796 protein-coding genes, 9 tRNA genes, 3 rRNA genes, 1 other RNA gene, 8 pseudogenes, 1 CRISPR repeat array and 1 other annotated feature (2 of these 819 cut by a window edge) are annotated in these 922746 nt (G+C 61.7%); of the genes and pseudogenes, 363 read left to right on the forward strand and 454 right to left on the reverse strand.

The window, feature by feature from the left end; all coding sequences use genetic code 11:
* The 4 genes from AC127K_RS04345 to mgsA all read left to right on the forward strand — a co-directional run.
* Positions 1-236, forward strand: the 3' end of a protein-coding gene (locus AC127K_RS04345; protein WP_483721717.1) for an MreC domain-containing protein. 526 nt of this gene lie to the left of the window's left edge; only the last 236 of its 762 coding nucleotides appear in the window; the start codon falls outside the window, past its left edge; its stop codon occupies positions 234-236.
* A 57-nt stretch (positions 237-293) separates the two neighbouring features.
* A complete protein-coding gene (locus AC127K_RS04350) occupies positions 294-2105 on the forward strand; it encodes a peptidoglycan D,D-transpeptidase FtsI family protein (RefSeq protein WP_483721718.1) in 1812 nt (603 codons plus the stop codon).
* Between the two features lie 243 nt (positions 2106-2348).
* Complete coding sequence (locus AC127K_RS04355) at positions 2349-3095, forward strand: nucleotide-binding protein (RefSeq protein WP_294541474.1); 747 nt, start codon at positions 2349-2351, stop codon at positions 3093-3095.
* Between the two features lie 79 nt (positions 3096-3174).
* A complete protein-coding gene (mgsA, locus tag AC127K_RS04360) occupies positions 3175-3573 on the forward strand; it encodes a methylglyoxal synthase (protein ID WP_294541477.1) in 399 nt (132 codons plus the stop codon).
* A gap of 88 nt (positions 3574-3661) precedes the next feature.
* Here the strand turns inward: mgsA and AC127K_RS04365 are convergent, their stop codons facing one another.
* From AC127K_RS04365 to AC127K_RS04400, 8 genes are all read right to left on the reverse strand, one after another.
* A complete protein-coding gene (locus tag AC127K_RS04365; RefSeq protein WP_483721719.1) occupies positions 3662-4345 on the reverse strand; it encodes a 5'-methylthioadenosine/adenosylhomocysteine nucleosidase in 684 nt (227 codons plus the stop codon).
* Positions 4346-4362: 17 nt separating this feature from the next.
* Positions 4363-5493, reverse strand: a complete 1131-nt coding sequence (gene ychF, locus AC127K_RS04370) for a redox-regulated ATPase YchF (protein ID WP_483721720.1) — start codon at positions 5491-5493, stop codon at positions 4363-4365.
* A 113-nt stretch (positions 5494-5606) separates the two neighbouring features.
* Positions 5607-6788 (reverse strand): tyrosine-type recombinase/integrase, encoded by a 1182-nt coding sequence (locus AC127K_RS04375; RefSeq protein WP_483721721.1) that lies wholly within the window; start codon positions 6786-6788, stop codon positions 5607-5609.
* Positions 6789-6898: 110 nt separating this feature from the next.
* On the reverse strand, positions 6899-7105 hold the full coding sequence (locus tag AC127K_RS04380) for an excisionase (protein ID WP_195560892.1): 207 nt from the start codon (positions 7103-7105) through the stop codon (positions 6899-6901).
* Between the two features lie 31 nt (positions 7106-7136).
* Positions 7137-8000 carry an ATP-binding protein gene (locus AC127K_RS04385; RefSeq protein ID WP_483721722.1) on the reverse strand — a complete coding sequence of 288 codons (864 nt, stop codon included), beginning with the start codon at positions 7998-8000 and terminating at the stop codon, positions 7137-7139.
* Positions 7991-8665 (reverse strand): replication initiator protein A, encoded by a 675-nt coding sequence (locus AC127K_RS04390; RefSeq protein WP_483721723.1) that lies wholly within the window; start codon positions 8663-8665, stop codon positions 7991-7993. Before AC127K_RS04390 ends, AC127K_RS04385 begins: the two co-directional genes overlap by 10 nt.
* A gap of 69 nt (positions 8666-8734) precedes the next feature.
* The gene (locus AC127K_RS04395) at positions 8735-8902 is read right to left on the reverse strand and encodes a hypothetical protein (RefSeq protein WP_483722208.1); all 168 of its coding nucleotides are present in this window, start codon (positions 8900-8902) and stop codon (positions 8735-8737) included.
* A 24-nt stretch (positions 8903-8926) separates the two neighbouring features.
* Positions 8927-9256 carry a plasmid mobilization protein gene (locus tag AC127K_RS04400; protein WP_148318942.1) on the reverse strand — a complete coding sequence of 110 codons (330 nt, stop codon included), beginning with the start codon at positions 9254-9256 and terminating at the stop codon, positions 8927-8929.
* A 757-nt stretch (positions 9257-10013) separates the two neighbouring features.
* Between AC127K_RS04400 and AC127K_RS04405 the strand changes: the two genes are divergently transcribed.
* The 8 genes from AC127K_RS04405 to AC127K_RS04440 all read left to right on the forward strand — a co-directional run bounded on the left by AC127K_RS04405 (position 10014) and on the right by AC127K_RS04440 (position 19049).
* Complete coding sequence (locus AC127K_RS04405) at positions 10014-10598, forward strand: type IV toxin-antitoxin system AbiEi family antitoxin domain-containing protein (protein ID WP_483721724.1); 585 nt, start codon at positions 10014-10016, stop codon at positions 10596-10598.
* A complete protein-coding gene (locus tag AC127K_RS04410) occupies positions 10595-11419 on the forward strand; it encodes a nucleotidyl transferase AbiEii/AbiGii toxin family protein (protein ID WP_483721725.1) in 825 nt (274 codons plus the stop codon). Before AC127K_RS04405 ends, AC127K_RS04410 begins: the two co-directional genes overlap by 4 nt.
* Positions 11420-11539: 120 nt before the next feature.
* Positions 11540-13303, forward strand: coding sequence for a site-specific DNA-methyltransferase (locus AC127K_RS04415; RefSeq protein ID WP_483721726.1), 1764 nt, complete (start codon positions 11540-11542; stop codon positions 13301-13303).
* Between the two features lie 13 nt (positions 13304-13316).
* Entirely contained in the window at positions 13317-15920 is a 2604-nt protein-coding gene (locus AC127K_RS04420) for a DEAD/DEAH box helicase (protein ID WP_483721728.1), read from the forward strand.
* 36 nt (positions 15921-15956) lie between these two features.
* Positions 15957-16742, forward strand: coding sequence for a hypothetical protein (locus AC127K_RS04425; RefSeq protein ID WP_483721729.1), 786 nt, complete (start codon positions 15957-15959; stop codon positions 16740-16742).
* A 6-nt stretch (positions 16743-16748) separates the two neighbouring features.
* Complete coding sequence (locus tag AC127K_RS04430; RefSeq protein ID WP_483721730.1) at positions 16749-17189, forward strand: hypothetical protein; 441 nt, start codon at positions 16749-16751, stop codon at positions 17187-17189.
* 212 nt (positions 17190-17401) lie between these two features.
* A complete protein-coding gene (locus tag AC127K_RS04435) occupies positions 17402-18604 on the forward strand; it encodes a recombinase family protein (protein ID WP_483721731.1) in 1203 nt (400 codons plus the stop codon).
* 13 nt (positions 18605-18617) lie between these two features.
* Entirely contained in the window at positions 18618-19049 is a 432-nt protein-coding gene (locus AC127K_RS04440; protein ID WP_483721732.1) for a hypothetical protein, read from the forward strand.
* 427 nt (positions 19050-19476) lie between these two features.
* Here AC127K_RS04440 and AC127K_RS04445 read toward each other — a convergent pair whose 3' ends face one another.
* The gene (locus AC127K_RS04445) at positions 19477-19857 is read right to left on the reverse strand and encodes a PH domain-containing protein (RefSeq protein ID WP_294542403.1); all 381 of its coding nucleotides are present in this window, start codon (positions 19855-19857) and stop codon (positions 19477-19479) included.
* 193 nt (positions 19858-20050) lie between these two features.
* Here AC127K_RS04445 and AC127K_RS04450 point away from each other — a divergent pair, with 193 nt between their 5' ends.
* From AC127K_RS04450 to AC127K_RS04460, 3 genes are read left to right on the forward strand one after another with little or no spacing between them, the layout of a single operon-like run.
* A complete protein-coding gene (locus AC127K_RS04450; RefSeq protein ID WP_294542404.1) occupies positions 20051-20740 on the forward strand; it encodes a response regulator transcription factor in 690 nt (229 codons plus the stop codon).
* Position 20741: 1 nt separating this feature from the next.
* Positions 20742-22181 carry a HAMP domain-containing sensor histidine kinase gene (locus AC127K_RS04455; protein WP_483721734.1) on the forward strand — a complete coding sequence of 480 codons (1440 nt, stop codon included), beginning with the start codon at positions 20742-20744 and terminating at the stop codon, positions 22179-22181.
* Between the two features lie 17 nt (positions 22182-22198).
* A complete protein-coding gene (locus AC127K_RS04460; protein WP_483721735.1) occupies positions 22199-22750 on the forward strand; it encodes an N-acetyltransferase family protein in 552 nt (183 codons plus the stop codon).
* A gap of 59 nt (positions 22751-22809) precedes the next feature.
* Here the strand turns inward: AC127K_RS04460 and AC127K_RS04465 are convergent, their stop codons facing one another.
* From AC127K_RS04465 to acpP (AC127K_RS04475), 3 genes are all read right to left on the reverse strand, one after another.
* A complete protein-coding gene (locus AC127K_RS04465; RefSeq protein ID WP_294542407.1) occupies positions 22810-23877 on the reverse strand; it encodes a hypothetical protein in 1068 nt (355 codons plus the stop codon).
* Positions 23878-23974: 97 nt separating this feature from the next.
* Positions 23975-25414, reverse strand: coding sequence for a proline--tRNA ligase (gene proS / locus AC127K_RS04470; protein ID WP_483721736.1), 1440 nt, complete (start codon positions 25412-25414; stop codon positions 23975-23977).
* Between the two features lie 36 nt (positions 25415-25450).
* Positions 25451-25687: an acyl carrier protein gene (gene acpP, locus AC127K_RS04475; RefSeq protein WP_294542409.1), complete on the reverse strand. Its 237-nt coding sequence runs from the start codon at positions 25685-25687 to the stop codon at positions 25451-25453.
* Between the two features lie 179 nt (positions 25688-25866).
* On the opposite strand from acpP (AC127K_RS04475), the gene dapF reads away from it, so the two are divergent.
* The gene (gene dapF / locus AC127K_RS04480) at positions 25867-26721 is read left to right on the forward strand and encodes a diaminopimelate epimerase (protein ID WP_294542411.1); all 855 of its coding nucleotides are present in this window, start codon (positions 25867-25869) and stop codon (positions 26719-26721) included.
* Positions 26722-26826: 105 nt separating this feature from the next.
* On the opposite strand, the gene AC127K_RS04485 is transcribed toward dapF, so the two are convergent.
* The 7 genes from AC127K_RS04485 to AC127K_RS04515 form a co-directional block, all read right to left on the reverse strand.
* Positions 26827-27954, reverse strand: coding sequence for a 3D domain-containing protein (locus AC127K_RS04485; protein WP_483721737.1), 1128 nt, complete (start codon positions 27952-27954; stop codon positions 26827-26829).
* 719 nt (positions 27955-28673) lie between these two features.
* Positions 28674-30122: a CotH kinase family protein gene (locus tag AC127K_RS04490; RefSeq protein ID WP_483721738.1), complete on the reverse strand. Its 1449-nt coding sequence runs from the start codon at positions 30120-30122 to the stop codon at positions 28674-28676.
* Positions 30123-30126: 4 nt separating this feature from the next.
* Positions 30127-30798, reverse strand: coding sequence for a DUF4956 domain-containing protein (locus AC127K_RS04495; RefSeq protein ID WP_204648585.1), 672 nt, complete (start codon positions 30796-30798; stop codon positions 30127-30129).
* Positions 30799-30822: 24 nt separating this feature from the next.
* Positions 30823-31521: a polyphosphate polymerase domain-containing protein gene (locus tag AC127K_RS04500; protein ID WP_483721739.1), complete on the reverse strand. Its 699-nt coding sequence runs from the start codon at positions 31519-31521 to the stop codon at positions 30823-30825.
* A complete protein-coding gene (locus AC127K_RS04505; protein WP_483721740.1) occupies positions 31511-32710 on the reverse strand; it encodes a PepSY domain-containing protein in 1200 nt (399 codons plus the stop codon). The genes AC127K_RS04500 and AC127K_RS04505 overlap by 11 nt, the downstream gene beginning before the upstream one ends.
* A 115-nt stretch (positions 32711-32825) precedes the next feature.
* Complete coding sequence (locus tag AC127K_RS04510) at positions 32826-33860, reverse strand: anti-sigma-I factor RsgI family protein (protein WP_483721741.1); 1035 nt, start codon at positions 33858-33860, stop codon at positions 32826-32828.
* A complete protein-coding gene (locus AC127K_RS04515) occupies positions 33857-34582 on the reverse strand; it encodes a sigma-70 family RNA polymerase sigma factor (protein ID WP_483721742.1) in 726 nt (241 codons plus the stop codon). Before AC127K_RS04515 ends, AC127K_RS04510 begins: the two co-directional genes overlap by 4 nt.
* A 456-nt stretch (positions 34583-35038) precedes the next feature.
* Between AC127K_RS04515 and AC127K_RS04520 the strand changes: the two genes are divergently transcribed.
* Genes AC127K_RS04520 through AC127K_RS04555 form a run of 8 tightly spaced genes read left to right on the forward strand, consistent with a single transcriptional unit; the run spans position 35039 to position 40530 of the window.
* Positions 35039-35623 carry a hypothetical protein gene (locus AC127K_RS04520; protein WP_483721743.1) on the forward strand — a complete coding sequence of 195 codons (585 nt, stop codon included), beginning with the start codon at positions 35039-35041 and terminating at the stop codon, positions 35621-35623.
* Positions 35624-35669: 46 nt separating this feature from the next.
* Positions 35670-36440 (forward strand): hypothetical protein, encoded by a 771-nt coding sequence (locus AC127K_RS04525; RefSeq protein ID WP_483721744.1) that lies wholly within the window; start codon positions 35670-35672, stop codon positions 36438-36440.
* Between the two features lie 54 nt (positions 36441-36494).
* Positions 36495-36992 (forward strand): flavodoxin family protein, encoded by a 498-nt coding sequence (locus AC127K_RS04530; protein WP_483721745.1) that lies wholly within the window; start codon positions 36495-36497, stop codon positions 36990-36992.
* Positions 36989-37741, forward strand: coding sequence for a hypothetical protein (locus AC127K_RS04535; protein ID WP_483721746.1), 753 nt, complete (start codon positions 36989-36991; stop codon positions 37739-37741). The genes AC127K_RS04530 and AC127K_RS04535 overlap by 4 nt, the downstream gene beginning before the upstream one ends.
* A gap of 9 nt (positions 37742-37750) precedes the next feature.
* Positions 37751-38293 carry a flavodoxin domain-containing protein gene (locus tag AC127K_RS04540; RefSeq protein ID WP_204659639.1) on the forward strand — a complete coding sequence of 181 codons (543 nt, stop codon included), beginning with the start codon at positions 37751-37753 and terminating at the stop codon, positions 38291-38293.
* Positions 38290-39105, forward strand: a complete 816-nt coding sequence (locus AC127K_RS04545; RefSeq protein WP_483721747.1) for a hypothetical protein — start codon at positions 38290-38292, stop codon at positions 39103-39105. The genes AC127K_RS04540 and AC127K_RS04545 overlap by 4 nt, the downstream gene beginning before the upstream one ends.
* Positions 39098-40273 carry a hypothetical protein gene (locus AC127K_RS04550; protein WP_483721748.1) on the forward strand — a complete coding sequence of 392 codons (1176 nt, stop codon included), beginning with the start codon at positions 39098-39100 and terminating at the stop codon, positions 40271-40273. Before AC127K_RS04545 ends, AC127K_RS04550 begins: the two co-directional genes overlap by 8 nt.
* Positions 40274-40329: 56 nt before the next feature.
* The gene (locus tag AC127K_RS04555; protein WP_087182776.1) at positions 40330-40530 is read left to right on the forward strand and encodes a hypothetical protein; all 201 of its coding nucleotides are present in this window, start codon (positions 40330-40332) and stop codon (positions 40528-40530) included.
* Between the two features lie 142 nt (positions 40531-40672).
* On the opposite strand, the gene AC127K_RS04560 is transcribed toward AC127K_RS04555, so the two are convergent.
* Together AC127K_RS04560 and AC127K_RS04565 are read right to left on the reverse strand one after the other, a co-directional pair.
* On the reverse strand, positions 40673-40954 hold the full coding sequence (locus AC127K_RS04560; RefSeq protein WP_058966236.1) for a toxic anion resistance protein: 282 nt from the start codon (positions 40952-40954) through the stop codon (positions 40673-40675).
* Between the two features lie 386 nt (positions 40955-41340).
* Positions 41341-42711: a PhoH family protein gene (locus AC127K_RS04565; RefSeq protein ID WP_346669193.1), complete on the reverse strand. Its 1371-nt coding sequence runs from the start codon at positions 42709-42711 to the stop codon at positions 41341-41343.
* A 312-nt stretch (positions 42712-43023) separates the two neighbouring features.
* Between AC127K_RS04565 and AC127K_RS04570 the strand changes: the two genes are divergently transcribed.
* Entirely contained in the window at positions 43024-43467 is a 444-nt protein-coding gene (locus AC127K_RS04570; RefSeq protein ID WP_483721749.1) for a hypothetical protein, read from the forward strand.
* 65 nt (positions 43468-43532) lie between these two features.
* A complete protein-coding gene (locus AC127K_RS04575) occupies positions 43533-44594 on the forward strand; it encodes a tyrosine-type recombinase/integrase (protein WP_483721750.1) in 1062 nt (353 codons plus the stop codon).
* A 385-nt stretch (positions 44595-44979) separates the two neighbouring features.
* On the opposite strand, the gene AC127K_RS04580 is transcribed toward AC127K_RS04575, so the two are convergent.
* The 9 genes from AC127K_RS04580 to AC127K_RS04620 form a co-directional block, all read right to left on the reverse strand.
* Positions 44980-46191 (reverse strand): tyrosine-type recombinase/integrase, encoded by a 1212-nt coding sequence (locus AC127K_RS04580; protein ID WP_002576318.1) that lies wholly within the window; start codon positions 46189-46191, stop codon positions 44980-44982.
* A gap of 145 nt (positions 46192-46336) precedes the next feature.
* Positions 46337-47548 (reverse strand): tyrosine-type recombinase/integrase, encoded by a 1212-nt coding sequence (locus AC127K_RS04585; RefSeq protein WP_002576319.1) that lies wholly within the window; start codon positions 47546-47548, stop codon positions 46337-46339.
* An 84-nt stretch (positions 47549-47632) separates the two neighbouring features.
* Positions 47633-47863, reverse strand: a complete 231-nt coding sequence (locus AC127K_RS04590; protein ID WP_002576320.1) for a hypothetical protein — start codon at positions 47861-47863, stop codon at positions 47633-47635.
* Between the two features lie 476 nt (positions 47864-48339).
* Positions 48340-48810: an RNA polymerase subunit sigma-73 gene (locus tag AC127K_RS04595; RefSeq protein ID WP_002576321.1), complete on the reverse strand. Its 471-nt coding sequence runs from the start codon at positions 48808-48810 to the stop codon at positions 48340-48342.
* Between the two features lie 167 nt (positions 48811-48977).
* Entirely contained in the window at positions 48978-49805 is an 828-nt protein-coding gene (bcrD, locus tag AC127K_RS04600; RefSeq protein ID WP_002576322.1) for a bacitracin resistance undecaprenyl-diphosphatase BcrD, read from the reverse strand.
* On the reverse strand, positions 49805-50554 hold the full coding sequence (locus AC127K_RS04605) for an ABC transporter permease (protein ID WP_002576323.1): 750 nt from the start codon (positions 50552-50554) through the stop codon (positions 49805-49807). The genes bcrD and AC127K_RS04605 overlap by 1 nt, the downstream gene beginning before the upstream one ends.
* Positions 50547-51464: a bacitracin ABC transporter ATP-binding protein BcrA gene (gene bcrA, locus AC127K_RS04610; RefSeq protein WP_002576324.1), complete on the reverse strand. Its 918-nt coding sequence runs from the start codon at positions 51462-51464 to the stop codon at positions 50547-50549. Before bcrA ends, AC127K_RS04605 begins: the two co-directional genes overlap by 8 nt.
* Positions 51465-51644: 180 nt before the next feature.
* The gene (gene bcrR, locus AC127K_RS04615; protein ID WP_342682413.1) at positions 51645-52259 is read right to left on the reverse strand and encodes a bacitracin resistance transcriptional activator BcrR; all 615 of its coding nucleotides are present in this window, start codon (positions 52257-52259) and stop codon (positions 51645-51647) included.
* A complete protein-coding gene (locus tag AC127K_RS04620) occupies positions 52249-52446 on the reverse strand; it encodes a helix-turn-helix domain-containing protein (RefSeq protein ID WP_009246557.1) in 198 nt (65 codons plus the stop codon). Before AC127K_RS04620 ends, bcrR begins: the two co-directional genes overlap by 11 nt.
* Before the next feature lie 159 nt (positions 52447-52605).
* On the opposite strand from AC127K_RS04620, the gene AC127K_RS04625 reads away from it, so the two are divergent.
* The gene (locus AC127K_RS04625; protein ID WP_425330774.1) at positions 52606-52965 is read left to right on the forward strand and encodes a helix-turn-helix domain-containing protein; all 360 of its coding nucleotides are present in this window, start codon (positions 52606-52608) and stop codon (positions 52963-52965) included.
* A gap of 80 nt (positions 52966-53045) precedes the next feature.
* Here AC127K_RS04625 and AC127K_RS04630 read toward each other — a convergent pair whose 3' ends face one another.
* The 6 genes from AC127K_RS04630 to AC127K_RS04655 form a co-directional block, all read right to left on the reverse strand.
* Entirely contained in the window at positions 53046-53342 is a 297-nt protein-coding gene (locus tag AC127K_RS04630) for a hypothetical protein (protein ID WP_002576327.1), read from the reverse strand.
* A gap of 284 nt (positions 53343-53626) precedes the next feature.
* On the reverse strand, positions 53627-55042 hold the full coding sequence (locus tag AC127K_RS04635) for a relaxase/mobilization nuclease domain-containing protein (RefSeq protein ID WP_002578499.1): 1416 nt from the start codon (positions 55040-55042) through the stop codon (positions 53627-53629).
* 55 nt (positions 55043-55097) lie between these two features.
* Positions 55098-55430: a hypothetical protein gene (locus AC127K_RS04640; protein WP_002578498.1), complete on the reverse strand. Its 333-nt coding sequence runs from the start codon at positions 55428-55430 to the stop codon at positions 55098-55100.
* Positions 55427-56281, reverse strand: a complete 855-nt coding sequence (locus AC127K_RS04645; protein WP_002578497.1) for a nucleotidyl transferase AbiEii/AbiGii toxin family protein — start codon at positions 56279-56281, stop codon at positions 55427-55429. The genes AC127K_RS04640 and AC127K_RS04645 overlap by 4 nt, the downstream gene beginning before the upstream one ends.
* A complete protein-coding gene (locus AC127K_RS04650) occupies positions 56278-56871 on the reverse strand; it encodes a type IV toxin-antitoxin system AbiEi family antitoxin domain-containing protein (RefSeq protein WP_002578496.1) in 594 nt (197 codons plus the stop codon). The genes AC127K_RS04645 and AC127K_RS04650 overlap by 4 nt, the downstream gene beginning before the upstream one ends.
* Positions 56872-57007: 136 nt before the next feature.
* Entirely contained in the window at positions 57008-57445 is a 438-nt protein-coding gene (locus AC127K_RS04655; RefSeq protein WP_002578495.1) for a hypothetical protein, read from the reverse strand.
* A gap of 119 nt (positions 57446-57564) precedes the next feature.
* On the opposite strand from AC127K_RS04655, the gene AC127K_RS04660 reads away from it, so the two are divergent.
* Entirely contained in the window at positions 57565-57804 is a 240-nt protein-coding gene (locus tag AC127K_RS04660; RefSeq protein WP_002578494.1) for a helix-turn-helix domain-containing protein, read from the forward strand.
* Positions 57805-57837: 33 nt separating this feature from the next.
* Here the strand turns inward: AC127K_RS04660 and AC127K_RS04665 are convergent, their stop codons facing one another.
* The 6 genes from AC127K_RS04665 to AC127K_RS04690 all read right to left on the reverse strand — a co-directional run bounded on the left by AC127K_RS04665 (position 57838) and on the right by AC127K_RS04690 (position 68151).
* On the reverse strand, positions 57838-58149 hold the full coding sequence (locus tag AC127K_RS04665) for a CD1845 family protein (RefSeq protein WP_002578493.1): 312 nt from the start codon (positions 58147-58149) through the stop codon (positions 57838-57840).
* Positions 58146-58451 carry a hypothetical protein gene (locus AC127K_RS04670; RefSeq protein ID WP_002578492.1) on the reverse strand — a complete coding sequence of 102 codons (306 nt, stop codon included), beginning with the start codon at positions 58449-58451 and terminating at the stop codon, positions 58146-58148. The genes AC127K_RS04665 and AC127K_RS04670 overlap by 4 nt, the downstream gene beginning before the upstream one ends.
* 152 nt (positions 58452-58603) lie before the next feature.
* The gene (locus AC127K_RS04675; RefSeq protein WP_002578491.1) at positions 58604-58948 is read right to left on the reverse strand and encodes a plasmid mobilization protein; all 345 of its coding nucleotides are present in this window, start codon (positions 58946-58948) and stop codon (positions 58604-58606) included.
* A complete protein-coding gene (locus tag AC127K_RS04680; protein WP_002578490.1) occupies positions 58945-59751 on the reverse strand; it encodes a DUF3848 domain-containing protein in 807 nt (268 codons plus the stop codon). The genes AC127K_RS04675 and AC127K_RS04680 overlap by 4 nt, the downstream gene beginning before the upstream one ends.
* A 1-nt stretch (position 59752) precedes the next feature.
* On the reverse strand, positions 59753-67741 hold the full coding sequence (locus AC127K_RS04685) for a MutS N-terminal domain-containing protein (RefSeq protein WP_227162404.1): 7989 nt from the start codon (positions 67739-67741) through the stop codon (positions 59753-59755).
* 53 nt (positions 67742-67794) lie between these two features.
* Positions 67795-68151, reverse strand: a complete 357-nt coding sequence (locus AC127K_RS04690; RefSeq protein WP_072853158.1) for a TnpV protein — start codon at positions 68149-68151, stop codon at positions 67795-67797.
* Here AC127K_RS04690 and AC127K_RS04695 point away from each other — a divergent pair.
* Positions 68150-68953, forward strand: a complete 804-nt coding sequence (locus tag AC127K_RS04695; RefSeq protein ID WP_072853160.1) for a hypothetical protein — start codon at positions 68150-68152, stop codon at positions 68951-68953. The two genes, AC127K_RS04690 and AC127K_RS04695, sit on opposite strands and share 2 nt — an antisense overlap.
* A gap of 49 nt (positions 68954-69002) precedes the next feature.
* On the opposite strand, the gene AC127K_RS04700 is transcribed toward AC127K_RS04695, so the two are convergent.
* From AC127K_RS04700 to AC127K_RS04785, 18 genes and pseudogenes are all read right to left on the reverse strand, one after another.
* Positions 69003-69218, reverse strand: a complete 216-nt coding sequence (locus AC127K_RS04700; protein ID WP_002588921.1) for a transposon-transfer assisting family protein — start codon at positions 69216-69218, stop codon at positions 69003-69005.
* 1 nt (position 69219) lies between these two features.
* Positions 69220-70446: pseudogene (locus AC127K_RS04705) on the reverse strand (YodL domain-containing protein); the annotation flags it as partial.
* 284 nt (positions 70447-70730) lie between these two features.
* A pseudogene (locus AC127K_RS04710) lies at positions 70731-72441 on the reverse strand (ArdC family protein); the annotation flags it as partial.
* Positions 72442-72443: 2 nt separating this feature from the next.
* Positions 72444-72725 (reverse strand): hypothetical protein, encoded by a 282-nt coding sequence (locus AC127K_RS04715; RefSeq protein WP_002588923.1) that lies wholly within the window; start codon positions 72723-72725, stop codon positions 72444-72446.
* Between the two features lie 54 nt (positions 72726-72779).
* Entirely contained in the window at positions 72780-73733 is a 954-nt protein-coding gene (gene mobQ, locus AC127K_RS04720) for a MobQ family relaxase (RefSeq protein ID WP_483722172.1), read from the reverse strand.
* A 41-nt stretch (positions 73734-73774) separates the two neighbouring features.
* Positions 73775-74071 (reverse strand): DUF3847 domain-containing protein, encoded by a 297-nt coding sequence (locus AC127K_RS04725; protein WP_483721751.1) that lies wholly within the window; start codon positions 74069-74071, stop codon positions 73775-73777.
* A 189-nt stretch (positions 74072-74260) separates the two neighbouring features.
* Positions 74261-74452: a helix-turn-helix transcriptional regulator gene (locus AC127K_RS04730; protein ID WP_483721752.1), complete on the reverse strand. Its 192-nt coding sequence runs from the start codon at positions 74450-74452 to the stop codon at positions 74261-74263.
* 14 nt (positions 74453-74466) lie between these two features.
* Positions 74467-74793: a hypothetical protein gene (locus AC127K_RS04735; RefSeq protein ID WP_483721753.1), complete on the reverse strand. Its 327-nt coding sequence runs from the start codon at positions 74791-74793 to the stop codon at positions 74467-74469.
* Positions 74794-74919: 126 nt separating this feature from the next.
* Positions 74920-75216: a hypothetical protein gene (locus AC127K_RS04740; protein ID WP_483721754.1), complete on the reverse strand. Its 297-nt coding sequence runs from the start codon at positions 75214-75216 to the stop codon at positions 74920-74922.
* A gap of 171 nt (positions 75217-75387) precedes the next feature.
* Complete coding sequence (locus AC127K_RS04745) at positions 75388-75714, reverse strand: TnpV protein (protein WP_444159609.1); 327 nt, start codon at positions 75712-75714, stop codon at positions 75388-75390.
* On the reverse strand, positions 75711-78254 hold the full coding sequence (locus AC127K_RS04750) for a recombinase family protein (RefSeq protein ID WP_483721755.1): 2544 nt from the start codon (positions 78252-78254) through the stop codon (positions 75711-75713). Before AC127K_RS04750 ends, AC127K_RS04745 begins: the two co-directional genes overlap by 4 nt.
* A 101-nt stretch (positions 78255-78355) precedes the next feature.
* Positions 78356-78667: a DUF5720 family protein gene (locus AC127K_RS04755; protein WP_002576353.1), complete on the reverse strand. Its 312-nt coding sequence runs from the start codon at positions 78665-78667 to the stop codon at positions 78356-78358.
* Complete coding sequence (locus AC127K_RS04760) at positions 78660-79022, reverse strand: DUF7768 domain-containing protein (RefSeq protein WP_002576354.1); 363 nt, start codon at positions 79020-79022, stop codon at positions 78660-78662. Before AC127K_RS04760 ends, AC127K_RS04755 begins: the two co-directional genes overlap by 8 nt.
* A 48-nt stretch (positions 79023-79070) precedes the next feature.
* Positions 79071-79964 carry a DUF6017 domain-containing protein gene (locus tag AC127K_RS04765; protein WP_002576355.1) on the reverse strand — a complete coding sequence of 298 codons (894 nt, stop codon included), beginning with the start codon at positions 79962-79964 and terminating at the stop codon, positions 79071-79073.
* A 69-nt stretch (positions 79965-80033) separates the two neighbouring features.
* A complete protein-coding gene (locus AC127K_RS04770; RefSeq protein ID WP_002576356.1) occupies positions 80034-80225 on the reverse strand; it encodes a hypothetical protein in 192 nt (63 codons plus the stop codon).
* Positions 80226-80252: 27 nt separating this feature from the next.
* Entirely contained in the window at positions 80253-80528 is a 276-nt protein-coding gene (locus tag AC127K_RS04775; protein WP_002576357.1) for a DUF5720 family protein, read from the reverse strand.
* A gap of 12 nt (positions 80529-80540) precedes the next feature.
* Positions 80541-81467, reverse strand: coding sequence for a ParB/RepB/Spo0J family partition protein (locus tag AC127K_RS04780; protein WP_002576358.1), 927 nt, complete (start codon positions 81465-81467; stop codon positions 80541-80543).
* Positions 81424-82245 carry a ParA family protein gene (locus tag AC127K_RS04785; protein WP_002576359.1) on the reverse strand — a complete coding sequence of 274 codons (822 nt, stop codon included), beginning with the start codon at positions 82243-82245 and terminating at the stop codon, positions 81424-81426. The genes AC127K_RS04780 and AC127K_RS04785 overlap by 44 nt, the downstream gene beginning before the upstream one ends.
* A 284-nt stretch (positions 82246-82529) precedes the next feature.
* Here AC127K_RS04785 and AC127K_RS04790 point away from each other — a divergent pair, with 284 nt between their 5' ends.
* Positions 82530-83753 carry an IS110 family RNA-guided transposase gene (locus AC127K_RS04790; protein WP_087185407.1) on the forward strand — a complete coding sequence of 408 codons (1224 nt, stop codon included), beginning with the start codon at positions 82530-82532 and terminating at the stop codon, positions 83751-83753.
* 563 nt (positions 83754-84316) lie between these two features.
* Here AC127K_RS04790 and rpsI read toward each other — a convergent pair.
* Together rpsI and rplM are read right to left on the reverse strand one after the other, a co-directional pair.
* Positions 84317-84715: a 30S ribosomal protein S9 gene (rpsI, locus tag AC127K_RS04795; protein WP_483721756.1), complete on the reverse strand. Its 399-nt coding sequence runs from the start codon at positions 84713-84715 to the stop codon at positions 84317-84319.
* A gap of 17 nt (positions 84716-84732) precedes the next feature.
* On the reverse strand, positions 84733-85164 hold the full coding sequence (gene rplM, locus AC127K_RS04800; protein WP_294539699.1) for a 50S ribosomal protein L13: 432 nt from the start codon (positions 85162-85164) through the stop codon (positions 84733-84735).
* Positions 85165-85495: 331 nt separating this feature from the next.
* On the opposite strand from rplM, the gene alr (AC127K_RS04805) reads away from it, so the two are divergent.
* Together alr (AC127K_RS04805) and lepA are read left to right on the forward strand one after the other, a co-directional pair.
* A complete protein-coding gene (gene alr / locus AC127K_RS04805) occupies positions 85496-86683 on the forward strand; it encodes an alanine racemase (protein WP_483721757.1) in 1188 nt (395 codons plus the stop codon).
* The gene (lepA, locus tag AC127K_RS04810) at positions 86683-88491 is read left to right on the forward strand and encodes a translation elongation factor 4 (RefSeq protein WP_483721758.1); all 1809 of its coding nucleotides are present in this window, start codon (positions 86683-86685) and stop codon (positions 88489-88491) included. The genes alr (AC127K_RS04805) and lepA overlap by 1 nt, the downstream gene beginning before the upstream one ends.
* 64 nt (positions 88492-88555) lie before the next feature.
* Here the strand turns inward: lepA and alr (AC127K_RS04815) are convergent, their stop codons facing one another.
* The 16 genes from alr (AC127K_RS04815) to AC127K_RS04890 form a co-directional block, all read right to left on the reverse strand.
* A complete protein-coding gene (alr, locus tag AC127K_RS04815; RefSeq protein ID WP_483721759.1) occupies positions 88556-90646 on the reverse strand; it encodes an alanine racemase in 2091 nt (696 codons plus the stop codon).
* Entirely contained in the window at positions 90643-91392 is a 750-nt protein-coding gene (locus AC127K_RS04820) for a M15 family metallopeptidase (RefSeq protein WP_483721760.1), read from the reverse strand. The genes alr (AC127K_RS04815) and AC127K_RS04820 overlap by 4 nt, the downstream gene beginning before the upstream one ends.
* A complete protein-coding gene (locus AC127K_RS04825; protein ID WP_483721761.1) occupies positions 91389-92444 on the reverse strand; it encodes a D-alanine--D-alanine ligase family protein in 1056 nt (351 codons plus the stop codon). Before AC127K_RS04825 ends, AC127K_RS04820 begins: the two co-directional genes overlap by 4 nt.
* A 135-nt stretch (positions 92445-92579) precedes the next feature.
* Positions 92580-93758 (reverse strand): sensor histidine kinase, encoded by a 1179-nt coding sequence (locus AC127K_RS04830; RefSeq protein ID WP_483721762.1) that lies wholly within the window; start codon positions 93756-93758, stop codon positions 92580-92582.
* A complete protein-coding gene (gene vanR, locus AC127K_RS04835; protein ID WP_294539679.1) occupies positions 93751-94446 on the reverse strand; it encodes a VanR-ABDEGLN family response regulator transcription factor in 696 nt (231 codons plus the stop codon). Before vanR ends, AC127K_RS04830 begins: the two co-directional genes overlap by 8 nt.
* Before the next feature lie 152 nt (positions 94447-94598).
* Positions 94599-97628: a phospholipid carrier-dependent glycosyltransferase gene (locus AC127K_RS04840; RefSeq protein WP_483721764.1), complete on the reverse strand. Its 3030-nt coding sequence runs from the start codon at positions 97626-97628 to the stop codon at positions 94599-94601.
* A gap of 102 nt (positions 97629-97730) precedes the next feature.
* Positions 97731-99125, reverse strand: a complete 1395-nt coding sequence (cysS, locus tag AC127K_RS04845; RefSeq protein WP_294539674.1) for a cysteine--tRNA ligase — start codon at positions 99123-99125, stop codon at positions 97731-97733.
* A 90-nt stretch (positions 99126-99215) separates the two neighbouring features.
* Entirely contained in the window at positions 99216-99791 is a 576-nt protein-coding gene (gene pgsA / locus AC127K_RS04850; protein WP_483721765.1) for a CDP-diacylglycerol--glycerol-3-phosphate 3-phosphatidyltransferase, read from the reverse strand.
* 3 nt (positions 99792-99794) lie between these two features.
* Positions 99795-101138: a 30S ribosomal protein S12 methylthiotransferase RimO gene (gene rimO / locus AC127K_RS04855; RefSeq protein WP_483721767.1), complete on the reverse strand. Its 1344-nt coding sequence runs from the start codon at positions 101136-101138 to the stop codon at positions 99795-99797.
* A gap of 34 nt (positions 101139-101172) precedes the next feature.
* The gene (locus AC127K_RS04860; protein WP_483721768.1) at positions 101173-101787 is read right to left on the reverse strand and encodes a regulatory protein RecX; all 615 of its coding nucleotides are present in this window, start codon (positions 101785-101787) and stop codon (positions 101173-101175) included.
* Positions 101787-102956: a recombinase RecA gene (gene recA, locus AC127K_RS04865; protein ID WP_294539662.1), complete on the reverse strand. Its 1170-nt coding sequence runs from the start codon at positions 102954-102956 to the stop codon at positions 101787-101789. The genes AC127K_RS04860 and recA overlap by 1 nt, the downstream gene beginning before the upstream one ends.
* Before the next feature lie 61 nt (positions 102957-103017).
* A complete protein-coding gene (gene prmC / locus AC127K_RS04870; RefSeq protein ID WP_483721769.1) occupies positions 103018-103953 on the reverse strand; it encodes a peptide chain release factor N(5)-glutamine methyltransferase in 936 nt (311 codons plus the stop codon).
* Positions 103946-104902, reverse strand: a complete 957-nt coding sequence (locus tag AC127K_RS04875; RefSeq protein WP_483721770.1) for a DUF1385 domain-containing protein — start codon at positions 104900-104902, stop codon at positions 103946-103948. The genes prmC and AC127K_RS04875 overlap by 8 nt, the downstream gene beginning before the upstream one ends.
* A 26-nt stretch (positions 104903-104928) precedes the next feature.
* On the reverse strand, positions 104929-106371 hold the full coding sequence (locus tag AC127K_RS04880) for a HAMP domain-containing sensor histidine kinase (RefSeq protein ID WP_483721771.1): 1443 nt from the start codon (positions 106369-106371) through the stop codon (positions 104929-104931).
* A 42-nt stretch (positions 106372-106413) separates the two neighbouring features.
* Positions 106414-107115 carry a response regulator transcription factor gene (locus tag AC127K_RS04885; RefSeq protein ID WP_294539653.1) on the reverse strand — a complete coding sequence of 234 codons (702 nt, stop codon included), beginning with the start codon at positions 107113-107115 and terminating at the stop codon, positions 106414-106416.
* 39 nt (positions 107116-107154) lie between these two features.
* Complete coding sequence (locus AC127K_RS04890) at positions 107155-108474, reverse strand: hypothetical protein (RefSeq protein WP_483721772.1); 1320 nt, start codon at positions 108472-108474, stop codon at positions 107155-107157.
* Between the two features lie 206 nt (positions 108475-108680).
* Here AC127K_RS04890 and AC127K_RS04895 point away from each other — a divergent pair, with 206 nt between their 5' ends.
* The 4 genes from AC127K_RS04895 to AC127K_RS04910 are packed head-to-tail and all read left to right on the forward strand — an operon-like array spanning position 108681 to position 111420.
* Positions 108681-108890 carry a helix-turn-helix transcriptional regulator gene (locus AC127K_RS04895; protein ID WP_294539647.1) on the forward strand — a complete coding sequence of 70 codons (210 nt, stop codon included), beginning with the start codon at positions 108681-108683 and terminating at the stop codon, positions 108888-108890.
* Positions 108887-109375 carry a hypothetical protein gene (locus AC127K_RS04900; protein ID WP_483721773.1) on the forward strand — a complete coding sequence of 163 codons (489 nt, stop codon included), beginning with the start codon at positions 108887-108889 and terminating at the stop codon, positions 109373-109375. Before AC127K_RS04895 ends, AC127K_RS04900 begins: the two co-directional genes overlap by 4 nt.
* Positions 109376-109405: 30 nt before the next feature.
* Positions 109406-110281: a CPBP family glutamic-type intramembrane protease gene (locus AC127K_RS04905; protein ID WP_483721774.1), complete on the forward strand. Its 876-nt coding sequence runs from the start codon at positions 109406-109408 to the stop codon at positions 110279-110281.
* Positions 110282-110310: 29 nt separating this feature from the next.
* On the forward strand, positions 110311-111420 hold the full coding sequence (locus AC127K_RS04910) for an acyltransferase family protein (RefSeq protein ID WP_483721775.1): 1110 nt from the start codon (positions 110311-110313) through the stop codon (positions 111418-111420).
* Between the two features lie 51 nt (positions 111421-111471).
* Here AC127K_RS04910 and deoC read toward each other — a convergent pair whose 3' ends face one another.
* The 22 genes from deoC to AC127K_RS05020 form a co-directional block, all read right to left on the reverse strand.
* The gene (gene deoC / locus AC127K_RS04915; protein WP_294539638.1) at positions 111472-112131 is read right to left on the reverse strand and encodes a deoxyribose-phosphate aldolase; all 660 of its coding nucleotides are present in this window, start codon (positions 112129-112131) and stop codon (positions 111472-111474) included.
* Positions 112128-112286 (reverse strand): hypothetical protein, encoded by a 159-nt coding sequence (locus AC127K_RS04920; RefSeq protein ID WP_483721776.1) that lies wholly within the window; start codon positions 112284-112286, stop codon positions 112128-112130. The genes deoC and AC127K_RS04920 overlap by 4 nt, the downstream gene beginning before the upstream one ends.
* A gap of 26 nt (positions 112287-112312) precedes the next feature.
* Positions 112313-112762: a GtrA family protein gene (locus AC127K_RS04925; protein ID WP_483721777.1), complete on the reverse strand. Its 450-nt coding sequence runs from the start codon at positions 112760-112762 to the stop codon at positions 112313-112315.
* A gap of 69 nt (positions 112763-112831) precedes the next feature.
* Positions 112832-114763, reverse strand: coding sequence for a bifunctional 4-hydroxy-3-methylbut-2-enyl diphosphate reductase/30S ribosomal protein S1 (locus tag AC127K_RS04930; RefSeq protein ID WP_294539630.1), 1932 nt, complete (start codon positions 114761-114763; stop codon positions 112832-112834).
* 17 nt (positions 114764-114780) lie between these two features.
* The gene (locus tag AC127K_RS04935) at positions 114781-115455 is read right to left on the reverse strand and encodes a lysophospholipid acyltransferase family protein (RefSeq protein WP_294539627.1); all 675 of its coding nucleotides are present in this window, start codon (positions 115453-115455) and stop codon (positions 114781-114783) included.
* Between the two features lie 48 nt (positions 115456-115503).
* Positions 115504-116166 (reverse strand): (d)CMP kinase, encoded by a 663-nt coding sequence (gene cmk, locus AC127K_RS04940; protein WP_483721778.1) that lies wholly within the window; start codon positions 116164-116166, stop codon positions 115504-115506.
* Positions 116167-116182: 16 nt separating this feature from the next.
* Complete coding sequence (locus AC127K_RS04945; protein ID WP_483721779.1) at positions 116183-117418, reverse strand: BaiN/RdsA family NAD(P)/FAD-dependent oxidoreductase; 1236 nt, start codon at positions 117416-117418, stop codon at positions 116183-116185.
* Positions 117405-119111, reverse strand: a complete 1707-nt coding sequence (locus AC127K_RS04950) for a hypothetical protein (RefSeq protein ID WP_483721780.1) — start codon at positions 119109-119111, stop codon at positions 117405-117407. The genes AC127K_RS04945 and AC127K_RS04950 overlap by 14 nt, the downstream gene beginning before the upstream one ends.
* A gap of 36 nt (positions 119112-119147) precedes the next feature.
* Complete coding sequence (locus AC127K_RS04955; RefSeq protein WP_483721781.1) at positions 119148-120083, reverse strand: glycosyltransferase; 936 nt, start codon at positions 120081-120083, stop codon at positions 119148-119150.
* The gene (locus AC127K_RS04960; RefSeq protein WP_483721782.1) at positions 120080-121198 is read right to left on the reverse strand and encodes an FAD-dependent oxidoreductase; all 1119 of its coding nucleotides are present in this window, start codon (positions 121196-121198) and stop codon (positions 120080-120082) included. The genes AC127K_RS04955 and AC127K_RS04960 overlap by 4 nt, the downstream gene beginning before the upstream one ends.
* A 47-nt stretch (positions 121199-121245) precedes the next feature.
* On the reverse strand, positions 121246-122034 hold the full coding sequence (locus AC127K_RS04965; protein ID WP_294539612.1) for a glycosyltransferase family 2 protein: 789 nt from the start codon (positions 122032-122034) through the stop codon (positions 121246-121248).
* A complete protein-coding gene (locus AC127K_RS04970; RefSeq protein WP_483721783.1) occupies positions 122031-122822 on the reverse strand; it encodes a sugar phosphate isomerase/epimerase family protein in 792 nt (263 codons plus the stop codon). Before AC127K_RS04970 ends, AC127K_RS04965 begins: the two co-directional genes overlap by 4 nt.
* A gap of 12 nt (positions 122823-122834) precedes the next feature.
* On the reverse strand, positions 122835-123755 hold the full coding sequence (locus AC127K_RS04975; protein ID WP_483721784.1) for a sugar nucleotide-binding protein: 921 nt from the start codon (positions 123753-123755) through the stop codon (positions 122835-122837).
* A 205-nt stretch (positions 123756-123960) separates the two neighbouring features.
* Positions 123961-124587, reverse strand: a complete 627-nt coding sequence (locus AC127K_RS04980) for a P-loop nucleotide/nucleoside kinase family protein (RefSeq protein ID WP_483721785.1) — start codon at positions 124585-124587, stop codon at positions 123961-123963.
* A gap of 161 nt (positions 124588-124748) precedes the next feature.
* On the reverse strand, positions 124749-125405 hold the full coding sequence (gene hisH / locus AC127K_RS04985; protein ID WP_483721786.1) for an imidazole glycerol phosphate synthase subunit HisH: 657 nt from the start codon (positions 125403-125405) through the stop codon (positions 124749-124751).
* A complete protein-coding gene (hisF, locus tag AC127K_RS04990) occupies positions 125402-126175 on the reverse strand; it encodes an imidazole glycerol phosphate synthase subunit HisF (RefSeq protein WP_483721787.1) in 774 nt (257 codons plus the stop codon). The genes hisH and hisF overlap by 4 nt, the downstream gene beginning before the upstream one ends.
* A gap of 15 nt (positions 126176-126190) precedes the next feature.
* Positions 126191-127564, reverse strand: coding sequence for an N-acetyl sugar amidotransferase (locus tag AC127K_RS04995; protein WP_483721788.1), 1374 nt, complete (start codon positions 127562-127564; stop codon positions 126191-126193).
* Positions 127565-127696: 132 nt separating this feature from the next.
* Complete coding sequence (locus tag AC127K_RS05000) at positions 127697-127999, reverse strand: Dabb family protein (RefSeq protein WP_483721789.1); 303 nt, start codon at positions 127997-127999, stop codon at positions 127697-127699.
* Between the two features lie 23 nt (positions 128000-128022).
* Positions 128023-129144, reverse strand: coding sequence for an N-acetyl sugar amidotransferase (locus tag AC127K_RS05005; RefSeq protein ID WP_483721790.1), 1122 nt, complete (start codon positions 129142-129144; stop codon positions 128023-128025).
* A gap of 150 nt (positions 129145-129294) precedes the next feature.
* A complete protein-coding gene (gpmI, locus tag AC127K_RS05010; RefSeq protein WP_483721791.1) occupies positions 129295-130821 on the reverse strand; it encodes a 2,3-bisphosphoglycerate-independent phosphoglycerate mutase in 1527 nt (508 codons plus the stop codon).
* 47 nt (positions 130822-130868) lie between these two features.
* Positions 130869-131639: a triose-phosphate isomerase gene (gene tpiA, locus AC127K_RS05015; RefSeq protein WP_483721792.1), complete on the reverse strand. Its 771-nt coding sequence runs from the start codon at positions 131637-131639 to the stop codon at positions 130869-130871.
* Positions 131640-131708: 69 nt separating this feature from the next.
* On the reverse strand, positions 131709-132917 hold the full coding sequence (locus tag AC127K_RS05020) for a phosphoglycerate kinase (protein ID WP_204647773.1): 1209 nt from the start codon (positions 132915-132917) through the stop codon (positions 131709-131711).
* A 297-nt stretch (positions 132918-133214) separates the two neighbouring features.
* Here AC127K_RS05020 and AC127K_RS05025 point away from each other — a divergent pair, with 297 nt between their 5' ends.
* The 3 genes from AC127K_RS05025 to AC127K_RS05035 all read left to right on the forward strand — a co-directional run bounded on the left by AC127K_RS05025 (position 133215) and on the right by AC127K_RS05035 (position 137565).
* Positions 133215-134768 carry an alpha-amylase family glycosyl hydrolase gene (locus tag AC127K_RS05025; protein ID WP_483721793.1) on the forward strand — a complete coding sequence of 518 codons (1554 nt, stop codon included), beginning with the start codon at positions 133215-133217 and terminating at the stop codon, positions 134766-134768.
* A gap of 126 nt (positions 134769-134894) precedes the next feature.
* A complete protein-coding gene (locus AC127K_RS05030; RefSeq protein ID WP_483721794.1) occupies positions 134895-135818 on the forward strand; it encodes an AAA family ATPase in 924 nt (307 codons plus the stop codon).
* Between the two features lie 4 nt (positions 135819-135822).
* Positions 135823-137565, forward strand: a complete 1743-nt coding sequence (locus AC127K_RS05035; RefSeq protein WP_483721795.1) for a vWA domain-containing protein — start codon at positions 135823-135825, stop codon at positions 137563-137565.
* Between the two features lie 92 nt (positions 137566-137657).
* Here AC127K_RS05035 and lysS read toward each other — a convergent pair whose 3' ends face one another.
* The 4 genes from lysS to AC127K_RS05055 all read right to left on the reverse strand — a co-directional run bounded on the left by lysS (position 137658) and on the right by AC127K_RS05055 (position 141447).
* A complete protein-coding gene (lysS, locus tag AC127K_RS05040) occupies positions 137658-139148 on the reverse strand; it encodes a lysine--tRNA ligase (RefSeq protein WP_483721796.1) in 1491 nt (496 codons plus the stop codon).
* A gap of 72 nt (positions 139149-139220) precedes the next feature.
* Positions 139221-139709: a transcription elongation factor GreA gene (gene greA / locus AC127K_RS05045; protein ID WP_294540607.1), complete on the reverse strand. Its 489-nt coding sequence runs from the start codon at positions 139707-139709 to the stop codon at positions 139221-139223.
* Between the two features lie 114 nt (positions 139710-139823).
* Positions 139824-140837: a tryptophan--tRNA ligase gene (gene trpS, locus AC127K_RS05050; RefSeq protein ID WP_483721797.1), complete on the reverse strand. Its 1014-nt coding sequence runs from the start codon at positions 140835-140837 to the stop codon at positions 139824-139826.
* A gap of 319 nt (positions 140838-141156) precedes the next feature.
* Complete coding sequence (locus tag AC127K_RS05055; protein ID WP_483721798.1) at positions 141157-141447, reverse strand: hypothetical protein; 291 nt, start codon at positions 141445-141447, stop codon at positions 141157-141159.
* Positions 141448-141580: 133 nt separating this feature from the next.
* Here AC127K_RS05055 and AC127K_RS05060 point away from each other — a divergent pair, with 133 nt between their 5' ends.
* Complete coding sequence (locus AC127K_RS05060; RefSeq protein WP_294540600.1) at positions 141581-141760, forward strand: ribbon-helix-helix domain-containing protein; 180 nt, start codon at positions 141581-141583, stop codon at positions 141758-141760.
* 87 nt (positions 141761-141847) lie between these two features.
* Positions 141848-143293: a glutamate--tRNA ligase gene (gene gltX, locus AC127K_RS05065; RefSeq protein ID WP_294540598.1), complete on the forward strand. Its 1446-nt coding sequence runs from the start codon at positions 141848-141850 to the stop codon at positions 143291-143293.
* A gap of 84 nt (positions 143294-143377) precedes the next feature.
* Here gltX and galE read toward each other — a convergent pair whose 3' ends face one another.
* From galE to ruvC, 14 genes are all read right to left on the reverse strand, one after another.
* A complete protein-coding gene (galE, locus tag AC127K_RS05070) occupies positions 143378-144406 on the reverse strand; it encodes a UDP-glucose 4-epimerase GalE (protein WP_294540596.1) in 1029 nt (342 codons plus the stop codon).
* A gap of 123 nt (positions 144407-144529) precedes the next feature.
* Positions 144530-145423, reverse strand: coding sequence for a helix-turn-helix transcriptional regulator (locus AC127K_RS05075; protein WP_294540594.1), 894 nt, complete (start codon positions 145421-145423; stop codon positions 144530-144532).
* A 15-nt stretch (positions 145424-145438) separates the two neighbouring features.
* Positions 145439-146461, reverse strand: a complete 1023-nt coding sequence (locus tag AC127K_RS05080; protein WP_483721799.1) for a hypothetical protein — start codon at positions 146459-146461, stop codon at positions 145439-145441.
* Between the two features lie 23 nt (positions 146462-146484).
* Positions 146485-148773, reverse strand: coding sequence for an ATP-dependent Clp protease ATP-binding subunit (locus AC127K_RS05085; protein WP_483721800.1), 2289 nt, complete (start codon positions 148771-148773; stop codon positions 146485-146487).
* Between the two features lie 157 nt (positions 148774-148930).
* Entirely contained in the window at positions 148931-149605 is a 675-nt protein-coding gene (locus AC127K_RS05090; protein ID WP_483721801.1) for a CvpA family protein, read from the reverse strand.
* A gap of 48 nt (positions 149606-149653) precedes the next feature.
* The gene (locus AC127K_RS05095; protein ID WP_483721802.1) at positions 149654-151108 is read right to left on the reverse strand and encodes a DUF5711 family protein; all 1455 of its coding nucleotides are present in this window, start codon (positions 151106-151108) and stop codon (positions 149654-149656) included.
* Positions 151109-151132: 24 nt separating this feature from the next.
* Complete coding sequence (gene truA, locus AC127K_RS05100; protein ID WP_483721803.1) at positions 151133-151915, reverse strand: tRNA pseudouridine(38-40) synthase TruA; 783 nt, start codon at positions 151913-151915, stop codon at positions 151133-151135.
* Between the two features lie 10 nt (positions 151916-151925).
* On the reverse strand, positions 151926-152732 hold the full coding sequence (locus AC127K_RS05105; protein ID WP_483721804.1) for an energy-coupling factor transporter transmembrane component T family protein: 807 nt from the start codon (positions 152730-152732) through the stop codon (positions 151926-151928).
* Entirely contained in the window at positions 152722-153636 is a 915-nt protein-coding gene (locus AC127K_RS05110; RefSeq protein WP_483721805.1) for an energy-coupling factor transporter ATPase, read from the reverse strand. Before AC127K_RS05110 ends, AC127K_RS05105 begins: the two co-directional genes overlap by 11 nt.
* 85 nt (positions 153637-153721) lie before the next feature.
* Positions 153722-154555 (reverse strand): energy-coupling factor transporter ATPase, encoded by an 834-nt coding sequence (locus AC127K_RS05115; RefSeq protein WP_483721806.1) that lies wholly within the window; start codon positions 154553-154555, stop codon positions 153722-153724.
* 16 nt (positions 154556-154571) lie between these two features.
* Positions 154572-155438 carry a class I SAM-dependent methyltransferase gene (locus AC127K_RS05120; protein WP_483721807.1) on the reverse strand — a complete coding sequence of 289 codons (867 nt, stop codon included), beginning with the start codon at positions 155436-155438 and terminating at the stop codon, positions 154572-154574.
* 39 nt (positions 155439-155477) lie between these two features.
* Positions 155478-156545 (reverse strand): Holliday junction branch migration DNA helicase RuvB, encoded by a 1068-nt coding sequence (gene ruvB, locus AC127K_RS05125; RefSeq protein ID WP_294540576.1) that lies wholly within the window; start codon positions 156543-156545, stop codon positions 155478-155480.
* A gap of 20 nt (positions 156546-156565) precedes the next feature.
* Positions 156566-157168, reverse strand: a complete 603-nt coding sequence (gene ruvA, locus AC127K_RS05130; protein WP_294540574.1) for a Holliday junction branch migration protein RuvA — start codon at positions 157166-157168, stop codon at positions 156566-156568.
* A gap of 43 nt (positions 157169-157211) precedes the next feature.
* Positions 157212-157709, reverse strand: a complete 498-nt coding sequence (gene ruvC / locus AC127K_RS05135; RefSeq protein WP_483721808.1) for a crossover junction endodeoxyribonuclease RuvC — start codon at positions 157707-157709, stop codon at positions 157212-157214.
* A gap of 213 nt (positions 157710-157922) precedes the next feature.
* On the opposite strand from ruvC, the gene AC127K_RS05140 reads away from it, so the two are divergent.
* Positions 157923-157998: transfer RNA gene (locus AC127K_RS05140), tRNA-Val, on the forward strand.
* 95 nt (positions 157999-158093) lie between these two features.
* Here AC127K_RS05140 and AC127K_RS05145 read toward each other — a convergent pair.
* A complete protein-coding gene (locus tag AC127K_RS05145) occupies positions 158094-158969 on the reverse strand; it encodes a LysR family transcriptional regulator (protein ID WP_294542428.1) in 876 nt (291 codons plus the stop codon).
* A 160-nt stretch (positions 158970-159129) separates the two neighbouring features.
* Between AC127K_RS05145 and AC127K_RS05150 the strand changes: the two genes are divergently transcribed.
* A complete protein-coding gene (locus AC127K_RS05150) occupies positions 159130-160158 on the forward strand; it encodes a YeiH family protein (protein ID WP_483721809.1) in 1029 nt (342 codons plus the stop codon).
* Between the two features lie 60 nt (positions 160159-160218).
* Here AC127K_RS05150 and AC127K_RS05155 read toward each other — a convergent pair whose 3' ends face one another.
* From AC127K_RS05155 to AC127K_RS05170, 4 genes are all read right to left on the reverse strand, one after another.
* A complete protein-coding gene (locus AC127K_RS05155; protein WP_294542424.1) occupies positions 160219-161214 on the reverse strand; it encodes a 2-hydroxyacid dehydrogenase in 996 nt (331 codons plus the stop codon).
* 99 nt (positions 161215-161313) lie between these two features.
* Positions 161314-162459, reverse strand: a complete 1146-nt coding sequence (locus AC127K_RS05160; RefSeq protein WP_483721811.1) for a metallophosphoesterase — start codon at positions 162457-162459, stop codon at positions 161314-161316.
* A 120-nt stretch (positions 162460-162579) separates the two neighbouring features.
* Positions 162580-163977: an NADPH-dependent glutamate synthase gene (gltA, locus tag AC127K_RS05165; RefSeq protein WP_483721812.1), complete on the reverse strand. Its 1398-nt coding sequence runs from the start codon at positions 163975-163977 to the stop codon at positions 162580-162582.
* Between the two features lies 1 nt (position 163978).
* Positions 163979-164821 carry a sulfide/dihydroorotate dehydrogenase-like FAD/NAD-binding protein gene (locus AC127K_RS05170; protein WP_294542420.1) on the reverse strand — a complete coding sequence of 281 codons (843 nt, stop codon included), beginning with the start codon at positions 164819-164821 and terminating at the stop codon, positions 163979-163981.
* A 382-nt stretch (positions 164822-165203) separates the two neighbouring features.
* Between AC127K_RS05170 and AC127K_RS05175 the strand changes: the two genes are divergently transcribed.
* Positions 165204-166073 carry a transketolase gene (locus tag AC127K_RS05175; RefSeq protein ID WP_483721813.1) on the forward strand — a complete coding sequence of 290 codons (870 nt, stop codon included), beginning with the start codon at positions 165204-165206 and terminating at the stop codon, positions 166071-166073.
* Positions 166061-167014 (forward strand): transketolase family protein, encoded by a 954-nt coding sequence (locus AC127K_RS05180; protein ID WP_483721814.1) that lies wholly within the window; start codon positions 166061-166063, stop codon positions 167012-167014. The genes AC127K_RS05175 and AC127K_RS05180 overlap by 13 nt, the downstream gene beginning before the upstream one ends.
* Positions 167015-167085: 71 nt before the next feature.
* Here the strand turns inward: AC127K_RS05180 and AC127K_RS05185 are convergent, their stop codons facing one another.
* The 11 genes from AC127K_RS05185 to AC127K_RS05235 all read right to left on the reverse strand — a co-directional run bounded on the left by AC127K_RS05185 (position 167086) and on the right by AC127K_RS05235 (position 178605).
* On the reverse strand, positions 167086-167928 hold the full coding sequence (locus AC127K_RS05185; protein ID WP_294539415.1) for a family 6 glucosyltransferase: 843 nt from the start codon (positions 167926-167928) through the stop codon (positions 167086-167088).
* On the reverse strand, positions 167925-169475 hold the full coding sequence (locus tag AC127K_RS05190) for an oligosaccharide flippase family protein (RefSeq protein ID WP_294539418.1): 1551 nt from the start codon (positions 169473-169475) through the stop codon (positions 167925-167927). Before AC127K_RS05190 ends, AC127K_RS05185 begins: the two co-directional genes overlap by 4 nt.
* 12 nt (positions 169476-169487) lie before the next feature.
* Positions 169488-170516, reverse strand: a complete 1029-nt coding sequence (locus tag AC127K_RS05195; RefSeq protein WP_483721815.1) for a glycosyltransferase family 2 protein — start codon at positions 170514-170516, stop codon at positions 169488-169490.
* 13 nt (positions 170517-170529) lie between these two features.
* Positions 170530-171468: an alpha-1,2-fucosyltransferase gene (locus tag AC127K_RS05200; RefSeq protein ID WP_483721816.1), complete on the reverse strand. Its 939-nt coding sequence runs from the start codon at positions 171466-171468 to the stop codon at positions 170530-170532.
* Positions 171465-172577 carry a glycosyltransferase gene (locus AC127K_RS05205; protein WP_294539426.1) on the reverse strand — a complete coding sequence of 371 codons (1113 nt, stop codon included), beginning with the start codon at positions 172575-172577 and terminating at the stop codon, positions 171465-171467. Before AC127K_RS05205 ends, AC127K_RS05200 begins: the two co-directional genes overlap by 4 nt.
* Positions 172578-172599: 22 nt before the next feature.
* A complete protein-coding gene (locus AC127K_RS05210; RefSeq protein ID WP_483721817.1) occupies positions 172600-173508 on the reverse strand; it encodes a hypothetical protein in 909 nt (302 codons plus the stop codon).
* Positions 173498-174628 (reverse strand): glycosyltransferase family 4 protein, encoded by a 1131-nt coding sequence (locus AC127K_RS05215; protein WP_483721818.1) that lies wholly within the window; start codon positions 174626-174628, stop codon positions 173498-173500. Before AC127K_RS05215 ends, AC127K_RS05210 begins: the two co-directional genes overlap by 11 nt.
* Positions 174622-175593 carry a glucosamine inositolphosphorylceramide transferase family protein gene (locus AC127K_RS05220; protein ID WP_483721819.1) on the reverse strand — a complete coding sequence of 324 codons (972 nt, stop codon included), beginning with the start codon at positions 175591-175593 and terminating at the stop codon, positions 174622-174624. Before AC127K_RS05220 ends, AC127K_RS05215 begins: the two co-directional genes overlap by 7 nt.
* Before the next feature lie 15 nt (positions 175594-175608).
* Complete coding sequence (locus AC127K_RS05225; RefSeq protein ID WP_483721820.1) at positions 175609-176811, reverse strand: glycosyltransferase; 1203 nt, start codon at positions 176809-176811, stop codon at positions 175609-175611.
* Positions 176812-177005: 194 nt separating this feature from the next.
* A complete protein-coding gene (locus AC127K_RS05230; protein WP_483721821.1) occupies positions 177006-178193 on the reverse strand; it encodes a sodium ion-translocating decarboxylase subunit beta in 1188 nt (395 codons plus the stop codon).
* A 16-nt stretch (positions 178194-178209) separates the two neighbouring features.
* Complete coding sequence (locus AC127K_RS05235; RefSeq protein ID WP_483721823.1) at positions 178210-178605, reverse strand: OadG family transporter subunit; 396 nt, start codon at positions 178603-178605, stop codon at positions 178210-178212.
* 271 nt (positions 178606-178876) lie between these two features.
* Here AC127K_RS05235 and AC127K_RS05240 point away from each other — a divergent pair, with 271 nt between their 5' ends.
* A complete protein-coding gene (locus AC127K_RS05240; protein ID WP_294539450.1) occupies positions 178877-179197 on the forward strand; it encodes a rhodanese-like domain-containing protein in 321 nt (106 codons plus the stop codon).
* A gap of 86 nt (positions 179198-179283) precedes the next feature.
* Here the strand turns inward: AC127K_RS05240 and ftsH are convergent, their stop codons facing one another.
* The 8 genes from ftsH to AC127K_RS05280 form a co-directional block, all read right to left on the reverse strand.
* On the reverse strand, positions 179284-181164 hold the full coding sequence (ftsH, locus tag AC127K_RS05245; protein WP_483721824.1) for an ATP-dependent zinc metalloprotease FtsH: 1881 nt from the start codon (positions 181162-181164) through the stop codon (positions 179284-179286).
* Between the two features lie 179 nt (positions 181165-181343).
* Positions 181344-181505, reverse strand: a complete 162-nt coding sequence (locus AC127K_RS05250; protein ID WP_483721826.1) for a hypothetical protein — start codon at positions 181503-181505, stop codon at positions 181344-181346.
* Between the two features lie 27 nt (positions 181506-181532).
* Positions 181533-182957 carry a hypothetical protein gene (locus AC127K_RS05255; RefSeq protein ID WP_483721827.1) on the reverse strand — a complete coding sequence of 475 codons (1425 nt, stop codon included), beginning with the start codon at positions 182955-182957 and terminating at the stop codon, positions 181533-181535.
* Positions 182954-183754 (reverse strand): hypothetical protein, encoded by an 801-nt coding sequence (locus tag AC127K_RS05260; RefSeq protein ID WP_294539464.1) that lies wholly within the window; start codon positions 183752-183754, stop codon positions 182954-182956. The genes AC127K_RS05255 and AC127K_RS05260 overlap by 4 nt, the downstream gene beginning before the upstream one ends.
* A complete protein-coding gene (locus AC127K_RS05265; RefSeq protein ID WP_483721828.1) occupies positions 183751-185178 on the reverse strand; it encodes a sensor histidine kinase in 1428 nt (475 codons plus the stop codon). Before AC127K_RS05265 ends, AC127K_RS05260 begins: the two co-directional genes overlap by 4 nt.
* 36 nt (positions 185179-185214) lie before the next feature.
* Positions 185215-185868: a response regulator transcription factor gene (locus AC127K_RS05270; protein ID WP_483721829.1), complete on the reverse strand. Its 654-nt coding sequence runs from the start codon at positions 185866-185868 to the stop codon at positions 185215-185217.
* A 126-nt stretch (positions 185869-185994) separates the two neighbouring features.
* The gene (locus AC127K_RS05275; RefSeq protein ID WP_294539475.1) at positions 185995-186837 is read right to left on the reverse strand and encodes an HAD hydrolase-like protein; all 843 of its coding nucleotides are present in this window, start codon (positions 186835-186837) and stop codon (positions 185995-185997) included.
* Between the two features lie 163 nt (positions 186838-187000).
* Positions 187001-187753 (reverse strand): NAD-dependent protein deacylase, encoded by a 753-nt coding sequence (locus AC127K_RS05280; RefSeq protein WP_483721830.1) that lies wholly within the window; start codon positions 187751-187753, stop codon positions 187001-187003.
* 78 nt (positions 187754-187831) lie between these two features.
* Between AC127K_RS05280 and AC127K_RS05285 the strand changes: the two genes are divergently transcribed.
* A complete protein-coding gene (locus tag AC127K_RS05285) occupies positions 187832-188710 on the forward strand; it encodes an NAD(P)H-hydrate dehydratase (protein ID WP_483721831.1) in 879 nt (292 codons plus the stop codon).
* A gap of 52 nt (positions 188711-188762) precedes the next feature.
* On the opposite strand, the gene AC127K_RS05290 is transcribed toward AC127K_RS05285, so the two are convergent.
* The 14 genes from AC127K_RS05290 to AC127K_RS05355 form a co-directional block, all read right to left on the reverse strand.
* Complete coding sequence (locus AC127K_RS05290; protein ID WP_294539485.1) at positions 188763-189236, reverse strand: threonine/serine exporter family protein; 474 nt, start codon at positions 189234-189236, stop codon at positions 188763-188765.
* Positions 189236-190003 (reverse strand): threonine/serine exporter family protein, encoded by a 768-nt coding sequence (locus tag AC127K_RS05295; protein ID WP_483721832.1) that lies wholly within the window; start codon positions 190001-190003, stop codon positions 189236-189238. The genes AC127K_RS05290 and AC127K_RS05295 overlap by 1 nt, the downstream gene beginning before the upstream one ends.
* On the reverse strand, positions 190000-192522 hold the full coding sequence (locus AC127K_RS05300; protein WP_483721833.1) for a YfhO family protein: 2523 nt from the start codon (positions 192520-192522) through the stop codon (positions 190000-190002). Before AC127K_RS05300 ends, AC127K_RS05295 begins: the two co-directional genes overlap by 4 nt.
* A gap of 27 nt (positions 192523-192549) precedes the next feature.
* A complete protein-coding gene (locus AC127K_RS05305; RefSeq protein ID WP_483721834.1) occupies positions 192550-193311 on the reverse strand; it encodes an acylneuraminate cytidylyltransferase family protein in 762 nt (253 codons plus the stop codon).
* A 1-nt stretch (position 193312) separates the two neighbouring features.
* Positions 193313-194266 carry a Gfo/Idh/MocA family protein gene (locus AC127K_RS05310; protein WP_483721835.1) on the reverse strand — a complete coding sequence of 318 codons (954 nt, stop codon included), beginning with the start codon at positions 194264-194266 and terminating at the stop codon, positions 193313-193315.
* 34 nt (positions 194267-194300) lie between these two features.
* Positions 194301-194639 (reverse strand): DUF2500 domain-containing protein, encoded by a 339-nt coding sequence (locus AC127K_RS05315; protein ID WP_483721836.1) that lies wholly within the window; start codon positions 194637-194639, stop codon positions 194301-194303.
* 34 nt (positions 194640-194673) lie between these two features.
* On the reverse strand, positions 194674-195657 hold the full coding sequence (locus tag AC127K_RS05320) for a Gfo/Idh/MocA family protein (protein ID WP_294539499.1): 984 nt from the start codon (positions 195655-195657) through the stop codon (positions 194674-194676).
* Between the two features lie 17 nt (positions 195658-195674).
* A complete protein-coding gene (gene neuC, locus AC127K_RS05325) occupies positions 195675-196871 on the reverse strand; it encodes a UDP-N-acetylglucosamine 2-epimerase (protein WP_483721837.1) in 1197 nt (398 codons plus the stop codon).
* Positions 196861-197856, reverse strand: a complete 996-nt coding sequence (gene neuB / locus AC127K_RS05330) for an N-acetylneuraminate synthase (protein ID WP_483721838.1) — start codon at positions 197854-197856, stop codon at positions 196861-196863. Before neuB ends, neuC begins: the two co-directional genes overlap by 11 nt.
* Positions 197857-197868: 12 nt before the next feature.
* Positions 197869-198918, reverse strand: coding sequence for a nucleotidyltransferase family protein (locus AC127K_RS05335; RefSeq protein WP_294539505.1), 1050 nt, complete (start codon positions 198916-198918; stop codon positions 197869-197871).
* Positions 198919-198947: 29 nt separating this feature from the next.
* On the reverse strand, positions 198948-200120 hold the full coding sequence (locus AC127K_RS05340; RefSeq protein WP_483721839.1) for a LegC family aminotransferase: 1173 nt from the start codon (positions 200118-200120) through the stop codon (positions 198948-198950).
* Between the two features lie 139 nt (positions 200121-200259).
* Positions 200260-200970, reverse strand: coding sequence for a thioredoxin domain-containing protein (locus tag AC127K_RS05345; RefSeq protein ID WP_294539509.1), 711 nt, complete (start codon positions 200968-200970; stop codon positions 200260-200262).
* Positions 200971-201048: 78 nt separating this feature from the next.
* Positions 201049-201255, reverse strand: a non-coding RNA gene (gene ssrS, locus AC127K_RS05350) — 6S RNA.
* Positions 201256-201263: 8 nt separating this feature from the next.
* On the reverse strand, positions 201264-201593 hold the full coding sequence (locus AC127K_RS05355; protein WP_294539511.1) for a DUF1292 domain-containing protein: 330 nt from the start codon (positions 201591-201593) through the stop codon (positions 201264-201266).
* Between the two features lie 165 nt (positions 201594-201758).
* Between AC127K_RS05355 and AC127K_RS05360 the strand changes: the two genes are divergently transcribed.
* A complete protein-coding gene (locus AC127K_RS05360; RefSeq protein ID WP_294539513.1) occupies positions 201759-202541 on the forward strand; it encodes a peptidylprolyl isomerase in 783 nt (260 codons plus the stop codon).
* 92 nt (positions 202542-202633) lie between these two features.
* Here AC127K_RS05360 and AC127K_RS05365 read toward each other — a convergent pair whose 3' ends face one another.
* From AC127K_RS05365 to AC127K_RS05375, 3 genes are all read right to left on the reverse strand, one after another.
* Positions 202634-204106, reverse strand: a complete 1473-nt coding sequence (locus AC127K_RS05365; protein WP_483721840.1) for a hypothetical protein — start codon at positions 204104-204106, stop codon at positions 202634-202636.
* Positions 204107-204309: 203 nt separating this feature from the next.
* Positions 204310-205290: a hypothetical protein gene (locus AC127K_RS05370; RefSeq protein ID WP_483721841.1), complete on the reverse strand. Its 981-nt coding sequence runs from the start codon at positions 205288-205290 to the stop codon at positions 204310-204312.
* Between the two features lie 54 nt (positions 205291-205344).
* Positions 205345-205716, reverse strand: a complete 372-nt coding sequence (locus AC127K_RS05375) for a hypothetical protein (RefSeq protein WP_483721842.1) — start codon at positions 205714-205716, stop codon at positions 205345-205347.
* Between the two features lie 506 nt (positions 205717-206222).
* Between AC127K_RS05375 and AC127K_RS05380 the strand changes: the two genes are divergently transcribed.
* Positions 206223-206299, forward strand: a tRNA-Asn gene (locus AC127K_RS05380).
* A gap of 267 nt (positions 206300-206566) precedes the next feature.
* On the opposite strand, the gene AC127K_RS05385 is transcribed toward AC127K_RS05380, so the two are convergent.
* Positions 206567-207856 carry an MATE family efflux transporter gene (locus AC127K_RS05385; RefSeq protein ID WP_483721843.1) on the reverse strand — a complete coding sequence of 430 codons (1290 nt, stop codon included), beginning with the start codon at positions 207854-207856 and terminating at the stop codon, positions 206567-206569.
* A 611-nt stretch (positions 207857-208467) separates the two neighbouring features.
* Positions 208468-208605, reverse strand: coding sequence for a hypothetical protein (locus AC127K_RS05390; protein WP_483721845.1), 138 nt, complete (start codon positions 208603-208605; stop codon positions 208468-208470).
* Positions 208606-209121: 516 nt separating this feature from the next.
* On the opposite strand from AC127K_RS05390, the gene AC127K_RS05395 reads away from it, so the two are divergent.
* The 4 genes from AC127K_RS05395 (at position 209122) to AC127K_RS05410 (ending at position 217654) form a co-directional block, all read left to right on the forward strand.
* The gene (locus AC127K_RS05395) at positions 209122-213474 is read left to right on the forward strand and encodes a discoidin domain-containing protein (protein ID WP_483721846.1); all 4353 of its coding nucleotides are present in this window, start codon (positions 209122-209124) and stop codon (positions 213472-213474) included.
* 185 nt (positions 213475-213659) lie between these two features.
* Positions 213660-214082, forward strand: a complete 423-nt coding sequence (locus tag AC127K_RS05400; protein WP_483721848.1) for a MarR family winged helix-turn-helix transcriptional regulator — start codon at positions 213660-213662, stop codon at positions 214080-214082.
* Positions 214083-214098: 16 nt separating this feature from the next.
* Positions 214099-215844, forward strand: coding sequence for an ABC transporter ATP-binding protein (locus AC127K_RS05405; protein WP_294542374.1), 1746 nt, complete (start codon positions 214099-214101; stop codon positions 215842-215844).
* A complete protein-coding gene (locus AC127K_RS05410; protein WP_483721849.1) occupies positions 215828-217654 on the forward strand; it encodes an ABC transporter ATP-binding protein in 1827 nt (608 codons plus the stop codon). The genes AC127K_RS05405 and AC127K_RS05410 overlap by 17 nt, the downstream gene beginning before the upstream one ends.
* 3 nt (positions 217655-217657) lie before the next feature.
* Here the strand turns inward: AC127K_RS05410 and AC127K_RS05415 are convergent, their stop codons facing one another.
* Positions 217658-218674, reverse strand: a complete 1017-nt coding sequence (locus AC127K_RS05415) for a SpoIID/LytB domain-containing protein (RefSeq protein WP_294542372.1) — start codon at positions 218672-218674, stop codon at positions 217658-217660.
* 153 nt (positions 218675-218827) lie between these two features.
* Here AC127K_RS05415 and AC127K_RS05420 point away from each other — a divergent pair, with 153 nt between their 5' ends.
* Positions 218828-219667, forward strand: coding sequence for a hypothetical protein (locus tag AC127K_RS05420; protein WP_483721850.1), 840 nt, complete (start codon positions 218828-218830; stop codon positions 219665-219667).
* 53 nt (positions 219668-219720) lie between these two features.
* Here AC127K_RS05420 and AC127K_RS05425 read toward each other — a convergent pair whose 3' ends face one another.
* Together AC127K_RS05425 and AC127K_RS05430 are read right to left on the reverse strand one after the other, a co-directional pair.
* Entirely contained in the window at positions 219721-220806 is a 1086-nt protein-coding gene (locus tag AC127K_RS05425) for a DUF6709 family protein (RefSeq protein ID WP_483721851.1), read from the reverse strand.
* A gap of 60 nt (positions 220807-220866) precedes the next feature.
* Positions 220867-221682 (reverse strand): helix-turn-helix domain-containing protein, encoded by an 816-nt coding sequence (locus tag AC127K_RS05430; protein ID WP_483721852.1) that lies wholly within the window; start codon positions 221680-221682, stop codon positions 220867-220869.
* Positions 221683-221804: 122 nt separating this feature from the next.
* Between AC127K_RS05430 and AC127K_RS05435 the strand changes: the two genes are divergently transcribed.
* Positions 221805-222917 carry an ABC transporter ATP-binding protein gene (locus AC127K_RS05435; RefSeq protein WP_483721853.1) on the forward strand — a complete coding sequence of 371 codons (1113 nt, stop codon included), beginning with the start codon at positions 221805-221807 and terminating at the stop codon, positions 222915-222917.
* A gap of 94 nt (positions 222918-223011) precedes the next feature.
* Entirely contained in the window at positions 223012-224952 is a 1941-nt protein-coding gene (locus AC127K_RS05440; RefSeq protein ID WP_483721854.1) for a PTS fructose transporter subunit IIABC, read from the forward strand.
* Between the two features lie 53 nt (positions 224953-225005).
* Here the strand turns inward: AC127K_RS05440 and AC127K_RS05445 are convergent, their stop codons facing one another.
* From AC127K_RS05445 to rfbF, 11 genes are all read right to left on the reverse strand, one after another.
* On the reverse strand, positions 225006-226769 hold the full coding sequence (locus AC127K_RS05445) for a hypothetical protein (RefSeq protein WP_483721855.1): 1764 nt from the start codon (positions 226767-226769) through the stop codon (positions 225006-225008).
* Positions 226769-227743, reverse strand: a complete 975-nt coding sequence (locus AC127K_RS05450; RefSeq protein ID WP_483721856.1) for a glycosyltransferase family 2 protein — start codon at positions 227741-227743, stop codon at positions 226769-226771. Before AC127K_RS05450 ends, AC127K_RS05445 begins: the two co-directional genes overlap by 1 nt.
* Positions 227736-228668, reverse strand: a complete 933-nt coding sequence (locus AC127K_RS05455; protein ID WP_483721857.1) for an NAD-dependent epimerase/dehydratase family protein — start codon at positions 228666-228668, stop codon at positions 227736-227738. Before AC127K_RS05455 ends, AC127K_RS05450 begins: the two co-directional genes overlap by 8 nt.
* A gap of 13 nt (positions 228669-228681) precedes the next feature.
* Positions 228682-230523: a thiamine pyrophosphate-binding protein gene (locus AC127K_RS05460; RefSeq protein ID WP_483721858.1), complete on the reverse strand. Its 1842-nt coding sequence runs from the start codon at positions 230521-230523 to the stop codon at positions 228682-228684.
* Between the two features lie 66 nt (positions 230524-230589).
* Positions 230590-231657, reverse strand: a complete 1068-nt coding sequence (locus AC127K_RS05465) for a glycosyltransferase family 4 protein (RefSeq protein ID WP_483721859.1) — start codon at positions 231655-231657, stop codon at positions 230590-230592.
* Positions 231658-231693: 36 nt separating this feature from the next.
* Positions 231694-232929, reverse strand: coding sequence for an oligosaccharide flippase family protein (locus AC127K_RS05470; protein ID WP_483721861.1), 1236 nt, complete (start codon positions 232927-232929; stop codon positions 231694-231696).
* Positions 232930-232962: 33 nt separating this feature from the next.
* On the reverse strand, positions 232963-234309 hold the full coding sequence (rfbH, locus tag AC127K_RS05475; RefSeq protein ID WP_483721862.1) for a lipopolysaccharide biosynthesis protein RfbH: 1347 nt from the start codon (positions 234307-234309) through the stop codon (positions 232963-232965).
* Positions 234310-234359: 50 nt separating this feature from the next.
* Complete coding sequence (locus AC127K_RS05480) at positions 234360-236726, reverse strand: hypothetical protein (RefSeq protein ID WP_483721863.1); 2367 nt, start codon at positions 236724-236726, stop codon at positions 234360-234362.
* 30 nt (positions 236727-236756) lie between these two features.
* Positions 236757-238556, reverse strand: coding sequence for a hypothetical protein (locus AC127K_RS05485; protein WP_483721864.1), 1800 nt, complete (start codon positions 238554-238556; stop codon positions 236757-236759).
* A gap of 23 nt (positions 238557-238579) precedes the next feature.
* On the reverse strand, positions 238580-239641 hold the full coding sequence (gene rfbG, locus AC127K_RS05490) for a CDP-glucose 4,6-dehydratase (RefSeq protein ID WP_483722173.1): 1062 nt from the start codon (positions 239639-239641) through the stop codon (positions 238580-238582).
* Positions 239641-240417, reverse strand: a complete 777-nt coding sequence (gene rfbF, locus AC127K_RS05495) for a glucose-1-phosphate cytidylyltransferase (protein WP_483721865.1) — start codon at positions 240415-240417, stop codon at positions 239641-239643. Before rfbF ends, rfbG begins: the two co-directional genes overlap by 1 nt.
* 214 nt (positions 240418-240631) lie before the next feature.
* On the opposite strand from rfbF, the gene AC127K_RS05500 reads away from it, so the two are divergent.
* From AC127K_RS05500 to AC127K_RS05510, 3 genes are read left to right on the forward strand one after another with little or no spacing between them, the layout of a single operon-like run.
* The gene (locus tag AC127K_RS05500; protein WP_483721867.1) at positions 240632-241522 is read left to right on the forward strand and encodes a glycosyltransferase family 2 protein; all 891 of its coding nucleotides are present in this window, start codon (positions 240632-240634) and stop codon (positions 241520-241522) included.
* A 27-nt stretch (positions 241523-241549) separates the two neighbouring features.
* Positions 241550-242518, forward strand: coding sequence for a glycosyltransferase family 2 protein (locus AC127K_RS05505; protein ID WP_483721869.1), 969 nt, complete (start codon positions 241550-241552; stop codon positions 242516-242518).
* A gap of 34 nt (positions 242519-242552) precedes the next feature.
* Positions 242553-244886, forward strand: coding sequence for a glycosyltransferase (locus tag AC127K_RS05510; protein ID WP_483721870.1), 2334 nt, complete (start codon positions 242553-242555; stop codon positions 244884-244886).
* A gap of 89 nt (positions 244887-244975) precedes the next feature.
* On the opposite strand, the gene AC127K_RS05515 is transcribed toward AC127K_RS05510, so the two are convergent.
* The 29 genes from AC127K_RS05515 to AC127K_RS05655 form a co-directional block, all read right to left on the reverse strand.
* On the reverse strand, positions 244976-245209 hold the full coding sequence (locus AC127K_RS05515; RefSeq protein ID WP_294542949.1) for an acyl carrier protein: 234 nt from the start codon (positions 245207-245209) through the stop codon (positions 244976-244978).
* Positions 245210-245388: 179 nt separating this feature from the next.
* Complete coding sequence (locus tag AC127K_RS05520) at positions 245389-245577, reverse strand: hypothetical protein (RefSeq protein WP_294542948.1); 189 nt, start codon at positions 245575-245577, stop codon at positions 245389-245391.
* A 15-nt stretch (positions 245578-245592) separates the two neighbouring features.
* On the reverse strand, positions 245593-245910 hold the full coding sequence (locus AC127K_RS05525; protein WP_483721871.1) for a hypothetical protein: 318 nt from the start codon (positions 245908-245910) through the stop codon (positions 245593-245595).
* The gene (locus AC127K_RS05530; protein WP_483721872.1) at positions 245910-246575 is read right to left on the reverse strand and encodes a M23 family metallopeptidase; all 666 of its coding nucleotides are present in this window, start codon (positions 246573-246575) and stop codon (positions 245910-245912) included. The genes AC127K_RS05525 and AC127K_RS05530 overlap by 1 nt, the downstream gene beginning before the upstream one ends.
* A gap of 18 nt (positions 246576-246593) precedes the next feature.
* Positions 246594-247403, reverse strand: a complete 810-nt coding sequence (locus AC127K_RS05535) for a phage baseplate protein (protein WP_483721873.1) — start codon at positions 247401-247403, stop codon at positions 246594-246596.
* A gap of 21 nt (positions 247404-247424) precedes the next feature.
* Positions 247425-247625 carry a hypothetical protein gene (locus AC127K_RS05540; protein WP_294541087.1) on the reverse strand — a complete coding sequence of 67 codons (201 nt, stop codon included), beginning with the start codon at positions 247623-247625 and terminating at the stop codon, positions 247425-247427.
* Positions 247622-250459 (reverse strand): hypothetical protein, encoded by a 2838-nt coding sequence (locus AC127K_RS05545; protein ID WP_483721875.1) that lies wholly within the window; start codon positions 250457-250459, stop codon positions 247622-247624. The genes AC127K_RS05540 and AC127K_RS05545 overlap by 4 nt, the downstream gene beginning before the upstream one ends.
* A 10-nt stretch (positions 250460-250469) precedes the next feature.
* Complete coding sequence (locus AC127K_RS05550) at positions 250470-250844, reverse strand: hypothetical protein (RefSeq protein ID WP_294541083.1); 375 nt, start codon at positions 250842-250844, stop codon at positions 250470-250472.
* 2 nt (positions 250845-250846) lie between these two features.
* Positions 250847-252670, reverse strand: a complete 1824-nt coding sequence (locus AC127K_RS05555) for a phage tail protein (RefSeq protein ID WP_483721876.1) — start codon at positions 252668-252670, stop codon at positions 250847-250849.
* Positions 252671-252685: 15 nt separating this feature from the next.
* Positions 252686-253258 (reverse strand): Gp15 family bacteriophage protein, encoded by a 573-nt coding sequence (locus AC127K_RS05560; protein WP_294541080.1) that lies wholly within the window; start codon positions 253256-253258, stop codon positions 252686-252688.
* The gene (locus AC127K_RS05565; RefSeq protein ID WP_294541078.1) at positions 253255-253704 is read right to left on the reverse strand and encodes a hypothetical protein; all 450 of its coding nucleotides are present in this window, start codon (positions 253702-253704) and stop codon (positions 253255-253257) included. The genes AC127K_RS05560 and AC127K_RS05565 overlap by 4 nt, the downstream gene beginning before the upstream one ends.
* 48 nt (positions 253705-253752) lie before the next feature.
* Positions 253753-254238 carry a hypothetical protein gene (locus AC127K_RS05570; RefSeq protein ID WP_294541076.1) on the reverse strand — a complete coding sequence of 162 codons (486 nt, stop codon included), beginning with the start codon at positions 254236-254238 and terminating at the stop codon, positions 253753-253755.
* A gap of 14 nt (positions 254239-254252) precedes the next feature.
* Positions 254253-254684 (reverse strand): hypothetical protein, encoded by a 432-nt coding sequence (locus tag AC127K_RS05575; protein ID WP_483721877.1) that lies wholly within the window; start codon positions 254682-254684, stop codon positions 254253-254255.
* 12 nt (positions 254685-254696) lie between these two features.
* Positions 254697-255113, reverse strand: a complete 417-nt coding sequence (locus AC127K_RS05580) for a hypothetical protein (protein WP_294541072.1) — start codon at positions 255111-255113, stop codon at positions 254697-254699.
* Complete coding sequence (locus AC127K_RS05585; RefSeq protein WP_294541070.1) at positions 255106-255471, reverse strand: head-tail connector protein; 366 nt, start codon at positions 255469-255471, stop codon at positions 255106-255108. Before AC127K_RS05585 ends, AC127K_RS05580 begins: the two co-directional genes overlap by 8 nt.
* A 14-nt stretch (positions 255472-255485) precedes the next feature.
* Complete coding sequence (locus tag AC127K_RS05590; protein WP_483721878.1) at positions 255486-256343, reverse strand: N4-gp56 family major capsid protein; 858 nt, start codon at positions 256341-256343, stop codon at positions 255486-255488.
* A 28-nt stretch (positions 256344-256371) separates the two neighbouring features.
* Positions 256372-256542, reverse strand: coding sequence for a hypothetical protein (locus AC127K_RS05595; RefSeq protein WP_294541066.1), 171 nt, complete (start codon positions 256540-256542; stop codon positions 256372-256374).
* A complete protein-coding gene (locus tag AC127K_RS05600) occupies positions 256523-257869 on the reverse strand; it encodes a hypothetical protein (protein WP_483721879.1) in 1347 nt (448 codons plus the stop codon). Before AC127K_RS05600 ends, AC127K_RS05595 begins: the two co-directional genes overlap by 20 nt.
* Positions 257870-257887: 18 nt before the next feature.
* A complete protein-coding gene (locus AC127K_RS05605) occupies positions 257888-259177 on the reverse strand; it encodes a PBSX family phage terminase large subunit (RefSeq protein ID WP_483721880.1) in 1290 nt (429 codons plus the stop codon).
* Complete coding sequence (locus AC127K_RS05610) at positions 259161-259352, reverse strand: hypothetical protein (RefSeq protein ID WP_294541060.1); 192 nt, start codon at positions 259350-259352, stop codon at positions 259161-259163. The genes AC127K_RS05605 and AC127K_RS05610 overlap by 17 nt, the downstream gene beginning before the upstream one ends.
* 106 nt (positions 259353-259458) lie before the next feature.
* On the reverse strand, positions 259459-259911 hold the full coding sequence (locus AC127K_RS05615) for a sigma factor-like helix-turn-helix DNA-binding protein (RefSeq protein ID WP_483721881.1): 453 nt from the start codon (positions 259909-259911) through the stop codon (positions 259459-259461).
* 178 nt (positions 259912-260089) lie between these two features.
* Positions 260090-261640, reverse strand: a complete 1551-nt coding sequence (gene cls, locus AC127K_RS05620; RefSeq protein ID WP_483721882.1) for a cardiolipin synthase — start codon at positions 261638-261640, stop codon at positions 260090-260092.
* 135 nt (positions 261641-261775) lie between these two features.
* On the reverse strand, positions 261776-262537 hold the full coding sequence (locus tag AC127K_RS05625) for an ABC transporter ATP-binding protein (protein WP_294541054.1): 762 nt from the start codon (positions 262535-262537) through the stop codon (positions 261776-261778).
* 10 nt (positions 262538-262547) lie between these two features.
* Positions 262548-263360 carry an ABC transporter permease gene (locus AC127K_RS05630; protein ID WP_483721883.1) on the reverse strand — a complete coding sequence of 271 codons (813 nt, stop codon included), beginning with the start codon at positions 263358-263360 and terminating at the stop codon, positions 262548-262550.
* A gap of 270 nt (positions 263361-263630) precedes the next feature.
* Entirely contained in the window at positions 263631-264065 is a 435-nt protein-coding gene (locus AC127K_RS05635) for a M48 family metalloprotease (protein WP_294541050.1), read from the reverse strand.
* A 28-nt stretch (positions 264066-264093) separates the two neighbouring features.
* On the reverse strand, positions 264094-264462 hold the full coding sequence (locus AC127K_RS05640) for a helix-turn-helix domain-containing protein (protein ID WP_294541048.1): 369 nt from the start codon (positions 264460-264462) through the stop codon (positions 264094-264096).
* An 846-nt stretch (positions 264463-265308) separates the two neighbouring features.
* Positions 265309-266526, reverse strand: a complete 1218-nt coding sequence (locus tag AC127K_RS05645; protein ID WP_483721884.1) for an iron-containing alcohol dehydrogenase — start codon at positions 266524-266526, stop codon at positions 265309-265311.
* Positions 266527-266898: 372 nt separating this feature from the next.
* A complete protein-coding gene (locus AC127K_RS05650) occupies positions 266899-267897 on the reverse strand; it encodes a GGGtGRT protein (RefSeq protein WP_483721885.1) in 999 nt (332 codons plus the stop codon).
* Positions 267898-267917: 20 nt separating this feature from the next.
* A complete protein-coding gene (locus AC127K_RS05655; RefSeq protein ID WP_294542702.1) occupies positions 267918-268619 on the reverse strand; it encodes an iron-sulfur cluster assembly scaffold protein in 702 nt (233 codons plus the stop codon).
* 328 nt (positions 268620-268947) lie between these two features.
* Here AC127K_RS05655 and AC127K_RS05660 point away from each other — a divergent pair, with 328 nt between their 5' ends.
* Positions 268948-269325, forward strand: a complete 378-nt coding sequence (locus tag AC127K_RS05660; protein WP_294542700.1) for a desulfoferrodoxin family protein — start codon at positions 268948-268950, stop codon at positions 269323-269325.
* A gap of 95 nt (positions 269326-269420) precedes the next feature.
* Here the strand turns inward: AC127K_RS05660 and AC127K_RS05665 are convergent, their stop codons facing one another.
* On the reverse strand, positions 269421-270749 hold the full coding sequence (locus AC127K_RS05665) for a hypothetical protein (RefSeq protein ID WP_483721886.1): 1329 nt from the start codon (positions 270747-270749) through the stop codon (positions 269421-269423).
* Positions 270750-270898: 149 nt separating this feature from the next.
* Here AC127K_RS05665 and AC127K_RS05670 point away from each other — a divergent pair, with 149 nt between their 5' ends.
* Together AC127K_RS05670 and AC127K_RS05675 are read left to right on the forward strand one after the other, a co-directional pair.
* Positions 270899-271408 (forward strand): phosphatase PAP2 family protein, encoded by a 510-nt coding sequence (locus tag AC127K_RS05670; protein ID WP_483721887.1) that lies wholly within the window; start codon positions 270899-270901, stop codon positions 271406-271408.
* 13 nt (positions 271409-271421) lie between these two features.
* Positions 271422-271988, forward strand: coding sequence for a hypothetical protein (locus tag AC127K_RS05675; RefSeq protein WP_294542697.1), 567 nt, complete (start codon positions 271422-271424; stop codon positions 271986-271988).
* A 47-nt stretch (positions 271989-272035) separates the two neighbouring features.
* Here the strand turns inward: AC127K_RS05675 and AC127K_RS05680 are convergent, their stop codons facing one another.
* Entirely contained in the window at positions 272036-272656 is a 621-nt protein-coding gene (locus AC127K_RS05680; RefSeq protein WP_483721888.1) for a flavodoxin family protein, read from the reverse strand.
* 132 nt (positions 272657-272788) lie between these two features.
* Between AC127K_RS05680 and rlmD the strand changes: the two genes are divergently transcribed.
* A complete protein-coding gene (rlmD, locus tag AC127K_RS05685; protein ID WP_483721889.1) occupies positions 272789-273946 on the forward strand; it encodes a 23S rRNA (uracil(1939)-C(5))-methyltransferase RlmD in 1158 nt (385 codons plus the stop codon).
* Positions 273947-273969: 23 nt separating this feature from the next.
* Entirely contained in the window at positions 273970-274497 is a 528-nt protein-coding gene (locus tag AC127K_RS05690) for an N-acetyltransferase family protein (RefSeq protein WP_483721890.1), read from the forward strand.
* A 98-nt stretch (positions 274498-274595) separates the two neighbouring features.
* On the opposite strand, the gene AC127K_RS05695 is transcribed toward AC127K_RS05690, so the two are convergent.
* Both AC127K_RS05695 and AC127K_RS05700 read right to left on the reverse strand, forming a co-directional pair.
* Entirely contained in the window at positions 274596-275423 is an 828-nt protein-coding gene (locus AC127K_RS05695; protein ID WP_483721891.1) for a hypothetical protein, read from the reverse strand.
* A 262-nt stretch (positions 275424-275685) separates the two neighbouring features.
* Positions 275686-276159 carry a TspO/MBR family protein gene (locus tag AC127K_RS05700; protein WP_483721892.1) on the reverse strand — a complete coding sequence of 158 codons (474 nt, stop codon included), beginning with the start codon at positions 276157-276159 and terminating at the stop codon, positions 275686-275688.
* Between the two features lie 117 nt (positions 276160-276276).
* Between AC127K_RS05700 and AC127K_RS05705 the strand changes: the two genes are divergently transcribed.
* Complete coding sequence (locus tag AC127K_RS05705) at positions 276277-277161, forward strand: CorA family divalent cation transporter (protein WP_483721893.1); 885 nt, start codon at positions 276277-276279, stop codon at positions 277159-277161.
* A gap of 85 nt (positions 277162-277246) precedes the next feature.
* Here the strand turns inward: AC127K_RS05705 and AC127K_RS05710 are convergent, their stop codons facing one another.
* Positions 277247-278962, reverse strand: a complete 1716-nt coding sequence (locus tag AC127K_RS05710) for an ammonium transporter (protein WP_483721894.1) — start codon at positions 278960-278962, stop codon at positions 277247-277249.
* Positions 278963-279189: 227 nt separating this feature from the next.
* Positions 279190-280176, reverse strand: coding sequence for a Gfo/Idh/MocA family protein (locus AC127K_RS05715; protein WP_483721895.1), 987 nt, complete (start codon positions 280174-280176; stop codon positions 279190-279192).
* A gap of 211 nt (positions 280177-280387) precedes the next feature.
* Between AC127K_RS05715 and AC127K_RS05720 the strand changes: the two genes are divergently transcribed.
* The 4 genes from AC127K_RS05720 to AC127K_RS05735 are packed head-to-tail and all read left to right on the forward strand — an operon-like array spanning position 280388 to position 284487.
* Complete coding sequence (locus AC127K_RS05720; RefSeq protein ID WP_294539584.1) at positions 280388-280996, forward strand: cytidylate kinase-like family protein; 609 nt, start codon at positions 280388-280390, stop codon at positions 280994-280996.
* Entirely contained in the window at positions 280993-282369 is a 1377-nt protein-coding gene (locus AC127K_RS05725; protein ID WP_483721896.1) for an MATE family efflux transporter, read from the forward strand. Before AC127K_RS05720 ends, AC127K_RS05725 begins: the two co-directional genes overlap by 4 nt.
* A 23-nt stretch (positions 282370-282392) precedes the next feature.
* The gene (locus tag AC127K_RS05730; protein WP_483721897.1) at positions 282393-283010 is read left to right on the forward strand and encodes an HdeD family acid-resistance protein; all 618 of its coding nucleotides are present in this window, start codon (positions 282393-282395) and stop codon (positions 283008-283010) included.
* A 46-nt stretch (positions 283011-283056) separates the two neighbouring features.
* Entirely contained in the window at positions 283057-284487 is a 1431-nt protein-coding gene (locus AC127K_RS05735) for an NAD(P)/FAD-dependent oxidoreductase (RefSeq protein ID WP_483721898.1), read from the forward strand.
* Positions 284488-284592: 105 nt separating this feature from the next.
* Here AC127K_RS05735 and AC127K_RS05740 read toward each other — a convergent pair whose 3' ends face one another.
* Complete coding sequence (locus tag AC127K_RS05740; RefSeq protein WP_483721900.1) at positions 284593-286077, reverse strand: S1C family serine protease; 1485 nt, start codon at positions 286075-286077, stop codon at positions 284593-284595.
* Between the two features lie 223 nt (positions 286078-286300).
* Here AC127K_RS05740 and mnmM point away from each other — a divergent pair, with 223 nt between their 5' ends.
* From mnmM to AC127K_RS05765, 5 genes are all read left to right on the forward strand, one after another.
* Positions 286301-287179 (forward strand): tRNA 5-(aminomethyl)-2-thiouridylate-methyltransferase MnmM, encoded by an 879-nt coding sequence (gene mnmM / locus AC127K_RS05745; protein ID WP_294539570.1) that lies wholly within the window; start codon positions 286301-286303, stop codon positions 287177-287179.
* Between the two features lie 195 nt (positions 287180-287374).
* The gene (locus AC127K_RS05750; RefSeq protein WP_294539567.1) at positions 287375-288988 is read left to right on the forward strand and encodes a peptide chain release factor 3; all 1614 of its coding nucleotides are present in this window, start codon (positions 287375-287377) and stop codon (positions 288986-288988) included.
* A 220-nt stretch (positions 288989-289208) separates the two neighbouring features.
* A complete protein-coding gene (locus tag AC127K_RS05755; RefSeq protein ID WP_294539565.1) occupies positions 289209-290597 on the forward strand; it encodes a radical SAM protein in 1389 nt (462 codons plus the stop codon).
* Entirely contained in the window at positions 290594-291688 is a 1095-nt protein-coding gene (locus AC127K_RS05760; RefSeq protein ID WP_483721901.1) for a hypothetical protein, read from the forward strand. Before AC127K_RS05755 ends, AC127K_RS05760 begins: the two co-directional genes overlap by 4 nt.
* Positions 291678-293726 carry an AAA family ATPase gene (locus tag AC127K_RS05765; RefSeq protein WP_483721902.1) on the forward strand — a complete coding sequence of 683 codons (2049 nt, stop codon included), beginning with the start codon at positions 291678-291680 and terminating at the stop codon, positions 293724-293726. The genes AC127K_RS05760 and AC127K_RS05765 overlap by 11 nt, the downstream gene beginning before the upstream one ends.
* A gap of 75 nt (positions 293727-293801) precedes the next feature.
* Here AC127K_RS05765 and AC127K_RS05770 read toward each other — a convergent pair whose 3' ends face one another.
* A complete protein-coding gene (locus AC127K_RS05770) occupies positions 293802-294350 on the reverse strand; it encodes a hypothetical protein (protein WP_483721903.1) in 549 nt (182 codons plus the stop codon).
* A gap of 380 nt (positions 294351-294730) precedes the next feature.
* Here AC127K_RS05770 and AC127K_RS05775 point away from each other — a divergent pair, with 380 nt between their 5' ends.
* The 4 genes from AC127K_RS05775 to AC127K_RS05790 are packed head-to-tail and all read left to right on the forward strand — an operon-like array spanning position 294731 to position 300384.
* The gene (locus tag AC127K_RS05775; protein WP_294539557.1) at positions 294731-295585 is read left to right on the forward strand and encodes a DegV family protein; all 855 of its coding nucleotides are present in this window, start codon (positions 294731-294733) and stop codon (positions 295583-295585) included.
* Positions 295582-296175 (forward strand): hypothetical protein, encoded by a 594-nt coding sequence (locus tag AC127K_RS05780; RefSeq protein WP_483721904.1) that lies wholly within the window; start codon positions 295582-295584, stop codon positions 296173-296175. Before AC127K_RS05775 ends, AC127K_RS05780 begins: the two co-directional genes overlap by 4 nt.
* A gap of 25 nt (positions 296176-296200) precedes the next feature.
* Entirely contained in the window at positions 296201-297829 is a 1629-nt protein-coding gene (locus AC127K_RS05785; protein ID WP_483721905.1) for a GH3 family domain-containing protein, read from the forward strand.
* On the forward strand, positions 297826-300384 hold the full coding sequence (locus tag AC127K_RS05790) for a histidine kinase N-terminal 7TM domain-containing diguanylate cyclase/phosphohydrolase (RefSeq protein ID WP_483721906.1): 2559 nt from the start codon (positions 297826-297828) through the stop codon (positions 300382-300384). Before AC127K_RS05785 ends, AC127K_RS05790 begins: the two co-directional genes overlap by 4 nt.
* A gap of 63 nt (positions 300385-300447) precedes the next feature.
* Here the strand turns inward: AC127K_RS05790 and AC127K_RS05795 are convergent, their stop codons facing one another.
* The 3 genes from AC127K_RS05795 to AC127K_RS05805 form a co-directional block, all read right to left on the reverse strand.
* Positions 300448-301410, reverse strand: coding sequence for an ROK family protein (locus AC127K_RS05795; protein ID WP_294539549.1), 963 nt, complete (start codon positions 301408-301410; stop codon positions 300448-300450).
* A gap of 159 nt (positions 301411-301569) precedes the next feature.
* On the reverse strand, positions 301570-302148 hold the full coding sequence (locus tag AC127K_RS05800; protein WP_294539547.1) for an ECF transporter S component: 579 nt from the start codon (positions 302146-302148) through the stop codon (positions 301570-301572).
* A gap of 96 nt (positions 302149-302244) precedes the next feature.
* Positions 302245-302664, reverse strand: coding sequence for a cupin domain-containing protein (locus AC127K_RS05805; RefSeq protein WP_483721907.1), 420 nt, complete (start codon positions 302662-302664; stop codon positions 302245-302247).
* Positions 302665-302785: 121 nt separating this feature from the next.
* Between AC127K_RS05805 and AC127K_RS05810 the strand changes: the two genes are divergently transcribed.
* The gene (locus tag AC127K_RS05810; protein WP_483721908.1) at positions 302786-303676 is read left to right on the forward strand and encodes a LysR family transcriptional regulator; all 891 of its coding nucleotides are present in this window, start codon (positions 302786-302788) and stop codon (positions 303674-303676) included.
* Positions 303677-303734: 58 nt separating this feature from the next.
* Here AC127K_RS05810 and AC127K_RS05815 read toward each other — a convergent pair whose 3' ends face one another.
* Together AC127K_RS05815 and AC127K_RS05820 are read right to left on the reverse strand one after the other, a co-directional pair.
* On the reverse strand, positions 303735-304481 hold the full coding sequence (locus tag AC127K_RS05815) for a nitroreductase family protein (RefSeq protein ID WP_483721909.1): 747 nt from the start codon (positions 304479-304481) through the stop codon (positions 303735-303737).
* Positions 304482-304483: 2 nt separating this feature from the next.
* Positions 304484-305605, reverse strand: coding sequence for a DUF362 domain-containing protein (locus tag AC127K_RS05820; protein WP_483721910.1), 1122 nt, complete (start codon positions 305603-305605; stop codon positions 304484-304486).
* 299 nt (positions 305606-305904) lie between these two features.
* Here AC127K_RS05820 and AC127K_RS05825 point away from each other — a divergent pair, with 299 nt between their 5' ends.
* Positions 305905-307038 (forward strand): hypothetical protein, encoded by a 1134-nt coding sequence (locus AC127K_RS05825; RefSeq protein WP_483721911.1) that lies wholly within the window; start codon positions 305905-305907, stop codon positions 307036-307038.
* Positions 307039-307130: 92 nt separating this feature from the next.
* Here AC127K_RS05825 and AC127K_RS05830 read toward each other — a convergent pair whose 3' ends face one another.
* Positions 307131-308009 (reverse strand): undecaprenyl-diphosphate phosphatase, encoded by an 879-nt coding sequence (locus AC127K_RS05830; RefSeq protein ID WP_483721912.1) that lies wholly within the window; start codon positions 308007-308009, stop codon positions 307131-307133.
* Positions 308010-308148: 139 nt separating this feature from the next.
* Here AC127K_RS05830 and AC127K_RS05835 point away from each other — a divergent pair, with 139 nt between their 5' ends.
* From AC127K_RS05835 to AC127K_RS05845, 3 genes are all read left to right on the forward strand, one after another.
* A complete protein-coding gene (locus AC127K_RS05835) occupies positions 308149-308814 on the forward strand; it encodes an HAD family hydrolase (RefSeq protein WP_483721913.1) in 666 nt (221 codons plus the stop codon).
* A 24-nt stretch (positions 308815-308838) separates the two neighbouring features.
* On the forward strand, positions 308839-310029 hold the full coding sequence (locus tag AC127K_RS05840; RefSeq protein ID WP_483721914.1) for a pyridoxal phosphate-dependent aminotransferase: 1191 nt from the start codon (positions 308839-308841) through the stop codon (positions 310027-310029).
* A gap of 100 nt (positions 310030-310129) precedes the next feature.
* Positions 310130-311248 (forward strand): L,D-transpeptidase, encoded by a 1119-nt coding sequence (locus tag AC127K_RS05845; RefSeq protein WP_483721915.1) that lies wholly within the window; start codon positions 310130-310132, stop codon positions 311246-311248.
* A 422-nt stretch (positions 311249-311670) separates the two neighbouring features.
* Here the strand turns inward: AC127K_RS05845 and aroD are convergent, their stop codons facing one another.
* The 3 genes from aroD to AC127K_RS05860 are packed head-to-tail and all read right to left on the reverse strand — an operon-like array spanning position 311671 to position 314524.
* On the reverse strand, positions 311671-312456 hold the full coding sequence (gene aroD, locus AC127K_RS05850; RefSeq protein ID WP_483721916.1) for a type I 3-dehydroquinate dehydratase: 786 nt from the start codon (positions 312454-312456) through the stop codon (positions 311671-311673).
* Positions 312457-312469: 13 nt separating this feature from the next.
* Positions 312470-313909, reverse strand: coding sequence for a lipopolysaccharide biosynthesis protein (locus tag AC127K_RS05855; protein WP_483721917.1), 1440 nt, complete (start codon positions 313907-313909; stop codon positions 312470-312472).
* 33 nt (positions 313910-313942) lie between these two features.
* Positions 313943-314524 (reverse strand): M48 family metallopeptidase, encoded by a 582-nt coding sequence (locus tag AC127K_RS05860; protein ID WP_483721918.1) that lies wholly within the window; start codon positions 314522-314524, stop codon positions 313943-313945.
* A 166-nt stretch (positions 314525-314690) separates the two neighbouring features.
* On the opposite strand from AC127K_RS05860, the gene AC127K_RS05865 reads away from it, so the two are divergent.
* The 4 genes from AC127K_RS05865 (at position 314691) to AC127K_RS05880 (ending at position 319239) form a co-directional block, all read left to right on the forward strand.
* On the forward strand, positions 314691-315401 hold the full coding sequence (locus AC127K_RS05865; protein WP_483721919.1) for a tRNA1(Val) (adenine(37)-N6)-methyltransferase: 711 nt from the start codon (positions 314691-314693) through the stop codon (positions 315399-315401).
* Positions 315402-315524: 123 nt separating this feature from the next.
* Positions 315525-316301: an ABC transporter ATP-binding protein gene (locus AC127K_RS05870; protein ID WP_483721920.1), complete on the forward strand. Its 777-nt coding sequence runs from the start codon at positions 315525-315527 to the stop codon at positions 316299-316301.
* A 24-nt stretch (positions 316302-316325) separates the two neighbouring features.
* Positions 316326-317786 (forward strand): COG1361 family protein, encoded by a 1461-nt coding sequence (locus AC127K_RS05875; protein WP_483721921.1) that lies wholly within the window; start codon positions 316326-316328, stop codon positions 317784-317786.
* On the forward strand, positions 317773-319239 hold the full coding sequence (locus AC127K_RS05880; RefSeq protein ID WP_483721923.1) for an ABC transporter permease: 1467 nt from the start codon (positions 317773-317775) through the stop codon (positions 319237-319239). Before AC127K_RS05875 ends, AC127K_RS05880 begins: the two co-directional genes overlap by 14 nt.
* A gap of 89 nt (positions 319240-319328) precedes the next feature.
* Here AC127K_RS05880 and hflC read toward each other — a convergent pair whose 3' ends face one another.
* From hflC to AC127K_RS05910, 6 genes are all read right to left on the reverse strand, one after another.
* Positions 319329-320222 (reverse strand): protease modulator HflC, encoded by an 894-nt coding sequence (gene hflC / locus AC127K_RS05885; RefSeq protein ID WP_483721924.1) that lies wholly within the window; start codon positions 320220-320222, stop codon positions 319329-319331.
* A 19-nt stretch (positions 320223-320241) separates the two neighbouring features.
* A complete protein-coding gene (gene hflK / locus AC127K_RS05890; RefSeq protein ID WP_483721925.1) occupies positions 320242-321231 on the reverse strand; it encodes an FtsH protease activity modulator HflK in 990 nt (329 codons plus the stop codon).
* A gap of 355 nt (positions 321232-321586) precedes the next feature.
* Entirely contained in the window at positions 321587-322171 is a 585-nt protein-coding gene (locus AC127K_RS05895; protein ID WP_483721926.1) for a nitroreductase family protein, read from the reverse strand.
* 72 nt (positions 322172-322243) lie between these two features.
* Positions 322244-322936 (reverse strand): peptidoglycan-binding domain-containing protein, encoded by a 693-nt coding sequence (locus AC127K_RS05900; RefSeq protein ID WP_483721927.1) that lies wholly within the window; start codon positions 322934-322936, stop codon positions 322244-322246.
* A gap of 25 nt (positions 322937-322961) precedes the next feature.
* Positions 322962-324884 (reverse strand): peptidoglycan-binding domain-containing protein, encoded by a 1923-nt coding sequence (locus tag AC127K_RS05905; RefSeq protein ID WP_483721928.1) that lies wholly within the window; start codon positions 324882-324884, stop codon positions 322962-322964.
* Between the two features lie 747 nt (positions 324885-325631).
* Entirely contained in the window at positions 325632-332765 is a 7134-nt protein-coding gene (locus AC127K_RS05910; RefSeq protein WP_483721929.1) for an FILTED domain-containing surface protein, read from the reverse strand.
* A gap of 300 nt (positions 332766-333065) precedes the next feature.
* On the opposite strand from AC127K_RS05910, the gene AC127K_RS05915 reads away from it, so the two are divergent.
* On the forward strand, positions 333066-333191 hold the full coding sequence (locus AC127K_RS05915; protein WP_294542132.1) for a hypothetical protein: 126 nt from the start codon (positions 333066-333068) through the stop codon (positions 333189-333191).
* Complete coding sequence (locus AC127K_RS05920; RefSeq protein WP_483721930.1) at positions 333188-334732, forward strand: recombinase family protein; 1545 nt, start codon at positions 333188-333190, stop codon at positions 334730-334732. Before AC127K_RS05915 ends, AC127K_RS05920 begins: the two co-directional genes overlap by 4 nt.
* On the opposite strand, the gene AC127K_RS05925 is transcribed toward AC127K_RS05920, so the two are convergent.
* Positions 334729-335337, reverse strand: a complete 609-nt coding sequence (locus AC127K_RS05925; protein WP_483721931.1) for a hypothetical protein — start codon at positions 335335-335337, stop codon at positions 334729-334731. The two genes, AC127K_RS05920 and AC127K_RS05925, sit on opposite strands and share 4 nt — an antisense overlap.
* 141 nt (positions 335338-335478) lie before the next feature.
* Between AC127K_RS05925 and AC127K_RS05930 the strand changes: the two genes are divergently transcribed.
* The 3 genes from AC127K_RS05930 to AC127K_RS05940 are packed head-to-tail and all read left to right on the forward strand — an operon-like array spanning position 335479 to position 340656.
* Complete coding sequence (locus tag AC127K_RS05930; protein ID WP_294542124.1) at positions 335479-336363, forward strand: aldose 1-epimerase family protein; 885 nt, start codon at positions 335479-335481, stop codon at positions 336361-336363.
* Positions 336363-338390: a DUF6311 domain-containing protein gene (locus AC127K_RS05935; RefSeq protein WP_483721932.1), complete on the forward strand. Its 2028-nt coding sequence runs from the start codon at positions 336363-336365 to the stop codon at positions 338388-338390. Before AC127K_RS05930 ends, AC127K_RS05935 begins: the two co-directional genes overlap by 1 nt.
* 13 nt (positions 338391-338403) lie before the next feature.
* Complete coding sequence (locus AC127K_RS05940; protein WP_483721933.1) at positions 338404-340656, forward strand: hypothetical protein; 2253 nt, start codon at positions 338404-338406, stop codon at positions 340654-340656.
* 53 nt (positions 340657-340709) lie between these two features.
* Here the strand turns inward: AC127K_RS05940 and AC127K_RS05945 are convergent, their stop codons facing one another.
* From AC127K_RS05945 to AC127K_RS05995, 11 genes are all read right to left on the reverse strand, one after another.
* On the reverse strand, positions 340710-342236 hold the full coding sequence (locus tag AC127K_RS05945) for a DUF4153 domain-containing protein (RefSeq protein ID WP_483721934.1): 1527 nt from the start codon (positions 342234-342236) through the stop codon (positions 340710-340712).
* A gap of 20 nt (positions 342237-342256) precedes the next feature.
* Positions 342257-342481 carry a helix-turn-helix domain-containing protein gene (locus AC127K_RS05950; RefSeq protein ID WP_294542116.1) on the reverse strand — a complete coding sequence of 75 codons (225 nt, stop codon included), beginning with the start codon at positions 342479-342481 and terminating at the stop codon, positions 342257-342259.
* A gap of 13 nt (positions 342482-342494) precedes the next feature.
* On the reverse strand, positions 342495-342974 hold the full coding sequence (locus AC127K_RS05955) for a DUF2975 domain-containing protein (RefSeq protein ID WP_483721935.1): 480 nt from the start codon (positions 342972-342974) through the stop codon (positions 342495-342497).
* 167 nt (positions 342975-343141) lie between these two features.
* A complete protein-coding gene (locus AC127K_RS05960) occupies positions 343142-343744 on the reverse strand; it encodes a uridine kinase family protein (protein ID WP_483721936.1) in 603 nt (200 codons plus the stop codon).
* Positions 343741-344091: an Hpt domain-containing protein gene (locus AC127K_RS05965; RefSeq protein WP_483721937.1), complete on the reverse strand. Its 351-nt coding sequence runs from the start codon at positions 344089-344091 to the stop codon at positions 343741-343743. The genes AC127K_RS05960 and AC127K_RS05965 overlap by 4 nt, the downstream gene beginning before the upstream one ends.
* A gap of 2 nt (positions 344092-344093) precedes the next feature.
* Positions 344094-345188 (reverse strand): HD domain-containing phosphohydrolase, encoded by a 1095-nt coding sequence (locus AC127K_RS05970; protein WP_483721938.1) that lies wholly within the window; start codon positions 345186-345188, stop codon positions 344094-344096.
* A 160-nt stretch (positions 345189-345348) separates the two neighbouring features.
* A complete protein-coding gene (phoU, locus tag AC127K_RS05975) occupies positions 345349-346023 on the reverse strand; it encodes a phosphate signaling complex protein PhoU (protein WP_483721939.1) in 675 nt (224 codons plus the stop codon).
* A gap of 18 nt (positions 346024-346041) precedes the next feature.
* Positions 346042-346794 carry a phosphate ABC transporter ATP-binding protein PstB gene (pstB, locus tag AC127K_RS05980; RefSeq protein WP_483721940.1) on the reverse strand — a complete coding sequence of 251 codons (753 nt, stop codon included), beginning with the start codon at positions 346792-346794 and terminating at the stop codon, positions 346042-346044.
* Between the two features lie 6 nt (positions 346795-346800).
* Positions 346801-347625 (reverse strand): phosphate ABC transporter permease PstA, encoded by an 825-nt coding sequence (gene pstA / locus AC127K_RS05985; protein ID WP_483722174.1) that lies wholly within the window; start codon positions 347623-347625, stop codon positions 346801-346803.
* 88 nt (positions 347626-347713) lie between these two features.
* On the reverse strand, positions 347714-348616 hold the full coding sequence (gene pstC, locus AC127K_RS05990) for a phosphate ABC transporter permease subunit PstC (RefSeq protein ID WP_483721941.1): 903 nt from the start codon (positions 348614-348616) through the stop codon (positions 347714-347716).
* 125 nt (positions 348617-348741) lie between these two features.
* Positions 348742-349698, reverse strand: a complete 957-nt coding sequence (locus AC127K_RS05995) for a substrate-binding domain-containing protein (RefSeq protein WP_483721942.1) — start codon at positions 349696-349698, stop codon at positions 348742-348744.
* Positions 349699-350125: 427 nt separating this feature from the next.
* On the opposite strand from AC127K_RS05995, the gene AC127K_RS06000 reads away from it, so the two are divergent.
* The 3 genes from AC127K_RS06000 to AC127K_RS06010 are packed head-to-tail and all read left to right on the forward strand — an operon-like array spanning position 350126 to position 354040.
* Positions 350126-351898 (forward strand): Na/Pi cotransporter family protein, encoded by a 1773-nt coding sequence (locus AC127K_RS06000; RefSeq protein WP_483721943.1) that lies wholly within the window; start codon positions 350126-350128, stop codon positions 351896-351898.
* A 59-nt stretch (positions 351899-351957) separates the two neighbouring features.
* Positions 351958-352659, forward strand: coding sequence for a response regulator transcription factor (locus tag AC127K_RS06005; protein WP_483721944.1), 702 nt, complete (start codon positions 351958-351960; stop codon positions 352657-352659).
* The gene (locus AC127K_RS06010) at positions 352649-354040 is read left to right on the forward strand and encodes a sensor histidine kinase (RefSeq protein WP_483721945.1); all 1392 of its coding nucleotides are present in this window, start codon (positions 352649-352651) and stop codon (positions 354038-354040) included. Before AC127K_RS06005 ends, AC127K_RS06010 begins: the two co-directional genes overlap by 11 nt.
* A 71-nt stretch (positions 354041-354111) precedes the next feature.
* Here the strand turns inward: AC127K_RS06010 and AC127K_RS06015 are convergent, their stop codons facing one another.
* The 5 genes from AC127K_RS06015 to AC127K_RS06035 form a co-directional block, all read right to left on the reverse strand.
* Positions 354112-354492 (reverse strand): RidA family protein, encoded by a 381-nt coding sequence (locus tag AC127K_RS06015; protein WP_294542064.1) that lies wholly within the window; start codon positions 354490-354492, stop codon positions 354112-354114.
* A 63-nt stretch (positions 354493-354555) separates the two neighbouring features.
* A complete protein-coding gene (locus AC127K_RS06020; protein ID WP_483721946.1) occupies positions 354556-355344 on the reverse strand; it encodes a ZIP family metal transporter in 789 nt (262 codons plus the stop codon).
* A gap of 226 nt (positions 355345-355570) precedes the next feature.
* Positions 355571-357865, reverse strand: a complete 2295-nt coding sequence (locus tag AC127K_RS06025) for a xanthine dehydrogenase family protein molybdopterin-binding subunit (RefSeq protein WP_483721948.1) — start codon at positions 357863-357865, stop codon at positions 355571-355573.
* Entirely contained in the window at positions 357858-358328 is a 471-nt protein-coding gene (locus tag AC127K_RS06030) for a (2Fe-2S)-binding protein (RefSeq protein ID WP_294542595.1), read from the reverse strand. The genes AC127K_RS06025 and AC127K_RS06030 overlap by 8 nt, the downstream gene beginning before the upstream one ends.
* Positions 358329-358332: 4 nt before the next feature.
* Entirely contained in the window at positions 358333-359127 is a 795-nt protein-coding gene (locus tag AC127K_RS06035) for an FAD binding domain-containing protein (RefSeq protein ID WP_483721949.1), read from the reverse strand.
* Positions 359128-359322: 195 nt separating this feature from the next.
* Between AC127K_RS06035 and AC127K_RS06040 the strand changes: the two genes are divergently transcribed.
* From AC127K_RS06040 to AC127K_RS06060, 5 genes are all read left to right on the forward strand, one after another.
* Positions 359323-360390 carry an ABC transporter substrate-binding protein gene (locus AC127K_RS06040; RefSeq protein WP_483721950.1) on the forward strand — a complete coding sequence of 356 codons (1068 nt, stop codon included), beginning with the start codon at positions 359323-359325 and terminating at the stop codon, positions 360388-360390.
* Positions 360353-361345, forward strand: coding sequence for a FecCD family ABC transporter permease (locus AC127K_RS06045; protein WP_483721951.1), 993 nt, complete (start codon positions 360353-360355; stop codon positions 361343-361345). Before AC127K_RS06040 ends, AC127K_RS06045 begins: the two co-directional genes overlap by 38 nt.
* On the forward strand, positions 361342-362148 hold the full coding sequence (locus AC127K_RS06050; RefSeq protein ID WP_483721952.1) for an ABC transporter ATP-binding protein: 807 nt from the start codon (positions 361342-361344) through the stop codon (positions 362146-362148). Before AC127K_RS06045 ends, AC127K_RS06050 begins: the two co-directional genes overlap by 4 nt.
* Complete coding sequence (locus AC127K_RS06055; protein WP_483721953.1) at positions 362136-362492, forward strand: winged helix-turn-helix domain-containing protein; 357 nt, start codon at positions 362136-362138, stop codon at positions 362490-362492. The genes AC127K_RS06050 and AC127K_RS06055 overlap by 13 nt, the downstream gene beginning before the upstream one ends.
* A gap of 137 nt (positions 362493-362629) precedes the next feature.
* Positions 362630-363730 carry an NTP transferase domain-containing protein gene (locus AC127K_RS06060; RefSeq protein ID WP_483721954.1) on the forward strand — a complete coding sequence of 367 codons (1101 nt, stop codon included), beginning with the start codon at positions 362630-362632 and terminating at the stop codon, positions 363728-363730.
* 48 nt (positions 363731-363778) lie between these two features.
* On the opposite strand, the gene AC127K_RS06065 is transcribed toward AC127K_RS06060, so the two are convergent.
* Together AC127K_RS06065 and aroF are read right to left on the reverse strand one after the other, a co-directional pair.
* Positions 363779-364186: a GtrA family protein gene (locus AC127K_RS06065; RefSeq protein ID WP_483722175.1), complete on the reverse strand. Its 408-nt coding sequence runs from the start codon at positions 364184-364186 to the stop codon at positions 363779-363781.
* 114 nt (positions 364187-364300) lie between these two features.
* A complete protein-coding gene (aroF, locus tag AC127K_RS06070) occupies positions 364301-365320 on the reverse strand; it encodes a 3-deoxy-7-phosphoheptulonate synthase (RefSeq protein WP_483721955.1) in 1020 nt (339 codons plus the stop codon).
* Between the two features lie 212 nt (positions 365321-365532).
* Between aroF and ybaK the strand changes: the two genes are divergently transcribed.
* From ybaK to AC127K_RS06090, 4 genes are all read left to right on the forward strand, one after another.
* A complete protein-coding gene (ybaK, locus tag AC127K_RS06075) occupies positions 365533-366027 on the forward strand; it encodes a Cys-tRNA(Pro) deacylase (protein ID WP_294542920.1) in 495 nt (164 codons plus the stop codon).
* A complete protein-coding gene (locus tag AC127K_RS06080) occupies positions 366027-366749 on the forward strand; it encodes a pseudouridine synthase (RefSeq protein ID WP_294542921.1) in 723 nt (240 codons plus the stop codon). The genes ybaK and AC127K_RS06080 overlap by 1 nt, the downstream gene beginning before the upstream one ends.
* A 224-nt stretch (positions 366750-366973) precedes the next feature.
* Positions 366974-369904 (forward strand): acyl-CoA dehydratase activase, encoded by a 2931-nt coding sequence (locus AC127K_RS06085; RefSeq protein WP_483721956.1) that lies wholly within the window; start codon positions 366974-366976, stop codon positions 369902-369904.
* A 4-nt stretch (positions 369905-369908) separates the two neighbouring features.
* On the forward strand, positions 369909-371243 hold the full coding sequence (locus AC127K_RS06090) for a 2-hydroxyglutaryl-CoA dehydratase (protein ID WP_483721957.1): 1335 nt from the start codon (positions 369909-369911) through the stop codon (positions 371241-371243).
* Positions 371244-372005: 762 nt separating this feature from the next.
* Here the strand turns inward: AC127K_RS06090 and AC127K_RS06095 are convergent.
* Positions 372006-372173, reverse strand: coding sequence for a hypothetical protein (locus AC127K_RS06095; protein ID WP_483721958.1), 168 nt, complete (start codon positions 372171-372173; stop codon positions 372006-372008).
* Between the two features lie 38 nt (positions 372174-372211).
* Positions 372212-372454, reverse strand: a complete 243-nt coding sequence (locus tag AC127K_RS06100) for a hypothetical protein (RefSeq protein WP_483721959.1) — start codon at positions 372452-372454, stop codon at positions 372212-372214.
* A gap of 801 nt (positions 372455-373255) precedes the next feature.
* On the opposite strand from AC127K_RS06100, the gene AC127K_RS06105 reads away from it, so the two are divergent.
* Positions 373256-374950, forward strand: coding sequence for a carbon starvation CstA family protein (locus tag AC127K_RS06105; RefSeq protein WP_294541561.1), 1695 nt, complete (start codon positions 373256-373258; stop codon positions 374948-374950).
* Between the two features lie 129 nt (positions 374951-375079).
* Complete coding sequence (locus AC127K_RS06110; RefSeq protein ID WP_483721960.1) at positions 375080-375625, forward strand: YcxB family protein; 546 nt, start codon at positions 375080-375082, stop codon at positions 375623-375625.
* An 80-nt stretch (positions 375626-375705) separates the two neighbouring features.
* Here the strand turns inward: AC127K_RS06110 and argF are convergent, their stop codons facing one another.
* The 12 genes from argF to AC127K_RS06170 all read right to left on the reverse strand — a co-directional run bounded on the left by argF (position 375706) and on the right by AC127K_RS06170 (position 388207).
* Positions 375706-376701 carry an ornithine carbamoyltransferase gene (gene argF / locus AC127K_RS06115; protein WP_483721961.1) on the reverse strand — a complete coding sequence of 332 codons (996 nt, stop codon included), beginning with the start codon at positions 376699-376701 and terminating at the stop codon, positions 375706-375708.
* 136 nt (positions 376702-376837) lie between these two features.
* Entirely contained in the window at positions 376838-377128 is a 291-nt protein-coding gene (locus AC127K_RS06120) for a hypothetical protein (protein ID WP_294541584.1), read from the reverse strand.
* A 101-nt stretch (positions 377129-377229) separates the two neighbouring features.
* Complete coding sequence (locus tag AC127K_RS06125) at positions 377230-377592, reverse strand: DUF2304 domain-containing protein (protein ID WP_294541586.1); 363 nt, start codon at positions 377590-377592, stop codon at positions 377230-377232.
* Position 377593: 1 nt separating this feature from the next.
* Positions 377594-378313, reverse strand: coding sequence for a glycosyltransferase family 2 protein (locus AC127K_RS06130; protein WP_294541588.1), 720 nt, complete (start codon positions 378311-378313; stop codon positions 377594-377596).
* A 23-nt stretch (positions 378314-378336) separates the two neighbouring features.
* Entirely contained in the window at positions 378337-379482 is a 1146-nt protein-coding gene (locus AC127K_RS06135) for a glycosyltransferase family 4 protein (protein ID WP_483721962.1), read from the reverse strand.
* Positions 379483-379498: 16 nt separating this feature from the next.
* The gene (locus AC127K_RS06140) at positions 379499-382144 is read right to left on the reverse strand and encodes a DUF2142 domain-containing protein (RefSeq protein ID WP_483721964.1); all 2646 of its coding nucleotides are present in this window, start codon (positions 382142-382144) and stop codon (positions 379499-379501) included.
* On the reverse strand, positions 382141-382665 hold the full coding sequence (locus AC127K_RS06145) for a KdsC family phosphatase (RefSeq protein ID WP_294541596.1): 525 nt from the start codon (positions 382663-382665) through the stop codon (positions 382141-382143). Before AC127K_RS06145 ends, AC127K_RS06140 begins: the two co-directional genes overlap by 4 nt.
* A gap of 14 nt (positions 382666-382679) precedes the next feature.
* Positions 382680-384254, reverse strand: coding sequence for an aldolase catalytic domain-containing protein (locus tag AC127K_RS06150; RefSeq protein WP_483721965.1), 1575 nt, complete (start codon positions 384252-384254; stop codon positions 382680-382682).
* 22 nt (positions 384255-384276) lie between these two features.
* A complete protein-coding gene (locus AC127K_RS06155) occupies positions 384277-385005 on the reverse strand; it encodes a 3-deoxy-manno-octulosonate cytidylyltransferase (RefSeq protein WP_483721966.1) in 729 nt (242 codons plus the stop codon).
* Between the two features lie 20 nt (positions 385006-385025).
* Positions 385026-386018, reverse strand: coding sequence for a glycosyltransferase family 52 (locus tag AC127K_RS06160; RefSeq protein WP_483721967.1), 993 nt, complete (start codon positions 386016-386018; stop codon positions 385026-385028).
* 2 nt (positions 386019-386020) lie between these two features.
* A complete protein-coding gene (locus tag AC127K_RS06165; protein WP_483721968.1) occupies positions 386021-387313 on the reverse strand; it encodes an ABC transporter ATP-binding protein in 1293 nt (430 codons plus the stop codon).
* A gap of 12 nt (positions 387314-387325) precedes the next feature.
* A complete protein-coding gene (locus AC127K_RS06170; RefSeq protein ID WP_483721969.1) occupies positions 387326-388207 on the reverse strand; it encodes an ABC transporter permease in 882 nt (293 codons plus the stop codon).
* A 208-nt stretch (positions 388208-388415) separates the two neighbouring features.
* Here AC127K_RS06170 and AC127K_RS06175 point away from each other — a divergent pair, with 208 nt between their 5' ends.
* Positions 388416-388886, forward strand: coding sequence for a pyridoxamine 5'-phosphate oxidase family protein (locus tag AC127K_RS06175; protein ID WP_483721971.1), 471 nt, complete (start codon positions 388416-388418; stop codon positions 388884-388886).
* 303 nt (positions 388887-389189) lie between these two features.
* On the opposite strand, the gene AC127K_RS06180 is transcribed toward AC127K_RS06175, so the two are convergent.
* Positions 389190-390452 (reverse strand): glycoside hydrolase family 10-like protein, encoded by a 1263-nt coding sequence (locus AC127K_RS06180; RefSeq protein ID WP_483721972.1) that lies wholly within the window; start codon positions 390450-390452, stop codon positions 389190-389192.
* 118 nt (positions 390453-390570) lie between these two features.
* Between AC127K_RS06180 and AC127K_RS06185 the strand changes: the two genes are divergently transcribed.
* Positions 390571-390647: transfer RNA gene (locus AC127K_RS06185), tRNA-Ile, on the forward strand.
* A gap of 186 nt (positions 390648-390833) precedes the next feature.
* Here the strand turns inward: AC127K_RS06185 and AC127K_RS06190 are convergent.
* On the reverse strand, positions 390834-391571 hold the full coding sequence (locus AC127K_RS06190; protein ID WP_483721973.1) for a sortase domain-containing protein: 738 nt from the start codon (positions 391569-391571) through the stop codon (positions 390834-390836).
* 243 nt (positions 391572-391814) lie between these two features.
* On the opposite strand from AC127K_RS06190, the gene AC127K_RS06195 reads away from it, so the two are divergent.
* Positions 391815-392519 carry an NAD(P)H-hydrate epimerase gene (locus AC127K_RS06195; protein WP_483721974.1) on the forward strand — a complete coding sequence of 235 codons (705 nt, stop codon included), beginning with the start codon at positions 391815-391817 and terminating at the stop codon, positions 392517-392519.
* A 48-nt stretch (positions 392520-392567) separates the two neighbouring features.
* On the opposite strand, the gene AC127K_RS06200 is transcribed toward AC127K_RS06195, so the two are convergent.
* From AC127K_RS06200 to ilvB, 6 genes are all read right to left on the reverse strand, one after another.
* A complete protein-coding gene (locus tag AC127K_RS06200) occupies positions 392568-393104 on the reverse strand; it encodes a histidine phosphatase family protein (RefSeq protein WP_483721975.1) in 537 nt (178 codons plus the stop codon).
* A 34-nt stretch (positions 393105-393138) separates the two neighbouring features.
* Positions 393139-394317, reverse strand: coding sequence for an MFS transporter (locus AC127K_RS06205; RefSeq protein ID WP_483721976.1), 1179 nt, complete (start codon positions 394315-394317; stop codon positions 393139-393141).
* Between the two features lie 665 nt (positions 394318-394982).
* Positions 394983-396641 carry a dihydroxy-acid dehydratase gene (ilvD, locus tag AC127K_RS06210; protein ID WP_483721977.1) on the reverse strand — a complete coding sequence of 553 codons (1659 nt, stop codon included), beginning with the start codon at positions 396639-396641 and terminating at the stop codon, positions 394983-394985.
* Between the two features lie 58 nt (positions 396642-396699).
* Positions 396700-397719, reverse strand: coding sequence for a ketol-acid reductoisomerase (gene ilvC / locus AC127K_RS06215; protein WP_294542960.1), 1020 nt, complete (start codon positions 397717-397719; stop codon positions 396700-396702).
* Positions 397720-397783: 64 nt separating this feature from the next.
* A complete protein-coding gene (gene ilvN / locus AC127K_RS06220; RefSeq protein ID WP_483721978.1) occupies positions 397784-398377 on the reverse strand; it encodes an acetolactate synthase small subunit in 594 nt (197 codons plus the stop codon).
* Between the two features lie 13 nt (positions 398378-398390).
* Positions 398391-400055 (reverse strand): biosynthetic-type acetolactate synthase large subunit, encoded by a 1665-nt coding sequence (ilvB, locus tag AC127K_RS06225; protein ID WP_483721979.1) that lies wholly within the window; start codon positions 400053-400055, stop codon positions 398391-398393.
* Between the two features lie 515 nt (positions 400056-400570).
* On the opposite strand from ilvB, the gene AC127K_RS06230 reads away from it, so the two are divergent.
* Positions 400571-401791: a DUF815 domain-containing protein gene (locus tag AC127K_RS06230; protein WP_483721980.1), complete on the forward strand. Its 1221-nt coding sequence runs from the start codon at positions 400571-400573 to the stop codon at positions 401789-401791.
* Between the two features lie 371 nt (positions 401792-402162).
* On the opposite strand, the gene ilvA is transcribed toward AC127K_RS06230, so the two are convergent.
* The gene (gene ilvA / locus AC127K_RS06235; protein ID WP_483721981.1) at positions 402163-403368 is read right to left on the reverse strand and encodes a threonine ammonia-lyase; all 1206 of its coding nucleotides are present in this window, start codon (positions 403366-403368) and stop codon (positions 402163-402165) included.
* A gap of 459 nt (positions 403369-403827) precedes the next feature.
* On the opposite strand from ilvA, the gene kduI reads away from it, so the two are divergent.
* Both kduI and AC127K_RS06245 read left to right on the forward strand, forming a co-directional pair.
* On the forward strand, positions 403828-404673 hold the full coding sequence (gene kduI, locus AC127K_RS06240) for a 5-dehydro-4-deoxy-D-glucuronate isomerase (protein WP_483721982.1): 846 nt from the start codon (positions 403828-403830) through the stop codon (positions 404671-404673).
* Positions 404674-404747: 74 nt separating this feature from the next.
* On the forward strand, positions 404748-405557 hold the full coding sequence (locus tag AC127K_RS06245; protein ID WP_294541291.1) for a gluconate 5-dehydrogenase: 810 nt from the start codon (positions 404748-404750) through the stop codon (positions 405555-405557).
* A 63-nt stretch (positions 405558-405620) separates the two neighbouring features.
* Here the strand turns inward: AC127K_RS06245 and AC127K_RS06250 are convergent, their stop codons facing one another.
* Entirely contained in the window at positions 405621-405848 is a 228-nt protein-coding gene (locus tag AC127K_RS06250) for a hypothetical protein (RefSeq protein ID WP_483721983.1), read from the reverse strand.
* Between the two features lie 145 nt (positions 405849-405993).
* Complete coding sequence (locus AC127K_RS06255; protein WP_483721984.1) at positions 405994-407181, reverse strand: pyridoxal phosphate-dependent aminotransferase; 1188 nt, start codon at positions 407179-407181, stop codon at positions 405994-405996.
* A gap of 153 nt (positions 407182-407334) precedes the next feature.
* On the opposite strand from AC127K_RS06255, the gene AC127K_RS06260 reads away from it, so the two are divergent.
* From AC127K_RS06260 to scfB, 8 genes are all read left to right on the forward strand, one after another.
* Complete coding sequence (locus tag AC127K_RS06260; RefSeq protein WP_483721985.1) at positions 407335-408252, forward strand: ribonuclease Z; 918 nt, start codon at positions 407335-407337, stop codon at positions 408250-408252.
* Positions 408249-408599: a NusG domain II-containing protein gene (locus AC127K_RS06265; RefSeq protein ID WP_483721986.1), complete on the forward strand. Its 351-nt coding sequence runs from the start codon at positions 408249-408251 to the stop codon at positions 408597-408599. Before AC127K_RS06260 ends, AC127K_RS06265 begins: the two co-directional genes overlap by 4 nt.
* A 22-nt stretch (positions 408600-408621) precedes the next feature.
* Positions 408622-409122 (forward strand): GNAT family N-acetyltransferase, encoded by a 501-nt coding sequence (locus AC127K_RS06270; RefSeq protein WP_294541279.1) that lies wholly within the window; start codon positions 408622-408624, stop codon positions 409120-409122.
* Positions 409119-410285 (forward strand): exonuclease SbcCD subunit D, encoded by a 1167-nt coding sequence (locus tag AC127K_RS06275; protein WP_483721987.1) that lies wholly within the window; start codon positions 409119-409121, stop codon positions 410283-410285. The genes AC127K_RS06270 and AC127K_RS06275 overlap by 4 nt, the downstream gene beginning before the upstream one ends.
* Entirely contained in the window at positions 410282-413089 is a 2808-nt protein-coding gene (locus AC127K_RS06280; RefSeq protein ID WP_483721988.1) for an AAA family ATPase, read from the forward strand. The genes AC127K_RS06275 and AC127K_RS06280 overlap by 4 nt, the downstream gene beginning before the upstream one ends.
* An 18-nt stretch (positions 413090-413107) precedes the next feature.
* Positions 413108-414556 carry an aminotransferase class I/II-fold pyridoxal phosphate-dependent enzyme gene (locus AC127K_RS06285; protein ID WP_483721989.1) on the forward strand — a complete coding sequence of 483 codons (1449 nt, stop codon included), beginning with the start codon at positions 413108-413110 and terminating at the stop codon, positions 414554-414556.
* Between the two features lie 59 nt (positions 414557-414615).
* On the forward strand, positions 414616-414756 hold the full coding sequence (scfA, locus tag AC127K_RS06290; RefSeq protein ID WP_114000791.1) for a six-cysteine ranthipeptide SCIFF: 141 nt from the start codon (positions 414616-414618) through the stop codon (positions 414754-414756).
* A gap of 113 nt (positions 414757-414869) precedes the next feature.
* Entirely contained in the window at positions 414870-416321 is a 1452-nt protein-coding gene (gene scfB / locus AC127K_RS06295) for a thioether cross-link-forming SCIFF peptide maturase (protein WP_294541269.1), read from the forward strand.
* A 620-nt stretch (positions 416322-416941) separates the two neighbouring features.
* On the opposite strand, the gene AC127K_RS06300 is transcribed toward scfB, so the two are convergent.
* The 3 genes from AC127K_RS06300 to AC127K_RS06310 all read right to left on the reverse strand — a co-directional run bounded on the left by AC127K_RS06300 (position 416942) and on the right by AC127K_RS06310 (position 419749).
* Positions 416942-417430, reverse strand: a complete 489-nt coding sequence (locus AC127K_RS06300) for an HD domain-containing protein (protein WP_483721991.1) — start codon at positions 417428-417430, stop codon at positions 416942-416944.
* Between the two features lie 132 nt (positions 417431-417562).
* Positions 417563-418543, reverse strand: a complete 981-nt coding sequence (locus tag AC127K_RS06305) for a TIGR03943 family putative permease subunit (protein ID WP_483721993.1) — start codon at positions 418541-418543, stop codon at positions 417563-417565.
* A gap of 18 nt (positions 418544-418561) precedes the next feature.
* Positions 418562-419749, reverse strand: coding sequence for a CobW family GTP-binding protein (locus tag AC127K_RS06310; RefSeq protein ID WP_483721994.1), 1188 nt, complete (start codon positions 419747-419749; stop codon positions 418562-418564).
* A gap of 258 nt (positions 419750-420007) precedes the next feature.
* Here AC127K_RS06310 and AC127K_RS06315 point away from each other — a divergent pair, with 258 nt between their 5' ends.
* The 5 genes from AC127K_RS06315 to AC127K_RS06335 all read left to right on the forward strand — a co-directional run bounded on the left by AC127K_RS06315 (position 420008) and on the right by AC127K_RS06335 (position 426516).
* The gene (locus tag AC127K_RS06315; RefSeq protein ID WP_483721996.1) at positions 420008-420679 is read left to right on the forward strand and encodes a response regulator transcription factor; all 672 of its coding nucleotides are present in this window, start codon (positions 420008-420010) and stop codon (positions 420677-420679) included.
* A complete protein-coding gene (locus AC127K_RS06320; RefSeq protein ID WP_483721997.1) occupies positions 420676-421671 on the forward strand; it encodes a sensor histidine kinase in 996 nt (331 codons plus the stop codon). Before AC127K_RS06315 ends, AC127K_RS06320 begins: the two co-directional genes overlap by 4 nt.
* 141 nt (positions 421672-421812) lie before the next feature.
* On the forward strand, positions 421813-422592 hold the full coding sequence (locus tag AC127K_RS06325) for an ABC transporter ATP-binding protein (RefSeq protein ID WP_294542568.1): 780 nt from the start codon (positions 421813-421815) through the stop codon (positions 422590-422592).
* The gene (locus tag AC127K_RS06330) at positions 422585-424582 is read left to right on the forward strand and encodes an FtsX-like permease family protein (RefSeq protein WP_483721998.1); all 1998 of its coding nucleotides are present in this window, start codon (positions 422585-422587) and stop codon (positions 424580-424582) included. Before AC127K_RS06325 ends, AC127K_RS06330 begins: the two co-directional genes overlap by 8 nt.
* A gap of 149 nt (positions 424583-424731) precedes the next feature.
* Positions 424732-426516, forward strand: a complete 1785-nt coding sequence (locus AC127K_RS06335) for an aminopeptidase P family N-terminal domain-containing protein (RefSeq protein WP_483722176.1) — start codon at positions 424732-424734, stop codon at positions 426514-426516.
* A 71-nt stretch (positions 426517-426587) separates the two neighbouring features.
* Here AC127K_RS06335 and AC127K_RS06340 read toward each other — a convergent pair whose 3' ends face one another.
* From AC127K_RS06340 to AC127K_RS06375, 8 genes are all read right to left on the reverse strand, one after another.
* Positions 426588-426833, reverse strand: a complete 246-nt coding sequence (locus AC127K_RS06340) for a hypothetical protein (protein WP_483722000.1) — start codon at positions 426831-426833, stop codon at positions 426588-426590.
* The gene (locus AC127K_RS06345; protein ID WP_483722001.1) at positions 426830-427192 is read right to left on the reverse strand and encodes a hypothetical protein; all 363 of its coding nucleotides are present in this window, start codon (positions 427190-427192) and stop codon (positions 426830-426832) included. The genes AC127K_RS06340 and AC127K_RS06345 overlap by 4 nt, the downstream gene beginning before the upstream one ends.
* A 155-nt stretch (positions 427193-427347) precedes the next feature.
* Positions 427348-428721 carry an MATE family efflux transporter gene (locus tag AC127K_RS06350; protein WP_483722002.1) on the reverse strand — a complete coding sequence of 458 codons (1374 nt, stop codon included), beginning with the start codon at positions 428719-428721 and terminating at the stop codon, positions 427348-427350.
* A 137-nt stretch (positions 428722-428858) separates the two neighbouring features.
* Complete coding sequence (locus tag AC127K_RS06355) at positions 428859-429941, reverse strand: class I mannose-6-phosphate isomerase (protein ID WP_483722177.1); 1083 nt, start codon at positions 429939-429941, stop codon at positions 428859-428861.
* A gap of 60 nt (positions 429942-430001) precedes the next feature.
* On the reverse strand, positions 430002-430742 hold the full coding sequence (locus AC127K_RS06360) for a GntR family transcriptional regulator (RefSeq protein ID WP_294539210.1): 741 nt from the start codon (positions 430740-430742) through the stop codon (positions 430002-430004).
* Positions 430717-431226: a hypothetical protein gene (locus tag AC127K_RS06365; RefSeq protein WP_483722003.1), complete on the reverse strand. Its 510-nt coding sequence runs from the start codon at positions 431224-431226 to the stop codon at positions 430717-430719. The genes AC127K_RS06360 and AC127K_RS06365 overlap by 26 nt, the downstream gene beginning before the upstream one ends.
* Before the next feature lie 203 nt (positions 431227-431429).
* Positions 431430-433559 carry a hydantoinase/oxoprolinase family protein gene (locus tag AC127K_RS06370; protein WP_483722004.1) on the reverse strand — a complete coding sequence of 710 codons (2130 nt, stop codon included), beginning with the start codon at positions 433557-433559 and terminating at the stop codon, positions 431430-431432.
* A 104-nt stretch (positions 433560-433663) separates the two neighbouring features.
* Positions 433664-434941: a citrate transporter gene (locus tag AC127K_RS06375; RefSeq protein ID WP_483722005.1), complete on the reverse strand. Its 1278-nt coding sequence runs from the start codon at positions 434939-434941 to the stop codon at positions 433664-433666.
* 453 nt (positions 434942-435394) lie between these two features.
* On the opposite strand from AC127K_RS06375, the gene AC127K_RS06380 reads away from it, so the two are divergent.
* The 5 genes from AC127K_RS06380 (at position 435395) to AC127K_RS06400 (ending at position 440842) form a co-directional block, all read left to right on the forward strand.
* Positions 435395-436516: an ABC transporter ATP-binding protein gene (locus AC127K_RS06380; RefSeq protein WP_483722006.1), complete on the forward strand. Its 1122-nt coding sequence runs from the start codon at positions 435395-435397 to the stop codon at positions 436514-436516.
* A 14-nt stretch (positions 436517-436530) separates the two neighbouring features.
* Positions 436531-437436: a carbohydrate ABC transporter permease gene (locus tag AC127K_RS06385; RefSeq protein ID WP_483722007.1), complete on the forward strand. Its 906-nt coding sequence runs from the start codon at positions 436531-436533 to the stop codon at positions 437434-437436.
* The gene (locus tag AC127K_RS06390) at positions 437433-438305 is read left to right on the forward strand and encodes a carbohydrate ABC transporter permease (protein WP_483722008.1); all 873 of its coding nucleotides are present in this window, start codon (positions 437433-437435) and stop codon (positions 438303-438305) included. Before AC127K_RS06385 ends, AC127K_RS06390 begins: the two co-directional genes overlap by 4 nt.
* A complete protein-coding gene (locus AC127K_RS06395; protein WP_483722009.1) occupies positions 438302-439921 on the forward strand; it encodes an ABC transporter substrate-binding protein in 1620 nt (539 codons plus the stop codon). Before AC127K_RS06390 ends, AC127K_RS06395 begins: the two co-directional genes overlap by 4 nt.
* A gap of 99 nt (positions 439922-440020) precedes the next feature.
* Positions 440021-440842: a hypothetical protein gene (locus AC127K_RS06400; RefSeq protein WP_483722010.1), complete on the forward strand. Its 822-nt coding sequence runs from the start codon at positions 440021-440023 to the stop codon at positions 440840-440842.
* A 92-nt stretch (positions 440843-440934) separates the two neighbouring features.
* On the opposite strand, the gene AC127K_RS06405 is transcribed toward AC127K_RS06400, so the two are convergent.
* Positions 440935-441867: an AraC family transcriptional regulator gene (locus AC127K_RS06405; protein WP_294539237.1), complete on the reverse strand. Its 933-nt coding sequence runs from the start codon at positions 441865-441867 to the stop codon at positions 440935-440937.
* Between the two features lie 215 nt (positions 441868-442082).
* Here AC127K_RS06405 and AC127K_RS06410 point away from each other — a divergent pair, with 215 nt between their 5' ends.
* From AC127K_RS06410 to AC127K_RS06485, 16 genes are all read left to right on the forward strand, one after another.
* Positions 442083-445163, forward strand: a complete 3081-nt coding sequence (locus AC127K_RS06410) for a glycoside hydrolase family 2 TIM barrel-domain containing protein (RefSeq protein ID WP_483722011.1) — start codon at positions 442083-442085, stop codon at positions 445161-445163.
* 18 nt (positions 445164-445181) lie between these two features.
* Complete coding sequence (locus AC127K_RS06415; protein ID WP_294539243.1) at positions 445182-446384, forward strand: MFS transporter; 1203 nt, start codon at positions 445182-445184, stop codon at positions 446382-446384.
* A gap of 179 nt (positions 446385-446563) precedes the next feature.
* Positions 446564-447667: a beta-galactosidase BglB gene (gene bglB, locus AC127K_RS06420; RefSeq protein ID WP_294539246.1), complete on the forward strand. Its 1104-nt coding sequence runs from the start codon at positions 446564-446566 to the stop codon at positions 447665-447667.
* 14 nt (positions 447668-447681) lie between these two features.
* The gene (locus AC127K_RS06425) at positions 447682-449022 is read left to right on the forward strand and encodes an ABC transporter substrate-binding protein (RefSeq protein ID WP_483722012.1); all 1341 of its coding nucleotides are present in this window, start codon (positions 447682-447684) and stop codon (positions 449020-449022) included.
* Between the two features lie 115 nt (positions 449023-449137).
* Positions 449138-450022 carry a carbohydrate ABC transporter permease gene (locus AC127K_RS06430; RefSeq protein WP_294539252.1) on the forward strand — a complete coding sequence of 295 codons (885 nt, stop codon included), beginning with the start codon at positions 449138-449140 and terminating at the stop codon, positions 450020-450022.
* A complete protein-coding gene (locus AC127K_RS06435; protein ID WP_483722013.1) occupies positions 450022-450858 on the forward strand; it encodes a carbohydrate ABC transporter permease in 837 nt (278 codons plus the stop codon). Before AC127K_RS06430 ends, AC127K_RS06435 begins: the two co-directional genes overlap by 1 nt.
* A gap of 19 nt (positions 450859-450877) precedes the next feature.
* Positions 450878-452527: a hypothetical protein gene (locus AC127K_RS06440; protein WP_294539258.1), complete on the forward strand. Its 1650-nt coding sequence runs from the start codon at positions 450878-450880 to the stop codon at positions 452525-452527.
* 67 nt (positions 452528-452594) lie between these two features.
* A complete protein-coding gene (locus AC127K_RS06445) occupies positions 452595-455780 on the forward strand; it encodes an alpha-mannosidase (RefSeq protein ID WP_483722014.1) in 3186 nt (1061 codons plus the stop codon).
* A complete protein-coding gene (locus tag AC127K_RS06450) occupies positions 455773-456717 on the forward strand; it encodes an ROK family protein (protein ID WP_483722015.1) in 945 nt (314 codons plus the stop codon). The genes AC127K_RS06445 and AC127K_RS06450 overlap by 8 nt, the downstream gene beginning before the upstream one ends.
* Positions 456714-457565 (forward strand): sugar phosphate isomerase/epimerase family protein, encoded by an 852-nt coding sequence (locus AC127K_RS06455; RefSeq protein ID WP_483722016.1) that lies wholly within the window; start codon positions 456714-456716, stop codon positions 457563-457565. Before AC127K_RS06450 ends, AC127K_RS06455 begins: the two co-directional genes overlap by 4 nt.
* A gap of 130 nt (positions 457566-457695) precedes the next feature.
* Positions 457696-458013 (forward strand): hypothetical protein, encoded by a 318-nt coding sequence (locus AC127K_RS06460; RefSeq protein ID WP_483722017.1) that lies wholly within the window; start codon positions 457696-457698, stop codon positions 458011-458013.
* Positions 458014-458225: 212 nt separating this feature from the next.
* Complete coding sequence (locus tag AC127K_RS06465; protein WP_483722018.1) at positions 458226-460232, forward strand: hypothetical protein; 2007 nt, start codon at positions 458226-458228, stop codon at positions 460230-460232.
* The gene (locus tag AC127K_RS06470) at positions 460229-460837 is read left to right on the forward strand and encodes a hypothetical protein (protein ID WP_483722019.1); all 609 of its coding nucleotides are present in this window, start codon (positions 460229-460231) and stop codon (positions 460835-460837) included. The genes AC127K_RS06465 and AC127K_RS06470 overlap by 4 nt, the downstream gene beginning before the upstream one ends.
* A 28-nt stretch (positions 460838-460865) precedes the next feature.
* Positions 460866-462830, forward strand: coding sequence for a hypothetical protein (locus tag AC127K_RS06475; protein ID WP_483722020.1), 1965 nt, complete (start codon positions 460866-460868; stop codon positions 462828-462830).
* Positions 462827-463429 (forward strand): hypothetical protein, encoded by a 603-nt coding sequence (locus AC127K_RS06480; protein ID WP_483722021.1) that lies wholly within the window; start codon positions 462827-462829, stop codon positions 463427-463429. The genes AC127K_RS06475 and AC127K_RS06480 overlap by 4 nt, the downstream gene beginning before the upstream one ends.
* Positions 463430-463578: 149 nt before the next feature.
* Positions 463579-465924 carry a YfhO family protein gene (locus AC127K_RS06485; RefSeq protein WP_483722178.1) on the forward strand — a complete coding sequence of 782 codons (2346 nt, stop codon included), beginning with the start codon at positions 463579-463581 and terminating at the stop codon, positions 465922-465924.
* A 119-nt stretch (positions 465925-466043) separates the two neighbouring features.
* Here the strand turns inward: AC127K_RS06485 and AC127K_RS06490 are convergent, their stop codons facing one another.
* A complete protein-coding gene (locus AC127K_RS06490) occupies positions 466044-466955 on the reverse strand; it encodes a hypothetical protein (RefSeq protein ID WP_483722022.1) in 912 nt (303 codons plus the stop codon).
* Positions 466956-467089: 134 nt separating this feature from the next.
* Between AC127K_RS06490 and AC127K_RS06495 the strand changes: the two genes are divergently transcribed.
* Positions 467090-467782 carry a metallophosphoesterase gene (locus AC127K_RS06495; protein ID WP_483722023.1) on the forward strand — a complete coding sequence of 231 codons (693 nt, stop codon included), beginning with the start codon at positions 467090-467092 and terminating at the stop codon, positions 467780-467782.
* Between the two features lie 76 nt (positions 467783-467858).
* Here AC127K_RS06495 and AC127K_RS06500 read toward each other — a convergent pair whose 3' ends face one another.
* The 3 genes and pseudogenes from AC127K_RS06500 to AC127K_RS06510 form a co-directional block, all read right to left on the reverse strand.
* A complete protein-coding gene (locus tag AC127K_RS06500) occupies positions 467859-469082 on the reverse strand; it encodes a nucleotide sugar dehydrogenase (RefSeq protein ID WP_294539294.1) in 1224 nt (407 codons plus the stop codon).
* A 265-nt stretch (positions 469083-469347) separates the two neighbouring features.
* Positions 469348-470109 (reverse strand): annotated as a pseudogene (locus tag AC127K_RS06505) (PLP-dependent transferase); the annotation flags it as partial.
* 88 nt (positions 470110-470197) lie between these two features.
* Positions 470198-471658, reverse strand: coding sequence for a C69 family dipeptidase (locus AC127K_RS06510; RefSeq protein ID WP_483722025.1), 1461 nt, complete (start codon positions 471656-471658; stop codon positions 470198-470200).
* A gap of 316 nt (positions 471659-471974) precedes the next feature.
* Here AC127K_RS06510 and AC127K_RS06515 point away from each other — a divergent pair, with 316 nt between their 5' ends.
* A complete protein-coding gene (locus AC127K_RS06515) occupies positions 471975-472721 on the forward strand; it encodes an HNH endonuclease (RefSeq protein WP_483722026.1) in 747 nt (248 codons plus the stop codon).
* A 33-nt stretch (positions 472722-472754) separates the two neighbouring features.
* On the opposite strand, the gene AC127K_RS06520 is transcribed toward AC127K_RS06515, so the two are convergent.
* The 3 genes from AC127K_RS06520 to AC127K_RS06530 form a co-directional block, all read right to left on the reverse strand.
* The gene (locus AC127K_RS06520) at positions 472755-474032 is read right to left on the reverse strand and encodes a DNA cytosine methyltransferase (protein WP_294539303.1); all 1278 of its coding nucleotides are present in this window, start codon (positions 474030-474032) and stop codon (positions 472755-472757) included.
* Positions 474033-474161: 129 nt separating this feature from the next.
* Complete coding sequence (locus AC127K_RS06525) at positions 474162-474422, reverse strand: helix-turn-helix domain-containing protein (RefSeq protein ID WP_483722027.1); 261 nt, start codon at positions 474420-474422, stop codon at positions 474162-474164.
* A gap of 212 nt (positions 474423-474634) precedes the next feature.
* Entirely contained in the window at positions 474635-475159 is a 525-nt protein-coding gene (locus AC127K_RS06530; RefSeq protein WP_483722028.1) for an N-acetyltransferase, read from the reverse strand.
* A 561-nt stretch (positions 475160-475720) separates the two neighbouring features.
* Here AC127K_RS06530 and AC127K_RS06535 point away from each other — a divergent pair.
* Both AC127K_RS06535 and AC127K_RS06540 read left to right on the forward strand, forming a co-directional pair.
* Positions 475721-476281 carry a hypothetical protein gene (locus AC127K_RS06535; protein WP_483722029.1) on the forward strand — a complete coding sequence of 187 codons (561 nt, stop codon included), beginning with the start codon at positions 475721-475723 and terminating at the stop codon, positions 476279-476281.
* Positions 476282-476748: 467 nt separating this feature from the next.
* Positions 476749-478200, forward strand: a complete 1452-nt coding sequence (locus AC127K_RS06540) for an ATP-binding protein (RefSeq protein WP_483722030.1) — start codon at positions 476749-476751, stop codon at positions 478198-478200.
* Between the two features lie 259 nt (positions 478201-478459).
* Here AC127K_RS06540 and AC127K_RS06545 read toward each other — a convergent pair.
* The 4 genes and pseudogenes from AC127K_RS06545 to AC127K_RS06560 all read right to left on the reverse strand — a co-directional run.
* A pseudogene (locus AC127K_RS06545) lies at positions 478460-479137 on the reverse strand (S16 family serine protease); the annotation flags it as partial.
* A 52-nt stretch (positions 479138-479189) separates the two neighbouring features.
* Entirely contained in the window at positions 479190-480236 is a 1047-nt protein-coding gene (locus tag AC127K_RS06550; RefSeq protein ID WP_483722031.1) for an FtsW/RodA/SpoVE family cell cycle protein, read from the reverse strand.
* Positions 480237-480596: 360 nt separating this feature from the next.
* The gene (locus AC127K_RS06555; RefSeq protein ID WP_483722032.1) at positions 480597-481166 is read right to left on the reverse strand and encodes an FHA domain-containing protein; all 570 of its coding nucleotides are present in this window, start codon (positions 481164-481166) and stop codon (positions 480597-480599) included.
* A 122-nt stretch (positions 481167-481288) separates the two neighbouring features.
* The gene (locus AC127K_RS06560) at positions 481289-482122 is read right to left on the reverse strand and encodes a PP2C family protein-serine/threonine phosphatase (RefSeq protein ID WP_483722033.1); all 834 of its coding nucleotides are present in this window, start codon (positions 482120-482122) and stop codon (positions 481289-481291) included.
* 279 nt (positions 482123-482401) lie between these two features.
* Between AC127K_RS06560 and AC127K_RS06565 the strand changes: the two genes are divergently transcribed.
* From AC127K_RS06565 to AC127K_RS06580, 4 genes are all read left to right on the forward strand, one after another.
* Positions 482402-483802 carry a helix-turn-helix domain-containing protein gene (locus AC127K_RS06565; protein WP_483722034.1) on the forward strand — a complete coding sequence of 467 codons (1401 nt, stop codon included), beginning with the start codon at positions 482402-482404 and terminating at the stop codon, positions 483800-483802.
* Positions 483803-483822: 20 nt separating this feature from the next.
* Entirely contained in the window at positions 483823-485961 is a 2139-nt protein-coding gene (locus tag AC127K_RS06570; protein WP_483722035.1) for a serine/threonine-protein kinase, read from the forward strand.
* 131 nt (positions 485962-486092) lie between these two features.
* Positions 486093-487415: a penicillin-binding transpeptidase domain-containing protein gene (locus AC127K_RS06575; RefSeq protein ID WP_483722036.1), complete on the forward strand. Its 1323-nt coding sequence runs from the start codon at positions 486093-486095 to the stop codon at positions 487413-487415.
* Positions 487416-487444: 29 nt separating this feature from the next.
* On the forward strand, positions 487445-490420 hold the full coding sequence (locus AC127K_RS06580) for a S16 family serine protease (protein ID WP_483722037.1): 2976 nt from the start codon (positions 487445-487447) through the stop codon (positions 490418-490420).
* A gap of 58 nt (positions 490421-490478) precedes the next feature.
* Here AC127K_RS06580 and AC127K_RS06585 read toward each other — a convergent pair whose 3' ends face one another.
* Complete coding sequence (locus tag AC127K_RS06585) at positions 490479-490964, reverse strand: hypothetical protein (RefSeq protein ID WP_483722039.1); 486 nt, start codon at positions 490962-490964, stop codon at positions 490479-490481.
* A 406-nt stretch (positions 490965-491370) separates the two neighbouring features.
* Here AC127K_RS06585 and AC127K_RS06590 point away from each other — a divergent pair, with 406 nt between their 5' ends.
* Positions 491371-491994 carry a hypothetical protein gene (locus tag AC127K_RS06590; RefSeq protein ID WP_483722040.1) on the forward strand — a complete coding sequence of 208 codons (624 nt, stop codon included), beginning with the start codon at positions 491371-491373 and terminating at the stop codon, positions 491992-491994.
* Between the two features lie 147 nt (positions 491995-492141).
* Here AC127K_RS06590 and AC127K_RS06595 read toward each other — a convergent pair whose 3' ends face one another.
* A complete protein-coding gene (locus tag AC127K_RS06595; protein ID WP_483722041.1) occupies positions 492142-492654 on the reverse strand; it encodes a helix-turn-helix domain-containing protein in 513 nt (170 codons plus the stop codon).
* 259 nt (positions 492655-492913) lie between these two features.
* On the opposite strand from AC127K_RS06595, the gene AC127K_RS06600 reads away from it, so the two are divergent.
* The 5 genes from AC127K_RS06600 (at position 492914) to AC127K_RS06620 (ending at position 497412) form a co-directional block, all read left to right on the forward strand.
* The gene (locus tag AC127K_RS06600) at positions 492914-493186 is read left to right on the forward strand and encodes a helix-turn-helix domain-containing protein (protein ID WP_483722042.1); all 273 of its coding nucleotides are present in this window, start codon (positions 492914-492916) and stop codon (positions 493184-493186) included.
* A gap of 269 nt (positions 493187-493455) precedes the next feature.
* Positions 493456-494286, forward strand: a complete 831-nt coding sequence (locus tag AC127K_RS06605; protein ID WP_483722043.1) for an AAA family ATPase — start codon at positions 493456-493458, stop codon at positions 494284-494286.
* A 105-nt stretch (positions 494287-494391) separates the two neighbouring features.
* A complete protein-coding gene (locus AC127K_RS06610; protein WP_346670268.1) occupies positions 494392-494661 on the forward strand; it encodes a plasmid mobilization protein in 270 nt (89 codons plus the stop codon).
* Positions 494662-494688: 27 nt separating this feature from the next.
* On the forward strand, positions 494689-496044 hold the full coding sequence (locus AC127K_RS06615) for a relaxase/mobilization nuclease domain-containing protein (protein WP_483722044.1): 1356 nt from the start codon (positions 494689-494691) through the stop codon (positions 496042-496044).
* Positions 496045-496224: 180 nt separating this feature from the next.
* On the forward strand, positions 496225-497412 hold the full coding sequence (locus AC127K_RS06620) for a tyrosine-type recombinase/integrase (RefSeq protein WP_483722045.1): 1188 nt from the start codon (positions 496225-496227) through the stop codon (positions 497410-497412).
* Between the two features lie 52 nt (positions 497413-497464).
* Here AC127K_RS06620 and AC127K_RS06625 read toward each other — a convergent pair.
* The 9 genes from AC127K_RS06625 to AC127K_RS06665 form a co-directional block, all read right to left on the reverse strand.
* Positions 497465-497556, reverse strand: a tRNA-Ser gene (locus tag AC127K_RS06625).
* Positions 497557-497853: 297 nt separating this feature from the next.
* Positions 497854-498372 carry a hypothetical protein gene (locus tag AC127K_RS06630; RefSeq protein ID WP_483722046.1) on the reverse strand — a complete coding sequence of 173 codons (519 nt, stop codon included), beginning with the start codon at positions 498370-498372 and terminating at the stop codon, positions 497854-497856.
* Between the two features lie 153 nt (positions 498373-498525).
* Positions 498526-499704 carry an aspartate aminotransferase family protein gene (locus AC127K_RS06635; protein ID WP_483722047.1) on the reverse strand — a complete coding sequence of 393 codons (1179 nt, stop codon included), beginning with the start codon at positions 499702-499704 and terminating at the stop codon, positions 498526-498528.
* 21 nt (positions 499705-499725) lie between these two features.
* A complete protein-coding gene (gene argB / locus AC127K_RS06640) occupies positions 499726-500583 on the reverse strand; it encodes an acetylglutamate kinase (protein WP_483722048.1) in 858 nt (285 codons plus the stop codon).
* A gap of 22 nt (positions 500584-500605) precedes the next feature.
* The gene (gene argJ / locus AC127K_RS06645; protein ID WP_483722049.1) at positions 500606-501832 is read right to left on the reverse strand and encodes a bifunctional glutamate N-acetyltransferase/amino-acid acetyltransferase ArgJ; all 1227 of its coding nucleotides are present in this window, start codon (positions 501830-501832) and stop codon (positions 500606-500608) included.
* Between the two features lie 39 nt (positions 501833-501871).
* On the reverse strand, positions 501872-502813 hold the full coding sequence (argC, locus tag AC127K_RS06650; protein ID WP_483722050.1) for an N-acetyl-gamma-glutamyl-phosphate reductase: 942 nt from the start codon (positions 502811-502813) through the stop codon (positions 501872-501874).
* Between the two features lie 21 nt (positions 502814-502834).
* Complete coding sequence (gene argH / locus AC127K_RS06655; protein ID WP_294542207.1) at positions 502835-504214, reverse strand: argininosuccinate lyase; 1380 nt, start codon at positions 504212-504214, stop codon at positions 502835-502837.
* A gap of 112 nt (positions 504215-504326) precedes the next feature.
* Positions 504327-505565 (reverse strand): argininosuccinate synthase, encoded by a 1239-nt coding sequence (locus AC127K_RS06660; RefSeq protein WP_294542210.1) that lies wholly within the window; start codon positions 505563-505565, stop codon positions 504327-504329.
* Between the two features lie 211 nt (positions 505566-505776).
* Positions 505777-507279 (reverse strand): carboxypeptidase M32, encoded by a 1503-nt coding sequence (locus tag AC127K_RS06665; RefSeq protein ID WP_483722051.1) that lies wholly within the window; start codon positions 507277-507279, stop codon positions 505777-505779.
* Positions 507280-507411: 132 nt separating this feature from the next.
* Between AC127K_RS06665 and AC127K_RS06670 the strand changes: the two genes are divergently transcribed.
* The 3 genes from AC127K_RS06670 (at position 507412) to AC127K_RS06680 (ending at position 511319) form a co-directional block, all read left to right on the forward strand.
* On the forward strand, positions 507412-508287 hold the full coding sequence (locus AC127K_RS06670; RefSeq protein ID WP_483722052.1) for a glycosyltransferase family 2 protein: 876 nt from the start codon (positions 507412-507414) through the stop codon (positions 508285-508287).
* 413 nt (positions 508288-508700) lie between these two features.
* Positions 508701-509939: an HlyC/CorC family transporter gene (locus AC127K_RS06675; protein WP_483722053.1), complete on the forward strand. Its 1239-nt coding sequence runs from the start codon at positions 508701-508703 to the stop codon at positions 509937-509939.
* Between the two features lie 207 nt (positions 509940-510146).
* A complete protein-coding gene (locus AC127K_RS06680; RefSeq protein ID WP_483722054.1) occupies positions 510147-511319 on the forward strand; it encodes an SLC13 family permease in 1173 nt (390 codons plus the stop codon).
* Here AC127K_RS06680 and AC127K_RS06685 read toward each other — a convergent pair.
* Positions 511261-512475, reverse strand: a complete 1215-nt coding sequence (locus AC127K_RS06685) for an ABC transporter substrate-binding protein (protein WP_483722055.1) — start codon at positions 512473-512475, stop codon at positions 511261-511263. The two genes, AC127K_RS06680 and AC127K_RS06685, sit on opposite strands and share 59 nt — an antisense overlap.
* Positions 512476-513082: 607 nt before the next feature.
* On the opposite strand from AC127K_RS06685, the gene AC127K_RS06690 reads away from it, so the two are divergent.
* Positions 513083-513931, forward strand: coding sequence for a MurR/RpiR family transcriptional regulator (locus AC127K_RS06690; protein ID WP_483722056.1), 849 nt, complete (start codon positions 513083-513085; stop codon positions 513929-513931).
* A 53-nt stretch (positions 513932-513984) separates the two neighbouring features.
* Here the strand turns inward: AC127K_RS06690 and AC127K_RS06695 are convergent, their stop codons facing one another.
* The 7 genes from AC127K_RS06695 to AC127K_RS06725 all read right to left on the reverse strand — a co-directional run bounded on the left by AC127K_RS06695 (position 513985) and on the right by AC127K_RS06725 (position 525715).
* Complete coding sequence (locus AC127K_RS06695) at positions 513985-514827, reverse strand: DUF368 domain-containing protein (RefSeq protein ID WP_483722057.1); 843 nt, start codon at positions 514825-514827, stop codon at positions 513985-513987.
* A 177-nt stretch (positions 514828-515004) separates the two neighbouring features.
* A complete protein-coding gene (locus AC127K_RS06700; RefSeq protein ID WP_483722058.1) occupies positions 515005-516384 on the reverse strand; it encodes an MATE family efflux transporter in 1380 nt (459 codons plus the stop codon).
* A gap of 210 nt (positions 516385-516594) precedes the next feature.
* A complete protein-coding gene (locus tag AC127K_RS06705) occupies positions 516595-518181 on the reverse strand; it encodes an MFS transporter (RefSeq protein ID WP_483722059.1) in 1587 nt (528 codons plus the stop codon).
* Positions 518182-518340: 159 nt separating this feature from the next.
* Positions 518341-521304 (reverse strand): glycoside hydrolase family 3 C-terminal domain-containing protein, encoded by a 2964-nt coding sequence (locus AC127K_RS06710; RefSeq protein ID WP_483722060.1) that lies wholly within the window; start codon positions 521302-521304, stop codon positions 518341-518343.
* A 218-nt stretch (positions 521305-521522) separates the two neighbouring features.
* The gene (locus AC127K_RS06715) at positions 521523-523457 is read right to left on the reverse strand and encodes a glycoside hydrolase family 2 protein (RefSeq protein ID WP_483722061.1); all 1935 of its coding nucleotides are present in this window, start codon (positions 523455-523457) and stop codon (positions 521523-521525) included.
* A 252-nt stretch (positions 523458-523709) separates the two neighbouring features.
* Positions 523710-525008, reverse strand: coding sequence for an ATP-binding protein (locus AC127K_RS06720; protein ID WP_483722062.1), 1299 nt, complete (start codon positions 525006-525008; stop codon positions 523710-523712).
* Complete coding sequence (locus tag AC127K_RS06725; RefSeq protein WP_294542691.1) at positions 525008-525715, reverse strand: LytR/AlgR family response regulator transcription factor; 708 nt, start codon at positions 525713-525715, stop codon at positions 525008-525010. The genes AC127K_RS06720 and AC127K_RS06725 overlap by 1 nt, the downstream gene beginning before the upstream one ends.
* 389 nt (positions 525716-526104) lie before the next feature.
* Between AC127K_RS06725 and AC127K_RS06730 the strand changes: the two genes are divergently transcribed.
* On the forward strand, positions 526105-527316 hold the full coding sequence (locus AC127K_RS06730; protein WP_294542693.1) for an AfsR/SARP family transcriptional regulator: 1212 nt from the start codon (positions 526105-526107) through the stop codon (positions 527314-527316).
* Positions 527317-527925: 609 nt separating this feature from the next.
* Here the strand turns inward: AC127K_RS06730 and AC127K_RS06735 are convergent.
* The 11 genes from AC127K_RS06735 to AC127K_RS06785 form a co-directional block, all read right to left on the reverse strand.
* Complete coding sequence (locus AC127K_RS06735) at positions 527926-529116, reverse strand: hypothetical protein (protein ID WP_483722063.1); 1191 nt, start codon at positions 529114-529116, stop codon at positions 527926-527928.
* Between the two features lie 23 nt (positions 529117-529139).
* The gene (locus AC127K_RS06740; RefSeq protein ID WP_087182751.1) at positions 529140-529562 is read right to left on the reverse strand and encodes a hypothetical protein; all 423 of its coding nucleotides are present in this window, start codon (positions 529560-529562) and stop codon (positions 529140-529142) included.
* A 453-nt stretch (positions 529563-530015) separates the two neighbouring features.
* The gene (locus tag AC127K_RS06745) at positions 530016-530786 is read right to left on the reverse strand and encodes an inositol monophosphatase family protein (protein ID WP_483722064.1); all 771 of its coding nucleotides are present in this window, start codon (positions 530784-530786) and stop codon (positions 530016-530018) included.
* A gap of 63 nt (positions 530787-530849) precedes the next feature.
* Positions 530850-532370 carry a bifunctional metallophosphatase/5'-nucleotidase gene (locus AC127K_RS06750; protein WP_483722066.1) on the reverse strand — a complete coding sequence of 507 codons (1521 nt, stop codon included), beginning with the start codon at positions 532368-532370 and terminating at the stop codon, positions 530850-530852.
* A 2-nt stretch (positions 532371-532372) separates the two neighbouring features.
* Positions 532373-533182, reverse strand: coding sequence for a phosphonate ABC transporter, permease protein PhnE (phnE, locus tag AC127K_RS06755; protein ID WP_087182754.1), 810 nt, complete (start codon positions 533180-533182; stop codon positions 532373-532375).
* A gap of 11 nt (positions 533183-533193) precedes the next feature.
* The gene (gene phnE / locus AC127K_RS06760) at positions 533194-534015 is read right to left on the reverse strand and encodes a phosphonate ABC transporter, permease protein PhnE (protein ID WP_087384179.1); all 822 of its coding nucleotides are present in this window, start codon (positions 534013-534015) and stop codon (positions 533194-533196) included.
* The gene (gene phnC, locus AC127K_RS06765) at positions 534012-534764 is read right to left on the reverse strand and encodes a phosphonate ABC transporter ATP-binding protein (RefSeq protein WP_087384182.1); all 753 of its coding nucleotides are present in this window, start codon (positions 534762-534764) and stop codon (positions 534012-534014) included. The genes phnE (AC127K_RS06760) and phnC overlap by 4 nt, the downstream gene beginning before the upstream one ends.
* Before the next feature lie 76 nt (positions 534765-534840).
* Positions 534841-535944, reverse strand: coding sequence for a phosphate/phosphite/phosphonate ABC transporter substrate-binding protein (locus AC127K_RS06770; protein ID WP_204647143.1), 1104 nt, complete (start codon positions 535942-535944; stop codon positions 534841-534843).
* Positions 535945-536041: 97 nt separating this feature from the next.
* Entirely contained in the window at positions 536042-537019 is a 978-nt protein-coding gene (locus tag AC127K_RS06775) for a LacI family DNA-binding transcriptional regulator (protein ID WP_483722067.1), read from the reverse strand.
* Positions 537020-537194: 175 nt separating this feature from the next.
* Positions 537195-538880: a MobQ family relaxase gene (gene mobQ, locus AC127K_RS06780; RefSeq protein ID WP_483722068.1), complete on the reverse strand. Its 1686-nt coding sequence runs from the start codon at positions 538878-538880 to the stop codon at positions 537195-537197.
* Between the two features lie 382 nt (positions 538881-539262).
* A complete protein-coding gene (locus AC127K_RS06785; protein ID WP_087185407.1) occupies positions 539263-540486 on the reverse strand; it encodes an IS110 family RNA-guided transposase in 1224 nt (407 codons plus the stop codon).
* Positions 540487-540769: 283 nt separating this feature from the next.
* Between AC127K_RS06785 and AC127K_RS06790 the strand changes: the two genes are divergently transcribed.
* The 6 genes from AC127K_RS06790 to AC127K_RS06815 all read left to right on the forward strand — a co-directional run bounded on the left by AC127K_RS06790 (position 540770) and on the right by AC127K_RS06815 (position 545287).
* Positions 540770-541633, forward strand: coding sequence for a sigma-70 family RNA polymerase sigma factor (locus AC127K_RS06790; RefSeq protein WP_483722069.1), 864 nt, complete (start codon positions 540770-540772; stop codon positions 541631-541633).
* Positions 541634-541648: 15 nt separating this feature from the next.
* Complete coding sequence (locus AC127K_RS06795; protein WP_483722070.1) at positions 541649-542563, forward strand: DNA gyrase inhibitor YacG; 915 nt, start codon at positions 541649-541651, stop codon at positions 542561-542563.
* Between the two features lie 6 nt (positions 542564-542569).
* Positions 542570-543022 carry a GNAT family N-acetyltransferase gene (locus AC127K_RS06800; protein ID WP_483722071.1) on the forward strand — a complete coding sequence of 151 codons (453 nt, stop codon included), beginning with the start codon at positions 542570-542572 and terminating at the stop codon, positions 543020-543022.
* A gap of 134 nt (positions 543023-543156) precedes the next feature.
* Positions 543157-543705: a GNAT family N-acetyltransferase gene (locus AC127K_RS06805; RefSeq protein ID WP_087249496.1), complete on the forward strand. Its 549-nt coding sequence runs from the start codon at positions 543157-543159 to the stop codon at positions 543703-543705.
* Positions 543705-544181 carry a GNAT family N-acetyltransferase gene (locus AC127K_RS06810; protein WP_087171134.1) on the forward strand — a complete coding sequence of 159 codons (477 nt, stop codon included), beginning with the start codon at positions 543705-543707 and terminating at the stop codon, positions 544179-544181. The genes AC127K_RS06805 and AC127K_RS06810 overlap by 1 nt, the downstream gene beginning before the upstream one ends.
* Before the next feature lie 77 nt (positions 544182-544258).
* Entirely contained in the window at positions 544259-545287 is a 1029-nt protein-coding gene (locus AC127K_RS06815) for a virulence RhuM family protein (protein ID WP_087235311.1), read from the forward strand.
* A 66-nt stretch (positions 545288-545353) separates the two neighbouring features.
* On the opposite strand, the gene AC127K_RS06820 is transcribed toward AC127K_RS06815, so the two are convergent.
* From AC127K_RS06820 to AC127K_RS06835, 4 genes are all read right to left on the reverse strand, one after another.
* Positions 545354-545629, reverse strand: a complete 276-nt coding sequence (locus AC127K_RS06820; RefSeq protein ID WP_483722073.1) for a DUF6809 family protein — start codon at positions 545627-545629, stop codon at positions 545354-545356.
* Between the two features lie 13 nt (positions 545630-545642).
* Positions 545643-545993: a TnpV protein gene (locus AC127K_RS06825; protein WP_483722074.1), complete on the reverse strand. Its 351-nt coding sequence runs from the start codon at positions 545991-545993 to the stop codon at positions 545643-545645.
* Between the two features lie 596 nt (positions 545994-546589).
* Complete coding sequence (locus AC127K_RS06830) at positions 546590-549235, reverse strand: cation-translocating P-type ATPase (protein WP_483722075.1); 2646 nt, start codon at positions 549233-549235, stop codon at positions 546590-546592.
* 236 nt (positions 549236-549471) lie between these two features.
* The gene (locus AC127K_RS06835; RefSeq protein WP_483722076.1) at positions 549472-550035 is read right to left on the reverse strand and encodes a manganese efflux pump MntP; all 564 of its coding nucleotides are present in this window, start codon (positions 550033-550035) and stop codon (positions 549472-549474) included.
* A gap of 623 nt (positions 550036-550658) precedes the next feature.
* Here AC127K_RS06835 and AC127K_RS06840 point away from each other — a divergent pair.
* From AC127K_RS06840 to AC127K_RS06870, 7 genes are read left to right on the forward strand one after another with little or no spacing between them, the layout of a single operon-like run.
* On the forward strand, positions 550659-551306 hold the full coding sequence (locus AC127K_RS06840) for a rhomboid family intramembrane serine protease (protein ID WP_483722078.1): 648 nt from the start codon (positions 550659-550661) through the stop codon (positions 551304-551306).
* 58 nt (positions 551307-551364) lie between these two features.
* On the forward strand, positions 551365-551688 hold the full coding sequence (locus AC127K_RS06845) for a cyclic-di-AMP receptor (RefSeq protein ID WP_483722079.1): 324 nt from the start codon (positions 551365-551367) through the stop codon (positions 551686-551688).
* Positions 551685-552623 carry a hypothetical protein gene (locus tag AC127K_RS06850; protein ID WP_294542445.1) on the forward strand — a complete coding sequence of 313 codons (939 nt, stop codon included), beginning with the start codon at positions 551685-551687 and terminating at the stop codon, positions 552621-552623. Before AC127K_RS06845 ends, AC127K_RS06850 begins: the two co-directional genes overlap by 4 nt.
* A gap of 22 nt (positions 552624-552645) precedes the next feature.
* Positions 552646-553485, forward strand: a complete 840-nt coding sequence (locus AC127K_RS06855) for a PSP1 domain-containing protein (RefSeq protein WP_483722080.1) — start codon at positions 552646-552648, stop codon at positions 553483-553485.
* A 3-nt stretch (positions 553486-553488) separates the two neighbouring features.
* Positions 553489-554325: a 16S rRNA (cytidine(1402)-2'-O)-methyltransferase gene (gene rsmI, locus AC127K_RS06860; RefSeq protein ID WP_483722081.1), complete on the forward strand. Its 837-nt coding sequence runs from the start codon at positions 553489-553491 to the stop codon at positions 554323-554325.
* Between the two features lie 39 nt (positions 554326-554364).
* Positions 554365-554865, forward strand: coding sequence for a metallophosphoesterase family protein (locus tag AC127K_RS06865; protein ID WP_294542442.1), 501 nt, complete (start codon positions 554365-554367; stop codon positions 554863-554865).
* Positions 554862-555620, forward strand: coding sequence for a biotin--[acetyl-CoA-carboxylase] ligase (locus AC127K_RS06870; RefSeq protein WP_483722082.1), 759 nt, complete (start codon positions 554862-554864; stop codon positions 555618-555620). Before AC127K_RS06865 ends, AC127K_RS06870 begins: the two co-directional genes overlap by 4 nt.
* 743 nt (positions 555621-556363) lie before the next feature.
* Here AC127K_RS06870 and AC127K_RS06875 read toward each other — a convergent pair.
* The 5 genes from AC127K_RS06875 to AC127K_RS06895 all read right to left on the reverse strand — a co-directional run bounded on the left by AC127K_RS06875 (position 556364) and on the right by AC127K_RS06895 (position 561724).
* The gene (locus AC127K_RS06875) at positions 556364-556504 is read right to left on the reverse strand and encodes a hypothetical protein (RefSeq protein ID WP_483722083.1); all 141 of its coding nucleotides are present in this window, start codon (positions 556502-556504) and stop codon (positions 556364-556366) included.
* Between the two features lie 77 nt (positions 556505-556581).
* Positions 556582-556863 carry an acylphosphatase gene (locus tag AC127K_RS06880; protein ID WP_294542790.1) on the reverse strand — a complete coding sequence of 94 codons (282 nt, stop codon included), beginning with the start codon at positions 556861-556863 and terminating at the stop codon, positions 556582-556584.
* The gene (locus tag AC127K_RS06885; protein ID WP_483722084.1) at positions 556860-559442 is read right to left on the reverse strand and encodes a heavy metal translocating P-type ATPase; all 2583 of its coding nucleotides are present in this window, start codon (positions 559440-559442) and stop codon (positions 556860-556862) included. The genes AC127K_RS06880 and AC127K_RS06885 overlap by 4 nt, the downstream gene beginning before the upstream one ends.
* Before the next feature lie 36 nt (positions 559443-559478).
* Complete coding sequence (gluQRS, locus tag AC127K_RS06890; RefSeq protein ID WP_483722085.1) at positions 559479-560417, reverse strand: tRNA glutamyl-Q(34) synthetase GluQRS; 939 nt, start codon at positions 560415-560417, stop codon at positions 559479-559481.
* Positions 560414-561724: a M18 family aminopeptidase gene (locus tag AC127K_RS06895; protein ID WP_483722086.1), complete on the reverse strand. Its 1311-nt coding sequence runs from the start codon at positions 561722-561724 to the stop codon at positions 560414-560416. The genes gluQRS and AC127K_RS06895 overlap by 4 nt, the downstream gene beginning before the upstream one ends.
* Positions 561725-561910: 186 nt before the next feature.
* On the opposite strand from AC127K_RS06895, the gene AC127K_RS06900 reads away from it, so the two are divergent.
* The 5 genes from AC127K_RS06900 to AC127K_RS06920 all read left to right on the forward strand — a co-directional run bounded on the left by AC127K_RS06900 (position 561911) and on the right by AC127K_RS06920 (position 568588).
* On the forward strand, positions 561911-562282 hold the full coding sequence (locus AC127K_RS06900; RefSeq protein ID WP_483722087.1) for a winged helix-turn-helix transcriptional regulator: 372 nt from the start codon (positions 561911-561913) through the stop codon (positions 562280-562282).
* Positions 562283-563060: 778 nt separating this feature from the next.
* The gene (locus tag AC127K_RS06905; protein ID WP_483722088.1) at positions 563061-564434 is read left to right on the forward strand and encodes an MATE family efflux transporter; all 1374 of its coding nucleotides are present in this window, start codon (positions 563061-563063) and stop codon (positions 564432-564434) included.
* 46 nt (positions 564435-564480) lie between these two features.
* Positions 564481-564657 (forward strand): hypothetical protein, encoded by a 177-nt coding sequence (locus AC127K_RS06910; RefSeq protein WP_483722089.1) that lies wholly within the window; start codon positions 564481-564483, stop codon positions 564655-564657.
* 116 nt (positions 564658-564773) lie between these two features.
* Positions 564774-565676, forward strand: coding sequence for a TatD family hydrolase (locus AC127K_RS06915; protein ID WP_483722090.1), 903 nt, complete (start codon positions 564774-564776; stop codon positions 565674-565676).
* 101 nt (positions 565677-565777) lie between these two features.
* Positions 565778-568588 (forward strand): DNA methyltransferase, encoded by a 2811-nt coding sequence (locus AC127K_RS06920; RefSeq protein WP_483722091.1) that lies wholly within the window; start codon positions 565778-565780, stop codon positions 568586-568588.
* A gap of 270 nt (positions 568589-568858) precedes the next feature.
* On the opposite strand, the gene AC127K_RS06925 is transcribed toward AC127K_RS06920, so the two are convergent.
* From AC127K_RS06925 to rpmH, 15 genes are all read right to left on the reverse strand, one after another.
* Positions 568859-568933: transfer RNA gene (locus AC127K_RS06925), tRNA-Glu, on the reverse strand.
* Between the two features lie 89 nt (positions 568934-569022).
* Positions 569023-569099 (reverse strand) — tRNA-Met (locus AC127K_RS06930).
* A gap of 266 nt (positions 569100-569365) precedes the next feature.
* Positions 569366-570676, reverse strand: a complete 1311-nt coding sequence (serS, locus tag AC127K_RS06935; protein ID WP_294542886.1) for a serine--tRNA ligase — start codon at positions 570674-570676, stop codon at positions 569366-569368.
* Between the two features lie 39 nt (positions 570677-570715).
* Complete coding sequence (locus tag AC127K_RS06940; protein WP_483722092.1) at positions 570716-571597, reverse strand: ParB/RepB/Spo0J family partition protein; 882 nt, start codon at positions 571595-571597, stop codon at positions 570716-570718.
* A gap of 11 nt (positions 571598-571608) precedes the next feature.
* Positions 571609-572373: a ParA family protein gene (locus tag AC127K_RS06945; RefSeq protein ID WP_294542884.1), complete on the reverse strand. Its 765-nt coding sequence runs from the start codon at positions 572371-572373 to the stop codon at positions 571609-571611.
* Positions 572374-573231: 858 nt separating this feature from the next.
* On the reverse strand, positions 573232-574515 hold the full coding sequence (locus AC127K_RS06950) for a ParB/RepB/Spo0J family partition protein (protein WP_483722093.1): 1284 nt from the start codon (positions 574513-574515) through the stop codon (positions 573232-573234).
* A gap of 131 nt (positions 574516-574646) precedes the next feature.
* Positions 574647-575351: a 16S rRNA (guanine(527)-N(7))-methyltransferase RsmG gene (gene rsmG, locus AC127K_RS06955; protein WP_483722094.1), complete on the reverse strand. Its 705-nt coding sequence runs from the start codon at positions 575349-575351 to the stop codon at positions 574647-574649.
* Entirely contained in the window at positions 575348-577246 is a 1899-nt protein-coding gene (mnmG, locus tag AC127K_RS06960) for a tRNA uridine-5-carboxymethylaminomethyl(34) synthesis enzyme MnmG (RefSeq protein WP_294542744.1), read from the reverse strand. Before mnmG ends, rsmG begins: the two co-directional genes overlap by 4 nt.
* Before the next feature lie 21 nt (positions 577247-577267).
* Positions 577268-577732 (reverse strand): hypothetical protein, encoded by a 465-nt coding sequence (locus tag AC127K_RS06965; protein WP_294542745.1) that lies wholly within the window; start codon positions 577730-577732, stop codon positions 577268-577270.
* Positions 577733-577747: 15 nt separating this feature from the next.
* The gene (mnmE, locus tag AC127K_RS06970) at positions 577748-579148 is read right to left on the reverse strand and encodes a tRNA uridine-5-carboxymethylaminomethyl(34) synthesis GTPase MnmE (protein WP_483722095.1); all 1401 of its coding nucleotides are present in this window, start codon (positions 579146-579148) and stop codon (positions 577748-577750) included.
* A gap of 983 nt (positions 579149-580131) precedes the next feature.
* A complete protein-coding gene (gene jag / locus AC127K_RS06975) occupies positions 580132-581223 on the reverse strand; it encodes an RNA-binding cell elongation regulator Jag/EloR (RefSeq protein WP_483722096.1) in 1092 nt (363 codons plus the stop codon).
* Positions 581224-581280: 57 nt separating this feature from the next.
* A complete protein-coding gene (locus tag AC127K_RS06980; RefSeq protein WP_483722097.1) occupies positions 581281-582336 on the reverse strand; it encodes a YidC/Oxa1 family membrane protein insertase in 1056 nt (351 codons plus the stop codon).
* A 281-nt stretch (positions 582337-582617) separates the two neighbouring features.
* Positions 582618-582875, reverse strand: a complete 258-nt coding sequence (gene yidD, locus AC127K_RS06985) for a membrane protein insertion efficiency factor YidD (RefSeq protein ID WP_483722098.1) — start codon at positions 582873-582875, stop codon at positions 582618-582620.
* Positions 582872-583279, reverse strand: coding sequence for a ribonuclease P protein component (rnpA, locus tag AC127K_RS06990; RefSeq protein ID WP_483722099.1), 408 nt, complete (start codon positions 583277-583279; stop codon positions 582872-582874). The genes yidD and rnpA overlap by 4 nt, the downstream gene beginning before the upstream one ends.
* 93 nt (positions 583280-583372) lie before the next feature.
* Positions 583373-583507: a 50S ribosomal protein L34 gene (gene rpmH, locus AC127K_RS06995; protein WP_204648700.1), complete on the reverse strand. Its 135-nt coding sequence runs from the start codon at positions 583505-583507 to the stop codon at positions 583373-583375.
* A gap of 93 nt (positions 583508-583600) precedes the next feature.
* Here rpmH and AC127K_RS07000 point away from each other — a divergent pair, with 93 nt between their 5' ends.
* The 12 genes from AC127K_RS07000 (at position 583601) to tsaA (ending at position 599952) form a co-directional block, all read left to right on the forward strand.
* Complete coding sequence (locus AC127K_RS07000; protein WP_483722101.1) at positions 583601-583993, forward strand: hypothetical protein; 393 nt, start codon at positions 583601-583603, stop codon at positions 583991-583993.
* A 539-nt stretch (positions 583994-584532) separates the two neighbouring features.
* Positions 584533-585852: a chromosomal replication initiator protein DnaA gene (gene dnaA / locus AC127K_RS07005; RefSeq protein ID WP_204648698.1), complete on the forward strand. Its 1320-nt coding sequence runs from the start codon at positions 584533-584535 to the stop codon at positions 585850-585852.
* Positions 585853-586271: 419 nt separating this feature from the next.
* Positions 586272-587381, forward strand: coding sequence for a DNA polymerase III subunit beta (gene dnaN, locus AC127K_RS07010; protein WP_483722102.1), 1110 nt, complete (start codon positions 586272-586274; stop codon positions 587379-587381).
* Positions 587382-587383: 2 nt separating this feature from the next.
* Entirely contained in the window at positions 587384-587599 is a 216-nt protein-coding gene (locus AC127K_RS07015) for an RNA-binding S4 domain-containing protein (protein WP_483722104.1), read from the forward strand.
* Complete coding sequence (recF, locus tag AC127K_RS07020) at positions 587599-588690, forward strand: DNA replication/repair protein RecF (RefSeq protein WP_483722105.1); 1092 nt, start codon at positions 587599-587601, stop codon at positions 588688-588690. Before AC127K_RS07015 ends, recF begins: the two co-directional genes overlap by 1 nt.
* Before the next feature lies 1 nt (position 588691).
* Positions 588692-588958: an extracellular matrix regulator RemB gene (gene remB, locus AC127K_RS07025; RefSeq protein ID WP_483722106.1), complete on the forward strand. Its 267-nt coding sequence runs from the start codon at positions 588692-588694 to the stop codon at positions 588956-588958.
* Between the two features lie 592 nt (positions 588959-589550).
* Positions 589551-591521, forward strand: a complete 1971-nt coding sequence (gene gyrB, locus AC127K_RS07030) for a DNA topoisomerase (ATP-hydrolyzing) subunit B (protein WP_483722107.1) — start codon at positions 589551-589553, stop codon at positions 591519-591521.
* Positions 591522-591997: 476 nt separating this feature from the next.
* Positions 591998-594577: a DNA gyrase subunit A gene (gene gyrA, locus AC127K_RS07035; RefSeq protein WP_483722108.1), complete on the forward strand. Its 2580-nt coding sequence runs from the start codon at positions 591998-592000 to the stop codon at positions 594575-594577.
* Positions 594578-594610: 33 nt separating this feature from the next.
* Positions 594611-596938 (forward strand): hypothetical protein, encoded by a 2328-nt coding sequence (locus tag AC127K_RS07040; protein ID WP_483722110.1) that lies wholly within the window; start codon positions 594611-594613, stop codon positions 596936-596938.
* A gap of 773 nt (positions 596939-597711) precedes the next feature.
* Positions 597712-598257 carry an NUDIX domain-containing protein gene (locus AC127K_RS07045; RefSeq protein WP_483722112.1) on the forward strand — a complete coding sequence of 182 codons (546 nt, stop codon included), beginning with the start codon at positions 597712-597714 and terminating at the stop codon, positions 598255-598257.
* On the forward strand, positions 598257-599231 hold the full coding sequence (locus AC127K_RS07050; protein ID WP_483722114.1) for a glycosyltransferase family 10 domain-containing protein: 975 nt from the start codon (positions 598257-598259) through the stop codon (positions 599229-599231). Before AC127K_RS07045 ends, AC127K_RS07050 begins: the two co-directional genes overlap by 1 nt.
* Before the next feature lie 16 nt (positions 599232-599247).
* Positions 599248-599952 (forward strand): tRNA (N6-threonylcarbamoyladenosine(37)-N6)-methyltransferase TrmO, encoded by a 705-nt coding sequence (gene tsaA / locus AC127K_RS07055; protein WP_483722115.1) that lies wholly within the window; start codon positions 599248-599250, stop codon positions 599950-599952.
* A 611-nt stretch (positions 599953-600563) separates the two neighbouring features.
* On the opposite strand, the gene pflA is transcribed toward tsaA, so the two are convergent.
* Positions 600564-601316, reverse strand: coding sequence for a pyruvate formate-lyase-activating protein (gene pflA / locus AC127K_RS07060; protein ID WP_483722116.1), 753 nt, complete (start codon positions 601314-601316; stop codon positions 600564-600566).
* Positions 601317-601472: 156 nt separating this feature from the next.
* Between pflA and AC127K_RS07065 the strand changes: the two genes are divergently transcribed.
* Entirely contained in the window at positions 601473-601952 is a 480-nt protein-coding gene (locus AC127K_RS07065) for a hypothetical protein (protein ID WP_483722117.1), read from the forward strand.
* Between the two features lie 300 nt (positions 601953-602252).
* Here AC127K_RS07065 and pflB read toward each other — a convergent pair whose 3' ends face one another.
* Positions 602253-604505 (reverse strand): formate C-acetyltransferase, encoded by a 2253-nt coding sequence (pflB, locus tag AC127K_RS07070; RefSeq protein WP_483722119.1) that lies wholly within the window; start codon positions 604503-604505, stop codon positions 602253-602255.
* Positions 604506-605149: 644 nt separating this feature from the next.
* Between pflB and nifJ the strand changes: the two genes are divergently transcribed.
* The 8 genes from nifJ to AC127K_RS07110 all read left to right on the forward strand — a co-directional run bounded on the left by nifJ (position 605150) and on the right by AC127K_RS07110 (position 620930).
* Positions 605150-608689 carry a pyruvate:ferredoxin (flavodoxin) oxidoreductase gene (gene nifJ, locus AC127K_RS07075; protein WP_483722120.1) on the forward strand — a complete coding sequence of 1180 codons (3540 nt, stop codon included), beginning with the start codon at positions 605150-605152 and terminating at the stop codon, positions 608687-608689.
* A 957-nt stretch (positions 608690-609646) separates the two neighbouring features.
* Positions 609647-611536: an LTA synthase family protein gene (locus tag AC127K_RS07080; RefSeq protein WP_483722121.1), complete on the forward strand. Its 1890-nt coding sequence runs from the start codon at positions 609647-609649 to the stop codon at positions 611534-611536.
* Positions 611537-612187: 651 nt separating this feature from the next.
* A complete protein-coding gene (locus tag AC127K_RS07085) occupies positions 612188-613021 on the forward strand; it encodes an MYG1 family protein (RefSeq protein WP_294542705.1) in 834 nt (277 codons plus the stop codon).
* Positions 613018-613929, forward strand: coding sequence for a GNAT family N-acetyltransferase (locus AC127K_RS07090; protein ID WP_483722122.1), 912 nt, complete (start codon positions 613018-613020; stop codon positions 613927-613929). Before AC127K_RS07085 ends, AC127K_RS07090 begins: the two co-directional genes overlap by 4 nt.
* Positions 613930-614079: 150 nt before the next feature.
* Complete coding sequence (locus AC127K_RS07095) at positions 614080-616698, forward strand: GH25 family lysozyme (RefSeq protein ID WP_483722124.1); 2619 nt, start codon at positions 614080-614082, stop codon at positions 616696-616698.
* Between the two features lie 47 nt (positions 616699-616745).
* Positions 616746-618377 carry an MBL fold metallo-hydrolase RNA specificity domain-containing protein gene (locus AC127K_RS07100; protein WP_483722125.1) on the forward strand — a complete coding sequence of 544 codons (1632 nt, stop codon included), beginning with the start codon at positions 616746-616748 and terminating at the stop codon, positions 618375-618377.
* 218 nt (positions 618378-618595) lie between these two features.
* Positions 618596-619942: a hypothetical protein gene (locus tag AC127K_RS07105; RefSeq protein ID WP_483722126.1), complete on the forward strand. Its 1347-nt coding sequence runs from the start codon at positions 618596-618598 to the stop codon at positions 619940-619942.
* Positions 619926-620930, forward strand: coding sequence for a hypothetical protein (locus AC127K_RS07110; protein ID WP_483722127.1), 1005 nt, complete (start codon positions 619926-619928; stop codon positions 620928-620930). Before AC127K_RS07105 ends, AC127K_RS07110 begins: the two co-directional genes overlap by 17 nt.
* Positions 620931-621012: 82 nt before the next feature.
* Here the strand turns inward: AC127K_RS07110 and AC127K_RS07115 are convergent, their stop codons facing one another.
* From AC127K_RS07115 to AC127K_RS07125, 3 genes are all read right to left on the reverse strand, one after another.
* A complete protein-coding gene (locus AC127K_RS07115) occupies positions 621013-622158 on the reverse strand; it encodes an MFS transporter (RefSeq protein ID WP_483722128.1) in 1146 nt (381 codons plus the stop codon).
* Between the two features lie 98 nt (positions 622159-622256).
* Positions 622257-623486 (reverse strand): 6-phosphofructokinase, encoded by a 1230-nt coding sequence (locus AC127K_RS07120; RefSeq protein WP_294542630.1) that lies wholly within the window; start codon positions 623484-623486, stop codon positions 622257-622259.
* 110 nt (positions 623487-623596) lie between these two features.
* A complete protein-coding gene (locus AC127K_RS07125; RefSeq protein ID WP_483722129.1) occupies positions 623597-624436 on the reverse strand; it encodes a Cof-type HAD-IIB family hydrolase in 840 nt (279 codons plus the stop codon).
* Positions 624437-624602: 166 nt separating this feature from the next.
* Between AC127K_RS07125 and AC127K_RS07130 the strand changes: the two genes are divergently transcribed.
* Both AC127K_RS07130 and rpsU read left to right on the forward strand, forming a co-directional pair.
* Positions 624603-625352 carry a heparan-alpha-glucosaminide N-acetyltransferase domain-containing protein gene (locus AC127K_RS07130; protein ID WP_483722130.1) on the forward strand — a complete coding sequence of 250 codons (750 nt, stop codon included), beginning with the start codon at positions 624603-624605 and terminating at the stop codon, positions 625350-625352.
* Positions 625353-625488: 136 nt separating this feature from the next.
* Positions 625489-625665: a 30S ribosomal protein S21 gene (rpsU, locus tag AC127K_RS07135; RefSeq protein WP_087170910.1), complete on the forward strand. Its 177-nt coding sequence runs from the start codon at positions 625489-625491 to the stop codon at positions 625663-625665.
* Positions 625666-626096: 431 nt separating this feature from the next.
* Here rpsU and AC127K_RS07140 read toward each other — a convergent pair whose 3' ends face one another.
* Positions 626097-626354 carry a hypothetical protein gene (locus AC127K_RS07140; protein ID WP_483722131.1) on the reverse strand — a complete coding sequence of 86 codons (258 nt, stop codon included), beginning with the start codon at positions 626352-626354 and terminating at the stop codon, positions 626097-626099.
* A 49-nt stretch (positions 626355-626403) separates the two neighbouring features.
* Here AC127K_RS07140 and AC127K_RS07145 point away from each other — a divergent pair, with 49 nt between their 5' ends.
* The 5 genes from AC127K_RS07145 (at position 626404) to AC127K_RS07165 (ending at position 630435) form a co-directional block, all read left to right on the forward strand.
* Positions 626404-626913: a YqeG family HAD IIIA-type phosphatase gene (locus AC127K_RS07145; RefSeq protein ID WP_483722132.1), complete on the forward strand. Its 510-nt coding sequence runs from the start codon at positions 626404-626406 to the stop codon at positions 626911-626913.
* A complete protein-coding gene (locus AC127K_RS07150; protein ID WP_483722133.1) occupies positions 626906-627769 on the forward strand; it encodes a TIM barrel protein in 864 nt (287 codons plus the stop codon). The genes AC127K_RS07145 and AC127K_RS07150 overlap by 8 nt, the downstream gene beginning before the upstream one ends.
* Before the next feature lie 240 nt (positions 627770-628009).
* Positions 628010-628570 carry an elongation factor P gene (efp, locus tag AC127K_RS07155; protein ID WP_483722134.1) on the forward strand — a complete coding sequence of 187 codons (561 nt, stop codon included), beginning with the start codon at positions 628010-628012 and terminating at the stop codon, positions 628568-628570.
* Between the two features lie 101 nt (positions 628571-628671).
* The gene (locus AC127K_RS07160; protein ID WP_483722135.1) at positions 628672-629103 is read left to right on the forward strand and encodes a CD1247 N-terminal domain-containing protein; all 432 of its coding nucleotides are present in this window, start codon (positions 628672-628674) and stop codon (positions 629101-629103) included.
* Positions 629104-629181: 78 nt separating this feature from the next.
* Complete coding sequence (locus tag AC127K_RS07165; RefSeq protein WP_483722136.1) at positions 629182-630435, forward strand: hypothetical protein; 1254 nt, start codon at positions 629182-629184, stop codon at positions 630433-630435.
* A 166-nt stretch (positions 630436-630601) separates the two neighbouring features.
* On the opposite strand, the gene AC127K_RS07170 is transcribed toward AC127K_RS07165, so the two are convergent.
* Together AC127K_RS07170 and AC127K_RS07175 are read right to left on the reverse strand one after the other, a co-directional pair.
* Positions 630602-630769, reverse strand: coding sequence for a DUF362 domain-containing protein (locus tag AC127K_RS07170; protein ID WP_204648064.1), 168 nt, complete (start codon positions 630767-630769; stop codon positions 630602-630604).
* Between the two features lie 340 nt (positions 630770-631109).
* Positions 631110-631982, reverse strand: coding sequence for a helix-turn-helix domain-containing protein (locus AC127K_RS07175; protein ID WP_483722137.1), 873 nt, complete (start codon positions 631980-631982; stop codon positions 631110-631112).
* 740 nt (positions 631983-632722) lie between these two features.
* Here AC127K_RS07175 and AC127K_RS07180 point away from each other — a divergent pair.
* From AC127K_RS07180 to AC127K_RS07215, 8 genes are all read left to right on the forward strand, one after another.
* Complete coding sequence (locus AC127K_RS07180) at positions 632723-634336, forward strand: mannitol dehydrogenase family protein (protein ID WP_483722138.1); 1614 nt, start codon at positions 632723-632725, stop codon at positions 634334-634336.
* Between the two features lie 52 nt (positions 634337-634388).
* Positions 634389-635486 (forward strand): mannonate dehydratase, encoded by a 1098-nt coding sequence (gene uxuA, locus AC127K_RS07185; protein ID WP_483722139.1) that lies wholly within the window; start codon positions 634389-634391, stop codon positions 635484-635486.
* A gap of 851 nt (positions 635487-636337) precedes the next feature.
* The gene (locus tag AC127K_RS07190) at positions 636338-636946 is read left to right on the forward strand and encodes a hypothetical protein (protein WP_483722140.1); all 609 of its coding nucleotides are present in this window, start codon (positions 636338-636340) and stop codon (positions 636944-636946) included.
* A 703-nt stretch (positions 636947-637649) separates the two neighbouring features.
* Positions 637650-638600: a DMT family transporter gene (locus tag AC127K_RS07195; protein ID WP_483722141.1), complete on the forward strand. Its 951-nt coding sequence runs from the start codon at positions 637650-637652 to the stop codon at positions 638598-638600.
* An 88-nt stretch (positions 638601-638688) separates the two neighbouring features.
* Complete coding sequence (locus tag AC127K_RS07200) at positions 638689-639183, forward strand: DUF5662 family protein (protein WP_294542903.1); 495 nt, start codon at positions 638689-638691, stop codon at positions 639181-639183.
* A gap of 23 nt (positions 639184-639206) precedes the next feature.
* On the forward strand, positions 639207-639692 hold the full coding sequence (locus AC127K_RS07205; RefSeq protein ID WP_294542900.1) for a YbaK/EbsC family protein: 486 nt from the start codon (positions 639207-639209) through the stop codon (positions 639690-639692).
* A gap of 148 nt (positions 639693-639840) precedes the next feature.
* Positions 639841-641418 carry a xylulokinase gene (locus tag AC127K_RS07210; protein WP_483722142.1) on the forward strand — a complete coding sequence of 526 codons (1578 nt, stop codon included), beginning with the start codon at positions 639841-639843 and terminating at the stop codon, positions 641416-641418.
* 128 nt (positions 641419-641546) lie between these two features.
* Complete coding sequence (locus AC127K_RS07215) at positions 641547-642416, forward strand: DegV family protein (protein ID WP_294542902.1); 870 nt, start codon at positions 641547-641549, stop codon at positions 642414-642416.
* 582 nt (positions 642417-642998) lie between these two features.
* Here the strand turns inward: AC127K_RS07215 and AC127K_RS07220 are convergent.
* A complete protein-coding gene (locus AC127K_RS07220; protein WP_483722143.1) occupies positions 642999-644255 on the reverse strand; it encodes a DNA polymerase Y family protein in 1257 nt (418 codons plus the stop codon).
* Between the two features lie 161 nt (positions 644256-644416).
* Between AC127K_RS07220 and AC127K_RS07225 the strand changes: the two genes are divergently transcribed.
* Complete coding sequence (locus AC127K_RS07225) at positions 644417-645064, forward strand: ECF transporter S component (RefSeq protein ID WP_483722144.1); 648 nt, start codon at positions 644417-644419, stop codon at positions 645062-645064.
* 84 nt (positions 645065-645148) lie between these two features.
* On the opposite strand, the gene AC127K_RS07230 is transcribed toward AC127K_RS07225, so the two are convergent.
* On the reverse strand, positions 645149-645997 hold the full coding sequence (locus tag AC127K_RS07230; RefSeq protein WP_483720451.1) for an IS3 family transposase: 849 nt from the start codon (positions 645995-645997) through the stop codon (positions 645149-645151).
* Positions 645988-646338: a transposase gene (locus AC127K_RS07235; RefSeq protein ID WP_483720450.1), complete on the reverse strand. Its 351-nt coding sequence runs from the start codon at positions 646336-646338 to the stop codon at positions 645988-645990. The genes AC127K_RS07230 and AC127K_RS07235 overlap by 10 nt, the downstream gene beginning before the upstream one ends.
* 660 nt (positions 646339-646998) lie before the next feature.
* Between AC127K_RS07235 and AC127K_RS07240 the strand changes: the two genes are divergently transcribed.
* Both AC127K_RS07240 and AC127K_RS07245 read left to right on the forward strand, forming a co-directional pair.
* A complete protein-coding gene (locus AC127K_RS07240) occupies positions 646999-647889 on the forward strand; it encodes a helix-turn-helix domain-containing protein (protein WP_483722146.1) in 891 nt (296 codons plus the stop codon).
* Positions 647890-647982: 93 nt separating this feature from the next.
* On the forward strand, positions 647983-649182 hold the full coding sequence (locus AC127K_RS07245) for an MFS transporter (RefSeq protein WP_483722147.1): 1200 nt from the start codon (positions 647983-647985) through the stop codon (positions 649180-649182).
* 81 nt (positions 649183-649263) lie between these two features.
* On the opposite strand, the gene AC127K_RS07250 is transcribed toward AC127K_RS07245, so the two are convergent.
* Both AC127K_RS07250 and AC127K_RS07255 read right to left on the reverse strand, forming a co-directional pair.
* The gene (locus AC127K_RS07250; protein WP_483722148.1) at positions 649264-651024 is read right to left on the reverse strand and encodes an aryl-sulfate sulfotransferase; all 1761 of its coding nucleotides are present in this window, start codon (positions 651022-651024) and stop codon (positions 649264-649266) included.
* Between the two features lie 42 nt (positions 651025-651066).
* Complete coding sequence (locus tag AC127K_RS07255) at positions 651067-651834, reverse strand: sulfite exporter TauE/SafE family protein (protein ID WP_483722179.1); 768 nt, start codon at positions 651832-651834, stop codon at positions 651067-651069.
* Positions 651835-652193: 359 nt separating this feature from the next.
* Here AC127K_RS07255 and acpP (AC127K_RS07260) point away from each other — a divergent pair, with 359 nt between their 5' ends.
* The 10 genes from acpP (AC127K_RS07260) to AC127K_RS07305 all read left to right on the forward strand — a co-directional run bounded on the left by acpP (AC127K_RS07260) (position 652194) and on the right by AC127K_RS07305 (position 660585).
* The gene (gene acpP / locus AC127K_RS07260; protein WP_294542056.1) at positions 652194-652421 is read left to right on the forward strand and encodes an acyl carrier protein; all 228 of its coding nucleotides are present in this window, start codon (positions 652194-652196) and stop codon (positions 652419-652421) included.
* A 47-nt stretch (positions 652422-652468) separates the two neighbouring features.
* Positions 652469-653353 carry an acetyl-CoA carboxylase, carboxyltransferase subunit beta gene (accD, locus tag AC127K_RS07265; protein WP_483722149.1) on the forward strand — a complete coding sequence of 295 codons (885 nt, stop codon included), beginning with the start codon at positions 652469-652471 and terminating at the stop codon, positions 653351-653353.
* On the forward strand, positions 653350-654312 hold the full coding sequence (locus AC127K_RS07270) for an acetyl-CoA carboxylase carboxyltransferase subunit alpha (protein ID WP_294542052.1): 963 nt from the start codon (positions 653350-653352) through the stop codon (positions 654310-654312). The genes accD and AC127K_RS07270 overlap by 4 nt, the downstream gene beginning before the upstream one ends.
* 19 nt (positions 654313-654331) lie before the next feature.
* Positions 654332-655282, forward strand: a complete 951-nt coding sequence (locus tag AC127K_RS07275; protein ID WP_483722151.1) for a beta-ketoacyl-ACP synthase 3 — start codon at positions 654332-654334, stop codon at positions 655280-655282.
* Positions 655279-656217, forward strand: coding sequence for a nitronate monooxygenase (locus tag AC127K_RS07280; protein ID WP_483722153.1), 939 nt, complete (start codon positions 655279-655281; stop codon positions 656215-656217). Before AC127K_RS07275 ends, AC127K_RS07280 begins: the two co-directional genes overlap by 4 nt.
* A 17-nt stretch (positions 656218-656234) precedes the next feature.
* Complete coding sequence (fabD, locus tag AC127K_RS07285; RefSeq protein WP_483722154.1) at positions 656235-657179, forward strand: ACP S-malonyltransferase; 945 nt, start codon at positions 656235-656237, stop codon at positions 657177-657179.
* On the forward strand, positions 657176-657928 hold the full coding sequence (gene fabG, locus AC127K_RS07290) for a 3-oxoacyl-[acyl-carrier-protein] reductase (RefSeq protein ID WP_483720041.1): 753 nt from the start codon (positions 657176-657178) through the stop codon (positions 657926-657928). Before fabD ends, fabG begins: the two co-directional genes overlap by 4 nt.
* 335 nt (positions 657929-658263) lie before the next feature.
* Positions 658264-659505, forward strand: coding sequence for a beta-ketoacyl-ACP synthase II (fabF, locus tag AC127K_RS07295; RefSeq protein WP_483720042.1), 1242 nt, complete (start codon positions 658264-658266; stop codon positions 659503-659505).
* 4 nt (positions 659506-659509) lie between these two features.
* The gene (gene fabZ, locus AC127K_RS07300) at positions 659510-659980 is read left to right on the forward strand and encodes a 3-hydroxyacyl-ACP dehydratase FabZ (RefSeq protein WP_294542039.1); all 471 of its coding nucleotides are present in this window, start codon (positions 659510-659512) and stop codon (positions 659978-659980) included.
* A 137-nt stretch (positions 659981-660117) separates the two neighbouring features.
* Entirely contained in the window at positions 660118-660585 is a 468-nt protein-coding gene (locus tag AC127K_RS07305; protein ID WP_294542037.1) for a MarR family winged helix-turn-helix transcriptional regulator, read from the forward strand.
* Between the two features lie 724 nt (positions 660586-661309).
* On the opposite strand, the gene uxaC is transcribed toward AC127K_RS07305, so the two are convergent.
* Positions 661310-662752: a glucuronate isomerase gene (uxaC, locus tag AC127K_RS07310; protein WP_483720043.1), complete on the reverse strand. Its 1443-nt coding sequence runs from the start codon at positions 662750-662752 to the stop codon at positions 661310-661312.
* A gap of 373 nt (positions 662753-663125) precedes the next feature.
* Here uxaC and AC127K_RS07315 point away from each other — a divergent pair, with 373 nt between their 5' ends.
* The 3 genes from AC127K_RS07315 (at position 663126) to AC127K_RS07325 (ending at position 667646) form a co-directional block, all read left to right on the forward strand.
* Positions 663126-664619: a tagaturonate reductase gene (locus AC127K_RS07315; protein WP_483720044.1), complete on the forward strand. Its 1494-nt coding sequence runs from the start codon at positions 663126-663128 to the stop codon at positions 664617-664619.
* Between the two features lie 630 nt (positions 664620-665249).
* Complete coding sequence (locus AC127K_RS07320; protein WP_483720045.1) at positions 665250-666737, forward strand: UxaA family hydrolase; 1488 nt, start codon at positions 665250-665252, stop codon at positions 666735-666737.
* A 36-nt stretch (positions 666738-666773) separates the two neighbouring features.
* Entirely contained in the window at positions 666774-667646 is an 873-nt protein-coding gene (locus AC127K_RS07325) for an aldose epimerase family protein (protein ID WP_483720046.1), read from the forward strand.
* 55 nt (positions 667647-667701) lie between these two features.
* On the opposite strand, the gene AC127K_RS07330 is transcribed toward AC127K_RS07325, so the two are convergent.
* Positions 667702-668577 (reverse strand): helix-turn-helix domain-containing protein, encoded by an 876-nt coding sequence (locus AC127K_RS07330; protein WP_483720047.1) that lies wholly within the window; start codon positions 668575-668577, stop codon positions 667702-667704.
* 204 nt (positions 668578-668781) lie between these two features.
* On the opposite strand from AC127K_RS07330, the gene gmd reads away from it, so the two are divergent.
* The 3 genes from gmd to AC127K_RS07345 all read left to right on the forward strand — a co-directional run bounded on the left by gmd (position 668782) and on the right by AC127K_RS07345 (position 672767).
* Positions 668782-669870, forward strand: a complete 1089-nt coding sequence (gmd, locus tag AC127K_RS07335) for a GDP-mannose 4,6-dehydratase (protein WP_294542822.1) — start codon at positions 668782-668784, stop codon at positions 669868-669870.
* A 595-nt stretch (positions 669871-670465) separates the two neighbouring features.
* Positions 670466-671410 (forward strand): GDP-L-fucose synthase family protein, encoded by a 945-nt coding sequence (locus tag AC127K_RS07340; RefSeq protein ID WP_294540895.1) that lies wholly within the window; start codon positions 670466-670468, stop codon positions 671408-671410.
* A gap of 37 nt (positions 671411-671447) precedes the next feature.
* Positions 671448-672767, forward strand: coding sequence for a sugar phosphate nucleotidyltransferase (locus AC127K_RS07345; RefSeq protein ID WP_294540897.1), 1320 nt, complete (start codon positions 671448-671450; stop codon positions 672765-672767).
* Between the two features lie 183 nt (positions 672768-672950).
* On the opposite strand, the gene AC127K_RS07350 is transcribed toward AC127K_RS07345, so the two are convergent.
* The 6 genes from AC127K_RS07350 to AC127K_RS07375 form a co-directional block, all read right to left on the reverse strand.
* Positions 672951-674813 carry an alpha-amylase family protein gene (locus tag AC127K_RS07350; RefSeq protein ID WP_483720048.1) on the reverse strand — a complete coding sequence of 621 codons (1863 nt, stop codon included), beginning with the start codon at positions 674811-674813 and terminating at the stop codon, positions 672951-672953.
* A 17-nt stretch (positions 674814-674830) separates the two neighbouring features.
* A complete protein-coding gene (locus tag AC127K_RS07355) occupies positions 674831-675775 on the reverse strand; it encodes a carbohydrate kinase family protein (protein ID WP_294540901.1) in 945 nt (314 codons plus the stop codon).
* A 25-nt stretch (positions 675776-675800) separates the two neighbouring features.
* Positions 675801-678047, reverse strand: coding sequence for an alpha-galactosidase (locus AC127K_RS07360; protein WP_483720049.1), 2247 nt, complete (start codon positions 678045-678047; stop codon positions 675801-675803).
* A 167-nt stretch (positions 678048-678214) separates the two neighbouring features.
* A complete protein-coding gene (locus tag AC127K_RS07365) occupies positions 678215-679051 on the reverse strand; it encodes a carbohydrate ABC transporter permease (RefSeq protein WP_483720050.1) in 837 nt (278 codons plus the stop codon).
* A gap of 3 nt (positions 679052-679054) precedes the next feature.
* Complete coding sequence (locus tag AC127K_RS07370) at positions 679055-679939, reverse strand: carbohydrate ABC transporter permease (RefSeq protein ID WP_483720051.1); 885 nt, start codon at positions 679937-679939, stop codon at positions 679055-679057.
* A gap of 12 nt (positions 679940-679951) precedes the next feature.
* Entirely contained in the window at positions 679952-681235 is a 1284-nt protein-coding gene (locus AC127K_RS07375; protein WP_483720052.1) for an ABC transporter substrate-binding protein, read from the reverse strand.
* A 310-nt stretch (positions 681236-681545) separates the two neighbouring features.
* Between AC127K_RS07375 and AC127K_RS07380 the strand changes: the two genes are divergently transcribed.
* Positions 681546-682421: an AraC family transcriptional regulator gene (locus tag AC127K_RS07380; protein ID WP_483720053.1), complete on the forward strand. Its 876-nt coding sequence runs from the start codon at positions 681546-681548 to the stop codon at positions 682419-682421.
* Between the two features lie 70 nt (positions 682422-682491).
* Here the strand turns inward: AC127K_RS07380 and AC127K_RS07385 are convergent, their stop codons facing one another.
* Together AC127K_RS07385 and AC127K_RS07390 are read right to left on the reverse strand one after the other, a co-directional pair.
* Positions 682492-682791, reverse strand: a complete 300-nt coding sequence (locus tag AC127K_RS07385) for a putative quinol monooxygenase (protein ID WP_483720054.1) — start codon at positions 682789-682791, stop codon at positions 682492-682494.
* Between the two features lie 67 nt (positions 682792-682858).
* Entirely contained in the window at positions 682859-683740 is an 882-nt protein-coding gene (locus AC127K_RS07390; RefSeq protein ID WP_483720055.1) for an ROK family protein, read from the reverse strand.
* Between the two features lie 168 nt (positions 683741-683908).
* Here AC127K_RS07390 and AC127K_RS07395 point away from each other — a divergent pair, with 168 nt between their 5' ends.
* On the forward strand, positions 683909-685654 hold the full coding sequence (locus AC127K_RS07395; protein ID WP_483720056.1) for a class I mannose-6-phosphate isomerase: 1746 nt from the start codon (positions 683909-683911) through the stop codon (positions 685652-685654).
* Positions 685655-685719: 65 nt separating this feature from the next.
* Positions 685720-686442 carry a GntR family transcriptional regulator gene (locus tag AC127K_RS07400; protein ID WP_483720057.1) on the forward strand — a complete coding sequence of 241 codons (723 nt, stop codon included), beginning with the start codon at positions 685720-685722 and terminating at the stop codon, positions 686440-686442.
* 74 nt (positions 686443-686516) lie between these two features.
* Here AC127K_RS07400 and AC127K_RS07405 read toward each other — a convergent pair whose 3' ends face one another.
* Entirely contained in the window at positions 686517-687545 is a 1029-nt protein-coding gene (locus tag AC127K_RS07405; RefSeq protein WP_483720058.1) for a LacI family DNA-binding transcriptional regulator, read from the reverse strand.
* Positions 687546-687875: 330 nt separating this feature from the next.
* Between AC127K_RS07405 and AC127K_RS07410 the strand changes: the two genes are divergently transcribed.
* The 22 genes from AC127K_RS07410 (at position 687876) to AC127K_RS07515 (ending at position 717183) form a co-directional block, all read left to right on the forward strand.
* Positions 687876-688847 carry an ABC transporter permease gene (locus AC127K_RS07410; RefSeq protein WP_483720059.1) on the forward strand — a complete coding sequence of 324 codons (972 nt, stop codon included), beginning with the start codon at positions 687876-687878 and terminating at the stop codon, positions 688845-688847.
* 19 nt (positions 688848-688866) lie between these two features.
* Entirely contained in the window at positions 688867-689832 is a 966-nt protein-coding gene (locus AC127K_RS07415; RefSeq protein WP_483720060.1) for a carbohydrate ABC transporter permease, read from the forward strand.
* 65 nt (positions 689833-689897) lie between these two features.
* Complete coding sequence (locus AC127K_RS07420; RefSeq protein WP_483720062.1) at positions 689898-691403, forward strand: ABC transporter substrate-binding protein; 1506 nt, start codon at positions 689898-689900, stop codon at positions 691401-691403.
* Between the two features lie 219 nt (positions 691404-691622).
* A complete protein-coding gene (locus AC127K_RS07425; RefSeq protein WP_483720063.1) occupies positions 691623-694019 on the forward strand; it encodes a hypothetical protein in 2397 nt (798 codons plus the stop codon).
* Between the two features lie 30 nt (positions 694020-694049).
* Positions 694050-695039: a glycoside hydrolase family 130 protein gene (locus tag AC127K_RS07430; RefSeq protein WP_483720064.1), complete on the forward strand. Its 990-nt coding sequence runs from the start codon at positions 694050-694052 to the stop codon at positions 695037-695039.
* 39 nt (positions 695040-695078) lie between these two features.
* Complete coding sequence (locus AC127K_RS07435) at positions 695079-698180, forward strand: alpha-mannosidase (protein ID WP_483720065.1); 3102 nt, start codon at positions 695079-695081, stop codon at positions 698178-698180.
* A gap of 51 nt (positions 698181-698231) precedes the next feature.
* Positions 698232-700061 carry a beta-N-acetylhexosaminidase gene (locus AC127K_RS07440; RefSeq protein WP_483720066.1) on the forward strand — a complete coding sequence of 610 codons (1830 nt, stop codon included), beginning with the start codon at positions 698232-698234 and terminating at the stop codon, positions 700059-700061.
* 19 nt (positions 700062-700080) lie between these two features.
* Positions 700081-701361, forward strand: a complete 1281-nt coding sequence (locus tag AC127K_RS07445; RefSeq protein WP_483720067.1) for an MFS transporter — start codon at positions 700081-700083, stop codon at positions 701359-701361.
* A gap of 24 nt (positions 701362-701385) precedes the next feature.
* Entirely contained in the window at positions 701386-703992 is a 2607-nt protein-coding gene (locus AC127K_RS07450; protein WP_483720068.1) for a glycoside hydrolase family 3 C-terminal domain-containing protein, read from the forward strand.
* A 204-nt stretch (positions 703993-704196) separates the two neighbouring features.
* A complete protein-coding gene (locus AC127K_RS07455) occupies positions 704197-704910 on the forward strand; it encodes a LytR/AlgR family response regulator transcription factor (protein WP_483720069.1) in 714 nt (237 codons plus the stop codon).
* Complete coding sequence (locus AC127K_RS07460; RefSeq protein WP_483720070.1) at positions 704907-706211, forward strand: sensor histidine kinase; 1305 nt, start codon at positions 704907-704909, stop codon at positions 706209-706211. Before AC127K_RS07455 ends, AC127K_RS07460 begins: the two co-directional genes overlap by 4 nt.
* Before the next feature lie 158 nt (positions 706212-706369).
* Positions 706370-706600, forward strand: coding sequence for a hypothetical protein (locus AC127K_RS07465; protein ID WP_483720071.1), 231 nt, complete (start codon positions 706370-706372; stop codon positions 706598-706600).
* Positions 706601-706957: 357 nt separating this feature from the next.
* A 16S ribosomal RNA gene (locus AC127K_RS07470) occupies positions 706958-708472 on the forward strand.
* A gap of 132 nt (positions 708473-708604) precedes the next feature.
* Positions 708605-708680, forward strand: a tRNA-Ala gene (locus tag AC127K_RS07475).
* A 3-nt stretch (positions 708681-708683) separates the two neighbouring features.
* A tRNA-Ile gene (locus tag AC127K_RS07480) sits at positions 708684-708760 on the forward strand.
* 196 nt (positions 708761-708956) lie between these two features.
* A 23S ribosomal RNA gene (locus AC127K_RS07485) occupies positions 708957-711789 on the forward strand.
* A 100-nt stretch (positions 711790-711889) separates the two neighbouring features.
* Positions 711890-712006 (forward strand): 5S ribosomal RNA (gene rrf / locus AC127K_RS07490).
* The 16S, 23S and 5S rRNA genes sit together here with 3 tRNA genes alongside, the layout of an rRNA operon.
* 61 nt (positions 712007-712067) lie before the next feature.
* Positions 712068-712143, forward strand: a tRNA-Lys gene (locus AC127K_RS07495).
* Positions 712144-712299: 156 nt separating this feature from the next.
* Positions 712300-712626: a helix-turn-helix domain-containing protein gene (locus AC127K_RS07500; RefSeq protein WP_483720072.1), complete on the forward strand. Its 327-nt coding sequence runs from the start codon at positions 712300-712302 to the stop codon at positions 712624-712626.
* Between the two features lie 132 nt (positions 712627-712758).
* A complete protein-coding gene (locus tag AC127K_RS07505; protein ID WP_483720073.1) occupies positions 712759-713283 on the forward strand; it encodes a zinc-binding dehydrogenase in 525 nt (174 codons plus the stop codon).
* 198 nt (positions 713284-713481) lie between these two features.
* Complete coding sequence (locus tag AC127K_RS07510) at positions 713482-716142, forward strand: NYN domain-containing protein (protein ID WP_483720074.1); 2661 nt, start codon at positions 713482-713484, stop codon at positions 716140-716142.
* Positions 716143-716160: 18 nt separating this feature from the next.
* Positions 716161-717183: an acyltransferase family protein gene (locus AC127K_RS07515; protein WP_483720075.1), complete on the forward strand. Its 1023-nt coding sequence runs from the start codon at positions 716161-716163 to the stop codon at positions 717181-717183.
* A gap of 49 nt (positions 717184-717232) precedes the next feature.
* Here AC127K_RS07515 and AC127K_RS07520 read toward each other — a convergent pair whose 3' ends face one another.
* Positions 717233-717850, reverse strand: coding sequence for a DUF4230 domain-containing protein (locus tag AC127K_RS07520; RefSeq protein WP_483720076.1), 618 nt, complete (start codon positions 717848-717850; stop codon positions 717233-717235).
* A gap of 256 nt (positions 717851-718106) precedes the next feature.
* On the opposite strand from AC127K_RS07520, the gene AC127K_RS07525 reads away from it, so the two are divergent.
* Genes AC127K_RS07525 through AC127K_RS07535 form a run of 3 tightly spaced genes read left to right on the forward strand, consistent with a single transcriptional unit; the run spans position 718107 to position 720431 of the window.
* Complete coding sequence (locus AC127K_RS07525; protein WP_483720077.1) at positions 718107-718970, forward strand: transporter substrate-binding domain-containing protein; 864 nt, start codon at positions 718107-718109, stop codon at positions 718968-718970.
* Entirely contained in the window at positions 718970-719632 is a 663-nt protein-coding gene (locus AC127K_RS07530) for an amino acid ABC transporter permease (RefSeq protein WP_483720078.1), read from the forward strand. The genes AC127K_RS07525 and AC127K_RS07530 overlap by 1 nt, the downstream gene beginning before the upstream one ends.
* Before the next feature lie 16 nt (positions 719633-719648).
* The gene (locus tag AC127K_RS07535) at positions 719649-720431 is read left to right on the forward strand and encodes an amino acid ABC transporter ATP-binding protein (RefSeq protein ID WP_294542507.1); all 783 of its coding nucleotides are present in this window, start codon (positions 719649-719651) and stop codon (positions 720429-720431) included.
* Between the two features lie 243 nt (positions 720432-720674).
* On the opposite strand, the gene AC127K_RS07540 is transcribed toward AC127K_RS07535, so the two are convergent.
* Positions 720675-721532, reverse strand: a complete 858-nt coding sequence (locus AC127K_RS07540; protein ID WP_483720079.1) for a hypothetical protein — start codon at positions 721530-721532, stop codon at positions 720675-720677.
* A gap of 40 nt (positions 721533-721572) precedes the next feature.
* Complete coding sequence (locus AC127K_RS07545) at positions 721573-722502, reverse strand: extracellular solute-binding protein (RefSeq protein WP_483722180.1); 930 nt, start codon at positions 722500-722502, stop codon at positions 721573-721575.
* Between the two features lie 258 nt (positions 722503-722760).
* On the opposite strand from AC127K_RS07545, the gene AC127K_RS07550 reads away from it, so the two are divergent.
* The 4 genes from AC127K_RS07550 to AC127K_RS07565 are packed head-to-tail and all read left to right on the forward strand — an operon-like array spanning position 722761 to position 726150.
* Positions 722761-723210 carry a response regulator gene (locus tag AC127K_RS07550; RefSeq protein WP_483720080.1) on the forward strand — a complete coding sequence of 150 codons (450 nt, stop codon included), beginning with the start codon at positions 722761-722763 and terminating at the stop codon, positions 723208-723210.
* The gene (locus AC127K_RS07555; protein WP_483720081.1) at positions 723192-724196 is read left to right on the forward strand and encodes a sensor histidine kinase; all 1005 of its coding nucleotides are present in this window, start codon (positions 723192-723194) and stop codon (positions 724194-724196) included. Before AC127K_RS07550 ends, AC127K_RS07555 begins: the two co-directional genes overlap by 19 nt.
* 48 nt (positions 724197-724244) lie before the next feature.
* On the forward strand, positions 724245-725774 hold the full coding sequence (arfA, locus tag AC127K_RS07560) for an arabinosylfuranosidase ArfA (RefSeq protein WP_483720082.1): 1530 nt from the start codon (positions 724245-724247) through the stop codon (positions 725772-725774).
* A 31-nt stretch (positions 725775-725805) separates the two neighbouring features.
* Positions 725806-726150, forward strand: coding sequence for a cupin domain-containing protein (locus tag AC127K_RS07565; protein WP_483720083.1), 345 nt, complete (start codon positions 725806-725808; stop codon positions 726148-726150).
* 430 nt (positions 726151-726580) lie between these two features.
* Here AC127K_RS07565 and AC127K_RS07570 read toward each other — a convergent pair whose 3' ends face one another.
* On the reverse strand, positions 726581-727204 hold the full coding sequence (locus tag AC127K_RS07570) for a hypothetical protein (protein WP_483720084.1): 624 nt from the start codon (positions 727202-727204) through the stop codon (positions 726581-726583).
* Between the two features lie 788 nt (positions 727205-727992).
* Here AC127K_RS07570 and AC127K_RS07575 point away from each other — a divergent pair.
* The 3 genes from AC127K_RS07575 to AC127K_RS07585 are packed head-to-tail and all read left to right on the forward strand — an operon-like array spanning position 727993 to position 729859.
* Positions 727993-728493 (forward strand): RNA polymerase sigma factor, encoded by a 501-nt coding sequence (locus AC127K_RS07575; RefSeq protein ID WP_483720085.1) that lies wholly within the window; start codon positions 727993-727995, stop codon positions 728491-728493.
* Positions 728486-729070: a zf-HC2 domain-containing protein gene (locus AC127K_RS07580; protein ID WP_483720086.1), complete on the forward strand. Its 585-nt coding sequence runs from the start codon at positions 728486-728488 to the stop codon at positions 729068-729070. Before AC127K_RS07575 ends, AC127K_RS07580 begins: the two co-directional genes overlap by 8 nt.
* A 3-nt stretch (positions 729071-729073) precedes the next feature.
* Positions 729074-729859 (forward strand): hypothetical protein, encoded by a 786-nt coding sequence (locus tag AC127K_RS07585; protein WP_483720087.1) that lies wholly within the window; start codon positions 729074-729076, stop codon positions 729857-729859.
* Positions 729860-729915: 56 nt separating this feature from the next.
* On the opposite strand, the gene cysK is transcribed toward AC127K_RS07585, so the two are convergent.
* Positions 729916-730851, reverse strand: a complete 936-nt coding sequence (cysK, locus tag AC127K_RS07590; RefSeq protein WP_294540533.1) for a cysteine synthase A — start codon at positions 730849-730851, stop codon at positions 729916-729918.
* A gap of 150 nt (positions 730852-731001) precedes the next feature.
* On the opposite strand from cysK, the gene AC127K_RS07595 reads away from it, so the two are divergent.
* Entirely contained in the window at positions 731002-732978 is a 1977-nt protein-coding gene (locus AC127K_RS07595; protein WP_483720088.1) for a hypothetical protein, read from the forward strand.
* A gap of 87 nt (positions 732979-733065) precedes the next feature.
* On the opposite strand, the gene AC127K_RS07600 is transcribed toward AC127K_RS07595, so the two are convergent.
* The 12 genes from AC127K_RS07600 to AC127K_RS07655 all read right to left on the reverse strand — a co-directional run bounded on the left by AC127K_RS07600 (position 733066) and on the right by AC127K_RS07655 (position 745134).
* Positions 733066-734124: a glycosyltransferase family 2 protein gene (locus tag AC127K_RS07600; RefSeq protein ID WP_483720089.1), complete on the reverse strand. Its 1059-nt coding sequence runs from the start codon at positions 734122-734124 to the stop codon at positions 733066-733068.
* Positions 734100-735407, reverse strand: a complete 1308-nt coding sequence (locus AC127K_RS07605) for a glycosyltransferase family 4 protein (protein WP_483720090.1) — start codon at positions 735405-735407, stop codon at positions 734100-734102. Before AC127K_RS07605 ends, AC127K_RS07600 begins: the two co-directional genes overlap by 25 nt.
* A 5-nt stretch (positions 735408-735412) precedes the next feature.
* On the reverse strand, positions 735413-736399 hold the full coding sequence (locus AC127K_RS07610; RefSeq protein WP_294540541.1) for a glycosyltransferase family 2 protein: 987 nt from the start codon (positions 736397-736399) through the stop codon (positions 735413-735415).
* 30 nt (positions 736400-736429) lie between these two features.
* Positions 736430-737449, reverse strand: a complete 1020-nt coding sequence (locus AC127K_RS07615) for a glycosyltransferase family 2 protein (RefSeq protein WP_483720091.1) — start codon at positions 737447-737449, stop codon at positions 736430-736432.
* Positions 737450-737528: 79 nt separating this feature from the next.
* Entirely contained in the window at positions 737529-738554 is a 1026-nt protein-coding gene (locus tag AC127K_RS07620) for a glycosyltransferase family 2 protein (RefSeq protein ID WP_483720092.1), read from the reverse strand.
* Positions 738551-739828 (reverse strand): glycosyltransferase family 4 protein, encoded by a 1278-nt coding sequence (locus tag AC127K_RS07625; protein ID WP_483720093.1) that lies wholly within the window; start codon positions 739826-739828, stop codon positions 738551-738553. The genes AC127K_RS07620 and AC127K_RS07625 overlap by 4 nt, the downstream gene beginning before the upstream one ends.
* Complete coding sequence (locus tag AC127K_RS07630) at positions 739825-741048, reverse strand: glycosyltransferase (RefSeq protein WP_483720094.1); 1224 nt, start codon at positions 741046-741048, stop codon at positions 739825-739827. The genes AC127K_RS07625 and AC127K_RS07630 overlap by 4 nt, the downstream gene beginning before the upstream one ends.
* A 12-nt stretch (positions 741049-741060) precedes the next feature.
* Positions 741061-742056, reverse strand: a complete 996-nt coding sequence (locus AC127K_RS07635) for a glycosyltransferase family 2 protein (protein ID WP_483720095.1) — start codon at positions 742054-742056, stop codon at positions 741061-741063.
* Positions 742053-743162, reverse strand: a complete 1110-nt coding sequence (locus tag AC127K_RS07640) for a glycosyltransferase (protein WP_483720096.1) — start codon at positions 743160-743162, stop codon at positions 742053-742055. The genes AC127K_RS07635 and AC127K_RS07640 overlap by 4 nt, the downstream gene beginning before the upstream one ends.
* Positions 743163-743178: 16 nt before the next feature.
* On the reverse strand, positions 743179-744051 hold the full coding sequence (locus AC127K_RS07645) for a PPK2 family polyphosphate kinase (RefSeq protein ID WP_483720097.1): 873 nt from the start codon (positions 744049-744051) through the stop codon (positions 743179-743181).
* A gap of 74 nt (positions 744052-744125) precedes the next feature.
* On the reverse strand, positions 744126-744452 hold the full coding sequence (locus AC127K_RS07650) for a branched-chain amino acid transporter permease (RefSeq protein ID WP_294540557.1): 327 nt from the start codon (positions 744450-744452) through the stop codon (positions 744126-744128).
* Entirely contained in the window at positions 744445-745134 is a 690-nt protein-coding gene (locus AC127K_RS07655) for an AzlC family ABC transporter permease (RefSeq protein ID WP_294540559.1), read from the reverse strand. Before AC127K_RS07655 ends, AC127K_RS07650 begins: the two co-directional genes overlap by 8 nt.
* Positions 745135-745311: 177 nt before the next feature.
* On the opposite strand from AC127K_RS07655, the gene AC127K_RS07660 reads away from it, so the two are divergent.
* Positions 745312-746115 (forward strand): hypothetical protein, encoded by an 804-nt coding sequence (locus AC127K_RS07660; protein ID WP_483720098.1) that lies wholly within the window; start codon positions 745312-745314, stop codon positions 746113-746115.
* Between the two features lie 55 nt (positions 746116-746170).
* On the opposite strand, the gene AC127K_RS07665 is transcribed toward AC127K_RS07660, so the two are convergent.
* Complete coding sequence (locus tag AC127K_RS07665; protein ID WP_294540563.1) at positions 746171-746344, reverse strand: FeoB-associated Cys-rich membrane protein; 174 nt, start codon at positions 746342-746344, stop codon at positions 746171-746173.
* A 201-nt stretch (positions 746345-746545) separates the two neighbouring features.
* On the opposite strand from AC127K_RS07665, the gene AC127K_RS07670 reads away from it, so the two are divergent.
* From AC127K_RS07670 to AC127K_RS07690, 5 genes are all read left to right on the forward strand, one after another.
* Positions 746546-746920, forward strand: coding sequence for a Fur family transcriptional regulator (locus tag AC127K_RS07670; RefSeq protein ID WP_294540564.1), 375 nt, complete (start codon positions 746546-746548; stop codon positions 746918-746920).
* Between the two features lie 202 nt (positions 746921-747122).
* Positions 747123-748184 carry a sensor histidine kinase gene (locus AC127K_RS07675; protein WP_294540566.1) on the forward strand — a complete coding sequence of 354 codons (1062 nt, stop codon included), beginning with the start codon at positions 747123-747125 and terminating at the stop codon, positions 748182-748184.
* Positions 748185-748187: 3 nt separating this feature from the next.
* On the forward strand, positions 748188-748886 hold the full coding sequence (locus AC127K_RS07680) for a response regulator transcription factor (RefSeq protein ID WP_294540568.1): 699 nt from the start codon (positions 748188-748190) through the stop codon (positions 748884-748886).
* Positions 748887-748916: 30 nt separating this feature from the next.
* Positions 748917-750215 (forward strand): TrkH family potassium uptake protein, encoded by a 1299-nt coding sequence (locus AC127K_RS07685; RefSeq protein ID WP_204648682.1) that lies wholly within the window; start codon positions 748917-748919, stop codon positions 750213-750215.
* 18 nt (positions 750216-750233) lie between these two features.
* Positions 750234-750911 (forward strand): potassium channel family protein, encoded by a 678-nt coding sequence (locus tag AC127K_RS07690; protein WP_483720099.1) that lies wholly within the window; start codon positions 750234-750236, stop codon positions 750909-750911.
* Positions 750912-751132: 221 nt separating this feature from the next.
* Here AC127K_RS07690 and AC127K_RS07695 read toward each other — a convergent pair whose 3' ends face one another.
* The 5 genes from AC127K_RS07695 to AC127K_RS07715 all read right to left on the reverse strand — a co-directional run bounded on the left by AC127K_RS07695 (position 751133) and on the right by AC127K_RS07715 (position 757070).
* Entirely contained in the window at positions 751133-752722 is a 1590-nt protein-coding gene (locus tag AC127K_RS07695) for an amidohydrolase (RefSeq protein WP_483720100.1), read from the reverse strand.
* A 9-nt stretch (positions 752723-752731) separates the two neighbouring features.
* Complete coding sequence (locus AC127K_RS07700) at positions 752732-753919, reverse strand: DEAD/DEAH box helicase (RefSeq protein WP_294542257.1); 1188 nt, start codon at positions 753917-753919, stop codon at positions 752732-752734.
* A gap of 45 nt (positions 753920-753964) precedes the next feature.
* Positions 753965-754912, reverse strand: a complete 948-nt coding sequence (locus tag AC127K_RS07705) for a hypothetical protein (protein ID WP_483720101.1) — start codon at positions 754910-754912, stop codon at positions 753965-753967.
* A gap of 15 nt (positions 754913-754927) precedes the next feature.
* Entirely contained in the window at positions 754928-756346 is a 1419-nt protein-coding gene (locus AC127K_RS07710; RefSeq protein ID WP_483720102.1) for an MBOAT family O-acyltransferase, read from the reverse strand.
* A 139-nt stretch (positions 756347-756485) separates the two neighbouring features.
* Positions 756486-757070, reverse strand: a complete 585-nt coding sequence (locus AC127K_RS07715) for an RICIN domain-containing protein (RefSeq protein WP_294542243.1) — start codon at positions 757068-757070, stop codon at positions 756486-756488.
* Between the two features lie 254 nt (positions 757071-757324).
* Between AC127K_RS07715 and AC127K_RS07720 the strand changes: the two genes are divergently transcribed.
* Entirely contained in the window at positions 757325-757732 is a 408-nt protein-coding gene (locus AC127K_RS07720; protein WP_294542233.1) for a methylglyoxal synthase, read from the forward strand.
* 114 nt (positions 757733-757846) lie between these two features.
* On the forward strand, positions 757847-758494 hold the full coding sequence (locus AC127K_RS07725) for a YitT family protein (RefSeq protein ID WP_294542231.1): 648 nt from the start codon (positions 757847-757849) through the stop codon (positions 758492-758494).
* 6 nt (positions 758495-758500) lie between these two features.
* Here AC127K_RS07725 and AC127K_RS07730 read toward each other — a convergent pair whose 3' ends face one another.
* The 6 genes from AC127K_RS07730 to AC127K_RS07755 all read right to left on the reverse strand — a co-directional run bounded on the left by AC127K_RS07730 (position 758501) and on the right by AC127K_RS07755 (position 765495).
* Entirely contained in the window at positions 758501-759178 is a 678-nt protein-coding gene (locus AC127K_RS07730; protein ID WP_294542228.1) for a YoaK family protein, read from the reverse strand.
* A 158-nt stretch (positions 759179-759336) separates the two neighbouring features.
* Complete coding sequence (locus tag AC127K_RS07735) at positions 759337-761316, reverse strand: fructose-1,6-bisphosphatase (protein ID WP_483720103.1); 1980 nt, start codon at positions 761314-761316, stop codon at positions 759337-759339.
* A 615-nt stretch (positions 761317-761931) separates the two neighbouring features.
* Positions 761932-762588 (reverse strand): HD domain-containing protein, encoded by a 657-nt coding sequence (locus tag AC127K_RS07740; RefSeq protein WP_294538807.1) that lies wholly within the window; start codon positions 762586-762588, stop codon positions 761932-761934.
* 77 nt (positions 762589-762665) lie between these two features.
* A complete protein-coding gene (locus AC127K_RS07745; RefSeq protein WP_483720104.1) occupies positions 762666-763667 on the reverse strand; it encodes a glycosyltransferase family 4 protein in 1002 nt (333 codons plus the stop codon).
* Between the two features lie 20 nt (positions 763668-763687).
* Positions 763688-764335, reverse strand: a complete 648-nt coding sequence (locus AC127K_RS07750) for a TVP38/TMEM64 family protein (RefSeq protein ID WP_483720105.1) — start codon at positions 764333-764335, stop codon at positions 763688-763690.
* Positions 764323-765495, reverse strand: a complete 1173-nt coding sequence (locus AC127K_RS07755; protein WP_294538799.1) for a glycosyltransferase family 4 protein — start codon at positions 765493-765495, stop codon at positions 764323-764325. Before AC127K_RS07755 ends, AC127K_RS07750 begins: the two co-directional genes overlap by 13 nt.
* Positions 765496-765678: 183 nt before the next feature.
* Between AC127K_RS07755 and AC127K_RS07760 the strand changes: the two genes are divergently transcribed.
* From AC127K_RS07760 to AC127K_RS07780, 5 genes are all read left to right on the forward strand, one after another.
* Positions 765679-766782 carry a putative NPN-dependent ornithine cyclodeaminase gene (locus tag AC127K_RS07760; protein ID WP_483720106.1) on the forward strand — a complete coding sequence of 368 codons (1104 nt, stop codon included), beginning with the start codon at positions 765679-765681 and terminating at the stop codon, positions 766780-766782.
* Positions 766783-766964: 182 nt separating this feature from the next.
* A complete protein-coding gene (locus AC127K_RS07765) occupies positions 766965-768656 on the forward strand; it encodes a phospho-sugar mutase (RefSeq protein WP_483720107.1) in 1692 nt (563 codons plus the stop codon).
* Positions 768657-768664: 8 nt separating this feature from the next.
* The gene (locus AC127K_RS07770) at positions 768665-769585 is read left to right on the forward strand and encodes a type I phosphomannose isomerase catalytic subunit (RefSeq protein ID WP_483720108.1); all 921 of its coding nucleotides are present in this window, start codon (positions 768665-768667) and stop codon (positions 769583-769585) included.
* A 97-nt stretch (positions 769586-769682) separates the two neighbouring features.
* Positions 769683-770516, forward strand: coding sequence for a TrmH family RNA methyltransferase (locus AC127K_RS07775; protein ID WP_483720109.1), 834 nt, complete (start codon positions 769683-769685; stop codon positions 770514-770516).
* 174 nt (positions 770517-770690) lie between these two features.
* On the forward strand, positions 770691-771374 hold the full coding sequence (locus tag AC127K_RS07780; protein WP_483720110.1) for a carboxymuconolactone decarboxylase family protein: 684 nt from the start codon (positions 770691-770693) through the stop codon (positions 771372-771374).
* 67 nt (positions 771375-771441) lie between these two features.
* On the opposite strand, the pseudogene AC127K_RS07785 reads toward AC127K_RS07780, so the two are convergent.
* Together AC127K_RS07785 and AC127K_RS07790 are read right to left on the reverse strand one after the other, a co-directional pair.
* Positions 771442-772269 (reverse strand): annotated as a pseudogene (locus AC127K_RS07785) (ABC transporter ATP-binding protein); the annotation flags it as partial.
* Positions 772270-772722: 453 nt separating this feature from the next.
* On the reverse strand, positions 772723-773208 hold the full coding sequence (locus AC127K_RS07790; protein ID WP_483720111.1) for a MarR family winged helix-turn-helix transcriptional regulator: 486 nt from the start codon (positions 773206-773208) through the stop codon (positions 772723-772725).
* Between the two features lie 210 nt (positions 773209-773418).
* Here AC127K_RS07790 and AC127K_RS07795 point away from each other — a divergent pair, with 210 nt between their 5' ends.
* The 4 genes from AC127K_RS07795 to AC127K_RS07810 all read left to right on the forward strand — a co-directional run bounded on the left by AC127K_RS07795 (position 773419) and on the right by AC127K_RS07810 (position 776057).
* Entirely contained in the window at positions 773419-774456 is a 1038-nt protein-coding gene (locus AC127K_RS07795; RefSeq protein WP_483720112.1) for an alcohol dehydrogenase, read from the forward strand.
* Between the two features lie 63 nt (positions 774457-774519).
* Complete coding sequence (locus tag AC127K_RS07800) at positions 774520-774942, forward strand: MarR family winged helix-turn-helix transcriptional regulator (RefSeq protein ID WP_483720113.1); 423 nt, start codon at positions 774520-774522, stop codon at positions 774940-774942.
* A 135-nt stretch (positions 774943-775077) separates the two neighbouring features.
* Entirely contained in the window at positions 775078-775431 is a 354-nt protein-coding gene (locus AC127K_RS07805; protein ID WP_483720114.1) for an MATE family efflux transporter, read from the forward strand.
* Positions 775432-775577: 146 nt separating this feature from the next.
* Positions 775578-776057, forward strand: a complete 480-nt coding sequence (locus AC127K_RS07810; RefSeq protein ID WP_483720115.1) for an MATE family efflux transporter — start codon at positions 775578-775580, stop codon at positions 776055-776057.
* 47 nt (positions 776058-776104) lie between these two features.
* On the opposite strand, the gene AC127K_RS07815 is transcribed toward AC127K_RS07810, so the two are convergent.
* A complete protein-coding gene (locus AC127K_RS07815) occupies positions 776105-777511 on the reverse strand; it encodes an MATE family efflux transporter (RefSeq protein ID WP_483720116.1) in 1407 nt (468 codons plus the stop codon).
* A 128-nt stretch (positions 777512-777639) separates the two neighbouring features.
* Positions 777640-778608, reverse strand: a complete 969-nt coding sequence (locus AC127K_RS07820; RefSeq protein ID WP_483720117.1) for a M50 family metallopeptidase — start codon at positions 778606-778608, stop codon at positions 777640-777642.
* Positions 778609-778946: 338 nt separating this feature from the next.
* On the opposite strand from AC127K_RS07820, the gene AC127K_RS07825 reads away from it, so the two are divergent.
* Positions 778947-780797 carry a glycoside hydrolase family 2 protein gene (locus AC127K_RS07825; protein ID WP_483720118.1) on the forward strand — a complete coding sequence of 617 codons (1851 nt, stop codon included), beginning with the start codon at positions 778947-778949 and terminating at the stop codon, positions 780795-780797.
* A gap of 64 nt (positions 780798-780861) precedes the next feature.
* Here AC127K_RS07825 and AC127K_RS07830 read toward each other — a convergent pair whose 3' ends face one another.
* The 8 genes from AC127K_RS07830 to AC127K_RS07865 form a co-directional block, all read right to left on the reverse strand.
* Complete coding sequence (locus AC127K_RS07830; protein ID WP_294538744.1) at positions 780862-781230, reverse strand: hypothetical protein; 369 nt, start codon at positions 781228-781230, stop codon at positions 780862-780864.
* Between the two features lie 16 nt (positions 781231-781246).
* Positions 781247-781492 carry a hypothetical protein gene (locus AC127K_RS07835; RefSeq protein WP_483720119.1) on the reverse strand — a complete coding sequence of 82 codons (246 nt, stop codon included), beginning with the start codon at positions 781490-781492 and terminating at the stop codon, positions 781247-781249.
* Between the two features lie 172 nt (positions 781493-781664).
* Positions 781665-782183 (reverse strand): hypothetical protein, encoded by a 519-nt coding sequence (locus AC127K_RS07840; RefSeq protein WP_483720121.1) that lies wholly within the window; start codon positions 782181-782183, stop codon positions 781665-781667.
* Positions 782180-783262 carry a HAMP domain-containing sensor histidine kinase gene (locus AC127K_RS07845; protein ID WP_483720122.1) on the reverse strand — a complete coding sequence of 361 codons (1083 nt, stop codon included), beginning with the start codon at positions 783260-783262 and terminating at the stop codon, positions 782180-782182. The genes AC127K_RS07840 and AC127K_RS07845 overlap by 4 nt, the downstream gene beginning before the upstream one ends.
* Positions 783259-783930 (reverse strand): response regulator transcription factor, encoded by a 672-nt coding sequence (locus AC127K_RS07850; RefSeq protein WP_483720123.1) that lies wholly within the window; start codon positions 783928-783930, stop codon positions 783259-783261. The genes AC127K_RS07845 and AC127K_RS07850 overlap by 4 nt, the downstream gene beginning before the upstream one ends.
* A 182-nt stretch (positions 783931-784112) precedes the next feature.
* Positions 784113-784733, reverse strand: coding sequence for an NADPH-dependent FMN reductase family protein (locus AC127K_RS07855; RefSeq protein WP_483720124.1), 621 nt, complete (start codon positions 784731-784733; stop codon positions 784113-784115).
* Positions 784718-785230, reverse strand: coding sequence for a flavodoxin family protein (locus AC127K_RS07860; RefSeq protein ID WP_483720125.1), 513 nt, complete (start codon positions 785228-785230; stop codon positions 784718-784720). Before AC127K_RS07860 ends, AC127K_RS07855 begins: the two co-directional genes overlap by 16 nt.
* A gap of 96 nt (positions 785231-785326) precedes the next feature.
* Positions 785327-786436, reverse strand: coding sequence for an endonuclease/exonuclease/phosphatase family protein (locus AC127K_RS07865; RefSeq protein ID WP_483720126.1), 1110 nt, complete (start codon positions 786434-786436; stop codon positions 785327-785329).
* A gap of 239 nt (positions 786437-786675) precedes the next feature.
* Between AC127K_RS07865 and AC127K_RS07870 the strand changes: the two genes are divergently transcribed.
* The 10 genes from AC127K_RS07870 to AC127K_RS07915 all read left to right on the forward strand — a co-directional run bounded on the left by AC127K_RS07870 (position 786676) and on the right by AC127K_RS07915 (position 797838).
* Positions 786676-789390, forward strand: coding sequence for an MGH1-like glycoside hydrolase domain-containing protein (locus tag AC127K_RS07870; RefSeq protein ID WP_483720127.1), 2715 nt, complete (start codon positions 786676-786678; stop codon positions 789388-789390).
* Positions 789391-789497: 107 nt separating this feature from the next.
* Positions 789498-789914: a hypothetical protein gene (locus tag AC127K_RS07875; protein ID WP_294538717.1), complete on the forward strand. Its 417-nt coding sequence runs from the start codon at positions 789498-789500 to the stop codon at positions 789912-789914.
* A gap of 61 nt (positions 789915-789975) precedes the next feature.
* Positions 789976-790755: an AraC family transcriptional regulator gene (locus AC127K_RS07880; protein WP_483720128.1), complete on the forward strand. Its 780-nt coding sequence runs from the start codon at positions 789976-789978 to the stop codon at positions 790753-790755.
* Between the two features lie 267 nt (positions 790756-791022).
* The gene (locus tag AC127K_RS07885; protein ID WP_294538712.1) at positions 791023-791457 is read left to right on the forward strand and encodes a PTS sugar transporter subunit IIA; all 435 of its coding nucleotides are present in this window, start codon (positions 791023-791025) and stop codon (positions 791455-791457) included.
* Between the two features lie 20 nt (positions 791458-791477).
* Complete coding sequence (locus AC127K_RS07890) at positions 791478-792668, forward strand: glycoside hydrolase family 88 protein (protein WP_294538710.1); 1191 nt, start codon at positions 791478-791480, stop codon at positions 792666-792668.
* A gap of 45 nt (positions 792669-792713) precedes the next feature.
* Positions 792714-793199 carry a PTS sugar transporter subunit IIB gene (locus AC127K_RS07895; protein ID WP_294538708.1) on the forward strand — a complete coding sequence of 162 codons (486 nt, stop codon included), beginning with the start codon at positions 792714-792716 and terminating at the stop codon, positions 793197-793199.
* A 24-nt stretch (positions 793200-793223) separates the two neighbouring features.
* Positions 793224-794006: a PTS mannose/fructose/sorbose/N-acetylgalactosamine transporter subunit IIC gene (locus tag AC127K_RS07900; protein ID WP_483720129.1), complete on the forward strand. Its 783-nt coding sequence runs from the start codon at positions 793224-793226 to the stop codon at positions 794004-794006.
* A complete protein-coding gene (locus AC127K_RS07905) occupies positions 793996-794808 on the forward strand; it encodes a PTS system mannose/fructose/sorbose family transporter subunit IID (RefSeq protein ID WP_294538703.1) in 813 nt (270 codons plus the stop codon). Before AC127K_RS07900 ends, AC127K_RS07905 begins: the two co-directional genes overlap by 11 nt.
* Positions 794809-794922: 114 nt before the next feature.
* Positions 794923-797022, forward strand: coding sequence for an alginate lyase family protein (locus AC127K_RS07910; protein ID WP_483720130.1), 2100 nt, complete (start codon positions 794923-794925; stop codon positions 797020-797022).
* Positions 797023-797049: 27 nt separating this feature from the next.
* Positions 797050-797838 carry a carbohydrate-binding protein gene (locus tag AC127K_RS07915; protein WP_294538699.1) on the forward strand — a complete coding sequence of 263 codons (789 nt, stop codon included), beginning with the start codon at positions 797050-797052 and terminating at the stop codon, positions 797836-797838.
* Positions 797839-798003: 165 nt separating this feature from the next.
* Here AC127K_RS07915 and AC127K_RS07920 read toward each other — a convergent pair whose 3' ends face one another.
* The gene (locus AC127K_RS07920; protein WP_483720132.1) at positions 798004-799383 is read right to left on the reverse strand and encodes a TrpB-like pyridoxal phosphate-dependent enzyme; all 1380 of its coding nucleotides are present in this window, start codon (positions 799381-799383) and stop codon (positions 798004-798006) included.
* A 76-nt stretch (positions 799384-799459) separates the two neighbouring features.
* Positions 799460-799711, reverse strand: a binding site (T-box leader).
* A 362-nt stretch (positions 799712-800073) separates the two neighbouring features.
* Here AC127K_RS07920 and AC127K_RS07925 point away from each other — a divergent pair.
* The gene (locus AC127K_RS07925) at positions 800074-801135 is read left to right on the forward strand and encodes a hypothetical protein (protein ID WP_483720133.1); all 1062 of its coding nucleotides are present in this window, start codon (positions 800074-800076) and stop codon (positions 801133-801135) included.
* A 67-nt stretch (positions 801136-801202) separates the two neighbouring features.
* Here the strand turns inward: AC127K_RS07925 and AC127K_RS07930 are convergent, their stop codons facing one another.
* Genes AC127K_RS07930 through AC127K_RS07940 form a run of 3 tightly spaced genes read right to left on the reverse strand, consistent with a single transcriptional unit; the run spans position 801203 to position 804047 of the window.
* A complete protein-coding gene (locus AC127K_RS07930; RefSeq protein WP_483720134.1) occupies positions 801203-801784 on the reverse strand; it encodes a ClpP family protease in 582 nt (193 codons plus the stop codon).
* A gap of 36 nt (positions 801785-801820) precedes the next feature.
* Complete coding sequence (locus AC127K_RS07935) at positions 801821-803314, reverse strand: type IV secretory system conjugative DNA transfer family protein (RefSeq protein WP_483720135.1); 1494 nt, start codon at positions 803312-803314, stop codon at positions 801821-801823.
* Positions 803301-804047, reverse strand: coding sequence for a hypothetical protein (locus AC127K_RS07940; protein WP_483720136.1), 747 nt, complete (start codon positions 804045-804047; stop codon positions 803301-803303). Before AC127K_RS07940 ends, AC127K_RS07935 begins: the two co-directional genes overlap by 14 nt.
* A 177-nt stretch (positions 804048-804224) precedes the next feature.
* On the opposite strand from AC127K_RS07940, the gene AC127K_RS07945 reads away from it, so the two are divergent.
* From AC127K_RS07945 to AC127K_RS07975, 7 genes are all read left to right on the forward strand, one after another.
* Positions 804225-807794, forward strand: a complete 3570-nt coding sequence (locus AC127K_RS07945; protein WP_483720137.1) for a CHAT domain-containing protein — start codon at positions 804225-804227, stop codon at positions 807792-807794.
* 161 nt (positions 807795-807955) lie between these two features.
* On the forward strand, positions 807956-809290 hold the full coding sequence (locus AC127K_RS07950; RefSeq protein WP_483720138.1) for a hypothetical protein: 1335 nt from the start codon (positions 807956-807958) through the stop codon (positions 809288-809290).
* The gene (locus AC127K_RS07955) at positions 809287-809862 is read left to right on the forward strand and encodes a hypothetical protein (RefSeq protein WP_294538684.1); all 576 of its coding nucleotides are present in this window, start codon (positions 809287-809289) and stop codon (positions 809860-809862) included. Before AC127K_RS07950 ends, AC127K_RS07955 begins: the two co-directional genes overlap by 4 nt.
* A gap of 58 nt (positions 809863-809920) precedes the next feature.
* Positions 809921-815614 (forward strand): ATP-binding protein, encoded by a 5694-nt coding sequence (locus tag AC127K_RS07960; RefSeq protein WP_483720139.1) that lies wholly within the window; start codon positions 809921-809923, stop codon positions 815612-815614.
* A complete protein-coding gene (locus AC127K_RS07965; protein ID WP_483720140.1) occupies positions 815611-816657 on the forward strand; it encodes a hypothetical protein in 1047 nt (348 codons plus the stop codon). The genes AC127K_RS07960 and AC127K_RS07965 overlap by 4 nt, the downstream gene beginning before the upstream one ends.
* Before the next feature lie 21 nt (positions 816658-816678).
* Positions 816679-817371, forward strand: a complete 693-nt coding sequence (locus AC127K_RS07970; protein ID WP_483720141.1) for an MBL fold metallo-hydrolase — start codon at positions 816679-816681, stop codon at positions 817369-817371.
* Positions 817372-817452: 81 nt separating this feature from the next.
* The gene (locus AC127K_RS07975) at positions 817453-818022 is read left to right on the forward strand and encodes a DMT family transporter (protein WP_483720142.1); all 570 of its coding nucleotides are present in this window, start codon (positions 817453-817455) and stop codon (positions 818020-818022) included.
* Here the strand turns inward: AC127K_RS07975 and AC127K_RS07980 are convergent.
* Positions 818019-819320, reverse strand: coding sequence for a sensor histidine kinase (locus tag AC127K_RS07980; protein ID WP_483720143.1), 1302 nt, complete (start codon positions 819318-819320; stop codon positions 818019-818021). The two genes, AC127K_RS07975 and AC127K_RS07980, sit on opposite strands and share 4 nt — an antisense overlap.
* On the reverse strand, positions 819314-819982 hold the full coding sequence (locus AC127K_RS07985; RefSeq protein ID WP_483720144.1) for a response regulator transcription factor: 669 nt from the start codon (positions 819980-819982) through the stop codon (positions 819314-819316). Before AC127K_RS07985 ends, AC127K_RS07980 begins: the two co-directional genes overlap by 7 nt.
* A 135-nt stretch (positions 819983-820117) precedes the next feature.
* On the opposite strand from AC127K_RS07985, the gene AC127K_RS07990 reads away from it, so the two are divergent.
* Positions 820118-821164: a hypothetical protein gene (locus AC127K_RS07990; protein WP_483720145.1), complete on the forward strand. Its 1047-nt coding sequence runs from the start codon at positions 820118-820120 to the stop codon at positions 821162-821164.
* A gap of 63 nt (positions 821165-821227) precedes the next feature.
* Here AC127K_RS07990 and AC127K_RS07995 read toward each other — a convergent pair whose 3' ends face one another.
* From AC127K_RS07995 to AC127K_RS08050, 12 genes are all read right to left on the reverse strand, one after another.
* Positions 821228-822220 (reverse strand): alpha/beta hydrolase, encoded by a 993-nt coding sequence (locus AC127K_RS07995; RefSeq protein WP_483720146.1) that lies wholly within the window; start codon positions 822218-822220, stop codon positions 821228-821230.
* Between the two features lie 199 nt (positions 822221-822419).
* Positions 822420-824999 (reverse strand): response regulator, encoded by a 2580-nt coding sequence (locus tag AC127K_RS08000; protein WP_483720147.1) that lies wholly within the window; start codon positions 824997-824999, stop codon positions 822420-822422.
* A gap of 168 nt (positions 825000-825167) precedes the next feature.
* Positions 825168-826520, reverse strand: a complete 1353-nt coding sequence (locus AC127K_RS08005) for an ABC transporter permease (RefSeq protein WP_483720148.1) — start codon at positions 826518-826520, stop codon at positions 825168-825170.
* 3 nt (positions 826521-826523) lie between these two features.
* Complete coding sequence (locus tag AC127K_RS08010) at positions 826524-828359, reverse strand: COG1361 S-layer family protein (RefSeq protein WP_483720150.1); 1836 nt, start codon at positions 828357-828359, stop codon at positions 826524-826526.
* A gap of 19 nt (positions 828360-828378) precedes the next feature.
* Positions 828379-829095, reverse strand: a complete 717-nt coding sequence (locus tag AC127K_RS08015; protein ID WP_294540990.1) for an ABC transporter ATP-binding protein — start codon at positions 829093-829095, stop codon at positions 828379-828381.
* 152 nt (positions 829096-829247) lie between these two features.
* On the reverse strand, positions 829248-830804 hold the full coding sequence (locus tag AC127K_RS08020) for a sensor histidine kinase (protein WP_483720151.1): 1557 nt from the start codon (positions 830802-830804) through the stop codon (positions 829248-829250).
* A complete protein-coding gene (locus AC127K_RS08025; RefSeq protein WP_294540986.1) occupies positions 830794-831468 on the reverse strand; it encodes a response regulator transcription factor in 675 nt (224 codons plus the stop codon). Before AC127K_RS08025 ends, AC127K_RS08020 begins: the two co-directional genes overlap by 11 nt.
* Before the next feature lie 66 nt (positions 831469-831534).
* Positions 831535-832389, reverse strand: coding sequence for a lysostaphin resistance A-like protein (locus AC127K_RS08030; RefSeq protein WP_483720152.1), 855 nt, complete (start codon positions 832387-832389; stop codon positions 831535-831537).
* 172 nt (positions 832390-832561) lie between these two features.
* Complete coding sequence (gene yiaK, locus AC127K_RS08035; protein ID WP_294540982.1) at positions 832562-833566, reverse strand: 3-dehydro-L-gulonate 2-dehydrogenase; 1005 nt, start codon at positions 833564-833566, stop codon at positions 832562-832564.
* Positions 833567-833808: 242 nt separating this feature from the next.
* Positions 833809-834795 (reverse strand): LacI family DNA-binding transcriptional regulator, encoded by a 987-nt coding sequence (locus AC127K_RS08040; RefSeq protein ID WP_483720153.1) that lies wholly within the window; start codon positions 834793-834795, stop codon positions 833809-833811.
* Positions 834796-835013: 218 nt separating this feature from the next.
* Complete coding sequence (locus tag AC127K_RS08045) at positions 835014-835430, reverse strand: hypothetical protein (protein WP_294540978.1); 417 nt, start codon at positions 835428-835430, stop codon at positions 835014-835016.
* Between the two features lie 200 nt (positions 835431-835630).
* Positions 835631-835846 (reverse strand): hypothetical protein, encoded by a 216-nt coding sequence (locus AC127K_RS08050; protein ID WP_483720154.1) that lies wholly within the window; start codon positions 835844-835846, stop codon positions 835631-835633.
* Positions 835847-836081: 235 nt separating this feature from the next.
* On the opposite strand from AC127K_RS08050, the gene AC127K_RS08055 reads away from it, so the two are divergent.
* Positions 836082-840215 carry a hypothetical protein gene (locus AC127K_RS08055; protein ID WP_483720155.1) on the forward strand — a complete coding sequence of 1378 codons (4134 nt, stop codon included), beginning with the start codon at positions 836082-836084 and terminating at the stop codon, positions 840213-840215.
* Between the two features lie 3 nt (positions 840216-840218).
* The gene (locus AC127K_RS08060) at positions 840219-841262 is read left to right on the forward strand and encodes a hypothetical protein (RefSeq protein WP_483720156.1); all 1044 of its coding nucleotides are present in this window, start codon (positions 840219-840221) and stop codon (positions 841260-841262) included.
* A gap of 178 nt (positions 841263-841440) precedes the next feature.
* Here AC127K_RS08060 and AC127K_RS08065 read toward each other — a convergent pair whose 3' ends face one another.
* Genes AC127K_RS08065 through AC127K_RS08085 form a run of 5 tightly spaced genes read right to left on the reverse strand, consistent with a single transcriptional unit; the run spans position 841441 to position 846663 of the window.
* Positions 841441-842118: a hypothetical protein gene (locus tag AC127K_RS08065; RefSeq protein WP_483720157.1), complete on the reverse strand. Its 678-nt coding sequence runs from the start codon at positions 842116-842118 to the stop codon at positions 841441-841443.
* A 27-nt stretch (positions 842119-842145) separates the two neighbouring features.
* Complete coding sequence (locus AC127K_RS08070; RefSeq protein ID WP_483720158.1) at positions 842146-843426, reverse strand: hypothetical protein; 1281 nt, start codon at positions 843424-843426, stop codon at positions 842146-842148.
* 49 nt (positions 843427-843475) lie between these two features.
* Positions 843476-844828: a type IV secretory system conjugative DNA transfer family protein gene (locus AC127K_RS08075; RefSeq protein WP_483720159.1), complete on the reverse strand. Its 1353-nt coding sequence runs from the start codon at positions 844826-844828 to the stop codon at positions 843476-843478.
* Between the two features lie 35 nt (positions 844829-844863).
* Entirely contained in the window at positions 844864-846348 is a 1485-nt protein-coding gene (locus tag AC127K_RS08080) for a hypothetical protein (RefSeq protein ID WP_483720160.1), read from the reverse strand.
* 12 nt (positions 846349-846360) lie between these two features.
* Positions 846361-846663, reverse strand: coding sequence for a hypothetical protein (locus AC127K_RS08085; protein ID WP_294542764.1), 303 nt, complete (start codon positions 846661-846663; stop codon positions 846361-846363).
* A gap of 473 nt (positions 846664-847136) precedes the next feature.
* Here AC127K_RS08085 and AC127K_RS08090 point away from each other — a divergent pair, with 473 nt between their 5' ends.
* The 12 genes from AC127K_RS08090 (at position 847137) to AC127K_RS08145 (ending at position 863883) form a co-directional block, all read left to right on the forward strand.
* Positions 847137-847517 (forward strand): helix-turn-helix transcriptional regulator, encoded by a 381-nt coding sequence (locus AC127K_RS08090; protein ID WP_483722181.1) that lies wholly within the window; start codon positions 847137-847139, stop codon positions 847515-847517.
* Positions 847518-847659: 142 nt separating this feature from the next.
* Positions 847660-849225 (forward strand): Hsp70 family protein, encoded by a 1566-nt coding sequence (locus AC127K_RS08095; RefSeq protein WP_483720161.1) that lies wholly within the window; start codon positions 847660-847662, stop codon positions 849223-849225.
* 37 nt (positions 849226-849262) lie between these two features.
* Positions 849263-850876 carry an Hsp70 family protein gene (locus AC127K_RS08100; protein ID WP_483720162.1) on the forward strand — a complete coding sequence of 538 codons (1614 nt, stop codon included), beginning with the start codon at positions 849263-849265 and terminating at the stop codon, positions 850874-850876.
* A complete protein-coding gene (locus AC127K_RS08105) occupies positions 850873-852360 on the forward strand; it encodes a hypothetical protein (protein ID WP_483720163.1) in 1488 nt (495 codons plus the stop codon). Before AC127K_RS08100 ends, AC127K_RS08105 begins: the two co-directional genes overlap by 4 nt.
* A gap of 15 nt (positions 852361-852375) precedes the next feature.
* Positions 852376-853353 carry a hypothetical protein gene (locus AC127K_RS08110; protein WP_483720164.1) on the forward strand — a complete coding sequence of 326 codons (978 nt, stop codon included), beginning with the start codon at positions 852376-852378 and terminating at the stop codon, positions 853351-853353.
* Positions 853350-854591, forward strand: coding sequence for a hypothetical protein (locus AC127K_RS08115; RefSeq protein WP_483720165.1), 1242 nt, complete (start codon positions 853350-853352; stop codon positions 854589-854591). Before AC127K_RS08110 ends, AC127K_RS08115 begins: the two co-directional genes overlap by 4 nt.
* Before the next feature lie 67 nt (positions 854592-854658).
* Positions 854659-855237 carry a 4Fe-4S single cluster domain-containing protein gene (locus AC127K_RS08120; RefSeq protein WP_483720167.1) on the forward strand — a complete coding sequence of 193 codons (579 nt, stop codon included), beginning with the start codon at positions 854659-854661 and terminating at the stop codon, positions 855235-855237.
* Positions 855238-855292: 55 nt separating this feature from the next.
* Positions 855293-856897, forward strand: a complete 1605-nt coding sequence (locus AC127K_RS08125) for a hypothetical protein (protein ID WP_483720169.1) — start codon at positions 855293-855295, stop codon at positions 856895-856897.
* 62 nt (positions 856898-856959) lie between these two features.
* On the forward strand, positions 856960-862032 hold the full coding sequence (locus tag AC127K_RS08130; RefSeq protein WP_483720170.1) for an AAA family ATPase: 5073 nt from the start codon (positions 856960-856962) through the stop codon (positions 862030-862032).
* A complete protein-coding gene (locus AC127K_RS08135; RefSeq protein ID WP_483720171.1) occupies positions 862016-863134 on the forward strand; it encodes an RCC1 domain-containing protein in 1119 nt (372 codons plus the stop codon). The genes AC127K_RS08130 and AC127K_RS08135 overlap by 17 nt, the downstream gene beginning before the upstream one ends.
* Positions 863135-863325: 191 nt before the next feature.
* A complete protein-coding gene (locus tag AC127K_RS08140; protein ID WP_483720172.1) occupies positions 863326-863556 on the forward strand; it encodes a hypothetical protein in 231 nt (76 codons plus the stop codon).
* Positions 863557-863613: 57 nt separating this feature from the next.
* On the forward strand, positions 863614-863883 hold the full coding sequence (locus AC127K_RS08145; protein WP_483720173.1) for a GNAT family N-acetyltransferase: 270 nt from the start codon (positions 863614-863616) through the stop codon (positions 863881-863883).
* Positions 863884-864056: 173 nt separating this feature from the next.
* Here AC127K_RS08145 and AC127K_RS08150 read toward each other — a convergent pair whose 3' ends face one another.
* Both AC127K_RS08150 and AC127K_RS08155 read right to left on the reverse strand, forming a co-directional pair.
* Positions 864057-864827 (reverse strand): DUF134 domain-containing protein, encoded by a 771-nt coding sequence (locus AC127K_RS08150; RefSeq protein ID WP_483720174.1) that lies wholly within the window; start codon positions 864825-864827, stop codon positions 864057-864059.
* Between the two features lie 201 nt (positions 864828-865028).
* Positions 865029-865304 (reverse strand): hypothetical protein, encoded by a 276-nt coding sequence (locus AC127K_RS08155; RefSeq protein WP_483720175.1) that lies wholly within the window; start codon positions 865302-865304, stop codon positions 865029-865031.
* Between the two features lie 285 nt (positions 865305-865589).
* On the opposite strand from AC127K_RS08155, the gene AC127K_RS08160 reads away from it, so the two are divergent.
* The 7 genes from AC127K_RS08160 to cas2 all read left to right on the forward strand — a co-directional run bounded on the left by AC127K_RS08160 (position 865590) and on the right by cas2 (position 873281).
* Positions 865590-867749 (forward strand): CRISPR-associated endonuclease Cas3'', encoded by a 2160-nt coding sequence (locus AC127K_RS08160; protein ID WP_483720177.1) that lies wholly within the window; start codon positions 865590-865592, stop codon positions 867747-867749.
* Positions 867750-868023: 274 nt separating this feature from the next.
* Entirely contained in the window at positions 868024-868668 is a 645-nt protein-coding gene (cas5c, locus tag AC127K_RS08165; protein ID WP_483720178.1) for a type I-C CRISPR-associated protein Cas5c, read from the forward strand.
* Positions 868665-870389, forward strand: a complete 1725-nt coding sequence (gene cas8c, locus AC127K_RS08170) for a type I-C CRISPR-associated protein Cas8c/Csd1 (protein WP_483720180.1) — start codon at positions 868665-868667, stop codon at positions 870387-870389. Before cas5c ends, cas8c begins: the two co-directional genes overlap by 4 nt.
* Before the next feature lie 2 nt (positions 870390-870391).
* The gene (gene cas7c / locus AC127K_RS08175) at positions 870392-871276 is read left to right on the forward strand and encodes a type I-C CRISPR-associated protein Cas7/Csd2 (protein ID WP_483720181.1); all 885 of its coding nucleotides are present in this window, start codon (positions 870392-870394) and stop codon (positions 871274-871276) included.
* Complete coding sequence (cas4, locus tag AC127K_RS08180; RefSeq protein WP_483720182.1) at positions 871276-871956, forward strand: CRISPR-associated protein Cas4; 681 nt, start codon at positions 871276-871278, stop codon at positions 871954-871956. Before cas7c ends, cas4 begins: the two co-directional genes overlap by 1 nt.
* On the forward strand, positions 871941-872972 hold the full coding sequence (gene cas1c, locus AC127K_RS08185; RefSeq protein WP_483720183.1) for a type I-C CRISPR-associated endonuclease Cas1c: 1032 nt from the start codon (positions 871941-871943) through the stop codon (positions 872970-872972). The genes cas4 and cas1c overlap by 16 nt, the downstream gene beginning before the upstream one ends.
* 18 nt (positions 872973-872990) lie before the next feature.
* Positions 872991-873281, forward strand: a complete 291-nt coding sequence (gene cas2 / locus AC127K_RS08190) for a CRISPR-associated endonuclease Cas2 (protein WP_483720184.1) — start codon at positions 872991-872993, stop codon at positions 873279-873281.
* 179 nt (positions 873282-873460) lie between these two features.
* Positions 873461-874989: direct repeats of the CRISPR family, unit length 33 nt; unit sequence GTCGCCCTCCGCAAGGAGGGCGTGGATAGAAAT.
* 146 nt (positions 874990-875135) lie between these two features.
* Here the strand turns inward: cas2 and AC127K_RS08195 are convergent.
* Entirely contained in the window at positions 875136-875573 is a 438-nt protein-coding gene (locus AC127K_RS08195) for a YaiI/YqxD family protein (protein ID WP_483720185.1), read from the reverse strand.
* Between the two features lie 338 nt (positions 875574-875911).
* On the opposite strand from AC127K_RS08195, the gene AC127K_RS08200 reads away from it, so the two are divergent.
* Positions 875912-876238, forward strand: a complete 327-nt coding sequence (locus AC127K_RS08200; protein WP_483722182.1) for a tyrosine-type recombinase/integrase — start codon at positions 875912-875914, stop codon at positions 876236-876238.
* A gap of 100 nt (positions 876239-876338) precedes the next feature.
* Here the strand turns inward: AC127K_RS08200 and AC127K_RS08205 are convergent, their stop codons facing one another.
* Both AC127K_RS08205 and AC127K_RS08210 read right to left on the reverse strand, forming a co-directional pair.
* Positions 876339-877421, reverse strand: coding sequence for an endonuclease NucS domain-containing protein (locus AC127K_RS08205; protein ID WP_483720186.1), 1083 nt, complete (start codon positions 877419-877421; stop codon positions 876339-876341).
* Positions 877422-878012: 591 nt separating this feature from the next.
* Positions 878013-878738 (reverse strand): rhamnogalacturonan acetylesterase, encoded by a 726-nt coding sequence (locus tag AC127K_RS08210; RefSeq protein ID WP_483720187.1) that lies wholly within the window; start codon positions 878736-878738, stop codon positions 878013-878015.
* Between the two features lie 271 nt (positions 878739-879009).
* Between AC127K_RS08210 and AC127K_RS08215 the strand changes: the two genes are divergently transcribed.
* The 10 genes from AC127K_RS08215 (at position 879010) to AC127K_RS08260 (ending at position 894053) form a co-directional block, all read left to right on the forward strand.
* Positions 879010-881286, forward strand: coding sequence for a helix-turn-helix transcriptional regulator (locus AC127K_RS08215; protein WP_483720188.1), 2277 nt, complete (start codon positions 879010-879012; stop codon positions 881284-881286).
* 200 nt (positions 881287-881486) lie between these two features.
* A complete protein-coding gene (locus AC127K_RS08220; protein WP_483720189.1) occupies positions 881487-882425 on the forward strand; it encodes an ABC transporter permease in 939 nt (312 codons plus the stop codon).
* Positions 882426-883298 (forward strand): carbohydrate ABC transporter permease, encoded by an 873-nt coding sequence (locus AC127K_RS08225; RefSeq protein WP_483720190.1) that lies wholly within the window; start codon positions 882426-882428, stop codon positions 883296-883298.
* An 81-nt stretch (positions 883299-883379) separates the two neighbouring features.
* Positions 883380-884882 carry an extracellular solute-binding protein gene (locus AC127K_RS08230; protein WP_483720191.1) on the forward strand — a complete coding sequence of 501 codons (1503 nt, stop codon included), beginning with the start codon at positions 883380-883382 and terminating at the stop codon, positions 884880-884882.
* 110 nt (positions 884883-884992) lie between these two features.
* Positions 884993-886255 carry a glycoside hydrolase family 28 protein gene (locus AC127K_RS08235; protein WP_294542345.1) on the forward strand — a complete coding sequence of 421 codons (1263 nt, stop codon included), beginning with the start codon at positions 884993-884995 and terminating at the stop codon, positions 886253-886255.
* A 12-nt stretch (positions 886256-886267) separates the two neighbouring features.
* Positions 886268-887803 (forward strand): glycoside hydrolase family 43 protein, encoded by a 1536-nt coding sequence (locus AC127K_RS08240; RefSeq protein ID WP_294542346.1) that lies wholly within the window; start codon positions 886268-886270, stop codon positions 887801-887803.
* 12 nt (positions 887804-887815) lie between these two features.
* Positions 887816-889675, forward strand: a complete 1860-nt coding sequence (locus tag AC127K_RS08245) for a family 43 glycosylhydrolase (RefSeq protein WP_483720192.1) — start codon at positions 887816-887818, stop codon at positions 889673-889675.
* Positions 889672-891432 (forward strand): ABC transporter ATP-binding protein, encoded by a 1761-nt coding sequence (locus AC127K_RS08250; RefSeq protein WP_483720193.1) that lies wholly within the window; start codon positions 889672-889674, stop codon positions 891430-891432. Before AC127K_RS08245 ends, AC127K_RS08250 begins: the two co-directional genes overlap by 4 nt.
* A gap of 28 nt (positions 891433-891460) precedes the next feature.
* Positions 891461-893737 carry a glycoside hydrolase family 95 protein gene (locus AC127K_RS08255; protein ID WP_483720194.1) on the forward strand — a complete coding sequence of 759 codons (2277 nt, stop codon included), beginning with the start codon at positions 891461-891463 and terminating at the stop codon, positions 893735-893737.
* A gap of 160 nt (positions 893738-893897) precedes the next feature.
* Positions 893898-894053 carry a hypothetical protein gene (locus AC127K_RS08260; protein ID WP_483720196.1) on the forward strand — a complete coding sequence of 52 codons (156 nt, stop codon included), beginning with the start codon at positions 893898-893900 and terminating at the stop codon, positions 894051-894053.
* A 349-nt stretch (positions 894054-894402) separates the two neighbouring features.
* On the opposite strand, the pseudogene AC127K_RS08265 reads toward AC127K_RS08260, so the two are convergent.
* From AC127K_RS08265 to AC127K_RS08280, 4 genes and pseudogenes are all read right to left on the reverse strand, one after another.
* Positions 894403-894588 (reverse strand): annotated as a pseudogene (locus AC127K_RS08265) (hypothetical protein); the annotation flags it as partial.
* On the reverse strand, positions 894576-895154 hold the full coding sequence (locus tag AC127K_RS08270) for a cytidylate kinase-like family protein (protein ID WP_483720197.1): 579 nt from the start codon (positions 895152-895154) through the stop codon (positions 894576-894578). The pseudogene AC127K_RS08265 and the gene AC127K_RS08270, both read right to left, overlap by 13 nt.
* A pseudogene (locus AC127K_RS08275) lies at positions 895151-895525 on the reverse strand (MATE family efflux transporter); the annotation flags it as partial. The pseudogene AC127K_RS08275 and the gene AC127K_RS08270, both read right to left, overlap by 4 nt.
* 131 nt (positions 895526-895656) lie before the next feature.
* Positions 895657-896832 carry a Fic family protein gene (locus AC127K_RS08280; protein WP_483720198.1) on the reverse strand — a complete coding sequence of 392 codons (1176 nt, stop codon included), beginning with the start codon at positions 896830-896832 and terminating at the stop codon, positions 895657-895659.
* Positions 896833-897124: 292 nt separating this feature from the next.
* Between AC127K_RS08280 and AC127K_RS08285 the strand changes: the two genes are divergently transcribed.
* On the forward strand, positions 897125-897475 hold the full coding sequence (locus tag AC127K_RS08285) for a TnpV protein (protein ID WP_087415738.1): 351 nt from the start codon (positions 897125-897127) through the stop codon (positions 897473-897475).
* A 13-nt stretch (positions 897476-897488) separates the two neighbouring features.
* Entirely contained in the window at positions 897489-897764 is a 276-nt protein-coding gene (locus AC127K_RS08290; protein WP_483720199.1) for a DUF6809 family protein, read from the forward strand.
* Positions 897765-897830: 66 nt separating this feature from the next.
* Here AC127K_RS08290 and AC127K_RS08295 read toward each other — a convergent pair whose 3' ends face one another.
* From AC127K_RS08295 to AC127K_RS08320, 6 genes are all read right to left on the reverse strand, one after another.
* Positions 897831-898859: a virulence RhuM family protein gene (locus tag AC127K_RS08295; protein ID WP_087348945.1), complete on the reverse strand. Its 1029-nt coding sequence runs from the start codon at positions 898857-898859 to the stop codon at positions 897831-897833.
* Between the two features lie 77 nt (positions 898860-898936).
* A complete protein-coding gene (locus tag AC127K_RS08300) occupies positions 898937-899413 on the reverse strand; it encodes a GNAT family N-acetyltransferase (RefSeq protein WP_087171134.1) in 477 nt (158 codons plus the stop codon).
* The gene (locus AC127K_RS08305; protein ID WP_087249496.1) at positions 899413-899961 is read right to left on the reverse strand and encodes a GNAT family N-acetyltransferase; all 549 of its coding nucleotides are present in this window, start codon (positions 899959-899961) and stop codon (positions 899413-899415) included. The genes AC127K_RS08300 and AC127K_RS08305 overlap by 1 nt, the downstream gene beginning before the upstream one ends.
* Positions 899962-900095: 134 nt before the next feature.
* A complete protein-coding gene (locus tag AC127K_RS08310) occupies positions 900096-900548 on the reverse strand; it encodes a GNAT family N-acetyltransferase (protein ID WP_087249498.1) in 453 nt (150 codons plus the stop codon).
* 6 nt (positions 900549-900554) lie between these two features.
* A complete protein-coding gene (locus tag AC127K_RS08315) occupies positions 900555-901469 on the reverse strand; it encodes a DNA gyrase inhibitor YacG (protein WP_483720201.1) in 915 nt (304 codons plus the stop codon).
* A 31-nt stretch (positions 901470-901500) separates the two neighbouring features.
* The gene (locus AC127K_RS08320; RefSeq protein WP_483720202.1) at positions 901501-902349 is read right to left on the reverse strand and encodes a sigma-70 family RNA polymerase sigma factor; all 849 of its coding nucleotides are present in this window, start codon (positions 902347-902349) and stop codon (positions 901501-901503) included.
* A gap of 283 nt (positions 902350-902632) precedes the next feature.
* Here AC127K_RS08320 and AC127K_RS08325 point away from each other — a divergent pair, with 283 nt between their 5' ends.
* The 16 genes and pseudogenes from AC127K_RS08325 (at position 902633) to AC127K_RS08400 (ending at position 918568) form a co-directional block, all read left to right on the forward strand.
* Complete coding sequence (locus AC127K_RS08325) at positions 902633-903856, forward strand: IS110 family RNA-guided transposase (protein WP_087185407.1); 1224 nt, start codon at positions 902633-902635, stop codon at positions 903854-903856.
* Between the two features lie 383 nt (positions 903857-904239).
* Positions 904240-904443: a transposon-encoded TnpW family protein gene (locus AC127K_RS08330; protein WP_002595096.1), complete on the forward strand. Its 204-nt coding sequence runs from the start codon at positions 904240-904242 to the stop codon at positions 904441-904443.
* Position 904444: 1 nt separating this feature from the next.
* A complete protein-coding gene (locus AC127K_RS08335; protein WP_483720203.1) occupies positions 904445-906364 on the forward strand; it encodes a DUF4368 domain-containing protein in 1920 nt (639 codons plus the stop codon).
* Between the two features lie 67 nt (positions 906365-906431).
* Positions 906432-907052: a CHC2 zinc finger domain-containing protein gene (locus tag AC127K_RS08340; protein ID WP_483720204.1), complete on the forward strand. Its 621-nt coding sequence runs from the start codon at positions 906432-906434 to the stop codon at positions 907050-907052.
* The gene (locus tag AC127K_RS08345; protein WP_483720205.1) at positions 907030-908409 is read left to right on the forward strand and encodes a DNA primase family protein; all 1380 of its coding nucleotides are present in this window, start codon (positions 907030-907032) and stop codon (positions 908407-908409) included. Before AC127K_RS08340 ends, AC127K_RS08345 begins: the two co-directional genes overlap by 23 nt.
* Before the next feature lie 393 nt (positions 908410-908802).
* Positions 908803-909009: pseudogene (locus tag AC127K_RS08350) on the forward strand (LLM class flavin-dependent oxidoreductase); the annotation flags it as partial.
* A gap of 112 nt (positions 909010-909121) precedes the next feature.
* Positions 909122-909328, forward strand: coding sequence for a DUF3847 domain-containing protein (locus AC127K_RS08355; RefSeq protein WP_087235256.1), 207 nt, complete (start codon positions 909122-909124; stop codon positions 909326-909328).
* A gap of 357 nt (positions 909329-909685) precedes the next feature.
* Positions 909686-911392, forward strand: a complete 1707-nt coding sequence (mobQ, locus tag AC127K_RS08360; protein ID WP_483720207.1) for a MobQ family relaxase — start codon at positions 909686-909688, stop codon at positions 911390-911392.
* A gap of 170 nt (positions 911393-911562) precedes the next feature.
* The gene (locus AC127K_RS08365; RefSeq protein WP_483720208.1) at positions 911563-912801 is read left to right on the forward strand and encodes a GNAT family N-acetyltransferase; all 1239 of its coding nucleotides are present in this window, start codon (positions 911563-911565) and stop codon (positions 912799-912801) included.
* A gap of 3 nt (positions 912802-912804) precedes the next feature.
* Entirely contained in the window at positions 912805-913680 is an 876-nt protein-coding gene (locus AC127K_RS08370) for a GrpB family protein (RefSeq protein WP_483720209.1), read from the forward strand.
* A 68-nt stretch (positions 913681-913748) separates the two neighbouring features.
* Positions 913749-914819 (forward strand): transglutaminase domain-containing protein, encoded by a 1071-nt coding sequence (locus AC127K_RS08375; RefSeq protein ID WP_483720210.1) that lies wholly within the window; start codon positions 913749-913751, stop codon positions 914817-914819.
* Positions 914820-914845: 26 nt separating this feature from the next.
* Complete coding sequence (locus AC127K_RS08380) at positions 914846-916528, forward strand: aminoglycoside phosphotransferase family protein (protein WP_483720212.1); 1683 nt, start codon at positions 914846-914848, stop codon at positions 916526-916528.
* The gene (locus tag AC127K_RS08385) at positions 916525-916968 is read left to right on the forward strand and encodes a GNAT family N-acetyltransferase (protein WP_483720213.1); all 444 of its coding nucleotides are present in this window, start codon (positions 916525-916527) and stop codon (positions 916966-916968) included. The genes AC127K_RS08380 and AC127K_RS08385 overlap by 4 nt, the downstream gene beginning before the upstream one ends.
* 442 nt (positions 916969-917410) lie before the next feature.
* Complete coding sequence (locus tag AC127K_RS08390; RefSeq protein WP_483720214.1) at positions 917411-917599, forward strand: hypothetical protein; 189 nt, start codon at positions 917411-917413, stop codon at positions 917597-917599.
* Positions 917596-918075, forward strand: a complete 480-nt coding sequence (locus tag AC127K_RS08395) for an NUDIX hydrolase (RefSeq protein ID WP_483720215.1) — start codon at positions 917596-917598, stop codon at positions 918073-918075. Before AC127K_RS08390 ends, AC127K_RS08395 begins: the two co-directional genes overlap by 4 nt.
* A gap of 199 nt (positions 918076-918274) precedes the next feature.
* On the forward strand, positions 918275-918568 hold the full coding sequence (locus tag AC127K_RS08400; protein WP_483720216.1) for a hypothetical protein: 294 nt from the start codon (positions 918275-918277) through the stop codon (positions 918566-918568).
* A 270-nt stretch (positions 918569-918838) separates the two neighbouring features.
* Here the strand turns inward: AC127K_RS08400 and AC127K_RS08405 are convergent, their stop codons facing one another.
* Complete coding sequence (locus AC127K_RS08405; protein WP_483722183.1) at positions 918839-918982, reverse strand: DUF188 domain-containing protein; 144 nt, start codon at positions 918980-918982, stop codon at positions 918839-918841.
* Between the two features lie 96 nt (positions 918983-919078).
* Between AC127K_RS08405 and AC127K_RS08410 the strand changes: the two genes are divergently transcribed.
* A complete protein-coding gene (locus AC127K_RS08410; protein ID WP_483720217.1) occupies positions 919079-920266 on the forward strand; it encodes an IS256 family transposase in 1188 nt (395 codons plus the stop codon).
* Here AC127K_RS08410 and AC127K_RS08415 read toward each other — a convergent pair.
* Together AC127K_RS08415 and AC127K_RS08420 are read right to left on the reverse strand one after the other, a co-directional pair.
* Positions 920223-920627: a YaiI/YqxD family protein gene (locus AC127K_RS08415; protein ID WP_483720218.1), complete on the reverse strand. Its 405-nt coding sequence runs from the start codon at positions 920625-920627 to the stop codon at positions 920223-920225. The two genes, AC127K_RS08410 and AC127K_RS08415, sit on opposite strands and share 44 nt — an antisense overlap.
* A 21-nt stretch (positions 920628-920648) precedes the next feature.
* Positions 920649-920888 (reverse strand): hypothetical protein, encoded by a 240-nt coding sequence (locus tag AC127K_RS08420; protein ID WP_483720219.1) that lies wholly within the window; start codon positions 920886-920888, stop codon positions 920649-920651.
* 1213 nt (positions 920889-922101) lie between these two features.
* Here AC127K_RS08420 and AC127K_RS08425 point away from each other — a divergent pair.
* Positions 922102-922746, forward strand: partial view of an AAA family ATPase gene (locus AC127K_RS08425; protein WP_483720220.1) — the 5' portion only. 600 nt of this gene lie beyond the right edge of the window; 645 of the gene's 1245 nt are visible here — the first part of the coding sequence; it begins with the start codon at positions 922102-922104; the stop codon falls past the right edge of the window.

Consider the following 922746-nt stretch of genomic DNA (forward strand, 5'->3'; position numbering starts at 1 on the left):
ACTGCTGCGGCGTGCTGCTGCGCAAGGGCGGAGCCCTGCTGGTGAGCGGGCTGCCCCGGCACAGCGGCCTGGAAGCCGGCACGGCGGTGACCACCGCCGACGGACTGTGGGTGGGCACCCTGGCCGAAGCCCCCGCCGCCGACAGCACCGGTCTGACCGAGCAGGCCCCCCTACAGGACACCGGCAGCATGGCGGGGGCCGTATTCTTTCTGCCGGAGGGCGCACAAGACGGCTGATATTGCATTTTTTGCGCTTGCTGTGTATAATAGCTGGCGGAAGGCTGGGTGAGAACAATGAGCAAACGGCGCAGAACCACGCCGAGCAAAAAGAGGCTGACCGTCCTGCTGGTGTTGTGCGGGGCGGTGTTCGTGCTGTTTGCGGTGCGGCTGGCCTGGATGCAGTTCGTCATGGCCGACCACTACGCCCAGAAGGTGGCGGAAGCCAGCCAGACCAGCTACAGCGTGGCCTTGCCGGCAGCCCGGGGAGACATTGTGGACCGGAACGGAAAGATCCTGGCCCGGGATGATACGGTGTATGACCTGAACCTGTGCCTGCCCGCTCCGGAAGGCACGACCCTACAGCAGACATGGCAGATCCTGCAGGACTATCAACTGACCGACGCAAGCGGCGAGGATGTGGAAACACAGCTCGCCGCCTTTTTTTCTGCCGCCAGTGCCGGGGAGCTGACCCTGGCCGAGGGGCTGACCGGTGCCCAGGCCGCCGCCCTGTACGCCACCGGTCTGCCCCAGAGCGGGGCGGTGCGTCTGGTGGCCCGGGGTACCCGGAGCTGGCCGGACGGCACCCTGCTCCCCCATGCACTGGGGGACACCGGCCCCATCACCGCCGAACAATGGGAGGCGGAGGACTACGCCCTGCGCACCGCCGGGGTGGCCATGAACGCGGAGATCGGCCAGAGCGGGCTGGAAAAGGTATACGATGAACTGCTGCGGGGGCAGGACGGGCGCATCCGGGTATCGGCCGGGTTTGACGGCACCCGCAGCGAGACGGTGGCCCAATCCCCCGTACCCGGGGACACCCTGGTCCTGACCCTGGACAGCGGGCTGCAAAAGACGGTGCAGGCGGCCCTGCAGGACCGCATCCGGACCCTGCAGACCACCGCCGGGGCAGGGGCCGGCCGGGAGTGCAATGCCGGGGCCGCCGTGGTGGTGGATGTGCAGACCGGCGGGGTGCTGGCGGCGGCCAGCTGGCCGGGATACGACCTGAATACCTGGCGCCGCGACTATGCCGCTCTGGCGGCGGATGAGGGCGCTCCCCTGCTGGACCGGGTGTGCGCCGGACTGTATGCGCCGGGGTCGGCCTTCAAGCCGGCGGTGGCGGCCAGCGCCCTGGCGGCAGGGCTCATCACGGTGGAGGACACGGTGAACTGCACCGGCCGGTATCTGTATTACAGCGGCTACCAGCCGGGATGCCTGCAGCTGGGCCACAGCGGGCCGGTGAATCTGCTGACCGCCCTGCGGCACAGCTGCAACATCTACTTTTATGATGTGGGCCGCCGGCTGGGGGTGGATGCCTTTTCGGCCACCGCCCAGCAGCTGGGGCTGGGGGCCGACACCGGCATTGAGCTGCCCGCGGCGGCGGGGCGGCTGACCTGGACCACCGACGAAAACTACCAGGACGGTCTGGCCCTGCAGGCAGCCATCGGCCAGGGCAATACCGCCGTGACGCCCCTGCAGCTGGCAGCCTACGCGGCCGCCCTGGCCAATGACGGGCAGCGCCCCGCCCTGCATTTTGCCGACCGGGCGGTGGACACCGCCGGACGGACCGTGTGGCAGTATGAACCCCGCACCATTGCGCAGGCGCCGGGGGGCGAAGAGGTGTTTGCCCCCATCCGGGAAGGGATGATCCAGATGGCCCAGACCCTCTCCGCCCTGCGGGAGGCACCGGTGCCCCTGGCCTGCAAGACCGGAAGCCCCCAGCGCCCCGAGCGGGCCCCCGGCGGCGGATACTACACCAACTCGGTGCTCATCGGATATTTTCCCGCCCAGGCCCCCCAATATGCGGTGGCGGTGGTGCTGGAATACGGGGGCGGCGGCGCCAATGCGGCCCCCGTCATGCGGGCAGTGGCTGATGCTTTATTTGGATAAACTGCAACAAACAGAAAGCCCTTTTGTGTGCAAAAGTTAACGTCACGCCGTGGGCCAGCGGCGTATTTTGCCGTGATTGTGTGCAAAAATTCTGTCCAATTTTTATCAAAAAAACAGTTGTCGGGGGTCTTGTCTTGTGCTAGAATAATAAAGGATAACCCCATGTATAGTTAAATAGTGTACTATGCTCGGGGTAATGTCTGCTGCATCATTTCCACAAAAACCGACCGGAGGCCCGCTGACGTGAACGCACAAACCATCATGATCTGTTCCGGCAAGGGCGGTACCGGCAAAAGCACCACCTCGGTCCTGCTGGGCGCCGAACTGGCCCGACAGGGACGGCGGGTCCTGCTCATTGAGCTGGATTCCGGGCTGCGCAGCGTGGACCTGATCGCAGGGGTATACGGCAAGACCGTGTATGATATCGAGGATGTACTGTGCGGCCGCTGTCAGGGCGACAAGGCCATTGTGCCCAGTCCCATCTATCCGGGGCTTTCGGTCATCAGTGCACCCTATGAGGGCGGCGAAGTCCGTCCGGCGCCGCTGGCCGCTTTGATCCTGGCCATGCGCGGATATTTTGATTTTATCCTGTTTGATACCGCCGCCGGTATGGGCGCCCCTTTCCAGGCCGCTGCCCAGCTGGCGGAACAGGCATTGATCGTGCTTACGCCGGACCCGGTGGCGCTGCGCGACGGGCGGATTGTGGCCGACGCGCTCATTGAGGGCGGACATCCCCAGGACAATGTGCGTCTGGTCATGAACCGGGTGACCCGCCAGAGTTTCGGGCGGGGAGCGCCGGTGTTTGATCTGGACGAATGCATCGACACCGTGGGGGTGCGGCTGCTGGCCGTGATCCCTGAAAGCCGGGAACTGCAGCTGGCCGGGGCACAGGGCGAGGCCCTGCCCCAGGGCTGTGCCGCCCAGAAAGCCGGTGCCGCCATGGCGGGCCGGGTGCTGGGGCAGCGGATTCCATTGACATTTACCGGTTGAACCCATTGCGGGGTTTTTCTTTGGTCGAGAATTATATGTTGTTCATCATGCCGCTGGCATGAGGGAAGCGGGGTTTGTTATGACGATTGCATTGGTTGCACACGATGCCAAAAAGGAACTGATGGTTCAGTTCTGCATCGCGTATCGCAGCATTCTGGCGTCGCACCGGCTGATCGCCACCGGGACCACCGGGCGGCTGGTGTCCGAAGCCACCGGGCTGGATGTACAGCGCTTCATGCCGGGGGAACACGGCGGTGACCAGCAGATCGCGGCGCGCATCGCCTGCGACGAGGTGGACATGCTCCTCTTCTTCCGCGACCCCATCACCGCCAAGCCCGGTGAACCCAACGAGATGAACCTGTTGCGCCTGTGCGACGTACATAACATCCCGGTGGCCACCAACATCGCCACCGCCGAAGTGCTCATCCACGGTCTGGAACACGGCGACCTGGATTGGCGCACCATCCTGAATCCGTGATCCCCTGTATAGGAAAAATAAGAGAGTGAAAAAGCCCTCCCCGGCAACTGCATACCGGGAAGGGCTTTGTTGTTTGTCCGGGAGCCTGTTACAGGCTTTCGATCATCGTCTCCACAATGGCGGTGGCGGTGCGCACATACTCGGCAATGCTGAAATCCCGCACCACCAGCACTTCGTACCCGTCCTCGTCGGCGTTGTCGCTCATGGCACGCAGGATCACGCAGGGGACCCCGTTGCGCGCCGCGATCTGGGCCACGGCCGCCCCTTCCATCTCCACACAGTCGGGGTGGCATTTTTCTTCAATGAGACGCTTGGTCTCGGCGTCACCCACAAAGGTGTCGCCGGTGGCGATCTTGCCCGCAATGGCTTTCACGCCGCAGCGCTCACAGGCCTGCATGGCGGCGCTGACCAGGGTCTCGTCCCCGGGAAACTCCTGCAGGAAGGGGGCGCTCTGGCAGATCATATCATTCTGGGCGTCGTGGTAGACCACCGTGCGGCCCACGCACACATCCCCGATGCCGATCTTGCTGGTCATGTTGCCCGCAATGCCGGAGAAGATGATCTTTTCGGCGCCATAGCGGCCGGCCAGCACCTGGGTGGTGGCGGCAGCGTTGGCCTTGCCCATGCCGGCGCAGCAGACCACCACCTGCTTGCCCGCCAGGCTGCCGCGGTAATACTCCACCCCGGCGTAGGTCTCCTTCTGCACATCGGACAGCTTCTCACACAGCTGTGCCACTTCCTCGGGCATGGCGCCCATAATGCCGATGACCATGGTCTTTTCCCCTTTCCTCAGACGTTGAACAGGAACTCGATGATGTCCCCGTCCTGCACCACATACTCCTTGCCTTCGGTGCGCTGCTTGCCCTTGGCTTTGACGGCGGCGTAGTCGAAGTTGTCGGCGGCCAGCTCGTCGTAGCTGATGACCTGGGCGCGGATGAAGCCCCGCTCAAAGTCGGAGTGGATCTTGCCCGCAGCCTGGGGTGCCTTGGTGCCCGCCTTGATGGTCCAGGCGCGGCATTCCTTCTTGCCGTCGGTGAGGAAGCTGATGAGGCCCAGCAGCTTGTAGCTGGCCTTGATCAGGTTGTCCAGACCGGTGGCTTCAATGCCCATCTCCTGCAGGAAGGCCAGCTTCTCCTCGGGGGTGGAGTCGGCAATGTCCTCCTCGGTCTTGGCGCAGATGGGCATGGCCTGGGCACCCTCGGCCTCGGCCCGGGCCACCACCAGGGGGTAGTAGGGGTTGGCATCCAGCCCGCCCAGCAGGTCATCCTCGCCCACGTTGCAGGCGTAGATCACCGGCTTGGCGGACAGCAGGCCCAGCTCCTTGCGGGCGGCCAGCTGGGCGATGTCCTCCTCATCAAACGCAAAGGTACGGGCGGGCTGGCCGGCTTCCAGATGGGCGGCCAGGTCGGCCAGCCAGGCGGCTTCTGCGGCGGCGGCCTTGTTGCCGGTCTTGGCAGCCTTCTGCTGGCGGCCCAGACGGTTGTTGACCATTTCCAGGTCGGAGAGGATCAGTTCCAGGTCGATGGCGTCGATATCCCGGATGGGGTCCACGCTCTCCGGCTTGTTCACATCCTCCACCACATGGACGATGTTGTCATCGTCAAAGCAGCGAACCACATGCACCAGGGCGTCGCATTCCCGGATATGGCCCAGGAACTTGTTGCCCAGGCCCGCGCCGGAGGCTGCACCCTTGACCAGACCGGCGATGTCCACAAACTCCACGGTGGCAGGGGTCTTTTTGTCGGTCTTCCAGATCTCGGCCAGCTTGTCCAGACGGGGGTCCGGCACCGCCACGATGCCGGAGTTCGGCTCGATGGTGCAGAAGGGATAGTTGGCCGCCTGGGCGTTGCGGGTGGAAGTGATGGCGTTGAACAGAGTGGACTTGCCCACGTTGGGCAGGCCGACGATACCTAATTTCATATATCTCTACATCTCCTTAAAAAATGCTGTATTTACAAGGGTTTTCGCGCTTTGGCGTTTTGGTGGCTACGCCATTTTTACGCCATTTGCGCATCGACTTGTATTAAGTTATATCAACATACGCTGCTGAGTTGAAATTGCTTGACTGCCTGATCCAGCGTTTCATCGGTTACATGGACATACCGATCCATTGTGGTTTTAATGCTGGCGTGTCCCAGCAGCTTTTGCAGCACTTTCGGCTGCATTCCGCTTTCAATCGCACGGGTTGCGTAGGTATGGCGCAGCGCGTGCATACAAAAGCGGTTGATCCCCGCTTCATCGCAAAGCTTATAGAGGTGGGTATCATAGGAACTGTTTTTCGCCGGTTCCCCTGTGCGCCAGTTGATAAAGACCAGATCACGCATCACAAGCCGGGAAGTAACGCCGGTGCGCCTGTCCATATATTCCAGCGTTTGCGACAGCAGCGGGGATTCTTTTCTGCTGCTCCGGCTATCCCACACCTTTTTCAGAATGTCATACGCTTTATCCGTCAAAGGAATAGTGCGATAGCTCTGCTGAGTTTTGGGAGGACCAGCACGCCAAACTTTCTGTGCATGGCGAAACTCCAAGGTCTTGTTTACCGTAAGCGTCCGGCGCTCAAAGTCGATGGCGTCCCATGTTAAGCCAATCATTTCCCCGGTGCGCAATCCCGTTTCGAGGATGAGCGCATACTGGTTGTAATTGTGGGAGCGCCGTGCGGTTTCGAGAAATAGGCGCTGTTCCTCCCGCGTCAGATAGTGAATATCATCCACAGCGCGAACGGGCTTTGAAAACCGAACGCCATCCATGGGGTGCTTTGCAATCAGGTCGTTCATCTTCGCCGCCTTAAACATTGTCCCCATTGTGATGTATGCCTGGCGAATGGTGGAGCCTGCGTAATCCGCACCCATCTGGATGAACACCTTTTTGCAGTGCATCGGTTTTACATTGGCAATCAACATCTTCCCGATTACCGGCTGAATATTGCGGACATATCGTTCCCGGTAATTTCTGAGCGTGTTGGGTGCCAGATCCCCGACAATATTTTCAATCCAGAAATTGAACCACTCATCAACCGTCGTATCGGTAGCCACAAATACATCATCGTGCTTATCGGCGTACTTTGCGTCCTCAATCCAGTTTCGCGCCTCGGGCAGCGTCTGAAAATACTTCTCATGCCGCTTCCCGGCTCTATCAACAAATCGTGCGCTATACAATCCGTCCTTTCTTTGGTAGATACCCTTACCGCAGTCTTTTCCCTTGAGATTCTTTCCCATGGACGAGCTCCTTTCCCGCAGAGAAGAAAAGAGCATACTACTACACTATATAGTATAGCGCATGGTGCTCTTTTCCTCAAGGCTTCTCCGCGAATTTTTCAAATGCTATGTCAGATCACGAGCGCCTGACTGATGTACTGTTCAAACTCTTTGCGCTTCACCAATTTCTTGCTACCCACAAAAAGCACAAACGGGCAGTTTGGCGAACGCAGCATACTGTCAATTTTATTGATTCCGATATTGCTGTACTCGGCGGCTTCCTTTGCCGTGAGCGTCATTTTCAGGTGGATCGGTACCTTGCCGATGGAATTATCCATCTGATTGCCCCTTTCGTAGAATAGAAGTTCATCAATTTTCCTGGTTCAAAATTTTCGCCGCCCGTTTCACATTTTCCGCAGCATTGCCTTTTCGGAAATTCTCACCGTTAAACTGGATGGGAACGCAGGCCTCCAAAACCCTGTCATAGATGCGGCGCTCATCCAGATCGGCAGCTTTCTGCATCACAGAGAGTGGGATGTTGGTGGTGACGATCATCGGTTTGCCAGTCAACAAACGCTTATTGACCACATCAAACACGCGCTCCTTGCCGAAGCTGGTGTTACGCTCCGCGCCCAAGTCATCCAAAATCAGCAGCTCCGGGCGCATCAGCGTTTTCAGGTAGGCATCCCGATCCGCGCCGAAGTTGCCCTGCATCCGGTTCACCACATCGGACAGCCCGACAAACAGGACGGAAACCATTTTCTCAATCAGGGCGTTTGCAATGCAACCCGCTGCATAGGATTTTCCAGTGCCCACATTCCCGAATAGAAGCAGCCCGGTTCCCTCGCTGCGAAAAGCATCCCAGTTTTCGGAATATCTTCTCGCTTTCACGAGCTGTGGAGTCATCACTTTGGCGTTTTCAAACCGCCATCCGGCGGCGGGAATGTCCCGGAACGCCTCGGAGCGGAGCACGGCAATCCGATTTAGCCGTTCCAGCTCCCGCTGCTCTGCTTCACGCCGTGCCCGTTCCTCAGCCGCGCATTTACAGGCAATCGGATGCTTGTCCAGCCCGTTTTTACGGTACTGTTCAGGAAAATAGGCTTCCTTGGGCGTGTGGCACTTGCCGCAGTATTTCAGCCCGTCATCCGGGTTGATGTAATCCTCCGGCGCGGTGTTCAGGGTATCGGCTGCCTCAACGATTGCAGCCATGATTGGATTCACATTCACAAACATTCTCCTTCCTCATAGGGCTCTGTGTAGTCGTAATTCTTACCGGGTTTCGATTTGCTGTCCTCGTCCAGCCACTTGCGGATTGTAGCGTAATGGTTGGCGTAGTGCTTTCCGCTGGAAGCCATATAGGCCGACAACCGGTTGATGTAGTCTTCGTATTGGCCGGGATATATCGATTGCAGATCGGCCAGTTCACTGTCCAAAAGAAAAACATTCTGATACTGCCCAAAACAGCGGCGGGCGTTCTCTCTCCTGTTATTCTGACTGGAATCTGTTTTATTCTTCTCTTTCTTACTTGTGGGCAAATTTTGCCCCATACGAGGGGAAGGTTTCTGCCCATCCACCGGGCAGATATTGCCCTCTGGACGGGAAGAAAGCTGCACCTCATCGGGCAGTTGCAGGAAAATACGGTTTGCCCGGTTCCAGCCCTGCCGGACGCGGGTGATGAGGCCCGTATTTTCCAGCTCGGCCAGCGCGGCCTTGACCGTCCGTTCGCTCCGGTTCAGGTCATTCGCCATCTGCCGGATGGTATAGATCACATAGACATTCCCATCCTCCGACACCCAGCCGGATTTCTGGGAGAGTTGTGTGCGCCCCAGCAGCAGGGCATAGAGCAGTTTGGCATTGATCGAGTATTCGCCCCAAAGGATAAACCGGGGCAACGGCACGAAAGGCGGCAGCTGGGTATCGGTTTTGTAGTAGATGGTGCATCACTTCCTTTCTCCGGCACAGGGCAATTAAGGCGGGCGGCGGGATCGTTTGGAGTGGTAATGTGGGCAGACGATCACCGCAGCACGGAAACTTTGTTTGCAGTTGTAGACGCACTTGCGGCACAAGGCGTTATAGGCGATGCGTCCACGGTCATTCAGGAAGAACGCCCATTCTTCTTTTCGTTTTTTACTCATACGCGGCATAGCGGCCTCCTGTGGTTATAATTCCTTTCGCTGGGTCTCTTTGAGCAGCGACCAAATTTCGGCTTGCCGTTCTTTCAGTTCCGCAACATCCTCAGCATAGAAATGCCCGGTGCTGTTGATGCGGCGGCAAATCTGGTTGATATTGCTGGCAGCCCGGCTGACGGCTGCGGCCAGTTTCTTCTGCTGGGTGTAATCCACCTTGATGATGTAACCGTCAATCGCCATCTTGCGGAGATATGCACCCATGTTCCTGGTGCCGAGCTGCGCCATCTTGTTTTGGATGAGCCGCCGCTCCTGCTCGGTGACGCAGAACTCGATGCGGATCGGTCTTGTGCGTTCGGCCATTGGATATTCGCCTCCTCAAACTACAACGGACAATTTTTTGCAGATTGGGGGGGACACCCGAAAAAATATCCCTTCCCATATTTCAACGGACAGTTTCGAGCAAAAACTTGGTACCTGTTCAGGGAAAAATTTCTCTCCCACTTTACAACGGACAAATTTTCTGCCTTTGTCCACTCGTGTGCGAAATCTTGTTGTTCACTTTACAACGGACATTTTTTCAGCCGATTAGCGGGTATGACAGGCAAAAAATTTTGATCCGCAAATCCCCCTCACTTTACAACGGACAGTTTTTTGCTGTTTGTCCGGGACTTTTCAAAAAATCCGAAAGATCACTCCTACTTTACAACGGACAATATTTTATGGATTGGGGGGTATCTCCAAAAAAATCTTTTCACTTTACAACGGACATTTTCTCCGAGAAAAACAGGGGTCTGCCTGAAAAAAGTGAAAATAAAATGCTCCCGGCTTTGGAAAAAGCGGAAGCATCATGTTCTGCGGATATGAGATTTGAGAGAACAGCAAGCACAGCCGCTGTCCGTACACAGCGGCGAAATGAGCGTTCCGGCCTGTCGGCCAGTCTGCCCATTTGTTCTTGTTGGGAGCACCCAAACCCCTACTAATTCGCAAGAAAAATTGACTTGCATCATAATATCAACTCTGATTTTATCTCTATGTTGTCAATGCAGATGTTGACTATCATCGTGATTTTGGATATACTATTATCAGATTGTTGCTGCGAGGTGAGCGGATGGACTATATGACGGAACTGGCCGCGATTGCAAATAAAAATGGCGGCATTATCGAAACGAAAATAGCGGCGCAGCGTGGCATTTCCAAAGCGATGCTCTACAAGCTGTGCAAGGCGGAAAAGATTCACCGCATTGTCAAGGGGCAATATGTTCTCCCGGAAGATATGCAGGACGAGTTGCTGTCCATTAGCCGCCGGTCAGGAAAGATTATTTTTTCCCACGAGACGGCGCTGTTCCTTCATGGGATTTCCGACCGGACACCCTTTGAGCACACCGTAACCGCGCCCTCCGGCTGCATCCCGTCTGCGGCCATCAAAGCGGAGTGCAAGGTGTACTACATCAAACCGGAGCTGTTCGAGCTGGGCAAAACAATGCTGCAAACCCCCGCCGGAAACCCCGTTCCCTGCTACGATTTGGAGCGCACCATCTGTGATGTGATCCGCAGCCGCAACAAGATCGGGACAGAGACATTTTTATCGGCGCTGAAACAATACGCTATCAGCCCAAAGAAGGATTTGAACCGGCTGGATGAGTACGCCCGTCAGATGCGGGTGTCGGGCGTCCTGCGCCAATATTTGGAGGTGCTACTGTGAGCAATGCCATGAGCCTGAAAGCGAAAATCCGCAACATCGCCAAGCAGAAAAATATCCCGGCGCAGGTCATTTTGCAGAACTATATGTTCGAGCGCCTGCTTGTCCGCCTTGCGGCCTCTGCATACAAAGACAAGTTTGTGCTGAAAGGCGGGATGCTGGTGGCGGCCATCGTGGGGCTGGACAACCGGGCGACGATGGATTTGGACACAACTCTAAAAAACCTGCCCCTGACCCCGGAGGCTATCCGCAGCGCACTGGAACAGGTGTCCGCCGTGCCCTTTGATGACGGCGTGGCCTTTGAGGTGGGGAAAATCTCTCCCATCCGGGAGGATGACATCTACGGCGGCTACCGTGTGATGCTGAACGCCCATTTTGACACGCTGATTACCCCGCTGAGTATTGATGTGTCCACTGGGGACGCCATTACGCCCCACGCGGTGCAGTACCAGTTTTCTGAAATTTTCGATGATGAAAAATCCTACGAGCTGTGGGCATACAACATCGAAACCGTTATGGCGGAGAAGGTGGAAACCATTCTGCGGCGTGGCGTGTTCAATACCCGCCCCAGAGATTTTTACGATGCGTACATACTGGCGACCACGCAGAAATTTGATAAGGCCGTGTTCGCCGAAGCGTTAAACGCCACCGCAGCCCATCGCGGCACCGCCCGGCAGATTGCGGATGTGCCCGCCATTCTGCGCAACATTGAGAGTAGCCGGGAACTCAAAGCCATGTGGGAAAAGTACCGCAAGCAATTTGCCTACGCCGCCCACATTGAGTACAGCCAGATCATGGATGTACTGAAAACGCTGGTTACCTGACAGCGGCCCGGACTCGAAATTAAGGCTCCCGCACCTCAGCGCGGGTTCGATTGGACAAAGTACGGCCCTCCCGATACGGGAAAGGTCTTTTGCGACAACAGCAATAGGGAGGAACGACCCATGCCCACATTGGAATGGATTGGAAAAGAGAAGGTCATCAACCACCATCAAGAGGTGCCCTTCCGGGTGCTTGACCGGCGATACAGCTTCGATGAGAGCGGTCAGCACGCAGGGGATAACGGCAGCGAGAACATGATTATCCACGGGGACAATCTGGAAGCCCTCAAAGCACTGCTGCCCCGGTTTGAGGGGCAGGTAAAGTGCATTTACATCGATCCGCCCTACAACACCGGCAACGAGAATTGGGTGTACAACGACAATGTGAACGATCCCAAGATTAAGAAGTGGCTGGGCGAAGTGGTGGGCAAAGAGGGCGAGGACCTAACCCGCCACGATAAGTGGCTGTGCATGATGTACCCCCGGCTGAAACTGCTGCAAAAGCTGCTGGCCGAGGACGGATGTTTAATTATAAGCATTGGTCATCATGAATTGAATAATCTTGTCACTTTGTTGCGAGAGATTTTCGGATCAAAACAGATTGTTACCATCACAGTTCAGACTTCTGGAGGAAAACCATCGGGTGGTTTTAACTATGTCCATGAGTACTTGATTTTCGTTGTTCCTATGGATTTTCATGCGAATGCGCTTGATTTTTGTGGAGGCAATAATCGAACCCCATTTGAAGGGCTTACATTGAGTACTTTCGATAAAACACAGCGTCCGAATCAAACATATCCAATTTTTATAAATGACCAAGGCGTGCTTGTAGGTGTTGGAAAATCGTTACAAGACCAAATTAACGATGGAACATATACCGGAGAAAAGGCTGATTTTCCCTATGACTATTCTGTTGCCCCGCAGGGGACTGTCGCTGTATGGCCTGTAACCGCAAAGGGGAAACAATGTGTTTGGCGGCAAATACCGGAACGCTTGCAAAGCGACTGGAAAAAGGGATATATAAAAATTTCAAAAAACAAGAGTGGAAACAACCAGAACGAATTTAGCGTTCAGTACTTGCCGAGCGGTGTTATCAAAAAGATAACAAGTGGTGAACTGGAGGTTTTAGGTCACGAAGAAGGTGTTCCTACACTGCTTTTTGGAGATAATCAGACGGTAGGCGGGCAGGTACCTACTATATGGGCAGAAAAGTCCTTTTTTACTGTTAATGGCACACAGACACTCAAAGAAATTTTCCCGGAATCTCCCAAAAAATTTGATTATCCAAAGTCGGTTTCATTGATTGAAAGCGTCATTCAAGCTATAACGAAAGATACTGACATTGTGCTCGACTCCTTCGCTGGTTCCGGCACCACTGCCCACGCCGTCCTCAACATGAACAAGGCCGACGGCGGACACCGCAAATTCATCCTGGTGGAAATGATGGACTACGCCGAAAGCATCACCGCCGAGCGCGTGCGCCGGGTCATCCGTGGCTACGGCGAGGGCAAGAACGCGGTGGATGGCACCGGCGGCAGTTTCAGCTACTACGAGCTGGGCGAGCCGCTGCTCATCGGCGAAAACCTGAACGAAGCCGTAGAGCCAGAAAAAATCCGGGAGTACATCTGGTTCATGGAGACCAAGACGCCCTACACGCCCGCCGCCGGGGACACCCCCTATTACCTCGGCCAGCACAACGACACCGGCTATTACTTCTACTACGAGCCGCAGCGGATCACGGTGTTGGACTATGATTTCTTGGCTACCGTCACCGAAAAAGCAGGCGGCACCGTGATTTACGCCGACCGCTGCTCCATCGATGACAGCAAACTGTCGCAGATGGGGATTGTTTTCAAGAAAATTCCCCGCGACATCAGCCGCTTGTAAGGAGGCGACATACATGGAACTGAAAACCTATCAGCGGCAGGTCATCGCCGATTTGAACCGCTATTTGGAATTGCTGGGCGAAACCAAGGATTATATCGCCTCCTTCCGCCTCTTTTGGCAGGAGAAGGGCGCGCCCACGCTGGGCATCTATCAGGATGTGCTGCCCGGCGTTCCCAATCTCTGCTTCAAGGTGCCCACCGGCGGCGGGAAAACCTTTCTTGCCTGCAACGCCGTCCGGCCTGTGTTTGACGCGCTGCCGTTCACCAAGACAAAAGCGGTGGTGTGGCTGGTGCCGTCCGATGCAATTTTGACGCAGACGGTCAAAGCCCTGAAAGACCCGCGCCACCCCTACCGCCAGAAAATTGATGTGGATTTCGGTGGGCGGGTGGAAGTCTATACCAAGCAGGAGCTTTTGAACGGCCAAAACTTCAACCCCACCGCTGTCACCGAACAGCTCTCCATTATGGTGCTGTCCTATGATTCCTTCCGCGGTCGTGGCAAGGAGGGCTTGAAAGCCTATCAGGAGAACAGCAACCTTGCCGCCTTTGCCAAGGTGCTGGGTACGCCGGAAAATCCCATCGAGAAAGCGGACGAGACGGCGCTGTTTCAGGTCATCAATCAGCTCAACCCTTTGGTGATTGTGGACGAGAGCCATCACGCCCGCTCAGAACTGAGTATTGAGATGCTCGCCAATTTTAACCCCTGCTTTGTGCTGGATTTGACCGCTACCCCCAAGAAGCGCAGCAACATCATCTCCTATGTGGACGCGGTGCAGCTCAAGGCGGAGCACATGGTCAAGCTGCCGGTGATCGTTTACAACCGGGGCAGTCAGGCCGAAGTGCTGATGGACACGGTCGACCTGCGGGACAGGCTGGAAGAAATCGCTGCGGCAGAATATCAGAACGGTGGAAAATACATCCGCCCCATCGCCCTGCTCCAGGCCCAGCCGAAGGGCAAGGAGGATGCGACCACTTTTGAAAAACTGCGGGCGGAGTTGATAAATGCCGGGATCCCCGCCGGATATATCGCCATCCGCACCGCCGATGTGAATGAGCTGAAAAATGTGGACTTGTTGTCCCCGGACTGTCCGGTGCGGTACATCATCACGGTAAACGCGCTGAAAGAGGGCTGGGACTGTCCCTTTGCCTATATTCTGGCTTCCCTTGCCAACAAAACCAGTCAGGTGGATGTGGAGCAGATTTTAGGGCGTATTTTGCGCCTGCCCTATACTGTGGAGCACAGGGCAAAGGCCCTGAATATGTCCTATGTGCTGACTTCCTCCAACGATTTCAACGATACAGTGCAGCAGATCATCCGAGGACTGAACAGCGCCGGATTCAGCGACAGGGATTGCCGCCTTGCCGAACCGGTAGAACCGGCCAAACCCGCGCCCGTACCGGAGCAGCTTCCGATCATCGAACCAGAAGCCCCGCAGGAGGATTTTGCTGGGCTGGACGGGAAATCCATCGGGGCAGAGCTGCAACGGCGCAGAGAGAGCGAAAATTCGCCGGAATCCGCCCCGAAAGCGGACAGTATGCTTGCTGAGGCCCAGCAGGCTGGAGACGCATACAATCAGGCGGTACAAGGCGCGGACAACGACCCGTTTGCCGCCGCTCTGCCATGGGAGGTGCGGGACAAAGTGAACACATTCCATATCATCCATCAATATCAGGAGAGTGTAGACGGGCTGCTGATCCCACAGTTCTTTCAAGTGATTCCGCAATCCCTGTTTACCGATGGGGACAAGGTGCTGTTGAGCAAGGAACAGCTTGCAGACGGTTTCACCCTGAAAGGCAAGGCATACGACATTGATTTTGCCGCAGCGGACGATGAGATCGTCAAGGTCGATGTGGAGACTGGCCGCAGTGTGCCGAGGGCTTACCAGATGGAAGCTGCCGACCAGCGGTATTTCAAGGAGTATTTCAGCAGTTTACCCCCGGAAAGCCGCGTGCGCCAGTGCAAGGACATGATGATTCACCAGTTGGACAAGCTGAACATGGTGGATGGCAGCGATTTGCGCGCCTATGTCAATCTCATTGTGGACGGGATGGATCGGGAACAGCTTGCCGCGATGGAAAAAGCCCCGCTGGGCTTTGCCGCAAAAATCCGAGCTAAAATCGAGACTCTGCTGGATCAGCACTATAAGGAGACTTTCTTTACATGGCTTGACCGGGGCAAAATCGTGTGCGAATCGTCTTACCGTCTGCCATCGGCAATCCATCCTACAAACAGTACGGCGATTTACGGAAGGTCACTCTATGAAGCCGAGGAGGACATGAACGCGCTGGAACAGGATTTGGTGAAGCGGCTGACGGCCATTCCCAATGTGCTGTGGTGGCACCGGAATATTGCCCGGCATGGCTTTGCCATCAACGGCTACTTTAACCACTATCCGGACATTATGATTATGACCAAGAGCGGTAAGATCATCCTCGCCGAAACCAAGGGCGAACACCTGAAAAACGATGACAGTCAGGAGAAAATCGAGCTAGGTGCGGCTTGGCGGAATGCTGCTGGGAACCAGTACCGCTATTACATGGTGTTCCGGAACGAGGAAAATCTGCCACACGGAGCGGTGAGCATGGGGCAATTTGTGGAGACGGTCAAGGCATTGTAAATTTCTCTGATATTATTGCTTGGGAGAGTGATAGTTTTGAAATTTTGCAACTTCCTTTTGCGTGTTGATGGAATACGCGAAGCATCTATAGACGATTTTAAGTCGGTTATAGAAAAAGGACTTCGTACATACAGACCAGAACACCAGAAATACCTGTATTCCATTGAGATGGAGATCATTGATGATCGCTTTTTCTGGATGTCCTGTGATTATGACGATGCTGTTAAATTTCGGGATTATGTAATCAACAGAGAAACGGGTGAAAAAGAGCCCAACCCCCGCTCCAAAGCGCAGATTGAGCCTAAGCAACAATTTTTTGCTTGTTATGATTGTTCCGAGCATTTTCTGTATTTGAATGATCTAAATCGCCGCTCGTTCCTTTCGCAGTATTTGAGTGATACCCTTCAAAAAGAATTCCAGATAAACAATGTGTACAGTTCTGTAGACGATTTTTGCAATCGGATAAAAACAATTCGTGGCTTCAAATACACGCAAGTTGATAACCTGTTTGGAAGAAGTAGCGATTTATTTGCGCGGGTTGGAAATATATGGGGGCAAGATTTGCCAAGCAAAATTCAACTCAAAATGGCGTATAATGATATTCCAGTACATGGCGGCGGGAGACAACTTGTAGATATTTTTAGCCGCCATAGATGCGAGTTTGAAGATGTTATCATAATCGGCTGCGATGATGCGGGCGTAGAGCAAACTTTTGACTTTTCTTCTTTGCTAAAACATATCACGGTTCAGCCAACTAAAGACGAAAATGAGCATTTTGATCCATGTGAAGTCAGAGAACTTCTATTGCAGAAATTGAGGTGATGGCTTATGTATAAACGCCATAAGCGCCAACTTTCAATTTGTGTAATGGCAACAACGGCTATGGCGTTTATGTTTGATTGGGATTTTACTCCAATAGCAGAAATTGCCGTTACAGTAGCTTCAATTGCAATGGGGGTATATATTGCAGCAGTCTCTGCTTTGTTGGGAAGCCAATATTCAAAAGATTTGAAAAGTACGACCGACAGAGAACTACCAAGCAAGACATTGTTGGGCGTTTTAGCTGACTATTTCAGATGTGCAGGGTTTTCATGTATTCTGCTAATTCTAACAAGCTGTCTATTCCTGATTCCATCTAACATTATATTTCCTCCTATTTTCTTAAAAGTTGGCAGTTCTTTATCATACGGGCTCTTTTCGTCAAACATCTTTCTTCTTTGGCTCATCCTCGTTTTTCTGGTGAATTCGCTTGGGAAGTCAGTGAAATAACCCTTATACTGAATATTGCGATATTTTGAGGCAGCAGGAGCGTTTCTGCTGCCTTTTTCTTATGGTGACTACCCTACCGAGATTCGTCCCGGTGGGCTTGTCATAAATAAACGTACAGGGAGGCGATACAGGTGAAAAGACAAATTCGCGCAAAGGAGGTGGCATACCCATGCAGCACTGGAAAAAGGCTGTAAACTTGATGGAGGCAGGATATGGCGAAGCCGCTTGATCCGAAGAAGATAGAATCGGCCCGTCAGTATAGCAGCCGTGCCGAGCGCAGGGAGCAGCGGCGGAAGCTCATGCAGGACGAGATTGCGGAAAATCAGCGCAGCAACGGCGTTATTGTGATTCCGCCCAAGAAGTTGCAGGAAGTGCAGCAAGAGCGCCCCAAGCTGCGTGTTGCGGCGTACTGCCGCGTCAGCACACAGGAAGAAGAACAGGTTGGCAGTTTTGATATGCAGGTCCGGCATTTTACCCAGCGGATTGAAGGCAATCCTGATTGGGAACTGGTGGAAATCTATCAGGACGAGGGCATCAGTGCTACAACCGTCAAAAAGCGCCTTGGCTTTCAAAAAATGATTGCCGATGCAGTAGACGGGAAAATTGATCTGATCCTTACCAAGAGCATCAGCCGTTTTGGCCGGAATATTGTGGATATACTGGATAACCTGAATGTTCTTTCTGCTCTGAACCCTCCTGTTTCGGTGGAATTTGAGACGGAGCACATCACCTACACGGGCGATGGAAAAAACAATCTGCTGATCGTACTTCTGTCCGCACTTGCCGAAATGGAATCCCAGCAAAAAAGCGAGGCCATCAAAGCGGGGATTCGTTGGCGAATGGCCGAGGGAATTTACAAATTCTCTGTACAGAATACGCTGGGCTTCTACCGCGACCACTTTGGCCGGTTGGTCATTGAACCGACTGAGGCGAGGATTGTTGAGTATATCTACGAGAGCTATTTGGAAGGGGGAACGCTGTCAGAGATTGCGGCTGCACTGACCGAACAGAGGATTAAATCCCCTATGGGCAACGACAGCTGGTCTGCCGGTACCGTCCGCAGCATCCTCCGAAACGAAAAATACTGTGGTGATGCCTTGATGCAGAAAACCTATACCAAGGATTTCCGCACCCACAAGTCTGTGAAAAATACAGACCTGAATATGTACTTCAAGGAAAATCACCATACAGCAATTATCAAAAAAGAGGACTGGCTGAAAGTGCAAAAGCTGCTGTCTGAGCGGCACACTTCACCCCATAAGGCGAAACTGCGTTTCCTGAGCAATCGATTTGTCGCTCACCGCGTCAAAGATGGCCTGTTCAAAGGGTATTTGATTCTTGATTCCCGGTGGTCTCCTGCTGAACGGCAGGAATTTATGAAAATTGTCGATGACACACAGGATAACACGAAATGAAAGGATTTTTACAATGAATTTTGATTTTTCTTCTCTGAATTTTGAAACGATTGACTCCAACATCAACGCTTACCCGGATATGTACCTCAACCAGAGCGGTGTCACCTTCAGCAAGAAGGTGCTGGAGGATCTGGGTTATCCCGCCTATGTGCTGTGCCTGCTGGATGCCAAGGCAAAGGTGTTTGCAATCCGTATGTGCAAGAGCAACGAGCCGAAGGGCTTTAAGTTCTCCAAGCCGAGGGGCGAACAGAAGGGCGTTGTGACGATTTCCAGCAAGAATTTGCTGGAACCGCTCCGCGCCGCCACGGGCGAGGACTGGGTTCCGGGCAAGCGGTACCGCGTTCGCGGTTTCTGGATTGCGGACGCGAAAACCATGTGTTTCGATTTGAATGAAGGCGTTCAGGAGGATTTCCGCCCGAATCCCGCCAATAGCGATGACAAGTAAACACGGAACCGTTTGACCGTATAAAAAAGATGAGCACGGCCCGTTTGTATAGGCCGTGCTCATCTTGTGCTTTCTCAAAGTAGTAGTGCTCTTTTCCATCTGCAAATTAGCCGATTTCTCTACGCCATTTTTACGCCATTTCCGCGTGGGACTGCATAGAGAAATATGAAGTTATAATTTGGTTGGTTTTGCGTAAAACCGCGCTATATCAGGCTTCAGCGGCGTTTGTGGAGTAGTATGGAGATATGGAATCCGGCGTGTGAACGCCGATACCGAGTTTCATATTACGATTCGCTCCTTTGGCGTACTGCTGCATTTTATACCAGTGTTTATTATACACATCCCGGGGCCAACAGGCAAGGGGCGGCAGGCAGCAAAAAGCGGCAGGGTCTGTTCCCTGCCGCTTCTGTGTGCTGATAAAGGGGCTTCACATCATGTCGTCGTCCCCGTCGCCCTCGTCGGTCATGAATTCCCGGCTGCTCACCCGCTTGGCCTGACGCTCCTCCTCGATCATGTTGGAGAGGGTCTCCTTCACATCGGCAGAGTGCGGGATCCAGCGGATGTCGAATTCCGGGGTGGATTTGTCCGCCGAGCAGCAGTGGATGGTGCCCAGCCCGAACAGGCGCTCCCACAAAGAGCGGTTCAGGGTCACATCCATGATGCGGTACAGGCGGATCTCCTCCTCCTTTGTGTTGAGGATGCCGCTGCGGATGAGCAGCTTTTCCTTGGTGAGGTGATAGGTGGTGAAGGTGAAGGGCAGACCGAAGATGATGCGCTTGCGGTCTTCCCATACATACGAACCGGCCATGGGCAGCACTCCTTTCCTGCAGAGGGTGGGATTTTTCTTCAGTATACCATATGCGGGGCCGCCGGGGAAGAGCGGGAAAAATCTTTGCCTGTTTCTTTGCCCAAAAAAGGGAAAATGTACGGTTTCTTCTTTATTTTTCAACATTTGCCCCGTATAATAAGAGAAATACCATCTATTGGAGGGAAATTCCGGAATGGCGAACGAAAAAATTCTCGTCGTGGACGACGACAAAAATATCTGTGAACTGCTGCGGCTGTATCTGGTCAAGGAAGGCTTTGCGGTGACGCTGGCCTACGACGGCAAGACCGCTCTGCAGGAATTTGACAAGCTGCACCCGGACATGGTGCTACTGGACGTGATGATGCCGGATATGGACGGCTGGGAAGTCTGCCGCCGCATCCGCCAGAACCACAAGACCCCCATCATCATGCTCACCGCCAAGGGCGAGACCTACGACAAGGTGCTGGGCCTGGAACTGGGCGCCGACGACTACATCGTCAAGCCCTTTGAGACCAAGGAGGTCACCGCCCGCATCAAGGCGGTGCTGCGCCGGTGCGCCGTGTCCAACGAGGAGGACAAGGGCGTGTACAGCTTTGACAACCTGCACCTGGACATGAACCGCTACGAGCTGAAGGTCAAGGGCAAGGTGGTGGACGCCCCGCCCAAGGAACTGGAACTGCTGGCCTGTCTGGCCGGACACCCCAACCGGGTGTACACCCGTGACCAGCTGCTGGACGAAGTCTGGGGCTTTGAGTATTACGGCGATTCCCGCACCATCGACGTACATGTGAAGCGTCTGCGGGAAAAGCTGGAGGGCGCTTCCGACCAGTGGTGCCTGAAGACCGTCTGGGGCGTGGGGTACAAGTTCGAGGTGAAAGAGTAAAGTGCATCGCAAAACCATCAGCCGCGAGCTGTTCACCAGCATTGCCCTGGTCCTGCTGCTGAGTCTGGCTCTGATGTGCGGCATCCAGAGTGCTTTGTCCATCGCCTACTTTTCCAACGAGCGGATGAGCGCTTTGACCAGCGTGCTGGACGGCGCCACCGCCCTGAGCCAGCGGTTTGCCGACCAGGGCAGCGACGTGACCCGGCCCATCACCGACGAGGCACTAAAGGAGAACATTGAGAGCGGATTTGAGCTCTTCCATACCTCCGCCGACGCGGTCATCTTCATCACCGACCCCACCGGCAAGGTCATCCTGCACACCGAGGCCGCCGACCTGACCGGAGCCAGCGTGCCCGCCGAGGTGCTGGACCTGCTGAACAGCGGGGTGGACTATTACAGCGAGGATACCCTGGACGGGGTGTTCAGCACCAAATACTACACCGCCGGACGGCTGATCGAAGGCCCCACCACCAACGCCTATCTGTTTGTGGCCACCTCCATGGACGCCCTGCACCAGTATGTGAGCGATCTTCTGAGCATTTTCCTCATGTCGGCGGTGGGCATCCTGATCTTTGCCAGCGCCATCTCCATCCTGTTTGCCCGCAAGATCAGCGCCCCCATCGAGCAGATCGGGGAGGCCGCCCGACAGCTGGGCAGCGGGGACTTCACCGCCCGGGCCCCGGTGGACGGGTGTGAGGAGCTGGCCGACTTTGCCACCACCTTCAACAACATGGCGGCCCGCCTGCAGACCATTGACAACGCCCGGGGCCAGTTCATGGGCAACATCGCCCACGAGCTGCGCACCCCCATGACCAGCATCAAGGGCTTCATCGACGGCATGCTGGACGGCACCATCCCCCAGGAAGAGTACAAGCATTATCTGGGCATCGTCTCCCAGGAGACCGGACGGCTGGCCCGTCTGGTGCAGAACATGCTGGACATCACCAAGCTGGAATCCGGGGAATACAAATTCCAGGCCCGCAACTGCAACATCTGGGACACCATCACCGACGTGGTGCTGTCCGACGAGAAGCGCATCGAGGACGGGCAGATCGACATCCAGGGGCTGGAACCGGCCAGGGAACCGGTCTACGCCGACCCGGATCTGATCCATCAGGTGGTGTACAATCTGGTGGACAACGCCATCAAGTTCACCCCGCCCCAGGGCATCATCCGGTTCTCGGTAAAACGGGACGGCGGCATGGTGGTGGTGGCGGTGGAGAACACCGGCGAAGGTATCTCTCCCGAAGCTTTGCCTTTTGTGTTTGAGCGTTTCTACAAGGAGGACCGCTCCCGGGGCCTGAACACCCGGGGCAGCGGCCTGGGCCTACACATCTGCAAGGTGCTCATCAACCTGTCCGGCGGCCAGATCAAGGCCGAGAGCGAGCAGGGCAAATGGTGCCGGTTCACCTTCACCCTGCCCGTAGGCCACACCGAATAAAAAGGAGGTACAGCCTCATGGTTTTTGCTGAACAGACAGTCCCTCTGCGGGACGGCAGTTCCCTGACCCTGCGCAGCGCCGGCCCCCAGGACGCCGAAGCGGTGCTGGCCTATCTGGAAGGTACCACCGCCGAAACGCCCTACCTTTTGCGGGAACCGGGGGAAAGCAGCTTTTCTCTCGGCCAGGAACAGCAGTTTCTGCAGGGGCGGCTGGATTCCCCCCGGGATCTGATGCTGCTGGGCTTTTATAAGGGCGAGCTGGCGGGCAGCTGCGCTCTGGCATCGGTGGGGCCTTTCCGGCGGCGGGTGGCCCACCGGTGCGAAGTTTCCATTGCCCTGTATCAGAAGTTCTGCGGCAAGGGCATCGGCACCGCCATGATGACCGCCCTGCTGGCGCAGGCAAAAGCTGCCGGATATGAGCAGGCGGAACTGACGGTCATGGCCGAAAACCGGCCCGCCGTGGCTCTGTATGAGCGGCTGGGCTTTGTGCGCTGCGGCACCCTGCCCCACAACATGAAATACGCCGACGGCCGTTATGCCGATGCCTACTGGATGCAGAAATCCCTGTAACAATAACAAACCGCCCCGGGAGCCGCAAGGTTCCCGGGGCGGTTTTTGTCTGGAACGGTTCAGGCGCCGGCCAGCGGAGCCAGCAGCACCGCTGCCACATAGATGAGATAGATGGCAAAGCAGAGGGCTCCCTGCCAGCGGTAGAGCCGCTTTTTCAGCAGGGCGGGCAGCAGCAGGATCAGGCCCAGAGCCAGACAGGCCGGCATGTCGTACCGGCGGAACTGGGCGCCCACCGGCAGGTGCTGGCGATAGGTCAGGCTGCACACGGGCAGCACAAAGGTCAGGCTGAGGATGGCGCTGTTCAGCATCTGCATGGGCAGGGCGGCCGGGGGATGCACCCGGCAGCGCACCGCAAATTTTTTCCACACCGAACCGAAGGGATGGTGCAAAACTTCGGCCAGCAGGGGCAGGCTGAACCCGAAGGAGATGAGGGTGGCCGCCCACAGCGCCTGGATGGTACCGGTGAGATTGGCAAACACCGTAGCGCTGTACAGCAGCGCCCAGGCCCCCACCGTGAGCAGCGCGGCCCCAAAGAGCATGCCGGCCAGATTCTTCATGCTGTTGGTCAGGCTCATGGCCGGAAAGGCCATGGTCTGCATGGCGGGCACAGCGGCGCTGCGGGGCAGGCGGCGGGGCCCCACCCCGATGGGCTGCAGGTCCTCGTCATAGGCCAGACGGTACTGGTAGAGGATGCTTTCCAGCACAAACAGGACGAACAGGGCCATGAGCAGCCCCGCCCCCGTGTGGGTGAGCACGCCGTCCCCGGCAAAGAGTTCCAGCACCAGACAGGCGGCCAGCAGGATGCCGCATTTGCGGCAGAACTCCCCCCGGTCCACCGTGACCGACCGGCGCAGCAGGCACAGGGCCAGCACCAGCCCCAGGTCGGTAACGGCCCCCGCCAGGGCCACCCCCACCGCCATGGAGGTGATGGACAGCCCCGACGCCAGAAAGGCCAGCACCAGCTGGGGCAAAGCCACGCTGAGAGACGCCACCGTGCCGGACACCACCCACATGGGCAGCCCGCACAAGGCGCAGCACCAGGTGGCGCAGCGGCCCGCCAGCCGGCTGCCCACGGCGGTGAGCACCAGCCCCACGGCGTATACCCCCAGTGTCACAAGCAGAAACATGCGGCAACGACCTTTCCGGAAAAATCAGCGGACGGAAGGCAAAAAAGTCCCCGTAACCAAAAAGCAGCGCCCCTGCGGGCGCTGCCAGAAAGCGAACTTAATACGCAATGCCCCAGACGACCATGGTCTTGGCAGGCTTGCCGCAGACCGGGCAGACATCGGACAGATGCTCCTGGGCGAAGGGCATGCAGCGGCTGGACAACCCCGCCTGCTCCTTCATGGCTTCCTCGCAGGCCAGATCGCCGCACCACATGGTCTTGACAAAGCCGGTCTTTTCGGCCACCTTGGCCTTGACCTCTTCCATGGTGGTGGCGCTGACGGTACGGGCTTCCCGGTTCTTCAGGGCACGGTCGTACAGGTCCTTGGCCAGTGCCTGGAGAGCGGCCGGAATGGCGGTCTCCAAGTCCTCGAACTTGACGAACTGCTTCTCGCGGGTGTCCCGGCGGACCAGCACGCACTGGCCCTGCTCGATGTCACGGGGACCCACTTCCAGGCGCAGGGGCACGCCCTTCATCTCCCACTGGGCAAACTTCCAGCCGGGAGCCTTGTCGGAATCATCCAGCTTCACGCGGGCGTACTTGCCGATGGACGCGGCCAGTTCCCGGGCCTTCTCGGTGACACCAGCCTTGTGGGCGGCCACCGGAACGATGACCACCTGCACCGGGGCGATGGCCGGGGGCAGGATCAGGCCGTCGTCATCGCCGTGGGTCATGATGATGGCGCCGATGAGGCGGCTGGAAGCGCCCCAGGACGTCTGGAAGGGATACTGCAGGGTGTTGTCCCGGCCGGTGAAGGTCACGTCATAGGCGCGGGAGAACTTGTCGCCAAAGTAATGGCTGGTGCCGCTCTGCAGCGCCTTGCCGTCCTTCATCATGGCTTCGATGGTGTAGGTGGCTTCGGCGCCGGCAAACTTTTCCTTGTCGGTCTTGCGGCCCTTGATTACCGGGATGCACAGGTCGTTCTCGCAGAAATCGGCGTAGCAGTTCAGCTGCTGCTCGGTCTCGGCCTCGGCCTCCGCGGCGGTCTCATGGATGGTGTGGCCTTCCTGCCACCAGAATTCGCGGGTGCGCAGGAAAGGACGGGTGGACTTTTCCCAGCGGACCACGCTGCACCACTGGTTGTACAGCATGGGCAGGTCACGGTAGCTCTGCAGCACATGGGCAAAGTGGTCGCTGAACATGGTCTCACTGGTGGGACGCACGGCCAGCCGCTCTTCCAGGGGTTCGCTGCCGCCGGCAGTGACCCAGGCCACTTCGGGGGCAAAGCCGTTGACCAGCTCGCCCTCCTTCTTCAGCAGGCTTTCGGGGATCAGCATAGGCATGGCAACGTTCTCGTGGCCGGTGGCCTTGAAGCGGCTGTCCAGGTTTTTCTGGATGTTCTCCCAGATGGCGTAGCCATAGGGGCGCAGCACCACAAACCCTTTCACGCTGGAATATTCGACCAGTTCGGCCTTCGTGCAGATGTCGGTATACCACTGCGCAAAATCCACTTCCTGCGCGGTGATGGCTTCGACCATCTTTTTCTTATCGTTTGCCATTGCTTTTCCTCACACTTTCTACAATTTTCCGGGAGATTACAGACGTTCCTCCACATAGCTGACCACATCGCCCACGGTGTGGAAGTTCTCGATCTCCTCGTCGGGGATCTCCACGCCGAACTCGTCGGACAGGGTGGTGATCATGTCGATGACATCCAGGCTGTCGGCCCCAAAATCTTCCACGATATCGCTCTCGGGGGTGATCTTCTCAGGCTCCACATCCAGCTGGTCAGCCAGATACTCACGGATGCGTTCAAAAACTTCGGATTCCATTATAAACTCTCCTTCATCTATGGTTGCCCACGCTGCGGGCAGAATGCAAGTCTTCATGTAATTTTATATCGTATCCCATGCGGGTTGTCAAGCGCCGCGGCAGTTTTTTTGGCCCGGTGGTTGTACGGCAGCTCCAAACGCGATATGATAGAGAGAGAGATTACACAGGAGGGCCTTTTATGCAACTGGATTTTACCAAAATGCACGGCTGCGGCAATGACTACATCTATCTGGACTGCCGGGAGACCGGCCTGCCGGAACAGATCGCGGACTGGAGCCGCAAACTGTCCCGCCGGCATTTCTCCATCGGAGCGGACGGCATCATCTGCATCTGCCCGCCGGTACTGGCCGGAGGCGACGCCACCATGCGGATGTTCAACGCCGACGGCAGCGAGGGACGCATGTGCGGCAACGGGGTGCGCTGTGTGGCGCAGTACCTGTATGAGCACGGCATGGCCAAGGATGTGATCGAGATCGATACCCTGATGGCCGGCCGCAAGACCCTGCGCCGTCTGGGGGATGGCATGTGGCAGGCGGACATGGGCCGGTTTGACGCCAGCCCGGACGCCCTGCCCGCCGTGGGCCTGGGGGCCGGACCGCTGGTCCATGCCGATCTGGTGGCCGCCGGAAAGAGCTGGGACGTGGCCTGTGTGAGCATGGGCAATCCCCACTGCATCGTGGAGTGGCCGGATTTGGACACCCTGCCCACCGGCGCGGCACTGGCGGAGATCGGGCCGTCCTTTGAGAAGCACCCCGCCTTCCCCGAAGGCACCAACACCGAATTCGTGTATGTGCGGGACCCCCACCACCTGGTCATGCGGGTGTGGGAGCGGGGCAGCGGCGAGACCCTGGCCTGCGGTACCGGCGCCTGTGCCACCGTGGCCGCCATGGTCCTGCGGGGGGTATGTCCCCGGGGCGAGGCGGTGCAGGTGGAGCTGCTGGGCGGCACTTTGTCCATCACCATCGATGCCGACGACGCGGTGCAGATGGCAGGCCCCGCCGAGACCGCTTTTGTGGGCCGGGTGGAGGTCTGAGGCACTCCCCTTTCCGGATGCAGACAAAAACAGAAGGTGCGGCTTCGTGCCCGGTTCACACCGGACGGGGCCGCACCTTAATTTATATAGGGACAGAAAAGCGCTTCAGTGGTGCTCCGCCAGATCCGCTTCCCGGATGGCGTCGTTTTCCTCCTTGTAGGCAGCCGCGGTCTCGTCGTCAATGACGTACACCGTCACCGGGATGACCGCACTGGTCACCGCCTCGTCGTAGGATTCATAGTACAGGTCCACAAAGGCGTGGCCGGCCATCATGGCGGTGCCGGTATCCGCCGCATAGGCATAGCCGTACACGAACCGGCCGTCATCCGAAGTAATGTACAGAAGGGTCCCGTAGGGGATCACCGAGGGGTCCACGGCCACGGTGCCGTAGGTCAGCCGCTGGCCGGAAGCCCCCTTGGAAGTCAGGGAGGCCGAGTATCCGGTGGAGCGTTTGCCGGTATACACCGCAGAAACGCCCTCCGTGGGCACACCGTCCACCACCTCGGGGCCGTGGAAGATGGACACCGGCACCCCTTCGCCGTAGCACTTGATGACGGTGGGCTGCATTTCGGTCAGCGTCTGGCGGCCGATCTCCACCGTTTCGGTGCACTCGCCGTTCACCCAGATCTCCCGCCAGGTCACCTGGTCCAGGCCGTCCTGGCCCTCTTCCAGCACCGTTTCCTTGTCCTGATTGCGGTAGAACAGGCTGGTCTGGCGGTATTCGGTCTCGGCGGGGACGGCCTCCTCGGTGGTGTACTCCACGTACTCCACCCGCTGCAGGGTCACGCTGTCCCCCCGCTCCAGTTCCTCATCCAGGGCGGGTTCCACAATGTCGTGCTCCCCCACCGCAATGCCGGCTTCGGAGAGCAGTTCCCCCACCGTCTCATCGGTTGCCACCAGGTCGGTGGTGGCGCCGTCGGCGGTGACGGGCACCGTAAAGGCCCGCAGCACATGGATGCGGTCCCGGCCGTTGCTCTCCACAATCTCCAGCTCGTCCTCACTGCCGGGAGCAGTCAGTCCGGCCTGGTCCACCAGGGTGTTCACATCGGTGGCACAGGTGACGATGACGCCGCTCTGGCCATGGGTATCGCTGATTTCCACAATGCGCAGGCTGTCGCTGACAACGGCCAGGGATACGCCCAAAGAGACCGCTCCGCACAGCAGCACCGCCAGGTGCGGGCCGGTGATCTCCATGCGGCGGCGGATATGTTCACGGGTTTTGACTGATAACATGGCAGCTCCTGTCTTTCAGGCTTCGGCATCCATTTCAGGAATGATGCCGGATGTTTACGACTTTTCCGGCGCATAAGAAAAGGCCGGCCGCGGGGGCCGGCACCCATTGCAGAGTCAGATGCCGCGGAAAAGTGCCGCTACAGTGTCCGCCGGATACGGCGTACCCGGCAGCTGTTCCGGATTATTATACTTCACTTTGGGGCGCTTGTCCATACAAATACCAGTTTTTTCACCTATTATCGGGCTTTTGCACAGACTTCGACAGCCTTTTCGGGCAATTTTTGGTTTGCTTCCGCAGCAAAAGCGACAAAAAAGCCGCCGGCCCAGGCGGGTCGGCGGCTTTGAAAAGGCAGAAGATACAATCAGCGCTTGCTGAACTGTTTCCGGTGCGGAAAATGTGTTCTGGTTGCTTCGGTTTAAGCGTTTTCCGGAGGCAATAATAACACAGAGCCGTGCATTTTACAATCATTCAGGCAAAAGTTTTCATAACTTCAGCCAAAATCTACAAGGCGCCTTGCTTCTTTTCTGCTTCTTATCCACGGCAGCTCAGGGCTGTGGAGGGAGTGTGAAGAGGCAAGGTTTTTCTGTTATGTACGAATGCCATTTCTTTCTGAGACGAGATTTGTCAAGGATATATTTTGTTTATCAGAATGCTATGAATCGCGTGAAAAATAAAACGAGTCTCTTTCATTGTAAAAAGCACTTAGAACGCTCCGGTTCTAAGTGCTTTTTCCTGTTATGTTCCTCAAAGCCGCATCTTGCCTCTCTTTTGCCGACTCTAAATCTTCAAAATCTCCCAAATCGGTCAATTTAACTACTGAAGCGTCAACCTTGGCATCCGGGTTTTCCTGCTGGCCCCGGATGGTGGCGGGGATTTCACCGTCCAGTTGCCCGCGTATACTCTCAGCCCGCAGCAGACAGACCTCTTCCAACGTATCCACCGCCAGCTGGTGGTCTTCATAGGAACAAAAGGCGGTGGGATCTTTTTGAACATAAGGAGCAATCTGCTTTGCCGTTTGTCGGAGGGTGACTGCAAACCGACCGCTTTCAAAGTATTCCGAAAGGAGCTTGTCGAAATAGGCGTGATAGCGGGCAAAGTACTCGTCGTGCTTCATCAGGTTGTGGTAAAGCGGCCGGTTCAGCATAACCTCACCTTCCGCCGGGGTGTTTATGGGATAGTTAATAAGAATGTTGGGATCTTTGACAGGATCAGTCATCCCCAGGGCATAGGTGCCGAAGGCCAGGTTATAATCCCAGGGCAGGATGCTGAGGATTCCGTTTTCCTCATACAAAAAGTAATTATGCACGGTATGGCCCAGATAGCTGTCCCAGTTCATCACAAAAACCTGCACGGTGAAATACCGCAGCACCTCGTCCACATTGACGGCGGTTTCCAGTTTTTCACCGGTGGACAGGGTTTTCAGCGCTTCGATCATCCGCTTCTGATCGGCTTCCGATACCTTGAATTTGGCGTTTTCAAAGATGCCGGGATAGCTGTCCGGGTTATCGTCGATATATCGCAACGCCACATCGGCGTTTTCCGCATTCAGGGAACGGTAATCCGGCTTGTACAGTTTCCCGTGATCATTCCCGAAATTCCGGCGGGCAAAGGCTTCCTCCGGCTCCTCTACCGCCAGGAACAAGCCCCAGTCCTCTCCGTTGACCGTCACCCAGACATAGCTGCAAAGGGGCGCAGGCACCCCCATGAACGCCATCATATCGTAGACCATGTAGGTTTTCAGGTAGCTGTTGTCCTGAAAGGAAGCGTCCAGGGAAAATTTGTCCAGCCCATAATAATTCCCGCCGTCCAGGAACTGGTCGAATTCCAGCTTGAGGCTGTAGCGGGAAAGCCCGTATTCCTCCGTCAGCCGCAGGGAATTGTTGCCCTTTGCCCGCAGCCCGATATTATGAAACGCTTCTCCGTCGATTTCGACGGTGCAGGCCACATATTCTTCTTGTTCGGCGTCCTCAATAAAAACGCCCCAGTCCGCAATTTGGATATCAATGACGTGCACCCGGCTGTCGTCAAATAACCGTGTCACATATCCCGGGTTGGCGCTGGCTTTGGGAAGCCCCAGCTGTTCGCCGAACATCAGCAGCAGAGTGAGGAGGATTGCCAAAACCGCCGCGCCGATGCAAATCCAGTCGATATACTTATACTTTACCATTGCGTTATCCCATGTAGTCGCCGTTGTAGGAAACCAGCACCACCCGGGACACGCCCGGCATGGCCTCCAGCTCGTTGACAAAGGCGCTGCTGTCCTCTTTCAAACGAACCTCATAGTTGAGTTCCACACAGCCGTTGTCCACGCTCTTGCTCTTGAGATTCAGCCGCCTGACCTGGGACTTCACAAAAATCCGTGCCTGTTCCTCAATCCCGCTGTTTTCACAGTGCACCACCAGGATATAGGGGGAATCCACCGTCTTCTTTTTGGAGAAAGCAACCAGCACCACCCCGATGAAGATGCTGCCGAATACCGCCAGCGGAATCAGGCCGGCGGCCAGCACGATGCCTACCGCAATGGCCCAGAACAGGAAAGCGATATCCATGGGTTCCTTGATGGCGGTGCGGAACCGGACGATGGACAGAGCGCCCACCATGCCCAGAGACAGCACGATGTTGCTCACCACCGTCATAATCAGCAGGGTGGTAATAAGCGACAGAGCAATCAGCGTCACGCCGAAGCTGGCCGAATACATCACGCCGCTGTAGCTCTTTTTATAGATGAAAAAGATAAACAATCCCAGCAGAAAGGCCAATACCATGGCAATCACCATGTCCAGTATGGAGATGCTGGCGATATTCTCCAGAAAGCTGGATTTGAAAATATCCTGAAAGGTCATAAGGCCCTTCCTCCTCAGATGGTTTTAATCGAACCGCCGGCTCAGGGCGTATTTGGAGCAGGCCGCAGCCTGCCTTCCGGGTACCTGCACCGCCATGCGGACAAGCTCCGGCAAAAACGCATCGTATTTGACTTCCAGTACCGTGCCAGGCTCCATTGTGCGCATGTAGAAAATCGCCGGATTCAGGAAGTCCACATTTCCAAGCCCGGTGCGGATATCCCGATCTAACGTGATACGCACATTGCCGGGCGCATAGAGAAAAGCCTCCCGGTCGTAACGGACGATGGCCTTCGGCCACAGACCTTTCCCTTTGATTTTGCTGTAAAGCTCGATGAAGAGCGGTTCATCCGAATCCAGCAGGAATTCGGAGCTGCCCGAAAGCAACTCCTTTACCTGTTCCTGCGTCATCTGGGCGCTGCGCTTGCCGCACAGGCCGTTTATTTTGTACTTCTTTTCCAGCCGGATGAAAGAGGTGTCCATCCCGTAATACCGCAGCCGGAATTTTTCCCTCCGGTTGACCCCGTTGATTTTCTCCCGCAGGGCGCTGTCATAGGGTGTCTCAAAGTACAGGCTGGTGACCCGGTATGTACCCCCCGGTCCGGCGTTTTTATCGTGGGCAAACAGCTTTTTGAGCCTTTGGGAAAGCACCAGATCTTCCCGCAGGTTGATCCGGTGCTTCAGCTCATGCCGCAAGGGGAGCTCGTTTTCCGGCTTAGTCGTCATAACCGGAATCCCCATCGTCCCAATCATCGTCGGCTTCCCGGTCGTAATCGCTGCCGCCGTCGTCGTAATTGGTATCGCCGTAATTGGTATTGCCGTGATCATCATAGTTGGTATCGTTGTAATCAGTGACACCGTCATTATTCGGGCCATAGTCCGTATCATTGTAATCGGTGACGCCGTCATTATTCGGGCCGTAGTCGGTATCGTTGTAGTCGGTCACGCCGTCGTTGTTCGGACCGTAGTCGGTATCATTGTAGTCGGTCACGCCGTCGTTGTTCGGACCGTAGTCGGTATCATTGTAGTCGGTGACGCCGTCGTTGTTGGGACCGTAGTCCGTGTCGTTGTAGTCGGTGACGCCATCGTTGTTGGGACCGTAGTCGGTGTCATTGTAATCGGTCACGCCGTCATTATTCGGGCCGTAGTCGGTATCGTTGTAATTGGTGGAACCGCTGCCGGTGGCCGGGGTTCCGCCCTGCGTGCCGGCAGTCTTATGTTCCGCCTTGACAACCTTGCCGGTGACCGCGTGGATGTCATACTCGTACTCGTTCCCGTTCGCCATGAACTCCAGCTCAAAAATCGGGGTTCCGTCATCGTGGTCGAATTCCTTATCGTCAAATACCGCGTCCGCTGCATTGACATTCGCCTGGGCAAGCGCAATTTCCTGCGCCTTTTCCAGCGTGATGTAGGGGGACGGCTTGCCGTCTTTGGCATAGGCGGGATCATAGTCATCGTCGTCAATGGTCACGATGCCGGAGGAAATCTCCAATCCCTTGACCGCTTCCTGCGTGCTGGCGCTCATATCCGCCAGAAAATCGTCGCTGGGAAGTACCGAGCCCGGCTCCAGCTGCAGGACGATGTTCTTTTTGTTGCCGTCAATGTCATCCACAAAGTACCCCGCCTCATTGATCTCAACAATCAGATCCCGCAGGACGGCCTCGCAGTCTTTTCCGATATAATCCGGATAGGCCTCCACAATGCCCTTGCCATCATCGTTCCGGCCGGTCAGGGCGGTGACTTTGCCGTCCCTGTTGTATTCGATTTGGATTTCCGGATTGACGCTCAAGGTCAGAACACCGGTTTCCTTCAGTGCCGTTCCCTCCTGCGCCGGTGCCCCGCATCCGGTCAGAAGGACTGCCGAGGCGACAGCCAGGGAAGAGACCGCTGCAAAAAGTTTTCTTCTCAGTTTCATATTACTTGCTCCTTTCGGTTTCCGTTTGTTTTTGGCTTTTGTTCTGCCTTACACTCATAGATTACGGAAACGGGTTTTCAAAACCGGGGTAAACTGGAAAATTTTTTTGAAAAATTCAGTCGTCATCGTCCGGATCGTTGTCATCGTCTGAATCATCATCCGAATCATCGTCGTCATAGCCGCTGTCGTCATCGTTGTTATCCGGATCATAATCGGTGTCTCCGTCCGTATAATCCGTGACCCCATCGCTGCCGGGACCATAGTCCGTATCCACAGGCGGCATACTGGTGGAAGAAGGCGGTATATAACCCGTGTCGCCGTCATTTCCAGGTCCGTAGTCGGTATCCGTATACGCCGGCGAACTGCTGGCCGGCGGCGTATAGTCGGTGACGCCGTCGTTATCCGGGCCGTAATCGGTATCATCATAATCGGTGGCGTTGGAAGACGTCGGAGGGGTAACCGCCGGCCGGGACGGCTCGGACGAAGATGGCAGTGTGGATTCCGGCTGAGAAGAACTCGGCTGAGAGGGGGTCGAAGATGAGCTGTTTTCCGGGCTTTCCTGTCCCTGTCCGTCTTGATGGTTCGTAATTTCTATTGTAATGGTAATCCGTCCGTCCAAATACTCTGTTACTTTGGTGCGCAGCTCTGTCCCATATTCCTGGAACAGGACTTCGTCCGGGGAATCAATAGAGAAGGAAACCCGGCCGCCTTCCGATAGGAAGCCCATTTCAATGGCGCGGTCGATCAGCTCATCGGCAACCGTTACCTTGTCTTTTCCTTTTCCGTCATAGCCCTCCAGCAACGTTTTCCCGTCTTCATTCGTCCCCGTCAGCCCTACAACCGTACCTTGCCGGTTCAGCTCCATCTGTACTTCCGGGTTGATGGTCAGATATATGGATGAATAGGGCTGTAGATAATTCTGGTAATAGCCGATGCCAAAGAACAGCAGGAAGCAGGCGGCGATTGCCGCAACGCCGCTGCTGATCCACCGGACGGTATGCCGCTGCCTTTCCGGCGTCTCCTTCATCAGCACCGGATCATACACCGTCTGCCCGGTTTCGTATCGCAGATTGGCCGCTTTCAAAAAGCGCCCCTCTTCATCCAGAAGAACCACATAGCCGGGGTGGCATTCCATAACCAGATAGCTCATCGCACTGCCACTCCTTTCATCACCTGTTTCAAATGCCCGCGTATGATTTCATACCCGTTGGTATAAATCAGAAGCAGGGCCACCATATATTTGCGGTGCCGTTCCAGCGTTTTGCGCTCCACGCCGCTGCCGGCTGTCAGCTGCCCGATGGGCAGGCGTTTTGTCTTTAAAAGGTCATCCAACAGCTCTGGGTTCTCCCTGGCATACTGCAGGGCTTTCCGGCAGGCGTCCAGCGTCCGTTGCTGCTTAGGGCAGTTGTCCGCCACATCGCTGAGGCTGACGCCGAATTCCTTCATCTGCCGCGTCAGTTCCTCAATCTCTGCGCGAGTCGCGTCCCGCAACGCTGTTTCTTCGTGGGGCTCCCTGTCGTCCGCCAGAGTCTCTCCCAGAGTTGTGTCCTCTTCTCCTATCGGTGCATCCAGCGATAGGACGCGGCTGTGACGCTGTTCCCTGCGGCTGTAATCAACCAGGCGGCTTCGGATCAGCATGGCCGCATATTTCAGGAAGGAACCCCTGGTGCGGGAATACCCGCCGATTGCCTCGTGAAAGGCCATCATGGCGATGCTCAGCTCATCGTCCTGCCCCTCCATGGGAGGACGCTTTAAGAACTTTGCCGTTTCCGCTTTGATAAAGGGCAGGTATGCGCGGATCAGGTCATCCGCCGCCCGGACATCTTCTTTGGCCGCATAGACCTGTTCTACGATTTTATGTGCATCGTTCATGCAGCAGAATCCCTCCTGTATATAGAATACGTCCCCATTTTGAAAAAACCGGGGTCGAAACCAAAAACTTATATGTATAAAATCCCATTATGTAATGATACCTCTATCGGTATTAAGGTGCGACCATAAACGGGTTAAATTTGTGTAAAATCGATGTAAATCGAACGACGGAAGAAGGCGGCGCTTCTTCATTCCCGCACGTTTTCGCTTTCATATTCCATAATTTTACGCAGGCTTAACCTACTCATGATAGATGCCAAACACGAATCAAGATATAATTATACTGAATTGTTGTACCTAATTGAGGAGGTGTTTTTTACGGGGGCTTTCTTTGACTGGCTGCTGTCAAATTTGAACTGGATCATTCCAGTGATCTTCATCCTGGCGTTTGCACTCCCGATTCTGTCCGTGATCCGCAGGCTGACGAAAGGGCATGTCAGCAAAAGTTCCTGCACCGTGCAGACAGTAGGGTTTATCCGCTCCACTCGGCAGACCGGCATGTATGTCAACGAAAACCCGCAGCTGCTTTTTGAACTGGACGCCCTGGCGGAGGACGGAACGGTGTTCCAGACCAGCGTGCGGAAAATCATTCCCATGACGGCGATGGCCGGTATGGTTCCCGGCAGGGCGATCCCCATCCGCTATAACCCGGACAACAGGACGCAGGCAGTGTGGGACAATCATCCGGACGAGTCGCTGGCGCAGGAACGCGCCGCCCGCTATCAGTGCCGGAAGCACCCGGGCGATCTTTCCTATGAACAGCGGATGGAACTGTTAAAAAACGGCGTGATGAAAAAAGCATTGCTGAAAAGCTTCCGGCTGACAGGGAAAGAAGAAGCCGGGGACTATGAAGCAGAAGCGGCCATCCAGCTTGCCGGCGAGGAGCGGGACGGCCACACATTTAAGCGAACTCTGTATGTGTCCGACACCGCTTTGGAATACATGATCCCCGGCCGGTATGTAGACGTGCGCGTCATCCCGGGCAGGGAAAATCTCTTTGCTTTTGTACTGGATTCCTCCGTGGTGTCCGGTATCAGTTAAGAGGGATACGGCGTCCTCTTGATACAGAGAAAGGGGCTGGTGTTTCGTGGAAAACGTATGGAGTCTTTTTTTCAACTGGATGGCTGAAAATCCGATTCGGGCCACCGTGATCATATCTGCGGTGGTCATTGCGCTGTGTATCCTGCTGGGATTTGTGCTCCCGGCCAGATCCGAAAGGCGGAAAAGGGAGAAGGAGCAGCGCTGGAGGGATGCCCGCACAGTGAAGACCTTGGGTTTTATCCGTTCTGCAAAGCATACGGGACGATGCGTCAATGACAATCCCGAGATCCGTTTCGTGGTGGACGCGCTGGCCGAGGACGGGACATTTTTTGAGACCACCGTGACGGAGGTCATCCCGCGGGCACAGCTTTCCATGTGCGCCGTCGGAGATCCGCTCTCCATCCGGTATGACCCGGCAGACCGCTCCCATGCCATCGGTGATGATAATCCGGATGCCGATGTACTGAATGAGCGCATCGCCCGCTACCAGTGCCGCAGGCATCCGGGCGAACTGACCTATGAGCAGCGCATGGAGTTTAACAGAAACAGCGTGGTCAAAAAAGCGCTGCTGGAGAGTTTGCGGCTGACCGGGAAAGAGGAGGCCGGGGACTGGGAAGCGGAAGTGACGGTTCGGGTCACGGACAATGCGGCGGGAGACACGGTCATGAACCGCACCCTTTATCTAAACGACAAGATGCTTAGGCATATGGTTCCGGGCAAATACATCGACATCAGCGTTGTGCCGGGCAAAGAGGACGTTTTCGGTATCGTAACGGATATAGCCACGAAGGTCGTTCCTGAGAAAAGCGGGGCTTGAATGGTGAGTGCTCTTTCCTGTCCGGGATAACGCCGCAAAAGAAAGGATTGCGTTTTGAAAACGATCATTCATGATCTTAATAAAGCAGACTTCTCTGCTTTTGAACTTCCAGATGAAAATGTCGTGGTTTTCACTGCGGACGGCCAGTATGCTCCGTGCAGTGGCTGCTTTGCATGCTGGCTGAAAAATACCGGATTCTGTGTGATGGACGACTCCTTGAAACATGCGGGCGCATTGATCGGGCAAAGCGACCCGCTGATCATTATCAGCCGTTTGTGCTACGGCGGCTACAGCCCCGGCGTCAAGGCTGTTTTTGACCGCGCTATTGGAGTATCCCTCCCCTTCTTTACCTGGCGGGGCGGCCAAACCCATCATATAGGGCGCTACCCGCAGCGAAAACTGCTGCGGGTTCTCTTTTACGGAGATTCTACGGAATCGGAACGGCAGACTGCCACAGAGCTTGCCGAGCGTAACCGGCTCAACCTTGGATACAAAACAGCGGAAACGCTGTTTTTCCAAAATCCTGCACAGATCAGGGGAGCAATATCATGAAGCTGCTGATCTTCAATGCAAGCCCCAAAAAGAGAGGCGGCGCTTCTCAATTTTTCTCCGGTATCCTCCGGCTGTTTCTTCCCAGCCTTGTCAAAAAAACGGTTCCTCTGCGGAGCCGGAAAGACTTTGACCATGCGCTTTCCCAGTTGGGCAGCGCGGACGCCGTATGTATCTCTTTCCCGCTTTATGTGGATGGATTGCCCTCTCATTTAGCAGAGTTCCTATCGCTGGCAGAAGAATATTGTAAAGCCCGTTCTCTTCGGTTCCGCCTGTACGCCATTGCCAACAACGGCTTTATAGAGGGACAGCAAAACCGTACTGCACTGCGGATACTGGAATCCTGGTGCCTACATTCCGGCGCCGTCTGGAGCGGCGGGATCGGGATTGGCGGAGGCGTCATGCTGCGGGTGCTGGGAATCGTCTATCCTGTTTTGATCGCGCTATCTATCGTACAGATCGCCGTTTCGTTTCTTACGGCAGGAAGCGTACCGCCGGACATGCTTTATACCCTCGCCATTCAGGCGGGAAGCTGGCTGTTTTTCAATTTCGGTGTATTGTTTTGCCTGGCCCGGTTGTCTGCGGCCGTATACAAGCGCAAAACCGTAAAGAGCCGCTACACCCGTGTGCTGCTTCCATCCTTCCTGTTTGTTCCGATTGCCGATCTGTTTATGATTCTATCCTCTCTGTCTTGCGGCCGGTTCCTGTTCGCACTTTTAAAACAGGACGATTGTTCTCGTAATAAGGGGTAAGGTGATTGCATGAAGTCTGTCATTTTATACGGAAGCAGGTACGGAAGCGCCCGCCGGTATGCGCAGGAGCTGTCAAAGCAAACCGATATCCCTGCTGTCAGCTATCAAGAAGCACCGCCGCTTTCCAAACTGGAAACGATCGTGTATATCGGCGCGCTGTATGCCGGTGGTGTTTTGGGATTGACAAAGACGCTGCGAAGGCAGTCATTCGGAGAGCATCAAAGGCTGGTGATCGTTACGGTCGGACTGGCCGACCCGGATATACTGCAAAACAGGGAGAATATCCGAAACGCCCTGCAAAAGCAGATTCCCGCCCAGCTATATGGCAGAGCAGCGGTTTTCCATCTGCGGGGCGCCATCGATTATCAGGCGCTATCTCTGGGACATCGAACCATGATGGCGCTGCTGCACCGATCTCTGCAAAAGAAATCGGCGGAAGAATGGAACGAAGAAGACAGGGCTTTAATGGAAACCTACGGCAAGCGGGCGGATTTTGCCGATTTCGCTTCCCTGCGGCCGATTGTCAATGAGATACAGGGGGATACGGAATGACAGAACCGATAATAAACATTTTAAGGCTTATTTTCATTGGTACGGCTACCACAATTGTTCGTATTATTGGACAGCTCGCTATCCCGACAGGCGAGCAAACTGTTCTATCTCCCAGCATATTCGCACAAAACGGAACCATGCCGGTTGCTTTTACGATTTACGGGATTTTTGCCTACTCCCTAATCGCCGCGCTGTTCCTGCTCATACGGAAAAGAACGGGCGGGAACCGTATCTGGCAGGGGCTGCGATACGGCTTTGCCTGCTGCGCAGTGTGGATCGTCTACCTTTGGGAGCCTCTGCCCCATGTGGCTCCCTTGGATCGCATCACCTATCCTGTGGCGGACGGTCTGGCTCTCATCGTCATGGGGCTGCTGCTGGGCTGGCTGTTCGGACAAACAAGGCTGCCTGTAAAAAAGCGCAGTCGGAAGCTGCCCGCCCTTCCCGGACTTATCATAACCCTTTGCTTTATAGCCGGGCGGCTGCTTCTGTACTGCGTTATCGGTATTTATTCGTCCTTCCCAGAAAAAACTGTCGAGACCCTGTTATGGTGCCTGCTGGCAGGTTTTGTGATTGCCTGCGCTATGGCGTGGCTGAACCGTTATGTGGACGGTAACAGCCGGATCAAAAGATCGTTGATCCTGGGCGGCCTGCTGTTTGGGGTGGATCTGCTTTTGTTCAATTTCTTTATGCCGCTGGTTTTTGCCGCCGACATCCCCGATCTCATCCTTCGAACGCTGACAGATACTTTTGCCGTGACAGTGGGTTGTCTGGCGCTTCCGAATTCGCAGAAAGGGGCGTGTATTGATGGCTGAAAAGCGAACTGTCCGCTTTGTAAAATGGCTGATTAAGGTTGTGATATCTTATGCGGTGTTTATCGGGATCGGCTGGCTTCTCGGGCGGATCCCCGCTGAAAGAATTGGCCTTTCCGAGGATATGTTTTTCGATCTGCGGATGTTTTTCATGCTGTTTGGCCCCATTTATCTCTCTCTGATCGTAAAAATTGTTTTGACAATTCTGGCCGCAATAAAGCATAAAGAAAATGACACCGCCGAACAAAACAGGGGAGTTCTGCTTGCCGTCACTGCCATATTGATGCTTGCAAATCTGTCCAATGCCCAGACCGCAGCGGATCTGAGCAGCGGACTCATCGAAAGCAAAGGGCTGAAAAGCCTGAACAGGAGCAAACGGTACAATCTGAAAGGCAAGCGGTTTTTAAATATTTTCCTTCCCATCGCCTTTTATATGCTGATCCTGGAGATATTGACGCTGCTGGTCTGCATCGTCACCTTCGCACCGTTATCCAACGCGGCAAGCAACGCTTTTATTTTTACCATCGCCCTGACCGCTTTGCTCCTGCTGTTGATCCCACTCATTCTCACTTTTATCTCCGGGTTTAAGGGAGACAAGGCGGAACATGAAATAAAGCGGGACAAGGAACGGCAGGCCGCAGTTGTGTCCGGCAACCTGGTCCTAGAAACCGATCCCATTCGCCGCAAACAGTATCTGCGGCTGCCGAAGCTGCTTGTGCTGGTGGTTTGCCCGGGCTCGTTCCTGCTTTCTTTTCTCGTGCTGTATTTCACCAAGAACCATCAGGACCAGTTGGCGGTCTTGATGCTGCGTCAGCCGTTTATGGCTCTGGCGGCTGCCTCGATCTTCGCTGTGATCCCGCTTCTGCTGTACTGGGCGAACTGCTCAGGGACGTCTTTGGTTCAGCGCGTGTATCTCTCGGAAAACCGGCTGTGCTATACCGGTTATAGCGGCAGCATGGACGAGCGGGTGGAATTTGCCTTTGTGCTGCTCCGGCTGAAAGAGTATTCTGTGGGAAGACGATCCATCTGTATCCGGGGAATATTTACCCGGAAGACAAAGGACGCCTACGGTACGCATCAGAAAAATGCCTTTTCCAAGACGCTCTGGATTCCCCGCACCTTTCCAGTGGAGCAGGAACGGATCCTGCTGGATTTTTTAAGAAAAGCGTAGCCGTAAAATGATTTGCGCTCACACACTCCAAAAAAGATAACAAAGGAGGCTTCAGAATGTATAAGACGATTGTTGTAAAATACTCTCCTAAAGCAAAGGAAATGGCGGCAAGAATCGAAGATGTAGCCAATCAAATGGAACAGGAAGGATTTGAACTGGTTTCTTGTTCTATTACACCTTCTTCCAAGGGGATTCTGGTTTTTAGACAGATAAAGGCTCCCCAACCGACCGAAGTTTGTGAGCACGAAAAAGGATAAAATAAAAATTTCACCCAATTTACGCTGCTTACCTGTGAATAAGCTTATCCTGCTACACACACAGCAAAAACATAAAATCCCTTTTCAGGTTGTGCTGAGCAGTCAGTTTTGCAACCTGAAAGGGATTTTGCCATTTTGTCTATTACTGCTGCGCAGCTTCAAGTAGCGCCTTTTTAAGCTGCCGCTCGATCCTCAGGAGGTCCGCTTCCGCACTCTGGCGGGCAGCGCGGCCCTCCTGCCGGTGCAGTCCCAGAGCGATCTTGATCTGGCTTTCCCACAGTGGAACGGTGCTGAGAGCCGCCATTTGGATTTTATCTGCCGGCATTTTATCGTTGCTCTGGATCAACCGGATCTGCGGCGCAGTCTGGATGGCGACGTTTTTGCTCAGCTTTAGGTCGTGAATTTTCTTTTCAAAGCGGTTCACGGCGTCTACAAAATCTCATACCACCTGGGCGCTCATAAGATCGTCCTCGTCCGACGCCTCGGCATGAAGCTTCGGCAGGTTGGAAGCTTTATCCAGTATATCATCGCCTCCGGATGAAGGACAGCAGGACTGCAAGAATCCCAACAAGAAGGATGCCGGCCGAGAGACCCATGAGGATACCGGAGGTGAAATCCTGGGACGGAGATCCGCCCGCCGCCCTGGAAACAATCCCCAAAACAATACCGAGCAGGATCAGCAGTACGCCGATACATCGTTTCCGGCTGCTCCTGAGCTTTTGCCTTATCCGTGCGATGGTCTCCTGAAAAGAATGATTTCCCTTCATATCGCTAACAACCTTTCCTGTGCATATATAAAATCCAATCCATTTACATCCTTTTTACCGCATCCATAGCCAGTGCGGAACGCTCACACTCTTCGGCGGACATGGTGACCTGCCAGCACAGCGGACTGCCCTTCATTTTTTCCGCTGCGTAGCTCAAGCCGTTGGTGCGTTCGTCCAAAAGGGGATGGTCAATCTGCTGCGGGTCGCCCAACAGGATGATTTTCGTACCCATCCCGGCACGGGTGATGATCCCCTTGGCCTGCTTGGGCGTCAGGTTCTGCGCCTCGTCAATGACCAGATAGGTTTTGGAAATCGACCGGCCACGGATGAAGTTAAGGGCCTGGGCATCCACAATGCCCCGGTCGAACAACTCCTCTACTTTTCCGGAAAGGCTGCGCTCGTCGGCAAACCGTTCCTTTTCATTTTGATCCACCAGGAGCTCCAGATTGTCGACGACCGGTCGGAGCAACGGGGCGATTTTTTCCGATTCATCTCCAGGAAGGAAGCCGATGTCATCGTCAAACTGGGCGTTGGGGCGGCTGATCAAAATGCGCCGGTAAGCCGGTTCCTCCTGTTCCAGCATGGCGTGCAGGCCGACCGCCAAGGTGTAGAAGGTTTTGGCTGTGCCGGCCATCCCCTTTACGATCACCAGCGGCGCTCCCTCCGCATCGGCCATCAAGGCCTCCTGTAAGAATTTTTGGCCGATATTTCTTGGGGAAACACCGTAGGGCTTTTTCTTATGAAAAGAGAGCGGAACGATTTTCTTCCCGTCAAAACGGCCGAGCTGGGTTTTCCTGGCGGATTGGTCCGCTTTGAGGATGACGAACTGATTGGGCATGAGCGTCACAGGAAGCTTTTCACCGGCTTCGTCCACCTGATATACATCCTCCGGCGTAATATGCTTTTTTTTAAAGTCCTCGAATTTCTTTTCCGCTACAAATACCTCGCACCGGCCGGTATACTGCTCCTCGCTGACAGGCGCCTGCTCGGTGGTGAAATCCTCCGCCTGAATCCCCAGCATCTGTGCCTTGACGCGCACCACAATGTCCTTTGTCACCAGGATAACCGGCGTTTTCCTGTTTTGCAGGCCAAGGCAGACTTTTAAAATCCGGTTGTCGTTTTTATGATCCGGGAAGCCTTCCGGCAGCTTCACGTCCACGCAGTTGACCTCTAGGCGCAGCGTGCCGCCGCCGGGCAGGGGGACGCCTTCCAGCAGGTTTCCCGCCGTGCGCAGCGATTCCAGATACCGGATGACCTGCCGCGCATTGGCGCCCCTTTCCCCCTCTGCATTTTTCAATCCATCCAGTTCCTCCAGGACGGCAAGAGGTAAAACAAGATGGTTGTCCTCAAAGGATTGGAGGGCATAGGGCGCCTGGATCAGAACATTGGTATCCAGAATATACGTTTTTTGCATGGCGTTTTCTCCTTTTCATTACAGAAATTTGATTCTCTTCATAACGAAAACAGCCGGTTTTTCAGAAAAAGCGGCGCAAAGCAACGCACTTCCTCCGGAAAACCGGCTGATGCTATACAGGCAATATGCCAGGAAATCATATAGGGCAAAAAGCATAGGCAATCCACTCCATATTTCTATTATACATTTGATGCATTTGGTTTTCCATATAACCGGAGTTAATTATCTGTAAAACACAAGTAAAATAAATATATGAGTACCTCCGGCTTTCTTGTAGAGCGCATGTGAACTTTTTAAATGATAGTTCCGTCTTTGAATTTCAAATTTCTGATAAAGCAAAAGCGGAAATTTAAATGGGTAAGCCTGTCCTTTTTCAGCCAAACCGGCACATATTCGCTCACCGCCTTGGTTTATGAACTCAATAAAAAGAAAGAGCTTCATTTTGATGTGGACATCAAACACGAGCAAAACGATGATGGGAATTTCACCGCTTCCCTGATTTTTCGTGCTGACAATCCCGATGCCAGTCTGAATGGAACGCTTTGCTACCTTCTGGAGAACTTCTCCTCCGCGCGCACCTGGTCCGAAGAGTACTGGCACAATCCCAAACAAATGAAAAGCTGGATGCAGGAGAATACGGCCCAATATGCCGGAACGCCCTTGACAGACAAACCCCTTTACTCTGCCGATCTCAGCAAATATAGCCTTGCCGAGCTGAAGGCCATGACCAAGGAGCAGCTGGAGAATCTGAAGTGACGTTGATAAGAGGTTTTCCTCTTTATCATAAAATCTGCCTGAGCGAAAGGGAGTTTGATAAAAACATGAAATTACCCAATGGCTACGGCAGCGTAGTCAAAATGTCCGGAAAACGCAGAAAACCCTATATGGTACGCAAAACCATCGGCTGGCATTTGGATAAAGGAAAAGGCAGACAGATTCAGGATTTCATCATCATCGGCTATGCTGAAACCAGAGCCGAAGGTCTGAAAATGCTGGCTGAATACAATCAGAACCCTTATGATGTGGATACCGCCAAGGTCACCTTCGCCGAAGTGTACGAGCGCTGGTCCAAATCCAAATATCCCACCATCTCACATTCCAATGTAAAGGGGTATGAGGCTTCGTACAAAGTCTGCGGATTTTTGTACGATAAAGCCTTCCGTGAGATCAAACTGTGTGACTTGCAGCTTGTCATTGAAACCTGCGGCAAGAACTATCCTACGCTGAAAAAGCTAAAGGGTCTGTTCAACCAGATGTATGCCTATGCCATGAAGAACGACATCTGCAACAAGGACTATTCCCAATTTGTCGATCTGGCAGGTTACCGGGACAAGAATCCCAACCGGCGTGACCGCAATATCTTCACAAAAGAAAAGCTGGCAACCCTATGGGCACACAAAGCCAATCCCTATTGCCAGATTCTGCTCATGCTCAATTACAATGCCTGCCGCATTTCGGAGTTTCTGGATCTGAAGAAGGAGAACGTCCATCTGGAAAAACAGTATTTTGATGTGGTGGAAAGCAAAACCGAAAACGGTATCCGGAAGGTGCCCATTGCAGACAAGATGCTGCCCTTTTACAAAGGATGGATGGAGCGCTCGCCCTGCGAGTATCTGCTTTGCACCACCGACGGCAAGCATCTGGACTACTTCAATTACTGCGACACCTACTGGGACCCTTTGATGGAAGAATACGGGATGAAGCACAAGCCCCACGACACCCGGCACACCTGTATTTCCATGATGGCTGATGCCGGTGTGAACCCCACCATTCAGAAGAAGATTGCCGGTCATTCCGGTGCCATGAGCTTGACCGAGCGTGTGTACACTCATCTGGATATCCAGACCCTTATCGACGGTATCAACATGATTTGCAAGCCATAAGGTTTTTCTTTTTTGCAAATAAAAAAGCAGGAGACGTTCTCCTTGCGGAAAACGTCTCCTGCAATAGGCAATTTGCTTTTGTAAGGTCTGCTGCATACTTGCTTCTTACCTGCTGCTTTTTCAGCAAGAACCAAGGCGATTTGCTGCATTCCACCACGTCAGGCGCATCCGATTTTCTGCACACAATCGTGCAAAAAAGTCGTGAAGCGTACTGAAAAGTTCGCAAGTAGTGCGGACAATCAGCGCTTGCTGAACTGCGGAGCGCGACGAGCGGCTTTGAGGCCGTATTTCAATCGTCTGAGCGATGATTTTCCTTGATATTCCGGGCTTTTTTGAGCCTCGGCCCCTCGGTTGTCCTATTCCTTAACCAAAAAACAGGCCACTTTTACGAGGGGACAGCTTGATGAAATGCAGAATTTACTACATCGAATAGCTGTTCTGGTTTATTATACTTTACTCTTGCATAGATGTCCATAGTTGTCTTGCTGTTCTCATGTCCGGCAAGGTACTGGACCGTCTTGGGGTCAACACCTGCATACAGAAGATTGGTGATGTAGGTATGCCGCAGCAGGTGCGGTGTCACATCGAAGTCCAGGCTATACACAATGTTGGGATTGTTTTTCTGATGTCCTCCCAGACTCGGCTGAACAGTGTACTTGATGCTCTGTCCGTTCACATACTTATAATAGGTACGCTCCTTGGTAGACCGAACAACGATGTACTGCCAGACACGTTTGAACTGCGAATATGACAAGGGCTGTCCCTCACTATCGGCAATCACATATTCCGATTTGGAGGCAGCCTTGGCTTCCCGCAGACAATTCACAAGGCATTTGGGAATGGGAATATCCCTTCTTGCTGCTTTCGTCTTAAGCGTTGTAGAGATAACCGGTCTGTTATGCTCTGATCGCCATGCGCGCCGCACAGAGATATATGGAGTGGGTGCATCGAGGAACACACAATCCCATTGCAAGGCGAGAGCTTCTTCTCGGCGCAGACCGGCATATAAGCCGATCATGGTAAACAGATACGGCGGAAGTCCTTTGACGGTTTCCAGCAGCACTTCCACCTGCTGGTCTGTCAGCGAATCTTTCTTTTGGGTCGGTTTCCCTCCTTTTGCCGAAATCCCCTCACACGGATTGTATTCCAGCAACTGGCTCCGCTCTGCCGAGTAAAAAATGCACTTGAGGAGCATATTCACCGTATTGTGCAGGCTCTCGGACTTATTGGACAATGGGATCAGCGCCAGACGAATATCATCCGCTGTTACTTCCTCCATATACATATCTCCCAAAGGCTTGATAATGTAGTTCTTCATATTGGAGGCGTAGCCCTTCAGTGTAGCCGGCGACACTTTTGCGGATTGCATCAACAGCCACTTCTCACAATACTCGGCCACAGTAGGATGCTCCCGGTGGAAGATGATCTCCGCTACCTGGCGTCTCGCCTCCTGCTCTTTATCGTACAGTTCCTCGCAGGTAGTCCCATACAAGCTCACCTGCTTGCCGTCTGCGTCCAGAATCCGGGTTCTGTAATACAGGACACCCTTTCGTGTGACGGTTCCATATTGAGGTATGTTTTTTTTCTTCTTTGCCATAATTAATTTCCTTTCTCGCGTGGTGATGTATCTACACCTCCTTTTTATCAGAGATTTCAAATTGAATCAAAGATACGGCCAAGGAAAAACTAAGAGCGAGACATCCTTGTCTCGCTCTTACTTCATTTTCTGAATTGTTCGGAACTTACACAGCGTCCCATAAGTCAAAGGCACAGCCCATTGCTTTGACAAGATCATCCGGCCTGTTGTATTTGACCTTTGCGTAAATGTCCATCGTGATTTTGCTGCTTTCATGGCCCGCCAAATATTGTACCGTTTTGGGGTCCACCGAAGAATGAATCAGATTGGTGATGTAGGTGTGCCGCAGCTGATGCGGTGTCACTTCAAAATCCAGGCTATATACCACATGGCCGTTATTCCTGGCTTTTTCTCCAAGTTTCGGGTAAAGCATATATTTTACATACTTTCCGTCCACAAGTTTTCTGGCCATTCTCGGCTTTGCAGTCCGCGTCACAATATACTGCCACAGCCGCTTAAACTGTGTATAGGATAGCGGATCACCGTCCCGATTGGCAATCACATAATCCGAAGTGGATTTTTTCTTTGCATCTTTCAGACATTCAACCAGACAGACCGGGAGAGGAATGTTTCTTTGTGCCGCTTTGGTCTTTAGCTCGGTAAGAATGACCGGCCTGTTATGTTCTGTGTGCCATGCCCGCCGTACCGTTAAGTACGGAGCCTCTGCATCCAGATACACAGAATCCCATTGCAGCGCCAGGATTTCTTCCCGGCGCAGACCGGCATATAAACCGATCATCACAAATACATAGGGCGGCAAATCCCGGATCGTGTCCAAAAGCCGCTCAACCTGTTCATCCGTCAATGCCTGTCTTTCTTCCTGGGGAACTCCTCCCTTTGCATCCAGGTATATGGTCGGGTCCTCGTCAATCACATGGCTCTCCTTGGCCGCCCGGAAAATGGACTTGCAGAGAATCACCACAGACTTATAAACCGAAGCCGACTTCTTGGAAACAGGTACGAGGGCAAGTTGGATGTCATCCAGGGATACATCAGCCATTCTCTTGTCTCCCAGCCCTCCAATAATGTGCCGCCGCACCTTAGAGGTATAATCTGTCAAGGTGGTGGCCCGAACATGGACGGACTGCATCAGCAGCCACTTCTCACAGTACTCAGCAACCGTAGGCGATCTTCGACGAAACGTAGTACTGTCAATCTGCTCTAACGCCTCCAGTTCCTTGTCATAAAGCTTTTCGGGCGTCTTTGCATAAAGCGCCACTCTGTTTCCATCCGAATCTTCGACTCTGGTTCTATAATATTCAATGCCGTTAAGCACGACCGTACCATATTGAGGAATTGCCCTTTTTCTTTTTGCCAATTCCGTCACCTCCTAAGAATAATGTCCAGCGCTGTACCTTTGTTTTATCAGACATATTAGGTTCCAGCAAGGATACGGAACAGCTCAAGCTCGGACACTTCGCAGCTTGCGGTATGTAGCGCTTTTTTCCACTGGCTTTGCACGATGGGTGCATTTTGCGATATACTCCTGAAGGCCAGCATCTGTAAAGTACACGCAACCATTTTGCACATACTGAACATAGGAAATTAGCCCACTGTTTCGAGCTGCATCCAAAGTGGCAATGCTAATCCCCAGTAATTTGGCAGCCTCTTTCCGCGAAATCAATTTTTCCATAGGTGGTCCCCCTTTCTGTCAAAGATGTGGTTGTTGCTTTCAAAATCACATGAATGCGCTGGCAACCGAAGCTGCCAGCGCATGGTATCTGACTTTGAAAAATTTACTCGCCACATTTGCCACGCACCCCTGGCGATGGGGACATTCCGGTCTCCGCTGGCGCGGCTGTCATAACTCCACAGCGTCGTTTTACTCGTGCGCCGCAGAGTTCCCCCCAAGTCTTTAGGAGGCCGTGAGGAAGTATCTTTAACCCCTATGCAGTCATCGCGCCCTGAAATGCCACTTTCGGGTATCAGGCTGACGTGGATCGCTCGGAACAGTCCTATTCATCACCTCCTGGGGCTGTCCATCTTCGCGGCGTGCCTGATTCGCTCGTACATAGGTTATGTACCGGAAATGCCGTCTATGAAATTGTCAAGCTCCACATTGGGAGAATGTTCTTCCCTCAATGGGTAGGCACTGATACGCTTCATTTGTTAAGTGTTATTCAAAAATTTTTTTATTTTTTTAAATCTTTGTGCAACAGCACTTCTGGAACAATGCCAAAGACGTGCTACATCAATTTGACGATAACCATCCACAAAAAGTAATGTCAATAGCTCCAAATCTTTCTTCGACAGCTTCTTCAATCTCAACAGTAGTTGTTCGTTTTCCACCGAAGCCAACCATCCATATCGCGTTTGATCAATCTTATCAACATCCCATTGATAAGATAACGATGCAAACTTTCGGAACAGCTGTGATTGACCACATACTTCATCATATTGTTCACAAGGTATTGGTTGCGTATGGTTTTGAAAAACCCTTTGACTGCAAAACCATGCCCAGTCATATTCTTTCATGGCAGCAATCTGTTCTTCGCTCATCCCTGCATCACAATACTCAACTTCTAAACGCTTCCATCTACTATCAAACTTCTTTTTCTCATATCCATAATTAAATCCCATTATTAACCTCCTGTAGATTCAATTTGCAAAATTCACCATGCAAACTAAAATCAGGAGGAGATCGACAACGAGAATCTCTGGGTTGTTTTCCATCCCCAGAAACAAAAATGCCAGCTGATCTTAAGGACCAACTGGCATTTTTATTCGCGCACAAAGAAAACGCATTATTAAGATTTTATAAGTACAACAAGTATACCAAGCACAATTCGATACCAACCAAACACCTTAAAATCATGTTTTTTGATAAAGTTCATTAGGAATTTAATTACTAAGACAGATACCGCAAATGCCACAGCCATACCGAGAACAAGAGCGAGCAGTTCTGCACTTGTAAATTCAAACCCGAATTTTAACAGCTTAAAAGCACTTGCTCCAAGCATAGTAGGTACTGCGAGGAAAAAAGTAAACTCTGCTGCTGCCACTCGTGAAACTCCTATGAGTAAAGCACCTATAATCGTTGCTCCCGACCGTGATGTGCCGGGTATAAGTGATAACACTTGAAATGCCCCTATCAAGATTGCTGTTTTATAGCTGATGTCAGAAAGTGCCATAGTAGTAGGAGTACGCTTTTTATTCCAATTTTCTATGAGAATGAATAACAAACCATAAAAGATTAACATGATTGAAATCACAATGGGGGTTTGGAGGTAAGCATCCAAATAATCATCAAATAGAATCCCCATAATAGCTGACGGTACACAAGCTACCGCAACCTTGAACCACAACGAGAAAGTATCCTTTTTAACAATTGACTGTGCTTTGTTCTTAAATTGAAAGGGAAACATCTTGTTCCAAAACATTACAACCACTGCGAGTATAGCTCCAAGTTGAATAACAACAAAAAACATTTCTTTAAATGCTTCGCTCATATTAAGTGTGATAAATTCGTCCACAAGAATCATATGTCCTGTGCTGCTGATAGGTAGCCACTCAGTAATACCCTCAACAATTCCAAGAAAAATAACTTTTAAAATTTCTATAAAATCAAGTACCATTATTTCAAATCCTCCTTTTTAAAATGATGAAAGGTCATAAGAAAACCAACTGCTGATACAAGAATAATAATAGATACAGACAGCAGTGTAGGATAGCCGGTACTCTGAAGTTTACCCTGCACCAAGAAATAGGTGGCTGTCCACGGATACAACGCTCCCCATTCTTGATTTGAAAGTGCGGCACTTCCCATGACAATCACGGCAGAGCCAATCATCGGGGCGACAAATCCTTTTGTTTTCATAGCAACAAACACAAAAGGAGAAACTGTTAAAAACATCAGGATACTGCCAAACAAAAACTTGGGGAGCCATACTATTGCCACTAGTAAGCTATATCCCTCCAATGTAAAGACAGCGTCATATAGCCCACAAACGATAAATATACCTGCCCATGTTACAAGGGTTAGCATAACAATCCAAAGAAGCAGGGTGCAAAATTTTCCAATTAATAGTTTTGTCCTTGAAATGGGTATGGGCAATATGGTTTTGAGGGTGCTTTCTGTGTACTCTCTGCTAAACAAGTAAGCTGCAATTGCCACATATATCATAATGTTTACCAGCAGCATGATATACAGTACACTGTCGCTGTATATGTCAGACAAGGTAAAGATAATCTCCGGCTTATCAAAATGTGTTTGCAAGGCTTCTATTAACATCAAAAGTGGGGTAGATAATACCCCTGCCACACTAATTAGCACCATTTTTGAACGCTTTAGTTTTAATAATTCACAAGAAATAAGATTAAGCAATACCGCCACCTCCAATCAGTTTAGAAAAGTAGTCCTCTAAGTTTTCCTCACTATCATTTATCCTTGTCACGAGCAGTCCATTTCGTGCAAATTCTCGATTGATTTCTCCAACACTTTGGCTAAAGTCATAAATTCTCACCGTACCGTCCTGCACTGTAAAATCCGTCATGTGGTAGTGGTTTTCTAAAATCTTTCCGGCTATCTCACTGTCAGATAAATCAAATTGAATGTATTTTCGATTCCTTTTGTGAAGCTCGGATATATTCACTTCCTCTACTAAATGCCCCTCGTGCATAACGCCGATAATATCTGCTATCTGTTCAATCTCGCTTAAAACATGGCTTGAGATAAAAATGGTAATGCCATGATTGTGACTAAGTTCAGATAAAAATGAGCGTATTTCAACTATTCCAATGGGGTCAAGTCCGTTAATCGGTTCGTCAAGTATTAAAAGCTCCGGCTCGTGCATAATGGCGGCGGCAATACCAAGCCGTTGCTTCATTCCGAGGGAATAATCGGAAAAGACTTTTCTTTTCTCCTTATGCAGCCCCACAACTTCAAGAGCTTTTTCTACTCCACTTTTAGATACTCCCCCTCGCAGTTTAGCGAGAATTTGCAAATTCTCATACCCTGTTAAATTACTGTAAAATCCCGGTGTTTCGATAATAGAGCCTACTTTGCTATAAAGGGTATGGATATTTTCCTTATAGTTTGTGCCAAACAAGCGTACCGTTCCCTCCGTTGGGAAAGCAAGCTGCAACATCATTTTCATTGCTGTGGTTTTGCCTGCTCCGTTTCTGCCGAGCAAACCATAAATTTTGCCCTTTGGCACATGAAGATTTACCTTATCGACAACGGTGGCTGTTCCGTATCGCTTCGTAAGATTTTCTGTTTCAATGATATAATCCATATTTGATTCTCCTTTCCGTGGGTTGCTGTTCTTGTTTTCGCTGACCACAATCTTATTATCCACGAGTATTGCATAGAAGCCAAGAAATCTACCGTCACAATGCCGACACAATAGATGTCAGCACGAAAAAAGCTCCGACACTTATCGTGTCAGAGCCTATTTTAAAGGGTTTATGGCATTTTACTTTGTTTGGGTTTGCTTTATCCAGACAAATATTTTAGCAACAAATAGCAGAAACATAAGGGCGGTTACATAGGGTTGTCTTGCCACAGCGAAGAAGCAGATAAAAAGCGTACTCAGCACGAGAGAGCATTTTGTGATTATGTTGCTCCATGATTCCTTTTCAAAACAAACACACATCAGTTTCGCTATCCCAAGTGCAATCAAAACAATAAAAACAATCCAATAGATTGCAAGATATATTGGGGTAGTGTCTGTAAATGAAAGTAGATTGACAGAATAAATATATCCGTCAACAAGGTTACCATACAACGGCAAAAGTATAAAAGTAACCGCCATCATATCTAATATTCCATAAATGAAACTGTAAATTTTTTTCAAGTTGGAACGATTTTCAGTTTCGGCAAGTGTAATCAGTTCTTCGCCCGATAGCAGTTCATCTATGGTCACAGAAAAGAATTTAGAAATACACTTGAGCGACTCAATGTTAGGGTAACCCTTGCCGCTTTCCCATTTTGAAATGGCTGTTCTTGATACATATAATTGCTCCGCAAGTTGTTCCTGCGTTAAGTTCTTTCCAGTCCTAAGCTGTTGTAGCTTTTCATTAAATTCCATGATTCTCCTCCTGTTTGTTCCTTGTTTTCATACGTCCATCAACGGGTTTTTCTGCATCTTTTGGTATCATCCATGCACGACCAAATTTTTCAGTTCCGTCAATGCGATTTTCCTCACATAATTTTTGTATCCGTCTTTCCGATATGCCCCATTTTTCAGAAGCGGCTTTCACAGAAATGTAATTCATAATATCAACTTCCTTTCGCAAAGAGTATATAATTATTATATACGGAATGACGAATAATAGCAAGTTTCTCTCCACTAATACGAAATTATACACTACTAAACATAAAATCATACTTCGTTCAAATATCATCACCCGAAATGTACAATGATATAGGATGATATTAAAATGTACCAAGATGAAAGAAAACTTGATTTTAAGCCGTTAGGTATAGCGATAAAAAAAGCTCGGGAAGCAAAAGGGTGGACACAGGAATATCTTGCCCAACTGGTAGACCTTACGCCACGCTCTATTATGTATATAGAGAACAGGGGGCAGCACCCAAGGCTTAACAAATTTTATCTCATTACTACCTTGCTTGACATCTCTGTAGACCAGTTCTTTTTTCCATGCAATGAAGATGGCGACAACAATCGCCGCAAACAAGTTGATGTACTGTTGAATGATATGGAAGAAAAGGAGCTTATCGTGATGGAAGCTACGGCTCAAGGCTTGAAAAAGGCAAGAGAAACTGCGGAATAATTAACGCTGTTTTCGTAAGCCAAGCCAACTGAAAAAAGTGCGACACCTACACAGGCTATCGCACTTTTTAGGTTATTTTTTTATTCTCCACACAAATCATAAAGCTGTTCACATCGGTTTTGAATATCTAAGATTTCTGTTTCGGTTAAACTCCTGCGGTTATGAGTAAGTTGTTGCTCTAAAAAATCACGATAGCCATCAAGTAAGGCATCCCGTAAAAGCTCGGGGGCTTTGCAATGTTCCACACCAAACCATTGCTCATCTTTTTCATCCCAAATCATAACGGTGTATCCTCGCTTAGTGTTCACCACCTCCAAAACACTATCTTTATTTAGGTAATCGTTGAATACTTCTAAAACCTTTTCAAAGGTCATCATTTTATCAGCCCTTTCATATTTTAGGTGCTTATATGTAAGTAGTTTATATACTTATTACGACTATGATAATAAAAGTAAATCATCGTGTAAAGGATACGGATATTGTTTGCGAACAAAAGTGGCAAGCAATGCCGGTGTTAATACACTCGGCCCACAGAGGGAAAAATCCTGACGTGATTTCCCCCTCTGCTTTGCTTGTTGAGGGCAGCGCCCCCAAGCCCCTTTGAACGCAGAATTTCATTCTGCGGCTACGCGTCCGATGGACGCTTATGACCATGACCGGCTTACCGCTGGCCGTGGTCTTTTTCTTGTTCTTTTTTCTGTTCCTCATCCATTTTCAGCAGCCGATCCACATTGGCCTTTGCCGTCAAAAGTTCCCGCATTTCCTCACGGGAACGCCGGTACTCGGCGTAGGTTTTCTTCTTTTCCTCCAGCAGTTTGGCATACTCAGATTGCAGGTCTTTGACCTTGGGCAGCTTCTTCACTCCCATCTCATCAAAGGCATTTTTTGCCGCCTGATGGAGCAGAATTTCTTGCTCATGTTCCTCCCGAAATTTTCGGGAATAACCGGCCTTGCGATAGGCAACATAGGTCTCGCGGGTCTTGGCATAATTAACGATATGGGTACGCAGGACGGCGATCTCTGCCATGCGTTTCTCCGTCGCCTTAATCTGCGCTGACAGCTCATTGTGATGGGCGGTAGCCGCCACCGCTTTTTCTTCCAGCTCTGTATAGTCCAGTAGGTGATGTTCGGTAAGAAAATTCACGGTCTGCGCCATCTGTTTTAAGTTAAAAACCTTGGCCCAGCGTGCATATCCAGCACCTTTCCCGGCCTGCAATTTTGCCTGAATATCCACCAGCAAATTGACCTTGGGTGGCTCCGGCTGCACGGTGGATTTCTTGCGGGGCGTGTGCTGCTTTTCTCCAGCCAGCACCGCACGGATTTCTGTTTCGCTGTACCCGGCTCCCAGCTTGTCATCCATACGGGCTACATTCTTCCAGCCGGGAGCTTTAAGGCGGATTGCTTTCCCGCGCCGAGATACCTCGCAGCCCATCTCGGAAAGCAGTTGCAGAAGTGTGTCAAAGTCTGCTGGCTTTTGCTCCAGCGCCCGGTCAATCATCACCCGTAGCTGTTCCCGATGGGAGGGCTTGGCTTGTTCGCCCAGCCACTTGTTGTAGCTTTTTCCGTGGGGCTTGGGGTTCTCCACAATGGATAGTCCGTTCTCGATACAAATGGTGTCACTTAAACGTCGAACAGCTCTGGTGCTTCCCCAAAAGTTACGGAACTTCCGGTCACAATCCATATTGACCGCCGACCAGATGATGTGATTATGAATATGCGATTTGTCGATGTGGGTGCAGACCACAAAGGAATGATTGCCTTTGGTGAACCGCCTGGCAAATTCTATGCCCAGCCGGTTGGCTTCCTCCGGTGTGATCTCTCCGGGCCTGAACGACTGGCGCACATGGTAGGCGATCACATCATCTGTACCGCGCACTCGTCCGGTGGCGGCAATATACTGCCGCTTTGCCAACAGAAACTCTGCATCAGCAGTGCGGCTGTCACATCCATAGCTGGTAATCAATTTTCCGTTGTCGGTCTTTTGGGGATTTGCCACATAGTCAATAATATCGCTGATGGCACGGCTCTCAGTCCGACCCTTGCCGATATGCAGCGGCATGATGCGTGTGGTTGCCATAAGGGAGACCTCCTTTCCAAAAAAGAAACGGCCTGCATGGTGCAGACCGCTTTTGTTATTCTATTAAATCGTCCTCATCGAGAAAATCAAAATTGTCCTCGATGTCCTCTAACCGCTTCGGAGGAAACCTCATCTCGTATTGTTCTTTTGCCAGCGCACGAACTTCCCGGCGCTTATCTTTCATTCGGTTCTTCAGCCAGGAAATCTGCTCCTTTGATAATCTCCATGGGAGATTCAGCAAGCGGTTTATTGTCATTTGCTCCGCTTGCTTCTCCGGCGGCAAAGAAGCACAGGATTTACAGACGTGCGCCGCATGACCTTTGCCGGAAAATTTTTCATTAGCCTTATATTCTCCGCAGACTTTACAATAATGGCCGTGCTTCTTCATAGGCTCGATTCCTTTTCACTGAGAGCGTATAAACTGCGCACCGCCCCCATGATGATGTTCCACTCCAGATCTGCCGCATAGGAAAATTTTTTGCGGTACGATTCCCAAAGTTTCTGCATAACCGAGCTGTTCTCCACTTCCTCAAAAACTTCGGCAGCTTCTGCAAGATGTCGTTCTGTCCCGCGTTTGTGAGCAGTGGCCCGCAGCGCATCATGGAGAATCTGAGGGTCCAATGTATTCCCATGCAGCTGTTCCAGAATATAAATGTCATAGAAATCTCTCATGCGGGTGTTGGTGGTAGTTCTGGTAATGATCGTTTCCAGCTTTTCGGCCAGAACCGTTTCCAGATTGTACGCCCAAATATCAATGGAGCGATCTTCCAGCATCAGCTTGAAAGAGTAGCGGATCTCCCTGGGGGTAATGGCATCCCCTGTGGAAATGTCAATCTTCAAAGGCGTCACCACACCGTCAAAGGTTGTAGTCATATTTACGCGAATCCCCGGATATTCCGCCTCATCCATAATCTCCGAAATACTTTTCAGCTGGAATTTGACGCCATCATCAAGCGGGACACTCACAATAGCGGAAATCAAATTCTCTATGTCCTCCACATTGACATTGGCTCCTTTTACAGTAGCGTCCAAATCCATCGTGGAACGGGCATCCAGACCAACCATAGCCGCTACCAGCATACCGCCTTTCAGAATAAATTTGTCACGATATTCAGAAAGGGAGATACGCTCCAGAAAACGCTCCATCATGTAGTTCCGCATCAAGAGCTGGGCGTCCGCAGATTTTTTTCTGGAAAGATTGCGGATCAGATCCTTCAACTGCCTTGCTGTTTTTATCATAAAAGCACCTCCAAATACTGCCGCAGAATTTTTTCTACCCGGAACATACCGGCATACCGCATCAATGTCCGCAGGTCTTTGTCTTTTCTTCTGGCATACATCTTTAATGCCCCTTGAAAAGTCTGCATCTCCATGTTGTTCCTGCTGCGGAGCAGGTCGCAGATGGTGCGCTCCAGGTCATAGACAGGAACTGTATGCCCAAATGGTGTCTGAGCCGTTGTCAGGCCCACCCCATGCAGTTCCGCCTTAATGGTGAATACCTGTACGCCCTCTGCTTTCAGCTTGGAGGGATTATATCCGGTCTTGACTGTGACCGTATATTCCAGCGGCTCGCGGTCTGTCAGATCGTGAAAAAATAAAGCTGTCTCATGGGAAAACACTGCCTGTTCGACCCGCAGATGAAGTAAGTACATGGCATCGACCCAGGCATCCTTGGAAAGATAAATTCCATGCGCGACCCGCTCCAATTCCCGTGAGTGCACATAATCATAAAAAACAGGCTTAGAAATACCAGCAGATACTACTTGAGCTGTTCGCAGCATCCCATCCTGTGTTTCCAGCAGCTGATCCAGCTGTTCAAATTGTCCCACCGTACCACTTCCTTTCACACTAATATTATAAGCAATATTAGTTCAAAAGTAAAGTGATGAAAATTCGGCATAATTTTACCGACAGCTTAACGTTCAACAGTTTTGGAAATATGAAGTGGCAGCAAAATAGACAACCTCAGCTGCCCATTTCATCACGATATGAAATAATCTGCTTCTTTTTCTGTTTGGCACACCGTAACGTTGTGGCTGCTCCGCCCCAATCATGGAGAACATAGGCCACCACTACATCGGCGGACTCTACCATCCAGCGATTTCTATGAGAAATCGAAAAACGGCGCGGTACGTTTTCCAGCGGTGGATACACGGTACTGTCATAGCCAGAAACATCCCGGCCAGTGTTCAAATATGCCAATACAAGAACCAGCTCGATTTGCGGATACTTTTTCTTTTGTTCCCGTAAAATAGACGCTGCTAAACTGTCGAACTCTCCATATCCTCCAAGATAAAAAGTTGTTGCTCCTTGCTCAATTAGGTCTTGTGTTACATTGCGAAGCCAATTCGCAATATTGTCTGCCTTTGTGATTTGCGAATGGCCACAAAAAGTTACGTTCATACGATGGCACCCCTATTACCATCATACTGCAAATAGCTCTATTAGTACAGGTACAGGGACTAATTTAGCAAAACTGCCCATATACTAAATATAGTACAGTCACAGGGGCGGTGTATAGAATGAAGCTAAACGAGGCGGTAAGCAAACGTCTGTTAGAATTACTAGATGAAAGAAAAATGACACAATATCAACTGTATATGAAAAGCGGTGTTCCCAAGTCTACGATTGGAAATGTCATCAACTGCTCGTATGATTCGGTTAAGCTACGGATCATTCATGAGATGTGCCAAGGAATGGGGATTGGGATAGATACCTTTTTTGCATCGCCGCTTTTTCAAGAAGATAACCTAGAACCATAAAACCTCCGACGAAATTCGTCGGAGGTTTTCATATTATCCATAAACCAAATCTTGAATGATAAACTTCAAGTCCTGTACCTTGCCCAGTAGCCAGATTGCAGCCATTGGCAAACCATAGGGACTAATGAGAAATGCTATCACCAGCAGGATAATGCCGTTTTGCAAGGAGTAAGTAATCAGAACTGCCACACCCAGCAGGGCAACCACCATGCTGATAAGCCCCAGCACCAAACCGGAGACATAGACAATCCCCACACAAATCCAGACGAACAGGGTCAGCGACAGAATCACCGGAGCCATTAAAATCTTCAACGGCAGTTTCAGAATGAACCAGATCGCCCTCATTTTTCTTCCTCCTTCCATCGTTCCCGAAAGCTCTGACAGAGAATTTCTGCCTGTCTTTCATCTTCTTCCGTCACTTCTCGGCATCCTTTGGTTAGCCGCAGTTCCTCATAGCTGCGATAATCAGATAACAGCACCTCGAATAGTTCGTCCGGTGTCCGGCTGAGAAGTCCATCCACACAGTAGCGGGAATCTCCATTCCATGTGACGCGGAGATAACCTTCTCGACAAGGGAGGACTTCTTCCTCTAGATCACAGTCCAAATACTCACGAAAAATCTCCAACACCTTCTCAAAGGTTTTCATCTATTCTCAACTCCTTTGCGGCAATCTGTTTTCTACCCATATTATCCTTCCAACATTTCAAAAAGACAAGGATATGGGCAAAAGAAAAAACGGAGGAAGGCGCGGCGAAAAGAACGCCGTTCCTCCCTCCGCAGTTGGGGCATATATCCCTGTTACGAAAGCCTGGAAAGCTGGGTTAGGATTTCTTTCACGCCCTCCCATAACTGCTCCTGCCGTTGGGCTATATCCTCCAGGTCAGCATCATAAATCCGCCCCGTTTCATGTACCCGTCGGGTGAGCTGGTTCAGGTTATTGCTGCTTCGGCGCAACAGGGATACCAGTTCCTTCAGCTCCGGCAAGTCCAGCTGTACCACATAGCCGTCCACAGCCATCTTCCGCAGATAGGCGCTCAGGTTTTTTGTTCCGAACTGTGCCATTTTCTGCTGGATCGCTTCCATCTCCGCATCGGAAACCCAAAACAGGACCGGCACATCCCGTTTACGCTTTTTGGCGCTCATCGTTCCGGCTCCTGTTTCTTCGATAAAGCAGGCTTGTGGGTGGTAGGCTCCTGTTTGAGCTTTTGCAAGACAGAGCCTTTCTCCGGTTCCTGAAGCGTTTTTCGTGCCTGCCGTGTAAACAGATCGGTCAGACCAAGATTGACCTCATCCACAACCAGATAAGCACAGTGGCGCGAAGTGCCGCTGTCCTCCGGCATGGGAATGGTCTTTGCCCAGGCTTTGTTGTCACGGGAAACGCGACCGTCGCTGTCCTTATGCTGGATGGTGTTGGCAAGGATGAACTGTACTCGTTCCGACCCGAACTTTTCCAGCACCGCCTTAACCGCAGACTCCGTATCCAGTCGGTTATCCGCATAGTGGGCGCTGATGGCGTGTTCAATGGCCTCTTTACAGTCAAAGTTTGCCTGATAAGAGCGGTTATATTGTGCCATCTCCCCATGCTGGGACGCATAGGCGGCAGAATGGAGATAGAGAGGGATGGACCGCTGTTCTTCCAAAACCTTACACACATCATCCGCTCGGTTTTCAATGCTGTCCCGGATCACATCCATGTAGCCGGTCTCCAGCTTCTCAAAGTGACGGTACACATCGGCCAGCGGTGTAGGCGAATCCAAAAGCGCCTGGGCCTGGGCATCGGTCAGCTCCAAGTCCTCCATCGCCATCACAATGTCCTCCCGGACGGTGTACTCATAGGTATGGTGCAGGATTTCCTCCGGGGGCTGGCTTTTCAGCCAGTCCCGGTATTTGTCCTGTTCAGCGGCCATCTTCTCATAAAGGGCCGTATTCAGATCGTTGGTATTCATGTTATCGCACCTCCTCATGTTGTTTCGGTTTCTTTTCAGGGCTACGGGGTGGCACCGGGCGCTTCAAGCTGTCCAGCACCGAAGGCCGTGCGCTCTTGGCAACCACAGTTTCCGGCTGGGCATGGCCCTTGCCGTCAATGTTCAGCAGCGTGTCCAGTTCCACCAGACGGGCGGACTTGACTCGCAGATCATCCTCAAAGGGAAACGGCTTTCCGATTTCCTCTTTGGCTGCGGCCTGCTGTTGGTAAAGGTTGTCCAGCTGGTTTTTCACGGCTTCCAAACGCTGAGGCATTTGAGCCAGTGCATTGTCGATACGGGTGAGGTTTCCGCGCGGGTCTGTGCCGAGGCTTGCCCGGTGGGTCATCTGGCCTTTCAACAGGAGCGTATATTCCTGTTTCCAAGCGGAAAACTCCACGGACATAGTAAAGCCCCGATAGCTGCCGATCTGCACCGGTTCGGAGCCTTTGACCTCCTTACAGGCGTCCAGCAAGGCTGCACCGGCGTTTTCTTTGTCAGTCAGCACATCGCCCCGGATCTCCATTCCAGCAAAGCCATCCTCCGGGTGAGGATGGGCGGCCAGGGTCTCCAGATCCGCTTCAAAGCCTTTAATAAACCCCTTGTTAGTTTCGATTTCCTGGGGGAAGTATTTGAGCAACTGATCCTCCAGGCGGTACTGCTTGCTCTGATGGTCAGCTTTCATCAGCTTCAGACGCGCAACCTCCACATCCAAATCCATGCGCTCCTTGATACGGGGGTCTCCGGCGCACAGGGCCTTGATCTCGGCAAAGGACAGCGCCGTTTCGTCCACATCATCGCAGGAGCGGACCGGGCTTTTGCTGGTCATGATTTGCGAAATGAATTTCTGTTTGTTCTCCACCGTCTGCCACAGGTAGGCATCGAAAGTTCCCTCGGTAACATAGCGGTACACATGGACCAGCGGATTCTGGTTGCCCTGGCGCTCGATACGGCCCTTGCGCTGGGCAAGGTCTCCCGGACGCCACGGACAATCCAGGTCATGGAGCGCCACAAGCCGGTCCTGCACATTGGTGCCAGCGCCCATTTTGGAGGTGCTGCCCAGCAGGACGCGCACCTGCCCAGTGCGAACCTTGGAAAACAGTTCTTTCTTCTGCACCTCGGTCTTGGCTTCGTGGATAAAAGCAATCTGCTCGGCGGGCATTCCCTGGGCGATGAGCTTCTGGCGGATGTCCTCATAGATGGTAAAGGCAGGCTCAGGCTCATCCAACGGCACAGCCTGTTCCAGCGCATGAAGTGTGGGATTATCCAGCTGTTTGGCTGCCTTTTTGGAGGGGGCTGCCTGGGGCGTGGAAATGTCGCAGAATACCAGCTGGGTCAGCTTGTCAGCCTCGCCGTCCCGCCAGATCTGCATGATATTACCCACACACTGATTGACCTTGGTGCCGGGTTCATCCGGCAGCAGCTGGTTGATGATACGCTGGTCCAGACCCAGCTTGCGGCCATCGCCGGTAATCTTGAGCATATTGTCCTCTGAGGGGTCAACGCTGCCGCTGTGTACCCTGGAGGCGCGCTCGGAGAGAACCTGCACCATCTCTTTTTGGTGTTCAGTAGGCTGGGCCACGATGTTGTGGTATTCCACCTCCGGGGTGGGCAAGTTCAGCTGATCGGCGGTTTTGATGTCGGCAACTTCACGGAACAAGTTCATCAGCTCCGGGAGGTTGAAAAACTTGCTGAATCTCGTTCTTGCCCGGTAGCCGGTGCCTTCCGGTGCCAGCTCCAGCGCCGTGACGGTTTCTCCGAAGCGGCTGGCCCAGCAGTCGAAGTGGGTCATGTTCAGCTCTTGCAGGCGGTCATACTGGAGATACCGCTGCATGGTGTAAAGTTCGGTCATGCTGTTCGATACGGGGGTGCCAGTGGCGAAAATCACACCACGGTTTCCGGTCAGTTCATCCATATAGCGACACTTTGCAAACATATCGCTGGACTTTTGGGCATCGCTTGTGGAGAGACCTGCCACATTCCGCATCTTGGTGTATAAAAACAGGTTTTTATAGTTATGCGCCTCATCGACGAACAGGCGGTCCACACCCAACTGCTCGAATGTTACCACATCGTCCTTGCGGCTCTCGGCCTGCAATTTCTCCAGCCGGGCTTCCAGGGACTTCTTGGTGCGTTCCAACTGCTTGACCGTGAAACGCTCACCGCCGCTGTACTTCACCTCGGCAATGCCCTCGGTGATCTCGTCGATCTGCTCCTGAAGGAGCCGTTCCTGACGCTCTCGGCTGATGGGGATTTTCTCAAACTGGCTGTGTCCCATGATGATGGCGTCATAATCGCCGGTGGCAATGCGGGCGCAGAACTTCTTGCGGTTGTGGGTCTCAAAGTCCTTTTTGGTGGTGACAAGAATGTTGGCGGAAGGATAGAGCCGCAGAAACTCCGACGCCCATTGTTCGGTCAGATGGTTCGGTACCACAAAGAGGGATTTCTGACACAAGCCCAGGCGCTTACTCTCCATGGCGGCAGCCACCATTTCAAAGGTTTTACCAGCGCCTACCTCGTGCGCCAACAGCGTATTGCCGCCATATAGCACATGAGCGATAGCGTTTTTCTGGTGTTCCCGCAAGGTGATGGCCGGGTTCATACCACCGAAAGTAATGTGTCCGCCGTCGTATTCACGGGGACGGGTGGAGTTCATTTCCTCATTGTACTGGCGGACCAGAGCTTGGCGGCGGTCCGGGTCTTTCCAAATCCAGTCTTTGAAAGCGTCCCGGATCGCTTGCTGCTTTTGGGCGGCCAGGGTGGTCTCTTTGGCATTCAACACCCGGCGCTCTTTGCCGTCTGCATCCTCTATGGTGTCGTAGATACGGACATCCCGCAGGTTCAGGCTGTCCTCCAGAATCTTGTAGGCATTGGCACGGCTGGTTCCGTAGGTGGTATAGGCTGCCACATTGTTCTGGCTTACAGAGCTTTTGCCGGTGATCTGCCACTCAGCGGTGAAAGAAGAATAGTTGACCTCGATATTGCGCTGGAGATAAAACGGCGTGTCGAAGGTCTCATACATAAACTGCTGGATGTACTCTTTGTCGATCCAGGTAGCGCCCAGGCGCACCTCAATCTCCGACGCATCCAGGTCTTTGGGCTGGGCAGCGGTAAGGGCCTCCACATTGACTGCAAAGGAAGGGTCCTGCTGTGCGGCCCGCTGTGCCTGACGCAGCTTGCGCCGCACATTGCCGGACAGGTATTCGTCGGCTGTTACATAATGGGGAGTGCCGTCTTTCTCCAACTGCCCAGGTACACGGAAGATCACGCCTTGCAGCTCGGCGGCCAGTTCGTCGCCGGTCTTGCCGGTCAACTCCGCCATATACGCCATATCGACAAAGGCTTTTTCGGAAATTGATACGGCCAGAGCTTCACTTGCGGTATCCACAGTGTCCACCGCCTTGTGGGGCTTGATGGTGCGCTTGGTGAACATATCCGCCTTGCGCTCCAGCTTGCCGTCCTCGTCAATGACTTCCAGCGCGCAGAGCAGATAGTAGCTGGAATCATCAGCAAAGGCCAGCCGGTTCGCCCGGTCATTGATAAGACCATATTTTGCAGAGAAGCTGTCATAGAGCCGGTTCAGTTCGGCCTGTTTGTCCTGGATGGCGCTGTCCGGTGTGGCGGCGTCCATTTGCAGATCAATGAGCTGCTGGACACATTCTCGCAGACCCACCAGTCCTTTCACACGGGCTTCGGCGGTGGCATTCAGGTCAGGCCGTACCATACAGCTGTTTTCACGGTAATACACATCGCCGTCCACAACGGTGTAGGAGTAATTTTTCACATTGGGGTCAGCAGGGATAGAAGTGTCGATGGCTTCGCCCTCGCCCAGCTCCGGCAGCTCGGCCTCCTGGTAGGTGCCGCGAATGTACTTCACGGCATCATGCAGCTGATCGGCAAGCTCCAGCCCCTCGATGGGGTTCACGGTGTAGTCCATGCCGTGGGCGGTGCTTTCCGGTTCCTGTCGGCCCAGCACCATTTCCGGGTGGTCCAGGAAATAGCGGTTGATGGCAAAGCCGTCCTCGGTCTGCCCGGTCTGCGTCCACTCCGGCACGATGTCCAACGGACGGTCACGCTTTTGCAGGAAGATGATGTCCGAAACGACCTCGGCACCTGCGTTCTTTTTGAAAGCGTCATTGGGCAGACGGATGGCCCCCAGCAGTTCGGCGCGCTGAGCAAGATACCGGCGCACGGTGGAATCCTTGGCGTCCATCGTGTAGCGGCTGGTGACAAAGGCCACCACGCCACCGGGACGAACCTGATCCAGAGCCTTGGCGAAAAAGTAGTTGTGAATGCTGAAATTCAGCTTGTCATAGGCTTTATCCCGAACCTGATACTGGCCAAACGGAACATTACCCACCGCCAGATCGTAGAAATCCCGCCTGTCGGTGGTCTCAAACCCTGCCACGGTGATGTCGGCCTTGGGGTAGAGCTGCTGGGCAATACGCCCGCTGATGGAATCCAGCTCCACGCCGTAAAGACGGCTGTTTCGCATTTCCTCCGGCAGCATACCGAAGAAATTGCCTACACCACAGGACGGCTCCAGGATGTTGCCGGTCTCAAATCCCATGCGGCCCACAGCCTCGTAAATCGCTTTGATGACCGTAGGGCTGGTGTAGTGCGCGTTGAGGGTGGAACCTCTGGCAGCAGCGTATTCCTCCGGGGTCAGCAGTTCCTTCAGCTGGGCATATTCCTTGCTCCAGCTTTCCTTGTCGGGGTCAAAGGCATCGGCAAGGCCGCCCCAGCCCACATACCGAGAAAGGATTTTCTGCTGTTCCGGCGTTGCCTGCTCGGTGGTTTCCTCCAGGTATTTCAGCAGCTTGATTGCCTCGACATTGGCCTGGAACTTAGCCTTGGGGCCGCCTTCGCCCAGGTGATCGTCAGTGATACGGAAATTCTCGGCGGTGCGACGCAGATTGGCCTTGTATTCCTCATAAGAGGCTTCCTCGGCAGCTTTGACATTGGGGAAGGTCTGCCACTCGCCGTTTACCTGAATGGAAACGGGGTGTTCGTCCAGTACCTCATCCAGAGTCTTTTCCGGCTCGACAGCAGGCGTGGGCGGCTCCGGCTCATTGGTTCGCAGGGTCTGAACAACCACATCATAGGGCAGATTGTTCTTATCGCCCGGATAGACAGCCACAGTCTCGGCTTGGAAGGCCGGGGTTTCGGCAGCCGGTTCGGGGCGTTCCTGCTCAAAACCGTCCAACTGACGGGCATACATCCCGCGCAGCAAAGGCGCAACCTCGCTCCACTGGAAGAACAGCATGGCCAGACGCTTTTCATCTGCATCCAGCACTTCCAGCTCGATACCTTCCGGCATCGTGCGGTAATCGGCGGTCTCGCCGGTCTCCAGCTCCATCGTTTCCACGATGTTGGGATAGGCCCGGCTCAGCCACAAGGCTACCTCCTGGTTACTCTTGCCGTTGCGAAGAAGCTCGGAAAGCTCCGCCTTGTCCGCCTCACCAATCAGGCCATGGGCCAGCACATCCCGAAGGTCCTGGTCCACCGTATCCAGATTTGCAGGCAGGAATTCGGTATAGAAGTCGTTGCGGTTATCCTCCCGCAAAAGCTGCTCAAACCGTTCCCGGCTCTCAGCCCGGTAGATGGGATAGCTCATGCCGGTGGGCAGCAGCTGCACCGTGTCATCCCGCAGCTCTGTGATCTGATGGGGCCGGTCATCCAGATAGACAATATCACCCACATTGTAAGGAGGAACCGCTGGATCGTAGGAGGTTCGCTCCCGGAGTGTGCCACGAGCCGCAGCGTATTCCTCATCTGAAACCAGAACACGCAAATTATGGGGAGAAGGCTGTTCCGGCTCATCTGCCGGGACGCTCTCTCTGGATATGGCCTCCACATCCGCCATAACACGCTGGATGAATGGGTCATTATCCAGTTTTTCCTCATCCACCAGTTCACCATTCACAATGCCGCGCTCGGCCAAAGCCTCCCGAATGGCGATGGGGTCGATGTTGTCGAACCGGTCCTGTTCCGCTTCGGTGTAGAACCGGTCCTCCTTGATAAGCTGAGCGATCCGGCGCTGTACCTTGGGCCAGGGCAGCACCGTTCCTTCGGGGCTTTCCGGGCGAACCGAAAACGGGGTTTTGCCATCGCCGCCGTCAAACTCATGGGCCAGCCATGCAGCGGTATCTTTTTCCCGCCCATGTTTCTCCATGTAACGGACAACGGCGTGTTTACTTTCGATTTTGCCGTTCCAGTCCTGGATAGCCTTGTCGATGTCATTGTCCGTGAGAGGGTGCAGCAGCTCATGGAGCTTGGGATAGGTCTCGTCGATGATTTCTCGATGAAGGCGCTGGCGGAACTCCGGTGTGTCGGAATAGAGGCGGAGCAGCTCCATGTTGCCAGATCCCAGGACAGCACGGCGAATAGCGGCATTGCCCTCGATCACGGCGTTCTCATGGTCACTGTGACCGCAGGCATTGCGATATGGCACATCTTCCATAACAGCGGCAAGTACAATGGGCTTGTATTGCTCATGCAGTTCTCGAATCGTAGGGGCTGCGGCTGCTTCGGTCTCCTGAAATACTCTGGTCCCGTCTGCGCCAAACTCCGCTTCCTGGGCATTGATGTGCTGTTCCGCCTCATGGTCGATAGAGGGCATGGAATACTCCTGCCGCTCCCTGCCGCCCTTCGGGACAGCGGAAATGGTCACATCATGCTTATCCCGCAGCTGTTCCACAACCTGCTCCAGCCGGTTTGCCGGAAAGCCGCACATTTCCACACGGCCACCGCCGGGGATAGCGCGGGTCGTGAGATTGAGGTCCAGTTCCGCAGCAGCAGTTTTGGCGTCCTCACCGTACAGCTCAAAAAAATCCCCCATTTGGTAGAGGATTATATCATCCGGGTGGCGCTCCTTGACGCCGTTGTATTCCCACACAGCCGGGTCCGGCTGCTGGGCTTGCAGGGCATCTTCTTCCGCCAGGGCCTTTTCTGCCTGGATTTTGTCATACTCCGCCTGTTCCTGTTCTGTGAGATAGCGTCCCTTCTGGATCAGGTCGGTAATCCGTTTGGCGACTTTCTCCCAGGTGAAATGCACATCCGGGCAGCCGTCTTTTTTGTAGTGCAGACCTTTTCCGTCGTGGCTTTCATCGCTTTTCATTGCACCGGACAGGGCATGGGAGTGACCGCCAATACCATACTTATGTTTGAGAAAATCCACCTTTTCCTTATCCGTATGGGGTTCCTGGAAAAAGGTGAAAACTCGGCCCTTACCGCCCTCAAATCCGCTGCCTCTGGTCATGGCGGCGTCGATCTCGTCCTCAGAGATAAACTGCTTGACCGAAGGTACTTCCGTCAACTGAGAGGTAAAGGTGGTGCGAGGCAAGGACAGATCTTGCAGGTTCTCCCAAATTTCTTTGGGTTTATGGTAGTGGAAGCGCAGCAAATCCCGATCCTGCTGGTAGGCCGTCCAGAAGGCAGCATATTCTTCCGCAAGGTTCTGGCGAAACTCCGGGCTTTTCAGCTGTTCGGTGAGCCATGCAGATTCCTCCGGGAAACCGCGCCCCGGATTGTTGGAAAGGATGGGCAGATACCCGGCTTCTCTGGCTTCCTCGCTGAAATCGTGGTACAGATTCCAGAACTTTTCCGCGAGGAGGGAGCGTTCATAGCCCGCAGCCTCAGCCAGCTCCACATTGGTGGCAAACTGGCCGTCCTGCAAAAGCTGGCCGATACGCTCAGCGGCACTCTCCCAGGAAATGACCTGGGCGGACTTATCGTAACGGGCAGTTTTACCGTGGGAAAGATGGATTCCATCCTCGGCATACCATGCAGTGATGCTGCCAATCCCGTTGCCGCCATGGTACAGGGTTTTCAGGGTGTCTGCGATCTCGGTGGTGGACTTCTGCTCCTCAAAGGCCGCGACAATGCGCTCTCTCTGGCGATAGGTGTTGCCGCCCAGCCGCAGCACATGGTCGATGTCAGCCTGGGCAAAAGAAAAAGCAGAGGATGTTTTCACATTCTCTGCTTCATCTATGATTCTGATTTGTTCTGCTTCGGAGAGGAAGAAACTCAGCTGTGAATAAGCTCCGCCATCAGAATCTCCTCGGCCTGTGCTTTGCAGGTGTTCATCAGGCCCACCCAGCGCATCGGGTCGCTGGCTTTCAGCTGCTCCGTCGCGCCCGCGTCTTTCGCCAGCTGGGGCATCATCTGCTCCAGACGGCTCTGCGCTGTCTCGTCGATCTCGATGAGGTGCGGGTACAGCTTCTCGGTCAGCAGCAGCTGATTGTAAATCAGGGGCCGGTGTTCCTTCAGGTACGCTTTCCGCATCCTGCCGTACTTGCCCAGGGGCTTCTCCGGCTGTTCGGTCAGCTTCAGGTCGGGAATCTGATAATCTCCGTTCATCGTGTAAGTCAGGCTGTTCTCCATGTGTAACGCTCCTTTCCGCGAGTTGCTCGCGCTCATAGATCTGGATGGTGACGCCGATCTGCCGCAAAACCTGCTGGTTAATCTGGCTGACCGCCGCGCCCAACGCCCCAACCGTGGCCGGGGTATTGAAATCGAAAATCGGCATGAAGTCCTCATGCTGGAAATATTGTTCCGTATCCAGCCCACAGCGAGACATCAGGGCATAGGCGATACTGACGGTGGCGGCGGACTTAAATTGGACTTCGATGTTGTAATCATCGTACTCCGCCAGGAACGAACCGTCAACGATATAGCGGAAATCTCTCTGATGATCGTCCCAATACTCACTCGCCAGCTTTCCGGCTACATCCGTGAGCTGCTGGGCGAGATTGTCACCGGCAACGCCGTAGTTTTGCTCCAGCATGGCCGACACAGGCCCAATGTGCTGTTCTTCCAGCTGCCACAACCAGGGTGTACGGGAATGTTCACGGGTGCCGGTATCGGAAATATCGAACACATAGCGCAGGCGAAGCTTGTCGCCGGAATCGTCCACCAGGGCAATACCCTTGGAGCCACGGCGCACATACCGTCCCATTTTTTCATTCCACAGGTCATACTCGGCGCAGGCGGTGGCATCCGGGCGCTGGGCGTAAATCATCATTTGCTCGTGGAATGGGTATTTATAAAGGCGGGCGGCGGTGGTGAGAAAAGCCGTCCACTCCTTCCAGCTGCCTACAAGCTGGGTCGATACCTGTTCGGCCATCTGCCGGTAAAATTCAGCTTTGGATGGCATGGTTTTCTGTCCTCCCTTCATGTTGAATAGAAATGGGACGGCATATCAGGCCGTCCCATCAGGTCTTTATGTGTGTTTTTTACTCGTCGAAATCTGGGTACAGCTCCAGTTCGGCAAACTCGGTGTCGTTCATAGCTTGGAGTTTACCCAGGGCGCTGTCCGTCAGTTCCCGCAGCTCGGCTTCCTCCGGCGAAAGCTCACCGCGCATCTCCGTCAGAGCGTCGATCAGCCCGGTGCGGCTGCCGGTGTTGTAGATGCAAAGAAGGTTCGTTTCCTCAAAGGTGAAGTTGTTCATATCAAAGCTCCCTTTCCGCGCTCTTTTTTTGCGCTGTCTTTTTGTGTTCCGTCTTGGGCTGGCTTTTCAGCTGCTCCATTACGGACTTTTTCTTTTCCCGTTCCTCTCGATGGACGGCTGCTGCCAAGTCCATAAGAGAAATGGGCTGACCACTGCGGGCCTGTTGTTCCAGCTGGGCCACTGTCGGCTCCTTTGGGCCGTTATTGATGATACCGTCGATCATGCCGTAATCATCTTCCACCGTCATTTCCGCATTTCTCAGCGAATTTTCCGGCAAGAAACCTTGCACCTGGGTGAAACCAACACTGTCGCAGTAATGACAGGATACCTGACCATTCTGCTTGATGGCAACGATGTCACTGACGCTCATAGACGGGCTGTGAAAATCCACCGGCTTTTGCAGATTGAACTGCTCATACAGCCTTTCCAGCTGCTCCATAGTGCTGCCGGAACCGTCCAGAGGGGCGGTATAGATAAGGTCATAGTTACTCCGCTCTACGGACAGATTGTGCGATTGCAGCCAATCCAGATTCATAAAACGCACATTCTGCGGGTCATCCTTGCTCACCTGATAAATAGCAAAACAATTTCCCTCATGGGAAAGAAACGCCTGTTCCCGTTCCAACTGCCGATCCTGTCGTTCCAAAACTTTTTCGTGAAAGTCCGGGCTTTGCTCCCATTCCTCGCGGGACACAGCAAAGATACCGTCATGGGCGTCCAGGTCGGCAGTGTCAAAGGCCATTTCCGGGTTTTCACCCTCCTGGACGATATAAACGGTCAGGTCTCGCTCCATCAGCTCATAGGCTCGCTCTTTGGAGAGGGGCAGAAGGTCACCGTCCAGGTAGCCGCATTTCTCCAGATCATCCTGAGTCAGTGCCGGGTCCGGCATGGGATACTCGTCCAACGCCTGCTCCTGGGCATCCGGCAGCTGGGTGGCGGCAGCTTCTGTGGTCTGCTGGCTGACCTGTTCCTGCATCTGGTGGTAAGCCGCCTCCTGCAAAGTCTCGATCATGGACAGCGGCGCATACTTGATGGACTTGCCGCCCATCCCCAGGTCCTCGCAGATATGGCTAACCGCTGTGGAACGGCCCATATCCGGCCCGTCCAACTGGCCGCCGTCCATCTGCTTCATGGTTGCCACATCGTAGAGCGTGTAGTCCCAGCCGGTGTCGCAGGGCTGAACATGAAGGTAGCTGGTATCATCCAGCACCAACAGGGCCTCCCGGTACTCGGCGCTGGGCTGGACACTTTCGGTATTTTCCGGCTCGGTCAGCTGTTCCGGTTCAGTCATCGGCACCAGCTGATCCAAGCGTCCCATAAGCTCGGCAGCTTTTTGGGTGGTTTCATCCGGTTCATCCTCGTTCACGATATTCTGGAGCCATTCGCGTACACCGCTGGCATCTCCGCTTCGGAGTGTGGCAGTCAGTTCGTGCAGTGCGTCCTCACGGCTATCTGCATTGTTCCGATACTCATAAGGGTCATAATCGAAAGTGAACTGGTCGATGTCTGCTGCCAGCTGCTCGATAGAGTCCTGCTGCGGTTCCGTGGCGGCAGTCAGGTCAATGCCGCGCTCCTTGCAGATTTCCTTGTAGTTGCGCTCGATGTCGTTAATCAGCTCGCAGGAAGTCTTGTTGATGGTCTCCAGACTGGCCCGCAGCTCCTTCAGCTCCTTGTCCTTCGACCAGGAAGCGATGTAGCCAAAACTGTTCTCGCCGGTCTGGATGCCGAAATACTGGCAAACCGCATAAGAAATGCTCTCGGCCTCCACTTCCTCGGTGTTGCGGTTCTTGGCGGCCTGTTTCACCGCCGTCAGATCTTCCTCCACTTCCAACCGCCACTCAAACCGATTCTCGTCCACATAGCGCCAGCCTTCCTCGGCGGCGGCCTGTTCCGCCTCTGCTTCGGTGGCGAAGTCCAGACGGAAGTCATGCTTGGTGCCGCCCTCGCTCACCATCACGATCTTCCAGGTCGGCTCCGCTTCGTACTTTTTGGGGTCGTGGAGCTTACTGTGCGCGGTCTCATGGACAGCGGCGGAAACAGTCTGCACCTCGCTCATGCCTTCCCGGATGGCGATCCGCTGCTGGTCAGAGGAGAAATAGCCGTCCATGTTCTCGGCCATCGGCTCAAACTCGATGGGAACCGGAGCCGAGCGGCGCAGAGCTTCCATGAAAGCCTCATAGTGCGGCACCGTCCCGGACAGGCTGGAGGCCAGCTCTGGCAGGGGCTTTCCGTCCGTCTGGCTCACATCGAACACCTTCACCGGACGGAACATGGGGATTTCAATTTCTTTTTCCTCCATGACCGCCTTGCCATCCGCGTCCAGGATGGGTGCATGAGTATCCGGGTCGCGCTTCATTTCCTCGATCTTCTTTTTGTAGGGCGTGGGGGCAATGATGGTGATACCATGCTCACCCTTTTTCACATGGCGCTCAAACTGATTTTTCCACTTGTTGAACCCGGCCACCAGGGTGGCGTCCGGGCGCTGCATATAGATGAGCATGGTGTTGTTGACGGAGTAGCGGTGGAACTTGGACATGACGGACAGATAGCGCATATACTTCTCGCTCTCAAACAGTTCCTTGATACCCTGTTCAATGCCCGCTGTGATCTCTTGTAACCGTTCTCGATTGGTGGTCTTATCAGCCATGAATTTCACTCTCCTTTCCAATTTGGCTATTTCTGATTGATGTTCGGCAATCCACAGCTTTTGCTCCTCCGGGCTGTTCTCCAGAAAAAAATCCAGCAGATAGCCCACATAGTCCTTTTTCTGGATTGCCTCCATGAATCGGGGATGTGGATTTTCCTCCGGTGTTTTGGGTGTGTAGTCCGTTTCCCACTTGCGGAGCAAATGAAAGTAGTCGGCCAGGACACGAAAGGCATGGTCTCGGTCCTCCTTGAATTTCTGCGCCTCGGATTTCTGGCGGACATGGCGTCGCCGGGGAGGGGCCTGACTGTCATAAGCCAGGCCAAAATCCTGGGCCAGCTTCTCGGCGGCCTCTTTGGGGGACAGATTGTAGAGCCTCGCTGTGAAGTCAATCACATCGCCGGTGGCTCCGCAGCCAAAGCAATAAAAATATTCCTCGTTCAGCTTCATGCTGGGATTTTTGTCATCGTGGAAGGGACAACAGGCCATGCCGCTCCGGTTGACCTCGATTCCGTACATCTGCGCTGCTTCTCGGACGGTGATGGACTGCTTGACAGCCTCAAAGACACTTTCAGCCATGCTTACTCATTGCCTTTCTTGGGGGTGGGCGGCCTGTATCCGGCAGCCTTGGCCAGTTCACTGGCTGCCTTACGGCGCTCGGCGCTGTAAGGTTCCCGGACGGACACACAGCGTTTGGGAACGAGAAAGGTCTGGCGGTCCTTTTTCACAATCTGGTCCGGGTATTTCTCTGCCAGTCGCCGCAGCTTCTCCAGCAGCCGGGGGTCATGGGTATAGACCTCGGCGGTGGCTTCGGCCTGGTTGTAGAGGATGATGGTTTCCTGTTCATAGCGTGAGAGCTTCATCGTTTGCCACCTTTCTGCTGGTCAAACTCCAGCTTGAAGTTGGCGTACTGCCCATCATCCGCCAACACCACAGTGGCATCGTATGCCTTTCTTCTCCATTTGACAAGCCGCCACGCCCATGTGGACGGTAGGCAGCTCGTCAATGCCGCGCTCGGCGTTGCTGCGGTGGTCGATACGCGACCGGCTTCCGGCGCGTTCAAGGTAGGCGTTTGAAATATCTGCCCATGCCTTACGCCACAAAAGCGCGTTGCCCTTGTCGTTCCAGCCTGTGAGGTCAACTTTGTGTGTCTTGTATCTGCCGCTTGGTAAGCGTATGCGCTCGCCGTTCTCGTCAAGGTCATATTCCTTTTTGGACTTCGCCGCCCACGCGCCGCGCTCGTCAAGGGGGCGCATGGTAAGCATGATATGACAATGGGGGTTGCCGCTGCCGGTATCGTGAATGGCAAAATCAACGCACATTCCTCTGGAAACAAATTGAGAGGAACAGTATTCCCGGACAAGCCGGATCTGTTCCTCTCTGGATAATTCTATGGGGAGTGCTGCGTCAATCTCTCTGGCAAGCTGGGCGTTCCCGGCTTTCTCGTAAAGCTCCACACTGTTCCACAAGGTTGAACGGTCAGAGAAAGAGGGCGGGGCATGGGGCGGCAATAGGATTTCCGTATGGACAACGCCGCGCTTGCGGGTGTAGTCATGGGTCATTCCGTCCCATTCGTTTGTGATTTTCTCGCCGCTTCGGTAGGCGGCTGCGGCAACGGCTGACTTGCCTTTTCCTCGGCTGACTATGCCGATGTTACAATGGTAAATGGCTATGGGTATCACCTCCCGGATAGGATAACAAAACCCGCAAAAATGGTACAGACGCCAAAGGCGGGTGTACTGTTTTTGTGGGTGTGCAGGGATAGCCGCAAAGCGGCGCAAGGGGTGCAGCCCCTTGTTGCGGCAAAGCCGCCATATCGGAGCGCGGGGAAAGTTCCCTGTGCGGAGATAAGCCCTCGGCAGAGCGCACACGCCCGCAAGGGTGTATAAGTGCGCCCTTTGCTCCAAAGGGATTATTCCGCGTTCCCGGCTCCGGCTCGTTTTTTCAAAAACTCCTGTGCTGGCTCGCTCGTCAAGGCAAGCCGTAAAAAGGCTTTCGCGTCCTCGTCCGGCATGGCAATCAGCTCCGGCACAAGGCTCTCCATGAAGCCGCCGCGCTTGCAAAGCCTGTGGTTTCTCGCCTTGCGTTCCTCAACGGATAGTTTCTGCTTGATGATTTTCTCCCGGTTCTCAAACTGCCGGATTTTCTTCTTGCCTTCCTCAATCTCGGCGGTCAATTCCTCGCGGGTTTTCTCTTTCGGTTTCGTCATGGCTGGTCGCTCCTTTCTGCTCATGGGCAAAAGAAAAGAGCAGCCGTTTTCAGATTTCAGATTGAAAATAGCTGCTCTCGGTTGATGTATTCAGTTGTCTGTGCTGGCGGTGTGCTTCCTTATAAGATAAGTGTGAAATTCCCATTTACTTATCCCGCTGCTAAAACTTCCGGGATATTGACTTATGACTTAGTTCAAAAAGAAAATGTCCTCAACATTCTTCTCTAAGGCTTTTGCTAATTTCATGGCCAGTTCCAATGTCGGATCATATTTGTTGTTTTCTACAGCAATAATCGTTTGCCTGCTTACACCGACTTGATTTGCTAAATCTTCTTGCCGTAGCCCCGCTGCTTTTCTTAGTTTTTTAATGTCATTCTCCATTTTTCACCACCTTCTTATCTGAACATGAACATAGCGCCAACGGAAAGGAGTACAGCAACAACTACAACGATTGCGATAATCGTCAAAAAAGCCTTATTCGGTTCCTTGTATTCTTCATCGTCTTGAACCATGCGGTGCTTCAATATTTGCTCATAGATACTTTCAAACACCACAACAGCAAGTAAGATATACATGGAGATAGAGTTCGGCGCGTGTTTCTCCATGAAAGCAACACAACACTCATAAATCGTCCAAAAGGATAAAAGCAACAGGGCAACTTTGAAGCTAAGGGATTGAGATTGCAGGCGGATTTTTTTATCCATTTCATCAAGTTTTTTCATAAGATCACCTCCATTGAATGTTAAGGACTCTTTACATTTCTTATTATACTCATTTATCCCAAAAAGTCAAGAGCGTTTTACATTTTTTGAAGATAAATTTTTCATGGGGCTATGAACAAATCTACATCATTTCAGCCTGTCAGTGGCGTTGTTCTCTCTGGCATACTGCCGCGCTGCTTCCCGGCGTTCCTCACTGTATGGGGCGGTCAGACGGAAAGAGAAGCGGCCTTTCTCAATATCAAACTCCATGCAGCCCGTTTCCGGGTCTGTGTCGGTCTGCTGGCAGATCGCCGGATAACGGCGGCTGTATGCAAGCAGACGCTTTTTCAAGGCGGTGTTGTGGGTGCGGATATGGATAAGGGGGTCTTTCTCGTCAAACCAAATATCGGTGGTCTTTTCCTGCTTGGTAAGCCCTGTTCTCATGCAAGCTCCTTTCTGCGCCCCTGTTACGCAATAAGGGCATTTTCGGGTGTTTTCTCCGGCTCTTGACTTGGGGAAAACGGCGTTTTTGACGATAAAAACCGCCCGGACGGGGGAATGGTTCGTCGGGGCGGCTGTTATCGCAAGATTTCTGTTTTTTCCGGCTCTTGACCGTCAGACATAGATTAGCTCATGCCTGATGATTTCCTCGGCTCTCGCCTTGCAGTTGTTCATCAAACCTACCCATTTCATCGGGTCGGCGGCTTTGAGGGCTTCGGTGGCTCCCGCTTCTCTGGCAAGGCGGGGCATGAGGTAGTCCAGCATATCCCGCGCCGCCCGGTCTGTTTCCGCAAGGTGGGGGTATAGCTTCTCGCTGGCTACAAGGGCGGTATAAAGGCGGTGGCGGTATTGTTCCAGATAGGCTTTCCGCAGCCGCCCATAGTGGCCGATATGGGGCTTCGGGGTAATAGGGCGGTTCCCGTTGTCAATCAATCTTCTCATGCGATTTGTTCTCCTTTCTCGTCCTGCTTCTTTTTGTGGTAGTTCTCCCGCCTTGCAGCAAGGAAGTTTTCATACCGGGCTTGAGCTTCGGGATTTCCGGCTGCGGCTTCCTCGTACATCTTCTGGCGGGATTTCTTGGTAGCTTCACTATGGTATGCCCGCCGCCTTGCAAGCTCGGCGGCTGCGACGGGGTCGGTTTCCGCTTGGATTTTCAGTTCTTGGTAGGCGTTTTTCTTGCGGTTCCGGCTTGCTTCAAGGCGTTCCGTTTCCTCTGGCGTGAGTGGCTGGCCTGCGTCCTGTGCGGCGGCAAGCTCTTTCAGCGTCCGGGGCTTGGGCGGCTGTGCCGCTTTCTGACGCTCATACCATGCCTTGTGCTGGCGGTTTTTCCTCTCTCGGTAGGCGGCAAGACGCTCTGCTTCCTCCGGCGTGAGGTCGGCTCCGGCCTTTTGCAGCGCGGCAAGCTCCTTTAAGGATTTCGGCTTCGGGGGCTTGGGCGGTTCGGCGGCTTTCCGCTTCTCCCGCCATTCCTTTTGCCATGCCCGGTTATGGGCTAACCGCGCTTCATCTGCCGCCTGTTCCTCTGGGGTCAGCAAACCCGCTTTCTTCCTCGCAGTAAACTCCCGTTTCTCTGCCTTGCGCTTTTCTTCCCGCGCTTTGGCAAGCTCCTGTGAATGGGCTTCCTTTGCAGCCTGTTCCTCCTGCTGGCGGCGTTGTTCCTCGGCTTCCATTGGGGTAACGATATGGGCGGGGACTTCAAACGCGCCGATGAAGTTGAGGTAAATATCTATCCTCTGGCGGCGGCTGTTCCCGCGTCCCTCGCCCTCATGGACAACGACTTTTTCGATAAACTCGTTGAGCATGGGCGTTGTCAATTCGGAAAAATCAGTGTAGCGGCTCACAAGCTCGATAAACTTATCTGTTTTCAGCCTGTCGGCGTTCCAGCTCTCGATTGCTTCCTCCCATTGTGCGATAGCGGCTTCCAGCTTGGTCTGTTCCTCGTCGTATTCGGCAAGCAGACGGGTAAAGTGCTTATCGGGTATCTTGCCTGTGGCGTTGCCCTCGTATAGCTTCTTTACAAGGCTGTCCAGCTCCTTACACCGCCGCTGTGCCTTGCTCACTTTCTGCCGGTACTCCTTGACGGCGTTCTCTTGGTGCTGGTCGGACGCTTCCCGCACACGCTCGATAAACTCCGCTTCATTGTGCCGCACATACCAGCTCACGCGCTGGATTGCAGCAAGAATGGCGGCTTCCATTTTCGCGGTGGGGATATAGTGCATGGTACAGTCGCGGGTAAGCTGGCGGTAGCTGGAACACACAAAAGCGTCGTCCAGATACTTGCCTTGCACAAGGCTGCTGCGGTGGGTCAGCTTCGCGCCGCAGTCGGCGCAGTAGAGAAGCCCGGTCAAGCGGTTTGGGGTGGTCTGCCGCTTGGGGGCGCGGCGTTTTGTCCCCATAAGCCGCTGGACGGTATTCCATGTTTCCTCGTCCACAATGGCGGGTATCTCCCCGTCAAAAATATACTGTTCCTCCGGCGCGGTCTTGCGGGTGCTTTTGGTCTTGTAGTTCTCGCAGACGGTTTTCCCTAAAACCTTGCGCCCCGTGTACTCCGGGCGTTTGAGGATATAGCTGATAGTTGTTGTTGACCATGCGTAGGGGTCTGTGTACTTCGCCGCCCGGACGGGTGCGCCTATCCGCTTCCAATGCTCGGACGGGATAGGGATTTTCTCGGCGCGGAGTGCCCTTGCTATGCTGGCGATACTCTCCCCGGCAACAACGCTGTGGAAGATACGGCGCACAACGGCGGCGGCTTCCTCGTCGATTACCCATTCGCCCTTGTTCTCCTTGGACGCAAGGTAGCCATAGCTGACGCTGCCGGAGCAGCGCAAGCCCTTTTCCATTCTCGACTTGAAAACGGTCTTGATTTTCCGGCTGGTGTCGGCAACATACCACTCGTTTATCACATCTCGAAAAATTGACATTATATCAAAGCCGTTGGCGGTATCAAGGTTGTCATTTGCCGCAATAAAGCGTACATGGTACTCGTCAAAGGTGCGCTTCAAAAGCCCCACTTCGACAACATCACGGCCAATCCTGCTTTGGTCTTTGATAATGACCGTAGCCACATTTCCCGCCCGGATTTCTTCCAGCATAGCGTCCAGCCCCGGACGCTTGAAAGTCGTTCCCCGCACTCCGTCATCGGTGAAGTGCCGGATATTCGTAAAGCCGTTCTTTTGGGCGTAGTCCTCCAAAATGCGCTTTTGGTTTTCTATCGACACGCTTTCCCCGGCTCGTTCATCGTCATGGGAAAGACGCTCGTACAGGGCTGTGATTTTTCCCTTGTCCGGCTGTTTCTTCATGGGGTGTAACCTCCTTTCTTGAGGGTGCGCGCTCCCTTTATCCTTATTGTAAATTACCATTTGCAGCTTCTTTTCCTTGCGGTGGGCAAGGTACTTGGTGATGGCGGCCTTAAACAGCCGCCCGGTAAACTTTGTTCCGCTGACTACCAGCGTCAAAGTCCTGTTTTCCACTTCCTCCTGCATAGGTCATCGCCTCCTTTCCACGGATTTTGCAGGGGTGGCGCTTGATACTAAGGCGGGACCACCAGCCGCCGCAGCAGGTATTTCATCATGGCAGGCTCCTTTCAACGCAGCTGATCGGAGCGGTCATAGTACAGATGTCCCTGGCGCACCTTGGCATGGCTGAGAATCTTGATGTGGCCCTTTTCCTGGTTCTCCAGGCTTTTCTGGTATCCGGCCTCCGTCAGAAACAGGCGGGTCCGTTCGCCTTTCCAGCCCACCGGCGAATCGTGGGTCAGCACATCGAAGATAATCATGTGCCGGGTGTCCTCGGCAAACCGCTCCAAATCCATGTACTCATGGCCGTGGTAGTTCTGCGCCCCGGCCTTGAGCCGCATTTCCTCCATCAGCTGGCCCACGGTCTTACGCTCAGGCATGGCGCGCACCTCCTTTCCCGCGTCCCTGGCCTTTCACAGTCAGGATACCGTCCAGGGTGGTAGCGGTGATCCGCAGGCGCTCAGCGGTGGCGATGTCATTCTTCACGGTCTCGTCGATGCCGTGGCCGCAGACCACCAGCACATGGGACCGGCGCAGATAGTCTCGCGCCATATCCAGCCCGTCCTTGTGTTCCTGGGGAATCTCGTCCTTGAGGAAGGTGGACAAGAACAGAACCGGGCAGATGGGCGAATACCCGGCGTCGTACACCTGGCGGCAGTAGGTGGCAGCGTTCTCGGCGTTCTCATACTGGTTGTTGCTCCAGGGAGCCGTAATGTAGGCAAGAGGTCGTTTCATGGCAAAATCCTTTCTCCCGGTATTGCCGGGCAACAGAAAAGCGGCTGTTTACCAGCCGCCTGTGTTCATATCGTGATTGACTTGTACGGTGTAGTGATTGCTGATCGTGGTGGGCGCGTTGAACAGCACTGCAAGCAAATACTGTTTCATATTGCGGACCTCCGTGGTGTTTTTCTGCATACCGTCCATGACAAATCGGATATGCTCGCTATCCAGCTTCAAGAACCGGGAGCGCACGACTTCATGGGGAAAGTCGCTGCCAGCGATCCGAGTGGTTTTACGTTTGGCACAAACGGTCTCCACCATCAGCTCCACAATCTCGTCCAGGTCCTCACGGTAGGTCGAAAACTCTCTGCACAGATAGTCATACTCGATGTTCTCCAGAATCAATTCCCGATAATTTTCTATCTCTGAGACAGACATCGCATCCCTTCCTTTCCGTTCCGGCAGCTGTGCTGCCGCTGTTTCCCGGAAGGGAATGGAATCGGTACTTGCTCCATGAGTATTTTGTTTTTGAGTATTTGGTTTCTCTATATTTAATTCTGCGGGCTTTTCCGTATCCGGTTTATCCAGATACGGGTTTTCCGTATCTGGTGAAGCCGTATCTGGTACAGCCGTATCCGGCCTTGGCGTTTCTGGCTGCCTGGGCTGGGGTTTCTCATAAATCACATACTCGGTGTCGCTGATCCGGCCTTGTTGGTCCCGCAGCTGGTTCCGCACGATGTAACCGGCGGTTTCCAACTCCCGCAGCGCACTGCCGATGGCATCAACGCCCTCCTTGCAGATTTTCGCAAGTCCACGGGTAGTATAGTTCCAGTCATCAGGCAGGGATAACATCATGGAAAGAAGCCCCTTTGCCTTGAGGGATAGTTCGTGGTTCCGCAGGTGATGATTGCTCATCACGGTATAATCTTTGGTCCGTTCAATGCGAAAAACGGCCATTGACTTCACTCCTTTCTAATTTTAGGGCATGAAAAAAGCCACAATCCTTCGTGAAAAAGACTGTGGCTTTCAGCTGTTTTTGTTGTTCTGCCAGGGCCGGTAAGGACGCTTGTACTTCGGCGGATGACTGAACATCGGCTCATGCTCCGAAAACGGGAGGGTCTGCAAAACCCGGTCAATGTCGGTGGATTCCATATCATACTGGGACTGGCAACTTTCCCGGATGGCATCTTTGATGCTCTGGACAGTACACATATTCATTCCTTTCCTTTCGTAGTGATAATGAGTTTACGGGTGGCGGCGGCGCTTGTCCGGTTTGAAGTCGAGCACATGGCCCTCGATCACACGGGCATACCGCTTGATTTTGATTTCCCGACGCTTCTGGCTTACGAGGGCGGCCTGATACCCGTCCTCCGTAAGAAACAGCCGCATATCATCGCCGGGGCAGCCGTAGGAACAAGGGCGCTGAACGGAAAACTCGATCATCCAGCGGGTGCTGTCCTGAAAACGCTCTACGGCCAAGATATTGTGTCCTTTCAGCTCACGGGCTGAAATATCCCTCATAGGCGGCTCCTTTCATCGTTCCTGGTCTCTCTGGCGCTTCTTCTGCCACGCCTCCAGCAGTTTGATAATGGTTTCCTGCATCCGCTGGGGCGTATAGCTTTTGGGGAAATACTTCCGCAGGGTGTCGGAGGTGAAAGTCACTTTGTCGAGATCACTTTTCTTTTCCTCACCCATGATGACGCGCATCATATCGAGGGTCAGATGTCCCTCCTGGCTGTATTTCTTGAGTCGCTGAGCCTGGGAGAGAGAGGGGGTAGCCTGTTCGCTGTCCATCGCGTCCAGCAAATCCCGCTGTTCTTCTTTTTTGAGAAAGGACAGCTCATAAGCCGGATTGAGGGCGATTTTCTTTTCATCGACCATATCCAGCAGTTCGGGAATCAGCTCCGTCAGGCGGATATAGCGCTGCACCTGGTTCCTACTCGAACCAGCCTGCTGCGCCAACAATTCATCTGCACGCAACTTCGTCCCAAGTTGGGACGAAGTTAAGTCCCCCCGTGCGCCTTGGTGTTTCATAGCCTCCAGCTTCATCTTGTAAGCAAAGGCCCTTTCGCTGGGGAGCAGGCTTTCACGTTGTAAGTTGCTGTCCACCATGATGATAGTGGCAGCATCATCGTCCAGGTCTCGGACAATGACAGGCATGGTTTCTTTCTCGGCCAGCTCACTGGCCCGGTGCCGCCTGTGACCGGCAACCAGCTCATAGCCGCCCTCCGGGTCCGGGCGGGCGATCGCCGGAACCAGAACACCATACTGCCGAACGCTGTCGGCGGTCTCCATCATGGCCTCGTCATCCTTGACTTTGAAGGGATGCCCCTTAAATGGGTGCAGCTCAGACAGCGGAATTTCCTGTATCTTCTCCAGCTTGGCATCCTGGCGGCTTTCCTCGGTGGAAAACAAATCATCGTATGGAGCCAGCTCTACTTTTTTCGCGCTGCTTTTCAAGTTTTATCACCTCCTTGGTCAGATTCTTATAGCCCTCGGCCACCTTGCCATTAGGGTCATGGGCAAAAATGCTTTTGCCCTCGGCGCTGATCTCCTTTGCCCGGACAGAATGGGGAATCTCGGTGCCGAACACCTTGATTTTGCTGCCATAGGTCTCCCGCAGCAGGGCGGCAATCTCCTTGGCGAAGTTGGTGCGGTTGTCCACCATCGTCAGCAATATGCCGTCGATCTGGAGCTTGGGGTTGATCTGCCGCTTCACCTTGTTTACGGTCTGGAGCAGCTGTTCCAGGCCCTTGGCGGGCAGGTACTCCGCCTGAACGGGGATTATGACCCTGTTGGCGGCGGCCAGGGCGTTGACCGTGAGCATACCCAGGGATGGCTGGCAGTCAATCAGGATATGGGAATACTGTCCCTTGAGCGTGTCCAGATACTGCCGCAGGATGGTCTCTCGGCTCATGGCGTTCACCAGGGAGACCTCCATGCCGGAGAGCTGGATGTCTGCGGGCATCAGGTCAACGCCCTCCGGGTGGTGCAGGATACCCTCGCCGGGGCGCAGCGGCTCGTCCATCAGGATACGGCCCATCGCGTCGGACAGGGTAAAGGGCAGCTTGTCCGGCTGGGGGTGGCCCAGGCTGATGGTCAGGCTGCCTTGCGGGTCCCCGTCGATCAGCAGCACTTTCTTTCCGGCCTGCGCCAGCCCAATCCCCAGGTTCGCGCAGGTGGTTGTCTTGCCAACGCCGCCTTTCTGGTTGGCGATGGCGATGATTTGCGTGTTCAATGACTTCACCTCCTACAATAAAGTTACGGTTCAAGGCGCGGCAGCCAGCCGCGTCTTTTTCCATCTCAAAGCCGAAGCTGTTAGAATGGGAGAGCAAATTGCCTGACATAGCTCACCTTGGGCCGACACGCCCGTAAATGAGTCCGTCAGCCGCCTCTCTCATTCGCAGCATTCGATTTGCGCAGGTTGTACCACCGATTTGCGGTGCGTTCGCGTCACCCAGGAGATTGAACAGGCGATGAGTAAACGGCGGAAAGCCATATCCAATCAGAAGGAGGAGCAAAATGAACGCAGTAGGGATCGACATTTCCAAAGGGAAAAGCACGGTGGCTGCCCTGCGGCCAATGGGTGAAGTGGCATTTCTGCCACAGGAATTTCTCCATACCGAAGTTGGTTTGGAGCAGATGGCTGGCGCCATCGTCGCATTGGGCGAAGATACCCGCGTCATCATGGAATCCACAGGCCGTTACCACGAACCGGTAGCGGCAGCACTACATGAGTACGGGATCTACGTCTGCGTCCTGAATCCGCTGCTCATCAAGCAGAGCGGCGGCGGCTCCATCCGCAAGGTCAAGACCGACAAGGCTGACGCTCTGAAGATTGCAAAGTATGGCCTTGACAACTGGGTGGATCTGCGGGAATATACTCCCATGGATACGATTAGACAACAACTGAAGCTGTGCAGCCGCCAATACAATCTCTACATGAAAACAGTGGTGTCGCTGCAAAACAATCTCATTTCGCTGACCGACAAGACCTTTCCCGGTGTAAACGAGCTTTTCTCCAGCCCAGAGCGTGCTGACGGCCACCAGAAATGGGTGGATTTTGTCATGACCTTCTGGCATTGCGATTGCATCTGCCGTGCCAGCGAAAAGGCGTTTACAGAACGTTACCAGAAGTGGTGCAAACGCAAGGGATACCATTTCAGTGCAGAGAAGGCGCTGGACATTTACGCCGGAAGCTGTGGCCATTTTACGACACTGCCGAAAAACGAGAACACAAAGCTGCTCATTGTCACGGCTGCTCAACAACTTCTGGCGGGAAAGACCACGCTGGCCACTCTGCGGGCGGAAATGACGCGGCTTGCATCCCAACTTCCAGAATACGAAACCGTGTGCGCCATGTACGGCGTTGGGAAAATAACTGCCGCGCAGCTTATGGCCGAAATTGGAGATGTGCGCCGTTTCCCGCGCCGCAGCTCCATCGTGGGCTTTGCAGGTGTTGATCCCGGCGTGGATGAATCCGGCAAGCACAGCGCAAAGAGCGTTCCCACCACAAAGCGAGGCTCACCACATTTGCGTAAAACACTCTACCAAATCATCTGCACATACCTGAAAAAGTCTCCAGCGGATGAGCCGGTGTACCAGTTCCTTGATAAGAAACGCGCAGAGGGCAAGCCCTACTTTGTCTACATGACTGCCGCTCAGAACAAGTTCCTGCGCATCTACTACGCCCGCGTGAAAGAATGCCTGGAGGCTTTTGATACAGAACCTGCTAAGCAATCGTAATCTTTAACAACCGAATTTCTTTCCGGCTGGCGAGATGCTTTCTCTCCGGTCTGGTTTGTTGTACCTTTTTTAGCCTCGCAAAATTTGCGGGACTTTTTTTATTTCATCTATTGACTTTTGTTTGCAGGACTCATTTCTGAATTGTTCTATGGCTTCTGGAAATAGAAAAAGCCGCCACTTCAAAAATTGAAAGTGACGGCCTTTTCTTATCCCGGAATGAAATTCCCCGGAAACGCAAAAAGCGCCCAGTAGAAAATACTGAGCGCTTGGCGATTAGATTTATTCTCTTTTGTTCAAATTAGGTCAAATTCAGACAAACCGTTTTCACGAAAAAGGTCTCTTGGAGATGTATAAATAAACATCCCCTTGGCATCCCAAAATCGCGTCTCGGTTGTCCTATTTTTTAACCCATAAGCCCTCTTTTTGGGGTGGTTGTCCACCATTTAACCCATAGAAAACGGGTTAAAAGAGGCTTCGTTCTGTCAAATTGCGTCAAACCATTTGAAAAGGAAAAACCCCGGAAACCGCGTAGTTCCGGGGTTTTTGACCACTTTTGATAAAGTTTAGCGCTTGCTGAACTGCGGAGCGCGACGGGCAGCCTTGAGGCCGTATTTCTTACGTTCCTTCATACGAGGATCGCGGGTCAGGAAGCCAGCCTTCTTCAGGGTGGTGCGCAGCTCGGGGTTGAACTGCAGCAGGGCGCGGGACAGGCCATGGCGGATGGCGCCGGCCTGGCCGGAGCAACCGCCGCCGACCACGTTGACGACCACGTCAAACTGGCCTTCGGTGCCGGTCAGGACCATGGGGCTGCGAGCCAGCAGCTTCAGGGTGTCCAGGCCGAAGTAGGTGTCCAGCTCACGGCCGTTGATGATGAACTTGCCGGTGCCGTTGTACACGCGGACGCGGGCAACGGAATGCTTACGACGGCCGGTGCCGTAGAAATATTCTTTAGTCTCGTACATTTTCGCTGCCTCCTTGCTTAGAATTCGACCGCTTCAGGCTTCTGGGCGGTGTGGTTGTGTTCTGCGGTCTTGTAGCAGTGCAGGCGGGTCATGGCCTTGGCGCCCAGGGTGTTGGAGGGCACCATGCCCTTGACAGCGTAGGTCATGGCCTTGTCGCTGGCTTCGGCCATCAGGGTCTTGTACTGGGTCTCCTTCAGACCGCCGATCCAGCCGGAATGGGTGCGATGGAACTTCTTCTCCAGCTTCTTGCCGGTCAGGACAGCCTCGTCGCAGTTGATGATGATGACATGGTCACCGCAGTCAACGTTGGGGGTGAAGGTGGGCTTGTTCTTGCCGCGCAGAATGACGGCAGCCTGGGCGGCGACGCGGCCCAGGGGCTTGCCGGCGGCGTCGATCACATACCACTTGCGGTCAGCCATCTCAGCGGGCTTAGCGAGCGTAGTACTCATAATACTGAATCCTCCATACTGTATATTCACGCGCCCTTCGGCTTTCTTGGTCCGCAGGGGTATCGGGAACGTCCTTTGGGACGTTTTTTAGCGCAAGAGTGATTATAACAGACCCGGCCGGACAAGTCAACGGTTTCGGGCATGTTTTTTTCATTTATTCCTGTGTAGCTCTCGTTTTCTCTTGTTTACTCTTGCTTTCTCCCATTTTCTTTTACGGCATTTTTGATTTTGTTCCGCTGGGCCGGCGTACTTCTCAAACAGGATGGTGTGTGGTATAATAGTAAGGTATATGGCCAGAAACAGGCATCCCGAAGATACGAGGTGGTTGGGTTTGAACACATCCCGTTTTGAAAAGCACTGCTGGGCCGAGATTGATCTCGATGCCCTGCGGGCCAATTATGAGTATATCCGCCGCCAGGTGGGCGGGCCGGTGTGCGCGGTGGTCAAGGCCGACGCCTACGGCCATGGCGCGGTGGCGGTGGCCCGGGCCCTGGAGCCCGCCGGGGCGGCGGGCTTTGCGGTGAGCTGTCTGGGCGAAGCCAAGCATCTGCGCCGTCACGGCATCACCCGCCCGGTGATGATCCTGGGATACACCTCCCCTGCCTTTGCCGCCGACCTGGCAAGGGAGCAGATCACCCAGGCACTGTTTTCCACCGAATACGCCGCTGCCCTTTCCCAGGCGGCGGTGGCGGCCGGTGTCACGGTGGACTGCCACCTGAAGGTGGACACCGGCATGGGGCGCATCGGCTTTGCGGTGCGGTCCGGCTTTGACGAAGCCCTGAAGGAGATGGAGCACTGCTACACCCTGCCCGGGCTGCGCATCACCGGGGTGTTCCAGCATTTTGCGGTGGCGGACAGCACCGAGCCCGACGACGAGACCTACACCGACGAGCAGCACGCTCTGTTCGCCCGCACGGTGCAGGCCCTGCAGGCCGACGGGCTGGACACCGGCACCACCCACTGCGCCAACAGCGCCGCCCAGCTGCGCCACCCCGAATGGCGGGCCCGGATGACCCGGGCGGGCATCATCCTGTACGGGCTGAACCCCAGCCCCCAGGTACAGTTTGACGCCCTGCGCCCGGTGATGACCCTGAAAACCGTCATCACCCAGGTCAAGACCCTGCAGGACGGGCAGTCGGTGTGCTACGGCCGTACCTACACCGCCCAGACACCCCGCCGGATAGCCACCGTCAGCGTGGGCTATGCCGACGGTTATCCCCGTCTGTTGTCCGGCAGCGCCGGGGGCGGGGTAATGACGGTCCACGGCAAGCCGGCCCCGGTGCTGGGGCGGGTGTGCATGGACCAGACGGTCATTGACGTGACCGACATTCCCGAAGCCGCCATGGGGGACGAGGTGACCGTCTTCGGTCCCGGCGGCGCCGACACCGCCGATACCATTGCGCAAAAGGCCGGCACCATCAACTATGAGGTGGTGTGCGGCATTTCCCGCCGGGTGCCCCGCCTGTACATGCAGGACGGCAAACCGGTGAGCATCTGGAACAACTTGGAGGAAGGTTAATGGCACAGGATACCATCCGCAATTTCTGCATCATCGCACACATCGACCACGGCAAGAGCACCTTGTCCGACCGGATTCTGGAACTGACCGACAGTGTGGACAAACGCACCATGGAGGACCAGATCCTGGACGACATGGAGCTGGAACGGGAGCGGGGCATCACCATCAAGGCCCGGGCCGTGACCATGCACTACAAGGCCGATGACGGCAAGACCTATATGTTCAACCTCATCGACACCCCGGGCCACGTGGACTTTTCCTACGAGGTCAGCCGCAGTCTGGCCGCCTGTGAGGGCGCGGTGCTGGTGGTGGACGCCAGCCAGGGCGTGGAGGCCCAGACCCTGGCCAACTGCTATATGGCCATCGACCACAACCTGGAAGTGGTGCCCATCCTGAACAAGATCGACCTGCCCAGCGCCGACCCCGACACCGCCGCCAAGGAGGTGGAGGACATCATCGGCCTGCCCTGCGAGGACGCCCCCCGGGTGTCCGCCAAGCTGGGCATCGGCATCAAGGACGTGCTGGAACGGGTGGTGCAGGACGTCCCCGCCCCCACGGGGGACGAGAATGCCCCCCTGAAGGCCCTGATCTTTGACAGCGTCTACGACAGCTACAAGGGCGTCATTGTCTACATCCGGGTGTTCGAGGGCACCGTGCGTCCGGGCGACACCATCAAGCTGATGCACACCGGCGCCCAGTTCCAGCTGGTGGAGGTGGGCCACATGGGCGCCACCGCCCTGGCCCCCTGCGACTGTCTGAAAGCCGGCGAGGTCGGCTACCTGACCGCCAGCATCAAGACGGTGCGGGATACCCGGGTGGGCGATACCGTCACCCTGGCCGCCAACCCCACTGCCGAGCCCATGCCCGGTTTCCGCAAGGTGACCCCCATGGTGTTCTGCGGCATCTACCCCGCCGACGGCGCCGACTATCCCGACCTGAAGGACGCGCTGGAAAAGCTGCAGCTCAACGACGCCAGCCTGAGCTTTGAGCCCGAGACCAGCGCGGCGCTGGGCTTCGGCTTCCGGTGCGGGTTCCTGGGGCTGCTGCACATGGAGATCATCACCGAGCGGCTGGAGCGGGAATTTGACCTGGATCTGATCACCACCACCCCCGGTGTTCAGTACCGCCTGACCCTGACCGACGGCACGGTGGAGATCATCGACAATCCTTCCGCCTACCCCGACCCCACCCGCATCGAAAAGGCGGAGGAACCCTTCGTCAACGCCCACATCTACACCCCCAACGACTATGTGGGCCCGCTGATGGACCTGTGCCAGCAGAAGCGGGGCGTGCTGGTGGACATGAAATATATGGACGAGACCCGTGTGGACCTGCACTACCAGCTGCCTTTGGGCGAGATCGTCTACGATTTTTTTGACGCCATCAAGAGCCGCAGCCGGGGCTATGCCAGCTACGACTACGAGTGGGAGGACTGGCACCAGTCCAATCTGGTGAAGCTGGACTTCCTGCTCAACGGCGAGCCGGTGGACGCTTTGTCCATGATCGTCTTCAGCGACAACGCCTACGCCAAGGGCCGCCGCATCTGCGAGAAGCTGAAGGAGAACATCCCCCGCGCCCTGTTTGAAATTCCCATCCAGGCAGCGGTGGGCGGCAAGATCATCGCCCGGGAGACGGTCAAGGCCATGCGCAAGGACGTGCTGGCCAAGTGCTACGGCGGCGACATCACCCGCAAGAAAAAACTGCTGGAAAAGCAGAAAGCCGGCAAGAAGAAGATGCGCCAGCTGGGCAGCGTAACCCTGCCCAGTGAGGCCTTCACCGCCGTGCTCAAGCTGGATTCCGATACCTGATATTCTGGCATCACCCACAACAAGCGCCGGGTGCCTCCCTGTCTGGGGAAGCACCCGGCGCTTTTTATATGTCCCGCACCAGCAGGCCCAGCCGGGAGCCCAGGCGGGAGAGCAGCTCATTGGTGATGGTGCCGCAGGCGACCGCCACCTCCTCCGCCCGCAGGGTCCCGGCGCCGTCGGTGCCGATGAGGGTGGCACACTCCCCCGCTTTGGGCGGGGTGGGCAGGTCGGTGGCGTCCACCAGCATCTGGTCCATGCACACCCGCCCCACCACCGGGCAGCGGGCACCGTGGAGCAGCACCACGCCCCCCTGGGCGCCATAGTTCCGGGGCAGGCCGTCGGCGTACCCGATGGCCAGCACCGCCAGACAGGTATCCCGCCGTGCGGTGAAGGCCAGACCGTACCCGGCCCCCTCCCCCGCCGGGACCCGATGCACCGCCGCCACCCGGGCCCGCAGGCTGAGCACCGGCCGCAGGGGCAGCGGATGGTCCACCGGGTTGCTGTCACTGTACACCCCGTAGAGAAGCAGCCCCGGTCGGGCAGCGCCGAAGGTGTGGCCTGCGGTGCAGGCGGGGTTTAGGATGCCGTAGCTGGCCTGCAGGTGGGTCAGCCCCGGGTCCAGCCCCATCCCCCGGAGCAGGGCCAGGGTACGCACAAAGGTTCCGGTCTGTTGTCGGGCAAAGGCCCGGTCCCCTTGGGAGGTACCGTCGGAGGTGCACAGATGGCTGTACACCCCTTCCACCCGAAGATGGGGCAGGGCAAACAGCTCCGCCAGCGTGCCGATCTCCTCCGCCGGAATGCCCAGCCGGTGCATGCCTGTATCCACCGCCAGATGCACCCGGACCGGCACCCCCTGGGCCGAGAGAGCCCGACCGTGGTCCGCGTCCGCCACCGTGGCACACAGGCGCCAGCGGCGCAGCACCGGGGCCTGGGCCGGGTCGGTCCAGCCCAGGATCAGGATATCCCCCCGGATGTCTGCCTTGCGCAGCCGGATGCCTTCCGACAGGCAGGCCACCGCAAAGAGGCGGATGCCTTCCCGCTGCAAAGTCCGGGCCACCGGCACCGCCCCGTGGCCGTAGGCGTCCGCCTTGACCACCGCCATGAGAGCGCAGGAGGCAGGCAGGGCATCCCGCAGCAGGGCGGTATTCTGGCGCAGGGCGGCCAGGTCGATCTCCCGCCACGCCCGGACGTCCGGGGGCAGGGTGTGGCGGCCGGTGAGGGATTGCAGCGCAAAGGCCAGGGCCACGCTGAGCGGCACCACCACCGCGAAGTGGACGAGAGAATTTTCCACCAGCAATCCCCGCAGGCCCAGGAACCGGGCCGCCCCCCGCACCGCCACGATGCACCAGGGATGCAGGATATACACCAGGGCAGCCGTGCGGCGCACCGCCCGGTCCTGCCCGCCGTTGACCGCCAGCAGCAGCCCGAAGAGCCCCCACATGGTCAGGGGCAGGAAAAGATACATGCTGTCGTGCCGGGGGATGCCGGCCGTGTGCAGGGCCAGACTTTCCAATGTCATGGCGCCCAGACCCGCCAGGAACAGCCAGGTGCTGGGGCAGGCCGCGGGCACCGGCCGCGGGGCAAAGGCCGCCCCCAGCAGCAGAAAGAGGGGCAGCAGGAACAGCCCGTTGCGGGTGTAGTCCCAGAAAAGGAATACCGCCTCATACAGGGCCCCCAATCCCGGCAGCTGTCCGGCCAGCCCGTAATAACTGTCCCCGCCCAGGCCGATGAGATACAGCAGACCGGCCACGGCCCACCCGGTCCGGCCGGTTCCGGCCAGCAGACGGGCAATGGGCAGGGCCAGCAGCAGGGCGGGCAGATACCACAGGTGGTAGAAGGTTCCGTTGAACACCAGCTCCCGCCACCCCACAGGGTTGCCCGCATACAGGTTCAGGGGCAGGTACAGCAGCACCGATGCGGCATACAGCCCCAGGGTGTGCCGCCACAGACGCCCGGTGCCCTGCCAGTGGCCCCGGGCCAGAAAATACCCGCTGACCATGGCGAAGTAAGGCACCGCCACCCGGGCCAGCACCCGGGTCAGCCACAGGTCCGCCACCGGGGAAAAGCTGCCCAGCGGGCCGGTGTGGATGGCCACCACCAGCACGGCGGCCAGCAGCCGGAACCGGTCCAGGGACGGGAGGGGTTGTCTGTTCATGGCTGTCCCTCCCACACCGTCAGGATGAACCCGCCCTCGTTGGTGCCGGACAGCTGCCAGCAGGGCCCCGGAGCGGGGCGGGTGGTGCCGGTGCCGCAGAAGGGCAGATACCGCACCTGTACCCGGCGGCCGTTTTCCAGCCGGACCACCCGGGGTGCCTCCCGCAGGAAGGCAGGGTATTCCTCCAGGCAGATGCCCGCATCGGTGAGGATGGCGGCGTGGGGCACCCCCACATACCGGAAATGCCAGGGCTCGGCGGCAATACCGGTTTTGTCCTGTTTTTCTTCGGTGTATCGTTCCACAAAACCGTACCGGGCGGCCACCCGGCGGAAGGCCCCGCACACCCCGTCGTAAGGGAATTCCGGGCGGATGAAGTCGATCTTGTCGGCGCTGAGGGCCAGGTCCACCGCCAGACCGGTCTGGTGCTCGCTGCACCCCGGGCGGGCCACATACCGGGCAGTAAAGTCCGGGCCATGGTCGGTGAGAGAGCCGTCCCAGATGGCCTGCTGTTCCTCCTGGCTGCGCCAGCCGGACACCGGCAGGATCTGCCCTTCCCCGTGCACTGCCCGGATGGCGGCGGCCAGCATCCGGGCGGCGGTGCGGTCCAGGTGCTGGTCCGGCCAGCCGCCGGTGAGGGGAACCAGGTCGGGGATCAGTTCCTCCCGCAGGGGATGGTCCCGGTTGACCAGGATCAGGCTGCCCTTGCGGCAAGCGGCGGCTGTCAGGTGCAGGTCGGCGGGGGTCATGCTTCCACCCCCAGTTCCACCAGCCTGTCCAGCAAGGCCGGGAACGAATACCCCGCCTGCCGCATCATGGCCGGGAACCGGCTGTGGGAGGTGAGCCCCGGGATGGTGTTCACCTCATTGAAGATGATGCGGCCGTCCGGGGTGAGAAAGAGGTCCACCCGGGCAAAGCCCCGGCAGCCCAGGGCCCGGTACACCGCTTTGGCAGCGTTCTGGATGCGGGCGGCGGTGGAGTCCGGGATGCGGGCGGGACAGTGGATGGCCGCATGGCGCAGGGTGTATTTCTCGGTATAATCAAAGAGCACGTCGGCGGGGGCCAGTTCGATCTCGTCCACCGCCCCCACGGTCAGCGGCCCGCCCGGGTTGCCCATGACCCCGCAGCCCACCTCAAAGCCGGGGATAGTCTCTTCCAGCAGGACTTCGTCATCGTGGCGGAAGGCCTCCGCCACCGCCGGGGCCAGGGCGTCGGGGCCTTCCACCCGGCTGATGCCGAAGGAGGAGCCCGCCCGCACCGGCTTGACGAACACCGGCCAGCCGATGGCTTCGGCGGCGGACAGGATCTCCTGCGGGTCGGTTCCCCGGGGGAACACCGCACTCTTGGGCACCGCCACCCCGGCCAGGGCGGCCAGCTTGTGGGCCCGGTCCTTGTCCATGCACAGGGCACCCGCCAGACAGCCGCAGCCGATCAGGGGCACCCCGGCCAGTTCCAGCAACCCCTGCAGGGTGCCGTCCTCCCCGTTTTTGCCGTGAAGTACCGGGAAGGCCGCATCAAAGGCAATGCGGCGGCCGTCGGCCAGCCACAGTCCCCCGGCGCCCCGGGCGGCGTTCAGGGTGCAGGGGACGCAGTGGAGTTGGTCCTTGTGCCAGGTATCGGCGGGAATGGCCGGGAGGGGGCCGGTATAGTACAGCCACTCCCCTTCCCGGGTGATGCCCACCGGCACCGGGGCCCAGCGGGCAGGGTCGAGATTTTCCAGCACGGCGGTCGCCGACTGCAGAGAAACGGCATACTCGGTGGAGCAGCCGCCGAAAAACACCAGGATTTTGCGTGCATGCATGGGGATTCCTCCTTGCAGGACGCAGAAATTTTGCCAGCACAAAGCGCCCTGCCTTGCTCCTTTATGGTAGCAAAACAGGGCGCGGGTTGTTTGCAGGCCGCCTTGCGGGGTGTTTGTGATTTGTATGCGAAATTCTTACGAATTTCTTGCGGCAGGCAGGGTGACGGTGAAGGTGATGGTGTTGTCGGCGCTGTCGGCCCGGATGGTGCCGCCGTGGGTCTGGACGATCTGGCGGGCGATGGCCAGCCCCAGCCCCGCCCCGCCGGAGGAGGTGCCCCGGGAGGAATCCAGCCGGAAGAACTGCTCAAACAGACGGTCCAGCTTTTCCGGCGGGATGGTGCGTCCGGCATTGGTGAACTGCAGGGTGACGGTGTCCGCCCCCTGCTCCGCCCGGACCTGCACACAGGTGCCGGGGAAGCTGTAATGTTCGGCGTTGCGCAGAAGATTGTCGAACACCCGGGCCAGTTTGTCCGGGTCCCCTTCGCACCGCAGCTCGGCGGGCAGGTCCAGGGTGCAGTGCAGCTCTTTTTCCCGGAACACCGGTTCAAACTCGCTGGCCACCTGTTCCAGCAGCCGTTTCAGGTCCACCGGCTGGGTGTCCAGTTCCAGGCGGGAAAGATTGAACCGGGTGATCTCAAAGAATTCGTTGATCAGGTCTTCCAGGCGCTGGGCCTTGTGCAGGGCAATGCCGGTATACCGGGCCCGCATCTCGGTGCTGATCTGGGGTTCGTCCTGCAGCAGGGTCAGGTAGCCGATGACGCTGGTCAGCGGGGTTTTCAGGTCATGGGCCAGGTACATGATCAGGTCGTTTTTCCGCTGTTCCGCTTCCCGGGCGGCAGCGGCGTCGGTCAGGGCCTTCTGGCGGGCCAGCTTCAGCCGCACTTCGGCTTCTGCCAGGGCGGGAGGCAGTTCGATCTCCCCTTTGGAGGGATCGGTCAGGCGGTCGGCCATGGCAATGACCCGGCTCAGGTCCCGCTGCCCCCACCGCAAAAACAGATAGGTCACTGCCATCCAGCCCACGGCCAGCAGCATCCAGACCAGGAACAGGGCGATGTCCCGCACGAACCGGGCCACGCTGTACAACCCCAGCAGGAGCATCTGGACGGGAAAGAGGCGGGCGTCCTCAAAGCTGGTCCAGTACAGGTCCCGGATGGAACGATACAGGGCATAGCCCGCAAAAAAGAGCAGAACGATGCCCAGCACCACCCCCAGTATGGCCAGCAGGTAGAGGGCCAGCAGACCCATGGGGCTGCGGCCGTAGTAGGGCGTGCGGGGTTTGCGGGTGCCCCGCCGCTTTTTGAAAAGCTTATTCAACGGTGTAGCCCACCCCCCACACGGTCTTGATGAACTTGGGATGCCGCGGCGCTTCGCCCAGTTTTTCCCGCAGGCGGGCGATGTGGGACATCACGGTGTTGTTGCTGTCCAGGTATTTTTCGCCCCACACCGCCTCGAACAGCTCTTCGCTGGAGACCACCTTGCCCCGGTGGCTGCACAGATACCACAGGATGGAAAATTCCAACGGCGTCAGGGCCACCTCTTTGCCGTACAGGGTGCATTTGTGGGAGTTTTTGGCGATGGCCAGCCCGTGGATGTCGTATTCCTCCGGGTCGGCGGGCGCGGCGGCCCCGGCAGGATTGTACCGGATGTACCGCCGCAGCTGGCCCTTGACCCGGGCCACCAGTTCCAGGGGATTGAAGGGCTTGGTGATGTAATCGTCCGCCCCCAGGGTCAGGCCGGTGATCTTGTCCATATCCTGCACCCGGGCGGTGAGCATGATGATGGGGAAAAGATGTTCCCGCCGGATCTGCTGGCACAGGGCAAAGCCGTCCATATCCGGCAGCATCACGTCCAGCAGGGCCAGGTCGGGCGGGGACTGCCGGATGGCGTCCAGCGCTTCGGCGGCGGTGGCGGCGGTGCGCACCGTGAAGGCCTCGTTGCGCAGGTACACCCCCACCAGGTCGGCAATTTCCCGTTCATCATCCACCACCAGAATATCCGGCATGCGGTCATTTCCCCCTTTTGCTGTATGACTTGCTGTTTATTATACCACAGCGTCCCCGCCCCCGCCAACAAAGGCGGGCCAGTGTTTACAACCAGAAATCCTTTGCAGAAACCAAAAACGGCCCCCGCCTGCAGGCAGGAGCCGTTCTGCTCTCAATAAAATCCGAAGCTGGGAAGGATTTCCAGGCACCGGGCCCAGAATTCCGGCACCGGCAGACCGGACAAGGCCGGGTAGTAGGCCACGAACAGCACCAGGGATGCCGCCGTCAGCCCCACGCCGATGCGCTTGGCCCGCTGCTGGTTGCGGGCGCCCCCCAGCACCAGCACGATGGCTGCCAGACAGAACAGGGAGCTGGGGAAATAGTGGTACAGGAAGGTGCAGCGGGTGACCAGCATCCAGGGCACCAGCTGGGTGGCGTAGAGGATCAGCACCCCCATGCCGGTGCGGGTGCCCCGGCCGCTGATCTGCCGCCAGAACAGCAGCAGGATGGCCGCCAGCCCCGCCAGCCAGATGACCGGTCCGCCCAGGCCCGCGATGCTGCCCTTGAGTCCGGCAGCCAGGTGGGTGTTCTGGTAATACCACACCGGGCGCAGCCCCAGCAGCCAGGTGTACCAGCGGCTCTCAAAGGGATGGGTGGCCTTGAGGGTGGAGTGGTACCAGAACATATAGGTCTGGCAGTCCCACCAGTCCTTGAGTCCGAAGGAGGGGTCCCGCCAGAGGTAGGGCAGGTAGGAGGCCAGATAGATCACAAAAGGCAGCAGCACATAGAACATGACGCCGCCCAGGGCGGCGGTGCGGAATTCCCGCCAGAAACCGGGCTTGTGCTGCTTCCACCGGGCGTACAGCACCCCCAGGTAGAGGATGGCCAGTCCCGCCCCGGCATAGATGCCGGTCCACTTGGAGGCACAGCCCAGCCCGAAGGCCAGTCCCCCCAGGGCCATGGGCCACAGGGATTTCATGACCCCTTTTTCCAGCACGCTCTGGCAGTACCACAGCATGAAGTAGGCCCCCAGCAGGATGAAGAAGGTGCCGTAGATATCAATGGTGGCGATGCGGCTCTGGGCAAAGCGCATGAAGTCCAGCGCCAGCAGGCACCCGGCCAGCGCCCCCGCCCACACACGGCGGGTGAGGCGGCGGCCGAAGCACCAGGCCAGGGGCACCAGCAGTACCCCGAACAGGGTGCCGGAGAACCGCCAGCCGAAGCCGGTCATGCCGAAGAGGGCAATGCCCAGCATGATGAAATCCTTGCCCAGAGGCGGGTGGGTGGTCTCGTACACTTTCAGGGCGTGGAGCAGTTCATACCCGGTACGGCCGTGGTAGATCTCATCAAAGTACATGCTGTTCAGCTGGCTGATGGTTTCGGGCACGGCGGATTGTTCGTCGAACATCTCGCCCCCGCCCTCCACCGGCACCAGGGAACCGTCAGCGGAACGCAGGGCCAGTTCAAAGATCTGGGCGTTGTTCACCGTGATCTGCAGGGTGGTGCCTGCAGGGATCTGCATGGACACCGACTCCCAGCTGAAAACGGTGGAGTATCCCAGTTCCTGGGTGTACAGGTCCATGCCGCTGTTCAGGGTAACGGTCAGGCTGCCCCCCGTGCTGATGCCGGGGTAGATCCACAGTTCGGCGGCGTCCCCCTGCAGGGTGACGGTCTGGGTCACGGTGGTGTCGGTGGCATCCAGCGGGTTCTGGGGGGCGGTCAGGCTGCCCAGGTAGGTGAAGCTGAGCACCGCGGTGGCGGCGGTGAGCCCCAGCAGGGCCAGCACCTCCCGCCGGGTCCAGCGGGGCTGGGTGTCGGGCAGGGCGATGCTCTGGGCCGCCCGGGAAAACCGCAGCGTCCGTTCCCCGCTCCGGCCCATCCGGGGTCCCATGGGGGAGGTCAGGCCGTGGCGGCATAGGGTCCAGGCGGTAAAGGCCAGCAGCACGAAGGCGGCGGTCTCGGCAAAGCCCACCAGCTGGGTGAACAGCCGGCTGGCGGCGGAGGTGAGCCATTCGTCCTCGGTGCCAACCTGGGTGTAGACGGCGGCCAGGTTCAGGAAGCCGGTGAGGGAGAGCCCGAAGGCGACCCCGTACAGGCGCAGGTCGTTCCAGCGGGCGGCGGCCAGCAATACCAGCAGCATACCGGGCACCAGATAGCGCTCATGCATGCAGTGGGCGAAGGTGAAGATGCCCACCAGATAGAAGCCGGCCAGCAGCAGCGGGGAAAACCGGCGTTTTTCCCGGGGGGCTTTGCGGTCGGCGGCCCAGGCGATGATGCCCAGGGCCAGCACGGCCAGGGTGAGGACCGCAATGTTGAAGGTGCCCAGCATGCCCCAGGTGACCGGCCCCACCACGGGGTCCGTCAGCGGGGTCCAGTTGCCGCCCAGGGCGGCAAACCAGTTGAAGGCGTTGATGGTGGCGTAGGGGTAGCCGGAGGAGGTGGAGATGTACTTTTCCACCAGGGAGGGGAGCAGCCGCACCGGACCGTAGAAGGGCAGTCCGGCAGCCAGAGGCACCGCCAGTGCCAGGGCCGCTCCGCCGAAGATGCGGCCCACCGCCCGGGCAGCGGCCTTGGGCCCCTGCCCTGCCCCGTCGGCCACCCCCAGCACAAAGCAGAGGGCCAGCACCGGTCCGGCCAGCAGGGCCTGGGGTTTGATGGCCAGCGCCACCCCGTACAGGAAGGCCGCGGGCAGATACCGGCGGCGTTCCAGCAGCCAGAAGCAGAACAGCAGCGGCAGCACGAAAGCGGCATCCACCTGCTTCCACACACCGGTGGCAAAGAGCAGCAGCGGACAGAATGCGGCAAAGATCCCCATGCGCCGTGCCTGGGCGGGATCTTTCACCCCGTGCAGCGCTTCCCGGTAGACCAGGGCGGCGATGGCGCAGTCGCACAGGGAGGGCACCAAAACCAGCAGCACCCGTCCCGGGGCAGAGTCCCCCGTCAGGCCGAGCAGCCCCCGCACCGCCGCCACCAGGGCCAGCACCGGCAGGTAGCCGGGAGGATAATCCGCAAAGTAGTCCGCGCTGTAAAAGGCGGCAGGACCTTCATGCAGGAGTCTTTCGCCCCAGGCGATGAAGCAGGACATATCGTAGGTATAGCCCTGGGTCACGGCGGCCAGCACCAGCCGCACCGCAAAGGCAGCGGCCAGCACCGGCAGGAAGGCTTTCCACTCCGGGGATAGTTTCAGGCGTTCTTTGTACATACGCAGGTCTTTCCGTAGGGGCGCGGTGCGCGCCGGATACAAAAAACAGGAATGAGCTGCGCCCCGTGGCGCAATGTCTGCCCATTCCTGACGGTTTGTTGATTACAGCTTGCTGATCTGGGGGCCCTGGGCGGTATCGGCCACGCTCCAGCCCATCTCGGTGAGCTGGGCGCGGATGGCGTCGGCACGGGCCCAGTCCTTGGCCTTCTTGGCGGCAGCGCGCTCGGCCACCAGGTCGGTGACTTCCTGGGGGATGGCCGAGGTCTTGCGGTTGTACACCAGGCCCAGCACGCCGGTCAGCTCGTCGAACATATCGGCGGCAGCCTGCAGGCTGGCCTTGTCCGCGGAATCGGACAGGGTGTTGATCTCCTTGACGAACTCAAAGATGGCGGCCAGGGCGTCGGGGGTGTTCAGGTCATCGTCCATGGCGGTGACGAACTTCTTCCTGGCTTCCTGGGCCTTCTCCGCCAGGGTGGTGTCGGTGCCGTGGGCATGCTCGATGGCAAAGTCCAGGTTGTCCCGGCAGGTATACAGCCGTTCCAGAGAGTTCTTGCAGCTTTCGATGAGCTCCACCGTGTAGTTCAGGGGCATGCGGTAGCCGGCGGTGAGCATGAAGTACCGGATGGGCTCATAGCCGTACTTGTCCGCGATCTCCCGCACGGTGAAGAAGTTGTTGGCGCTCTTGGACATCTTCTGGTTGTTGATGTTCAGGAACCCGTTGTGCATCCAGTACCGGCTGAAGGTGCAGCCGTTGGCGCACTCCGACTGGGCGATCTCGTTTTCATGATGGGGGAAGATCAGGTCCTGACCGCCGCAGTGCAGGTCAATGGTCTTGCCCAGATGCTTGCGGGCCATGGCGCTGCACTCGATGTGCCAGCCGGGGCGGCCGTGGCCCCAGGGGCTGTCCCAGTAGGGCTCGCCGGGTTTGGCGGCCTTCCAGACGGCAAAATCCGCCGGGTCTTCCTTCAGGTCGTCGTCCATCTGGCTGCGCAGGGCGCGGTTGCCGCTTTCCAGGTCGTCCAGGTTCAGGTGGCTCAGCTTGCCGTAGCCCGGATCGGACTTGACCCGGAAGTACACGTCCCCGTTGCGGGCAGGGTAGGCGTGGCCGGAAGCCACCAGGTCCTTGACGATCTTGATGATCTCGCCGATATGTTCGGTGGCACGGGGGCGGACGGTGGGCTCCTTGACGTTCAGGCCCTCGGAGTCCTTGATGTACTCGGCCTCGAACTTGCGGGCCACCTCCTGCATGGAGACGCCCTCCTGCTGGCCCTTGGCGATGAGCTTGTCGTCAATATCGGTGATGTTGGAAACGTAATACACCTTGTTGCCCTGGTATTCCAGATAGCGGCGCAGGGTGTCGAAGACGATCATGGGGCGGGCGTTGCCCACATGGATATAGTTGTAGACCGTGGGCCCGCAGACGTAGATGCGGTATTCCCCGGGGGTCTGGGGGACGAATTCTTCCTTCTGGCGGGTCAGGGTGTTGAAAATCTGCATAACGGAGCTTCCTTTCCGGATGGTTTCGGGATCTTCCTTGCTGTTTCATTATAGCCCCGGCGCCGCAGCGGCGCAAGGGGCCGGAAAGTCTTATTTTGCCTGCATGAAACAGCGGCGGTTCTGCCACAGATAGATACAGCCGGAGATCACCGTGACCAGGGCCACCAGCCAGCACAGCACCTGGGTGATGAGGCCGAAGGCCATGATGTCGGAATCCCCCATGAAGAAGGGCACGAAGTAGTAGAACAGCACGGTGAGCATCTGCAGCACCGTCTTGACCTTGCCCCACATGTTGGCGGCAATGACGGTGCCGGACCCGGCGGCGATCATCCGCACGCCGGCCACGGCGAATTCCCGGAAGAGGATGACCGCCAGCACCACGGGAGAGCACAGGCCGTCCACCAGCATGTAGATGAAAGCGGCGGTGGTGAGCATCTTGTCCGCCAGGGGGTCCATGAACTTGCCGAAATCGGTGACCAGGTGGTATTTGCGGGCCAGGTAGCCGTCCAGGAAGTCGGTGAGGCTGGCCACCGCAAAGACGATGCCCGCCACCAGATGGGCGTTGGGATTGTAGGCGGCGGTGCCGATGCGGCCATACGCCGCAAACACCATGAACACGGGCACCAGAACGACCCGCAGCAGGGTCAGCTTGTTGGGCAGATTCATTGCTTACTCCTCCTCGGATTCCACATAGCCGTACAGGTCGTATGTATCACTGTCGGTGATGGTCACGCGGTAAAATTCGCCGGGGGTCAGGGGGGTATCGGCGGGGGTCAGCACGTTGCCGTCGATTTCCGGGCAGTCGGCCTGGGTGCGCAGCAGATACATGCCGGTCTCGTCGTCCACCCCGTCACAGATGCACTCGAAGGTCTTGCCCACCTTGGCGGCCATGGCGGCGGCGCTGATATCCGCCTGGATCTCCATGATGTGCTCCGCCCGACGCTGCTTGACCTCCTCGTCGATCTGGCCGTCCATGGTGGCGGCGGGGGTGTTTTCTTCCGCCGAGTAGGCAAAGCAGCCCAGCCGGTCGAACCGCACCGTTTTGACGAAGTCGCACAGTTCGGCGTACTCCTCCTCCGTCTCACCGGGGAAGCCGGCGATGAGGGTGGTGCGCAGGGTCAGGCCCGGGATGGCCGCCCGCAGCCGGGTGATGGCGTCCTCGATCTCCCGGCGGCCGCCCCGGCGGTTCATGGCCTGGAGGACCCGGTCATCACAGTGCTGGATGGGCAGGTCCAGATAGGGCACCACCTTTTTGTTGCGCACCATGGCGGCGATGAATTCGTCGGTGATGCGCTCCGGGTAGGCGTACAGGATGCGGATCCAGCGGATGCCGTCGATCTCGTTCAGCCGGTCCAGCAGCTCGCAGACCGCTCTGGGCTTGCCCCAGTCCTCGCCGTAGGCGGTGGGGTCCTGGGCCACCACGATGAGCTCCCGCACCCCTTCTCCGGCCAGCCAGCGGGCTTCGGCCACGCAGTCCTCCAGCGGACGGCTGCGCAGCGGGCCCCGGATCAGCGGGATGGCGCAGTACCGGCAGCGGTTGTTGCAGCCTTCGGCGATCTTCAGGTAGGCGTAATGGGAGGGGGTGGAAATGACCCGGGCGCCGCCCAGGGGCATATCGGTCTTGGGGCCGTAGCTTTCCAGCCGGTCAGCCCCGGCGGCACAGACCCGCTCCACAATGGCGGGCAGGGCGGCGTTGGAGCCGATGCCCACCACCGCGTCCACCTCCGGCATTTCGGAGGCGATCTGCTGCTTGTAGCGTTCGGCCAGACAGCCGGTGACAATGACCTTCAGGTCCGGATTCTGCTGTTTGTACTGGCAGGCCATGAGGATGTTCTCGATGGCCTCCTCCTTGGCGGACTGGATGAAGCCGCAGGTGTTGACGATGATCACGTCCGCCTGGGCAGGGTCGGCCACAGTCTGGTGCCCCGCCTTGAGGAGGGCGTGGCAGAAAACGTCGGCGTCCACCTGGTTTTTGGGGCAGCCCAGGGAGATGATGGCAATGTTTTTGGTCATGATGGTTTCCTTTTATCTGTGTGATGAGGGGCGGTCATTCGTCCCGGGCTTCCTGCAGGACGGTGCGGATGACACCGTGGGAAAAGCCCCGGCGGGCCAGAGCGGCAGCCACCTGGGGTTCCTTGCCCTGGGCCAGTTTGGCGGCATACTGCCGCTGTACCAGGGCCCGGGCGCTGGCCAGGTCGGGGTCCTCTTCCTCGCCGCCCAGGTCTTCCACCACCGCGGCGGCGGTGTCCCGGTCGATGCCTTTCTTGTTCAGGTCCATGAGGATCTCCCGCCGGCTCTTGCGCTTGCGCAGCAGCTCGGCGGCCCGACGGCGGGCAAAGTCCTCGTCGTTGAGCAGGCCCAGCTCCCCGGCCCTGGCCACCGCGGCGGCGGCGCTGTGGGGGTCGAACCTGCGGCAGAGTTTGTCGTACAGTTCCCCGGCGGCATGGTCCCGCAGAGCCAACAGGTCCATGGCCTTGTCCAGGGCGCGGCGGGTATCGCTTTTCTTGCGCAGTTCCTCGATCTGCCAGGGTTCCAGCTCGTCATCCTTGTGCAGGCCGGCGTCGGCAAAGGTTCCTTCGTCCAGGGAAAAGGCGAACTCTCCGTCAAAAAACAGGGCATACCGCCCCTTTTTGGTCTCGGAAATCTGTGTCAGCTGCGGCATCAGTCGTCAACCATGATATCCAGGTCCACCTCGCTGCCGGTGGTCTTGGGGGCAGCGGGGGCTTCTTCGGCGGCAGGGGCAGCGGCCACCGGAGTGGCCACCTTCTCGATGGGCTTGACGGTGCCCTTCTTGCCGGCGGCGATGAGCCGGTCAGCGTTCTCCCGCACGATCTTTTCGATCTCCTCGGCCACGGCGGGGTTGTCTTTCAGGAACTGCTTGGCGTTGTCCCGGCCCTGGCCCAGGCGCACATCCCCGTAGTTGAACCAGGCACCGCTCTTCTGCACGATGCCCAGCTTGACGCCCAGGTCGATGATCTCACCCACCTTGGAGATGCCTTCGCCGAACATGATGTCGAATTCGGCTTCCCGGAAGGGAGGTGCCACCTTGTTCTTGACGATCTTGGCGCGGGTGCGGTTGCCGATGAAGGAACCGTTGGAATCCTTCAGGCCTTCAATGCGGCGCACATCGATCCGCACCGAGGAATAATACTTCAGGGCACGGCCGCCGGTGGTGACTTCGGGGCTGCCGTAGACCACGCCCACCTTTTCACGCAGCTGGTTGATGAAGATGCAGACGGTGTTGGTCTTGCCGATGATGCCGGTGAGCTTGCGCAGGGCCTGACTCATCAGGCGGGCCTGCAGGCCCACGTGGGAATCGCCCATCTCGCCCTCGATCTCGGCTTTGGGGACCATGGCAGCCACCGAGTCCACCACGATGGCGTCGATGGCACCGGAGCGGACCAGGGCTTCGCAGATCTCCATGGCCTGCTCACCGGTGTCCGGCTGGCTGACCAGCAGGCTGTCGATGTCCACCCCCAGGGCCCGAGCATAGGTGGGATCCAGGGCGTGTTCCACGTCGATGAAGGCCACCTCGCCGCCGTTGCGCTGGGCTTCGGCCAGCACCTGCAGCGCCAGGGTGGTCTTGCCGGAAGATTCGGGTCCGTAGATCTCCACGATACGGCCGCGGGGCACGCCGCCGATGCCCAGAGCCATATCCAGGCCCAGGCTGCCGGTGGAGATGGCATCCACCTGCATGGTCACATTGGCGCCCAGCTTCATGACGGCGCCCTTGCCGAACTGCTTTTCGATCTGGGCCAGGGCCGTTTCCAGCGCGGCCTTCTTGTCGCCGGCCGGTGCGGCGGTGGATTTGGTTTCTTTTTTGGCTGCCATTGTATTTTCTCCTTTTCAGGGGGATCGCTCCCCCGCCTTTGGTATGGTTTGTATGCCCCTATTATACCCTGTCCGGCCGCAGATTACAACTATTTGTTGTGTCTCCGGCCGGGGATCCGGGGTCTGTTCCGGGCTTCTGCAGCAGGATGACCCGGTCGTTGCCGCCGTAGTCCTGCCGGCAGCCGCCGTTGACCCAGCCGTTCCGGGCCCCCAGGTCCAGCACGGCCTGCCGCTGTGCATAGCCGATCTCCATCACCAGCCAGCCGCCGGGGCGCAGGACCTTCTGCCAGGGCCCGGTCAGGCAGCGGTAAAAGACCAGCCCGTCCGCCCCGCCGTCCAGGGCCATGGCCGGTTCCCGGGCGGTTTCGGGCATGAGAGCCTGCATCTCCGCCCCGGTGAGGTAGGGCGGATTGCTGACGATGAGATCCACACTCCCGGGGGACAGGTCCCGCCACCCGATGAGCACATCCCCTTCGTGCACGGCCACTTCCGCCCCGGGCAGAGCTTCCCGGGCATTGCGGCGCAGGTAAGGCAGAGCTTCCGGGCTTTTCTCCCAGCAGGTCACCCGGGCATCGGGCACGAACCGCCGGACGCCCAGCCCCAGACAGCCGGTGCCGGCGCACAGGTCCAGCACCACAGGGCCGGCGACGGCCATTTTCCCCAGCAGGTCCACGGCGGTCTCGCAGACCACCTCGGTGTCCGCCCGGGGACAGAGGACCCCGGGGCCCACCCGCAGGGTAAAGTCCAGGAAATCCCAGCTCCCTGCAATATACTGCAGCGGTTCCCGTCCGGCACGGCGGGCGGCGAAGGCTGCCAGAGCAGCCGCCTTGTCCGGCGGCAGCGGGGCGGTATCCAGGCGGGGGTCCCGCCCCACCGCCAGACGGTAGAGTTCCCGGGCATCAAAGGCGGCGTCGGGTACACCCGCTTCTTCCAGCCGGGTGCGCACCGTCCGCAGGGCATCCCGGGGGGCCAGACCGGCCAGGGACAGTTCAGTCACGATTCCAGGCGGCCTCCTCCGGGGTCTCGGGCAGGACGGGGGTCACGGCGGCGATGGCCACCTCGATCATGTCGTCCTCCGGTTCAAAGGTGGTCAGCCGCTGCAGCCACAGCCCCGGCACCGCCACGGCCCTGGCCAGCCAGGAATTGGACCGCCCGGACCAGCGCAGCACCTCATAGGAGATGGCCACCAGCAGGGGCAGCATGGCCAGTTTGTACAGCACCCGCAGGCCGGTGCTGGTCCAGGGCAGCACCGCGTACAGCACAATGCTGATGAGCAGCACCAGGATCAGGAAGCTGGTGCCGCAGCGGGGATGGAAGCGGGAATGGCGGCGGATGTTTTCCACCGTCAGCGCCTCCCCGGCCTCGTAGCAGGCGATGGTCTTGTGTTCGGCACCGTGATAGGCAAACACCCGGTGGATCTCCTTGGTGCGGGTGCACAGGAACATGTACCCCAGGAACAGGGCCAGCTTGATGACGGCTTCGATGATGCCCCGGGGCCACCGGCCCAGGGTCAGTACCTGGGAGAGCAGGCCGGTGAGGAAGGTGGGCAGATACAGAAACAGGAACAGGGCCAGCACCACCCCCAGCAGGGCGGAGATGGTCATGAGGGCGTTCTGGAAGGCGGGGCCGGTGTGTTCGTCCAGCCACTTTTCAAAACGGGACTGCTCGGCTTCCTGTTCCTCCTCGGTGAGGGCGATGTCGGCGCTGTGCATCAGGTACTTGTACCCGCTGCGCAGGTTTTCCACCATATTGCAGACCCCGCGCACCAGGGGCACCCGGTTGTACCAGTGGGTGTGCACCTCCTCGAAGGTGAGGTCGATGGTGCCGTCCGGACGGCGCACGGCGCAGCAGATCTTTTTGGGGCCGCGCATCATGATACCTTCCATGAGGGCCTGACCGCCCACACTGGTACGGAATTTTTCGGTGGGACGCGATTCTTGCGGCATAAGACGAAGAGTCTCCTTTGTTGGTTTCAGATGGGTTCGTGCAGGTGTTCCTGCCCGGAGCGGTACAGCGGCAGGGTGATGAGCACGGTGGTGCCCTGCCCCAGGGTGCTGGTGATGTCGGTGGTGCCGCCCAGGGCGGTGACGATGGCATCCACCACCGCCAGACCGATACCCGACCCGCGCACCGCGTTCTTGCCTTTGAAGAACTTGACCTTGACTTTTTCCAGGTCTTCGGGGGAGATGCCGCGGCCCTGGTCCCGCACCGACACGGTGGCGGTGGCCGGACCCCGGGTCAGGGTGAGAAAGACCGACCCGCCGGGGGGCGAATACTTGATGGCATTGTCCAGCACATTGATGAACACCTGGCGCAGGCGGGCGGGGTCCGCCCACACCGGGAAGGGTTCGGGCGGTTCCTCATACACCAGGCGCAGGCCTTCCTGCCGGATCCGCCCTTCCACAAAGAGGGCGGCATCGGTGGCCTCGGCCACCAGGTCCAGCACCTGGCAGTCCAGCTTGATGCCGTTCTGCAGGCGGGAAAAGTCCAGCAATTCCTCCACCATGGCATACAGGCGGTCGGTCTCGGCGCCGATGACCTCCAGGCCCTTGCGGTAGTTTTCGTCGCTGGGATCCTTCAGGTTGGCGATAGTCTCCACCCAGCCCTTGATGGAAGTCAGGGGGGTGCGCAGTTCATGGCTCACCGAGGAGATGAATTCGTTTTTCATCCGCTCGGTCTCGGTCAGGTGTTCCGCCATCTCGTTGATGGTGCGGCACAGCCGGCCGATCTCATCGTTGTAGCGGGTATCGGGCAGGCGGGTCTGCAGGTCTCCCCCGGCGATGCGGTTGGCGATGACCTCCACCTGGCCCAGGGGCCGGACGATGGACCGGATGAAGAACAGCCCGCTCCACAAGGCAAAGGCCAGGGCCAGCAGCACGATGCCCCCCGAAAGCAGCACCGTGTTCCACCATTGCCGGTCGGCCAGGGTCAGGCTGGTGACCAGGCGCATGGCGGTGATGTTGCCCGCGTCATAGGGGACCAGGGCGGTGACCGCCATGACCCGCTCCCCGTCCGGGGTGCGGAAGATGGCCCGTCCCACCCCGTCCGGGCTGACCAGGGCGTGGTAATAGTCCACCCCTTCGGTAAGGTTCTCGTTGATGGTGCCGCTGGAGGTGGCCAGCACCACCCCGTTCTGGTCCAGCAGCATGAACTCGAACTTGTCTTTTTCCTCAAACTGTTCCACCGTGCGGCGCAGGGACTGGGCGCGGCTGGCGGCGTTGTTGTCGCTGTCGCCGGCGGTGCCGGTGGCCTGCAGCCGGCCGATGAAGGTGGAGAACCGGCTTTCCATGGCACGCTCAATGCCGCCATAGAGGTTCTGGTAACAGAAATACAGGAACAGCCCTTCGGCCAGGGCCAGGATCAGCACCGTGATGAGCAGGCTGCCCCGCAGCCAGCGCTTGGTAATGCTTTGCACGCGGGGGTCCCCCCTTTCTTCCGGTGCATGCGGGTGTGGATATCAGGGGCTCCAGCGGTAGCCGTATCCCCATACGGTGAGGATGTGGGTGGGGCTGCTGGGTTCATCCTCGATCTTCATGCGCAGACGGCGGATGTTCACATCCACGATCTTCACGTCCCCGTAATATCCCTTGCCCCAGACCCCTTCCAGGATCTTTTCCCGCACCAGGGCGGCGCCGGGATTGCGGAAAAACAGCTCCATGATCTGGAACTCCACCTGGGTCAGGTCGATGGGTTTGCCGGCCTTGTACAGCACCCGGCTCTTCTCATCCAGCACAAAGCTGCCGCTGACCAGCTGGTCGGGGCCGGAACCTTCCCGGCTGTCGCCGGCATTGCGGTGCACCCGGCGGGCCAGGGCCTCCACCCGGGCGATGAGCTCGGACACCGAGAAAGGCTTGGTGATATAGTCATCGGCACCGATGGAAAGGCCCCGGATCTTGTCGGTCTCCTGCCCTTTGGCCGAGACGATGATGATGCCGATATCGGGGTCGTCCCGGCGGATGGTCTCGCACAGGGAAAGGCCGTCCATGCCGGGAAGCATCAGGTCCAGCAGGGCTGCGTCACAGGGCGGGTTGGCGTGCAGCAGTTCCAGGGCGCGCTCGGCGCTGGGGGCTTCCAGCACTTCCCATCCGGCCATGCGCAGGTTCAGCACTTCCATTTCCCGGATGCTGTTTTCGTCCTCCACAACCAGGACTCGTTTCATACAGATAACTCCTTTCCATGACAAGGAATTCCACGGAATTCAGGGCAGGACCGTCACGCCGGACAGGATATCCTCCAACGTGAGGCCGTAATATTCGGTGAGGATGCGGGCCTGCAGCTGCTGGCTGCCGATGGTGGCCACCCGGCTGTATTTGTCGGTGCGCAGATCGGTTTCGGCCGGGTCGATCACCCGCAGTTCGCAGTACTGGACATCCCCCGCCAGGTTGGCGATGATCCAGCCGCTGCCGTCGGCGTTGGATTTCAGGGAGACATTGCCGTGCATGGATTCCGGCAGGCGCAGGAAAAACCGGTGCTCACTGTCATACACGCCGAAGATGTTGTTGCTGCCCTCCTCGGTGGCGTAATCCTTCCACAAAAGGAAGTGCAGCTGGTTGGCCAGGGATTCCGGCACGGTGCCGCCGTCGGCGACCTGGGTGGGGATGTCCACGGTACCGTTGCCGTCCACGTCCATGCTCAGCAGGTCGGTGTCATAGCGCTGGGTGGCGCTGTACAGGTCCGGGACCCCCGGCGGCATATACGTCTTGAGGAAGCCGCTTTCGGCGTCATAGATGATGATGCTGGAGGCCAGACTGGACGCCGATCCGGTCCAGCCGTCCACCACCACATAGGAGGCGCCGTCCTCCCCCACCCCGGCATGCAGACCCGCACAGCCGCTGTAAAAGCCTTCGCCCACGGCCAGGGTCTGGGCGGCCAGGAAGGTATCGCCGCCGGTGTAGGTCAGCAGCTGCAGGTTGATGCCGCCGTTTTCGGTCTCGGTGGGCAGGGCCAGGACCAGGTCCTCGGTACCGTCGCCGCCGTCGGTGACGTCGGCCACCAGCATGTCGGTGTAGCTCTGTTTGTTGACGGTCTGCAGGGTCTCGTCGCTGTTGTACAGGTAGACCACCATGTAGCGGTCCCCTTGGGCACTGTCATACCCCACCAGCAGCTGCAGGGAATCCGCGTCCCGCAGGTGGGCATAGCTGACCGTTTCCACCTCGCTGGACAGACCCTCGGTGCGCTGGGATACCCGCCAGCCGCCGGAATCGGTGGGTTCCAGGATGGCCAGCCAGACATTGGAGCCGCCGGATTCCACCGTGTAGAGGACGGCGGCTTCCTGGGTGCCGTCACCGTCCCAGTCGCCGAACAGAAAGGGGGAGAGAAAATCGCCGCTGGCCGGATATTTCAGGGTGGCCACCCCGTCCAGATAGCTGTTCAGGGCCTTCTGCACCGCGCTGCTCTGCCCCGACAGACGGGGAGCCCGCAGCAGGCTTTCGGTCTCGCCGCCGGGAAGCACACTGCAGCCGGTCAGACACAGGGCCAGCGCCAGGGCGGCCGCGGCCGTTCCGGGTGTATGGACCATGGACGCCCCTCCTTTCCGCCGTTTCAGGATATACACGGTCAGTATACCACAAACCGTCCCCTGCCGCAATGCGTGCCGGGGCACACCGGAATTTTTGCAAAGTATGCTTGACAGTTTTTGCAAAGCAAGCTATACTGAAATTGCAAAGCAGGCTTTGCAATTTCAGTCCGCGGCATTCGCCCCGCGGGCCGGAAAGGCGATGACCCATGAAGACCCGTATTCCCGAACTGCGCAAAGCCCGACGGATGAGCCAGCAGGAGCTGGCCGACGCGGTGGGCGTGACCCGGCAGACCATCACCAGCATTGAGGTGGGACGGTACACGGCCAGCCTGGAACTGGCATACAAGATCGCCCACTATTTTGGACTTTCCATCGAAGAAGTTTTCGATTTCAGCCATTTGGAGGGAGAGCTATGATCATCTGTCAGCTTTTGGAAGGGCATCCGGCCAGCCTGGAAGAGTACCGGGCCCGCCTGCGTTCCCTGCGCCCTTTTTGTGCGGTGCTGCCGGTGCTGGGCGCCGCCACCGTGCTGTTTGCCCTGCTGGGGGTGCCCCGCCTTTTGGGCGAAGAGAGAAATATTTCCTTTTTCAGCGGATTTTACACCGGCACCGGCTTCTCTCTGATCGCCCTGGGATGCATCCTGTTCTTCCGCACCGGACGGCTGCTGCGGGACGACGCCGCCCTGCGCCGCCGCTTCACCCAGACCACCGACGAGCGGAACTGCCGCATCAACGAAAAGGCCGCGCTGGCCGCCGCCTTTGTCCTGTTCCTGGTGCTGTACCTCATTCTGCTGGCAGCCGGACTGTTTGCGCCGGTACTGTTCGCCTTCTGTCTTGCGGGCATCCTGGTGTTTGCGGTGCTGTATCTGCTGTTCCGCCTGTATTACAGCCGTGTGCTGTGACGTATCTGCCATCAAAGGAGGCGTTTTCCCATGCGTACATCCCGAAAGAACCTGCTGGCGGCCGTGAGCGGCTATCTTCTGGCTTTGCTCTTCCTGCTGTTCGTTGCTGCTCCCCTGCAGCTGCGGTACGGCATGCTGGGGCTGCTGTGGACCGAGCTGGGGCTGCTGGCCCTGGCCCTGCTGGGCACGGCCGTGTTCCGGTCCCCCTGGCGTCAGGTGTTCAATTTCCATCGCCCCACCTGGAAAGGGGTGGCCGGCACCCTGCTGCTCTGGATGGGCGCATACGCCCTGGTCATGCTGGTGTCCATGTTTACCATGCTTCTCGTTCCCCAGCAGCTGACCGATGTGAGCACCGCCATCACCGACCTGTTTTCCCAGGTCCCCTTTGTCCTGCGGTTTCTGCTGGTGGCGGTGACCCCGGCGTTCTGTGAGGAGATGCTCTTCCGGGGATACCTGCTCCATCACATGCAGCCCATGCCCGCCTGGGGACGCATCCTGCTGTGCGGCGGGCTGTTCGGGCTGTTCCATCTGGACCCGGTGCGGTTTTTGCCCACCGCCATCCTGGGCATCTTCCTCACCTGGGGTGCCCTGCGCAGCGGCAATCTGCTGTACGCCATGCTCTTCCACCTGTTCAACAACAGTCTGTCCGCCCTGGCCACCCTGGTGCCCGCCTCCGCCGACACCGCGGCGCTGGAGGCGGCGGAGACCGCCGGCACGGTCATGACCCTTCCTGCGCTGGGCGCCTACTTTTTCCTGGCCGCGGCCAGCCCCTGGCTGGTCTGGGCCGGACTCAGCCTGCTGCGCCCCAAGGATGCCCCCGCCCCCGACCGGGCCCGGTCCGCCATGCTCTGCCTGGTCCTCTGCGCCGCCTGCATTGCTGTGGGCTGGCTGCTGATGCGGGCATAAAAAACACACCTGAAAAGGAGTTTTTGGTCATGAATCTGCAAAGACGAAATCCCGTGTTTGATATCATGCGCGGCATCGGCATTCTGTTGGTCGTGCTGGGGCACGCCGGGTTCCCGTTCAGCGGATGGATTTATCTATTCCATATGCCCTTGTTTTTCCTGCTGAGCGGCTGGTTTTACAAACCGGAACACACCGTTCCCCTATCCGGTCTGCTGCACAGCTGGAAAAGCAAGGTTCTCACCTTGTGGCTTCCCTTTGTAATCGCCAACACGGCATTTACCCTGTGCAACAACCTCTTCCTGCGGCTGAACATCCTGACGGAGGATGCACGGATTCTGGACATACCGGGCAACCTGGTTCATGCGCCCGTCACCTGGCGGGACATTGTGGGCCGCACCGTCCACTGGTGTTTCTTTGACGGCGGGACCCAGCTGGGCGGCGCCCTGTGGTTTCTCCAGGTGTTGTTTCAGGTGTCGGTGCTGTATGCCTTTGTGGATTTTCTTCTCAAACGGGTTCTCTCTCCCCGCCAGACCCTGGCCGTACAGACAGCGCTGGCCCTTGTGTTCCTGGGGATCGGTTTTGCCTGTCAGCGGGCACACTGGTCGGTATGGCTGCTGGACGTGGCCCTGAGCTGCTATCCGCTGTACCATCTGGGGGTCCTGCTGCGGCAATTTTCCGTCCTGCCCCACCGCCCGCCTATGGTGGCGGCGGCCGGGATCGGCAGCGCTGCAGGGTTATGTGTTCTGAATACCCTCGGCAGCGTTTCCCTGGCCTCCAACGAGTATCCCAATCCATTTTTTTTGCTGGTCGGCTCGGTGTACGGCTGGTACATGGTCTACGGCGCCGCCCGCCTGCTGCTGGCCTGCGGGGTCTGCCGCCGTTTCTTTGCCTTTGCCGGACGCCACAGCCGCATTGTGCTGATCCTGCATCTGCTCTGCTTCAAGCCGGTCTCCTGGGCAGGACTCCGGCTCACCGGCGGGGCGAGCTACCTGCTGGCCTCCTTTCCGGTGCTTTTCACCGGCGGATGGTGGTGGATTCCCTATACGCTTACCGGGCTTCTTCTGCCGTTGGCCATCCAGGTCATGTTCACCCGATTCCGGGCAAAATGGCCGTTCCCTGCCGCTACAAAAAAGAACTGACCTCACAGAAAAACCGCCTTCCCGGCAAAGGGAAGGCGGTTTTCTTTGTGATTATTCGGCGGTCAGCAGGCCCACAGCACGGGAGGTGCCCAGTCGGTCGGCGCCCAGGTCCAGGAATTTTTCCATATCCCCGATAGTGGAGATGCCGCCCGCGGCCTTGATTTTGCAGCGGCCTGCCACATGCTTGGCGAACAGCTCAATATCATGGAAGGTGGCGCCGGCGGTGGAGAAGCCGGTGGAGGTCTTGATGAAATCGGCACCGGCTTCGGGCACGATGTCGCACATCTTGATCTTTTCCTCGTCGGTGAGCAGGCAGGTCTCGATGATGACCTTCAGGCAGTGGTCCCCCACCGCCTGCTTGACGGCGGCGATGTCTTCCCGCACGGCGTCGTACTCGCCGTTTTTCAGCCGGCCGATGTTGATGACCATGTCCACTTCCGAAGCGCCGTTTTCGATGGCGGTGCGGGCTTCAAAGCATTTGCTGGCGGTATCCATGGCCCCCAGGGGGAAGCCCACCACGCAGCACACCGGCACCCGGCCGGCCATATACTCGGCGGCCTGCTTCACATAGCAGGTGTTGATGCACACCGAGGCCGTGTGGTATTCCATGGCCTCGTCGCAGAGTTTCTGGATCTGGGGCCAGGTGGCTTCGGGTTTGAGAAGGGTGTGGTCAACGACCGAGAACAGATGTTCTTTGGTGTAATGGCTCACCGGTATTCCGCCCCCTTCTTGCAGTGCTTGCACAGATGTGCCTGGTGCAGCCCGATGCCCGCAAAGATGATGGAGGTAACACCGCACACGGTGGCGATGATGCCCAGGATCAGGCCGGTGAGGCGGAATCCTCCGCCGCGAACGTTGTTTTTCATAAGAATGCCTCCTTATCGCGCACGGATCACGGCGCTTTTTTGGTGAAGATCAGGATCTTGGAAAACACATAGTTGGACACGATCACCACAACCTGGGAGAACAGCTTGACGATGTTGGCCCACAGCTGGGGAGACACAAAGGCGATCATGGGGCCCAGCACGCTCACACCGCCCCACATGATCAGCTGATCCACCACGGCGGTAAAGATACGGCAGCCCACAAACTTGGTGAATTCCTGCCAGGCAACGGCACCGCGGCTTTTGCTGCGGAAGACGAAGGTGCGGTTGGTCCAGTAGGCAAAAAGGATGCAGATGGCATTGTTGAGGACGTTGCCCACACCGGCGGCGAAATCCAGCCCGAAAGCCGCCTGGAAAATATTGAGGATGACAAAGTTGAGCAGCGTGGCCAGCCCGCCGAAGAACAGGTAAGACAGCTGTTCATAGTATTTCACAATGAGGTCTTTGAGTTTCTGCATGATACACCCGTGAACCAAAAAGAGGCCCGCCTGTTACCAGGCAGGCCTCCCATTGGGATCGTTCAGAGATTATTCAGCGTCGGAGCCTTCAGCTTCCACTTCGCCCTCGCAGGCCTTCATGGACAGGCTGATGCGCTTGCGGTCAAAGTCCACGTTGATGAGCTTGACGCGCACTTCGTCGCCGACCTTCAGCACGTCGCTGACCTTGTTGACGCGCTCGTTGGAGATCTCACTGATGTGGACCAGGCCGTCAACACCGGGCAGGATGCGCACAAAGGCACCGAACTTGGTGATGGAGACAACCGGAGCGGTGAACTCGCTGCCGATGGGATACTCGTTCTTCAGCTTCTCCCAGGGGTTGTCCTCTTCCTTCTTGTAGCCCAGAGAAACCTTCTGGTTCTCGGGATCATAGCTCTTGACATACACGTCGATGGTATCGCCAACATTGACGACCTCAGACGGATGCTTCAGGTTGGACCAGCTCAGCTCGCTGATGTGGCACAGGCCGTCCACGCCGCCGATGTCCACAAAGGCGCCGTAGGAGGTCAGGCTCTTGACAACGCCGGTGTAGTGCTTGCCCACTTCCACGTTCTGCCAGAACTCTTCCCGCTTGGCCTTGTTCTCTTCGGCGGTCACCTTGTTGATGCTGCCGACGATCTTGCGGCCGGCGCACTCGGTGATGACCAGACGCACATGCTGACCCACCAGCTTGGTGTAGTCCTCATCACGGCGCATGGTGGCCTGAGAACGGGGCACGAAGACGCGCACGCCCTTGACGTTGACAACAACGCCGCCCTTGTTGGCTTCCATGACGTCGCCTTCCATGACGGTGCCGTTCTCGGCAGCTTCGGAAACGTCCTTCATGCCCTTCTGGGCTTCAAAGCGGACACGGGAAAGGGTGTCGACGCCTTCCTGGTCGTTGGTCTTGACAACCACCAGATCCAGCTCGTCGTCCACCTTAACAAGGTCTTCCATCTTGGCGTTGGGATCATGCGTCATCTCATTGAGCTTGACGATGCCGGTGTGCTTGGAGCCGTCGATGCCCACAACGCACTCCGTCGGGCTAACGCTGATGACCTTGGCTTTAACGATCTTACCTGCGAACAGCGGTTTTGCCTCAGAAGCCTCGAGCATCTCGGCAAAACTCATGTCGTCACGGATTTCTTCACTCATACAGTTAAGTACCTCCTCAATTATAGACGAAGGCGTGGAAGCCCCTGCTGTTACGCCTACCACCCTGGCGCCCCGCAGCCATTCCCGGTCGAGTTCATCAGCTGTCTCGATGGTAACGGCGTCGGTATGCCGAGCGGCGACCTGCAACAGTTTCTGGGTGTTGGAGGAATGATGACCACCAATGACGATCATATGATCGCATTTTTGGCTGAGGTCCTCCGCCTCCTGTTGCCTCGCCCACGTTGCATTACATATTGTATCAAATATTTTGGCATTTGTACACCACTTTTTTAGAAAAGCCTTGCAACTTTCCCAACTTTGGACCCGAAAAGTGGTTTGGGCCACCACATAAATGGATTTTTGCTGCGCAAGAATTTCGCGCATGGCTTCCAGCTCGTCCAGGTTCGCAAAAACCCGCACCTCGCCGCTTGTATGGCCTACAATTCCCTGCACTTCCGGGTGGGAGGCATCCCCCGCCACCAGCAAAAGCGCACCGTTTTTGCCCGCTTCTTCGGCAATTTTATGGATTTTTGATACGAACGGGCAGGTGGCATCATGAAACGCCAGGGCGCGTGTGCCAATTTTTTCATATACGCTGCGGGGGACCCCGTGGCTGCGGATCACCACCTCATATCCGTCGGGTACGGCGTCCACATCCGGGCAGGTCAGGGCGCCTTTTGCTTCCAGATCGGCCACCACCTGGGGGTTGTGGATCAGCGGTCCCAGGGTGGCCACCTTGCAGCCCTTGTCCAGCAGTTCATAGGTCAGCTTCACCGCCCGGTTCACACCGAAGCAGAAACCGGCGGTCTTGGCCAGAATGATCTCCATGGCAGATTCTCCTGTGTTCAGGTTCCGGGCTCGGTGCCCGGGTTGGGTTCGGGGGCCGGCAGGGGCGCCGGCTCAAAGCTGTTCTGGCGGTACAGTTCCTCCAGGTCGTCGGTCAGGCGGGTGCGCAGGGCCCGCAGTTCCTTGATCTGGTGGCGCGGGTCGGTGATGCGCAGGTCCGATGCGGGGATGGGTTCCCCGAAGCAGATGCGCATGCGGCAGAAAAGACGCATGCGGTGGTCCGGGGTGTCGTAGATGATGCGGCAGGGCACCAGATCCGCCCCGGCCTGCCCCGCAATGACAAAGGCGCCGCTTTTCAGCTTGCCCAGCTTGCCGTCCTTGCTGCGGGTGCCTTCCGGGAAGATGAGCACGCCGGTGCCCTTTTTGCAGTCCTCGGTGACCTTGTTGACGGTCTCCATATCCCCATGGCCCCGGTCGATGGGCACGGCGCCCATGCAGCGCAGGAACCACCCGATGAAGGGATTGCGGAAAAGCTCCTGCTTGGCCAGGATGCGGAAGCGTCGGAACCGGAACACCACCACCAGGATGAAGACCGGGTCCAGATCTGAGATATGGTTGGGGGCAATGACGATGGGGCGGCCCCGGGGAATCAGGCTGCGGCCCACGACCTCCACCCGATAGACAATGTGCATCAGCACCCACACGATGGGCAGCAGGATCCAGTACAGAAGCATAAATTCACCATTTCCTAATTTTTTACATCCATATGAGACAGACGCGGTTCAGATGTGCCCGAGGATGGTCTTTTTCAGCAGGGCAAAGCTCTCCTCGATGCCGATATCGCTGGTATCCACCAGGATGGCGTCCTCCGCCTGACGCAGGGGCGCCACGGCGCGGTGGGTATCCTGGTAGTCCCGCTGTTCGATGTCGGCCAGGACGGTGGCGTAATCGGTCTGTTTGCCCTTTTCCAGCAGCTCGGCCAGACGGCGGCGGGCCCGGGCGTCGGCGCTGGCGGTGAGGTAGATCTTGACGGTGGCGTTGGGCAGCACCACGGTGCCGATGTCCCGGCCGTCCATGAGCACGTCCCGGCTGGCGGCCAGATTCCGCTGGGTGTCCAGCAGGAAGGCCCGCACCGCCGGATGGGCGGACACATCCGATGCCGCCATGCCGATCTCCTCGGCGCGGACGGCCTCGGTCACGTCCTCCCCGTTGAGCAGGATGTGCTGGGCGCCGTCCTGCAGACGGATGTCCAGCCTGACCTGGGGCAGCAGGGCGGCCACAGCATCGGCATTCTTGGTATCCACGCCGGCACGGCGGGCATACAGACCGATGGCCCGGTACATGGCGCCGGTGTCCACATAGGTGTAGCCCAGGTCAGCCGCCAGACGGCGGGCCATGCTGGACTTACCAGCCCCGGAAGGGCCGTCGATGGCAACAGAGATCATGAGAAAACGCTCCTTTTTATTGGTCGGCTTCCGTCACAGCGGCCGCCGCAGCCCGGGCGGTGGCCCAGGCGATCTGCAGATTGTACCCGCCGGTGCGGGCATCCACGTCCAGGATCTCCCCGGCGAAATACAGCCCCGGGCAGAGTTTGCTGGCCATGGTCCTGGGGTCCACCTCCCGCACGTCCACACCACCGGCGGTGATGACCGCGTGTTCCAGGTCCCCCAGCTCGGTGACAGGCACCGCCCAGTGCTTGCACAGCTGCACCAGGGCCATCTTCTGCTCCCGGGTGATCTGGGCGGCCCGGGTGGCCGGGTCCACGCCCCACCTTTCCACCGCCACCGGGCGCATGGAATGGGGCAGCAGCTTTTCCAGGGCGCCCTGGGCACTGCGCCCGCCCAACGCCGCAAAGTCCCGGGTCAGGCGGTCATACAGCTGCTTTTCGTCCAGGGCGGGTTTGAGGTCAAACTCGCACACATACTTGTGGGCGTGGATGTCGTCGATGTAGGTAGAGGCGGAGAGCACCAGCGGCCCGGACAGGCCAAAGTGGGTGAACAGAGCCTCTCCCAGTTCGGTGAACAGGGGCTTGCCGTCCCGCAGCAGGGTCAGGGTGACGTTGCGCAGGGACAGCCCCATGAGCTTGCGGCAGGCCGGATCCGGGGAGACCAGGCTGCACAGGCTGGGCTGGGGCGGGACGATGGTGTGCCCCGCCTTGGCGGCCAGCCGGTAGCCGCTGCCGTCGCTGCCGGTGACGGGGTAGCTCACCCCGCCGGTGGCCAGCAGCAGATGGCGGGCCCGGTAGGCCTTGCCCCCGGCGATGACGCCCTTGCAGACGCCGTCCTCCAGGATCAGGTCCTGGGCGTCCGCCTTCACGAACCGGGCGTCCGCCGCGTACTGCCGCAGGGCGGCCAGCACATCCGCGGCCCGGTCGCTCTGGGGAAAGACCCGGCGGCCCCGCTCGGTCTTGAGGGGCACGCCCAGGGACTCGAACAATTCCATGGCCGCCGAGGGCGGAAAGGCGTAGAGGCAGGAATACAGGAAACGGGGATTGCGGCGCACATACCGCAGGAATTCCCGGGGGTCGCAGTCGTTGGTGACGTTGCACCGGCCCTTGCCGGTGATGAGCAGCTTCTGCCCCGGTCCTTTGGGGTTGTGCTCCAGCACGGTGACCGAAGCCCCCCGGGCACAGGCGGCCCCGGCGGCCATCAGTCCGGCCGCACCGCCGCCCACAATTACCAGATCATCCAGCGGCATGGGGGTTCCTCCTTTGCTGAGCGGCCCACACAAAACTCAGGGCCGTGAACAGGAGCAGCAGCGGCTGCACCGTTGCCAGATACATGGTGGATGTGCCGATGCCGAAGCTGGACACCTCCACAAAGGCGATCATGCCGCAGCGCAGGGCGGCCATGAAGAGAAGCAATGTCTGCAGCGTCCAAGGCACCAGAGCGGTGAAGCATTTCCGGGCAGCCCGCACACTGGCAGGCAGAGCCCGCAGCCAGAAAAGCACCGCCAGGATAAAGCACACCGGCAGGGCAAAGGCCCACACCAGCCGCAGGGCGCCGAACAGACCGAAGACCAGCTTCTGGTTGGGGCTGTAGTAGGGGGTGTCCTTGCCTGCCTCGGCGGCGCCGTTCAGCCCGCAGTGCAGATACCCGGACCACTGGGCAAAGTCCTCCGGGGTGCCGATGGAGCGCTGGGTCTCGTAGGCCGCGCAGTCCTGGAAGGTGAGCACCCATCCCAGGCTGCGGACACTTTCTTGCAGGGTGGGCAGCACATATTCCGCCCGGATGGGCTGGGTGGTGCCGCTGCGCCGCCCGCTGCGGGTGGGCAGGGTGCCGTCCTCGCAGGCGGCGTTGACCTTGTCCGCCACCGTCTGCCAGTACGCTTCCGCGCCTGCGGCGGTATCATAGATGCCCTCGTACTGCGCCGCCCTCCGGATCGCCCAGTAAAAACTGCCGGCGCGGTAGTCTTCCAGCTGGGGGTCCCGGAAATCGTTGATCATCTGGGGGTCCTCCTCCAGCCAGTAGGAAAGGGGCTCCAGTTCCGGCACCGCCGCATACAGCTTCTGTCGGGCGTCGGCGGGCACACTGAGCATGGGGTCCTCGGCGTCGGTGGCCACCCGGCTCATGGCGCCCATGGCGTCGGCAAAGGCACCGCCGGAGAAATCGGAGAGGGTGAACACCCCGTAATAAGCCTGGTTCAGGGCGCAGAAGATGCCGATGCCCCCCGCCAGCATGGCGTAAGGCAGCAGCTGCACCAGCGCCCGGGTCCACCGGCGGCGGCGCACCGCCACCCCCAGCATGCCCAGGGTGGCCAGAACGGTGAAGGGCAGCAGGAAGAGGCCGGCGTCCTCCCGGTTGAGATACCCGGCGGTGAGACCCGCGCCCCCCGCCAGCAGCCAGGGCCACAGAGGGGTGCGGTCGGTGCGCAGCACCCGCAGCGCCGCCGCCGAAAACCCGGCGAAGGCCAGCAGGCAGAGCGCCGGGAAGATGTTGTCCCGGTAGACCCGCAGGGTATAGGATGCCCAGGAGGTGGGCAGCCAGACCAGGGCGGCAAAGAGGCCCAGGGTCACGGCCCTGCCCTGCCCCGCAGGCAGTTTTTCCCACAAAGGCGAGAAAGCAAAGGCCGCAAAGAGGGCCGCGGCACACCACAGCCCCACGCCCCCCAGCAGGTAGGGGATGTGCAGGGCGTGCAGAAAGGCCAGCCACACCGGGAAGAACATGGACTTGGACAGGGTGAGGTAATCGTACCCGCCCAGCCACTGGCCGGCGGAGATGGACTGGGCAGCCCGGAACATGAGTTCATCGTCCAGGGGGGCGCCGCCCACCCAGGTGTAGGCCTGCTGGAAGGCGGTGAGTGCCAGACGCACCGCCACCAGCCCAACCACCCACACCCAGAAGGCGCGGCGGGACAGATCGATTCGGTTTTTCAGGCGGGGAAACGACATGAGGGGTCCTTTCGGGGCGCAGACAGCGCGGCGGTTTTACTTCTGGATCTTTTCGATGCTCTCGATCAGGTATTTCTGCTGTTTGAAGGTCAGGTCCACCAGCAGGGACAGATACTTGATGATGATGGTGAGCACCGCGAACACCCCGGCAAAGCCCAGGGTCAGCACGAACATGGTGGTGGTCCAGCCCTCGATGGGATGGCCGGTGCAGAAGATGATAAAGGTATAGGCCAGTTCGGCCAGGGCCAGCACCATCATGGCCAGGGCGATGCCCGCACTCAGGCGGAACCCGGCGTCGGTGTACAGGGCCAGACTGTCGGCGGCCAGGGCGAACCGGCCGGCGGGCTTGTCGGTAAGGCGGCCGTCAAATTCCAGGTCGGTCATTCGCAGGCCCGACGCCGCATAGGCCGCCTTGCGGTAAGGCAGGTGGGCGCTGGAAGCGTGTACCCGGTTGATGGCCCGCCGGGTGACCAGACGGAAGGCGTCGGTGCGCAGGCGGTAGGCGCTGTGGGAGTTGGCGTTGAAGATGCGGTAGAACAGTCCGCTGCCGCCCCGGGTCTGCTTGGGGCAGACCGAGACGATATCGCTGCCCTGCTGGGCGGTACGGTAGGCCTGGAAGATCAGGGAGGCGTCGTAGGGCATCTCGGTGGAGTCGAACTCATAGACATAGTCGCCGATGGCGGCGTCCAGACCGGCGTTCATGGCCGGTTCCAGCCCCTGATGCAGGCTCATGTGCAGGATGGTCAGGGGTTTGGGCAGGTCGGCGGCCCATTCCCGCAGCGCCTTGACCACCGCCGGGTCGGCGGCATCATCCACTGCCACCAGTTCATACTGGGCAAAGTGGGCTTCCAGTTGGGCGGCCAGGGTCTTGAAAAACCGGAGGGTGCGGTCGGCGTCCCCCCGCAGATACACCACCGCCGAGATGAAATTTTTTTCTTTGTTGAGCTTTTCGCTCAGAGATTCCTGGTTCATACGTCCAATACCTCATCCAAATCGTAGACGGTGTTGATCTTGCCTGAAAGCACGCTGATCATGGTGGGGGCCTTGTGCATCACCCGCACCACCGTGGGGCGGGAATCGTCGATCTCGCTGGCTTTCAGGATGGGCTTCATGCTGAACAGGCTGGTCTTGTAGGTGAAGCCGTACTCCTCTTTCAGGTATTTGCGGGCCAGCTGGCTCATGTACGGCCAGGCGGATTCCGGTTTGGCCGGACATTCGTTGCAGTTGTACAGGTTGCCGGGGGCGCAGTGGCCTTCGCTGCGCTGCTGGCAGGGGAAGGTGGCCACCGGATCATAGCTGGTCTCGTGGGGGGTGAAGGTCACGCTGGTCAGGCTGTGCAGCCCGGTCTGGCCGAAGGGCATCAGGCTGAAGAAGGGTCCGTCCATGACGGTGATGCCCACGTTTTTCAAAGGCTCGGCCACCTCGCACAGAATCATCTCGCACTTTTCGTACTTGATCTGGAAGGGCGGCAGCCCCAGCATGGCATGCACATCGTTGACGCCCGCATAGGTGGCGTTGAGCAGGAAGGGGGCTTCTGCCCGCACGTCCCCCGCCGTCACCTGCCACACATCCCCGTGCTCCTTGATGGAGTCCGGCTTGTGGCTGTACAGGATGGTCACGTTGGGCAGCTTGGCCAGCTGTTCCAGGAACCATTTTTTCAGCACCTGGGCGTCGTAGGTGTACTCGGTGGTGAGGAAGGCGCCGTCGCACAGCCCGGGGTTGAAATACCGGGTGGGGGGCACGTCGTCACAGCGGATGCCCGCCGCGGCGCAGAACCGCCGGAAGGCTGCCGCATCGGTCCAGGAGAAATGGGCGCTGGTGGCGTAGACCTGGTCGAACCTGGTGTGCAGGCAGAAGCCGTAGTCCTGGCAGAAACGCTGAAAATAATGGGCGCTCTTGATGGCGGTGGAGTAGCTGCGGGGATAGTGGTACCCCATGTGCACCCGGGCCTGGTTGATGTAGGTGGCCCGCATGAAAGGGGCCGGGTCCCGCTCCAGCACCAGCACCCGCTGGCCGGCGGCGCCGCATTTCCGGGCCGCGTACAGGCCGTACAGCCCCGCGCCCAGGATGATCTTGTCGTAGTTCATGGCGGATTCCTTCCCAAATAATATACAAAATGTATATTATGAAGTGTTTACTTCGGGTCGTATTTGCCCGTGGCGGCAGCCAGCAGCACCTTGAGCAGGTCGCTGTTGCCCTTGAAGCCGCTGATCTTGGTGGGGGTGCGGCCGCTGGCGGGGTAGGCCCGGGTCACGGGGACCTCGCAGGCCTTGAGGCCCAGGCGGGTGGCCCGGATGCTCAGGTAGGCCAGCAGCTCATAGCCCATAAAGATGGGGCGCAGGGGCTGGACGCCGGGGTGGGTCAGATATTCCCGGCTGTACGCCCGGTAAGCGTTGGTGGTGTCGGTGAACCACTGCCCCGCCGCCGCGCTGATGATGGGGGCATGGATGAGCCGCACGGCCAGGAACCGGGCAGGCGGGGTGTTGACGGCTTTGCCGCCCTTGATGAAGCGGCTGCCCTGGACCAGGTCGTAGCCTTCCTTCAGCTTTTCGATAAAGCGGGGCACGTCCTCGATGGAGTCCTTGTTGTTGCCGTCGATGGTCAGAAAACCCTTGTAGCCCCGCGCCAGGGCAAAGTGCAGGCCCATGCGCAGCTGGGCGCCCTGGCGGCCGGCACTGGTCTTGACCAGCAGGGTGTTCACGCCGTAGAGCTGCAGGGTGTCCGGTTTCATGCTGCCGTCGGTGGAGCCGCCGTCACACAGGATGATGTCGGCCATCTTGTCCACCCCGGCTTTCTGGGCGCGGCCCAGCTCGGTGAGGATGCGGGCTCCTTCGTTGATGACCGGGATCAGCAGGCAGTAGTCGCTGCTGCGGGGGGCGAATTCGGTGATGGTATAGGCCACGTCAAAAGGCTGGCGATTCATGCAAACACCTCCGCGATATAGTCAATGGCGCGCAGCACCCCATCGGTGCTGCCGGGGTTGCGCATCTCGATGGAGACGAACCCGTGATACCCCACCGCCTTGAGCATCATGGCCAGTTCCTTGTGCTCCGGGCGGGGCTGGATGGGTTCCAGCCCGGGCTCGCTGATGTGCACATGGCTGATCCAGTTCAGGTCGGGGATGAAATCCCGCAGCCGCTCCCCGTTCTCAATGACGGTGGACAGGTCCAGGTTCACGGCCAGGGCGGGGTTGTCCAGCCGCTTGACCAGGGCAAAGGCGTCGGCGGTGCGGTTCAGGAAGTTGGTGTACCGGGTGGTGTTGGCCTCGATGGCCAGCCGCACCCCGTACCGGGCCGCCAGCCGGCCCGCCTTGTCGAAGAAGGCGTCCGCCTTGGCGGGGTCGGCGCCTTCGGGCAGCATGCGGTTTTTGGGGCAGCCGAAGACCAGACTGGGGCAGTTGAGCACATGGGCGAAGTTGTAGGCTTCCTCGGTGTAGGCAAGCAGGGTTTCCGCCTGGGCATCGTCAAAGATATTGCCGGTCTGCCCGTACCAGATGCTCTGCATGCTGGGCACCGCAAAGCCCCACCGGTTGTGCAGGTAGCCGCCGAAGAGGGCGGCGGCGCTCAGGTTGTCGTAGGGCTGTTCCGGGAAGATGCGGGTGGGGGCCAGTTCCAGCCCGGTGAAGCCCGCGTTCTTCATGGCGGTGTAGATCAATTCGTCATCGGCCTTGTTCCAGGCGATGTTGCTGACGGCCAGTTGAATGGAAGGCATGGTGAGCCCCTTTCAGTTCCAGTTTTTCATGAAGGCGCAGATGTCGGCCAGCTCCTCCGCCTCGGTGCAGAGGTAGCCGTCCCGGCCGCCCAGCAGGTCGGCATGACGGCTGCGCAGGTCGTAATCAAAAGGCGGTTTGTTCAGCGTATTGCACCAGCTGCGGCCGGTGACGGCGGTATACACGTCCGCGGCACTCACCGGCGGGGTGGTCAGGTTGAGCAGGGTCAGGCCGGCATCCAGGGCCTTGCCGATGTCCTGCCACAGACGGCCCAGGTTGTAGAACTGGTAACGGCTGCGGGAATCGGTGAAGGCCAGGGCGTTGAAGTCGTTGGCGGCAAAGAAGGTCCGCAGAGCCACGGCGTCCGCCCCCGGAACCAGCTTGTAAAAGCCGTTGTCCGCCAGGGCGTAGCTGTTCCTGACCAGTTCGCTGCTTTCCGCCAGTTCCCCGTATTTTTCCGGGCGGAGCATGGCGGGGGTGATGGTGTGCAGGTCAAAGAGGAAGTTCTTCCGCAGCCCCTTGCCGTACAAAGCGGGCAGGCGGACAATGAGGGCGTCGGGGAAATCCTCCCGCACCCAGTGTTCCAGCTGCAGGCGGTTGCGGCCATAGGCGGGCAGGTCCGCCGAATCGGGGGCATCGGATTCATCCTTGCCCCTGCTGTCCGCATAGACGGCGATGGAAGAGATGAGCACCAGCTTGTTGGGTGCGATTTTGCGCAGATTGTCCCGGGCAGCGGCCATCACGGCCAGGTCGGCCTCCGGGTCGGCATTGGCCAGGAACATGGCAGCCGGCACCCCGGCGTAGACGCACAGGTCGGGTGCGGTGCCGTATTGGGCGGCGATATCGGTGGAATGGCAGACGGCGGCGAAGGTGTGTGCGGCCATCAGATTGCCCCCCACAAAACCGGTAGAACCCACCAGCAGATCCTTGGACATGGTCTTCCCCCTTGCATGCGGCAGAATTGCACATTTGTACAAGATACATTATAGTGGTTCCTCTTCCAAAAAGCAATGCCCCGACCGGGTGGGATTGGGCGGCGCAGCGCTTTTTCTGCCCAAAAAAGAAAAACGGCAGCCCGCCCGGTCACAGGGACCGGCGGGCTGCCGGAAAAAGCAGGAATTCTGCGGTTGTGCCGCGCCGTTACAGCCGGCGGGGCGTGCGGGGGCGGCGGCCTTTTTTGACCGACGCTTCCAGCTGGGCCACGATCTCGTCCATGGACTGCTGGAACTCTTCCTCCGAAGAGTTGTGGAAGATCAGCAGGGAATCGGGCTGCTCTTCCAGCTTGAGGTTCGTGGGAGGCTCAAAGTTGACGCCCAGGATGTACTCATCCCAGTGGTTCAGCTTCCAGATATCCCGGTCGCTGGCACGGTCGATCATCCGCTGGTGGCAGACTTCGGGTTTGGTATCCACCCAGATGACCACCAGTTCGGCCTCTTTCTTGGCCAGTTCCTTGCGCAGGTTCGCAATATATTCGTTGTCCCGGATCTCCTGGGTGAAGGGGGCGTTGATCAGCACGATATCGTCGTAGAGCAGGGCTTCCATGGCCAGATCCAGGGTGACCTGATACTCCAGGTCCCGGATATACTTTTCAAAGAAGATGCTGCTGCGGTCATAGGGCTGATGCGCCACCGCGAAGATCTGCTTGGACAGCGGGATCAGGGTGTCTTTGTCCAGATACACCACATGTTTGAGCGCGGCCGCCAGCTGGCGGGAGATAAAGGTCTTGCCGCAAGCCGGAGGGCTTGTGACCAGGATCAGTTTTTTCAAACGGAGACACCCTTTCTGTTCGTTGTCACACAAGCGGTTAATTTTTTAACTGCTAGTTGATTATACAACAAATCCGCCCGTTTGTGAATGGATAGAACGCCGATTTTTCCGCGTTTATGGATTTTTGTTGCGTAAAATTGCGGTAAAGCCCACCCGGCGGATCACGCCTTCGGCAGTTTGGCGAAAGCGCGCAGAATTTCCAGTCCCACCGGCCCGGACTTTTCGGGATGGAACTGGACCCCCAGCACCGACCCGCACATGGCGGCCGCGCAGATGCGCCGTCCGCCGTAGACGGTATCCGCCAGACGATATTCCGGCGCCGCGGGTTTTGCTTCGTAGCTATGAATAAAATAGCACTCCTGGCCAGGTTTTACCCCTTCCAGGGCGGTTCCGGCGAAACCGGTTTCCTGGTCCCGGTGCTCGGCGGGGATCAGGCCCTGCCAGCTGATGTGGGGCACCCGCTGGGGATTGCCGCCGGCGTCTTTGTCCGGGATGCGCACCACCCGGCCGGGGATCAGGCCCAGGCCCTTGTGCACCCCGAACTCCTCCGATTCCTCAAACAGCATCTGCATACCGAGACAAATGCCCAGCAGCGGCGTGCCCTCCCCTGCCTTCTGGCGGATGGGCTCGATCAGGCCCAGACGTTCCAGGCCGGCCATGCCGTCCCGGAAGGCACCCACACCGGGCAGCACCAGCAGCTGGGCCGCCAGCACATCCTCCGGACGGTTGGTCAGGCAGATCTCGGCCCCGAAATGGGCAAAGGCATGCTGTACGCTGAGCAGGTTGGACAGTCCGTAATCAATGATGGTCACCTTCATGCGCGCACCTCCACCCCGCCTGCGCGGATCTCCTCTTTCAGTTCCTGAACAGTCTCCTGGCCGTAATGCAGCACCGAGGCACAGGCCACCGCATCGGCGCCGGCTTCGGCGGCGTCCACGATGTCGTCCCCGCAGCCCACACCGCCGCCGCAGATGACCGGCACGGTGACCGCCCCGGTCACGGCACGGATCAGGTCCAGGTCCATGCCGTCCCGCAGGCCCTCGCAGTCCACGCTGGTGAGCAGGATCTCCCCCGCCCCCAGTTCCTGGCCCCGCTTGGCCCACTCGACCACGTCGTAGCCGGAATGGGCCCGACCGTTGTCATAGTAGGCCTCCCAGCCGCTGGGCATGGCATGGCTGCGCTTGGCCTGGATGGACAGCACCATGCACTGGCTGCCGAAGGCCTTGGCGATCTCGGTGATGAGTTCGGGGCGCTTGACGGCGGCGGTGTTCACCGCCACCTTGTCAGCGCCCATGGACAGAATGGCGCGCACGTCCTCCACACTGCGCAGACCTCCCCCCACGCACACCGGGATATACACTTCATCCACCGTGCGGCGGACGATGCCCGACAGGTTGTTGCGGTTGTACAGGCTGGCCACGATATCAATATACAGCAGCTCGTCGATGCCCTCTTCATAATACCGGCGGGCGAAGGCGTTGGGGTCGCCCAGTTTGCGCAGACCCTCCAGCTGGATGCCCTTGACCAGGTTTTCATCCTTCACATCCAACCGGGCGATGAGCCGGATTTTCTTATGCCCTTTTTCCATGGTATGCTCCCTGTGTTACTGTTCGTGATGGGTGCCCTTGGGATCGCCCCACAGCACTTCGCTGTCGCCCTCATAGGGGGTGTGGCGCAGCTTCCAGATGCCGTTCTCATACTTCCAGATATGGGGAGAGCGGAAGCGGTCGGCCAGGTGCATGAAGTACTCACGGTCCATGCGGGGCTGCTCAAACAGCTGGCTGGCCCAGGGGAAGTGCTTCTTGTCGATGGACAGATACTTGAAGATCTCCTTCTCGAAGCGGTCGGGGTATTCGCCGTCGAACTTCTTGCACAGGGCCTTGCCTTCGTCCAGGGTGATCTCGCCGTTGCGGATCTCCTGGGCGGCGTCGTAGGTGGTGCGGCCGATGCCGTACTTGATGTAGGTGGTGTAGTAGAAGAAATCGTCGATCTTGTCGTCGATGGAATTGTACTTGGAGTAGGTGCCCTGGGTGCGCTCCGGCGCGGGACGGAAGCCGCCGTGCTCCACGCTGTAGTAGTAGGCGCCCTGGGGATGCCACTTCTCATAGTAGCCCAGATACCGCACCTGGACATGGTTTTTCTCCAGGTTGGAGGTCTCGGAGGGCAGATAGATGGCCAGGTCGGCCTTGTCGATCTTGTAGTCCTCCTCCAGCTGGCGCAGGCTCACGCCGCCCAGATAGATGTGGTCATAGTCGTTGACCGCAAAGAAATGCTCATCCCGCAGGGCGGAGTTGTTGTCCGCGATGGGGTTGCCGAACTCGGCCTCGTTCTCGCCATAGAAGACCAGAGGGATGCCGAACTTGGCCGCCATCTTGGGGGCCAGCTGCTTCTGACCCAGGATGAAGGGCTGGAAGGGGTGGAAGAGGTTTTCGGTGGCCAGACGGGTGAGCAGACGGTGGGTCATGCCGTTGGGGGTGCACAGATAGTTGTCAAAGCCCGCATGGATCCAGGCCTGCATGTTGTCCCAGCCCCAGGGGGTGTAGATGTGGGGCGCCCAGGTCACGGTGAGGGGGTGCATGCCGTACTTGTACTTGAGCAGGTGGGCAGCATAAAAACTGTCCTTGCCGCCGGAGCCGGGGACCAGGCAGTCGTAGGAGCCGTCGGTCTTGCGGTACTCATCGCACAGTTCCCGCAGTTCCTTCTCCCGCAGGGCCCAGTCGATATGGCCGTTGGCCTTGTTGTGGCAGGCGTGGCAGGCATCGCAGACGCCGTCATCCTGGATGACCATGGTCTTCTTGATGGAATGGATGGTGTGCTCAAACTCGTAGCAGGAGTTGGGCTTCTGGTTGCTCATGACACATTCCTTGCAGAATCGGACCTTCTGGGGCAGACCGTAATAGGTTTCCAGCTGGTCTTCGGGGATATCGGGCGCATATTTGGAGTAATCGATCTCCACGTAGCGGGGCAGTTTTTCCATGAGAGGTTTCCTTCCTTTCTTCCACCATCAAAAAAAGCGCCGCGCATACAGAATAAGCCTGTATGCGCGGCGCCGTTGCCTTGCTCAGATATTGGAGATTATACCATACCCCGTCAGTATTTGCAAGGGGGCTTACATCTCGTAATCCAGACAGGTGCGGGTGGCGGTGTAGGGGCGGACCTTGCCGTCGGCCACCGCCACATGGGCGGGATGGACCGAATACCCCTTGAGGGAAGCCTCATCGGTGAAGGTGGAATCCAGCATCACGTCGGCGTTGGAGGAGGGCAGGCCTTCGGTCTGCACATGGATCTCCACCAGGCCGGGGATCTGTCCGGCCAGACCTTCCAGTCCGGCCTTGATGCCCGCCTTGACTTCGGCCTTCTCGTCGGCGGTCAGCTCCGGCTTGAGCTGCCACAGAATGATGTGTTTGACCATTGTAACGATCTGCTCCTTCCGGCTCAGGCGTTTTCTTCCCAGATGGGATGCTTGAGCACCCATTCGCCGTACTCGTTCTTCTGGAACAGGTCGCGGTTGTAGAACTTGTCCATGATGGCCCAGAACTCGCTCTCCGTGTAGCCGCAGAAGTCACAGAAATCCCGCACGCACAGCGGGTCCAGCTTGCCGTCCCGTTCCTTGATGATCTTGATGGCCTCGTCCCGGGTCATCATGCCGTAGCGGATATAGCGGGCGGTGTAGTCGGTGGCGGCGGCATGGCCGAACTTGGGATACTTCAGCCAGGAGTGCACCAGGTAGGCGCGGGAGTCGATCTGGTCGAAGTTTTCCGCATGGTGGGTGCGGTCCCACTCATGGGTCAGGTCATGGAAGCCGTGCGCCTTGGCGATCTGGTAGTTCTTGTAGCTGTTCCAGGGCACAAAGTAGCTCAGGTAGAAGGGGTCCAGCTTGGCCCGCTCCTCGGCGGAGGGGGCCAGGGTCAGGCTCAGGTCCTTCTCGGTGACGCCGTCGCCCAGCAGTTCCTCCATGGGCATGCCCACAGCCACGCCGTTTTCGATCTGGTCCATGGCGGAGTAGGTCTCCTGGTCGGCGTTGCCGCCGTACTCAAAGCTGACGTTCTCGCCGTAGCAGAGCATGGGGGTGTTGAACTTGGCGGCCATGTGCAGGGGGAAGGTGTAGATCAGACGGTCCACATACCAGGTGGGCTTGCCGTACTTTTCAAAGAATTTGCGCATCAGGACCTTCTGGACCTTGATGTTGGGCTTGCAGCTGATGATGGTGCAGCCGAATTCCTCGCTGATATTCTTCAGGTTGTGGATGCCGGCCTGGGTCATGGGGAAGTTGTCCTCCACGCTGAAGAGGATGGGGTTCATGTGCATGACTTCCTTGAGCATCCAGACCTGGAAATGGCTGTCCTTGCCGCCGGAGACCGCCACCGCGCAGTCATAGCCGCCGGGGCCGTTCATGCCGCGGTATTTATCGCAGAACTTTTCAAATTCCTTGAAGCGGGCATCCCAGTCCACATCCTTGCGGTGCTCGTAATGACGGCAGGCGCTGCAGACGCCCTCGGCGTCAAAGGTGATGCCGGGACGGGTGTCCGGCATGGTGCACTTTTTGCAATAACGCATGGTGTTCTCCTTCTGATTCCTAGGCCGCGGGGGAGCGGCACAGTATTGCGGTTTTGCCTGTCCTTATCATACCCCATTTGCTCCCCGGGTGCAAGGGCAGACAAAAAAGCCCGGAGGCGGGCAGCCTCCGGGCAAAGATGCAGGGAAAAATCAGCCGACGATGATGCTCTTGCCGGTCATTTCGGCGGGGACTTCCAGGCCGATGAAGGGCAGCATGGTGGGGGCGATGTCGGCCAGGCAGCCGCCTTCCCGCAGCTTCACGTCGCCGGCTCCGATGACCGCGAAGGGCACCACGTTGGTGGTGTGGGCGGTGAAGGGAGAGCCGTCCGGGTTCTTCATCTTCTCAGCGTTGCCGTGGTCGGCGGTCAGGAACATGACGCCGCCCATCTTGAGCACGGCGTCCATGACCTTCTTGACGCCCGCATCCACAGCCTCCACGGCCTTGACGGCCGCGTCGAACACGCCGGTGTGACCGACCATGTCGCAGTTGGCAAAGTTCAGGATGATGACGTCATACTTGCCGCTCTCGATGCGCTGGCGGCACTCTTCGGCCACCTCGGGGGCGCTCATCTCGGGCTTCAGGTCGTAGGTGGCCACCTTGGGGCTGGGGATGACCTTGCGGTCCTCGCCCTCGTAGGGGGCTTCCACGCCGCCGTTGAAGAAGAAGGTCACATGGGCATACTTCTCGGTCTCGGCAATGCGCAGCTGGGTCTTGCCGTGGGCAGCCAGGTACTCGCCCAGCACGTTCTTCAGCTCCACCGGCGGGTAGGCCACTTCGCAGTTGGGCATGGTGGCGTCGTACTCGGCCATGCAGACGTAGTTCACGGGGAAGCGGCCGTAGCGGCGCTCGAAGCCCTTGAAGTCGTCGTCCACGAAGATGCGGGTCATCTGACGGGCACGGTCGGGGCGGAAGTTCATGAAGATGACGGTGTCGCCTTCCTGAACGCGGCCGCCCTCGCAGGTGATGACGGGGACCACGAACTCGTCGGTGACATCCTCGGCGTAGGAGGCGTCGATGGCCTCCTGGGCGTTGGCGGCGCGGCGGCCTTCGCCGTAGACGAAAGCGGCGTAGGCCTTTTCCTCACGATCCCAGTTGGAATCGCGGTCCATGGCGTAGTAACGGCCGGTGACAGTGGCGATCTCGCCGATGCCCAGCTCGTCCAGTTTGGCCTGCAGGTCAGCCAGGAAGCCCTTGCCGGAATGGGGGTCGGTGTCACGGCCGTCCATGATGCAGTGCAGGTAGACCTTGGTGGCGCCCATATGCTTGGCCATATCCAGCACGCCGAACCAGTGGTCGGCATGGCTGTGGACACCGCCGGTGCCCACCAGGCCCATGAGATGGATGGCCTTGCCGGCGTCGATGGCAGCCTTCATGTTCTTGACCAGGACCGGGTTCTTGACCATCTCGCCGTCCTGGATGCTCTTGGTGATGAGGGTCAGCTGCTGGTAGACGATGCGGCCGGCGCCCATGTTGGTGTGGCCCACTTCGCTGTTGCCCATCTGGCCGTCAGGCAGGCCCACAGCCATGCCGGAGGCCTGGATGGTGGTCATGGGGCACTCGGCAAAGATCTTGTCGAGGTTGGGGGTGTTGGCGGCGGCCACGGCGTTGCCGAAGGTGTTGTCCGGCGTCCAGCCGAAGCCGTCCATAATGCAAAGAAGAACAGGTTTCTTGGACATGGGAAAAATTGCTCCTTACCTAAATTTGGGATATTGGTCCGCCGGGATCAGCCCTTGGTGGCTGCGTCCACGATGATGGCGAACTGGTCGGCCTTCAGGGAGGCGCCGCCGATGAGGCCGCCGTCCACGTCGGGCTTGCTGAGCAGTTCCTCAGCGTTCTTGGCGTTCATGCTGCCGCCGTACTGGACGGTCAGGGCCTTGGCGGCGTCCTCGCCGTACAGCTCGCCCACCACCTTGCGGATGGCGGCGCAGACTTCCTCGGCCTGGTCGGCGGTGGCGGTCTTGCCGGTGCCGATGGCCCAGATGGGCTCGTAGGCGATGATGACGTTCTTCAGCTCGTCAGCGGTGACACCGTTCAGGGCGATCTTGACCTGCATGCGGACCAGCTCTTCGGTGACGCCCTGCTCACGCTGGGTCAGGCTCTCGCCCACGCAGACGATGGGCTTCAGGCCGCCGGCCAGAGCCGCCTTGGTGCGCTTGTTGACGGTCTCGTCGGTCTCGGCGAAGTACTGACGGCGCTCGCTGTGGCCGATGACCACATATTCCACGCCCAGGTCGGTGAGCATGTCGGCGCTGATCTCGCCGGTGAAGGCACCGGACTTTTCAAAGTGCACGTTCTGGGCGCCCACATGGATGTTGGTGCCGGAGCACTTGGCCACAGCCACGCACAGGTCGGTGGCGGGCACGCAGACGACGACCTCGCAGCCGGCGTCGGCGACCAGCGGGATCAGGTGGTCCAGCAGATGGCCCGCATCGGTGGGGGTCATGTTCATCTTCCAGTTGCCGGCGATAACGGCTTTGCGATTCTGCTTATCCATGAGAAAAACCTCCTGTTTTTGTTCCGTCAAAAATGCGCGGCGGCAGAGCCGCCGCGCATAGCGGGTAGATTATGCGTTCTGAATGACAGCGATACCGGGCAGTTCCTTGCCTTCCAGGTATTCCAGGGAGGCGCCGCCGCCGGTGGAGATGTGGGTCATCTTGTCGCCCAGGCCCATCTGCTGGACAGCCGCCGCGCTGTCGCCGCCGCCGATGACGGTGGTAGCGTCGCTTTCGGCCATGGCCTTGGCAACAGCCAGGGTGCCGGCAGCCAGGGTCGGGTTCTCAAACACGCCCATGGGGCCGTTCCACACAACAGTCTTGGAAGCCTTGACGGCGTCGGCAAACAGCTTCATGGTAGCGGGGCCGATGTCGCAGCCTTCCATGTCGGCGGGCATATCGGTGACGGGGCAGATCTTGGTCTCGACGGGAGCGTCGATGGGATCGGGGAAGGCAGCCACGCAGGCGGTGTCAACGGGCAGCAGCAGCTTGACGCCCTTGGCCTTGGCCTTTTCCATCATTTCCTTGCAGTAGTCCAGCTTGGAGTCGTCGCACAGGCTGGTGCCGATCTCGTAGCCCTGGGCCTTCAGGAAGGTGTAGGCCATGCCGCCGCCGATGATCAGGGTGTCGACCTTTTCCAGCAGGTTGGAGATGACGTTCAGCTTGTCCGCGACCTTGGCGCCGCCCAGGATGGCGGTGAAGGGACGGACGGGATCGTTGACAGCGTTGCCCAGGTACTTGATTTCCTTTTCCATCAGGTAGCCCACAGCGGTGTCCTTGATATAGTCGGTGACGCCGGCGGTGGAGCAGTGGGCGCGGTGGCAGGAGCCGAAGGCGTCATCCACATAAGCGTCAGCCAGAGAAGCCAGTTCCTGGCTGAAGGTGTCGATGTTCTTGGTCTCTTCCTTGCGGAAACGGGTATTCTGCAGCAGGACCACATCGCCGTTGCCCATGGTGGCAGCAGCAGCCTTGGCCTTGGGGCCGACCACGTTGTCGTCATCAGCGAAGGTGACGGGCTGGCCCAGCTTCTCGGACAGGCGCACCGCCACAGGAGCCAGACTGAACTTCTCTTCGGGGCCGTTCTTCGGCTTGCCCAGATGGCTGCACAGGATGACCTTGGCGCCGTCGTTGATCAGCTTCTTGATGGTCGGCAGGGCCGCATTGATGCGGTTGTCATTGGTGATGACGCCGTCCTTCATCGGGACGTTGAAGTCGCAGCGGACAAGAACGCGCTTGCCGGCGTAGTTTTCATCGTCGATGGTCTTTTTGCCCAAACCCATGGTAAAAATCTCCTCTCGATCCGTAGATTTTCCTTAGTTTCTGCATTTTGGGGTTTCCCTGGCGGCGGGGCGCAGTATCCCCTTTCGCTATGCCTTTATTATACGCATAAACGGGCGTCAGCGCAAGGGGAAGCTGACACTTTTTTAACGGTTTTGGCACTCGTTGGCGGGGATGCCGGTTTTTCGGCGGTGTTTTTTGTGGGTTTTGGCTCTTTTTTCCGCCGGCGAAACGCGCTATAATGCAGGCAGAAAAACCGTCCGGCAACGCCGGCGATCCTGGCAGGAGGCTGTATGTTTATGGACCATTGGCTGAAAAAAAGCATCTTCTATGAGATCTATCCCCAAAGTTTCCTGGATACCAACGGCGACGGCATCGGGGACCTGGCCGGCATCATCCGCAAGCTGGATTACATCCGGGAGCTGGGCTGCAACGCTTTGTGGCTGAACCCCTGCTTCCTCTCCCCCTTCGGGGACGCAGGCTATGATGTGGAGGACTACTGCCAGGTGGCCCCCCGCTACGGCACCAACGAGGACCTGATCCGCCTGTTTGCGGAGGCCCACCGCCGGGACATGCATGTGATCCTGGACCTGGTGCCGGGGCACACCTCCATCCGGCATCCCTGGTTCGCCCAGTCCTGCAAGGTGGAAAAGAACGAGTATTCCGGGCGGTACATCTGGAGCGATTCCATCTGGCACGATGTGGCGGGCTATGGCAACATCACCGGGTCTTTGCGGGGGCTGTATCCCCGCAACGGCTGCGTGGCGGTGAACTTTTTCTCCAACCAGCCGGCGCTGAACTACGGCTTTGCCCACCCCACCGAGCCCTGGCAGAGCGCGGTGGACTCCCCCGAAGCCCTGGCCACCCGGCAGGCCATGATGGATGTGATGGACTTCTGGCTGTCCCGGGGATGCGACGGCTTCCGCATCGACATGGCCGGATCGCTGGTAAAAAATGACCCGGACAGCCAGGAGACCATCAAGCTGTGGCAGCAGGTGCGCCGGTTCCTGGATGAAAAGTACCCCGACGCGGTGATGCTCTCCGAGTGGGGCGAGCCGGACAAGTCCCTGATGGGCGGGTTCCACATGGACTTTTTGCTGCATTTCGGCAATTCCCATTACATGGACCTGTTCCGGTGCGGCCATCCCTTCTTCAGCCGGGAGGGCAAGGGCAATGCCCGGGCCTTTGCGGATACCTATGAAAAGAACTACCGCCTGACCAGCGGCAAGGGGCTGATGTGCATCCCCTCCGGCAACCACGATATGGAGCGGCTGCGCCACTGGCTGGACCCGGAGGAGATGAAGATCGCCTTCGCCTTCCTTCTGTCCATGCCCGGGGCCCCCTTCGTGTACTACGGGGACGAGATCGCCATGCGGTACCTGGACCTGGATTCGGTGGAGGGCGGCTATAACCGCACCGGCTCCCGCAGCCCCATGCAGTGGGACCACGAAAAGAACTACGGCTTCTCCGCAGCCGAAGCGGATCAGCTGTACACCGCCCAGGACCCTGCCGCCGACGCCCCCACCGTGGCCGACGGCATGGCCGACAGTGCCTCCCTGTGGCACACGGTACAGACCTTGTGTGAGGTGCGCAAGGCCCACCCGGCCCTGCAGGCGGACGGCGGCATGGAGTTCATTTACTGCGAGGCCGACGCCTACCCGCTGGTGTACCTGCGCACCGGCGGCGGGGAGAAGATCCTGGCGGCGGTGAACCCCGCTGCCCGACAGGTCCGCTGCCCCTGTGGCCTCTCCCCCGCCGGACAGCCCCTGTTTGCCCTGGGCGGGCCGGTCACGCTGGAAAACGGCACCCTGACCATGCCCGCCGAAAGCGCCGTGCTGCTGCCGGTGGAATAAGCGTTTTCCTTTGCACCAGAAAGTCTCCGGCGGGCTGCGGGCCGCCGGGGACTTTTTCCCTGTCTGCGCCCGGACGCCCTTTATTGACAATCCCGGACCGACTTCCTATAGTTAAGACAAAAGGGGATGGTTTCTATGCTGGATTTTCTGAAAGAAGAAGGGGTGGCCCCGGCGGTCATCCAGGGCATTGCGGATTTCCGCGCCGAACACCCCGTGCCCCAGGGCATGGCCGACCGCATCCCGGAGCCCCGCTACCGCTACTACGGCCGGGAGGTGTGGAACCAGGCCGCCACCGTCCTGCTGTGCGGGGAGAACCTGCTGCTGGCCGGTCCCAAAGCCACCGGCAAGAATGTGCTGGCCGAAAACCTGGCCCGGGCGTTCGGACGTCCTTGCTGGAATGTGTCCTTCCACATCAATATGGACGCCTCCTACCTCATCGGGTCGGACACCTTCAACGGGGAAAAGGTGGTCTTTTCCCCCGGGCCGGTGTGCCAGTGTGCCCGCTGCGGCGGGTTCGGGGTGCTGGACGAGATCAACATGGCCAAGAACGAGGCTCTGGCCGTGCTCCACGCCACCCTGGACTACCGCCGCACCATCGACGTACCGGGCTACGACCTGATCCGGGTGGATGACGCCGCCCGGTTCATCGGCACCATGAACTACGGCTACGCCGGCACCCGGGAACTGAACGAGGCACTGGTCTCCCGGTTTGCGGTGCTGGACCTGCCGCTGATCTCTGAGGAGGACATGAACAAGCTGCTGCGCCACCATTTTCCCCAAATCAGCCCCCGGTTTGCCGGACAGTTCGTCCAGCTGTTCTACGACCTGAACAAGAAGGCGGACAGCGCCGAGATCTCCGCCCGGGCGGTGGACCTGCGGGGCCTGCTGGACGCCTTACGGCTGATCCAGCGGGGGTTGGACGCCAGCGCGGCCCTGGACCTGTGCATCACCAACAAGACCTTCGACCCCTACGAGCAGACCCTGATCCGGGACGTGATCGCGGCCCGCATCCCCAGGAACCTGGACCGGGGCAAGGTCTTTCCGGGGTGATGGCATGCTGCAGCGTCAATACAGCCCGGAACAGCGTCGGGCGCTGAATCTCATCTGGGCCGCCGCCGGCCGATATGACCTGGACCCGCCTTTCATGGCCTTTACCCCGGACGGGCAGCCTGACTTCTACTTCAACTGCGTGGTGGGGCTGACGGCCAGATGGCTGGATATGTCCCGCCTGGAAGGCTTTTTTGCCTCTTACGGAGGCAGTCCCCGCCGGACCATGTTCGACGAGCTGGTCTGGCTGGGGCTGGAAAACTGCGTCTATGAGAAGGAGCTGCCCCACCGGCCCATCCTGGCCCAGCTGCGGCAGCAGCATGCCCTGGATTTTTTTGCCGGACAGAAAACCATGTCCCGCCAGCAATGGATGGCCAAGAACAACCGGGTGTTTGAACAGCAGGAAGCCCGCTGGGCCCCCCTGGCCGGACGCCGCCCGCCCCTGCTGACGCCCCGGGCCCGGGAGCTGGCCAAGGCCCTGGCCCTGCCCGGGTCCCTGGACACCCAAGGGGTCATTGCCGCCCTGCAGGAAATGCTGCAGACCTTTTTTCTCTTTTCCGGCGACGAACCGGACCGGGGGCCCCACGCCCTGCACCTGAAAGGGCTGGCGGCCGCCCTGCTCACCAAGCTGGTCCCCACCGAGGTGCGCCACACCGACCAGCTGGTGCTGCGGCGCAGCGACCAGCTGCAGGCGGTCAACGCCCGACCGGCGGGCAAGGCCCTGCTGGCCCGACACCTTTCCGCCCGTCGGGCCGAGAGCGACCGGGCCTACATTGAAACCTGCTTCGGCCGCTGCCTGTACAACGACCACGACCTGGCCATGCTGGAACAGGAGCTGTGCACCGGCAGCCACCGCACCTGCCATCTGTGGATCACCCGGGGAGAGCCCGCCTCCCACCGGCCCCCGGACGGGGAGGCCGCCCGTCTGGCCCGGGACGCAGCCCTCCAGCGGCAGCGCAACCTGGACTTTTACGCCAGAAACAGCGGGCTCTGCGCCAGCGGCATCCGGCGGCTGAGCGAGCAGCTGGCGGAGGCCCTGCGCTCCTACAGCCAGCCCCAGCCGGTGCGGGCCCGGTCCGGACGGCTCAACAGCCGCCGGGTCTGGCGGGCGCCCTGCCTGGGGGACCCGTCCGTCTTTCTGCGGCAGGCCGAGGACATCCAGCCGGATCTTTCGGTGGATCTGCTGCTGGACGCCTCCGCCTCCCGGCTGAACAGCCAGGAGACCATCGCCGCACAAGGGTACATCCTGGCCGAAAGCCTGCTCCGCTGCGGGGTAAAACTGCAGATTTTCGCCTTCCGCAGCCTGCGGGGGTATACGGTATTGCAACGGCTGAAAGGCTACCAGGACCCGGGCTGCCGGTCGGTCTTTGACTATTTTGCCGCCGGGTGGAACCGGGATGGTCTGGCCCTGCGCGCCGCCGCCCGTCTGGCGGATTCCGGCTGCGGGCACAAACTGCTGCTGATCCTGACCGACGCCAGCCCCAACGACAGCCAGAAGATCGCCCCCTCTGCGGCCATGCCCATTGGCCGGGACTACGGGGACCAGGCCGCCGTGGACGACACCGCTGCCCAGGTCCGGGCCCTGCGCAGCCAGGGGTTCCGGGTGGGGGCCATCTTTTTGGGCCTGGACCGGGACGTGCCCGCCCTGAAAACCATCTACGGCCGGGAGTTCGTGCGCATCCGCCAGGTGGACCAGCTGGCCGGGGCGGTGGGGACCCTTTTGCAGCGGCAGCTGCGGGAGATGGACTGACGCGCCCGCGCATCGCCATACAAACAAAAAGAGCACCTTCCGAACCAATCGGAGGGTGCTCTTTCTTAGTCTCTGTTATGCGGGAAGGCTTCTCAGTCCAGCGGCTTCATGGTCGGGAACAGCAGCACATCGCGGATGGAGGCGGAGTCGGTGAGCAGCATGATCAGACGGTCCACACCGAAGCCCAGGCCACCCGTGGGGGGCAGGCCGTATTCCAGGGCGGTGATGTAGTCGTAGTCCACCTGGGCCTTGCTGGTGGGTTCCAGCTTCTTGCGCTCCTCCACCTGGCGCTCAAAGCGGCCCTTCTGGTCGATGGGGTCGTTGAGCTCGCTGAAGGCGTTGCCGAACTCGGTGCAGTTGATGAAATACTCGAACCGCTCGGTGAACGCCGGGTCGTCGGGCTTGCGCTTGGCCAGGGGGCTGATCTCCACGGGGTAGTCATAGATGAAGGTGGGCTGGATCAGCTTGTCCTCCACGAAGGCGTCGAAGAACTCGGCCAGGATGGCGCCCTTGGTGGGCACTTCGGGCAGTTCCACATGATGCTCCTTGGCCAGGGCGATGGCTTCCTCGTCCGAAGCCACGGTGGTGAAGTCCACGCCGGAATACTTCTTGACCGCTTCCAGCATGGTCAGCCGCTCCCAGTGGGACAGGTCGATCTGCTTGCCCTGGTACTCGATCTGCAGGCTGCCGCAGACCTTCTGGGCCACCGTCTTCATCATCTCTTCCACCAGGTCCATCATGCCGTGGTAGTCGGTGTAGGCCTGATACAGCTCGATGGTGGTGAACTCGGGGTTGTGCTTGGGGTCCATGCCCTCGTTGCGGAAGATGCGGCCCACTTCGTACACCCGGTCCATGCCGCCTACCACCAGCCGCTTCAGATACAGCTCGGTCTCGATGCGCAGGACCATGTCCATATCCAGGGTGTTGTGGTGGGTGAGGAAGGGACGGGCGGATGCGCCGATCTCAAAGGGGGTCAGGATGGGGGTCTCCACTTCCAGGAAGCCCTTGTTGTCCAGGAAGGCGCGCAGTTCCCGCAGGATCTGGCTGCGGCGCACAAAGGTCCGCTTGACCTCCGGGTTGACGATCAGGTCCACATACCGCTGACGGTAGCGGGCTTCCCGGTCGGTCAGGCCGTGGAACTTCTCCGGCAGGGGCAGCAGGCTCTTGGACAGCAGGGTCAGTTCGCTGATGCGCACGCTGAGCTCGCCCATGCGGGTGCGGAACACCTCGCCCTTGCAGCCCACGATGTCGCCCACATCCAGCTTTTTGAAGGCGGCGTAGGGTTCGTCGCCCAGCACGTCCCGCTTGGCAAAGATCTGGATGTCCCCTTTGGCGTCCCGCAGATGGGCAAAGCTGGCCTTGCCCATCACACGTTTGGACATCAGGCGTCCGGCCAGAGTGACCACCTTGCCGGTCTCGCTCTCGGCGGGCAGGTCTTTGAATTCGGCCTGCAGGTCGGCGGAGAAAGCGTCCTGGGGATACTTGGTGATGGTGAACGGGTCATGCCCGGCAGCCTGCAGGTCCGCCAGCTTCTGGCGGCGCACAGCCTGCTCGGTGGCAGCGTTGACGGGGGTGTTCTGCATGAGAAGATTCCTCTTTTCTGTAAATAAACGGCGCCGGCCGGGTCGGACCCGCCCGGCGCTGTATGCCTTGACTTACTTGCTGCGGCTGACGGCCAGGATCTTGTAGTCGATCACATTGCCGTTGGGCAGGGTGACGGCCACCACGTCGCCGGCCTTGTGGCCGATGAGGGCAGCGCCCACCGGGCTCTCGTCGCTGATGCGGTTCAGGTCCATGTCGGCTTCGGTGGAGCCGGTGATGTCGTATTCCTCGGCGTCTTCCTCGTCGTCGCCGTCGGCCAGGATCTTGACCTTCATGCCGATGGAGACGGTGTCATGGGACAGCTCGTTGTCGTCGATGATGCGGGCGACCTTCAGGGTAGCTTCCAGGTCGGCGATGCGGGCTTCCACGATGGCCTGCTCTTCCTTGGCGGCGTCATATTCGGCATTTTCCGAAAGGTCGCCGTAGCCGCGGGCCACCTTGATCTTGTCCGCCACTTCTTTCCGTTTGACGGTGCGCAGGTTGTCCAGGTCCTGCTCCAGCTTCGCATATCCCTCGCGGGTAACAATAACCTCTTTGGCCATTTTGGATAGCTCCTTACTCAAAGTAAAAGTTGTGCGGCCCTTGGGGGCCGCACCAGTTGTACCATTATATCCAAAAATTGTGTCGCTGTCAAGCAGTTTCCGGTATCGGAAACCTTACTTGTCCAGCTGCAGCAGGCCTACCTTGCGGTACACCTTGGACACGGTGCGGTTGGCCAGACGGGCAGCCCGCTCGGCGCCGTCCTTGAGCACCCCGTCCACATAGGCCTTGTCCGCCAGGATGCGCTGCAGTTCCTCCTGCACCGGGCAGATGGCGTCGGCGGTGGTCTCGGCCACGGCCATCTTGAAGTCGCCGTAGCCCTTGCCCGCAAACTCGGTCTCGATCTCGGCCATGGTCTTGCCGGTGAAGGCGGCATAGATGGTCATCAGGTTGGACACACCGGGCTTGTTGGCCATATCGAAGCGCACCACCCCGTCGGAGTCGGTGACCGCCCGCTTGAACTTGCGCACGATGGTATCCCGGTCGTCGGTGAGCAGGATGAAGCTGTTGGCGTTGGGGTCGGACTTGCTCATCTTCTTGGTGGGCTCGGCCAGGGAGGTGATCTTGGCACCGGCGGCGGGCACATAGCCTTCGGGCAGGGTGAAGGTCTCGCCGTAGACGTTGTTGAACCGGCCGGCGATGTTGCGGGCCAGCTCCAGGTGCTGGGTCTGGTCCTGGCCCACCGGCACCAGGTCGGCGTTGTAGACCAGGATATCCGCCGCCATGAGCACCGGGTAGGTGAACAGGCCGCCGTTGACATTGTCCGGATGCTTGGCGCTCTTGTCCTTGAACTGGGTCATGCGGGACAGTTCCCCGAACTGGGTGTTGCAGGCCAGGATCCAGCTCAGCTCACAGTGGGCGGGCACATGGCTCTGCACAAAGAGCACATGCTCCTTGGGGTCGATGCCCAGGGCCAGCAGCAGGGCGGCCAGGGACCGGGTGTTGCGGCGCAGCTCCGCCGGGTTCTGGCGCACGGTCAGGGCGTGCAGGTCAGCCACCATATACAGGCAGTCGTAGTTGTTCTGCAGAAGGGCCCAGTTGCGCAGGGCGCCCAGGTAGTTGCCCAGGGTGGGGGTGCCGGTGGGCTGGATGCCGGAAAGGATCCGTTTGCGTTTGAGAAGTTCAGACATGGTATTTCAGCTCCTTTGATGTTGGCGGAGGAGATAAAAAAAGCTGCCCCCGCACAGAAGTGGATTCTGTGCAAGGGCAGGCTTGTTGTTTACCTGTGGTGCCACCTTGCTTGCCGCGCCCTTTGGGTGCGCGGCCTCTTGACGGGGCGCAGTCTGCGTCCCTGCCCGGTAACGGGGGCTCACGTCGGCGGATACTGCCCGGATAGAGGGGTTCCCCGCCGCCCTCGGCGATCCATTTGTCCGTGCGGCCTTCCGCCCCCTTCCCAGCATCGGGGGCTCTCTGTGGGCGCCGGCACGGTTTTACCCTCGCCTCGTCGGTTTATTCCCCTACATTATAGCCAGCCGGTCCCCGGGTGTCAAGGGAGGATTCCAGGGCCTGCAGCAGGGCCTGCCGCGCCTGTCCGGCTCCGGGCTGCGCCGGCTGTCCGGTCAGGTAGGTCAGGGCGTCGTTCCAGGCGTTTGCCTCCGCCGCCTGCACCGGCACGCTCCGCACCAGTCCGGCCAGTTTTCTTTGTCCGGATGCATCCAGATATTTCAGATCAGACAGATACGCGCACCCCATGCCGCGGGCCAGGGTTTCCAGAAGCGGAAAAGAATTTTTCTTCCTCATAACCGTCTCCTTCTGGGATAACAGGGTCGAATATCATCAGTATACATCACTTTATGTTAAAATGTAAACATTTTTTAGCCATATTTTTCCATGTTTTCTGCGTGGATAATGGGTGATAAGGTGGTGGTAAAATATGGAAACACTGAAAATTTCCAAAAAGACGGAGCCGGTGATGTTCACCATCCGGGTGGACAAATCCATCGTGGATTTCTATGATGACCTGGCGAAAAAGACCAACCGGTCCCGCAACGAGCTCATCGGTCTGGCGCTGGATTTTGCCAAGGACAAGATCCAGATCGACCCGGAGGACTGAATCCCCCGCCCTTTGGTTGACAAACCCGGCCGTGACCGCTAAACTGTGGGATAGAGAACCTTTATTATACAGGGGGAAGTTTGTTTTATGGCCAACACCGTACGCACCCGCTTTGCGCCGTCTCCCACGGGCTACATGCACGTGGGCAACCTGCGCACCGCGCTGTATACCTATCTGCAGGCCCGCCACAACGGCGGCACCTTTATCCTGCGCATTGAGGACACCGACCAGGGACGCCTGGTGGAAGGTGCCACCGACATCATCTACAACACCCTGAAGGCCACCGGCCTGACCTGGGACGAAGGCCCGGACATCGGCGGTCCGGTGGGCCCCTATGTGCAGAGTGAGCGCATGGGCATGTTCAAGCAGTATGCCGAGGAGCTGGTCCGCAAGGGTGAAGCCTACTACTGCTTCTGCACCAACGAGCGGCTGGAAGCCCTGCACGAAAGCCAGAAGGCCGCCGGCGAGATGACCCACTACGACGGGCACTGCCGCAACCTGTCCCAGGAGGAAGTGGAAGCCAAGCTGGCCGCCGGGGAGCCTTACGTCATCCGGCAGAAGATCCCCACCGAGGGCAAGACCGCCTTTGACGACCTGGTCTTCGGGCACATCGAGGTGGACAACAGCGAGCTGGACGACCAGATCCTGCTGAAGACCGACGGCATGCCCACCTACAACTTTGCCAACGTGGTGGACGACCACCTCATGGGCATCACCCACGTCATCCGGGGCAGCGAGTACCTGTCCAGCACCCCCAAGTACAATCTGCTGTACAAGGCGTTCGGCTGGGAGATCCCCACCTACATCCACTGCCCGCCGGTGATGAAGGACGCCCAGCACAAGCTGTCCAAGCGCAACGGCGACGCCAGCTACCAGGACCTGGTGGCCAAGGGCTACCTGCCCGCAGCGGTGCTGAACTACCTGCTGCTGCTGGGCTGGGCCCCCGAGGGAGAACAGGAGATCTTCAACCTGGACGAGATGATCCGCATCTGGGACCCCACCCGCATCTCCAAGTCCCCGGCCATCTTTGACCCGCTGAAGCTGCGGGCCATCAACGCCGCCTACATCCGGGCCCTGCCCGCCGAGGAGTTCCGCCGTCTGGCCGATCCCTTCATTGACCAGGCCGTGCACCGCGATATTGACCGTGACCTGCTGTGCGCCAACCTGCAGCCCCGCTGCGAGGTGCTGGAGGACATTCCGCCCCAGCTGGACTTCTTTGACGCAGCGCTGCCCTTTGACGCCGAGCTCTACCGCAACAAGAAGCAGAAGACCACCCCGGAATCCGCCAAGGAAGCCCTGGAGGCCCTGCTGCCGGTGCTGGAAGGGGAAGCCGACTGGAACCGGGACGCCATCTTTGAAGTCTGCCGCAAGAAGGCGGAGGAGATGGAAAAGAAGAACGGCTGGCTGCTGTATCCCCTGGGCATCGCCCTGTCCGGCAAGTCCCGCACCCCGGGCGGCGGCACCGACCTGGCCGCCATGCTGGGCAAGGAGGAGACCCTGGCCCGCCTGCGCGCCGCTCTGGCCGCGCTGTAAGGCCGCTGCTTTCCCGTAAAAGACACATACAAAAACCGCCGCAGGGTTTGCCTGCGGCGGTTTTGTTTTGTTTATGCCGGGGTGTTACTCGGCTTTGGTCTTGTAGCCGTCCGGGTTGTGGCTCTGCCAGTTCCAGCTGTCGCGGCACATCTCCTCGATGCCGTACTGGGCTTCCCAGCCCAGTTCCCGCTTGGCCTTGCCGGGGTCACACCAGCACTCGGCGATGTCGCCGGGGCGGCGGGGGTCGATGACATAGGGCAGGTCCTTGCCGCAGGCCTTGCTGAAGGCCTTGATCACGTCCAGCACGCTGTAGCCGTGGCCGGTGCCCAGGTTGCAGATGAACAGACCGGGCTTTTCCTGCAGTTTGCGCACGGCCGCCACATGGCCCCGGGCCAGGTCCACCACATGGATGTAGTCCCGCACGCCGGTGCCGTCCGGGGTGGGATAGTCATTGCCGTAGACATGGACCTTTTCCAGCTTGCCCACGGCCACCTTGGCGATGTAGGGCACCAGGTTGTTGGGGATGCCGTTGGGGTCCTCGCCGATCAGGCCGGAGGGATGGGCGCCGATGGGATTGAAGTAGCGCAGCAGGGCCACGTTCAGTTCCGGGTCCGCCTTGCAGCAGTCGGTGAGGATGCGCTCGGTAAAGACCTTGGTGGTGCCGTAGGGGTTGGTGGTGGCGCCGGTGGGGAAATCTTCCCGGATGGGCACGCTGGCGGGGTCGCCGTAGACGGTGGCCGAGGAGGAGAAGATGATGTTGTGGCAGCCGTAGTGGCGCATCACGTCCAGAATGGTCAGGGTGCAGCCCAGGTTGTTGGAGTAGTATTCGATGGGCTTGGAGACGCTCTCGCCCACCGCCTTGTAGGCGGCGAACTGGATGACGCATTCAATGCCGGGATTTTCACGGAAGATGGCATCGACCGCGTCATGGTCGGTCATGTCTGCCTCAATGAAACGGAAATCCTTGCCGGTGATCTTTTTCACCCGGTCAAGTGCTTCGGGGCTGGCGTTGTAGAGGTTGTCCGCCACCACAATGTCGTACCCGGCATTCAGGAGTTCGACGCAGGTATGGCTGCCGATGTAGCCGGCGCCGCCGCTGACCAGAATGGACATAATGAACGCTCCTTTGCAATTTTATAATTTTGTTGCAAGCGGTCTTGGTTGTCCCGCTTTCTTGCCTTTATTTTATACCGGAACAACTGAAATTTAGAATAGACGTTTCAGTATTTGCCATGCCTATTTGTTGCACAGATGCAGGGGCTGCGGGTCCTTGCGGTAGGCGGAGGGCGTCTGGCCCGTCAGGGCGCGGAACCGCTGGGAAAAGTAGGACACCGAAGAGTATCCCAGCATCCGGGCCACCTCGCCGGGGGTATGCCCCTGGGCCAGCAGAGACCCGGCCCGCTCCGCCCGCAGGCAGGCGTAATATTCCCGGGGAGAAAGTCCGGTGCGCACCCGGAAGGCCTGCTGCAGTGCCACCCGGCCGCAGCCCAGGGCATGGCAGATCTGGTCCAGGTCGGGGTCTTCCTCCATATGGTCGGAAAAATACAGGTGTGCGGCATCCACAATGGCCCGCTGGTTCTGTTCCGCCACCAACCGGGGGGAAGGTCTGCGGCCGCTGCGGCGCAGGCGGCGGGCAGCCAGCCAGAGGAACTCCTCCAGGTACAGCTGCAGCAGCCGCGGCACACCGAAAGGCGGGTCGGCGCGGCGGGTGGGATTCAGCCCCGGCTGTTCGGGGCGCTGCCAGGTTTCCCGCACGGCATCGGCCAGCAGGTGCAGCACGTTCTTTTCCACCGCATTCACCCGGATGAGCCGGTCCCGGAAGAGGTCCAGGACCGTGCCGGAGGCGGCAAAGGCCAGACGCAGCACTTCGGGGGGGACTTCCCCCGCGGCCCGCATGGACCAGGTCTCTTCCGGCTGATGGACCAGCACCCGGCCCGCCCGCACCAGGGTGGTGCGGCCGTCGGCGGTCTCTTCAATGACACCGTCCATCACATATACCAGCATCCACACCTCACACAGGCGGGGCGGCAGGGTGTCGCCCACCCGCCATTCGGCGGCGGCGGCGGCCTGCACCTCCTGCAGCTGCAGGGTGGGCGTTTCCTTGACGGCGCCCGTTCCGGGCACACCCATGGTTTGCCTCCTTTGTTATGCGGCCACCGCCCCGTCCTGCTCGTCAAAACGGTCGGTGGAGGTGCTTTCGTCCAGGCGGAAGGTCCCGGGCGGGTCCAGGGTGACCAGCGGGAACCGGTCCATGCCGGGGAAAGCATCGCACAGACCCAGGCGGTAGGCGGTCAGGGGGCCGATCTCCTTGTGGATGGTCCCGTATTCCAGCGACCCGTCCGGCGCGTAGGTATCGTACATGATCTCCTCCGGCCAGGTATCGGCCACATAGTCCACCAGTTCCTCACTGACAAACAGGTCATTGCTGCCGCTGTACAGGTCGGGGGCCCCGAAAAGATGCAGGATCTCGTGGGCATAGACCGCCGGACCGTCAAAGGTTCCGGGCTCAAAAAACACATTGTCCTTGTACAGGCAGCAGTATTCGTTGAAATAGTAGCCGCCGTCCTCCAGGTAATGCACCATGGTGAAGGAACAGCCGGACACCGGCAGAAACACCAGAAAACCGATGTTGCTGGTGCCGTAGGTCTCGGCCAGCTCGTTGGTGCGCAGGGACCCGCACACCTCGTCCATATCGTCGTAGAACTGCTGCCCTTCGTCCGACTCCTCGCCGCCCACAAAGCCGGGGGCGTAGTCGATGACCGAGAGCAGGTCCTCGCCGTAATAGAGGGTGGGTGACACATTGTATTCCCCTGCCTGCTCCCCGATCCAGTCCACCGCCGTGGCCAGGGTTTCCTGGCTGCGGGCGATCTCCTCCTCGGTCCAGCCGGGGCCTTCGGGCTGCTGCAGGTAGATGCTGTACAGCACGCAGGGCCAGGCCAGCAGTCCGGCACTGCCGTATTTCTGCTGGGCAGGGGTCAGGCCATCGGTCCAGGGGGCCGCCGGGGCGGCCGGCTGCTGTTCCTCCGGTTCGGGGGACGGCTCGGTCAGGTCGGGCACCTGTTCCAGGCGGCTGCCGGGACCCCGGGCGGCAGAGATCTCCCCCCGGGTGCAGCCGGCCAGGACCAGCGCTGCCAGCAGCAGCGCCGGGGCCCGCAAATGTCGTTTCATCCGTTCCTCCTTGCGGCCGCCGCTCAGGACGGCAGTTTCAGCCGGGGCGAACCGTCCTCGGCGGCTTCCAGGGTGACGGTGGCATTGCCCTGCAGCGTACCGTTGACAAGGGCTTCGGCCACCGGGTCCTCCAGGGTCTTGCGGATGGTGCGGCGCAGTTCCCGGGCGCCGAACCGGGTGGAGGTGGCCTTGACGATGGCGGTGAGCGCCTCGGGGCTGTATTCCAGGTTCAGGCCGCGGGCGGCCAGACCGGGACGGTATTCCTCCAGCATGAGGGCGGCGATCTTTTCCAGATCCGCCTGTTCCAGGGGACGGAAGGTGATGACCTCGTCCACACGGCCCAGGAATTCGGGACGCAGGAATTCCTGCAGAGCCTTCATGCTCTTGTCCCGGGTGGCCTGTTCGGCGGTGCGGTTGAAGCCGGTGGCGCCGGTACGGTCGGTGGAACCGGCGTTGGAGGTCATGCAGATGACCGTGTTGGAGAAATCCACCACCCGGCCCTGGGAATCGTTGATCTTGCCCTCGTCCAGGATCTGCAGCAGGATGTTCATCACATCCGGGTGGGCCTTTTCGATCTCATCGAAGAGCACCACGCTGTAGGGACGGCGGCGGACCTTCTCGGTGAGCTGGCCAGCCTCATCGTAGCCCACATAGCCCGGAGGCGACCCGATCAGGCGGGAGACGGTGTGCTTTTCCATATACTCGCTCATGTCGATGGAGATGAGCGGGTCCACCGTGTCGAACAGCTGGCTGGCCAGCTGCTTGACCAGTTCGGTCTTGCCCACACCGGTGGGGCCCACAAAGATGAAGCTGGCCGGACGATGGCGGCCGGACAGATCCGCCCGGGCCCGCTTGACGGCCTGGGCCACGCTGTGCACGGCCTCATCCTGGCCGATGACGTGGGCCTTGAGGGCATCTTCCAGCCCCTGCAGGCGGCCGTATTCGCTTTCCTTGATCTTCACCGCCGGGATACCGGTCCACAGCTCCACCACCTTGGCCACATCGTCCAGGGTCACCTGGATGTCCGCCACCTGCAGTTCCAGGGCGGGCAGACGTTCCCGCTGGCGGGCCAGCTCGGTCTTGGTCTTGGCCAGTTCCTCATAGTCGATGGCGGAATCGGCGCTGTCCTCGTCGGGATTTTCCAGGTCCCGCTCCTTCTGTTCCAGATCGGCGATGCTCCGCTGCAGTTTGTACAGCTCGGTGATCTCCGGATGGCGCAGGTTGCAGCTGGCGCAGGATTCATCCAGCAGGTCGATGGCCTTGTCGGGCAGATAGCGGTCGGTGATGTAGCGCTCGGACAGCTGCACCACGCTGGCAACCACCGCGTCGGGCACCCGCACGCAGTGATGTTTTTCGTAGTAGCCCTTCACCCCGCGGATGACCTCGATGGATTCGTTGATGGAAGGCTCCTCCACCTTGATGGGCTGGAAGCGGCGTTCCAGGGCGGAATCCTTCTCGATATACTTGCGGTACTCGGTGAAGGTGGTGGCGCCGATGACCTGCACCTGTCCCCGGGACAGCGCAGGCTTCATGATGTTGGCCGCGTTCATGGCGCCGTCCGAATCACCGGCACCCACGATGTTGTGGATCTCGTCGATGAACAGGATGACGTTGCCGGCGGCCTTGATCTCGCCGAGCAGGCCCTTGACCCGCTGTTCGAACTGGCCCCGGAACTGGGTGCCGGCCACCAGGGCGGTCAGGTCCAGCAGGTAGATCTCCTTGCCCTGCAGGCGGGCCGGGACCTTGCCCTCGGCGATACGCTGGGCAAGGCCTTCGGCAATAGCCGTCTTGCCCACGCCGGCTTCACCGATGAGGCAGGGGTTGTTCTTCTGCCGGCGGCAGAGGATCTGCAGCGCCCGGTAGATCTCCCGGTCACGGCCCACGATATGGTCGATGCGGCCTTCCTTGGCCTTCTGGGTCAGGTTTTCACAGTAGGTATCCAGATATTTGCGGCGGGGCGGCTTTTCCTTTTTGCCGTTCTTCTTGCCGCGCTCCTCCCGGCGTTCGGTGGAACCGCCGAAGCCGAAGGGGAAGGCGGGGCTGCCGCCGGGGATGAATTCCTCATCCTCCTCCGATTCTGCGGGGGTCATGGCGCCGGACTGCTCCGCTTCCTCCAGGAAGCTGGTCATGCGCTCTTCCATATTTTCCAGGTCCTGGTCCGACATGCCGAATCGCTTCATCAGATCATCCACAGGCTGGATATGCATTTCTCTGGCGCAGGTCAGGCAGTAGCCTTCCTGAATGGGCTTGCCGCCCTCCATGCGCTGTACAAAAACCACTGCGGTACGTTTTTTGCAGCGGACACACAACATATAGTCTCACCTCTCTTGTGCGGCCGGCTGGGAAAAACCGGCCGCTATAAGAACCATTATCTCCCTGCGGCACCGCTTTTGCAAGGGCACGGGGCGAATGTTCAGATATTGTTCATAGCGTTCCGGGACGGGTCGCCCCGGGAACGCCCCTGTTTTTTCAGTAATGGATGACAAAGGGATTGAAGCCGGCCAGCAGGCTGTAGATGGCACTTTTACCCAGCACGGCGCTGCGCAGGATCTCGATATGCCCGTCGCTGAGCATGCTCAGCAGCCACAGTGCCAGAGAGAGCAGCCAGCAGTTCAGCGCGCCGGACAGCGCCCCCAGCACAAGGCCCAGCAGCCGGTTCAGACCGCCCACCAGGGGGATGCCGTTGCATCCGCGCAGGGCCCAGGCCAGCGCCCGGAACAGCCAGCGGATGAGGATGCACACCACCAGGAAGATGATGACCTGGATCAGGGGCAGAATGATGGGCTGCAGCACCTCCATCACACGGGGGGTGGCTTCGCCGGTGATCTCGGCCACGGTGTTCAGCAGGGCATTGCGCACAGCTTCCGGCAGGAAGGACATGCCCTGTACGGCGGCTGTCACATCGCCGCCGCTCTCCGCCAGGGTGGCGGAAACTCTTTCGGCGATGGAGGCGCCCACATAGTTGTTGTAGACCACGGGGCCGAAGGTCTGGGCGGCCCACGCGGCGCCGAAGATGCCCGCCACACTGCCGATCAACAGGGTCAGCGAGGAGACGAACCCCTGCTTCCAGCCATAGACGGCGGTGAGGATCAGCACCACGGCGAACAGAATGTCATACAAAAGACCGGTGATTGAGTATTCCATTTTGTGTTCCTCTTTAGATATAATACGCTTTGTATAATATGCTCAGGGTCAGGCGGGGGGAGAAAGCACCTCCACCCGGCCCGCGGTAAACAGCAGCGGCTGGCTGGCGTTGAGCACAGCCAGGGGGCGGGTATCCAGCGCCTTGCTCCAGCGCAGGGCGCCGCTGAGTTCATGGCAGTACACGGTATCCGCGCCCCACAGATAGACCGCGGTATCGGCGCAGGCAATGCCTTCGGCCTGCCCCGCATCCCCCTGCCCCACCACCTGCAGGTCGGCATTCAGGACGATGAGCTGGCTGCCGCTGTGGGTGGAGAGCAGCAGGGCGGTGGTCCGGCGGTTCACCGAAGCCCCCTGCAGGTTGGCGCCGCCGAAGTCATAGCGGCTGAGAGATTGCCCGGTGGCGGCATCCACCACCACCGCGTAGGTATCGAAGATGGCCAGCACCCGGTCGCCGGACAGCCAGTGCAGCTGCAGCAGCAGGCTGCCTTCGTCGGCGGTATAGGCGGGGCCGGTCTCGCTCCTGGCGGTGTCCATCAGGTAGACGCGGCAGGCCAGCCGGCCGTCCCGGGCGGCCACCGTCCCCACCGCGAACCGATGGTTGTCGGTGGCAAAGCCCAGGGCCAGCGGCGTGCCCTGGTCCTGGGTCATCTTCCAGCTGTAAATGCTGCGCATGGTGGGGCTGAAGACCAGCAGTTCCGCCGCATAGCGCTCGGATTCGGTCACCACCCCCAGGGTGCCGTTCTGGGACATGGCACACAGCATGATGGCGTTGGTAAAGGTTTTGGTGTAGAGGGTGCGGGTACGGCTTTCCACCTGCAGGCTGGTGCCGGCCCGGTCATACAGCACGAACCGGGTATTGCCCACAGCCAGGGCCGGACGGGCATATCCCGGCTGCAGGGTGCGGACCTGGGTGCCGTAAGCCGAGTAGACGGCCACGTCCTCCTTGTCCAGCTCCACAAAGCCACCGGCCAGTTCCTCGATCCGGGTGGGTTCCTCAATGCCGGTGGCGGCCGGGAATCCGCCGCTGCGCCGGAAATACAGGCTGATGGAATCCATGGTATCGCCCAGGGAGGACAGGGACGCCCCCAGCACCCCGGTGAACCAGGCAGCCCCCACCAGCAGGGCCAGCACCAGCACCACCAGCAGGATGCGGCGGCGGCGCGCACGGCGGCGCAGGATGGGGCTGAACGGGCGGGTATTGCCCAGCCGGGGACCGCGGACGCCCTCGGCAGAAACCGGTTCCGCCTTGTTCTGCGTGCGGGTCCGGGCGGCGGTATCCGCCTGCGCCGGGGTGTCTGTGCCGGCGGAAGGTTGGGACTTGTCGGCGGAAGAGTCCTTGAAGAGCCGGCGGCCCCGGGCCTTCCTGGATTTTTTGTCCGCCTTGCGGGATTCCTCCTCCGGCGGCCGGGATTCCGTCTCCTCCGGTTCAGGCAGGGGCTCGCCGCGTTCCCGTGCCAGCATACGCTGGCGTCGGGCCAGACGTTCCTTGTCTTCCGCTCTCATCGGCGCTCCCCCTTTCGTAAAAAATCACGCATGATGCGTTTTGTCGTCGGTCTGCGGCACAAGGCCGGGATAGTCCACCTGCATCAGGCAGAGGCCTTTGGCGGGCAGGGTGGGTCCGGCACGGCGGCGGTCCCGGCTTTGCAGGATGGCGGGCACTTCCGCCGGGTCCAGCTTGCCCAGGCCCGCCTCCACAAGGGTGCCGGCCAGGATCCGCACCATGTTGTACAGATACCCGTCGGCGGTGACGGTGATGGTCAGGATCTCCCCTTCCCTGCGCACCTCACACCGGGTGATGGTGCGCACCGTGTCCCCGTGGGCGGCCACCGAGGACCCGGCGGCGCACAGGGCCAGGAAATCGTGGGTCCCCACAAATCCGGCAGCGGCCTGCTGCATGGCCCCCTCGTCCAGGGGCTTGGGGATGCGGTGGGTGTACTCCCCATCAAAGGGGTCGTCCACCGCCCCGTTGCGGATGCGGTAGCAGTAGGTCTTGGCGTGGGCGGCGTACCGGGCGTGGAAGTCCTCCGGCGCCGCCTGCGCCTGCATCACCCGCACATCCGGGGGCAGGTGGGCGTTGAGGGCCAGGGGCAGCCGCCGCAGCGGCACGGTCCCATCATACCGGAAACTGAGCGCGAAACGGCGCGCATGGACGCCGGCGTCGGTGCGGGAACAGCCCTTCACGTCGGGGCGGGAACCCAGCACCGCCTCCATGGCATCCTGCAGCACCTCACAGACGGTCAGGGCGTTGGGCTGCACCTGAAACCCGGCGTACCGGGTGCCCTTGTAGGCCAGCCACAAAAGTACGGTCATGAGCCCCTCCTCAGAACAGCAGGGTGGTGGACAGGATGATGCCCAGCAGCACCGCCAGGGCCAGGGCGCACTGCACGTCCAGCTTGCCGAAGCGCAGCACCTTCAGGCGGGTGCGGCCTTCGCCCCCGCGGTAGCAGCGGCACTCCATGGCCATGGCCAGCTCGTCGGCCCGACGGAAGGCGCTGATGAACAGGGGGATCAGGATGGGGATGAGGGCGCGGATGCGCTCGGTGAATTTGCCGTTGTCCAGCTTGGCGCCCCGGGCTTTCTGGGCGTTCATGATCTTCTCGGTCTCCTCGATGAGGGTGGGGATGAACCGCAGGGCAATGGTCATCATCATGGCCAGCTCATGCACCGGGAAGTGCAGCTTCTGCAAGGGACGCAGCAGGGATTCGATGGCGTCGGTGAGGACGATGGGGCTGGTGGTGTAGGTGAGCAGGCTGGTGCCCGCGATCAAAGCCACCACACGCACCGCCATGAGGATGGCGTAGGACACGCCCTCCTTATAAATGGAGAAGATCCACAGCCGCACCAGGGGTTCCCCGTCCCCGGTGATGAAGAAGAGGTTGAGCACCGCCGTGAAGATGATGATGGGCACGATGGGCTTCAGGCTCTTGAGAATGAGGCGATAAGGGATTTTTGCTACGGCGTACAGCAGGGCCAGCAGGGCCAGGGACAAGGCAATGCCCAGAGGGTTGGAGGCCACAAACAGCACGATGATATAGGCGATGGTCCCCACCAGTTTCAGGCGGGGGTCGCAGCGGTGCAGCACCGAATTGCCGGGGAAGTGCTGTCCGATGGTGATATCACGAAGCATGGTCTTCCCCTCCTTTCTCTGCCGGGATGGGCAGAGGCTTTTCGGGATGGCGGGCGTTGTAGGCCTTGAGCACCGTCTTGACGGCGTAGGGCATGGTGTAGACGTCGGTCTTGATGTCCAGGCCCATCTCCTTCAGGCGCAGGAAGATCTGGGTGACCTGGGGCACCGAAAGCCCCAGCTCCAGCAGTTCCGGCGCCCGGGCAAAGATGCTTTCCACCGTGTCGTACATGGCCACCCCGGCCTTGTGCATGACCAGCACCTTGTCGGCGTATTTGGCGATGTCCTCCATGGAATGGCTGACCAGCACCACCGTCACGCCGGTCTTTTTGTGGTAGGCCTTGATCTGGGCCAGGATGGTGTCCCGGCCTTCCGGGTCCAGTCCGGCGGCAGGCTCGTCCAGCACCAGGATGCGGGGCTCCATGGCCATGACGCCCGCAATGGCCACCCGGCGCTTCTGGCCGCCGGAGAGCTCAAAGGGGCTGCGCTGGAGCAGGTCCTCGCTCAGGCCGGTGAATTCGGCGGCCTCATTGACCCGGCGCTGGATCTCCTCCTCGCTCAGGCCCATGTTGCGGGGGCCGTAGGCGATATCCTGGGCACAGGTCTCCTCAAAGAGCTGGTATTCGGGGTACTGGAAGACCAGCCCCACCAGGAACCGGAAGCTCCGCAGGTCCTCCCCTTCCGCCCACATGTCCCGGCCGTCCACATAGATCTTGCCGGAGGTGGGGCGGTTCAGCCCGTTGAAATGGCTGATGAGGGTGGATTTGCCGCTGCCGGTGGAGCCGATGATGCCGACGAAGTCCCCCTCCTCAATGGAGAAGCTCACATCGTCCAGCGCAGCGGTCTCGTCGGGCAGTCCGGCGTTGTATACATAGCGCAGATGTTCACAGCGAATGATTTCAGACACGTTCGTTTCCCTTCCTTCCGCATGCCGCCCGGCCTTTGCCGGTGAAGCTGCGGTCATTCAGATTCTGCGGCGTGGTGCCGTTTGTTCAGCGAAGCAGGTCGTACAGGGCCCGGGCGCAGGCTTCGGGGGTGATGACGTTGGCGGGCATGGGCAGTCCGGCGGCCGCCAGCTCATCCCGCAGTTCCGCGGCCTGGGGCACGTCCAGCCGGTAGCGCTTGAGGCGCTCGGTCTGGCTGAACACTTCCTCGGGGGTACCTTCCATGACGATGCGGCCCCGGCTCATGACCAGGACCCGGTCGGCCTGGGCGGCCTCCTCCATATAATGGGTGATGGACACGATGGTGATGCCCGCCGCCCGCAGGCTGTGGATGGTGTTCATGACGGCGGCCCGCCCCCGGGGGTCCAGCATGGCGGTGGCTTCGTCCAGGATCAGGCAGTCCGGCCGCATGGCGATGACGCCCGCGATGGCCACCCGCTGTTTCTGGCCGCCGGACAGCTTGAAGGGGGCCTTTTCCCGGTATTCATAGATGCCGGTCATCTTCATGGCCTCATCCACCCGGGTGCGGATCTGCTCACTGGGCACGCCCAGGTTTTCCAGGGCGAAGGCCACGTCCTCCTCCACGATGGTGGCCACGATCTGGTTGTCCGGATTCTGGAACACCATGCCCGCCTTCTGGCGGATGTCGTAGAGTTTTTCCTCGGTGCGGGTATCAATGCCCTCCACCAGCACGGTGCCGGTCTCGGGCAGCAGAATGGCGTTGAAATGTTTGGCCAGGGTGCTTTTGCCGCTGCCGTTGCCCCCCAGCACGGCGACGAACTCGCCGCGCTTCACTTCCAGGCTGACGCCGTCCACGGCGTAGTCCGGGCGTTCGGGGTCATAGCGGAAGCGCACATCCTGGGCTTTGAGCATGGGTTCCATGTCAGATTCCCCCTTTTTATTCCTGTTCCCACACGGCGGTGGCGCCGCAGGGCACCACGCCCCCGGTGGCCGAGACCGGCAGGCCGATCTCATCGCACCAGGTCCTGCCGCCCTTGACGGGGCAGAGGTTGGTTTTCAGAATGTATTCCATCACCGCGGGGCTCAGGCCCTCGGTGTAGGAGTTGATGGCAAAGAAGAGCGGGTCGTCGGAGAGGACCTGCTGGGTCAGGGTGATGAGGTCGTAGACGTTGTCTTCCAGCTTCCAGATCTCGCCCCCGGGCCCCCGGCCGTAGCTGGGCGGGTCCATGATGACGCCGTCGTACCGGCTGCCCCGGCGGATCTCCCGGGCCACGAACTTGGCGCAGTCATCCACGATCCAGCGGCAGGGCTTGTCGGCCAGATTGCTGGCGGCGGCGTTCTCCCGGGCCCAGGCCACCATCCCCTTGGAGGCGTCCACATGGGTGACCGAAGCTCCGGCGGCCAGACAGGCCAGAGTGGCGCCGCCGGTGTAGCCGAAAAGGTTCAGCACTTTGATAGGACGACGGGCGGCGGCAATTTTCTCCTGGTACCAGGCCCAGTTCACCGCCTGTTCGGGGAAAACGCCGGTGTGCTTGAAGCCGGTGGGGCTGACGATGAGGGTGAGCCCCTGCCAGCCGATCTGCCAGCGCTGGGGCAGCTTGCGGTGCTGTTCCCAGCTGCCGCCCCCCTTGGCCGAGCGGTGATAGACGGCGTCCGCCCGGTTCCACAGGGGGCTGACGGGCTGGTTTTTCCAGATGACCTGGGGGTCGGGACGGATGAGCAGGGTCTTGCCCCAGCGTTCCAGCCGGTTGTGGCCGGTGGCGTCGATGAGTTCGTAGTCCTGCCAGGTATCGGCACAGCGCATAGATTCAAGGCTCCTTTCGGGCGTGTAAGGGTCACAATATCAGTACATACTCTGCTGGCCGTCGTCCTCGTCCTCCTCGCGCAGGCGGCGGGGCACCGGCAGATGCAGATGTTCATAAGCCAGACGGGTGACGCAGCGCCCCCGGGGGGTGCGGGTCAGATAGCCCAGCTGCATCAGGTAGGGTTCGCAGATGTCCTCCAGGGTGACGCTCTCCTCCCCCAGGGCGGCGGCCAGGGTCTCCAGACCCACCGGCCCGCCGCCGTACAGTTCGATGATGGCCCGCAGGACCCCCCGGTCCAGCTCGTCCAGGCCCATCTCGTCAATGTCCATCTGTTTGCGGGCCGCCACGGCGGTGGGGCCGTCGATGGCGCCGTCCCCCTGGACGGTGGCAAAGTCCCGCACCCGCTTGAGCAGCCGGTTGGCGATACGGGGGGTGCCCCGGCTGCACCGGGCCAGTTCCAGGGCGCCGTCGTGGTCGATGGGAATGCCCAGGATGCCGGCGCTGCGGGTGATGATCCGGGCCAGCTCGTCCGGGCTGTAGGGTTCCAGCTTGAGCAGGATGCCGAACCGGTCCCGCAAAGGGCCGGTGAGCTGGCCGGCCCGGGTGGTGGCCCCGATGAGGGTGAAGTGGGGCAGGTTGATGCGGATGCTCTGGGCACTGGGGCCCTTGCCGATCATGATGTCCAGAGCGTAGTCCTCCAGAGCGGGGTACAAAACCTCCTCCACCTGGCGGGACAGACGGTGGATCTCGTCAATAAAGAGGATGTCCCCCTCCTGCAGGTTGGTGAGCAGGGCGGCCAGGTCCCCGGGCTTTTCGATGGCCGGACCGGAGGTGATGCGCACCTGGACCCCCATCTCCTGGGCCACGATGCCCGCCAGGGTGGTCTTGCCCAGACCGGGAGGGCCGTACAGCAGGATATGGTCCATCGCTTCGCCCCGCTGCTGGGCCGCCCGCAGATAGATGCGCAGGTTGCTCTTGGCCTTGTCCTGGCCGATGTAGTCGTCCAGGGTCTTGGGGCGCAGGCTGTTTTCTTCCACTTCCGCCGGACCCAGGTCAGGGCTGACCAGACGGCTGGGATCGACGGTGTATTCCTGATTCTGTGCCATGGTACCTTCCTTTCAGGGATTCAGGCGCGGGACAGCCCGCGCAGTGCGATCTTGATGATGTCCTGCACCGGCAGGGTATCGTCCACCCGGGCCACGGCGGCGGCCGCGTCGGAGGTGCTGTAGCCCAGACTGACCAGGGCGGCCACCGCCTGGGCAGGGGCGCTCTGGGGCGCCGGGGCGGCGGACACATTGCCCGCAAAACCGGTGCCGGCGGCCAGACCCTTGCCCACCTTGTCCTTCAGTTCCAGGGCGATGCGCTGGGCCAGCTTGGGGCCCACGCCGTTGGCGGCGGTGAAGGCCTTGTGGTCCCCGGAGGAGGCCGCCAGGGCCACCTTTTCCGGGCTCATCACCGACAGGATGGCCAGCGCCGCCTTGGGGCCCACGCCGGACACGCCGGTGAGCATCTTGAAGCAGGCACGCTGGTCCTCGGTGGCAAAGCCGTAGAGGGACACGTCGTTCTCGCTCACCGACATGACGGTGTACAGGGTGGCCTCCTTGCCCGGGGCGGGCAGGGCTTCGGCGGTGGACAGGGGCACCTGGGCCAGATACCCTACCCCCGCGCAGCTGATGACGACGGTATCCAGGGTCTTTTTCAGAACTTTTCCGGTAAGACAATAGATCATGGTGCTTCCCTTTTCTTCTCTATATTACGGCGGTGAACGCCAATCAGCGGGGCTGGGTGCCCATCAGGCGGCTGCGGCTGCAATGGCAGTGGGCCACCGCCATGCCCAAGGCGTCGGCGGTGTCGTCAGGCTTGGGGATCTCGGGCAGGTGCAAGAGCATCCGGGTCATCTCCTGGATCTGCTTTTTCACCGCCTTGCCGTAGCCGGTCACCGCCTGCTTGACCTGCATGGGGGTGTATTCATAAATGGGGATGCCGCACTGGGCGGCGGCCAGCAGGATGACCCCGCGGGCTTCCGCCACCCCGATGACGGTGGTCTGGTTGTGCTGGTAGAAGAGCTTTTCCAGCGAGATGGCTTCGGGCTGGTACCGCCTGCACACGTCCAGGATGCCCTCGTACACCTCCTGCAGACGATGCTCAAAGGGGGTATCCTTGTCGGTCATGACCGCGCCGTATCCCACTGGGGCAAACCGGTTGCCCACATATTCCACGACCCCCCAGCCCACAATGGCATAGCCGGGGTCGATGCCCAAAACTCGCATTTCGTTACACCTCTCCATTTTAACCGTAACAGTATACCACAAAAACGCTGCTGCGGCAAGATTTTGCCCGCCGCCCCGCCGTTTCAAAGGCGCGCTGCACCGTTTATTTTTCCAAAAGGCGCAGAGGTTTTACAGAATTTTCGGATTTTTTTGAAAAAAGGGCTTGATTTTTTCCGCAAGGTTTGGTATAGTATACAAGTCGCAAGTCGACATGCGCGGTTAGCTCAGCTGGTAGAGCATCTGCTTGACGTGCAGGAGGTCACAGGTTCGAGTCCTGTACCGCGCACCACACCAAAAGCCGGACAGTTGGTCCGGCTTTTTCTTTTTGCTTTACCATCGCAAAAGCCCGCCCGTTCCTGATAAGAAACGGGCGGGCTTTTTGGTTTATGGCCGCAGCTTGGTGAAGACTTCCCGGTAATAGGGCGCAAAAACACTGTTTTTCTGCCACAGGAAGGTGAAATCGTGGGCCAGGGTGAAATCCGGCAGGTCGATCCGGCAAAGGGTGCCCGCCGCCAGCTCTCTGGCCACCACTGACCGGTAGCAGAAGGTGATGCCGCAGTTTTCCAGCACCAGGGCCTTGATGGCGTTCAGGCTGCCCAGCTCCGCCAGATGGGGAAAATCCGCCAGGGACAGGCCCCGCTCCTGCAGTGCCCGCTGGAGCATCTCCCGGGTGCCGGAGCCTTCCTCCCGCACCAGCAGATGGGCGTCCAGCAGGTCCCGCAATTCGTGGGTGCCGGCGGCCAGGGGGTTGGCGGGGGCGCACACCGGGAACATCTCCTCCCGGGCAAAGACCAGACCGTCGTAGTCCTGCCGGGGAAAGAAGCCTTCGATCACCGCAAAGTCGATCTCCCCCCGGTCCAGCATGGCCAGCAGTGCGTCGGTGTTGTTCACCACCATCCGCAGCCGCAGGTCGGGGTCGGTGCGCAGCAGGCGGGACAGGGGCCCGGGCATCAGGTACTCCCCGATGGTCAGGGTGGCCCCGAAATGCAGGGTGTGTCGCCCTGCCTGGGCCCGCAGCAGTTCCTTCAGGTGCAGGTCATCATGGCGGGCCGCCGAAGCGGTGCGCAGAAACAGGGTGCCTGCCTCGGTCAGGGAGAGCTGTTTGCCCTCATAGGCAAAAAAACGGGCACCGTACTCCGCTTCCAGCGCGCGGATGTGCTGGGACACCGCGGGCTGGGTGATGTGCAGCTGTTCGGCGGCGCGGGTATAATTCATGGTCTGGCACAAGGCCAGAAAGGTTTCCACCTTATGGTCCAGCATGGGGATTCCTCCTGTTCGGATAGCGTGGCGCAGTTGATGGCCTTATTATAACACGCAATTATATATAAATAAAGAATTATAATTTTACATGATACTGAAAATGCCATATACTGGTCCACGGAGAAAACAAAACCAACGATATCAGGAGGAGAACCATCCTATGGAAACCATCAAGAAACTGCTGCCGGGCGTTGCGGCCTGCCTGGTCATTGCGGTGCCGTCCTGGCTGCTGGGCAAGGCCTTCCCCGTCATCGGCGGCGCGGTGTTTGCCATCCTCATCGGCATGGTCATTGCCCTGTTCTACAAGAACAAGACCCTGACCCAGCCGGGCATCACCTACACTTCCAAAAAGATTCTGCAGTACGCGGTCATCCTGCTGGGCTTCGGGCTGAACCTGTCCGAGATTGCCCGGGTGGGCGCCCAGAGCCTGCCGGTCATCGTGTCCACCATCACCACCTCCCTGGTGGTGGCCTTCCTGCTGCAGAAGGTCCTGCATCTGCCGGGCAACACCTCCACCCTCATCGGCGTGGGTTCCTCCATCTGCGGCGGCTCCGCCATTGCTGCCACCGCCCCGGTGGTCCATGCGGATGATGAGGAGATCGCCCAGTCCATCTCGGTCATCTTCCTGTTCAACGTGCTGGCGGCCCTGATCTTCCCCTGGCTGGGCGGCCAGCTGGGCCTGAGCAATGAGGGCTTTGCCCTGTTTGCCGGCACCGCCGTCAACGATACCTCCTCCGTCACCGCCGCGGCGGCCTCCTGGGATGGGATGCACCCCGGCGCCAACGCCCTGGAAGGCGCCACCATCGTCAAGCTGACCCGCACCCTGGCCATCATCCCCATCACCCTGGTGCTGGCCCTCATGGGGGCTGCCAAGGCCCGCAAGAGCGGCGAAGCCCAGCAGGGCAGCTTCTCCCTGAAAAAGGTCTTTCCCTTCTTCATCATCTTCTTCCTGCTGGCCTCGGTCATCACCACCGTCTGCGTGTCCGCGGGCGTGGATGCTTCCCTGTTCCAGCCGCTGAAGGAACTGTCCAAGTTCTTCATCGTCATGGCCATGGCGGCCATCGGCCTGAACACCGACCTGGTCAAGATGGTCCGCACCGGCGGCAAGGCCATCGTCATGGGCTTTGTGTGCTGGGTGGCCATCACCGGCGTGAGCCTGGGCATGCAGCACATCATCGGCATCTGGTAAATAACAAAATGCAGCCCCTTCCCGTATTGTCTGCGGGAAGGGGCTGTTTTTGTTGTATGATTACTCGTGGACTTCGTTCACCAGTTTTTCGCCCCGCTCAAAAGCACGGGCGTTTTCCATGGTGGTGATGGCGATGCTCTGCAGCGCCGTGCGGGTGAAGAAGGCCTGGTGGCTGGTGACCACCACATTGGGGAAGCTGAGCAGCACCGGGACCACCTCGTTCTGCAGCACGTCGTCGGAGAAGTCCTCGAACACCTGGCCGTCCTCGTCCTCGTACACGTCCAGACCCACGCCGGCGAACTTGCGGGCGCGCAGGGCGTCGATGAGGGCGTTGGTGTCGATGAGGCCGCCCCGGCTGGTGTTGACCAGGATGGCGTTGTCCCGCATCTTGGCGATGGTCTCGGCGTTGATGAGGTGGTGGGTGTCGGCGGTCAGGGGGCAGTGCAGGCTGATGAGGTCGGCGGCGCGGAGCAGCTCGTCCAGCTCCACATAGCGCACGATGCCTTCCAGCTCGGGGTTGTGGTACTGGTCATAGGCCAGCACGGTCATGCCGTAGCCGTGGCAGATGCGGGCCATGGCCGCACCGATGCGCCCGGTGCCGATGATGCCCGCGCAGGAGCCGTAGAGGTTGTAGCCCAGCAGGCCGTCCAGGGCGAAGTTGTTGTTGCGCACCTTGATATAGGCCTTGCAGATGCGGCGGTTGGCCGCCTGGGCCAGGGCCATGGCGTGTTCGGCCACGGCCTCGGGGCTGTAGCCGGGGACCCGCAGCACCGTGATGCCCAGCCGCTTGGCGGCGGCCAGGTCCACGTTGTTGTACCCGGCGCAGCGCATGAGCAGCAGCCGGATGCCCGCTTCATGGAGGGCTTCCAGCACGGGGGCGGAGCAGTCGCTGTTCACAAAGGCGCAGGCTGCGTCCCCGCCCTTGGCCAGGGGCGCGGTGTCCACGTCCAGGTTGGCGGCCAGGAAACGGATGGAGCAGCCGTAGTCCGGGTCGGCGGCCAGCAGTTCAAAGTACAGGCGGTCGTAATCGCGGGTACCGTAAAAAACGATCTTCATATATATACTCTCCCTTGTCTTGATATCCGTTGTTAGTATACCCAAATTGTGGGCTGTATTCGGTTGCTTGCGCAACGGATATGACGCCATAAGAGAATATCACATTTCCTGCGTCACGTCCACACAGACGATCTCGGTGCGGCCGGCGGTGCGCAGTTTGTAGCCCCAGGTGCCGGTGCCGCCGCTGACCACGGCGGTGCAGGTGGGGGTGATGCGCTTGCGGCCATAGTTGACCTCATTGTACCGGAAGAGTCGGGCCGCCAGTCCTGCGGGCCAGATCTGCCCGCCGTGGGTGTGGCCGCTGAGGATCAGGTCCGCCCCGGCGTCGGCGGCATCCCGCAGTTCCCGGGGTTCATGGTCCAGCCAGAGGGTGAACACCCCGTCCGGACCACCGGGCTGCAGTTCGGCGGGGGCCAGACGCCTGCCCTTGGTATCCAGCCAGTCCCTGCGGCCGATGATGCGCACCGGCGCCCCCTGCCGGTCCGGCAGGGAGAGGAGGCGGGAATCGTCCTCCAGGATCGTCACCCCGGCGGCGGCGAATCGCTCTTCCAGTTCCGCCCGGGTGTAGCTGGGGGTGTGCCAGTAATGGAAAAGATCGTGGTTTCCCGGCACGAACCATTTGCCCCCGGGCAGATCCCACCGGCCAAAGAGGGCGCAGAAGGCCTCAAAGTCCTGCCGGGAGGTATACTCGTCAAAGATGTCCCCGGTGAGCACCAGCACATCCGGATGCAGGGCCGCCACCCGCTCCTCCAGTTCGGGGATGCGGGTGTGGTTCATGGCGCCGGTGCCGGGGTGCAGGTCACTGAGCTGCACCACCCGCAGCCGGCCCCCGGGCAGGGGCTTTTTGGTGGATATGGTGTAGCAGGTGGTGCACAGCCGCACCGCCTTGCGCCAGCCCCACAGGAGCAGCACCACCGTGACCGCCCAGGCCAGCAGCCCCCCCTGCCATACCAGCCGCCAGACCTGCCATACCGGGCCGTCCAGGGCATGGGCCAGCAGGGTGACCAGATCCCCCGCCGCGTACACCCCGCACAGCTGGGCGGCGGCGGCCAGCCCCACCCCCAGGGGGTCCCGGGCCAGCCAGACCAGGGCGGCCAGCAGGACCAGGGGCAGGCCGAAGAAGAGTACCGGCTGTCCGGCCAGAGGCTGCAGAAAGGGCAGGGCGAGGAAATTCAGGTACAAAACCAGGGCGATGAGCCCCTGGCCGATACGGGGGATCACGAACTGGATGAAACGGTTATACATGTTGAAAGAAAATCCTTTCCTTGGCAAAAGGGCGCAAAAAGCCGCCGCGCCGCGCCCGGAACGGACGGCGGCGCGGCGGCCTGCTGTTAGTATACGCCGGTTGGCGGCAGGTATGCGCGCTTACTGGTTCTTGGCCTTGATGGCTTCGTCGATGGCCTTGGCGGCCTCCTTGCCGGCGCCCATGGCCAGGATGACGGTAGCGGCGCCGGTGACGGCGTCACCGCCCGCATACACGAAGGGACGGCTGGTCAGCCCGTCGGGGCCGTTGGTGATGATGCAGCCGTGCTTGTCGGCATCCAGACCGGGGGTGGTGGAGCGGATCAGGGGGTTGGGGCTGGTGCCCAGGGCCATGATCATGGTATCCACGTCCAGCTCGAACTCGCTGCCCTCCTTGACGATGGGACGGCGGCGGCCGGAGGCGTCCGGCTCACCCAGTTCCATCTCCACGCAGGTCATGCCCTTGACCCAGCCGTCCTCGTCGCCGAGAACTTCCACCGGGTTGGTCAGGGTCTTGAAGATGATGCCTTCCTCCTCGGCGTGCTCCACTTCCTCCTTACGGGCGGGCAGTTCGGCCATGCCGCGGCGGTAGACGATGTAGACGGTCTCGGCGCCCAGGCGCTTGGCGCAGCGGGCGGCGTCCATGGCCACGTTGCCGCCGCCCACCACGGCCACCGCCTTGGATTTCTTGATGGGGGTGTGGGAATCGGGCAGGTAGGCCTTCATCAGGTTGACGCGGGTCAGGTACTCGTTGGCGGAGTAGACGCCCTTCAGGCTTTCGCCCGGGATGCCCATGAACCGGGGCAGACCGGCGCCGGAAGCAATGTACACGGCCTCATAGCCGTACTCGTTGAGCAGTTCGTCGATGGTCAGCACCTTGCCGATGACCATGTTGCACTCGATGTCCACGCCCAGGTCCTTCAGGCCGTCCACTTCCTTCTGGACGATGTCCTTGGGCAGACGGAACTCGGGGATGCCGTACATCAGCACGCCGCCGGCCACATGCAGGGCCTCGTAGATGGTGACCTTGTAGCCCATCTTGGCCAGGTCGCCGGCCGCGGTCAGGCCGGAGGGACCGGCGCCGATGACCGCCACCTTGTGGCCGTTGGGTTCGGGCTTGACGGCGGGGGTATGCACGTTTTCCCGGTGCCAGTCGGCCACGAAACGTTCCAGGCGGCCGATGCCCACCGGCTCATTCTTGATGCCACGGACGCACTTGCCTTCGCACTGGTTTTCCTGGGGGCAGACGCGGCCGCAGACGGCAGGCAGGGCGCTGGACTTGGCAATGACCTGGTAGGCGGCCTCAAAGTCGCCCTTGGCCACCTCGGCGATGAAGCCGGGGATGTCGATGTCCACGGGGCAGCCGGAACGGCAGGGATGGTTCTTGCACTGCAGGCAGCGCTTGGCCTCATTCACGGCCATCTCGGCGGTATAGCCCAGGGCCACTTCCTTGAAGTTCTTGTTGCGGACGTTGGGGTCCTGGCTGGGCATGGGGCACTTTTTGGGGTCCATGTTGGGCATCTTACTCGACCTCCTTCTTGAACAGGTTGCAGGCCTCGTCCCGGGCATGGCGCTCAAAATCCTTGTACATGGTGCCGCGGTGCATGGCCTCGTCAAAATCCACCTCAAAGCCGTCAAAGTCCGGCCCGTCCACGCAGGCGAACTTGGTCTGGCCGCCCACGGTCAGGCGGCAGCCGCCGCACATGCCGGTGCCGTCCACCATGATGGGGTTCATGGAGACGACCGTCTTGACGTTGTGGGGCTTGGTGGTCTTGACCACAAACTTCATCATGATCAGGGGTCCGATGGTGATGACTTCGTCGAAGGTCTCGCCGCCGGAAAGCTTTTCTTCCAGGGGCACGGTGACCACGCCCTTGCGGCCGTAGGAGCCGTCGTCGGTCATGATGATGAGCTCGTCGCAGCAGGCGCGGAACTCGTCTTCCAGGATGACCAGGTCCTTGTCACGGAAGCCCACGATGCCGGTGACCTTGGTGCCCTGGGCATGCAGGGCCTGGGCCACGGGCAGGGCGATGGCGCAGCCCACGCCGCCGCCCACCACGCAGACCTTCTTGAGGCCTTCGATCTCGGTGGCTTTGCCCAGGGGGCCCACGAAATCGTGGACATAGCCGCCCTCGGGCAGGGTGTTGAGTTCCATGGTGCCGGCGCCCACCACCTGGAAGATGATGGTGACGGTGCCCGCTTCACGATCGTAGCCCGCGATGGTCAGCGGGATGCGCTCGCTGTCCGCCTTGGCGCGGATGATGATGAACTGCCCCGCCTTGGCCTTTTTGGCGATCAGCGGTGCCTCGATGACCAGCTCGGTCACCGTGGGGTTCAGTTCGCGTCTTTTCACGATTTTGAACACTGTTGTACCCTCGCTTTTCCTGCGGGCGGTACGGCGCGCAAGCCCCGCCCGATGATGTGGCCGGCTGCCGGACAGTCGGCCTATTATAAGTTATTGTACGGCATTTTTTACCGAAAGTAAAGCACAAAAACCGGCCGCTTTGCCGCAGCGCACCGGCAAGGGGGGGCTTTTCCCCCGGGGGAATTTGTGCTATAATTGAAAATTATCGTATCAGCCGTGTCTTTCTGGTGCCGCGATCCGGCATTTTTTTGCGTTTTTTTCACCCGCAGGGCCAAAAAGGCATTGCGCGCCAAAACGGTTTGGTATAAGATAAAGGTGGAACAGATTCGGAAACCTTCCCCGGTATGACCGGGAGATCTTTCTGTTAAGAGGAGCGCGACTTATGTTAAAACAAGATATGTTGCAGCTGAAGATGACTGCAACCCGCGTGCGCATGGGCATCATCGAGTCCACCCATGCGGCCAAGAGCGGGCATCCCGGCGGCAGCCTTTCGGCCGCGGATGCGCTGACCTATCTGTACTTCAAGGAGATGCAGATCGACCCCGAAAATCCCCAGGACCCCAACCGTGACCGGTTCGTGCTGTCCAAGGGCCATGCGGCCCCGGGGCTGTATTCGGCGCTGGCGGAACGCGGGTTCTTCCCGGTGGAGGATCTGCGGACCCTGCGTCATTGCGGCAGCTATCTGGAAGGCCATCCCAACATGAACACCGTTCCCGGCGTTGATATGAGCACCGGCAGCCTGGGGCAGGGCGTTTCGGCGGCCTGCGGCATGGCTCTGGCCGCCCGCACCCAGGGCAAGGACATCAACGTCTACACCATCATGGGTGACGGCGAGATCGAAGAAGGCGAATGCTGGGAAGCTTTCATGTTTGCCTCCCACTACAAACTGGACAACCTGTGCATCATGATCGATGTGAACGGGCTGCAGATCGACGGCGCCACCAGTTCCATCATGAACAGCGAGCCCCTGGACCAGAAGATGGACGCCTTCGGCTTCAACACCATCGTGTGCAACGGCAACTCCTTCAACGACCTGGAACAGGCCTTTGTGCTGTTTGACCGGTCCCACGGCAGCGGCAAGCCCACCTGCATGCTGCTGCACACCACCAAGGGCATGGGTGTCAGCTTTATGGAGAATGCCGTCGGCTGGCACGGCAAGGGCCCCAACGACGAAGAATACCAGCGCGCCATGGCGGAGCTGCAGGCTGCCCACGACCAGCTGGAGAAGGAGTATGAACAATGGCTGAAGTAAAAAAGATCGCCACCCGTGACAGCTACGGTGCGGCGCTGGTCGAGCTGGCGGATGCCGGCCACGACGATCTGGTCGTGTTTGACGCCGACCTTTCGGCTTCCACCAAGACGGCCGTTTTTGCCAAGGCATACCCCGCCCGCTTCTTCAACTGCGGTATTGCCGAGGCCAACATGATGGGCGTGGCCGCCGGTATGAGCACCTTCGGTTATGTGCCCTTTGTTTCCAGCTTTGCCATGTTTGCCGCCGGCCGTGCCTGGGAACAGGTGCGCAACTCCATCGGCTACCCCCACCTGAACGTGAAGATCGCCGCCACCCACGGCGGACTTTCGGTGGGTGAGGACGGCGCTTCCCACCAGTGCTGCGAGGACTTTGCCCTCATGCGGGCCATTCCCGGCATGACGGTCATCTGCCCCGCCGACGACGTAGAGGCCAAGGCCGCCGTGAAGGCCGCTTACGCCTTCAATGGTCCGGTTTACCTGCGCCTGTCCCGTCTGGCCACCCCGGTGTTCCATGACCCGGAAAAGTACCATTTTGAGATTGGCAAGGGCGAGACCCTGACCGACGGGTTCGACATTGCGGTGATCTCCACCGGCCTGATGACCAGCGAAGTGCTGAAGGCCGCCCTGCAGCTGAAGAAGCAGGGCACCCTGAGCGTGCGGGTCATCAACATGCCCTGCATCAAGCCTCTGGACGAGGAACTGGTGCTGCGCGCCGCCAAGGAGTGCAAGAAGATCGTCACGGTGGAGGAGCACAGCATCATCGGCGGTCTGGGCGAAGCGGTCTGCTCCCTGCTGTCCGAAAAGTGCCCCACCCCCGTGCGCCGCATCGGCGTGAAGGACACCTACGGCCATTCCGGTCCGGCCTGGGACGTGCTGCGTGAGTACGGCCTGACCGCGGAAGCCATCGCGAACGAGATCCAGGATTTCGCCAAAGAGGAATAATCCAGTAAAATAATACAGCCCGGATGTTTCGGCAGAAGCATCCGGGCTGTTTTTTTTACAGGAAAGCGGGCTTACCGGCTCTCCACCTTCTTGCCCAGCAGGGTATCCCGGGCACAGAGAAGATAGGGCAGGTAGTTTTCGCAGGCGGCCTCCCACTTGCGGCGCACAAAACTGCGACGGGGCCCCTGGTTGTGCTTGATGGCCCCCACGTTGATCCACTTGCTCTTCTGGCGTATCAGAAGATGGGTCTCAAAGGGCGAGTCCAGATCCTCCGGGGTGCAGTAGCCCGGGTCCAGGACCCGGAACCGCCGGGGCTGTTCCGCCACCAGACGGTTCAGCTGGCTTTCGTCATGCCACTGGGCAATCACCCCGTCGGCCAGGTCGGCCTCGGTGCGGTCGTTGAGGGTGTGGCACAGCCAGAGGAAGGCCTGGGCCGTGCCCCCGTTGAAGCCCCCCGCCACATAGATCTGTCCGGCGTTGTAGGGCATATAGGCACGGCAGCGGGGGTTGCGGTCATAGGGCAGGAAGATGGGCTTCTTGTGCCAGTAGCTCAGGTGGCAGGCCACCACCAGGTCCTCCCCCTTTTCCGGGCGGGGCAGCACATCCGCCGGGGTGATGGTCTGGGTGCACAGCAGGTTGGCGTTGGCGAAATAGAGGTAATCGCAGCCCCGCAGTTCCTCCTCCGCGCTCAGAAAGACCGCAAACCGCTTGAGGGTGCTGTAGGGCCAGTCATAGGCTTTCTGGTAGATGCGGCGCACGGCGGGATCGTCGTCATGGTCGATGTGCTCGGCGTCGGTGAAGACATAGTAGGTTTTTTCCACACCAGGCAGGAAGTTCTGTTGAAAACTTTGGAAAAAATCCGGCCAGAAGACGGTGTAGGCCCCGGTGCAGATGTACAGAATCCCGACTCTCATGGGTTTTCCTCCTTGCGCAGACGCGCGGACAGTTTGCGGACCAGTTCCATGCCCCGGCCCCGGAGATAGGCGGCGTCGCTGGTCCAGCCGTAAAGCAGCAGGTTGCACAGGTTGGGCACCACCGCCACGATGCACACCTTGCCCGCAAAGGCCAGGATGCCCGTACCGCACAGGCTGCACAGCCAGGATGTGAAGAACATGATGGCAAACAGGGTGCCGATGTGGACCAGCTGCAGGCCCAGGTATCGCCAGCCGCAGCCCTTCATGTAATGGCGGCAGACCACCCGGCCCCGGCCGATCCACATGAAGCAGTGGGCAATGACGGTGGCCGCCACCACCCCGGCCAGCCCGAAGGGGATGACCAGGGCAAAGCTGAGCACCACATTGCTGACGGCGGAAGCCACCATGAACCACTGGTCCTCCTCAAAATGGCCCAGCACCGCCCGGTAGGAGCCCAGCATCCGGTGGTTCCAGCCGATATACTCGTTCATGCAGAACCAGAACACATAGGCCATGGGCAGCAGGTAGCTCTCCCCCATCCACAGCCGGATGAAGGGCTGGAACAGGCAGAAATAAGCCACCGCCACAAAGCTGCCGAAGCAGTAGCTGAAGAGGTCCAGCCCCCAGAACACCGCCTTGGCATGGCCGTCGGCCTCCGCGTCCCGGTCATAGACGATGCTACCGATGGCCGCGGCGAAGGAATCCAGGATCTTGTTGCAGATGTTGTTGACGCTGGTGGAGATGGTGGAATAGTTGCCGGTCCGGGTGACCAGGGCGGCGCCCCGCATGCTGGTGATGACGATGTTGTCCGAGGAGCCGTAGATGGTGTTGGACAGCTTGTGCACCAGATAGTACCGCAGATCGTGGAAAATGCCCAGTTCCTTGAAGTCGGCCAGGGTGACCTTGGCCTCGTACAGTTCGGGAAAGTCCTTCTTGTACCTCCAGGCCACCACCACGTTGGCCAGGGTGTTGAAGAGGATCTGGATGCCGAAATAGAGGAAATAGTTGGGGATCCACAGAGCGATGGCGATCTTGGCCAGACTGGTGGCCACGTTGAAGCCCAGGTCGATCTTGGTACACACATACCCCTGCTGGGTACAGGTGTACATGAGCCGCCGGGTGATGAGGAAGTAGCTGGACAGGGTGGACAAGGCGGTCATGGCGTAGATGCCGTAGACCATGAGCCAGTCCGGTTCCTGTTCCTGCACCACCAGCAGGGGCAGGAAAAAGGCGCAGACCACCGCCATGAGGGCGATGAAAGCCCCCACCGCCCGATAGGCCCACTTGTACAGGGACATATACCGGCTGATGCGGTCGATGTCTTTGGCGGCGATCTGCTCATACAGGCGGTAGCTGATGACGCTGCCCACCCCGAACTCCGCGATGGAGAAGAAGTTGAAGAGGTTGTTGATGGTGTCCGAGTACCCGGGAACGAAGGCGTCGAAGTTGGTGACAAAGAGCTTGCGGGTGACAAGGCCCAGCAGAAGCAGCACCAGGCTCTGTCCCAGGGTGTACACCAGATTGATGAGGGTGCGTTTGGTTCGCAAGGCGGATTCTCCTTAGTGTTTCAGGTGTGCGGCCAGCCACAGTCCGGCCCGGGGTCCCAGCAGGGTGATCATCCAGCGGAACAGAACCCAGTCCGTACGGCCGGAGGCCTGCTCGCCCTTGTTGTACAGGTCCCGGCAGCGGGCAATGCCCGCTGCACAGGCACGGCGGACCCCCTTGTCCTTCACGGCGGCGGCCCGGGCCTGGGGCCAGAATACGTTGGCCACCCGGCGCCAGACCTCTGCCTGTTCTTCCGGGGTGAAGCCCCCAGCCCCGGGTCCCGCAAAGAGCTTGCGGAATCCCTTGCGGGCGGCCAGGATGCCCACAAAATGTTTGGGCAGGTTGCTGTTCAAAAGACTCCCCGCCCGGTTGACCCGGTAGATGGTAATGGGAAAATCCAGGAAATACAGCCGGGTACAGTGGTGGAGCAGGAGCAGGTCGAAGGGATAATCCTCCGCCCAGACCACCTTGGGCCAGAACTGCACGCCGGACTGTTCCAGAAAGGCCCGACGGATGCAGAACCGCCACACCGACCAGTTGCCGTTTTCGTAGAGTTTCTGGACACGTCGGGCGTAGTCGGGGCTTTCAAAGGGGCCGGGGGTAAAGACGGGCAGGGACGGCGGGGCGGGTTCAGATTTCGGCGCAGCGGCGTCCAGTTCCAGATACCGCCCCACATACCAGTCGTAGCCCGGGGCGTCGTCCAGGGCGGCCCGCAGTCTGGACAGCATATCCGCAGGCCAGAGGTCGTCGCTGTCCAGGAAGAGGATCCATTCTCCCGTGGCCGCGGCCAGCCCGGTGTTGCGGGCGGCGGCCAGACCGCCGTTTTCCCGGTGGAGGGTGATGACCCCGGGGCAGGTCTCGGCGAAAGCATCGCACATCTGCCCGCTCTGGTCGGTGGAGCCGTCGTCCACCAGGATGCACTCCCAGTCCTTGGGACCGGGCTGCTCCACCACACTTTTCACGCAGGCACACAGATAATTCTGCACGTTATACACCGGCACGATCACCGAAAACCGGATGGGTGTTGCTTCGTTGCGCCGCATGGGCGTACCTCCCTTATCCTTGGCGGGTGGGCAGCAGGGTCCAGTCCGGGGCAACCAGCGCGGTGCGCTTGCCGTTGGCGTACCACCGGTCGGGGGCAAACACGCGGCGCCCTTCCGGTTCGGCCAGATACTGTCCCCACCAGCTGAAGGTGGAATTGCTCAGGATGAAATGACGGCACCGGGCCATCAGGTCCAGGTCCCACACCGCCGGCCAGCTGCCCCGCACAAAGACGGCGGGCAGGCCGGCGGTGTCCAGGTGGGCCTGGGCATAGTCCGGTTCGTCGGAAAAGACAAAGAGTTCCGCCCCGGGCAGGGCAGCCTGCACCGCACGGCAGGCCGCGGCGTAGTAGGCCGGTCCGCAGACCTGCAAAGCCGCATTTTCCGGCTTGCGGTAGTCCCCACATCGCCAGTGCAGCGCCACCGGACAGGGAGAGGCGGCGATGGCGGCGGCAGCGGAGGCCGCTGCCCCGGGCAGGTCCCCTTTGGCCCGCAGCTCGGTGCGGATGTGGGGGGCGGCATCGGCAAAATAGCCTTCCGCCTGGAAGTACCCCCAGGCCAGGAAATCCTTGCTGTGGCCCCGGCGGGCGGGCAGATAGCCGTCGGAGGCAAAATGCAGCCCCAGGGCGTTGAGGACCGGGGCCATCCGCCGCTCAAAGGCGGTGTAGTCCCGGTCCATCATGCCGCCCCGCTGCTCGTATTTGATCATCAGGGCCTTGGCGGCATTCTGCCGGGGCAGGTGGGCTTTGGCGAAACCCGGTTCCGCCAGGATCCGCACCTCCGGGGCAATGTTCAGCGCCTGCAGGGCACATCTGGTATGGGCGGGAGCGCCGTCCCGCCAGTCCTGCCGGTCCAGCAGGGTCACGGGCTCGGCACAGCGCAGTCCCAGGGCCCGGGCAAAGGCATAGATGAACATCTGGTTGCCCAGCCCTCCGGCCAGTTCGGCGTAGATCATTTGCTCCCCACCCCCGCCAGCAGTTCGTACAAAGCCTGCATCCGCAGGGCGGCTTCCTGCTGTTCGTAGCCCGCCCCTTCCAGCTCGGCCCAGTGGTCGGCGTGGGGGCCGCCCTGGGCAGCCTTGTTGGCTGCGGCGGCCCACTGATCCAGGGGCGCATCCAGGGGCAGGAAGTGCACCAGGTCGGTGACGGCGCCGTCATCCGGCACGTTGGTGGAGGCTAGACAGGGGGTGCCGCAGCCCTGGGCTTCCACCAGGGTGATGGGGCTTCCCTCAAAGTTGCTGGGCAGCAGGAACAGGTCGAAGGCGTTCATGAAGGCGGGAATATCCTCCTGCACGCCGGTCTGGGTGACCTTGTCCGAAAGGCCCAGGCGGGCGATCTTTTCGTCGATGGCCTTCTGGTCCTCGCCCCCGCCCACCATCATCAGATGCCAGCGGTCGTCGGATTGGACCATGGCGGCAAAGACGTCCAGCAGGAACAGCAGGTTTTTCTGGTGGTTGTACCGTCCCACAAAACCGCACAGACGGGCGGAGTCGGGGATGTGATACCGTTCCCGCACCCGGGCCCGGGCGGCTTCATCGGGATGGAACCGGCCCTTGTCCACCGCGTTGCAGGCCACCGTGAAGTTGGTTTTCTGGTCGATGTGGTCCCCGAAGACGAACCGTCCCGCCGCCACCCCGCAGCCCAGGAACCAGTGGGCCGTACACTGGTACAGCCCGTGGGCCATCCGCCAGACCAGGGTCATGGGCGGGTAGACGATGTGGCTGTGCACGATGAGCTTGGCCCCCGGGCAGTACAGCCGGATGAGCACGCAGGCCAGGGCGTTGACCTTGCTGGCCGTGTGCAGGTGCACGATATCATACCCCTTGTGGGTGCGCAGGAACTTGACCAGGGCGGGCAGACGTTTTTTGTCGTCGTCCGGGATGGCGTACCAGTGCACGCCGTGGGCTTCCAGGGCGGGGCCGGTGCTCTGCTGGTTGGGCGGGCAGGGGCCGGCCAGCAGGTCCACCTGATAGGTCTGAGTATCCATGTGGAGCAGCAGATTCTGGATATACCGCTGCACCCCGCTCTGGATGCCCAGATTGTTGCCGATCATCAGGATGCGCATGAAACTCTCCTTTGGGATGTGTTTACCAGTAGCTGCCGCCCTCCACCTTTTCCTTGGCGGCGGGCTGTTCGGCGGGCAGGGGCCGCACCCAGGCATCGTTGTACAGCTTGCCGATGACCGGGTGGTCGTCCCAGCGGCGGCCCTTGATGCCGAAGAGCAGCTGGGTGGCCCCGCTCATCTGGACGGCCATGTGGCCGGTGTCCCGGGCGTGGGCGGCCAGGGGCAGGCCGTAGGCCCCCGCCCCGATGATGGCCACCTCATAGTCGGCGGCGTCCATCTGGCTTTCCATGGCGGCCAGAGCATCGAACCAGGATGCATATCCGGTGTCCTGTCCGGCCAGCCCCTGCACCGCCTGCACCACCGTCAGGGAGGCGAATTCCGGCAGGATATCCGTGCCGGGGAAAAGGGCTTCCCGCTTCTGGTACTGGGACAGGATACTCTCTTTGAAAGGATGCACCACCAGCACCTTTTTACCGGCCAGAGCGGCGCTCCAGGGGTCTTCATGGTAATAGGGTTCCAGGGCCCGCAGCTGGGTGAAGGCGGTGTGGGTGCAGCCCCGGATGACCTGCCGCTCCGCCCCCACGTCCCACAAGGCCAGCAGGTCGGCCTGCTGGGCGCAGCGGATGTACCGTTCGCAGAAGCGGCGCAGGGTATCGTCGTCGGTGGGAAAGACCCCGGACAGGTCCCGGATCTCCCGCCGGATGCGGTCGGAAAAGTCCTGGCCGCCGGTTTGCAGGTATTCGGCCACGGTGCGCATCTCGGTGGCGCCGCAGCGGCCGAAGCAGAAGGGCCTGCCCTGTTCCAGGGCTTCCTTGGCCAGCCGGTTGCCCTCGGCGGCGGACAGCACGGTCACCCCCCGGTATTTCCAGCCGAAACGGGCGGATTTGACCAGGTTGCGAGCCAGTTCCAGCAGTTTGCCGTCATTGTCCATCCCGGTGCACCCCTTCCTGTTGCAGCATGGCCAGCACGGTGCGGGCGCTGTTGTCCCACAAAAAGTGTTCCCGGATGCGCTGGCGGGCCGCCTGCCCCATGACAGCGCTGCAGGCCGCCGCCTGTACCCCGGCGGCAAAGACTTCGGCGCCGCCGTCCAGCAGTAGGCCGCTGATGCCGTCCTCGATGATCTGGTCGGGACCGGGGGCGTGGCGGGCCACCGGCACACAGCCAGCGTACATGGCTTCCAGCAGGCTCATGCCGAAGATTTCATGGTCGTTGAAGTTCACAAACACGTCGCAGGCGTGGTAATAGGCATGTACCTGGGTGTTGGGCACGCTGGGGATGTGCACCCAGCGGTGGGCCAGCCCGGCGGCCTGCATCTCCCCTTTCAGGGTCTCCGCCAAAGCCCCGTTGCCGATGACCACCGCCTGCCAGTTTTCCGGCAGGGCAGCCAGCAGCGGTACCAGGTCCAGGGGGCGCTTGTAGGTGTCCAGCCGGCCTACAAAGAGCAGGATCTGGGCGTCCGGGTCCAGGCCCAGCTGGACCCGCAGTTCCGGTTTGGTCCCCTGTACTCGGGGGATGATGGCAGTGTCCAGGCCCACCGGCAGCACCCCGGCGCAGGGCACACCCATTTCTTCCAGGGTGTTCTGCACCGCCAGGGTCTTGGCATAGGTGGGCGTTTTGCGGTAGATGGCCAGGTTGCGGCGGCAGAGCAGGTCCATCACCGCCCGCACCAGGGGGTTGCGGGCGTCGGAGCGCACCGCCCCCAGCTGGCTGTAAAAGAAGATGCCGTGCTCCTGACAGAACCGGTACAGCCCCGGCACTCCCAGGGAGTTATCCCCCATAACGTGGACGGCGTCCACCTTTTCATCCAGCAAGGGCTGCCAGGTGGAATAAAAGGCATGGACCCGCCAGGCTTTGGCGGGCACATACAGGATCTTTACCCCGGGCGCCGGTTCTTCGGTCTCGATGTCTTGGGCCCCCACTGCCGGGTAAAGCACCACGGTCCGGCAGCCCTGGGCGGCCAGGGCCCGGGCCAGCCCCACCTCCTGGCGGTTGTAGGCGCCTTTTTTGCCCGAAGCCCCGCAGTACAGCTGGGGAATGGCGATGGTCAGCATGACTTGGAATCCTCCTGTTTGGGTGCGGGAACGGGCCCCACTTTGGCCAGATACCGGGCGTCGATGACCTCGATCTCCTCATCCCGGCAATAGGTGTGGATGCCGATGACCGTGGCCGGGTCCAGCCCCTCCACCGAGACGTTGGCAGGCATGGCGGCGCACAGGGGGAACTCTTTTTCATCCCGGCGGCTCCAGAATTGCAGATAAACGCCGTAGTCCACCTTGGTGCTCACCTGGGCGGGGCGCACCGTCTGGCCGGCCCACCGGAACAGGGGGCCGGCATTGCGGGCGCCCAGGTCGTAGTTGCGGTTTTCCAGCCCGAAGGTCTCGTCCTCTTCCAGCACAAAGCCCCCTTCGGCCTGTTCCTCCCGACGCAGTTCATACCGGCGGTAGCGGGTGTACAGGCCGTTGTCCGCCTTGACCTGGCTGCAGAGCAGGGCCAGTCCCCCGGGACGGATGTCCAGCAGGATGGTATCGGCCAGCTCCTTGTCCCCGGTCAGGAAGGAAGCGGCCAGTTCCCACGTATCGGGGAAGTGCCTGCACCGGTAGAGGTTCAGGGTGTGATTGGTGCCGGTCTCGGGGATCATCCAGATCTCCCGGTTCCAGCTGAATACCGTGGGAAAGGAGAGGTGGAAGGCTTCGCTCAGCACCGTCCGGGGCTCCCCGGGATGGCGGGGGTCGGTGAGGTCGATGACCGCAATATCCCCCTTGCCTTTGGCCATGTCGAAGGCTTCGCAGAACAGCCAGCGCTTGCCCTCATGGGAAAAGAGCAGGGGGTCAGCGTACCACACCCCCGCCCGGGCAGGCAGCGGCGTATACGGTTCTTCCCCCAGCGCGGGCAGCGGGTCGCATCCCGGTGCGGTGGGGACCGGGCGCAGGGCGATTGTGTAGATCTCTTTCCACCCGGTCAGCTTTTTGAACAGGCGCGCCGGGGGCATATGCAGGGCGCGGTACAGTTGATTCATGCAGGGTTCTCCTTATCACGGCGCGGGCGTCCCGTCCAGGACGGCGCGGTAAATTTCCATCAGACGGCGGTAATTGTCCTCCGGCCCGAAGGCGGCCAGGGCGGCCGTGCGGATGGCGTCCAGATCGGCGGTCAGCCCCAGGTCGGGCAATGCCCGGACGGCGGCGGCCAGGGCGGCCGGGTCTCCGGGGGCAAAGCGCAGACCGTCCACCCCGGGACGGACCATGGCTCCCACGTTGCCCAGGTCACTGGCCAGCACCAGCGTGCCCATAACGTGGGCCTCCGCCGGGACCAAGGCGAAACTTTCATAGCACAGGCTGGGGGCCAGCACCCCCCGGCTTTGGGCAAAGAGGGCGTGGAGCTCCCCCCGGGGCAGAAGTCCCAGCAGCCGCACCTTGGGCACCGCCTGCTGCCGGACCCAGTCGTCCAGAGGACCGGCCCCCACCAGCAGCAGTTCGGGGGCATCGGGGTCATGGGCCAGAAGCTTCCAGCCTTCCACGGCGGTGCGCAGGCCCTTGAGTTCTTCCAGACGTCCGGCAAAGACGATCTGGTTTTTCCGCTGTGACCAGGGCAGTACCGGGGGCAGGGCCTCCCCCGAAGCGGCGGTATTGGGCCGCACGAAGAGGCGTTTTGGGTCGAACACCCGGCGGCGGGTGTTGAATTCCAGCAGTTTCTGTTTGTCAAAGTCGGTGAGGGTGATCAGGTTCACCCAGCGGTAGGTGCCCAGCAGCCGGTGGAAGGCGTACACAAAGGCACAGACAGCACTCTGGGCCAGACTGTACCGGTAGCACCGGTGGCGCACCGCCTGCCACAGCCCGCCGCGGCGGCGGGGGCAGTCCTCACAGACCCGCCCGTCCCGCAGCAGCACCCCGTTGGGGCAGAAGAGCCGGAAATTGTGCAGCGTCTGCACCACCGGCACCCCCAGGGAGCGGGCGGCCCAGAACACCGACGGGCTGACGGTGAGCAGGGTGTTGTGCACATGCACAATATCGATCTGGTGCTGGCGGATGAGGTCACGTACCTCCCGCCAGGTTTTCCAGCTGAACACCGCTTCCAGCCCCATGGCCAGGGCGCCGCCCTCGTTGGCGCGCTCGTAGGTGAACACCTTATGACCGTGTTTTTCCAGCAGGGCCCGCTCGTCCACAAAGACCGCGTCCTCGCCCCCGGGCAGGCGGTAATGGCAGTGGACCAGCAGGATATTGTAGCTTGTTTTTTCCACCGTCATTCCTCCAATCCGTATAATTCGGCATTTTATCTATTATACCCCGTATGGCGATAAAAGGAAAGAGAAAGGGCGGATTTTACCCGGCTGATTGTGCGGGAACCGGCACCGGCCCTTTCCGCCCCATAGAAAAACCCCCGCGCCGCGGAAAAGCGGTGCGGGGGTGATTTTGTTCATGCAGGCAGGAGGTATCAGCTGAACATGTTGATCAGGATACCGGCCACCACGGCGGAACCGATAACGCCGGCCACGTTGGGGCCCATGGCGTGCATCAGCAGATAGTTGCGGGGGTTGTATTCCTGGCCCACCTTCTGGGAAACGCGGGCGGCCATGGGCACGGCGGAAACACCGGCGGAGCCGATGAGGGGGTTGATCTTGCCGTGGGTGGCGGCACACATGACCTTGCCCAGCAACACACCGCCGGCGGTGCCCACACCGAAGGCGATGACGCCCAGGACGATGATCTCCACCGTCTGGACGTTCAGGAAGGTAGACGCGTTGGTGGTGCAGCCCACGCTGAAGCCCAGGAAGATGGTGATGATGTTCATCAGTTCATTGCCGGCGGTCTTGGTGATACGCTCCACCACGCCGGATTCCTTCATCAGGTTGCCCATCATCAGGCAGCCCACCAGGATGGCTGCATCCGGCAGGGTCAGGCTGACAATGATGGTGACCATGATGGGGAAGATGATCTTTTCGGTCTTGGAAACCCGGCGCGGGGGCTCCATGATGATCTGACGTTCCTTTTCGGTGGTCAGGGCGCGCATGATGGGCGGCTGGATGACCGGCACCAGCGCCATGTAACAGTAGGCGGCCACCGCGATGGAGCCCAGCAGATGGGGGGCCAGCTTGGTGGTGGTGAAGATGGCCGTGGGGCCGTCGGCACCGCCGATGATGCCGATGGAGGCCGCTTCAGGGCCGGTGAAGCCCAGCAGCTTGGCGCCCAGGTAAGTAAAGAAGATGCCCAGCTGGGCGGCAGCGCCCAGCAGCAGGCTGGAGGGACGGGCGATCAGGGGTTCAAAGTCGGTCATGGTACCGATGCCCAGGAAGATCAGGGGCGGGTAAATGCCCAGCTTGACGCCCAGGTAGATATAGTCGGCCATGCCGCCGGAACTGCCCAGCAGTTCCCAGTTGATGTGGTTGGTCTCGTTCAGGAAGATCTCCATGTGGAACAGACCGTCCAGGGGCAGGTTGGTCATGAGCATGCCGAAGCCGATGGGCAGCAGCAGCAGAGGTTCGAACTGTTTGACGATGGCCAGGTACAGCAGCACGCAGGCCACCACCAGCATGATGGCGTACTTCCAGCCGCCCTCCGCAAAGAAGATCTGGGCCCAACCGGAATTGGCGAAGATTTCCGAAATATTCTGAATGATGCTCATACGCTCACCTCACCCTTCATGCCAGGAACGGCGTGGTGTTGGCCACAACACCGGCATCGCCCCAGTTGCCGCGGCGGGAACCGGCAGCAGGCGCACGGCGCACGGCCCGGATGACACCGCCGCCTTCGGTGCAGGCAACGGCGGCGGCAATGGCAGCCACCACCTCAGCGGGGATCCCGGCTTCCACCGCAGGGGCGGCAGGCGCGGGCGCAGGGGCAGGCCGGCGGGCCGGCGCGGCAGGCTTGGGTGCGGCGGGTTTGGGGGCCGCGGGCTTTTCGGCCCGGTCCATCATCTTGCCTTCCAGCGTGATGATCAGGCACAGGGCGACCAGCATGCCGAACACGAGCACCAGGCTGGTCACGACTACGTTTGCATCGCCGAATTCCAGGGCGAGCATTGCGACGTGGGACATAGTTTCGATTCCTCCTTGCAGCATACCGCGGCGTCTACCCGCGTAGTACAGGCAGTGGCCGCAGACGCGGCCAATTTAGCAACATTATAGCACGTTCCGCACGGTTTGTGTAGCACTTTTTTCAAAAAATTTGGTACGTTCGCCGACAAATGCCCGAATATCAGTAACAGTGTCACAGAACTTTGTTCCGGTTTGTAGTATACTAATACAGAAAGACCCGGCCTCTGCGGGCCGGGTCCCACCACCTCTTACAAGCAAAGGAAGGTCTGTCATGAGCTTTTTGGATATGTTCCGCCGTACCGACATCAACGAGGGCTTTGCCCGGTTCCAGGCCACCCCCGGCGCCGTGCTGCTGGATGTGCGCACCAGTGAAGAGTATGCCGCCGGCCATCTGCCCGGAAGCCGCAATCTGCCCCTGCATCTGCTGGACACCCCGGGCATTCCCCTGCCCTCCGCCGACACCCCGGTGTTCCTGTACTGCCGCAGCGGCGCCCGCAGCGGGCAGGCCACCAGCTGGATGAAGGCCCACGGCTACACCAAGGCAGAGAATATCGGCGGCATCCTGGACTACACCGGTCCGGTGGAAAAGTAACCGTTCCCTGATTTCCGCATAAAGCGACCCCCGCCCCGGAAGACAGCTTCCGGGGCGGGGTCTTTTTCTATAGCAGACAGGGAGTGTCAGGATTGGGCCGGGATTTCGCCCTTTTCCCCGGCAGGCAGCTGGGGCACCGCGGTGAGGATGCGCATGAACTCTTCGCCGCTGATGGTCTCCTTTTCATACAGATACTGGGCGATCTCGTCCAGTTTGCCCCGGTTCTCCCGCAGGATCTGCAGGGCTTTCTGGTGCTGGGTGCGCACGATCTGCACCACCTGGCGGTCGATGTCGGCGGCGGTGGTCTCGCTGCAGGCCAGGGAGGCATCTCCGCCCAGGTAGGCGTTGTTCACCGTTTCCAGGGCCACCATGTCGAAGTCGTCGGTCATGCCGTAGCGGGTGACCATGGCCCGGGCCAGCCGGGTGGCCTGCTCAATGTCGTTGGAGGCGCCGGTGGTCACCGAGCCGAAGACCAGTTCTTCGGCGGCACGGCCGCCGGTGAAGGTGGCGATCTTGGCCAGCAGCTGTTCCTTGCTCATGAGCACCTGGTCCCCCTGCTCCACCTGCATGGTGAAGCCCAGGGCACCGGAGGTGCGGGGCACAATGGTGATCTTCTGCACCGGGGCGCTGTTGGTCTGGATGGCCGCCACCAGGGCGTGGCCCACTTCGTGGTAGGCCACGATGCTGCGGTCTCTGTCGTTGAGGATCTGGTTCTTCTTCTGGGCACCGGCCAGGATGGTGTCCACGGCCTCCTGCAGGTCGTACTGGGTCACGGCCATGCGCTGGTGGCGCACGGCGCTCAGGGCGGCCTCGTTGATGATGTTGGCCAGCTCGGCGCCGGAAGCGCCGGAGGTCATGCGGGCCACAATGGCAAAGTCACAGTCGGGGCCCAGCTTGACCTTTTTGGCGTGCAGGCGCAGGATCTCTTCCCGGCCTTTCTGGTCGGGCAGTTCCACCGGCACCCGGCGGTCAAAACGGCCGGGGCGGGTCAGGGCGGGGTCCAGGGATTCGGGACGGTTGGTGGCGGCCAGGATGATGACGCCCTTGGTGGCGTCGAAGCCGTCCATCTCGGTGAGCAGCTGGTTCAGCGTCTGTTCCCGCTCATCGTTGCCGCCCATACCGGAGGCCCCGTCACGCTTTTTGCCGATGGTATCGATCTCATCAATAAAGACGATGCAGGGCGCTTTTTCGCCGGCCTGTTTGAACAGGTCCCGCACCTTGGAGGCGCCCATGCCCACGAACATCTCCACGAACTCACTGCCCGCGATGCTGAAGAAGGGCACGCCGGCCTCGCCGGCCACAGCCCGGGCCAGCAGGGTCTTGCCGGTACCCGGAGGGCCCACCAGCAGCACGCCCTTGGGCATCTTGGCGCCGATGGTCTCGTATTTCTGGGGGTTGTGCAGGAAATCCACGATCTCCTGCAGGCTTTCCTTGGCTTCGTCCTCGCCGGCCACATCGGCAAACTTGATGGCGGTGCCTTCCTCCACCACATACTGTTTGGCACCGGATTTGCCGGTACCGAACATCATGGCGTTGGGGCCGCCCATGTTGTTCATCCGCTTGCGCATCATGTAGCTGATCCAGGTGACCAGCAGGATCATGGGCAGGAACATGAGGATGATGTTCAGGATGGTGTCCAGCGGGCCGGGGTCGTTGATGACCTTGTCAAACTTGACGCCCGCATCCTCCAGCCGGTCCACCAGTTTCAGGTCCTGGGCAATGGCGTTGGTCTCGTAACTGTTGTTTTCCTTGTCGATAAAATAGATCTTCTCATCGTCGATCTGCACGGTGCTGAGTTTGTCCTCCTCCAGCATCTGCAAAAAGGTGCCGTAGTCCACCTGCTGGACCCCGGCGCGCAGCATCATGGGGAACACCAGGGTGTTGAACAGCAGCACGATGAGGAAGATCACCAGATAACTGATCCCAAGAGACTTTTTGGGATCACGGGGTTTCTTGGTCTCCTGCATACAAAACAATCCTCTCTTTTGAAATGGGCCTTCCGGCCCATGGGTATAGCATGCACCTCAAAAATGAACAGCCCGTGAAGTCATTTTGAACACAAGGAAAACATTGGAGATTTTTTCCCTTTCTAAACGCAAAAACCGCCGGGGCCCGGGCCCCGGCGGCAGATTTTTGGGGAAAGGGTTCAGCGGACGGGGGATTCCAGCAGGCGCAGGGTCTTGGCGCCCGCATCCAGCTCCATCTCACAGCCCAGGGGCAGGGTGAGCATGGGATGGGTGTGGCAGCAGTCGAACTGGGCCAGGATAGGCAGGCGGCTGTATTTTCCTGTCCCGGCTGGTGCCGGCACCCGCCGTAAATGTATTTTGCGCCGCCGTCAAGACGAGGGTTCCTCCGCGGCCTCCTCGTAGTCCTGTGTTACCTGCAAGTAGTCCTGTATTGCCTGCAGGGAAGCGGACACATCCGCCGCGTCCTCCTCCGGTGTGACGGGGCTGGGCACCATAAGGTAGATCGGGTTCCGGTAGCTGTTGCTGTACAGTTCCAGCAACAGGTTTCCGTCGGCGGTTTCGCACACGGGGCGGTTCACATAGAATCCGGCAGGGATCTCCTCGGCCATTTCCCCCAGTTCGGCCTGGGACCAGGTCAACCCGGTGGACAGTTCCACCGTCGTGATGCTTCCGTTCAGATAGCTGACCACAAAATGAGGCATCCCGCCCAGATTCTGCACCGGTAAGGCGTCCGTCCCCATGTTGCTTTCCTCGCACAGGGCACGGGCTTCCCCCGTCATCAGGTCGTAGGCGCACAGGGTGTACCGGCCCGCCTCCTTGCGGTTGTACAGCAGCTGATCCCCCACCACCTGCCACAGCTCCACATTCTGGTCGGGCAGGCGGATCTTGTCCACCGCTCCGGTGGCAGGGTCATACAGCCAGCAGTCATGGGTATCCTGCGCTATCAGGGCATAATAGCCGTCGTAGTTGCCGTACAGGTACATGGTGTTCATGTCCACCGGGCTGCGGGTATGGCAGAGCACCAGCTGTCCGTTCCAGCCGCCCAGCAGGGTGGTGTAGTCCGGGTCGGGGATGGAAAAGGTATCCACCTGCCCGTCCAGACCGATGCGCACCCCGTAGATGTTGGTGGCCGCTTCAAAGACGCCCTCTTTCACGATCCCGTACAGGGCGTTTTCGTCCCGGCAGACCAGCCCGGGGTTTACCCCTTCCGGCAGGGTGACCAGCCTCTCCCGGGTCAGGCCGTCGGCGCTGATGCGGTCCACATAGCTGGGCTTCTGCAGCATGTCGATGCAGTCCTGCACATAGGCTTTCCCCGCCTCTCCGGGGAACTCCGTCTCCATCTGTACCGGGTCATTGAGAATTTGCTGGTATTGTTGCAGCAGGACCTGATTGCTCTTCTCCGAGAAAGCCGGATGGTAGATCAGCACCGACCCGTCCTCCTGGGCCAGGATGACATCGGAGGTCTGGATGTTGATGTAGGACACACAATCCGGGGTGTCGTGCTCACACCCCGGCAGATGGCAGAGGACTTCCTCTTCCAGGGTATCAAAGGATACCCTGGTGATCAGGTCGTAAGCATATACCGTGTTACCGCCCTCCCGCTCCCGGTAGGTTGTCCGGTAATAGCCCTGGCTGTTGGCTCTGTACAGCGGCTCCATCTTCCCCACCGTCCAGGTGGCGGCGGTTTCGGCGGTGGCAGCGGTCTCGGTGGTGGCGGTGTCCGACGGCGCGCTCCCGCAGGCGGTAAGAAAGACCAGCAACAGCGCCGGCCCGAGGATCAGCAGGTGTTTCATCCGCTCACCTCCTTTGTGTAAGGTCCCAGCTGCAGGCTGAGGAACTGCCGGGTCTCGCCGCTGCTGCTGAAAGTATCCTCCCCGGTGGCGCAGGTCATCAGGGCCTGTCCGTTCTCGCTGTACAGGCCGCTTTGTTCATAGTCGGTGCCCGTCGGCACGGTCCAGTCCCCCAGCCCGTCCAGCTCGTTCAGTTCCACCCAGGCGGGCAGGGCAACGGCAGGATCGATCTCATGCCTCTGCAGGGCACTGATCCACAGCGCCACCACCTTGCCGGTGCGGCTGTCCACCTCCATGTTCAGCAGGCAGGTCTGGGAATTTTCCCCCACATAGGTTTTCAGCCGCAGAAAGCCCAGGGAATCGGTGCTGTAATAGGTAGGGGCCGCCCAGTAGTCGATCTCTTCCTTGACCTGGTCCCACCAGGCCTGGGGCAGCACGCCTCCATCCACCAGGGTCTGGAGAACCTCATCCCGGTACTGCTGCATATCCGCATCGGCGTAGGTCATGCCGCCGGAGTAGGTGGCGCCGGAAAAGTACATGCCTTCTACCCCGTCTTCGGTGGAATACATCTGGCCGTTGTAGTTCCGCCAGGCCAGCTCCACCCGGGTGTTCAGCTGGCGCAGCAGATAGTAGTCGTCCCCGGTGGGCACCAGGGAGGTGTAGGGGGTCTGTTGGGTGTGGGTCTGGCCCACCATGGCCGCGTCGGTCAGGGCAAACCATCCCAGGGGGATGGCTGCCAGGGGCACGATGGCGGCGGCGCACAAAGCCAGCATCCAGCCCCGCTTCCGGTTCCGCTTCATACGGCACCCCCTTCTTTCGGTTTTGATACTGCCTGCAGGGTGACGGTGACCGCCGTCCCCTTGCCGGGGGCACTGTCAATGGTCAGGGTCCCCCCGTGGGCCTGGGCGATGCGGCTGCACAACGCCAGCCCCAGCCCGCTGCCGCCCTGCTTGCGGGCGCGGGACTTGTCCACCATGTAAAAAGGCTCGGTGACCCGGGCCAGCTGGTCAGCGGGAATGCCGCAGCCCTGGTCCCGCACCCGGAGCAGCACCGTCCGGCCCGCCTGTTCGGCGGAAACGGTGATGGTCCCCCCGGGTCCGGCCTTGGCCGCGTTGGTGATCAGGTTGAGGACCAGGTCACAGAGCAGGTCGGTATCTCCCTGCACCCAGAGTCCGGTGGACAGGGTCTCCACCCGGGCATGGCCGTTCTGTTCCAGGGCGGGGCGGGCGGCCTTGACCGCCATGGTCACCGCCCGGTCCAGGGCCACCGGGCCCAGGGCCAGCTCCTCCTCGTCCAGGTGAAGCAGCTGCAGCAGTTTGCCGCTGAGGCTTTCCAGACGGTGGGCCTCATGGTAGATGGCTCCCGCCGCCTCCCGCTGTTCCGCCGGGTCTGGCTGCATGCTGCGCAACAGGTCCGCATAGCCCAAAATGCCGGTCATGGGGGTCTTGAGTTCATGGGTAAACGCCCCCATGAAGTCCTCCCGCTGCTGCACCGAAAGTTCCAGCGCCGCCACCTTGTCCTGCACGGCGGCGGCCATGCTGTCAAAGCTTTCGCTGAGCTGGCCGATCTCGTCGTCTGTGCGCACGTTGGTGCGCAGGGCATAGTCCCCCGCCGCAATGCGCCGGCTGGCCTGGTTCAGCAGAGCCAGGGGCCGGATGAGTTTGCGGCTGAAGATGGCGGCCGCCGCCGCTGCCCCGATGACCACCGCCGCCTCCAGCAGCAGGAACCGCTGCAGGCTGCGGGACCGGGCGGCAAAGGCCTCCGACAGATCATAGGCGGAGTAGAGGGTCCACCCGTCCAGCAGGTCGGTGCAGTAGACCCGCCACAGGGAATCGCCGCTGCGCAGGATGGCCTGCTGGCCGCTGCCGGGAAGCACACTGGCGCCCCAGACCGCGGGCAGACAGGAATACACCGCCCCCTGCCCCATCTGCCTGTCGGTGTGGTAGAGGGCGGCCAGCTGGGCCGTGCCCCCTTCCGCCGGTTCCAGCAGATCGGCGCAGAAGCTGCCCAGGCCGGATTCGGTCACGGCCTCCCCCTGGCGGTGCAGGGAGAGGATCTCATTTTCCAGGGTATAGCAGAGCATATCGTGGCGGTTCTGCTCCTGGTCCGCCAGCGAGGAAAGGCGGTCCTGGAAATCGCCGTACAGAAGGGCGCTGCCCCCCAGGGCGAAAAAGGTCACCACCACCAGCAGGATGGTGCAGACCAGTTTTTCCGAAAATCGCATAGGCGGTTCCCTTCCGGTGCGTCCCGGGGATGCACCTCACTCTTTTTTCAGCCGGTATCCCACACGATAGACCGTCTCGATCTTGTCGTGCCAGTCCAGTTTTTTGCGCAGCCGCTGGATGTGCAGGTCCAGGGTGCGGGTATCGGCCATCTCGCCGCCCCACACCCGCTCATACAGCACGTCCCGGTAGAGCGCCGCCCCCCGGTTGCGCATGAGCTGTTCCAGCAAAGCGAATTCCCGGGGCGTCAGGTCCACCGGCTCACCGCCGCGCATCACCCGGCGCTCGGTCAGATCCAGGGTCACATCAAAGGCGGTCAGGGTCTGCCCGCCCCGGCCGGTGCGGCGCAGGACTGCCTCCACCCGGGCGATGAGTTCCTCCACCTCGAAGGGTTTGACCAGGTAGTCGTCCGCTCCCAGGCTCAGCCCCCTGACCCGGTCCTTCACGCTGGATTTGGCGGTGATAAAGATCACCGGCGTGCCCATGGGCCGCAGGTATTCCAGCAGGTCGTAGCCGTCCAGTCCAGGCAGCATAATGTCCAGCAGCGCCAGGTCAAAGTCGTTGTCCTGGATCAGGTCGGCGGCCTTCACCCCGTCGTTGGCCACGGTACATGCATACCCGGCCCGGGTCAGGCTGACTTCGATCAGCCGGGAAATGGTCTGTTCATCTTCCACAATCAGGATCCGATTCATCCACACAGGCCCCCTTATCCTTTATCATATGGAGCGATTGTACCCGAATTGTATCTGAAAATCCCGGAAAACCCCATAAAAAAACGCAAGGCCCCGGGCGGGGGGCCTTGCGCAAAGCCGGGGTCATCAGCCGTGCAGAGCACTGCGCAGCGCCGCCAGCAATTCGTTCTGGTAGGTGGGATTGAAGGTGCCGTGGAGCAGTTTGGGCAGGGCCTCCTCCTGCAGGCGGCGCCAGCTTTCGGCCTCCTTACCGGGCAGGATGGGCACAAAGGCCACCCCGTTGGCAGCGGCGGCCTGGGCGTCCCCCATGGCGTCGCCCACCATCATGACTTTGCGGCTCTCATACCCGCAGGCCAGCATGACGGCGATGGAGTTGGCTTTGCTGCCCACCTCCTGGCCGAAGATCACGTCCGCATGGCGGGAAAGACCGTACCGGGTCCACTCGCTCTCGATAGCGGACTCATTGGCCGCCGACACCACCGCCACGTCAGCCACGGCGTGCAGCTGGCGCAGGCTGGTCTCCACCCCGGGGAAAGGCTCAAAGGTGGGTTCCAGGGCCTGGATACGGCGGTTGCAGGCGTTGTTCCACTCCTGCAGCTTGCGCAGTGCCAGACTGCCGGTGCGCAGCATCTCCTGCTGCAGGCTGGCAGTGCTCAGCTCCGAAGCGGTGCGCACCCAGGCGGCGATATCCTCCGACCCGGGCACTTCCACCCCGCGGTTCTTCAGCCGGTCAAAGATCTGCACCACGCTCTCAAACCGGGGGATGCCCCGGGTGATGCCGGTGATGTTGATCTCCTTCCAGGCGGAGGTGATCATATCGGCATATTCATCCAGCGAAAACACACGGATCAGCTCCGGGCAGAAGACGGTGCAGTGCTTGATGCGCACAGTGTCCATCACGCAGCCGTCTGAGTCCATGCAAACCAGAAATTCCCGCTTTTTCACAAAGTCTGTCAACGCACTTGCCATACCTTCCAGCCCCCCTGCTGTTCCACATGTCTGCTTTCCGATAGTTCATGCAGACTATATTTCTATCATAACAGAACCAGACAAAAAAGCCAAGAGTCTTTTTGTAAAAAAACGCCAAAAAAATCCGCACATTGCCCAAGTTTTTCGCGTTTCTTTGTGCAAATCACGGGGTTTCGGGATTCTCCGGTTTTACAGCATCCGGGCCCAGTGCCTGCCCGATGGGCAGGTGCAGCACCAGGCTGGCGGACTCGTCCGCCGGGGTGGGCTGCTTGTTGATGACCACCAGCTCATCGCCCCGGAAATACCGCAGCAGACCCGCCGCCGGGTACACCGCCAGACTGGTGCCGCCCACGATGAGCAGGTCCGCCTGACCGATGGCCTGGATGGCCCCTTCCACCGTGGCTTCGTCCAGGCCTTCCTCATAGAGCACCACATCCGGCTTGACCAGGCCGCCGCACTCGGTGCAATGGGGCACGCCGTCCCCGTGGCCGGCTGCTTCCTCGATGAAGTCCACCCCGTAGAATTTGCCGCACCGGGTACAGAAGTTGCGCAGGGTGGAACCGTGGAGCTCATACACCGTCCTGCTGCCCGCGGCCTGGTGCAGGCCGTCGATGTTCTGGGTGACCACCGCCTTGCATTTGCCCTCCTTTTCCAGGGCCGCCAGCCGCAGATGGGCGGCGTTGGGCTTGGCCCCGTGAACGATGAGCTTTTTGCGGTAGAAGTCAAAGAATTCGGCGGTGTGCTGCACAAAGAAGGTGTGGGAAAGCATGGTCTCCGGCGGATAGCGGAAGGTCTGGTGGTACAGACCGTCCACGCTGCGGAAATCCGGGATGCCGCTCTCGGTGGAAACACCGGCGCCGCCGAAAAACACCAGGCGGCTGCTTTTTTGGATCAAACGTTCCAGTTCAGGTACCATTGTCTTGCTCCTTTCGGTTTTTTGGGGGTATAATGGGAAAAACGGCACGTTCCCGCGTGCCATAAAGGGGGCTTTTGTATGCACGAGATCAGCCGGGAGGAGGTCCTGGCCTGCCTGCCCCGCCGGGAGGCAGACACCAACAAGGGCAGTTACGGCCGGGTGACGGCGGTGGCGGGCAGTATGGCCTACCGGGGCGCGGCGGCCCTGTGCTGTGAGAGCGCCCTGCGCACCGGCGCCGGACTGGTGTATCTGGCCAGCGTGGAGCCGGTGATCCAGCTGGTGCTGACCCGCACCCCCGAATGCTGTGCCCTGCCCTGCCGCACCGACGCCGACGGCGGGGTGCTGGCGGCGGATGCGGCGGCGGTGCGCCAGCGGTTCAGCGGGACTTCCGCCGTTCTGCTGGCCGGCCCCGGCCTGGGGGAGAGCGCCGGCCGGGTGCTGAACGCTTTGTGCGGCATCGGCGCGCCCTGGCGCGGAGCGGTGCTGGACGCCGACGTCCTGAACGCCATAGCCGCCGGGGACCTGGGCACCACCCCGTTCCTGCCCCGGGACACGGTGCTGACCCCCCACCCGGGAGAGATGGCCCGCCTGCTTGGCACCACGGTGGAGGCGGTGCAGGCGGACCGGCCCGGGGCGGCGCAGCGCTGCGCCAGACGGTTCCAGTGTGTGGCGGTGCTGAAGGGCACCGGTACCCTGGTGGCCGCCCCGGACGGGCGGCTGGTGCGCAACACCACCGGCAACCCGGGTCTGGCCCGGGGCGGCAGCGGGGATGTGCTGGCCGGGATGCTGGCGGCCCTGCTGGCCCAGGGACTGCCCGCCTTTGAGGCAGCGTACTGTGCGGTGTGGCTGCACGGAGCGGCGGCGGATGCCTGCGCCGCCCGCACCAGCCAGATGACCATGCTGCCCCATGACATCCTGGCGGACCTGGGGCGGATTTTGGGCAACGCCGGACGGTAAGGATCAAAAACGGGAAACAGAACAGCGGTGTGCCTGGGCACACCGCTGTTTTTCAGTTCATTTTGGGACCGCGATACTGATGGCGGGACAGTTTGCGGGGCAGAGGGATACTGCAGACGATGGCGATGCCCATGGCCAGGGCCACGGCGGTCTTCAACGTCTCCACACCCTTGCTGGCAAAGAGCACCTGTTCATTGTTGAGCAGATAATAAGCCGTGTAGTAGATACCGGCCCCGGGCACCAGGGGGAAGATGGCGCACAGCAGGAACAGGGTGACGGGTGCCCGGTGGGTGATGGCAAAAAAGCGGGAGATGCCCGCCAGGGGGAAGGTGGCCACCAGGGTGGCGGCGGGCATGGAAAGGCCGGCGGCGGTGCAGATGATGTACACCACCCAGCCCACCGCCCCTGCGGTGCCGCAGGCCAGGAAGTGGCGGCGGGGCACCTGGAACGCCAGACTGAAACAGACCGTTGCCACCATGGCAACGCAGAACTGCAGCACACAGCTGCCGAAAAATTGCAGGTTCATCACAGGGGGATCCTCCACAGACTGACGGCCACCATGTAGGTCAGAGCCACGCCGCAGGCCAGACACCCGGCGCAGAGCAGGGCGTCGAACAGGCGGATGGTGCCGGACAGGTAGTCGGCATTGATGATGTCCCGGATGCCCATGGTCAGGGCCACGCCGGGGGTAAGCACCATCAGGGCGCCGATGATGGCGCCGCTGGGATTGTACCCGGCTCCCCACACCATCCGCATGGCCAGGGCCAGGGCTGTGCAGGCGGCGGCCGCCGCAATGTCGGTAAAGACCTTGCTCACCCCGCCTTTGTGGAAGAGCTGCATGATGAGCATCTCCACAATGCCGGCGCAGAAGGCGGTGACGATCTCCGGTCCGTCGCCGCCGAACAGAAAGGCAAAACAGCCGCTGCCCACCGCGCCCGCCAGCAGCGACACCCGGAACCCGTAGGCCGGGATGGCACAGGCGTCCTGCAGGGCCTTTTCGGCGCTGTCCAGGTCCAGCTTGCCGGCGGCCAGTTCCCGGGAAATGGCGTTCACCGCCTCCACCCGGCCCAGATGAATGCTCACCCGGGGCACGTGGCGCACGGCGCTGATGGGACCGTCCTCCCCTTCCGCCGAAGCAAAGATGCCGTTGGTGAGTACATACACCCGGAATTCCCGGATGCCCAGGCTGCGGGCCATGATCTCCATGGTGTCCTGGGCGCGGAAGACCTCGCCCCCGTTTTCCAGCATGGCTTTGCCCGCTTCCACCACCATCTCAATGGCACGATCGGTCATGGGTTCTCTCCTTTCGCCTTGCGGCGTTTTTCCCGGGCAAACCAGAGCGCGGCGATGCCCGCACAGACCACGGTGCCCGCCAGCCCTGCCGCCGCGCCGGGATGGGCGTAGTGCAGCTCCACATGGTTTTCGCCCTCATGCAGCCGCACCCCGATGAAGCCGCCAAAGACACATTCGGTCTCGGCCTTCTCCCCGTTGACGGTGAGCTTCCAGTGGGCGGAATCCTCCCAGGCAAAGGGCAGAACCAAAAGGTCGGCGTCGGCGGTGCCGGTGGCGACGAGGTCGATGTGACCGCCCTCCCGGATGGTCATTTTTTCCGGTTCGGTGGCCTGCAAAGTGGCGGAGGCAGCCGCCAGCACACTTTCATCCAGGCTGTACACCTGGATGGCGGCCCGGGCTTCCTCGCTGTCCGCAAAGCCCAGGCGCAGCTCCACCGTCTCTCCCTTCTGGAAGGTGCCCAGGGGGAACACCCCGCCCAGGGAATCCCCGTTGAAGTATTCGCCCAGCAGGGTGCCGTTCACCGCCACGTCCGCCGGGGTCATGTCGGTAAGGGTGGGGATGGCCAGATAACAGGGGCCGTCGCAGGGGGCGGTGAAGGTGAGCAGGATGCCCTGTTCCGGCTGCTCAAAGCTGAGGTCCGCGGGCAGCAGGGCATCCGGGGTGCCGGGGACCAGGGCGGTGAGCATGGCATTCTGCAGTTCAAACGTATTTTCGCTGTCTGCAATGGACACGTTCAAAGCGTCGGAGGAGCCCACATAGGCCATGGGCAAGGCGCAGGGGTTTTCCCACACGGAAAGTTCGGTGCCGGTGTCCAGGGCCTCATACTGGCCGGGTACCAGGCGGGAGCCGTCGCTGTACAGGTAGCGGATCCCCAGCAGGCTGTCCGCCACCCCGGTGGAACCCCATCCGTAGGTGGAGTAGTTGATGTAGCCCAGGGCTTCCAGCAGTTCCTTGGCCGAGCTGGCCTTGGTGGAGGAATAGTGGCTGATGCCCCAGTACCCCAGCAGCATGGGGTCGTTGAGGGTGCGCATGAAGTTTTTCTCGATGCGGTAGTACCCGCCGTCCAGGGCACGGATGGCGTTCACGGCGGCGGTGTTCTGGTCGTAGAATTCCTCAAATCCGCTGACGGTGTAGCTTTCAAACTTGCGCAGGGCCAGCACCGTGTTGGCGCCCATATCCCCCACGGCCACCACCCCGAAGCCCACCGCCCCGGCCAGAGCCAGCATACGGCGGGAAGAGTGGAGCCAGACCGCACAGGCCAGGGTGGCGGCAAAGACCACCACCGTGGCCGCCACCTTGAAGACCGAGAAGGTCTCCCCGGAGGCAAAGCAGTAGCCCACGCACCAGAGGGCTCCCAGCCCCCCGGCCAGCACCAGGGCTTTGGGGCGGGGCGCCCCTTCCAGCAGGGCTTTGGCGGCCAGCAGCGCCAGGAACAGGCTGACCAGGAAGCTGTACCGGCAGGGGAACCACACCGGCTGCTTGAAGCCGTGCCAGATCAGGTCGATGCCGTAGAGCCAGAAGCTGAGGGCCATGACGGCCAGCACCGCCCCGGCGGCCAGCTTCTGCCGCAAAGCGCTTTTTCCCGCAAAGAAGAGGACCACCAGCACCACGCAGAAGACGCCGCAATAGATATTGGGCAGGGTGCCGGTGACATCATCCCAGAAGAAATCCCCGAAGAAGAGCCGGTAGGGCAGCTGCCACAGGGGGAAGTTGGGTTTGAGGGAGAATTCCATCTCAAACAGGCCGCCCTTGCTCTGCTCCACTTCCAGCAGGGCGGGCAGCAGCAATACCAGACCCAGGCCCGCCCCCAAAGCACCGGAGGCGGCAAAGAGCCCCACCCGCCGGGGCAGAGAAGCGGAGGGGTGGTCGGTGCCCCACCAGCGGTAGGCAAAGTAGGGCAGGGTGAACAGGCACACTTCCCAGGCGGTGTAAAAGTTGAGCAGCACGCAGGCCAGCACCAGAAAGGTCAGAGGCCAGTGGCGGGCCTTGTCCACCAGTTCGTCCACCGCCCACAGCACCAGCGGTGCCAGCAGGACCACATCCATCCAGATGATGTTCTGGTTGTACACCACGCAGAAGGCGCACAGGCTGTACCCCAGGCTGAGCACCGGCAGCAGGCGGGAAGCGCTTTTGTAGTGCCGCTGCAGAAAGAAGCAGCAGGCCGCGCCGGTGCAGGCCACCCGCACCGCAAAGACGGCCTGGGCCACATAGGGGATGGCCCGCACGGGGAAGAGGAGATAGGCCAGATTGAAGGGGCTGCTCATGTAGTAGGCGAACAGACCCAAGGTGCTGCCCCCGCACAGCTTGGCGAAGCTGTAAAAGAAGCCGCCTTCGCGCACACGGCGCCACATATCGGTGATGTAGTTCACATACAGGCCGTTGAGGTCGCCGGTGAGGATGGTGTCATCCCCGAAAGGCGCAAAGCCCAGCAGGAAATACGCCCCCAGCACCAGCAAGAGGGACAGCCCGAAGGCTGCCCCCACGTTCTGACGCTGGCGGCGGCGGATATTCGTTTCCATGGAGTCTCCTTTGCAGCCAGGACGCCCTCAGCCGCGGATGTTGCGGCGCACGGCGTCGAAGTCGGGATAGTTCTCGTACAGATGGGCGGCGATGGCCTCCATCAGGCGGTAGTCGTGTTCGGAGTCGATGTCGATGATGCCGGTGTCCATCATCACGCTGACCCCGATCTTGCCCCGCCAGAGCATGCCGTCGGTGTTATTGGCCAGGAAGTCCCGCTTGAACACATAGATGGAGGCGTTCACATCAAAGACTTCCGGGGCCTGCTGGCGGCCGGTGAATTCGCTCTTGTTCACCTGCTCCACATGGTCGCCCACCGTCTTGACCATGTTGAACCAGGGATTGCGCCGTGCTTCGCAGACGCTGAACACCAGGTCCAGGTCGGGGCGGCTTTGCTTTTTGGCAAAGGCGTTCTCGATGTCGGCGGCGGTGCGCAGGGGGCTGGTGATGTCCAGGTCCATGAGATAGTCATAGGCCGCGCCGGTCTGTTCCTCCATCCGGCGCAGGCTGTCCTGGTAGACGGCCATCTTGGGCACCTTGTCCCCGCCCAGTTCCTCGCCCCGGGGCAGAAAGACCACTTCCGGGTACCGGGCTTTCACCAGCTCCGCCAGCTCGGGGCTGTCGGTGTTCAGGGCGAAGTCGATGTGCAGTTCGGGATGATTCTTGGCAAAAAGTTCCGCGGCACTCAGGGAATAATACACCAGCGGATGACCGCAGAAGGTTTTCAGATTTTTGTTCTTGAAGCCTTTGCTGCCGGCGCGGCCGCAGACGGTAATGAGCAGACGTTTCATATTACAGTTCCCCCAAAGTCAGTTTGAGCACATCCAGGGCGGTGGCGGGGGTGTTCAGGCTGTCGCCCTCCCCTTCCATCGCGTAGTGCAGGAAGTATTCCATCTCCCGGATATACCGTTCATTCACATCCTCCCGGCAGTCCTCCACCGTGCCGTCGGGCAAAGTCAGGGTGCCGGCGCCGAAATCCGCCACGGCGGACCCGGTGGGGCAGAAGAGCTCGATGCTGCGGCGGTAGCCCCGGCCGAAGTAGTCCAGATGCACCTCCACCAGCAGGTGGGGATATCGGGCGATATACAGCGATACATCGTCGGAGTCGATCTCCAGTTCCGAATACTGGCCCCGCAGGTTGTAAAGCGCCTCCGGTTTGCCGAAGAGTTCCACCAGGTAGTCCCATTCGTGGATGAGGTCGATGGTCACCCCGCCCCCCATGGCCTTGTGGGCGCTGTACACGGTGCGGTAATCCACCCCGGGGCGCCAGTCGGGCAGGTAGGAGGAGCAGATCACCCGGGCGCAGTAGGGACGCAGCTCGGGCAGGTGCTTTTTCAGCGCCAGCATGGCCCCGCACCACCGCATGGGGGCGGCCACATAGGCTTTCTGCCCCGCAGGAAGCAGGTCGGAAAGAGTCCGGCCGGTCTCCTCGGCGGAGAAGATGGGCTTTTCAATGAACAAAGCCCCCGCCCGCCCGCGGACCAGTTCCAGGGCGGCGGCGTGCAGGCTGGTGGGGTTGGTGATGAAAGCCATGTCATACCGGGGCAGGGCGGCTTGGTCCTCCAGGGTGGTGAACTGGGCCGCCAGCAGCTCCGCCACGCCGGGACGCAGGGGACGGTTCAAATCGCTGCGCAGGGCGTGGGCGCACAGGGTCAGGCCCTGTTTTTCGCAGATGGCATGCAGGTTTTTCAGATGGCGGGTCCCGATGGACCCCAGGCCGATGAACAGGGCGGTGACAGTGCCCATGTTCCTCACTCCTTTGTCAGATGTAATGGGGCAGTCACTGGCGGTCAAAGCCCAGGAAGCGGGTGCCCTGGAAGTGGAGCATACCCCGGTCCCCTTCGGCCAGCAGGCCGGCCTCCCGGGCAGGCAGGCGCAGTTCCAGACGGTCGCCGCTCTCAAATTCAAAGGTAGCGTAGTAGGTGGTGCCGCCTCCGCCGTTGTTGTAGCTGTAATGGTGCTGCCGCTTGGCCACCACGGTGGCGGGGCTGCTCAGCCGGGGCGAGGCATTGTTGCGGGACCATTCGGCCACGTTGCGGATCACCATGACCACCATCAGTCCCACCACCAGCACAAACATGGCAGGGACAAAGATTTCCATCAGATTGAACAGTATCATAACAGAGCCCTTTCTTGTGGGGGCAGTGCCGTATTCAGGCCTGGGCCACGGCGTCCATCAGCCGGATGGCTGCCCGGTCTTTCTCAAAGGTCCAGCGGGGTTCTTCCTCCCCTTTCAGCACGGCGAAGAAGTTGGCCAGCTCGTCCACGTAGGCGTTCTCCACAATGTTGTCGCTGTACCGGCTGTCGTGCTCAAAGCTGCCGTAGGTGTCCACCGGCTGCTTGTCCCCGTCCCTGAACTCATACAGGGCCTTGGGGTTGCCCTCCCAGAAGAGGTGCAGCCCGTCGCCGAAGCATTCAAAGCTGCGCACCGCCTTGGGGCTGACCACGTCCGCCGCCAGCACCCCTTGTACCCCGCCTTTGTGGCGCAGCAGCAGGGTGGCGCAGTCGGGATAGGGCAGGCCCAGGTCGCTGATGGTGTCGGTCTGGACGGTCATGTGTTCCACATCCCCGAAGGCATCCAGCAGCCAGGGCAGGTCGATGCCGAAGATCTCCCGCACGCCGCCGGTCCGGGCGTTGCCCACAAAGAAGTTCTTGTAGTTCTCCCAGGGGTGCCAGTCGGGCAGGTACTGGCCGATATGGTAAATGTAATGCACCGGGCGGCCGAATTCAGCCACACGGCGTTTGATGTACTGGGTCTCCTTGCGGTAGAGCATGGTGGAGGAGAGGAAGAGGGGCACACCCTTTTCCCTGGCCTTGGCCAGGTTCTCGGTGTAGCCGTCGTCCACCAGGTTCAGCTCGGTGAACACCGGCAGGCCCGCGTCCAGCAGCTCCGAAATGATGGCCGCATGGCTCAAAGGCGAGGTGCAGACCAGGGCGGCGTCCGGGTGTTCGGCTGCCACGGCCTCCCCAATGGAGGGGTAGGCTGCCTGACACAGCTCCAGGGACAGAGCCTCGGTGCGGCGGGCTTCGGCGCTGTCCACGCCGCAGATGCGGACGTTTTCCGCCCCCAGCAGGCCCCGGGTCAGGCGGGCGCGGCGTTTGCCCATGCTGCCCAGGCCGACGATGAGAAGTTTCATACCAATACCTCCCGATGTTACAGGCAGGGTTCCGCCTGCGGGTCAAACGGCGGCACCGGGCCGTCGTAGAATGTTTTGGGTTTGGTGAAGTCGAAATGTTCCAGCACTTTCACGATCTTGCCGCTGGTGTCGCCCCCGTGATAAGGGCTGACGGCCCCCGCAGCCACCACCCGGAAGGCCGGGGTCAGGGCGGTGCGCAGGGCGTCCTCGATCTGGGTGCGCTCCCCGCCGCAGCGGATGACATTCTGGCAGAGGATGCGTCCGGCCTGACGGCTGCCGATGTTCACCGCCGGCACCCCGAAGCTGGGGGTCTCCACCACGCCGGAGGAGGAGTTGCCCGCCACCAGGGCGGCGTACTGCATGGCCGAGAGATACCGGCGCAGGCCCAGGCTGTTGATGAAGCCCGCCCGGTCGGGGTGGTCGGCGGCAAAGCGCTGCATCCGGGCGGTGCAGACGGCGCCCCCGGCGTCAGCGTTGGAGCCGGTGATGAGCCAGAACACCCCCTCCACCGCCTCCATGGCCTCGCACAGGGCCTCCGCCTGGATGGCGGGGTCCGGGGCGCCGGCGGCGGTCTCGGGGTGGAAGGTGACCAGGGCGAAGGGCTGCATCAGGTCAAAGCCGGTGGATTGGCACAATTCCTCCCGGCTCATTTTGGGCACAGCGCGGATGTTTTCATCCCCCAGGCCCCCCACGCAGAAGACCCGGGCGGGGTCCTCCCCCATCCGCACCAGGCGGGCGGCGCTGTCGGCGCAGGAGGGGAAATGCACCGCCGCCATCTTGCTGATGCAGTGGCGGTAGTACTCGTCGGCGGCGCCCAGGGTCACATCCCCGCCGGAAATGTGGGCGATGGGGATATGGCGGGCCGCAGCGGCGGTGGCGGCGGCAAAAATTTCAAACCGGTCCCCCAGCACCAGCACACAGCCGGGGCGGTGGGCGGCAAAATAGTCGTCAAAGACTTCAATCGTGCGGGCGATGGTGCGTCCCACCGGTTCGTCCGGGTCCTTTTCCCGGAAAATGGGCAGTCGGGCGGCGATTTCCACCGCCGGGGCGTCAGCTTCCACTTCCGTGACCGTGTTGCCCAGGCGCTCACACAGATGGGCCCCGGTCACCACCAGTTCCAGCCGCCCCGCGGCGGCCAGTTTGCGGGCCACCGGGCGCAAAAGGCCGTAGTCCGCCCGGGTGGAGGTGAGGAGTGCCACAGTGTCACAGTTCAATCTTTTCATCCTCCGCAAAGTCCCGCTTGGCGGTCTGGCCCAGCACCTCGTACCAGCGCATGGGGCTGATGCCGTCCCCGGGACGTTTGGTGGTCAGGTTGTCGGCGGTGAAGGTCTCCCCCGCCTTGATGGGGCGGGCGGCCACGATGCTCTTGCGGGCTACCGCCTTGTTGGGGGCCTCGCTGGCAGTCAGGTGCTTGTGGCCGTCGCCCAGTGCGGCTTCCACATGGCGCACCGCGTCCACCATGGCCTTGAACTCGGTGGGGTCCAGGCTGGCTTTCTGGTCGGGGCCGGGGAGGGTCTTGTCCAGAGTGAAATGCTTTTCAATGACCTGGGCGCCCAGCACGGTGGCGGCCACGTCGCACTCCCACCCCGGGGTGTGGTCGGACAGGCCCACCGGCAGGCCGAACTGCTCGAACAGCTCGATCATGGCGGTGAGGTTGGCGTCCTCATAGGGGGTGGGATACTGGGTGTTGCAGTGCAGGATGGTGGCCTCCGGGCAGCCGTTGTCGTCCAGGATGCCCAGGGCGTCGGTGATCTCCCCCAGGGTGCTCATGCCGGTGGACAGCAGCACCGGGGTGTTCAGCTTGGCCACCTCTTCCAGATAGGGCAGGTTGGTGATCTCCCCCGAAGGAATCTTGATCAGCGGCAGGCCCAGGGTGCCCAGGAACCGCACGCTGGGGATATCGAAGGGGGCGGACAGGTACTGGATGCCGATGGAATCGCAGTATTCCTTCAGCTCCTTGTGGCCTTCAAAGGAGAAGTGCAGCTTGCGGATCATCTCCAGCTGGCTTTCGGCGGCATCGGTGGTCTGCTTCTGGTATTCGGCCTTCTCGGCGAACTTGCTCACCACCAGCTCGGGCACGGCGGTCTGGTATTTGACGATATCGGCGCCGCATTCCTTGGCCACCAGGGCCATCTTTTTGGCCATTTCCAGGTCACCGTTGTGGTTGACACCGGCTTCGGCAATGATCGTAACAGGCATAATCGTTTCCTTTCAGCGTTGTGTTTCCAGTTTGCGGCGCATCTTTTCCAGTTCTTCCATCTGGCCCATGTCCATCCAGGCGCTCTCGTTGATGGGGTAGACGCCCACCTTCTCCCCGGCGGCGCGGTAGCGTTCGATGACATCGGGGAAACCGATGTTCTCCCCTTCCTTCATCTCCTCCACCACCCGGGGTTCCACCACATACACGCCGGTGTTGGTCAGGAAGTTCAGTTCCGGTTTTTCCCGCATGGCGGCAATGCCGCCGTCCTCCCCCAGTTCCACCACGCCATAAGGCACGGTGTAGTGCTTGAGGGCGCAGACCATGGTGACCAGGTTGCCCCGCTCCTTGTGCTTGGCGTACAGGTCCCCGAAATCCAGGTCCAGCAGGGTATCGCAGTTGGTGAAGAAGAAGGGGGAATCCACCTTGCCCTTGAGCAGGCAGAGCCCGCCGCCGGTGCCCATGAACTGTTCCTCGTCCACGAATTCCAGGTCGTAGTCTTTCTCCACTTCCCCGAAATAGGACTTGATCATGTTCTTTTTATAGTTGACCACCATCTTGAACCGGTGGCAGCCGAATTCCCGGAAGCGGTCGATGATCATCTCCGCAATGGGCTGTTCCCCCACCGGGATCAGGGGTTTGGGCAGGATCTTGGTATAAGGGTAGAGCCGGGTGCCCAGCCCGCCGGCCATCATGACCACCGGGATGTCCACCTTCTTGCGGTTGTCCACATCCACACCGCCCGCAAAGACGATATCGGTGATGACCCCTTTCTTGTTCAGGATGGGCAGGGCGTCGATGCCGTATTTCTGCAGTTCTTCCCGGGCGCGGCCCCGCTCGGACACGGGCAGGCTCTTGGGCGAAAAGTTGGCCGCCTGTTCCACGGGCTCGGCCAGTGTGCCGCCCCGGAGCAGGAACTTGCGGATGTCGCCGTCGGTGACCACGGCCTGCAGCACCCCGTCCGGTGCGATGAACAGGATGCGCTGGCCGGTCTCGTCCAGCTTTTTCATGGTTTCCAGCACGGTGGCGTGGCGGTCCACGAAGAGTTCTTCGATTTTGAGCAAGGCGGTTCTCCCCTTTTATGCAGTCAGTTTCAGACCAGCGCCTTCACCGCGTCGATGACGCGGGCGCAGTCGGCTTCGCTCAGGTTGGTGGAGCAGGGCAGGTTGACGATGTGCGCCCGCAGGTCCTGGGCCTTTTCCAGATGGTAGGCCTCGTTGCGGGGGTAGTCCGCCTGCTCGTGGATGAGGGCCCACACCGGGCGGGTCTGGATGCCCTGGTCCTGCAAGGTGGCAATGACCGTATCCCGGTCCAGGGAGGTCTCACCCAGATACAGGCTGTAGAACCAGTGGTTGGCGCGCACTCCTTCGGCCTCGGTCTTGAAGGGCAGGATGCGCAGGCCGTGGTAGCCGTCCAGGGCGTCCTTGTACTGGTTGTAGCGGGCGATCTTGGTGGCGATGAAGTCCTCCAGACGTTCCAGCTGGGCCAGACCCAGGCAGGCCTGGACGTTGGTCATGCGGTAGTTGTAGCCCACCTCGTCGTGGAAGAACTGGAGCATGTCGCTCTTGGCCTGGGTGGACAGGTGCTTGGCGTGCTCCGCCCAGTCGGGATGGTTGGACACCAGCATGCCGCCGGCACCGGTGGTGATGATCTTGTTGCCGTTGAAGCTGTAGCAGCCCACGTCGCCCATGGTGCCGGCAAACTTGCCGGACAACGGGCCGGAGACGTACTTGGTACCCAGGGCCTCGGTGGCGTCCTCAATGAGGGTCAGGCGGTATTTTTTGGCAATGTCCAGCAGGCGGGGCATAGCAGCCATGTTGCCGAAGACATGCACCACTTCCAGGGCGGCCACTTTGGCGCCGGTCTTGTTGTTGTACAGGCCGTCTTCCTTCAGGGTGCAGTGGTTGGCGCAGAAGTCCTCCACAGCGTCGGGGTCGATGCACCAGGAATCGTCGCAGCCGATGAAAACCGGTTCCGCCCCCACATAGCGGGTCAGGGGGCTGACGGCGGCAATGAAGGTCAGGGTGGGTACGATGACCTCCTGCCCGGGCCGGATGCCGCAGGCCATGGCGGCCAGATGCAGCGCCGAGGACCCGGCGTTGGAGGCTACGGCCCGGGGCATGCCCACATAGTCGGCCAGGGCCTGCTCAAATTCACCCACCCGGGCGCCGCTGGTGGACACCCAGCCGGAGGTGATGGCTTCGGCCGCCCGGGCGGCCTCCTTTTCGCCGAAATTCGGTACAGACAACGGGATAAAAGCAGACATAGATACGTCCCCCGATCTTATAATTACAAAAATTCAGTCTTTATTATAAACCGTTTGGTGTCAAACGGCAAGGCGGACAACAAAAAAGCCGTCCCCGCCGGGTGGGCGGGAACGGTTTTTGATAAATCGCTTTTGGGGGTCACTGGTCCTCGTCGGTGTAGGCATCCTCAAACAGGCGCAGCACACCGGTACGGTCGAAATCTTCGGTGTTGTCAGCGTCGGTAAGCCCCGGGATCCGGGGGGATTCGTCCGCCGGGGTGTAGATGGGCACGTCCTCGTCGGGTTCCTCATCGTCTCCGGGCACCAGTTCCAGCTCTTCCAGCAGGGCCTGGATGGCGTCGCAGTCCTCGGGCAGGTCGGTGAGGCTGGAACCGTAGTGGGCGAACAGCACGGTGCCGTCCACGTCCAGGATCAGGGTCAGGGGCATGTCCAGCACATTGTTCTTGGGCGGCTTGTAGCCGTTGCGCTTGGCTTCCCGCAGGATCTTCCAGGCTTCCAGGCTGTAGGCGGTCAGGGTACCGCTGCGCTGGGGAATGTCCAGCAGGTCGTACAGCACCCCGTCCGCGTCGCACAGGAGGGGGAAAGGCAGGGTATCCGGCCCGATGCTGTGGGAAAGTTTGTCCGCACGGGAACGCACCACCATGGCAAACCCGCCGCTGCGCAGACCGTCGAAGGTGGATGCGTAGCGTTCCGCAAAAGTGCGGGTGACCGGATGGCCGAAGTTGTTCATGAACACCATGACCAGCGGTGCGCTCTGGGCCAGCAGGTCCCGGAAACGGTTCTGGGCGCTGTAGGGCGTATCATACAAAAAGAAAGGCAGCTTGTCCCCTGCCGCAACACGACCGGCCAAGCCAAACACTCCCCTTTCACACACTTTTTTATTCCAAAAAACGCCGGGCGGCGGACCCGTCCGGCGATGAATTGCCTAATATACCCCGCACAGCCGTCTGCGACCAATCAAAACCTACTGTTATGAGCAGGTGGGTGCCCTGCCGCTGCGTTCACGCTCCCTTCTTCCGCTGGCCGCCGAAGCGGGGCGGGAGGTCTGCGATCCTGCAGAGGACTTTTCCGGGCTCCCTAGATTTGATTAGTAGGATCATATAAAGCCGCAACAAATCGAACCGCGCAGGGTGTTTTTTGGGTTCAGTTTTCCAGTTCGGAATCGTCAATGTCAAACATCGCCTTCAGGCGTTCCTCGAACACCTTGCCGACGCGGATGAGCTCCTCATCATCGTCCACGATGTCCATATATTCCCCGTCCTCGTCGGTGCCGATGCGCATGAGGATCAGTTCGGCATCCTCTTCCAGGGATTCGGGGTCTTCCTGATAGGGAACCACCGCCATATAACGGGTCCCGTCGATCTCGGTCACGTCGATGACTTCAAAGGTGCACTCCTTGCCGTCCTCATCCTCCAGCGTCAGCAGGTCGGGGGAAGCCTCTTCCAGCATTTCGGGGTTCAGTTCGTCAGCCATAGTTCGTTTCTCCTAAAAAACATCGGGCCGCAGGGCCCTGTTGGTTTCCTTGTACGCTTATAGTGTACTTGTTTTTTTGTTTCGCGTCAAGCTATGCTTTGCGAGGAAATTGTGGTATACTGAATTCATCATGCGCCAAGATCATTCCCCTGAAGGAGGCTGCTTATGCCCAAAACGAAAAAACTGCGCGCAGCGGCGTGTTTTGCGGCGCTGCTGGCCCTTTGTCTGACCGCCTGTTCCTCTGCGGAGGACGGGCATCCCCGGCCCGACCGCCCGGTGGTGGAAAGCGGCGAGCGCCAGTTCACCGCCCCGTCGGACGGGGACCTGATCGCCATTTTCGACACCAGCCTGGGTGAAGTGCGGGCGGTGCTGTACCCCGACGCCGCCCCCATGGCGGTGGAAAATTTTGTGGGGCTGGCCCGCACCGGCTACTATGACGGCACGGCCATCTGGCGCTGCGAATACGGTTTTGCGGTGCAGGGGGGCGATGCCACCGGCACCGGCACCGGCGGGTCCACCATCTGGAGCAACAACCCCTATCCCCTGGAAGCCAGCGCCGACCTGCGCCATTACACCGGCGCTTTGTGCGCGGCCTTTGCCTCCGGCGGAGATGTCCAGGGCGGCACCAGCCAGTTTTATTTCGTGACGGCCCTGCCGGACAGTGTGGACAAATCCATGCAGGAAGAGCTGGCTGCCAACGGCTACACCGAGAGCCAGATCGCCGCCTACGCCGACGGCGGCGGCCTGCCCTACCTGGACAACACCGACACGGTCTTCGGACAGGTGTATATGGGGATGGATGTGGTGGACATCATGGCCAGCTGCCCCACCGTGGTGAACGAGGACGGCACCGATACCTTCCGCCCGGACGGAGAGATCATCGTCAACAAGGTGACCATCACCACCTATCCCGGGCCGGAGCCCGCCACCGCCGAATCCGCCGAATAACCCAATCTATGCGCCAGCGCCCCGCGGCATCACCGCGGGGCGCTGGCTTTCTCTTTCTTCTCAGGTCTTCTTTTCGGAAACGGCGCGAGGCCTTACTCTTTTTTGGTGCGGCGGCGCAGGGCGCGCAGGGCGCGCACCGCCTTTTCCCGGGTCACACCGGGCTGGGGCACGGGTTTGTCCGCCTCCGGTTCGGGAGTTTCCGGTTCCTCCGGCTCCTCTTCCGGCTCGTCATACTCCTCATCATCCCCGAAACTGGGCATGACCGGCATCTGGGGGCCGGCGGCGGGCGGGTCCTCGTCGGGCTCGGCGGGGGTCTCCTGCCGCACAATGGGCGAGGAGAAGATGGCTCCCGGCACAGCGGTCAGGGCCGGACCTGTCTGACGGGCGGGTTCCGGTTCCTCCGCCGGGGCGGCGGGGGCTTCCGGCTCTTCCGGTGCGGGGCGCTCCGGCTCTGCGGGTTCCGCCGTCTCCGGTTCCGGCTGGACCGGGGGTTCGGAAGCATCGGGCTCCGCCTCCTCGTCCTCCGCCACCAGCTGGAAGCTGCGGACGGCACGGGCGGCCACACTGTTTTCGTCCGGAGCGGGCTCCGCGGATTCCTCCTCTTCGTCGTCCTCCTGGCCGGCGGCAGCCTGGGCGCGCAGTTCATCCACCGCCCGGGCGATGGCCTCCGGTCCCAGGTCCAGTTCCACCGGCGGCGTGGGCACCTCATGCAGGTCGGGCAGCTCATCCACCGCCGGCGCGGGCACCGCTTCGGCGGCGGCACCTTCGCTCTTGGCGGTGCCTTCCACCTGCATCAGCTCCCGGGCCATCCGGTTCAGGAATTCGATAAGCTTGTCCCGGCGCTGTTCCAGCACCCGGACTTCGTCCCGCAGGCTGTTGAGCCGCAGCTGATGGGCATTCTGCACTTCGTTGGCTTCCGCCGCCGCGGCGTCCACCAGCCGGCGGGCCTGGGCCTGGGCCTGGGCCTGGGCAGCCCGGGCGGTGGCCTGGGCTGCCAGCTTGGCCTGATCGGTGATCTTCTGCGCCTTCTTGCGGGCTTCCTCCACCATCTGGTCGGCCTCATCCTCCGCCTTTTCCAGCCGCTGGCGGCGAGCCGCCACCTGGGCAGCCTTCTCGTCGTCCAGCTCCCGGCCCTTGATGCGCAGCTCCGCCCGGGCCTGGGCGGCCGCCTCCTTCAGTTCCTCGTTTTCCTTGGTCAGGTCGCTGTTTTTCAGCTGCAGGACCGCGCAATGATCGCTGAGGGAATGGTACTTCTCCTTCAGGCTGGCCAGACGGTTGTCCAGCTCGGTGCGCTGGCGGGAATAGGTCTGGGTATTGCCGGCCAGGGCGGCACTCTGTTCCGCCAGACGGCGGTTCTGGGCGGTCAGGTTCTGGCAATGCTGTTCCAGGGCGGTATTCTGCTGGACAAGGGCCTTGGCATGGCTTTCGGCCCGGTTGAGCCGCTGTTCGTATTCGGTGCACAGGGCCTGCATGGCCTGCCGCACATCCACCGTCTCATATCCGCCGAAGCGGGCTTTGCGGATGCCGCTCTGTTCAATGAATTTGCTGACGTCGATCTTTGGCACGGTAACGCACCCCGTTCCTTCCTCAATGTACTTCCCGCCGGATGCGCCCCCCAGCGCACTCCCCGGCGTTTTTTCGTTTACATATGGTATTATTATACCAAGGCCCCTGACCGAACGCAACAAAAAACTTCCCCGCCATGTCGGGCGCCCGACATGGGTGGGGAAGGGCTGATTGGGATATGAACCCGGGGCCGGACGTCCGGTCAGGACGCCTTTTTTTCCGCCAGAGCGTCGGTTTGCAGGACCAGGCGTCGGGCGCTGCCCTGGGGCGCAGAGGTGCCCGCCGGCTCATACACCGCACACAGGGTCACGGTGACGGTGTAACGGCCGGGAGCGTGGTATGTCCGGGAAGGCCAGAGGGTCCAGCTGCCGCCGGACATGGCCGCGGCGGCGGGCACGGTGTACTCGGCCACCGGGCCCGTATCGTCCGAGACGGTATACCGCACGGTGCACCATGCGTTGTTTTTGCCGTCGGGGATGTTGCCCGCATTGCCGTCGGGCGGGTTGATCATGTATCCGAAATTCACCTCCTGTTCTGCGGTCAGGGTCTGGTCGGCGGGGGCATACGTACAGCGCAGGGGGATATCGGCCGCCGCGGCGGGAAAGGACGCCAGACACACCGGCTGTGTGTCCCCGTCCTCCGCCGTGTACAGGCCGCCCGTGCCTGCCCGCACCCCGCAGCCGCCGAAGGTGGCGGCATAGTCCGGTTTCAGCCCGGACAGCCGCACCACCAGCCTGCGGCCGAAGGTGGTGCGCCCCTGCCCGTCCAGACGGGGTTTTTCACTTACGGCATTGGTTGTATAGTCAAAACCGGTCACGGTCAGGGTGCCGGTCGCTGCATCGGTGGTCAGCTGCAGGCCGGACAGGTCCAGTTTCACCTGCCCCCATCCGCTGTGGGTCTTGTCCACGGCATACACCTGGACATCGGTGTTATCGGTCATGGTATATTCGGGCGCCAGGGTATAGCGCAGCCGGGTGTCGGGGCCGGGGGCTGTCTTTGTGCCCGCTTCGGCCCAGGCCTGCAGGGTCAGGGTATAGGTGCCGTCCTCCCCGCAGGTGATCTGCTGGGTCAGGCACAGGGTCGGTTCGGTCTGGGAGACGGCGGACTCGGCCGCCCGGGCAGGCAGTGCCGCTCCCAGCAAAAGCAGCGCCCACAGCGCCGCGGTGTGCAGGAATCGCTTCATGGTCCATCCTTCCCCGCGGTGCCGTCCGGCGCTGCCGGATTCAGGGCACAGCGGTCATATTCGGGTTCCGGTCAAAGGCGCCGGGACGGGTCCGGCCCGGGCGATGCCCGGTGGCCCGGGGTTCCAGGCTGCGGCATCAAAGGCCGGTGCCCGGGCTGGTTCCCGCAGCACAGGGCTCCGGTCCACCCCCAGGGTGGGACCGAACCAGTAGCTGGTGCGGGGCAGCGCAGTTTCGGAGGTACGGCTGGTAGCCATGGTGATGGAGTCGGCGGGCGCCTGTGCCGGTTCGGACACCGTGCACAGCAGGGCGGTGCGTGCCACCGCGCCTACCGCGGCACGAAGCCAGACCAGACCGGCCCCTGCCAGACAGCAGGCCGCCAGCAGAACAGAGCTCAGTCCCATGGCAAGATGCAGATGTCGTTTCATCTTGTACACCCCTCCCGTTTTGTACAGCCGCCCCCACGGCGGGGATGCGGCGAATCTGTTGTCGGTCGGGTCCGTCCCGGTCTCATGACGGCGTAAAGACGCATGGCGTCGGGCCCGGGGCCCCTGCGGCCGTCTGCGGGGAAAGCGCTGTCCTGTTCGTCAGGTTCCGTTCCCGGCCTCCTGGGCCCGGGTGTGGTGTGCGCTCTTCCCCGCGCGGCTGCGCGCCCCGCGGGCATATGTATCCGTCTGTTCCGGGCCGGCGCCGGTCTTTCCTTTGCGCCGCCGGACCCCGGGCTGCCGCTTTCCCGGCAGCCCCGCGGGTTTCGCCCCGCATGATGAGTATAGCCGCCCCGGGATGCAAAAGTTGCAAAAGTGTGTCGGGGCGTAAAAAACTTTTTGAACTTCCGGAAAGTTTTCCCGCCGGAAAAAAAGTTTTCATTTTTTTGAAAATATCCCTTGACAAATTCCACTTCCCGCAGTATACTTATCAACGCTGATTCAAATATTGCCCCATAGCTCAGTTGGTTAGAGCACCTGACTGTTAATCAGGGTGTCGTCCGTTCAAGTCGGACTGGGGCAGCCAACAAGCGATAGAACTTTTACGTTCTATCGCTTTTTTTGTTTTTTCTGGCTTTTGCTCATCCGGATAACGCCCTAAATAAAACGCCAAATTCGGCGAAGCCCCGGGCCAATGATTTCTGATCCCACAGACCGGCCACAGAAAGAGGCGGCGAAGGAACACGCCTTCGCCGCCTCTGTTTTTGTGATCAGTCAGCCCAGTGGGAATCCCGGAAAATGGCCCGTCCCACCCCGATCAGGTCGGCAGCTCCTTTCTTTCGGAATAATCATGTTACAGACGGACGGACCGGGAATCCAGTTTTCTCAGTTCCAGGAACCCCAGGGTCAAAGCCAGCACAAAGGCACAGGCATCTCCCACCGGGCCGGCCCACAGAGCGCCCTTCACCCCCAGGAAACGGGGCAGGATCACCAGTGCCGGCAGCAAAAACAACACCTGACGGGACAGCGATACCAGGGTAGCCTGCACCGGCTTGCCGATGGCCTGGAAAAAGACACCGGTGCACAGCTGGAATCCATTCAGGGCGATCAGCAGGAGGAAAATTTTCAGACTTTTCACGGCAAATTCCCGATAAAGTTCTGATTCCGACCCGAAGATGCTGATAATGGTCTCCGGGAACAGCTGGAAAATGGCCGTGCCCAGCGCCATCACCGCTGTAGAGCAGCCCACGGCCAGAAAATAGGTTTTTCTGGCCCGGGCCATCTTCCCGGCCCCGTAATTGTAACCGATGATGGGTTGGGAACCCACGGCAATGCCGATGACAATACCGGTGATGATCTGGTTGATCTTCATGGTAATGCCGAGGGTGGTCATGGGGATTTCCGAACCGTACCGGGAATCAGCACCGTATTTGACCAGCACATTGTTCATCACTGCAATGACAATGGTGGCGGCCAGCTGCAGGAAGAAGCTGGAAACGCCCAGATTGCACAGTTTCAGGCAGAGCTTTCCTTGTGGAATCAAGCATTTCCGGGTAAGGCGGACAGACCGGAACCTGCGCAAATAGACCACCGTCAGAATACTGGATACGATCTGGCCCAGCACCGTTGCGATGGCCGCGCCGGTCACTCCCATATGAAAGACAAAGATAAAGATCGGGTCCAGAATGGTATTCAGAATGGCTCCGCTGAGGGTGGCCATCATGGCATAGACCGGGCTGCCGTCCGCCCGTACCACCGAATTGAATCCCATGCTGAACATATAAAATGGGAACCCCAGCACGATGACTGACCCGTACTCCAGCGCATAGGGCAGAATGGTCTCGGTGGCGCCGAAGAGGACACACAGTGACTGCAGCCATACGAAAGAACCCACCGTGAGGGCCACGCTCACGATTATGGTAAGAGTGAGGGCATTTCCCACTCCCTGCGCCGCATTTTTCAGTTCCTTCTGCCCGAGGCAAAGGCTGAAATAGGCGGTGGCACCGTCCCCGATCATCAACCCCAGTGCCAGTGCTATGACGGTAATGGGCAAAATGACGTTGGTGGCACCATTGCCCAGATCCCCCACCCCACGACCGATAAAAATTTGATCCACGATATTATACAGAGTACTGACCACCATGGAAATGATGCTGGGGATTGCGAAAGTCCGCAGCAACCGTCCAATGGGAGCAGAGCCCAGCGATTGGCGCTCCGGCTGCCCCCCTCCGGGTCAAAATGCGCGGAGGGCAGATCGGTGATGCGCAGACAGCGGACATCCGGGCACGGAGAGAAATCGTTGCCGATCCGCTGTCCGGTATCCGCCAACTCGCCTGCCGGCACAGGCAGGATCCTTCCGGCGGGGTGTCCGGCCGGAGGATTTCTTCCTTTTGCCGGAGGACTTCCAGAAAAATATCGGTCCTAATCTTTGCACCTTTCTTCTCGGCAATCAAACCGATGGGAAAGGTGAAAGCCGGCAGCAGCCCCGGAGACTGCCCATGGAGAAAAATCCGCAGGCCCGGTTTCCCCATTTCCGGCTCGGCCCCCGTCGCCTTTTTTGCGTTTCTGCCGCTCTTGTTCCCTGCCCCGTACACAAAAAAGGGCGGAACGAGTGGGGGGGCTCGTTCCGTCCTTCTCTTTATATAGAACCGTTGGGGGAAAAGGGATGGGTGCTTCTCAGATCTCGTTCCGTTCCATCATTCTCCGCAGCATCTTCCGCTCGCATATGCGCAGGGCTTCCCCGTCGTCCAGCGGCTAAAACAGGTATTCCAGCTGATCCTCTGTGAATCCCTGCTTCTGCAATCTGCGATAAACGTTCTCCAGCCTGCACATCAGTTCCGCCTTGGTACAGTGTCTGCTGACCGGCAGCTTGTTCTGCTTGTGTGTTGCCATCCGGGTGTACCTCCTTTCCTCTGTATTTCGTAAGGCCCTTCCGATACTGGCAGTATACTCCCTTTCGGGCCCTCCGTCCATTGGTAAACCGACGAATTTTTACGATGCACCAACGTTTTACAGCACCCGGACGCCGCAGTCCTGCGTCAGACGTTCCGGTTTGCGTGCAGGACGTGTTCCCTGGCATGGCAGGACGTATGCCGTTGTGCATTTTGCCTTGTGCATTTTGAAAAAAATTGCCGGGTCCGTTTCTTTGTGTTCAGGCGGACTCTCTCCAACTTGCCCAGGAAAGCTCTCTTCCCGCCCCGGTTTTTGGTCACAACCAAAAAAATTGTTGCGCAGGCAATTGACGCTTTATGACTATTGTGATAAGATGCATCAATATCACAAAACAGGCAGCAAAATATTCCCGGATAATCCGCCCAAATGCGAAATTTTTTCCGTTTTTTGAGCGGCTTTTCTTTTGCCCTCGGGAGGCCTGTTCGGGGTATAAAAAGGAATCACGAAAGGGTCAAGATGAGAATGAAGAGAACCTTTGCGGGCATGCTGGCGGCGATGCTGGCATGCGCCATGATGGCGGCGCCGGTGCGCGCGGCCTACGACGCCTCTGCCGACACCGGCGCCGAAACGGTGCCCGCAGAGCAGGAGGCACAGGACGAGGGGGAACTGCCCGCCCTGGACGAAGAGTCGGTGGTGGACGCCGACGAGATGGCCGGTGCCGCCGGACTGAACCCGGAGGAGATGCAGGACGACTTTTCCGCCCTGTGGGGGGTGACCGGTCCCACCTGGGAGGAGGACACCGCCGATGAGGTGGACGGCATCGCCCTGTTTGGCGAGGAGGCCGCCGACGAGACCGACGGCACCCCGGATTACGTCTTCCTGTCCGACCGGGCCTACGAACCCGGTTCCAAGGCGGGCCACGGCAGCCTGATGCAGAACCTGGCCCCCAACGGCAAGACCATCCAGCTGCTGGTGAACGGCACCCCCACCGAGTTTGAAAAAGGCATGGGCGCCCACGCCACCTCCACCCTGATCTACGACATCGGGGAGCTGAAGGATACCTATCCTCTGCTGTCCCTGTACGCCGGTGTGGACTACAGCCAGAACGGCAAGGGCAACGGCGTGTGGTTCACCGTGTCCGGCTCCAACGACCTGGACGGCGAGTGGACCGAACTGAAACGCACCGGCGTGCTGACCCCCGGCGAGAACGCCGAGTATCTGTGCATCCCGGTGGGCGAATACCGGTACATCCGGCTGTACGCCAACGACAACGGCGCCACCGGCAACGACCACGCGGTGTACGGCGACCTGCGCCTGCTCAAGGAAGGCTACGACATCCGCAGCGAACTGTACACCGGCTTCAAGACACTGGAAGAGTACGACGCCGCGCTGTCCCTGAATTCGGTGGAGGACAACTATTCCCTGCACCGTCAGGAGATCCTGGAGCGGGCCTTTGTGGCCCGGGTGGGCTACCAGTCCATCCAGAACGCGGTGAAGGCCCAGCCCAACGTGAAGGACGCCCTGGACTGGCTGCGGGGGGATGTGGACTCGCTGCAGCTGTTCCTGGAAGCGGGCAACCTGTACAACGGCTCCGGCTACAAGACCCTGACCGCCCTGGGCAATCTGTACGCCGCAGCCAAAAACGACATCGGCGACGAGGGCGACGCCCTGGTGTATAAAAAGATGATGCTGGCCACCGCCGTGGCCTACTGCAAGACCATCGTCACCTACATGGTGGGCTTCGGCGGCAACGCCTACCCCTCCGACCCGGTGGTCAAGTACACCACCTTCAAGAAGCTGTACGATGAAGGCTACTTTGTGCGCAAGGATGAGTTCAAGACCTATCCCATGGAACTGGTGCGCTACGTCATGGACTCCAAGACCGAGGACGCCGAGATCCTGTGGCTGCGGGAATATGTGGAAAGCAAATATCCCGACAACCTGACCAAGCGGCTGAACCCCTACACCTTTGTGCGCTACTACAACATCAGCTACAGTCAGGCCAAGTTCTATGATCCGGCCCAAAAGGACAGCTGGGACGCCAAATATGATTTCCTCCGCTACGGCGTGACCTACGGGGCCAAGGATTACTTCCACCTGTGGATGATGATGGAGGTGGGCGGCATCTGCTGGGGTATTTCCGGCATGGGGCTGTCCATCAACGAGACCCACGGCATCCCCGCCGTGAACACCTACCAGCCCAGCCATGAGGCGTACCTGCTCTACACCCAGAACGAAAAGGGCGAAGGCATCTGGAGCATCTGGAACAACATCTCCGGCTGGGCTTCCTCCTACACCCGCTGGGGCTGGAACACCGGCGCCGAGGCCCGCATCCTGCTGGGCTGGGGCCAGATGGACTACAACAAGGTGGACGGGGGCAACAACACCTCCTACATCCTGCTGTCCCAGGCGGCCCTGAACCGGTACGACCAGTTCCTGCAGTCCTGGCTGTACAAGATGGTGGCGGACGTCTATCCCGCCGGCAGCGACAAGCACGAGCAGGCCCTGGACCGCTCTCTGGAATGCCTGGACCTGAACCTGGACGCTTTGTACGGCAAGGTCAAGTCCTACCGCGCCGACCCCGATACCACCGAGGCGGAATGGGCCGACCTGGCCCGCCTGGTCATCAGGACCTACACCTACTACCCCGCCCCCATGGTGGACCTGCTGGGCCAGATCACCAAGCACATTTCCACCGGTTCGGTGCTGGTGGAGCTGAACACCATGAAGACCAACGCCCTGAAGCAGGCGGCCGCCGCCACCGCCAGCGAGAGCCTGCAGCCCGACGCCTGCCGCGCCGTGGCCAACTCTCTGCTGGGTTCCGACAGCGTGGAACTGGCCACCTTCTCCTTTGGCGGGGACAACGCCGGCTGCGTGGTGCTGGACCCCAGCTACGACACCTATGAACTGATGGTCCGCGTCTCCCTGGACGGCGGCCACAACTGGGAGAAGTTCACCGCCGCCGACGGCTCCGAGATTGAGTACACCCCGGAGCACAAGATCCAGCTGACCCCGGACCAGATCGAGCGCATCACCGCCGACACCGACATCAAGGTGGGTCTGACCGGCACCAACGTGAACCACATCATCGACATCAAGGCGGGCAAGACCCTGACGGCCAAGACCCTGTACGCCAACGATGATGAAAACCTGCTCATCGGGGACACCAACGCCCTGGAATACAGCACCGACGGCGGCGCCCACTGGGCCGACTATCCCGGCGGGCTGGACAGCACCGTGCGCTTTACCGGCAACGCCGCCGTGACCGTGCGCTACAAGGCCCACGGCGTCTACCTGCAGAGCTCCGAATACACCTACCACTTCACCCCCGAAAGCTACGAGGAAGGCCGGCAATACCTGCCCCTGCGGTATGTGACCATGGAGGGCTACTCCAGCCAGAACAGCACCAGCGCCGATCACGCTGCCAAGAACTTCATCGACGGCAGCGCCTACACCGCCTGGCACACCAAGTTCAACACCTTCGACACCGGCAAGTATTACATTGTCAGGTTCGACAAGGTCCGGGCCATCACCCGGCTGACCTACCTGCCCGGGGGCAAGAACGGCCGTCTGAAGGACGGCACCGTTTATGTGAGCATGGACGGGCAGGACTGGACGCCGGTGAAGACCTTCACCGATCTGGCCAACGACGAGAGCCTCAAGACCATCGACATCGACCAGCCGGTGCAGGGCCGCTACCTGAAGATCGTGGCCACCTCCACCTACTACAACAATGCCGGGGAGAAGGACATGTACTTCAGCGGCAAGATGCTGAACTTCTACGAGGACCAGGCCCTGGTCATCGACCTGCCCGCGGAGATCACCTACGAGCCCCAGGAACCCACCCAGGGCAACGTCACCGCCACCCTGGTGCTGCCCGACGGCTGTCGCGCCGACGAGACCAGCTACGAGTTCACCGACAATGACACCCACACCTTTGTGTATTACGACTCCCTGGGCCGGGAGCAGACCATCGACGCCACCGTCAGCTGGATCGACCGCACCCCGCCCACGGCCGTCATCCTCTACTCCCCCGCCGACTGGACCAACGGCAGCGTGACCGCCACCGTACAGGCCGACGAGGAGGTGACCTTCCTGGATGATTCGGAAGGCACCCACACCTTTACCGACAACGAGAGCTACACCTTCCGGATGGTGGACGCCGCCGGCAACGAGGGCGAAGTGGAGGCGGAAGTGACCTGGATCGACAGGACCAAGCCTGCCGAAGCCGACCTGCTCACCGTTGTCACCGAGGACGGGAGCTCTACCGTCACCCTGAACATTGACCCCGCCGCCGTGGAGGTGCTGAGCCTGAACGGCGAAGCCACCGACAGCAACGTGCTGGCCGCCAGCGAGAACGGCCTGTACACCTTCCGCCTGCGCCTGCGGGACACCGGCTACGAGTTCGAGTACACCGTGCGGGTGGACTGGCTGGCCGGGGACATTCCCGAACCCACCCAGACTCCCGCGCCCACCCAGGCGCCCGCCCCGGACACCCAGGGCAATGTGGTGACCGTCCACTCGGAGGAGGAACCGACGGCCACCCCGGCCCCCACGCCGGTCCTGCCCGCCCTGCCCGCGGCCACCCAGGCGCCTGCCGCCACCAAGGCCCCCGCAGCCACGGCCAGACCCACCGCCACGCCGGAGCCTTCCCCCACACCGGAACCCACCGTGCCCCCGGCTCCCACGGCGGCGCCGGAAACTTCTGCCGAGCCCCAGGCCCCGCAGAACGACGCCGCCCCCAAACCGGCCCCCGGCACCAAGACGGTGCACCGCTGGCCCCTGGTGGCCCTGGGCGCCGGCCTGCTGGCTGCCGCCAGCATCATCGGTGCGGTGGTGCTGATCCCCCGCGGCCGGAAATACCGCTGAGTTTTCCACCGGATGCCCCCTATTTGTTGAAAAGCCGCCGCAGCGCTTGGCACGCTGCGGCGGCTTTTTGCTGCCCGGGTCTTGATTCTGCCGGAGGGCTGGCATATAATGGGGACGCGATTCATTGATATATCAATTAGTGATGCATCAACGGTCTGGTGCGTCACCCGCAAGGGAGTGTGTCTATGTCCTATCCCATCCATACCTTACTCATCCGCACCGCCCACCGGCAGCAGAATGCCCTGCGCCCCGCCCTGGGAGAGCTGGGGCTTTCCACCGGGCAGCCCAAGGTGCTGCGGTGTCTGGCCGCCCAGGGGCCCTGTTCCCAGCGGGAGCTGGCCGACCGGTGCGATGTGGACCCCGCCGCCATCTGCCGCCTGCTGGACGGCATGGAGCGCGGGGGGCTGCTGGAGCGCCGCCCCAGCAAGGCCGACCGCCGCACCGGGGAGGTCCATCTGACCGAAAAGGGCCGCACCGCCCTGCAGGCCTGGGAGGAGCGCTGCCTTTCCTTCGAGAGCCGGATGCTGGACGGCTTTTCGGAGCAGGAGAAGGCCCTGCTGCGGGATTTTCTGGAACGGGCCTACCGCAACGTGGGCGGCAAGCTGTGAACGGAGGGGTGCTTGTATGAAGGATCTGAAATATATCTTTGCCTATCTGCGCCCCTGCCGCCGCCAGGTAGCCGCCGCCGTGGGGCTGGTGTTCATCGAGTGCATCTTTGAGATGAGCATTCCCATGCTCATGACCGGCCTGGTGGACGTGGGGGTGGCCAACCGGGACGTGCCCTACATGCTGGGCCAGGGCGGCAAGATGGTGCTGTGCGCTCTGCTGGCCCTGGTCACCGGGCTGCTGTACGCCCGGTATGCCGCCCGGGCGGCCTACGGCTTCGGGGCCGAGCTGCGTCTGGCGGAGTACCGCAAGGTGCAGGAATTCGACTTTTCCAACCTGGACCGGTTTTCCACCTCCTCCCTGGTGACCCGCATGACCACCGATGTGACCGTCATGCAGAACGCCGTCACCAGCGGGCTGCGGCCGCTGGTGCGCAGCCCGGTCATGCTGTTCATGGGGGTAGGCATGTCCTTTCTGCTCAACCCCTCCCTGTCGGTGGTCTTCTTTGTGGCGGCCCCGGTGCTGGGCATCGCCATGGCCTTTCTGGTCACCCGCATCGGACCGCTGTATGTGCGCCAGCAGACCGCCGTGGACCATCTGAACGGCCGCATCCAGGAAAGCCTCACCGCCATCCGGGCCATCAAGGCCTTTGTGCGGGGCGAACACGAGGACGAAGCCTTTGACCGGGTGAACCGGGAACTGACCGGCGCCAGCGTGGACACCTTCCGCCACGCGGCGCTGAACCAGCCGGTGTTCCAGGTGGTCATGTACACGGCGGTGGTCTGCATCATGTGGTTCGGCGGCCGGTTCATCCTGGTGGGCAGCATGACGGTGGGCGAACTCACCGCCTTCCTGAGCTATGTGCTGCAGGTCATGAACTCGGTGATGATGATCTCCAACGTCTTTCTGCTGCTGACCCGGTCCCTGGCCAGCGCCCACCGCATCCGGGAGGTGCTGGAGGAGCGCCCCGCCCTGGACGAGCCGGAAGCGCCCCTGATGACCGTGCCCGACGGCCGTATCCAGTTCCGGGACGTGACCTTCCGCTACGCCGAGGGCACCGGCCGCCCCGCTTTGTCGGACATTGACCTGACCATCCCCGCCGGGGCCACGGTGGGCATCATCGGCGGCACGGGGTCGGCCAAGACCACCCTGGTGCAGCTGATCCCCCGCCTGTACGACGCCACCCAGGGCACCGTTCTGGTAGGCGGGCAGGACGTGCGCCGGTACGATCTGGCCGCCCTGCGGGACGCGGTGGGCATCGTGCTGCAGAAAAACCTGCTGTTCTCCGGCACCATCCGGGACAATCTGCGCTGGGGCAACCCGGACGCCGACGACGAAGCCCTGTGGACCGCCTGCCGGCAGGCCTGCGCCGATGAGTTCCTGGAGCGGATGCCCGCCGGACTGGACACCGACCTGGGCCAGGGGGGTGTGAACGTTTCGGGCGGGCAGAAGCAGCGGCTGTGCATCGCCCGCACCCTGCTCAAGCATCCCAAGGTGCTGATCTTTGACGACTCCACCAGCGCGGTGGACACCGCCACCGAGGCCCGCATCCGCAAGGCCCTGACCGCCCTGCCCGATGTGACCAAGATCATCATTGCCCAGCGCATCACCTCGGTGATGGAAGCGGACATGATCGTGATCCTGAAAGACGGCACCATCCACGCCGTGGGCACCCACCAGGACCTGCTGGCCCGGGACGAAATCTATCAGGAGATCTATGCATCCCAGATGAAAGGAGGGGACGGCCATGGCCAAGCCCTTTAACGGACGCCGCCCGCAGAACCTGCGGCGCACCTTGCAGCAGTTTGGCCGGTATCTGGGCCGGCACAAGGTGCTGCTGGTGCTGGTGGGCATCCTGGCGGCCATGAGCGCCGCCGCCAACCTGCTGGGCACCTACATGATCAAGCCCATCGTGAACCAGATCACCGACACCGGCAGCCTGTCCGGTCTGGTGGCGGGGGTAAGCATCGCCGCGGCCATCTACGCCGTGGGCGCCCTGTCCACCTTCGGCTACACCCAGATCATGGTGCAGGCCGCCCAGAAGGTCCTCAGCGACATCCGCCGGGACCTGTTCGCCCATCTGCAGACCCTGCCCCTGCCCTTCTTCGACGCCCAGCGCAAGGGCAACCTGATGAGCCTGTTCACCAACGACGTGGACACCCTCTCGGATGCGCTGAACAACAGCTTTGCCATGCTCATCCAGAGCTTTGTGCAGGTGGCGGGCACCCTGATCCTGCTCTTTGTGCTCAGCTGGCAGCTTTCCCTGCTGGTGATCGTGGGGTACGGGGCCATGTTCCTGTACATCCGGTACAGCACAAAACGCAGCCGCCAGTATTTCAGCCAGCAGCAGGCCAGCCTGGGCGAGCTGGACGCCTACATCGAGGAGATGGTCACCGGCCAGAAGGTGGTCAAGGTGTTCAACCACGAGCAGGCCAACCTGGACGGCTTCATCCGCCGCAATGAAAAACTGCGGGCCGCCGGCACCGGCGCCCAGACCTATGCGGGCACCATGGTCCCGGCGGTGGTCAGCATCGCCTACCTGAACTATGCGGTCATCACGGTGGTGGGCGGCATCCTGGTCATGCTGGGCCGCACCGACCTGGGCAGTCTGGCCAGCTATCTGGTGTTCGTGCGCCAGTCCAGCATGCCCATCAACCAGCTGACCCAGCAGAGCAACCTGCTGCTGGCCGCCATGGCCGGTGCGGAGCGCATCTTCAGCGCCATGAACGAAAAGCCGGAGATCGACGAAGGCACGGTGGAGCTGGTGGACCTGCGCCCCCAGGGCGGCAGCGGCTGGGCCTGGCGGGATTCCACCCACCCGGATGCGCCGCTGGTTCCCCTGCGGGGGGATGTGCGGTTTGAGGAGGTCAGCTTCGGGTATGAGCCGGGGCAGACCATCCTGGAAGACCTGAACCTGTACGCCAAGCCCGGGCAGAAGATCGCCTTTGTGGGCTCCACCGGCGCGGGCAAGACCACCATCACCAACCTGATCAACCGGTTCTATGAGGTGAACAAGGGCCGCATCACCTACGACGGCATCGACGTGCGCCGCATCCGCAAGGACGACCTGCGCCACAGCCTGGGCATGGTCTTGCAGGACACCCACCTGTTCACCGGCACGGTGGCGGACAACATCCGGTTCGGCAAGCTGGACGCCACCCAAGAGGAGATCGAGGCGGCGGCGAAGATCGCCAACGCCGACTCCTTCATCCGCCGCCTGCCCCACGGCTACGAGACCATGATCACCGGGGACGGGGCCAACCTGAGCCAGGGGCAGCGGCAGCTGCTGGCCATTGCCCGGGCCGCCGTGGCCGACCCGCCGGTGCTGATCCTGGACGAAGCCACCTCCTCCATCGACACCCGCACCGAGGCCCTGATCGAAAAGGGGATGGACCGGCTGATGGAGGGGCGCACCGTCTTTGTCATTGCCCACCGGCTGTCCACCGTGCGCAACGCCAACGCCATCATGGTGCTGGAACACGGGCGGATCGTGGAGCGGGGCAGCCACGAGGAGCTGCTGGCCCTGCACGGGGAATACTACCAGCTGTACAACGGCATGTTCGAGCTTTCCTGAAATTCAGCTCACGGTGCATCCCGGGAAATAGTATTCCAGAATTTTGCGCCAGTCCGCCCCGCCTTCGGCCATGGCTTTGGCGCCGTACTGGCTCAGGCCCACCCCGTGGCCGTAGCCCCGGGTGGTGATGACGAACTGTCCGTTCCTCCAGGCAATGGCAAAGCAGGCGCTGCGCAGGTCCAGAGCACTGCGCACCGCCGTACCCGCGCAGGACACACCGCCGATCTCGATGCTCTGCACATAGCCGGCCTTATCCCACTGGCTGGCACCGATCCAATCTTCGGGGTCACCGTCCAGGGACAGTCCCAGGGAAGCCGCCGCTGCGGCGAACTGGGTATCGCTGTACTGGATGGTGACCTCGTATTCGTCACTGTACTTGTCCCAGGCCGAATCCACCCCGCACAGGTAGGACAGGGCTTCCCCCCATACCTGGCGGCTGTCCTCGGTGTGGCCGCTGCTGATGGCATGGTAGGCGGTCAGGGCGGGGGCCCCCTCATACAGTACCAGGGAATCCGCCGCCTGCTCGGCCAGTTTGGTGAGACGGGCCCAGTTTTCCGCAAAGTCCTCCCCCCACCGGGCGCGCAGGGCGGCCTCATCGGTCCAGCCGCTGGCCAGGGCGCTGTTCACCTGCAGCCAGCCGTCGGTGTCGCTGCCGCCGTGGTCCCGGCTGTACAGGGCATAGGTGTGGCTGGCCACCATCTGGGCAAGAAGGGCGTCATCCGGCCAGGTCAGGGGCATCTCGCTGGCGGCGGCTCCCGCCATGTAATCCACCGGACTTACCGACACCGTACCGCCCGCCGCGCCATCGTACAGCAGGACCGGTTCCCGGGCATCGGTGAGCAGGGGGTCCTCCGGGGCGGAGGTGGCAGCCGGTTCCGGCTGCGAGGGGGCGGCGGTCTCGGCGGTGGCGGACACCGCTGCCGGCACTGACGCCGGGGACCGGGGCAGCGCCAGACACAGGAAGGGGGCCGCGCCCGCCACTGCGGCCAGCACCGCCGCACACACGAAAGTCTGTTTCACAAGGGCACCTCCCGGCGGGGACAACTTGCATTTTGCGGCGCGGCAGGCTACAATAAGGAAACACAGCTGCGGCACCGGGCTTGTCCCGCCCGCTTGTTTCCAGTATATTCATCGGCCGGGGCGGATATGCCCCGCCGGGAAAGGCCGTCTTACATGACCCAAACCAACTCTTCCCCCCATCGTCTGCCATTTTTCCTGATGCTGGGGTTTTGTCTGCTGGCGCTGGCCCTGCGCATAGCAGACCTGGCTTTCTGCACAGACCCGGCCACCGGATTTGTGACCGAAGGCCCGTTCTGGGCCCGCATTGCGGTGCCGGCGGCGGGGGTGGTGCTCAGCTATGCGGCGGCGGGCCGTGTCAACCGGCGGCCCCGGGCCCTGCTGGGGCCCTGCGCCGGCCTGGGCGTCTGCCTGCTGCTGCTCACCGCCGCGCTGGCATGCGGGGCCCTGCTGGGGGTGCCGGAACTGGCCGCCGCCTTTGACCCTCTGCTTCTCATCAGCACCGTGACCGCCCTGCTCTGCGCCCTGTGGTCCCTGCTGTGGGGGGTGCGCGCCTTCGGCCCGCTGGCCGACCCCACCCGCCGGCTGCCCGGTGCCCTCACCGCCCTGCCCGGGGCCCTCTTTTTCCTGTGGCTGATGGTGGAACGCTTCGCCATCGCCCCTGCCTCGGTGATGCGGCTGGGCAGTACCCTGCGGGTGCTGAGCAGCGCCGCCGCCCTGCTCTTTCTGGCCATGGTGCTGCGGGTTTTCCTGACCCCGGGCCTGCCGGTGGGCCACGCGGTGTTTGCCGGGGGGATGATCGCCTTTCTGGTGTGCACCTGCCACGAACTGCCCCAGGCTGTCTTTGAGTTCTGGTGGGGCCGGTCCGGCCCTGCCGATCTGGCCACAGGCCTTGCCATGGGCCTTTGGGGCATCACCGGGCTGGTGTGCGCCTGGTATGCCGCCGGCGCGGGACTGCCCCTGCCCCCGGACCACAACTTCTACGCCAGAAAATAAGGTTTTTGCCATGAAAAAAGCCCTGCCGCTGATGCGGCAGGGCATTTTTTTGTTCACGGTTCCTGCGGGGCCCCCGGCCGGCAGACCGGCCCGAACCCGGCCGGGTCCCGGCGGTAGGCCTGTTCCCGTTCGGGGCTGTACCCGAAAACGGTCCCGGGCAGCACCGGCACAAGCTGGTCGATGAGCTCCCGTCCGTCCTCCGCGCTTTGCACAAAGATCTCGTGGCAGCGGCGTCCCGGCGGCTCGCTGCGGCTGTAGACCAGCAGCCGGTAAGCGGAGCCATGGCGGACCTGTCTGACCCGGCTGATATAGATCCAGGCCACATCCTCATGCTGCAGCATCCAGCTGCGGGGGCCTTCCAGGTTGATGAGCCATCCGTCCTCGGCGCTCAGCACCCTTTCCCCCTTGCCCAGATGGACCACCGCGTCCAGGATCTGCACCTGTTCCTCCGGGTACGGACGGTTCCGGCAGTAGTCGGTGATCTGCTGCAGGCGGGCGTCCCGCAGGGCCCGGGAAAGGTTCACCCCCGTCAGGGCAAAAAAGGCGATGGCCCCCAGCCCCAGCAGCAGGATGGTGCCGCCGTCCATCCCCCGGACCTTGCCCTGGACCAGCACCAGCGGCAGGAAATTGTCCAGTTCCTCCCCGGACAGCCCGTAAACCTGCTGCAGGTAATCGTAATACAGTTCCCGGGTCTCCTCATCCATGGGCCGGACCCCGCCCCGCACCGTGAGGCTGGACCCGTCCCAGAGGTAGGCTGCGGGGTTGCTGCGCCACAGCCCGGTCTGTTCCAGCACCCTGTCCCCCGCCGGGATCATCCGGGCGGGCACCTGCACCCCGATGAACGTCCGGCCGTCCGACAGCGGCACCAGATATTCCCGGGCGGTGACCGTCTCCCCGCCGATGGCGTCGGTGACCACCGTATCGGCGTACCAGTCCCAGATGGTGTCGATCTCCGCCGCCGCATAGGCGCCTTCCAGCTCCGACGGCGTCATGGCGTACAGGTCCCGCGGTCCCTGCACCAGCTGCCACAGTGCCGGCATCACCGCCGCCGCCAGCCCCAGAGCCGGCAGCAGGGTCAGCAGCAGGACCGGGATGCGGGCGCACAGGATCCGCCGCCGCATGTATCTGAGCGTGTCCATGGGCTGATTCCTCCTTATGGTTTTCAGTGTAGCACAATGCTGCCCCTTTGCCCAGGGGATTCACACATAGATCTCATTGCGGCGGGGCGGCAGGCGCTTGACCTCGGCATGGGGCGCGGCGGCCTCCCGCCAGGCGGCGGGGCTGGTGCCGGTCTCCCGCCGGAAAACCCGGCACAGATAGTTGGCGCCGGAAAATCCGCACAGGCTGGCGATCATTTCCAGGTTGTACTCCCGGTCCAGCAGCAGGAGCTTGGCCGCCTCGATGCGGGTGTGGGTCAGGTATTTCCCGGGAGAAATGCCCATCTCCGCCGAAAACACCCGTACCAGGTGGCACTTGCTCACCCCCAGGGCCTGGGCCAGGTCCTCCACCCCATACAGGGCCATATAATTGTTGCGGATGCTCTCCACCGCCTCCGCCACCAGGGGCGACAGGCGGCGGGGCGGCTCATCGGCGTGGGCCAGGGCGCACAGCAGGGCGTAGGGCGCGGCACCCACGGCCGGGTCCGGGGCGGCGCCGGCCTCCGGGGCGGGGGCGCTGCACAGGCGGGCCAGCTGTTCGGCGGCGGTGGGACAGGCGGCACTGTCCACAAAGCGGGGCGCGGCCAGCCCCTGCAGGAATTCGGTCACCGCCGACCCGTCCAGGCGCAGGCAGAGCAGGTGGCAGGGAGAGAGGGGCCGCAGGGTGATGGCGCCGAACCCCAGCAGGATATCCCCCGAGCTGCCGGTGGTCTGCACGGCGCCGGGGCCTTCCAGGGTACAGCCGCCGCTGGAAAGGACCCCCGTCCACAGCCCCGCCCCGTCCAGCACCAGGGGGTCTTCCCCCTGCAGTTCCCGGGTCTCGCAGGGGCGGCAGCAGCGTGTCCAGTCAAATATCAATTTCTGGCCTCCTATATCAATAAAATGCTATTTCTTTTCCCATTCTAAGCTGATATTATAAGTTTGTCAAGAAAATCAGGCGCCGCAAGGCGTCAATAAAAAAACATTTGGAGGGTACCATCATGGCCAGTATCAGCTGCCGTCATATCTACAAGATCTATCCCGGCAATGTCACCGCCGTCAAGGATTTCAACCTGGAAATCGCTGACAAGGAGTTCATCGTCTTCGTCGGTCCTTCCGGCTGCGGCAAGTCCACCACCCTGCGTATGATCGCCGGTCTGGAAGAAATTTCCAAGGGCGAGATGTACATCGGCGAGCGCCTGATCAACGACGTTCCCCCGAAGGACCGCGACATCGCCATGGTGTTCCAGAACTACGCTCTGTACCCCCACATGACCGTGTACAAGAACATGGCTTTCGGTCTGGAACTGCGCAAGATGCCCAAGGACGAGATCGACAAGCGCGTGCGTGAAGCCGCCAAGATCCTGGAGATCGAACACCTGCTCGACCGTAAGCCGAAGGCTCTGTCCGGCGGTCAGCGTCAGCGTGTTGCCCTGGGCCGCGCCATGGTCCGTAACCCGGCGGTCTTCCTGCTGGACGAACCTCTGTCCAACCTGGACGCCAAGCTGCGTACCTCCATGCGTACCGAGATCATCAAGCTGCACAAGAAGCTGGCCACCACCTTCATCTATGTTACCCATGACCAGACCGAGGCCATGACCATGGGCGACCGCATCGTCGTTATGAAGGACGGCGTCATCCAGCAGGTCGATACCCCGCAGAACCTGTACGATTATCCCTGCAACGTCTTCGTTGCCGGCTTCATCGGCAGCCCGCAGATGAACTTCCTGGACGGCACCCTGAAGAAGAGCGGCGACCAGTACATCATCGACCTGGCCGGCACCGACATTCCTCTGCCCAAGGCCAAGACCGCGGACGGCAAGCTGGACGCTTACGTCGGCAAGACCCTGAAGGTCGGCATCCGTCCCGAAGACATGAAGGATGACGAGGAATTCCTGGCCAAGCATCCCGATACCAAGATCAACGCCGAAGTGGAAGTTTCCGAACTGATGGGCGCTGAGATCTACCTGTACCTGACCTATCAGGGCCAGAACCTGATGGCTCGCGTTGCCCCGACTTCCAAGGCTCGCCGCGGCAGCAAGGTCGTCATGGCCATGGATGCCAACAAGATCCACCTGTTCGATCCCGATACCGAACTGACCATCCTGAACTGATCCGGTATCACAACAGAACCATTTTGAACGGCGGCCCCGCCTATGCGGCTGGGCCGCCGTTTTCGTAAAATCATTTGGAACAGGAAACATCATCATGCGCATCACCGAACTGCTGAGCCCGCAGCGCATTGTGCTGGGGGCCAAAGCGGCCGACAAAGCCGCTGCCATCCACACCCTCACCGAGCTGCTCAACGCCGGAGGCTGCCTGCGTGACGCGGCCCTCTACGAGCGGGAAGTCCTGGACCGGGAAGCCCAGGGTTCCACCGGCGTGGGGGGCGGGGTGGCCATCCCCCATGCCAAAAGTGCCGGCGTGGAAAAGCCCGCCCTGGCCGCCATGACCCTGTGCGAAGACCTGGACTACGGCGCCCTGGACGGCGCCCCGGTGCGGCTGATCTTCCAGATCGCGGTGCCGGACACCGACGCCAACCTGCATGTGGCGGTGCTGGCCGATCTGGCCCGGCTTTTGCTGGAACCGGATTTCTGCACCCAACTGATGGAGGCCCCCACCCCCGAAGCCTTTTTGCAGGTCATTGCCGCCCGGGAGACCCCCGCCGCGGCGGGAGACCCGCCGCCCCACGAGCCGCAGCCGGCCCAGGGGCCCTGCTCGGTGCTGGCGGTGACGGCCTGCCCCATGGGGGTGGCCCACACCTTCATGGCGGCGGAAGCCCTGGAACGTCAGGCGGCTGCCATGGGCATCTCCCTCAAGGTGGAGACCAACGGCGCCGATGGACCCCAGAATGTGCTGACGCCGGCGGAGATCGACGCCGCCAGCTGCATTGTGGTGGCGGCTGACCGCACGGTGGACCTGAACCGGTTTGCCGGCAAGCCGGTGCTCATTGTGCCGGTGGCCGAAGCCCTGCGCCAGCCGGAGGCCCTGCTGCGGCGGGCGGTTTCCGGCGGTGTTCCGGTGATGAATCCCGGCGGCCGGGAGGAGGACAGCTTTTTCCCGCCGCTGTCGGCGGCCCGGGACGGGCTGCGCACCCGGGGCCGCCATGTGTACCAGCACCTGATGAACGGCATCAATCACATGATCCCCTTCGTCACCGGCGGCGGCATCCTGATCGCGCTGGGGTATTTCCTGGACCGGGCCAATGTGGGGGACCTGACCTTCGGCAGCGGCACCTCCCTGTCCTGGCTGGTCACCCAGGTGGGGCAGCTCACCTTCCGCATGATGTATCCCATCATGGCGGGCTTTGTGGGCAGCGCCATGGCCGGTCCGGCCGCCCTGCTGCCCGGTATGATGGGCGGCTATCTGGCCTACCTGGGCATGACCATCGGCCCGGAAAGTGAGTGGATCTCCTCCGGGTTCTGGGGCGCCCTTCTGGCCGGGTTCGTATCCGGCTGGGTCATCCGGGGTCTGCGCAAGCTGTTCAGCCGGTTCCCGGCCGGACTGGACCCCCTCAAAACCACCCTGCTCTACCCTGTACTGGGTCTGACCATCATGGCCCTGTTCATGGTCACCGCCATCAATCCGCCCCTGGGCCACTTCAACGACTGGCTGTACCAGTGCCTGGAATCCATGCGGGGCGGCAGCAGCATCGTTTTGGGAGCTGTGCTGGGCGGCATGATGGCGGTGGATTTCGGCGGGCCTGTGAACAAGGCGGCCTACCTGTTCGGCACCGTCACCCTGGGCGCCGGCCAGGAACGCTTCATGGCTTCGGTCATGCTGGGCGGCATGGTCCCGCCCCTGGGCGTGGCACTGGCCTGCACCCTGTTCCCCAGCCGGTTCAACAAGGCGGAACTGCATTCCTCCCTGATGAACTATCTGCTGGGCGCCTCCTTTGTCACCGAGGGTGCCCTGCCCTTCGCCCTGCGGGACCCGCTGCGGGTGATCCCCAGCTGCATGGCAGGGTCAGCCCTGGCCGGGGCGTTGTCCATGCTCTTCGGGTGCGGTGTACCGGCCCCCCACGGCGGGCTGTACCTGCTGCCCCTGGCAGAGAAGCCCTGGCTGCTGCTGGGCGCCCTGGTCCTGGGTTCCGCCCTGACCGCCGGGATGCTGGCTCTGGTCAAGCACCCGGTAACGGAAGAAAACTGAACACAAACAAAACCACCCCTGGGGGCCCATGCCCGGCAGGGGTGGTTTTTTAATCAGGAAAGAGGAATGTAGCTCAGGGTTCCCTGTTCGCTCACCAGCGGCGCTTCCACACCCGCCGCTTCACACAAGGCGGATTCCAGCGCCTGCCAGTCGGCCTCCTCGTAGCCGTCCCGGTCGATGTAGATGCCTCCCACACCCCGGGCCCGCAGTTCCGCCACCATGGCGGCGGGGTCCAGTTCGCTGGTGGCCTTGTTCCAGATATCGTTTTCGCTGCCGTCCGCCGCGCCGTAGCTCCAGCGCAGGGTGTCGGAATGCAGCACCCCGCGGTAGAGGGTATAGTCGGCCATCTTGTGGACGGGGCCGTTCTCGAAGGATTTCATATAGGGCAGCTGGTAGACCACGGCGTCCGCCCCGGAGGTCGCCTCGATCTGCTGCACAAAGGCGTCGTCACTGGCCCATGTTTCCTGCACGCCGGCGTAATCCGGCCGGAAAAAGCCCTGCTGCTCCCAGAACCCGTACCCGAAGACCAGGGCCAGGCACACCGCTGCCGCCGCCAGCCGTTTTCCCCGCAGGCGGCGCAGCAGTTCTTCCGCACACAGGGCCGCGGCCAGGATGCAGAAAAAGGCGATGTAGGAGCTGATGCGGGTATGTCCCCGGATGAGCCGTACCGCAATGGTGACCAGCGCCCCGAACCCGGAGATGGTGCCCAGCAGCACAGCGGCCAGGTTCAGCCGGGCCAGCAGCCACAGCCGGCCGGAAAGGCTCGGTTTGCGGTCCCACCGGATGCCGGTGAACAGCACCGCCAGCAGCAGCAGGAATCCCAGCACCCCCAGAATGCCCAGGTAGCCCATGGCGTTCTCGTTGAACATGATGCCCTCATCCTTGGCCAGGGTATCCCGGTATTTGGTGATGAGAGCGGCGATCTTGCCGATGCCGTACCCGTTGGGGGACAGGAGCAGGCTGCTGATGCGCATGCCGTAGATATCCCCGCCGATGGTGCCGCGCACCGCCCCGGACGTGACCGAGCCGCCCGCCCCCACCAGGGCGCCGATGACCGCAGGCACAAAGGCCACCGCCACCCAGAAGCCGATCTCCCCCACCGCGATGACGGGGGCCAGCGGTGCCTTCCAGCTGTGCTCCCGCAGCAGCAGGCACAGGGCCGTGATGCACAGCAAAAAGCAGCCGTAGAAGGGATAATAGATCATGCCGTTGTTGGCGATGAGCCAGGCAAACAACAGGGCCAGCCAGTTGCGCCTGTACCGGAAGAAGCCTTTTCCCGGGCGAAGGAACCGGTCGTCCTCCACGCACCAGAAGCAGAGTAGCACCAGCAGCGGGATACATTCACAGGCGGCCAGGCCCATGTGCCCGGCCAGCCGCTGCTGCACATAGGGGCACAGCCCGAAGGTGACCGCCCCCGCCGCCGACACCGTTCCCCGCAGGGAAAGGGCCCGGAACACACAGTAGGCGCTGAGGGTGGTGACCAGGGGGATCACCAGCACATACAGGTTGAACACCAGGGCAAAGTCCCGGGTAAACAGCCCGCAGAACCGGATGAACAGGGTGTACAGCATGCTGTAGTTGGCCTGGTAGGGGGAATCCGGCTCATAGAAGGGCCAGCCGTTGAGGCCGCCCCCCTGCAGCATCTCCTTCACCGACAGAACGCCGGTGACTCCATCCCCGCCGTACAGCAGCGGCACCGACCAGTCTATCCGGGACAGGCCGAAGCTCACATATTCCACCGCCAGGCACACCGCCAGGGCAACGCCCAGCCAGAGAAGATCATCCGCAGGGCTGCGTTTTTGCATGTTCTTGTGCATCAGGTCGTTTCCTCGCACGCTTTGTGAGCGTCATCCTCAAAATTCAGACGTTCTTCCTCCACCACCAGAGGCCGGTTCATGATGCGGGTGTTCATGGCCATGATGTACTCACCCAGAAATCCCATGAAGGCCAGCTGGACGCCGCCCATGAAAAAGACGGCGATCATGGTGGGGGCATACCCGGCGGCGAAGCTCTGCCAGGAAACCAGCTTGGCGATCAGGAAAAACAGGCCGAAGCAGAAGCTGATGAACGCCACCCCGAAGCCGAAGAATTCGGCCACCCGCATGCCCACTTTGGTGTAGCTGGTAAAGCTGAGCATGGCGGCATCGAACAGGCTGTACCAGTTGTTGTGGGTCTTGCCGGCACGGCGGCGGGGCTGTTCGTATTCGATCTCCTTGCGCTCGGGGCCCAGTTCGGCCACGATGCCCCGGATGAAAGGGGTGGGATCATGCAGGTCCCGCAGCGTACGGATGAAGCTCTTGTCGTACAGACCGAAGCCGGTGAACTGCTCGATCATCTCCACGCTGGACATCTTGCGGATGGTCTTGTAGTAACAGCCCCGCAGGAAATAGACCAGGCCGTTCTCCTGGCTCTTGGTCTTTTTGCCGATGACGATCTTGTAGCCCTTTTCCCATTCGGCCACGAACTTGGGGATCATCTCCACCGGGTCCTGGAAGTCGGCACAGATGGTGATGGTACAGTCCCCGCTGGTATGGATCATGCCGTAGTAGGGGCTGTTGAACTGGCCGAAATTCTTGCAGTTGAAGATGGCCTTTACATGCTTGTCCTGGGCGCAGATCTCCCGGATAATGGTCCGGGTCCTGTCCTGGCTCTTGTTGTCGATGAAGAGGATCTCATAATCATACTGGGGCAGGCTTTTCTGCAGCTCGTCCCGCACCGCCTCATAGATGGGGCGGGCGTTTTCCTCCTCGTTGTAGGTCGGGATCATCACCGAGATCACTTTTTTAGCCATGGTTATCCTTCCTCACCCATTCAATGGTTTTGCGGATTCCTTCTGTAAATCCGGTCCGGGGCACAAAGCCGGTGTCCTGCGTCAGGGGGGCAATGTCCGCCTGCAGGTACATGACCTGGTTCGGCCCGTAGGCCACCTGCCCGAATCCCAGGGGCAGGGCGGGATCGATGGCATCCCGCAGGGCCAGGATGTATTCCCGCAGCGGGCGGGCCTGTCCGCTGCCCAGGGGATAGACCGCCCCGTTTTGGCCGCTGCGGGCCATACGGTAAAAGGCCTCGGCGGCGTCGGCGGAGTAGAGGTAATCCCACTTCTGTTCCCCCTGGGTCAAGGGCGGGCATTGTCCGGCCAGCAGAGCCCGGATGGTCCCGGAGATCATGGTGGCGGGGCCGTCGTGGGGCCCGTACACCGAGAGGACCCGGGCCCACACATGGTCCACCCCCAGGGCGGCGGCCTCGGTCCGGCTCATGAGGCCGGCACACAGCTTGGCCATGCCGTAGCCGTTTTCCGGGTTGGCGGGGGTCTCTGGTTCCAGCATGCCTTCCACCCGGCCATACTCCGCCTGACTGCCCGCCCCCACAAAGACCCGGCAGCCCAGGGCGGCGGCCGCCCGCACCGCGTCGATGGTATACCGGATATTGTCGATCTGGGCAGGCATATCATTGCGGCCGGGGCCGATGGTATGGGCCCAGGCAAAGTGGAAGAAGGCATCGGCCTGCCCCACCTTGCGGGGCAGGGAGGCGTAGTCGGCGGCGTCACAGTCCACCTTGTACAGATTCCCGCTTTCCGGCAGGGACGCGGCCCGGGGGCTGCCCGGGCGGCAGACCGCGTACACGGTCAGGCCGTGGTCCAAAAGGCATTGGCACAGCGCCGTGCCGATGGCGCCGGTGGGGCCGGTGACCACGGCGGTTTTCAGGGTACGTTCCATGGCAGGCGCCTCCTTATTCTTCCAGCATCAGGGGGATGAACATGTTCCGCTCCAGTTCCTCCCGGGGCAGGAAGGGGGCCAGGTCCTCCAGCGGCGGGCTGACCAGGGTGCCGTCAGGCAGGCGCTTGGTACTGCTCTTGGGTTCCCAGACCTGCCGGGTATCGGTGAAGATCTCGCAGAAGACCGCGCCGTCCACGGCCAGGGCCTGGTCCACCGCCTCCTTCATTTCGGCGTTGGAGTGGGCGCACAGGTAGGGGTAGCCGAAAGCTTCGGCCAGCTTTTTGTATTCGGGGAAGGACAGGTCCCCGGATTCCGGCCCGATGCCCACCTTGCAATGTTCCTTGAACAGGTTGTTCTGGGTCAGCCGGATGGAATGATACCCCTGGTTGTTGATGAGGAAGATCTTGATAGGCAGACGGTTGGTCAGGATGGTCTGCAGTTCCTGCAGGTTCATCATGATGGAGCCGTCCCCTTCCAGGCAGATGGTGGTCCGGCGGCCCCCGCCGATGCAGGTGCCGATGGCGGCGGGCAGACCGTAGCCCATGCTGGCCACGGCGCTGTTGTTGGCCATGCGGCTGCCTTTCTGGATGACATAGGCCTGATTGCCCACCACGCAGCAGGCGCCGTTGGACACGGCGGTCAGGCTGTTCTCCGGCAGGCGGCTGCTCAGGTACCGCACAAAGGCGTAGACGTTGGCGGTCTGGCCGTTCTCCTCCCACTGACGGGGCAGCACGGCCGGGTAGTCCCGCTTCCAGCGGCGGCAGGTCTCCAGCCAGGATTCCTGACGGCACACCGGGGCCAAGGGCGCGGCGGCGGCGTCCAGTTTTCCCAGGAAATCCGCCGCGTCCGCCCAGACCGGCATCTCCACATGGAGGGTATGCTTTTTCAGCTCCGCCGCATCAATGTCCACCATGATGACCTTGGCCGCCCGGGCCCAGGTCTTCCAGTTATAGCCCACCTGGCGGATGGAGATGCGGGTGCCCACGGCCAGGATCAGGTCGGCGTTCTGGATGGCCCAGTTGCCGGGGCGGTCGCCCATGTTGCCCGCCCGGCCGCAGTACAGGGGGTTGTCGTCCTCGATGAGGTCCACCGCGTTCCAGTAGGTCACGATGGGGATGTTCAGCTTTTCGGCCACCGAACGGAAGGCATCGTACGCCCCGGACAGCCGGATGCCGTATCCGGCGTGGAACACCGGGCGCTGGGCGCCGGCGATCAGGTCCAGCACCTGCTGAATGGTGGCGTCCTCCACCGGCGGGGGCAGCTTGGCGTCGTCCTCGGCGGGGTCGTAGCCTTCCAGGGTATCGGTCTCGATGTAGCCGCCCTGGTAGTTCACCGGGATGTCCACCCACACCGGGCCGGGGCGTCCGGTGGTGGCCAGGTGCCAGGCCTTCTCCAGGATATAGCGGATGCGGGTGGGGTCCTCCACCATGACGGCGTATTTGGTCATGGGGGTGACCGACTTCACGATGTCGTATTCCTGGTCCCCCACCGCCCGCAGAGGCAGGCCGTCGGTGAACTGCATGGCATAGCGGGCGGTGGTGTCGTACCGTACCTGCCCGGAGACCACGAACATGGGGATGGAGTCCAGCCAGCCCCCCAGCACGCCGGTCAGGGCGTTGGTGCCCCCCGGGCCGGTGGTGACGCACACCGCCGCGATGCGGTTGTCCAGCCGAGCGTAGGCCTCCGCCGCCATGGCGCAGGCCTGTTCATGGTGGTTGTAGGTCACATGCAGACCGGGATGGTGCCCGAAAGCATCATTCAGGTGCATGGCACCGCCGCCCACCACCGAAAACACATCGGTGACACCGTGGGCGCACAAGAAATCGGCCACATAATCGGCCAGACGCTGACGCATAAGAAGCAACCATCCTTTACTTGATATTTGATCGGGCACAATCACCGCGGGAACCTTGCTTCGGGTTTATTCCTGGATGCCGGCCATTTCTGTGCAGATCCGGTCCATTTTACGGGCAGAAATATCCCACCCGAAACGTTCCAGCACCTTTGAGGCGGGTTCCACTTCCTGCACCAGCAATTTGTCCAGGTCCACATTATAATCAAAGGGATCCACATAGTATGCGCTATCCCGGTACAGTTCCGGCAGACAGGAAGCTCTGGCAATCACGATTTTGGCGCCCAGTGCCAATGCTTCCATGGGAGGTATCCCGAAGCCTTCATAGAAAGAAGGGAACAGGAATGCACGGCAATGTTCGATGAGCGAACGGATCATCTCATCCGATATATACCCAAGGTGAAGAATGTTCGGAGCGTCAAATTCAACGTTCTTCTGCCATTCTTCCTGGCAGCCGGCAATGGCAAAATAGCGGTCCGGATTTCGTTTGGCCGTTTCCAGGATCCACTTGAAATTCTTTTGTTTGCGGTTGGCAGAAAGAGAGAAATAGTATTCTCCGTCCTTCAGCTGTGGATAAGCTTCCCGCCAGGATTCATCCGTTCCCACCCGGCGGATGTGCTGCCATGCATTGCCGATCACATAAATCCGATCCTTAGGAACATGGTACAGTTCCGCTATATCCTGCTTGCTGAATTCCGAAACCGTAGCAAGGACCGATGCCCGTTTTGCTGCGATCCGATAGTTCAGCAGCAGCATCCAACGGGCGAAGGGGCTTTCAATGGACTGCCGCAGTTCCGGCAGTTTCGCGATCATAACATCGTGCAGAATTGCCAGACCATGGGGATAGAGCATCGGCACAATGGTGCAGGGAAACACCCCGAACCGGCGTCGCGTCAGCAGATACCACGGCAGGCAGATCTGCTCCCAGACAAGCCCTTTTAAAGCCCCGTACCGCCGTATCGCAAGGTTTTTATACGCCGGCAGATCTTCTGCATCCGGCGGGACAAGAATCTCGTATTTGTCCGGCGGAGAAATCTGATCCAGTTCTTGCAGGATTTCCCGGATAAATCTCTGTACACCGCCTGTTTCGCCGCACAGCTGCCGTCCATCAATCACAATCGGTTTCCCATGTTTCAAAATCCAGCCCTCATTTCCAAATACTGCCACATCTCTTTACTGTACCTTCTGCTTTCGAATCAAAATTTTCGTAAGGAACACAATCGTTTGTATAACGGCCTGAAGCGCATAGGCAAAAGCCAGCACATAAGCGGCACCGTTAATTCCCTGCACACGGACCAGCGTGTCTGACAAAACCAGTGTGGCGGCCACGGCCACCCCAGCCCCCACGGCCACCGCCCGGTTGCTGCCGATGGCCACCAGGATCGCATTGCCGCAGGAAGTCAGCGCATTGATGCCTGTTGCCAGGATAGCCCAGTACAAAAGGTCATAGTACTGCAGGATCTCTGCCCCGAAAATCAGCCGCATGACAAATCGGCCGGCCACCACGGCAGCCAGTTCCGCCAGAAGCACAAAACCTGTGGTAAAGACATAAGTGTGCCCCACCAGCCGGAGAAGGCTGCTGCGATCTCGGCGGTTCCATGCATCCGCAAACCGGGGTACCAGTGCGATGACGATAGCAGGCACCAAGGTGGTGATAAGCACCGTGGGGGTAAAGACAGAAGAAAAATACCCAAGCTGTTCCGTGCCTGCCAGCTTTTGAATCGAACGCCGCGGCAGTGCGGTGGTGATCACCGGAAAAATGTTGGAAAGCATCAGTGCAAAGCACACACGCAACAGCCGGACAGCAGCATTCCAGTCCCCGCGCTTCCACAACGCTATGGTTTCCACCTTGCGGAAGCACCGCCAGTCATACAATACCGCTAACAGCAACGTAGCTAGGCACATGACCGTCAACGCCGCTAGCAGATTATGTACTGCAAGATACGTGCCCACGAATGCCAAAAAACACACTGTACCACGCATCATGTTGGAGTAGCCGTTGATATACAACCGTTCATGCAGCTGCAGAGATCCCAGCAGTGTGTCGCTCAACACATTTATATTGCTGTACAACAGGTACAACAGGATCGCCCAGCGCTCCAGCGGGGAATACCCCCCAGCAGCCAACAGATATACCGCGCAGGCCACACTGGACGCTAGTGCCGTAAGCACACGGGTAAGGATATATTGCCCTTGTGTGAACCGGCCCTCCACATCCGATACCTGATAGTTCCGCAGTCCATAGTTGGCAAAGAAGCTGAACACGTTGGACACTGTCATAGCCAGCGAAAAAACGCCCGCATCCTCATAACCGGACATCCGCACCAGCAACACCGAGATCAGCCACTGCCCGAACATCAGGACCACCGACCCCATGGAATTGATGGCCGCCTGCCTTCTGTAATCCATAAGAAATCCTTTTTCTGATAGGGAATACGATAATTACGCCTGTGCCGCTTCCAGAATGACCTGGGCCATATAGTCGATCATGGCGTCGGTCATGCCGGGGTACACGCCCACCCAGAAGGTGTTGTTCATGATGAAATCGGTGTTGGTCAGCTCGCCCGCCACCCGGTAGGCGTCGGTGCCGCGGATCTGGTCGAAGCAGGGATGCTTGATCAGGTTGCCGCTGAACAGAAGCCGGGTCTGCACGTTCTTGGACTCGATATACCGGGTCATGGCGTTGCGGTCCAGGCCACTTTCCGGCCGCACCGAGATCAGGAAGCCGAACCAGGACGGCCGGCTGTTGGCCGCCGGTTCGGGCAGGATGAGCTTGTCCGCCGCGGGCTCCAGCGCCGCCCGCAGACGGTCCCAGTTATGGCGGCGGCGCTCGATGAAGGCGGGGAACTTTTTCAGCTGCTCGCAGCCGACGGCCGCCTGCATGTCGGTGACCTTGAGGTTGTAGCCGAAATGGCTGTACACATACTTATGGTCGTAGCCGAAGGGCAGTTCACCGTACTGGCCGTCAAAGCGGTGGCCGCAGAAGTTGTCGTGGCCGGAGGGGCACACGCAGTCCCGGCCCCAGTCCCGGTAGCTCTTGATGAGCCGGTTGAGCAGGGGGTTATTGGTGTAGACGCAGCCGCCTTCGCCCATGGTCATGTGGTGGGGCGGATAGAAGCTGGAGGTGCCGATGTCCCCCCAGGTGCCGGTAAACCGGGTCTCGCCGTTGATGGTGTACTGGGTGCCCAGGGCATCGCAGTTATCTTCCACCAGCCAGAGGTTGTGCTTGTCGCAGAAGGCCTTGACGGCGCTCAGGTCAAAGGGATTGCCCAGGGTGTGGGCGATCATCACCGCCTTGGTCTTGGGGGAAAGGGCCGCTTCCAGCCGGGTCACGTCGATGTTGTACTGGGGCACGGTCACGTCCACAAACACCGGCACCGCGCCGTACTGCAGCGCCGGGGTGACGGTGGTGGGGAACCCGCAGGCCACCGTGATGATCTCGTCCCCTTTCTTGATCTGGCGGTCCCCCAGTTCGGGAGCGGTCAGGGCCATGAAGGCGATGAGGTTGGCGGAGGAGCCGCTGTTCACCAGATTGGCAAAACGCACGCCGATCCACCGGGCGAATTCCTTTTCGAATTCATCCGCAAACCGGCCGGTGGTGAGCCAGAAATCCAGCGTCGCATCGGTGAGGGCGCACATCTCTTTTTCGTCAAAGACGCGGGACGCATAGGTGATGCGGTCTCCGGGGCGGAACTCCTCTTTCTTTTCCTTGAAATCGTGGTAATACTGCGCCACAAGGGCCTTGATCTGTTCACGGGCTTCGGCTTCGCTGGACCAGGTTTTCTGCATGGTGTCCTCCTTCGTTTCAAACAGACTCCACAGGGAGCCGTATCATGGGTTTATTCAGCCGGCGCTCCGGCGTAGGTCAGATAATACATGACGGTGCTTTCGGATACTTCCTCCGACGTATGGCAGACCAGTTCCACCCGGTACAGCCCGTCTTCGGGGATCGCCGGCATGGCGGACGCCGGCGCCGTCATTTCAAGGTGCTGGGGGTCCCGGGCCGCCTGTACGTCCAGGGTCCCCACCGAAGTGCCGTCCAGGAGCACTTCAATGGTAAACTGCTCCTGTCCGTTGCTGCTGAACAGCTCATCGTCCGTGTCCACCCGCAGCACAAAGCCCTTTTCGTGGATGGCATCGGCGGCCAGCAACAGATCGGCCTGTGAGACCGTCTCAAAGTTGTACTGCTTTTCCCGCCGGTTGATGCCGGTGGCCTTGGTCTGGTAGATGGGCAGGGAATTCTTGCCCAGGTCTTCGGTGGAGAAGGCCGACGGGATCTGCACATTGCGGGAGCAGTAATACACCACCGGCTCGCTTTCCGGGATCCCGAATTCCGGCACCAGTTCATTGTTATCCTGAATAGCGCCCATCTGCCAGGGATGGATGAGCACCGCGTTCTGGCTGTTGACATCGGCCAGCATGGCCAGTGCCGTTTCGTCGTTGGTCTCCTTGGCCGCCCGGATATCGCACTGGATATCCGAGACGTCCCGCTCATGATAGCCCGGGTCCCAGCCCAGCTGGGCATATATTTCCTGGGTGAAGTCGCCCAGGGCGTAGGTATTCTGCGGGACCTTGGCCTCCACCTCGGCCGCCACATCCAGCAAAGACTGCATGGAGTAGGTCCCGGTCTCGATCCGTTGGGACAAAACCGGCACCACACCGGTCACCGCGGCAAGGGACAGCCCGCACAGCGCCACCGTCATGAATCCGCCGACGCCGGCGAGGGCCCCCTGCCAGACAGCACGGCCCTGCAGGGATTCCTTCGCCGCGGGCAGTACCAGGGATGCCAGCACCGCCATGCAGAGGATCTGATAGGGCTGGATGCACATGGTCCCCGCAGCAGCGCGGTTGAAGTAGTAATAGCTCTGGCCGATGCCCATAACACCGAACAGTGCCAGGAAGAAACGGGGTTCCGTCTGCCGGTCGGGAGCAATGGGAAGCCAGGATGTCACCGTCAGTCCCAGAAGGATGCAGCCGCTGAACAGCAGAATGGGCAGCAACCAGGAAATGCCGTCGCTGTTCAGCAGATTGGAGGACAGTCCCTGGGTGTATCCCTGCCCGCCCAGCAGCGGATAGAAGCAGGCCCGCAGGATCAGCGGACCGCCGCACAGCAGGTTGTACAGGTTCACAATGGCCATCATGCCGGCCACCGCCGCCGCACTTCCCGCCACCGTCTGTAGGTAGACCTTCCACATGGACCGGGCATAGGGTTTCTGACGGCGCCAGCCCCACAGCCAGATGAAGAGGGAAAATGCCGCCGTGGCCACCAGGCCGCTGTCGGTGTTCCACACAATGGCAAGGCAGCACAGCAGATATCCCGCCGACATCCGGCGAAGGCTGAACCCGCCCTTGTCCACACAGTGCAGGGTATACAGCAGGACGGCCAGCGGCCACAGATGCCGCAGGGGGATGGTCTGTAAATAGGCTGTCTCCATATTGGCCGTCACGCAGGCCGATGCCAGCAGGGCCAGGGCAGCCACAGCCCGGGAGCGCACGGTTTTCAGCAGGATGGCGGCCAGCAGCGTCTGCGTTATGACGCCGCACAGCGCCAGCAGCAAAGCCACCGTCTGGGCTTTGTGGCCGAACAAATGCAGGAAGGGCCAGAAAAAGATGGCATAATGGCCGTACATGCCGGTGGTACGGATGGTGTACGGTTCACTGAACGCCGCGTTGTAGATGCTCTGGGTGACCGCGGTGACATGGTGAATCTGATGGCCGCTGCCGTTGAGCAGATTGGGCACATAGCACACCGCGGCATAGGAAAAGATCGCAAACAGGTAGATGCCCGCCACAGGCAGCCAGCTCTGTGTCTTCTGTTCCGTGCCGGTCAGCCAGGGCCACAGCATGAAGGCGAACACGGCGATTGCCCCCAGCATCAGCCAAGCGGGGAACCCGGTCCAGACGCCATCCGCGGGGAAGCGGGAAACCAGAGCGGCCAGCCCCGCCGCAAATACCACGGCACCCACCACGGCTGCGCCCCAGCGCAGTGCGGGCAGCGACGGCAGCCCGCGGCGGTGCAGCCAGACCAGCCCGTGATACAGGAGCATCTGCAGCACCAGCGCGCCGGCGATGCACAGATAGACCCGGATCAGCTGGCTGCTCTGGTCGGTGGCACCAAACGTATACAGCGCTGCGCACAGCGCCGCCATGGCCGCCGCCGTGGCCAGAAAAAAGCTGTTTGCCCGACAGTTCAGGTCAGAATTCATGGCTTGTATATCCCTCTTTCCCCTTGTTTTTCAGGGCCACAGGCTGATGCGCCGGGAAATGATGTTGTCATCCCGGACGGTGACAAAGTAATCGCCGTTTTCATCCGGTTCGGTCCGGGGCAGGTCCCGCAGGCAGGCTTCATGCCAGACTTCGCTGCCGTCCTCCCCCAGAGTGATATAGCTCAGGATCGCATCCGCCGGGACCTTATCCCCCTGGATGTAGACCTTCACGCTGTCCGCATAGCGGGTCATATCGTCGGTGACATGTGCCACCCACGCCACGTCATATCCTTCGTAATCGCGGGCATAGCACAAAAAGTAAATGGGTTCGCCGTTGGGCTGGGGATCGTTTTCCCACGCATCCACATGGTAGGCATTGCGGCTGCAGTCGCCGTACCGCAGGAAGAAAGCCTCCTGGGCGCCCTTATCGCTGCCCCAGACATTGAACTCGCACACCAGGGGCGAATCCTGGGGCACATCCGCCGCCAGTCCGGCCTCCACACTGTCGCACAGGAATTCGTAGGTGGCGCGCTTCTCCGTTCCGTTGTGCTGGCGGGTGGCCGCCCGCTGATAGGCTCCGCAGGCCGTCAGCCCCAGGATGACCACCACGGCAAGCACGACCATGCCCCAGCGGGCATACCGGCTGCCGCGCACCAGGCGGAACAGCCAGACCAGCACCACCAGGACCATCAGGGCCACACCGAAAGATTCCACCGCCGCCGGGATGTACGCGGTGGTCCAGGTCACCCAGCCGTCCTGATACTTGCCGGACAGGCCCACCAGAAAGGCCGGTCCCGCCAGCATGGACAGTCCCATCAGGAACAGAAACACACTCTGCCTTTTATCCGGTTCCGGACGGCCCAGCCACAAAAAGCAAACCACCACGGCTGCCAGCACCAGCGGCCAGAAAAAGTCCCCTGCCGTGTAGGAAGTGGGGTGGTAGTCAGACAAAAGGATGGTATTCAGCGGGAATCCGGCGGACATCTGCTGCACCCAGGTCAAAGCGATCTCCTTCAGATCAAAAGAGGCCTGCACGCCGGCATAGGACTGGCTCCCGGCAGAGGTATTCAGCCGGGAACTCATCACATACAGGCACAGCGCCGCCACTTCGCCGCCCAGGAACGGCAGGCCGAGGCGCACCGCTTTCCAGAAGCGGGGTTCCAGCACAAGCGCCAGAAACCCCAGCATGAGGATATAGGTATATCCGATTTCGTAGGTGCCGCAGGTCCAGAATGTCAGCAGCGCGCCCAGCACGCCCCAGCGCCAATGCCCCGTCTTATGCAGCGCCACCATGCACAGTCCTGCCAGAAGGGCCGGACACAGGGCCATCTGCGGCAGGGCTTCGTAGCTGAACATTCCGTTGCTGGACCAGTCCGTCCACAGGCAGAGCATCAGGGGCAGCAGGGCAAAGAGGGCTCCGCCCAGCCGTTTGCGGCCGGTGGCTTTGGTCACAAGCAGGCCCAACAGGGCTGCATCCACCAGGGTATGGCCGATGATGAACAGCCGGTACCGGTCAATATTGCCCTTGAACCAATAGCGCAGGGGCACCGGAAGGGTGGAAAAAGGGAAAAAGCGGCTGTTCTGCAGGGTAAGAGCCTTCCAGATGCCGGCCGTTTCCTGTTTCATCAGCTCCCACACGGAGCCGTGTGTCAGTTCGTAATAAGACCTGAGGTTGTTGACCTGATCGTCCCCGCCCAGCGGCGCCAGCAGCGTGACCCTCAGATAGCTCACGGCCGCCGCCAGTGCCACTGCCAGCAGTATCCACCAGAACCAGGCCGCCCCCGTGAGAGCGCGGACATTTCTTTTCAGTGTTTCCTGTTGCTTTTTCACCTTGTCTGTGTTCTCCTCTGTCATCAGCATCCGTGCAGGAATTCCGCGATCTCCGCATCCATCTCCGCCGGGATATCCCCGCCTGCCAGCCAGACCTTGCCGAAACGGCAGGTCATGCGCATGCACTCCTCTATATGCCAGCGGGGATGCCAGCCGAAAGCAGCCTTGAGCTTGCTGCAGTCCAGCTTGAGGAAGTTGGCTTCGTGGGGGGCATTGGCTTCGGCGCGGTTCTCCCACCGGGCGCCTTCGCCCCAGCAGCGGCAGAACAGGTCCACCAGATCCCCGGTGGTGACGCAGTCGCAGTCGTCCGGGCCCACATTGTAATATCCCGCGAAGGCCGGGTCCTCATACTGGGCCTTGGCGATCATCAGATACACCGCCAGCGGTTCCAGCACATGCTGATAAGGGCGGGTCGAATAGGGATTGCGCACCCCGATCGCCTCGCCCTTGGCCATGGCACGGATGCAGTCCGGAATGATCCGGTCGTTGGCGAAGTCCCCGCCGCCGATGACATTGCCGGCCCGGGCGGTGGACACCGCCACCCCCATGCCGTCCAGGAAGCTGCATTTATAGCTGTGGGTCACCAGTTCGGAGCAGCTCTTGCTGTTGGAGTACGGATCGTACCCGTCCAGAGGCTCATTTTCCCGGTAGCCCCAGTGCCATTCCTTATTTTCGTATACCTTGTCGGTGGTGACGTTGAGCACCGAACGGGGCGGCTGTGCCGCCGTGCGCACGCATTCCAGCAGGTTCACGGTGCCCATCACGTTGGTCTCGTAGGTGTAGCGCGGGTCCTTATAGCTGTCCCGCACAATGGGCTGTGCTGCCAGATGCAGCACGATCTCCGGTCTTGCCTGCTCAAAGGCCGCCTTCAGAGCGTCCATGTCCCGGATGTCCCCGATGACGCTGGTCATCTTTCCGTCCAGATCCGCCATGCGGAACAGGGCAGGGTCGGTGGGCGGTTCCAGGCTGTATCCGGTGACCAGGGCACCGGCGCCGGTGAGCATCCGGCACAGCCAGGTTCCCTTGAACCCGGTATGCCCGGTCACAAACACCCGTTTGCCTGCAAAGAAATTCAGGTCCAGCATCAGTCGTTCCACACTTTCCAGGGCGCCTTGCCTTCCGCCCACAGTTTTTCCAGCTGGTTTCTGTCCCGCACAGTGTCCATGCATTTCCAGAATCCCCCGTGGCAGCGGCTCTGCAGCTGCCCCCGGGCGGCCAGGGTCTCCAGCGGTTTCTTTTCCAGGACGGTCTCGTCCCCTTCGATGGCATCAAAGATCTCCGGGTTGCAGACCATGAACCCGATGTTGATCATGCTGCCGTCCATCTCCTGCTTTTCCCGGAACCCGGTCACCAGACCGGTGTCATCCACATCCAGCACCCCGAACTGCTGGCCCACATTGTAGCTGGACATGGTCACCGCCTTGCCGTGGGCACGGTGGAAGCGCTCCAGCTCGTTCAGGTCGATGTCGGACACACCGTCGCCGTAGGTCAGCATAAACGGCTCCTCCCCCACATAGGGGCGCACCCGCTTGATGCGGCCGCCGGTCATGGTGTTCAGACCGGTGTCCACCACCGTCACCTTCCAGGGTTCAGCGTGCGAGTTCAGCACCTGCATGGAATTGGTGGCCAGATCAAAGGAAACATCCGCGTTGTGCAGATAGTAGTCAAAGAAATACTGCTTGATCACATCCTGCTTGTACCCGGCGCAGATGATGAAATCGGTGTAGCCGTAATGGGCATACCCTTTCATGATATGCCACAGAATGGGTTTGCCGCCGATCTCCACCATGGGTTTGGGTTTGAGAACGCTCTCTTCGCTGATGCGTGTTCCAAACCCGCCGGCAAGAATTACTACTTTCATACTGTCACCTACCTGATTGCATGCTTACTGATAATTCTACCATATCCGGCGGCTTTTGACAATGAGTGGGAATACTTTTCACTTTGTTCATTTGTTGAATTTCCTTGGGTGATATGGTACACTGACTTTATATAATAACACGAAATTTCTTTGTAAATTGCTGTCACATTTTCTGCTGCCGGACATGGAGCCGCCGGAAAAGAAAGGGGTCAATATGCCGAAAATCGGGATCGTCATCTCCAACTACAATGGCTGGCGGGATACCCGGGTCTGTCTGGAAAGTCTGCGCCATCAGACATTCCGGGATTTCGAGGTCATCCTGCTGGATGATGCCTCCACCGATGATTCGGTGCAGCAGCTGAGCGGCATGCTGGACGACAATGTGGTGTTTTTGCCCCAGACGCGCAACCAGGGCTTTGCCGCCATCAACAACCTGGGCATCCGGCGGGCGCTGGCGGACGGTGCGGACTGGGTGATGCTGCTGAACAACGACACCGCCTGCGCCCCGGATATGCTGGAAACCCTGCTGCAGCAGACCCCGCCGGATGGGGTGAGCTGTCCCAAGATGCTTTTCATGGACCCGCCGGACGAGATCTGGTTTGCCGGCGGCACCCTGGACCGGAAGACCGGCAAGGTGGTCCATCTGGGCGGGCACGCCAAGGACGGGCCCGATTTTTCCCGGAAAAAGCAGGTGGGGTTCATCACCTTCTGCTGTGTCCTGCTGCCCCGGAAGGTCATCGAGGCTGTGGGCTACCTGGACGAATCGCTGTTCATGTACTGTGAGGATGTGGACTACTGCATCCGCCTGACCGATGCCGGCGTGCCCATGTGGTACCTGCCGGATGCGGTGCTGCACCACAAGGCCGGCGGAACCGCCGGGGGCATGCTCTCGGTATACTACATCACCCGCAACACCCTGACCCTGCGCTGCCGGGGCCGTTCGGCGGCTTTCCGCCGTCTGGCCGGGACCCTGGCGGCCCTGAAGGGCGGTCTGTGCTGTCTGGCTGCGGCCGCCCTGGGGCATCACAAAGGCCGCAGCTACGGCGAATGGCGCGGCGCCGTGGACTTTCTGAAAGGCCGCACCGGCCGCATGCCCGCCCCCTGAGAACTGTACCGGACAAGGAGTGATCGTATGCCCCCTCTCATCTCGGTGGTAGTCCCTGTATATAACAGTGCCCCTTATCTGGAAACCTGCCTGCGGAGTCTGCTGGCCCAGACCTGGCAGGACTGGGAAGCCATCCTGGTGGATGACGGCAGCACCGACGGTTCCGCCCGCCTGTGTGACACCTGGGCAAAGAAGGAGCCCCGTCTGCGGGTGATCCACCAGGAAAACGCAGGGGTCTCTGCGGCCCGCAACGCCGGCATCGCGGCGGCCCGGGGCGACTATCTGGCCTTCGTGGACGCGGATGACTGGGTGGAGCCGGACTATCTGCAGACCCTGTTCAACTGCATCGGTTCCCACGATATGGCGGTGTGCTGTGTCTGGGATCTCTCCGACTGGAACGAAAAAGTCTGCGGCGAGACCGTCTCCCTGCAGGTGCTGCGCACCACGCCTTCCCGGTACGCCAATCCGGTCTTTATCAACTATGCCTGCAACAAGCTGTACCGCACGGCCCTGGTCAGGCCCGCCATCCGGTTTCCCGAGGGGGTGCGCCGGTGTGAGGACGCCTACTTCGCGCAGGATTGTCTGCTGGCCTGCCGCAGCATTGCCGTCTGCCCCGACAAGCTGTACCATTACGAGCAGCACGAAGGGTCGGCGCTGCATCGGTTTTATACCGGCGTGTGCCGGGACGAACTGCCGCTGATGGAACGACAGCATGCCCTGTTCCACCCAGCCGCCCTGCCGGCGGAGGAGGAAGCGGCATACCGCGTCTGGGAATACGGAAAGGTCCTGGCTGTCTGCCGCTACATCCGGCAGTATGCACCGGACAGAGCCACGCGGAAGGCCTACCTGCAGCGCTGGGTCACCGCACCGGCGGTCTGGCACGCCCTGAAAGCCCTGCCTCCCTGCCTGGGCCGCAAGGCAACAGTCCTGAACCTGCTGACCGGCCTGCGCCTCAGACGGCTGTGCATCGCCTTTCTTGAATATCTCTGCCAATAAATTTTCGCAGACCCAAAAGAGGAGAGTGGATTCCATGATGGCTTCCGCCGCACCGAAAATTTCCATTCTGATGCCGGTGTACAATGTGGAGCCCTACCTGCCGCAGGCAATCGACAGTGTACTGGCCCAGACCATGCCCGACTTTGAACTGATCTGCGTGGACGACGGTTCCACCGACGGCAGCGGTGATATTCTGCGCCGCTATGCCGCCCGGGATGCCCGCATCCGCCCGTTGTTCCATGACACCAACCGGGGTCTTGTGGCCGCCCGCAAAACCGCAGCCGCCGCTGCCCGGGGCCGGTACATCCTGCTGCTGGACAGCGACGATACCCTGTTCCCCACCGCCTGTGAGACTGTATGGCGGGAGGAAGAAAAAAATCCCGTGGACATCCTGCAGTTCGGCACACAGGTCCGATTTGAAAGCCCGGTGCCCGAGCCGGAAAAGGCCCATCTGCGGGAGACTCTGCAGCCAGGCCGTTCCCGCCAGGGGGACCTGCTCACCCCCTGCTACCGGGACCGTCTCTGGAGCCATACCCTGTGGAACAAGGCCTACCGGGCCGGCCTGTGGCAGCAGATCCTGGAATACATCTCTCCGGCCTACATCAATATTGCCGAGGACGAGTACCTGTTCTTCCTGCTCTCGTATTTTGCCCGCAGTTACCGCGGCATCCCGGAACCGCTGTACTGCTACAATCTGGGCCGGGGCCTGACCGGGCAGATTACCATGACCGCCACCCAGTTTGGCAGCCATGTGGCCGGTGCCGCCGCTTACGACGCCATTGAGGAATTTCTCAACCGTACCCAATCCCTGTCCCGTCTTGCCCCTCTTCTGGCAGACATGCGCCGGGAAGCCCTGACCGCGCTGGTCTGCCAGTGGTTCTCCCGTCTGCCCGTTGCGGACAGCAGAACCGCTTTCCGAACGCTGGTAGACACCTGGGGTCTCCTGCCGGTTTTGGAAGAGCTGGTCAACCGGTATTGGGACAACCTGGATGACATTCTGGCCCGTCTGGTGCCTTCCTCTGCGCCCGTGCGGGAGAAGAAAGGAATTCCAGTCCGTACAATAGGTGTTTTTTATTACAGAATGGCAAACGGCGGTGTGGAACGGGTCCTCTCTTACCTGCTGCCTCTGTGGCGCTCCATGGGGTACCGGGTGGTGCTCATGACCGAGCAGCCCCCCTCTCCGGAAGATTATCCCCTGCCGGCGGACCTGGAGCGGGTACAGATCCCCGCCACCGAAAATTCCGCCCGCCGGAGTTATCCTTCCCGGGCCCGGGCATGGAAGGAGACCGTGGAACGGTACGGCATCGACACCGTGGTCTACGCGGCCCACGTCTGCGCCCTGCTTCCCTGGGACCTGCTGGTCCTGAAAGGGCTGGGCTGCAACTGCATCGTGCATTCCCACAGCATCTTCTCCTTCCTGTATTACGAGGCCATGCCCAACCGCTTCACCCTGACCCACGCCTATCGTCTGGCCGACCGGGTGGTGACCCTGGCCCGGGTCTGCAACACCTATTGGGGAAACTTCTGTCCCTCTTTCTACATTCCCAACCCGGTGGGAAAGCTGTGCCCGCCGGAGGAGGTCTCCCGCTGCACCGCTCCCAATCTTTTATGGGTGGGCCGCCTGAGCCCTGAAAAGCAGCCGGCCGATGCGCTGCAGGCCTTTGCCCTGATCCGCCGGCAGATTCCCGAGGCCACCCTGACGGTGGTGGGCACCGGGGAGACCGACGCCCCGCTGGAGGAGCTGCAGACCCTGGCACGGACCCTGCATCTGGAGGATGCTGTCCGGTTTGAAGGGTTCCAGGCCGAGGTGGGCCCGTACTACCGGACCGCCGCGGCCCTGCTGTTCACCTCCCGGTACGAAGGGTTTCCCATGGTTCTGGTGGAGAGCAAAAGCCATGGCGTGCCCATCGTGATGTACGACCTGAGCTACCTGGAAACGGTGCGGGACCAGCGCGGGGTCATTTCCGTTCCCCAGTCCGATGTTTCCCGGCTGGCGGAGGAAACCGTCCGCCTGCTGCGGGACGGGGAATACCGGCAGCGCATGCGTGCAGCGGCACGGCGCAGCGCCGAAGATCTGGCCGCCTTTGATCTGGCCGGGGCCTGGCGGGCGGTGTTCGACAGCCTGGAGACCCCCACCGGGCAGGCCTATGTGGCGCCGGCGGAATCCCGCCTGATGATGAACCTGCTGCTGGACAACGCCCAGTCGGGCAGCCAGGGTGCGGTGCGGTCCCTGGCGGGCGACGAGAAGGCTCTGCGCCTGGTCAACTCCAAGTTCATGCAGATCGCTGATCGGTACTGGTCCCTGACCGACCCTGTAAAAGAAGGGCTCAAACGGGTCCGCAAACGGCTGCGCAGGCGGCTGTCCTGAGTTGCCGTTTCCCCCGGATACAAGAAAAAACGCCGGCTGCCCCAAAGGCAGCCGGCGTATTGTTTTGCCGCGCATCCGGTGCGCCGCTTTTACTCTTCTTCTTCCAGCTCGCGGGCCAGTTTCCAGAGCTCCTCCAGCGTTTCCACTTCCGCCAGCCGTGCTTCGTCCACCTCCACACCGATGGCTTCGCCCAGCTGCCAGGCCAGCTCGATCAGATCCTCCTGATCGGCCCCCAGCTCGGACAGGGTGGTGGCGGGGGACAGTTCACTCTCATCGCAGCTGAACTGTTCCGCCAGAATCTCTTTCAGTTCCTGCTTGGTCATATCGCAGTTTCCCCCATTCCTGCGGCCGCAGACGGGCCGCTTGCTTTCTTTTGCCCTATGATACCCAATCGGCGCCTGCACCGTCAAGAGGAGAAGCCACCTATCCTGTTAGAAATCCCGGGAATTTTCTTGTGCAAACTCGACAAGAGCCCCCGCCGCGCCGCGCTGTACCGTTTGTTTCACCCCTTGCCCTGCCGCTGGCTCTGGGTACCGAAATAGAAGGCCACCACCATGGTGACCACGGTCATCACCGTGTCCGGCTGCAGCGCGCCCTGCAGGGCCAGGACCGCAAACACCCCGATGACCACCAGGGTCACAATGGTCTTGACCTTGACCAGCGCCGCCAGGTTTTTCCAGAATTCTTCCATGCCTTGCCTCCCCCCTCAATCCCCGCCGGAATGGACCGGCAGATTCTCGCATTTTTTCATGATGTGGGTCACGGCGGGGTCACCGTCCCCCAATGCCATGTAGGGGTCATAGCAGCTGCGCAGCGTCTCCACCCCATAGGGCGGCACCGCCCGCTCCTGGATGTAGTGCAGGCCCAGGTCGATGACCTTGGCCCGCAGCAGCCCCTTCACCCCATCCCGTATGGCCTTTTCCTCCTTGCGGCCCTGGGTCAGGCGGGCGGCAGCCCAGCCGCCGAAGGCCGTCAGCAGCGGCAGCAGCGCCGTGATCAGGCCGGAAATCATCTCCATTTCCATCACCCCGCATCTCCGTCCGCCCAGACGGACCGGTACAGGCCCAGCCGGTCCAGCTGTCGGGCCTGACACACCGCCAGGATGGCATCCGCATCCCCCTGGGTCACCGGTCCGATGGTGATGGTCTGCAGCCGTCCCGCCGGCTGCTGCGCCGTGGTCTTTGCCGGACGCTGCACTGCGCTTTCCTCGGGCTGGTAGGTATACACCTGGCTGCCGGCGGTGGTGAAGTCCCCGTCCAGCCAGACCAGCGGGTTGCGCCGGGTGCCGCCCAGGATCACCTCAAAATGCAGATGCGCCCCGGATACGTTGCCGGTCTCCCCGGTATACCCGATCAGCTGGCCTTCCCGCACCGTCTGGCCTTTTTCCACGCAAAAGGAGGACAGATGGGCATAGCGGGTCTGCAGGGTAACGCCTTCATAATCCCGGTGCCGGATGCGCACCATGGTGCCGTAGCTTTGCATGCCGGTCCGGGTGTGCCCGTCCCAGGTCTGGGTCTCCTGCACCGTGCCGTCCTCCGCCGCATACACCGGCTTTACCACGCTCCCGCCCTGGTTGGTGCGCAGGTCGATGGCCTCGTGGCGGCTGCCGTCACTGTAAAAGTATCCCGCCGTCAGCACATGCAGGGCCAGGGGCCAGGTCAGGAGCACGTCTCCGTTTGTCAGTCTCATACTTTTCCCTTTCCGCCGTCAGGCGATCCGCTGCCATTTGTACACTGCCAGATAGGGGGGCATGTTGTTGTGGGCCTGCCCGCCGCCGGGATTTGACACGGGGAATGTGCCGCCGGTATTGGTAAATCCGGCCACGGTGCCATCGTACCCAGGCTCGTACAGACTGGTCAGGTTTCGCGACGACCAGTAGGACATCTGTCCCAGGCTTGTGGGCAGTTCCGGCTGTGTCAGCGCGTGCTTTTCTTCGCCGCCGGTGGACCCGACTTCATGGGAGGCATCCCGGCCGAAGGTAAACCGCCCGGTGATCTCCTGCCAGGTACCGTATCCGAAATGCTGTGCCACCTTTTCGGGGGTGGACAGGTCGGCGCTCTGCCCCGCCACCGGTGCCCAGTCAAAGATATACCCCACCGGCAGCTGGAACCGGGCGTCCGCCTGGGGCCGTGTATAGTAGTTGGACAGGTCGATCTGCGCCCCGGTATCCACCCAGGCGCCGGTATCCTCGTCCCAGGTCCAGATGGTGTCGGTGGAGCCGATAATGGCCCATTGTCCGTTGCTGCCCGTGGGATAGCTGCCTGTGAGCTGGGCCGCATCGGCATACCAGCCCAGGGCCCCCTGGGTGATGGTCTGGGCCTGCCCGCACCAGTAGCGGGCGTTGTTGCTGTTTTCCCCCTCCCGAAGTCCGGTGCCGCCTTCCGCCCAGCTCCGGGACAGGTCGGCGCCCGCCCGGGCCTGCTGGACGGCCTCATCCACCTGGGGCAGTTTTTTCAGGGCCGCATCCAGTTCCGCGCCGGTCAGGGAGCTGTCATAGTAGGTCTGCACATCCGCCATCGGCGTTCCCCCTTTCCCGCCTCAGTCCAGCTCGGTCAGCCGGCCGGTCAGGAAGGTTTCCAGCTCCTGCACCGCCGCCAGGGCGGACTCGTCCAGCAGCACGCAGTTGGCGCGCTTGTTGCTCTCGGTGATATTGCCGTCACCGTCGATCACGCTGTACATGTAGGCACAGCGCTTGCCTTCGGCGGTGGTGTGTACGGTAAAAGCCGTCAGTTTTTTCATACGGTCTCCTCCATTTCTTCCAGTCTGGCCCACTCCGCCGCCACGGCGTCGGTGAGGGCATCCAGTTCTTGGGTGCGGCGGGCCGTCCGGGCGGCCACAAAATCCAGCTCGGTCTCCCCGGCCGCGTCCGGCACGCCGCCGCTGTCCGGCACCGCGTCGGCGTAACAGTCGCTGTATCCCTGCTGGGGTGCCAGGACCAGCCAGTCAAAGGCCGTGCCCGCCGGCCCGTGGACCAGGGCGTTCCGGCCCTGTTTTTCCACCCAGAATCCCGGACCGGCCCCGGTCACCAGCCACTGGGGCAGGGCGTGGGGGTCCAGGCATTCCTCCAACACCGGATGGATCACCAGCAGGCAGAGCCCCTCCTCATCCAGAATGCCGCTGCCGTTGTCACAGAAGATGGCGGCGGGGCTTTCCATGGCGTTCAGGGCCCGGTTTCCGTAATGCCCGGTGGCGACGATGCGGTTCTTGGCGCCGGAGCACCCTATATTGCCGTTGACGTAAAACCCCTGGCCGTAGATGCGCACCGCATTGTCATAGGCCTGGATCTGGGCGTCGTTCTGGCCGGCCACCCCATTTTCCAGATACATCTGGTAGCGGCAGCGCTGGATGCGGGCGTTGATGGTGTCGCTGCCATAGACCGCCCCGCTGAGATAATTCACATGTCCGCTCTGGATGTCGGAGTAGGGGTCGTAGGTGTAGCCCACCTGCAGACTTCCGGCGGCGTTTTTGTATCCGATTCCGGTCAGGCCGGAGGTGGAAAAGATCGCCGTCATGCTGCGGTTGAACCAGCTCCAGTTGTTTTCCATGCCGGAGCGAAGTGCCCCGCCGGTATAGCTGTTGAAGCCGTTCCACTGGAACCGGGTATAGTCTTGGTCCGAACCGGCCCGGAGCGACGCCCCGTTGCCGGCCACCAGCGCCGCGCTGTTCAGGTCAATGGTCAGCGCACCATTCTGGCTGGCCAGGGTACCGCTTTTGATGTTGTCAGCGTTCAGGTTGGTCACGTTCACCCGGCCGGCATCGATGGTGCCGGTGGTGATGTTGGCGCCGTTGATGGTGGTCTTGCCCTCTCCGGCCAGATCGGTGAAGCTGACCGTACCGGTCAGGTCGATGACCGCGCTGGAAAGCTGCACCCCCGCCGCCGTCAGGCTCAGTCGGGTGTTCCTGACCCCATCGATCTCCAGGGAGGGGCTGTCCGCTTCCAGCGTACCGGTGCCCTGCCGGATGTTCACAAAGAGGTAAAGGCGGGTCACGGCCCGGGAATCCAGCTCCATCCGCCGTTCCAGCTCGGTCCAGTCACACACAGCCCCCGAGCTGCCCTCCGAGGCCAGAATGGCCAGGGTACTGCTCTGATAGCTGCCGTCCTCATGCATGGCAAACAGCGTGATGTATGCCTGGTTGCCCGCCCCGGCGACCTGGATCTCCCGGGTGATGCGATACCGCAGCCGGACCTGCAGGGCAGCCCCCGCCAGCACCGGCAGGTCCTGTTCCGGCAGGTCCATGACCGCCCCGCAGCTGCCGGTGCCGTCCCCCTGCAGGGTGACCTGCTGCCCGTTCAGGGTGACCGTGCCGCCCGCACCTTCGGAGGAACTGCCCCGCCGCCAGACCGCCGATGCCAGACGGTTTCCCGGGAAATCCTGCTGTGCACTGAGTTCCAGGCCGTCCACCGTGGTCTGCATTTCCAGCACCTTGCCCTGCAGATCCCGGTAGCTGCGGGTGTTCACGGCGGTGGTGGTGTCCCGTCGGGCGTTGCCGGTGCTTTCCAGCTCCATGGTCTGACCGCTGATCCGGCGCTTCATCACCAGGGTGCGGCGTACCTGCCCGTAGGCGTCCACCACATCCAGGGCCGTCCCGGGACGGATCTCCGGCACAAACGGCATGGTCAGGCGCAGGGGGGTATACCCCATCCCCTCCACCGAGGCAAACACCGTGCGGGCTACCGGTTCCAGGGCGGCGGCGCTGTCGGTGGTCAGCAGCAGATTGCCCCGGATCACCAGGGCATTGGTCCCGGTCTCTGCCGGGGGCCAGATGACCCCCACATCCCCATCGCTCTGTTTCAGCTGCACCTTGTCCACCGGGGCCGTCTGGTAGTCCTCGTACTGCAGGGACCCCTGCAGATAATAGCCGGCTTGCTGGGACACACGCCACACCGCCTCTTCCGCCGTGCGCAGGATCCCATCGGACAGGCGCAGCCCCACCGGCACAGCCGCCTCCCCGGGGGCCGCGATCGCCGGCATGCCCTCCATCCGGGAATACCAGGCCAGTTCCAGCTGTCCCTCCGCCGTCATGCGGGCAAACCGGCCGTTGGCCTGGGCCGTCCACTGCAGCAGCTGTCGTCCGGTCACACTGCCCCCGTCAAAGGGCCGGATCTGGTAATCCCCCTGGGGCAGCCCGTCCAGGGTCCCCGCCGCCGGTTCCACCCCGCAGGCCTCGCAGAGCCTTTTCAGGAAGTCGGCCATGGTCAGGGGGAAGGGGGTTTCTTCCAGCCAGTGGGACATATCCCGGTCGAACAGGGTCATGCGGTCATACGCGGTGATGCTGTACACGTTGGCACTGTCCTTGGTGGGCTTTTCGGCCAGAAAGATGCCCACCTGGGTCTCGGTGCCGGCTGCGGTATCCAGACGCAGCAGGGTCAGTTCCTCTCCCTGGGCGATGCGCAGCCCGTTTTCCGGCGCCCACAGTTCGATCTCGGCGCAGGCCGCACAGGCCGCACCGGGGCACAGATCATCCTCATCGCTGACCTGCTCGGTCAGGGTCACGCTGCGGATGGCGTTGTCCGTATCGGGACCGCTGGTCAGCACCCGGCCATCCGCCAGCAGGATCTTGTGTTTCAGCATGGGTCCCTCCTCAGCACTGAATGATGTTGAAATTGAAGTTCCGCCACAACCCGGTGCGCCGGTTCTTCCAGACGGCGCTGCACTGGCTCATGTAGGCGGTGCAGGTCTCGGTCTCGCCGCTGGCGCCGAACACCGGATGGGTGAAGGCAAACTGTGCCTTGCCCGCAAAAAGGTCCCGCAGATACCGCAGTTCCTCGTCGGTGAGCCATGCGTAGGAAAAGCTCCAGCTGCCCACCTTTTCCCGCACCATCATCCGGTGCATGACCCCGCTTTCGTCCCGGCCGGAATCGGAAGCGTCCAGATCGGCAAAGCTGAATTCCGGTTCGTCGTCGGGAACCAGCATGGGGACCCCGTCCACCTGATAAAAGTCCACTTTTGTCCGCATGCTCAGTATCCTCCCGTCATGACGCCCTGCTGGCGCTGGTAGCGCTGCACCGCACGGCCGATGACCTCATCCCCCACCCGGATGCCGCAGACGGCCTCCAGGATCTGGCTCAGCAGCCGGCTCACCTGGGTCAGGGCGGCCAGTTCGCCCTCCTGCATGTCCTGCATGGCGGCGGCCACTGCCTGCTGGATGGTGGCCAGGGGGGCTTCCACGTTGGTGCCCTGCCGCTGGTCGCCCAGCACCGCCAGGAATTCCCGGTTGGGCGGGATGACCGCACCCCGGGCCAGCGCCGGGACCTGCAGGACCTCCCCGGGCAGGGACGGCAGGGCGCGGAACTCCGCCGCCCGGGTGTTGCCCACCTTCTGGGCGTTGCTGGGCAGACCGCCCAGCCGGTCCGCGGCGGCAAAGACACTGTCCAGCCAGCCGGTAATGCCGGACACGAACCCGTCAAACAGCGACTTCAGATGGTCGATGGCGCTGCTGATGGTGGAGGTGATGCGCTCCCACACCCGGGCGGCGGTGTCGGCCATATCGTTCCAGGCTTTCTGCCATTGTCCGCACAGCACGTCCGACAGGAAATCCGCCAGCCCCCGCAGGGCGGTGAGCAGGGTGCTGACCAGACCGGCCACCACGCCCACGGCGGTGGTCACCGCGCCGCTGATGGCCAGACAAAGCTGGGTCACCAGCGGTCCGAAGGCGGCGGACAGCCATTCCAGCAGCGGTGCCAGCACCTGGTTCCACAGATGGAGCATCAGGTTGGCCACCGAACCGATGTACAGGGTGAATTCCCCGAAAAGAGGCACCAGACAGTCCTGCCACACGGCGGACACCTGGGCCAGCAGCCCCTGGGCCAGGGGCAGGATGGTCCCGGTCCACAGGGCGTCCAGGATGCCCACCAGGTTGTCGATGGCCTGGATGATGCCCTGGTGGATGGGGGCGCCGTAGGTCTGCCAGACGGTGTAGATGCCCCGCATGAGTTCCGTCCAGACCGCCAGCCCGGTCTGCAGGGCCGGAAGCACCACCCCGTCCAGCGCCTGCCCGATCACCCCGGCCAGCCACACAAAGGCGTTGCCCAGGCCGGTAATGGCCGCGGTCCCCACCCCGTTGATCACCGGCCAGAGGGCCAGCGAAAACTTGTTGACCACCCCGGGGATGAATTCGGTGAGCAGATAGTTGCCCAGCGGCACCAGACTGCCCTGCCACAGGTCGTTGATGGCGGTGCGCAGCGGCTCCCACACCTGCAGGGCCGCGTCCCGCATGTGCCGCCAGACCGACCCCCAGGACAGGATGGTGTCGGCGTAATATTTGCGCAGGTACGCCCACAGGGCATCCAGCAGGTCCCGCACGGTCTGCACCGCGGTCCGGGTCTCCTGCACCGCCTCGTCGGCCTCGTTTTTGGTGCTGCTGCTCTTCTTGCTGCTGCCGGAAGAGCCTTTGCTTGCCGACGAGGACGCCGGGGCGCCCAGCCGGATGATCTCGTCGAACCCGGCCAGACTGCGCACCGCCTTGGCGGTGCTCTTGGCTGCGGAAGCCGCCGCCTGCTGTACCTGGTCCAGGCCGACCGCCGCCTTGGCTGCCCCGCTGCGCCCGCCCAGCGTCCCGGTCAGGGTGTTCAGCTGGGCCAGGGCCGGGTTCAGGGTATCGGTCAGCGGGGCGGCGGCATGGACAAAGGCCGACCGCAGCCCCTGGGTGACCGCGGTTGCCCTGCGCGCCCCGGTCTCGGCGGTGCGCAGGGCGGTGTTCAGCCCGCTCAGGCTGTCCTGCAGTGCTCCCAGCCTGGTCTTCAGGGCGGAGGAATTTTCCTCAAACAGAATGGTTTTTGCCAAATCGTTCCCCCTCTCTCATTTTGTCAGCATGGCCAGCAGACGGTCATGTTCCGCCTGCTCGGCCTGACTGCGGGCGGGGCGCAGGTCGATTTCGGACCGGTGGGCCCGGTAATAGCTCAGTTCCCAGGCTTCCAGCTTTTTACCCCGGCGCAGCTTGTCCCGGATGGACACCACCGTGGCCAGCGGCCCTTCCCCGATGGCCGAAAACCAGGCCAGGAAACTCCACCAGTGCAGAAAAGGCAGGGACCGCACCTCACATCCCGCCGCCCGGTTCACCCCTGCCACGATCATGGGGGCGTCCCGCTGCCAGTCCAGCAGCCGTGGGCCCGGAGGCGCCGTATCCGGCCGGCCGCCGGCGATGAACTCCGCCAGCCTGCGGGCCGCTTCCGGATACAGGGCGGGCGGCATGCGGGGAAAGTCCCGGTAAAACAGGGCCATGGCCACATACCACCGTTCCTCCGGCAGCAGGGTCTCCCCCTGGTCCCCGTCCAGCCAGCCGATCACCTCCAGCACATCCCGGAAGTCCCCGTGGATGGCCCAGGACTGTTCCCCCACCGGCAGGGCGGCGGGCAGGTCCCAGCCGGTCATGCCTGTCCGCCCCGGGCGGCCCGGGCTGCGTCCGCCGCCGCCACCGCCTGTCGGGCGGTGGCTTCCACCGTGTGCTGGGCGCCTGCCTGCAGGATGGGGGTCAGGGCTTCCAGCAGATTTTCCACCACACGGCGGCCGTTGGTGCCCACACCGGCCAGGTTGACCCCGTCCAGCAGCACATCAAAGTCATTGGGGGCGCCGAAGACCCGGTTCAGCAGGGCCTTGATCCGCCGGTCATAGTCCGCCAGCAGCGCCAGCGCCGCCCCGCCGCCGTCTTCGGGCAGGGCCGCGCTTTGGCGGGTCAGCTCCTCATCCAGGGCGGCCAGTTCCTCCCGGGCCGCGAAAAAGCGGTGGTAGAGGTTGGGGTCCCCGGGGTTGAAGCGCAGCACGCCCCGCCCGTTGACCTCGAATTCCTCCACACCGGTATCCACCAGCAGTTTGTGCATCGAAAAATCACGCTCCTTTGCAGTTCCCGCCCACCCGCCCTGCGGGCTTTACGCCGCCGGGGTGGGGGTGAAGGTCTTGGTGCTCACGTTGAAGGTGCCGGCGGTCTTGACGCCGGTGTAGTGGACGTTGAAGGGGATCTGGTAGCCGGTGGTGTCGCCGCCGTAGCTGACGATCTCCACGTACACTTCTTCCTTCACGGCCGGATAGGCGCCGTCCCCCTCATCGCCCCACAGCTTGACCTCCACCATGTCGGTCTTGAGCTGGTCCAGCACCAGGTCACCGTCGATGATGGCCTGGAGCTTCTCAAACAGGGGGTCGTCCTTCTCGGCGTAGTAGGGCGAGACTTCGCCCTGCTTCTGGTAGCTGTCGATGACCACCGAGGTCTGGCCCAGGATGTTGGTCTTTTTTTCCACATTGGCGCTCAGTTCGGGGGAATATTCCTCCAGGTCGGCGCCCAGGCGGCAGTATTCGCTGTCCGCGTCGGAAAAGGCCGCGTTCAGGTAGTGGGCCATGTATTTGCGTTCGATCTTCAAAGGGTTCTCTCCTTTCAGTACTGCAGGGTGTATTCGGCTTTCAGCTGCACGGCATAGACGGCGGTACCCTCATCGGAGGCACGTTCCAGTTTGGCGTCGGCGGCGGTCAGCCGTTCCTGTGCGGTGTCGGTGTTGCCGAACACCGGGGCCGTTCCCGCCGCGCTCTGTTCCAGCACCCAGCGCTGCAGTTCCAGCAGGGTGGCGGCGTTGTCGCGGGCGCTGCGCCCGCCGTAGGGCAGCACCAGCCGCAGGGTGAAGGAAGCCCGACAGCGCAGGCGCAGCTCCCCCCACAGGTTCACCCGCCGTTCGGTCACCTGCACCCCCGCCGGGAACAGCCCCGCCGTCCCCGGCACCGCCGGGGCGCCGTCGACCCACAGGGTCTTCACCCCGGCCAGGGCGGGCGCGGTGCGCAGCCAGTCGCACAGGGTCTTCAGTTGCTCTTCCATGGGCGGTCCTCCTCAGTTGGTCAGGCTGTGGGCGCCGCTGCCGGAGCGGGTCCACCAGCCGCCGGCTTCCAGGTGGCACAGGCGCCCCCGCACCGTTTTGGGGTCCACATACTGCACACAGCAGACGCCGGGGCGCACCGCAGACACAAATTCCGGCCAGTCCTCCCGGGCCAGTTCCGGCCCGGTACCTTCCAGTACCCGGTCACCGGGTTCCAGGGTGTAGTCCTGCCCCGGCAGCCCCGCCGCCGCCGGAATGATGAGCACAAAGGCCTGGGCCTGCTGCTGTCCGGTCTCGGTGTGGGTCATCCGCACCCGCCGGTCCAGGAATACCCCCTGCACCACGGTGCGGCTGATCGTCCCGGCCGCTTCGTCCGGGTGGTAGAGGGTGACGGTCTGGGTGCACAGGGGATACCGCAGGCGTTCACCCATGGCGCACCCCCCGCCGCATGAGCAGGAAGTCCCCGGCCACCTGGCGGAAGTAGGCTTCCCGCAGATAGAGGGTGGTGGCGGACAGTTCCGCCGGGGCAACATAGGTCTCGCTCACCGAGCCCACACTGGCCGAAGCCAGACCGCGGCGGCTGTCCTCGGCGTCAAACTCGTACATGGCGTCGGCGATGGCACACAGGGCGTTGTCCTCGGCGTCGGGGATGCCCTCCCGGGGGCTCACCCGGAACACCTGGTTGTAGTGGGCCAGCTTGGCGGCGGCCCGCTTGGCGTAGCGGGGGAAGTCCGCTTCGGGGATATCCTCCCCCAGGTAGGCATCGGTGTAAAAAGCGTAGTCCGGCAAGGCGATGCCCCCTCTCAGACCTTGAACTTGGCCAGCACCACCTTGGCTTCGTTGGACAGCACCGCCACATAGAACTCATCGGCGGTGATCTCGGTGGTACGGATCTTGGGTTTGCGCTCGGCCTCCACGTTGACCTCCCGCTTGCGGTAGATGGTCAGGGCCGGGATCTCGTCCTCGGTTTCGGGATCGCTTTCCAGACGGACGATGGGGCAGGAGTAGTTGGCGTCGTCGTCCACCAGGGGCACCTTCTTGGAGGGCACCACCCGGCAGCCGGCCACCATGCCGATCTCGCCGGAGACCATGACCCCCGCCTGGTACTTGTCGGCGGAGAGGAAGTCCGGATCCTTGCGCAGCTGGGTGACCTGCTTGGGGTGGACGAAGATGACCTTGTCGCTGCCCTGTTCCTCCTCGAACAGGTCCAGGGCGTCCACGATGCCCGCATAGCTGATGTTGGCGCTGCTGCCGTCAAAGGTCAGGCTGGCCCCCTGGAGGGCGTCCATGCAGTCGTTGTCGATCTTGGCGGCGATGGACAGGGCCAGCTGGGTGTTGGCCTCGCCCACCGGGTTGCCGTAGCCGGAGAGGACCGCCTCGTCGGTGAGGCTGATGCCCTTCATGGCCTTTTTCACGGTGGCCTTGCGGGTGGAGGTGGTCATCTTCTCGATGGCCACCTCGGCGCCTTCGGCCACGTCGGCGGCGTCGCCGATGTAGCCGTAGGCAGGCACGGTGATGGTATCGCCCGGGACACCCACCAGGGTGTCATCCACCTTGGCGAAGGGCGCCACCCGCAGTTTCTTGGGGATGCGGGCGCTCACCATATCGCCCATGACTTCGGGGTCGATGAGGTCCGCCAGTTTGGTGGTCATATCTGCCATATGTATGTTCTCCTTTCAGATGTCAGGTTCAGCCGCGGCGCAGCTGTTCGTAGGCCGCGGGGTCGCTGTGCTTGAGGGCCAGCCGTTCCCGGTAGCTCATGCGGTCCAGGGCTTCCCGCCCGGGCAGCATGGCCGCCGTGCCGGTGCCCGCCGCGTAGGGGGCGGGGGTGGTGGCGGGTTCATTCTGGTTGGGTTCCATCCGGTTTCACCTCCTTTGCATCGGGCATATACCGCCCACGGATGGCGGCCAGGTCGGCCTCGGTCTCGTGGGGCAGTCCGAAATACCAGGCCAGGGCCAGTTCGGGGCGCAGCAGGCCGCCGTCCACCATGTCCAGGTATTCGTTCCAGGTGCGGGTGCGGTCGTACAGCACCCCGTCCCCCCAGTCCAGGGTCAGGGCGGCATCGGGGTCAAAGGGTGCGCCGGCGCACAGGCCGTAGGCACGGCCCAGGGCGTCGCACAGGGTCAGGGCCTCCCGCAGGGCCCGCTCCCACATGGCCTGAAAATCCCGGATGGTCAGGTCATAATCCCCCGTGGAGGCGGTCACCTCGGTGGCGGTGCGCTCGGTGGCTTCCACCTCACTGAGCAGCCCCCGCTTGAGCCCGATGAGGCTCTCGCACCCCCGCAGGATGTCCTGCTTGCGGGCCAGATAGCTCTGTTCCCGCAAGGCGGGGCTGTACACCGTCACCCCCAGGTTGGCGGGGTCGTCGGGCAGGCCCACAAAAAGGTCGTCCCGCAGGTTGCGCCGGCCGGAGGCATCCTCCTGCAGCAGATCCTCCGAGGCGAACACCCGGGCGGCGCCGTTCTCAAATTCCCGGCGCAGCTGGTGTTCGGTGCGGCCCAGGCTGTGGATGAGCCCAGCCGCCGGGGCAAAGACCGCCACCGCCTCGGGGCCGCCGTCCACACAGTTGAGCAGGGGGGTGCGCAGGGTGGCCAGTCCCACCCCGGGCACACCGGGCAGCAGCAGGGTGGGGCGCAGGGCCTCGGTCTCAGGCAGGGTGGCGAGGGTTGTTTCCCGCCCCAGGGCGTCCCCCGCCAGCTCGAAGAGGCGGGTCTCGATGCAAAGCCCCTGGTTCCCCGCGCTGCGGCGTTCCAGCAGGGCGTACCGCCGCCCGCCCCGGGCCAGCAGTTCCATGGTGCCCACCGCCTGCAGCCGGCCGTGGGCGTCCCGGGCCAGGGGGGCAAAGCAGTCCCGTCGCACCGGCACGAAATCGAAGTGCCCGTCCCGGGGCACCGGCTTGAGCAGGCATTCGCCGCCCACCAGGGCGTTCTGCAGCGCCCGACGCCGCACGGCGTTCAGCGCCTGCAGGTTGCTTTCCATCCAGTCTGCCCCTTCCAGGCGGGTCTCGTACTCCGCAAACACCGCACGGCAGAGTTTGTCCACAATGAGCACCGGCAGCCGGCCGGAGGGGTCCTCCCCCGGCAGGGTCCGGCCGAAATACAGGTCGAACCACTCGCGGATGGCCGCGTGCATGGCCGGCCCGGTCACATCGGACCGGCCAAAGGCCTGTTCCAGAAATGTTTTCAATCCTTCCTCCTTTGTCACTCAGCGGCCCCGGCGCCGCCAGATGCTTTCCACCGCGTAGCGCACGGCGTCGATGTGGTGGTTGTTCACATCGGGATACCCGGGCAGCACCGCGCCGGTGCGGGGGTCCCGCTCATACTCATAGGATGTGAACTCGGCGGCGGTGTCGGGGCAGCGGGCGGGGTCGATGACGATGGCCCCCAGACTCTGCAGCCATTTCATGCTCTGTTCCACGCTGCCCGGTCCCTTGCGGGCGGCGCGGCAGGGCAGGCCGAATGCCCGGTAGTCGGCACAGCTTTTGGGTTCGGCGGAATCGGCGGTGAGCCAGCCGCCCTCGTCCCCGCCTACGCCCCGGTCCAGCAGCAGTCTGGCGGTGTCCCGGTTGGAGGTGCGGTGGCGGGTGAGCTCATCAAAGAGGTAGAGCACCCGTCGGGCGGGGTCGTAGGCCGCGGCGTTGTAGGCCCAGGGGTCCGGGTACCAGCCCCAGTCCACCCCGTGGTACAGCCGGTCAAAGGCCGCGATCCGGGCTTCGGGGATGGGTTCCAGCTTCAGGTTGTCGAACACCGCCGCGCCGCTGCCCACCACCTCGCCCAGATACTCGTGGCGGTAGGCCACCGGGTTGACCTGTTTCAGGTGTTCGGCATCGGCCAGGAACCGGGGTCCCAGCCAGTGGGGCGGCAGATCCTTGTAGGTGGAGTGGAGCACCCGGCGTCCGTCCCGGGATTCCAGTACATACCGGTTCACCCAGCTGCGGCCCATGGCGGGCGGGTTGAAGCTTTTGAAGGCCAGACTGAACCCGCCGCCCCGGAAGACGCTCTGCTCCACGCTGCGCACCTCCTCGGGGCCGTCGAACTGGTCCAGTTCCTCGAACCAGGCCAGACCGATATACCCGAAGGGTGCCCGCACGCTCTTGAGCTTGCCCGCGTCGTCCAGGCCGAAGAAGAAGATCTTCTGCCCGGTGGGCAGGTAGGTGCACTCCATGGGGCTGACGGTGCACCGGAACCTGCGCCCCAGGCCCAGGGCGGCAATGGCCCAGCAGATCTGGGCGTAGACGCTGGTGCGCATGGTGCCGCCCACCTTGCGCAGCACCACGGCGTGACAGTCAGGGTGGCGCAGCAATTGCAGAATGATTTCCAGGGAAATATAACTGGACTTGCCGGAACCGCGGCCCCCTTTGGCCACCAGTTCCTGCACGCTCCCCCGGCGGATCTCGCAGTGCACGCCCCAGAACACCGGGGCGATCACCTCTTTCAGTCGTACACGGATGGGTCGTTCCTCCTTTCCTGTGCGGGGGTCATTCCCCGTCCACAATGACCACCCCCTCCTCGCTGCCCGGGCCGTCCCCCATGCCCAGGTACCGGTAGATCATTTCCAGCGCCCGCAGTTTGTCCGCCGCCTTCACCGGCAGGTCCCCGCCGCGCAGGTCGGCAAAGGCGATGAGCGCCAGTTCGTCCAGCACACGGTCGGGTGTGATCCCGTCCTGCATCGTCCATCCCCCTTTCCGCATTCATAGCCTACCATGTTCCGTCCCGAAAGTTCAACAAAACGTTACCGTATTCTGTAAGAAATCCGGACGAAACATCCCCGCAGGCTCAATATGTACCCTTCAGCCGCCCTTTTTGTTTGGTTTCCGTTCCTGTTTCCTGCAAGTCCACCACAAGCAAACGCATGCCCTCGGTCTGCAGCTGCTCCACCCGCCGGGGTACCACCCCCATCTCGTCGGCGGCTTCGGCGGCGGTCTGTCCCTGCAGGAACCGTCGGCAGAGGACCTCCCGCTGCCGTTCATCCTCCAGCCGGCTGATGGCCCTGACCATGCGGCGCCGCAGCACCACGCACCGGGCCGCCTGGGCCTCCATCTCCTGCCGCGCCTGGGCCAGGTCCCTGGCCAGCCAGTCCGGCGGCGGCGCCTCCTCGCTGCCGTCCCGGAGCCGGCACAGCTCCCGCCCCTGGCTGCGCAGCGCATCCAGTTCGCTGCACAGCAGCCGCAGGCGGCTCTGCTCACGGCGATACTGTTCCATCCATTTGCTCTTTTCCCGATTGTTCATAGATCCTCCTTTTGTCTGGCAATAGTGTTACAGTTTTCTGTAAGGCCAGTATATTCCAACAACCTTTGGTTGTCAACCCTGCGGAGCCCTTCCGGAGAACTATTTTTATTTCCCTGTTTTTGCTGCAAAAATACCCCCGGCGGAAGTTCCCGCCGGGGGTATACCGTGTTTTGATACTTCAGCACAAAGGCGCCAGCAGCCGCAGGGCGGCGGAAAGCAGGGTGCCGAACCAGCCGGTGCGGCATTCGCTCAGATCCACCAGATGGCTCTTTTCCTCAATGTCCAGCATATCCGCCCGCAGATCCTCCAGGGCCTGGCAGCCGTAGAGCACCGCACTGCATTCAAAGTGCAGATACAGGCTGCGGTAGTCCAGGTTGATGGACCCCACCGCCCCGATGTGCCCGTCGCACAGCCAGTTCTTGGCATGGAGGAACCCGGGGGTGTAGGTGAAGATCTTGACCCCTGCCCGGATCAGCACCGGGAAGTAGCTGCGGGTGAGCTGGTAAATGCTCTTCTTGTCCGGGATGGCGGGGGTGTACACCCGCACATCCACCCCGCGTTTGGCCGCCAGACACAGCGCCGTGAGCATATCGTTGTCCAGGATCAGGTACGGGGTGGTGATGAACAGCTCCCGCTGGGCCTGGTTGATCATTTCCAGATACACGTTCTTGGCCACGCACTCGTCATCCACGGGGGTGTCGCAGAAGGGCTGCACCAGCCCGGTATGCCGCACGCCCTCGGGCATCCGGGGTCTGGGCACCGCCCGCTCGTCGCTCTGGGGACGGTTGGCGGTCCAGAATTCCAGGAACATGGTGGCAAAGCTCCAGGCGGCGGGCCCGCACAGCCGGACCCCCGCATCCCGCCAGTGTCCGAAGCGGCGGATGCGGTTGATGTATTCGTCCGCCAGGTTGATGCCACCGGTGAAGGCCACCTTGCCGTCCACCACCAGGATCTTGCGGTGGTCACGGTTGTTCATGACCAGGTTCACCATGGGCACAAAGGGATTGAAGGGCAGCGCCCGGATGCCCTCGGCTTCCAGCTTGCGCCAGTACCCCACCGGCAGCCGGGTGACGCTGCCGGCATCATCGTAGATGAGCCGCACGTCCACCCCCTGGGCGGCCTTGCGCCGGAGCACGTCATGGACTTTGTCCCACATCTTGCCCTGGGCAATGATGAAGAATTCCACAAATATATACTGTTCGGCGCTCTCCATCGCTGCCAGCATGGCGGGGAACATGGCTTCGCCGGAGGGGTAATAGGTCACTTCGGTGTCCCCGTACAGGGGGAACCCGCCCTGCCTGCGCAGGTAGTTGGCGGTGCGCCCCGCCCGGGGGTCCACGGCGTCCAGGGCGGCATAGGGGCCGGGGGCGTCGGTGCGCAGGGGGCTGATGCGCTTGCTGGCCTTTTCCAGCTTGCGGCGCAGGCGGTAGGCGGGGCGGTGGTCGCCCCACATGAGATACAGAAGCCCGCCCTGCACCGGCATGAGCATGAACAGGGCCATCCAGCTGATCTTGAATTCCGGCACGGTGGAGTCCTTGCGGATCAGGGCCGCGCACATGATGATGCTGATGGCCAGACAGATAAAGTTGATCCAGCTGGCATAGACGGTGAGTTCGTTGAACAGCACGAACATCCAGATGACCTGCAGCAGCAACAGCAGCATGGTGACCACCAGACGGCTGAACACGAACTGCAGCAGGTTTTTGATCTTTTTTCTGACTTCCTCCATAGGGGTCCTTTCCATTGGGTTTTGCCGAAAAGCAGGTATGACCGGGGTCATTCCTACTGTACCATGCCCTGTGCCCGGATGCAAGGGCGGTGGTCCATACAAAAAAGCCGCCCCGCGGGCGGCCTGGGTCCTGATTTATGCTTCCCCTCTGCGCATGGCATCCTCGTATTCGTCGCAGACTTCCCGCACGGGGCCGTCGCCGCGCTTGACGCCGTGGTCCAGCCAGATGGCGCGGTCGCACAGTTCGCAGACCTGGGGGGTGCTGTGGCTGACGAACAGCAGGGTGGTGCCGCCGGACAGCATCCGGTCCAGACGCTTGAGGCATTTCTGCTGGAACATGAAGTCGCCCACGGCCAGCACTTCGTCCACCACCAGCAGGTCGGCGGTGACTTCGGTGGCGATGGCGAAGCCCAGACGGGTCACCATGCCGGAGGAGAAGTTCTTCACCGGCACGTCGATGAATTCCCGCAGTTCGGCAAAATCCACGATATCGTCAAAATGGGCATCCATAAAGCTGCGGTCATGGCCCAGCACCGCGCCGTTGAGGTAGATGTTTTCCCGGGCGGTCAGGTCCATATCAAAGCCGGCGCCCAGCTCGATCATGGGGGCGATGCTGCCGTACACCCCGCAGGAGCCCTGGGAGGGGTACATGACGCCGGCCACCACCTTGAGCATGGTGCTCTTGCCGGAACCGTTGCGGCCGATGAGGGCCACAGCCTCGCCCCGGCGTACCTGGAAGGATACGTCTTTCAGGGCGTAGAATTCGTTGAAGCTCAGTTTGCCCTGCAGGCGCTTGACCAGGGTTTCCTTCAGGGTCTCGGTCTTTTCGGTTGCCAGATTGAACCGCATGGATACATGGTTCACATCCACAATGACCGGCTGCTCATTGATGTTCATGTGGGCCTCCTTACACGTACAGGATAAAGTTGCGCTGCAGCTTGCGGAAGGTCCACAGACCCACAAACAGCATCACAAAGCTGGACACGGCACAGGCGATCCAGGTATTGGGACCGGGAATGTTGCCGTACATGACCAGGTTGCGGAAAAAGTTGATATAGTGGTACATGGGGTTGAACTTCATCAGGGTCTGGGCGAAGTCGGGCAGCTGTTCAATGGGGTAGAAGATGGGGGTGGCGTAGTTCCAGCCCAGGGTGACCACGCCGAACAGATGCTGGATATCCCGGAAATACACGGTGAGAGCCGACAGGGTCATGGCCACGCCGGCGCAGAAGATCAGCAAAAACAGCAGCGGGATCCAGAACAGGAGGATGGTCCAGTGCAGAGGCGACCGGGTGATGAGCATGACCAGCACGACGGCGGCCAGACTGAAGCTCATGGTCACAAAGCTGGACACGACCCGGCTGAGGGGGAAGATATATTTGGGGATATATACCTTTTTGATCAGGGCGGCATTCTGGATGATGGAAACAAGGCCCATGTTGGCGCTTTCATTGAAGAAGGTGAACAGGGTATTGCCGCAGATCAGGTACAGCGGGTAGTTGGGGATGTTGCTGCGGAACATATAGGAGAAGATGATGGTCTGGACCATCATCATCAGCAAGGGGTTCAGCACGCTCCAGATATATCCCAGGAAGCTGCGGCGATACTTGACCTTCAGGTCACGGCCCACCAGTTCCCGGACCAGCGGCACATATTGTACAAAGTGAGATACCATCACCTTGTACTGACCTGATTTCATCTGTTTCGCTGCGTTGTCCACGCTACCACTCCTTTATTCTGATAAACTTTGCGCGGGCTCCGTATCTGCCGCGCCGTTCCGGTGCAGGGTCCTGTTCCCGGCGGCCGGGATGGCCCCTGCGGGAAAGGGCGGTTTCCGCCTCTGCCCGATTCCGGGCATGGAATCACCGCCGGGAACGCCGGAGCCGTCCTTTTGCCTTCCTGACCGGAAAGGCGGAACACGCCCGTTCTTTCCCCGGCTGTGTGCGGGAAACCATGATTTCTGTTTATTATAGCATATCCTGTCCCAAAATCAAACCGATTCCCCCTCTGTACCGGCAAAGGTTTTGCCCATATTGCGGTACAATTCGCAGGCTTTGCGCAAAAAGTCCTCGGTCACGCAAAAATATTCCGCCGCCTCGGACAAGGTATCCCCCGCCCGCAGCCGGACGGACAGCTCCTCATAGGGCAGGTATTTGAGCACGGCGGCCTTGTCGGCCCGGTGTTCGGCCTGGGCCCTGAGCTGATAGGGGCTGTAGGCGGTGTAAAAGGCGCCCGAGGCAAAGTGACCGTCCTCATGGATCAGCGCGGTGCGCAGTTCGGCCTGGGTGCCGAAGCGGCGGCTGTCCACCCCCACCATCCGTCCGTTGGCCAGGGCCAGACAGCGGTTGGCCCGCAGCGGGCAGTCCAGCACAACGATATCCTCCCGTTCCAGTTCGGCAACGGTGCTGTCCAGGTCGTAGGGCATGGTGTTCCTTTCTCCGGGACGGGGGCGGTCACCGGCGGCCCCGGTTGATCTCCGCCCGCAGGCGGATGAGGGTGGCGATGTCGGCCTTGTCGTCCTCGGTCAGATAGCGTTTGCAGTTTTCGTAAGCCGCGATGGGTTCATCCCGCAGGGCAGGGTCGTCCGCCGGGGCGGGCTGGGTCGGATCGGCGGGCAGGGGTTCCTCCCCGGCCAGCTGGGCGATGCTCACCCCGAAAAACTCCGCAATGGGACCGGCATGCTTCAGGGTCAGCTGTCGGGTGCGCCCCGCGCCCAGTTCGGACAGGGTGCTGCGGGGGATCCTGAGCTGACGGCACATCTGGGTCACATTGATGCCGTCACGTCGGCAGAGTTCCAGGATATTCTCATACATGGCGTTCATGGGCCGGCTCCTTTGGGTGGTGTTTCTGTTCCTGAATTCAGAGTATCTTGTTTTCAGTTTTCTGTCAACCCTGTGGAGCTGTTTCCTGTGTTTATCCTACCACAAAGGATTCGTCATAAACCGGACTGTATCCTGTCAAGGATGTCCCTGTGCAAGGGGAGGTGCCGTGCAGCGGCGGTGGGGTTGATTGACCTCGTTGCTGCCGGGAAAGCGGCATTTTGCCGGGTGGTCCTTCCTTTTCGTGCCCGAAAAGGAAGCGAAAAGGGCCCGCCGTTCCGATGCGGCGGCCGCCGGCTGGGGCTGCGGCTTTTTGCCTGAGCAGCTATGCTGCGAAATCGTGCGAAGCACGATGCAAAAAACAACGCGCAGCGTTGGTTCCGAAATTGGCTGGCCGCGAAAAGCGGCCAATGGTCAGGGTGAGAAACCTTGCTCCATTGAGATGCGGCCACCTGACGACGGCCTATTCACCGGCCTGGGGGCCGGTGAACAAGGAAGGGATTTAAAGCCATTTCCCGCAAGCTGCTGCTATTGGCAGGCTATGGGTTGGCCGCGGCTTTCCCGTACGGATTTAAAAAATTTTCCTTGCTCAGGCCCCCCCAGGGCCTGAGTAGGCCGTCGTCAGGTGGCCGCACTCCCCGGGTCCAGGGCCGCAGCCCTGGTCGGCGTCCACCGCCTCGAAACGGTGGCGGTTTTTCGGTTCCTTTTTGACGCCAAAAAGGAACAACTCCCCGGCAGACTCCCGTCCGCCAAAAATCTGGTGTCGCCTTCCACGCAACACACAAAAACCCGGGCACCCCGCCATTGCAGCGGAGCACCCGGGTTGGGTTTGGTCGGTAAGTACAGGGATCAGAAGTCCACTTCCGTGTCGTAGTAGCAGCACTTCAGCAGCTTTTCCATCTCCTCCTGGCTGGGCTGCCGCGGGTTGGACCCGGTGCAGGCGTCGCCGATGGCGTTCTTGGCGATTTCAGGCAGGCGCTCCAGGAAGACCTCTTCCGGTACGAAGCCCTGCTCACAGGGATAGCTGTCGGCGCCATAGAACTTGATGCCGTGGGGGATGTTCAGATCGTCGTTCATGCCGCGCAGATACTCGATCAGCAGCTTGACCTTTTCGTCGTCGTTGGCCCCGCCCAGCTTCATCTCGTCGGCAATGACGCCGTACCGTGCCTTGGCGGTGGGGTCCTTGGCGTTGAAGGCGATGACCTTGGGCAGATACATGGCGTTGGCCGCACCGTGGATGATGTGGGCGCCGTAGTCCGCAAAGGCCGCGCCGGTCTTGTGGGCCATGGAGTGGACGATGCCCAGCAGCGCGTTGGAGAAGGCCATGCCGGCCAGACACTGGGCGTCATGCATGGCGTCCCGCTTGGCCATATCGCCGTTGTAGCTGCCCACCAGATCGGCCTGGATCATGCGGATGGCAAAGATGGCCAGAGGATCGGTGTAGGCGCAGTTGGCGGTGGAGACATAGGCTTCGATGGCGTGGGTCATGGCGTCCATGCCGGTGTGGGCCACCAGCTTCTTGGGCATGGTCTCGGCCAGTTCCGGGTCCACGATGGCCACGTCGGGGGTGATCTCAAAGTCCGCGATGGGATACTTGATGCCCTTGGCGTAGTCGGTGATGATGGAGAAGGCCGTCACCTCGGTGGCGGTGCCGGAGGTGGAGGAAATGGCGCAGAAATGGGCTTTCTGGCGCAGTTTGGGGATACCGAAGACCTTGCACATCTCCTCAAAGGTGATGTCGGGGTATTCGTACTTGATCCACATGGCCTTGGCCGCGTCGATGGGCGAGCCGCCGCCGATGGCGATGATCCAGTCGGGTTCAAATTCCACCATGGCAGCCGCGCCGCGCATGACCGTTTCCACCGAGGGATCGGGCTCGATGCCGTCGAAGATCTTCACTTCCATGCCGGCCTCGTGCAGGTAGCCGACCGCCTTGTCCAGGAAGCCGAACCGCTTCATGGAGCCGCCGCCCACACAGACGATGGCCTTCTTGCCTTCAAAGGTCTTGAGCGCTTCCATTGCGCCTTTGCCGTGATACAGATCGCGCGGCAGGGTAAATCTTGCCATGGGAATTACCTCCTTTAATCGGGTCTGTTTGCCCGTGTACATACGGATTGGCGGGGGCGGGCCCCATCGGGGTGCCGGACCGTGCTTGCCGGGGGGTCCGGCACAAGGCTGATAAAAGCTGGTCACAATTTTTCACAATTGATAAACTTTTATCAATCTTTGATACAAGTATACTCCCCCTCCCGGCGGGAATCAACGCGCAAATGCGCCAAAAATCCGGGTGGTTTTCCGGCTTTTTGACCAGAGGGAAAGGTCTGCGCCAAGGCCGGGGATTTTCCGCATCGTCCCGCCCGCGTCGGCACGCAAAAAGCCCCGCCTGCCTTTGAAAAGCAGACGGGGCTTTGCAAGTTTTATGTCAGAGCGTCGGAAGGATTATTCCGCGACCTGAGAAGCCGCAACAGCGCAGGCGACGGTCATGCCGACCATCGGGTTGTTGCCGGCGCCGATCAGGCCCATCATCTCCACGTGAGCGGGCACGCTGGAGGAGCCGGCGAACTGAGCGTCACCGTGCATACGGCCCATGGAGTCGGTCAGGCCGTAGGAAGCAGGGCCGGCAGCCACGTTGTCGGGATGCAGGGTACGGCCCGTGCCGCCGCCGGAAGCGACGGAGAAGTACTTCTTGCCGTTCTCGATGGCCCACTTCTTGTAGGTGCCGGCCACCAGGTGCTGGAAGCGGGTGGGGTTGGTGGAGTTGCCGGTGATGGAAACTTCCACGCCTTCCATCTTCATGATGGCCACGCCTTCCAGAACGTCGTTGGCGCCGTAGCACTTGACAGCAGCGCGCTCGCCGTCGGAGTAAGCGGTGGTGTTGACGACCTTGACCTCACCGGTCTTGAAGTCGAAATCGGTCTGCACATAGGTGAAGCCGTTGATGCGGCTGATGATCATGGCAGCGTCCTTGCCCAGGCCGTTCAGGATGACGCGCAGCGGGGTCTTGCGGACCTTGTTGGCGGTGCGGGCAATGCCGATGGCGCCTTCGGCGGCGGCGAAGGATTCGTGGCCGGCCAGGAAGGCGAAGCAATGGGTGTCCTCATGCAGCAGCATGGCGCCCAGGTTGCCGTGGCCCAGGCCAACATGGCGCTGTTCGGCAACGGAGCCGGGGATGGTGAAGGCTTCCAGGCCTTCGCCGATGGCGGCGGCGCAGTCGGCAGCGTTCTTCAGGCCGCGCTTGACAGCGATGGCGGTGCCCAGGGTGTAGGCCCAGACAGCGTTATCGAAGCAGATGGGCTGCACGCCGCGGATGATCTTGTCGCAGTCGATGCCTTTGGAAAGGAGCAGTTCGTTGCAGGCGTCCAGGGATTCGAGGCCGTTGGCTTTCAGGCACTCGTTGATTTTGGGCATGCGGCGCTCCTGAGATTCAAAAGTAGCCATATAGATGATACCTCCCTGTCTTATTCTTCGCGCGGGTCGATGTACTTCACAGCGCCCTGCTCAGCGGAGAAGCGGCCATAGGTGCCGATGTTCTTCTCGTAGGCGGTCTTGGGATCAACGCCGTGACGGATGTCTTCCATCATCTTGCCCAGGCGGACAAACTGATAGCCGATGACCTGGTTGTCCTTGTCCAGAGCGGTCTTCAGGATGTAGCCTTCGGTCAGTTCCAGGTAACGGACGCCCTTGGCCTTGGTGGAGAAGATGGTGCCGGTCATGCTGCGCAGACCCTTGCCCAGGTCATCCAGGCCGGCGCCGATGGGCAGGCCGTCCTCAGAGAAAGCGGTCTGGCTGCGGCCGTAGACGATCTGCAGGAACAGCTCGCGCATAGCCACGTTGATGGCGTCGCACACCAGGTCGGTGTTCAGAGCTTCCAGAATGGTCTTGCCGGGCAGGATCTCGCCGGCCATAGCGGCGGAATGGGTCATGCCGGAGCAGCCGATGGTCTCGACCAGGGCTTCCTCGATGATGCCGTTCTTGATGTTCAGGCTCAGCTTGCAGGTGCCCTGCTGGGGAGCGCACCAGCCCACGCCGTGGGTGTAACCGCTGATGTCCTCGATCTTATAGGCCTTTACCCACTCGCCCTCTTCCGGAATGGGCGCGGGGCCGTGCTTCGGGCCTTTGGCGATGGGGCACATGTGTTCGACTTGTGCAGAGTAGGTCATAATTTTCTCTCCTTTGCCTGTATTGTGCGCATGCCGAGAGCCGGCGCACGCCTTGTGAATTCATTCACAGCCAATTCTATTATACGTTCCTGCCGTGCAATTTTCAAGGTGTCTTGCCCGAACTTTTGCGCTTTTTGGCGTTTTGTTCGCCGCTGCGGAAAAACTTTTGAAAAATATTGCCGTGGCAACAAACCATTTGTGCCCCTGTCGTGTATACTATAAACACGGGAAGGGCAGCGACGCCCGGACCTGAACTGATTCAGAACCAAGACGCGGCGGGCTGTGCCGCGCTTTCACCCCCACAAATATACAAACGGAGGTTTTTACCATGATCAAGATCTATCGCTGTGCCCACTGCGGCAACATCATCACCATGCTCCACGATTCCAACGTTCCCGTGTTCTGCTGCGGCCAGAAGATGGACCTGCTGGTTCCCGGCAGCGTGGACGCCGCCCAGGAGAAGCATGTTCCCGTGGCCACCGTCAACGGCAGCACCGTGGAAGTGAAGGTGGGTTCCGTGACCCATCCCATGACCGCCGAGCACTGGATCGAGTGGATCCTGCTGGAGACCGACAAGGGCTTTGCCGTCCAGCACCTGACCCCCGACGCCCAGCCCGCCGCCACCTTCGCCCTGGCGGAAGGCGAGACCGCCAAGACCGTCTACGCCTACTGCAACCTCCACGGTCTGTGGAAGGCCGACCTGTAATCGGCGGCTCCTGGTTTCATCGCCAACTTTCCCTTTTTACTCTCCATACACAAAAAGCGGCATCCGCTCCGGCGGGTGCCGCTTTTCTTTCAGGATCAGGTCTCGGAGGGTCCGTACACCCCCGCCCACTGCCGGGGCGCCTGGGCGAACACCGCCCCCGCCAGCAGCAGGGCCGCCGGGTTGGTGGTCAGGTGGAAGCTCTGGCATTCCATATAGGCGTACAGCAGCATGACCAGCAGACAGCACACCTCCACCCGGCCGCTCCGGCGGGCAAAGCCCCACAGGGCCGCGGCGATGACCGCCGCCAGCAGCAGGGCCATCACCGGGCCGAACTGGTAGAGGGAAAACACAAAGCTGTTGTCCAGGGCCGGCCACTCGGGCAGCACCTGTCCGGCGATCTTCACGTCCAGCAGCCGGTAGGCGATCCACACCAGCGCCAGCCGCCCGGTGAGCAGGTCATCCAGGCGGGCGATCCAGGCGGGGCCGAAATCCGACCACCAGGGACCGTTTTTCACCATGGGCAGGGGCAGCAGAAAGCTCACCGCCGCCAGGGCGGGGACCACCGCCGCGCACAGGGGCGCCGCCAGCCCGGGCATGGCTTTGTCCCGGCGCAGACGGCACCAGACCAGCAGCACCGCCAGGGCGAAGCAGCACAAAGCCGCCGTGCGGCAGGCCGGCCCCTTGTACAGGAACACCCCCACCGCCGCGACGATCACCGGGTCCGCCCAGCGGGGCCGGCGGGCCCGCAGCATGGCAAAGGCCATTCCCAGCCCAAAGACCAGCCCGCCGAAGGTGTTGGGATGGCCGTAGCCGTAGGTGCCGCGGATCTCATACAGATTGCGTTCCGCCGCCAGACCGGGGGCAGGCGGCAGCATGCCCGCATAGTTGAGTCCCACCACCAGTAGGATGGCCGCCGTCCCGGCCATCAGGAAGGTCCTGAGCGCCTTGTCCAGGGGTAGGTCCTTGGCGGCCAGCACGGCCACCGCAATGCCGATCCACCAGATGTTGTGGCAGTTGAAATAGACCCACCGGGCAATGAAGTACAGCGCTCCGGCCACCCCCAGGCTGCGCCAGGTATACCGGGTGCCCAAGAGGATCTTGGCCCCGAAACAGAGGAAGGTCACCCAGTCCAGCACCGGGGACAGCACCCCCTGCACCCAGGGCCATGCGTCCCGGGCCATGCTGTTGCAGAAGGCCACGCTGACCTCATAGGACGCCATGCCCACAGCAAAGCAGACCGCGCCGGCCTTGGGCCGCCAGGATGCCCCCCAGCCGCCGAACAGGTAATGGTCCTGCCGCCACAATACGCCCAGGGTCCGGCGGATCCGGCCGGGCCCCGGCCCCTGGGCAAGCCATGCCTGCCCCAGGTCCCACACCGCCGCCGCGAACAACGCCAGCAGCAGTCCGTTTGCAAATCCGAACACCCGGTCCGGCCCCCTTTTCAAAAACATTCTGGGCCTATTATACCCGCCGCCCCCCGGTTTGACAAGCCGCCCGGGGGATGGTATCCTTGACCTGTACCTATTATAAAGAGGCTGTGTGCCCTGCCAAATTCCGGAAAGGAGGCTTCCCCATGACCGCAGACCGTTACCGGGCGGTGATCGGCTGGTTCCGCGCCCGCCCCGCCGCCAAACGCCTGCTGCGGGCCGCGTCCCTGGGGGCGGTGACCGCCGTCTACCTGCTGTACGCCGGACTGGCCTTCTGGCTGGCGCTGCAGAGAGACCCGCTGCTGTGGCCCTTTCTGGCGGTGCCCGCCGGGGTGTTTGTGCTGGGCACCCTCCTGCGTCGGGCCATCGACCGCCCCCGCCCCTATGAGACGCTGGCCTTCACCCCCCTGTTCCCCAAGGACACCCGGGGGCAGAGCTTTCCCAGCCGTCACTGCTTTTCGGCGGCCTGCATCGCGGTGGCGGCCGTCCGGGTCTCCCCCGTCTGCACCCTGATCCTGGGGGTGCTGGCGCTGCTCATTGCCCTGACCCGGGTGCTGAGCGGGGTGCATTACATCTCCGATGTGCTGGCCGGTCTGGTCTTCGGCGCCGCCGCGGCCGGGGCGGGATACGCCCTCTGGTTCCATTTTGTGGGATAAGGAAAGGATTTTCATGAAACGCAAGATTTTTCTGCCGCTGCTGGCTGCGGGGCTGGCCCTGTCTCTGTGTGCCTGCTCCCCCGCCGATTTCATGGCCTACCTCTATGGCAGTGAGGATGCGGTCAAGGAGGAGCCGGCCTACGTCCAGTACGACGGCTCCAACGGTGTCTCGGTGATCTACGATACCAGCGTGTGGGAAGCTCCCACCGAACCCCAGCCGGACACGGTGAGCCTGATGTGCGGCACCAGCTTCAACTATACGGCGGTGCTGCTGCAGGTCACCGACACCTACACCGATTTCCTGGCCCAGTCCGGGGAGGAGCTGGCCGCCGAGACCACCGCCATTGAGCAGGATGTCTCCTTCACCGTGCCCGATGCCGTCACCCAGGCCGTGGGGTACGACTGCGGCAGCTACCAGGCGGTGTTCGCCCAGATCACCTATGACAGCGGGCTGACGGTGTATGTTTCCGCCATGACCCACTCCGCCGGGACCGACCACATCGTGGCCCTGCTGCAGGGGGTGTTCCCCACCGCGCAGACGCCGGAAAGCGCCGCCGCGCTGCTGGAGCCCGCGGCCTGACAGGCAACGCAAAAGGCCGGGGCACAGGCCCCGGCCTTTGTTCGGTCTCAGCGGATGAAGTTGGTGCGCAGGGCGTTTTCCGCCGTCGGGGGTTCGATGCCCGCGGCGCGGCCCGCCTGGATGCACTTGAGAATCCAGGCCATGTTGTGGCCCAGGTTGCGCATGATCTGCATGCCCTCTTCGTCCTGGGCAGCCTGTTCGGCGTTGCTGCCGTGGACCATGGGCCAGTAGGTGGAGCTGATCAGCGGCATCTGGCAGAACTGGGGCACCTTTTCCAGGGCTTCCAGGGCGCTGGTGGTCCCGGCGCGGCGGGCGCTGGTCACGATGGCCGCCGGCTTGTGGCGCAGGGTGCGTCCGGCGCTGTAGGCCAGACGGTGCATAAAGCCCAGCATCCCCGCGGCGGCGGTGGCATAGTGCACCGGCGCGCCGAAAACAAAGGCGTCGGCCTTCTCAGCCAGGGGCACCACATCGGCCACCGGACCGCCGAAAACGCACTGGCCGGCTTTGGCGCAGCCGCCGCAGCCCACGCAGCCGCCCACCGGAGCCGCTCCGATGTGGAAGATGGTGGTCTCGATGCCGTCGGCGTTCAGCGCCTTGGCCACTTCCTGCAGGGCCGCGTCGGTGCAGCCGTGGGCATGGGGACTGCCGTTGATGAGCAGAACATTCATTGTAAAATCCCTCCGTATATGGCGCCGGTCTTGTGACCGGACTGAAAATGTTTCCATATCCAGTATATCATATGCGGCAAGCCCCCGTGCAGCCGCCTTTTCTTTTACCTTATATATAAAGGAAGTTGCCCTATGTCCACAAAGACCTGTCCTTTGCAGTCCCGCCAATGCGGGGGCTGTCCGCTACTGTCTCTGCCCTATGAGCGGCAGCTGGCCCAAAAGCAGCAGAAAGCCCGTTCCCTGCTGGAACGCTACGCCCCCGTGGCGCCCATCCTGGGCCAGCCGGACCCCTGGCATTACCGCAACAAGGCCATTGCCACCTTCACCCAGGGGCGGGGCGGGCTGCAGGCAGGCATCTACGCCGCGGGCACCCACCATGTCCTGCCCATGCCGGAAGCGGGCTGCCTTCTGCAGGACAAGGTCCTCAACCAGACCCTGAAAGCCGCGGTGGATGCCGCCCGCACCTGCCGCTGGCCCGCCTTTGACGAGGACCGGGGCACAGGTCTTTTGCGCCATGTCCTGGTCCGCCGGGGCGTGCACACCGGCCAGGTGATGGTGGTGCTCATCACCGCCGCCCCCCGCCTGCCCGGGAGCCGCAATTTTGTGGCGGCCCTGCGCAAGGCCGCCCCCTGGGTGACCACGGTGGTGCACAACTGCAATCCCCGCCGCACCAGCGCGGTGCTGGGCCGGGACGTGCGGGTGCTGTACGGGCCGGGGCATATCCTGGACACCCTGTGCGGGCTGCGGTTTTCCATCTCCGCCTCCAGCTTTTACCAGGTGAACCCCGCCCAGACCGAGGTGCTCTACCGCAAGGCCATGGAAGCCGCCGCCCTCACCGGCCGGGAAACGGTGCTAGACGCCTACTGCGGCACCGGTACCATCGGGCTGTGTGCGCTGGCTGCCGGGGCAGGCCGGCTCATGGGGGTGGAGCAGACCCCCGCCGCCGTGAAGGACGCCGTGGCCAACGCCGCCCGCAACGGACAGAAAAATGCCCGCTTTTTCTGCGCCGACGCCACCGCCTGGATCCAGCAGGCCGCCCGGGAAGGCCTGCGCCCCGACGTGGTCTTTCTGGACCCGCCCCGGGCAGGCACCACCCCGGAATTCATCGCCGCCGTCACCGCCATGGCCCCCAAACGCATCGTCTATGTGAGCTGTGACCCCGAAACCCTGGCCCGGGACGTGGGTCTGTTTGCCCGCCGGGGCTGGCAGGCCACGGGCTTCCAGCCTGTGGACCTCTTCCCCCACACCGAACATCTGGAGACCGTCTGCGCTCTGGTGCCCAAACCGTGATTTTTGCAGAAAGGAGCCCCGCCATGTCCGACCTTGTCATCCGTCCCGCTCTTCTTGCCGACGCGCCTGCCATTGGCCGGGTGCACTGTCTGGCCTGGCGGGAGACCTACACCGGCCTGCTGCCCGATGCCATGATGGCCCGCCTTTCGGAGACGCGCAGCGCCGAGAATTTCCGCCGGGAAGGCTGCCGCAACCTCCTGGTGGCGGAACTGGACGGGGAGGCCGTGGGCTTCTGCGGCTACGGTCCCTGGCGGGGCGCGGATCCAGCCCCCGCTTTGGGGGAGATCGTGGGGCTGTATGTGCTGCAAAAAGCCCAGCGCAGGGGCATCGGCACCCGGCTGCTGCAGGCGGGGCTGGACGCCCTGCAAACCGGCGGCTGTGCCCGGGCCGCGCTGTGGGTGCTGGACACCAACACCCGCGCCATCGGCTATTACCGGACCCGGGGCTTCCGGGACACCGGCCTCACCCAGGGGGAAGGCCCCCTGCGGGAGCGGCAGATGCTTCTTTCCCTCTCCGCCACAGCCTCTGTACCCCCAGCCAACGGATCATAGCAACAATCGTCACCTGTCAAAACAGGACATGAGCAGCTTTTTGCCCACAGCCCATGTCCTGTTTTGGATTATACTACGGAAAAAATCCGTTTTTTTCATCACAGGCGCAGCATATTGTCTGCCTGCTTTTGGATGTCCGCATATATTTGATTAAAGACATCTTTCCTTGTTTCCAGCAAAGAAGCATACACGCCGTCGTGGAGTTTATCCAACTCTTCAGCGATTTTTTCCACTTCCACAAAAACGGACGCTATCTCCACCTCGTTTGTATTGTCCAGAAAAATTCTGCAGGCGGAGAGTTCCTCCTCCGAGAAGGCTCCCGGCGTTGCCTTCTCCGCTTCCAGTTTTTCCAACGCGGCCTTCCGGCCTTTGGCGTCGCGCAATTTGCTGTACGCCTGAATTCCCTTGTCGGCAGTCTCCGCCAATTTTCCCGCCTTCTCCTCGATGTCGCAGAGCAGCTCTTGCAATCTGGCATTTTCTTCCTTGCCCATGTACAAGCTGACCTCATCCTTGACTGTCAGGCAGGATAACTGATATTCCTGAAACAGTGCTATCGCCTTTACCGGATTTTGCTGTCCTTCTTTGATGAGTTCCCGCATGACACCGTAGGGATTGAGCGACCGGAGCACATTGATCAGGACCTCTTCGATTTTGGACCACTTTTCCTTTTCGCTTTGCAAATATGCCTCCCGTTGGACCTGCTTTTTGGTAAACCGAATGGTCACGGCGAGGGTTGCGACCGCAACGCCCGCTCCGAGAATGCCCCCATAATAGGAAAGCATGTCGGCACAGCTCCACATGGTACGATATCCTTCATGTTCATACAATTCGTTGATAACAATCGGCCCTGCGATGATCATGAAGGCCGCGGCGAAAATGATACCTGCCATCCATTTTATGCCCATGACTTTTTTGTCTGCTTTCATTTTACGATTCCTTTCCTGTTTGATTTTCTGTGTCCGGGGTACCCGGTTATCCATACCGCAATTTTATGCCGGGGCCCCGTTTCATCAAGGATCAACCAAAATCACATGCCCTTTTCCATAACAACAGTATATTCCTTATTTCCCGGTTCCGCAAGAAAAAACAGTACCATTTCTCTTCTGGAAGGCATCGTTTTTTCCCTTTTTCTGCGCACAACATACCAAGCGGCGGCGGACTTTTGTCCGCCGCCGCTTTTTCTTTACATCAGTTCAAAATCCACACACCCAGGTTGAGATAGGCTGCAAAGGTCAGCCAGGCCAGGTAGGGCCACTGCAGCCGTGCGGCCCACACATCCACCTCCCGGAACCGGCGGATCATCACCAGGACCATGACCCACAGCGCCGCCAGCCAGAAAAAGGCGAAGCCGTACCACTGTCCGTTGAAGAAGATCAGGCTCCAGAAGAAATTGAACCCCAGCTGCACCAGGTAGATGGTCAGGGCCTTGGTGCGGGCCTGGGATTCCGGGCTGCGGTCGATGACCGAAGCGCCATAGCCCATCAGGGCATACAGGATGGCCCAGGCGATGGGAAAGACGATCCCCGGCGGCGAGAACGGCGGTTTGTTGATCTGCTCCGCGTACAGCTGGGCCCCGCCCCGGCTGAGCCAGCCGGAAAAGGCCCCCACCGCCTCGGTCACGATGATCCAGAACGCGATATTTTTCCACCCTTGCTTGCACATAACAGCATCACCCTCTGCCAGTATATGCGGTTTAGCCGCCGGTATGCGGGGTCCGGCGATTAAGGCGGGGAAGGGCGGGCCATACTCTGGCCGAAATCCAAAAAAGGAGGATGCACCATGCGCCGCTACCGCCTGGACCCCGCCGGACATCTGCACACGGCAGCGGGGGACCGGGGCAGCGTGTTTGTGCTCAGCGCCGCCGAGCTGTCCCGCTGCCCCGGCATCTCCCACCGGCGGACCCTGGCCGCCGCCCTGGAAAACATCCGCTACTGTCGGGCCGCCGCCTACCGGGACTGTGTACAGGGCACCATCCGTCTGCCCACCGGGGGTGCGCCGCTGCGGTTCTGCTTCTGCCTGAACGACACCGCCCTCTACCTCATTCCCGGTCCGGACAGCGCCCCGCCCCTCTCCCCGTCCCTGCCGGCGGCGGCCCCCGCCACCCCCGCCGGGGTGCTGCTGGCTTTGCTGGAACAGCACATGGGCGCCGACGCCCTGATTTTGCAGACGCTGGAAAAGCGGCTCAATTCCCTGGAGGAAGCCCTGGCCGCCGGACACATCCGGGGGTTCGAGTCCACGGTCATGGCGGAGCGCCGGACCCTGGCCGCCCTGCACGGGGCCTATGCCCAGCTGGTGCTGCTGGGGGACGAGCTCCAGGCCGACGCCCCCCGGCTGCTGAACCGGGCGGAGCGGGCGGCCTGGCAGCGGGCCACCACCCGGGCCGCCCGCCTGCGGGACGAGGCCGAGACCTTGCGGGAGTACATCCTGCAGCTGTGGCAGGTCTACCAGTCCCGCATCGAGCTGCAGCAGAACCAGGTGGTCACCATGCTCACGGTGGTCACCACCCTGTTTCTGCCCCTGAGCCTGATCGTGGGCTGGTACGGCATGAACTTTGACGGCATGCTGGCCCCCAGCGTGCCCTGGGGCTATCCCACGGTGGGGGCGGTGTGTGCGGTGCTGGTGGTGGGGGGCCTTTTGTTTTTCCGCCACCGGGGGATGTTATGACAAAAAGCGGGGCCCCGCCGCACAAACGGGGTCCCGCTTTTGGGATGGCTGTTATGGGATGGCGCAACCCGACCGGGATGTGTGCTTACTCCACATCCTGCAGGGCGTCGTAGTCCACCTCGCCGGTACGGACCTTGACGACCTTGGCCACGTTGTAGACAAAGATCTTGCCATCGCCGATATGGCCGGTGTACAGTGCCTTGGTGGCCGCGTCGATGATCTTGTCGACGGGGATCTTGCTGACGACCACTTCCACCTTGACCTTGGGAATCAGGGTGGAGTCGATCTCAGCACCACGGTACTTCTTGCCGCTGCCCTTCTGCAGGCCGCAGCCCATGACCTGGGTCACGGTCATGCCGGTGATGCCCACGGCGTTCAGGGCGCGCTTCAGATCGTCAAACTTGGCCAGCTGGACGATCATGGAGACCTTGTGCATGCCGGAATCCAACTCGGGAGGCAGCGGTTCTTCCTTCTGGACGCGGACCGCAGCGGCCACCTGGGCGGGGCTGGCCTTGGCCAGGTCGCTCTGGCCCAGGTCGGTGTTTTCGTTCACGGACAGGTCGGCGTAGCTGGCGTCGGCGATGGCGAAGCCGGCGTAGGCGCTGGCCAGACCGTGTTCATGGACATCCAGGCCGTCGATCTCTTCCTTCTCGGAGACGCGCAGGCCCACGAACTTCTTGATCAGGCTGAAGATGATGAACATGCTGACCAGGACCCAGGCTGCCACGCTGACAACACCCAGAGCCTGGATGCCCAGACGGGCGAAACCGCCGCCGTAGAACAGGCCGCCGTCGGTGGCGAAGAGGCCCACGGCCAGGGTGCCCCAGGCACCGTTGACGCAGTGCACCGAGACAGCACCCACGGGGTCATCGATGCGGGCGATCTTGTCGAAGAATTCAACAGAGAGGACGACCAGCACACCGGCAACGATGCCGATGATGGCAGCGCCGTAGGGATCGACCTCGTCGCAGCCGGCGGTGATGGCAACCAGACCGGCCAGCGCGCCGTTGAAGGTCAGGGACACATCGGGCTTGCCGTAGCGCACCCAGGTGGTGATCAGGGCGGCGCAGGTAGCCAGGGCCGCCGCCAGGTTGGTGTTGAAGCAGATCAGGCCGGCGGAGATCATGGTGTCGTCACCGGTCATGGAGACGGTGGAGCCGCCGTTGAAGCCGAACCAGCAGAACCACAGGATAAAGACGCCGAGAGCCATGGCGGTCATGTTGTGGCCGGGGATGGCGCGGGGCTTGCCGTCCTTGTCGTACTTGCCGATACGGGGACCCAGCATCCAGGCGCCCAGCATGGCGGTGACGCCGCCGACGAAGTGGACGGCCGTGGAACCGGCGAAATCATGGAAGCCCAGCTGGGCCAGCCAGCCGCCGCCCCAGATCCAGTGGCCGGAGATGGGATAGACGATCAGGCTGATGGCGGCGGAGTACAGGCAGTAGGCGCTGAACTTGGTGCGCTCGGCCATGGAGCCGGAAACGATGGTGGCGGCGGTGGCGCAGAAGACGGTCTGGAACACCACATACACCCAGACAGGCAGGGTACCGAAATCGTAGCTGCCGCGGATGAACGGGTCAAACCCACCGATCAGTGCGCCGGAACCGGCGAACATCACGCCGAAACCGACCAGCCAGTAGCAAGGTGTGCCGATACAAAAGTCCATCATGTTCTTCATGAGGATGTTGCCCGTGTTCTTGGCACGGGTCAGGCCCGCTTCGCACAAAGCAAAGCCCGCCTGCATGAAGAACACCATAAACGCCGCTACCAGCGTCCATGTTACGTCTGCGGAATTGTACATATACATGACTCCCCTCTTGCATGTTCAAAATCAAATAGCAAAAGGCGCCGGACGGTATTTCACCATCCGGCGCCTTTGCCATTTGCTTTGTTGTCCCCATGCTAGCACAGCCGCGGCGGCGGGTCAAGGGATTTTGTTCACATTCCGTTCATCTTTGTGGGTTTTTGTGGGTGCAGAGGGAAAGTTTTCCAGAATTCTTGTGCAATCCCGTTAAAAATCAGGAGGCATTACTGTATGTCAGCGGCGTGCAGCCGGTCCAGCAGCTCCATCACAGCCAGGGTCCGGGTGCGGGCTTCGGCCTCGGCGGCCCGGTCCTTTTCCGCCACGATCCGGGCGAATTCCGCAAACTCGTAGGCCATGCGGTGGCGGGCAGCCGGGGGACAGTCGGTGCGTTTTCCGCCGCCGCGCACCCCGCCCAGCACGCTGTACACCTCATCCAGGCTGTTGGTGCCGCCGTGCAGCACCAGGTAGCCGCCGGGGCCCTGGATGCTGGCGAACTTTTCGCTTTCGCTGTCCTTGGCGGCCAGGGCCACGGCACAAAAATCCGGGTAGTGGAGCACCACCGTACCCGCCGTGTCGATGCCGTTGGCTCCCCGGCTGGGGTGGTATTCGCAGGATTCCGGCATGCCCAGCAGCCCCCAGAAATAGTGCAGGTTGTACACGTTCATGTCGTTGAGGGCGCCGCCGTTGCAGGCCGGGTCAAAGGTGGTGTTCCAGATGCCCTTGAGGTAGTCGTCATACCGGGCGCTGCGGGCGCAGAAGCTGGCCATGGCCCCCCGCACCGGACCGATGGCGGCAATGTTCTCCTGCAGGAAGCGGTAGGCGGGCAGGTAGGGGGTGGTGATGGCCTCAAAGAGGATGACCCCCTTGCGGTCGGCCAGACCGAACAGCTCCCGGGCTTCGGCGGCGGTGGCGGTGAAGGGCTTTTCCAGGATCACATGATACCCCGCTTCCAGGGCCTTTTTGGCCGCCGCATAGTGCAGGTGGTTGGCGGTGCCGATGTACACCGCCTCAAATCCGCCGGCGGCGTAGCAGGCATCCTCATCGGTAAAGACCCGGGGCACCCCGTGGGCCTGGGCCATGGCCTTTGCCTTGGCCTCGCTCTGGGGGCGGCAGCACAGGGCGGTGACTTCGATCTCGGGCATTTCGGCCAGATGGTCCATAAACTCCGCCACAATGCGGCTGGTGGACAGAACGGCAAGTTTCAGCGGCATGGAAAACTTCCACCTTTCGTTGTTTTTTCTTTGATGTTCCCCCGTCGGCACGGGACGTTTTTTCCATTATACTCCACCCCGGCCCCGGGTGCAAACGGGAAGGAGTTCCTCTTGTTTTTTGCCCCGTCCGCCGTTATAATGGGTATAGTGGGGGTGGTACGGCCTTCCGGGTCTTTCCCGCCCCGAAAAATTGAATTGTGAGGTGGATTTTATGGAACCCCTGGTCATCACAATGGCACGCGAATATGCCTCCGGCGGCAGCGAGATCGCGCAGCGGGTCGCGGACCTGCTGGGTGTGCCCCTGTACAACAAGGAGCTCATCACCCTGGCTGCCAAGAAAAGCGGTCTGACCGAAGAAGCCATTGCCGCCAGCGAGAATCAGCGCAGCGGCAGCCTGATCTACAGCCTGTACATGATGGGCAACACCATGCCTCTGGCCGACCAGGTGTACATCCTGCAATCCAACGTCATCAAGGAACTGGCCCAGAAAGGCTCCTGCGTCATTCTGGGCCGCTGCGGCGACTACGTGCTGCGGGACCGTCCCAATGTGCTGAGCACCTTCGTCTATGCGCCGGTGGACCTGCGCATCCGCAACGCGAAGGACCGCCCCGGCGCCAAGGACATGCCCGACCGCCTGTGGGAGACCGCTCTGGCCAAGCATGACCGCGCCCGCGCCAGCTATTATAACTACTACACCGAAAACCGTTGGGGCGAGGCCAAAAACTACGACCTGTGCCTGAACGCCGCCCTGGGCCGGGAAGCCTGCGCCCAGCTCATCGTTCAGGCCGCCAAGGCAATGGAGGCTTCCGTCCGAGAATGAGTAAGACCCTTTCCGCCGCCCGCATGGGCACCGAACCGCTGAACCCGCTGCTGCTTTCCCTGGCCATCCCCATGATGATCTCCATGCTGGTGCAGGCCCTGTACAATGTGGTGGACAGCATCTTTGTATCCTATGTCAACGAGGCGGCGTTGTCCGCCGTCAGTCTGGCATTTCCGATCCAGAACCTGCTGATCGCCTTTGCGGTGGGCACCGCGGTGGGCGTCAACGCCTATCTGTCCAAGAATCTGGGCGAAGGAAACCACGCCGAGGCGGACCGCGCCGCCGCCAACGGCCTGTTCCTGGCCGTGTGCAGCGCCGTGGCCTTCCTCCTGTTCGGGCTGTTCGGGGCCGGGGCCTTCATCCGGGCCCAGACCACCGACCCCCTCATTGCCCGCTACGGAGCGGAATACCTGAGCATCTGCACCATCTTCAGCCTGGGCTGCTGCGTCCAGTGCATGATGGAAAAGATCCTGGTCTCCACCGGCCGCAGCACCTTTGCCATGACCACCCAGCTCATCGGTGCGCTGACCAACATCGTGCTGGACCCCATCTTCATCTTCGGCCTGTTCGGGGTGCCCCGTCTGGAGGCCGCCGGCGCCGCCGTGGCCACCGTCATCGGCCAGTTTGTGGGCGCCACCGCCGCCCTGACCCTGCATTTTCTGTACAACAAGGACGTGCACATCTCCCTGCGGGGCTTCCGTCCCGCCCCCCGCACCATCCTGCGCATCTACCAGGTGGGCATCCCCTCCATCGCCATGAACGCCATCGGCAGCGTGATGACCTTCGGCATGAATGCCATCCTCATTGCCTATTCCAGCACGGCGGTGGCGGTTTTCGGGGTATACTTCAAGCTGCAGAGCTTTGTGTTCATGCCGGTGTTCGGGCTGAACAACGGCATGGTGCCCATCGTCAGCTACAACTACGGCGCCCGCAAGCCGGAGCGCATCCTGGGCACCAAGCGGCTGGCCGCCATCTACGCGGTGGGCATCATGGTGCTGGGCTTTCTGGCGGGGCAGTTCCTGCCGGGGGTCATGCTCAGCATCTTCAACGCCAGCCCGGACATGCTCAGCCTGGGCACGGTGGCTTTGCGCATCATCTCCATCTCCTTCCTGATGGCCGGTTTCAACGTCATCTCCTCCGCCTACTTCCAGGCCCTGGGGCACGGTGTGCTGGCTTTGTGGGTGTCGGTCATCCGCCAGCTGGTGGTGCTGCTGCCCACCGCCTGGCTGCTCAGTCTGGCCGGCCGGATGGATGTGGTTTGGTGGGCCTTCCCCATCGCCGAGGTGGTGGCTTTCCTGCTGTGCATCATTTTCCAGCGGGTCTGCTATAACAAGATCATCCGCCCCATGCGCACCGCCGCCGCGGCGGCCTGAGGCCCCGCAAGGAGGTTTTTGTCATGCTTCATCATCTGCGTACCGGCATGCTGGTGCTCAGTGTGCTGTATTTTGTCCTGGGTCTGGCCCTGCTGGCCGCCCCCGCCGCCAGCCTGCCCTGGGTGTGCGCCGGATTCGGCCTTCTCATCGCCCTGACCGGCGCCCGCAGCCTGTGGCGGTATTCCCGCAACAAGGAGAAGGGTCTGGCCGCCTGGTTCACCCTGGCGGGCGGTGTGGTCACCCTGGCCCTGGGCCTGTTTGCCCTGCTGCGCCCCGATTTTGTGCAGTGGGTGCTGCCGGTGGTGTTCGGCGTCTTTCTCCTGGTGGACGGCGCCGCCCGGGAACAGAGCGCCTGGCAGCTGGTGCGCCGCAAGGGCCAGCGCTGGTGGGTGCTGTTGCTGTTGGGCTTTGTCACCGGCATTGCGGGCATCCTGCTGATCCTGCAGCCCTTCTCCCACTGGCCGGTGGATTCCATCTGGCTGTCCGGCCTGCTGCTGATTATCGAGGGTGTGCTCAACGCCGGATGCACCCTGTACACCGCCCTGCTGCTCCACGACCTGGACAAGGCCGCCGAAGCCCCGGCACCCACGGACGACGGGGAGGCCCCCGCCGACCCCGACCCCAGTGACCCGCAGAGCTGATTCCGTCCGATTTTTCACAACACAACAAAAGGAGACCCATCGACCCATGCAAACTCAGTATGACCTGATCATCGTCGGCGCCGGCCCTGCCGGTATCTTCACCGCCCTGGAACTGCTGCGCAAGAGCAGCCGCTCCAAAGAGCTCAAGATCCTGCTCATCGAGAAGGGCAAACCGGTAGAGCGCCGCCACTGTCCCAAAGCGGAGGTCGGCCACTGTGTGAACTGCAAACCCAACTGCGCCATCACCACCGGTTTTTCCGGGGCGGGCGCCTTCTCCGACGGCAAACTGTCCCTGTCCCGGGAGGTGGGCGGCGAGCTGCCCGAACTCATCGGGGAGGACTTTGCCCAGGACCTCATTGACTACACCGACAAGATTTACCTGGAATTCGGCGCCGATCCCCATGTGGAGGGCGTGTATGAAGGGGCCGAGATCAAGGAGATCCGCAAGCGGACCATCCAGGCGGGCCTGCAGCTGGTGGACTGCCCCATCCGTCACCTGGGCACCGAGAAGGCCCAGCAGCTCTACCTGAACATCCAGAACTATCTGGCTGCCCAGGGGGTGGAGATGTGGTTCGAGACCGAGTGCGACAACATCCTGCTGGACGGGGACACCTGCCGGGGCGTGGTGGCCCGCAGGGCCGGCAAGCCGGACGCCGAGGCGGTCCAGGTCACCGGCCGCCAGGTGGTCATTGCCACCGGCCGCCGGGGCGCCGACTGGCTGGAAAAGATCTGCGCCGAGCACAACATCGCCCACCGTCCGGGCACCGTGGATATCGGCGTGCGGGTGGAATGCCGCAACGAGATCATGGAGACCATCAACAACGTTTTGTATGAGGGCAAGCTCATCGGCTATCCCAACCCCTGGAAGAACAAGGTCCGCACCTTCTGCCAGAACCCGGGCGGCTTTGTGGCCCAGGAAAACTACGACAACGACCTGGCGGTGGTCAACGGCCACAGCTTCAAGGACCTGAAGAGCTCCAACACCAACCTGGCCATCCTGGTCAGCCACAACTTCACCGAGCCCTTCAACCAGCCCATCGCCTACGCCCAGAAGGTGGGCGAGCTGACCAACATGCTGGGTGCGGGGCACATTCTGGTGCAGCGGTACGGGGACATCCTCAACGGCAAGCGCACCTGGCCCCAGGAGCTGGCCCGCTCCAACGTCCGCCCCACCCTGAAGGACGCGGTGGCCGGTGACATCACCGCCGCCATGCCCTACCGGGCCATGGTGAACATCATCGAGTTCATCAAGATGGTGGACCATGTGGTTCCGGGCTTTGCCGCCCCCGAGACCCTGCTCTACTCCCCCGAGCTGAAGTTCTACTCCAACAAGGTCCGGATGGACACCGACCTGGAGACCAACGTGGCCAACCTCCACTGCTTGGGCGACTCCTCCGGCTGGACCCGCGGCCTGATGATGGCCTCGGTCATGGGCGTGCTCATGGGCCGCAAGCTCATCGAGAACCACGGCTTCTGATGGCCTTTGCCTGACGAGAGTCTGACAATAGCAAAACACCCCCGGCGCGAAGCAGACGCTTCGTGCCGGGGGTGTTCTTATTCATTCACGCAAGAGTCAGACGTATCAGCCCGCGGCGTTCTCGGTGTTGGAAGCCGCGCTGGTGTTGGTGCCTTCGCCCAGCACCACCTGGTAGGTGGCCATCTTGCCGTCCCGCTCGATCTGCAGGTTGACGGTGTCGCCCACCGCTTTCTGCTGCAGGTAGCCGGTCAGGTCGCTGCTCTGGGAGACCGAGTTGTCGTCAATGGCGATGATCCGGTCGCCCACCTGTAGGCCGGCGTTGGCCGCGCCGCTGCCCGGGGTGATCTGGTAGATATACACGCCGTAGTCGGACACACCGAACTGCATGGCGTTCTCCTGGGTGACGGTGACCACCGTCACGCCCAGGGCCGGACGCTTGACATAGCCGTTCTCGATCAGATCCTGGGCAATGTCCATGGCGGTGTTGATGGGGATGGCAAAGCCCAGACCTTCGGCGTTGGTGGCCTCACCGGTGTTGGTGGTGGAGCCGCTCTTGGCGTTGACGATGCCGATGAGTTCGCCCTGGCCGTTGAACAGGCCGCCGCCGGAGTTGCCCGGGCTGATGGCCGCGTCGGTCTGGATCAGGCTCATCTCATTGCTTTCCACTTCCACCGAACGGTTCACCGCGCTGATGATGCCGTCGGTAACGGTGCCGCTCAGGGTACCCAGGGGGTTGCCCACGGCCACCGCCAGCTCGCCCACCGCCAGGGCATCGGAATCACCGATGGTGGCAGCGCTCAGGCCGGTGGCGTCGATCTTGACCACCGCAATGTCGGAGGTGGTATCCGCCCCCACCACGGTGGCGGTGTATTCGGTGTCGTCAGGCAGCTGCACCTTGATGTTGGTGGCGCCGTTGACCACATGGGCGCAGGTCAGGATGTAGCCGTCCTGGCTGATGATGACGCCGGAACCGGCGCCGCTCTGCACATAGTTGCCGAACCAGCTGTTGGTGCTCACCATCTGCTCGGTGGTGATGGCCACCACGCTGGGCTGGGCCTTGGCCGCGATCTCGGTCATGGACAGGTTGGTGCCGCCGGTGCTGCCCTGGGTGGAAGCGGTGGCGTTTTCGTCCCGCTGCACCTGCTGGACCACCACCTGGCTGCCGGTGAGGCCGGCGCGGGAAGCCGCCACCGTGCCCAGCAGGCCGCCGCCGAAGCCCAGCACCACAACGCCCACACCGGCCAGGATGCGCAGGCCGATCTTTTTGCCACCCTTCTTGCGGGGCGGGGTGGGCGGGGTGGGCTGTGCGCCGTACCCGTTCACCGGACCGTTGGGGCCGGCAGGACCGCCGGGGTTGCCGTAGGGTTCACTGTGGGGGGCGGTGTAGCCGGTATGGGCCTCGCCCGCCGGCTGGCCGCCCTGTCCGTCGCTGGCAAAATCGGTCTGGGCGGTGTTGGCGGTGTTCATGCCGCTGCTGCCCACGTTGGGATATCCGCTGTCCGCCGGGTTCTGCGGCGGCGTCTGTCCGCCGGTGGGCGGAGTATTCTGCGGGTTCTGGTGATACAGACCCGAGTAATCATATTCGCTCATATTCGTGCACTCCTTTAATCTATTTCATACCAGGATCGGCGCCCGAAGCGCCTCCGGCTCTTTCCTTGAGCTTGGTTCCCAGTATAAATGCCAATTGTGAAATTGGTTTTTCCTGACCGTGAAACAAATGTGAAAAGCCCGCCCCGCAAGCCCCTTTCCGCCCTTGACAAAACCCGGTTTTTGGCCGTATTCTAATGACAAATCCCAGGAAAGGAGCCGCGCCATGCAGGTCACCCGGCAGGACAACCGCTATCTCTTGTACAAGGAATCCACCCTCATCGGTCAGGCCGAACTGGACGGGGACCGCATCACCATGTTCACGGTGCAGCCCCAGTGGCGCAACCGGGGGTACGGCAGCTATCTTCTGCGGGAGATGCTGCGCCTCAACGACGGTTTTGCCCGCCAGACGCCCAGCCATTTCACCGCCCCCGCGCCGGAAAATGCCGCGGCGGCGGCCCTGCTGCACAAGTTCGGCTTTTCCCCCACGGGGGAGGCGGACGGTTCCTGGCAGCGGGTGCGTTCCCCGGACATGACCGCCGTGGAGCTGTGCCACCGGTTTCTGGAAGGCACCATCCCCACGGGCGGGACCTTCCTGGATGCCACCTGCGGCAACGGCCACGACACCCTCTTCCTCTGCCGCAAGGCGTCTCCCAACGGCCGGGTGCTGGCCCTGGACATCCAGCCCGCCGCGGTGGAAGCCACCAACCGGCTGCTGGCGGAACACGGCCTGCAGGGGGTGGGCCGGGCCATCGTCTGCGACCACCGGGACCTGGGGCATCTGGTGCCCCCCGGCACCCTGGACGCAGCGGTGTTCAACTTCGGCTGGCTGCCGGGGGCGGACCATGCGGTCCACTCGGCGGCGGAAAGCACCCTGCCCGCTTTGCAGGCGGCGCTGGATGCCCTCAAGCCCGGGGGCGTGCTGACAGCGGTGCTGTACAGCGGCAAGGTCATCGGGGACGGGGAAAAGCAGGCTGTCCTGGAATTTTTCCGTGCCCTGCCCCTGACCAAGTACACCGTGCTGGTGTGCGAGTTTGCCAACTGGGCGTCCACGGCGCCCCTGCCCTGCTTTGTGCTGAAAAAGCCCTTTCAGGCAGGTCTTTGACCATTATACCACACCCCGGACGCCCCTCCAAGGCGGTCCGGGGGATTTTTTGTGCGCCGGAAGGCAAAAATCCGTTGCATTTGCGCCCCAAACAAGGTATGATAGAAAGGTATGCTTAGAATAGAGGAGTGTGCCCCCATGTGACCGATGCGTTTGGGCCGTCACTGTCACAATCAACAAGGAGTAATTGGAAATATGGCTTCATTGCGTGAAGAAATCGAAAGCCGGCGCACATTTGCGATCATCTCGCACCCGGACGCCGGCAAAACCACCCTGACCGAAAAGCTGCTTCTGTACGGGGGCGCCATCCAGACCGCCGGTTCTGTCAAGGGCAAGCAGAGCGCCAAGCACGCTGTGTCCGACTGGATGGACATTGAAAAGCAGCGCGGCATCTCGGTCACCTCGTCGGTGCTGCAGTTCCGGTACCAGGGCAAGTGCATCAACATTCTGGACACCCCCGGCCACCAGGACTTCTCGGAGGACACCTACCGCACCCTGATGGCGGCGGACTCCGCCGTCATGGTCATCGACGCGGCCAAGGGCGTGGAGGCCCAGACCATCAAGCTGTTCAAGGTCTGCACCCTGCGCCACATCCCCATCTTCACCTTCATCAACAAGATGGACCGGGAAGCCCGGGACCCCTTTGAGCTGATGGAGAACATTGAGGAGATCCTGGGCATCAAGACCTACCCCATGAACTGGCCCATCGGCTGCGGCAAGGGCTTCAAGGGCGTGTTCGACCGCAACAGCCGCCGGGTCCTGGCCTTTGAGGGCGACGGCCGCGCCAACGGCGTGAAGATGGTGGACGAGATCGAGGCCGGTCTGGGGGACCCTGCCCTGGACGACCTCATCGGGGCGGACAACCACCAGCGTCTGGCCGACGACATCGAGCTGCTGGACGGCGCCGCGGAGGAGTTTGATCTGGCCGCGGTGCACCGGGGCGAATTGTCCCCGGTATTCTTCGGGTCGGCGCTGACCAACTTCGGCGTGGAACCCTTCCTGCGGGACTTTTTGCGCCTGACCCCCACCCCGCTGCCCCGCAAGGACGCGGAGAGCGGCGAGCTGGTGGACCCCCAGAGCCCGGATTTCTCCGGTTTCATCTTCAAGATCCAGGCCAACATGAACAAGAACCACCGGGACCGCATCGCCTTTGTGCGCATCTGCTCCGGCAAGTTCGAGCGAGGCATGGAAGCCTTCCATGTGCAGGAGAACAAGAACATCAAACTGGCCACCGGCACCAGCATGATGGCCGACGACCGCGCCATTGTGGACGAGGCCTACGCCGGGGATATCATCGGCCTGTTTGACCCGGGCATCTTCTCCATCGGCGATACCCTGTGCACCGGCAAGCCCCATGTGCGGTTTGCGGGCATCCCCACCTTCGCCCCCGAGCACTTTGCCCGGGTGACCCAGGTGGACACCATGAAGCGCAAGCAGTTCGTCAAGGGCATGGAACAGATCGCCCAGGAAGGCGCCATCCAGATCTTCCGGGACCTGGGTTCCGGCATGGAGGAAGTCATTGTGGGCGTGGTGGGCGTGCTGCAGCTGGAAGTGCTGGAGTACCGCCTGAAAAACGAGTACAACGTGGACATCCGCCTGCAGACCCTGCCCTATGAGTATATCCGCTGGATCCTCAACACCCCGGACGAGCTGGACCCCAAGACCCTGGACGTGACCAGCGACACCCGGGCCATCGAGGACCTGAAGGGCAACCGCCTGCTGCTCTTCGGCAGCCCGTGGAGCATCAACTGGGCCCAGGAACACAATTCCGACCTGCGCCTGTCCGAATTCGGCAACCTCACCTTCTGAGCGTTATCTCCCGTCCGCGGCCTGCGGGCGGGATTTTTTTGGTTTCACCCGTCCGCACACCGCGGGCGGGTGTTTTTCTTTGTTGGGCACTCTCCTTGTCCCATGGGCAGTTGTGTGGTATAATATCCACACATTTACACGGGCTTTTGTACAATCTTTGCCGGGGCGCGCCCGCGGGGCCGCCGCCTGCTTTTCTGAATACGATACAGGAGGGTATCTCATGCCGCTTTTGAGCCGGGCCGAGACCCAGTTTCTGCGCCGCCATCTGGACCATGTGTGCCACATCACCCTGGACCCGGAAGGACCCGGCGCCCTTCGCATCCATCTGGTGCCCAGCCGGCACCAGCACACCGACGTGCCCTTTGTGGCCATCCTCAACGGGAAGGACATCCTGCCCCTGAGCGTTTCCTGGGCCATTCTGCTGGCCAACCTGATGGAAACCCTGCAGCCCTTTGAAGGCCAGGAGATCGGGGAGGAGCAGTGGCAGCAGGCCGCCGACGCCGCCGTGCAGGCCACCTGCGCCGTGTACAAACGCACCCCGCCGGAACAGATCGCCGCCGACCTGCGCTCCATGATGGAAGCGCTGTCCGCCATCGCCAGAGGCAAGGCCCCCGCCCAGGAGATCCAGCCCATGGACCTGGGTTCCTATGCCCGCCACATGGCGGCGCCCCACCGCATGGACCTGCTCATCAGCGCCATGGTCAAGGACGGGGCCTGGCACTGCAACCAGAAATGCCTGCACTGCTACGCCGCCCGCCAGCCCTACGGCGAGACCGAGGAGCTGGACACCGACCAGTGGCTGGCGGTCATCCAGAAATGTCGGGCAGCGGGCATCCCCCAGCTGACCTTCACCGGGGGTGAACCCACTCTGCGCCACGACCTGGTCAAGCTGGTGGACGCCGCCCAGTGGTTCGTCACCCGGCTGAACACCAACGGCCGGATGCTCACCAGCGCTTTGTGCCACGACCTGTATGAGGCCAGCCTGGACAGCGTGCAGGTCACCCTGTATTCCGCCGACGAATCCATCCACAATACCCTGGTGGGAGCCCCGGGCTATGCGGACACCATTGCCGGTATCCGCAACGCCCTGGCCGCCGGCCTGAACGTGAGCATCAACACCCCGCTGTGCAGCCTGAACCGGGACTATGCATCCACCCTGGCCCTGGCCCATGAACTGGGCATCCGGTACGCCACCTGTTCCGGGCTGATCCCCGCGGGCAGCGCCCAGAGCCCCGAGAGCCGGGGCACCCGCCTGTCCCCCGCCGAACTCACCCGGACCCTGAAAGACGCCCGGGCCTTTGCGGAGGCGCACGGCATGGAGCTGGACTTCACCAGTCCGGGCTGGCTGAAGGAGGAGACCCTGCGGGAGCTGGGCTTTACCCAGCTGCCCAGCTGCGGGGCCTGCCTGTCCAACATGGCCATCGCCCCGGACGGCACCGTGCTGCCCTGCCAGAGCTGGCTGTGCGGACCAGGGCTGGGCAGTATCCTGCATCAGCCCTGGCGGCGCATCTGGAACCATCCGGCCTGCCGCCGCATCCGCCGGCAGAGCGCCAAAATGCTGCACATCTGCCCTCTGGGCGAAACGCCTTTGCAGGAGGACGAATCATGAACACACTGCTTTTCCGCACCCGCCGTCTGGCCGCCCTGCTGCCTGTGATCCTGCTGCTGAGCCTGCTGGCGGCGCTGCCCGCCCGGGCGGACAGCGGCGATCTGGACCGCATCAACGCCTACACCGTCACGGTGGACCCCCGGGCGGACGGCAGCGCCGACATCACCTATGACATCGACTGGGAGGTTATCGGCGGCAGTTCCGACGAGCCTCTGTCCTGGGTCAAGATCGGTCTGGCCAACGGGCATGTGGACGAATTTGAGAACCTGACCCCGGACACGGTCTCGGGGGTGCGGGTACAGACCGAGGACGGCAACACCTTTGCCCGCATCACCTTTGTGTACCGGTACTATGAGCCCGTCTATGCGGCCCAGTCCGGCCAGCAGAGCCGGGTCCGCTTTTCCTTCCGGGTGCACCAGAGCCACCTGTACACCGTGTCGGACGACGGCACGGCCAGCTACAACTTCACCCCCGGCTGGTTTGACGACCTGTGCGTGGACCAGCTGACCATCCGGTGGAAGGCCGCTGACGGCATGACCGCCGACACCGACACGATGGAAGACGGGTATTATGTGTGGGACTTCGGTGCCCTGGACCACGGGGAGAAAGCCACCGTCCGGGTGCAGGTCCCTGCCGCCCTGGCCGACACCTACGACCCCACCACCCGCATGCAGCCCGACGAGATCCAGAGCAGGGACAGCCTCATCATCCTGGTCTTCATGGTTTCCGTCTTCGCCTTTGTCTTTTTCATCTTCTGGATGTACGCCACCACCTGTCCCCGTTGGCGGGGCGGCTTCGGCCGCAGTGACCGCCGCTGGTACAGCAACGGCCATCACGTCATCCATCTGGCGCCGGGGGCAGTCCCGCCCCCGGGCTACACCCCCACCGCACCGCCCGCCGGCTTCCATGCGGACGGCGGTTCCTTCCGGGGCGGCGGTGCCGGACGCACCGGCGGCGGATGTGCCTGTGCCTGTGTTTCCAGCTGTGCCTGTGCCTGCGCCTGTGCGGGCGGCGGACGGGCCGGCTGCAGCGTGAAGAATTTTTACCGTATCACCGTGAAAAGTGACAAGGAGGCGCCCCATGAGCATTGAGGACGGGTATGACGCCTGGGTCCGGAGCCTGATGGGTTCCCGGGGCTCCGGCAGCAAGGAACAGGCCGATGCGGCCGCCGCCAGTCTGGCCGACATGCAGGCACAGCTGGATGCTCTGGCCGCTGGCAGCAAGCGCCGCCGCTCTGCCGCCGACGCCCTGGACGCAGTGGACCGGGCGGCAGCCGCCACCACCGAGAACGTCCGCCGGATGAGCACCGAACTGACCCGCAGTCTGCGCAGCGACGGTCTGCTGGACGATACCAAAGCCTCCGCGCCCGGGCCAGCCCCCGCCCGGGGTGCCGGGTTCCAGGGGCTGGCCGCCGCCGTGCGCACCGAGGTCCTGGGCCAGGACGCCTTTGTGGCGGATGTGGTCAAGGCCTTCCGCCGTCCCTTTGTCATGGGCACCGACGACCCCCGCAAAGCCCGGGGGCCCATGCTGCTCTGCGGGCCGGAGGGCACCGGCCGCCACTACACCCTGCGGTGTGTGGTGCGGCAGATGGCCGACCGGGGCCTGCTGCCCAACGCCCACATCGAGACCCTGGACCTGGCCCTTTACCCCGGCCCCGCCCAGGAAAAGCTCTTTCTGCAGGACCTGTACGCAGCCCTGCAGTCCCCCGCCCAGGTGCTGGCCTTCGACCACTACGAAGCCTGTGCCTCCTCCTACCTGAACATGGTGGCTGACCTGGCCATGGACGGCACCCTGGCCCTTTCCAGCCGGTATGTGCTGCAACGGGGCATCCTGGTGGATGTGGGCACTGCCCTGGCCCCGGGGGCCGTGGGCGAGCTCAGTGCCGGGGGCAAGTATTTCGTCTTTTTCTCCGAGAAGGATGAGGCCGCCCTGGCCGACCGGTTCGGCGCCCGGTTCGTGGACGCCCTGGCCGGGGATATCTGCCGCACCGACCCCTTCACCCCCGAAAGTCTGGCCGCCATCGCCGCCCGGGAACTGAACTTCCTGGCCCAGAAGACCCGCCGCCAGTGCGGGCTGGCCCTGTCCATGGGGGCGGACATGCGGGATTATCTGGCCGCCCAGTACGGCAAGCGGGGCGGCATGAGCGCCATGCGGGAGTTTGCGGACCTGCTCTTCCGCGCCCTGGCGGAATATGTTCTTTCCACCGACACCGCCCCCGCCGACGGCACCCCCGCGGTGCTCACGGTGCGGGAAGGCCGGGCCTTTGCCGCTGTGGACGGCGGGGAGGCCTTCGACCTGCTCAGCCTGCTGCCCCAGCAGTACCGGGGTGACGTGGAGGCGGTGGAGGCCGAGCTGGACCGCATCGTGGGCCTTGCCCAGGTCAAGACCTTTGTGCGGGACATCGCCAAAAACGTGCAGGCCCAACAGCGGCGCAAGGCCCAGGGCCTGCCGGTGGCGGAGATCAACATGCACATGATCTTCACCGGCAACCCGGGCACCGGCAAGACCACCATCGCCCGCATCCTGGCCAAGTACCTGAAGGCCATCGGCGCCTTGCGGGGCGGCCAGCTGGTGGAGGTGGGCCGTGCCGACCTGGTGGGCCGGTATGTGGGCCACACCGCCCCCCTGACCAACCAGGTCATCAGCAGCGCCCTGGGCGGGGTGCTGTTCATTGACGAAGCCTACAGCCTCTACCGGGGCGGGGAGGACAGCTTCGGTCTGGAAGCCATCGACACCCTGGTGAAGGGCATCGAGGACCACCGCAACGATCTGGTGGTGGTGCTGGCGGGCTACACCAAAGAGATGCAGACCTTCCTGGCCGCCAACTCCGGTCTGGCCAGCCGGTTCCCCAACCAGATCGAGTTTCCCGACTACACCGCCGACGAACTGTGGGCCATCACCCGGAGTCTGGCCGCCGCCAAGGGCTACCGCCTGGACGAAGGCTGTGCCCTGCCCCTCAAATCCTGGTTTGCCCGCCGTCAGGCAGAGGACGCCGCCAAGGCGGGCAACGGCCGCATGGCCCGCAACGCCCTGGAACGGGCCATCCTGAACCAGTCCCGCCGTCTGGTGGCCGACCCGGCCGCTCCCCTGGACCTGCTGCTGCCCGGGGACTTTGAACTGGACGACTGATGCAGAACACAAAGGACCCCCGCCAACGGGCAATCCGTTGACGGGGGTCTTTTTCTGTGATGTTTCGGGGATGCCTCACTCGGCAGGTTCTTCCCTGTCCGGTCCTTTCAGCATGAACCGGGTCAGCTGCACAAAGCCCACCCCCATGGCGGCCATGGCCACCACCTGGGCAAGGCGCAGGATGGCGGGCATCATTTCGCCCAGCAGCAGCGCCAGCACAAACAGGCCGGCCGCATATTCAAACCGGATGGCCGCCTTGGGCGGGCGGGGCGCACCGCCCCGGGCTTCCCGCACGCCGGCTTCCTGCACGGCGCCGTTGGCATAGTAGGCGATGCTGAAATACAAAAACGCCGCTCCCGCCACCATGGGCATCTGGGCCAGACTGCCCCCGTCCAGCACGGTGCCCAGGGCAAAGGCCACCGCGGCCGCCACCGCCGGCTTGGCGGCGCTGCCGTATTCCGGGCGGATCTTGCGCAGCATGCCGCAGCCCACCGCCAGCAGCACCGACGCCAGCGCGTACAGCACGCAGCTCACCGCGTCCCAGGGCAGGGCCAGACTGCCCAGCAGCCCGCACACACAGCCGGCCGCCAGCACCCGGCGCGCCTTCGGATTGGATTGTTCCATCTTCCTTACACCTCGCAGCCTCTTCTGCTTTTTCCCTATGATAGCACAATTCGCTGCCCCCGGCAAGGCAGCGGGGTCCACTCTTGATCTATATCTATTTTTGGCGTTCAGCCGTCCCAAACCAGCTCTTTTTCCTGTACAGTTGTGCAATATGCCTTTTGGCTGGTCCCCACCGCCCCCGCTGCCGCAACAGATTGTGTGAGGCCGCTTTTCCCCGCGTCATTTTTGGGACTTCGACAAGATTGTGCACTTCTTGACAAGTTCCCTCTCCCGCGCGCATAATAAAGTAGATTTCGTCTGTCTTGAAATCGGTTCCGGCCCGCTCCAAAGGGAGTTGGCGGGACCCGTTCTGTTTTGTATACAAGAAGGAGCTGTCGCGGATGGTACATATTTTGACCAATTCGGTCTGTGATCTGACCCCGCAGCAGGTGGAGGAGCTGGGCGTCACCGCCATCCCGGATTATATTGCCTTCAGTCCCACCGAGCAATACCGCAACAACATCGAGATCGACCCGCCCACCCTGTACCGGCGGCTGGCGGATTGTGAGGAGCTGCCCAAGACAGCCCATCCCAATCTGGAACAGTTCATGCAGGCGTTCCAGGCGGCTGCGGCCGAACCGGGCTGCACCGAGCTGCTCTGCCTGAGCCTGACCAGCAAGATGTCCGGTTCCTGCAACACCGCCCGCAGCGCCGTCAAGCTGCTGGAGGAACAGGGCTTTGCCACCCCCGTGACCATCTATGATTCCCAGCAGGTCTCCTACGGGCTGGCGGTCCTGGTCCGGGAAGCCGCACGGCTGGCGGCGGAAGGCCTGACCGCTGCCCGGATCGTGGAAAAGCTGGAGGAACTGCGTCCTCATGTGGGGGTCTACTTTGCCATGGAGTCCCTGGCCAACGCCCGCAAGGGCGGCCGCGCCGGGGCCATCCGGGTGCTGGCCGCCGACCTGCTCAAGGTCAAACCCATTCTGGTGTTCAAGGACGGGCTGGTCAGCGATATCGGCATCGTCCGGGGCTTTGACCGGGCGGTGGACCGGGTGGTGGACCTGTACCGGGAGAGAGCGGTCTACGGCGGGGAGGTCTTTGTCTTTCACGCCGACCGCACCCAGCTGGCCGAGACCGTGGCCGAACGGCTGCGGGCCATCGACCCGGAGATCCGCATCACCATCGGCTGGGTGGGCGCCGTCATCGGCATTTATACCGGGGCGGGCTGCCTGGGTCTGGCCTTCCGCCAGAAATGACGGCCATCCGGCTGGCCTGCCTGGGTCTGGGCGCCCTGGCTTTCGGGCTGATGTTCCTTTCCGATTACGCCCAGGTACTGCACGGCCGCCGGGGCGCCGGAGCGCTGTTTCCGGCGGGCGGCGGATTGCTGGCCCTGGTCACCGCCGTGCTGACCGCCGACGCCCTGCGCCGGTATGCCCACGGTCCCGTCTCCCTGGTGTTCGGCGCGGGGGCGGTGCTGCTGCTGGGCCTTCTGGTCTACACCCTGTTTTTTGCCCTGCCGTCGGGCGGCAGCAGCGCTGCCACCGCCCGACCGGATGAGCTCCGCCCTCTGGTGGACACTGGCGTGTTCGCCCTGTGCCGGCATCCGGGGGTCCTGTTCCTGGGCGGGTTTTACGCCTGCCTGTGGGGCGCGCTGGGCGGCTGGGCCCTGGGCTGTGCCTTTGTGCTGTTCACCGCCCTGGACGCCGCCTATGCCGCCTGGCAGGGCGCCGTCGTCTTTCCCCGCAGCATCCGGAACTATGCGGCCTACCGGGCCGTCACGCCCCGGTTTCTGCCCACCCTCCGCAGCCTGCGCCGCTGCCTGCGTACCCTGCGCACCCCGAAGTAAAATCTGAAAAAAGGGATGTCCTACCATGACCTTTGAGGAAAAGCTGAAACAATGTCCGGCCGCCGAAATCTGGCAGGAATACTGCGGTTTTCTGGACCTGACTCTGCCGGAGTACATGCAGATCCAGAACCGCCTGGTCATGGAGCAGGTGTCGCTGATGGCCGCCTGCCCGCTGGGGCAGAGCCTGTTCAAGAACGGTGTGCCCCGCAATGTGGAGGAGTTCCGCGCCCTGGTCCCCCTGACGAAATTTGAGGATTACGCCGACGTACTGCTGCCCCAGCGGGAGGAGATGCTGCCCGCCAAGCCGGTGGTGTGGCTGCACACCACCTGGGAGGGCGGCGATTTTCCCTCCAAGCGCGCTCCTTATACCGAGAGCATGCTGGAAGCCTACACCCGCAACATCCTGGCGGCCATGATCCTGTCCACCAGCAAGGGCCGGGGCCATTTTCATGTGCGGCCCGGGGCCCGGGTGCTGTACAGTCTGGCCCCCATGCCCTACGCCACCGGCATGTTTCCCGACCTGATCCGCCCGCAGATCCGCCTGCGGTTCATGCCCTCGGTGCGGGAAGCCCGCAAGATGAGCTTCGGCCAGCAGACCCGCCTGGGATACAAGCTGGCCGTCAAGCACGGCATGAACCTGTTTTTCGGCATGAGCAGCGTGCTGTACGGCGCCACCCGCAACCTGGACAGTCTGGCCGGAGGCGGGGGCGGCGGCAGTCTGAACCTTTTGTGGGGGATGAGTCCCCGCATGCTGGTACGGCTGCTGTCGGCCCTGTACCGCTGCCGGCGGGACGGCACCCATCTGCGGCCCCGGGACCTGTTCAAGCTGGACGGGTTTGTCTGTGTGGGCACCGACACCGCCCTGTACAAGAACGAGCTGGCCGAAGCCTGGGGCATCCGTCCCCTGGAACTGGCCGGCGGCACCGAGCCTTCCTGCATGGGCACCGAGACTTGGAGCAAGAACGGGCTGGTCTTTTTCCCGGACGCCTGCTTCTATGAGTTCATTCCCGAGCACGAATATCTCCGGGAACTGGAAGATCCCGCCTACACGCCCCGCACCTATCTGATGGACGAGCTGGTGGCCGGCCAGAAATACGAGCTGGTCATCACGGTGCTCAAGGGCGGCGCCTTCCTGCGCTATCGGGTGGGGGATATCTACCGCTGCCTGCGCCTGCGCAACCCGGAGGACAAGCTGGACCTGCCCCAGTTCGAGTATGTGGACCGCATCCCCACCGTCATCGACATTGCGGGCTTCACCCGCATTACCAAACGGGAGATCGAAAAGGTCATCACCCTCTCCCGCCTGCCCATCGGGCACTGGTTCGCGGTGAAGGAATACGACGCCGACGGCCACTCCTACCTGGACCTGTACGCGGAGCTGGACTCGGACGATCCCGGCGCCGCCAGCCTGTCCCGGCAGATTCTGCAGGAACATCTGTCCATCTACTTCCGCTCCTATGACGGAGATTACAAGGACCTGAAACGCCTGCTGGGCATGGACCCGCTGCGGGTGACCATCCTGAAATCCGGCACGGTGGATGCCTATACCGCCCGCACCGGCCGCCGGGTCCCGCCGGTGGGCGCACCCCGGGAGATCGTGCTGGACATCCTGCATATGCAGGGTCCGGCGGAAGAAGGGGGTGAGGACCGGTGACCCTGAACGAACGCCTGTTCATCATTGTGCCCCTGCTTTCCCTGCTGTGCAACCTGTTTCTGTTCCTCACCGCCCTGAGCACCAAGAAGGACCGCCTGGTCTATGCCTTCATCGCCCTGCTGGGTGCTTTCACCATGTGGTCCGGCGGGTCCCTCTTCATGCGCCTGCAGCTGGCACCGGGGTCCCCGTTCTGGTACATGGTGTCCATCACCGGCATCTTTCTGGTACCTTTCCTGGTCTACAACTTCATCTACCGGTTCACCGCCACCAAGGCGCCCTTCTCCCACATCGTGCAGGGGGCCATCTGGCTGGTGATCCTGCTGCTCAACGCGGGCAACGTCTTCATCACCGACCCCCACATGGTCACGGTGGGCCACGAGACCCGCTTTGAGTACGGTGTCTCGCCCCTGGTGGCCATCCCCATCCTCATGGCTGTGTACACCCTGCTGGCCTCCTGGCGTCTGGCATACAAAAGCTGCCGGAACGGCCAGACGGACATCGCCCAGTTCCGCCCCATGCTGGTGGGTGTGGCGGTCATGTTCGCCTGCACCGTATCGGCGGTGCTGCCCCAGATGGTCTCGCTGCCGGTGGACACCTTCTCCTGCATGGTCAACGCCTGCTGCCTGTACTACATGCTGTACCGGCGCCGCCTGGTGCCCCTGCACAGCTTTGCCTCCAACGGGCCGGTGTTTGCCATCGCCCTGATCTGCGCCAGCGTGCTGCTGGTCAGCTGCTATCGTGCGGCGGACGCCTTCTATGTCCGGTATTTTGCCAACTTCATGCCCTACAAGACCATCGTCTTCTCGGTGGCGGTGTCGGTGCTCACGGTGCTGCTGTTCTGCCTGGTCCGCCGCCTCATGACCGCCATCCTGCTCAAGGGCGCCGAACAGCAGAACGAGGAACTGCGCCGGTTCAGCACCGACGTGAACAAGACCCTGAGCATGAACGCCCTGCTGCAGCTGTACCGGGATTACCTGCAGCACACCATGCCCGGATACACCGCCCGCATCTTTGTGCTGGACAGCCGCGCCGGCTGCTACGAGATGCGGGATGCCACCGAGATGTCGGTGGCCTGCCGGGACAGCTTTGCCGCCGACGATCCGCTGATGGTCTGGCTGAAATCCCGGGGCTGCTGTTCCCAGTACGCGGAATTCACCCGGTCCCGGTATTTCCGGGCCCTGTGGCAGAAGGAGAAGGACCGCCTGGACCAGATGCGGGTGGAACTGCTGCTGCCCGTCATGAGCGGGGAAGAAATGACCGCCCTGACCTTGTTTTCCCGGCAGGACACGGCCGCCCGCCGCGCCCTGTCCCAGGACCGGCTGAGCATGCTGGATTCGGTGGCGGCGGTTCTGGCCATTGCCCTGAACAACGCCTCCCTGTATGAGGCGCTGCGCAAAAAGGCCCAGTTTGACCCGCTCACCGGGCTGTACAACCGCAGTTATTTCCAGGAAGTGCTGCAGCGGGACTTTGATCTGGCCCGCCACGACCAGCTGACGGTGCTCATCATCAGCTTTGACGACTTCCGGCTGTACAACGAACTGTACGGTGCCGCCGAAGGGGACCGCATCCTCAAACGGTTTGCCAACGCCCTGCGGGTGCTGGTGGGCAGCCGGGGCACCGTGGCCCGGTACAGCGGCAAGGAATTTGTCATCAGCTTCCCCTTCTGTGCGCCGGACACTGCCGCCGACTGCGCCGAGCAGGCCCGCCAGTGGCTGCGGCGGGAAGTGGTGGGCTCCGGTCAGACCACCCGCCGTTTCCTGACCTTCTGCGCCGGCATCAGCAGCTATCCCACCTGTGCCCGCAGCGTGGAGGAGCTGCTGACCTATGCGGGCATGGCCGTCTACTCCGCCAAGAACAGCGGCAAGAACCGGGTGTGCCTGTACACCCCCGAGCCGGAGGACACCCGCATCGCCAAGAGCTACGCCTCCAAGCGGGCCCTGGCGGACAGCTGTTCTTCCACCATCTTCGCCCTGACCGCCGCCATCGACGCCAAGGACCATTACACCTTCAGCCATTCCCAGCATGTAGCGGAATACGCCGCCGCCCTGGCCCGGGCCGCCGGTCTGGACGCCGAGCACATCGAGATCGTCCGGCAGGCGGGTCTGCTGCATGACATCGGCAAGATCGGCACCCCGGAGACCATCCTTTCCAAGACCGGCCGCCTGACCGCCGAGGAATACGATGTGATCAAGCAGCATGTGGAGGATTCCATCTCCATGATCCGGTACCTGCCCTCCATGGACTACGTCATCCCTTCGGTGCTGGGCCACCACGAACGGTGGGACGGCCAGGGATATCCCCGGGGCATCGCGGGGGAGCAGATCCCCATCGGGGCCCGGTGCCTGTGTCTGGCCGATTCCTTTGACGCCATGGTCTCCCGCCGCAGCTACAAGGACGCGCTGAGCGTGGACCGGGCCCTGCAGGAGATCGAGGACAATCTGGGTTCCCAGTTCGACCCCCGCCTGGGCAAGCTGTTCATCGACCTGGTGCGCAGCGGAAAGATCCAGGTGCACGCCGACGCCGCCCCCGAGCCCTCGCCCGAACCCGCCCGATAAGACAACCGAAAAGGACCGCCGCCCCACAGGGGGCAGCGGTCCTTTTTTGCTGCAGATGTACGTTCAGCGGGCGGTGCGGCCCAGCAGCGCCGCGCCGATGACCCCGGCCCGATAGCCCAGGGTGCAGGTGGTGATGGTGGTCTTTTTGTGGGCGTGGGCCGCACCGAAGACCAGGGGCTCCACCTTGGCCCGCAGGGGGACCAGCAGGGCTTCGCCCTGGTTGGCGATGCCGCCGGACAGCCCCACCACCTGGGGGAAGAAGATGTTGATCAGGTTGGCCACACCGGCGGCCAGATAGCCGATGTAGTTGTCCACCACCTGGGCGGCCACCGGGTCCCCGGCATCCCGGGCATCAAAGACGGTGCGGCCGGTGACCTCTTCCAGGGTGGGGGCCAGCTTCCACAGCCCGCTTTCGGGGTGGGCCTGCATGGCTTCCCGGGTCTGGCGGATCAGGGCGGTGGCGCTGGCAAAAGCCTCAAAGCAGCCCCGGCGCCCGCAGGTGCACAGGGGGGCGTCGGCACTGCCGTCAATGGCCATGTGACCGGGTTCGGCGGCGGCGCCGGTGTAGCCGGTGAGCAGCTTGCCGTCCAGCACCACACCGCCGCCCACGCCGGTGCCCAGGGTGATGATCACCGCGCTCTGGGCGCCCTTGGCGCAGCCGGCCAAAGCCTCGCCCAAAGCGGCGGCGTTGGCGTCGTTGGCCAGACGCACCGGCATGCCCAGGGCCTTGTGCAGGTAATCCCCCATGGCAAAGTCCGCCCAGTCCAGATTGTTGGAGTACAGCACCATGCCGGTGGTGTCATCCACCGTGCCGGGGCAGCCCACACCCACGCAGGCCACATCGGCGGTGCCCAGTTTTTCTTCCTTCATCAGTTCCCGGCACAAACCGGCGATGTCATCACACACCGCTTCTGCCGGACGGGGCAGACGGGTGGGACGGCTGCCCTCCCGCAGGATGCGGCCATCCTCCTCTACCAGGGCGGCCTTGATGTTGGTGCCGCCCAGATCCACGCCAAGATAGATCATCTGTTTTCCTCCTGTATTCCGGCCCGACCCGCAGCCGCGGCCTTACTTTGATTTTATTGTATCATCTTTGCGGCGGCTGACAAGCCCCCGGCCATCAAAAAAGGCCCCTCCGCCGCGGGGTGGGCGAAAGGGGCCGGGGAAAGTCCTGATTTTGGGGGTTCAGCTTTCTTTTTTGGCCGGGTTGTGGGCGTGGCTGAACCGGCGCAGACCGGTGCGGTCCAAAGCCACCATGAAGGCGGGGATGAACACCAGCTGCAGGATGATGCCGGGGATGGCGTTGGTGAAGGCCCCGGCCAGGAAGGCCGCCCAGGTGAACCCGGAACCGCCCAGGCCCAGCAGCAGCACTTCGGCCAGACCCCAGACCAGACGGCCGCCCAGCATGGCGCCGATCAGGCAGACGTACAGGGCCTTGACGCACTTCCAGCGGGAGTGGGCGTACAGCCAGCCGGCCAGGATGCCGTAGGCGGCCAGCTCAAAAGCCATGGCAGCGCCGGTGGGATAGATGGGGGGCATGCCGAAGAGCAGATAGCGCAGCAGGGGCAGCACAAAGCCCACCAGACCGCCGTACTGCCAGCCGCAGATCAGCCCGCAGAGCAGCACCGGCAGGTGCATGGGCAGCAGCATGCTGCCGATCTGGGGGATCTGGCCGGTCAGGAAGGGCAGCACCAGGCCGATGGCCATGAACATGGCGGCCAGGGCCAGGTTCTGTACCCGGGAATTTTGGTTCTTGTTTTCCATAAAACGGGATTCTCCTTTGCAAAAGGTTGTCGGTCCGCAATGCGGCCTATCTGAAAAATATGGTATCACATTGTGACCAGCCCTTGCAATAGCAATTCAGGGTAACAATTGATACTCTGCCTCGTCCACCGGCTCGCACCACTCGTTGGAGGTCTCCACCCCGGGCACCTCGATGGCCAGATGCTGGAAGGCGCTGTCCTTGGCGGCGCCGTGCCAGTGCTTGACCTCCGGCGGAATGTTCACCACATCCCCGGGGTGCAGTTCCCGGGCGGGCTGGCCCCATTCCTGGTAGTAGCCCCGGCCTGCCGTGACCAGCAGGATCTGGCCGCCGCCCTGCTTGGCGTGGTGGATGTGCCAGTGGTTGCGGCACCCGGGCTCAAAGCTCACGTTGGCAATGCCCACCTGGGCGGTGGACAGGCTCTGCAGCCAGCTCTGGCCGTCAAAAAACCGGGCGTAGGCGTCGTTGGGCTGCCCCACGGGGAAGATGCTTGTCTCTTTCAGTTCGTTCCAGTCCATATCGCAGACCTCCTGTTGTTCTGACCTTTTTCTTTATTGTACCCCGCCGCCCCTTGACAGGGAAGTGCCGGTTTTGTACCATAGTATCAACCAAAAGTTTCTACTGTCAGGAGGTTGTCCCATGTTCAATCCCCAGCTCACCGTTTTTGTCCGGGTGGCGGACCTGGGCAGCTTCAACAAGGCGGCGGAAAGCCTGTACATCTCCCCCACAGCCGTGATGAAGCAGGTCAACGCCCTGGAAAAGCACCTGGATCTGACCCTGTTTGTGCGGGGCCGCCGGGGTGTGACCCTGACCCCGGAAGGGCAGGTCATCTACCGGTATGCCCGTCAGATGTTCGAGACATCGGCCAAAGCGGTGCAGGAGGCCCGGGCGGCGGCGGACTTTGCGGCCACCACCTTCTGCGTGGGCACCTCCATCCTCAACCCCTGCAAGCCCTTCATGGATCTGTGGGACAGGCTGTCCGGGCAGTTTCCCGGTTACCGGCTGCACATCGTCCCCTTTGAGGACGACCACCAGGGCATCCTCAACGAGATCGGGGCCCTGGGGGTGAAGTTCGACTTTCTCATCGGGGCCTGCGATTCCCGCCAGTGGCTGGACCGGTGCCGGTTCCTGCCCCTGGGACGGTACCATCACTGCATAGCGGTACCCCGGGACCATCCCCTGGCCGCCCGGGGAAAGCTGACCATCCGGGACCTGTACGGCCAGACCCTGATGATGGTGAAACGGGGGGATTCCCCCTCGGTGGACCGGGTGCGGGACGAGATCGAGCGCCACCCGGCCATCCGGATCGAGGACACCTCCCAGTTCTACGACCTGGAAGTGTTCAACCGCTGTGCCCAGACCCGCCAGCCCCTCATGACCCTGGACTGCTGGGCGGAGGTCCACCCCTCCCTGGTGACCCTGCCGGTGGACTGGGACTTCACCATCCCCTACGGCCTGCTCTACCAGCTGGACCCCATCCCGGACGTGGCCCGGTTCGTGGAGCTGACCAAGGCCCTGGCCCAACCGTAAGGTTTTGCGCATGACAAAAGGAGCCGCCCCGGCCGGGACGGCTCCTTTGTTTTGTGGTTTATTCCACGCCGAAGGTGAAATCCTTCAGGTAGACGGCCGCACTGCGGCTCATCTCCTTGCTGAAATCGCTGTTGTACTTGAAGGCGCAGAAGGGCGGGATCTTGGCGTCAAAATCGTACTCGCCCCCGGCCCGGGCCGCAAAATCCGCCCGCAGCTCTTCCTCGGTGCGGTCCCGATAGAGGTTCTCGCACACCACCGCTTCCCGGGGGAAGCGGACGGGCTTGGCCCGGTCCTTCTGCTGCTGGGTGGGGCGGCCGAAGATCAGCATGGCCGCAGGCACCACATGGGCCGGCAGGTGCAGGGCTTTGCGCATTTCCTCGCAGTTTTCCAGCACATCCCCGATGTAGCAGCTGCCGATGCCCAGGCTTTCGGCGGCGGTCACGGCGTTCTGGGCCGCGATGCAGCTGTCCGCCACGGCCAGCAGCAGGTCCCCGGGGCCGGGGTCCCGGATTTCCTGCCCCGCTGCCCGGAACACCCGGGGCCAGCGGCGGCAGTCCGCCAGGAACACCAGGCAGAAAGGTGCTTTGGTGATCATGGGCTGGTGGTCGCACAAATCGGCCAGGGTCCGGCGCAGGTCGGGGTCGGTGATGTTCAGGATGGTGTACAGCTGCTGGTTGCCGGCGGTGGGCGCCTGGAAAGCGGCCTCCAGAATGGCGGCCTGCTCCTCCTTCGTGACCGGCTCATCAGTGAAGGCCCGCACCGACTTGCGGGCGTACAGCTCCCGCAGGGTCTGGTTGTCGGTCATGCTCACACCTTCTTCAGCACATAGTCCTGGGTGCCCAGGCCGATCTTCTCCGCATGGTCCAGGCACTCCCGCCAGGTGGCGGCGGGGGTCACGTCGATGAAGTTGTCACCGCAGCAGGTGAAATTCTTGTCCGCCCGGTGTTCGCCCAGCAGGCTGTCGGGCAGGGGCTGGGCGGCCAGCACGGCGTCGGCGCAGGCCCGGTCCAGAGCCACCGGGTCAAAGCTGGCAAACATGCCGATATCCGGCACGATGGGGGCGTCGTTCTCCCCGTGGCAGTCGCAGAAGGGGGACACATCCACCACCAGGCTGATGTGGAAGTTGGGGCGCCCGTGGCAGACGGCCATGGCGTACTCCGCCATCTTGCAGTCCAGCAGGGCGTTGGCGTTGTCGTCGGGGGCGTAGATGGCGTCAAAGTTGCACCGGCCGATGCACCGGCCGCAGCCCTTGCACAGATCCTGGTCGATGACCGCCTTGCCGGTGTCGTAGTGGATGGCGTCGGAGCCGCACTCCTTGGCGCACTGCTTGCAGTTGCGGCACAGACCAGGCTGCACCACCGGCTTGCCGGACTTGTGCTGTTCCATCTTGCCGGCGCGGGAGCCGCAGCCCATGCCCAGGTTCTTCAGCGCGCCGCCGAAGCCGGTGGACTCGTGGCCCTTGAAGTGGTTCAGGGAGATGACGATGTCCGCGTCCATGATGGCCCGGCCGATCTTGGCGGTGGGGCAGTATTCGGCGTTGGGCACCGGCACCTCGATGTCATCGGTGCCCCGCAGGCCGTCACCGATGATGACCTGGCAGCCGGTGGTCATGGGCCAGAAGCCGTTCTCCTGGGCGGCGCCCAGGTGTTCCAGGGCGTTCTTGCGGCGGCCCGGGTACAGGGTGTTGCAGTCGGTGAGGAAAGGCAGACCGCCCTGGGATTTCACCACGTCGGCCACCGTCTTGGCCCAGTTGGGGCGCAGGAAGGCCAGGTTGCCCGGTTCCCCGAAGTGGATCTTGATGGCCACGAACTTGCCGTCCATGTCGATCTGGTCGATGCCGGCGGCCTTGATGAGTTTTTCCAGCTTTTCCTGCAGATTGGTGCCCGCATGCACCCGGAAGTCGGTATAATACACGGTTGCTTTTTCCATGATAACACAGCCTTTCCCGGATAATTTCCGAATCAGGGGGACAAAACCCCATGGTGGTATTATAAGACCGATGTTTCCATTTTGCAAATTTCTGGAATTTCACATTTTACCGCGTGACAGGCCGCGGCGGTTATGGTATACTAAAGGATACAATTTGATTACAATTGCCGTGCACGGCGGGAGAAATCTTCCGCCGCGCTTGGTTTGAGCCTTGGAGGTGCTTTTTCACGATACTCTCAAGCAAAGGTCTGCGCCGCGCCCTGGCGGGCTGCGCAGCGGCCTGCCTGCTGGCCGTAGGAATGCCCACCCCGGCCCTGGCCGCCGACGATTTCGACACCACCCTGAACCAGCTCAGCGAGCTGCAGTCCCTGGCCGAAAGCTATGCGGACAAGCAGGGGGATGACACCGACCCCATCGAGCTGATGCTGGCCTACACCCGCATGGGTGCCTACAACGACACGGTCTGGCAGCTCACCGCCGGGTCCAAGGACCCGGATTTCGAGACCTATGTGCTGGACCAGAACGGGGACCTGGCCGACCTGATGGGGATGGGCAACATCAGCCTGCCCAACGGTCAGTCCATTGATTTCGGCCATCTGCTGGCCTCCATCAACCTGGTCTACCGGGGGGTGCCCATCACCGGCAGCTGGGGCGGCGACTGCATGGAGCTGGCCCAGCAGTTCAGCGGACAGGCCTCCGACGTGGACGGCTACATCTCCCTGATGCAGAGTTCCCTGGGTTCGGAGGACGGCACCAGCACTTTCGGGGCCGAGGACCTGCGGGCCGACCTGGACTCCATCAACATCGGCTCCCAGCTCACGGCGGACACCAACCTGGCCGACCTGATGCGCACCTATTACGCCGACCTGTCCGACTATGACCGGGCCTACCGTTTCACCGCCCTGAGCTTCGGCAATGTGAACACCGGCAACACCAACGATTTCCGGGAAACGGTGTACTCCACCCTGACCTCCGACGCCGGCATGCAGCTGCTGCTCTACCTCAAGGGGATGTGGACCTCCGACGGCTGGACCATCAACAGCGATGCCGAGCCCGCCCTGCGGGGTGCGGCCTACGTCTTTGCGGATTACCTTTCCTCCGCCGTCAACGGGGAGCAGGTCAAGTCCGACGGCAGCGCCCTCAAGGCCATGTCCGGGCAGTCCTTGTCCGACGCCCTGAACGCCCTGGGCGAAAGTGATGCCGCCAACGCCGCCCTGGGCGCCCTGAGCAGCGCCGCCGGTGCGGCCAATTCTTCCTCCGGCGCCGTGTCCGACGCCCTGGACGAAGCCACCGCCACCCTCAAATCCGGGTTCAATGCCCAGGTATTCCAGCTGGTGCTGCTGGTCATCGCCGCAGCCGCCCTCTTTGGCATGATCGTGTTTTTCGCCCTCATGTCCCACCAGATGCGCCCCCGTTCCCGCCGGCGCCGCTGAGTTTTTCCAAAAACTGCGCAGAAACTGCAAAAACCCGCCCTGCCATTGGCAGAGCGGGTCTTTTTTCGTGTATGGGGTCGCTGCGTCCGGATTCAGGCCGCCGCGGCAGGGGCTTTCAGCACAAAGGTCTGCACGCCCCAGATGATGAGCACCACAACGCCCAGGGCGATGCGGTACCAGCCGAAGACGGTGAAGGTGTGGCGCTTGACGTAGTCCATCAGGAACCGGATGGCCAGCATGGAGATGAGGAAGGCCACCACGCAGCCCACCAGCAGCACGATGACCTCGGTGCCGGTGAGGGTATTGCCGTCCAGGAAGAACTTGACCAGTTTCAGGGCGCTGGCGCCGGCCATGACCGGGATGGCCAGGAAGAAGGTGAACTGGGAGGCGCAGGGCCGGGACAGACCGCAGAGCATGCCGCCCAGGATGGTGGCGCCGCTGCGGGAGGTGCCGGGGATCATGGCCAGCACCTGCCAGGCGCCCACCTGGAGTGCCTGCTTGTAGCCGATGTGGCTGAGCTTGGTGGTGCGGGGCGGACGGGGCCGGCGCTCGATGAGGATGAAGGCCACGCCGTAGATAATCAGCATGGCGGCCACCGTGATGCTGTTGTACAGGTAGGTATCCAGCCAGTCATCCAGCAGGAATCCCAGCACCGCCGCGGGCAGGCAGGCCACGATGATCTTGTACCACAGCCGCATCACCGGCCAGCGGAAATGCCGGCCGAAGCCGCTGTCCCGCCCGTTGTCCCGGCAGAAGGGCCACAGTTTTTTGAAGTAGAGAACCAGCACCGCCAGGATAGCGCCCAGCTGGATGACCACCCGGAACATTTCCATAAAGGCGTCGCTGAGCTGGAATTTCAGCACCTGTTCGGCCAGGATCATGTGGCCGGTACTGGAAACGGGCAGCCATTCGGTGACGCCCTCGATCACGCCGTATACCACGGCTTTCAAAATTTCCACAAGTAAATCCATGATTATGTCCCCCTATTGTATCCTTTATCATACCATACTTTTATGCATTTGGCACCCTGTTTTTACACCTTTTACAAATTCCGCCCCGATTGACAGCCGCGGTATAATGAACACATAAGGATTTGCAGAGGTGGAAAGTATGTACAAGACCGTGATCTTTGATCTGGACGGCACTTTGCTCAACACGCTGGACGACCTGGCCGACGCCGGCAACCGGCTGTGTGCCCATCAGGGCTGGGAACAGCATCCCGTGGACGCCTACCGCTATTTTGTGGGCAACGGCATCCCCAAACTCATCGAACGCCTGGCCCCGCCGGAGCAGCGCACCCCGGAGATCCTGGCCGCGGCGCTGGACTGGTTCAAGGCCGACTACGGCGCCCATATGCGGGACAAGACCGCCCCCTATCCCGGCATCAAGGCCATGCTGCAGCATCTGCACGCCGCCGGGGTGCAGATGGCGGTGTTTTCCAACAAAGCGGACGCCCTGGCCCAGGCCGTGGTGGCCGATTACTTTGATATGTCCCTCTTTGCGGTGGTGCGGGGCCAGCGGCCCGAAGTGCCCACCAAGCCCGCACCGGAAGGCACCAAAGCCCTGCTGGCCTTTCTGAAGGCCGACCCGGCCGACACCCTCTATGTGGGGGACAGCAACGTGGACATGCAGACGGCGGGCAATGCGGACCTGGACGGCTGCGGGGTGCTGTGGGGCTTCCGGACCAGGGAGGAACTGGAACAGGCCGGCGCCAGATACCTGGCCGCCGACGCCGAACAACTGGAACAGATCGTGCTGGGCCATCCCGGCCGCTGAGTTACGGAAAGGGGTATCGTTTGTATGATCGCACAACACTATGTGGACATGCTGGGCGGCAAGTCGGTCATCCGGCAGCTGTCCGAATGGAGCACCGCCCGGGGCAAGGAGATCGGGTACGAGAACGTCTTTGACTATTCCCTGGGCAATCCCAGCGTGCCCTGCCCGCCCAAGTTCACCCAGACCATGCTGCACCTGCTGCAGACCTGCGACCCGGTGACTTTGCACGGGTACAGCCCCACCCTGACCATCCCCTCGGTGCGGGCCGCCGTGGCCGAAAACCTGCGCAGCCGGTTCGGGGTGCCCTACACCGCCGACCACATCTTCATGACCACCGGCGCTGCCGGGGCCCTGGCCCATGCCCTGCGCTGCGTGGGGGTGCCAGGGCAGAACATCATTACCTTTGCCCCCTTCTTCTCGGAGTACACCCCCTATGTGGAGGGCGCGGGCATGACCCTGCGGGTGGTGCCGCCCCGGGTACAGGATTTCCAGATCGACTTTGACGGCCTGGAAGCCCTGCTGGACAAGGACACCGCCGCGGTGCTCATCAACACCCCCAACAATCCCTCCGGCGTGGCCTACAGCCCCGAGACCCTGCGGAACCTGGCCGCCTGCCTGCAGGCCGCTTCGGCCAGATTCGGCCACCACATCTTCCTGATCTCTGACGAACCCTACCGGGAGATCGTCTTTGGCGGCGCCGCCCAGCAGCACCCCGCCGCCTATTACCCCGACACCCTGACCTGCTATTCCTTCAGCAAGAGCCTCTCCCTGCCCGGGGAGCGCATCGGCTATGTGGCCGCCAACCCGGCCTGCGAAAAAGCCGAGCTCATCGTGCCCATGTGCGGCCAGATCAGCCGGGGCACCGGCCATAACTGCCCGCCCAGCCTGATCCAGCTGGCGGTGGCCGAATGCCTGGACGTGACCAGCGACCTTTCGGTGTATGAGCGCAACATGGAGCTGATCTATGCCGAGCTGGTGCGGCTGGGCTTTACGGTGCTCAAACCGGGCGGCACCTTCTACATCTTCCCCAAGGCCCTGGAGGCGGACGCCACCGCCTTCTGCCGCAAGGCCCAGGACTATGACCTGGCCCTGGTCCCCGGCGACGGCTTCGGCTGCCCGGGCTACTTCCGTATGGCCTACTGCATCGAGACCGAAAAGGTGGAGCGCAGCTTTGAGGCCCTGCGCCGCTTTGTGCGGGACTGCTACGGCCGGTAAACCGGTAAATACTGGCAGCGCCCCGCCTTCCCCCTTCCGCCGCATATACTGACTGAAGAGCCCTGCGCTTTTCCATCCACACTGAAAAGGGGAGTTTCCTATGCCCACATCCCGCCGACCCGACCGCCGCCCTGACCGGGCATCCTATGTACCGCAGCACCCGGTGACCGCTGCTGCCAAGCGGCGGGCCGCCGCCCGCCGGGCTGCCCGCCGCCGTCAGGCACGGGTCAGGCTGATCGTCTGTCTGGCAGCCCTTGTGCTGATCTGCACCAGCGTGTTCCTGCTGCTCAACCGCCCCAAACCGGACACCGCCCCCGCCGGCGGCGCCGCCTCCGACGCCGTGGCCGCCGGGACCGAGGCGGAAACCCCTGTGACCGAGCCCACCCCGGACCCGGCCCAGGCCCGCATCGACGAGGCCACCGCCGCAGCGTCCGCCAACACCACCGGCACGGCGCCCGCTGTCACCGACCCGGATACCTGGAACCAGCGGGGCAAGGAGCTGATGGACCGGCTGAGTTCCGACGAGTTCTTTGTCAAGGAAGGCATCAATGTCGGTGAAAAGGCGGGCTTTCCCTACCTGATCGCGGTGAACCGGGCGGCCTCCACCGTCACCGTCTACACCCTGGACGAGGAAAAGCGGTACACCGTGCCTTATATGGCCATGGTGTGCTCCGGCGGTTCGGATACCCCCCTGGGCTTCTTCGCCACCCCGGTGGATTACCCCTGGCGGCTGCTCAGCGGCAATGTGTACGGCCAGTATTCCACCCGCATCTGGGATTCCTACCTCTTCCACAGCGTGCCCTACTACAGCCAGCACAAGGACGACCTGGAATACGACGAGTACAACAAGCTGGGCACCCTGGCCTCTCTGGGATGCATCCGGCTGGCCGTGGCGGACGTGAAATGGATCTACGACAACTGTGAGCTGGGCACCCGGGTCATCATCTACGACGACGAGAACGACCCCGGCCCCATGGGCAAACCGGGCACCATCTACACCGACCCCGCCGACGAGACCCTGCGGGGCTGGGACCCTACCGATCCCGACCCGGCCAACCCCTGGGATGACAAGTACCTGAGCGGCACGGCCATTCGCAGTCAGGCCGCCTGGGACGAATGGAACGCCGCCCAGGCCGATGGCCGTTGGTCCTCCAGCCTGACCCCCACCGACCTGCAGGGCTACAGCACCGATTCCAGCGTTGTGCCACCGCGGGGATAAACACCGAAAAAAGCAGACAGTCCGCAAAGGGCTGTCTGCTTTATTTTTTGGTTGTTTATGTAGACGCGAAGCCCTTCCTCTCTATCGGAAAGCTTCTGAAACGTCATTTTAATCCATTCCTTGCTCACCGGCCCCAGCCGGTGAGAAGGCCGTCGTAAGGTGGCCGCATCCCAGCGGGGCAAGGTTCTTCGACCAACCAATGGCCGCTGTTCGCGGCCGGGTGATAGAGGAATCAACACTTCGTGTTGTTTTTCCTATCGTGCCGGACACGATAGGAAAAGCCGCAGCCCTGGTCGGCGTCCACCGCATCGAAACGGTGGCACTTTTTCGCTTCCTTTTTGGTGACAAAAAGGAAGGACCAACCGGCAGACTGCCGTCCGCCATAGCAACCACCATTTACCAAAAGGCTACGCAAGGAAGTTTTATTGCATCGCCTTCCCCACCGCCTCCATGGCTGCCCGCAGATCCCGGGCGTCGGGCTGGCCAGGGGCGCTGGCGGCGCCGCCCACGGCGCCGAAGCTGGCGCACACCCCGAAAGCCCCGCCGCACAGCCGGGTCACCGCACCCATGGGCCCCATGGCCATGGTGATGAGGGGCGTCTCCGGCCGTCGGGCCGCCGCCTGGGCGGTGGCCTGCAGCAGTCGGGCCGCATCCGCCGCGTCCCGGGGCATCACGGCCAGCTTGGCCACATCCGCCCCTGCATCCGCCATGGATACCAGCAGGTCGGTCATGGCGCCGGTCACCGGCGTCTTGTCAAAGTCGTGGCAGCTGAACACCACCGCGGCCCCCGCCTGATGGGCCGCCCCCAGCAGGGACCCCCGCAGGGCCTCTCCCACCGAGAACTCCACATCCAGCAGGTCGAACCCGCCGGGAGCTTCCTCACAGAGTCCTTCCAGCAGGGCAGCATATTCCTCGGGGGTCAGGTCCGCCGGACCGCCCTCCCGGGCGGTGCGCACCGTGGCCAGGATGGCCCGCTTGGGCGCTGCCTTGCGCACCGCCGCCAGGGCCTGGGCCGCCGTCCGGGGCGTCAGGGTTTCCAGGGCGTCCAGCCGCACTTCCAGCAGGTCCGCTGCCTCCGCCGCCTGCACCGCCAGTCCGGCCAGTTCCGCCGGGGTCGCCGCCGTCAGGGGCACGATCACCTTGCAGCTTCCCGCCGTGGCCCGGGCCGGTGCCGAAAGCACCGTCCCCCACACCGTCACATCCGCCATACTGTTGCCTCCTTCAGGACTTCTTGCGCCGCAGCCGTCCGGACACCATGCCCAGCAGCTTCTGCGCCATGCTGTATACTTCCCGGAAATTCAGCCCGCAGACCACCATGGTCAGGATGGTCACCGGGGCCACCCAGTTTTCCACATAGAACAGCACCCAGATCTCCACCAGGATGAGCCCCAGATTGACGATCATCCATTTGGGGTGGAAGTCGATATACAAAAGCCCCCGGGTGGAGTAGGCCCGCAGCAGGAACACCAGCAGCAGGGACAGGAAGCTGGCCGAGGTGACCCCCACCGGTCCCATCCACAGGATGAACAGATAGTTCAGCACCAGGTTGAGCAGCGCCCCCGCCAGCATGGTGTACAGAGAACCGGAAGATTTTTTGTACACAACGTACACGCTGTTCAGGAAGTTGTTCAGGCAGGTACACATGGACGCCAGCACCAGGAAAGGCACGAACTGCCATGCGTCGTAGTAGTCCGCCCGGAACAGGTGCATCATGGGCTGGCACAGCCAGATGATGCCCGCCGCACAGCAGAAAAGCACGCTGGCGTACACCCGGAACACCTTGCTGAAGAAGGCTTCCCGGTCCTCCTCCACCGTCACGGCGGAGAGCTGCCATGCTTCGTAGAAGAACTGCCCCACAAAGGTGATGATCTGGGGCAGATAGTACCCGGTACTGAGCAGGCCCACCCAGGCTTCGCTGCTGCGGCCCTCGTAGCCGCCGCACATGGCCTGGACGTAGAACTGGTCGGAGGCGTTGATGATCCAGAAGCTGATGGATGCCGGGATCATGGGCACGCAGTAGCGCAGCATCTCCTTCCAGAGAGAGGCGCTGAACTTGCGCAGGTTAAAATAATGCCGGCATCCCCCGGCCAGGAACACAAAGACGGCCGAACACATGTCCGAGCAGAAGAGGGCCAGCAGATAGCCGGTGGCTCCCATGTTCAGCACGCTGAGGAAGAGGAAATAGAACCCCAGCAGGGTCAGGGTGGTGAGCACACCGTCGATGGCCACCAGCCGGTTGCACATCCGGGCGCGGATGAACTGGGTGCAAAGGGTGCGCAGGCAGCTGGCCAGCACGCACATATACAAAAGCACCAGGTAGGATGCCGCGTTGGGGATCATCCGCACCAGCGGCCAGAAGAGCACCATCAGGGCAAATCCGGCCAGAATGGTGGCCAGACCGTTCATGAAGACGCTGGATTTGTCCTTGGTCTTATCCAGGCCGAAGCGGATGACCGCATAGCTGACCCCCAGGCTGACCACCGGGATCAGCAGGTTGGTCACGCTCTGCATGAGCTTGATGACGCCCATGACGTCGGGGCTTTCCAGGGCGTAGGTCAGGTAGGGCTGGATGAACAGACTGACCAGCTTGGAGCTGAAGTTGGAGATGGCAAACAGCAGTGTGTTGCTCACCAGCATGGAATACTTTTTATTGTCAGACAAAGGGCGGGCCTCCCTGCTTTTGATAGGATTGGGTCATTCTATGCCCGGTGGGGGCACCGGGGTGCGCAGCAGCGCACGGCGGGCCTTGTAGTCGGGCAGCACCCGGCCCACGGCGGCCCAGAAAGCCGGACTGTGGTCAGGGTGGGCAAAGTGGCAGAACTCATGCACCACCACATATTCCTGGGCGGCGGCAGGCATGGTGCACAGCCGCAGCGAAAAGGCCAGGGTCCCGGTGCGCAGGCTGCAGGACCCCCACCGGGTATGCATGTCCCGCACCGCCACTTTGGGCATCCGCCCGCCGGGGCAGGTGGAGGCAAACACGGGGTAATAGGCCTCGCACAGGGCCTGCATCCGGGCCAGGGCTTCGGTTCTGGCGGGCAGAGGCGTTTTTTCCTCCGTCTGCCGGCGCAGGGTGAGCCGCTGTCGGACCTGCCGGACCCAGTCGGCCCGGGAAGCCACAAAGGCATCCACCGCCGACACCGGCACCCAACCGGCCGCCGAGACCGCCACGCTGCCGTCCGGCCGCACCCGCAGGTTGATGTTGCGCACCCGCCGCCGGGTCAGGGCATACTCCACCCCGCCGGCGCTGCGCCGGGTGGTTTTGCCTTGGGCCATGGCCATCGCCCCCTTTCGACCCCATTCTTCTTTGCCTATTGTACACGTTTTGCTCCCCAAAGGCAAATCCTTCCCCTTTCTTCCGATACTGCGCCGCTTATGGTATAATAATGGGCAGAATTCCGGCGGTTCATCAGCCGCCGGTCATCCAATAAGGAGAATGGTCATGTCTGTTGAGATTCTGGACAACGGTACCCGGGTACACACCGCCCCCGGGGCCACCTTCGGCTCCGACGCCTTGCTGCTGGCCCGGTTTGCCCCGCCCCGCCCGGGGGAGCGGGCCCTGGACCTGTGCAGCGGGTGCGGCATCGTGGCCCTGTGCTGGCACGATATGGGCCACCGGGGCCCCTGCACCGCCCTGGAACTGGACCCGGAGGCCTCGGCCCTGTGCGCCGCCTCGGCGGCGGACAACGGCCCCTTGGCCGCCCACATCATCCCGGTGTGCGGGGACCTGCGGCAGTTCTGTCTGCCCGGTCCGGAGCGGGAGCGGTTCGACCTGGTGGCCTGCAACCCGCCCTACTTCCACGGCGGCATCCAGAGTCCCGCTGCCCGCAGGGCCGCCGCCCGCCATGACGATACCTGCACCCTGGCCGACCTGGCCGCCTGTGCTGCCCGGGCCCTGCGCCACGGGGGCCGGCTGGCCCTGTGCCAGCGCCCTGAGCGGCTGGCCGAGGTCTGCGCGGTACTCTGTGCCGCCGGCCTGGAGCCCAAGCGGCTGGCGCTGGTCAAGAACCGGGCCGGGGACCGCCCCTGGCTGTTCCTGCTGCAGGCCCGCAAGGGCGGCAAGCCGGGGCTGGAGTTCCTGCCCGACGTGCTGATTGCCGATGGCGCCGCTCTGTATGGCGCCCCGGAGGCAAAAACAGGAATGGGGCACTGAAAATTTACATTTCCCGGCCGGGAAAGGGGGTTCTCACCCGGTGCCGGCTATGGTATGATGAAGGTATATCTGTTTTCGACAATTGCCGCTGCGGCGGCTCTTTTGCCCGAAAGGAGGCGCCCCGTGGCGGCGATCATCCACACCGAAAAACTGCGCAAGGTCTACGCCGTCGGCAAGGAGAGGGTCATTGCCCTCAACGACGTGGACATCAACATCGAAAAAGGGGAATTCTGCTGCATCGTGGGCCAGTCCGGCAGCGGCAAATCCACCCTGCTGAACCAGCTGGCCGGACTGGAAAAGCCCACCAAAGGGCGGGTATTCATCGGCAAACACGAGATCAGTGCCATGGACGAGGACCAGCTGGCCAAGTTCCGGCAGCAGCATCTGGGGTTCATCTTCCAGAGTTACAACCTGCTGCCCAGCATGACGGCGGCGGAGAACGTGGCCCTGCCCCTGATGTTCAAGGGCATCCCGCCCAAAGAGCGGCTGGCCATGGCCCGCAAGGAGCTCAAGACCATGGGCCTGGGCGGCCGCGCCAACCACCTGCCCACCGAGATGAGCGGCGGCCAGCAGCAGCGGGTGGGCATTGCCCGGGCCTTTGTGAGCCGGCCCAAGGTGATCTTTGCGGACGAGCCCACCGGCAACCTGGACTCCACCACCTCCAAGCAGGTGCTGCACCGGATGCTGGAACTGTCCAAGCAGGAGCAGATCACCTTTGTCATGGTCACCCATGAGCCGTCCCTGGCGGCCTGTGCGGACCGCATCATCACCATTCTGGACGGCAAGGTCCAGAGCAACGTCCGCCAGCCGGACGATGTGAAGCAACAACACCGCGACGAACTGTTCGCCTCCATCCGGGACAACCTGGAGATCGGCGGCGCTGCGGCCAAGGAATCATAAATCATCAGAGGAGGAACCATTCCCGTGAAACGATCTGTACTGAAACTGACAGCCAGCCTGCTGTTGGCGGCCGCCCTGTTTGCGGGCCCGGTCATGGCCCCGGCCCTGGCGGAAGGTGATAATTCTGGCACCACCAATACTCAAGAAATTACACCCACTCCCACCCCCATCCCTCAGGAACCCGGCACGGCCAGCCCCCAGGGGGCGGCCTATGTGGTGGCAGCCACCGTCACCGACGTGGCGGGGGGCGAAGTGTCCACCGTGAACTGGGGCGACAAGGTCAACATCGTGCTGAAGATCGTGGACCGGGCCTCGGCCAAGTTCAACGTCAAGCCGGAGGAGATCGTGGCCCGGGTGAACTCCTCGGTGTTCACCTTCACCGGCACGGCGGAGATCGGCCAGTTCTATGAGGAGAACGACGACCCCACCGGCAAGGACGATCCGGCCTACAACTATTACAGCTATGTGCTGCTGTTCCGGGACGTGATCTACAACGGCGGCGGCACCAGCCTGCCCATCGACCTGAGCTACATCGACAACGCCCTGCCCATGCAGCAGTTCTCGGTGAACATCGGCCAGTGTGTGGACGAGGACCCCAACGACCCCAGCAAGGCCCGGGCCCCCAGCCTGATCGTGCGGCAGTCCAGCTACGGCAATGAGACCATCACCGCCGGCAGCCCCTTCACTTTGTCCCTCACCGTCTATGCCGCCTCCGGCACCGAGAGCCTGTCCGACGTGGTGGCCTCCCTCACCCTGCCCGAGGGCGTGACCATGACCGGCGGCAGCCTGTCCACCTATCTGGGGTCCATGAGTCCCCAGTCCACCCGGGATGTGAGCTTCAGCCTGCAGGCCTCCGCGGGCTTTACCGGCGGCGTGGCCGACATCACCGTGAACCTGGTGGGGGCCGGCGCTCTCAGCGGCAATTCGGTCACCGGCTCCACCGTGATCTCGGTGCCCATCAGCCAGCCCGACCGGTTTGAGGTGGGCCAGCTGCAGATCAGCGATACCATCTATGTGGGCAACTCCACCAGCGTGACCCTGAACTTTGTGAACAAGGGCAAGAACCCGGTGTCCAACCTGGAAGCCACCATTTCCGGGGAAAACCTGGGCGCCGACCTGACCCAGCAGTACATCGGCAACGTGAATGCCGGCACCGAAAACAGCGTGGACTTCGACCTGATGCCCACCCAGGCCGGCCCCATGACCGGCACCATCACCCTGACCTATGAGGCGGAGGACGGAAGCCTCAAGACGGTGACCAAGGACTTTTCCGCCACCGTCATGGACATGCCCACCTACGACGACATGGGCATGATGGACCCGGGCATGGAGATGGACCAGCCTTCCGCCGGGTTCCCGGTATGGGGCATCGTGCTCATCCTGGTGGCGGTCATCGCCGCGGTGGTGATCGTGGTGGTCGTGGTCCGCAAGAAGAAGAAGGCGGCCGCCCTGGCCAGCCTGGAGGAAGACGATGAAGATCTCTGATCAGGTGGCGCTGGCCGCCAAGAACCTTTCCCGCCGCAAGGGGCGCACCGCGCTGACCGTGATCGGCGTGGTGGTGGGCACCTGCGCGGTCATCGTGATGATCAGTCTGGGCATTGCCCAGAACAAGGCCTACGACGAAATGCTCCAGAGCTGGGGCGACCTGACCCAGATCCAGGTCTACGGCGGAGGCGGCGGCATGGCCGTGTCCATTGGCGGCGTGACCACCTCCTCGTCCAGCCCCGACCAGCCCGCCGTGCTCAACGACGAGGCCGTGGCCGGATTCAAGAAGCTGGACCATGTGGTGGCCGCCACCCCCTACTATGAGGGGTACAGCCTGAACGGACGCATCAGCGCCGGACGCAGCGACCGCTACCAGATGACCGGTCTGTACAATCTGTACGGCATCGACCCCGCCGCCATGGAACCCATGGGCTTCACCCTCACCGACGGCAAATGGATGTCAGATTCCACCTCCTACGGCAAGGGCAAGATCCCGGTGCTGGTAGGGCCCTATACCGGCTATAACTTTGAGGATACCCGCCGCAGCATGAACAGCTCCAAGCGGTACCGCTTTTACGGCATGACCGATGCCATGGGCAACGAGCTGGAACCTTTTGTGGACGTGAACAAGGATACCATGACCCTGACCCTGTCCAACGGCGACACCGAGAATCCCAAGGAGGAAAGCTGGGAGCTGGTGGTGGTGGGCACCATGGCCCTGGACGAAAAGAACTACTGGACCCAGAGCGGCATTGTGCTGCGCCTCAAGGACATGAAGATGCTCATGGAGGAGTACAACAAGCTCATCAAGAACAACAACGCCGATACCACCCAGTACAACCAGGTCTACGTGAAGGTGGACGAGATCGACAACGTGGACAAGGTCAGCGACGAGATCAAGGAGCTGGGCTTCGGCACCTACTCCATGTCCGACACCCGCAAGGAGATGCAGAAGCAGGTGGCCCGCAACCAGCTGATGCTGGGCGGCCTGGCGGCCATCAGCCTGTTTGTGGCGGCGCTGAACATTGCCAACACCATGACCATGGCCATCTACGAGCGCACCCGGGAGATCGGCGTCATGAAGGTGCTGGGCTGTGAGCTGCGCAACATCCGCCGGATGTTTCTGATCGAAAGCGGGTTCATCGGCTTCATCGGCGGGGTGGCGGGTGCCGTGCTCAGCCTGCTGGTGGGGCTGGTGCTCAACAACCTCACTCTGATCGCCAGCCTGGTCATGATGCTTTTGCAGAGCATGGGCATCAACGTGTATTTTGATATCACCAGCCTGCTCAGCGGCGGCGGTATGTACACCGGTTCCACCGTCATTTCCATCATTCCGCCCTGGCTCATCGCGGCGGCCCTGGCCTTTGCCACCGTCATCGGCATCCTGTCCGGCATCGCCCCGGCCAACCGGGCGGTGAAGATCAGCGCCCTGGAAGCCATCCGGCACGAATGATCCTCTTTTCATACCGCACAAAAGCGCCCCTGCCATACGGCAGGGGCGCTTTGCTTTATCCATTTACCGGAAGGTTTTCCCGGGCAATCTTACGCGGTCTTGTTGTAGAAGATCTCGGCCAGAGGGGAGCTGCGGTCCAGGAACAGCACATTGTCCCCGCTGCCCTGCAGGCTGGCCCGGGCGGCGTCCAGGCTGCGCACAAAGCTGTAGAATTCCGCCTTCTGGGGGTCGGCGTAAGCATCGGACAGGATGCGCATGTACTCCGCCTCGCCCTCGGCTTCCAGCTTTTCGGCATCGGCCTGGGCGGCACTGAGCATGATCTGCACCTCCTTGTCGGTTTGGCTGCGGATCATCTGGGCCTCGCTCTCGCCCTGGGCGGTGTAGCTGGCGGCAATGTTGTTCCGCTCGCTGATCATGCGGGTGTAGACCGCCTCCTTGTTGTCGTCGGGCAGGTCCAGGTGTTTGGTCTCCACGGCGATGAGCTCCACCCCGTAGGCGTCCAGGTTATCCCCCACCCCGTCCCGGATGGCCCCGGCCAGGGCGCCGCTGCGGCCGCTGATGACCTCCGCCTGGGTCATGCCGGAGATGGTATTCTTCATGCTGTTGTACACCAGGTTGGAAAGGCGGCTTTCGGCGTTGGCCACGCTGCCGTTCAGGGTCTGGATGAACTTCTGGGGATCGGTGATCTTCCAGAGGATGAAGCTGTCCGCCACCATGGTCTTTTTGTCCTGGGTGATCACGTCGGACACCGGCAGGTCATACAGCAGCACGGTGTTGGGCATCTTGTCCACCGTCTGGATCACCGGCACCATAAAGCTGATACCCGGCCGGGAGCGGATGCTCACCACCCGGCCGAACTGCCGGATGACCGAATATTCATTGCTGCTGGTCACCACCATGCTGCCGTTGACCAGCAGCACGGCCAGGACCACCACCAGCACTGTCACGGCCCACCGGGCCGTTTTCTTGGTTGTCTTTTCCATCTATGTACACTCCTCTTGCTTACTCGGTGGTTTCGGGTGCGAAGGCAGCGGCCGGGGCGGCGGTATCGCTCATGTCGAACATGTCCAGCCGGGTGCCGGATCCGTCGGTGATGATGACCCGCAGCCCGGGCAGCACGTCCTCCATGGCCTCATAGTACATCCGCTGCTTGGTGATGGCCGGATACTTCACATACTCGGCGTACATCTCGTTGAAGCGGGCCACCTGGCCGTTGGCTTCGTTGATGCGGCTCTCCTTGGCGGCCTCGGCGTTCTGGCGCACCTGGTCGGCCTGGGCCTCGGCGGCGGGCAGCTGTTCGCTGCGGTATTTGTTGGCGTTGTTCACGGCGGTGTCGGCGCCCTGTTTGGCGTTCTCCACTTCCTTGAAGGCGGCCAGCACCTCCGCCGTGGGGGGCTCGGCGTCCTGGATGGTCAGATTGACCACCTGCAGGCCGATGGCTTCGGCCTCGATGCGGGCGGCCAGCTTGTCCTTGATCTCGCTCTGGATCTGGTTCTTGCCGGTGGTGATGACCTCATCCACCGGGTACAGCCCGATGGTGTCCCGGATATAACTCTGGGCCAGGGTGCGCAGGATCAGGGTGGGTTCCTGGCTGGCATACAGATAGGCCACCGGGTCCACCACCCGGTATTCCAGGAAAAAGTCCACGTTCACAAAGTTCAGGTCGCTGGTGATCATCAGGCTTTCGCTGATGGTGGACTCGTTGGTGGCGCTGTCGTAACCGATGGAAATGCCCTTGATGGTCATGTCCACCTTCTGTACCCGCTGTATAAAGGGGATCTTGAAATGCAGGCCGCTGGTGGATACGGTGTGGGGCACCCCGAAGGTGGTGATGACGGCGTTTTCCTGTTCGCGGATGCTGTAGACGGAATTGCCCAGCAGCACCAGCACCAGGACGACCAGCACCGCCACCAGCCCCAGCCCCCGCAGACGGCGGGCGCCTTTGGCGGCGCCGTCCCCCTGGGGCATGCGGAAATTCAGATTCAGGTTCATGGTACTCCTCCTTGCCAATGAGATTTGGCACAGCCCGGGTCAGGGTCGGCGGGGCGGGTCCGGGCGAACCGCCCCCGAAACGAAAAGATAAACAAAAAAGACTTTTGCCCCAGGCATCACCTGTGGTAAAAGTCTTGTCAACCCTTGCCGGGGGCTTGAATATCCGAGCCTTGCGGCTGTGCTTGTCGGAATCCAACACAACGGGCGTTGTGCAACTACTCCCTTTCGTTAGGATGTATCATATCATATTGTTATTTTATTGTCAATAAGGCGGTTTCACAATTTTCACACATAAAATTGTGGAAGTTCCACAAAAAAAGCGGACGGTCCTGCAGCAGACCGCCCGCTTTTAGGTTCAGAATTCGCCCAGCAGAATCTCTTTCATGGCGCGCTTGGGCACGCAGTAATCCCGGTTTTCGTCCAGGTAGTACCGCACGTCGTCCCCCTGCATGGGGACCACACGGCTGTGGTGGGCGGGATAGCCCAGGGCCACCACGCTGTGCAGCCGCAGGCGTTCCTGCTTATCCAGGCCCAGCAGGGTCTTGATGGCGGGACGGTCGATGGCGCCCATGATGCAGCTGCCTACCCCGTGGCCCCAGGCCGCGGCGGTCAGACTGCCCAGAGCCAGCCCCGCGTCGGTGTCGTTGACCCCGGGCAGGCTTTCGTCCTGGAACACCGCGATGAAGGCGGTGGGGGTCTCCCCTGCCTTGGGCTGGCCCTGTTCCGGCGGCAGGAAGGCCGCCCAGCGGACCAGATGGTTCATCTCGGCCACCACACTGGGGGTCTGCACCAGCACATATTTCAGGGTCTGGCGGTTGGCACCGCAGCTGGCGATGCGGGCCGCTTCCAGGGCATCCCGCAGCACTTCCTCGGGCACGGGTTTGGGCAAAAACCGCCGGTAGGTACGGCGGCCCCGCAGGAATTCCATCACATCTTGCATGGGCTACATCTCCTTGTTCTTCCGATTCGGGCCGCGCCCGCTTTTCTTTATTTTTATTATAGCACAGCCATTTCAGGAATCAATCACCGTTTGGGTGCGCCCGATGCCCACCACGGCAACGGTGAGCTTTTTCCAGGTGCTGCAGCCGCAGACGCCGTCGGCGGTGAGCCCGAAGCTGCGCTGGGCCCCCTGCAGGGCGGTATAGGTCCTGCTGCCGAAGATGCCGTCCAGGGTGCCGGTGCTGTAGCCCAGAGCGTTGAGGGCATCCTGCAGGATCAGCACATAGGTGCTGCGGTCCCCCTTGCGGCAGGTGGGGTAGCCCGCGGTGGTGCCGGAACAGGCGGGCGTGCCGTACCGGCGGTCAAAGTGGACCCAGGTGGGGGTCATGGACAAGGGTTCCACATACCCCCAGGCCCCGGTGGCTGTGGCGGCGGCGTGGATCTTGCGGCGGTTGGCGGCGGTGGTGCTCTGTCCCACGTCAAAAGCCACCCCGGCGTAGTGCTGGCTGGCGGTGCCGTGGCCGCCCTCCCAGATTCGCTTGAAGGCGTACCCCACCGGAATGCCCGCCCCGTAGGTACGGCGGGTCAGGTTCCAGGCTTCCATGGCGGCGGTGGTGGTCCACAGCACGGCGGCGTTGGAGGAGCCCCGGAATTCCCGCAGGGTCAGGGTATTGCCGTAGCTGTAGGGCATGGGATCGTTCTCACTCAGATCCCGGTAGATCAGGAATTTGTTGGCATAAACATCGTACACAAACAGTTTGGCCATAGCGGTCCCCTTCTTTCTGCGGCGCTCAGCTTTCCTGTGCCGCGTACGGGGCCGCTGCCGCACGCAGACTCAGCCAGGTGGCGTCATCCACCACGCCCACCGGGTCCAGGCCCACCTTTTCCTGGTAGGCTTCCAGCACCGCCAGGGTCTGGGCGTCCAGCACCCCGGTCTCCTCCACAAAGCTGTAGCCGCAGTAGACGCTGCCCAGCACGTTGAGCCACTGCTGGACCTGCAGCACGGCGGGACCGGCGCTGCCCGCCGCCAGAGCGGCCCCCGGCCAGACGCCCGCCGGTTCCGGCGCCGCAGCGGAGGGGGTGACGGTGTACAGAGCGGCGGCGGCATCCGCAAAGGTCTGCCAGTCTTCCGGCCCCACCTGCCCGGTCACCGGCAGGTTCAGCAGCTTCTGGGCTGCCTGTACGGCCAGTTCCACCGCCGCATCAAAGACATCGGTCTCGGCCGGGGCCGGGATATCCGGCAGCCACTGGGCCAGGAAGGCCAGCATCTGGGACAGGACCAGCACCTCGGTGCCCACATCCCCGGGCACCAGGGTGCGGGCGGGTTCGGGCAAGGGGGAAAGACGCACCACCGGCCCGCTGGCGGCCATGCGCATGGCGTTCTCGTAGATGCTCTGCCAGGTGGCTGGTCCCACGATGCCGTCCACGGTCAGCCCCGCCTGCTGCTGCCATGCCTTCACCGACTCGGTGGTGGCGGCGCCAAAGACGCCATCCACCGCCACCGAAGGCACACCGGCCCAGTATTCGGCAATGAGGCGCAGATAGTACTGCAGTGCCCGCACCGGCGTTCCGGTGCTGCCCTGGCGCAGGGTGGTGACGAACTGTCCCGGCTCCACCCCGGGTTCCACCAGCTTGTTGGCCACGGCGATGCCCACCTCGTTGAGTTTGGTCCAGGTGGTTCGGCCCACCACCCCGTCGGAGGTCAGACCGAACAGGCTCTGGAAGGCTTTCACCGCCGCCGCGGTGCCGGACCCGAAGCTGCCGTCCACCGTCACCGTCTGCAGGGTGGGGTAGTTGTCGGCGGCGATGCGCAGCCAGAACTGCACCAGCCGCACATCGTTGCCCTTGCTGCCGGTGCGCAGGGCGGTGCCGGGGTAGGCGGTGCCGCCCATGTCACTCTGCACATCCACCCAGGCGCCGTACAGGGCATCCCAGGTGACCTGCCCCACCACGCCGTCGGCGGTGAGGCCGTTTTCGGACTGGAAGGCTTTCACCGATCGTTCGGTTCCGGCGCCGAAATTGCCGTCCACCGTCAGGTCGGGGATGGCGTTGTCAAATTCAGCCAGGGTGGACAGCCAGAACTGCACCAGCTCCACATAGGCGCCGGTATCCCCCCGGCGCAGCACCACCTCGGGCCAGACGCCGCCGGTGACGGTGCCCGCCCAGCTTTCGCCCTCGCTGGTCAGCTGGGCCAGCTCCTTGACGCTGACGTAGATGAAGCTGATCTTGTACCAGGTGGCCCGCCCCACCACCCCGTCGGCGGTGAGGGAGAAGTATTTCTGGAACGCCTTGACGCTGCTTTCGGTGGCGGCGTCAAAGGTGCCGTTGACCGTAGGCTTGCCGAAGGCCGGGTAGTCCTTGGCAATGCGGTCCAGCTGCCGCTGGATGATCCGCACCGACGTGCCGGTGCTGCCCAGGCGCAGAGCGGTACCGGGGTAGCTTTCGGGGATGGCGGCGATGTTGTTGGTGGTGACCAGGTTCACATCATTGTCGTAGTAATACCGCAGGATCTGCAAAGCAGTCTTGCCCTCGTTGGCCCGGTCCACCGTCCCCCACTGTTTCATTCCCTTGCAGGTCACCAGCTTGCCGTCACAGTACTCGGTGAAGTAGGGTTCGGCATCTCCGGTGCGGCGCACATAGGTGGAGAAAAGCTCCGCCGTCAGCCGTTCCATGACAGCATAGACGGTGCGGCCCTCGGTAAAGACCTGGTCCACGGCCGGAGAGCCGGTGATGTTGAAGTTGTAGCCCCGGCTGGGATACCACTCGGTCCAGATACGGTTCAGCGCCAGACTGATCTGGGCCAGGATATTGGCCCGCAGGGCCTGTTCCGGCCAGGGGGGACATTCCTTTCCACGCCGGAACCAAAAGTGCTGTCTTGCCGCTGTTTCCGGTCCGGAAGCACAAAACCGGCGTCCTTTTCTCCCACTTTATCCCCACTTTGTTTCCACCTTGCCCCACATCCACACATTTTGCGCCACTTTTTGGGCAAAACAATGCAGGATGGTGCCTTCTCCCTCCATAAAAAACCAAAAAGCCCCACGCAGAGAATTTCCGCGTGGGGACAAACCCAGGGTTTGCTGTGCGTTGGGTGCAACTTCCGGCGGGGCTGCCTTTCCCGGCTGCTCCTCTGCCGCCTTGCGGGGCGCCCTGTCTGGCTGCTTCGCAGCTGTTTCCGTCCTCCGCGCCCTCTTGTGGGCAGAGCGCCCTTTTGTGGGGGCAGAGCACCGACTTTTTCCGGTCAGGTGGGATATGGCCGGCGCGGAATGCAGTCCGGCGGCGAAAGATTGGCACATCGTTTTTCCCGGGATCGTCCGGATGGATGCTGTCTTTCCCGGTTTCTTGTCCGTTTCCGGACATTTGCCAGGGATCTGCCAACATAAAAAGCCCCGTGCAGACGGAACTGCACGGGACTTTTATTCAGGCGTTTTCCTTCGCCTTAGGGTCAGGGATTGCGCGATGCATCAAGCATTCGCCTGATCATCTTCATCGGGCTCTTCGCGATTGCGCATGCTCAGAACCGCGATGACGATCTGGATCACTGCGATGATGACCATCAGCAGAGTCCACTTGTCCACGAAGACCATGGGCAGGCTCATATCCTCGGTCAGGATGAAGACGATGATGGCACCGATGCCGGGGATCAGGCTGACGAGGCGCCAGAATCCATGTCTGTTGACCTCATATTCAGTCCGGGTCTCGCCGGTGGTCTCATCTTCCTCTTCCCGACGATTTCTGCCGATGAAATAACCGATCAGCAGAATCAGGCTGCCAAGGGCCGTCAGGATGGTCAGGATCAGGTTCAGCAGAGCCCAGGCCGCGTTGCCGCCAGCCAGCGGGGTCTCGCCTTCGCCGATGGTTTCTTCTTCGCCCTCACCTGCTTCGGGAGCCAGCGGAGTTTCCTCTTCCTGGATCTCTTCCTCAGCGGGCGCCTGCGTGGCTTCCGGTGCGGCCGTCACAGAAGGACCGCCGGTCGCGGGCACGGTGGGCGTGGTGGGCCCAGCCGGAGTGGTGGGCGTAGTGGGCGTGGTCGGAATCGTAGGCGTGGTGGGAGTCTCCGTCGGGGTGGGTTCAACGTCAGGACCAATTTCCTTGTAGTAGAAGGTGATGACGTTTTCGCCGGTGCCGATGGTGATGCTCTGCGGGTTCTTGTCGCTGGTCATGGTGTAGCCGGGGATGTTGATGGCACTCTCGGTCACCGTAGCGCCAAAGGTCTGGCCGCCCACAACCTTCGCACCATTCAGCTCACGGGCGGTACCGTCTTCCAGATAACGGACCGTGTAGCTCAGGTCGGTGCGGATGCTGTATGTGCAGACAAATGCGTGCACGCTGTCCTTGGTAACCTTGGTATCGGCAGGGCTCCAAACACCATTGCTGTAACCATTAATGGGAGTGGTTCCGGGCATGGTAGCGACAGCGCTGCCATTTTCAGACCGGTTGCCGTTTTCGTCGCGCAGAACCAGCCAAGCGAACTTCTGACCATTGCCGCCTTCCGTCCAGGTGCCGTTGACAACGTCGAAGGTAACCTTAACCTGATCCTTATCAGGGATACCATCCGGCTCTTCGCCGTCATCGCCGCCACCCTTCACATCTTCTGCAAAGAAAACGGTGAACGTGGTATCCTGGGTGTAGCTCTTTTCGAACATCGGCTGAGATTCACCATACGCCACGACATTTTCGGCGTTTCTGCCATCAGACCAGTAGTCGGCGACGTAACCAGGCTTTTGGAGAGTAACAGCAGGTTTTTTGCCGTCATTCTTGCCACCAGGAGTCGCCGTCATTTCTTCAATGACATGCCCGCCGGCACGCTTAAAGGTAAACGTCTCAGACTGAATGGTAACCGTGCCGATGCTCTCATCATTGCTCTTGTACGTCAGAACAATCTGAGCATAGTCAGGCACACCGTCGCCACTACCGCCATCCGGGCCACCGCCCTTCTTGTCTTCGGCAAAGTGAGCAATGAAGGTTACATCCTGACCGTAGGCATCGGCAGCGAAGGACTTCATTTTTGCATTATAGTCTTCTTCCTGATCCGTGCTGCGGGTCCAGTAATCAAATACATACGGCTGACCTTTGATCACTTTTGCCTCAGCTGCGGGAGCCAATGCCGTATCGTCCGCACCCTTTTTAACGACTTCCCGGGTCTTGCTAACGGTACCCGCTTTATCGTTGTTTACCTGATAGGTAAATACGATTTGGTCCTTATCGGCAGTACCATCCGGATCATTCTCGTTATAATCCTTACCAATGTCGTCAATGTCGTACTTAATGGTAATCACATTAGCATCAACATTTTCAGTAATTGTCCGAGTTCCGGCGTCATCCTCGAGATAGATAAAAGTCTTGTTGTCATACTGTTTCTGCTTCTGCAACTGAATCAGTTCGCTCAAAGCCGTCCCATAGTCAACAGCCGCACCATTTTCTTTATCTGTCCCGTAAACCTGGCCATAACGATCAAGATATACATACTGAATGGTATAGGTGTACTGACGGACCGTCTTGCTGAATGCTGCATAGTAGACTTCGTTGCCATCTACTGTCGGCAGTTCTTCCGCAGCTGTACCGCTCTCCTGGTCTGCACTCGTTGCCCAGCCAGCAAACTGGTAGTCATACTGTGCGTCGGAGGCCTTCGTCGGCTCGTCACTGTTGTACTCCGGCTGGCTGCCGTATGTGACGTCGATATCTTGTTCCAGCTGCGTCTGGCCGTCCTGGCTCATCCAGGTCACGGTGTAGTCGCTGCGGACCGTCTTGCTGAATGCTGCATAGTAGACTTCGTTGCCATCTACCGTCGGCAGTTCTTCCGCAGCTGTACCGCTCTCCTGGTCTGCGCTCGTTGCCCAGCCAGCAAACTGGTAGTCATACTGTGCGTCGGAGGCCTTCGTCGGCTCGTCGCTGTTGTACTCCGGCTGGCTGCCGTATGTGACGTCGATATCTTGTTCCAGCTGCGTCTGGCCGTCCTGGCTCATCCAGGTCACGGTGTAGTCGCTGCGGACCGTCTTGCTGAATGCTGCATAGTAGACTTCGTTGCCATCTACCGTCGGCAGTTCTTCCGCAGCTGTACCGCTCTCCTGGTCTGCGCTCGTTGCCCAGCCAGCAAACTGGTAGTCATACTGTGCGTCGGAGGCCTTCGTCGGCTCGTCACTGTTGTACTCCGGCTGGCTGCCGTATGTGACGTCGATATCTTGTTCCAGCTGCGTCTGGCCGTCCTGGCTCATCCAGGTCACGGTGTAGTCGCTGCGGACCGTCTTGCTGAATGCTGCATAGTAGACTTCGTTGCCATCTACCGTCGGCAGTTCTTCCGCAGCTGTACCGCTCTCCTGGTCTGCGCTCGTTGCCCAGCCAGCAAACTGGTAGTCATACTGTGCGTCGGAGGCCTTCGTCGGCTCGTCGCTGTTGTACTCCGGCTGGCTGCCGTATGTGACGTCGATATCTTGTTCCAGCTGCGTCTGGCCGTCCTGGCTCATCCAGGTCACGGTGTAGTCGCTGCGGACCGTCTTGCTGAATGCTGCATAGTAGACTTCGTTGCCATCTACTGTCGGCAGTTCTTCCGCAGCTGTACCGCTCTCCTGGTCTGCACTCGTTGCCCAGCCAGCAAACTGGTAGTCATACTGTGCGTCGGAGGCCTTCGTCGGCTCGTCACTGTTGTACTCCGGCTGGCTGCCGTATGTGACGTCGATATCTTGTTCCAGCTGCGTCTGGCCGTCCTGGCTCATCCAGGTCACGGTGTAGTCGCTGCGGACCGTCTTGCTGAATGCTGCATAGTAGACTTCGTTGCCATCTACCGTCGGCAGTTCTTCCGCAGCTGTACCGCTCTCCTGGTCTGCGCTCGTTGCCCAGCCAGCAAACTGGTAGTCATACTGTGCGTCGGAGGCCTTCGTCGGCTCGTCACTGTTGTACTCCGGCTGGCTGCCGTATGTGACGTCGATATCTTGTTCCAGCTGCATCTGGCCGTCCTGGCTCATCCAGGTCACGGTGTAGTCGCTGCGGACCGTCTTGCTGAATGCTGCATAGTAGACTTCGTTGCCATCTACCGTCGGCAGTTCTTCCGCAGCTGTACCGCTCTCCTGGTCTGCGCTCGTTGCCCAGCCAGCAAACTGGTAGTCATACTGTGCGTCGGAGGCCTTCGTCGGCTCGTCGCTGTTGTACTCCGGCTGGCTGCCGTATGTGACGTCGATATCTTGTTCCAGCTGCGTCTGGCCGTCCTGGCTCATCCAGGTCACGGTGTAGTCGCTGCGGACCGTCTTGCTGAATGCTGCATAGTAGACTTCGTTGCCATCTACTGTCGGCAGTTCTTCCGCAGCTGTACCGCTCTCCTGGTCTGCACTCGTTGCCCAGCCAGCAAACTGGTAGTCATACTGTGCGTCGGAGGCCTTCGTCGGCTCGTCACTGTTGTACTCCGGCTGGCTGCCGTATGTGACGTCGATATCTTGTTCCAGCTGCGTCTGGCCGTCCTGGCTCATCCAGGTCACGGTGTAGTCGCTGCGGACCGTCTTGCTGAATGCTGCATAGTAGACTTCGTTGCCATCTACCGTCGGCAGTTCTTCCGCAGCTGTACCGCTCTCCTGGTCTGCGCTCGTTGCCCAGCCAGCAAACTGGTAGTCATACTGTGCGTCGGAGGCCTTCGTCGGCTCGTCACTGTTGTACTCCGGCTGGCTGCCGTATGTGACGTCGATATCTTGTTCCAGCTGCATCTGGCCGTCCTGGCTCATCCAGGTCACGGTGTAGTCGCTGCGGACCGTCTTGCTGAATGCTGCATAGTAGACTTCGTTGCCATCTACCGTCGGCAGTTCTTCCGCAGCTGTACCGCTCTCCTGGTCTGCGCTCGTTGCCCAGCCAGCAAACTGGTAGTCATACTGTGCGTCGGAGGCCTTCGTCGGCTCGTCGCTGTTGTACTCCGGCTGGCTGCCGTATGTGACGTCGATATCTTGTTCCAGCTGCGTCTGGCCGTCCTGGCTCATCCAGGTCACGGTGTAGTCGCTGCGGACCGTCTTGCTGAATGCTGCATAGTAGACTTCGTTGCCATCTACTGTCGGCAGTTCTTCCGCAGCTGTACCGCTCTCCTGGTCTGCACTCGTTGCCCAGCCAGCAAACTGGTAGTCATACTGTGCGTCGGAGGCCTTCGTCGGCTCGTCACTGTTGTACTCCGGCTGGCTGCCGTATGTGACGTCGATATCTTGTTCCAGCTGCGTCTGGCCGTCCTGGCTCATCCAGGTCACGGTGTAGTCGCTGCGGACCGTCTTGCTGAATGCTGCATAGTAGACTTCGTTGCCATCTACTGTCGGCAGTTCTTCCGCAGCTGTACCGCTCTCCTGGTCTGCACTCGTTGCCCAGCCAGCAAACTGGTAGTCATACTGTGCGTCGGAGGCCTTCGTCGGCTCGTCACTGTTGTACTCCGGCTGGCTGCCGTATGTGACGTCGATATCTTGTTCCAGCTGCGTCTGGCCGTCCTGGCTCATCCAGGTCACGGTGTAGTCGCTGCGGACCGTCTTGCTGAATGCTGCATAGTAGACTTCGTTGCCATCTACCGTCGGCAGTTCTTCCGCAGCTGTACCGCTCTCCTGGTCTGCGCTCGTTGCCCAGCCAGCAAACTGGTAGTCATACTGTGCGTCGGAGGCCTTCGTCGGCTCGTCGCTGTTGTACTCCGGCTGGCTGCCGTATGTGACGTCGATATCTTGTTCCAGCTGCGTCTGGCCGTCCTGGCTCATCCAGGTCACGGTGAATTTTTCTGGAACCGGTGTATAGCTCGCATAGAATCTATTATTGTTAGCCGTAATTGTAAAATCAGTAGCTTTTTGAGTAAATTCGTCGTCAGTATACCATCCGCTGAAGACATACTTTACGCCATTAACAGTTTTTTCACTTGGATACGACGGAGCCTCAACAGTAGTGCCGATCTCAACCCACCCTTGCTTAACAGCAGAGCCGAAATCGCTACTGCCTGCGTCTTTCAAATAGAAATAATAGGTGGTCTTTTGCTTCGTCACAATGTCCACGTTCATATCCACATGATAACAGAACGCGCCCTCAACCAAGTCGCTTCCACTGGCATCCGGGTTGTCGGCATTAAATCCCGGAGCACCCTTTACATGACCAATTTTGTAATAAGTATACGAGATGTTAACATCATCCGGGTCTTCACCATAAATCTGGGCAATTCTTTCCTTGGCAGTAGCTTCATCAGGTCCCTTCACGACACGGTTGCCAATACTGGTTGTATTTTCACCATTTGCCAAGCTCAGTCCGGAAACATCCAACTGGCCATCTCCAATGTAGAAGAAGCTACCATTTCCGGTATCTGCCGGATCTTTATCCGGGCGGACCGCATAGAAGTAGGCTGTTACAACAGTATTCGGGGCTTCACTTACCTCAATAGTGAAGGTTTCAGTTTTAGTAGACCATCCCCTATATTGATGAATCAGTTTAGTTGTACCCGCTGCATTACCAGTAACACTAACCGAAGATCCGGACCCAGAAACAGTAATGTATTTTGTATCATCTTGACTGTTATTATTCTGGGTGTACCAATAGTTGGTATAGCCCGAACTCGTTCCTGTAACTGTGATAGTTTCCCCAACATCAACCTGAATAACTTGGCCATTTGCCAATACACTCGGCGCATTGGCGGCGTCATTGAGGCCGTTCTGCGAGAAGAAGCTCATCAGCGGTGCAGAGGTGGGTGTAGGCGTGGGGGTCGCTTCAGGCTCTTCTTCCACCTTCTTGGTAGATGCCACCACAAAGGGGCTGAAAGAGGACACGGAGACAGTGGCCACACCATCCGCGTAGGAGCCGGTATCCACCGTGTTATCGCTGTTGATGTGCGCGACAAAGTAACCGTCGCCGGCTTCCAGATCGGTACCGGTGATGGCAACAGGGACCTTGTCTTCCAATTCAGCGCCGGTCAGGGCGATATCCCAGGCCTGCAGCTCCACGATTTCGGTGTTTTCGGGCAGGGCTTTCTCCACAGCCGTCAGCTGATCGTTCGTCAGCTCGGTCTCGGTCATGGTGAGAGCTGCCTCCGCCGGCAGGGTCGCGGTGACCGTAGCGGTAACACTGCCCGCCTGGGTGGACACGCTTTCCACCGTGGCAGGGGTCTCCGGCTCCGCTTCATCCGACAGCCCCGCTGCATCCATCTCATTTGCGGGCGCTTCCTCAGCCTGCTTCTCTTCAGTCTTCTCAGGTTCCGCGGTCGGCGCAGCCGTCGGGTCCGGAGTGGCCACCACTTCAGGGGTAGCCTCCGGTGTGGGGACAGCCGTCGGCTCCGGGGTCGCTACCACTTCAGGCGTGGCAGCGGGTTCCTCGGTGGGCGTCCCAGACTCCTGCGCAGGGTCTGTCGGGGTTCCCTCGTCATTGTTCTCCAAAATGACGGAGTCCTCGCTTCCTGTTTCATTCTGAGGAGGATCGGTTTTCTGACCATCCTCACCATCGGCATCGCCGCCTTCCGTAGACGCCGGCTCTTGCTCCACGACCTGCGTTTCAGACGGCACATCAGTTGTGCCCTCATCCACGGCGAAGGCCTGGACCGGAGTCAGGGAAGCCAGCATCGCAAAGACCAGCAGTACGCTGATCACGCGGCGTGCCTTGAACCATAACTTGTCCATATAGTTCTCCTTTCCGGGTGCACAGCACCCTTCACTAATTGCCTCATCAGAGGACAATTCATGACTTTATGCTCCTATCATACACCCCGCCGGTCACAATTTGGTCACAAAACCCCTGCGAGAATAGAAAAGCCGGCTCTTTTTTCAAACTTTTTCCGTTTTCTGTCCAAAACAGGTCCATTTCCGTTCGCCGCGGGCGGAAATTTTGTGCTGTGGACCGTCCCGCACGCATGGGCGGCCCCTCGGCCTGCATACCCATAAAGGGACCGCACCTGCTATTTTCCGGAAGGAGGTCCTTTCATGAAACAGCCGCCGCTGTCCATACGGGAAGTATTTCTCACCGCCGATCTGTCCCAGCGCCGCCGCACCCTGTGCCGGCTGGCAGAATCCTGGCTGCGCACCGTTGTCCGGCAGGTCCGGGGATGAGGGCCGCCATCTACTGCCGCCTGAGCAAGGAGGACGAAGCCCTGCCCGACGGTCCCCGGGAATCCGAAAGCATCCAGAACCAGCGCGCCATGCTGCTGGACTACGCCCGACAGCAGGGCTACGAGGTGACGGGCATCTATACCGACGAGGACTACTCCGGCATTGACCGCGGCCGCCCCGGATTCAACCGGCTGCTGTCGGCCGCCCGGGCGGGGGAATTCGATGTGATCCTGGTCAAGACCCAGTCCCGCTTCACCCGGGATATGGAGCTGGTGGAAAAATACCTGCACGGGTTGTTTCCTTTGTGGGGCATCCGGTTCATTGCGGTGGTGGACCATGTGGACACCGCCGACGCCGCCGGCAAGAAAAGCCGGCAGATCAACGGCCTCATCAACGAGTGGTATCTGGAAGACCTGTCCGCCAACGTCCGCTCGGTGCTCACCCACAAGCGGCAGGCGGGGCAGTACATCGGCGCCTTTGCGCTGTACGGGTATGCCAAGGACCCGGCCGACCACAACCGTCTGGTCATCGACCCGGAAGCCGCCGGGGTGGTGCGGCGGATCTTCGGGCTGTATCTGGCCGGATATGGCACCACCCGCATCGCCCGCCTGCTCAATGCCGAGGGCATCCTGCCGCCGGGGCGCTACCGCCTGCAAAAAGGAACCGTACCTTATTATAATGGCGAAGCTTCCGGGCAGAGCTGGACCAAGGCCACCGTCCACCGGCTTTTGACCACCCGCACCTACGCCGGGGACCTGGAGCAGGGGCGGCACCGGCGGGTGAGCTACAAGTCCCGCCGGACCGTCTGGCTGCCCCGCCAGGACTGGATCGTGGTCCCCCACACCCATGAAGCCATCATTGACCCCGCCGATTTCCAGCGGGTCCAGCAGATGCTGCATGGTCGGGCCCGCAGCGGCACCGGCGGCCAGGTCCATCCCCTGGCGGGCAAGGTGGTCTGCGGTCTGTGCGGCCGGGTGATGGAGCAGACCGGTTCCGGCCGCACAGGGAAGGACGGCCGGCGGCCCCGGTATTTCCGCTGCCGCACCGCCCTGGCCGACAAGCATCTGTGTCCCGGCCAGCCGTACCTGCCCGCGGCGGCGCTGGAACAGGCGGTGCTGGAAGCCCTGCGCCGGCAGCTGGGCCCTTTTCTGCAGCCCCAGGACCCGGCCCTGCTCCCCGCCGACCGGGAGCAGGCCGCCCGACAGGGGGAGTGTTCCCGGCTGCGGGCAGAGCTGGCCCGCCGGGACGCCGCCCTGGAAAGCCTTTACCTGGACAAATGCAGCGGCCTGTTGGAGGAAAGCCAGTTCCTGGCCCTGAACCGCCGTCTGCGGCAGGAGAGTTCCCGGCTGCAGGAGCGCCTGCAGGCGCTGGAATCCGCTCCCGACGCCGCAGCCGCCCGGGCCGCTCTGCAGGCCCGACTGCGGGAAGCCGCCGCCCTGCCCGTGCTGGACCGGGCCCTGGTCAGCCTGACCATCCGGCAGATCCTGGTGTACCCGCCGGATGGCGGGGCCCGCCCCATCGAGATCCGCTGGGATTTTTAACCGGTGCGGCGTGGAAAGCAGCGTCCCGCCCAGGTGGGATAGACCTCGCCGGAGGCCACGGTGGCGATATATTCCTGAAAGGGCACCGTCACATTGCGGGCGGTCTCGGTGGGGCGGCCCAGATGCACCGTGATGGTCTTGGGCACCACCACCTCGGTGAGCACCCTGCCCTGGGGGCAGTTTCCCGCCGGGGCCGGACCGCTGCCGCCCCGCCCCGAAAACAGGGGATGGGGCGGAATGGTCACATTGTTTTCCGCCGCAATGCCCGCGGTGGCCACCGCGGCATCGGCGGGCAGGAACTGCAGCCGCGCCACCGTCTCCTGTCCGTCGAACACCTGCACGCCGCTCAGACGCACCGTCTGCCAGCCTTCCTTTTCGGCCACCAGGTCATACACGGCGTAAGGCCGCACCGACGTGTTCCCCTCGTCCAGACTGTAGGAACGGTCGGGGGCGGCCAGCCCCGTCTGTACGGCGGTGCCGTTTTCGTCGGTTTCCAGGCGGGCCACGACCACCCCGGTCTCGTCCAGAACGGTCACCCGCACCCCCGCCAGCGGCGCGGCCTGTTCGGCCAGGGCCGCGGCGATCCAAATACTGCCAATCGGCATAGGTAACACCTCCCTGCCAACAAAATATGTTTTTCCCCGCACCCCTGTGCCCCCGCGGCGGAAAAAACAGGGCGGTGCCCTTCCCATTTTTCCGGGTTTGCGCTATACTGAAGGAAACAAATCCTTGGGGGGTATCCTGAAATGCGCCATACCATTGAAAACGAATTCATCCGCCTGACCGTGGACACCCACGGTGCCGAGGCTGTCAGCGTCATCAACAAGCAGACCGGAGCCGAGATGCTCTGGCAGGCCGACCCGTCCGTCTGGGCCCGCCACGCGCCCATCCTGTTCCCCTACACCGGCAAGCTGACCGGCGGCAAGATGCTGGCCAAGGGGATGGAGTACACCGGCGGCCAGCACGGCTTTGCCCGGGACGTGGAACACACCCTGGTCAACCGGACCGACGACACCCTGGTGTTTGAGCTGCACGCCAATGCCGAGACCCTGAAGAAATGGCCCTATGCCTTTGTCCTGCGCTCCACCTTCACCCTCAACGGCAAGACCGTGGGCCACACCCTGACGGTGGACAACCCGGTGGAGGACCAGCTGCGGTTCGGCATCGGGTATCATCCGGCCTTTGCCATCCCCTTTGACGACAAGCACACCACCACCGACTACGAATTCCGGTTCAGCGAGCTGGAAAGCCCCCTGTGCATCAGCAGCCTGCCCAACGGTCTGCTCAACGGGCGGGAGTTCTACTATCTGGCCCGCAACACCAAGGCCATCCCCCTCACCGACGACCTGTTCCAGAACGACAGCTTCTGCATGGTAAACCTGCGCAGCGCCAACCTGGCCATTGTGGAAAAGGACACCGGCCGGATGGTTTCCTGCAACATTGAGGGATATCCCTATGTGCTGATCTGGTCCGCCAAGGCCAAGCCGGTGCGGTTCGTCTGCATCGAGCCCTGGCAGAGCCTGCCCGGGGAGGAGAACGGCCCCATCGACTGGGACCAGCGCCCCTGTGCCGCCAGCCTGGAAGAGGGCGAGACCTGGTCCACCACCCTGTACACCACCTTTGAACGGTGATGGCCCGCTGTACACCCCATTGCCGCGCCCGGGCCTGGGCGCTGGCCGGCGCCCTGCTGGGCGCCGCTGTTTTTCTGGCCCTGTACGGCGTGCGGGTGCTGGACCCCACCGACGCCGGTTGGATGCTGCAGGCCGGGGCGGACCCCGCCCAGCATTATCTGGGATGGGTGCAGTACCGCCACAGTGACTGGCATCTGCCCTACCTGGGCATGTCCTATGCCACCATCTATCCCCACCGGGTCAGCGTGCTGTACACCGATTCCCTGCCCTTGTTCGCGGTGTTTTTCAAGCTGCTCAGCCCGCTCCTGCCCGATACCTTCCAGTATTTCGGCTGGTGGGGGCTGCTGTGCTTTGTGCTGCAGGGGGCCCTGGGCCAATGCCTGATCGCCCGTGTGGGCGGCGCCCGCACCCACACCGCCCATGCCGCCGCCCTGGCGGGGGCGGGGGTGCTGCTGCTGTTTCCCGCCCTGCGCATCCGCATGTTCGCCCACACCGCCCTGGCCGGCACCTGGCTGGTGCTGGCTGCCCTGTGCCTGTGGGCCTTTGCCGGTACCCTGTGCCGCACCACCCTGCGGGCCTGCCTCTGGTGGGCCCTGCTGGGTCTGCTGGGTGCCGGGACCCACCTGTACTATCTGCCCATGATGGGCATTGTGGCCGTGGGCTGTGCCGTGGCGGCGCTGCTGCGCCGCCGGGGTGCGGCCTATGCGCTGCTGCCCATCCTGTCCTTCTGCGCCGCCGCCCTGGGGGAACTGTTCCTGCTGGGCGCTTTTTCCGGCAACTATTCCGGCACTTCGGCGGGCTGGCTCAACGGAGCCGACCTGGCCGATCTTTTTGTGCCCGGTTTTGATGACGGCTTTGAATCCTACGTCTATATCGGCCTGGGCGGGGTACTGCTCTGCGCCCTGGCCCTGACGGCGGGGCTGATCGCCTTTGTCCGCCGGAAGGACAAGCCCGCCCTCCGGCGCCGCATCGCCCCCTGGGCCGTGTCGGCGCTGGTCATCGGTCTGCTCAGTGCCTTTGCGGCCATGTCCGACACCGTGACCTTTGCGGGGCACACCCTGTTCACCTGGCCCATGCCCGGACCCCTGCTCACCCTCTGGTCCATGTTTTCCTCCTGCGCCCGACTGGCATGGCTGCTGGGCATGCTGCTCCTGGTGCTGGGGGCCGGTCTGCTGCTGCGGGTCTGCGAACCCCGCTCCGCCCTGGCCCTGCTGGCGGTCTGTCTGGCCGTACAGGCGGCCTCCCAGTGGCCCTCCCTGACCGCCACCGCCGCCAATTACCGCAGCGATGCCCGCTACACCTACACCTCTCCCCTGCGGGACCCGGGGTGGCAGGCCGTGGCGGACAGCGGCCTGATCGAGCACCTGTCCTTTGCTTCGCTGGACTGGTCCTCCTCCACCTTCTGGGGATGCGCGGCGCTGGCGGCGGAAAATGACTGGACCATGAACAGCTTCTATCTGGCCCATATGGACACCGTCACCGCCGCCGACAGCATCCCCGCCCAGATGGACACCCTCCAGCCCGCCACCCTGTACGTTTTTTCCAGCAAGGGGGACGAGCTGCGCCGGGGTCTGTATGACCTGCATTACTACCGCCTGGACGGGGTGCTGGTGGGCAGCCTGGAAGAGCTGCCCCTGCCGCCCGCCGAGGCAGCCTCCGGCACGGTGGCCGTGGACCTGGACACCCTGGGATTTGCGGAAGGCTCTTCCAGCACCCATGATGCCGACGGCGGCATCACCCTGGCCGGCGGGGAGAGTGTTTCCGGGGCCGGCTGGACCCTGCTGCCCGGGCGGTATGTCTGTACCATCCGGGGCGAAGGGCTGGACCACTGCTATGTGCGCAGCGGTTATCACCTGGAAAAGCAGCCGTATCAGGCTCTGGACATCGTATTTCTGGAAGGCAGCGCCCAGGTGGTGTCCTTCCAGTTTGACCTGGGGACCAACGCCCCGGGATGGGAGTTTGCCGTTCATACCCTGGACGACCGCTCCCTGCGCCTGCAGGAAGTGACCCTGACCAAAATCAGTTGAAAGGAGGCGGCCTATGCCGTCCAATCTGCCGGCCGCCGGTGTGGCGGCCCGGGTGCGCCGCCGGCCCGCCCTTCTGGTCCTGCTGGCAGCGGAACTTCTGCTGCTGGTGGTGGCCTTTTACGGGGCGCTGCGCCCCCTGCCCGCCTGTACCTTTGCCCCCGCCGACCTGGAAAACTGGGCCGTGGAGGCAGCCCTGTCCACCGACGAAGCGGGCCGTACCGGCAACGGCACTCCGGGACAGGCCCCGGCGGAGACCCTGTTTTCCACCCCGATGCTGGACCTGCCCGCCGGGTATTACCGGATCACCGTGCGCTACCGGGCCCAGGCCTGGGTGAATGACGACGGAAAGATCGCCGTTCCCAGCCTGAGTTCCTACACCGAGCAATCCGGCACCGTGTACACCTATGAGGGACATCTGGACCCCGGTGCAGACAGCCAGACCCTGGATCTGTGTGTGGGCGGGCACAGCACCGACGCCCGCCTGCTTCTGCGGCACAACGGCGCGGTGTTTTATCTGGAAAGCCTTTCCCTGGCCCCCAACCGGGCCCTGATGCTGCTGTTGGCGGCGGGGCTGGCCCTGGGCCTGCTGGCAGCCGACCTTCTGCTGGCGGCGCTGCTGCCTTCCAGTCCCCTGGCGGTGCCGGTCCCAACCCGGGCGGCCCTTCTGGGGCTCGGGGGTATGGTGGTCCTGGCCTGCCTGCCCCTCTTGCAGAACAACGGGGCCATAGGGGGCCATGACCTGTACTTCCATCTGCAGCGCATCCAGGGCATTGCGGACAGTCTGGCCGGGGGCGAGTTCCCGGTGCGGCTGTACCATGAGGTGAAGAGCGGGTACGGGTATGCGCCCTCCCTGTACTACGGGGAGCTGCTGCTGTATCCGGCGGCGCTGCTGCGCCTGCTGGGGCTGGATCTGCGTCTGTGCTACCAGGGATATATCTGGGCCATTACCCTGGCCACCGCCCTGGTGAGCTACCGCTGCCTGCGGGAGATCTTCGGCCGCCGCGGACCGGCGCTGCTGGGCGCCGCCCTGTATCTGCTGTCCCCCTACCGGCTGGTCTGCCTGTATGTGCGGGCGGCCGTGGGCGAATACACCGCCCTGCTCTTTCTGCCCCTCATCGCCCTGGGCCTGTGGCGGCTGTACACCGGCCGGGGCCGTGCCTGGGTCCTGCTGGCCGTGGGATTCGGCGGCCTGCTGCAGACCCACATCATCACCCTGATCCTCACCACCCTTCTGGTGCTGTGCCTGGTACTGGCCCTGTGGCGCCGGACCTTCCGCCGCCGCGTTCTGCTGGAATGGGGCAAGGCCGCCGGGGTCTGCATCCTGGTGAACCTGTGGTTCCTGGTGCCCTTTGTGAGCATGGCCGGGAGCCGGCTGTCCCAGAAAAGCGGCGGCCTGGACGCGCCCGGGCTGACGCTGGCCCAGCTGCTGACCCGGGGCGAAACCGCCGTCTGCGGGCTGGCCCTGCCCCTGGGCGGGGCGCTGCTCCTGGCCGTGTACCTGCTGTTCCCGCCCGCCCCCGGTCCGGCCCGCACCGCCGGCCTGTGTGCTCTGGCGGTGGGCGCCTTTTCCCTCTTTGCCAGCACCGACCTTTTCCCCTGGCAGACGGTGACCCGCCTGCCGGTGCTGGGGACCCTGCTGGGCTCCATCCAGTTTCCCTGGCGGTTCCTGGGTCTGGCGGCCTTTGCGCTGGCCCTGGCCTCCGGCTGGGCGGTGCAGGGACTGAGGCAGGCGGGCAGGGCCTCGGCCGCCCGGGGTGCCGGCGCGGCCCTGCTGGGCCTGACCCTGCTGTTCTGCCTGCAGTTTTTCCCCGACCATGTATCCCTGGACACCGACAGCTATCTGGGGGATCCCTCCCAGTGGCTGGTGCTGGACAATTCCAATCAGGTCTGGCCCATGGATGACCTGTATCTGCCCCGGGGCGCCGTGCCGGAAGGCCTGGGCTTTGCCGCCGCCCAGCCGGCCGGCATCCAGGTGGAGGAGATTTTGCGGGACGGCCGCACCACCACCATCACCTGTTCCACCGGGGACGGGGAAGGGTTTGTGGACCTGCCTTTGCTGTATTATCCCGGCTATCAAACCGACACCGGCACCCTCTACCCGTCGGAGCAGGGTCTGGTGGGGCTGGCGGTGCCTGCCGGATTTGAAGGCACCGTCACCGTGACCTGGCGGGAACCCAAGCGCTGGCTGGCCGCCGACCTGGTCTCGGCGGTCACCCTGGCCGCCCTGGCGGGACGGACGCTGTACCGCCGCAAAAAGCACAGATAAAAACAAAACCCCCGTGTTCTGCCCGAAGGCAGCGCACGGGGGTCTTGCGGCTTTTATTCCCAGATCCAGGCGTAGGTCTGCATCTCCCACTGTTGTTCCGGGTTCAGATCCATGGACAGGAGCGCCTCCTCCAGGGCAGCGGCCAGATCAGGGCGGCTGCGGGTACAGTCGTCCAGCAGGTACCAGTCGATCTCGGCTGCCGTGCCCGTTCGGACCCGGTCCAGGTGGTCCCGCATGCAGAGATTCTCCATATCGGTACCGCAGAGCACGCAGAAGCTCACCGCCGCCGCCAGCACCCAGATGCGCACCGCCGGCAGTCTGCGCCACAGCCGCAGCAGGGCCAGCACGGCGGCCAGCCCCAGCACTGCCAGACACCAAGCGGAGATGACCCGCCGGGGCGTCAGGCCCCACAGCCGGACGTATACCCCCAGCTTGGCGGCGGCCAGACCCACGAATCCCAGCCCGAAGACGCAGAACACCGTGAGCAGGATCCGCCGTCGGCCGGGGCGGTCCACCGGGGCGGGGCCAAGGAAATGCAGGGCGGCCAGCACCCCGAAGTCCAGCACCAGCACCCGGCACAGTTCCCAGAAGCCTTCCACCGCAAACCGGGAGGCCTCCGCCGCTTCCAGCGGCAGAGGCGCCCCCAGGGCGGCGGCGAACTCGGCGCACTGCACCCCGAAGAAGAGGGCATACACGGCGCACAGGGCCCCCACCGCCAGGTTGGCGGTGACGGCGGGCAGCCGGGGTGCCAGACCCAGGGTGCGGTAGAAGGCGGACTCGGTCAGGGGCGGGGCGCTGCGGCGCAGTCCGCCGCCCACCAGCCCGAAGAGCCACATGCCCACCGGGATGGACAGGACCAGGGCCACGGCATCCATCCCGTCCAGTTTCCAGTCCAGCGGCCGCAGCAGGTCCTGCACCAGCCGTCCGAAAGCGGCATCCGCCGCGGAGAGCTGGGCGGCCGCATACCAGGCCAGCACCAGGGCCAGCACCACCCCGGCCAGGACTTCCAGGATCCGGCGGCGGGAGCGCACCCGGCCTTTCAGGCAGGCCTTGCCCCCGGCCCACAGGGACCGCAGCCGCAGGAAGAATCCGGTCCAGGGCAGCACAAACACCCCGGTCATTCCATCCACCGCCACCATGGCGTTGGCCTTGCCGGCGGCCTGCATGCCGGTGCGGCAAAGCACACAATACACCGCGGTCAGATGCCACACCAGCGTCTGCCAGGGGGCCAGAACATCGGCGTGGGGGCCGTACGCCCCCAGGGCCGCACTCTGGGCCAGCCAGCAGGCCGCCCAGAACCAGGTCTCCCGGTTTCCCCTGCGGCCCATGCCCCGGCTGAACAGTTCCACCCCCAGCAGGAACAGCACCGCAAAGACAATATAGGCGGGCCCCCGCATGGAGCCCATGAGCACATGTCTGGTGTAGTACCAGGCCAGCGGATAGCTGAGCACCGCCGCCGCGCCCCACACCAGAGGGCTTCCGGGCAGAGGGGGAAAGGCCGTTCCGGCCACCGCGGGCAGATTTTGGGGCGCACTTGAATAGAGGGGACGCCCCGCGCCCTCTTTGTAATCATTTTGCATAATATTACCCTCTGTATATTTCAGTGTGGTTCGGCCCCGTCATCGGGCCGGTATTCCAGCAGGTCTCCGGGCTGGCAGTCCAGTACCCGGCACAGGGCTTCCAGGGTGGAAAAGCGCACCGCCTTGGCCTTGTTGTTTTTCAGGATGGACAGATTGGCCGGTGTGATGCCGATCTTGTCGGCCAGTTCTCCTGCGCCCATGTGGCGGCGGGCCATCATCACATCCAGATTCACATAAATGGACATCCGTCTTCTCCTTTTACACCGTCAGGTCCAGTTCGTCCTTCATGTCCACCGCCTGACGGAAGGCATTCATGATGACCCGGACGATCAGCGCCATGAATCCGGCGCACAGCCCCAGGGAAAAGACGAAGGGCAGACGCAGGGCCAATCCCGTGGGAACGCACAGGAAGGCCGCCCCCGCACAGCACCAGCTGATGCGCCATAAGGCGGTGACATTGGCCCGCACAAAGACGGCCCCCTGCTGCACCCGGCCCAGGAACCGGTACAGGTTGTACAGGGTGGCAAAGGCCAGCGCCGCGCACACATAGCCCAGCCCCAGCAGCCCCGCGCGCAATGCGCCCAGGGCGGCGCTGCCGGTGTAGTCCCGCAGGGCCCAGTTCACCAGCTGCGGACCGCACCCCACCATGAACAGGCAGATCAGCCCCATGCACAGGGTACTGAACTGGCTCAGGGCAATGCTTTTGTCCCGCCCGGGGGCGGGGGTCTTATCCGGCATACAAAGTTCCCCTTTCTGTCTTCAGCTTAGCCTTACCATACCACAGTCCATATCGTTTTGCAAGTGTTTTTTATCGTTTTTCAATAAATCTTTTTCGTTTTTCGATGGAAACGGGCCGCAAAAAGGCCCGCCGTTGCCGGCGGGCCCGCATTTTCCGTATTTCTTGCTCACTGGCCGGTGGTGTCGGTATCCACCACGCAGTCGGCCTTGTTCTGGATGTCGAACACCCGGAAGTACCCTTCCTCCAGGGGGATCCAGCAGCTGCGGAACATGTCATAGTGTTCCCCTTCCCGCAGGCGCAGCCGCTGTTCCTGGCAGGCAGGCGGGCAGGTCACAAAAACCGTCAGGTCGTACCCGCCCAGAATGGGATGGTGGCTGTAACTGCCCTCCAGCACCAGCAGGCTGCCGGCCGGCACCGGGATCTCGGCCTCAAAGCAGTCTGCGTGGCAGTCATAGGGGCGGTACACGCCGTCCCGGCCCTCCCGCAGGGGGTCCAGCACCTCGGCCCGCAGGCGGGCAAAGTCCATGTTGGCCGCCGGGGTTGCCTGCCAGTTCTGGGACCGGCGGGCAAAAGGCAGATAATAGTCGTCGGTATGCACCACCGGGCAGCCGAAGACCCGGCCCAGGGCCGTACCCAGGGCAGTCTTGCCGCTGCCGCAGCGCCCGTCCACCGCCACAATGGCGCCGCGGCCGGTGTCGGCCAGTGACTGCACCATCCGGCGCAGTTCATTCGGCACCCGGCCCGGGGCGGCGTTCAACCGGGCGCTCATAGGGCAATGGCCGTGCACAGACCGTCGTACAGACGGTCCAGCTCCGGCATCATGGCCACGGCGCCGTCCCAGTCATCCGCCCGGAACGCCGCCACCTGGCGGGTCAGAAGTTCAAACAGGGCCGGCATGGACAAATTGCCGCACACCCCCTTCATGGTATGGGCGGCGGTCAGGGCTGCCTCCCGGTCCCCCGCCGCAATGGCGGCCACCAGACGCCCGTGGTTGGGGTCCGCCGGGAATTTGGCCAGAAATTTTTCCAGCAGAGCCTCGTTGTTCATAAAGCGCCCCAGGGCGCTGTCCACATCGATACCCGCGTCCATCAGACGCTGTCTGCGCACAGAGTCCATGGTCAATCCTCCTTGTTGGTCTCATACAGGCGGTGCAGCTTGGGTTCCACCGCGAAAAAGGCCTCCAGCAGTGCCGGGTTGAACACCCCGCACTGGCCGGTGCGGATCATTTCCAGCACCGTGGCCCGGTCAAAGGCTTTCTTGTATACCCGCTTGCAGCTCAACGCGTCGTACACGTCCGCCAGGGACACCACCTGGGCCCAGACGGAGATCTCGTCGCCCTTGAGTCCGTCGGGATACCCCCGGCCGTCCCACCGTTCATGGTGGTGGCGGGCGATGTCGTAGGCGTAGGGATAGGCTTCGTTGTCCCGCAGCTGGGGGATGCGCTGCAGCATCTCCGCCCCCCGGATGGTATGGGTCTTCATGATCTCATACTCTTCGGGGGTGAGCTTTCCGGGCTTGTTCAGGATGGCATCCGGAATGGCGATCTTGCCCACGTCGTGCATGATGGATGCGGTGGCGATGAGCTCGATCTCGGCGGGGGTGATGCCCTGTCCCAGCCGGGTATCGGTGAGCATGGTCTTGGTGATGTCGTGAATGCGGCGGACGTGTTCGCCGGACTCCCCGTCCCGGAACTCAATGGCGGTGGACAGGGCTTCCAGCATGCCCATGTTCAGCTCGGCGATCTGTTCGGCCCGGCGCATGAGTTCCGACTGCTGGCTTTCCACCGTATTGCTCAGGCGGCGGCGGGCCTCAAACAGTTCCACCACCGACTGCACCCGGCGCAGCACCACATAGGGCACCACCGGTTTGCTGATCACGTCCATGACCCCCAGGCGGTAGGCTTCCCGCATGACTTCGTCCCGGGCTTCGGCGGTGATGAGAAAGACCGGCAGCTTCTGCAGAAGCCCTTCCCGGCTCAGATGCTGCAGCACCTGCAGGCCGTCCATCTCGGGCATGACCACATCCAGCAGCACGGCGCTGAAGGCATCGGGGCCCGCCAGAATGGCATCCAGCCCCTGCCGGCCGTTCTCCGCCTCCCGGATGGTGTAGTAGGGTGTGAACAGATTATCCAAAATCGCACGGTTGAATTCATCATCATCCACAATCAGCAGGGTGCGGTGATCCCCTGCGCCGTGTTGGTTCTGTTCTTCCATTCAGGTTCCCCCTTTCGGTGTTCATCTGGTTCCAGTATACTCAACTTCACAAAAAATCACAAGGCTTTTGCACGCAGAAAGCCGGAACGGGACCTTGCATGCGCAAAGTCCCGTCCCGGTTGGTATAGGAAAAATAAGAGAATGGTACTGTCAGGGCGTATCACACGATCTTGCGGGATTTGTGCACGCCGGTCTTGAGGAACTCCACCCATTCGGCCACGTTCACCGCATGGTCGCCCAGGCGTTCCAGATACTTGGTGATCATGAACAGGTCCAGGGCGGTCTGGGCCTCGTCGGGGTGGTCGGCAATGTAGTGGGCGATCTCGCCGCTGATGCGGTTGAAGGAAGCATCCGCCACGTCGTCCTTGGCAATGACCTCGGCAGCGCTGGCCAGGTCCACCTGCACATAGGCGCCGATGGCCTGCTTGACCATCCGGAGCACCAGGTCGCCCATGCGGTAGATGTCCTCCATGACGCCCACGGTGGACGCGGTGTCCACATGCAGGTGCAGGATGATTTCTGCAATGTCGGAGGCCTGGTCGGCGATGCGCTCGATGTCGGTGACCATCTTCAGGGCGGTGGACACCTTGCGCAGATCGCTGGCCACCGGCTGCTGGCGCAAAAACAGGGTCAGGCAGCGGTGTTCCACCTCGTGCTCGGCGGCGTCGATCTCACTGTCCCGGGCAATGACGCTGCGGGCCAGTTCGATGTCCCCGGTCTTGAGGGCGGTGAGGGCGCTCTCGATGGCGCCGCCCGCCGAATGGCCCATCCGGGCCAGCATGGTATCCAGCTGCAACAGCTCTTCGTCGTAAATCTTGCGGCTGCTGGTAGGCATATGGTATCTCCCCCTTTATCAGCCGAAACGGCCGGAAATGTAATCTTCGGTGCGTTTGTCCACAGGCGTGGCAAAGACCTGCTCGGTGGGGCCCATCTCCACCAGTTCACCCAGCAGGAAGAAGGCCGTCTTGTCCGAGATACGGGCCGCCTGCTGCATGTTGTGGGTGACGATGATGATGGTGTAGTCCTTCTTCAGGTCCATGGCCAGCTCCTCCACCTTGGAGGTGGAGATGGGGTCCAGGGCGCTGGTGGGTTCGTCCATCAACAGCACTTCGGGCTCCACGGCCAGGGCACGGGCGATGCAAAGACGCTGCTGCTGGCCGCCGGACATACCCAGGGCGCTCTTGTTCAGCCGGTCCTTCACCTCGTCCCAGATGGCGGCGCCCCGCAGGCTCTTTTCCACGATCTCGTCCAGCTGGGCCTTGCTGCGGATGCCGTGGGTGCGGGGGCCGTAGGCGATGTTATCGTAGATGCTCATGGGGAAGGGGTTGGGCTTCTGAAAGACCATGCCCACCCGCTTGCGCAGGACGTTCACGTCCATCTTGTCCTTGTAGATGTCCACCCCGTCCAGTTTGATGTCGCCGGAGATGCGGCAGCCTTCCACCAGGTCGTTCATCCGGTTCAGGCTCTTGAGAAAGGTGGACTTGCCGCAGCCGGAAGGTCCGATAAAGGCGGTGATCTCTTTTTCGGGGATGGAGATATTGATGTTTTTCAGCGCATGGAAGTTGCCGTAGTACAGATCCATGTTGGAGACTTCAAATTTATTCATCGTCACTCAATTTCCTTTCGCAAGTTTGCTTGCCACAAAGCCGGACAGGCTGTTGATGGCCAGGACCAGGACCAGCAGCACCACGGCGGTGCCGTAGGTCTCGCCCACATGCAGGCCTTCGTTGGAAAGCATATACATGTGCACGGCCAGGGTGCGGGTGGAGCTGAAGACGCTGGTGGGGATGGCCGCCACGGTGCTGGCGGTGTAGATCAGGGCAGCGGTCTCACCCACGATACGGCCCACAGCCAGGATGACGCCGGACAGGATGCCGGGCATGGCGGAGGGCAGCACGATGCTGAAGACGGTGCGCAGCTTGCCGGCGCCCAGGCCGAAGCTGCCTTCCCGGTAGGAATCGGGCACAGCCAGCAGGGCTTCCTCGGTGGTGCGCATGATGACCGGCAGCACCATGATGGACAGGGTGAAGGCGCCGGCGATGAGGGAGTAGCCCCACTTGAGCTGGGTGACGAAGAACAGCATGCCGAACAGACCATAGACGATGGAGGGGATGCCCTGCAAAGTCTCGGTGGTCAGACGGACGAGCTTGACCAGTTTATTGCCCCGCTTGGCGTACTCCACCAGCCAGACGGCGGCGAAGATGCCCAGGGGGGTGGCGATGAGCAGGGAGAAGCCGGTCATCAGGATGGTGTTGATGAGCGCCGGCATGAGGGAAACGTTTTCGGAGTTGTATTCCCACTCGAAGAGGCTGGGCTTGAGGTTGGGGATGCCCATGACCAGGATGTAGCCGATCAAAAAGACCAGCACGGCCACGGTGATCAGGGCCGCCAGCCGGACCAGCCAGCGCATGACCAGGGCCCAGACGCGGGCAGACATACGGTTTTCACGGTTTTTGGCCGGGGGCACCAGCCGTGCGCCGGAAGCGCTGTATTCATCGGTATGAGCCCCGGTGGTAATGGTGGACTCAGGCATTTTTCTCCCTCTCCTTCACAAGACTGAAGCTCACGTTGATGAGCAGAATGAACACGAAGAGCACGACGCCGGTGGCGATCAGCGCTTCCCGGTGCAGGTCGGCGGCATAGCCCATCTCAATGACGATGTTGCTCGTCATGGTGCGCAGGCCCTGGAACAGGCCCTGGGGCATCCAGGTCTGGTTGCCGGCCACCATGACCACAGCCATGGTCTCGCCGATGGCGCGGCCGATGCCCAGGATCACCGCCGACAGCACGCCGCTCTTGGCGGCGGGCAGCACGGTGAAAAAGACGCTGCGCTCATGGGTGGCGCCCAGGGCCAGACTGCCTTCGTAGTAGCTCTGGGGCACGGCGTCCAGACTGGTCTTGCTCACCGTGATGATGGTGGGCAGGATCATGATGCCCAGCAGAAGGCTGGCGGTGAACAGGCTCATGCCCTTGCCGTTGGTGATGTGCAGGGTCTTGCGCACGAAGTCGGTTTTCAGCACTGCCTGGATGGCCGGTACCAGCACCACCATGCCGAAGAAGCCGTACACCACCGAGGGGATGCCGGCCAGCAGCTGAACGGCGGGCAGCAGCACCTTGTTGATGCGCTTGGAGGCGAAGCGGCTCATGTAGATGGCGGTGAGCAGACCGATGGGCACGCCCACCACGATGGCGCCGGCGGTGACATAGATGCTGCCCAGGATCATGGGCAGGATGCCGTAGATGTCATTGCCCGGTTTCCAGGTGGTGCCCAGAAGGAACTTCAGGGGTCCGATCTTGAAGAGGGTGGGCAGACCGTTGGCAAACAGAAAGATGCAGATGAGGGCCACCGCCAGAATCGAGATGCAGGCGCAGGCGGTGAAGACCCATTTCATCACCACTTCTTTTGTGTTGGATGCTCTCGTACTCATTTTCCTATACTCCAATCCTGTTTGGGGGCGGACCCTTGGGGTCCGTCAGGGGGTTCGTTTTTTTACCAAAAGAATGGCCGCTGCTTGATGGGCGGCAACGGCCATTCGCTTTTACAGAGTTTTGATTACTGGATGGCGTCCCAGGTGGTGGTCTCACCGGTGTAGATGCTCTTGATCTGGTCGATGGTCAGGTCCTCGATGGGGTTGGCGGGGTTGACGACCACCGCGATGCCGTCCATGGCCAGCACGGTGGCCTTGGCGCCGGCTTCCACCTCGGAATCCTTCAGTTCACGGGAAGCCATGCCGATGGTGTAGGTGCCGTCCAGGGCGCCGGAGACGCCGACGGTGGAGTCGGTGGTCAGCAGCTCGATGCTGGCGTTGGGGTTCACACCCTCATAGGCTTCGATGAGCTTTTCCATCAGGGGGCTGACGGAGGAAGAACCGCCCACGGTGATGCTGCCGGAAGGCTGGGTGCTCTCGAAGGCGGCGGCATCGTCGGAACCGATGTAGCCATCCTCGGTGGCCAGGGCCTGACCGTCAGCGCTCATGCAGTAGTTGATGAAGTCCACGGCCACGGGGTCGGTAGCATCGCCGTTGGTGACGATGTTGAAGGGACGGGCCAGGGTGTAGGTGCCGTCCTTGACGGTGTCGGCGGAAGCGGCCACGCCGCCCACGGTGACGGCCTTGACGGTGTCGTTCAGGCTGCCCAGGCTGATGTAACCGATGGCGGTCTCATCGTTGGCCACGGTGGTCATGACGCCGTTGGTGGAGTTCTGGGTGGCGGCACCGGCGGAGGTGTTGTCCACCTTTTCGCCGGCATCGTTCTTTTCTTCCACGCCGGTCAGTTCGATGAAGGCGCCGCGGGTGCCGGAGCCTTCCTCACGGGTGATGACGGTGATGGCCTGGGTGTTGTCAAAATCGCTGGCAGCGGCTTCCTCTCCGGCGGCTTCAGCGGTGGCGCTGCTTTCGGAAGCAGTGCTCTCGGAAGCGGTGCTGTCGGAGGTGGTGGAAGCGGTGTTGCCGCAGGCGGCCAGGCTCAGGGCCATGGCGGCGGCGCAAACCAAAGCAATCTTACGTTTCATAACTGTCTTTCTTCTCCCTTTTTGCTCAATTTTCATGTAGCAAAGTGTCCGCTGCGGGTTTCTTTCCAACCGTCCCGCTGCGGTGTGCCCGTCCTTCCGGGCGCAAGGGTATTGTAGCAAAACCGGGGCCGGGGTTTCGACCATGACGCCGTACAATCGGCGTAAAATTTCGGTCAAATGGGGCGGCGAAATGAAAAGGAATTGTAAAATTCGTAAAAAAACGGGCAAGATTTTCTCCCAATATGCCCAAAAATTGCCTGTACAGGACCATTTTACACAAATTTTACAAACACTTTACCGCCTTTTGCTACCGCATTTGGGCGCAGCACCGTTATAATAGGAGACGGTATAGTGCCGCGCAGGGCGCGGCCCGGGGCAGGTTGGTCCCGGTGAAAAGAAAAATAAGAGAACGGAAGGTTTTCCCAGTATGAGCATTTTCAATGTGTTCAGTCTGATGGGCGGCATTGCCATGTTCCTGTATGGCATGGACATGATGGGCAAGGCCCTTGAGCAGACCGCCGGCAACAAACTGCAGGGCATCCTGAGCAAGATGACCTCCTCCCCCATCAAGGGCCTGCTGCTGGGCTTGGTGGTCACGGCGGTCATCCAGTCCAGCGGCGCCACCACCGTCATGGCGGTGGGCTTCGTCAACTCCGGGCTGATGCAGCTGCACCAGGCCATCGGCGTCATCATGGGCGCCAACATCGGCACCACCGTCACCGGCTGGCTGCTCTCCCTGTCCGGTCTGGAAGGGGACAACTTCCTCACCCAGATGCTCAACCCCAATGCCTGGAGCCCCATCCTGGGCTTCATCGGCATCTGGATGTATATGCTGGGCAAGGACCGCAAGCGGGGCGTGGGCAAGATCATGATGGGCTTTGCCATCCTGATGGCCGGCATGAACACCATGTCCACCTCCATGAGCCCCCTGGCCGGGGAAGAATGGTTCATGGACCTGTTCCTGGCCTTCTCCAACCCCCTGTTCGGCGTGCTGGCCGGCGCGGTGCTCACCGCCATTTTGCAGTCTTCCTCCGCCTCCGTGGGCATCCTGCAGGCGCTGTCCTCCACCGGTGCGGTGACCTACAGCGCTGCCGTGCCCATCATCATGGGCCAGAACATCGGCACCACCGTCACCGCCCTGATCTCCTCCGCCGGCGCCAACAAGAACGCCAAGCGCACCGCCTTCGTGCACCTGTACTTCAACGTTATCGGCACCATCATCTTCCTGTGCGGGTTCTACGGGCTGCACGCCCTGCTGCAGTTCCCCTTCTTCAATAACCAGATCAACACCTTCGGCATCGCCATCGTGCACACCGTCTTCAATGTGGTGACCACCGCCATCCTGCTGCCCTTCAACCGGGTGCTGGAACGCCTGGCCATCATGACCGTGCCGGACAGCAAGTCCGACGCCCCCGAACAGCACTCCCTGCTGGACGAGCGTCTGCTCTCCACCCCTTCTGTGGCGGTGAACCGGGCCATGCTCACCGGCGGCGATATGGCCGAGATCTGCCGGGTGTCCCTTTTGCAGGCCATGTCCATCACCCACAAGTGGGATGACGCCCTGGCCGAGGAGATCCTGCACAAAGAGGACGCCGTGGACCACTACGAGGACGTGCTGGGCACCTACCTGGTCAAGCTGGGCAACAAGCACCTGTCCCGGGAGGACAACCGCACCGTCAACAAGCTCTTGCAGACCATCGGCGACTTTGAGCGCATCTCCGACCACGCGGTGAACCTGCTGGAAGCCGCCAAGGAGATCAAGGAGAAGGACATCCGCTTCAGCAAGGAAGCTCTGAGCGACCTGGCCGTGCTGGAATCCGCCTTGCAGGACATCGTCAACCGCACGGTGGACGCCTACCAGCAGAACGACCTGTACGCTGCCGGCAAGATCGAACCGCTGGAAGAGGTGGTGGACGGCCTGGTGCGGGAGGTCAAGACCCGCCACATCGCCCGCCTGCAGGCCGGCACCTGCACCATCGAGTACGGTTTTGTGCTGGATGACCTGCTCACCGACTACGAGCGCATCGCCGACCACTGCTCCAACATTGCGGTGGCCATGATCGAGGTAGCCGAGGACAAGTTCGACACCCACGAGTACCTGAACAACATCAAGAACGGCTCCAGCGTGAAGTTTGAGGAGCGGTACGAGAAGTACCGCGACCGCTATGCCTTTCCCACCGAAGCCGCATCCAACGGATAAATAAACCGAAGCCCGCCCGTTTTGCGGCGGGTTTCGTATTGTAAGGAGTGTTTTTACCCATGATCTACATTGTGGAGGATGACGCCAGCATCCGGGAACTGGAACAGTACGCCCTGCAGACCAATTCCTACACCGCCAAGGGCTTTGCCGACGGGGCCAGTTTCTGGGCCGCCGTGTACGAGGCCGTGCCCGACCTGGTCATTCTGGACGTGATGCTGCCCGACGAGGACGGCTACCAGATCCTGGGCAAGCTGCGGGAAAATGCCGCCACCCGAAACGTGCCGGTCATCATGGTCACCGCCAAGACCAGCGAGATCGACGTGGTCAAGGGCCTGGACAAGGGCGCCGACGATTACCTGTGCAAGCCTTTCGGCATCATGGAGTTCATCAGCCGGGTGAAGGCGGTGCTGCGCCGCGCCCAGAGCTCCGCCGTCAGCACCCCCTCCGCCTTGCGGTTCGGCACCATCGCCCTGGACGACCTGACCCGCATGGTGACGGTGGACGGGGAGCCGGTGGAACTGACCTTCAAGGAATACGCCCTGCTGCACTTCTTCCTGGAACATCCGGAGGAGGTGCTGGCCCGGGAGCGGATCATGAAGGCGGTGTGGGACACCGACGATCTGCTGGAATCCCGCACCATCGACATGCATGTGCGGACCCTGCGCCAGAAACTGGGCGACGCCGGGGAAGCCATCCGCACGGTGCGCAAGGTCGGCTACAAACTCAGCGCCCGGGGCACGGAGAACAGCGATGAAACCTGAAGAATCCCGCACGGCCCCCCGCCGCATGTCCCACCTGCTGCGGGCGGCCCTGATCCTGGTGGGGCTGCTGGCGGTGGTGCTGACCTCGGTGGGGGCAGCCTTCCTGTTTCACCGGGCCTTTGCGGCCCAGGTGGACCGGGACCTGGGCCGCACCGCCCGGGCCCTGGCCGCCGTGTATGAGGCGGACAGCGACCCCGCCTACGCCGCCCTGGACCAGGCCATGGCGGGCAGTACCCTGCGCCTGACCCTGGTGGACACCGACGGCACCGTGCTCCACGACAGTACCGAGCCCGCCGAAAAGATGGAGAACCACTACGCCCGCCCGGAGATCGCCGCCGCCCGGGAGATGGGCGAAGGCTCCAGCGTGCGCCAGAGCACCACCCTGGGCCGGGAGGTGCACTACCACTCGGTGCGGCTGGACAGCGGCCAGATCCTCCGCCTGGGGGAGGAGACCTCCACCATGTGGAGCCTGTACAACCAGGTGCTGCCCCTGCTGGGGGCGGGCTGCGTGCTGGTGGTGCTGCTGTCGGCCCTGCTGGCCGCGGTCATGACCCGGTGGCTGGTGCGGCCCATCACCCGCATGGCCGACCACCTGGACACCATCGAGGCCAACGTGCCCTATGAGGAGCTCATCCCCCTGGCCCACACCATCCAGTCCGACCGCCGCCTGCGGGAGAACAACGAGACCATGCGCCGGGAGTTCACCGCCAACGTGAGCCACGAGCTCAAGACCCCCCTGACCAGCATCTCCGGCTACGCCGAGCTCATCGAGACCGGCATGGCCAAGCCGGAGGACGTGCCGGTGTTCGGCAAGCGCATCCACAAGGAAGCGGGGCGGATGATCCGGCTGGTGTCCGACATCCTGCAGCTCAGCGAGCTGGACGGCATGAACAGTGAAGGCGCGGCCCTGTCCGAGCCGCTGCCGGTGGACCTGGCCTCCCTGCTGAAGGAGGTCAACGGCAACATGACCATGAACGCCCGCAAGGCCTATGTGACCCTGCAGTGCGACCCCGCCCCCGTCACCGTGCTGGGCAGCCGGGACCTGCTCACCGAGCTGGTGACCAACCTGTGCGACAACGCCATCCGCTACAACCGCCCCGGCGGCCATGTGGCCCTGCGCTGCGGTACTGACAACGCCGGCGCCCCCTACGTCTGTGTGGAGGACAACGGCATCGGCATCCCCCAGGATGCCCAGAACCGGGTGTTCGAGCGGTTCTACCGGGTGGACAAGAGCCGGTCCAAGGCCACCGGCGGCACCGGCCTGGGGCTGGCCATCGTCAAGCACATTGCGGTGCTGCACAACGCCCGCATCGACCTGCGCTCCACCGTGGGCACCGGCACCACCATCCGGGTGACCTTCCCCGCCCCCAAAAAATCCTGATTTCACAAACAAAACCGCCCGCCGGTCAGCCTGTACAGGCACCGGCGGGCGGTTTTTCTGCTTGTTTCAGATCACAGCACGGCCACGCACTCGATCTCCACCAGGGCATCCTTGGGCAGGGCCCCCACCTGGAAGGCCGCCCGGGCCGGGAAGGGCTCGGTGAAGGCCTCGGCGTAGACTTCGTTCATGGCGGCAAAGTCCCCGATGTCCCGCAGCATGACGGTGGTCTTGACCACATGGGACAGGTCGGTGCCCGCCTCTTTCAGGATGTTGCCCAGGTTTTTCAGGCACTGGCGGGTCTGGGTGCGGATATCCTCCCCCGCAAAGGCCCCGGTGGCGGGGTCAATGGGGATCTGGCCGGAGACATAGACGGTATCCCCCACCCGGATGGCCTGGGAATAGGGGCCGATGGCGGCGGGAGCGTTGGGGGTATGAACAGCGTTGCGTTCCATAGGTTCTGCCTTCTTTCACCTTTTTGTCCCAGTATACCAGCCCGGGTCCCCCTTGGCAAGGGGTCAGCCCAGGGCGGTATCCAGCACCATCATGACCAGGAAGCCGGCCATGACCCCCAGGGTGCCGCTGTGGGAGTGCTGGCCCAGGTTGGCTTCGGGGATGAGCTCCTCCACCACCACATAGAGCATGGCGCCGGCGGCAAAGGCCAGCAGCCAGGGCATGAGGGGCTGTACGCTCCCCGCCGATGCGGCCACCAGGATGCCGAACACCGGTTCCACCGCCCCGGAAGCCGCCCCGTTGCGGAAAGCCCGCCACCGGCTGAACCCGGCCTGCCGCAAGGGCAGGGAGATGGCGGCCCCTTCGGGGAAATTCTGGATGCCCATGCCCAGGGCCAGGGCCCAGGCGGCGGAAAGGGCCCCCGGGTCGCCGTGCTGGGCGGCCAGGGCAAAGGCCAGCCCCACCGCCATACCTTCGGGGATGTTGTGCAGGGTCACCGCCAGCACCAGCAGGGTGGTGCGCCGCCAGCCGGTAGGCAGGCCCTCCGGCTCCTGTTCATTCAGGTGCAGGTGGGGCAGCAGCCGGTCCAGGGCCAGCATGAAGGCGATGCCCACCACAAAGCCCCCGGCGGCGGGCTGCCATCCGGGCACCCCGGCAGCTTCGGCCTCCTCCATGGCGGGCAGCAGCAGACTGAACACCGACGCCGCCACCATCACCCCCGCCGCAAAGCCCAGAAACACCCGCTGCAGTCCGGCCTGCACCGACCCGCGGAAGAAAAACACCGTCCCCGCCCCCAGGGCTGTCATGAGAAAGGTAAAGCCGGTCCCGCCGGCCGCCCACAGAATTCCTTGCATGATCGTCGCCTCCTCCGGCCCCGTATGGGCCTTGTTCCGGATGCAGGAAAAGCGCTTCGGTTAGCTTTTTCTAACTTCTATGTGGTCAGCATACCATGCTCCGGTCCGCCTGTCAACCGCCGGGTTTTCCACAAAAAAGCCCGGAACCGTTGAAAAGCCGCAAAGAAAAACCCCCGCCGCCGGGTGGTTCCGGCGGGCGGGGGCATTGTTTCTGTGGTGCGGGGGGTCAGTCCTGGTCGGGGGTGGCCATGGCGATGACCTCGGGGGTGATGGGCAGTTCCCGGTGCCAGACGCCGGTGGCCCGCATGATGGCGTGGGCGATGGCCGGGGCCGGGGTGTTGATGACGATCTCGCCGATGGACTTGGCGCCGAAAGGCCCGGTGGGCTCGTAGCTGCTCTCGAACTCCACATGCAGGTGGCCCACATCCAGGCGGGTGGGGATCTTGTACTGCATGAAGCTGGATTCGATGGGCTTGCCGGCGGCGTTGTAGGTCACGTTCTCGGTGAGGGTCATGCCGATGCCCTGGGCGATGCCGCCCTCGGTCTGCACCCGGGCCAGGGCCGGGTTCACCGGGGTGCCGCAGTCCACCACGGCGTCGTATTCCAGCACCCGGACCTCGCCGGTGAGCTTGTCCAGCTCGATCTCCGCCATGCCCACCATGAAGGGCGGCGGGGAGATGGGGGAGGAATGGGTGGCGGTGACCTCGGCGGCGCAGTTGTTGGACACCTGGGACTTGTAGGCGATGTCGGTGAGGCTGGCGGTGCGGCCGTCGGCGGTGCGCACGCAGCTGCCGGCAAAGGTCACGTCGGCGGCGTCGCAGCCCAGCAGCTCGGCGCCGATGGTGCAGATGCGGCCGGTGAGCTCGGTGCAGGCCTTTTCCACCGCCTTGCCGGTGACGTAGGTGGTGGAGGAGGCGTAGGAGCCGGAATCATAGGGGGACACGTCGGTGTCGGCGCCGAAGACGGCCACATCCTCCACCGGGCAGTCCATGCACTCGGCCACCATCTGGGCCAGGATGGTATCGCATCCGGTACCCATATCGGCGGCGCCGATGATCAGGTTGTAGGTGCCGTCCTCGCTGAGTTTCAGGGTCACGGAACCCACGTCCACCCCGGAGATGCCGGACCCCTGCATGGCCATGGCCACGCCGGCGGCCCGGACCTTGCCGTTGCCCATATCCCGCACGGGGTAGCGGTGTTCCCAGTCAAAGATCTCCCGGCAGCGGGCCATGCACCGGTCCAGGGCGCAGGCGTTGGCGGGTTCGTTGTAGTAGGCGGGCATGACCATCCCTTCCCGCACCATGTTGCGGTCCCGCAGCTCGGTGGGGTCCATGTGCAGCTTTTCGGCCAGCTCGTTGACGATGGATTCCACCGCAAAGATGCCCTGGGTGGCGCCGTAGCCCCGGTAGGCACCGGCGGCCTGCAGGTTGGTGTACACCACGTCATACCGGAAGCGGAAGGCTTCCAGGCTGCCGGTGTACAGGGGGATGGACTTGTGGCCGGACAGGCCCACGGTGGTGGGGCCGTGCTCGCCGTAGGCGCCGGAGTTGGACAGGGTGTACAGGTCCAGCGCCCGGATGCGGCCGTCCTTGTCGGCGCCCAGGCGCACCCGGACCTCCATCTCGTGGCGGGGGGAACCGGCGATCTGGCTCTCCTCCCGGGTGTAGGTGATCATGGCGGGGCGGCCGGTCTTCATGGTGACAAAGGCGGGGTAGACCTCGCAGACGGCGGTCTGCTTGGCCCCGAAGCCGCCGCCGATGCGGGGCTTTTCCACCCGGATGCGGCTCTTGGGGATGCCCAGCGCCCGGGACAGGATGCGCCGGCAGTGGAAGACGATCTGGGTGGAGGAGAGCACATGCAGCCGTCCGTACCGGTCCAGGTCGGTGTAGGTGCGGAAGGTCTCCATCATGGCCTGATTCACCGCCCGGGTGTGGTAGGTGTGGTCCAGGACGATGTCGCATCCCGCCAGCACGGCCTCCACGTCCCCGTCCTTCTCCTCGCCGCTGGCCACCAGGTTGCGGTGGTTGTCCCCGCCCACCTCACAGGGCGGGAACCAGTCCTCCTCCGGGTGGACCAGGGTGGGGTTGTCCTTGGCGGTGCGGAAATCCAGCACCGCCTCCAGCACCTCGTACTCCACCTTGATGAGCTTCATGGCCTTTTGGGCGGCCTTCTCGGTCTCGGCGGCAATGATGGCCACCGGGTCCCCCACGAACCGCAGATGCCGGTCCAGGATCAGCCGGTCATAGGGGGAGGGCTCCGGGTAGGTCTGGCCCGCAATGGCAAAGCGGGTGGCGGGCACGTCCTGCCAGGTATAGATATCCACCACCCCGGGGACCTTTTTGGCAATGGTGGTGTCGATGGTCTTCACAAGGGCGTTGGCGTGGGGGCTGCGCAGCAGCTTGACCACCAGGGCGCCTTTGGGGGCGATGTCGCCGGTGTACACCGGCTTGCCCAGCAAAAGCTGCAGGGAGTCCTTCTTGCGCACCGCCTTGCCCACGTATCTGGTCTTGTTCTCAGGCATGGGGCACCTCCTTGCGGGAATCCAGAAAGCGGCGGATGCCCCGCAGCTGCCCTTCGTAGCCGGAGCAGCGGCAGAGGTTGCCGGATAAGTAAGCCTTGATCTCCTCGTCGGTGGGGTCGGGGTTTTCCCGCAGCAGGGCGATGGTGTTCATCACGAAGCCGGGGTTGCAGAAGCCGCACTGGTCGGCGCCCTGGTCGGCGATGAAGCCCACGAACTCCGCGGCTTCGGCCTGCAGACCTTCCAGGGTGGTGACCTTGTGGCCCGCCGCCCGGGCGGCCAGCATGGAGCAGGAAAGCACCGGCACATCGTCCAGGAACACGGTGCACAGCCCGCAGTTGGAGGTCTCGCACCCGCATTTCACGCTGGCACAGCCCTGGGCGCGCAGAAAATCATACAAAGTGGTATCGGGGGCCACGTCGGGCACGCAGACCGCCCGACCGTTGAGCTGCAGTTTGATTTCCATAATTTCAGCCCTCCTTCTCTGCCAGACGGCACAGCATCCGCTGGGTGAGTACCCGCACCAGATGGGTGCGGTATTCGGCGCTGCCCCGGGAATTGGACCCGGTGGGCACGGTTTCGGCGGCGTAGTCCGCAAAGGCTTTGGTGCTCTCGGGGGTCAGCCCGTTTTTCAGCAGGCCCCGTTCATCCCGCACCACCACGGCCTTGCCGGGGCGGGCGCCGATGACCACCTTGTACTCCCCCTGCAGGCAGGAGGCCGCGCAGGTCAGCACCGGGAAATCGGTGCGGGCGATGCGCACGGCGGAATAGGCCATGGGCCCCGGGGTCTTTTTCACCACCACATGGGTGAGGATGTCCCGGTCATAGGGCATGGCGGCGAAGGTTTCCAGGGGGATGCGCCCGCCCTTGTACAGCTCCACCTGGCAGTCGGCGGCCAGCAGCACGGTGAGCACGTCGGAAAAGCCGAACCGTCCCCAGATGCTGCCCCCCACCGTGGCCATGTTGCGGAACTGCACCCCCACAATGTCCTTGAGGGCCGCTTCCACCGCGCCGCCGGTAAGGGCGGCGATGCCGGGGTGGTGTTCCAGCCTGCGCAGGGGCACCGTGGCCCCGATGCGGTACTCCTCCGGGGTCTCCTCGATGGTATCCAGGCCCAGGTCGCACAGGTCGATGGCGGTGCCCACCGTGATGTCGGACTGGCGCAGCCACAGCATGCCGCCCAGCACATGACTGCGCCGGTTCTGGTTGAGCTGGTAGGCCTGGTCCAGGCTTTCGGCGCGCAGATAGTTTTGGATGCTCAGCATCGGAACATTTCTCCTTCGCGGCCCCGCTGCCGGGGCCGTATTTTGGGCAAAAATCCGCATTTTCCCGCTATTTTGCCACTATATAGCATTATAGTATCACATTTTCATTGAAACCGAAAGCCATCTGTGCTACAATCTCGTTGTAGTTTTTGAACTACAACGCTTTGCAATTCCAAGAAAGAGGAGAGAATCACCATGAAACGTCTGTTGTCTTTCCTGCTGGCCGCCGCTGTGGCCCTGAGCGCCGTGGGCTGTGCCCCCGCCGCTTCCACCGCCACCGCCACCGCCGAGACCCCGGCCGCCAGTGAGACCGTGGAAGCCACCGCTTCCCCGGAAGAAGCTGCCGCCGCCTTCCCGGTCACCGTCACCGACCAGGCGGGCCGTTCGGTCACCATCGAATCCGAGCCCCAGCGCATCGTCAGCGGGTATTACATCTCCACCAGCCTGCTCATCGCCCTGGGCCAGACCGACAAGCTGGTGGGCATCGAGGCCAAGGCCGACACCCGGCCCATCTATTCTCTGAGCGCCCCCCAGCTGCTGGAACTGCCCAACGTGGGCTCCGCCAAGGAGTTTGACCTGGAAGGCTGCGCCGCCCTGGAGCCCGACCTGGTCATCCTGCCCCTGAAGCTGAAGGATGCCGCCGAAACCCTGTCCGGCATGGGCATTCCGGTCATCCTGATTAACCCCGAGGACCAGGAGCTCCTGACCGAGACCATCTCCCTGGTGGGCACCGCCACCGGCAGCAGCGCCCTGGCCGATGAACTGCTGGCCTTCTCCGACGACGAGGCCACCCAGCTGGAAAGCCTGATGGCCGACGTGGAGCGTCCCACCGTCTATCTGGCGGGCAACTCCGACCTGCTGTCCACCGCCGGCGACGCCATGTACCAGAGCGACATGATCCGTCTGGCAGGCGGCCAGAACGTGGCGGCCGAGATCACCGACATCTACTGGGCGGAGGTGAGCTACGAGCAGATCCTGGACTGGAACCCCGAATACATCATCCTGGCGTCCGACGCCGCCTACACCTGTGAGGACGTGCTCAATGACGAGGCCCTGGCTTCCTGCACCGCTGTGCAGAACGGCAACGTCTACCAGATCCCCGGCGACGCCGAAGCCTGGGACAGCCCGGTGCCCAGCGGCATCCTGGGTTCGGTCTGGCTGGCTTCCATCCTGCATCCCGAGGTCATGAGCACCGAGGATGCCAACGCCGTAATGGGCAACTACTATGACACCTTCTACCACTTCACCTACCCGGCGGCCTGAGGCCGCCCTGCTCAGCGCCGCTGCCCTTCTGGTGGCGGCGCTGGCCGTAGCCAGCCTTCTGGTGGGCAAATATCCCCTGACCGTGTCCGGCATTTTTCAGGATGAGATGCAGCGCCAGGTGTTCCTGACCCTGCGCCTGCCCCGGGCCCTCACCGGGGTGTGCGGCGGCTTTGCCCTGGGGGTGTGCGGTTTTGTGTACCAGACGGTCTTCCGCAATCCCCTGGCCTCCCCGGACATCATCGGGGTGTCCTCCGGGGCCAGCGCTGGGGCGGCTGCGGGCATTCTGTTTTTGTCCGGCGCGGCGGAGGTGACCCTGGCTGCCTTCGGGGGCGCTCTGGCCGCCGTGCTGCTGGCCCTGGGGCTTTCGGCCCTGGACCGCCGGGGCCAGAGCGGCACCATCGTGCTGGCGGGCATCGCCGTCCACGCCCTGGCCCAGACGGTGCTCATGGCCCTGAAGCTCACCGCCGACCCGGAACGGGAGCTGGCCTCCATCGAATACTGGATCATGGGCAGCCTGAACGGGGTGAAAGCCTCCGCCCTGCCGGTGAACCTGGCCATCTGCGCCCTCTGCGTGGCGGCCCTGTTCGCTTTGCACCGGCAGGTGCTGCTCCTCAGTGCCGAGGAGGGTGAAGCCCGGATGCTGGGGGTGAACGTCACCGCCCTGCGGCTGCTGGTGCTGCTGGCGGCCACCCTGGCGGTGGCGGCGGTGGTCAGCCTGACCGGGCTGGTCAGCTTTGTGGGGCTGCTGGCCCCCCACGCCGCCCGACTGGTGTGCAAAGGCAGCCGCCTGCCCACCCTGGTTCTCAGCGGGCTGTGCGGGTCGGCGCTGCTCTGCGCCGCGGACATCCTGGCCCGCAGCGTGGCCGCCACCGAGCTGCCGGTGAGCATCTTCACCAGTTTGCTGGGAGCCCCCTTCCTGGTCTTTCTGCTGGTGCGGGAGGGCCGGAAAGTATGAAGCAGCTGCAAGTTTCCCACCTCACCGCCGGGTATCACGGCCGGGAGGTGGTCCACGACCTGTCCTTCACCCTGCCCGCCGGACAGGTGCTGGGGGTGCTGGGGGCCAACGGCAGCGGTAAGACCACCCTCATCAAGGCCATCTGCGGCATCCTGCCCCACAAGGGGCAGTGCTCCCTGGACGGCCGGGTGCTGGAACGCCTGCGCCCCAAGGCCCTGGCCCGACTGTGCGGGTACATCCCCCAGCGCAGCGGGCTTTCCATTGAACTGAGCGCCCTGGATGTGGTGCTCATGGGGTTCAACCCCCATCTGGGGCTGCTCCAGCCCCCCACCCCGGCCATGCGTCGGGCGGCTTCCGCCATGCTGGAAAGGGTGGGCCTGCCCGGGCGGGACCGGGAAAGCTATCTGACCCTGAGCGAAGGCCAGAAACAGCTGTGTCTGCTGGCCCGGGCGCTGGCAGGCGGGGCGGAGCTGCTCCTGCTGGACGAGCCGGAAAGTGCCCTGGACCTGCGGGCCCGCCACCGCACCCTGCATCTGTTGCGGCAGTTCACCGCCCAGGGGGACCGGGGTGTGCTGCTGAGCCTGCACGACCCCAACCTGGCCCTCAACTTCTGCGATGCTCTGTTGCTGGTGGAGGAGGGCCGGGGGGCGGGGCTGGTGCACCCGGGCACCGACAGCGATGAGACCCTCACCGCCGCCTTGTCCCGCATCTACGGCCCGGTCTGCCTGCGCCGCTGCACCGACGACAACGGCCAATCCCATCTGGTGATGCTGAAGGAGGAGGATTTCCCATGCAGCCCGTGACCCGCGTGTATCTGTATGACGACAACGGCAACAAGTTCTTTGGGGAAGGTCCCTACCGCCTTTTGCGGGGGGTGGAGGACACCGGTTCCCTGCGGGCCTCCGCCATGGCCATGGGCATGGCCTACACCAAGGCCCTGCGTCTGCTGCGCACAGCGGAGGAAGCGTTGGGCTATCCCCTGACCCAGCGGGCCGCCGGGGGCCATGCCGGGGGCGGCAGCCGCCTGACCCCCCAGGGAAAGGCGTTCTTAGATACCTACGCCCGCTTCCGGGACCGCTGCGCCGAAGAGAACCGCCTGCTCTGGCAGCAGGAATTTTCCCACCAGCAGCCGGAAAATATAAAATAAAGGCAGGGGCCGTTCCCTGCCGCCCACATACACTCCACCCCGGACGGCCTTTCCCGTCCGGGCTTTTTTCTTGACGCCCGACCCGGCGGGTGCTACATTGAAACCACCAACATTCATTCCCAAAGGAGGTCCGCCCCATGCCCTCATCCCTGCTCTACCCCATCCCCCAGGCCGCGGTGCGGGCCTTTCTGGCTTCGGGCAGGCGGCATTTCCTTGTCACCGGGGGCAAGGGGACCGGCAAAAGCACCCTGCTGGCCGCGGTGCTGCCCCTGCTGGGGGCGGGCAGTGCCCCGGACATCCTGACCTTTGCCGAACCCAGGCAGGCGGTGTACCTGCGCCGGACTGCCGCCGGGGAGTGCACACGGATCGGGGTGTTCGATCCTTCCCTCTCCGGCCCGGACACCCGGATGCGTCCCGTGCCCGAGGGCTTTTGCACCCTGGGCATGGCCGCCCTGGCCGCCGCCCCCGCCGGGGGCTGGGTATCGGTGGACGAGATCGGCTATCTGGAAACCACCTGCGCCCCCTACTGCGACGCTCTGCGGGCGGCCTTTGCCCGCTGCCGGGTGGCGGCGGCGGTGCGCAAGGCGGAGCTGCCTTTTCTGAAAGAACTGCTCACTCGGCCGGATGTCTTTGTGCTGGACCTGGACCGGCCCCTTGACCCCGGCTGCGTGATCCTGGCTTCCGGGCTGGGGGTGCGGTTCGGGCCCGGGGGCAAGCTGCTGGTGCCCTTTCACGGCCGGCCGCTGCTGGGCCGGGCCCTGGACACCACCACCGGGCTTTTCCGGGCAAACCGGCGGATCGTGGTGACCCGCAGCGAAGCGGCTGCTGCTTTCTGCCGTTCGGAAGGGGTCCCGGTGAAACTGCACGCCCTGCCCAACCGCAGCGACACCATCCGCCTGGGGCTGGAGGCCCTGGGCAGCCCGGAAGGGTGCCTCTTCTGCCCCGCCGACCAGCCCCTGCTCACCGTTGAGACGGTCCAGGCCCTGCTCTTGTGTGCCGCCCACGACCCGGGCGCTGTCTGGCGGCCCGCCCATGAGGGAGAACCCGGGGCGCCGGTGTTTTTTCCACAGTTTTTGCTGTCCCGGTTGAAAACTCTGGCCCCCGGGCAGGGCGGGCGCAGCATTTTGCGGGATGCCCCCTGCCCCGTGCAGCTGCTGGACTGCCCCGACGGCCGGGAGCTGGCGGACATCGACACCCCCGCCGCCCTGGCAGCCCTGGAAGCCGCCCCCAAACCATAAAAAAAGCCCCCGGCCAAGTACGGTCGGGGGCAATTTTCGCAGATACGCTCAATAGACGAATTTCTTCTGGGCCAGATAGTTGGCGAAAAAGAGGGCGCAGTCCACCGGGATCTTCAAAAACAGTTCCGGCACGGCGGGCAGCAGCCTCGCCAGTCCGGCCACCAGCACCCCGCTGCACAGGGTTTTGAGGACGGTGACGGTGGTGTACAGGGTGGCCGACCGCCCGTGGGCGGTATGGCTGTGGAACACCAGGAAGTAGTTCAGCAGGTAGTTGCACAGGGAGGACAGCACCCGGGCCGCGATGGTGGCGGCCAGGATGGCGGCGCTTTCCCCCATATGGTCCTGGAGCAGGGCGCAGAGCACCGCAAAGGCGCCCAGGTCCACCACGCTGGAGGACAAAGAGGAGGCCAGAAAACGCACAAAAGGCCGGGTTTCGGCCACAGCTTTTGCTTGCATCAAGGGCAGATTCACGACCTTTCGGGAAAATACACAAAGGGACGTGCCCCGCCGTTTTGCGGAGCACGTCCCCTATTATAACGTACTTGGGTCAAAAAATGCAAGCACTGGTTCTCAGTTCAGCGTTTTGCCAAAAAATTCCAGTTCCGGGCGCAGGGTCTGCATCAGGCTGTCAAAAGCATCGGGGGTCAGGCTCTGGGCGCCGTCGCTCTTGGCCTTGGCAGGGTCGTTGTGCACCTCGATCATCAGCCCGTCGGCCCCCACGGCCACGGCGGCCGCCGCCAGGGACGGCACCATGAAGGCGATGCCCGCCGCGTGGCTGGGGTCGATGACCACCGGCAGGTGGGTCATCTTTTTCAGCATGGGCACCGCCGAAATATCCAGGGTGTTGCGCATGCTGGTCTCAAAGGTGCGGATGCCCCGCTCGCACAGCACCACGTTGGGGTTGCCCTCGGCCATGATGTACTCGGCGCTCATGACCAGCTCTTCCAATGTGGAGGAGAGCCCCCGCTTGAGCAGCACCGGAATCTTTGTGCGGCCCACCGCCTTGAGCAGCTCAAAGTTCTGCATGTTCCTCGCGCCGATCTGGATCATATCCACCCGGGCTTGCTCGAACAGGGGGATGTGCTCGTTGTTCATCAGCTCGGTGACGATGGGCTGGCCGGTCACCGCCCGGGCTTCCTGCAGCAGTTCCAGACCCTCGGCCCGCAGGCCCTGGAAGCTGTAGGGGCTGGTGCGGGGCTTGAAGGCGCCGCCCCGCAAAATGGACGCCCCGGCAGCCTGCACCCGCTGGGCCACCCCGATGATCTGCTCCTTGCTCTCCACGCTGCAGGGGCCGGCCATCACCGCAAAATAGCCCCCGCCGATCTTGTGGCCGCCCACGTCCACCACCGTGTCGTCGGGGTGGAATTTGCGGTTGGCCTTCTTGTAGGGTTCGGACACCCGGCGGCAGGTATCCACCACCGGATTGGCCAGCACCCAGCTTTCGCTCAGGGCCTTGGTGTCCCCAATCAGGCCCAGGATGTGGGTATCGCTGCCCACCGAATCATTGATCTCAAATCCCATGGACCGCAGTTCCCCGCAGAACTGCTGCACCTGGTCCTGAGGGGCGTTGTGCTTCAGTACGATGATCATGGTTTTCCCTCTCCTTATGAAACAGCCCCGGCGGGCTTTGTTTGTAACAGGCCTTAGTTTAGCACTTTAATGTGCTAAAGTCAAGAGTGCTTTACAATTTTTCTCCTTCGGGCTATAATTTGGGTGCAAACGAATGGGACAGTCCCCGGCCGGGGCCGGGTTTTGTGCACGAGACCGTGCAAAAGCGGATTCACAAGAGAGGGGTTCTCACCATGTCCAAAGAAGCCAAGACCAACGCCATGCGCATGCTGGAGCGCGCCAAGATCAGCTATTCCGCCCACGAATATCCCCACGAGGAGGGCGCCGCCGTGGACGGTGCCACCGTGGCCGCCCTCACCGGGCAGGACCCGGCCAAGGTGTTCAAGACCCTGGTCACCCAGGGGGCGGACCGGAACTTTTATGTCTTTGTCATCCCGGTGCAGGAGGAACTGGACCTGAAAAAGGCCGCCAAGGCCGCCGGGGTCAAGAGCGTGTCCATGCTCCACGTGGCCGACCTGCTGAAAACCACCGGCTATGTGCGGGGCGGCTGCAGCCCGGTGGGCATGAAGAAGCAGTTTGCCACCGTTTTTGATGAGAGCTGTCTGGCCCAGGACACCATCCTGGTGTCGGCGGGGCGCATCGGCACCCAGATCGAGGCGGCGCCCGCCGACCTGATCAAGGTCACCCGGGGCAAGACGGCCCCCATCACGGCGGAGGCCAGGGGCTGATGCGGCTGGACAAGTATCTGGCCGAGCGGCTGGGCATTCCCCGCAGCGAGAGCCGCAAGCGGATTGCCGCCGGGGCGGTGACGGTGAACGGGGTGCCCTGCCGCAAGGCGGACACCCAGCTGGACGAGCACACCGCCGAAGTGGCGGTGAACGGCACGCCCCTGTCCGGCCAGTATGAGAAATACGTCTACCTGATGCTGAACAAGCCCGAAGGGGTGGTCAGCGCCAGCCGGGACAAGCGGGATACCACCGTCACCGACCTGGTGGCACAGGCCTACCCCCGGCGGCAGCTGTTCCCCGCCGGACGGCTGGACAAGACCAGCACCGGGTTTGTGCTGCTCACCGACGACGGGGGCTTTGCCCATGACATCCTGGCCCCGGGGCGGCATGTGTCCAAGGAGTACATCGTCACCCTGGACACGCCCTTGACCCCCGCCATGCAGGCGGGCTTTGCCGCCGGGGTGACCCTGGCGGACGGGCAGACCATGGACCCGGCGGAAGCCGAACCCTGGGGCGCCGACCCCTGCGTGGTAAAGGTGACCCTGCACCAGGGGGTGTACCACCAGATCAAGCGGATGTTCGGGGTGTACGGCGCCGGGGTGAACGGGCTGCACCGCACCGCCATCGGCCCGGTGGCCCTGGACCAGGGCCTGGAACCGGGGTGCTGGCGGCCTTTGACAACCGAAGAAGTGGAGGCGCTGCGTCGGGCATCCCGGGGCTGAGCCCACAACAAGGCAGATTTTGCAAAAAAAAGGCAAAATCTGCCTTCTTTCGTTCAAATGCAGTTCAAAAAGACCGGCTATACTAGATAGTGGGTTTGTAGGGCATACGGCGAACCCCTCTTGCAAAATTCGCCGTCTTGCGATACAATAAACTGATTTACCCTTATTTTCGTCCGCGGTTTTCGCGGTGTTTCCACATAACCCCACAGGCGGGAGGTCAATTCATGAGAGTCGGTCTCGACATCGGTTCTACCACCATCAAATGCGTCGTGCTGGATGAGCAGGACAAGATTATTTATTCTACATACGAACGTCATTACAGTCATATTCTGGAAAAAGGTCAGGAGCTGCTGCAGCGCGTGGCCAAGGACTATGTCCCTGGCGGCCGCGCCATGCTGGCCATCTCCGGTTCGGCGGGCATGGGTCTGGCGGACAGCTGCGGCGTGCCTTTTGTGCAGGAGGTGTTCGCCACCCGCGTGGCGGCCAACCGTCTGGCCCCCGGCACCGACTGCATCATCGAGCTGGGCGGCGAGGACGCCAAGATCCTCTTCCTCACCAACGGCACCGAGGTCCGGATGAACGGGTCCTGCGCCGGCGGCACGGGTGCTTTCATCGACCAGATGGCCACCCTGCTCAAGATGAGCGCCGACGAGATGGACAAGGCGGCCCAGGCTTCCACCCGGACCTACACCATCGCGTCCCGCTGCGGCGTCTTTGCCAAGAGCGACATCCAGCCCCTGATCAACCAGGGCGCCCTGGCCGGGGACATTGCGGCCTCCATCTACCAGGCCGTGGTCAACCAGACCATCGCCGGTCTGGCCCAGGGCCGTCCCATCAAGGGCAACGTGCTCTACCTGGGCGGGCCGCTGACCTTCTCCAGCGTGCTGCGCCAGAGCTTTGACAAGACCCTGGGCCTTACCGGCACCTGCCCGGAGAACAGCCTGCTGTATGTGGCCCTGGGCGCGGCCTTCTACGCCGACCGGGAATCCGATCTGGCCGAGGTGGTCAAGCGGCTGGCCAACTACAGCGCCACCGCCACCTATGTGAGCCTGCCGCCCCTGTTTGCCAACAAGCAGGAGTACGAGGACTTCCACGCCCGCCACATGCGGGCCTGTGTGCCCTGCGTGCCCTTCGGGGCCGAGTGCGGCCCGGTGCACATCGGCATCGACTCCGGTTCCACCACCATCAAGCTGGTGGTCATTGACGAGAACAGCAACATCCTCTTCACCAGCTACCGCCCCAACCTGGGCAACCCCATCCCCCTGGTGAAGGAGACCCTGCTCAAGCTGTACAAGGACCATCCCGGCCTGCAGATCGCCAGCGTCACCACCACCGGCTACGGCGAGGAGCTCATCAAGAATGCCTTCCACTGCGACCGGGGCCTGGTGGAGACGGTGGCCCACTTCACCGCCGCCAAGCATTTCATGCCCAACGTGGATTTCATCATCGACATCGGCGGCCAGGACATGAAGTGCTTCAAGATCGAGGACGGCGCCATCAGCAACATCTTCCTGAACGAAGCCTGCTCCTCCGGCTGCGGCAGCTTTCTGCAGACCTTCGCCCAGGCCCTGGGCTATGACGTGAAGGAGTTTGCGGCCCTGGGGCTGTTCGCTGACCGCCCGGTGGACCTGGGCAGCCGGTGCACCGTCTTCATGAACTCCAGCGTCAAGCAGGCCCAGAAGGACGGCGCTTCCATTGAGAATATCAGCGCGGGCCTGTCCATTTCCGTCGTCAAGAACGCCCTGTACAAGGTCATCCGGGCTTCCAGCCCCGAGGAACTGGGCCGCAACATCGTGGTCCAGGGCGGCACCTTCTACAACGAGGCCGTGCTCCGCGCCTTTGAGAAGGAGATGGGGGTGGAGGTCATCCGCCCGGACATCGCCGGTCTGATGGGCGCTTTCGGCGCGGCGCTGCACGGCAAGGCCCACAGCCATGCCGATTCCCACAGCACCGTCCTCACCCAGGAGGAGCTGGAACACTTCTCCCAGAAGGTGCAGAACGTGACCTGCAACGGCTGCGGCAACCACTGCCAGCTCACCGTGAACATCTTTGCGGACGGCAAGCGGTTCATCTCCGGCAACCGGTGCGACAAGCCGGTGACCGGCAAGGCCGCGGACGACGAGCTGAACCTGTACGCCTACAAGCTGCAGCTGCTGCTGGATTACCAGAAGATCCAGCCCGAAAGTCCCCGGGCCACCATCGGTCTGCCCCTGTGCCTGAACATGTATGAGCTGCTGCCCTTCTGGCATACCCTGTTTACCAAGCTGGGCTTTGCGGTCAGGACCAGCCCGGTGTCCAGCCGCGCCCTGTACCAGGAAGGTCAGGCCACCATTCCCAGTGACACCGCCTGCTTCCCGGCCAAGCTGGCCCACGGCCATATTGCCGAGCTGGTCAAGCTGGGGGTGGATGCCATCTTCTATCCCTGCATGAGCTACAACGTGGATGAACACCTGGGCGACAACCATTACAACTGCCCGGTGGTGGCCTACTATCCCGAAGTGCTGGAGGGCAACTGCCCCGAGCTGGAACACACCACCTTCATCTACGATTACGTCAACCTGGCCCGCCGCAAGGACTTCACCAAGCGGTTCCCGGCCATTCTGGACAAATACTTCCCCGGTCTCAGCCACAAGCAGGTTGCGGAGGCCATCGACGCCGCCTATACCGAGTACGAGCGCCACATGGTGCAGGTGCGGGCCAAGGGCGCCGAGATCATCGCCAAAGCCCGGGAAGAACACAAGCGCATCGTGGTGCTGGCCGGCCGTCCCTACCATGTGGACCCGGAGGTCAACCACGGCATTGACAAGCTGATCATCCGCCAGGGCGCCGCCGTGGTCACCGAGGACTCGGTGAGCCACCTGATGGAGAAATTCCCCACCTCGGTGCTGAACCAGTGGACCTACCACAGCCGCCTGTATGCCGCCGCCAAGTACTGCACCACCCAGCCTGATATGGACCTGGTGCAGCTGGTGAGCTTCGGCTGCGGGCTGGACGCCATCACCACCGACGAGACCCGGGAGATCCTGCAGGAGGGCGGCAAGCTGTACACCCAGCTGAAGATCGACGAGATCACCAACCTGGGCGCCGTGAACATCCGCCTGCGCAGCCTGTTTGCCGCACTGGATGAGCGCGCCGAGGACAAAGCAAGGAGCTGAGCGTATGGAGTACATGACCCCCAATTTTACCAAGGATATGATCCGCACCCACAAGATCCTGATCCCCAACATGGCCGTGACCCAGTTCCGGCTCATGGCGGCGGCTCTGGAATGTGAGGGCTACAACGTGGAAGTGCTGGGCAACTGCGGCAGCGAGGTGGCCCAGCTGGGGCTGAAATACGTCCACAACGACACCTGCTACCCCGCCCTGCTGGTCATCGGCCAGTTCATCGACGCGCTGAACAGCGGCAAGTATGACCTGAAGCACACCGCCCTGCTCATCACCCAGACGGGCGGCGGCTGCCGTGCTTCCAACTACATCAAATTGCTGCGCAAGGCCCTGGTCAAGTCCGGCTACGGGGACATCCCGGTGGCCTCCCTGAACTTTTCCGGCCTGGAGAAGGACAGCGGCCTACCCCTGACCCTGCCTTTGCTGCGCAAGGTCATTGCCTGCATCTTCTACGGCGACATGCTCTGCGCCCTGCGCAGCCAGGTCAAGCCCTACGAGAACCATCCCGGGGACGCCGAAGCCACCACCGAGCGGTGGATCGCCACCATCCAGGGCTGGATGCACGAAAACCGCAACTTCAGCGCCCACGACATGAAGAAGCAGTTCCCGGTGATCGCGGCGGACTTTGCGTCCATTCCGGTGACCCGGGTGCCCAAGGTCAAGGTGGGCGTGGTCGGTGAGATCTACGTCAAATATTCGCCCCTGGGCAACAACGACCTGGAAAAGTTCCTGGAAAGCCAGGACTGCGAGGTGAACCTGCCCGGTCTGATGGGCTTTGTGGAGTACTGCATCGCCAACACCGAGCTGGACGTGAAGCTCTACGGCGGCAGCCTGCTGAAAGCCGGCGGCGCCACCGCCCTGCTGAACTGGCTGGACGGCATCGGCAACGCCTGCAACGACGCCATGCGCAAGGCGGGCTTCTATGCGCCGGGTTCCTTCCGGGAGCTGATGGAGAAGCCCAAGGGAATCATCTCCCTGGGCGCCAAGATGGGCGAAGGCTGGCTGCTCACCGCCGAAATGCTGGAACTGGTGGAGGGCGGCTACGCCAACATCGTCTGTGCCCAGCCCTTCGGCTGCCTGCCCAACCACATTGTGGGCAAGGGCATGATCAACAAGATCCGCGCCCTGCACCCGGACGCCAACATCACCCCCGTGGACTACGACCCCAGCGCCACCCGCGTCAACCAGGAAAACCGCATCAAGCTGATGCTGGCGGTGGCCCGGGAGCGGCTGAACCATCCGGTGCAGTCCACCGCCCCCCTGACGGCGGAGGACCTGGCCGGCGGCGCCCCTTCCATCCAGAGCGACGCTGTCCCTGCCGGGGTGTGAGGTTTCGCACATCCTGATTTTTCGATAACAAGCAAAAACCCGGGGCCTTCCGTATACGGGAAGGCCCCGGGTTTTGTATTGTTTGATTTTATGCCTTCCCGGCTGCCGGGGAAACGGCTGGCAGCCGTTGGGTTGTCGCTTTTTGCCGGTGTAAATTTAGGTAGCAACCTCTAGATTGCCGCTGAACGCGGCCGCTAATTTCGGAAACAACGCTGCGCGTTGCTTGCCCCTGCGGGGCAAACCGCCACCGTTTCGAGACGGTGGACGCCGACCAGGGCTGCGGCCCTGGACCCGGGGAATGCGGCCACCTGACGACGGCCTATTCACCGGCCTGGGGGCCGGTGAACAAGGAATGGATTTAATACCATTTCCCGCAAGATGTTGCTAATGGCAGACTATGGGTTGCCAGCTGCTTTCCCGTACGGCTTTCAAAAAATTTTCCTTGCTCAGGCCCCCCAGGGCCTGAGTAGGCCGTCGGTAGGTGGCCGCATCTTGGGGTCTGGGGCCGCAGCCCCAGCCGGCGGCCGCCGCATCGGAACGGCGGGACTTTTCGCTTCCTTTTGGTCACAAAAGGAAGGACACTCCCGCAGGCGGCCGTCTGCCAGAAAACCGCATCGGAACGGCGGGCCCTTTTCGCTTCCTTTTCGGGCACGAAAAGGAAGGACCAAACGGCTGCCAGCCGTTCCCCGGTAAACTCCCGCCTGCCAAAAACAAGCCAACCAACCCTTCAGTGGGCTCTCTGCCGCCTGCAGCACGGGCTGCTCACACCTTCACCGTCCCATTCTGATAACAGTAGACCCCCTGTTCTTCGGGGCCCCCGCTCCCGCTGCCGCGGGGCAAAACGCCCCGGCCCGCCATCTGCAGCAGCAGTGCCAGGACCAGGGTGCCTGCCGCCAGAAATGCCAGGGACAGTATCTTTTCGTTTTTCATCCTGGGCTCTCCTTTCCGGAATGATTCCGGCGGAACTGTCATCTCATGCCCATCACATTCTGCCCGGACTTCATACGGGCCTGTCCGGCCAGGATCTCCCCATCGGTGCTGCCGCCGTCTCCGGGACGGGGCGTATCGGGATTGAAGTTCTCGCTGGCCTTGCGCTCAGGGATGTCCCCCCGCAGCTGCCGCTTGGCATCGATTTTGGCCAGCACACGGGGCACCACCGGCACCAGGATCACCACTACCAGGACCACGATCAGCCATTGCCATGCCTGCATACATCATTCCTCCTTTGCGGAAAACAGGATAGTATTTCTTGATTATACTATAACAGTCCTCACTTTTGGCCGTCAATGGGCCGACTGCACAACAAACACCTTGCCGGATTGGCCATTATCACGGGTTCCGGCGCCTGCATACGACTGCATAAATACACAGTTTCCCGCCCCTTCCGTCCTGCCCCGCCGCTGCCGGGAAGCCTTTGTTTGTACTGTTTTTTGGACAGTAATCTTTCCTTTATTCACAATTTGTCCAAATTTTCCTGCCCAAATTCCGTCCAGCCCCGCTTTTTCGCCGAACTTCAGCGGATTGAATTGACATTTCGGGACAATGGGTATAAATTAATAGACAGTTTCATCAGTCAAATGCGACGAACAGGACATGACCCTTTTGCTCACCGCTTTCAGAAAGCCGCCGGTTGTGCGAGGCGGCAGCAAGGCGCGAAGGGGTTCTCACCTGCAAGCAGCCTGCGTGAAGGCGTACCCCTGGCCGGAAGGGCCGGGATCGCTGCGTAATTCAGGCCGGAATCCCACCGTTACCAGGGAGCGCGGGGGCAATGCCGGGTGCACCGTATTCCCTGCGGCAGAGTGGCCGTTTTTGTGCGAAAGCGGCAAGCAAAGTGGTAACGCGGAAGCCTGCAGGGGGCCAGAATCCCCCGGAACAATCGGAATGCAAGCCTTCGTCTTTGCAACCTTCACAGGAAACTGTGGGGAAGCAGAGACGGGGGCTTTTTTCATATCCCGTCCGCCGCATTTGGCTGCTGAGACCTGCAAAACCAAAAAAGAGGAAGGAATTTTTTTATGAACACACTCGTGATCGTTCTCGTCGCTGCGGTGTGCCTGGTCGCGGCTTACACGCTCTACGGCCGCTGGATCGCCCGCACCTGGGGCATTGACGAAAACGCCAAGACCCCGGCCGTGGTCAAAAACGACGGCAAGGACTACGTCCCCACCGACGGCTGGACTGTTTTCAGCCACCAGTTCTCCTCCATCGCGGGCGCAGGCCCCGTCACCGGTGCCATTCAGGCGGCGGTGTTCGGCTGGGTGCCGGTGCTGCTGTGGATCCTCATCGGCGGCGTGTTCTTCGGCGCGGTCACCGACTTCGGTGCCCTGTACGCCAGCGTGAAGAACGAAGGCAAATCCATGGGCCTGCTGATCGAGAAGTACATCGGCAAGACCGGCCGCAAGCTGTTCCTGCTGTTCAGCTGGCTGTTCTGCGGTCTGGTCATTGCGGCCTTTGCCGACATGGTGGCCGGCACCTTCAACGCCTATGACACCGAAGGCGCCCTGGTGGCTGCCGCCCAGACCAACGGCGCTGCGGGCAGCATCTCCCTGTTCTTCATCGTCTTTGCCATCCTGTTCGGCCTGCTGCAGCGCCGCCTGCACCTGACCGGCTGGAAGGAAGGCGCCGTGGGCCTGGTCTTCACCATCGCTTCCCTGGCTCTGGGCATGGTCCTGCCCTTCATCGCCAACAAGGACACCTGGATCTACATCACCTTTGTGTACATCTTCTTTACCGCCGTGCTGCCCATGTGGCTGCTGAAGCAGCCCCGTGACGCCATGACCACCTTCATGTTCATCGGCATGATCGCCGGTGCGGTGGTCGGCCTGCTGGTGGCCCATCCGTCCATGAACCTGCCTGCCTACACCGGCTTCCACAATGACAGCCTGGGCGACCTGTTCCCCATCCTGTTCGTCACCGTGGCCTGCGGCGCCGTTTCCGGCTTCCACAGCCTGGTGTCCAGCGGCACCTCCTCCAAGACGGTGGAGAATGAAAAGGATATGCTGAAGGTCGGCTACGGCGCCATGGTGCTGGAAAGCCTGCTGGCCGTGCTGGCCCTGTGCGTGGCCGGCGCTGCCGCCGCCGCGGACGGTACCCCTGCCGCCGGCACCCCCTTCCAGATCTTCAGCTCCGGCGTGGCCGGTTTCTTTGAGATGTTCGGCGTGCCCGTGTATGTGGCCCAGTGCTTCATGACCATGTGCGTGTCCGCCCTGGCCCTGACCAGCCTGGACGCTGTCTCCCGTATCGGCCGTATGAGCCTGCAGGAACTGCTGTCCGTGGACGACATGAAGAACGCCGCCCCCTGGCGCAAGTTCTTCTGCAACACCTATGTGTCCACCATCATCACCCTGGTGTACGGCTTCATCCTGGCCAAGATCGGCTATGCCAACATCTGGCCCCTGTTCGGCGCCGCCAACCAGCTGCTGTCCGCCCTGGTGCTGGTCACCCTGTGCGTCTTCCTGAAGGTCACCGGCCGCAGCAACAAGATGCTGTTCCCGCCGCTGATCATCATGCTCTGCGTCACCTTCACCGCGCTGGTGCAGCGCCTGATCGCCATGATCCAGGCTTACCAGGCCGGCAGCGCCACCTTCCTGGTGGAAGGTCTGCAGCTGATCCTGGCCGTGCTGCTCATCGCCCTGGGCCTGACCATCGTCATCAACTCTCTGCGCGCCTACTTTGCGGCCCGCAAGAACAGCGAAACCACCGCTGCCTGATCCATACGGCACAAACGCGCCGGGACCTTCCCTTTCCGGGGAGCGCCCCGGCGCTTTTTTGTCCGGCTTGCGCCGGATGCGGGGCCGTGCTACAATGGAATGCAGAACACGACCAAGGAGGAATCCCCCATGCCCCGCACCATCACCGTGCCCGTTGAGATGACCGCCGACCGGTTCCGGGCGTTCGCCCGCTTTGACGCTTTCCGCCACCAGAAACGCTGGCGGCGGCCGCTGGTCTTTGCGGTGGTCATGGTCGTCCTGGCCTGCCTGTGCTTTTTCCGGGCCGGACAGCAGCACGGGGCGGTGATCCTGGGCGTATTGCTGGCGGTGGTGGGCCTGGGCCTGCCGGCCGCCTATGTGGGCGGGTTTCTCCATTCGGTGAACCAGCAGGTGAAGCAGATGGGCCTGACCCGTCCCCGCACCGCGTACCGGGTGGAACTGGGGCCGGACGGCATCACGGTGCATGTTCCCGGCCGCCAGCAGAAAGCCGCCGACACCACCGCCGCCTGGGCCAATGTGTGGGGCGTATACCGCACGGCAGGGGCCTTTTACCTGTATGTGCGGGCCGATCTGGCCTACATCCTGCCGGAGGACCAGGTCCGGGGCGGCGCCGACGCCCTGTGGGCGCTGTGCACCCGGATGCTGCCCCCCGCCAAATGCCACGACTGCCGCTGAGTTCCCTGTATTATAATAAGGAAGGCCCGTTCCCTGCCGCAGAGGGAACGGGCCTTTTTTATATGCTGCTGCGGGCGGATTCAGGCGCCCAGGGTGGCGGCCATAACAGCCTTGATGGTGTGCATCCGGTTCTCCGCTTCCTGGAACACCACCGACTGGGGCCCTTCAAAGACCTCATCGGTGACTTCCATCTCGGCGCGGCCGAATTTTTCGCCCATCTCCTTGCCGATGGCCGTCTTGTGGTCATGGTAGGCGGGCAGGCAATGCATGAACACCGCCTGGGGACCGGCCTTGGCCATGAGTTCGCCGTTGACCTGGTAGGGGGCCAGGGCCTCGATGCGCTCGGCCCACACTTCCACCGGCTCGCCCATGCTCACCCACACATCGGTGTACACCGCATCGGCGCCTTTGACGCCGTCGGTGTCCTCGGTGAGGGTGATGGTGGCGCCGGTCTCGGCGGCAATGGTCCGGCACTTGTCCACCAGTTCGGGGGCCGGCCAGTAGGCCTTGGGAGCGCAGGCCACAAAATGCAGCCCCATCTTGGCGCAGCCGATCATGAGGGAATTGCCCATGTTGTACCGGGCATCCCCCATGTACGCCAGGGTCAGCCCTTTCAGATGGCCGAAATGCTCCTGCAGGGTCAGGAAATCCGCCAGGATCTGGGTGGGATGGAATTCATTGGTCAGGCCGTTCCACACCGGCACGCCGGCGTATCTGGCCAGTTCCTCCACGATGGACTGGCCGTAGCCCCGGTACTCGATGCCCTCAAACATGGAGCCCAGCACCCGGGCGGTGTCGGCGATGGATTCCTTTTTGCCGATTTGGCTGCCGGTGGGGTCCAGGTAGGTGGTGCCCATGCCCAAATCGTGGGCCGCCACCTCAAAGCTGCAGCGGGTGCGGGTGGAGGTCTTTTCAAAGATCAGGGCCACGTTCTTGCCCCGCAGGGTGTCGTGGGGGATGCCCGCCTTCTTTTTGGCTTTCAGCTCTGCCGCCAGGGAAAGCAGGCTGCCGATCTCTTCGGGGGTGAAATCCAGCAGGGTCAGAAAGTTCCGGCCCTTGAGTTCGCAATGCGCCATCGTGGAACGCTCCTTTGTATATACTGCATAAATTTACAAGATTCGTGTATTATTATACGCCCATATCCGAAGAAATGCAAGTCCCGGGGCATAAAAAAGCCGCCGGGAAAGATCCCGGCGGAGCGCTTTTCTGGGTTTATTTGTTTTCCTTGAGCTGGCCGCGCAGCATGATGTCGCCGAAGGACAGGGCGTTGAACAGGCCCACCTTGTTGGCCTGCCGGACGATCCGTTCGGGCAGGGGCTTGGAGTCATCGGTGGAGAGCAGGATGATGTGGACCTTGTCGGCCACATCGATGCCATTTTCCTTCTTGGTGGTCAGGATCTGCAGGTAGACGATATACGCATCGGTCATGTTGCCGTAGTAGATATCGTTGCCGCAGCGCACCAGCGGGCGGCCTTTATAGGTCAGCTGAGGGGTAAAAGCCATCGGAATACCTTCTTTCACTGGGGATATGGGATACAAAACGCCATTTTGTATTTTTTGATGATACTAAGTCAGTATACCATAAATACCGGGCGGTGACAAGGTCACAAGTCCAATTTCTCCCGCTCCACCTTTTCCCGGTCCAGGGCCACCTGTTCGGTGAGGATGCGCAGGCGGGAGTCCATCTGGCTGATGCGGATGGACAAAAAGAACTGTTTGGCCAGCAGCAGGAAGATGATGACGATATACACAAAGTTGATGGGGCTCTGGAAGCCCAGCAACCGGGACGCCCAGTAGGCGATGCCGGGGAAGATGGCCAGCACCAGCAGCACCACGCTGAACAGCAGCCAGAAGATGGTGTCCTCGATCTGGACCTTGGCGCGGCGCACCCGCATGAGCACATACAAAGCGGTGACCAGGCTGCCCACGATCAGGCAGACCCGGATGATCATTTGGTCGAACAGCATCTCACAGGCTCCTTTCCGGATAGGGGGTTTCGGTGTCGCGTTTGCGGAACCACTGGATCAGCAGGATGGAAATGGCCATCTTGACCATATACTGCACGCTCTTGTAGAAGGTGAGGTAACTCTGGCCGGCGGTGCGCTCCCCCATCTCCACCTGGACTTCCCTGACCACCGCGCCGTTCTTGATGAGGTAGCTGATGGTGTCGGGTTCGGGGCCGTAGTTCAGGTTCTGGGCGAATTCCTCCACCATGGCCCGGTTGAACAGCCGCATGCCGGAGGTGGGGTCGCAGATGGCCCGACCGGTGGTCAGCCGGATGGCCCAGCTGATGATATAGCTGCCCAGCATGCGCAGGGTCTTGGGCTTTTTCACCGTGAGGAACCGGCTGCCGATGACGATGTCCGCCCCGTCTTCCAGGGCTTCCAGCATGGGGGCGATATATTCCGGCTTGTGCTGGCCGTCGGCGTCCAGCTGGATGGCGCAGTCGTAGCCGTTTTCGGCGGCGTAGCGCAGCCCGGTCTGGAAGGCGCCGGCCAGTCCCAGGTTCACCGGCAGGTCAATGAGCCGGAAGCCGCGGGCCCTGCAGATGGCCGCCGTGTGGTCCCGGCTGCCGTCATTGACCACCACATAATCATATTGGGGATAGTTTTTCGCCAGGTTTCCCACGACTTTTTCAATGTTGGCTTCCTCGTTGTAAGCGGGGATGACAATGAGCAATCTTGCCATATCTGCTCCTTTTCGGGCGGGGTTCAGTCCCCGGCCCGTTCCTTGGTTTTTTCCTGTGCGATCGCCATTATTCTAGCAAAGACCGCATCCCATGTAAAGTGGGCGCACAGGTTGCTGCGGGCGGCCCGGGCCTTTTCGCGGGCGGTGTCCGGGTCGTCCAGCAGGGTCTTCAGCGCGGCGCGGATGGTCTGCGGGCTCGTATCTTCCAGCAGGGTGCCGTATGCCGGCCCGGGCAGCAGTTCCTCGGTGCCGGCGGTGGGGGTGCACAGGATGGGGCATCCGCAGGCCGCCGCTTCCAGCAGGGTGGTGGGGAAGCCTTCGGCGTACCGGGTGGGCAGGCAGTAGACGTCCGCCTGGTTCAGCAGCTGCACCACCATCCGGTGGGGCACCGCCCCGGCGGCCACCGCCCCCAGTTCCTGCAGCCGGCTGCGGTCGGGGCCGTCCCCCGCCGCCACCAGCACGGTGCCGGGAAGTCCCTGCACCGCCTCGGCCAGGGCCGCCGCCCCTTTTTCGGGGATGAGGCGTCCCACGAACAGCACCAGCCGGGTATCTGCAGAGAGCCCCAGCCTGGTCCGCCAGTCCATGGGCCGCTGGGCAGCTTCCCGCTGCAGGGCCTCCGGGTCCACGGCGTTGGGCAGGCAGCCCTTGGCCGTGATGCCGAAGGTCTTCAGCCACCGGCACACCGCCGCAGACACCCCGTAGAAGTCCGGTCCGGTGCGGCGGATCAGCCCGCAGGCCAGCTGTTCATACAGCCGCCCCGCCAGCCCCACCGCGCCGCCGCCCACCGGCATGTAGCCGGTGGAATGGTCGATGACGATGGCCGGCACCCCATGGCGGCGGGCCGCCCGGGCTGCCAGGATGCTCTGGGTATACATGCGGGTCTGGATCACGCAGAAATCCGGTTTCCGCTCTTCCATGGCCCGTTCCAGGGCAGTCGCCCCCGCGGGGCGCACCACCGGGAACCGGCCTTTCATCACCGGCCACACCGGCAGGCGGATGATCTCGATGCCGTCGGGGTCGGTCTCCCGGTCCGGCAGACCGGGCAGGGCGCTGGTCACCACCACCGCCCGGTGTCCGGCGCGCACGGTGCGCAGGGCCAGATTCCAGGTATACCGCTCCACCCCGCCCACCGTGGGCAGGTACTGGGCGGAAAAGAACAGGATGGTCACAGCAGCCTCCTCCGGGTCATCGGGCAAGGATGACCAGCATAATGTTCAAAATCACGCCGAAATTCACCGCGCACAGACCGCAGACCAGCTGGGAGGCGGCGGTGTCGGCGTCGGCGGCCAGGATGCGCCGGGGGGCGCAGACCAGCAGCGCCAGGGGCAGCACCGGCAGCAGATACCGCCCCTGCAGCCCGTAGACGGTCTGGTAATAGGTGGGGGTCCAGACGATGCACCCGGCCAGGGCCAGGGCGCAGCAGACCAGCACCGCCCCCACGCACCAGGCCCGGTAATGGCCGGCGGGCAGGCGGTCGTATTCGGTGTCCCGGCGGGCGGGCAGCGCCGCAAACAGCAGCAGGCCGTACAGTGCCAGCACCCAGCCCCAGGCCAGTTCCACCGAATTATAACTCAGCAGGCCGCCCACCAGTCCCCGCAGATAGTCGTCAGTGTTGTTCACGGCGGTGCGTACCACCAGCAGCAGGGTGTCGGGCAGGTGGGTCAGCACATAGCCCGGGGTGTAGGTGATCTGGTCCTCGGGGGCGGCCACGCTCTGGGTGGACCGCACCGCCCGGGCTTCCTCCACCCGCTGCACCAGGAGCCGCCGGTCCAGGGGGTAGTGTTCCGCATCTTCCATGCCGATGGTCACCCCGCAGGCGGTGAGCTCGTTGACGCCCTGGTCCTCGGTGTAGCAGGCCTTGAACAGGTTCACCCGGCTCTGGTCCCTGAGCACACCCCAGGTCCAGTCGTTGACCGCCTGTTTGCCGAAATAGGTCAGGGTCACGGCCCGGATAAAGTCTTCATCGGTGTAGGTGTTCTGCTCCATGGCGTCGGGGCCGAAGAAGAAGCTCTGGCCCAGTTCGGCGGCGCTCACGTCCCCGTCCACCAGGGCCTGGGCCCAGAATTCCACCTCGCTGTCCGCCACATCCGGACACAGGCCGCAGTAGAACACCCGGCGCACAAAGGCTTCGGGGCTGTGTTCCAGGTACTGGGCGGGGATGGCATCCAGATAGGACCGCAGCGGGCTGGCCGGGTCGTCGGCCTGCGCCGTTTCGGCGGTGGCATCGCCGGCCTGGGGGGCGCCGTGGGCTTCCGGGGTCAGCGCCGCAGCGGCGTCCGCCTGGGCGGCGTCTGCGGTTTCCGCGGCGGCGGAGACCGTCTCGGTGCTGTCGCTGTGCAGCAGGCCGGTGAGCATGGCGCCGTTCAGGGCCAGGGCCAGGGCGCAGCAGGCGGCCAGGTACACCGCCTTTTTCACCCGGGCCCGGGCTCCCAGGCGGGCATTGGGGATGAGCAGGAACAGCGCCGCCAGGGGCAGGTACACCAGCTTGGCGGGGGCCAGCAGCACCCCGGCCGCCCCCAGCCCCACCAGATGGGGCAGGGTGACAGGATGGCCCTCATCCGCAAAGACCGCCTGCATGCACAGGGAGGTAAAGACGAAGGCCAGCCCCAGCAGCAGGGCGTCCCGGCTGAAGGAGGCGGCCAGGTGCAGGGTCATGGGCAGCAGGGCCGCCGCCGCAAACACCCGCCGCCCGAAGGGGGCGAACCGCACGGCCAGGGAGGCCAGCACCGCAAAGGCCAGCAGATTGGCCAGCCGCCCCAGCATGAGCACCGGCACAAAGCCCAGGTGCAGCACAAAGCCCAGGAATACCGCCGCCGCGCTGACCACATACAGGGTGGGGTTGCGGTCGGTCTGGTATTCTTCCAGCTGGGTGTGGCTGTCAAAGCTGTCGGGAGAGAGGGTCAGAAGATTTTCGGACAGTTCCTGCCAGGTGAAAACGGTGGTGTTTTCGTCCTGGAGCAGGGCGTTCACATCGTGTTCCCGGCGGTAGCTCATATCAATGGGCACGTTGCCCATCCGCCAGTCCTCGTCGCTGAAGAAGTTGGCCCAGCGGCAGGCCAGGGTGAAGGACTGGTTGATGTGGTATTTTTCATCGGGGGCGGAATAGGGCGGCAGCACCACGCTGTACAACAGGCCGAAGGCCACCGTCAGCACCAGCACCAGCCGGTGCAGGGGCATGCGGCGGCGCAGGGCCGTGCGCACCCCGAAAAAGACCAGCAGGGCGGCCAGCACCGCCACCCCCAGGAAGAACCGGTCCAGGAATCCGCCGATGGTGCGGTAGGTGACAATGAGGGACAGGGTGGCATCCTGTTCCTGTCCGGCGAAGGTGTAGCTTTCCTCCCACAGGGCGGTGCCGTCGGAGGTGCCCACGCACAGCCGCCCGGTGCCGGTGTATTCAGGGGTCAGGGTCAGGCAGTAATGCCCGCCCAGCTTGCCCGCCACCGCGTGGTCCAGGCCCAGGCCGGTGTACTGCCCGGGCACGATCAGGCTCATGTCCCCCCAGGAGGTGGCCAGCACCTCGCCGGTGTCGGCGTCGGTGAGGGTCACGTTCAGGGTGCCGGCGGGCTGTTCCCCGCTGGTGCCGAAGACCACCGCCACCGCCAGCAGGTCCTCCTCATAGGAGAAGGTCTGGCTGACGCTCTGGCCCTCCTCAAGGGGAGCGCTCATGAGGGTGTAGTCGTCGCTGATCTTCTGGGACAGGCTCTTCTGGGTGTTGCCCCGGACCACAGCCAACCACAGTCCGGCGGCCACCGCCAGACAGAGGAGCAGCGCTCCCAGGGCCAGCACCGTGGGGCGGTGGGCCTGCATCAGTTTGCGCAGTTTGCCAGTCATACAGGGTTCTCCCTTTTCGTTTCAATGCCGAAAGCCCGGTGCAGGGCCTGGTCCAGACGGCCTTCCCGGCCCAGGAATGCCTCAATGGCTTCCCGCACGGCCCCTTCGCCGCCTTTTCTTTTGCCCACAAAGTCCGCCCGGGCGGCCACGGCGGCCGCCGCGTCGGCGGGGCAGGCCACAAAGCCGCACAGGGCCATGGCGGGCAGGTCGTTCCAGTCGTCCCCGCAGTAGGCCACTTCCTCCCGGGAAAGGCCGTGCTCCGCCATGAAATCCCGCAGGAAGGCGGCCTTGTCCTTCACATTCTGGAACACATAGTCGATGTGCAGGTCGGCGGCACGGCGGCGCACCGCCTCGCACTCCCGCCCGGTGCAGATCATCACCTGCACCCCGGCGGCCCGGGCGGCCACGATGCCCGCCCCGTCCTTGATGGCAAATTTTTTCAGTTCGTTTCCGGTGGCGTCGTAGTAGACGCCGCCGTCGGTCATGGTCCCGTCCACGTCCAGCACCAGCAGTTTGATCATGGCAAGTCTCCGGTTCAGGCGTTCATCAGTTTGGCGTACTCGCTGGGGGTGACAAAGCCGATGGGCAGCCCCCCGGCCTGGATGGCCCGCAGCGCCGCCGCCACCTGGGCGTTGTAGGCGGCGCCCCGGTCGGTGTGGGTGTGCAGCCGGCCCTCGGCGTAGGCGTTCTCCCCTTCCCGGTAGCCGTCGGCCCCGGCCAGCAAAGCCTGGGAGGCCCCGCACAGCCGCAGCAGCCGCAGCAGCATGAGCACGCTGTTGCCCGCCGGGGCATCGGCGGCGCACAGCCGGTCATAGTTGACGGTGAGGGGGTTGTCGGTGCGCAGGTTGCTGGTGAGCACCGCAGGGCAGGGCAGGCTGGCGGCGTCGATCTTGTCGTACCGCTTGCTGGAGGAGAAGAAGGCATAGTCCGGGGTGCAGAACTCCGGGCAGAAGTTGGCGGAGATCACCACGTCCGCCCCGGCCTTGCCCGCGGCCACCTGGCCTTCGGGGGTGCCCAGGGTGGCGCCGGGGGCCAGCACCAGCACCTTCTTGCCCGCCAGGGCGGCGCGCAGGGTGTCCAGGGCGGCGGTATCGTCGATACGGCGGCTCTGGTAGTCCCGGTACAGCCCGTCGGCGTAGGCGGCGTCAAAGACAGTGGCCTTGGACCGGTCCAGCCCTGCCAGGATGTGGTTGATGTCCCGGTTGGTCAGATCCCCTTTTCCCAGGAAATGCTCGGCGTAGTTGCGGTGCAGGTTGTACCGGGCGGAGAGGAAGTAGGCCGGGGTGTAGCCCCACCGGGTCTCCCCTTTCAGGGGGGCGATGTGGTCCTGGATGGCGTCCATGAGCTCGTCGATGTCGTAGCCCATGCCCAGGGTGTCGTTCATATAGTCGGCCACCAGCTCGATGGGCAGGTTGCCGGGGATGCGGCCCATGCCCAGCAGGCTGGCGTCCACGGTGGTGTCCCGCAGCAGGTGCTTGTCCAGGAATTCCTGGGCCAGACAGAAGCTCAGGGCCATGTTCTCGTGCAGATGCAGCCCCACCCGGATATCCGGGTCCAGGTTGTGGTCCACCAGGCTGACGATCCGTTCCAGGTCCCGGCGGCGCATACTGCCGAAGGTGTCCACGATGGAGAACTGGTAGGGATGGATGGCATTCACCTGGTCCAGGATCCACAGGATGTCCTTGTCCGCATAGCCCATGATGTTGATGGGGTTGATGGACAGCTTGTATCCCCGGGCCTTGACCTCCCGGGCGAAGTCCATGCCTTCCCGGATGTCGTAGTCGTGGGCGGTGATGCGGATGAGCTCGATGCCGTGGCCCTCGTAGGGGGAGAGCTGGGCAATATCGTAGTTGGAGCGCATGGCCATGCCGGTATACATGGTGTGGCCGGTGTGCTCCGGCAGCAGACGGTTCAGCTCCTCGATGGTGCGGCAGACGGTCACATCGGGGTCATACTTGTCCACATTGCGCAGGAAGCCCACTTCCACCATGTCCACCCCGGCGCGGGTCAGGGTGGCGATGATGTCACGGGCGGCGGAGAATCCCCAGCGCCAGTTGTTCACATACCCGCCGTCGCGCAGGGTGCAGTCCAGCAGTTTGGTGTTTGCCATAACAAAGTACCTCGTTGTTGTTTCAGTTGGTTTCGGAAAGGGTGCGGCGGACCAGGTCCAGGTCCTTGGGGGTGTCCACGCTCACCGTCTTGTACGGGCTCTTGATGGCATGCACCTTGTGCCCGTGCTCGATGAAGCGCATCATATCGTTTTCTTCCGCCAGTTCCAGGGCGGATTTGGGGGTGTCGTGGTAGAACTGCAGGGCCTTGCGGCTGTACAGCTGGATGCCGGTGACCTTCTCGTACTCAAAGTCCAGGGTCCCTTTGGGGTACGGGATGGGGCTGCGGGAGATCATGAGGATCTCCCGGTCGGCGTTGGTGACCACCTTCTGGTTGGAGAAATCCACCACGTCCGCCGGGTGGGTCATCACGTTGGTGAGCACCGCCACATAGTAGGGGTCTTCCGGCAGGCTTTCGGGCAGGATCAGGTCGAAGGCCTTCACGTTGATGAGGGGTTCGTCCCCCATGACCTGCAGGTAGAGGTCGGCTTCCAGTCTGGTGGAGACCTCCCAGATGCGCCCGGTGGGGGTGTCGTGGTCGGGGCTGGTCATCAGGCAGTTCATGCCGTAGGTCCTGCAGGCAGCTTCGATGCGCTCGTCGTCGGTGGCAATGACCACATCGGACAGGGCGGCGCACTTCTTGGCTTCGTTGTACACCCACCAGATCATGGGTTTGCCCAGAATATCGGCCAGAGGCTTTCCCGGCATGCGGGAGCTCTGGTAGCGGGCGGGAATGACGGCAACAGTTTTCATGATAAAACGCGACCTTTCGTTTATTCAGGTTGGCCAGTCTGGGACACAAGGGCCCTGGCGTCGTCCAGGGAGACGAAGATGTTTTCCTGAGCGGCGGTAAAGCCCCGCAGCACCCAGCTCTGCACCGTGACCGCCCGACGGAATTTACCGGGCAGGCAGAAGTTCAGCACCTCGCTGGGCATGGTGCGTTCCAGCACGGTGGCACCGGGGAAGAGCGCCGCATAGTCGGTGTCGTCCCGGGGATGGGTCTTGATGAAAAGCGGTCCGGTGGTATATTTTTGGGCCACCGCTTTGAAGATGGCATCCTGTTGGGCCTGGTCCATGAGCCCGTCCTGCACAAAGCTGCGGGGCAAAAGCAGGGTGGCTCCGGCGTAGGTGGCCGGGTCTTCGGGCAAAGGCCGGGAGACAAACACCCGGCGCACGGCGGCCTTTTCTTCCGCTGTCAGGTCAGCCAGCATCTCCCGGGCGCTGAACTTGCGCAGCTTTTCCCGGGGAAAGAGGGTGCACCGGTCCGGGTCCTCGCTCTCCACCGCGGCACAGGCGGGGCTGTCCCCCCAGTACAGGTAGGGACGGCGGGCAAAGTCCGCCGCGGCCCGCTGTTCGGTGAGCAGGTGCTGGTCGGTGTCCAGGGTGCCGCCCACCGTGTCCTCACACAGGGTATAGGGCGCGCCGCAGTCCTGGAGATACCGTCCGGCCACGCTCCAGTCGTTGCTGATGCGGATGGTGCCGTAGGCGTTCTTGTCCAGTTCCGGGCCCACCCCGGCCTTTTCATAGGCGCGGCGGTTGCGGAAATGTCCCAACGGTCCGGTGACGATGCCCTGCCACCGGGATTCGTGGAGCACGGCCGCCTCGCCAAAGGCGGCGTCCAGCTTGCCGGAAGCGGCCAGGGCGTCGGCGCCGGGGATCTGCTCACTGAGCCAGACGGCCTGACCGCCCCCCGCCCGCAGGGCCCGCACCAGGGCAATCAGCAGGTGGTAGGCGGTGTGGCAGATGTACAAATCGGGTTTTGCCATCTTCAAGCCTCCGCGGTGGTTCCCGTCACCTGGACCGGCGGGAAGTGGATGCGGCCCCAGCCGGCGGCCCATTCGGGCATGGACAGGTCGGCGCTGGTCACCTCAAAGGCGAACTCGGTCACCGGCTTGTCCAGGCAGACCGCCTGGGCCAGGGACCCGTCGAACACGTCCACATAGAAGAAATACTGACCCTCGCCCAGCAGGGACGGATCAAAGGTGAAATCGGTGGTGTAGAGCTTGCCCGGTTCGGCGGGGCCCAGGTCCACCGGATGGGTGATGCCCACCGGGGTGGAATCCCGGAAATGCAGGTTCAGCTTCATGTTCACCCCGGAGAAGGGCTCCGCCACCCGCCAGGTGATGCGCACCCGCACCTTCTCGTTGTCCGCAAAGACGCTGGATTCCTTGTCCACAAAGTCCAGGGTCTCCAGCCGCAGCCGCTTGCCGGCGCTGCCGGTCATGCGGGACACATGGGTCAGGTCGTAGTGGACCACGTTCACGTCGGTGGTCTCCATATACACGGCGATGGCCTGTTCCACGTCCCCGTCAAAGATGACCTTGCCCTTGTCCAGCACGATGCACCGGGTACACAGCTGCCGGATGGTGGACATGTTGTGGCTGACGTACAGCACCGTGCGGCCCTCCTGGCCGGCCACGTCGCTCATCTTGCCCAGGCATTTCTGCTGGAATTTCATGTCGCCCACAGCCAGGACCTCGTCCATGACCATGATCTCGCTGTCCAGGTGGGCGGCCACCGCAAAGGCCAGCTTGACGAACATGCCGCTGGAATACCGCTTCACCGGGGTGTCGATGAACTCCCCGCACTCGGAAAATTCGATGATCTGGTCCAGCTTGGCGTCCACCTCGGCCTTGGTCATGCCCAGGATGGCGCCGTTCATATAGATGTTTTCCCGGCCGGTCATCTCATTGTTGAAGCCGGTGCCCACTTCCAGCATGCTGGCCACCCGGCCGCGCAGCCGGATCTCCCCTTCGGTGGGGGCGGTGATGCGGGACAGAATCTTGAGCAGGGTGCTCTTGCCGGCGCCGTTGCGGCCGATGATGCCCAGGGCTTCCCCCTGGTAGACGGTCAGGTCCACCCCGTTCAGCGCCATGAAGGTCTGGCCGAAGAGGCGGCTGTCGGTGCCGATGACGGTGTTGGGGTCCTCCTTGCCGCGGACCCGGGCCCACCAGCTCTGCAGGTCGTGGGTGAGGGTGCCGCCGCCGATCTGGCCCAGCTTGTACTGTTTTTTCAGGCCCGATACCTGAATGACCGGGCGTTTTTCACTTGCCTGTGCCATTGGGTATCCTCCTTACACGGTATCCATAAAGGTCTTTTCGATCCGGCTGAACAGGATGATGCCCAGGGCCAGCGCCGCCAGGGTGAACACCACGCTGTACACCAGCCCGCCCGCACTCACAGTGCCGGTGCCCAGGGTAGCCATGCGGAAGACCTCAATGGGCGCGGTCATGGGATTGAGCATCATCAGCGCCCGCAGGCGGGGGCTCTCGCTCAGGCTGGACAGGGGGTAGACCACCGGGGACACATACATCCACAGCTGCACCCCGAAGCCCACGGCGATGGCCAGGTCCCGGTATTTGGTGGTCAGGCTGGACACGATGATGCCCACGCCCAGTCCCAGCAGCATGACTTCCAGGATGACCAGGGGCAGGGCGAGGAGCCAGAGGGTCAGATGCATCTCGGCCCCGGTGAGGGCAAAGCCCACCCAGAACAACGCATACATGATGAACTGGATGAAGAAGTTGATCAGGCTGGTCAGCGCCTGACTGATGGGGGTGGTCAGCCGCGGGAAGTACACCTTGCCGAACACCTGGCTGTTGGCCACAAAGGTATTGGCGGTGTTGTTGATGCAGCTGGAGAAGAAGGTCCACACCGTGTTGCCCGCCATGTAGAAGAGGAAGGAGGGCGAGCCGTCGGTGGACAGCCCTGCCAGCCCGCCGAAGACCACGTTGAAGAGGACGGTGGTGATGAGGGGGTTGAGGATGATCCAGGCGGGGCCCAGCACGGTCTGTTTGTACAGCACGGTGAAGTTGCGCTTGACGAACATGAGGGTCAGGTCGCGGTAGCGCCAGAGTTCGGCCAGGTCGATGTCGAACCAGCCGGTGCGGGGGCGTATGATGGTGGTCCAGCCTTCCTCCGGCGCGGCCGGGGACTGGGGATGATATTCAGCCATAGAAATCTGTTTCCTTCCTGTTGGAGGCGGCATTGATTGATAAAAGAGTACAGTCCGCCAATCATAGTGTTTATTCTACCATGTTTGGCCGTAAAATACAATCGCCGCCCCGGCGGGCAGGCCGGAGCGGCGCGGTTGTCAGGTGGGGCAAAAACCGGTATACTGGGATACGGAACCGGGGCCCGCCCCGGGGAGAGGAGTTTTCAAGATGCGCAGAAAAGACCGTGAAGTGACGGATTTTTCCCGGATGCTTTCCATCCTGCAGGACTGCGACTGCTGCCGCCTGGGGTTGGTGGAGGACGGCGAAGCCTACATCGTGCCGCTGAACTTCGGCTATGACGCCGAGGGAGACAGTCTGACCCTGTATTTTCACAGTGCCGCCCAGGGCCGCAAGATCGACCTGGTGCCCAGCCAGAAGCTTGTGGCCTTTGAGGCGGACACCAGCCACCAGCTGGTGGCCGGCCCGGAGGCCTGCGATTACACCTGCCGGTACAGTAGTGTGATGGGCAAGGGAGAGCTGACCCTGCTCACCGACGACAACGACCGCCGCCACGCCCTGGAACGGGTCATGGCCCACTACACCGGCCGGGAAGGCTGGACCTACATGCCCCAGTATTTCGGCCACATGGCCATGCTGCGCCTGACGGTGCAGGCGTGGAGCTGCAAGGTACACGACTGAAGTTTTTTGGCAAGGTTGTCGCTGACCAGACCGCGCTCCACCGTTTTATAACCGCCTTACCGGATACGCCATTTCAAATCTATTCCTTGCTCACCGGCCCCAGCCGGTGAGTAGGCCGTCGTCAGGTGGCCGCATCTCGGGGTCCGGGGCCGCAGCCCCGGCCGGCGGCCGCCGCATCGGAACGGCGGGCCCTTTTCGCTTCCTTTTCGGGCACGAAAAGGAAGGCTACTCCGGCAGGCAGCCGTCACCCTGGCAGCAACGTGTTCAAGCGGCGCCAGCTCCCCTTGCAGAGGGGAGCCCTTTTTATCGTTCCCGCAATGCTTCCGCCTCCTGGGCGGCCAGGGTGGGCCAGAGGGTGTTCTTGAACAGGGAATCGTACCGGTACAGCCCGATGCCCTGCCCGCCCCGTCGGGCCAGCTCGTCGGCCTGGGCGGCCAGCGCCCCGCCGGACTGCCACTCGGTGCCGGGACCGGAGCGGTCGCCCCCGTCCCCTTCCCCGATGCGGTAGGCCCCCAGCCCGAAATACAGGGCCACATCTTCCCGCCGTTCCAGGGCCAGCCATTGGGAAGCCAGGGCGGTCAGACTGTGGGAAGCATCCCCGTCCTTCTTATAGTCCAGCCCCCAGTACAGCTGGGGCATGAGGTAATCCACAAATCCGGCCTCCCGCAGCCAGCGGGCAGTGTCGCTGTACTGGCTGTTGTAGTTGCTGTTCGGGTCCCCCTGGGGGGCAATGCCGAACCGCCCCCCATATTTGTGGGCCGCCTGACAGCAAAGAGACACCAGGGCATCCACATTTTCCCGCCGCCAGTCCTCCAGGGCCAGCGATCCCCCGCCCTCACAGTAGGCGGCATAGTCGTCGGCGTCAAACGCCGCTGCGGTGGTGGGGTAGAAATAATCGTCAAAGTGCACACCGTCGATGGCATAATTCTGGCAAAGTTCCTCAATGCCCGCCGCAATGTATGCCTGCACCTCCGGGTTGGCCGGGTCCAGATACAGCCCGCCCTCCACCGTCTTGACCCAGTCCGGGTGGGTGTTGGCGGGGCTGGTGTCGGCCAGGGCAGAGGGCGTACCGCCGCTCTGCAGGCGGTAGGGGTTGATCCAGGCTTCCAGTTCCAGGCCCCGGTCATGGGCGGCCTGCACCAGCACCGCCAGCGGGTCAAAGCCCGGGTCCTGCCCCTGGGTGCCGGTACATAAATGGCTGAAGGGATACAAAGTGCTGGGGTACAGCGCATCCCCGAAGGGCCGCACATGGGCCAGCACCACATTGGCTCCCAGGCCGGCAATGTTGTCCAGCATCTCCCCCACGTCGGCGGCGAAAGCGTCCCGAGAGGAAAAGTCCACCCCCTGCCATTCCAGATACGAAACCCACACCGCCCGGTATTCCTTTGCATCCGCCGGTGTCGGAGCGGGGCTGGCTGTGGGGGCGGGCGTTGCGGCCGGAGCGGCGGTCTCGGGGGTGGCGGCGGGCCCGGACGGCCCGCCCAACGGCAGAGCCGGCAGCACCAGCATCAGGCAGAATAAGACCGCCGCCCCCAACACAGCCCCGCCTCTGCGCATCCGGCTCATGCATACCCCTCCCCGTTTCTGACCTGGTACAAGGTATGCACGTCCCACAAAAACTTTTCCGCCCGCCTTGGCAAACGGCAAAAAATCTGCTATACTAAATCAGTTATCCCGTTTTTGCGGGCCATTAGCTCAGTTGGTCAGAGCTGGCGGCTCATAACCGCTTGGTCCCGGGTTCAAGTCCTGGATGGCCCACCAATAAAAGAACGTCCCCGAACAGGGGACGTTTTTTTAATTAAAAAGGCCATCCAGGACTTGAAAGCCCGACGGCAAAGCCGGAAAAAACAGTCCTGTGGACTGTTTTTTAGGGCGTGGGTGGCTCGGTCCCTGGATGGCCCTTCAAAAACGTCAATCTTTCTGTGTGGTTCACCATCAGCCGTCCTGTCACTGGATCTGTCTGCCCACCACCACAAACCGCTCATCCTGAGAGCGGTTCGTGCAGGTGGACAGGGTGATCAGCTGGTCACCGTATTGGGCCTGCACCCCTGTATCGTATAAAGCAGCCCCGGAAACCTGTGCCAGATACGCCTCAAAATCGGCCTGCCGGCTTATATCCGTGTACGCATAGTACGCAAAGCCGCTTTCTCCCTCTGTATACACCCGGGCGTAGAAGGCCGCAACCACTTCATAGGTGCCTTCTTCTTCCAGGGTATCAAACCGAATCAGGGGATGGGCCTGCCAGAAATCTTCCCTGGCGTAGTTGAGCAGATCCGCAAACATAGAGCCGTTCTTCATGTTGTGACCGTAGATGAGCCAGTTGCCGCCCCCTGCAAAACAATCGGCAGAGAGAAAGGGCACACCGCTTTGGGAGCTGCTGCCGTCGAAGGCACGGCGCAGATACTGTTCCGGGTCATCGGGCGTAAACATGACCGGGTAGTCGATGTGGGTCCCCTCTATGGAGATCCACCCGAAAAAGTCCGGGTTTTGCGCTTTCAGGTCCGCATAAGGAGATTTCTCAGGCTCCTGGCCGTCGGCGCTCTCCGGCTGCTCCAGGGAGGCGGACAGCCGATCAAAGGCAGCCTGTTCCTGCCCGCCCTGCACCAGAATGCGGGCCACCATAAACAGACTGACCGTAAAGACAACGCCAAAGAAAAGGAAGGCTATGCGCCGCAGCCTACTCACAGAGCCACCTCCTTGTTCTGATAAGTGAAAATAAGAATAGAAACAAGGAACCGTCACCACACGGCAGGTGTGGTGGCGGTTTCCTGTTTTACTGTATTTTACTGCTGATTTTTACGCTTGGCAATAGCCAGACCGCCGCCCGGGAGCAGTACCGCCGGTTCCGCCCCGCCTCTGCCTTTGCCGCTGGACTTCCCCACCCGCTTCTGCTACACTGGAATCAATCAAAAACGGGAGGGTTTGCCTATGCTGCCAGTGGTGAGCGTACAGACCATGCGGGAATGCGACGCATGGACCATTGAACATGAAACACCCGGCCCCGAGTTAATGCTCCGGGCCGCCCGGGGCATCCGGGACGCGGTGGACTGGGACCGGGGCAGTCCGGCGGGCATCGTGATCGGGTCGGGCAACAATGGCGGGGACGGCGCCGCCCTGGCCATGCTGCTGGCCCAGGCGGGGCGGCCCTGCGTTGTCTACCGTGTCTCGGAGAAAGCCAGCCCGGACAACGCCTTCTATCTGGAGAAGGCGAAAGCCCTGGGGGTGCCGGTACGCCCCTTTGCGGGGCATGAGGCGGAAATCGCCGCCTGTCCGGTGCTGGTGGACTGCCTGCTGGGCACCGGGTTTGCGGGCACGGTGCGCGGGGCGGTGCGGGATGCCATCCTCTGCCTGAACCGTGCCCGGGAGGCGGGGGCCTACGTGGTCAGCGCCGACATCAACAGCGGGCTCAACGGGGATACCGGCGAGGCCGAACTGGCCGTACACGCCGACCTGACCGTGTCCATCGGATTTTTCAAAACCGGGATGTTCCGGGGGGATGCCCCCCATTATATCCGCCGCCTGGTCAATGCGGACATCGGCATCCGGCTGCTGCGGCAGGAGTTTTCCCTGGTGGAACCGGGAACCCCCGCCGGAGAACGGGACATTGTCTGCCCGGGGTATTGCGAAATGTAGAAAATGACCCCCATCGCCCTTGTCGGGACGGTGGGGGTCTTGCTTTTATCAGAAGGTATAGTGCCGGATCTCACAGTTGCGGATGCCGAAGGCCGCGTACTCCCCGTTGGTCATGTCGAAAAAGTAGGAGTTGACCACCCGGGCAATACCGTTGTGGGCCACCAGCAGGCAGGTCTCCTCCCGGCCGCGCAGCTCGTCCAGCAGGTTGTAAATGCGGGCGGCCACCCGGAGCATGCTCTCACCGCCGTCAAAGCTTTCCACAAAATTGGCCTTTGCGGTGGAAAACTCCGCGCCGTCCCGGGGTGTTCCCTCAAACCGGCCGAAGTTCTGCTCGGTCAGGCGGGGTTCCACCGTCAGGGGCAGGCCGGTCACCTGGGCGATGCACCGGGCGGTGTCGGCGGCCCGGGACAAGGGGGAACACAGAATGCGGTCGATGGGCAGTTTTTCGGTCAGGATCTTCTGGCCCAGCTCGGTGGCCTGCTGTCGGCCCAGCTGGGTGAGCGGGCTGTCGGTGGCGCCGCAGATCTTGTTCTCCACGTTCCAGACGGTCTGGCCGTGGCGGGTGAAATACAGTTGGGTTGCCATAGAAATTCCTTTCGGTTTACACGGAGCCGAGTGTTTACAGAATCAGATCCCGGCGGCGGGCGGCGGTCTTGCGGTGCAGGCTTTCGGCCATGACAAACATGAGCACCAGCAGCACCGCCATGTACCAGGGGTACAGGGCCATGGAGATATGCTGGCCCAGCAGCCCGAACAGGGGCGGCATGAGGCAGCTGCCCACATAGGCGCAGGCCATCTGCAGGCCGGTCATGGACATGCTCAGTTCCCGGCCGAAGTTGGCAGGGGTCTCGTGGATGATGCAGGGGTAGACGGGGGCGCAGCCCAGGCCCACGGTGATGAGTCCGGCGAACAGGACGTTGTTGCCGGCGGGCAGCAGGATGAGCACCAGGCCCAGGGCGATGAGGGCCTGACCCAGGCGGATCATGTTCTGGTCGTTGATCTTCATGGTCAGGAACCCGCAGACCCCGCGGCCCACCGTGATGCCCAGATAGAACAGGCTGGCCCAGGAGGCGGCGGTCTCGGCGTCGATGCCCCGCACCACGGTGCAGTAGCTGGCGGCCCACATGCCGGCGGTGGCTTCCAGGGCGCAGTAGCAGAAGAAGCAGGTCACCACCTGGCGCACACCGGGCAGGCGGAGAAGTTCGGGGATGGACCGCTGCTGGGGGGTGAAGTCCGCCCCGTCCAGGGTCTGCTCGGGGCGTTTCCACATGCGCAGGCTGAGGAACAGCACCAGGGTAAGCGCGAACTGCAGCACCGCGATGGTGCGGTAGCCGCCCTGCCATGCGCCCCCGGCCAGGGCCCGCCCCATGATGATGGGGCCGATGCTGGCCCCCACGCCCCACATGCAGTGCAGCCAGCTCATGTGGCGGCTTTCATAATGGAGGGATACATAGTTGTTGAGGGCGGCGTCCACGCTGCCGGCTCCCAGGCCGTAGGGGATGGCCCACAGGCAGAGCTGCCAGAACCGGCCGCTGAAGGAAAAGCCCAGCAGAGCCACGGCGGTGAGCAGCACGCTGTAGGCGGTGACCTTGCCGGTACCCAGGGCGGTGTTGAGTCGGGCACTGGCCAGACTGGACACAATGGTGCAGGCGGAAATGATCATGGAGACGATGCCCGCCCAGGACAGGTCCGCCCCCATCTGGGTGTACATGCTGGGCCACGCAGCGCCCAGCAGGGCATCAGGCAGGCCCAGGCTGATGAAGGCCAGATAGATGATCGGCAATAACAGGGATGCCATACAAATACTCTCCCACCAAAAGATTTCGGTCCTCAAAAACGGACCCACGTGGGAAATTATACCACGAAACGGAGCGGATGCAAGACGGGGCGGACTGCCGAGTTCTGGCAAGCAGGAGCTTGCGGGAGTGTTGTTGTTTTATGGCAGACGGCTGCCTGCGGGAGTGTCCTTCCTTTTGTGACCAAAAGGAAGCGAAAAGTCCCGCCGTTCCGATGCGGCGGCCGCCGGCTGGGGCTGCGGCCCCAGACCCCAAGATGCGGCCACCTGACGACGGCCTATTCACCGGCCTGGGGGCCGGTGAACAAGGAATGGATTTAAAACCATTTCCCGCAAGCTGCTGCTATTGGCAGGCTATGGGTTGGCCGCGGCTTTCCCGTACGGATTTTAAAAAAATTTCCTTGCTCAGGCCCCCCAGGGCCTGAGTAGGCCGTCGTTAGGTGGCCGCACTCCCCGGGTCCAGGGCCGCAGCCCTGGTCGGCGTCCACCGCCTCGAAACGGTGGCGGTTTTTCGGTTCCTTTTTGACGCCAAAAAGGAACAAGTATCCGGCCGGATACCGTTACACCCGGTAGCTGCGAACCTCACCACAAAAAAGGGCCGCGCCTTGCGGCGCGGCCCAAACAGGCAGGATATTTTCCTTTTTTGGCTGTGAAAAGGACTGTTATTGTCAGCGCAGCACCGCGCCCAGATTGGCGGAGGTGACCATGCGGGCATACCGGGCCAGCCAGCCGCTCTTGACGTTGGGTTCGGGGGCCTGGTAGGCCGCTTTGCGGGCGGCCAGTTCCTCGTCGCTGACATGCAGGGTGATGGAGGCATTGGGGATGTCGATCTCGATGGTATCCCCCTCCTTCACCAGACCGATGGGCCCGCCGGACGCCGCTTCCGGGCTGACGTGGCCGATGGCCGCGCCCCGGGACGCGCCGGAGAACCGGCCGTCGGTGATGAGGGCCACGGTGGTGTCCAGCTTCATGCCCGCCAGGGCGCTGGTGGGGTTGAGCATCTCCCGCATGCCGGGACCGCCCTTGGGGCCTTCGTACCGGATGACCACCACGTCCCCGGGGTGGATCTCCCCGTTGTAGATGGCGGTGATGGCGGTCTCCTCGCTGTCAAAGACACGGGCCGGACCGGTGTGGTGCTGCATTTCGGGGGCCACGGCGCTGCGCTTGACCACGCAGCCGTCCGGGGCAATGTTGCCCCACAGAATCTGCAGCCCGCCGTTGACCGAGTAGGGGTTGTCGATGGGCCGGATGGCCTTCTCGTCCAGGATCTTCGCCCCGGCGATGTTCTCGCCCAGGGTCTTGCCGGTGACGGTGGGCACATCCAGGTCCAGCAGCCCCTCCTTGGCCAGCTCGGCCTGCACGGCGGGAATGCCCCCCGCCTCGTACAGATCGGGCATGTGGGTGGGGCCCGCCGGGGCCAGATGGCAGAGGTTGGGAGTCTTGGCGCTGATCTCGTTGAAGAGTTTCAGGTCGATGGGCACCCCCGCCTCATAGGCGATGGCCAGCAGGTGCAGCACCGTGTTGGTGGAACAGCCCAGGGCCATATCGCAGGTCAGGGCGTTGCGGATGGACCGCTCGTTGACGATCTGACGGGCGGTGATGCCCCGGTTGACCAGGTCCATGACGGCCATGCCAGCCCGCTTGGCCAGCTGCAGCCGCTTGGCGTAGACCGCCGGGATGGTGCCGTTTCCGGGCAGGGCGATGCCGATGGCCTCGCACAGGCAGTTCATGCTGTTGGCGGTGTACATGCCGGAGCAGGAGCCGCAGCCGGGGCAGCAGTTGCAGGTGCAGTCCTCCAGCTGTTCGTCATTGATGAGCCCCGCCTTGTAGGCGCCCACCGCCTCGAACATCTTGGAAAGGCTGACCTCCTCCCCGCCGTAGCGGCCGGCCAGCATGGGACCGCCGGAGCAGACCACCGCGGGCACATCCATGCGCACGGCTGCCATGAGCATACCGGGCACGATCTTGTCGCAGTTGGGCACCAGGACCAGACCGTCCAGCTGGTGGGCCATGTACATGGTCTCCACGCTGTCGCAGATCAGTTCCCGGCTGGCCAGGGAATACTTCATGCCGATGTGGCCCATGGCGATGCCGTCGCACACGCCGATGGCGGGCATGAGCACCGGGGTGCCCCCGGCCATACGGATACCGGCCTTGACGGCGTCCGCGATCTTGTCCAGGTTCATGTGACCGGGCACGATCTCACTGTAGGCGGACACCACGCCGATGAGCGGGCGGTCCAGTTCTTCCGGGGTATAGCCCAGGGCGTAGAACAGGCTGCGGTTGGGGGCGCGCTCGGGGCCCTTCTTGACGTTATCGCTGTGCATGGGGCACATCCTCCTCTGCCGCCCGGGGCGGCCGTGCTGTTGTGTTTGGGGTTGGAGCTTACTTCTTCAGCCAGCTCATCATCTGGCGCAGTTCCTTGCCCACCTTCTCGATGAGGTGCTCGGACTGCATCCGGCGCTCGGCCAGGAAGTGGACCTTGCGGCCGCCCTTGGGGCTCATCTCGGTGAGGAACTCGCTGGCGAAGGTGCCGTCCTGGATCTCCTGCAGGACCTTCTTCATCTCCTTGCGGGTCTCGGCGGTGATCAGGCGCTTGCCGGTGCGGTAGTCGCCGTATTCGGCGGTGTTGGAGATGGAGTAGCGCATCTTGTCGAAGCCGCCCTCGTTGATCAGGTCAACGATGAGCTTCATCTCGTGGCAGGTCTCGAAGTAGGCCATCTCGGGGGCGTAGCCGGCTTCCACCAGGGTATCGAAGCCCGCATGGATCAGCTCGCAGACGCCGCCGCACAGGACTGCCTGCTCACCGAACAGGTCGGTCTCAGTCTCTTCCTTGAAGGTGGTCTCCAGGATGCCCGCACGGCCGGCGCCGATGCCGGAAGCGTAGGCCAGAGCGATCTCCTTGGCCTTGCCGGTGTAGTCCTGCTCCACGCAGATCAGGGAGGGGCAGCCCTCGCCTTCGGTGTACAGGCGACGGACGATGTGGCCGGGGCCCTTGGGCGCGATCATGATGACGTCCACGTTTTTGGGCGGGGTGATGGTCTTGAAGTGGATGTTGAAGCCGTGGGCAAAGGCCAGAGCCTTGCCTTCGGTCATGTAGGGAGCGACCTGGCTGTAGTAGATGTCGGCGCAGAGTTCATCCGGCACCAGCATCATGACCACGTCACCGGCCTTGGCGGCTTCCTCCACTTCCATGACCTTGAAGTTGGGATGGGTGGCGGCAAACTCCTCCGCCTTGGCCCAGTGGCCGGAGCCCTTGCGCAGGCCGACGACCACGTTGACGCCGCTTTCGGCCAGGTTTTCGGAGTGGGCGTGGCCCTGGCTGCCGAAGCCGATGACGGCGACGGTCTTGCCGTCCAGCACGCCGAGGTTGCAGTCGGAATCGTAGTACTTGTTGATAGCCATGGGTTCATTTCTCCTTTGCTGATCACATTTTTATAATAAAGGTTTTACCGGGAAACAAATGGGGTCAGGGTGTGGGGCAGTGGGTACCGGGCAGGGGCAGCTGGGCGGCCCGCACTTCCTGGGGCGGTTTCTGCATGTGCTGGTGTTTGCCGCCCCGTTCCAGGGCGGTGACGCCGGTACGGCAGAGCTCCAGGATCTCGTATCCGTCGAACATCTTCAGGAAGGCGTCGATCTTTTCCGGCTTGCCGGTGAGTTCAAAGACCATGCTGTCGGGGGAAAGGTCGATGATCTTGGATTTGTACACCGCCGCGATCTCCCGCAGTTCGGCCCGGTTGGCGGTGGAGCAGGCCACCTTCAGCAGCAGCAGTTCCCGCTGCAGGCTGTTGTCGGCATTGAGTTCAAAGACCTGGCGGGCCACTTCCAGCCGTTCGGTCTGCAGAATCAGCTGTTCGATCTCCTGGTCCTTGCCGTGGGTGGCCACGGTGATACGGCTGACGGCGGGGTCGTTGGTGGCCGACACGGTCAGGCTGTCGATGTTGAAGCCCCGGCGGCAGAACAGGCTGGACACCCGGGCCAGAACACCGTTCTGGTTGTCCACCAGCAGGCTGATGACCCGGCGGCGATCGGCGGGCGGGCCGCTGTGCGTTTCCTTTTTCATGCTGAGCCCTCCTTTATTCCATGATGATGTCGTTGATGTCGCCGCCGCCCGGGATCATGGGCAGCACCCGCTCGTCCTTGCCGATGCGGCAGTCGATCCAGGTGGGGCCGTCCTGCTTCATGGCGTCGGCCAGGGCCTCCCGGAATTCCGTCGGGTTGGTGGCCCGGTAGCCCTTGAGGCCGAAGCCCTCGGCCAGCTTGACGAAATCGGTGTGGCGGTGGGGGTCGGTGGCGGAGTAGCGCCCTTCATAGAAGCTGGTCTGCCACTGCCGGACCATGCCCAGCACCGAGTTGTTGAAGATGACGGTGATGATGGGCAGGTGGTAGCTCACGGCGGTGCAGGCTTCGTTGAGGTTCATGTGGAAGGAGCCGTCCCCGGTGAGCATGATCACCCGCTGGTCCCGGCCCAGGGCCATCTGGGCGCCGATGGCGGCGCCATAGCCGAAGCCCATGGTGCCCAGGCCGCCGCTGGTCAGGAACCCGCGGCTCTTGGTGTGGTGCAGGTACTGGGCCGCCCACATCTGGTGCTGGCCCACGTCGGTGACGTAAACGGCTTCCGGTCCGGCCTGACGGCAGAGCTCGTCAATGAGCTGGTGGGGCCGCAGTTCGGTCTCGCTGTCCAGGGGGTGGTAGTCCACCTTCTGCCAGGAGCGGATCTGTTCCATCCAGAGCTTGTGCTCGGTCTTGTTCACATAGGGCAGGATGGCCTGGAGCACATAGGCGGCGTCCCCGGCGATGCACAGGTCCACATCCACATTCTTGCCCATCTCGCTGGGGTCGATGTCGATCTGGATGATCCTGGCCTTGGAGGCGAAGGTGTCGGGGTTCAGGGCCACCCGGTCGGAGAAGCGGGTGCCCACGGCCAGGACCAGGTCGGCTTCCGCAATGGCCTTATTGGCCGCATAGCCGCCGTGCATGCCCAGCATGCCCAGGTTGTGGGGTTCGCCGTAGCCCAGCACCCCGGCGGCCATGAGGGTGTGGGTGGCGGGCATGCCCGCCTTGATGAGCAGGTCCCGCAGGGGCTGGCAGCCCGCCGCGCTGCGCACGCCGCCGCCGAAGTAGACGATGGGGCGCTGGGCCTGGTTGATCATCTCGGCGGCTTCCTTCACTTCCTCCTCATCCACCCGGGTGACGGTGCGGATGAGTTCGGGGGCCTTGGGGGTGAATTCGCATTTGTTGGCGGTGACATCCTTGGGGATGTCCACCAGCACCGGGCCCTTGCGGCCGCTCTGGGCGATGCGGAAGGCGCTGCGCATGGTGTCGGCCAGGTCCTCCACCCTGCGCACCGTGTAGTTGTGCTTGGTGATGGGCATGGTGATGCCCTCGATGTAGGCTTCCTGGAAGCTGTCCTTGCCGATGAGGCTGGTGGCCACGTTGCCGGTGAAGGCCACCATGGGCACGCTGTCCATGAAGGCGGTGGCGATGCCGGTGACCAGGTTGGTGGCGCCGGGGCCGCTGGTGGCCAGCACCACGCCGGTGCGGCCGGTGGCCCGGGCGTAGCCGTCCGCCGCGTGGGCGGCGCCCTGCTCGTGGGCAGTCAGAACGTTCTGTATTCTATCAGAACTTTTATACAATTCGTCATAAAGGTTCAGTACCGCGCCTCCGGGATAGCCGAAGATGGTATCAACGCCCTGTTCGACCAGAACTTCAACAAAGATCTGTGCGCCGGTCAGCAGCATGGTGGACAACTCCTTTCGTTCCTCTGGATTCCTCTTTTCGTATTTCTTACCCACGGGGCCGAACAACAAGCCCGTAAAGCGTAAAAAAAACAGCCTTTGTCCCCTGTTTCCAAGAGACAAAGGCCGTGTAGGCTCTCTGCGGTACCACTCTTCTTGGCATGGCGTCCATGCCCGCTCACTGGGCTTCTGACAAAGCCCCGCACGGTAACGGGTGCATCCGGGTCCGGTTACTGGACGTTCGCCGGGCCTGCTCCGGGATGACTTCGCGCCCTGCCTGCCCGCTGCCTTGCACCGGCCGGCAGCTCTCTGGTGGTGGTGTGGGGCGTTACTGGTTCCCATCGCTGCAGTTCAGCTGTTTAGCTAAGTAAAGTGTATATAGGATTGTACCGCAATTTTTACCCGATGTCAACAGGATTTTGGTAATTTTCACAAACCCTTGCGCACCGGCGGCTGAGCGTTTATACTGGGGTCAGCCTGCATTTGTCTGTTGGATGTACTAAAGGGGGAGTTTGTATATGACCATCCGTGACCTTTCGGTCCGTCTGGGTTCTCTGGTGGTATTGCGCGGGGTGCTGCGGGACGAAACCGTGGCCCGCTTCACCGCCATGCTACGGGCGGCGCTGGCCTATACCGGGGACGCCGCACCGCTGGCCGACGCCGTGGCCGGTTTTGAGGCGGCGCTTCTGCCCCGGGGGGAGAACTGGAGCCGGGTCCTGCTGGACCTGGTGCTCAATGACGACAACCTGTGCATCCGTCACAGCCAGACGCCCCAGGGCGCCGGAGAGGTGGCGGAGGGCAATCTGGCCCGGGACCTGAGCGTTTTGCAGGCGGCGGGGTCGCTGACCCTGGCGGACCTGCTGGCGCCGCTGGAAGGCGGGGATGCCCTGATGCACCAGATGCCCCTGCCCTGGAAGGTGGAGCCGGAGCTTGTCTATGCCAGGGAGTACGCGGCGCGGCGGCGGCAGGTGCCCCATGCGGGGTACGGGATCTTTGCCCGCTACCATGTCTTTACTTTGGAGGAAGGGGTGCTGACCCCGGTGCGGTACCCGGACCCCCAGCGGCTCAGCGAGCTGCCGGGGTATGAGCGGGAGCGCCAGAAGATCATCGAGAACACCAAGGCCCTGCTTTCGGGGCTGCCGGCGGCCAACGTGCTTTTGTACGGCGACGCGGGCACCGGCAAGTCCAGCACGGTGAAGGCCCTGGCCAATGAATTCCGGGGCGACGGGCTGCGGCTGGTGGAGATCAAGAAGCACCAGCTCTACCAGATGCCGGCGCTGATGGACGACCTGGCGGACAACCCTCTGAAGTTCATCCTTTTCATCGACGACCTGAGTTTTTCCTCCAACGACGACAACTTTGCCGCCCTGAAAGCCATTCTGGAAGGCAGCGTGGGCGGGCGCAGCCGCAACGTGGCGGTGTACGCCACCTCCAACCGGCGGCACCTGGTCAAGGAGACCATGTCCGACCGCACGGCGGGGGATGACATCCACGCGGGGGATACCCGCCAGGAGCTGATGAGCCTGTCCGCCCGGTTCGGGCTGACGGTGACCTTCCAGCGGCCGGACAAGGCGCTGTACGAGACCATCGTCATGGACCTTGCCGCCCGCTGCGGGGTGCAGATGCCCTCCGACCAGCTGATGATGCGGGCCGAAGCCTTCGCCCTGCGGGCCGGGGGCCGCAGTCCCCGGGTGGCCAAGCAGTTTGTGGAACTGCTGGCCGGCGGGGTGCAGCTGTAACCCTTATATTCGTTTGCGTCCCGGCGTATGCCGGGGCGTTTTTTGTTGCCAAGAACCTTCCGCAGCGGATTTTTAAATCCATTCCTTGCTCACCGGCCCCAGCCGGTGAGTAGGCCGTCGTAAGGTGGCCGCAGCTCAGCGGGGCAAGGTTCTTCACCCAACCAATGGCCGCTGTTCGCGGCCGGGTGATAGAGGAATCAACACTTCGTGTTGTTTTTCCTATCGTGCCGGACACGATAGGAAAAGCCGCAGCCCTGGTCGGCGTCCACCGCATCGAAACGGTGGCACTTTTTCGCTTCCTTTTTGGTGACAAAAAGGAAGGACTGAACGGCAGGCAGCCGTCTGCCCGCAAGCCAGGAAGTAAAATCGGGTTACGCCCTCTCGCTGACCAGCGCGAACCCTTCCTCCCGCAGCCGGGTCTTGATCTGCTCGATCTGGGCGGCGTCCCGGGTCTCCAGACCCAGTTTGAGGAAGCAGCTGGTGATGGCCATGTTGGTATCGCCCCGGTCGTGGTGGACCGATACGATGTTGGCCCCGCAGGCGGAAACGATATCCGAAACCTTCAGCAACTGGCCCGGTTTGTCCTCCAGGGCGATCATCAGGCTGGCGGTACGCCCGCTCATGATCAGGCCGCGGGTGATGACCCGGGACAGGATGTTCACGTCGATGTTGCCGCCGGACAGCAGGCACACCGTCTTTTTGCCCGCAATGGGCAGCTTGCCGAAGAGGGCCGCGGCCACCGGGGTGGCGCCGGCGCCCTCCGCCACCAGCTTCTGGTTCTCCATCAGGGCCAGGATGGCGGCGGCGATCTCGTCCTCGCTCACCGTGACGATGTCGTCCACATACTTCTGGATCAGTTCAAAGGTTTTCTCGCCCGGGGTCTTGACCGCGATGCCGTCGGCGAAGGTGTCCACCCGGTCCAGGGTCTCGTACACCCCGTCGTGGTAGGCCTGGTACATGCTGGCCGCACCCGCCGCCTGCACGCCGTAGATCTTCACCTCCGGGCGCAGGCTCTTCACCGCCATGGCCACCCCGGCGATCAGGCCGCCGCCCCCGATGGGCACGATGACCGCCTCCACGTCCGGCAGCTGGTCCAGGATCTCCAGCCCGATGCTGCCCTGTCCCGCCATGACCAGCTCATCGTCATAGGGGTGGATGAAGGTCATGCCGGTCTCCTTCTGCAGTTCCACCGCCCGGTCGTGGGCGTCATCATAGGTGCCCTTGACCAGTTCCACCCGGGCGCCCAGCCGCTTGGTGCTCTCCACCTTCATAATAGGAGCGCCGTCGGGCATGCACACCACGCTGGGAATGCCCAGCCGGGTAGCCGCCAGCGCCACGCCCTGGGCGTGGTTGCCCGCCGAGCAGGCAATGACCCCGTGGACCCGCTCTTCCTCGCTGAGCTGGCTGATCTTGTAATAGGCGCCCCGCAGTTTGAAGCTGCCGGTGACCTGCAGGTTCTCGGTCTTCAGATACAGTTCACTGTCGCTGTGCAGGCGTTCGGCCGCGATCAGGTCGGTGCGGCGGGCCACATCCCGCAGTACAAAGGCGGCATGATAGATCTTGTCGAGCGTGAGCATGGACGTCCTTCCCTTCCTTGGTTCCTGCCCGCCGCCCCCAAGAGTGCGGGAAAGCGGCCCGGCAGTTGCACCGGGCCGCTTTCCCGTCTCCCCTTTGAGGCGTCGAGCGTATGAGCATGATTATAGTTGAACGCAATTGATTTGTAAAGTGAATTCTATTCACCATGTACGCATACGGCGTGCAGACGTACAAAATCCGGTTTTCTTTTTGTGGAACCCGCCCAAAACTGTTTTTGCCCGGTCCCGGGCGGCCTCGTTTTTCCCGCCGGCCGCCGGCAGGGGGGATTTTTCCTCCTTTGTGCTTGTACGACAAACCAGCCAAAAAAACTGCCCCATTCTTGTGCTTGTATACACTTTTGCGCCGCCCCGGTTTCGTTTATAATAAGATTGTATACAAGGTCAGGAGGACAGTGTGTTCCCCCTTTCCCATCCGAAAAAACACAGGGAGGTCTTTGCCGCATGGATATCCGTTATTCCTGCAACCAGCGCGATTTTAAGCGTTACACCACCGAAGAGACCCGCAATGAGTTCCTCATCACCGGTCTGTACAAGGCCGACGAGGTCGTGGCCGTTTACTCTCATGTTGACCGCATGGTCACCCTGGGCTGCATGCCCGTGCATGAGACCGTGTCCATCGACAAGGGCATTGATGTCTGGGCCAACTTCGGCACCCATTATTTCCTGGAGCGCCGGGAAGTGGGCATGTTCAACATCGGCGAAGGCGCCGGCGTTGTCACCGCCGATGGCGTGGAATACCCCATGAACTACAAGGACTGCCTGTACATCACCCAGGGCACCAAGGAAGTCACCTTCCGCAGCGTGGACCCCGAAAAGCCGGCCAAGTTCTACATGGTGTCCGCCCCGGCCCACTGCCGCTATGAGACCAAGCTCATCACCATTGAGGAAGCGGCCAAGCGGCCCCTGGGCAGCCTGGAGACCTGCAACAAGCGCACCATCAACCAGTTCATCCATCCCAGCGTGCTCAAGACCTGCCAGCTGTCCATGGGCATGACCTGCCTGGAACCCGGCAGCAACTGGAACACCATGCCCAGCCACACCCACGAGCGCCGCATGGAGATCTACACCTACTTTGAGATCCCCGAAGGTCAGGCGGTCTTCCACATGATGGGCGAACCCACCGAGACCCGCCACATCCTGATGCACAACTACGACGCGGTGATCAGCCCGTCCTGGAGCATCCACAGCGGCGTGGGCACGTCCAACTACACCTTCATCTGGGCCATGGGCGGCGAGAACATGGAATTTGACGACATGGACAACATCGCCACCACCGACCTGCGCTGATTCTATCACCCCGGTTCCCGGCGCCGCTGCGCGGCGCCTTGAATACAATGCAACAAACAATGGGAGGTTTTAACATGTCTGTTTGCACTCCGAAATCTTTTGACCTGACCGGCAAGATCGCCCTGATCACCGGCGCTTCCTACGGCATCGGCTTTGCCATCGCCACCGCCATGGCCAACTGCGGCGCCACCATCGTCTTCAACGACATCAAGCAGGAACTGGTGGACAAGGGTCTGGCTGCCTACAAGGAAGCCGGCATCGACGCTCACGGCTACGTCTGCGACGTCACCGACGAGGACGCCGTCAACGCCTTCATCAAGAAGGTCACCGAAGAAGTGGGCCACATCAACATCCTGGTCAACAACGCCGGCATCATCAAGCGCATCCCCATGTGCGAGATGAGCGCTGCCCAGTTCCGTCAGGTCATCGACGTTGACCTGAACGCTCCCTTCATCGTCTCCAAGGCTGTCATCCCCGACATGATCGAGCAGGGCGGCGGCAAGATCATCAACATCTGCTCCATGATGAGCGAGCTGGGCCGTGAGACCGTCTCCGCCTACGCTGCTGCCAAGGGCGGCCTGAAGATGCTGACCAAGAACATCGCTTCCGAGTACGGCGCCTACAACATCCAGTGCAACGGCATCGGACCCGGCTACATCGCCACCCCGCAGACCGCTCCTCTGCGTGAGATCCAGCCCGACGGTTCCCGTCATCCCTTCGACCAGTTCATCGTCTCCAAGACCCCGGCCGGCCGCTGGGGCGAGGCGGAAGACCTGGGCGGCCCCGCCGTCTTCCTGGCTTCCGAAGCTTCCAACTTCGTCAACGGTCTGGTCCTGTACGTGGACGGCGGCATCCTGGCCTACATCGGCAAGCAGCCCGGCTGATCCCGCACACCTTTATCCCTCTGACACAAAAACAGCCGTTCCCGGCGGGGAACGGCTGTTTTTTTATTGCATCCCGCCCAGAATGGTACACACGTCCTCCGGGTCCAGCCGTTCCCCCACCCCGGGAGCGTGCAGCCGCAGCCACGCCTCCTGCACCGCGTCCTGGGCCAGGGCCTTGTCCCCGCCCAGCACGGCGGCGGCCACGGCGCAGAGGCGGGCATACCGGGCATGATACACCCGGGCCAGTGTTTCTTCTGCGGATTGCCGGTCCTTTCCGCCAGACAGTCCCATGTGCGCCCTCCTTTCCTGTGAGGTCCCTCACTTCCCGTACACCCTGCCCCGCCCTTTTGTGACAGGTTTTTCTTTTTTATTCTCAGAAACACAAAAAGCCGCTTTCCGGAACCTCTGCCCCGGAAAGCGGCTGCTGTTTTTCTGTTTACTTTTCGATTTCCGTGAGGATGCCGCTGTCGGCGATGGCCTGCACCGCCTGCCGGATGACCTCCTCGGTCAGGGTCAGGGCAAAACGGACATACCCTTCCCCCGAAGGCCCGAAGCTGGAACCGGGGGTGCAGATGACCCCGGCCTCCTGGATGAGGGCCATGCAGAAGTCCATGCTGCTGTGCCAGCCCGCGGGCAGGGGCGCCCAGACGAACATGCTGCCGTGGCTGTCCGGCACCGGCCAGCCGATGGACCGCAGCCCGCCGCACAGGGCATCCCGTCGGGCCTGGTAGACGCCGCACTGGGCGCGCACCCCGTCCAGGGGTCCTTCCAGGGCGGCCACGGCGGCCTTCTGGATGGGGGCGAACATGCCGAAGTCGATCTGGGTGCGCAGCTTCTTGCAGGCGGCCACCACGTCCGGCCGCCCCACCAGGAAGCTGATGCGGGCGCCGGTGACATTGAAGCTCTTGCTCAGGGAGAAGAACTCCACCGCCACCTCCTCGGCGCCGGGGGTGTTGAAGACGCTGTGGCCCACCGCGCCGTCAAAGATGATGTCGCTGTAGGCGTTGTCGTGCACCAGCAGGATGTTGTAGGTGCGGCAGAAATCCACGATCTCTTTGTACAGTTCCGGGGTGCCGATGCTGCCCACCGGGTTGGCGGGCAGAGAGACGATCATCAGCTTGGCCTTGCGGGCCACCTCTTCCGGGATGCTGTGCACGTCGGGCAGGAAGTTGTTTTCCGCCGTCAGGTGGTAGAACCAGGGCACACCCCCGCCCAGCCGCATGCCGGTCATGAAGACGGGGTAGCAGGGATCGGGCAGCAGCACGGTGTCCCCCTCGTTGAGCAGGGCCAGACCCAGGTGGCCGATGCCGTCCTGGCTGCCGGAAAAGCTCATCACCTTGTCCGGCGTGATGCCCTTGACCCCGAACCGGCGCTCATAGTAATGGCCCACGGCCTCCAGCATCTCGGGCAGGTCCCGCAGGGTGTACTTCCAGTTTTCGTCCTGGGCGGCGGCGTCCAGCAGCGCCTGCTTGATGTGGGGCGCGGGCGGAAAATCCGGTGTGCCCACCGAAAGATTGTACAGCGTGCGCCCTTCGGCTTCCAGGGCGATCTTCTTGTCGTTCAGTGCCGCAAAGATCTCCGGTCCGAACAGGTCCAGCCGCTTTGAAAATTCCATGGCTCCCATGGGTAAAAGCCCCCTCATTGCCTTTTTCAGGAAATTTTTGTCGGTTGTTTTATTGTAGCACTCTCCTCCCCGCCATGCAAGGGCGGCGGGTAGGCAGGGGCGGGCATCCGTGGTATAATAAGGTACAATTCCAAAAATGGGGAGGTGTCTGCCGTGGTACAGGCGATTCTTTTGGGCAGCGGGGCCACAAGGCCGCTGCCTGACCGGGCACTGGCGGCCTTGTGGCTGCAGACGGCCGGCCGGGGGCTGCTGTTCGATTGCGGGGAGGGCACCCAGGTGTCGGCCCAGCGGTACGGGGCGAGCCTGTACAAGCTGGACACCCTGCTGCTCACCCACTACCACGGGGACCATCTCTTCGGCCTGCCGGGGCTGCTGCAATCCATGGCGGCCCTGGGCCGCACCGACCCGGTGACGGTGGCCGGCCCCCCGGGGCTGGATACCGTTCTGGACGCGGTGCTGACCCTGGCAGGGCCGCTGCCCTTTGCCATCCGCCGTCATACCTTTGCGGAAGGCCGGGGCACCCTGGCCCTGTGCGGCGGGGCGAGCATCACCGCCTTTCCCGCCCTGCACCGGGTGCCCTGCTGCTCCTACCTGTATACCTTGCCCCGGGCCGGACGGTTTGACCCCGGCAAGGCCCGGGCCCTGGGCATTCCGGTGGCTCTCTGGCGGACCTTGCAGGCGGGCTGCCCCGCCGGGGGCTTCACCCCCGACCAGGTGCTGGGCCCCGCCCGCCGTGGACTGCGCATCCTCTATGCCACCGACACCGGCCCCACCGAGGAACTGTGCCGTCAGGCCCGGGGGGTGGACCTGCTCTGCATGGACGCCACCTACGCCGACGACGCCGACGCCCCCAAAGCGCGGCTGTACGGCCATGCCACCTGCGCCGAGGCCGGGACCCTGGCGGCACAGGCCGGCGTGCGGCGGCTGTGGCTGACCCATTACAGCGCCGCCGTCACCGACCCGGAACCGGGTCTGGCCGCCGCCCGGGCCCGTTTTCCCGGTGCGGAGGCGGGGTTCGACGGCAAGACCCTGACCCTCACCTTTGAAGACCCCGGAAAGGACATTCCATGAAAGCTTCCACCAGGCAAAACCTGATTTTTCTGGCCGTGGTGCTGGCCGTCATCGGCGGGCTGCTGTTCTGGCGGTACACCGCCCGACAGTCCGGCGGCGCCGGCACCGAAGCTGTGCTCCAGTACGGTGACCCCGCCCGGGAGATGCGCATTCCCCTGGACAAGGACGCCACCTATGACGTGGACACCGGATTTTACACCATTCATCTGCAGGTATGGGACGGGGGCATCGCTTTTGTGGACAGCCCCTGCCCCGACCATCTGTGCGAAGGGTTCGGCACCCTGCGCAGGGTGGGGGACTGGGCGGCCTGTCTGCCCGCCCGGGCCAGCCTGACCATCGTTGACTGACCGCAAACAGAAAGGACCAACCATGAACGCCACCTACAAACAAGTGACCAAAGCCCGCTACATCCGCCAGGTCAGCGACCTGGCCCGGGAGATCTTTGTACAGCATTACACCAAACTGACCCCCAAGGTCGCGGCCCAGCTGGCCGAGGCCTGGCAGAACGAGGACCTGACCGACGATGAGGTCCACTGCGGGGCGGTGAACTACTTCCTCATCTATCTGGGCAGCGAGGCGGTGGGCTATTTTGCCCTGGACCTGCGCCCGGTGGGGGCGGTGTGCATCAGCCGGCTGTTTCTGCTGGAAAAAGCCCGGGGCAGGGGCATCGGCCGGGGCGTGGTGGCCTACGCCCAGAAACTGGCCGAGGGCGACGGCCGCAGCCGGCTGTATATGCAGGTATGGGCCAAGGACCTGAAGGCCGAGGGCTTCTGCAAACGGTGCCGGTTCCGTCCCGCCGGGGTGGAACCGGTGGAGGTACTGCCCGGGGTGACCCTGGACATCAAGACATGGGAGAAACTGTGGCGATGAAATTTCTGCATCTTGGGGACCTGCACCTGGGCAAGCGGGTGAACGGGTTCGATTTTCTGGAGGACCAGCGCTATATCCTGGCCCAGATCCTGGACCTGTGCGGGGCGCAGGGCGTGGAGGCGGTGGTGCTGGCGGGGGACATCTATGACGCCGCCCTGCCCCCTGCCGGCGCCGTGACCCTGCTGGACTGGTTCCTGACCGAACTGACCGACAGAAACATCCAGGTGCTGGCGGTGTCCGGCAACCACGACAGCCCCGACCGCCTGGATTACGCTTCCGCCCTGCTGGCCCGCCAGGGCGTGCACATTGCGGGACGGTTCACCGGGAAGGTGCGGATCGCCGCGCTTTCCGGGGATGTCCCGGTGGAATTCTGCCTGCTGCCCTTTTTGCGTCCGGCCACCGTGCGCCATTACCTGCCGGACGAGGGCATCGTCAACCAGGACACCGCCGTGGCCGCCGCGCTGGCCACCCTGCCGCCCCGGCGCGACGGGGTCAGCCGGGTGCTGGTGGCGCACCAGACGGTCCTGGGCTGGGGCAGCGTGCCCCAGTGCGCGGGCAGCGAGAGCATTGCCGCCGAGATGAGCGGTGCGGATGTGAACATCGGCACCCTGGACGCGGTGAGCGCCGCCCGCTTTACCGAGAACGGCGGCTTCGACTATGTGGCCCTGGGCCACATCCACCGGCCCCAGACCGCCGGGGCGCCGAACATCCGGTATGCCGGTGCGCCCCTGTGCTACAGCCTGGACGAGGCCGGTGCTCAGAAGAGCGCCGTGCTGGTGACCTTGACCCCTGCCGGGGCCGAGACCGAACTGCTGCCCCTGCAGCCCCTGCGGGCCATGCGCCATCTGACCGGGCCCCTGGCCGAGCTCACCGACCCCGCCCGGGTCACCGACCCGGAGGACTACATCTGGGCCACCCTCACCGACGACACCCCCCAGCCCGACGCCATGGCGGTGCTGCGGGCGGCCTATCCCAACGCCATGCGGCTGGACTACGCCCCCCGGGGCGCCGCCCCGGACTGGCAGGCCGAGACCGCCGCGACGGTGCGCCGCAAGAGCTTTGAGGAGCTGTTCAGCGACTTTTTTGAACAGATGAACGGCCGCTCCCTCACCGAGGAGGAGCGCCACATCCTGAACGAGATGCGAGAGGAGGGACCCCTGTGAAACCGCTGCGTCTGACCCTGTGCGCCTTCGGTCCCTACGCGGGGCGCACCACCCTGGACCTGACCGGATTCGGGTCCGGGGGCCTGTTCCTCATCAGCGGGGACACCGGCGCGGGCAAGACCGCCCTGTTTGACGCCATCACCTACGCCCTGTACGGGGAGACCACCGGTGCCTACCGCTCCCCGGAAATGCTGCACAGCGATTTTGCCGACCCCAAAGAGGAGACCTTTGTGGAGCTGACCTTCTCCCACCGGGGCCGGACCTACACCGTGACCCGTTCCCCCGAACAGACCCGCAGGAAGCAGCGGGGAGAGGGCTTTACCACCGTTCCCGCCCGGGCCAGCCTGGTGCGCCAACCGGAAGAACCGGTGACCGGCACCCGGGCGGTGACCGGCGCCGTCTGCACCCTGCTGGGCATCGACGCCCGACAGTTTGCCCAGATCTCCATGATCGCCCAGAACGACTTTGCCCGCCTGCTCAACGCCTCCAGCGCCGAGCGGGCCGACATTCTGCGCCAGGTGTTTGACACCGGTGCGTACCAGAAACTGGGCATCAACATCCGCAACCGGGCCGCCGAGGCCGCCCGGCTCGCCGCAAACGCCGGCGACATGGTCCTTGCCCAGCTGAACCGGCTGGAGCCGGTGCCCGGAGCGCCGGAAAATGACGCCATCCGCGACATTATCAACGAGTTCGACCCGTACAAAGCGGTGGGAATCCCGCCCCTGGTCCGGGCGGAGATCGCCGCCGACGAGGCAGCCTGCCGCACCGGGGAAAAGACCCTGGCCCAGCGGGATGCCGCCGTAACCGCAGCCGCCGCCCGGGCCGAGGCCGCCCGACAGGCCGCCGCCCTGCGGGGCCGGCTGCAGGCCGCCGAGAAGGAGGCCGACCAGCTGCGGGCCCAGGCCCCCGCCCTGCGGGCGGACTGGGACAAGACCGAAGCCCGCCGGCCGGAGCTGGAGACCCTGGGGGCGCGCCTGTCCGCCCTGGACGAGCTGGTGCCCAAATACGAGGCTCTTTCCGCCGCCGGGGCCGCGGCCCTGACCGCACAAAAGAGTCTTGCCGCCGCCCGGACCGCCGAAGCCAAAGCCCGTCAGGCCGTCCAGACCTGGGAGCAGCGCAGGGCCGACACCGACAAGGCCCTGGCCGCCTGCGGGGAGCCGGAGGCAGAGGTGGCCCGCCAGGAAGCCCTGGAACAGACCGCCGAAGGCCTGCGCCGGGACTGTGATGCCCTGCTCACCGACTGGAACGTGTGGCAGCGGGCGGAGACCGAGTACACCGACCGGCAGACCGTCTATCTGGCCAAGCAGCGCACCGCCGACGAGACCGCCGCCCGCAGCGCCGACCTGCAGCGGCAGCTCAACGCCGCCCGGGCCGGCCTGCTGGCCCAGACCCTGCAGGAGGGCGCCCCCTGCCCCGTCTGCGGCGCCACCCATCACCCGGCCCCCGCCGCCCTGGACCCCGGCCATGTGACCGAGGCTGACTGTGAGGAGGCCGCCGCCCTGGCCGCCCGGGCCGCCCGCACCGCCGCCGACGCCAGCGTCAAGGCCGGACAGGCCGCCGCCCGCTGCAAGGTGCTGCGGGAAAATCTGTACAAAAGTGCCCACGACTTTTTTGGCAAACGGCACAAATTCTACGCCGGGGCCCCCGCCGCCCAGCTGGATGCTGCCGGCCTGCGGGCGGCTTTGTCCGACCAGTCCGCAGCCCTGGAACGGGGGCTGGCCCAGGTGCGGGCCGCCCTGCAGCAGGCCCGGACCCGGGCGGCCCGCCGCGCCCAACTGACCCGGCAGGCTGCCGCCCTGCAGACCCAGGGGCCGGAGCTGAACGCCGCCCTGACGGCAGCCCAGGCGGCCGCGGCCCGGGCCCAGGCGGACCTGGCGGCCGCCGAAGCCCGCCAGGAGGAGCTGCGCAAGGGTCTGCCCTACCCGGACCGGAAGGCCCTGACCCAGGAGCGCCGCCGGGTGGCCGGGGAGCGGGACGCCCTGAGCGCCGCCCTGAACACCGCCGGCCAGCAGCGCGCCGCCTTTGAGGCCCGCCTCAGCGAGGCCCAGGGCAGGGCCGGCGCCCTGAAAAAGGAGGCCGCTTCCGCCCAGGCGGCCCCCGACCCGGCAGCCGCCCAGGCCGAGCTGGAAAAGGTCCAGGCCGCCCGGGACGAACTGCGCCGCACCCTGCAGGTCACCACCCACCGGCTGGCCACCAACCGGGACGGTCTGGCCGCCCTGGAAAAGGCCCTGGCCGAGGCAGAGACCGCCCGGGCCCGTAGCGCCATGCTGGACAACCTCTCCCGCACCATCAACGGCAACCTGGCCGGCAAGCCCAAACTGCCCTTTGAGCAGTATGTGCAGGCCTTCTACTTTGACGGGGTGGTGGCCGCCGCCAACCGGCGGTTCAGCCGCATGACCGGCGGCCAGTACCGCCTTTTGCGGCACAGCGGCGGCAGCATCGCCGCCAAGACCGCCCTGGACCTGGATGTTTTCGACGCCTACACCGGCAAAAGCCGTCCGGTGGGCAGCCTTTCGGGCGGGGAGAGCTTCCTGGCCTCCCTGAGTCTGGCCCTGGGCATCAGCGACACCATCCAGCAGAACGCCGGCGGTGTGCAGGTAGATACCCTCTTCGTGGACGAGGGCTTCGGTACCCTGGACTCCGAGGCCCTGGAAAAAGCCATCGAGACCCTCACCGCGCTGGCCGGTTCGGACAAGCTGGTGGGCATCATCAGCCATGTGGAATCCCTGCAGGACCGGGTGCGCCGCAAGATCCTGGTGCACAAGACCCGCCAGGGCAGCTGCGTGGAAGTCCTCACCGATTGACCCCAAAGGAGGGTTTGTATGTCCCAATCCCTTTTGCAGGCGCAGCTGGAAGCCTGTGCCAGAGCCGCCTATCCCCTGCACATGCCGGGGCACAAGCGCCGGTGCGCCCCTGCCCCGGGGCTTTCCTGCGCGGCCTGGGACACCACCGAGGTCCCCGGCACCGACGACCTGCACGACGCCGACGGCATCCTGGCCCAGGCCATGGCCCGGGCCGCCGCCCTGTGGGGGTCCCGCCGCTGCTGGTTCCTGGTAGGCGGCAGCACCTGCGGGCTGCTGGCGGCCATCCGGGCCGCCGCCCCCTGGGGCAGCGAGATCCTCTGCGCCCGCAACTGCCACAAATCCGTCTACCACGCCATCGAGCTGTGCGGGCTGCGGCCGGTCTGGCTCACCCCGCCGGTGGACCGGGCCTTCGGGGTGTACGGCAGCCTCTCCCCCGCCACGGTGGCGGACGCCCTGGCCGCCCACCCCGGTGCGGCCTGCGTGGTGCTCACCAGCCCCACCTATGAGGGGGTCCTCAGCGACATAGCCGCCATTGCGGACCTCTGCCATGACCGGGGCATCCCCCTGGTGGTGGACGAGGCTCACGGCGCCCACTATCTGCCCGCCGCCGCGGAATACGGCTGGCAGGGCGGGGCGGTGGCGGCGGGGGCGGACCTGGTGGTCCAGAGCGCCCACAAGACCCTGCCCAGCCTGACCCAGACCGCCCTTTTGCAGCTGAACGGCACCCGCATCGACCCCGACGAGGTGGAGCGGCAGCTGGATGTGTTCGAGACCAGCTCCCCCTCCTATCCCCTGATGGTCAGCCTGGACGGCTGCGTTACCCAGATGGCGCAGGAGGGCCCCGCCCTCTTTGCCCCATGGCGGGAACGGCTGGACCGGTTTTCCGCCGCCGCAGCGTCCCTGAAGCACCTGCGGGTGCTCTGCCACGGCACCGACACCCTGGCCGCCCACCCCGGCTTTTTTGCCCATGACAGCGGCAAAATCCTCGTGAACGGGGCCGCCGCCGGACTGACCGGCGGGGAGATGGCCCGGATCCTGCGGACCGCCTACGGCTTTGAGACCGAGATGGCCTGCGGCTATAACCTGCTGGCCATGACCAGCGTCTGCGACGCCCCGGATGCCCTGGACCGTCTTGCCCGGGCCCTGCTGGCCCTGGACGCCCGGGCCGTTCCCGCCCCGGCGCCCGAGTCCCCGGGCCTCTGCCCGCCGGGGGAGGCCGTCTGCACCATTGCCCAGGCGGTGCGCCTGCCCCGCCGGGAACAGCCCCTGGCCGAAGCCGAAGGCGCCGTGGCCGCCGAGTACGTCTGGGCTTACCCGCCAGGGGTGCCCCTGATCGCCCCCGGGGAGCGGGTGACCCCGGCCTTTGTTTCCGCCTGCGCTGCCCTGGAAGAAGCCGGCACTGCCCTGCACCACACCGTGGCCAGAACACCGGGCACGCTGGCCGTCTGCCACCCCGCCAAGCCTTGACAACCCTGCGGCGCCCGTGTACAATAAAACCATACCAATATAAAAGGGGTGACTGTTTTATGAAGCACATCCAGACTCTGAACACCCGTGACATGGCCAAGAGCCTGCAGAACGGCGGTTGCGGCGAGTGCCAGACTTCCTGCCAGAGCGCCTGCAAGACCAGCTGCGGCATTGCCAACCAGCCCTGCGAAAAGAAGTAATCTTTTTTCTGGCTTGTCTGCCGGGACATCCCCCTGCTTTCGCGCGGGGTTGTTCCGGCATTTTGTTTGCACACACGCACTTTGCGTTTTTGAAAAAGAGTAAGGGGTTTCCAATGATCCATCAGTACAAATTGAACGGCTACAACATCGTGGTGGACGTGTACAGCGGCAGCGTGCACGCGGTGGACGACGTGGCCTACGACGCCATCGCCCTTGTGGATGCCGGGGTTGCCCGGGACGCAGCCATCGAACAGCTGGCCGCCAAGTATGCGGACCACCCGGAAGTGACCCGGGAAGACATCCAGGACTGCTTTGCGGACATCGATGAGCTCACCGCCGCCGGACAGCTGTTCGCCCCGGACATCTACGCCGACCACGCCTTTGACTTCAAGAACCGGTCCACGGTGGTCAAGGCCCTGTGCCTGCATGTGGCCCACACCTGCAACCTGAACTGCGAGTACTGTTTTGCGGCCCAGGGCAAGTTCCACGGCGAGGCGGGTCTCATGAGCTTTGAGACCGGCAAGCGGGCGCTGGATTTCCTCATCGAGCATTCCGGCACCCGCCACAACCTGGAAGTGGACTTTTTCGGCGGCGAACCGCTGATGAACTTTGAAGTCTGCAAGCAGCTGGTGGCCTACGCCCGCAGCATCGAGAAGGAAAAGGGCAAGAATTTCCGCTTCACCCTGACCACCAACGGCATCGGCATCACCGACGAGGTCATCGAGTGGGCCAACAAGGAATGCTACAATGTGGTTTTGTCCCTGGACGGCCGCAAGGAGGTCAACGACCGGTTCCGCAAGGACCTGGCGGGCAACGGCAGCTACGACCGCATCGTGCCCAAGTTCCAGAAGCTGGTCAAGGCCCGGGGCGGCAAGGGCTATTACATGCGGGGCACCTTCACCCACTACAACACCGACTTCACCAACGATCTGTTCCACATGGCCGACGATCTGGGCTTTGCGGAGCTGTCCATGGAGCCGGTGGTGGCCAAGCCCGGTGACCCGGAAGCCCTGACCGAGGCCGACCTGCCGGTGCTGTTTGACCAGTACGAGCTGCTGGCCAAGGACATGCTCCGCCGGGAGAAGGCGGGCAAGCCCATCACCTTCTACCATTACATCCTGGACCTGGAGCACGGCCCCTGCATCTACAAGCGGATCTCCGGCTGCGGGTCCGGCACCGAGTACATGGCCGTGACCCCCTGGGGCGACCTGTACCCCTGCCACCAGTTCGTGGGCGACCCGGCCTACAAGCTGGGCGACATCTGGAACGGGGTGACCAACACCGCTTTGCGGGACGAGTTCAAGATGTGCAACGTCTATGCCCGCCCGGACTGCAAGGATTGCTGGGCCCGTCTGTACTGCGCCGGCGGCTGTGCCGCCAACGCCCTGCACGCCACCGGGGACATCCACGGGGTGTATGAGTACGGCTGTCAGGTCTTCCGCAAGCGCATCGAGTGCGCGCTGATGATCAAGGTGGCGGAGAGCCTGGACCCCGAGCTGGCCAAGAATGCCGCCCCGGCGCCTGCCCAGGACGACTGCGACGGCTGCAGCAGCTGTGCGGACTGATTTCCAAACAAAAAAAGAGGTTTCCCCCTGGTTTATGAGGGGAACCTCTTTTTTTGTTTGCTGTTTTCGGGAAGATGGTGTTCCTTGCCGGGGGAACGGCATCTTGCCGTTTAGTCCTTCCTTTTCGTGCCCGAAAAGGAAGCGAAAAGGGCCCGCCGTTCCGATGCGGCGGCCGCCGGCTGGGGCTGCGGCCCCAGACCCCGAGATGCGGCCACCTGACGACGGCCTATTCACCGGCCTGGGGGCCGGTGAACAAGGAAGGAATTTAAAACCATTTCCCGCAAGCTGCTGCTATTGGCAGGCTATGGGTTGCCAGCTGCTTTCCCGTACGGATTTTAAAAAATTTTCCTTGCTCAGGCCCCCCAGGGCCTGAGTAGGCCGTCGTAAGGTGGCCGCACTCCCCGGGTCCAGGGCCGCAGCCCTGGTCGGCGTCCACCGCCTCGAAACGGTGGCGGTTTTTCGGTTCCTTTTTGACGCCAAAAAGGAACAACTCTCCCGCAAGCTCCCGCTTGCCAAAAAAAGAACGTCTCCCCCGCAAGCACCCGCTTGCCGGAACCCGGCAGCCTCCCGTCTGCCAAAAAAGCAAAGCCCCCGGCATCACTGCCAGGGACTAATAAGATTTATTTGCTTCTTGCCAGCGCCGGCCGCAGACGGCGGGTGCGGGTGTAGACCATCTCCTGCACCGCACACATCTTGTCGGCCAGACAGACCAGCCAGGCTTCGGTGCAGGCCGGGGGCACCGGGGTCAGGGGGAACATGTGGCGCAGGATCACGTTCTGTTCCACCTCGTCCAGGTCCCAGTCCTGCAACGCGTTCTTCAACGCCGTGCGGGGATGGGTGAACCCGTGCAGGCGGTGGCTGTCGTCCTTTTCGTGCCAGTCATACAGGAAGTAGTCGTGGAGCAGGGCACCGCGGATCAGGCTTTCCCGGTCCACCTGTACCCCGAAAGCATCGGCCAGACGGCAGCTCAGCGCCGCCACCCGGACACAGTGTTCGTACACACTCACCCCGCCATGCTGGATAAAGTCATGGGTGCGGGCGTAGCGGCCTTCGCGCTCCAGACGCTTGGCCACGGCGGAAATTTCAAGAGCCAGGTTGGTCACCTGCATCGGCGTTCCTCCTTTGTAAGGTCCGTCATCGGGAAAAGCCAACATTCATTCCATTAGCTATTATACAGGCCCCGGCCGCCTTTGCAAGCACCCAACTGTAAAATGTTTGTTAAATCGGCGTTTTTTGGCCAATCAGCTGAACATGACCACATCTTCCACCGGTTTTTCGGCAGGTTCCACAGCCAGGGCGGTGAGCACCGGACCGGTGGAGTCGGGGGTCTGGCCCTTGTAGATGGGATGGAACTTGATGGCCACCTTGGCGGTCAGGGTGATCCAGTCCCGCTGTTTCAGGGTCTTGTAGGCGTCGTACTTGCAGGGGAAGCCCACAAACTGGATGTCCTGCACGCAGCAGGTCATGGCGAACCGCCCGGGCACGAAAGAATCCTTGCCCGCCCGGGAAGTCTGGCACACCTGGGCCAGGAACTTCACCGTCTTGCCGTTGTATTTGTCCGGCTCGTCCATGCAGTCCATATACCAGATGCCGAAAAACTCCGCCGGGATCTCGATGACCGGGGCGTTCACGTCAAAGGGCAGGGGGTCGGGGATATCATCGTAGGCCACCGAGCCGTCCTTGAACTCGTAGGCGATGTCACACCGGCGGCTGGCCTGCCGCACCAGCTTGTGGATGAGCTGGCGGCTCTCGTCGTCGTTCACCGCCTCCGCCCGGTTGACCACCAGCAGCTCGCTGGTGCGCAGCTTGTCCAGCAGCAGGGACCGCATGGCGTTGTCCCCGGCATAGGTCTTGATGGTGGTGCCGTCGGCGGTGGCCAGACACTGGTAGATCACCCAGTTGGCCGGCAGGGCGTCCGCCAGGTCCTGGATGAGCCACATGCCGTTGTACTCGATGATGACCCGGCCGCAGCCGCTCTTGGCGGCCAGACGGGTCAGGTTCTGCTGGTTCAGCTCCGCCTTGTCGCTGATATATTCGACGGTCACCCCGCCGAAGGCGAAACGGTCGGGGTCGTACTCTTCCTCGCCGTCCTCGCAGATGAGCAGCAGGGTCTTGTCCCCCGAATCAAACTGCTCGTCCTCCATGGTCTCCTGGATGAACTTGGTCTTGCCGCTCTCCAGCATGCCCACAAAGAGGTATACGGGGATCTGTTTGCTTGCCATGGTGTACCCCTTTCCTGCTTACAGGCCGAACAGTTCCGCCAGACCCTGCTCGTCCAGGCCGGAGCCGATGACGCACAGCTTGCCGGTGACGTCGGGGCTGCCGGTGCGGATCTCATGCTCGCCGGGGACCATGTCGAACTCATACCAGGTGCTGCCGCCGTCCACGATGCCCTTGGCCCGCAGCACGCTGCCGTACTTGCCGGTATCCAGGGCGGTGAGGGCCGCTTCCAGCTCTTCCTTGGTGTAGTGGCGGGCGGTCTCCCGGCCCCAGCTCACGAACACCTCGTCGGCGTCGTGGTCATGGTGATGATGGCCGCAGCTGCACACACCATGCTCATCGTAATGATGCTCGTGGTGCTCATGGTCGTGATGGCAGCATTCGTGGTCGTGTTCCTCATGGTCGTGGTCATGGTGACAGCACTCGTGGTCATGTTCCTCGTGGTCATGATCGTGATGATGGCAGCACTCGCCCTCCTCATGGTCATGATCGTGATGGTGGCAGCACTCACCGTCGTGGTGATGGTGGTGATGATGGTGCTCGTCCTCCCCGGCATGGGCCTCGTTGGCGGCCTGGGCCTGCTCGATGAGCTCGGCCACCAGGTCCCGCTTGCCATCCATGACCGCCACGATCTGCTTGCCGTTCAGGGCGGCCCAGTCGGTGGTGACGATAGTGGCGGTGGGGTTCTTTTCCTGCAGCAGGGCCACGGCCTTGGCCACCTTGGCCTCGTCGGCGTTGCCGGTGCGGCTGAGGATCAGGCAGGAAGCATGGCTGACCTGGTCGTCATAGAACTCGCCGAAGTTCTTCATATACATCTTGACCTTGTTCACGTCGGCCACGGTGACAAAGCTGTTCAGGGTGACGGGCAGGGTCTCGGCCACGCCCTCCACGGCCCGGGTCACGTCGGACAGCTTGCCCACGCCGGAAGGCTCGATGAGGATGCGGTCGGGATGGTAGGTCTCCACCACCTTTTTCAGGGCTTCCCGGAAGTCGCCCACCAGGGAGCAGCAGATGCAGCCGGAGTTCAGCTCGTTGACCTGGATGCCCGCCTCCCGCATGAAGCCGCCGTCGATGCCGATCTCACCGAATTCGTTCTCGATGAGCACCAGCTTTTCGCCGCCGAAGGCTTCCTGGATCAGCTTCTTGATGAGTGTGGTCTTGCCGGCGCCCAGAAAGCCGGAGAAAATATCGATCTTGGTCTTGTTCATATTCAATCAACCTCTGTTTTCTGTTACAGTGAAAGGGCGGCTGACCCGGCACTCCGGGCCGCCGTCTGCTAATACTATTATAACAAAGCCGTCAAGGGGCAAAGGGCACAATTTTCCATGGGAAAACCACCGTTTTTTGCACGTTCCCGTGCCAAAATGCCCGGAGCTGATTCGTAGAATCAGACAAAGGGGCTGCCGTGCCCTTTCCCTTTTCCTGCCGTGCCGCAGGCAAACACCATCCGATGGGAGGGACCTTTCTTGTACCGTATTCTGATCGTGGAGGACGACCAGTCCCTGGCCCGGTCCATCGCCCGGGTGCTGGCCGACCGGGGGTTCGACCCGGCTGTGGCCGAAGACCTCACCGACATCCTGCCCCGGTTCCGGGCCTTTGACCCCCAGCTGGTGATCCTGGACCTTTCCCTGCCCTACCACAATGGCTACCACTGGTGCCGGCGGCTGCGGGAGGTGTCCGACCTGCCCATTCTGTTTCTGTCCTCGGCGGCGGACAGTCTGAACCAGGTCACCGCCATGGACCTGGGGGCAGACGATTACATCGCCAAGCCCTTTGACGCCGAGCTGCTGGGGGCCCGGGTGCAGGCCCTGCTCCGCCGCGCCTACGCCTACCGCCGTGCCCTCGAGCTGGCGGACTGCGGCGGGGTGCCCCTGGACCTGGGGGCCGGAGTGCTGCGGGCGGACACCGGCCCGGTGACCCTGACCCGCAACGAGCTGCGGATCTTGCAGGCACTGCTGGAGCGGCGGGGCAAGGTGGTACGCCGGGAGGACCTGATGACCGCCCTGTGGGCCACCGACTGCTACATCGACGAAAACACCCTGACGGTGAATGTGGCCCGCCTGCGCAAGCGCCTGGAAGCCGCCGGGGTGCCGGGGCTCATCCGAACGGTGAAGGGGGAGGGATACTGCATTCCATGAAAACGGTGCTGGCCTATCTGTATGAGCGGCGGCAGGTGCCCCTGACCTGGGGGCTGTGCACCGCTGTCTTTGCCCTGGTGACCCTGCTGTACGGCCTGCCCGCCGAGGGCGCCGCCTACGGGGCGGCGCTGGCCCTGGCCGGGTGCTGCCTGCTGCTGGGGGCCGGGTGGCCGGGGTGGCACCGCCGGGTGCAGGCCGCCCGACAGGCCGCCGCTGACCCGGACCGGGACCACATCCCCCTGCCCGGGTCCCCCGCCGGCGGGCTGGAGGCCGCCTACCAACAGGCCCTGGACGCCCAGGTGGCCCGGGCCGCCGCCCTGGGCCGGGACCGGCGGGCGCTGCGGGACGACCTGCTGGACTATTTTGCGGTCTGGGCCCACCAGGTCAAGACGCCTCTGGCGGCCATGCGGCTGCTGGTGCAGAACCGGGCGGACCCCGCCGCGCTGGAACCGGAGCTTTTCCGCACCGAGGAATACGTGGACGCGGCCATGGGGTATCTGCGCCTGGGGGCGGACAGCCGGGACCTGGCCCTGGCCCCCACCGCCCTGGACCCGGTGGTGCGGCGCAGCCTGCGCCGGTATGCCCGGATGTTTATTCTGCGGCGGCTGCGGCTGGTCTATGCGGGCGCCCCGGAAAAGGCCCGCCCGGTCACCGACCCCAAGTGGGTGGGGTTCATTCTGGAACAGCTCCTGTCCAACGCGGTGAAGTACACCCCGCCCGGGGGCACCGTGACGGTGCAGGCGGACGGGCAGGCCCTGCGGGTCTCCGACACCGGGCCGGGTGTTTCTCCCTCCGACCTGCCCCGCCTGTTTGAAAAAGGCTACACCGGAGCCAACGGCAGGGCGGCGGGGGCGGTGTCCAGCGGGCTGGGGCTGTACCTGTGTGCCCGGGCGGCGGAGCGGATGGGCTGTACCCTGCAGGCCCGCAGCACCCCCGGGCAGGGCTGTACTTTTGTGCTCACCTTTCCCCCCGCAGGCGCCTTCTATGAATGAGCATGTGACAAAACCGTAAGGCAGCGGCCCCGGACTGTAAGCCAAAGCCATGGCAGGGACCGGGCGGCGGGGGTATGCTGGAAACAGCCAGCCGACCGGTTCCGGGCGGCCGGACAGTCTGAACAAAGGAGAGCAACACCCATGCCAAACAAGGAAACGCCGCTGTTGGCCATCACCCACCTGGAAAAGGTCTACACCGCCCGGTTCGGGTCCCTGCGGGTGCAGGCCCTGGCGGACATCAGCTTCACGGTGCCCAAAGGGGAGTACCTGGCCATCATGGGGGAATCGGGGGCGGGCAAGACCACCCTTCTGAACATTCTGGCCGCCCTGGACCGGCCCACCGGGGGCAGTGTCTGCCTGAACGGCCGGGACCTGACCAAAATCCCGGACAAGGACCTGGCGGAGTTCCGCCGGGACCACCTGGGCTTTGTGTTCCAGGACTTCAACCTGCTGGACACCCTCTCGGTGCGGGACAACATCCTGCTGCCCCTGGTGCTGGCAGACACCCCTTACGCCGAGATGAGTACCCGGCTGGAGCCCCTGGCCCTGCAGCTGGGCATTGCGGCCCTGCTGGACAAGTTCCCCTACGAGATCTCCGGCGGGCAGAAGCAGCGGGTGGCGGTGGCCCGGGCGCTCATCACCCGGCCCGCCCTGGTGCTGGCGGACGAACCCACCGGCGCTCTGGATTCCCGGTCGGCGGACGCCTTGCTGGAGCTGTTCGGGGCCATCAACGCCGGAGGCCAGACCATCCTCATGGTCACCCACAGCGTGCGGGCGGCCAGCCACGCCCAGCGGGTGCTGTTTTTGCGGGACGGCCAGGTGTACCACCAGCTGTACCGGGGGGCTCTGAGCCGGGAGGAGATGTTCGCCCGCATTTCGGACACCCTCACCGCTCTGGCGGGAGGTGCGGACCATGTCTAAATTCCGGCTGTATCTGCGCATGGGTGCCCGGGGGGTGCTGCGCAACCGGCAGCTCTACCTGCCCTTCACCCTGGCCGCCGCGGGCTGTGTGGCCATGTGCTACATCCTGCGGTTCCTGGCCTACAGCGAACTGGTGGCCACCATGCGGGGCGGGGTGTATGCCGGCCTCATGCTCAACCTGGGCAGCGGTATCCTGGTGTTCCTGGTGGTGTGGATCCTGGTCTACGCCAACGGCTTTGTGATGCACCGCCGTGCCCGGGAGCTGGCTTTGTACAGCGTGCTGGGCCTGCGCCGCCGGGACGTGGGGGCCATCCACGCCGTGGAGACGGTGCTGGTCTGGCTGGCGGGCACGGTGCTGGGCATCGGGGCGGGGGCCTTGCTCAGCAAGCTGGCCCTGGTGCTGCTTTTGCGGCTGATGCTGCTCAGCGTGCCCATGGGATTTTCCTTCTGCCTTCCCGGCGCCGCCGAGAGCGCCGCCGCCTTCGCCCTTCTGTTTGCAGGGCTGTACCTGTGGGACCTGCGCCGCATCTTCCGGGCCAGGCCCATCGAGCTGCTCCACGCCGGACAGATGGGTGAGCGGGAACCCCGCAGCCGCAGGCTGCTGGCCCTGCTGGGGGTCCTCTGCCTGGGCGGCGGGTACGCCCTCTCCTTCTTCACCACCGACATGCTCTTTGTCCTTTTGCTGTTTTTCGCGGCGGTGGGGCTGGTCATCATCGGCACCCACTGCCTCTTCGGGGCGGGGAGCGTGGTGCTGCTCAAGGCCCTGCGCCGGAACAAGCGCTTCTACTACCATCCCCGCCGTTTCATTGCGGTGTCGGGGCTGCTCTACCGGATGAACCAGAACGCCAGGGGGTTGGCCAACATCTGCATCCTGGTGACCACCGTGCTGGTCAGCGTGGCCACCACCGTCTGCCTGTACGCGGGCATCGAGGTCACCCTGGACCGCAGCTATCCCCACGAGATCATGGTTTCCGGCAGCTGTGACACCGACGCCCTGGCCGACACCGACTATACCTGGCTGGATACCCTCACCGCCCATGCCGCCGCCCCCTGGACCGACGCCCCCGCCCAGGGGTTTGCCTACTGCACCCTGGGGGCGCAGGCCACCCAGGCCGGGTATGTGACCCGCAGTTCCAACGACCCCACCGGCCTGACCGGCTTCTACCTCATTGCCGCCGAAGATTACACCGCCCTCACCGGGCAGGCCCTGACCCTGGACCCGGGCACCGCCCTGCTCCTCTGGCCGGAGGGCGGCAGCGGGGACCTGGTGCTGGACGGCCAGACCTGGAAAAACGCCGGCCAGCCGACGGAATGGCCCCTGCCCAACATCTTTGACGCCGGATTTGACAACGGCACCGTCTGGGTGGTGCTGCCCCGGCGGGCGGACCTGGCCGGAGCGGTGCGGGCCGCCGAAGCCTCGGGGGCCATGGCGGGGGCCCGGTACTCGGTGCTGCTGGACCCCGCCGGCCTGAGTGAGGACCAGCTGCTGGACTGCGCCGCCGCCATCGACGCAGTCCTGCCCCGGGAGGGCATCCAGCCCGGGTTTGACGCCGGACTGTATGTGTACAACCGGGCGGGCATCCGGCTGCAGTACTACGCCATGAACGGCAGTTTTGTCTTTCTGGGGGTGTTCCTGGCCCTGATGTTCAGTCTGGCCACCGTGCTGATGATCTACTACAAACAGCTCAGCGAAGGGTATGAGGACCGCAGCCGGTTCGTCATCCTGCAGCAGGTGGGCCTGAGCGCCGGGGAGGTCCGGGGCGCCATCCGCACCCAGGTTCTGGGGGTGTTCTTCCTGCCCCTGGCGGGGGCCGCCCTGCACCTGGGGGCCGCCTCGCCCATGCTCATGCGGATGATCGCGGTGTTCGGGCTGTCCGACCCGGTGCTCTTCTGGCTGTGCGCCGGGGGCACCCTGGCGGTGTTCGGGCTGTGCTATGTGGGGGTGTACGCCCTGACCGCACGGCAGTATTACCGCATCGTGCGCATGTGAGGGGACCGGGATCCTATCGGGAAAGGGGCAGGGTTTGCCGTTGCTAACCCCGTCCCTTTACTATTTTGCAAAACGTGCTACAATTACAAAGGATATCATCCAAATCCGGTTCCCCTGTGGGATAGATAAAGGAGTGTTCAACTTTGACCGTGAACGAAAAAATCGCCGCCCTGCGGGCGGCCGCCCAGGCCAACGGTGCCGACGGCGTGCTGGTCATGACCAGCGACCCTCATTGCAGTGAATATGTTCCCGCCTATTACAACGCCCTGCCCTGGCTCACCGGCTTTATCGGGGAGAACGCCACCCTGGTGGTCACCGGCAGTGAGAGCGCCCTGTGGGTGGACGGCCGGTTCTATGTCCAGGCGGACAAGCAGCTGGCCGGCACCGAGATCCAGTCCATGCACGCCGGCGCCGCCGGTGTGCCCACCGTGGCGGAGTTTTTGACCCAGAAGTTCAGCGCCGGTCAGACCCTGCTGCTGGACGGCTCCTGCGTGCCCACCGCCACCGTGCGGGACTACGCCAAGACCCTGGAAAAGGTGGGCGCCAGCCTGCGCAGCCTGGACGTGGTCAGCTCCATCTGGGGCGGCGAGCGTCCGGCCCTGCCCAACACCCCCTGCTTCCTTCTGAAGAAGGAGGTCACCGGCGCCGATGCCGCCGAGAAGATCGCCGCCGTGCGGGCGGAACTGGCCAAGGAGGGCGCCAACGCCCTGGCCGTCACCGGGCTGGACTGCGTGGCATGGCTTTTGAACATGCGGGCCCATGACCTGCCCTGCACCCCGCTGGCGGTGTCCTACGCCTACATCACCGCCGACAGTTGCACCCTCTTCCTGGCTCCGGGCCGCCTGAGCGAGGAAGACGCCGCCGCCCTGGCCGCCCAGGGTGTGGCCCTGCGGGACTACACCGAACTGCTGGACTTTGTGCGCAGCCGCACCGACGAGGAGACCATCCTGGTCAGCCCCGCCACCACCAACTACGACCTGTACAGCGCCATTGAGGCCAACCCCCACCTGACCGTGAAGGAGGGCGCCGACCCCATCATCGCCCTGAAGGGGGTCAAGAACCCGGTGGAGCTGGCCAACAGCCGGGAATGCCACATCCGGGACGGCGTGGCCCTGGTGCGGTTTGAGATGGACCTGGAAAAGGCCCTGGCCGAAGGCAAGCAGCTGATGGAGACCGACATCGAGGTCATGCTCCAGCGCCGCCGCAGCGAACAGCCCGGGTACATGGAGGACAGCTTCAACACCATCGCCGCCTACGGCCCCAACGCCGCCATGATGCACTATCACGCCGAGGGGGAGGTCAACAGCCCCATTGAGCGCAAGGGCTTTTTGCTCATTGACAACGGCGGCCAGTATGACTGCGGCACCACCGACATCACCCGCACCTATCCCATGGGCCCCCTGACCGAAAACGAGCGCAAGTATTACACCTGGACCCTGCAGAGCCACATCGACATGGCCCGGGCGGTCTTCCTGGATTACTGCACCGGCTTTGCCCTGGACACCTTTGCCCGGGCGCCCCTGTGGGCCCACAAGATCAACTACCGCTGCGGCACCGGCCACGGGGTGGGCTTCATTGCCAACGTGCATGAAGGCCCCCAGAGCCTGCGTCCTCAGAACGGGGTGGTCTTCAAACCCGGCATGACCATCACCGACGAACCCGGCGTGTACGAGACCGACGAGGTGGGCATCCGCATTGAGAACGAGCTGGAATGCGTGTCTGCCGGCACCAACCAGTACGGCAACTGGCTGGCCTTTGAGCCCCTGACCGTGGTGCCCATCTCCACCGAGCCGGTGCTGGTGGACGAGCTGAGCCGCCCCCAGATCGACTGGCTGAACAACTACCACCACCATGTGTACGAGACCCTGGCTCCCCGCCTGAACGAGGAGGAAAAGGCCTGGCTGAAGGCCAAGTGCGCCCCCATCGGCCGCTGAGTCCCCGACATACCAACACAACACCGCCCCGCGGCGAACGCCTTGCAGCGTTTTCCGCGGGGCGGCTTTTTTTATTCTGCCTCGGCGGGCAGGGCTTTGAGCATCCGCATCAGCACCTCCGCCGTCAGTTCCCGCTGGGTCTGGTCCATGGAGGCAAACAGGGTCAGCAGGGTCTGGCGGCCGTCCCGCTCCTCCTTGGGGGCGCCGAACACGATGGCGTCGGCGCTGCAGTGCAGGGCCAGCGCCGCCCCCAGGGCCGCCAGCAGGGCCAGAGGCAGCAGCACCGCCAGAATCCTCTTGTATACGGAGGGCGTCATCCGATGCTTTCCCCGCTGTAGCTCACCAGGTTCACGCTCTGTACCCCGGCGCAGGCTCCCACCGCCTCCACCAGGTCGTGCTCGTACTTGCTTTTCAGCCGCAGTTCAAAGGTGACCTCATCGCTGCCGGCGCTGCGGCTGCGCATGCGCAGTCTGGCGGTGCGGGTCTTTTCCCGGATGGCCTTCTGCACCCCGTCCAGGTCCAGGGCGCCTTCCTGCCCCCGGACCACCAGAAGAAAGCTCACCGAATCGTACAGGTCCAGGTTGGCCAGGGCCACCAGCAGGGAGACGCACATCTGCGTCACCGAAACGCTGGTGTTGGTTTCCAGCAGGTATTCCAGGATCTGACGTTTGCTCATCTTTGCCCAAACTCCTTTTCCGGGGCACAGCCTCCGGGGATGTGATAGTCTGTCGTATTATAGCACTTTTTCCATTTCTTTACAATCAGCATTCCTGTTTTTTTCACAAACAGAAAGCGCCCTGCCGGAGCAGGGCGCAGAAAGGCAAAACCAGGTCAGGCGCGGGCGTGTTCCCCGTGGCCGGGGGCGCCGCCCCCGGGGCTGGGCAGGGGGCAGTGGGTCAGGTACCAGGCAAAGAGCACCGAACTGATGGTCCAGGTGATGGGATAGGCCCAGAAGATGACCCCGATCTGGGGAATGAACCGCAGGGTGACGGTGATGTAGGTGATGCGCAGCGCACACCACACCGCCAGCATGACGGCCATGGGCACCATGGGCCGGCCCAGGCCGCGCAGGATGCCGGCGGAGCAGTGGCTGAAGGCCAGCAGGCAGTAGAACAGCGCCACCGTGCGGGCCTGCCGCACCCCGAAGGCGATGACCTCCGGTTCGGGGTTGAAGGCCCCGATGAGCCAGGGGGCCAGCAGGAACATGGCCACGCCCACCCCTTCGGCCAGCAGCGCGGAGGTCAGCATGCCGAAGCGCATGCCCCGGCGCACCCGGTCCAGCCTGCCGGCGCCGATGTTCTGGCTGATGAAGGTGGCCAGGGCCATGGCAAAGCAGGTCACGGGCAGGAAGGCGAAGCCTTCCACCTTGCTGTAGGCGCCGCACCCGGCCATGGCCTGGGCGCCGAAGGCGTTGATGTTGGCCTGCACGATGACGTTGGCCAGGGAGATGACCGAGTTCTGCACCCCGGAAGGCACCCCCTGGATGACCACCGCCCGCAGGGTGGGGCCGTGGAACCGCACCTGGCGCCAGCACACCCCGTAGGGGGCTTTGGTCATGCTCAGCTTGCGGAAGGCCAGCACCGCGCTCACCGTCTGGGAGAGGATGGTGGCCAGGGCGGCGGAGCCCACCCCCATGCCCAGCACGGCGATGAAGAAGAGGTCCAGGATCACATTGAGCGCCGAGGCGGTGATAAGGTAATACATGGGGCTGCGGCTGTCTCCCACCGACTGCAGGATGCTGGCCCCCACGTTGTACATGACCACGGCCAGGGAACCCAGGAAGTACATCCGGAAATAGGCCACCGAGTTGGGCATGACCTCGGCGGGGGTGCCCATCCAGCGCAGGATCTGGGGGGTGAGGACCATGCCCACCACCGTGAGCACCGCCCCGGCGGCCAGGCCCAGGGCCACGGTGGTATGCACCGCCCGACGCAGGGCCTCCTCGTCCTTTGCGCCGTAGTACCGGGCCACCAGCACCCCGGCGCCCAGGCTGACCCCGTTCACAAAGCCGGTGAGCAGGAAGATCAGGCTGCCGGAAGAGCCCACCGCGGCCAGGGCGTCCCCGCCCAGGAAGTTGCCCACGATGAGCGAGTCCACCGCGTTGTACAGCTGCTGGAACAGGTTGCTGAAAAAGATCGGCACCGCAAACACCAGCATACCCCGGGCCACACTGCCCTCGGTCAGGGAAACAGATTTTTCATACACCTTTGTACCACACACCTTTATAAATATACAAAACACGTATCTAATCCTAGCGCGGCGCCCGGAGGTTGTCAAGCGCGGCGGCGTGCAAAAAGGCAGGGGCCGCATCTGCGGTCCCTGCCCGTTGGCTGTACAGATATTCAGCGCGGCCCGCCGCAGTGCAGCAGGCGCAGCGTGCCCGAAGCCCGGACGCCCAGCGTCCCGGCCGAGGCGGGCACAAAGAACTGTTCCCCGCGCCGTACCGGCATGGTCTGGCCCTGGGGGCCCAGGAAACAGCCCTCCCCTTCCACCGCCACCAGAATGCCGAACCGGCCGTCCGGCGGCAGCTGGGCGGTACCGGTCACGGTCAGTTCCTCCATGGCGAAGTAGGGGGTATCCCCCTGGTCCACCAGCACCCGGCGGGTCCCGCCGTCGGGCAGCGGGGTCGGGTCGTGGTGCAGGAACCACCGGCGGCGGGCCTCTGCCTCGGTGACGGGCTCAAAGTGGAAGCAGTCGAACATCCGCTCGAAGCCCAGTCCCTGGTGGCAGGCGCTGTCGGCGATGCGCAGCCCCGAAGGGGTGGTGCGCTCCACCCGGATGGTGTAGTCGGTGGGTTCCTGGATCTCGGTCAGGAAGCAGCCCGCGCCGATGGCGTGGGGCACCCCGCCCCGGATCAGGATCACATCTCCCCTGTGGACGGGGATCTTGTGCAGGCATGCCAGCATGCCGGCGCAGTTCTGTTCCTGGAACAGCTCCTTCCACTGGCTCCGGGTCACCCCGGGCCGGAACCCCAGATAGATGCAGGGTTCCTCCCCGTTGATGGTGCGGCCGCCCAGCACATACCAGCACTCGGTCTTGCCGTACCGGGAGTGGAAGAGCTTTTCGGCGGTGTCCCGGTCGGGGTGGACCTGCACCGTCAGCCGTTCGCCGGCATCAATGAGCTTGACCAGCACCCCCAGGGAGGCCCCGTACCGGGCCCAGTGGTCCGCGCCCACCGCCCGGGGGCCCTGCTGTTCGATCCAGTCGCGCAGGAAGGGGGTCCCGGGAAGGTCCGCCAGACGGCTGAGACCTTCGTCCGGGAACTGTTCCCGGCCGGGGTTGCGGGCGGTCACCAGCGAGGCGATCCACTCTTCGGGGAAGTTGGTGTCCCTGGCATCGGGGATGCCGTTCCATGTATCCAGCAGTTTTCCGCCCAGATAGGTACGCCATGCGCGGGCATGGTCCAGCCGGACGGGCATTGTCATATCGTTCAAACCTGTTCACCTGCCTGTTTGCGGCAGGCAGGGCGCGGCGGGTGGGCGGGCTCAGAGCCCGTGGCCGCGGATGGAAAGGAGAAAATCCGTGTCCAGGTCGGGGTTTTCCCGCCGTTCCTGGCCGGAGACGTTCTGGAACAGATCGCCGAAGCGGCGCAGGATCTTGCGTTCCTGGCTCTTGATCTGGTCCAGGTGAAGAGAAAAGCAGGACATGACCCTTTCCATGTCACGCAGGGCCACGGCATTGACCAGTTGGACGTGTTCTTCGATGGTTTTTTCCATGGCGTCGTTGTCGGTCATCTGGGCCAGCAGGCGCATCCGTCGATAGTTGCTGCATTCCTTGTCGATGACATCGCAGCAGTATTCGCGCTCTGCCCCCTGATAAAAAACCCGATGGAACCGGTCGTCGGCGTCCAGGAATCCCCGATGATCCCCGCCTTTGTGCAGCACGCGCTGCTCCCGGATCATCTCTTCCAGGTGCAGGATCACCGAGTTGGAGAACATACCGACGAAGTCCCTCATTACATTTTCTTCGATGGAGCGGCGGATATAGCGTTCGTTGTCGATCCGTTCCAGGTCCAGTTTGGAGATCATGGTCCCGCGCTGGGGCAGAAAGGTCACAAGGCCTTCCTGTTCCAGCCGGATCAGGGCTTCCCGCCCGGGCGAACGCCCGACATTATAGAAGGCGCACAGGTCCCGGATGCTGAAAAACGCACCGGGGCGCAGCCGCAGATTGATAATGTCGTCCCGCAGGACGGAGTAAACGTCACCGCCATCCACTTTCTTTTCCATCACCGTACGCACCATCCATATCTGTCTTTTGGTTCGTTGCCGCAAGAAGATACCTGGTGTAGAGACAGGGGGAGAATTCCGCCCTTGCCATCAGCTTGGAAAAGTGGACCGCTCCGATCTCGCTGGCCGCCTCCACCTTGCTTTTCCAGGGGATGCAGCCCAGCAGCTTGCGCGTGGCGTAGACGCGGCGGGTGTAAATGCCTTCGGACGTTTCTTCCAGCACGTGGAAAAGCTCGTGATACAAGACGATATCACGCAGTTTTTCCTGCTGCGGGTCCCCGGCGGGGAGATGGGTGTGCATGTATTGTTCCAATACGCCCAGGACGGTCCTGTTCAGACAGACCTTGTGTTCGTCCGGCACCGTCAGTCCCATATAAAGGAAATGGAGCATCAGTTCCGGGTTTTCTTCTTCGATCCGGTAGCCAAGCTGCCGCAGGCAGGGTTCGGGTTCTTCGGTGCCGAACCGCTGCCGCAGCGTCTGCATTTGTCTCTTTGCTTCCTGCATTGACAGCCTTATTATAGAAGATTTCTGCGAAGAATTCAACGGTCTGGCAACAGGATCCCCCTGCAGGAACAGGGCGTACCAGTTTTCATCGCTCCATTGGGTGCACATATCCCTCTCCTTTGCCCGGGTCCGCACGCACAAGGGCCGGTCCCCCACGGGGCCGGCCCTGGCCTGGAAGCCGGTCAGCGCAATGCGTTCTTGGCCAGCACCAGAATGATCTCGTCATCCGGTTCCTTGTCCGCCAGTTCGGCCTCGATCAGGCCTTCCACCTGAGCGTACTCCGGAATGCCGGAATAGTCAATGACCCGGGACCCGGCGATGACATACACGTCGGGGTTGATGCGCACTTCGGAAGAGAAGTTGGAGGAAGCATCCCAGATCTTCTTCAGGTCGTCGGCCACGTTGGCCATGGTGGTGCGCAGGCAGCCGCCGTCCGAGCGCTGGATCTTGATGAAGCCCTTCTTGTCAATGACCCGCAGCTGTTTGCGGCTGCCCTGCTGGCAGGTGACCACAAAGACCTGGCCGTTGGAAGCTTCCAGCTCCACGTCCTTGGGGTCCACGCCCACGGATTCCGCCGCGATCTGCACGGCTTCCGTCTCGTCGCAGTTCTTCATCAGGTCGGTGGTCTTGACCTCGGTGGAGCCCATGGCGATGGCGGTGACCTTCTGGGCCTGCTCGTCGATCTCCACGTACACTTCCACGCTGTCCTCCACGGCGCCGGAGTTCATGGCCATCTCCTTGGCTTCCTTCTTCAGTTCGGCGATGTCCTTGGCGGTGGGGTTGGGGATGGTGCGTTCCACCATCTCACGGACCATGGCCAGGGCCACGCCGATGGAAGAGATGACCTCGGCGTTTTCGGGGATCTGGTACTTGAAGCCCATGTCGTTGGCGGTGAAGGTCAGCAGGGTGCCCGCGCCGCCGCCGGCGCCCACCAGCACGATCTGGTCGCGCTCGATCTTGTACTTGGCGATCAGGTCCTCGATGACCGGCTTGATCTTGTCGGTGGATTTCTGCAGGATAGCCCGGGCGGTGTCCTCGATGGACATGCCCACCTCCTGGGCCAGCAGGCCGATGGCCTTGCGGGCGGATTCCACGTTGCCGCGGGCGTAGTCGCCCTCGGCCAGGATGCCCAGCACGTTGGCGGCGCAGGTGTTGGTGATGGTGACGCTCTCGCCGTTGTTCAGGCGGATGGCCACATAGTCGTCGGGGTCGTTCTCCCGGGGCTGCATGTGGTACAGGGTGGCGCCTTCAAACAGGGCGGTGTCGGTGAAGCAGGCATAGCCCATGTTGGCGATGTGGGCGGAACGGGGACCCACGTCCACGATGCCGCCCTTGCCGGCACGCACCATGGAACCGCCGGCCACGCCCAGGACGCGCACGTCCAGGGAGTTGACGTAGGTGCGGTGGCCGCCGATGATGGCGTAGTCCACGGCGGGACGGCCGTTCTTGATGACGCCGATGTTGGTGGAGGTGCCGCCCACCTCAAAGTAGATGCCGTTGGAGGCACGCAGGTACATCAGAGCGCCGATGACCGAAGCCGCGGGGCCGCTGAGCATGGTCAGCACCGGGCGCTTCTTCATCTCGTTGACTTCCATAACGCCGCCGTCGCCGCGCATGATCATCAGGGGGACCTTGACGCCGGTGGAGCGCACCGAGGACTCGGTGCTGTTGGCGGTCTCCATCATCTTGGGCAGGATGCTGGCGTTCAGGGCCGCGGTGCGGGTGCGGGTGGTCAGGCCGTACAGCTTGGTGATGTCCGAAGCCATGGAGGCGGGCATGCCCATCTCCTCGGCGGTCTCGGCCACCAGGCGTTCCTCGGACATATCATCCACGCCGAAGGCCTTGGAGGCCACGATGACCCGGTCGCCCTGGTCGTACATCTTCTGGATCATGGCCTTGACGCTGTCGTGGTTCATCTCCTTGGACTTCATGAACTCGGAGTCGATGTGGATGAACTTGCCGGTGCCCAGGTCGATGTCCTGGATGCGGGTCTGGCGCTTGGCCAGGAAGCCTTCCAGGCCGCCCTTGCCGATGCCGATGACGCCCACGTTGGCCACGTCGCCTTCCAGCAGGGCGTTGGTGGCCTGGGTGGTGCTGTGGGCGATGAAGATGACTTCATCCGGGCTGATGTTGCTGGTCTCCAGGCATTTCTGGAAGGATTCCACAACGCCCCGGGCCACGCCCTCCTTGGCGAAGTGGGTGGTCATGACCGAGCCCTTGCCCACGATCTCGTTGGTATTGTTGTCGATGGCGACAGCCTTGGTGTGGGTGCCGCCCACGTCGATGCCGATGCGGATGGATCTTTTTGCCATAGTATTTTCCCTCATTGTGTCACGGTGTGCCGCCCTTCAAGCACAAACGGCGCCAGCCATGCGCAATGTTGGCCGGCACCGTTGTGCGTACGGAAGGGGGAAGATCAGACGATGCTGTAAGTCAGATAACCCACGATCTGGATGATGATGCAGGCGATCCAGCCCCAGGGCAGGTTCGCTTTGATGTAGTTCTTGGGTTCCAGCTTGGCATAGCTCAGAGCCCACATGGTCCAGGACTGGGTCGGGCAGGCGGAAGCCACGATGGCCACCGGCGGCACCAGGAACAGCATGAACAGATAAGGTTCGGTGAACACGCCCATGGCCTGCAGGATGGAAGCCAGCGCGATGCCGGAGCCCCAGATCATCAGGGGGCCGCGGAACAGGGCCAGCGGAGCCAGCACGCAGAAGGCGATGAGCAGCACAACGGGAGAGGTGGGGATGATGTCACCCAGCAGGTCCTGCAGGATGGGGGCCACCTGCTTGGCAGCCGCCTGGAAGATGTTGACGCCGTACAGCATGCCGATCAGCAGGCCGGAGTCCGCGACGCCGTCATACAGGGTCTTCTGGACCTTTTCCACAGCCTTGGAGTAGCTGGTCATGTTGCGGGTGAACAGCAGGCCCAGGAAGATGCCCAGCAGGAAGGAGGGAACGGGCTGCCAGGAGAAGAAGGAGACCATCACGATGGGAACGAAGGGAACGATGACGCAGTACCAGGGCAGGGGCTTGGCCTCCACTTTGGGAGCGGCGGCGAAAGCGCGGTTCTTGCGCTGTCTGGTGTAGTTGAAGACGATGTACACGGCCATGACCAGCACGCTGACGATGGTGGCGATGATGGCGAAGGTGCGGTACTTGGCATCATAGGTGATGTCGGGGAAGACAGCGAAGAACTGGCTGACGTAGGCGATGTTCAGGTACATGCCGGCAGCCACCGCCAGCATGTAGGAGCCGACGGCCGTCTTCTTGTCGATGCCCAGGGAGAACATGATGGGCAGCACGATCATGCCGATGGCCATGACCGAGCCGACGCCGAAGGCGCTGCAGAAGATCAGGGCACAGACGAAGTTCAGCAGCAGGGTGGTGAGCAGGGGCTTGTCGCCGGCCAGCTCCACGGTCTTTTTAATGATGTAGCCCGCAATGCCGGTGTCCACCAGAACGCGGCCGAACCAAGCACCGAATACGATGATGGCGATGGTCGCGCCGTAACTTTCCACCGACTTTTCAAAGACATCATTGACCACCGTGGTGATGGGCACACGACCGATGATGCACCAGAGCAGTGCCGTCACGATAAAGCCGATCAGCAGGTTGCCGCCTTTGGCGCAGTACGCGATCAGCCCGATAAAGGTGATCAGCAGCAATACGCCCGCAATGAGATTAACCATGGGATACCTCCTTGAAAAATATATTACACTGATATATTACTACTGATATATCAGTTTGTCTATCTCCATAATCACGATAGTCCGGGCGTTTTTTTATGCACTTTACACAATGTTCATATTCTTCACATCTTTTTAACACTTCTTGTTTTTCCCGGATTTCAGCCTGTATCCATGTTTATCTGGCTGTAACAGGAGGATTTCTTTTCTTTCGGTTCTGCTTTCCACCACCGCACTTTGCCTAGAATTGGAAGAATTTTCCACCGTCCCTTCTGAAAATATGTCCCGTTATTGGGACTCTTTATCAGATATCCCCCCTGCTCTTTCCCCCGGACCCCTGCACGGCGGGCTTTCCCGGGCCCGGAGCACCCCCGGCCCCGCCCCCGACCGCGCTTGTGATGCCCCGGCAAATGCGGTATAATGGCTTCATATTGCTGACATTGGGGAGATGTGTGCATGAATATCAAATTGGTTGGCCTGACCAAGCGGTTCCCCGCCCGGGGCAAGGGAACGTCCGGCGAGGTCACGGCGGTGGATTCCTTGAGTTTTACGGTGCCGGACGGCAAGCTGGTGGGGCTGCTGGGCCCTTCCGGCTGCGGCAAGAGCACCACTTTGAATATGATCTGCGGTCTGGAGACCCCCACCGCCGGACAGATCTTCTTCGGGGAGGAGGACGTCACCGCTGCCCCGCCGGAGCTGCGGGGTGTGGGCATGGTGTTCCAGAACTACGCCCTGTACCCCCACCTGACGGTGCTGCAGAACATCACCTTCCCCCTGGAGAACCTGAAGGGGGACAAGAAGCTTTCCAAGACGGAGATGCGCCGTCGGGCGGTGGAGACCGCCCGGCTGGTGCAGATCGAGGATTTACTGGACCGCAAGCCCCGGGAACTGTCCGGCGGCCAGCAGCAGCGGGTGGCCATCGCCCGGGCCCTGGTCAAGACGCCCCGGGTACTGCTGCTGGACGAGCCCCTGTCCAACCTGGACGCCCGCCTGCGGCTGCAGACCCGGGAGGAGATCTGCAAGATCCAGCGGGCCACCGGCATCACCACCATCTTTGTCACCCACGACCAGGAGGAGGCCATGAGCATCTCCGACCACATCGTGGTGATGAAGAACGGGGTGCTCATGCAGCAGGGGGAGCCCCAGCAGGTCTACGACGACCCGGCCAACCTCTTTGTGGCCAAGTTCCTGGGCACCCCGCCCATCAACGTCTTTGACGCCGCCGTCAAGGACGGCAAGCTGTACCTGAAGGGTGCTGACGCCCCGGTGCTGGATGTTCCCGGCGTCCCCGACGGCCCGGTCTGGGCAGGCATCCGCCCCGAAGGCTTTGTGCCCGACGGCACCGGCCCGGTGGCCTGCGCCCTGAGCCGGGTGGAAGTGCTGGGCCGGGACGTGAGCATCGTCTGCACCCATCCCGCCTGTCAGGCGGACACCATCCGGGCCATCATCCCCTCCCGGAACCTGGTCAACGCCGCCGACCCCACCGTTCACTTTGCCCTGAAACCGGACAAGGTCTTCCTTTTTGATAAAGCCGATGAGCGCCGCCTGCCCTTTGCCCTGTCCGGCGCCCGCCGCTGAAAGGGGGCCGGTGCATGGACCGCTCTTCCCGCAAGGCCTGGCTGTACCTGCTGCCCGCCGCCGCACTGCTGGCGGTGTTCCTGGTCTACCCGGTCATCGACGTGCTGATCTATTCCTTTGAGGAAGGCTTCAACTTTGCCTCCCAGAGCTACTGGGGCACGGGATGGTACAACTACTCCTATGTGCTCCACGACCCCTACTTCCTGCAGGCGGTGCAGAACACCTTTGTGCTGGTCATCATCACGGTGCCGGTGTCCACCGGGCTGGCCCTGGCCATCTCGGCGGCGCTGGCTTCCATCCGGCCTCTGCGCAACCTCTACCAGACCATCTACTTCCTGCCCTACGTCACCAACACCCTGGCCGTGGGCCTGGTGTTCATGGTGCTCTTCCAGAAAACCGAGTACACCGACGGCCTGGTGAACCTGATGCTCCGCTGGTTCGGCGCCGGCCCCATCGACTTCATCAACGGTCCCCACTGGGCCAAGATGTTCGTCCTCTGCTTTTACACCATCTGGGTGGTCATGCCCTTCAAGATCCTGGTACTCACCGGGGCGCTGGCCTCGGTGAACCCGGACTACTACAAGGCCGCCCGGGTGGACGGCACCTCCCGCGCCCGCATCTTCTTCCGCATCACCCTGCCCATGATCGCCCCCATGCTGGTGTACCTGGTCATCACCGGCTTCATCGGCGCCTTCAAGGCCTACAGTGACGCGGTGGCCCTCTTCGGCACCGACCTGAACGCCGCCGGGATGAACACCATCGTGGGCTATGTGTACGACATGCTCTACGGGGACAGCGGCGGCTATCCCTCCTACGCATCGGCGGCGGCCATCATCCTGTTCGTCATCGTGCTGACCATCACCTGCATCAACCTGCTCATCAGCCGCCGGGTTTCGGAAGGAGGCGTGCATATCCAATGACCCACACCGAATTTGAGGCCCGCCGCAAGGCCGCCGGACGGAAAAACGGCTTTCTCAAGGCCCTGACCTACCTGGCCCTGAGCATCTGGGCCGTGGTGGTGCTCTTCCCCTTTTACTGGATGGTGCTCACCTCGGTCAAAAGCTACAGCGCCTACAACTCGGAGTATGTGCCCTCCTTCTTCACCCTCTCCCCCACTCTGGACAACTACAGGCAGGCGTTTACCGCCGTGCCTTTGGGCGGGTATCTGCTGAACACCCTGATCTTTGCGGTCATCACCACCGCGGTCATGGTGGTGGTGAGCACCCTGGCCGCCTACGCCTTTGCCCGCCTGCGGTTCCGGGGCCGGGATTTCGTTTTCGGGCTGTTTCTGTCCATGATGATGATCCCCAACGAGCTGGTGGTCATCACCAACTTTGTGACCATCACCAACCTGGACATGCGCAACAGCTTTCCCGGTCTGATCCTGCCCTCCATCACCTCGGTGTTCTACATTTATTTATTAAAGGAGAACTTTGAGCAGGTGCCCGAGGAGCTGTACAAGGCCGCCAAGGTGGACGGCACCTCCGACCTGAAATATCTGTGGAAGGTCATGGTGCCCATCTGCCGGCCCACCATCGTCACCATCACCATCCTGAAACTCATCGAGTGCTGGAACTCCTACGTCTGGCCCCGGCTCATCACCGACGACCAGGCCTACTTCCTGGTGTCCAACGGCATCCAGCAGATCCGGGAAGAGGGCTTCGGCCGGGAGAACGTCCCCGCCATGATGGCCGCCGTGGTGGTCATCTCGGTGCCGCTGGTGCTGCTGTTCCTGGCCTTCCGCAACAAGATCATGGAAGGCGCTTCCAGAGGAGGGTTGAAAGGATGAACCATCGGTTATTGCGCCCCCTGGGGGCGGTGCTGGCCGGGGTGCTGTGCGCCGGCCTGCTGGCCGGGTGCCACGGCAGCCAGGAGCGGGCCGCCTTTGCGGTGCCGGATTCCTTTGACGAGAGCCAGAACTACGAGATCACCTTCTGGGCCAAGAACGACACCAACAAGACCCAGACCGACATCTATAAAAAGGCCATCGAGGACTTCCAGGCGCTGTACCCCAACATCACCGTGACCCTGCGGCTGTACACCGACTACGGGGACATCTACAACGACGTCATCACCAACATCTCCACCGGCACCACCCCCAATGTCTGCATCACCTACCCCGACCACATTGCCACCTACCTCACCGGGGACAATGTGGTTGTGCCCCTGGACGACCTGGCTGCCGACCCGGAGTACGGGCTGGGGGGCAGCGCCCTGAAATTCGACGGTCCCACCCAGAGTGAGATCGTACCCCAGTTCTGGCAGGAATGCCACCTGGGGGATACCTGCTACGCCCTGCCCTTCATGCGCTCCACCGAGGCCTGCTATGTGAACAAAACCTATGTGGAAGCCCTGGGCTACACCTTGCCCGATGTGCTCACCTGGGACTTTGTGTGGGAGGTGTCCGAGGCGGCAGCCAAGCAGAACGCCGACGGCACCTACGCCCTCAACGGGCAGAAGGTCATGGTGCCCTTCCTGTACAAATCCACCGACAACATGATGATCCAGATGCTCAAGCAGAAGGGAGCGGGCTACTCCACCCAGAGCGGGGAGATCGAACTGTTCAACGACGTGACCACCGACCTTCTGAAAGGCATTGCGGGGTACACGGCGGACGGGGCCTTCTCCACCTTCAAGCTGTCGGGCTATCCCGCCAACTTTTTGAACGCCGGACAGTGCGTCTTTGCGGTGGACTCCACCGCCGGCTCCACCTGGATGGGCAGCAGCGCCCCTCTGATGGACATTGCCCCGGACAAGGTGGTCAACTTTGAGACCGCCGTGCGGATGGTGCCCCAGTTTGACCCGGACCATCCCCAGATGATCTCCCAGGGGCCGTCGGTGTGTATCTTCAACAAGGACGACCCCCAGGAGGTGCTGGCCTCCTGGCTGTTTGCCCAGTATCTTCTGACCAATGATGTGCAGATCGCCTACTCCGAGACCGAAGGCTATGTGCCGGTGACCACCAAGGCCCAGAATGACCCGGCCTACCAGGACTACCTTTCCCGGGCCGGGGAGGACGACGACACCCACTACGCCGTCAAGCTGGCGGCGGTACAGCTGCTGCTGGACAACCTGGACAACACCTTTGTGACCCCGGTGTTCAACGGTTCCGCCTCCCTGCGGGACGCGGCGGGCTCCCTCATCGAGAGCGTGACCAAGAGCGTGCGCCGCAGCCAGACGGTGGATGACGCCTACATCCAGGACCTGTACACCGACACGGTGGCCCTGTACCACCTGGACCAGACCTCCGCCATGGCGGGCAAGGCGGACCTGGGGCTCCTGCCCCCCACCGCGGTGGCCCTGCTGGGCGCCCTGGCCGCGGCCTGGGCGGGCATCCTGGCCTGTGTGGTGCTGCGCCGGGTGCGGGCCCGGAAAAAACCGGCAGGAAAATCTTTCAAAAAATGACAAGACGCCCCAATCTGTTGATTTTTTGCCCCGTTGGGCTATAATGGAACTGTCCGGGGCGCGAGGGATGCCCCGGCCTACCTTTAGGAGGGAACAACAATGAAAAAGATTCTTAGCCTGCTGGTGGCGTTCGGCATGATCGCTTCCCTGACCGCCTGCGCCGGTCAGAGCTCTTCTGCCCCGTCCGAGTCCACCGCCGACACCACGTCCGAGTCCGCTGCCGCTTCCGAGAGCGAAGCCGCCACCGCCGACACCGCTGCCGCGGCCGGCACCGTGCTGACCCATGAGGAGTACATGGCCGCCGATGTGGACACCGAAGTCACCATCGAGACCTACGTCCAGGCCAAGCAGTCCTGGTGGGAAGACCAGGCCACCGTCTACGCCCAGAGCGAGGACGGCGCCTACTTCCTGTACAACATGGCCTGCTCGGAGGAAGACTACGCCAAGCTGACCCCGGGCACCTGCATCCGGGTCACCGGCTACAAGAGCGAGTGGTCCGGCGAGGTGGAGATCACCGACGGCACCTTTGAGATCGTGGCCGACGCCGAGCCCTTCATCGCCCAGCCCCTGGACGTGACCGACCTGCTGGGCACCGATGAACTCATCGACCACCAGAACGAGCTGGTCAGCTTCAAGGGCCTGACCGTGGAGCCCTCCACCGTGGAAGGTTCCGACGAGGAGTACGCGTTCCTGTACAACTGGGACGGCTCCGGCACCGACGGCGATGACCTGTACTTCAACGCTTCCTGCAACGGCCAGACCTACACCTTCACCATCGAGAGCTATCTGTGCGACAACACCACCGATGTGTATGCCGCCGTCAAGAACCTGGAAGTGGGCCAGACCATCGACATGGAAGGCTTCCTGTACTGGTACGAAGGCGTCAACCCCCACATCACCAGCGTGACCGTGGTGGGCTGATCCCCCTCTTTCCTCCCCTGCAAATACAGCAAAAGGCACCGAAGCCCGGCTCCGGTGCCTTTGTTTTTTTTCGTGATGCCGGAAAAGGGCGCTCACATGCTCTTTTCGGCGCTGTAGGGGGTGTGCTGGGTGGACAGGCGGTAGTCCGAGGGGGAGACCCCGCAGAACTTGTGGAACACCCGGTTGAACTGGGAAAAGCTGGAAAAGCCCGTCTGGGCCGCGATCTGGGTGATGCGGGTGTCCGAGTTGAGCAGCAGGAACTGGGCGTTCTTGATGCGGGTGAGCTGGATGTACTGCACCACCGTGTAGCCGGTGACCTCCTTGAACAGGTGGGACAGATAGTACGGGCTGACATAGAAGCAGTCCGCCAGCTGTTTCAGGGACAGGTCCTCGCAGTAATGGGTCTGGATGTAGTTGGCGATGTTGTAGATCTTTTCCTTGATGCCGTTCTGCACATTGGGGGCGTACTGGTTGTTGCCCCGGGCCAGATACAGCCGGGTGAGGAAATCGGTGAACTTGGTGTGGATCATCAGGTCCCGCACGCTGCGGTCCCGCTCGTTCTGGCAGGCTTCCGCCAGCTCGTTCAGCGGCTGGAAGATGGCGTTCTGCTGTTCCCGGTGAAAGCGCAGGATGGGGCTGTTTTCATCAAAGATGGACAGCAGCCGCTGGTAGCCCGGTTCATAGTAGCCGGCGGACCGGGGCGGCAGGAACCCGATGATGATGCGGTCGCTGGGCGGCCCGGGCAGATATTCCGACTGATGCAGGGTGGAGGGCGGCAGCAGCACGATGTCGTTGGCCACGATGTCGTACCGTTTGCCCTTGACAAAGTGGTAGGCCTTGGGGCTGAGCAGGATCATCATCTCATAGTACAGATGAAAGTGGGGGAACTCCATGTTGATGGAATGGTTGCGCTCATCGTAGTCGAAGTAATAGTAGGTGGACGCCTGGGCAAAGCTGTCCGCGTCACACACCTCCACCGAGAATCCCTTCTCATACAGCAAAGGTGAGTTGTGATAATATTTCATCTTCCCTTCCCCTCCTTTCCCCCGGCCAACGGGATCGCCACTGGGTTCTCATTAAGCCCAACATACCATAAAACCGCATAAAATGCAATGAAAAATGGTAAATTCGGCAAAAATACGCTTGTTGTTAGCGAATTTGTCCAGTATACTCAAGCTAGATGTTTCTGCCCGTGCAGCGGGCAGGAGCCACCACTCTTTCTTTCCAAGGAGGCTGTGCCATGTCGTCGATTCCCATCTGTCACCAGGACCCGCACCAACTGCATCTGAACACCCTGCCCAACCGCGCCTATTACATCCCCGCGGCGGGCCCCGGCCCCTACTCCCTGGAACGGGAGTGCTCCGACCGGTTCCTCTCCCTCAACGGCACCTGGGATTTCTGCTGGTATGATTCCTTTACGGACATCAGCTCGGAAGATCCCGCCATTGCCAAACGTCTGGCCCCCTTTTCCTGCCCCTCCCCCAAGGAATGGCGCTCCGTACCGGTGCCCGCCGTGTGGCAGAACTACGGGGTGGACCACCACCAGTATGTGAACACCCGGTACCCCTTCCCCTTCGACCCGCCCTATGTTCCCCGGGAGAATCCCTGCGGGCTGTACCGCCGTACCTTTATATATACCCCCCGTCCGGACACGCCCCGGGTGTGGCTGGACTTTGAAGGGGTGGATTCCTGCTTCTACCTGTGGGTGAACACGGAATTTGTGGGCTACTCCCAGGTCTCCCACTCCACCAGCGAATTCGACATCACCGACCTGCTCCATCCCGGCAAGAACGAGCTGCGGGTGCTGGTGCTCAAGTGGTGCGACGGCAGCTATATGGAGGACCAGGACAAGTTCCGCATGAGCGGCATCTTCCGGGATGTGTTCCTGCTGCTGCGCCCCGAAACCGGCATCCGGGACTATTTCCTGCACACCAGCCTGGAAGGGGTGACCCCCGGCCACGCCGACCATGCCGCGGTGCGGGTGGAGCTGCAGTATCTGGACGATGCCCCCGTGCCGGTGGACTGGCAGCTGCTGGACGCCGACGGCGCCGTGGTGGACCAGGGCACCGCCGAAGGTCCCGAATTCACCGCCCAGGTGGCACAGCCCCATCTCTGGTGCGGGGAGGACCCCTACCTCTACCAGCTGGTCATGCGCACGGCCGGGGAATGCATCACCGAGCAGGTGGGCCTGCGGGAGGTGCGGGTGGAAAACACCCGCCTGATGCTCAACGGGCAGGCCATCAAGCTCCACGGGGTCAACCGTCACGACTCCGACCCGGACACCGGGTACACCATCTCCCGCCAGCAGATGGAGCGGGACCTGCAGCTGATGAAGGCCCACAACGTCAACGCCATCCGCACCAGCCACTACCCCAACAGCCCCCAGTATTACTGGCTGTATGACCGGTACGGCTTCTACATCATGGACGAAGCGGACGACGAGAGCCACGGCACCGACCAGGTGTACAAGAAGGAGAACAACTGGACCACCCACCTGAACCGGTGGAACCAGCCCATTGCGGACAACCCCGACTGGACCGAGGCCACGGTGGACCGGGTGCAGCGGTGCGTGGAGCGGGACAAGAACCGTCCCAGCGTGCTGTTCTGGTCCATGGGCAACGAGTGCGCCTACGGCTGCACCTTTGAGGCCGCCCTGCGCTGGACCCGCCAGCGGGATCCCAGCCGCCTGCGCCACTACGAGGGCGCCCGGTATGTGCCGGAGGGCAGCCATTACGATTTCAGCGACCTGGATTTTTACAGCCGGATGTACCCGGATTTTGCGGACATCGACGCCTACGCCGCCGCCCAGCCCGCCCACCACAAACCCTTCATCCTGTGTGAGTACGCCCACGCCATGGGCAACGGCCCCGGAGACCTGGAGGACTACCACGAGCGGATCATGCGGTATCCCTTCCTGTGCGGCGGCTTTGTGTGGGAATGGTGCGACCACGCGGTGCGGGACGCCGAAGGCCACCTGCTCTACGGCGGGGACAGCGGCGAATACCCCCACGACGGCAACTTCTGCGTGGACGGCCTGGTGAGCCCCGAGCGGGAGGTCAAGCCCAACCTGCTGGAATTCCGCAACGTCTGGCGCCCGGTGCGGCTGCAGCAGGGGGACCTGGACAACCGCCGGGTGCTGCTGCGCAACATGCTGGACTTCACCAGTCTGGAAAAGGCGGTGCAGCTGCGCTGGACCCTGACCTGCGGAACCTGCACCCTGCAAAGCGGCTACTGTCCCGCCCCGGCGGCGGCGCCCCACGGGGATGCCTGGACCGAACTGCCGGCCCTGACCCTGCCTGAGAATGTGTACGGCCGCTGCTTCTGGCGGGTGGAATACCTGTCCACCGGCCTGCTCCAGCCCGAAGGCACCCTGCTGGGCTTTGACGAGCTGCCCGCCGGTGTGCGCACCGCCCCGGCAGAGCCCGAAAGCCTTGACGGCATCCCTTGCCTGGTAGCGGAGGAGGACGCACGCTACATCACGGTGGACGGCGGGGACTTCCTCTACCGCTATGACACCTATGCCGGCAGCCTGGACCGGATGGAGGACAAACCTTCCCGCATCCAGCTGCTGGACCAGCCCATCCAGTTCAACGTCTGGCGGGCCCCCACCGACAACGACATCGAGATGGTGCCCCAGTGGAAGTATGCGGGGTATGATCAGGCCCGGCTGCGCACCTACGGCACCCGGATTCTCCACTCGCTCGGCAAGATTATCATAGCCACCGACTTTTCTCTGGGCTCGGTGAGCCGTCAGGCCTTTGTGCGGGGCACCATCACCTGGACGATCCTCCGCGCAGGCAATATCACGGTGGACATCGACGCCCGACGGGACACCGAGTTTCCCTTCCTGCCCCGGTTCGGGCTGCGGTTCTTCCTGCCCAAGGAATTCTGCCATGTGGCGTACCAGGGCATGGGCCCCGGGGAAAGCTACCGGGACAAGCATCAGGCCAGCTGGCACGGCTCCTTTGAACAGGACCTGCGGGAGCTGCACTGTCCCTACCTGAAGCCCCAGGAATACGGCAGCCACTGGGACTGCGACCAGGTGGTGTTCACCAACCCCACCCGCATCGGCGGCCTGAAGATCACCTCCGACCGTCCCTTCGCCTTCAGTGCCGGCTTTGACACCCAGGAGGCCCTGACCGCTGCCGCCCATTCCTGGGAGCTGACCCCCGCCGACCACTGCGTCCTCTGCCTGGATGCGGACCAGAGCGGGGTGGGCTCCAACAGCTGCGGTCCCCAGCTGCAGGAGCAGTACCGCCTGGACGGTGCCGAACTCCACGCCCGCTGGACCCTGATCCTGGGCGGCCGCGGTGACCGCTGATCTCCAGAAAGGAGCTTCATGATGAACCAAACCGATTCCCAAACCAAACGCCTGAGCCCCTGGCTGCCCCTGCTCTGCTTCGGGCTGCTGATGATGGCCCTGGGCATCAACGACGCCCTGCGGGGCATCTTCGCCCCCATCTTCCAGGAGCGCTACGGCCTGACCGACACCATGCTGTCCATGATCGTCACGGTGAGCTACGCGGGCAACCTGCTGTTCCTGAGCATCGGCGGCAAGCTGCTGGACGTGTTCCCCCGCAAGAAGGTCACGGCGGCGGCCATCTGCCTGTGGGGGCTGGCCCTGATCATCAACCTGGTCAGCGACAGCTACTACGCCATCCTGCTGACCATGTTCCTGGCCCTGGGTGCCTCCACCCTGCTCAACACCACCCTGAACATCCTGGCCCCCGCCGTCTTTTTCGGCTACGGTCCGCTGATGGTCAACATCCTCTTCTTCCTGCAGGGCATCGGCACCAGCGGCAGCCAGTTCCTGCTGGGCAACTACGCCTTCAGCTTCGGCGGCTGGAAGCTCATCAACGGCATCATGCTGGCGGCGGGCGTCATCGTCCTGATCCTGCTCAGCCGGCTGTATGTGCCCCAGCACACCCCCGCCGCCCAGGGGGACGCCCCCGGCGCGGCGCCCCTGCAGGCCCGCCCGGAACCCGCCCGCAGCGTCTTCTGGTTCTTTGTGGCCATGTTCGGCTTCTATTTCATCGGGGAGCACGGCATCATGAACTGGCTGCTCTCCTACTGCATCAACGCCTTTGACATGCCCTCCGCCCGGGCTTCCGGCATTTTGTCCCTGTTCTGGGGCGGCATGACCCTGGGCCGTCTGGTCCTGGCCCCCGCGGTGCAGAAGCTGGGCGCCCGCCGGAGCCTGTATCTCTTCGGCGGCGCCGGCACCGTGCTCTTCGTGCTGGGCGTGGTGCTGGGCAGCAGCGGGCTGGTGATCCTGGGCGTTTCCGGGTTCCTGATCTCGGTGCTGTATCCCACCATGGTGCTGCTCATCCAGCAGGTCTACCCGGAAAACGTGGCCGCCACCCGCACCGGCAGCATCATCAGTCTGGCCACCCTGGCGGACATCGCCTTCAACGCCCTGTTCGGCGCCGCCATCGACGCCTTCGGCTACCGGGTCAGCTTCGGCATCCTGCCGGTGGGCATGATCCTGTTCTATCTTTGCTACCTCATCCTCATGCGCAAGACCCGCTCCATGGCAAATTGACAGTTTTGGGCCGGTTTTTGCTGTACACTTTGCCTATAAGTCTTGACTCTTATTGCATTTTTGTGTGCGAATCACTCAAAAAACGCAAAATACGCAATATCTTCACCCCCAAGAAAGCCGAAAACGCGTAGGTTTTTTGTGGGCCGGATGGTATCATAAGCGTGTAGGAGGACAGAGACATGAAACCGACCAAACAGGATATTTGCCATTACATCGACCAATACCTGCAAAGCTTCGAAAAAGTTCTGTATGAGGACGACGAACAGTTCCTCAAAGGCATGCAGACCAACAGCCTTGCGAATGACGACCTGCGCAAATATGAACACTGGGAATGGACGCAGGGTGTGGGGCTGTACGGCGTCTGGAAGCTGTACGACCGGACCAAGGATGAGCGGTACAAGAACATTCTGGCCCGGTACTATGCCAAGCAGTTCGAGATCGGGCTGCCCAGCAAGAACGTGAACACCGTGACCCCGCTGCTGCCCCTGTCTTACATGCTGGACGAGCTGGATGTGCCCGCGTACCGGGACACCTGCCGCGAATGGGCGGAATGGATCTACAAGGATTTCCCCCGTACCAAGGAAGGCGGCCTGCAGCACATCACCTCCGACTCGGTCAACGAAGGAGAACTGTGGGACGACACCCTGTTCATGACCGTGCTGTTTTTGGACAACATGGGCCGGGTGCTCAACCGGCCGGAATACTGCGAGGAAGCGGAATACCAGTTCCTGCTCCACGTCAAGTACCTGGCGGACCGCAAGACCGGGCTGTGGTACCACGGCTGGTCTTTCAAGGAAAAGAGCCACTTTGCCGCCGCCTTCTGGGGCCGGGGCAACTGCTGGATCACCGCCGCCATCCCCGAATTCCTGGCAGCCCCTGGCCGCACGCCGGCGGTGCGCAAGCTGCTCATCGCCACCTGGCGCCATCAGGTGGAAGCGCTGCTGCAGTACCAGGAGCCCAACGGCATGTGGCACACGGTGGTGGATGATCCCGATTCCTATGTGGAATCCAGCGCCACCTGCGGATTTGCCTACGGCATCCTGAAAGGCGTGTCCCTGGGATTCGGCGAGGAAAGCTGGATCGAACCCGCCCTGCGGGCCCTGGAGCCCATCATCGGCTACACCGACGAAGAGGGCGTTGTCCATCAGGTGTCCTACGGCACCCCCATGGGCCGTGAGTCCAAGGATTTCTACAAGAACATCGAACTCAAGCCCATGCCCTATGGTCAGGCGCTGGCCATGCTCTTCTTTATGGAAAGCCAATGCTTTTTAGATAAAAACTGAAAGGAGAAACCACAATGAAAAAGCTCATCAAAAACACCATGGCCGGGGTCATGGCAGCAGCCATGCTGACCTCTCTGGCCGCCTGCGGCAGCTCCGGTTCCGGCTCTGGCTCTGCCAGCACCAATTCCACCGGCACCGCAGAAACCTCCGAGTCCGCTCCCATCACCGGCGGCACCCTGAAGGTCACCCTGTCCGAGGAACCGGGCGAAGGCGACGCTCTGGGCAACGCCCTGGACACCTGGGCTGCCGAGACCGGCAACACCGTGGAGAAGATCATCATCTCCCATGATGACATGCGCACCAAGTTCCCCTCCATGGCCAAGAACAAGGACCTGCCCGACCTGTGCGCCACCACCTTCCTGCACCAGCTGTATCCCGACGAGTTCGTGGATATGTCCACCGTGCTGGACCTGAGCCTGTTCAATGAGAACGCCCTGAAGCTGGTCGGCAAGAGCTACACCTCCGACACCATCACCGGCGTGCCGGAACAGTACACCACCACCTGCATCTTCTACAACAAGGACGCCTTCGAGGCCGCCGGCATCGAAGCCCCGACCATCGAGGATCCCTGGACCTGGGATGAACTGTATGAGAATGCGGCCATCCTGCAGGAGAAGGCCGGCGTGAAGTACGGCTTTGCCGCCGACGTTTCCCGCGCCCGTTACGACATCCTGATGTACGCCAACGGCGGCTCCATCGTGGAAGCTGACGGCGACACCTTCAAGGTCACTCTGAACAGCCCGCAGAACGTTTCCACCCTGGATCGCTTTGTCCAGGCCAACAACGAAGTCATGCCCAAGGCCATCTGGGCCGGCGGCACCACCGACAACCCGGTTGAGTACTTCAAGAACGGCGATGCCGCCATCCTGCTGTCCGGCAGCTGGAACTACAACACCTTCAGCTCCGAGATCACTTCCTTCGACTTCGGCGTCATGCCCAGCCCCATGGGCACCACCTGCCAGTCCGCCATCATCGGCGGTTCCGCTCTGGCCATCCCCAAGGATGCTGAGAACGTGGAACTGGCTGAGCAGTTCATCCAGTGGCTGTACGGCGACGACCATTCCAACTACCAGGATTACCTGCAGCTGCACAAGGGCCTGTCCGTTATGAACGACGTTTCCTATCAGCCCGAGACCGATAAGGCCAAGGAAGACTTCGCCATCATGCAGAACGAGACCAACTACGTCACCGATTCCTTCATGACCGATGAAGCCTCCTCTTGGAGAACCTATAAGGATGCCGAGTACCGCGATGCGCTGGAACGCGCTGTCGCCGGCGAAGTGACTGCCCAGGAAGCTCTGGACACCTTCGCTGCCGAACTGGCCGAAGCTTCCGGCTGGGAGATGGCATACTGATCCGGCAGCTGACAACCTGACCGTTGCCACAAGTGTTTTCAGGGAGTTGCCGCACGGCGGCAACTCCCTGAAAATTTCAACGGGCATTTTGCCCGCCACGAATTAGGAGAGTGTCATGACCAAAACAAAGAATACGGCGCTGAAACACACCGGCGCCTTCTGGATGTTCGTCCTGCCATCCCTTTTGCTCTTTACCTTCTTCTTCATGATCCCGCTGTTCCTGAGCATCTGGTTTTCCTTCACCAACTATGACGGCTGGAAGACCATGGACTTTGTGGGCCTGAAGAACTACATCACCGCCCTGACCAACGCCGACTTCTACAAGACCCTGGGCCGGACCCTGCTGTACACCATCTGCAATCTGCCCTTCAAGGTGGCCATCCCCCTGCTGCTGGCCACTCTGGTCACCTCCAAGAGCCTGAAGTGCACCACCCTGGTGCGCACCCTGGTTTACATCCCGGTTCTGTTCTCCGCGCTGGTCGCCGGTATCACCATCAACTGGATGTTCGGCCAGGAATACGGCCTGATCAACTTCCTGCTGCAGGGCATCGGCATTCAGCCCCTGCAGTGGTCCCTGAACCCCACCCTGGCCACCATCGTCATCAGCGTGGCCTCCAACTGGGTGTCCGCCGGCTACTACATGCTCATGTACATCGGCGGCATCAAGAACATCTCCCCCGACCTGTATGAGGCTGCCAGCGTGGACGGCGCCAGCAAGGTCCAGGCCTTCTTCGGCATCACGGTGCCCCTGCTCATGCCCACCACCTTCATCGTCCTGCTGCTGACCACCGTCTCCTCCCTGAAGGAATACGCGTTGGTCCAAGGTATCTCTCTGGGCGGCCCCGGCACCTCCACCACCTACATTGTGCAGTACATCTACGATCAGGGCTTCAACCAGTACAAGTACGGCTACGCGTCCGCTCTGGGCATTCTGGTCAGCCTGGTCTTCATCATCATTGCCGTTGTGCAGTTCAAAGCAACTAAAGGAGGCGAGATCTGATGGGCGAGAGTGCAAAACGTACCGTTTCCAATGTGGTCGTCACCCTGGTGGGTCTTCTGGTCGCTTTTCTGATCATTTTCCCCATCATCTGGCTGCTGTTCAGCTCCTTCAAACCTTCCAATGAGCTGTTTGCCTACCCCCTGCATCTTTTCCCCCAGAATCCCACCGCTGAATCCTACTTCAGCGTTGTGGAGGACGGCATCTTTGTCTACTTCAAGAACAGCCTGTTCCTGGCTGTCATGGGCACCATCATCACCGTCATCACCAGTGCCATGTGCGGCTACGCCCTGGCCATCTACCGCAAGGAACTGAGCTACACCAACAAGGTGTTCGCCGTCTTCCTGCTGGGCACCCTGATCCCCGGTGAGATCCTGACCATCGCCCAGTTCACCGTTGTGTCCGAGATGGGCCTGTACAACAACATCTGGGGCTGCATCCTGCCCGTGGTCACCACCACCACCGGTATCTTCATGTACCGCCAGCACTACATGTCCATCCCCCTGGAACTGGCCGAATCCGCCCGTATCGACGGCGCCAACGAAGCGCTGATCTTCGGCAAGATCATGCTGCCTCTGGGCAGTGCGGTCACCATCACCCTGACCATCTTCTCCTTCATGTGGCGCTGGAATGACTACATCCTGCCCCTGATGCTGTTGTCCGATCAGAAGAACTTCACCATCCAGATCGCCGTCAAGAGCTACATCGGCACCATGGGCGTTGACTGGAACTCCATCCTGTCCGCCTCGGTGTTGTCCATCGTGCCCGTCATCATCATCTTCATCTTCCTGCAGAAGTACATCACCGGCGGCATCGCCGCTACCGGCGTGAAGGGCTGATCCCCTCAAGGAGCAAACCATGGAACGTTATATCCAACACCTCATCGCCGGCGCCGAGCAGCGCACCGCGAATTTCCTGGCCATGCAGGTCAAAGACAAGCAGGACCTGCAGTACGGCGGCCTGCGCAGCAATGTGTGGGAAGCCAAACCCACCATCTATGCCCTGGCCGCGGCGGTGGCCGTCTGGCTCAACCCGGACAGCCGCTACCACAAGGACCCGGCCCTGTATGACGCCATCTGTCTGGCCCTGGATTTTGTGGCCCGCACCCAGCGGGAGGACGGCAGCTTTGACTACCCCACCTGCAACTTCCATCCGGCGCCGGATACCTCCTTCTGCTTCAAGCGCCTGTTCGCCACCCACCGCATCCTGGTGAAGTACGACGACGGCTCCCAGCAGATCGCCGGACTGCGTCAGCGGTATCTGGCCCTGATGCACAAGGCCCTGCCGGCCATCCGGGACGGCGGCTTCCACACCCCCAACCATCGCTGGGGCATTGCGGCGGCCCTGCTCCAGGGCGCCAACCTCTTTGCCGACGAAGCCGACTTTGCCCGGAGCCTGCGGGACCGGGCCGGCCAGTACCTGGCCGAGGGCATTGACGGGGACGAGGACGGCGAGTACGCCGAGCGTTCCACCGGCAACTACAACGCGGTGGTCAACAACGCCATGATGGCCATGTACCAGGCCACCGGGGACGACAAGTTCCTGGGCTATGTGCGCCGCAACCTGAGCATGATGCTCACCTACATCGACCCGGACGGCACCGTTTTCACCCAGAACTCCACCCGCCAGGACCAGGGCAAGCTGGAATACGCGGACAAGTACTTCTACCAGTACCTGTACATGTGCAGCCATGAGGAGAACGAGGTCTTTGATGCCGCTGCCCAGCGCATCATCCGGGACAACATGACCCGGGGCGACATCGCGCCCGACTGCCTGCACATCATCATGGCCCACGACGAGATGCTGCACCATCACTTCACCCATTGCGGGTTCCCGGCGCAGTACCGCAAGTTCTTCCACCATGCCGGGGTGCTGCGGGTGCAGAACCCCCAGTACACCTACACGGTCCTCAACGGCAAGAGCGCCTTCCTGTACTTCAAGAGCGGCTCCACCATGATCTACCTGAAGATCGGGGAAAGCTACTGCGATATCCGCAACTTCATTCCCCAGACCATCGAGGTAGGGGAAGGCCGCTGCACCCTGAAGGCCACCGCCAAGGGCTGGTATTACCTGCCCTTCCAGGAGCCTCCCGCCACCTCCGACTGGTGGCAGATGGACCACGCCAGCCGTGACAAGCTCATCAGCAGCCAGCTGACCATCACCCTGGACATCGTGGAGCAGCCCGACGGGCTGGACCTCCACCTGAAGACCGAGGGTCTGGACCGGCTGCCCCTGCGGGTGGAGTTCTGTGTCCCGGCGGACACGGTCCTGGACCATCCTGCCTTCAATATCCGTGCCCAGGCCGGTTCCGGCCTGATCCTGCGGGACGGCACCCTGACGGTGCGGGACGGCGCCAAGCACATCACCATCGGCCCCGGTTTCGGGGAACACGAGTTCCAGGGCCACTATTCCGGCGAGGAAGTGAACACCGCCGGCTTCACGGTGTACTGCAACGCCTACACCCCCACCGAGCGCAAACTCAGCATCCGCGTCAACCACGACGCCTGACAAAACCGGGGAGCGCTGTTTTCCAAGCAAGGGGAAACAGTGCTCCTCTTTTTTTAGGAGAATCCCTATGAATCTGACCGAGATGGAAAAATACGTGCACAGCGCCCTGGATCACCTGCAGCCCCGGCTGTACACCGAGCTGGGCCCCATCAGCGGGGTGCGGATGTGTGCCATCGGCTACGGTGAGCGCCGCCGGGTGCTGGAAGACATGGCCGCCTGGACGCCCTTCGGCACCGACGAGACCTGGGGCGGTCCCGACGCCCATTTCTGCTTCGGGGCCGACTACACCCTGCCCGAAGCCGCCCGGGGGCGGCAGGTGGTGGCGGAGCTGGAGACCGGGGCCAGCGATATCTGGAACACCGACAACCCCCAGTTCCTGGCCTATGTGGACAGCAGGCTCCGCTGCGCCCTGGACATGAACCACCGGGAGGTGGTGCTCACCGACAAGGCCGAACCGGGCACCGTGGTGGCCCTGCGGCTGTACGGGTACAGCAACACGGCGGGCAAATCCAACTTCCTGCATCTGCGGGCCCGCATCCCCGAACCCCTGGCCCAGGCCGCTTACTATGACCTGAAAGCCCCCTTTGAGACCGCCTGCCGCCTGCGGGACGACGACGACCGCCGCACCCGGCTGCTCCAGGCCCTGTGCCGCGCCGCCGACCTGCTGGACCTGCGCAACATCGGCCCCGAAGCCTGGGAGGCCTCCCTGCACCGGGTGCGGGAACTGCTGGCCGCCGAGGTGCTGGGCCACCCCGACGCCCACGCCCCCCAGGTGTACAGCGTGGGCCACACCCACATTGACGTGGCCTGGAAATGGCCGGTGCGCCAGACCCGGGAAAAGGCACTGCGGAGCTTTTCCACCGTGCTGTCCCTCATGGACGAATACCCCGAATACAAATTCATGTCCAGCCAGCCCCAGCTGTACGAGTTCGTCAAGGAGGACTGCCCCGAAGTCTTTGCCCAGATCCGCCGCCGGGTGGCGGAGGGCCGCTGGGAGACCGAAGGCGCCATGTGGCTGGAAGCGGACTGCAACCTGAGTTCCGGCGAATCCCTGATCCGGCAGATTGCTTTCGGCAAGCGGTTCTTTGAGCAGGAGTTCGGCACCGGGGACAATGTGGTGCTCTGGCTGCCCGACGTCTTCGGGTACAGCGCCGCCCTGCCCCAGATCATGCGCAAGACCGGGCTGCGGTATTTCATGACCACCAAGATCGCCTGGAACGAGCGCAACCTCTTCCCCTACGACACCATGTACTGGGAGGGCATCGACGGTTCCCAGGTGCTGTCCCACTTCATCACCACCGCCGACGCCGACCCCTACCCGGAACTGCGCCGCAAACCCATGGGCACCACCTACAACGGGCTGGAAAATCCCCGCCACATCATGGGCTGCTGGCAGCGCTACCAGCAGAAGGCCTGCAGCCATAAGGTGCTCACCGTCTACGGATACGGCGACGGCGGCGGCGGTACCACCCGGGAAATGATCGAGATGGGCCGCCGCCTGGAACAGGGCGTCCCCGGCTGTCCGGTGGTGCGGTTCTCCGGCGTGCGGGAATTCTTTGAGGACCTGGAACAGGAAGTGCAGGGCAAGGACCTGCCCAAATGGAGCGGGGAGCTCTATCTGGAATTCCACCGGGGCACCTACACCTCCCAGGCCGCCAACAAGCGGGACAACCGCCGGTGCGAGGAGGACCTGGCCGCCACCGAATGGCTGGCCCAGACCGCCCATCTGTGCTGCGATACCCCCTACCCGGCCGAGCGGCTCCACGATGCCTGGAAGCTGGTCCTGCTGAACCAGTTCCATGACATCCTGCCCGGGTCCAGCATCGCGGAGGTTTACGAACAGACCGAAAGAGAGTATACTTTTGTCAAGGCCGAGTGCGCCGCCCTGCAGGCCGAAGCCCTGAATGCCCTGGGCCGTCGGGCGGGCTGCCAGCCTGCCGGCGTGGACACCGCCGACACCCTGCTGGCCTGGAACCCCCTGAGCTATCCCCAGGACCTGCTGCTCACCCTGCCCGCCGACGCCCCCCGCCCCGAGGGTGCCCCCTGCCAGCGCACCGCCGACGGTTCCGCCCTGTGCCTGGTGGAGGCCCTGCCGCCCCTGGGCCACAAGGCGGTGGCCCTGACCCGGCAGGAACTGCCCCGGCGGCCGCTGCCCCGGGCGGAATACCTGCCCGACGGCGCCCTGCTGGTGCGCACCGGGCGGTACCGGGCCCAGATCGAACCGGACGGCCGGCTGAACTCGCTGTATGACGAGCAGGCCCAGCGGGAGCTCTTCGCCCCCGGGGAAGCCGGCAACCATCTGCGGGTGTACGACGACCGCCCCTACGAGTTCGACGCCTGGAACATCGACGAAGCCTATGTGCGCAAGCACTGGGACCCGGAGGCCTGCGGCCCCGCCGAGCTGCTGGAATCCGGTCCGCTGCGCTGGGTGGTGCGCACCCGGCTGCGGTACCTGAACTCCACCATCGAGCAGAAGATCATCTTCTACGGCCACAGCCCCCGCATCGACTTTGAGACCACCGTCAACTGGCAGGAACACCAGCAGCTGCTCAAGGTCCACTTCCCCTTTGCCATCTTCACCCGCAAGCTGCAGTGCGAGATCCAGTACGGCAGCGTGGAGCGGCCCACCCACACCAACACCAGCTGGGAGCAGGCCCGGTTCGAGATGTGCATGCACCGCTGGCTGGATGTGTCCGACGGCGGCTACGGCGCGGCCCTGCTCAATGACAGCAAGTACGGCTACAGCGCCAAGGATTCCCAGGTGGCCCTGACCCTGATCAAATCCGGGGTGTTCCCGGCGCCGGACGCCGACATCGGCACCCACACCTTCACCTACAGCCTGATGCCCCATGCCGGCGACTTCCGCACCGGCGGGGTGGTGCGGGAAGCGGGCCGGCTGAACCGTCCCGCCCTGACCTGGCTGGGCCGCCGCGGCGGCGAAAGCGCCGGCCTGTGGCCGGAGGTGCGCATCGACCGGGAGAACGTCTTCTGCGAGGTGTTCAAGCACGCCGAAAGCCAGGACGCCACCATCCTGCGCATGTACGAGGCCGCGGGCATGCAGACCCGGGTCCACTGGGAGCTGGCGGGCGCCCCCGACCTGGAAGTGTGGGAATGTGACCTGCTGGAACACCGGCAGACTCCCCTTACGGCGGAAAACGGCGTTGTGACCGCCGAATTCGGCCCCTACGAAATCAAGACCTTTGCGGTGGTCCCCCGCAGCCAGCCCGCAAAACAGGAGGTTCCCCATGTATAACATCGGTATTGACCTGGGCGGCACCAACATTGCCGTCGGCCTGGTAGACGAAGCGTTCCGTCTGGTGTACCAGGTTTCCGAACCCACCGGCCTGCCCAAAACCCCCGAACAACTGGCCGATGACATCCACGCCCTGGTGGTGCGGATGCTGGCCGACCGCGGCCTGACCGAAGCTGACGTGGGCTGCGCGGGCATCGGCATTCCCGGCACCGTGAACCAGGCCGAAGGCACGGTGGAATACGCCAACAACTTCGGGTTTGACAACGTGCCCTTTGTGCGGCTGCTGCAGGAACGGTTCTCCTGCCGGCTGCTGGCCGCCAACGACGCCGGCGCCGCCGCCTGGGGCGAGTACCTGGCCGGCTGCGGCAAGGGTGTCAGCAGCATGGTGGCCATGACCCTGGGCACCGGCGTGGGCGGCGGCATCATCCTGAACGGCCGCCTGTGGAGCGGCTGCAACGCCGCTGCCGGGGAGATGGGCCACATGGTCATCCACACCGGCGGCCGGTCCTGCACCTGCGGGCGCCAGGGCTGCCTGGAAGCCTACGCCTCCGCCACCGCCCTGGTCCAGCGTGCCCGGGAAGCGGCGGCCGATGCCCCCGAAAGCCTGCTGGCCCAGGGGCCCATCGACGGGCGGGCGGTCTTTGCCGCCGCCAAGGCGGGGGATGAGACCGCCGCCCGGGTGCTGGACGCCTTCCTGGACGATCTGGCCGAGGGCGTGGCCAACATCATCAACGTTCTGCAGCCCGAACTGATGTGCATCGGCGGCGGGCTCAGCGGGGCCGGGGCCCAGCTGCTGGACCCCCTGCGCCGGAAGGTGGCCCCCATGGTCTACTCCCGGTATTCCCGCCGCAACACCCGGCTGGAACTGGCCAGCCTGGGCAACGCCGCCGGCATCATCGGCGCGGCTGTCCTGGACCGTCAGGAGGGATTGCAATGATTCAGTTTGGTATGCGTGCCCACGATGCTTACCGCCCCGCCCCCATGGCCGAAGCCCTGGATGCCATGCGGGACCAGGGCCTGGAGCATCTGCAGCTGGCCTTTGAAAAGAGTTTTTCCGACTACGACTTCACCACCGGCCACTATTCGGCGGGCTTTGCCCACAAGATCGGCCGGGAACTGGCCCGGCGGGACCTGCATGTGGCGGTGCTGGGCTGCTACATCAACCCGGTGAACCCCGACCCCGCCGCCCGCGCCGGGGAGGTGGCCCGCTTTGTGGAGCGGCTGCGCTACGCCAAGCACTGCAGCGCCGACATGGTGGGCACCGAGACCGGGCGCTACAGCCCGGACATGGCGGTGACCGACGCCACCCGCAGCGCCGAATGCTACAGCACCCTGCTGGACAGCTTTTCCACCATTGTGGACGCCGCCGAGCGCCTGGGGGTGACGGTGGGCGTGGAAGGGGTGTTCGACCACACCCTGCGCAGCCCCGAGATGATGGACCGCTTCCTCAAGGACATCGCCTCCCCGGCGGTGGAGGTCATCCTGGACGCCGCCAACCTGGTGGCGCCCTGGGCCGCCGCGCCGGAGGAGCAGAACGCCGTCATCCAGAAGGCCTTCGACCTGTACGGGGACCGGATCTCGGTGCTGCACCTGAAAGACTGCGTCTTTGACAGCAACGGAGTCCAGAAATGCGTGCGCCCGGGCACCGGCCTTGTGTGCTACGACGCCCTCATGCGCAACGTGAAGGCAGCCAAGCCGGAGATCATCGGTCTGCTGGAGGAATCCGACCCCGCCCACTTTGCCCAGGACAAGGCCTTCTTTGCCGCCCAGTGGGAAAAGGTCTGAGCGCCTTCCGCAACCCGTCCGCTTTTCAGCGCCCCGCTCCCCGTGAGCGGGGCTTTTTTCGTCCGCCCCTTGCGCCCGGTGGCCCTTCCGGGTACAATAGGGACGAAACACGGCGAAAGGAGCCTTTTTCATGAAAGTATACGGAACCCCCATCTGCATCGACTGCCGCAACTACAAGGCCCTGCAGCAATCCCGGGGCTTTGCGGCGGAGTATGTGGACATCACCGAAAGCACCGCCAACCTGAAGGAATTCCTGGCCCTGCGGGACCATGACCCGGTCTTTGCCCCGGTGCGGGAGCGCGGCGGCATCGGCGTGCCCCTCTTTGTGCGGGAGGACGGGGAAAAGACCTTTGACCTGAACACCGCCCTTTCCTGGCTGGGCCAGCCCCCGGTGCGGGAGGAAGAGATCACCGAACACCGCAGCTGTGGCATCAACGGCTGCCAATAAGACCCTGCTGCACAGGTGACCGCGTCCCCGCCGGGGCGCGGCCTTTTGTTTTGCACGGAGTTCCTTCCGCAAAAGGGCCGCGGTTGAAATCATCCCCCGAATGGGGTATACTGATTCCGAACAATTTCGCATCAATAAGCCCCGCCCACCCCCGGCCGAACCGGGCCGCGGGCCGGGGCTTTTTCTGTTTTTGCAAGAAAGGAGGCCCGTCCATGGCCTGGGCTTCACTGTCAGGGCTGCTGCTCACGCTGCTGGCCCTTTTCGGCCTGAGCACCATCCTGGTGCGCCGCACCGGGGTGGGGCCTGCCGCCGCCCCCCTGGCCGCCCTGGCCCTGGCGGAGCTGGTCCTGCTGGCAGGCGGGCTGCTGCGCATTCTGCCCCTGGCCGGCCTGGTCCTGCTGCTGGGCGGGGTGTGGGGCCTGGGGGCGGAAGGGCTGCTGGCCCGCCGTTCCGGCCGCCCGGACCCGGCCCGGGCCGCTTTGGCCCACCCGGCCGCCCGGGTGTTCTGGGCGCTGGCGGTGCTGCTGGCGCTGTACTTTGCCCGGGTGCAGCCGGATTTCCTCAATTTTGACGAGTATTCCTCCTGGGGCACCGCCGCCAAGCTCATGGTGCAGAACAACCGCCTCTACACCCTGTGCGACGCGGGCCTGCCCTGGCAGATGACCGAGCTGCCCGCCCTGCCCCTGCTGAGCTACTTTTTCCAGTTCTTCGGGGGCTTCGTCCCCTGGCGGGCCATCTACGCGGCGGATGCGGCCATGCTGGCCGCCGCGGCCGCTGTGGGCGGCTGTGCCCGCAAAGCCCGGGTCTCCCTGCCCCTGATGCTGGGGGCCCTGCTGGTGCCCAGCCTGCTCTCGGTTTCGGGGCACACCGCCCTGCTGAGCACCGCCTGGCTGGAATTCCTGGGGGACATGCCCGCCGGGATGCTCTTCGGCGGCGCGGTGGCCTTCTGGCTTTCGGTGCGCCGCGCCCCCCTGCCCGCCCAGATTCTGGCGCTGCCGGTGCTGCTGCTGGCCGCCAACGTGAAGAGCAACACCCTGGTGCTGGCCCTGGCCGCCGCCGGACTGCTGGCTCTGGACTGGGTCTTTTTCCCCGCCCCGGGTGCTGTGCGGCGGGTTTCGTCCGCCCTCCGGCGGGCGGCCTTTGCCCTGGTCTGTCTGGCCGCGCCGCTGGTGCAGTACCAGGTCTGGAACGCCCACATCACCCCCCTGGTGCTGCAGAACGCCGCCTCCGGCGGCATGGGCGACACGGCAGGGGCCTCTTTGCCGGAGGTGGCCGTCAACGGCATCAAAATGCTGCTGGGCCTGCCGGTGACCGACTACTTTGAAGCCCGCCGCACCCTGTTCCAGGACTACGGCGCCGCTCTGCAAACCGCCTTTTTCACCCGCAATGTGTCCATGCTGGGCACCGGCGTGATGGTCGCCGCCCTGGCCGGGGTGCTGTTTGTGCTGGCCCTGCTCCTGGGTGCGAACGCCCGGGCCCGTGTGCACACTCTGGTGCTGGGGGCAGGCAGCGGCCTCTGCTTTCTGGGCTACTTCTTCATGCTCTGGCTCAGCTACGCCTTTTTGCTCAAGGATTCCTCCCCCGACGACCTGGCCAGCTACGCCCGGTACTTCGGGTCCTACTACAGCGGCTGGCTGCTCATCGCCCTGGCGGTGCTGGCCCTGGCCTGCGACGCCGCTCCCAAAGCCTTGTGGGGACGGGCGGGGGCGCTGGTGACCGGGGCGGCCTTTGCCCTTGTTTTTGCGGTGCAGGGGGAGCCCCAGTTCACCCTCCTGGGGGTGAGCCAGGGGGAATACGCCGCCGTGCGCGCTGAGCGTGCGGTGGCCGAAGCCGCCGCCGGGACCATTGCGCCCGGGGAGCGGGTGTTCCTCATCCGGCAGGGGGACGAAGGGTTCTACTGGTTTTTGTATAACCAGACCCTGCGGCCCCTGGACCTGGTGTACGGGGAGGGCGGCGCCACCTACGGCGACCCGGCCCTGACCGGCGGGGAGAATGACCCCTACTTTGCCCCCTACACGGCGGCGGAATTTGCCGCCATGCTGGAAAAAGAAGAGGTGACCTGGCTTCTGGCAGCCCGGGTGGACGAAGGCTTTGTGGCCAGCTACCACACCCTGTTCACCGACGACCTGGCCGCCGCCCGACAGGGTCCGGCACTGTACAGGGTCACCCCGGAGGGGCTGACCTTTGCCGGGATGCTGGAAAAGGAGGCGGGCGCATGAAGTGGAAAGAACGGTTGGCCGCCGCCCGCCGCCACCCCTTCCGGGCGCTGTACGCCCTGGGGGTGGTGGTGCTGGTGCTGTCCATGGCGGGCAGCTTTGGGCTGGACGGGGTGCTGTACGCCCTGGGGGTGTACCAGCAAAAGACCGTGACCCTGGCCGACACCGGCCAGTATACCCTGGTGAATATGGAGCAGACGGCGCCCGGGGTGCTGACCAGCACCACCGGGGACGCCCAGCTGCTGCTGACCCCGGGCACCCTGGTCCGCCGGCTGCGCCTGGTGGCCGACTACACCGGGGACGGCGGGGAGAAGGACCTGTATTATCATCTGCCGGGTATGGGCTACACCCCCCGGCTGCGGGTCTGGCCCACGGCGGCCCCGGACGGGGACAGCTGGGAATATACCCTGCCCCGCACGGCGGGACAGAACCTGCGCCTGGACCTGGCGGACACCGCCGGGGTCACCGTGCAGGTGACCGCCCTTGTGCTGAACGGGCGCCCGCCCTGGTACACCTACTTTGTGCCGGATGGCTGGCAGCTGTTCTGGCTGGCGGTGCTGCCCGGGCTGGCGGGCTGTCTTTTCACCCTGCGGCGGGACGACCGCTGACTACACCCGATACGGGGGAATGTATGTAATGGAATTGGTTCTGAGTCTGGTATCGCTGGCAGCGCTGGGTGGCTATGCCCTGCTGCTGGTCCGGCGCACCGCCCTGCCCGCGCCCCTGGCCCCCTTCACGGCCCTGTGCGCCACCATGCTGTGGTTTGCCGCCGCCGGCATGCTGGGGGTGCTGGTGCCCGCCGGGTGGGTGTATTTTGTGCTGGCGGCGGGGGCCTGGGTGCTGGCCTTTGCCCCGGTGGGGCACAAAAAGCCCCTGTCGGCCCTGAACGTACCCGGGTTCCTGGCCTTCTGGGTGCTTTCGGCGGCGCTGCTGGTCTTTTTCTCCTGGCGGCAGCCCATGTTCAGCACCTGGGATGAGTTCAGCTTCTGGGGCACCGCCGCCAAGATCGTCAAAACCTCCGGTCATCTCTACGTCAACGCCGAGATCGGCTGGGACTGGGTGGGTTCCCATCGCCCCGCCCTCATCGTGCTGGGATATTTCTTCCAGTTCTTCGGTCCCTATGCGGAATGGCGGGTGCTGGCCGGATATGACATCCTGCTCCTTGCCCTCTTCACCACCCTGACGGCTGCCGCCCCCAAGGGCGCCTGGCGGCAGGCGGTGCCGGCCCTGGGCTTCGGGTTTCTGCTGCCCTTTCTCATCACCCTGTACGGCAATGTCACCCGCACCACCGACCTGTACGCCTCCAGCCTGTCGGACATCCCCCTGGGCCTGACCTTCGGCGGCGCCATGGCGGTGTATTACATGGACCGGCGCCGCGCCCTGTGGCCCACCGCCCTGGCCCTGGCCGCCCTCTGCCTGGAAAAGGACACCGGCTTTGCCATGGCCCTGGTGGCGGCGGGCATCATCGGGGCGGACGCCTTCCTGTCCGCCCTGGCGGAAAAAGCCCCCGCCCCCGCCCTGGGCAGGACCCTGGCCAAGGCGGCGGGGCTGTTCCTCACCTGCGGGGTGTCCTTCTGGTCCTGGCAGCGGTACCTGTCGGTGGCCAGCACGGCGGACACCTCCAACGTGGGCGGCACCCAGCAGATGGGCATGGCCGAGATGGTCATCACCGGCTGCAAGGAACTGCTGGGCATCGGCCGGACGGAAAAGTTTTCCACAATTATGGGCGGAATGGTGAAAAACCTCTTCACCACGACCACCACCATGGTGGGGCCCTTCTTCCTGGTGGTGGGCCTGACCCTGGCCCTGGCCGTGGGGGCCGCCCTCTTCACCCGGGAAAAGGCCCTGCGCCGGCAGGCCGGGGTGTTTGCGGTGCTGGGGCTGGGTGGTTTTGCGGCCTACTTCTTCTTCATCGGGCTGACCTATGTGTATGTGTTCCGGGATGAAGTGTCCGACGGCCTGGTGGGCTTTGAGCGGTACATGTACCCCTATCTGCTGGGCTGGCTGCTGGCCGCCGGCGCGCTGGTGCTCCGGGCCATGGAGGAGGAACGCCCCGCCGGACTGGTACAGACCGGGTTCGGGGTCTTTGTGCTGGGTCTGGCCGGACTGGTGTGGCTGCGGGTGCCCTTCACCCTCACCGTCTTCGGCTGCGGGGACGCTGCCTACGCCCAGCGCTGGCAGACCCGCGCGGTGGCCCGGGAAGTGCAGGCCGTGGTGCCCGAGGACGCCCACATCTTCTTTGTGAGCCAGGGGGACGACGGCAGCCGGTGGTTCCTGTACACCTATGAGCTGTATCCCTGGTACCTGGATTACAGCGGCACCGAGAAGATGGGCGGCGGCGGCACCTTTGCCCTGCCGGGAGCCCTGCCGGATGACACCCTCTACTACCACCCCTACACCACCGAAGAACTCCGCGACTGCATCCTGGACAGCGGCTGCAGCTACCTGTTCATCGAAAAGTCCGACGACCTCTTTGCCGACGGCTACGCGTCCCTGTTCAGCGACGGGCTGGCCGGGTGCGCGGCGGGTTCGGCGGTGTATGAATACAACGCCGGCACCGACCGGTTCGATTTTGTCTGCAATGTGGGAGGGACGGCATGAAACAGAAGTTGAAATGGCTGGACCAACACAAGATGCTTTCGCTGTACCTTCTGGCCCTGGTGCTGTGGGCGGTGTACGCCCTGGCCTGTGCCGGATGGGACGCCCTGGGCTTTGCCACCGGGCGGCTGCACACCCAGACCCTGGCCCTTTCCGACCTGGCGATGCAGGACATCGTCCAGGATGAGGCGGGCAGCTGGGTCACCGCCGGGGGCGACCCCCAGCTGCAGCTGGCCCTGGACCAGCCGGTGCGCAGCGTGACCTTTGCCACCGATGCCCCGGCCTCCGGCTTTGAGGGCTACTACGGCAAGGCCGGACAGGACCCCAGCCTGCGCCGCCGGGTGTGGGCCGCCGAAACAGCCCCCGGCCAGGTGACCCTGGTCTTTCCCATGGGCAACGGTTCGGTGCGCATCGACCCCGCCGGCAGCGAAGGGGTGGTGCTGGGCGAGGCGGATGCCGTCCTCACCGTCAACGCGCCCCTGCCCCTGTGGCAGTATTTCCGGCCGCTGGGGGAGCAGGCCCTGGCCCTGGCGGTGCTGCCCGCCCTGCTGGCGGCGCTGTGGGATCTGGGGACCTTCTGGGCCGCCCGCCTGCGCCGCTGAATTTCCCTTTCCTGTAAGGAGAACGTCCTATGACCGCAACATCCAAACACCGCGCCCTGCCCTATCTCCTCACGGCGGCAGGGATGGCGGTGATCCTGGGGACCCTGTATGCCCTGTGCGGATACTGGCCCTTTGGCCCCAACTCGGTGATGACCGGGGACCTGAACAGCCAGTACATCCCCTTCTATGCCCATTTTTATGAGGCGGTGCGCACCGGCGGCAGCCTGACCTATGCCGGGGACATGGGGCTGGGCGGCGGCAGCTTTGCCCTGTTTGCCTACTACTTTGCCAGCCCCTTTGCCTGGTTGTACCTCCTCTTTGCCCCCGAGACCTACGGCTGGCTGTGCTGTGTGGTCTGGGCACTGAAGGTGCTGCTGGCCGCCCTGACCTTTGTGTGGTATCTGCGGCGGCGCTGGGGCGCCTGCCCCCTCTTTGTGCCCCTGGGCTGGTGCTATGCCCTCATGGGCTACACTGTGGCCTACGCCCAGAATGTGCTGTGGCTGGATTCGGTGATCCTGCTGCCCCTGGTGGCCGCCGGACTGGACGGACTGCTGCGCGGCAGCCGGGGGCTGGGCTTCGCCCTGGCCCTGGCCGCCGCCATCTTCACCAATTTCTACATGGGGTATATGCTCTGCATTTTCTCCGTATTGTATATTCTGGCCCAGCTGGCCGCCTGCCCTCCGGCGGGGGAACGCCGCGGGACGGTGCTTCTGCTGGCCCGGTTCGGGGTGTGCGGCATCACCGGCGCCGCCCTGGCCGGGGCGGTGCTGGTCCCCGCTGTGGCCGGGATCCTGACGGTGAAAAACACCGCCCTGGATCTGACCGGCGGGGTGCAGTTTTCCCTGCCGGACCTGGTGCAGAAGTTCTTCACCGGCAACTTTGTGTGGGCAGACGTCCAGACCGGCCTGCCCCTGGTTTACTGCGGCATGCTGGGTCTGGCGGGACTGCTGCTCTATCTGGTCAGCCCCCGCCCCGGGCGGGAAAAGGCTGCTTTTCTGGCCCTGGGGGCGGTGCTGGTCCTGAGCATGTGGTGGCAGCCGGCGGACCTGGTGTGGCACGGCTTTGCCGCCCCCAACTGGTTCCCCTACCGGGAAAGTTTTCTGCTGGTGTTCTGGCTGCTGAGCCTGGGCGCCGGGGCGCTGGCGGCCCCTCTCACACGCCGCCGGGTGTTCACTGCCGGCGGGCTGGCCCTGGTGCTGGCGGCGGTGGTCTTTCTCACCCGGGCCGAGACCTACGGCCGCCGCCGGTGGGCGCTGGCCTGTGTGCTGCTGCTGGCATCGGTGGGGCTGGTCTGGCTGTGGAGCCGCAGCGCCGGGACCCGGCGGCGGATGGCCGCGGGCGCCCTGGCGGTGCTGGCGGCGGGGGAACTGGCCCTGAATGCCGCCTGGGCCCTGCGGCAGTTTGAGGTCTATACGGTGGCAGACTACCAAACCTTTGTTTCCGACGGCCGCGCCACCGTGCAGGCGGTGGAAGAGCGCAACCCGGCCGGTCTGCGGCTGGAAAAGACCTTTTTCCGCACCCTCAACGACCCCATGCTGCTGGGGTTTGAGGGGCTGACCCATTTCAGCAGCGTGCAGGACGGCACCGGCACCCTGCTGCTCATGGCCCTGGGCTACTGCAACTACGGGGCCAGTTACGGATATCTGGGGGGCAGCACCGCCGCGGCGGACAGCCTTCTGTCCATCGGGTATTTTCTGGACCGGGACGGCGGGCGGGTGCCCACCCATTTCACCCGGACGGACTTGGACACCCCCTGGCAGGTGTACGAAACCCCCAACGCCCTGCCCCGGGCCCTGTGGAGCCCGGGCAGCGCCGGGGACTTTGTCCTGGCGGAGGGCACCGACCCCTTCACCGCCGCCGAGACCCTCTATTCTGCCCTGCTGGGGCGGCAGACAGCCCTCTTCTCGGTGCAGGAGGGCGGCGCCGGGGACCGCTACACCCTCACGGCGGACAGGGACGGCATCCTGTACGGGGTGTTCACCGGCACGGCGTCGGATGTGCCCCTGACGGTGGACGGGGCCGACGCCGGCACCCTGTTCAGCCTGGAACGGTCCTCCGGGTCGGTCATCGACCTGGGCCGGGTCCGGGCGGGCCAGACGGTGACCGTAGCCCTGGACGCCCCGGCAGACAGCGCCCTCTTTGCGGTGCTGGACGAGGAGGCCCTGGCCGATGCCTGTGACGCCCTGAAAGCCGCCGCCCCCGCCGTGACAAGCTGGCGGGACGGGGCCGTGACCCTGCAGACCGACGGCGCCGCCGACGGTCTGGCGGTGCTGACCCTGCCCTATGACCGGAATTGGACCGCCGCCCTGGACGGCCAGCCGGTGGAGGTGCAGGCCGCCGGGTATCTGCTGGGGGTGGCGGTGCCCGCCGGCACCCACACCCTGACCCTGACCTACACCCAGCCGGGGACCGGGGCCGGACTGGCCCTGAGTGCCCTGGGTCTGGGGCTGGTGCTGCTGCTGGCTTTCCGGCGGCGGAGACCTGCCAAGGCATAAAAAACACCGAGCGAAGACTTACCGTCTTCGCCCGGTTTGCTTTTGTGGGAGAGCGGCCGGTTTCGGCCGCCGCCTCCCTTTCTTTCAGGAAGCGTCCCTGTTATAATGGAACCATGGACTCAGGCCGGGGCCCGGGAAATGTGGTCCAGGGCCCGGAACACCTCTTCCAGGGCCTGCTCCTGGGTGGTGATGTCCTTGTATTCCAGGAACCCGCTGTACAGCCAGATCTCCAGCCAGTCGCCGGTCTCACACCCGGCGGCCAGACGCAGAGTCTCCCCCGGCTGGAAATCCTGCCACCGCAGGGTCCAGGTCAGGCCGTCGGCGTTGGTGTAGGTGCGGGTCTGGGAGGCCTGGGCCAGGTCTGCCGGCTCCTCCTGGCGCAGGGTCAGTTCGGGGGCGGTGACCGTGTCTTCCACCAGCAGCAGGTTGCCGCTGAATCCCGCGTCCTGCTGCAGGTCCAGACCATTGCCCAGCGCCACCCGCTGGCCCACCTCCCCGGGGGAGATGGCCTCCACCCTCATCCCGCCGGTGAAGTCACGGAAGCCGCTTTCGGTCCATCCGCACACCCGCCACAGCCGGCCCAGGGTCTTGCGCATGGTGCCCAGGGGGTCCGCATACAGGTCCTCCCCCAGTTTCTGGGGGAAGAAGTCAAAGCTGTCCGCCTGGGCCCCCAGATAAAAGCTGTGGGTGGCCCCGGTGCGCACGTTCCGGGCATTGATCACAGCCCCCACCCCGTTGGTCTGCACCCACTGCAGGTTCCAGCCTTCCGCCGACACCCGCCAGCAGCGGCCCGCGTCGTCGGTCAGGGTCACTGCCCCGGGTTCGGTGCAGTGGTTTTCCGCCGCGTAGGCGCCCGCGGGCAGATCGTTGGGCACGGGGGCGTATCCCGGCAGATCGGTGCGTTCCAGGGCGCTGCCCTGCCCGCCGTACCACATCCGGAAGGTCCAGCGCAGGGCCGCCCCCGCCCCCACCAGGACCGCCGCGGCCAGCAGCGCCGCCAGCCACCGGCGGAGTCTTCTGTTTTCCTTCATCGTCTCTCTCCTCCTCAGCCGTCCTGCGGACGGTTTGTCCCTACCCATCATAGTACACAATTTTGGAGCCTGTTGCAAATCCTTCCTTGTTCCGTCGGCGCACCCGCGCCGCCAACTCTCACGGAGGTGTCTGTATGTTGTATGTCACCGGCGATACCCACGCCAGCTTCTACCCGCTGTATGACCGCCTGGACGCCCTGCCCCGCACAGACTGCCGGGGCTGCATCATCCTGGGGGATGTGGGATTCAACTACCACGGCGGCGACGAGGACCGCTGGAACAAACAGCTGATGAATTCCCTGGGGATCCCCCTTTTCTGCATCCAGGGCAACCACGAACAGCGCCCCGCCCCCACCGGCCTGTATGAACAGCAGACCCGGTTCGGCGGGCAGGTGTGGGTGGAACCGGCCTTTCCCAACCTGATCTTTGCCCGGGACGGGGAGATCTACGACCTGGACGGCCGTTCGGCGCTGGTCATCGGCGGGGCGTACAGTGTGGACAAATACTATCGCCTGATGCACGGGTACCCCTGGTGGGCGGACGAGCAGCCGGACCAGGCCACCCGGCAGCGGGTGGAGGCGGCGCTGGCCGCCCGGGACTGGCAGGTGGACCTCATCCTGTCCCACACCTGTCCGGCCCGGTACATTCCCCAGGAAGCCCTGCTGCCCGGGCTGGACCAGAGCCGGGTGGACCGCTCCACCGAACTCTGGCTGGACACCATCGAATCCCGCACCCGGTACGGCCGCTGGTACTGCGGCCACTGGCACATCAACAAGGCGGTGGACCGGATGCAGTTCCTCTTCCACGATCTCATCCCCCTGGCCTGACCCTGGGGGCAAAGGCAAGCGGCGGCACGGAAGTTTCCGTGCCGCCGCTTTTTTCGGGCCGGGTTCCTGCCGCGGGTCAGTCCCGCCGGAACAGGTCCCGGGTATAGACCTTCTGTTTCACATCGTCCAGGGAGCTGTCGTACCGGTTGGCGATGATGGCGTTGCTCCGGGCCTTGAAGTCCGCCAGATCGTTGACCACCCGGCTGCCGAAGAAGTCGGTGCCGTCCTCCAGCGTGGGTTCGTAGATGATGACCCGGGCCCCCTTGGCCTTCATCCGCTTCATCACGCCCTGGATGCTGGACTGGCGGAAGTTGTCGGAGTTGGATTTCATGGTCAGGCGGTAGACGCCCACCACCGGGGCATCCGCGTCGCCCCCGTCCCCGGCCGCGCAGGCCCGGGCGATCTCCAGGGCCCGGTCGGCCACGAACTCCTTGCGGGTGCGGTTGGATTCCACAATGGCCTCAATGAGGTTTTCCGGCACATCGGCGTAGTTGGCCAGCAGCTGCTTGGTGTCCTTGGGCAGGCAGTAGCCGCCGTACCCGAAACTGGGGTTGTTGTAGTGGTTGCCGATGCGCGGGTCCAGACAGACACCGTCGATGATGTCCTTGGTGTTCAGGCCCTTGGTCTCGGCGTAGGTATCCAGTTCATTGAAATAGCTCACCCGCAGGGCCAGATAGGTGTTGGCGAACAGCTTCACCGCCTCGGCCTCGGTAAAACCCATGAACAGGGTGTCGATGTTCTCCTTGATGGCCCCTTCCTGCAGCAGACCGGCAAAGACATGGGCCTTCTCCACCAGACGGGGGTCCCGGGGGTCGGTGCCCACAATGATGCGGCTGGGATAGAGGTTGTCATACAGGGCCTTGCTCTCCCGCAGGAATTCCGGGCTGAACAGGATGTTCCGGCTGCCGGTGCTGCGGCGGATATGTTCGGTGTAGCCCACCGGGATGGTGGACTTGATGACCATGATGGCGTCGGGGTTGACTTTCTGCACCAGATGGATGACCTCCTCCACCGCGGAGGTGTCAAAGAAATTCTTGGTGCTGTCATAGTTGGTGGGCGCTGCAATAATGACGAACTCGGCGTCCCGGTAAGCGGCCTCCCCGTCCAGGGTGGCGGTCAGGTCCAGCGGTTTTTCCGCCAGATACTTTTCGATGTATTCGTCCTGGATGGGCGATTCCCGGCGGTTGATCTTCTCCACCTTTTCGGGCAGGATGTCCACCGCCGTGACATGATGATGCTGGGCCAGCAGCGTGGCTATGGACAGCCCCACATAACCGGTACCGGCAACTGCGATTTTCATGCTTGTTCCCCCTGTAAAACGTCTGCGCCGCGGGCAAAGCCCGGGGGCGGCGGCCGGTTTTCAACGGTTTTGCGCCCTTTCGGTCAATAATACCCCGGATTTTTTAATTATAGCATAGGCCATTTTGTATTTCAACCGACGCCCCGTTCCCCCAAAAAGCCCCGCCGCAGACACCGGCATGCGCCGGCCCGCAGCGGGGCATTTTTGGCAGGCTGGGTTCCCGTCTGCCGCCTTCACGGTGCCAAGACCAGCAGCGGCGTTCCCGTCATCCTTCCCGTACGCTGCGGAAGGCCTGGTCCAGGTCGGCGAGGATGTCGTCAATGTGTTCGGTGCCCACCGAAAGGCGGATGGTGTTTTCGTAGACGCCCGCCTCTGCCAGTTCCTGCGCCGTCAGCTGGCTGTGGGTGGTGGACGCGGGATGGATCACCAGGCTTTTCACGTCCGCCACATTGGCCAGCAGGGAAAAGATCTGCAGATGGTCGATGAACCGGAAGGCCTCCTCCCGTCCGCCCCGGATGCGGAAGGTGAAGATGGAGGCCCCGCCGTTGGGGAAGTAGGTTTCGTACAGCCGGTGGTCCGGGTGGTCCGGCAGCGAGGGGTGGTTGACCTGTTCCACCTGGGGATGGGCCGCCAGATAGGCCACCACCTTTTTGGTGTTTTCCACATGGCGTTCCAGGCGCAGGCTCAGGGTCTCGGTGCCCTTCAGCAGCAGAAATGCCGCAAAGGGACTGATGCAGGCGCCCTGGTCCCGCAGCAGCACCGTCCGGATGTAGGTGACAAAGGCCGCCGGACCCGCAGCCTGGGTGAAGCGGACGCCATGGTAGCTGGGGTTGGGCTGACTGAGCCAGGGGTACCGGCCGCCGGCCGCCCAGTCAAACCGGCCGCCGTCCACGATCACCCCGCCCAGGGTGGTCCCGTGGCCGCCGATGAACTTGGTGGCGGAATGCAGCACAATGTCGGCGCCGTGCTCCAGGGGCCGGATGAGATAGGGGGTGCCGAAGGTATTGTCGATGACCAGGGGCAGCCCGAGAAAAAGAGTGGAAAAAAACAAAAGCAGCACCGGTCCGCTGCTGTTCCCAGCGGTTGGTGCTGCTTTCTTTCCTGCTATTCTACGCTCAGTTATCCCCTCTGTGATACCGGATCTTCATCTTCTCGGAGGCGTTTTTGAGGATCTGGGCCAGGGCTTTGTCCGACTCCTCCTTCACCATATCCGCAATTTTGCGGTTGGCTTCCTCCAGAATTTCGACCGGTGCGCCCTGCCGGATCTTTTCGTCGTACTCGTACAGGAACTGCTGTCCGCGGTTCATCACGGCGTTCACATACCGCTCATCAAACAGCAGCGCACTGCCGAACTGGGCGTCGGTCAGGGCGGCAATGAGCCGGCTGTGCCAGTACATGCTGCCGGTGGAGACCGTTTCGGTGGTACCGCTGAAGTACTTGGGGAACTCGGTCACACGGGCATAGACCGGGAAGCAGGCCGTGAAGCCGCTGCCGCCCATGGACAGCCACTCCACCCCCTGAATCGCCTCGGGCAGATACCCGCGGATCTGCATGATGCCGCAGACATCGCTGTTGGGCACGCCGATGGTGCGGTATTTGCCCTTGCAGGCCGCGGTCCTGTCGTAGGGGTTGTAGGGCGTTCCCTGGTAATAGGATCCCAGCAGGTACCGCACGTCCTCCACCGTCACCTTGCGCTCCGGCACAAAGGACCAGGGGATGTCGTTGCTCTCGGGGGTGAAGTCGGCGTTCTCCCCGTCCCACTTGTAGGTCCGGGGCAGGAAATACCGGGCCATGAACCAGGCCCGGGGGGTGTTGTAGATATGGTCCGCGTCGGAACGGGAACCGAAGGCCAGCCGCGGGTTGAACTCTGCCCCCGTATCCAGCGCCAGGTGGTGGGTTTCCACGAACTCCCGCAGGTCCTGGGAGCAAAGGTTTTCCTGCTGCGCGCCGCAGGCATCCTCAAAGTCAAAATGGTCCAGACCAAACTGGTTGGGCATGACCACCACCCGGTCATCCGGCACCCGCCGGGCGATCCAGTGATGGCCGCCGATGGTTTCCAGCCACCAGACTTCATCGGCATCCGCAAAGGCCATGCCGTTGGGTTCGTAGGTGCCGTACTGCTCCAGCAGCGCACCGGTGCGCAGCACCCCTTCCCGGGCGGAATGAATGTAAGGAAGCACCAGGGTCACCAGGTCCTCCTCCCCGATGCCGCCGGGGACCTCTTTGGTATGGCGGCCTTTCTTTTCCTGATACCGCACATAGGGGTCCGCGCCGATGACCCGGGCGTTGCTGGTGATGGTCTCGGTGGCGGTCATGGCCACATTGGCTTCGTTGATGCCGCAGGCGGGCCAGACGCCATTGGACTTGTTCACGTTGGGACAGTCGGTATAGCCCATGGCCTTCTCCGGCAGTTCCACCGTCAGGTGAGAGATGACCGTTTTGTAGGTGGCCGCCCCCTCCCTGGCCGGATGGGCCAAAACGCGCTTGGCTTCAAATGCGCCGTCATCATTGCGGGCAATGATGGTGGAACCGTCATGGCTGGCCTTCTTGCCAACCAGAATCGTGGTACAGGGCATAGATTTCTCCTTTTTCTATGTACATCCGTTTTCAATCGTGTACAGCCTGATTTTCACTGCACGGTCAACTTCCCGCAACCGGGAATCGACAAAATTCTGCTTTTTTCGGCAACACCTCTATCATAGCATGGGTCCCGCGCCATTTCCAGCCCCCATTGTCCTTGGCGCAGCCCGCCCGCTCCGCCGGCTGCCAGCAGACGCCCTGTGCCACTTGCGGGGGCTGCCATCCGGCAGAAGGTCTTTCCGATTGTCTCTATACACAAATGGCATTCCGTGTTATAATCTAATGTAAAATACTGTGCAGGAGGCCTTCCAGATGGCAGAGAGAAAAAGCAAAGCCCGGATTGAGCAGTCCCCCTTCCTGACTCCTGCTGCCGAACCCGATGACTTGGTGGATCGTGATGCATGGATTGAGGAAACTACGGCAGGGTTTATCTCAAAAAGTCCGGCCAACAGATTTATCTATAGGGTGATCCTTGAAACCCTGTGGCCCAAAGGCCATGGCATTCCCGGTCCGATCGTGAACCGGGAAGAAATTCGGAAAGCGGTCGATCTGGCCAAACAAAAGACCTACATAGACACCTTCCGGCGGCTGCGGGAACTGCAGGGGGAGGAAGGCCTTCTCGGCATTGTGAAGCATGGCAATCAGTACCAGCTGAGCACCTTGAATGTATATCAGAAAAAGACACCGAGAATCCACCTTTCCGATGAAAAGTGGGATCGCGTTGTGGCGCATTACCAGAACAAGTGTGCCGTATGCGGGGCCACCAATGCCGGGAAAAAATTTCAGCAGGACCATAAGGTGCCCCGGTCCCGAGGGGGTACGGACGCCATAACCAATTGGCAGCCCCTGTGTGACAGGTGCAACAATGTGAAAAGCACCTCTTGCAGGTCCTGCACAGAAGACTGTTCCAAGTGCGGCTGGGCCTACCCGGAGTATTATCGCCCCATAAAAGTTCCCGGAAGTGTTCTGAAACTGCTGCATGAATTTGCGGACGACAATCATATTGACGCCGACGAGATGGTCACAGAGCTGATTTTGCGCAATATCCCAAACAAATAAGAAGGAGGCAGCCAAAAGGCTGCCTCCTCTTTATTATGTCCGATACTTTTCAAGCCTGGGATCCTGGTTTGTGACAAGGCCATATATTCGCATCAGGGCAAGGCCCAGGGCTCTGCCCACCAACGGCGGTATGGCGTTGCCGATCTGCGCATTTCTGGGCACATCAATTCCTCGTGCCGGACCGTTTAGGGTGTACCGGCCATAGAACGTATAGTCATCCGGGAATGACTGCAGCCTTGCCATTTCACGCAGGGTCACAACTCTTGGCTGATTGAAATGGATGAGTTCCTCCGGTGCGGTCGTCAAGGTAGAGCAGGGCTTCTCCGTATCCAGAACGAACCTTTTGTTGGAATGGCAGCCATTTGCATATAAGAATTCCTTGCTCAATCGGCCCGGCGGCTGCGTCCTTTGCGCGGTCTCACACAGGGTCACGATTTTTTTGCTGTGCCGGTTAAATCTGTGCGAACTCGGCACTTCCTCACCGGGGCTGTTCTTTCTCATCAGTTTCTGGTAGGCACTTTGCGCAGGCCTGTACTTGCAGGTTTCATACCCGGGGAATTCGGGATCGGGGACTTTGTCCCCCCCTGCAAGATCGCTTATGGCTTCGCCGACATTTACATATCGGTCCGTAGCAAGCCCGAACTGGGCGCGCTGCTCCATGCCGACTTCGCTTAAAATATCCGTGAGCAGACGTGCGACATCCATTTCGCCGCAGAAGTCTTCTCTGATGGAAAACAGGATCACGCGCTTTCGGACCTGGGGCACGCCGAAATCAGCGGCATTGATCACAACTTTTCCGACCTTGTATCCCAGTTCCTCCAGCTGCTTTACCGCTTCCGAGGCCACACTCATGGTCATTCCGTCAATGGGCCTGCAAACAAATTTTCGTTCAAAGCCCCCCACGTTTTCTATGATTCCGAAAACGGGCTTCAGCATGGAAATCGCTTTGATCTGCTTGAATACCAGCAGGTTTCTGGGATCATTGCCATTTCTTGCCCCCGCTACGGAAAACCCCTGGCAAGGCGGCCCCCCTGCCACAAGCAGCACTTTTCCGGCCAGTTCTTTCAGATGCGCCGCATAGGCATCATCGTCCACCAATTCTTCTATCGAATGCGGCTGCTTGGTGAGCCATGCCGGCCAACAGGTAAAATGCCTATAAGGAGCATCCTCGTTCACCAAATTGGATGTAAATGTTTTAAACGCCATGGGGTCTTTTTCAATGGCAAACACCCCTGACCAGCCTGCCCATCCAAGGCCAAGTGATAGCCCTCCACAGCCAGCGAAAAAATCAATATAGTTCGTGGTACTCATTGTCTGCTTCATTCCTTGGCATTCTCTCCGTCGTTGTTTCTCAGCGTTTTACCTCTATTATGATTTTTATAAGAGATCGCTCCTATGCATCACATGGATTACAGCAAAAATATGCGCTCCCGGTTTTCCTTACTGATTCCGGGAAGAATGATTGTCGATTGCGCTTTCCCCGCTTTTGACCCATTCATCAAGCTCGGAACGTTTGAATTTCCACAGCTTTCCGATTTTATGCGCGGGGATATTCGTTTTCTTTATCCAGTTTCTGATCGTGTCCTTGGTTACGCCCAGATGGATGGCTGCATCCCCGATTCCGATCCAGTTTTCTTCAAAATCCATGCTCATCGTTTTCGCCCCATCACATGATCTATTTTGCCAGTTGAATTTTAGCATACCGGAATAGGGATTTCAACGTGTTTCCTATGATTTGGTTGTAATTAAAAGGAGACAGCCCTGTCATTTGCGCCAGCCTGCATTCCCTGTCCGAACAGCGGCGCGCCACCGCTGCCGGAGAGTGAAATGCCAATGCGGCGGCAAAAGCAGGGAGCCGGGTGTTTGCCCGACTCCCCTGTTCTATCCTTGTAGCTTCCTTCGCCGCGTCTGCTTTACAACAGCGATTTGATCATGATGATGCCATGATAGTTTTCCCCATAGCAGTTGGGGATGAATCCGGCAGGCACAAACCCGAGCTTGCGGAAAAAATCAAAGTGTGCCCGCCCGTGGGAACGCAGTGTGCGCAGTTCCTCGGCGAAATCGGTGATGGGGCGACCGTGGCAGGACATCCCGGTGGACCCGATCACATATTTGAGGTTGCGGTACCCTTTTTGTCGGGCGTATTCCTCCGCCTTCTGCAAAAGGGGTTCCAACGGTTCTTCCATGACAAGGGTGCCGGCCTCCTCAAATCCCAGGTTTTCAATGGTCATGGTGGAATAGCCCGGGAATTCGGCACAGAGGATCCAGCCCTTGGGTTTGCCGTCACTTTCCAGATACCATCCCGCCAGGGTGGCCAGCAGCTGTACATCCTGCAGCTGCTGATGGGCCCCCTCGAAATCCCACCATTCCGGTTTGAGGGTGGACATCAGGACCGCCACAGCGTCCGCGCTGGAGGCGGTCAGCGGTTGAATGGTCATGCACAGGACTCCTTTCCGGATAGAATGAACCTGATAAAAGAGCAAGGGGCAAGGACGGACCCGTCCTTGCCCCTTGTGTGGCGGAGCATCAGAGATTTGAACTCTGGCGGCGCTGTTAACGCCCTATCGCATTTCGAGTTTTGTGTCCCCAATGCTGTCTGTGCTCCCCCAGGGTCAAAACGGGCCGTTTCGTCCAGTCCATTTTGACCACACCACGCGGATTTCCGGCGTATCCGCCCACAAAACCGCGTGGGTACAAGTAAAAGTATAGTACCACCCTTTGGGGCGAAAAGCAACGCCTTCCGGGAAAAATGCAAGATACCGTGCAAGATAACCGGCACAGCATCTGGCCCGCCGGGGCGGGTTCTGGCTTTTGTCCCGGCGCAGAATTTCCCCACAGGCGAGAAAATCACCCCAAAATCCAAGAATCTTGTCATACAGATACGGTTTCTCCGGGTCCGAATTTCATCAAAGGAGAATCCGACCATGATCGAATAGACCATTACGAAAGACCGGCTGGCAGAGGAGATCGACGCGCTGCTGGCGCCCTATCCCGATCCCATGAGCCGCAATGACTTTCGCATCGCCTGCCACATCGGCACCCGCACTTTCCTGTATCTTCTGCAGAGCGGTCTGGTGCCCTGCCTCCACACCGGCAAACGCACCCGCTGCTACAAGATCGCCAAGGTGGACGTGGCCGCCTACCTGCGCCGCCGTCTCACCGAACCGGAGCATTATGCTCCTCCCAGCGGGTGGTACAAAAATTATCCTCAGCGCAAGCCGCCTGCCGTATCCTTGACCCGCACTCTCGACTATGAGATCGTCAACCGCCTGCTGCTTCGCCGCCATCTGGAGCAGCAGCTGGCCGACGCCCCCGACGTACTGACCGTGGAGCAGATCGCCCGCTTCACCGGCTACACGCCCCACACCGTCAGCCACTGGTGCACCGAGGGCCGCCTGCACACCATCCAGCGCCGCCCGCGGTTTATGGTACCGAAAACGTGGCTGCTGGATTATCTGATATCGGATGATTATAACAGGATCACCAGGAAGAGTAAGACTCACTACGCTATGATTGAGGAGGTGGCGCCGAAGCCCAGACGACCGAAGAAGAAAGACTGAAGGTGAGATCAGGGGGAGCATTTTCCAACCTGGAAAATGCTCCCCCTGTGTCATTTGCAAGAATCATTGCCCCTTCAGTTAGAACCCACACGGAATTGTTGATTCTTGTAATTTCAAACTGTGATGTCGCAGATTTGTAAGTATACTTCGAATATTTGCTGACATTTATTATAACTAACTTCCATTTTGCCGCATCAAAGCGGTACAAAGCCCGACTTTCTAATCATCATTCTAACATTCTAACAATCATTGTTAGCAAATTGTTAGAATATCAATTATATTTTTCCCTCATTGAATATATATCGTCCAGCTTAATCGCAATTGGATTGGACGACATTGAAGCCAGCGCCACATTCTTAAAGTATAGGTGGCATTTTGCAGCGCATAAATGTAATCTATACATTGCATTATTGTTGACAATATTGCAAGGTGTAGTTATAATTTGTAATGAAAGGTGGGTGAATGCTATGCCAATCACCACAAAGGAAGGCATCCTGAAGGTTTTAAGAGGGTTTAACCCCTGGTGGGCAACTGGTACTGTCAATCCAGAATTATTGCGGAATTATAAGAGATTCGCATATTATGAAGCAATAAATCGTTTGGAAAACAAATCAATCCGTCGAACGGTGATTCTGACCGGTGCTCGCCGCGTGGGAAAAACGACAATTGAATATCAATTGATCCATCATCTGCTGCAAAATGGCGTGCCTCCGCAAAAGATCGTGTTTGTTTCGTTGGATCACCCCATGTTGAAACTGGCTGGATTAAACGATGTCTTGGAATGCTATCATGAAAATATCTACGCCAACCAAGATGTTTACTATTTCTTTGATGAGATTCAGTACGCTACAGATTGGTCCATGTGGTTAAAAACGCTCTACGACACACAGCCTACTACCAAAATTGTCGCTACCGGTTCCGCGAGTCCCGCCCTCGTTCGCGGGAACATTGAAAGTGGAACAGGGCGTTCCACGGTAATCCAAGTTCCCACACTATCTTTCTATGAATATTGTGCCTTAATTGGCGCCTCGGATGGCTTGGTGCTGGATCCAGCCATCAAGCCTTCTCAGCTTTTGAGATTCAGCCAGCAGCAACGTGGGCAAATCATGAACAAACTGTCTGTCGTACAGAAGCACTTTACCCGTTATCTGCAGGTTGGAGGATTCCCGGAACTGGCTCTTGCGGATAATGACCTTTTTGCCGCACAGGTCATGCGAGAAGATGTTGTGGATAAAGTTCTTAAACGGGATCTTCCTGCTCTTTACAATATTCGCAATGTAACAGAACTGGAACGAATTTTTCTATACCTTTGCACCGTGTCCTCCGAGGTGGTCGCCATCGACACCATTGCCAAAGAATTGAATGGCGTAAGCCGCCAAACGGTGCAAAACTACGTTGATTATCTGGAAAGTGCAAATCTCATTTATTTGAGCTATCCTGTAGATCTCGACGGGAAAAAGATTCTTAAAGCAAAGCCAAAAATCTATATTGCCGATGCAGCTATCCGAAACGCCGTCCTTATGGACAGTGATGTTCTCTCCAACCCAATAGAACTGGGAAAGATGGTGGAAACCGCAGTATACAAGCATGTTGCCGCTTTCTATTACCAGAAGGCCACAAGGGTCGGCTATTACCGGGGAGGGAGAAAAGGGAAAGAAATCGATATCGTCGTAGATTATCCTAACATCAACAACATCCTAATTGAAGTGAAATATCGTGAAGAGGCGCCGATCCCAAATGATTCTGCCATTGTGGAGCACTGTGCAGCCGCAGAATCCGCGATCGTTATCACCAAACGCATGGATGATTTTGGTGCGCATGATACCCCCAGTGGGAAACAGCTGCTTAGAATCCCGGCATTTGCCTTTTTGTATCTGCTCGGCCATGCCGAACGAAACGGCTATAAAGGGATGGAGTGAGTGGACAAACATCCAAATGCAATTGCAACTTTTCTTCTTGAGGAGAAACCATAAGGCGTGCGGAAGTTTCCGCACGCCTTATGGTTTTGCATGATTCCGGGTTCTGCCTCCTCACACTCCACAGCAACCATATCGCATTACTTTTCCTCATTTTAGCGAATCGAGCGGACAAAGTTGTGCTTTTTATCCTGCCGGTATGCTACAAAAACACAACACAAGCACCATTGGGATCTCAAAGAGGGTGCTTTCCCTTCTCTTTTCATTCCACGCCAAGTGCTTTGAACACAGCATCCTCGGCGCTGCTGTAAAAAATCAAATTGAAGCTGCCGATCAGGTCGGCAGGAACTGTCCCCAATTCTGTCGCGGAGGTCATGGGCAGCAGCACCTTTTTGGCTCCGCTGTCCAGGCAAACCTGTAAAGCGTTGGGCAGCTCGTCTACCTTGATCATCGTACCGCTGATACTGATCTCGCCTAAAACAGCAGTAGAGCTTAGCACCGGTCTTCCAAGAGCGATGGAACACAGCGCGATCAGCGTAGGCAGCGCTAGCTTGCCTGTCATGCCGATCCCTTGCAAGTCCTGGTAGTTGATGATGTAGTCCTTCGTGGATGTGCTGATAGAGCCGCTGATGCGGCCGCCATTCGCCTTCAAGTAGTTGAAGGCGGTGTTGGTGGCTTCCTTTGCATCCCGGTCAGAACCAATTCCGGTACGCTCGAACTTTCCACTTCCCGGCAACATCTGGCTTTCCAAGCGGAAAACGCCAATCATGCCGGATCTACCCCGGCTCACCGTGTAGACCTGGCCGGGATTGCATAGACCCTCGGGGATCAGTTTGCCACCGCCCTGCTCCGGCACAGAAACATAGTGCTCGTCAAAGGTTTCGTTGTCCAAGTAGGAAAAGTTCACGTCGTAGAACTCTATACCGCCCAGCTTTTTTACCACAACGATTCCCTCCGGGTCGGCCAGAGTCACCGGACCGAACCCCGGCAGATCAGTCCGATGCAGGCGAATCTCCTGATCCGGAGGTTGGCACGGTATTTGCCATGTCAGCTGACTCCGGTACACCCCCCACTGAAAGGTCAGCACTACCGCCGCAACGATCAAAATCCACCGCATTTTTTCCATCATACACTCCTTTCGAGACCGGATACCGTCGCCCCCTGTATACCGCAGGTACACTCCCCGCCTCGGCCAAGGGTACTATCAAAAACAAACAACTCACAAGCAGAGCCGTTCCGCCACTGGCCAGAAAAGGCACTGCAATACCCATCACGGGGCATAATCCCAGCGATCCGGCCGCGGGCAGCAAGGAGCTGACCACGAGAACAGCCCACCCCGTCAGGGCAAAGGCCTGCACCGCAGGATTCTTCAGACTTTCCCCAACCTTAAAGAACAATTGGTACAGCAACCAAAGCAGCCCTATCACCAGCAGCGCAAAAAACGTACCCATGGTAGCTGCCACCCCGATCAAAATGTAATCCGAACTAGCAACCGGAACCGCTTCTGGCTGCAGCGTTCCCAGTGAACCGCCTGTAAGCAACGCTTGGACCGCCTTGGCCTGCTGGTACCCCGCCCCCAGCGGATCGGCCTGATCGGGATGCAAAAACAGGGTCACCCTAGATGACACCTTGTCGACAAGCCGTTTCAACAGGACGGGTAAGGGCAGATTTTTTTCGGCCACAAATAAGGCTACCGCTCCTCCCCCAAAAGCCCCACCAACTGAGACCACCAGGGTAAAAAAGCCGAACTGCCACGGGTAGTAATAAAGAAGGACAATGACAACGGCCAGCCACACAACCGCAGCCGTGCCCAATTCCGAAAGCCCGGCCAGCAAGGCGACATTCATCAGACCGCACCCGAGCAGTGCCAGATACCGCTGTCGTACCTGAAGGGCAGAGGTTTGGACCCCCGCCACAAACACTGCCAGCAATGGCTTAACGGTTTCGGATAGTTGTACGGAGAAACTCCCCACCCGCAGCCACAGCCCACCGTTGAGATAGAGGATGCCGTACACAACGGCCATGGCGGCACCAGCCATACAGGCCATACACCGGCCGCTATGGAGGTGGCGGGTGATGGTCCGGCGCATCCCGAAGCGCATCAACCGTCCGAACAAACCACCCCCCCCCAGGGCAAGACCAAGCAGCAAGGGGCCGGGGGAATCACCCAAAAGAGACTGCACTAACACCGCAAAGGCCACAAGGCTCCACGCCAGGAGTGCCTCGCCCCGGCCGTGGCACATAGCCAGAAAGACCGCTCCGCCCCCCAGAAGCCCGGGAAGGCAGACGAACCAGCAGGTACTTCCCCGACCGGCCGCCATTGCCAACACCGCCCCGAACAAAACGACCGAAAAAAGATGCACCGCACTCACCCGGACAAAAGCTCTACGAATCACAGCCTATTCCCCCTTTGATGCCACCGGATGCTTGCGAGCAAAAGGAGAACCTGCAGCAGGGATCTTTTCTTCGGGCACCGCAAAGCTCAGCGCAATGTGAACGGGGCCGCCCCCCAGAAAAAGCTCCTTGTCTTCCCCAGGGATAAGAGACACTTCATCCAGTGGCAGATGATTTACATCGAACATTCCGTTTCTTCCGCGGTAACCCAAGTAGTACCCGCTGTCATCCCGGCCCACAAAGGCTTCCTGCCCGCTGATACAAAGATCCGGTAAGATCAAATGGCATTCCGGCCCACGCCCGATTAAAAAATACTCTCCTTTTTTCAGGGAAATCTCAAAAACTTGCTTACCGTGGGGCCCCCAATAGGTAAGGTACACCTTCTGTTCAAAGAAATTGGTGATGATTTTTGTAGCGGAAGACTCCTCGCTCTTACCCAAGGTGTCCGACAAAACCGACTCCACCGGGTTTTTGAAGATGCCCGGTTTTTTCTTGAACAGTAGCGCACCACCTCCCACTGCAATCGCCGCAAGAACCACTAACGTCAGCATAGCATTCAGCACTTCCTGTACCATAAAAAAATTCCTCCTTTTTTCGGTAAGGCACCCTTGTTGCTTACATTGTATCGCAACAGGCCACCTCGCCGAAAAAAACGAGGAAACATCAAAGTCATTCCTTTTTGAGACTCTATTCTATTTTAAGGCATTATCTTTTTCACTAATCGGACAGGCTGAAAAATCCCCGGCAAACCGTTGGCAGCCGGCAAAACCCGAATTAAAATCAGCGTGCTGTCGTCCCGCAGAGGATCTGCATAGTGGTGCAGCAACTGGTCAGCAGTGGTTTTTTTCCGGGTATGCAGGCAGTCCAGCAGGCGGCGCCATGTTACCGCCCGAGCGGCTCCGTCACTACACACCACGTAAATATCTCCCGGCTGCACCAACTCTTCCATAAAAAATTCTTTGCTTTTGCTGTAATACGGGTTACCAATAAAATTTGTCAGCGCGCCGCCATCCTGCCACTGGTCGCACTCCCTCTGAAGGGATTCCTGCGCATATTGGTTATGGGGGAGATACATAGGCATCATCTCTTCCCCGCGAATACGCAGGATGGGACTGTCCCCCACATTGGCAGCGATGACTCGCCTGCCCATAAAAGCCAGCAGCGAAAGGGTAGTAGCGCCGCTAGGAGTGGGGATACTTTTTTCGGGATCCAGATACAAGCTGGATGCCGCCCGGTTTACATCCTGCAGCCAGGTGTGTGGGTCAGCCCCCTGCTGGAACAGTTTTCCCAACCGCTCCACCGCAAATTGGGCAATTTCTCCTTTTTCGGGGGTACTGCTCACCCCGTCAGCTACAGCAGCCAAGAACGGCACACCTCCGCATACCTGCATCTGACTTTTTGCCCTTGCAAATCGCAGGTCATTTTTGGTTCCCATCACATATCGGTCATCGTTGCCACCCCGGGGGCCGCTCAAAGTGACCGCCGTCACGTTCAGGCGCAGGGCGGGAACCGTTTCATCCTTCCATAACATCCGCATCCAAGTTCTCCTTTTCCCGTGGTCGGGCTGGTGGCGTTTTGCTTTTCTTGATTATAGCACGGCACCGCCCCGAGGGTCAAAAACCTGTCATCCGGGGCTCTCCCGCCAGCAAACCCCACTTTTTTCTTTTTCCCACGTCATTTTTTCTATTCTCCCGCGTTTTCTTTTGCAGTCCGGTTTCCTCATTTTTTCCGCCTGCCTCTTTTGGCAATTGAGCCGTTCCTGCATTTGTGGTATGATTAATCCAACGAAACAGAAGGGAGGAACCCACCCATGATTTCACATAATTCTTTTGCGGCAGAGGAATACCCCGGTGTAAACGGCGCCTCCCGTATCTACCTGGACGACCAGGACCGGCAGGAGGACTATGTCAGCTACCGAGATTTTGTGCAGGACTTCACCGGCGATTACCGTTTTACTTCCTGGTTGCGGGAAGAGCTGAACCGCCACAACCAGACCAGCCAGGATCTGGCCCAGGCGCTCAAGATAAGCAAGGGCACCGTGTCCAAATGGTATAATGGCAGCTGCCTGCCCAGCCGGGAAAACTTTATCCTTCTTCTGTTATATTTCAACGTTTCGCTGGAAGACGCCCAAAAAAAGCTCAGCCGTCTGGGGCGGCACAGCAAACTGTATGCCAAGACCCCCGGCGATGCCGCCGCCCTGCTGCTTTTATACCTGGCCCAACGGGAAAACCTTCCGGTGGGTGCCCTGCTCCGGGAAATTCCCCTGGAAGCCGGCCAGCCACCTCTGCCGGGGCCTCTGTACCGCCGCCTGGTCCAGACCTGTTGCACCTGGGCCACGCAAGGCCCCGACGGCAACCAACCGGTCTGCCAGCCAGCCGCCCCAGAAACCAAGGTTTTGCTGGCCGACCAGTTGCTCAGCACACAGGCCACACCGCAAAACTGGCTGTCACACCTGGAGACCTACTGCCGGGACCTTTGCCGGTATCAGCGCACCCAGCGGGAAAAAATGCTGGATTACCTGAACGCCTGGCTTGCCGACGCCCCCGAAGGGGAAATGCTGGTGGACCAGGGGGTGCAGTGGGACGGTGAACGAGTGACGGATCAGCTAAAAAACTTGCCCCGGCGGCACACCTACCCCGAACGGGACGAAGTGATCTTGTGGGGCCTGAAACTGGGTATGCCCTGCGAAAACATTGACCAATTGCTTTTTGCCGGCGGCTTTACGCCGCTCGGACTGTCTGATATGGACGTCCAGGGCCAGCGCTATGGCCTGTCCGGCGGGTTGGAGGGCGCGCTGAAACTGGCGCTGCGGGCCTTGCGCAACGCCTTCCCATCAATGTTTGCCCATTGGCCCTCCGCGGTAAAGATGATCAAAGCCCAGTTCGACGGCTACGAGATTGCCCGGCGCAACGAAGCGGCCTTTGAGCAACGGATGGTGCAGGCGGGGTATCTTTCCAAGGATTTCATCCCCACCCGGGAAATACCCGAAGACCTGCCCAATTTGGAGGCCTGGTGGAGCATTGATGGCGCAGACCTTGCCAAAGACTACCGGGATCCCACTTTTTCGCTGCAGGCTACCGTTTACCTGATGCTGCGCGGCACACACAACCGGGACGGCATCAAAACTTTTGTACGGCACGTGATTCTGGGCATGAACCTGCCTTATGAGGAGCTCCCCTGCTGGCTCACCGCACCAAAGGCTCCCGCCTGAGAAAGGAAGTGTAACCTCCTATGGGATTTTTTCCTGCCAAAACAGCCCGTGTCCCCGAAGCCTCCCAGGCAGCTTCCCCCTTAAATGCGTTGGCCGCAGGGCAGCGGTGCAATCTAGTACAGCCACTGACGGAGGACCAGATTCAAAAGATCCTGAACTTGGTGCCGCAACTAGGTCCGCTGGAACTGGATGGCTGCCTGGGCGCAGGTGGCTTTTCCTCGGTATACCGGGTGCAGAACCGCAACACCGAGCAGCCCCTTGCTGTAAAAATAACCGACCCGCTGTACAAAGTTGCCACCGATTGCCTGCAGAACTCCACCGGACGTTTGACCGAGTTACAAGCCCGGGAAGCCCAGGCCCAATATCGCTATTTTGAAAAAAGAGCCCAGGACGAACTGCAGATTGCCACCCTGGTACTTTCCACCGAATGCCCCAACCTGATGCCCACCCGGTTTGTCTATTCCCTCAATGTACGCACAGTGCTGAATCTTGACTATGACCGTATCATCTGGCTGATCGGTATGCCTGTTCAGCCCTGCATGGCCGACCAGTTCCATCCGCTGTGCCAGGGCCAACTGGATGAGCCGCTCTTGCTCAAGCTGGGTTCCGATCTGTGCAGCGGCCTGCTGATACTGGACGGAATGGGAAGGCACGGCGCGCTGAAAGCTCGGCAAAATATCGCCGCACCGGCAGGGCAGATCGCCCCCGGTGGAAAACCACTTCCCCCTGCGGTACAGATACTTCTGATTCAGGAGGAGGAGCCTGACGCCCATCTGTTACACCGGGATGTAAAGCCGAACAATATTTTCCTGCGCATCAGGCAGGATAAGAACGGTCGGATTCTCTCGGTAGACTTTATCCTGGGGGACTACGGCATCACCCGGATGATCACCCCGTCGGATACCACCCCTACCGGCATCCAGGCGGATCTGTTCAAAGCACCGGAACTATCCATCCACCCCTTCCGTGTCACCCCCTCTTCCGACCTGTATTCGGTGGCCATGGTGATGTTCTGGGCCTTGTGGGGCAACTGTTCCACCGACGACTTTGAACGGTTGCTGACCCTGTGCAAAACGGCGGATCCAACCCTGCAGTACCGCACCAACGAATGTCACCCCGGCCAATACTTTTTTGTGCTGGCCAAATGCCTGTATACGGTCTGGCGCAACGCCCTGATTGCACCGGAAGCAAAAACTGAAATTTTGCAGCACGCCTGCATGGACGTTTGTTCAGTATCATTGCTGTGCGACCTGCTGGGAATGCTGAACAAAATCCCCAGCGAACGGCCCTGGCAGTCGGCCCAGGCCATGCGGGATGCGCTGGAACAGCGCCGCTTGGCTGCCCCCGCTCAAACCATTCTTACCCCCCGTCAGAAACAGACCATCCAGCAGCAAGCTCAAAAGCTGCAGCAACAGCAACAACTGCTGGCACGGCAAAAAGAGCAGCTCATACAGGAACTGAACCGGGAGAAAGAATCCTCCGCCAAAATGCGTCGCCAGATGGAGGGTTATTTCGATCTCTTCAGTTCTACCCAGCAGTCCGAACAGCTTTTGCAGGAAGAGAACAAGCGGTTGTTCCGGAAGAAACAGGAAACGGAACAGCAAATCCAGCGGTTGCAGCAGCAGCTGAAGGAAAAAGATGCAGAAATTGCCTTTGCCTTAGCCACAAAACTGCCGGAAAAGGAAGAGACCGCGACAAACGCTCAACAAGACAACTGGCATACCCGTTGGCGTGAGCAGCACAAAGAGTTTGCGGAATACAAAAAAAAATCCGCCGCGGAAATAAAGGACATCAGGACTTTGCTTTTGTCAACCCTCATCTTCGTCACCCTCCTCTCGGCGGTTCCCTTTACGGTGCTCTGCCTCCGTTTTTCCAGGGGGGAACCAGTGTCCCTAGGAATCCTGATAACCTTGGGCTTGCTTGCATCCTCCGGCATCACCTGTTTTGCCCTTTACAAAGAAAAAACTTCGTGGCCCGATATATTCCGTCTTTTCATGGGATTTCCTTTTTATATTATAGCTGGCATAATTATTATTCTGGTAGAAGTATTAGATGAAATATCATTTTATACAAAAGGATGGTCCTACCTCCTTCTTTTGCCCATTGGCCTGGGGGTGAGTGCGTTGCTGTTCTGGCTGATCCCTCTATTTTTAAAATAACGTTTTAGCGGCAAAACCGTCCGTGTTGCTCTGGCAACGCGGACGGTTTCTTTATTTTCTCCAGTTCCTTGGGAATTTATGGTTTAATACAATTGGAAACGGAAATTTCCCCAAGGAGGCGCAAATCGTTTATGAAGAAAGCCTTTTCCCTTTGTCAGGTTTGTATGGGGGCTGGAACACTGCTCCTTTGCGGGGCCCTGGTGTACAAATCCGTGTTGGCACCAGTTGTGGACGCCGAGGCCGCCGCCATGCTGCATGACCTGAAACAACAAAAGCAACAGGCCCAAACCATTCCGGGCAATTTTTACGACAGAAACGGCATCCCTCTCACAGAAAGCCACCTTGAAGGGGAAGAAGGCACACTGCTCTATCCCGAAACCACCAGCCTGTTCATTGGGTATAACAACCAGCGTTTCGGTGCCAGCGGCCTGCGGAAAACCTGCGCCGACACCCTATATCTCCGGGGAGAGGATGTTTCTCTCACGCTGGATATCCACCTGCAGGAATATGCCTATAGCCTTCTTCCCGAAGACGCCTGTGCCATAGTGCTGGAAAACACCACCGGTGCCATTCTGGCCCTTGCCTCCAAGAGTACCGTCCCCTTTGACGCCAACCACCTGGAAGAAAGCCTGGCCGCCGCCAACCTTGAAGATGGCTCCCTTCTGGTGCGGGGCATTTCGGAGCAGGATCCGCCGGGCTCTACCATGAAGATTCTGACCACCACCGCCGCGTTGGAAGCCGAACGAAAAAGTCCAGGAAGTATTACTTTTTTGTACGATGACAACACTCCCCTGGTTGTTCCGGGCAGAACCATGACCATCCACAACTTTGATAATGAAAACTGGGGCCAACTTGACTTAGAAACGGCCTTTACGCGATCTTCCAACACATATTTTGCCAACCTGGTCCTGCAAAGCGGACCTGACCCCCTGGCGGATCTGCTGGAACGTGTGGGCTGGGGAAGCCCACTTCCGCTGGATTTTTGCACCCTGAAATCAAACATAGGAGATCTCTCGCGCCCGGAGGAATTGGTTCAAACATCCTTCGGTCAGGGTGAGGTCACCATCACCCCGTTGCAGCTCGCCGCCACCTATGCAGCATACTGGAACTCTGACGGTGCCATGATGATTCCCCATCTGTTAAGCGACACCCAACCCCAGGTGCTTTGCGAAGCGATTGCCTCCACCTCCACGCTGAAAACGGCCAGAAGCCTGCTCACCGCCGCCGCCCAAAAGTACGGCCTCACCGAAGAAACGACTCGGGTGACCGTGGGCGCCAAAAGCGGTACTGCTCAGTGCAGCGGCGACCGCCTTCACACCTGGCTTGTTGCCGGTTGCGACGAGGGCTACACTTTTCTTCTTAGCTTCAGCAATGGCACTAGCAGCGCCGAACTCTACGAACCCATGAAAGAACTTATCTCCTACACAAAAGCACTTTATCCCGACGGGATATAACCCCCCGCAAGAAAAGAAAGGAGCCCCGCATGAGAATCCTACTGGCCAGCCCTTACAAATTACCGTCCACATTACCCAATTGGGTAGCTGGCACCACCACCGGGCAATTGTTCAGCACCGTGCAGTATGAAGGAGGCATCCCGCAATTTTCCGGAAACCTGCTTCTGGGACGTGATATCGCCGAAAAAGTTCCTTCTCACTCCATTGTCTGTTTCGGCGCCCTGCACAGAGAAAGTTCCTATACCTTGCGGGCCGAACAGTTACTGTTTCGCCTGGAACAGGATCACTTCAAAGCCGTATACGCCCTGTCCGAGGACGGGTCCACTTCCAAAGTCTCCCCAGACCTCTGGCCCGCAACAGATCCACAGCTGCTTTCGCCGCACCTCACAGCCGAAGAATGGACGGAAGCCGCCCGGTTGCTTGGGGAACGGGCAGGAAATCACCGAACCCCGCCGCCCAAACCCGCTGCGGAAGTCATCATCAAAGATCTGGCGGCAGAGGAAAAAGAGCCCCCCTCCTTTCACAGCTTCTTACAACAGCACGCCATGCACTTCCCGGAGGATGACCCCACGCTGCCGCCGCCTATTCCTCAGGATCCGTCCCTCATTGCCGACTTTGTCAAGGAAAACCAAAATTTTTACCCCCCGGCTATACGCCAGACTCTTCAGCAACTGGCCCGTCTCTCTCTCACCAGCAACCGGCAGATGATCCGGTTACACAAAATTTTACAATACGGCTACACCCCAAAAACCGCCAAACTTTCATTCGACGCCACGCCCTTTGACAGGCCTCTGCTGGGCCGGACGGAAGCCTTGCATACCCTGGGCACAGCCTTGCGCGAGGCCGCAAAAGGCTCCCGCCAGTTGGTACTGATCATTGCACCGCCCGGCCATGGAGGAGGTACTCTCCTCCGGCGTCTGTGTCAGGCCGTTGACAAAACACAGCTGGGTGTCGTCGAATGCAGCAGCGCGCCCTTGAACCTGGCAGGATCTAGTGTGGGGTATGATCAAAGTAACGCCGGCTCAGTGAGTACCGAGCGGTTCAAGCAAGTACTGATCCTGAAAAATGTTGATGATGCCTGGCACAAAAAGGATGATAAGGATTCCGCCTTTTTTCTGCTCGAAACCTTATTGGCCAGCAATCGTTGGTGCGACCGTTTTCTCGACGTAGAGCTGGAATTCCAGGCCAAACTCTGCGTTGTGGTGGTGCACCATCTCCCCCGGGAACTTGCCCGTTCCTTTGAGGGGCTTTTCCAGTACAGTATTGATTTAACCGAGGATTATTCAGTGGAAGACAAAATTCAGATCCTGCAAGCGCGAGCATCGCAGGGCAACCTGACACGCCCGGCGGCTGAAACCCTGGTTCTGAGCTATGCGCCCCTGTCATTGACAAAGGCGGTGCACTTGCTGGATCGGGTGGTTGCTGCCAGCAATCCCGCCGAGGAAATCTCGGTGCTAACAGTCAACCGCATCCTCAAAACGCCTTCTCTGACGCCGGAGGAGCGTCTGATCAGCCGGTACCTTCGCCACCAGGATCAGTTGCTGCCCTCTGCCCGGGAGCTGGCCCAGGCCCATGTGGATCTTCTTAGCGCCGACCCGGACACATCCTCTGCCCACGAACGCAGGGAAGCCGCCCGGCTGCTGCAAATGATGTTGGATAGCATCCCACTTGCCAAACCGATCCCTGCCCCGCAGGAACTGCACGCCTCGCTGGATCGCGATATCTTAGGACTGTCCCACCAAAAAGACGCCATCGTCCAGTGGATTGTGAATCCCCAGGGAAAGGGACTTTTGCTGGTAGGCCCACCGGGCTGTGCCAAAACCAGCCTCGCCCACGCCGTGTCCATCGCCATGGGGTATAAGGATGTGGTACATTTGGATATGGCACACATGACGCCATCCCTGCTCAGCGGCAGCGGCAAGCTGCACGGTTCGGTTCCGGGGGAAATTGCCCGGAAAATCACCCAAGATAAAGGTGAACAACGACCGTTTGTATTGGACGAGGTGGACAAGGCCTCCCCCGAGGTATGTTTTGCCATGCTGGATCTCCTGCAAAGCGGCATCTTTCTCGACAACGCCCTGGGAGCGATGGATCTGCGCCAGCGTCCGTTGATTCTGACAGCCAACAGCCTGGAGCCCCTCCCCCGTCCGCTGCTGGACAGACTGATCATTCTGAAGATGCCCAGCTATACCTTGCCGGAAAAAGCAGAGTTATGCGCATTTTTGTGGAACCGCCAGCTGCCCGGCGAACCTGCTCTGGAGAAACAGATCTGCGAACAGATCGTACACTGGTGGTGCCCCAGCGGCGGCTGCCGGGACATACAGAAAGCGCTGCAAAAGCTGACTTCCGCCTACCGCAGCGGCTGGGTTCCCAGCAGCGACAAAAAAGCTCTGACCGCTATTTTGGGAGCACCTACCTATTACCCGCCGCCAGCATGCCGGCCGGGGCCAGGTATGGCCTATGCCCTGGCCGCCTGTACGGATGGCTCCGGCGTAGTGACCCCCGTTCAGGCCTCATCCGCCCCACCGGGTACCCCTCCTCAAAGTTTCGGGCTAGGATCCAGCGCCACTATGCTGGATTCTGCCAATCTGGCCTACTTGCTGGCTCCACAAGTAGCCTGTCAGAAGTATCGCCCCATGCTCCTGGCCATGGACGCCGGTACCGGCCGGGACGGTCCCAGCGCCGGGCTGCCGGAATTTATCGCCCTTTTTTCTTCGTACAAAAATCTCCGGCTACCGGCTGTAGCCGCCACAGGCGAGCTCCTTCTCCACGGCCAAATTCTGGCCGTCGGCGGCATACGCCAGAAAATTGATGCTGTATTGCGGTGCCAGCCCCTGATTCGCCACCTGATTCTGCCGGAGGACAACCGAGTCCATTTGACGGAAGATCTGCGCAGTGCCTTGGAGAAAGCCAACGTCAGTCTTTACTTCGCCCGCTGTGTGGAGGATGTAGCGCGGATTTTGCTGGAGCAAATTGCCCTCCCCGCCCAGACTGCCTCTCATTAATCCCAAAAAAGAGCAGGCCCCCAACCAGGGTACCTGCTCTTTTTTTATAGCCTGTTCTTCAGTCCGCCAGGGCTTGCCCCAGCATTGCAGCCAGATGGCCGCCCTGCTCCCACCGGGTCAAAATCCATACCACGGCCTGTTCTTCGCAAAAGCGGCCAAAAAATTCCAGTACCGCCGCCAATTCCGGCACATCTTCGGGCAGCGGCGCATCGCCACCGGTCAGGTCCACACAAAGAATCTGGCAGGGCAATCCCTCCGCCTGCATTTCGGGAAAAAGTTTTACAAACCACCCGCGTCGACTCTGTTCCCGGTTTAAGCGAACCACCGTCTGGCCAAAGCTGCTTTCACACCGGTGTTCCTGCGCAGCCACAAAGGCATTGGTCTGATCGTCATCCTCCAACTGCACTACACCCACGCGGAAAGACCTCCCCAACGCGCAGGTCTGCAGGGCTTCCAGTTCTTGGTGACACCACGCTGAAAAAGCCTCCGCCTCCATCTGCTTTTCTGCCCAAAACACCGGAATCACCAGCTTGTTGTCTTTCATAGTGTTTTCCTCCGTCCAGTATTTATTCCATCATACACCCACGGCGCTCTGCATCGCAACCTTGCAGGGAAACCCGGTCTGGGTAGCCCTTGAGTTTCCCCATCCGCTGCCAAGGACGGGGAGAGCTATACCATCGACGGCAAATCGGTGCTGGTCATCAGCGATACCTGCCGCATCGACAAGGTATACCGACTGGCCAACAGCTACGCCTGGAGACTGGATGAGCATCCCCACAAAGCCCCCACTGCCAGATAGCGGTCCTGCTCTTTCAAACTGCGGTTAACTCTCAGTCACATTTGTGCACCTTAGGTTCTGACCATCCGCATTATCGGACCAGCTTTCTGCTATAATGAAAAGAAGCAAAGAAATGTCGTCCGTCACTGCAGAAGAGGAGGCCACATTCCCCATGAAATACAAAGAAACCGGATTCCGTGCTTTCTACAAGAAATTCACTGTTTTTATGTTCACAGACACCTTGCGAGAGGTCACAAAAAATTTCCCCGGTGCCGAGCAGGGGAACTGTATCTTGACGTATGGTTATATTGACCGTTTTGCCGGCCTGACTCTGGAGATTCTGGCTGTTGGTGTGGCAGAGAAGGACAATGTCACCTTTTTTGACGGCACAGACACTTATCGCTCCTTTCTCCGCATTGGTGCCGTCATGGAGCAGGAGTTTTTTGCTCTGAGGGATGAAGACGGCTCCCTTTATGCTGAACACGCAACCAAAATCGAACAGTTGCATCACTACGATGCAAGCCAGGAAGTAGAACAGACCCGGCAGATGAATTTTCTGGATGCCAGCCGTGACCCTTCTTACATTGATGATGTACTGGTCTATCTGTTCAAAGAGAGTCTTTCGCCGGAAGGTTGCTGGGTTCGCATCACCGGCCTGGAAGAGCACAGTCTGAAGGGCACTTTACTTAATGAGCCGGATCAGAATTTCGGTTGCCACCGCGGAGAAGAGCTCTCCTTTTTTGTTCAACAGAATCAAGACAAGCAATTTTTCTGCTGCTGTGTACTTACAACTTAATTATCGTGCGAAAGATCAAATTTTCCCCAATAAACACCAAAGCCACTATAGGTCTCTTTCAAAGTCTCAGATTTCACTGTAGAGCAACAGATCCACACAACTTTATAAGGCAGGTCTCTTTTCTCACAAAAGCACTTCTGCTATTCCCTATTTGTCTGCACTCTCCGGCCAACAAATCTTCCACTCAAAGTATTCCGCTTCGGTAATTTCTCCTTGGCGAAGCTTCCGCTGCACTTCCGCCCAGTCTTTAAGGAAATCGTTCAAGACCGTCGAATTGAACCACATGGCCACAGGGCTGTCCGGCGGCCAGTCATCGTTATCATCATAGTGCAACGAAAAATCCTGGTTGGCATTGTACCGGGTCTCGGACCGCTGTGTACGGATCAGGTTGATAATACCGGGCACTTCCTCATCCAGCCAGAACAGTTGCTCCATCATATCGGCAGCTGCACCGTTTCCGCCTTCTGACAAGGCCATCGCGGATACGTTCAGTACTTCAGCCATCTTCTCCAGCAGCGGCTTTTTGGGAATCCGGTACCCCATCTCATACTGGGCAATGCGGTTGGCACCGCCTGCGCCCAGTCCGATCTTTTCTCCCAGTTCCTTCTGCGTCATCTGCCGATGGCGGCGTATCCGCTTGATTTTCTCGCCGGTTGTCACGGTTTTGCTCCTCTCCAAGCCGTTATCGCGTCCACGGATTTCCCGTGGACGCGTCTTTTTGTATTCATTGTACCCTACCCGTCCCCGATTTACAAGAAAATTGTAACAAATTTGCGAAATATATTGACGTTCGCATTTTTGCGAACTATAATATCTTTATCAAATTTGCGAAAGTTGAATAGAACATTTGCAAATGATTACAGAAAGGAGATTTTCCTATGATTATCCAATTCGTACACTTCCATTCTATGAGGGTCGCATGGCTGCGAAACGCCTCATCCCGGAAAAAGAGCTGAAAGCCTGCTATGGCCTGCTGTTTGCCGACTATCCCGATGTGGTAACGGTCCGGCAACTGCAAACTATGTTGGGCATCAGCCGTCATGCGGCGTATGATCTGCTGGGAGAAGGGGAAATCGGAGCCCTCAAACTGGGCAACGCCTACAAGATTCCCAAAATCAACGTCATCCGCTATCTGCTGACCAATGCACAAGGGGCGGGTTTTGCCGGGCAAGACCTGCAAAGTGAATCATAGCATGATTCACTGGAAATCCGCCGTAGGAAAAGTGAATCATAGCATGATTCACTTTCTACTGTATTGCGGCCAAAGGTATCTTAACAAGATTCACGCAAGCGATTTTCCCGACAAAGTGAATCTTACTAAGATTCACTCCGCATCTCCGCCCAAAGCCGCGCCGTGCCGCGCACCGCCGGGCGGGGGGCACGTTACCCGCATTGTCGCAAAGGTCGCGCCACAGGGCCCCGTTTGGCGGCCTGTGGCCCAGCAAGAAGAAGGCGTATGCTATGCAGAGAAACGAACCTATTGACGCTGAAACTCTACTTTCCACCCCGCTGCCGCCGGTGCGGTGGCTGATTCCCGGCCTGCTGCCCGCCGGGCTTTCCTTGTTGGCCGGTGCCAGCAAGGCAGGCAAAAGTTGGCTGTGCCTGTGGCTTTGCCTGCAGCTGGCCCGGGGCGGCGAGATCTGGGGCCGCACCACCCAGCCACAGACCGTACTGTACCTCTGTCTGGAGGATACCTATGCCCGCATCCAGGGGCGTTTGTTCCGCCTGACCGAGGACTCCGTTCCCAGCCGGTTGTACTTCCAGACCGGAAGCTGCGCCATCGGGGACGGTCTGGAACTCCAGATCGAGAAATTCCTGTCCCAGCACCCTGAAACCGGGCTGGTGGTCATCGACACCTTGCAGAAGGTCCGCACCGCTGACCCGAACAACGGCGCATACGCCAGCGATTACCAGGATATGAGTGCGCTGAAATTCCTGGCGGACCGCCGCGGCATCGGGTTGCTGCTGGTGCATCATCTGCGCAAACAGGACGCATCCGACCCGTTCCAGCAGATTTCCGGGTCCAACGGCCTGATGGGTGCCGCCGACACCATCTGGCTGCTGCAGCGTCAGCGGATGAGCGACACGGCCCGGCTGCTGGTGGCAGGCCGTGACATGGACAGCTGCACCCTCCATCTGCAGACCCGGGACTGCATCTGGCAGTTGTTGGAGGAGGAATCCGCTGAGGAGCAGGTCCGGAAGGCCGTTCCGGACTACCTGTGGCGGGCGGCGGACTTTGTCTGGCGCGCCGACAGCTGGACAGGCACCGCCACCGGGGCCGCATCACGGTAGCGAGCATGGGCTTTGTGTTGCCGACGGGCAACCCTTCGCCGCGGCGGACACCGCCGCTTCTACGGGGACGACCCCGGGCCCCGATTTCTCACGGGAGACTGCCTCGTGAGAAACCGCACCGTGGGCATCAACGTGCGGGTGACACCGGCTGAAAAACACAGGATGGAATCCGCCGCCCGGCGCTGCGGTCTGACGCTGTCGGAATATCTCCGGCAGCGGGCACTGGGGTACACACCGCAGTTTCATCCGCCCGCGTCTTTGTTTTCCGCTCTGGAAGAACTGGACGCGCTGGCGGACCGTCTGCCGCCCGGGGACGCGCTCCCCTGCCGGGCGGCCACAGACCAGATCCGGGATGCCCTGCTGCCGAAGGAGTAATTCCTGGCCGTCACCAAGATCTGGCCGGTGCGGGACAACCTGCGCCGGGTGGTGGACTACGCCGCAAACCCGGAGAAAACCGAATACGGTGCCTTGTCCCAGGCGCTGCACTACGCCGGGAACGACGCCAAGACCACCTTGCCGGAAAGCGCCAAACTGGTGTCTGGCATTCATTGCCGCCCTGAAACCGCCTGGGCGGATATGCGGGCGGTACAGCGGAAGTTCGGCAAGACCGAGGGCGTGGTGGCGATGCACGCCTATCAGAGTTTCCAGTCCGGCGAGGTAACCCCCGAACAGTGCCACGCCATCGGGGTGGAGCTGGCCCGGCAGGTATGGGGCGGGCGGTTCCAGGTGCTGGTGGCCACTCACATGAACACTCACTGTTTGCACAACCACTTTGTCATCAACGCAGTGTCCTATGTGGATGGCAAAAAGTACGAGCAGCGCCGCAGCCAATACCGGGAACTGCGCCGCGCCTCCGATGCCCTCTGCCGGGCCCAGGGGTTGTCGGTGGTACAGACCCCCGGCAAGAGCACACCGCGTCCCCTCTACGAAGCGGAACGCCGGGGTGAACCCACCCGGTACAACCGGATGCGGGAGGCTCTGCAAACCGCCCTCCAGCAGACCAGCACCGAGGAGGACTTTGCCCTGGCCCTGCGTCGGATGGGCTACCTGTGGCGGCGGGAGGAGGGCCGCAAGTACGCCACGCTTCGCTCGGTGGACGGCGGCCGCCCGGTGCGGGTGCATCGCCTGGGCCCGGAGTTCGACTGGCCCGCGCTGGCCCGGGTGCTTGACGCCCACTATTACCAGTTCGGCCCCCACTATTACAGCCTGTTCGGTGGGTATGACCGTCCCAGGCGTTCCCCCTGCCGTTCCTGGGCCAAGGTGCGGTACAAAGGTCTGCTGGACGAACTCTTCGGCAAGCCCCACCTGGGCCGGAAGTATCTCTACTTCCGGTACAAGGTGCAGGCCAAGCCGAATCCCCGGGCGTCCATCAACTGGCCGGAAATCGAAGCGATCTGGCGCAACGTGGAGCGCACGCTGGAGGAGATGCACCTCTGCTATGACCGGGATTTCCACACCACCGACGAGGTGGAGGCCCGTCGCCGGAAACTGACGGCGCAGATCGACGCTCTCTGCAAGGAGCGCACCGACTGTGCGCGGCTGCTGCGGCACAAGGTTCCGCCTCCCGGCACCGCCGAGCGCAGGACCGAACTGACCCGCCAGATCAAGGAGCTGCGGCACGAGGATGAAGTCTGTGACAGGATTCTCCGGAGGGTACGAGCCACCACCGCCTGCCGCAAGGCGTTGGAGGAGCAGGCCCGCCAGCGGGCCGAGGAAAAAGCCCGCCACCGCAAGCGCCGCCGCAGTCTGGAGCGCTGAACCGCAACCATACCAAAAGCCCGCGCCGGGAAGTTCCCGACGCGGGCGCTTTGGTAGATTCGTACCCAAAACAAGGGCGTATCCTTGTGTAGATTTGTGACTAGCTTTTGCCAGGGATTCCGGGTATTGTTGTGTTGGACCCGGGAAACCGTACAAACGAGTATGAAAGGAGAAATGCCTATGGTAGCAGGCCGACTGCAAGAGAAAAACGGATATTACTACATGGTGCTCAGCTACACCGGTGCCGACGGTAAGCGCAAACAGCCCTGGCACGCCACCGGCTTGCCTGTGAAAGGCAACAAAAAGCGGGCGGAGGAGATGCTGCGGGAACTGCGCCGCAGCTTCACGCCGCCCAAACCCAACCGCAAAGAGGAACTGAGCCCCGATATGCTGTTTAGTGACTATATGCTCTACTGGCTGAAGATCATCCGCCCCGCCGTGCAGGAGACCACCTGGTCCTCCTACAACTTCAATGTGAAGAACCACATCGTTCCCTACTTTGAGCCCACCGGCATCACGCTGGGCGGGCTGCAGGCACGGCATATCCAGAGTTTCTATCTCCACGAGCTGGAAACGCTGAAAGCCACCAGCGTACTGCGGCAGCATGCCAACCTGCACAAGGCGCTGAAATACGCCGTGAAGCTGGACCTCATTCCCGGCAACCCGGTGGACAAGGTGGAACAGCCCAAACCCGAGAAGTACATGGCCGCCTACTACACCGCCGAGGAGATGGAGCAGCTGTTCGAAGCCGCCCGGGGCCACCGGTTGGAACTGATCATCCAGTTTGCAGCCTTCTACGGGCTGCGCCGGGGCGAGGTGCTGGGCCTGCGGTGGGATGCCGTAGACTTTGAGGCCGGTACCCTGACCATCCGCCACATCGTGACCTGCACCAACCTGGAGGGCAAACACGTTCTGGTGGAGGCCGACCGGGCCAAGACCAAGTCCAGCCTGCGCACCCTGCCCCTGGTGGCCAGCTTTGCCCAGCGGCTGCGGGCGCTGAAAGAGCAGCAGGCCTACAACGAGAAGCTCTGCGGCAACTGCTACAACCAGAAGTACAAGGGCTACCTGTTCGTGGATGAGATGGGCAATCTCATCTTGCCCAACGCGGTGACCGACGGATTTGCCAAGCTGTTGGCCGACTACGGTCTGCGGAAGATCCGCTTCCACGATTTGCGCCACTCCTGCGCCAGCCTGCTGCTCAAGCAGGGGGTACCCATGAAGCAGATTCAGGAATGGCTGGGCCACAGTGACATCTCCACCACAGCCAACATCTACGCCCACCTGGATTCTCAATCAAAGCAGCTCAGCGCCGCCACGATGGAACAGGCGCTGCCGCTGCCAGAGGAGCTGCCGGAAAACCGGTGGTAACGCCACCGGGGAGTAAAAAAGACGTCCTGTCATATCTGACAGGACGTCCTTCTGGCGGAGATGGTGGGAGTCGAACCCACGCGCCTCTCTCGAGACCTAAAGCATTTCGAGTGCTCCCTCTTACGACCTCTTGAGTACATCTCCATATTTAATTTTTCCAGCACCGCCTTGCAAACCTTTCGGAAAAATGCAAGATTTCGATGCAAGATAAGCGGATAAAAACCGGATGCATACCCCTGAAAAATCCCGCCGTCACGCAATTCCTGACGGACGAATCGGCCAGTGGGCTGCAAACTTTCGAGTGCGACCTCTTCGACCTCTTGAGTAATGCTCCGTATAACGCTGCGGGTGGGCCGCAGCGTACAAATTATTATACCAAACCGGTTTCCCGGCGTCAAGGGCTGCCCGCGCTGGGGCGCTCTTTTTCGGAGCGTCGGGGCTTCAAAACAGGTGCTGTTTCTGCATGGGACCGGGGGCGAAGGGGGTCTCCTCATGGTGGCGGCGGATGAACACTTCCCGGGTCTTGCGGCCCACGCCCCGGCCGTGGGGTTTTGGGGCCGCCGCAAAGGTGCAGCTGATGTTGTAATACCCCCGCATATGGGCCACCAGGTATTGGGCCACGGCGGGCAGGCAGTCGGTGTCGTCGATGTTCTCGTAGTTGTAATCGCTGTACAGGAAGGCGGTCTTTTCCTCCCCGCAGACCAGGGTGATGCCCTCGGCGTCCAGGCGCACTTCGTCCACCACGCTCTGGCGCATGCCGGCCATGCCGCACTCGCTGGCCAGCCGGGACGCCCGGGCCCGCTGGTCCATGGGCACCGACTGGGGGTCCAGGGCCTCGCTGCCCCGCTGGCCGATCTCCAAAAGAATATCCCGCATCATGCGGCTTTCCACCAGCGGCCGGATCTTCTCCTTGGCCCGCGCTTCCCCTGTTTTTGCCTGGATCTTGCGGATGATCCCCATTGCAGACATTCCTCCTGATTGCACATTCCCAAAACGGCGGGGGTCGGTCCTTGCGGCCTCTGTCCCCAGGATAAGTATACCACAACAAAACGGGGCATGCCACAAGAAAATTGCGGCATGCCCCCGGAAGGACTGTTCAGTTTTTGCGGAAATTCAGGCGGTCTCCAGCACCTTGCGCAGGATGGCCAGGGCCTGTTTCACGTCCTGTTCGGTGAGGATCAGCGGCGGCAGCAGCCGGATGCGGTCCTTGGCGGTGAGCACCAGCAGGCCCTGCTTCTCGCAGGCGGCGCGGATGTCGGCGGCTTTGAGGCCGTCGGACAGCTGGATGCCGATCATCAGGCCCAGACCGCTGACCCCCTCCACATGGGGCAGGGTGCGCAGCCCGGTCCACAGGGCGCCGGCGCAGTCGTTGACGTTCTGCATGAATTCCTCATCCATGGTGTCCAGCACGGCACAGGCGCCGGCACACACCACCGGGTTGCCCCCGAAGGTGGAGCCGTGGCTGCCGGGGCCCATGTGGGCAGCCACCTTCTCGGTGGTGACCACCGCGCCGATGGGCAGCCCGCCCCCCAGGCCCTTGGCCAGGGTGACGATGTCCGGGTGGAGGTGGTAGTTCCCGCAGGCCAGGAACTTGCCGGTGCGGCCCACGCCGGTCTGCACCTCGTCCACAATGAGCAGGATGTCCTTCTGGGCGCACAGGTCGGCCACCGCATGGACGTAGTCCGGGTCCAGGGCCACCACGCCGCCCTCGCCCTGCACCAGCTCCATCATGACGGCGCAGGTATGTTCATCGGCAGCGGCTTCCAGGGCGGCAAAGTCCCCGGCGGGGACGTAGGCGAACTCCCCGGGGAAGGGCCCGAAGTCATGGTGGAACACATCCTGGCCGGTGGCGGTGAGGGTGGCCAGGGTACGGCCGTGGAAGGAGTTCACCAGGGTGATGACCTTGCTGCGGCCCTCGCCGTAGGTGTCCACGCTGTACTTGCGGGCGCATTTGATGGCGCCCTCGTTGGCCTCGGCGCCGGAGTTGCCGAAGAACACCCGGTCCAGGCCGGTGCGGTGGCAGATGCGCCGTGCCAGACGGCCGCAGGGGGCGGTGTAGTACAGGTTGGAGGTGTGCTGCACCTTGGCGGCCTGCTCGGTGACGGCCTGGAGCCAGACGGGATGGGCGTAGCCCAGGGCGTTAACCCCGATGCCGGAGGTAAAGTCCAGGTAGCGCTTGCCGTCGGCGTCGATGGCGGTCATGCCCTCCCCCCGCTCAATGACGAGGGGGCTGCGGCCGTAGGTGTGCATGATGTATTTGTTGTCCCGGTCGATGACCTTCTGGGTATTCATGAACGAAACCTCCTTGGGAGTTCAGCGGTTGTGGCCGCGATAGAACAAGGTACCGGAACCGCGGTCGGAGAACATTTCCAGCAGGATGGAGTGGGGCACCCGGCCGTCGATGATGACCGCCTCGTTGACCCCCCGGCGGATGGCGTCGGCCATGCCGTCGATCTTGGGCAGCATGCCCCCGGCAATGATGCCCTCGGCCTTGTAGCCCTCGATCTCGGAAATCTCCACCTCCGGGATGAGGGTGGAATCATCGTTTTTGTCCCGCAGCAGGCCGGTGATGTCGGTCATGGAGACCAGCTTTTCCGCCCCCAGGGCCACGGCGATGGCCGCGGCGGCGGTGTCGGCGTTGACGTTGTAGAGCACCCCGTTTTCCGGGTCCATGCCCACGGTGGCCACCACCGGGATGAACTGGTCGTCCAGCAGGTGGTTGATCAGGGTGGTGCTGATGCCGGTGATCTCGCCCACAAAGCCCAGGTCGGCCTTGGTGTAGCGGCGGCAGCTGATGGTGTTGCCGTCCATGCCGCAGAGCCCCACGCCCCGGCCCTTGAGCAGGGCCACCAGGTCCTTGTTCACCTGCCCGGCCAGCACCTGCTGGACCACGGTCATGGTCTCGGCGTCGGTGTAGCGCAGGCCGCCCACAAACTTGGATTCAATGCCCAGCTTGGTAAGCATGGCGTTGATGGCGGGGCCGCCCCCGTGGACCAGCACCACCCGGACCCCCAGCAGGGTCAGAGTGACCAGGTCGTTCATCACCGCCAGTTTCAGCTGGCCGTTGACCATGGCGTTGCCGCCGTACTTGATGACCAGGGTCTTGCCGTGGTATTTCTGGATATAGGGCGTGGCTTCGGAAAAGAGCCGCGCCATCTCTTCGTTCTTCATGTTCTTCCTCTCCCCTGCCCGCTCAGGTGCGGTAATCCCCGTTGATCTTGACGTAATCGTAGGTCAGGTCGCAGCCCCAGGCCTTGGCCGTGGCGTCGCCGCAGCCCAGGTCCACCAGGATCTGGATCTCGCTCTCCTGGAGGATCCTGGCCGCTTCCTCCTCACTGAAGATATGGTGGGCAGCATTCTCGCACACCAGCACCTCACCGGCGGCGCTCTTCAGCCGCACGCTGGTCTTGTCAATGGAGAAATCCCCGGGGGTGTAGCCGATGGCGCACAGCACCCGGCCCCAGTTGGCGTCCTCGCCGAACATGGCGGCCTTGAACAGGGTGGAGTGGATGACGCTCTTGGACACATCCCGGGCGATCTGCAGGGTGGGGGCGCCGGTGACGACGCATTCCAGCAGCTTGGTGGCCCCTTCCCCGTCTCCGGCCAGTTCCCGGCAGAGGGTCTCGGCCACCTGGGTCAGGGCAGCCACAAAGGTGACATAATCCTCGCTGTCGGCGGCCACGGTGTCATTGCCCGCCAACCCGGAGGCCAGCAGCAGGACGGTATCGTTGGTGGAGGTATCCCCGTCCACCGAGATCTGGTTGAAGGTGGCGGGCACCACGCTGGACAGGGCCTTCTGGAGCACGGCGGGTTCCATGGCGGCGTCGGTGGTGATGAAGAGCAGCATGGTGGCCATGTTGGGGTGGATCATGCCGGAACCCTTGGCGATGGCGCCCATACGGCAGGTCTTGCCGCCCAGGGTGAACTCCACGGCCACCTGTTTGGGGTGGGTGTCGGTGGTCATGATGGCAAAGGCGGCGTTCAGGCTGCCCTGGGGGCTGTGGGCCAGCTGGGCGGCGCAGGCCGGGATGCCGGAGGCAAAGGGTGCGATGGTCATGGCCTGACCGATGACGCCGGTGGAGGCGGGCAGCACGTCGGCTTCGTCCACGCCCAGGGCCTGGGCGGCCAGACGGCAGGTTTCCCGGGCCAGCTCCACCCCGCCGGGGGCGCAGGTGTTGGCGTTGCCGGAGTTGACCAGGATGGCCTGGGCGTAGCCGTCGGCCAGGTGTTCCCGGTCCACCGTGATGGGGGCCCCGTAGACCTTGTTGGTGGTGTAGCAGGCGGCGCCCGCACAGCGCACGTCGGCTTTGATCAGGGCCAGGTCCGGTTTGGCGTGGTTATGCCGGATGCCGCAGTGGATGCCCGCGGCGGAAAATCCCTGGGGCGCGCAGATGCCGCCCTCGATTGTGGTAAAGTTCATCTTTCTCCCCCTCATTCAGGTTGCGGACACTGCCGCGGATTACAGAGCCAGACCTTCGGTTTCTTCCAGGCCCAGCATCAGGTTCATGCACTGCACCGCCGCGCCGGAGGACCCCTTGCCCAGGTTGTCGAAGCGGCTGATCAGCTGGATCTGGCCGCCGTCCGGGGAGGCAGTGACGAAGATCTCCATGCTGTCCTTGCCTGCCAGGGCGTTGGACGGCAGGAACCCCGGCATATTGTCGGGGTCAAACGGGTGGACGGTGATGACCGGACTGCCGGCGTAATAGTCGGCCAGCACGGAGGCCAGATCTTTGGCGTCGCCGTTCAGCTGGCTGCGCTGGAGCTGGACCACCGTCTCCATGCCGGCGTAGTAGTCGGCCACCACCGGGCAGAAGACCGGGGCGGTGTGCAGGCCGCAGATGGCCATCATCTCGGGCAGGTGCTTGTGGTGCAACGTCAGGCCGTAGGGGCGGGGGGCGTACAACCCTTCGTCGGTGCGGTCGGCCTCATACTGGGCGATCATGGACTTGCCGCCGCCGGAATACCCGGTCAGGCTGAAGCAGCACAGGGCGGCTTCCGGCGCCAGCAGGCCCCGGCGCACCAGGGGCGCCACCGGGGCGATGAACCCGGAGGCGTGGCACCCGGGCACCGCCACCCGGGTGGCGGTTTTCAGGGCCTTGCGGGTGTTGTCCAGCTCCGGCATGCCGTACAGCCAGCCGGAGGCGGTGCGGTGGGCGGTGGAGGTGTCCAGGATGCGGACCTCCTCTTTCACCAGCGGGATGATCTCCCGGGCCGCCGCGTCGGGCAGGCAGAGGAAAGTCAGGTCGCTCCGGTTGATGACCGCCGCCCGGGCATTGGGGTCCTTGCGGTCGGCTTCGGGGATGGTCAGCAGTTCAAATTCCGGGCGGGCGGCCAGACGGTACGCAATGCGCAGGCCGGTGGTGCCGGAAGACCCGTCCACAAAAATACGATACTTTTTCACAGCAAACACCCGTTTCGGTTTTTATTGGGCCAGGGCGGCGCGCACGTCGGCGATCTGGGAAAGGACGCTGGCCCTGGTGGGGCCGCCGTAGCTGGTGCGGCCTTCGCAGCAGCGGGTCAGGTCGATGGCCTCATACACATCCTTCTCAAAGAGGGGGCTGTACCGCTGGAATTCTTCCAGGGACATCTCTTCCAGGGTCTTGCCTTCCCGGATGCAGGCGGCCACCATGGTGCCGGTGCACTTGTAGGCATCCCGGAAGGGCATGCCCTTCTTGGTCAGGTAGTCGGCGCAGTCGGTGGCGTTGATGAAGCCGTGGGCCGCCGCCTTGCGCATGTTTTCCGGGCGGGGGGTCATGGTGGCCAGCATGGGGGTCAGGGTGCGCAGGCAGAGGTCCAGGGTGTCCACCGCGTCGAAGATGGCCTCCTTGTCCTCCTGCATATCCTTGTCGTAGGCCAGGGGGATGCCCTTCATCATGACCAGCAGGGTGTTCAGGTCCCCGTACACCCGGCCGGTCTTGCCCCGGATGAGCTCGGTGACATCGGGGTTCTTCTTCTGGGGCATGATGGAGGAACCGGTGGTGAAGGCGTCGTCCAGCTCCACGAACCGGAATTCCCAGCTGCACCAGAGGATGACCTCCTCCGACAAACGGGAGAGGTGCATCATGCAGGTGGCCATGGCGGCACAGAGCTCGATGCAGAAATCCCGGTCGGACACCCCATCAATGGAGTTGTGGCAGGGGGCCGCAAAGCCCAGCTCCCTGGCGGTGTAGAACCGGTCCAGGGGGTAGGTGGTGCCGGCCAGAGCGCCGGAGCCCAGGGGGCATTCGGCGTCCATCCGGCGCACCGCGTCCTGCATCCGGCCCAGGTCCCGCAGGAGCATCCAGGCGTAGGCCATGAGCTGGTGGCCGAAGCTCACCGGCTGGGCCCGCTGCAGGTGGGTGTAACCGGGCATGACGTAGCCCGCGCTCTCCTCGGCTTTCCGGCAGATGGCGTCGATAAGGTCTTTGATCTCCTTTTGCAGGGTGGCGGCGGCGTCCCGCAGGTAGAGGCGGATGTCCAGGGCCACCTGGTCGTTGCGGCTGCGGCCGGTGTGCAGCCGCTTGCCCGCATCCCCCACCCGGGCGGTGAGGGTCTGTTCCACAAAGGTGTGCACGTCCTCGGCGGTGGGGTCGATTTCCAGCGCGCCGCTGTGCAGATCGTCCAGAATGGAGTGGAGTCCTTTGTGGATATCCTCCACATCCTGGGCGGAGATGATGCCCTGGGCGCCCAGCATGGCGGAATGCACCAGGCTGCCCCGGATGTCCTGTTCGATCATGCGGGCGTCGAACCGGATGGAGGAGTTGAAGTCATTGACGCGGCTGTCCACCGCCTTGCTGGCGCGGCCCTGCCAAAGTTGGGGCATGGAGATAACCTCTCTTTCCGTACAATCAGGGAGTTTTCAGGAACGCCAAAGCCGCCAAGGAGGCAGATTCCTCCCCGGCGGCGGGTTGGCTGTTGGGTTTTGCTTTCAGAAATCAGTCGATGGCGGGCCACTTTTTGGCCAGCTTGGCGCGCTCGGCGATGGGCAGGCCGAACAGGTTGATGAAGCCGGTGGCGTCGGCCTGGTTGTAGTCCTCATCCTCACCGAAGGAAGCGGTCTGCTCGTCGTAGAGGGTGAAGGGGCTGGTGACGCCGGCGTTGATCATGTTGCCCTTGTAGAGCTTGAGGGTCACATCGCCGGTGACGGTCTTTTCCAGCTGGTCCACAAAGGCGCTGATGGCTTCCCGCAGGGGGGTGAACCACTGGCCGTTGTAGACGAGATCGGCCATCTTCTGGGCCACGATCTCCTTGAAGTGGGCGCTCTCCTTGTCCAGGGTGATGGTCTCCAGCACGTTGTGGGCCTTGTACAGGATGGCGCCGCCGGGGGTCTCGTACACGCCGCGGCTCTTCATGCCCACCAGCCGGTTCTCCACGATGTCCAGCAGGCCGATGCCGTTTTCGCCGCCCAGCTTGTTCAGGGTCTCCACGATCTCCACAGCGCCCATTTCCTTGCCGTCAATGGCGGTGGGCACGCCTTTCTCAAAGTGGATGGTCACATAGGTGGGCTTGTCGGGCGCCTGTTCGGGGCTGACGCCCAGTTCCAGGAACCCGGGCTTGTTGTACTGGGGCTCGTTCTTGGGATCTTCCAGGTCCAGGCCCTCATGGCTCAGGTGCCACAGGTTCTTGTCCTTGGAGTAGTTGGTCTCCCGGCTGATCTTCAGGGGGATGTTGTGGGCTTCGGCGTAGTCGATCTCCTCGTCACGGCTCTTGATGTCCCATTCCCGCCAGGGGGCGATGATGGTCATATCCGGGGCGAAGGCCTTGAGGGTGAGCTCAAACCGGACCTGATCGTTGCCCTTGCCGGTGCAGCCGTGGCAGATGGCGTCGGCGCCTTCCTTGATGGCGATGTCCGCCAGGGCCTTGGCGATGCAGGGGCGGGCGTGGGAGGTGCCCAGCAGGTAGTCCTCATACTTGGCGCCGGCCTTCAGGCAGGGCCAGATGTAGTTTTCCACGTAATCCTTCTTCAGGTCCAGCACATACAGCTTGGAAGCGCCGGTCTTCTTGGCCTTCTCTTCCAGGCCGTCCAGCTCGGTGCCCTGGCCCACGTCGCCGGAAACGGCGATGACTTCACAGTTGTTGTAGTTTTCCTTCAGCCAGGGGATGATGATGGAGGTATCCAGACCGCCGGAATAGGCCAGAACGACCTTCTTGATGTCCTGCTTGTTCTTTTTCATGGTGAGCACCCTTTCTCTCTTCTCACAGCGCGTAGCTGAATATTTATTCATCTGATGCTTCTTATTATACACGCCATTTTCCCAAAATCAAGGCACAAACTCCCACAAACTCACCCCACATGCGGGCAGAATTTTGTATAAATTTCCATATATTTGCAGTTGGTTTGCATTTGCAGGGCGTTTTTCTGTATTTTTATGCAATGTTTGGGGCTCACAGGGCGTACAGGTCGGTGTATTTGCGGCGCAGGTAGCGGGTGTAGTGGGTGGGGTCGAACTCCCCGCCGCACAGGCTTTTCACCAGGTCCGCCGGTTCCCGGCTGTTGCCGTACTGCCACAGCCGGGTGTGCAGGGCGTCCTTCAACGGGCTCAGGTCGCCCTTTTCGATGTGGGCTTCCAGCACCCCGTCCCCCAGTTTGGCGGTGATGTCGTCCCAGGCCTGGGCGGCGTAGGCGCTGCCCAACGCGTAGCTGGGGAAGTAGCCCATATCGCCCCCGGCCCAGTGGATGTCCTGCAAAACGCCCCGGGCGTTGTCCGGCACCTGGATGCCCAGGTATTCCTGATACTTGGCGTTCCAGGCTTCGGGCAGGTCTTTGACCGCCAGGGTGCCCTGGAGCAGGGCCTTTTCCAGCTCGTACCGCACCATGATGTGCAAGGCGTAGGTCAGCTCGTCCGCCTCGGTGCGGATCAGGCTGGCTTCGGCCCGGTTGGCGGCGCGGTAGAGTTCCTCCTCGGTGAAGTCGGCGGTCTGGCCGGGGAAGAGTTCCCGCAGCACCGGCCACAGCCAGTGGATAAAGGCCCGGGACCGGCCCACCATGTTCTCAAACAGACGGCTCTGGCTTTCGTGCAGGCCCATGGTGGCCCCGCCGCCCAGGACGGTGAAATCGCAGGCCGGGTCCACCCCCAGCTCATACAGGGCGTGGCCGCCCTCATGGGCCACGCTGTACAGGCTGCTGAGCACATCCCGTTTCATATAATGGGTGGTGATGCGCACATCCCCGTGCCAGAAACCCTCGGTGAAGGGGTGCTCGCTCTCATCCAGCACGCAGTGGTCCGGGTCCAGCCCCCACAGGGCCATGATCCGCCGGGCCAGCTCCTGCTGGCCTTCCAGCGGCCAGTCCCGGTCCAGGAAGTCGGTGCGCACCGGCTTGCCGCGCTGCTGGATTTCTTTCAGCAGGGGCAGGATCTCCCCCCGCAGGGCGGCGAAGAATGCATCGCACCGGGCGATGGTCAGCCCCCGCTCATACCGGTCCAGCCATGCTTCATAGGGGTCCTTGTCCGGGGCAAAGTACCCGGCCTGCCGGCGCAGGGCGGCCACGATCTTTTCCAGGTACGGGGCAAAAGCGTCGAAGTCATTGCTCCGCTTGGCGCGGCCCCAGGCGGGCACCGCCTGCTGCACCAGCCCGGTGAAGGCGGCGTACTCATCGGCGGGGATGCGGGCGATGGCGTCGTACTGGCGGCGCAGTTCCCGCACCTCGGCGGCGGTACGCTCGTCCATGTCGGCGGCCTCGGCCTCTTTCAGCAGGGCTTCGGTGTCCGGGTTGACCAGGGCGTCAAAGGAAATACGGCTGAGCACCTCGGCGGCCTTGGCGCGGCCGTCCTCGCTGCGGGCGGGGGCGGCGGTGGCTTCGTCGTAGCCCATGAGGGCCTGGGCGTAGCGGCAGGCGTAGAGCTTGTCCTCCAGGGTGCGGAGCTTTTCGGGAATGGTGTTGGGCATGGGTGGGGTCCTCCTGCAAAAAAATTCTGGTTCCAGTATACCACGGTTTGTGCCCCGGTGCCATTGTGTCCCGGGCGGTTTTGTGGTATGGTAAACACAAATCCATCCTTATATAGAGAAAGGGGTGTCTGTATGTCCGGAGCCGAACAGCCGCTGGTGAGCATCATTGTGCCCATCTACAACGCCAAGGACCACATTGCCCGCTGTGTGGAGAGCATTCGCCGCCAGACCTACCGCAACCTGGAGATCCTGCTGCTCAACGACGGCAGCAGCGACGTGAGCGGCCCGGTGTGCGCCATGTACGCCAAGGTGGATGACCGCATCACCCTCATCGACAAGACCAACAGCGGGGTGTCCGCCACCCGGAATCTGGGGATGCGGGCGGCCAAAGGCAAGTATCTGCAGTTTGTGGACGCGGACGACACCCTCCAGCCCTACGCCACCGAGCTGCTGGTGCAGAAAGCGGAGGAGCACGCCGCCGATATGGTCATTGCACACTACAACCGGGTGGAGCCCCCCAAAGAATGGCGGGCCCAGCGCACCCCGCCCCTGCCGGAGGAGGTGGACCCGGGATTTGACCCCTTCACCAAGGTGCAGACCTTCGGGTTCCTCATGGAAGGGTACATGAGCAAGGCCCAGTTTGCCTACGGGCTGATGCAGGAACCGGCCAGCTTTTACTATGGGGTCATGTGGAACAAGCTTTACCGGGCGGACATCGTGCGCCAGCACCCGGACGTGGTGTGCAGCGAGGACCTGAATTACAGCGAGGACTTTTACTTCAACCTGAGCTTCATCCGGTATGCCGAGCGGTTCTACGCCCTGTCCACCCCCATCTACAATTATGTGCAGAACCCGGACAGCCTGGTGCACAACCTGAACCCGGTGAAGGTACTCACCACCCGGTGGGAGCTGCTCACCTATTACAAGGACCTGTACCGGGACCTGGGGCTGTATGAGGACAACAAATACCGCCTGAACCGGTACTTCTTCGGCATTGCCGAAAGCTGAACACAAAATATAAAAACCGTCTGCGCCGGCGGACATGCGCCGACCGGCGCAGACACCTACAGGGAAATCGGGAGTCAAATTGTGTGCGAGACGCACTGCGTCGAGTGCGCGATTTGACCCCCAATTTTGTCGAGGGGGGTGTACAAGAGGGGGAATAGGCCCGTCAGGCAATTGCCGTGCGGGACTGTTCCCCCTTTTGCAGCGTGTCGGGTTTTCCGACACGCTGGAGCGCCGTCCTCCCCGCGGGAGGGCGGCGTTTTGTCCATATGATTTTCCGGTAAAGAGCGGGTAAAATCCCGGCAGTACCGGGCAAAGCAATTGTGTTTCCTGCCGGGATATGCTACAATAGCAATTAGTCTGGCGTTGTATACCTGCGTGTCGGCGCCGGCAAAAATTCAATACAGAAAGTAGAGTTGATCTTTCCCCCCATGGACGAGGACAGTATTATCACCATCATTCTGATCGTAGCACTGGTGGCGATGTCGGCCTTTTTCTCCGCTTCGGAGACCGCCTTTTCTTCCCTGAACCTGATCCGCCTGCGCTCCCGCGCCGAGGCGGGCGACAAGCCCGCCGGCAAGGCCCTGAACCTGGCGGAAAAGTTCGACCGTCTGCTCAGCACCATCCTCATCGGCAACAACATCGTGAACATTGCAGCGGCTTCGCTGGGCACGGTGCTGTTCACCAACCTGCTGGGCCCGGTGTACGGCCCCACTGCCTCCACGGTCGCCCTGACCGCGATCGTGCTGATCTTTGGTGAGATCACCCCCAAGGGTCTGGCCAAGGAAATGCCCGAGACCCTTGCCGTTTCCTTTTCCCCGATCCTCAGCGCCCTGACCACCCTGTTCACCCCGCTGAACTTCCTCTTCGGCAAATGGAAGGATTTTCTGGCCCGCCGGTTCCATTCCGACGAGCACGACACTGTGACCGAAGGTGAGCTGGTCACCATGGTGAGCGAAGCCGAGAAAGACGGCGAGATCACCGACCGGGAAAGCGAACTGATCCGCAGCGCCATCAGCTTTGACGACGTGGAAGTGGAGGATGTGCTGATCCCCCGGGTGGACGTGGTGGCCGTGGCCGACGACGCCGACCTGGAAGAGGTGGCCGACCAGTTTGCGGAGAGCGGATACTCCCGCCTGCCGGTCTACCACGAGACCATTGACAACATCATCGGCGTGGTGCATGAGAAGGACTACTTCGTGGCCGCCCGCCGGGGGGATGCCGAGCTGGAAAAGCTCATTGCCCCGGCGCTGTACACCACCTCCGGCAGCCGCATCTCCGAACTGATGCGCACCATGCGGGAGAGCAAGCATCACATGGCCATTGTGGTGGATGAGTACGGCGGCACCGCCGGCATCGTCACCCTGGAGGACATCCTGGAAGAGCTGGTGGGCGAGATCTGGGACGAGCACGACGACGTGGTGGAGGAAGTCCGCGCCCAGAGCAACGGCAGCTGGCTCATTGCCGGCGACGCCGGTGTGGATGATGTGGCCGAGGAGCTGCACATCCGGGACAAGAGCAAGGCGGTATCCATCAGCGGCCGGTGCAGGAAAAGCTGGGCGGTCTGCCCAAGGTGGGCGACCATTTCCGCTGGGGCAAGTACGAGGGCATCGTCACCCGCACCACCCACCGCCGGGTGCAGGAGGTGCGCCTGACCCTGCTGGAACCGGAACAGCCCGCGTCCCAGGAATAACCTCTATCCCATATACAGTATCCCAGCCGGACGGCCCCGCAAAGGCCGTCCGGCTTTTGGTTTGTGCAGGGCAGGAAATTCGCACCCACGCCAAAAAATCCGGGTCCATGCCTTGCATCCGCCAGGGCGGATTGCTATAATAAAGGACGCGCGCCGGGGGCTCCCCGGCGTGATTCTGTACGAAAACGGAGCGGATGTTTTGGTGGAACTGACGATATACGGACGCATTCTTTGCTGGCTGCAGCGGGTCAAGAAGTTTGTCAAAGGGGAAGTGGTGCTCAGCGCGGCCATTGTGCTGGCGCTGCTTTCGGCCATTGCGGTGCCGCCGGACGCGGCCTGGGCCGGGTACATCGACTGGGACACCCTGGCCTTGCTCTTCAGCCTGATGGCGGTGACCAAGGGGCTGCAGCAGCTGGGGCTGTTTGACGCCCTGGGGGCGTCCCTGCTGCGGCGGATGGCCACCACCCGCCGGATGGTGCTGGTGCTGGTGTTCCTGCCCTTCTTTTTCAGCATGCTCATCACCAACGACGTCTCCCTCATCACCTTTGTTCCCTTTGCCCTGACCGTGCTGCACATGGCCGGACAGGACCGGCTGGTGATCCCCACGGTGGTTTTGCAGACGGCAGCGGCCAACCTGGGCAGCATGCTCACCCCCATGGGCAATCCCCAGAACCTCTACCTGTACAACCGTTCGGGGATGAGCTTCGGGGAATTCTGTGCCCTGATGCTGCCCTATGTGGTGGTATCCGGGGTGTGCATCGGGGTGCTGGGGGCGCTGCCCCGCAGCGTGCCGGTGCACGCCGACCTGCCCGAAACCCAGCTGGGTGACAAGCGCAAGCTGGCCTTTTGTGCCGTGGGGGCGGTGCTCTGCCTGGGATGCATCGCCAAGGTGCTGCCGCCCCTGGGGGTGGCAGCCCTGACGGCGGTGGTGCTGATCATCGGGGACCGCAAGCTTCTGGCCAAGATCGACTATTCCCTGCTGGGCACCTTCATTGCTTTCTTTGTGTTCATCGGCAACATGGGCCGCATCGAGAGCTTCCAGAATTTTCTGTCCGGCATCCTGGCCGGACACGAGGTGGCAGTGGCGGTGCTGGCCAGCCAGGTCATCAGCAACGTGCCCGCGGCCCTGCTCCTTTCGGGGTACAGCAGCGCCTGGTCCCGGCTCATTGTGGGCTGCAACCTGGGCGGGCTGGGTACCCTCATCGCCTCCATGGCCAGCCTGATCTCCTACAAGCTGGTGGCCAAACAGCACCCGGAGATGCGGCCGAAATATTTCCTGTGGTTTACCCTGTGCAATGTGGGGTTGTTGGCATTGCTGCTGGTGGAGAGTTTGTTTGTTTGACGAGCGCAAGTTTTTCTTGACTGGCAGACGGCAGTCTGCTTAGGGAACGGCATCCGGCCGTTTGCTCCTTCCTTTTCGTGCCCGAAAAGGAAGCGAAAAGGGCCCGCCGTTCCGATGCGGCGGCCTTGGCGTCGTCGCCGTTGTCAAACAGGCCGAAGCCCCAGATGCCGCCGCACAGTTCGGGCACGCCGTCGTCGGAGGGGAAGGCCACCGGCATGGCGGTGAAGGTGACGGACTCGGCGTAGTTGGCCTGGTTGGAAGCGTTCCAGCACAGGGTCATGGCCACGTTGCCGTTGGCGAACAGCTGCAGTTCGTCGCTGGCCTGGGCGGCTGCGTCGTAGGTGATGAGGCCTTCATTGGCCCAGTCCACCAGCTGCTGCAGGGCCTTCTTGTTGGCGTCGCTGTCGGCGGTGTAGGCGGTGTGGTCGGCGTTGGTGAACTGGCCGCTGTACAGGTTGTTCACCAGAGCGCGGGTGCCCTGGTCGCCGCCCTGGCCGCCGCAGTAGACGATGGCGGTGGTGGTGACGCCGGAATCCTTCAGGGCCTGCAGGGCCTTTTCAAAGTTTTCGGTGGTCCAGGTGCCGTCCTCGTTGATGTACTGCAGCGCGCCGGCAGCCTCGAACATTTCCTTGTTGATGGCCATGGTGTGGGTGGTCATGCACAGGGGGTATTCATAGTAGTTGCCGTCGGTCCACTGGCAGGCGCTGACCACGTTTTCGCTGGTGGCGGAGATGTCGGCCACCGCCTCATCGGTCCACAGGTCGTTCAGGGGCAGCATCTTGCCCTTGGCGCCCCAGTTGGAGACCAGGCGCTCGGGACCTTCCATGATGATGTCGGGGGTGGTGCCGGCCTCGATGGCGGCGGTGACCTGGTCGTCGCCGTTGGTGTAGTCCAGGTATTCCACGGTGACGCTGATCTCGGGATGGGTCTCATTGAACTTGGCAATGAGGCTGTCCACGGTGGCGGAATCGCCGAAGCTGCCGATGGGGTAGGTCCACAGGGTGATGGCGGTGGCATCGCCGGTGGCGGCGGTGGAAGCACCGGTATCAGCGGTGGCGGTGCTGTCGGACCCGGTGCTGGAGGGGGTGCCGCCGCATCCGGCCAGCAGGCTCACGGCCATACCGGCCGCCAGCAACATGGAAAGCTGCTTTTTCATAAGTGTTCTCCTTTGGTATTCGTTCCTTTGTCGGGCGATGGAGGTCATCGCCCTTTCGTTGCTTTCATTTTAGAAAATTATTTTCATTTTGTTTAGGGGCTCTTTGCCCAATCTTTTACAGGAATTTTGAACGTTTTGTACAAAGCCGGTGGAAAACGCCGCCATTTTTTTCCGGGAATACCGTTCTTTTTTCTGCCTGCCGCCGGTCCGGCTCCCCCTTTCCCGTCATCGGGGCCAGATTTTCAGACTTTTATAAAATGTAAGTTTTTTTCTTTTTCAAAGTCTCTTTCTCTTTCTTCCCGGCCAAAGCGGGCGGTGGATTGTTTTCCGTTTTTTCGTTATTTTTGAGCCGCTGTCTTTCCATTGCACACAAATCCCCTTTGTGTGTGAATCTCTCCGGCCGGCCTGCAAAAAGCGGAAACCTTTTCATTTTTTTATCGTCTTTTCGGCAAGATATACAAGGAAACATGCGCATATTAAGCAATATGCCGCACTTGTCAAATGGCAATCTTTCTTTTATACTAAATACAGAAAATATTTTTCAAAAAAAACCGGCCCTCCCCCGGGCCACAGGCAGGGCGACCTGCAGAAAGGAACGATTCCGAGAATGAAAGAGCAGAGCTTCTGGCAGCTGCTGCGCGACAAACACAACGACCTGACCAAGTCCGGCCGGCTGGTGGCGGACTATCTGGTTCAACATCCCGAGGAAGCACAGTATCTGTCCATCTCCTCCCTGGCCAAGGCCTGCGGCGTGGCCGAAGCCACCATCTTCCGTTTCTGCCGCTCCCTGGGCTTTGACGGCTACAATGAGATGAAGATCGCCCTGGCCCAGGCCAACGCCGCCGCCCAGCCCGCCGCCACCGGCAAACCGGAGCCGGGCAGCGACACCGCCGCTTTGTGTGCCTATGCCGCCGCGGTGAGCACCGAGGCCATCACCGGCACCCGGGACACCCTGGACCCCGCCGCCGTGGACCGGGCCGCCACCCTTCTGCAGCGGGCCCGGCAGGTCTACTGCTTCGGCCAGGGAGGCAGCCAGGTGCTGGCCAACGATATCTGGGCCCGGTTCGCCACCGTGACCACCAAGTTCCACACCGCCGGAGACAGCCATATGCAGGCTCTCACCGCCAGCCTGATGGGGCCGGAGGATGTGGTGCTGTTCGTGTCCTACTCCGGCGCCACCCGGGATATGCTGGAGACCCTGCGTCTGGCCAAGAGCTGCGGGGCCCGCATCATCCTGATGACCCATTATGCCGACGCCCCCGGCGCCGCCCTGGCGGACGTGGTGCTGCTGTGCGGCGCCCAGGAAAGCCCCCTGGAAGGGGGCAGCATTGCCGCCAAGATCGCCATGCTGTATGTGGCGGAGGTGCTGGTGCTGCGGTTCACCATGGACAACCTGGAACTGACCACCATTGCCAAGCAGCGCACCTCCAAGGCCCTGGCCCCCAAACTGCTGTAAAAAACAAAAAGCGGAACACCCGTATAGGTGTTCCGCTTTTGTTTTTGGGAAAATCAGTCCTGCTTAGGGACCCGGGAGTTGAATTTGTCCAGGGCCAGGGCCGCCAGCACGCCCACGGCCAGACAGACCACATTCACCGCTGCCGCCAGAGGGGAGGCGGTGAAGCTGTCCACCGGCACGATCATGATGGTGGCGGCGATGACCACCCCGATGATGGCGTGGAAGGCATAGGGATAGAACCGGTCAAAGAGGGCGTCCACCGCCCGGGCCAGACAGACGATGGTGATGAGGGCGCCGATGCCCGCCGGGATCAGGATGCTGAAATTCAGGCTGCCCAGGCCGTCCACGAAGGGAGTGTACAGGCCCAGGGGCATGAGCAGGGTGGAAAAGCTCATGCCCGGGGCGATGACGCTCAGTGCCAGACAGAACCCGCAGAAGAGATACCAGCCGAAGTTGGGGGTGATGACCACCGAGAAGAGGTTCAGCCCGATGAGCAGGCCCAGGATCAGGGCAAAGGCGATGCCCAGGGCGGCGGCGCAGCCTTTGGGGCGGCCCTGCTCTCCCGCTTCCCGGAAGAGGGAGGGCAGCATGCCCACGATGAGCCCGATGAAGAGGCAGACCGAGGGGCCGGGGTAGCTTTCCAGGAAGAAGGCCAGGATCTTGGCCACCCCCAGGAATCCCACCGCTGCCCCCGCGATCACCGGCAGCAGCTTGGGAACATGGGTGCGGAATTTGTGCAGGGGGTCGCCCAGCAGTTCCATCACCGGCTTGTAGATGCCGAATACCACACAGAGCACCCCGCCGGAGATACCGGGCAGCACCGCCCCCACCCCGATGAGCATCCCCTGCACAAAGCGCAGCAGCAGGCGCAGGGCGTTGGGACGTGTTTCGTTCATAATGCAAATCCTTTCGTAACAGCAAAAAAAACGTGGCCGCCAACCGGCCCGTGGCAACAGTATAGCACACTCCCGCCCACAAGAAAAGCCGAAATCGCCCCCGGCCCCGAAACCTGTGCAAACCGACAGGAGTCCGGGGTCGGGGGCGGCTGGTTTTGGGCAAAAGGACGCCGGTTTTCAGGCTTTGCCGGGGCCCTGGCGCATGATCTTGTTGAACCGGGTCATAAAGACGGTGACAGTGGTGGCGGCGGCCAGGATGTCGCTCACCGGCTCGGCCAGGAACACCGCGAACACCTTGTTGTCCGGCATCAGCAGGGGCAAAAGGAAGATCAGGGGGATGAGCAGGATGAGTTTGCGCTCACAGGCCAGCAGCAGGCTGACCTTGGCCTGACCCAGGGCCACGAAGGCCTGCTGGCAGCTGGTCTGGAACCCGCTGGCGAAGATGCCCGCCATATAGATGCGCATGCCCCAGACGGTGTAATCCACCAGGGCGGGGTCGGAGTTGAAGATGTGCACGAAGAAATGGGGAAAGGCCATCACCGCCACCCAGAACAGGGTGGCGTACCCCACGCAGATGCCGAACTGGCAGGCAAAGGCCTTTTTGACCCGGTCGGGGCGTCCGGCGCCGAAGTTGTACCCGATGAGGGGCTGGCCGCCCTGGCAGATGCCCTGGTTGGGCATGGAGATGAGCTGGCTGACGCTGGTGATGATGGTCATGGCGCCCACGGCCACATCCCCGCCGTAGCGGGACAGGCTGGCGTTGAAGCTGATGCTCAGCAGGCTTTCGGTGGCGTTCATCACAAAGGAGGAGACCCCCAGGGCCAGACAGGGCAGGATGACCCGGGCCTTGGGGCGCAGGTTTTCGGGGCGCAGGCGCAGCCGGGTGCGCTCCCCGCACAGGAACAGCAGCACCCACACGGCGCTGACCCCCTGGCTCAGGACGGTGGCCACGGCGGCCCCCGCCACCCCCATGCCCAGCCCGAAGATGAGGATGGGGTCCAGGATGATGTTGCACACCGCCCCGATGACGGTGGTGAACATGCTGAACTTGGAAAAGCCCTGGGTGGTGATGAAGGGATTCATGCCCAGCACGATGAGCACAAAGACGCTGCCCAGCACATAGATGCGGGTGTAGCTCAGGGCATAGGGCAAGGTGGCGTCGCTGGCGCCGAAGAGCCGCAGCAGGGCGGGGGCGAAGGTGTAGAACACGGCGGTGAGCACCACCGCGATGCCCACCAGCATGGTCAGGCAGTTGCCGGTGATGCGCTCGGCCACCGGGTTGTCCCCCCGGCCCATGGCGATGGCCGCCCGGGGCGCGCCCCCGGCGCCGGAGAGCATGGCGAAGGCGTTGACCAGCATGAGGATGGGCATGCACAGCCCCACCCCGGTGAGGGCGGTGGCCCCCACCCCGGGCATGTGGCCGATGTAGATGCGGTCCACAATATTATATAAAAGGTTGATGACCTGGGCCACCACCGCCGGGGCCGCCAGACTGAACATCCAGCGGCCGATGCTGCCTTCGGCCATGCTGTGGGGGGCTATGGTACCTGCGGACATGGATACGCCTTCTTTCCCGGAAATAACAGGCGGCCGCCGAAGCGGCCGCCGCGCAATAAAAACATTGTATCACAGCCCGGGCAAAAAGCAAAGGGTGTCCGGCATGCAAAAGCGGGACAGGCCCATTTCCCCAAAAACACAAAAAAATCCCGCACCCGGGAAGGGTGCGGGATGCGGGGTCGGATGGAAAAGAAGAGAGAAGGGCGGGTGTTATTCCTCGCCGGTGATGGCCTTGGCCTGTTCCAGGGTGGTGACCTCGGTCATGGCCTGCTGGATGGTCTTGCCGCCGGCCACCAGCTCACGGCGGGCAGCGTTGACGGCCTGGATCTCCTTCATCTTGTCGCCGGTCAGGCTGTAGCCCTTCATGGCGATGAGGGTGGCGCCCCAGGCGACCATGGGCACGATGCAGAACAGGATGATGACCACCCAGTTCATGCCGGGGCGGAAGGGATCGTCGCCGCCGGGCAGGGTGGTGGTGAAGCCGATGGCCGCGGCGGCCAGACCCACGATGGTGGAGCTCAGGGAGGAGACCAGCTTGTCCACCAGGCTGAACAGGGTGCCGATGATACCGGGCACGTAGTTGCCGGAACGGTAGGTCTCATAGTCGGAGCAGTCGGCCACCATGGGGATGGGCATGTCGGCGGTGGCGTAGTAGGCGCCGTAGCCGATGCCGAAGAAGAGGATGAACAGGATGGTGTACAGGTTCAGGGTCAGGTGGAAGCCGCCCTCAGTGCTGAACAGAGCCAGGTTCAGGGCCGGGTTCTCCGGATTCCAGAGCAGCAGCAGGACCAGCACGCCGATGTACATCACAAAGGCCACGGCCACATACCGCATCAGGCTGGCTTTCTGGCCGTACTTCTGGCTGGTGCGCACGGTGAGCACGAAGAAGGGAGCGCTGAACACATAGCCCAGCACCATCATGGGCAGGTACAAAGCGTCATAGTTGCCCATCATGCCGCCGTACAGCATGCACAGAACGGCGGTGTTGGTGGCGATGGCCAGGGCCAGCTTGCAGCCGGCGCCGGCCACCATCAGCCGCTGCAGGGGCTGGTTGGCGCGGATCAGGGCCACATACTCGCTGACCTTGACCTTCTGCTGGGTCTCGCCGCCGATGCCGAAGTATTCGGGGCGGTCCTTCTCCCAGATGCCGATCATGGCCAGGATGGTCAGGGCGAAGGAGATGATCATGGCCAGGGGGACCATGACGTTGAAGAAGTTCTGGGTGGTGTAGTCACCCACCATGGAGCGCAGGATGGGGGCCAGGAACTGGATGGCACCCATGCCCACCATGCTGGCCACCAGGTTGAAGATGGTGAACAGGGGGCGCTGCTTGGGGTCGTTGGTCAGAACGGTCTGGCCGGAACGGGTGACGGAAGTCTGGAAGGTGTAGCCGATGACATAGATGGCGTAGAACACCACATACAGCACATACCGCAGGGGCATCATGCTGGTGGGCACCAGCTGGGTGCAGAAGTACAGCAGGATGGAGCTGACGATCATGATGATGTTGCCGATCAGCATGAAGGGGCGGAACTTGCCGAACTTGCCGTTGGTCTTGTCGATGAGGGCGCCGATGATGGGGTCGGTGACCGCGTCAAACAGACGCATGACCGTGACCATGGTGCTGGCAAAGACCAGGGCCAGACCCAGCACGCCGCCGTAGTAGGCGATGTAGGCGGAAGTGAGAATGTAATAAACATTGGTTGCGCCGTTGTTGAAGGGGAACAGCACCAGCTGGTAGAGCTTGGCGCGGTTCAGCCCGCCGTTGTGCGCACTGGCGGCGGCGTTTTCGTTCATAGAAACCTCTCCTTTACAAGTGGCCGGTAAAACCTTACATACGGGGAAGCCCCGCCCCCCGGAAAAGGGGCGGGGTTCCCGTTTGTTGGGCAGGTCGCGGGTAGTTCCTCACACAGAAGGACCCGCTGGGGAATGTCGTTTTTGCGCGCAGGATGGAAATCAGGCGTTGGCGGCCTTCTTCTTCTTGATGGCCTTGACCAGCATGACCACGCAGACCACGGTCAGCACGGCCAGCACGCCGCACAGGCTCCAGGCAGCCAGTTTCCACCAGGGAGTGATCAGTTCCAGACGGTCGGCGCTGGACCAGCCGTTCATGGCGTTGGAGTTCACGACGGTGTACAGGATCAGGTGCACGGCGTCGCGCATTTCGGTGACGATGTAGGCGTCATCCTCGTAGTTGTTCAGGATCTCGGTGTGCAGCGGCGTGGGGCTGTCCCAGATCTCGGTGCCGGCGATCAGAGCGTCGCAGGCATCCATGTACTTGCTGCCGCCGGAGTAGTCGGTGATGGACATGCCGCGCATACCCAGTTCATCGCGCAGGTAGCCGGTCTGCAGGTTTTCGTACTTGCCGCACCAGGTAGCGCCCCAGCGGTTGAAGCCGGACATGGTGCACCAGGCGCCGCCGTCCACGATGGCCTTGTCAGCCACTTCCAGATAGACCTCACGGGCGGTCTGCTCGTTGACCCAGGTGTTCAGGCCCATACGGCTGGATTCGGAGTCGTTCAGGGCAACGTGCTTCAGGTAGACGTAGACGCCCTTGGACTGGATGCCCTGCACCTCCACGGCGCAGATCTCGCCGGCGATGAAGGGATCTTCGGAGTAGTACTCGAAGTTACGGCCGGAGTAAGCGGTGCGGTGCATGTTGATGCCGGGGCCGTACAGGCCGGAGTAACCCATGGCCAGGCAGTCTTCGCCGATGCAGCGGCCCACGTCGTTGATGAGTTCACGGTTGAAGGTGGCGGCCATGACGTCCTCGGAGGTGTAGCACATGGCGGAGGCACCGCCGGTCAGGGCAGCGGTCAGACCCTGGGGGCCGTTTTCGTCCTTGGTAGCGGTCTTGCCGATGGAAGCCGCGGCCTTGGTGTTGTGGAAGCCCTGGGTGATCATCAGGTTCATCTCGTCAAAGGTCATCTGGTCCAGCAGGGTCTCCCACTGGGGATCGTCGAATTCCTTGCCGATCATGGAAGCCAGGGTCAGGCCGTTTTCGGCGCCCATGGTGGGCATTTCCACGCTGTCGGCCAGACTGCCGTCGTACTGGGTGTTGGCCAGAGCAGCGGCCAGGTCGTCGTTCAGAGCAAAGTCAAAGGTGCCGGTGGGGTAGGTGCCGGTCCAGTCGGAGCGGCTCAGCCAGGTCACGGTGCCGGGAGAGTAGCTGACCTTGTTGGGGTCGGCGTCGTCAAACAGGTTGGTGATGGCATTGCCGGTGGATTCGCTGGTGGCGAAGGTGGTGGTGTCCAGAGCGGGGTTGTTCCACTTCCAGGTCAGGGTGGCGTCGCCCTCGGCGGTCATGCCGTTGGCGGTGGTGTAGCCCTTGGCGGCCAGGATGTTGTTCACAGCCTCATGAGCACCGTTGCCCAGGGTGAAGTAGTAGTCGCCGGCATCCAGGATGTAGGTCTTGGCGCCGTTGGCGTCGTAGGTGCGCAGTTCGCTCTTGTCGATGCTGATGGTCACGGTCTCGGAAGCGCCCGGTTCCAGCACGTCGGTCTTGTCAAAGCCGCACAGCTCCACGCTGGCCTTCTCGATGCCGTTCTGCTTGTCGTAGTCGGTGTAGGGGCTCTGGAAGTAGACCTGGACGGTCTTCTTGCCGGCCACGCTGCCGGTGTTGGTCACGGTCACGTTGACGGTGAAACCGTCAGCGCTTTCGCCCACGGAGAAGTCGCTGTAGGCGAAGGTGGTGTAGCTCAGGCCATAGCCGAAGGGATAGGCCACCACGCTGGCGTAGTCGAAGTCACCGGCGTTGGCGGTGCCCATGACCACGTCCTCATAGCGGGTCTCGGCGTAGCGGTAGCCCAGGTAGATGCCTTCCTGGTAGACCACATAGTAGCCCTGGTTGCCGTTGTCCTTGTCGTCGGCCACAAAGCCGTAGTCGGCGTTGTTGGAGTAGGGACGGGAGTAGAAGTTGGTCACCGCCGGGTTGGCCAGGTTGTCATACCAGAAGGTATCCACCAGGCTGCCGGAGGGGTTCACGCTGCCGGACAGCAGCCAGCCCACGCCGTTGGCGCCGGTCTGGCCCACATCGCCCACCCACAGGCAGGAGTCAATGCCGTAGTCAACACCGCTGATTTCGGGGTTGAGGAAGTCCAGCTCGATGGCGTTGGAGGTGTTGAGCACCACGATGATGCTCTTGAAGGTGCCGGCATCCTTGAGGGCCTTCAGGCCGGCCAGCATATCCTTTTCTTCCTGGCTCAGTTCCAGGTAGTTGGTGGTGCCGGTCCAGTCCACGCCGGAGCCGTTGTCACCGGAAGGCAGGTCGGCGCCTTCGCCGCCGGAGCGGGAGAAGACCACGATGGCGGCGTCGCCGTACTCGGCAAAGCTGGAGGCGTTGGCGCTCTCCACTTCGCTCCAGGGGGCTTCGTTCACTTCATACTGGCTGTTGGCGGCCAGGGCGTCGGAGATGGCGTCCGGCGTGACGCGGCTGTACTTGGAGGCCACGTCCTCGCTGTCGTACCAGTTCCACAGGGTCTCGTTGACCTGGATGCCCTCAGCGGTCAGGGCGTCCTTCAGGGTCGGGGCGGAGGAAGTGTCCACAGCGCCGGAACCGGTGCCGCCGTACATCAGGTCCACGGAGCCGCGGCCGAACAGGCTGACCTTGGCGCCGGAAGCCAGGGGCAGGGCGCTGTTGTCGTTCTTCAGCAGAGCGGCGCCTTCGGATTCCACGGTGGCGCACAGCTCTTCTTCATAGCTTTCCCGCTCCTCGTCGGAGGCGAAATCGCTGGTGAAATAGTTGGTGTCTTCGGTGGTCTCACCCTTGACGATCTTGTAGGTGGACGCATTGGTGGCAACGTTGATGGTGGTCTCGTACATGGGGGCCACCACGAAGGTAGCCACCATGGCGCCGGCGGTCAGCACGGCGCTGACTGCGGTCAGGCCGGACCACAACGCAACTTTGGGCTTTTTCTGCATGTTGTTTTCCTCTCTTCCGTTTGTCTTGCCGCGGCGCGGTCCTTCCTTTCGGGGGAAAGTCCGGCGCCGCAGCCTGCTGTGCGGGGCGCGGGTCCCGGGCTCTGTGTCCGCCGCCGGCTGCGCGCATGGCCGGCGGAAAAACGGGGCGGGGGGTCTGCGTCCTGTATCTCACCCTGCGGGATGGAAACCGCGCAGGGACAAACCTTGGCAGCGGGTGCTCACACCCAGTTGGCGCTCTTGCTCTTGCCCTTCTTGAGCTTGTAGGCGGGGTTGGGGGTGTCCACCTTGCGGATGGCGGCCTGGTCGATGCAGTCACCGGCCACAGCCTTCAGTTCCACCTGGCCGTTCAGGGGCAGTTTGAAGCGGAATACCTTGTCGCCGGTCTGTTCGCCCACCTTCTGGCCGTTGGCATACAGGGCCACGGACGGCTGGTTGGTGTAGACGGTGACGGTGGTGGTGGACTCGGTACGGTCGGCATAGCGGCGGCCCGCGATGTAGACGAAGGGGTCCTTGCTCCACCAGGCTTTATACAGATAGAAGCTGTCCTTCTTGGTTTTGCGGTCAAAGGTCACCAGGCCCTTGTGGTTCATGCCCGGTTCGCCGCCCTGGTCACGGGCGTCGGCTGCAAAGTCGAACATGTTCCACACATGGGTGGCCCACAGCCATTTGTGGCGGTCGAAGCAGCGCAGCATATATTCGTGGTACTTGGCCTGGTAGTCCTCGGTGTGGTCGCCGCGGCGGGGATGGGCGCTGTGCAGGTTGGGCATGGCCTCGGCGCCGTATTCGCTGAAGCCCAGGGGCCGGTTGGGGTAGACCAGATGGAAGAAGTCCATCCACAGGTCGTTGAGGAAGAGCCCGGGCACATACCAGCCCAGGTACAGGTTCCAGCTGACCAGGTCGGTGATGTGGGCCACCGGGTTGAAGGGGCCGCACATGGCGTAGCAGGCCAGGGTGGTCAGGCGGGTGGGGTCCATGCGGTGGCACAGGTCGTTGAGTTCATGGTGGTTGTCCAGCATGTCCTTCTTGTCCTTGGTGGAGATGGTGATCTCGTTGGACACGCCCCAGCAGACGATGGAGGGATGGTTGTAGTTCTGGATGATCAGCTCATTCATCTGGCTGATGGTGTTTTCCCGGCCGTTGTTCATGTGCTCGGAGATGTAGGGGATCTCCGCCCAGACCACCATGCCGGCCTCATCGCACAGATCATAGAAGTACTGGTCGTGCTGGTAGTGGGCCAGACGGACGGTGTTGCAGCCCATCTCCCTGATGAGGGCCATGTCCTCGTCGTGCATGGCCTTGGTGATGGCGTTGCCCAGGCCCTTGCGGTCCTGGTGGCGGGAGACGCCGTGCAGGGGATACTGCCGGCCGTTGAGCCAGAAGCCGGTCTTGGCTTCCACCTTGAAGTCCCGCACGCCGAAGCGGGTGCGCACCTCGTCCACAGGCTGCCCGTTGACGTTCAGGGTGGCCACGGCGGTGTAGAGGTAGGGGCTTTCGATGCCGTCCCACAGATGCACGCCGTTGATGGTCAGGGTCTGGTCGGTGCCGCTGCCCTCGGCCACGGTCTGGCCCTGGGCATCCAGCAGGGTGACGGTGACCTGGGCGCCCTCATGGGCGTTGTGCCAGGTCTCCACATGGACGCTGCCGTCCTGGTAGTTGTTTTCCGGCTTGGGGGTGACCTTCAGGCCGGTGCCGCCGAAATGGTCCAGGTCAAAGTGGGCCTTGTTCACGATGACGAAGCTCACGTCCCGGTAGATGCCGCCGTAGAAGGTGAAGTCGGCCTTCTGGGGGTAGACGGTGTCGTTGACGGTGTTGTCCACCACCACGGTGAGTTCGTTGTCCGTGTCCTTGAGCAGGGCGGTGATGTCGGCGCGGAAGGTGGAGTACCCGCCGTCATGCCGGCAGACCTCCGACCCGTTCAGGCTGACGCGGGCGGAGGCATTGACCCCCTCGAACTGGAGGTAGACGCACTCGGCCGCCTTGTCAAAGGCGGGGGCGTCAAAGTTGGTGCGGTAGGTGCAGGCACAGCGCTTGTAATCGTTGCCGCCGTCCTGACCGTCGATGTTGTTCCAGGTGTGGGGCAGGGTCACAACGGCATCCGGCTGTCCGGGCTGGGAAAAGTGCCAGGACTTGTCCAGGAGCAGGCTTCTTCTCATCAGTTCACGACCTCTTTTCCGGGCAGGGGGCCCATTTATCGATTTTCTTCATGGATTCATCATATCCTGTTCATTATTATTTCACAATGGGTTTGACGGAAGTGGTCGTTTTTGTGCACCATCTGGAAAACGCCTTCGTCAACTTGTCAAGGAATAAACGATATTTTTTAAGCAAGTTGCACAAAGCAAAAAGACCCCCGGAATCCGGGGGTCTTACAGGGTCCATGGTATGACGCAAAGGGCGGCGCGGGGTCACTCTGCCTGGGGCAGGGGAATGAGGATCTTCAGGGCAAAGCAGTCGTTTTCGGTGCTGACGGTGAGGTGGCCGCCGTACTTGCGCACCACCCGCTGCACCCCCCGCAGGCCGAAGCCGTGGTAGTCGCCGCCGGTCTTGGTGGTGACGGGCAGGCCGTTGCGGAACACCGGCTGGCGGGCCAGGGGGTTGGTGATGCTGATGACCAGGAACTGCTGTTTCACATGCACCAGCACGTCGATCTGGCGCTTGTCCTTGTCGGCAAACTGCTGCACCGCCTCGATGGCGTTGTCCAGGGCGCTGCCGAAGATGGCATAGGTATCCGCCGGGTCCAGAAAACCCATGCGGCTGCCGTCGGCCACGCACTGGATGTGGATGTCCTTGTCCCGGCACAGCAGGCTCTTTTCGGTGAGGATGGTGTCCAGCACCTCGCTGCCGGTCTTGACGATGGCATCATAGATGCCGATGGAGTCGTCGATCTCGTCCAGGTAGCGGCGGCGCTCGGAGCTGTCGGCCATGTCCCGTAAAGCGTAGATCTGCACCTTCAGGTCATGGCAGCGCCGGTTGATGAGGGCGATGTTCTTGCGGGCCAGCTGGTACTGTTCCTTCTGCCGGTGCCACAGGATGTCCAGGGCGTCCAGGTCATGCTGGATGGCGCTTTTGCGGAACAGGGCGTTCTGCAGAAACAGGATGGTCAGGCAGTAGAACTCACACATGAGGATGACCGCCCAGTTGCCCCGCAGGGAGACGATGCGGAAATCCACCACGGTGGAAGCGGTGAGGAACTCGAACACCACAAAGAGCAGCAGGGCGGAGATGGTCTGCCGGGGTCCCACCCGGAACTGACCGTCCACCGCCATGCCCCGCACCACAAGGACATACACCAGGGCGCTGCATGCCCCCGCAAAGACCACCACCGACAGCCAGGGGACCGGTGCACCGCCGTGGCGGACGTTCATCCAGGTGAACCAGGTGTTGAAGATCTGCACAAAGAACTGCTGGGCCATCATCATCCAGGTGGCGCAGTACAGGCTGCCGAACACCGGCTGCCGGCACAGCAGCAGCACCATGCCCGCCACATACCCGAAGACCACCACCAGCTGCCACCACTGCATGCGTTCGGCGGCCAGACCGGCGGCCCAGTAGGCGTAGCCCAGCACCGCACCCAGGACCAGGCTCAGGCCCAGGCGCAGGCCGTAGTTGTCCCGGTGGCGCAGGGGCCAGGTGTACAGGGCGGCGCACAGTCCGTGCATGAGCACCACCGCCATGGCCTGGACCATCAGTTCGGTGCCGCCCATCAGCTGCTGCCTCCCATATAATCGGTGAGGGCGTTGAGGAAGGCGCTGCGGGCCCGACGACTGATCTCCAGCTCATGGCCGGCCACCACCACCGTGTCCTTGCGCACCTGTTCCACATGCATCAGGTTGACGATGTACCAGTGGTTGCACTTGGCAAAGTTGTAGGGGGCCAGCTGCTTTTCGGCGCTCTGCAGGGTGCCCCGCAGCACATATTCCCCCTGTTCGGTGTGGTAGTGGAGCATGTGGTCCTGTACCTCCACATACCAGATGCTGCGCACCCCCACCCGCTGCAGGCGGTCGGGCAGGGCCAGCAGGATCTCCTCATTGCGGCGCTTGACCACCCGCTCGATGGCCCGGGTGAACTTGAGCTGGAAGGTGTAGTAGCTCACCGGTTTCATCACAAAGTCCAGCGCCCCCACCGAGTATCCCCGGATGGCATACTGGGCCATGTTGGTGATGAACATCAACACCACGTTCTCATCCTGTTCCCGGATGGCTTTGGCGGCGTCCATCCCGGTGACTTTCGGCATCTCGATGTCCAGCAGGATGATGTCATACCGGGGCTGGTAATCCTGCAGGATCTCGCTGCCGTCGGAAAATCGCAGCACCTCAAAGGTACGGCCTTTTTCCCGGCCGTAGCGCTCAATATATTCCTTCAGCTGTTCGGCGCATGGCGCCTCATCTTCCACAATGGCGATGCGCAGCACGGGCTTCCTCCTTTGCGGCCGTATGTGACAGATTTCTTCATGGTTTCTTACATTTTATCATAACACAAAACCCCTGCTGCGGCAACCGGGGAGCGGCCGGTACGGGGCGGCGCCGGAAAAGGTTATTTTGTAACAAAAGCCTTGTTTTTCCACAGCGGGCATCCTGCAAAACACTGCTAAAAAGCGCCGGCGTTTTTTGGGCAAAACGCACCGTACCATGCTATTTTTTGTGGTTTTCCGGAAAAATGCGGCCAGATATGGGGGCTTGCTTTTCCAGGGGGGCCGTGCTACAATTAAGAGAAACATTACAGCTGAGCCTTTGTCCTGGCCCCGGGCCGGCTGCATCCGTTTTCTCCGGCCACGCATCCGTCCATAAAGGAGGGACCACCATGCAACAAACCAACTGTCTGCAGGCCAGCATGTTCGGCGGATTACAGATCCATGTAGGGGATCAGTATCTGGTCGAGCAGGGCGGCCGTGTGAACAAGCCCATGGAGCTGCTGGTGTACCTGCTTCTGAACATCGGGGTGCAGACCTCCAATGAGCAGATCATGGAGGCATTGTGGGGGGACGATGAGGTGGAGAATCCCGCCGGCGCCCTGAAGAACGCCGCCTACTCCCTGCGCCGTCAGCTGGCCAAGGCCGGCCTGCAGCAGGAGTGCATCATCACCCGGGACCGGCAGTATGCCTGGAACCCGGAAGTGCCGGTGGAGCTGGACGTTGACCGGTTCAACAAGCTGTATGAGACCGCCATGCAGACCCCGGGCACCCCGCCGGAAAAGGTGGAGCGGTGTTGCCGGGAAGCCGTGGCCCTGTACGCGGGGGATTTTCTGCCCGCGCTCAGTGACCGGTACTGGCTCATGGCCCGGGCCAGCACCCTGCGGCAGCGGTACCTGAGCATGGTGCTGCATCTGAGCGACCTGCTCCTGGCGTCCGAGGACCGGTCGGGAGCGGAGGAGGTCATGAACCTGTGTTCCCGGGCCCTGCTGCTGGAACCCCTGAGCGAGGAGCTGCAGCTGCGCCATTTCACCGCCCTGCGCAAGCTGGACATGAAGACCGCCGTACTGAACCATTATCCGGTGGTGGCCAACATGTTCTTTGACGAGGTGGGGGAGCCCCTGCCCGAGTCCATCCGGGAGATCTTCCGCTGGGCCTCCGAGGGCGCCGACCTGCCCATGGAGGACATCCGCCACATCCAGAAGGACCTGGACGAGATCACCCGGGACGACCGGCCAATCCGGGGGGCGTATTTCTGCCCTTATGAGGTGTTCAAGCACATGTACCACATGGTGGTGCGCAGTGCCACCCGCAACTCGGAGGACGTGATCCTGCTGCTGGTGACCCTGACCCCCCAGGAAGCCCCCAAGCAGGAGCGCATCCGGGTGATGCTTTCGGTGAAGGAGCTCATCAAGAACATGCTGCGCAAGGGGGATGTGTTCTCCCGGTACGGCCGCAACCAGTATGTGCTGATGCTGTCGGTGAAGAACGCCGACGACTACAAGGTGGTGCGGGACCGGCTGCTGAGCCGTTACGAAAAGAGCGGCATCAGCCAGATCCTGCACATGCAGGTGACCGTGGGCATTCCGGATCCCATCGTATGAATGTATAAAATCCCGGCTTTTCCTGAAAAAAGGAAAGGCCGGGATTTTTGTTGCTTGTTGCTTTGCTGCTGGCTTTCTTGGCAGACGGGAGTCTGCCGTTATGTGTTCCTTTTTGGCGCCGTAAATCTAGGAAGCAACCTCTAGATTGCCGCTGAACGCGGCCGCCAATTTCGGAAACAACGCTGCGCGTTGCTTGCCCCTGCGGTGCAAACCGCCACCGTTTCGAGGCGGTGGACGCCGACCAGGGCTGCGGCCCTGGACCCGGGGAGTGCGGCCACCTTACGACGGCCTACTCAGGCCCTGGGGGGCCTGAGCAAGGAATGGATTTTAATGGCGTAACCGGAAGGTTTCCGTAAGCATTTGTTACTGGAAAGCGATTTGTCAAGGGGAGATTACCCCGGAGTTATACATTTTTCTTTTTTGAGCTTCTGAGCCGTCGACTTTCACCGCAGTCCTAAAATTTTGCATAAACACGACACAAGATCAGCAGCGTGTAAGCAATCAGAAAAAACTAAACCGCCTGTCCCTATGGCCGAGATAAGGGTCACTAGGACAAGCGGTTTTCTTTGCCTTAAATGATGACTGGTAAGATGTACATATTCCATGACGTTAGTCAGAACGGAAATAAGCCTGGTGGTGTACCATAACATCGTCTAGAATGCCTGAATCATCAAAACCAAGCTTCCAAGAGGCCGGGTCAAGAGGGTCATCAATTTCGTATTTCAAGCTATATCCACCATAGGTTGCCTCAAAGCTATCGTTCGGTTGGCCATACAGTTTTAAGACATCTTCTCTGGCAGACCATCCCAGCATCAACCCACCGGGAAGGCGTAGTTCTGTACCGGAAAAGTCGTAGTTGCCATATATTACATGAATACCTCCCACCGTGCTCTCGGCGACAGGGATCGTGCTTTCGGTGGTGTTGAAGACACAGACACTGATATCCTGTTCGCGGTCGTTGGTCAGCGAGACCCATTCCCATTCATAGGACGCATACGGGCCTTCCGCGCCGGACAGAGAAAGCCCGGCATCCTCCTCGGAAATCACCCACCCGTCGTCAAGAAAATCCGCAAGGGGAAGCGGCAACGTATACACCGCGTCATTGATCTGGATGGAAAAACTTTCCCAATCATCCGAAAGTTCGGGGGATGTGGGGTACAATTCGGCCTCCGGCGCGTCGAGTTCTGTCATAAATTCGAGCGTTATCAAGGTGGAGGTGTGCGGCAGGTAGGTGACTTTCGCAAACAGAGCAAAGTCGTTCTCGCCCCACAGCGCGCGCCCTTCCTCGTACCTCTTTTCACTGATTTCAAAGGAATGCCGTTCTCCGGTCATATCTACGCCGCGCAGATAATAGTCGTCCGAACCATAGTCCCCGATTCCTCTCGAATATTCAAACTCCAGCCGCTCCAAATAGGCGGCTTCCGGGCGCTTGAGGTAGGGGATGTCCAAAACGAGTGGCCGGACAAGGAAGAAAGCGGCGGCGAGGCAAAGCAGAATGCCTGCAGTTCTGCCGACCTTTTGCAGGAACGTTGTGTCCGGCTGAATCAGCAGTATGAATAAGACAAGGGCGATGATCACCGCCACCAGCCCCAAGCCGCCATAGACAATGACGGCTTGCATAAACCCTGTGATGCCGATGGCAAAGGCATCGGCGCTTGTAAACCATTCCACCACCGCGAGGATGGTGATCGGCAGAAAAAAGATGACGGCAAGGAACAAAATAAACCATTTTAACTCCGCCTTGCTTTTTTCGCCGCCGGGCGCTCTTTTGTCTGTTCGGTTCTCATTTATATTGTTCATTTTCTCTCTTGCTTTTATGAAAATCAGTGTTTCAAACGCTCCAGCGCCTCGCAAATCGCGAGCATCCCCTGTTTTTGATCTTTGATTTTGGCGGTGATGCTGTTATTGACCAGCGACAATTTTATTTTGGTTTTCCCGCTTTTCGCTTTGATGATCCGCTGGGAAGGCAGTAGCCCTTTTTGTACTTTCAGTTCGTCAAACTGGTCAAACGGAATGCAGATTTTACCGTAAATATGCGAGATATCAAAAGTTTCCAACACTGCGATAACCAATGTTTTTTCTGTCACGCCAACATAACAATATACATTACTCAAGGCTCCCAGTGCCAGCATTTCGGCCGTACCGGACATCAGGGTCCCCCATGCTTTTCCCTGGTACGTTTCTCCTTCTGGGCAAATACTGGCTAACATTTCATTCATATCTTTCTCATTCATGAATAAAGTCATATAGTTCACCTCATCGTTTTGTTCATAGGTCAGTAGATCTGTTTTCAATTCAATTATAACACTCAGCTTGTTTTATGGGGTGAAACCAAGGTAAAGTATTCGTAAATATTGGGCGCGATTGGGCGCGATTGACACGAAATTACCAAGCAATTAGACTAAATTGGCGTAAGAAGACACACATTTTTTGTGACAAATTTTGGACAGCTGTGTTCCATAACTCACTGTGGGTGAACATATAATCAAAAATGCCTCTCCTTTTCCTTCCGACACTTCTGCCGGTACAAAGGAGAGGCACTTTGTGCTTCCTAACTGTCTGTATTGTGGCTTCGGAGGGAATACAATGTAGGCTGGGTCACTCAGACAACGCAAAATTCACGAAGCAGCAAACAGAGCCAATCCCACCTGTCGTTAGGTTTCAAAAAGCGTCCCTAATACTTTACAGCGGACAAATCCTCATACATAGAGGACGCGGTCTTTCAAGTCAATAGCATTGAGAGCGAGCACAGTGCTTTTCTGCTCCAGAGGCAGTTCATCTCCAGCCACTGTGAAAATCGCACCTCCAGCCTCCTCCAGAATGATCCGCGCCGCGTTGTGATCCCAGGGGGAAGAGCGCATGGTAACGAATAAATCTGCCCGGCCAGCAGCCACCTCACAAAGTTCCAGGGCCACGGAGCCGAGACACCGGACTCCCCGTACCTTCCGGGAGAGCCGGATCATCCGCTCCTGATAAGGATGTGGCTCCAGGAAGGTATATTGCAAACCCGGTGTTGTCAGCAACAGCTCCGATAGTTCCCGTCGGACGGATGTGTGGATCGGTGTCTGATCCTGCCATGCGCCGCCGCCATGCTTTCCCCAGTATAGCGTCTTTCGCTCCACATCCAGCACCAGTCCGAACAGCGGTACGCTTCCATCCCAGCACCCCACGGAAATGGCGTAGTTTTGGTGCTGATTGATAAAATTCGTGGTCCCGTCGATGGGGTCAATATACCAGGTCACCGACCCGGTGCGATGCGCCTCCGGCGGATACTCTTCCCCCACGATGGCGTCTCGGGGGAAGGCTGTCAGGATTTCATTTCGCAGCAGCTGTTCGGTTCTGCGGTCCCAACGGGTGACAAGGTCTTGATGACCCGTTTTCTGGCAAATCTCTGTTTCTTCCAGATGGCACTGCCGCAGAAGATTCCCGGCATTTTGAACAACTTTCACGGCGACATTAAATCTGTCCATCCTCCACCTTCTTTCCTCTGTTTGATTTATAAAATCACATTCCTTATGGCTTGTCAAGAAAGCTCACCAAATCACCTGCATATCTACATTATGCAACCGGGGCACTGGGCTGTGGGTCTGGATATAACGGGCGGTAAGGTCCGGCATTTCTACACCGCCCCGCCAGAGGACAGGACAATTCCTCAGCGCATCATAGCCGCCGGTGCCCGTGGCCCGGTAGTTGCTGGTGCACAAGCGGAATTTTCCGTTTCCCAGCGGAGAACCGTCCAATTTCGTCAATTGAACCACCCGGCTTCCCACAGGGCGGCGCAGATCAAAGGTATAGGCCAGACCAGCGTAGAAGTCGTAATTGTAGTGCTCCACCTTGGGAAGCAGGAACTCTTCCGAAATCTGGGGTTGGCCATCAACCAACGTGAAGTAGGCGGCGCACCGTTCCAGAGTCTGCCGCAGCACCTCTTCCGTCACCTCCAGCACCACCAGAGTGTTGGCAAACAGGTAGGCTGCTGTTACACCCCGCATGGTCACTGGGGAGGCCAGCCCCACCGGGTCATTTCCCAAGCTGGTGCAGGAGAAATCCGCCCCGGTCTCGGCCAACTGCACCTGGTTGAACAGGGCGGCCACCTGGCTGCCGTAGAGGGCGGCGTCCAGCTTCCCTTCCGGGGAAATCGGATAGGCCAACTCCCCGATGGGCTGGTCCAGCCAGACCTGCACCGCCTGTTCCAGGGGCAGTAAGCTTTGATAAGGTTCCGTGCCATGCGTTGCCCCCACTGGCGTCAGTTTGGAATGAAAACAGAAGTTTCTCCCGTCTTGCTGTCCAGTGATACGAAGAAACTGCCCGGCGTTAGCGGGGGGCTGAACCGCATAGGTGCCAGACAACTCTACCCCTTCCACCGCCATGTGTTGGTGGCCTGTGAGGAGAAGGTCGAAGTCCAGTTCCCGAGCGATTTTACAGGCAATATTCTCTCCGCTGTCTGAGAGCACCCGCCCCGTTTCCAACTCTTCCTCAAAACCTCCGTGGTAGATACACACCCGAACGTCACACTGATCCCGAAGGGCGGAACAGGCCGTCCGGGCAGCTTGAAAGGTATTGGTGACCCGCAGTCGCTCCAAGTTCTGTGGTTGTTCCCACACGTTCACAAAGTCGGTGACCACGCCGGTGATTCCCACCCGCAGGCCGTTGGCCAGGGTATGTACCGCCCAGGGGCGGATCGGCAGCTCGCCACCCAAGTCCTCTACATTGGCGCACAGGCATACGCCGTTCATGGCCCGCAGATAATCCCGAAGGGCCTCATAGCCAAAGTTGAAGTCGTGATTGCCTAAGGTAAAATAGTCAAGGCCCATCGCGTTAAAGGCCGCAGCTACCGGGTGGACAGGCCACTGATCCCGATTTTCCAGGTAATACTGTGTCAGAGGCGTTCCCTGCAAAGAATCTCCGCCGTCCAGCACAAGGGTGTTCCCGTCCTTTTCCATCTGTACAGCCATATTCAGAAGGCCGGAATTTTGAGAACAGTTGGCAGCGTAGTCAATCGGAAAGATATGTCCATGGGTATCTGAAGTATAGTAGATTTGAAATGTCTTTTCCATGCTTACCCCCTGGCCAGTTTGACGCGGATCTTGGTGGAAATCCATTCCACAATCAACACCAGCACGATGAGGCCCGCCAAGATGGCACCGGCCTCTTCCCAGCGGTAAGAGTTCATGGCAAAGATCAGCGGCGCACCGATACCGCCCGCTCCCACCAGGCCCAGCACGGTGGCGTCCCGCAGGTTGATGTCAAAGCGGTAGATGGCGGTGGAGGCGAAGTTGGGCATCAGCTGGGGCAGAATGCCGTAGCGGATCTTCTGCCAGGTCGTGCAGCCCGCCGCGTCCAGGGACTCCAATACACGAACATCCAAGTCCTCAATGGCTTCGATGTACATTTTGCTCACCATGCCTACCGAACACAGGGACATGGTCAGCAGGCCAGCGAAGGCACCGGGGCCTGTGACGCGAATGAACATGAGGCCATAGACGAAGGCGGGAACGGTGCGGACGGCCATAATGATGATACGCCCCACAAAAGCTACCGGCTTCGGAGTCAGGTTGGAGGCCGAAAGAAAGGCCAACGGAACAGAAATGATAGCACCCACAATCGTACCCAAAAATGCGATGCAGATGGTCTCCAACAACAGATAAGGCACACCCTGGGTAGTGAAATTGAACAACAGGTCCGTATCCGGATGGAAGATGCCCGCCAGGATATTCCAGGCAATCACCGCTCCATTTTGCGTGGTGCCCGCCGTCTCCACGGCAGAGCCGCTCCAGATCAGCAGAGCTACAACCACCACAGCCACGGCCAGCTCAAAGACCCAGCGGCGGGGCCGCTGTTCATAAGCCGCTTCGATTCGTTTGTTCATGGCATCTCCTCCTATACCAGCCGTTTCCGGGCGGCCCGGCTGATGGTTTCAATGATAAATACAGTGACGAACAATGCCAGCAGGATCATACCTACGCTGGCATACTCCCGCCAACCAATCTTCTCGTTCAGGATCAGGCCCAGGCCGCCAGCGCCCACATATCCCAGAATGGAGGCGTAGCGCACGTTGCCCTCAAAACAGAACAGGCAGTTGGAGAGGTAGGAGGGCAGTACCTGGGGGACGATGGCGCTGATGAATGCGCGTACCTTGGTGGCCCCCATTGCCTCCATGGCTTCAAAAGGTCCCATATCTACCGTTTCGATTTCTTCATAGAGGATCTTGCCGATGTAAGCGAAGGTAAAGATGGCGATGGCTGTGGTGCCCGCCAGAGTACCCAGGCCGAAAATGTAGGTGGCGATCAGGGCGGAGACCAGGGTAGGCAAGGTGCGGATGATACTCAGGAGCAGCCGCATAGCTGCCACGACCACCCGGCTGTGGATGATGTTGGTGGATGCCAGCATAGCGAAGGGCACCACCAGGATGGAGCCAATGAAGGACCCCAGCAGGGACATCTTGATGGTGTCGAACAATGGCTGCCAAATCTGGGGCATATAGTCCCACTGCGGCGGGATCATGTCGCCCAGAATGACAAAAAACTCTTTGATCCGACTGACCAGGACCCCCATGTCAAAGCCGGTGACCTCCACCGAAAGGATCGTCATAGCAACCAAAATCACTGCTGCCAGCGGAGCACGAGATCTGGGTTTGGAAACCTGCTTTCCGTTGGGTAGGGTAAGCAATCTGGGTGGAAAGATTTTGTCGTATATACTCATGCCGGTTCCTCCTGCTTTCCCTGATAGATGGAGTCCAGCACCGCCTGATCCACCTGATTGGCCGGGCCGTCATAAACGATCTCCCCGGCCCGGATACCAATCACCCGGGTTGCGTACTGGAGAGCCAACTCCACATGGTGGATGTTAATGAGTACCGTAATGTGCATATCCCGGTTGATTCGCTGAAAATCGTCCATCACCTGTTTGGCAGTCACCGGGTCCAGAGAGGCCACCGGCTCATCCGCCAGGATAATCTGAGGATTCTGGGCCAGGGTCCGAGCCAGGGCCACACGCTGCTGTTGGCCGCCGGAAAGCTGATCCGCCCGGACAAAGGCTTTGTCCAGAATTCCCATTTGATCCAGGGCTTCCAGCGCCTTCATCTTTTCCTCCTTCGTGAAGATGCCAAAAGTTGCTCGCCACCAGGGCAGATCAGGGACAAAGGCAGTGAGCACATTCTTGATAACAGTGGTGCGGGTAATCAGGTTGAAGGACTGGAAAATCATGCCGATCCGGCGGCGAAATTTCCGCAGGCTTTTTCCATGCAGGGTCATCACATCGGTGCCGTCCACCGTCAGTTGGCCCTGGGTAATGTCGTGCATCCGATTGATGGTACGAATCAGGGTGGACTTGCCCGCGCCTGACAGGCCGATGATGGCTACAAACTCCCCTTGGTCAATGGTCAGGTTGATGTGCTTCAGGGCCTCGAATCCATTCGGATAACGCTTTTCTACTTCTTTGAATTCTATCATGATACTCTCCCTATCCCAAACGAGGGAGGAAAGCCTCGGCCTCCCTCCCTCATTTGTGGTTCATGTTTGATTGAGTTTAACCCGCGCTGTTCAGAGACTGGATCATCTCCTGAGCGGCCCGCTCAGAGTCGTAGTCCTCGGACTTCGCCCACTGATAGCCGTTGTGGCTGTAGATGGCGATGACCTCTTTGCCTTCCTCGGTATTGCCGATGTTGATGAAGGCCTGACCCAAAGCCTGCTTGAAATCATCGTCCATGATGGGCGAGGTCTTACTGACGCTGATGGTGTCATTGTAAATAGCGGGAGTGACGCCAACCACAGCGGTGTCATCCCAGATGCTGTTGGTCATGCCGTACTCGGTTGTCCACTCATCCTCATAGTCCCGGCGGGCGTCGGCATAGGTGCAGAGGATGTCCACCTGACCGGAGGCCAGACGGGCGAAGGCACTGCCGTAGGAGTCAGACTGCACCGCGTGGGGCAGGTCGGTGATATTCTTGTCGAAGTTCTCCTGGAGCCACAGAGAAGGATAGATGTATCCGGCAGGAGAGGAGGAGTTGGCCACACTCCAGTTGGCACTGCTCACATCCTCCCAGGTGAGGGCCTCGCCAGCGTTGACCTTGGCGGCCAGCTCCTTGCCCTTCTCAGAGGGACCGGCGATCATCAGGGCACGGTAGCTGGTGACCTGCTCAGTGGTAGGCTCGGTGGGGGCGTTGTCGTTCCAGTCCTTGGCATTATCGGAGTCAATGGACAGGCCGTCACGGGTGGCGGTCAGCAACACGTCGCAGCCGTCATCGTAGAGCACATAGGTGCCGCCGGGGATCAGGCCCACATCGGCGGTACCGGCGGCCAGAGCCTCGCCCACTGCCTCATAGCTGGTGCCCACGGTGATGTCCACCTCGCCAACATCGTACCCCAGCGTCGCCAGTTCATCGGTGAGCATCTGCTTCAAGGGTTCGGTAGCGGTAATGATTTCCTCTGGTTCGCGGGACGGGACAAAAGCGATCCGCAAGGTATCAATCTTTTTGTTGCTGGTTTCAGAAGTCGCTGTGGTACTTGTGCTGCTGTCTGTGGAACTTGTGCTGCTGGTGCTGCTCTGGGACTCGCTGTTTTGGCCGCCGCAGCCAGCCAACAGGCCAACACACATCACACCAGCCAGCAGGAGAGAAAATGCTTTTTTCATTCTGTGATCCTCCTTGTTGTTTCTGTAAACGTTTCTGGGGTTACTATTAAATTTATCTGTTATAGAGGGAATGCCCTCTGATAACCGCTTCAGTGATTCAGGCTGTGTCGCCAATCTTCAGGTGGGTGGGCACCGTGACGGTCACTGCCTGGAAACGACGCTGACTGATCCGGCCAAAAAGCAGTTCCAGGGCGTTTTCCCACACATAGTCCGGGAACATCTCCAGGCAGGTGCCGGTGGGCCACTTGCTCTCCAAGGTCTGAATATCCTGATAGATGATGACCGCCACATCTTTCGGCACACGGACGCCCAGTTCCCGGAATGCCTCCAAAGCGCCCTCAGCCACCTCATCACTGCCCAACAGAACTGCTTCCGCCAAGGTGTGCTCTTCCACGGCCTTCTTGGCCAGCGCATAGCCACTTTCTCGACTGATTTCCCCCACATGGAAGGTTCGGGGATCGTACTGGCCGCGCTTCTCCAAGATGCGCCGGATGGCGGCCAGACGGTGGGTGCCGATGCGGCCGTTGGCCCCGTCGTAAATACCGCCGATATACCCCAGGCCGGTGTACCGCTTCTGATCCAGCAAATAGGACACCATCTGCTCCTGGCCCCGGTCGAAGTCCACCTGCACCTGGTCGAACTCGTAGTTGTGCTGGTTGGAGTTCACAAAGACGATGGCGAAGGACAGGGAGCGTAGAAAGTCGATTTCCTTCTCGCTGAACACCCCCAAGGCGATAATGCCATCCACCTTTTGAGGCTCACCGAAAGTCAACCGAACAAAGGTTACCTCGTACTGGTCGGTCATCATCTGTACCAGACAGGACAGGGACGAGAGCCGTACATTGTGCCGGTCCGGTCGGATGATCCGCCAGTCCGCCACCCCGATGACCAGGTGCGTTTTATGCTCTGCCGCCTTTCTCTGCCGAGGAGATACATAGCCCAGGACGTGGGCCGCCTGAAAGATCCGGGCCCGCACCTCCGGTGAGACAGAGATGTTGTCGTCCTTGTTCAAAACCCGTGAGACCGCCGCAGTTGAGACCTGAGCGGCCTGGGCCACATCCTTGATTGTCGCCATGAGGCTCCTCCTTTCGTATCGTTTCAAGCTCATTATATAGCGCTCTCTGTCGAAGTCAATGTATTTTACTAAAATTTTACTAAACTATGAACCAGTTATAACATGGAGTAGTCCTGCAATGTATCGAAAGGGCAAAAAGGTATCACGACCATCATAAGCCACGCCGTCTTTCTCGTTATCGCTCCTGCCCCGGCCTCCGTTTGCGGTTGGGCTGTGACATGGATTTGTGCCATTGCTTCGCCAACTGACGGACAGCGTATTCCTCCGCCGAATCGTTTGTCAAACGTGTCTGTGCCTGTTTGGCATCCATCCACCGCAGCGGTGAATATTTACTGCCAAACACCTGTTCCAACTTTTCGTTGGCGGCTACTTCATATCCGGGCCGGATGGCCTGCCGGGCCTCGTACAGTTTTACCGGGTCAAGATCGGCGGCCTGCGATTTTGCCTCGGCGTACTCATGCAGTGTGGATTCCAGATCAGCGGAATATTTCTGCTCCTGCTCGTCCAGTTTTTGCAGGTTGGATTCCAGCGCGGCGATGTCTTTGCGGAAGGTTTCGGCCCCGGCGTCCTCGGCATAGTCAAACTGCTGCAACAACAGCGCCTTTTCAGAGCGCAGTTCCTCCAAATCTTCGGTCAGCTCCGCAATTTTAGCCGCCAGTTCTTTGTGCTTGAACACCTGCCACGCGGGCAGAGCCTTTTTCTCGGCTTTTACAGTTTTTCGCTCCCTGCTTTTCTCCATGATCTGCTGGACCAAATTGGTGAACCGTGTCAGCTGGGGCTTGTACACAGTAAGGGCTTTCTGACAGCTGGCACGGCCTGCGCGGATATGGGAGAGCTGGTAACAGAAAATCAAAATTCTGCCGCGCAATTTTTCCAGATACTCCGCTACGGCGGGCACGGTGTGGGCAACCAAAGAGGCCAGCTTTTTGAGTTCCGCTTTCAGTTCCCGCAGCAGGGCGTTGTCGGCCTTGATCTGCCGGTTCAGTTCGCAGCGGTCGGATATGATACCGCGACGCTCCAATGCCTGAGCCGCCACGCCCTCGTGGATGGTGGGGCGCTCTTCCAAACCGCGCTCGGCATGGCTGCGGTGGTCGATACGACTGTCTTGACCGGCCAGCTCCAGACAGCGGTTCGCCGCCGTGGCCCACGCCTCGCGCCAGACAACCAGCTGTTCTTCGCTGTTCCACCGCGCAGAGATGGGATTCTGCCTGCCGTACCGGGTGCTTTTTGGGTGTTTGTCCACACGAACATGGCCATGCGCATGGGCTGCGGATGGAGCCATATACACCTTCTTTTTGCCAACTTTGTAGGGGTACTGCTTCTCCCAGCCCTCGGCCTGCGCGGCCTTGAACTCAGAGGCGGTGAAGCCGCGTTCCTCGCCGTCCTTGACACAGAGATATTCTTTTTCAGTCTTGTGTTGCCATGCGCCTGTTTCGGTCAACGGACGCACCGTCAGCAGGATGTGGGCGTGGGGATTGTGGCCGTCGGTGTCGTGGATCGCAACGTCGGCGCACATTCCTTCATCCACGAACTGCTCTCGTATAAAATCTTGCAAAAGCTCAATCTGCTGCTGCCGTGATAGCTCGATGGGCAGCGCGGCGACAAATTCCCGCGCCAGACGGCTGTCCTTGGTTTTCTCCGTTTCTTCCACGGCGTTCCAAAGTTTTTCCCTGTCCTGCCATTCCGAGGGAGCCATTGGCGGCAGGAACACCGCCTGCCAGACAAGGCCCTGTTTGCGGGTGTAGTCATGCTGCACCCCGTCGTACTCGTTGAGCATCCGGGAACAGCTCAGATAGACACGAACTTTATAGGTGGTGTTGCCAATGTGCCGGGTCAGAAACACGGCGTTTTTATCTGCCATAGAACCTCTCTTTCTTGCGCTTTCGGCGCATCCGGTGTATACTGTTGTTATAGTTCCGTTGTTTGTAACCTGCGATTGTGTTACTTCTTTTTTGTGTCAAGCCTGAACATGGCGAAAGCCCCCTTTCTCCTGCGTGAAAAAGCAAATGTAACCAAAGTAACTTGTTTTTAGATTACTCTTTCACTAATAGGAGAAATCCAGGGTGCAAAACGGAACCATTTTTGAAAAATCGCAAAATATTTTTTTAAAAGAGTCCTGCAAACAAAAGTCAATAGATGAAATAAAAAAAGTCCCGCAAATTTTGCGAGGCTAAAAAAGGTACAACAAACCAGACCGGAGAGAAAGCATCTCGCCAGCCGGAAAGAAATTCGGTTGTTAAAGATTACGATTGCTTAGCAGGTTCTGTATCAAAAGCCTCCAGGCATTCTTTCACGCGGGCGTAGTAGATGCGCAGGAACTTGTTCTGAGCGGCAGTCATGTAGACAAAGTAGGGCTTGCCCTCTGCGCGTTTCTTATCAAGGAACTGGTACACCGGCTCATCCGCTGGAGACTTTTTCAGGTATGTGCAGATGATTTGGTAGAGTGTTTTACGCAAATGTGGTGAGCCTCGCTTTGTGGTGGGAACGCTCTTTGCGCTGTGCTTGCCGGATTCATCCACGCCGGGATCAACACCTGCAAAGCCCACGATGGAGCTGCGGCGCGGGAAACGGCGCACATCTCCAATTTCGGCCATAAGCTGCGCGGCAGTTATTTTCCCAACGCCGTACATGGCGCACACGGTTTCGTATTCTGGAAGTTGGGATGCAAGCCGCGTCATTTCCGCCCGCAGAGTGGCCAGCGTGGTCTTTCCCGCCAGAAGTTGTTGAGCAGCCGTGACAATGAGCAGCTTTGTGTTCTCGTTTTTCGGCAGTGTCGTAAAATGGCCACAGCTTCCGGCGTAAATGTCCAGCGCCTTCTCTGCACTGAAATGGTATCCCTTGCGTTTGCACCACTTCTGGTAACGTTCTGTAAACGCCTTTTCGCTGGCACGGCAGATGCAATCGCAATGCCAGAAGGTCATGACAAAATCCACCCATTTCTGGTGGCCGTCAGCACGCTCTGGGCTGGAGAAAAGCTCGTTTACACCGGGAAAGGTCTTGTCGGTCAGCGAAATGAGATTGTTTTGCAGCGACACCACTGTTTTCATGTAGAGATTGTATTGGCGGCTGCACAGCTTCAGTTGTTGTCTAATCGTATCCATGGGAGTATATTCCCGCAGATCCACCCAGTTGTCAAGGCCATACTTTGCAATCTTCAGAGCGTCAGCCTTGTCGGTCTTGACCTTGCGGATGGAGCCGCCGCCGCTCTGCTTGATGAGCAGCGGATTCAGGACGCAGACGTAGATCCCGTACTCATGTAGTGCTGCCGCTACCGGTTCGTGGTAACGGCCTGTGGATTCCATGATGACGCGGGTATCTTCGCCCAATGCGACGATGGCGCCAGCCATCTGCTCCAAACCAACTTCGGTATGGAGAAATTCCTGTGGCAGAAATGCCACTTCACCCATTGGCCGCAGGGCAGCCACCGTGCTTTTCCCTTTGGAAATGTCGATCCCTACTGCGTTCATTTTGCTCCTCCTTCTGATTGGATATGGCTTTCCGCCGTTTACTCATCGCCTGTTCAATCTCCTGGGTGACGCGAACGCACCGCAAATCGGTGGTACAACCTGCGCAAATCGAATGCTGCGAATGAGAGAGGCGGCTGACGGACTCATTTACGGGCGTGTCGGCCCAAGGTGAGCTATGTCAGGCAATTTGCTCTCCCATTCTAACAGCTTCGGCTTTGAGATGGAAAAAGACGCGGCTGGCTGCCGCGCCTTGAACCGTAACTTTATTGTAGGAGGTGGGGTCATGGCGTATCTGTCTGATGACGAGCTTCTGGATACCGAGGGTGGCTTCACCGGATGGGACGATGGGACAGGTGCAGGGGCGGAAGAAACGCTGGAACAGGCGCTTGCGGAAGAACGTCTGGCCGAGCTGGAAAATGAGCTGGAGCAGGACGAGCATCCCGTCGATTATGATGCCGAACTGGAAACCGAGGAAGAAGAAGCCGCCCCGGTCAGCGAAAAGCGGCTGAAACGGGAGATGCGGGCCGAGGCCATACGGCGGCTGGAGGAAGCCGCACGCACGGAGAAGGATTTCCGGGCCGTAGTGGAGGAATGGAACAAGCTGGACCGGAACCGGGAGCGCCGGGAACGGGACCATGAAAACCTCCGTGGGGATGTGCCGCTGGAATATCAGGCGGTGCCGGAACCGAAGCTCATTCCCCGCTGGATGAACAACCCCACATACCGGCAGCTGATGGCCGGGAACTTTCTGGACATCCTGTTTGACTGCCCTTATGAGATGCACAACCTGACCGCTGATCCCTTTATTTCCCACATGGTGGAGGAACTGAGCGAGGAACACAAGGCGGTTTTGTATTTCCTCTCTTTGCGGCTGTACAGCACCACCCGGCTTGCCGCTGTCCGTGGGCAGTCTGACCGCAATATCCGCAAGCTGCGAAAGACCATCCACAAAAAATTGCAGCGCCAGATGTATGACCATCTGTGCGGCAAGCAGGAGCATGGCGGCAGCTTGACCTTGCGGGAATGTCAGTTTTTGGAGGAATACTCGAAAATCGCAAGGAAACAGGGCAAGGATGCCGTGATCCGGCGGGAGAACAAGACCAAGCGCAGAAAAAGAAAAACCGCCCCTGATAATTGGGACGATTAAGGAGAAAGGGCGTGTATGATGAAAAATTTGTTTGAACAGTCCCGTTCCCATTGGGTGCGGTACGATTACTATGAGCTGAAAACAGCGGAAGATGGCAAGCGGTACATCACCCCCGGCAAGAGTGCAAAGCCGGACGTCTACAATCCGCTGAAAGAGGTCCCCAACATTGTGCTGGATGCACTGAATGTGGGGATGCTGATGATGGGACGCAAGCCGGAAGCAGAAGTGGAAAAGGCGGTGATGGAGTTTATCACCCGGTACGGCCTGCTGGGGCTGATGACCGCCCTGCCCACCACGCCGTCCTTTATGGACTATGAGGCGGTATACCTGCCCAAAAACCACTTCATTAAGGAAGAATCCATGGCGACAGACAAATACCTGTCCCTGTTTTATCCTTTTGACCAGCTGGACTTGGTGAAGAAAGGCATAGAATCCACGTGGAATGTGTCCGGTGACCGGACGATGATTGCCCTGACCATGACCTTCATGGACGAGCCGATGGCCAAGAACATGAGCTTCCAGCGGGAATATGCGGAACCTTACGACTGGGTTGCCCAGCAGTTCAAAGACTGGGCCTTTACCTTAACCACCGCCTTTTTCTACTACAATGACTATGACTTCATGGGCGAGGACGAACGGGGATTGCATCGTAAGGCCATGGCTGCGTTCGGCGGGATCGCCCCCAGCTACCACATTGAGCTGCTGGATAAGCCCACCATCTCTTGGGATTTCCATTCGCTGCTGCTGGGTATTCAGATGATGTTCAGCTTCATGCTGGTGGACGGCGACCAGCCCCTGCGCCTGTGCAAGCACTGCCAGAAGGTGTTCCTGGGCAGCCGGTCCAACGCTGCCTTTTGCAGCCCACGGTGCAAGAACCAGTACAATGTCTACAAGAGCCGTTCTAAAAAGGGCGGAGATGAGGAGGAATGATACGCTATGGAAATTCTGAAACTCAGGGAACACAGCGAACTGGCATCGGAGGCCGCAGAGTGGTTTCATTCCAAGTGGGATATTCCAGTTGAAGAATATGCGGGAAGCATACAGGAGTGCTTGACGGGCAAAAGCATTGTTCCGCAGTGGTATGTTGCAGTCGAGAATCAGCAGATTATTGGTGGTATTGGGGTCATCGAAAACGATTTTCATAACCGCAAGGATTTGACGCCAAATGTCTGCGCGGTATATGTTGAGGGAAACTACCGTTGTCAGGGAATTGCAGGAAAGCTGCTGGAATATGTTTGTGAGGATATGCGTTCATTTGGCCTGGAAACCTTATATCTCATTACAGACCACACAGGCTTCTATGAGCGCTACGGATGGAAGTTCCTGTGTATGGCGCAGGGCGATGGTGAGGTAGATTTGTCGAGGATGTATGTTTATGATTTGAAATAGAAACGGTTATCGTTAAAAATTAGACATTTGGAGAGACCCGATAAATCATTTTGCGTTCGATTGGAGCGGCATTTATTGGAATCCAGAATTTGAAAATAAAGTAAACACCAAAGGGAGCTGCATGGATAATAGAAATGGAGATTATATATAAAAACTTACAAGAGAATGAGATAAGCCGAGAGCTATTTAGACATTTTGTACGGCATCAAACTGTTGTTAAATGTAGGCGAAAAGAAAACGGAAAATGGATTATCAAAGATGATCCGTTTATTGACGATTGGAGCGAAGCGGATTATAAATTCCTGGTTTCCTGCCTGAGAAACACAGCAGCAACAGGTGGATTGGTATATGCTGCTTTCTGCGAAGGGGTGTTGAAAGGTTTCGTGTCAGTTGAACCGAAACTTTTTGGGGGAAATCACAGATACCTTGACCTCTCAAGTATCCATGTGTCAGAGGATATGCGAGGAAAAGGGGTTGGCACTGCACTGTTTCGAGCAGCGAAAGAATGGGCAAAGGCACATGGAGCAAAAAAGTTGTACATCTCAGCCCATTCAGCCGTTGAAAGCCAGGCATTCTATCACAAAATGGGCTGTGCAGAGGCGGCTGTCTACAATCAGTCTCATGTAGAAACCGAGCCGTATGACTGCCAGTTGGAATGTAAAGTATGTGAGGATGACAGTTGATGAAAATAAGCAAAATTGAGGATAATAAAAAGAGATACATGAGCCTGCTTTTTCTTGCGGACGAGCAGGAAGATATGATCGACCGGTATCTTGAAAAAGGTACGATGTATGTTTTGGAGGAAAATGGCGTAAAAGCGGAATGTGTTGTTACTGACGAAGGCAGCAAAGTTCTTGAAATCAAGAATATTGCTGTTCTGCCGGAATGCCAGCGCATGGGCTACGGAAAACGGATGATTGAGTTTATTGAGCAGACATACCGTGATAATTTTCGTATTCTTCGTGTGGGGACGGGTGACAGTCAGCTGACGCTCCCTTTTTATAAGAAATGCGGTTTTATAGAAAGCCATCGTATCAAAAACTTTTTCACGGACAATTATGATCATCCCATCTTTGAATGCGGCGTTCAGCTTATTGATATGGTATATTTGGAAAAGAACTTACTATGGGAATCCAATACGATTCATCGAAAGAAGTAAATGGAATACCTGGCATTTTGTAAATGAATTACAAAATACAATCCAAACTTACCAAAACGATATGGAGGTGACGAGGAATGAGCGAGGAACAGGGGCTGACCCCGTATGAAACCAGAGAAATCCTCTTTTACAAGACCGAAAACGGAGAGGTGCGGGTGGAAATCCTGCTCTTTCAGGAAAATCTCTGGCTGACGCAGGCAAAAATGGCAGAGCTGTTCGAGGTGCAGAAAGCGGCCATTTCCAAGCATCTGAAAAAAATCTTTGAATCCGGCGAACTGAGCGAGGATTCAGTTGTTTCCAAAATGGAAACAACTGCGGCGGACGGGAAACGGTATCAGACCAATTATTATAATCTGGACGCCATCATCGCTGTGGGGTATCGAGTGAACTCCAAAAAGGCGACCATGTTCCGCATTTGGGCAAACCGGGTGTTGAAAGAGTTCATCATCAAGGGTTATGTGATGGATGACGCACGGCTGCGGGAGCCGGAAAACTTTTTCGGCAAGGATTATTTCGAGGAACAACTGGAGCGTATCCGGGACATCCGGGCCAGCGAGAGAAGGTTCTACCAGAAAATCACGGACATCTATTCCCAGTGCAGCGCTGACTACGATGTGGAAAGCCCCATCACAAAGGAGTTTTTCGCAACGGTGCAGAATAAGCTCCACTATGCGGTCACCCATCATACCGCCGCTGAGATCGTATACGGCCGTGCCGACAGCACCAAGCCCAACATGGGGCTGACCACATGGAAAAACGCCCCCAAAGGCCGCATCCGCAAATCGGATGTCACCGTTGCTAAAAACTATCTGAACGAAACGGAAATGCGTAACCTGAACGAGATTGTCACCATGTACCTGGACTATGCGGAACGGCAGGCCCGCCGTGGAAATGTCATGTATATGGCCGATTGGGTCAAGCGGCTTGACGCATTTTTACAGTTCAACGAGGAAGATATTCTGCATGATAAGGGCAAGGTGACCGCCGCCATTGCCAAAGCCTTTGCCGAGAAAGAGTTTGAAAAGTTCCGGGTTTTGCAGGATCGGACCTATCAGAGCGACTTTGACCGGCTGGTTGCGGAAACTTCGGATGCCCTGACAGAATAACCATATACACAGAAAGCCCACGCCTCCGGTTCTCTTTCCGGCTGCGTGGGCTTTTTCGGCCATCGCCTATTTCTTGTTTTGCAGCTGTTCATAGGCTTCCTGCTGGACGATCAGCCCCGCTGAAAAGCCATACTTGAAATGGCTCTCACTTTCCTCACACTGGGCGATAGCGTTCTGCGCCCGAAGCTCCTCCACCAGAGCATAGTCCTCTTTACTGAGCCGATGGGATAGCTGCTCCATCAACGCCGCACAGGTTTGGATCGCCTTGCGGTATTCCGGGGACGTGGGCACTACCGTTTCACAGGGATAAAACTCCCCGTTATACATGGCTTCCAAAATCATTGCGTTCCCTCCCTCAACAGTAGACCAGCTCAGCCAGGACAATTTCCTCGGCTCTGTTGTGGATGGAGTTCATGGAGCGCACCCATGCTATCTGGTCGGCAGTTTTCAGGGTTTCCGTGACACCCTCTTGCTGCATCATGGCTTTTTCAATGATTTCCAGTCGCTCCCGACAGGCGGTGTCGATTTCCTCCAAATGAGGAAACAGTTTTTCAGTGACAATGAGATCGGTATACAGAATGGGCCGGTGTTCTTTTAAGTAGGCACGGCGCAACCGGCCATATTTCCCGATATGGTACTCTTTGGTGTCCAATAACACAAGGTCAGGAATGAGATAATCGCCGCATTTGGTGTAAGTCAGTTCCATACAAGACTCCTTTCGTGGGAATGTGGTTGACAGTTACGGTAGGTTTGAGGGCATCCCTCCTTTATCATAACTGTCTTTTCATTCGCCACAAATGAGCCGTCAGTCATGATGTAATGTTTTTTGGTGTAATCCACCCTCTATACATTACATCATGGGAAATGGTTTTAAAACTTTTTCCTTGTTCACCGGCCCCCAGGCCGGTGAATAGGCCGTCGTCAGGTGGCCGCATCTCAATGGAGCAAGGTTTCTCACCCTGACCATTGGCCGCTTTTCGCGGCCAGCCAATTTCGGAACCAACGCTGCGCGTTGTTTTTTGCATCGTGCTTCGCACGATTTCGCAGCATAGCTGCTCAGGCAAAAAGCCGCAGCCCCAGCCGGCGGCCGCCGCATCGGAACGGCGGGCCCTTTTCGCTTCCTTTTCGGGCACGAAAAGGAAGGACTAAACGGCAGACTCCCGTCTGCCAAAAAGTAAGAAGCATCCAGCAGGCTGCCGTCTGCCACAAAAAAGAATCCGCCCCCGCCGGAAAAAACTCTCCCGGCAGGGGCGGAACATTTATTTACGGATGCGGAACTTCACCGCAAAGGGAACAGCAGCCTTACGCCGCCTTGTGTTTGGCAGCCGACCGCTGCACCAGCTTGACCACTTCCACAATGGGAATAACGATCACGGACAGGGCCAGAGCGATCAGGTACTCGGGCAGGTCCACGGGGGTGAAGCCGAAGGCGTTGGCAATGAAGGGCACTTCCAGCACCACGGTAGTCAGCACCAGGCTGCCCAGCATGGCGCCCCACAGCACCTTGTTGTGGCTGTGCAGGGTGAAGATGCTGCCCCGCTGGCTGCGCATGTTGAAGCTGTGGAAGATCTCGCACATGCTCATGGTCAGGAAGGCCATGGTCATGCCGTCGGGGGAGATGCCCTTGGGCATCTCGAAATAGCCCACTTCCATGCAGTGACCGATGATATAGGACGCCAGGGTGATGACGGTGATCAGCACGCCCTGGTACACCACGTCAAAGCCCAGGCCGCCGGCAAAGATGCCGTCGGTGGACTTGCGGGGCGGGCGGTGCATGATGTCGCTTTCGCCCTTTTCCACGCCCAGGGCCAGGGCCGGGAAGCAGTCGGTGATCAGGTTGATGAAGAGCAGGTGCACCGGGTTCAGCAGGGTGAAGCCCAGCAGGGTGGCGGTAAAGACGCCCAGCACCTCGCTCATGTTGGAGGCCAGCAGGAACTGGATGGCCTTGCGGATGTTGTCGTAGATGCGGCGGCCTTCGCTCACCGCGTTGACGATAGTGGCAAAGTTGTCGTCGGCCAGCACCATGTCGGCCACGTTCTTGGTCACGTCGGTGCCGGTGATGCCCATGCCCACGCCGATGTCGGCGGTCTTGATGGAGGGCGCGTCATTGACGCCGTCGCCGGTCATGGCGGTGATGGCGCCCCGCTTCTTCCAGGCGGTGACAATGCGCACCTTGTGCTCCGGCTGCACCCGGGCGTAGACGCCGTAGCGGGTGATGGCCTCGGCCAGCTGCTCGTCGGTGAAGTCATCCAGCTCGGAGCCGGTGATGGCCTGGTCGGCGCTGTCGATGATGCCCAGCTCCTTGGCGATGGCCACGGCGGTGTCCTTGTGGTCGCCGGTGATCATCACCGGGCGGATGCCGGCCTCCCGGCATTCCACGATGGCGGCCTTGACCTCCGGACGCACCGGGTCGATCATGCCGGTCAGACCGATGAAGCACAGATCCTGCTCCAGGAAGTCGGGCTCATTGTTGTGGGGGTTCTGGGGCCAGGGACGCATGGCGGCGGCCAGCACGCGCAGGGCCTTGTCCGCCATGTCCTTGTTGGCCTGCAGGAACTCCGCCCGCTTTTCCACCGTCATGGGCACGGCCTTCTGGCCGTCCCAGTAGCGGGTGCAGCGCTTGAGGACCACGTCCGGGGCGCCCTTGGTATACTGGATGAAGGCATCGCCGGAAGCATGCAGGGTGCTCATCATCTTGCGGCCGGAATCAAAGGGCGCCTCGTCCACACGGGGCTGCTTGGCTTCCAGGTCGGTCTTTTTCATTTCCAGGGCGGCGGCGTAGTTCACCAGGGCCGCCTCGGTGGGCTCGCCGATGGCGCCCTCGGGGGCGTACTCGGCGTCGGAGCACAGGGCCATGGCGGTGGCCAGCAGGGGTTCGTCGCCCACATGCTCCACCACGGTCATCTTGTTCTGGGTCAGGGTGCCGGTCTTGTCCGAGCAGATGACCTGGGCGCAGCCCAGGGTCTCCACGGCGGTGAGGCGGCGGATGACCGCATTGCGCTTGCTCATGTTGGTCACGCCGATGGACAGCACCACCGTGACCACGGTGGCCAGACCTTCGGGGATGGCGGCCACGGCCAGGGAGACGGCCACCATGAAGGTGGACAGGATGGCATCCAGGCTGAACTCGCCGTGGGTGATCAGGTTGAAGGCAAAGATGAAGACGCAGATGCCCAGCACCAGCTTGGACAGGGTACGGCCCAGCTCATCCAGCTTGCGCTGCAGGGGGGTCTGCTCGTCCTGGGTGGCGGCCAGGGCCCCGGCGATCTTGCCCATCTCGGTGTCCATGCCGGTGTCGGTGATCACCATCCGGCCGCGGCCGTAGACCACGGTGGAACCCATATAGCACATGTTCTTGCGGTCGCCCAGGGGCACGTCCTTGCCGCCCTCGGCGGGCAGCAGCTTCTCGATGATCTTGTTCACCGGCACGCTCTCACCGGTGAGGGCGGCCTCCTCGATCTTCAGGCTGGCGCTTTCCAGGATGCGGCCGTCGGCGGGGACGCTGTCGCCCGCCTCCAGCAGCACGATGTCGCCGGGGACCAGCTCGGCGCTGGGCAGGCTGACGTGCTTGCCGTCCCGCAGCACCTTGCTGGTGGCGGCGGTCATGGTCTGCAGGGCTTCAATGGCGGCTTCGGCCTTGCTCTCCTGATAGACGCCCAGCACCGCGTTGAGCAGCACCACCACCAGGATGATGATGACCTCGGCCATGCTTTCGCCCTCGATGAGGCTGGTCACGGCGGACACCGCGGCGGCGCACAGCAGGATGATGAGCATGGGGTCTTTCAGCTGCTCGATGAAGCGCTGCAGCAGGGTGGCCTTCTGGGCTTCCTTGAGCTTGTTGGGGCCGTGCTCCTCCAGACGGCGGGCGGCTTCCTGGCTGCTCAGACCGTCGGGGGAGGCGTTTTCCTGCTGAAGAACTTCTTCGGCAGACAGTTCGTAACTTTTCACGCTGTGAACTCCTTTCGCTTTCGGGCGGGGAAAAGGCCCCGCCATCCCTCTCTACCTATTATATATAAAAACGAGACCCATACACCAGGGACTTTTGGAAAGCCGATGGCGTATGAGTCTCATTCTTTGCGGTTTCTTTGCTGCAAAGGCGGCACCGGGCGCCAAAGCGCCGGGGTGACGATGCCGCCGCACGCCCCGAAAGGGCGCGGAACTACTCCCTCAGACGATGGAAGGCCTTACAGGGTCAGGATGCCCAGACCTTCCAGCAAAATTTTCAATCCCATCAGAATCAGCACCACGCCGCCGGCCCGCTCGGCCGCCGCCTTGTACCGGGTGCCGAAGAGATTGCCGATCTTGACCCCCGCTGCGGACAGCAGGAAGGTGATGACGCCGATGAAGCTCACCGCCGCCACGATGTCGGTGCCGGTGGCCGCAAAGCTGACCCCCACGGCGAAGGCGTCGATGGAGGTGGCCACCGCCAGGGGCATCATGGCCTTGGGGGAAAAGTCAGGGGTGACTTCCTCCTCCTCGCCGAAGCTCTCCCGCACCATGTTGGCGCCGATGAGCCCCAGCAGCACAAAGGCCACCCAGTGGCCGAAACTGCCGATGAGCCCCGCAAAGCCGGAACCCAGCCAGTAGCCCAGCAGGGGCATGAGGGCCTGGAAAGCGCCGAACCACACGCCGCAGATCAGCGCGTGGCGGGGCTGCATCCTGCACACCGAAAGCCCCTTGCAGATGGACACCGCGAAAGCGTCCATGGAAAGGCCCACGGCGATGATGAAAAGGTCTGCCAGTGACATTGAACAACCACTCTCCCGTTTTGTGATGGGCGGGCGGGATAAAAAAAACGAGACCTATCCCGCCTTGCCGTGCAAGGCAAAAGATAAGTCTCGCTGTTTCATCTAAAGCCAGGGTTGCCCCAGTATGTTGGCCCTATCACGCGGAATTTCCGCGCCAGCTACTCCCTTATGCAGCGAATACCATACCATGTTCCCGGGCCGTTAGTCAAGAATAACCGACAGGGAAAAACCGGACGGAAACCGCCCCCGGAAGGTTTTCCACAGTTTTCCCGAGTTTTGCACAGCCTTTACACGGTGTTTTCCGCCAAAAGTTGAAAACTCCGGGCAAAATGTTGAAAACTCCGGGCTTTTGGGGGCGAATATTACGAAATGATGAATACAGCCGGTTGATTACCACCCCGTATAACGGTTTTTCACGTTGAAAATGTTGAAAACCCTGTGGAAAGTGTGGAAAACCACTTTGTTTTCCACAAACTACAACTTTTGATTGTGTGCCCCCGGGAGGGCTTGTGATAGATTCGACAAACAAATGTTGAACTTGCCCCCGGGAAATGGTACAATAGCATAATAAACCGTCCGCCGCCCAGCGGCGGAAATTCCCGGTTTTCCACAAGGAGGTTTCCATGAATTGGCTGGACAGGCTTGAGCGCCGTTACGGCAAGTTCGGTATCCCCAATCTTTTGAATATTGTGCTGGTGGGCCAGATCATCGCCTGGGTCATCATCATGTTCATCAACTACAATCTGATCGGAGCGCTCATGCTCACCCGGGCGGGGCTGTTCCACGGGCAGATCTGGCGGCTGGTCAGTTTTGTGTTCATGCCCAGCCTGTACCGGTCCCCCTTCTGGCTGCTGGTGGAACTGTACTTTTACTGGTGGGTGGGCAACTCCCTCACCCGTGCCTGGGGCGATTTCCGGTTCACCGTCTACTGGCTGGCGGGCATGCTGGGGGCCATCCTCAGCTGCCTGATCACCGGCTTCGGCGGCTCCTCCGGGCTGTTCCTCAGCCTGTTTTTTGCCTATGCCTGGATGTGGCCCAACCAGCAGGTGCTGCTCTTCTTCATCATTCCGGTGAAGGTGAAATGGCTGGGCTGGGCCGCCGCGGCCCTGTGGGCCTGGCAGTTCCTGACCGGGAGCTTCTCTTCCCGCATCACCCTGCTGTTCGGGCTGGCGGGTTTCCTGCTCTTCTTCGGCAAGGAGCTGTGGGACTGGTGCCATGACACCATCGCGGGCTACAAGCGCCGCAAGGACTGGGAGAACCGCTGGAAATAACCTCAGCGCTGCCCCGCACCCTGTTGTTATCCACTCTTATTATAAGGAGGAATCACATATGAAACTCATCACTGCCATTGTCAACAAGGAAGACTCCAAGGCTGTCTGCTCCGAACTGGTGCGCAACAAGTTCTACGTCACCCGTCTGGCCACCACCGGCGGGTTCCTGATGGCGGGCAACATGACCCTGCTCATCGGTACCGAGGACGAGCGGGTGGACGACTGCATCGCCTGCATCTCCAAGTGCTGCAAGCAGCGCACCGAGATCGTGCCCGGTGCGGCTTCCATCGGCCTGGGCATGGAGAGCGCCATGCCCATTGAGGTCACCGTGGGCGGCGCCACCATCTTTGTGACCAATGTGGAGCGCTTCGAAAAACTGTGAGCACCACCCTTGGCATGCTGGGCCGTCTGGCCGGCAACCATGCCCTGAAAGAGGACCTGACCACGGCGCTGCGCTCCGGCCGGCTGCCCCACAGCATCCTGCTGGTGGGGGAACCGGGCTGCGGGGCGGGCTTTGCCGCGCGCTGCCTGGGGGCGGATTATCTCTATCCCCAGGGGGGCGCCCACGCCGAGGCCGTTCTGCGGGGGCAGGACAGTGAATGTCTGACCATCCGGGGGGAAGGCGCCTCCGGCCAGATCAAGGTGGAGCGCATCCGGGACGCCCGGGAAAAGATCCAGCACAGCGCCCTGTCCGCCGACGCGGCGGGGCGGGTGCTCTTCATCTACGGGGCCCAGAATCTGAACGGGGCTTCGGCCAACGCCATGCTGAAGATCATGGAGGAGCCCCCCGAAGGGGTGCTCTTCCTGCTGACGGCTTCCAGCGCCGCCGCCGTGCTGCCCACCATCCGCAGCCGGTGCGCCGCCTACACGGTGGCCCCGGTGCCCGAAGCCGAATGTGCCGCCGCCCTGCGGGCGGCGCTTCCCCAGATCGACGACCGGCAGGCCGCGGATCTGGCCTTTCTGTATGAAGGGCACATCGGTTCGGCCCTGGCGGTGATGAACGATCCCGCCGTGAAGGCCGCCCGGGCCGCCGCCCGGGACCTGTGCCGTCAGGCCGAAGTCCGGGACACCTACCGGGCCGCGGCCCTGCTGGCCAAGTATGAAAAAGACAGGGAGGGCGCCGCCCGCCTGCTGGTGCAGACCCGCACGGCGGCCAGCGCCGCTTTGCGCCGCCCGGGGTTCGACGGGCTTTCGGCCCCTGCGGCGGCACGGCTGGCCCGGGCGGCCGGGGATGCCGCCAAGGCCATGGCCGGCAACGCCAACCTGCGCCTGACCCTGACCCTGCTGGCCGCCGCGGCCACCGCCCAAGACCCATAAAACCAAAAGGAATTTATCTGCCATGAAAGTCATTTCCGTAAAATTCAAGGAGAGCGGCCGCTCCTACTATTTTGACCCCGGGGTGCTGGAGATCCAGACCGGGGAGTTCGTCATTGTGGAGACCGCCCGCGGCGTGGAATGCGGCGAGGTGGTCCGGGGCTGCCACGACCTGCCGGACACCGGCTTTGCCCGGGAGATCAAGCCGGTGCAGCGCATGGCCGACGGCATGGACATCCGCCGCATGCGCCAGAACCGCACCGACGAGCGCAAGGCCTTTACCATCTGCGAGCAGCGCATTGCCGCCCACAAGCTGCAGATGAAGCTCATCGACGCCGAATACACCCTGGACCGGAACAAGCTGGTCTTTTACTTCACCGCCGACAACCGGGTGGATTTCCGGGAGCTGGTCAAGGACCTGGCCTCCCAGTTCCACACCCGCATCGAACTGCGCCAGATCGGCGTGCGGGATGAAAGCAAGATGCTGGGCGGCCTGGGCGTCTGCGGGCAGCCCTTCTGCTGCAGCCGGTTCCTCAAAAACTTCCAGCCGGTGTCCATCAAGATGGCCAAGGAGCAGGGACTTTCCCTGAACCCGGCCAAGATCAGCGGCGCCTGCGGGCGGCTGATGTGCTGTCTGGCCTATGAACAGAAGAGCTACGAATACCTGAACAGCATCACCCCCCAGGTGGGCAGCGTGGTGCGCACCCCCGACGGGGAAGGCACCGTCACCGAGGTGAACGTCATCTCCGGCACCTTGAAGGTGCGCTGCGTGGAGAGCCTGACCCCCAAGATCTACAAGCGGTCGGAGTGCGAGTATCTGCGCGGGGGACGCCGTGCCCCGGTGAAGCCGGACAAGGAGGACTGACCCATGGCCGGGACCCTGTACATTGTGGCCACCCCCATCGGCAACCTGGACGATATGCCGCCCCGGGTGGCGGCCACCTTCGGTGCGGCGGATTTCGTGGCGGCGGAGGACACCCGGGTGACTTTGAAGCTGCTGAACCATCTGGGGCTGAAAAAGCCCATGGTCAGCTATTATGAACATGCGCTGCACCACGGGGCCGCCATCCTGGAACGCATCGAGGCGGGAGAATCCTGCGCTCTGTGTTCGGATGCGGGCATGCCCTGCATCAGCGATCCCGGTGAGCAGATCGTCACCGAGGCCCTGGCCCGGGGCATCCATGTGGTGCCGGTGCCGGGGGCTTCGGCCTGCGTCACCGCCCTGGCCGTGTCCGGGCAGAAGACCGGCCGGTTCGTGTTTGAAGGGTTTCTGCCGGTGCCCAAAAAGGAGCGTCGGGAGCGTCTGGAGGTTTTAAGGACCGAGACCCGGACCATCCTGCTGTATGAAGCCCCCCACAAGCTGCGCACCACCCTGGACGACCTCATAAAAGTCTGCGGGCCGGACCGGTCGGTGACCCTGTGCCGGGAGCTGACCAAGCTCCACGAGGAGATCAACAAGACCACCCTGGGCGAAGCGGCGGCGCTGTACGCCGGGACCGAGCCCCGGGGGGAATATGTGCTGGTGCTGGCCGGGGCGGAGCCCGCGGCCGAGGAGGCAGAGGCCCCCACCCTGGAGGACGCCGTGGCGGCTGCCCGCACCCTGATGGAGGGCGGCACCCCGCCTTCCGCGGCCGCCAGACAGGCCGCCGCCGGGACCCCCTATTCCAAGGGGGAGATCTACCGGCAGCTGGTGCGGGGAGACTGACCCCGCCGGCACAACAAAGGACAGAAAGGGAGTTTTCCCATGGCGGAAGATACATCTACGATTCTGGTGGTCAGCGACACCCACGGGCGTCTGACCCGGCTGCGGTGGATTCTGCGCTTTGAAAAGGCCGACGCCCTGTTTTTCCTGGGGGACGGCCTGTATGATCTGGACCAGGCCATCCTGCAGAACCGGGTCCAGCCCCCCTACCCCATCTACCGGGTGCGGGGCAACTGCGATTTCGGAGCCCACGACCCCACCGAGGGTCTGGCCCCCTTCGGCGGGGTGCTGTTTTTCTACACCCACGGCCACCATTACGGGGTGAAAGCCAGTCTGGGCCAGCTCCAGGAGGAGGCCGCCGACCGGGGCGCCGATGTGGCCCTCTTCGGCCACACCCATTACAAGACCCTGCGGGCCGCCACCGCCGCCACCCCGGCGCTGTTCAATCCGGGCAGCCTGCGGGACACGGGCAGCTACGGGGTCATCACCATCACCGACGGACAGTGTTCCTTCGGCTGGAAGCAGGTGCCGCAGGACCTATGACCGAGACAAAAGAACCCAACACCCTGATCTGGCTGGACGAGACGGACAGCACCAACACCTGGGCCAAAGCCCATCTGGACAAATTCGGCCCGGTGGGGGCGGTGTATACCACCAGCCAGACGGCGGGCCGGGGACGGCTGGGCCGCCAATGGGTGAATGCCAACGGGCAGGCGCTGTATTATACCGCCGTCCTGCAGATCCCGCTGGCGGACACGGCAGCCCTTTCCCTGTATTCCAGTCTGGCGGCGGCCCGGGCGCTGCGCCGGCACTACGGGGTGGACTGCCGTATCAAATGGCCCAACGACCTGCTGCTCCACGGCAAAAAAATCGTGGGCATTCTGTGCGAGACGGTGGTGCAGGGCCATCAGGTGACCGCCCTTTCGGGCATCGGGTTCAACCTGGCCCAGCCCCAGGGGTATTTTGACGCCGCGGGCCTGCCCCACGGCACCAGTCTGGCCCTGCAGGGGGCGCAGGTGCATCTGCCCGAAGATGCCCATGCCCTGGCCCGGGACCTGACGGCCTTCGGGTTTGACCGGGAGCTCTACCCCTTTGAGCGGGAAGGCTTTGCCGCCTGCCGGGAGGAGTACAAGGCCCTGTGTGTGAACCTGGGCCGCCACGTCACCTTTGCGGGCGGCAGCGGCACGGCGGTGGACATTGACGAGCAGGGCCGCCTGGTGGTGGAAGACGATGCCGGCGGCGACGTGCATGTGTTCACCGGCGAGGTGAGCGTACAAGGCATTTACGGGGCGGTGTGACACCGCCTCTTTTTGTTTGCCTCTTCCCTTCCCTCTTTGCCGCCTGCCGCCGCCTGCGGCAGAAACTTTTGCGAAAAATTCCTCCCAGCGCCCTTTGCACAATTGTACAAAACAGGGTAAAACGTCTATTTTTTGCAGGTATATTTATTCGTTGCACCGAGTATTTTTGCAAAAGTGCATGTTTCCTGCGAAATTAACAGAAAGTTCACAGGAAGATAATAAATTTTTCGCAAGTATTGGGTATTGTATTAGCACAGGGAACGGAGCCGCAACCGTTACCCTGGAACATGATTCCTCCTCACACCAAAACGATACCCCAAAGCCCCCACCTGTTACCGCAAGCAGGTGGGGGTAACTTTTTTTGTGGGGCAGAGTTGGGCTGCCCCGTGAAAGGGCAAGCGGCTGCCTGCCGGCAAACGGCATCTTGCCGGATGCTCTTTCCTTTTCGTGCCCGAAAAGGAAACGAAAAGGGCCCGCCGTTTCGAGGCGGCGGCCGCCGACCAGGGCTGCGGCCCTGGACCCGGGGAATGCGGCCACCTGACGACGGCCTACTCAGGCCCTGGGGGGCCTGAGCAAGGAAAATGATTTGAAATGGCGTGGCCAGCAGGCCACCGGCAAAACGGAAGAGCCTGACCGGGTTGGGTGCAACTTTGCGGAAGGTTTCCGGCCAGCATTTGTTACCGGGAAATGGTTTTTAATCCATTCCTTGTTCACCGGCCCCCAGGCCGGTGAATAGGCCGTCGTCAGGTGGCCGCATCTTGGGGTCTGGGGCCGCAGCCCCAGCCGGCGTCCACCGCATCGGAACGGTGGGACTTTTTCGCTTCCTTTTTGGTCACAAAAAGGAAGGACACCCCGGCAGACTGCCGCTTGCCAGAAAATGACAAACCTCAACTCCACCACAAAACAAAACCAGGACGCTCCCCCTTTCCACAAGGGAACGCCCTGGTTTTTTATTGTGTGGTCAGCCCCGCACCCGGAACCCCCGCTCGTTTTCCTCCAGGGGAACGGTGCGGCAGGTCATGTTTTCGATCATGATCCACTTGCTGGTGGCGGTCAGGGTGGGCACCAGCTTGTCCAGCACGGCGGGGTCGCCCTGGGCTTCCAGCTCCACGCTGCCGTCCCAGTTGTTCACCACCCAGCCGGTGAGCCCCAGCAGCGAGGCCGCATACTGGGCCCGGTACCGGAACCCCACACCCTGCACACTGCCGGTGAACCGCCAGTGGCGGCGCTGGGGGGCGCTCATTCCTCGATGCCGGTGACCGTGTAGTCCTTGGCCTGCACGGCGTCCCGCAGGGCGTCGTCGGCCACCGGAGCGCTCATGGTCACCACGGCGGTGCCGGCCTCATGGCTGACGGCGGCGCTCTCCACCCCGTCCAGGGCTTCCAGCGCCTTCTTGACGGTGGCTTCGCAGTGGGCACACATCATGCCCTCGATATGAATGGTCTTGGTCATAACAGCTTCTCCTTTCACAGGTTGGGGGTCTGCCGGGATGGCCGGACAGGCCACCGGGCAGGCTTTGGGTTCGGGCAATGCTTCCCGGGGCGGGGCCGCGTGTTTGGGCGGGGCGTCGTGGGAGGCATCATGGGGATCAAAGGTATTCAGCCGCAGGGCGTTGGTCACCACGCATACGCTGGAAAGACTCATGGCCGCGGCGGCGATCATGGGATTGAGCAGGATGCCCAAGGGATAGAGCACCCCCGCCGCCAGCGGGATGCAGACGGCGTTGTAGAAGAAGGCCCAGAACAGGTTCTGGTGGATGTTGGTGACCACCTTGCGGGACAGCCGCACCGCGGCGGCCACGTCCGCCGGGTCGCTGCGCACCAGCACCACGTCGGCGGCATCCAGGGCCACATCCGCCCCGGCGCCGATGGCAATGCCGGTATCCGCCCGGGTCAGGGCGGGAGCATCGTTGATGCCGTCCCCCACCATGGCCACCCGGCCGTCCTCCTGCAGGCGGCGGACTTCCGCCTCCTTGCCGGCGGGCAGTACCCCGGCCACCACGTCGGCGGTGTCCAGGCCCACCTGCTGGGCAATGTAGGCGGCGGTTTTGGCGTTATCCCCGGTGAGCAGCACCACATGCAGACCCAGGGCCCGCAGTTCGGCAATGGCCTGCTTGCTGCTGGGCTTCACCGAATCCGCCACCCCGATGACCCCGGCGGCATGACCGTCCAGGGAGAAATACAGCGGCGTGGCCCCCTGTCCGGCCAGACGGCGGCCTGCTTCCAGCAGGTCGGCAGGCACATCCGCCTGACTGCAGATGAAGTCCTCGTTGCCGCCAGCCATGACCTTGCCGGCCATCTTGCCCACCAGGCCCCTGCCCGGTACGGCCTGCACATCCTTGACCATGGAGGGCCGCACCCCGTTCTCTTTGGCGCAGGCCAGCACCGCCTTGGCCAGAGGATGTTCGCTCTGGCTTTCCAGGGCGGCGGCCATGCCCAGCAGGAACTTCTGGGGCACCTGACGGGTGCCCACCACCTCCACCACCGTGGGTTCGCCGGTGGTCACGGTGCCGGTCTTGTCCAGCACCACCGTGTCGGTGTAGCCGGTGGCTTCCAGGCTGGCGGCGGTCTTGAAGAGGATGCCGCTGCGGGCCCCCAGACCGGACCCCACCATGACGGCCACGGGGGTGGCCAGACCCAGGGCGCAGGGACAGCTGATGACCAGCACGCTGATGCCCCGGGCCAGGGCGAAGTCAAAGGGTTTGCCGATGAGCAGCCAGATGACCAGGGTCACCGCCGCAATGCCGATGACCGTGGGCACAAACACCCCGGCCACCTTGTCGGCGGTGCGGGCCAGAGGCGCCTTGGTGGAGGCGGCGTCCGCCACCAGCCGGATGACCTGGCTCAGGGTGGTGTCCTGCCCCACCCGGGTGGCCCGACAGGTCAGGGCGCCGTTCTGGTTGATGGTGGCGGCGCTCACCGGGCTGCCCTTTTCCTTGTCCACCGGCATACTCTCGCCGGTGAGGGCGGCCTCGTTCACGCTGGACTGGCCTTCCAGCACCACACCGTCCACCGGGATGCTCTCCCCGGGACGGACCAGGAAGATGTCCCCCACCCGGACCTGTTCCACCGGGATGGTCAGCTCCCCTTCCTCCCGCAGGACGCAGGCGGTGGGCGGGGCCAGCTGCATCAGGCTTTTCAGGGCGCTGGTGGTCTTGCCCTTGGAGTAGGCTTCCAGCATCTTGCCCACCGTGATGAGGGTCAGGATCATGGAAGCGGATTCAAAATACAGGTCGTGGCGGAACTGCATGACCTGGTCCGGGTTGCCGGAGGCCAGCCCCGCCCCCATCATGATGATGGCAAAGACGCCGTAGACCAGCGCCGCCCCGGCGCCCATGGCCACCAGCGTGTCCATGCCGGGGGCCAGACTGCGCACCCCTTTCCAGCCGCTGATGAAGAAGGCCCGGTTGATCCAGCACACCGGCAGGGTCAGGGCCAGCTGCAGAATGCCGTACACCACCGCCCCGGCGCCGTCCCCTTCCAAAAAGGGCGGCAGGGGCAGGCCGATCATATGTCCCATGCTCAGGTACATCAGGGGCACCAGGAAACACAGGCTCAGAATCAGGCGGCGGCGCAGTTTCGGGGTCTCGGTATCTTCCAGGGCGTCGGCGTCCGCCTCCTCAGCCACCGAGGCACCGTACCCGGCGGCCTCCACCGCCGCGATGACATCCTCGGGCACAGGGTCGCCCTCATATTCCACCTGCATGCTGTTGGTCAGCAGGCTCACCGCCACCCCGGACACCCCGGGCACGGCGGCCACAGCCTTTTCCACATGGGCGCTGCAGGCGGCGCAGCTCATGCCGGTCACTTCAAACCGCTGCATACGGTAACACTTCCTTTCCGTTGCGGTCGCATTCTTTCAAAACAGCCCTTCCGGCAGAAGGATGTCCTGCCGGGGCACCTTTTCCCAGGAAAAACCATCCGCCAACTCGGCGGGGGTGCGGGGGTCGGGGGCCTTCTGCAGCCCGCAGACCCAGGCCAGCCGCCCGATGATCTCCTCAGGGGTATATTTCGCCTGGAGGTTTTCCAGGCTTTCGTCCCCGTCCCGCTTGGACAGCCGCCGCCCGTCCGGGGCCAGCAGCAGGGGCATGTGGAAAAATTCCGGGGCTGGCAGGCCCAGGGTTCGGTAGAGCCACAGCTGCCGGGGGGTGCTGGAGAGCAGGTCCTCTCCCCGCACCACCTGGGTGACGCCCATGAGGGCATCATCCACCACCACCGCCAGCTGGTAGGCGAACACCCCGTCCGCACGGCGCAGGTAGAAGTCCCCGCAGTCCCGGGCCAGGTTTTCCTGGTAATAGCCCAGATGTCCGTCGGTGAAGCCGATGGTTTCGTCAGGCACTTTCACCCGCCAGGCGGGCGGCCGGCGGCGGGATCTTTCCGCCACCTGTTCGGGGGTCAGGTCCCGGCAGGTACCGGCGTAGACCACCTGGCCGTCGCTGCGGTGGGGGGCGTCGGCGGCGTGGAGCTGGCTGCGGCTGCAGAAGCAGGGATAGACCAGCCCTTTTTTCCACAGAATCTCATAAAATTGTTGATAAATCCCGTTGCGCTCGCTCTGGTAGTAGGGACCGTGCGGGCCGCCCTTGTCCCCGCCCTCGTCGGCGGAAAGCCCCAGCCAGTCCAGATCCTGCTGCAAAAGTTCCGCGAACTTGCGGGGGCAGCGGGCCTGGTCCAGGTCCTCGATGCGCAGCACCACCCGGCCGTCCTGGCTCTTGGCCGAAAGCCATGCCAGCAGACAGCAGCACAGGTTGCCCAGGTGCATCCGGCCGCTGGGGCTGGGTGCGTAGCGGCCTACGGTCATTCAGCGGCCTCCAGGGTGTACTGGCCGTCCCCCAGGCAGCGCAGATGGGTGCGGTAGAAGGCATCCACCGCCCGCACCATGGCGTCGGCGTCGGACACGGCGGCGGTCTCCACCGCGCTGTGCATGCCCAGCTGGGCCAGACCGATGTCCGCCATGGGCACCGGCAGGGTGTGGCTCTGCAGGTTGCCCAGGGTGGAGCCTCCGGGCAGGTCCGCCCGGTTGGCGAACTGCTGCACCTTTACGTCGGCCAGACGGCAGATCTCCTTGACCACCGCGCCGGACAGGGCGTTGGTGGTGTATTTCTGGCTGGCGTTCACCTTCAGCACCAGGCCGCCGCCCAGCCGCACCGGGTTGGCGGGGTCGGCCTTGTCCGCGAAGTTGGGGTGGGTGGCGTGGGCGTTGTCGGCGCTGAGCACAAAGCTGTTGGCCAGGGCCCGCTGCATCCCCTGGGCACTGTGGGGGATGGCGTCGTACACCCGGTCCAGCACGTCCCGCAAAAAGACGCTGGCCGCGCCCTGGCGGGTGCCGCTGCCCACTTCCTCATTATCAAACATGGCCCAGACGGGGGCGCAGGCGCTGTCGGTGTGGTCGGCGGCGGAGAGGAAGCCGAACAGGGTGGTGGCGGCACATTCCAGGTCGTCGATGCGGGGCGCCAGGAAGTACTCCCCGTCCGGCCCGATGGTGGTGGGCATCTGCCGGGTATAGAGGGTCAGGTCAAAGTCCACCATCTCATCCTCGGCCACGCCCAGGGCCTGGGCCAGCAGGGCGGTCAGGGGGCGGCAGCCCTCGGGGCCGTACAGCGGCTGCATGTCCACCTGGGGGTTATACTTGTGGCCGTCGTTGAGGGCCCGGTCCATGTGGATGGCCAGGGAGGGGATCACCACCAGGTCCCGGTCCAGATCCACCAGACGGGATTCCAGGCCGTCCTCGGTGCGCACCAGCACCCGGCCCGCGATGGACAGGGGGCGGTCCAGCCAGGTGGCCATGTTCATGCCGCCGTAGCCTTCCACGTTCAGGCGGGTGCAGCCCGCCGAGGTGACCGAGGTGTTCTTGATGCGCCAGGTGGGGGAATCGCTGTGGCTGGCGGTGATGCGCCAGCCGCCGATGGCGTGGTCGGGCACCCGCCAGGCGATGAGGGAGGAGTTGTTGCGGGTGGTATAGTAGCCGCGGCCCGGTTCCAGGTTCCAGTAATCCGCCTCTTCCAGGCGGGTGAAGCCGGCGGCGTCCAGCAGGGACGCAGCGTGGGCCACAGCGTGGAACGGGGTGACCCCCGCGTGGAGAAACTCAAACAGTTGTTGCAGCAGCATGGTATGTTTCCTTCTTTAAGTATAGGTTTGCCCGCCCCGGCAAGGGGATGGGGCATGCTTTTATTGTACCGCAGGGGGGCCCTTGCGGCAACAGAATTTTGGTGGTATTCTTAATTCTACCCTGATTTGCCCAAAAGGCAAGTACGCACTTAAAAGATACCGCTATCCAAAAGGAGAGTAAAGCTTATGAGACCGGGACCGGGATGCAACTGCCGTTATGCGGACGTGGGATGCGACAAGATGGAACAGGTAATGGAACAGATCAGCGGCAAATGGAAGATGCGGATCCTGTTCATGGTGGGGGCCCACGGCACCCTGCGGTACGGGGAGCTGCGCAGCCTGCTGGGCAGCGTGACCCACAAGATGCTGAGCAACCAGCTGAAAGAGCTGGCGGCGGACGGGCTGATCTCCCGCCGCGATTACGGGGAGGTACCGCCCCGGGTGGAGTACAGCCTGACCGAGCACGGACAGGCCCTGATGCCGATTTTTGATGATATTCAGGCGTATATCAAGAGGTTTGGGGATTGTGTGTGCGGGGAGAAAAAGGAGGAGGCGTAAGACGCCTTCCTTCTTCTGTGGTTACTCCCTTGCTCTTCGGCAGACGATAGTCTGCAGGAGTGTCCTTCCTTTTTGTCACCAAAAAGGAAGCGAAAAAGCGCCACCGTAGTGTTGTTGTTTTATCGGCAAGCGGGTGCTTACCGGAGAGTTGTCGCTTTTTGCCGCCAAAAAGCGACGGAAAAACCGCCACCGTTTCGAGGCGGTGGACGCCGACCAGGGCTGCGGCCCTGGACCCGGGGAATGCGGCCACCTGACGACGGCCTACTCAGGCCCTGGGGGGCCTGAGCAAGGAAAATGATTTGAAATGGCGTGGCCAAGAGGCCACTGGCAAAACGGAAGAGCCTGACCGGGTTGGGTTCAACCCTGCCGGATGCCTCTGGCCAGCATTTGTTACCGGGAAATGGTATTAAATCCATTCCTTGTTCACCGGCCCCCAGGCCGGTGAATAGGCCGTCGTCAGGTGGCCGCATCTCGGGGTCTGGGGCCGCAGCCCCAGCCGGCGGCCGCCGCATCGGAACGGCGGGCCCTTTTCGCTTCCTTTTCGGGCACGAAAAGGAAGGACTATCCCGCAAGCACCCGCTTGCCAAAAAGGAAGTCCTCTCCCGCAAGCTCCTGCTTGCCGTCACCCCCGGCAGACTCCCGTCTGCCTTGTACCCCACCTTGCATCCCACCCCCACCGGTGGTATACTGAAAGATAGACACACTCTGTGCCGGACTGCGGTAGCCCCGCGGCCGGCACGCTCTTTTTTTGTACCCTGCGGCAGAAAGGGACCCTACCATGCAGACCACACAACTTTCCCAGAGCGCCCAGTTTGACAAGATGACCAAAACGCCTATCCCGAAACTGGTCATTCAGCTGGGTATCCCCACCACCATCAGCATGCTGGTCACCAACATCTATAATATGGCCGATACCTGGTTCGTGGGCCGGGTGGGCATCAGTGCCTCCGGCGCGGTGGGCATCGTCTTCGGGCTCATGGCCATCATCCAGGCTTTCGGGTTCATGTTCGGCCACGGGGCCGGGTCCATCATCAGCCGCCGCCTGGGCGCCAAGGATGTGGCCAGCGCCTCCCGGTTCGCCACCACCAGCTTTTTCTGCTCCTTCGCGGCGGGGCTGTGCATCACGGCGGGCGGGCTGCTCTTCATGGATCCCCTGCTGCGGCTGCTGGGCTCCACCGACACCATCCTGCCCTACGCCCGCCAGTACGCCCTCTTCATCCTGCTGGCAGCCCCCTTCATGGCCTCCAGCTGCGTGCTCAACAACATCCTGCGGTATGAGGGTCAGGCGGCCTTCGCCATGGTGGGACTGACCTCCGGCGGCATCCTGAACATCTTCGGGGACTGGATCCTCATGGAAGGGTTCCATCTGGGGGTGCTGGGCGCGGGCATCTCCACCGGAGTGAGCCAGCTCATCAGTTTCGGGCTGCTCTTCTACATGTTCCTGGCCGGACACACCCAGAGCAAGATCGCCCCCCGCAACATGACCCGGGATGTGCGGGAAGTGCTGCTCATCTGCCGCACCGGCCTGCCCAGCCTGCTGCGCCAGGGCCTGGGCAGCGTGTCCACCATGATGCTCAACGGGCAGGCCCGCCTGTACGGCGACGCCGCCGTGGCCGCCATGAGCATCGTCAACCGCATTGCCCAGTTCATCTTCTCCTTCGGGCTGGGCATCGGTCAGGGCTTCCAGCCGGTGAGCGCCTTCAACTACGGCGCCAAGCGGTACAACCGGGTCAAGCAGGCCTTCCTGTTCACCTTTGCGGTGTCGGAACTGCTCATGGGTTCCATCGCGGCAGTGGGATTCTTCTTCTGCCCCGAACTCATCGCCCTGTTCCAGCCCGCCCCTGACGTGGTGGCCATCGGCTCCACCGCCCTGGCCATGCAGCTGGGCGGCCTCTTCTTCCAGCCCCTGACCGTCTGTTCCAACATGCTGTTCCAGAGCATCGGCCAGAACCGCACCGCTTCCCTGCTGGCCAGCCTGCGCAGCGGTCTTTTGTTCATCCCTTCCCTGCTGATCCTGAGCACCCTCTTCGGCATGACCGGCGTGGCCATGGGTCAGCCGGTGGCGGATGCCCTGGCCTTCTTCATCTCCCTGCCCTTTGTGGTGCGGTTCTTCCTGGTGCTGCGGGAGATGCCTTCCGATGCGGCCGCGTAAGCCTCCTGTCCCTTGTGCAAATATACAGAAAGGAATCCGATCATTGATGCAAAACAACAATCAGAAACGGGCGGCCCGGTTCGGGCTGTATCTGCTGGGCATGCTGCTGGCCCTGGGCACGGTGCTTTCCATGATCGGGGTGGGCCGGTCCATCGCGGCCTTCAACGCCCTGTGCAAACGCCCCCTGCTCCGGGCCGCCGGTCTGGAACCGGTCCGGGTCTGATCTGCTCTTCTGTCACCCGCGAAGGCTTCGGCTTTCGCGGGTGCTTTTTTGCGTTCCTGCGGCGGATGTGCTATGATAACAGATATTCTTCTGTCTGCGGAAAGGAGTGGTTCCCCGTGCTGATCGACACCCACGCCCATCTGTCCCATCACCAGTTCGACGCCCAGTTTCCCTATCTGGCCCGGGAGGGTGACGCCTTTGTGCTGCGCACCGGGACCCGGGCCCAGGTGATCCGGGAGCTGCGGGCGGCGGGCGTGGGGGCCTGTGTGGAACCGGCCATCGGGTTTTCCTCCAACCGCAGGCTGCTGGCCCTGGCGGCGGAGTATCCCGGGTTTGTGTATCCGGCGGTGGGGGTACATCCCACCCGGACCTATCTGGCCCACACGGTGGATGACCGGGGCCGGAAGGTGGTGGAGCGGCTGCACTGGGCCCAGCGCAAAGAGCTGGAAGCCCTGGCGGAGGCCCCGGCGGTGGTGGCCATCGGGGAGACCGGCCTGGACTATCATCTGGCCCGGAAAGAGCAGCACCGCCTGCGGCAGAAAGCCTGGTTTGTGTGGCAGCTGCACCTGGCGCACCAGAAAAACCTGCCGGTGATCCTGCATGTGCGCAAGGCGGACAAGGATGTGCTGGCCATTCTGCGGCGGCACCGCCGCTGGCTGCACGGCGGGGTGTGCCACTGTTTCGGCGGGGGGCCGGAACTGGCAGCGGCCTACACCGGCCTGGGGCTGAAACTGGGCATCGGCGGGGCGCTGCTGGAACAGTCGGGCCGTCTGCCCGCCCTGGAGGAGGCGGTGGCCCGCACCCCGCTGGAATCCATCCTGCTGGAGACCGACGCCCCCTACGTCAAGCCCAGCTGCCCGGACCTGCCCCGCAAACGGCTGCGCAAGGCGCGCAACACCGGGCTGATCCTGCCGGCCGTGGCCCGCCGCGTGGCGGAACTGAAAGGCCTGACCCCCGAGGAAGTGGCCCGCGCCACCACCCAAAATGCGGCGGAGCTGTTCGGGTTGGGGAAAAGCTGAACCACTGTCAAAAGGCGGAAGTCTGTGTCTTCCGCCTTTTTGTTTGCCCTGCTCCGGGCTTTATGTTATGATGATAGCGAAAGATTGCGAGGTGCGGAATCATGACGGAGGCGCAGCAGCAGAAAGCCGCCAGAGCCTTTGCCGAATACTGGCAGGACAAGGGATACGAAAAGGGGGAAAGCCAGAAATTCTGGCTTTCCCTGCTCCGGGACGTGTACGGTGTGGAACACCCGGAACAGTTCATCGAGTTTGAGGAGCAGGTGCACCTGGACCACACCAGCTTCATCGACGGATATATTCCCGCCACCCGGGTGCTGATCGAACAGAAGGCCCTGGGCAAGGACCTGAAAAAGGGCATCCGGCAGTCGGACGGCAGCTACCTGACCCCCTTCCAGCAGGCCAAGCGGTATATCACCGAGCTGCCCGTGTCCCGGCATCCCCGGTGGGTCGTCACCTGCAATTTCAGCACCTTTTATGTGTACGATATGGAGCGCCCCCAGGGTGAGCCGGAGGTCATCGAGCTGAAAGACCTGGAGACTGAGTTTTACCGCCTGCAGTTCCTGGTGGAAGTGGGCAACGAGCACCTGAAGCGGGAGATGGAAGTCTCCATTGCCGCCGGCGAGATGGTGGGGCTTCTGTACGACGCTTTCCTGAAGCAGTACGCCGACCCGGAAAGCGAACGGGCACTGAAAAGCCTGAACAAACTGTGCGTCCGGCTGGTGTTCTGCCTGTATGCGGAGGATGCGGGCATTTTCGGGCATCACGGCATGTTCCATGATTATCTTTCCGGTTTTGATACCCGCAGCATGCGCAAAGCAGTGGTGGAACTGTTCAAGGTGCTGGACACCAAGCCGCAGGACCGGGACCCCTACCTGAAGGACGATAACCCGGAGCTGGCGGCCTTCCCCTATGTGAACGGCGGCCTGTTCTCGGATGAAGATATCGAGATTCCGCCTTTCACCGATGAGATCCGGGACCTGCTGCTGACCAAAGCCAGCGAGGACTTCAACTGGTCGGAGATCAGTCCCACCATTTTCGGCGCCGTGTTCGAGAGCACCCTCAACCCCGAGACCCGGCGCAGCGGCGGCATGCACTATACCAGCATCGAGAACATCCACAAAGTCATTGATCCCCTGTTCCTGGATGAGCTGAAAGGGGAACTGGACGAGATCTGCGCCATTGCGGTGGAACGCACCAAGACGGCCCGACTGAAAGCCTACCAGCGCAGACTGGCGTCCCTGACCTTTCTGGACCCGGCCTGCGGGTCGGGCAACTTCCTGACCGAGACCTATCTGAGCCTGCGCCGGCTGGAGAATCGGGTGCTGCTGGAACTGGCCCACGGACAGGTGACCATGTATTCCGCCAGCGAAAGCCCCATCCAGATTTCCATCTCCCAGTTTTACGGCATCGAGATCAACGACTTTGCGGTGACAGTGGCCAAGACGGCCCTCTGGATCGCCGAAAGCCAGATGATGAAGGAGACCGAGAAGATCCTGCTGGTACCGCTGGATTTTCTGCCCCTGAAAACCAACGCCTATATTGTGGAGGGCAACGCCCTGCAGATCGACTGGGAAGAAGTCGTGCCCAAGACCCGGCTGAACTATATCATGGGGAATCCGCCGTTTGTGGGGGCCCGGTTGATGGAGCAGGGTGGCGACAAGAAAAAAGATGTTCAATCCATTTTTGGTAATATCAAGGATGTTCAGGACTTGGATTATGTGACTTGCTGGTATAAATTAGCCGCCGAATATATACAAAACTCACGGATTGAAGTTTGTTTCGTTTCAACAAATTCTATCTGCCAGGGATCGCAAGTTCCCATTTTATGGGGCACTCTTTTCAATGACTACCATGTCCACATCAACTTTGCATATCAGACCTTCAAGTGGAACAGTGAGTCATCCTCTCAAGCTGCCGTACATTGTGTGATTGTCGGCTTTGCTGCATTTAATAGAGACAAAAAGGTTCTATATTCAACAGGAACAAACGGAAAAATTGTTTCTAATATTGCCCCCTACCTCGTGGAAGGCAACGATATTTTTGTTGTTGCACAAAAGGACTCCCTTTGGAAAATGCCAAAAATGAATTTTGGCAACCAGCCCCGGGACGGCGGCTATTTTGTCATCAAGGAAGAGGAATATCAAAGAATCATCTCTGCGGAACCGGAGCTTCAACCCTGGCTTCACCCCTATATGGGCGCAGATGAATTTATTAAAGGGAAAAAGCGCTGGTGCCTGTGGTTGAAACATGCCTCTCCCAAGGATATTATGAGAAGCAAAATTCTTTCTGAAAAAGTAGAAGCAGTGCGCCAGTTCCGCCTCTCCTCCAAAGCAAAAACCACCAAAGGCTATGCAAAGGTTCCCCAGTTGTTTGCACAGATTACGCAGCCCGATGATGTAAACTACCTTATTATTCCAAGCGTTTCTTCTGAAAAACGGCGTTATGTTCCCATTGGATTTGAAACTCCAGATGTAATTGCATCAAATGCTGTACAGATTGTCCCGGATGCAACGCTTTACCATTTCGGTGTATTGACCTCCAATGTTCATATGGCGTGGATGCGGGCTGTCTGTGGCCGACTAGAAATGCGGTATCGTTATTCAAAGGAAATCGTTTACAATACATTTCCGTGGCCAACTACAACGGATACTCAAAAATCCATAATCGAGCAGACCGCTCAGGCAATTTTGGATGCCCGATCTAGATATCCGGACTGCAGTCTGGCCGATTTATATGGAGAACAGATGTATTTGTTCCCTGACTTATTGAAAGCCCACCAGAACAACGACCGCGCCGTGATGCAGGCCTATGGTTTTGATATCAAGACCATGACCGAAAGCGCCTGTGTTGCCGAACTGATGAAACTCTACCAGCAAAAGGTGGCTGAACTGGACGCCAAAAAGAAAGCCTGACACCCAGCGGGCCGGGAATCTCTTCCCGGCCCGCTGCTTTTGTATCTGCACATAAAGAAAGGCACCCGCTTCCGAAGAAGCAGGTGCCTTGACCGCATCTTTCAGGTTCTGCCCGCACGGGGAATCTCCCGCGCTCTAAAAACGTTCCGCAGGAACGTTTTTGTCCGCCGGAGCAAGCGGCGGACCCGAGCTGTTCGATTCCCGTACTCGAGCCTCCGGGAGTGCTAGACAAAAAGGAAAGGCGTCTGCCTCTTTTGAAGCAGACGCCTTTGGTGACCCGTACGGGAATCGAACCCATGTTACAGCCGTGAAAGGGCCGTGTCTTAACCGCTTGACCAACGGGCCATAATACGCAGGATTTCGCTAAAACAGCAAGCAACTTACCGACCACTACTGCAGCCGGCCCCCAAGTATTTTAGCGAAAGCCTGCATTATGGTAGCGGTAACTGGATTTGAACCGGTGACACTTCGGGTATGAACCGAATGCTCTAGCCAACTGAGCTATACCGCCACATGGCGTGACCCCTGATGGGGTTACTTGTTTATTATACGGAAACAAGCTCTTTTTGTCAAGCCCTTTTTGAAATTTTTTCAGGCAATTTCTGGCATTGGGAATCTTTCCTGATTTTGTGGTTTTCCTGGCAAGCGGGCGCTTGCGGGGAAGTCTTTCCCTTTGGTCACAAAAGGCAGGCAGCTGCTGCCCGGAAGCAAGAGACAAATAAAAAAGGCAGCCCCTTTCCGGGACTGCCTCCAACCTGCCATTCTGCAGGGAAAAAATTACTTCTTGTTGGTGGGCACCAGCACAGCCTTGCCGCCCATGTAGGGGCGCAGCACTTCGGGGATGGTCACGGTGCCGTCGGCCTGATAGTGGTTTTCCAGGAAGGCGATGAGCATCCGCGGCGGGGCCACGCAGGTGTTGTTCAGGGTGTGGGCCAGCTGGGTCTTGCCGTTCTCGTCCTTGTAGCGGATGCGCAGGCGGCGGGCCTGGGCGTCGCCCAGGTTGGAGCAGCTGCACACCTCGAAGAACTTCTGCTGACGGGGGCTCCAGGCCTCGATGTCACAGCTCTTCACCTTCAGGTCGGCCAGGTCGCCGGTGCAGCAGTCCAGCTGACGGACGGGGATCTCCAGGTTGCGGAACAGCTCCACCGAGTTATGCCACAGCTTGTCGTACCAGTCCATGCTGTCCTCGGGCTTGCAGACCACGATCATCTCCTGCTTTTCGAACTGGTGGATGCGGTAGACGCCGCGCTCCTCGATGCCGTGGGCGCCCTTCTCCTTGCGGAAGCAGGGAGAGTAGCTGGTCAGGGTCAGGGGCAGCTTGGTGCCGTCGATGACCTGGTCGATGAACCGGCCGATCATGCTGTGCTCGCTGGTGCCGATGAGGTAGAGGTCCTCGCCCTCGATTTTGTACATCATGGCGTCCATCTCGGGGAAGGACATGACGCCCTGGACCACGTTGCCGTGGATCATGAAGGGCGGGATGACGTAGGTGAAGCCCTTGTCGATCATGAAGTCGCGGGCGTAGGCCAGCACCGCCTCATGCAGGCGGGCAATGTCGCCCAGCAGGTAGTAGAAGCCGTTGCCGGAAACGCGGCCGGCGGCGTCCAGGTCGATGCCGTCGAAGCTCTCCATGATATCCACATGGTACGGGATGGGATAGTCGGGCACGGTGCACTCACCGAAGCGCTGCACTTCCACGTTGCAGCTGTCGTCGGGGCCCACGGGCACGCTGGGGTCCACCATCTGGGGAATGGTGTACATGATGTCCCGGATCTTCACCTGCAGGTCGGCTTCCTTGGCTTCCAGTTCCTTCAGGCGGTCGGCCTGGGCGGTGACCTGGGCCTTCACGGCCTCGGCCTCGGCGGCCTTGGAGGGGTCCTTCTTGGCCTGACCCATGAGCATGCCGATCTGCTTGGACAGCTTGTTGCGGTTGGCGCGCAGGCTGTCCGCCTCGCTGATGGCGGCGCGGTACTCGGCGTCCAGGGCGATGACCTCGTCCACCAGGGGCAGCTTCTGGTCCTGGAACTTCTTCTTGATGTTTTCCTTGACTTCATCGGGGTGCTCGCGCACAAAACGGATGTCTAACATGGTACTTTTCTCTCCTCTATGTTTTTTGTTGCCTGAGACTTATTGCTGTTCGGGGTTGTAATGACCCAGCAGGTCGGCATAGCGGCGCAGCTGGTCGTCGGAATAGAAGTCGATGCGCAGGCTGCCCTTGCCGTTCTTGTAGTCCACATGGACCTCGCTGCCGGTGACCTCTTTCAAAGCCGCTTCCACCTCGGTGGCCAGCACCGGCCGGATGAAGGCATCCACCGGTTTGGGTTCCTTGGGGGGCTTGGCCAGCTTGCGGCACAGCGCTTCGGTCTGGCGGACGTTCAGGTTCTTTTCCACCACCTGCTTGGCAGCGGCGGACATCATCTCGGCGCTGGGCAGGCCCAGCAGGGCCTTGGCGTGGCCGGTGCTCAGTTCGCCCCGGCGCACGGCCTGCCGCACATCGTCGGGCAGGCCCAACAGGCGCAGGGTGTTGGTGATGGCGCTGCGGCTCTTGCCCAGGCGCAGGGCGGCCTGTTCCTGGGTGAGGCCGTACTGGTCGATGAGCCGGCGGCAGCCCTCGGCCACCTCGATGGGGTCCAGGTCCTCCCGCTGGAGGTTTTCGATCAGGGCCAGGGCAGCGGCCTGTTCATCGGTGACGTTCTTGACGATGACCGGCACCTCGTCCAGTCCGGCGATGCGGGCGGCCCGCCAGCGGCGTTCCCCGGCGATGATGGTGTAGCCGGGTCCGGCCTTTTTGGGGCGCACGGCGATGGGCTGGAGCAGGCCGTTCTCGGTGATGGACTGGGCCAGGGCCGAGAGGGACTCTTCATCAAAATTTTTGCGGGGCTGGTCGGGGTCAGGCTCGATCTCCCGCACCGGCAGGGTGGAGAGCCCGCCGGAGGTGTCTTCTTCGGGCAGGTCGGCAAACAGGCTGTCCAGCCCGCGGCCCAGCCCGCCGATTTTCTTCTTGGCCAAGGTCATCCCCCTTATCGTTCGTTGTTCTGCAGAAATTCCCGGGCCATGGCCATGTAGGCCTCGCTGCCCTTGCCGTTGGGTTCATAGAAATTGATGGGCATGCCGAAGCTGGGGGCTTCGGACAGGCGGACGGTGCGGGGCACCACGGTCTTGTAGACCTTATCGCCGTAGTACTTCTTGACCTGGGCCACCACCTGCATGGTCAGGTTGAGGCGTCCGGCGTACATGGTGAAGAGCACGCCCTCGATGTCCAGATAGCGGTTGTACTTTTTGCGCACCGTTTTCAGGGTGTTCATCAGTTCGGACAGGCCTTCCAGGGCGTAGTATTCGCACTGGATGGGGATGAGGACGGTGTCGCAGGCGCACAGGCCGTTGATGGTGAGCAGGTCCAGGGAAGGCGGGCAGTCGATGAAGATGTAATCATACACCGGCACCACCGGGGCCAGGACGCTGCGCAGGCGGTTTTCCCGGCGGGGCAGGTTGACCAGTTCCACCGCCGCCCCGGCCAGCTGGGTGTTGGAGGGGAGCAGGTCGGCGTTGTAGTTTGTCTTGACGATGGCCTGCCGCACGTCCTCATCGTCGATGAGGCAGGTGTAAACGTTGGAACTGAGCTCATGCTTGGCAATGCCGTAGCCGGAGCTGGTGTTGCCCTGGGGGTCCAGGTCCACCACCAGCACCCGCTTGCCCAGTGCCGCCACACAGGACGACAGATTGACGCAGGTCGTGGTCTTGCCCACGCCGCCTTTCTGGTTTGCGATTGCAACCACCTTAGCCATTGGCACATCCTCCTTGCAAAATCATCTTGAACTGCCTGCCGGGGTGTGCCGGGGCGCGTTTTGAGGTTATTATACCACAGGTGTGGTCCAATAGAAAGACTTTGGCGGTATTTTTGGCATTTTGGGTGGTTTTGGACCTGTTTTGAGGCCGAAAATGTTCCACGGGGAACATTTTGCCCGGAATTTTTCGATTTTTTTGCATGGGGGGTAAGGTGGGATGTTCCACGGGGAACATTGGACTATCTGAAGTATAATTATTTGTTTGTCACTTTTGGCAAACAGGAGTCTGCCGGGGTGTTGTCGCTTTTTGCCGCCAAAAAGCGACGGAAAAACCGCCACCGTTTCGAGGCGGTGGACGCCGACCAGGGCTGCGGCCCTGGACCCGGGGAATGCGGCCACCTTGCGACGGCCTACTCAGGCCCTGGGGGGCCTGAGCAAGGAATGGATTTTAATGGCATAACCGGAAGGCCGCTGGTAAGGCGGGAGAGCACAACCGGGCTAGGTACAACCTTACCGAATGCTTCCTGTCAGCACCCGTAACCGGAAAATGGTATTAAATCCATTCCTTGTTCACCGGCCCCCAGGCCGGTGAATAGGCCGTCGTCAGGTGGCCGCATCTCGGGGTCTGGGGCCGCAGCCCCAGCCGGCGGCCGCCGCATCGGAACGGCGGGCCCTTTTCGCTTCCTTTTCGGGCACGAAAAGGAAGGACTCCCGGCAAGCACCCGCTTGCCAAAAAAAGCGACAACTCCCCCGCAAGCTCCCGCTTGCCAAAAAGCAACACCCCCACGGCTGCCAGCCGTCACCCCGGCAGCCAAAAAAGAAAAAGGCCCCACTTTCCGGGGACCTCTTTTCCCTATATTACAGACACACCGCCGCCTCCCCCTCGGGGGCCTCGGCCGGGGTCAGGGGCACCCCGGGGGTGACGGCGGGGGTTCCCGGGGGATTGGCCGGTACGACCAGGGGCACTTCGTCCCCGTCCTGCTGCCCGGGCAGGTCCGGGGGCAGGGGCTCCTCTGCCGGAGCACTCCCCTCCCCTGCCGCCGCGGCCGCCACAGGCACCGGGCTTTCCGCCGCCCCACTTCCGGCCACAGACTCCGCCGTGGTTCCGGCTGAACCTTCCGCCGCGGATGCTGCCGTGCCGGTCTCTTCCCCGCCGGACAGTCCCTCCACCGCTGCCAGGGCCAGCCCGTCGGCGGCAGGGTCGCCGGGAGCGATGGGGGCAGGCCGGCGCAGCGGGTTCATCCGGTGGGGGTTGCGGGTCACGGGGGCGGAGGCCCCGGCGCTCTGCATGGGCACCGGCACCACCGCAAAGCCCTCCCCTGCCCCGGCCTCCCCGTGCACCGGGATGCGCACGGTGTATTCCAGGCATCCGTCCTTCTGGCCGCAGGTGGTGGTGGCCGCAATGCCCTTGGCCGCCATCATGTCCACCGCATGCTGCAGGGTGTTCACAAACAGGCGCACGTCCCGCACCATGGGCACGGTGCGGCGCAAAGGGCTGGGCCCTGCCTTGGGGGCGGCCAGCATGGCGTCCACCAGCTTGTCCGCGTCCCGCACGCTCATGGCTTCCCGGGCCATCTTTTCCAGGGCGGCGGTGCGGCGGCCTTCGGGCAGGCGGAGCACCGCCCGGGCGTGGCGCTCGGTCAGGTGGTTGGCCACACACAGCTGCTGCTGGGCAGTGGTCAGGCTGAGCAGCCGCAGCTTGTTGGCCAGGGCCGACTGGCTCAGCCCCAGGCGCCGCGCCGCCTCCGCCTGGGTGCAGCCCCACAGCCGGATGACCTCCCGGATGCCCCGGGCTGCGTCGAAGGGGTCCAGCTGGGCCCGCTGCAGGTTTTCCAGCAGGCCCAGGGCGGCGCTCTCACTGTCGTCGTAGTCCGCCAGGATGGCCGGCACCTTTTCCAGCTTGGCCAGACGGCAGGCCCGCAGCCGCCGCTCCCCCGCCACCAGCTGATACTTATGTACCCCGGCCCGCCGCACGCTCACCGGCTGCAGCAGCCCGTTCTGTAAGATGCTCACCGCCAGGGCGGCGATCTCGGTATCGTCGAAGGTGGTGCGCGCCTGATAGGGCGAAGCCTCGATCTGCTCCACCGGGATCATGAGCACCTTGCCCGCCTTCTGCCGGTTCTTCTCTTTTGATTTTGCCATGGTGTCCCCTTTTCTGTATCGGATGGCCGACAAAACGGCCCTGTGGATTCGTATGCTGATTTCAGCATACCACAGGGCCGCGGGGGCGTGCCAGCACAATCGTTCGCCGGCATTTTCGGTTTTCAGCGCTTTTACAAGGGTTTCTTCGCAATTTTTCCGCCGTTTCTGGGGTAAACGGTCGGAGTCTGCGATATTTTTCTCACCAGGACCAGGTTGCGGGTGCTGCCGTCGGGCAGATGGAAAGCCCGGACCTCTTCCACCTTGCCCCCCAGCTTGTGCAGGGCATTTTTGGCGGCGTCGGTCTCGGCGGCGGCGTCGGGGCCCTTCATGGCAATGAAGAGGCCTCCCACCTTCACCAGCGGCAGGCAGTATTCGCACAGCACCGGCAATGCCGCCACCGCCCGGGCGGTGGCCAGATCAAAGGCTTCCCGCCAGCGCTTGCGGGCGGCTTCCTCCGCCCGCTCCTTGGCAAACTCCACATTGGTCAGCCCCAGTTCCCCGCAGACGGTGCGCAAAAACTCCACCCGCTTGCCGGTGGGTTCCATCAGGGTCAGTTCCAGCTCCGGCTTGTAGATCTTGGCCACAATGCCCGGGAACCCGGCGCCGGTGCCCACGTCCACCATCTTTCCCGCCACCTCCGGCTGGGCGGCCAGCAGCAGGCTGTCCACAAAATGCCGGTCCTCGATGCCCTCGGGGGTGGTGATGGCGGTCAGGTTCAGATGCTTGTTGGTCTCCACCAGCAAGTCGGCGTACCTGTCCAGGGCGGTGAGCTGGTCGGGGGTGAGGGAAATGTTCCACATGGAACATTTCTGAACCAGACGGTTTGTATCGATCATGGATGTTGCTCCTTTTCTTTCTGAAACCGCAGCACGGCCAGACTCAGCTGGGCCAGGTCGCTGGGGCTGACCCCCGGGATGCGTCCGGCCTGGGCCAGGGTGCGGGGGCGGATCTTGGTCAGCTTCTCCCGGCTTTCCAGGGTCATGGTGGGGATGTCCTCATACACAAAGTCGGTGGGGATGAGCACCTGCTCGTGGCGCTGCACTTCCCGGATGGCCCGCTGCTCCCGGGCGATGTACCCGGCGTAGCGGATCTCGGTCTCCAGGCGCAGGGCCATGGCGGGGGTCACGTCCTGCCCCCAGCCGATGACCCGGGCAATGAGCTCGTAGGTCACGGTGGGCCGTCGGAGCAGTTCCGCCGCGGTGCCCCCGGTCTCCCCCATCCGGCTCCTGTCCACGCCCGCTTCCTCGGCGGCTTTGCGCAGGTCGGCCAGGGGCACCCGGGTGGTTTCCAGGCGGTGCATCTCCGCCTGCTTGATGGCCTGGTCCTGGGTGAACACCGCCCACCGGGCGTCGTCCACCAGCCCGTATTCCCGGCCGATGGGGGTCAGGCGCTCGTCGGCGTTGTCCTGGCGCAGGCTCAGCCGGTACTCGCTGCGGCTGGTCATCATCCGGTAGGGGTCCATGACCCCCTTGGTCACCAGGTCGTCCACCAGGGTGCCCAGGTAGGAGGTGTGCCGTGCCAGCACCAGCTGGGATTTGCCCAGGGCGGCCCGGGCGGCGTTCAGCCCCGCCAGCAGCCCCTGGGCGGCGGCCTCCTCGTAGCCGGAGGTGCCGTTGAACTGTCCGGCGCCGTACACCCCCGCCACCACCTTGCTTTCCAGTGTGGGATACAGGGTGGTGGGGTCCACGCAGTCGTACTCGATGGCGTAGGCGGGGCGCATGATCTCCAGATGCTCAAACCCCGAGATGGTGCGGTACATGGCGTTCTGCACCACTTCCGGCAGGCTGGAGGACAGCCCCTGCAGATACATCTCCTCGGTGTCCTCGCCGCAGGGTTCCACAAAGATGGGGTGGCGTTCCTTGTCCTTGAAGCGCACCACCTTATCCTCGATGGAAGGGCAGTACCGGGGCCCCACCCCCTGGATCATCCCGCCGTACAGGGGCGAGCGGTGGAGGTTTTCCAGGATCACCTTGTGGGTTTCGGGGTTGGTGTAGGTGATGTAGCAGTCCACCTTGTTGTGCATGGGGGTGCGGGTCAGGAAGGAGAAGGGCTGCAGGCTCTCGTCCGGGTCCCCGGGCTGGCGTTCCAGCTTGGAGAAGTCAATGCTCCGGCGGTGGACCCGGGCGGGGGTGCCGGTCTTGAACCGGCGCAGGGTGAATCCGTTGTCCACCAGGCACTGGGTCAGGGCGGTGGCGGCGTGCTGGCCGTCGGGGCCGCCGGCGTAGCTGGCCTCCCCCACAAAGATGCGTCCGCCCAGGGTGGTGCCGGTGGCGATGACCACCGCCTTGCACTCATAATAGCCCCCCAGGCTGGTGATGACGCCCTGCACCCGGCCCTCTGCGATGTCCAGGGCCACCACCTCCCCCTGGTGCACGTCCAGGTTGGGGGTGAGTTCCAGGGCATGTTTCATCCACATGTGGTAGCGTTTGCGGTCGGTCTGCACCCGCAGACTGTGCACCGCGGGGCCTTTGCCCCGGTTCAGCATCCGGCTCTGCAGGAAGGTGGCGTCCGCCGCCACCCCCATCAGCCCGCCCAGGGCGTCGATCTCCCGCACCAGATGGCCCTTGGCGGTGCCGCCGATGGAGGGATTGCAGGGCATGTTGCCGATAAAATCCAGCGTCAGGGTGAAGACGGCGGTCCTGGCGCCCAGCACCGCCGCCGCGTGGGCGGCCTCAATGCCCGCGTGCCCCGCGCCGATGACGATCACATCATACTTTCCCAGTTTATCCATAGTCAGTTCTTGCTTGTCCTTTCAGCCCTCTTCGGGCAGGATGCCTTCGGTCAGCACCAGATACCGGTGGTAGTCGCTGCGGTCCACCAGCACCGGGATCTTGGGCCGGTCCTGTAAAAACGGTTCGGGGTCGAACCAGAAGTTTTTGCTCTCAAAGAGATACACCTTGCCGTCGGCGGGGTTCACCGCCTGACACTGGATGATGAGGGGACACCGGCCGTTCACCCGCACCGAGGTGTTGAACTGCACGGCCACGAAATCCGCGTAGATCCTGGAGCCGTTCTCCTGCAGCCAGGCGTCGTCCTGCTTTTCCTTGGCGTCCCGGCGCAGAAAGCCGATGCCCAGCAGCAGGAAGGGCAGCCCGAACAGGGCGAACAGAAGCAGCAGCGGCACCCGCAGCAGCAGGGCGGTGAGCAGCCCCACCACCACAAAGACGACGCCCACGGCGGTGAAGATGCCGCCCATGAACAGATTGATCCGTTTCATCACACCACTCCCTTTTTATTTGCCCACACAGAAGGTGGAAAACACTTCGTCGATGGTGGCCTCGGTGGCGTCCTCCCCGGTGAGTTCCGCCAGGGATGCCAGGGCGTCGGCCAGACAGACCCCGGCGGCGTCGGGGCCCAAGCCCTCCTCCCGCTGGCTGCGGATGGCCTGGGCCAGGGCATCCCGGGCGGCGGTGGCGGCGTGGAGCTGTCGGGCGGAACACAAAGCCGCCGCCCCGGTGTCCACCTGCCCGGTGCCCAAAAGATCGGCCACCGCCGCACTCAGCTTGGGCAGGCTGGCCGGGTCCTTGGCGCTCAGGGGCAGTACCTGCCGGAAGTAGGGGGCCAGGGTCTTTTCCATGGTGCCCAGCCGTTCGTCGTCGGCCACCAGGTCCTGCTTGTTCAGGATGGCGATGGCCGGACGGCCCTGGCACTTTTCGGCCACCGACAGGTCATCGGGGCCCAGGCCCGCGTCGGCGTCAAAGACAGCCAGCACCAGACCGGCCTCGTCCAGTTTCTTCCAGCTGCGGCGGATGCCCTCGGCCTCGATGGCATCCCCCTTCTCCCCCACGTCCCGCACACCGGCGGTGTCAAAGAGGTTGAGGCGGATGTCCCCCAGCATGACGGCCTGTTCCACCACATCCCGGGTGGTGCCCGCCACCGGGGTGACGATGGCGCGCTCGAACCCGGCCAGCAGGTTGAGCAGGGTGCTCTTGCCCACGTTGGGCCGTCCGCAGAGGACGCAGTCCACCCCGTGGCGCAGGATGGCTCCGGCGCCGTAGCCATTGATGAGCTTGTCCAGCTCCCCCTTGGCCTCTTCCAGGGTCATGGTCAGTTCCTCGGGCAGCAGCTCGGGCACGTCCTCCTCGGGATAATCCACCCAGGCGCTGAGATGGGCGTACAGGGACTGCAGCGTGGCCTGGATGCCGGCGATCTTTTTGGCCAGGGCCCCGTCCAGGGCGGCGCTGGCCAGAGCGGCCCCTTGCCGTCCCCCGGCGGAGATGATCTCCATGACCGCTTCCGCCTGGGTCAGGCTGATCCGCCCGTTGAGCAGGGCACGGCGGGTGAACTCCCCCGGTCCGGCAGGCACGGCCCCGGCCAGATAGAGGGCTTCCAGCAGGCTGTCCGCCATGACGGTGCCGCCGTGCACCGACAGCTCGATGACATCCTCCCCGGTATAGCTGTGGGGAGCCCGGTAGAACAGGGCCACCGTCTCGTCCATGGTCTGGCCCCGCAGCACAAAATGGCCGAAGAGGGCGGTGTAGCCCCTGGCTTCTATGACTTTCCTGTTCTGATGGATGGGCACAAAGACCTTGTCCACGATGGCGTAGGTGTCCGGGCCGCTCACCCGGATCACCGCGATGCCGCCCTCCCCGGGCGGGGTGGCCAGCGCGCAGACGGTGGTTGACAGCTGCATAGAATACCTTCCCCCTTTTTGGTTTATGGTATCACAAAAATGCCGCCGCGGCAATGGCGGGGGTGAGGGCGGGTTGGTTTTCCACAAACAGGTGGGGGTTTTGTGGAAAGATGGTGGCTTTTTGGCAAGCGGGTGCTTGCGGGAGAGTTGTTCTTTTTTGGCAAGCGGGAGCCTGCGGGAGTGTTGTCGCTTTTTGCCGGTGTAAATTTAGGTAGCAACCTCTAGATTGCCGCTGAACGCGGCCGCCAATTTCGGAAACAACGCTGCGCGTTGCTTGCCCCTGCGGGGCAAACCGCCACCGTTTCGAGGCGGTGGACGCCGACCAGGGCTGCGGCCCTGGACCCGGGGAATGCGGCCACCTGACGACGGCCTACTCAGGCCCTGGGGGGCCTGAGCAAGGAATGGTTTTTAATGGCGCAACCGGAAGGCTGTTGGTAAATCGGTAGAGCGCAACCTTGCCGGATGCTCCCGGCCAGCAGCCGTCACCGGGAAATGGTTTTTAATCCATTCCTTGTTCACCGGCCCCCAGGCCGGTGAATAGGCCGTCGTAAGGTGGCCGCATCTCAATGGAGCAAGGTTTCTCACCCTGACCATTGGCCGCTTTTCGCGGCCAGCCAATTTCGGAACCAACGCTGCGCGTTGTTTTTTGCATCGTGCTTCGCACGATTTCGCAGCATAGCTGCTCAGGCAAAAAGCCGCAGCCCCAGCCGGCGGCCGCCGCATCGGAACGGCGGGCCCTTTTCGCTTCCTTTTCGGGCACGAAAAGGAAGGACTATCCCGCAAGCTCCCGCTTGCCGGAACCCGGCAGACTCCCGTCTGCCCAAAAGCCACCAACATTCCACACGAGCCCCAAAATTTGTGGAAAACTTTCCGGGTTGCCGCTCTCCCCCTCCCCCCGCCGTCACCCCAAAAGAACCACAAACAAAACACCCCCATACCGTTTCCGGTACAGGGGTGAAACTTTCAGTGGTCGCTGTCAGGCATCACAGCTCGATCTTGCCGAACATCTCAAAATCATCGCTGTCGTTGATGCGGGTGCTGCGGGCCGGAGCCTGAGGCTTGGCTTCCGGGTCGCGGGGAGCCGAAGCAAACTCACGACCGGGCACACCGGAATTCCGGGGACCCTTGCCGTAACCGCGGCCGCCTTCCCGGCGGGGTCCACGTCCGCCCCGGTTGCCGCCCCGGCCGTCACGGCGGGGACCGCGGCCGCGGCGGTCGTCACGGCGGGGACCATGGCTGCGGCGGCCGATGCTCTCCCGGTCGGGCAGGTTGCTGGCGTCGGGGTCGGTGGAGTAGATGACCACACGGCGGTCCTTGCCTTCGCCCTTGCTCTCGCTGCGCACACCCTCGATGCCGGCAATGGCGGTGTGGATGATGTGGCGCTCGTAGGGGTTCATGGGCTCCATCTCGTAGCAGCAGCCGGTGCGCTGCACCCGCTCCGCAATGCGGCGGGCCAGGGCGTTCAGGTCGTCCTCCCGCTTGCCGCGGTAGCCGCTCACGTCAATGCCCAACTTGATGTAGGGGCCTTCCATCCGGTTGATGACCAGGCTGGCCAGGTAGGACAGGCTCTCCATGGTCTCGCCCCGGCGTCCGATGAGCACACCCATGTGCTCGCCGTCCACCTTCAGGATGGTGGCTTCGCCCTGTTTCACTGCCCGGAAGGTGAAGTCCTTGGCGCCCAGCAGGTTGAAGATGGGGGTCAGGTAATCCACAGCGGCCTGCAGCTGGGGGTCAGCGGCGATGTCCAGGGGCACTTCGCCGCTGCCGGCTTCGGCCGGCGCCGCTTCCTCGGCGGCCGGAGCCTCTGCGGCAGCTTCTTCCACCGGGGCGGCGGGGGTCTCTTCCGCCGGTTCCGCCTTGGGGGCTTCGGCCACCGGGGCCGCCTTGGGGGCCTCGGCTTCCGGCTCTTCCACCGTCACACGGACCTTGGCCGGAATGCTCTTGAACAGCTTGCGGGTGGGAAACTCCAGAACCTCATAGCTCACGCCCAGGTCGTCACGGTCCACGCCCAGTTCGCGGCAGGCGGCTTCCACCGCCTCTTCCACGGTCTTGGCGGTCATTTCGATTTCGCGCATGTTGACTTCCTCCTATCTCTGCCCTTTATAAAAGGGCTTGGTGTTCACCTTTGCCGCTCACTTCTTGCGGCGGCCCTTTTTGCCCTCGATCTCCATCTCCAGGCGTTCGGCCTCGGTCAGGGGGGTGGTGCGCTCCCCGGCGTACTTGGCTGCGTCCACTTCCCGGGCGCGGGCCAGACGGATCTTGTCCAGCTCCTTCTGGGTGACGCTCTTTTCCACCTGCTGGCCCTTCTCTTCCACCACCACGGTGCGGGTGGCTTTCTTGGCGGCCTTCTTGGCGGCCAGCTCGGCCTCATACTGGGCCTTGAACTTTTCGGGGCTGTAGATCTTGTAGGTCAGGAAGCTCTGGCCGATCTGGCAGATGTTGGATGCGGTGTAGTACAGGCAGAAGCCCACGGGAGCGGTGAAGCAGAACCAGACGAACATCAGGTTCATGGCCAGCATCATGAATTTCATGCTGCCCTGCATCTGGCTGTCCATGCCGGAGAGTTTCTGGGTGATGAAGTAGGAGATGAACATGGTCACGGCAGCCAGAATGGGGAAGATGGCCAGCGGGGTGATGGCAAAGCCGGCGGCGCCGGTCATCTGGAAGCCCAGGAAGCTGGTGTTGAAGTTCTGGATGGCGGCATACTGATCGGCGCTCAGGGCGCTGCAGGCGGCACCGGCCTGGATCTGGGAGATCAGGGTGCTCTGCATCAGGGTGACGTTGTTGGTGGCAATGCCCAGTTCCTGGCAGGCGGCGGTGATGACGTCGGCGGGGATACCCAGGATGTACTGCACGGGGCGGTACACCACCTCGATAACGCCGAACAGGACCAGCAGGTTCAGGATCATGGGCAGACAGCCGGACATGGGGTTGTAGCCATATTCCTGCTGGAGCTTCATCAGCTCTTCGTTCTGTTTTTCCTGGTTGTTCTTGTATTTCTGCTGGATCTCGGTGATCATCGGCTGGAAGACCGACATCTTGGCGGTGGATTTCTGCTGTTTGATGGCCAGGGGCAGCAGCAGAATGCGGACAAGCACGGTGAAAACGATCATCGTGACGGCGTAGTTGGGGATCAGCTGATAGACAAGAGCCATCACCGGTCCCAGGATAAATGCGAGAAAACCCATAGTCGTTCCATTCCGCCCCGTCCGCGCACAGGACATAGTATTTTATGTTCGAAGGTCTCTGCCGCGCGGGGCAAAGACATAAGGAGACAATGGTTTGGTTTTCCACAATTTTTGCGGGAATTGTGGAAATGGGGTGGCGGCTCCGCTGCAGGGGGAACGGCAGTCTGCCGGGTGGTTGTTCCTTTTTGGGCACGAAAAGGAAGGACTCCCCCGCAAGCTCCCGCTTGCCGGAACCCCGGCAGCGATCCCCTCAAACACAGGGGGCTTCCCGGGGGAAAATATCATCCCCGGGTCAGCTTCCGTTCCTCACTGATCCACCGCCCCTTGGGCGGCACCGGGTCAAACCCGAACTTACCCAAAGGATTGCAGCGCAAGATCCGCCACACGGCCAGCAGCAGACCCTTGACGGGCCCGTGTACCTGCAATGCCTGCACCGCATACTCGCTGCAGGTGGGCACAAACCGGCAATGGTGCCCCAGATGGGGGCTGATGTGCTTCTGGTAGCCCCGGATCAGGGCCACCATCCCGCGGACGATCATTTTCCCGCGCCCTCTTCCGGAAGGGCGGGTGCCGCCTTGGGGGCCTCTTTTGTTGCCTGAGCAACAGGGGCCTTGTCCGGCAGACCGGCTTTCTGCAGCAGACGGCTGAAAGTCCGGCTGACCTGGGTACTTTTCAGGTAGGGCGTACGGCCGCGAGCTACCAAAATTATATCATATCCGCCGACATTTTGCGAGAGGTGCTCCTGCAGGGCGGCGCGCATCACACGGCGGGCGCGGTTGCGCTGCACCGCGCCACCCACCTTTTTGGTGGCGGTCAGGCCGATGCGGGTGGTACCCAGGCGGTTTTTGGCCACATACAGCACCATGTGGGGGTGCACGTAGCTTTTGCCCCGGCTGTAGATGCGGGTAAAGTCCCGGTTTTTGTTCAGAACGCGGTATTTCATCCTTTTGGGCCTCTTTCGGTGGCGGTTGTTTAGCAAAAAAGGCCACTGAACATACTCAGCGGCCTTTGGTGCTCGTTATCGGGTTGGCTTGACTCAGACGGTCAGGCTCTTGCGGCCCTTGGCGCGACGGCGTGCCAGAACCTTACGGCCGTTCTTGCTGGCCATACGCTTCAAAAAGCCATGGACGCGGCTGCGCTGACGCTTTTTGGGCTGGAAAGTCTGCTTCATCTTTTTTTCCTCCTTTACGCGGTTCTCCCCTGGCGGGCTTGATCCTTAGTGATAAAAATCGCTTTCGGCAATGCCCGGTTCCTGGGGGCAGCCTTGCAGACTTTGATTATAAAGGATAAAACCACGTCTTGTCAATACCTTTTTGTGCAAAAAATCCATCCTGTCCCTGTTTTCCCCGCCCCGGGATTTTTTGCCCGGGCGCAAAATATGGGGTGTTTTCAGGGTATGATTCCGGTTTTTCCACAATATGGGGCGGAATATGTGGAAAACTTGTCGGGGCGGACGGCTGGCGCCGTTGGGTTGGCGCTTTTCGGCAAGCGGGTACCTGCCGGAGTGTCCTTCCTTTTTGTCACCAAAAAGGAAGCGAAAAAGTGCCACCGTTTCGATGCGGTGGACGCCGACCAGGGCTGCGGCCCTGGACCCGGGGAATGCGGCCACCTGACGACGGCCTACTCAGGCCCTGGGGGGCCTGAGCAAGGAAAATGATTTGAAATGGCGTGGCCGGAAGGCTGTTTATAAAGTGGCCGAGCTCAACTGGGCCGGGTACACCCTTGCCGGATGCCTCCGGCCAGCATTTGTTCCCGGGAAATGGTATTAAATCCATTCCTTGTTCACCGGCCCCCAGGCCGGTGAATAGGCCGTCGTCAGGTGGCCGCATCTCGGGGTCTGGGGCCGCAGCCCCAGCCGGCGGCCGCCGCATCGGAACGGCGGGCCCTTTTCGCTTCCTTTTCGGGCACGAAAAGGAAGGACTAAACGGCAACCTGCCGTTCCCCCGGCAAGCAGCCGTCTGCCGAAAAGAACCCCCACCCCAACCCCACTCCTCTTCTTTCCACAATTCCCTCGAAAAATGTGGAAACCTGTCCCCTGCCCCGGGTTTTCAACAGATAGTTGTCTACTTTATTTATATATACCAGATATACGAATTGTATTGCCCTTTTATTTGTGGTATAATAATACCGTATATTTCTGCGCCTTGGCGGCCCGGCAGGCCCCGGCGTAAGACCGAACACGAAGTGGGGAAAAACATGGATTCTTTTAACGACGTTCTGGACGCGGCCAAAGCCTACTGCCGCGAACATACCGCCGACGCGACCTACCAGTGCTACATCAGCGGGCTGGAACCGGTCAGCTTTGAAAATTCCAACTGCGTGACGCTCATGGTGCGCAACGACTTCATCCGCAAGATCGTTTCGGACCGGTATACCGCGCTGCTCAAGGACGCCTTCAAAGCCGTGCTGGGTTTCGACATCGAACTGCAGCTGGTCATTCCGCCGTCGCAGCAGGAAGAAGGGGAAAAAGCCCCCGAACATATCACCGAGGACAACCTTCCTTCCGGTCGGTACGACTTCACCTTTGAGAACTTCATCCGCGGTCCGTCCAACCAGTTCGCCTTCGCGGCGGCCCAGGCGGTGGCGGCCAATCCTTCCGGGGCGTACAACCCCCTGTTCATCTACGGGCCTTCCGGTCTGGGCAAGACCCACCTGCTCAACGCCATCCAGATCGAGATCAAGAAGAACCACCCGGATTTCAACATCGTTTACGTGGACTGTGAAAAGTTCACCAACGAGATCATCACCGCCGTGCGCAACAACACCACCGAGCTCTTCCGGCAGACCTACCGGGAAGCGGACGTGCTGCTCATCGACGATATCCAGTTCATCGCCGGCAAGGAAGCCACCCAGGAAGAATTTTTCCACACCTTCAACACCCTGCACAACGCCGGCAAGCAGATCGTGCTGGCCTGCGACCGTCCCGCCAAAGAGATCAAGAGCCTGGAGGAACGTCTGCGCACCCGGTTTGAATGGGGCCTGACCGCCGACATCCAGCCCCCGGACTTTGAGACCCGGGTGGCCATCGTCAAGCGCAAGGCCGAACTGCTCAACCTGGATCTGCCCGACGACGTGGCCGAATACATCGCCAACCATCTGAAACAGAACATCCGTCAGCTGGAAGGCGCGGTGAAAAAACTCAACGCCTACTATATGCTGGAAGGCATCGCCCCCTGCATCGGCGTGACCACCACCGCCATCAAGGATACCCTCAACGACCAGCAGCCCATCCCGGTGACCATTGAAAAGATCATCAACGAGGTGGCCCGCACCTACAACGTCATGCCCGCCGACATCCGGGGCAAAAAGCGCAACGCCAACGTGAGCGCCGCCCGTCAGATGACCATGTACATCATCCGGGAGATCACCGGCATGAGCATGGAAGCCATCGGCTCGGAATTTCAGCGTGATCATTCCACAGTGGTTTACTCCATCAACACCATGGAGAAAAACATTGCCAAGGACCGCCACCTGAAAGAGACAGTTGACGATATTATGAAGAATATCCGCACCTGAGAGGGGTGAAAATCGGGTTTTCATGGACCGTTGTTGAAAAACCGCGGCAGTTTTCCCCATTTTCCACCGTTTTTTCAACAATTAACATTCGTTTTCCACATTGCAAGTTAAAAACCCGAGTTCTCCACAAGGGCAAATTTTTCTTCCACAGCCTTTTCCGGAAAATTCACCGCCCGCAAATCCGCTGGTTATGCGGGTTCCCCGAGTTTTCCACCGATTCCACGGCCCCTACTACTACTACTTTCAAAGTATCCAGTATTCGCACCGGGAAACAACATTTTCCCCCAACTTTCCCCCCGCACAAAACCCCTGCCAAAGCAAACAAGACCGCCAACTGAAAATTCCGGCACCGGGCAAGGCCCTGCTGCCCGGAAAATCCCCGCCAAAAACCCTATCCCCAAAATACGAGGTGACAATACTTGAAGATCGAATGCGAAAAGTCGCTGCTGGCCGCCGCCATCGACGGCGTCTCCCGCGCCATCACCAACCGCTCCGCCATTCCGGTGCTGGAAGGCATCCAGATGAAGGCCTCCGGCTTCCAGCTGACCCTGACCGGCTACGACATGGAAATCGGAATCACTACTACTATTGAGTGCAACGTCCTGGTTCCCGGCGAGATCGTGCTGGACGCCAAGCTGCTGGGCTCCATGGTCAGCCGGATGCCCGCAGGAAACGTGATGATCGAGCTGGACGACGAAGGCATGGCCACCATCAGCGGCGGCGTGGCGGAATTCCAGATCCCGGCCATGAACGCCAGCGATTATCCGTCCCTGCCCAACACCGCCGCCGAAAACACCATGACCATCCCCTGCTCCATGATGCGGGAGATGATCGAAAAGACCATTTATGCGGTCGCCCAGGATGACAAAAAGCCCGCCCACACCGGCGAACTCTTCGTCATCGAACCGGGCAGCCTGACCATCGTGGCCCTGGACGGCTACCGGCTGGCCATCCTGCAGCGGGATGTGGAGTGCACCCGGGATATCCGGATCATCATTCCCGCAAAAACCCTGCAGGAACTGCTGAAGATCATGGGCGGACCGGACGATCCGGTGAAGATCGACGCCAACCGCCGGTATGTGGTGTTCACCACCAACGGCTACACCATCATGAGCCGCCTGATCGAGGGCGACTTCCTGAACTATGAGAGCGTCATCCCCCAGGGTGCCCGCACAAAGGTGGTCGTGGACTGCAAGCCCTTCATCGAGACCATCGAGCGCGCCTCCCTGATCATCACCGAGCGGCTGAAGAACCCCCTGCGCATCACCTTCAGCAAGGACAAGGTCACCGTCCGCTGCCAGACCACCCTGGGCAAGGTGGTGGACGAGTTCCCGCCGGTGTCCATGGAGGGCGAGGAAGTGGAGATCGGCTTCAACAACCGGTATATGCTGGACGCCCTGCGCAACTCCAAGTGTGAAAAAATGCTGATGGAAATCAACGGACCCCTGAGCCCGGTGAAGCTGCTGCCCACGGAAGGCAAGGACTTCATCTACCTGGTTCTGCCCGTCCGGTTCAAGAACGAAGGTTGAGTATGGAACTCATCAGGATCAATACGGAATATATCAAACTGGACGCTCTGCTGAAGTTTTCCGGCCTGTGTGAGACCGGCGGCGAGGCCAAGGAGCTGGTCCAGGGCGGGGCGGTGCGTCTGAACGGCGAAGTCTGCACCCAGCGGGGCAAGAAATGCCGCGCCGGGGATGTGGTGGAGCTGGACGGCCGCCAGGTGAAGATCGCGGAGGGCTGCTGATGCGCCTGGACCACCTGAAGGTGGAGCAGTTCCGCAACCTGGAACAGGCCGAGCTGCACCCCGCCCCCCGGCTCACCGTGTTGTGCGGGGCCAACGGCCAGGGCAAGACCAATCTGCTGGAAAGCATCTGGCTGCTCACCGGGGCCAAGAGCTTCCGGGGTGCCAAGGATGCGGAGCTCATCCGCCGCGACCAGCCTTTTGCGGTCATTGAATCGGAGTTTGAAGGCGGGGGCCGTCCCCAGACTCTCCGCCTGACCGTGGGCTCCAAGCTCAGTGAGCGCCCGGGACGCCGTGCCCGCCTGAACGGGGCGGACCGGGGGCGGGCCTCCGCGGTGGCGGGGACCTTCACCGCCGTGGTCTTTGACCCCAACCATCTGAGCCTGGTCAAGGCCGGGCCGGAGGGGCGGCGGCATTTTCTGGACGCGGCGCTCTGCCAGCTCTACCCGGGGTATCTGGCGGCCCTGCGGCGGTATGCCCGCTTAACAGCCCAGAAAAATGCCCTGCTCAAAGCCTACGACATCACCCCCGGGGCGGACGTGCTGCTGGAGACCTACAACGAGGCCATGGCCAGGTCCGGGGCGGAGGTCATGCACCGCCGCGCCGAGTATCTGGACAGGCTGGCCCCCCTGGCCGAAGCCAACTACCGGGATATTTCCAGCGGGGCGGAGGTGCTGGGGGTGCGGTACATGCCCTGCTGTGACCCCGACCCGGCCGCCCTGGCCGTCCGGCTGCGGGAAGTGAAATCCCAGGAACTGCGGGCGGGGTTCTGCCTGACCGGTCCCCACCGGGAGGACCTGGAGATCCTCATCGACGGCCAGCCGGGAAAGATCTACGGCAGCCAGGGGCAGCAGCGCAGCGCGGTGCTTTCCCTGAAACTGGCGGAAGCCACCGTGGCCGGGGACGTGCTGGGGGAGCATCCGGTGATGCTGCTGGACGATGTGCTCAGCGAGCTGGACGACGCCCGCCAGACCTACCTGCTCACCCGCATCGAGGACAAGCAGACCTTTGTGACCACCTGTGATTCCGCGGCCTTTGCCCGCACCAACGGCAAGCTGGTGTTTGTGGAGGCGGGCCGCGTGCGGGAGGAATGAGATGTATCTTCACGCGGGGCAGGATTTCATTGTGAACACCCGGGACATCATCGGGGTGTTTGACCTGGACACCTCCACCGACGCCGGACAGAAACCCAAACTCACCGACGAGTTTTTCCGCCGCGCCCAGAGCGAGGGCGCGGTGGTGGATATCTCCGGCGCCATGCCCAAAAGTTTCATATTGACGGATTTTTCCGGCGAGACGATTTATATTTCCCAGCTGTCCACGGCGGCGCTGAAACGGCGGGCCGAACGGCTGGAATTTTGAGGGGGGACCCTCAAAGCGCCTGCGGTTTCTTGGCAGACGGCAGTCTGCCGGGTTCCGGCAAGCGGGTGCTTGCGGGATAGTCCTTCCTTTTCGTGCCCGAAAAGGAAGCGAAAAGGGCCCGCCGTTCCGATGCGGCGGCCGCCGGCTGGGGCTGCGGCCCCAGACCCCGAGATGCGGCCACCTGACGACGGCCTATTCACCGGCCTGGGGGCCGGTGAACAAGGAATGGTATTAAAACCATTTCCCGGTTACAAGTGCTAACGGGAAGTCCCCGGCATGGTCGTACCAAACCCGGTTGCTATTTCCCGTTTTTCCTGGGACCTTCTGGCCGCGCCATTAAAATCCATTCCTTGCTCAGGCCCCCCAGGGCCTGAGTAGGCCGTCGTCAGGTGGCCGCACTCCCCGGGTCCAGGGCCGCAGCCCTGGTCGGCGTCCACCGCATCGAAACGGTGGCGGTTTTTCCGTCGCTTTTTGACGCCAAAAAGCGACAACACTCCGGCAAACTACCGCTTGTCGATAAAATAACAACCCTTTCACGGCAACCCGCCGTTTATACCCCCCATCGCAACCCAATAGAGGAAAGGAAAGCAGCATGGCAGAAGAAAAGATCACGAGCACAAACCGGGAAACCGCTACCGACCATGAGTACGGCGGCGCCCAGATCCAGGTCCTGGAAGGCCTGGAAGCGGTGCGCAAGCGCCCGGGCATGTATATCGGGTCCACAGGCCCTTCCGGCCTGCACCACCTGGTGTATGAGATCGTGGACAACTCCATCGACGAAGCCCTGGCCGGCTACTGCACCCACATTGAGGTGACCATCAAACCGGGCAACATCATCGAAGTGTCGGACAACGGCCGCGGTATCCCCGTGGACATCCAGCCCAAGATGGGCATTCCCGCCGTCACCGTCGTATACACCGTGCTGCACGCCGGCGGCAAGTTCGGCGGCGAGGATTCCGGCTACAAGGTGGCCGGCGGCCTGCACGGCGTGGGCGCCTCGGTGGTCAACGCTTTGTCCGAGTGGCTGGTCGTGCGGGTACGCCGGGACGGCGCCGAGTACGAGCAGAGCTTCAAGCGGGGCAAGCCGGACGGTGACCTGAAAAAGATCGGCCCTGCCGCTTCCACCGGCACCACCGTCACCTTCAAGCCGGACCCGGTGATGTTCACCGACACCACCGTGTATGATTACGATATTCTGCTCAAGCGTCTGCGGGAGGAAGCCTTCCTCAACGCGGGCGTGCGCATCACCCTCACAGACGAGCGGGAGGAAAGCCTGTCCGAGACCGACGGCTCCCCCGTGCGGGAAACCATGTGCTATGAGGGCGGCATCAGCAGCTTTGTCACCTACCTGCAGAAGCGCCGGGACCTGACGCCGCTGCACCCCGAACCCATCTACATGAAGGGCGAGGCGGACGGCGCCGTGGCCGAGGTGGCCCTGCAGTACTGCGACAGCTTCAATGAGCTGATGCTCAGCTTTGCCAACAACGTCCACACCCCCGAAGGCGGCACCCATGAGGAGGGCTTCAAGCTCAGCCTGACCCGCGTATTCAACGAATACGCCCGGGCCAAGGGCATCCTGAAGGACAAGGACGAGAACCTCAAGGGCCCCGATGTGCGGGAAGGCATCATCGCGGTCATCAGCGTGAAACTGCAGGAAGCCCAGTTCGAAGGCCAGACCAAGGCCAAGCTGGGCAACACCTACATCAAGACGCTGGTCTCCGGTGTGGTGTACAAGGCCCTGAGCGAATATTTTGAGGAAAACCCCGCCGTGGCCAAGGCCATTCTGGAAAAGGCCACCCAGGCGGCCCGCGCCCGGGCCGCCGCCCAGAAGGCCCGGGACCTGGTGCGCCGCAAGAGCGCCCTGGAATCCAACCGCATGCCCGGTAAGCTGGCCGACTGCCATGAAAAAGACCCCAGCAAGACCGAACTCTTCATCGTGGAGGGCGACTCTGCAGGCGGTTCCGCCAAACAGGGGCGGGATTCCAACATCCAGGCCATCCTGCCCTTGTGGGGCAAGATGCTCAACGTGGAAAAAGCCCGGGCCGACCGCATCTACGGCAACGACAAGCTCATGCCGGTGGTCACCGCCCTGGGCACCGGCATCGGGGACGAGTTCGACATCAGCAAGGTGCGGTATCACAAGATCTTCATCATGGCCGATGCCGACGTGGACGGCTCCCACATCTGCACCCTGATGCTGACCTTCTTCTTCCGGTATATGCGCCCGCTCATCGAGCACGGCTATGTGTATGTGGCCCAGCCGCCCCTGTACAAGCTGGCCAAGGGCCAGACCGTCAAGTATGCCTACAACGACGACGAAATGAAGGTCCTTTCCGCCGAAATGCCCGGTGCAAAGGTAAACCGCTACAAAGGCCTTGGTGAGATGAACCCGGAACAGCTGTGGGAAACCACCATGAACCCGGATAACCGGGTCATTGTCCAGATCACCATCGAGGACGCCGAGCGCGCTGACGAAGCGTTCAGCATCCTCATGGGCGAGCAGGTGGAACCCCGCCGTCAGTTCATCGAAAAGAATGCGAAGTATGCGAATCTGGATGTGTAAGGCAGGCGGCAGCCTGTCAAAGTGTCCTTCCTTTTTGTGACCAAAAAGGAAGCGAAAAAGTCCCACCGTTCCGATGCGGTGGACGCCGGCTGGGGCTGCGGCCCCAGACCCCGAGATGCGGCCACCTGACGACGGCCTACTCAGGCCCTGGGGGGCCTGAGCAAGGAAAAATTTTAAAATCCTTACGGGAAAGCAGCTGGCAACCCATAGCCGGCCATTAGCAGCATCCTGCGGGAAATGGTATTAAATCCATTCCTTGTTCACCGGCCCCCAGGCCGGTGAATAGGCCGTCGTAAGGTGGCCGCATTCCCCGGGTCCAGGGCCGCAGCCCTGGTCGGCGTCCACCGCCTCGAAACGGTGGCGGTTTTTCCGTCGCTTTTTGGCGGCAAAAAGCGACAACACTCCCTCAAGAAGCTGTTTTCCTGTCGGCCATCCGGCCAAACAATCCAGATTCCTTCCCAGAAAGGTGAGTACCAATGGAAGAAAATGTCATTATGACGCCGGGTTCCGGCACCAAGGTCATCGTGCGCGATGTGAAAGAGGAGATCGAAAGCGCTTTCCTGGACTACTCCATGTCGGTCATCGTCTCCCGCGCTCTGCCCGATGTGCGCGACGGCCTGAAACCGGTCCACCGCCGTATCCTGTATACCATGCACGAGCGCGGCAACGACCCCTCCCACCCCTACCGCAAATCCGCCGACACCGTCGGTGCGGTGCTGGGCTCCTACCACCCCCACGGTGACGCCAGCGTCTACGACGCCATGGTCCGTCTGGCCCAGGACTTCAGCCTGCGCTATCCCCTGGTGGACGGCCAGGGCAACTTCGGTTCCATCGACGGCGACCCCCCGGCTGCCTACCGTTACACCGAAGCCCGCATGTCCAAGATGGCCTGTGAGATGCTCACCGACATCGAGAAGGACACCATCGACTGGGACCCCAACTTCGATGAAACCAAGAAGGAACCCCACGTCCTGCCCAGCCGCTTCCCCAACCTGCTGGTGAACGGCAGCCAGGGCATCGCCGTGGGCATGGCCACCAACATCCCGCCCCACAACCTGCGGGAAGTGGTGGGCGGCCTGTGCGCCATGATCGATAACCCCGACATCGACCTGCCCGGGCTGATGGAATACATCAAGGGCCCCGACTTCCCCACCGGCGGCATCATCATGGGCCGGTCGGGCATCCGGGCCGCCTACGCCACCGGCCGCGGCAAGATCACCCTGCGGGGCCGCGCCGAGATCGTGGAAAAACCCAACGGCCGGTTCGAGATCCTCATCACCGAGATCCCCTACATGGTCAACAAGACCCGCCTCATCGAGTCCATCGCCGACCTGGTCAAGGACAAGCGGGTGGACGGCATCTCCGACCTGAACGACGAAAGCTCCAGCCGCACCGGCATGAAGATCGTCATTGAGATCAAGCGGGACGCCAACCCCCAGGTGGTGCTGAACCAGCTCTACCGCTACACCCAGCTCCAGGACACCGTGGGTGTCATCATGCTGGCCCTGGACGACGGCGTGCCCAAGATCATGAGCCTGAAGACCATGATGGAGCGGTATCTGGAATTCCAGGGCCAGGTCATCCGCCGCCGCACCGCCTTTGAGCTGAAGAAGGCCCAGGACCGGGAACACATCCTGGAAGGCCTGCGCAAGGCCGTGGACATCGTGGACGAGATCATCGCCACCATCCGCGCTTGCAAGGGCGGCTTCTCCGAGGCCAAGGCCGCCATCATGGACAAGTTCGGCTTTGACGACCCCCAGGCGGACGCCATCGTCAAACTGCAGCTGGGCCGTCTGGCCGGTCTGGAGATCCTCAAGATCGATGAGGAACTGGGCCAGCTGCGCACCGCCATCGAAAACTACAAGGACATCCTGGCCAACGACCACCACGCCATGCTCATCGTCAAGAACGACCTGCAGGCCCTGGCGGACAAGTACGGCGACGAGCGCCGCACCTCCATCGAGGCCGTCTCCGGCGAGGTGGACATCGAGGACCTGATCCCCAAGGAACAGTGCGTCTTTACCCTGACCCATTCCGGGTATATCAAGCGCACCGCCGCCGACACCTACACCGCCCAGAACCGGGGCGGCCGGGGCGTGCAGGGCATGAACCAGAAGGACGACGACTTCACCGAAGAACTGTTCGTGGGCTCCTCCCATGACCACATGCTCTTCATGACCGACCGGGGCCGGGTCTACCGTGTCAAAGGCTACCAGGTGCCGGAAGGCGCCCGCACCGCCAAGGGCTCCCACATCGCCAACCTGCTGCAGCTGCAGGAGGGCGAAAAGGTCACCATCATGATGCGCCAGCCCGCTGACATCGACGAGGAAAACAACTATATCACCATGGTGACCCGCCAGGGCCTGATCAAGCGCACGCCGCTGTCCCAGTTCCGCAACATCCGCAAGGCGGGGCTCAACGCCATCGCCCTGAACGAGGACGACAGCCTGGTGTGGTGCCACATCACCGGCGGCAGCGATGACCTCATCGTGGCCACCCACAACGGCGCCGCCATCCACTTCAGCGAATCCGGCGCCCGCAGCATGGGCCGCACCGGCCACGGCGTGCGGGTCATCCGCCTGCGGGAAGGCGACTATGTGGTGGGCGTGGGCGTCTGCCGTCCCGGCGCCACCCTGCTCACCGTCACCGAGGACGGCAAGGGCCGCCGCAGCCGCGTGGACGACTACCGCATCACCAAGCGGGGCGGTCTGGGCATCCGCAACTACGCCAAGGGCGGGGTGGCCACCGTCAAGATCGTGGACGATTCCGACGACCTGATCCTCATCAGCCAGAACGGCATCCTCATCCGGATGCACGCCGACGACATCAACGTCCAGAGCCGCTACGGCAGCGGCGTCCGGGTCATGCGCCTGGGCGAGGAGGACAAGGTGGCCATGGTGGCCCGCGTGGAGCGGGACAACGGCGCCGAGACCCAGAAGCCGGAGGAGGAGGGCGAAGCCGAACCTTCCGCCGAGGAACTGGCCCGCATCGAGGCGGAAGAGCGCGCCGACGAAGCCGCCGACTCCGCTGCCCCCGACACCGAGGACAACGAGTGAGCCCCCGTAAACTGATGTAAAGGGGAATCCCCCATGCAGATTGTATTGAAAACCCCCAAAGGCCCGGTGGCCCTGCCCCGGTGGATGCCCCTGCTTTTGCTGGCGGAGCTGGTGCTGGTTGTGCTGGTGCTGGTGCGGGGGATCGGCACTTTCCGGTCCTGCCTGTTCCTGCCCGCGGACATGACCAACCAGTATGCCGAAAGCCTGGTGCTGGACTACGGCCAATCGGGGGAAGCCACCCCCGACCAGGAACGCTCCACCCTTCCGGACACCCTGACCCCCGACGGCGGGGAGGAGGAGAAAGAGCTGCCTTCCCTGCTGGTCAGCCAGAGCTTTCCCCTGCCGGCGGGGCGGTACAAGGTCACCGTGCGGTATGCGGCCGGACAGGACGCCCAGCTGCAGCTGCTGCCGGAATCGGCGGATATCATCAACATGAATGTGGACCTGCCCGCCACCGGCCAGGAAGAGGGTCTTGCCACCGGCATCGTCTGGCTGGAACAGGGGGACAAGGGCCTGCGGCTGGTGTTTGGCGCCGACCACCTGGACTGGGAACTGAAAAGCGTGGAGGTGGAACGCCAGGGCTGGTATGACATCACCTGCGCCCTGGGCTGGCTGCTGGTCTTTGTGCTGGCCGACCTCTTCCTGCTGGCAGTCCTGCCGGGAACCGGGATGCTTCCCCTCCCCGGCAGCCGGGTGGTTCTGGTGACCCTGGCCGGTCTGGTGCTGCTGTGCAGCCTGCCGGTGCTCACCGATGCGGTCTCCTACGGCTTTGACCTGAGCTTTCATATGTCCCGGCTGGCCGGCGTGGCCGACGGGCTGGCCCAGGGCCAGTTCCCGGTGCGCATCTACCCCAATTTTCTGAACGGCTACGGCTACGCCAGCCCCCTGTTCTACGGGGATTTGCTGCTCTACTTCCCGGCCCTGCTCATGCTGGCGGGCATGCCCCTCTTCCGGGCCTATAACCTGCTGCTGGTGGGGGTGAACATCCTCACCGCCCTGCTGGGCTGGTGGAGTTTTTCCCGCATCTTCAAGGGGCGGGCGGCGGCCCTCACCGCCACCGCCCTGTACATGACCGCCTATTACCGGCTGTTCAACATGTACTACCGTCCGGCCCTGGGCGAGACCTGCGCCCAGACCTTCCTGCCCCTGATTTTGTACGGTTTCTGGGCCCTGTATGCCGACGACGCCGGCGAGACCCGGCGCCGCCGCGCCTTTTTGCCCCTGGCCTTCGGGTTCAGCGGCATCATCCTGACCCACACCATCACCACCGAGCTGGCCGCCATCGCGGCGGTGTTCACCGTGCTGCTGTGTGCCAGACGGGCTTTCCGGCCCCAGCGGCTGCTGCCCCTGCTGAAAGGTGCGGGTCTGACGGTGCTCCTGTGTGCCTGGTTCGTGGTGCCCATGCTTCAGGAACTGGGCGGGGACTACCGCTTCCGGGCGGATTCCAACGCCATCGACCCGGCAAGCTACGCCATCTCCATTGCCAACCTGCTGCAGCCCTGGAATTCCAAGGTGGATTACATCCGCCTGGGGGCGCCCCTGCTGCTGGCGGCGGCGGGGCTGCTGGTACTGCTGGTCTGGAAGAAGGATCTGCCGTCCCGGGGCCGTCAGGTAGGGATCGCCGGACTGGTGCTGGGCACTGCGGCCACCCTGCTGGTGGGCTACAAGGGCTGGACCACCATTGCCGGCTGGATGGGCGAAAGCATCGGCCGGATGTTCCTCAACTTCCAGTTCCCCTTCCGGTTCCTGGTGTTTGCGGTGCTGGGGCTGGCCGCCGCGGGCGGCGCCCTGGTGTTCCTGCTGGGCCGCACGGCCGGGGTACGCCCGGGCCGGTTCTGCGCCGCGGGGCTCATTGCCCTGGCGGTGATCTTTGCGGGGCTGGACCTGACCCCCTATGTGGACGCCCAGTTCGGCCGCAGCCGCCACGGCACCACCGATGGCCTTTCGGACACCACCACCAGCAGCGCCATGGAGTACCTGCCCTCGGCCTTTGCCCTGGAACAGGCGGAAAACCCCGACCTCTCCCCCAGCGACAACCTGAGCTGTACGGTGGTGAAAAAGGGCAGCCTGCGGTATATCCTGCGGCTGGTCAATGAGAGCGCCGACCAAAACGCCAACCTGGAACTGCCCCTGGTGTATTATCCCGGCTACCGGGTGCTGGCCAACGACGGCGGCGCCGCCACCGTCACCGAAGGCGAGACCGGCCAGGTGGCCGTGGTGCTGGCTCCCGGCTACGACGGTACCCTGACCGTAGGCTTTGCCGAGCCCTTGTCCTGGCGGGCGGCGGAGGTCGTCAGCCTGCTGACTGTTGTGGGGCTGATCGTCTGGCTGGTCCGGGACCGGAAACGGAAAAAAGCATAATCCTTTCTCTTCACCCGGGAGGTTTTCCCGGGTGATTTTTGTTTCTTGGCAGACGGGAGTCTGCCGGGGGAACGGCTGCCTGCCGTTTAGTTCTTCCTTTTCGTGCCCGAAAAGGAAGCGAAAAGGGCCCGCCGTTCCGATGCGGCGGCCGCCGGCTGGGGCTGCGGCCCCAGACCCCGAGATGCGGCCACCTGACGACGGCCTATTCACCGGCCTGGGGGCCGGTGAACAAGGAAGGGATTAAAAACCATTTCCCGGTAACAAATGCTGGCCGGAGGCATCCGGCAAGGGGGCACCAAGCCCAACCATGTCCTTCCCGTTTTATAACGAACCTGTCGGTTACGCTATTAAAATCCATTCCTTACTCAGGCCCCCCAGGGCCTGAGTAGGCCGTCGTCAGGTGGCCGCATTCCCCGGGTCCAGGGCCGCAGCCCTGGTCGGCGTCCACCGCCTCGAAACGGTGGCGGTTTGCCCCGCAGGGGCAAGCAACGCGCAGCGTTGTTTCCGAAATTGGCGGCCGCGTTCAGCGGCAATCTAGAGGTTGCTACCTAAATTTACGGCGGCAAAAAGCGACAACTCTCCGGCAAGCACCCGCTTGCCAATAAAACAACAGCACTACGGTGGCGGTTTTTCGCTTCCTTTTCGGGCACGAAAAGGAAGGACCTAACGGCAGCCTGCCGTCCCCCAAGTTGACAACCCCTCACCCCGGGTCGTACAATAAAACCAACCCATCACGCCGGAATCATCCGGCTTATAAAAAGGAGTGCCGCACCATGGCTCATACCGAAAAAACACTCAGCAGCCAGGAAATCTTCAACGGCCACGTCATCCGGGTCACCCTGGACGAGGTGGAACTGGAAAACGGGGACAAGAGCAAGCGGGAGATCGTCCACCATCACGGGGGCGCCTGCGTGCTGGCCGTCACCGACGCCGACGAGGTGTACATGGTGCGTCAGTTCCGGTACGCCTTCGGGGAGGAGATCTGGGAGCTGCCCGCCGGCAAGCTGGAAAAGGACGAAGACCCCTTCGAGGCCGCCAAGCGGGAACTGGCCGAGGAATGCGGCGTCACCGCCAACCATTACATCGACCTGGGCGTGCTCTACCCCACCGTGGGCTATGACAGCGAAAAAATCTACATGTACGCCGCCCGGGGCCTGACCACCACCAACCAGCACCTGGACCCGGACGAGTTCCTGGACGTGGTGAAGATGCCCTTTGCCAAAGCCCTGGAGATGGTCCTGTCCGGGGAGATCAAGGACTCCAAGACGGTGGCAGCCCTGCTGAAATACGAAGTGCTGCGCGCCCGGGGTGAACTGTGATGCCCGTTGTACGTCTGGCTCTGTGTGACCTGGCCGCCGACTGGGACAAACAGGACAACTACTTCACCCGGGCCCTCACCCGCCGCGGATACACCATTGAATTTTGTGATTCTCCCGCTGACAAGCCGGACTTTGTGCTCTGCGGCACCTTCGGGCATGAAGCCCTGGACTATGACTGCTGCCGCATCCAGTATTCCGGGGAGGACAGCTGGCCGGACCTGAACCTGTACGACTACGCTCTGGGCTTTCCGGACTTTTCCTTTGAAGGGCGGTATCTGCGCCTGCCGCTGTACGCCATGCGGGATACCTGGGCCCCGGCCCTGCACAAGCACGAACACCCGGACGGGTATTATCTGGACCGCCCGGGCTTCTGCTGCTGCGTGGTCAGCAATGATTTCTCCGTCCAGCGCAACGCCTTTATGGAGACTCTCATGGGCAAGGGCCTGCTGGACAGCGGCGGCGGCTACCGCAACAACGTGGGCGGTCCGGTCCCGGACAAGACGGCCTTCCAGCAGGGCTACCGGTTCGCCCTGGCCTATGAAAACAGCGCCGACCCGGGCTACTGCACCGAAAAGATCGTGGATGCCTTTGCCGCCGGTGCGGTGCCGGTGTACTGGGGGGACCCCAAAGTGAAAGGGGAATTCAACCCGGACGCCTTCCTCTGCGCCGCCGACTACCCCGACGAGGAAGCCCTTCTGGCCGCCATGCAGACCCTGGCCGCGGACAAGGAGGGGTATCTGAAAGCCTGCCGCGCCCCCATCCTGGCCCCCGACGGCACCAGTCGGGCGGCGGCCTATGTGGACGATGCGGCCTGCTTTGCCTTTCTGGACAGCATCTTCCGCCAGGGCCCCCACCTGCGGCGCAACCGCAGCTGCTGGGGCAGCATTTACGAAAACGATTGGAAATACCATCTGCGTCTGGCAGAAGAAGCCGCCCACCCCAAGACCCTGTTCCAGCGGCTGCTGGGGCGCTGACAGCAAAGGAACGACCATGGAAGAAACCTATACCCTCACCCCCATCGCCCACATCCGCACCCAGTTTGCGGACAAGTTCGGCATCCCCAGGCAGAGCGGCCTGGTGGAAGAGCTGCGGGCCACCATCGTGTTCGACCCGGACTTCCGCAGCGCCGACGCCCTGCGGGGACTGGAGGAGTACAGCCACCTCTGGCTGATCTGGCAGTTCTCCACGGTGGTGGCGGCGGGGGCCGACGGCAAAAACTGGCGTCCCACCGTCCGCCCGCCCCGCCTGGGAGGAAACACCCGGATGGGTGTGTTCGCCACCCGCAGCCCTTTCCGGCCCAACGCCCTGGGGCTTTCCTGCGTGAAATTGGTGGGGGTGCATCCCCACACGGCGGAGGGGCCGGTCATCGAGGTGGCGGGGGCGGATCTTCTGGACGGCACCCCCATTTACGACATCAAGCCCTATCTGCCCTATGTGGATGCCCACCCGGAGGCACAGTCCGGTTTTGCGGGCAAGGTGGAGGCCCACGCCCTGACGGTGCAGGACCCGGACGGCCTGCTGGCCGCCCTGGACGCCCAGACCCGGGCGGGGCTGCTGGGTGTTTTGCAGAACGACCCCCGCCCCGGCTACCAGCACGACCCCGGCCGGGTATATGGCCTGCGATTTGCGGGGTATGAGGTGAAGTTTACTGTCGATGGGGACGAGGCTGCTGTTGTTTCTGTTTGCAAAGAATAAAAAATCACCCTGCGGGGAGGAGGACTTTTTGAGAGTTCCTCCGATACCGCAGGGTGGTTCTTTTTTGGCAGACGGCAGTCTGCCGGATAGTTGTTCCTTTTTGGCGTCAAAAAGGAACCGAAAAACCGCCACCGTTTCGATGCGGTGGACGCCGACCAGGGCTGCGGCCCTGGACCCGGGGAGTGCGGCCACCTTACGACGGCCTACTCAGGCCCTGGGGGGCCTGAGCAAGGAAAATGATTTTAATGGCGTAACCGGAAGGCCGTTGGTAAATCGGCAGAGCACAACCGGGTTGGGTGCAACCTTGCCGGATACCTCCGGCCAGCAGCCGTTGCCGGGAAATGGTTTTAAAACCATTCCTTGTTCACCGGCCCCCAGGCCGGTGAATAGGCCGTCGTAAGGTGGCCGCATCTCGGGGTCTGGGGCCGCAGCCCCAGCCGGCGGCCGCCGCATCGGAACGGCGGGCCCTTTTCGCTTCCTTTTCGGGCACGAAAAGGAAGGACTATCCCGACAAGCTCCCGCTTGCCAGGAAACAAGAAGCAAGAGAAAGTTCACAACCCCTCAGTCAGCCTTGCGGCTGACAGCTCCCCAACCACAGGGGAGCCTTTGGTTTATTCCTTCACAACCCCCAGCAACTCCTCGGCCTTGCTCACCTGCTCGTCGGTGGGAGTGGGCACCCCGTCCAGGGTATAGGGAATGCCCAGCTTCTCCCACTTGAAGAGCCCCAGGGTGTGGTAAGGCAGCACCTCCACCCGGCGCACCGTCTTCAGGCCTTTGATGAAGTCGCCGGTGGCGGCCATGGCGGCCTGGTCGTCGGTCAGGCCGGGGACCAGCACATGCCGGATCCACATATCCTTGCCGTGGTCGGACAGCCACCGGGCCATTTCCAGAATGTTCTCGTTGGGATGGCCGGTCAGGGCCTTGTGGCGGTCGCTGTCCCATTCCTTGATGTCCAGCATGACCAGGTCGGTGTACTTCATCAGCTCCACGAACCGGGAATAAAACGGCTCCTCGGTGGTGAAGGGCTGGCCGCAGGTGTCCAGGGTGGTGTGCACCCCCTTGGCCTTGGCCAGACGAAACAGCTCGGTCAGAAACTCGATCTGCAGAAGGGGTTCTCCCCCGCTCACCGTCAGGCCGCCGTTGTTCTTCCAGTAGTTGCGGTAGCGGTAAGCCGCCGCAAAGGCTTCGGCGGGGGTCTGGGCGTTGTCCTTGTTAAAAGCCCAGGTCTCGGGGTTGTGGCAGTAGCGGCAGCGCATGCGGCACCCCTGCAAAAACAGCACGTACCGCACCCCCGGCCCGTCCACCAGGCCGAAGGTCTCCACCGAATTGATATAGCCCAAAGGCTCTTTGACAGCGTCCGACATGAATATGCCTCCTTTGCCGGCGGCGGTTCCACCGCTGCCGGGAATTTTGGACAGTATGATAAAACAACAAGAAATTATGACAAAACAACAAATTGCCTGTGGAATTCCATCCCCGATTGTGGTACACTGGTAAGCAGTAAAGAGAGGTGCCTTTGGATGGAAAACAACACCGGAACGACACAAACCGGAAACATCAACGACCGTCTGCAGGAACTGCGCGCCAGTCACGCCGCCGCCTATGCCCGCAGCGTCCGCGCCACCAATGTCTGGATCGGCATGCGCATGGTCACGGCCCTTGTCACCGTGATCCTGCTGGCGGCGGGGATTTTTGCCCCCGCCGTGCTGGGCAACACCGTGCTGGGCATCCTGGTGGCCCTGGGCATCAGCTATATGCTGCGCCGGGGCATCCGGGTCCTGGCCTGGCTGGGCGTCCTGGGCGGGGCGGCGTCCCTGGTACTGCTGCTGACCAGCCTGGGTTCCTATGTGTCCATGGCGCAGCAGCACCCCCTGCTCTGGGTGTACATGGCGGCGGCGGTGGCGGACGCCCTGGTCCAGTGTGCCGCCAACGGCCTTCTGCTGGCCGACAAGGAATACCGGGCCTTCGCCCAGGCCATCAACCGGGTCTCCCACAGCTGAGCCCGCCGTTTCAGCCCGTTCCCGGAAAACAGCGGTTCCGGCAAGCAATCCCTTCCCCGCCCCTTCCGCAAATCTTCCGGGACGAAGCCGTGCCTTCCTGCAGGCACTCTCCTGCCCCGGAAGGAACCTCACGGAATACCAAACGAAAACCCCGCATGGCCGCCGGACCTCCCGGCAGGCACTCTCCTGCCCCGGAAGAAACTTCACGGAATACCAAACGAAAACCCCGCATGGCCGCCGGCTCTGCCGACAGGCACATGCGGGGGCTTTTTTTATGGGGTCAGGCCGCGGGGGTCAGGCTCACATCTTCTTGTGGCAGGTGCGGGCGATGACGTCCAGCTGCTGTTCCCGGGTCAGGTCGATGAACTTGACCGCATAGCCGGACACGCGGATGGTGAAGTTGGCGTACTCTTCCTTCTCGGGATGCTCCATGGCGTCCAGCAGCTTCTCGGTGCCGAAGACGTTCACGTTCAGGTGATGGGCACCCTGGTCGAAGTAGCCGTCCAGCACCTGCACCAGGTTGTTGGTGCGCTCGGTCTCGGAATGGCCCAGAGCGTCGGGGTTGATGGTCTGGGTGTTGGAGATGCCGTCCAGCGCCCAGTGATAGGGCAGCTTGGCAACGGAGTTGAGGCTGGCCAGCAGGCCGTGGGTCTCGGCGCCGTAGCTGGGGGTGGCACCCGGGGCGAAGGGGGTGTATTCCTTGCGGCCGTCGGGAGTGGCGCCGGTGGCCTTGCCGTACACCACGTTGGAGGTGATGGTCAGGATGGAGGTGGTGGCCTCGGAGTTGCGGTAGGTGTGGCGGCGCTTCACCTTGTCAATGAAGCTCTTCAGCAGCCAGACGGCAATCTCGTCGGCGCGGTCGTCGTCGTTGCCGTACTTGGGGAAGTCGCCCTCGGTCTCGTAGCCGATGACCAGGCCGGTCTCGTCCCGCACGGTCTTGACCTTGGCGTACTTGATGGCGGAAAGGCTGTCCACCACATGGCTGAATCCCGCAATGCCGGTGGCAAAGGTGCGGCGCACGTCGGTGTCGATGAGGGCCATCTCGGCGGCCTCATAGTAGTACTTGTCGTGCATGTACTGGATCAGGTTCAGTACGTTCACATACAGGCCGGCCAGCCAGTCCATCATCACGTCGTACTTCTTCATGACCTCGTCATAGTCCAGGTACTCGCTGGTGATGGGGGCGTAGTTGGGGCCCACCTGCTCATGCAGCTTCTCGTCCATGCCGCCGTTGATGGCGTACAGCAGGCACTTGGCCAGGTTGGCGCGGGCGCCGAAGAACTGCATCTCCTTGCCGGTCTGGGTGGCGGACACGCAGCAGCAGATGGAATAGTCGTCGCCCCAGACAGGCTTCATCACGTCGTCGTTCTCGTACTGGATGGAGCTGGTCTTGATGGAGATCTCGGAAGCATATTTCTTGAAGTTCTCCGGCAGGGCGGAAGAGTAGAGCACCGTCAGGTTGGGTTCGGGGGCGGGGCCCATGTTCTCCAGGGTATGCAGGAAGCGGTAGCAGGTCTTGGTGACCATGGACCGGCCATCCATGCCGATGCCCGCCACTTCCAGGGTGGCCCACACGGGGTCGCCGCTGAACAGCTGGTTGTAGCTGGGGATGCGGGCAAACTTGACCATGCGGAACTTCATGACCAGATGGTCGATGAGCTCCTGGGCCTGGGTCTCGTTCAGGATGCCCTTGTCCAGGTCCCGCTGGATGTAGATATCCAGGAAGGTGGAGATGCGGCCCACGCTCATGGCGGCGCCGTTCTGGGTCTTGATGGCGGCCAGATAGCCGAAGTACAGCCACTGGACGGCTTCCTTGGCGTCCTTGGCGGGGGCGGAGATGTCGTAGCCGTAGATGGCGGCCATCTCCTTCATCCCCTTCAGGGCGTTGATCTGCAGGGCGATCTCCTCCCGCAGACGGATGACGTCGTCGGTCATGGTGCCGTCGCCGCAGTTGGCAAAGTCCTCCTGCTTGGCGGCGATCAGATGATCGATGCCGTACAGGGCCACACGGCGGTAGTCGCCCACGATGCGGCCGCGGCCGTAGGTGTCGGGCAGGCCGGTGATGATGTGGCTGTGACGGGCCTTCTTCATCTCGGGGGTGTAGGCGTCAAACACCGCCTGGTTGTGGGTGCGGGCATATTTGGTAAAGATCTCGTGCAGCTTCTCACTGGGCTGGTAGCCGTAGGTGGTGCAGGCCTGCTCCGCCATCTTGATGCCGCCGTAGGGCATGAAGGCGCGCTTCAGGGGCTTGTCGGTCTGCAGACCCACGATCTGCTCCAGATCTTTCAGGTCCTCTTTGATGTAGCCGGGGCCGTAGGCGGTCAGGCCGGAGACAACCTCGGTCTCCATGTCCAGCACGCCGTTCTTGGCGCGCTCTTCCTTCTGCAGTTCCTGCAAAGCGCCCCACAGCTTGTTGGTGGCTTCGGTGGGACCGGCCAGGAAGGAAGAATCCCCGTCATAGGGACGGTAGTTCTTCTGGATAAAATCCCGGACGTTGACTTCCTCTTTCCAGATGCGGCCTTCAAAGCCTTCCCACTGGGGATAATTGTACATCGACGGTACCTCCTTATAAAAAGGGAAAAAAGGGTGGTTCCAAACACGCGGGGTGCGCGGTCTGATGGGGTCGCGGTCCCGGGTGCTGTCCTCAGTATACCCCCGGCGGGGGGCCGGGAATGTTGCCGAGGCAACGCAGGCAGGACCTTCCAGCCGGATAGTTAGTTAATGCTAACCATCCGGACCCCTATTTTACCACATTTCCGGGAATTTGCAAGGGGGAAAATCACCCCGGCGCATCCCAAAAATCGTCTGTATACGGTCAAATAGGGGGACAACAAGATGAATTATACAAAATATCTATCTATTCCACAAGGGTCTAGTGCAAAATACGGTAACATTCCACAAGAGAATCGTCAAATTGCCAATATTTTAACAAAAAAATCGTACAACATTCTATGCAATACTACTTTACGAAACGGGAACAAATTTGGTAAAATGAGAGCAAGCAAAAGCGTTCCTGTACCGCAGGGCTGCCCGACAAACGGGCTGCGGCGCGGGGAAACTTTCTCCTGCAAACGGAGTGTACGGGGCCATGGTCTGTCCGTGGGCCCCGTATGCCCGTGTGCGGGTGCTGAATCCAAATTGGTGGGTCTCTAGGCTTTGGCGGCCTTCGGCACACCGAAGTAAACGGAGGAAGAAACATGCCAAGAGCAAAACAGTCCATGGATGGCAACACCGCTGCGGCCCACGTAGCGTATGCGTTCACCGACGTAGCTGCCATCTACCCCATCACCCCCTCCAGCCCGATGGCCGACACCGTTGACCAGTGGAGCGCCGCGGGGCTGAAGAACATCTTCGGCAACCAGGTCAAGGTTGTTGAGATGGAATCCGAGGCCGGTGCGGCCGGCGCCGTGCACGGCTCTCTGGGCACCGGTGCCATCACCACCACCTTCACCGCGTCCCAGGGCCTGCTGCTGATGATCCCCAACATGTACAAGATCGCGGCCGAGGGCCTGCCCTGCGTCTTTGACGTTTCCGCCCGTACCGTCGCGACCCATGCGCTGAACATCTTCGGCGATCACAGCGACGTTTACGCCACCCGCCAGACCGGTTTCGCCATGCTGGCGGAATCCAACCCCCAGGAAGTCATGGACCTGTCCCCCGTGGCGCATCTGTCCGCCATTGAGGGCCGCGTTCCCTTCGTGAACTTCTTCGACGGCTTCCGTACTTCCCACGAGATCCAGAAGATCGAAAAGTGGGACTATGAGGATCTGAAGGAAATGTGCAACATGAAGGCTGTGGAGGAATTCCGCGCCGCTGCACTGAACCCCGAGCATCCCAAGACCCGCGGCAGCCATGAAAACGGCGATATCTTCTTCCAGCATCGTGAGGCCTGCAACAGCGCTTACAATGCCCTGCCCGCCGTTGTGAAGAAGTACATGGACAAGATCAACGCCAAGATCGGCACCAACTACGATCTGTTCAACTACTACGGCGCCGAGGACGCTGACCGCGTCATCATCGCCATGGGCTCCATCTGCGACGTGGCCGAGGAAGTCATCGACTACCTGACCGCCAAGGGTGAGAAGGTCGGCCTGGTTCTGGTCCGCCTGTATCGTCCCTGGGTCTCCGAAGCCCTGCTGAAGGTCCTGCCCAAGACCGTCAAGAAGATCGCCGTTCTGGACCGCACCAAGGAGCCCGGCTCCCTGGGCGAGCCCCTGTACCTGGATGTGGCCGCCACTCTGCGTGAGGCCGGCCTGAACGACATCGTCCTGACCGGCGGCCGTTACGGCCTGGGCTCCAAGGACACCCCGCCGTCCAGCGTCTTTGCCGTGTACAAGGAACTGGAGAAGGATGCCCCCAAGGCCCGCTTCACCATCGGCATCGTGGACGACGTCACCAACCTGAGCCTGCCCGAAGTCAAGCCCGCTCCCATCACCTCCGCTCCCGGCACCAAGGAGTGCAAGTTCTGGGGCCTGGGCGGCGACGGCACTGTCGGCGCCAACAAGAACTCCACCAAGATCATCGGCGACCATACCGACAAGTACATTCAGGCGTACTTCCAGTATGACTCCAAGAAGACCGGCGGCGTGACCATCAGCCACCTGCGTTTCGGCGACAAGCCCATCCGCAGCCCCTACTACATCAACCAGGCTGACTTCGTTGCCTGCCACAACCCCGCCTACATCCACATGGGCATGAAGATGGTCCAGGATGTCAAGCCGGGCGGCGTGTTCATGATCAACTGCCAGTGGTCCGATGAGGAACTGGGCCAGCACCTGAACGCTGCCGACAAGAAGTACATCGCTGACAACAACATCCAGCTGTACACCATCAACGCCATCGACAAGGCCATCGAGATCGGCATGGGCAAGCGCACCAACACCATCCTGCAGTCTGCCTTCTTCAAGCTGGCCGACGTCATGCCCATCGACGAAGCCGTCGAGTACATGAAGGCCGCCGCCAAGAAGAGCTACGGCAAGAAGGGCGACGCCGTTGTCCAGATGAACTGGAAGGCCATCGACGCCGGCGTGGACGCTGTCCACAAGGTCGAGGTCCCCGCTTCCTGGTCCAACCCCGAGCCGGACGCTCCCGCCAAGGAGCTGAAGGGTCCCGCGCCGCTGGTCAAGATGGTCCGCGACGTCATGGAGCCTGTCTCCCGTATGGACGGCGACAGCCTGCCTGTTTCCGCCTTTGCGCATAACCCCAACGGCGAATGGGAACTGGGCGCCTCCGCTTACGAGAAGCGCGGCACCGCTGTTATGGTCCCCGAATGGGATGCCGGCAAGTGCATTCAGTGCAACAACTGCGCCTTCGTCTGCTCTCATGCCACCATCCGTCCCTTCTGCCTGACCGCCGACGAACTGGCTGCCGCTCCGGCCAGCCTGAAGAGCGCCGACACCAAGCCGAAGGCCAGCGAGTACAAGTTCACCATCGCTGTGTCTCCGCTGGACTGCATGGGCTGCGGCGAGTGCGTCACCGTCTGCCCCACCAAGGCCATCGAGATGAAGCCGCAGGAATCCCAGGCCGACCAGCAGGCTGCCTTCGATTACTGCGTCGAGAACATCCGCAAGAAGGACAATGTCCCCGGCGTTGTTTCCGAGATCTCCGTCAAGGGTTCTCAGTTCAACCAGCCGCTGCTTGAGTTCTCCGGCTCCTGCGCTGGCTGCGCCGAGACCTCTTATGCCCGCCTGATCACCCAGCTGTTCGGCGAGAAGATGTTCATCTCCAACGCCACCGGCTGCTCCTCCATCTGGGGTGGTACCGCTTCTGTCAGCCCGTACACCACCAACAAGGAAAGCGGCTGCGGCCCCGCCTGGAACAACTCCCTGTTCGAGGATAACGCCGAGCACGGCCTGGGCATGCAGATCGGCTACGAGACCATCCGCGCCAACCTGATCAACAAGGTTGTTGCTCTGAAGGGCAAGAACGCTGATCTGGACGCCACCATCGACAAGTTCCTGGAAACCAAGAACAACACCAAGGCCAACGACGCTCCTGCCAAGGCCCTGATCGCTGCTCTGGAAGCCTGCGGCTGCGATGAGGCCAAGGAGATCCTGAAGGACAAGCAGTATCTGGCCAAGAAGAGCTTCTGGATCTTCGGCGGCGACGGCTGGGCTTACGATATCGGCTACGGCGGCCTGGATCACGTCCTGGCTTCCGGCCACGATGTCAACGTCATGGTCTTCGACACCGAGATGTACTCCAACACCGGCGGACAGGCCTCCAAGGCTTCCAACATCGGCGAAGTCTGCCAGTTCGCTGCTGCCGGTAAGGAAGTCAGCAAGAAGAGCCTGGCCGAGATCTGCATGACCTACGGCTACATCTATGTGGCTCAGATCGCTCTGGGCGCCAACATGGCCCAGGCTGTCAAGGCCATTGCCGAGGCTGAGGCTTATCCCGGCCCGTCCATCATCATCGGCTATGCTCCCTGCGAACTGCACGGCATCAAGGGCGGCATGACCAACTGCCAGAACGAGATGAAGAAGGCCGTCGAGTCCGGCTACTGGAACCTGTTCACCTTCAACCCCGCTCTGAAGGCCGAGGGCAAGAACCCCTTCACCCTGACCTCCAAGGCTGGCAAGATGGAAGTGTATCAGGACTTCCTGGCCAACGAGACCCGTTACAGCCGTCTGTCCCGTGCCTTCCCCGACCGCGCCAAGGATCTGTTCGAAAAGAACCAGAAGGCCGCCGAGGATCGTTACGAGCACCTGACCAAGCTGGTCGAACTGTACAAGTAAGACCTGCGCAGTCTGGTAAAGCTGCATAAATAAGACACCCCCGCTTTGTCGGAAACGACAGGGCGGGGGTGTTTTTTTTGCCTCCCCTGTGTAAGGGGAGGTGCCGCGCAGCGGCGGAGGGGTTGTAAGCCTTTTCTTGCTTCTTGTTTCCTGGCAAGCGGGTGCTTGCCGGGTGGTCCTTCCTTTTCGTGCCCGAAAAGGAAGCGAAAAGGGCCCGCCGTTCCGATGCGGCGGCCGCCGGCTGGGGCTGCGGCCCCAGACCCCGAGATGCGGCCACCTTACGACGGCCTATTCACCGGCCTGGGGGCCGGTGAACAAGGAAGGGATTTAAAACCATTTCCCAGTGACGGGTGCAGACAGGAAGCATTCGGTAAGGTTGTACCTAGTCCGGTTGTGCTCTCCCGCTTTACCAGCGGCCTTCTGGTTATGCCATTAAAATCCATTCCTTGCTCAGGCCCCCCAGGGCCTGAGTAGGCCGTCGTCAGGTGGCCGCACTCCCCGGGTCCAGGGCCGCAGCCCTGGTCGGCGTCCACCGCCTCGAAACGGTGGCGGTTTGCCCCGCAGGGGCAAGCAACGCGCAGCGTTGTTTCCGAAATTGGCGGCCGCGTTCAGCGGCAATCTAGAGGTTGCTACCTAAATTTACGGCGCCAAAAAGGAACAACTCCCCCGCAAGCACCCGCTTGCCGATAAAACAACAACACTACGGTGGCACTTTTTCGCTTCCTTTTCGGGCACGAAAAGGAAGGACTATCCGGCTGCCAGCCGTCAGCCTTCGCAAGCTTCCGCTTGCCGAAACACGGCAGACTGCCATCTGCCAAAAAGCGCCAACCCAACAGCTGCCAGCCGTCTCCCCTTTTCATAAAATATACACTTGCAACCCCCGCCAAATCTGGTATAATAATAGGTTGTCGAACCATCGTGCAATTTTTTATCATTTAGCCAAAAAAGGAAGTATCTATGCAAAATTTTTGTAAAATCATGCGCAGCAAACGGTTCTGGCTGGGCACGGTGCTCCCCTTCGTTCTGGCCCTGGCCGCCGCGTTTGTGGCACGGTATCAGCTGGAAATTTCCGATGGCGTCACCCCCGACTACATGGCCGGACAGTGGCCGCTGTATGCGCCCCTCAACGCCCTTACCGCTTTCTGCCTGACCCTGGTCCTCTTCGCCTTCATCGGGCGGTGGAGTCTGGCCACCGGCATTTCCGGGGCGGTGTTCACCCTGCTGGCCATCGTGAACTACTACACCCGGGACCTGCACGGCACCGCCCTTATGCCCCAGGACGTCCTGAACATCGGCACCGCCGCCGCCGTCATGGGCAGCTACACCCTGCGCATCACCAAAACGGTGCTCACCATCGTGGGGCTGTACATTCCGGTGCTGGCCGCCGCGGTGGCCCAGCATTTCCTGGCCTACGGCCGAGGCAAGGCCCCCAGGATCCACTGGAAACAGCGCTTGTCACGCTGGGCCGGGTGTTTCGTGGGCATCTTCCTCATCCTGTATGTGGGATATTTTGCCCCCTTCGCCGTCAAGCCCAAGCAGACCTACGGCTGGGCCTGGCAGCTCACCTATTATAAATACGGCTACCTGGCCGGCACCATCGAATCCGCGGGCCTGCTCATGAACCCCATCGTCCAGCCGGACAACTACTCCGATGAAGCCGCCGAGACGGCCGCCGCCAAGGCCCAGGACTACACCCCCGAAGTGGCCACCGTCTCCGAGCAGGAATACCCGGACATCGTGCTGATTCTGTCCGAGAGCTTCTACGACTTCGACCTGGTCACCGACCTGCAGGCGGACACCGAGATCATGCCGGTGACCAAGAACCTGGAAAACAGCATCTACGGCCACACCGTCTCCCCCCAGGTGGGCGGCGGCACCAACTCCAGCGAGTACGAGATGCTCACCTCCAACTCCCTCATGCTCATGCCCAGCATCACCCCCTTCAACTGGCTGAACCTTTACGGCGCCGACAGTGTGGTGTCTTACCTGGAAGACCTGGGCTACGCCACCATGGCCGCCCACCCCTACACCAACCTGAACTACCGCCGCAACAGTGCATGGCTGGCCCTGGGCTTTGACAACGTCTATTTCCAGGACAGCTTCCCCACCCAGGAATATTACGGCAACCGTCCCTACCAGACCGACAGCGCCACCTACCGGGACCTGGAAGCCATGTATGAGTCCATGCCGGAGGACCAGCCCCGGTTCACCTTCCTGGTGAGCATCCAGAGCCACGGCGACTACGACATGAACGAGCCGGAACTGGACGTGGTCCACGCTGCCACCGACTACGGCGAGTACGACGAGGTCATGGACGAGTACCTCTCCTGCATGAAAAAGACCGACGAGGCCTTCGGCGAGCTGATGGACTACTTCACCCAGGTGTATGAGCAGACCGGCCGCAAGGTCATTGTGGCCATGGCCGGGGACCATGCCCCCAGCTTCGTGGACCATGTGGCGGACAAGACCATCGCGGCGGAGAACGACCTGCAGGTGCTGGAACGCAGCACCCCCTTCATCATCTGGGCCAACTACCCGTTGGAGAACGCGGGCCAGACCAACGACCGCGACCCCCTGAACCGGATGGACCTGTGCATGTTCGTGCCCACGGTGGCCGAGCAGGCAGGCCTGCCCCTGACCGACTATTACAAGTATCTGCTGGCCATGCAGGAGAACGTGACCCTGATGACCGCCGGCAACGACTACATGGACGCCGGCGGCGTGACCCATGTGTACGGCGAGAACCAGACCAACGACGACTGGGTCCACGGCTACTTTGCCCTGGAATACAACAATATTGGCACCCATGCCAAAAAGAATGATACCTTGTTCCGTCTGAACGGGTGATTATTTGACTCCCCTGCCCTGTTTTGGGCGGGGGAGTTTTTTTGGCAGACGGGCGTCTGCCGGGGTGTTGTCGCTTTTTGGCAAGCGGGAGCTTGCCGGATAGTTGTTCCTTTTTGGCGTCAAAAAGGAACCGAAAAACCGCCACCGTTTCGAGGCGGTGGACGCCGACCAGGGCTGCGGCCCTGGACCCGGGGAGTGCGGCCACCTTACGACGGCCTACTCAGGCCCTGGGGGGCCTGAGCAAGGAAAATTTTTTAAAATCCGTACGGGAAAGCCGCGGCCAACCCATAGCCTGCCATTAGCAGCATCTTGCGGGAAATGGTATTAAATCCCTTCCTTGTTCACCGGCCCCCAGGCCGGTGAATAGGCCGTCGTCAGGTGGCCGCATCTCGGGGTCTGGGGCCGCAGCCCCAGCCGGCGGCCGCCGCATCGGAACGGCGGGCCCTTTTCGCTTCCTTTTCGGGCACGAAAAGGAAGGAGTATGCGGCAGACTGCCGCTTGCCAAGAAGCCAGAAGCAAACCAACCCCCTGTCGCCCCTTCGGGGCCCCCGAAGTCCTTTCCCCCACCTCCCAAATGTGCTATAATAAATCCCATCCACCCCAAACCAACCACCCGGCCTTCCCGGCCGTACCCATACAGGAGGAAATTCCATGAAGATCCCTTCCAAAGGCTTTACCCACGGCGGCAAATTCCATGCCGACGACGTTTTTTCCACCGCCCTGCTGCGCATCGTCCGCCCGGACATCCAGATCACCCGGGGATTCGCCGTGCCGGATGATTTCGACGGCATCGTTTTCGATATCGGCGGCGGCATGTTCGACCATCACAGCGAACCCCGGGACACCCGTCCCAACGGGGTGCCCTACGCCGCCTTCGGCCTGCTGTGGCGGGTGCTGGGCCCCGGCCTGGTGGGGGAACACCAGGCCCGCCTGCTGGATGAAAACTTCGTCCAGCCCCTGGACCTGAACGACAACACCGGGGAACAGAATTCCCTGGCCGACGCCATCGGCTCCTTCAACCCCCTGTGGGACTCCAAGGACGACCCGGACCAGTGCTTCTGGCGGGCGGTGGCGGTGGCCGACCAGATCCTGCGCAACGAGATCGCCGCCGCCAACGCCGTCAACCGGGCGGACGAGACGGTCCAGCGTGCCTGGAAAGCCTCCAAGGACGGCATTGTGGTCCTGCCCGCCTACATGCCCTGGAAAAACGGCCTGTACAAGACCGACGCCATCTTTGTGGTGTATCCCAGCCAGCGGGGCGGCTACAGCGCCCAGTGCGTCACCGACTACAAGACCCGCCGCAGCAAGGTCCCCTTCCCTCCCGCCTGGGCCGGCCAGCCCGAGAATGTCCTGCGGGAGCGCAGCGGCCTGGGGCTGCGGTTCTGCCATCCCAGCCGGTTCCTCATCACCGCCGATGACAAGGACCAGGCCATTGAAGCCTGCCGCCGCGCCCTGCGCGCCGCCGGAAAGCCGGTGAGCCAGTGACCAGCCCCTATCTTCACGAGGACCCGCCCCGGGGCTTTGCTCCCAGCACCGCCGACCAGCGGGCGGAGGACGCCCCCACCGCCTGGGTCTACATGGTCCGCTGCGCCGACGGCAGCCTGTATTCCGGCTGGACCAATGACCTGGCCCGCCGCCTGCGCCACCACGCCGGGGGCACCGGCGCCCGGTACACCCGCATGAAGGGCGGGGCGAAGCTGGCCTACGCCCAGCGCTGCGCCGACAAGAGCGAGGCCCTGCGCCGGGAAGCGGCGCTGAAAAAGCTCTCCCGCCCCGAAAAGGAGGCCCTGGCCGATGCCTGGGCCGCCCAGCACAAAATCACCGTCCGGCTGGCCGATGAATCCGACGCCGAAGCCGTGGTGGACCTGTACAACTGGTACGTCACCCACTCCACCGCCACCTTCCAGTATGAGCTGTCCACGGTGGAGGAGATGCGGGAAAACATCCGGGGCGTGCTGCAGCGGGCCCCCTTCCTGGTGGCGGAGGACGCCACCGGCCGCCTGTGCGGCTATGCCTGCGCCCATCCCCTGCACCCCCGGGCCGCCTACGGCTGGTGCGTGGAAACCACCATCTACTGCGCCCCCGACTGCATGGGCCAGGGGGTGGGGGGCAAACTCTACCGTCCCCTGCTGGCCATGCTCCAGGCCCAGGGCTACCGGGAAGCCGCCGCCCTGGTCACCCACCCCAACCCGGAAAGCGAAGCCTTCCACAAGGCCCTGGGCTTTTTCAAGGCCGGCACCCAGCCCCGGTCCGGGTACAAGTTCGGCCGCTGGCTGGACGTGCAGACCTGGTGGCTGCATCTGGCGGAGGAATCCGACAGGGGAGAGCCCGCCCCCGTGCGCCTGGGTCTGACCCGAGCGGAAGTGGATGCCATTTTGGAGAAAACGCAATAAGAGACGCCCCGTTTCCGGCAGGATTTTACACATTCTGTCGGAAACGGGCGTTGTAATTTCACGGGCAAAATGGTAGTATTAACTTATATACAGGAAGCCTGCGGGCGGTCCCCGGCCGCCCTGCCCCCAGAAATAAAAAAGAGGACTGTTATGGAAAAGGACCGTAAAACCGTGCACCGCCGCCCCACCCGGACCGGTGCCCCGCAAAATCCCCCGCGCCCGCCCCGCCGCTCTTCCGGCGGCCAGCGCCGCCGCGCGGTGCTGCTGTGTGCTGTCTGCGTGCTGGCCGTCATCCTGACCATCGTCATCGTGGTGCTGGCCGGCCGGGACCGGGGTCCCAAGGAACCCGCCGTGCCCGATGTGGGCAATGCCGCCGGCGCCTGGGCCAAGAACGAAAACGGCTTTTACTTCAATGATGCGGGCCAGGTCATCCTGCCCGCGGTGAAAAAGGGCATCGACGTGTCCAAATACCAGGGCGAGGTGGACTGGGAGAAAGCCCAGGCCGCCGGCATCGACTTTGCCATCCTGCGCTGCGGTTTCGGCAGCGAGTGGAACGGGGAAGGGGAGTATGCCCAGGACGACGAGTATTGGGAGCGCAACGCCGACGAGTGCACCCGGCTGGGCATTCCCTTCGGGGCGTACCTCTACTCCTACGCCACCACCGAGGAACAGGCCCGCAGCGAAGCCGACCATGTGGCCCGTCTGCTGGGCCTGAAAGCCCCCGACCACGAGGGCCTGACCGACTACACCTCCAAGCCCTACAAGCTGGATTACCCCGTTTACTACGACCTGGAGGACAAGGCCATCACCGGCCTGTTCCCCGACGAGATGGCCAAACTCACCGCCGCCTTCTTCGACCAGCTGGAAAAATGGGGCTACACCGGGGAACAGGGGGTCTATGCCTCCCTGAACTGGACCCGGGGCCGCCTGATGGACGCGGGCTTTGATGAATGGCGGGACAATTTCTGGATCGCCCGCTTCAGCTCCGACCTGGGCTACACCGGCCCCTACACCATGTGGCAGGCCAGCTACACCGAACCAGGCGAGACCTACGGGGTGCAGAGCGAGACGGTGGACATCGACTTTGTGATGGAGGAACTGCTGCTCACCGGCATCACCGACGCCAAGGCCGCCGCGGCCCAGCCCAGCTTCACCAACGATACCTATACCAATGAACTGTGGCTGGGGGCCGCCAAGGACAAGGTCACCCTGACCACCGATGAAGTCACCGAGGAGGAGGGGGGCCAGCGGGTCTTCTGGACTTCCAGCGACGAGAACGTGGCCACCGTGAACAAGAAGGGCGTGGTCACTGCCAAGGGGGACGGCAGCTGTACCGTCACCGCCACCCTGGCCGACGGCCGTCAGTCCGCCGCCGTCACCGTGCGGGTGGGGCAGGTGACCGTGCCCGTCTACGCCACCGGCAACCTGCGGGGCGTCACCGACAACGGCACCGTCACCCTGGCCGACGTGGCCGCCCTGGCTTCGGGGCAGGACGCCATCCTGCTGGACGCCGGGGGCAGTGTGCAGGGCACCGCCAACACCAGCCTGACCGGCGGCATGGACATGACCTCCTCCTTTGCGGCGGCGGGGTATGACCTGCAGTCTTTCGACGGGGCGGACCTGGCCTTCGGACCCGAACGGCTGCTGGATGACGTGGTCACCGCCAACGGCCCCTCCCTGGCCGCCAACCTGCGCGGCACCGAGGGCGCACCTCTGTTCTACCGCTCCACCTGCTGGAGCCGCAACCGCATCTCCAACGGCATGAACTACACGGTGCAGCGGGCGGGCAAGACCATCGGGTTCTTCTCCCTGGCTTCCACCGGCAACTACGCCCACGCCGCCGGCATGTCCGCCGACGACCTGGCCCAGACGGCCTCCGAGCAGGTGGCCGCCCTGAAGGCCGCCGGCGCCCAGGCCATCCTCTGCATCGCCGGACCGGATACCGACCTGACCCCCATCCTGAATGACCTGAAGACCCTGGGGGTGAACGCGGTCATCAGTGCGAACGCCGCCGAAACCGACGCCTCCGGCAGCCTGCCGGTCATCGCCGTGAACAGCGGCCTGGACAGCGTGGGCAGTCTGGAACTGGTATTTGACGCCCGGGGCGGTGTGAGCGTGCAAAACGCCGCCACCCTGCCCGCCGCCACCCTGCAGGCCAACCGGGAGAGCCTCCCGGAGGAGGCCCGCACCGTCTACGATTCCACCACCCAAAGCCTGTCCCAGCTGGCGGCAGGGGACACCGAGGTGGCGGGGCAGACCCTCTTCACCTTTGAGGAAGGCAAAAAGACTATCTCCTTCGGCAACTATGTGGCGGAGGTCTGGCTGGCCTATGCCGACGGGGACAAGGACAACTGGCAGAGCCTGGAAGAAGGTCTGGCCGACCTGCCCCTCACCGCCGTGGCCGGGGGCGTGACCCAGCCGGACTACGGGGATATCACCCGGGGCACCCTGCTGAACAGCCTGCCTTCCGGGCAGCGGGTGCAGCTGGTCAGGACCACCGCCGAAGCGGTGGCCCAGCTGCTGGACAGCGGCACCGTCACCCAGACCTACGCCGACAGCCTGGTGGGCTATGAGGCGGAAGGGGACGCCCTGCTCATCACCGACACCGGGACCCTGCGCACCCTCAGCGACCAGAATTACACCGTCCTGCGGGATTACGGGGACGCGTTCTGGGATGTGCGGATGAACATCAACGACCGCACCAACAACTTTGCCGATCCGTTCGTGCTGCCCGACGCCCCCGCCTACGGGGCGGGCCGGGTGAGCTGAACGCCGAATATTCCGACACACGCCACTGCGGAAAGGAAGGGAACACCATGAAACTGACCTTTTTGGGCGCCGACCGGGAGGTGACCGGCAGCTGTACTTTGCTGGAGACCGGCGGGCACAAACTTCTCATCGACTGCGGCATGGAGCAGGGGAAGGACACCTACGAGAACGCCGACCTGCCCTGTGCCCCGGGGGAGATCGACGCGGTGCTGCTGACCCACGCCCACATCGACCACTCCGGGCGGATCCCCTACCTGTACAAGAACGGCTACAAGGGGCCCATCTACTCCACCGACGCCACCATGGACCTGTGCGGCATCATGCTGGAGGATTCGGCCCACATCCAGGAGCAGGAAGCGGAGTGGAAGAACCGCAAGGCCCAGCGCAGCGGCCGGGACCTCATCGAACCGGACTACACGGTGGAGGACGCCCTGGCGGTGATGGCCCAGTTCAGGGCCCAGCCCTACGGCAAGCGGGTGCCCATTGTAGACGGGGTGAAAGCCTGCTTCACCGACGTGGGGCACCTGTTGGGCAGCGCCTCCATCAGCCTGTATGTCACCGAGAACGGCAGCACCGAGACCATCGTCTTTTCCGGGGACATCGGCAACCTGAACCAGCCCCTGCTGCGGGACCCCCAGTACCTGACCGATGCCGACTATGTGGTGATGGAATCCACCTATGCCGGACGCAGCCACGGGCCCAAGCCGGACTATGTGGGGGAGCTGACCGCCATTCTGCAGCGGACCTTTGACCGGGGCGGCAACGTGGTCATTCCCAGCTTTGCGGTGGGCCGCACCCAGGAGATGCTCTATTTCCTCCGCCAGATCAAGGAGGAGGGGCGGATCAAGCACCACGATGGGTTTGAAGTCTATGTGGACAGTCCCCTGGCCAGCAAATCCACCACCATTTTCCGGGAAAACTATTCCGAGTGTTACGACGAGGAAGCCCTGGCCCTGGTGCGCCGGGGAGAAAACCCCCTGCAGTTCCCCAACCTGCGCATCAGCGAGACCAAGGAGGACTCGGTGGCCATCAACGCCGACCCCAACCCCAAGGTCATCATCTCGGCCTCCGGCATGTGCGACGCCGGACGCATCCGCCACCATCTCAAGCACAACCTCTGGCGGGAGGAATGCACCATCCTGTTCGTGGGGTACCAGGCGGGCGGGTCGCTGGGCCGGGCCCTGCTGGAAGGCATCGACGAGGTGAAGCTCTTCGGCGAGACGGTGCAGGTCAATGCGGAGATCGCCCAGATGTCGGGCATGTCCGGCCACGCCGACCACGAAGGGCTGCTGCGCTGGATCCACAGCTTTGCCCCCAAACCGGGGTTTGTGTTCGTGAACCACGGCGAGGACGCCGCCTGTGCGGATTTTGCCAAGGCCCTGCAGCTGGAAGGCTACGCCGCCGAAGCCCCCTACAACGGCAGCGAGTATCTGCTGGGCGGGGGACAGGTGCACTGTGTGGCCCCCGGCAACCGGGAAAAGATCCTGCCCAAGGAGCCCGGAGCCTCCACCGCCCCCGAAGGCTACAAGTCCCGCCGTGCGGCGGCCGCCTACGAGCGCCTGGTCAACATGGGCAAGCGGCTCATGGTGGTCATCGAGCACAACCGGGGCGGCGCCAACAAGGACCTGGCCCGGTTTGCCAGTCAGATCGCCTCGCTGTGTGACAAGTGGGACCGGTAAAGATTCCCCTGTGCAAGGGGAGGTGCCGCGCAGCGGCGGAGGGGTTGTAAACCCTGCGTTTCTTGCTTCCGGGGTAGCGGCAGCCTGCCGGGAACTCCTTCCTTTTCGTGCCCGAAAAGGAAGGACACTCCGGCAGGCAGCCGCTTGCCCACACAAATTCCAACCCACACGCGGGCGCATCCCCAAAATTCACTCCCCCGCAGAAAGGCGGTTTCCCTTTGTCTTTTCACCCCGTACTAAAATTACCCAAATTCTTCCGCACCCTTCTCACCGCCCTGGCGGTGGCGGTGCTGTCGGTTGCGCTGACTTTTCTGATGCACAACCAGGATACCTTCCGCACCGGCTTCTGGGACGATTACTCCCAGTCCCTGGTCTTTGCCCGCATTCTGCAGATGCAGCAGGACCAGAGCGCCCCCGGCGGGTTCCTGGGCAGCTACACCGGCCAGTTCGGCGATACCCAGAACCGCTACCTCTACCGGGAAAACACCCCCGTCACCCCCGACCAGTACCTGAGCTACACCCACCAGTCGGGGCTGCAGGGGCTGGGGTTCGGGGTGCTCAACAAGGTGTTCTCGGTCTGGCAGGACAACGGCGAAGCCCGGGAACGGATGCTCTACGCCGCCAACAGTATTTTGTTCTACGCCGTGTCCCTCTGCCTGTGCATCGGGCTGTGGCGGACCTTCGGCGCCCCGGCGGCCATGGGCTGGATGGCGGCGGTGCTGCTCTCCCCCTGGGTGCAGCGGGGGATGAAGGACCTGTACTGGTGCCTGTGGACCTGGCTGCTCCCCGCCCTGGCGGGGCTCATCCTCTGCGCCGCCACCAAAAAGCGGCATACCACCCCTTCCTGGGCCTATTTCCTGGTCTTTGCCGCCGTGTGCGTCCGGTGCATGTGCGGGTTTGAGTTCATCTCCGCCTTCCTCATCCTGGCGGAAGTGCCCCTCTTCCTCTGCTGGGTGCTGGCCCTGGGCCAGAAACGCCCCGCCCGGGGCTGGTTTTTCCGCATGGTCCGCACCGGTTTTGCCGCCCTGGCCGGGGTGGTGGCGGCCCTGGCCGTCTGGCTGGTGCAGAGTTACCTGTATTTCGGCACCTGGGCCGGCGCCTGGGACAACGTGGTGTCGGCGGCCCTGCGCCATACCACCGGCGGCACCGCCACCGCGGCGGCCATGCTGGACCGGTACTTTGTGCAGGGGGAAGCCGTGCTGCAGTTGGGCCCGGTGGGCATCACCCCGCCGGTGTGGCTGGGCATCTGCGCCGCCTTCTTTGTGCTGGCGGCGGTGGTGCTGGCGGTCCGCCGCCGCGCCCTGCCCCCGGCTTATGCCGGGTTGGCGGCCCTCTTCCTGCTGGGTCTGGCGGCCCCCATCAGCTGGATGGTCCTGGCCCCCGCCCACTGTGAACCCCACCCCCATCTGATTCCCATGCTGTGGAATTTCGCCTTTGCCCCGGCGGGGGCGGCGGCCATCGGCGGTCTGCTCCGGCTGATGGTACAAAAAGCCCCGGCGCCTGCTGCGGCCGCACAATCCCCCGCCCAACCCGGAAAGGAGGACCCCCATGCCGGAACCCCATGACCAATTCTTAGTGCAGAAATACACCCTGCTGCCCCTGCTGGCCCGGGACGGCATGGTTTCCTGTTTTCTGCTGCTGGTGCTCAGCGTGGCCCTGCCCGCCGCAGATGCGGTCTTTTTCCGCCAGCGGGACGCCTACCTGCCCGGTACGGTGCTGGGCTTTGTCATGGCGGTGCTCCTGGGAACGTGGGCGATCGTCTGTCTGGCGCTGGCCCGCCGCCGTGACCTGGACCCCGAATGGCTGGACCTGTGCGCCCGCACCATCCAGGCCGGACCCTTTGCCCCCGGCGCCGGACCGGACCTGCCCCCCGGTACGGTGGCCCATTTCTGGGAGATGCCCACCCCGCCGGTGCGGGCGGTGTCGGTGGGGGTGATCCTGCTGCCGGCGGCGGTGCTGCTGTCGGTGTTTCTGCCCCGGTACCGGGCCGGCGCCCGGACCATCGAGGAAAACAAAGAGCTGGCCACGGCCGGACTGGAATCGGTGGCCGAGACCCTGGAGGACGGGGGCTGCACCGACGTGTGGTACAGCGACCCCAGCGACTTTTACGCCGAGTACGGGTATACCGTTTCCGGATATCTCCAGGGCGGGGAAGAGGTGTTCATCGGCCCCGAGGACGTGAAGCTGTCGGCGGTGGTGGACAACCACGGCCAGCTCATCGAAGTGGACTACATCGTGGGGGTGGATATCGAGAAAAGCCTGGAAGAAAATCTGGACCGGGCCCGCACCCAGCTGGAACAGGGCAGGAAAGTGCTGCGGGACATTGAGATCCCCACCAAGAGCGGCGACCTCTTCGCCCCCGAACTGCTGCCCGACGAGTTCACCGAAAAGATGCCCGGGGTCTACCCTTATGAAAATACCTATTCCTGGCAGGAAGAAGCCGACGGCGTGACCGTCAGCACCGACTACTACACCTACCCGGAGGAAGAATACGGCGAGTACGACTGTGCCTACATCCGGGTGGCGGTGTCCTGCCCCGACGCCTGGGAGTAAACAACCATACAAACAAACACCCCGTTTCCGGTCTGCCGCATAAGCGGACCCGGAAACGGGGTGTTTTGTATTTCGGAAGGGATCACGCCTTTTCTTTTGCCGCTTCCCGGCCCACCAGGGCGGCAAACAGCAGCATCCCGGCGCAGGGGATGACGTTGCAGGCCATACCGGGCAGCAGTCCGGCGGTGTCGGCCACCAGCCCGATGATCCAGGGCATGAGGATGGCACCCAGCCCCGCCACCGGCAGCATGACCCCCATGCTGGTCACGCTGGTCATCCGGCCGGCGCAGGCCACGGCGGTGGGGTTCATGCCCGCAATGGACAGGGCAAACAAAAACAGCAGCAGCAAAGCCGGCACCTGGGTGCGAGCCAGCATCAGCCCGCCGTAAAAGACGGTGCAGCCCAGCCCCATGAAGATCATGGCCCGGTAAGGGTTCCTGGGCGGATGCACAAAGGCCAGATACAGCCGCCCCGCCATGGTGGCGCCCCACAGCAGGGTCACGGTGTAGGGGCTGACGGTGCCGCTCAGGATCCCCTGGTCCTTGAAGTAGGTCACCAGCCAGCCGGTGACGCTGGTCTCGGCGCCGTTCTGGCAGAAGAGCAGGGCCGTGAGCAGCCAGAACTTGGGGCTGCGGCAGAAACTCCAGTCCGGGCGGGCGGCACCCTGCCTGCGCCCGGTCAGGGAGGCGGGGGCCATGGCAAAGGCCAGGAACAGCGCGGCGCCGCACACCGCCAGCACGGCCGTGGGGCCGTTCACCCCGAAGGCCGCCGCCGCGCCCGCCGCCACAAAGGGGCAGAGCAGCGCGCCGCAGGCGTAGCAGCTGTGCATGGTGTTCATGCCCCGGGTGCGGTCGGGGACGTTGTCGCCCACCAGGATGGTGCAGGCGTTGATGGACCCGCCCTTGGCCAGACCCACCAGGGCAAAGGCGGCGGTAAGAAGCCATACCTGCCCCGATACCCCCATCAGGGCATAGCCCAGGGTGTATCCGGTGCCCAGGATCAGGGTGGTGGTTTTCAGGCCCAGACGTCCGGACAGGACCCCGGCCAGGAATCCCGCCACCAGGTTGCCCACGCTCATCACCGAGATCAGGGACCCGGAGATGCCGTAGGCCAGACCATACCGCTGCTGCAGCAGACTGACGATGACGCCGCTGCTGATGGCACAGATGCCGCTGAGGAAAAACGCCGCAAAGCCCACGTTGCGGGCCCGCACGGAGGGGTTACCCATAACAAATCTCTCCCATACAAAAAAAACGCACGGACAGAAAAGGCCCTGGGGGCGCCCTCTGCCCGTGCGAAAGTTCAGACGTCCGTGGAAAAGACCAATCAGCCCTGCAGGTGAATGTGCTGGGGCACGCCGTTGATATAGATGGGCGTCAGCTCCGCCTGGATCAGCGGGCGGGCATAGGTCTCAAATTTTTCGTTCACATGCATGCCGTCGGGGGTGATCCAGTCGGCGGGCACGCACTTTTCCTGGTTGGCCACGGCGGCCACGTCCACCGTGGTGGTCTCGGTGCGGTAGGGCGTGTCGGACAGCCGCACGATGCCGCACATCTTGCCGGTCTGGCCCGCAAAGGCGGCCTCCACCGCGGCGCCGCCCACCTGGTAGGCCTCGGTGATGTCGGTGCGGCTGGCCAGATGGGAGGCACACCGCTGCAGGGTGGAGAACTCGATGGCCCGGGTCTTGCAGCCCAGCCGCACCCGGATCAGGTCGGCCAGATACCGGCTGGTGCCGGACAGAATGGCCTTGTGGCCGAAGGCATCCAGCTGACCGGCGGTGCTCACCAGGTCGCACAGGAAGACCCCGTCCTTGTTCTTCACGCCCTCGCTGGCGGCGATGATGACATTTTTCTTGTCGGCGGTCAGGGCGGCCACCCGCTTCAGGAACACTTCCTCGTCAAAGGTGCGCTCGGGCAGCAGGATGATGTCCGGTCCGGCGCTGTCGCTGCCCGCCGCCAGAGAGGCGGCCCCGGCCAGCCAGCCGGTGTGGCGGCCCATGATCTCGGCCACCGTCACGCTGCGCAGGTCGTAGACGCCGGAATCGCAGATGACCTCCTTCAGGATGGTGGCAATGTACTTGGCCGCGCTGCCGTAGCCCGGGGTGTGGTCGGTGCCCATCAGGTCGTTGTCGATGGTCTTGGGCACCCCGATGAACCGGATCTCGCTGTTGACGGCGGCGCCGTAGGCCGCCAGCTTGGCGATGGTGTCCATGGAATCGTTGCCGCCGATGTACAGCACCGCCCCGATGGAATACTGTTTGAACAGCTCGAAGAGGGTCTTGTAGGGCTTGTCGTTCACGGCAAAATCCGGAAGCTTGTGGCGGCAGCTGCCCAGGAAACTGGACGGGGTGCGTTTGAGCAGTTCGATGGCCATTTTATCGCCCAGCTGGTCGTTCAGGTCCACGATGCGGCCTTCCAGAAGACCTTCAATGCCATACTGCATGCCGTACACATGGGGCGCGCCGAACGCGCGGGCGCTCTCAAACACGCCGGCCAGACTGGAGTTGATGACGGCGGTCGGTCCGCCCGACTGCCCGACGAGAAGATTATACGCCATAAGTCTTTCACCTTCTTTGGGTTGATTTTGTGCGTAAAAACTTGCACATAGATTTGCACATAGATTTCTATTTTACATTGTATGCGACAAATCCCGAAAAGGCAAGCCTTTTACACCACCGGATGCCCCAGGGCATAGGTCTCGATGGCGGCGGCCACCCCGTCGTGGTTGTTGTCCAGGGTGATGACGTCGGCCGCGGCCTTCACTTCGGGAAAAGCGTTGGCCATGGCCACGCCCAGTCCGGCCATCCGGATCATTTCCAGGTCGTTGCCGCTGTCCCCGCAGGCCATCACCTGGTCTTTGCGCAGGCCCAGGGTCTCGGCCAGGGCCATGAGGCCCCGGCCCTTGTTCACACCGGGGGCGTTCAGTTCCAGGTTGTCCTTCACGCTGCTGGTGGCGTCCACATCGGGGCATACGGCCAGCACGGCCTCCCGGGCGGCGTCCCGGACCTGGGTGTTCTCATACATGATGCTGAACTTTTCCACCTCGCCGGGGCGGCTGCGGATGAGACCGGCCAGGTCCTCCACCACCACCCGGCTGTCCCGCACATAGGACAGCAGTTCCGGCGGGCAGCAGGCTTCCACCCGGGCGGCGCTGGCGGGGTCGGTGTAGCATTCCCCGTTCACGAACAGGCTCAGGGAGGAAGGGAACTTCTGCACCACTTCCAGCAGCTGCAGGGCCATGTCGGTCTCAAAGGGCAGGGTCACAATGGCCTTGCCGGTGGCCAGTTCCACCACGCTGGCCCCGTTGGAAGTCAGGGCGTAGCGCACCCCCGGCATATGCAGGAATTCTTTGGGCACGCCGGTCACCGACCGCCCGGTGGCGGGGATCACGTCGATGCCTGCGTCCAGGGCGGCGCGGATGGCTGCCAGGGTGCGGGGGCTGATGTGTTTCTGGTCGTCAAAGACCGTGCCGTCCAAATCCAGCGCGATCAGGCGGATGTCCTGCATGATGCTGCCTCCTTGCGGGTGTCCGCGCCCCGGAAGGCGCGGGTGGTATTCTTTGTCAATTTCCACAAAGATTGTACCGCAAAATTCGTCAGTTTGCAACCGGTCCCCTTGCGTTTTTTGGCCTTGCTGTGTTACACTGTTGCCACAGACAAAGGAGGGGTGCGGGGTGAAAAAACCGTCCGCCGTCCGGCTGTGGCCCCTGGACGGGCTGCGGGGGCTGGCCATGGTGAACATGGTGGTGTACCACGGCATGTATGACTGGGTGTATGTCTTCGGGCAGAAGTCCTCCTGGTACGATATCTTCTCCCCCGGCTGCCATGTGTGGCAGCAGTACATCTGCTGGAGTTTTCTTCTGCTGGCGGGGTACAGTTTCAACCTTTCCCGCCGCCCGGTGAAAAACGGGCTTCTTGTGGCCGGGTGTGCGCTGGTGCTCACCGCCGTGACGGTGGTCTTTCTGCCCGCGGAGGCCATCTGGTTCGGGGTGCTGCATCTGGTGGGGTGTGCCATTCTGCTCTGCTGCGCCGTCCGGCCGCTGCTGGAAAAAGTGCCGCCCCTGCCGGGGCTGCTGGGGTCGGCGGCGGTGTTTTGCCTCACCAACCAGCTGCCTTCGGGGTATCTGGGGTTCGAGGGCTGGCACCTGTGCCCGCTGCCGGCATCCCTTTACCGGGCCAATCTGTTCTGGCTGGGCCTGCCGGACCTGACAAGATTTTCCTCCGCCGATTATTTCCCCCTGCTGCCCTGGCTGTTTTTGTTCCTGTGCGGGTATTTTGTGGGGCGCATGCAGCTGCCCCTGCCCAAAGGCAGGGCCCCGGCGGTGCTGCGTCCCCTGTGCTTTGCGGGGCGGCACAGCCTGCTTGTCTACATGCTGCACCAGCCGGTGCTGTACGGCGGGCTGTGGATTTTATTTAATTTGTAAACTTTGTGCAAATTTCGCCGAAGCGGCGAAAACGTGGTTGACAGGCGGCCTTTCCATATAGTATACTTTTGTTTACTGGTTGATTAGAAATTTTTGACCGGCAAACTCCTGTCTAAAGACCAAGGGAGGGATAAAGATGTCGGAGATCCGTGTCAAGGAGGGCGAATCCCTGGAGAGCGCCCTGCGCCGTTTCAAGCGCAGCACTGCTCGCAGCGGTGTCCTGGCCGAAGTGCGCAAGCGCGAGGCGTATGAGAAGCCTTCTGTGCGCCGCAAGAAGAAGTCCGAAGCCGCCCGCAAGCGCAAGTATAAGTAAATCTCGGCAAAGGCGGCGTTGGGCCGCGTTTGATGAACCCGTGTTTACAAAAGGAACGGCAAAGCAGACCCGCTGCGGTGGGTCTGCTTTTTGTTTTGGCGTACCGCCCGGAAAGTCTCCCCTGTGTAAGGGGAGGTGCCGCGCAGCGGCGGAGGGGCTGTTGGCTTTCTCTTGTTTCTTGTTTTTTGGCAGGCGGCAGTCTGCCGGGTGGGCCTTCCTTTTCGTGCCCGAAAAGGAAGCGAAAAGGGCCCGCCGTTCCGATGCGGCGGCCGCCGGCTGGGGCTGCGGCCCCAGACCCCAAGATGCGGCCACCTGACGACGGCCTACTCAGGCCCTGGGGGGCCTGAGCAAGGAAAAATTTTTAAAATCCGTACGGGAAAGTGGCTGGCAACCCATAGCCTGCCATTAGCAGCATCCTGCGGGAAATGGTTTTAAAACCATTCCTTGTTCACCGGCCCCCAGGCCGGTGAATAGGCCGTCGTCAGGTGGCCGCACTCCCCGGGTCCAGGGCCGCAGCCCTGGTCGGCGTCCACCGCATCGAAACGGTGGCGGTTTTTCCGTCGCTTTTTGGCGGCAAAAAGCGACAACTCTCTGGCAAGCACCCGCTTGCCAAAAAGAAACAACTCTCCCGCAAGTACCCACTTGCCAAAAAACGGCAACCCCACGGTTGCCAGCCGCTCACCCGGCAATCATCGACTTTTCATCGGTTCACAACCGATATAACCAAGGAGTCCCACCATGCTGCTCACACCCGAAATCATCTTCCGTCATGTGGAATCCATCACCCCGGAATTTCTGCGCAGCCGCGGCATCCGGGCGCTGGTGCTGGATGTGGACAACACCCTCACCGGCGACGGCAGCCAGCAGCTGGACGCATCTGTCCAGACCTGGCTGGACACCATGCGCGCCGCCGGCATCTCCCTGACCATTGTTTCCAACAACACCGCCAAGCGGGTGCGTCCCTTTGCGGGGCGGGTGGGTCTGGCCTTTGTGCCCCTGGCCTGCAAGCCCCTGCCGGTGGGGCTGTTCGTGGCCCGGCACCGGCTGGGGGTGCCCCGCAGCGCCATGGCCATGGTGGGGGACCAGATCTTCACCGACCGGATGGCGGCGGGGCTGTACGGCATCCAGTGCCTGTATGTGCTGCCCCGCACCCCCCACGACAAAAACAAGGTGGTGCGCCTCAAGCGCAAGCTGGAAGCCCCCTTTGTGCGCAAATACTATGCGAAAGGCGGTGTGACCCATGAATGAGTCTCCCCGTTTCGGCACGGCGGGCCTGTCGGACAGCTTCAAGGCCTCCGGCGGCAAGACCCCGGCGGACATCGCCCGGTTCACCGCCTCCTTCGGCCTCACCGCCTTTGAGTACCAGTGCGGCCGGGGCGTGCGCATCAGCGCCGACCGCGCCGCCGAACTGGGCGCCGCCTGCGCGGAACAGGGCATTGTGCTTTCGGTGCACGCTCCCTACTACATCAGCATGAGCAGTCTGGAGGAGGAAAAACGCCTGCACAGCGTGGATTACATCCTCCAGAGCTGTGCCGCCGTCAAGGCTATGGGCGGGCGCCGGGTGATCTTCCACACCGGCAGCTGCGGCAAGCAGAGCCGGGAAGCCGCCCTGGAAAAGGCCCTGGACACCCTGACCCGGGCCCAGAAGGCGGTGGACGAGGCAGGCTACGGCGACTGCATCCTCTGCCCCGAGACCATGGGCAAGGTAGGCCAGCTGGGCACCCTGGACGAGGTGCTGGCCCTGTGCGCCGTGGACAAGCGCATCACTCCCTGCATCGACTTCGGGCATCTGTACGCCCGCAGCCGGGGCCAGGACCTGGCCGACCCGGAAGGCAAGGGCTACGCCGCCCTGCTGGACCGGCTGGAGGAAGCCCTGGGGGATGAGCGGGCGAAAAACTTTCACGCCCATTTTTCCCGCATCGCCTACACCGACGGCGGGGAGAAGATGCACCTGACCTTCGCGGACACCCAGTACGGCCCTCCCCACCAACCCCTGATGAAGCTGCTGAAACAGCGGGGCCTGCACCCCACCATCATCTGTGAATCCGCCGGTACACAGGCGGAGGATGCAGCGACTTTGCGAAAGGCGTTTGAGGAGGCGTAAGGGCAGACGGCAGTCTGCCGGGGGAACGGCAGGTTGCCGTTTAGTCCTTCCTTTTCGTGCCCGAAAAGGAAAGGCTTCCCGGAAAGATGCTGTTTCCCCTAAAAAAACATCCCTTCAAATCCCCAATTTCTCCGCATCTGTGCCCCAAAACACTTGCAATACGCCAAGTTTTCGGGTAAAATATCAACAGGTATGTTTTATTTGCATCAACTTTAATTCTGTAATCGGAGGAATCCATTTATGATCTCTGCAGGCGAATTCCGTAACGGCGTCACCTTTGAACAGGACGGCCAGGTTCTCCAGGTCGTGGAGTTCCAGCATGTCAAGCCCGGCAAGGGCGCTGCGTTCGTGCGCACCAAGACCAAGAACGTCATCACCGGTTCCGTGGTCGAAACCAGCTACAACCCCACCGCCAAGTTCCCCCAGGCCTTCATCGAGCGCAAGGAAGTGACCTACAGCTACGAAGACGGCGGCCTGTATCACTTCATGGATAACGAGACCTACGATGATATCCCGGTCAGCGCCGACGACGTGCCGGAGAACTTCAAGTTCTGCAAGGAGAACGAAGTCTGCAAGCTGCTGTCCTACAAGGGCAAGGTTTTCAGCGTGGAAATCCCCAACTTCATCGAGCTGGAGATCACCGAGACCGAACCCGGCTTCAAGGGCAACACCGCCACCAACACCCTGAAGCCCGCCAAGGTTGAGACCGGCGCCGAGATCCGCGTGCCCCTGTTCATCAACGAAGGCGACAAGATCCGCATCGATACCCGCACCGGCGAGTATATGGAGCGCGTCAACTGATTTTTTGTGCCTGAGCCGGGCCGCGGGTCTGCCGCGCCCCGGCTTTTTGCACCCCGCAAAGGGTGCGCGATCTGTTTGCAAAACAAAGGAGGTACCCCCCCATGGCTATGGACCTGAATGCCAAGGCCGCCTACATCCGCGGCCTGATGACCGGCATGGAATTTGACCCCAACAGCAAGAACGGCAAGATCATTGCCGCCATGATGGACCTGCTGGAAGAGATGGCGGCCACCGTCACCGAGCACGACCAGGCGCTGGACCAGGCCTTCGATGAGCTGGATGCCATCGACGAGGACCTGGACGACCTGACCGACGCCCTCTTTGACACCGACGACGAGGACAAAGAGGACGCCCAGGAGGACGAGGCCGAATACGAGGTCACCTGCCCCAACTGCGGCGCCGTCACCACCGTGGACGAGGACACCCTGCTCAACCAGGAACTGGTCTGCCCCAACTGCGGCGCAGCCTTTGACATCGAGCTGGCCCCCGACGAGGAGGACGGCTCCGGCAACATCCCCATCTCTGACGAATAATTCCCACTCTTGCAGCGCCCCGGCCCCGCCTTCTGCAGGCGCACCGGGGCGCTTTTTGCATCCCAAAGGGGGAACACCATGCTGCAGACCGCCCAACTGATCCTGCCCGTCCTGGCCGCCCTTCTCTTCCTGTGGTGTGCCGGGGTGTGCGTGGCAGGCACCCTGCACCCCGCCGCCCTGCGCCCGCTGCCGCCCGGGGACACCCCGCCCCGCTGGAAATGGCGCCATGCCGCCGCCGTCTGCCTGCTCATCGCCCTGGTGTGGCAGGCGGTTTTCTGGACCGCCGCCCTGGTGCGGTACCCCGACCTGGACCCCCTGGCCGCTCTCCAGGCCCAGTATTTCGGCAACACCGACGCCCGCCATTACATCGACCTGGCCCAATACGGCTACGGGGCAGGGGAGGACTTCCCCGAACAATACCTGATGATCGTCTTTTTCCCCCTCTTTCCCGCCCTGCTGCGGCTGCTCAACCCGCTGGGCTGGCTGGACTGGGGAGCGCTGGCCCTGCTGGTGCAGCTGCCGCTGTTCGCGGCGGCGGGGGCCAACCTGTATCTGGTGCTGGCGGGACGGTTCGGCCATCGTCGGGCCCTGTGGGCCCTGGCCTTCACGGCGGTGGGGCCGGGAAGCCTCTTCTTCTTCGCCCCCATGACCGAAAGCCTCTTCCTCCTCCTCTCCACCGCCTGCGTCCTGCTGCTGGAACGGCAGCACTGGGCCCTGTGCGGTCTGGCGGGGCTGCTGGCCGCCCTGACCCGGGCCCCCGGGGCCCTGCTCTGCGGGCTGGTCCTCCTCTGGCTGGTGGGGCGGGCGGTCTGCCGGATGCGCGCCCCCGGCCCCGGGGCGGTGCTGGCCCTGGCCGGCCCCCCGGCGGGGCTGGGACTCTATTTTCTGCTGAACAAGGCGGTGTACGGCAGCTTCACCCAGTATGCCGTCTACCAGAAAGAACACTGGGACCAGGGCCTGGGCCTGTTCACCCACACGGTGCGCTACCACCTGCACTACCTGGCCCGCTGGTGGGACAGCGACCGCACCGCCGCCGTCTTTGTCTGCGGCACCGCCCTGGTCATGATCTTTCTGGTGCTGGGTGCCCTGGCCCTGGCCGCCCGACGGCTGCCGCCCCACTACCTGGGATACGCTCTGGCCTACTTCGCCCTGACGGCGGGGGCTACCTGGGCCATCAGCCTGCCCCGGTACTTCTCCGCCTGCTTCCTGCTGCCGGTGCTGCCGGCGGTTCTGCTGAAAAAGACCGGCACCCGGGCCGCGGCCCTGGTGGTCTGGGCGGCGCTGGGTGTGGTGTATACGCTGGAATTCTTCGCCCAGGGACCGATTTACTGAAACGGAAAAACAGCCCCTTTCCCCAAAAAGCCGGGGGAGAGGGGCTGTTTTGCACCGGAAAATCACAATTTGTGGAAAACTTTTCCGTTGGGACCGGACCGCAAACAAAAAAGCTCCGCCGTGAAGGTCCACGACGGAGCTTTTTTAACCATGTGCGGTCGGAAGATTATTCCGGCTGGATGGCACCGGTCGGGCAGACGCCTTCGCAAGCGCCGCAATCGATGCAAGTAGCGGCATCGACAACAGCCTTGTCGGCCATGCTGATAGCACCGACGGGGCAGGTGTCAACGCAGGCGCCGCAAGCAACGCATTCGCTGGAAACGGTATGAGCCATGGTGATACTCCTTATCTCCGTGCATAGTGTATTGCACGGCGGCCGCTTTGCACGGTGGGACGGTTCGCCGACACGCGGAAACACCATACAGGTACGGCCCTCCGCGTTTTCCCTATTGTAGCACCGGCCCTGCGGGTTATGCAAGCCTAACTTAGCAATTTTATGCACAATTCCCGGACATTCTGTACAAAAAAAGAGTTGCCCCAGCGCAACTTTTTTCACGGCGATGCCAAAATCTGGCCCAAAAACCCTCATAAAAACATTTTGGGGGCCGGGGGCGGCGCTTGTGCGGCGGGGCGGGGGTATGCTATACTTTTACTGAGAAGGTTTGCCCAAAAAATCAGTTCTGGGTGCGGATACTTTGGATATATTGCCGGGGCGTGGTGCCGTATTCGGCCCGGAAAGCCCGGTAGAAGTTGGCGTAATCCCCGAAACCGCAGTAGCCGCAGGCCTCGTTGGGGGCCACGCCTCCCGCCAGCAGCTGCTTGGCGATGAGCAGGCGTTTCTGCAGAATATACCGGTGGACGGTGGTGCCCACCTGGGCGTCGAACTTGCGCAGCAGGTGGTATTTGCTGATGAAGAATTTTTCCGCCAGCATATCCAGGGTCAGGGGTTCGTTGTAGTGCTCGTTGATGTAGGCCAGCACCGCGTCCACCACCCGGTCGGTGGAGCAGTCGGCGTTGTTCTGGCCCCGGCGGTCGGCGGCGGCCCGGTTCAGTTCCACCAGCAGGGATACCAGACATCCGGTGGCCAGCAGGTCATCCCCGTAGCCGTCCCGGGCGTGGAGTTCCCCCAGGGTTTCCAGTTTCTGGCGCATGGCGGCGCTGGCCGCTCCGGGCAGCCGCAGCAGGTTGGTGTGCCCGGGCACGGTGGTGTCAAAGCACCGGGTCAGGCTGGTGCGCGGGCTGGAAAGCCGTTCCAGATAGGGCCGCGCCACCCACAGCACGATGCGCTCGTAGGGTTCGGCGTCGGTGGAGATCCGGGCCTGGTGCAGTTCCAGCGGGCTGACCAGCATGATGTCCCCGGGACGCATCTTGTACAGATGATTCTCCACAATGTAGTTTACCTGCCCCCGCAGCAACAGATAGATCTCGTAAAAATCATGATGGTGCAGCGCCACCTCGTTCATGTAGGTGCTGCGGTAGCGGTACACCTCAAAATCCGATGCGATCATGGTCTGACGGCGGGTGTAAGGCTGGAATGTTGCAGACATGGGGGGACCTCCTTGTGATCGGCAGATGGCTGCCGGCCGTTGGGTTGTTCCTTTTTGGCAGGCGGGAGCCTACGGGGGAGTCCTTCCTTTTCGTGCCCGAAAAGGAAGCGAAAAGGGCCCGCCGTTCCGATGCGGCGGCCGCCGGCTGGGGCTGCGGCCCCAGACCCCAAGATGCGGCCACCTTACGACGGCCTACTCAGGCCCTGGGGGGCCTGAGCAAGGAAAATTTTTTAAAATCCGTACGGGAAAGCAGCTGGCAACCCATAGTCTGCCATTAGCAGCGGCTTGCGGGAAATGGTTTTTAAATCCATTCCTTGTTCACCGGCCCCCAGGCCGGTGAATAGGCCGTCGTCAGGTGGCCGCACTCCCCGGGTCCAGGGCCGCAGCCCTGGTCGGCGTCCACCGCCTCGAAACGGTGGCGGTTTTTCCGTCGCTTTTTGGCGGCAAAAAGCGACAACCAAACGGCTGGCAGCCGTCTGCCAAAAGAGGAAAGGCTTCTCGGCAAGCAGCCGACGTCCCGGCAGCCAAAAAACTCCTCGCTGAACCCTCAAAAATCCATCTTTTGGAATCATTCGGCACAACTTGGGTTACCCTTTGATTGTACCGCAATTTTCGCAATCTTTCAAGCAATCCCGTCAATTTAACTTGTAAAAAGAACAGCGTATACTAGGGGACAGAAAGGCGGACGGAAAGCTTCGCCCGCCGCCCCTTTGAGCAACTGTTAAGGAGTGTGTATCATCATGCAAATGAACGCTGCATCCATCAAAAACCAGAAGGCCGAATGGGAAGCCCTGGGCGTCAAACTGCCCGCTTTTGACCACGAAGCCGTCGCCGCCGCCACCAAGGCCCATCCCATCTGGGTCCATTTCGGCGCCGGCAACATCTTCCGCGGCTTTGTCGCCGCCCTGCAGCAGCGCCTGCTGAACGAAGGCCTGTCCGACAAGGGCATCATCGCAGCCGATACCTTCGACTACGACATCATCGACAAGATCTACACCCCTTACGACTGCCTGACCATGAACGTCACCCTGAACCCGGACGGCACCACCAGCCGTGAGATCATCGGCTCCGTGGCCGAGGGTCTGCGCGCCAACTCCGCCGACGCCGAGATGATGGCCCGCTTCAAGGAGATCTTCACCGATCCCGGCCTGCAGATGATCTCCTTCACCATCACCGAGAAGGGCTACGCCCTGTACCGTCCCGACGGCAGCCTGATGCCCGTTGTCCAGGCCGACATGGACGAAGGCCCCGACCATGCCCGCCATGCCATGAGCATGGTGGCCGCCCTGCTGTTCGAGCGTTTCAACGCCGGCAAGTATCCTCTGGCCGTGGTCAGCATGGACAACTGCTCTCACAACGGCGAAAAGCTGCAGTCCAGCGTCATGACCGTTGCCAAGGCCTGGGCCGAAAAGGGCTATGTGGGCCAGGACTTCATCGACTACCTGACCGATGAAAACAAGATCACCTTCCCCTGGTCCATGATCGACAAGATCACCCCCCGCCCCCACAAGATCGTGGAGGAAGCCCTGGCCGCCGACGGCATCGAGGGCATGACCCCCATCGTCACCTCCAAGAACACCTTCATCGCCGCCTTCGTCAACGCCGAGCGTCCCCAGTACCTGGTCATCGAGGACAAGTTCCCCAACGGCCGTCCCGCTCTGGAAAAGGCCGGCGTCTATATGACCGACCGCGACACCGTCAACAAGACCGAGCGGATGAAGGTCACCACCTGCCTGAACCCCCTGCACACCGCCATGAGCGTCTACGGCTGCATGCTGGGCTACACCCTGATCTGCGATGAGATGAAGGACGCCGACATCGTCGCCCTCATCAAGCGCCTGGGCTATCAGGAAGGTCTGCCTGTGGTGGTCAACCCCGGTATCCTGGACCCCAAGGCCTTCATCGACGAGGTGGTGGAGCAGCGCCTGCCCAACCCCTTCATGCCCGACGCTCCCCAGCGTATCGCCACCGATACCTCCCAGAAGGTGGGCATCCGCTTCGGTGAGACCATCAAGAGCTATATCGCCGAAGGCCGCGACCTGAACACCCTGGTCTCCATTCCTCTGGCTCTGGCCGGCTGGCTGCGTTACCTGCTGGCCGTGGACGACGAAGGCAAGGCTTTCGAAGTCTCCGCCGACCCCCTGAAGGACGACCTGCAGGCCAAGCTCGCCGGCATCGAGGTGGGCAAGCCCGAGACCTACAACGGTCAGCTGAAGGAGATCCTGAGCAACGCTTCCATCTTCGGCACCGATCTGACCCAGACCGTCCTGGCCGACAAGATCGAGAAGTTCTTCGTGGCGGAACTGGCCGGCCCCGGCGCCGTGCGCAAGACCCTGCACGAAGCCCTGCAGTAATCCAACGCTCCTTTGGAGTGTGATTTGAACCCAATATAAAGGAGGACAACCTATGCCTATGCAAATGGGATGGCGCTGGTACGGTGAGGGCAACGACCCCATCACCCTGGGCGACATCAAACAGATCCCCGGCGTTTCCACCATCGTCTGGGCCCTGCATGACAAGATGCCCGGTGAGATCTGGGAAGTGGACGAGATCAAGAAGGTCGTGGACCAGATCGAAGCCGCCGGCTTCAACGCCGACGTGGTGGAGTCTGTCAACGTGCACGACGACATCAAGATCGGCCTGCCCACCCGTGACCAGCTCATCGAGAACTACAAGCAGTGCATCCGCAACCTGTCCCAGTTCGGCGTGAAGGTCATCTGCTACAACTTCATGCCCATCTTCGACTGGACCCGCACCGACCTGTTCCACCCGGTGGGCGACGGCTCCACCGCCCTGTTCTACCAGAAGGACATGATCCAGGACGACTACAAGGCCATGGCCGAGTACATCCTGAACTTCACCGAGAAGTACAACATGACCTTCCCCGGCTGGGAGCCGGAGCGCATGGCCAAGCTGGACGAGCTGTTCAAGGCCTACGCTCCCGTCACCAAGGAGAAGCTGTGGGAGAACCTGAAGTACTTCCTGGAAGCCATCATGCCCACCTGCCGTGAATGCGACATCAAGATGGCCATTCACATGGACGATCCCCCATGGGATATCTTCGGCCTGCCCCGCCTGATGGTGGACGAGGAGAGCATCCAGCGCTTCCTGACCATGGTGGACGATCCGTACAACTGCCTGACGCTGTGCTCCGGCAGCCTGAATGCCAACCCCAACAACAACGTTGCCGACATCGTGCGCAAGCATTGCGACCGCATCGCTTTCGCCCACATCCGCAACATCCACCACTTCCCCAACGGCGACTTCTCCGAGGCTGCTCACCGCGACTGCTGCGGCGAGACCGGCATCATCGAGATCCTGCGCGCCTACCATGACTGCGGCTTTGAAGGGTATATCCGTCCCGACCACGGCCGTCAGCTGTGGGAGGAAGGCCCCGGCAACTGCCGCCCCGGCTACGGCAAGTACGACCGTGCCCTGGGCATCCAGTATATGCTGGGCGTCTGGGACCTGCTCGACCGTCTGGACGAGGAAAAGAAGAAGTAAAACAAGGCTGTTTTTGCCTTTGTTTTTGGCCCGCATCTGCCCGGTGCGGGCTTTTTTTGTTTGGCTGCTTGTTTTTGGGGGAGAACGGCATCTTGCCGTTGGGGTGTTCCTTTTGGCAGGCGGGAGCCTGCCGGGGGAACGGCTGCTTGCCGTGGTGTTGTTCCTTTTTGGCGTCAAAAAGGAACCGAAAAACCGCCACCGTTTCGAGGCGGTGGACGCCGACCAGGGCTGCGGCCCTGGACCCGGGGAATGCGGCCACCTGACGACGGCCTACTCAGGCCCTGGGGGGCCTGAGCAAGGAAAAAGATTTGAAATAGCGTGGCCAGCAGGCCGCTGGCAAAACGGAAGAGTCTGACAGGGTTGGGTGCAACTTTGCGAAAGGTTTCCGGCCAGCATTTGTTCCCGGGCAATGGTATTAAATCCATTCCTTGTTCACCGGCCCCCAGGCCGGTGAATAGGCCGTCGTCAGGTGGCCGCATCTTGGGGTCTGGGGCCGCAGCCCCAGCCGGCGTCCACCGCATCGGAACGGTGGGACTTTTCGCTTCCTTTTGGTCACAAAAGGAAGGACACTCCCGCAGCCAGCCGTCTGTCAGAAAACCGCATTGGAACGGCGGGCCCTTTTCGTTTCCTTTTCGGGCACGAAAAGGAAAGAGTCAACGGCTGCCAGCCGTTACCTCAGCAGACGGCCGTCTGCCGTCAGCCGCAAAAAGCCCCCATTGTTTACATGTGAATTTCCCCCCGCCCCCTTGTACCGGCGGGGAAAATCGGGTATAATAAACTGAGATTTTCAAACTGCGGGGGTGTATCCTGCCCACCGCGCACCATCTGATTTTCCCCTGGAGGGTACTGATATGAGCCTGAAAAAACGTCTGGGCGCCCTGGCGCTGGCCGGGGTCATGGCCCTGACTCTGTCCGCCTGCAGCCCCAAAGAGATGCTGTCCAGTGTGATCCTGAAAACCGCCACCATCCTGGGCTTCCGGGATGAGAACGCCGGTGATGAGGACGAAGCCCCCGAGAAGAAGGCGGAAGCGGGCGGCAGCATCACCTTCCCCGAAGGGATGGAGACCACCGGCCGCTTTGTGAATGAAGTCCACGGCGACACGCTGTACATCGCCTTCAACGGCATTACCAACCGCAGCACCGACTACTTTGTGGCCGGCGGCGACAGTATCACCATCACCGGCTACGCCACCACCGACTCCGCCACCATCAACGAGTTCAAGGCCGCCATCTGGGAACTGTCCGACGACCGCACCCAGACCAGCTATGTGCAGGGCACCACTGTGTATTTTGCCACCGGCGGCGACTGCTCCACCGCCACCATCTCCGGCCTGACCCCCGGCAAGATGTACAAGGTGTATATCAGCTATGATTCCAGCAGCTACTACATCACCGGCGGCATGACCGTCACCGGCGTGGGCAGCGAGGAAATGACCACTGTCGAAAACGACGAATCCTGATCACAGCAAAGTGGCCGGCCCCCGGGCCGGCTTCTTTTTTGCCGTCCCGGATGGGACGGCGGGCTGCCGGGATAACGGCAGTCTGCGGGATAGTTGTTCCTTTTTGGCAGGCGGTTGCTTGCCGTTTGATCCTGCCTTTTCGTGCCCGAAAAGGAAGCGAAAAAGTGCCACCGTAGTGTTGTTGTTTTATCGGCAAGCGGGTGCTTACCGGAGAGTTGTCGCTTTTTGCCGCCAAAAAGCGACGGAAAAACCGCCACCGTTTCGAGGCGGTGGACGCCGACCAGGGCTGCGGCCCTGGACCCGGGGAATGCGGCCACCTGACGACGGCCTACTCAGGCCCTGGGGGGCCTGAGCAAGGAAAATGATTTGAAATGGCGTGGCTGGAAGGCTGTTTATAAAGCGGCCGAGCTCAACTGGGCTGGGTACACCCTTGCCGGATGCCTCCGGTCAGCGTTTGTTACCGGGCAATGGTATTAAATCCATTCCTTGTTCACCGGCCCCCAGGCCGGTGAATAGGCCGTCGTCAGGTGGCCGCATCTCGGGGTCTGGGGCCGCAGCCCCAGCCGGCGGCCGCCGCATCGGAACGGCGGGCCCTTTTCGCTTCCTTTTCGGGCACGAAAAGGAAGGACTATCCGGCAGACTCCCGTCTGCCAAAAAACAACCACCCCGGCAGGTCCGGCCTGCCCAAAACAGGAGGAACACCATGCATCATCCCACCTTCGACCGTACCCAGCTGCGCAACACGCTGCTGCTGGTGCTGGGCGCCCTGATCTGGGGCGTCGCCTTTGTGGCCCAGAGCGTCGGCAGCGGCTATGTGGGCGCCTACACCTTTCTGGCGGCCCGCAGCTGGCTGGCCTGCGCCTTCCTGCTGGGGCTGATGTTCGTGCGCCACGGTATCCGCCGCCGCCAGGGTTCCCGCCTGCCCTTCTGGATCAAGCCCAGGACCCTCTTCTGGGGCGGGGTGTTCTGCGGCACCGCCCTCTTTGCGGCCTCCGCCGCCCAGCAGATGGGCATCGGCACCACCAGCACCGCCAAGGCCGGTTTCCTCACCGCCCTGTATGTGGTGCTGGTCCCGGTGCTGGGCCTGTTCGCAGGCCGCCGCCCCGGCGCCAAGCTGTGGGTCTGCGTGGCGGTGAGTGTGGCCGGACTGTACCTGCTGTGCATGGCCGGGCGGGATACCCTCTCCCTCACCGGCGGCGAATGGCAGCTGCTTCTCTGCGCCCTGTTGTTCAGCATCCAGATCATGCTGGTGGGACATTTCGGCCCCCAGCTGGACGGCGTGCAGCTGAGCTTTGCGGAATTCCTCACCACCTCGGTGCTGTCCACCATCTTCATGTTCATCTTTGAATCCCCCGACCCCGCCCAGCTGGCCGGGGCGGCGGTGTCCATCCTGTACTGCGGCATCCTGTCCAGCGGCGTGGGCTACACCCTGCAGATCATCGGCCAGAAGGACCTGGACCCCACCATCGCCAGTCTGGCCATGTGTCTGGAAAGCGTCTTCAGCGCCCTGGCCGGCTGGGTGGTGCTCCGCCAGACCCTCACCCCCGTGGAGACCGCCGGCTGCTGCCTGATGTTTGCGGCCATCGTGGGGGCCCAGCTCCCGGGCCGCAAACCCGCTGACCAGACCGCCGCCCAACCGGCACCCCGGTCCTGAAACCGGTGGCACAACCCATCACCACCAAAGGAGGCGGCGGCCCGTGTGGCACCCCATCAAGCACTATAAAACCATCCACCATCACAAGATGCTGGTCATGCACTACTGCTTCCGGTGCGGCCTCTACCGCCAGGGCCTGCTCCATGACCTGAGCAAGCTGTCCCCGGTGGAGTTCCTGGCCGGCGCCAAATACTGGCAGGGCAACTGCAGCCCCAACAACGCCCAGCGCAAGGCGGAAGGCTACAGCGCCGCATGGCTGCATCACAAGGGCCGGAACAAGCACCACCTGGAATACTGGATCGACTATTCCCCCACCGGACCTTACGCCCTGGCGGGGATGCGGATGCCCGAGCGGTATGTGGCCGAGATGGTCTGCGACCGCATTGCCGCCAGCCGCAACTATATGGGGGAGAAGTACACCGACGCCTCCGCCTGGGAGTACTACGCCCGCAGCAAGGACCACTATGTCATGCACCCGGACAGCCGTGCCCAGCTGGAGACCGCCCTTTCCATCCTGCGGGATGAGGGGGAGGACGCCTGCTTCGCCTATGTGCGCACCAGGCTGCTGGGCAAGGCAAAATAAACCAAGAGGGGAGAACGCAGCGTATGTCATTTGAGAGCGTACAGAAATACCTGGAACAGTTCGGTCTGGCCGACCGGGCCATGAACCTGTCGGAATGCAGCGGCACGGTGGCCCAGGCCGCCGCCGACCTGGGCTGTGAGGAAGCCCGCATCGCCAAGACCATGGCCTTCCTCACAAAGGAGGGCGCCATCCTGGTGGTCATGGCCGGGGATGCCCGGGTGAACAACAGCCTGTACAAGGCCAGATTCGGCACCAAGGCGGTGATGATCGCCCCCGACCAGCTGCCCGGGCTGGTGGGCCATCCCATGGGCGGGGTCTGTCCCTTCGACCATGTGGCCGGGGTGCCCGTCTACCTGGACGAAAGCCTGCGCCGGTTCGAGGTGGTCTATCCCGCCGCCGGCACCAACCACAGCGCCGTGCGGCTGACCATTCCGGAACTGGAACGGTCGGTGCAGGAGTTCGCCGGATGGGTGGACATCGGCAAGGGCTGGCGCCCGGAAGAAACCTGAGATACAGCGCCGGGGACGGGAAGCACCGTCCCCGTTTTTTGCCCGCCCGGTCCGGCGGGCCTTTTTTTGCGGCAGCCACTGGCGCAGCGGCGGGATGTGTGGTACGCTGATACCAGATACTTGACCATGATACAAGGAGGAACCTGTCATGCAGCCATTCAGCCCCGCACAATGCACCCTGGGCATCGAATTCGGCTCCACCCGCATCAAGGCGGTGCTGGTGGGGCCGGACCATGCCCCCCTGGCCCAGGGGGATTTCACCTGGGAGAACAAGCTGGAAAACGGCCTGTGGACCTACGACGACCCGGCCATCTGGGCCGGCCTGCAGGCTGCCTATGCCGCGCTGGCCGCCGACGTCCGCACCCGGTACGGTACCGCGCTCACCACCGTGGGCTGCATCGGTATTTCGGCCATGATGCACGGGTATCTGGCCTTTGATGAGGCCGGAGAGCTGCTGGTCCCCTTCCGCACCTGGCGCAACACCAACACCGGCCGCGCCGCCGACGCCCTCACCGCCACTTTCGGGTTCAACATCCCCCAGCGGTGGAGCGTGGCCCATCTGTACCAGGCCATGCTGGACCGGGAAGCCCATCTGCCCCGGCTGCGCTTCTTCACCACCCTGGCCGGGTATGTGCACTGGCGGCTCACCGGGCGCAAGGTGCTGGGGGTGGGGGATGCCTCGGGCATGTTCCCCATCGACAGCCGCACCGGACAGTATGACCGGGCCATGCTGGAACAGTTCAACACGCTGGCGGCGGAGCAGGAATACCCCGTGGACCTGGCCGCCCTGCTGCCCGCCGTACTCCCGGCGGGGGCGGAAGCCGGTGTGCTGACCCCGGCGGGGGCGGCCCTGCTGGACCCCACCGGCACCCTGCAGCCCGGTGTGCCCCTCTGCCCGCCGGAAGGGGATGCGGGCACCGGCATGGCCGCCACCAACAGCGTGGCGCCCCGCACCGGCAACGTCAGCGCCGGTACCAGCATCTTTGCCATGGTGGTGCTGGAACACCCCCTGGGCCGGGTCTACCCCGAGATCGATCTGGTCACCACCCCCGACGGGGCGCCGGTGGCCATGGTCCACTGCAACAACTGCACCAGCGATATCAACGCCTGGGTGGACCTGCTGGCCGAAGCCGCCGCCCTGTGCGGGGCGGAGGTGGACAAGGGGGCCCTCTTCACCGCCCTGTTTGAGCGCTCCCTGCAGGGGGCGGCAGACGCGGGGGGCATCGTGCCGGTGAACTACTATTCCGGCGAGGGCGTCACCCACTTCGACGCCGGATGCCCGCTGCTGCTCCGCCGTCCGGACAGCCGGCTGGATCTGGCCAACTTCATGCGGGGGCAGATCTACTCCGCCATGGCCACCCTGGCCATCGGGCTGGACATCCTGCGCCGGGAACAGGTGGGGGTGGACAGCCTCACCGGCCACGGCGGCCTGTTCAAGACCCCCGGCGTGGCCCAGCGGTATCTGGCCGCAGCGGCGGGGGCGCCGGTCACCGTCATGCGCACGGCGGGGGAGGGCGGTCCTTACGGCATGGCCCTGCTGGCTGCCTACGCTTTGCACCGGGCTCCGGGCCAGACCCTGGCCGACTACCTGGGCACCCGGGTGTTTGCCGGGGCCCGGTCCCGCACCCTGACCCCCGACCCGGCGGACGAAAAGGGATTTGCGTCCTTCCTGGGCCGGTACCGGCAGGCCCTGGCCGCCGAGCGGGCCGCCCTGGACGTGGAGTAAGGCCGGGATGTTGCCGGGACCTTTTCAAAGCGGCCGGATGTGTGGTATAGTAATCAGTGGAAAAACGGCCGGTCTGGCGGGGCTTGCCCCCGGTGTGGCCGGATCATATTGATAAGGAGCGTATTACCATGGCAGAGTATCTCATTTTTACCGACTCTACCGGCGACCTCACTCCGGCACTGATCGAGAAGGCCGGACTGCAGGTGCTGCCCATGACCTTTACCCTGGACGGCGCCACCTACCGCAACTATCCCGACGGCCGGGAGATGCCGCTGGCCGATTTCTACAGCAAATTGCGCAGCGGCAGCATGTCCACCACCAGCCAGGTGACCCTGGCCGACTTTGAGGACGCCTTCACCCCGGTGCTGGAACAGGGCACCGATATTCTGTACCTGGCGTTTTCCAGCGGGCTGTCCGGCACCTACCAGGCCTCCAACCTGGCCGCCCAGGAACTGATGGAAAAGTTCCCCGGCCGGCGGGTCCTCACGGTGGATTCCCTCCAGGCCAGCATGGGTGAAGGTCTGTTCACCTACCTGGTGGGGATGTACGCCCAGGGCGGGGCCACGCTGGACCAGGCCGCCGACTATGCCCGCAAGCTGGCGCCTTCGGTGTGCGCCTGGTTCACGGTGGATGACCTGATGTTCCTCAAGCGGGGCGGACGGTGCAGCGGTGCGGCCGCCGTGGCGGGCACCCTGCTGGGCATCAAGCCGGTGCTGCATGTGGACGACGAAGGCCACCTGATCCCCATGGAGAAGGTCCGCGGCCGCCGCGCCAGTCTGGACGCCCTGGTCAAGCACTACCAGGCCACCGCCCTGGATGTGACCGGGGGCACTGTGTTCCTGAGCCACGGCGACTGCCGCGCCGACTGCGACTATGTGGCGGACAAGCTGCGGGCCCTGGGCGTGAAGGACCTGCACATCGGCGACATCGGCCCGGTCATCGGTGCCCACAGCGGCCCCGGCACTGTGGCGCTGTTCTGGGTGGGCAGCAAACGGTGATGGCTGTCTGACAGTTGATACAACAATAAGGCCCCGGACGGGGGGAGTGTTTCTCCCTGTCCGGGGCGTTTTTTTGTTTGTGGGAGTGTGGTTCCTTTTTGGGCAAGCGGGTGCTTGCCGGAGAGTTGTTCCTTTTTGGCGTCAAAAAGGAACCGAAAAACCGCCACCGTTTCGAGGCGGTGGACGCCGACCAGGGCTGCGGCCCTGGACCCGGGGAGTGCGGCCACCTGACGACGGCCTACTCAGGCCCTGGGGGGCCTGAGCAAGGAATGGATTTTAATGGCATAACCAGAAGGCCGCTGGTAAAGCGGGAGAGCACAACCGGGCCAGGTACAACCTTACCGAATGCTTCCTGTCAGCACCCGTCAACGGGAAATGGTTTTTAATCATTTCCTTGTTCACCGGCCCCCAGGCCGGTGAATAGGCCGTCGTAAGGTGGCCGCATCTTGGGGTCTGGGGCCGCAGCCCCAGCCGGCGGCCGCCGCATCGGAACGGCGGGCCCTTTTCGCTTCCTTTTCGGGCACGAAAAGGAAGGAGCATCCGGAAAGATGCCGTCCCTCGGCAAGCAGCCGCCTGCCAATACTACTTTTTCTCCTTCTGTTTATCCCTCGCCTTGGCAGCCCCCAAAGCCCCGGGGCGGGCGGTCTTGTCGTCGGGATGCAGCAGCTTGGCCCGCATCACCGCCCCGTCCCCGAACTTGGCCCGCAGGGCGTCGGCGGTGCGGTCCAGCTTCTCCTTCTTTTCGCTCTTCACCGGGTTGCTGAACATGTCCAGCTGCTCGAATCCCTGGGTGCCGGTGCGCTCCGCCGTCACTCCCACCAGCCGCACGGGGCGGGCGGGCCACATCTGGCGCAGCAGTTCCTTGGCGGTGCGGTAGAGTACATCGGTGGAGTCGGTAGGCCCGTCCAGGGTGACCTGGTGGCTTTTCCGGCGGAAGGCGTTGTCCACCACCTGCACCGTCACCACCCGGGCGCACCGCCCGTCCAGCCGCAGCCGCTGGCCCACCGATTCGCACAAGGCCAGCAGGGTGGTGTCCGCCTCGGCGGGGGAGTGCAGGTCGGCGGGCAGGGTCACGCTGCTGCCGTAGGAGTTGTCCTTGGAATGCTGCTTGGTCACCGGGTCGCTCTCCCGCCCGTTGGCGTAGTTCCAGAAGGTGTCTCCCCGGGCGCCGAACACCCCCACCAGGACCTCCCGGTCGGTGTTGGCCAGCTCCCCGATGGTGGTGATGCCCAGCTCCCCCATCCGCCGCGCGGCGCTGGGCCCCACCCCAAACAGCGCCCCCACCGGCAGAGGCCACAGCTTGCGGGGCACGTCCTCCGGTTCCAGGCGGTGGACCTTGTCCGGCTTCTCAAAGTCGGAGGCCATCTTGGCCAGAAGACGGTTGGGCGCCACCCCGATGTTCACCGTGAACCCCAGCTCCTGCTTGATCCGCCGCCGCAGCTGGTGGGCGGTCTCGATGGGCAGCCCGAAGAGCCGTTCGGTGCCGGTCATCTCCACAAAAGCCTCGTCGATGCTGTACTGTTCCACCACCGGGGAATACTGGTTCAGGATGGCGATGAGGGCCTTGGAGTTCTGCACATAGAAGTCGAAATCCGGCGGCACAACGATGAGTTCCGGGCATTTGCGCCGTGCGGAAAAGAGGGATTCCCCCGTGCGGATGCCGTATTTTTTGGCCGGGGTGCTCTTGGCCAGCACCACCCCGTGGCGCTTTTCCTCGTCCCCGCCCACGGCGGAGGGCACGGTGCGCAGGTCCAGCGTACCCCCTTCCCGCAAAGCCTTCAGGGCCGACCAGGACAAAAATGCCGAATTCACATCCACATGAAACCAGGTTTTTTCCATTCTGCGGCCCTCCTTTTGGCGCATCGCGCGTTTTTTTCAGTATAGCACGGCCAAAAGGGCCTTGCAATCGGGGACAAGGGAGCGTATACTGTGTGTGCGGCAAAGGCCGCAAATATGCGCTGTACCTTGCAGAAAGGACGGCAGCAGGAGGAAAATTGAATATGAAAAATCCCATGAATCGTATGAGTTCCACCACTCGTACCCTGACCCAGCTGGCGCTGCTCACGGCGGTGGTGCTGGTCATGGCCTACACGCCCCTGGGCTACCTGCGGGTGGGCCCCCTGACCATGAGCCTGCTCACGGTGCCGGTGGCCATCGGCGCCATGCTGGTGGGTCCGGCGGGGGGCGCCTGGCTGGGCCTGGTCTTCGGCCTGACCAGCTTCATGAATGCGGTGAACGGCACCGGCGGCCTGACGGCCCTGGCGTTCCAGTACAACCCGGCCCTCTGCTTTGTCACCTGCGTGGGGGCCCGGGTGGCCTGCGGCCTGTGCTGCGGCCTGCTGTACCTGGGGGCCACCAAGCTGTTCAAGACCCACGATAAGGCCGCCTGCGTGGTGGGGGCGCTCAGCGCGCCGCTGCTCAACACCCTGTTTTTCATGAGCTGCCTGTTGGGATTCTTTTACCAGCTGGATACCATCCAGAATATGCTGAACAACCAGAAGGTCCAGGAAATGCTGGCCGCTTCCGGCATTCCCGCCCCGCTGGCCGTGGCGGTGGTCATGGTGGGGGTGCAGGGCCTGATTGAGGCCGTCACCAGCGGTGTGATCTCCACCGCCGTCACGGTGGCGCTGCGCCGGGTGTTCAAATAATTCCATCACAAAAAGATTGCCCCGCTCCCGGGGGTTTTTGAAATGACCCCCAAAAGTTAGACAATATTTTCAAATAAAAACTGTTCAAGCAACCGAAAGGGCTTGTTGTCTGTGAATTGCAGGCGGCAGGCCCTTTAGCTTTGTCTTAATACGTCGGTTATTGTAGTAATCCAGATAGTCAATGAGTTCTTGTTTGAAGTGCCGCATGGACTGGAACTTTTGTAGATAGAGCAATTCGCTCTTGAGCAGACCGAAGAAGTTTTCCGCCACTGCATTGTCCAAACAGTTTCCCTTGCGGCTCATGCTTTGCCGGATGCCCTTTGCTTTAAGCATCCTCCGGTACTGCTTGTGCTGGTATTGCCAGCCCTGGTCGGAGTGAAGAATCAGTCTGGTTCCATCCGGTATGGTTTCAAAGGCTTTGGCAAGCATCTTCGTTACCATGCTTAAAACCGGACGGTCAGAGATAGCGTAGCTTACCAAATACCCATTGTGCAGGTCCAAGATTGGAGAAAGATAGAGCTTCTGGCCGAACAGGCTGAACTCTGTCACGTCAGTAACCCACTTCTGGTTTGGCATTTCCGCATGGAAGTCTCTGTTCAGCAGATTAGGGGCGATCTTGCCCACTTCTCCTTTGTAAGAGCGATACTTCTTGGGTCTGACACGGCAAACCAATCCCAGATCTTTCATGAGTCGCTGCACCGTCTTGTGGTTCAAATGTATACCGTTCTTGTGTAGTGCTGCGGTAATGCGCCGGTATCCATACCGCCCTTTGTTTTCGTGGTAAATGGAGGAAATCTCCGCTTTTGCTTCTTCGTATTTATCTTCCTTTTGCATCCGCTTCAGATGGTAGTAGAAAGTGGCACGAGGCAGTTGAGCGATTTCGAGCAGCTGGGACAAAGGATATTTCGGCCTTAGTGTTTGGACTACCTGCATTTTCTGTGCCGGCGTCGCTCTTCCTCCAAAACCAAGGCTTGCAAATTTTTTAGGTATTCGTTCTCCGCGCGCAGTCGCTGGTTCTCGGCAATAAGGTCTTCTTCAACTGTTTTAGACAGCTTCGCAAGCCGGCTTCTTCTTTTGCGCCCTCGACGTTCTATCGCCAATCCTTCCGGCCCTTCTTCAAGATAGATTCGTTCCCAGCGTTCAATAATGCCATGATCATTGATTTTAAACCTTCGCATTACTTCCCGAACACTTAAATGTTCTTCTCGCATTGTCTCCACTACCAGTTGCTTAAATTCCGGTGTGTAGCGTTTGTTTGGTATTCCTTTCGGCATAATAAAGCACCCCACTTGTTATCCAGTATACCATACTGTCTAACAAATGGGGTGCAGTTCATTTTTCTCCGGGGGCGGGGGTTTTGTTTGCTTCTTGGCAGACGGCAGTCTGCCGGGTGGTTGTTCCTTTTTGGCGTCAAAAAGGAACCGAAAAACCGCCACCGTTTCGATGCGGTGGACGCCGACCAGGGCTGCGGCCCTGGACCCGGGGAATGCGGCCACCTACCGACGGCCTACTCAGGCCCTGGGGGGCCTGAGCAAGGAAAATTTTTTAAAATCCGTACGGGAAAGCCGCGGCCAACCCATAGCCTGCCAATAGCAGCAGCTTGCGGGAAATGGTATTAAATCCATTCCTTGTTCACCGGCCCCCAGGCCGGTGAATAGGCCGTCGTAAGGTGGCCGCATCTTGGGGTCTGGGGCCGCAGCCCCAGCCGGCGGCCGCCGCATCGGAACGGCGGGCCCTTTTCGCTTCCTTTTCGGGCACGAAAAGGAAGGACTATCCCGCAAGCACCCGCTTGCCGGAACCCGGCAGACTCCCGTCCGCCAAAAAGGAACAACCCTCCCGCAAGCACCTGCTTGCCGTCACCCCGCCCACCAGGTACACAAACTCCCCAACCCATGTTACAATCAATATAAAATCCACTCCGGGAGCGATGCTGTATGCCCATCCTGCTTGACCACCAGCTGCGGGAACAAATCCCTCACAAGACCACCGGCTTTCCCATCACCTATTACCACGACGAGCTGGCCGCCCTGCCCCGCAGAGAAGGGCCGTTCCACTGGCACCCGGACTTTGAGATCGCCACGGCGGTGCGGGAAACCCTGGAATACCAGGTGGGGCAGCAGCGCCTGATCCTGGAAGCGGGGGACAGCATCCTGGTCAACGGCAACATGCTCCACCGGGTGCGGCAGCTGTCCGGCGATGCCCCCGACCCGGTGCCCATCCTGGTCTTTTCCGGGACGCTGGTGGCCCCCGAACCCAGTGCCATCTATCAGCGCTACATCCGGCCCATCGCCGGGTGCGACGCCCTGCCCTGCATCGTCTTCCGACAATCGGACCCTGCCCACCGGCAGGTCCTGACACTGCTCCGGGACACATGGCAGCGGATGCAGAACCCGGAACCTTGCTATGAAATGGCGGTACAGCGCAATATCAGCTGCCTGTTTGAGTATCTTTTCCGCCATTTTGAGAGCCTGCCCAAATCCCAGGCCAGCCGCATCCAGCTGAAAAGCCAGGTCCGGCTCCAGAAGATGCTCACCTACATCTATGAGCACTACGACCAGCCCGTCACCCTGGCCCACATTGCCGGGGCGGCCAACGTCAGCCGCAGCGAGGCGGGCCGCTGTTTTCAGGCCTATCTGGGCTGTTCCCCGGTGGAAGCCCTGATCCAGTACCGGCTGCAGGCCGCCCGCCGCCTGCTGGGGGAAAACGCCGGCACCCTCCAGCAGATCAGCGCCGCCTGCGGCTTCCATTCGGTGAACTATTTCAGCCGCAAATTCCGGCAGGCCTACGGCTGCGCCCCCGGCCAGTATGCCGGTTTGGGTAAATAGTGCTTTCTTTTGGGGCGTCTGTGCCTTTTCCCCGGCTTGCTGTGATGATATAATACAGCCCGGACGCATCAAATCACCGGGGAGGAAAAAAGTATGCCCAAACAGAACAACTACCAAAAGACGCTGCTGGCCTGTTATCTCGGGTTTGTCACCCAGGCCATCTCTGCCAATTATGCGCCGCTGCTGTTTCTCACCTTCCGGGGCACCTACGGCATTTCCCTGGAAAAGATCGCCATGATCCCCATGGTGTTTTACCTGGCCCAGCTGTTCGTGGACCTGGCAGCCACCCGGTTCGCGGACAGGATCGGCTACCGCCGGTGCGTGGTGGCCTCCCAGGTACTGTCGGCGGCGGGGCTGGCGGCCCTGGCCTTTTTGCCGGACCTTTTGCCAAATCCCTTTGTGGGCATCCTGCTTTCGGTGGTGCTGTACGCGGTGGGCAGCGGCCTTATCGAGGTGCTGGTCAGCCCCATCGTGGAAGCCTGCCCCTTTGACAACAAGGATGGGGTGATGAGCCTGCTCCATTCCTTCTACTGCTGGGGGGCACTGGGGGTCATTCTGGGTTCCACCCTCTTCTTTGCCCTCTTCGGGGTGGAGAACTGGCGCATCCTCACCGTGCTGTGGGCGCTGGTGCCCCTGTACAACACGGTGAACTTTGTCAGCTGCCCCATCGAGCGGCTGGTGGAGGAGGGCCGCAGCATGGCGCCGGCCCAGCTGTTCCGGATGCCCCTGTTCTGGCTCATCATCCTGCTCATGGTGTGTTCCGGCGCCTCCGAAGCCGCCATGGCCCAGTGGGCCTCCGCTTTTACCGAGTCCGCCCTGGGCGTCTCCAAGACGGTGGGCGACCTGGCGGGCCCGGGCCTGTTTGCCCTGTTCATGGGCATCTCCCGGGTCTTGTACGGCAGATTCAGCGAAAGGCTGGACCTGACCCGGACCATGCTGTTCTGCGGGGTGCTGTGCGCCGGGTGCTACCTGGTGGCCGCCCTGGCGGCTTCCCCGGTGCTGGGGCTGGCGGGCTGTGCCCTGTGCGGTCTGGCGGTGGGCATCATGTGGCCGGGGTCCATCAGCATCTCCGCCCAGAAATGCCCCCGGGGCGGCACGGCCATGTTTGCCTTCCTGGCACTGGCCGGGGACCTGGGCGCCACCATCAGCCCCACAATGACAGGCAGCTTTGCGGAACTGGCGGGAGGTGACCTGAAAGCGGGCCTGCTGGCAGCCGCCGTCTTCCCCATGGTCATGGGCCTGGGCCTGCTGGTCCTGAAACGGACGGTCCGCCGCCGTCCGGCAGAACGGTGAAAAGGGCATCCCTGCCGGGACCGCTGCGATGACATAAAAAAATGGCCTCCCCATGAGGGAGGCCATTTTTTCTTGCTGGCATCAGCCGAACCAGAACCCGGTCATGTCATACTTGAAGGTCCGGTAGTTCTGCATGGTGCAGTCGTATTTGTATTCCCGGATGAGCACGCCTTCGGGGTCGTACTCCCCGAAGACCATGGACACCCCGCTGTTCACCACCCAGTTGTCCGAGTTGTCGCAATGTACCCCGTCGGACACGATGCTGGAATAGGGCACGTCGAAGCTGTCGGCCAGCTCGAAGGTGCGGGCGTTCTCGTCGATGCGGTAGATGTACACCTGGCTGGTCTCGCTGCCGTCGCCGTACAGGTCGGTGCCCACGGTGTCGGCCACCTCCATCTCAAAGTCGTCCCGGGTGTTCAGCGACCAGTAGTTGTTGTTGTAGATCACCAGGGTGTACACCCCGTCCCCCTCCTGGGCCAGCAGTTCCACGCAGTGCTGGCCGTACTGGGGCACAAAGTCGCCCACCTGGGTCAGGCAGAGGTCGGCGTAGGGGGTGTCCGCCCAGAACCGGCTGTCCCCGGCCAGCCAGTCCACGGCGGGCTGGCTGTGGATGCCGGTCACCTTGATGATGGTGGAGGTCTCCCGGGAGGAGACGATGAGGCTGTCATCCTCCGGCATGTACTGCAGGCTGTTCAGGTGGATCCAGTCCCATTCCCCGGCCTGCCAGAAGAAGTCATCGGTGGGGGTGACGGGGCGGGTCATGTCAAAATAGCCCTGCATCACCTGGGTGAAGTCCAGGATCTCAGAGACAGCCCCGCTTTCCAGGTCGATGGACAGCACCCGGTCCTCCACCGTCTCGCCGTCCACCTCTTCCGCCAGGGCCAGCACCTCCCCGTCGGCGCCGAAGCCGATGTCATGGTGCAGCTCGTAGCCCTCCAGGTCGTACACCTGGGTCACCTGGCCCAGCCCGTTGATGCGGGCCAGCTTGGAGGAGGACACGCAGGTGATGATCTCGTCCCCGTCAAAGAGCATCCGGTCCAGGCCGTAGCCTTCCAGCACCATCTCATAGCGCAGGATGCCGTCGTTGTCGTAGAAGAAGCCGTAGCCCAGATACCCGTTCACCCGCATCATGGCAAAGAGCCCGCCGGCCTGGGCCGCGTCGGAGCTGCCGTCGGTCACTTCCAGTTTGGTGGCGTAGCCGGAGCGGGTCTCGGGCATCTCCACCGTGAAGCGCACGATCTGGCGGGCGTTGCCCCAGCTGCCCGAGATGGTCATGGTGACCTGGTTGGTTTCCCCGGGCACCAGACCGATGATCTGGAACTCGTGGATGCGGCTGTATTCCTGCCCCGAAGCGTCCGCCGCGTAAGCGGTGTAGTCGGGGATGTCCTCGTCCTCCACATGGATGGTGTAGCTCACCTTGGTGGCCACATCCGTCTGGAAGTAGAGATACAGCTCGTTGCTGGCGGTGCCGAAGGGGTTCAGCACGGCCAGGGGGGTGGTGGCGGTCCAGGTCATGCTGGCCTTCAGGCTGTCCAGCGCCCCGGCCAGCCGCTCCTGCACGCCTGTGTCATAGTAGGTGAAGCCGTCCTCGTCGATGCCGTCGGGGATCAGCTGCACCGCACGCAGCCCGTCCCCCAGTTCCGCCTCGGCGTAGGTCACCCCCTCCTGGGCGTTCTCCCCGATGGTGTCCCCGGTCTCGAACTCCCAGTCGGTGCAGACCACGCTCTCCTGGGCGGTGAATGCCTTGGACACCCCCAGGACGATGAGGGGCACTGCCACGATCAGCACCACCACCGCAATCAGGATACCGATGATCAGTTTCTTCCGCTTTTTCAGTTCCATGATTTCTTCTTCACTCCCGTTACAAACCTTCCAAAAGCTCGCTTATAAGTAGGTGATACACACCAGCACAACGCCCAGCACGGTCAGGATCATGCCGGTCAGGCGATTGAGCGTCAGGGTAGAGGCCCGGGTGGCGATGCGCGCTGCGATCTGTGCCCAGATCAGGGTAAAGACCACACACAGGATCAGCAGGTCCGGCCGGGGCGGCGCCCCCAGGGTGAAGTGGCTCACCGCCCCGGTCAGGGCGGAAAAGGTCATGATGAAGACGCTGGTCCCCACGGCGGTCTTGAGCTCGTAGCCCAGCACCACCGTCAGCACCAGCAGCATCATCATGCCGCCCCCGGCGCCGAAGAACCCGCAGATCAGCCCGATGATGGAACCGCCCACCGCCCCTTTCAGGATACAGATGGCCCGGCTGCCCCCCCGCATGGTGCGGTTGGTGGAGGTCACCGGCAAAAACAGGAACTTGAGCCCCAGCAGCAGGGTCATCACCACCGAGAAGTTGCCCAGGGTTCCGTCCGGCACAAAGGTGGACAGCCAGCTGCCCACCAGGGTCATGCACAGCACCCCGCACATCATCACAAAGCCGTTTTTCAGGTCGATGGCCCCGGTCTTGGCGTAGGTCCGGGCGCTCACCGCGCTGGCCAGCACGTCGCTGGCCAAAGCGATGCCGATGGCATCGTAGGCCGGAATGTCCAGAAAGGTGATGAGCATGGGACTGATGACGGTGGCGGCGCTCATGCCCGCAAACCCGGTGCCGATGCCCGCCCCGGCTCCCGCCAGAAAACAGATCCAGATCTCAAACAACAGTGTGCTCAACTTCCCAAAACTCCTTTGCTCGGGGCCGCAGCCCCGGGTAAGGCGGCCGGAACGCGCCCCGCGCCCGCCGCCTTCGCCCTTCCATATTACCATACCTATGGGGGAAATCCTAGGCCCTTATCTGCGAAAAATGCCTGAATATTTTATGAAAACGCCCAGAAATCCCCGGGCGGCGGACCGTTTTTTGGAAATACCTCAAAAAATTAAGGTAAAATTCTTGACAAATCCCCCGGGAGGTGTATAATGGCATCGTTCGATTTAGCTAAATAAATTTAGGTAAAAATCGGGCAGACGACCGGCCCGGAACCCCGGCCGGACACCATGTATACAGAGATAAGGAGAGAATCCCCATGACTTTTGACGAACTGAAGAACGTGATCGTGGACACCCTGAACGCCGACGAAGAGAAGGTCACCATGGAAGCCAGCCTGGCCGACGACCTGCAGGCCGACAGCCTGGACGCCGTGGAGCTGAACATGGCCATTGAGGAAGCCTTCGGCGTTTCCATCCCCGACGAGGAGCTGCCCAACATGAAGACGGTGGGCGACATCTTCAACTACCTGACCCAGAACGCCTGAGCGTAAGGCGCCCCACATCATCCCAAGAATCAACAGGAGGAACATCCATGGACGTTGGCAAGATCTTTGCCGTCGGCAGCCGGGAGCGCATGTTCCAGCTCAAGGCACGGCGTGATGCCGGGCTGGACAGCCCCCGCTGGCAGCCGCCTCATTACTTCACCTGCAAAAAGTGCGAGCGACGCGCCACCCGCCAGACCTGGGCCAGCACCCTGTATGTCTGCCCCAACTGCGGCCACCACCAGCCCATCGGCGGGTATTACCGCCTGAGCATGGTGCTGGACCACGGCTCCTTCCGGGAGCTGGACGGGGAACTGCAGAGCAAGAACGTCCTGGATTTCCCCGGTTATGACGAAAAGCTGGAAGCCCAGCGGGCCAAGACCGGCCTGGCCGACGCGGCCGTCACCGCTACCGGCAAGATCGGCGGCGTGCCCGTTGTGGCCGCCGTGCTGGACAGCCGCTTCTTCATGGGCAGCATGGGCACCGCCGTGGGCGAAAAGATCACCCGCGCGGTGGAATTTGCCGCCAGGAAGGACCTGCCCCTGATCATCTTTTCCGCCAGCGGCGGCGCCCGCATGCAGGAGGGCATCTTCAGCCTGATGCAGATGGCCAAGACCAGCGCCGCCATCCAGCGGTTCCAGGCCAAGGGCGGGCTGTACATCAGCTACCTGACCCACCCCACCACCGGCGGCGTCACCGCCAGCTTTGCCAGCCTGGGGGACATCACCCTGGCCGAGCCCGGTGCCCTCATCGGCTTTGCGGGCCCCCGTGTCATTGAACAGACCATCGGCCAGAAGCTGCCCCAGGGCTTCCAGCGGGCGGAATACCTGCTGGACCACGGCTTTGTGGACCAGGTGGTGCCCCGCAGCGAGATGAAAGCCACCCTGACCCGCATCCTCAAACTTCACACCCAAGGAAGGAAGCACGGCGCATGATCAAGGATATTCTGAAAGAGGTCGAGGACCTGGACGCGGCCATCACCGCCGCCCGGGAGGCAGGCGCCTCCCAGGACCCCGCCGACGAACTGCTGGGCAACGACGGCGCCGACACCCCCGACCTGGAAGCCATGGAAGCCCGCCGCACCGAGCTGTTGAACCAGTGCACCGACCTGACCGCCGCCGACCGGGTGTTCCTGGCGCGGCATCAGGGCCGCCCCCGCATCGACGAGTACATCGACGTGCTCTTCACCGATTTCTTTGAGCAGCGGGGCGACCGCCAGTGCCGGGAAGACCCCAGCATCCTGGGGGGCATCGCCCGGTACAAGGGCCTGCCGGTCACCGTCATCGGCCACCGCAAAGGCTCCAACACCGAGGAGAACCTCCGGTTCAACTTCGGCATGCCCGGACCGGAAGGCTACCGCAAGGCCCTGCGCCTGATGAAGCAGGCGGAAAAGTTCGGCCGTCCCATCATCACCTTCATCGACACCCCGGGCGCCTACCCGGGCAAGGAGGCGGAGGAGCGGGGCCAGGGCGAGGCCATCGCCCGCAACCTGGCCGAGATGAGCGGCCTGACCGTGCCGGTGATCTCGGTTGTCACCGGCGAGGGCAGCAGCGGCGGCGCCCTGGGCCTGGGTGTGGCCAACCACATCCTCATGCTGGAAAACGCCGTCTACTCGGTGCTCAGCCCCGAAGGCTTTGCCAGCATTTTGTGGAAGGATTCCTCCCGCAGCGGGGAAGCCTGCGACATCATGAAGCTCACCGCCCATGACCTGCAGCAGGACGGCATTGTGGAGGAGGTCATCCCCGAACCCCTGGGCGGCGCCCAGCGGGACCACAAGGCCCTGTTCACCGCCTTGGACGCGGCGCTGGAACGCCACCTGACCCAGCTGTGCAAGCTGAATGGCAAGGCCCTGGCCGAACAGCGTTACAAAAAGTACCGTCAGATCGGTTTGTGACATAGATACGAGGGAAAGTATGAAAGGTTTGCAGCTGATCGCCACCGGCGGGGCCCTGCCCGGCCGCCTGGTGACCAACGAGGATTTGAGCCAGCTGGTGGATACCAGCGATGAATGGATCACCACCCGCACCGGCATCCGCCAGCGGCATTTCTGCGCCGAAGGCGAAACCGCCACCACCCTGGCGGTGGCGGCGGCACGGCAGGCGCTGGCGCGCAGCGGTCTTGCCCCGGAGCAGATCGGCTGCTGTGTCTGCGGTACTTTGTCGGCCCAATACGCCACCCCCAGCACCGCCTGCCTGGTCCAGAAGGAACTGGGCCTGCCCCAGGATATCCCGGTGCTGGACGTGAACGCCGCCTGCTCCGGCTTCATCTACGGGGCCGGGGTGGCCCGGGGCCTGCTGGCCATGCGGGAGAACGACCCCCGCCGGTACGCCCTGGTCATCGGGTGCGAACAGCTGTCCCGCCTGATGGATATGACCGACCGCAGCACCTGCGTCCTCTTCGGGGACGGGGCCGGGGCGGCGGTCTTTGAACTGGCCGAGGACGACGGCTTTGCCATCGACCTGGGCGCCCGGGGGGATATGGCCATCACCACCCCCGCCGGCGGGCCCATCGGCATGGACGGCAGGGCGGTCTTCCGGTTCGCGGTGGACGCTTTGCCCCGCACCCTGCACGCGGTGCTGGAAGCTTCCGGCAAGACGCTGGAGGACCTGGACTGGGTGGTCTGCCACCAGGCCAACAGCCGCATCATCGACCACTGCGTCAAGAAACTGGGGGCCGACCCCGCCAAATTCTACAAAAACATGGACCGCCACGGCAACACCAGCGCCGCCAGCATTCCGGTGGCGCTGAACGAACTGGCCGAACAAGGCCGCCTGACCCCGGGCATGCGCATCGCCTGCATCGGCTTCGGCGGCGGGCTGACCTGGGGCGGTATGCTCATCACGGTGAAAGGAAGGGCTGTATGAAACTGCTGAACGAGATTCTGGGCACCAAATACCCCCTGATCCAGGGCGGCATGGCCAACATTGCCACCGGCGAATTTGCCGCCGCCTGCTCCAACGCGGGCGCCCTGGGGCTCATCGGCTCCGGCGGCATGAACGCCGACAGCCTGCGGGAGAACATCCGCAAGGCCAAGCAGCTCACCGACAAGCCCTTCGGCGTGAACATCATGCTCATGCACCCCCAGGCGGACGAGTTCGCCTGGATCGTGGTGGAGGAAGGGGTCCGCTTTGTCACCACCGGCGCGGGCAACCCGGGCAAGTACATGGAAAGCTGGAAGACCGCCGGCATCACCGTCATGCCGGTGGTGGCCGCCGCCGTGCTGGCCAAGCACCTGGTCAAGTGCGGCGCCGACGCCCTCATCGCCGAAGGCACCGAGAGCGGCGGCCATGTGGGCGAGATGGCCACCATGGCCCTGGTCCCCCAGGTGGTGGACGCGGTGGACGTGCCGGTGATCGCCGCCGGCGGCATTGCGGACGGCCGCCAGCTGGCCGCCGCCTTTGCCCTGGGTGCCTGCGGCGCCCAGATCGGCACCTGCCTGCTGGTCAGTGAGGAATGCCCCATCCATCCCAACTACAAGGCCGCCCTGCTCAAGGCCAAGGACAGCGATACCATCGTCACCGGCCGCATCGGCGGCACCCCCGTCCGGGTGCTGAAGAACCGGATGAGCCGGGAGTATGTCCGCCAGGAAAAAGCGGGCGCCGACAAGATGGAGCTGGAAAAGTACACCCTGGGCAGCCTGCGCCGTGCCGTCTTTGAGGGCGACACCGACACCGGCAGCCTGATGGCCGGTCAGGTGGCGGGCATGCTCAAGGAAGTGCGCCCGGTGGCCGCCATTCTGGATGATCTGATGGCCGACTGCCGCACCCGTCTGGGGGAAGTGGCCGCCATCCAGCTGTGATAAAAGGAGATTGCATCATGAAACTTGCGTTCCTGTATGCCGGTCAGGGCAGCCAGCACGCCGGGATGGGCGCCGATCTGTACGAAGCCTCCCCGGTGTTCCAGCAGGTCTTTGATGAGGCCGCCCAGGGCCTGGACTTTGACCTGAAGACCACCTGCTTCACCGACCCGGAAGGGGTCATCAACCAGACCCAATACACCCAGCCCTGCATGGTGGCCTTCGCCGTGGGCGTCACCGCCATGCTGGCTGCCGAGGGCATCCGCCCCGAATACGCCGCGGGCCTGTCCCTGGGCGAATACTCCGCCCTGGAATGTGCGGGCGTCTTTGACGCCAAAACCGCGGTGGAGCTGGTGGCCTTCCGCGGCAAGGCCATGGCCAAGGCCTCCGAGGGGCTGGAATGCGGCATGACCGCCGTGCTCAAGCTGGACCGGGAAGCCCTCCAGCGCTGCTGCGACGAGGCCGCGTCTCTGGGCGTGGTGCAGATCTGCAACTACAACTGCCCCGGCCAGCTGGTCATCAGCGGCGAGAAGGCCGCCGTGGACAAGGCCGCCGAGCTGGCCCTGGCGGCGGGCGCCAAGCGCTGCCTGCCCCTGAAGGTCAGCGGCCCCTTCCACACCAGCCTGATGCACCCGGCGGGGGATGCTCTGGCCGAAAAGTTCCGGACCATCGACTTCCAGCCTATGGAACTGCCGGTGCTCTTCAACTGCCTGGGCCATGAGATGAATGCGGGAGATTCCATCCCCGCCCTGCTGGAAAAGCAGGTGCAGAGCAGCGTCTACCTGGAGGACACCATCCGCCGTCTGGCCGAGCTGGGCGTGGATACCGTCGTCGAGGTAGGCCCGGGCAAGACCATCTCCGGCTTTGTGAAAAAGACCGTGGGCAGCGCCATCACCTGCCTGAACATCGAGACGATGGCCGACTTCACCGCCGCCGTCGCCGCCCTCAAGGAGGCCCGGGCATGAGCGAAGCTGAGAACATCCGCCGCGCCGCCCTGGTCACCGGGGGCGGGCGGGGCATCGGTCGGGCCATCTGTCTGGCCCTGGCCGCCCAGGGCTACAACGTGGCGGTGAACTACGCCGCCAGCTCCGCCGCCGCGGAGCAGACCGCCGCCGACTGCCGCGCTTACGGCGTGGAGGCCGTGGCCCTGCAGGGGGACGTCACCGACCCCGCCGCCTGCCAGACCCTGGTGGATACGGCGGCCAAGACCTTCGGCCGTCTGGACGTGCTGGTGAACAACGCCGGCGTCACCGCCGACAAGCTGATCCTGCGCATGCAGCCGGAGGATTTCGACAAGGTCATCAACGCCAACCTGAAGGGCGCCTTCTTCTGCTGCAAGGCCGCCTGCAAGCTGATGATGCGCCAGCGGTACGGCCGCATCGTCAACATCAGCAGCGTGGTGGGCCTGCACGGCAACGCGGGTCAGGCCAACTACGCCGCCAGCAAGGCGGGGCTCATCGGCCTGACCAAGAGTCTGGCCAAGGAGTTCGCCGCCCGGAATGTCACCGTCAACGCGGTGGCCCCCGGTTTCATCGCCACCGACATGACCAACGCCATGACCGACGCCGCCAAGCAGGCGGCCATGGCCGGCATCCCGGCGGGGCGCATCGGCGCGGCGGAGGATGTGGCCAATGCGGTGGCCTTTCTGGCCGGCGAGAACGCCGCCTACATCACCGGACAGGTGCTGTGCGTGGACGGCGGGATGGGCATGTAACTCCCCTGGCGGGGCAAAAGGGGGAACAGCCCCGCACGGCAATTGCCTAACGGGTCTATTCCCCCTCTTGGACACCCCTTCGACAAAATTTCGCACCGAACCGCGCACTCGCCGCACAGCGGCTCGCACACAATTCGGCGCAAAATTTCCCTGGCGGTGTTCCCGTCGTCGGCGCATGTCCGCCGACGGGAACGGATTTGAAAATTCGGGGAACAGCCCCGCACGTTGCGGTAGCCGGGTCCTGTTCCCCAAAATATACGCGGGCATTGCGGGCCCGCGGAACCCATCGTTTTGGCACTGAGGTAATTTGTATATAAAGGATAGCGAGGTTTCCCATGGAAAAACGCAGAGTCGTCATCACCGGCCTGGGCACGGTCAACCCCACCGGCAACACGGTGGCCGAAAGCTGGGCCGCCATCAAGCAGGGGGTGTGCGGCGTGGGGCCCATCACCCACTACGACACCACCAACAGCAAGGTCAAGGTAGCCGCCGAAGTCAAGGACTTCGACCCCGCCGTGCGCGTGGACAAGCGGGAAGCGCGCAAGATGGCCCGATTCACCCAGTTTGCGGTGGCCGCTGCCGCCGAAGCCATGGCCGATTCCGGCATTGATATGGAAACCACCGACGCCAGCCGGTTCGCCACCATCATCTCCAGCGGCATCGGCGGCCTGCCCACCATCGAGGAGGAGCACGCCAAGGGCGAAGCCAAGGGTTTTGACAAGGTCAGCCCCTTCTTTGTGCCCATGTCCATCGCCAACATGGCGGCGGGCCAGGTGGCCATCCGCTTCGGCCTCAAGGGCATGTGCACCAGCCCGGTCACTGCCTGCGCCGGCGGCACCAACGCCATCGGCGACGCCTTCCACCGCATCCGGGACGGGTACGAGGACCTGGCCATCTGCGGCGGCGCCGAAAGCTGCATCAGCCCTCTGGGCGTGGGCGGCTTCACCAGCATGAAGGCCCTGAACACCACCGAGGACCCCACCCGCGCCTCCATCCCTTTTGACGCAGAGCGGGGCGGCTTTGTCATCGGCGAGGGCGCCGGTATGCTGATCCTGGAAGAACTGGAACACGCCAAAGCCCGGGGCGCCAAGATCTACGCCGAGGTGGTGGGCTACGGCGCCAACTGCGACGCCTACCACTTCACCGCTCCCGCCCCCGGCGGGGTGGGCGGTGCGGACTGCATGCGTCTGGCCCTGAAGGACGCCGACCTGGCCCCCGAGGTCATCGGCTACATCAACGCCCACGGCACCAGCACCCACCTGAACGATTCCTGCGAGACCGCCGCCATCAAGGCGGTGTTCGGGGAGCACGCCTACAAGCTCCATGTGTCCAGCACCAAGTCCATGACCGGCCACCTGCTGGGGGCCGCCGGCGGGGTGGAGGGCGTCTTTACCGCCCTGGCCCTGCACGAAGGCTACCTGCCCGCCACCATCGGCCTGCAGGTCCCCGACCCGGAATGTGACCTGGACTACCTGCCGGGCCACGGTCTGGAAGAACAGGTGGACTACGCCCTGAGCGACAGCCTGGGCTTCGGCGGACACAACGCCGCCGTCATCTTCAAGCGCTGGGAGGGCTGAAACCATGGCCATTGTTGCAAATGATCCGCCGCGGGTGCTTTCGGCCTCCCAGATCGCGGAAATCCTGCCCCATCGGTATCCCTTCGCCCTGGTGGACCGCATCACCGACTACCAGCCCGGCCAGTGGGCCCGGGGCATCAAGTGCGTGAGCATGAACGAACCCTTTTTCCAGGGGCATTTTCCCGGTCAGCCGGTGATGCCCGGGGTGCTCATTCTGGAAGCCCTGGCCCAGTGCGGCGCCGTGGCCGCCCTCAGTGAGGAGGGCGCCAAAGGCAAGCTGGCGCTGTTCGGCGGGGTGAAGAACGCCCGGTTCCGCCGTCAGGTGGTGCCCGGGGACGTGCTGACCCTGGAATGTGAACTGGTGGAACGCCACGGGCCTGTGGGCGTTGGCAAGGCGACGGCCTGGGTGGACGGTGTGCGCGCCGTCAACGCCGAGCTGACCTTTGCCATCGTCGACCGGGAGAACGCCCAGTGACCACACAGGGCTGTTCAATCGCGCCGAAACATGGTATACTGACCTGTAAGGATACAAAACAGATCCGGGCGGCCATACGTCTGCGCCGCGCCCGCGGCACGGCGTCCCGCGCCCCCGATCCCCAGGAGGTTTTTGCCATGCTGGACCAGGCCTTTGAACAGGTGTATACCAAGTTCAAGCTGCATTTTTACAAACAGGTTTTCAACAAGTTTGCCACCCGCGAAGCCACCTTGACCACCGTGGAATCCTTCTGCATGGAGGTCATCATGGCGCTGGGCAGCCCGACCATCGCGGAGTTTTCCAACATGATGAACCTGTCCACCCCCAACGCCGCCTACAAGATCAACAATCTGGTGAAGAAGGGGTATGTGAAGAAGGTGCAGTCGGAGACCGACAAGCGCGAATACCACCTGTACCCCACCCGCAAGTACATTGATTATTACAGCATCAGCTATGCCTATCTGCAGAAGGTGGTGGACCGGGCCAAGCAGCGGTTCACCATGGAGGAACTGCAGAGCCTGGAGCGGATGCTGCGCATCGTCTCGGACGAACTCATGCCCGAGATTCCGCTGCCTGCCCGTTCCACCGAGGCAAAGCCGGAATAAATTCTTTCTTTTGACATTCTCATCTCTATTCTCTCTTCAAATAAGGCAAAGGCTCCCCGTCAAGGGGAGCCTTTCGTAGTTGTATGGCAGTCTGCCGGGGGAACGGCATCTAGCCGTTGGGTTGTTCCTTTTTGGCGGTGTAAATTTAGGTAGCAACCTCTAGATTGCCGCTGAACGCGGCCGCCAATTTCGGAAACAACGCTGCGCGTTGCTTGCCCCTGTGGGGCAAACCGCCACCGTTTCGATGCGGTGGACGCCGACCAGGGCTGCGGCCCTGGACCCGGGGAGTGCGGCCACCTACCGACGGCCTACTCAGGCCCTGGGGGGCCTGAGCAAGGAATTGATTTTTAATGGCGTGACCAGCAGGTTGGTTATAAAGTGGGAGAGCGTGGCTGGGCTGGGTACAACCTGACCGGAAGGTTTCCTGCCAGCATCCGTAACCGGGCAATGGTATTAAATCCATTCCTTGTTCACCGGCCCCCAGGCCGGTGAATAGGCCGTCGTCAGGTGGCCGCATCTCGGGGTCTGGGGCCGCAGCCCCAGCCGGCGGCCGCCGCATCGGAACGGCGGGCCCTTTTCGCTTCCTTTTCGGGCACGAAAAGGAAGGACTATCCCGCCAGCAGCCGCTCGCGGATACACATAGGACCTTTCCCCTCCATAAGATCAACCAAAAAAGGAGAGAACCTTCCGGTCCTCTCCTTTTTGTATAACTGGCAGATAAATATTACAGATTGAAATACCGCTTGGCGTTGTAGTAGCTGATGCCTTCCACGATCTTCTTCAGGGACTTTTCGTCGTTGGGATACTGGCCGTTCTCCACCCAGTTGCCGATGAGGTTGCACATCAGGCGGCGGAACAGCTCGTGGCGGGTGTAGCTCAGGAAGCTGCGGCTGTCGGTGAGCATGCCAATGAAGTTGCCCAGCAGGCCCAGGCGGGCCAGGGTCTTCATCTGCTGGTACATGCCGTCGTCGGTATCGCAGAACCACCAGGCGCTGCCCAGCTGGATCTTGCCCGGGACCTCGTCATCCTGGAAGGCGCCCAGAATGGTGCCCAGCATGTCGAAGTCGGCGGGGTTCAGGCTGTACAGGATGACCTTGGGGCATTCGCCTGTCTCGGTCAGGGCGGACAGCAGGCTGCTGATGGAAGCGCTGCCGTCGGTCACGGCGATCATGTCAAAGCCGGTGTCGGGGCCCAGCTTCTTGTACATGCGCTGGTTCACGTTGCGCAGGCAGCTGTAATGGATCTGCATGACCACGTTGTACTTCTTGTACAGGCGGCCCATCTTGATGAGCAGGTAGGTGATGTACTCGTCGCACTCCTGCTTGGTCAGGGTCTCACCGGCCATGGCCTTCTTGAAGGCGGCGGTGGCCTTGTCCACGTCGGTCTCCACAAACGGCACATAGTCCAGGCCGTGGTCGGCGGCGCGGCAGCCCATCTTCACAAAGAACTGCAGCCGCTCATCCAGGGCGGACACCACGCAGTCGGCGCAGGCGAACTTGCGGCCCACCACGTTTTCCAGCTGGTGGATGTACTCCGCAAAACCGGCCTTGTGGATGTTCACGGCCTTGTCCGGGCGGAAGGAAGGCGCCACCACCACCTTGATGGAAGGATCGTTCTTGATCTTCTCATGCCATTCCAGGCTGTCGATGGGATCGTCGGTGGTGCCCACCATGGCCACGTTGCTCTGGGCGATCAGGCCGCGCACGGTCATGTTGGGGTCGTGCTGCAGCTTGTCGTTGCACAGGTTCCACACCTCTTCGGCGGTGTCGCCGTTGAGCACGCCCTCATACCCGAAATACTTCTTCAGTTCCAGGTGGCACCAGGTATACATGGGGTTGCCGATGGCCATTTCCAGGGCTTCGGCAAACTTCTGGAAGCGTTCACGGTCGGGCTTGTCGCCGGTGATGTACTCTTCCGGCACGCCGTTGGAACGCATGACGCGCCACTTGTAGTGGTCGCCGAAATAGTAGTCCGACCCGTCGGCCAGGACCTGATGGCCGCCCAGCCACACCTGGGCGATGTTCTCAAAGCGGCGGTCCTCGTAGATCTCCTGCGGGGGAATGTGGCAGTGGTAGTCCACGATGGGCAGCGATTCGGCGTAGTCGTGGTACAGGTGCTGCGCGGTCTTGGTTTCCAGCAGGAAATCCTTGTCCATAAATGCTTTCATAAACCGGTACTCCTTTGTTGACCTTGGCATTCTGCCGCCCGAAAAGGAACGGATCATGCACCGTTCGGGCAGCATAATATAACATAACCTGCTACCATTATACAAAGGATTGACCGGCGGAACAAGTTGCAAAAATTGCCCAGAACCCGAAATATCTGCCAAAAATTCAAGGTACTGCTTGTGCAAAACGCAGAAACACCGAAATGCCCTGGCAGATGCGCAAAATATGTTCGTTCCTGCCGGAATGAATCTTGACGGGCCTGCCCAAAAAACATAGAATAGGGGTGATATTGAGCGTCTATTGGTCACGGCGCATCCGGTGCCGCGGCATGGGCAGGGCGCGAATTTTGCGAACGTAAGGAGAGCAATTCACATGGAAACCTTGAACTACCAAGTCCTGGAAAAATCCGGCTACAAGGGCTACGTCCTCAAGGACGCCCCGGAAAAGGTCCTGCAGTTTGGCGAGGGCAATTTCCTGCGTGCATTCGTTGATTACTGGTTCGATGTCTCCAACGAGAAGGTGGGCTGGAACGGCAAATGCTGCCTGGTGCAGCCCATCGCCCCCGGTCTGGCCAAGCTCATCAACGACCAGCAGGGTCTTTACACCCTGTACCTGCGCGGCCGCCAGAACGGCGAAAAGGTGGACGCCAAACGGGTGATCTCCAGCGTGTCCCGCTGCCTGAACCCCTATGAAAAGGAAGACTATGATGCCATGATGCAGGTGGCGGTCTCGGACGAGCTGGAGTACATCGTCTCCAACACCACCGAAGCCGGCATTGTCTATGACCCGGCCTGCCAGCAGACGGACTGCCCGCCGGCCTCCTTCCCGGCCAAGCTGACCCAGGTGCTGTATGCGCGCTACAACGCCAAAAAGCCCGGTGTGGTGGTGCTTTCCTGCGAGCTGATCGACAACAACGGCAAGGAACTGCTCAAGTGCGTGAACCAGTACATCGACCAGTGGGGCCTGGACGACGGCTTCCGGAAATGGGTCAATGAGGACTGCACCTTCTGCTCCACCCTGGTGGACCGCATCGTGCCCGGGCGCATCCGGGACGCTGCCGAGGTGGCCCGTCTGGAAGAGGAGAACGGCTACCACGACGAGCTCATCGACGTGGGCGAGATCTTTGGCGTCTGGAACATCGAAGGTCCGGCCTGGCTGGAGGACAAGCTCCCCTTCAAGGCCGCGGGGCTCAACTGCCCGGTGGTGCCGGACGTCACCCCCTACAAGAAACGCAAGGTCCGCATCCTCAACGGTGCCCACACCGGTTTTGTGCTGGGCGCCTATCTGGCGGGCTTTGACATCGTGCGGGACTGCATGCACGACGACGTCATCCGCGGCTTCATGAACAAGATGCTGCTGGAAGAGGTGGTGCCCATCCTGCCTCTGGACCAGGAGGACTGCAAGCAGTTCGCCGCTGCGGTGGAGGACCGCTTCAACAACCCCTTCGTGAACCATGAGCTCATGAGCATCAGCCTGAACTCCACCTCCAAGTGGCGGGCCCGGAACATGCCCTCCCTGCTGGAATATGTGGAGAAAAACGGCACCCTGCCCACCTGCCTGAGCATGGGTCTGGCCGCCTACATCGCCTTCTATTCCAACGACATCCAGGGCCTGACCGACAAGGGCCTGGTGTGCAAGCGGGCCAAGGGCAACGAGTACACCGTCAGTGACGACCGCTGGGTGCTGGAATTCTACAACGCCCACAAGGACGACGACATCCCCACCCTGGTGCACGCCGTCATGACCAACGAGCAGATGTGGGGCCAGGACCTGACCGCCGTGCCCGGTTTTGAGCAGCGCACCGTGGAAAACCTGACCAAGATCCGCACCGAAGGCGCCAAGGCGGCTTATGCGGCCTGCCTGTAAGCAGGAAATCTGAGGGAACCTTCCCAAAACCTCCCCTGTGCAAGGGGAGGTGCCGCGCAGCGGCGGAGGGGTCGTGAACTTTCTCTTGCTTCTTGTTTCCTGGCAAGCGGGTGCTTGCAGGAGTGTCCTTCCTTTTTGTCACCAAAAAGGAAGCGAAAAAGTGCCACCGTTTCGATGCGGTGGACGCCGACCAGGGCTGCGGCCCTGGACCCGGGGATGCGGCCACCTGACGACGGCCTACTCAGGTCCTGGGGGACCTGAGCAAGGAATGGATTAAAATGGCGTGGCCAAAAGGCCCCAGGTAAAACGAAAGAGCGCAACCGGGCTGGGTGTGACATTGCCGTGGACTTCTTGTTGGCATCCGTTACCGGGAAATGGTTTTAAATCATTTTCCTTGTTCACCGGCCCCCAGGCCGGTGAATAGGCCGTCGTAAGGTGGCCGCATCCTGGGGTCTGGGGCCGCAGCCCCAGCCGGCGGCCGCCGCATCGGAACGGCGGGCCCTTTTCGTTTCCTTTTCGGGCACGAAAAGGAAAGACTTCCCGGCAGACTACCGTCTGCCCGCAAACCAAAACCAGGCGGCCCGTCCCGGGCCGCCTTTCTCAAAACAACAGAAATAAGGAGGATCAACCATGCCGCTGACCATCCATATCAACCCCCTGGACAACGTGGTGGTGGCCCTGCATCCCATCCCCGCAGGCACCCCGGTGCCGGTGGAGGGCGTGGGCACCGTCACCGCTGCCGAAGACATCCCCCAGGGCCACAAAATGGCCATCCGCCCCATCAAGGCGGGGGAGAACGTCATCAAGTACGGCTTTGCCATCGGCCATGCCACCGCCGACGTCCAGCCCGGGACCTGGATGCACACCCACAACGTCAAAACCAACCTGTCCGGGGAACTGGAATACACCTATAACCCCAAACTGAACTACCCCGCCCCCGTGGCGCCCGAAACCTTCATGGGCTTCCGCCGCAGGGACGGCCGTGCGGCCATCCGCAACGAGATCTGGATTATCCCCACCGTGGGCTGCGTCAATGACTGCGCCAAGACCCTGGTGCGGGAGAACCAGGACCTGGTCACCGGCACCATCGACGGGCTGTATACCTTCACCCATCCCTTCGGCTGCTCCCAGACCGGCCACGACCACGCCCAGACCCGCAAACTGCTGGCTGCCCTGGTACGCCATCCCAACGCGGCGGCGGTGCTGGTGCTCAGCCTGGGGTGCGAGAACCTGACCCACGACCAGTTCGTGGCCGAGATCGGGGACTATGACCCCGAACGGGTCAAGTTCCTCACCTGCCAGGATGTGGAGGACGAGCTGGCCGCCGGCCGGCAGATCCTGCAGGAGCTGGCCGCCTACGCCGGACAGTTCCACCGGGAACCCATCCCCGCCAGCGAGCTGGTGGTGGGCATGAAGTGCGGCGGTTCGGACGGGCTTTCGGGCATCACCGCCAACCCCACCATCGGCCGGTTCAGCGATATGCTGGTGGCCCGGGGCGGTTCCACCGTCCTCACCGAAGTGCCCGAGATGTTCGGCGCCGAGGGCTTCCTCATGGACCGCTGCCGCAACGAGGAAGTTTTCCACAAGGCTGTGGAAATGATCAACGGCTTCAAGGAATACTTCATCGCCCACAATGAGGTGGTGTATGAAAATCCCAGCCCGGGCAACAAGCAGGGGGGCATCACCACCCTGGAGGACAAGTCCTGCGGTTGTGTCCAGAAAGGCGGCACCGCCCCCATCATGGACGTCATCGGCTACGGTGACGCCGTCACCACCAAGGGGCTGAACATGCTCTACGGCCCGGGCAACGACCTGGTCTCCGCCACCGCCCTCACCGCCGCCGGCGCCCACCTGATCCTGTTCAGCACCGGCCGGGGCACCCCCTTCGGCGCTCCCGCCCCCACCCTGAAGGTGTCCACCAACAGCCAGCTGGCCGCCAAAAAGAAGAACTGGATCGACTACAACACCGGCGTCATCGCCGATGGGGAAAAGACCATCGATGAGACCGCCCAGGGCCTGTATGACCTGGTGCTGGAAGTGGCCAGCGGCAAAAAGACCAAAGCCGAGGAGAAAGGTTTCCGGGAAATTTCTATTTTCAAAGACGGCGTGGTGCTGTAAAATAGAGGCAGGAAATCAAAAAGGAGGCTTTCTGCCATGTCCACTCTCACCAGCGGCACCTACGAAAAATACGGCGTACAGTACGCCACCCTCACCCTCACCGACGGCGACTACGCCCTGACCGTCACCCCCGAAAAGGGAGGTATGGCCACCAGCTTCACCAAGGCGGGGGAGGAATACCTCTGGCTGCGGGACAAGAACTTCGAGTCCACCGACCGTCCCCGCTGTGGCATTCCCATCCTCTTCCCCAGCTGCAGCAAGCCGGATGGCGGCGTGCACATCTTTGACGGCGCCGCCTATCCCATGGAAGTCCACGGCTTCGCCGACCTGCTGCCCTGGCAGGTGAAGAAGGCGGACGATGCCGCCATCGAGCTGACCCTGGCCCCCAACGGCCTGACCAAGTTCGTCTATCCCTTCGACTTCCTGCTCACCATGCGCTACACCCTGGAAGGCGCCACCGCCACCCTGGCCCTGACCGTTGAGAACACCGGCGCCAAGGTGCTGCCCTTCAGCGTGGGCTTCCACCCCTATTTCAGCGTGAGCAAGCTGGAAAACGTGGCCTTCCACATCGACGCCGCCACCTGCTCCGAGGATGCCAAGGGCGAACAGCCCGCCGCCGTGCAGCCCATCACCCTGACCCGCAAGGAGGGCTCCGCCGATTCCATCCGTCTGCTCACCGGCGTCAAGACCCCCATGGTCCTCACCGATTCCGGCAACGGCCACAAGGTCACCGTGGCCTTTGACCAGGATACCTTCGGCAAGGGCGTGCTCTGGCAGCAGGATGCCGAGAGCTTCGTCTGCATGGAGCCCTGGAACGGCTGGGCCAACAGCGTCAACGAGGCCGGCAAGCACGAGGAACTGGACCCCGGGCAGAGCAAGACCTTCACCTGGAGCGTCACCATCGAGTGATTCCTCTTATACCGTAAAAAAGCAGGCTTCCCAGGGCGGGAAGCCTGCTTTTGCTTTATCGCTTTCCCCGCCAGGCGCGGCGGTAGTCGGTGGCGGTCTGGCCCTCCGCGGCCCGGAAACGCCGGGTGAAGTAGGCCTGTTCCCGGAACCCGCACCCCGCGGCGATCTGCCCCAGGGTCAGGTCGGTGTAGCGCAGCATCTGCTTGGCCATGTCGATGCGGGCGGATAGCCGGCAGTCCAGGATGGTCTCCCCGTATCGCTGCTTGAAACTGCGGGCAAGATAATACTTGCTCAGGTAAAACCGGGCGGCCAGCTCGTCCAGGGAGAAGTTTTCGGTGCAGTGGGCAATGACGTAGGCCCGCACCTCCTCCAGGCGGGCGGCTGCCGGGGCGGTGTCGCTGCCGCCCCGGGCCCGGTCTGCCAGAATGCCCGCCAGCAGCGCCGCCACCTCGGCGGAAGCTTCCAGCTCGGCGGTGGCGTCCCACCGTCGGGCCAGGTCCAGCACCGCGTCCAGGCGGCGGGCCGGGGCGCCGGTGTCGGCGGGGGTGAACACCGGACTGCCCCCGGCGGCAAACAGCTTGTAAAAGGCCGGGGCGCTGCGGCCGTTGAAATGCACCCACCGCAGTTCCCAGGGGTCGTCGTCGGCGCTGCGGTAGCCGTGGGGGCGGCGGCAGTCCACCCAGAAACACTGCCCCGCGTGCAGCGGCCACACCCGGCCGTCGTACTGCAATTGTCCGCTGCCCGCCGCCACCTGCACGATGAGGAAACTGTCCAGGCTGCTGCGCTGGGTGCCCCCGTGGCTCTGCACCAGCCGGATGTGTCCGGCCTCCTGCAGGAAGAAGAGGTTCTGGCGGGCAAAGGCGGAGGGGGTCAGGATGACCCGCAGGCTGGACGGGTCATAAAAAGGGGGAAAGGAACTGTACTCGGGCAAACCAACACCTCCCATAAGGGCAGAGCAATATCGTGCAAAAACAACGGCAAGATATTCCCTTGCCAAGGCCTGTTAAAACCATTATACTGGATGGCAAGCGAAAAGCAAGGGCAAAGTGCGCCGTTTTGACGCCCCGGGCCCCGACGCAAGAAAATACAACCCCGCCGCCCGGCGGCCGGGGCAAAGGCAAAAAGGAGTCAGACTATGAAAAAAGCCCTCATCACCGGTGTCACCGGACAGGACGGCAGCTATCTGGCCGAGTTCCTCATTGAAAAAGGCTACGATGTACACGGCATGATCCGCCGTTCCAGTGTGGACTACCGGGAGCGCATCGCCCACCTGGAAGGCCATCCCCAGTTCCATCTGCATTACGGCGACCTGGGGGATTCCATCAGCCTGGTGAAGATCATCGCCGAGGTGCGCCCGGACGAGATCTACAACCTGGCGGCCCAGAGCCATGTGCAGGTCAGCTTTGACGTGCCGGAATACACCGCCGACGTGGTGGCCACCGGCGTGCTGCGGGTGCTGGAAGCGGTGCGGGTCTGCGGTCTGGAAAAGACCTGCCGCATCTACCAGGCATCCACCAGTGAGCTGTACGGCAAGGTGGAGGAAGTTCCCCAGAACGAAAAGACTCCCTTCCATCCTTACAGCCCCTACGCTGTGGCCAAGCAGTACGGTTTCTGGATCGTGAAGGAATACCGGGAAGCTTACCACATGTACTGCTGCTCCGGCATCCTGTTCAACCATGAATCCGAGCGCCGGGGCGAGACCTTCGTCACCCGCAAGATCACCTTGGCGGCGGCCCGCATCGCCCAGGGCAAGCAGGACAAGCTGTATCTGGGCAACCTGTCCAGCCTGCGGGACTGGGGCTATGCCAAGGACTATGTGGAGTGCATGTGGCTGATCCTGCAGCAGGACAAGCCGGATGACTTCGTCATCGCCACCGGCGAGCAGCACAGCGTGCGGGAGTTCTGCACTCTGGCTTTCCGGGAAGTGGGCATTGAACTGGAGTTCCAGGGCGAAGGTATGGAGGAAAAGGGCATCGACAAGGCCACCGGCAAGGTGCTCATCGAGGTCAGCCCGGACTTCTACCGTCCCACCGACGTGGTCAATCTGTGGGGGGATCCCACCAAGGCCAAGACCGAGCTGGGCTGGAACCCCACCAAGACCAGCTTCGAGGAACTGGTCCGCCTGATGGTCCGCAGCGACATGCGCAAGGTGGCCGTGGAACGGGCCGAAGAGAATGTGGACCTGTATAAGATCGAAGCCCTGGAGAAGGGCGTGCGGAAGTAATTTCCGATTTGGCTGTGGGGCTGCCGGGGGAACGGCAGGTTGCCGTTTAGTCCTTCCTTTTCGTGCCCGAAAAGGAAGCGAAAAGGGCCCGCCGTTCCGATGCGGCGGCCGCCGGCTGGGGCTGCGGCCCCAGACCCCGAGATGCGGCCACCTTACGACGGCCTATTCACCGGCCTGGGGGCCGGTGAACAAGGAATGGATTTAAAAACCATTTCCCGCAAGCTGCTGCTAATGGCAGGCTATGGGTTGCCAGCTGCTTTCCCGTACGGATTTTAAAAAATTTTCCTTGCTCAGGTCCCCCAGGACCTGAGTAGGCCGTCGTCAGGTGGCCGCACTCCCCGGGTCCAGGGCCGCAGCCCTGGTCGGCGTCCACCGCCTCGAAACGGTGGCGGTTTTTCCGTCGCTTTTTGGCGGCAAAAAGCGACAACTTCCCGGCAAGCAGCCGCTTGCCGATAAAGCCACAGCACTACGGTGGCGGTTTTTCGGTTCCTTTTTGACGCCAAAAAGGAACAACTCTCCCGCAAGCGCCCGCTTGCCCAAGAACCAGCAACCTTTTCTCTCATAAAGGAAATACCCAGAAAGGAAGTCTTACCTCATGATGGACAAAAATGCCAAGATTTATGTGGCGGGCCACCGCGGCATGGTGGGCAGCGCCATCCTCCGTGAACTGCAGCGTCAGGGCTACACCAACATCATCACCCGCACCCACAAGGAACTGGACCTGACCCGGCAGGACGCCGTGGAAGCCTTCTTTGCCGAGGAAAAGCCGGAATACGTCTTTCTGGCGGCGGCAAAAGTGGGCGGCATCGTGGCCAACGAGGAAGCCCTGGCCGATTTCATGTACGACAACATGACCCTGGAGATGAACGTCATCCACTCTGCCTGGAAGAACGGCTGCAAGAAGCTGGAATTCCTGGGCTCCAGCTGCATCTATCCCCGCATGGCGCCCCAGCCCATGAAGGAGGACTGCCTGCTCACCTCCGCCCTGGAAAAGACCAACGAGGCCTACGCCCTGGCCAAGATTTCGGGCCTGAAATACTGCGAGTACCTGAACCGTCAGTACGGCACCGACTACATCAGCGTCATGCCCACCAACCTGTACGGCCCCAACGATAACTACCATCCCACCCACAGCCATGTGGTGCCCGCCCTCATCCGCCGCTTCCACGAAGCCAAGGAGCAGAACCTGCCCTATGTCACCTGCTGGGGCGACGGCAGCCCCCTGCGGGAATTCCTGTATGTGGACGACCTGGCCAACCTGTGCGTCTTTTTGATGAACAACTACTCCGGCAACGAGACGGTGAACGCCGGTACCGGCAAGGAACTGACCATCAAGGAACTCACCGAGCTGGTGGCCAAGGTGGTGGGCTATACCGGCGAGATCCGCTGGGATCCCTCCAAGCCCAACGGCACCCCCCGCAAGCTGCTGGACGTGAGCAAGGCAACCAAGCTGGGCTGGACCTACAAGACCGAGCTGGAGGACGGCCTGCGGCTGGCCTATGAGGACTTCCTCCACAATCCCATGCGCGCCGAGCGCTGATAAAACTGTTCCCACGGGAGAAAGGCGGACACCCCTTATGAATCTGATCCTTCTTTCCGGCGGCAGCGGCCAGCGGCTCTGGCCCCTGTCCAACAACATCCGGTCCAAACAGTTCGTACCCCTGCTGAAGAACGGCAAGGGCGAGTACGAGAGCATGGTCCAGCGGGTCTACCGCCAGATCAAGCAGGCCGACCCCCGGGCCAACATCGTGGTGGCCACCGGCAAGCGGCAGGTCAGCACCATCAAGAACCAGCTGGGGGGCAAGGTCAGCGTCTGTGTGGAACCCTGCCGGCGGGATACCTTCCCGGCCATCGTGCTGGCCTGCACCTACCTCACCGACGTCATGGGCGTGCACCCCGACGAGCCGGTGGTGGTCTGCCCCGTGGACCCCTATGTGGACGACACCTATTTTGCGGCGGTGAAGCAGATGGCCCGTCTGGCCGGACCGGAAAACCCCCACGCCGCCAACCTGACCCTCATGGGCATCGAGCCCACCTATCCCAGCGCCAAATTCGGCTACATCATCCCCAAAAGCACCGACCCGGTGAGCCGGGTGTCCAGCTTCAAGGAAAAGCCGGACGAAGCCACCGCCGCCGCCTACATTGCAAAAGGCGCCCTGTGGAACGGCGGGGTCTTTGCCTTCCGGCTGCGGTATCTTCTGGCCATCGCCCACAAACAGCTGGATTTCCGGGGCTTTGCGGATCTGCAGGCCAACTACGGGATGCAGAAGCGGATCAGCTTTGACTACGCCGTGGCCGAAAACGAGCCGGACATCGCGGTCATGCGCTACGCCGGCCAGTGGAAGGACGTGGGCACCTGGAACACCTTCTGCGAGGTCATGGCCGACCCGGCCATCGGCAAGGTGCAGATGGACGAAACCTGCGAAAACCTCAACGTCATCAACCAGCTGAACATCCCCATCATCTGCATGGGCTGCAAGGATATGGTGGTGGCGGCGTCCAGCGACGGCATCCTGGTCAGCGACAAGGGCCGGTCCAGCCACATCAAACCCTTTGTGGAACAGGTGGAAGGGGAGGCCCGCTTTGCGGAAAAGAGCTGGGGTTCCTTCACCATTCTGGACGTGCAGCCCCAGGCCACCACCATCCGCATCGTGCTGAACCCCGGGCATCAGCTGACCTACCACAGCCATGAACACCGGGACGAGGTCTGGACCATCGTGGACGGCATGGGCCGCACCGTCATTGACGGGGACCAGCGCCCGGTGCGCCCCGGGGACGTGGTGACCATGCCCGCCGGCGTGCGCCATACCCTCATGGCCGACACCCGCCTGGAAGCCATCGAGGTGCAGATCGGCGCCGAGATCGACGTGGCGGACAAGCAGAAATACGAACTGTAAAGAAACAGAAAATAATACAAAATAAAAAAATCGCCGTCGGCGGACATGCGCCGGCGACGCTCCGAGAACGCAAAAGGACAGCCCCCCGCAAGGGGCTGTCCTTTTGCTTTGGCAGATAGGGGGGAAACAATCTTCCCCGACACCCCGGCCCGAAGGCCGGGGGCGGGGCAGACAGAAGGAAACTTATTCGTTCACCAGCACCCGCATCTCGTAGGGCTGCAGCCACAGGTCCCGCACATCGGCCGCGGCGCCGGTGCGCCGGTCGCGGTAGGTGCCGTCCAGGGCGTCCAGCCACAGGTGCTGGGGTTCGGCGGTGAAGTTGAACACCCCCGCCAGGGTGCGGCCGGAATCCAGCCGGCGCACAAGGCCCAGCACCCCGTTGTTGTGGGTGTCCCAGGTGGTGAACCAGGCATCCGGGCCGAAGCAGGGGTCGCTGCGCAGTTCCCGCAGCGCTTCCAGCCCCTGCCACAGTTCGTTCTGCAGGGTGCCCGGTTCGCTGCGCTTGGCGGCGTTGTCCCAGTTGAATCTGGTGCGGTGCAGGTTGCGGCTGTCCTCCGCCAGGTCGGGGTCATTCTTGTAGCCCCAGCCGTTGAGCTGGCCGATCTCGTCCCCGCTGTTCAGCATGGGGAAGCCCTTGAAGAAGGCCATGGCCCCGTGCATCAGCAGGTCCCGGCGCAGCGCGGTCTGCAGGGCGGCTTCGCTGCCCTGTTCCAGGGCCTGCTCCACCCCGCACAGGCTGGCGGTGGTGCCGCAGCTGCGGGCGTCCCGGGTGGCGGGGTCGTAGTTGTACACCTCGCCCTTGGCCCAGCTGCCCTCAAACCGGCCTTCATAGAAGTGGTAGAGGAACTCCTTGTGCAGCTGGGGGTCGATGCCCAGGTACCGCTCCACATCCTCGTCCAGGCCCCAGCCGATGTCGTCGTGGCAGCGCAGGTAGTTCACGAACCAGCACTGGGGGCCCAGGGCGTTCAGGGCGTCCAGCTGGGCTTTCAGCAGCCGCACATCCCGGGAGGCCAGGGCGCTCCACAGGTTGACCATGGTGGACACGCTGTACAGCATGTGACATTCCGGCTTGTCCGGGGTGCCGAAGTAGGCGGCCAGCTCGCGGGGGGCCATGACCACCTCCCCCTTCAGGATGACGGCGGGGCAGACGGTCTCCAGCACCATGCGGATGATCCGCACGATGGTGTGCACCTGGGGCAGGTTGCGGCAGTTGGTGCCCAGCTGCTTCCAGATGTAGGGCACCGCGTCGATGCGCAGCACCTCCACGCCCAGGTTGGCCAGGTTCAGCATGCTGCGGGTCATCTCCACCAGGACGGCGGGGTTGCGGTAGTTCAGGTCCCACTGGTAGGGGTGGAAGGTGGTCAGCACCCACTTGTGCATCTCCTCGCACCAGGTAAAGTTGCCCGGGGCGGTGTTGGGGAACACCTGGGGCACCGTCCGCTCGTACTGGTCGGGGATGGTGCGGTCGTCAAAACAGTGGTAGAAGTTCTGGTAACAGGGGTCCCCGGCCTTGGCACGGCGGGCCCATTCGTGGCTGGAAGCGGTGTGGTTCATCACAAAGTCCAGGCACAGGCTGATGCCCGCTGCCCGCAGCTTCTTGGTCAGGGCGGCCAGGTCGGCGTTGGTGCCCAGGGCGGGGTCCACCTGGTTGAAGTCCTCCACCGCATAGCCCCCGTCGTTGTGGGGATGGGGCATTTTCAGAAGAGGCATCAGGTGCAGGTAGGTCAGCTTCTGCTCCTTCAGATAGGGCAGCTTGCGGGCCAGCTTTTTCAGGTCCCCGGCAAACAGGTCGGTGTACATGGTCATGCCGAACATGTTCCCCCGGCGGTACCAGCCCGGGTCCGCCTCCCGGGCGGCGTCCAGCTTTTTCAGTTCGGGGCTGCGGGCGGCCCAGGCTTCGGCCATGGCCAGCTCCAGGGTGTTCAGGGCGTCCCGGTCATCGTACAGCTCCATGAACAGCCATTCCAGCTCGTCATGGCAGCGGGCCATACGGGCATCAAACACCCCGGTGTCCCGGCGGCGGAAAAGGGTCTCCTTGGTTGCCATTGCAAAAACAGCTCCTTTTATTCAGCGGCGTTCATCTCGGCCAGGGTGGGCATGGCGGGAATGGCCCCGTGGCGGCTGGTGGTCAGGGAGGCCGCCTTGTTGGCGTAGGCCAGCATCTCTTCCAGCTGGGGGCGGGTCAGGCCGTCCAGCGCCCCTTCCCGGCGGCACAGGCGGGCCAGAAAGGCCCCGAAGAAGGTATCTCCCGCGCCGTTGGTGTCCCCCACCGTGCAGGGCACCCCCGGCACCGTGCCGGTCATCTCCCCGAAGCGGTAGTACACCCCGTCGGCGCCCAGGGTCACCAGCACCAGCCGGATGCCCCGGTCCGCCAGGGCGGCGGTGCCGGATGCCAGGTCGGCGGTGTCGGCCATCAGGGGCAGTTCCTCGTCGGAAATTTTCAGGATATCCACCATGCCCAGGGGCTTGCGCATCCGGCGCACGGCGGTGGCCTCATCCGGCCACAGGTTGGCCCGGTAGTTGGGGTCGTAGGTCACCAGGGCCCCCAGACTGCGGGCGGTCTCGGCGGCGCAGAGGGTGGTGGTGCGGGCGGGTTCCCGGGTCAGGCTCACGCTGCCGAAATGCAGGATGCGGGCTTCCCGCAGCAGTTCCGGGGGGATCTCATCCTTCAGCAGCATGGAGTCCGCCCCCGGGTCCCGGTAGAAGGTGAAATCCCGTTCCCCCTTCTCGTCCACCGACACCACCGCCAGGGTGGTGTGCTGTTCCTCGTCCACGGCCAGGGCCCGGGCATCCACCCCGTTTTCCTCCAGCACGCTGCGCAGATACCGCCCGAAGGCGTCCTGCCCCACCTTGCTGATCAGGGCGGTGGAAGCCCCCAGCCGGGCCGCGGCCACCGCCAGGTTGGCGGGAGCACCCCCGGGATTTGCCGCAAACCGGGGGATGCCGGCCTCGTTCACGCCGGTCTGGGTCAGGTCAATGAGCACTTCTCCGATGGCAACGATGTCCATACTGATTCCTCCGTTTTCTGTGGGGTCAGGGCAGGCGGGTCAGATGCAGCTGCAGGCTGGGAGCGTCCCCGATCATGTGGGGCAGGATGTACCCCGCATACATGAGCATGCTGCCGCTGCACACCGCCCCCACCTGGCTGTCGGGGTTGTCCCCGGACTCGGGGGTTTCGGTGGTGCCGTACACCCGCAGCTCGTCCACCTTGTACAGGGCGTCCTCCTCCAGGCCTTTCAGGCACAGGTGCAGGGGACGGGCGTTGGCTTCGGGGTGGGTCAGCACCAGGCTGACCAGGCTTTCGCCCTCGGTCACCGTCTGCCAGGCCACATAGCGGGGCTGGCGGTCGGGGTCGCTCAGGCGGTAGTAATCGCCGTTCTGGATCACGTCGTAATAGCGCTGGAAGGCCTTGATCTGCTGGCGCACCTGGTCGCATTCCTCGTCGGTCAGGCGGCCCAGGTCCAGCTCATACCCGAAGGTGCCGGACATGGCCACCACCGCCCGGGTCCACAGGGGCACGGTGCGGCCGGTCTGGTGGTTGGGGCAGGCGGAAACATGGGCGCCCATGGCCGACACCGGATACCCGAAGGAGGTGCCGTGCTGGATGGTCAGCCGCTCGATGGCGTCGGTGTTGTCGCTGCACCAGATCTGGGGGAAGTAGCACAGCATGCCGGCGTCGAACCGGCCGCCGCCGCCGGCGCAGCCCTCAAACAGCACATGGGGGAAGGCGGTGGTCAGCCGGTCCAGCAGGCGGTAGACCCCCAGCATGTACCGGTGGGCCACTTCGCCCTGGCGTTCGGGGGGCAGGGCGCGGCTGTATACGTCGGACATGTTCCGGTTCATGTCCCATTTGATGTATTCGATGTGGTTCTCGGCCAGCAGGGCGCTGAGGCGTTCCACCAGGTAGTCCACCACCTCGGGGCGGCTCAGGTCCAGCACCAGCTGGTTGCGGCCCATGGCCGGACTGCGCCCGGGCAGGGTCAGGGCCCAGTCGGGGTGGGCCCGGTACAGGTCGGAATCCTCGCTGACCATCTCCGGCTCCACCCACAGGCCGAATTTCATGCCCAAGGCGTTCACCCGCTCAATGAGGGGGCGCAGGCCGCCGGGAAGTTTCTCCTCGTTCACATACCAGTCGCCCAGACCGGTGTTGTCGTCGTTGCGCTTGCCGAACCAGCCGTCGTCCAGCACCATCATCTCCACCCCCAGGGAGGCGGCCTTTTCCGCAATGCGGCAGATGGTGTCGGTGTTGAAGTCGAAGTAAGTGGCCTCCCAGTTGTTGATGAGCACCGGGCGGCGGGTATAGCGGAAGGGGCTGCGGCAGATGTTGCGCCGCAGGAACTTGTGGTAATGGCGGGACAGATCCCCCAGGCCGCCGGCGGAGCAGCAGAGGAGCACTTCGGGGGCGGTGAAGCTCTCCCCGGGTTCCAGCTGCCAGCTGAACCGCTCGTCGTGCAGGCCGCTGACCACCCGGGTCAGGCCGTTCTGGTCCACCTCCATGTCGGTGCGGTGGCTGCCGGAGTAGACCAGCATCACCCCGTAGCACAGGCCGTGGTCCTCGGTGGCGTCATGGTCGCACAGGATCACGAAGGGGTTGTGGTGGTGGCTGGACGCGCCCCGGGTGGAGGAGACGGTGGTGATGGCGGCGGGCAGGGGCGCCCGTTCCATCTTGCGCTCCATGGCGTGGCGGCCGTGGAAATGCACCAGGTCCCAGTTGCCGAAGGGCAGGTCCAGGCAGGCCGAAGCCGCCTTTTCCAGCCGCAGGGGGGCGGTGCCGGCGTTTTTCAGCCGCACTGCCCGGGTGATCACGTCCTGTTCGGCAAACACGCCGTACAGCAGTTCCAGGCACAGGCCGGTCACCGGGTCCTTCATCCGGATGCACAGGGTCTCGGCCTCGGCGCCCTCGTCGTGGGCGCAGGGCAGGCCGTCCAGGGTGTATTTGCCGGGAGTGATCTCGTGGGATTCATACAGGAAGTCCGCCCCGGCGGCGCCGTCGGGGTCCCGGACCACCAGGCAGGACAGGCGGAAGTCCCCCACGTTGCAGCCGGTGTATTCCTGGGGCAGCACGTCGGGCGAGACGCCGCGCCGCAGCCGGCAGGGGTAATAGTCCGGCGAAAAGCCGTGGTCGGCCGGGGGATACAGCTCCCGCAGGTCGCCGCGGCCGATCTTGCGGCCGTAGTACATATGCAGCAGGCGGCCCCGCTCATCCACCCGCATCTGGTAGGTGGTGTGGATGGTCTGCAGGGTGAAAGTTTGCGTTCTGGCGTCGAATTGAATGCCCATAACTCGGGTTCCTCCTGAAGAAAGAATATATAGCCAGGTGCGCCGCGCCGCCCGGGGCGGGCGTGCACCGAGTTTTCCCAAGAAAGGCGGCAGGCGGGCGGTTTGCCGCAGCCCGCCTGCCGCCGGAGGTGTCCCCCGCGGGGACGTTCAAGGGCAGGGACGGCAGCTTATTTGCCGCCGGTCATGGCGATGCCCTGGATGAACTGTTTCTGGAAAATGAGGTACAGAATGACCATGGGGATCATGGCCAGCAGGCTGCCGGCCATCAGCACGGGGAAGTTGGTGGTGTACTGACCGTTCAGGGTGGACAGGCCGGCGGACAGGGTCATCTTGTTCAGGTCGGTGTTGCAGATCAGCGGCCACATCAGGTCGGAGTACGCGAACACGGCGGTGAAGATGGCCAGGGCGGCGCAGCTGGAACCGGTCAGGGGGAACATGACCTTGGTGAAGGTCTGCCACTTGTTGCAGCCGTCCAGGTAGGCGGCTTCGGCGATCTCATTGGGGATGCCCAGGTAGGTCTGCCGCAAAAAGAAGGTGCCGAAAGCGGACACCAGGCCGGGGAAGACCAGGGCGAAGATGGTGTTGGTCAGGCCCATGTGTGCCAGCATCAGGTACTGGGGGGTGATGAAGATCTGGCTGGGCAGCATCATCTGCACCAGCACGATGCCGAAGAGCAGGTTCTTGCAGGGGAACTGCAGCTTGGCGAAGGCATAGCCGGCCATGGAGCTGAACAGCACCGCGCAGAGTACCCGGAAGACGATGAGCAGACCGGTGTTGACGTACAGGTTGACGAAGGGGAGGCTGGCCAGGGCGGTGGAGAAGTTGGAGATCTGCCAGGTGGCAGGGAAGATCTGGGGCGGGATGGCCATGGACTCGGCCTGGGTCTTGAAGCTGGTCAGGATCATCCACACGAAGGGGAAGATCATGAGCACGCTGCCCAGGATCAGCACGATGTACGTCAGCGTGGTGGAAAGTCTTTTGCTGCTTTTCATACTGGTATTCATACTTTACACCTCGTAATTGACCCACTTTTTCTGGCCCACGAACTGGATGATGGTGACGACACCGATCAGCAGCACGGTCCAGACGACGATTGCGGACGCATAGCCCTTGTCACCGGCCACGAAGCTTTCGCGGTAGAACAGGGACATCAGGCTCTGGGCGTCATTCAGCGCGGGGTTCGCTTCATCGACCATCATGTAGATCAGGTCGAAGACTTTCAGCGAGGACATCAGGCGCATGATCATGACGACGAAGAGGGTGGGCGAGACCATGGGCAGGGTGATGGAGAAGAACTGCTTGACCTTGGACGCACCGTCCAGGTCGGCGGCCTCGTACAAAGTGGCGGACACGTTCTGCAGACCGGCCAGCAGCAGCACGGCGTCGTAGCCGATGTTGCTCCAGATCTGGACGATGGCGCAGGTGAAAAGTACGATGCTGGGGTTGGTCAGCCAGCCGATATTGGCTCCCAGTACGGAGTTAATGATACCATACTGAGAGTTAAAAATCCACTTCCAGACCATGGCCACGGCGGCGGGGGCCACCACCATGGGCAGGAAGAAGATGGCCCGGAAGGTGGTGCGGCCGCGGATCTTGCTGTTCAGCAGCACGGCCACCAGCAAGGCCAGGAAGATGCCCACCGGCACGGTCAGGATGCAGAACAGGATGGTGTTCCAGGTGGCTTTCCAGAATTCGATGTTCTGGAACATCTCCACATAGTTGTCGATGCCCTCGAACTCAAACATGCCGAAGGGCTTGGACTTGGAAAAGCTCATGCGGATGGTATCAATAAAGGGCCAGATGTTCAGTACCAGCAGACCGATGATGGTGGGGGCCACCATCAGCAGGCCCCACACCGCACCGTCGCGGGCCAGTTTGGATGTCTTCTGCATGACGATGCCTCCTTATTCGTAATACTCGGCGCTGGCTTCGTTCACCGCGTCCTGCATGGCCTGCAGGCCGCTGTCCAGGTCCAGCTCACCAGTATAGATCTTCAGCAGGGTGTCGCTGACTTCGCTCTTCCACTCGGGGCGGGCGGCGTTGTTGACGCTCTGGATGCAGTAGTCGAACATGTCGATGAAGGGCTGCACGTTGATGGGGTATTCGTCGAACACGCCCACCCAGGTCTCTTCCAGGCCCTCATAGGCCGGGATGGCGGCGCCGCTTTCGCCCTGGATGCGCTGGCCTTCCTCACTGCCGAAGAACTTCAGCACGTCCTTGACGATGTCCAGGTGCTTGTTCTTGGCGCTGGTGGCGTAGCTCAGACCGTTGGAGATGGTGGCCCGACCGTCGCCGCTCAACGGGTCGGGGCAGGCGGGCAGGACCGCCACGTCCCACTTGCCCACCATGTCGGGGTAGTTCTGCAGCTCGCTCAGGATGTTCCAGTCGCCTTCCAGGAACATGGCGCCCTTCTCGGAGAAGAAGGCGGTGCCGGGGGCGGTCTCCGCAAAGTAGGTCTGGTCGGGGCACCAGTCATAGCTCTGCAGGCCGATGTAGAATTCCATGCCCTTCTTGGTGGCCGGGTCCAGGAAATTGCCCCGGGTCTTGTCCTCGGTCAGGATGCTGCCGCCGGCCTGGTACACAAAGTTCCAGTAGCCCAGTTGGTCATCGCCGTAGGCCATGTAGCCGTACTTGCCGGTGGCGTCGTAGATCTTCTGGGAAGCGTCCACCAGGTCGTCCCAGGTCCAGGTCTCGTCGGGGTAGGCCACGCCTGCCTCATCAAACATTTCCTTGTTGTACACAAGGCCCACGGTGTCCTTGTCCTTGGGCACCGCATACAGATTGCCGTCCGACCCGCTGGCGTTGGCCAGGGAAATGTCGGAAAAATGCTCCGTCTCCACAATGTCGGAGCAGTCCGCCAGCTTGCCGTTGTCGGCGTACTTCAGGATCTCGTTGGTGTGCATCCAGAAGATGTCCGGCATCTGGTTGCTCATGGCTGCCGCTTCCAGCTTGGTCCAGTACTCGTCCCAGCTGGTCACCTGCACCTCAATATGTACGTTGGGGTGCTCGGCGGTGTAGGCATCACACATGGCCTGCATGCCGTCCCGCTGGGCCACGTCCCAGATCTGGAACGTCAGGTTGACGCTGCCGTCCGAACCGCCCGAACCGCAGGCCGTCAGCCCGGTTCCCAACCCGGCTGTGACGCACGCCGCCATCAATCCGGCAAGCAACTTCCGTTTGATGTTCATAAGATGTTTTCCTCCTGTCTGATCGTTTGCAGTGGTTTTCTGCCAGCCCGGCCGGTGCGGCAGCGGCAGGGTCTTCTATGACCTTGCCAATGTGCTGAAATTTCTGGAAACTTTTTGTGCAATGTGCACTATGCACAAATTATTTCCCGATTTGATGGCTTTATTATACATTCTGACAAAGAAAGGGTGAATATCCTGCTGCCAGTTTTTATATCTCAATTTAGCGGTTTTCTGCAATTTTCGTTGAAGTCATGACGCATCAGGGTATATAATAAGAAAAAAACAAGAAAAATTACGGGGGTGGCCGGCAATGCAGCAGAATAACGATATCCAGACAGAAAACAAGCTGAAGTTTCATGTTTTCCAGGACGAGCGTTTTGTGGACCTGAACCTGTACCAGTACGGGTGGGAGCGCACCGAGCCGCTGCACTCCTACGGCCCCCATGCCCGCAACCACTATCTGTTCCATTATGTCATAGCGGGGCGGGGGGTGCTGTATGACGAGGACCAGGCCTACAAGATCGAAGGGGGGCACGGGTTCCTCATCGTGCCGGGGGTGCCCACCACCTATGTCTCCGACCGGGAGGACCCGTGGGAGTACACCTGGATCGAGTTCGACGGCCTGCGTGCCCGGGAAAGCCTGAGTCTGGCGGGGCTGAGCCGCCGCCAGCCGGTGTACACCCCCCTGAACCGGGAGGCCGGCCGCCTGCTGCAGGAGCAGATGCTCTACATCGTCAACCATCCCCAGGCCAGCCCCATCCACATCATCGGGCAGGGGTTCCTCTTCCTGGACCGGCTGGTGCAGTCCTCCTCCGCCCACCGGGAGCAGAGCCAGCGCCGGCTGCGGGACTTTTACATGAAGGAAGCCCTTTCCTTTATTGAACAGAACTACCAGCGGGACATCTCCATCGAGGAAATCGCCGCCTTCTGCGGGCTGAACCGCAGCTATTTCGGCAAGGTCTTCCGGGACACCATGGGGGAAAGCCCCCAGGCCTTCCTGCTCCACTACCGCATGGCCCGGGCGGCCCAGCTGCTGAAGGAGAGCACCCTGCCCATCAGCGCCATCAGCGCCATGGTCAGCTACGCCAACCAGCTGCATTTTTCCCGGGCCTTCAAGTCGGTGTACGGCATGGCCCCCCGGGATTACCGGACCGCCCACTTTGTCCAGCCCCAGGAAACCCCCTGACCCGCACCGGAACAAAACAGCCCCCGGGCCGCCGAAAGGCGGCCCGGGGGCTGTTTTGTCTGCAAAAGGTTCAGTCGGCGTCCCGGAAGCGCTCCACCCGCATCTTCAGGTGGTACTTCTTGCGCAGCTGGACGATGGCGTCCATCATATCGGACTTGTGGTGGGCGTCAATGGCCCCCTGGTCCCGCCAGCGGTCGATGAGCAGGACCGTCTCCGGGTCCTGGGCGGGGTAGTAGTAGGCGTAGCCCAGGTTGCCCTCCTCGGCGCGGATGCGGTCCACCAGACCGCTTTCGGTCATCTCCCGGGCAAAGTCCCGGGCGCTGCCGCTGGTCCCGGTGTAAAAGATGTGAATGGTGATGCTGCTGTTCATGCCGCGTTCCTCCGTTTCTTTTTGATGCTTCCAGTATACACCATTCCGGCGGGGATGTCTTCTTTTTTCAAATTGTGCAAAGCCCCTGCAGCGCCCGCACGGAGGTGTCGGCGGTGACATGCAGGGTCACGTCCAGCCGGGAACAGAGGCCGGCCAGCGGTTCCCCGAAATAACAGAAACTCCGGGTGACCTGCCCGCCCAGGCAGAGGCACTGGGGGCGGAATGCCCGCAAAAAGGGGTCCAGGGCGTCCCGCAGCCGGATGCCGAAGGCCGCAAAGCAGGCCAGGGCCTCCCGGTCACCCTGGGCACACAGGGCCGCCAGCTGGGCGCCCTCCAGGGGCTGCCCCAGCCGCTGGGCGCACAGGGCCATCAGGCCGCGCTTGCTGATATAGTCGTCGATGCAGCTGTCCAGAAAGGGCGCCGAATAAATATAGCCGCCGGGAGGGACCCCGGGCGAGCCCTCGGGGGCAAGGCTGTCCCCCAGACCGAAAGCACTGCCGCATCCGGTGCCGATGCACACCGCCAGGGACCGCCGGCTGCCGGCCGCGCTGCCGTACCGGATCTCGCCCAGGGCAAAGGCGGCCACATCGTTGATGAACCGGATGTCCTGCGGCGCCGGCACCCGGTCCTGCAGCCGGATGAAGAGCGCGCGGCGCAGATCCGTGCCGTACAGGGCATCGTATTTGTCCAGGCCCCGGAGCAGGCAGATTCCGTTTTCATAGTCGAACGGCCCGGGAAAGGCCAGCCGCAGCCCGCCCACCGGACCGGAGGCCCCGGAACGGGCGTCCAGCTCCCGGAATACCCGGGCAAAGTGGTCCAGCAGGGGACCGGCGTCTTCTTTTGCCTGGGCGGGAAAGTGCTGCAGGGGCGCCAGCAGAACGCCCTTGTCCACCGGAGCCCCTTTGAGCTCGGTCCCGCCCACGTCCAGACAAAGCAGGGGAGCCGCCATTTTAACGCCTTCTTTCGTTGTGATTTTACAGCCACAGTATAGCAGGCAAACAAGAATATGTAAATACATATTTGAAAATTTCTCAAATAAATTTCAGATATGTATTGACAAATGCTTCCCCGTCCCCTATGCTGTAGGTACAACAAGGCCAAGGAGGCGGACATTGTCATGATGAGAGCGGAAAAAGAGGAGACCGGGCGGTATGTGCTGTTCCCCCGGGTGAAGGCGGAGTGCCCGGAGGCCCGGGTCAGCCAGGGGGCCCCGGCTATCGGGGCGGCTCTGCGCGGGGCCATGCAGGGGCACAAGGTGCTGTGTGTGGAGTGCTATCCGGGGGTGGACCAGGAGGAGGTCCTGGCCTGCCTGCAGCCGGTGGGGGCACAGCTTGTGGTACACAGCGATGACCTGGCGTTTGAGCCGGAAAAGATGGACGCGGTCCTGGAACAGGACCTCCTGCCGGAGGACCCGGTCTTCGGCATCATGACGGTGCGGCGGCTGAAGGACTTCTTCTATCCGGACAAGATCCGGGAAGCCCGCAGCCGCATCCAGGCCGCCGACGGCCCGGTGGTGGTCTATGGGGTGGGGGCCAGCCTGGTCCACCCGGGGGATGTGCAGGTGGTGGCCGACATCACCCGCTGGGAGATCCAGCTGCGCTATCGCCGGGGGCTTTCCAACTGGCGCACTGCCCGGACCGACCTGCCCAAACTGAAAAAGTACAAGCGGGGCTTTTTTGCCGAATGGCGCTGGGCCGACCGGGAGAAGGACCATCTGCTCAACACCATGGACTTCTACCTGGATATGACCACCCAGGGCAGCCCCGCCATGGTGGACGGGGCCTCCTACCGGGAAGCGCTGCGGCAGACGGCCCGTCGCCCGTTCCGGATGGTGCCCTACTTTGACCCCGGCGTGTGGGGCGGCCACTGGATGAAGGACCATTTTGAACTGCCGGAAAACGGCAGCAACTATGCCTGGAGCTTTGACGGCGTGCCGGAGGAGAACAGCCTGCTGCTGGACTTTGGCGGCGCCCTCATCCAGACCCCGGCCCTGAACCTGGTGCTGCAGCAGCCCCGGGCGCTGCTGGGGGAGCGGGTCCACGCCCGTTTCGGCAAGGAATTCCCCATCCGGTTCGACATGCTGGACACGGTGGGCGGGCAGAACCTGTCTTTGCAGGTCCACCCTCTCACCGAGTACATCCAGAACACCTTCAACATGCGGTATACCCAGGACGAAAGCTACTATATCCTGGACGCCGGCGAGAACGCCTCGGTGTGGCTGGGGGTGAAGGAGGGGACAGACCCCGCGGCCATGGAGCGGGACCTGCGTCTGGCCCAGGCGGGGGGCGCGCCCTTCCCGGCGGAAAAGTACATCAACAACATCCCGGTGAAAAAGCACGACCATGTGCTGATCCCGGCGGGGACCACCCACTGCTCGGGGGCCGATACCATGGTGCTGGAGATCAGCGCCACACCCTACATCTTCACCTTCAAGCTGTGGGACTGGGGGCGCCTGGACCTGGACGGCAAGCCCCGGCCCATCCACATCGACCACGGCATGGCGAACATCCAGTTTGACCGGGACACCGCCTGGGTGCGGGAAAACCTGGTGGGCCAGACAAAGGAAGTCTGCCGGGATGAGAACGGTCTGGTGGAGCGCACCGGCCTGCATGAGCGGGAGTTCATCGACACCTACCGGTATACCACTTCCGGCCGGATGCCGGTGCACCGGAACGGCAGCGTGCAGGTGCTGAATCTGGTGGACAGTGCCCGGGCCCTGATCACCAGCCCCACCGGCGCCTTTGAACCCTTTGCGCTGCATTACGCCGAGACCTGCATCCTGCCCCAGGCGGCGGGGGAGTATGCCATTGAATCCCCCGACGGCGGGCAGATCATGGTGATCGCGGCCAGCGTCCGGCCCTGACCTTGCGCCGGGGCAGCCCCGCTGGTATACTGGAAGGAACAAGGATACCGGAACGGAGGGCAGCCATGGCCAAGTCTTTGCATGAGCAGGCGGCGGAATACATCCGCACCCGCATTGCCTCGGGAGAGTATGCGGTGGGGAGCCAGATCCCCACCGAAAAGGAGCTCTGCGCCTTACTGCAGGTCAGCCGGCCCACCCTCCGGCAGGCGCTGGACGCCCTGACCCGGGAAGGGGTCCTGTCCCGGGTGAAGGGCCGGGGGACCTTTGTGACAAGGCCGAAGGTGGTCCACGAATCCACCAGCTTCATCACCGGCTACCGGGCGGAGAGCGAACGCAACCACCGCACCCTGCGGACCCGGGTGCTGGAGATCGGGGTGGTCCGGGCGTCGGAATCCGTATCCGCGGCCCTGGAACTGCCCCAGGGGGCCAGGGTGACCCGCCTGGTGCGGGTGCGCCATCTGGAAGGGTGCAACGACAACGCCCCGGTGGTGTACACCACCCTCTACGTTCCCTGCAAGTATTTCCCGGACATGGCGGAACTGGATTTTACCGACCTGTCCTTCTACGGCGTGCTGGCGGACCGGGGCCTGGACGTGCGTCGGGCCAGCCGGCGGCTGGAAGTGGTGCCGCCGCCCCCCGAGGTGAGCGCGGGCCTGCGGCTGAGCCCCTTTGAGCCCGCCGTCTACATCACATCGGTGGGCCGGATGGCCAACGACCGCCCCATCGAATATACGGAAAGCTATTATCCGGCCGGCAGCAGCCGCTTCCTGATCGAGGTGAACCGCTGACAGCCGGTGCCCCGGAAAAGCATCGCCCCCGCATGGCAGCAGACCATGCGGGGGCGATGCTTTTTTGCGGATTCTCATTTCTTCCCGGCCAGCAACCCCCGGTAGAGGATCTCCGAGCTCACATAGCTGACCTCCTGGGACATGCCCGGGTGCTCCATGAGGAAGAGGATCTTCACCGCCAGACGGGCCCCCAGGGTCTTGGGGCGCACGTCCACGGTGGTGATGCGGTCGGCAATGTTCAGGTATTCGCTGTTGTTGTCAAAGCCGGTGAGGGCGATGCGGCCTTCCGGGTCGATGCCGTGCTCCTCGAAATACCGCTGGATGAAGTGGGCGATATAGTCGCTGACGCACACAAAGCCGTCGGGCCGGGTCTTCATGTGTTCCAGGAAATAGCTGATCTCCTCATAGTGGGTGCGCAGCCCCAGCGGCCCGGTGAGGCACAGGTCCGGGTCGGGGGTAAGGCCCCGCTCGGCGTGGGCGTCCAGGAAACCCCGGTAGCGCTCGGTGTTGGTCTGGGCGTAGGCCACATCCCCCAGGAACCCCAGCCTGGTGTGGCCCTTGTCCAGCAGGCGGCCGGTGATCTGGCGCACCTGCTCCCGGCCTTCGATCAACAAAAGGTCCCCGTGTAAACGGGAAAAGGGCAAAGCGGGAATGGTATCCAGATACACCTTGGGCAGGGGCAGGTCGGCCAGCATCTGCAGAAGGGGCGGGCAGTAGACGTTGAGCACGATGATGCCCTCCACCGACCCGTCGGTGAGGCTGGCGGGCAGAGCAAAGCCCTCTTTATAAGAGGTAGGCAGGTAAGTATACATCAGGTTAACGCCCTTGGCGGACAGATCCTTGGCGATCTGGTGGATGATCTGCATCCAGAACACCGAGGACTCCGGCCGGCAGACCACCACCGCCACGCTGCGGCCGTGGCGGGTCTGGGGCGCGGGCTCCGCCGGTCGGGCAGGCTGGAAATAGCCCATTTCCTCGGCCTTGGCCTGGATCTGGCGCCGCAGGGCGTCGGACACGCCGGGGCGGTTGTTCAAAGCCTTCCAGACGGAGATGCGGGAGGTGGATAGGGCGTCCGCAATGTCCTGCATGGTGGGTTTGCTCATAATGGTACACTCCGTTTGCATTGTTTAGAATGATTCCATTATACAGTGCCCGTGAAAAAAAGACAATATATATGTTAACAAAAGTTAACTTCAAAAATTGACCATTTTGGCAAAACAAATAAAATAAGGCTGATAAGTTACAAAAAAATGACGCAGCCAACAAAGAGACCGGAATTTTATGCAGTTTGACGGTTGACATCAGGTCGTGAAATAGTTAATATTAAGCTAACAAATGAAAACGTGCGGCCTGCGGAATGTTAACGGTGTTAACGGGGCGTTAACTAACGGCCGCGCCACCGGCAATTTGTTTGTGAGAAAGGAGCGAATCTCATGAAAAAGGAGAAAGCGGCCCCCGCCGCCCAGTCACAGCACAAGCGCAGGCACTGGTCCCGGGACGACACCGAGCTGACCCTGCTGGGCCTGCCCGCCACCATCTGGTTTGCGGTGTTCTGCTATCTGCCCATGTTCGGCCTGATCATCTCGTTCAAGGATTTCAAGCTGGTCCCGGGCAAGGGCTTCCTGGTCAGCCTGTTCCAGAGCGACTGGTGCGGGTTCAAGAACTTCAACTTCTTTTTGTCCAGCAACACCTTCGGCATGCTCTTGCGCAACACGCTGCTGTACAACCTGGTCTTCATCGTGATCAACCTGGTCATTCCGGTGACCCTGGCCATCATCATCAACCAGCTGTACTCCAAGTTCGCCTCCAAGTGCTACCAGACCATGATGTTCTTCCCCTACTTCATGTCCTGGGTCGTGGTCAGCTACTTCGTCTACGCCTTCCTGAACCCGGATAAAGGCCTGGCCAACAACATCATCCAGTTCTTCGGCGGGGATAAGGTCATGTGGTACTCCCAGCCCAGCTACTGGCCCTTCATCCTCACCTTCATGTCCACATGGAAGTCCATGGGCTATAACATGGTCGTCTACCTGGCCAGCATCACCGGCATCGATGCTACGCTCTACGAAGCCGCCATCCTGGACGGCGCCACCAAGTGGCAGCAGGCCAAGTACATCACCATCCCCTCCATCAAGCCCATGATCATCATGATGTTCATCCTGAACATCGGCAAGATCTTCTATTCCGACTTCGGCCTGTTCTACCAGGTCACCCAGGGCGTGCCCAACTCCCTGTACAACGTGGCCAGCACCTTCGATACCTTCATTTACCAGGCTCTGCAGAGTCAGGCCAGCATCGGCCAGACGGCGGCTGCCGGTCTGTTCCAGGCTGTGTGCTGCTGCGCCACCGTGCTGATCGCCAACTTCATCGTCTCCAAGCTCGATGAAGACAGCGCCATCATCTGAGAAAGGAAGGAGGAACAACATGTCTATTTCCGAAAAGCGGGCGTCCCGCAAGGCCGAAAAGGCGCTGGAACGGGAAGAAGCCAAGGCTGCCTTCCGTCTGAACCAGATCAAGCCTGTTACCAACGGTTTGTTCAATGCTCTGTTCGCCGTTCTCTCCTTCATCTGCCTGTTCCCCGTATTCTACGTGGTCATGATTTCGGTCAGCTCGGAGGAATCCATCCGCCTGAACGGCTACGCTCTCATCCCGGAGACCTTCTCCTCCAGCGCGTACATGTTCCTGTGGAATGAACGTGCCACCATCGCCCACGCCCTGTTCATCTCCATCGTGGTCACCGTCATCGGCACCGTGCTGGGCGTTCTGCTCACCACCACCATGGGCTACGTGCTCTCCCGCCGTCAGTACCGCCTGCGCAACTTCTTCAACTGGGTGGTCTTCATCCCCATGATCTTCAACGGCGGCATGGTCGCCAACTATGTGGTCGTGGCCAACATGCTGCACCTGGACGACACCATCTGGTGCTTGATCCTGCCCCTGGCCATGTCCAGCTTCAACGTCATCATCTCCAAGACCTTCTTCCGCACCACCATCCCTGATTCCATCATTGAATCGGCCAAGATCGACGGCGCTTCTCAGCTGACCATCTTCAGCCGCATTGTGGTGCCCATCTCCAAGCCGGTCTTCGCCACCATCGGCCTGTTCCTGACCTTCGGGTACTGGAACGACTGGTTCCAGTCCAGCCTGTACATCACCAAGAACAACCTGGTCAGCCTGCAGGCTCTGCTGAACAACATGATGAAGAACCTGGACTACATCGCCAACAACCCCTCTGCCGGCCTGAGCCTGCAGCAGTACCGCAACTCCATGCCTTCGGAATCCGTCCGCATGGCCATCGCGGTGGTCATCGTCATCCCCATTGCCTGCGCCTATCCCTTCTTCCAGAAATACTTCATTTCCGGTCTGACCATCGGCGCTGTCAAGGGCTGATATCTCTTCATTGTATTCCGACAGGATTCCCTGTCCCGCAACCATACACGAAAAGGAGCAACAAGATGAAAAAGTTCAACAAGGTTCTTGCGTTGGGCATGACCGGCGCCATGGCGCTGAGTCTGGCAGCCTGCGGCGGCAGCAGTTCTTCCGCCGCTACCGGCGACACCGCCTCCACCGGTTCCGATGAAGTCGTTACCCTGAAATGGGTCACCGTCGGCAACGGCCAGCCCACCAACTATGATGCCTGGCTGCAGCAGATCAACCCCTACCTGGAAGAGAAGATCGGCGTCAACCTGGACGTGCAGGTCGTTTCCTGGAGTGACTGGGACCCCCGCCGCAGCGTTATCGTCAACACCAGCGGTGAGTACGACATCCTGTTCACCAACATGAACACCTATGTCAACGATATCCACATCGGCGCCTTCGCCGACATCACCGAGCTGGTCAAGACTGCTTCTCCTGAACTGTACTCCTCCATCCCCGAGGATTACTGGGAAGCCTGCGAAGTGGACGGCAAGCTGTACGGCGTGCCCACCTACAAGGACTCCTCCATCACCGAATACCTGGTCTTTGACAAGGAACTGGCCGAATCCACCGGCTACACCATCCCCGAATCCATGGCTATGTCCGACCTGGGCAGCCTGACCGATACTCTGGCCGCCATGACCGAGTCCAAGGGCGAAGCTGCCTTCCCCATGAACAAGAACGGCGCCACCTGGGCTGCCTTCGAGTACGACAACATGGGCACCGGCCTGCTGCCCATCGGCGTGCGCTATGACGACGCCACCGCCACCGTCGTGTCCGTGCTGGAACAGCCCGACATCCAGGCCACTCTGGATACCTTCCATGAATGGTATCAGGACGGCATCATCAACTCCGATGCCGCCACCAAGCCCGAAGAAAACGCCTACAAGCCCTGCAGTGTTGCTCAGGGCTGGTCCGGCGCCGCTATCACCAGCTGGGGCCCCCAGATGGGCGTTGAAGCCGCTGCTACCAAGCTCGGCCCCACCGTCATCTCCAACGACACCGTCCGTGGTTCTATGAACTGCATCTCCGCCAGCTGCGCTTACCCCGAAAAGGCTCTGGAACTGCTCCAGCTGGTCAACACCGACTCTTACGTCCGCGACCTGCTGTACTACGGCGTGCAGGGCGACAACTGGGATTACACCGACGACACCAAGGAATGGGTCCACAAGAACAACGCTGACTGGACCATGGCCGGCTACACCCAGGGCAGCTACTTCACCGTCACTCCCAGCGATGAGTTCGACTTCAACCAGTACGACGAAGTCAAGGAACTGAACGATAACGCCGAGCCCTCCGTCCTGCTGGGCTTCACCCTGGATACCACCAACTTCAAGGATGACCTGGCCAACTGCGTCGCCATCTACGAGCGTTACAAGGGCGAACTGCTGACCGGCACCAAGGCCACCGACGAGATCGTTCCTCAGATCATGAGCGAACTGCGCGCTGCCGGCTTCGACGAGATCGTGGCTCAGTGCCAGGAGCAGGTCGACGCCTTCATGGCCTCCAACGGCGGCGCTTCCGCCGAGACCGCGGCCGAGTAATCGTCCCCGTCTGAAATCCGTCACCAACCCGTAACACAAAGGCCGTCGCTTCGCGCGGGCAGGAGAAAACAGCAGCAGCGGCAGCGCGCCGCCGCCTTTGATCGAACAGAATTTCTCAAGATCAATCAGCTTTTTCACCGGCCCGGCCCAGCGGCGGCCTTTTTGCGGGCTTATCCGCCAAAAACCGACCGATTCCGCCTGTGCGCGGGGGTTCCGCCTATGAAACAACATACGATTCGGACGGTCTACGCCGTCCACCATTCTCACACCGACATCGGGTACACCGATCTGCAGGAACATGTCATCGACCTGCAGGTGGACTACATCCGCAGCGCCCTGCAGATGATGCAGAGCCCCGCCAACGCGGCGTTCCGCTGGAACTGCGAGACCCTCTTCTGTGTGGAAGCCTTCTTCCGCACCGCTACGGAGGAGGAAAAAGCCCGTTTCCTGGACCTGGCCCGGGACGGCCGCATCGGCCTTTCGGCCAACTACCTGAACTTCACCGACCTGCTGGACTGCGGCATCTATGCCCGCCGCCTGGGTCAGTGGCGGGAGAAATTCGCCGCCGAAGGCATCAATTTCAACACGGCCATGTGTGCCGACATCAACGGCCTGTCCATGGGCCAGCGGGACGCCATGATCGGCAACGGCGTGGAATTTCTGTATACCAACATCCACTGCCACCACGGCATGTACCCCCTGCACCAGAACCAGAACGCCTATTTCTGGGAGAACAAGGAGGGCCGCCGCCTGCTGGTGTGGAACGGCGAGCACTACAACCTGGGCAACGTGCTGGGGCTGCGCCCCAACCACACCCCCAACTTCATGACCATGGACCGCCTGGGCTCCGCCCCTCTGCCGGAGGACGATGTGGAAGCCCTGGCCCAGAACCTGGACAGCTACCTCACCGAATGTGAGGAAAACGGCTACCCCTACGACTTCATCCTGGCATCGGTGTCCGGCGTGTTCAGCGACAACGCTCCGCCGGAACCCCTGATCCTGCAGACCATCCAGGGCTACAACCGCCTGTACGGCGAAGCTGTGGAAGTGCGGATGGTCAGTTTGCAGGAACTGTACGCCGCCATCGCCCCCAAACTGGCTGACGCCCCGGTGTATCGCGGGGACCTGAACGACTGGTGGGCCAACGGCGTGGGTTCTACCCCCTACGGGGTGAAGCATTACCGGGATGCCTGCCGCAGCTATGAGCTGGCCCGCCGCCTGGACCCCGCGCTGGAAGTGCACCAGCCTGCCCTGGTGCGGGATGCTGAGGACGCTCTGCTGCTCTACGCCGAGCACACCTGGGGCCATTCCGCCAGCATCACCAACCCTTATGAATCCATGGTGCTGGATTTGGATATCCGCAAGACCGGGTATGCTTCCCGGGCCCATGAGGCCGCCGCCCGCATGCTGGGGCGTATTGCCCGGGACCAGGGGGACATCCTGCGTTACTATGCCACCCAGGGCAGCATCCGGGTGCAGAACCCCACGCGCCTTTCCGGCCCCATGGCGGTGGAATTTTACGTCGAGACTTTGCCCGCGGGTCTGCCGGATGCCGACATCCGCACCGAGGACGGCAGGGAACTGCCTTGTCAGGTCAGTCCCCATCCCCGGGGCCGCCGGATTTCTTTTGTGGACACCTTTACACCGGGGGAAGTCAAACGGTATACTTATGGAAAAAGAGAACGTCCTGAAAACAAGCTCAACACCCGCCAGTGCTACGTCGGCGCCGAGCAGGTGCGGGATATCGTCAACGACTACGATCCCGTGACCTTCCGTCTGCCGTACGGCTTTGAAAACCGGTTTTTCCGCCTGGAATACGAGGTGGGCCGGGGCCTGTGCAGCCTGTACGACAAAGCCCATGGCCGGGAACTCATGGCCCCGACCGGCCTGCCCTTCTTCACCCCGGTATATGAGTGTACCCCCGTGCGCCCCGGCGTCACCGACGTGTATGAGGAGCGCCGTCTGCTGGGCCGCAACATCCGGGGCCAGCATGCCAGGCAGTTCCCCGCCACCCTGGAAGAGGTGGTCTGCGAGGAGCACGGCCCGGTGTTCACCATCCTGCGGCTGCGCGGGTCCATGCCCGGCACCGTCCACTGCGATGTGGTGCTGAAACTGTACGAGGACCTGCCCCGCATCGACATGCGCCTGGAACTGGGCAAGACCCTGTCCACCGACATCGAGAGCGTTTACCTGCCCCTGAATCTGGATCTCACCGGCCGGGAAGTCTGGCTGCGCAAAGGCGGCCGGGAAGCGCTGCGCCCCGGTGTGGACCAGCTGCCCGGCAGCTGCATGGAATACAGCATGAGCGACGACGGCCTGGCCTTCCTGGGGCGGGACGGAGGGGTGCTGCTGGGCGCCCGGGATACCCCGCTGTATGCTTTCGGCCCGCTGAAACACCACCCCATCCGCCTGTGTGAAAACCGCCCGGAGGACAACCGCCGCCCGGTGTTTGTCTGGCTCATGAACAACACCTGGGAAACGAACTTCAAGCTGGACCTGTCCGGCTTTGCAGAGTACCGCTTCACCCTCACCCTCACCGACGAAACCGACCCAGAACGCGCCATGGACGAGCTGCATGAGCAGCAGTTTGCACCGGTTGTGCGCATTGTGGGATAACGCTTCTCCAACCACAGGAGGTTAGAAAGTATGGCTAAGATCATTGGCAACCCGCTGCCCAACATTCCCTGGCAGGACCCGCCCGCCGTCACCCGCACCCCGCTGTGGCGGTATGACGGCAACCCCATCATCGGCCGCGACGGCAACAAGCGGTCCAACAGCGTCTTCAACAGCGCCGTGGTGCCCTTCGGCGACGGGTTTGCGGGCGTTTTCCGGTGCGACAGCCTCTCCATCAGCATGGATATCTTTGCCGGCTTCAGCCAGGACGGCATCCACTGGACCATCGACGACGACCCCATCCATCTGGTGGGGGATGACCCGGAAGTGACCAACCGGGAATACCGCTACGACCCCCGGGTCTGCTACATGGACGGCAAATACTACGTCAGCTGGTGCAACGGCTACCACGGCCCCACCATCGGTCTGGCCTGGACCGAGGACTTCAGGACCTTCCACCAGCTGGAAAACGCCTTTTTGCCCTACAACCGCAACGGGGTGCTCTTCCCCCGCAAGATCCAGGGCCGCTACATGATGATGAGCCGTCCCAGCGACACCGGCCACACCCCCTTCGGGGACATCTTCGTCAGCCAGAGCGAGGACCTGGTCTACTGGGGCCGCCACCGGTACATGATGGGCGCCGTCAAGGGGGACGAATCCGCCTGGCAGAGCCTGAAGATCGGCCCGGGCCCCATCCCCATCGAGACCGACGAGGGCTGGCTGCTGATCTACCACGGGGTCATCAACACCTGCAACGGCTACGTCTACCGCATGGGCGCGGCCCTGCTGGACATTGACGAGCCCTGGAAGGTCAAGGCCCGGGGCAAGGACTACATCCTGGCCCCCCACATGCCCTACGAGTGCATGGGCGACGTGCCCAACGTCACCTTCCCCTGCGCCGCCCTCACCGACGCCCCCACCGGCCGCATCGCCGTCTACTACGGCTGCGCCGACACCGTCACCGGTCTGGCCTTCACCACCGTGGACCGGCTGCTGGACTACATCAAGGCCAACTCCTTCTGAACCCTTTACGACTGATCTTCCCAGGAAAGGAATCCCTCTATGGAAACAATGAGCTTTTTGGACAAGCGGATCAACGGCATCTGCACCGAGCTGCAGAAGCTGTCGGTGAAGCAGAAATTCCCCACCGAAAACTGGCTGTACAAACCGGGCAACTTCCTGCGCCCGGAGGACGCCGACGCCGACCCCACCCCCTTTGAACCCTTTGACTGCCGCACCATGCACTGGTACGGCCCGGACAAGCACTACTGGTTCCGCGCCGACGTGACCGTGCCCGACGAGATGGAGGGCAAACCCCTGTGGATGCACGTCTGCACCCAGATCGACGAGTGGGACGACGCCAAGAACCCCCAGTTCCTGCTGTTCGTGAACGGGGCGGTCACCCAGGGCATCGACATGAACCACCGGGATGTGCTGCTGGACCGCTGCGCCACGGCGGGCAAGACCTACCGGCTGGAACTGCAGGCCTACACCGGCATCCTGCACACCGAGTTCAACCTGATCGTGGACCTGCGGGAGGTGGACCCTGAAATCGAGGGGCTGTACTACGATATGGTGGTGCCCCTGCAGGCCTTCCCCCGGCTGGACCCGGACGGCAAGGCCCGCCGCGACCTGGAACGGGTGCTCAACGAGGCGGTGAACCTGCTGGACCTGCGCACCCCCTACAACGAGAGCTTCTATGCCAGCGTGGCCGAAGCCCGCAACTACCTGGCCAAAGCCCTGTACACCGACCTGGCCGGCCATGACGAGGTCATCGCCAGCTGCATCGGCCACACCCACATCGACGTGGCCTGGTGGTGGACGGTGGCCCAGACCCGGGAAAAGGTCTGCCGCAGCTTTGCCACCGTGCTCAAGCTCATGGAGGAATACCCGGACTACAAGTTCATGTCCAGCCAGCCCCAGCTGTACTACTTCCTGAAACAGCGCTACCCCGAACTGTACGACCAGATCAAGGCCCGGGTGGCCGAAGGCCGGTGGGAACCGGAAGGGGGCATGTGGGTGGAAGCCGACTGCAACCTGACCAGCGGCGAAAGCCTGGTGCGCCAGTTCCTCTACGGCAAGCGCTTCTTCAAGGAGGAGTTCGGGGCGGACAACCGGATTCTGTGGCTGCCCGACGTCTTCGGCTACTCCGGCGCCCTGCCCCAGATCATGAAGAAGTGCGGCATTGACTACTTCATGACCACCAAGCTGGCCTGGAACCAGTTCAACAAGATGCCCTACGACACCTTTATGTGGCGGGGCATCGACGGCACCCAGATCCTGACCCATCTGGTCACCACCCTGGGGGTGGGCCAGGACGAGAAGGACTTCTTCACCACCTACAACGGCATCCTGCACCCGGACGCCATCATCGGCGGCTGGCACCGCTACCAGCAGAAGAGCATCAACAACGATATCCTGGTCTGCTACGGCTACGGCGACGGCGGCGGCGGCCCCACCCGCGCCATGCTGGAAACTTCCCGGCGCATGGAAAAAGGGGTGGAGGGCATCCCCAGGGTGCGGCAGGCCTTTGCCCGCACCTACTTCGATGAGCTGAAAGAGCGGGTCTCCGGCAACCGCCGTCTGCCCACCTGGGAGGGCGAGCTCTACTTTGAATACCACCGCGGCACCCTGACCTCCATGGCCCGGAACAAGCGCTCCAACCGCAAGGCGGAGCTGCACATGATGGACCTGGAACTGCTCAGCGTGCTGGCCGCCCCCGGCGTGGCCTATCCCGCCGAAGCCATCGACAAGCTGTGGCACGGCATCCTCATCAACCAGTTCCACGACATCCTCCCCGGTTCCTCCATCCATGAGGTGTACGAGGTCACCAGGAAGGAATACGCCCAGATGGAAGCCCAGATCGCCGCCCTGCGCCACGAGCGTCTGGCCGCCCTGGCCCCGGCGGGGGAGGGCATCACCGTCTTCAACACCACCGGCTTTGCCCGCAACGACGTGGTGGCGCTGGGCGACTGCTCCGCCGCCGCCCTGGCCGACGGGGACGGCAACCTCTACCCCGTGCAGCAGACCGCCGACGGCGCCGTGGTTTACCTGAAGGACCTGCCCGCCAAGGGCCGCAAGACCTTCGCCCCGGCCGCTGCCCCCGCAACGGCCTGCCCCTTCACCCTCAGCGAAGACGGCCATACCCTGGAAACCCCCTTCTACACCGTTTCCTTTGATGAACACGGCCAGCTGGGCGGTCTCTTCGACAAGGACAACCGCCGCCAGGTGCTCCAGGCGGGGCAGGCGGCCAACGCCTTCCGGGTGTTTGAGGACAAGCCCATCTACTACGACAACTGGGACATCGACATCTTCTACACCGAGAAGTTCTGGGATGTCACCGACCTGAAAGCCTTCACCTGGACCGAGACCGGCCCGGTGCGCGCCACCCTGCACATCGAGCGGGCCTTCAGCAACTCCACCATCGCCCAGGACATCCACTTCTACGCCAACACCCGCCGCATCGACTTTGTCACCACCGTGGACTGGCACGAACACCAGCACCTGCTCAAGGTGCGGTTCCCGGTGAACGTCCACACCGACGAAGCCACCTTCGAGGTGCAGTTCGGCAACCTGACCCGCAAGACCCACACCAACACCAGCTGGGACAAGGCCCGGTTCGAAAGCTGCGGCCAGAAGTGGGCCGATTTGTCCGAAGGCCACTACGGCGTGAGCCTGCTCAACGACTGCAAGTACGGCCATTCGGTGAAGGACGGCTGCCTCAGCCTGACCCTCATCAAGTCGGGCATCGAGCCCAACCCCACCACTGACCAGGAAGTGCACCACTTCACCTACGCCCTGTACCCCCACGCCGAAGGCTGGCGGGCTGCGGGCACCGTGCGGGAAGCCTTCTTCCTCAACCAGCCCGCCCTGGCTGTGGCCGGCGGCACCCCCGGCGAAGCCTTCTGTCTGGCTGCCGTGGAGGCTCCCAACGTGGTGGTGGAGACCATCAAGCAGGCCGAGGACGGGGACGGGGTCATCGTCCGCATGTACGAGTGCGACAACTCCCTCACCGAGACCACCCTGCACTGGGGCCGCCCCTTCACCAGCGCCGAAAGCTGCGACTGCCTGGAACAGCCGGACGGCGAGCCGGTCACGGTGGAGGACGGCGCCATCCGCTTCACCGTCAGACCCTACGAGATCAAGACCCTGCGCATCCGCTGAGGTGCGCTCCACGCCCCACACTGGCCCTGACCGGCCGCGAGGAAGTTTCCTATGGCTATGGAATTTTTGCCCCGACCCCAGCGGGCGGCCCGCCGCCCCGGCACCTTTGCCCTCACCCCCCACACCCGGGTGGTGCTGGGCCCCGGCACCCCGCCGGGGGCCCTGCTCTACGCCCGGATGCTGCAAAACGCCCTGCAGACCTACGCCGGACTCACCCCGGCCCTGGGCCGGGGCGCGGCGGCGCCGGGGGACATCGCCCTGACCATCGACCCTGCCCGGGCCGCCTCCCGCTATGTGCTGGTGGTGGAGCCGGGGGGCATCACCCTGTCCGCCGGAGACGACGAAGCCCTGTGCAACGGGGTGCAGACCCTGATCCAGTACACCCAGGCCCACGGGGCCCTGCTGCCCGGGCTGATGGTGGAGGACTGGCCCGACCTGCCCAACCGGGGGTATTACCAGGACTGCTCCCGGGGCCGGGTGCCCAAACTCAGCTACCTCAAGCGGGTGGCCGACCTGCTCTGCCGCTACAAGATCAACCAGTGGCAGCTGTACATTGAACATACCTATCTCTTCCGGGATCTGTCCGAGGCATGGCGGGACGACACCCCCCTCACCGCCGACGAGATCCTGGAACTGGACGCCTACTGCGCCGCCCGCCACATCGAGCTGGTGCCTTCCCTGTCCAGCTTCGGCCACATGTACAAGATCCTCTCCACCAAGACCTGCTGCGGCCTGTGCGAGCTGCCGGATTCGGAAAAGATCCCCTTCTCCTACACCTACGCCGGGAACCACCACACCCTGAACGTCTCCGACCCCGGCGTGGTGGACTTCGTGAAAGGGCTTATCGACGAGTACCGGCCCCTGTTCCGGTCCAACAAGTTCAACATCTGCGCCGACGAGACCTTTGACCTGGGCAAGGGCCGCAGCAAGGCCCTGGCCGACGAACTGGGGGAGAAGACCCTCTATGTCCGCCACGTCAAGGCGCTGTGCGAGTATCTGGTGTCCCAGGGCTGCACCCCCATGTTCTGGGGGGACATCATGTGGCGCTTCCCCCAGAGCTGCGCCGAACTGCCCAAGGAGACCATCTGCCTGAACTGGGGGTATCTGCCCGACCAGCGGGAGAACGAGATCCGGGACATCGCCGCCAGCGGCATCACCCAGTACGCCTGCCCGGGCGTCTGCGGCTGGAACCGCTGGGTGCCCCTGTACCGCAATGCCTACTCCAACATCCGGGCCATGTGCCGCCACGCCCACAAATACGGGGCCATCGGCCTGCTCAACACCGACTGGGGGGACTACGCCCACATCAATGACCCCCGCCTGACCATCCCCGGCATCCTGTACGGCGCCGCCTTCGGCTGGAACTCCGCCCCGGCGGAGATGGAGGAGCTGAACGAAGCCATCTCCCGCATTGCCTACGGGGATACCTCCGGCCAGCTCATGGCCGCCCTCACCGACCTGTCCGACCACGAGATCTTTGACTGGCAGCATGCGGTGAACTGGATCGAGGGGGACGACGCCCGCCGCGCCGAACTGCTGGCCGAGCTGGACCTGACCAAAGTCCCCGAGGCCAACGCCGCCGTGGCCGCCGCCCGGGACCGGGTGCTGGCCTGCGCCGCCGCCCTGCCTGCCGGGGAAAAGGAGATGGTCTCCATCGCCTGCGTCACCGCCGAGAGCGTGACCCTCTGGAACGAGATCGGCACCTGGCTGGCCGGCCCCCGGGAGGAAAACCCCGACCTGGCCGCACGGCTGGAACACTGGTACGCCCTGTACCTGACCCAGTGGCGGCAGGTCAGCAAGGAAAGCGGCCTTGCCAACCTGACCCGGCTCATCACCGGCTATGCCGACCTGCTGCGGCACCGCCAGTACACGAAGGTGTAAACGCCGGGAGGCAGATCCTATGGGCCTGTTCACACAACTGTTTTTCCCTGTGCAGCCCCCTACCGAAACACAACTGCAGTCCGGCCGCCGCTGCCTGGTGGCGGAAGGCGCCGTGGCCGCCGTCATCTACTCCATCGGCACCGGCAACTTCCTGGCCGGGTATCTCAGCTGCCTGGGCGCGTCCCTCTCCTTCTGCGCCCTGGTGGCCATGATCCCCCAGCTGGGATGCGTGCTGCAATTTCTGTCTCCCTTTGTATTTGAGCGCATCCACCACCGCAAACTGGCCATCTGGCTCCTGTGCGTGGTCTACCGGTTCTCCCTGGCCGTGGTGCTCCTGGTGCCCCTGGCGGTGCCCGGGGCCGCCCACGCCCGTCTGGTGGTGCTGGCGCTGTACACCCTTTCCTTCTTCTCCGCCGGCCTGGTCACCCCGGGGCTTCAGCATATGACCCTGGGGCTGGCACCGGAGGGATCCCGCGGGCAGTTCTTTGCCCGCAAAGACATCGTGGCCGCCTGTGTGAACAGTGCGGCCACCCTGCTGCTGGGCCGTCAGCTGGACCACTTTACCGCCGCCGGCAAGCCCTACACCGGCTTTCTGGTCATCGGCGGGGTGTGCTTTGCCCTGGCCCTGGCGGACGCCATCCTCCTGGCCCTGGTGCGGGAAAATCCCGTGGCCTTTGTCAGCCGCATGCGCCCCGCCGATATCCTGCGCCCCGCCCGGGACCCGGTCTTCCGCCCGCTGCTGCTCTACTCGGTGCTCAGCGGGCTGGCCGGGGGGCTGGCCACCCCCTTCCTTTCGGTGTACCAGCTGCGGGTGCTGGGCCTCAGCCACACCTTCATCACCTCGGTGGGGGTGGTGTCGGCGGTGCTGGGCATGGCGGGCAGCTGGTTCTGGGGCCGCTGCGGGGACTCCGCCGGCTGGCGCCGGGTGATCCGGCTCACCGCCCTGTTCAGCCTGTGCTGCACCCTGGGCTGGGCCTTCATCCGCCCCGCCTGGGCCCCCTTCACCGCGCCCCTGCTCATGGTGGGCACCGCCGCCTGCTCGGGCGGGGCGTCCATCGCCAGCATGAACCTGCAGTTTGCTTCCAGCCCGCCCAGCGGCAAGACCGCCTACATCGGGGTGACCTCGGCTCTGTCCAGCATGGCGGCCTGCGGTTCCGCCGCGGTGGGCACCGCCCTGCAGCCCTACCTGGAAACCGTCCTGGGGGCGGGCAGCATCCCGCTGCTCTTTGCCCTGGCCGCGGTGGGCGGCTTTGCCAACCTGGCCGTCAACGGCCGCAAACTCCCCGATATCCGTTCCTGAACCTTTCTTACAGGAGGCTTTCCCATGTTTCCATACCAAGACCCCCGGCTGCCGGTGGAACAGCGGGTGAACGATCTGCTGGCCCGCATGACCCTGCGGGAGAAGATCCTGCAGACCGACCAGTATTTTTCCGGAGATTTCACCACCCAGGACGAAACCGGCCGGGTCACCCGGCTGGATATGGACCGGCTGGACGCCCTGCTCACCGGCAACAGCGCGGGCAGCGTGCAGCTGCGGGGCATGAGCGCCGCCCAGGCCAACCAGGTCCAGCGCTATGCGGTGGAAAAGACCCGCCTGGGCATCCCTTTTATCTTCAGTGAGGAAGCCCTCCACGGCCTGATGACCGGCACGGCCACCAGCTTTCCCCAGCAGATCGGCCTGGCCGCCACCTTTGACCCCGGCCTGGGGCGGGAGATGGGCCATGCCATCGCGGCCGAATCCCGGGCCAGCGGCATCCATGAGGTCTACGGCCCGGTGATGGACCTGATCCGGGACCCCCGCTACGGCCGGGGAGAGGAATCCTACGGCGAGGACACCCATCTGTGCGCCCAGTTTGCCCGGGAAACGGTCCGCGGCCTGCAGGGCAGCGACCTGTCCGCCCCCGACGCCGTGGCCGCCGAACCCAAGCACTATGTGGGCTACGGCAACCCGGTGGGCGGGCTGAACTGCGCCCCCTGCACCATGGGCCGCCACGATGTGTTCAGCGACTGCCTGCCGGTGTTTGAGGCCGCCTATGTGGACGGCGGGGCCACCAACGCCATGTGCAGCTACAATTCCATCGACAGCATCCCGGTCTCCATGGACCACGAACTGCTCACCGACGTGCTGCGGGGCCAGTTCGGCATGCAGGGGTATGTGCGCACCGACCTGACCGCCGTTTCCCGCCTGTATGACTGGCACTTCATCGCCCCCACCCCGGAGGAAGCCATCCGCCTGGGCCTGGAAGCGGGGGTGGACCTGCAGCTCTACGACTTCCCCCACGATGTGTGGCAGAACGGCATCGAGCACCTCATCACCCAGGGCAAGCTGGACCCGGCCATCCTGGATACCTGCTGCCGCCGCATCCTGAGCGTCAAGTTCCGGCTGGGCCTGTTTGAGCATCCCTACACCGATGAGACCCTGGCCCCCAAAGTGCTGCGCTGCCCCGGCCACCTGGACCTGGCCAAGCGCATTGCCCGGGAATCGGTGGTTCTGCTGAAAAACGACGGCGTCCTGCCCCTGAAACCGGACCTCAAAACCATTGCGGTCATCGGGCCGGGAGCCGACACCCCCGCTTTGGGGGATTACTCCGAACCCCGGGGCCGCACCGGCGCCGTCACGGTGCTGGAGGGCATCCGGGCTGCCGCCGGCCCGCACACCCGGGTGGTGTACGAGCGGGGCTGTAACTTCCTGAAACAGCCCCTCGACCCCTTCGACCCCGCCCTGCTGCTGGACGAGAACGGCAACCCCGGCGGCCTGACCGGCCGGTATTACAACGGCCCCAGACCGGAGGGCACCCCGGTGCAGACCCGCACCGACCCCACCGTCAATTTCAACTGGATCTTCGCTTTGCCCCACCCGGACCTGGACGCCAACTGCTTCAGCGTGGCCTGGGACGGCTGGGTCTGCATGCCCGAGACCATCGCAGGCTCCATCGGCCTGAGCACCCAGGACAGCATGCGGCTGTATGTGGATGACCAGCTGCTCATCGACGGCTGGGGCCCGGACAGGAGCGCCGACCAGGCCCTGGACTTCACCTTTGAGGCAGGGCGCCGGTACAAGGTGCGCATCGAGTTCGTCAACGACGGACGGGGCGCCCGGGTCATCTTCGGCTACAGCGCCCTGCGGGAGGACATCCCCGCTGCCGTGGCCGCCGCCCAACAGGCGGATGTGGCGGTGCTCTGCCTGGGCGACAACGAGGAGACCAGCGGCGAAAACTTCGACCGCACCTCCCTGGACCTGCCCGGGCGGCAGCTGGACCTGGTCAAGGCGGTGTATGAGACCGGCACCCCGGTGGTGCTGCTGCTCCAGAGCGGCCGCCCGGTGAGTGCCGTGTGGGAGAACGACCATCTGGCCGCCATCCTGGAAGCCTGGTTCCCCGGGGAGCAGGGGGGCACGGCGGTGGCCGAAGTCCTCTTCGGTCAGGCGGAGCCCTGCGGCCGGCTGCCCATTTCCTTCCCCCGCAGCGTGGGGCAGGTGCCCTGCCATTACAGCCGGCGCCCCGGCGGCGGCAGGAAGTATGTGGAGATGGACTGGCTGCCTTTGTATCCCTTCGGCTACGGGCTGGCCTACACCACCTTCGCCTACGCGGACCTGAAACTGGAACAGCCTTCCATCGCCCCCGGGGACACCGCCCGGGTGACCTTCACCGTGACCAACACCGGTGCCCGCCCCGGCGTGGCGGTGCCCCAGGTGTATGTGCGGGATTATTTCAGCTCGGTGGTCAAGCCGGAACGGCAGCTGGCCGCCTTCACCCGGGTGGAACTGGCCCCCGGGCAAAGCCGCACCCTCACCCTGGAAGTGGGCCCCCGGGCCCTGCGCACCCTGGGCCCGGACTACGTCTGGCGGGTGGAACCGGGCGCCTTCGAGATCCAGCTGGGTGACAACGCCGAGCACATCCTGCTGCGCACCGACCTGACCGTGACCGGGTAAAACAGCGCAAAAAATGCACAAAAAGCCTCCGCAGAGCAACCTGCGGAGGCTTTTTGTGTCCTGTGCGCTTGCGCGGCGGAGGGACAGGGGCTATAATCAAGAAACAACGATTTTGCGGCATCGCAAGATATGCAACCATCGCAAGATGTGCAAGCTTGTTTCAAAAGTCTCCCGGTCCTGACGCCGGGGAAAGGAAGTGCCCGGATGACCGTCCGCATCCTGGTTTGTGACGATGACGCCGCCTTTGCGGTCCGACTGAGCCGCTGGCTGCGGGAGAATACCGCCCGGGAACCGCAGCCGGAGGTGGAGACCTGCACCGACCCGCTTTCCCTCACCGATGCCCGCCTCTCGGCCTTTGACATCCTCTTCCTGGACATCGACATGGGCAGGTGCAGCGGCATCGAGCTGGCCCGCCGCCTGCGCCGGGTCCAGGCCCGGTCCCTGCTGATCTTTGTGACCAACTATGTGGAATATTCCCCCGAAGGGTACGAGGTGGGGGCCTTCCGGTTCCTGCTCAAGAGCCGCCTGGAAGAAAAACTCCCCGCCTACTACGCCGCCGCCCTGGAGGTGCTGCGCCGCCGGGAGGCGGTGTACACCTACGCCCTCAACGGGGAGAACTGCCGCATCCACCTGGGGGACATCCTCTATCTGGAAAGCCGGGGCCGGATGCTCTGCCTGCACACCACCGACCCCGCCCGCTCCGGGCAGGCCTTTTACGGCAAGATGGAGGAGGAATCCCGGCGTCTGGCGGAATCCGGCTTTCTGCGGGTGCACAAGAGCTATCTGGTGAACATGGCCCACATCCGCCGCCTCAACCACGCCGAAACGGAACTGGACGACGGCACCGTCCTGCCGGTGAGCCGGCGCAACTACCCCACCATCCGCACCACCTATCTGAACTGGAAGTGTGAACCATGACCACGGCGTTCTTCGGCATCCTGTACACCGTGCTGCAATGCTTTGACGGGGTGCTTTTCTTTGATCTGTTCCTCAAACGGCGGCTGTCCGGGCAGCGGTTCTGGTGGACGGCGGCGGCCATGGCGCTGGCCTTCGGGGCCCTGCTCAACCTGCTCCATCCCCGGGGCGTCCCCCTCAAACTGGCGGCGGTGCTGGGGGGATTCTGGCTGATGGCGCTGGTGCTGTACCGGGGCGGACGGGCCTTCCGGCTGCTCCTGGCCAGCCTGTTCTATGCTCTGCTCAACGGGACGGAACAGCTGCTGGTCTTCGGGGTGCTGGGGGCGCTGCAGATGGACCTGCCCACCCTTTACGCCTCGCCCGCCCTCTTTCAGGCCACCAGCGCGGCGGAACAGTTCCTGGTCCTGTCCCTGCTGCTGGCCGCCCGCCGCCTGCCTTCCCTGCGCCGCGGGGAACACACCGACTGGCGGTGGTGGTTCCCGGGGCTGTTCCTCACGGTGGGTTCCACCCTGGTCAGCGCATGGCTGCTGCATTCGGCGGTGCACGGGCAGACCACGGCGGATGTGATCGTGGTGTGCACCGCCTTCCTGATCTGTGTGAACATCCTGGTCATCCGCATCAACGACTGGCTGGAACAGAACGCCCGCGCCCGGGAACAGGCCCTGGCCCTACACGAAAAGCTCCATGCCCAGGCCGAGAGCATCGAGGCCCTCACCGACGCCTACGGCACCCAGCGCCGGCTCACCCACGACTACACCGCCCATCTGGCCTGCCTGGAAGGCTACCTGAGCCAGGGGGACTGCGACCGGGCCCGGGACTATGTGCGGGAACTGCTGCGCCAGCAGAATGACCGGCTGCTTTTTGTGAACACCCACAACGCCGCCCTGGACGCCCTGCTCAACCAGAAAGCCCGGGCGGCGGAAAAGCAGGGCATCGACCTGCGGTTCGTGGTCAATGACCTTTCGGGGCTGAAGATCCGCACCGGGGACCTGGCGGTGCTCATCAGCAACCTGATGGACAACGCCCTGGAAGCCAGCCTGCGTCTGCCCCAGCCCCAGCGGGAGATGGAGGTGCGGGCTGTGCTGGAAGACACCTTCCTCTTTTCGGTGCGCAACCGCAGCCTGCCGGTGCAGATCGTGGACGGCACCATCCCCAGCACCAAGCCGGACCCTTCCCTCCACGGGTACGGGCTGGCCAACGTGAACACCATCCTGGACCTGTACCCCGACAGTTTCCGCCGCATGTCCTGCAAGGACGGCTGGTTCAGTTATGTGATAGAACTTCCCAACAGGCTGCGTTCGTAACAAACCGCACCCCGTTCACGACAAAATCGTGGTATTTCCCGTGCGGGCATGGTATGGTAAAGGCAGCCGGCGTGTGTGTATGGTGTAAGGCCGGCTCACGGCCGGAAGGCGGGATGCCGCCCGCCGCCGGTCCCGCAGCCTGCGGGCTGTCTGCAAACATGACATTCTCTTTTTCTCACCAAAGAAATGGCCGCTTCCCGCCCCGGCGGGAAACGGCCGTTTCTGTTTTATACCTGCAGGCTTTTGCCCCGGCGGTCACCGCCCGGATGATCGGCGGCTTCACCGTGCTGCGCCTGAGCGGCCTGGTGGGCACCCTGGGGGAGGACAAGCTCACCAAGGAGGATCTGCTGGCCATCAACGAGCAGCTCAACCGCATCCCCAGAGCCTGATCCCCAAAAGAGAAAAAAAGACCCGAACAGGAGCGGCGCCGCTCCTGCTTTGTTTTGCAGGGAGCAAAGGAGGCTTTCCTTATATATAAGGTATAGAAAAGGGCCGCCTCAAAAAATCTCAAAAAAAATTGAAAAAAGTGTTGACAAAACTCTTTGGGAGTGGTATTATAACTAAGCTGTCCCGCGAGGGCAGCGCGCAGGACCTTGAAAATTGAACAAACCTGAAACTTGTGGAACCTTACAGTGTTTGGAAAAACACTTTAATCAATTCCAAAAGAACAAGTAATTCAACAGGACGCAAGCGATTGTGTCTGAGAAATTACAGCGATTTAACACTTTGTAAGTGATTAAATACCATTTATAAAGAGTTTGATCCTGGCTCAGGACGAACGCTGGCGGCGCGCCTAACACATGCAAGTCGAACGGAACTTGAGAGAGCTTGCTTTTTCAAGTTTAGTGGCGAACGGGTGAGTAACGCGTGAGTAACCTGCCCTGGAGTGGGGGACAACAGTTGGAAACGACTGCTAATACCGCATAAGCCCACAGCACCGCATGGTGCAGCGGGAAAAGGATTTATTCGCTTCAGGATGGACTCGCGTCCAATTAGCTAGTTGGTGAGGTAACGGCCCACCAAGGCGACGATTGGTAGCCGGACTGAGAGGTTGAACGGCCACATTGGGACTGAGACACGGCCCAGACTCCTACGGGAGGCAGCAGTGGGGGATATTGCACAATGGGGGAAACCCTGATGCAGCGACGCCGCGTGGAGGAAGAAGGTTTTCGGATTGTAAACTCCTGTCGTACGGGACGAATCATGACGGTACCGTACAAGAAAGCCACGGCTAACTACGTGCCAGCAGCCGCGGTAAAACGTAGGTGGCAAGCGTTGTCCGGAATTACTGGGTGTAAAGGGAGCGCAGGCGGACCGGCAAGTTGGAAGTGAAATCTATGGGCTCAACCCATAAATTGCTTTCAAAACTGCTGGCCTTGAGTAGTGCAGAGGTAGGCGGAATTCCCGGTGTAGCGGTGGAATGCGTAGATATCGGGAGGAACACCAGTGGCGAAGGCGGCCTACTGGGCACCAACTGACGCTGAGGCTCGAAAGCATGGGTAGCAAACAGGATTAGATACCCTGGTAGTCCATGCCGTAAACGATGATTACTAGGTGTTGGAGGATTGACCCCTTCAGTGCCGCAGTTAACACAATAAGTAATCCACCTGGGGAGTACGACCGCAAGGTTGAAACTCAAAGGAATTGACGGGGGCCCGCACAAGCAGTGGAGTATGTGGTTTAATTCGAAGCAACGCGAAGAACCTTACCAGGTCTTGACATCCGATGCATAGTACAGAGATGTATGAAGTCCTTCGGGACATCGAGACAGGTGGTGCATGGTTGTCGTCAGCTCGTGTCGTGAGATGTTGGGTTAAGTCCCGCAACGAGCGCAACCCTTATTGCCAGTTACTACGCAAGAGGACTCTGGCGAGACTGCCGTTGACAAAACGGAGGAAGGTGGGGATGACGTCAAATCATCATGCCCTTTATGACCTGGGCTACACACGTACTACAATGGCGTTTAACAAAGAGAAGCAATACCGCGAGGTGGAGCAAAACTCAAAAACAACGTCTCAGTTCAGATTGCAGGCTGCAACTCGCCTGCATGAAGTCGGAATTGCTAGTAATCGCGGATCAGCATGCCGCGGTGAATACGTTCCCGGGCCTTGTACACACCGCCCGTCACACCATGAGAGCCGGGGGGACCCGAAGTCCGTAGTCTAACCGCAAGGAGGACGCGGCCGAAGGTAAAACTGGTGATTGGGGTGAAGTCGTAACAAGGTAGCCGTATCGGAAGGTGCGGCTGGATCACCTCCTTTCTAGGGAGTCAGACGTAAGAGATAAGCTGGTCTTACCTCTTACGGACAGGTAAGCAAATTTCAGGATTGTTCAATTTTGAAGGCCTTGCCTTCAGCATAAGGGCAGCGAAACCCGAAACGCTGGAAAAGCGCGGGGGTATAGCTCAGTTGGGAGAGCACCTGCTTTGCAAGCAGGGGGTCAAGGGTTCGAATCCCTTTATCTCCACCATCCGGGCTGATAGCTCAGCTGGTTAGAGCACTCGGCTGATAACCGAGAGGTCGATGGTTCGAGTCCATTTCAGCCCACCACCGGATGCTCCGGTGACGGGGCGTCCCAAGAGTCCTTATGTGGGTAGTTCGCTACCCGGTATGTACCTTGAAAACTGAATATAGAACTGCGAAACAAGATAACAGAAATGTTATTACCCAAGTAAAATTATGTAAACTATAATTTCACCAAGCGGTAAAATCTTGTTGGCAAATGGAGAATCAATCTAAGGAAAACGGTCAAGCTAGAAAGGGCGCAAGGAGAATGCCTTGGCACTGGGAGCCGACGAAAGACGTGGTAAGCTGCGATAAGCCTTGGGGAGGAGCAAACATCCTTTGATCCAGGGATTTCTGAATGGGGCAACCCGGCGATGCTCATACATCGTCACCGTGCACTGAATTCATAGGTGTACGGAGGGAACCGCCTGAACTGAAACATCTAAGTAGGGCGAGGAAGAGACATCAACATGAGATTCCGTCAGTAGTGGCGAGCGAACGCGGAAGAGGGCAAACCGGAGGGAGAAATCCTTCCGGGGTATGGACTGCTTTTAGGACTGGAATGGTTAATCGAAGGGCATGGGAAGGCCCACCAAAGAGTGTGAGAGTCACGTAGATGAAAACTTGAACAGCTGCGCAGGATCCAGAGTACGGCCAGACACGTGAAACCTGGTCGGAATATGGGGGGACCACCCTCCAACCCTAAATACTACCCAGTGACCGATAGCGTATAGTACTGTGAAGGAAAGGTGAAAAGGACCCCGGGAGGGGAGTGAAATAGAACCTGAAACCTTGTGCCTACAAGCACATAGAGCCCGTCAACGGGTGATATGGTACTTTTTGTAGAACGGTCCGGCGAGCGATTGTACGTTGCGAGCTTAAGGTCTTCAGGACCGGAGGCGTAGCGAGAGCGAGTCTGAATAGGGCGTTCAGTAGCGTGCAATGGGCCCGAAACCGGGTGACCTACCCATGATCAGGCTGAAGTGAAAGTAAAATTTCATGGAGGGCCGAACCGACCTCCGTTGAAAAGGCGGCGGATGAATTGTGGGTAGCGGAGAAATTCCAATCGAACTCGGAGATAGCTGGTTCTCCCCGAAATAGCTTTAGGGCTAGCCTCATGTTAGATATCCGGAGGTAAAGCACTGAATGGCCTAGCGCCCGAGAGGGTAGCGAAGCCTATCAAACTAAGAATGCCGGAATATTGATGCATGGGAGTCAGACAGTGTGAGATAAATCTCATTGTCAAGAGGGAAACAGCCCAGATCTACAGCTAAGGTCCCAAATTGTATCTAAGTGGAAAAGGATGTGGAGATACGCAGACAACCAGGATGTTGGCTCAGAAGCAGCCACTCATTCAAAGAGTGCGTAATAGCTCACTGGTCGAGCGTCTCTGCGCCGAAAATTTAACGGGGCTAAGATACAAACCGAAGCTTAGGCTGCGTCGTAAGACGCGGGGTAGGGGAGCGTTGTGTACGCGGAGAAACGATAGCGTAAGCGGTCGTGGAGTGTACAGAAGTGAGAATGCCGGAATGAGTAGCGCGAATGCAGTGAGAATCTGCATGGCCGAAAGCCTCAGGTTTTTGGAGGAAGGTTCGTCCGCTCCAAGTTAGGCGGGAGCTAAGGTGAGGCCGAAAGGCGTAGCCGATGCACAGACGGTAGAGATTCCGTCCCCACCGAAAGATTTAAGCGCAGGGACACTTTTTGAAGGTCAGAGCCGGGTGTTGGTTCCGGTAGTGATCGAGGGAAAATTAGTACCGAAGTCTGGCTGGAAAAGAGGCGAGAAAAGCTGCGTGTACATCTAAGGTGCCCGTACCGCAAACCGACACAGGTAGGTAGGAAGAAGATTCTAAGGCCAACGGGAGAAGGGTTGTTAAGGAACTCGGCAAGTTGACCCCGTAACTTCGGAATAAGGGGTGCTCACGAGAGTGAGCCGCAGAGAATAGGCCCAGGCAACTGTTTACCAAAAACACAGGTTTGTGCTAAATCGAAAGATGACGTATACGAGCTGACGCCTGCCCGGTGCTGGAAGGTTAAAAGGAGATGTGCAAGCATTGAATTGAAGCCCCAGTGAACGGCGGCCGTAACTATAACGGTCCTAAGGTAGCGAAATTCCTTGTCAGGTAAGTTCTGACCCGCATGAAAGGCGTAATGATCTGGGCACTGTCTCAACAGCCCGCCCGGCGAAATTGTAGTACCGGTGAAGATGCCGGTTACCCGCGACAAGACGGAAAGACCCCATGGAGCTTTACTGTAGCCTAATATTGGGTTTCGGTGTTGCATGCACAGGATAGATGGGACACTGGGAAGCTAGGGCTTTGGCCTTAGTGGAGTGGCCGTTGGGATACCATCCTTGCGACATTGGAATTCTAACCTGCGCCCTTGAATCAGGGCGGGGGACATTGTTAGGTGGACAGTTTGACTGGGGCGGTCGCCTCCTAAAGAGTAGCGGAGGCGTTCAAAGGTTGGCTCAGCATGGACGGAAACCATGCCAGAGAGTGCAAACGCAAAAGCCAGCCTGACTGCGAGACTGACGGGTCGAGCAGAGACGAAAGTCGGAGTTAGTGATCCGGTGGTATGTGAGTGGAAATGCCATCGCTCAACGGATAAAAGTTACCCTGGGGATAACAGGCTGATCTCCCCCAAGAGTCCACATCGACGGGGAGGTTTGGCACCTCGATGTCGGCTCATCGCATCCTGGGGCTGTATTCGGTCCCAAGGGTTTGGCTGTTCGCCAATTAAAGCGGTACGCGAGCTGGGTTCAGAACGTCGTGAGACAGTTCGGTCCCTATCTGTCGTGGGCGCAGGATATTTGAAAGGCGCTGTCCCTAGTACGAGAGGACCGGGATGGACGAACCTCTGGTGCACCAGTTGTCACGCCAGTGGCACAGCTGGGCAGCTATGTTCGGATCGGATAAACGCTGAAAGCATCTAAGCGTGAAGCCGACCTTAAGATAAGATATCCCACTGAGTCAATCAGGTAAGACCCCTTGAAGACTACAAGGTTGATAGGCACACAGTGTAAGCGGAGTGATCCGTTCAGCTAGCGTGTACTAATAGGTCGAGGGCTTGACCCCATTTTCTTAGAGTACTTCATTTGCCAGCAGTTCGATATTCAGTTTTGAGGGTATATACCTCAAGAAAAGAGAAGCATAGCCGATAAAGGTCATGCAAATGGCCGGTGTCGATGACGGTGAGGATCCACCTGTTCCCATTCCGAACACAGAAGTTAAGCTCACTTGTGCCGAAGATAGTTGGCTGGAGACGGCCTGTGAAAATAGGTAGATGCCGGCTTCTCTTACAACAGCAGCCTCCGGGCCGAGCCATAGGCCCGGTCCGGAGATTGCTTTTATATGCGCCATTAGCTCAGTTGGTAGAGCAACTGACTCTTAATCAGTGGGTCCTGGGTTCGAGTCCCCGATGGCGCACCAAAGAAACGCCTTGCTGGAAAGCAGGGCGTTTTTCATATTGATCGATATTGGGAGGATTGGCACAGAGCGCCGGTCCTCCCTTTTTGCATGTAAACCAGACGAATATAGTATGTTAACGCTTCGAACGTGTCTACAAGGTGGAGGCAGAATTATATCATGAAAATTGGAACTAAAATTCGTCTAATCCGTCAACATCGTCACATGACGCAACGGGAGTTAGGTGAGCGGATTGGACTGGGAGCGAGTGGGGCAAATCGTATCGCTCAATATGAGATAGGGTATCGAACTCCAAAACGTAACCTGATTAAGAATATAGCTCACGCGTTGAACGTGCCGGAAACAATTCTCTCCATAGAAGAAAATGAATCGTTGCAGACGTTGCTTCGTCAGCTATTATGGTTGGATCAAGAGGATTGCGCCCTCATTGAATTCATTCCGGTAAACGAGGAAAAATGCCAACTCCCTTGCACTTGCAATCCATAAGCTGTACCTCGTGCGTTTCAACAGCATCAAGTAGCTCAGAAAATCCAAAGAGTTCGAACACTCCCACCATGAGCTCATCACAGAAAAACGAAACTGTCACCCTGTCCGTGTATCTGGAAGCCGTTTACACTGATGGCGGTCCCCCTGGCCAAAGCGCTGGGCCTGCAGGTGATCGTGACCGGAAACGCCCGGGCCCGGGCGTCCATTATGGCGGCCGGCGCGGACCGGTATCTGGATTACCGGAAGGAAAACTATTGGGAGGTCCTGTCCGGGGTGGACTATGTCATGGACACCCTGGGCGCCGGGGAATTCTCCAGGGAACTGTCGGTCCTGAAACCGGGCGGACGGCTGCTGAGCCTGCGGACCGGGCCCAACAAAGCCTTTGCGGAACGCCATCATCTGGGTCCGGCAAAGCGGCTTTTGTTCACGGTGGCCGGCGCCGGCTACGACAGAGCCGCCCGGAAGCAGGGCAAGGAATACCGGTTCCTCTTTGTGCGTGCCGACGGTGCGCAGCTCCGGGAGGTCACCCGGATCGTGGAACAGAACCACATCCTTCCCAGGACGGACCCCCGCACCTTCACCCTGGAGACGGCCCGGGAAGCCCTGGAACTGGTGAAGAACGGGCCCACCGACGGAAAGGTCCTCCTCCGGCTGTAAGTGGAAGAAAAAACACAGGAACGGAAAAAAGCGGAAGCGCAGACAAGGGGCATCGGGATGACCGGCGCCCGGGTCCCGCCGGCCGGAAGATGCCGCCGCCCGGGGCTCCCTTTTGGGGCCGCCCGGGGTGGACAACCCGCCGGAAAACGGTATAATAATACTGAGATAGTATGGAATTCTGAAACTGTGGGGGACTGTATGAAACGTCTGGTCATCGGGGTGCTGGCCCATGTGGACAGCGGCAAAACCACCCTGTCCGAAGCCCTGCTTTTCCGGGCCGGGGTGCTGCGCAAACTGGGGCGGGTGGACCACCGGGACGCCTTTCTGGACACCGACGCATTGGAGCGGGCCCGGGGCATCACCATCTTTGCCAAGCAGGCGGCCTTTGTGCTGCCCGCCGACGAGAACGGCCCCGAGACCTCGGTGACTTTGCTGGACACCCCCGGCCACGTGGACTTTTCCGCCGAGGCGGAGCGCACCCTGCAGGTACTGGATTACGCGGTGCTGGTCATCTCCGGCACCGACGGTGTCCAGGCCCACACCCTGACCCTGTGGCGGCTGCTGGCCCGGTACCATGTGCCCACCTTGATTTTTATCAACAAGATGGACCTGCCCGGGGCGGACCGGGCGGTGCGGCTGCGGGAACTGCGGGGCCGCTTCGGGGACGGCTGCGTGGACTTTGGCCCCGATGTGGACAAGGCAGCCTTCCAGGAAGCCCTGGCCATGGCCAGCGAACCCCTGATGGAAGAGATCCTTGCCGGAGGCACCCCCGAAACCGAGGACATCATCACCGCCATCGCCCGACGGCAGGTTTTTCCCTGCTTTTTCGGGGCGGCCCTGCGGCTGGACGGCATCGACCCGCTGCTGGATGCCCTGCGCACCCTCACCCGCCAGCGGGAGGCCATGGAGGAATTCGGCGCCCGGGTGTTCAAGATCTCCAACGACGAAACCACCCGCCTGACCTGGCTCAAGGTCACCGGCGGGGTGCTGAAAGTGAAAGATATGCTCCAGAGCCGCCCGGACGCGGCAAAGCCCTTCTGTGAAAAGGCGGACCAGCTGCGGGTGTACTCCGGCACCAAGTACCGCCTCATCAGTCAGGCAGAGCCGGGGGATGTGGTGGCGGTCACCGGCCTGACGGTGACCTATCCCGGCCAGGGCCTGGGCGCCCAGCCGGACGCCGACCTGCCGGTGCTGGAACCGGTGCTCAACTATAAGGTGGAACTGCCCCAGGGCACCGACCCCCACACCGTCCTCAAAGCCCTGCGCACCCTGGAGGACGAGGACCCCCTGCTGCGGGTGGTGTGGAACGACGCGCTGGGCGAGATCCATCTGCAGCTCATGGGCGAAGTGCAGCTGGAAGTGCTGCAGAGCCTGCTGCAAAGCCGCTTCGGGCTGGAAGTGTCCTTCGGGGAGGGGGGCATCCTGTACAAGGAGACCCTCACCGCCCCCGTGGAGGGGGTGGGCCACTACGAGCCCCTGCGCCATTACGCCGAAGTGCATCTCTTGCTGGAACCGGGCCCCCGGGGCAGCGGCCTGCAGTTTGCCGCCGCCTGCCGCCCGGACACGTTGGACGGCAACTGGCAGCGGCTGGTGCTCACCCACCTGGCCGAGCGCACCCACCCCGGGGTGCTCACCGGGTCGCCCCTGACCGATGTGAAGATCACCCTCACCGCGGGCAAGGCCCACCTGAAACACACCGAGGGCGGCGACTTCCGGCAGGCCACCTACCGCGCGGTACGCCAGGGCCTGCGCACCGCCGCCAAATTGGGGCGGGTGCAGCTGCTGGAACCCTGGTACGCCGTGCGGCTGGAACTGCCCGCCGACTGTCTGGGCCGCGCCATGACCGACCTGCAGCGGCTGGGCGGGGAGATGGATGCCCCCCAGCAGCAGGCCGACGGCACCGCGGTGCTCTGCGGCACCGCCCCGGTGGCGGCCCTGCGGGGCTACGCCCGGGAGGTGGCCGCCTATACGCGGGGGGCCGGACGTCTCATCTGCACCCCCCAGGGCTACGCTCCCTGCCACAACCCGGAGGAGGTCATGGCCGCCATCGGCTATGACGCCGACGCCGACACCGACAACCCGGCGGATTCGGTCTTCTGCAGCCACGGGGCCGGGGTGCTGGTCAAGTGGGAGGATGTCCCCGCCCGGGCCCATGTGTCCAGCGGCCTGGGCCGCAATGCCCCCGACGCCGACACCGAGGAGGACGGGGAGGAGGACACCGGCAGCGCCCGCCGTCGGGCGGACGCCTACCGGGGGACCCTGGCCCAGGACAAGGAACTGCTGGCCATTTTCGAGCGCACCTACGGCCCGGTGCGCCGCCGCAATGAAACCAATCCCAACGCCCGCCGCAGCGCCGACCTGGACGCCCGCCGTGCCATGGGTCACAGCCGCACCCCGGCCGCGGCCCAGCCCGCCGGACCGGAGTACCTGCTGGTGGACGGCTACAACGTGATCTTCGGCTGGCCCCGGCTCCACCGTCTGGCGGAGGGGGACCTGGACGCCGCCCGCCGCCGGCTGCAGGACATCCTGTGCAACTATGCGGGCTACCGCCGGTGCAAGGTCATCGTGGTGTTTGACGCCTACCGGGTGCGGGGCGGCGCGGGCAGCGTGGAAGCCTACCACAACATCCATGTGGTCTACACCCGGGAAGCCGAGACCGCCGACATGTATATCGAAAAGACCACCCATGAGCTGGGGCGCAGGCACCGGGTGCGGGTGGTCAGCTCCGACGGCACCGAACAGATCATCATTCTGGGCAACGGGGGCCTGCGGGTCTCTGCCGCCGCCTTTGAGAAGGAAGTGGCCGCCGTGGAAGCGGAGATCCGGGAATTTGTGGCGGGGCAGGACCCCGCCAACTGAAGGAAGGGGGAGAACGCCATGCCGGCCAAAACACACTGGGCGGGGCTGGACCTGATCCGGCTGCTGCCCATCCTGGTGGTGGTGACCTACCACTACGGGGTGGAGACCGCCACCGCGGGGCTGTATGCCTCCAAAGTCCTCACCTCCCCGGCCTACGGGGACCTGGTGCACCTGTCGGTCTTTCTCATGATCCTGCTCTCCGGGGCGGGGCTGGGGGCCAAGTACGCCGCCCGCCCCTGCCGTCCGGCGGAGTACATCCGCAGCAGGGCCGCCGCCATCTATCCGGTGTTCTGGCTCTGCTTTGTGCCCCTGTTCCTGTACAGCGATGTGTGGCACCGCAACAATGCCGCCGTGCCTCTGTGGAAGCTGGGCCTTTCCCTGGTGGGGCTGGACGGATACCTGCAGGCCTACACCCCTACCTTTTATAAGGTGGGGGAGTGGTACCTGGGCTGTCAGGTGCTGCTCTACTGCCTGTTCCCCCTGACCCTCTGGGCCGCCCGCACCCAGCGCCGCCGGCTGGGGCTGGGGGCGCTGGCGGTTCTGGTCTGGGCGGCAGGCCCCTGGCTCTGCCCGGAGGGGGTGGACTGGTTCCACACCGTCTGGGGAGAGTGGCCGGTGTTCACCCTGGGCATCCTCTTTGGCCACCTGCTGGGGCGGCGCCGTGCGGTGATCCCGGCGGGACTGTGTCTGGCGGTGGGGGTGTTCTGCGCCGCCGCGGGGTTGCCATCCTACCACAGCCTGAGCCTGCTGGCCGGGGCAGTGTTCTGGGCCCTGTTCTGGCTGGGGCAGGCCGCCCTGCCCGCCGTGACCCGGGTCCTGGCCCTGCTGGCCAGGGACTGCTACGGCGTCTTTCTGATCCACCATGTCTTCATCACCCTGGTGCTGCTGCGCTTTGTGCGGGCCCTGGGCGGGGGATTCCTGGTCTGGGCTGCCTTCTGGGTGGTCTGCGTGGCGGGCAGCTTCGTGCTGGCGGGGCTGGCCCGGCGCATCGCCGCGCCCCTGACAAAGGCCCTGCGCCCCAAGGCCGCCCCTGTCACCTGAAAAATACAAAAACAGCCTGCCGTGAAAAAAACGGCAGGCTGTTTTGCTGTCAGACAAAGTTCAGGGTGTATTCGTCCAGGTCGTAGGCCTGGGCAAAAAAGGCGGTGAGCAGGGTCTCGGCGTTCTCCCGGGCGTTGTCAAGCAAGCCGTTGGCGATGGCATCATTCTGGGCGTTGGCCTTCAGGTTGGTCATGTCCTGGTTGGTCTCCTCCAGGGTGATGGGCCGGAACACGCTCTCCTTCTCGTAATAGACCTGGAAGGAATCCAGGTCCAGCTCACAGCTCAGCACCTGGGCTTCGGGCAGGTGCACCGTGATGGCGGTGTCCTTCACCTCCCAGGTGATGGCGCTGAAATCATACCCCGCCTTGATGACCACATCATAGCTGTAGATGTACCGGCTCTGGGTGAAGGGGATCTGCACCCCGAAGATCTCCTGGGCGGCGGCGGTGGCGTTCACCTGGGTGGTGCGGCATTCCTGGGTGGCCAGCTCCCCGATGTCCTCAAACCCCAGTTTGGTGGTCTTGTACTTGTTTTCGTAGTAGCTGCGCATGCTCAGCCATCCCGCGGCCAGCAGCGCCGCCACGATGACCACCAGGATCAGTTTGGGAATAATCAGCTTGGCCAGCCAGTGGCTGCTGCGCGGCGGTGTCTGCACAGAACGTCCCATGATGCGACCTCCTTGGACAATCGACTTCCTTTTTCTTCAGTATACCACGTCGGCGCCCGCCTTGCCACCTTGGCCGCGGCAAAGAAAAGAAAACTGTCTGCCCACCGCGCACAGACTCCCCCTTTTTCGCTTTTCTTTTGCCCCGTACCCTTGCACCGCCCGGGGATTTATAGTAGTATAGTAAGGTACCTGCCGATTCACTGAACTAGAGACATAAAGCGGAAAACGGCCGGGTATCAATGAGGAGGAATGAACCATGAAAAAGTATCTGAGCGGCATTCTGGCCCTGGGCCTGGCCCTGAGCATGTGCGCGTGCGGCGCACCGGCCTCTGAACCTGCCGACACCGCATCCACCGCCGGCGGGGACAGTGCATCCACCGCCGAAGCTGCCGACACCACCGAGACCGGCGCCGCCGACAGCGATCTGGCCTATATCCAGGACAAGGGCAAGATGACCATCGGCTACACCGTCTACGAGCCCATGAACTACACCGACGAAAACGGGGAGTTCACCGGCTTTGACACCGAGCTGGCCACCGCCGTGTGCGAGAAGCTGGGCGTGGAACCGGAGTTTGTGGAGATCAACTGGGACACCAAGTTTGTGGAGCTGGAAGCCAAGAGCATCGACTGCGTCTGGAACGGCATGACCCTGACCGATGACATCAAGGCCAACGAAGCCTGCACCCAGCCCTATGTGAAGAACGCCCAGGTGGTGGTCATGAAGGCGGACGCCGCCTACACCTCCACCGCCGACCTCATCGGCAAGACGGTGGCCGTGGAAGCCGGTTCCGCCGGTCAGACCACCGTGGAGGAAGATGAAAACCTGATGCAGGCCGACGTCATCACCAAGACGGTGCAGACCGACTGCCTGATGGAGGTGGAAGCCGGCACCGCCGACGCCGCCGTGCTGGACCTGACCCTGGCTTCCGCCATGATCGGTGAGGGCACCGACTATGCCGACCTGGCCATGAAGGAAGAGCTGAACGTGGAGGAATACGGCGTGGCTTTCCGCAAGGGCAGCGACGCGGCCGCCGCTGTGGATGCCGCCTTTGAGGAGCTCAAGGCCGACGGCACCATGCAGACCCTGGCCGACAAGTACGGCCTGACCCTGGCAGAATGATGAGCGAAGCCGTTGTGATCTGGGGCCGCCTGACCGAAGCCTTCTGGCTGAACTTTCAGCTCTTTGCGCTGACGCTGGTCTTTGCTTTGCCCCTGGGCCTGGTGGTGGCCTTCGGCTCCATGAGCCGGTTTGCCCCGCTGCGGGGGGCGGTCAAGACCTTTGTGTGGATCATCCGGGGCACCCCGCTGATGCTGCAGGTCATCGTGATCTTTATGGGCCCGGGCCTGCTGGGCTTTGATAACCCCTGGCCGGCGGGGTCTTCCGGCCGTCTGGTGGCGGCGGTGGTGGCCTTTGTCATCAACTACGCCTGCTATTTCTCGGAAATTTACCGCGGCGGCATCGAGGCCGTGCCCAAAGGCCAGACTGAAGCCGGACAGGTGCTGGGCATGACCCGCACCCAGATCTTCTTCAAGGTCACCCTGCTGCAGGTCATCAAGCGCATCATCCCGCCCATGGGCAACGAGATCATCACCCTGGTCAAGGACACCTCTCTGGCCAACGTGATCTCCAACAAGGAGATCATCATGATGGCCAAGGAATACAGCGCCAAAGGCCTGATCTGGCCGCTGTTCTCCACCGCCATCTTCTTCCTGGTGTTTGTGGGGGCCCTGACCCTTCTGTTCGGCTGGCTGGAAAAGCGGCTGGACTATTTCCGCTGCTGAAAGGAGGCCGAACCCTATGGCATTGTTGGAAGTGACCGGTATCGGCAAAAGTTTCGGCAGCACCGCCGTGCTGCGGGACATCTCCCTGCAGCTGGACCAGGGGGAGACCCTGGCCATCATCGGGTCGTCCGGCTCCGGCAAGACCACCCTGCTGCGCTGCCTGAATTTTCTGGAAACGGCGGACACCGGTTCCATCAAGGTGGGCGGCGAGACCCTGTGGGACGCCGCAGACCCCCACACCCAGAGCGAAGCCGAGATCCGCAAAAAGCGGCTGCACTTCGGTCTGGTGTTCCAGAACTTCAACCTGTTTCCCCAGTACACGGCGCTGCAGAACGTGATGCTGGCGGGGCAGCTGCTGGCCAGGGAGCGCCCGGACTACAAGGCCAACCGCAAGGCCATCCTGGCCGAGCTGGAAGCCAACGCCTGCGCCCTGCTGGACCAGATGGGCCTGTCCGACCGGGCGGGGCATTACCCCCACCAGCTTTCCGGCGGGCAGCAGCAGCGGGTGGCCATCGCCCGGGCCCTGGCCCTGCACCCGGACATCCTCTGCTTTGACGAGCCCACCAGCGCCCTGGACCCGGAACTCACCGGTGAGGTGCTGCGGGTGCTGCGGGAACTGGCTGACCAGAAAACCACCATGATCATCGTCACCCACGAGATGCACTTTGCCCGGGACGTGGCCGACCGCATCCTCTTCATGGACAGCGGCGTGGTGGTGGAGGAAGGCCCCGCCCACCAGGTCATCGACCATCCCCGGGAGGAGCGCACCCGCCGGTTCCTGGCCAGTTACAGCGGCTGAACCCCTGCCCAACCCCAACAAAAGACAAGAAAAACCGCCGCCCCATCAGGGGCGGCGGTTTTTTGCTGCCGGGGACCGGCGCCGGGAAAGGTCCGGACGCTCTGCACATCGTCCGCCGCAGATACTGCGGATCTCCCCGGACGGGGCAGGCGGCGCAGGGCGCCGAGGAGCGCCGGGACCCGGAAAACCGGGCGGAAAGGGGGTCCGGGAGGCATGTCGGGCTTGTTTCCCGCCCGGGGCAGCTCAGTCCAGAATCTGGGTGCCGTTGCTGCCCGCCGTGAAGGGCAGGTCGAACTCGGCACAGTGAAGGGTGGCGGTGTGGCTGTCAAAGGCCACGGGGCGGTCCAGACAGCTCTGGCAGAAGGCGTCGAAGCTGCCGCTTTCCGCCGTGCTGCCGCACACCACCAGATAGGCGCAGGCCGGGGCCATGGCCCCGTTGCCGTACCAGTATCCGGGGCGCACCTCGCTCATATCCTCGCAGGTGTGGCCGGGGTGGTTGGCAAACACCACCAGATCGTCGCTCAGGGCGGCGTACCACATGTGCTGCTGGTAGCCGTACTCCCCGAGCTGGAACTGGGTGGTGCCGTGGAAATGCTCGTTCAGGGATTTCACATAGATGAAGTGGTCCCGCATCTCCTCCCGCTCTTCCGGCTGCCACACCCGCTGTACCCCGTCCCGGCGGGGGGACTGTACGCTGGTCAGCAGATAGTCGCCGGTCTTGTACCCGTCAATGCGGGCGTTGCTGGTGGTGTAGTGGAAGGCCCCGGTGCCGGCCGCGATCTCTTCCAGGTCGGCGGGCGGGGTGTAGCGGGTGGTGGCCCAGAAACTCAGGCTGGGGCAGGTGGCGTAGGGGGCGGCAGGGAACAGCCAGTTCAGCATGGCCTGCATGCTCTCCTCCCAGGGGGCGATGATGCCCCGGTACACCCGGCCCATGGGCGCGGCCAGGATCCCCCGGAAACAATGGCGGGCGGCCAGCTCGCGCATCTTCTTTTCGCTGCGCAGCTGGTTGGTCTCTTGCACATCGCAGGAAAATTCGCTTTCCTTGCGGCCGGTGTACAGATAGTGGCGGATGAATCCATCCGGCAGAACAGAATAGGACATGATCGGATGCCTCCCGAGGGAACGTCCGGTTCCCTCTTTTTTATACGATCTTCAGTCGGAATGCAAATGGGAAGTTCTTTTCCTCGAACCGGTAGCACAGGGGCAGGGTGGTGCAGCAGCTCTCCGACCCGATGCCGTGCTGGCGGTAGTCGATGTGCACTTCGGTCACATCGGCCCGGGTCAGCTCGTCGCTGTGGCGGGCGGCGCACAGGTCCTCCAGGGTATAGGGCAGCACCTGCAGGCTGAATTCCGGCCGGCCGGTGATGGCCACCCCGCCGGCGGGGCCGGTGACGGCGGCTTCCCGGCAGGCGGCGTGGGAGCCGGTCTCCTGGGGGCGGATGTAGTCGGTGAAGAGCTGGTCGGCGGTGGCCTCAAACCGGCCCAGATAGCCGCCTTCCAGGTAGCCCTTCATGAAGTCCTCGCTGGAGAAGTACTTGATGACCTCCCAGGCTGCGTCCTTGTTCTCGCAGCTGGTCAGCATGGTGAAGCCGAAGTTGGGGGTGCAGCTCAGCTCGCCCTTGACGGTGCCGTCCATGGTGGGCAGTTCGGCAACGCCCCAGTCAAAGGCCACGGGGAACTGGTCGGTGAAGACGCCCGCTTCCTGGGAAGCGTTGCCCCACACGGCGAAGGCGCCCTGGGCGAACAGTGCGCGGCTGTTGTCCACGCCCTGGGTCTCGGAACCGGGCAGCACGGAGCCGTCGGCGTACAGCTTGGCGGCGGATTCGATGACCGGCTTCCAGCTGGAGAAGTCGAAGACGCCGTTGACGTAGTCATAGCCCATATGGGTGGCGCCGCTCATTTCGGCCACGCCCTCGATCCAGCGGCTCAGCGGGCTGGAGGAGGTGAAGCCCACGCCGTAGACGCTGCCGTTGCCCTGGGCGGTGACCGCCTTGCAGGCTTCCACCAGCTCGTCCAGGGTGGCGGGCACGCCGTCATACCCACTAAAACGGACAAACGCAGCAGTTGAAATTTGTACACGATGCTAGAAAACAACGGCTCTTCGGCTTATTGCTTTTTTCAGGGTGGTGTGCTATCGTAAAAATACCGGCCGGGGCGCTCCGCGGGCCCGGGCCGCCGCTGCGGCGTCAGGCGCGGGGCGGCGACCCGGACAAGGCATCAAAAGTGCATCCCGTCCAGGCGGACCGCAACCCCTGGCTGCCCCCGCGCCGCGGCGCTTTTTCTGCCATGGGACGGGGGCCGGCGGCAGAAATTGATAGGAGGATTCTCATTGAATCAGAAAGTCACCGTTTTGATTGCCGATGATGAGCAGGCGATCCGCTCCGGGCTCAAGGCCATCGTCACCCGCATGCTGGACCAGGCACTGGTGGTCAGCTGCGTGGGCACCGGGCAGCAGGCCCTGGAGGACCTGCGCCGGTTCCGGCCGGACATCGCCATCGTGGACATCAATATGCCGGATGTGGACGGGCTGGAAGTCATCCGCCGCAGCCGGGAGATGGAACTGCCCACCCGCTTCTTGATCCTCAGCGGGTACGGGGAGTTTTCCTATGCCCAGAAGGCCATCCGCTACGGGGTCAAGACCTACTTTCTCAAGCCGCTGAACGTGGAGGAGTTCCGCACCGTGCTGCTGCAGCAATGCCAGGAGGTGCTTTCCCACCGCAAGAATGCCGCGGCGGATGAGCAGGAGATCACCCGGCTCATGTGTATGTGGAACCGGTGAAGTACAGCGGGCTGTACCTGGTGAATACGGTGGATGAAAGCGCCTTCTCCGCCGGCACCGACGACATCATGAACCTGCTGCAGATTTTGGCCGTGACCTGCATCGGCATCATCACCGCCGTCTGCGTGCTCATCTCGGTGCTGGTCACCCGGCCGCTGCGCAGCCTGATGTTCACCGTGCGGCAGATCGAACAGCGCACCTACGACGGCAAGACCCGCCTGACCACCAAGGACGAGCTGGGACAGCTGGAATCCGCCCTCAACTCCATGTACCACATCATGCAGCGGCAGTTCAAGGCCATCAAGCACGAGGAGCGGGAACGGTACAACGCCGAAATGCAGATGCTCACCGAGCAGATCAACCCCCATTTCCTGTACAACACTCTGGAATTCATCAACATGGAGGTGTACAACGACCGCCCGGACACCGCCTCCGAGATGATCACCAACCTGGGCGATTACATCCGCATCAGCCTGTCCGCCGGCAACAACCAGCACACCATCGAAAGCGAGCTGGAACAGGTCACCGCCTATGTGGACATCATGAGCTGCCGGTTCAGCAAGTCCATCGGCATGGTGATCAACGTGCCGGATGAACTGCGCCCCCGGATGATCCTCAAGAGCATCCTTCAGCCGCTGGTGGAAAACTCCCTCAAACACGGGTTCAACATCAGCGGCGGCGGGGTGCCCATCGCCCCCCGTATCGAGATCTGCGCCGCGCTGCAGGGCTCCGAGCTGTGCATCTCGGTCATTGACAACGGCGCCGGCATCGACGTGGAGCGGGCCCGCCAGATCATGTACACCAAGAGTCCGGCAGGTTCCAAGGAGCAGCATGTGGGGCTGAACAACGTCTACCAGCGCCTGCACAGCTACTACAGCAATGTGAACATCACCTTTGAGACCATCCCCTATTTCCGCAATGTCATCACCATCCATCTGCCGGCCTGCTTCTTTGACGATTCCGGCACCCAACCGCCCATCCCGTGACCGGACCCTGTCCGGCGCGCAGGAGATACATAACAGGAGGAACTTTGTATGGAACAGCAACATGCCATTATGACGGTAGACCGGGATTTTGTCATTGCCCCGGTGGACAAGCGCATCTTCGGCTCTTTCATTGAGCATCTGGGCCGTGCCGTGTACGACGGCATCTACTGCCCCGGCCACCCCGAAGCCGACGAGCAGGGCTTCCGCAAGGACGTGCTGCGTCTGGTGCGGGAGCTGGGCGTGCCGGTGGTGCGCTATCCCGGCGGCAACTTCGTCTCCAACTTCCGGTGGGAGGACAGCGTGGGCCCCGTGGACCAGCGTCCCGCCCGCCTGGACCTGGCCTGGCGCACCCTGGAGACCAACCGCTTCGGCCTGGATGAGTTCGTGGACTGGGCCCGCAAGGCGGACACCCAGGTGATGATGGCGGTGAACCTGGGCACCCGGGGCATCGCGGATGCCTGCAACCTGCTGGAATACTGCAACCATCCCGGCGGGGCACAGTACAGCGATATGCGCATCAAAAACGGCCACAAGGACCCCCACAACATCAAATACTGGTGCCTGGGCAACGAGATGGACGGCCCCTGGCAGGTGGGCCACAAGACCATGGAGGAATACGGCCGTCTGGCTGCCGAGACCGCCATGGCCATGAAGCAGATCGACCCGTCCATCCAGCTGGTGTCCTGCGGCAGTTCCAACGGCAAGATGCCCACCTTCCCCCAGTGGGAGGCCACCACCCTGGAACACACCTACAACTTTGTGGATTTCATCTCCCTGCACCAGTATTACGGCAACGAGAAGGGGGATACCCAGGACTTCCTGGCCTATTCCGACGATATGGACGCTTTCATCCGCAGCGTGACCGCGGCCTGTGACTTCGTGCAGGCCAAAAAGCGGGGCACCAAGCAGATCAACCTGAGCTTTGACGAGTGGAATGTGTGGTATCACTCCAACCAGAAGGACGACGAGCTGATGCGGGACGAACCCTGGAAGGTGGCCCCGCCGCTGCTGGAAGACCACTACACCTTCGAGGATGCCCTGCTGGTGGGCGAAATGCTCATCACCCTGCTGCGCCACGCCGACCGGGTCAAGATGGCCTGTCTGGCCCAGCTGGTCAATGTCATTGCCCCCATCATGACCGATGCCAAGGGCGGTCCGGTCTGGCGCCAGACCATCTACTATCCCTTCCTGCTGGCGTCCCGGTACGGCCGGGGCACCGCCCTGCAGCCGCTGCTGCGCTCCCCCAAGGTGGAAACTTCCGGCCACGGGGCGGTGGACGCGGTGGTGGCGGTGGCCGTCCACGACGAAGCTTCCGGAGAGCTCACCGTCTTTGCGGCCAACCGTGACCTGCAGAAGGATATCCCGCTGGAAGCCACCCTGCGGGGCTTTGAAGGCTACCGGGTGAAGGAGTTCCTGAGCCTGGAAAGCGAGGACCTGCTGGCCGAAAACAGCGCTGCCGGGGAGAAGGTGCGTCCCATCGCCCGCCAGGACGGCGTGATGGACGGTGCCTGCCTGCAGGCGGTGCTGCACAAGGCTTCCTGGAACGTGATCCGCCTGTGCCCCGCCGACCGCGCCTGAGAATGTTTGCGTAAAAAAAGGACGATACACCATGGAAAAACAGCATATGAACGAAATCTGGGTCCCCCATGCCGAGACCCTGCCCGAACCTGCCGGCGAGGGTGTGGTGCGCCGGGTGCTGGCGTACAGCAAGGACGTGATGTGCGTGGAGAACACCTTTGCCCAGGGGGCGGTGGGGGCCATGCACAGCCATCCCCACACCCAGATCACCTATGTGGTGTCCGGACGGTTCCGGTTCACCATCGGGGACACCACCCGGGAAGTGGGCCCCGGTGACACCCTGCTCAAGCAGGACGGCATCGTGCACGGCTGCACCTGCCTGGAACCGGGCATCCTGCTGGACATCTTCACCCCCATGCGGGAGGACTTTGTCTGATCCCCCGCCTGCAACGGAAATAAAAAAACGCCGTCCCGCGCTGCTTTCTGCCGCGGGACGGCGTTTTTGCGTGTGGGGGATAGGCCCCCCGGGCCCTGCTGTGGTATACTGGGCCGGAAGGTCACGGGCTGACAAGCGAAAACCCCGCGGCAGGGCGGGGTGGAGCGGGAGACTGTTGTTTGCCTCTCCCGGAAGGTCACGGGTGAAATAAGAAAACCCCGCGGCAGGGCGGGGAGAGCGGGAGACTGTTGTTTGCCTCTCCCGGAAGGTCACGGGTGAAATAAGAAAACCCCGCGGCAGGGCGGGGACACCGGGAGGCTGTTGTTTGCCTCTCCCGGAAAGGTCACGGGTGAAATAAGAAAACCCCGCGGCAGGGACCGCGGGGCAGGTAGGTTGATTCAGAAAAGAGATACGGTCAGGGACTCCGTACTCACAGGCCGAGAGCCTTCAGGTAAGCGGCTTCCCGGGCGGCGATCTGCGCCTGGTAAGCGGCGATGGCGGCCTCATAGGCAGCGTTCTCGCTCAGCTGCTGGGCCTTGGCGGCGTTGGCAGCGGACTGCACGGCGGCGTTGGCGGCCAGCTGCTGCTGGTGGGCAGCCTTGCCGGCGGCGATGATGGCTTCACCCTCAGCCTTTGCCTTGGCGGCGGCCTGGGCCTGGTATGCCTTCACGGCGGCGATGTACGCGGCTTCCTTGGCGGCGTTCTGGGCCTGGTAGTCTTTAATGGCGGCCATGTAGGCGGCGTTCTTGTTCAGCTGCTCCTGATGAGCGGCGTTGGCGGCTGCCATGATGGCGTCGTTGGCGGCCAGCTGCTGCTGATGGGCAGCCTTGCCGGCGGCGATGATGGCTTCGCCTTCGGCTTTCGCCTTGGCGGCGGACTGGGTCTGGTAGGACTTGACGGCGGCTGCGTATGCTTCCTCCCGGGCGGCGATCTGGTTCTGATAGGCCTTGACGGCTGCCAGATAGTCGCTGTTGGCGTCGGCGAACGCAGGCATGGCCATCACGCTGAACATGGCAATGGCCAGCAGGGCGGCGAACAGCTTCTTCATTTTCATCACGGAAACCTCCTTCATATGCCGTGTTTCGGGTCACGGCTTGTTGTCTTTAGTATACGCCAAAAGTCCAGATTTTGCAACGGATTTTCATTCGCTGTTTTCACACAATTTTCGCAAATTCTCTTGTATATAATCACAAAACTTTCACAATTGGGAAACGGGTGTTTTATAAAATCACGAAAATACGATATTTTTGAAAAATCCGGGATTTGTGCGGTCATGTGGGTGTGAAAAACAGCGGATTTTGGCCGGAAACGGCTGTCCTTTGTGCGTGGACGCGGCGAGCGGCCCTTCCGGGCGGGAAAATCCGCGCAGAAACAGGGTATGCGGCGGGTGGAAAGCGCAGAACCGGGACGGCCCCAAAAGCCTCCCCGGTGCAAGGGGCGGTGCCGCACAGCGGCGGAGGGAGGCGTTGCTTCTTGGCAGACGGCAGTCTGCCGGGGTGTCCTTCCTTTTGTGACCAAAAGGAAGCGAAAAGTCCCACCGTTTCGATGCGGTGGACGCCGACCAGGGTTTCACCCTGGACCCGGTGCGGCCACCTTACGACGGCCTACGCAGGTCCTGGGGGACCTGCGCAAGGAATGGATTTTAATGGCACGGCCAGCGGGTTGGTTGTAAATATGGGAGAGCGCGACTGGTTCAGCAACAACCCTGCCGGATACTTCTCCTTGCACAGGGGAGCCCATCTCACGTCCGCAAAAAATCTTTTTCCCCCTGTAACAAAATCCCCCCAGCCGGTCACTGTATGACAAGAGCGCTCGAAAAAACCAGGAGAAAGGAGGGTGGGCATGGCCATACCGGAACTGGAAACCCTGTACAACACATACAAGACCCCGCTGTACCGGTACCTGCTGCATCTGTGCCGGGACCCCCACCGGGCCGAGGACCTGCTGGCCGATACCTTTCTGCGGGCGCTGCGCTGCCTGCCCGCCTACCGGGGGGAGGGCAGCATCAAGGCATGGCTCTTCGGGCTGGCCCGCAACATCTGGCTGGAGGACCTGCGCCGCAGCCGCCCCACCCTGGAATATGACGACATGCTGGGCCTGTATGTGGACGACCGTCTGGCCGAAAATGCCGACGCCCGCCGCAAGCTGGACCGGGTGCGGCAGCTGCTGGCGGAAAAAGGCCCGCCCGCGTCGGAAGTGGTGATGCTGCGGGCGCAGGGGTACGCCTACGCCGAGATCGCCGACCGGCTCAAGATCACCGAAAACAGCGCCCGGGTCATGGAACACCGCACCCGGACCTGGCTCAAATCCACCTTACAGAAGGAGGGGCTCTGGAATGACTGAACATACCACGCCGCGGCAAAGCGGCATTTCCTGCGATGTGTGCCGGGACCTGGCACCTCTGGTGGCCGACGGGGTGGCCAGCGCCGACAGCGCCGCCCTGGTCAAAGAACACCTGGCCCGGTGCGAAGCCTGCCGGGCGGAATTTCCCGGACTTTGCCCGCAAGATACCGAAACGCCGGCCACACCCGCCCTGCCCGTTCCCGACGAGCGCCGGGTGCTGCGCCGGGTGCAGAACAAACTGACCCTGTGGCTGCTGGGCTTTCTGGTCCTGGGGCTGGGGGGCAGCATGCTGGTGGTCTTCAGCCCCCACAGCACCCTGGCCCTGCTCTGCTTCCCCCTGGTGTGCGGGGTCATCTGCTGGTTCGACGATTTCCTCTGGCGGCTGGTGCCGGTGCTGGCGGCGGTGGTCTGGTTCGTCTGGACCCTGGCCGCCGAACTGCCCTACTACACCAACTGGCAGAGGGCTGTGTTCAGCTCCGCCGTGGGGGCGCTCTGGCCCTTTGCGTTCTGCGTCATCGGGGCGCTGGCCGCTTCTCTCTTCAAATACGCCTTCGGCAAGACCGGAAAGGAGAAATAAACCATGAAAACCGGGAAAAAGAACCCTCTGCGCATTCTGGCCGGGGTGGCGGGGGCCCTCATTGTGGTGGGGCTGCTGCTGTTGGTGGACGGCATCACCGGCGACCCCATCAGCCGCCGTCTGGCGGACAACGGGGCCCTGGCCTACGCCGAAAAAGCCTACCCGGGCCAGACCTTCACCATCCTGGAAAGCGGCGGCGGACAGTGGTTCCGCTACTACGCCCGGGTGCAGAGCGAGCAAAGCCCCGACACCACCTTTCTGGTGGATACCTCCTTCTGGTTCTTCCGGCAGGGGGAGGAAGAGCGGGAGGTGGAGGGCCGCAACTGGACCCTGGTGCGCCAGGGCAAGGAGGGCGCCGAGGAACTCAGCGCCGCTTTGCACCAAGCCCTGCCCGACCTGGAACTGAACCCGGCCTTCAACGGCTGGCTGCCCGGAATGGCCTATGGCGACAGCCAAAACATGGATGTGGAGCTGGATCTGTGCTGGGACCCGGACAACGTGCGGGATGTGACCGGGTACGTGGACCTCTTCCCCCTGGATGCGCCCTTTGACAAGGCGGTGACCCAGAAGGTGCCCGACCGGGTGGTGGTGCAGGTGCTGTGGGACGGCACCCCCACCCAGGAAGATTACGACGCCACCCTTTCCCGACTCAAGGCCGCAGCGGAAGCCGCCGGATTTGCCATCGACTGGTACGACCTGACCCTGGTGCCCAAGGGCGGCAGCAGCACGGACTGGGAGGAAAAGGCCATCTTCGGCACCACCGCCGCCGCCGACATCCCCGCTCTGTAAGCATACAGAAAAACAGCCCCTCTCCCGTTTGGGAGAGAGGCTGTTTGTTGTTGCGTTTATTCTTCGGTGAACAGGGCGGTGGACAGGTACCGGTCGCCGGTGTCGGGCAGCAGCACCACGATGGTCTTGCCCGCGTTCTCCGGGCGCTTGGCCTGCTCGATGGCCGCCCACAGCGCCGTGCCGGAGGAGATGCCCGCCAGCACCCCTTCCCGCTTGGCCAGCATCCGGGCGGCGGCAAAGGAGTCCTCGGTGGTGGCGGTCATGACCTCGTCATAGATGCGGGTGTCTAGCACTTCGGGCACAAACCCGGCGCCGATGCCCTGCAGGGCGTGGGGGCCGGCCTTGCCGCCGGAGAGCACCGCGCTGTCGGCGGGCTCCACCGCCACGATGCGCACACCGGGCTTTTTCTCTTTCAGGTAACGGCCCACGCCGGTGATGGTGCCGCCGGTGCCCACCCCCGCCACAAACAGGTCCACGGCGCCGTCGGTGTCCTCCCAGATCTCGGGGCCGGTGGTGGCGATGTGGGCCGCCGGGTTGGCCGGGTTCACAAACTGCCCCGCCACCATGGCGTTGGGCAGCTCTTTGGCCAGCTCGTCCGCTTTGGCAATGGCCCCCGCCATCCCTTTGGCGCCCTCGGTGAGCACCAGCTCGGCGCCGTAGGCCTTCATCAGGGCACGGCGCTCGGCGCTCATGGTCTCGGGCATGACGATGATGACCCGGTATCCCCGGGCGGCCGCCACGCTGCACAGCCCGATGCCGGTGTTGCCGGAGGTGGGCTCGATGATCACCGAATCCGGCTTCAGGATGCCCTTGGCCTCGGCGTCGTCCAGCATGCTCTTGGCCACCCGGTCCTTCACCGACCCGGCGGGGTTCAGATATTCCAGCTTGGCCAGCACCCGGGCGTTCAGCCCCAGGTCGGCCTCCAGACGGGTCAGTTCCAGCAGCGGGGTGTGGCCGATCAGCTGATCGACCGAAGTGTAGATGCGGGCCATGGCGGCAACCTCCCTTTCCGACGAAAAAAATCCCACCGTATCCATAGTTTTCCCTGATTATACCCCCCATCCCGGCGGTTTGTCAAAAACCGTCCCCTGTGCTAAAATAAGACCAGATATCGCCCACGGGCGCAGGGAAAGGAAATGGCAATGCAAACAAAGGCAAACCGGCTGTGGGCCGGATTCTGGTGGCTGGCGGCGGCCGCCCAGCTGGTGTTTCTGTGCGCGGTGGCCCTGCGGGCCGGGGGCGCGGTCATTGATAACGATGCCGCCAAGGTCTACACCCATATGATGGCCATCTGGGAATCCGGTTCCCTGGTGGTACCGGACTGGCGGTACATCACCACCATGGAGCTGGACTGCACCACCCTGCTGGCCCTGCCCTTCTACGGGCTGACACACAACCCCGTGCTGGCCTTCTGGTGCGGCAACGGGGTTCTGCTGGCGGGGTGGGCGGCCCTGCTGGCCTTTCTGGTCCGCCGGCTGGGAGGCGGGCCGCGCCGGAGCGCCCTGGCGGTGCTGGCGGTGCTGCTGCCCTATGAATTCTACATGACCGGCTACTGGAACATGCTCTTCCTCAACGCCTCCCAGTACGCCTTCAAGGTCATGCTGCCCCTGCTGCTCACCGCCCTGCTGCTGGCCCCGCCCCGTCCCCGGCGGCGGGACTGGGGGCTGCTGGCCGTCTGTCTGGCCGGGTGCTGCCTCACCGCCTTTTCCAGCGGCATCTATGTGGCGGCCTGCGGTCTGGCCCCGGTGCTGGCGCTGTGGTGCTTCGGCTGGCTCAAGCACAGACAGCAGGCCGACCCCTACCGCCTTGCCTGCCTGGGGGGCAGCGTGGCCGCCACCCTGCTGGGGCTGGGGCTGCAGAAGGCCCTGGGCATAAAGACCACCGCCGCCTCCATGAACCTGAACTCCCTGGACACCCTGCGGGACAACGCCGCCAACTGCTTCATCGGCTTTTTCCGCCTCTTCGGGGCGGTGCCCGACGCGGCCACCCCGGTGTTCAGCGCGGCGGGCATCTCCTGCCTGCTGCGGACCGGACTGGCCGGGGGCGTGCTGGCCCTGGGCCTGTGGTGTACCGGCAAGGCATTGACCGGCACCCTGCCCCGGGAACTGGCCCCGGGAAAATACCTGCTTGCCATCTTCTGGTGGAACCTGGGGGTACTGCTGCTCACCGACACCCGTTACGGCGACCCCTATTTTGAATACCGCTACCACCTCATGGGGGCGGTGCCCCTGCTGGTGCTGGCGGCCTTTGCGGCGCCCACCCTGGTGCGGCGGCCGGTGCGGCTGCGGCGGGCGGGGATGGCCGCGGGCACCCTGGGCATGGCGGCCCTGGTGCTGGCGGTGGACACCGGTGCCGTGGGCAGCATCTGGCAGGCGGACGGCACCTTCGGGGTGAACGCCCGGGAGCGGGAACTGTGCGGGGTCATCAGTTCCATGGATGTGCAGGATGTGCTCATTGCGGGGGAGAGCAGCGTGGCCGAGGTCTGCGGTGCCCTGGACCCCACCCGGCGGTACATGATGCTCATGGATATGGGGGAGGGCGGCTGGATGTTGGGCACCTGGGACGGCCGCCTCACCGACACCGACGCCCTGGCCTATCAGAGCCCCGCCGCCATCGTCTGCTCCCACGAGACCTATGAGAACGGCGGCCTGGAGGGTTCCATCTCCGGCCACTGGACCTATTACGGCGAGACCGCCGACTTTGTGGTGCTGCGCACCGACGGCGCCCCCCTGGTGGACGGCCAGCCCGCCGGCCTGCCCTACGGGGAAGCGGCCATCGACTACCCCAATACCTCCTGGTACACCTGGACCGGCACCATAGACGCCGACCGCCGCCTGCACACCGACGGGGCGGGGGGCGAGGTACTGCGCTCCCCCGGGCTGGAACTGTACACCGGCACCCGCGTCACCCTGACCTGCGAAAGCGCCGGCACCGGCACCATCGGCAGCCTGCAGCTGTGGGGCACCGACGGCGCCCTGCTGGCCGAAGCGCCGGTCCCGGCGGGAAATGCCCAGGTCACCCTGGACGCCCCGGCGGGCAACGGAACGGTGCTCACCCTGACCCTGGACCCCGGCACCCAAGCGGTGGTGGGCCCCCTGCGGTTCGACGCCCTGGACTGAATAAACAAAGAAACGGCACATCGCGTTTGTGCAGCACTTGGCTGCAGGAAACGATGTGCCGTAGTTTTTTTGTAAAGAAATTTCGGTTCACGCCCGGTGCCAGCTGCCGCCCAGCAGGTAGTAGCCGCCCCAGTCCAGCTTGCCGAACAAGGGAGAACCGCTGCGGGCAGACCGGGCCAGCAGGGTCACCAGCAGCAGGCTGCGCCGGCGCAGGGGCAGGTAGTAGGGGCTGTAGCACCGTTTCCGGCGCATGTCGGCCAGCAGTCCGGCCAGCCAGGGATTTTTCAGGGCGGCCCGGGCCTTGGCCCGGCGGGCCGGCCGGGGACCGGGATCCCGGCGCAGGATATCCGCCACCCCTTCCCCGAACACCCGGACTTCCGCCCGCCACAGGGGCAGCAGGTCCTCCTCCGGGGCGCCGGCGGCCATTACCGCGTCGTTCAGCTTGGCAAAATGCCGGGGCCAGATCTCACAGTAATCGGGGTGGTATTTGGTGGACAGGGTCCCTTCCCGGCTGCAGTCGTAGAAGGTCAGGGCGTCCTCCATCACCCGGTAGACGAACCCGGGCTGTTCCCGGCCCAGCAGGTCGATGTAATCCAAAACGAACTGTAAATCTTCGCCAAGAGTATACTCTCTGTTGAATTTCAGCCGCTGGGCCAGCTCTGCCCGGTACAGTTTGTTCCAGGGCATGGCGATGAGGCAGTCCAGATACAGCCGTGCCAGGGCGGTCTGCTGGGCGGTGACGGCGTGGGGGCCCACCGGAGCGGTACAGCCCTCGTCGGTGGTGTAGTGCCACAGGACAAAGGCGCCGGGGGCCTGACGCTGCACGGTCAAAGCCGCCTGCAGCGCCCCCGGGCGCAGGGCGTCGTCCGCGTCCAGAAAGGCGATGAAGTCCGCCCGGGCGGCTGCCAGCCCCGCATTGCGGGCGGCGCTGACGCCGTTTCCGGGCTGATGGATGACCGTTACCCGGTCATCCCCGGCGGCGTACCGGTCGCACAGGGCGCCGCTGCCGTCGCTTCCGCCGTCATCCACCAGAATGCAGCTCACGCCTCCCTCCACCTGCTGGGCAAGAATGCTGTCCACACAGCGGGGCAGGGTTTTTTCGGCGTTCCAAACCGGCACGATCACACAGACGGCGGTTCGCTGCATACACTTCCTCCTTCTCCCTCTTGGGGAACGGGCCCCAGGCCCAGAAAATCGTACACGATCTGTACGAAGGTATCGTAAAAATGTTCCGGGGAGAACCGGCGGGCGGCTCTGGCCCCGGCCTCTCCCATCTGGGCCCGCAGTTCCGGGTGCTCATACAGCATCCGGATGGCCCAGCTCAGCTGTCCGGCCAGTTCGGGGCCCCGGTCCACCAGCACGGCCTGACTGCCTTCCAGGTATTCGGGCATGCCGCCGCTGCGGGTGGCCAGCACCGGCCGCCCGCAGGCCATGGCCTCCATGGCCACCAGTCCTGCGGCTTCCTCCACCAGGGTGGGCACGCACACCAGGTCCGCCAGCCGGTAGTATTCGGTCAGGCGCTCGTTGGGCACATAGCCGGTGAACCGGACCCGGCCCCCCAGCGCATTGGCCTGCTGTTCCAGGCGGCGCAGGAAGGGGCTGGACTGGGTCCGGCCGAAAAAGGGACTGCCCACAATGAGCAGCTTGATGCGGGGGTCTTCCAGGGCGGTCATGGCTTCCAGCAGTTTGTGGATGCCCTTGTCCGGCTCCAGACGCCCGCAAAACAGCACCACAAAATCGCCGGGGTCAAACCCCAGCGAAGCACGCAGGGCTTCGTCCGGCGCACCGGGGGTGAAGCGCTGCAGATCGATGCAGTTGTGTAAGATATACGCACGGCTGCGGTCCAGCGTGCTGGTTTTCAGATAATCGTCCCGGATGAATTCGCTCAGGGCCAGCACCCCGCCGTAGATCTCGTCCATGGTATGGCTGCAGGAAGTCTGCCCGTGGAGATGGGCCAGACATTTCTGCCGTCCGAACATCCGGCTGATGGCGCTGCACTGGGTCAGGGTGCCCCCTTCGGCCACGATCAGGTCGGGGGGCGGCAGTTCCAGCGCCAGGGAAAGCTGGACTTTCTGGTACCAGGGGTCATAGGGGGCGGCAATGCCGAAACACCGCTCGATGAACACCAGGGGCCAGTACCGGCGGGCCCCCTTGGGGCGGGCCACATAGAGCATCTTGGTGTGGCGGTATTCCTTGGCCTGGGCGGCGGCGTCCGGGTGGGGAATGCTGGCACACAGCAGGTCCAGCTTGCCCCGGCGCTCGTTTTCCCGGATGAGATGGGTCACCAGGGTCTCCACCGCGCCGCCCTGCACGGCGGGCACCGGCAGTTCCGGCGGCGGCACCAGCAGGATGCGGGGGGCATGGGGCGTATTGCGCCCCGAAGGCAGCAGGGGAACGGTGAACCTTGTTTTTTCCTTGGTCTCGACCATCAGACTCACTTCTTCAGCGGGCACAGGCTTTCCGCCGGCATCATGGACCAGCGGGCAGCGGACAGTTTTTCGGTCATCTTGAGCTGCTTGCAGTTGGGCAGGTAGCTGATGAGCCCCTGCATCAGGAACTGTTCCTTGGAAATGGCTTTCACCAGTTTGGGGGTGGGGTTCTGCTTGACCTTGGCGCACAGGAACAGATACCGGCGCCAGCAGGCGGCGTAGGCACAGTCGATGACGGTGCGGTTGGCCCCGTTCTCCACAAAGAAGCGGTACCGGTCGGCCAGACCGTCCACCGCGTCAAAGGCTTCGGGCTTCAGGTCGGTGCGGCAGATGCTGCCTCCCCGCAGGCGGTAGCAGTACAGGTGATCCTGCAGGCAGACCACCCGGTCGCACCGCCAGAACAACCGGTGGGCCACGAAGTCGTCCTCATGCAGGCGTCCTTCGGGATAATGCAGGAGCTTCCACACCTCGGCGCGGTAGAGTTTGTTCCAGGCCACGGTGTAGTAGGTGCCGTTGGGAGAATAGAAGTTGTTCAGCAGTTCCTTGCCCACAAACACGCCGGTGGCGGTGGGATCGGTGTAGGCGGGCGGGTCCAGGCTGTCGCCGTTTTCGGCCACGTCCTCCACCGCGCAGATGGCCATGTAGGCGTCGTGGGTCTCACAGGCCTCGTAGAGTTTTTTCAGGTATTCGGCGCGCAGGATGTCGTCCGAATCCACAAAGGCGTAATAGCGGCCCCGGGCGGCGTCAATGCCGGTGTTGCGGGCGGCCGAAAGCCCCTGGTTCTCCTGGTGGATGACCCGGACCCGGGCATCCCTGGCGGCAAAGGCATCGCACACTTCGCCGCAGCCGTCGGTGGAGCCGTCATCCACCAGAATGACCTCAAAGGGATGCGCAAAGGTCTTGCCCTGATCCAGGATGCTCTGGATGCACTCTTCCAGATAGGGTTTGGTGTTATAGATCGGTACAATGACACTGACCGCGATATGTTCCATGGTGATACCTCGTTCTCGATTCCGCAAATTTTACAGCCTTCCTTCGGCCGGACCGGCCGCGCGGCCCCAGATCCGGGCCAGCCCGTAAGCCAGCTCCGGAGAAAAACAGAACAGCAGCGCCCGCACCTTTTCAAACAGGGAAACGTGGGGGCAGCGCAGGATATCCGGCAAAACCGCCCGCAGGTGCTTCAGATGGAAGCCGAAGCCCTCCCGCAGTTCCTTCCGGTTGCCGGCGGCGCCCGCCAGACAGTAGAAGGTATAGAACACCTTCCAGTACCAGGCCACCGCCCAGCGGTACAGCTCGGTGGACCCGGGGCGCTGGGCAAAGTACAGCAGCCAGTCCCAGTACATGCGCAGGTCGTCCAGCTTGCGGGGCGGGAAGGCGGCGCCGGTCAGCTGCCCGGTGCGGGTGCGGTAATGGTAGAGCACGTCGGGCAGGCAGACAGCCCGCTCCCCCTCGAATACCAGATGGAGCACGCTGGCGTCATCCCCGAAGAACATGCTTTCATCGTAGCGCACCCCCTTGTCCCGGAAGGTGCGGATGTCAAAAAGCTTGTTCCAGCTCAGGGGGCCGTAGAAGCTGCCGGTCTGGAAGGTCTCCAGCAGCAGGTCCATGGCGTCGCAGACGCCGTGTTCCCGCTTGGCCACCATCCGTCCGGGGATGGTGGCGCCCTGTTCGTCGATGGCGTCGCCGGTGCAGGCCGCGATGCGCACCCCGGATTCCTGGATGGCGTTGTACAGCCGTTCGTACATGTCCGGCTCGATGAGATCGTCCGAATCCACAAAACCGATGTAGGCGCCCCGGGCGTTGTCCAGGCCCACATTGGCCGCCGAGGCGGGGCCGCCGTTGGGTTTGTGGAACACCCGGATGCGGGGGTCGGTCCTGGCCAGCTCGTCGCACAGTTCGCCGCAGCCGTTGGGGCTGCCGTCCTCCACCAGCAGCAGTTCAAAGTCGGTGAAGGTCTGGGCCAGGATGCTCTGCACCGTGCGGGGCAGGTACTCCCGGGCATTATAGACGGTGGTGACGATGCTGATCGTCGGTTGTGGCATGGGGCGGGCTCCTCTCGTCCTAAATTTTAACAGTTTTTGCCTTTGTTTGCAACGCATGGGCGGGGCCGGACCGGTTTTTTCAGGGGGCGCGGTACAAAATCCGGTTTTTTACGGCGGTGTATCCGGCCAGCAGCCCGGGCAGGTTCAGGGCTGTGCCCACCCGGTAAGGCAGGGCCAGCAGGGGGTGGTCGTCGGCGGCCAGGGACTGCCGCAGGGCGGCGCGGGCGTCGGTGTCGGACAGGATGCGGGCAAACAGGGCCCGCCGCCGGGAATAAGGCAGGGCACCGTCCCGCCCGGTGAGCAGGCCGTACTGGTTCAGGGCCGCCCGCACCCGGCTTTTGCGGCAGAAGTCCGCCACGGTCTTTTCCGGCAGGCCTTCCGCCCGCAGCAGGCGTTCCAGCACCGGGCGGGTGCGCGCCTCCGCGTCCAGCAGGTCCCCCCGCAGCCGGCGGGACAGACTGCCTTCTTCCAGGTCATTTTGTCTATAGTATACACCCGGCAGCGCATAAATGGCAGGGCGAATTTGTGAAAAAAGGGAAAATTCCAGGTTGAACAGCACGTCCTCGTTCACCGCCAGGGTCTCGTCGAACCGCAAAGGGCCCAGGGCCGCGGCGGAAAACACCTTGGAATAGGGGGCGGCCAGATACCCGCTCTCAAACAGCAGGGGGTCCAGGGCGGGGCCGGTGTCTTTCAGGCGTTCATACACCCCCGGCGCCAGAGGGCAGGGGGCGGGGCCGCTGGCCCGCTCCATGCCGAACAGCACCAGGGCGGGCCGGGCGGCCAGGGCGGGCGGCAGCGCCTGCCACAGCCCGGGCAGCAGCTGGTCGTCCGCGTCCACAAACAGGATCCATTCCCCGGCAGCGGCCTCCAGCCCGGTGTTCCGGGCGGCGGAAGCCCCGCCGTTTTCCCGGTGCAGGGCGGTGATGCGCCGGTCCTCCCCGGCCAGGGCGTCGCACAGGGCGGGGGTGGCATCGGGGCTGCCGTCATCCACCAGCAGCAGCTGCAGGTTTTGCGGCGCGCCGTCCAGCACGCTGTCCACCGCACGGCGCAGGGTGGCCGCGCAGCGGTAGCAGGGGATGATGACGGTGATGGGCGGCAGGCTCATAGGCTTTCCTCCCCGGTGATGGTCCGGTAGATGGCCAGCAGGGTCCCGGCGTTGGCGGCGGGGTCATGGGTGGCCAGGGCGCGGCGGCGGGCGGCCTGCCCCAGGGCGGCGGCCCGGCCGGGGTCCGAAAGCAGGGCGGCCAGGGCGTTGGAAAGGTTCTGGGCGTCCCCCGGCGGGCCGTACAGCATCCCTTCCTCCTCGCTCATCATGCTGGGGATGCCCCCGGCCCGGGCGGCGGCGCAGGGCAGCCCCAGGAGCATGGCTTCGCCCAGGCTGTTGGGGCTGTTCTCACAGTAGGAGGGCAGCACAAAGACATCGGCATCCAGATAGGCCTGCCGCATTTCCGCCTCCTGCAGGGGGCCGGTGTACTGTACATGGTGCTGCAGGCCGTTTTCCTTGATGAGCCGTGCGCACCAGGTCTGGTAGGGGAACATGGCCTCGATGACCGGGCGCAGCAGCGCCCCCTTGTCCAGGGGGCCCCATCCCGCCACCCGCAGCACCAGCCCGGGCCAGCGCCTGAGCAGCGCGGGCAGGGCCAGCAGCAGGGTGTGCAGGTTTTTCAGGGGGTAGTTGCCCTGGGTCAGAAGCAGCACCGGCGCGGTGCCGAAGGTCCGGGGCTGCCACAGGGGCTCGGTGTAAAAGGCGGGGCGCAGGGTCTCGTTGCAGGCAAAGTACCGGGCATCCGGAGCCAGGTCGGCCATGGCAGCCCGGTCAAACCCGGTGCGGCCGGTCACATACCGGGCCTGCCGCAAAAGGTCGGCCTCCGCCCGGGCCAGCCCGTCGAACCGGACCTGCATCTTGTCCAGCAGCTCCCCCGGCACCGCCCGGTCGATGAGCTTCTGCACCGGCCCGGAATGGAGATACCGGGCGGGCACGCCGTCGCACAGATGGGCCGCGCAGTCCCGCATGACCCCCTGGATGCCCACCAGGGCCGGGATGCCCAGCCCCAGGGCCGCCTGGTGCATGGCCGCGGCGGCGGGGTACTCGGTGCCCCAGATGTGGACCAGGTCGGGCTTTTCCGCCCGCAGCAGCATGGCAAAGGTATCCCGCTCCCCGTCGGGCAGGATGCGGTACCGCACCCCGCCCTTGCCCCCGGTCAGGGCGGTCTTGGCGCGGCTGTCCACGCTGCAGACGGTGAGGAAGGGGGCGTCCGGCCGGTTGGTCAGGGCATGCAGCTGCCCGGTCAGCCAGCCGCCGCTGACCTCCCCGGCCCGCAGGCCGCAGGCTTCGGCCGCCGCCGGGATGGTGATGCTCACCAGCCACAGTACCTTCATAGGGACTCTCCTTTCGCGGCCGGTGCGGCGTGCTGCAAGAACTGCCGTGCCACACAGGCGGGGGTGTATTCGGGAAAACAGGCTTCCGCCGTTTCAAAAGGCAGGGTGCGTCCGGCGTTTTCCGCCAGCCAGCGGCCCAGGGCGGGGGTGTCGGCCGCCTCCCGCCACACAAAGGCCAGGGGCCACCGGGCCAGATAGGGCAGGGCCGCGTCCCGGGGCCCCGCCGCCAGATGCAGCACCGGCTTGCCCGCCGCAAACACCTCAAAGAGTTTGCTGGGCAGCTGGTTGGACGCCGTGTTGCCGATGCTGATGAGCACCCCCGCCCGCCGTTCCAGGGCGGCGGCCTGCTGGTGGGGCACAGGACCCAGGATCTTCAGCCGGTCCCCCAGGGCGGCCTGGGCTTGGGCCCGCTGGGGGGCGAAGGCCTCCCATCCGCCCCCGGCCATGACCAGGGTCAGGCGGCTGTCCAGCCGGGGGAACAGCTGCAGCAGGGCGTCCGGGGTGCGCAGCCCGGGGTAAAGGGTGCCGCAGAAGGCACACAAAGTGGGGTCCGGGGCCTCCCGGGGCAGGGGCACCAGGCTGGGAAAACCCAGCTCCGACACCCTGCCCGCGCAGGGTTCCAGCGGCCCGCCCGGGGCATAGTCCGGGGCGGCCTGGGCGGTGATGTAGGTGTGGTCCAGGGCCTGCAGCAGCGCCCGCTCCCGGTCGTAGCCGCCGGGGGCATGGTAGCTCTCGTTGGCGGCGTAGGGGTCCATCTGCCACAAAAGCTTCCGGGCCCCGGGCAGAGCGGCCCCTTCCAACGCGAAGGCGGCCCGGTAGGGGGCGGCCACGGCGCAGACGGCGTCATAGGGCCGCTGCCGGTGCAGCGCCTCCATGGCCTTGCGGGCGGCGGTCACCCGCCGGGGGGCGTGCAGGGCAAACTGGCGCACCGCCGCCCCCACCGCCGCCGGGTGGGCGGCCAGACGCAGCAGCCGCAGGGGCACGGGGGTGCCCCCGGCGGCGCCGTTTTCCAGGGCCCGGTTCATGGCGGCCTCGTCGGCAAAGGGCAGGTCGTGGGTCACACAGCCCGTCACGGCGGGCGGGGCGTGGGTGCCGTCCCACAGTTCCAGGAGCTCCACTTCATGGCCCAAAGCGGACAAAGCCTCCGCCAGCCGCCGGCCCAGACGGGGGTTGGCGGCCGCGGGGGCTTCCACACTGTCAAACACAAACAGGATGCGCATGGCGGGCCCCTTTCAGCGTCGGTCTTTCAGCAGGCGGCGGCAGACCGCGGCCCACAGCACGGTGCAGTGGACGGTGGCAAAGGCCGAGACCCGGATGGACAAAGGCAGCCGGGGGTTGCGGCCCAGCCGCTTGTCCTCCAGCCCTGCCCGGATGCCCACGCACAGCTCTCCCAGCTGGATGCGGTAGCGGTCGGCGTCCTCCCGGCGCAGGATCATGCTGGCCAGATAGACCAGCTTTTCATAGTAGAAGGCATCCGCCGATTCCTGCATTTCGGGGGCGGCGTGCTGGCGGATGTAGATGGCCGCCCGACGCTGTTCGTCGATGCTGGCGGGGGCCAGCGGCCGGTGACTGGCCGAAGCGGCGTGCTGCCGGTAATGGTAGCCGTCGAAATCCACAAAGGCACAGCCCTCGATCTTGTTGAACACCTGCCAGTTGGCCATCAGGTCCTCGTTGAAGGCAAAGCCGTTGTCAAAGTCGGCGGGGTCCAGGATGCGGGCGGCATACACCTTGTTGCACAGGCTGAAATCCACCCGGTGGTCGTGGAGCAGGGCGTCCAGGTGGTCGGGGGCCATCATCCGCTGGGCCTCCTCCGGCACGGGGGCGTCGGCGGGCGGGGCGTCGGTGAAGCTGTCGTACCGGCAGCAGGCGGCGGGCAGGCCGCTGGACCGGGCCGCCCCGATGAGGGTGCGCAGGAATTCCGGGTGGTAGAGGTCGTCGGCGTCGCAGAAAGCCACCCAGCTGACCCCGTCGGCCCGGGCGGCGCGCACCCCGGCGGTGCGGGCCGCCGACACCCCGCACTGGGCCTGGTGCAGCACAAAAAACCGGTCGTCCCCGGCGGCAGCCTGCTCACACAGGGCACCGGAACCGTCGGTGGAGCCGTCGTCCACCAGGTAGCACCGGAAATCCGGCATGGTCTGGGCGGCGATGGCGGCAATACAGGCGGGCAGGTAGGCGGCGGCGTTGTACACCGGCACCACCACGGCGGCCAGGGCCGCCCCGGCGCTCATCCCTGCACCTCCTGGTAGCGGCGCAGATAGAATTCCTGCAAAATGCGGGCGCTGGTATGTATGTCGAACCCGGCGTCCATGGCCTGCTGCTGGGCGTTGGGGTTGCGGGTCAGGTCACTGTAATGGATGGCGTGGGCCCAGATGTCCGGGGACTTCAGGGGCAGGAAGGTCACGTTGGAGGCAAAGGCCGCCCCCCGGTCCACCGTGTCGGACACAAAGCAGGGCAGGCCCGCGGCCTGGGCTTCCACCAGCACCACCGGCAGCCCCTCGAACAGGCTGGGCAGCAAAAAGGCGTCCATGGCGGCGTAGAAGGCCTGCACGTTGGTGCGCACCCCCGCAAAGATCACCTTGTCCGCCACCCCCAGGGCTTTGGCCAGCTCCTTGATCTCCCCTTCCAGGGCGCCGCCGCCCAGCAGCAGCAGGCGGGCGTTGGGCTGCTTGGGCAGCAGCGCCGCAAAGATGCGCAGCAGCCCCGCATGGTTCTTCTGGGCGGAAAACCGGCCCACATGCCCCAGCAGCAGCTCGTCCTCCCGCACCCCCAGGTGCTCCCGCAGCTTTTGTCGGGCGTCGGGGGCGGGGTGGGCAAACCGGTCGGTGTCCACCCCGTTGGGCAGCACGGTGAAGGGGCTGGACCCGAACAGCATCTCCCCGGCCTTGCGGCTGCAGGCAAAGCGGTCGGTCAGGTCCTTGTTGAACCGGGCGCTCATCAGCTTGTCCAGTTTGCCCACCAGGTTGGGCTCGTAGGCGGTGTTGTGGCTGTGGCCCACCCGCACCGGCACCCCGCGGCGGCGGGCGGCGGCGTTGTAGAACATGCCGAAGCCGCTGTAATGGCCGTGGATGATGCGGTATTCCGGATGGGCGGCAAAAAAGGCGTCCAGCTGGTGCAGATACCGGGGCAGGTTATTGTCCTGCCGGACGGTCAGCTTGGTGATCTGCCCGCCCAGGGCCTGGATCTCATAGTCGTACAGACAGGGCTTGTCGTAATGGTACAGAAAATCAAACTGCACCAGGTCGCGGTCGATGGCACGGTAGACGTTCATCACAAAGGTCTCCATACCGCCGGCGTCCATGGCCGGCATCACCTGCAAAACACGGATCGGCGCCATGCTTCGCCTCCTTCTTTCAGTCTTCTTCTTCCAGCTGGCGGCGGCATTCCCGCAGCCGGGCCCGGGTCTCGTCGGACAGGGTGGGATATTCGTGGCAGCTCTGGCGCAGGGCGTCGGCCACCAGCTCGCTGACCAGATACCGGGTATACCATTTCTGGTCGGCGGGGATCACATACCAGGGACAGTCCGGGGTGGCGGTGGCGGTGATGACCTTCCCGATGACCTGGGCGTACTCGTCAAACAGCGCCCGCTCCTTCAGGTCGGATTCGGAGAACTTCCAGTTCTTGGCCGGGGTCTCGATGCGTTCCAGGAACCGCTCCTTCTGCTTCTCCTTGGATACGTTGAGGAAGATCTTCAGCACCCGGTATCCGTTCTCGTACAGATACCGCTCATAGTCCCGGATCTGGCGGTACCGGCGGCGGAAAAATTCCCGCTGGCCCGCCTCGGTGGTGCGGGGCGGCATGCGGTAGGTCTTCTGCAGGTCGTGGACCTGCACCACCAGCACGTCCTCGTAGTAGCTGCGGTTGAAGATGGCAATGCCGCCCCGGGGCGGCAGCGCCCGGTTGGCCCGCCACAGGAAATCGTGGGCCAGCTCCTCCGCCGAAGGCTGCTTGAAGCTGTGCACCGTCACCCCCTGGGGGTTCAGCCCGCCCATCACATGCTTCACGGTGCTGTCCTTGCCGGCGGCGTCCAGGGCCTGCAGAATGATGACCAGGCCCTCCCGCCCGTCGGCGTAAAAGCCGTCCTGCAGCCGGCCCATCTCCTCCAGATTGGCGGCGGTGCGGCTCAGGTATCTGGGTTTGTCCTCCCGGGCGTCTCCGGCGCCGGTGGGCAGGTCGGAAAGGGTGCAGGGCGTCTGCCCGTCAAAACGAAAACGATCGGCCGTCATACGTTTTCCTCCCGTTGGGAAATAGTTAAATCTAGTATACCCGCTTTGCCCCCGTTTCGCAAGGCGGCTGAGGCTCAGAACACCGTCTGCACCAGTACCATATAAAAGGCGGTGCCGCCCACGATGCTCAGCAGGGAATTGCGCTTCCACAGATAGCTGGCCACCACCAGGGCCCCCGCCAGAAGCTGGGGCACAAAGCCCCCCGCCCCGGCAAAGGAGAGGTCCTTGAGCCCGTACACCACCAGCATGCCCACGGTGGCGCAGGGAAATACCCGGCCCAGGTACACCGCCAGCCTGGGGGTGCGCCGCCCGCCCAGCAAAAGGAAGGGGGCAAACCGCAGGGCGGCGGTGACCAGGGCCATGACGGCCACCGCCGCTGCCAGATACAACGGGTCATTCATCCGGGGTCACCTCCTTCCGGGTGTCCTGTTTCTGCCCCAGGCTCCCCGCCAGCAGCAGGGCGGTGATGCCCGCCATGGCCGGGAGCAGGAACCGGTCGGGGCCGAAGACCGCCAGACACACCGCCGACACCCCCGCCCCGCACAAAGCGGGGAAATGGGTCTTGCTGTGCAGCCACTGGTCGGTGAAAACGGTGAGGAAGAGGGCGGTCAGGGCAAAGTCCACCCCCTGGGTGGAAAAGGGGACAACCTCCCCCAGCAGGGCCCCGGCCACGCTGCCCGCCACCCAGTACAGCTGGTCAAACAGGGACAGAAGCAGGCATTCCCGCACGCTGCGTCGGCCGTCGCACACCAGGGAATAGGTCTCGTCGGTGAGGGCGAAGATCAGGTAGGGCTTGGCCGCTCCGGCCTTGCGGTAGGGTTCCAGCATGGAGATGCCGTAAAACAGGTGTCGGGCGTTGACCATCAGGGTGGTCAGGGCCAGGGTGACCAGACTGGCCCCGCCGCTGAGCAGCCCCACCGCCGCGTACTGCATCGACCCGGCGTAAACGAACACACTCATGGCCAGGGCCCAGAAGGGGCTGTAGCCGGCGGCTTTCATCATCATGCCGAACCCGGCGCCCAGCACCAGGTATCCCGCCAGCACCGGCAGGCTGCTTTTGAAGGCGTTTCGGACGGTTTGCAAGGGACATCCACGCTCCTTTTATCCAACAGAATTCCGCACCCCGGGCGGGGGCTGTCCGCCCCGCCAAAAGGCGGCGGTGTTTTTTGGCCAGCCTGCATATTGCGGCGGCAGGCCGGGCCGCGGTATACTGAAACCGGATATACTCGCAGTTTCGTGCAAAATGAGGAGGTGCACCCCATGAAACACACCCGCATTCCCACCGCGGCCCTGCTGCTGGCGGTGTGCCTGCTTCTGGGCGGCTGTTCCCGGCATGACAGCGCCGCCGCGGCCGAGGTGCTGGCGGCGCTGTCCGCCACCGCCGCCCTGCCCGACTACGCCGTGGTGGCCGACACAAAAATGACGGTGGAAGGGGAAAACACACCCGCCGACGGCCTGAGCATGACCCAGCGCATGTGGCGCACCGGGGACGATGCCATGCAGAAGATGGCCACCTACGACGTGAACGGGGAACCGCTGTTTGAGAACGGCTCCGCCCTCATCGACGGGGTGTACTACTGGTTTGACGGCGAAAGCTGGTCCCGGGACGACACCGGCATCGCGGCGGCGGCCAACCTGACCTGGATGCCCCTGGTCAGCTGGCCGGAGGAGGAGAAGGACGTGACCGTGACCCGATCCGACGGGGTGTACACGGTGGAAATCGGGGAAGGGGCCTTCCCCGCCATGATCGAAGAGCAGCTGGCGGCCATGGAGGCGGAGGAACAGGCCCTCATCGACCGGGGTCTGGCCAGCGACGCCCAGGAGCGCCGGCAGGCCCGGGAAAGTGCCGCCCGGGCGCAGTATGAGGAACTGCGCTACACCATTGAAGTGGAGGACGGTCTGGCTGTGTCCTGCACCACCTATTCCCGGGTGCGGCAGCCCGCCGCCGGACAGGACACCGCCGAAGACGCCGCCATGCCGGTGAGCGAGATCACCTATACCTGGCGCCTTACCGGCACCGACGCCGCCGCCATTGCCGACATCATCGGGGAAGCCGCCGCCTGACACCCCGGCGCCGCTTGCACAAAAGGCCCCCGGCCGCAAGCCGGGAGCCTTTGGGTCAGTTTTCTTTGTGTTGGGGATTCTTGGGGTCGGCGGCGTCCTCACAGCGATGGCGGCAGGCGGCGCAGTTGCCGCCGCAGCCCCCGTGCCAGCCGCCTTCCTGGTTGGAGATGAAAACGATGGCCACGGCCAGCACCACGAACACCAGGATCAGGATCACAAAACCCGGCATGGACAAAAGACCTCCTTGCGTTTGCTGTCCCCAACAGTATACCACAGCCCGCGCCCGAAAAAAAGCCCGGGGAAGGAAAAGCGCGGCTGCAGGCTGAAAATTCTTTTGGCACATCTTGACGGTTGCACGCTGAGAAGTATAGTATTATAGTGTATATGCGAATACGTCGTATTCGCCAGTTTACAGGTTGGTGAGAAAAAAATGAATTATTCGTGGCAAAGACAACTGATCATCGAGACGATCCAGAAGACCAGGGAGCACATGACCGCCGCCCAGATCTACCAGCTCACGCGGAAAAACTGTCCGCACCTGAGCCTGGGCACGGTGTACCGCAACCTGAACCTGCTGGTGGAGACCGGCAAGCTGCGGCGCATCGGGGTCCCGGGGGAAGCGGATCGCTTTGACTGGGAACTGACCGAGCACCAGCACCTGTACTGCCGCAAGTGCAAGCGGGTGAGCAACCTGCCGGTATCCACCGACAAACTCAGTGAGCTGGTGGCGTCCTGCCCGGGCATCAAGGCGGAAAGTTTCAACTTCATCGTGACCGGACTGTGCGCGGAATGCGCCGGCAACTGAGACCCGCTCCTGCCGGAGAAGAGAAGGTCGTTTTTGGCGCCCCAGCGCCGGAAACGGCTTTTTTATTTGGCTCTTGCCAGAACCGGCAAAACGTGGTAGTCTGTAAGGAATCCGCGGGGGGCGGTTTTAGCCGCATCTTTGCCCGGGGTATGCTATAATAGCATCGGCGGCCTGCGGGCCGTAGAAAGGGAGGAAGGCACCTATGTTCAATCCCCGCGCCGTGGTGCGGGACGCGGCCGTCACCCTGCTGATCCTGGCGGGGGCCCTGGCCGGATGCTGGCTGCTCCAGCAGACCACCCCGTCCCAGACCCTGGTGCCGGCCATCTTCGTGCTGGCGGTGGACCTGATCGCCCTGGTCACCGACGGTTATACCTACGGCATCGCCGCCTCCCTCATCAGCGTGCTGGCGGTGAACTATGTGTTTACCGCCCCGTATTTTGTCTTCAACTTCACCGTGCCGGAAAACATCCTCTCCACCGCCATCATGCTGGCGGTGACCATCATCACCAGCACCCTGACCACCCAGCGCAAGCGCCAGGACCAGGTGCGCAGCGAGACCGCCCGGGAATCCATGCGGGCCAACCTGTTAAGGGCCATCTCCCACGACCTGCGCACCCCCCTGACCACCATCTACGGTTCCTGTTCCGCCATCATCGAAAACTATGACCGCCTGCCCAAGGCCCAGCAGATCAAGCTGCTGGGGGAGGTGCGGGAGGAGGCGGACTGGCTCATCCGGATGGTGGAAAACCTGCTCTCGGTCACCCGCATCGACGGGGGCAAGGTGCGCATCGTCAAGACCCCCACCGTGCTGGAGGAACTCATCGACAGCGTGCTCATCAAGTTCCGCAAGCGGTACCCGGGCCAGCCGGTGCAGGTGGACATCCCGGAGGATTTCCTCAGCATCCCCATGGACGCGGTGCTCATCGAGCAGGTCATCATCAATCTGCTGGAAAACGCGGTGCAGCACGCCGCGGGCATGACCGAGCTGGGACTGCGGGTCTATTGCAAGGACGGCAAGGCGGTGTTTGAGGTGGCGGACAACGGCTGCGGCATTCCCCGGGACCGGCTGGACAGCCTGTTCGACGGGCGGATGGACGGGGCCGACGGCCACAAGAATATGGGCATCGGGCTTTCGGTGTGCGCCACCATCATCCGGGCCCACGGGGGCACCATCACCGGGGGCAACCGCCCCCAGGGCGGCGCGGTCTTCCGCTTTGCCCTGGACCTGGACCCCGACGCCGATCCCGCCGAGAAGGAGGCCTGACCCGTGAGCAACAACAAATACAAGGTCCTCATCATTGACGATGAGGCCAACATCCGCAGTTTCATGGGCGCCATTCTGGAAAGCAACGGCTACCAGGTGCTCACCGCCGCCACCTGCGCCCAGGGGAAGATGATGTTCTCCTCCCACTGTCCGGACCTGGTGCTGCTGGACCTGGGCCTGCCCGACGCCGACGGCACCGACTTCATCCGCACCGTGCGGGCGGCGGGGGGCGCGGCGCCCATCCTGGTGCTCAGCGCCCGCAGCGACGAGCGGGACAAGGTCCAGGCCCTGGACCTGGGCGCCAACGACTACATCACCAAGCCCTTCGGCACCGGGGAACTGCTGGCCCGGGTGCGGGCGGCCCTGCGGGACCGCCGTCCCGGCCCTGCCGCCCCCGGGGAGTGCTTCCAGGTGCGGGGGCTGCGCATCGACTACGACGCCCGGGACGTGAGCCTGGACGGGGCGGCGGTGCGCCTGACCCAGACCGAATACAACATTGTGGCCCTGCTGGCCCAGCACGCCGGAAAGGTGATGACCTATTCCGCCATCATCCAGGGTGTGTGGGGCACGGCGGACGCCGGCAGCGTGAAAAAGCTGCAGGTGAACATGGCCAACATCCGCAAAAAGCTGGGGGCCCGCCCCGGCGAAAACCCCTACATTGCCAATGAACTGGGCGTCGGGTACCGCATGTACGGCGAATGACCCCCGCCCGCCAAGGGAGACTGTAAACACATGACCAAGATCACCAAACATCTGACCCCGCCGCGGATCATCGCCCTGGGCTTTGCCCTGGCCATCCTGCTGGGGTCGCTGCTGCTCATGCTGCCCTGCAGCGTGCGCCCCGGGGTGGACTTACAGTACATCGACGCGCTGTATACCTCCACCAGTGCTGTCTGCGTCACCGGCCTGATCGCGGTGGATGCCGGCGACACCTTCACCCCGGTGGGGCAGTTCATCCTGGGTGCGCTGATCCAGATCGGCGGCCTGGGTGTCACCGCCGTGGGCGCCGGCATCATCCTGCTGATGGGCCGGCGGGTCAACCTGCGCGGGCGCAACCTGGTGCGGGAGGCCATGAACCTGGACTCCGGCCGGGGGGTCGTGCAGTTCGTGCGCAGCATCTTTGCGACCACCCTGCTGTTTGAAGGGCTGGGCGCGCTGCTGAGCCTGATCTCCTTCGCCCGCACCCGCCCGATGCCCGAGGCTATCGGCATCAGCATCTTCCATTCGGTGGCCGCCTTCAACAACTCGGGCTTTGACATCCTGGGCGGCGGCAAGAACCTGATCCCCTACCAGCAGGACGTGCTGCTCAACCTGGTGACCTGCGCGCTGATCATCTTCGGCGGCATCGGTTTCCTGGTCATCCGGGAGATGTGGTCCGTGCGGTTCCGCTGGAAAAAGTTTTCGATGCACACCAAGGTGGTGCTGACCACCACCGCCTTCCTGCTCATCGTCGGCACGCTGCTGCTCAAAGCCACCGAGGACATCACCTGGCTGGGGGCGTTCTTCCACAGCGTGTCCGCCCGTACCGCCGGCTTTTCCACCTACCCGCTGGGGCAGTTTTCCACGGCGGGCCTGCTGGTGCTGATCGTGCTGATGTTCGTGGGCGCCTCGCCGGGGTCCACCGGCGGCGGTATCAAGACCACCACCTTCTTCACCTTGATGCAGGGCATCAAGTCCGCCGCCACCAACCGCAGCGAGAAGGCTTTCCACTACGCCATCCCCCGGGACAGCTTCCGCAAGGCGGCGGTCATCACCCTGCTGGCGCTGGGCGTGGTGGTCACCGGCACCTACCTGATGACCGTCTTTGAGCCCCAGCTGGAACTGCGGGACATCCTGTTCGAGGTGGTCAGCGCCTTCGGCACCGTGGGCCTTTCCACCGGCATCACCGGCGGGCTCAGCATCCCCAGCAAGCTGCTGAGCATCCTCATCATGTATATCGGCCGTCTGGGCCCGTTGACCATCGCCACCCTGTGGCATTTCACCCGGGGCGAACGCACCCGCTACATCGAGGGCAACATCTCGATCGGTTAAACAGAAGGAGAAAAAGCTATGTTTGGCAAATCCAAAACAGAAAAGCAGTCCTATGGCATTGTGGGTCTGGGCCGGTTCGGAACCGCCCTGGCCAAGGAACTGGCCAAAGCGGGGGCGGACCTGCTGGTCCTGGACCACGACGAGGAGAAGGTCCGGGAACTGCGGGAATTCACCGACAACGCCATCGTGGTCAAGAATCTGGACAAGAAGTCCCTGGAAGAGACCGGCATCCAGAACTGTGATGTGGCGGTGGTGTGCATCGGCGAGCATATGGAATCGTCCATTCTGACCACCCTGAACCTGGTAGACCTGGGCATTCCCAAGGTCATCTCCAAGGCCACCAGCATCGAGCACGGGGAGATCCTGCGCCGTCTGGGCGCCGAGGTGGTCTACCCCGAGCGGGACATGGCGGTGCGGCTGGCCAAGCGGCTGGAAGTTTCCCGCATGCTGGACTTCATCCAGCTCAGCGAGAAGGTGAACATCACCAAGTTCCTGGTGCCGGAGAAGTTCGTGGGCCAGACGGTGGCCCAGGTGAACCTGCGTGCCCGGTTCGGCATGAACATCATTGCCATCGTCAACGGCCCGGAGGTCATCGAGACCGTCCACCCGGACTATGTTTTCCGCGCCGAGGATGCCATGATCGTGTCCGGCAGCCAGGAAAACGTGCTGCGTCTGAGCGAATACATGGGCAACTGAGGTCCCGTTTTTCCGCGCTGAAAACCAAAAATTCCGCCCCCGGGGGTGTGCCGCAAGATGGCGGCTGCCCGGGGGCGGATTCTTTTTTGTTTTGGCAGGCGGGTGTCTGCCGGGGGGAACGGCTGGCAGCCGTTTGGTCCTTCCTTTTCGCTTCCTTTTGGTCACAAAAGGAAGGACCCTCTGGTTGCCAGTCGCTTCCCCGTCAGCCGGAGAAGGAAATATCAGGCAGTATAAACCGCCCGTCCCCCCACCACCGTAGCCAGCACCCGCAGCTGCAAAAGCTGCTTTTCCGGCACGGTGAGCAGATCCCCGTCCAGGACCACAAAGTCCGCCCGATATCCCGGCAGCAGCAGGCCTTTTTCGGCTTCCGCAAACTCGTTGTACGCCCCGCCCCGGGTGTAGCAGTACAGGGCCTGGGCCCGGGTCACACATTCTTCCGGCTGCCAGGGCGCGCCCCCGGCCAGGGGCCGGCGGGTCACGGCGCAGTAGAAGTTGCGCAGGGGGTCCAGGTCCTCCACCGGGGCGTCGGTGCCGTAGCTCACCGGCACCCCCAGCCGCACCGCCGTGCCGAAAGCATAGCTGGTGGCGGCCAGTTCCGCCCCGCACCGGGCGGTGACGATGGTGTGGTCGTAGTCCAGGAACACCGGCTGCACCAGCGCCCCGGCCTGCAGCGCCGCAAACCGGTCCCACTGGTCCCGGGTGGTGATCTGGCAATGCACCACCCCGTGGCGGTGAGGGTTTTCGCCATGGGGGCAGAGGGCTTCGATAACGTTCAGCATCTCGTCCACGGCGGCGTCCCCGATGGCATGGGCCACCACCTGTTTGCCCGCGGCGTCGGCCATGCGGGCCATGGTCAGGGCGGCGTCATAGCCAAGGCAGCACAGCCCCCGCTGCCCCGGCTCATCGGCGTAGTCCCGGCGCATCCAGGCGGTGCGGGCGCCCAGGGACCCGTCCAGGAACAGCTTCAGGGGCCCGACCTTCCACATCCGGCCGTCCTGGATGTGGGCATCCAGAAAGGCCCGGTAGTCCTCCGGGGTGTCCAGGGCGCACTGAAGCACCAGCCGCAGGGGCAGCAGTCCGGCCTCGTCCAGCTCCCGCAGGGCCTGCACCACCAGCGGCCAGTCCCGGCTGCGGATGTCGCAGGTCTGCACGGTGGTCAGCCCCTTGGACACCGCCCGGGCACAGGCGGCCACAAATTCGGCCTTGATGTCCTCCACGCTCTCGGCGGGCAGGATCTTGCGTACCAGGGCCACGGCGTTGTCCCGCAGCAGCCCGTTGGGCTGCCCGTCCGGGCCCAGGTCGATGCCCCCGCCTTCCGGGACCGGGGTGGCGGCGGTGATGCCCGCAGCTTTCAGGGCGGCGGTGTTGCACACCATGATGTGCCCGCACACCCGGTCCAGCAGCAGGGGATGGTCCGGCACCAGCGTGTCCAGGTCCGCCCGGGTGGGCAGCACCGGGGCGCCCGCAAACTTGTCCTGGTTCCAGCCGTTGCCGTAGATGGCCCGTCCGGCGGGAATGTTCCGGCGGCGGATGAAGTCGGCACAGCGGCGGGCGATGTCGGCGGGAGAATCGGCCCCGAACAGGTCGATGGCCCCCAGCCCCCGGCCCACATCCAACAGATGCAGGTGGCTGTCGTTGAAGCCGGGGAACACCCAGCCCCCCGCCAGGTCCACGGCGGGGATGCCGTCGGCCTCTTTCCGCAGTTCTTCCCCGCCGGTGTGGAAAACCCGGCCGTCCCGCACCCACAGGGCGGTGCAGGTGCGGCCGTCGCCGCAATACACGCGGCCGTTATGATACAGTGTCTCTTGCATGGGATTCACTCAGAAATAGCACTTGATCTGGAAGCGGTCGGTGGGGGTGTTCTCCTCCACGATGAGCTTCTCATGGTTGAAGTCGAAGTGCACCGGGCGGCAGTCGTCGGTGTTGCGGGTCAGGCGCAGCAGGGTGTCCACCCGCTTGGTCTCCTCCTTGGTGTAGAAGAGATAGCTGGCGCCCTCCCGGCGGGCACGGCCGGTGCGGCCGATGCGGTGGGTGTAGTGCTCGTTTTCCTCGGGCACGTCGTAGTTGATGACCGCGTCCACGTCGGACACGTCGATGCCCCGGGCGGCCACGTCGGTGGCCACCAGCACGGCGATCTCCCCGGCCTTGAACCGCTGCATGATCCGGTTGCGCTCCGCCTGGGACAGGTCCCCGTGGAGACAATCCACGTTGAAGTTCAGTCGGGCCAGCTGGTTGGCCAGCATGCCGGTGTTGTACTTGGTGTTGCAGAAGACCATCACCCGCTTGTACCCTTCGGAGATGATGATCTGGGCCAGGTCGGCCAGCTTGTCCCGGCCGGTGGTCAGCAGCTTGTACTGGTCGATCTTGGGGCTGGAATCCTCCACCGGCTGCACGCTGACCTCGGCGGCGTTCTTCTGGTACAGCCAGCCGATGTCCAGCACCTCCCGGCTGATGGTGGCCGAGAACATGGACAGGCTCCTGCGGTGCTTCATCAGGTCGATGATGTGGCGCACGTCCTTGTAAAAGCCCATGTTCAGCATCTCGTCGGCCTCGTCCAGCACGATGGTCTCCACCCCGGACAGGTCGATGGCATGGTGGCGGTAATGGTCCATCAGCCGCCCCGGGGTGGCCACCACCACCTGGCAGCCTGCCTTCAGCTGGCGCTGCTGCTTGTCCATGCCGGCGCCGCCGTAGACGCAGACGATCTTGACCTGGGGCAGAAACTGGGCCAGGTTGCGCAGGTCCTGGGCGATCTGCTGGGCCAGTTCCCGGGTGGGGCTCAGTATCACCGCCTTGGGGGCGCCGGCGGGGGCGTCCGCCACCTGTTCCAGCACCGGAATGCCGAAGGCCACCGTCTTGCCGGTGCCGGTGGGGGCCTTGGCGATCATGTCATGGCCGTCCAGCATGAGGGGAATGGCCTTCTGCTGGATCTCGGTCATCTCGGTAAAGCCCATCTCCCGGGTGGCCCGCAGGATGGGTTCACGGATCGAAAGTTCACTGAACTGCATGGGGAAACCGCCTTTCCAAAGGTCAAATAGTAGGGTACGGAAAAATCAGTCGTAGCTGAGCACCAGCCCGTCCAGCAGGCCGGTGGCGGCCTGGATGTCCCGCACCACCCCGGCGCAGAAATCCATATCGGCCACGGAATTGTCAAAATGGATGCCGTCCTCCCCGAAAAGCCCCCGGTCATACCAGGGCGTCCGGGTGAAGTAGGCGGAATAACTGTCGTAGAGCCCCTGCGCCCGGAACGCCTCTTCCAGCGCCGCCATGGTGCTGCGGCGGTCCCCGGTGTCAGCCAGGGGGGCGCAGAGCAGGTGGAAGACCGCTCCCCGCTCCTGGCACAAAGCGGCCAGATTCCGCAGGTTGCGGGCGGCCATGGGGGTCAGCGGCCCGGTCTCCTCCTGCCGGGGAACCAGTTCCAGGGCGTTGAGGTAGAGCTTTTTCACCAGGGGAGAGGCGTCCGCCCACCGGGCAAATCTCCCGGTGAGGAAGGGCGCGCCGTAGGCGGCGGTGAGCTCCGCCCGGGTGGTCTCGTCCAGGCCGCCCAGCAGTCCGGCGGCGGCAAAGGGGGCCGCCGCGTACTGGTAGCCGTAGCCGGCGTCAAATCCGGCGGAAAAGCTCTCCGGCGTGACGATGAGATACACGTCGGTGGCCCCGGGGTGGGCGTCCAGAAAGGCTTTGGCCAGCAGATACTGTCCGGCCAGGGTCACCGCCCGGTTACTGCCGTCGATGCGGTAGGCGGTGTTGCACAGGCTGAAGGGGTCAAAGACCTGCCAGCAGACGCTGTCCCCCAGAATCAGGGCGGCGGCGCCATCGTCGGCCTGCACGTTGGCGATGTGGCCGCCGATCTCCTCACTGGCCGAGGCGGAGTACCCGGTGGAATCGGTGAGCTTGGCAAAAATTTCCGAGAAGGGGGCAAAGGCCGAAAGCCCCAGCACCCCGCAGAACAACACCAGGGCGGCCAGCACAAAGGCCGCCAGACGAAGAAGAAATGCTTTCATGGCTGCGGCCCTCCCTTAAAACTGCGCATAATAGAAGGAAGCCGCGTCCGTGCCCACCAGGCGGCAGGCAAAGACCAGCACGGTCACGGCCAGCACCAGCAGCACCGGCACCCGCACCGCCCCGGGCAGGGCGGCGAAGCGGTCGTACAGGCTGGAACCGGCGTTCTCCGCCCGCTCGGCCGCCAGGTCCAGGCAGAAAGCCAGGACCATGGCCAGCAGCACAAAGGCCAGCTCGGTGCCCGACACCCCCAGGTCCAGCGCCCCCAGCCCGGGGGCACCGCTGAGGATGCGGCCCACCATGCCGAAGCCCTGGGAAAGGCTGGGCGCCCCGAAGAAGAGGAAGGCCCCGTTGGCGCAGAGGGTGATGAACAGCCGGCGCGCCCACACCCCAGCGGCGCCGCCTTTGCCGGCAAACCGGCGGCGCAGCGGCCTGGTCAGGGCGCCGATGCTCTGCAGCACCCCGTGGAGCAGCCCCCAGAACAGGTACTGCCAGGTGCTGCCGTGCCACAGGCCGCTGACCGTGAAGGTGATGAGCAGGTTGAGCACCCGGCGGGGCGTGCCCCGGCGGCTGCCGCCCAGAGGAATGTAGATGTAATCCCGCAGCCAGCCGGACAACGAGATGTGCCACCGCTGCCAGAACTCGCCCAGGCTCTGGGCAAAGTAGGGGCGGCGGAAGTTGGGGGCCAGCTCGATGCCCAGCACCCGGGCGGCGCCCAGGGCCAGGTGGCTGTACCCCGCAAAGTCAAAGTAGAGGGAAAAGCCGAAGAAAAGCCCGCCCGCCAGCACCACCGGGGCGCTGCACTGGGTCCACTGGGCATAGACGGCGTTGACCCAGGCGGAGAGCAGGTTGGCCAGCACCAGCTTTTCGGCCCAGCCGCCCAGCATGGTGATGAGGCCCCGGCGCACCTGGGCCGGCTCACACCGGCGCTGTCCGGTGCGCAGGGCGTCCAGCTGGGGGAAGAATTCCTCCGCCCGACCGATGGGGCCGCTGAGCACCCGGGGGAAAAAGCTCATGTACACGGCATAGCGGAGCAGGTTTTTCTGTACCGGGCATCTGCCGGTGTACACGTCTGCCAGATAGGAGGCGGCCTGCAGGGCGTAGAAGGCCAGCCCGGTCAGGGTGACCAGGGTCGCCCCGGGGGCAAGCAGGGGCAGAGCCTTGCGGGCAAAGAGGAACCCGGCGCTGACCGCCAGCCCCAGCACCAGGAAGGCCCGTCGTCCGGCGGGGGTGCCGGCGGCGGCCGTGCCCCGGCCGCAGGCCCAGGTGAGCAGGGTCACGGCGGCCAGCACCCCCAGGGATACCCCGCCCCAGCTGGCCATATACAGCACCCCGGCTGCCAGCAGCACGGCCTCCCGGGCTTTGGGCGGCACCAGCCAGAACACCAGCACCGCCGCCGCAAAAAACAGGGGAAATACAAGGGAATAGTAGGTCATACCCAAACCTTTCGGTCACAAACACAAAGGAACCGCGCCCCGGACCCGGCCGGGGGCGGACAGTCTACCCCTCATTATACCAGCAAACCCCGCCCGCGGCAAGCCGCGGACGGGGCGAAAAGGTCTGGTTCAGCGTGGTTTATCTGGCGGCACGGCGGGCGCCCTTGCCGGAGGTCTTCTTGGCCTTGGCGCCCTTGCCGGTCTGGGTGCGGGTGGATTTGGGGGCGGCGGTGCGCACCGGGGCCGGGGGCGGGTCTTTCAGCTGTTTGTCCGGCACGGGGGTGAGCTTCCACAGCTGGTTTTCCCCGTACACGTCCTGCCAGATCTGGGCCTGGGTGCCGTTGTCCACCCGCATGCCCACCAGGTCGATGACCTTGTCGGCCAGCACGTTGCGGATCTTCACCCGGCCGCCCTCGGCGGGCACCAGTTCCCAGCGCTGCCCCGCGCCGGACGTCTTGCTCCACTGGTGTACCCAGGTGCCGTTGACCACACCGCTCATGGCCAGGTCCATGACCTTGCCGGTAAAGCGGTTGCGGATGCGATACTGGCCTTCCGCGGCCTCCTCAAAGGTCCACTGCTGCCAGGGTTGTCCCTCATAACTCCACAGCCGCACCGATGCGCCGTTCTCGGTGTTGAAATCGGCCACCTCCAGCACGCGGCCGTTGGCGGCGGCGATGGTGTAATAGGCTCCTTCACGGATCACGGTCTGCGCGGAACGTTTCATCAGGAATTCTCCCCTTTCGGGCGCAGAAAGCGCCCCTCAAGATTGGTTTTACTTATTATAGCACGGCGGCGCCGCGCGGTTTGGCCAAAATTTTACGCCTGGCCTTGTGAAAATTGCTCGGTTACAGGTGGAATTTTCGTGCAAAAATAGCCCGAAATCCGTCCGGCGCTTGCATTTTTTCTCTTTCTACCGTATCATAGATTCAATCACCGCTCCCCGCGGTTCCATTTTTGTATAAAGGAGAAGATTCCCCCATGCGGATCGCTCTGATCGCCCATGATTCCCGCAAGGAACTGATGACCCAGTTCTGTACGGCTTATATCCGCGTTCTGTCCCAGAACGAGCTGGTGGCCACCGGCGTGACCGGCAAGGTGGTGCACGACGCCACCGGCCTGCCCGTGCGCTGCCTGTACCCCGGCGGCCGGGGCGGCGCGGAACAGATCAGCTCGATGATCGCCTGCGGTGAGGTGGATATGCTCCTGTTTTTCCGGGACCCGGTGAGCGCGCGCCCGGACGAACCCAACGCCGTGAACCTGCTGCGGCTGTGCGATATGCACACCATCCCGGTGGCCACCAACATTGCCACCGCCGAGGTGCTCATCCACGGCCTGGAGCGGGGCGACCTTGCCTGGATCGACCTGCAGCGGGACCGGCACTGCTGATAAAACCGAAAAAACGTCCCCATGCCTTTCTCAAAAAGCACGGGGACGTTCTTTTTTGACCGCTTGACCCTGGAACAGTTCCATGGTTTATCCTACAGGTGAGAGGTGAGTATCTTGAACAAAAACAACCAATGGCTGCGGCAGGCGGCGGACCGCCTGCGCCGGCAGTTCACGCCCCGGCGTCTGGCGCTCCTGGTCCTGGGGGCCGGCATCGCCACCTTCGGGCTGCACAACATCCACCAGCGCACCGGCATCACCGAGGGCGGGGTGCTGGGCATGCTGCTTTTCGTCAACCACTGGACCGGCCTGCCTGCCTCCCTGGTGTCGCCGGTGCTGGACCTGGCCTGCTACGCGGCGGCGCTGAAGGTACTGGGGGCGGGGTTCCTGTGCACCGCCCTGGTGTCCAGCGCGGCCATGGCCGCCTGGTTCAAGGTGTGGGAATCCCTGCCCTACCTGCTGCCGGATTTGTCCGCCCAGCCTCTGGCGGCGGCCATCCTGGGCGGCCTGTTCATCGGGGTGGGGGTGGGCCTCATCATCCGGCAGGGCGGTTCCAGCGGCGGGGACGACGCCCTGGCCCTGGTCATCCACAAGCTGTCCGGCTGGGGTCTGGCCCGGTGTTATCTGCTCACCGACCTGACCGTGCTGGCCCTTTCGCTGAGTTACATCCCGGCCTGGCGCATCGCCTTTTCCCTCATCACCGTCACCCTGTCCTCCTTCCTCATCGAGAAGGTCCAGAATTTCGGCCGCGAGGTCCCGGCCTGAGGCCCCTCAGGCCTCTTCCTCCCGGGAGAACATGAGGAAAAAGCTCACGGCCAGCAGGGCGCAGCTGCACCAGATGACCCGCACCCCCACCGTCTGGGAGAGCAGCGAGCCGAACACGGCCCCCACCGCAAAGACGGTGATGATGGTCAGGTACTGCAGGGCCTTGCGCAGGGCGGCGGCATCGCCGTTGTGGCGCCAGTCGAACAGGCACTGTACCCCGCTGCGCAGGTTGCCGATGCACATGGTGCTGGCGTAGGCGTTGCCCCGCACCTTGCGGAAGGCCTGCACCTGCATGGCGCACACAAAGCTGACCAGCACGTTGGCCGCAATGTCCAGGGTGTTGGGCAGGAAGCCTACCGCAAACAGCAGCAGGATCTCGATGCCCAGCACCAGCTGGCGCCAGTGCAGCCGGCGGCCTTCGCCGAACCGGTGGCGGACCCAGGCGGAGAAATACACCCCCGCCCCGAAAGCCACCACCGGGGTCAGGTACCGCAGGGCGGCGGCCCATTCCCCGCTGCACAGGTGCACCCCGAACAGAATCACGTTGCCGGTCTGGGCGTTGGCGAACACCTGACCCCGGCCCATGTAGGTGTATCCGTCCTGGAAGCCGCCGGACAGGGTCAGAAAGACCATGGTGCGCAAAGCGTCGGACATCTGTCCGTGATGACGCAGTTTTTCCAGCATACCGCTGAACCTCCTTGCAAAGGGGGCGGGGCCTGCAGCCCTGCCCTGTATACTTTCCCGCCAAAAGACAAAATCATCGGGCCCGACGGTTTGACCGCCCGGGCCCGTGTTTTCTTTTGCGGCCTTATGATACCCCCGCAGGGGGCCGCTGTCAAGGTTCAGTCTCCGTGCTGCACCAGCACGCCGGCGCGGTAGGCGTCCAGCAGCCGGCTCAGGTCGGCGATGGTGGCCCGGAAAGCCCGTCCTTCGTCGGTGTCCCGCACCAGGATGCGCTCTTTGGCCACATAGATGGGTTTGCTCTTGGAGGCGATGTCCTCGTCCTCCAGGATGGCCTTGGCGGTGCTCTCAAAAGGCTGGTGGGTGCGCAGGGTCATGCCCCGGCTGTTGTACACCAGGGTGTACCCCGCAATGCCGGTGCGCCGGTGGTAGGCACGGCAGAACCCGCCGTCAATGACCACCAGGCGGCCGCCCGCCTTCACCGGGTCTTCCCCCTCCACCGCCCGCACCGGCACATGGCCGTTGAGGATGTGGCAGCCCTCCCCCGCAAGGCCGAACTCCGCCAGGATCCGCACGGCGATCTCCTCGGCGTGGGGGCCGCTGACCAGCTTGTAGTAGGGGTTCTTGATCTCGGCGTGGGTGGTCTCGTCCGCAATGTACAGCCGCTCAAAGGTGGTCATGGCGCTGCGCCCGAAGATGGGAGAGAGGGACCCGCACCACAGGTACCACAGGAAATCCTGTCCGGCCCCACGCTCAGGGCTGTCCGGCGGGGCAAAGTATCCCTGGCGGGCCCGGCGGTCGCAGTAATCGAAGAGGGCCTTGCCGCTGTACAGCCTGCCCTCGAACCGTTCAGGGGCGAAGCCGCCGTCGGGGGTCATGGGCACCGCCCCGTGGAAGAGCAGATTGCCGTTGAACACCTTGTACACCGCCCCGTGGGCGTAGAGGAACTGCACATGCCGCTGCAGCCGTTCGCTCTGGGTGAAGGCGCGGCAGAGTTCCTCCACCAGGGCCTGTTCCCGGGGGGTGAGGGCGGTGGGGGCGGCGGGGTCCACGGTGGGAAAATCCTGGTCCAGCAGGGGGTATACCCGTCCCCGGCAGCGCACGGTGCCGGCTTGGTAGTCGATCTGGTTCAGGTAGTCCCGCCCCTGCATGCCGAAATCCGGGTTGCGGGCAATGACCTGGGCTTCCAGCTTGAACATCAGCAGGGTCACGGCCTTGTGCATCCGGGCGTTGCGGGTCTGTACGTCGGGGGAGATGTGTTCCCGGTCATCGGCGTGGGGGATCCAACGGCGGTCGATGGGGCCGCCGTAAAAGTCCATGGCAAAGCGTTCCAGCGCCCGCAGGCTGATGCCGTACCCGGTCTCGATCAGGTCCAGGTTGCCGTAGGCCAGGGAGGTCTTGAGCACCGTGAAGACGCAGACGGCGCTGCCGGCCGCCGCGCCCATCCAGACCACGTCGTGGTTGCCCCACTGGATGTCCACATCGTGGTGGGCGATGAGCTGATCCATGATCAGGTCCGGTCGGGCGCCCCGGTCGAATACGTCCCCCAGAATGTGCAGGGTGTCCACGGCCAGATGCTTGATGACCTCGCAGAACCGGATGATGTAGGCGTCCGCCCGCTCGTAGCGCAGGATGCTGTCGATGATCTCGCCGTAATACAGATCCTTGTCGTGGTCCTCGAAATGGGCGTGGAGGAGCTCATCCAGGATATAGGCGCAGCTGGCGGGCAGGCATTTGCGCACATGGGCCCGGGTGTGCTTGCTGGACACCAGCCGGCAAAGCTCGATGAGCTGCAAGAGGGTGCGGCGGTACCACCCGTCCAGGTCGGTCTGCCGTGCCTTGATCTCGGGCAGTTTCTGCACCGGATAGTAGATGAGGGTGGCCAGCTCCGCCCGGTCGTGGGCGGGCACCGAGTCCCCCAGCACCAGGTCGATCTTTTCCCGGATAACGCCGGAAGCGTTGTTCAGGATGTGGAGAAAGGCTTCATGCTCCCCATGCAGATCGCTCATGAAATGCTCGGTGCCCTTGGGCAGGCGGAGCAGGGCCTCGATGCGGATGATCTCACTGGCGGCCGCCGCAATGGTGGGAAAATCCTTGGACAGAAGCTGCAGATACCGCAATTGTTCGCCGTTGTCGGCCATGGATGGGTCCTCCTTTGCACAGAATCGTATGGTGTGTTGGTTTTATTGTAGCACAATGAGGCGGGGGTGCAAAGTTTCTTTCCAGGGGCCGCCTCTGTGTAAGGGCGGAGGGGGAGTTTTTTTGCTTCTTGTTTCCTGGCAGACGGCAGCCAGCCGGGGTGTTGTCGCTTTTTGGCGTCAAAAAGCGACGGAAAAACCGCCACCGTTTCGATGCGGTGGACGCCGACCAGGGCTGCGGCCCTGGACCCGGGGAATGCGGCCACCTTACGACGGCCTACTCAGGCCCTGGGGGGCCTGAGCAAGGAATGGATTTAAAAAGTTGCAGGGGAAAAGCTTCTGCTTTGTAGCCGTTACCGGGAAATGGTTTTAAAACTTTTTCCTTGTTCACCGGCCCCCAGGCCGGTGAATAGGCCGTCGTCAGGTGGCCGCATCTCGGGGTCTGGGGCCGCAGCCCCAGCCGGCGGCCGCCGCATCGGAACGGCGGGCCCTTTTCGCTTCCTTTTCGGGCACGAAAAGGAAGGAGTCTCTGGGAAGATGCCGCTTCCCCTTTGGCCAGTCGCCCCCAAAAAACAAAACAAAAAAGGACGGGCCCTAACCCCGTCCTTGCAAAAATACTCACAGAATTCTCTGTCCGTTGATGACCAGCGCGAACTTCTGCCCCAGGGCCTCGGCGGCCTTGCGGCACAAAATCATCCGGTCGAGGAAGATCTCGAAATAATCCATCACCGCGCACATGTTGGTGTCGATGGTCAGGGTCAGGCGGAGCTCCCCGTTTTCCAGGGTGACCCGGGACTCCCGCACCGAGGAATTCACCCGGTCGTGGATGTCGTAGGTGGCGGGGTCGATGTTGCGCACCCGGTTGGCCCGCACATCCGTCTTGTCCGCCAGGATCAGGGCGGCGGCCACCGCGTTCACCGGGAAAGCCGTGCCCTCGTCGTGGTTTCCGATGGCCGTGATGATGGTGGCCGTCTCCTCCGGGGGAAAGCCCATCTTGTCCAGGATGCGGAAGGCCATCACCGCCCCGCTCTGGGCGTGGTCGATGCGGTTGACCACGTTGCCGATGTCGTGCAGCCACCCCGCAATGGCCGCCAGTTCGGCGGTGCGGGCGTCGTAGCCCAGGGTGCGCAGGATCTGGCTGGCCAGGGCCGACACCCGCCCCACATGGGCAAAGCTGTGTTCGGTGAAGCCCAGGGCCCGCAGACTCTCGTCCGCCTTGCGGATGTAGGTGTTCACTTCCTCGTTGTGCTTGACCTGTTCCAGGGTGATGGACACTTGAAAGGCCCTCCTTTGCGGGTTTGCTTCCAGCATACCACGGGGGAGGGCCTTGTAGCAAGTAAAGTTTGTGTCAATCAGGCGGGGCACAGGTCCTTGTACACTCCGCACAGGGCCTGCCCCATCCGGGGCAGGCTGCGGGCTTCGGCCACCGCCCGTCCGGCGGCGGTCACATCGGGCAGGGAACCGTCCAGGATGCCCGCGGCTTTGGCCGCAAATCCGGCGTCGTCCCCGGCCTTGTAGACGTTCACCCCGTCGGTGAGCCAGCCTTCATATACCGGAATGTCCCGCAAAAGCACCGGCACCCCGCAGGCCAGGGCCTCCAGCACCACAATGCCTTCGGTCTCCTCGTGGCTGCAGAAGCAGAAAAGGTCCGCCCCGCAGTAGGCGTCCCGCAGCTCGCCCTGACTCACAAAACCGGGAAAGTGCAGGTTGCCCGGGGCGTGTTCCATGGCATGGCGCACCGGGGCGGGCACCAGGGCGGGCTGGGTGTAGCCGAACCAGTAAAACTGTACGTCGGGCAGCGCTTCGGCCAGCCGGATGAACTCAAAAATCCCCTTGCGCTGCATGAAATGTCCCGCGCTGACCACCACCTTCTGGCTGTCAGACAGGCCGTACTTTTCCCGGAAGGCCGCGCCCCGGGCCTTGTCCGGGGCAAAGAAGGCGGTGTCCACCCCGTTGGACATGGCCCGCACCGGACAGGGCAGGCCGTAGGTCTGCAAGATCCCCCTGGCGTAGGGGGTGGGGGTGAGGACGATGTCTCCCAGCCCGTAGCACAGGCAGAGCCACCGTTTGAACAGCGGCGCCAGCAGGTTGGACCCCACAAAGGAATCCCGGAAATCCTGCATGGTGGAGTGGCCGTAGTAGACCACCTTCTCCCCCCGGGCCCGGGCCCGCAGGGCGGCCAGGGGGGCGTCCGGCAGCACGGTGTTGATGTGCACCGCGTCGGCATGGCCCTGCCAGCTTTCGGTCACTTCCACCCCGGCGCTTTGCAGCATGGCCCGCTGGTGGGCCACCGCCTGACCCACCCCGCTGCGGCGGACCGTTTCCAGGGAACCGGTATACAGATGTACGCGCATAGGTAGGAACCCTCCTTACATTATGCCCAGAGCCCCAGCACGCGCTGGAACACCAGGGTCAAGCCCAGGCTGTAGGCCGCGATGGCCGCGGGCTTGCCCAGAAAGATGATGGCCGCAAACACCCGGAACCGCATGGTGGTGGTCCCGGCCAGGAAGCAGAGATAATCGTCCGGGGCCACCGGGATGAAGATGAGGAAGGCCAGCCACCGGGCAAAGCGGCCGCCCTCGGTGGTCCAGCGGTCGTATTTGTCGATGAGGGCCTGGGGGAACATCCGGTAGAGCAGGGGCCGGCCGCAGCTGCGGGCGATGGCAAAGGCCGCCAGCGACCCGGCACAGATGCCGATATAATTGTACAGGAACCCCTGCCAGGGCCCGAAGAGCACCACCCCGGCCAGACAGCCCAGCCCGCCGGGTAAAATCGGCACCACCACCTGGATGGCCTGGAAGGCCACGAAGAGCACCGCCGCCCAGGGGCCGAAGGGGTCCAGGAAACTTTGCAGGGCTTCCCGGGAGGTGAGCAGCCCGTTGCGCCACATCCACACCCCCGCCACCAGACAGAAGGCAAGCCCCAGCAGGGAGATCAGCTGAAAGGGGTTGCGCAGGGTCTCCACCAGCCAGTCCCGGCAGCCTTTCAAAAACAAAAAAGGATCTTTTCTCACGCGGTCCATACAGCGCTCCTTTCCAGAGCCGGGGCGGCGCGGTGGAGCAGGATCTGCTCCCGGTACAGCGCCGACGCCCGACGGGCAAAATTTTCTTCAGAAAAAGCCAGGGCCGAAACCCGGGCCCGACGGTGCATGGCATCCAGTTCGTCCGGGTCCGCCAGCAGCGCCCGCACCCGGGCGGCCATCCCGGCGGCGTCCGCACAGCCGTAGCCGTTGCCGCCGTTTGTCAGCACCCCTTTCAGGCAGGGGTCCGCCCGACAGATCACCGGCAGCCCTGCCGCCAGCGCTTCCAGATAGGTCAGCCCCTGGGTCTCGCTGGTGGAGGCGCTGAGGAAAAGGTCCGCCGCCGCGTACCACACCGGCACCTCCTTGGGGTCCACCATTCCGCCGAACACCACATCCAGCCCCCGGCGCGCCGCCTCCTCCCGGAAGCGGGGCCCGTCGGGGCCGTCCCCGGCCACCAGCAAAGTGGCCTGGGGCACCGCCGCCGCCACCTCCAGCAGGTCGTCCAGGTTTTTCTCCCGGGCCAGACGGCCGAGATAAAGCAGCACCGGCCGGTTCTGGGGGATGCCCAGTCTGTCCCGCAGCCACAGCCCTTCCCGCCGGTCCACCTGGAACCGGTCCAGGTCGATGCCGGTGGGCAGGGTGTACACCGGACAGGGCACGTCGTAGCCCAGCAGCAGGTTCCGCACCTTGTCGGTGGGGGCCAGCAGGGCGTCGCACCGGGCGGCGATGCTCCGGGTGAAGCCCCGCACCAGGGCCTTGCCCCACCGGCGGCTGGGGGAGAAGTAATGGGTGTAATCCTCGTATACCGTATGGTAGGTGTGCACCAGCGGCGCTCCGCAGGCCCGGGCAATCCGCCGTGCGGGGGCAAAGGTGCTGAACTCGCACTGGGAGTGGACCACGTCCGGCCCCCAGGCGATGAGCTCCCGGATCAGGGCGTCCCCTTCGGGGGCACGCAGGCGGGCGCCGGGATAGATCATCCCCGCATCCACCGACCCCAGGGCATAGACGCCCTCCCGCACATGGCTGTGCAGATCGCCGGACAGGGTCAGCACCCGCACTTCATGGCCCTGGCGGGTGAGCTGGCGGCGCAAAGCCAGCAGAGAGGTGACGACCCCGTTGACGGCGGGGATGTACCAGTCGGACGTAAGCAGGATCTTCATATCAATCACCCTCCTCGGAGGTTGGAAATTTTTGTCTCTTGCCCACAAAAACGCGGCTGGCATCCCCGATTTGGCAGTGTTCTGTGATTTTTACAACTTTGTAACAAAAGGTCCATTTCCCGTATCGACAAGCCCTGTCCGGCGTGATACAGTAAAGAAAACCAACCGAGGGGAGAATGGCCTATGAATCGTTCCTTTTCCATGCCGGTGTACCGGGCGCCGGACTTTTCCGTTCCCGCCCTGGCCCAGGCCCCTGACGCCCGCTGGCAGCCCGCCGAGGCCGACGGGGTGGCGCCGGCGGGGTTCCACAGCACCTCCATGTACCCGGAATACTTCAAAATCGGCGGCCGCTGGACCCTGGCCCCCGAAAGCCGGATGGATTCCAGCGTGGTGCTGCGCCCGGACGGCAGTCTGGCGGTGGTGGAGAACCGCAACCTGCGCCAGGGGGACCTGGTGGCCCTGGGCCGCACCGAAAACGGGGAGGAGGGCATCTACCTGCACACCATCGGCTTCACCGGCGGCGGAGCGGGGGAGGGGGACCGGTTCGCCTTCCGCCAGGGCCGCAGCCGGGAGACCGCCTACGCCCGGGACTATGACCGGCTCATGGCGCTGCTGCGGTATGAGCGGGAGCACGGCAACATCGTCTGGGTCATGGGTCCGGCTTTCTCCTTTGACGCCGACGCCCGGGCAGCCATGCAGGCCATGATCGAGCAGGGCTACGCCCACGGCCTGCTGGCGGGCAACGCCCTGGCCACCCACGACCTGGAAGGGGCCGCCTTCCACACCGCCCTGGGCCAGGACATCTACACCCAGGAATGCCGCCCCGGCGGGCATTACAACCACCTGGACGTGATCAACGAGGTGCGCCGCTGCGGGTCCATCCCCGCCTTTATCCGGGAGCACCGCATCGACAACGGCATCATGTATGCCTGCGTGAAGCAGCAGGTGCCCTTCGTGCTCACCGGCTCCATCCGGGACGACGGTCCCCTGCCGGAGGTGGTGGGGGACGCCTACGCCGGCCAGAGCGCCATGCGGGGGCTCATCCGCAAGGCCACCACCGTCATCTGTCTGGCCACCATGCTGCACACCATCGCGGCGGGGAACATGACCCCCTCCTACCGGGTGCTGGCCGACGGCACCGTCCGCCCGGTGTTCCTGTACACGGTGGACGCCGACGAGTTCGTGGTCAACAAGCTGCTGGACCGGGGAAGCCTGTCCGCCACCACCATCGTGACCAATGTGCAGGACTTCATCACCATCGTGGCCCGGGGCCTGGGGGTGCTCTGAGAAAAACCGGCGCAATGCCTGAAAAAAATTCACATTCCCATAAGATTGTGGCACACATTTCCGCTGTTCTGTGCTATAATTGGGAGGAACAGCCTTCTGTTCCGGAATGGGCCGCTGTATCTCGGGCGGCGGGCCGTCCGCACCATGAGATTTTTTCTGATCAACAACGGGAGTGTGACAGTATGAATACCATCGAAACCCGCTATCAGGCATGGCTGGCCCAGCCCGGCCTGCCTGACGATCTGGCCGAGGAGCTGCGCAGCATCGCCCAGGACCCCGAAGCCGTCAGTGACCGCTTTTACCGCGACCTGGCCTTCGGCACCGGCGGCCTGCGCGGGGTGATCGGCGCGGGCACCAACCGCATGAACATCTACACCGTGCGCAAGGCCACCCAGGGTCTGGCCGATTACCTCAATTCCACCACCCTGCCCAAAAAGGTGGCCATCGCCCATGACAGCCGCCATAAGGGCGACCTCTTTGCCCGGGAGACCGCCCGGGTGCTGGCGGCCAACGGCATCACCGCCTATCTGTACCCCCGGCTGGAACCCACCCCCGCCCTGTCCTGGGCGGTGCGGTACCTGGGCTGCGGGGCGGGCGTCTGCGTCACCGCCAGCCATAACCCTGCCAAGTACAACGGCTACAAGGTCTATGGCGCCGACGGCTGCCAGATCACCCTGGAAGCCGCCGAAAAGATCCTGGCCGCCATCGAGGCGGTGGATATCTTTGCAGGCGTGAAGCTGGCCGACTATGACGCCGCTCTGGCCGACGGCCGCATCGTCACCATCGGGGACGACTGCCTGGATGCCTTTGTGGACGCCGTCTACGCCCAGCGGGTGGGGGACGGCGCCGGCACCGCCGACCTGAAACTGGTCTATACCCCCCTCAACGGCTCCGGCCTGGAATGCGTGCGCAAGCTGCTGGCCAAGCTGGGGGTCACCCACATGACGGTGGTCCCCGAACAGGAAAAGCCGGACGGGGATTTCCCCACCTGCCCCTACCCCAACCCGGAGATCCGGGAAGCCATGGAAAAGGGCCTGGAACTGTGCGACACCGTCCACCCGGACCTGCTGCTGGGCACCGACCCCGACTGTGACCGCTGCGGCACCGCCGTGCCCGACGGCAAGGGCGGCTACCGGCTCATCACCGGCAACGAGATGGGCATCATCCTGCTGGATTACATCTGCCGCACCCGCATCGCCCGGGGCACCATGCCCGCGGACCCGGTGGCGGTGACCACCATCGTCTCCACCGATATGGCCACCCCGGTGGCCAAAAAGTACGGGGTGGAGCTGCGCCGCACCCTCACCGGCTTCAAGTTCATCGGGGAGCAGATCGGCAAGCTGGAAGCCGAAGGCCGGGTGGACCGGTACATCTTCGGCTTTGAGGAAAGCTACGGCTACCTGTCCGGCCCCCACGTGCGGGACAAAGACGCGGTGAACGCCACCCTGCTGGTCTGCGAGGCCGCCGCCTGGTACGCCCAGCAGGGCATGACCCTGCTGGATGCCATCGAGGCGCTGTACAAGGAATTCGGCTACTACCGCAATGCCCTGTCCTCCTTCACCTTTGAAGGGGAGAGCGGCATGCACACCATGCAGCAGCTCATGGCCGGCCTGCGGGCCCAGGCCCCGTCGGAGATCGCCGGCTGCCGGGTGGAAGAAGCGGTGGACTACAACGTTCCCGGCGGCCACAACGGGCTGCCCATGGCCGATGTGCTGGAATACCGTCTGGCCGGCGGCCACAAGTTCATGGTCCGTCCCTCCGGCACCGAGCCCAAGATCAAGGTTTACCTCTCCGCCGTCGGCAAGAGCGAGGCCGAAGCTGACGCGGTCAACGAAAAACTGGCCGCCGCTGCGGCCGAAATGATGAAAGGATGAAATCCATCATGGCTATGTTCAAACTCAGACCCAGCTGCAAGGATTATCTGTGGGGCGGGTCCCGCCTGCGCACCGATTTCGGCATCGAAAGCGACCTGAACCCCCTGGCCGAAGCCTGGATGCTCTCCTGCCATCCCGACGGCCCCTCCTACCTTGTGGGCGGGGAGGACGACGGCAAGACCCTGGCCCAGTATATCGAGGAAAAGGGTAAGGACATCCTGGGTACCGACTGCCAGAAGTTCGAGCAGTTCCCCGTCCTGACCAAATTCATCGACGCCAAGGGCAACCTGTCCATCCAGGTGCACCCCTCCGACGAGTACGCCCTGGAACATGAGCACCAGTACGGCAAGACCGAAGTGTGGTACATCCTGGACTGCGAGCCCGGTGCCTTCCTGTACTATGGTTTCGACCATGAGATCAGCAAGGAAGAATTCGAGCGCCGCATCAAGGACAACACCCTCACCGAAGTGCTCAACGCCGCCCCGGTGCACAAGGGGGATGTCTTCTTCATCCCCTCCGGCACCCTGCATGCCATCTGCCAGGGCATCGTCATTGCGGAGATCCAGCAGAACTCCAACGTCACCTACCGGGTCTATGACTACGGCCGGGTGGGCGCCGACGGCAAGCCCCGGGCGCTGCACATCCCCCAGGCCCTGGCCGTGACCAAGTGTGAGCCCCCCACGGAACATGATTTCGGCGGGCATATGGCCCAGTGCCCCTACTTCACGGTGGACGTGAAGGAGAACGGCTTTACCGGGACCGCGGGCGCCGAGAGCTTTGTCTCCCTGCTCATCGTGGAAGGCGAAGGCACCGTGACCTGCGGCGGCCAGACCCTGCCGGTGAAGAAGGGCGACAGCGTCTTCATCACCGCCGACAGCGGCGAATTCACCGTGGCCGGCACCCTGCGCACCCTCTGCACCCGGGTGTAAGGCGGGTTGACAGCCCTTTCCCCAAAGGTTTATCATCAGACCGTCCGGTGTGCCCCACCGGACGGTTTTTGCGTTGTGCCGAAAGGAGTTTTCCCCCATGCCGCCCATCATCGAAATTCACGACCTGAACCTGCCGGAACTGGCCCCCTTTGACCGCCTCACCGAGGCCCAGCTGCGCAGCAGCACCGAGCGGGAACACGGCCTGTTCGTTGCCGAAAGCCCCAAGGTCATCGGCAGTGCCCTGGACGCCGGATGCGAGCCCCTGGCCTTCCTCATGGAGCGCCGCCAGATCACCGGCCCCGCCGCCCCGGTGCTGGCCCGCTGCCCGGAAGTCCCGGTGTACACCGGGGACCGGGCGCTGCTGGCCTCCCTCACCGGCTACACCCTCACCCGGGGGGTGCTGTGTGCCATGGCCCGTCCGGCCCCCCGCAGGGCGGAGGAGATCTGCCGGGATGCCCGCCGGGTGGCGGTGCTGGAGAACATCGTGGATTCCACCAACGTGGGGGCGGTGTTCCGCTCGGCGGCGGCCATGGGGGTGGACGGGGTGCTGCTCAGCCCCTCCTGCTGTGACCCGCTGTGCCGTCGGGCGGTGCGGGTGAGCATGGGCACCGTGTTCGCGGTGCCCTGGGCCCGCCTGGGCGAAACGAAGGAGGACTGGCCGGAAAAGGGGCTGGCCAGCCTGGAAGAATGGGGCTTTGCCACGGCGGCCCTGGCGCTGAACGAACACTCCCTGCGCATCGACGACCCCCGCCTTGCGGCCGAACCCAGGCTGGCCATGGTGCTGGGCACCGAGGGGGACGGTCTGGCCCCGGACACCATCGCCCGGTGCCGCTACACCGTGCGCATCCCCATGCGGCCGGGGGTGGATTCCCTCAACGTGGCGGCGGCCGGAGCGGTGGCCTTCTGGCAGCTGTGCGGGAAGAATCTGTAAAATACAATCCGTATAATTTTATACAAAGATTACGCGCCGGCCCGGGAAGCATTTTTCCAGGACCGGCGCTTTGCCATGCCCCGGGGGCATGGGACCTATACCAACCAGGCAGTGGACTTTTGGGCGGCAGGGGCGGTACAATACAGGTAATCCTCAAGGAAAGAAGTGTTTTGTATGGACTACCGCCGTACCGACCCGGAATTTGCCGCCCTGGCCGAAGCCTTTGCCCGCCATGAGGTGCCCGGGGACCCGGACTGCACCCTGGACCCCGTCACCCGGAGTCTGGCTGTGCTGGCCACTCTGGTGGGCTGCCAGGGGGTGGAGCTGTTCAAACTGGTCCTGCCCGAAGCCCTGGATGCCGGACTGACCCCGGTCATGGCCAAGGAACTGGTCTACCAGGGGGTGGACTACCTGGGTCTTGGCCGGGTGCTGCCCTTTGTGGACGCCGTGAATCAGGTGCTCACCGCTCGGGGCGTGGCCCTGCCCCTGCCGTCCCAGTCCACCACCACCCCCGAAACCCGGCTGGAAAAGGGGGTGGATGCCCAGGTGACCATCTTCGGGGACGGGATGCGGGATGCATGGCGCCAGGGCACCATCAACCGGTGGCTGGGGGCCAACTGCTTCGGGGACTACTACACCCGCACCGGGCTGGACCTGCGCCAGCGGGAGCTCATCACCTTCTGCTTCCTGGCCGCCCAGGGCGGCTGCGAACCCCAGCTCACCGCCCACGCCAAAGGCAACATGAACCTGGGCAACGACGAAGCATTCCTCACCAGGGTGGTGCTGAACTGCCTGCCCTACATCGGCTACCCCCGCAGCCTCAACGCCCTGACCTGCATCCGCAACGCCCGGACCTGACCGCAAAAAAGCAAGAAAACCCCCGTCTGCCCAAGCAGACGGGGGTTTTTGCGGTGAGAAGGGGGCGTTACACGCTCACGTCCTCGAACTGGCTGTTGTACAGGTCGGCGTAGAAGCCGCCCGCCTCCAGCAGCTGGTCGTGGGTGCCCTGCTCCACAATGTCGCCGTCCCGCATGACCAGGATCAGGTCGCTGTCCTTGATGGTGGACAGGCGGTGGGCGATGACGAAGCTGGTGCGCCCGCGCATGAGATTGTCCATGGCGGTCTGGATCTGCTCCTCGGTGCGGGTATCCACCGAGCTGGTGGCTTCGTCCAGGATGAGGATGCGGTTGTCCGCCAGGATGGCCCGGGCGATGGTCAGCAGCTGCTTCTGGCCCTGGCTCACGTTGCTGGCCTCCTCGTTGATGACCATGTTGTACCCACCCGGCAAGGTGCGGATGAAATGGTCCGCCTTGGCGGCTCTGGCCGCGGCGATGACCTCCTCATCGGTGGCGTCCAGACGGCCGTAGCGGATGTTCTCCATGATAGTGCCCTGGAACAGCCAGGTGTCCTGCAGCACCATGCCGAAGCCCTCCCGCATGGGGGAACGGTCGAATTCCCGCACATCGTGGCCGTTCAGAAGGATGCGGCCGGCATCCACGTCATAGAACCGCATGAGCAGCTTGACGATGGTGGTCTTGCCCGCGCCGGTGGGGCCCACGATGGCCACCTTCTGCCCGGGCTGCACCGTGCAGGAGAAATCCCGGATGATGGTCTTGTCGGGGGTGTAGCCGAAGCGCACATGGTCAAAGGTGACCTGCCCGTTGATGAGGGCGGGGTCGGCGGGGGTGCCGGCGGCGTGCTGGTCCTCCTCCGGCTCGGCCAGAAACTCAAACACCCGCTCTGCCGCGGCAGCCTGCCGGAGCTGGTCCGCTGCGGTCTGCAGCCGGGCGGGCAGGGCGTTGACCGTCTGCACCGCCCCGTCCAGGCCGGGGGCCGCCTCCTGGCCCTGGCCCGCGGCCATGGCGTAGAGCACCATGTCCGGGGTGGAGAAGAGCTCCTCCAGCGCCGCCCGGTCCGCCCCGGCGGTCAGGGTGCGCAGGCCGTTTTCGTCGGCGGGGGAGAAGGCCGCCTCCGCCTGTGCGGCGTCCTCCTGGGGCATGAGCCATTCCAGGGCCTGCAGGGTGTCGGCCCGCACCGTGTGGGGCACGGTGCTCTCGATGCCGCCCATCTGGATGCCCACGTCCACAATGTCCGATGTGTACCCGGGCAGGCTCAGATCGCACCAGGCCTGCAGCAGCAACAGGACAAAGATGACCAGGCAGGTTTTCCAGCGGCTGGCCAGCAGCCGAAAGATCTTTTGCATGGGTTACTCCTTTCGTTGGGCCCGACGGGCCTCGTTTTCCGCCTGCACGGCCTCCTGGAACCGGGCCCAGTTGCGGGTAAAGCTGCGCAGGGTCTCCGGGTCCATCCGCCGTGCAATGGCGTAGGCATAGTCGGTCACCGCCCGCTCACAGCGCTCGTGGGCCTGCAGCCCCGCCTGGGTCAGGCGGACGGTGGTCTTGCGGCGGTCGTCGGGGTCTGGTTCCCGGCGGATCAGTCCGTCCTGTTCCAGGATGCGCAGCGCCCGGGACACCGCCTGGGGGGAATCGTACATCCGGCAGTTCAGCTCGGACACCGGCACCGCTCCCTCCCGCCCGCTGTGCTGGATGGCGATGTACAGCCGGTGCAGCATGTCAAAGTGGCAGCGGGGGGCATCGGCCAGGATGTCGGTCATGCCTGCGTGCAGGCTGCGCTTGGTCTGCATGATCTGGTGGAACAGCTCCCGGGCCATGGTGGTTTCGGTGGAATCCATGGACATCCTCCTTTTTATTTATCTATAGTTAACTATTAACGCGTGTTGTATTATAGTCCGGCCCCGGCCCGCCTGCAAGGGCGGGGCCCGTTTGTTTGAAATTTGTTTACAATTTTCACAAAAAACGGCGGTCATTTTTGGGCATTGCCCCCGCCGGTCCGCCGTGGTACACTCAAAGAAAAACGCTGTTTTCCGGAAGGAGAGGATACCATGCTGGCCTATACCTATGTGGAACAAGGGCATTTTGAACTGCGGGACAAGCCCCGCCCCACCCTGCAGGGGCCCAAGGATGCCATCGTCCGGGTGACGCTGTCCAGCATCTGCACCAGTGACCTGCACATCAAGCACGGGGCGGTGCCCCGGGCGGTGCCGGGGATCACGGTGGGCCACGAGCTGGTGGGGGTGGTGGAGGAAACCGGTCCCGCCGTTGCCAATGTCCGCCCCGGGGACCGGGTGGCGGTGAATGTGGAGACCTACTGCGGGGACTGTTTCTTCTGCCGCCACGGCTGGGTGAACAACTGCACCGATCCGGACGGGGGCTGGGCCCTGGGCTGCCGCATCGACGGCGGGCAGGCGGAGTATGTGCGGGTGCCCCACGCCGACACCGGCCTGACCCGGATTCCGGATACGGTCACCGACGCCCAGGCCCTCTTTGTGGGGGATCTGCTGGCCACCGGCTACTGGGCGGCGGACATCGGGGAAATTCATAAGGGGGACACGGTGCTGATTTTAGGCGCCGGCCCCACCGGCCTGTGCACCCTGCAGTGCGTGCAGCTGAAAGAACCCGGCCGGATCATCGTCTGTGAGAAGGACCCCGACCGGCTGGCCTTTGTGCGCACCCATTACCCCCAGGTGCTGGCCGTGCCGCCGGAGGGGCTGCCGGAATTTGTGCGGGCGAACAGTGACCACGGCGGCGCCGACGCGGTGCTGGAAGTGGCGGGCACCGAGGACACCTTCCGTCTGGCCTGGGCGTGTGCCCGCCCCAACGCGGTGGTCACCATCGTGGCCATGTACGACCGCCCCCAGACCCTGCCTTTGCCGGACATGTACGGCAAGAACCTGATCTTCAAGACCGGCGGGGTGGACGGCTGCCATTGTCAGGAGACCCTGGACCTCATCGCCGCGGGCAAAATCGACACCACCCCCCTCATCACCCACACCTTCCCCCTGCAGGAGATCGACAAAGCCTATGATCTCTTTGAGCACCGGCGGGACAAGGTCATCAAGGTGGCCATCCAAAACACCTGACCCCCTTGACAGACGGGGGAAAATGGCCTATTCTTAGGTAACTAAGTATTGGGAGGGAGCGCCATGGAACACGACCGGCACGCCGCGCGGTATGTGAGCAAGCTGTCCAACAAGCTGCGCCGCCAGATGGAATCCTTTTCCACCAAAGGGCAGATGAGCGGTGCCCAGGGCAAGGTGCTCCACTTTCTGCTGGCCCAGAAAGGGGACGTGTTCCAGAAGGACGTGGAGGAGGAATACTCCCTGCGGCCCTCCTCCGCCACCCAGCTGCTGCAGAAGATGGAGCAGGACGGGCTCATCCGGCGGGAATCCCTGCCCGGGGACGCCCGCCGCAAGCGCATCGTGGTCTGCCCCAAGGGGCTGGCCTACAAGACCGCGGTCATGGAGGACATCCGCACCCTGGAAGCCCAACTGACCAAAGGCATCGACCCCGACGACCTGGAGACCTTTCTGCGGGTCATGGAACAGATGCTCAAAAACATTCCCTGAACCCAAGGGCTGCCGGTGGGGCACAACGCCCGCCGGCGGCCCTTTCCCGGCCCCAATACTTAGGAAACTAATATACTCAGGAGGCACCCATGCAAACTACCCAGGTGGATTACCGGAAACGGGCCGCTGTTCCCCATGATCCTGCGCTTTTCCATCCCTGCGGCCATCTCCCTGCTCATCACCGCCGTCTACAACATTGTGGACCGGATCTTTGTGGGCAACTGGGTGGGCACCTCGGCCCTGGCGGGGCTGTCGGTGTGTTTTCCCCTGTCCTACATGATGATGGCCTTCGGGCTCATGTGCAGCGCCGGCGGCTCCACCTGTTTCAGCCTTTTTTCCGGCCAGGGAGAGACCAGGCGGATGAACCGGGCTTTCGGCAACGCCTTTGTGCTGGTCTGTGCCTTTGAACTGCTCCTGTCCGCCTTTCTGCTCCTCTTCACCGACCCGCTGCTCCGGCTCTTCGGCGTCACCGCCACCGCCTACCCCTAACGCGGTGGTCTACTACCGCATCGTGGCGCTGGGGTGCCTTTTCCAGGGATTGTCCCAGCTTTTCTGTGATTTTGTCCGGGTGTCCGGCAAGCCGGTGCTGGGCATGTGCGTCACCGGCATCGGGGCGGTCACCAATATTGTGCTGGATGCGGTCTTCATCATCGGCTTTCACTGGGGGGGCGGGGGCCGCCCTGGCCACCGTCATCGGCCAGTGCCTCTCCGCCGCCTTCGGGACCTTTCTGGTGCTGGGGGGTCATATCCTGGTCAAAGTCTCCCCGGACATCTTCCGCCTCAAGAAGCGGCTGAGCGGCAACATCCTCTCCTGCGGGTTCGCCTTCTGGGTGGCCCAGATGGCCATGGGCTTCATCAGCCTGGTGTACAACAGCCAGCTGGGCCGCTACGGCGGGGACATCGCCATCAGTGTGTATGCGGTCATTTCCAGCATCATGACCTTCGTCATCATGCCCGCCAGCGGCATCAGCCAGGGCATCCAGCCCATCCTGGGCAACAACTACGGCTGCGGCAACTACAAGCGGGTCATGCAGACCTTCCGTCAGGCCACCGTCCTCTCCCTGGTGCTGGTCTTACAGGAACAGCGCCGGATGTACGCAAAACGCCCCGCATAAAAAATGCCCCGGACCCATCAGGTCCGGGGTGTTTTCTGTATACAGGATCAGGTTTTGGCCGCCTGTGCCGCCTCCATGGCGGACAGTTCGAGCATGACGGTGCGGCGCATGGTCAGGTAGCAGGCCAGCCCGCCGATGACGTTGGAGATGGGCTCGGCCAGAAAGACCCCGTTGACCCCCAGCCCCGCCAGATGGGGCAGGATCAGGGTCAGGGGCACCACGATGATGGCCTTGCGCAGCAAAGAGAAAAAGACGGCCATCCTGGCCTTGTTCAGCGATTTGAAGACGCTCTGGCCGGAGAACTGGAAGGCCATCATGACGAACCCGAAGAAGTAGATGTGCAAGGAGGGCACGGCGGCGGCCAGCAGGTCGGGGTCGTGGTTGAAGATCATGATGAAGAGGGAGGGGAAGAGGCTGATGCACCCCCAGATGAGCAGGGTGTAGGCGAAGCCCAGCTGGGTCATGAACCGGATGGCTTTGCGCACCCGGGGCACGCTGCGGGCGCCGTAGTTGTAGCTGATGATGGGGGAAGCGCCGTCGGACAGGGCCATGACCGGGGTCTGGGCGATCTGCCGCACCGAGTTGATGACCGTCATGACGCTGATGTACAGGTCGCCCCCGAAGGTGCGCAGGGTGGCGTTGCAGACCACCTGCACCAGACTGTCGGTGAAGGACATGACAAAGCTGGAAGTGCCCAGCACCGCAATGCGGCGGATGCATCCCCAGTCGGGGGTAAAGCCCCGGAACTGCAGTTTCAGCTCGGTCTTGGGGCCAGTGAGGAACCGCAGCACCCACAGAGCCGAAAGCCCCTGGGAAAGGATGGTGGCGATGGCCGCCCCCTGCACCCCCAGCCCGCAGGCGAAGATCAAAACGGGGTCCAGGGCGATGTTCACCGCCGCCCCCAGCAGCACGGTGAGCATGCCGGTTCTGGCAAAGCCCTGGCAGTTGATGTAAGGGTTGAGCCCTAAGGAAGTCATCACAAAGACGGTGCCCAGCAGGTAGATGACCAGGTAGGAGGCCGCATAGGGGTAGGTGGCGTCGCTGGCCCCCAGCAGATACAGGATGGGCTTGTGAAAGAGGATGCCCAGCACGGTCAGCCCCAGCCCGCAGACCACCAGCATGAAGTAGGCGTTGGACATGATCTTCCGGGCCCGGTCCTGGTCTCCTTCCCCCCGGGCGATGGAACACAAAGGCGACCCGCCCACCCCGAAGAGGTTGGCAAAGGCGGTGACCAGGGTGATGACCGGAAAGCAGAGCCCCAGCCCCGCCAGGGCCAGGGTGCCTTCCCCGGGCAGCTTGCCGATGTAGATGCGGTCCACAATGTTGTACAGAAGGTTCAGCACCTGGGCCACCAGCATGGGCGCCGCCACGGCCAGCACGTTTTGCCGCACGTCCCCCTTGGAAAAATCCACCTGCCCGCTCCCCCGGGAATCGGTGTGGTTGTGAAACAGCATGGGGTCATCTCCTCAGTGAAGGGTTTGAAAAAATGGTGTAAAATTCAGTATACCACATTCCGGCCCCCGCTGTCGAATCCGCCCATAAAAAAGCCCTCCCCGCCGGAACGGGAAGGGAAAGGGGAACCTCAGCCCATGTACAGGCCCAGAAGCAGGCACCCCACGAAGGTCAGGACCAGCAGCAGCCGGCACAGGATCTGGAACAGGCAGACCCCCAGCCAGAACAACCCTTCCGCTCCGCCGTGGAGCAGCATGCGGCGGGATCTGGGGTTGCGCAGGGCGCTGAGGGCAAAGTCGCTGAAAGAGGGGATGCCCAGCAGGGAGGAAAGGGCGGTGTCGCCGTCCAGCCCGGAGGTGGGCAGCAGGTTGCTCGCCGCCAGAAACAGATTCCACACGCAGGCGGTGGCAAAGGTCCAGCCCGCATCACCGGGCAGGCGGGACAAAAGGGCGCACAGTCCGGCAATGCACAGGTTCATCTCGATGCCTGCCAGCGCGATCTGGGTGCGGCGGGCGCGGTGGTGGATCTCGCTCTGGGAGACATAGGCCCCCACAGGCAGGATGCCCACCAGCAGGATGCCCACGTCCGCCACCTTGCACCGGTAGGCGATGGCGGCGCAGAAATGCCCCAGCTCATGCAGGAATATGGAGACCAGGATCATCAGCAGATAGGGGATGGGGGGATAGCGCAGGTTGAACCGGGAGAAGGCATGTCCCAGGCTGAAAGCCCCGGCCGCGGACAGAAACAGGCACAGGTAGGGCAGCAGCTGGTTGAAGGCGGTGCAGGGGCCCCGGAATGCCCGGGACCGGTCACCCACCACAAACAGGACCAGCCGCCCGAAGGGAAATCCCAGCTGCAGATGGCTGGTGGAGATCAGCCGGCACTTTTTCAGATCCCGGATGATGCGGGTGACTTCCCGGCGGGGAAGCCCCTGCTTGTAGAAATCATGGCAGCCGTCGGCTATGAGCAGCAGGTCGTAGATCTGGTCCCCGATGTCAAAGGTCTCTCCGCGGGCATTTTCCGCAAAGAACCCGTCATCCTCACCCTCATCGTTCTCATAGGTGCCCAGTTTGACGCCGTCCAGCAGCAGGGGATACATGGCAGACCTCCTCTTGTTTGGGTCAATGGATTGGCGGCGGAAACGGAAGTTGTTTCCTATTATACCGAATCCTGTCGAAGGATACAAGGCGCGCCGGACAGGGAAAGACCCATGGACGGATCCGCCGCGGCGTGGTAGGATACTGGTATGGAAAACATGGCAACCAGACCCGCCTACCGGGGCGCCAGGAAGCCGGCGGGGCCGCGGGCGCCGGAGGACGATGCCTGAAAAATGGAATTTTGTCCATCCTTTGCAATTGTGCCCATGGTCTTTGCCCCCGGCACCGTCTATACTGGAACAGACGACCGGAACAATCATTTTTTGAGGAGGATGTCCCCATGCGCACCTATCTTTCGCTGACCCGGTGGCAGTTCAGCACCCAGCACCAGCCGGACTGGGACCATGCCCGCCAGGTGACCCTGCCCCACACCTGGAACATCGAACCCGGGACCGAAGAACTGTACGGCACCGCCTGCTACCGCTGCATCCTGCCGCCCTGCCCGGGCACCCGGCATTTTGTGCGGTTCGGCGCTGTCAGCCGGGATGCCTGTGTCTGGCTGAACGGGCAGGTGCTGGACCTGCACAGCATGTCCGCCTACACCCCCTTCACGGTGGAACTGACCCCGGCGTGGGACCCGACGGGAGAAAACGAGCTGCGGGTCACGGCCAACAACAGCTTCTCCGCCAAAGCCCTGCCCTGCGGAAGCAGTTTTGACTGGCCCAACGACGGCGGCCTGATCCGCCCGGTGGAGCTCTGGGGCAGCGGCAGCCATATCCTTGCCGCCTGCCGGGTGACGGCCAACCCCTTCATTCCCGCCCTGGGGGCGCGGGTGGATGGGGGCACCGCCGGCTTTACGGCTTCGGGGCACATCGACGGCGAGGACGACGTCCCCCTGACCCTGGTGTGGAAGGTCACCGCCGGCACGCCGGAAGAACCCGGCGCCACGGTGGAGGAAGGGGAGCTGGCCTGCGAGGCGGGGGACTTTGCCCTGCCCGTGCGGACCTGGCAGCAGATCCGGTTCTGGCATTTTGACGCGCCCAACCTCTACACCCTGTCCCTGGAACTGTACCGGGACGGGGTCTGCCTGGACGGCACCACCACCGTGTTCGGTTTCCGGCAGCTGCGGCTGCAGGGACCCCGGCTCTACCTCAACGGGGAGCAGGTGCGCCTGTGCGGTACCGAGTGGATGCCCGGTTCCGACCCCGGCTACGGGCTGGCGGAACCGGTGGAACAGCTGGAAAAGATGCTCACCCTGCTCAAGAAGTCCAACTGTGTGCTCACCCGCTTCCACTGGCAGCAGGACGACCGGGTGTATGACTGGTGCGACCGCCACGGCATCCTGGTGCAGGAGGAGGTGCCCTTCTGGGGCAAGGAACCCCCGGTGGCCACACCGCGGCAGATGGTCACCTCCGCCATGCAGGTGGAGGAGATGATCCGGGCCCACAGCAACCATCCCAGCATCATTGCCTGGGGCGTGGGCAACGAGCTGGACGCGCAGGCGCCCATGACCCGCTGCTACATCCAGCAGGCGGTGGTGCGCACCCGGGAGGAGGATCCCAGCCGGTTCGTGAACTACGTCACCAACACCATCTACGCCAACCCCGCCCGGGACGGCACCGTGTACGGGGACATCCTGATGATCAACGATTATATCGGCACCTGGCACGGGGACCTGAACCCGAAGGAAGAGTGGCGGAAGATCCTGGAAAAGAACCCCGGCCGGGCCATCATTCCCGCCGAGTTCGGCCTGTGTGAACCGGCCTTTGCGGGGGGCGACGAGCGCCGGGAGGATATTTTCCGGGAAAAGATGAACCAGTACCGGGGCATCCCCAACATTGTGGGCACCATCTATTTCTGCCTCAACGACTACCGCACCCAGATGGGGGAGGACGGAAGCGGCCGGATGCGCCGCCGGGTCCACGGCTCCACCGACCTGTGGGGACAGCCCAAGGGCTCCTACCAGGCGGTGCGGGAGGAATGTGCCCCCCTGCTGGTCCGCCCCGGCCCCGCGGGGGTGAAGCTGATCTGCCGCAATACCATCCCCTCCTACACGGTGCAGGGGTATGTGATCCGCAAGGGGGACAAGACCATTCCCATCCCCACCCTGCATCCCGGGGAAAGCTGGCTGTGCACCGAGCTGCATGGCACCGATTTCACCATCCTGCGTCCCACCGGGTTCCCGGTATAAGCAAAAGCCCCGCGCCCCGGCCTGTTCAGGCCGGGGCGCGGGGCTTTGCCGGGAAAGTGCCGGGTTATTCCAGCCCCCGGATGGCGGGGATCAGGCAGAGCAGCAGCACCAGCCCCACAATGCCCACGGCGATGCCGGGGGCCATCATCTCCCAGATCATGCACATGCACATGCCCACGCCCAGCACCATGGCCCCGGCCACCCCCAGCAGGGTGATGCCGATGGTCCGGGCGCTGAAGACGATGGCGGGTTTGCCGTCCATTTTGCGGCGCACCAGCACCATGGCCAGCAGCACCGCCGCCCCCACCAGCCCGATGGCAATGCCCTGGGGCATCATGCCCCAGTCGGGCAGCAGGGCCATGCAGACCCCCAGGGCAAACAGGATGCCCCCCACCGTGCTCAGAATCAGCGAAACAAAATCCTTCTTTTTCATACGTACCTCCTGCCGTTCACGCTTTGCGGTCGTCGTCCCGCTCCAGAAAGGCGCTGACAAAGGCGGTCTCCACAGCCTTGTATCCCCGCACCGCCCCGCGCTCCACCTTCCGGTACGCCCCGGTCACCGCCGGACCCAGGGGCCCGGTCTTCAGGGAACCGCTCGGTTCCAGAAAGGTGCGGGTGAACCGGCGCTCCGCCGCACGGTACGCCCGGATCAGGGTGCGGCCCAGGGGGCCGGGTTTCAGTCTGTATCCGCTCATGGTCAAAACCTCCTGTCTGTGTTGGCCGGGGACCTTCCCCGGATGACGGCATCAGTATAGGCTGGTTTTGCTTGGGGTTTGTTTGGGTTTTGTTTGTCTTTTGTTAAAAATGCGCTCCGGCGCGCAAGCAAAGAAAAATCCCGGCGCCTCCTGGGGAGGCGCCGGGATTTTGTCACAGCAGGGCGTGGCCTTTTTCACACAGCTGGTAGATCTGGTCGTACTGGGCATCCAGCAGGGAACGGGTCTTTTCGGTGCGGCGGCGCAGCACCTGCCGGTGCACGAACAGGGGCAGGATCCACCCCGCGAACCCGGGCACCGCCAGCAGGACCATCAGGTTGTAGAGGGGCGGCTGATGGGTGACCGCAAACACCGCCCCCGCCATGAAGGCGGTGCCCAGCAGGGCGGTGAGCAGCGCCCACAGGGACGCCGCCTGCCCGGGGGCTTTTTCCAGCCGGTCCGCCTGGGCCAGACAGGCCTCAAAGTGGCGCTGCAGCCGGGTCAGTTCCATCTTGTTCAGGATCTTGCGGTCCCGCTTCAGGTACAGCGTCACCCGGTGCCCCCGCACCCGGGCGGGGCGGTTGGGGTCCGGCACCCAGCCGAAGCTTTCGTACCCGTCCAGCACAAAGGAGGCCCGCTCCTCCGGCAGGGTCAGTTCCCGGTATTCGTATCCGATATAGGGGATCCCGGTCATGGCGCCGCCTCCTTCCGGGGCGAAAGAGGCAGGCGCACGGTGAAGGTGCTGCCCTGCCCGGGGGTGCTCTGCACCCCGATGCTCCCGTCCGAAAGTTCCAGGACCCGCCGCACCAGGGCCAGACCCAGGCCGTTGCCCTCGGTGGCGTGGGAGGTGTCCCCCTGGTAGAACTTGTCAAAGATGCGCCGGCGGGTGGCCTCGTCCATGCCGCAGCCGGTGTCCGCCACCGTCACGGTGAGCTCCCCCTCCCAGGAGGTCTGCCGCAGCACCACCCGCCCCCCGGCGGGGGTGAACTTCATGGCGTTGGACAGCAGGTTGGTCCACACCAGTTCCAGCAGCCCCTCGTCGGCGCACAGGATGACCCGGTCCTCCAGCTCGGCCTCAAAGTCGATCTGCTTTTTCTCCCACACATCCTCAAACTGCACCGCGCAGGCGCACAGCTGGGCGCAGACATCGTAGGGCCTGGGCAGCGGCTGGATGACCTGTTTTTCCAGCTTGTTCAGCTTGAGCATGTTGGTGATCAGGCTGGAAAGCCGCCGGGTGGCCTGCAGGATGGTGTCGGTGCATTCCCGGCGCTCCTGTTCGGAAAGGCTCTCCCGGCGCAGCAGCTCGGCGTTGGTCTGGATCACCGCCAAAGGGGTCTTGATCTCGTGGGAGACATTGGAGAAAAAGTCGGTCTTGAGGGTCTCGATGCTGCCCAGCTCCCCCACCATGGTGTTGAAATCCTCGGTCAGGGCGTCCAGATGGGTCATGCGGCCGGCGGGGTGCCGGGGTGGCAGATACACCGAAAAATCTCCCCCGGCCACCCGGCGGGCGGCCTCGGACAGTTCCTCCACCGGCCGCTGGTACCGCCGGCGCACCACCAGCCCGGTGACCAGGGTGCAGGCCAGGGACGCCAGCACCCAGAACACCAGCACCGCCGCCGTGTTGGCCGGGGGCAGGCTGCGGTAGTCGATGACCTGGCCGATCATCATCATCTGGACGGTGGTCAGCAGGGCAAACAGTACAAAGAAGAGGGCAAAGGCAGACAGGGGAAACAGCGGCTGCTTCACCCGTTTGTCGGCATAGGTCTTTCTCATCCCAGCACCGCCTTGTAGCCCAGGCCCCGCACCGTGCGGATCTCAAAGCCGGTGCACAGGGCAAATTTGTCCCGCAGTTTGGTGATGTACACGTCCACCGCCCGCAGCCCGGTGTCCGACTCCACCCCCCAGAACTCGTCCATGAGCTGGGCCCGGGTGAAGGTCTTGTTGGGGTAGGACAGCAGCTTGTACAGGATGTTGAACTCCCGGGTGGTCACCGGGACCTCGGTCCCGTCCACGGCGGCGGTCATGGCGTCGGCGTCCAGCACCAGATTCCCCACCGTCAGCTTACGGTCCGCCTGGATGCGGGCCCTGCGCAGCAGCGCCCGCACCCGCAGCACCAGCTCGTCCAGCTCGATGGGCTTGACCATGTAATCGTCGATGCCCAGGCGGAACCCCCGCTGCTTGGCGGGCAGGTCGTCCCGGGCGGACATGAACAGGATGGGGATGGTCTTGTTCACCCGGCGCACGTTCTCCGCAAAGGCAAAGCCGTCCATCCCCGGCAGCATGATGTCCGAGATGATGAGATCGTACAGGGTGTTGTACAGCTCGTCGTAGGCGGCGTTGGCGTCCAGGCAGCCCCTGGCCGCAAAACCGCTGTCGTTCAGGCAGGTGCACACCGCCCGGTTCAGCTTGGCGTCATCTTCCAGCACCAGAATATGAAACATCCCCGCGCCCTCCTTTTCTGCCTTTGATTATACCTCCAAAACCGGGATTTTCCCATCCCGGCAGCCATTGTATCTCTGCCGCGTTTGGCTTTTGTTTGAGAAATGTGAACAAATCATGAACAAGGCGTCCGCCCGGGCTGCAGTCGGGCGGACGCCTTGTACGGAAAGAAGGGAGACGGTTTTCAGGTCACAGGAGGTTGGGGTTCAATGTCCATGGACTGCATCTGCCGTTTGGTGATGCCGCTGCGCCTGCCGTAGTTTTCCCAGTACACGGCGGAGGCGGCCACGAACAGCCGCTTGGGGATGGGCATGGTCACCTGCAGCACCCGGGGCCGTCCGGCGGTCACGGCGGCAGCCAGGGCCCGGATGCGGCGGCGGACCAGAAAGACAAAGGGGGGGTCCAGGATGGCCTCCCCGCTGCCGATCTTCAGCACCGCCCCCAGGGTACAGCCGGTGCGGCGGCAGAACTGCTCGATCATGGCCACGGCCACGTCGTTCTGTTCCGGCTCATAAAACCCGCAGTTGATGAGCACCGAAATGCGGGGCTTTTTGGGGGGCAGGCGGTCCTGCCAGCTTTTCAGGAAGTTGAGCAGACTCACCGGAATGCCGTCGGCATACAGGGGAAAAACCAGCAGGACATCGTGGTATCGGGCGGCTTTGGCGCACAGTTCGCCGTGGTTGGTGCGGGTGATGTTCACCGTCTCGGTGGGCACCGGGCTGGCCTTGGCAAAGAGTTCGGCGTACCGGCGGGAGTTGGAGCGGGGCGCCCGGGGGCTGCCGTTGAGGATCAGGATGCCAGCCATGCCGTCACCTCCCGCTGTACCGTTTGTTCCAGGTCCGCCTCCCGGGCAAAGAGCACCCGGTACCCGGCAAAGTTCATGTTGGCGGCGTTGCGCCCCACCAGCCGGCGGAAAATCTCCTGCTCGGCGAGGGAAATGTCCCCGTAGCCCAGGATGGTGGCCTGCTTCATGGCCACCGAGCGCTGGACGTGGTGGGTCTCCCCGTGCAGCAGCCGGATGAAGGCCTGCTGCACCGGAATGGCCCGCTCCAGCATGGTTTTCATGGGGGTGTCATACCCGCCGTAGCACAGCCGGCTGATGTAGAAAACCGCTTCGCTCCGGGCAATGAGGGGATAGACGGCGGTGGCGTCGTCCCGGATGACGCACCGGCCCGGGGTGCGGGTCCAGCAGCCGAAACAGCCGGTGCAGGGGGCGATGCGCAGGGCCGAAAGGTCCACAAACCGCACCTCCGGTCCCAGGTCGGGCAAGGGGAGGGGACGGTCGCTGAGAATCAGTTTCATGCAGGGTCTCCTGTGACAATTCATACTGGTTTGCTTTGTTATACAAACCCATTGTATCACATGAGCCCCCGGGAAAACAGAGGAAAATTCCGGCACTCAGGCCGCCAGGGAGAAGGTCAGCAGCACCGGGTTGTGGTCGCTGAAGGCGAACTGGCTGTCGATGTTTTCCGCCCGGGCGGTCACATTGTCGGACACCAGGAACCCGTCCACCACGGTGGTGTAGTTCACCCCGGGGGTGTAGGGGATGTCGGCCCCCCGGCAGGTGGGCACGGTGAAGCCGTTGTCCGCGGCCACAAAGGCAAAGTGTTCCGGCAGGTCGGTGTCGTCCAGGGTCTGTACCCAGCCGGGGAAGGTCTGCCGGCTCTCAAAGGCATGGGCGGTGCCGTAGAGGGCGTGGTTGAAATCGCCCCCCACAATGACGTAGTTGCCCTTCTGGTATTCCTCGGTCAGCACCTGACGCAGCAGTTCCAGCTGGCGGGCCCGCACGGTGCCCCCCTCGTCGTAGGCGGACATGTGGCTGTGCACCACCACCAGCTGGCGGTGGGTGCCCTCCACCGGCAGGTAGGACAGGGTGAAGCAGCGGTCCAGGTCGGTGAATTTCAGAAAGAAGCTCTCGTCAATGGGATAGCTGCGCCGCACCGCCCGGTCCACCCGGTAGCGGGACAGGGTCTGCAGTCCGGCCTTGGCGTCCCCGTGGGGGTCGGTGAAGGGGTAGAACAGGAAGGCGCTGTGGAAGTTTTCGCCCCACACCTGGCTGTGGCCGGGAAAAGCCTCCCCCGTCATCTGCCGCTGATTCACCCGGAAACTGCGGTGGGCGTTCTCGTCCACCTCCTGCAACAGCAGCAGGTCCGGGTCCATGGCGGTCAGGGTGTCCAGGGCGGTGCCCATGTTGGTGAGCACCGCTTCCCGGCTTTCCGCCCGACCGTGCACCCCCCGGGTGGGGGTGCCGTCGTCCATCTCCCCCGTGTCCATGAAGAAGGAGTAGTCCGGCCCGTAGGCGCCGAAGCCCAGGTTGCAGCTCACGGCGGTGTAGGGGGTGCCGGTGGCCAGCAGCTCGGTGCGGGGACCGGTCACCTCCAGCTCGGTCTTGTCCGGGATGCGGTAATACTGCCCCTGCAGATACCCCACATACCCCAGCAGGGCCAGCACCGCCAGCCCCAGAAGGATGCCCAGCGCCGCGGCGGCGCGCTTTGCGGTCCGATTCATACCAATCCTCCGTTTTTTTGCGGAATAGGGAACAAAAAAAGAGCGGCACGGTCCCTGGGACGGGGGCGTGCTGCTCTCTTTGTCTCCAACACTTTTCTCTATCATACCGGAAAAAGCCGCCCGCCGCTATGCGCAGAACGCATAAAAAATCCGGCCGTCTCTTGGGCGGTTCGCCCGGATGTCCTCCTCTGTACAGCCGTGCTATAATGGGGAAAAAATACACCGTGAGGTGAATCCTGATGAAATTTGAATCCCACGACCTGCATCTGCCGGACTGGGGCCCCTACACCAAGCAGTACAGCGGCATCAGCCATGTGCCCGCCGTTCACGACGGCACCCGGTTTGATCTGGCGGTGTTCCCGGGGCTGTTCCGCCGCCGGGTGGAGGTGCCCAACGTCCGGTTTGAAGGCCCCTGGCATGTGTGGCAGGCGGCGCCGGACCTTTCCTGCTACACCATCCGCCATGAACTGGAATGGAAGGACAAGGTCTATGCGGACATCTCCTTCCTGACGGCGGGGGAGCAGGCCTGCCTGATCCGGGCGGAACTGCACAACGATTCCCCCGACCCCCAGGACCTGGTGCTGCACTATGCGGCCAGCGCCCACGACCCCACCCCCTCGGGGCAGTCATGGACCATCCCCGGGGCGGACATCCGCCTGCCGGACAGCGCGGTGCTGGTCATGGCCAACGACTATGAGCAGCTGCAGTTCCGCCAGCCCCGCCCCTCCGACGGCCTGGGCTGGGACGGGCTGCGCCGGGGGGAGGAAGCCGTTCCCGGGTTCCTGTCCGGGTACGGCCTGGGCATGGGGTTCGGCAGTGAATGCGGCAAGGACCAGTTCGGCCGCAGCACCCGGCGGGGCATTGAGGACGCGGTGCGCTACCGGTTCGATCTGCCCCGGCCCCTGTTCCATCCCTGCCTGCTGGTGCGGTACCTGAACACGGGCAAGGAGAGCGGCCGGTTCAATCTGGGACCGGGCCAGGAGATCGTCCTGCCGCCCTGCACCGAACCCTGGGTGGTGCGCTTCCCGCTGCGGACCGAGCTGGAAGCCGGTCCCTTTGCGCTGACCCTGTATGGTCTGGGTATGGGGGAGGTGAAGCTGGACTGCCTGGTCCTGTGCGAGGAAGAGGAGGCGGACCAGGTCTTTCTGCTGCAGCGGGGGGAGGGGTACCGTCCCCTCCGCCTGGGCCACGGCGGGGAATCCCTGCTGACCCTGCGGTATCCCCATCTGGCCGGGACCTATGCCGTGGGCTGGGACTACGAAAACACCCAGGTGCGGCAGATCGAAAACGATGAACTGGACGTCTTTCTGCGGGACACCGCCCAGGACCATGTGCACGACCTTCTCACCGGCAACGGTAAAGGGCATTTCACCGACGTGTTCATGCGTCCCATCCCCCTGCAGCCCGGGCAGACCCGGGTGATCTGGGGGGCGGCGGCCTGGGCGCCCGCCGGCCGGCAGGCCGAGGAGACCTGCCGCCAGCTGCTGGCCGACCGGGCCGGACTGCAGGCCCGGTGGGAGGAAGGGCAGCGGGCCATGGCCCCCGCCGCCGCCCTGCCCCACGGCAAGGACTTCGCTTTGGGCCAGCAGCTCATGCAGGGGGTGCTGTGCACCAACGTGGTCTACCCGGTGTACACCCGGCGGCAGTATATCCGGCACAACACCCCCGGCCGCTGGTGGGACAGCCTGTATACCTGGGATTCTGGCTTCATCGGCATGGGGCTGGCCGCCCTGTCGCTGCCCCGGGGGCTGGACTGCCTGCGGGCCTACCTCACCGACCCCCATGATGAGGAGGCCGCCTTCCTCCACCACGGCACCCTGCTGCCCACCCAGTTCCTGCTCTTTGCGGAGCTGCTCAACCGCCCCGAATCCCGGGCCGATGCCCTGGCCTTGTACCAGAAAATGCGGCATGCCTATGAGTTTTTCATCGGCCGTGCCGGCGGCTCCACCACCGGCGGGATGGAAAGCGGCCTGCTGCGGCCCTGGGATTATTTCTACAACTCCGGCGGCTGGGATGACTACCCCGCCCAGAAGCAGGTGGGCCTGCGGGGACTGCAGAGCTGCTGCACCCCGGTGATCACCACCGCCTTTGCGGTGCGGTGTGCCCGCATCCTGGCCTATGCGGCCCGGGTCATGGGCCTGCGGGAGGCTGTTGCCCGGTACGAGGCGGACGCCGCCCGCCTGACCGACTGCCTGAACCGGGTCGCCTGGGACGAGGAGGCCGGATACTACAGCTATGTCCTCCACGATGAGCACAAACGGCCGGAAGCGTTCCTCCGGTACAAGGACGGGACCAACTTCAACATGGGCTTTGACGGGGCATCGCCCCTCTTTGCGGGGGCCTGTCCCCCGGACCGGGCCCGCCGCCTGTGGGAAAAGGTGAAAAGCCCCGACCATCTGTGGACCGCCTGCGGCCTGACCGCCGTGGACCGGTCCGCCCCCTATGCCCGGGAGGACGGCTACTGGAACGGCTCGGTGTGGATGCCCTACCAGTGGATCTTCTTCAAGGCGGCCCTGGACGCCGGGGACCCGGACTTTGCCCTGCGCATCGCCCGCACCGCCCTGGACCTGTGGCAGACCGAGTGCGCCCGCACCTACCATTGCTTTGAGCATTTCATGGTGGACTGCGGCCGGGGGGCGGGCTGGCACCAGTTCGGCGGGCTGTCCGCACCGGTGGTGCAGTGGTATGCCTCCTGCTGCCGCCCCGGCACCCTGACCCCCGGCTTCGACACCTTTGTGGACGATGCTATCTGGGGGGAGGACTGCGCCTCCCTCCAGGTCCGGCTGGACTGCACCCGGCCGGGTCCCATGGCCCTGCTGGTGACGCTGCAGCCCGGGGAAAAACAGCTCGTCTGCAGCCTTCCCGGCGCCCGGGCCGAAGAGCGCCGCCCCGGCCTGTGGGTGGTGCGCCTGGAGGTGCCCGCGGCGGGCCGGGTGGAGCTGAGCTTGTGCTGAACCGCGTAATAACGCAAAATTTTGGGGGATTGGCATAATAAATGGTTTTATGATATGATAAAAAAAGATGAGTGAAACCGGGACCGGAACAGAAAGGAAGAAAATGCATGCAGGTCGGAGAAGCGAGCAAGGTCAAGTTCAACCTGTTCAAGAACAAATTTGAATTTGAGTGCGGGGACCACGGCATCACCCTGGAAAAGATCGGCGGCGGCATCTGCTGCTATGCCACCGATGCCGCCCACGCGGAGATCTACTGCGCCATGCCTCTGGGGATGGAACGGGAGTTCAAGGACGCCAATTACTACATCTACGCCCTCACCGCCACCCAGATGCTGCTGCGGGTGCGCAAGGCGGTGCTGCTCATCGACTTCGCCCAGAAGCACTGTGCCACCAACGTGCCCAACTTCCGGGTCTTCGGGTCCAAGGCGTGGGGGCAGAACTGCCAGGTGCCCTGGCAGCCCTCCTACACCCAGCTTTACAACGAGGCCGAAAAAAAGCGTCTCGCTTCCGGCGCGAACGCCTGAGGGCGCCGCGGCATGGGACGGTGCGCCCCCCGCGCACCGGAACTGAACAGCGAGGAATACCATGAACAGAATCGTATTTGTGGGGGAACACCCCAAGATCTACAACGTGCGCATGCACAAGCATGAACACTGGGAGGTGGTCTACTGCACCGAAGGGGAAGGCGCCTTCCGGTTTGAGAACCAGCCGCCCATCCATTACAAGGCAGGGGAGACGGTGGTCATTCCGCCCAAGGTGCCTCACGCCAATTCCGGCGTGGAAGGCTTTGCCAACATCCACATCATGCTGGAATCCCCCTCCTTCCCCTACCACACCCCCTTCCGGGTGGCGGACGAGGACAACGGTCTGGCCAACGCGTTCGCCCAGGTGCGGCTGTACCACATGTCGGACAAGAAAAAGCACGAACTGGTGCTGGCCTCCCTGGGGGACCTGATCGCCAGCTACATCGTGGTCTTCCGCAGCAATGTGGAGTTTTCCGGCCCGGTGGCCCAGATCCGTGCCAGCATCCAGGAAAACTACACCCGCACCGATTACCAGCTGGATGAATTCATCCACTCCATGCCCTTCCACTACGACTATCTGCGCAAACTTTTCAAGAAGGAAGTGGGGGTTTCGCCCCTGGAATACCTCACCGACATGCGGATGAAGAGCGCCGAACGGATGCTGACCCTGTGGACCGCCGGCTACACCGTGGCCGAGATCGCACAGATGTGCGGCTTTGACAACGCCCTGTATTTCTCCCGGGTGTTCAAGAAGTTCTACGGCTGCTCTCCTACCCAATTTGTGAAGGACAAGACCGAGGTGTATGCCAACGTGAAGGACCGCACCGAACTGGAAAACTGAGACCTGATCCACACAATCGCACAACGGGCAAAAACAAAAAAGCGCCCTGTGACGTAGATTCGCCGCAGGGCGCTTTTCACGATTTTTGCCCGCATTTTTTTGCCATATTGCCCAACAACTGTCGGAAGTCCGGAAAAATTTCGGCCAGAAAAATCCGTTTTGTGAATAAACTGTGTCGGATAAGCTATTCATGCGCCGGCATTTAGGCCTTATACTTGAGTACAACGCAAACGCAACAAGCAGGCAAACCGCAAGGAGGAAAATCGTATGGTCAGCATCCTGATTATCGGTCACGGCAACTACGCCACGGGCGCCCTGAGCGCCACCCGGCTGGTGGCCGGCGCACCGGAAAACGTCTATGCCCTGGACTTTGAGGAGGGCATGAGCCCCGAGGAACTGAAGGAGAAGATGAGCGCCCTGCTGGCGTCCATCCCCGACAAGGAAGTCCTGATCATGGCCGACCTGGCCGGCGGCACCCCCTTCCGCACCGCGGTGGAACTGAAGATGACCCAGACCGGCAAGGACGTGCGGGTGGTGGCCGGCGCCAACATGCCCGCGCTGATGGAAGCGGCCTTCTCCTCCGACAGCATGGGTCTGGCCGAGCTGGCCGCCGACGTGCTGCAGACCGGCGTGGAAGGCTTCATGGACTGGGATGCCCAGTCCGATGATTCCGAAGAACCGGATTTCGAGGGCGGCCTGTAAGACCAAGAGGAGGGTCCGAAATGATCAAAACCATTCATGTGGAACCCATCGCCAAGCGGGACAAATACCTGTCCACCCCGCTGCTGACCAAGGCGGAAGTGGAAAAAGCCATGGACTTCGTGGTGGCCCAGACCCGGGAAAACATGAAGTACTTCGGCACCAAGTTCCCCTGGTCCGCCACCAAGGGCCTGCAGTATCCCATCATCGAAAACATCGAATGGACCGACGGCTTCTGGACCGGCCTGCTCTGGCTGTGCTATGAGTACACCGGGGACGAAGAGTTCCGCGCCCTGGCCGAGAAGAACATCGATTCCTTCCTGCACCGGGTGGAAAACCGCATCGAGCTGGATCACCACGACCTGGGCTTCCTGTATTCGCCCTCCTGCGTGGCGGGCTACAAGCTCACCGGTTCCGAAAAGGGCCGGCGGGCCGGCATCCTGGCGGCGGACAAGCTCATGGAACGCTACAACGCCCGGGATGGCTTCATCCAGGCCTGGGGCGCTGTGGGTGCCCAGGACAACTACCGCCTGATCATCGACTGCTTCATGAACATCCCCCTGCTGTACTGGGCCACCGAAGTCACCGGTGACCGCAAGTACGCCGACGCCGCCGACCGCCACTACGAGACGGCCGCCAACCACGTCATCCGGGACGATGCCTCCGCCTTCCACACCTACTACTTCGACGCCAAGACCGGCGCTCCCCTGCGGGGCGCCACCCGCCAGGGCTACAGCGATGATTCCGCCTGGGCCCGCGGGCAGGCCTGGGGCATCTACGGCATTCCCCTGAACTACATCCAGAACCACAACCCCGCCTCCGTCAATCTGTTTGAGGGCATGACCAACTACTTCCTCAACCGCCTGCCGGAAGACGATGTGTGCTACTGGGACCTGATCTTCGGCGACGGTTCCGGGCAGTCCCGTGACTCCTCCGCCGCGGCCATCGCCGTGTGCGGCATGCTGGAGATGGGCAAGTACCTGCCGGAGACCGACCCCGAGAAGAACACCTACAAATATGCCTGCCACCGCATCCTGCGCAGCCTGATGCAGAACTACCAGGGCACCGAGGCCAAACCCGGCAGCCCGGTGCTGTACCACGGGGTCTACTCTTGGCACAGCGGCAAGGGTGTGGACGAGGGCAACATCTGGGGCGACTACTACTACATGGAAGCCCTGGTCCGTTTCTACAAGGATTGGAATCTGTACTGGTAAAGACCGGTACCGGATTGGATCAAATTTCATAAGGAGGACAGAATCATGCCCAATATCGTTGCTTTCCGTATTGATGAACGCCTCATCCACGGCCAGGGTCAGGTCTGGATCAAGGCTCTCGGCGTGAACACGGTCATCGTGGCCAACGACGCCGCCAGCGCCGATCCCATCCAGCAGCAGCTGATGAAGGCGGTCGTGCCCCGCACCATCGCCATGCGCTTCTTCTCTGTGCAGAAGACCTGCGAGCTGATCAACAAGGCTTCTCCCAAGCAGACCATCTTCATCGTCTGCAAGAGCCCCGCCGACGCCCTGCGTCTGGTGGCCGGCGGTGTCCCCGTCAAGGAGATCAATGTCGGCAACATCCACCACGCACCCGGCAAGGAAGAGGTCAGCAAGTTCATCGCGCTGGGACCCGAGGACAAGGCCGCCCTGCGGGAACTGCGGGACAAGTACGGTGTTACCTTCAACACCAAGGCCACAGCTACCGGTGATGATGGTGTCGCTCAGGTCAACCTGAACGATTACATCTGATAAATCTGTAAGGAGGAGTTTTCTGTGCAAATCACAATGTTACAAGCAGTGTTGATTGCCCTGTGGACCGGCGTCTGTCTGGCCGGTATGCTGCTGGGCATCTACACCAACCGCTGCCTGGTCATGGCAACGGGCGTGGGCATCATCCTGGGCGACCCTGTGACCGGTCTGGCCATGGGCGCTGTGGGTGAGCTGGCCTTCATGGGCTACGGCGTTTCTCAGGGAGGTTCCATCCCCCCGAACCATATGGGCCCCGGCATCGTGGGCGCCATCATGGCCATCACCGCCGGTGTTCCGGTGGAGACCGCCCTGGCCCTGTCCATCCCGTTTGCGGTCGGGTTCCAGTTCGTTCTGACTGCCACCTACACCTTTGCCACCACCCTGAGCGGCTTTGCCACCCGTGCCCTGGACAAGAAGAACTTCCGCGGTTTCCGGATTGCGGCCAACACCACCGTGTGGGTCTTCTTCATCGTGGGCTGCATCATCGGCCTGGTCGCCGCCCTGAGCGCCACCGGCCTGGAAGCCGTCATCAACCTGATCCCTGGCTGGCTCAGCACCGGCCTGACCGTGGCCGGCAAGATGCTGCCCGCCGTCGGCTTCGCCATGATCCTGAACGTTATGGCCAAGAAGGAACTGATTCCGTTCGTCCTGCTGGGCTATGTGCTGGTCTCCTACATGGGCCTGGGCACCATGGCCGTGGCGATCACCGGTACCGCTGTTGCCCTGCTGGTCTTCTTCAACCAGAACAAGGCTGCCGCCGCTGCTGCTGCCGAAGATGAGGAGGTCGTGTTCGAAGATGGTATCTAATGCACTGACAAAAGCCGATTTCATCAAGACGTCCCTGCGTTCTTATTTCCTGCAGAACGGCTTTAACTACGGCAACTACCAGGGCCTGGGCTACGCCAACATGCTGTACCCCGCCCTGCGCAAGATGTACAAGGATGACGATGACGCCCTGCAGGCTGTCCTGAAGGAGAACATCGAATTCTACAACACCAACATGCACTTTGTGCCCTTTGTCACCAGCCTGCACCTGGTCATGCTGGAAAACGGCACTCCCAGCAGCGAGATCCGGAACATCAAGATGGCCATGATGGGCCCTCTGGCCGGTATCGGCGACTCCCTGTCCCAGTTCGTCCTGGCGCCCCTGCTGGGCACCATCGGCGCTTCCCTGGCCTATGACGGCCTGCTGCTCGGACCCATCCTGTACCTGCTGGGCATGAACATCGTTCTGCTCATCGTCAAGATCCTGTGCGGCCTGCTGGGCTACAACCTGGGCACCAGCATCATCGGCAAGATGACCAGCGAGATCGAAAAGATCTCCAACGTGGCCAGCATGATCGGCGTCACGGTCATTTCCGGTCTGGCGTTCAACTTTGTCAAGATCACAACGCCCATCCAGTATGCGGCGTCGGTCCCCGGCACGGAAGAACAGCAGATCGTTTCCCTGCAGTCCATGCTGGACGCCATCGCCCCCAACCTGCTGCCCTGCGCCTTCCTGGGCCTGGTCTTCTACCTCATCAAGGTGAAGAAGTGGACCACCATCAAGCTGGTCCTGCTGACCATTGCGCTGGGCATCGTGCTGTCCGTGCTGCACATCGTTGCCTGATTTCCCCATCATGCTGCGGTGAAACAGTCCGGCCGCTGATCCGAAATCCGCACCGTTTACCGGCAGGGATGTCTCACCGGCATCCCTGCCGTTTTTTTATGGGAGGAAACTGCCATGACCGATTCCGCGTTGCACTGCCTGTGCCGGGACGCCCGCCGATTTGCGGAGCACTACCAGGCGCAGAACACCGGCGCCTATGTCCGGGCCCACTGTGCCCCGGAAGCGGCCGACCTGCTGAAACAGGCCGACGCGCTGGTGCAGAACACCTTTACCTATACCGACCGCTGGGATATGGAACCCTGCAGCACCCCCTACACCCTGCCCGCCGGCACCTGGACCGAAAGCCCCAACGGGGACCCCGAATGGGTGTACATGCTCAACCGGCATGACTACCTGCCCAAGCTGTGGCAGGCCTGGGTCCTGACCGGAAAGGTCCAATACCGGGACAAGCTCACCGGGGACCTGCTCAACTGGATCGCCTCCAACCCCATCACCCTGGAAGGCAACATTGCCACCCGCACCATCGACACCGGCATCCGCTGCCTGAACTGGTGCCGGCTGCTGCCCTTCCTGCTGGCGGAGGACGCCCTCACCGACGCCCAGGCCAACACGGTGCTGGCCAGTCTGGCGGAGCAGTTCGCCAACCTGAAAGCCCGCTACATCACCCGCTACACCCTGAGCAACTGGGGCGTGCTGCAGACCACCGCCATCTGTGCGGCGGCGGCCTGGTTCGGCGCCGACTGTGTCCCCGCCGAGCTGGAAAGCTGGTCCTGGGACCATCTGTTCACCCAGCTGCAGCTCCAGGTGCTGGAGGACGGCACCCACTGGGAGCAGTCCCCCATGTACCATGTGGAGGTGCTCAACGCCTGCGTGAAGATGCTGGTGCTCATCCGGGCGGCGCAGCAGGCGGGGCGGCCTTTGTCCGACCTGGCGCGCCGTGCGGTGGAAGCCCCCGCCGGCGGCACCCTGCCGGAAACCCAGGCGGGCCCCGGCCAGGGTCTGGACCTGGAAGCCCCGGGCTGGCTGCTCAGCGTCATCCGGGTGATGAGCCGGCAGGTGCTGTACACCGCTGACCCCGCCCTGTACCAGATGCCCCAGTGCGACAGCGACGTGACCGACGTGCGGGACGTGCTGGCCCGGGCGGCGGCCCTGTTTGCCGACGGCGGCATCTACCGCTGGGCGGCGGGGGACACCCTGGACATGGAGAGCGCATGGCTGCTGGGCATGTCCGGCATCCGCGCCTTTGAGCAGTGCAGCCCGGAGGAGCCCCGCCGGCGCAGCTGGCCCTGCCCCCGCAGCGGCAATCTGGCGTTCCGCAGCGACTGGACGGACAAGGCCAACTTCACCGCCCTGAAAAACAGCCCCCTGGGCAGCAGCCACGGCCATGCCGACCAGACCCACCTGACGGTATACTGCGGCGGCAAGCCCTTCCTGGTGGACACCGGCCGCTACACCTACCGGGAGGACGACCCCCTGCGCTGCCAGCTCAAGGCGCCGGCGGCCCACAACCTGTGCGTCATCGACGGCCAGTCCGGCGGTGACCCGGATGCCTCCTGGAGCTATGCCGACTACGCCGAGACCGGCGCCAACTACTATGCCGAAAAGGAGGGCGTCCATTACGCCGAGCTGCCCTTCTGGGGCACGCTGCGGGACGGTACCCCCTACCATGTGGTGCGGCGGGTCTTTGCGCTGGACTGCGGCATCTGGCTGTCGGTGCAGGACATCACCTGCCGGGGCAGCCACCAGGTGCAGGAGTTTTTCCACCTGCATCCGGAAGTGCAGGTGAGCGGACAGGACACCCGCTTCACCCTGGAAAATGGCGGCGTGGTGCTGGAACTGTGCAGCGACACCCCCCTGTCCTGCGGCACCGGCGTCTATTCGCCCAAGTACAACGAGCTGTGTCAGGCCCCTCTGCTCACCCGCACCCTGGACATGCAGGACCGCTGGGTGGGCGAGACGGTGCTGGCCGCCCGCGGCCTGACCGTCACCCGGGCCCGGGTGCTGCGCGCCGGCAGTGAGGAGACCATCCTGCCGGAGTTCATCACCGCCTGGGATGTCCATACCGCCGACGGCGCCTGCTGGACCCTGGTGCTTCGCAACCGGGAAAACTACCGCGGCGCCAAGGTATTCACCTGCCATGACGAACCCTTCTACGGCCGTGCCGTTGCGCTGTACCGCAGCGGGGACCAGTGCCGCCGGATTCGCCTGCGATAAACTGTTATATGTTGAGGGAGAAAGTAGATGAAGAATCGGATCTGTATCACCAGTGCAGACGGGGTCTGCAAAGCAGAGCAAAGCGGAGCGCAGCAGGTCGTGCTGGCTTGGAAAGGGGAATATGCCGTCGGTGATGTGATCACGTTTGAAGTGGCGGCACCGGGCCACTATGTGGTGCGGGTGGATGACTGCATCGAGGAATCCCGGGTGTACATCACCGGCACCACCCTGCGGTATCCTGTCCTGTTTGAGGAAAAAAAGGATGCCCACAACCCCAAGGCCTTCACCGGCGAGCGCCATTACCTGACCCTGCGTCCGGCCGCGGCCTGGGAGCTGGGCTACCGCAACCTGGCCTGCAACCCCGCCGACCAGCATGATGTGGCCGGCTGCTACCCCCACGCCAGCGCCAATGTGGAGACCCGGGGCGAGGCCGTGTTTGCGGCCCGCAACGCCATCGATGGTCTGCTGGCGGTGGATTCCCACGGCCGGTGGCCGTATTCCTCCTGGGGCATCAACATGCAGGACGACGCCGAACTGACCCTGGATTTCGGCCGTCCGGTGGATTTTGACACCATCGTGCTGTACACCCGGGCGGACTTCCCCCACGACAACTGGTGGCAGCAGGTGACCCTGCGCTTCTCCGACGGCACCCGGGAAGTGGTGTCCCTGGAAAAGAGCAGCGAACCCCACCGGCTGAACATCGCCCGCAAGGGCATCACCTGGCTGCGGCTGGGCGACCTGATCAAGGCGGACGACCCTTCCCCCTTCCCGGCACTGACCCAGATCGAGGTCTACGGCACCGACGCGGTGCAGTGAGTTCCCTACCTATTTATATAATATATAGCAGCAAGACCCCCGCTCCCGGCATCGGATTGCCGGAGGCGGGGGCCTTTTGGATAGAAAAACAGGAGAAAAGAAAAAAGTTGTATTTTCGTGGCGACCAGCCCGGAAAACAGATATAATAATAGGGACAGGCTCCGGTTATTGGCCGGGAACCTGGGGCAGACGGGCAAAGCTGGCTTCCAGTTCTTCGTCGGTGGGGATGGTGTCGGTCATCAGCCCGTCGTGGAACTTCTCATAGGCCACCATGTCGAAGTAGCCGGTGCCGGTCAGCCCGAAGAGGATGGTCTTTTCCTCCCCGGTCTCCTTGCAGCGCAGGGCCTCGTCCATGGCCACCCGGATGGCGTGGCTGCTCTCCGGGGCGGGCAGGATGCCCTCCACCCGGGCGAACTCCTCCGCCGCCTCAAAGACCTTGGTCTGCTCCACGGCCACCGCCTCCATCAGCCCGTCGTGGTACAGCTGGGACAGCACCGAGCTCATGCCGTGGTACCGCAGCCCGCCCGCGTGGTTGGCCGAGGGGATGAAGTTGCTGCCCAGGGTGTACATCTTGGCCAGGGGGCAGACCATGCCGGTGTCGCAGAAATCGTAGGCGAATCTGCCCCGGGTGAAGCTGGGGCAGGAGGCCGGTTCCACCGCGATGAAGCGGTAATCCCGCTCGCCCCGCAGTTTCTGGCCCATGAAGGGGGAGATCAGCCCGCCCAGGTTGCTGCCGCCCCCGGCGCAGCCGATGATGATGTCCGGCACCACCCCGTATTTGTCCAGGGCGGCCTTGGATTCCAGGCCGATGACGCTCTGGTGCAAAAGCACCTGGTTGAGCACGCTGCCCAGCACATACCGGTAGCCGGGGGTGGTGGTGGCCTTCTCCACCGCCTCGCTGATGGCGCAGCCCAGGGAGCCGGTGGTGCCCGGGTGCTCGGCCAGAATGCGGCGGCCCACCTGGGTGGTATCGGAGGGGGAGGGGGTCACCGAGGCCCCGTACACCCGCATGACCTCCCGGCGGAAGGGCTTCTGCTCATAGGAGCACTTGACCATATACACCTGGCAGTCCAGGCCCAGGTAGGCGCAGGCCATGGACAGGGCGGTGCCCCACTGGCCGGCGCCGGTCTCGGTGGTGACCCCCTTCAGCCCCTGCTGCTTGGCGTAGTAGGCCTGGGCGATGGCGCTGTTCAGCTTGTGGCTGCCGGAGGTGTTGTTGCCCTCGAACTTGTAGTAGATCTTGGCGGGGGTGCCCAGCTTTTTCTCCAGACAGTAGGCCCGTACCAGGGGGGAGGGTCTATACATTTTGTAGAAATCACGGATTTCATCCGGAATGGGAATTTCCCGGGTGTCGTTGTCCAGTTCCTGGCGGATGAGCTCGTCGCAGAACACCGGGCGCAGGTCCTCGTACCCCATGGGCTGGCCGGTGGCCGGGTTCAGCAGGGGGGCCGGCTTGTTTTTCATGTCCGCCCGGACGTTGTACCAGGTGCGGGGCATTTCTTCTTCGGACAGGTAGATCTTGTAAGGGATTTTCTCTGCGGCCATGGTGGGCCTCCTTTCCGTGGGCCCCGGGGGAAAAGAGAAAAGGCTCTTGTCCCACAGGGCATGTGTAAAAAATACCCTTTGGGACAAAAGCCTTTTGCGCTTCTGCGGTGCCACCCAAATTGACGGGGAAAAACCCGCCCGCTCTTTCGGCGTGCCAACACACACCGTTCCCTGTAACGGTGGAAATCCGTCGGTACCTACTGGGGTCACCCCGTTGGGCCCGCCCTCGGCAGTCCATTCGGCAGGGCCGTTCACACCGCGATCCCACCGCCCGCGGCTCTCTTGGGAAAACGGCTCCCTGCGTACTTCTCTGCGTCATCGGTTTGCTTCAACGATTCAGTTCGTTGAATTGCCCGGAGTGTACCAGACCCCGCCGGAAATGTCAAGCATCCGGGAATAACTTTGTGGTTGTGCCCAAATCAAAAGCCTTGCAGTTGTAAAAACCGCCGAAGCCTGACGGCGCCGGCGGCTGCGCGCCCGCCCCAAAAGCCTTCCCCCGCAGGCGGTGCGGGAACGCGGGGAACAGGGCTGTCAGATACCATCACGAGTTCCCGTGCCGGAATGCCAGTCCCCTGACCCGAAAAAAACGGAAAAAAGGCCTTCCGGCACTGCAACTTTGACCGGCACTGTCGTCATAAGAGAAAAGAAGGGTTTCCCGGCACCGGACCGGGGAAGGAAAGGAAGAGGATCATGCGCGAAAATTACCGAACCGTCAGCGCCGCTGTCCTGGTGGGACATGGATTCTGGGCGCTTCTCTGGATGCTCTGTTACCGGGTGCTGCTCTTCCGCAGCATCGACGGGATGGGGGAGATCCAGTGCCTGCGTATCCTGTGGGCGCTGGTGGTGGGCTGCAGTGCCTGGGGCATCTGGTGGCGGCGGGAGCGCCGCACCAGCTTCGGCGGCGTCCAGGGGGACCTGGCCATCGCCTTCGGTCTGTACACCGTCCTTTCCTACCGGCAGATGCACCCGGTTCTCATTTATCTGTTCCTCATCGGGACCGCCCTCCTGATCATGGTGTGTATCTTCCTGATCCAGAGCCAGCCCGTGCGGGCGGACACCTATGCCCGCCACTGCCGGATCCGGGAATTCCGGCACCGGCAATCCCTGTCGGCGGTGCACCGGACCCTGGCGATGGGCCTGGGCGGGATGATGCTTGCCTGCCTTGTGCCCACGCTGTTCAGCGGACCGCTGGCGGCCGGTGCCCCGGAGGACACCCAGGCCGTCCAGCAGCAGGTGGAGGACTGCATGCCGACCCTGGTGCAGCTGGAAGAGGATACCTGGCAGACCCTGACGCTGCAGCAGAAGCTGGATGTGCTGCAGACGGTGATCGACCTGGAACAATCATCCCTGGGCCTGCCCTATGCCCTGACGGCCCGGGTGGCCCAGGTGGAGGGGGATGTCATTGCCTCCTACAATGACAGGTCCCTGACCATCACCATCAGTGCGGATGACCTGGAGACCCGCTCGGGGGGCTATGTGCTGGAAGCGATCTGCCACGAGGCGTACCATGCCTACCAGTACCGGCTGCTGGATCTGTACACCGCTGCCCCGGAACAGTCCCGCAGCCTGCAGGTCTTCCGGTCGGTGGAACAGTATGAGAAGGAGTTCCGGGACTACGAGAGCGGGGAGGAGGACTTCGAGGCCTACTACACCCAGGCCTGTGAAAGCGACGCCCGGGATTACGCCGAAGAGCGGGTACAGTGGTATGTCATGAAGCTCCATATGTACATGACCCAGGAGAGCGCCGCCTGACAGGCGGCAGAAAAAAACAGGGACCGGCAATCGGGCTGCCGGTCCCTGTCTGCTGTCCGGTCCGGAATCAGGCCTGCAGGGGTGCCTGGTACAGATGGTCCACCAGGCCGTAGCGGATGGCCTCCTCCGCGGTCATGAAGTGGTCGCGGTCACAGTCCTGGTGGACCCGGGCCGCCGGCTTGCCGCAGGCCCGGGCCAGAATGGCGTCCAGCAGGTCCCGGCGGCTGCGCAGGTGGGCGGCGGCGATCTCGATGTCGCTGGCCTGTCCCTGCATGCCGCCCAGCACCTGGTGGATCATCAGTTCCCCGTGGGGGGTGCAGTAGCGCTTGCCCGGGGTGCCGGCGGCCACCAGCACCGCCGCCATGCTGGACGCCGTGCCCAGGCAGACGGTGGCAATGTCGCAGCGGGAGCGCTGCATGGCGTCATAGATGGCCAGCCCCGCGCTCACGCTGCCCCCGGGGCTCTGGATGTACAGCAGGATGTCCGCCGTGCTTTCCAGGGAGAGGTATTCGATCTGCAGCACCACGTCGCAGGCCAGGGCCTCGGTGATCTCGCCGCACAGCAGCACCGTGCGGTAACGGCAGGCAAAACAGCTGACCAGATCGCCGGAGCGCAGCCCCTGGCGGTCGGCAATGGGAATCTGGATCATGGAACGGTCTCCTTTCTGGCTGGGGCAGTCCGGCGCTCACAAAAAGATGGAGTCGGGACGGCGCAGCATGTGTTTGATATCCATGGTGGGCACCTTCCGGTCGGACAGGTGGCAGGGGATGGTGTAGGTCTTGGGGGGAAACTGCAGGCAGGCATACCGGCTGATGTCCGGCAGCCGCCCCACGAACTGCACCCCCGGGGCGCTGAAATAGGTCTCGGTGTATTCGGCGGTCTTTTTCAGGGTCTGCAGGTCCTGCACCCGCAGCAGGGGCCGCACGCTGCCGGCGGTGCCCATGACCTGGCCGGACCGCTCGGACAGATATTGCAGCAGGCTCAGCTCGGGGCTGTTCATGAAATACAGGTTGGCGCAGTTTTCCAGGATGACGGGGGCGTCCTTGGGATAGGCCGTCTTGAGCTGTTCCAGCCCCTGGCACCAGATGTACCACCGGATGTTGCGGGAACGGTGGGCGCTGATGTTGCGGCTCATGTTCTGGATGAAATACTGGGTGAATTCGTCGCACACAAAGTTGGTGCGGATGGGCAGGCTGCCCCCGTAGCGGTAGGCCAGCCCCACCAGGGTGCTGGACAGCTGGTCCAGCAGGATGCCCACAAAGGGGTCGTAGCTGTCCACCTCGTCGGGCACGATGATGAACACGGCGCATTTGCGCTTTGCCAGCTCCGCAAAATCGAAGGTGGTGCAGCTGGTCATCCGCATCAGCTGGTCATTGACCACAAAGGGCTGCAGCATGCTGTAGGCGGTGGCAATGACCGACATGCGGGTGCGCTCGGGCATGGACAGGATGGAATCCAGGGTGGAGGAGACGATGTCCGGCAGGCGGCACCGCTCCCGGATGGTGTGCATGGCGTTGCAGCCTTCGTCGTTGAGCAGCATGGCCAGGGAGAGCATGTGGATGCAGTCGGGGTCATCAATGCAGGCGAACATGCCGCAGCAGAACCCCACCAGGCACAGCACCCCTTCCAGCGTCCAGAACGGGTCGGCGGTGGAGCCGTTGTACACATGGGACAGGTTGTTGAACTGTTCATGCAGCAGGCGCAGGGCTTCCCCCGGCTTGCCCTCCCGGTACATCCGGTAGGGCAGCAGCAGGGGATTGAACCCGTCCCCCCGGAAACCGCGCAGGTCAAAAAACACCGTCTTGTAGTCGTTTTCGTCCAGGACGCCCCGGATGTAGCGGGCCAGTGAGCCGGTGGTCAGCTCCCCTTTCACATCAATGGCCACGATGTTCTCCCCGCCCTTGGCCAGCATGGCGATGGTGGGGCCCACCCCCCGGCGGCTCTTGCCGGCGCCGGTAAAGCCCACCCCCAGGGTCATCTCGTCCCGGGTGTTCAGGCAGACGGTGCTGCCGTCGCTCCACACCGGCATGCCGCCGGCTTTCAGCGGTTTGTGGGAAAGTTCCACCGGCGGGTAGTCCCGCCGGATCTCATTCATGGTGGCCAGTCGGGCCGAAGGCTCCGGGAACACATACGGCCGCCAGTCGGATTCGTAATCGTAGCGGATATCAAATGGGGGCATGGTTTTCTTCCTCCTTGCTTCCGGGTACGGCGGCCTCTATCGGACCGCCGTTGAGAATGGCCACCAGGCTGGTCTCCTCCTTCAGATAGCGCTGCAGGATGCGGCGGGTCACCCGTTCCCCCGCCAGGTCCTGCAGTTCCTGCAGCACCTGTTCCAGCACGGCGCAGCTGTGCAGCGGGGTCAGCCGGCTGCACAGACCGGCCAGCGCGGTGCAGGCTTCCGGGGTGATGGACAGGCGGGCGGCAATGTAGTGTTCCAGCACCGGCAGGTCCCGGAACAGGCAGAGCTGCCACAGCTGGGGGCGCAGGTACAGGGCGGCGGTCTGCACAAGGGGCTGCAGCTGTCCGGTGTCCGCCGCCCCCGCCACAAACAGCAGCTTCCAGTCCCGGCGGTGGTCGTGCAGGTACTTGAAGGCGATGTGCAGGTAGTCCTCCCGGGGGTGGTCCAGCCACTCGCTCAGATCCAGCGCCAGCACCCCCCGGTACTGGGCCTGCAGGCCGGCGGCGTCCATCAGCAGCAGGTACAGCCGGCGCAGCCCCTCAAAGCTTTCATAAGGGGGCGTGTACGCCAGTTTGTAATACACCAGGTTGTCCATATCCTCGGAAACGGTATACCGCCGGATGGCCGGCGTGCCGGCCAGGTCCCGCACAAAGCGTTCGTTCTCGGTCATGCCGGTCACCAGAAAGACCGCGTCCTTCTCCTCCCACAGAGGGGGCATCGAACAGTTCGTCATGGGTTCTCCCTCCTTTGTGTCATATTGGACGAGGCAGGGCAAAAAATTTGAAGTGGCCCGGGCCGCCGGCGCAAAAGAAAAGCGAATTTCAGCAAAACGACCGAAAAACACGCCTTGTTCCTGCCATATTTTTGTAGTATCATGAGAATATATCTCGAAAAGGCGGGGGTGAGGAGGATGGAAGAACGGCATCTGCGGGAAGAGCGGGATGCCCTGCGGGCCGCGGCGGAAAAGCTGCGGGAACGGCTGCGGGAGGAGGCGGTGGACCGGCTGGCCCGCCTGGTGATCGGGCCGGAGAACGCCCATACCGGCGCCGACCGGGCGCAGGAGATCCGGGGCGGCGGTGCCCTGCTGGCACTGTGCCTGCTGCAGGTGCGGGCGGAGCTGCTGCTCTGCGCCCAGCCGGCGTCCGCCTCCCGGGAATCCCTGACCCGCTGCGTGGCGGAGGTCTTCCGCAGCGCGGGGCAGGCGGTGGAGGTCCCCTGGCCGGAACAGGACCACCTTCTGGGGGCGGGGCTGCTGCTGCAAAGCTGTGCCGACACCGACCGGCAGTGGGACATCCTGCTGGACTGCATCCCCGCCCGGGAACTGGAACTCCTGCAGACCTGGGAGGACTCCGATGAGGAGGACGAGCGGGCGCTGATGACCCAGTGGGAACTGCTCCGGGCCATGGCCGGGGGCTGTGCCGCCTACGGACTGCAGCAGGAGGGCTGCCGGGTGATGCAGATGTGTCTGGCGGATGCGTGCCGGACCTTCGGGGAGGAGACTGCCTGGAACCTGTATGTCCAGGTGCTGCTGGACTGCATCGACCAGGGAGGCTCCGCCCTGGCCGCTGCCTGTGGGGATGCGGCCCTGCCCGGGGTGCAGCGCCGGCCGGACACCCTGGGCAAAAGTGATTTCTTCTGGATGTACGGCATCGCCCTGCACAATACGCAACGGTATGAGGAAGCCCAGGAAGCCTTCCGGCAGTGCATGGCGCTGCGGGAAGGGGCGCTGGGACCCGGGCATCTGCTGACCTGCGTGCCCCGGGCCTACTTCTGGTATGTGCGGCTGGTGATCCGCCGCCGGGAGTGGGACGGGGCGGGCGTGCGGTTCCTGGTGGAATTTCTGGAAAAAATGCTGGGCCACGGGTACGGGGATCTGCCTTACGGGCAGCAGCTGCAGCTTCTGGGTCCGGTGGTGTTCGGGGTGCTGGGCCGGCTGCCCCGCATGGGGGTGTGCGACGGCCTGGACGGGCTGCTGGACCGGTACCGCGCCGCCTGCGAGGCCTTTGACGGCGACCCCGGGCAGAGCTACTACCGCCGTCGGTACGCCTACACCCTGGCGGGGGTGCTGGACTGCGCCCGGGGCAGCTACAACCGGGCGCTGGAAGACACCCTGCGCGCCCGGGAAGTCCCCTTCGCCCCGGGCATGGACGGCGTCGCCCATGTGGATGACGCCACCCTGGATTACAACGCCGGATACCTGTACTGTGTGCAGGGGCATGTGGCCGAAGGCCTGGACCGCCTGGACCGGCTGATCCGGCAGATGGAGGAAGCGGGGGATCCCCGCAGCGAGGAGATCTACCAGCAGGCGGTGATGGTCTGCTATTCCTGCCGGCAGATCGTGGATGAGCTGGGGGAGGAGGAAGCGGAACAGCTGCGGCAGCGGGTGAAGCGCAGGGCCGCGGCCCTGCGGCAGGACCCGTCGGCCCCGCCGTCGGGCGGAAAGCTGGAACTGGTCCCCTACAGCGCCATGCTGGAAATGCTGTGCAGCAACGGGATGCTGCGGCCGCAGGACCTGCCGGACGCGGTGCTGCTGGTGCGCACCTCCCTGGACCAGCTGCGGGACGACCCCCTCTACCGCCCCGCGTACACGGTGCTGCTGTACCAGCTGATGCTGTTCCTGTGGATGCAGAACGACCCGGAATGTGCCCGTCTGGCCGACCCCTGCGAAGCCCTGCTCCGGGACACCCTGCTGCAGGACCGCATCCGGTCCTCCTGCCATATCGTCATCAACCTGATCCGCAGGCAGTACGGCGGGCCCGGGGCGGCCGTTCCCGGTGCCGTTGCCCAGCTGGAAGAGCTGGACCGGCAATGGAAAAACAACGTCTGTACCCTGGACGATACCGCCCTCACCGTGTCCCTGGTCAATGCCCGGGCGGTGTTCGCCAACGCCTACTGCATCCTGCGCCCCGTGCGCAGCGAAGAGCAGATGTTCGGGCTGGTGCTGCGGGGCAAGGCCCTGGCCGCCCTGGCCGGACGGGAGCGCAACCGCATCCTCATGGGCCTGGGGGACGAGGAGACCCGCCGTGCTCTGGACCGGCTGCGCCGGCTGCAGAACCGGCAGACCGCCCTGTATGCCATGGAGGACCCGGGCGGGCCCTCTCTGGAGGAGACGGAGCGGGAGGTGGCCCGCCTTTCGGCCCGGATCGAAAGCGCCATGCCGGATATCCGGCATTTCACCCCCATCACCCCCCAAGCCCTGGCAGAAAAACTGCCCGAAGGCAGTGCCCTGGTGGAATACTACTGGGCCTTCGAGACCACCCGGCAGAATTTCCTGGGCCAGGAGGACGGCACGGGGGAACAATGGCTGGATGTATACCTGCTGCGGCGGCAGGAAGGGACCGTCCGCCTGTACCGGCGCACCCTGCCCGGGGCGGATATGGACAGCCTGCAGCAGCTGTGCGGGGATTTCCGCGCCTGCTGCCGGGACGCCGGCGGTGCCGACCGGAAAGCCCGGGCCCGGAAGAATGCCCTGCGCAGCACCCTCTACCGCACCCTGGTCGCCCCGGTGGAGGACCTGCTGGCGGGGGTCCGTGCCCTGTACATCGCGCCCGAAGAGCTGCTGCGCAACATCCCCTACGGCCTGCTGGGGCCGGACGGGGCCCATACCCTGGACAAGCGGTTCACCGTGACCGAACTGATCTGCGGCCGGGACATCCTCTTTGCCACCGCGGCCGCCCCCCAGGACGGGGCGTTTGTGGTGGGGGACCCGGACTACCGGGCGGGCAGCCGGGACCGCTTTGACGGGGCGGATACCCTCCGCCATGGCCAGTCCCTGCAGCCGCTGCCCTTCAGCGGGCTGGAAGCCCGCATGGTGGCCCGGTGCACCGGCGGCCGCTGCCTGACCGGGGACCGGGCCACCAAACAGGAACTGCTGCGGCAGGCGGGGCGGTACGGCATCCTGCACATCGCCGCCCACGGGGATTTCGACCAGACCGGGGAGAGCAACGCCCTGTTCAGCGCCCGCATCTATCTGGCCGGAGCCCAGACCTTTCTGGATACCGGGCGGGAGGACGAGCGCTGCGGCAACGGCATCCTGACCGCCGACGAGATCAGCCGCATGGACCTGCACGGCACCGGGCTGGCGGTGCTGTCCGCCTGCTTCACCGGAATGGGGGAGGCGAACACCGCGGGCAGCGTGCAGGGGCTGGTGTCCGCCTTTGCGGCCGCGGGGGTGGGGTATGTGGTGACCTCCCTGTGGGAGGCGGACGACTTTGCCGCCGCCGAACTCATGCGCCGGTTTTACCGGCTGCTGCAGCAGGGCCGCCCGGTGCCCGACGCCCTGCGGGAAGCCAAGGCCTCCCTGGCACAGGCCACCGTGGCCCAGCTGAAACAGGCCGGGTGGGACGCCCTGCGCCGGGACCCGGACACCTCCGCCGCCATGCGGGCGGTGCTGGACCTGCGCCTGGAACGGGCGGACAGCTTCCGCCCCTTTGCCGATGAACATTACTGGGGCGGATTTGTCTGCCACCGCTGCCGCTGAGCCGCCCCGGAAAAAATTTCAAAAAAATCCGTTTTTTCACTTCAACATTTTCTCCGGGAGTCGTTCCCTATGAGTAACGGCGGGGAAATGGCCCCGCCGGCGCGCAGGGCTGTGCGCACAGACAGCCCGGAATTCCGTGAAAAAAGGAGCGTGCAGATCATATGCGCCGATCAGTTTCATCGGCCGCGGAAGAGCGGCCAAAGCCGGCCAATACCCAGGATTTTTATGAAAAAGAGAGCATGGACCTCCCGGCAGAGGAGGACCTGGAGGAAGGGGAAAAGGAAGACCTGAAAAAAGAGCGGGAAAGACGCCCGCCCGAACCGGGCACTCCGGCGGACAGACTGCAGCAGGTGTATCTGGAATACATCCGGCTTCTGCCCCCCGGAAAGACCTGCACCCCGCGGCAATGGTGGGACACACCGGCCAAGGAAGAGGCGGTGGAAAAACTGTACCGTGCCACCTATGCCTACTGCAGGAAAAAGATCAAGGCAAGGCTTACAAAAGGGGGCCTGTGGCCCAGTGAACTTCCCACCGAAACCGTGACCGTCTTCCAGGACGCCTTTCTCAAGATCATGGCCGACCTGTGCGTCCACAGGAAAAAACAGATCCCGGTCTGTCATTATGCGGGGCTGGCCACCCGGCTGTGCCGCAACCAGGCCTCCGACTATCTCAAGCTGCTTCATCCCGGTAGCAAATACGAGATGGGCCCCCGGCGCCGCAGCGACTACAACGCCCCCGGGGAACCGGCACCCGGGGAGGAAAAAAAGCGGGGCGACCCGGTCCAGAAGATCCGTCTGGCGGACCCCTACATCCGGGATGAGTCCGGCTTTCAGCTGGACGAGGGCCTTTTTCAGAGCGATGAGGACAACATCCTGAACGAACTGGAACACAGGCTGGAACTGCAATGCCACGACCAGGTCCTGCTGTGTTACGTCCGGGCCCTGCTGAGCTACAGGGGGATGGCGGGCAAGGGGCTGGCCCTGTGTTACGGCCGCATCCTGTACCAGCTGACCGGCCGGTTCGACCCCGAATTCGGCCTGCCCGCCGCCCAGCGCTGGGACCCCCGGGACCGGGAGCGGGCGCAGGTCCGCCCGCCGGTGCGGGAAGGCCAGCTGAAATTCCCCCAGCCCTCCGATTCCTGTTCCGCCGTCTGGGCCATGGCCCATATGAAGGACAAGACGCTGGGAACCCTGTGCGAGGAAAGCCAGCAGGAATTTTCCTGGTATTTCCGGATGCCGGTGCGCTGGGGGTGGGCGTTCCGGCGGAATCTGAACAAGACCGTGCAGCTGGACGGTGTATCCTGCCGGCTGGCGGAGGTGCCGTACGGCCGGCTGTATACCCTGGAGCAGGTCCGTACCTGGTGCGGGTCGGTCCATCCCCAGATGCTGTCCGGCGCCTACAAGCGGATCATGAAGAACGAGGCGCTGTCGGATTACTGCTGCCTGAATCTGCCTACCTCCGCCAAAAAGTTTCTTGACAAAGGAGACAATCGATGAGCCATATCAACGACAAAACGCTGTATGACCTGACCCGTCGGGCCATGCGCGGGGAGCAAGCGACCCCGCAGGATGAAGAATATCTGGACCATATCCGCAGCTGCGAATATTGCTACCGGCGGTATGCCGTGCTGGCTCAGCTCTTTGATCTGGTGGGCACGGGGGAGCCGTCCCCGGTCCTGGCAGCGGTGGAGCTGCACCTGGACCGGACCGGGGAAGGGCTGCGGGCCGCCTTCCGCCGGGTGGAGGATGCCGCGGCGCGCATCGGCTTTTTCATTCCCGCAGCGCCGGTCCCGGCCGGTGCCCGCGGTGCGGCCGGCCCGGACCCCGTGGTGCGGGTGGACGGCACCGAGACCGAGGAGGATATGATCGCCTACGACACCCGCCGGCATACCCTGACGGTGCAGCTGAGCCTGCAGCAGCACCCGGGCCTGCAGGCCCGGGCGGAGGTGTACACCCGGGATGGGGGCTGCCTGGTGCTGCCCCTGCGGGAGGAGGACGGCGTGCTGTACGGCACGCTGGAAAATTTCCAGGAACCTGAGGCGGAGATCCGCCTGGTGGAATACCACTGATCGCCGGAACGGGCCGCCGGACGGCCTGAAAATCAAAATAGAAAGGACGGAAATCACCATGTCAAAACTCATGGAAAAGAAGTTGGCCAAACTGGAACCCGGCACACGGGTGGAACTGAAATTCAACGATGGCGACAGAGAACGAAGACTTACCGGCATCATCACAGATACCGATCATGAAGAAGGACTGGAACTGACCGCGGACGACGGCGAAGTGATCTGCCTGTCTTATGGGGAAGTGCTGCTCTTCCGGCAGACGGAAGCAGGCGCTGCCCCGGCAGCCCCCGCAGCCCCCGCAGCCCCCGTGGCCGAGACCCCGGCCCCGCCGGCGCCGCCGGCCGTGGAAAAACCGGCGGACAGTCAGCCGGCCCCGGTGCGGGATTTCCGGCCTTTTTATCAGACGTCCCTGGAATGGCCCCAGCTGCGGGACGACGAACTGAAACAGGCCTTTGACGCCCTGCCCAAGTCCACCAAATCCCTGCTGGTGGGGCAGTACAACAGCCTGCTGTTCGGCATGCGCAACAACGACGCCTACAAGGCCCGTCGGGCGGCTATGCAGATCCGGGGCATCCTGCAGGAAAACCCCGCCGTGGCCGGTGAGTACCGCACCGCCCTTTTCTGCGGCTGTCTGATACGCCGCACCGGGGAGGACCCGGAGGAGGTCTTTGCCCGGGGGCGGGCCTATCGGGAAGCCGCCCTCAGCGCACGGAACGCCAACCGGTATGAGGAAGCCGGCGCCTACGCGGCCATGGGCATCTGCGCCGGCGCCCGGGGCGAGGAGCTGAACCAGCTGTTCACCCTGCTGGACGAAGCCTGCGTGGCCGCCGGAGACCTGCAGGTGGTGGTCTGGCTGTCCGAACACGCCGGGGACCTGCCCGCCGGATATCTGGACGAACTGGCGGCCCATCTGGCGGCGGTGGCCGGGGTGCCTCTGCCCAAGGGCAGCGCCCTGAGCTATGCGGTGCGGCTGCTGGAAAGCCATTATCCCGGTTCCGGCGTGCTGGACTGCCTGCGCCGGCGCAGCGGGGAACTGGCCGACGCCGAAAAGCAGGCCGCCGAACCCGAGGCGCCCCCCGAGGAAGAGGAGGAACCCCTGATCCCCCAGGAACAGCAGGACCTGCTCTGCGGCACCATCATCCGGCTGAGCTGGGTGGGGGAACGGGGCACCATCGAGTACGACCAGGGCACGGTGACCTTCTCCTATGAGGATATCATCAACATCACCCTGAAAAGCAGGATCCGCACCCAGCAGTGCGCCGACATGGGCGGCAAGTTCATCAGCGTCTGCTTCCGGCTGCGGGGCGGGCAGGCGGTGGCGGTGCAGCCCGGTGCCCCGGACCTGGCCCGGAACGCCCTGGCCGAAAGCAATGACAGGAAACGCTTTGAGCGGACCTGGTACTGGGTGGAGAAGGCCCTGAACACCCGGGCCCGGCCCGAAGCCCTGGACCTGGCGCTGACCACGGCGCTGACCCAGTACAACGCCACCGGTCTGACCGAACCGCTGCAGCGGGCGGCGGAGCTGTGCCGCGTCCACCGGGACGACATGCCCCAGACCTGGCAGGCCTACGCTTCCCTGGCCCAGGTCTGGCGCAATCTGGGGGAGATCGGGCAGGCTCTGTCCACCCTGGAGGATGCGGAAAAGCGGTGCAATGAATCCAAATCCTATCCCACCATCCTGCAGCGGGAAATGAGCATCCTGAAAAAGCAGTACGACACCACCGGCGAACTTCCCTGGCTGGAACGGCTGGCCCACAAGAGCCGCCAGTTCCGGCAGTTCGTGACCAGTCACGGGGAGCTGCGGGGCAACATGAACCTGCAGCGCTCGGTGAACGGGGAGTGCGTGGTCAACCTGCTGCAGCACGCCTGCGCCGAGGACGACCCCGAAAGCGTCCGGGCGCTGCTGCCCCAGCTGCATGAGGACTGCGTGACCCAGGAGGTCTACACCGCCATCATGGTCCAGGTCAAGGCCCTGGAGGAAAAGCATGCCGTCAAGGCCGAGGAGGTCCCGGTGGTGGAGGAACTCCCCACTGCCCAGGCGGAGGAAACGGACCGCCCGGAGGAGGAACCGGAGCAGACGGCGGAAGAGATGGAGGAGGAAGCGGCGGAAGAGCCGGAGGAGCCGGAACCCGCCCCCTACACCGACCCGGACGGCTGGGCCAAGCTGAACCTGAGCCGCCAGCAGGTCATCGACTATGCCCTGGGTCTCAAGGGGGAATACCGCCTGCCCCGGATGCTGGCCTACCTGAAAGCCGGGGCGGAACTGAACCCCGAAGCCCTGCTGCCGGTCTACCGGGTGGTCAGTCTGGCGGCGGACAACCCCGCCTTTGACTGCGATTACAGCGTGGGCCACCTGCTGGAACTGCTGGCCGGCGGCGACAGCGACTACCCCGTGCTGAACAATTACTGCATGGCGGCGGCCTGCCTGCGGGCGGCGTTCACCAACGGCAGCGTCTACGGCTACAACATCGGCTCCCTGCACGACAGCATCGACGCCTTCAACGAGATCCCCAGCCTGAATGAGATCTACGAGCTGCTGTGCCAGTTCAACAAATGGACCAACTGTGCGGTGGACGGTCTGGCCGACTACCACAACCTGGACATGAACGGCCAGAAGAAGAAGCTGGAACAGACCCTGCACCGGGCCCGCAACCTCTACCAGCAGTTTGTGCTCACCCCCCCGCGGGAGGACGCCAGCTTTGCCCGCAACGTGGAGACCAAAAAGATCGCCTTTGCCCGGGACGGCATGCCCGCCGTGCTGCTCAAGCAGATCATTGAGGACGACACCGAAGCCATGGCCGCCTGCCGGGATGACTTCCGGGACCGGTGGATCACCGCCGGCAAACCCCTGACCGCCGCCTCCATCTCCGCTGAGAGCATCGACGCCTACATCAACGAATGCTGGAACCGGGCCGGGGAGAACATGGACATCAAGCACCGGGCTGCCCGCCTGCAGGGCAACCGGCGCAACAACCTGCGCAGCAGCCTGCAGAACATCCTTGCGGTCATCTGTGACTGGTACGACCTGAGCAGCCAGGGGGTCACCGCCCAGCCGGCGGAAAGCCCCGCCCGGGCGGAATACCGCCGTATCCGGGGCCAGCTCATGGAGCGGCTGCGCACCCTGGGGGCGGACTGCGACCGCCTGCGCCGGGGCGCCGGCGCGGAACAGGACTGCGGCCTCTACCTGCTGGAAACCACCGCCCGGGACCTGTATGACCGGCTGGAGGGCAGCTGGAGCGAGGACGCCCGCCGGTATCTGTATGTGGACTTCCTGCGCAGCGACTGCCTGCTGCTGGACGAGGACTACCTCCCCGACACCCGGGCCACCTTCTGCGCCCTGGGCGGGTACAACGTCCTGGCCCGCATCCGCCGCCACTGCGAGACCGACCACCCCGCCCTGGAAGAGCGGCTGGTGGACATCTATTCCGCCGACCCCAGGAACAACGACTACGGTTCCGCCGAGCTGATCCGCAGCTATCTGGTCATGACCGGGGCCGACCTGCCCGAAGCCCTGCCCGCCGACCCGGCGCCCTATATGGAGCAGACGGCCCTGCGTGCCCAGCAGAACCTGGGCCGCTTCCGGGAAGATTACATCCTGGCCCTCAGCCGGGGGCAGATCATCCAGAGCGACCCCTTCCTCATGAGCATGGAGGAGACCGTCCGCCGCTGGTACCTGACCTGCGGGGAGACCGGCAACTATGGGTTCTGGTTCAAGCTGGTGGAGCAGTGCTATGCCCAGATCCACCAGGTGGCCGCCCAGTACGGGGTCCAGCTCAAGGACCAGCTCACCGCCCTGGTGGCCAACAACCCGGCCTTCTTTGCGGCGTCCCCGGAAGTGGAAGGGGAGATCGGCAAGCTCATCGAGGTCCAGAACTACACGGTGGCCGAAGACTGGATGAACCGGGTGCGCCGGGGCGACTTCGACGTGCGGTTTGAATCCAGCGAGGCCATCGGCTACCTGCAGCAGTTCTGGCAGGAATTTGAGGACAACTTCCGCCTGGTGCGGGACGTGGCCCTGCCCCTGCGCTCCATCCTGCTGCGGGGCAATGCGTCCCAGGACCGCCGGGGCGCCCGTCCCCTCATCGAAAACTGGCCCTCCAACGACAGCAGCGCCACCCCCGAGCGCATCCACCGGCTGCTGACCTGCCTAGGCTGGACCAACATCCAGGTCTCCTCCGTCCGGGTGAACAACGGCAGCACCGAGCTCTACCGCGTGGTGGAGCGGGATCACAGCGAAGGGGCCCGCACCCCCCAGCATCCCATCGCCGACTTCGGCTCCCGGGTGGCCGGCACCGGGTTCTGTGTGGCCTGCCTGTACGGAAACTATGACTGTGACCGGCTGCTGGCCCGCTTCAAGGCGCTGGACAACCTCCGCGGGGCCAAGCTGGTCCTGCTGGATTACCCCCTCTCCATGCCGGAACGGCGCAAGCTGGCCCGCAAGATCAAAAAGAAGGAGACCGGCCTGTCCACCACCTACCTGCTGCTGGACCGGGTGCTGCTGGCATTCCTGGCCAACCATTACAACGACGCCACCATCAACCGCATCCTCATGGCGGCGGGCATGCCCTTCGCCTACTACCAGCCCTATGTGGCGGACTCTTCCAACCCCATGCCGCCGGAAATGTTCATCGGCCGCAAGGACGAACTGCTCAAGATCGAACGCCCGGGCGGCGTGAACCTGATCTACGGCGGGCGGCAGCTGGGTAAATCGGCCCTGTTCAAGAAAGCCCGCATCGACATCGACGGTCTGGAAGGCCGCCGCGCCGTGCTGGTGGACCTGTCCGGCTGCGACTGCGCCCGGGCGGCCCGCAAGCTCTCCTGCGAGCTGGCGGACCTGGAGATCCTGCCCCGCAGCAGCGAGACCGAGAACTGGTCCGACCTGGCCCAGGACATCAAGACCCGCCTGCGGCAGGAGGAAGCCCCCATCACCTATCTGCTGGTCATGCTGGATGAGGCCGACACCTTCGTGGAGGACTGCAAGAACTGCAACTACCAGCCCCTGGCCGAACTCAAGGACATCCAGCAGACCCTGCCCGAACGGTTCAAGTTCGTGCTGGCCGGTCTGCACAACATCGTCCGCTTCAACCGGGAGGTGGCCCTGGGCCGCAACGCAGTCATCACCCATCTGCCCTCCCTCAACGTCAAGCCCTTTGAGACCCCCGAAGCCCACGAACTGCTGGTGCAGCCCCTGAGCTATCTGGGCTTCCTGCTGGAAGACCGGGTGCTCATCTCCCAGATCCTGGCCACCGCCAACTATTTCCCCGGCCTGATCCAGATGTACTGCCAGAAACTCATCGAGTCCATGCGGCAGAGCAACTACGCCGGCTACAACCAGGCCTCCACGCCGCCCTACCGCATCACCGAAGACCACATCCGCCGCGTCCTGGCCGACAACAACTTCCTGGCCGAGATCCACAACAAGTTCGAGATCACCCTGCGCCTGGACCAGGACCAGGGCTCCTATTACTACACCATCGCCCTGCTCATCGGCTGGATGTACACCGCCATGCCCACCACCACCGGCTACACTGCCGAGGACCTGATCCGTCAGGCCGGGGACCTGGGCCTGCATACCCTGACCAGCCTGAGCCGGGAACAGGTGGACACCCTGCTGCAGGAGCTGTATGACCTGAACATCCTGCGCAGCACCGGCAAGGACACCTACCTCTTTGCCAGCAAGAACTTCCATGACCTGCTGGGCAATGAGGAGGAAATCTTTGAAAAACTGGTGCAGATCGGAGGCGGCAACGGATGAACCATGCCCAGATCTGGTGGCGGCAGGTGGGCAGCTCCCTGCGCCTGTGTCAGGCCGTGGTGCACAGGGCCTGCGCCGAAACTTCCTTTGTGCTGTACCTGCCCCGGTCCCTGCCCTGGCAGGATGAATTCTACGATATCATGAAAGACCGCCTCTCCTCCCTGCGGGGGGACCGCACGGTGAACTTCCTGGACTGCACCGGGGAGGACCCGGGCCGGCAGGTGCTGCAGGAACTCTGCGCGGAGGACGTGCGCACCCGGTACTGGCCCGGGCAGAGCTACGCCGACTACCTGGGCGGCCAGACCGACATCACCCTGAACCAGATGTATGTCTGGGTGCGGGGCATCCGCACCGCCGGCCAGCTGGAATCCTGGCGCACCTTTGCGGCCCGGTATGACGGGGCCGCCCGGGCCGCCGGGGGGCTCCATGCCCTGTTCCTGCTGGAATACCGCACCGACCATCCCCGGGCGGACGGCGGGGTGGTGTACACCCCGTCCGGGGCGGACTGCCAGGTCTTCTGCCTGGAAGCCGCCGCCCTGCAGCCCTGCCCTTCCGCTGACTATCTGGCCTGTCTGGCCCAGAGCGTCAGCGGCGGGGACCCGGAGCTGGCCGGCGCCCTGATCCGGCAGGGGGACCCCTTCCTGCAGGAGCCCGAAGCCTGTGCCCGACGGCTGCTGGACGGGGGCTGCAGCGACAGCGGCCAGCCCTTTGCCCCGGCCGGCGACGAGACCCTGCACCTGCGGGTGTGGCGGGCCCAGATCATGGTGCTCTTTGCCCGCGTGGAGGAAAAGCGGCTGGAATATATCCGGGCCAACCTGGACCGTCTGTCCGGGTGGATGCCGGTGCAGGCGGAAAACGGCGCCCTGATCCGGGAACCCTGGGACCTGGAATTCGGCAACCTGTTCTTCCTGACCCGCCGGGGCGACACGGATTTCACCCGGCAGGAGACCGAGATGATCCGCCTTTGCCGGGACGTGCGCAACCTGCTGGCCCACAATGAGCTGGTGCCGTATGACAAGGTATCCCTGCTGCTCAGCGAATAAATGCCAAGGAGGCAATCCCATATGCTGCAGACAAAACTTCTGTGTCCTGATCTGTATGAACTGTATGATGGCCGGGTGCGGCAATTCCTTCTGCTGGGCGGGGAGGAAGCCTTGCTGCTGGACACCGGCTTTGCCCAGAGCCATGTGATGGAAAAGGTGCGGACCCTGACCGCCCTGCCGGTGCGGGTGCTGCTGACCCACGCAGACCCCGACCACGCCGGCGGCCTGGAGGATGTTGCCCGGGCCTGGGTCCACCGGAAGGACTGGGGACTGGTCCGGGCGGCAGCGGAACTCCATCCGCTTCAGGAGGGGGATGAATTCCGCTGCGGCGGCTGGCACCTGCATGTCATCGAGATCCCGGGCCACACCCGGGGCAGCGTGGCCTTTGCGGATTATGACCGGAAAGTGCTTTTTCCGGGCGATTCGGTGCAGGATGGCGGACCCATTTATCTGTTCGGGGATCACCGGGACCTGCACCTTTACATCGAGAGCCAGAAAAAGCTGGAGGCCATGGCGGACCGGTTTGAAACCATCTATCCATGCCACCACGCCTGCCCGGTGACCCCGGATTTCATCGGCAAAAACCGCCGGGACGCCGAAGCCCTGCGGGCGGGGACCCTGCCCAGCAAACCCACCCCCGGCATGCCCTGCCGCACCTACCACGGGCAGTGGACCGATTTTTATTGTACCGAGGAGGACCGCACCCGCCCCTGAGGGCCGGCGGCCGCCAAAAAATCCCCCGGCACCGGAAACACCCGGCGCCGGGGGAACTTTTGCTGGAAGGAGAGAAGGAATATGAAACAGAATGCCCGCAGTCTGGCGGCCCTGCACGGGGCCGTCATGCTCTTCGGGCTGTCGGCGGTGCTGGCGCGCCGGGTGGCGGTGCCGGCGGTGCTGGTGGCGGGGGTGCTCATCACGGTGCCCTCCTTCTCGGTGACGGACAGCGCCGGGGCGGGGGCTGCCTGGGGCATGGTGTCCAGTCTGGCCTATGGGGTGCTGACCCTGTGCAACCGCCGTCTGTCCGCCGGCTACCCGGCCCGGGTGGTCTGCCTGTATGAGCAGGGCACCGCGGCCCTGGTGCTGCTGCCCGCCTTTTTCCTGGTGCGGGCGGTATGGACCCCCGCCGATCTGGCAGGGGTGGCCCTCATCGGATTTGTCTGCACCGCCCTGGCCCATTCTTTGTATGTGGCGGCCCAGAAACGGGTGTCTGCCCGCACGGCGGGGCTGGTCTCCGGGCTGGAAACGGTCTACGGCATCGCCTATGCCGCACTGCTCCTGGGCGAGATGCCCACCCTGCGGGAACTGGCGGGCGGAGCGCTCATCCTGGGGGTGGCGGCCTGGTCCACCCTGCACCCGGCGGATTAGGCCGCCGGCAGTTCCACCGTGAAGGTGGCGCCGCTCCCCGGGGTGTCCTCCAGGGTCAGGCCGGCCCCCAGCAGGGCGGCCAGTTCCCGGGCCACGCTCAGGCCCAGACCGAAATTCTGTTTGCGGGTGCGGCTCTCATCCCCCCGGTAAAACCGGAGAAAGACCTGCGCCTTGGCTGCGTCGGGAATGCCGGGACCGTGGTCGATCACCGAGAACCGCACCGCGGAACGCCGCCCTGCCGTCGTCTGCAGGGCAAGGGTCACCGGCGTTCCCGGCGGGGTGTGGTCCAGGGCGTTCTGCACCAGGATGGACAGCAGCTGGGTCAGCCGGGGAGCGTCGGTGGTCAGGGGCGGAACCGGGGTGTCGGGCAGGTCCAGGGTCAGGGGATGTCCCTTGGCCCGGGCCAGCAGATAGAACTGCTCGTACACCTCAATGCACAGGGTGTCCGGCGCCACCGGCCCGGGGTGCAGGGAAAGGGCGCCCGCTTCCCCCGCCGCCAGGATCAGCAGGTCGTCGGTCAGCAGGGCCAGCCGGTCGGTTTCCCGTCGGGCCGCGGCCAGAAAACTCTCCCGCTGCGCCGCGTCGGCGGTCCCGGCGGCGGTCAGGCTGGCCTTGATCACCGCCAGGGGGCTGCGCAGCTCGTGCCCCGCCGCCGCGATGAACTCGTTCTGGTGCTGCCACGCCTGCCGGACCGGCCGGACCATCCGTCCGGCCAGCAGCCAGCCCGCCCCGCTCAGCAGGGCTGTCCCCGCCAGCCACAGGGCCGCCAGGAACAGGGCCGGCCACAGGCCGAAGGCCAGCCCCGCAGGCTGCAGCAGAAACAGCTCCAGCCGGTGGGCATCGCCCCGGGGCAGCACCGCCGCCGCTCCCCGCCAGGAGCGTCCGGCGGTGTCGGTCACGGTGAAGGACACCAGCTGGAACACCATATTCCCCTCCCGGTCTGTCCGGTCCGGGTCCAGTCCGGCCCCGGCGGCCTGGGCGGCGGCCAGGTCCAGCAGCGCCGCCGTCCCCGGGAACTGCCGGTTCTGCCGGGAAAACAGGGTGGGGGTCCCGTTGTCGGTCAGGTCCAGGATCCCTCCTGCGGCCTGCTGCCGCTGGGTCAGCCAGCTGTCCTTCACCGACTGGGCCTGGGTCAGGCTGTCGCACAGGCTCTGGGCGGTGTGCAGGAACAGGGCGTCCGCCGCCTCCCGCTGCTGCTGGCGGTACAGCCAGCCTCCGGCGGCCAGGGCCGCCGTGAGCACCGGCAGGGTGAGCAGCACAAAGAACAGGGTCAGGCGGCGGTGCAGCGTCTTTACCATGGGCCCACCTCCAGCCGGTAGCCGCTGCCCCGCACCGTTACCACCCGGACCCGGCTGCCCACCCCGGTCAGCCGCCGCCGCACAAAATGGATGTAGCAGTCCAGGCTGGCCTCCTCCACCTCGGCCAGAGGCCCCCACACCCGGGCCAGCAGCACGCTGCGGGGCTGCAGCCGTCCGGGGGCGCGCATCAGCGCTTCCAGCAGTTCGCATTCCTTGCGGGACAGCACCGCGCTGCCCGCAGGACCGGTCAGGGTCAGCTCCCCGGTATCCAGCCGCAGGTCTCCCGCCGTCAGGGCAGCGGTGCCCCCGCTGCGGCGCAGCAGGGCCCGCAGGCGGGCCAGCAGCACCGGGGTGTCAAAGGGCTTGCCCAGGTAGTCGTCCGCTCCCGCGTCCAGCCCGTCCACCGTGTCCCCCGCACCGGCCAGGGCGGTGAGCATGAGCACCGGGGTACGCACCCCCTTGGCCCGGGCCGCCCGCAGCAGGGTCACCCCGTCCAGTCCCGGGAGCATCCGGTCCAGGATGCACAGGTCATACCCGCCGCTGGCCAGCAGCCCCAGACCTTCCGGTCCGGTGTGACAGAATTCCGCCGTGCCCAGTCCGGCCAGTGCCGGGGCCAGGGCGGCACACAGGGCGGTGTCGTCCTCAATGAACAGGATGCGCATACCAAACCCCTCCTTCATTTCCAGTATACCAGATTTATCTTGAAAAGACCTTGAAAAACTTTCCCCCTTTTTCAAGGACAATTCAAGGCGGGCGGGGTAGAATGAAAGTACCGAAACCGAAAAGGAGGAACCGCCATGAAATCCCTGAAATTGCTGGCCTTGTCCCTGGCCGCTGCCCTGCTGGCCGGGTGCGGTCCTTCGGAAGCGCCCGCCGCCACCGCCGAGACCGCCGCCCCCGCCGTCTGGCACTGGGAAGCCCAGACGGTGGACCTGCAGGGGGCTTCCGCCGTGGGGGAGATCGTCTGCAAAGCGGACGGCACGGTGCAGTTGTGCCTGTACGACAAAAGCAATGGCGAATACCGGATGCTGCAATCCGCCGACAGCGGCGAAACCTGGACCACCGCCTCTCTGGGCTGGATGACCGGGAGGCTGAACAGGGAGGAAGAGATCCGGTATGCCATGTGTTCCCCCGACGGAACCTGGCTGGTCTGGGTGGGGCACAAGGTGTGGAGCACCGAAGGCGGGACCACCTATCTGATGGGAAAGGAAGGCCAGCTCACCCAGTGGAAGGTCTCCGACCTGCTGCCCGACTGGGAGCTGATAGCGGCGCCTGCCTTCCTGGGGGACGGGCGTCTGGCCTTTCTGCCCGCCACCCCGGAGCTGGGGCTGCCCTCCGACCTGGCGGTGTATGACCCGGCCACCGGCAGCTGCACCACAATGCCCGGGGTGGGGGAGCAGGCTTACTCCTACTGGGAGGAAGAAAAAGACAATGCAGGGGAATGGATCGCCCGGGGCGGTATCTTTGCCCAGTGCGGGGCCGGGAACCGGTATGTCTACATGACCTATGGGGCCAACGGGGTCCAGCTGCGGGCCATCGACCCGGATGCCGGTACCAACACCCCGCTGCTGGAGGAGGTACCCGGCGGGGCGGTGGAGGCCATGGACGGCCTGCCCGACGGCACCCTCTACTTCCTGAACGGGGAGGGCATCTGGCAGCTGGCGGCGGGGGGCACCCTGCCCGAACTGGTGGTGGAGACGGCCGGGGCGGGCATGGGGGCCTCCTCCCCCGAAAACCGGGTGTCCGCCTACCTGGGCCGTGCCGCAGACGACAGTTTTCTGGTGCTGACCCACGACTCTTACGGCGCCAGCGTCCTGACCCGGTACGCCATGGTGACGGAATAAAAGCAAAAACAGCGGTCCCCGAACGGGGGCCGCTGCTTTTTTATGGAAAAGTATGGAGAGCGGTTATTTCAGCCAGGTGCGGAAGAATTCTTCCAGCTTGTGGAAGGGGATGGCGTTCTTGCCGCCGCCGTCGTACAGGTCGGTGTGCACCGCGTCGGGGATGAGCAGCAGCTCCTTGTTCTCCGGGCAGGGGTTGCCCTGCATCATGGCGGCAAAGGCGTCCTTGCCCATGTAGCAGGAATGGGCCTTCTCCCCGTGCAGGATGAGCACGGCGCTGCGGATCTCGTGGCTGTACTGCAGGATGGGCTGGTTCAGAAAAGACATGCAGCCGATGATATTCCACCCGCCGTTGGAGTTCAGCGACCGGGCATGGTAGCCCCGGGGAGTCTTGTAGTAGTCGTAGTAGTCCTTCACAAAGAAGGGGGCATCCTCCGGCAGGGGGTCCACCACCCCGCCGCCCAGGGCGTAGGTGCCTGCCCGGTAGTCGGCGGTGCGCTGGGCGTTCAGGGCCTTGCGCTTTTCGTGGCGGGCGGGCTCGCTGTCCTCGGCGTCAAAGTAGCCCTTGGCGTTGATGCGGGCCATGTCGTACATGGTGGACACCACCGTGGCCTTCACCCGGGTGTCCAGGGCAGCGGTGTTCAGGGCCAGACCGCCCCAGCCGCAGATGCCGATGATGCCGATCTTCTCCGGGTCCACGTCCGCCCGGGTGCTCAGGCAGTCCACCGCCGCCTGGAAGTCCTCGGTGTTGATGTCCGGGGAGGCCATGTACCGGGGCTCGCCGCCGCTCTCCCCGGTGAAGGAAGGGTCAAAGGCCATGGTCAGGAACCCCCGCTCCGCCATGGTCTGGGCGTACAGGCCGGAGGCCTGTTCCTTCACCGCGCCGAAGGGCCCGCACACCGCCAGGGCCGCCAGTTTCCCTTCGGCATATTTGGGGCGGTAGAGGTCCGCCGCCAGGGTGATGCCGTACCGGTTGTGAAAGGTGATCTTTTCGTGATCCACCTTGTCGCTTTTCGCAAAAGTCTTGTCCCATTCCCCGCTCAGATGCAGTTCTTCCATGGTATACCGTCCTTTCGGTTCCCGGCCGGGGATGCCGGGGCAGCGTTTCCGCCCCGGGACCCGGCTTTCTGCTTCCAGTATACGACCCCGGTGGCGATATGTCTAATAGTTGTATTGCATACCATGGTATGCTTGCAAGGCATGCCACTTTTCCAAGAAAACCGCCCCGGGCGGGGGCCGTCCGGGGCGGGGAAATCCGTTACCGGTGCAGGTATTTCTGCAGCAGGCGCAGCAGCTCCCGCATGTCCAGGGGTTTGGCGATGTGGGCATTCATGCCGCAGGCCAGACATTTCTGGATGTCCTCGCTGAAGGCGTCGGCGGTCATGGCGATGATGGGGATGATCCCGGCGTCGGGGCGGTCCAGGGCCCGGATGGCCCGGGTGGCCTCAAAGCCGTTCATCTCGGGCATGCGCAGGTCCATGAGGATCAGGGCGTAGGTGCCGGGGGCGGCGGCGGAAAACTTGTCCAGGCAGGCCTTGCCGTTCTCCGCCCAGTCCAGGGTGAAGCCCTGGGCGCTGAGCAGCTCGTTGGCGATCTCCCAGTTCAGTTCGTTGTCCTCCGCCACCAGCAGGTGCACACCGGTAAAGTCAGGGGCGCTGTCCGGGGCGCCGGCTGCCCGGGCGCCGGACTCCTCCGCCTGGGCAAAGGGCAGCAGCCCGTGGTACAGGGTGGATTTGAAGAGGGGCTTGGCCAGAAATCCGGTGATGCCCGCAGCCCGGGCTTCCTGCTCGATGTCGCCCCAGTCGTAGGCGGAGATGAGCAGGATGGGCACCCCGTCCCCCACGGCGGCCCGCAGGCGGCGGGCGGTCTCGATACCGTCCATATGGGGCATCTTCCAGTCCAGCAGCACCACATGGTAGTCGTGTCCGGCCTTGTGGCGGGCTTCGGCCATGGCCACGGCCTCCTCGCCGCTGCCGGCGCACTCGGCCCGCACCCCGATCTGGCGCAGGCTTTCGGCGGCGGTGGTGCACAGCTGTTCGTCATCGTCCACCACCAGCATCTCCCAGGGCGGCAGCTGCAGGGGTTCGCCCTCGTCGGGGGCGATGCCCAGGTCCAGGGTCACATGGAAGGTGCTGCCCTTGTCCGGCTGGCTTTCCACCGTGATGGTGCCCTGCATCTCGTCCACGATGTACTTGGTGATGGCCATGCCCAGGCCGCTTCCCTCGGTGCGCTGCACCCGGCGGCTGTCCTCCCGGGCAAAGGAGTCGAAGATGCGCTTCTGGAATTCCTCCGACATGCCGATGCCGTTGTCCTTGACGATAAAGTGGGTGCGCACGAAGTCCTCCCCTTTGGGGGAAGGCTCCTGGGAGACGGTCAGGGTCACGGCCCCGCCCTCGGGGGTGAATTTCAGGGCGTTGGAAAGCAGGTTCAGCAGCACCTGGTTCAGGCGCACGCTGTCACAGTAAAGGGTCTCGTGGCCGATGCTCTGGATAAAGACGTCAAAGGTCTGCTTTTTGGTCTTGATCTGGGGCTGGAGGATGCTCACGATGCCGTCCACCGTTTCCCGCAGGCTGATGGCGTCAATGTTCAGGGTGAGCTTGCCGCTCTCGATCTTGGACATGTCCAGCACGTCGTTGATGAGTCCCAGAAGATGCTTGCTGGACAGGGAGATCTTGCGCAGGCAGGAGCGCACCCGGTCGGGGTCCTCCACGTTGGCGGCAGCAATGGCGGTCATGCCCACGATGGCGTTCATGGGGGTGCGGATGTCGTGGCTCATGTTGGAGAGAAATTCGCTCTTGGCGCGGCTGGCGTGTTCCGCTTCCCGCTGGGCCCGGGCCACCTCGGCCAGCTGGCGGCGGGACATGCGGAAGTAGAGGAAAAAGACCAGCAAAGTGGCGGCCAGCAGCAGCCCGCAGCCCACCAGGGTGCACATCAGCTGCCAGCTGCTCAGGTCGGCCACCGCCTCGTCCAGGGCGCCGTAGGGCATGACGGTGATGAGGTACCATTCGGAGTTGTTCAGGGGCGAGCAGTACACATGCCGCCGCTGGCCGTCGGTGACCATGGCGAAGCTGAACATCTGCCCGCCGGCAATGGCCTGCTTCAGTTCGGCCACCGCCTCCTGGGTGGTCATGCCGTCAAACCGGCTGTGGTTTTCCAGCCAGTCGAAATAGTTGTCCGCCTGGATCTCGTCGTTGTTTTTCAGCACAAAACGGCCGTTGGTCTCGATGATATGGGAAAAGATCAGGGTGTTGTCGATGCTCAGGGAGAGGGTATCGTTGATGGTGTCCAGGGGCACCCCGGCCAGCAGGGCGGTGCACTGGCTGCCGTCCGGCATGGGGTAGCCCTCGGACAGGGGATAGCCCACCGACACCCCGAAGAGCAGCAGACCTTCGCCGTCGGCGGTATCGGCCATCACCACCTTGGGGTCGCCCCGGTTCAGGGAGGCCAGGAACTCGTCCTCCTCCCGGATGGTCACCGGCTCCCCGTAGAGCACATCCGCCTTGCCCTCGGTGTTGTACAGGGCCAGATATTCAAAATCCCGGGCCCGGGCGGCGGTGGACATGGACCGGATGACGGCCTCGTCGATGGTGTCCACCCTGGCGGGGGGCACCGCCAGGGTGATGCCCTCCACCTGGGCCAGCTGCATCTCCACCAGGGAATCAAAGTGCCGCTGCAGCTGTCCGTTGATCTCCTCCATGTACAGGTTGGCCACCTGGGTCAGGGTCTGGTCGCTGCGTTCCACCATGACCCGGGTAATGGTCCCGAACACCGCCACACACAAGGCGGCCAGACAGATCAGGCTGACCCACAGGAAGGTCAGAATCCGTTTTCTCGTCAAAACAAAATCCCCCCGCCGTTTTTCCAGAGTTATCTGGCACTATTATACTCCTTCCGGGGGCAAAATGGTAGCGTGCATCAAAAAGGCGGCCGTGTCCGCCATGGGACACGGCCGCCTTGCGAGAAGGGAAAGAGAAAGAAGAATAAGAGAATGGCATAAATAAGGGGGTCAGTCGCTCTTGATGGCTTCCAGGGCAGGCACCTGCACCGCCTTGTTGGCGGGGTAGTAGCCGGAGCCCAGCCCGATGAAGATGGAGAACACCGCCGCGAAGAGGTAGAGCCAGGGCGGGATGACCGACACCCGGGTGATGCCCTCCCCGCCCAGGATGGCGGGCAGGAGGTTGGCGGGGTCGGGGCCCAGGGACACCAGGTTGATGATGAGGGAGATCACAAAGCTGATGACGCAGCCGATGATGCCCCCGATGAACCCGATGGCCCCGGCCTCGGCCAGGAAGAGCACCCGTATATCGTACACGTAACAGCCCAGGGACTTCATCACGCCGATCTCCTTGGTGCGTTCGGAGATGGACATGATCATGGTATTGGTGATGCCCAGGGCCGCCACGATCAGGGAGATGGCCCCCAGACCACCCAGCATGAGCTGTTTCTGGCGGGCTTCTTTTTCCATGGGTTTGCGGATGCTTTCCATGGATTCGGTGGAGTAGCCCAAATTCTTGATGGCGGTCTCCACCGGGTCCACCTGCTTGATGCCGCTGACCTTGACCAGGATGGAATCATAGGCGGAAGCGTTGGCGTTGGGGGTGGTGCGGCCGCCCCCGGCCCGCTTGAGCAGGGCCTGCAGGTCGGCCACGCTCATCATCACCCCGTCGGAGGTCTCGTAGCCTTTGGCGTTGTCCTCCTTCACGGCGCCCACCGGTTTCAGGGGCACTTTGAAAGTGCTGCCGTCGGCCCCGGTCACCTCCAGGGTCAGGGGCTGCTTCAGGGGGTCAAAGTAGGCGTCGGGGGGCGGCAGCAGCCGGCCGTCCTCGTCCATGCCGCTGTCCCACCGGTTGATGGTGTTGGCCCCTTCCGGGCGCAGGGTATCCCGGAAGTTGTAGGCAAAGTACTGGCCCAGCGCCACCTCCCCCTGGGCGGCGGGGTAGTTGCCGTCGGTGAGCTGGTAGCCCATCTTGTCCATCTGGGCGGTGTCCAGTCCGGCCAGCATGGACCAGTCGGCCACATACCGGTTGCCCGGACCTGCCAGCAGCCGGCAGGTGTAGGCGTCAAACCCCAGCTTGGGGGTCACCCCCTCCACCCCGTCCAGCTCCCGGATGGTTTTCAGCAGCTTGTCGTCCAGCTTTTTCTTGCCGTGGCCTTTCTGGGGGGCGGTGACCGTGATGATGGTCAGGTCCCCCAGCTCGGCCAGCAGCTTTTCCTGGCTTTCCTTCATCCCGATGCCCAGAGACACCATGATGACGATGGAACAGCAGCCGATGAGCACACCCAGCACGGTCAGGATGGTGCGGGACTTGCGCCGCAGCAGGTTCTGCAGGCAGACCCGCAGCAGGTCTTCGTGTTTCATGGGTCAGTCCTCCTGGTCGTCGTCGTTCCAGGCGGTGTTGTCCCAGGCGCCGGTGCCCCAGTCGTCCGGGTCACGGGCCTTGTCCCAGTCGGAGCCTTCCTCCGTGTTGGCCAGGGTCCGGCGGCGGATCAGCACCACCGCCCCGGCAATCAGCCCGCCGGCGGGAATGACCAGCAGCACCGGCCAGGGGAACTTGAAGCCCTCCTCGGCTGCTTCGGGCACGTCCATGCCCAGGTCGGCATCGTCGGCGCCTTCGGCGGCGGTGAGCTCCACCGGGAACTCCAGGGTACGGGATTCCAGGTTGGGGTCCTCATAGCTGACCTTCAGGGTCACCTTCACCGGGCCGGCCTGGTTGGGGGTCAGGGCAAAGCCGATGCTGCCGGTGGCCCCGGCGGCGATGTTGCCCACGAACTGGTTGCGGGCGGCCACGTCCACCCCGTCGCCCTCCACCACGGCTTCCACGTTGGAGACTTCGGTCTTGCCCCGGTTGACGTAGTTCAGGGTGAGGACGCATTCCTCGCCCACGGTGCAGCTTTCGGGCAGCAGGGGGGCATTGACCTGGAACCGGTCCTTCTGCACCACCGGCACGGCCACCTTCACCTCGGAGGAGGCGGCAGTGCGCTTGCCCCCGTCCACATACTCATACTTGAAGGAGACGGTCACCGCCTGGGCGCCGCTCTTGGCGGTGGGCAGGGCCTGCAGGGGCACGGTCTGGCTCTGCTCCCCCTTGGCGGCCACCGAATCGTAATAGAAGGTGCTGGTGCCGCCGTCCAGGGCGAAGTTCTCGCCCCCGTCGATGCTGGCCACCACGTTTTCCACCTTCATCCGGCCCATGTTCTGGAACTTGAAGGAGAGGGTGAACCGGGACCCGGCGGCAATGTTGGCATCCCCGTAGCTGAAATCCCGGATGACGATGTTGGGGGTGGCGCTGTCGGTGCCGGGACCGGGGGTGACGGTGGGGGCGGCGGACAGGTTCAGCTTGTCGGAGGAGGTGGCCTGCAGCGTCTGGCCGGCACTCTCATAGCCGTATTTCAGGTCCACCTGCAGGGACTGGGACCCGCTGGTGATCTCCTTGGCCGCCTGGATCCGCAGGGCCACGGTGGTGCTCTTGCCCGGTTCGATGTCCGGCAGCACCACGTTGCTCACGTCGTTGGCGATGAGCAGGGACTCGGAGGCGGAGAAGGAGGCCAGGGGCTTGATCATCTTGGTGCTGCCGGCGTTCTGGATGGTCACCACGATGTCGGCGGCCTCGTTGGCCCCCAGGGGCTTGGCCAGGGCCGACCGGGTCACCAGCACCGGCGGGGCGGCCTGCTCCTTGGGCTGGACCGGTTCGGGGGTGGGCGCCGGGGTGGGGGCCACATACTCCTCCGCCTGGGTCACGGTGAGGGCCAGGGTCTGGGGATTGCCGCTGCCCTTGCGGGCGATGCTCAGCTTCAGGTCCCGGCCGGTGCCGCTGTAGGTCACCCCGGCGCAGGTCAGCCGCAGGGTCAGGGGCTCCTCTTCCTGGGAGAGCACCTCCACCGTGGGGGTGCAGGCGGAAAAGCTGTCCAGCAGCTTGCTGAAATCGTAGTCACTCTGGACAAAATCCCGGGTGAGCAGGGCGGTGTCCTTCACGGTGACGGACAGGTCGGTTTTGTCCCCCCGGCGGATCACATCCCGTCCGGCGGTGTAGTTCAGGGTCAGGAAGTTGGGGTCTGCGGGGGCGGGTTCCGCAGCGGCCCCGGCGGCGGGCGGTGCGGGCAGAGGGGCGGGCGCTTCCTCCGCAAAGGCGGGCAGGGCAGCCCCGGCGGTCAGGGTCAGGGCCAGCAGCAGGGCGGCGGATTGGCGGGCAAACAACATGGAGCATCCTCCTTTTATCTTATGGGCGGCGCCGGGTCTCGTCGCTGACGATCTCCCCGTCAATGAGCCGCACGATGCGGTCGGCGTAGGCAGCCATCTCCGGGTCGTGGGTGACCAGGATGATGGTCTGGTGATAGCGGCGGGCAAAGGTGCAGATCATCTCCATGATCTCCACGGTGGTCTTGGAATCCAGGTTGCCGGTGGGTTCGTCCGCAAAGACCACGTCCGGCCGGGCGATGAAAGCCCGGGCAATGCCGGCGCGCTGCTGCTGGCCGCCGGACATCTGGCGGGGAAAGTGGTCCAGCCGGTGGGAAAGCCCCACCCGGCAGAGCATCTGGCGGGCGGCCTCCTCCCGCTCCTTGCGGGGCACGCCGCGGAACATCAGGGGCAGGGCCACGTTCTCGGTGGCGGTGAGGTTGGGCAGCAGGTTGTAGGCCTGGAACACAAAGCCGATGTGCCGCTGGCGGAAAGCCGCCAGCTGGTTTTCGTTCAGGCGGGAGATGGGCACCCCGCCGATGGACACCAGGCCCCGGGTGGGCTTTTCCATCCCGGCCAGCTGGTTCAGAAAGGTGCTTTTGCCCGAACCGGAGGTGCCGAAGATGCAGCAGATCTCCCCCCGCATGATGTTCAGGTCGATGTTTTTCAAAGCCACCACCGTCTCATCCCCCAAAGGGTACTCCTTGCGGATGGAGCGCACCTCGATGAGGGGGCGCTTTCGGGGGCAGGGATTGTTCATATGGTTCACCTCCGTCTGTCTTTCTGGGACTGAGTATACAGGGGTAACCTTGGTTCTTCCTCAAGGCAACCTTAAGATTTCTAAAGAAAGACAAAAAGCCGGGGCGGAAAAGCCATGGCTTTTCCGCCCCGGCAGGGCAGGCAGCAGAAAGATCAGGAAGGCAGGGGCAGCCGGATGAGAAAGGCGGCGCCCTCGCCGGGGTGGTTGTCCAGGGTGATGGTGCCTCCGTGGAGCTCCACCAGGCGGCGGGTGATGGAAAGCCCCAGCCCGCTGCCGCCCCCGGTGCGGGCGTCGCTGCCCACCACAAAGGGCTCAAAGATGGCGGCGGCCCGGTCGGGAGGGATGCCCTCCCCGTTGTCCGCCACCGTCAGCACCGCCCACCCGGGTTCCACGGCCAGGGTCACGGTGAGCAGGGTGCCCAGACGGTTGTACCGCAGGGCGTTGCCGATCAGGTTGTCCAGCGCCCTGCCGAACTGGAAGGGGTCCAGGGAGCAGGGGCAGGGCGTTTCGGGGATGGACACTTCCAGGGTGAAGCCCGCCAGCCGGATGGTGTCGTACTGGTTGGCCAGGTATTCCCGCAGGTACTCGCACAGGTCCAGCTCCCGCCGCTGCAGCCCGAACTGGGGATGGTCCACCTTGCTGTATTCATGGAAGGCGTTGATCAGGCGGGTCAGGGCCTCGGTGCGGGTGCGGATGGCGGCCAGGTACCGCTCCTGCTCCGCCGGGGGCACCTTGCCGTCGGCCAGGGCGTCCACATACCCCGCAATGACGGTCACCGGGGTCTTCAGGTCGTGGGAGATGTTGGCGATCATCCGCTGCCGTTCCCGGTCCAGATGTTCCCGCTCCCGCTCGCTCTCGGCCAGTCGGGCGGAGAGCTCGTCCAGACTGCGGCCGATGCGCTGCAGCTCCTGTACCCCGCCGCAGTCGCCCACCGGCTGGGGGGTGCCCCGGGCCTGGGCGTCCAGGGCGGCCCGCAGCCGTTCCAGAGGCGGGCGGATCCGCCGCCCCAGCCGCCCGATGAAGAAGGCCAGGGCCAGGGCGTACAGGGGCAGGGCCGCCAGCCAGATGACCCAGCCCCGGTCGGACACCCGGGCCAGGGCTTCCTCGTTCAGGGGGGCCATGCAGAAGAGCATCACCCGCCCGTCGGCCAGGTCCGCCCGGTAGAGGGTGCCGTGGGCGGGGTAGGTCCCGGACAAAATGGCATACTCCCGGGGTGTGTAGGCGGTCTTGCCGGGGTCCAGCGCCCCGGACAGCACCTTGTAGTCGGCGTCCAGGGCCATATCCCCGGTGATCTCGGCGGTGCCGTCCTCCCGCAGTCGGGCGCGCAGCACCCGGTACCGCACCGGACCGCCCTCCGCCTCGGGAAAGGCTTCCAGGTATTCCCCGCCGTGGTAGTCGGCCACGCAGGCCAGCTCTCCGGCAGTCAGGGGGGCGGGGGCATCCCCGGCCCGGTAGAGCTCGGCGCCGGCGGCATCCAGCACCGCAAAGCCGTTGCCCGTCCCGTGGAGGTATCCGTCCAGCTCTTCGTACCGCCCCTGCTCCAGGGCAGGGTCCCACAGCAGGGCGTCCCAGTCCACCGGGGTCAGCAGCCGCTCGAACTGCCGGTCCCACACCCAGTAGATGCCGCCGGCCAACAGCAGCAGGACCAGGGTGAAGAGCAGATAGTTCTTCACCAGCAGGGAGAACAGCCGGTCTTCCTTACGCTTCAATCTTGTACCCCAATCCCCGGATGGTCACAATGTACCGCGGGTTCCTGGGGTCGTCCTCGATCTTTTCCCGCAGTTTGGAGATGTGCACCATCATGGTGTTGTCGTTGCTCTCAAAAAATTCCCCCGCAATGCCCTCGTACAGCTGGACCTTGGTAAAGATGCGCCCCGGCGCCCGCATGAGCTGGGCCAGGATCTTGTACTCGGTGGGGGTCAGGGCAATGGGCTGCCCCGCCTTGTACAGCTGCATGGCGGCGGTGTCCAGGGTCAGCTCGCCCACGGTCAGGGCCTCCCGGCGGGTGCCCCCCGCCCGACGCAGATGGGCCTTCAGCCGGGCCACCACCTCCATGGGGTTGAAGGGCTTGGCAATGTAATCGTCCGCCCCCAGGTTCAGCCCCAGGATCTTGTCGTTGTCCTGGCTCTTGGCGGACAGGATCAGGATGGGGATGTCGCTGGTGCGGCGCAGGGCCCGGGTCAGCTCGTACCCGTTCATCCGGGGCATCATCACGTCCAGGATGGCGGCGTCGGGGCACTGGGTCAGGGCGGCGGACAACGCTGCCTCCCCGTCGGCGGCTTCCAGCACGGTGTAGCCCTCACTTTCCAGGTACAGCCGCAGCAAGTTGCGGATGTCGGCGTCGTCCTCGGCAATCAGGATGGTGGCGGCCATGGTTTGGGCCTCCTCTCGTCATTTTTTTCAGCATACAACAGGGCGGCGGGCCCTGTCAAGGCAGGGTCACAGGGGGCGGAAGGAGGCCAGGACCAGGTAGACGGTGTCAAAGGCCAGCAGGACCCACAGCAGGGGCTGGCGCCATACCTGCAGGCGGCCGGCGGCCGTCTGTGGTTCCCGGTCAGGGGCCCGCCGCCGCAGCCGGCGCAGGCCGCCCGCCGCTGCCAGGACCAGGGGCACCCCCACCAGCAGCAGGGAGGCCAGGGCCCCCGCCGTGCCGGCGCCCTGCAGCAGCTGAAGGACCACGGCCACCGTGTTGCCCGCCATGTGCAGCCCCACCGAGACCCCCAGCCCGTACCGCAGGGCGGCCCAGCCGTAGACCAGCCCGCACCAGAACGCCGAAAGGCCCTGGTACAGGTCGTGGTGGACCAGACCGAAGCAGAGGGCGGAGACCAGCACCGCCGTCCGGGCCCCGGCGGGACCCAGGCGGCGCATCAGGACCCCCCGGAAGACCAGCTCTTCCAGCAGCGGTCCCACCGCGCAGATGTACAGTGCCACCGGCAGGGTCAGGGACTCATCGCCGCCGGGGGCGGGCAGGGCGGTCAGGCCCAGCGGCTTCCAGAGCAGTTCCAGCCGGGGCGACAGCAGGGAGAGCACCAGGTTGCCGGCAATGGCCAGACTCAGGAGAAACACCAGACTCTCCGCCCGGGGACGCACCGCAGGCCGTGGCGGCGAGGGCATGCCGTCGGCGGCGGCCCAGACCAGGGGCACCGCCGAGGCCAGGACCCCGCACAGGAGCAGCACGGCGCCTTCCGGCAGCCCCAGCCGGGGCAGGACCCAGCGGTGGAGCAGGCCGAAGAGGATGCTGTAGCCCAGCAGGCTCAGCCACAAGTGGTTCAGGGCGGGGGATGAAGTACGCATGAAAGCCTCCTTGCGCGGACCGGCCGGCCCGCGTTGATTTTGGGCCATTGTACCATGGGCGCCCCGGCGGGTTTGTGAATAAACTGGAAATTTTGTTATTTTTTTGTAATATATCACGGAACAGGTCCGAAAAAAGGCGGGGTATCCCGCCGCGCAGGATCCCCGCCCTGTATCACATATCCAGCACCGACTGCCAGATCTCCTCAATGACCGGCACGCCCAGTTCCCGGTTTTCCCGGATGCTCTTCAGGGCCAGCTCCCCGGGATAAAAGACCTCGCCGCCTTCCCGCACCGGTTCGCTGCTCTTCACATCCGCCAGGATGGCGTCCACCAGGGCGTCGGTCTGCTCCCGGGTGTTGAAGCGGCCGGGGTCAATGGCGATCATCACCTGGGACAGGCCCACCTCATCCCCGAAGGTGCCGATCTGCTGCACCGAGTTGCCGTTGGTCAGCACGGTGGCGATAAGGTCCAGGGCGATGGAAAGGCCGCTGCCCTTCCAGTAGCCCATGGGCAGCACCCGCCAGGTCTTTTCGATCTCGGCGGGGTCGTTGGTCAGCTCTCCGGCCTCGTTGTAGCCGCCGGGAACCGGCAGCTTGACCCCCCGCAGGCGGCAGTCCTCGATCTTGCCGTAGCTGAACTGGCTCACGGCGCAGTCCAGCACGGCGTGCTCCCCGTTGGAGCGGGGAATGGCCATGACCAGGGGATTGTTGCCGATCTTCCGGTCCTTGCCGCCCCAGGCGGGCATGTTGGGCATGGTGTTGGACCAGCAGATGCCCACACAGCCCTGGTCCGCCGCCAGCCAGCCGTAGGTGCCGCCCCGCATCCAGTGGTTGTTGTTGCCCAGGGCCACCACCCCCACGCCGTTGGCCTTGGCCAGGGCACAGGCGCGGTCCATGGCACGTTTGGCGTTCAGCGGCCCGAAGCCCCGGTGCCCGTCCCAGCGCTCCATGGAACCGAACGCGGCCACACAGGTGGCCCGGGCGGCGGGGTCGATCTCGCCCTTGTCCAGGTAGCTCACCACCCGGGGAAACCGGTTCAGGCCATGGCTGTACACCCCGGCCAGACTGTTCTGGGCAAAGATGACAGCGGCATCCCGGGCGTCATCGGGGGTGAATCCTTTCTTTTCCAGCACGCGGGCAAACTGGGACACCATGGTTTCATAGGGCACACGTTTCATGGGGGCATCTCCTTTTTTCAGCGAAAATTCTTCCGGGAAATTGTAAGCGCTTTCTTACAACCCGATTATAGCACCTGCGCCGCATAAGTCAAGCCGCGGCAGGGGAAAGAAGGAAAATTCGGAGATTTTCACAAAAACCAGGGACCGGTCTTGTGGGGGCGGAACGGCAGGGAAAAGAAACCGCTTACATTCCGCCACCGGAAAAACGGCGCCGGCAGCGGCGCCGCAGGAAGGCGGTCTGTTCAGCTGGTGCGGCCCGGTACCAGCTCGGGCTGCACCGTCACCGAGGTGCCGGGGCCGCCCTGTTCCATGCTGCTTTCCAGCAGCTGCACGCAGAGCAGGGCCACCTGGTCCCCTTTATTGTCCACCGTGGTCAGCACCGGCTCACACAGGCGGGCGTAGTCGGAATGGTTGTAGCCGGTCACGGCGATGCGCTCCGGCACCGGGATGCGGGCCCGCAGCAGGGTCTTCAGCACCCCGGCGGCGATCAGGTCCTCCCCGCAGACGATGCCGTCGCAGGGCTGGCCGCTTTCCAGGATGTGGCGGGCCGCGGCCATGCCGTCCTCCAGCGTGTCCCCGATCTCCAGGACCCGGCCGGCCGGGTCCAGGCCGGCCTGTTCCAGGGCCTGCACAAAACCGTCCCGCTTCCGGTCGGCGCTGTCGGTGGATTTGTCCTTGAGGTAAAACAGGGCGCGGCGGCCCCGGGCAAGCAGATGCTCCACCGCCAGCCCGATGCCCCGGCCATCGTCCACCAGCACCGAGCAGGCGTTGGGCAGCGGCAGGGCCCCGTTGGCCAGCACCACCGGGACCTTGCCCAGCAGGGCGGTCATCTCGGCGCCGCGGCAGATGGTGTTGAACACCGACCCCACCAGCACGATGCCGTCCACCTGTTTCCGGGCCACGGCGCGCAGATACCGCAGGGCTTCCTCCCGGTCGCCGCCGGTGTTGCACAGGATGACCTCATACCCCCGGCGGCTGAATTCCCGCTCGATGGTATAGGCCGTGCGGGCATAGTGGGGAACCCGGATGTCCACGGTGAGCACCGCCACCGTCCGCAGGGATTTGCTCACCATGCCCCGGGCAATGGCGCTGGGGGTGTAATGGTTGGCCGCCAGCACCTGTTCCACCCGGGCCCGGGTGGCGGGGCTGACCGTACCTTTGTTGTTGAGCACCCGGGAAACGGTGGCAATGGACACACCGGCCTCCCGGGCAATGTCGTAGATATTCATGAAGCAACACTCCGCCGCACAGATGGGGACGGCGCCGCCGTCCCGGAATGAGGATGTAAGGCCTTACAGCTGCCTCAAGCATACCCTGCAAAGGGGATATTTGTCAACCGCGGGGCCGGTTCTGTCGGTGTTTCCTGTTATACGGCCCGGGTCCCGGCAATGGCGGAGCCCCCCGGCCACCGCCGGAAGGCGGCGGGACCGGGGGGCTCCTTTTCTTTTTATCGGCGGGGAGAGAGGGGAGCCGGGGCGAACCGGCTCTGCACCACGATGCGGTCCACCGTGACCCCCGGGGCGCTGACCGACACCTGCACATACAGGCAGACGCCCGGGGCGTCCCAGCCCAGATGGCAGGGACGCAGGACAAACCAGAAGCGGGGACGGACCTGCTGCTTGCTCCGGGCAAACCGGAGACGATAACTCAGGGGAACCAGCTGCGCCGTCAGGCGGGGACTCTTGCTGATGCAGCGGCAGACGCCGTACACCAGGGATTCGGACAGGAACGGACAGGGAACATGCAGTTCCGGGGTCAGGGGCGGACGGCCTTTGCGTCCCTTCTTGGCCTTGATCTCGGGACGGGGGGAGAGCTGGCAGGCCAGCTGACGGCTGTCATATTCGGTTTTCAGCACAAACACCATAGGGCAAAACCTCCTTGAAGAACGAAAAAAAGACGAATGGTTACACCTGTCCCGTGGACAGAGTAAGCAACATTCGTCTCAATGAATTACAATTACATTGTCAGCGCACAACTCGTTCTTCAAGCTGGCTACATTATTATTATATCACAGACCCGGTGCGGTGTAAAGAACGAAAGAAAAATTCCCCCCGAAAAAGGCGGTCAGCGGCGCCGGGGTCCGGCGGCCAGGGCCAGCACCAGGCTCAGGGTCAGCACGGCGGCGGCCAGCAGGGTGCAGGCAATGGAACCGGCGATCTCCCCTTCGCCGAACCGCACCCACAGGCCCCCGCCGCAGACCAGCGCCGTCAGGATCGCCCCCCACGCAAGATACCGTCCTTTCCGGGCAGGGGTTTTCAGGTCGGTTTGCGTATGGTTCATATCGGTCATACTCCCTTCGGTCATTTCGGTCCCTTCCGGGAAACCATCTGTATTGTAGCGCGCCGCGGTTTTTCCCTCCACCACAAAACCGTAAAAGCCAGGTGAATTTTCGGTAAAGCCGCTCCCCCGCGCCGCAGAACGAAAAAATCCCTCGGATGGGCCGCACATCTTGTCCGATGGGAAAGGCGGCAGTATAATAGGCATAAATCATCACACCAGAAAGGGGTCATGGATTATGGAACAGGATCTTCCGGAAAACCGCCTGGAAGAACAGCTGCAGGCATCGCTGGAAATGAGCGCTGCCGAGTTCCGGGACTCCCTGCGCACCAACGCCTCTGTCCTGGTCCTGGGCCAGAAATACCAGACGGCCTGCTTCGGCAAGGAGTACTTCCTGCAGGCGGCCGGACGGGAACTGGCACCCGGAGCGGATTCGGCCGCGCAGGACTATACCCAGCTGTGGAAGCAGATCGCAGCCAAAAAGAAGCTGCTGTACGGGGAAACGGAGTTTGCCCCTCTCTCTCCCGAACAGTGCAAGGCCTGGGAGCCCATCACGGACCAGGCCTGCGAGGCCCTGAAGCGGGAAGCCGCGCCGGCCATGGAACGCACCAACCGGATGCTGCGCGCCGGCTGGCGGCTGGTGGCCACCACCGCCCCGGAGACCATGCTGCGGACCATCCCCAACAGCCCCTTCTCGCCCAAAAAGACGGTGCTGCACACCAACGTGCCCCTGCCCCAGACCTTCCGGGCCACCTCCCTGTCCCTGCTGCAGATGTTCACCCCGGGCGAAGGGCTGAACCTGAGCTTTGAGGAGCCGGATCTGGTGTGGGAATCGGAGGGCAGGGCCACCACCACCCTGGCCGAAGCCCTGCGTCGGGCCATCCCGTACAGCGGGTATCTGGTGCTGGACGGCTGGGACCCCACCGGGGACTGGTTCGGCGCCGAGGACCTGATCCGCATCATGCAGGGACTGATGTACGACGACGGCCGGGACCAGATCCAGGTGCTCTGCTTCGGCATGGATGAGGCGGCGGCCGGACGGGCCTTTGCCAGCATCGACCGGACCAAGCGCCGGCTGCTCTCCCGGATCCTCTTCCTGGACGGCCACCTGGCCGACCTGTTCCCGGAGGAGGCCGAACCGGCCGAACTCCCCCAGCTGGGCGAGGATTTCTATCATCTCCATCTGATGCCGGTGCAGGGACGGGAACACCCGCTGGACATCACCATTCCGGTGAAGGAATGGGAAAAAATGCCCTTTGCCAGCAAGGCCAGCCTGCTTCCCCTGGAGCCCACGCCCCAGAGCAGCGCCCTGCCCATGGACCGGGAGACCCAGATGACCGCCTTCCTGGCGCAGGACGGCAATGTTCCGGTGTGGGATGATTTCGACAACTGCTACTTTGAGCGGGACCAGTACGCCCTTTTGCGGGACAAGGTCCAGAAATCCCTGCGGGTCAGCGGACAGCGCACGGATTTCCTGCTGCTCAAGGGTCCGGCCTGCAGCGGCAAGACGGTGATGCTGGGCCGGCTGGCCCTGGACGTTTCGGTGAACTATCCCACCATCTACCTGGGGCCGTCCGCCCTTCCCCGGGACGAGGAGGGGGACGACGGCGTCTATGCCCGTCTGGCCACCTTTATCCTGGAATGGCTGACCAAGGCCATGAGCGCCCGACGGTTCAACCGCAAGCGGGTGCTGGTGATCTGGGACGGCGGCTTCTATGAGTCCGAAGCCCGGGGCATCTACTATCGCCTGCGCCGTCAGCTGCAGCGCTCGGTGGAGTTCCTGCTGGTGGGCAGCGCCTACGCCAAACCCCGCAGCAGCAACAGCGCCTTTGAGGACGAGGTCGTCCTGGCGCCGGAACTTTCCACCACCGAGCAGGAAAATCTGTTTGCAAAGCTGCACCAGAACCTGGGGCTGGCCATCGTCCAGTTCCGCAAGGCCCTGCTGCCGGAGGACAGCGCCGGCGGCCGCCGGCAGCGGAACACCACGGAGGAAAACACCCTGCTGAGTGTTCTGAGCCACCTGTTCCACGGCGTCAACGAGGACATTTCCCAGCGTCTGGCCCAGGGCCCCATCCGGGAGAACCAGGCCGCCCGGATCGCCCTGCAGAAAGCGCTGGACCACAACCTGGAAGAACTGGAGGAGGCCCGCCATGACGGCGCCCTGGTCACAGCCCTGAAAGCCTACGACTGCGACTGGGACTCGGACGCCATGCGGGAACGCATCACCCGCTGCGCCGGCCTGCTGGACGACATCCTGGCGGTGGCCGGTTCCTGGCGGCAGTCCCTGCATTTCGAGCTGGTCTTCCGGGTCATGGAAGACCTGTACCGGGAGCGGTTCCATGAGCCTCTGGGCAATCTGGGCCGCTGGCAGGACCTGCTCAACGCCCTGCTGGATTACAGCCCCATGATCTACTGGGACGGCGAGGATTCCTCCACCTGGGTGCTGCGGTACCGCTCCGCCCTGGAAGCCCGCATGTTCCTGAAATCCAAATACCCCCGCCAGCTGGAGACCGAGGAGGACGCCCGACAGGCGGCGGTGGTGTCCGAGGGGGCCGTCCTGGGCATGGCCAAACGCACCATCTACTGCTACCGCGGTCAGGGCGGTGCGGCGCTGCGGGACCAGGTGGCCGTGGAGATCCTGTGCAGCGTGCTGAAGAACGGGCGGCTGAACGAGGGCAACAACGAGTTTGCCTACGAGGCCCTGCACCTGGCCGACTGTTTCGGCCCCAATGCCGAGGGGGAGACGGTGGCCGCCTGGTGGCATCCCTACATCGCCCAGAACCTGGTCCGGCACGGGTCGGAAAATGTGGCGGCCCTGCAGAAGGCGGCCTTCCTGCTGCGCCACTATGACTGGGATGAGAGCTGCGAGACCGCCATGCGGGAAGGCTGGCCCATGGACGCCGAACATTATGACAGACAGCTGGAGGTCTACCAGATCCTGGAAAAGGCCATCCGGCTCATCGAAAAGGAACATGTGCAGGTGAGCCCGCGGCAGCAGATCCAGCTGTATACCGAATGGTGCTGCAACCGCCGCTTCATCTACTGCCCCCATGCGCCCTTTGTGGGAAACCTGCCGGAGGAGGAGCGCCTTCTGGTGGAGCAGCGCCTGGAATATGGCGAACAGCTCATGCAGGAAGTGGAGGATGTGATCCGCAGCAAGCTGTTCCCCCTGGCGGCCATCACCGACGAATACGGCAACCGGCATATCGTCAACATCTATAATGACATGCTGGTGGCCACCGCGCGGGTCTACTGGCAGCAGAAGCCGCAGGATCTGCGCCCGCTGGCCGATCATATGAACTTCTACTGGCAGTATATCCTCTTCGGCCTGATGGACCTGGGCGCCCTCATCGACGACCAGAAGAACAGCCAGCTGAGCAAGATCAACGAGATCCTGGACACCTGGCGCAAACTCAGCCAGGGGACCCAGTGGGAGGCCGGCGCCAACCAGTACTACAAACAGCAGGACCTGAACCTGTACCAGACGGACCCGGGCAGCTGGTGGACCAACCGGATCACCTCCCTGTGGCATGAATCCCTGCCGGATCAGGCACCGGAGGCGGACCGGACCAACTGGCTCAAGGACAACCTGTACCTGCGCTCGCTGGAATTCCGCAAGGAAGAGGATTCCAGCACCCTGTCCCCCCAGGAGCAGCAGCTGGTCCGGCACATCGTGGATGTGATGGAAGGCCGGCAGCCCGACGGGGAGGAACCCCTCCTGCGCCTGCCGGACGGCAGGCCGGCCACGGGCTGCCAGGATATCTTCACCGGCTATATGGACAACCACCTGCGGCTGCAGGAATACTATGTGCGGGCCAAGTGGATGGCCGAGACCAACTTCTTCCCCTACACCGACACCGCACCGGTCTGCCTGAACCAGCCCTACTGGAAAACCATTGAGCAGGTCTGCAACAACTACTGTGAGCAGGGGGCTGGCTATGCCAACGACTTCTTCCTGTATTATCTGCGGGCGGTGCTCCGGTGGGTGAACAGCCGGGACAGCTGGGACGTGCAGCGGCGCCGCCAGCCGGAAATGTTCCGCGCCTGCGCCGGTCACCTGCGGATGCCCCGCAACGGCCGCTACAGCACCAGCTACCTGCTGCTGTGCTGGTCCAACGGCAAGCCCGTCCGGGTGCGCTGCACCGTGGACCTGGACGAAAAATCCGGCAAGATCAACGACGTGCTGGAACCCAACCTTTCCCAGGTGACCAAACAGGAACACCTGCAGGTGTCCCAGCAGCTGATCCACAAATACATCTATGTGGCGGAAGCCGTTCTGGACGTGGGCCAGACCAGCGGCAACAACTACGTTTTCGGCATCCGCTTCAACCGGGAAGGTCCCCTGGCCGCTCCTGTCACAAGGGAGGGCTGAGCAATGGAAACAAAAGTCAAAAAAGGCCGGAACCATAAACAGCAGCGGGAAGAACGGATGCAGCAGCGGCAGCAGAACCTGGCCCGTCCCCAGCCGCCGGCAGGAACGATGTTCCCGGTGCCCCGGCTCTGCCGGCGGGAATCTCTGCTGGACCTGTGCCGGATCTTTTACCAGAAGACCGGCGTGGACCTGTTCATCGACATACCGGGCAATGTGGAGATCGGCCCCCGGGATGACCAGGTCCTCGTCCTCCCCGGCCAGGAGGCACAGTTCCTGGGCAGTCAGCTGAACCAGCTGTACGCGGTCTGTTTCAACGCGACCATGAAAAACGCGTCCCGGACGGGACGGGACAAGAGCGGCAGCACCCCGGGCACCCTGGATATCCTGCTGGAACTGGCCGACACGGAAAAGCGGAAAGAGCTGGCCGGATTCCTGGCATTCATCAACTATGCCCGCCAGTTCTTCTGTCACTATTCCTATCTCTGGCCCATGGCGGTGTCCGGGAAGGACATCTCCCTGCTGCGCAACTACCTGGAGATCCACTGCGACCCGGAACTGAAGGCGGATGGGGTGCTCAAGGGAATGGAAGAGTACACCGACGAAAATGTCTGGCTGCGGTTCCAGAAATCCATCCTCCGCAGCGCCGAGGACCTGTACGACTGGCTGGCCGATCTGGCTGAAGCCCACGGGGAGGACCCGGAGCAAGCGCCCTGGAAGGCGGAGATCTCCCTGCTGTACCTGCCCCGCACCATGAACGACCAGATGCGCCGGAACTGGGACGCCCCCATCAACTGGTGGTGGAAAAAGACGCTGCTCAGCCTGCGCCGGAGCGACAAGGAAACCTTTAATTACATGAAGCTCGTGGATGACATCACCGGGCGTATCCAGCACCGGGAGAACGGCAAACCCCATTACAGTGTGGCGTTCGTCCCGCTGCAGACCCAGATCTACCAGTGGGCGGAGCAGGAACTGCGTTCGTGGCTCCACAACACCTCCCAGTGCAATAATGCCGCCGGCAAGGGCTTCCGCCGCAAGAGCTATCTGTGAATACAGATGCGGCCGGGTCAGACGGACCATGGCCACGTCCCTTTCATAACCAAAAAAATCCCCCGGACAAAATCTGTCCGGGGGATTTTTTCTTTGTGGAGGTGGGGAGTGTGGGCAGCCGCCTTCCCTGCGCCGTCAGTGTGGGGCAAATCACCCTCTCCGGCCGTTCCGGCTGCGCTCACCGCCGCCGGAAGAAAAAGTACCAGAGGATGAACAGCAGGATCAGCAAGGGCGAAAGGGCCACGAGCAGATCCATCAGGAACTCGAACAGCGCATTGAGGATCACATAGCGGTTGATCCACAGGGCGATCAGGGACAGCACCACGAACAGGATGCAGCCGATCCGCAGGATCAGCTGCCAGTTGATGTAGATATCGGGCATCTGAAAGGTGTTGGCGCGGATGGGGCGCGGCCCGGATCCGCCCCCTCCGACGCTGCGGCGGGCCGGTCTGCTGGGGTCGGTTCTTCTGCCGGGAATGCTGCCGGCATGGATACTGGGGTCGGGAACGTCGAAAAAGTCGTGATCCTCCGGCATTTCGATCTGGGGCGCTGCGTGCCGCTCCGGCACGGTGCCGGTGCGGTACGGCTCAGTCTCGGTCCGTCCGGTGGGAACGGCCGGGTCGTCGTCCCAGCCTTCGATGTGATCCGGCCAGCCGCCCGTCTCGGCGGCCGCCGTGCCGCCGGCGGCATCGCCTGCCGGGGCAAGCTTCTGGTCGATGGGAGCCACACGGTAGCCTTTGGCCTGCAGTGCCTCTTCCGGGCCGGCATGCAGGGACAGCGGGGCGCTGCAGTACGGGCAGCTCACCCGTTTGCGGCGATAGAGATAGTTGCAGTCGGGACAGTAATAACAGGCCATAGGCGAAGCCTCCTTCGGCAGGAGTGATCAGGGAAAGACATGTCCGATCAGCAGGGGGGTGGGATAGAGCGCACCGCAGAGGACGGCGCCGTCCTCCCGGCCGATCAAATCGTTGATGGTTACATTGTACTCTGTTACTTCATGCTGTGCAACCCCGGTTTCATGGCTGGAAAAGAAGGCGAAAGGCTGCCGGCTCCGGCCGGTGCTCTGCTCCCGCACGATGCGCTGGTAGCTGCCCAGGGCAGCGGCAAAGGGGGTCGCCTGGTTGGCGTTGTCACAGCGGAAGACCAGGACCTCGTGATGCTGGCTGAGCAGGCTGCCCAGGGCGGTGTCCGCCTGGGTGGGCGACAGCACGCAGGATGCGTCTGCCGACAGCAGGCCGGTGCGGTAGCGGGCGGTGGTGTGGGGGTCGGTGAACAGCTGGCACAGCGGCGGAAAGGACACCAGGGAGGTCTCGGCGGCCACCAGCAGGAAATCAATGTTGGCAGTGCGCAGGCTGTTGAGCTCGCAGAGCAGGTAGCGCAGCAGCGCCGGGGACGGATTGGGCAGCGAGATGTTGACAAGCCCGCAGTGGAGCATGGCGTCCCGGATGCCGATGGTCCCGTGGCGGGCCTCCGACTGGCGGGTCCACAGCACGCTGGACATCAGGCTGGTGAAGTCGTTGACCCAGCCCCGCACCAGCAGGATGCGGCCGTCGGCGGACAGTGTTTCCCGGATGCTGCGCCGCTCCGCCTCGGGCAGCTGGTTGAGCACCTGCCGGTCCAGTTCCTGGTAGGACAGGGCGACCAGCTGTTCCAGAAGGTCCAGCCGGTAGGGGGAATGGCCGGAAAACCGGGGATTGCGGGCCCGACTGCGCAGAAACTGCAGCTCGAGGATACGCAGATAGGCGTTCAGGCCATCGCGCGCCGCCACCACAGCGGCGCGGCTGTCGTTGTCGCCGGAGGTGGGGATGATGGCATTGAGCACTTCCTCATGGTTCATGCCGTACAGGGGGGCCAGATAGTGCACAGGGCTGCCGGGAGGATTGATGCTGTAGACGCGGCCGGACTCCTGCCGGTCCCCGCCCGGTGCGGGCAGCGCCTCCGGCAGCTCCTCGATCTCTTCGGCCAGCAGGGGATCGTTCTGCAGCAGGATGATGCCCACCCGGCCGATGCAGCGGCGGATCGCCTGCAGCCCCGCTTCCCGGCGCTGTTCGATGCGGCCGCAGAAAGCGGCAAAACTTGCCTGCCAGTTTTCGGCGGGCAGCGCCTGGGAAAGAGGAAGCCGCCCGTAAAAGCGGACGTTGCGGTGGTAATTGATATGAGCCATTGCAGATCAACTTCTTTCGGTGGGCACGCCCGCATCGTGCCGGAAACTGTCAGGGCAGGGCGGGATCCTGCTGAAAATGGAAGGGGAAAGGCAGCTGCTGGGATGCCAGACCGATGACCGCGTGGCCGGGTTTGAGTGCCATCAGGTCCCAGTCTTCCACGGTGTAGCCGTGGCGTTCCTGATCCACCGGGGAGCCGGAGGCGTTCTGGTAGCGGAAGGCGATCTGGTTGCGGCCGTAGAGTTCCGAAATATATTGGCGGGATTCCGCGTCGTTGAGGTGGAAGGTGAACACCGACCCGAACCCGGCCAGGATGTTGTGGGCGATGTCCTCATCGTAGGCCGAGCGCACCTGGCTGATGCTCTGCAGGCCGGCCACCACGCTGACCTGCTTGCTGCGGCCAAAATTCAGCGCGTCTTCCAGGTGCTGCAGCCGGGGCAGAAGTTTCATCTCGTCCAGGAACAGGTGGACCCGGCCGTTGGCATGGCTGCCCAGCGCTTCCTTCAGGGCCAGGTCGATCAGCATGCGGTAGTTCGGGGCCAGGGTCTCGCCCACCTGCAGATCGTACAGCACAAAAATGGCCTGGTTGCGCTTGTTGCGGATGGCGCTGCGGATGGAAAATTCCTGGGCGGGGGAGGTGGCCTTCTGGGCAAACACGCCCTGGAAGCACTCGTAGAGCATGCTGCGCAGCTCGGCCATAACGCCCAGGGCCTGGTTGCTGGAACCGTCGCCGATGTAGGAACTCAGGCCGCGCATGTCGTGGTAAATGCTGAAATACTTGAGGATCTGGGGAGCGCTGTTGCGCATGAGAAACTGTAGCAGGAACCAGTTGTTGAGGTTGTCCTTCCACACGCGCGGGTTGTCATGGGAGCGGCGGATGAAGTAGATCAGCGCCGAGGCAAAGATGTCCCGGGCCGCGTTGGAGAAGAAGGGCTGCGTCTGGCTGCCCCGTCCGCGGAAGTAGGAAGCCGCGATCTCCCGGGCGTTGCTCTCGTAGGAAAAGGGCTCCGGCCCATCGGCGAGAATATCGCCGAACAGGTTCCAGACGGCGCTGCGGCTGCGGTGCTTCAGGTCGTTGGCAATGATGATATCGCCGGGACGGTAAAAGCCGGGATGGCTGAGGTAATCCCCTTTGGTATCAAAGATGAGGCTGACACCCGGGTGGCTGTCCGACCCGCGCCGCTGCCAGTCACGGGCCTGCCCCACAATGAGGTTCATGGCGTTGGTCTTGCCGCTGCCGGGACCGCCCAGCAGCAGAAGATTTTTGAATACGCTGGGCTCATCCAGGGCAAAAGCCCGCCCGCCATCGTGGGCGCGGAAGGTGTATCCGGGCCGGTTGGGCGATCCCTCGAATCGCCCCTGGGCCAGCATCCCGCCGAACAGGGTCTGCACGTCTGTGACCATCTTGTTCCCTCCTTGGCTTTTTCACCGTCGCCTTGTCAATCGTTGTCCATGCCGCCGTCCCGGTCGGAGCCGCCGTCGGAACCGCCGCTGTCCGAACCGCTGTCGTAGCCGCCGCTGCCGCCGTCGTCCTGATAGCTGCCGCCGTCGTCCTGGTAGCCGCCGCCATCGTCCTGGTAGCCGCCGCCGTCGTCCTGGTAGCTGCCGCCGTCTTCCTGGTAGCTGCCGCTGTCTTCCTGGTAGCTGCCGCCGTCTTCCTGGTAGCTGCTGCCATCGCCCTGGTAGCCATTGCCATCGTCCTGGTAGCTGCTGCCGTCATCCTGCTGGCCGCCGTCGTCCTGCTGACTGCCGTCATCCTGCTGGCCGCCGTCGTCCTGCTGACTGCCGTCATTCTGTTGGCCGCCGTCGTCCTGCTGACTGCCGTCGTCCTGCTGGCCGCCGTCGTCCTGCTGACTGCCATCATTCTGTTGGCCGCCGTCGTCCTGCTGACTGCCGTCGTCCTGCTGGCTGCCGTCATCCTGCTGACTGCCATCATTCTGCTGGCCGCCATCATCCTGATGACCATCGTCGTTCTTCTGACCGCCATCGTCCTGACGATCGCCGTCGTTGTGGCGATCACCGTCATCCTGGCGGCTGTCGTCGTTCTTCTGGCCGCCATCGTCCTGACGATCGCCCTCATTCTTCTGACCGCCATTGGGCGGGGTGGACTCGCGCCCGGGGGGCGGCGACACGGGACCCGTCCGGTCGGTCTCGCTCTTGTCCAGCTGCTTGCTCATGGCCTGGTCGTAGGCCTTGCTGATCGCCTGGTAGCTGGCGGAAGGCTCCTTGGGCTGGATGTTGTGGTTCCGGTCGTAGATGAACTGGGCCAGGGTCTGGTCGATATGAGGATCGTTGTAATTCCTGGCGGCCTCCTGCAGGGCGGCCTGGTAGGAATCGGCCTTCACCGAATTCAGGTAGGCCTGCGCATTGGCATCGACCTTGCCGGTAAGTTCCATCTGCTGAAGGATGGCCTGGACGGTGCGGGTGTTGCCTTCCCGGAAGGCTTCGGCCTCGATGGGCTGTATGCGGTAGAGGTCGGCATCGGTCTCGAACTGGATATAGGTGTAGCCCTGGCGGCCCTCCTGGTACTGGAATCCATGGGTGCCCTCGTGAAAAACGGTGTCCAGCATGTTCCAGTTGGGGGCGGGGGCATTGATGGTGGTGATGATGTTGTTGCCCTTTTCATCCTGGTCCGAAAGACGGAACTGCCCGCTTTCCAGCACGTCCAGGTTGAGGTACAGGTGGTTGCCCTGCTGGTAACCCCAGGTGTAGCCATCCTGAAGGGAGCCTACCATGGAAACGGCAGAGACCTGGATGGGCGGATGTCCGGTCTCGGCCGCGTAGCGGTTCTCCACCTCCTGGCAGGCGGCAAGCCGCTGATCGGTGCTCAGACTGTTCCAGGTGTCGGTGGTGAACAGTCCGTTCAGCTCGACACCGCTCAGCTGGGAGTAGCAGGTGGAAAAAGAAGAGGTGCCGGATGCCATGATAAACCCTCCTTATCGACGGAAAATCCGCAGCCGGCCGATCTCCGGGTCCTTCAAAAGCCCATCCATCAGGGTCAGGGCCTCAAAGTAGCTGCGGCCTTTGCGCATGCGCTGGATCATGATGACCGAGAATTCCCCCGAACGGAAGTTCCCGGTCTCGCCGGAGTCCAGATAGGCCCGCAGCAGAGGGTCCAGCCGGTCGTCCATCGTGCTGCGGTACTCTTCGGCACGCTGCGCAATGACCGAGGCATCCCACCCGGGGTGATCCCGGGCGATCAGGTCCCGCAGCTCCTGTACGCTCACAGAAGAAAGCATGGTATATCGCTCCTTTCCCAAAGGTCCGGCTTGCCCGGACGCTCCCAGATATCCTGTGGTCCGCCGCCCGGTCCGGTGCGTCTGCACCGGCGGGCGCCGCGGTCCCCGGCTTAATAGAGCAGACGAATCCACCGGGGGGTTATCGGATGTGTTCTCATTATACCAACTGCAGCGATAAATGGAAATTGGCAAATCGACTAAAATATTAAAACGACATTCGGCATCATTGAACTACATTATACTTCATAAGAAAACATAAAGAAAAAAGCCAGATTTTGCCACGGGAAAATGGGTTTTGAAGGGTAAAAATGGGCGTTTTGCACATTGTTCTCCTCTATTTTTTGCCAACATCACAAAACTTCATCAATATTCATATAACGTCTTGAAAAAATCGGGAGCGGTGGTACAATGAACTTGAACCCGTATTGCGCATCCGGCCCGCGGCCGCAAAGCGCGGCGCCTTTCTGCAGCTTTTGCGGCGGGCGGCGTATCGGGAATCCTGGAAAGAAAGGAGGTTCTCCTCAGTGAACAAAAAAGACCTGGCGCAGAAGATCATTGTGCTGCGCGGCAAAAACGGCTGGACACAGCAGGAACTGGCCGAAATGTGCGGCACCACCCAGCGGACGGTGGCGGCCTGGGAGACCGAGCGCTCGATCCCGCGCAAAGCCATGCTGGTGCGGATCGCCCGGGTGTTCGGTCTGCCGGATGAGTATTTTCTGACTGAAGTGACGCAGGACACCGCCGGCAGCGATTTTGTGGCCGAGTTCAGCGATCTGCTTGAACAGCAGACCGGCCTGTCCCACAGCAAGAAAGCGGAACTGCTGGACCAGGTGATCAAGACCCTGAACAAATGACAAGGCCGGCGCGCAAGTAACTGGAAAAAACAGCCGGCGTGTCGTCTTTACAGGCAGATCCGGATGAAACCCAAGGCGGAGTCCGGTTACGCAGCGGCCCGAAAAGCGTCCGGAAAGAAGAAAAATGAGGAGGAACTTGAATATGGCATTCATTATGGGCATGGATTTCGGCAACTGGTTTTCCTATCTCTGTTACGTCAATGACAACCAGGCCTTCGGAGGGCGCCTGGGCAGCAAGCCGAAGGATCTGCTGCCCAACAACAGACCCAACGACAACGGCTACCCCAGCATCTTCTTTTACAGCAAGTCGGCGGCAGACAAATGCACCGACCCCAACCGCTGTCCGCCCTGGTACGGGTATGAGGCGCTGCGCAGAAAAGCATCCCCGGCGAGCCATCGGGTGCGCGGCCTCAAACGGAAAATGGGCCAGCCGCTGCAGCTCGACGACTGGGACGGCGATGTGGACAAGGCCATCACCCTGCTGATCCAGTACCTGGTGCGCGAGGGCAACAAGGTGCTGCAGACCGAGGAGATGACCACCACGAACCAGCTGTCCCTGGCCTATCCGGCGACCTTCAACACGGCGCAGGTGCTGCACCTGAAGGATCTGGCCCAGGCCGCCACCCTGGAAGACGGCCGGCATGTACAGGTGGTGGGCATGATCGCCGAACCGGCGGCAGGCGCACTGGATTATCTGGCCGAACACGGCCACACCGACCACGACTACACCGTGCTGACCTACGACCTGGGCGGCGGGACTTTTGACCTGGCGGTCGTTACGGCCTATCCCCAGGGAAAGACGAGCGCCAGCGGCGGTACTTACTACTATGACGTGGAGAAGACCGGCGGTCTGGCCACGGTGGGCGGCTGCGACTTTGACCGGGAAATGGCCGATCTGCTGCGGCGCAAGGCACCGCAGAACGTCCGTTTTGATGAAGAAAAACTGATGGTCGATGCGGAAAATGCCAAGATCGACCTGACCGACGGCACGGAGACGGAGGTCTCCATCATCGCCACCGACAGTCGGGCGGTGGAGCTGACCGTGACCCGCGACGAGTTCGAGCGGGCGGCGGCGCCGCTGATGCGGCAGACCATTGAGGAGACCCGCCGCGTTCTGGCTGAGTACGCCACGACCGGAAAGCCCGCACCGGAATTCATCGTGCTGACCGGCGGCGCCAGCCAGATGCCGATGGTCAGGCGGGAACTGGAAGAAAACTTCCCTCAGTTCCGGGGCAAGGTGGCCTGCTACCGTCCCAACAGGGCAATCGCCTACGGTGCCGCCCGCTACGGTACCCCCGTCTCGGATTTCGTGCAGATGCGGGTGCGCTATGATCTGGGAATCCGGCTGTATCACCGGAACACGGACGATCTGTTTGTGGATGTGATGATTCCGGCCGGCAGCCCGCTGCCCTTCACCAGCGAGGACAATATCTCGGAGACGCGTGCGGAGGACCAGATGCAGTCCTTCTTCGTGGTGATGGAGGGCCGGTTCGACAACCCGGATCCCGAGGAGATCGATACCGACTTCCGCAGGATCGTCTCGGTTTCGCTGGATTTCGGGCGCAAGGTCCCCAAGGGGACGGAGTGCGCGAGCCGTCTGATCGTTGACAAGAACGGGCTTCTGACCATCGAGGCCCGGGAAGCCGACGACTCGGCGGGCAGCAAACCGGTCTCCGTATCCTGCCAGCTGGAGAACCTGAGCAACTGAGCCCTGCGGCAGATGGTGAAAAAAGGAGGAATCCCGTATGATAGACGCTTACGGAAGTGACATCGGCAACGCCTACGCTTTTCTGTCCGTGGTGACGCAGGAAGAACTGGACGCTCTGCCGATGCTTCCCGTGCAGATCGACCGGCTCGGCATGCCCACCATCGCCTATGTGACCCCGCCTGAGGGCAGCCCGATCTATGTCAATTTTGCCGCGAACTGTGATTTCAGGACCCGCAGCCGCATCAAGCATGACCCCGGTCATATTGTGCGTGCCATCAAAACCCAGCTGCACGGCAACAAGCTGCCGCTCAAGGCCCTCAACACGGAGCTGTCGCCTTACCGGGTGTACGCCGAGGTGGCAAAGGAACTGGTGCGCGTGGGCAATGAATGCCGCAAGGAAGAGGGCCTGCCGCCCATCTACCGCCTGGTGCTGACCTACCCCGCCGCCTTTTCCAAATATCCGGACGAGCTGCAGCTGCTCAACCGGATGCAGCAGGCGGTGGAGTCGGTGGAACTTGACGGACATCACCTTGAGGTGGTGGGCCGTCTGCCCGAACCGGCGGCCGTCGCCATCGACTATCTCTATCGTGTGCGCAGCGTTCCGGCCCAGAATGACCAGCTGCCGCAGGACTCCCTCACCGTGCTGGTCTATGACCTCGGTCACGGGACCTTTGATGTGGCGGCGGTCACAGCCCGCAGCAAGGGGGAACCCTACCAGGTGTGGGACAGCGACGGCCTGCCCGACGTGGGCGGCAAGGACTTCGACAGCCTGCTGGTCCAGGAGCTTCTCTCCCAGATGGAGAAGCTCGGCTACCGCCCCAGCAACGATGCCGAGCGGGAGGAACTGCTGGAGGAGGCCATCCGTGCCAAGCATGAACTGAGCGATGAGGATGAGGTCTCTGTCCAGCACCAGAAGCGCACCGACGGCAGCTATCTTGAGCTGACCATCACCCGCGAACGGTTTGAGGAGATCACCCGCCAGCTGCTGATGGAAACGGTGGAACTGACCCAGCAGATGCTCACCGCACAGCTGCAGCAGGGCCGCCAGATCGACCGCATCGTCCTGTCGGGCGGTGCCAGCCAGATGCCGATGGTGCTGGAAGCACTCAAGACCAGCCTGAATCCCAAGGTGGAGGTCCTGCCGCCCTACCGTCCGGCCCGTGCCGTATCCTTCGGCGCGGCCCGCTACGCGGCCGGCCTGCCGGAGCCTGAGGACTCCGGCGGCAGAAAAGATCCGGGGCCTGCGCGCCCCAGCCGGGTGGCCCAGCTGCGTGCAAAGCGGGGCTACGGCGTCGAGGTCCTGCAGGAAGGGGAGCTGGAAAGCCGGGTACAGGTGCTCATCAAGGCGGGGGAACCGCTTCCCGCCATCGGACGCATCGAAAACTACCGGCCCAGCGCCGGCGTGGCCGGTCACATCGACTGTGTGATCGACTGCCCGGATGTTTCTGCCGAAGCCGGCGATCTTCTTTTCAAGTCGGTGTGCCACAACTTTATTCTTCTCCACTTTGATCTGCCGCAGCAGGGCACCTACGACCTGGATTTCACACTTGATCCCAACTACAATATCACGGTGACGCTGACCGACAGTGACGGCGTCGCTCACACTGCCGGTACGGCGGCCCCGGCCGGGGAAGGAGGTACTGACGAATGAACAACAGGGATCCCAAACAGGAAGGCGAGGCTATAAGGGTGCATAAAAAATATCAGGATTTCAGAGCCAACCGCAGCGCCGGGGACGCGAACACCGGCCGCCTTTTTTATGAGGAACTGTGGGAGGCGATCCAGCGTGATTACCGCGACAGCGGCCACTGTTACTATGTGGAGAACGTTGCCAACGGCCGGTACGAATGGATCAGGGTAACGGAGTTGAGTCTGCTCTACGCCATGCGAATCGGCGATCAGCTTCCCGACCTGAGCAGAGCTAAACTGCCGTATCAGGATCACAACTGGTATGAATCCATGGACAACACCGACGGCACGGCCACGGACGTCCGGGAAAAGGCAAGGCTTCTCATCGAACGAAAAAAGAAATTGCGGGCTCAGGGCGATGGGGCAAGGATCCACGGGAGCTATCCGGCTGCCGGAGAGAAAGCCGCCGGTCGGTATGGCCAGAGAGATGACCACCAACAGAACCTTCAGGAGCAGACAGCCAGGGGAGCCGCCAATCTGACCGAGTCGGAAATCTATCTGGATAATGCTCTGGGAAATGATCGATACGAGGAGCCAGAACCGTCCGAAGAGCCTGCCCCTCTGCCGCCGGTCAGCCAGCGGGCCCAGCCCGTTCAGCGGCCGCCGGTCAGCCAGCAGGCCCAACCTGTTCAGCAGCCGCCGGCCGGCCAACAGGAGCCGCCCGCCCAGCAGCTGTCGGCCGGTCAACAGGAGCCGCCCGTCCGGCAGCCCCGGCCCGACACCGAACAGCAGGCACGGGAACAGGAACGGCATATCCGGCAGCTCCAGGAACTGATGCGTCAGGAGCGCCTTGACTGGGATGCGCAGGTGGCCGATCAGCCCGACCAGATGCTCACACAGCAGCTGGAACAGACCCGCGGGGATATGGTCGCCTCCATCAACGGTCTCAAGCGCGACTGGGGCAAGATGCTGGAAGATAACTTCACCCAGCTGCAGCAACTGCAGCAGCAGCAGGAACAGACCCTGGCGGAGAGCGTCCGCCGCATGCAGGAGCAGCAGCATCAGCTGGCAGGCAGCCTGCGCAGCTGGCGGCAATCGCTGTACATTGCCAGTTTCAAAGAGCTGGCCAACTGCTATGCCCAGCTGTACCGTATCGTCATCCGGCAGGAACGCCAGTGCGCGGAGCTGGAGGCACAGGGAGAGCTGCGCACCGCCGACAAGGAGCTGAAGGAGTCGCTGACCACCTTCCGCCGCATCTTTGAAAAAGCCCTTGCACCGCTGAATCTGTTCATCCTTGTACCCAAGGTCGGTGACCCGTACGATGACGTCATCCACATCACCGAACAGCAATCCGGTGATGAGCAGCAGCTCGCCGGTGCGACTGTGGCCGAGTGCGTGCTCCCGGGCGTCGTTCACCGCCCCGAAAATGCGGAAGATGCCGAAGATTATGATGTAATCTGCCGCGCCACCGTCCGTCTGAACGGCTGCCATATTCTGAAAAAGTGAGGGAGGAACCATCCCATGGCCAATGAATTTACCCGCTATCAGGCGGCAGTGCTGTACGACTTCTGTCACGGCATGCAGGCCGGCAGCCCGACCTGGCCGGTGCGGGAACTGGTCGTTGACACCGACACCGGCACGCTGGGCCTCTGCAGCTGCACCCGGGACGGCGTTGTAACGTTGCTGGCCCAGGCCGGTACCGCCGGATCACCCCTGGCGCAGCTCTGGCTGGAACGGCTGGCTGCCGACTGCGGGGCCCCCTTCCAGGCGCTGGCGGAACGGCTCTTCTTTGCTCCGGCCCAGCAGACGCTGTGGAACTATTACCGCACCGGCAGTCTCTTTGATGAGGAGGCGTTTGCCCTGACGGACGGCCAGAGCCTGCGCTGCAGCCGGCTGGACGCCGCTTTCACGCCGGTGCGGGACCTGCTGGAGCCGCTGCTGGACCAGGGGCTGGACCTGCTGGACGCGCAGGGGGTTCCGGAGGAGACGCTGCGCATCCTGACGGTGGGCCGTCTGGCCGGCAGCGCGCCGGTGCGCCTTGCGCTGCGCCGCCAGCTGTGCGGTGACCCGTTTCTGCCCGACGACCGCTTCGCCGACCTCCCGGCGGATGCTGACCCCGCCCGGATCGTGGAGGAGGGGATGACCCTCTACCGCAACATGCAGGTGGCGGGCATCGACGTGGACCTGCTGTGTGTGGACAGGGACGGCACCGAATCCGCTGTGCCCCTGGTGCAGCGGAAGGAGCCGGCGTCTGTGCTGCAGACTCCCCGCTATTGTGCGCCGGTCTTTTACGACCCCACCGAGCCGCTCCGGCTGCGGGTCAACGGCTTGCCCCAGCTGTATCCGTCCCCCTTTGCCGCCGGCCCGCTGGGGGGAGAGCTGATCCAGCTCGGCTGCCTGCTGCGCGATGGCCGGCCCTTTGTCCGGGTCCGCCGCAGCCTGTTCCCGGAACGGATCCACGATCTTGAACTGCACCCCGGAAAGGAGGCCAAAGCATGAACCAACGCAACAAAAAGCGGCTCAGCCGCCAGCTCAGTGCCCAGGCGGCCAATCTGGAAACCCTGGACGGCTCTGCACTGGCCGTCGCCATTGCCGAGTCCTGCCGCGCGATGCTGCAGGCAGCACTGCCGGAGGTCGGCACGCTGCAGGACGGCCAGCCGGAAGCAAAGATGCTGTATGCGGATCTGGCGACGATGGCCAATCTGACCGCCCAGCTCCTGGGTCGGGTGCAGGCGGCGGCCGGCACCGACGCCGACGACCTCAAGCGGCAGCTGGCCGATACGGTCCTGAACACCGAGAAGACCCGCAGCAGCGTGACAACGCTCCGAAAAGAGCTGGCCGACTGTCAGCAGCAATCCCAGGAGATGAAGCGGCAGGTCGCCGAAACCGGCGCGGCGCTGGAACGGGCCCGCTCAGAGCAGGCGGAAGCTGCCGCTGAATATGAGCGTCTGCAGCAGCAGATGGCGGCGTTCCCCCCCGACAGACTGGACGCTATGAAGGAAGCCAACGAGCGCCTTGCCGAAGCGTACAAGCAGGCACAGCAGGCGTGGAAGGCGGAGCAGGAGCAGAATCAGGCGCTGCAAAGCCGCCTGGATGAGCTGAAAGTCGCCTTCGACGCACAGCCCGAGGAAAAGCGCCGCCTGCTGCAGGCCTGCGACGAGGCGGAACAGCGCCTGGAGCGGCTGAAGACCATCGCCGACCAGTACAGCCCCGAAGCCCAGGAAAAGCTGAAACAGCAGATCGAGGAGACCGCCAGCCGCGCGGAGGAAAACCGGACCAACTGTGAGGAACTGGAAAAGCGTCTGGAAGACCTGAAAAACGAGATCACCGTCTACGACCAAAATCGGGAGACCCTGACCACCGATCTGTTCCAGCGCCTTGACCGCTCCATGGCCGGCCTGAAAAAGGCGCTGGAAGCCCATGAGCAGCGGCTGCGGCAGGTGAAGCAGCAGGCCGATACCTTCCGTGCCCGCCTGCAGGAGTGCCAGCAGATGCGTGCACAGTACGCCGACTGGCTGGTTGCCGACGCCACGCCGCTGGATGCTATGGCCGCGGCGCTGGACCGCCCCGAGGCCGACACCCTGCGCAGCACGCTGGACATCGGCAGCCTTGACCGGGTGAAGGAGCTGCGGGGCCGGATCAGCGGCGATCTTGAAGAGCTGGATGCCATTCTCAGGAACTGTGCCTCTGCGGCACAGCAGGACCGGGACCGGGTCAACGGTCTGGCCCGCCGCTGAGACAGCGCCCCCCGGAGGCATTCGTACCGGGGCTGATTCGTCAGGCACACCCAGGGAGGAAAGACGGATGAGTGTCATCTATTATCACATGAAGGAACCTGCCGTCCGGGTGCTGGGCCCCGGCTGCCGCTATGTGCTCTGGGTGCAGGGGTGCCATAAAAACTGCCCCGGCTGCATTGCGGGCGGCACCCACCGCATGGAGGACGGCAAGCCGGTGGAGGTGGATGCCCTTGCCTGGGAGATCGCCCTCTCGGGCGCCGACGGGCTGACCGTCAGCGGCGGGGAACCCTTTCTGCAGGCCCCTGCCCTGGCGGAACTGATCCGCAAGGTGCGGCAGATCCGCCCCATGGGCGTCATCGTCTACAGCGGCTACCGCTACGAGGAACTGCAGGCCATGCAGCAGGCCGCCGGCCTGCTGGCCGTCACCGACCTGCTGATCGACGGTGAATACATCCGGGAGCTCGACGACCACCAGGGCCTGCGGGGCTCCTCCAACCAGCGGGTGATCCCGCTTACCGACACCTACCGCGCCGAGGCGGCCTGCTACGCCGACCAGCCCCGCCGGCAGGAAGTTTTCCCCCACGGCGCCGAGATCCACGAAGTGGGCCTTCCCGGTGCCGACGGCCGCTACCCCGGCGACCCCTGACCCTGTTTTCCGCAACCCACATCCCGACCTGATATCCCTGAAGGAGGAATCTGACATGAGCGGACGCAAAACCACCAACATCCTGATTGATTCCAACGAGCTCAGCGCCCTGCGCCGGCAGGCATCCCAGGCGTCCAGCCTCTCCCAGTGCAACCGCGCCCTGCAGCAGCTCAGCGACCGGAACCAGCGCTACCTGGACCAGCAGCAGAACCGCATCACGGCGCTCAACAACACGATCAACGGCCTCAACCGGACCATCGAACAGCAGAGCGGCCAGATCAGCGCGGTGCGCCAGCAGCTGCGTGCCCAGCTGCAGCAGGTGGTGCAGAGCACCAACCAGGCCCTGCAGCAGATGAATGAGCAGAATTACCGGCAGATGAGCACCCTGTCCCGGAATCTCTCCCAGGATCTGGCCCGCCAGCGTCAGGAGACCCGGCAGGCCATCGAGGCCAGCAACCACCAGATGCGGCAGGCCATGCAGGCGGCGGCCGAACAGGTCCAGCAGCAGCTGAACACGGTCAGCGCCCGGGTCTCCCGGGTGGAGCAGCAGATCCAGAACAACGCCGACCAGATCGGGATCCTGATCAGCTCCAACGATGCGCTGCTGGATATGGCCCGCGAATACACCGACTTTGCCGCCACCCTCAACGCGGACACGGCGGCCAACTACCGTACCGAGCTGCTGCTCCCCGGCCGTCTGGCCGCGGTGCGGACGCTGGTCACCCAGGCCCAGAACGACATCGCCCTCACCGAAAAGCAGCCCACCAATGCGCCCGTTGCCCGCCAGAATGCCCGCGTCGCCGCCGAGGCCGCCATGCAGCTGCATGAGGACATCGTCCGTGCCGAGCAGGAATGGCAGGCCCGCTACCAGGCTGCGGCCTGTGCGCTGAACGGTGCGGCGGCTCAGATCGAAGCCGGACGCACCCTCCGGATCCCTGACGGACAGGGCAGCACCGTGGAACTGGACGGCAACTTCTGGAGCAACGGGGACCTGGACGCGCTGTCCCAGCGCCGGGACAGCCTGGAACAGCAGCTGCAGCAGGCGAACGGCGTCGGGCTGACCTGCGACCAGCTTGAGGGTCTGCGTCAGGCCGGCGAGCAGCTGACCAGCGAAGCGGTGGAATCGGCGGAGTTTGCCGTTGTGGCCGCCGCTGCCAGCCAGGAACGCGCCGATACGGCGGACGATCTGGCTGTGGAACTGCAGCAGCGTCTGGTGGTGACCAGCCAGGAATACGGCTACCAGAACGGGGACTGCCGCGGCGCCCACCGCCTCCATCTGCGCAACCCCGATACCGGCTTTGAGATGGTCATCACCCAGTCCCCCGAGGTCTCGGAGGACGGCACGGTGCACAACCACCTGGAGACCGACATCCTCAACTACGGCACCAACAACGAGGAGAAAGGCCGGGAGATCGCCCTTGAGGCGCTGGGAAACCTGAACGGCCTCACCGTCGATCCGGTGCAGACGGTGCCCGGTTTTGAAAACCGCGTCTCTGACCAGACCCAGCGGGCCGATATGCAGACATGGGCCCGCACCGCATGCCAGAAGCTGCCCGCGCCCGTCCATCAGCAGCAGACGGCCACCGCCAGCCAGCCGCAGACGGCTCCGGCCCGCCAGCAGACAGCCACCGCCCGCCAGCGTTCCGGCTCTGTCATCTGATTTATCGGGCGGCGGCCCCGCCCGTTCGCCTTTGTCCGCCATCCGTCGGAAGGAGCATAGCCATGCTCAGTATCAACAATTCCTACTTTGATCCCATCCTCTGTACCGATGGGCACTACATCATCACCGGACGTACCAACGATCAGTTCTGCCTTGACACGCTGGAACTCACCGATATCCTGCCGGCACTTCACGCCTATCTGCGCTACGAGCAGGGCTTCGATGCGGTGTTTTTCTTCGACAGCTACAACATGCTGTATTGTATGGATCGCGCGTCCTACGCCATACTGACCGGCCGTGCCCCCGCCGCGGCCCCGGCACCGGCCCCGCACGGCGGCGCCATCAGTGCCGGCGGCCCGCTGGGCCGCCGCCGGCGCAGGCCTGCTCCGGCCCCCGCCCCGGCGCCCGGTCCGGACCCCGACCCGCAGCAGGGCAACACCGGCCCGCTCAACCTGGGACGGATGTCCATGGGGAGCGCATGGCAGCAGGTGTCCAGCATCATGCAGCGCTCCGACCAGCGCTGTGCGCTGGTGATCGCCAACGCCAACCTGATGCAGGGCGGAGAGATGCTGATGACGGAGCTCAACACCTTCCGCAGCGCCCGACACAGCGTGGTCATCTCCATCTTCCGGGAAACCACCATCCAGAACGTCAGTCAGTGGGACAACTTTGCCCGCAGCGTGCTGGAACCGCGTATGAACACCAACGATCCGGAACGCAACCGCGTCATCTCGCTGCCCAGCCCCAACTGCCGCGAAATCCGCAACCTGCTCAACCATTTCCGCATTGAGCCGTCGCCGCGGCTGCGGGTGGAACCCGGGGATATCCCTGTGCTGGGGCAGCGGCTGGCCGAGAGCTGCGCCCGCAACAACTGGGGCCTGACGGATCTGATCACCCGCCTGACCAGTTATGCCACCCGGCAGGGCGAGATCCTCTCCCTGCGCAACTGGCGCGCCTTCATCGGCGAGGAAAACCGCCGTCCGGCCCTGGAACGGCTGGCCGCCCTGGTGGGCCAGGATACGATCAAGAACCAGATTCAGGAATGGCGCGACGACCAGCAGCGCCACGCCGCCGGACGGGCGGAGCCTGTCTCCTCCAGCCGGTTTGCGCCGCTGCCGGTCTTCAATGGCCGGCGTGGCTTCCGGCTCAATGTACGCCTCAAGGGCAGCCCCGGCACCGGCAAATCCACCATTGCCGAGCTGCTGGGGGAGATCTACTACGACCTGGGGCTGCTGCCCCAGGCCCATGTGGTCACCGCCAGCGCGGCAACGCTGGTGTCCCCCAATATCGGCGAGACCGCCCGGCTGGTACACCAGCGGGTGGAGGAAGCCATGGGCGGGGTGCTGCTGATCGACGAGGCCTACGCCCTGTACGAAAACGCCCACGGGTATGAGGCCATCACCAGTCTGGTGAACGATATCTCCGCCTACGAAGGTCAGTTTGCGGTCATCGTGGCCGGCTACAGCCGGCAGATCGACACCCTGATGCGCACCAACCCCGGTCTGGCCAGCCGTATCCCCACCGAATACATCCTTGAGGATTACGCCCCGGCCCAGATGCAGCAGATCTTCCTGCATATGGCCGAACAGGCGGACCCGCCCATCCGCATCGACAGCGCCCTGCGGGAGCGGCTGGATGATTTCTTTGAAAGCTGGGTGGGCAGCCGGGGCGAAAACTGGGCCAATGCCCGGGAATGCGTGAACCTGCTGGAGGAGATGCGCAAGCGCTGCGGCGCCCGGGAGGCCGCCGCACAGATCCAGAGCCCGGAATATACCCTGACCATCGCCGATGTGCCCGACGCCCTGAGCGACTATCTGCGTCCCCGCAGCCGCGGCCCCGCCGAGGCCCTTCAGCGCATTGATGCCATGATCGGGCTGGACAACGTCAAAAGCTTCCTGCGCACGCTGGTGCAGCGCATCCAGCTGGGCGAGAAGATCGCCTCCCCCGGCAACTTCCTGTTCCTGGGCCCTCCCGGCACCGGCAAGACAACGGTGGCCCGCCGCATGGGCGAGCTTCTCCACCTGCTGGGGGTACTGGGGCGGGACCATGTGACCGAATGCCGTGCCGCCGATCTGCTCAACGGTTCGGTACATCTCAATGAGATGGTAGAACATGCCCGAAGAGGGGTGTTTTTCCTGGATGAGGCCCATCAGCTGGCCGCCAGTGAGGAGGGGCGCGCCATTATCCGTGCCCTGGTACCGCTGATCGAGGACCCGGAGATCCACGCCGACACCTGCTTCATCTGTGCCGGATACGCCGACAAGATGCAGAGCTTCCTCGATGCAGACGCCGGCCTGAACCGCCGCTTCCCGCAGCCAAACCGTATCCGGTTTTATGATTATACCGCCGATGAGCTGACCGATATCCTGAGAGAGATGGCACAGCAGAGCGGTCAGATTCCGTCGGATGAGTACCTGCAGCGTTCGCTGGCGGCTCTGGATGCCTACCTGCCCACCCGTCCGGCGGATTTCGGCAACGGCGGCTTCATCCGCGAAACCTACCTGCCCGGTTCCATCCAGGCCCGTGCCACCCGTCTGGCAAAACAGCTCACCGGCGCGGAAGACGGCATCCCCACCGAAGAACAGCTGGCGTCCGTCACCGATGCGGAGCGCCGCACCCTCACCGCTGCGGACCTGCCTCCGCGCTTTGCCCGACTGGCCGGACCCGTCGGCCGCGTCCGCCCCGAACGCCGCACCGCCCTGCAGCGGGTGGAAGGGCTGATCGGCAAGGACAAGATCATCGAATTCGCCCACGCCCGCATCCAGGGCGAGGAAGAAGGAGAGGGCTTCCTTGACGAACAGGCGCCGGCCTCCCTGCAGTACGCCATTGTGGGGCCTTCGGGCAGCGGCCGTCACACGGCCGTGCACGCGCTGGCCGCCCTCTGGCGGGAGAGCGGTCTGCTTGAACGGGATGACGTCACCCCGGCGGGCTTCGGCGACCTGGTGGGCGAATATGTGGGCAGTACGCCCAGAAAGACCCGCGAGGTGATCGAGCGGGCACGGGGCGGTACGCTGCTGGTGGAATTCCCCAGCAGTCTGCTGCCCAAAAACAGCATGGACAACTCCTTCGGTCCGGAGGCGCTGGGAGAGATCTCCGGCGCCATGACCGCCTTTGCCGAGGACACCAGCTTTGTGCTCATCGACACCCCGGAAGGCATCGAAGCACTGTTCAAGGCACAGCCCGGGATGCGCAGCCGCCTGTCCCGCGTTTTCACCCTGGAGGACCTGCTGCCGGCCCAGATGGAGGAGATCTTCCGCCGCAAGACCGCCGACAGTTTTGAGTTCGCGCCCGATGTGGAGGATATGATGGATGACTTCTTCCTCAATTGGGTCAGCAACCGGGGCGGCCTCGGCGATGCCAGCCGCAGCTGGGGCAACGGAATGGAAATCGACAAGCTGATCGAAGACCTCAAGATCCGGTGGAAGAACAGCCAGGGAGAGACCCATATGGAAAAACAGGAAGAGAACGGCAAGGAGTATACGCTGCAGCGCCGCTACATCCAGCAGGATCATTTCCCGCCCGAGCAGCGCAAATACCTGCGCCGGACCTCTGCCGTTTCGGACAGCGCCCTCAAGGACCTGGAGGAACGGCCCGGACTGACCGGCGTCAAAGCGTCCATCAAAAACATCCGGCGCCGTATCCGCCGCCTGAAGGGCGGACGGAAAAAACCGGGCTGCTATCTGTACCTGGGCAATCCGGGCGTCGGCAAGACCAGTGTCGCCCGCCTGATGGGCGGCGTACTCAAGGCCACCGGTGTCCTCAGCCAGGGCCATGTCATTGAGCGCACCGCCCGCCAGCTCATGAGCCAGCCGGAAGAGTTTGATTCCACCCTCAAACTGGCCCGCGGCGGGATCCTCTTCATTGACGAAGCGCCCCAGCTGGGGGAAGACCTGCGGGGCCGGGAGGTCATCAAACGGCTGCTGACCGTTCTGGAGGACGATGACGTCACCGATACTACCAGCATCATTCTGGCCGGCTACCCCGGCCCCATGATGGACCTGCTCCGGCAGGACGAAGGCCTGGAAAGCCGCTTCGGGTCGGAGGACAGCCGCATCTTCTTTGAGGATTACAACGAGTCCGAACTGGTGGAGATCATGGAATACATGGCCGACCGCGCTGACAGCAACAGCGCCATCGGCGCCGTGCGTCCGCTGCAGCTGGACGAAGACTTCATCAGGGCGTCCCGGCAGGTGTTCCGGGCGGTACTGGCCCGCCATGACCAGAACTTCGGCAACGCCCGCTTTGTGCGCACCTACCTGCACGATGCCCTCAACGCCCAGCTGGAACGGCTGGACCGGGAATACGGGGAGGCGGGCGAGCCGCCGGAGGAGGCGGCAGACCGCCTGACCGGTGCGGACATTCCCGCCCGCTACCGCAGTCTGGCCGAATACCGCCGCATCTGGGCACAGCCCGATCCGGCCCGGATGGATCTGGAACAACGCACCGAGGTGACCGATGCCCGTTACAATGACGTCTGCGAGACCCTGTCCGCCAGTGTTGTGCTGCTGCAGGTCTGGAAGGACGGCCGGCCGCGGGGCAGTGCCACCGGCACCATCGTCACTTCCGATGGCCTGGTACTGACCTGCGCCCATGTGGTCAGCGAATGTGACCGCATCCGCGCCCGCATCCACTGCTCCGGCGCCCCCGGCGGCGACACCCACTGGCTGGAAACCGAGCTTCTGGAACCGGTCTGCGAAAGCTGTGACATGGCCATGCTGCGGATCCTGGGCAGCAATTTCACCCCGGCGCCCATGCGCCGCCCGGATGCGGCAAAGCCCCGCCCGGGTGAGCGGACCCTGCTCCTTGGCTACCCGCTGGGGGGCATGCTGTCCGGCAACAACATCGAACAGACCCGCATCAGCAACTTTGCCGGCGGGGTGGCCTCGATCCAGCTGGTCGGTGCCACCGAACGCTGTTACATCGACAGCACCGGCCTGCACGGCAACTCCGGCAGCCCGGTCTTTTCCCGGGAGGACGGCCGGATGATCGGGGTATTTTCCGGTTCGGTCAGGCGTGACAACGATTCCCTCGATGAACTGAACTATTTCTATCCGATCCACTATTTCTGGGAACGGTTTGCTTTGTCCCAGCCGCCCGCCGAAGAGGAGGAAACCGAAAATGGCGACGAAACATGAACTCTGTGCGGTCTGCGGCAGCGCCTTGCCCGCACTCATGGGGAACGATCAGCCCTGTATGGCCTGCGGGTTCGCCTATCCCGGCGTCCGGCAGTTCGCCGGCCGCAGTTCTCTCAGGGTCTGGCGGCAGAGCGTCGCAGACAAAAAGAAGGAGCTGCTGCGGCGGATGATCCGCTTCTGCAGCGAGACACCCCGTTTCAGACTCAGCGGCGGCAATCTGAGCCTGCTGCTGCCGGCGGGCGGACCGGCCCTGCCGGATCTGCCGGAAAGCACAAAAGGCGGATTGCTGCTGGTCAGTGCCGCCGGGAAGAATTTCCATGCAGATATCTGTCAGTATGCCGCGGCGGACAACGCGGTGCGCTGCCAGCTCTTCCTGACGCGGGACGGGCACGTCCGGGCCATGGGCGACAACACCTGCGGCCAGTGCAACACACAGGACCTGGCAGACATCCGCTTTGTGGCGGCCACTGCCGAGTGCACCTACGCCGTCACCGGGGATGGCCGGGTGTACTGGCGCGGGCAGCCGGCCTGCCGTGACACCGCCCAGCTCGATGCCTGGCGGAAAATCCGTCAGATCGCTGCGGGCTCTTACCATCTGGCGGCACTGACCAAGGATGGTCGGGTGCTCATCGCCGGCGATATGCTGGACAGCAAGGTGACCGAGGAGATCGCCGGCTGGCGGGATGTGTGCATGGTGGCCTGCGCCGGCAATGCCACCATAGCCCTGTGCCGGGACGGCAGCGTCCGTTTTGCCGGCCGTCCCGGTGATCCCCGTATCGCGGCCCGGGACTGGAAGGATATGGCCGCTGTGGCCATCGAGAGCATCTACGCCGTGGGGCTGACAAAGGACGGCAGGGTGCTGCTGGCAGGCAGCAACCCCAACCCTGACCTGGACATGGGCCGCGGGGAGGCCGCCGGCTGGGACAACGTGGTTGCGATCACCTGCACCCGTTCCGGCATCGCGGCCCTGGGCGCCGACGGCACCGTCCGTCTGGCAGGCAACATTCGCGGCCTCCGCAGCCTGTCTGCCGCCTGGAATGCCTCGGCGGAGGCGATCTACCGTCAGCTGCTCCACGGTGCCCAGCAGGTCCCGGTCTGGTAAGGCGGCTGGCAGGAACAAGCATTGCTTTGGGGACTTCCCGGGATGGGAGGTCCCTTTTTGATGTGGGTGACCTCATCACAGAAAAAAGGGCGGCGGATGGGTATACTGGTATCACAGCAAACAGAAAGCCGGGACAGGGGGCACGCGCTCTCCCGTCCCGGACAGACCATCCCGACAGGAGGCGAACAGGTATGATGAAAGAATTCTGGAAAAAATGGCGGCGGGCCATCCTTTTCACCGCGGGCGGCGCGGCGGTGGGGCTTGTTTGTTACGCGCTGGCAGGCTGCCCCACCGGGTCCTGCGCCATCACCGCCAACCCCTGGAACACCATGGTCTATACGGGGCTTATCGGACTGCTTCTTTCCGGCAGCCTGGGAGGCTGCTGCTGCAGGGGCAGCTGCAGCCGCAAACCGCCCGAATGACCGGATCAGGGAGCGGCACGCCGCCGGTGTGCCGCTCCGGAAACAGAGGTGATCTCCATGGAATTTCGTTGTGAACCCGGCCGGATCTTTGCCGCAGATGAGGCAGGAAAGCTGCTGGCGGAGGTGACCTTCCCGGAACGGGAGGGTGTTGCGGTCATCAACCATACCTTTGTGGACGGTTCTCTGCGGGGGCAGGGCATTGCCGGACAGCTGCTGCAGGCGGCAGCCGATACCCTGCGCAGGGAAGGCCGCAAGGCCAGACCCACCTGCTCCTACGCCGTGCACTGGTTTGAAACGCACCCGGAAGAGCAGGATCTGCTGGTCTGAACAAGAACATTTTATAAAAGCAGGCAGTTGCCCTTGTACGGAAGGCAGCTGCCTGCTTTCGTTGTTTCGGGGCGGCCGGCTTCCCCGGCCCGAAGATAAAAGAAAAGAGCAGCACCCATAAGGATGCCTGCTCTTGGTGAGGCAGTGGGAATTGGGACCAGCGGCTTTTCAGGTCAGTGCCCGCTGCAGTGGCCGCCGCAGCTGTGCTCGCCGCAGGAATGGCCTTCCCCGTGGTCGTGATGGTCGCAATGGGCGTCGGGGTCAAAGGTCAGCCGGCCTTCAGCCAGCGCCTGGGCGGCCTGGTCGGCGCTGCCGCTCACCCCGCCGTACAGCCGGATATTGGCGGCGGCCAGCGCCATCTGGGCACCCCCGCCGATGCCGCCGCAGATCAGGGCGTCCACGTTCAGGGCGGTCAGCACCCCGGCCAGGGCGCCGTGGCCGCTGCCGTTGGTGTCCACCACCTGGGAGGACAGAATCTTGCCGTTCTGCACATCGTAGATCTTGAACTGGGCGGTGTGGCCGAAATGCTGGAAGATCTGGCCGTTTTCGTAGGTGACTGCAATTCGCATGATGGAATCTCCTTCCGGTTTCCGGTATTGCCGGTGATACTGTTGTTTGAAACACCCGGAGACTCCGCACCCGGTGCCCTGGCCGTCGCACAGGCGGAACTCGCCGCCCTCAATGCGCAGCGCCCGCCCGTGCACCAGCATGTCCGCCAGCTTGCGGCGGGCACTTTCGTAGATTCTCTGCACGGTGGTGCGGGCGATCTGCATGGAGGCGCTGCACTGCTCCTGGGACAGTCCTTCCCCGTCAATGAGCCGGATGGTCTCGTATTCATCCACGGTGAGCACAATGGGGTCGGCGCTTTCGCTCTGTCCGGCGGGGCAGAAGGAAGCCATCCGGGGATAGTGGCAGACCCGTCTGCATTTGGTCGGTCTGGGCATGGGACATCTCCTTTGCGGTTTCTGCATCCACTATACACTTGTTTATGACATATGTCAATAATATGGGGCTTTTTATCCGGGGGCTCCTCTTTCCCGTCGCCGCATCATCCGGCACAGAAATTCATTTCTATTTTTGGGTAAAAGAAATCATTTGATTTGGTTTGTGACATGATGTGCCACAAACTAAAATCTGTGCAAAACCTATAGAGGGAGACACCATAAACTGCCATGTGAAAACAAAGCGGCCTTTTTGTGGTGCGGCTGATCTTCTCCCAGCCGGTGATACACCGATTCCGCAAAATAAACCAGGAAGGGCGTCACATCTGATACACCGCTGATCTGACGATCCTGTTCCACCTGGGTGTACGCTTTATAATACCGGGAGCGGCTTTCCTCCACAAAGCGGGACATCGGCACGAACAATGCTGATGGGTATCCCTGCTGCACCAGATACCACAAATGGAGCAGACGCGCCATCCGACCGTTTCCATTTCCTTCATTTTATCAACCTGTTTCTTACCTCATTCACATTGAAAGTCCCTGTTAATGTATGCATAGAATGATATAATGAAAATGGCTCCAAAATAAATTGCAAAAGCGTAGATAACATTTTGGGAAAAAGGGTGTAAAAAGGTGGCAATCATTTTGCCAAAAGGGTCACAATAAAGAACGGCCACCTTTTATGTGATAGCCTTATTCAACGAAACCAATATAAACAGTTGATAGACCCCCTCAGAAATTGCTGCTTTAGGGAGGATTTTCATGGAACAGAACAAAACAGGCCCTAAGTTGGCCCATCTTTCTTCAGACGGGCACCGCATACAAACTGTGCAGGAGCATCTGGAAGGTACGGCAAAATTGGCTGCCGACTTTGCCCGACCTTTCGGCGGAGAAAGTCAGGCTTGTCTGGCGGGACTTTTACATGACATCGGCAAATACAGCGATGATTTTCAGCGTCGGTTGGCAGGCGGCCCCAAGGTGGATCACAGCACAGCCGGCGCCAAAGTGGCCTTTTCTCTGCACCAACCGGAAGTGGCTTTTGCCGTGGCAGGGCATCATGGCGGTTTGCCGGACGGGGGCGGGAAAAGAGACACGCCGGAAACCCCCACCCTGTTTGGGCGACGGAAGAAGGAGGTGCCCCCCTGCGAGGATTGGCGCAGCGAGGTCACCTTGCCCGACGCGCACCGTCCGCCCTTGCCGAAAGACGGCTTTTCCACCTCCTTTTACATACGGATGCTCTACTCTTGCCTGGTGGATGCTGACTATCTGGACACCGAAGCCTTTATGAACGGAACAACGTCTGGTCGTGGCGGCGGTGAGCCGATGGATGTACTGTTGCAGCGGTTGCGGGATTATGTGGCTCCTTGGTGGAACCCGACCTCTGAGCTGAACCAAAAACGTTGTGAAATACTGCAACGGTGTTTTGAGCAGGGGAGGACGGCGCCCCCGGGACTGTTTACTCTGACAGTGCCCACTGGCGGCGGCAAGACGGTTTCTTCGCTGGCCTTTGCACTGACGCACGCCGTTGCCTACCAAAAGCGGCGGGTGATCTATGTGATTCCCTATACCTCTATTATTGACCAGACGGCGTCCGTTTTCACCCGGATTTTGGGGGAAGAAAATGTGCTGGAACACCATTCCGGCAGCGAAGCTATCATGAAGGATCGGGATACCGATGGTGCACCGTCCTCAAAAGTGCTGGCCACCGAAAACTGGGACGCCCCGGTCATTGTGACTACCGCCGTCCAATTCTTTGAATCGCTGTTTGCCAACCGTTCTTCCCGCTGCCGTAAATTACACAATCTGGCGGACAGTGTGGTGATTTTTGACGAAGCCCAGACTCTGCCGGTGGCTTATCTGCGGCCTTGTGTGGCAGCCATTGGGCAGCTGGTCCGTCACTACGGTGTGACGGCGATGTTGTGTACTGCCACCCAGCCCGCCCTGGGCCCCTTGTTTGATGAACTGGCCCCGGGTCTGTCCTTGCGGGAAATCATGGAGGACCCGGCGAAGCTGTATACCTTTTTCCGCCGGACCACCCTGCGGCAGGCAGGCGAAGTCACGGAGGAAGATTTGGCCGGACAGCTTTCTGCTGCCGGACAAGCTTTGTGTGTTGTCAATAGTCGGGCCACAGCCCAACGACTGTTCGGGATGCTACCCCGGGAGGGCTGCTATTGCCTGACAACCCTGCTGTGTCCCGCAGACCGCAAGCGCCTGCTGGCTGAGATCCGTGCCCGACTGCAAGGCGGGGCTCCCTGCCGGGTGGTAGCCACCTCGCTGATCGAAGCCGGTGTAGACCTGGATTTTCCCGCTGTATGGCGGGAGGAAGCCGGACTGGATTCTGTTTTGCAGGCGGCGGGACGCTGTAACCGGGAGGGCAAGCGCCCTGCCGACCAAAGTACTGTCACAGTGTTTCGTTTGGCCGGACAAACGGTACCCAACATAATCCTCTCCAGCACAGAGGCGGCTCGGTCCGTATTTCACGATTTTGCCGATCCGGCGGAGCCTGATGCTATCCATGCGTATTTCTCCTTGTTTCTCACCTTAAAAGGGCAGGAGGAATTGGACCGGAAGGGCATCCTGCCCGGGTTTGCCCGGGATATGGCAGGTCGGATTTTCCCTTTCGCCACTGCGGCGGAACGATTCAATTTGATTGAATCTCCTGCGGTAACGGTCTATCTGGCATTGCAGGAAAACAAAAACCTGATAGAAGCGTTGCGGGCCGGTAACTGCAGCCGCACGCTTTACCGCCGTCTGGGGCAATATGGTGTCACGGTCTATCCCCAGCATCTGGCGGCGTTGCAGGAGGTCGGGGCAGTGGAAGCTGTGGACAAGGATACCTGGATTTTGCGGGATGCTGCCCTGTACGACCGAAACACCGGCCTGTCCCTGGATGTGCCCACCGGTCAGGGGTGGATGATCTGAAAATGGAAAAAGGGCGGCAAGAGGTACCCTTGCCGCCGCTTTTCCTTAAACCACATGTAATTGTTTCTATCCACAGCTTTCGCTGACGCTTTCATTATATCTTGTGCGGCAAGAAAGTGCAATTTCCTTGTTTGCGCATTTCATACAACTTCTCTTTCAAGCATTTGGGCATATCCCTGATTCGCCGCTGGCTTTATTGACATTTTTTATGATCGAGACTATGATGAACTTGATGAGAGTAAAACACATATAATTGAAGAATGGAGGAGCTGCCATGATTCAACTGGAAGTCTGGGGGGACTACGCTTTGTTCTCCCGGCCTGAACTCAAGGTGGAACGGATGTCCTATGACGTACCCACCCCTTCAGCTGCCCGGGGGCTGGTAGAAGCGATTTACTATCATCCGGGGCTGTGCTGGCACATCGACCGTGTACATGTACTCGAACCCATCCGCTTTGTTTCCGTCCGCCGCAATGAGGTGGACAGCAAACTGCCTGCCACCGCTGCCCGTGCCGCAGCCCAGGGCGGCAAGTCTCCGCTGTATCTGGTCAGTTCCCAGTCCATTGTGCAGCGGGCTTCCCTGGTGCTGCAAAAAGTGCACTATGTCATCGAAGCCCACTTCACCATGACCGAACGGGCCGCCCCGGGGGATAACCCCGGCAAATTTCAGGATATTGTCACCCGACGGATGGAACGAGGGCAGTGCTTTCACACGCCGTATTTCGGCTGTCGGGAGTTTCCTGCCTATTTCCGTCGCTGGTCGGGCGGGCCTGTTCCTGCCATTGACGAAACCCGGGATCTGGGCCTGATGCTCTACGACTTTGATTACACCGATCCGAAGAACATCACCCCCACCTACTTCCGGGCCCGACTGGACCACGGTGTGGTGAACATGGCCGACTGTGAGGTGCTGCGATGATTCTGCAAGCATTGACCCAATATTATGAGGATCTTCTGGCACAGGGCGAAATTGCCCGACCCGGCTGGGCCGTGGCAAAAGTGTCCTGGGCGCTGGAACTGGGGGAGGATGGCGCCCTGCTGGGGCTGTTCCACCTGCAAAAGGAGGTACCCCGGGGAAAAAAGACTGCCCTGGTTCCTCAGGAACTGTTGGTGCCGCAGCCGGTGAAGCGTTCCTCCGGGGTGGCTGCCAACTTTTTGTGCGACACTTCTTCCTATCTGTTGGGGGCCGACGCTAAAGGCAAACCGGCCCGCGCCGCCGAATGTTTTGCCGCTGCTGCTGCCCTTCACCGGCAGATGCTGGAAGGAGCGCAGAGCGCCGCCGCCCGGGCCATCCTCGCCTTTTTTGACCTCTGGGACCCGGCGGCATCCCCCGCACACCCGGCCCTGCAGCAGGACTGGCCGGAGATCTGCAAAGGCGGCAATCTGATTTTCTGGTACAAAGGCCACCCCGTCACCGAGGAACCGGAAATCCGGGATCGCTGGCAGCAGGCCCAATCCCGGGTAACTGCCGACACGCCCGAAGGCCTTTGTCTGGTGACTGGCAGCCATGTTCCGCTGGCCCGACTCCATCCCAACATCAAAGGGGTGGCCGGCGCCCAGAGCAGCGGCGCGGCACTGGTTTCCTTCAATGCACCCGCTTTCTGTTCCTATGGCCATGAACAAGGCGCCAACGCCCCTACGGGTGAATATGCTGCCTTTGCCTATACCACCGCCATCAATCATCTGCTGGCCGACCGGGAACACATTCGCCGTGTAGGCGACACCACTTTGGTTTGCTGGGCAGCAGGCGGTCAGAGCGTCTATCAGGATTTCCTCATGGACGCTTTCTACGACGACGCTCCCACCGAACAGGACATCCGGAACACGCTGTTTCGATTGGCGGAAGGGCTGCCGGTGGACTGGCAGGACTATCGCCTTGACCCGGACACCCGGTTTTATATTCTGGGGCTGGCGCCCAACGCCGCCCGATTATCGGTGCGGTTTTTCTGGCAGAACAGTTTCGGCATGCTGGCTCGCAACGTGGCCCGCCATTATGAGCGGCTGGAGATCGTCCGCCCCACTTACGACAACTTCCCGACCCTGCCGATCTGGCGGCTTCTGCGGGAGACGGTAAACCTCAATGCCCGCAGCCCCGAACCCAGCCCCCGTCTGGCAGGGGACCTGCTGCTGGCCGTTCTCAACGATGCGCCCTACCCAGCCACTCTGCTGGACGGTGTGACGCTGCGTATCCGGGCCGACAAACAGGTCACCCGGGGGCGGGCTGCCATTCTCAAAGCCTGGTACCTGCGCAATTCGCAGGATGAACAACTCAAGGAGGTCATGACCGTGGAACTCAACGAACAAAGCAACTATCTGCCTTATGTGCTGGGGCGGCTGTTCTCTGTGCTGGAAGCGGTACAGCAAAAGGCCAATGGTAAAACCACCATCAAGGACCGGTACTTCAATTCCGCTTCGGCCACACCGGCCACCGTCTTTCCGCTGCTCATCAACCTGAGTCAGAAACACCTGGCCAAGCTGGACGGCGGTCTGGCCTACCATTATAACAAACGAATCACCGAACTGAACGCCCGCATCACCCGGACGCTGCCCGCCCGACTCACCTTGCCGGAGCAGAGCGCTTTCCAGATCGGCTATTATCACGAAACCCAGAAACGGTACCCCAAAAAGGAGGAACAGTAACCATGTCCGAAGCCATCCATAACCGCTATGATTTCGTTATTCTTTTTGATGTGGAGAACGGCAACCCTAACGGCGACCCCGACGCCGGCAACATGCCCCGCATCGACCCGGAGACCGGCTGTGGCCTGGTGACCGATGTCTGCCTGAAACGCAAGATCCGCAATTATGTGGAAACCGCCAAGGAGGATGCCCCCGGCTACCACATTTATATCAAGGACCAGGTGCCGCTGCAGCGCAGCGATGCCGAGGCGCTGGCCTACCTGGGCGTGCAGGGGGACCTGAAAGCGGCCAAAAAGGAGGACCCTTCCCTGGACGGCAAGATCCGGGACTTCATGTGCCAGAATTTCTATGACATCCGCACCTTCGGTGCTGTGATGACCACCTTTGTCAAGGGGGCTTTGAACTGCGGCCAGGTACGCGGCCCGGTACAGCTGAGCTTTGCCCGCAGTGTGGATCCCATCCTGCCTCAGGAAGTTACCATCACTCGTGTGGCCATCACCACCGAGGCCGACGCCGAGAAGAAGGGCACCGAGATGGGCCGCAAGTATATTGTGCCCTACGGGCTCTATCGGGCCGAAGGTTATGTGTCTGCCAACCTGGCCCGCAAGACCACCGGCTTTTCGGAGGAGGACCTGGAACTGCTGTGGCAGGCCATCCTGAATATGTTTGAAAATGACCGCAGTGCCGCGCGGGGCAAGATGGCCGTGCGGGAACTCATCGTGTTCCGCCATGATTCTGAGCTGGGCAACGCCCCTGCCTACAAGCTGTTTGACGCGGTGCAGGTTACTCGCAAGGAAGGCGTCACGGTGCCCCGCACTTACCAGGATTATACCGTCATGGTGACGGATACCCTGCCTGCAGGTGTGACCTGCCTGCGGATGGGATGATGAGCGAGGAATACCTGCTGCTGTCAGGCATTCAGCACTTTTGCTTCTGCCGCCGCCAGTGGGCGTTGATTCACCTGGAGCAGCAATGGCAGGAAAATCTGCGTACTGTCGAAGGTCACCTGGACCATGCTCGCTGCCATGACGATACCCTGCGGGAAAAGCGCGGAAATTTGCTGACGGTACGGGGAATGAGGGTGGTATCTCATACATTGCGCCTTCGCGGCATCTGTGATGTGGTGGAATTCCATGCCGACCCGGACGGTGTGCCGCTGCAAGGGCAGGAAGGAATGTGGCTGCCCTTGCCGGTAGAATATAAGCACGGCACCTCCAAGCAAAACGATGCCGACCGGCTGCAGCTCTGTGCTCAGGCCATGGCTCTGGAGGAGATGCTGGTGTGTGACGTGCCCCGGGGTGCCCTGTACTATGCCGCGGACCGACGACGGGAAATGGTGGAATTCACCCCGGAACTGCGGGAGGCCACCCGCCGTACTGCGGCCGAGATGAACGACTGTTTTGCCCGGGGGCATACCCCCAAGGTGCGGCCGGGCAAACACTGCAACGCATGTTCCTTGAAAGAAGTCTGCCTGCCGACACTCTGCCGGAAGGTAGATGCTGGCGGATATATCCGCAACCATATCCGGGAAGCCCTGAGGGAGGAAACGCCATGCGAAAACTGTTGAATACCCTCTTTGTCTTGACGCCGGAGTGCTATCTTTCCCTGGATGGGGAAACCGTAGTGGTCAACCGGGGCAAAACCGAGATGGCACGCTTTCCGTTGCATACCCTGGAAGGGATCCTTTCTTTTACTTACGCAGGAGCTTCTCCCGCCTTGATGGGGGCCTGTGCCCGGCGCGGGGTGGATCTGGTCTTTTTTAGCCCCAACGGGCGTTTCCTGGCCCGTACTGTGGGGGAAGAGCGGGGAAATGTGCTGCTGCGCCAACAACAGTACCGCGTGGCGGATGACCCTTCTATGAGCTGTCGGTATGCCCGTTGTTTTCTTCTGGGCAAAGTATACAACGCCCGCTGGGTTCTGGAACGGGCCACCCGGGACCATCCCCAACGGGTGCCGGTGGAAAAAATGAAGCAGGTATCGGCACAGTTGGCGGCAACTCTGCCTGCTCTGGAGACAGTAGTTACCCTGGAAGAATTGAATGGATTCGAGGGGGAAGCGGCCCAGCGGTATTTTTCGGTGTTCGACAGTATGATTTTGCAGCAGCGGGATGGATTTTCTTTCCACGGCCGCAGCCGCCGTCCACCGTTGGATGCTGTCAATGCGCTGCTCTCTTTTGCCTATACCTTGCTGGCACGTGAATGTGCTGCTGCGTTGGCGGGCGTTGGCCTGGACCCTTATGTGGGATTTCTTCACCGATCCCGTCCGGGCCGGCAAAGCTTGGCTCTGGATTTGATGGAAGAGCTGCGAGCTGTCTTTGCCGATCGGTTTGTGCTCTCCTGCATCAACCAGAAGATCGTGATCCCCAAACATTGCCAGCGGCAGGAAAGCGGCGCTGTTCTGCTCACCGATGCGGGGCGGAAAGCGTTTCTGGCGGCTTGGCAGAAACGCAAACAGGAGGTTCTCACCCATCCGTTTCTGGGCGAAAAGATCCCCTGGGGGCTGGTTCCCTATGTGCAGGCCCTTTTACTGGCTCGCACTTTGCGGGGAGATTTGGATGTGTATCCTCCTTTTTTCTGGAAATAGCATGAAAGAAGGGGACTTATGCTGGTATTGATCACTTATGATGTCAACACCGAAACTGCGGCCGGACGCAAACGCCTGCGTAAGGTGGCCAAAGCCTGCGTGGATCACGGACAGCGGGTGCAGAACTCGGTGTTTGAATGTCTGCTGGATGCTGCCCAGTATGCACAACTCAAGGCCCAGTTGGCAGACCTCGTCGACCCGGAGCAGGACAGTCTGCGTTTTTACCGGTTGGGAAACCAGTATAAAAGTAAAGTGGAGCAGCTTGGAGTTTCTCCCAAATGGGCACAAGATGATCTTTTGCTCTTGTGATGCTTATGGTGCGAAAGGGCAGCTCTCAGAAATCCACCGGGAGGTTCGCACCTGAAACAACAGGCAAATCAAGATGTTTTTGGATTGTTCTTTTACTACTTCGGCATAATTTATGGCTATAGAAGAAAATTTTTGATGTTTTGATGCAAAAGTGAAAGCAGTTTTTGTACACTTTTGCTGTCGCCCTCCGCAAGGAGGGCGTGGATAGAAATTTGAGCAGACCTTCAAGAACGACGCCACTTCCTTGTCGCCCTCCGCAAGGAGGGCGTGGATAGAAATCAGACGGCGGCGTCTTTCGGCCAGGAACACTCCCCGGTCGCCCTCCGCAAGGAGGGCGTGGATAGAAATAGCGTAGTCAAGCCCCACCGTGCAGGTCCATCCGGCCGTCGCCCTCCGCAAGGAGGGCGTGGATAGAAATAAGGCAGCAGATAAACGGCAAGAATCCATTGTCAGGTCGCCCTCCGCAAGGAGGGCGTGGATAGAAATCTGCCTGGTGCACCAATACCAGGACGCGGTCCGGCGTCGCCCTCCGCAAGGAGGGCGTGGATAGAAATAAGGAACAGGCCGCCAGCGCCAAGCCGTCGGACGTCGCCCTCCGCAAGGAGGGCGTGGATAGAAATGTGGACACCACCGCCCGATTTTTGATGCGGTACGGCGTCGCCCTCCGCAAGGAGGGCGTGGATAGAAATTGGAGTGCGTTTACCATGCATTATTCCAACATGCGGTCGCCCTCCGCAAGGAGGGCGTGGATAGAAATCCTTGTCCGTATAGATACAGATATCCGATACCGCGTCGCCCTCCGCAAGGAGGGCGTGGATAGAAATCGATAACAAGACCGCGTGACCCCACTAAAGGAGGGTCGCCCTCCGCAAGGAGGGCGTGGATAGAAATCGGCGAAGAACGCAGCGAAACCGGAAGTCGCAGATGTCGCCCTCCGCAAGGAGGGCGTGGATAGAAATCCTATCAGGTGTGTTCCACGCGGAACCTGACGACGGTCGCCCTCCGCAAGGAGGGCGTGGATAGAAATCACGACAATCGGCTGGAATACGGCAGCTTCGAGATGTCGCCCTCCGCAAGGAGGGCGTGGATAGAAATCGACCTGGCAAATGTTCCAGCAAAATGTCGGGCAGGTCGCCCTCCGCAAGGAGGGCGTGGATAGAAATCACGACTTAAACCTGGACTGGATTCTGGACGAGCTGTCGCCCTCCGCAAGGAGGGCGTGGATAGAAATCGGCCTGCAGGTCAGATTGTAGTTTGTCAACTTTGCGTCGCCCTCCGCAAGGAGGGCGTGGATAGAAATGGTTGCTGACGGCAAGCGACGTCGGGACCCCTGCGTCGCCCTCCGCAAGGAGGGCGTGGATAGAAATTTTTGGCTGTCTGCCTTTTGGTTGTTGCTATTCGTGTCGCCCTCCGCAAGGAGGGCGTGGATAGAAATAAAGATTGTTAATATTGTATATTGCTCCCACCCCCCGTCGCCCTCCGCAAGGAGGGCGTGGATAGAAATACCTGTGTTTTTCTGTTTGCCGGTGGCGTGGTCGGGTCGCCCTCCGCAAGGAGGGCGTGGATAGAAATCTTCTGATCGCTGACCCGGATATTTCCTTGCCTGCGTCGCCCTCCGCAAGGAGGGCGTGGATAGAAATTGGTGCCAGTTGATGGAGCGCCTCTTAATCAACCTGTCGCCCTCCGCAAGGAGGGCGTGGATAGAAATGATGTTTCTAACGTGGCAGATTTACAGTCTGCTGGTTGCCTTCCACACAGACGAATTGTAAATTCCTTCCAAGCCATCACATATGGTGCACTCTTATCCGAAAAGGGAAATATGTGATTCAAAGGGAAACACTTTAAGTTATGTGCTCAGATGTCCTTCAGAACTGCTTCCAGCATGGTTATAAAAGCCTCATCCTGCTCCCTCGTGCGTTTGGCGGGCTCTTTCGGGTGTTTGCCGGCACGGAGGAGTTTTTTGTTTTCATGCCGACGGGCCAGCAGAGCGTCAATATTCTGGGCCGTGTACTCAAGACCGTTCTGGTTGAGCACCCGGGCCCGTCGGGCCAGACACATACTGGCAAGCCCATAGTCCTGGGTAACGACAATATCTCCCGGCTGTACCCGGTTAACCAGAGCAAAGTCCACACTGTCAGTTCCCTTGTCAAAGACCAGCGTCTCGGCGCCCTCACGCTCAATGCGATGGGCTGTATCGCACAGGATTTTCACCGGCACGCCGTGGGTCCGGCCGATTCGCACCGTCAGGTCCACCACCGGGCAGCCGTCTGCGTCAATCAAAATCGTTGGCATCCTGATTTCCTTTCCGCCGCCGTTGATCGGCGTCTTTTTGTTTGTATTGTAGCAGTTTTATGCCTCTCTTTTCTATGCTTTTCGAGAAAAGGAGCAGTGAATCTTAATAAGATTTACTTTTTCTGAGTGAATAGGAAATGTCAGCAGAGAGTGAATCATAGCAGGATTCACTCTCCCAGCTGGATTTTCCCACCTACTGGGAGGCAAGGGGCCCAATCTGCTGGCAGATGCTTTTGCTAGCATAGCGTTTGGATATCCAAACGCAAATTTGGGGGATCTCCCCAAACCCCGTTGCGCTGCCGCAGCCCGACAACCGGAAGGTGTACATCAGCAAAGAGATGTGCAAGCTGTTGAAAGCGTGGAAGCAGGAATGTACTTGGCAGATGGAACAGGCAGAAGGGCAGACCCTGACGGAGGAAGAAACCCTCTTCCGCCAGCCGAGCGGCGATCCCATGGTGCCCACGACCTTTACCTTCCGTTTCAAGAAAATCCTCAAGGAAAACGGATTGCCTCAAAACTTATCTGTCCAAAGCCTGCGCCATACCAACGCCAGCCTGCTCATTGCCCAGGGCGTGGATGTCCGCACCGTTGCAGGACTGCTTGGTCACTCCCAGCCCAGTACCACACTGGATATCTATGCCCATGCCTTTGATAAAACCAACTGAGAGGCACAGGAAAAGCTGGGAAAGGTGATGGGGTTATAAAACGACATACATAAAACGGCACGGACCGAAGTGTTCCTTCGATCCGTGCCGCTTTTGGTTTTCAATCTTCGATATGCCAGATTTCCTTCAACCTCCGCACAGTGAAGTTCCACTTGTCGGTTTGCGGACGGCAAACAGTGTTCTGGTTGCCGAAGAAGCCGGTTTCTTTCACGGCATGGGTGGCCGGCACAGTTTTCAGCCAGCGCACCTTCACCATATATTCTGCCTTTTCGGGGTCATCGGCGTGGTAAAGGTACTGCCCTTGGAGCGGCAGTTCCTTCAGCCCTTTTTCTTCTCCATCCACCAGGAAGTGCATCTCTTTGGCCGGTGTGGACGGTTCTTCCACAATGCCTACGCCTACGAATCCGGTTTGGGGGATGTTGACCCACACACGGTCACCGGGCTCCAGCATATTCAGCGTCTGGCTGTACCACGAACCGCCACCACCGGAGATGAAGCCATACTGCTGGGCATCCTCCCACCGGCGGGAACCCGCCCCAAAGGAGACATAGTACTCACCGTTCCATTTCCCGGTGGTCTTGACCGGGGCAGGGGCTTCCTCGGCATCCTCCGCAAACCAGGCACGGCTGATGAACCGTTTGTCGTCGTAGCTGAAAATCCGGAAGAACAGAATGTTGATATCCACCATATAGGTGTTGCGCAGATAGGTGATGATCCGCTCGGTGCTGCTGTCCATATCGGTGGCAACCAGAACCATCTTGACGTTCTGCTGATTGATGATTTCCTCATCCAGTTTCACGCCATACTTTTCCTGGAAGGCTTCGTCCAGATTCTGCTCCTTCTGCAGCCACTTCCTGGCATAGCTCAGATATGTGTCAGCTACCACTGCCGGGGTGAATTCTGACACCGAGGCGGCATAGTCGATAGCCTGTGCCGTAACTTCTCTGGGGGTCAGTTCTTTTTTCAGTTCCACCACGATCAGGTCGCCATCCTGGTCCATGCAGAGCAAATCCAGTCTCTTTCCGGAGGGCATGGTGATCTGACGGCCGATCACCAGCCAGTTGGGATTGAGCAGTTCGATGTGGGCATAGAGCAACCCTTCCAGTTCTGCCTCGTCCTTCAGTTTGGCTGCCTGCAACGGCTTCTGGTCATCCAACGACCAGACAATTTGCGAAATGGCCATAACATTATTCCTCCAGTGCGGAATCTTATAATTTCTATTATACAAGAATCGCTAATTTCGTACCAGCCCAAAATACTCATTCCTATTCGCAAGTATGGCCGATGCCATAAAAATAAAAGAGCAGCATCCACAAAGATGCTGCTCTTGGTGCGGCTGACAGGATTCGAACCTGCGGCCTTTCGGGTCGGAGAACTGTGATAGACGGGAAAATGCGATGATACAGCGCCGGAAATTGTGTGGTGTGCACAACTTCCGGCGCTGTATGTGGTGGTTATAAAAGAATGTTGGGACGTAAAAAACGACACACGGAACCGGATGGGAAGAAAACACGGCCAAATGGTGGTCAGCCAGTAGTCTATCCGATCCGCTTTTCTTGCCATCCTTCTGCCGTCTGATCGGCTACCATGGCGGATTGATTTTGCTTCGGTTTAAGAATTGTGTGAGCATTGGGGTACAATCAGTTTTTCAAGGCTGACATGCCAGAAACTATTAGAAGTAAGAAGAGCGTGGTTCACACTGTGCACCGCCTGAAACGAAGAGTTGGTTGGCGAGAATAAGGAGGCGGGTTTTGGAGGGGAGAGGTTGCGTGAATCATCCCAAATGGGAGAAGGAAGCTGGGAGAGAGCCGTTCCACTGAGGCAGCAGTGGAGCGGAGTAAGAATCGCCTAGTTCCATCAGGCCGCGAGCTACCAACCCGGCAAAACGGACTGCGCCTTCATAGCGCAGATGGGTATCATCGGCAAGGCCGTCCGGATAGGCGGGGTACAGCCCGGGGGCTAGGTGCATATACAGGGAAAGGCTGTTTTCGGGTCCCATTGCCCCGACCAAAGTTGCGCTTTCCCGGGTCAGGTCGATGAGGGGCAGATGTTCCCGTTCTGCCAGACGGCGGGCTGCATCCGGCCAGGGACCATGGGTGGGCAGCAACCGACCATCTTGGAAGCGGCGTCGGACCAGCGGGGTGATGAGCACCGGCAGGGCGCCCCGGTCCAGGGCGGTGCGGGCATAGGCCAGAAGGTTGGCGGCGTAGGTTTCGGGGGAGGTGAACCGGCTGGGATCTTCCTTCTTTTCGTCGTTGTGGCCAAACTGGATCAGCAGTAGATCCCCGGGACGCAGTCCTGCTTCCACCGGGGCAAAGAGTCCTTCCTCCCGGAAACTTTTGGTGCTGCGGCCGTTGCGGGCATGGTTGTGCACCGGGATGCCGGGGCGCAGATACAATTCCAGGACCTGCCCCATTCCACACTGGGGCCAGGTGTCGATCCGGTTGTGCTGTACGGTGGAATCCCCGATCCACCAGATGGCTTGCGGCTGGTTTTGCATGGGAGGAACTCCTTTCGGCAGAGGCTGCCTTGACTGTGAACGGTTTTATTATACCCTGATGCAAAGGGGGCGGGCAAGTGTCCGCTGACCGGAACGCAAAAAGGTTCCTTGTTAAAAAAAGAACGTAAAAACGAATAATGTGAAGAAGTGTTCCCTGCCGGGTGAAGAAATGTTCCCTGGGAACTGCCGTGAAACGGTGGCGGGGAAATAGGCTTTATGTTATACTGAAATGCACAGTTTTGGGCAATCAGCAGAAAAGGAGAGGATCGTGTTGGCATTCCGGCCGAGAAAAGCAACAGGTTCCCCCGGGGCTTTCATTCCGGGGCGGCTGCGCCATGCACTGCGGGAAAATTCGGTAATCCGGTTCCTTCTGGCACATCTGCTGACGCTGGGGATTGTCATGATCATTTGTGCCAGCGGATTCCACAGTGCGTTGGATATTGTCCGGCAGGATATTCTGGAAAGCAGCGGCTTTGCCATGGAACAGGCGGTGGATGCGGTGACCAACCGGCTGGTCACCCTGCGCATCATCGGGCTGCAGGTCATCAACACCGACAGCATCCGGGAACTGGGAAGCAGTTCCCCCCAAGACAGTAATTATGCCTTCCTGGCCCAGCGGGCGGTCAAGGATTATACCGAATATCTTCTGTATCACGAAGAAGCCCTGGACCAGAGCAGTTTTTTGTATTTTCAGAATCTGGACAGAGTCCTGTACCGGGGCAGTGTTTATCGGCCGGGGGTGTTCCGCCAGTATCTGGACAGCTGGAATATCGATGATGCCCAGTGGCAGACGCTCAGCACCTGCACCGATCCCTACCCCCGCTTCTGGGGCAATGAATCGGGGGACCTGTACTACATCTTCCCCTGCACACTGCCGTTTCAGGGGCAATATCTGGGAGCCTTGTACTTTCGGATCGGTCACGATGAAATACGGCAGCAGTTTTCCTTTTTGGAAGAGTACAAGGACTATACCCTGCTGGTCTGCGACGAAAACGGACAGCTGGTGTACAGCGAAGATCGGCTGGGGCTGACAGAAACCACGCCGGTAAGCCACTGGCTGGAGAAGGCCGAAGCCCGGCAGGAAGGCAGCAACCTGATCTGGACCGTCAAAGCCGATGAACGGCTGGGGCTGTGGATGGTCCTGGTGCTTCCTGAACAGGAGGCCATGCGAAAACTGACGGCATTGTCCATCCAGACTTTGGGGCTGACCCTTCTGGCGGGCATACTGGGATGCCTGATCTCTCTGTACTTCTCCCTGCGCAGCGGCCGTCCGGTGAACGCGATGGCCCGGGCTCTGCGCAGAACGGAGGAAGGGCTGAGCGCGGACCTGGACCATATCGGTGACGCGGTGCGCCGCCTTCTGGAGGACAACAAAAACCTTCAGCTTCAGAAAGAACAGGCAAAACCGGCACTGCGCAAGGCGTTTTTCCACGATCTTCTCAAATCCGACTTTGTTTCTCGAAGTGAGATGGAGTATATGGCCGGCAGGGCGGGGCTTTCCCTCACCGGCGGCACTTACTGCGCGGCGGTGATGCGGCTGCACCCCCAGATCGATATTGACGCAATCGACGGGCAGACAGTGGAGGAGGCCCGGATCCTGCAGCAGGCGGTCAGCGCCGAAATCGACGCCCGGTGTGCCCGGGAGGTCTGGTCGTACAAGCGCAGTACCCTGATCACACTGTATATCTTTGATATCAAAAACCAGGAACCCCTTTTGCAGATCCTGCGGGATGTGGTGGACTGGCTCCATCGCAATTATCAGGTGGAAGCCTGCTGGGGTGTCAGTACGCCTTGCACCGACCTGATGGATTTCTGGAAAAACAGTGAGGAAGCCAGCGCTGCCCTGCGTGAAAACGACGGCAGCGACCCGGTTGTGGTGTACAGCTGTGCCCGCAAGGTGGATGACCTGTACTATCTGCCCTATATTGTGGAAGATCGCCTGGTACAGGGGCTGCGGTCCGGGGACGGTGCCGCTGTGGAAACTGTGCTGGGGCTTCTGCAGCAGGAAAACTTCGTCCGCCGGAATCTGGGACGGATCCAGTTCCAGCGCTTCAGCCGGCGCATTGTGGAGATCCTGGCTGCCCGTATGGAGGTGGCCGCGGAGGAAAGTCCCGAACTGACCGAACTGAACCGGCTGGCCTTTGCCTTCCACGGTGACTGTGAACCTTATTTTGAAGCCCTCAACAGCCTGTGTCATGCGCTGTGTGAAGATACCGTCCGCCAAAAGAGCGCCCGGCGCAGCGAAAATGTCCGGGCCATTGAGGGGTACATCCAGACGCATTACCGGGACCCCAACCTCTGTCTGGCCATGGTCAGCGCGGAATTCGGCCTTTCGGAAGGATATCTGTCTTCCATATTCAAGAAGGAGACCGGCATCAACTTTGCCGAATATCTGGAACAGCTCCGCGTCAAGGCGGCGCGGGTCCTGCTGGAGGACGGTACCAAGGTCACCGATGTTTCCCATATGGTGGGATATAACAGCATTCAGTCTTTCCGCCGTGCCTTCAAGCGGGTGATGGGCGTCAGCCCCAGCGAATACCGCCGCTGAAAGAAAAGAACGATACAACATAGAATGCAGGGAACCGTTTTTCCACAGGAACAACGGTTCCCTTTTTTTGGCATGGAACAGATGGCATCATGCGGGCAGCCGCCCCTTTTTCGTCGGCCCGGGCCGTGGTATGGTGGAAACAGCGAAGGCCGGCACCCCAACCCAGCCGCCTGACGAAATGAAGAAAGGAGCCTTTTCCTATGCCAACCCTGATAAAGGCAAGCGCAGCAAAGGAAGAACGCATCGGTCTTTCCACCTGGCAAAAGGTCAAAAAGTACCGCGCCTTCTATGTTATGTTCCTGCCGCTGCTGATCTGCCTGGTCGTTTTTTCCTATCTGCCGATGGTCGGCGTGTTGTATGCCTTCACCGATTACACCCCCTTCAAGGACCCATCTTTCGTGGGACTGGCCAACTTCAAAAAACTCTTCAGCCAGGCCGGATTCTGGCAGGCATTCTTCAACACCCTGCAGATCAGCACCTTGAAACTGATCTTCAGCATGGCGTGCAGCATCCTGCTGGCCCTGATGCTGGATGAGATCCGTTGCAAGTGGTTCAAAAAACTTTCCCAGACCATTCTGTATATCCCGCACTTCATGTCCTGGGTCGTGGTGGCGTCCATCTTCACCATGTTCCTTTCCCCCAAAAACGGCCTGATCAACGGTGTGATCGAGCTGTTCGGCGGTACGCCCATTTATTTCCTGGCTGACGAAAACTGGTGGCGTCCGGTGTTCTACGTCATCTCCTGCTGGAAGGAGATCGGCTGGGGCACCATCATCTATATGGCCGCCCTCTCCTCGGTGGATATGGAACAGCACGAGGCGGCCATCATTGACGGTGCCACCCGGCTCCAGCGCGTGATCCATCTGACCCTGCCGTCCATCTCCGGCACCATCGTGACGGTGTTCATCCTGAACCTGGCCAAGGTCCTGAACCTCTTTGACCCCGTGTGGGTACTGCAGAACGCCATGGTCATCAATGTTTCGGATGTGTTGGAAACCTATGTCTACCGCATGGGTATTTCCGGTTCCCAGTACGGTCTTTCCACGGCAGCCGGTCTGTTCAAATCGGTGATCTCGGTGGTGCTGGTCACCGTTGCCAACAAACTCAGTAAAAAGATCACCGGCGAGGAGGTATTGTAAATGGGTCTCAATTCCAAGGAGCGGTTCTCTTTTGCCAAAGGCTACCGGGGCCGGACTCTTTTCCTGATGTTTGACTTTGCCCTGCTGGGCGCGCTCATGTGCATGATGGTGCTGCCCCTGATCAAGGTTCTGGTGGATTCGGTGGACCCCACCAGCTATGGTGTCCGCCTGATTCCCCGGGTGGTGGATTTCAGCGCCTATGAGATGATCGTGCGCAACTCCACCCTGTACCAGCCTTTCCTGGTTTCCATCTACACCACGGTGGTGGGCACCATCTTCGGTCTGCTGGTCACCACCATGGGCGCCTATGTGCTGATCCAGAAAGATATGCCCGGCCACCGGCTCATGGGCAAGCTGGTTCTTGCCACTATGCTGTTCAACGGCGGCCTGATCCCCACCTACCTGACCATCAAGAACCTGGGCCTGATGAATAATATGCTGGCCGTCATCGTGCCCTGCAGCGTAGGCGCTTACAACACCATCCTGATGAAGAGCTTCTTTGCCTCCATCCCCGGGGAACTCTTTGACTCCGCTGCCATTGACGGTTGCTCGCCCTTCGGCGCGTTCTGGCGGATCATGCTTCCCCTGTCCAAGCCGGCACTGGCTTCGGTGGGCCTGTTCATCGCCGTGGGTCTGTGGAATGAATACATGCACTTCATTCTCTATATCACCGACCCCGAATGGCAGAACTTCCAGGTGAAGGTTCGTTCCCTCATCCTGGAGGACGGTTTGTCAGGTACATCCATCACCCTTTCACAGGAAATGCTCAAATCCGCCACCGTGGTTGTGGTTGTGGTGCCGTTCCTGCTGATCTATCCCTTCGTCCAGAAGTATTTCACCAAGGGCGTGACCCTGGGTGCCGTCAAGGGATAACCCTCTGTTTGGTATTGCGGCGCAGCGCAAACGCCGTGTACAATAGAACCAATCGACCCCATAGAAGGAGGAAAACCAACGATGAAAAAACAAATCGCAATGCTGCTGGCAGCGGCCAGCTTTGCCACCCTGCTGGCGGGCTGCGGCGCTTCCGGCACCACCTCGTCCGAAGGTGCCGCGGGTTCCACCGGCTCTGCCTCGGCTTCCGCCGAGACTGCCGGCAATGCCTATGAAAATGCCGCCAAGCCGGAATCCATTACCTGGTGGGTCCACGACGGCATGAAGCTGGAAGAAGGCACCGACCTGTGGGTCGAGGAATTTGAGAAAAAGACCGGCATCGGCATGGACCTGCAGATCATCGACAACAACGAATACTACACCAAGCTGGAACTGGCCTATGCTTCCGACACTGTCCCCGACACCTTTGACCTGGACGGTGCTCATCTGGGCACCTACGCTGCGCAGGGGGCCATCGCAGACCTCACCGATCTGGTGAAGGAGAGCGGCCTGTACGATAAGATCGACCCCGCGCTGTGGGATTCCCTGACCCTCAACGGCCGCATCTACGGCGTTCCCCGCGAAGTTCCCTCCGCCTGCGTGACTTACGTCCGTAAGGATTGGCTGGATCGCCTGGGCATGGATGTTCCTACCACCTACGATGAATTCATCGAGATGCTGACCCGCTTCAAGAACGAGATCCCCGAATGCACCGTTCCCTACACCGCTCCCGCCATGGAGAATGTGAACATTGCCCAGAATATGGCTGAGTTCTTCCAGGGCGCCACCCTGGATTACACCAAGGTGGACGGCGTCTGGGTTGACGGAATGGCACAGGACAACATGGTGGAAGCCCTGCAGCGTGTGCAGGATGCGTATGCCGCCGGCCTCATCGACACCGAAGTGGTCACCAACACCACCAGTGCCTGCCGTGACGAATGGTATTCCGGCGGTGTGGGCGTCTTCGCCTACTGGGGCGGCAACTGGGGTGAGACCCTGACCAGCCGCGTCAAGCAGAATGTCCCCGAAGCCGAAGTCGTGGCCATTCCCCCCATCGAGGGTGCCACCTACCTGTACAGCGCTCCCTCCGTTCAGGTCATCTCCTCCAAGCTCAGCGAAGAAGAGATCGCTTCCATCTTCAAGTATTTCATCGAGTATGCCCATGACGGCGCCGAAGGCCAGGTCCTCTTCCAGAGCGGTGTGGAAGGCGTCCACTGGGTCCAGGACGGCGACAAGCTGGTTCCTCAGCCCAGCCTCTCCAACCCTGAAGAAACCTTCCGCAAGGCCTGGATCACTCCCTGGATGAGCACCAACCCCCTCACCGTCACCGACAAGAACATGGACCTTGAACCTGCCATCACCGAGTCTCTGGCTGTGGTTGACGCCTATGCCCAGCCGCTGTATGTCTTCCCGGTGTCCGAGACCCGTACCATGATCAATTCGGATCTGACCACCACCCGTCTCAACGTCTTTGCCCGCGTCATGATGGGCCAGATGTCTCCTGAGGAAGGTGTGGCCGAATACAAGGCCCAGGCGGAAGCTCTCGGTGTGTCCACCGCGCTGGAGGAAATGAACGCCAACAGCTGATCACCAACTATTCTCTGTCCTCTGTGTGATAACGAAGGAGGGGAGCGGGAGCTTTCCCGTTCCCCTCTTTCATTTTGTCTGCCGGGCCCCGCCTGGTGAAAGGAGAAACCATGACCATTGATCTGACACAGTTTGCCCCCGAAAAAGGGGCGCACTGGACCCAAGCCTTTGCCGCTGCGCTGGAAGCCCTGCGTCCGGAGGGCGGTGTGCTTCGGGTGCCCGCAGGCCGCTATGAAACCGGTCCTGTACGCCTGTTCTCCCACACGGAACTGCGGCTGGAACCGGGGGCGGTCATCGCCTTTGTGGCGGAGCCGGAAGCCTTTCCGCTGCAGGAATGCCAGTATGAAGGGCGGATCACCCGCCGCCCCCAGCCCTGCCTTTCCGCATTCGGGGCGCAGGATGTGGCCGTAACCGGGCAGGGTGTTATTGACGGCGGCGGTGCCGGCTGGTGGGCTGCGCACCGGGCCGGGACCCTACAGCATGGACGGCCCTACCTGCTGCATTTTGAGGACTGCACAAGGCTGCGCATCCAGGGCGTACACTTGCAGAACAGCCCTGCTTGGACGGTCCATCCGCTTCGCTGTGCGGATGTGATCATTCGGGACATCTCCATCAGCAATCCCTACGATTCCCCCAACACGGACGGCATCAATCCGGAAAGCAGCCGGGATGTGCGTATCCTGGGCTGCCGGGTGGATGTGGGGGATGACTGCATCACCCTTAAATCCGGTACCGAGGATACCCCCGCCCCTGCCCCCTGCGAGAATATCGTCATTGCGGATTGCTGCCTGGTCCATGGCCATGGGGGCATTGTCATCGGCAGCGAGATGAGCGGCGGTGTACGCAATGTGACTGTGACAAACTGTGTCTTTACAGGCACTGACCGAGGAATCCGCATCAAGACCCGGCGCCGCCGGGGCGGTCGGGTGGAAAATCTCCGCTTCTCCAATCTGGTCATGGACGGCGTGCTCTGCCCCTTTGTCTTCAACATGTATTACTGCTGCGGTACCAGGGAAGAAGACCGTTGGGTATGGGAAAAGACCCCCTATCCGGTGGACGGCGGCACGCCCTTCTTCGGCAATATCAGCATCAGCGGGGTCACTGCCACCGGGGTGCGGGCTGCGGCCGGTTTCTGCTGGGGGCTGGCGGAAAGCCCGGTGCGGGGGCTGTCCATCCGGGACTGCCGCATTGAGATGGAACCCGGTGCGGAACCGGGGGTGCCGGCCATGATGGGCGGCTTGGAAACGGTGAGCGGCGCAGGATTCATGCTGCGCAATGCCCGGGAACTGCTGGTGGAGGGTGTCACCGTGATCGGACACCGCGGTCCCGCTTTTGACGCTGACCAAACCGTGACGGGAAAACTGCCCGAATAAAAGGAGAAAGCCATGCTGTACAACTGTGTGAACAAAGACTGCTATGAAAATCCCGTGCTGGAGATGGACTACTCCGACCCGGATGTGATCCGCGTGGGGGAGGACTATTACCTGGTCTCCTCCAGCTTTACCTACCTGCCCGGTGTGCCGCTGCTCCATTCCCGGGACCTGATCCACTGGGAACAGCTCAGCTGGTGCCTGCCCCGTCTGCCCTTCGCCCGGTATGACCTGCCTGCTCACGGCTGCGGTAGCTGGGCACCGTCCATCCGGTACCATGAAGGGCGGTTCTACGTCTTTATTCCGCTGCCTGACGAGGGAATCTTTGTGGTCACCGCCACCGACCCCCGCGGCCCGTGGAGCGAACCCCACTGCATCCGCGAAACGGTGGGCTGGATCGACCCTTGCCCCTTCTGGGATGAGGACGGGAACGCCTATATGGCCCACGCCTTTGCCAACAGCCGCTGCGGCATCAAGCACCGTATCGATGTCTGCCGCATGTCGCCCGATGCTTCCCGCCTGCTGGATGACGGCGTTCAGGTCTACTGCAATCCCCAGCTGCATCCCACCATGGAAGGCCCCAAAATGTACAAGCGGGAAGGATACTATTATATCTTTGTCCCGGCGGGCGGGGTGGCCACCGGCTGGCAGACAGTCCTGCGCAGCCGCAGCCCGCTTGGTCCCTATGAGGCCAAGGTAGTGCTCCACCAGGGGCTGAGCACGGTCAACGGACCCCATCAGGGCGCATGGGTCACGACCCCGGAAGGCGCAGACTGGTTCTTCCATTTCCAGGATGCCGGTGTCCACGGGCGTATCCTTCACCTGCAGCCCATGTGCTGGGTGGACGGCTGGCCGGTCATGGGCCGTGATCGGGACGGGGACGGCATCGGGGAACCGGTGGACAGCTGGCCTTTGCCTCTGCCCGCTGCCCTGCCGCAGCATCCGCTTCAGCCGGATGACGGCTTTGAGGGCCCCGACCTGGCGCTGTGCTGGCAGTGGCAGGGGAATCCCCGGCAGGAATGGTACCGGGTGGAGAACGGGCTGCGGCTCTTTATGCCGCCCTGTGCCCGGGGAGAAAGCCTGTTGTGGTATATGCCCAATGTTCTGACCCAGATCGCGCCTGCAAAGCAATACACCATGCGCACCACCCTGACCCTGGAAGACGGGGAGGATGGGGATGAGGCCGGACTGACGGTGATGGGGCACCGCTATTCCGCTCTTTCCCTGCGCCGCACGGGGGGAGAATACCGACTGGTTTTGACCCGGGGTCTTGTGACCGAGCGGACCGCCCAGGGAGTGGCGGTGGAGCAGGTGGCGGCGGAACAGCCTTTCCGGGGCAACACCGTATCCCTGGAACTGCGGTTTGACCCCGATGGTATGGTGCGCTATGCCTGGGCCATCCCCGGGACCACCCCCACCGTGATCGGTCCTGCCTGCCCGGCGGACAAATCCACCTGGTCGGGGGCACGGCCCGGCCTGTTTGCACGCAATCACCTCAACCGTCCTACCTCCGGCAGCGCCCGGTTCGACGGCGCCCGGTTCGGAATCTGAAAGGAGCCTGCGATGGAAGTACAACAGTATGTGGAACGTCTGGAAACCGGCCGGCCGGAACTGGCCCGGGAATGGCTGGCAGCCCATCCCGCCGTTATGAATGCGTCGGATGACCAGGGCGTTCCGGTGGTGCTCCGCGCCATGGAAACCGGCAGCGAACCCCTGATCCGGTATCTGGTGGAAGATACCGTGACCAAAGTGGCCGTTCGTGACCGGGATGGGGCCGGTGTGCTGCATTATGCGGCGCGGCGGGGCAGCCCTTCCCTGTTGGCCTACCTGGTGGAACGCCTGGGGTTTGATCCCCTGGAAAGCGACGGCCATGGCGAAACTCCACTGGAAACCGCCCGCCGGTTCGGCAACGCTGCTGGGGAAGCCTATCTGACAGCGGCAGCCGGTTTCGGGGCGGAAGAGGGCTTCAAAAACCCCGTACAGCCCGGATTCATGCCGGACCCGTCCATCGTGCGTGTGGGGGAGGATTACTATATGGTCAACTCCTCCTTCACCTGGTATCCGGCCCTGCCCATCTCTCATTCCCGGGACCTGGTCCACTGGGAGCGGATCGGCTATGTCTTTACCCAGGAAAATGCCCCCGGTCTGCTGGAAGGACTGGACAGCGGCCACGGGCTTTGGGCGCCGGACATTTCTTTCCAGGACGGGCGTTTTTATGTGACGGTGACCCTGCGCCGCAACGACAATGACCCCCATCCCCGTGCCCAGCTTGTTACCAGCGCAGCCCGGCCGGAGGGACCTTATGACCCGCCCGCCGTACTGGAAATCGACGGCATCGACCCTTCCCTTTTCACCGATGATGACGGAAGCCGGTATATGCTGCTCAACCGGGGTGCGCGGCTGGTGCCCCTCAGCGCCGATGCCCGCACCGCGCTGGGCCCGACGGAACTGATTTGGGGCGGGCAGGACCATCGGGCCAGCGAGGGACCCCACATGTTCAAGAAGGACGGGTGGTACTATCTGCTGCTGGCCGAAGGCGGGACCGGTATGGGCCACCATATCACGGTGGGGCGCAGCCGCCATCTGCGCGGCCCCTACGAGCGGTGCCCCCACAACCCGGTGCTGCAGCAGCGGGACCCTGCGGCGCTGCTGCAGAAATCCGGGCACGGTGATTTTGTGGAAACCCAGGCGGGAGACTGGTGGGTGGTATACCTTTGTGCCCGCCCGGTGGATGGATTCTCCCCCCTGGGCAGAGAAACCGGCCTGGACCCGGTGAGCTGGACGGCTGACGGTTGGCCGGTGGTGAACCGTGGCAGGGGACCGTCGGCGCTGCAGCGCCGCCCTGCGCTGCCGTTCTTTGAGCCTGCTCCCATGAGCCCGGACCCGGAGGCTCCCAACACCTTCTGGGCCAGCCAGCGCTGTCCCACGGGCGCCCGCTGGGAAGACGGTGTCCTCACCCTGCCGGGCAGCCCGCTGCCGTTGGAAGAACGGGACAGTCGGGCGGGCCTTTACCGGCGCCAGACCGCGCTGTGCTGCCGCTGGAGCGCCCGGCTGCTGGAATCGGAAGGAGACGCCGGACTGGCTGCCTACTATGATGAATTCTCCTTCCTTCTGCTGGGCCGGGAGGCAGAGACCGGGGAGCTGGTCGCCCGTATGCGGGACGGCAGAGCGGACCGGGTCCTGGGCCGGGCAGCCCTTCCGGCAGGACCGGTCTGGCTGCGGATGGAAGCGGAAAACCTCACCCGCCGCCTGCTGTACAGTACCGATGGAAAGACCTGGAGTCTTCTTGCCCTGGTGGAACGGGCGGAATGTCTGGCCGATGAAGGCGTGGGTTTCGGAAAGCGCTTCACCGGTACGATGCTGGGCGTCTATGCCGTGGGCGGTGCGGCCCGGCTTGACCAGCTGGAAATGGGTGATTTATGATGAAAGACGGGGAACATCGAAGACGCCCTGTGTCCATGAGCTCGCTGCGTCAGATTGCGGCGCTCTACCACGGCCATTGGGGACAGCTTTTCTGGGCGGTGCTCTGGTTCGTCATCAAGCATGCGCCCGCCTACGTGACGCCGGTGGTCACCGCCAATATCATCAACATCGTGACCGATCCCGCACACCATACCATGGGAGAATTCTGGATCAACCTGACGGTGGGCTGCCTTTTTGTGGCGCAGAACGTTCTTACAGCCTGGCTGCATACCCGGGCGTACTCCGGCCTGACCCGCGGTATCGAGATGGAACTGCGGGGGGCCATGGTGGACAAGCTCCAGCATCTGTCGGTCCAGTTCCACACCCGTACCCAGTCGGGACGGCTTCTCTCCAAGGTCATGCGGGACGTGGAAAATGTGGAGCAGATGCTCCGTTCCTGCTTCGGCACACTGGTGCCGCTGGTCACCAGCGTTACGGCGGCGGTGGTGGTCACTGCCTTCAATGACCCGCGAATTCTCTGGCTGTATCTGCTGGCGGTGCCGGTGGCGGGGTGTACGGTGGGGGCTTTCCGCCGTCCCATCCGCCGCTCCAACCGCAGTTTCCGGCGGGAGATGGAAAAGACCCAGGCCGCGGTGGGGGAAATGCTGGAAATGGTCCCCGTTACCCGGGCTTATGGCCTGGCTGACCGGGAAGCAGAACGGATGAACCATCTGCTGGCCGGGGTCAAGGATTCGGGATTTCGCCTGGATACCACCAACTCGGTTTTTGGAGCTACCAGCTGGGTGGTTTTTCAGCTCTTCCAGATGATCTGCCTGGGCTTTACGGGTTCGCTGGCTTACCGGGGGATCATCAGCGCCGGTGAAGTGGTGCTCTACCAGAACTATTTCGGTCAGATCGTCACGGCGGTGTCGGGGGTGGTCAATCTTTTCCCCACACTGGCCCGGGGTCTGGAATCCCTCTCCAGCATCAATGAGATCATGCAAGCAGATGAGGTGGAACCCAACGGACAAATTCCTGCTCCCGTACCTCTGCGGGGGGAAGTCTGCTTTGAGGGCGTGGCCTACCGTTATCCCGACGCTCCCGGTCCGGTCCTGAGGGACTTTACCCTGCGGGTGCCGGCGGGGCGCAGCGTGGCCATCGTGGGGCCCAGCGGTGCAGGAAAAAGTACCCTGCTCAGCCTGCTCATGGGGTTCATCCAGCCGAATGCCGGTCGGATCACGGTGGACGGCATTGATTTGACGGAGATGGAACTGAAAAGCTACCGCAGTCAGCTGGCTGTGGTCCCTCAGAACACCATCCTGTTCTCCGGTACCTTGCGGGACAACATTGCCTATGCCGCACCGGGTGTTTCGGACGAGGAAATCTGGCGCGTCATCGACCAGATCGGCCTGCGGGACCTGGTGGAAGGGCTTCCCGGCGGATTGGATGCCAGCTTGTCTGAACATGGCGGAAACTTTTCGGGCGGGCAGCGCCAGCGCATCGCCATTGCCCGCGCCCTGATCCGCCATCCCCGGATCGTGATTCTGGATGAAGCTACCAGTGCGCTGGATTCCGCCTCGGAGCAGCTGGTGGCACAGGCCACACAGCGGCTCATGGGACGCTGCACCACCTTCATGGTGGCCCACCGTCTGTCCACCATCCGCAGCGCCGACCACATTGTGGTGGTGGAGGATGGCCGGGTGGCCGAACAGGGCAGCTACGAAGAACTGATGGCCCGCAAGGGGCGGTTCTATCAGCTGAAAGTCCTGCAGCAATAACTCTGCCGGGGCGGGAAAGGAGAGCAGTATGTCCGATACAAACAAGATCCTGTGGTACGACCGCCCGGCCCGGCGGTGGGACCAGGCACTTCCTGCCGGAAACGGACGGCTGGGCTGCATGCAGTTTGGCGGCGTCTACGAGGAATGCTGGCAGCTCAATGAGGACTCTGTCTGGGACGGGGGCCGCCAGACGGCCAACGGCGAACAGCGGGACCGGATGAATCCCGATGCCCCGGAAGCATTGCCACGGGTGCGGCAGCTTCTGCGGGAAGGAAAGGTGGCTCAGGCAGAAGACCTGGCCCGGCGTGCCCTGACTTCCGTTCCGCAGGGGCAGCGCCGCTATCAGCCACTGGCAGATCTGCGGATCAGCTGGCTGGGGGCACGGCAGCCCTGGTCGGAGTACCGCCGGGAACTGGATCTGGAAACAGGACGTCTGCGTGTGGCCTTTTCCGTAGGCGGCACCCGGTATACCCGGGAGACCTTTGTATCTTATCCGGACCAGATCATGGCTGTCCGTCTGACGGCACAGGGGGAGAAGCGCCTCGCCCTGGAGATCCGGCTGACCCGGGACCGCTGGCGGTATGAGCGCGGCGGCAGGGAAGGCAATAATACCCTTTGGCTTTCCGGCGGACAGGACCTGAAGTTCTGTGCCATGGTCCGGGTGACGGAAACCGACGGCCGGGTGGAGGCTTTGGGGGAGACCATGCAGGTCCTGGATGCCCGCAGCGTTGTGCTGCTGGTGGCAGGGGCCAGTTCCTTCCGAGAACTCAGCCCCGCAAACGGCTGCCGGCGGATGGTGGAACAGGCGCAGACACTTGGCTGGGAGAAACTGTCCCGGCGGCAGCGACAGGATTTTGTGCCGCTGATGGCCCGGGCGGGGCTGGAACTGGACGGGGCGGACCGCAGTTTCCTGCCCACCGATGCCCGATTGGCTGCCTACGCTGAAGGGGCGGCGGACCCTGGCCTGGAAGCACTGTATTTTGCCTACGGGCGATATTTGCTGGCGTCTTCCAGCCGATCCGGTTCTCTGCCAGCCAATCTTCAAGGCATCTGGAACCACCGTATGGACCCGCCCTGGGGCAGTAAGTTTACCATCAACATCAACACCGAGATGAATTACTGGCTGGCAGCCCGCACCGGTTTGGCCGAATGTGAGCAGCCTCTGTTTGATTTGCTGGACCGGCTGCGGGGACCCGGCGGGCGGGTCGCCCGCCGGATGTACGGCTGCGAGGGATTCTGTGCACACCACAACACCGACCTTTGGGCAGACGCTGCACCCCAGGATTGCTGGCTTCCCGGCAGTTACTGGCCCATGGGAGCCGCCTGGCTGGCAACGCACCTCTGGGAGCATTACCGGCGCACCGGCGACAGGCAAACGCTGGAAAACCACTACACCACATTGTGCGGTGCGGTACGGTTTGCCCTGGATTTTCTGGAAAAAGACCGGAACGGATGGTTGGTGACCAACCCTTCTGTTTCGCCCGAAAACAGCTATTTCCTTCCGGATGGCACGGTGGGACGGATGTGTGTGGGCGCCACCATGGATGAGCAGATCCTGCGGGAACTGTTTGGCGGCTTCCTGCAAGCCGCGGCCTTGCTGGGAAAAACCGGAAAAACCGAAGAGGAAACGGCGACGGCTCTGCCGCTGCTGCGCCCCACTGCCATCGGCCCCGACGGACGGATCCTGGAATGGGCTGAACCATGGGGAGAACCCGAGCCGGGACACCGGCATATTAGCCAGCTGTTCGGTCTGTTCCCCGGCAATGAAATCGACCCCGATGCGACCCCGGAACTGGCCGCAGCGGCGGAGCGGTCCCTGCGGTACAGGCTGACGCACGGCGGTGGGTACACCGGGTGGAGCCGCGCCTGGACGGTGGGGCTGTGGGCCCATCTCCATCAGGGAGAGGAAGCGGAACGGAATCTGCGGGCTCTGCTTACCGAATCTACCTTTGAAAACCTGATGGATAATCACCCCAGCAAAGAAGGTCCGGTTTTTCAGATCGACGGAAACCTGGGAGCGGCTGCGGCCATGGCCGACTGCCTGGCCCAGAACGGTCCGGCGGGACTGCGTCTTCTGCCGGCTTTGCCGCCGGGATGGTGCCGAGGTTCTGTACACGGACTTTGCCTGACCGGAGGCATTCGGGCGGACCTGCGCTGGCAGCAGGGAAGGCTGGAGGAAGCGTGCCTTTTTGCAAGCCGCCCCTGGACGGGGACTCTGCGCTGCGGCGAGGCACAAACACGGCTGACCCTCTGTGCAGGCCAGACGGTCCGACTGGACAGCATGTTGAAACAGCAAATCGTGTAAATGAATCGTCTTCCTGGCGAAAAAGGCCACCGAAAGGTGGCCTTTTTCCTTGTGAAGCGTAAAAAATGCGGCGCCTGCCACGCCGCAGTAGGGGAGGTGCTATGATGGAAGTCCCAAGCCTTTTTGTAGGGAGAACATCGGGATATGGAAACAGTTTTTTATGAATGTACAGGATGCAGTATCAAGCAGATTCCTTTTTGGGAAAGATGTCGAATTGCCAGAAGACAAGTGGAAAATTGGTGTCAGAACTCTTGAAAAAACTATGCGGGCTGGAAACGGCGTATCAAAAACATGTTTTGAAAAAAATGATCTATGAAAAGCATCGTACAAATGATTGTTTTCTTTTTCTGTGAAGTTCAGTTGTCTCAAAAATAGTTGCATATGATTCAGTTGGACGTAGTAGTCTGGTCGGAGAACTGTGACAGACAGGCAAATAGCATGATTCAGCGCCGGAAATTGTGTGGTATGCACAACTTCCGGCGCTGTTTGTGTTGGCTATAAAAGAATGTTGGAGCGTACAAACGCTACACGGGACCGACTGGGAAGAGGGAGCGGTCAGAGGATGGTCAGGATTTCCGCTGTTCCCGCCTTACACGTTTTGGGAGAGCTTTCCTCCGGCAGCACTTTACCACCGCTCCCATTGGTTCTCCTTTCGGGATGGTCTTTTATTCCAGCTCAAAAGCGCCGGTGTACAGCTGGTAATACTGCCCTTTGGCGGCGATGAGTTCCTGGTGGCTGCCCCGCTCGATGATGCGGCCATGGTCCAGCACCAGGATGACGTCGGCGTTCTGCACCGTGGACAGCCGGTGGGCAATGACAAAGGTGGGGCGACCGTCCCTCAGTAGAGCATCCGCAGCAGTTCCGCGCAACGGTCGATACCCAGAATGCCGCTGTCCAGGCAGATCTGGTAATTCTTCACATTGCCCCATTTTTCGTCGGTATAAAAGCGGTGCCAGGCCGCCCGGCGTTTGTCCTTTTCCCGGATGCGGGCCTCGGGAGCCTGGTCCCGCTCGCCGTACACCTCCACGATGCGCCGGGCACGGAACGCTGCGTCAGCATGGATGAAGGCGGTCAGGCAGTCCGCCTTGCCCCGCAGGATGTAATCGGCACAGCGTCCCACGATGACGCAGGGCCCCTGCTGCGCCAGGTCCAGGATCACCTGCCGCTGGGCCTGCCAGAGCCGGTCCTCGTTGGTGGGACCGAAAGCCCGGTTGGAGGAAAAGGCTCCCAGCAGTCCCGCGGGGGCGGATTCCTCGGTGGCCTGCACATAGGACGGGGCAAAGCCGCTTTGCAGGGCGATCTTCTCGATGAGTTCCCGGTCGTAGCAGGGAATGCCCAGCTGCCCGGCCGCCGTCTTGCCGATGGTCCGCCCGCCGCTGCCGAATTCCCGGCTGATGGTCAGAATGCGATGGTTCATACAGAGTCCTCCTTTTGTTTCAGTTGTCCGTAGGTTTGCCGGATCAGCACCAGCGCGATGAGGAAGGTCAGCAAATCCGACACCGGCATGGAGTAGAGCACACCGTCCAGCCCGAAGAACCGGGGCAGCAGCAGGGCGAAGCCCACGCCGAACACCACTTCCCGGATCATGGACAGTGCCGTGGATTCCGCCGCTTTGCCCATAGCCTGCAAAAAGATGAAGCAGGCCTTGTTGACGCAGGCCAGGATGATGAGGCAGAGATAGACCCGGAACGCTTTGAGGGCAAAGTCGGTGTAGTAACTGCTCTCGTTGGCGGCGCCAAAAATCGAGATGAGCTGCCGGGGGAAGAACTCCGCCAGCACAAATTTGACCCGCTGGGAAAGAAAGGGAAAATCGTCTATATGTTAAGAGAAAAGCCAACAAGTGAACTTAACAACTTAAGTTTTTGTTATGTTTCTTCACTTATTGCTGCAATTCCTCTTATGTTGCTGCGACTCTTTCTTTACTTTCCGTCCTGAATCCGGTATTTAACCCGGTTGCCGTAATGGACCGAAGTCAGCAGACCGAATCGCTCGAATTTAAGAACGAAGCTCCGGATTGTGGCATAAGCCGCATCGCCGAAGTCTTTTTCCAACCGCTTGGTGGAAAACTCTTCGCTGCCATAGGCCGCGAGGACAAACTGCCAGAGCGCCCGCTCCTTCTCGGTAACCTTCCCTTGCCGCAGCGCCTCCTCGAAAGCCTGTAGCGTCCGGGGCTGCGGCTGATCTTCTCCCAGCCGGTGATACACCGATTCTGCAAAATAGGCCAGGAACGGCGTCACATCCAGCACGCCGCTGATCTGCTGATTCTGTTCCACCCGGGTGTACGCCTTATAATACCGGGCGCAGCTTTCCTCCACAAAGCGGGACATCGGCACGAACAGTGCCGACAAATATCCCTGCTGCACCAGATACCACAAATGAAGCAGACGCGCCATCCGACCGTTTCCGTCAAAGTAGGGATGCAGATAGGCAAGTGCGAAATGCAAAACAGCCGCTTTGATCAGGTCATTCTGTGCTGCTTTTTCGGCAGCAAATGCCGTCAGTTCTTTCATGTAGGCCGGCAGCTTCTGCCAGGGCAATCCCGTATGTTCCGTTTTGCTGTCAATAACCGTCACTCCGTCATTGCGATACCAATGCCCCGGCAGTAAACGATCCTCTTCCGGCAGAAAGTCGCCAATGGTCATCTGATACAGCCGAAAGAGATTTTCCTCCGTGATGGCATGGGACCTGTCTGCGATAAATTCCAGTCCCTGTTTCATGCCACAGATGCGATGCTCCTCATCATTCTCGGGTGCCTGACCGGATAAAATCCGGCGCACGCTTTCCCTGCTGGTGTCAATCTGTTCGATTCGGAATGTGGACAGGATTTCCTCTTCCATCGCCCTGGTTCCATACAGACGGGTACTCTGCTGCGGTGTCAGCAAAACACGCGCCGCCGACAGCGGAATTGGTACCGCCTTGTCCAGGCATACCATGGAATTCCCGTCAAAGTCATGCAACGGCAGTTCCTGATAGAAATACTGTTTGTGCAGTGCGAGGAATTCCTGCAGATTGTCCTGACCGTATTTATACCACATCTTTTTGAGGTCCAGCCGTCCAGGGTCTGAGAGCATCTTGGAAAATACGGAAGCGTCCATGGGAGAATCTCCTTAATAATAAACAATAGCGTCAAAAATTTTAGTATGACATATATCGGCATTAATAAAAGCTCGTTTTAATTAAAAATATGTTTTTGATAGCAATACATAGTAAGTACAATCGTTAGCATCGCCGCCCATGATGTAATGTATAGAGGGTGGAATACACCAAAAAACATTACATCATGACTGACGGCTCATTTGTGGCGAATGAAAAGACAGTTATGATAAAGGAGGGATGCCCTCAAACCTACCGTAACTGTCAACCACATTCCCACGAAAGGAGCCTTGTATGGAACTGACTTACACCAAATGCGGCGACTATCTCATTCCTGACCTTGTGTTATCGGATACCAAAGAGTACCATATCGGGAAATATGGCCGGTTGCGCCGTGCCTACTTAAAAGAACACCGGCCCATTCTGTATACCGATCTCATTGTCACTGAAAAGTTGTTTCCCCACTTGGAGGAAATCGACATCGCCTGTCGGGAGCGACTGGAAATCATTGAAAAAGCCATGATGCAGCAAGAGGGTGTCACGGAAACCCTGAAAACTGCCGACCAGATAGCATGGGTGCGCTCCATGAACTCCATCCACAACAGGGCCGAGGAAATCGTCCTGGCTGAGCTGGTCTACTGTTGAGGGAGGGAACGCAATGATTTTGGAAGCCATGTATAACGGGGAGTTTTATCCCTGTGAAACCGTTGTTCCCACGTCCCCGGAATACCGCAAGGCAGTCCAAACCTGTGCGGCGTTGATGGAGCAGTTATCCCAGCGGCTCAGTAAAGAGGACTATGCTCTGGTGGAGGAGCTTCGGGCGCAGAACGCTATCGCCCAGTGTGAGGAAAGTGAGAGCCATTTCAAGTATGGCTTTTTAGCGGGGCTGATCGTCCAGCAGGAAGCCCATGAACAGCTGCAAAACAAGAAATAGGCGATGGCCGAAAAAGCCCACGCAGCCGGAAAGAGAACCGGAGGCGTGGGCTTTCTGTGTATATGGTTATTCTGTCAGGGCATCCGAAGTTTCCGCAAGCAGCCGGTCAAAGTCGCTCTGATAGGTCCGATCCTGCAAAACCCGGAACTTTTCAAACTCTTTCTCGGCAAAGGCTTTGGCAATGGCGGCGGTCACCTTGCCCTTATCATGCAGAATATCTTCCTCGTTGAACTGTAAAAATGCGTCAAGCCGCTTGACCCAATCGGCCATATACATGACATTTCCACGGCGGGCCTGCCGTTCCGCATAGTCCAGGTACATGGTGACAATCTCGTTCAGGTTACGCATTTCCGTTTCGTTCAGATAGTTTTTAGCAACGGTGACATCCGATTTGCGGATGCGGCCTTTGGGGGCGTTTTTCCATGTGGTCAGCCCCATGTTGGGCTTGGTGCTGTCGGCACGGCCGTATACGATCTCAGCGGCGGTATGATGGGTGACCGCATAGTGGAGCTTATTCTGCACCGTTGCGAAAAACTCCTTTGTGATGGGGCTTTCCACATCGTAGTCAGCGCTGCACTGGGAATAGATGTCCGTGATTTTCTGGTAGAACCTTCTCTCGCTGGCCCGGATGTCCCGGATACGCTCCAGTTGTTCCTCGAAATAATCCTTGCCGAAAAAGTTTTCCGGCTCCCGCAGCCGTGCGTCATCCATCACATAACCCTTGATGATGAACTCTTTCAACACCCGGTTTGCCCAAATGCGGAACATGGTCGCCTTTTTGGAGTTCACTCGATACCCCACAGCGATGATGGCGTCCAGATTATAATAATTGGTCTGATACCGTTTCCCGTCCGCCGCAGTTGTTTCCATTTTGGAAACAACTGAATCCTCGCTCAGTTCGCCGGATTCAAAGATTTTTTTCAGATGTTTGGAAATGGCCGCTTTCTGCACCTCGAACAGCTCTGCCATTTTTGCCTGCGTCAGCCAGAGATTTTCCTGAAAGAGCAGGATTTCCACCCGCACCTCTCCGTTTTCGGTCTTGTAAAAGAGGATTTCTCTGGTTTCATACGGGGTCAGCCCCTGTTCCTCGCTCATTCCTCGTCACCTCCATATCGTTTTGGTAAGTTTGGATTGTATTTTGTAATTCATTTACAAAATGCCAGGTATTCCATTTACTTCTTTCGATGAATCGTATTGGATTCCCATAATAAGTTCTTTTCCAAATATACCATATCAATAAGCTGAACGCCGCATTCAAAGATAGGGTGATCATAATTGTCCGTGAAAAAGTTTTTGATACGATGGCTTTCTATAAAACCGCATTTCTTATAAAAAGGGAGCGTCAGCTGACTGTCACCCGTCCCCACACGAAGAATACGAAAATTATCACGGTATGTCTGCTCAATAAACTCAATCATCCGTTTTCCGTAGCCCATGCGCTGGCATTCCGGCAGAACAGCAATATTCTTGATTTCAAGAACTTTGCTGCCTTCGTCAGTAACAACACATTCCGCTTTTACGCCATTTTCCTCCAAAACATACATCGTACCTTTTTCAAGATACCGGTCGATCATATCTTCCTGCTCGTCCGCAAGAAAAAGCAGGCTCATGTATCTCTTTTTATTATCCTCAATTTTGCTTATTTTCATCAACTGTCATCCTCACATACTTTACATTCCAACTGGCAGTCATACGGCTCGGTTTCTACATGAGACTGATTGTAGACAGCCGCCTCTGCACAGCCCATTTTGTGATAGAATGCCTGGCTTTCAACGGCTGAATGGGCTGAGATGTACAACTTTTTTGCTCCATGTGCCTTTGCCCATTCTTTCGCTGCTCGAAACAGTGCAGTGCCAACCCCTTTTCCTCGCATATCCTCTGACACATGGATACTTGAGAGGTCAAGGTATCTGTGATTTCCCCCAAAAAGTTTCGGTTCAACTGACACGAAACCTTTCAACACCCCTTCGCAGAAAGCAGCATATACCAATCCACCTGTTGCTGCTGTGTTTCTCAGGCAGGAAACCAGGAATTTATAATCCGCTTCGCTCCAATCGTCAATAAACGGATCATCTTTGATAATCCATTTTCCGTTTTCTTTTCGCCTACATTTAACAACAGTTTGATGCCGTACAAAATGTCTAAATAGCTCTCGGCTTATCTCATTCTCTTGTAAGTTTTTATATATAATCTCCATTTCTATTATCCATGCAGCTCCCTTTGGTGTTTACTTTATTTTCAAATTCTGGATTCCAATAAATGCCGCTCCAATCGAACGCAAAATGATTTATCGGGTCTCTCCAAATGTCTAATTTTTAACGATAACCGTTTCTATTTCAAATCATAAACATACATCCTCGACAAATCTACCTCACCATCGCCCTGCGCCATACACAGGAACTTCCATCCGTAGCGCTCATAGAAGCCTGTGTGGTCTGTAATGAGATATAAGGTTTCCAGGCCAAATGAACGCATATCCTCACAAACATATTCCAGCAGCTTTCCTGCAATTCCCTGACAACGGTAGTTTTCCTCAACATATACCGCGCAGACATTTGGCGTCAAATCCTTGCGGTTATGAAAATCGTTTTCGATGACCCCAATACCACCAATAATCTGCTGATTCTCGACTGCAACATACCACTGCGGAACAATGCTTTTGCCCGTCAAGCACTCCTGTATGCTTCCCGCATATTCTTCAACTGGAATATCCCACTTGGAATGAAACCACTCTGCGGCCTCCGATGCCAGTTCGCTGTGTTCCCTGAGTTTCAGAATTTCCATAGCGTATCATTCCTCCTCATCTCCGCCCTTTTTAGAACGGCTCTTGTAGACATTGTACTGGTTCTTGCACCGTGGGCTGCAAAAGGCAGCGTTGGATCGGCTGCCCAGGAACACCTTCTGGCAGTGCTTACACAGGCGCAGGGGCTGGTCGCCGTCCACCAGCATGAAGCTGAACATCATCTGAATACCCAGCAGCAGGGAGTGAAAATCCCAGTAAATGGTGGGCTTATCCAGCAGCTCAATGTGGTAGGTGGGGGCAATCCCGCCAAATGCGGCCATAGCCTTGCGGTGCAGCCCCCGTTCGTCCTCGCCCATGAAATCATAGTCATTGTAGTAGAAAAAGGCGGTGGTCAGCGTAAAGGCCCAGTCCTTGAACTGTTGAGCAACCCACTCGTAGGGTTCCGCATATTCCCGCTGGAAGCTCATGTTTTTCGCCATCGGCTCGTCCATGAAGGTCATGGTCAGGGCAATCATCGTCCGGTCACCGGACACATTCCATGTGGATTCTATGCCTTTCTTCACCAAGTCCAGCTGGTCAAAAGGATAAAACAGGGACAGGTATTTGTCTGTCGCCATGGATTCTTCCTTAATGAAGTGGTTTTTCGGCAGGTATACCGCCTCATAGTCCATAAAGGACGGCGTGGTGGGCAGGGCGGTCATCAGCCCCAGCAGGCCGTACCGGGTGATAAACTCCATTACCGCCTTTTCCACTTCTGCTTCCGGCTTGCGTCCCATCATCAGCATCCCCACATTCAGCGCATCCAGCACAATGTTGGGGACCTCTTTCAGTGGATTGTAGACGTCCGGCTTTGCGCTCTTGCTGGGGGTGATATACCGCTTGCCATCTTCCGCTGTTTTCAGCTCATAATGATCGTACCGCACCCAATGGGAACGGGATTGTTCAAATAAATTTTTCATCATACACGCCCTTTCTCCTTAATCGTCCCAATTATCAGGGGCGGTTTTTCTTTTTTCTGCGCTTGGTCTTGTTCTCCCGCCGGATCACGGCATCCTTGCCCTGTTTCTTTGCGATTTTCGAGTATTCCTCCAAAAAATGGCGTTCCCGCAAGGTCAGGCTGCCGCCATGCTCCTGTTTGCCGCACAGATGGTCATACATCTGGCGCTGCAATTTCTTGTGGATGGTCTTTCGCAGCTTGCGGATATTGCGGTCAGACTGCCCACGCACAGCGGCAAGCCTGGTGGTGCTGTACAACCGCAAAGAGAGGAAATACAAAACCTCCTTGTGTTCCTCGCTCAGTTCTTCCACCATGCGGGAAACAAAGGGATCGGCGGTCAGGTTGTGCATCTCATAGGGGCAGTCAAACAGGATGTCCAGAAAGTTTCCGGCCATCAGCTGCCGGTATGCGGGGTTGTTCATCCAGCGGGGAATGAGCTTCGGTTCCGGCACCGCCTGATATTCCAGCGGCACATCCCCACGAAGGTTTTCGTGGTCCCGTTCCCGGCGCTCCCGGTTCCGGTCCAGCTTGTTCCATTCCTCCACCACGGCCCGGAAATCCTTTTCGGTGCGGGCCGCTTCCTCCAACCGCCGTATGGCCTCGGCCCGCATCTCCCGTTTGAGCCGTTTATCACTGACCGGGGCAGCTTCTTCTTCCTCGGTTTCCAGTTCGGCATCATAGTCAATGGGATGCTCGTCCTGCTCCAGCTCGCTTTCCAGCTCGGCCAGACGTTCTTCCGCAAGCGCCTGTTCCAGCGTTTCTTCCGCCCCTGCGCCTGTCCCATCGTCCCATCCGGTGAAGCCACCCTCGGTATCCAGAAGCTCGTCATCAGACAGATACGCCATGACCCCACCTCCTACAATAAAGTTACGGTTCAAGGCGCGGCAGCCAGCCGCGTCTTTTTCCATCTCAAAGCCGAAGCTGTTAGAATGGGAGAGCAAATTGCCTGACATAGCTCACCTTGGGCCGACACGCCCGTAAATGAGTCCGTCAGCCGCCTCTCTCATTCGCAGCATTCGATTTGCGCAGGTTGTACCACCGATTTGCGGTGCGTTCGCGTCACCCAGGAGATTGAACAGGCGATGAGTAAACGGCGGAAAGCCATATCCAATCAGAAGGAGGAGCAAAATGAACGCAGTAGGGATCGACATTTCCAAAGGGAAAAGCACGGTGGCTGCCCTGCGGCCAATGGGTGAAGTGGCATTTCTGCCACAGGAATTTCTCCATACCGAAGTTGGTTTGGAGCAGATGGCTGGCGCCATCGTCGCATTGGGCGAAGATACCCGCGTCATCATGGAATCCACAGGCCGTTACCACGAACCGGTAGCGGCAGCACTACATGAGTACGGGATCTACGTCTGCGTCCTGAATCCGCTGCTCATCAAGCAGAGCGGCGGCGGCTCCATCCGCAAGGTCAAGACCGACAAGGCTGACGCTCTGAAGATTGCAAAGTATGGCCTTGACAACTGGGTGGATCTGCGGGAATATACTCCCATGGATACGATTAGACAACAACTGAAGCTGTGCAGCCGCCAATACAATCTCTACATGAAAACAGTGGTGTCGCTGCAAAACAATCTCATTTCGCTGACCGACAAGACCTTTCCCGGTGTAAACGAGCTTTTCTCCAGCCCAGAGCGTGCTGACGGCCACCAGAAATGGGTGGATTTTGTCATGACCTTCTGGCATTGCGATTGCATCTGCCGTGCCAGCGAAAAGGCGTTTACAGAACGTTACCAGAAGTGGTGCAAACGCAAGGGATACCATTTCAGTGCAGAGAAGGCGCTGGACATTTACGCCGGAAGCTGTGGCCATTTTACGACACTGCCGAAAAACGAGAACACAAAGCTGCTCATTGTCACGGCTGCTCAACAACTTCTGGCGGGAAAGACCACGCTGGCCACTCTGCGGGCGGAAATGACGCGGCTTGCATCCCAACTTCCAGAATACGAAACCGTGTGCGCCATGTACGGCGTTGGGAAAATAACTGCCGCGCAGCTTATGGCCGAAATTGGAGATGTGCGCCGTTTCCCGCGCCGCAGCTCCATCGTGGGCTTTGCAGGTGTTGATCCCGGCGTGGATGAATCCGGCAAGCACAGCGCAAAGAGCGTTCCCACCACAAAGCGAGGCTCACCACATTTGCGTAAAACACTCTACCAAATCATCTGCACATACCTGAAAAAGTCTCCAGCGGATGAGCCGGTGTACCAGTTCCTTGATAAGAAACGCGCAGAGGGCAAGCCCTACTTTGTCTACATGACTGCCGCTCAGAACAAGTTCCTGCGCATCTACTACGCCCGCGTGAAAGAATGCCTGGAGGCTTTTGATACAGAACCTGCTAAGCAATCGTAATCTTTAACAACCGAATTTCTTTCCGGCTGGCGAGATGCTTTCTCTCCGGTCTGGTTTGTTGTACCTTTTTTAGCCTCGCAAAATTTGCGGGACTTTTTTTATTTCATCTATTGACTTTTGTTTGCAGGACTCTTTTCAAAAAAATATTTTGCGATTTTTCAAAAATGGTTCCGTTTTGCACCCCGGATTTCTCCTATTAGTGAAAGAGTAATCTAAAAACAAGTTGCTTGGGTTACATTGGCTCGTTCACGCAGGAGAAAGGGGGCTTTCGTCATGTTCAGGCTTGACACAAAAAAGTAGTAGCATAATCACAGGTTACAAACAACGGAACTATAACAACAGTATACACCGGATGCGCTGAAAGCGCAAGAAAGAGAGGTTCTATGGCAGATAAAAACGCCGTGTTTCTGACCCGGCACATTGGCAAGACCACCTATAAAGTTCGTGTCTATCTCAGCGAAACCGCCGAGGAAACGATGGAAGATAAAATTCTGCGGCTGATCCGCAATGACGGGCTGGCAAACCAGCCGGAATGTGGTATAATGGAACTGCCACAAATGAGCCGTCCGTCTGAAAGGAGCGCCTGATATGGCAAACAGACAGACGGAAGAAAAAATCACTGCGCTCTATGAGCGCCTGTCCCGTGACGATGACCTCACGGGCGACTCGAACTCCATTCTGAATCAGAAACGTTATCTCGAAAGCTATGCAGCACAGCGGGGCTACACCAATATCGTCCACTACACAGACGATGGGTGGTCCGGCGGCAACTTTGACCGTCCCGCATGGAAACGCCTTGTGGCGGACATCGAGGCGGGAAAGGTGGCCCATCTGCTGTGTAAGGACCTAAGTCGGATTGGCAGAAACTACTTGCAAACCGGCTTTTACACCGAGGTAATGTTCCGACAGAATGGGGTTCATTTTGTTGCTGTCGCCAATAACATTGACAGCGAGGAACAGGACAGCGGCGAGTTTGCACCCTTTCTCAATATCATGAACGAATGGTATCTGCGTGACCAGTCCAAAAAGGTGGCGGCGGCCTACCGGGTGAAGGGCAAGGCGGGCAAGCCCACCACCAACAACGCCATCTATGGCTACAAAAAAGACCCGGAGGATAAAGACCACTGGCTGGTGGACGAGGAAGCCGCTGCCGTGGTGCGGCGGATCTTCCGGCTTGCGGTGGAGGGGCACGGCCCCCATGAGATCGCCAAGATACTCACACAGGAAAAGGTGGAGTGCCCCGCCTATTATCTGGCCCGCAACGGCAGAGGCAGCCGGAAGAATACTGTGGACACCAGCCGTCCCTATGACTGGTACGGCTTCACGGTCAGCTCCATGCTGACCAAGCCGGAGTATATGGGGCACACCGTCAATTTCCGTTCTTCCAAGAAGTCTTACCGGGATAAGCGGGTAAAAAATGACCCGTCCGACTGGCTGATTTTTGAAAATACCCATGAAGCCATCGTTGACCCGGAAACCTGGCAGCTCGCCCAGCAAGTGAAGCGGACGGTGCGCCGGACGGATACCACCGGCGTCGCCAATCCCCTGACCGGCCTTGTGTTCTGCGCCGACTGCGGAGCCAAGATGTATAACCACCGGGGCAAACGCAAAAAGGACGGGCGGGAGTATGGAACCGACTTCTATAACTGCTCCACCTATACCCTGACCTTTGAGCGTGAAACCCAGATGTGTTTTTCCCACACCGTCAGCACCAAAGCCCTGAACGCCCTGATTCTGGAAACCATCCGCTCCACCGCCAGCTATGCCATCCAGAACAAGGAGGAATTCATTCAGAAGGTTCGCAGCATATCACAGGTTCGCCAGCAGGAAGCGGCCAAGGAGCTGAAACGCAAGGTCGCCAAGGAGCGCAAACGCAGCGCCGAGCTGGATGTGTTGATTAAAAAGCTGTATGAAACCTATGCTATGGGCAAGTTGGAGGAAAAACGGTTCGAGCTGCTGTGTGCAGAATATGAAAAGGAACAGGCCGAACTGGAACAGCTGCTTGCCTCTGAGCAGGCACAGCTGGACCAGTTTCATGAGGACACGGACCGTGCCAGCCACTTTCTGGCGCTGGCACAGAAATATACGGATTTCACCGAGCTGACTGCCCCCATGCTCCATGAATTTGTGGAAAAAATTCTGGTCCATGCCCCGGACCGAAGCACCGGAGAACGGGTGCAGGAAATTGAGATTTACCTGAACTTTATCGGGAAATTTGAAGTGCCCATGCCCGAACCCACCGAGAAAGAACTGGCTGCGGAGGAAAAGCGCCGCCAGAAGCGCATCCGCAACCATGAAAAATACCTGCGTCAGAAGGAGCGCAAACAGAAGATTGCCGAGGGGCTGATCGTTCCGGGCGAACCGTACCAGCTGGTGTGCCAGTGCTGCGGAGAGCCGTTCCAGTCTGTCCGCCCCAACGCTAAATTTTGTAAACCCGCCTGCCGGGAGAAGTTCTACCGGCAGGAAAAGCGGAAAGCCAAAGAAACGGAAACATCACAAACTGCATAAGGACTGCGGCCTGCCCCAACAAACCGGGCGGGCCGCTTTTTTTATGCCCTGAAACGGAGGGATTTTTATGACACTCTTTGAACTGGTAAAACAGAATATTTGTGTGCCGGATGTGGCGGAACACTATGGGCTGCAAGTCAACCGAAACGGGATGTGCAGCTGTCCGTTCCATGAGGACCGACACCCCAGCATGAAGCTGAACGAGCGATATTTTTACTGCTTCGGCTGCGGAACCACCGGCGATGTGATTAACTTTGTGGCAAGGCTGTTTGGCCTGAACAGTTACGAAGCAGCGCAGAAACTGGCACAGGATTTCGGGATTGGCCCGGACAAGCCGCCTGCGGCAATCGCTTTACCAAAACCTGAGCGTCCTCAGCTGAAAGCATACCGGCAGGAGGAAGTACACTGCCTGCGGGTGGTGTGTGATTATCTGCATCTTCTGGAAAGCTGGAAGGTGCAGTACGCACCCAAGACACCGGAAGAAGCTCTGGATGACCGGTTTGTGGAAGCCTGCCAGATGCTGGACTATGTGGAGTATCTGGCGGATTTGCTCATTGCCGCCGAGCTGGAACAGCGGGTGAAAATCGTGGAAATGCTGAACAAGGATGCCCTGATCGTCGGTTTGGAGGAACGGCTGGACAGGCTGAAAAAGGAGGACGATGCCCATGAAAAACAAAGCGCAGCTTGACGGGATGCCCGTCTGGTTTGATGGAAAAAGCATCAACGAAGCCCTGTTTTGTGAGGAGTTCTTGCAGACGCACAAGATTATCTTCACAAACGGGGCTTTTTTCACGCCCGAAGGCCGTGTGACCGATGAGCTGCCCCTGCGAGGAGAAATTTTTGAGGAGCTGAAATGCTGTGCGGTCAGCAACATTCCCCGCAAAATCAGCAACATTGTGGAGCTGATGAAACTGGCGGCGCTGGTGGAGGATTTTCCCCCGGAGCCGGATCGGATTCATCTTTCCAACGGCACGCTTTTTCTGGACGGAACCTTTGCGAAAGGAAAGCCGAAAATCGTCCGCAACCGTTTCCCCGTGTCCTACAAGTCCAACGCCCCAAAACCTGTTCTCTGGCTGCAATTTCTGGATGGCCTGCTCTACCCGGAGGACATCCCCACCTTGCAGGAATATATCGGCTACTGCCTGATTCCCAGCAACAAGGGACAAAGGATGATGGTCATTAAGGGCAGCGGCGGCGAGGGCAAGTCGCAGATCGGCGCTGTGCTGGGAGCTTTGTTCGGTTCCAACATGAAGGATGGCAGCATCGGGAAAATATCCGAGAACCGATTTGCCCGTGCGGATTTGGAGCATATCCTCCTGTGCGTGGATGACGATATGCGAATGGAGGCCCTGCGCCAGACCAACTATGTGAAATCCATCGTGACCGCCCAGGGCAAGATGGATTTGGAGCGCAAGGGCAAGCAGAGCTATCAGGGATGGATGTGCGCCCGGCTGCTGGCCTTCTCCAACGGGGATTTGCAGGCGCTGTTTGACCGGAGCGACGGATTTTACCGCCGCCAGCTGGTGCTGACCACAAAAGAAAAACTGGCTGGTCGTGTGGATGATCCCGACCTTGCCGAGAAGATGAAAGCCGAGGTGGAGGGGATTCTGCTGTGGGCTTTTGAGGGATTGCAGCGGCTGGCAGCCAACAACTTCAAGTTTACCGAAAGTGACCGCACCAGAGAAAACCGGGAAGCAGTCAAACGGGACAACAACAATGTATATGATTTTCTGGATTCTGACGGGTATGTTCGCCGGAAAGCCGATCTATCTGCCAGCTCCAAAGAACTGTACGAGGCATACCAGATTTACTGCACCGAGAACAATCTGCCTGCCCTGAAACCCCGCAGCTTCAGCGAAGCCCTGATTGCCTGCCAGAGCCGCTACAATCTGGAATACTGCAATAATGTGACCAACGCAGCCGGACGGCGGGTGCGTGGATTTCTGGGGATTGAGGTACTGGTGAGAAATCATATATCAGTGTTTTCCGGTGATTCGATGCGTACGTACGTACTGGAAGATGTGCCGGAGGAATGGCGGCGCTGAACCGTGTACGTACGTACGCTTTGATTGACCCTTGTTCTCCCTTTTATAGCAATTCGGCGGCTATGGCAGTCAGAATCACCGGTCAAATCCCCATGCTAAATCAAGGCAAGTGGGAATCGAAAAGTATTTGACGGTTGGAAGAAATCATTTTGCGAAACAGTGCTTCTCACCCCGGTGAACCGGGTGCATGGAACCATGGGAAATTGCACGGTTTCAAGCCAAATCACACGAAACAGAAAAGTCGGAAGGTGCGACCTGTGGACAGGACATCGCACCGGCAATTCTGAACGGATTTGGTGACAAGGGGATTGTTCACGACACAGCGAAGCGGTTATGCCAGACGGCGTACCGGCTTCGCTTTTTTATCAAGTAAATTTAGGAGGATTTTTTATGATGACGGTACGCAACGAGATTAAGGCACAGATCGTCCGGGCCGGATACACCATGCAGGAGGTAGTTGACCGGCTCCATGAGGAATACGACTGGTCGGACAGTGTTTCCAACCTGTCGGCCAAGCTCCAGCGGGAATCTATCCGCTATAAGGAGGTTGTGGAGCTGGCCGATGTGCTGGGCTATGACATTTATTGGGGTCCCCGCAAAGGCGATGCCTTTGTGGGGAGAGGAGGAGCAGCGGAGCGAGTGAGCTTTCGCACCTGTGCGGAAGCGAAGGATGCACAGCTTGCGACGACGAGGCAGAAACGGAGGTAAATCTATGACAAGTGAAGAAAAGAAACTGTTGCAGGCAAAGCACCGCTTGGAGGAAGCCCAGGCACGGGATCGGGTGAAGGAGCGAAAAGCCCGGACAAGGCGGCTCATTCAGGAGGGCGCAGTGCTGGAAAAAGTGCTGCCGGAAGTACAGGCGGTAGGGCTTGACAATCTGGAAGAATACCTGCGGCGAAAGCTGGCAGGATACGATTGAAAACGGCTGGGAGGTCTCCGGGAAACCGGGGGCCTTCCTCTTTTTTATCCCGAAGGGCGCACTTACTCACCACCCGCAAGCGGGCGGTGGTATCCCTCCCGTTGGTCGGGCTCGTGCGCTCTTCACGAAGCGTCTTTCTCAGCCGCTTCTCCAGAGGGAGCAGGCAATGCCGCAGGCGGACATTGCCTGTGCAGCCGGCTGCTGTGTTTTGCTTTAACACCAAAACAGTTGTGAAACAACCAGCCGCCTGCCTGCGCAAAGCTGCCGGTGGCAGCTTTATCGCAGTTATGAGCATCGCTCCGGCGACGCACATTTTCTTTTTGCGAAAAAAACAAAACGAAGGGAAGGTGAAAACGAATGGCAATCTACCATTTGGAAGCAAAAGTGGTCAGCCGGGGCAATGGACGTTCCGCTGTTGCCGCTTCCGCCTATTTGAGCTGTTCCAAGATTTTGAATGACTATGACGGGATACAGCACGACTTCACACGAAAGAAAGGGCTTGTATGGCAGGAGGTGCTTCTGCCTAAATTTGCTCCGCCGGAATGGAAAGACCGCAGCGTTTTATGGAATGCGGTGGAGAAAAATGAAAAAACGAAGGACAGCCGCCTTGCCCGTGAGTTTGTTCCCGCTCTCCCCATTGAGCTGACACCGCCACAATGGCAGGAGCTTCTGACAGATTTTATTCAGAACAATTTTGTTGCCGATGGGATGTGCGCCGATGTTGCTGTCCACGATCCACACCCGCCCGGACATAATCCACACGCCCATATCATGGTAACGGTTCGGCCTCTGGACGAAAAAGGAAACTGGCAGTACAAGACTGAGAAAGAATATCTCTGTGTCCGAAACAGCGAAGAAAGGGGCTTTACCGCCGCCGAATTCAAAGCGGCGCAGGCTGATGGGTGGGAGAAGCAGTACCCTTACAAGGTCGGTCGCAAGAAGGTATATCTGCCACCCTCCGAAGCGGAAAAGCACGGGTATGAACGAGTCAGCAAATACCCAAAAAGCACGAAATACGGAAGGCAAAATCCTACCTCCGAGCGTTGGAACAGCGAAGAACAGCTTGTCCAGTGGCGCAAGGCGTGGGCGGATGCAGCGAATCGTTATCTGGAACGGTACGGCCATGAGGAACGCATTGACCACCGCAGCCATGCAGAACGGGGATTGGAGGAACAGCCCACCATTCACGAGGGTGTTGCCGCCCGTGCGTTGGAACATCAGGGAATCATCTCTGACCGCTGCGAGATAAACAGACAGATCAAAGCAGACAATGCTTTGCTTCGTGAATTGAAAGCCGCCGTCAGAAAGCTGGCACAGGCAGTCAAAAACACGATTCCCGCCCTTGCGGAAGCGATGGAAAGACTGCGTGGCAATATGATAATCTTTCGCTACCAGCTTCGCCATATCGGTATGGGAAAACACCGTATGAACGAGCATATTCGGGCGGTCATACCAAAGCTGGAGCGGTATATGGGCTTGGTACGGCAGATTAAGGAAAAAACGAAGGAACGGAAAAATCTGCTTGCCGAGAAAAAGGAAACGCCATTTTATCAGATACCAAAGCTGCGTGACCTTACCCGACGCATTGCGGAGCTGACGGAAGAATTGGAAGAACTGAAAACGGAAAAGGAAATGCTGCTCCGCTCTCTGGATAGCGCTGATGATACCGGCATTTCTGCGGTGAAGAAGGAGATTGCCACGTTGGAGGGTGCGCTGCAGAAGCTGTCCGAGCAGGAGGCGAAATATTCTGCCGAGCTTGATGAAGCCTTGAAGCAGTATGTCGAGCTGAAAGAGCAAGCTGCCGGCATGGACGCCGGCGAGCTGATGGATGCACGGCTTGTCGTTCGTGATGAAAAAGAGCGCTCTGCCGTTGACAAAGTGAAAGCCGCCTACGGCGAGAAATATGATCCGATGATGATGCACGACAGTAAGCGTGATGTGGCAAGTCTGCTCCATGAGGATGCGGAGATACGCTCCATCCGTGAACGTCTGCGTCAGAAACAGCAACAGCAGGCACAACAGAAACAGACCAAAAAGAAAAGTAGGAACAGTTGGGAACGGTAAAGTTCAGCGGGAGTGCATTTTGAACGATGCACTCCCGCTTTTTCTGTTTTATTCGTGAAACTGATAGAATTTTTTGCGTTTTTGCGCTATAATTATTATGAGTTTCTGTGTTAATACGCAAGGCGGGTTGCTATGATAACAAATTGACTTATGAACGGAGGCGAAATGCTGTGCAGCTCTTTTATGGAGTACCCGAAGATATTGAACAATGGATGAGCCTTGTAACACGGGTTCGATGGAACTTTCCTGGTCTGGAAACACAAGAGAAGCTAAACGAGCATCGAGCCACCGTCCTTAAATTCATGGGCAAGCGACATGCTATCTGTGTAAAAGAAGATAACGAGATTGCCGGTGTTATGTTGTTTTCACGAGGACACAACATGATCTGCTGCCTTGCTGTTGCACCCGAATACCGTCGGCGTGGCATAGCTTCAATGCTTATGGATGAAGCGTTGAGTAATTTAGATAGGACAAAAGAGATATCTGTTTCCACTTTCAGAGCCGATGATGAGAAGGGGCCTGCCCCGAGAGCACTGTACGAGAAATACGATTTTATCGAGGATGAACTAACCGAGGCGATGGATTATCCAAATCAGAAGTACGTTCTTCATCCTGCAGGTTCGGAGCGTAAAGACAGACAAATTGCGATCAACAAGATGGTGCGGGAAATCAGCAGTATACTGCAAGGTAACGAACCATCAATTTACCTGTATGGCTCCTCTGTTCTGAATGACTTTAGACTGGGGTGGAGCGATATTGATATCTTGGTTTTGACGGATAAACAGATTACGGAAGAACAGGCTCAAAAACTTGTTGGTCTACGACAAGCGCTACTTGAGAAAGAACCCGGCAATCCATATTACCGTTCCTTTGAAGGTGGAATGCTCACACTGGATGCCTTTCTCACCGGAATGGCAGATCGCGTAGTTTACTGGGGTACCAGTGGTGAAAGAATAACCGATACATACACGTTCGGCAGCTTCGGTATGACAGAGCTGATTGAAAGCAGTGTTTTGCTATGCGGCAAGGACATCCGAAATCAGTTGAAGGCACCTGAGTTCAGTGAACTGTATGCCGATGTAAAGCACCATTATGAAACTATAAGAAAATATGTGCAGAAGACGGGACGTAGCTTCTACTCATTTGGTTGGATGCTGGATATTGCACGGTGTATCTATACGCTGCGCACCGGAAAGATCATAGCAAAGACCGATGCGGCAGAGTGGGCGTTAGAAAACAATCTCTGCCTGGATCCAGATGCCCTCAGAATCGCTCTGGAGGTTCGCAGAATCCCGCTTAATCACAAGGAAAATAAACAAACCTTCGACTACGCAGAAACGCTTGCAGAGCCAATACAACGCTTTGCGGACGTTCTGGAGAAGGAATTGACAGCTGCAAAGGAGGCGTAACATATGATCGGATTAAAACGTGGCACAGTTCAGCTGTGCGAACACGAAAAAGAGTGGGAAATCGAGGCTCAGAACACCATTGCCCGTCTGAAGGAGATCTTAGGTGATGTGATCAAAGACATTCAACACGTTGGCAGCACCTCTATTCTCACGATAAAAGCAAAGCCTATCATTGATGTTGCGGTTGCGGTAGATAAATTTGATGATATCTTAGCTTATGAAAAAGAACTCAAAGATGCAGGCTTCTATTACAGACCAAAGTCCGATTTGGGCGCGCAATTGTTGTTTGCATCGGGGAGTCTCTATGAAGGCACAGGAGATCTGCAGACACATTTTATCCATGTCGTTTTGACGGACAGTATGGACTGGATCAACTACATAAACTTCAGAGATTACCTTAACCGCACACCGTCAGTTGCAAAAGAGTATGAAGATCTAAAGGTATCCCTTGCCCTGCAAGCTCCTATTGACAGTGGCAGAGAAAAATATCTCAAAGGTAAGCACGACTTTATCGTTTATACTCTGCGAAAGGCACTGGTTAAATCGTATCTCGGTAAAACAGTGACCATTTCAATTGATAGACCTATTGGAAGCGTTCACCCGAAACATGATGATATCATCTATCCCATCAACTATGGATTTATTCCCAAGGTGTTGGGTGGTGATGGCGAGGAGCTTGATGTTTATCTATTGGGTGTCGATGCTCCGGTAAAGGAATACACTGCGCGAATTATCGGTATTGTCCATCGGCGCAATGATGTGGAAGATAAGCTTGTTGCCGCACCTGAAGGGCTGAATTTTACCGTTGAAGAAATTATGGAAGCAGTTAGATTTCAAGAGCAGTATTACGACAGTGGAGTCGAACTTCTTGAAGAATAAAAACTGTTGCAATGAAAGGGATTAGAACAATGGACAGGCGCTTAATTGGAAAATGGTATAAGGAAGATATGGGCGAAACCATCAATATTTTTGATGAAACACCACTTCGTATGAAAATGTCTTTTTCATCAAGCGGATATTATAATTTTGAACCAAACTGTGTTTATGAAAAAGACGGATATTTGTGTTACGAAATCAACGATGAATACTACCGAATGGTTTATCACATTCAGTATGTGGATGGAGGACTTGAAGGCTTTTACGTACAACACGGTAAATCAACTCCTGTCAAGTATGTGAAACTCGATGATACCCCAGAGGATGAGCCGTATAAATATATCCCGGTTGAGGTATATGTTCCTAACACAGATAAAACAAGATTCGAGATTCTAAAGCAATATGCCGAGTACGACAGAAGTAGAGAGTATGGTTGCTGCAATGAATTTGTTTTAGGTGGAGATATTCCTGAAATACTGGAAAAGTATAATTATTCCACATACATAAACGACATGGATAATACCAAAGATGAAATTGTTTTTAAGCTCCTTGATTTTGTGTGTGACCATTTTGGGCACAACGGCTCCGGCGGTTTAGGCTCCGGGAGGAGTATAACCGATCTAATTGAGTTTTGTGAAAGAAACGACAATAAATCCAACTGTCGAGGTCTGGCTATCCTTTTAGCTGCGCTTCTTCGTTTGAACGGAATTAAGGCACAGCATATTACTTGTTTGCCGTATGAAGATCCGTTTGAGGATTGTCATGTTGTAGTAGATTGTCTTTTGCCATCCGGAAAACGAATTATGCTTGATCCTACGTGGCGTCTGTATCTAAAAGACAAGGAAGAAAATTATGTTTCGCTTTCACATTTAAGAGAACTTTTGTTGGCTGATGAGCCGATTTTTGAAAACCCTTCGGCTGATTATAATGGAACAGGATTTGCTAAAGAGTATCACAGAAATTATATGATTAAAAATACTTTCCGCTTTGCTCGTTGTACTCTTAACAAAGACGGAGTTGACGGGCAGACGGAAACGTCAGGATATATAGAACTGATTCCGCAGGGATATCCAACTGAAAACTTCTCCGAAAAGAAAAAATCAGATTTTGTTTATAACGATATTGAGTTTTGGAAAATGTGAGAGTCACTTTAATGCAGGAGGCTACGATGAATTTTGCAACAAAAGAACTGATAAACAAAGGCTGGTCCAGTGATAAGAAATACTGTGTTACCGATGAGAACGGTACACGGTATCTTCTGCGTGTTTCTGACATTGCGCAGCACGATACGAAACAGTCTGAATTCAATATGATGAAACAAGTGGCTTCCTTTGGGGTACCTATGTGTCAGCCAATCGAGTTTGGCGTTTGTGATGAAGGCGTTTATTCCATCCAGAGCTGGATTGACGGCGAAGATGCAGAGGAAATTATTCCCGTGCTTTCTGATACCGAGCAATATGTATACGGTTTGGAAGCCGGGCGGATTCTTAAAAGAATTCACTCCATACCGGCTCCTGCAACGCAGGAAGATTGGGAAGTTTGGTTTAACCGCAAAATGGATTATAAAATCAAAAAATACGGTGAATGCCCCATCAAGTATGAGAACGGACAGGCATTCATCGACTACATAAACGAAAACCGTCATTTGCTGAAAGGCAGACCACAGACTTATCAGCATGGCGACTACCACATCGGTAATATGATGATCGGCAGGGACGGAAAGCTGTATATCATTGATTTTAACCGCAACGACTACGGTGATCCTTGGGAAGATATTAAAGCTATCACTTGGGATGTCGAAGCCAGTCAGATGTTTGCAAGCGGAAGAATAAACGGATATTTTGACAGCGATGTTCCCGAAGAATTTTGGCGCATATTTGCTTTGTATATCTCCTGTGGAATATTATCATCGCTTCCTTGGGCGATTCCGTTTGGCGAAGAGCAAATTCAGGTAATGGTCAATCAGGCTAAGGAAGTACTGTCCTGGTATGACAATATGCGTAATCCCGTGCCAACATGGTATTTCAAAGGCTATTATTTGCAGTACATCAACGAGATTCCTTTCAAATTAAAAAGTGCCTTTGATTTCAGCTTTCTGAGTGAATATGGCAGAGTTTTCAAAGTCTTTGATGACCAAGATTCAGGAAATATTTGTTTTGGCACAGAAAAGGATGGTCAGCGCTATTTCATCAAGTTTGCCGGTGCTCCTACCGAGCAGTATAACGGTGATCCTGCGGATGCTATTGCCAGACTGAAAGCAACTTTGCCGGTATACAGCGATCTGAAGCACAAGAATTTAATTGAACTGGTTGAAGCAAAAGATATTGGCGGCGGATTTGCCATGGTATTCAAATGGGCTGACGGAGATTGCATGGGAAGAATGTACCCTGCACAGCACAAAAAGTTCATGGCATTACCTGCCCAGGATAAGCTTAATGTATTTGCGGATATTCTTGATTTCTTTGAATATATTGCCTCTCAGAACTATGTGGCAATCGATTTTTATGACGGCAGTATTATGTATGACTTTGAGTGCGGGAAGACAACGATTTGTGACATCGATTTTTTCCGCAAGCAACCGTGTATTAACGATATGGGACGTATGTGGGGTAGCTCTCTCTTTCAATCACCGGAGGAATACCAATTGGGAGCAGTGATTGATGAAATCACGAATGTCTATACTATTGGAGCTACAGCCTTTGCCCTCTTTGGCGAATACAACCGCACACGAGACAAATGGCAGCTTAGCGATGAACTTTTTGAGGTTGCAGCAAAAGCTGTAAGCGATGATAGAACCAAGAGACAGCAGTCGATAAGACAGTTTATCGATGAGTGGAGGAATTATCGATGATAAAACTCGAAGAAATAACAGCGGACAATCTTGAGGATGTGTTAAAACTTAAGGTATCGAAAAATCAAGAAAACTTTGTTTCAACTACAGCTTATTCTTTGGCACAAGCGTACGTTTACCGGGAAAACGCCTATCCTTTTGCAATTTATGCTGATGATATATTGGTTGGATTTATCATGTTCGGGTTTTATGAATCAAGAAATCAATATACACTATGGAAGTTCCTCATAGATAAGTATCACCAGAACAAAGGTTACGGAAAAACCGCGTTGCTTTTAGGCATTGAGTACATGAAAAAGCAGCATGACATAAAAGAAATGTATACAGGAGTTGCTATTGATAACAATGTTGCAGAACGTTTGTATCAGCTTGTCGGATTTGAATTAACAGGACTCGTTGAAAATGGTATGAAAGAGCTGAGATATATATGCAAGGAATGAAAATAAGCGAGAATCGTTAAAGCTCAAAATACTTCAAAGGTAGATTGCGAGGCAGAAAGGAAGACATTATAATGCCTTTTTATCACGGCAGCCCTGTCGGAGGACTAAACGAACTGAAACCGTTTTTGTCAGAACATGAAAAGCAATACATTTATTTTACACAGAATCCGCTCGTGGCACTTTTATACGCCGTACATTCTGTAGACAAGCCGTTCAGCTATTATCCATATGGTTTTGATAAGGACGGCACAATCCATTATTCGGAATATTATCAGGACGCCTTTTCGGATATTTACAAAGTAACTTTGTTTTGGCGTTGGTTAAAGGAAATTTCAATAAGGATATAGTATCTCACTTCAAGTGCGCGGTTTACATCGAAGCTCCGAAAGAAACACGAATTAAGAGAGTTTATCAACGGTCATACAACAAATTCGGAGAAAGAATGCTGGAAGGAGGAGACTTATACGAAAAAGAAAAGGCATTCTTCGACTTTGTTAAATCCAAAGATGAAAACACGGTTGAAGTTTGGATGTCTTCAATATCTTGCCCGATTATCAGGGTTAACGGCACTTTGCCGATTGATGTTAATGTGACTTTTATTGCTAATAGGGTTGCAAAGGGAGTATTATGATGATTGAAAAGGATTGGCTGTTTTCTTCGGACGAATATATTTGCGATTTAAGAACGGTAGGCGTTTTAGTTAAGAAAAACAGGGTCTTGGTGCAACGGGACAAAAACGGAAGTGAATACGCTCTGCCCGGCGGTCACATTAAAATTGGAGAAACTTTGGAAGCAGGACTTGTGCGTGAGTATAAAGAAGAAACCGGAGTGGACATCGAAGTAAAACGCTTGTTGTGGAGCGAGGAATGCTTTTGGGAATGGAACGGCAAGTTGGCACATAACATCGCATTTTACTATTTGATTGAAGAATGTGATGGCTGTAAGATCCCCGATAACGGCGAGTTTGTTTCACACAAGGATAATTGCAATGTGGTTATTGGTTGGATGGACATTGAAGAAATCCAAAATGTGACCATCTATCCAGAGTTTATCAAAACGGAAATTCATAATCTTAATGGCGAAATCAAGCATTTTATTTCCAAATAACTATAAAAGAGCCCATATCCATATTATGTTGTGGACATAGGCTCCGTGCCTGTTTATTAAAAGGTTACAACTTTTCGCAGAAAGCCTCCTTGACAAATCTCATCTCATGGGAAAACTCTACTTAAACTATCCCATGGTCGAAGCATTCTACCACATGAAAACAATACCAGATCCATATTACGAAAGTTATATAGTTAGTATGGAAGAACTTCTCAAAAAAGAATATAAAATGCGTGTCCATCGTGAGAACCGTAATCGCTCATATGAAAAATTTGCAGTTGATCGGACGGAATGTAATCTTGTGATTCACCAGAACATAAGTAAAGGCTTTTTTCTCCTAGGAAAAAGTCCCTCAAGAAACGAGCTTCCTGATACAGCACAAATTCTGGAGACGCAATTAAAGCAGATCAAAAACCAGTCTGCATTATCTGTTCTATGCACATGTGTTTTCTATATTCCTGAATATAATCCCCACCTTATTGAGGAAGATTGATAGTTTTATAAGATTGTTTTAAGGTGTTTACTCACTATCCGTTTACCGAGCACCAATCTCTGTTATATACTTTGGTGCTTCCATAGACGACTCTTGCAAAGGGCAGATTGCCAAAAAGGAGTTGCAGGAACTTTGCCGCCGTGCTGGTATTCCGACCTTTTCCATGCGGTTGGATGAAGTGAGCTATTCCGTTCGTCCGATTCCAGAATAATACCAAGCCCCCCTGCAGCGGCTGCTGCGGGGGGACTGTTTTGTTTATTCCTTTTGTCTTTACTCTTTCAGCAGTTTCTCCAGCGCTCTTTCAAACGCCTCGTCCTGCTCCATCGTGCGTTTGGCGGGCCCTTTCGGGTGCTTGCCGGCACGGAGGAGCTTTTTGTTTTCATGCCGACGGGCCAGCAGACGATAGCGTATAATCGAGTTCGCAAAAGCAAATAAAAAATAGACAAGCCATTAGGGCTCCTGTAAAATGAAAGTTGTCCAGACAATCACGATACAAAGGAGAAAACCCTAATGGCTCAAAAGAATCATACCACAAATCTGACCGAATTGCTACTGCAATGTGTAGCACAACCGGATCCCATGCTGAGTATGCTGGAATGGCTGTGTGCCCAGCTCATGGAGGCTGAAGTAAGCCAGCAGCTGGGAGCGGAGAAAAGCGAACGTGCCGAAAGCCGCAGCGGGTATCGCTGTGGCTACCGGCCTCGCAGACTGGATACCCGCATGGGCACCATGTATCTCATGGTGCCGAAGGTACGTCAGGGCGGTTACATACCGTTCTTTGTTACGGAGCGCAAACGCAGTGAAGCGGCACTGATCCAAGTGGTGCAGGAGGCCTTTATACAGGGCGTATCCACTCGTAAGATGGAAAAACTGGCCAAGAGCCTGGGAATTGAAAGCCTGTCCCGCAGTCAGGTCAGTGAGATGACAAAAGGCTTGAACGAGCAGGTAAATGCTTTCCGCAGCCGCTCTCTTTCCCAAAGCAGTTATCCCATTTTGTGGGTGGATGCTCTGTACGAAAAAGTTCGTATAGACGGCAGAATTGTAAGTATGGCGATACTGGCGGTCTGTGGTGTGGATGAGCATGGCCAGCGAGACATTCTGGCGATAGAGCCCATGTTGGAAGAGTCGGAAGAAGTGTATCTTCAGCTTTTTCGAGGATTGCAGGAACGAGGACTTTGTACGCCCCGACTGGTTGTTTCAGATGCACACGCCGGACTTGTTGCCGCTATCCGTAAAGGCTTCCCGGGAGCAAGCTGGCAACGGTGCAAGGTTCATTTCATGCGTAATATTCTGGCGCATATTCCTCACAAGGACAAAGATGCTTTTGCTCAGAATCTCAAGACTATCTGGCTGGCTCCCACCAGAGAACAAGCTCGCAAACTGGCTGAAGAAATCTGCAGGCAGTACGAGCACCGTTTTCCCAAAGCCATTTGCTGCCTGGAAGACGGTTTGGAGGACTCTTTGTCGTTCTATGCTTTTCCACAGTTGGATGCAAGAAAGATTTCTTCTACCAACGTATTGGAACGGCTGAATCGGGAGATCCGTCGCCGTTCCAGTGTGGTAGGAATATTTCCCAGTGCAGATGCCTACACCAGACTGGTCACCACATATCTTATGGAATATGCCGAAGACTGGTCCGCCTCCAGAGCGTACCTCAGCGAACAGTCTGTTCAAGCCATACTGCAACCGGCGGCTTGACTTCTTGTTTTACAGGAACCCTTTTTGCGAACAATACTTGACGCAGGCCCAGCAGACCGTCAATGTTCCGGGCCGTGTACTCCAGCCCGTTTTGGTTGAGCACTCTGGCCCGTCGGGCCAGGCACATACCGGCAAGCCCATAGTCCTGGGTGATGACAATATCTCCCGACTGCACCCGGTTGACCAGGGCAAAATCCACGCTGTCAGCTCCCTTGTCAAAGACCAGCGTCTCAGCACCCTCCCGCTCGATGCGATGGGCCGTATCACAGAGGATTTTCACTGGCACGCCATGGACCCGGCCAATTCGCACCGTCAGGTCCACCACCGGGCAGCCGTCTGCGTCAATCAAAATCGTTGGCATCCTGATTTCCTTTCTGTTCCGTTACTGCAAGAGCGACAAAACACCAAGAAGGATCACAATGATCATGAACAGCCCTCCCAGTTCGGCCAGGCTCTGCAGCAAGTCCCCCTCTTCCCTGGGATGTACATTGTGCGGCTTCTGTTCCGCCCGTTTTGCTTCGGACTGCTTGGAACTTTTCGGGAAATTTCGATTAAATGCCTGCATATAGTGGACATACCCATCAATTTCCTTGCCAAAATAGCCGAAATCCCAGTCTTTCATGGCAGCCATCCTCCTGACCATCTGCTTTTCTATACATACATTGTAGCACAACGCCAGTCCTATAATGGGTATCGCAAGTCTATGCCGCCGTTGATCGGCGGCTTTTTGTTTGTATTGTAGCAGTTTTATCTTTCTTTTCCTCCTTTTTTCAAAAAAATGAGATAAATATCGCAAAAGTTGCGAGGTTTGCTTGCTATGATGGCAGCGCAAAAGGAGATAATGCAAAAAATCTTTTTTTAATGTAACAAAAGTTGTTAGGTTTTTCTGTTATGCTCCCAGCAAAGCAGCTTTTCTATTATGAACTTTCTGAGAACATTTTTTAAATATGCCAGGATATGGCATATTTAGCTGATAGGCTGATTATGGGTGGCTGCCAAACAGAGTGTTTGTCATGCCATCTGTAAATTCTTTATGAATCCTTGTTTAAATCGTAAGGTTTATTTCCTATTTGCGCAGTAAGCTGGTAAACAAAGGGGCAGTGAATCTTATTAAGATTCACTGTCTGATTGAACCTGGCAGGTGTGAATCTTAATAAGATTCACAAGGACAGCTGCTTTTCAGAAGAAGTGAATCATAGCATGATTCACTTTTTTCACATGACGAGGGAAAGCCCAGGAAAGTGAATCATAGCATGATTCACTTTCTCACCGGCTTTTTCCCACCGACTGGGAAGGAAAAGGGGCCCAAAGGCCCCCAACCTGCTGGCAGACGGTTTTGCTAGCATAGCGTTTGGATATCCAAACGCAAATTTTGGGAGCTCTCCCCAAACCCCGTTGCGCTGCCGCAGGCTTGCAAGCTACTCTTAAAAAATGAGTGACAACCAACAAAGAAAATTTCATATTTGGCGTGTATAGTAAAAAGTACTTTCTGGACCTTGAAAATTGAATATTCAGCACGATCGGTACGTTCCACGGAAAGAGAGCGAGAGATGTTGGCGCCAGGATGGCCGCTATGGCCGGAGCGATTCCACAACGATCCAAGGGAAATCCCATCAGCCACCGGGATTTCTCCGCCAGGACCTTTCGAGTGGTGACAATGATACACAGGTTTCCCCACACGTCAGATGGGGCTGCACGTTTCAGGTTGCAATCCTTAGACCTCCAATGTTGGCAAGTGAACGGGCGGTGGCGCCCTGCCGATCGTGTTCCTCCAGTCCGGGGGCGAGCGGCAAACAGGACTGACACTTTTCTTTTATTGAATAGAAAACTTGCCTGTGCAAGTGATTTTTATTAAAGCGTATATTGGCGCGTGTTTTTTGATTTTTGAAAAGATACAGGGGGAAAGTGTACCCTTTTTTCAATCTATCACACATACAAAGCACCCGGTGCCTTTGACAGAAATGTCGAAGGCACCGGGTGCTTTTTTTGTTTTTCAAGAAAGGAAATGTCCTATGTTGAATGAACTCAATACCTATACGCTCCAGGAACTCTACAAACAGCCTATCGAACCCATCCCTTGGGTGGTGGAAGATCTGCTGGCACCAGGCCTGTACTTTCTGGGCGGTTCGCCAAAAGTTGGAAAAAGCTGGCTGGCACTGCAGCTCTGCCTGGCCGTCTGCCGTGGAGAGCCCTTTCTGGGGTTCAAGACCAAGCGGAACGAAGTTCTTTACATCTCTTTGGAGGACGGCCCTCGGCGGCTGCATATCCGCGCATTGCGACTGACCGAGGAAGCTCCCGCCGGTCTGCACCTTTGCAGCCACGCGCACTTGATTGGGCATGGGCTGGAACAGCAACTGGATCAGATGCTGGCTGAACACCCGGCCATCAAGCTGGTCATCATTGACACGCTGCAAAAAATCCGGGAGGCAACCGGTGCCAGCCCCTCCTACAGCATCGACTACCGGGATGCCTCTGCTTTG

This window comes from Subdoligranulum sp. DSM 23681 (assembly GCF_057005535.1).

Bases quoted from the DNA above. Each gene is read 5' to 3' on its own strand.
- AC127K_RS04350 (WP_483721718.1), top strand. From the start codon at position 294: ATGAGCAAACGGCGCAGAACCACGCCGAGCAAAAAGAGGCTGACCGTC.
- mgsA (WP_294541477.1), top strand. From the start codon at position 3,175: ATGACGATTGCATTGGTTGCACACGATGCCAAAAAGGAACTGATGGTT.
- AC127K_RS04365 (WP_483721719.1), bottom strand. From the start codon at position 4,345: ATGGTCATCGGCATTATGGGCGCCATGCCCGAGGAAGTGGCACAGCTG.
- ychF (WP_483721720.1), bottom strand. From the start codon at position 5,493: ATGAAATTAGGTATCGTCGGCCTGCCCAACGTGGGCAAGTCCACTCTG.
- AC127K_RS04375 (WP_483721721.1), bottom strand. From the start codon at position 6,788: ATGGGAAAGAATCTCAAGGGAAAAGACTGCGGTAAGGGTATCTACCAA.
- AC127K_RS04380 (WP_195560892.1), bottom strand. From the start codon at position 7,105: ATGGATAATTCCATCGGCAAGGTACCGATCCACCTGAAAATGACGCTC.
- AC127K_RS04385 (WP_483721722.1), bottom strand. From the start codon at position 8,000: ATGTTTGTGAATGTGAATCCAATCATGGCTGCAATCGTTGAGGCAGCC.
- AC127K_RS04395 (WP_483722208.1), bottom strand. From the start codon at position 8,902: ATGAGTAAAAAACGAAAAGAAGAATGGGCGTTCTTCCTGAATGACCGT.
- AC127K_RS04400 (WP_148318942.1), bottom strand. From the start codon at position 9,256: ATGGCCGAACGCACAAGACCGATCCGCATCGAGTTCTGCGTCACCGAG.
- AC127K_RS04405 (WP_483721724.1), top strand. From the start codon at position 10,014: ATGACGGAACTGGCCGCGATTGCAAATAAAAATGGCGGCATTATCGAA.
- AC127K_RS04415 (WP_483721726.1), top strand. From the start codon at position 11,540: ATGCCCACATTGGAATGGATTGGAAAAGAGAAGGTCATCAACCACCAT.
- AC127K_RS04420 (WP_483721728.1), top strand. From the start codon at position 13,317: ATGGAACTGAAAACCTATCAGCGGCAGGTCATCGCCGATTTGAACCGC.
- AC127K_RS04430 (WP_483721730.1), top strand. From the start codon at position 16,749: ATGTATAAACGCCATAAGCGCCAACTTTCAATTTGTGTAATGGCAACA.
- AC127K_RS04435 (WP_483721731.1), top strand. From the start codon at position 17,402: ATGGCGAAGCCGCTTGATCCGAAGAAGATAGAATCGGCCCGTCAGTAT.
- AC127K_RS04440 (WP_483721732.1), top strand. From the start codon at position 18,618: ATGAATTTTGATTTTTCTTCTCTGAATTTTGAAACGATTGACTCCAAC.
- AC127K_RS04445 (WP_294542403.1), bottom strand. From the start codon at position 19,857: ATGGCCGGTTCGTATGTATGGGAAGACCGCAAGCGCATCATCTTCGGT.
- AC127K_RS04450 (WP_294542404.1), top strand. From the start codon at position 20,051: ATGGCGAACGAAAAAATTCTCGTCGTGGACGACGACAAAAATATCTGT.
- AC127K_RS04460 (WP_483721735.1), top strand. From the start codon at position 22,199: ATGGTTTTTGCTGAACAGACAGTCCCTCTGCGGGACGGCAGTTCCCTG.
- AC127K_RS04465 (WP_294542407.1), bottom strand. From the start codon at position 23,877: ATGTTTCTGCTTGTGACACTGGGGGTATACGCCGTGGGGCTGGTGCTC.
- proS (WP_483721736.1), bottom strand. From the start codon at position 25,414: ATGGCAAACGATAAGAAAAAGATGGTCGAAGCCATCACCGCGCAGGAA.
- acpP (WP_294542409.1), bottom strand. From the start codon at position 25,687: ATGGAATCCGAAGTTTTTGAACGCATCCGTGAGTATCTGGCTGACCAG.
- dapF (WP_294542411.1), top strand. From the start codon at position 25,867: ATGCAACTGGATTTTACCAAAATGCACGGCTGCGGCAATGACTACATC.
- AC127K_RS04485 (WP_483721737.1), bottom strand. From the start codon at position 27,954: ATGTTATCAGTCAAAACCCGTGAACATATCCGCCGCCGCATGGAGATC.
- AC127K_RS04490 (WP_483721738.1), bottom strand. From the start codon at position 30,122: ATGGTAAAGTATAAGTATATCGACTGGATTTGCATCGGCGCGGCGGTT.
- AC127K_RS04495 (WP_204648585.1), bottom strand. From the start codon at position 30,798: ATGACCTTTCAGGATATTTTCAAATCCAGCTTTCTGGAGAATATCGCC.
- AC127K_RS04500 (WP_483721739.1), bottom strand. From the start codon at position 31,521: ATGACGACTAAGCCGGAAAACGAGCTCCCCTTGCGGCATGAGCTGAAG.
- AC127K_RS04505 (WP_483721740.1), bottom strand. From the start codon at position 32,710: ATGAAACTGAGAAGAAAACTTTTTGCAGCGGTCTCTTCCCTGGCTGTC.
- AC127K_RS04510 (WP_483721741.1), bottom strand. From the start codon at position 33,860: ATGAGCTATCTGGTTATGGAATGCCACCCCGGCTATGTGGTTCTTCTG.
- AC127K_RS04515 (WP_483721742.1), bottom strand. From the start codon at position 34,582: ATGAACGATGCACATAAAATCGTAGAACAGGTCTATGCGGCCAAAGAA.
- AC127K_RS04535 (WP_483721746.1), top strand. From the start codon at position 36,989: ATGAAGCTGCTGATCTTCAATGCAAGCCCCAAAAAGAGAGGCGGCGCT.
- AC127K_RS04540 (WP_204659639.1), top strand. From the start codon at position 37,751: ATGAAGTCTGTCATTTTATACGGAAGCAGGTACGGAAGCGCCCGCCGG.
- AC127K_RS04545 (WP_483721747.1), top strand. From the start codon at position 38,290: ATGACAGAACCGATAATAAACATTTTAAGGCTTATTTTCATTGGTACG.
- AC127K_RS04550 (WP_483721748.1), top strand. From the start codon at position 39,098: ATGGCTGAAAAGCGAACTGTCCGCTTTGTAAAATGGCTGATTAAGGTT.
- AC127K_RS04555 (WP_087182776.1), top strand. From the start codon at position 40,330: ATGTATAAGACGATTGTTGTAAAATACTCTCCTAAAGCAAAGGAAATG.
- AC127K_RS04565 (WP_346669193.1), bottom strand. From the start codon at position 42,711: ATGCAAAAAACGTATATTCTGGATACCAATGTTCTGATCCAGGCGCCC.
- AC127K_RS04575 (WP_483721750.1), top strand. From the start codon at position 43,533: ATGAAATTACCCAATGGCTACGGCAGCGTAGTCAAAATGTCCGGAAAA.
- AC127K_RS04580 (WP_002576318.1), bottom strand. From the start codon at position 46,191: ATGGCAAAGAAGAAAAAAAACATACCTCAATATGGAACCGTCACACGA.
- AC127K_RS04590 (WP_002576320.1), bottom strand. From the start codon at position 47,863: ATGGAAAAATTGATTTCGCGGAAAGAGGCTGCCAAATTACTGGGGATT.
- AC127K_RS04595 (WP_002576321.1), bottom strand. From the start codon at position 48,810: ATGGGATTTAATTATGGATATGAGAAAAAGAAGTTTGATAGTAGATGG.
- bcrD (WP_002576322.1), bottom strand. From the start codon at position 49,805: ATGGTACTTGATTTTATAGAAATTTTAAAAGTTATTTTTCTTGGAATT.
- bcrA (WP_002576324.1), bottom strand. From the start codon at position 51,464: ATGGATTATATCATTGAAACAGAAAATCTTACGAAGCGATACGGAACA.
- bcrR (WP_342682413.1), bottom strand. From the start codon at position 52,259: ATGGAATTTAATGAAAAGCTACAACAGCTTAGGACTGGAAAGAACTTA.
- AC127K_RS04620 (WP_009246557.1), bottom strand. From the start codon at position 52,446: ATGAATTACATTTCTGTGAAAGCCGCTTCTGAAAAATGGGGCATATCG.
- AC127K_RS04630 (WP_002576327.1), bottom strand. From the start codon at position 53,342: ATGATGACCTTTGAAAAGGTTTTAGAAGTATTCAACGATTACCTAAAT.
- AC127K_RS04635 (WP_002578499.1), bottom strand. From the start codon at position 55,042: ATGGCAACCACACGCATCATGCCGCTGCATATCGGCAAGGGTCGGACT.
- AC127K_RS04640 (WP_002578498.1), bottom strand. From the start codon at position 55,430: ATGAAGAAGCACGGCCATTATTGTAAAGTCTGCGGAGAATATAAGGCT.
- AC127K_RS04645 (WP_002578497.1), bottom strand. From the start codon at position 56,281: ATGATAAAAACAGCAAGGCAGTTGAAGGATCTGATCCGCAATCTTTCC.
- AC127K_RS04655 (WP_002578495.1), bottom strand. From the start codon at position 57,445: ATGAACGTAACTTTTTGTGGCCATTCGCAAATCACAAAGGCAGACAAT.
- AC127K_RS04660 (WP_002578494.1), top strand. From the start codon at position 57,565: ATGAAGCTAAACGAGGCGGTAAGCAAACGTCTGTTAGAATTACTAGAT.
- AC127K_RS04665 (WP_002578493.1), bottom strand. From the start codon at position 58,149: ATGAGGGCGATCTGGTTCATTCTGAAACTGCCGTTGAAGATTTTAATG.
- AC127K_RS04670 (WP_002578492.1), bottom strand. From the start codon at position 58,451: ATGAAAACCTTTGAGAAGGTGTTGGAGATTTTTCGTGAGTATTTGGAC.
- AC127K_RS04675 (WP_002578491.1), bottom strand. From the start codon at position 58,948: ATGAGCGCCAAAAAGCGTAAACGGGATGTGCCGGTCCTGTTTTGGGTT.
- AC127K_RS04680 (WP_002578490.1), bottom strand. From the start codon at position 59,751: ATGAATACCAACGATCTGAATACGGCCCTTTATGAGAAGATGGCCGCT.
- AC127K_RS04695 (WP_072853160.1), top strand. From the start codon at position 68,150: ATGTGTAACGCTCCTTTCCGCGAGTTGCTCGCGCTCATAGATCTGGAT.
- AC127K_RS04690 (WP_072853158.1), bottom strand. From the start codon at position 68,151: ATGGAGAACAGCCTGACTTACACGATGAACGGAGATTATCAGATTCCC.
- AC127K_RS04700 (WP_002588921.1), bottom strand. From the start codon at position 69,218: ATGAACAACTTCACCTTTGAGGAAACGAACCTTCTTTGCATCTACAAC.
- AC127K_RS04715 (WP_002588923.1), bottom strand. From the start codon at position 72,725: ATGAAGCTCTCACGCTATGAACAGGAAACCATCATCCTCTACAACCAG.
- AC127K_RS04725 (WP_483721751.1), bottom strand. From the start codon at position 74,071: ATGACGAAACCGAAAGAGAAAACCCGCGAGGAATTGACCGCCGAGATT.
- AC127K_RS04730 (WP_483721752.1), bottom strand. From the start codon at position 74,452: ATGGAGAATGACATTAAAAAACTAAGAAAAGCAGCGGGGCTACGGCAA.
- AC127K_RS04735 (WP_483721753.1), bottom strand. From the start codon at position 74,793: ATGAAAAAACTTGATGAAATGGATAAAAAAATCCGCCTGCAATCTCAA.
- AC127K_RS04740 (WP_483721754.1), bottom strand. From the start codon at position 75,216: ATGAGAACAGGGCTTACCAAGCAGGAAAAGACCACCGATATTTGGTTT.
- AC127K_RS04745 (WP_444159609.1), bottom strand. From the start codon at position 75,714: ATGAGAAGATTGATTGACAACGGGAACCGCCCTATTACCCCGAAGCCC.
- AC127K_RS04750 (WP_483721755.1), bottom strand. From the start codon at position 78,254: ATGCAGGAGGAAGTGGAAAACAGGACTTTGACGCTGGTAGTCAGCGGA.
- AC127K_RS04755 (WP_002576353.1), bottom strand. From the start codon at position 78,667: ATGCCTGAGCGTAAGACCGTGGGCCAGCTGATGGAGGAAATGCGGCTC.
- AC127K_RS04760 (WP_002576354.1), bottom strand. From the start codon at position 79,022: ATGAAACGACCTCTTGCCTACATTACGGCTCCCTGGAGCAACAACCAG.
- AC127K_RS04765 (WP_002576355.1), bottom strand. From the start codon at position 79,964: ATGGCCGTTTTTCGCATTGAACGGACCAAAGATTATACCGTGATGAGC.
- AC127K_RS04770 (WP_002576356.1), bottom strand. From the start codon at position 80,225: ATGAATATGTGTACTGTCCAGAGCATCAAAGATGCCATCCGGGAAAGT.
- AC127K_RS04775 (WP_002576357.1), bottom strand. From the start codon at position 80,528: ATGAGGGATATTTCAGCCCGTGAGCTGAAAGGACACAATATCTTGGCC.
- AC127K_RS04790 (WP_087185407.1), top strand. From the start codon at position 82,530: ATGAACGCAGTAGGGATCGACATTTCCAAAGGGAAAAGCACGGTGGCT.
- rpsI (WP_483721756.1), bottom strand. From the start codon at position 84,715: ATGTACGAGACTAAAGAATATTTCTACGGCACCGGCCGTCGTAAGCAT.
- rplM (WP_294539699.1), bottom strand. From the start codon at position 85,164: ATGAGTACTACGCTCGCTAAGCCCGCTGAGATGGCTGACCGCAAGTGG.
- lepA (WP_483721758.1), top strand. From the start codon at position 86,683: ATGGCACAGGATACCATCCGCAATTTCTGCATCATCGCACACATCGAC.
- alr (WP_483721759.1), bottom strand. From the start codon at position 90,646: ATGAACAGACAACCCCTCCCGTCCCTGGACCGGTTCCGGCTGCTGGCC.
- AC127K_RS04820 (WP_483721760.1), bottom strand. From the start codon at position 91,392: ATGACCCCCGCCGACCTGCACCTGACAGCCGCCGCTTGCCGCAAGGGC.
- AC127K_RS04825 (WP_483721761.1), bottom strand. From the start codon at position 92,444: ATGCATGCACGCAAAATCCTGGTGTTTTTCGGCGGCTGCTCCACCGAG.
- vanR (WP_294539679.1), bottom strand. From the start codon at position 94,446: ATGCCGGATATTCTGGTGGTGGATGATGAACGGGAAATTGCCGACCTG.
- AC127K_RS04840 (WP_483721764.1), bottom strand. From the start codon at position 97,628: ATGTACAAAGAACGCCTGAAACTATCCCCGGAGTGGAAAGCCTTCCTG.
- cysS (WP_294539674.1), bottom strand. From the start codon at position 99,125: ATGCAGATTTTCAACACCCTGACCCGCCAGAAGGAAGAATTCGTCCCC.
- pgsA (WP_483721765.1), bottom strand. From the start codon at position 99,791: ATGAATCTGCCCAACAAGCTGACCCTGCTGCGGGTCGTTCTGGTGCCC.
- rimO (WP_483721767.1), bottom strand. From the start codon at position 101,138: ATGACCAAAAACATTGCCATCATCTCCCTGGGCTGCCCCAAAAACCAG.
- AC127K_RS04860 (WP_483721768.1), bottom strand. From the start codon at position 101,787: ATGCCGCAGCTGACACAGATTTCCGAGACCAAAAAGGGGCGGTATGCC.
- recA (WP_294539662.1), bottom strand. From the start codon at position 102,956: ATGGCAGCCAAAAAAGAAACCAAATCCACCGCCGCACCGGCCGGCGAC.
- AC127K_RS04875 (WP_483721770.1), bottom strand. From the start codon at position 104,902: ATGCCGCAAGAATCGCGTCCCACCGAAAAATTCCGTACCAGTGTGGGC.
- AC127K_RS04885 (WP_294539653.1), bottom strand. From the start codon at position 107,115: ATGAAACGAGTCCTGGTTGTGGAGGACGAAAACAGCATCCGGGAAATG.
- AC127K_RS04890 (WP_483721772.1), bottom strand. From the start codon at position 108,474: ATGGTCCATACACCCGGAACGGCCGCGGCCGCCCTGGCGCTGGCCCTG.
- AC127K_RS04895 (WP_294539647.1), top strand. From the start codon at position 108,681: ATGAAGACCCGTATTCCCGAACTGCGCAAAGCCCGACGGATGAGCCAG.
- AC127K_RS04900 (WP_483721773.1), top strand. From the start codon at position 108,887: ATGATCATCTGTCAGCTTTTGGAAGGGCATCCGGCCAGCCTGGAAGAG.
- AC127K_RS04905 (WP_483721774.1), top strand. From the start codon at position 109,406: ATGCGTACATCCCGAAAGAACCTGCTGGCGGCCGTGAGCGGCTATCTT.
- AC127K_RS04910 (WP_483721775.1), top strand. From the start codon at position 110,311: ATGAATCTGCAAAGACGAAATCCCGTGTTTGATATCATGCGCGGCATC.
- AC127K_RS04920 (WP_483721776.1), bottom strand. From the start codon at position 112,286: ATGAAAAACAACGTTCGCGGCGGAGGATTCCGCCTCACCGGCCTGATC.
- AC127K_RS04925 (WP_483721777.1), bottom strand. From the start codon at position 112,762: ATGCAGAAACTCAAAGACCTCATTGTGAAATACTATGAACAGCTGTCT.
- AC127K_RS04930 (WP_294539630.1), bottom strand. From the start codon at position 114,763: ATGGAGATCATTCTGGCCAAGACCGCCGGTTTCTGCTTCGGTGTGAAC.
- AC127K_RS04935 (WP_294539627.1), bottom strand. From the start codon at position 115,455: ATGCTTCTGTACTGGATCCTGCTGCCCATCGTGTGGGTGCTGATGCAC.
- cmk (WP_483721778.1), bottom strand. From the start codon at position 116,166: ATGATCTCTGTTGCCATCGACGGCCCTTCCGGGGCTGGTAAGTCCAGC.
- AC127K_RS04945 (WP_483721779.1), bottom strand. From the start codon at position 117,418: ATGCCGCTGGATGATCTGGTAATTGTGGGCGGCGGTGCGGCCGGACTG.
- AC127K_RS04950 (WP_483721780.1), bottom strand. From the start codon at position 119,111: ATGTCGTTTCCCCGCCTGAAAAACCGAATCGATCTGTCCCGCCGCGCC.
- AC127K_RS04955 (WP_483721781.1), bottom strand. From the start codon at position 120,083: ATGAACCAGGAATCTCTGAGCGAAAAGCTCAACAAAGAAAAAAATTTC.
- AC127K_RS04960 (WP_483721782.1), bottom strand. From the start codon at position 121,198: ATGAACTACGACAAGATCATCCTGGGCGCGGGGCTGTACGGCCTGTAC.
- AC127K_RS04965 (WP_294539612.1), bottom strand. From the start codon at position 122,034: ATGAATCGCCAGCCTTTTGACGTGGCCTATACCATCACCGAATTCGCC.
- AC127K_RS04970 (WP_483721783.1), bottom strand. From the start codon at position 122,822: ATGCCTTCCATTCAACTGGCCGTCAGCAACATCGCCTGGAACAAGGCC.
- AC127K_RS04975 (WP_483721784.1), bottom strand. From the start codon at position 123,755: ATGTCCAAGGATCTGCTGGTGGGTTCTACCGGTTTTGTGGGGGGCAAT.
- hisH (WP_483721786.1), bottom strand. From the start codon at position 125,405: ATGAAGGTGACCATCATTGATTACGGACTGTCCAACCTGCTCAGCGTA.
- hisF (WP_483721787.1), bottom strand. From the start codon at position 126,175: ATGGAAAAAGGGCATAAGAAAATCCGGCTCATCGCCCGGTTGGATGTG.
- AC127K_RS04995 (WP_483721788.1), bottom strand. From the start codon at position 127,564: ATGGAAAAACTGCCCCGCTACGTGGAGATCGATTACTCCAAATATGCG.
- AC127K_RS05000 (WP_483721789.1), bottom strand. From the start codon at position 127,999: ATGGTCAAACACATCATTCTGTGGCAGCTCAAGCCGGAGCTGACCGCC.
- AC127K_RS05005 (WP_483721790.1), bottom strand. From the start codon at position 129,144: ATGCGTTATTGCAAAAAGTGCACCATGCCGGACACCCGTCCCGGCATC.
- gpmI (WP_483721791.1), bottom strand. From the start codon at position 130,821: ATGTCCAAGAAACCTGTTCTTCTTTGCATTATGGACGGCTTCGGCTGG.
- tpiA (WP_483721792.1), bottom strand. From the start codon at position 131,639: ATGGATAAGCAGAATCGCAAAGCCGTTATCGCCGGCAACTGGAAGATG.
- AC127K_RS05020 (WP_204647773.1), bottom strand. From the start codon at position 132,917: ATGGGTTTGGGCAAAAAGACCATCGACGATGAAAACTACGCCGGCAAG.
- AC127K_RS05025 (WP_483721793.1), top strand. From the start codon at position 133,215: ATGGACCATTGGCTGAAAAAAAGCATCTTCTATGAGATCTATCCCCAA.
- AC127K_RS05030 (WP_483721794.1), top strand. From the start codon at position 134,895: ATGGTTTCTATGCTGGATTTTCTGAAAGAAGAAGGGGTGGCCCCGGCG.
- AC127K_RS05035 (WP_483721795.1), top strand. From the start codon at position 135,823: ATGCTGCAGCGTCAATACAGCCCGGAACAGCGTCGGGCGCTGAATCTC.
- lysS (WP_483721796.1), bottom strand. From the start codon at position 139,148: ATGCAGAACACCCCCGTCAACGCTGCCACCGAGCAGGCTGTGCGCCGC.
- greA (WP_294540607.1), bottom strand. From the start codon at position 139,709: ATGGCCAAAGAGGTTATTGTTACCCGCGAGGGATATGCGAAGCTGGAG.
- trpS (WP_483721797.1), bottom strand. From the start codon at position 140,837: ATGTCTGAACTTCTCAAACGCAAACGGATCCTTTCCGGCATCCAGCCC.
- AC127K_RS05055 (WP_483721798.1), bottom strand. From the start codon at position 141,447: ATGAGGAAGAAAAATTCTTTTCCGCTTCTGGAAACCCTGGCCCGCGGC.
- AC127K_RS05060 (WP_294540600.1), top strand. From the start codon at position 141,581: ATGGAAACACTGAAAATTTCCAAAAAGACGGAGCCGGTGATGTTCACC.
- gltX (WP_294540598.1), top strand. From the start codon at position 141,848: ATGGCCAACACCGTACGCACCCGCTTTGCGCCGTCTCCCACGGGCTAC.
- galE (WP_294540596.1), bottom strand. From the start codon at position 144,406: ATGTCCATTCTGGTCAGCGGCGGCGCCGGCTACATCGGCAGCCATACC.
- AC127K_RS05075 (WP_294540594.1), bottom strand. From the start codon at position 145,423: ATGGGTGTGCCCGGAACGGGCGCCGTCAAGGAAACGCCCACCCTGCAG.
- AC127K_RS05080 (WP_483721799.1), bottom strand. From the start codon at position 146,461: ATGAAACGACATTTGCGGGCCCCGGCGCTGCTGCTGGCAGCGCTGGTC.
- AC127K_RS05085 (WP_483721800.1), bottom strand. From the start codon at position 148,773: ATGTTGTGTGTCCGCTGCAAAAAACGTACCGCAGTGGTTTTTGTACAG.
- AC127K_RS05090 (WP_483721801.1), bottom strand. From the start codon at position 149,605: ATGGAATACTCAATCACCGGTCTTTTGTATGACATTCTGTTCGCCGTG.
- AC127K_RS05095 (WP_483721802.1), bottom strand. From the start codon at position 151,108: ATGAGAGCGGAAGACAAGGAACGTCTGGCCCGACGCCAGCGTATGCTG.
- truA (WP_483721803.1), bottom strand. From the start codon at position 151,915: ATGACCGTACTTTTGTGGCTGGCCTACAAGGGCACCCGGTACGCCGGG.
- AC127K_RS05105 (WP_483721804.1), bottom strand. From the start codon at position 152,732: ATGCTTCGTGATATCACCATCGGACAGCACTTCCCCGGCAATTCGGTG.
- AC127K_RS05115 (WP_483721806.1), bottom strand. From the start codon at position 154,555: ATGGAACCCATGCTCAAAGCCCAGGATGTGCGCTTCCGCTATGACCCC.
- AC127K_RS05120 (WP_483721807.1), bottom strand. From the start codon at position 155,438: ATGCGCTGTGCCGATACCTGGCAGGACTACGAACTCATCGACGCCACC.
- ruvB (WP_294540576.1), bottom strand. From the start codon at position 156,545: ATGGCACAGAATCAGGAATACACCGTCGATCCCAGCCGTCTGGTCAGC.
- ruvA (WP_294540574.1), bottom strand. From the start codon at position 157,168: ATGATCTATTGTCTTACCGGAAAAGTTCTGAAAAAGACCCTGGATACC.
- ruvC (WP_483721808.1), bottom strand. From the start codon at position 157,709: ATGCGAGTTTTGGGCATCGACCCCGGCTATGCCATTGTGGGCTGGGGG.
- AC127K_RS05145 (WP_294542428.1), bottom strand. From the start codon at position 158,969: ATGCTGGACCATAAGGTGGAAACCTTTCTGGCCTTGTGCCAGACCATG.
- AC127K_RS05150 (WP_483721809.1), top strand. From the start codon at position 159,130: ATGGAAACCATCAAGAAACTGCTGCCGGGCGTTGCGGCCTGCCTGGTC.
- AC127K_RS05155 (WP_294542424.1), bottom strand. From the start codon at position 161,214: ATGAAGATCGTTTTTTACGGTACCCGCGATTACGACCGCCTGTACTTT.
- AC127K_RS05160 (WP_483721811.1), bottom strand. From the start codon at position 162,459: ATGTATAACCGTTTCATCCAGTTCGTGATCCCCCGTATCGGCCAGGGG.
- gltA (WP_483721812.1), bottom strand. From the start codon at position 163,977: ATGCCCAACATGGACCCCAAAAAGTGCCCCATGCCCAGCCAGGACCCC.
- AC127K_RS05175 (WP_483721813.1), top strand. From the start codon at position 165,204: ATGTTAAAACAAGATATGTTGCAGCTGAAGATGACTGCAACCCGCGTG.
- AC127K_RS05180 (WP_483721814.1), top strand. From the start codon at position 166,061: ATGGCTGAAGTAAAAAAGATCGCCACCCGTGACAGCTACGGTGCGGCG.
- AC127K_RS05185 (WP_294539415.1), bottom strand. From the start codon at position 167,928: ATGAGAGTCGGGATTCTGTACATCTGCACCGGGGCCTACACCGTCTTC.
- AC127K_RS05195 (WP_483721815.1), bottom strand. From the start codon at position 170,516: ATGCGGCGCAACGAAGCAACACCCATCCGGTTTTCGGTGATCGTGCCG.
- AC127K_RS05200 (WP_483721816.1), bottom strand. From the start codon at position 171,468: ATGATCTACGCCGAACTGGCCGGAGGGCTGGGCAACCAGATGTTCATC.
- AC127K_RS05205 (WP_294539426.1), bottom strand. From the start codon at position 172,577: ATGCGCATCCTGATGATCGGCAACAATCTGGGCATCCAGAGCGGGGTG.
- AC127K_RS05210 (WP_483721817.1), bottom strand. From the start codon at position 173,508: ATGGACAATGACGGCAAACTGCTGGAACTGGCTCGCAACCTGGTCAAA.
- AC127K_RS05215 (WP_483721818.1), bottom strand. From the start codon at position 174,628: ATGCTGACCATCGCCATTCCCCAGCTGTACTGCGGGGCTTCGGGCAAA.
- AC127K_RS05220 (WP_483721819.1), bottom strand. From the start codon at position 175,593: ATGAATCAACTGTACCGCGCCCTGCATATGCCCCCGGCGCGCCTGTTC.
- AC127K_RS05230 (WP_483721821.1), bottom strand. From the start codon at position 178,193: ATGAGCATCATTCAGAATATTTCGGAAATCTTCGCCAATTCCGGTTGG.
- AC127K_RS05235 (WP_483721823.1), bottom strand. From the start codon at position 178,605: ATGTCCCACGTCGCAATGCTCGCCCTGGAATTCGGCGATGCAAACGTA.
- AC127K_RS05240 (WP_294539450.1), top strand. From the start codon at position 178,877: ATGAGCTTTTTGGATATGTTCCGCCGTACCGACATCAACGAGGGCTTT.
- ftsH (WP_483721824.1), bottom strand. From the start codon at position 181,164: ATGCAGGAGACCAAGAAACCCCGTGATCCCAAAAAGTCTCTTGGGATC.
- AC127K_RS05255 (WP_483721827.1), bottom strand. From the start codon at position 182,957: ATGAAACACCTGCTGATCCTCGGGCCGGCGCTGTTGCTGGTCTTTCTT.
- AC127K_RS05260 (WP_294539464.1), bottom strand. From the start codon at position 183,754: ATGAAGCGGAACCGGAAGCGGGGCTGGATGCTGGCTTTGTGCGCCGCC.
- AC127K_RS05265 (WP_483721828.1), bottom strand. From the start codon at position 185,178: ATGCGATTTTCGGAAAAACTGGTCTGCACCATCCTGCTGGTGGTGGTG.
- AC127K_RS05270 (WP_483721829.1), bottom strand. From the start codon at position 185,868: ATGAATCGGATCCTGATTGTGGAAGATGAACAGACCATTTCCCGGCTG.
- AC127K_RS05275 (WP_294539475.1), bottom strand. From the start codon at position 186,837: ATGGCAAGTGCGTTGACAGACTTTGTGAAAAAGCGGGAATTTCTGGTT.
- AC127K_RS05280 (WP_483721830.1), bottom strand. From the start codon at position 187,753: ATGGTACCTGAACTGGAACGTTTGATCCAAAAAAGCAGCCGCCTGGTG.
- AC127K_RS05285 (WP_483721831.1), top strand. From the start codon at position 187,832: ATGCACGAGATCAGCCGGGAGGAGGTCCTGGCCTGCCTGCCCCGCCGG.
- AC127K_RS05290 (WP_294539485.1), bottom strand. From the start codon at position 189,236: ATGAACCTGCAATTTTTCGGCAGCTGTGTGCTGCAGTTCTGCGTTGCC.
- AC127K_RS05295 (WP_483721832.1), bottom strand. From the start codon at position 190,003: ATGACCGATCGTGCCATTGAGATGGTGGTGGAAGCGGGCAAAGCCATG.
- AC127K_RS05300 (WP_483721833.1), bottom strand. From the start codon at position 192,522: ATGGAAACGAATATCCGCCGCCGCCAGCGTCAGAACGTGGGGGCAGCC.
- AC127K_RS05305 (WP_483721834.1), bottom strand. From the start codon at position 193,311: ATGAAACGTCTGCTCATTACCGTCTGCGGCCGCGCCGGCAGCAAAGGC.
- AC127K_RS05310 (WP_483721835.1), bottom strand. From the start codon at position 194,266: ATGGGCACTGTCACCGCCCTGTTCATCGGCCTGGGGTCCATCGGGACC.
- AC127K_RS05315 (WP_483721836.1), bottom strand. From the start codon at position 194,639: ATGATACTGTTCAATCTGATGGAAATCTTTGTCCCTGCCATGTTTGTG.
- AC127K_RS05320 (WP_294539499.1), bottom strand. From the start codon at position 195,657: ATGAAACTTCTCATCGTCGGCCTGGGCAGCATGGGCAAACGCCGCGCC.
- neuB (WP_483721838.1), bottom strand. From the start codon at position 197,856: ATGCCTGTTACGATCATTGCCGAAGCCGGTGTCAACCACAACGGTGAC.
- AC127K_RS05340 (WP_483721839.1), bottom strand. From the start codon at position 200,120: ATGTCTGCTTTTATCCCGTTGTCTGTACCGAATTTCGGCGAAAAGGAG.
- AC127K_RS05355 (WP_294539511.1), bottom strand. From the start codon at position 201,593: ATGGCTGACGAACTGAACCCCGAAATGCTGGAAGAGGCTTCCCCCGAC.
- AC127K_RS05360 (WP_294539513.1), top strand. From the start codon at position 201,759: ATGCCCAAAACGAAAAAACTGCGCGCAGCGGCGTGTTTTGCGGCGCTG.
- AC127K_RS05370 (WP_483721841.1), bottom strand. From the start codon at position 205,290: ATGAAGCGATTCCTGCACACCGCGGCGCTGTGGGCGCTGCTTTTGCTG.
- AC127K_RS05375 (WP_483721842.1), bottom strand. From the start codon at position 205,716: ATGAAACGACATCTGCATCTTGCCATGGGACTGAGCTCTGTTCTGCTG.
- AC127K_RS05385 (WP_483721843.1), bottom strand. From the start codon at position 207,856: ATGGTGGTCAGTACTCTGTATAATATCGTGGATCAAATTTTTATCGGT.
- AC127K_RS05390 (WP_483721845.1), bottom strand. From the start codon at position 208,605: ATGGCAACACACAAGCAGAACAAGCTGCCGGTCAGCAGACACTGTACC.
- AC127K_RS05395 (WP_483721846.1), top strand. From the start codon at position 209,122: ATGAGAATGAAGAGAACCTTTGCGGGCATGCTGGCGGCGATGCTGGCA.
- AC127K_RS05400 (WP_483721848.1), top strand. From the start codon at position 213,660: ATGTCCTATCCCATCCATACCTTACTCATCCGCACCGCCCACCGGCAG.
- AC127K_RS05405 (WP_294542374.1), top strand. From the start codon at position 214,099: ATGAAGGATCTGAAATATATCTTTGCCTATCTGCGCCCCTGCCGCCGC.
- AC127K_RS05410 (WP_483721849.1), top strand. From the start codon at position 215,828: ATGGCCAAGCCCTTTAACGGACGCCGCCCGCAGAACCTGCGGCGCACC.
- AC127K_RS05420 (WP_483721850.1), top strand. From the start codon at position 218,828: ATGACCCAAACCAACTCTTCCCCCCATCGTCTGCCATTTTTCCTGATG.
- AC127K_RS05425 (WP_483721851.1), bottom strand. From the start codon at position 220,806: ATGGACACGCTCAGATACATGCGGCGGCGGATCCTGTGCGCCCGCATC.
- AC127K_RS05435 (WP_483721853.1), top strand. From the start codon at position 221,805: ATGGCCAGTATCAGCTGCCGTCATATCTACAAGATCTATCCCGGCAAT.
- AC127K_RS05440 (WP_483721854.1), top strand. From the start codon at position 223,012: ATGCGCATCACCGAACTGCTGAGCCCGCAGCGCATTGTGCTGGGGGCC.
- AC127K_RS05445 (WP_483721855.1), bottom strand. From the start codon at position 226,769: ATGCACAAGAACATGCAAAAACGCAGCCCTGCGGATGATCTTCTCTGG.
- AC127K_RS05450 (WP_483721856.1), bottom strand. From the start codon at position 227,743: ATGGCTAAAAAAGTGATCTCGGTGATGATCCCGACCTACAACGAGGAG.
- AC127K_RS05455 (WP_483721857.1), bottom strand. From the start codon at position 228,668: ATGGAACGTACCCTGAAAACCGCCGTGGTCACCGGCCCCACCGGCGCC.
- AC127K_RS05460 (WP_483721858.1), bottom strand. From the start codon at position 230,523: ATGCGTCAGCGTCTGGCCGATTATGTGGCCGATTTCTTGTGCGCCCAC.
- AC127K_RS05470 (WP_483721861.1), bottom strand. From the start codon at position 232,929: ATGGATTACAGAAGGCAGGCGGCCATCAATTCCATGGGGTCGGTGGTC.
- rfbH (WP_483721862.1), bottom strand. From the start codon at position 234,309: ATGCAGAAAACCTGGTCCAGCGAAGCCGAAGCCCGTGAACAGATCAAG.
- AC127K_RS05480 (WP_483721863.1), bottom strand. From the start codon at position 236,726: ATGAATTCTGACCTGAACTGTCGGGCAAACAGCTTTTTTCTGGCCACG.
- rfbG (WP_483722173.1), bottom strand. From the start codon at position 239,641: ATGCTGGACCTGAATTTCTTTGCAGGCAAACGGGTGTTTGTGACCGGG.
- rfbF (WP_483721865.1), bottom strand. From the start codon at position 240,417: ATGAAAGTAGTAATTCTTGCCGGCGGGTTTGGAACACGCATCAGCGAA.
- AC127K_RS05500 (WP_483721867.1), top strand. From the start codon at position 240,632: ATGCCGAAAATCGGGATCGTCATCTCCAACTACAATGGCTGGCGGGAT.
- AC127K_RS05505 (WP_483721869.1), top strand. From the start codon at position 241,550: ATGCCCCCTCTCATCTCGGTGGTAGTCCCTGTATATAACAGTGCCCCT.
- AC127K_RS05510 (WP_483721870.1), top strand. From the start codon at position 242,553: ATGATGGCTTCCGCCGCACCGAAAATTTCCATTCTGATGCCGGTGTAC.
- AC127K_RS05515 (WP_294542949.1), bottom strand. From the start codon at position 245,209: ATGACCAAGCAGGAACTGAAAGAGATTCTGGCGGAACAGTTCAGCTGC.
- AC127K_RS05520 (WP_294542948.1), bottom strand. From the start codon at position 245,577: ATGGAAGAATTCTGGAAAAACCTGGCGGCGCTGGTCAAGGTCAAGACC.
- AC127K_RS05525 (WP_483721871.1), bottom strand. From the start codon at position 245,910: ATGGAAATGGAGATGATTTCCGGCCTGATCACGGCGCTGCTGCCGCTG.
- AC127K_RS05530 (WP_483721872.1), bottom strand. From the start codon at position 246,575: ATGAGACTGACAAACGGAGACGTGCTCCTGACCTGGCCCCTGGCCCTG.
- AC127K_RS05535 (WP_483721873.1), bottom strand. From the start codon at position 247,403: ATGGCGGATGTGCAGACCTACTATGACAGCTCCCTGACCGGCGCGGAA.
- AC127K_RS05540 (WP_294541087.1), bottom strand. From the start codon at position 247,625: ATGAAAAAACTGACGGCTTTTACCGTACACACCACCGCCGAAGGCAAG.
- AC127K_RS05545 (WP_483721875.1), bottom strand. From the start codon at position 250,459: ATGCTGAAACACAAGATCCTGCTGGCGGATGGCCGGGTGCTGACCAGC.
- AC127K_RS05550 (WP_294541083.1), bottom strand. From the start codon at position 250,844: ATGCGGACAAAAGTGGACTTTTATCAGGTGGACGGGGTCCCCATGCTG.
- AC127K_RS05560 (WP_294541080.1), bottom strand. From the start codon at position 253,258: ATGACCGGCTGGGACCTGCCCGCCGCCCTGCCGGTGGGGGAACAGTCC.
- AC127K_RS05565 (WP_294541078.1), bottom strand. From the start codon at position 253,704: ATGCACAAACTGCTGGTGGATACCGGTGTGGAGGAATTCGAGGTCAAC.
- AC127K_RS05575 (WP_483721877.1), bottom strand. From the start codon at position 254,684: ATGGAAGAGCAACTGAAGACCCTGTGCGACTGGCTGCGCACCGCGCCC.
- AC127K_RS05580 (WP_294541072.1), bottom strand. From the start codon at position 255,113: ATGGGTGAACGCCTGCGGTATCCCCTGTGCACCCAGACCGTCACCCTC.
- AC127K_RS05590 (WP_483721878.1), bottom strand. From the start codon at position 256,343: ATGGCAGATATGACCACCAAACTGGCGGACCTCATCGACCCCGAAGTC.
- AC127K_RS05595 (WP_294541066.1), bottom strand. From the start codon at position 256,542: ATGGAACCCAACCAGAATGAACCCGCCACCACCCCCGCCCCCTACGCG.
- AC127K_RS05610 (WP_294541060.1), bottom strand. From the start codon at position 259,352: ATGCAGGACGGGATCACACCCGACCGTGTGCTGGACGAACTGGCGCTC.
- AC127K_RS05615 (WP_483721881.1), bottom strand. From the start codon at position 259,911: ATGAACAATCGGGAAAAGAGCAAATGGATGGAACAGTATCGCCGTGAG.
- cls (WP_483721882.1), bottom strand. From the start codon at position 261,640: ATGGAGGAAGTCAGAAAAAAGATCAAAAACCTGCTGCAGTTCGTGTTC.
- AC127K_RS05625 (WP_294541054.1), bottom strand. From the start codon at position 262,537: ATGAACATCAATGAGCAGCCGGTCATTGTGGATGTGAACCATGTATCC.
- AC127K_RS05635 (WP_294541050.1), bottom strand. From the start codon at position 264,065: ATGCCCTACGACCTGGACAGCACCGTTGCCGAACTGGAACGGGAGGAT.
- AC127K_RS05640 (WP_294541048.1), bottom strand. From the start codon at position 264,462: ATGAACGCCATGTATGAGAATATCCTGGAACTCTGCCGACGTGACGGC.
- AC127K_RS05645 (WP_483721884.1), bottom strand. From the start codon at position 266,526: ATGGCAAGATTTACCCTGCCGCGCGATCTGTATCACGGCAAAGGCGCA.
- AC127K_RS05650 (WP_483721885.1), bottom strand. From the start codon at position 267,897: ATGGCTACTTTTGAATCTCAGGAGCGCCGCATGCCCAAAATCAACGAG.
- AC127K_RS05655 (WP_294542702.1), bottom strand. From the start codon at position 268,619: ATGACCTACTCTGCACAAGTCGAACACATGTGCCCCATCGCCAAAGGC.
- AC127K_RS05660 (WP_294542700.1), top strand. From the start codon at position 268,948: ATGATCAAGATCTATCGCTGTGCCCACTGCGGCAACATCATCACCATG.
- AC127K_RS05670 (WP_483721887.1), top strand. From the start codon at position 270,899: ATGACCGCAGACCGTTACCGGGCGGTGATCGGCTGGTTCCGCGCCCGC.
- AC127K_RS05675 (WP_294542697.1), top strand. From the start codon at position 271,422: ATGAAACGCAAGATTTTTCTGCCGCTGCTGGCTGCGGGGCTGGCCCTG.
- AC127K_RS05680 (WP_483721888.1), bottom strand. From the start codon at position 272,656: ATGAATGTTCTGCTCATCAACGGCAGTCCCCATGCCCACGGCTGCACC.
- rlmD (WP_483721889.1), top strand. From the start codon at position 272,789: ATGTCCACAAAGACCTGTCCTTTGCAGTCCCGCCAATGCGGGGGCTGT.
- AC127K_RS05690 (WP_483721890.1), top strand. From the start codon at position 273,970: ATGTCCGACCTTGTCATCCGTCCCGCTCTTCTTGCCGACGCGCCTGCC.
- AC127K_RS05695 (WP_483721891.1), bottom strand. From the start codon at position 275,423: ATGAAAGCAGACAAAAAAGTCATGGGCATAAAATGGATGGCAGGTATC.
- AC127K_RS05700 (WP_483721892.1), bottom strand. From the start codon at position 276,159: ATGTGCAAGCAAGGGTGGAAAAATATCGCGTTCTGGATCATCGTGACC.
- AC127K_RS05705 (WP_483721893.1), top strand. From the start codon at position 276,277: ATGCGCCGCTACCGCCTGGACCCCGCCGGACATCTGCACACGGCAGCG.
- AC127K_RS05710 (WP_483721894.1), bottom strand. From the start codon at position 278,962: ATGTACAATTCCGCAGACGTAACATGGACGCTGGTAGCGGCGTTTATG.
- AC127K_RS05715 (WP_483721895.1), bottom strand. From the start codon at position 280,176: ATGCCGCTGAAACTTGCCGTTCTGTCCACCAGCCGCATTGTGGCGGAG.
- AC127K_RS05720 (WP_294539584.1), top strand. From the start codon at position 280,388: ATGGAACCCCTGGTCATCACAATGGCACGCGAATATGCCTCCGGCGGC.
- AC127K_RS05725 (WP_483721896.1), top strand. From the start codon at position 280,993: ATGAGTAAGACCCTTTCCGCCGCCCGCATGGGCACCGAACCGCTGAAC.
- AC127K_RS05730 (WP_483721897.1), top strand. From the start codon at position 282,393: ATGCTTCATCATCTGCGTACCGGCATGCTGGTGCTCAGTGTGCTGTAT.
- AC127K_RS05735 (WP_483721898.1), top strand. From the start codon at position 283,057: ATGCAAACTCAGTATGACCTGATCATCGTCGGCGCCGGCCCTGCCGGT.
- AC127K_RS05740 (WP_483721900.1), bottom strand. From the start codon at position 286,077: ATGAGCGAATATGATTACTCGGGTCTGTATCACCAGAACCCGCAGAAT.
- mnmM (WP_294539570.1), top strand. From the start codon at position 286,301: ATGCAGGTCACCCGGCAGGACAACCGCTATCTCTTGTACAAGGAATCC.
- AC127K_RS05750 (WP_294539567.1), top strand. From the start codon at position 287,375: ATGGCTTCATTGCGTGAAGAAATCGAAAGCCGGCGCACATTTGCGATC.
- AC127K_RS05755 (WP_294539565.1), top strand. From the start codon at position 289,209: ATGCCGCTTTTGAGCCGGGCCGAGACCCAGTTTCTGCGCCGCCATCTG.
- AC127K_RS05760 (WP_483721901.1), top strand. From the start codon at position 290,594: ATGAACACACTGCTTTTCCGCACCCGCCGTCTGGCCGCCCTGCTGCCT.
- AC127K_RS05765 (WP_483721902.1), top strand. From the start codon at position 291,678: ATGAGCATTGAGGACGGGTATGACGCCTGGGTCCGGAGCCTGATGGGT.
- AC127K_RS05770 (WP_483721903.1), bottom strand. From the start codon at position 294,350: ATGGAACAATCCAATCCGAAGGCGCGCCGGGTGCTGGCGGCCGGCTGT.
- AC127K_RS05775 (WP_294539557.1), top strand. From the start codon at position 294,731: ATGGTACATATTTTGACCAATTCGGTCTGTGATCTGACCCCGCAGCAG.
- AC127K_RS05780 (WP_483721904.1), top strand. From the start codon at position 295,582: ATGACGGCCATCCGGCTGGCCTGCCTGGGTCTGGGCGCCCTGGCTTTC.
- AC127K_RS05785 (WP_483721905.1), top strand. From the start codon at position 296,201: ATGACCTTTGAGGAAAAGCTGAAACAATGTCCGGCCGCCGAAATCTGG.
- AC127K_RS05795 (WP_294539549.1), bottom strand. From the start codon at position 301,410: ATGATCTATCTTGGCGTGGATCTGGGCGGCACCAACATCAAGGCCGCC.
- AC127K_RS05800 (WP_294539547.1), bottom strand. From the start codon at position 302,148: ATGGAAAACAAGAACCAAAATTCCCGGGTACAGAACCTGGCCCTGGCC.
- AC127K_RS05805 (WP_483721907.1), bottom strand. From the start codon at position 302,664: ATGGACTGGAACGAACTGAAAGAGACAAGCATCTTCCCCGTGGGGCAG.
- AC127K_RS05810 (WP_483721908.1), top strand. From the start codon at position 302,786: ATGTTCAATCCCCAGCTCACCGTTTTTGTCCGGGTGGCGGACCTGGGC.
- AC127K_RS05815 (WP_483721909.1), bottom strand. From the start codon at position 304,481: ATGACCGACAACCAGACCCTGCGGGAGCTGTACGCCCGCAAGTCGGTG.
- AC127K_RS05820 (WP_483721910.1), bottom strand. From the start codon at position 305,605: ATGGAAAAAGCAACCGTGTATTATACCGACTTCCGGGTGCATGCGGGC.
- AC127K_RS05825 (WP_483721911.1), top strand. From the start codon at position 305,905: ATGCCCACCCCGGCCCTGGCCGCCGACGATTTCGACACCACCCTGAAC.
- AC127K_RS05830 (WP_483721912.1), bottom strand. From the start codon at position 308,009: ATGGATTTACTTGTGGAAATTTTGAAAGCCGTGGTATACGGCGTGATC.
- AC127K_RS05835 (WP_483721913.1), top strand. From the start codon at position 308,149: ATGTACAAGACCGTGATCTTTGATCTGGACGGCACTTTGCTCAACACG.
- AC127K_RS05840 (WP_483721914.1), top strand. From the start codon at position 308,839: ATGATCGCACAACACTATGTGGACATGCTGGGCGGCAAGTCGGTCATC.
- AC127K_RS05845 (WP_483721915.1), top strand. From the start codon at position 310,130: ATGCCCACATCCCGCCGACCCGACCGCCGCCCTGACCGGGCATCCTAT.
- aroD (WP_483721916.1), bottom strand. From the start codon at position 312,456: ATGGCGGATGTGACGGTGTGGGGGACGGTGCTTTCGGCACCGGCCCGG.
- AC127K_RS05860 (WP_483721918.1), bottom strand. From the start codon at position 314,524: ATGGCCCAAGGCAAAACCACCCGGCGCAGCGCCGGCGGGGTGGAGTAT.
- AC127K_RS05865 (WP_483721919.1), top strand. From the start codon at position 314,691: ATGTCTGTTGAGATTCTGGACAACGGTACCCGGGTACACACCGCCCCC.
- AC127K_RS05880 (WP_483721923.1), top strand. From the start codon at position 317,773: ATGAAGATCTCTGATCAGGTGGCGCTGGCCGCCAAGAACCTTTCCCGC.
- hflC (WP_483721924.1), bottom strand. From the start codon at position 320,222: ATGGAAAAGACAACCAAGAAAACGGCCCGGTGGGCCGTGACAGTGCTG.
- hflK (WP_483721925.1), bottom strand. From the start codon at position 321,231: ATGAACCTGAATCTGAATTTCCGCATGCCCCAGGGGGACGGCGCCGCC.
- AC127K_RS05895 (WP_483721926.1), bottom strand. From the start codon at position 322,171: ATGCAAGATGTGATGGAATTCCTGCGGGGCCGCCGTACCTACCGGCGG.
- AC127K_RS05900 (WP_483721927.1), bottom strand. From the start codon at position 322,936: ATGGCCAAACTGTTTGTGTACGATGTTTATGCCAACAAATTCCTGATC.
- AC127K_RS05910 (WP_483721929.1), bottom strand. From the start codon at position 332,765: ATGGACAAGTTATGGTTCAAGGCACGCCGCGTGATCAGCGTACTGCTG.
- AC127K_RS05915 (WP_294542132.1), top strand. From the start codon at position 333,066: ATGAAACAGCCGCCGCTGTCCATACGGGAAGTATTTCTCACCGCCGAT.
- AC127K_RS05920 (WP_483721930.1), top strand. From the start codon at position 333,188: ATGAGGGCCGCCATCTACTGCCGCCTGAGCAAGGAGGACGAAGCCCTG.
- AC127K_RS05925 (WP_483721931.1), bottom strand. From the start codon at position 335,337: ATGCCGATTGGCAGTATTTGGATCGCCGCGGCCCTGGCCGAACAGGCC.
- AC127K_RS05930 (WP_294542124.1), top strand. From the start codon at position 335,479: ATGCGCCATACCATTGAAAACGAATTCATCCGCCTGACCGTGGACACC.
- AC127K_RS05935 (WP_483721932.1), top strand. From the start codon at position 336,363: ATGGCCCGCTGTACACCCCATTGCCGCGCCCGGGCCTGGGCGCTGGCC.
- AC127K_RS05940 (WP_483721933.1), top strand. From the start codon at position 338,404: ATGCCGTCCAATCTGCCGGCCGCCGGTGTGGCGGCCCGGGTGCGCCGC.
- AC127K_RS05945 (WP_483721934.1), bottom strand. From the start codon at position 342,236: ATGCAAAATGATTACAAAGAGGGCGCGGGGCGTCCCCTCTATTCAAGT.
- AC127K_RS05950 (WP_294542116.1), bottom strand. From the start codon at position 342,481: ATGTCCATTTATGTGAATCTGGATGTGATGATGGCCCGCCGCCACATG.
- AC127K_RS05955 (WP_483721935.1), bottom strand. From the start codon at position 342,974: ATGCCGGATAAGACCCCCGCCCCCGGGCGGGACAAAAGCATTGCCCTG.
- AC127K_RS05960 (WP_483721936.1), bottom strand. From the start codon at position 343,744: ATGAGCGCCCGGTTGAACGCCGCCCCGGGCCGGGTGCCGAATGAACTG.
- AC127K_RS05965 (WP_483721937.1), bottom strand. From the start codon at position 344,091: ATGGACTCTGTGCGCAGACAGCGTCTGATGGACGCGGGTATCGATGTG.
- AC127K_RS05970 (WP_483721938.1), bottom strand. From the start codon at position 345,188: ATGGAAGAACAGAACCAACACGGCGCAGGGGATCACCGCACCCTGCTG.
- phoU (WP_483721939.1), bottom strand. From the start codon at position 346,023: ATGCCTACCAGCAGCCGCAAGATTTACGACGAAGAGCTGTTGCAGCTG.
- pstB (WP_483721940.1), bottom strand. From the start codon at position 346,794: ATGAATAAATTTGAAGTCTCCAACATGGATCTGTACTACGGCAACTTC.
- pstA (WP_483722174.1), bottom strand. From the start codon at position 347,625: ATGTCTGCCCGCGTCTGGGCCCTGGTCATGCGCTGGCTGGTCCGGCTG.
- pstC (WP_483721941.1), bottom strand. From the start codon at position 348,616: ATGAGTACGAGAGCATCCAACACAAAAGAAGTGGTGATGAAATGGGTC.
- AC127K_RS05995 (WP_483721942.1), bottom strand. From the start codon at position 349,698: ATGAAACGTAAGATTGCTTTGGTTTGCGCCGCCGCCATGGCCCTGAGC.
- AC127K_RS06000 (WP_483721943.1), top strand. From the start codon at position 350,126: ATGAGCATTTTCAATGTGTTCAGTCTGATGGGCGGCATTGCCATGTTC.
- AC127K_RS06005 (WP_483721944.1), top strand. From the start codon at position 351,958: ATGATCTACATTGTGGAGGATGACGCCAGCATCCGGGAACTGGAACAG.
- AC127K_RS06010 (WP_483721945.1), top strand. From the start codon at position 352,649: ATGAAACCTGAAGAATCCCGCACGGCCCCCCGCCGCATGTCCCACCTG.
- AC127K_RS06015 (WP_294542064.1), bottom strand. From the start codon at position 354,492: ATGGAACGCAACGCTGTTCATACCCCCAACGCTCCCGCCGCCATCGGC.
- AC127K_RS06020 (WP_483721946.1), bottom strand. From the start codon at position 355,344: ATGCAAGGAATTCTGTGGGCGGCCGGCGGGACCGGCTTTACCTTTCTC.
- AC127K_RS06025 (WP_483721948.1), bottom strand. From the start codon at position 357,865: ATGCCTGAGAACAAGACCAGATACGTGGGCAAGGCGGTGCGCAAGAAG.
- AC127K_RS06030 (WP_294542595.1), bottom strand. From the start codon at position 358,328: ATGGAAATCAAACTGCAGCTCAACGGTCGGGCGGTCTGCGTGCCCGAC.
- AC127K_RS06035 (WP_483721949.1), bottom strand. From the start codon at position 359,127: ATGCTGAGCATCCAAAACTATCTGCGCGCCGAAAGCCTGGACCAGGCC.
- AC127K_RS06040 (WP_483721950.1), top strand. From the start codon at position 359,323: ATGAAACGTCTGTTGTCTTTCCTGCTGGCCGCCGCTGTGGCCCTGAGC.
- AC127K_RS06045 (WP_483721951.1), top strand. From the start codon at position 360,353: ATGACACCTTCTACCACTTCACCTACCCGGCGGCCTGAGGCCGCCCTG.
- AC127K_RS06050 (WP_483721952.1), top strand. From the start codon at position 361,342: ATGAAGCAGCTGCAAGTTTCCCACCTCACCGCCGGGTATCACGGCCGG.
- AC127K_RS06055 (WP_483721953.1), top strand. From the start codon at position 362,136: ATGCAGCCCGTGACCCGCGTGTATCTGTATGACGACAACGGCAACAAG.
- AC127K_RS06060 (WP_483721954.1), top strand. From the start codon at position 362,630: ATGCCCTCATCCCTGCTCTACCCCATCCCCCAGGCCGCGGTGCGGGCC.
- AC127K_RS06065 (WP_483722175.1), bottom strand. From the start codon at position 364,186: ATGCAAGCAAAAGCTGTGGCCGAAACCCGGCCTTTTGTGCGTTTTCTG.
- aroF (WP_483721955.1), bottom strand. From the start codon at position 365,320: ATGATCATCGTACTGAAGCACAACGCCCCTCAGGACCAGGTGCAGCAG.
- ybaK (WP_294542920.1), top strand. From the start codon at position 365,533: ATGTCCAAAGAAGCCAAGACCAACGCCATGCGCATGCTGGAGCGCGCC.
- AC127K_RS06080 (WP_294542921.1), top strand. From the start codon at position 366,027: ATGCGGCTGGACAAGTATCTGGCCGAGCGGCTGGGCATTCCCCGCAGC.
- AC127K_RS06085 (WP_483721956.1), top strand. From the start codon at position 366,974: ATGAGAGTCGGTCTCGACATCGGTTCTACCACCATCAAATGCGTCGTG.
- AC127K_RS06090 (WP_483721957.1), top strand. From the start codon at position 369,909: ATGGAGTACATGACCCCCAATTTTACCAAGGATATGATCCGCACCCAC.
- AC127K_RS06095 (WP_483721958.1), bottom strand. From the start codon at position 372,173: ATGAAAAACGAAAAGATACTGTCCCTGGCATTTCTGGCGGCAGGCACC.
- AC127K_RS06100 (WP_483721959.1), bottom strand. From the start codon at position 372,454: ATGCAGGCATGGCAATGGCTGATCGTGGTCCTGGTAGTGGTGATCCTG.
- AC127K_RS06105 (WP_294541561.1), top strand. From the start codon at position 373,256: ATGAACACACTCGTGATCGTTCTCGTCGCTGCGGTGTGCCTGGTCGCG.
- AC127K_RS06110 (WP_483721960.1), top strand. From the start codon at position 375,080: ATGCCCCGCACCATCACCGTGCCCGTTGAGATGACCGCCGACCGGTTC.
- argF (WP_483721961.1), bottom strand. From the start codon at position 376,701: ATGGCGCATTGCGAACTCAAGGGCCGGAACTTTCTGACCCTGCTGGAT.
- AC127K_RS06120 (WP_294541584.1), bottom strand. From the start codon at position 377,128: ATGGCTTTTACCCCTCAGCTGACCTATAAAGGCCGCCCGCTGGTGCGC.
- AC127K_RS06125 (WP_294541586.1), bottom strand. From the start codon at position 377,592: ATGCTGTTCGACCAAATGATCATCCGGGTCTGCCTGATCGTGGGCAGC.
- AC127K_RS06130 (WP_294541588.1), bottom strand. From the start codon at position 378,313: ATGGCAAGATTGCTCATTGTCATCCCCGCTTACAACGAGGAAGCCAAC.
- AC127K_RS06140 (WP_483721964.1), bottom strand. From the start codon at position 382,144: ATGACTGGCAAACTGCGCAAACTGATGCAGGCCCACCGCCCCACGGTG.
- AC127K_RS06145 (WP_294541596.1), bottom strand. From the start codon at position 382,665: ATGATCAAACTGCTGGTGCTGGACGTGGACGGGACCATGACCGACGGC.
- AC127K_RS06150 (WP_483721965.1), bottom strand. From the start codon at position 384,254: ATGGCAAACACCAAACTGCTGGACTGCACCCTGCGCGACGGCGGGTAT.
- AC127K_RS06155 (WP_483721966.1), bottom strand. From the start codon at position 385,005: ATGAAAACTGTTGCCGTCATTCCCGCCCGCTACCAGAGCTCCCGCATG.
- AC127K_RS06160 (WP_483721967.1), bottom strand. From the start codon at position 386,018: ATGGCAAAACCCGATTTGTACATCTGCCACACCGCCTACCACCTGCTG.
- AC127K_RS06165 (WP_483721968.1), bottom strand. From the start codon at position 387,313: ATGGCACAGGCAAGTGAAAAACGCCCGGTCATTCAGGTATCGGGCCTG.
- AC127K_RS06170 (WP_483721969.1), bottom strand. From the start codon at position 388,207: ATGGCTGAATATCATCCCCAGTCCCCGGCCGCGCCGGAGGAAGGCTGG.
- AC127K_RS06175 (WP_483721971.1), top strand. From the start codon at position 388,416: ATGCGCAGAAAAGACCGTGAAGTGACGGATTTTTCCCGGATGCTTTCC.
- AC127K_RS06180 (WP_483721972.1), bottom strand. From the start codon at position 390,452: ATGAGCCGGATGCGCAGAGGCGGGGCTGTGTTGGGGGCGGCGGTCTTA.
- AC127K_RS06195 (WP_483721974.1), top strand. From the start codon at position 391,815: ATGCTGCCAGTGGTGAGCGTACAGACCATGCGGGAATGCGACGCATGG.
- AC127K_RS06200 (WP_483721975.1), bottom strand. From the start codon at position 393,104: ATGGCAACCCAACTGTATTTCACCCGCCACGGCCAGACCGTCTGGAAC.
- AC127K_RS06205 (WP_483721976.1), bottom strand. From the start codon at position 394,317: ATGGCATCCCTGTTATTGCCGATCATCTATCTGGCCTTCATCAGCCTG.
- ilvD (WP_483721977.1), bottom strand. From the start codon at position 396,641: ATGCACAGCGATAACGTCAAGAAGGGCCCCGAGCGCGCCCCCAACCGC.
- ilvC (WP_294542960.1), bottom strand. From the start codon at position 397,719: ATGGCTATCAACAAGTACTACGATTCCGACTGCAACCTCGGCGTGCTG.
- ilvN (WP_483721978.1), bottom strand. From the start codon at position 398,377: ATGAAAAAGGAAACGCACAGCGGCCCGCCCGCCGATCGCCGCCGGGTC.
- ilvB (WP_483721979.1), bottom strand. From the start codon at position 400,055: ATGCTGCTGACCGGCGCACAGATCTTTGTTGAAGTTCTGGTCGAACAG.
- AC127K_RS06230 (WP_483721980.1), top strand. From the start codon at position 400,571: ATGACCATCCGTGACCTTTCGGTCCGTCTGGGTTCTCTGGTGGTATTG.
- ilvA (WP_483721981.1), bottom strand. From the start codon at position 403,368: ATGCTCACGCTCGACAAGATCTATCATGCCGCCTTTGTACTGCGGGAT.
- kduI (WP_483721982.1), top strand. From the start codon at position 403,828: ATGGATATCCGTTATTCCTGCAACCAGCGCGATTTTAAGCGTTACACC.
- AC127K_RS06245 (WP_294541291.1), top strand. From the start codon at position 404,748: ATGTCTGTTTGCACTCCGAAATCTTTTGACCTGACCGGCAAGATCGCC.
- AC127K_RS06250 (WP_483721983.1), bottom strand. From the start codon at position 405,848: ATGGGACTGTCTGGCGGAAAGGACCGGCAATCCGCAGAAGAAACACTG.
- AC127K_RS06255 (WP_483721984.1), bottom strand. From the start codon at position 407,181: ATGGGAGCCATGGAATTTTCAAAGCGGCTGGACCTGTTCGGACCGGAG.
- AC127K_RS06265 (WP_483721986.1), top strand. From the start codon at position 408,249: ATGAAAGCTTCCACCAGGCAAAACCTGATTTTTCTGGCCGTGGTGCTG.
- AC127K_RS06270 (WP_294541279.1), top strand. From the start codon at position 408,622: ATGAACGCCACCTACAAACAAGTGACCAAAGCCCGCTACATCCGCCAG.
- AC127K_RS06275 (WP_483721987.1), top strand. From the start codon at position 409,119: ATGAAATTTCTGCATCTTGGGGACCTGCACCTGGGCAAGCGGGTGAAC.
- AC127K_RS06285 (WP_483721989.1), top strand. From the start codon at position 413,108: ATGTCCCAATCCCTTTTGCAGGCGCAGCTGGAAGCCTGTGCCAGAGCC.
- scfA (WP_114000791.1), top strand. From the start codon at position 414,616: ATGAAGCACATCCAGACTCTGAACACCCGTGACATGGCCAAGAGCCTG.
- scfB (WP_294541269.1), top strand. From the start codon at position 414,870: ATGATCCATCAGTACAAATTGAACGGCTACAACATCGTGGTGGACGTG.
- AC127K_RS06300 (WP_483721991.1), bottom strand. From the start codon at position 417,430: ATGCAGGTGACCAACCTGGCTCTTGAAATTTCCGCCGTGGCCAAGCGT.
- AC127K_RS06305 (WP_483721993.1), bottom strand. From the start codon at position 418,543: ATGGCAAGCAAACAGATCCCCGTATACCTCTTTGTGGGCATGCTGGAG.
- AC127K_RS06310 (WP_483721994.1), bottom strand. From the start codon at position 419,749: ATGAACAAGACCAAGATCGATATTTTCTCCGGCTTTCTGGGCGCCGGC.
- AC127K_RS06320 (WP_483721997.1), top strand. From the start codon at position 420,676: ATGAAAACGGTGCTGGCCTATCTGTATGAGCGGCGGCAGGTGCCCCTG.
- AC127K_RS06325 (WP_294542568.1), top strand. From the start codon at position 421,813: ATGCCAAACAAGGAAACGCCGCTGTTGGCCATCACCCACCTGGAAAAG.
- AC127K_RS06330 (WP_483721998.1), top strand. From the start codon at position 422,585: ATGTCTAAATTCCGGCTGTATCTGCGCATGGGTGCCCGGGGGGTGCTG.
- AC127K_RS06340 (WP_483722000.1), bottom strand. From the start codon at position 426,833: ATGACGCCCTCCGTATACAAGAGGATTCTGGCGGTGCTGCTGCCTCTG.
- AC127K_RS06345 (WP_483722001.1), bottom strand. From the start codon at position 427,192: ATGAGCAAACGTCAGATCCTGGAATACCTGCTGGAAACCAACACCAGC.
- AC127K_RS06355 (WP_483722177.1), bottom strand. From the start codon at position 429,941: ATGACAATGCCCGTCCGGCTGGACCATGCCCGCGCATGGCGTACCTAT.
- AC127K_RS06360 (WP_294539210.1), bottom strand. From the start codon at position 430,742: ATGGAAAAGAAAGTGGATGGCGGTGACGTTTACTCCGTCCTGCGGGAC.
- AC127K_RS06365 (WP_483722003.1), bottom strand. From the start codon at position 431,226: ATGCAGACGCTGCGGCAGCGGTTCGGCACCGAAGAACCCGAACCCTGC.
- AC127K_RS06370 (WP_483722004.1), bottom strand. From the start codon at position 433,559: ATGGCAAAAAGATCCATCCGCATCGGCATCGACGTGGGCGGCACCCAC.
- AC127K_RS06375 (WP_483722005.1), bottom strand. From the start codon at position 434,941: ATGGTTAATCTCATTGCGGGCGTATTGCTGCTGATCACCTTTATCGGG.
- AC127K_RS06380 (WP_483722006.1), top strand. From the start codon at position 435,395: ATGAATATCAAATTGGTTGGCCTGACCAAGCGGTTCCCCGCCCGGGGC.
- AC127K_RS06385 (WP_483722007.1), top strand. From the start codon at position 436,531: ATGGACCGCTCTTCCCGCAAGGCCTGGCTGTACCTGCTGCCCGCCGCC.
- AC127K_RS06390 (WP_483722008.1), top strand. From the start codon at position 437,433: ATGACCCACACCGAATTTGAGGCCCGCCGCAAGGCCGCCGGACGGAAA.
- AC127K_RS06395 (WP_483722009.1), top strand. From the start codon at position 438,302: ATGAACCATCGGTTATTGCGCCCCCTGGGGGCGGTGCTGGCCGGGGTG.
- AC127K_RS06400 (WP_483722010.1), top strand. From the start codon at position 440,021: ATGAAAAAGATTCTTAGCCTGCTGGTGGCGTTCGGCATGATCGCTTCC.
- AC127K_RS06405 (WP_294539237.1), bottom strand. From the start codon at position 441,867: ATGAAATATTATCACAACTCACCTTTGCTGTATGAGAAGGGATTCTCG.
- AC127K_RS06410 (WP_483722011.1), top strand. From the start codon at position 442,083: ATGTCGTCGATTCCCATCTGTCACCAGGACCCGCACCAACTGCATCTG.
- AC127K_RS06415 (WP_294539243.1), top strand. From the start codon at position 445,182: ATGATGAACCAAACCGATTCCCAAACCAAACGCCTGAGCCCCTGGCTG.
- bglB (WP_294539246.1), top strand. From the start codon at position 446,564: ATGAAACCGACCAAACAGGATATTTGCCATTACATCGACCAATACCTG.
- AC127K_RS06425 (WP_483722012.1), top strand. From the start codon at position 447,682: ATGAAAAAGCTCATCAAAAACACCATGGCCGGGGTCATGGCAGCAGCC.
- AC127K_RS06430 (WP_294539252.1), top strand. From the start codon at position 449,138: ATGACCAAAACAAAGAATACGGCGCTGAAACACACCGGCGCCTTCTGG.
- AC127K_RS06435 (WP_483722013.1), top strand. From the start codon at position 450,022: ATGGGCGAGAGTGCAAAACGTACCGTTTCCAATGTGGTCGTCACCCTG.
- AC127K_RS06440 (WP_294539258.1), top strand. From the start codon at position 450,878: ATGGAACGTTATATCCAACACCTCATCGCCGGCGCCGAGCAGCGCACC.
- AC127K_RS06445 (WP_483722014.1), top strand. From the start codon at position 452,595: ATGAATCTGACCGAGATGGAAAAATACGTGCACAGCGCCCTGGATCAC.
- AC127K_RS06450 (WP_483722015.1), top strand. From the start codon at position 455,773: ATGTATAACATCGGTATTGACCTGGGCGGCACCAACATTGCCGTCGGC.
- AC127K_RS06455 (WP_483722016.1), top strand. From the start codon at position 456,714: ATGATTCAGTTTGGTATGCGTGCCCACGATGCTTACCGCCCCGCCCCC.
- AC127K_RS06460 (WP_483722017.1), top strand. From the start codon at position 457,696: ATGAAAGTATACGGAACCCCCATCTGCATCGACTGCCGCAACTACAAG.
- AC127K_RS06465 (WP_483722018.1), top strand. From the start codon at position 458,226: ATGGCCTGGGCTTCACTGTCAGGGCTGCTGCTCACGCTGCTGGCCCTT.
- AC127K_RS06470 (WP_483722019.1), top strand. From the start codon at position 460,229: ATGAAGTGGAAAGAACGGTTGGCCGCCGCCCGCCGCCACCCCTTCCGG.
- AC127K_RS06475 (WP_483722020.1), top strand. From the start codon at position 460,866: ATGGAATTGGTTCTGAGTCTGGTATCGCTGGCAGCGCTGGGTGGCTAT.
- AC127K_RS06480 (WP_483722021.1), top strand. From the start codon at position 462,827: ATGAAACAGAAGTTGAAATGGCTGGACCAACACAAGATGCTTTCGCTG.
- AC127K_RS06485 (WP_483722178.1), top strand. From the start codon at position 463,579: ATGACCGGGGACCTGAACAGCCAGTACATCCCCTTCTATGCCCATTTT.
- AC127K_RS06490 (WP_483722022.1), bottom strand. From the start codon at position 466,955: ATGAAGGAAAACAGAAGACTCCGCCGGTGGCTGGCGGCGCTGCTGGCC.
- AC127K_RS06495 (WP_483722023.1), top strand. From the start codon at position 467,090: ATGTTGTATGTCACCGGCGATACCCACGCCAGCTTCTACCCGCTGTAT.
- AC127K_RS06500 (WP_294539294.1), bottom strand. From the start codon at position 469,082: ATGAAAATCGCAGTTGCCGGTACCGGTTATGTGGGGCTGTCCATAGCC.
- AC127K_RS06510 (WP_483722025.1), bottom strand. From the start codon at position 471,658: ATGCCCTGTACCACGATTCTGGTTGGCAAGAAGGCCAGCCATGACGGT.
- AC127K_RS06515 (WP_483722026.1), top strand. From the start codon at position 471,975: ATGGCAGAGAGAAAAAGCAAAGCCCGGATTGAGCAGTCCCCCTTCCTG.
- AC127K_RS06520 (WP_294539303.1), bottom strand. From the start codon at position 474,032: ATGAGTACCACGAACTATATTGATTTTTTCGCTGGCTGTGGAGGGCTA.
- AC127K_RS06525 (WP_483722027.1), bottom strand. From the start codon at position 474,422: ATGCTAAAATTCAACTGGCAAAATAGATCATGTGATGGGGCGAAAACG.
- AC127K_RS06530 (WP_483722028.1), bottom strand. From the start codon at position 475,159: ATGACCATTCAACCGCTGACCGCCTCCAGCGCGGACGCTGTGGCGGTC.
- AC127K_RS06535 (WP_483722029.1), top strand. From the start codon at position 475,721: ATGAGCCGCAATGACTTTCGCATCGCCTGCCACATCGGCACCCGCACT.
- AC127K_RS06540 (WP_483722030.1), top strand. From the start codon at position 476,749: ATGCCAATCACCACAAAGGAAGGCATCCTGAAGGTTTTAAGAGGGTTT.
- AC127K_RS06550 (WP_483722031.1), bottom strand. From the start codon at position 480,236: ATGGCTGGTGCCGCCATGGCCGTTGTGTACGGCATCCTCTATCTCAAC.
- AC127K_RS06555 (WP_483722032.1), bottom strand. From the start codon at position 481,166: ATGGTACAGGAAGTGCTGAATGCTATGCTGACGTTAGTGGTTCTTGCG.
- AC127K_RS06560 (WP_483722033.1), bottom strand. From the start codon at position 482,122: ATGTTATGGAAGGATGAAACGGTTCCCGCCCTGCGCCTGAACGTGACG.
- AC127K_RS06565 (WP_483722034.1), top strand. From the start codon at position 482,402: ATGATTTCACATAATTCTTTTGCGGCAGAGGAATACCCCGGTGTAAAC.
- AC127K_RS06570 (WP_483722035.1), top strand. From the start codon at position 483,823: ATGGGATTTTTTCCTGCCAAAACAGCCCGTGTCCCCGAAGCCTCCCAG.
- AC127K_RS06575 (WP_483722036.1), top strand. From the start codon at position 486,093: ATGAAGAAAGCCTTTTCCCTTTGTCAGGTTTGTATGGGGGCTGGAACA.
- AC127K_RS06580 (WP_483722037.1), top strand. From the start codon at position 487,445: ATGAGAATCCTACTGGCCAGCCCTTACAAATTACCGTCCACATTACCC.
- AC127K_RS06585 (WP_483722039.1), bottom strand. From the start codon at position 490,964: ATGAAAGACAACAAGCTGGTGATTCCGGTGTTTTGGGCAGAAAAGCAG.
- AC127K_RS06590 (WP_483722040.1), top strand. From the start codon at position 491,371: ATGAAATACAAAGAAACCGGATTCCGTGCTTTCTACAAGAAATTCACT.
- AC127K_RS06600 (WP_483722042.1), top strand. From the start codon at position 492,914: ATGGCTGCGAAACGCCTCATCCCGGAAAAAGAGCTGAAAGCCTGCTAT.
- AC127K_RS06605 (WP_483722043.1), top strand. From the start codon at position 493,456: ATGCAGAGAAACGAACCTATTGACGCTGAAACTCTACTTTCCACCCCG.
- AC127K_RS06620 (WP_483722045.1), top strand. From the start codon at position 496,225: ATGGTAGCAGGCCGACTGCAAGAGAAAAACGGATATTACTACATGGTG.
- AC127K_RS06630 (WP_483722046.1), bottom strand. From the start codon at position 498,372: ATGGGGATCATCCGCAAGATCCAGGCAAAAACAGGGGAAGCGCGGGCC.
- AC127K_RS06635 (WP_483722047.1), bottom strand. From the start codon at position 499,704: ATGAATACCCAGAAGGTCATCGACCGGGACAACAAATACATCATGCAC.
- argB (WP_483722048.1), bottom strand. From the start codon at position 500,583: ATGAAGAACGAAGAGATGGCGCGGCTCTTTTCCGAAGCCACGCCCTAT.
- argJ (WP_483722049.1), bottom strand. From the start codon at position 501,832: ATGAACTTTACCACAATCGAGGGCGGCATCTGCGCGCCCCAGGGATTT.
- argH (WP_294542207.1), bottom strand. From the start codon at position 504,214: ATGCCCCAACTTTGGCAGGGCCGCGCCAGCAAGGCGGTGGACAGCCGC.
- AC127K_RS06660 (WP_294542210.1), bottom strand. From the start codon at position 505,565: ATGAAAAAGAACAAGCAGGACATCAAGAAGGTCGTTCTGGCCTATTCC.
- AC127K_RS06665 (WP_483722051.1), bottom strand. From the start codon at position 507,279: ATGCCCAACACCATTCCCGAAAAGCTCCGCACCCTGGAGGACAAGCTC.
- AC127K_RS06670 (WP_483722052.1), top strand. From the start codon at position 507,412: ATGTCCGGAGCCGAACAGCCGCTGGTGAGCATCATTGTGCCCATCTAC.
- AC127K_RS06685 (WP_483722055.1), bottom strand. From the start codon at position 512,475: ATGAAAAAGCAGCTTTCCATGTTGCTGGCGGCCGGTATGGCCGTGAGC.
- AC127K_RS06690 (WP_483722056.1), top strand. From the start codon at position 513,083: ATGAAAGAGCAGAGCTTCTGGCAGCTGCTGCGCGACAAACACAACGAC.
- AC127K_RS06695 (WP_483722057.1), bottom strand. From the start codon at position 514,827: ATGAACGAAACACGTCCCAACGCCCTGCGCCTGCTGCTGCGCTTTGTG.
- AC127K_RS06700 (WP_483722058.1), bottom strand. From the start codon at position 516,384: ATGTCCGCAGGTACCATAGCCCCCCACAGCATGGCCGAAGGCAGCATC.
- AC127K_RS06705 (WP_483722059.1), bottom strand. From the start codon at position 518,181: ATGAACGAAAACGCCGCCGCCAGTGCGCACAACGGCGGGCTGAACCGC.
- AC127K_RS06710 (WP_483722060.1), bottom strand. From the start codon at position 521,304: ATGCAGAAAAAGCCCAAAGTTGCGTTGTGGTCCGGCCTGACCGCAGTC.
- AC127K_RS06715 (WP_483722061.1), bottom strand. From the start codon at position 523,457: ATGAGAAGAAGCCTGCTCCTGGACAAGTCCTGGCACTTTTCCCAGCCC.
- AC127K_RS06720 (WP_483722062.1), bottom strand. From the start codon at position 525,008: ATGGGCGGCACCGAACTGATGGTCCAGGCCATGGCGGTGGTGCTCATG.
- AC127K_RS06730 (WP_294542693.1), top strand. From the start codon at position 526,105: ATGCAACAAACCAACTGTCTGCAGGCCAGCATGTTCGGCGGATTACAG.
- AC127K_RS06735 (WP_483722063.1), bottom strand. From the start codon at position 529,116: ATGAACAATATAAATGAGAACCGAACAGACAAAAGAGCGCCCGGCGGC.
- AC127K_RS06740 (WP_087182751.1), bottom strand. From the start codon at position 529,562: ATGACTTTATTCATGAATGAGAAAGATATGAATGAAATGTTAGCCAGT.
- AC127K_RS06745 (WP_483722064.1), bottom strand. From the start codon at position 530,786: ATGGACAGATTTAATGTCGCCGTGAAAGTTGTTCAAAATGCCGGGAAT.
- AC127K_RS06750 (WP_483722066.1), bottom strand. From the start codon at position 532,370: ATGGAAAAGACATTTCAAATCTACTATACTTCAGATACCCATGGACAT.
- phnE (WP_087182754.1), bottom strand. From the start codon at position 533,182: ATGAACAAACGAATCGAAGCGGCTTATGAACAGCGGCCCCGCCGCTGG.
- phnE (WP_087384179.1), bottom strand. From the start codon at position 534,015: ATGAGTATATACGACAAAATCTTTCCACCCAGATTGCTTACCCTACCC.
- phnC (WP_087384182.1), bottom strand. From the start codon at position 534,764: ATGATAGAATTCAAAGAAGTAGAAAAGCGTTATCCGAATGGATTCGAG.
- AC127K_RS06770 (WP_204647143.1), bottom strand. From the start codon at position 535,944: ATGAAAAAAGCATTTTCTCTCCTGCTGGCTGGTGTGATGTGTGTTGGC.
- AC127K_RS06775 (WP_483722067.1), bottom strand. From the start codon at position 537,019: ATGGCGACAATCAAGGATGTGGCCCAGGCCGCTCAGGTCTCAACTGCG.
- mobQ (WP_483722068.1), bottom strand. From the start codon at position 538,880: ATGGCAGATAAAAACGCCGTGTTTCTGACCCGGCACATTGGCAACACC.
- AC127K_RS06785 (WP_087185407.1), bottom strand. From the start codon at position 540,486: ATGAACGCAGTAGGGATCGACATTTCCAAAGGGAAAAGCACGGTGGCT.
- AC127K_RS06790 (WP_483722069.1), top strand. From the start codon at position 540,770: ATGGCGTATCTGTCTGATGACGAGCTTCTGGATACCGAGGGTGGCTTC.
- AC127K_RS06795 (WP_483722070.1), top strand. From the start codon at position 541,649: ATGATGAAAAATTTGTTTGAACAGTCCCGTTCCCATTGGGTGCGGTAC.
- AC127K_RS06800 (WP_483722071.1), top strand. From the start codon at position 542,570: ATGGAAATTCTGAAACTCAGGGAACACAGCGAACTGGCATCGGAGGCC.
- AC127K_RS06805 (WP_087249496.1), top strand. From the start codon at position 543,157: ATGGAGATTATATATAAAAACTTACAAGAGAATGAGATAAGCCGAGAG.
- AC127K_RS06810 (WP_087171134.1), top strand. From the start codon at position 543,705: ATGAAAATAAGCAAAATTGAGGATAATAAAAAGAGATACATGAGCCTG.
- AC127K_RS06815 (WP_087235311.1), top strand. From the start codon at position 544,259: ATGAGCGAGGAACAGGGGCTGACCCCGTATGAAACCAGAGAAATCCTC.
- AC127K_RS06820 (WP_483722073.1), bottom strand. From the start codon at position 545,629: ATGATTTTGGAAGCCATGTATAACGGGGAGTTTTATCCCTGTGAAACG.
- AC127K_RS06825 (WP_483722074.1), bottom strand. From the start codon at position 545,993: ATGGAACTGACTTACACCAAATGCGGCGATTATCTCATTCCTGACCTT.
- AC127K_RS06835 (WP_483722076.1), bottom strand. From the start codon at position 550,035: ATGTCACTGGCAGACCTTTTCATCATCGCCGTGGGCCTTTCCATGGAC.
- AC127K_RS06840 (WP_483722078.1), top strand. From the start codon at position 550,659: ATGAATTGGCTGGACAGGCTTGAGCGCCGTTACGGCAAGTTCGGTATC.
- AC127K_RS06845 (WP_483722079.1), top strand. From the start codon at position 551,365: ATGAAACTCATCACTGCCATTGTCAACAAGGAAGACTCCAAGGCTGTC.
- AC127K_RS06855 (WP_483722080.1), top strand. From the start codon at position 552,646: ATGAAAGTCATTTCCGTAAAATTCAAGGAGAGCGGCCGCTCCTACTAT.
- rsmI (WP_483722081.1), top strand. From the start codon at position 553,489: ATGGCCGGGACCCTGTACATTGTGGCCACCCCCATCGGCAACCTGGAC.
- AC127K_RS06865 (WP_294542442.1), top strand. From the start codon at position 554,365: ATGGCGGAAGATACATCTACGATTCTGGTGGTCAGCGACACCCACGGG.
- AC127K_RS06870 (WP_483722082.1), top strand. From the start codon at position 554,862: ATGACCGAGACAAAAGAACCCAACACCCTGATCTGGCTGGACGAGACG.
- AC127K_RS06880 (WP_294542790.1), bottom strand. From the start codon at position 556,863: ATGAGCGCCCCCCAGCGCCGCCACTGGCGGTTCACCGGCAGTGTGCAG.
- AC127K_RS06885 (WP_483722084.1), bottom strand. From the start codon at position 559,442: ATGCAGCGGTTTGAAGTGACCGGCATGAGCTGCGCCGCCTGCAGCGCC.
- gluQRS (WP_483722085.1), bottom strand. From the start codon at position 560,417: ATGACCGTAGGCCGCTACGCACCCAGCCCCAGCGGCCGGATGCACCTG.
- AC127K_RS06895 (WP_483722086.1), bottom strand. From the start codon at position 561,724: ATGCTGCTGCAACAACTGTTTGAGTTTCTCCACGCGGGGGTCACCCCG.
- AC127K_RS06900 (WP_483722087.1), top strand. From the start codon at position 561,911: ATGAGACCGGGACCGGGATGCAACTGCCGTTATGCGGACGTGGGATGC.
- AC127K_RS06905 (WP_483722088.1), top strand. From the start codon at position 563,061: ATGCAGACCACACAACTTTCCCAGAGCGCCCAGTTTGACAAGATGACC.
- AC127K_RS06910 (WP_483722089.1), top strand. From the start codon at position 564,481: ATGCAAAACAACAATCAGAAACGGGCGGCCCGGTTCGGGCTGTATCTG.
- AC127K_RS06920 (WP_483722091.1), top strand. From the start codon at position 565,778: ATGACGGAGGCGCAGCAGCAGAAAGCCGCCAGAGCCTTTGCCGAATAC.
- serS (WP_294542886.1), bottom strand. From the start codon at position 570,676: ATGTTAGACATCCGTTTTGTGCGCGAGCACCCCGATGAAGTCAAGGAA.
- AC127K_RS06945 (WP_294542884.1), bottom strand. From the start codon at position 572,373: ATGGCTAAGGTGGTTGCAATCGCAAACCAGAAAGGCGGCGTGGGCAAG.
- AC127K_RS06950 (WP_483722093.1), bottom strand. From the start codon at position 574,515: ATGGCAAAATCAAAAGAGAAGAACCGGCAGAAGGCGGGCAAGGTGCTC.
- rsmG (WP_483722094.1), bottom strand. From the start codon at position 575,351: ATGATCGATACAAACCGTCTGGTTCAGAAATGTTCCATGTGGAACATT.
- mnmG (WP_294542744.1), bottom strand. From the start codon at position 577,246: ATGGATAAACTGGGAAAGTATGATGTGATCGTCATCGGCGCGGGGCAC.
- AC127K_RS06965 (WP_294542745.1), bottom strand. From the start codon at position 577,732: ATGAAACGGATCAATCTGTTCATGGGCGGCATCTTCACCGCCGTGGGC.
- mnmE (WP_483722095.1), bottom strand. From the start codon at position 579,148: ATGCAGCTGTCAACCACCGTCTGCGCGCTGGCCACCCCGCCCGGGGAG.
- jag (WP_483722096.1), bottom strand. From the start codon at position 581,223: ATGCGCGAAATCGAAATGACCGCCAAGACCGTGGAAGAGGCGGTGGAA.
- AC127K_RS06980 (WP_483722097.1), bottom strand. From the start codon at position 582,336: ATGGGTTTTCTCGCATTTATCCTGGGACCGGTGATGGCTCTTGTCTAT.
- yidD (WP_483722098.1), bottom strand. From the start codon at position 582,875: ATGATCGTCCGCGGGATGGTGGCCCTGATCCGGGGCTACCAGAAGCAC.
- rnpA (WP_483722099.1), bottom strand. From the start codon at position 583,279: ATGAAATACCGCGTTCTGAACAAAAACCGGGACTTTACCCGCATCTAC.
- rpmH (WP_204648700.1), bottom strand. From the start codon at position 583,507: ATGAAGCAGACTTTCCAGCCCAAAAAGCGTCAGCGCAGCCGCGTCCAT.
- dnaA (WP_204648698.1), top strand. From the start codon at position 584,533: ATGGATTCTTTTAACGACGTTCTGGACGCGGCCAAAGCCTACTGCCGC.
- AC127K_RS07015 (WP_483722104.1), top strand. From the start codon at position 587,384: ATGGAACTCATCAGGATCAATACGGAATATATCAAACTGGACGCTCTG.
- recF (WP_483722105.1), top strand. From the start codon at position 587,599: ATGCGCCTGGACCACCTGAAGGTGGAGCAGTTCCGCAACCTGGAACAG.
- remB (WP_483722106.1), top strand. From the start codon at position 588,692: ATGTATCTTCACGCGGGGCAGGATTTCATTGTGAACACCCGGGACATC.
- gyrB (WP_483722107.1), top strand. From the start codon at position 589,551: ATGGCAGAAGAAAAGATCACGAGCACAAACCGGGAAACCGCTACCGAC.
- gyrA (WP_483722108.1), top strand. From the start codon at position 591,998: ATGGAAGAAAATGTCATTATGACGCCGGGTTCCGGCACCAAGGTCATC.
- AC127K_RS07040 (WP_483722110.1), top strand. From the start codon at position 594,611: ATGCAGATTGTATTGAAAACCCCCAAAGGCCCGGTGGCCCTGCCCCGG.
- AC127K_RS07045 (WP_483722112.1), top strand. From the start codon at position 597,712: ATGGCTCATACCGAAAAAACACTCAGCAGCCAGGAAATCTTCAACGGC.
- AC127K_RS07050 (WP_483722114.1), top strand. From the start codon at position 598,257: ATGCCCGTTGTACGTCTGGCTCTGTGTGACCTGGCCGCCGACTGGGAC.
- tsaA (WP_483722115.1), top strand. From the start codon at position 599,248: ATGGAAGAAACCTATACCCTCACCCCCATCGCCCACATCCGCACCCAG.
- pflA (WP_483722116.1), bottom strand. From the start codon at position 601,316: ATGTCGGACGCTGTCAAAGAGCCTTTGGGCTATATCAATTCGGTGGAG.
- AC127K_RS07065 (WP_483722117.1), top strand. From the start codon at position 601,473: ATGGAAAACAACACCGGAACGACACAAACCGGAAACATCAACGACCGT.
- pflB (WP_483722119.1), bottom strand. From the start codon at position 604,505: ATGTACAATTATCCCCAGTGGGAAGGCTTTGAAGGCCGCATCTGGAAA.
- nifJ (WP_483722120.1), top strand. From the start codon at position 605,150: ATGCCAAGAGCAAAACAGTCCATGGATGGCAACACCGCTGCGGCCCAC.
- AC127K_RS07080 (WP_483722121.1), top strand. From the start codon at position 609,647: ATGCAAAATTTTTGTAAAATCATGCGCAGCAAACGGTTCTGGCTGGGC.
- AC127K_RS07085 (WP_294542705.1), top strand. From the start codon at position 612,188: ATGAAGATCCCTTCCAAAGGCTTTACCCACGGCGGCAAATTCCATGCC.
- AC127K_RS07095 (WP_483722124.1), top strand. From the start codon at position 614,080: ATGGAAAAGGACCGTAAAACCGTGCACCGCCGCCCCACCCGGACCGGT.
- AC127K_RS07100 (WP_483722125.1), top strand. From the start codon at position 616,746: ATGAAACTGACCTTTTTGGGCGCCGACCGGGAGGTGACCGGCAGCTGT.
- AC127K_RS07110 (WP_483722127.1), top strand. From the start codon at position 619,926: ATGCCGGAACCCCATGACCAATTCTTAGTGCAGAAATACACCCTGCTG.
- AC127K_RS07115 (WP_483722128.1), bottom strand. From the start codon at position 622,158: ATGGGTAACCCCTCCGTGCGGGCCCGCAACGTGGGCTTTGCGGCGTTT.
- AC127K_RS07120 (WP_294542630.1), bottom strand. From the start codon at position 623,486: ATGGCGTATAATCTTCTCGTCGGGCAGTCGGGCGGACCGACCGCCGTC.
- AC127K_RS07125 (WP_483722129.1), bottom strand. From the start codon at position 624,436: ATGCAGGACATCCGCCTGATCGCGCTGGATTTGGACGGCACGGTCTTT.
- rpsU (WP_087170910.1), top strand. From the start codon at position 625,489: ATGTCGGAGATCCGTGTCAAGGAGGGCGAATCCCTGGAGAGCGCCCTG.
- AC127K_RS07145 (WP_483722132.1), top strand. From the start codon at position 626,404: ATGCTGCTCACACCCGAAATCATCTTCCGTCATGTGGAATCCATCACC.
- AC127K_RS07150 (WP_483722133.1), top strand. From the start codon at position 626,906: ATGAATGAGTCTCCCCGTTTCGGCACGGCGGGCCTGTCGGACAGCTTC.
- efp (WP_483722134.1), top strand. From the start codon at position 628,010: ATGATCTCTGCAGGCGAATTCCGTAACGGCGTCACCTTTGAACAGGAC.
- AC127K_RS07160 (WP_483722135.1), top strand. From the start codon at position 628,672: ATGGCTATGGACCTGAATGCCAAGGCCGCCTACATCCGCGGCCTGATG.
- AC127K_RS07165 (WP_483722136.1), top strand. From the start codon at position 629,182: ATGCTGCAGACCGCCCAACTGATCCTGCCCGTCCTGGCCGCCCTTCTC.
- AC127K_RS07170 (WP_204648064.1), bottom strand. From the start codon at position 630,769: ATGGCTCATACCGTTTCCAGCGAATGCGTTGCTTGCGGCGCCTGCGTT.
- AC127K_RS07175 (WP_483722137.1), bottom strand. From the start codon at position 631,982: ATGTCTGCAACATTCCAGCCTTACACCCGCCGTCAGACCATGATCGCA.
- AC127K_RS07180 (WP_483722138.1), top strand. From the start codon at position 632,723: ATGCAAATGAACGCTGCATCCATCAAAAACCAGAAGGCCGAATGGGAA.
- uxuA (WP_483722139.1), top strand. From the start codon at position 634,389: ATGCCTATGCAAATGGGATGGCGCTGGTACGGTGAGGGCAACGACCCC.
- AC127K_RS07190 (WP_483722140.1), top strand. From the start codon at position 636,338: ATGAGCCTGAAAAAACGTCTGGGCGCCCTGGCGCTGGCCGGGGTCATG.
- AC127K_RS07195 (WP_483722141.1), top strand. From the start codon at position 637,650: ATGCATCATCCCACCTTCGACCGTACCCAGCTGCGCAACACGCTGCTG.
- AC127K_RS07200 (WP_294542903.1), top strand. From the start codon at position 638,689: ATGCTGGTCATGCACTACTGCTTCCGGTGCGGCCTCTACCGCCAGGGC.
- AC127K_RS07205 (WP_294542900.1), top strand. From the start codon at position 639,207: ATGTCATTTGAGAGCGTACAGAAATACCTGGAACAGTTCGGTCTGGCC.
- AC127K_RS07210 (WP_483722142.1), top strand. From the start codon at position 639,841: ATGCAGCCATTCAGCCCCGCACAATGCACCCTGGGCATCGAATTCGGC.
- AC127K_RS07215 (WP_294542902.1), top strand. From the start codon at position 641,547: ATGGCAGAGTATCTCATTTTTACCGACTCTACCGGCGACCTCACTCCG.
- AC127K_RS07220 (WP_483722143.1), bottom strand. From the start codon at position 644,255: ATGGAAAAAACCTGGTTTCATGTGGATGTGAATTCGGCATTTTTGTCC.
- AC127K_RS07225 (WP_483722144.1), top strand. From the start codon at position 644,417: ATGAAAAATCCCATGAATCGTATGAGTTCCACCACTCGTACCCTGACC.
- AC127K_RS07230 (WP_483720451.1), bottom strand. From the start codon at position 645,997: ATGCAGGTAGTCCAAACACTAAGGCCGAAATATCCTTTGTCCCAGCTG.
- AC127K_RS07235 (WP_483720450.1), bottom strand. From the start codon at position 646,338: ATGCCGAAAGGAATACCAAACAAACGCTACACACCGGAATTTAAGCAA.
- AC127K_RS07240 (WP_483722146.1), top strand. From the start codon at position 646,999: ATGCCCATCCTGCTTGACCACCAGCTGCGGGAACAAATCCCTCACAAG.
- AC127K_RS07245 (WP_483722147.1), top strand. From the start codon at position 647,983: ATGCCCAAACAGAACAACTACCAAAAGACGCTGCTGGCCTGTTATCTC.
- AC127K_RS07250 (WP_483722148.1), bottom strand. From the start codon at position 651,024: ATGGAACTGAAAAAGCGGAAGAAACTGATCATCGGTATCCTGATTGCG.
- acpP (WP_294542056.1), top strand. From the start codon at position 652,194: ATGACTTTTGACGAACTGAAGAACGTGATCGTGGACACCCTGAACGCC.
- accD (WP_483722149.1), top strand. From the start codon at position 652,469: ATGGACGTTGGCAAGATCTTTGCCGTCGGCAGCCGGGAGCGCATGTTC.
- AC127K_RS07270 (WP_294542052.1), top strand. From the start codon at position 653,350: ATGATCAAGGATATTCTGAAAGAGGTCGAGGACCTGGACGCGGCCATC.
- AC127K_RS07275 (WP_483722151.1), top strand. From the start codon at position 654,332: ATGAAAGGTTTGCAGCTGATCGCCACCGGCGGGGCCCTGCCCGGCCGC.
- AC127K_RS07280 (WP_483722153.1), top strand. From the start codon at position 655,279: ATGAAACTGCTGAACGAGATTCTGGGCACCAAATACCCCCTGATCCAG.
- fabD (WP_483722154.1), top strand. From the start codon at position 656,235: ATGAAACTTGCGTTCCTGTATGCCGGTCAGGGCAGCCAGCACGCCGGG.
- fabG (WP_483720041.1), top strand. From the start codon at position 657,176: ATGAGCGAAGCTGAGAACATCCGCCGCGCCGCCCTGGTCACCGGGGGC.
- fabF (WP_483720042.1), top strand. From the start codon at position 658,264: ATGGAAAAACGCAGAGTCGTCATCACCGGCCTGGGCACGGTCAACCCC.
- fabZ (WP_294542039.1), top strand. From the start codon at position 659,510: ATGGCCATTGTTGCAAATGATCCGCCGCGGGTGCTTTCGGCCTCCCAG.
- AC127K_RS07305 (WP_294542037.1), top strand. From the start codon at position 660,118: ATGCTGGACCAGGCCTTTGAACAGGTGTATACCAAGTTCAAGCTGCAT.
- uxaC (WP_483720043.1), bottom strand. From the start codon at position 662,752: ATGAAAGCATTTATGGACAAGGATTTCCTGCTGGAAACCAAGACCGCG.
- AC127K_RS07315 (WP_483720044.1), top strand. From the start codon at position 663,126: ATGGAAACCTTGAACTACCAAGTCCTGGAAAAATCCGGCTACAAGGGC.
- AC127K_RS07320 (WP_483720045.1), top strand. From the start codon at position 665,250: ATGCCGCTGACCATCCATATCAACCCCCTGGACAACGTGGTGGTGGCC.
- AC127K_RS07325 (WP_483720046.1), top strand. From the start codon at position 666,774: ATGTCCACTCTCACCAGCGGCACCTACGAAAAATACGGCGTACAGTAC.
- gmd (WP_294542822.1), top strand. From the start codon at position 668,782: ATGAAAAAAGCCCTCATCACCGGTGTCACCGGACAGGACGGCAGCTAT.
- AC127K_RS07340 (WP_294540895.1), top strand. From the start codon at position 670,466: ATGATGGACAAAAATGCCAAGATTTATGTGGCGGGCCACCGCGGCATG.
- AC127K_RS07345 (WP_294540897.1), top strand. From the start codon at position 671,448: ATGAATCTGATCCTTCTTTCCGGCGGCAGCGGCCAGCGGCTCTGGCCC.
- AC127K_RS07350 (WP_483720048.1), bottom strand. From the start codon at position 674,813: ATGGCAACCAAGGAGACCCTTTTCCGCCGCCGGGACACCGGGGTGTTT.
- AC127K_RS07355 (WP_294540901.1), bottom strand. From the start codon at position 675,775: ATGGACATCGTTGCCATCGGAGAAGTGCTCATTGACCTGACCCAGACC.
- AC127K_RS07360 (WP_483720049.1), bottom strand. From the start codon at position 678,047: ATGGGCATTCAATTCGACGCCAGAACGCAAACTTTCACCCTGCAGACC.
- AC127K_RS07365 (WP_483720050.1), bottom strand. From the start codon at position 679,051: ATGAATACCAGTATGAAAAGCAGCAAAAGACTTTCCACCACGCTGACG.
- AC127K_RS07370 (WP_483720051.1), bottom strand. From the start codon at position 679,939: ATGCAGAAGACATCCAAACTGGCCCGCGACGGTGCGGTGTGGGGCCTG.
- AC127K_RS07375 (WP_483720052.1), bottom strand. From the start codon at position 681,235: ATGAACATCAAACGGAAGTTGCTTGCCGGATTGATGGCGGCGTGCGTC.
- AC127K_RS07380 (WP_483720053.1), top strand. From the start codon at position 681,546: ATGCAGCAGAATAACGATATCCAGACAGAAAACAAGCTGAAGTTTCAT.
- AC127K_RS07385 (WP_483720054.1), bottom strand. From the start codon at position 682,791: ATGAACAGCAGCATCACCATTCACATCTTTTACACCGGGACCAGCGGC.
- AC127K_RS07390 (WP_483720055.1), bottom strand. From the start codon at position 683,740: ATGGCGGCTCCCCTGCTTTGTCTGGACGTGGGCGGGACCGAGCTCAAA.
- AC127K_RS07395 (WP_483720056.1), top strand. From the start codon at position 683,909: ATGATGAGAGCGGAAAAAGAGGAGACCGGGCGGTATGTGCTGTTCCCC.
- AC127K_RS07400 (WP_483720057.1), top strand. From the start codon at position 685,720: ATGGCCAAGTCTTTGCATGAGCAGGCGGCGGAATACATCCGCACCCGC.
- AC127K_RS07405 (WP_483720058.1), bottom strand. From the start codon at position 687,545: ATGAGCAAACCCACCATGCAGGACATTGCGGACGCCCTATCCACCTCC.
- AC127K_RS07410 (WP_483720059.1), top strand. From the start codon at position 687,876: ATGAAAAAGGAGAAAGCGGCCCCCGCCGCCCAGTCACAGCACAAGCGC.
- AC127K_RS07415 (WP_483720060.1), top strand. From the start codon at position 688,867: ATGTCTATTTCCGAAAAGCGGGCGTCCCGCAAGGCCGAAAAGGCGCTG.
- AC127K_RS07420 (WP_483720062.1), top strand. From the start codon at position 689,898: ATGAAAAAGTTCAACAAGGTTCTTGCGTTGGGCATGACCGGCGCCATG.
- AC127K_RS07425 (WP_483720063.1), top strand. From the start codon at position 691,623: ATGAAACAACATACGATTCGGACGGTCTACGCCGTCCACCATTCTCAC.
- AC127K_RS07430 (WP_483720064.1), top strand. From the start codon at position 694,050: ATGGCTAAGATCATTGGCAACCCGCTGCCCAACATTCCCTGGCAGGAC.
- AC127K_RS07435 (WP_483720065.1), top strand. From the start codon at position 695,079: ATGGAAACAATGAGCTTTTTGGACAAGCGGATCAACGGCATCTGCACC.
- AC127K_RS07440 (WP_483720066.1), top strand. From the start codon at position 698,232: ATGGCTATGGAATTTTTGCCCCGACCCCAGCGGGCGGCCCGCCGCCCC.
- AC127K_RS07445 (WP_483720067.1), top strand. From the start codon at position 700,081: ATGGGCCTGTTCACACAACTGTTTTTCCCTGTGCAGCCCCCTACCGAA.
- AC127K_RS07450 (WP_483720068.1), top strand. From the start codon at position 701,386: ATGTTTCCATACCAAGACCCCCGGCTGCCGGTGGAACAGCGGGTGAAC.
- AC127K_RS07455 (WP_483720069.1), top strand. From the start codon at position 704,197: ATGACCGTCCGCATCCTGGTTTGTGACGATGACGCCGCCTTTGCGGTC.
- AC127K_RS07460 (WP_483720070.1), top strand. From the start codon at position 704,907: ATGACCACGGCGTTCTTCGGCATCCTGTACACCGTGCTGCAATGCTTT.
- AC127K_RS07465 (WP_483720071.1), top strand. From the start codon at position 706,370: ATGACATTCTCTTTTTCTCACCAAAGAAATGGCCGCTTCCCGCCCCGG.
- AC127K_RS07500 (WP_483720072.1), top strand. From the start codon at position 712,300: ATGAAAATTGGAACTAAAATTCGTCTAATCCGTCAACATCGTCACATG.
- AC127K_RS07505 (WP_483720073.1), top strand. From the start codon at position 712,759: ATGGCGGTCCCCCTGGCCAAAGCGCTGGGCCTGCAGGTGATCGTGACC.
- AC127K_RS07510 (WP_483720074.1), top strand. From the start codon at position 713,482: ATGAAACGTCTGGTCATCGGGGTGCTGGCCCATGTGGACAGCGGCAAA.
- AC127K_RS07515 (WP_483720075.1), top strand. From the start codon at position 716,161: ATGCCGGCCAAAACACACTGGGCGGGGCTGGACCTGATCCGGCTGCTG.
- AC127K_RS07520 (WP_483720076.1), bottom strand. From the start codon at position 717,850: ATGGGACGTTCTGTGCAGACACCGCCGCGCAGCAGCCACTGGCTGGCC.
- AC127K_RS07525 (WP_483720077.1), top strand. From the start codon at position 718,107: ATGAAAAAGTATCTGAGCGGCATTCTGGCCCTGGGCCTGGCCCTGAGC.
- AC127K_RS07530 (WP_483720078.1), top strand. From the start codon at position 718,970: ATGAGCGAAGCCGTTGTGATCTGGGGCCGCCTGACCGAAGCCTTCTGG.
- AC127K_RS07535 (WP_294542507.1), top strand. From the start codon at position 719,649: ATGGCATTGTTGGAAGTGACCGGTATCGGCAAAAGTTTCGGCAGCACC.
- AC127K_RS07540 (WP_483720079.1), bottom strand. From the start codon at position 721,532: ATGTCCTATTCTGTTCTGCCGGATGGATTCATCCGCCACTATCTGTAC.
- arfA (WP_483720082.1), top strand. From the start codon at position 724,245: ATGGAACAGCAACATGCCATTATGACGGTAGACCGGGATTTTGTCATT.
- AC127K_RS07565 (WP_483720083.1), top strand. From the start codon at position 725,806: ATGGAAAAACAGCATATGAACGAAATCTGGGTCCCCCATGCCGAGACC.
- AC127K_RS07570 (WP_483720084.1), bottom strand. From the start codon at position 727,204: ATGAAAATGAAGAAGCTGTTCGCCGCCCTGCTGGCCATTGCCATGTTC.
- AC127K_RS07575 (WP_483720085.1), top strand. From the start codon at position 727,993: ATGGCCATACCGGAACTGGAAACCCTGTACAACACATACAAGACCCCG.
- AC127K_RS07580 (WP_483720086.1), top strand. From the start codon at position 728,486: ATGACTGAACATACCACGCCGCGGCAAAGCGGCATTTCCTGCGATGTG.
- AC127K_RS07585 (WP_483720087.1), top strand. From the start codon at position 729,074: ATGAAAACCGGGAAAAAGAACCCTCTGCGCATTCTGGCCGGGGTGGCG.
- cysK (WP_294540533.1), bottom strand. From the start codon at position 730,851: ATGGCCCGCATCTACACTTCGGTCGATCAGCTGATCGGCCACACCCCG.
- AC127K_RS07595 (WP_483720088.1), top strand. From the start codon at position 731,002: ATGCAAACAAAGGCAAACCGGCTGTGGGCCGGATTCTGGTGGCTGGCG.
- AC127K_RS07600 (WP_483720089.1), bottom strand. From the start codon at position 734,124: ATGCAGCGAACCGCCGTCTGTGTGATCGTGCCGGTTTGGAACGCCGAA.
- AC127K_RS07605 (WP_483720090.1), bottom strand. From the start codon at position 735,407: ATGGTCGAGACCAAGGAAAAAACAAGGTTCACCGTTCCCCTGCTGCCT.
- AC127K_RS07610 (WP_294540541.1), bottom strand. From the start codon at position 736,399: ATGGAACATATCGCGGTCAGTGTCATTGTACCGATCTATAACACCAAA.
- AC127K_RS07615 (WP_483720091.1), bottom strand. From the start codon at position 737,449: ATGCCACAACCGACGATCAGCATCGTCACCACCGTCTATAATGCCCGG.
- AC127K_RS07620 (WP_483720092.1), bottom strand. From the start codon at position 738,554: ATGAGCCTGCCGCCCATCACCGTCATCATCCCCTGCTACCGCTGCGCG.
- AC127K_RS07625 (WP_483720093.1), bottom strand. From the start codon at position 739,828: ATGAAGGTACTGTGGCTGGTGAGCATCACCATCCCGGCGGCGGCCGAA.
- AC127K_RS07630 (WP_483720094.1), bottom strand. From the start codon at position 741,048: ATGCGCATCCTGTTTGTGTTTGACAGTGTGGAAGCCCCCGCGGCCGCC.
- AC127K_RS07635 (WP_483720095.1), bottom strand. From the start codon at position 742,056: ATGAGCGCCGGGGCGGCCCTGGCCGCCGTGGTGGTGCCGGTGTACAAC.
- AC127K_RS07640 (WP_483720096.1), bottom strand. From the start codon at position 743,162: ATGGCGCCGATCCGTGTTTTGCAGGTGATGCCGGCCATGGACGCCGGC.
- AC127K_RS07645 (WP_483720097.1), bottom strand. From the start codon at position 744,051: ATGACGGCCGATCGTTTTCGTTTTGACGGGCAGACGCCCTGCACCCTT.
- AC127K_RS07650 (WP_294540557.1), bottom strand. From the start codon at position 744,452: ATGAATGACCCGTTGTATCTGGCAGCGGCGGTGGCCGTCATGGCCCTG.
- AC127K_RS07660 (WP_483720098.1), top strand. From the start codon at position 745,312: ATGAAACACACCCGCATTCCCACCGCGGCCCTGCTGCTGGCGGTGTGC.
- AC127K_RS07665 (WP_294540563.1), bottom strand. From the start codon at position 746,344: ATGCCGGGTTTTGTGATCCTGATCCTGGTGTTCGTGGTGCTGGCCGTG.
- AC127K_RS07670 (WP_294540564.1), top strand. From the start codon at position 746,546: ATGAATTATTCGTGGCAAAGACAACTGATCATCGAGACGATCCAGAAG.
- AC127K_RS07675 (WP_294540566.1), top strand. From the start codon at position 747,123: ATGTTCAATCCCCGCGCCGTGGTGCGGGACGCGGCCGTCACCCTGCTG.
- AC127K_RS07685 (WP_204648682.1), top strand. From the start codon at position 748,917: ATGACCAAGATCACCAAACATCTGACCCCGCCGCGGATCATCGCCCTG.
- AC127K_RS07690 (WP_483720099.1), top strand. From the start codon at position 750,234: ATGTTTGGCAAATCCAAAACAGAAAAGCAGTCCTATGGCATTGTGGGT.
- AC127K_RS07695 (WP_483720100.1), bottom strand. From the start codon at position 752,722: ATGCAAGAGACACTGTATCATAACGGCCGCGTGTATTGCGGCGACGGC.
- AC127K_RS07700 (WP_294542257.1), bottom strand. From the start codon at position 753,919: ATGCAGTTCAGTGAACTTTCGATCCGTGAACCCATCCTGCGGGCCACC.
- AC127K_RS07705 (WP_483720101.1), bottom strand. From the start codon at position 754,912: ATGAAAGCATTTCTTCTTCGTCTGGCGGCCTTTGTGCTGGCCGCCCTG.
- AC127K_RS07710 (WP_483720102.1), bottom strand. From the start codon at position 756,346: ATGACCTACTATTCCCTTGTATTTCCCCTGTTTTTTGCGGCGGCGGTG.
- AC127K_RS07715 (WP_294542243.1), bottom strand. From the start codon at position 757,070: ATGAAACGTTCCGCGCAGACCGTGATCCGTGAAGGAGCCTATTACACC.
- AC127K_RS07720 (WP_294542233.1), top strand. From the start codon at position 757,325: ATGCGGATCGCTCTGATCGCCCATGATTCCCGCAAGGAACTGATGACC.
- AC127K_RS07730 (WP_294542228.1), bottom strand. From the start codon at position 759,178: ATGCTGGAAAAACTGCGTCATCACGGACAGATGTCCGACGCTTTGCGC.
- AC127K_RS07735 (WP_483720103.1), bottom strand. From the start codon at position 761,316: ATGGCCGACAACGGCGAACAATTGCGGTATCTGCAGCTTCTGTCCAAG.
- AC127K_RS07745 (WP_483720104.1), bottom strand. From the start codon at position 763,667: ATGCGCGTACATCTGTATACCGGTTCCCTGGAAACGGTCCGCCGCAGC.
- AC127K_RS07750 (WP_483720105.1), bottom strand. From the start codon at position 764,335: ATGGACCGCGTGAGAAAAGATCCTTTTTTGTTTTTGAAAGGCTGCCGG.
- AC127K_RS07755 (WP_294538799.1), bottom strand. From the start codon at position 765,495: ATGAAGATCCTGCTTACGTCCGACTGGTACATCCCCGCCGTCAACGGG.
- AC127K_RS07760 (WP_483720106.1), top strand. From the start codon at position 765,679: ATGAATCGTTCCTTTTCCATGCCGGTGTACCGGGCGCCGGACTTTTCC.
- AC127K_RS07765 (WP_483720107.1), top strand. From the start codon at position 766,965: ATGAATACCATCGAAACCCGCTATCAGGCATGGCTGGCCCAGCCCGGC.
- AC127K_RS07770 (WP_483720108.1), top strand. From the start codon at position 768,665: ATGGCTATGTTCAAACTCAGACCCAGCTGCAAGGATTATCTGTGGGGC.
- AC127K_RS07775 (WP_483720109.1), top strand. From the start codon at position 769,683: ATGCCGCCCATCATCGAAATTCACGACCTGAACCTGCCGGAACTGGCC.
- AC127K_RS07780 (WP_483720110.1), top strand. From the start codon at position 770,691: ATGGACTACCGCCGTACCGACCCGGAATTTGCCGCCCTGGCCGAAGCC.
- AC127K_RS07790 (WP_483720111.1), bottom strand. From the start codon at position 773,208: ATGGATTCCACCGAAACCACCATGGCCCGGGAGCTGTTCCACCAGATC.
- AC127K_RS07795 (WP_483720112.1), top strand. From the start codon at position 773,419: ATGCTGGCCTATACCTATGTGGAACAAGGGCATTTTGAACTGCGGGAC.
- AC127K_RS07800 (WP_483720113.1), top strand. From the start codon at position 774,520: ATGGAACACGACCGGCACGCCGCGCGGTATGTGAGCAAGCTGTCCAAC.
- AC127K_RS07805 (WP_483720114.1), top strand. From the start codon at position 775,078: ATGATCCTGCGCTTTTCCATCCCTGCGGCCATCTCCCTGCTCATCACC.
- AC127K_RS07810 (WP_483720115.1), top strand. From the start codon at position 775,578: ATGCGGTCTTCATCATCGGCTTTCACTGGGGGGGCGGGGGCCGCCCTG.
- AC127K_RS07815 (WP_483720116.1), bottom strand. From the start codon at position 777,511: ATGCTGTTTCACAACCACACCGATTCCCGGGGGAGCGGGCAGGTGGAT.
- AC127K_RS07820 (WP_483720117.1), bottom strand. From the start codon at position 778,608: ATGTATCCCCTGCTGCTGGACGGCGTCAAACTGGGCACCTATGAGAAC.
- AC127K_RS07825 (WP_483720118.1), top strand. From the start codon at position 778,947: ATGCGCACCTATCTTTCGCTGACCCGGTGGCAGTTCAGCACCCAGCAC.
- AC127K_RS07830 (WP_294538744.1), bottom strand. From the start codon at position 781,230: ATGAAAAAGAAGGATTTTGTTTCGCTGATTCTGAGCACGGTGGGGGGC.
- AC127K_RS07835 (WP_483720119.1), bottom strand. From the start codon at position 781,492: ATGAGCGGATACAGACTGAAACCCGGCCCCCTGGGCCGCACCCTGATC.
- AC127K_RS07840 (WP_483720121.1), bottom strand. From the start codon at position 782,183: ATGACCGGGATCCCCTATATCGGATACGAATACCGGGAACTGACCCTG.
- AC127K_RS07845 (WP_483720122.1), bottom strand. From the start codon at position 783,262: ATGAGAAAGACCTATGCCGACAAACGGGTGAAGCAGCCGCTGTTTCCC.
- AC127K_RS07850 (WP_483720123.1), bottom strand. From the start codon at position 783,930: ATGTTTCATATTCTGGTGCTGGAAGATGACGCCAAGCTGAACCGGGCG.
- AC127K_RS07855 (WP_483720124.1), bottom strand. From the start codon at position 784,733: ATGGCTGGCATCCTGATCCTCAACGGCAGCCCCCGGGCGCCCCGCTCC.
- AC127K_RS07860 (WP_483720125.1), bottom strand. From the start codon at position 785,230: ATGAAACTGATTCTCAGCGACCGTCCCCTCCCCTTGCCCGACCTGGGA.
- AC127K_RS07865 (WP_483720126.1), bottom strand. From the start codon at position 786,436: ATGAATCGGACCGCAAAGCGCGCCGCCGCGGCGCTGGGCATCCTTCTG.
- AC127K_RS07870 (WP_483720127.1), top strand. From the start codon at position 786,676: ATGAAATTTGAATCCCACGACCTGCATCTGCCGGACTGGGGCCCCTAC.
- AC127K_RS07875 (WP_294538717.1), top strand. From the start codon at position 789,498: ATGCAGGTCGGAGAAGCGAGCAAGGTCAAGTTCAACCTGTTCAAGAAC.
- AC127K_RS07880 (WP_483720128.1), top strand. From the start codon at position 789,976: ATGAACAGAATCGTATTTGTGGGGGAACACCCCAAGATCTACAACGTG.
- AC127K_RS07885 (WP_294538712.1), top strand. From the start codon at position 791,023: ATGGTCAGCATCCTGATTATCGGTCACGGCAACTACGCCACGGGCGCC.
- AC127K_RS07890 (WP_294538710.1), top strand. From the start codon at position 791,478: ATGATCAAAACCATTCATGTGGAACCCATCGCCAAGCGGGACAAATAC.
- AC127K_RS07895 (WP_294538708.1), top strand. From the start codon at position 792,714: ATGCCCAATATCGTTGCTTTCCGTATTGATGAACGCCTCATCCACGGC.
- AC127K_RS07905 (WP_294538703.1), top strand. From the start codon at position 793,996: ATGGTATCTAATGCACTGACAAAAGCCGATTTCATCAAGACGTCCCTG.
- AC127K_RS07910 (WP_483720130.1), top strand. From the start codon at position 794,923: ATGACCGATTCCGCGTTGCACTGCCTGTGCCGGGACGCCCGCCGATTT.
- AC127K_RS07915 (WP_294538699.1), top strand. From the start codon at position 797,050: ATGAAGAATCGGATCTGTATCACCAGTGCAGACGGGGTCTGCAAAGCA.
- AC127K_RS07920 (WP_483720132.1), bottom strand. From the start codon at position 799,383: ATGGCCGCAGAGAAAATCCCTTACAAGATCTACCTGTCCGAAGAAGAA.
- AC127K_RS07925 (WP_483720133.1), top strand. From the start codon at position 800,074: ATGCGCGAAAATTACCGAACCGTCAGCGCCGCTGTCCTGGTGGGACAT.
- AC127K_RS07930 (WP_483720134.1), bottom strand. From the start codon at position 801,784: ATGATCCAGATTCCCATTGCCGACCGCCAGGGGCTGCGCTCCGGCGAT.
- AC127K_RS07935 (WP_483720135.1), bottom strand. From the start codon at position 803,314: ATGCCCCCATTTGATATCCGCTACGATTACGAATCCGACTGGCGGCCG.
- AC127K_RS07940 (WP_483720136.1), bottom strand. From the start codon at position 804,047: ATGACGAACTGTTCGATGCCCCCTCTGTGGGAGGAGAAGGACGCGGTC.
- AC127K_RS07945 (WP_483720137.1), top strand. From the start codon at position 804,225: ATGGAAGAACGGCATCTGCGGGAAGAGCGGGATGCCCTGCGGGCCGCG.
- AC127K_RS07950 (WP_483720138.1), top strand. From the start codon at position 807,956: ATGCGCCGATCAGTTTCATCGGCCGCGGAAGAGCGGCCAAAGCCGGCC.
- AC127K_RS07955 (WP_294538684.1), top strand. From the start codon at position 809,287: ATGAGCCATATCAACGACAAAACGCTGTATGACCTGACCCGTCGGGCC.
- AC127K_RS07960 (WP_483720139.1), top strand. From the start codon at position 809,921: ATGTCAAAACTCATGGAAAAGAAGTTGGCCAAACTGGAACCCGGCACA.
- AC127K_RS07965 (WP_483720140.1), top strand. From the start codon at position 815,611: ATGAACCATGCCCAGATCTGGTGGCGGCAGGTGGGCAGCTCCCTGCGC.
- AC127K_RS07970 (WP_483720141.1), top strand. From the start codon at position 816,679: ATGCTGCAGACAAAACTTCTGTGTCCTGATCTGTATGAACTGTATGAT.
- AC127K_RS07975 (WP_483720142.1), top strand. From the start codon at position 817,453: ATGAAACAGAATGCCCGCAGTCTGGCGGCCCTGCACGGGGCCGTCATG.
- AC127K_RS07980 (WP_483720143.1), bottom strand. From the start codon at position 819,320: ATGGTAAAGACGCTGCACCGCCGCCTGACCCTGTTCTTTGTGCTGCTC.
- AC127K_RS07985 (WP_483720144.1), bottom strand. From the start codon at position 819,982: ATGCGCATCCTGTTCATTGAGGACGACACCGCCCTGTGTGCCGCCCTG.
- AC127K_RS07990 (WP_483720145.1), top strand. From the start codon at position 820,118: ATGAAATCCCTGAAATTGCTGGCCTTGTCCCTGGCCGCTGCCCTGCTG.
- AC127K_RS07995 (WP_483720146.1), bottom strand. From the start codon at position 822,220: ATGGAAGAACTGCATCTGAGCGGGGAATGGGACAAGACTTTTGCGAAA.
- AC127K_RS08005 (WP_483720148.1), bottom strand. From the start codon at position 826,520: ATGAAACACGAAGACCTGCTGCGGGTCTGCCTGCAGAACCTGCTGCGG.
- AC127K_RS08010 (WP_483720150.1), bottom strand. From the start codon at position 828,359: ATGTTGTTTGCCCGCCAATCCGCCGCCCTGCTGCTGGCCCTGACCCTG.
- AC127K_RS08015 (WP_294540990.1), bottom strand. From the start codon at position 829,095: ATGAACAATCCCTGCCCCCGAAAGCGCCCCCTCATCGAGGTGCGCTCC.
- AC127K_RS08025 (WP_294540986.1), bottom strand. From the start codon at position 831,468: ATGGCCGCCACCATCCTGATTGCCGAGGACGACGCCGACATCCGCAAC.
- AC127K_RS08030 (WP_483720152.1), bottom strand. From the start codon at position 832,389: ATGCGTACTTCATCCCCCGCCCTGAACCACTTGTGGCTGAGCCTGCTG.
- yiaK (WP_294540982.1), bottom strand. From the start codon at position 833,566: ATGAAACGTGTGCCCTATGAAACCATGGTGTCCCAGTTTGCCCGCGTG.
- AC127K_RS08040 (WP_483720153.1), bottom strand. From the start codon at position 834,795: ATGAATATCTACGACATTGCCCGGGAGGCCGGTGTGTCCATTGCCACC.
- AC127K_RS08045 (WP_294540978.1), bottom strand. From the start codon at position 835,430: ATGGTGTTTGTGCTGAAAACCGAATATGACAGCCGTCAGCTGGCCTGC.
- AC127K_RS08050 (WP_483720154.1), bottom strand. From the start codon at position 835,846: ATGAACCATACGCAAACCGACCTGAAAACCCCTGCCCGGAAAGGACGG.
- AC127K_RS08055 (WP_483720155.1), top strand. From the start codon at position 836,082: ATGGAACAGGATCTTCCGGAAAACCGCCTGGAAGAACAGCTGCAGGCA.
- AC127K_RS08060 (WP_483720156.1), top strand. From the start codon at position 840,219: ATGGAAACAAAAGTCAAAAAAGGCCGGAACCATAAACAGCAGCGGGAA.
- AC127K_RS08065 (WP_483720157.1), bottom strand. From the start codon at position 842,118: ATGGCCTGTTATTACTGTCCCGACTGCAACTATCTCTATCGCCGCAAA.
- AC127K_RS08070 (WP_483720158.1), bottom strand. From the start codon at position 843,426: ATGGCTCATATCAATTACCACCGCAACGTCCGCTTTTACGGGCGGCTT.
- AC127K_RS08075 (WP_483720159.1), bottom strand. From the start codon at position 844,828: ATGGTCACAGACGTGCAGACCCTGTTCGGCGGGATGCTGGCCCAGGGG.
- AC127K_RS08080 (WP_483720160.1), bottom strand. From the start codon at position 846,348: ATGGCATCCGGCACCTCTTCTTTTTCCACCTGCTACTCCCAGCTGAGC.
- AC127K_RS08085 (WP_294542764.1), bottom strand. From the start codon at position 846,663: ATGCTTTCTTCTGTGAGCGTACAGGAGCTGCGGGACCTGATCGCCCGG.
- AC127K_RS08095 (WP_483720161.1), top strand. From the start codon at position 847,660: ATGGCATTCATTATGGGCATGGATTTCGGCAACTGGTTTTCCTATCTC.
- AC127K_RS08100 (WP_483720162.1), top strand. From the start codon at position 849,263: ATGATAGACGCTTACGGAAGTGACATCGGCAACGCCTACGCTTTTCTG.
- AC127K_RS08105 (WP_483720163.1), top strand. From the start codon at position 850,873: ATGAACAACAGGGATCCCAAACAGGAAGGCGAGGCTATAAGGGTGCAT.
- AC127K_RS08110 (WP_483720164.1), top strand. From the start codon at position 852,376: ATGGCCAATGAATTTACCCGCTATCAGGCGGCAGTGCTGTACGACTTC.
- AC127K_RS08115 (WP_483720165.1), top strand. From the start codon at position 853,350: ATGAACCAACGCAACAAAAAGCGGCTCAGCCGCCAGCTCAGTGCCCAG.
- AC127K_RS08120 (WP_483720167.1), top strand. From the start codon at position 854,659: ATGAGTGTCATCTATTATCACATGAAGGAACCTGCCGTCCGGGTGCTG.
- AC127K_RS08125 (WP_483720169.1), top strand. From the start codon at position 855,293: ATGAGCGGACGCAAAACCACCAACATCCTGATTGATTCCAACGAGCTC.
- AC127K_RS08130 (WP_483720170.1), top strand. From the start codon at position 856,960: ATGCTCAGTATCAACAATTCCTACTTTGATCCCATCCTCTGTACCGAT.
- AC127K_RS08135 (WP_483720171.1), top strand. From the start codon at position 862,016: ATGGCGACGAAACATGAACTCTGTGCGGTCTGCGGCAGCGCCTTGCCC.
- AC127K_RS08140 (WP_483720172.1), top strand. From the start codon at position 863,326: ATGATGAAAGAATTCTGGAAAAAATGGCGGCGGGCCATCCTTTTCACC.
- AC127K_RS08145 (WP_483720173.1), top strand. From the start codon at position 863,614: ATGGAATTTCGTTGTGAACCCGGCCGGATCTTTGCCGCAGATGAGGCA.
- AC127K_RS08150 (WP_483720174.1), bottom strand. From the start codon at position 864,827: ATGCCCAGACCGACCAAATGCAGACGGGTCTGCCACTATCCCCGGATG.
- AC127K_RS08155 (WP_483720175.1), bottom strand. From the start codon at position 865,304: ATGGCGCGTCTGCTCCATTTGTGGTATCTGGTGCAGCAGGGATACCCA.
- AC127K_RS08160 (WP_483720177.1), top strand. From the start codon at position 865,590: ATGGAACAGAACAAAACAGGCCCTAAGTTGGCCCATCTTTCTTCAGAC.
- cas5c (WP_483720178.1), top strand. From the start codon at position 868,024: ATGATTCAACTGGAAGTCTGGGGGGACTACGCTTTGTTCTCCCGGCCT.
- cas8c (WP_483720180.1), top strand. From the start codon at position 868,665: ATGATTCTGCAAGCATTGACCCAATATTATGAGGATCTTCTGGCACAG.
- cas7c (WP_483720181.1), top strand. From the start codon at position 870,392: ATGTCCGAAGCCATCCATAACCGCTATGATTTCGTTATTCTTTTTGAT.
- cas4 (WP_483720182.1), top strand. From the start codon at position 871,276: ATGAGCGAGGAATACCTGCTGCTGTCAGGCATTCAGCACTTTTGCTTC.
- cas1c (WP_483720183.1), top strand. From the start codon at position 871,941: ATGCGAAAACTGTTGAATACCCTCTTTGTCTTGACGCCGGAGTGCTAT.
- cas2 (WP_483720184.1), top strand. From the start codon at position 872,991: ATGCTGGTATTGATCACTTATGATGTCAACACCGAAACTGCGGCCGGA.
- AC127K_RS08195 (WP_483720185.1), bottom strand. From the start codon at position 875,573: ATGCCAACGATTTTGATTGACGCAGACGGCTGCCCGGTGGTGGACCTG.
- AC127K_RS08200 (WP_483722182.1), top strand. From the start codon at position 875,912: ATGTGCAAGCTGTTGAAAGCGTGGAAGCAGGAATGTACTTGGCAGATG.
- AC127K_RS08205 (WP_483720186.1), bottom strand. From the start codon at position 877,421: ATGGCCATTTCGCAAATTGTCTGGTCGTTGGATGACCAGAAGCCGTTG.
- AC127K_RS08210 (WP_483720187.1), bottom strand. From the start codon at position 878,738: ATGCAAAACCAGCCGCAAGCCATCTGGTGGATCGGGGATTCCACCGTA.
- AC127K_RS08220 (WP_483720189.1), top strand. From the start codon at position 881,487: ATGCCAACCCTGATAAAGGCAAGCGCAGCAAAGGAAGAACGCATCGGT.
- AC127K_RS08225 (WP_483720190.1), top strand. From the start codon at position 882,426: ATGGGTCTCAATTCCAAGGAGCGGTTCTCTTTTGCCAAAGGCTACCGG.
- AC127K_RS08230 (WP_483720191.1), top strand. From the start codon at position 883,380: ATGAAAAAACAAATCGCAATGCTGCTGGCAGCGGCCAGCTTTGCCACC.
- AC127K_RS08235 (WP_294542345.1), top strand. From the start codon at position 884,993: ATGACCATTGATCTGACACAGTTTGCCCCCGAAAAAGGGGCGCACTGG.
- AC127K_RS08240 (WP_294542346.1), top strand. From the start codon at position 886,268: ATGCTGTACAACTGTGTGAACAAAGACTGCTATGAAAATCCCGTGCTG.
- AC127K_RS08245 (WP_483720192.1), top strand. From the start codon at position 887,816: ATGGAAGTACAACAGTATGTGGAACGTCTGGAAACCGGCCGGCCGGAA.
- AC127K_RS08250 (WP_483720193.1), top strand. From the start codon at position 889,672: ATGATGAAAGACGGGGAACATCGAAGACGCCCTGTGTCCATGAGCTCG.
- AC127K_RS08255 (WP_483720194.1), top strand. From the start codon at position 891,461: ATGTCCGATACAAACAAGATCCTGTGGTACGACCGCCCGGCCCGGCGG.
- AC127K_RS08260 (WP_483720196.1), top strand. From the start codon at position 893,898: ATGAATGTACAGGATGCAGTATCAAGCAGATTCCTTTTTGGGAAAGAT.
- AC127K_RS08270 (WP_483720197.1), bottom strand. From the start codon at position 895,154: ATGAACCATCGCATTCTGACCATCAGCCGGGAATTCGGCAGCGGCGGG.
- AC127K_RS08280 (WP_483720198.1), bottom strand. From the start codon at position 896,832: ATGGACGCTTCCGTATTTTCCAAGATGCTCTCAGACCCTGGACGGCTG.
- AC127K_RS08285 (WP_087415738.1), top strand. From the start codon at position 897,125: ATGGAACTGACTTACACCAAATGCGGCGACTATCTCATTCCTGACCTT.
- AC127K_RS08290 (WP_483720199.1), top strand. From the start codon at position 897,489: ATGATTTTGGAAGCCATGTATAACGGGGAGTTTTATCCCTGTGAAACC.
- AC127K_RS08295 (WP_087348945.1), bottom strand. From the start codon at position 898,859: ATGAGCGAGGAACAGGGGCTGACCCCGTATGAAACCAGAGAAATCCTC.
- AC127K_RS08300 (WP_087171134.1), bottom strand. From the start codon at position 899,413: ATGAAAATAAGCAAAATTGAGGATAATAAAAAGAGATACATGAGCCTG.
- AC127K_RS08305 (WP_087249496.1), bottom strand. From the start codon at position 899,961: ATGGAGATTATATATAAAAACTTACAAGAGAATGAGATAAGCCGAGAG.
- AC127K_RS08310 (WP_087249498.1), bottom strand. From the start codon at position 900,548: ATGGAAATTCTGAAACTCAGGGAACACAGCGAACTGGCATCGGAGGCC.
- AC127K_RS08315 (WP_483720201.1), bottom strand. From the start codon at position 901,469: ATGATGAAAAATTTATTTGAACAATCCCGTTCCCATTGGGTGCGGTAC.
- AC127K_RS08320 (WP_483720202.1), bottom strand. From the start codon at position 902,349: ATGGCGTATCTGTCTGATGACGAGCTTCTGGATACCGAGGGTGGCTTC.
- AC127K_RS08325 (WP_087185407.1), top strand. From the start codon at position 902,633: ATGAACGCAGTAGGGATCGACATTTCCAAAGGGAAAAGCACGGTGGCT.
- AC127K_RS08330 (WP_002595096.1), top strand. From the start codon at position 904,240: ATGGCAGATAAAAACGCCGTGTTTCTGACCCGGCACATTGGCAAGACC.
- AC127K_RS08335 (WP_483720203.1), top strand. From the start codon at position 904,445: ATGGCAAACAGACAGACGGAAGAAAAAATCACTGCGCTCTATGAGCGC.
- AC127K_RS08340 (WP_483720204.1), top strand. From the start codon at position 906,432: ATGACACTCTTTGAACTGGTAAAACAGAATATTTGTGTGCCGGATGTG.
- AC127K_RS08345 (WP_483720205.1), top strand. From the start codon at position 907,030: ATGAAAAACAAAGCGCAGCTTGACGGGATGCCCGTCTGGTTTGATGGA.
- AC127K_RS08355 (WP_087235256.1), top strand. From the start codon at position 909,122: ATGACAAGTGAAGAAAAGAAACTGTTGCAGGCAAAGCACCGCTTGGAG.
- mobQ (WP_483720207.1), top strand. From the start codon at position 909,686: ATGGCAATCTACCATTTGGAAGCAAAAGTGGTCAGCCGGGGCAATGGA.
- AC127K_RS08370 (WP_483720209.1), top strand. From the start codon at position 912,805: ATGATCGGATTAAAACGTGGCACAGTTCAGCTGTGCGAACACGAAAAA.
- AC127K_RS08375 (WP_483720210.1), top strand. From the start codon at position 913,749: ATGGGCGAAACCATCAATATTTTTGATGAAACACCACTTCGTATGAAA.
- AC127K_RS08380 (WP_483720212.1), top strand. From the start codon at position 914,846: ATGAATTTTGCAACAAAAGAACTGATAAACAAAGGCTGGTCCAGTGAT.
- AC127K_RS08385 (WP_483720213.1), top strand. From the start codon at position 916,525: ATGATAAAACTCGAAGAAATAACAGCGGACAATCTTGAGGATGTGTTA.
- AC127K_RS08390 (WP_483720214.1), top strand. From the start codon at position 917,411: ATGCTGGAAGGAGGAGACTTATACGAAAAAGAAAAGGCATTCTTCGAC.
- AC127K_RS08395 (WP_483720215.1), top strand. From the start codon at position 917,596: ATGATGATTGAAAAGGATTGGCTGTTTTCTTCGGACGAATATATTTGC.
- AC127K_RS08400 (WP_483720216.1), top strand. From the start codon at position 918,275: ATGGAAGAACTTCTCAAAAAAGAATATAAAATGCGTGTCCATCGTGAG.
- AC127K_RS08410 (WP_483720217.1), top strand. From the start codon at position 919,079: ATGGCTCAAAAGAATCATACCACAAATCTGACCGAATTGCTACTGCAA.
- AC127K_RS08415 (WP_483720218.1), bottom strand. From the start codon at position 920,627: ATGCCAACGATTTTGATTGACGCAGACGGCTGCCCGGTGGTGGACCTG.
- AC127K_RS08420 (WP_483720219.1), bottom strand. From the start codon at position 920,888: ATGAAAGACTGGGATTTCGGCTATTTTGGCAAGGAAATTGATGGGTAT.